This window comes from Streptomyces sp. RG80, from assembly GCF_040446465.1.
Taxonomy (GTDB): domain Bacteria; phylum Actinomycetota; class Actinomycetes; order Streptomycetales; family Streptomycetaceae; genus Streptomyces.
This window is the reverse complement of record NZ_JBEAAJ010000007.1, coordinates 1-669925: the sequence shown is the minus strand read 5'-3', so window position 1 is coordinate 669925 and position 669925 is coordinate 1. Positions and strand designations below refer to the sequence as shown.

576 protein-coding genes, 9 tRNA genes, 1 other RNA gene, 7 pseudogenes and 1 riboswitch are annotated in these 669925 nt (G+C 70.8%); of the genes and pseudogenes, 278 read left to right on the top strand and 315 right to left on the bottom strand.

Annotated elements, in window-relative coordinates; all coding sequences use genetic code 11:
• Positions 1-224 precede the first annotated feature (224 nt).
• Positions 225-1379, top strand: a complete 1155-nt coding sequence (locus ABKA17_RS26780) for a hypothetical protein (RefSeq protein ID WP_353694783.1) — start codon at positions 225-227, stop codon at positions 1377-1379.
• Here ABKA17_RS26780 and ABKA17_RS26775 read toward each other — a convergent pair.
• The 3 genes from ABKA17_RS26775 to ABKA17_RS26765 all read right to left on the bottom strand — a co-directional run bounded on the left by ABKA17_RS26775 (position 1355) and on the right by ABKA17_RS26765 (position 4927).
• Entirely contained in the window at positions 1355-1987 is a 633-nt protein-coding gene (locus tag ABKA17_RS26775) for a hypothetical protein (RefSeq protein WP_353694782.1), read from the bottom strand. The genes ABKA17_RS26780 and ABKA17_RS26775 overlap by 25 nt on opposite strands.
• Before the next feature lie 148 nt (positions 1988-2135).
• A complete protein-coding gene (locus ABKA17_RS26770) occupies positions 2136-3278 on the bottom strand; it encodes a hypothetical protein (protein ID WP_353694781.1) in 1143 nt (380 codons plus the stop codon).
• Between the two features lie 56 nt (positions 3279-3334).
• Positions 3335-4927: an HNH endonuclease gene (locus tag ABKA17_RS26765; RefSeq protein WP_353694780.1), complete on the bottom strand. Its 1593-nt coding sequence runs from the start codon at positions 4925-4927 to the stop codon at positions 3335-3337.
• 221 nt (positions 4928-5148) lie between these two features.
• On the opposite strand from ABKA17_RS26765, the gene pglW reads away from it, so the two are divergent.
• Positions 5149-9840 (top strand): BREX system serine/threonine kinase PglW, encoded by a 4692-nt coding sequence (gene pglW, locus ABKA17_RS26760; protein WP_353694779.1) that lies wholly within the window; start codon positions 5149-5151, stop codon positions 9838-9840.
• 71 nt (positions 9841-9911) lie between these two features.
• Complete coding sequence (gene pglX, locus ABKA17_RS26755) at positions 9912-13661, top strand: BREX-2 system adenine-specific DNA-methyltransferase PglX (RefSeq protein ID WP_502994384.1); 3750 nt, start codon at positions 9912-9914, stop codon at positions 13659-13661.
• Here pglX and ABKA17_RS26750 read toward each other — a convergent pair whose 3' ends face one another.
• A complete protein-coding gene (locus tag ABKA17_RS26750) occupies positions 13662-14324 on the bottom strand; it encodes an ATP-binding protein (protein WP_353694778.1) in 663 nt (220 codons plus the stop codon).
• A 187-nt stretch (positions 14325-14511) separates the two neighbouring features.
• On the opposite strand from ABKA17_RS26750, the gene ABKA17_RS26745 reads away from it, so the two are divergent.
• From ABKA17_RS26745 to pglZ, 5 genes are all read left to right on the top strand, one after another.
• Positions 14512-15384, top strand: coding sequence for a helix-turn-helix domain-containing protein (locus tag ABKA17_RS26745; protein ID WP_353694777.1), 873 nt, complete (start codon positions 14512-14514; stop codon positions 15382-15384).
• On the top strand, positions 15381-15584 hold the full coding sequence (locus ABKA17_RS26740; RefSeq protein ID WP_353694776.1) for a DUF397 domain-containing protein: 204 nt from the start codon (positions 15381-15383) through the stop codon (positions 15582-15584). Before ABKA17_RS26745 ends, ABKA17_RS26740 begins: the two co-directional genes overlap by 4 nt.
• Before the next feature lie 130 nt (positions 15585-15714).
• The gene (locus tag ABKA17_RS26735) at positions 15715-17160 is read left to right on the top strand and encodes an ATP-binding protein (RefSeq protein ID WP_353694775.1); all 1446 of its coding nucleotides are present in this window, start codon (positions 15715-15717) and stop codon (positions 17158-17160) included.
• A gap of 194 nt (positions 17161-17354) precedes the next feature.
• On the top strand, positions 17355-21281 hold the full coding sequence (pglY, locus tag ABKA17_RS26730; RefSeq protein ID WP_353694774.1) for a BREX-2 system ATPase PglY: 3927 nt from the start codon (positions 17355-17357) through the stop codon (positions 21279-21281).
• A 34-nt stretch (positions 21282-21315) separates the two neighbouring features.
• Positions 21316-24213, top strand: a complete 2898-nt coding sequence (pglZ, locus tag ABKA17_RS26725) for a BREX-2 system phosphatase PglZ (protein WP_502994383.1) — start codon at positions 21316-21318, stop codon at positions 24211-24213.
• A gap of 53 nt (positions 24214-24266) precedes the next feature.
• Here the strand turns inward: pglZ and ABKA17_RS26720 are convergent, their stop codons facing one another.
• Positions 24267-25259 carry a CBS domain-containing protein gene (locus tag ABKA17_RS26720; RefSeq protein WP_353694772.1) on the bottom strand — a complete coding sequence of 331 codons (993 nt, stop codon included), beginning with the start codon at positions 25257-25259 and terminating at the stop codon, positions 24267-24269.
• 67 nt (positions 25260-25326) lie between these two features.
• Positions 25327-27135: a GmrSD restriction endonuclease domain-containing protein gene (locus ABKA17_RS26715; protein ID WP_353694771.1), complete on the bottom strand. Its 1809-nt coding sequence runs from the start codon at positions 27133-27135 to the stop codon at positions 25327-25329.
• A gap of 237 nt (positions 27136-27372) precedes the next feature.
• Here ABKA17_RS26715 and brxD point away from each other — a divergent pair, with 237 nt between their 5' ends.
• Both brxD and ABKA17_RS26705 read left to right on the top strand, forming a co-directional pair.
• Complete coding sequence (brxD, locus tag ABKA17_RS26710; RefSeq protein ID WP_353694770.1) at positions 27373-28710, top strand: BREX system ATP-binding protein BrxD; 1338 nt, start codon at positions 27373-27375, stop codon at positions 28708-28710.
• Positions 28711-28715: 5 nt separating this feature from the next.
• Positions 28716-30836: a DEAD/DEAH box helicase gene (locus ABKA17_RS26705; protein WP_353694769.1), complete on the top strand. Its 2121-nt coding sequence runs from the start codon at positions 28716-28718 to the stop codon at positions 30834-30836.
• 107 nt (positions 30837-30943) lie between these two features.
• On the opposite strand, the gene rnpB is transcribed toward ABKA17_RS26705, so the two are convergent.
• The 4 genes and pseudogenes from rnpB to ABKA17_RS26685 form a co-directional block, all read right to left on the bottom strand.
• Positions 30944-31352, bottom strand: an RNA gene (rnpB, locus tag ABKA17_RS26700) — RNase P RNA component class A.
• A gap of 115 nt (positions 31353-31467) precedes the next feature.
• Positions 31468-32181, bottom strand: a pseudogene (locus ABKA17_RS26695) (DMT family transporter); the annotation flags it as partial.
• 82 nt (positions 32182-32263) lie between these two features.
• Complete coding sequence (locus ABKA17_RS26690; RefSeq protein ID WP_353694768.1) at positions 32264-33088, bottom strand: helix-turn-helix domain-containing protein; 825 nt, start codon at positions 33086-33088, stop codon at positions 32264-32266.
• Between the two features lie 45 nt (positions 33089-33133).
• On the bottom strand, positions 33134-33709 hold the full coding sequence (locus ABKA17_RS26685) for a Uma2 family endonuclease (protein ID WP_353694767.1): 576 nt from the start codon (positions 33707-33709) through the stop codon (positions 33134-33136).
• A gap of 165 nt (positions 33710-33874) precedes the next feature.
• On the opposite strand from ABKA17_RS26685, the gene ABKA17_RS26680 reads away from it, so the two are divergent.
• Positions 33875-34621: a MerR family transcriptional regulator gene (locus ABKA17_RS26680; RefSeq protein WP_353694766.1), complete on the top strand. Its 747-nt coding sequence runs from the start codon at positions 33875-33877 to the stop codon at positions 34619-34621.
• Positions 34618-35226 carry a hypothetical protein gene (locus tag ABKA17_RS26675; RefSeq protein ID WP_353694765.1) on the top strand — a complete coding sequence of 203 codons (609 nt, stop codon included), beginning with the start codon at positions 34618-34620 and terminating at the stop codon, positions 35224-35226. The genes ABKA17_RS26680 and ABKA17_RS26675 overlap by 4 nt, the downstream gene beginning before the upstream one ends.
• On the opposite strand, the gene ABKA17_RS26670 is transcribed toward ABKA17_RS26675, so the two are convergent.
• Positions 35174-36604, bottom strand: a complete 1431-nt coding sequence (locus tag ABKA17_RS26670; RefSeq protein WP_353694764.1) for an RNB domain-containing ribonuclease — start codon at positions 36602-36604, stop codon at positions 35174-35176. The two genes, ABKA17_RS26675 and ABKA17_RS26670, sit on opposite strands and share 53 nt — an antisense overlap.
• A gap of 65 nt (positions 36605-36669) precedes the next feature.
• Here ABKA17_RS26670 and yaaA point away from each other — a divergent pair, with 65 nt between their 5' ends.
• Together yaaA and eda are read left to right on the top strand one after the other, a co-directional pair.
• Positions 36670-37452 carry a peroxide stress protein YaaA gene (yaaA, locus tag ABKA17_RS26665; protein WP_353694763.1) on the top strand — a complete coding sequence of 261 codons (783 nt, stop codon included), beginning with the start codon at positions 36670-36672 and terminating at the stop codon, positions 37450-37452.
• A gap of 70 nt (positions 37453-37522) precedes the next feature.
• Entirely contained in the window at positions 37523-38185 is a 663-nt protein-coding gene (gene eda / locus ABKA17_RS26660; protein ID WP_353694762.1) for a bifunctional 4-hydroxy-2-oxoglutarate aldolase/2-dehydro-3-deoxy-phosphogluconate aldolase, read from the top strand.
• Here the strand turns inward: eda and ABKA17_RS26655 are convergent.
• The 3 genes from ABKA17_RS26655 to ABKA17_RS26645 are packed head-to-tail and all read right to left on the bottom strand — an operon-like array spanning position 38157 to position 41070.
• A complete protein-coding gene (locus ABKA17_RS26655) occupies positions 38157-39464 on the bottom strand; it encodes a bifunctional RNase H/acid phosphatase (protein ID WP_353694761.1) in 1308 nt (435 codons plus the stop codon). The two genes, eda and ABKA17_RS26655, sit on opposite strands and share 29 nt — an antisense overlap.
• Positions 39465-39475: 11 nt before the next feature.
• The gene (locus ABKA17_RS26650; RefSeq protein ID WP_353694808.1) at positions 39476-40219 is read right to left on the bottom strand and encodes a zinc ribbon domain-containing protein; all 744 of its coding nucleotides are present in this window, start codon (positions 40217-40219) and stop codon (positions 39476-39478) included.
• Positions 40216-41070: a Nif3-like dinuclear metal center hexameric protein gene (locus ABKA17_RS26645; RefSeq protein ID WP_353694760.1), complete on the bottom strand. Its 855-nt coding sequence runs from the start codon at positions 41068-41070 to the stop codon at positions 40216-40218. The genes ABKA17_RS26650 and ABKA17_RS26645 overlap by 4 nt, the downstream gene beginning before the upstream one ends.
• Before the next feature lie 188 nt (positions 41071-41258).
• Between ABKA17_RS26645 and ABKA17_RS26640 the strand changes: the two genes are divergently transcribed.
• Complete coding sequence (locus tag ABKA17_RS26640; RefSeq protein ID WP_353694759.1) at positions 41259-42515, top strand: hypothetical protein; 1257 nt, start codon at positions 41259-41261, stop codon at positions 42513-42515.
• A 96-nt stretch (positions 42516-42611) separates the two neighbouring features.
• Complete coding sequence (locus tag ABKA17_RS26635) at positions 42612-42779, top strand: hypothetical protein (RefSeq protein WP_353694758.1); 168 nt, start codon at positions 42612-42614, stop codon at positions 42777-42779.
• Positions 42780-42823: 44 nt separating this feature from the next.
• On the opposite strand, the gene ABKA17_RS26630 is transcribed toward ABKA17_RS26635, so the two are convergent.
• Genes ABKA17_RS26630 through chsH3 form a run of 3 tightly spaced genes read right to left on the bottom strand, consistent with a single transcriptional unit; the run spans position 42824 to position 45740 of the window.
• Positions 42824-43762, bottom strand: coding sequence for a 3-oxoacyl-ACP reductase (locus tag ABKA17_RS26630; protein ID WP_353694757.1), 939 nt, complete (start codon positions 43760-43762; stop codon positions 42824-42826).
• Positions 43763-43776: 14 nt separating this feature from the next.
• Positions 43777-44853 (bottom strand): Zn-dependent alcohol dehydrogenase, encoded by a 1077-nt coding sequence (locus ABKA17_RS26625; RefSeq protein WP_353694756.1) that lies wholly within the window; start codon positions 44851-44853, stop codon positions 43777-43779.
• Positions 44854-44882: 29 nt separating this feature from the next.
• Positions 44883-45740 (bottom strand): enoyl-CoA hydratase ChsH3, encoded by an 858-nt coding sequence (chsH3, locus tag ABKA17_RS26620; RefSeq protein WP_353694755.1) that lies wholly within the window; start codon positions 45738-45740, stop codon positions 44883-44885.
• 322 nt (positions 45741-46062) lie between these two features.
• Between chsH3 and ABKA17_RS26615 the strand changes: the two genes are divergently transcribed.
• Positions 46063-47463 (top strand): sensor histidine kinase, encoded by a 1401-nt coding sequence (locus ABKA17_RS26615; RefSeq protein WP_353694754.1) that lies wholly within the window; start codon positions 46063-46065, stop codon positions 47461-47463.
• Between the two features lie 119 nt (positions 47464-47582).
• On the opposite strand, the gene ABKA17_RS26610 is transcribed toward ABKA17_RS26615, so the two are convergent.
• The gene (locus tag ABKA17_RS26610) at positions 47583-48074 is read right to left on the bottom strand and encodes a nucleotidyltransferase domain-containing protein (protein ID WP_353694753.1); all 492 of its coding nucleotides are present in this window, start codon (positions 48072-48074) and stop codon (positions 47583-47585) included.
• 109 nt (positions 48075-48183) lie between these two features.
• Between ABKA17_RS26610 and ABKA17_RS26605 the strand changes: the two genes are divergently transcribed.
• Entirely contained in the window at positions 48184-48816 is a 633-nt protein-coding gene (locus ABKA17_RS26605; RefSeq protein ID WP_353694807.1) for a response regulator, read from the top strand.
• Between the two features lie 60 nt (positions 48817-48876).
• Here the strand turns inward: ABKA17_RS26605 and ABKA17_RS26600 are convergent, their stop codons facing one another.
• From ABKA17_RS26600 to ABKA17_RS26590, 3 genes are read right to left on the bottom strand one after another with little or no spacing between them, the layout of a single operon-like run.
• Positions 48877-49701: a hypothetical protein gene (locus ABKA17_RS26600; protein WP_353694752.1), complete on the bottom strand. Its 825-nt coding sequence runs from the start codon at positions 49699-49701 to the stop codon at positions 48877-48879.
• On the bottom strand, positions 49701-50240 hold the full coding sequence (locus ABKA17_RS26595; protein WP_353694751.1) for a SigE family RNA polymerase sigma factor: 540 nt from the start codon (positions 50238-50240) through the stop codon (positions 49701-49703). The genes ABKA17_RS26600 and ABKA17_RS26595 overlap by 1 nt, the downstream gene beginning before the upstream one ends.
• A 57-nt stretch (positions 50241-50297) precedes the next feature.
• Positions 50298-51731: an MFS transporter gene (locus ABKA17_RS26590; RefSeq protein ID WP_353694750.1), complete on the bottom strand. Its 1434-nt coding sequence runs from the start codon at positions 51729-51731 to the stop codon at positions 50298-50300.
• Between the two features lie 160 nt (positions 51732-51891).
• On the opposite strand from ABKA17_RS26590, the gene ABKA17_RS26585 reads away from it, so the two are divergent.
• Both ABKA17_RS26585 and ABKA17_RS26580 read left to right on the top strand, forming a co-directional pair.
• On the top strand, positions 51892-53625 hold the full coding sequence (locus tag ABKA17_RS26585) for an MFS transporter (protein ID WP_353694749.1): 1734 nt from the start codon (positions 51892-51894) through the stop codon (positions 53623-53625).
• Positions 53626-53800: 175 nt separating this feature from the next.
• Complete coding sequence (locus ABKA17_RS26580) at positions 53801-54451, top strand: class I SAM-dependent methyltransferase (RefSeq protein WP_353694748.1); 651 nt, start codon at positions 53801-53803, stop codon at positions 54449-54451.
• A 13-nt stretch (positions 54452-54464) separates the two neighbouring features.
• Here ABKA17_RS26580 and ABKA17_RS26575 read toward each other — a convergent pair whose 3' ends face one another.
• On the bottom strand, positions 54465-54680 hold the full coding sequence (locus ABKA17_RS26575) for a chaplin family protein (protein ID WP_353694747.1): 216 nt from the start codon (positions 54678-54680) through the stop codon (positions 54465-54467).
• A 118-nt stretch (positions 54681-54798) separates the two neighbouring features.
• On the opposite strand from ABKA17_RS26575, the gene ABKA17_RS26570 reads away from it, so the two are divergent.
• Entirely contained in the window at positions 54799-55755 is a 957-nt protein-coding gene (locus ABKA17_RS26570; RefSeq protein ID WP_353694746.1) for an N-acetylmuramoyl-L-alanine amidase, read from the top strand.
• A gap of 175 nt (positions 55756-55930) precedes the next feature.
• Here ABKA17_RS26570 and ABKA17_RS26565 read toward each other — a convergent pair whose 3' ends face one another.
• Positions 55931-57172 (bottom strand): RNA-guided endonuclease InsQ/TnpB family protein, encoded by a 1242-nt coding sequence (locus ABKA17_RS26565; protein WP_353694745.1) that lies wholly within the window; start codon positions 57170-57172, stop codon positions 55931-55933.
• A gap of 388 nt (positions 57173-57560) precedes the next feature.
• Between ABKA17_RS26565 and ABKA17_RS26560 the strand changes: the two genes are divergently transcribed.
• The 3 genes from ABKA17_RS26560 (at position 57561) to ABKA17_RS26550 (ending at position 59833) form a co-directional block, all read left to right on the top strand.
• Positions 57561-58382, top strand: a complete 822-nt coding sequence (locus ABKA17_RS26560; protein ID WP_353694744.1) for a hypothetical protein — start codon at positions 57561-57563, stop codon at positions 58380-58382.
• Positions 58383-58489: 107 nt separating this feature from the next.
• Complete coding sequence (locus ABKA17_RS26555; RefSeq protein WP_353694743.1) at positions 58490-59500, top strand: LLM class F420-dependent oxidoreductase; 1011 nt, start codon at positions 58490-58492, stop codon at positions 59498-59500.
• Between the two features lie 42 nt (positions 59501-59542).
• Positions 59543-59833, top strand: coding sequence for a hypothetical protein (locus ABKA17_RS26550; RefSeq protein ID WP_353694742.1), 291 nt, complete (start codon positions 59543-59545; stop codon positions 59831-59833).
• Positions 59834-59846: 13 nt separating this feature from the next.
• On the opposite strand, the gene ABKA17_RS26545 is transcribed toward ABKA17_RS26550, so the two are convergent.
• Genes ABKA17_RS26545 through ABKA17_RS26535 form a run of 3 tightly spaced genes read right to left on the bottom strand, consistent with a single transcriptional unit; the run spans position 59847 to position 63027 of the window.
• Entirely contained in the window at positions 59847-60917 is a 1071-nt protein-coding gene (locus ABKA17_RS26545) for a prenyltransferase/squalene oxidase repeat-containing protein (RefSeq protein ID WP_353694741.1), read from the bottom strand.
• On the bottom strand, positions 60914-61648 hold the full coding sequence (locus ABKA17_RS26540; RefSeq protein ID WP_353694740.1) for a class I SAM-dependent methyltransferase: 735 nt from the start codon (positions 61646-61648) through the stop codon (positions 60914-60916). The genes ABKA17_RS26545 and ABKA17_RS26540 overlap by 4 nt, the downstream gene beginning before the upstream one ends.
• The gene (locus tag ABKA17_RS26535; protein WP_353694739.1) at positions 61642-63027 is read right to left on the bottom strand and encodes a glycosyltransferase family 4 protein; all 1386 of its coding nucleotides are present in this window, start codon (positions 63025-63027) and stop codon (positions 61642-61644) included. The genes ABKA17_RS26540 and ABKA17_RS26535 overlap by 7 nt, the downstream gene beginning before the upstream one ends.
• Positions 63028-63235: 208 nt before the next feature.
• Here ABKA17_RS26535 and ABKA17_RS26530 point away from each other — a divergent pair, with 208 nt between their 5' ends.
• On the top strand, positions 63236-63856 hold the full coding sequence (locus ABKA17_RS26530) for a TetR family transcriptional regulator (protein WP_353694738.1): 621 nt from the start codon (positions 63236-63238) through the stop codon (positions 63854-63856).
• Here ABKA17_RS26530 and ABKA17_RS26525 read toward each other — a convergent pair.
• From ABKA17_RS26525 to ABKA17_RS26515, 3 genes are all read right to left on the bottom strand, one after another.
• Positions 63840-64346, bottom strand: coding sequence for a hypothetical protein (locus tag ABKA17_RS26525; protein WP_353694737.1), 507 nt, complete (start codon positions 64344-64346; stop codon positions 63840-63842). The genes ABKA17_RS26530 and ABKA17_RS26525 overlap by 17 nt on opposite strands.
• 81 nt (positions 64347-64427) lie before the next feature.
• The gene (locus tag ABKA17_RS26520) at positions 64428-64661 is read right to left on the bottom strand and encodes a ferredoxin (protein ID WP_353694736.1); all 234 of its coding nucleotides are present in this window, start codon (positions 64659-64661) and stop codon (positions 64428-64430) included.
• A 6-nt stretch (positions 64662-64667) separates the two neighbouring features.
• Complete coding sequence (locus tag ABKA17_RS26515) at positions 64668-66125, bottom strand: aldehyde dehydrogenase (protein ID WP_353694735.1); 1458 nt, start codon at positions 66123-66125, stop codon at positions 64668-64670.
• 167 nt (positions 66126-66292) lie between these two features.
• Between ABKA17_RS26515 and ABKA17_RS26510 the strand changes: the two genes are divergently transcribed.
• Both ABKA17_RS26510 and ABKA17_RS26505 read left to right on the top strand, forming a co-directional pair.
• A complete protein-coding gene (locus ABKA17_RS26510) occupies positions 66293-67342 on the top strand; it encodes a Strvi_7410 family MBL fold metallo-hydrolase (protein WP_353694734.1) in 1050 nt (349 codons plus the stop codon).
• 95 nt (positions 67343-67437) lie between these two features.
• Positions 67438-67902 carry a nuclear transport factor 2 family protein gene (locus ABKA17_RS26505; protein WP_353694733.1) on the top strand — a complete coding sequence of 155 codons (465 nt, stop codon included), beginning with the start codon at positions 67438-67440 and terminating at the stop codon, positions 67900-67902.
• 26 nt (positions 67903-67928) lie between these two features.
• On the opposite strand, the gene ABKA17_RS26500 is transcribed toward ABKA17_RS26505, so the two are convergent.
• Positions 67929-68570, bottom strand: coding sequence for a phosphotransferase (locus ABKA17_RS26500; RefSeq protein ID WP_353694732.1), 642 nt, complete (start codon positions 68568-68570; stop codon positions 67929-67931).
• A 55-nt stretch (positions 68571-68625) separates the two neighbouring features.
• A riboswitch (cobalamin riboswitch) is annotated at positions 68626-68757 on the top strand.
• A gap of 115 nt (positions 68758-68872) precedes the next feature.
• On the opposite strand from ABKA17_RS26500, the gene ABKA17_RS26495 reads away from it, so the two are divergent.
• The 7 genes from ABKA17_RS26495 (at position 68873) to ABKA17_RS26465 (ending at position 75898) form a co-directional block, all read left to right on the top strand.
• Positions 68873-70108, top strand: coding sequence for an SCO2321 family membrane protein (locus ABKA17_RS26495; protein ID WP_353694731.1), 1236 nt, complete (start codon positions 68873-68875; stop codon positions 70106-70108).
• Positions 70105-70767, top strand: coding sequence for an SCO2322 family protein (locus ABKA17_RS26490; RefSeq protein ID WP_353694730.1), 663 nt, complete (start codon positions 70105-70107; stop codon positions 70765-70767). Before ABKA17_RS26495 ends, ABKA17_RS26490 begins: the two co-directional genes overlap by 4 nt.
• Positions 70757-71896, top strand: a complete 1140-nt coding sequence (locus tag ABKA17_RS26485; protein WP_353694729.1) for an energy-coupling factor transporter transmembrane component T — start codon at positions 70757-70759, stop codon at positions 71894-71896. Before ABKA17_RS26490 ends, ABKA17_RS26485 begins: the two co-directional genes overlap by 11 nt.
• Positions 71893-73599: an ABC transporter ATP-binding protein gene (locus tag ABKA17_RS26480; RefSeq protein WP_353694728.1), complete on the top strand. Its 1707-nt coding sequence runs from the start codon at positions 71893-71895 to the stop codon at positions 73597-73599. Before ABKA17_RS26485 ends, ABKA17_RS26480 begins: the two co-directional genes overlap by 4 nt.
• Positions 73596-74390, top strand: coding sequence for an ECF transporter S component (locus tag ABKA17_RS26475; protein ID WP_353694727.1), 795 nt, complete (start codon positions 73596-73598; stop codon positions 74388-74390). Before ABKA17_RS26480 ends, ABKA17_RS26475 begins: the two co-directional genes overlap by 4 nt.
• A 302-nt stretch (positions 74391-74692) precedes the next feature.
• Positions 74693-75112 (top strand): aggregation-promoting factor C-terminal-like domain-containing protein, encoded by a 420-nt coding sequence (locus ABKA17_RS26470; protein ID WP_353694726.1) that lies wholly within the window; start codon positions 74693-74695, stop codon positions 75110-75112.
• Positions 75113-75214: 102 nt separating this feature from the next.
• The gene (locus ABKA17_RS26465) at positions 75215-75898 is read left to right on the top strand and encodes a YoaK family protein (protein ID WP_353694725.1); all 684 of its coding nucleotides are present in this window, start codon (positions 75215-75217) and stop codon (positions 75896-75898) included.
• Positions 75899-75905: 7 nt separating this feature from the next.
• On the opposite strand, the gene ABKA17_RS26460 is transcribed toward ABKA17_RS26465, so the two are convergent.
• Positions 75906-76124, bottom strand: coding sequence for a hypothetical protein (locus ABKA17_RS26460; protein WP_353694724.1), 219 nt, complete (start codon positions 76122-76124; stop codon positions 75906-75908).
• A gap of 86 nt (positions 76125-76210) precedes the next feature.
• Here ABKA17_RS26460 and ABKA17_RS26455 point away from each other — a divergent pair, with 86 nt between their 5' ends.
• Positions 76211-77005 carry a hypothetical protein gene (locus ABKA17_RS26455; RefSeq protein ID WP_353694723.1) on the top strand — a complete coding sequence of 265 codons (795 nt, stop codon included), beginning with the start codon at positions 76211-76213 and terminating at the stop codon, positions 77003-77005.
• Positions 77006-77139: 134 nt separating this feature from the next.
• Positions 77140-78018: a Fic family protein gene (locus ABKA17_RS26450; protein WP_353694722.1), complete on the top strand. Its 879-nt coding sequence runs from the start codon at positions 77140-77142 to the stop codon at positions 78016-78018.
• Here ABKA17_RS26450 and ABKA17_RS26445 read toward each other — a convergent pair.
• From ABKA17_RS26445 to ABKA17_RS26430, 4 genes are all read right to left on the bottom strand, one after another.
• A complete protein-coding gene (locus ABKA17_RS26445) occupies positions 77924-78391 on the bottom strand; it encodes a pyridoxamine 5'-phosphate oxidase family protein (RefSeq protein WP_353694721.1) in 468 nt (155 codons plus the stop codon). The genes ABKA17_RS26450 and ABKA17_RS26445 overlap by 95 nt on opposite strands.
• The gene (locus tag ABKA17_RS26440; RefSeq protein WP_353694720.1) at positions 78388-78843 is read right to left on the bottom strand and encodes a hypothetical protein; all 456 of its coding nucleotides are present in this window, start codon (positions 78841-78843) and stop codon (positions 78388-78390) included. The genes ABKA17_RS26445 and ABKA17_RS26440 overlap by 4 nt, the downstream gene beginning before the upstream one ends.
• 81 nt (positions 78844-78924) lie before the next feature.
• A complete protein-coding gene (locus ABKA17_RS26435; protein WP_353694719.1) occupies positions 78925-79167 on the bottom strand; it encodes a hypothetical protein in 243 nt (80 codons plus the stop codon).
• A gap of 36 nt (positions 79168-79203) precedes the next feature.
• A complete protein-coding gene (locus tag ABKA17_RS26430; RefSeq protein ID WP_353694718.1) occupies positions 79204-80373 on the bottom strand; it encodes a steroid 3-ketoacyl-CoA thiolase in 1170 nt (389 codons plus the stop codon).
• A 252-nt stretch (positions 80374-80625) separates the two neighbouring features.
• Between ABKA17_RS26430 and ABKA17_RS26425 the strand changes: the two genes are divergently transcribed.
• Positions 80626-81861 (top strand): cytochrome P450, encoded by a 1236-nt coding sequence (locus tag ABKA17_RS26425; protein ID WP_353694717.1) that lies wholly within the window; start codon positions 80626-80628, stop codon positions 81859-81861.
• Positions 81862-82034: 173 nt separating this feature from the next.
• Here the strand turns inward: ABKA17_RS26425 and ABKA17_RS26420 are convergent, their stop codons facing one another.
• Together ABKA17_RS26420 and ABKA17_RS26415 are read right to left on the bottom strand one after the other, a co-directional pair.
• Positions 82035-82943, bottom strand: coding sequence for a hypothetical protein (locus tag ABKA17_RS26420; protein ID WP_353694716.1), 909 nt, complete (start codon positions 82941-82943; stop codon positions 82035-82037).
• 10 nt (positions 82944-82953) lie between these two features.
• Positions 82954-83349, bottom strand: a complete 396-nt coding sequence (locus tag ABKA17_RS26415; protein ID WP_353694715.1) for a hypothetical protein — start codon at positions 83347-83349, stop codon at positions 82954-82956.
• An 81-nt stretch (positions 83350-83430) separates the two neighbouring features.
• Between ABKA17_RS26415 and ABKA17_RS26410 the strand changes: the two genes are divergently transcribed.
• Positions 83431-87195 carry a CHAT domain-containing protein gene (locus ABKA17_RS26410; protein WP_353694714.1) on the top strand — a complete coding sequence of 1255 codons (3765 nt, stop codon included), beginning with the start codon at positions 83431-83433 and terminating at the stop codon, positions 87193-87195.
• Between the two features lie 7 nt (positions 87196-87202).
• Here ABKA17_RS26410 and ABKA17_RS26405 read toward each other — a convergent pair whose 3' ends face one another.
• Complete coding sequence (locus tag ABKA17_RS26405) at positions 87203-89242, bottom strand: bifunctional glycosyltransferase 87/phosphatase PAP2 family protein (RefSeq protein WP_353694713.1); 2040 nt, start codon at positions 89240-89242, stop codon at positions 87203-87205.
• A gap of 219 nt (positions 89243-89461) precedes the next feature.
• Here ABKA17_RS26405 and ABKA17_RS26400 point away from each other — a divergent pair, with 219 nt between their 5' ends.
• Together ABKA17_RS26400 and ABKA17_RS26395 are read left to right on the top strand one after the other, a co-directional pair.
• Positions 89462-90601, top strand: coding sequence for a DUF2330 domain-containing protein (locus tag ABKA17_RS26400; RefSeq protein WP_353694712.1), 1140 nt, complete (start codon positions 89462-89464; stop codon positions 90599-90601).
• Positions 90602-90670: 69 nt separating this feature from the next.
• A complete protein-coding gene (locus ABKA17_RS26395; RefSeq protein WP_353694711.1) occupies positions 90671-91342 on the top strand; it encodes an O-methyltransferase in 672 nt (223 codons plus the stop codon).
• Positions 91343-91363: 21 nt separating this feature from the next.
• Here ABKA17_RS26395 and ABKA17_RS26390 read toward each other — a convergent pair whose 3' ends face one another.
• The gene (locus ABKA17_RS26390; protein WP_353694710.1) at positions 91364-91756 is read right to left on the bottom strand and encodes a hypothetical protein; all 393 of its coding nucleotides are present in this window, start codon (positions 91754-91756) and stop codon (positions 91364-91366) included.
• 103 nt (positions 91757-91859) lie between these two features.
• Between ABKA17_RS26390 and ABKA17_RS26385 the strand changes: the two genes are divergently transcribed.
• A complete protein-coding gene (locus ABKA17_RS26385) occupies positions 91860-92285 on the top strand; it encodes a DnaJ family domain-containing protein (protein WP_353694709.1) in 426 nt (141 codons plus the stop codon).
• On the opposite strand, the gene ABKA17_RS26380 is transcribed toward ABKA17_RS26385, so the two are convergent.
• Both ABKA17_RS26380 and ABKA17_RS26375 read right to left on the bottom strand, forming a co-directional pair.
• Positions 92271-92843: a hypothetical protein gene (locus ABKA17_RS26380; protein ID WP_353694708.1), complete on the bottom strand. Its 573-nt coding sequence runs from the start codon at positions 92841-92843 to the stop codon at positions 92271-92273. The two genes, ABKA17_RS26385 and ABKA17_RS26380, sit on opposite strands and share 15 nt — an antisense overlap.
• A 5-nt stretch (positions 92844-92848) precedes the next feature.
• Positions 92849-93556, bottom strand: coding sequence for a hypothetical protein (locus ABKA17_RS26375; protein ID WP_353694707.1), 708 nt, complete (start codon positions 93554-93556; stop codon positions 92849-92851).
• A 103-nt stretch (positions 93557-93659) separates the two neighbouring features.
• On the opposite strand from ABKA17_RS26375, the gene ABKA17_RS26370 reads away from it, so the two are divergent.
• Entirely contained in the window at positions 93660-94160 is a 501-nt protein-coding gene (locus ABKA17_RS26370; RefSeq protein WP_353694706.1) for a GNAT family N-acetyltransferase, read from the top strand.
• 4 nt (positions 94161-94164) lie between these two features.
• On the opposite strand, the gene ABKA17_RS26365 is transcribed toward ABKA17_RS26370, so the two are convergent.
• Positions 94165-96231, bottom strand: a complete 2067-nt coding sequence (locus tag ABKA17_RS26365; protein ID WP_353694705.1) for a DHA2 family efflux MFS transporter permease subunit — start codon at positions 96229-96231, stop codon at positions 94165-94167.
• Between the two features lie 160 nt (positions 96232-96391).
• Here ABKA17_RS26365 and ABKA17_RS26360 point away from each other — a divergent pair, with 160 nt between their 5' ends.
• Positions 96392-97360 (top strand): peptidoglycan-binding domain-containing protein, encoded by a 969-nt coding sequence (locus ABKA17_RS26360; protein WP_353694704.1) that lies wholly within the window; start codon positions 96392-96394, stop codon positions 97358-97360.
• A 524-nt stretch (positions 97361-97884) separates the two neighbouring features.
• Here the strand turns inward: ABKA17_RS26360 and ABKA17_RS26355 are convergent.
• On the bottom strand, positions 97885-98553 hold the full coding sequence (locus tag ABKA17_RS26355) for an HAD-IA family hydrolase (RefSeq protein ID WP_353694703.1): 669 nt from the start codon (positions 98551-98553) through the stop codon (positions 97885-97887).
• A 165-nt stretch (positions 98554-98718) separates the two neighbouring features.
• Positions 98719-99300, bottom strand: coding sequence for a TMEM165/GDT1 family protein (locus tag ABKA17_RS26350; protein WP_353694702.1), 582 nt, complete (start codon positions 99298-99300; stop codon positions 98719-98721).
• A gap of 350 nt (positions 99301-99650) precedes the next feature.
• Between ABKA17_RS26350 and ABKA17_RS26345 the strand changes: the two genes are divergently transcribed.
• From ABKA17_RS26345 to ABKA17_RS26325, 5 genes are all read left to right on the top strand, one after another.
• The gene (locus tag ABKA17_RS26345) at positions 99651-100295 is read left to right on the top strand and encodes an HNH endonuclease family protein (RefSeq protein WP_353694701.1); all 645 of its coding nucleotides are present in this window, start codon (positions 99651-99653) and stop codon (positions 100293-100295) included.
• A gap of 72 nt (positions 100296-100367) precedes the next feature.
• On the top strand, positions 100368-102011 hold the full coding sequence (locus tag ABKA17_RS26340; protein WP_353694700.1) for an alkaline phosphatase D family protein: 1644 nt from the start codon (positions 100368-100370) through the stop codon (positions 102009-102011).
• A 213-nt stretch (positions 102012-102224) separates the two neighbouring features.
• Positions 102225-104174, top strand: coding sequence for an FAD/NAD(P)-binding protein (locus tag ABKA17_RS26335; RefSeq protein ID WP_353694699.1), 1950 nt, complete (start codon positions 102225-102227; stop codon positions 104172-104174).
• A gap of 87 nt (positions 104175-104261) precedes the next feature.
• On the top strand, positions 104262-104714 hold the full coding sequence (locus ABKA17_RS26330; protein ID WP_353694698.1) for a DoxX family protein: 453 nt from the start codon (positions 104262-104264) through the stop codon (positions 104712-104714).
• Between the two features lie 210 nt (positions 104715-104924).
• Entirely contained in the window at positions 104925-105548 is a 624-nt protein-coding gene (locus ABKA17_RS26325; RefSeq protein WP_353694697.1) for a DedA family protein, read from the top strand.
• Between the two features lie 7 nt (positions 105549-105555).
• Here the strand turns inward: ABKA17_RS26325 and ABKA17_RS26320 are convergent, their stop codons facing one another.
• Positions 105556-105783 carry a DUF2277 domain-containing protein gene (locus ABKA17_RS26320; RefSeq protein ID WP_353694696.1) on the bottom strand — a complete coding sequence of 76 codons (228 nt, stop codon included), beginning with the start codon at positions 105781-105783 and terminating at the stop codon, positions 105556-105558.
• 59 nt (positions 105784-105842) lie between these two features.
• On the opposite strand from ABKA17_RS26320, the gene ABKA17_RS26315 reads away from it, so the two are divergent.
• Both ABKA17_RS26315 and ABKA17_RS26310 read left to right on the top strand, forming a co-directional pair.
• Complete coding sequence (locus ABKA17_RS26315) at positions 105843-106598, top strand: MBL fold metallo-hydrolase (RefSeq protein ID WP_353694695.1); 756 nt, start codon at positions 105843-105845, stop codon at positions 106596-106598.
• Positions 106599-106674: 76 nt separating this feature from the next.
• The gene (locus ABKA17_RS26310) at positions 106675-107598 is read left to right on the top strand and encodes a ketopantoate reductase family protein (RefSeq protein WP_353694694.1); all 924 of its coding nucleotides are present in this window, start codon (positions 106675-106677) and stop codon (positions 107596-107598) included.
• Positions 107599-108032: 434 nt separating this feature from the next.
• On the opposite strand, the gene ABKA17_RS26305 is transcribed toward ABKA17_RS26310, so the two are convergent.
• A complete protein-coding gene (locus tag ABKA17_RS26305; RefSeq protein WP_353694693.1) occupies positions 108033-108227 on the bottom strand; it encodes a hypothetical protein in 195 nt (64 codons plus the stop codon).
• Between the two features lie 117 nt (positions 108228-108344).
• Here ABKA17_RS26305 and ABKA17_RS26300 point away from each other — a divergent pair, with 117 nt between their 5' ends.
• A complete protein-coding gene (locus tag ABKA17_RS26300; protein WP_353694692.1) occupies positions 108345-108692 on the top strand; it encodes a DUF8825 domain-containing protein in 348 nt (115 codons plus the stop codon).
• Between the two features lie 55 nt (positions 108693-108747).
• Here ABKA17_RS26300 and ABKA17_RS26295 read toward each other — a convergent pair.
• Positions 108748-108822: transfer RNA gene (locus tag ABKA17_RS26295), tRNA-Val, on the bottom strand.
• A 216-nt stretch (positions 108823-109038) separates the two neighbouring features.
• Between ABKA17_RS26295 and ABKA17_RS26290 the strand changes: the two genes are divergently transcribed.
• From ABKA17_RS26290 to ABKA17_RS26275, 4 genes and pseudogenes are all read left to right on the top strand, one after another.
• Positions 109039-109806, top strand: coding sequence for a DUF4097 family beta strand repeat-containing protein (locus tag ABKA17_RS26290; RefSeq protein WP_353694691.1), 768 nt, complete (start codon positions 109039-109041; stop codon positions 109804-109806).
• A gap of 74 nt (positions 109807-109880) precedes the next feature.
• A complete protein-coding gene (locus tag ABKA17_RS26285; protein ID WP_353694690.1) occupies positions 109881-111251 on the top strand; it encodes a hypothetical protein in 1371 nt (456 codons plus the stop codon).
• A gap of 20 nt (positions 111252-111271) precedes the next feature.
• Complete coding sequence (locus ABKA17_RS26280; protein WP_353694689.1) at positions 111272-111499, top strand: FmdB family zinc ribbon protein; 228 nt, start codon at positions 111272-111274, stop codon at positions 111497-111499.
• Between the two features lie 51 nt (positions 111500-111550).
• Positions 111551-112174, top strand: a pseudogene (locus ABKA17_RS26275) (DedA family protein); the annotation flags it as partial.
• 13 nt (positions 112175-112187) lie between these two features.
• Here the strand turns inward: ABKA17_RS26275 and ABKA17_RS26270 are convergent.
• Genes ABKA17_RS26270 through ABKA17_RS26260 form a run of 3 tightly spaced genes read right to left on the bottom strand, consistent with a single transcriptional unit; the run spans position 112188 to position 116714 of the window.
• The gene (locus tag ABKA17_RS26270) at positions 112188-113015 is read right to left on the bottom strand and encodes an HAD family hydrolase (protein WP_353694688.1); all 828 of its coding nucleotides are present in this window, start codon (positions 113013-113015) and stop codon (positions 112188-112190) included.
• Positions 113015-115525 (bottom strand): phosphoribosyltransferase, encoded by a 2511-nt coding sequence (locus tag ABKA17_RS26265; RefSeq protein ID WP_353694687.1) that lies wholly within the window; start codon positions 115523-115525, stop codon positions 113015-113017. The genes ABKA17_RS26270 and ABKA17_RS26265 overlap by 1 nt, the downstream gene beginning before the upstream one ends.
• A 22-nt stretch (positions 115526-115547) precedes the next feature.
• Positions 115548-116714: an HpcH/HpaI aldolase/citrate lyase family protein gene (locus tag ABKA17_RS26260; protein WP_353694686.1), complete on the bottom strand. Its 1167-nt coding sequence runs from the start codon at positions 116712-116714 to the stop codon at positions 115548-115550.
• A 196-nt stretch (positions 116715-116910) separates the two neighbouring features.
• Here ABKA17_RS26260 and ABKA17_RS26255 point away from each other — a divergent pair, with 196 nt between their 5' ends.
• Entirely contained in the window at positions 116911-117774 is an 864-nt protein-coding gene (locus ABKA17_RS26255) for a TerD family protein (RefSeq protein WP_353694685.1), read from the top strand.
• Positions 117775-117798: 24 nt separating this feature from the next.
• On the opposite strand, the gene ABKA17_RS26250 is transcribed toward ABKA17_RS26255, so the two are convergent.
• The 6 genes from ABKA17_RS26250 to ABKA17_RS26225 form a co-directional block, all read right to left on the bottom strand.
• Positions 117799-118536 carry a TerD family protein gene (locus tag ABKA17_RS26250; protein WP_353694684.1) on the bottom strand — a complete coding sequence of 246 codons (738 nt, stop codon included), beginning with the start codon at positions 118534-118536 and terminating at the stop codon, positions 117799-117801.
• 140 nt (positions 118537-118676) lie between these two features.
• Positions 118677-119819 carry a DUF475 domain-containing protein gene (locus tag ABKA17_RS26245; RefSeq protein WP_353694683.1) on the bottom strand — a complete coding sequence of 381 codons (1143 nt, stop codon included), beginning with the start codon at positions 119817-119819 and terminating at the stop codon, positions 118677-118679.
• Positions 119820-119946: 127 nt separating this feature from the next.
• Positions 119947-120522, bottom strand: coding sequence for a TerD family protein (locus ABKA17_RS26240; protein ID WP_353694682.1), 576 nt, complete (start codon positions 120520-120522; stop codon positions 119947-119949).
• A gap of 119 nt (positions 120523-120641) precedes the next feature.
• Complete coding sequence (locus ABKA17_RS26235) at positions 120642-121217, bottom strand: calcium homeostasis/redox stress adaptation protein (RefSeq protein ID WP_353694681.1); 576 nt, start codon at positions 121215-121217, stop codon at positions 120642-120644.
• A gap of 130 nt (positions 121218-121347) precedes the next feature.
• Positions 121348-121806, bottom strand: coding sequence for a peroxiredoxin (locus ABKA17_RS26230; RefSeq protein WP_353694680.1), 459 nt, complete (start codon positions 121804-121806; stop codon positions 121348-121350).
• A 124-nt stretch (positions 121807-121930) separates the two neighbouring features.
• The gene (locus ABKA17_RS26225) at positions 121931-122368 is read right to left on the bottom strand and encodes a DUF3052 domain-containing protein (protein WP_353694679.1); all 438 of its coding nucleotides are present in this window, start codon (positions 122366-122368) and stop codon (positions 121931-121933) included.
• 363 nt (positions 122369-122731) lie between these two features.
• On the opposite strand from ABKA17_RS26225, the gene aceE reads away from it, so the two are divergent.
• Positions 122732-125464 (top strand): pyruvate dehydrogenase (acetyl-transferring), homodimeric type, encoded by a 2733-nt coding sequence (gene aceE, locus ABKA17_RS26220; protein WP_353694678.1) that lies wholly within the window; start codon positions 122732-122734, stop codon positions 125462-125464.
• Between the two features lie 70 nt (positions 125465-125534).
• On the top strand, positions 125535-126275 hold the full coding sequence (locus tag ABKA17_RS26215; RefSeq protein WP_353694677.1) for a potassium channel family protein: 741 nt from the start codon (positions 125535-125537) through the stop codon (positions 126273-126275).
• A gap of 51 nt (positions 126276-126326) precedes the next feature.
• Here the strand turns inward: ABKA17_RS26215 and ABKA17_RS26210 are convergent, their stop codons facing one another.
• On the bottom strand, positions 126327-126635 hold the full coding sequence (locus tag ABKA17_RS26210) for a small hydrophobic protein (RefSeq protein ID WP_353694676.1): 309 nt from the start codon (positions 126633-126635) through the stop codon (positions 126327-126329).
• A 277-nt stretch (positions 126636-126912) separates the two neighbouring features.
• Positions 126913-128400, bottom strand: coding sequence for an MFS transporter (locus ABKA17_RS26205; protein WP_502994390.1), 1488 nt, complete (start codon positions 128398-128400; stop codon positions 126913-126915).
• A 198-nt stretch (positions 128401-128598) separates the two neighbouring features.
• Between ABKA17_RS26205 and ABKA17_RS26200 the strand changes: the two genes are divergently transcribed.
• The 3 genes from ABKA17_RS26200 to ABKA17_RS26190 all read left to right on the top strand — a co-directional run bounded on the left by ABKA17_RS26200 (position 128599) and on the right by ABKA17_RS26190 (position 131444).
• The gene (locus ABKA17_RS26200) at positions 128599-129225 is read left to right on the top strand and encodes a TetR family transcriptional regulator (protein ID WP_353694674.1); all 627 of its coding nucleotides are present in this window, start codon (positions 128599-128601) and stop codon (positions 129223-129225) included.
• 83 nt (positions 129226-129308) lie between these two features.
• Complete coding sequence (locus ABKA17_RS26195) at positions 129309-130517, top strand: alpha/beta hydrolase (protein WP_353694673.1); 1209 nt, start codon at positions 129309-129311, stop codon at positions 130515-130517.
• A 66-nt stretch (positions 130518-130583) separates the two neighbouring features.
• Positions 130584-131444: a DUF4429 domain-containing protein gene (locus ABKA17_RS26190; protein WP_353694806.1), complete on the top strand. Its 861-nt coding sequence runs from the start codon at positions 130584-130586 to the stop codon at positions 131442-131444.
• A 1-nt stretch (position 131445) separates the two neighbouring features.
• Here the strand turns inward: ABKA17_RS26190 and ABKA17_RS26185 are convergent, their stop codons facing one another.
• Both ABKA17_RS26185 and ABKA17_RS26180 read right to left on the bottom strand, forming a co-directional pair.
• A complete protein-coding gene (locus tag ABKA17_RS26185) occupies positions 131446-132462 on the bottom strand; it encodes an aldo/keto reductase (RefSeq protein ID WP_353694672.1) in 1017 nt (338 codons plus the stop codon).
• Positions 132459-132935, bottom strand: coding sequence for a MerR family transcriptional regulator (locus ABKA17_RS26180; protein WP_353694671.1), 477 nt, complete (start codon positions 132933-132935; stop codon positions 132459-132461). The genes ABKA17_RS26185 and ABKA17_RS26180 overlap by 4 nt, the downstream gene beginning before the upstream one ends.
• Before the next feature lie 85 nt (positions 132936-133020).
• On the opposite strand from ABKA17_RS26180, the gene ABKA17_RS26175 reads away from it, so the two are divergent.
• Positions 133021-133836: a serine hydrolase domain-containing protein gene (locus ABKA17_RS26175; RefSeq protein ID WP_353694670.1), complete on the top strand. Its 816-nt coding sequence runs from the start codon at positions 133021-133023 to the stop codon at positions 133834-133836.
• Here the strand turns inward: ABKA17_RS26175 and ABKA17_RS26170 are convergent.
• Positions 133833-134486: a pirin family protein gene (locus ABKA17_RS26170; protein WP_353694669.1), complete on the bottom strand. Its 654-nt coding sequence runs from the start codon at positions 134484-134486 to the stop codon at positions 133833-133835. The genes ABKA17_RS26175 and ABKA17_RS26170 overlap by 4 nt on opposite strands.
• A gap of 70 nt (positions 134487-134556) precedes the next feature.
• Here ABKA17_RS26170 and fasR point away from each other — a divergent pair, with 70 nt between their 5' ends.
• The 5 genes from fasR (at position 134557) to fabF (ending at position 139450) form a co-directional block, all read left to right on the top strand.
• Complete coding sequence (gene fasR / locus ABKA17_RS26165; RefSeq protein WP_353694668.1) at positions 134557-135762, top strand: fatty acid biosynthesis transcriptional regulator FasR; 1206 nt, start codon at positions 134557-134559, stop codon at positions 135760-135762.
• 89 nt (positions 135763-135851) lie between these two features.
• Entirely contained in the window at positions 135852-136766 is a 915-nt protein-coding gene (locus ABKA17_RS26160) for an ACP S-malonyltransferase (RefSeq protein ID WP_353694667.1), read from the top strand.
• A 17-nt stretch (positions 136767-136783) separates the two neighbouring features.
• Positions 136784-137782 (top strand): ketoacyl-ACP synthase III, encoded by a 999-nt coding sequence (locus tag ABKA17_RS26155; protein ID WP_353694666.1) that lies wholly within the window; start codon positions 136784-136786, stop codon positions 137780-137782.
• Between the two features lie 76 nt (positions 137783-137858).
• Positions 137859-138107 carry an acyl carrier protein gene (locus ABKA17_RS26150; RefSeq protein WP_015660680.1) on the top strand — a complete coding sequence of 83 codons (249 nt, stop codon included), beginning with the start codon at positions 137859-137861 and terminating at the stop codon, positions 138105-138107.
• Between the two features lie 71 nt (positions 138108-138178).
• Entirely contained in the window at positions 138179-139450 is a 1272-nt protein-coding gene (gene fabF, locus ABKA17_RS26145) for a beta-ketoacyl-ACP synthase II (protein ID WP_353694665.1), read from the top strand.
• A gap of 127 nt (positions 139451-139577) precedes the next feature.
• Here fabF and ABKA17_RS26140 read toward each other — a convergent pair whose 3' ends face one another.
• Positions 139578-140072, bottom strand: coding sequence for a DUF3145 domain-containing protein (locus tag ABKA17_RS26140; protein WP_353694664.1), 495 nt, complete (start codon positions 140070-140072; stop codon positions 139578-139580).
• A 269-nt stretch (positions 140073-140341) separates the two neighbouring features.
• Here ABKA17_RS26140 and ABKA17_RS26135 point away from each other — a divergent pair, with 269 nt between their 5' ends.
• Together ABKA17_RS26135 and ABKA17_RS26130 are read left to right on the top strand one after the other, a co-directional pair.
• Complete coding sequence (locus tag ABKA17_RS26135) at positions 140342-141244, top strand: SGNH/GDSL hydrolase family protein (RefSeq protein WP_353694663.1); 903 nt, start codon at positions 140342-140344, stop codon at positions 141242-141244.
• Between the two features lie 15 nt (positions 141245-141259).
• The gene (locus tag ABKA17_RS26130; protein ID WP_353694662.1) at positions 141260-142231 is read left to right on the top strand and encodes an aldose epimerase family protein; all 972 of its coding nucleotides are present in this window, start codon (positions 141260-141262) and stop codon (positions 142229-142231) included.
• Between the two features lie 88 nt (positions 142232-142319).
• Here ABKA17_RS26130 and ABKA17_RS26125 read toward each other — a convergent pair whose 3' ends face one another.
• A complete protein-coding gene (locus ABKA17_RS26125) occupies positions 142320-144761 on the bottom strand; it encodes a glycoside hydrolase family 3 protein (RefSeq protein ID WP_353694661.1) in 2442 nt (813 codons plus the stop codon).
• A gap of 101 nt (positions 144762-144862) precedes the next feature.
• Here ABKA17_RS26125 and ABKA17_RS26120 point away from each other — a divergent pair, with 101 nt between their 5' ends.
• A complete protein-coding gene (locus ABKA17_RS26120; protein WP_353694660.1) occupies positions 144863-145453 on the top strand; it encodes a TetR/AcrR family transcriptional regulator in 591 nt (196 codons plus the stop codon).
• On the opposite strand, the gene ABKA17_RS26115 is transcribed toward ABKA17_RS26120, so the two are convergent.
• Positions 145416-145826, bottom strand: coding sequence for a RidA family protein (locus ABKA17_RS26115; protein ID WP_353694659.1), 411 nt, complete (start codon positions 145824-145826; stop codon positions 145416-145418). The genes ABKA17_RS26120 and ABKA17_RS26115 overlap by 38 nt on opposite strands.
• A 21-nt stretch (positions 145827-145847) precedes the next feature.
• Positions 145848-146645 carry an NAD(P)-dependent oxidoreductase gene (locus ABKA17_RS26110; RefSeq protein ID WP_353694658.1) on the bottom strand — a complete coding sequence of 266 codons (798 nt, stop codon included), beginning with the start codon at positions 146643-146645 and terminating at the stop codon, positions 145848-145850.
• A gap of 49 nt (positions 146646-146694) precedes the next feature.
• Here ABKA17_RS26110 and ABKA17_RS26105 point away from each other — a divergent pair, with 49 nt between their 5' ends.
• The 3 genes from ABKA17_RS26105 to ABKA17_RS26095 all read left to right on the top strand — a co-directional run bounded on the left by ABKA17_RS26105 (position 146695) and on the right by ABKA17_RS26095 (position 149285).
• Entirely contained in the window at positions 146695-147639 is a 945-nt protein-coding gene (locus ABKA17_RS26105) for a LysR family transcriptional regulator (protein WP_353694657.1), read from the top strand.
• A 48-nt stretch (positions 147640-147687) separates the two neighbouring features.
• Positions 147688-147954 carry a hypothetical protein gene (locus tag ABKA17_RS26100; protein WP_353694656.1) on the top strand — a complete coding sequence of 89 codons (267 nt, stop codon included), beginning with the start codon at positions 147688-147690 and terminating at the stop codon, positions 147952-147954.
• A gap of 80 nt (positions 147955-148034) precedes the next feature.
• Positions 148035-149285, top strand: coding sequence for a pyroglutamyl-peptidase I (locus ABKA17_RS26095; RefSeq protein WP_353694655.1), 1251 nt, complete (start codon positions 148035-148037; stop codon positions 149283-149285).
• On the opposite strand, the gene ABKA17_RS26090 is transcribed toward ABKA17_RS26095, so the two are convergent.
• The 3 genes from ABKA17_RS26090 to ABKA17_RS26080 form a co-directional block, all read right to left on the bottom strand.
• Positions 149257-149871 carry a LysE family translocator gene (locus ABKA17_RS26090; RefSeq protein ID WP_353694654.1) on the bottom strand — a complete coding sequence of 205 codons (615 nt, stop codon included), beginning with the start codon at positions 149869-149871 and terminating at the stop codon, positions 149257-149259. The two genes, ABKA17_RS26095 and ABKA17_RS26090, sit on opposite strands and share 29 nt — an antisense overlap.
• On the bottom strand, positions 149868-150662 hold the full coding sequence (locus tag ABKA17_RS26085) for an EI24 domain-containing protein (RefSeq protein ID WP_353694653.1): 795 nt from the start codon (positions 150660-150662) through the stop codon (positions 149868-149870). The genes ABKA17_RS26090 and ABKA17_RS26085 overlap by 4 nt, the downstream gene beginning before the upstream one ends.
• A gap of 79 nt (positions 150663-150741) precedes the next feature.
• Positions 150742-151605, bottom strand: coding sequence for a hypothetical protein (locus ABKA17_RS26080; RefSeq protein ID WP_353694652.1), 864 nt, complete (start codon positions 151603-151605; stop codon positions 150742-150744).
• Between the two features lie 190 nt (positions 151606-151795).
• Between ABKA17_RS26080 and ABKA17_RS26075 the strand changes: the two genes are divergently transcribed.
• Positions 151796-154357: a M14 family zinc carboxypeptidase gene (locus ABKA17_RS26075; RefSeq protein ID WP_353694651.1), complete on the top strand. Its 2562-nt coding sequence runs from the start codon at positions 151796-151798 to the stop codon at positions 154355-154357.
• Between the two features lie 19 nt (positions 154358-154376).
• Positions 154377-155534, top strand: a complete 1158-nt coding sequence (locus ABKA17_RS26070) for a serine hydrolase domain-containing protein (RefSeq protein WP_353694650.1) — start codon at positions 154377-154379, stop codon at positions 155532-155534.
• A 62-nt stretch (positions 155535-155596) separates the two neighbouring features.
• On the opposite strand, the gene ABKA17_RS26065 is transcribed toward ABKA17_RS26070, so the two are convergent.
• Both ABKA17_RS26065 and ABKA17_RS26060 read right to left on the bottom strand, forming a co-directional pair.
• Entirely contained in the window at positions 155597-156016 is a 420-nt protein-coding gene (locus tag ABKA17_RS26065; RefSeq protein WP_353694649.1) for an organic hydroperoxide resistance protein, read from the bottom strand.
• A gap of 106 nt (positions 156017-156122) precedes the next feature.
• Positions 156123-157121, bottom strand: coding sequence for an NADP-dependent oxidoreductase (locus ABKA17_RS26060; RefSeq protein WP_353694648.1), 999 nt, complete (start codon positions 157119-157121; stop codon positions 156123-156125).
• A gap of 89 nt (positions 157122-157210) precedes the next feature.
• Here ABKA17_RS26060 and ABKA17_RS26055 point away from each other — a divergent pair, with 89 nt between their 5' ends.
• On the top strand, positions 157211-157648 hold the full coding sequence (locus ABKA17_RS26055; RefSeq protein WP_353694647.1) for a MarR family winged helix-turn-helix transcriptional regulator: 438 nt from the start codon (positions 157211-157213) through the stop codon (positions 157646-157648).
• 594 nt (positions 157649-158242) lie between these two features.
• Here the strand turns inward: ABKA17_RS26055 and ABKA17_RS26050 are convergent.
• The 6 genes from ABKA17_RS26050 to ABKA17_RS26025 form a co-directional block, all read right to left on the bottom strand.
• Positions 158243-158953, bottom strand: coding sequence for an SCO2400 family protein (locus ABKA17_RS26050; RefSeq protein ID WP_353694646.1), 711 nt, complete (start codon positions 158951-158953; stop codon positions 158243-158245).
• Between the two features lie 169 nt (positions 158954-159122).
• Positions 159123-160145 carry a galactofuranose ABC transporter, permease protein YjfF gene (yjfF, locus tag ABKA17_RS26045; RefSeq protein ID WP_353694645.1) on the bottom strand — a complete coding sequence of 341 codons (1023 nt, stop codon included), beginning with the start codon at positions 160143-160145 and terminating at the stop codon, positions 159123-159125.
• Positions 160145-161230, bottom strand: a complete 1086-nt coding sequence (locus tag ABKA17_RS26040) for an ABC transporter permease (RefSeq protein ID WP_353694644.1) — start codon at positions 161228-161230, stop codon at positions 160145-160147. Before ABKA17_RS26040 ends, yjfF begins: the two co-directional genes overlap by 1 nt.
• Positions 161227-162765, bottom strand: a complete 1539-nt coding sequence (locus ABKA17_RS26035) for a sugar ABC transporter ATP-binding protein (RefSeq protein ID WP_353694643.1) — start codon at positions 162763-162765, stop codon at positions 161227-161229. Before ABKA17_RS26035 ends, ABKA17_RS26040 begins: the two co-directional genes overlap by 4 nt.
• 167 nt (positions 162766-162932) lie before the next feature.
• A complete protein-coding gene (locus tag ABKA17_RS26030; protein ID WP_353694642.1) occupies positions 162933-163940 on the bottom strand; it encodes an ABC transporter substrate-binding protein in 1008 nt (335 codons plus the stop codon).
• Between the two features lie 141 nt (positions 163941-164081).
• On the bottom strand, positions 164082-165101 hold the full coding sequence (locus ABKA17_RS26025; RefSeq protein ID WP_353694641.1) for a LacI family DNA-binding transcriptional regulator: 1020 nt from the start codon (positions 165099-165101) through the stop codon (positions 164082-164084).
• A gap of 284 nt (positions 165102-165385) precedes the next feature.
• Here ABKA17_RS26025 and ABKA17_RS26020 point away from each other — a divergent pair, with 284 nt between their 5' ends.
• From ABKA17_RS26020 to ABKA17_RS25985, 8 genes are all read left to right on the top strand, one after another.
• Positions 165386-166546 carry a mandelate racemase/muconate lactonizing enzyme family protein gene (locus ABKA17_RS26020; protein WP_353694640.1) on the top strand — a complete coding sequence of 387 codons (1161 nt, stop codon included), beginning with the start codon at positions 165386-165388 and terminating at the stop codon, positions 166544-166546.
• Complete coding sequence (locus tag ABKA17_RS26015; RefSeq protein WP_353694639.1) at positions 166543-167547, top strand: zinc-dependent alcohol dehydrogenase; 1005 nt, start codon at positions 166543-166545, stop codon at positions 167545-167547. Before ABKA17_RS26020 ends, ABKA17_RS26015 begins: the two co-directional genes overlap by 4 nt.
• 121 nt (positions 167548-167668) lie before the next feature.
• Positions 167669-168637, top strand: coding sequence for a glycosyltransferase family protein (locus tag ABKA17_RS26010; RefSeq protein WP_353694638.1), 969 nt, complete (start codon positions 167669-167671; stop codon positions 168635-168637).
• A gap of 97 nt (positions 168638-168734) precedes the next feature.
• Entirely contained in the window at positions 168735-169841 is a 1107-nt protein-coding gene (gene chvE / locus ABKA17_RS26005) for a multiple monosaccharide ABC transporter substrate-binding protein (protein WP_353694637.1), read from the top strand.
• A gap of 44 nt (positions 169842-169885) precedes the next feature.
• Positions 169886-171436 carry a multiple monosaccharide ABC transporter ATP-binding protein gene (mmsA, locus tag ABKA17_RS26000; protein ID WP_353694636.1) on the top strand — a complete coding sequence of 517 codons (1551 nt, stop codon included), beginning with the start codon at positions 169886-169888 and terminating at the stop codon, positions 171434-171436.
• Positions 171433-172677 (top strand): multiple monosaccharide ABC transporter permease, encoded by a 1245-nt coding sequence (mmsB, locus tag ABKA17_RS25995; RefSeq protein ID WP_353694635.1) that lies wholly within the window; start codon positions 171433-171435, stop codon positions 172675-172677. Before mmsA (ABKA17_RS26000) ends, mmsB begins: the two co-directional genes overlap by 4 nt.
• Positions 172678-172741: 64 nt before the next feature.
• Positions 172742-173809 (top strand): aldose epimerase family protein, encoded by a 1068-nt coding sequence (locus ABKA17_RS25990; protein ID WP_353694634.1) that lies wholly within the window; start codon positions 172742-172744, stop codon positions 173807-173809.
• A gap of 179 nt (positions 173810-173988) precedes the next feature.
• Positions 173989-175581, top strand: a complete 1593-nt coding sequence (locus ABKA17_RS25985) for a pyridoxal phosphate-dependent aminotransferase (protein ID WP_353694633.1) — start codon at positions 173989-173991, stop codon at positions 175579-175581.
• A gap of 94 nt (positions 175582-175675) precedes the next feature.
• On the opposite strand, the gene ABKA17_RS25980 is transcribed toward ABKA17_RS25985, so the two are convergent.
• Both ABKA17_RS25980 and ABKA17_RS25975 read right to left on the bottom strand, forming a co-directional pair.
• A complete protein-coding gene (locus ABKA17_RS25980) occupies positions 175676-177109 on the bottom strand; it encodes a family 43 glycosylhydrolase (RefSeq protein WP_353694632.1) in 1434 nt (477 codons plus the stop codon).
• Entirely contained in the window at positions 177091-178059 is a 969-nt protein-coding gene (locus ABKA17_RS25975) for an arabinan endo-1,5-alpha-L-arabinosidase (RefSeq protein ID WP_353694631.1), read from the bottom strand. Before ABKA17_RS25975 ends, ABKA17_RS25980 begins: the two co-directional genes overlap by 19 nt.
• 220 nt (positions 178060-178279) lie before the next feature.
• On the opposite strand from ABKA17_RS25975, the gene ABKA17_RS25970 reads away from it, so the two are divergent.
• A complete protein-coding gene (locus ABKA17_RS25970; RefSeq protein ID WP_353694630.1) occupies positions 178280-178696 on the top strand; it encodes a hypothetical protein in 417 nt (138 codons plus the stop codon).
• A gap of 19 nt (positions 178697-178715) precedes the next feature.
• Here the strand turns inward: ABKA17_RS25970 and ABKA17_RS25965 are convergent, their stop codons facing one another.
• A complete protein-coding gene (locus ABKA17_RS25965; protein ID WP_353694629.1) occupies positions 178716-179174 on the bottom strand; it encodes an ATP-binding protein in 459 nt (152 codons plus the stop codon).
• Between the two features lie 130 nt (positions 179175-179304).
• Between ABKA17_RS25965 and ABKA17_RS25960 the strand changes: the two genes are divergently transcribed.
• Together ABKA17_RS25960 and ABKA17_RS25955 are read left to right on the top strand one after the other, a co-directional pair.
• Positions 179305-180120, top strand: a complete 816-nt coding sequence (locus tag ABKA17_RS25960; RefSeq protein ID WP_353694628.1) for a helix-turn-helix domain-containing protein — start codon at positions 179305-179307, stop codon at positions 180118-180120.
• A complete protein-coding gene (locus ABKA17_RS25955) occupies positions 180117-180362 on the top strand; it encodes a DUF397 domain-containing protein (protein ID WP_353694627.1) in 246 nt (81 codons plus the stop codon). Before ABKA17_RS25960 ends, ABKA17_RS25955 begins: the two co-directional genes overlap by 4 nt.
• On the opposite strand, the gene ABKA17_RS25950 is transcribed toward ABKA17_RS25955, so the two are convergent.
• Positions 180356-180781, bottom strand: a complete 426-nt coding sequence (locus tag ABKA17_RS25950; protein WP_353694626.1) for a hypothetical protein — start codon at positions 180779-180781, stop codon at positions 180356-180358. The two genes, ABKA17_RS25955 and ABKA17_RS25950, sit on opposite strands and share 7 nt — an antisense overlap.
• Before the next feature lie 154 nt (positions 180782-180935).
• Here ABKA17_RS25950 and ABKA17_RS25945 point away from each other — a divergent pair, with 154 nt between their 5' ends.
• On the top strand, positions 180936-181703 hold the full coding sequence (locus tag ABKA17_RS25945) for an intradiol ring-cleavage dioxygenase (RefSeq protein WP_353694625.1): 768 nt from the start codon (positions 180936-180938) through the stop codon (positions 181701-181703).
• 65 nt (positions 181704-181768) lie between these two features.
• Here the strand turns inward: ABKA17_RS25945 and ABKA17_RS25940 are convergent, their stop codons facing one another.
• Positions 181769-182419 carry a DUF4360 domain-containing protein gene (locus ABKA17_RS25940; RefSeq protein ID WP_353694624.1) on the bottom strand — a complete coding sequence of 217 codons (651 nt, stop codon included), beginning with the start codon at positions 182417-182419 and terminating at the stop codon, positions 181769-181771.
• Between the two features lie 225 nt (positions 182420-182644).
• Here ABKA17_RS25940 and ABKA17_RS25935 point away from each other — a divergent pair, with 225 nt between their 5' ends.
• Positions 182645-183508, top strand: coding sequence for an intradiol ring-cleavage dioxygenase (locus tag ABKA17_RS25935; RefSeq protein ID WP_353694623.1), 864 nt, complete (start codon positions 182645-182647; stop codon positions 183506-183508).
• Positions 183509-183519: 11 nt separating this feature from the next.
• On the opposite strand, the gene ABKA17_RS25930 is transcribed toward ABKA17_RS25935, so the two are convergent.
• Both ABKA17_RS25930 and ABKA17_RS25925 read right to left on the bottom strand, forming a co-directional pair.
• Complete coding sequence (locus ABKA17_RS25930; protein ID WP_353694622.1) at positions 183520-184428, bottom strand: sulfite exporter TauE/SafE family protein; 909 nt, start codon at positions 184426-184428, stop codon at positions 183520-183522.
• Between the two features lie 149 nt (positions 184429-184577).
• On the bottom strand, positions 184578-185036 hold the full coding sequence (locus tag ABKA17_RS25925) for an RrF2 family transcriptional regulator (RefSeq protein WP_353694621.1): 459 nt from the start codon (positions 185034-185036) through the stop codon (positions 184578-184580).
• 93 nt (positions 185037-185129) lie between these two features.
• Between ABKA17_RS25925 and ABKA17_RS25920 the strand changes: the two genes are divergently transcribed.
• Positions 185130-187961: a glycoside hydrolase family 35 protein gene (locus ABKA17_RS25920; RefSeq protein ID WP_353694620.1), complete on the top strand. Its 2832-nt coding sequence runs from the start codon at positions 185130-185132 to the stop codon at positions 187959-187961.
• Positions 187962-188022: 61 nt separating this feature from the next.
• On the top strand, positions 188023-189108 hold the full coding sequence (locus ABKA17_RS25915; RefSeq protein WP_353694619.1) for an NHL repeat-containing protein: 1086 nt from the start codon (positions 188023-188025) through the stop codon (positions 189106-189108).
• Between the two features lie 7 nt (positions 189109-189115).
• On the opposite strand, the gene arfA is transcribed toward ABKA17_RS25915, so the two are convergent.
• The 5 genes from arfA to ABKA17_RS25890 all read right to left on the bottom strand — a co-directional run bounded on the left by arfA (position 189116) and on the right by ABKA17_RS25890 (position 194814).
• Positions 189116-190627, bottom strand: a complete 1512-nt coding sequence (gene arfA, locus ABKA17_RS25910; protein WP_353694618.1) for an arabinosylfuranosidase ArfA — start codon at positions 190625-190627, stop codon at positions 189116-189118.
• Positions 190628-190707: 80 nt separating this feature from the next.
• The gene (locus ABKA17_RS25905; RefSeq protein WP_353694617.1) at positions 190708-191679 is read right to left on the bottom strand and encodes an arabinan endo-1,5-alpha-L-arabinosidase; all 972 of its coding nucleotides are present in this window, start codon (positions 191677-191679) and stop codon (positions 190708-190710) included.
• Positions 191676-192533 (bottom strand): carbohydrate ABC transporter permease, encoded by an 858-nt coding sequence (locus tag ABKA17_RS25900; protein ID WP_353694616.1) that lies wholly within the window; start codon positions 192531-192533, stop codon positions 191676-191678. The genes ABKA17_RS25905 and ABKA17_RS25900 overlap by 4 nt, the downstream gene beginning before the upstream one ends.
• Positions 192530-193468, bottom strand: coding sequence for a carbohydrate ABC transporter permease (locus tag ABKA17_RS25895; RefSeq protein WP_353694615.1), 939 nt, complete (start codon positions 193466-193468; stop codon positions 192530-192532). The genes ABKA17_RS25900 and ABKA17_RS25895 overlap by 4 nt, the downstream gene beginning before the upstream one ends.
• Positions 193465-194814, bottom strand: a complete 1350-nt coding sequence (locus ABKA17_RS25890) for an extracellular solute-binding protein (protein WP_353694614.1) — start codon at positions 194812-194814, stop codon at positions 193465-193467. Before ABKA17_RS25890 ends, ABKA17_RS25895 begins: the two co-directional genes overlap by 4 nt.
• A gap of 246 nt (positions 194815-195060) precedes the next feature.
• Here ABKA17_RS25890 and ABKA17_RS25885 point away from each other — a divergent pair, with 246 nt between their 5' ends.
• From ABKA17_RS25885 to ABKA17_RS25875, 3 genes are read left to right on the top strand one after another with little or no spacing between them, the layout of a single operon-like run.
• A complete protein-coding gene (locus ABKA17_RS25885) occupies positions 195061-195660 on the top strand; it encodes a toxin-antitoxin system, toxin component family protein (RefSeq protein ID WP_353694613.1) in 600 nt (199 codons plus the stop codon).
• Positions 195657-196889 carry an MAB_1171c family putative transporter gene (locus ABKA17_RS25880; protein WP_353694612.1) on the top strand — a complete coding sequence of 411 codons (1233 nt, stop codon included), beginning with the start codon at positions 195657-195659 and terminating at the stop codon, positions 196887-196889. Before ABKA17_RS25885 ends, ABKA17_RS25880 begins: the two co-directional genes overlap by 4 nt.
• The gene (locus ABKA17_RS25875) at positions 196882-198303 is read left to right on the top strand and encodes an FAD-dependent oxidoreductase (RefSeq protein WP_353694611.1); all 1422 of its coding nucleotides are present in this window, start codon (positions 196882-196884) and stop codon (positions 198301-198303) included. Before ABKA17_RS25880 ends, ABKA17_RS25875 begins: the two co-directional genes overlap by 8 nt.
• 4 nt (positions 198304-198307) lie before the next feature.
• Here the strand turns inward: ABKA17_RS25875 and ABKA17_RS25870 are convergent, their stop codons facing one another.
• A complete protein-coding gene (locus ABKA17_RS25870; protein ID WP_353694610.1) occupies positions 198308-199165 on the bottom strand; it encodes an SMP-30/gluconolactonase/LRE family protein in 858 nt (285 codons plus the stop codon).
• Positions 199162-199935: an IclR family transcriptional regulator gene (locus ABKA17_RS25865; RefSeq protein ID WP_353694609.1), complete on the bottom strand. Its 774-nt coding sequence runs from the start codon at positions 199933-199935 to the stop codon at positions 199162-199164. The genes ABKA17_RS25870 and ABKA17_RS25865 overlap by 4 nt, the downstream gene beginning before the upstream one ends.
• Positions 199936-200093: 158 nt before the next feature.
• Here ABKA17_RS25865 and ABKA17_RS25860 point away from each other — a divergent pair, with 158 nt between their 5' ends.
• Positions 200094-201368 carry a TerD family protein gene (locus ABKA17_RS25860; protein WP_353694608.1) on the top strand — a complete coding sequence of 425 codons (1275 nt, stop codon included), beginning with the start codon at positions 200094-200096 and terminating at the stop codon, positions 201366-201368.
• An 18-nt stretch (positions 201369-201386) separates the two neighbouring features.
• Here the strand turns inward: ABKA17_RS25860 and ABKA17_RS25855 are convergent, their stop codons facing one another.
• Together ABKA17_RS25855 and ABKA17_RS25850 are read right to left on the bottom strand one after the other, a co-directional pair.
• Positions 201387-202604, bottom strand: coding sequence for a PucR family transcriptional regulator (locus tag ABKA17_RS25855; RefSeq protein WP_353694805.1), 1218 nt, complete (start codon positions 202602-202604; stop codon positions 201387-201389).
• Between the two features lie 12 nt (positions 202605-202616).
• Positions 202617-202769 (bottom strand): hypothetical protein, encoded by a 153-nt coding sequence (locus tag ABKA17_RS25850; RefSeq protein ID WP_353694607.1) that lies wholly within the window; start codon positions 202767-202769, stop codon positions 202617-202619.
• A gap of 173 nt (positions 202770-202942) precedes the next feature.
• Here ABKA17_RS25850 and pgfA point away from each other — a divergent pair, with 173 nt between their 5' ends.
• From pgfA to ABKA17_RS25790, 12 genes are all read left to right on the top strand, one after another.
• Positions 202943-203920, top strand: coding sequence for a cell envelope lipid trafficking protein PgfA (gene pgfA / locus ABKA17_RS25845; RefSeq protein WP_353694606.1), 978 nt, complete (start codon positions 202943-202945; stop codon positions 203918-203920).
• Between the two features lie 199 nt (positions 203921-204119).
• Complete coding sequence (locus ABKA17_RS25840) at positions 204120-205271, top strand: glycosyltransferase family 4 protein (RefSeq protein WP_353694605.1); 1152 nt, start codon at positions 204120-204122, stop codon at positions 205269-205271.
• Positions 205268-206002, top strand: coding sequence for a class I SAM-dependent methyltransferase (locus ABKA17_RS25835; RefSeq protein WP_353694604.1), 735 nt, complete (start codon positions 205268-205270; stop codon positions 206000-206002). Before ABKA17_RS25840 ends, ABKA17_RS25835 begins: the two co-directional genes overlap by 4 nt.
• Positions 205999-210207, top strand: coding sequence for an alpha-(1->3)-arabinofuranosyltransferase domain-containing protein (locus tag ABKA17_RS25830; protein ID WP_353694804.1), 4209 nt, complete (start codon positions 205999-206001; stop codon positions 210205-210207). Before ABKA17_RS25835 ends, ABKA17_RS25830 begins: the two co-directional genes overlap by 4 nt.
• Positions 210204-211676, top strand: a complete 1473-nt coding sequence (locus ABKA17_RS25825; protein WP_353694603.1) for a condensation protein — start codon at positions 210204-210206, stop codon at positions 211674-211676. Before ABKA17_RS25830 ends, ABKA17_RS25825 begins: the two co-directional genes overlap by 4 nt.
• Positions 211673-212401: a class I SAM-dependent methyltransferase gene (locus tag ABKA17_RS25820; protein ID WP_353694602.1), complete on the top strand. Its 729-nt coding sequence runs from the start codon at positions 211673-211675 to the stop codon at positions 212399-212401. The genes ABKA17_RS25825 and ABKA17_RS25820 overlap by 4 nt, the downstream gene beginning before the upstream one ends.
• 24 nt (positions 212402-212425) lie before the next feature.
• The gene (locus ABKA17_RS25815; RefSeq protein ID WP_353694803.1) at positions 212426-213334 is read left to right on the top strand and encodes a hypothetical protein; all 909 of its coding nucleotides are present in this window, start codon (positions 212426-212428) and stop codon (positions 213332-213334) included.
• Positions 213331-213558, top strand: a complete 228-nt coding sequence (locus ABKA17_RS25810; RefSeq protein WP_353694601.1) for a Trm112 family protein — start codon at positions 213331-213333, stop codon at positions 213556-213558. Before ABKA17_RS25815 ends, ABKA17_RS25810 begins: the two co-directional genes overlap by 4 nt.
• Complete coding sequence (locus tag ABKA17_RS25805) at positions 213555-214376, top strand: FkbM family methyltransferase (protein WP_353694600.1); 822 nt, start codon at positions 213555-213557, stop codon at positions 214374-214376. Before ABKA17_RS25810 ends, ABKA17_RS25805 begins: the two co-directional genes overlap by 4 nt.
• Positions 214342-214938, top strand: a complete 597-nt coding sequence (locus tag ABKA17_RS25800) for a hypothetical protein (protein WP_353694599.1) — start codon at positions 214342-214344, stop codon at positions 214936-214938. Before ABKA17_RS25805 ends, ABKA17_RS25800 begins: the two co-directional genes overlap by 35 nt.
• A 249-nt stretch (positions 214939-215187) precedes the next feature.
• Positions 215188-216099: an MEDS domain-containing protein gene (locus tag ABKA17_RS25795; RefSeq protein ID WP_353694598.1), complete on the top strand. Its 912-nt coding sequence runs from the start codon at positions 215188-215190 to the stop codon at positions 216097-216099.
• Positions 216096-216491, top strand: coding sequence for an ATP-binding protein (locus ABKA17_RS25790; RefSeq protein WP_353694597.1), 396 nt, complete (start codon positions 216096-216098; stop codon positions 216489-216491). The genes ABKA17_RS25795 and ABKA17_RS25790 overlap by 4 nt, the downstream gene beginning before the upstream one ends.
• Positions 216492-216534: 43 nt before the next feature.
• On the opposite strand, the gene ABKA17_RS25785 is transcribed toward ABKA17_RS25790, so the two are convergent.
• Together ABKA17_RS25785 and ABKA17_RS25780 are read right to left on the bottom strand one after the other, a co-directional pair.
• Positions 216535-218757: an ATP-binding protein gene (locus ABKA17_RS25785; RefSeq protein ID WP_353694596.1), complete on the bottom strand. Its 2223-nt coding sequence runs from the start codon at positions 218755-218757 to the stop codon at positions 216535-216537.
• Positions 218758-218916: 159 nt separating this feature from the next.
• Positions 218917-219813, bottom strand: coding sequence for an ATP-grasp domain-containing protein (locus ABKA17_RS25780; protein WP_353694595.1), 897 nt, complete (start codon positions 219811-219813; stop codon positions 218917-218919).
• A gap of 312 nt (positions 219814-220125) precedes the next feature.
• On the opposite strand from ABKA17_RS25780, the gene ABKA17_RS25775 reads away from it, so the two are divergent.
• The 3 genes from ABKA17_RS25775 to ABKA17_RS25765 all read left to right on the top strand — a co-directional run bounded on the left by ABKA17_RS25775 (position 220126) and on the right by ABKA17_RS25765 (position 223208).
• Positions 220126-221187, top strand: coding sequence for a MerR family transcriptional regulator (locus ABKA17_RS25775; RefSeq protein ID WP_353694594.1), 1062 nt, complete (start codon positions 220126-220128; stop codon positions 221185-221187).
• Between the two features lie 72 nt (positions 221188-221259).
• A complete protein-coding gene (locus ABKA17_RS25770; RefSeq protein WP_353694593.1) occupies positions 221260-222126 on the top strand; it encodes an AraC family transcriptional regulator in 867 nt (288 codons plus the stop codon).
• 41 nt (positions 222127-222167) lie between these two features.
• Positions 222168-223208, top strand: coding sequence for a S1 RNA-binding domain-containing protein (locus tag ABKA17_RS25765; RefSeq protein WP_353694592.1), 1041 nt, complete (start codon positions 222168-222170; stop codon positions 223206-223208).
• Between the two features lie 252 nt (positions 223209-223460).
• On the opposite strand, the gene ABKA17_RS25760 is transcribed toward ABKA17_RS25765, so the two are convergent.
• Entirely contained in the window at positions 223461-224171 is a 711-nt protein-coding gene (locus ABKA17_RS25760; RefSeq protein ID WP_353694591.1) for a FadR/GntR family transcriptional regulator, read from the bottom strand.
• Between the two features lie 189 nt (positions 224172-224360).
• On the opposite strand from ABKA17_RS25760, the gene ABKA17_RS25755 reads away from it, so the two are divergent.
• The 5 genes from ABKA17_RS25755 to ABKA17_RS25735 all read left to right on the top strand — a co-directional run bounded on the left by ABKA17_RS25755 (position 224361) and on the right by ABKA17_RS25735 (position 231288).
• Positions 224361-225755 (top strand): SLC13 family permease, encoded by a 1395-nt coding sequence (locus tag ABKA17_RS25755; RefSeq protein ID WP_353694590.1) that lies wholly within the window; start codon positions 224361-224363, stop codon positions 225753-225755.
• A 42-nt stretch (positions 225756-225797) separates the two neighbouring features.
• Entirely contained in the window at positions 225798-227246 is a 1449-nt protein-coding gene (locus tag ABKA17_RS25750; RefSeq protein WP_353694589.1) for an acyl-CoA synthetase, read from the top strand.
• Positions 227239-228588 carry a carboxyl transferase domain-containing protein gene (locus ABKA17_RS25745; RefSeq protein ID WP_353694588.1) on the top strand — a complete coding sequence of 450 codons (1350 nt, stop codon included), beginning with the start codon at positions 227239-227241 and terminating at the stop codon, positions 228586-228588. The genes ABKA17_RS25750 and ABKA17_RS25745 overlap by 8 nt, the downstream gene beginning before the upstream one ends.
• Before the next feature lie 206 nt (positions 228589-228794).
• Positions 228795-229838: a rod shape-determining protein gene (locus tag ABKA17_RS25740; RefSeq protein ID WP_353694587.1), complete on the top strand. Its 1044-nt coding sequence runs from the start codon at positions 228795-228797 to the stop codon at positions 229836-229838.
• Between the two features lie 40 nt (positions 229839-229878).
• Entirely contained in the window at positions 229879-231288 is a 1410-nt protein-coding gene (locus ABKA17_RS25735; protein WP_353694586.1) for a sensor histidine kinase, read from the top strand.
• Between the two features lie 20 nt (positions 231289-231308).
• Here ABKA17_RS25735 and ABKA17_RS25730 read toward each other — a convergent pair whose 3' ends face one another.
• Complete coding sequence (locus ABKA17_RS25730) at positions 231309-232232, bottom strand: anti-sigma factor RsbA family regulatory protein (RefSeq protein ID WP_353694585.1); 924 nt, start codon at positions 232230-232232, stop codon at positions 231309-231311.
• Positions 232229-232582: an STAS domain-containing protein gene (locus ABKA17_RS25725; protein WP_353694584.1), complete on the bottom strand. Its 354-nt coding sequence runs from the start codon at positions 232580-232582 to the stop codon at positions 232229-232231. The genes ABKA17_RS25730 and ABKA17_RS25725 overlap by 4 nt, the downstream gene beginning before the upstream one ends.
• A 218-nt stretch (positions 232583-232800) precedes the next feature.
• On the opposite strand from ABKA17_RS25725, the gene ABKA17_RS25720 reads away from it, so the two are divergent.
• From ABKA17_RS25720 to ABKA17_RS25710, 3 genes are all read left to right on the top strand, one after another.
• Complete coding sequence (locus tag ABKA17_RS25720) at positions 232801-233487, top strand: ANTAR domain-containing protein (RefSeq protein ID WP_353694583.1); 687 nt, start codon at positions 232801-232803, stop codon at positions 233485-233487.
• An 89-nt stretch (positions 233488-233576) separates the two neighbouring features.
• Positions 233577-234449 (top strand): LLM class flavin-dependent oxidoreductase, encoded by an 873-nt coding sequence (locus ABKA17_RS25715; protein WP_353694582.1) that lies wholly within the window; start codon positions 233577-233579, stop codon positions 234447-234449.
• 243 nt (positions 234450-234692) lie between these two features.
• Positions 234693-237083 (top strand): M4 family metallopeptidase, encoded by a 2391-nt coding sequence (locus tag ABKA17_RS25710; RefSeq protein WP_353694581.1) that lies wholly within the window; start codon positions 234693-234695, stop codon positions 237081-237083.
• Between the two features lie 67 nt (positions 237084-237150).
• Here the strand turns inward: ABKA17_RS25710 and ABKA17_RS25705 are convergent, their stop codons facing one another.
• Positions 237151-237498 carry a helix-turn-helix transcriptional regulator gene (locus ABKA17_RS25705; RefSeq protein WP_353694580.1) on the bottom strand — a complete coding sequence of 116 codons (348 nt, stop codon included), beginning with the start codon at positions 237496-237498 and terminating at the stop codon, positions 237151-237153.
• A 136-nt stretch (positions 237499-237634) separates the two neighbouring features.
• Between ABKA17_RS25705 and ABKA17_RS25700 the strand changes: the two genes are divergently transcribed.
• From ABKA17_RS25700 to ABKA17_RS25690, 3 genes are all read left to right on the top strand, one after another.
• Positions 237635-238363, top strand: a complete 729-nt coding sequence (locus ABKA17_RS25700; RefSeq protein WP_353694579.1) for an anti-sigma factor antagonist — start codon at positions 237635-237637, stop codon at positions 238361-238363.
• A gap of 249 nt (positions 238364-238612) precedes the next feature.
• On the top strand, positions 238613-239383 hold the full coding sequence (locus ABKA17_RS25695) for a GAF and ANTAR domain-containing protein (RefSeq protein WP_353694578.1): 771 nt from the start codon (positions 238613-238615) through the stop codon (positions 239381-239383).
• A 42-nt stretch (positions 239384-239425) separates the two neighbouring features.
• The gene (locus ABKA17_RS25690; protein ID WP_353694577.1) at positions 239426-240163 is read left to right on the top strand and encodes a GAF and ANTAR domain-containing protein; all 738 of its coding nucleotides are present in this window, start codon (positions 239426-239428) and stop codon (positions 240161-240163) included.
• A gap of 35 nt (positions 240164-240198) precedes the next feature.
• Here the strand turns inward: ABKA17_RS25690 and ABKA17_RS25685 are convergent, their stop codons facing one another.
• Entirely contained in the window at positions 240199-240888 is a 690-nt protein-coding gene (locus ABKA17_RS25685; protein ID WP_353694576.1) for a FadR/GntR family transcriptional regulator, read from the bottom strand.
• A 186-nt stretch (positions 240889-241074) separates the two neighbouring features.
• Here ABKA17_RS25685 and leuA (ABKA17_RS25680) point away from each other — a divergent pair, with 186 nt between their 5' ends.
• The gene (gene leuA / locus ABKA17_RS25680; protein WP_353694575.1) at positions 241075-242886 is read left to right on the top strand and encodes a 2-isopropylmalate synthase; all 1812 of its coding nucleotides are present in this window, start codon (positions 241075-241077) and stop codon (positions 242884-242886) included.
• A gap of 2 nt (positions 242887-242888) precedes the next feature.
• On the top strand, positions 242889-243698 hold the full coding sequence (locus tag ABKA17_RS25675; protein ID WP_353694574.1) for an ABC transporter ATP-binding protein: 810 nt from the start codon (positions 242889-242891) through the stop codon (positions 243696-243698).
• 48 nt (positions 243699-243746) lie between these two features.
• Here ABKA17_RS25675 and ABKA17_RS25670 read toward each other — a convergent pair whose 3' ends face one another.
• The 4 genes from ABKA17_RS25670 to ABKA17_RS25655 all read right to left on the bottom strand — a co-directional run bounded on the left by ABKA17_RS25670 (position 243747) and on the right by ABKA17_RS25655 (position 248358).
• Positions 243747-244988, bottom strand: a complete 1242-nt coding sequence (locus ABKA17_RS25670; protein WP_353694573.1) for a DUF418 domain-containing protein — start codon at positions 244986-244988, stop codon at positions 243747-243749.
• Positions 244989-245209: 221 nt separating this feature from the next.
• Complete coding sequence (locus ABKA17_RS25665) at positions 245210-246322, bottom strand: sensor histidine kinase (RefSeq protein WP_353694572.1); 1113 nt, start codon at positions 246320-246322, stop codon at positions 245210-245212.
• On the bottom strand, positions 246319-247014 hold the full coding sequence (locus ABKA17_RS25660; protein WP_353694571.1) for a response regulator: 696 nt from the start codon (positions 247012-247014) through the stop codon (positions 246319-246321). The genes ABKA17_RS25665 and ABKA17_RS25660 overlap by 4 nt, the downstream gene beginning before the upstream one ends.
• A 486-nt stretch (positions 247015-247500) precedes the next feature.
• Positions 247501-248358, bottom strand: a complete 858-nt coding sequence (locus ABKA17_RS25655) for a helix-turn-helix domain-containing protein (RefSeq protein ID WP_353694570.1) — start codon at positions 248356-248358, stop codon at positions 247501-247503.
• A gap of 101 nt (positions 248359-248459) precedes the next feature.
• Here ABKA17_RS25655 and ABKA17_RS25650 point away from each other — a divergent pair, with 101 nt between their 5' ends.
• From ABKA17_RS25650 to ABKA17_RS25640, 3 genes are all read left to right on the top strand, one after another.
• Complete coding sequence (locus tag ABKA17_RS25650) at positions 248460-249038, top strand: YceI family protein (RefSeq protein WP_353694569.1); 579 nt, start codon at positions 248460-248462, stop codon at positions 249036-249038.
• Between the two features lie 120 nt (positions 249039-249158).
• Positions 249159-249632, top strand: a complete 474-nt coding sequence (locus ABKA17_RS25645; protein WP_353694568.1) for a cupin domain-containing protein — start codon at positions 249159-249161, stop codon at positions 249630-249632.
• A gap of 419 nt (positions 249633-250051) precedes the next feature.
• Positions 250052-251014: an NAD(P)-dependent alcohol dehydrogenase gene (locus tag ABKA17_RS25640; RefSeq protein WP_353694567.1), complete on the top strand. Its 963-nt coding sequence runs from the start codon at positions 250052-250054 to the stop codon at positions 251012-251014.
• 172 nt (positions 251015-251186) lie between these two features.
• Here ABKA17_RS25640 and ABKA17_RS47985 read toward each other — a convergent pair.
• The 5 genes and pseudogenes from ABKA17_RS47985 to ABKA17_RS25620 all read right to left on the bottom strand — a co-directional run.
• A pseudogene (locus ABKA17_RS47985) lies at positions 251187-251499 on the bottom strand (transposase); the annotation flags it as partial.
• Positions 251496-251854, bottom strand: a pseudogene (locus ABKA17_RS25635) (transposase); the annotation flags it as partial. The pseudogenes ABKA17_RS25635 and ABKA17_RS47985, both read right to left, overlap by 4 nt.
• 234 nt (positions 251855-252088) lie before the next feature.
• Positions 252089-252162 (bottom strand) — tRNA-Ile (locus tag ABKA17_RS25630).
• Between the two features lie 180 nt (positions 252163-252342).
• A tRNA-Asn gene (locus ABKA17_RS25625) sits at positions 252343-252415 on the bottom strand.
• 6 nt (positions 252416-252421) lie between these two features.
• Positions 252422-252494: transfer RNA gene (locus ABKA17_RS25620), tRNA-Asn, on the bottom strand.
• Between the two features lie 144 nt (positions 252495-252638).
• Here ABKA17_RS25620 and ABKA17_RS25615 point away from each other — a divergent pair.
• The 4 genes from ABKA17_RS25615 to ABKA17_RS25600 all read left to right on the top strand — a co-directional run bounded on the left by ABKA17_RS25615 (position 252639) and on the right by ABKA17_RS25600 (position 258294).
• Entirely contained in the window at positions 252639-252944 is a 306-nt protein-coding gene (locus ABKA17_RS25615; protein WP_353694566.1) for a YtxH domain-containing protein, read from the top strand.
• A gap of 73 nt (positions 252945-253017) precedes the next feature.
• Entirely contained in the window at positions 253018-254457 is a 1440-nt protein-coding gene (locus tag ABKA17_RS25610; protein ID WP_353694565.1) for a xylulokinase, read from the top strand.
• 175 nt (positions 254458-254632) lie between these two features.
• Complete coding sequence (locus ABKA17_RS25605; RefSeq protein WP_353694564.1) at positions 254633-256366, top strand: ABC transporter ATP-binding protein; 1734 nt, start codon at positions 254633-254635, stop codon at positions 256364-256366.
• Entirely contained in the window at positions 256366-258294 is a 1929-nt protein-coding gene (locus ABKA17_RS25600) for an ABC transporter ATP-binding protein (protein ID WP_353694563.1), read from the top strand. Before ABKA17_RS25605 ends, ABKA17_RS25600 begins: the two co-directional genes overlap by 1 nt.
• 167 nt (positions 258295-258461) lie before the next feature.
• Here the strand turns inward: ABKA17_RS25600 and ABKA17_RS25595 are convergent, their stop codons facing one another.
• The 5 genes from ABKA17_RS25595 to ABKA17_RS25575 form a co-directional block, all read right to left on the bottom strand.
• Positions 258462-259754, bottom strand: a complete 1293-nt coding sequence (locus tag ABKA17_RS25595) for an RNA polymerase sigma factor (RefSeq protein ID WP_353694562.1) — start codon at positions 259752-259754, stop codon at positions 258462-258464.
• Positions 259755-259857: 103 nt separating this feature from the next.
• The gene (dnaG, locus tag ABKA17_RS25590; RefSeq protein ID WP_353694561.1) at positions 259858-261759 is read right to left on the bottom strand and encodes a DNA primase; all 1902 of its coding nucleotides are present in this window, start codon (positions 261757-261759) and stop codon (positions 259858-259860) included.
• 29 nt (positions 261760-261788) lie between these two features.
• Complete coding sequence (locus tag ABKA17_RS25585; protein ID WP_353694560.1) at positions 261789-263054, bottom strand: NAD(P)/FAD-dependent oxidoreductase; 1266 nt, start codon at positions 263052-263054, stop codon at positions 261789-261791.
• Between the two features lie 135 nt (positions 263055-263189).
• Complete coding sequence (locus tag ABKA17_RS25580) at positions 263190-264470, bottom strand: deoxyguanosinetriphosphate triphosphohydrolase (protein ID WP_353694559.1); 1281 nt, start codon at positions 264468-264470, stop codon at positions 263190-263192.
• A 42-nt stretch (positions 264471-264512) separates the two neighbouring features.
• The gene (locus tag ABKA17_RS25575) at positions 264513-265319 is read right to left on the bottom strand and encodes a sirohydrochlorin chelatase (protein ID WP_353694802.1); all 807 of its coding nucleotides are present in this window, start codon (positions 265317-265319) and stop codon (positions 264513-264515) included.
• Positions 265320-265621: 302 nt separating this feature from the next.
• On the opposite strand from ABKA17_RS25575, the gene ABKA17_RS25570 reads away from it, so the two are divergent.
• Positions 265622-266296: a SanA/YdcF family protein gene (locus ABKA17_RS25570; RefSeq protein WP_502994389.1), complete on the top strand. Its 675-nt coding sequence runs from the start codon at positions 265622-265624 to the stop codon at positions 266294-266296.
• 176 nt (positions 266297-266472) lie between these two features.
• Here ABKA17_RS25570 and ABKA17_RS25565 read toward each other — a convergent pair whose 3' ends face one another.
• From ABKA17_RS25565 to ABKA17_RS25555, 3 genes are read right to left on the bottom strand one after another with little or no spacing between them, the layout of a single operon-like run.
• Positions 266473-267240: an enoyl-CoA hydratase-related protein gene (locus ABKA17_RS25565; RefSeq protein ID WP_353694557.1), complete on the bottom strand. Its 768-nt coding sequence runs from the start codon at positions 267238-267240 to the stop codon at positions 266473-266475.
• A gap of 25 nt (positions 267241-267265) precedes the next feature.
• On the bottom strand, positions 267266-268513 hold the full coding sequence (locus tag ABKA17_RS25560) for an FNR domain-containing protein (RefSeq protein WP_353694556.1): 1248 nt from the start codon (positions 268511-268513) through the stop codon (positions 267266-267268).
• Positions 268510-270048, bottom strand: a complete 1539-nt coding sequence (locus ABKA17_RS25555) for an amino acid adenylation domain-containing protein (RefSeq protein WP_353694555.1) — start codon at positions 270046-270048, stop codon at positions 268510-268512. Before ABKA17_RS25555 ends, ABKA17_RS25560 begins: the two co-directional genes overlap by 4 nt.
• 311 nt (positions 270049-270359) lie before the next feature.
• On the opposite strand from ABKA17_RS25555, the gene ABKA17_RS25550 reads away from it, so the two are divergent.
• Positions 270360-272465: a molybdopterin oxidoreductase family protein gene (locus ABKA17_RS25550; protein WP_353694554.1), complete on the top strand. Its 2106-nt coding sequence runs from the start codon at positions 270360-270362 to the stop codon at positions 272463-272465.
• A gap of 153 nt (positions 272466-272618) precedes the next feature.
• Here ABKA17_RS25550 and ABKA17_RS25545 read toward each other — a convergent pair whose 3' ends face one another.
• Positions 272619-273029 (bottom strand): gamma-glutamylcyclotransferase family protein, encoded by a 411-nt coding sequence (locus tag ABKA17_RS25545; RefSeq protein WP_353694553.1) that lies wholly within the window; start codon positions 273027-273029, stop codon positions 272619-272621.
• 108 nt (positions 273030-273137) lie between these two features.
• Between ABKA17_RS25545 and ABKA17_RS25540 the strand changes: the two genes are divergently transcribed.
• Positions 273138-274781 carry a M4 family metallopeptidase gene (locus ABKA17_RS25540; protein WP_353694552.1) on the top strand — a complete coding sequence of 548 codons (1644 nt, stop codon included), beginning with the start codon at positions 273138-273140 and terminating at the stop codon, positions 274779-274781.
• Positions 274782-274870: 89 nt separating this feature from the next.
• Here ABKA17_RS25540 and ABKA17_RS25535 read toward each other — a convergent pair whose 3' ends face one another.
• On the bottom strand, positions 274871-275455 hold the full coding sequence (locus ABKA17_RS25535) for an NADPH-dependent FMN reductase (protein ID WP_353694551.1): 585 nt from the start codon (positions 275453-275455) through the stop codon (positions 274871-274873).
• 276 nt (positions 275456-275731) lie between these two features.
• Here ABKA17_RS25535 and ABKA17_RS25530 point away from each other — a divergent pair, with 276 nt between their 5' ends.
• Positions 275732-276253: a GVDTG sorting domain-containing protein gene (locus ABKA17_RS25530; protein ID WP_353694550.1), complete on the top strand. Its 522-nt coding sequence runs from the start codon at positions 275732-275734 to the stop codon at positions 276251-276253.
• A gap of 116 nt (positions 276254-276369) precedes the next feature.
• Positions 276370-277002, top strand: a complete 633-nt coding sequence (locus ABKA17_RS25525; RefSeq protein WP_353694549.1) for a class F sortase — start codon at positions 276370-276372, stop codon at positions 277000-277002.
• Here the strand turns inward: ABKA17_RS25525 and ABKA17_RS25520 are convergent.
• Positions 276940-277350, bottom strand: coding sequence for a winged helix-turn-helix transcriptional regulator (locus tag ABKA17_RS25520; RefSeq protein ID WP_353694548.1), 411 nt, complete (start codon positions 277348-277350; stop codon positions 276940-276942). The genes ABKA17_RS25525 and ABKA17_RS25520 overlap by 63 nt on opposite strands.
• 114 nt (positions 277351-277464) lie before the next feature.
• Here ABKA17_RS25520 and ABKA17_RS25515 point away from each other — a divergent pair, with 114 nt between their 5' ends.
• Positions 277465-278358 (top strand): NAD(P)-dependent oxidoreductase, encoded by an 894-nt coding sequence (locus ABKA17_RS25515; RefSeq protein ID WP_353694547.1) that lies wholly within the window; start codon positions 277465-277467, stop codon positions 278356-278358.
• Here ABKA17_RS25515 and cpt read toward each other — a convergent pair.
• Both cpt and ABKA17_RS25505 read right to left on the bottom strand, forming a co-directional pair.
• Complete coding sequence (gene cpt, locus ABKA17_RS25510) at positions 278355-278876, bottom strand: chloramphenicol phosphotransferase CPT (protein WP_353694546.1); 522 nt, start codon at positions 278874-278876, stop codon at positions 278355-278357. The genes ABKA17_RS25515 and cpt overlap by 4 nt on opposite strands.
• A 14-nt stretch (positions 278877-278890) precedes the next feature.
• Positions 278891-279673: a sulfite exporter TauE/SafE family protein gene (locus ABKA17_RS25505; protein WP_353694545.1), complete on the bottom strand. Its 783-nt coding sequence runs from the start codon at positions 279671-279673 to the stop codon at positions 278891-278893.
• 231 nt (positions 279674-279904) lie between these two features.
• Between ABKA17_RS25505 and ABKA17_RS25500 the strand changes: the two genes are divergently transcribed.
• The 5 genes from ABKA17_RS25500 to ABKA17_RS25480 all read left to right on the top strand — a co-directional run bounded on the left by ABKA17_RS25500 (position 279905) and on the right by ABKA17_RS25480 (position 285576).
• The gene (locus tag ABKA17_RS25500) at positions 279905-281116 is read left to right on the top strand and encodes an NAD(P)/FAD-dependent oxidoreductase (protein WP_353694544.1); all 1212 of its coding nucleotides are present in this window, start codon (positions 279905-279907) and stop codon (positions 281114-281116) included.
• Positions 281116-283731 (top strand): nitrite reductase large subunit NirB, encoded by a 2616-nt coding sequence (gene nirB, locus ABKA17_RS25495; protein WP_353694543.1) that lies wholly within the window; start codon positions 281116-281118, stop codon positions 283729-283731. The genes ABKA17_RS25500 and nirB overlap by 1 nt, the downstream gene beginning before the upstream one ends.
• Entirely contained in the window at positions 283728-284078 is a 351-nt protein-coding gene (gene nirD / locus ABKA17_RS25490) for a nitrite reductase small subunit NirD (RefSeq protein WP_353694542.1), read from the top strand. The genes nirB and nirD overlap by 4 nt, the downstream gene beginning before the upstream one ends.
• A 54-nt stretch (positions 284079-284132) precedes the next feature.
• A complete protein-coding gene (locus ABKA17_RS25485; protein ID WP_353694541.1) occupies positions 284133-284714 on the top strand; it encodes a TetR/AcrR family transcriptional regulator in 582 nt (193 codons plus the stop codon).
• Positions 284715-284808: 94 nt separating this feature from the next.
• A complete protein-coding gene (locus ABKA17_RS25480; RefSeq protein ID WP_353694540.1) occupies positions 284809-285576 on the top strand; it encodes an SDR family NAD(P)-dependent oxidoreductase in 768 nt (255 codons plus the stop codon).
• Positions 285577-285729: 153 nt separating this feature from the next.
• On the opposite strand, the gene ABKA17_RS25475 is transcribed toward ABKA17_RS25480, so the two are convergent.
• Positions 285730-286656, bottom strand: a complete 927-nt coding sequence (locus tag ABKA17_RS25475) for an oxidoreductase (protein WP_353694539.1) — start codon at positions 286654-286656, stop codon at positions 285730-285732.
• Positions 286657-286864: 208 nt separating this feature from the next.
• On the opposite strand from ABKA17_RS25475, the gene ABKA17_RS25470 reads away from it, so the two are divergent.
• The 3 genes from ABKA17_RS25470 (at position 286865) to ABKA17_RS25460 (ending at position 289138) form a co-directional block, all read left to right on the top strand.
• On the top strand, positions 286865-288025 hold the full coding sequence (locus ABKA17_RS25470) for an alkaline phosphatase PhoX (protein ID WP_353694538.1): 1161 nt from the start codon (positions 286865-286867) through the stop codon (positions 288023-288025).
• Between the two features lie 173 nt (positions 288026-288198).
• A complete protein-coding gene (locus ABKA17_RS25465) occupies positions 288199-288594 on the top strand; it encodes an excalibur calcium-binding domain-containing protein (RefSeq protein ID WP_353694537.1) in 396 nt (131 codons plus the stop codon).
• A gap of 100 nt (positions 288595-288694) precedes the next feature.
• Positions 288695-289138: an excalibur calcium-binding domain-containing protein gene (locus tag ABKA17_RS25460; protein ID WP_353694536.1), complete on the top strand. Its 444-nt coding sequence runs from the start codon at positions 288695-288697 to the stop codon at positions 289136-289138.
• A gap of 138 nt (positions 289139-289276) precedes the next feature.
• Here ABKA17_RS25460 and ppdK read toward each other — a convergent pair whose 3' ends face one another.
• Both ppdK and ABKA17_RS25450 read right to left on the bottom strand, forming a co-directional pair.
• A complete protein-coding gene (ppdK, locus tag ABKA17_RS25455; protein ID WP_353694535.1) occupies positions 289277-291997 on the bottom strand; it encodes a pyruvate, phosphate dikinase in 2721 nt (906 codons plus the stop codon).
• Positions 291998-292403: 406 nt separating this feature from the next.
• Positions 292404-293600: an ROK family transcriptional regulator gene (locus ABKA17_RS25450; protein WP_353694534.1), complete on the bottom strand. Its 1197-nt coding sequence runs from the start codon at positions 293598-293600 to the stop codon at positions 292404-292406.
• 120 nt (positions 293601-293720) lie between these two features.
• Here ABKA17_RS25450 and ABKA17_RS25445 point away from each other — a divergent pair, with 120 nt between their 5' ends.
• The 3 genes from ABKA17_RS25445 to ABKA17_RS25435 all read left to right on the top strand — a co-directional run bounded on the left by ABKA17_RS25445 (position 293721) and on the right by ABKA17_RS25435 (position 298888).
• Positions 293721-295106 carry an MGH1-like glycoside hydrolase domain-containing protein gene (locus ABKA17_RS25445; protein ID WP_353694533.1) on the top strand — a complete coding sequence of 462 codons (1386 nt, stop codon included), beginning with the start codon at positions 293721-293723 and terminating at the stop codon, positions 295104-295106.
• Entirely contained in the window at positions 295103-297046 is a 1944-nt protein-coding gene (locus tag ABKA17_RS25440; RefSeq protein WP_353694532.1) for an amylo-alpha-1,6-glucosidase, read from the top strand. The genes ABKA17_RS25445 and ABKA17_RS25440 overlap by 4 nt, the downstream gene beginning before the upstream one ends.
• Positions 297047-297181: 135 nt before the next feature.
• Positions 297182-298888 carry an alkaline phosphatase family protein gene (locus tag ABKA17_RS25435; RefSeq protein WP_353694531.1) on the top strand — a complete coding sequence of 569 codons (1707 nt, stop codon included), beginning with the start codon at positions 297182-297184 and terminating at the stop codon, positions 298886-298888.
• A gap of 3 nt (positions 298889-298891) precedes the next feature.
• Here the strand turns inward: ABKA17_RS25435 and ABKA17_RS25430 are convergent, their stop codons facing one another.
• Positions 298892-299419 carry a hypothetical protein gene (locus ABKA17_RS25430; RefSeq protein WP_353694530.1) on the bottom strand — a complete coding sequence of 176 codons (528 nt, stop codon included), beginning with the start codon at positions 299417-299419 and terminating at the stop codon, positions 298892-298894.
• A 43-nt stretch (positions 299420-299462) separates the two neighbouring features.
• Positions 299463-300617, bottom strand: coding sequence for a tRNA dihydrouridine synthase DusB (gene dusB, locus ABKA17_RS25425; protein ID WP_353694529.1), 1155 nt, complete (start codon positions 300615-300617; stop codon positions 299463-299465).
• Between the two features lie 96 nt (positions 300618-300713).
• On the opposite strand from dusB, the gene ABKA17_RS25420 reads away from it, so the two are divergent.
• Positions 300714-302159, top strand: a complete 1446-nt coding sequence (locus ABKA17_RS25420; RefSeq protein WP_353694528.1) for an MFS transporter — start codon at positions 300714-300716, stop codon at positions 302157-302159.
• Between the two features lie 219 nt (positions 302160-302378).
• On the opposite strand, the gene ABKA17_RS25415 is transcribed toward ABKA17_RS25420, so the two are convergent.
• Positions 302379-303251: a helix-turn-helix transcriptional regulator gene (locus tag ABKA17_RS25415; RefSeq protein ID WP_353694527.1), complete on the bottom strand. Its 873-nt coding sequence runs from the start codon at positions 303249-303251 to the stop codon at positions 302379-302381.
• A gap of 53 nt (positions 303252-303304) precedes the next feature.
• Here ABKA17_RS25415 and ABKA17_RS25410 point away from each other — a divergent pair, with 53 nt between their 5' ends.
• The 3 genes from ABKA17_RS25410 (at position 303305) to ABKA17_RS25400 (ending at position 305460) form a co-directional block, all read left to right on the top strand.
• Positions 303305-304783, top strand: coding sequence for an MFS transporter (locus tag ABKA17_RS25410; protein ID WP_353694526.1), 1479 nt, complete (start codon positions 303305-303307; stop codon positions 304781-304783).
• 85 nt (positions 304784-304868) lie between these two features.
• Entirely contained in the window at positions 304869-305075 is a 207-nt protein-coding gene (locus ABKA17_RS25405; RefSeq protein WP_353694525.1) for a hypothetical protein, read from the top strand.
• A 46-nt stretch (positions 305076-305121) separates the two neighbouring features.
• Complete coding sequence (locus tag ABKA17_RS25400; RefSeq protein WP_353694524.1) at positions 305122-305460, top strand: hypothetical protein; 339 nt, start codon at positions 305122-305124, stop codon at positions 305458-305460.
• On the opposite strand, the gene ABKA17_RS25395 is transcribed toward ABKA17_RS25400, so the two are convergent.
• From ABKA17_RS25395 to ABKA17_RS25385, 3 genes are all read right to left on the bottom strand, one after another.
• The gene (locus ABKA17_RS25395; RefSeq protein ID WP_353694523.1) at positions 305444-306055 is read right to left on the bottom strand and encodes a LysE family translocator; all 612 of its coding nucleotides are present in this window, start codon (positions 306053-306055) and stop codon (positions 305444-305446) included. The genes ABKA17_RS25400 and ABKA17_RS25395 overlap by 17 nt on opposite strands.
• 67 nt (positions 306056-306122) lie before the next feature.
• Entirely contained in the window at positions 306123-307034 is a 912-nt protein-coding gene (locus tag ABKA17_RS25390) for a DUF4394 domain-containing protein (RefSeq protein ID WP_353694522.1), read from the bottom strand.
• Between the two features lie 140 nt (positions 307035-307174).
• Complete coding sequence (locus ABKA17_RS25385) at positions 307175-308557, bottom strand: glycine--tRNA ligase (protein WP_353694521.1); 1383 nt, start codon at positions 308555-308557, stop codon at positions 307175-307177.
• A 199-nt stretch (positions 308558-308756) separates the two neighbouring features.
• On the opposite strand from ABKA17_RS25385, the gene ABKA17_RS25380 reads away from it, so the two are divergent.
• From ABKA17_RS25380 to ABKA17_RS25365, 4 genes are all read left to right on the top strand, one after another.
• Positions 308757-309713, top strand: coding sequence for a metal ABC transporter solute-binding protein, Zn/Mn family (locus ABKA17_RS25380; protein ID WP_353694520.1), 957 nt, complete (start codon positions 308757-308759; stop codon positions 309711-309713).
• Positions 309710-310498 (top strand): metal ABC transporter ATP-binding protein, encoded by a 789-nt coding sequence (locus tag ABKA17_RS25375; RefSeq protein ID WP_353694519.1) that lies wholly within the window; start codon positions 309710-309712, stop codon positions 310496-310498. The genes ABKA17_RS25380 and ABKA17_RS25375 overlap by 4 nt, the downstream gene beginning before the upstream one ends.
• The gene (locus tag ABKA17_RS25370) at positions 310498-311400 is read left to right on the top strand and encodes a metal ABC transporter permease (RefSeq protein WP_353694518.1); all 903 of its coding nucleotides are present in this window, start codon (positions 310498-310500) and stop codon (positions 311398-311400) included. The genes ABKA17_RS25375 and ABKA17_RS25370 overlap by 1 nt, the downstream gene beginning before the upstream one ends.
• 181 nt (positions 311401-311581) lie before the next feature.
• Complete coding sequence (locus ABKA17_RS25365) at positions 311582-311998, top strand: Fur family transcriptional regulator (RefSeq protein ID WP_353694517.1); 417 nt, start codon at positions 311582-311584, stop codon at positions 311996-311998.
• On the opposite strand, the gene ABKA17_RS25360 is transcribed toward ABKA17_RS25365, so the two are convergent.
• The 6 genes from ABKA17_RS25360 to ABKA17_RS25335 form a co-directional block, all read right to left on the bottom strand.
• Positions 311999-313336 carry a histidine-type phosphatase gene (locus ABKA17_RS25360; protein ID WP_353694516.1) on the bottom strand — a complete coding sequence of 446 codons (1338 nt, stop codon included), beginning with the start codon at positions 313334-313336 and terminating at the stop codon, positions 311999-312001.
• Positions 313337-313412: 76 nt separating this feature from the next.
• Complete coding sequence (locus ABKA17_RS25355) at positions 313413-314264, bottom strand: isoprenyl transferase (protein ID WP_353694515.1); 852 nt, start codon at positions 314262-314264, stop codon at positions 313413-313415.
• Positions 314265-314288: 24 nt separating this feature from the next.
• Positions 314289-315035, bottom strand: a complete 747-nt coding sequence (gene recO, locus ABKA17_RS25350; RefSeq protein WP_353694514.1) for a DNA repair protein RecO — start codon at positions 315033-315035, stop codon at positions 314289-314291.
• 27 nt (positions 315036-315062) lie between these two features.
• Complete coding sequence (locus ABKA17_RS25345) at positions 315063-315680, bottom strand: DUF1266 domain-containing protein (protein WP_353694513.1); 618 nt, start codon at positions 315678-315680, stop codon at positions 315063-315065.
• Positions 315681-315705: 25 nt separating this feature from the next.
• Complete coding sequence (locus tag ABKA17_RS25340; RefSeq protein ID WP_353694512.1) at positions 315706-315921, bottom strand: hypothetical protein; 216 nt, start codon at positions 315919-315921, stop codon at positions 315706-315708.
• Positions 315922-316067: 146 nt separating this feature from the next.
• On the bottom strand, positions 316068-316931 hold the full coding sequence (locus ABKA17_RS25335; RefSeq protein WP_353694511.1) for a hypothetical protein: 864 nt from the start codon (positions 316929-316931) through the stop codon (positions 316068-316070).
• Between the two features lie 137 nt (positions 316932-317068).
• On the opposite strand from ABKA17_RS25335, the gene ABKA17_RS25330 reads away from it, so the two are divergent.
• Positions 317069-318541, top strand: a complete 1473-nt coding sequence (locus ABKA17_RS25330) for an alpha/beta hydrolase (RefSeq protein ID WP_353694510.1) — start codon at positions 317069-317071, stop codon at positions 318539-318541.
• On the opposite strand, the gene ABKA17_RS25325 is transcribed toward ABKA17_RS25330, so the two are convergent.
• The gene (locus ABKA17_RS25325) at positions 318529-319728 is read right to left on the bottom strand and encodes a glycoside hydrolase family 113 protein (RefSeq protein WP_353694509.1); all 1200 of its coding nucleotides are present in this window, start codon (positions 319726-319728) and stop codon (positions 318529-318531) included. The two genes, ABKA17_RS25330 and ABKA17_RS25325, sit on opposite strands and share 13 nt — an antisense overlap.
• A gap of 97 nt (positions 319729-319825) precedes the next feature.
• Between ABKA17_RS25325 and bla the strand changes: the two genes are divergently transcribed.
• Positions 319826-320734 carry a class A beta-lactamase gene (gene bla, locus ABKA17_RS25320; protein ID WP_502994388.1) on the top strand — a complete coding sequence of 303 codons (909 nt, stop codon included), beginning with the start codon at positions 319826-319828 and terminating at the stop codon, positions 320732-320734.
• Here bla and ABKA17_RS25315 read toward each other — a convergent pair.
• Positions 320727-321521, bottom strand: coding sequence for an AraC family transcriptional regulator (locus ABKA17_RS25315; RefSeq protein WP_353694507.1), 795 nt, complete (start codon positions 321519-321521; stop codon positions 320727-320729). The genes bla and ABKA17_RS25315 overlap by 8 nt on opposite strands.
• A gap of 56 nt (positions 321522-321577) precedes the next feature.
• On the opposite strand from ABKA17_RS25315, the gene ABKA17_RS25310 reads away from it, so the two are divergent.
• Positions 321578-322150, top strand: a complete 573-nt coding sequence (locus ABKA17_RS25310; RefSeq protein ID WP_353694506.1) for a class I SAM-dependent methyltransferase — start codon at positions 321578-321580, stop codon at positions 322148-322150.
• On the opposite strand, the gene ABKA17_RS25305 is transcribed toward ABKA17_RS25310, so the two are convergent.
• Entirely contained in the window at positions 322124-322573 is a 450-nt protein-coding gene (locus ABKA17_RS25305) for a protein-tyrosine phosphatase family protein (RefSeq protein WP_353694505.1), read from the bottom strand. The two genes, ABKA17_RS25310 and ABKA17_RS25305, sit on opposite strands and share 27 nt — an antisense overlap.
• Before the next feature lie 23 nt (positions 322574-322596).
• Complete coding sequence (locus tag ABKA17_RS25300) at positions 322597-323313, bottom strand: TetR/AcrR family transcriptional regulator (RefSeq protein WP_353694504.1); 717 nt, start codon at positions 323311-323313, stop codon at positions 322597-322599.
• A 116-nt stretch (positions 323314-323429) separates the two neighbouring features.
• Between ABKA17_RS25300 and ABKA17_RS25295 the strand changes: the two genes are divergently transcribed.
• Together ABKA17_RS25295 and ABKA17_RS25290 are read left to right on the top strand one after the other, a co-directional pair.
• Positions 323430-323846: an ester cyclase gene (locus ABKA17_RS25295; protein WP_353694503.1), complete on the top strand. Its 417-nt coding sequence runs from the start codon at positions 323430-323432 to the stop codon at positions 323844-323846.
• Between the two features lie 84 nt (positions 323847-323930).
• Positions 323931-324866, top strand: a complete 936-nt coding sequence (locus tag ABKA17_RS25290) for a dihydrodipicolinate synthase family protein (RefSeq protein ID WP_353694502.1) — start codon at positions 323931-323933, stop codon at positions 324864-324866.
• A gap of 15 nt (positions 324867-324881) precedes the next feature.
• On the opposite strand, the gene ABKA17_RS25285 is transcribed toward ABKA17_RS25290, so the two are convergent.
• The 5 genes from ABKA17_RS25285 to leuA (ABKA17_RS25265) form a co-directional block, all read right to left on the bottom strand.
• Positions 324882-325556: a response regulator gene (locus ABKA17_RS25285; protein ID WP_353694501.1), complete on the bottom strand. Its 675-nt coding sequence runs from the start codon at positions 325554-325556 to the stop codon at positions 324882-324884.
• On the bottom strand, positions 325553-326740 hold the full coding sequence (locus ABKA17_RS25280; RefSeq protein WP_353694801.1) for a sensor histidine kinase: 1188 nt from the start codon (positions 326738-326740) through the stop codon (positions 325553-325555). The genes ABKA17_RS25285 and ABKA17_RS25280 overlap by 4 nt, the downstream gene beginning before the upstream one ends.
• Positions 326741-326850: 110 nt before the next feature.
• Positions 326851-328941: an MMPL family transporter gene (locus tag ABKA17_RS25275; protein WP_353694500.1), complete on the bottom strand. Its 2091-nt coding sequence runs from the start codon at positions 328939-328941 to the stop codon at positions 326851-326853.
• A gap of 168 nt (positions 328942-329109) precedes the next feature.
• Positions 329110-329805, bottom strand: coding sequence for a tellurite resistance TerB family protein (locus ABKA17_RS25270; protein ID WP_353694499.1), 696 nt, complete (start codon positions 329803-329805; stop codon positions 329110-329112).
• Positions 329806-330021: 216 nt separating this feature from the next.
• Complete coding sequence (leuA, locus tag ABKA17_RS25265; RefSeq protein WP_353694498.1) at positions 330022-331743, bottom strand: 2-isopropylmalate synthase; 1722 nt, start codon at positions 331741-331743, stop codon at positions 330022-330024.
• Between the two features lie 319 nt (positions 331744-332062).
• On the opposite strand from leuA (ABKA17_RS25265), the gene ABKA17_RS25260 reads away from it, so the two are divergent.
• Genes ABKA17_RS25260 through ABKA17_RS25245 form a run of 4 tightly spaced genes read left to right on the top strand, consistent with a single transcriptional unit; the run spans position 332063 to position 336039 of the window.
• Entirely contained in the window at positions 332063-333133 is a 1071-nt protein-coding gene (locus ABKA17_RS25260; RefSeq protein WP_353694497.1) for a M4 family metallopeptidase, read from the top strand.
• A gap of 20 nt (positions 333134-333153) precedes the next feature.
• A complete protein-coding gene (locus tag ABKA17_RS25255; protein WP_353694496.1) occupies positions 333154-333420 on the top strand; it encodes a protealysin inhibitor emfourin in 267 nt (88 codons plus the stop codon).
• Positions 333421-333478: 58 nt separating this feature from the next.
• On the top strand, positions 333479-334801 hold the full coding sequence (locus ABKA17_RS25250) for a GH1 family beta-glucosidase (RefSeq protein ID WP_353694495.1): 1323 nt from the start codon (positions 333479-333481) through the stop codon (positions 334799-334801).
• The gene (locus ABKA17_RS25245) at positions 334798-336039 is read left to right on the top strand and encodes an MFS transporter (protein ID WP_353694494.1); all 1242 of its coding nucleotides are present in this window, start codon (positions 334798-334800) and stop codon (positions 336037-336039) included. Before ABKA17_RS25250 ends, ABKA17_RS25245 begins: the two co-directional genes overlap by 4 nt.
• A 24-nt stretch (positions 336040-336063) precedes the next feature.
• Here ABKA17_RS25245 and ABKA17_RS25240 read toward each other — a convergent pair whose 3' ends face one another.
• Positions 336064-336921, bottom strand: coding sequence for an NAD-dependent epimerase/dehydratase family protein (locus ABKA17_RS25240; protein ID WP_353694493.1), 858 nt, complete (start codon positions 336919-336921; stop codon positions 336064-336066).
• A 119-nt stretch (positions 336922-337040) separates the two neighbouring features.
• Here ABKA17_RS25240 and ABKA17_RS25235 point away from each other — a divergent pair, with 119 nt between their 5' ends.
• The gene (locus ABKA17_RS25235; RefSeq protein ID WP_353694492.1) at positions 337041-337889 is read left to right on the top strand and encodes a helix-turn-helix transcriptional regulator; all 849 of its coding nucleotides are present in this window, start codon (positions 337041-337043) and stop codon (positions 337887-337889) included.
• Positions 337890-338049: 160 nt separating this feature from the next.
• Here the strand turns inward: ABKA17_RS25235 and era are convergent, their stop codons facing one another.
• Positions 338050-339012 carry a GTPase Era gene (gene era, locus ABKA17_RS25230; protein ID WP_353694491.1) on the bottom strand — a complete coding sequence of 321 codons (963 nt, stop codon included), beginning with the start codon at positions 339010-339012 and terminating at the stop codon, positions 338050-338052.
• A 153-nt stretch (positions 339013-339165) separates the two neighbouring features.
• On the opposite strand from era, the gene ABKA17_RS25225 reads away from it, so the two are divergent.
• Complete coding sequence (locus tag ABKA17_RS25225) at positions 339166-340497, top strand: ammonium transporter (RefSeq protein ID WP_502994375.1); 1332 nt, start codon at positions 339166-339168, stop codon at positions 340495-340497.
• Complete coding sequence (locus ABKA17_RS25220) at positions 340494-340832, top strand: P-II family nitrogen regulator (protein ID WP_353694489.1); 339 nt, start codon at positions 340494-340496, stop codon at positions 340830-340832. The genes ABKA17_RS25225 and ABKA17_RS25220 overlap by 4 nt, the downstream gene beginning before the upstream one ends.
• 14 nt (positions 340833-340846) lie before the next feature.
• Here ABKA17_RS25220 and ABKA17_RS25215 read toward each other — a convergent pair whose 3' ends face one another.
• The 8 genes from ABKA17_RS25215 to ABKA17_RS25180 all read right to left on the bottom strand — a co-directional run bounded on the left by ABKA17_RS25215 (position 340847) and on the right by ABKA17_RS25180 (position 347755).
• Entirely contained in the window at positions 340847-341887 is a 1041-nt protein-coding gene (locus ABKA17_RS25215; protein ID WP_353694488.1) for a WxL protein peptidoglycan domain-containing protein, read from the bottom strand.
• A 54-nt stretch (positions 341888-341941) separates the two neighbouring features.
• Positions 341942-343267, bottom strand: coding sequence for a beta-xylosidase (locus tag ABKA17_RS25210; RefSeq protein ID WP_353694487.1), 1326 nt, complete (start codon positions 343265-343267; stop codon positions 341942-341944).
• Between the two features lie 175 nt (positions 343268-343442).
• A complete protein-coding gene (locus ABKA17_RS25205; RefSeq protein ID WP_353694486.1) occupies positions 343443-343919 on the bottom strand; it encodes a hypothetical protein in 477 nt (158 codons plus the stop codon).
• 225 nt (positions 343920-344144) lie between these two features.
• Positions 344145-344495, bottom strand: a complete 351-nt coding sequence (locus ABKA17_RS25200) for a cytidine deaminase-like protein (protein WP_353694485.1) — start codon at positions 344493-344495, stop codon at positions 344145-344147.
• Positions 344496-344534: 39 nt separating this feature from the next.
• Positions 344535-344894: an MmcQ/YjbR family DNA-binding protein gene (locus ABKA17_RS25195; protein ID WP_353694484.1), complete on the bottom strand. Its 360-nt coding sequence runs from the start codon at positions 344892-344894 to the stop codon at positions 344535-344537.
• Entirely contained in the window at positions 344891-346189 is a 1299-nt protein-coding gene (locus ABKA17_RS25190) for a hemolysin family protein (RefSeq protein ID WP_353694483.1), read from the bottom strand. The genes ABKA17_RS25195 and ABKA17_RS25190 overlap by 4 nt, the downstream gene beginning before the upstream one ends.
• Positions 346186-346683 carry an rRNA maturation RNase YbeY gene (gene ybeY, locus ABKA17_RS25185; protein WP_353694482.1) on the bottom strand — a complete coding sequence of 166 codons (498 nt, stop codon included), beginning with the start codon at positions 346681-346683 and terminating at the stop codon, positions 346186-346188. Before ybeY ends, ABKA17_RS25190 begins: the two co-directional genes overlap by 4 nt.
• A 13-nt stretch (positions 346684-346696) precedes the next feature.
• Entirely contained in the window at positions 346697-347755 is a 1059-nt protein-coding gene (locus ABKA17_RS25180) for a PhoH family protein (protein ID WP_353694481.1), read from the bottom strand.
• A 273-nt stretch (positions 347756-348028) separates the two neighbouring features.
• Between ABKA17_RS25180 and ABKA17_RS25175 the strand changes: the two genes are divergently transcribed.
• Positions 348029-348742, top strand: coding sequence for an FAD binding domain-containing protein (locus ABKA17_RS25175; protein ID WP_353694480.1), 714 nt, complete (start codon positions 348029-348031; stop codon positions 348740-348742).
• Between the two features lie 15 nt (positions 348743-348757).
• Here ABKA17_RS25175 and ABKA17_RS25170 read toward each other — a convergent pair whose 3' ends face one another.
• The 3 genes from ABKA17_RS25170 to ABKA17_RS25160 form a co-directional block, all read right to left on the bottom strand.
• Positions 348758-349903, bottom strand: coding sequence for a carbohydrate kinase family protein (locus ABKA17_RS25170; protein WP_353694479.1), 1146 nt, complete (start codon positions 349901-349903; stop codon positions 348758-348760).
• A gap of 285 nt (positions 349904-350188) precedes the next feature.
• Positions 350189-351478: a glucarate dehydratase family protein gene (locus ABKA17_RS25165; RefSeq protein ID WP_353694478.1), complete on the bottom strand. Its 1290-nt coding sequence runs from the start codon at positions 351476-351478 to the stop codon at positions 350189-350191.
• Positions 351475-352371: a 5-dehydro-4-deoxyglucarate dehydratase gene (locus ABKA17_RS25160; protein ID WP_353694800.1), complete on the bottom strand. Its 897-nt coding sequence runs from the start codon at positions 352369-352371 to the stop codon at positions 351475-351477. The genes ABKA17_RS25165 and ABKA17_RS25160 overlap by 4 nt, the downstream gene beginning before the upstream one ends.
• 149 nt (positions 352372-352520) lie before the next feature.
• On the opposite strand from ABKA17_RS25160, the gene ABKA17_RS25155 reads away from it, so the two are divergent.
• A complete protein-coding gene (locus ABKA17_RS25155; RefSeq protein ID WP_353694477.1) occupies positions 352521-353306 on the top strand; it encodes an IclR family transcriptional regulator in 786 nt (261 codons plus the stop codon).
• Between the two features lie 207 nt (positions 353307-353513).
• Positions 353514-354698: an MFS transporter gene (locus ABKA17_RS25150; RefSeq protein WP_353694476.1), complete on the top strand. Its 1185-nt coding sequence runs from the start codon at positions 353514-353516 to the stop codon at positions 354696-354698.
• 26 nt (positions 354699-354724) lie between these two features.
• Here ABKA17_RS25150 and ABKA17_RS25145 read toward each other — a convergent pair whose 3' ends face one another.
• The 5 genes from ABKA17_RS25145 to ABKA17_RS25125 are packed head-to-tail and all read right to left on the bottom strand — an operon-like array spanning position 354725 to position 360847.
• On the bottom strand, positions 354725-355714 hold the full coding sequence (locus tag ABKA17_RS25145) for an adenosine deaminase (RefSeq protein ID WP_353694475.1): 990 nt from the start codon (positions 355712-355714) through the stop codon (positions 354725-354727).
• A gap of 20 nt (positions 355715-355734) precedes the next feature.
• Positions 355735-356640 carry a ribonuclease Z gene (locus ABKA17_RS25140; RefSeq protein ID WP_353694474.1) on the bottom strand — a complete coding sequence of 302 codons (906 nt, stop codon included), beginning with the start codon at positions 356638-356640 and terminating at the stop codon, positions 355735-355737.
• A gap of 6 nt (positions 356641-356646) precedes the next feature.
• Complete coding sequence (locus ABKA17_RS25135; protein ID WP_353694473.1) at positions 356647-357000, bottom strand: histidine triad nucleotide-binding protein; 354 nt, start codon at positions 356998-357000, stop codon at positions 356647-356649.
• Between the two features lie 46 nt (positions 357001-357046).
• Positions 357047-360259 carry a S41 family peptidase gene (locus ABKA17_RS25130; protein WP_353694472.1) on the bottom strand — a complete coding sequence of 1071 codons (3213 nt, stop codon included), beginning with the start codon at positions 360257-360259 and terminating at the stop codon, positions 357047-357049.
• A 57-nt stretch (positions 360260-360316) separates the two neighbouring features.
• On the bottom strand, positions 360317-360847 hold the full coding sequence (locus tag ABKA17_RS25125; RefSeq protein WP_353694471.1) for a hypothetical protein: 531 nt from the start codon (positions 360845-360847) through the stop codon (positions 360317-360319).
• 112 nt (positions 360848-360959) lie between these two features.
• On the opposite strand from ABKA17_RS25125, the gene ABKA17_RS25120 reads away from it, so the two are divergent.
• Complete coding sequence (locus tag ABKA17_RS25120; protein ID WP_353694470.1) at positions 360960-362588, top strand: hypothetical protein; 1629 nt, start codon at positions 360960-360962, stop codon at positions 362586-362588.
• A gap of 160 nt (positions 362589-362748) precedes the next feature.
• Here the strand turns inward: ABKA17_RS25120 and ABKA17_RS25115 are convergent, their stop codons facing one another.
• The 5 genes from ABKA17_RS25115 to hrcA form a co-directional block, all read right to left on the bottom strand.
• Positions 362749-363141: a VOC family protein gene (locus ABKA17_RS25115; RefSeq protein ID WP_353694469.1), complete on the bottom strand. Its 393-nt coding sequence runs from the start codon at positions 363139-363141 to the stop codon at positions 362749-362751.
• 16 nt (positions 363142-363157) lie between these two features.
• Entirely contained in the window at positions 363158-363898 is a 741-nt protein-coding gene (locus ABKA17_RS25110) for a 16S rRNA (uracil(1498)-N(3))-methyltransferase (protein WP_353694468.1), read from the bottom strand.
• Positions 363895-364980, bottom strand: a complete 1086-nt coding sequence (locus ABKA17_RS25105) for a nitronate monooxygenase (protein WP_353694467.1) — start codon at positions 364978-364980, stop codon at positions 363895-363897. Before ABKA17_RS25105 ends, ABKA17_RS25110 begins: the two co-directional genes overlap by 4 nt.
• Before the next feature lie 156 nt (positions 364981-365136).
• Positions 365137-366273 carry a molecular chaperone DnaJ gene (gene dnaJ, locus ABKA17_RS25100; protein WP_353694466.1) on the bottom strand — a complete coding sequence of 379 codons (1137 nt, stop codon included), beginning with the start codon at positions 366271-366273 and terminating at the stop codon, positions 365137-365139.
• On the bottom strand, positions 366274-367293 hold the full coding sequence (hrcA, locus tag ABKA17_RS25095) for a heat-inducible transcriptional repressor HrcA (RefSeq protein ID WP_353694465.1): 1020 nt from the start codon (positions 367291-367293) through the stop codon (positions 366274-366276).
• A gap of 151 nt (positions 367294-367444) precedes the next feature.
• On the opposite strand from hrcA, the gene ABKA17_RS25090 reads away from it, so the two are divergent.
• Positions 367445-368176 carry an MBL fold metallo-hydrolase gene (locus ABKA17_RS25090; protein WP_353694464.1) on the top strand — a complete coding sequence of 244 codons (732 nt, stop codon included), beginning with the start codon at positions 367445-367447 and terminating at the stop codon, positions 368174-368176.
• A 31-nt stretch (positions 368177-368207) separates the two neighbouring features.
• On the top strand, positions 368208-369011 hold the full coding sequence (locus tag ABKA17_RS25085; RefSeq protein WP_353694463.1) for a DUF3097 domain-containing protein: 804 nt from the start codon (positions 368208-368210) through the stop codon (positions 369009-369011).
• A gap of 92 nt (positions 369012-369103) precedes the next feature.
• Here ABKA17_RS25085 and hemW read toward each other — a convergent pair whose 3' ends face one another.
• A complete protein-coding gene (gene hemW, locus ABKA17_RS25080) occupies positions 369104-370336 on the bottom strand; it encodes a radical SAM family heme chaperone HemW (RefSeq protein WP_353694462.1) in 1233 nt (410 codons plus the stop codon).
• Between the two features lie 41 nt (positions 370337-370377).
• Complete coding sequence (locus ABKA17_RS25075) at positions 370378-372318, bottom strand: SpoIIE family protein phosphatase (protein WP_353694461.1); 1941 nt, start codon at positions 372316-372318, stop codon at positions 370378-370380.
• A 101-nt stretch (positions 372319-372419) separates the two neighbouring features.
• Between ABKA17_RS25075 and ABKA17_RS25070 the strand changes: the two genes are divergently transcribed.
• Together ABKA17_RS25070 and ABKA17_RS25065 are read left to right on the top strand one after the other, a co-directional pair.
• Positions 372420-376577 (top strand): HAMP domain-containing protein, encoded by a 4158-nt coding sequence (locus ABKA17_RS25070; protein ID WP_353694460.1) that lies wholly within the window; start codon positions 372420-372422, stop codon positions 376575-376577.
• A gap of 12 nt (positions 376578-376589) precedes the next feature.
• The gene (locus ABKA17_RS25065) at positions 376590-377144 is read left to right on the top strand and encodes a response regulator (protein WP_353694459.1); all 555 of its coding nucleotides are present in this window, start codon (positions 376590-376592) and stop codon (positions 377142-377144) included.
• Positions 377145-377252: 108 nt separating this feature from the next.
• Here ABKA17_RS25065 and ABKA17_RS25060 read toward each other — a convergent pair whose 3' ends face one another.
• A complete protein-coding gene (locus ABKA17_RS25060; RefSeq protein ID WP_353694458.1) occupies positions 377253-379127 on the bottom strand; it encodes an AMP-dependent synthetase/ligase in 1875 nt (624 codons plus the stop codon).
• 230 nt (positions 379128-379357) lie between these two features.
• Positions 379358-381226, bottom strand: a complete 1869-nt coding sequence (gene lepA, locus ABKA17_RS25055; RefSeq protein WP_353694457.1) for a translation elongation factor 4 — start codon at positions 381224-381226, stop codon at positions 379358-379360.
• A gap of 233 nt (positions 381227-381459) precedes the next feature.
• On the opposite strand from lepA, the gene rpsT reads away from it, so the two are divergent.
• Positions 381460-381726, top strand: a complete 267-nt coding sequence (gene rpsT, locus ABKA17_RS25050; RefSeq protein ID WP_353694456.1) for a 30S ribosomal protein S20 — start codon at positions 381460-381462, stop codon at positions 381724-381726.
• Positions 381727-381912: 186 nt separating this feature from the next.
• On the opposite strand, the gene ABKA17_RS25045 is transcribed toward rpsT, so the two are convergent.
• The 9 genes from ABKA17_RS25045 to leuS all read right to left on the bottom strand — a co-directional run bounded on the left by ABKA17_RS25045 (position 381913) and on the right by leuS (position 393409).
• Positions 381913-382308, bottom strand: a complete 396-nt coding sequence (locus ABKA17_RS25045; protein WP_353694455.1) for a nuclear transport factor 2 family protein — start codon at positions 382306-382308, stop codon at positions 381913-381915.
• Positions 382309-382487: 179 nt separating this feature from the next.
• On the bottom strand, positions 382488-383477 hold the full coding sequence (gene holA / locus ABKA17_RS25040) for a DNA polymerase III subunit delta (protein ID WP_353694454.1): 990 nt from the start codon (positions 383475-383477) through the stop codon (positions 382488-382490).
• A 118-nt stretch (positions 383478-383595) separates the two neighbouring features.
• A complete protein-coding gene (locus ABKA17_RS25035) occupies positions 383596-383841 on the bottom strand; it encodes a hypothetical protein (protein WP_353694453.1) in 246 nt (81 codons plus the stop codon).
• 129 nt (positions 383842-383970) lie between these two features.
• The gene (locus ABKA17_RS25030) at positions 383971-384810 is read right to left on the bottom strand and encodes an arylamine N-acetyltransferase family protein (RefSeq protein ID WP_353694452.1); all 840 of its coding nucleotides are present in this window, start codon (positions 384808-384810) and stop codon (positions 383971-383973) included.
• A 4-nt stretch (positions 384811-384814) separates the two neighbouring features.
• Positions 384815-387472 (bottom strand): ComEC/Rec2 family competence protein, encoded by a 2658-nt coding sequence (locus tag ABKA17_RS25025; protein WP_353694451.1) that lies wholly within the window; start codon positions 387470-387472, stop codon positions 384815-384817.
• Between the two features lie 8 nt (positions 387473-387480).
• On the bottom strand, positions 387481-388593 hold the full coding sequence (locus ABKA17_RS25020) for a ComEA family DNA-binding protein (protein WP_353694450.1): 1113 nt from the start codon (positions 388591-388593) through the stop codon (positions 387481-387483).
• Between the two features lie 130 nt (positions 388594-388723).
• Entirely contained in the window at positions 388724-389569 is an 846-nt protein-coding gene (locus ABKA17_RS25015; protein WP_353694449.1) for a DegV family protein, read from the bottom strand.
• Between the two features lie 72 nt (positions 389570-389641).
• Positions 389642-390379, bottom strand: coding sequence for a hypothetical protein (locus ABKA17_RS25010; protein ID WP_502994387.1), 738 nt, complete (start codon positions 390377-390379; stop codon positions 389642-389644).
• Positions 390380-390529: 150 nt separating this feature from the next.
• A complete protein-coding gene (gene leuS / locus ABKA17_RS25005) occupies positions 390530-393409 on the bottom strand; it encodes a leucine--tRNA ligase (RefSeq protein WP_353694447.1) in 2880 nt (959 codons plus the stop codon).
• A gap of 446 nt (positions 393410-393855) precedes the next feature.
• Between leuS and ABKA17_RS25000 the strand changes: the two genes are divergently transcribed.
• Positions 393856-395145 (top strand): ferric reductase-like transmembrane domain-containing protein, encoded by a 1290-nt coding sequence (locus tag ABKA17_RS25000; protein WP_353694446.1) that lies wholly within the window; start codon positions 393856-393858, stop codon positions 395143-395145.
• Positions 395142-396755: an NADH-ubiquinone oxidoreductase-F iron-sulfur binding region domain-containing protein gene (locus tag ABKA17_RS24995; RefSeq protein WP_353694445.1), complete on the top strand. Its 1614-nt coding sequence runs from the start codon at positions 395142-395144 to the stop codon at positions 396753-396755. Before ABKA17_RS25000 ends, ABKA17_RS24995 begins: the two co-directional genes overlap by 4 nt.
• 113 nt (positions 396756-396868) lie before the next feature.
• Here ABKA17_RS24995 and ABKA17_RS24990 read toward each other — a convergent pair.
• The 9 genes from ABKA17_RS24990 to ABKA17_RS24950 all read right to left on the bottom strand — a co-directional run bounded on the left by ABKA17_RS24990 (position 396869) and on the right by ABKA17_RS24950 (position 401997).
• Positions 396869-396941 (bottom strand) — tRNA-Ala (locus tag ABKA17_RS24990).
• Positions 396942-397044: 103 nt separating this feature from the next.
• The gene (locus ABKA17_RS24985; protein WP_003976229.1) at positions 397045-397278 is read right to left on the bottom strand and encodes a hypothetical protein; all 234 of its coding nucleotides are present in this window, start codon (positions 397276-397278) and stop codon (positions 397045-397047) included.
• 430 nt (positions 397279-397708) lie between these two features.
• Positions 397709-397781: transfer RNA gene (locus ABKA17_RS24980), tRNA-Ala, on the bottom strand.
• A 75-nt stretch (positions 397782-397856) separates the two neighbouring features.
• Entirely contained in the window at positions 397857-398528 is a 672-nt protein-coding gene (locus tag ABKA17_RS24975; RefSeq protein ID WP_502994374.1) for a histidine phosphatase family protein, read from the bottom strand.
• Positions 398525-398974, bottom strand: a complete 450-nt coding sequence (rsfS, locus tag ABKA17_RS24970) for a ribosome silencing factor (protein WP_353694444.1) — start codon at positions 398972-398974, stop codon at positions 398525-398527. Before rsfS ends, ABKA17_RS24975 begins: the two co-directional genes overlap by 4 nt.
• A gap of 77 nt (positions 398975-399051) precedes the next feature.
• Positions 399052-400797, bottom strand: a complete 1746-nt coding sequence (locus ABKA17_RS24965; protein WP_353694443.1) for a LytR C-terminal domain-containing protein — start codon at positions 400795-400797, stop codon at positions 399052-399054.
• 16 nt (positions 400798-400813) lie between these two features.
• Positions 400814-401452, bottom strand: a complete 639-nt coding sequence (gene nadD / locus ABKA17_RS24960; protein WP_353694442.1) for a nicotinate-nucleotide adenylyltransferase — start codon at positions 401450-401452, stop codon at positions 400814-400816.
• Positions 401453-401531: 79 nt separating this feature from the next.
• Complete coding sequence (locus ABKA17_RS24955) at positions 401532-401696, bottom strand: hypothetical protein (RefSeq protein WP_353694441.1); 165 nt, start codon at positions 401694-401696, stop codon at positions 401532-401534.
• A 139-nt stretch (positions 401697-401835) separates the two neighbouring features.
• Entirely contained in the window at positions 401836-401997 is a 162-nt protein-coding gene (locus ABKA17_RS24950) for a hypothetical protein (protein WP_353694440.1), read from the bottom strand.
• Positions 401998-402120: 123 nt separating this feature from the next.
• Between ABKA17_RS24950 and ABKA17_RS24945 the strand changes: the two genes are divergently transcribed.
• On the top strand, positions 402121-403224 hold the full coding sequence (locus ABKA17_RS24945) for a M48 family metallopeptidase (protein WP_353694798.1): 1104 nt from the start codon (positions 402121-402123) through the stop codon (positions 403222-403224).
• Positions 403225-403357: 133 nt separating this feature from the next.
• On the opposite strand, the gene ABKA17_RS24940 is transcribed toward ABKA17_RS24945, so the two are convergent.
• The 5 genes from ABKA17_RS24940 to proB all read right to left on the bottom strand — a co-directional run bounded on the left by ABKA17_RS24940 (position 403358) and on the right by proB (position 408377).
• Positions 403358-404434 (bottom strand): SCO2583 family membrane protein, encoded by a 1077-nt coding sequence (locus ABKA17_RS24940; RefSeq protein ID WP_353694439.1) that lies wholly within the window; start codon positions 404432-404434, stop codon positions 403358-403360.
• A gap of 99 nt (positions 404435-404533) precedes the next feature.
• Complete coding sequence (locus tag ABKA17_RS24935; protein WP_502994373.1) at positions 404534-405112, bottom strand: SCO2584 family spore wall biosynthesis protein; 579 nt, start codon at positions 405110-405112, stop codon at positions 404534-404536.
• 143 nt (positions 405113-405255) lie between these two features.
• Entirely contained in the window at positions 405256-406542 is a 1287-nt protein-coding gene (locus tag ABKA17_RS24930) for a glutamate-5-semialdehyde dehydrogenase (protein ID WP_353694437.1), read from the bottom strand.
• Between the two features lie 73 nt (positions 406543-406615).
• Positions 406616-407083 carry a DUF8830 family protein gene (locus tag ABKA17_RS24925; protein ID WP_353694436.1) on the bottom strand — a complete coding sequence of 156 codons (468 nt, stop codon included), beginning with the start codon at positions 407081-407083 and terminating at the stop codon, positions 406616-406618.
• Between the two features lie 187 nt (positions 407084-407270).
• Positions 407271-408377: a glutamate 5-kinase gene (gene proB / locus ABKA17_RS24920; protein WP_353694797.1), complete on the bottom strand. Its 1107-nt coding sequence runs from the start codon at positions 408375-408377 to the stop codon at positions 407271-407273.
• 224 nt (positions 408378-408601) lie between these two features.
• Here proB and ABKA17_RS24915 point away from each other — a divergent pair, with 224 nt between their 5' ends.
• Both ABKA17_RS24915 and ABKA17_RS24910 read left to right on the top strand, forming a co-directional pair.
• Complete coding sequence (locus tag ABKA17_RS24915; RefSeq protein ID WP_353694435.1) at positions 408602-409993, top strand: polysaccharide pyruvyl transferase family protein; 1392 nt, start codon at positions 408602-408604, stop codon at positions 409991-409993.
• Positions 409994-410377: 384 nt separating this feature from the next.
• The gene (locus ABKA17_RS24910; protein WP_353694796.1) at positions 410378-412336 is read left to right on the top strand and encodes a CDP-glycerol glycerophosphotransferase family protein; all 1959 of its coding nucleotides are present in this window, start codon (positions 410378-410380) and stop codon (positions 412334-412336) included.
• On the opposite strand, the gene ABKA17_RS24905 is transcribed toward ABKA17_RS24910, so the two are convergent.
• The 13 genes from ABKA17_RS24905 to ABKA17_RS24845 form a co-directional block, all read right to left on the bottom strand.
• A complete protein-coding gene (locus ABKA17_RS24905; RefSeq protein WP_353694795.1) occupies positions 412314-413540 on the bottom strand; it encodes a glycosyltransferase family 2 protein in 1227 nt (408 codons plus the stop codon). The genes ABKA17_RS24910 and ABKA17_RS24905 overlap by 23 nt on opposite strands.
• 212 nt (positions 413541-413752) lie before the next feature.
• Positions 413753-415804 (bottom strand): CDP-glycerol glycerophosphotransferase family protein, encoded by a 2052-nt coding sequence (locus tag ABKA17_RS24900; RefSeq protein ID WP_353694434.1) that lies wholly within the window; start codon positions 415802-415804, stop codon positions 413753-413755.
• 155 nt (positions 415805-415959) lie between these two features.
• Positions 415960-417459 carry a D-ribitol-5-phosphate cytidylyltransferase gene (locus ABKA17_RS24895; RefSeq protein WP_353694433.1) on the bottom strand — a complete coding sequence of 500 codons (1500 nt, stop codon included), beginning with the start codon at positions 417457-417459 and terminating at the stop codon, positions 415960-415962.
• A 183-nt stretch (positions 417460-417642) separates the two neighbouring features.
• Entirely contained in the window at positions 417643-418839 is a 1197-nt protein-coding gene (locus ABKA17_RS24890; RefSeq protein ID WP_353694432.1) for a hypothetical protein, read from the bottom strand.
• 101 nt (positions 418840-418940) lie between these two features.
• A complete protein-coding gene (locus ABKA17_RS24885) occupies positions 418941-420491 on the bottom strand; it encodes an alkaline phosphatase D family protein (protein WP_353694431.1) in 1551 nt (516 codons plus the stop codon).
• Between the two features lie 241 nt (positions 420492-420732).
• Positions 420733-422172 (bottom strand): FG-GAP and VCBS repeat-containing protein, encoded by a 1440-nt coding sequence (locus tag ABKA17_RS24880; protein ID WP_353694430.1) that lies wholly within the window; start codon positions 422170-422172, stop codon positions 420733-420735.
• A gap of 72 nt (positions 422173-422244) precedes the next feature.
• Positions 422245-423675, bottom strand: a complete 1431-nt coding sequence (locus ABKA17_RS24875) for an FG-GAP-like repeat-containing protein (RefSeq protein ID WP_353694429.1) — start codon at positions 423673-423675, stop codon at positions 422245-422247.
• Between the two features lie 196 nt (positions 423676-423871).
• The gene (gene obgE / locus ABKA17_RS24870; protein WP_353694428.1) at positions 423872-425317 is read right to left on the bottom strand and encodes a GTPase ObgE; all 1446 of its coding nucleotides are present in this window, start codon (positions 425315-425317) and stop codon (positions 423872-423874) included.
• Positions 425318-425451: 134 nt separating this feature from the next.
• On the bottom strand, positions 425452-425706 hold the full coding sequence (gene rpmA / locus ABKA17_RS24865) for a 50S ribosomal protein L27 (RefSeq protein ID WP_353694427.1): 255 nt from the start codon (positions 425704-425706) through the stop codon (positions 425452-425454).
• Positions 425707-425720: 14 nt separating this feature from the next.
• Positions 425721-426041, bottom strand: coding sequence for a 50S ribosomal protein L21 (gene rplU, locus ABKA17_RS24860; protein ID WP_046259920.1), 321 nt, complete (start codon positions 426039-426041; stop codon positions 425721-425723).
• A gap of 239 nt (positions 426042-426280) precedes the next feature.
• Positions 426281-430219, bottom strand: a complete 3939-nt coding sequence (locus ABKA17_RS24855) for an Rne/Rng family ribonuclease (protein ID WP_353694426.1) — start codon at positions 430217-430219, stop codon at positions 426281-426283.
• A 259-nt stretch (positions 430220-430478) separates the two neighbouring features.
• The gene (locus tag ABKA17_RS24850) at positions 430479-431237 is read right to left on the bottom strand and encodes a TIGR03936 family radical SAM-associated protein (protein ID WP_353694425.1); all 759 of its coding nucleotides are present in this window, start codon (positions 431235-431237) and stop codon (positions 430479-430481) included.
• A gap of 48 nt (positions 431238-431285) precedes the next feature.
• Positions 431286-432344, bottom strand: a complete 1059-nt coding sequence (locus tag ABKA17_RS24845; protein ID WP_353694424.1) for a hypothetical protein — start codon at positions 432342-432344, stop codon at positions 431286-431288.
• A 197-nt stretch (positions 432345-432541) separates the two neighbouring features.
• On the opposite strand from ABKA17_RS24845, the gene ABKA17_RS24840 reads away from it, so the two are divergent.
• Both ABKA17_RS24840 and ABKA17_RS24835 read left to right on the top strand, forming a co-directional pair.
• Positions 432542-433399: a hypothetical protein gene (locus ABKA17_RS24840; protein ID WP_353694423.1), complete on the top strand. Its 858-nt coding sequence runs from the start codon at positions 432542-432544 to the stop codon at positions 433397-433399.
• Positions 433400-433500: 101 nt separating this feature from the next.
• Positions 433501-434649 carry a glycosyltransferase gene (locus tag ABKA17_RS24835; protein ID WP_353694422.1) on the top strand — a complete coding sequence of 383 codons (1149 nt, stop codon included), beginning with the start codon at positions 433501-433503 and terminating at the stop codon, positions 434647-434649.
• A 12-nt stretch (positions 434650-434661) separates the two neighbouring features.
• Here the strand turns inward: ABKA17_RS24835 and ABKA17_RS24830 are convergent, their stop codons facing one another.
• The 15 genes from ABKA17_RS24830 to ABKA17_RS24760 form a co-directional block, all read right to left on the bottom strand.
• Positions 434662-436776, bottom strand: coding sequence for a phosphorylase family protein (locus ABKA17_RS24830; RefSeq protein WP_353694421.1), 2115 nt, complete (start codon positions 436774-436776; stop codon positions 434662-434664).
• Between the two features lie 430 nt (positions 436777-437206).
• Complete coding sequence (locus ABKA17_RS24825; protein WP_353694420.1) at positions 437207-437620, bottom strand: hypothetical protein; 414 nt, start codon at positions 437618-437620, stop codon at positions 437207-437209.
• A gap of 277 nt (positions 437621-437897) precedes the next feature.
• A complete protein-coding gene (locus ABKA17_RS24820; RefSeq protein WP_353694419.1) occupies positions 437898-439958 on the bottom strand; it encodes a restriction endonuclease in 2061 nt (686 codons plus the stop codon).
• A 424-nt stretch (positions 439959-440382) separates the two neighbouring features.
• Positions 440383-442347 carry a TIGR03960 family B12-binding radical SAM protein gene (locus ABKA17_RS24815; protein ID WP_353694418.1) on the bottom strand — a complete coding sequence of 655 codons (1965 nt, stop codon included), beginning with the start codon at positions 442345-442347 and terminating at the stop codon, positions 440383-440385.
• 89 nt (positions 442348-442436) lie between these two features.
• Positions 442437-443942 (bottom strand): CYTH and CHAD domain-containing protein, encoded by a 1506-nt coding sequence (locus tag ABKA17_RS24810; protein ID WP_353694417.1) that lies wholly within the window; start codon positions 443940-443942, stop codon positions 442437-442439.
• Between the two features lie 75 nt (positions 443943-444017).
• The gene (locus tag ABKA17_RS24805; RefSeq protein ID WP_353694416.1) at positions 444018-444626 is read right to left on the bottom strand and encodes a hypothetical protein; all 609 of its coding nucleotides are present in this window, start codon (positions 444624-444626) and stop codon (positions 444018-444020) included.
• 33 nt (positions 444627-444659) lie between these two features.
• A complete protein-coding gene (gene rodA, locus ABKA17_RS24800; protein ID WP_353694415.1) occupies positions 444660-445856 on the bottom strand; it encodes a rod shape-determining protein RodA in 1197 nt (398 codons plus the stop codon).
• Positions 445853-448099, bottom strand: coding sequence for a penicillin-binding protein 2 (mrdA, locus tag ABKA17_RS24795; protein ID WP_353694414.1), 2247 nt, complete (start codon positions 448097-448099; stop codon positions 445853-445855). Before mrdA ends, rodA begins: the two co-directional genes overlap by 4 nt.
• A gap of 80 nt (positions 448100-448179) precedes the next feature.
• Positions 448180-448860, bottom strand: coding sequence for a rod shape-determining protein MreD (gene mreD / locus ABKA17_RS24790; protein ID WP_353694413.1), 681 nt, complete (start codon positions 448858-448860; stop codon positions 448180-448182).
• Positions 448861-448873: 13 nt separating this feature from the next.
• A complete protein-coding gene (mreC, locus tag ABKA17_RS24785) occupies positions 448874-449821 on the bottom strand; it encodes a rod shape-determining protein MreC (RefSeq protein WP_353694412.1) in 948 nt (315 codons plus the stop codon).
• A gap of 163 nt (positions 449822-449984) precedes the next feature.
• The gene (locus ABKA17_RS24780; protein WP_353694411.1) at positions 449985-451004 is read right to left on the bottom strand and encodes a rod shape-determining protein; all 1020 of its coding nucleotides are present in this window, start codon (positions 451002-451004) and stop codon (positions 449985-449987) included.
• A 322-nt stretch (positions 451005-451326) separates the two neighbouring features.
• A complete protein-coding gene (gene ndk, locus ABKA17_RS24775; RefSeq protein ID WP_353694410.1) occupies positions 451327-451740 on the bottom strand; it encodes a nucleoside-diphosphate kinase in 414 nt (137 codons plus the stop codon).
• Between the two features lie 64 nt (positions 451741-451804).
• Positions 451805-452161, bottom strand: a complete 357-nt coding sequence (locus ABKA17_RS24770) for a DUF4233 domain-containing protein (RefSeq protein WP_353694409.1) — start codon at positions 452159-452161, stop codon at positions 451805-451807.
• 9 nt (positions 452162-452170) lie between these two features.
• The gene (gene folC / locus ABKA17_RS24765) at positions 452171-453655 is read right to left on the bottom strand and encodes a bifunctional tetrahydrofolate synthase/dihydrofolate synthase (protein WP_353694408.1); all 1485 of its coding nucleotides are present in this window, start codon (positions 453653-453655) and stop codon (positions 452171-452173) included.
• A gap of 170 nt (positions 453656-453825) precedes the next feature.
• Positions 453826-456450 (bottom strand): valine--tRNA ligase, encoded by a 2625-nt coding sequence (locus ABKA17_RS24760; protein WP_353694407.1) that lies wholly within the window; start codon positions 456448-456450, stop codon positions 453826-453828.
• A 137-nt stretch (positions 456451-456587) separates the two neighbouring features.
• Here ABKA17_RS24760 and ABKA17_RS24755 point away from each other — a divergent pair, with 137 nt between their 5' ends.
• On the top strand, positions 456588-457508 hold the full coding sequence (locus ABKA17_RS24755) for a hypothetical protein (protein ID WP_353694406.1): 921 nt from the start codon (positions 456588-456590) through the stop codon (positions 457506-457508).
• A 75-nt stretch (positions 457509-457583) separates the two neighbouring features.
• Here ABKA17_RS24755 and clpX read toward each other — a convergent pair whose 3' ends face one another.
• From clpX to ABKA17_RS24730, 5 genes are all read right to left on the bottom strand, one after another.
• Entirely contained in the window at positions 457584-458873 is a 1290-nt protein-coding gene (clpX, locus tag ABKA17_RS24750) for an ATP-dependent Clp protease ATP-binding subunit ClpX (RefSeq protein ID WP_353694405.1), read from the bottom strand.
• A gap of 178 nt (positions 458874-459051) precedes the next feature.
• The gene (locus ABKA17_RS24745) at positions 459052-459732 is read right to left on the bottom strand and encodes an ATP-dependent Clp protease proteolytic subunit (protein WP_353694404.1); all 681 of its coding nucleotides are present in this window, start codon (positions 459730-459732) and stop codon (positions 459052-459054) included.
• Between the two features lie 50 nt (positions 459733-459782).
• A complete protein-coding gene (locus tag ABKA17_RS24740; protein WP_353694403.1) occupies positions 459783-460403 on the bottom strand; it encodes an ATP-dependent Clp protease proteolytic subunit in 621 nt (206 codons plus the stop codon).
• A gap of 237 nt (positions 460404-460640) precedes the next feature.
• Positions 460641-462047 (bottom strand): trigger factor, encoded by a 1407-nt coding sequence (tig, locus tag ABKA17_RS24735; RefSeq protein ID WP_353694402.1) that lies wholly within the window; start codon positions 462045-462047, stop codon positions 460641-460643.
• Positions 462048-462237: 190 nt separating this feature from the next.
• A tRNA-Pro gene (locus ABKA17_RS24730) sits at positions 462238-462314 on the bottom strand.
• Positions 462315-462444: 130 nt separating this feature from the next.
• Between ABKA17_RS24730 and ABKA17_RS24725 the strand changes: the two genes are divergently transcribed.
• A tRNA-Gly gene (locus tag ABKA17_RS24725) sits at positions 462445-462515 on the top strand.
• Between the two features lie 54 nt (positions 462516-462569).
• Here the strand turns inward: ABKA17_RS24725 and ABKA17_RS24720 are convergent.
• Complete coding sequence (locus tag ABKA17_RS24720) at positions 462570-464708, bottom strand: serine/threonine-protein kinase (RefSeq protein WP_353694401.1); 2139 nt, start codon at positions 464706-464708, stop codon at positions 462570-462572.
• Between the two features lie 78 nt (positions 464709-464786).
• Positions 464787-464981 carry a hypothetical protein gene (locus ABKA17_RS24715; protein ID WP_171143330.1) on the bottom strand — a complete coding sequence of 65 codons (195 nt, stop codon included), beginning with the start codon at positions 464979-464981 and terminating at the stop codon, positions 464787-464789.
• Between the two features lie 594 nt (positions 464982-465575).
• Here ABKA17_RS24715 and ABKA17_RS24710 point away from each other — a divergent pair.
• Positions 465576-466688 carry an acyltransferase family protein gene (locus ABKA17_RS24710; RefSeq protein ID WP_353694400.1) on the top strand — a complete coding sequence of 371 codons (1113 nt, stop codon included), beginning with the start codon at positions 465576-465578 and terminating at the stop codon, positions 466686-466688.
• Positions 466689-466695: 7 nt separating this feature from the next.
• On the opposite strand, the gene ABKA17_RS24705 is transcribed toward ABKA17_RS24710, so the two are convergent.
• The 4 genes from ABKA17_RS24705 to ABKA17_RS24690 form a co-directional block, all read right to left on the bottom strand.
• Positions 466696-467157, bottom strand: coding sequence for an HD domain-containing protein (locus ABKA17_RS24705; RefSeq protein ID WP_353694399.1), 462 nt, complete (start codon positions 467155-467157; stop codon positions 466696-466698).
• Positions 467154-469583 (bottom strand): ABC transporter permease, encoded by a 2430-nt coding sequence (locus ABKA17_RS24700; RefSeq protein WP_353694398.1) that lies wholly within the window; start codon positions 469581-469583, stop codon positions 467154-467156. Before ABKA17_RS24700 ends, ABKA17_RS24705 begins: the two co-directional genes overlap by 4 nt.
• 109 nt (positions 469584-469692) lie before the next feature.
• Positions 469693-470478 carry an ABC transporter ATP-binding protein gene (locus ABKA17_RS24695; RefSeq protein WP_353694397.1) on the bottom strand — a complete coding sequence of 262 codons (786 nt, stop codon included), beginning with the start codon at positions 470476-470478 and terminating at the stop codon, positions 469693-469695.
• 107 nt (positions 470479-470585) lie between these two features.
• Positions 470586-471767, bottom strand: coding sequence for a SpoIIE family protein phosphatase (locus ABKA17_RS24690; protein WP_353694396.1), 1182 nt, complete (start codon positions 471765-471767; stop codon positions 470586-470588).
• A gap of 162 nt (positions 471768-471929) precedes the next feature.
• Here ABKA17_RS24690 and ABKA17_RS24685 point away from each other — a divergent pair, with 162 nt between their 5' ends.
• Positions 471930-473171, top strand: a complete 1242-nt coding sequence (locus ABKA17_RS24685; protein WP_353694395.1) for a GNAT family N-acetyltransferase — start codon at positions 471930-471932, stop codon at positions 473169-473171.
• 79 nt (positions 473172-473250) lie between these two features.
• Here ABKA17_RS24685 and ABKA17_RS24680 read toward each other — a convergent pair whose 3' ends face one another.
• Both ABKA17_RS24680 and ABKA17_RS24675 read right to left on the bottom strand, forming a co-directional pair.
• Positions 473251-474060 carry an Fpg/Nei family DNA glycosylase gene (locus ABKA17_RS24680; RefSeq protein ID WP_353694394.1) on the bottom strand — a complete coding sequence of 270 codons (810 nt, stop codon included), beginning with the start codon at positions 474058-474060 and terminating at the stop codon, positions 473251-473253.
• A 206-nt stretch (positions 474061-474266) separates the two neighbouring features.
• A complete protein-coding gene (locus tag ABKA17_RS24675) occupies positions 474267-474752 on the bottom strand; it encodes a ribose-5-phosphate isomerase (protein ID WP_353694393.1) in 486 nt (161 codons plus the stop codon).
• Positions 474753-474934: 182 nt separating this feature from the next.
• Between ABKA17_RS24675 and ABKA17_RS24670 the strand changes: the two genes are divergently transcribed.
• Positions 474935-476359, top strand: a complete 1425-nt coding sequence (locus ABKA17_RS24670) for an amino acid permease (protein ID WP_353694392.1) — start codon at positions 474935-474937, stop codon at positions 476357-476359.
• Between the two features lie 67 nt (positions 476360-476426).
• Here the strand turns inward: ABKA17_RS24670 and ABKA17_RS24665 are convergent, their stop codons facing one another.
• On the bottom strand, positions 476427-478448 hold the full coding sequence (locus ABKA17_RS24665) for a serine/threonine-protein kinase (protein ID WP_502994372.1): 2022 nt from the start codon (positions 478446-478448) through the stop codon (positions 476427-476429).
• A 195-nt stretch (positions 478449-478643) separates the two neighbouring features.
• On the opposite strand from ABKA17_RS24665, the gene ABKA17_RS24660 reads away from it, so the two are divergent.
• Positions 478644-479372 carry a hypothetical protein gene (locus ABKA17_RS24660; RefSeq protein ID WP_353694793.1) on the top strand — a complete coding sequence of 243 codons (729 nt, stop codon included), beginning with the start codon at positions 478644-478646 and terminating at the stop codon, positions 479370-479372.
• A 52-nt stretch (positions 479373-479424) separates the two neighbouring features.
• Positions 479425-480708, top strand: a complete 1284-nt coding sequence (locus ABKA17_RS24655) for an FAD-binding oxidoreductase (protein WP_502994371.1) — start codon at positions 479425-479427, stop codon at positions 480706-480708.
• Here the strand turns inward: ABKA17_RS24655 and ABKA17_RS24650 are convergent.
• Entirely contained in the window at positions 480698-481276 is a 579-nt protein-coding gene (locus tag ABKA17_RS24650; RefSeq protein ID WP_353694390.1) for a biotin transporter BioY, read from the bottom strand. The genes ABKA17_RS24655 and ABKA17_RS24650 overlap by 11 nt on opposite strands.
• Before the next feature lie 272 nt (positions 481277-481548).
• Here ABKA17_RS24650 and ABKA17_RS24645 point away from each other — a divergent pair, with 272 nt between their 5' ends.
• The 11 genes and pseudogenes from ABKA17_RS24645 to ABKA17_RS24600 all read left to right on the top strand — a co-directional run.
• Positions 481549-481635 (top strand): putative leader peptide, encoded by an 87-nt coding sequence (locus tag ABKA17_RS24645; protein WP_353694792.1) that lies wholly within the window; start codon positions 481549-481551, stop codon positions 481633-481635.
• Between the two features lie 58 nt (positions 481636-481693).
• Positions 481694-482893: an ROK family protein gene (locus ABKA17_RS24640; RefSeq protein WP_502994370.1), complete on the top strand. Its 1200-nt coding sequence runs from the start codon at positions 481694-481696 to the stop codon at positions 482891-482893.
• A 180-nt stretch (positions 482894-483073) separates the two neighbouring features.
• Positions 483074-484141, top strand: coding sequence for an ABC transporter substrate-binding protein (locus ABKA17_RS24635; RefSeq protein WP_353694388.1), 1068 nt, complete (start codon positions 483074-483076; stop codon positions 484139-484141).
• On the top strand, positions 484138-484989 hold the full coding sequence (locus ABKA17_RS24630; RefSeq protein WP_353694387.1) for an ABC transporter permease: 852 nt from the start codon (positions 484138-484140) through the stop codon (positions 484987-484989). The genes ABKA17_RS24635 and ABKA17_RS24630 overlap by 4 nt, the downstream gene beginning before the upstream one ends.
• A complete protein-coding gene (locus ABKA17_RS24625) occupies positions 484965-485690 on the top strand; it encodes an ABC transporter ATP-binding protein (RefSeq protein WP_353694386.1) in 726 nt (241 codons plus the stop codon). The genes ABKA17_RS24630 and ABKA17_RS24625 overlap by 25 nt, the downstream gene beginning before the upstream one ends.
• A 145-nt stretch (positions 485691-485835) precedes the next feature.
• A complete protein-coding gene (locus ABKA17_RS24620; RefSeq protein ID WP_353694385.1) occupies positions 485836-487182 on the top strand; it encodes an LLM class flavin-dependent oxidoreductase in 1347 nt (448 codons plus the stop codon).
• Between the two features lie 11 nt (positions 487183-487193).
• Positions 487194-488084 (top strand): TauD/TfdA dioxygenase family protein, encoded by an 891-nt coding sequence (locus ABKA17_RS24615; protein WP_353694384.1) that lies wholly within the window; start codon positions 487194-487196, stop codon positions 488082-488084.
• A 132-nt stretch (positions 488085-488216) separates the two neighbouring features.
• Positions 488217-489596 carry an amino acid permease gene (locus ABKA17_RS24610; protein ID WP_353694383.1) on the top strand — a complete coding sequence of 460 codons (1380 nt, stop codon included), beginning with the start codon at positions 488217-488219 and terminating at the stop codon, positions 489594-489596.
• A gap of 128 nt (positions 489597-489724) precedes the next feature.
• Positions 489725-490366, top strand: coding sequence for a superoxide dismutase (locus ABKA17_RS24605; RefSeq protein WP_353694382.1), 642 nt, complete (start codon positions 489725-489727; stop codon positions 490364-490366).
• Positions 490367-490556: 190 nt separating this feature from the next.
• A pseudogene (locus ABKA17_RS47980) lies at positions 490557-490881 on the top strand (MMPL family transporter); the annotation flags it as partial.
• A pseudogene (locus ABKA17_RS24600) lies at positions 490876-491061 on the top strand (response regulator transcription factor); the annotation flags it as partial. The pseudogenes ABKA17_RS47980 and ABKA17_RS24600, both read left to right, overlap by 6 nt.
• Before the next feature lie 14 nt (positions 491062-491075).
• Here the strand turns inward: ABKA17_RS24600 and ABKA17_RS24595 are convergent.
• Genes ABKA17_RS24595 through ABKA17_RS24585 form a run of 3 tightly spaced genes read right to left on the bottom strand, consistent with a single transcriptional unit; the run spans position 491076 to position 493942 of the window.
• Positions 491076-491852, bottom strand: coding sequence for an SAM-dependent methyltransferase (locus ABKA17_RS24595; RefSeq protein ID WP_353694381.1), 777 nt, complete (start codon positions 491850-491852; stop codon positions 491076-491078).
• Positions 491853-491864: 12 nt separating this feature from the next.
• Positions 491865-492506 (bottom strand): histidine phosphatase family protein, encoded by a 642-nt coding sequence (locus tag ABKA17_RS24590; protein WP_353694380.1) that lies wholly within the window; start codon positions 492504-492506, stop codon positions 491865-491867.
• Positions 492503-493942, bottom strand: coding sequence for an FGGY-family carbohydrate kinase (locus tag ABKA17_RS24585; protein WP_353694379.1), 1440 nt, complete (start codon positions 493940-493942; stop codon positions 492503-492505). Before ABKA17_RS24585 ends, ABKA17_RS24590 begins: the two co-directional genes overlap by 4 nt.
• A 168-nt stretch (positions 493943-494110) precedes the next feature.
• On the opposite strand from ABKA17_RS24585, the gene ABKA17_RS24580 reads away from it, so the two are divergent.
• The 11 genes from ABKA17_RS24580 (at position 494111) to ABKA17_RS24530 (ending at position 504331) form a co-directional block, all read left to right on the top strand.
• The gene (locus ABKA17_RS24580) at positions 494111-495532 is read left to right on the top strand and encodes an ABC transporter substrate-binding protein (RefSeq protein WP_353694378.1); all 1422 of its coding nucleotides are present in this window, start codon (positions 494111-494113) and stop codon (positions 495530-495532) included.
• 6 nt (positions 495533-495538) lie between these two features.
• Positions 495539-496420: a carbohydrate ABC transporter permease gene (locus ABKA17_RS24575; protein WP_353694377.1), complete on the top strand. Its 882-nt coding sequence runs from the start codon at positions 495539-495541 to the stop codon at positions 496418-496420.
• Positions 496417-497247 carry a carbohydrate ABC transporter permease gene (locus tag ABKA17_RS24570; protein ID WP_353694376.1) on the top strand — a complete coding sequence of 277 codons (831 nt, stop codon included), beginning with the start codon at positions 496417-496419 and terminating at the stop codon, positions 497245-497247. The genes ABKA17_RS24575 and ABKA17_RS24570 overlap by 4 nt, the downstream gene beginning before the upstream one ends.
• Entirely contained in the window at positions 497244-498329 is a 1086-nt protein-coding gene (locus ABKA17_RS24565) for an ABC transporter ATP-binding protein (protein ID WP_353694375.1), read from the top strand. Before ABKA17_RS24570 ends, ABKA17_RS24565 begins: the two co-directional genes overlap by 4 nt.
• A complete protein-coding gene (locus ABKA17_RS24560) occupies positions 498326-499147 on the top strand; it encodes a DeoR/GlpR family DNA-binding transcription regulator (RefSeq protein ID WP_353694374.1) in 822 nt (273 codons plus the stop codon). Before ABKA17_RS24565 ends, ABKA17_RS24560 begins: the two co-directional genes overlap by 4 nt.
• The gene (locus tag ABKA17_RS24555; protein ID WP_353694373.1) at positions 499125-500207 is read left to right on the top strand and encodes an ABC transporter ATP-binding protein; all 1083 of its coding nucleotides are present in this window, start codon (positions 499125-499127) and stop codon (positions 500205-500207) included. Before ABKA17_RS24560 ends, ABKA17_RS24555 begins: the two co-directional genes overlap by 23 nt.
• The gene (locus tag ABKA17_RS24550; RefSeq protein WP_353694372.1) at positions 500204-501235 is read left to right on the top strand and encodes a 2-hydroxyacid dehydrogenase; all 1032 of its coding nucleotides are present in this window, start codon (positions 500204-500206) and stop codon (positions 501233-501235) included. Before ABKA17_RS24555 ends, ABKA17_RS24550 begins: the two co-directional genes overlap by 4 nt.
• A 74-nt stretch (positions 501236-501309) precedes the next feature.
• Positions 501310-502737, top strand: coding sequence for an FGGY family carbohydrate kinase (locus tag ABKA17_RS24545; protein ID WP_353694371.1), 1428 nt, complete (start codon positions 501310-501312; stop codon positions 502735-502737).
• Between the two features lie 21 nt (positions 502738-502758).
• Positions 502759-503787 carry a glycerophosphodiester phosphodiesterase family protein gene (locus ABKA17_RS24540; RefSeq protein WP_353694370.1) on the top strand — a complete coding sequence of 343 codons (1029 nt, stop codon included), beginning with the start codon at positions 502759-502761 and terminating at the stop codon, positions 503785-503787.
• Positions 503787-504017, top strand: a complete 231-nt coding sequence (locus tag ABKA17_RS24535) for a hypothetical protein (protein WP_353694369.1) — start codon at positions 503787-503789, stop codon at positions 504015-504017. Before ABKA17_RS24540 ends, ABKA17_RS24535 begins: the two co-directional genes overlap by 1 nt.
• Before the next feature lie 92 nt (positions 504018-504109).
• Entirely contained in the window at positions 504110-504331 is a 222-nt protein-coding gene (locus ABKA17_RS24530; protein ID WP_353694368.1) for a hypothetical protein, read from the top strand.
• A gap of 9 nt (positions 504332-504340) precedes the next feature.
• Here the strand turns inward: ABKA17_RS24530 and ABKA17_RS24525 are convergent, their stop codons facing one another.
• The gene (locus tag ABKA17_RS24525) at positions 504341-504997 is read right to left on the bottom strand and encodes a mycothiol-dependent nitroreductase Rv2466c family protein (RefSeq protein ID WP_353694367.1); all 657 of its coding nucleotides are present in this window, start codon (positions 504995-504997) and stop codon (positions 504341-504343) included.
• A gap of 179 nt (positions 504998-505176) precedes the next feature.
• Here ABKA17_RS24525 and pepN (ABKA17_RS24520) point away from each other — a divergent pair, with 179 nt between their 5' ends.
• Both pepN (ABKA17_RS24520) and ABKA17_RS24515 read left to right on the top strand, forming a co-directional pair.
• Positions 505177-507759 (top strand): aminopeptidase N, encoded by a 2583-nt coding sequence (gene pepN, locus ABKA17_RS24520; protein ID WP_353694366.1) that lies wholly within the window; start codon positions 505177-505179, stop codon positions 507757-507759.
• A gap of 224 nt (positions 507760-507983) precedes the next feature.
• Positions 507984-509030, top strand: a complete 1047-nt coding sequence (locus tag ABKA17_RS24515; protein WP_353694365.1) for a hypothetical protein — start codon at positions 507984-507986, stop codon at positions 509028-509030.
• 69 nt (positions 509031-509099) lie between these two features.
• Here the strand turns inward: ABKA17_RS24515 and ABKA17_RS24510 are convergent, their stop codons facing one another.
• From ABKA17_RS24510 to ABKA17_RS24485, 6 genes are all read right to left on the bottom strand, one after another.
• A complete protein-coding gene (locus ABKA17_RS24510) occupies positions 509100-509564 on the bottom strand; it encodes a hypothetical protein (RefSeq protein ID WP_353694364.1) in 465 nt (154 codons plus the stop codon).
• An 82-nt stretch (positions 509565-509646) separates the two neighbouring features.
• Positions 509647-510786, bottom strand: a complete 1140-nt coding sequence (locus ABKA17_RS24505) for a serine hydrolase domain-containing protein (RefSeq protein WP_353694363.1) — start codon at positions 510784-510786, stop codon at positions 509647-509649.
• Positions 510787-510881: 95 nt separating this feature from the next.
• Positions 510882-512630 (bottom strand): TIGR03767 family metallophosphoesterase, encoded by a 1749-nt coding sequence (locus ABKA17_RS24500; RefSeq protein ID WP_353694362.1) that lies wholly within the window; start codon positions 512628-512630, stop codon positions 510882-510884.
• Positions 512631-512897: 267 nt separating this feature from the next.
• A complete protein-coding gene (locus tag ABKA17_RS24495; RefSeq protein ID WP_353694361.1) occupies positions 512898-513356 on the bottom strand; it encodes an NUDIX hydrolase in 459 nt (152 codons plus the stop codon).
• A 9-nt stretch (positions 513357-513365) separates the two neighbouring features.
• Positions 513366-514250: a pyridoxamine 5'-phosphate oxidase family protein gene (locus tag ABKA17_RS24490; RefSeq protein ID WP_353694360.1), complete on the bottom strand. Its 885-nt coding sequence runs from the start codon at positions 514248-514250 to the stop codon at positions 513366-513368.
• Between the two features lie 2 nt (positions 514251-514252).
• A complete protein-coding gene (locus ABKA17_RS24485; RefSeq protein ID WP_353694359.1) occupies positions 514253-514696 on the bottom strand; it encodes a VOC family protein in 444 nt (147 codons plus the stop codon).
• 135 nt (positions 514697-514831) lie between these two features.
• On the opposite strand from ABKA17_RS24485, the gene ABKA17_RS24480 reads away from it, so the two are divergent.
• Both ABKA17_RS24480 and ABKA17_RS24475 read left to right on the top strand, forming a co-directional pair.
• Positions 514832-515359: a CGNR zinc finger domain-containing protein gene (locus tag ABKA17_RS24480; protein ID WP_353694358.1), complete on the top strand. Its 528-nt coding sequence runs from the start codon at positions 514832-514834 to the stop codon at positions 515357-515359.
• A 240-nt stretch (positions 515360-515599) separates the two neighbouring features.
• Positions 515600-518899 carry a S8 family serine peptidase gene (locus ABKA17_RS24475; protein ID WP_353694357.1) on the top strand — a complete coding sequence of 1100 codons (3300 nt, stop codon included), beginning with the start codon at positions 515600-515602 and terminating at the stop codon, positions 518897-518899.
• Between the two features lie 69 nt (positions 518900-518968).
• Here the strand turns inward: ABKA17_RS24475 and ABKA17_RS24470 are convergent, their stop codons facing one another.
• Together ABKA17_RS24470 and ABKA17_RS24465 are read right to left on the bottom strand one after the other, a co-directional pair.
• The gene (locus ABKA17_RS24470; protein WP_353694356.1) at positions 518969-519703 is read right to left on the bottom strand and encodes a hypothetical protein; all 735 of its coding nucleotides are present in this window, start codon (positions 519701-519703) and stop codon (positions 518969-518971) included.
• Position 519704: 1 nt separating this feature from the next.
• Positions 519705-520235, bottom strand: a complete 531-nt coding sequence (locus ABKA17_RS24465; protein WP_353694355.1) for a sigma-70 family RNA polymerase sigma factor — start codon at positions 520233-520235, stop codon at positions 519705-519707.
• A 112-nt stretch (positions 520236-520347) separates the two neighbouring features.
• Between ABKA17_RS24465 and ABKA17_RS24460 the strand changes: the two genes are divergently transcribed.
• Positions 520348-522426 carry a TerD family protein gene (locus ABKA17_RS24460; protein ID WP_353694354.1) on the top strand — a complete coding sequence of 693 codons (2079 nt, stop codon included), beginning with the start codon at positions 520348-520350 and terminating at the stop codon, positions 522424-522426.
• Positions 522427-522532: 106 nt separating this feature from the next.
• Positions 522533-523549 carry an aspartate-semialdehyde dehydrogenase gene (locus ABKA17_RS24455; protein ID WP_353694353.1) on the top strand — a complete coding sequence of 339 codons (1017 nt, stop codon included), beginning with the start codon at positions 522533-522535 and terminating at the stop codon, positions 523547-523549.
• Here the strand turns inward: ABKA17_RS24455 and ABKA17_RS24450 are convergent.
• Positions 523546-524019 carry a DUF1203 domain-containing protein gene (locus ABKA17_RS24450; protein ID WP_353694352.1) on the bottom strand — a complete coding sequence of 158 codons (474 nt, stop codon included), beginning with the start codon at positions 524017-524019 and terminating at the stop codon, positions 523546-523548. The genes ABKA17_RS24455 and ABKA17_RS24450 overlap by 4 nt on opposite strands.
• 318 nt (positions 524020-524337) lie before the next feature.
• On the opposite strand from ABKA17_RS24450, the gene pepN (ABKA17_RS24445) reads away from it, so the two are divergent.
• Positions 524338-526911: an aminopeptidase N gene (pepN, locus tag ABKA17_RS24445; protein ID WP_353694351.1), complete on the top strand. Its 2574-nt coding sequence runs from the start codon at positions 524338-524340 to the stop codon at positions 526909-526911.
• A gap of 60 nt (positions 526912-526971) precedes the next feature.
• Here pepN (ABKA17_RS24445) and ABKA17_RS24440 read toward each other — a convergent pair whose 3' ends face one another.
• The 5 genes from ABKA17_RS24440 to ABKA17_RS24420 form a co-directional block, all read right to left on the bottom strand.
• Positions 526972-527952: a CU044_5270 family protein gene (locus tag ABKA17_RS24440; protein ID WP_353694350.1), complete on the bottom strand. Its 981-nt coding sequence runs from the start codon at positions 527950-527952 to the stop codon at positions 526972-526974.
• A complete protein-coding gene (locus tag ABKA17_RS24435) occupies positions 527949-528551 on the bottom strand; it encodes an RNA polymerase sigma factor (protein ID WP_353694349.1) in 603 nt (200 codons plus the stop codon). Before ABKA17_RS24435 ends, ABKA17_RS24440 begins: the two co-directional genes overlap by 4 nt.
• A 121-nt stretch (positions 528552-528672) precedes the next feature.
• Positions 528673-529581, bottom strand: a complete 909-nt coding sequence (locus tag ABKA17_RS24430) for a LysR family transcriptional regulator (RefSeq protein WP_353694348.1) — start codon at positions 529579-529581, stop codon at positions 528673-528675.
• Positions 529582-529591: 10 nt separating this feature from the next.
• Positions 529592-530494, bottom strand: a complete 903-nt coding sequence (locus ABKA17_RS24425; RefSeq protein WP_353694347.1) for a DMT family transporter — start codon at positions 530492-530494, stop codon at positions 529592-529594.
• 35 nt (positions 530495-530529) lie between these two features.
• Positions 530530-531489: an EamA family transporter gene (locus tag ABKA17_RS24420; protein ID WP_353694346.1), complete on the bottom strand. Its 960-nt coding sequence runs from the start codon at positions 531487-531489 to the stop codon at positions 530530-530532.
• Between the two features lie 117 nt (positions 531490-531606).
• On the opposite strand from ABKA17_RS24420, the gene ABKA17_RS24415 reads away from it, so the two are divergent.
• Complete coding sequence (locus ABKA17_RS24415; protein ID WP_353694345.1) at positions 531607-532128, top strand: MarR family winged helix-turn-helix transcriptional regulator; 522 nt, start codon at positions 531607-531609, stop codon at positions 532126-532128.
• Between the two features lie 7 nt (positions 532129-532135).
• On the opposite strand, the gene ABKA17_RS24410 is transcribed toward ABKA17_RS24415, so the two are convergent.
• Positions 532136-533581: an FAD-dependent monooxygenase gene (locus tag ABKA17_RS24410; protein ID WP_353694344.1), complete on the bottom strand. Its 1446-nt coding sequence runs from the start codon at positions 533579-533581 to the stop codon at positions 532136-532138.
• Positions 533582-533724: 143 nt separating this feature from the next.
• On the opposite strand from ABKA17_RS24410, the gene ABKA17_RS24405 reads away from it, so the two are divergent.
• Positions 533725-534327: a TetR/AcrR family transcriptional regulator gene (locus ABKA17_RS24405; RefSeq protein ID WP_353694343.1), complete on the top strand. Its 603-nt coding sequence runs from the start codon at positions 533725-533727 to the stop codon at positions 534325-534327.
• A gap of 98 nt (positions 534328-534425) precedes the next feature.
• Here ABKA17_RS24405 and ABKA17_RS24400 read toward each other — a convergent pair whose 3' ends face one another.
• The 3 genes from ABKA17_RS24400 to ABKA17_RS24390 all read right to left on the bottom strand — a co-directional run bounded on the left by ABKA17_RS24400 (position 534426) and on the right by ABKA17_RS24390 (position 537367).
• A complete protein-coding gene (locus ABKA17_RS24400) occupies positions 534426-534692 on the bottom strand; it encodes a hypothetical protein (RefSeq protein ID WP_353694342.1) in 267 nt (88 codons plus the stop codon).
• Positions 534693-535045: 353 nt separating this feature from the next.
• Positions 535046-537136: a 4-alpha-glucanotransferase gene (malQ, locus tag ABKA17_RS24395; protein ID WP_353694341.1), complete on the bottom strand. Its 2091-nt coding sequence runs from the start codon at positions 537134-537136 to the stop codon at positions 535046-535048.
• Positions 537137-537367: a hypothetical protein gene (locus tag ABKA17_RS24390; protein WP_502994368.1), complete on the bottom strand. Its 231-nt coding sequence runs from the start codon at positions 537365-537367 to the stop codon at positions 537137-537139.
• A 253-nt stretch (positions 537368-537620) separates the two neighbouring features.
• Here ABKA17_RS24390 and ABKA17_RS24385 point away from each other — a divergent pair, with 253 nt between their 5' ends.
• Together ABKA17_RS24385 and ABKA17_RS24380 are read left to right on the top strand one after the other, a co-directional pair.
• Entirely contained in the window at positions 537621-538457 is an 837-nt protein-coding gene (locus tag ABKA17_RS24385) for an LLM class flavin-dependent oxidoreductase (RefSeq protein ID WP_353694340.1), read from the top strand.
• Between the two features lie 31 nt (positions 538458-538488).
• On the top strand, positions 538489-539040 hold the full coding sequence (locus ABKA17_RS24380) for a nucleoside deaminase (protein ID WP_353694339.1): 552 nt from the start codon (positions 538489-538491) through the stop codon (positions 539038-539040).
• A gap of 75 nt (positions 539041-539115) precedes the next feature.
• Here ABKA17_RS24380 and ABKA17_RS24375 read toward each other — a convergent pair whose 3' ends face one another.
• The 8 genes and pseudogenes from ABKA17_RS24375 to ABKA17_RS24340 all read right to left on the bottom strand — a co-directional run bounded on the left by ABKA17_RS24375 (position 539116) and on the right by ABKA17_RS24340 (position 550582).
• Positions 539116-539568, bottom strand: coding sequence for a cupin domain-containing protein (locus ABKA17_RS24375; RefSeq protein ID WP_353694338.1), 453 nt, complete (start codon positions 539566-539568; stop codon positions 539116-539118).
• A 92-nt stretch (positions 539569-539660) separates the two neighbouring features.
• Positions 539661-540920, bottom strand: a complete 1260-nt coding sequence (locus ABKA17_RS24370) for an MFS transporter (RefSeq protein ID WP_353694337.1) — start codon at positions 540918-540920, stop codon at positions 539661-539663.
• A gap of 9 nt (positions 540921-540929) precedes the next feature.
• Positions 540930-542186, bottom strand: a complete 1257-nt coding sequence (locus tag ABKA17_RS24365) for an ATP-grasp domain-containing protein (RefSeq protein ID WP_353694336.1) — start codon at positions 542184-542186, stop codon at positions 540930-540932.
• Between the two features lie 37 nt (positions 542187-542223).
• Positions 542224-543534: an ATP-grasp domain-containing protein gene (locus ABKA17_RS24360; RefSeq protein ID WP_353694335.1), complete on the bottom strand. Its 1311-nt coding sequence runs from the start codon at positions 543532-543534 to the stop codon at positions 542224-542226.
• On the bottom strand, positions 543531-544766 hold the full coding sequence (locus tag ABKA17_RS24355) for a cysteine synthase (protein ID WP_502994385.1): 1236 nt from the start codon (positions 544764-544766) through the stop codon (positions 543531-543533). The genes ABKA17_RS24360 and ABKA17_RS24355 overlap by 4 nt, the downstream gene beginning before the upstream one ends.
• Positions 544767-545750, bottom strand: a pseudogene (locus ABKA17_RS24350) (ATP-grasp domain-containing protein); the annotation flags it as partial.
• Between the two features lie 109 nt (positions 545751-545859).
• Entirely contained in the window at positions 545860-546468 is a 609-nt protein-coding gene (gene epsC, locus ABKA17_RS24345; RefSeq protein WP_353694334.1) for a serine O-acetyltransferase EpsC, read from the bottom strand.
• A 61-nt stretch (positions 546469-546529) separates the two neighbouring features.
• Positions 546530-550582 carry an amino acid adenylation domain-containing protein gene (locus tag ABKA17_RS24340; protein ID WP_353694333.1) on the bottom strand — a complete coding sequence of 1351 codons (4053 nt, stop codon included), beginning with the start codon at positions 550580-550582 and terminating at the stop codon, positions 546530-546532.
• Positions 550583-551218: 636 nt separating this feature from the next.
• Between ABKA17_RS24340 and ABKA17_RS24335 the strand changes: the two genes are divergently transcribed.
• The 3 genes from ABKA17_RS24335 to ABKA17_RS24325 all read left to right on the top strand — a co-directional run bounded on the left by ABKA17_RS24335 (position 551219) and on the right by ABKA17_RS24325 (position 553877).
• The gene (locus ABKA17_RS24335; RefSeq protein ID WP_353694332.1) at positions 551219-551752 is read left to right on the top strand and encodes a PadR family transcriptional regulator; all 534 of its coding nucleotides are present in this window, start codon (positions 551219-551221) and stop codon (positions 551750-551752) included.
• Positions 551749-552435, top strand: a complete 687-nt coding sequence (locus ABKA17_RS24330) for an ABC transporter ATP-binding protein (RefSeq protein ID WP_353694331.1) — start codon at positions 551749-551751, stop codon at positions 552433-552435. The genes ABKA17_RS24335 and ABKA17_RS24330 overlap by 4 nt, the downstream gene beginning before the upstream one ends.
• Before the next feature lie 74 nt (positions 552436-552509).
• The gene (locus ABKA17_RS24325) at positions 552510-553877 is read left to right on the top strand and encodes an ABC transporter permease (protein WP_353694789.1); all 1368 of its coding nucleotides are present in this window, start codon (positions 552510-552512) and stop codon (positions 553875-553877) included.
• Between the two features lie 87 nt (positions 553878-553964).
• On the opposite strand, the gene ABKA17_RS24320 is transcribed toward ABKA17_RS24325, so the two are convergent.
• Complete coding sequence (locus ABKA17_RS24320; protein WP_020116449.1) at positions 553965-554501, bottom strand: HNH endonuclease; 537 nt, start codon at positions 554499-554501, stop codon at positions 553965-553967.
• A 281-nt stretch (positions 554502-554782) separates the two neighbouring features.
• On the opposite strand from ABKA17_RS24320, the gene ABKA17_RS24315 reads away from it, so the two are divergent.
• A complete protein-coding gene (locus tag ABKA17_RS24315; RefSeq protein WP_353694330.1) occupies positions 554783-555874 on the top strand; it encodes a mechanosensitive ion channel family protein in 1092 nt (363 codons plus the stop codon).
• A 363-nt stretch (positions 555875-556237) separates the two neighbouring features.
• Here the strand turns inward: ABKA17_RS24315 and ABKA17_RS24310 are convergent, their stop codons facing one another.
• Entirely contained in the window at positions 556238-556819 is a 582-nt protein-coding gene (locus ABKA17_RS24310) for a hypothetical protein (protein WP_353694329.1), read from the bottom strand.
• Positions 556816-557373, bottom strand: a complete 558-nt coding sequence (locus ABKA17_RS24305) for a hypothetical protein (protein ID WP_353694328.1) — start codon at positions 557371-557373, stop codon at positions 556816-556818. Before ABKA17_RS24305 ends, ABKA17_RS24310 begins: the two co-directional genes overlap by 4 nt.
• A 239-nt stretch (positions 557374-557612) precedes the next feature.
• Here ABKA17_RS24305 and ABKA17_RS24300 point away from each other — a divergent pair, with 239 nt between their 5' ends.
• The 10 genes from ABKA17_RS24300 to ABKA17_RS24255 all read left to right on the top strand — a co-directional run bounded on the left by ABKA17_RS24300 (position 557613) and on the right by ABKA17_RS24255 (position 569759).
• On the top strand, positions 557613-558446 hold the full coding sequence (locus ABKA17_RS24300) for a hypothetical protein (RefSeq protein WP_353694327.1): 834 nt from the start codon (positions 557613-557615) through the stop codon (positions 558444-558446).
• 211 nt (positions 558447-558657) lie between these two features.
• Entirely contained in the window at positions 558658-559854 is a 1197-nt protein-coding gene (locus ABKA17_RS24295; RefSeq protein WP_353694326.1) for an ROK family transcriptional regulator, read from the top strand.
• Between the two features lie 48 nt (positions 559855-559902).
• Complete coding sequence (locus ABKA17_RS24290; RefSeq protein ID WP_353694325.1) at positions 559903-561237, top strand: ABC transporter substrate-binding protein; 1335 nt, start codon at positions 559903-559905, stop codon at positions 561235-561237.
• Positions 561238-561239: 2 nt separating this feature from the next.
• Positions 561240-562181, top strand: coding sequence for a carbohydrate ABC transporter permease (locus ABKA17_RS24285; RefSeq protein WP_353694324.1), 942 nt, complete (start codon positions 561240-561242; stop codon positions 562179-562181).
• A 3-nt stretch (positions 562182-562184) separates the two neighbouring features.
• Positions 562185-563078 (top strand): carbohydrate ABC transporter permease, encoded by an 894-nt coding sequence (locus ABKA17_RS24280; protein WP_353694323.1) that lies wholly within the window; start codon positions 562185-562187, stop codon positions 563076-563078.
• 4 nt (positions 563079-563082) lie between these two features.
• Entirely contained in the window at positions 563083-564348 is a 1266-nt protein-coding gene (locus tag ABKA17_RS24275; protein WP_353694322.1) for a 6-phospho-beta-glucosidase, read from the top strand.
• Positions 564339-565310, top strand: a complete 972-nt coding sequence (locus tag ABKA17_RS24270; protein ID WP_353694321.1) for an N-acetylglucosamine kinase — start codon at positions 564339-564341, stop codon at positions 565308-565310. The genes ABKA17_RS24275 and ABKA17_RS24270 overlap by 10 nt, the downstream gene beginning before the upstream one ends.
• Positions 565311-565800: 490 nt before the next feature.
• Complete coding sequence (locus ABKA17_RS24265; protein ID WP_353694788.1) at positions 565801-567225, top strand: GlnX family signal transduction membrane protein; 1425 nt, start codon at positions 565801-565803, stop codon at positions 567223-567225.
• 14 nt (positions 567226-567239) lie between these two features.
• Positions 567240-568340 carry a glutamate ABC transporter substrate-binding protein gene (locus ABKA17_RS24260; RefSeq protein ID WP_502994366.1) on the top strand — a complete coding sequence of 367 codons (1101 nt, stop codon included), beginning with the start codon at positions 567240-567242 and terminating at the stop codon, positions 568338-568340.
• 84 nt (positions 568341-568424) lie between these two features.
• The gene (locus ABKA17_RS24255; RefSeq protein WP_353694319.1) at positions 568425-569759 is read left to right on the top strand and encodes a hypothetical protein; all 1335 of its coding nucleotides are present in this window, start codon (positions 568425-568427) and stop codon (positions 569757-569759) included.
• A 19-nt stretch (positions 569760-569778) separates the two neighbouring features.
• On the opposite strand, the gene ABKA17_RS47975 is transcribed toward ABKA17_RS24255, so the two are convergent.
• A complete protein-coding gene (locus ABKA17_RS47975) occupies positions 569779-570087 on the bottom strand; it encodes a hypothetical protein (protein WP_502994365.1) in 309 nt (102 codons plus the stop codon).
• On the opposite strand from ABKA17_RS47975, the gene ABKA17_RS24250 reads away from it, so the two are divergent.
• The 4 genes from ABKA17_RS24250 (at position 570059) to ABKA17_RS24235 (ending at position 576795) form a co-directional block, all read left to right on the top strand.
• Positions 570059-572287 carry a serine/threonine-protein kinase gene (locus tag ABKA17_RS24250; RefSeq protein WP_502994364.1) on the top strand — a complete coding sequence of 743 codons (2229 nt, stop codon included), beginning with the start codon at positions 570059-570061 and terminating at the stop codon, positions 572285-572287. The genes ABKA17_RS47975 and ABKA17_RS24250 overlap by 29 nt on opposite strands.
• Positions 572288-573628 carry a PP2C family protein-serine/threonine phosphatase gene (locus tag ABKA17_RS24245; protein ID WP_353694317.1) on the top strand — a complete coding sequence of 447 codons (1341 nt, stop codon included), beginning with the start codon at positions 572288-572290 and terminating at the stop codon, positions 573626-573628.
• 112 nt (positions 573629-573740) lie between these two features.
• On the top strand, positions 573741-575087 hold the full coding sequence (locus tag ABKA17_RS24240; protein WP_353694316.1) for a vWA domain-containing protein: 1347 nt from the start codon (positions 573741-573743) through the stop codon (positions 575085-575087).
• Between the two features lie 58 nt (positions 575088-575145).
• Positions 575146-576795 carry an FHA domain-containing protein gene (locus ABKA17_RS24235; protein ID WP_353694315.1) on the top strand — a complete coding sequence of 550 codons (1650 nt, stop codon included), beginning with the start codon at positions 575146-575148 and terminating at the stop codon, positions 576793-576795.
• 18 nt (positions 576796-576813) lie between these two features.
• On the opposite strand, the gene ABKA17_RS24230 is transcribed toward ABKA17_RS24235, so the two are convergent.
• Positions 576814-577797, bottom strand: coding sequence for a methyltransferase domain-containing protein (locus ABKA17_RS24230; RefSeq protein WP_353694314.1), 984 nt, complete (start codon positions 577795-577797; stop codon positions 576814-576816).
• A 126-nt stretch (positions 577798-577923) separates the two neighbouring features.
• On the opposite strand from ABKA17_RS24230, the gene ABKA17_RS24225 reads away from it, so the two are divergent.
• The 4 genes from ABKA17_RS24225 to ABKA17_RS24210 all read left to right on the top strand — a co-directional run bounded on the left by ABKA17_RS24225 (position 577924) and on the right by ABKA17_RS24210 (position 585669).
• Positions 577924-578328, top strand: a complete 405-nt coding sequence (locus ABKA17_RS24225; RefSeq protein ID WP_353694313.1) for a globin — start codon at positions 577924-577926, stop codon at positions 578326-578328.
• A 146-nt stretch (positions 578329-578474) separates the two neighbouring features.
• Positions 578475-581723 carry an FtsX-like permease family protein gene (locus ABKA17_RS24220; protein ID WP_353694312.1) on the top strand — a complete coding sequence of 1083 codons (3249 nt, stop codon included), beginning with the start codon at positions 578475-578477 and terminating at the stop codon, positions 581721-581723.
• Between the two features lie 99 nt (positions 581724-581822).
• Positions 581823-584513, top strand: coding sequence for an FtsX-like permease family protein (locus tag ABKA17_RS24215; protein ID WP_353694311.1), 2691 nt, complete (start codon positions 581823-581825; stop codon positions 584511-584513).
• Positions 584514-584706: 193 nt separating this feature from the next.
• Positions 584707-585669: an ABC transporter ATP-binding protein gene (locus ABKA17_RS24210; protein WP_353694310.1), complete on the top strand. Its 963-nt coding sequence runs from the start codon at positions 584707-584709 to the stop codon at positions 585667-585669.
• A gap of 38 nt (positions 585670-585707) precedes the next feature.
• On the opposite strand, the gene ABKA17_RS24205 is transcribed toward ABKA17_RS24210, so the two are convergent.
• Genes ABKA17_RS24205 through ettA form a run of 3 tightly spaced genes read right to left on the bottom strand, consistent with a single transcriptional unit; the run spans position 585708 to position 588460 of the window.
• Positions 585708-586379, bottom strand: coding sequence for a DUF8185 domain-containing protein (locus ABKA17_RS24205; RefSeq protein ID WP_353694309.1), 672 nt, complete (start codon positions 586377-586379; stop codon positions 585708-585710).
• Entirely contained in the window at positions 586376-586789 is a 414-nt protein-coding gene (locus ABKA17_RS24200) for an acyl-CoA thioesterase (protein WP_353694308.1), read from the bottom strand. Before ABKA17_RS24200 ends, ABKA17_RS24205 begins: the two co-directional genes overlap by 4 nt.
• Before the next feature lie 6 nt (positions 586790-586795).
• Positions 586796-588460 carry an energy-dependent translational throttle protein EttA gene (gene ettA, locus ABKA17_RS24195; RefSeq protein WP_353694307.1) on the bottom strand — a complete coding sequence of 555 codons (1665 nt, stop codon included), beginning with the start codon at positions 588458-588460 and terminating at the stop codon, positions 586796-586798.
• 245 nt (positions 588461-588705) lie between these two features.
• Between ettA and ABKA17_RS24190 the strand changes: the two genes are divergently transcribed.
• Positions 588706-589143: a hypothetical protein gene (locus tag ABKA17_RS24190; RefSeq protein WP_353694306.1), complete on the top strand. Its 438-nt coding sequence runs from the start codon at positions 588706-588708 to the stop codon at positions 589141-589143.
• Between the two features lie 358 nt (positions 589144-589501).
• Here ABKA17_RS24190 and ABKA17_RS24185 read toward each other — a convergent pair whose 3' ends face one another.
• The 5 genes from ABKA17_RS24185 to ABKA17_RS24165 form a co-directional block, all read right to left on the bottom strand.
• Complete coding sequence (locus tag ABKA17_RS24185) at positions 589502-589825, bottom strand: hypothetical protein (protein WP_353694305.1); 324 nt, start codon at positions 589823-589825, stop codon at positions 589502-589504.
• 720 nt (positions 589826-590545) lie between these two features.
• Positions 590546-591901 carry a Cys-Gln thioester bond-forming surface protein gene (locus ABKA17_RS24180; RefSeq protein ID WP_353694304.1) on the bottom strand — a complete coding sequence of 452 codons (1356 nt, stop codon included), beginning with the start codon at positions 591899-591901 and terminating at the stop codon, positions 590546-590548.
• A 303-nt stretch (positions 591902-592204) separates the two neighbouring features.
• Positions 592205-592663, bottom strand: a complete 459-nt coding sequence (locus ABKA17_RS24175) for a single-stranded DNA-binding protein (RefSeq protein WP_353694303.1) — start codon at positions 592661-592663, stop codon at positions 592205-592207.
• Between the two features lie 295 nt (positions 592664-592958).
• Positions 592959-594869, bottom strand: coding sequence for a GTPase (locus ABKA17_RS24170; RefSeq protein ID WP_353694302.1), 1911 nt, complete (start codon positions 594867-594869; stop codon positions 592959-592961).
• 2 nt (positions 594870-594871) lie between these two features.
• Entirely contained in the window at positions 594872-596479 is a 1608-nt protein-coding gene (locus tag ABKA17_RS24165) for a dynamin family protein (RefSeq protein ID WP_353694301.1), read from the bottom strand.
• Between the two features lie 320 nt (positions 596480-596799).
• On the opposite strand from ABKA17_RS24165, the gene ABKA17_RS24160 reads away from it, so the two are divergent.
• Positions 596800-596872: transfer RNA gene (locus ABKA17_RS24160), tRNA-Arg, on the top strand.
• 212 nt (positions 596873-597084) lie between these two features.
• Here ABKA17_RS24160 and ABKA17_RS24155 read toward each other — a convergent pair.
• Positions 597085-597495, bottom strand: coding sequence for a hypothetical protein (locus ABKA17_RS24155; RefSeq protein WP_353694300.1), 411 nt, complete (start codon positions 597493-597495; stop codon positions 597085-597087).
• A 70-nt stretch (positions 597496-597565) separates the two neighbouring features.
• On the bottom strand, positions 597566-598534 hold the full coding sequence (locus ABKA17_RS24150) for a hypothetical protein (RefSeq protein WP_353694299.1): 969 nt from the start codon (positions 598532-598534) through the stop codon (positions 597566-597568).
• A 236-nt stretch (positions 598535-598770) separates the two neighbouring features.
• Between ABKA17_RS24150 and ABKA17_RS24145 the strand changes: the two genes are divergently transcribed.
• Positions 598771-599730: a D-2-hydroxyacid dehydrogenase family protein gene (locus ABKA17_RS24145; protein WP_353694298.1), complete on the top strand. Its 960-nt coding sequence runs from the start codon at positions 598771-598773 to the stop codon at positions 599728-599730.
• 7 nt (positions 599731-599737) lie between these two features.
• Here ABKA17_RS24145 and ABKA17_RS24140 read toward each other — a convergent pair whose 3' ends face one another.
• Positions 599738-600313 carry a DUF2087 domain-containing protein gene (locus tag ABKA17_RS24140; RefSeq protein ID WP_353694297.1) on the bottom strand — a complete coding sequence of 192 codons (576 nt, stop codon included), beginning with the start codon at positions 600311-600313 and terminating at the stop codon, positions 599738-599740.
• 197 nt (positions 600314-600510) lie between these two features.
• Here ABKA17_RS24140 and ABKA17_RS24135 point away from each other — a divergent pair, with 197 nt between their 5' ends.
• A complete protein-coding gene (locus tag ABKA17_RS24135) occupies positions 600511-600792 on the top strand; it encodes a chaplin (protein ID WP_353694296.1) in 282 nt (93 codons plus the stop codon).
• Between the two features lie 118 nt (positions 600793-600910).
• On the opposite strand, the gene ABKA17_RS24130 is transcribed toward ABKA17_RS24135, so the two are convergent.
• The 8 genes from ABKA17_RS24130 to ABKA17_RS24095 all read right to left on the bottom strand — a co-directional run bounded on the left by ABKA17_RS24130 (position 600911) and on the right by ABKA17_RS24095 (position 605960).
• Positions 600911-601777, bottom strand: coding sequence for a tyrosinase family protein (locus ABKA17_RS24130; protein WP_353694295.1), 867 nt, complete (start codon positions 601775-601777; stop codon positions 600911-600913).
• A complete protein-coding gene (locus ABKA17_RS24125) occupies positions 601761-602222 on the bottom strand; it encodes a tyrosinase family oxidase copper chaperone (RefSeq protein WP_353694294.1) in 462 nt (153 codons plus the stop codon). The genes ABKA17_RS24130 and ABKA17_RS24125 overlap by 17 nt, the downstream gene beginning before the upstream one ends.
• 108 nt (positions 602223-602330) lie before the next feature.
• Positions 602331-602846 carry a hypothetical protein gene (locus ABKA17_RS24120; RefSeq protein ID WP_353694293.1) on the bottom strand — a complete coding sequence of 172 codons (516 nt, stop codon included), beginning with the start codon at positions 602844-602846 and terminating at the stop codon, positions 602331-602333.
• A gap of 116 nt (positions 602847-602962) precedes the next feature.
• The gene (locus ABKA17_RS24115; protein WP_353694292.1) at positions 602963-603547 is read right to left on the bottom strand and encodes a vitamin K epoxide reductase family protein; all 585 of its coding nucleotides are present in this window, start codon (positions 603545-603547) and stop codon (positions 602963-602965) included.
• Positions 603547-604044: a DUF5949 family protein gene (locus ABKA17_RS24110; protein WP_353694291.1), complete on the bottom strand. Its 498-nt coding sequence runs from the start codon at positions 604042-604044 to the stop codon at positions 603547-603549. The genes ABKA17_RS24115 and ABKA17_RS24110 overlap by 1 nt, the downstream gene beginning before the upstream one ends.
• 184 nt (positions 604045-604228) lie before the next feature.
• Positions 604229-604516, bottom strand: coding sequence for a hypothetical protein (locus ABKA17_RS24105; RefSeq protein ID WP_353694290.1), 288 nt, complete (start codon positions 604514-604516; stop codon positions 604229-604231).
• Between the two features lie 212 nt (positions 604517-604728).
• Positions 604729-605490 (bottom strand): hypothetical protein, encoded by a 762-nt coding sequence (locus tag ABKA17_RS24100; RefSeq protein WP_353694289.1) that lies wholly within the window; start codon positions 605488-605490, stop codon positions 604729-604731.
• Between the two features lie 230 nt (positions 605491-605720).
• The gene (locus tag ABKA17_RS24095; protein WP_171144508.1) at positions 605721-605960 is read right to left on the bottom strand and encodes a chaplin; all 240 of its coding nucleotides are present in this window, start codon (positions 605958-605960) and stop codon (positions 605721-605723) included.
• Positions 605961-606250: 290 nt separating this feature from the next.
• Between ABKA17_RS24095 and ABKA17_RS24090 the strand changes: the two genes are divergently transcribed.
• The 9 genes from ABKA17_RS24090 to ABKA17_RS24050 are packed head-to-tail and all read left to right on the top strand — an operon-like array spanning position 606251 to position 616894.
• The gene (locus ABKA17_RS24090; protein WP_353694288.1) at positions 606251-607342 is read left to right on the top strand and encodes a DUF3344 domain-containing protein; all 1092 of its coding nucleotides are present in this window, start codon (positions 606251-606253) and stop codon (positions 607340-607342) included.
• 51 nt (positions 607343-607393) lie between these two features.
• Entirely contained in the window at positions 607394-608563 is a 1170-nt protein-coding gene (locus ABKA17_RS24085; RefSeq protein ID WP_353694287.1) for a glycosyltransferase, read from the top strand.
• On the top strand, positions 608560-609984 hold the full coding sequence (locus tag ABKA17_RS24080) for an exopolysaccharide biosynthesis polyprenyl glycosylphosphotransferase (RefSeq protein WP_353694286.1): 1425 nt from the start codon (positions 608560-608562) through the stop codon (positions 609982-609984). Before ABKA17_RS24085 ends, ABKA17_RS24080 begins: the two co-directional genes overlap by 4 nt.
• Before the next feature lie 2 nt (positions 609985-609986).
• Positions 609987-611318, top strand: a complete 1332-nt coding sequence (locus ABKA17_RS24075) for an O-antigen ligase family protein (RefSeq protein ID WP_353694285.1) — start codon at positions 609987-609989, stop codon at positions 611316-611318.
• Positions 611315-613294, top strand: a complete 1980-nt coding sequence (gene murJ, locus ABKA17_RS24070; RefSeq protein ID WP_353694284.1) for a murein biosynthesis integral membrane protein MurJ — start codon at positions 611315-611317, stop codon at positions 613292-613294. The genes ABKA17_RS24075 and murJ overlap by 4 nt, the downstream gene beginning before the upstream one ends.
• Positions 613278-614000: a polysaccharide deacetylase family protein gene (locus ABKA17_RS24065; RefSeq protein ID WP_353694283.1), complete on the top strand. Its 723-nt coding sequence runs from the start codon at positions 613278-613280 to the stop codon at positions 613998-614000. The genes murJ and ABKA17_RS24065 overlap by 17 nt, the downstream gene beginning before the upstream one ends.
• Position 614001: 1 nt before the next feature.
• A complete protein-coding gene (locus tag ABKA17_RS24060) occupies positions 614002-615156 on the top strand; it encodes a glycosyltransferase (RefSeq protein ID WP_353694282.1) in 1155 nt (384 codons plus the stop codon).
• Positions 615153-615809, top strand: coding sequence for a YveK family protein (locus tag ABKA17_RS24055; protein ID WP_353694281.1), 657 nt, complete (start codon positions 615153-615155; stop codon positions 615807-615809). The genes ABKA17_RS24060 and ABKA17_RS24055 overlap by 4 nt, the downstream gene beginning before the upstream one ends.
• Positions 615806-616894, top strand: coding sequence for a GNAT family N-acetyltransferase (locus ABKA17_RS24050; protein ID WP_353694280.1), 1089 nt, complete (start codon positions 615806-615808; stop codon positions 616892-616894). The genes ABKA17_RS24055 and ABKA17_RS24050 overlap by 4 nt, the downstream gene beginning before the upstream one ends.
• 25 nt (positions 616895-616919) lie before the next feature.
• Here ABKA17_RS24050 and ABKA17_RS24045 read toward each other — a convergent pair whose 3' ends face one another.
• Complete coding sequence (locus tag ABKA17_RS24045; protein WP_353694279.1) at positions 616920-618209, bottom strand: glycoside hydrolase family 26 protein; 1290 nt, start codon at positions 618207-618209, stop codon at positions 616920-616922.
• 136 nt (positions 618210-618345) lie between these two features.
• Between ABKA17_RS24045 and ABKA17_RS24040 the strand changes: the two genes are divergently transcribed.
• Complete coding sequence (locus ABKA17_RS24040) at positions 618346-619623, top strand: carboxylate--amine ligase (RefSeq protein WP_353694278.1); 1278 nt, start codon at positions 618346-618348, stop codon at positions 619621-619623.
• Complete coding sequence (locus ABKA17_RS24035) at positions 619623-620894, top strand: FAD-dependent oxidoreductase (RefSeq protein ID WP_353694277.1); 1272 nt, start codon at positions 619623-619625, stop codon at positions 620892-620894. The genes ABKA17_RS24040 and ABKA17_RS24035 overlap by 1 nt, the downstream gene beginning before the upstream one ends.
• 42 nt (positions 620895-620936) lie before the next feature.
• Here ABKA17_RS24035 and ABKA17_RS24030 read toward each other — a convergent pair whose 3' ends face one another.
• The 3 genes from ABKA17_RS24030 to ABKA17_RS24020 all read right to left on the bottom strand — a co-directional run bounded on the left by ABKA17_RS24030 (position 620937) and on the right by ABKA17_RS24020 (position 622784).
• Positions 620937-621815, bottom strand: a complete 879-nt coding sequence (locus tag ABKA17_RS24030) for a chaplin family protein (protein WP_353694276.1) — start codon at positions 621813-621815, stop codon at positions 620937-620939.
• A gap of 106 nt (positions 621816-621921) precedes the next feature.
• Positions 621922-622149 (bottom strand): chaplin, encoded by a 228-nt coding sequence (locus ABKA17_RS24025; protein ID WP_353694787.1) that lies wholly within the window; start codon positions 622147-622149, stop codon positions 621922-621924.
• A gap of 230 nt (positions 622150-622379) precedes the next feature.
• Entirely contained in the window at positions 622380-622784 is a 405-nt protein-coding gene (locus ABKA17_RS24020; RefSeq protein WP_353694275.1) for a rodlin, read from the bottom strand.
• Positions 622785-623003: 219 nt separating this feature from the next.
• Between ABKA17_RS24020 and ABKA17_RS24015 the strand changes: the two genes are divergently transcribed.
• The 3 genes from ABKA17_RS24015 to ABKA17_RS24005 all read left to right on the top strand — a co-directional run bounded on the left by ABKA17_RS24015 (position 623004) and on the right by ABKA17_RS24005 (position 625084).
• Positions 623004-623405 carry a rodlin gene (locus ABKA17_RS24015; protein WP_353694274.1) on the top strand — a complete coding sequence of 134 codons (402 nt, stop codon included), beginning with the start codon at positions 623004-623006 and terminating at the stop codon, positions 623403-623405.
• A gap of 108 nt (positions 623406-623513) precedes the next feature.
• Positions 623514-624536, top strand: a complete 1023-nt coding sequence (locus ABKA17_RS24010) for an LCP family protein (protein WP_353694786.1) — start codon at positions 623514-623516, stop codon at positions 624534-624536.
• A gap of 137 nt (positions 624537-624673) precedes the next feature.
• Positions 624674-625084 carry a rodlin gene (locus tag ABKA17_RS24005; protein WP_353694273.1) on the top strand — a complete coding sequence of 137 codons (411 nt, stop codon included), beginning with the start codon at positions 624674-624676 and terminating at the stop codon, positions 625082-625084.
• Positions 625085-625143: 59 nt separating this feature from the next.
• Here the strand turns inward: ABKA17_RS24005 and ABKA17_RS24000 are convergent, their stop codons facing one another.
• The 5 genes from ABKA17_RS24000 to ABKA17_RS23980 form a co-directional block, all read right to left on the bottom strand.
• Positions 625144-627063 (bottom strand): AMP-dependent synthetase/ligase, encoded by a 1920-nt coding sequence (locus ABKA17_RS24000; protein WP_353694272.1) that lies wholly within the window; start codon positions 627061-627063, stop codon positions 625144-625146.
• A gap of 82 nt (positions 627064-627145) precedes the next feature.
• On the bottom strand, positions 627146-628684 hold the full coding sequence (locus ABKA17_RS23995) for a vWA domain-containing protein (protein ID WP_353694271.1): 1539 nt from the start codon (positions 628682-628684) through the stop codon (positions 627146-627148).
• Between the two features lie 147 nt (positions 628685-628831).
• Positions 628832-629686, bottom strand: a complete 855-nt coding sequence (locus tag ABKA17_RS23990; RefSeq protein WP_353694270.1) for an ABC transporter permease — start codon at positions 629684-629686, stop codon at positions 628832-628834.
• A complete protein-coding gene (locus tag ABKA17_RS23985; RefSeq protein WP_353694269.1) occupies positions 629683-632382 on the bottom strand; it encodes a CocE/NonD family hydrolase in 2700 nt (899 codons plus the stop codon). The genes ABKA17_RS23990 and ABKA17_RS23985 overlap by 4 nt, the downstream gene beginning before the upstream one ends.
• Positions 632383-632579: 197 nt before the next feature.
• Entirely contained in the window at positions 632580-633971 is a 1392-nt protein-coding gene (locus ABKA17_RS23980; protein WP_353694268.1) for an APC family permease, read from the bottom strand.
• Positions 633972-634258: 287 nt separating this feature from the next.
• Between ABKA17_RS23980 and ABKA17_RS23975 the strand changes: the two genes are divergently transcribed.
• Entirely contained in the window at positions 634259-635089 is an 831-nt protein-coding gene (locus ABKA17_RS23975) for an SCO4651 family lipoprotein (RefSeq protein WP_353694267.1), read from the top strand.
• Between the two features lie 55 nt (positions 635090-635144).
• On the opposite strand, the gene mmsA (ABKA17_RS23970) is transcribed toward ABKA17_RS23975, so the two are convergent.
• The 5 genes from mmsA (ABKA17_RS23970) to iolC are packed head-to-tail and all read right to left on the bottom strand — an operon-like array spanning position 635145 to position 641196.
• On the bottom strand, positions 635145-636647 hold the full coding sequence (gene mmsA, locus ABKA17_RS23970) for a CoA-acylating methylmalonate-semialdehyde dehydrogenase (RefSeq protein ID WP_353694266.1): 1503 nt from the start codon (positions 636645-636647) through the stop codon (positions 635145-635147).
• Positions 636648-636661: 14 nt separating this feature from the next.
• A complete protein-coding gene (iolD, locus tag ABKA17_RS23965) occupies positions 636662-638539 on the bottom strand; it encodes a 3D-(3,5/4)-trihydroxycyclohexane-1,2-dione acylhydrolase (decyclizing) (RefSeq protein WP_353694265.1) in 1878 nt (625 codons plus the stop codon).
• Positions 638536-639354 (bottom strand): 5-deoxy-glucuronate isomerase, encoded by an 819-nt coding sequence (gene iolB / locus ABKA17_RS23960; protein ID WP_353694264.1) that lies wholly within the window; start codon positions 639352-639354, stop codon positions 638536-638538. The genes iolD and iolB overlap by 4 nt, the downstream gene beginning before the upstream one ends.
• A gap of 10 nt (positions 639355-639364) precedes the next feature.
• On the bottom strand, positions 639365-640249 hold the full coding sequence (locus tag ABKA17_RS23955; RefSeq protein WP_353694263.1) for a Cgl0159 family (beta/alpha)8-fold protein: 885 nt from the start codon (positions 640247-640249) through the stop codon (positions 639365-639367).
• Positions 640246-641196, bottom strand: a complete 951-nt coding sequence (gene iolC / locus ABKA17_RS23950) for a 5-dehydro-2-deoxygluconokinase (RefSeq protein WP_353694262.1) — start codon at positions 641194-641196, stop codon at positions 640246-640248. The genes ABKA17_RS23955 and iolC overlap by 4 nt, the downstream gene beginning before the upstream one ends.
• Positions 641197-641322: 126 nt before the next feature.
• On the opposite strand from iolC, the gene ABKA17_RS23945 reads away from it, so the two are divergent.
• The 4 genes from ABKA17_RS23945 to ABKA17_RS23930 all read left to right on the top strand — a co-directional run bounded on the left by ABKA17_RS23945 (position 641323) and on the right by ABKA17_RS23930 (position 644806).
• Positions 641323-642240 carry a sugar phosphate isomerase/epimerase family protein gene (locus tag ABKA17_RS23945; protein WP_353694261.1) on the top strand — a complete coding sequence of 306 codons (918 nt, stop codon included), beginning with the start codon at positions 641323-641325 and terminating at the stop codon, positions 642238-642240.
• Between the two features lie 225 nt (positions 642241-642465).
• Positions 642466-643305 (top strand): helix-turn-helix domain-containing protein, encoded by an 840-nt coding sequence (locus ABKA17_RS23940; protein ID WP_502994361.1) that lies wholly within the window; start codon positions 642466-642468, stop codon positions 643303-643305.
• A gap of 668 nt (positions 643306-643973) precedes the next feature.
• A complete protein-coding gene (locus ABKA17_RS23935) occupies positions 643974-644174 on the top strand; it encodes a helix-turn-helix transcriptional regulator (RefSeq protein WP_020116516.1) in 201 nt (66 codons plus the stop codon).
• 65 nt (positions 644175-644239) lie between these two features.
• Positions 644240-644806: a GNAT family N-acetyltransferase gene (locus tag ABKA17_RS23930; RefSeq protein ID WP_353694259.1), complete on the top strand. Its 567-nt coding sequence runs from the start codon at positions 644240-644242 to the stop codon at positions 644804-644806.
• Here the strand turns inward: ABKA17_RS23930 and ABKA17_RS23925 are convergent.
• Both ABKA17_RS23925 and ABKA17_RS23920 read right to left on the bottom strand, forming a co-directional pair.
• Positions 644787-645830 carry a zinc-dependent alcohol dehydrogenase family protein gene (locus ABKA17_RS23925; protein ID WP_353694258.1) on the bottom strand — a complete coding sequence of 348 codons (1044 nt, stop codon included), beginning with the start codon at positions 645828-645830 and terminating at the stop codon, positions 644787-644789. The two genes, ABKA17_RS23930 and ABKA17_RS23925, sit on opposite strands and share 20 nt — an antisense overlap.
• Positions 645790-648126 carry an MMPL family transporter gene (locus ABKA17_RS23920; protein ID WP_353694257.1) on the bottom strand — a complete coding sequence of 779 codons (2337 nt, stop codon included), beginning with the start codon at positions 648124-648126 and terminating at the stop codon, positions 645790-645792. Before ABKA17_RS23920 ends, ABKA17_RS23925 begins: the two co-directional genes overlap by 41 nt.
• 130 nt (positions 648127-648256) lie before the next feature.
• Here ABKA17_RS23920 and ABKA17_RS23915 point away from each other — a divergent pair, with 130 nt between their 5' ends.
• Entirely contained in the window at positions 648257-648985 is a 729-nt protein-coding gene (locus tag ABKA17_RS23915; RefSeq protein ID WP_353694256.1) for a TetR/AcrR family transcriptional regulator, read from the top strand.
• Between the two features lie 18 nt (positions 648986-649003).
• Here the strand turns inward: ABKA17_RS23915 and ABKA17_RS23910 are convergent, their stop codons facing one another.
• Complete coding sequence (locus ABKA17_RS23910; RefSeq protein WP_353694255.1) at positions 649004-650218, bottom strand: cation:proton antiporter; 1215 nt, start codon at positions 650216-650218, stop codon at positions 649004-649006.
• Positions 650219-650389: 171 nt separating this feature from the next.
• On the opposite strand from ABKA17_RS23910, the gene ABKA17_RS23905 reads away from it, so the two are divergent.
• Complete coding sequence (locus ABKA17_RS23905) at positions 650390-650629, top strand: heavy-metal-associated domain-containing protein (RefSeq protein ID WP_353694254.1); 240 nt, start codon at positions 650390-650392, stop codon at positions 650627-650629.
• A gap of 114 nt (positions 650630-650743) precedes the next feature.
• Positions 650744-652975: a heavy metal translocating P-type ATPase gene (locus tag ABKA17_RS23900; RefSeq protein ID WP_353694253.1), complete on the top strand. Its 2232-nt coding sequence runs from the start codon at positions 650744-650746 to the stop codon at positions 652973-652975.
• An 838-nt stretch (positions 652976-653813) separates the two neighbouring features.
• Here ABKA17_RS23900 and ABKA17_RS23895 read toward each other — a convergent pair.
• The 3 genes from ABKA17_RS23895 to ABKA17_RS23885 all read right to left on the bottom strand — a co-directional run bounded on the left by ABKA17_RS23895 (position 653814) and on the right by ABKA17_RS23885 (position 657998).
• Positions 653814-655103, bottom strand: coding sequence for a citrate synthase (locus ABKA17_RS23895; RefSeq protein WP_353694252.1), 1290 nt, complete (start codon positions 655101-655103; stop codon positions 653814-653816).
• A gap of 234 nt (positions 655104-655337) precedes the next feature.
• Positions 655338-657602, bottom strand: coding sequence for an SF1B family DNA helicase RecD2 (recD2, locus tag ABKA17_RS23890; protein ID WP_353694251.1), 2265 nt, complete (start codon positions 657600-657602; stop codon positions 655338-655340).
• 30 nt (positions 657603-657632) lie between these two features.
• Positions 657633-657998, bottom strand: a complete 366-nt coding sequence (locus ABKA17_RS23885) for a cupin domain-containing protein (RefSeq protein WP_353694250.1) — start codon at positions 657996-657998, stop codon at positions 657633-657635.
• 141 nt (positions 657999-658139) lie between these two features.
• On the opposite strand from ABKA17_RS23885, the gene ABKA17_RS23880 reads away from it, so the two are divergent.
• The 6 genes from ABKA17_RS23880 to ABKA17_RS23855 all read left to right on the top strand — a co-directional run bounded on the left by ABKA17_RS23880 (position 658140) and on the right by ABKA17_RS23855 (position 665154).
• The gene (locus ABKA17_RS23880; RefSeq protein ID WP_353694249.1) at positions 658140-659177 is read left to right on the top strand and encodes a LacI family DNA-binding transcriptional regulator; all 1038 of its coding nucleotides are present in this window, start codon (positions 658140-658142) and stop codon (positions 659175-659177) included.
• Entirely contained in the window at positions 659174-660703 is a 1530-nt protein-coding gene (locus tag ABKA17_RS23875) for a sugar ABC transporter ATP-binding protein (protein ID WP_353694248.1), read from the top strand. The genes ABKA17_RS23880 and ABKA17_RS23875 overlap by 4 nt, the downstream gene beginning before the upstream one ends.
• Complete coding sequence (locus tag ABKA17_RS23870) at positions 660693-662642, top strand: ABC transporter permease/substrate-binding protein (RefSeq protein WP_353694247.1); 1950 nt, start codon at positions 660693-660695, stop codon at positions 662640-662642. The genes ABKA17_RS23875 and ABKA17_RS23870 overlap by 11 nt, the downstream gene beginning before the upstream one ends.
• A 68-nt stretch (positions 662643-662710) precedes the next feature.
• Positions 662711-663613 carry a ribokinase gene (locus ABKA17_RS23865; RefSeq protein ID WP_353694246.1) on the top strand — a complete coding sequence of 301 codons (903 nt, stop codon included), beginning with the start codon at positions 662711-662713 and terminating at the stop codon, positions 663611-663613.
• Positions 663610-664005: a D-ribose pyranase gene (rbsD, locus tag ABKA17_RS23860; protein WP_353694245.1), complete on the top strand. Its 396-nt coding sequence runs from the start codon at positions 663610-663612 to the stop codon at positions 664003-664005. The genes ABKA17_RS23865 and rbsD overlap by 4 nt, the downstream gene beginning before the upstream one ends.
• 222 nt (positions 664006-664227) lie before the next feature.
• Positions 664228-665154 carry an immunity 49 family protein gene (locus tag ABKA17_RS23855; protein WP_353694244.1) on the top strand — a complete coding sequence of 309 codons (927 nt, stop codon included), beginning with the start codon at positions 664228-664230 and terminating at the stop codon, positions 665152-665154.
• 163 nt (positions 665155-665317) lie between these two features.
• On the opposite strand, the gene ABKA17_RS23850 is transcribed toward ABKA17_RS23855, so the two are convergent.
• The 3 genes from ABKA17_RS23850 to ABKA17_RS23840 are packed head-to-tail and all read right to left on the bottom strand — an operon-like array spanning position 665318 to position 668459.
• Positions 665318-666118: a sugar phosphate isomerase/epimerase family protein gene (locus ABKA17_RS23850; RefSeq protein WP_353694785.1), complete on the bottom strand. Its 801-nt coding sequence runs from the start codon at positions 666116-666118 to the stop codon at positions 665318-665320.
• 38 nt (positions 666119-666156) lie between these two features.
• Positions 666157-667311, bottom strand: a complete 1155-nt coding sequence (locus tag ABKA17_RS23845) for a dihydrodipicolinate synthase family protein (protein ID WP_353694243.1) — start codon at positions 667309-667311, stop codon at positions 666157-666159.
• Positions 667308-668459, bottom strand: coding sequence for a Gfo/Idh/MocA family protein (locus tag ABKA17_RS23840; protein ID WP_353694784.1), 1152 nt, complete (start codon positions 668457-668459; stop codon positions 667308-667310). The genes ABKA17_RS23845 and ABKA17_RS23840 overlap by 4 nt, the downstream gene beginning before the upstream one ends.
• Before the next feature lie 299 nt (positions 668460-668758).
• On the opposite strand from ABKA17_RS23840, the gene ABKA17_RS23835 reads away from it, so the two are divergent.
• The gene (locus tag ABKA17_RS23835; RefSeq protein WP_353694242.1) at positions 668759-669805 is read left to right on the top strand and encodes a LacI family DNA-binding transcriptional regulator; all 1047 of its coding nucleotides are present in this window, start codon (positions 668759-668761) and stop codon (positions 669803-669805) included.
• The last annotated feature ends 120 nt before the right edge of the window (positions 669806-669925 follow it).

Below are 669925 nucleotides of genomic sequence, written 5' to 3'. Positions count from 1 at the left end.
CGCCGTCGACACTCCGCCAACGGCCACCTCAGCCCCAACGAATACGAACACCGACACCACACGGCTAAGCTCACGCTCGCCGCGTGATCAACGAAGCGTGTCCACCATCACGGGGGAAGGCCCAACGGCTCCACCGCAGGCAGGCGGTCTTGCGGCTGTCGTTTCAACGCTCTGACAGTAAGGAGCAATAGGGGGCGGGCCGATGACCGTGAGGGGGCGATCTCGTGCGTGCTGGGATCGAAGGGATCGACGAACTGTTGCGGGACCGCCTACTGATCATGGTCAATGACCAGTCGGCGATCGACGTGCTCCCGCACGTCCCAACACGCACGGGTGGGCTGGTGGTGACGGGCGCTGCTGCATCGGTCAGGTGCAGGGAGATTCGCAATGCCCTGCCGGAGAAGGTCGTGGTCATGGACCACGGCAGTCACACCCGACAGGTTGCCACCACTGACGCGCCCTTCGGCCTCGAGACCAGCTACGGCTGGCGCGACCTGGACCTCGTCGGGCTCAACGAGATTCTGGACGGCCAGCGCGACAATAAGTCGTCCTACGCCGTCACGCCCACGTGTTTCATCCCGGCCGACCAGGTGGGAGACGCGTCGGTACTCAAGTCAGTGATCCGTCAGGCCAACCAATTACGCCGTAGGGACACGGTGGTGCTACTGCCGTGCAGCTGGCGATGGTTACAGCGCTCGTCCCTGCCACACCTCGCCGAGCAGATCCAGACCTGCCGGCATCCCGTGGCACTGATCATGCAGGCGGACGGTGACCCGCTCGAACGCAACCAGGCCCCCGAAGGGCTGCGGCAGTTGTGTCGAACCTGCCGCCGTCTCGTTCTGTGGCGCACTGATCTCGCGGCCTTTGATGCAATGGCACACGGAGCGCTGGGTGCGGCGGTCGGGGCCTCGGCCGTGCTCCGGCATGGTGTGGCTCCGCGGCCAGACAACGGGGGTGGTGGCCACAAGCCGTTTCCAGTGGTCTTGGTCCGGCGCCTGCTCCGTTACCACCGCGTGGCCACGCTCGATGACTGGTTCGCCCACGTCGACCCGTGGACCTGCGACTGCACGGTATGCAAGGGGGCCGCTCTCACCCACTTCACGGACAGCGACGCCGACGTCCTTGCGGCCCTGCAGCACACGGTCCGCGAACTCTATTCAATGCATGAGGAGTTGGATGCGACCTTGCCCGGCGACGAGCGCATCGGGTGGTGGCGTCAGCAACTCTCGGATGCCTGGGAATACCACCGCCTACTGGCGTCCCAGACGGACACGGAGGTCCCGTTTCCGAAGGTGCTTCAGGCCTGGCGCCGCCCGAGTCCGCGCGCGTTGCCCGTGACCGGGGAGCATCGGGCTCAGGGCCAGTCCGGGCCGAGTTGACGCCAGGCCTGCTCGTGGAAGAGCCACTGGGCAGCGGAGTGCCGTCGGGGGCGGTAAGTGGCAGGCTCCAGGAGCCACCGCAGGCCCGCAGGCTCTTGGGTGGCGACACCGACCCCGTAGAAGCGGGCCTTCAGGAGGAGCAGGTCCATGTCGGAGTCGTCAGTCGCTCCGGGGTTGTGCCGCCCTGGTTCTGGCAAAGGGTGCGATACGACGACCCCGCGGGCGCAGAACGGCGCGAACTGCGACGCGTCCCGAACCGCGGAGTCCCATTCGCAGGGTGAAATGCCTCGCTGTCCGTGAACGAGGACCAGCTCGACACGGACAGCGGGTACGAGTCTCCGTACGGCGATGCGCTGCCCGTCTACCAGGTCCACGGCACCGGGCGGCGCGGTGTGCAGCATCCGCAGGGCATGGGCGTCGAGCGAGGTCAGCGGTACAGGGAGGTCCACTGGAAGGTCATGCAGTGCGGTGAGCAACACCCGGCTGTCGACAGCGCCGAGACCGACTGCGGAGCGGCGGCGGGCCTCGTCGGCAAACACTGTGACGGCGGCCTGCACGCGCTCTCCACGCAGCCTCAGTCCGACGAACGTCTGCTCGGCCAGCAGCATGGCTTGTGTCCTCGTCCTGGTGGCTCGGGGGCGGTCTGTGGCGCGGTGGGCACCGTTCGCCTCCGTTGTCTATCAGCCCCGCACGCTCCGAGCACGTCCTCAGACGGATTGTGGCCGAGGGTTCGCCATGTCCCTTACCATGCGCCCGCTATGCGGCCCTCCGTACCGGTTCCGGCGCCGACTGAGGGTCAACCTGCGGGGAGGCCGATGCAGGGGCTGGAGATTGCGCGACGGTGTCAAACGCAGTCACCCCGAACCGACGCGCGAAGGGCAGGGTAGCCATGGCCAGCGCGACGAAGATCGGCTGGGTGAACTCCCCTGCAGCTCCTGTCAAGCCGAGCACCACGGCAATCGCGACGAGGGCGCACATGAAGAGTAGTGGGACGAGCACGCGGGCCTTCGGGGAGGGCAACGCACTCGCCTCTGGGACGGTGTCCGGCACGGCGGCGAGTCGATCGGCGTCGGCCACGCGGAAGTCGACGACATCGGCTCGTGAACGGCTGCTGTACTTGAGGATGTTGCAAATGAGCAGCCACAATTCGCGCTCCTGCGTTCGCCGCTCCTCGCTTTCGGCGCTGCCATGAACGAGTGCGGTGCGGTGACGCAGGGCCCGTACGACGCGTGCGGTGTCCTGCGCCATGGTCAGACGGCTGCCGGGGACGGCTCCGGCGGACTCCCTGTGGGCGCGGCGCACCAAAGCCATACACAGCTGGTCGATCAACTGGCTCTGCCAGGCCGCAGTGGTCGACTTGGCCGGAGCCTTCTCAGCACGTGTGGTGAAGGATTCCAGCACGCCGACGGCGGCGAGGGTGACGGTGCCTGCCGAGTCGGCGTTGCGTACGGCCCTGATGTCGACGCAGGTCAGGAAGGCTGACACGAAGACGAAGGTCAGGTAGACGCCGACAGCCCAGAGCGACGAGCTACGCCAGGTCCAGGGGCTGACGACGAGGGCCAACGCGGCAGATGCAAGCATGCCGGGTGCGGCCAGGAATATCCGGCTGAGCTGTGCCCAGGTGGCGTGCGCGTGCACCTGGCTTACGAGCGGCTCGCACGCCAGCACCTCGAAATCCGGACAGTCGCGCAGGTTTTCCGAGAGCCCTTCCCTGACTGCGTCGAGTCGGCTTCTTGCCTTGCGCCGCCTGAATTGCTTCAGCAGAGGCACGCGACCGAGACGCTTACCCGGCATGCGTGTTCCGGTCACCCATGGGATGTAGTAGATGATCAGCGTGCATGGCGTGACGGTTAACCAGAGGTAGAAGGTGAACCATAAGTAGGTCTGTCTCATGCTCATGCGAGCAGGGTGCCAGGAGGCACTGACAAAGCGGCCAGTCCGCACATCGCGGAGAATCAGTCCGAGCCGAGGCTGTAGCGACTACGGCCGCACAACCCTCTGTGGTATTCGACGCACCGTTCGTCGATCACGTGCTCGGGACGGCGTATCAGAGGGTTGATCAGTTCCCGGTCTCCGCTCCGCCGCACGTTCCAGTCCTCGTCGATGAAGAGGAAGAGCCTGTCGAACTGGACATGGTGGTTGGGGCAGAGACACAACAAGTTGGACAGTTTGTCCGGTCCGTCGTGCGGGGTCCCGAGCCCTTGGATGTGCGCAGCCTCGCTGTAATGACCGAAACGCGTCTCCAGCCGCACTCCGCATACCTGGCAACCGTGTTGATAGAGCCGCTTGATCTCCTCTACGAGGCGGGGGTCCCGAACGGGGCGCGCCGAAGTCACATGCCGACGCATTCCGCGCTCAGTGGTCTCATCCTCGCCGTCCCGGCCCTCGACCTCTTCTCCCGCGTTCCCGCTGGCATGGGCGTATCCGGCCAGGCCGAGGCGCATGAGCAGAGCCCCCTGGTCGACATCCTGGAAGTAGGTGGTGCAGAGCAGGCCGATCGCTTGGGCACGGGTGAGTGGCTGCTTGAGCAGCTTCGCCACCTCTGGCCGCAGCCCTGCCGCAATTCCGGACTCGGCCGAGGGCACCGCCGCCGACGCCGAGCCGAGGCCCTCGTCTTCTACACCTTCTGTCTCCCACAATCCGCTGCTCCGCAGGTGGCGAAACGGGTACTCAGGTGCCGCCGCGGCACCAGAGCCGCCGAACTCGACCAGGAGAGGACCAACCTCGGCCCTGAAGTCGTTCCATGGCACAAGTCGGCTCTGCCCCGACACAAGACGGCTGATGGACCACAACAGCGTCAGTGATCCGTGATGCGTCCGCGCCTCCTCCGGCACGCTGGTATCCAAGGTCGCGAGGGCACTTAGGAATTCCTGGCGCCCCAGCTTGGCTGCCGCGCCCGCAGCAGCTCCTCCGCTTGCAGGCCGACCTATGGCGGTCATCTTCCCGCCCACGAGACTGTCCAGCAGCGCCAGCTGGCGCCGTCGCTCAGCAGCCCGCACCAGCGTCAGGTAGCGCACCTCCGTGTGCAGGGCAAGCGCGGTCAAGATCGGTTCTGCCGGGATCTCGAACTCGAAGATGTCCCCCAGAGCCATGATGTGTTCCCAGGTTCGCCCATCCTCGAGCTCCCCCCAGATCGCTCGGGCCAACTCGGGATTGCGGAGCAACCCGAGAACGCGGGCTTTGGCGATGAACTTCTTGCCGGCGTAGAACAACACCTCGTCGCCGACCTTCTGCCCTCGCAGGGCGGCACCTTTGGGATGGGTTTCCTTCTTGACAGGAGTCGCCCCCCAAAGCCGGGCAACTCCGTCGGGAAAGAGTTCCTTGAGCTGCTCCGCATCCTCGCCCAGGGCGTGCTCGAACTCCGCGAGCCGGATGCCCTCACGGATCGAGCGGTCGAAGTTCTGAGGCCCTCGAAGTTGGGGTCCACCCCTGGGCTGCAGCAACCACTGCACCGAGGCATCAGCTTCTCTGACGGAGTCGGTACCGCCCCGAATGTCCGTTACTGCGCCGATCTCAAAGGCCGGTCGGCCGCCATACCCATTCCCCATGGTGATCAGATTTTCATACTAATGACAGCTGCTCGTCAGCCCCTTGGCCAAGCAGTCACAACCGGCTCTGCTCAAGAGGCAGCCCGGCACTCCCATACCCGAGGGCTGATCAGCGACGTAAGGCGGCACCTTCCGTGCCCCAGCCGCTACGATCTGAGCGGGGAATTTTGCTGCTTGAACAGCGGCAATCGGCACAGAGCGACACGAAGCGGGGATGGCACATGCGGGACGGCCGGTGGACTGCGGTCACCGACTCCGAGTTCCAGCATGAGCACCGGGGCCTGGAGGCCATCCGCGAGAAGCTCCCGGACAACGATCCGTGGCGGGCCTGGTCGAACTTCACCTTCACCGCGCACACTGGCCACGTCAGGGAAGTGGACCTACTGGTGATCGCCCCGGGCGGCGTCCACCTGATCGAGCTGAAGGACTGGCACGGCTCCGTCGAGTCCCGCAACGGCACCTGGTTGCAGACCCAGCCCAGCGGCCGGCAGATCCCCCACGGCAACCCGCTGCACCTGGCCAACAAGAAGGCCAAGGAGCTGGCCGCCCTGCTGCAGCAGAACGGCGAGAAGGTGTGGGTCTCGGAAGCCGTCTGCTTCACCGACTCCTCACTGCGCAACCGGCTGCCCGCCCACGACCGCAACGGCGTCTTCACTGTCCACCAGCTCACCGAGCTGCTAAAGGATCCGCCGAAGGACGAGTACCGCCGGATCGACGCCGCGCGCTCGCGCCGGATCAAGGCGGCCCTGGAACGCATCGGGATCGCGCGCAGCGACGCCGAGTACAAGGTGGGCCCGTATCTGCTCAGCCGGAAGGCGTTCGACTCGGGCCCGACCTGGGCCGACTATCTGGCCCAGCACAGTGAGCTGCCGGAAGCCGCGCGCGTCCGTGTCTATCTGCGCGAGCGCGGCTCCGACGCCGAGCTGCGGGCATCTGTGGAGCGTGCCGCGCGCCGCGAGGCCGCGGTGCTGCGCCACTTCCGGCACCCCGGTGTCGTCCAGCTCAAGCAGTACGACCCGTCCGGGCACTCGGCGGGCCCCGCGTTGATCTTCGACTTCGATCCGCGGACCCTGCGGCTGGACGAGTACCTGATCCAGTACGGCGAGAAGCTGGACATCCTCAGCCGGATGGCATTGGTGCGCCAGCTGGCCGAGACGGTGCGCTCGGCGCACGGCCGACGGATCTTCCACCGCACCCTGGCGGCCCGAGCGGTCCATGTCATCCCGCGCGGTCGTACCCGCCGGGCCGACTCCGAGAGCGAGACCGGCGCCTGGTCCAGCCCACACCTGCAGATCTCCGACTGGCAGGTCGCCGTCCAGCGCAGCTCCGAGCACGGTGTGGCCGGCAGCGGCGAGCGGTTCGCCCCCACGACCTTCTCGCGTGCGGGCGCGCATCTCGCCGAGGGCGCGGACCCGTATCTGGCCCCGGAGTTGACCGCACTCAGGCCCGACCCGGTCGCCCTGGACGTGTACGGACTCGGAGTACTGACCTACCTACTGGCCACCGGCAGGCCACCGGCTGCCAGCCAGGCCGAACTGGTGGCTCGCTACGAGGCTGGCGAGGGTCTGCGCCCCAGCTCAATGGTGGACGGCCTCTCCCCATACATCGACGAGCTGGTCCAGGCAGCCACCGCCTACGACGTCTCTGCCCGGCTGTCATCGGTCGACGACTTCCTGGAGATGCTGGAGGTCGTCGAGGCGGACCTGACCGACCCTCCGACGGCTGAGGCCCCGCGCCCGGCCGAACCCGAGAAGGACCCCCTGGACGCGGTCGCCGGCGACGTGCTGGCGGGCCGCTGGGAGGTCAGGCGCCGCCTCGGTACGGGTTCGACGAGCCGCGCGTTCCTGGTGCGGGACCTGACCGCCGGCCCGGATGTGCGCTTCTCCAAAACCCTGGCCGTGCTGAAGGTCGCGACGTCGGACAGCCGCGGCGTGGTGCTGCGTCGCGAGGCAGAGATCTTGGGACGGCTGCGCCCTGACTCCCGCGTGATCCGGCTGGTCGAGCCGGAGCCGCAGGAGATCGGACCCCGCACGGTCCTGGTCATGGAGTACGTCGGAGACGAGCGCGAGGAAAGCGGCGAGCCTTCCGCACCGGGTGCGAAGCGCCGACGCCGGGAGGAGACGGTCGCCCGGCAGCTGCGCGAGTTCGGCCGCCTGTCCGTGGACCAGCTCGAGGCGTACGGCGACTACCTGTTCGGCGCCGTGGACTTCCTCGAGGGCGAGGGCGTGTGGCACCGCGACATCAAGCCGGACAACATCGCGATCCGTATCCGCCCGAACCGCACCCGCGAACTGGTGCTGATCGACTTCTCGCTCGCTGGCTACCCGGTGAACGAGACCGCGGCGGGCACGGACGGCTACCTGGACCCGTTCATCGGCACGCTCACCGACCGCTCGGTCTACGACGCCCACGCCGAGCGGTATGCCCTGGCCGTCACCCTGCACGAGATGGCGTCCCGAGAGCTCCCCGTGTGGGGCGACGGCAAGGTCTCGCCGCGCCAGACCGCCCCGGAGAAGGAGCCGTACCCGAGGATCGCCGCCGACGCCTTTGACCCGGCCGTACGGGACAGCCTGGTCGCGTTGTTCCAGAAGGCCCTGCACCGGGACGCCTCCCAGCGTTTCCCGGACCTCAAGCCGATGCGGGACGCCTGGAAAAAGATCTTCCTCGCCATGGACGAGGCGAAGCCCTCGTCCCGCCGCCCGTCACGGCACACGGCGCCACGCGTGCAGGGCGAGGTGGCACAGCCCGCCCCGGACGCCGCCATTCCGGAGGCCGAGGAGGAGAGCGCCGAGCAGCAGCGCGAGCGGCTGGCGGACCGCGTCGACCGAGACACTCTGATTTCGTCGTCCGGTCTGAGCCCGGCCGCGGAGTCGTTCGTGTACGGCCTTGGCGTCAACACGGTCGGTGAGTTGCTCGACTACAGCCAGCGCCAGCTGGTCAACGCCCCCGGTCTCGGCGCCAAGACCCGCAAGGAAGTTCTGGGCCGCATCAAGCAGTGGCGGCTCAAGTTCGCGGAGAAGCCAGCCGCGCCGCTCACTCCCGAGGGCCGCAAGGCCGCAAAGGAGGAGTTGTCGGCCGCCGAGGCCGCAGCGGCCGGCGCGGTGGTGGCCAACGGCGGCGCCGGTGCGCATTCGCTGCCGGAGCGCGCGCTGCGCAGCGTCAGCCTCGACACGCTCGCCACGGTGTTCGTACCGCCGCTGCGCAAGGACGGTTCGAACCACAACGAGTGCGAGATGGTACGGCTGCTGCTGCGCCTGCCCAACGAGCAGGGCGTACTGCCGTCGGAAGTCGGGGTCTGGCCGACGCAGACGGATGTCGCGCACGCCCTCGGACTGTCGCGGGGCCGCATCCCTCAGATGCTGAAGAACCAGCGAACCCGCTGGAAGAAGCACCCGGCGGTACGAGCACTGCGCTCCGAGGTCCTGGACCTCCTGCACGACCTGGGCCGGGTCGCTTCGGCCGCGGAGATCGCGGACGCACTGACCGTGCGACGCGGCACCCAGCTCCAAGAGCGCGAGCAGCGCCGGGCACTGGCCCTGGCCGCCGTACGGGCCGTGGTGGAGGTCGAGCAACTCATCCCGGACGAGGCCGAGTTCGGGCACGCCCCGAACCGTGACGCGGCCGACGAGAGCATGGGCGCGGGGCTGCTGGCGCTGGAGGTGGGCGCGGACGACGCGCCGGACACGCCGTCCGCGCCGGGGCTGCTCCACTACGCACAGCGGCTCGGCCGTATCGCGGACACGCTGGCCGGGCTCGACACCCTGCCGACGGCGGCGACGGTGGTGGCCGAGCTGGGCGCCGTACCGCCGCCGAGTACAGCGGTGCAGTGGGACGACCGGCGCATGGTGGAGGTAGCGGTGGCCGCCTCCCGCCACGCCGCCGCGACGCCGCGCCTGGAGATCTATCCGCGCAAGTTGCCGCTGGTGCGGGCGCTGCGCCTCACCCAGGCCGGCCTGGTACCGCTCATCCCAGGGATGGCGGAGGCGGAGCAGCCGGGCCTGACTGGGGAAGACGTCCACGAGCGAGTACGGGCTCGCTTCCCGGAGCTGCTGAACGAGCGAGGCGGCCACGCCCTGCCCACGGGCGGCCCGCTGACGAAGGCCCTGCGGGCCGCCGGCTTCGACCTGGTGCTGTCGACGCGCAAGACCACGGGGACGCTGCGTTACCTGCCGAGCAACGCGGACGGCGTGTCCGCCTATCTGTCGTCCGACGCGCGGCGGCAGCCGACAGGCACCGTCTCCGCGCACCGCTACTCCGACGACCCGGATCTCGCGGCGGCGGGCACGGCGGAAGACCGGCTGAAGGCTTCGGCGCGGCGGGACGGTTTCCGGGTACTGACGGTGCCGACGGAGTGGGCACGGGATGCGATAGACGAGCTTGGACGTGACGACTTCGCGGGCGGGGCCGTCGTGGTGTCGGTGGCCGAGCTGTTCGTGCAGGCGCTGCACGAGTTGGTCGACCCTCGGCCCAAGCCGACGTGGGAGACGATCCTGCGCGCGGATGTGGCGAAGTCCGGGTCGCCGGGTGCGATGAAATTCGCTGAGTATGCGGGGACGGCGTGGGGGCTGGTGGAGCCTCGGATCGGTGAGCTGCTGGCGCCGGGGGGCATGGGTTCCGGGGGCGGGGCCGAGGTCGGTGTGGCGGCTCCGTTGCTGCTGACGGACGGCGGGGTCTTGGCTCGGTACGACGCGATGGGCGTGCTGGAGCGACTGGCCGAGCGGTCTCGGCGTGGTGGCCGCGCGCTGTGGCTGTTGTGCCCGCAGAGCGACCCGGCCCGGCCGCCGCGGTTGGGGACTGTGTCGGTGCCGTACCAGTCGGGGCTCGGTGAGTGGATCGTGCTGAACGAGTTCTGGGTGCAGAACGCGCACCGCGCGAAACCGGAGAGTGTCGTGGCCAGCGGCACACGGGGATGATGCGCTGAGCGTGTGCGCCGCACGCGGGGCGCTCGCGTGTGGGTGGGGATGACGACAGGAGATGTGACCAGGTGATCGACCGCAAGTCCAAGGCACTGCTGACGGACCTGATCAAGCAGGTGAAGGCGGTCGAGGTCGACCTCGGCCAGCAGGTACGGGACGGCGAGACCGTCCTGAAGCCGCTGCGCACGGAGTACGGCAAGCTGCAGAAGGCCGATCCCAAGGGGAGCCCCAAGTGGGAGGCCTGGCTGGAGGAGCGGCTGGCCGAGCTGCCGGAGGAGCGTGCCGAGCGGGTGCGGGCGGCGGAATCGGTTGCTGGGCGGCTGCGGGCCGAGTACGACCTGGCGTTCAAGCTCGGGCGTACGGGCGCGACTTGGAGCGCGTGGCTGGACGAGCGGGTCACTCAGGTCGCGGTGGCTTGGGTGCTGGGCACGGTGTTTGTGCGGTTCTGCGAGGACAACCTGCTGATCCCGGAGCCGTACCTCACGGGGCCGGATGCCGAGCGTCGGGATTTGGCGGAGGCCCGGTACGCGCAGTACGTGGAGGAGGACCCTGACCCGACGTACCGAGGGTGGCTGGAGCGGGCGTTCGCGGAGTTGGGCTCGGGGCAGGCCGGCAAGTTGCTGTTCGACGAGCGGCGGAATCCGCTGTATCAGATTCCGGTCTCACACGATGGGGCTCGGGCGCTGGTGGAGTTCTGGCGGGAGCGGCGGGAGGACGATGAGCTGATCCACGACTTTACCGACCCTCTGAACGAGGACGGGACGAAGGGGTGGGGCACGCGGTTCCTGGGTGACCTGTACCAGGATCTGTCGGAGGCAGCTCGGAAGACTTACGCGCTGCTTCAGACGCCGGAGTTCGTGGAGGAGTTCATTCTCGACCGGACGATGGATCCGGTGGTGCGGGAGTTGGGCGGGCGCTTCGGCGAGTTGAAGATGATCGACCCTACGTGTGGGTCGGGGCACTTTGTGCTGGGCGCGTTTCGGCGAATGGAGCGGCTTTGGGCGGACCGGGAGCCTGGGCGGGATGTACATGAGCGGGTGCGGGACGCCCTGAACTCCGTTCACGGGGTGGACATCAACCCGTTTGCGGTGGCCATCGCGCGCTTCCGGTTGCTGGTGGCGGCGATGGCGGTGTCGGGGGTGCGGACGCTGAAGGAGGCTGGACGGTACGACTGGCCAATCCATCTGGCGGTGGGTGACTCCCTCATCAAGGCTCGACAGCTGGAATTGACTCTGGGGGATGAGGAGTTCGGAGACCCGCTGGCAGATTTCACGTATGCCACCGAGGACGTCGACGAGTATCCGGGGATTCTTGAGCAGGGTCGATATGACGTAGTGGTAGGGAATCCGCCTTACATTACAGTCAAGGACAAGAAGCTCAACGCTTTGTATCGAGAGCTGTACGCGTCCTGCTCAGGCAAATACGCCCTCTCCGTCCCATTTGCCGAGCGCTTCTTCCAGCTTGCAAAGGTGGGAGAGCCTGCGGGGCACGGATACGGCATGGTGGGCCAGATCACCGCGAACTCCTTTATGAAGCGGGAGTTCGGGGCGAAGCTGATCGAGGAGTACTTCGGACATAAGGTCGAACTGACAGAGGTAATTGACACCTCCGGGGCCTACATCCCTGGACACGGAACACCTACGGTAATCCTGGTCGGTCGACGGCGGTCCAGCGGACGATCGACAACTGTCCGCACCGTACGAAGTATCCAAGGTGAGCCAAAAGCCCCGGAGACCGGAGAGGCCGGGCTTGTCTGGAATGCAATCGTCAATCAAATCGACGACTCATCTTTGCCGAGCCAATGGGTATCAGTTGACGATCTCGATAGAGATCGATACTTCGAAAAGCATCCCTGGATGCTTGCAAACGGCGGGCTCGAGTTCGTCGAGCAGATTAAATCGTCGAGCCCCTCACGGCTTTCAGGCTCGACCAGTCGCCTGGGCGTATTCGGTATGACTAATGCCGATGACATCATGCTCACGACCTGGCCTGAATGGTCTCGAAGGGGGTGCGAGTCAGACTTCGCTAAGGACCTTGCACTGGGTGACGAGCTGCGCGATTGGAACCGGACGGGCGACACGCTCAGCTTTTACCCATACACTTCCGACCTTGAACTTCGAGATCTTCCAACGGACTCTGGGGCCCATAAGTGGCTTTGGCCGGGGCGAACCACGATGGGAAATCGAGCGACTTTCTCTAAAGGTACTTACTTTTCAGATGGTCGTAGTTGGTACGAGTGGCATCAGGTGACACCGAGCCATGGCGCCCATGAGTGGACGATTACTTTCGCTTTCGTTGCAACACATAACCACTTCTCCCTGGATCGAAGCGGAATGCTTTTCAAGCAATCCGCTCCCATTATCAAGCTTCGCGCATCAGCAAGCGAAGAAGAGTACCTGCAGTTGCTAGGAATCCTCAATTCATCTCTAGTTTGCTGCTGGATGAAGCAGATGAACTATGGTGGCGGCGGCGATCCAATTGGGGGCGATGGTGCACGCGTCAGCGCTGAGCCTTGGTCTGAGCGATATCAATTTAATTCCGGCACTCTCCAAGATCTCACTCTCCCCTCTACCTTCCCAACCACCCTCGCCACTGCCATGGACACCCTTGCCCAGAAACTGGCAGCCGTTTCCCCCACCGCCCTGACCGCCCCCGACGTACCCGCCCCCACAGCGGCTTCCCTTCATGAAGCCCGCGCCAATTGGCACTCCACGCGTGCCCAGATGATCGCCCTCCAGGAGGAACTGGACTGGCAGGTCTACTCGCTCTACAACCTGCACTCCGACGATCTCCGTGCCCCCGAGCCCGAAGTTCCCGAACTCGCCCTCGGAGAGCGAGCCTTCGAGATCTTGCTGGCCCGGCGGGTCGAAAAGGGTGAAGCGTCCGACGAGTGGTTCAAGCGGCACGGGTCCACTCCTATCACCACGTTCCCCGATCACTGGTCGGACGTGTACAGCGCCACCGTCCAGAAGCGCATTGACGCCATTCTGTCGTCCCGCGCCATCGGCATGGTCGAGCGCCCCGAGTACAAGCGCCGCTGGGCGACAGAAGGTTGGGACGTACTCCAGGAGAAGGCCCTGCGCTCCTGGCTACTCGACCGCATCGAGGCCCGCGAACTCTGGTTCCAGGACGGCCAGCCAACGATCCTCACCCGCGCCCAGCTCACCTCCGCACTCACCCTCGACGAGGACTTCGTCTCCGTCGCCGAGTTGTACGCACCCCGCAAGGAGCTGGCGACCGTGGTCGCGGATCTGCTCGCCAACGAGCATGTCCCATTCCTCGCCGCCCTGCGTTACAAGCCCACCGGCATGAGGAAGCGAGCCGACTGGGAGCACGTCTGGGATCTCCAGCGTCAGGAAGATGCCGCCCCGGACGAACCCTCCAAGCGGAGGATCCGGGACTCGATCCCCGTACCGCCGAAGTACACGTCGGCCGACTTCCTCAAGCCGTCTTACTGGCGCGCCCGCGGGAAGCTGGACGTGCCGAAGGAGCGGTTCATCTCCTACGCCACCGGCGCGATCACCGGTACTCCGGACCTGTTCGGCTGGGCAGGCTGGGACCACCGTGAGCAGGCCCAGGCCCTCAGCACGTACTTCACGAACCACGACGAGCTGTCCGACGAGCAGATGACCCCGCTGCTCGCCGGCCTCCTCGAGCTTCAGCCCTGGCTCACCCAATGGCACGACGAGTTCGACCCGCTGTACGGCGGCTCCCCCGCAGCTTTCTTCGCTGGCTACCGGGCGACCAAGCAGGGCGAACACGGCCTGACCGACGACGACTTGCGCGCTTGGCGCCCCGGGAAGCCAACCAAGAGCTGATCACCCCGGCGTGCCCTCCCCGCCCTCACGCGCGGAGGGCACGCCCTCGTCTCGTACGGTCAACGGCTCGGCCGCGTGTACCCGTAGCGCCGGGCCCTCGTCCAGTCCAAGCACAACGGCGAGTCCACCAGCCGCGTACGGCTCAGTCCGCACCGTACGAATAGCGCGCCACTCGCCCCACACTCGCACTCGCTGGCCTGTCCGCACCATGACCGCCGCGACCTCCCGCCCATCTGGCTCAGCCACGATGTCCGGCGCTTTCAGCTCCGCCCAAACGGTCTTCCCGATCCCTCCCTCGCGCTCATCAACTCCCCAGCGGTGAGCCACCGCTCTCACGAGCAATAGCCCCCGCCCGCCGGTCTCGTCGTCTTCGGGCGCCCGCACTTCGGGCCTGCCAGAGCCCGCGTCGCTGACCTCCAGCCTCAGAAGCCCATCCTCAAGCGATCGCGCGATCCGTACGCCCACCTGTCGATCGCTCGGCACGCGTACTCGCAGCGCGTTGGTCACCAGCTCCGAGAGCACCAATTCCGCCGACTCCAGGACGTCTTGGCCCACGCCCCAGCCGCCGAGCACGGCATGTAACGCCGCCCGGGACCTCGGCACACTTCGTCGGCAACGGGACAGCCGGAACGTGACTTCGTTCGAGCTCAGACTCTCTGTCATGCCGCTCCCCGAGGGTCGATAGCTGATGGTCAAGTCCCCGCGAACCGAGGGAGGTTCCGACTCCCGCCAGGACGAGGGTGCCGCGAAACAGCAAGATGGCGCAACGTTGAAGGGAGAGACAGACCTCAATTCACCCTTTCGAGTAACCTGCGGGCAGCTCGGCAACAGCCCTGGTAGGGAGTTACGTATGCCAAATGTCAAACCATCCACCGTGCTTGGGCGCCAACTGGGCGATGAGCTGAGGCGCTTGCGTGAAGCCGCAGGCCTGACCACCACGCAAGCAGCTGATGCGCTCGACTGCACCAAGGGGAAGATCAGCCGCATCGAGAACGGCCATGTTCCCGTGCGCACCCCGGACCTGATCGCCCTGATGCAGACGTATGGAGTGGAGGACCTGGAGACACGCGAACGCCTCGGCTCCCTCGCTCGCAGAGCCAACCGGCGCCGCCGCGAAGGCTGGTGGCATCAGTACGGTGCCGTCCTCGCTGATACGTACCGGGACTACATCGAGATGGAGAACATCTGCGATGGCATCAAGACGTTCCAGGCTCAGCTGATCCCAGGACTCCTACAAACACCCGCATACGGACGAGCAATCACCGTTGCCTCTCGCGCATGGAAGACAGCGGAGGAGATCGACCAATTCGTGCAAGTGCGGATCGCCCGGCAGGAACGGCTCGCCGGCGAGGCACCGTTGGAGCTCTGGGCCGTACTCGCCGAAGGTGTTCTCCGCCAGCAGGTTGGAAGTCCCGCCGTGATGCGCGAGCAGCTTGAACACCTGGCGACCATGGCTGAACGGCCCAACATCACCGTCCAGGTACTGCCGTTCTCGCGCGGTGCACACTCAGGTATGTTCGGCCCATACCTACTGCTGAGCTTCCCGCGGGTGTCAGCACTGGACCTCGTCCTGACAGAGACCCCGATCGGCAACATCTGGATGGAGCAGGAGTCCGAGGTGGCCCACTACCGCGAACTCTTCGACGACGCTCGCACGTCGGCGCTGCCACCAACGGAATCACTCAGGCTGATCCGCCGTATCGCCAAGGAGCACACACAATGAGCTGGGACCACCTCTCATCGCCCGTCCTCGCGGAAGCGATATGGCGCGTCAGCAGCTACAGCGGCGGGCAAGGCGAGTGCGTTGAAGTCGCCAGCAACATCCCCACCCTCATCCCGGTCCGCGACAGCAAGCGCCCCACCGGCCCAGCGATCGCCTTCACCTCCCATGCCTGGCACACATTCATCGCCCACCTGAGCTGAACCCGCCCCCTCAAGCCAGCCCGCCCTTCACCACTCCACCGTCACGCAAAGCTATCAAGACGTTACTCTCATTCTCCATACTATGGTTCACTTGAGTATGTTCGATACGAGCAAGCTCGGAAGGTGACCCATGCCAGGCTTCGTAGGCCGCACATCCGAGCTGGCCACCCTGAACCGCCACCTCGCCTGGGTGCGCGACGGCCGAGGCGACCAGCGAGGCCGGGCCCTGCTCCTCCGCGGCCGACGTCGAGTGGGGAAGTCACGGCTCGTCGACCTCTTCTGTCAGCGCGCCCAGGTGCCCTACATCGTCCACCAGGCCACCCGAGGCGAGGACGCCCAGCGCGAACGGGCCCGCTTCCTCGCCGAGGTCCGGCACTCCTCGCTGCCCGACACCGCCCTCCTCGCCGGCGTCACGACCGTCGCCGAATGGGACACCGCCCTGCGCCAGCTCGCAGCCGTACTCCCGGACGACGCTCCCAGCATCGTCGTACTCGACGAACTGCCCTGGATGCTCGAAGGCGACCCGGTCCTGGAGGGAACCCTGCAGACCGTCTGGGACCGGGTGCTGAGCCGCAAACCCGTGCTGCTCATCCTCATCGGCAGCGATCTCGCGATGATGGAGCAGCTCTCCGCCTACGGCCGCCCCTTCCATCAGCGAGGGGTCGAGATGGTGCTCGCTCCTCTCTCACCCTCCGAGGTCATGGCGATGACCGGGCTCCCAGCCGCGGACGCCTTCGACGCCCATCTGATCACCGGCGGCCTGCCTCTCATCTGCCAGGAGTGGCAGGAAGGCGAGAGCCGCACCGACTTCCTCTCCCGCGCCCTCGACGACCCCACCTCCCCCCTCCTCGTCTCCGCCGAGCGAGCACTGGCCGCCGAGTTCCCGACCGCCCTCCAAGCCAGGCACGTCCTCTCCGTGATCGGCAGTGGTGAGCGGACCTTCGGGACCATCGCTGCGAAGGCCGGAGCAGCTGATCGACCGCTCCCGCCCGGTTCACTCAACCCCGCCCTGCGCACTCTCGCGGACAAACGGCTCGTCGCCGTCGACACCCCGCTCTCCACCCGCCCCGGAGACCGCGACCGCCGCTACCGCGTCGCCGATCCCTACCTCCGTTTCTGGCTGGCCTTCCTCGAGCAGGGGATACAGGAGATCGAGCGCGGGCGCAGCCGGATCGTGGTCGAGGCGGTCGAACGTGGATGGACCTCATGGCGCGGGCGAGCCATCGAACCCGTCGTGCGAGAGTCGCTGGCCCGGCTGCTCCCCGACGACACCTGGCCACAGGTACGGGAAGTGGGCGGCTGGTGGCCTCGTACGAACAATCCCGAGGTCGATCTTGTGGGGACAGACCGAGCACCCGCCCGCGAGATCGGCTTCGTCGGCTCGATCAAGTGGCACGAACGCAGCCCCTTCGACCACCGCGCCCTGGCCTCGCTGGCCCGGGACGCCCTCGCCGTGCCCGGTGCCGACGAGGACACTCCCCTGGTCGCGGTGTCCCGCTCCGGGTTCACGGTGGAAGGGCCTACGGCGACGTATGGGCCCGAGCAGCTGATGGAGGCCTGGGGGGCCGCAACGTGAGGTCTCTCCCCCATGTCATACGCGCCCGATACGATCGAAAGCCGTCCCCACTCGTGTGAACGGTGGCGGACGGTGCCTCCGAGGCGGCATGTGGTGCTGTGCGTCACTCGCCGTCCCGGATGACGGGGGAACGCGCCGCGCTGCCCTGCGGACGTAGACGTAGTACACGGAAAAACAGGAGACGCGAGACAGAGATGGCCCCGACCGCCGCCACGGCCCCCCTCCTCCGCGATGTCATCGACATCAAGACGTCCATCTCCACGTCCGACTTCGTACTGAAGCTGGCCGAGGCCGTCACGAAGGAGGGCGCTGAACGGGCGCTGCGGGACTACGTCGTCACCGAACGTCTTCTCGAGAACTTCGACGAAGCGCTGAGTCTGATCAAGACCGCACTGGACGGGCAGACGTCGAAGGCCGCGTATCTGCACGGCTCGTTCGGTTCCGGTAAGTCGCACTTCATGGCCGTGCTGCACGCCCTGCTCCGGGGTGACGAGGCCGCACGTGCCCGGACCGACTTCGATCCGGTGCTGGCCAAGCATGAATGGCTGAGCACCGACGGGAAGAAGTTCCTGCTCGTGCCGTACCACATGCTCGGGGCCAAGTCCCTGGAGCAGCGGGTGCTCGGCGGGTACGTCAGCCACGTCAAGGCACTGCATTCCGATGCGCCGACTCCGCAGGTCTACCGGACCGACTCCCTCTTCGCGGACATCCGCGCACTGAGGGATCGTATGGGCGACGACAAGTTCATCGAAGGGCTCGCCGGAGCAGCGTCCGACGAAGACGCCTCCGACACCGACGACGAGTGGGGCGATTCCTTCGCCTGGACCCCGACCCTCCTGAACACCGCTCTCACCGCCGAGGAACTGGACGGCGCCGAGGTCAACCTCAACCTGGTCAACCCGACGACTCCGGCCGAGCTTCGCGCCAAGCTGGTGCACGACGCGAGCACCAGCTGGTTCCCCGGCTTCGCGCAGAACGCCGCCGAGGACGAGCACGGATTCATCTCGCTCGACGCCGGCCTCGCCGTCATCGCCGAGCATGCGAAGTCGCTGAAGTATGACGGGCTCATCCTGTTCATGGACGAGCTGATCCTCTGGCTCGCCAACCGCATCCACGATCAGAAGTTCGTCTCCCGCGAAGCCGACAAGATCACCAACTTCGTGGAGGGCGCCGACTCTCGCCGCGCCATCCCGATCGTGTCGTTCATCGCACGTCAGCGCGATCTGCGGGAGCTGGTCGGCCAGGAGGTCTCCGGAGCAGCCGAGACCGCGATCCAGGACAGCCTGAACCTGGCTTCCGGGCGCTTCGACAAGATCACGCTGGAGGACCGCAACCTCCCACAGATCGCCCACGCCCGTCTCCTGAAGCCCAAGGACGCGGAGGCCGCCGCCAAGCTGGATACGGCCTTCTCGAAGATCAAGCGGGTCGGGCCGCAGGTGTGGGACGTGCTGCTGGGCTCTGACGAGGGGACGACCGGGGCTGACGAGGCGTCGTTCCGGCTGACGTATCCCTTCTCTCCCTCCTTCATGGACACCCTGGTCCACATCTCCTCGGCACTGCAGCGCTCCCGTACCGGTCTGAAGCTGATGGGCCAGCTGCTGGCCGACCATCGCGACGACGCGACGCTGGAACAGCTCATCCCTCTCGGCGACCTCTACCCGGTCATCGCCGACGGCGGTGACCGGCCATTCGTCGACAGTCTCAAGGTGGAGTTCCAGGCTGCGGACAAGCTGTACCGCACCAAGCTGCGGCCCTATCTCCTGGCGATGTACGACGTCACTGAGGAGGACATCGAGCGCTACCGCCACCGTCGCGAGACCGTCACGGAGCAGGGGCTCGTCCAGCGGTGCAAGGCGTTCGTGGGTGACGACCGGCTGATGTGCACGCTCCTGCTGTCCGCGCTGGCGCCCAGCGTGCCTGCGCTGCGGGACCTGACGATCCGGCGGCTCGCGGCCCTCAACCACGGCTCGGTCGTCTCCCCCATCCCCGGGGCGGAGGTCGGGGCGATCAAGTCGAAGATCGACGAGTGGGCATCGCGCTTCGCGGAGATCAAACCCACCGGCACCAAGGCCAACCCCGGCGTGCGGCTCGAGTTGGCCGGCGTGGACGTGGATTCGGTCATCGCGAACGCCAACGTCAACAACAACCGCTCCAATCGCCGCGCCCTCGCCAAGCGACTGCTCGCCGAGGAGCTGGGCATCGACCTCCAGGAGCGACTCACCGCGGACGAGCTGAAGTTCGTCTGGCGTGGTTCGAACCGCACGGTGGAGGTCATCTTCGGCAACATCGCCGACCACGACGACCTGCAGGACCACGACTTCGCCCCCAGCCAGGACGGGCTGTGGCGGATGATCATCGATCTGCCGTACGACGAGGGCGAGTACGGGTGGCGCGAAGACGTCAACCGTATGGCCGAGCTCCGTCGGCTTCCCGGAAATCGGCCACGGACAGTGGGGTGGATTCCCACGCATCTGTCCACCGGCCGCTTCCAGGACTTCCAACGGCTGGTGGTCATCCACTATGCGCTCGCCGACCAGCGGCGCTTCGACACCAGCTACGCGCAGCACCTGAACGCCGACAACCGGGCCCGTGCCAAGGCTCTGCTGGAAGACCAGCGCGAGACGCTGACCAAGACGGTGAAGGCCGCGTTCAAGCAGGCCTATGGTCTTGCGGCCAAGAAGCCCGGCGACGTCATTCCGGACTTCAATGAGCACCTGGAGCCGCTGCCTGACGTGCCAGATCTGCGTGTCTCCATCGGGCAGTCCCTGCATGACGCGGTCAGGCACGTTGCGGGCAAGCTGCTGGCCCATCAGTTCCCCGCGCATCCGGACTTCGACCCCGACGGCACGGGCACCGTCGTCAAACTCTCTGACGCGCGGGCCGTGTTCGGGTTTGTCCGCGCCGCCGCGGAGGCCGGTGACCGGCAGGCCGAGATCCCGGCCAACCAGCGTGCGCTCATGCGGCGCATCGCGGCCCCGCTGGGACTCGGCCAGCAGAAGGAGGCGTACTTCCGGCTCTCGACCCGCTGGCCGGAGCACTTCGCCCTCCAGGCGCGCGGCGAGGCGGGTCCCGGTGACCTGAGTGTCGTCCAGCTCGCCGAGTGGATCGACCGTCCCACGATGATGGGTCTGGAGCCGTTCCTCGCCCACCTGGTCATCGCGTCGTACGCGGAGATGGACGACCGGGTCTGGGTACGGGCCGGTGCGCTGCTCGATCCCTCTCCCGAACTCTCGGCGATCAAGCCGCAGGACGCGCTGCGTTCCCAGCCGCTGCCGGACGAACACGTCTGGGAGGAAGCCGGACGCCGCTACTGGGAAATCTTCGGGGAGGAGCCGCCCAGGCTGCGCCGCGGCCGCATGGTCGGGCAGTTCGCACGGCGGATCACAGAACGGGCCCGCACGTATCAGCCGCACGCGGCCGATCTGGTGGCGCAGTTGGAGAAGCACGCGACGCTGCTCGGCCTGGACGGCACCGACGAGTCCGGCCGGTTGGCGATCGCCCGCCGGGCTCGGGACCTGCTGGACGAGCTGCGCGGGCTGGATCAGGGTGCGGCCGGCGGTTCCGCTGCGGCCAAGCAGGTCATCTCCGCATTCGCCGGCTTCGATCTCGGCGACGTGCCGACGAGCCGCTACGGTGCGTCGATCAAGCAGGCCGAGGCCGTCGCGGCTGCCTTGGCCACCGCGGCTTGGGACATGCTCAAGCTCGCCTCCAACTACGGGCCGCAGGGCGAGGCGGTCCTGGAGGAGTTGCGTGGGGCGGCGCGTGTCGATCAGCGCACCAAGGACCTCAAGGAGGCACTGAAGGAGGCACGGCGGTCCATCGTCGCCGTCATCGAACGCAGCCAGGCGCGCACGGCCGACCCGCGCAGGGCGTACGCCGCGCCCACGCCGACCGAACCTCTCACCAAGCCCGACACGGTCAGCCTGAGCACCGACACCAGTCAACCGCCCGTGCCCTCCACCCACCCTGGCACCGACGGCGGACGACGTGCGGGACGCCGCTCGGGCGGTGGCCGGACCACGGCCTCCCGTGCGCTGGCCGAGTTGAGGGCCGAACTGGATGAACTGGCGGCCGCCGAGCCGGACGTAGAGATCGAGATCAGCTGGCGGGTCGTGGAATGAGCGGAAGGCAGCGGGCGAAGAAGGTGTGGGAGCAGTGAGTACGGCGGCCGTGACCACCACCAGCGCAGTGCGGCTCAACGCCGCGACCATCACCCAGTACCTGGCGTCGCAGCCCGGCCTCAAGCCGGACAAGCGCCGGGTCGTACTGCTGCGTGCCGCGCCTTCCTGGGACGGCCCGGACGAGTTGCCCTGGGGTGAGCAGCGGCGGGCCGTGGTCGCGGCGGCGCCCTCTCCCCTCGGCGTGTACGAGTTGCTCCTTGCGCACCAGAAGCCGTCGGCCACCGGGCCCGATGTGCTGGTGGTGCTCACCGACCGCGAGGAGGCAGAGCTCGGGCCCGATCTGCTGGCCAAGGTGCACCGGCAGCGGGTCAACGCCGTCGACACCTGGGACGTCGTACGGGAGGCGTTCGGTGCCAGCGCCTCCGACCACCGGCTGTTCGAGGAGAACTGGGCTGCCGAGGCGCTGCTGGACGCCGCTCCCCCGCACGGCGGATGGCCGAAGCTGGCGGGTGGTGTGCTGTCGCGGCGCGAGGCGCTGACCTCACTCGCCCTGCGCAGGCTGGGAATCGGCCGATACGACCCGGATGCCGAAACCTCCCGCTCTGTGGCAGGGGTTGGTGACGAACTGGACATCCACACCCTGCTGCGATGGTCTCTCGTGCATGGCAGTCCCGAGCGGCTTCTGGCGCTGCGCGCGCCCGAGCGGGCCGGGCTCGTTCAGTTCCTCGGCGAGGAGGAGCAGGGCGGGCGCGCGGGACAGGCCCTGCTCGCCCTCGTGACGGCGGAACACGGGCCGGACGCCGTCGCGTTCGGGCTGGTCTGCGCGGCGCTGTGGGGGCACGCCGACGCCGTGGCGGACGCGGAGGATTATCGGGCCCGGGGGCGTGCCGAGCGCTGGTTCGGAGAAGAGCCGCCCGCCCAGGGTGAGCACCTGGATGCGCTCGCCGCAGCCTTCGGACGGTCCTGCGAGGAGTTCGTCTCCGCCCTGCTGCTGACAGGATGGTCGGACAGTGACGAAACGGCAGCGGAAGCCCGGCGACTGACTGGCTCTGTGCTCGACCGAGCGGCGGCCCTTGCACGCCAGTTCGGAGCCGAACGGGCTGCGGGGACTAGTCCCGTACTGGCGGCAGGACTTGAAGCGCGCTTCAATGCTGCCGGCGAGGCGCTGTCGAGCGGCGTCCCCGAGCGGATCACACCCGCGGTGAAGGCCCTCAGCAACCACCGGCTCGCCCAGGACCCCGACTACGGCGTCCGTATCGGGCGAGTGCGCATGGCGCAGCGGCTGGCGCGTTGGCTCGCGACCGACCCACCGGTGGAGGCCAGATCGGTGGCGGATGCCATCGCCCGTCACGTCGTCGAGACGGGCTGGGTGGACCTGGCGCTGGAACACATCGAGTCCGGAGGCGATCCCGATCCGGCGCTCCGGTCGGCGTACGACGCTCTGTGTGCGTCGGCGCATGACCGTCGGCGCGAGATCGACCGGCACTTCGCCCAGGTACTTGCTGTTCGGACGGCGACCGACCGTGGTCCCGGCTCGATGCTGGCCGTGGAGACGTTCCTCCCCGAGGTCGTCGCCCCGGTGGTGAAGGCCGGAGAGCGGAGAGTGCTGCTCCTCGTGCTAGACGGGATGAGCGCCGCCATCGCCGCCGAAGTCGGTGAGCAACTACGTGACCACTGGGTCGAGTACGACCCGCTGCCGGGCGCGAAGGACACCCCGAGGCGGCGCGCGATGGCAGCCGCACTCCCCACCGTCACGGCTGTGTCGCGGACCTCGCTCTTCGCCGCGCGACTGATGAAGGGCACGCAGGCCGACGAGAAGAGGCTGGTTCCCGCTCACCGCTTCTGGGGTGGGGAGAACGTGGAGGTTTTCCACAAGGACGATCTGCGCGCCGAGAGCAGCGGTGAACCGTTCGGTCCCGAACTGCACGACGCACTTGTCGGCGACCGTACGCATGTTGCGGTGGTCCTCAACACTGTGGATGACCGGCTGGCTTCCGAGCAGAAACTCGGTGACGGGGCCTGGCGGCTGTCCGACATAGGGGGGCTGCGAGCGCTGCTTCGGTCCGCCGCGGCGCAGGGCAGAGCGGTGATCCTCACCAGCGACCACGGTCACGTCATCGACCGACGGTCGGCGCGGGTGAACTCCGAGGACGTGCGTTCCGCACGGCACCGCGGCACCGGAGGTCCGCTCGCCGAGCAGGAGATCGTGCTGACAGGCCCTCGGGTTCTCGATCCGGAACCGGGGAGCGAGATCGTCGCCCTCTGGGATGCCGACACTCGCTACACCTCTCGCAAGGCTGGCTATCACGGCGGCGCGTCCCTAGCCGAATTCGCCATCCCTGTGCTGGCCTTCCTGCCCTTCGGGGCGAAGCCGCCGAGCGGCTGGCGGGAGCTGGGGAACCAGCAGCCAAGCTGGTGGTCACTGACCCCGCAAGGGGAAAAGCAGACGCCGCGGGTGGCCCATACCGCCGCGGTCTCGGCACCGGTACCGAAGAAGTCGCCCAAGAAGGCCAAGAGCGAGGCGGAACTCGCCAAGAGCCACGAGGCACTGTTCGACGTGACGCTGGCTCCTTCGGGATCCGAGGACGGCGCCCTGTTGTCCGTAGCCCCTGTGCCTCCAGGTGATGCCTTGGTCGACGCTCTCTTGAAGTCCGAGGTCTTCACGGCACAGGTGCAGCTGCTCGCCCGTAAACCGGACCTTGCTCGGGTGGAAAGGGCCGTACATGCTCTGCTGGACGCGGGTGGCACCCTACCCATGACTGCTCTGGCCCAGCGCGTCGGCCTGCCCGCGAACCGGCCGGCGGACGGCTTCGCCGCCGTGCTACGGCAGCTGCTCAATCACGACGGTGTCCAGGTGCTGGAGACGCTGCCGGACGGGCGGACCCTGCGGCTGCACACCGGACTGCTGCGGGACCAGTTCGAGCTGAGTTGAGGAAAACAGTGTCGTCGGGTCCCGGGCGCCCCGGGACCCGACGACCCCACGCGTCAGGTGAGCTGACGCAGCAACCCCGCGAACTGGCGCAGCTCTTCGCTCCGCTGCGCCGACAGCGGCTCCGGGTCGAAGTGCGCGATCTGGTTGCGGATGCTGCGCACCCGGTCGAGCTGGTGCACGAACTGGACGCGGTTCACCCCGGTCCAGCCCAGGGTCTGCCAGTTCTGGTCGGCCGCGGCGCACAGCGCCTCTTTGCGATGTCCCTGCTTGTTGCGCTGATCTCCGTCGAGCAGCATGACGTACTGGCCGAACATGAGGTCCGCGATCTTTCCCGTCTTCCTGTCGTTGTGCTGCACGGCACGGATGGCGTCCTCGCTCATCTTCGCGCCGAGACACTTGCGGAGCCGGAATTCGATCTCGCCCACGACGAAGAACGGCCATGCGGTCGCGTCGAAGCGCTGGGTGATGTCCGCAGCGGTGACGATGCCACTGATGCGCCCGTTGTGAGCCCGGACCAGCACGTATCCGTGCTCGCAAACATTGGAGAGCATGGCGAAGAAGTCGTCGTGTGCGTGCGCGACCGGCGGGTCCTCCACGATCGCATTGGCCAGTGCCGCTTCCGCTCCGGTGGCGTACATCTTGGCCACCGAGCGCCAGGTGACAACACCGGCCACCGTGTACTGGTCCTCCAGGACCGGGACCTGGGCGTAGTTCTTCGTGTGCATGATGTACGTCGCCTCGGTGAGGTCCGAGGCAGGCGTGACCGAGTCGACTCCGGCGTGTGCGCACGGCAGGTCGCCGATCCGGAAGGGCTGCTGTGGCATGGCACCGGGCAGCAACCCCGCCTCATCCTCCTGCTCCCCGTCCGTTCCGTCGCTCTGGTCCCCTGTCGCGGATTCCTGGGCAACGATGTGGATCTCGGACTGACTGCTGCAGGTCGCGAAATACGGCAGGGTCGCCAGACCGACGTCCTTCAGCTTCTGCTCGATGTGCAGGATGGCCTGGTCGTTGCGGAACCGGGTGTTGAAACAAGTCAGGAGTTCCACAAGAGGAACGCGTCGGCCTTTGAATGCCAGCAGTTCTTCGTCGGAGGGTGTCCGGAGCACGGCCGCGTCACCCGGCCTTCACGTCGCGGAAGACGGTGCGCTTGCCCATGGCCGACATGACCAGCTCCAGCAGCTGCTTGGATCTGTTCTCGTAGAACCGCTCGAAATCGCCCGCGTGCAGCGCGGCAGGGTCGATCAGATGAGTACCGATGACGTCGTCGAACCATTCGGGACGCATTCCCGACTCGAGTGCGAGCGTCTTGAGGTAGCCGGCGGGCGATCCGGTCATGCTCTTGCTGGCCCGCAGCGACAGGGGTGTCTTGTTGATGATCGAATTCGCCCTGTTGCTGTAGGCCCGGTCGTTCTTGTCGATCCACGCCTTGGGGAAGATCTGGCGCACCTCCACGCTGTACTCGGCGAGGCGCGCGGCGTTCAGAGGTGCTTCCGTGAAGTACCAGTCCACCGCCCCCTGCTTGACCAGGAGGGCGTAAACCCCCTTGTACGCGGCGCTGTTGCGGGTACTGAGGGTGTCCAGCCTGTCGTCCAGGAAGGCGGCCTCAGCGATGGTGTCGGGAACTACTTCGGTGTTCCCCTGCAAGCGTTCGACGAGTTGCTCGACGTCGCGGGTGAAGCGGCTTTCCGTAGAACCGCCGTACATCTCTCCGAGCACACCGCACCAATACCACTGAGTGAACAGTTCGTCGGCTGCTACTGTCTCGGTCTCCTCGCCCAGGATCGTCCGTACGGCGGCCAGCGGTACGAGCTGGGTTCGGTACGGCAGGTCGGGGGCGCGCACAATGCACTGCCGCTCCAAGAAGGCCCCCACCCACTCGAAGGCCTCGGCCACGCGCGGAGCGAGCAGACTGAAGTCGGCGAGCGGCAGTTCCAGCAGGTCACGACGCTTGCAGGAGACCGCGGCGCGCGGCTCCTGGCGCTTGCGCTCCCAAGTTCGGACGAGCGCCACGGCCTGGAGGAAGTCACTGCTGCTGAGCCCGTCCTCGACGCCGGCTTCCATGCGCCCGAACACGGGGTATGACGAGGTCAGGCCCTTCTTGATGTCCAGCCAGACATCGGGGAGCTTGTAGTAGTCGCCGTGCTGGGCCACGTACTCCTGATTGCCCGCGTAGGTGGCCGTCAGCAGTTCGAAGACGTTGAGCGGCACACCACCGGTGTTCACCCGCTCGAACACGGCACAGACCGCGTCCATGGTCGTAGAGGCCGCGAGCTTGATCATCGGCACCTGGAACGACTGCATGCGGTTGAGCACGTGCATCTGGAACTGTCCCCACAGCCCCCAGTTCGTGACGTCGACCTTCACGTACTCCTGGTGCCAGTCATTCACTCGCTCGGTATCGAACACGAAGTGGAGGGGGAAATAGCCTGCCGCGCACTCACCTTCGACAGAGCTCAGGTCGACAAGGTCCCTGCGGTTGAAGCCGGTCTTGAGGATCTTGTCCTCAGGCACGGACACGATGGCCTCGTCGCGTTCGGCCGGTGGCCCGATGGCCTTGGCGATGTCGACGTAGTACCAGCGCCTCAGTTCCTTGCCGCGAGCATCCACCGTCTCCACCGGGCGATCCCGGTGCAGAGCCTGGAAGAGGGAGGTCAACCGTTGCTGGCCGTCGAGCAGTAGGAGATCAGGCACCCGGCCCTCCGCGTCCTCGGCACCCTTGAGTGTCCGGGTGCGGAACAGTGAGGTGCCATTGGTCTGCAACGCCATCACCACCCCGAGCGGATAGTCGAGTGTCACCGTCGCGATGAGTGCCCTGATGCGCTCGTCGTCCCACTTCCACTCACGTTGGAAGTCGGGGAGCTGTAAGGCGCCGGAAGCGACGTCCGCAAGGGCGTCGCTGAGTTTCAGACTGTCGAGTGCCACGCTGTGTCTTTCCGTCTGGGACCGAACGCTGCGCCACCGCCTCTCCCGACGGTGAACATGCCATTGCACCAAGGGGGTTGTCGGCAGTCAAGGCGTTCACCGATCCCGCTATCATGCGCCAGCAACAGCGCTCCGGAGCCGCCCGGAATGTCCATTCGCGCTACGGTCCAAACGCACTAGGGTGCCGCCCTTTTCGCCCTGCACCTCGTGGTCTCAAGCCGATGGGAGACTGTCGGGGTGAGTACAGACAGCCCTGGCCGAAACGGACCCGTCAGTGCCGCGCGGCGCCGTGACGTGATCGATGCGCTGCGCCGAGGAGCCGTCCCTGAGAGCGGGCTCGACCTGCTGGCCACCGGCCTGAACCGCTACGAAAGCGCCCTGGACGCTGAGCTAGACGCCGTGGCGTCGGGCGCGTCGGTATTCAAGGCCGTGCGCGGCGAGTACGGGTCGGGCAAGACCTTCTTCGCACGGTGGCTCGGGGAGCGGGCCAAGCGGCGCAATTTCGCCGTCGCCGAGATCCAGGTCTCGGAGACCGAGACTCCGCTGCACAAGCTGGAGACCGTCTACCGCCGCCTCACCGAGCGGCTGACCACGCCCGGTTTTCCCCCGAGCGCGCTTCGGCCCGTTGTTGACGCCTGGTTCTACGCCCTTGAAGAGGACTCCCTCGCCGCAGGTGCGTCCGAGGAGGACCTGCCCGCAGAGGTGGAGCGGCTGATGACCGCCCGACTTACCGAGGTGTCCCGGCACGCCCCGTCGTTCGCGACGGCGCTGCGGGGTTACCGTACGGCCCTCGAGTCGGGCGACGAGGCCACCGCCTCGGCAGTCATGGCGTGGCTGGGGGGGCAGCCGCATGTGGCCGCGGCGGCCCGTAGGTCCGCCGGGGTGCGCGGCGACCTCGACCATTTCGGCGCTCTCGGGTTCCTGCAGGGACTGCTCACGGTGCTGCGTGACTCCGGGCACGCGGGCCTGTTCGTTGTGCTGGACGAGGTGGAAACCCTGCAACGGGTTCGGTCCGATGCCCGTGACAAGGCGCTGAACGCGCTGCGCCAGCTCATCGACGAGGTGCACTCCGGACGCTTCCCCGGCCTCTATCTGCTGATCACCGGAACGCCGGCGTTCTACGACGGCCGACAGGGCGTGCAACGTCTGGCTCCGCTGGCCCAGCGGCTGGCAACCGACTTCACCACCGATCCGCGCTTCGACAACCCTCGTGCCGTGCAGCTCAGGCTGCCGGGCTTCACACTGGACTCGCTGGTCGGTCTCGGGCTGACCATCAGGGACCTGTATGCATCGGGATCTTCAGCGGCCGAGCGAGTCCGGGAGATCACCGACGACGCATATGTCGCCGACCTGGCCAAGGCCGTCGGTGGGGCGCTGGGAGGCAAGGTGGGGGTAGCGCCTCGTCTGTTCCTCAAGAAGCTCGTCGGCGACGTCCTGGACCGTGTGGAGCAGTTCGAGGACTTCGATCCGCGCAAGCACTACGCGCTCACGGTGAACGCCTCGGAGCTGACCGAGGTCGAGCGCAACGCCGCGGCGGTTGACAGTGCCGATGACGTCGAACTGGACCTCCCGTGAGCGACATGGCACCCGACCCGATGGACCTGCTTCACCCGGGGTTGGTCCACCACGTCGTGAACACCCTGGGGTGGCCCCGCCTGCGGCCCCTCCAGGAAGAGGCGATCACCCCCCTGACAGACGGGTCGGACGCCGTGCTGATCGCCCCCACCGCGGGGGGGAAGACCGAGGCCGCGTGTTTCCCCTTGCTGTCCCGGATGACGCAGGAGAAATGGGACGGTACCTCAGTCCTCTACGTATGTCCGCTGAAAGCGCTGCTCAACAACCTGTTGCCCCGGCTGGAGACATACACCTCCTGGCTCGGGCGTACAGCCGCGCTCTGGCACGGCGACGTCACGCACTCCCGCCGCAAGCGCATCCTGCGCGAACGGCCGGATGTGCTACTGACCACTCCCGAGTCCCTGGAGGCCATGCTGGTCAGCGCGAACGTCGACCACCGGGCGTTCTTCTCCGGGCTGCGGGCGATCGTCGTCGACGAGGTGCACGCTTTCGCGGGCGACGACCGGGGATGGCATCTACTGGCTGTGCTGGAACGGCTGGAGCGGGTAGCCAGGCGTCCGGTGCAGCGGGTCGGCTTGTCCGCGACCGTGGGTAACCCGGAGGAGTTGCTCACCTGGTTGCAGGGAGCAAAGGCCGGGCAGCACACAGCGCATGTCGTCGCCCCACACCTGAAGGAGAAGGTCCAGAAGCTGCCCCCGCCCGGAGATGTCCAGCTCGACTACGTGGGGTCCTTGGCCAATGCCGCGACGGTGATCGCGGCACTGCACCGGGGCGAGAAGCGGCTGGTCTTCTGCGAATCACGCAAGCAGGTCGAGGAACTCGGCGCGGCGTTGCGAGCGAAGGGCTTGACCACTTTTCTGTCCCACGCATCGCTGTCCGCAGACGAGCGGCGGCGGGCGGAGGAAGCTTTCGCGGAGGCTCGTGACTGTGTGATCGTCTCCACCAGCACCCTGGAACTGGGCATCGATGTCGGCGACCTCGACCGGGTCGTCCAGATCGATGCGCCAAGCACCGTCGCCTCATTCCTACAGCGACTGGGCCGCACCGGTCGACGACCCGGATCCAGCCGCAACTGCCTGCTCCTCGCCACCGACGACGCCGGCCTCCTGTCCGCAGCGGCACTTCTACTGCTCTGGTCGCGTGGCTGGGTGGAGCCGGTCATTGCTCCTCCCGAGCCCCGGCACATCGCCGCGCAACAGGTGCTGGCACTCTGCCTCCAGGAGCACCGGGTCGGTGACCGGTTGTGGCAGGAGTGGTGGGGAGGCCTCGGTCCGTTCGGCCCTTCCGCCGAGCCGATCGTGCGCCACCTGGTCGACGAGGGCTATCTGGACCGGGACGGCGAACTGCTGTTCATCGGTCCAGAGGCCGAAAAGCGGTTCGGCTACCGGCACTTCATGGACCTCACCGCGGTCTTCACCGCCGCTCCGGAGTTCACTGTGCTGTCAGGCCGCACCGAGATCGGCACCACAGACCCCGTGCTACTCACGGACGAGGTCGTCGGCCCGCGCCGACTTCTGCTCGCCGGACGCAGCTGGCAGGTGACGTACATCGACTGGTCGCGCCGCCGCTGCTTCGTCGAGCCTGTGGAGAGTGGCGGGCGGGCCCGCTGGGGCGGCGTCGGCCTGACCCGCACCGCGTCGTACGAGCTGACACAGGCGGCCCGCGAAATCCTGCTCGGTGCCACCCCGCCGGTCAGGCTCACCCGCCGTGCCGATAGCGCCCTCGCTCGCGTGCGCGATGAGAGCGCTGAGTTGGTGCACCGCGACGGCACGATCATCATGCGGGGAGGCCAGGACACGAACGTGCGGTGGTGGACGTGGGCGGGCTATCGCACCAACGCCACCCTGGCCGCGACCCTCTCAAGCGTCGCCGACCCCTTGCAGCGTCCTACGGACACCTATGTCCGGCTGCGCGAGGACATCACCCCCCAAGAATGGAGAAAGGCCACCGCACACGCCACCGACCACTTGTGCCTCCCGGCGGTGGATCCCCGTGCGCTGGCAGGACTGAAGTTCAGCGTGGCTCTTCCGCCGCGCCTCGCCGAGGCGACGCTCGCAGCCCGGCTGGCCGACCTGGACGGTGCGACAGCCTTGCTCCGGGGGGCTGCCAGGTTCACGATCAGATGATGGAAACGTGGACGCTTGCGCGCGAACTGCGGATAGAAGCGGGAAGTCCCCGAACACGCAAAAAAGACCCCCGCCCAGGCCACAAGACCAGGTCAGAGCCGAGATGGCAGACGAGTCGGGCTATACGCCGGGTTCTGTCACCCAACCGCCTCGCGGCGACCGGGGCGACGGCCATCCATCTAGGACCGGCGTTGCCACCGGCCTCGTGCGGTCTACCCGGGGACTCGGGCGGGCAGCCCTCGAACGTCCTCGCAGAGCCGCTTTTTACGGCGGCTCCTTTTGACCTTGCTCCGGGTGGGGTTTACCTAGCCGCCTGAGTCACCTCAAGCGCTGGTGGTCTCTTACACCACCGTTTCACCCTTACCGAGGACCGAGGTCCCCGGCGGTTTGTTTTCTGTGGCACTGTCCCGCGGGTCACCCCGGGTGGCCGTTAGCCACCACCCTGCCCTGTGGAGCCCGGACGTTCCTCGGGAAGGCCCCGTCAAGGGGACTCCACGCGGCCGTCCGCCCGGCTCGTCTGCCGTGTCGACCATGTTACCGGGCCCCCGTCCTTCGCTGGACCGGCCGCTGTCGCCAGTACCGAGCCCGCCAGGATCAAGGTGAAGGCCAACCCCATCCCCGGCGTCAGTTCCTCGCCCAGGAACAGCGCGCCCGCCGCCACCGCCACCGCCGGGTTGACGTATGTGATCACCGTCGACCTCGTCGGGCCCACCTCCTTGATCAGCTCCAGGAACGCGACGAACGCCACCGCCGTGCAGATCACCCCCAGGCCCGCCAGCGCCAGCACCACCGACGTCGAGGGCATCGCCGACGGCCAGGTCATCGCGGCCGGCGTTGCGTACACCAGTGCCGCCAGGCCCAGGCAGGACGCCGTGAGCTGCAAGGACGGGACATTCCGAAGGTGCCTCGCCGCTATCAGCGGGGCCGTCGCGTAGCCGACCACCGTGACCAGTACCTCCGCCAGTGACCTCGCGTCCCCTCCCGTCAGGTGCGGGATCGTCAGGACTGCCACCCCCGCCAGGCCCAGCCCCAGGCCCGTCACCCGCCTCGCGCCCAGCCTCTCCGTGTCCCCGAAGAAGCGGGCCAGTGTCACCCCCACGATCGGTACCCCGGCTATCAGCAGACCCGCCGTCGAGCTGGACAGGTGCCGTTCCGCGTCCGTGAGCGTGAACCACGGGCCGATGATCTCTATGCACGCGAACGCCAGCATCGGCTTCCAGGACTGCCGGACGGTCCGCGCGAGGCCCCTCGCCGCGAACGGCAGCAACAGCACCGCGCCCAGCGCGCAGCGCGTGAACACCACGAGGGACGGGGACAGCGGGGCCTCCACCGCCACCTTGATCATCAGGTAGGGGATGCCCCAGACCACTCCCATCAGGGAGAACAGGAACCAGCCGCGTGCAGTCATGCGCACACCTTCGGCCAGGTCAGGGCCCGCCGTCTTGAACGCTGTTGCGGTACGCCGCCGGGGTCACGCCCAGGACGCGGCGGAACCAGCGGGTGAGGTGGGCCTGGTCCGCGAAGCCGACGAGCGATGCCGCATCTGCGGGGCGGATGCCCGAGTCCAGCAGGTGGCGGGCGCGGTGCACCCGGTGCTGGGCCAGCCAGGCATACGGCGGTATCCCCATCGTCGTACGGAAGGCGCGCAACAACTGATAGCGGGACAGGCTCAGCTCCGTGGCCAGGTCGGCCAGGGACGGGGGGTCCAGGAGTTCGTCGGCCAGGCGGTCTCGTACGAGAAGAGCCAGGCGGTCCGCGCCACGGATCGTGTCCGGTGCGGCCCGGGCCGTGGAGTGGCGGCGGGCCAGGGTTGTGAGCAGCCAGGGGAGGCGGGACTCGGCCTCCAGGGGGTCGGGGTGGGCGCTCAGTTGCCGGTGGGTGGCGTGGAGGGCGGCGGCCAGTTCGGGGTCGTCTATCAGCGGCTCGCGGAAGTGCGGCAGGGCCGGTCCCAGCGTGCCGTCCGTGAGCAGCAACGTTTGCGCGTAGAGGGCTCGGTAGGCGTAGCCGTCCGTCGCGTTGCCCGGGCCGCCTGTGTGCACCTCTCCCGGCGCCAGTACGACGATGGAGCCCGGGCCCGTGCGGATGTGGCCGCCCCGGTAGTCGATGATCTCCGAGCCGCCTACGCAGACGCCGACCGTGAACTCGTCGTGGGCGTGGGGGGCGTAGACGTGCTTGTCGAAGCGGGCCGTCAGAAGGTCCAGGCGCGGCCCGCACCGGCCCAGCCTCGCCCTGGTCCACAGTGCCTGCTCCACACGCCGTCCCCTGTCCGTCGTCCTCAGGGTGCAACGCCGGGGTGCTCAGAGAAAGTCCGTTGTCTCAAGGTCGAAGGAGAACGGTTCGGGGAGCGCGAGCGGTTTCCCGAAGGCCACGGAGCCCAGTTTCCGGTAGTCGTCCCCCTCCGGGTCGCTGAACAGGGTGACCTGTGAGACGTCACGGTCTACGAGCAGGTAGAGGGGGACTCCTCCGCGGGCGTAGCAGCGACGCTTGGTCTCACGGTCGTTTCTGGGCTTGGTTGACGTCACTTCCAGCACCATGGCGACGCCGTCGCATGGCATCCAGGGGTCAGCGCCCCGGTAGAGGTCGCGTTGAGCAGGAGCGAATGTGCCGTCGGGGATCACATGGTCGTTCGGGCAGCCATCCGCCTTCTCCAGCTTCAGTCCCTTGTTTCCAGAGAAGTCCATATCGGTCCGCGGCTGTCTGAGCACCTGCTTCGCGATCCGGCTGATGTAGTGCTCGTGGTCCCCGTCCGGCGGCGGTGTCACGACGATCTCCCCCTCGATCAGTTCCGCCCGGAAACCCTCCGGAGCCTCCAGGGCGAGAAACCACTCCAGCAGGAGCTCCTGCGTGATCGGTTCGTGTGCCACGGCAGTCATGTCACGCCCCTCCTTCGGTCGCTCGCCAGCCTGGGACATCGGATGATCACCTGTCCGAGAGATCGGAAACCGTTCCCTCGATCGTGGCACACGATCGCGGTCACCGTCAGGCACGCCGACCCCGCCCCTTGACCCTCACGCAACGTCAACGTCTCTACTGATCCCATGCGGATCGGAGAACTCGCCGCCGCCGTCGGCGTCACCACGCGGACCGTGCGGCATTACCACCATCAGGGGCTGCTGCCGGAGCCGGAGCGGCTCGGCAACGGGTATCGGGACTACACGCTGCGGCACGCCGTCGTGCTCGCGCGGATTCGGCGGCTGACGGAGTTGGGGCTGGGCCTCGCCGAGGTGCGGGACGTGCTCGCGGACGACACGAAGAAGGAGCTGAGGGAGATCCTCGCCGAGCTGGACGAGGACCTCGCCCGGCAGGAGGCCGCCCTCCGTGAGCGGCGGCAGCGGTTGCGGGATCTGCTGGACGCTGCGGAACTGCCCGCCGAGGGGCCCGTCTCGCCCGAACTCGCCGCTCTGTTCAGCGCGATGGCACCGCTGTCCGACTCCCCCATGGCCGCCAAGGATCGCGAGGTCCTCGCGCTGATCGAGACCGCCGCGAACCCGGCGGAACGGGAGCGACTGCTCGGCGCCGTCAGCTCCGCGCTCGGGTCCCCCGAGGCCGTCGGCGCGGCCAACGAGGCGTACGCGCTGCTCGACGACCTCGCCGACGCGACGCCGGACGATCCCCGGGTCGCCGAGGCGGCCCGTACGCTCGCCGCCCTCATCCCGCCGGGACTGCTGCCCTCTACCGACATCGACGAGGACCACAGCTTCCTGCGCGCCTTCTACGCCGACTTCGCCCCGGCCCAGGCGGAGGCCATCCGCCGCGCCCTGCGCATCCTCATGGGGGACACATGAGAACGGCCCTCCTCGCACTCGTGCGGCACGAACTCCGGCTGCTCGTCAGCCTCGTCCTCTGGGTCGGTCGGCGGAGCCACCGGAGCGGCCGCGGGCGGGCGTTCCCCTACGCCCGTGGGGAAGGGCCGTTGATGTTCGGCTTCGCCTTCGTGTGCGTCATCGAATCGGTGACGATGGCCGTGCTGCTCCGGGACTTCCCGGCCGTGCACCGGGTCGTGCTCGCGCTCGACGTCTACACCGTCGTGCTCGTCGTCGGGATGCACGCGGCGAACGTCGTACGACCGCACGTGCTGGACGGCGACGAACTGCGCGTCCGTCGCGCCGCGCACGTCGATCTGCGGATACCGCTCGCCCATGTCGCCGCCGTACGACGGGAGTTGCGCACCACCCACCACCGCGCCGACGGTGAACTCGACCTCGCCGTCGGCGCGCGGACCACCCTCACCCTCGAACTGGCGCAGCCCGTCGACCACTTCACCTTCCTCGGGCGGCGCAGGCCGGTTCGTCTCGTCCGCCTGCACGCCGACGAACCCGGCGAGTTCTTACAGACGATCACGCAGGCGCGAAGCGCACCTTGGCCGGGCGAGAAGGATCTGCCTGTGTGAGGCGGACCCGCAGTCGCTCCCCGAGCGGCAGCGGTCCGGGGCCCTCGATCCGGCCGATGACCGCCGGGGACTCCAACTGGACGGTCCCCACGGCCGGTTTGCGCTCCTCGACCTCCACCACGCAGCCGTCGAACACCTCCCCCACCCGGTCCTTGAGCAGCGCCGCCTCGACGATGTCCACGCTCCCCCGTTCCACCGCGCCCGCGCGTCGGCCGCCCTCGGCCATCTCGCGCGGCAACGCGTCGAAAGCGGCCAGTACCCAGTCGGGGACCGGAGTGCCCGCGACCGCCGCCAGGCAGGTCTCCGACGCGTAGCGGTCGGCCAGGCGGCGCAGGGGGGCCGTGCAGTGGGCGTACGGTGCCGCCACCGCCGAGTGGGTGGTGATGTCCGGGAGGACGCCGTCGCGGAAGACCGTGTAGCCCGCGCCGCGCAGCAGGGTCGTGCACTCCTGGAGGAAGGCCGCGTGGTGCGGGACGTGCGGGTCCAGGGACCGGACCAGCGCCGCGTACGACACATGGTGCGGCCAGTCGATGTGCAGGGCGTGGGCGGTGCGGCGCAGGCGGCCGACCGCGCCGTCGGGGGCGGCGGGGAGAGTGCGCAGTACGCCGGTGCCGTGGGCAAGCATCAGGTCGGCGGCGGCCATGCCCGTGAGCAGGGAGATCTGGGCGTTCCAGCCGTCGGCGGGCACCCCTGCGCGGTACGTCAGTTCGTACGTGCCGTCCCGCTCCACGATCTCCTGCTCGGGGACCTTCAACGAGATTCCGCCCCGCTCCACCTCCAGCCGCTCCCGCAGCTCGCCGATCTCCTTCAGCAGGGCCAGCGGTTCCTCGGCTGTCCCCGAGTCGATCTCCTTCTGCACGCTCTCGTAGTCCAGCTTGGCCCGGCTGCGGACCAGGGCGCGGCGGACGTCGACGGAGGAAGTGCGACCCTCGGCGTCCAGGTCGATCGTCCAGAGGGCGGCCGGGCGCACCTGGTCCGGCAGCAGGCTCGCCGCGCCTTCGCTGAGGACGGCCGGGTGCAGGGGGACCTTCTCGTCCGGGAAGTACAGCGTCATCACGCGGCGGTGCGTCTCCGCGTCGAGCGCCGATCCGGGTACGACGAAGGCGGCGACGTCCGCGATGGCGTACCGGACGCGGTAGCCGCCGTCCCGGCGGGCGAGGTGCATCGCCTGGTCGAGGTCGGTGGAGGTGGGCGGGTCGATGGTGAACAGGGGGATGTCGGTGGCGTCGTACGCCGGGAGGACGGGTGGCCGTTCGGCCTCCGTCACCGCCTGGGGCGGATAGGCGTCCGACACGCCCAGTTCGGTGCGCAGTGCGGTGAGGGCGGCCCGGAGGGGGGCTTCTGGGGCGCCGGTCACGCGGATGTGGCGGCGAGGCATACAGCGAGGGTAAGCACATCGGGGCCCGTACGCTGTCCGGGAGCTCTACAGAAGGAGATCCACCCGTGCTTGTCCTGCTGCCGCCGTCCGAAGGCAAGGCCTCCTCCGGTCGTGGCGCCCCGCTGAAGCTGGAGTCGTTGTCGCTGCCGGGGCTGACCAAGGCCCGCGCGGCCGTGCTCGCCGAGCTCGTCGAACTGTGCGCCGGTGACGAGGACAAGGCGCGCGAGGTGCTCGGACTGAGCGAGGGACTGCGGGGCGAGGTCGGCAAGAACGCCGAGCTGCTGAACGCCGGGGCGCGACCCGCCGGCGAGATCTACACCGGGGTGCTCTACGACGCCCTGGAGCTGTCCACCCTCGACGCGGCCGCGAAGAGGCGGGCGGCCCGTCAACTGCTTGTCTTCTCCGGGCTGTGGGGCGCCGTCGGAGTCGCCGACAAGATCCCCTCGTACCGCTGCTCGATGGGTGTGAAGCTGCCGGGGATCGGGGCGCTGGGCGCGCACTGGCGTACGCCGATGGCGGCGGCGCTGCCCGAGGCCGCGGGTGGTGGGCTGGTGCTGGATCTGCGGTCCTCGGCGTACGCGGCGGCGTGGAAGCCGAAGGGCGAGGTCGCCTCGCGGACGGCGTCCGTGCGGGTGCTGCACGCGCCGACGCGGAAGGTGGTCAGCCACTTCAACAAGGCGACCAAGGGTCGGATCGTACGGTCGCTGCTGTCGGCCGGCGCGGCTCCGAAGGACCCCGCCGCGCTGGTGGAGGCGCTGCGGGACCTGGGGTACGTCGTGGAGGTGGAGGCTCCCAAGGGGGCCGGGAAGGCCTGGACGCTGGACGTTCTGGTGGACGAGATCCACTAGGCGTCACCTCGCGATTGCATCCTCTGCAACGCTCGTTGCGCACATCGCTCCTCCTGGGCACGATGAGGCCATGCCCTCGTCGCTGCCCTCATCCACGCATGCCTCCGTGCTGGACCTCGCCCCCGTCGTGCCCGTCGTCGTCGTCCGGGACCTCTCCGATGCCGTGCCGCTGGCGCGGGCGCTGGTGGCCGGAGGGCTCCCGGCGATAGAGGTGACCCTGCGGACGCCGGTCGCGGCGGCGGCGATCCGGGTGATCGCCGACGAGGTGCCGGACGCGGTGGTCGGAGCGGGGACCGTCATCACGCCGGCCCAGGTGACCGAGTGCGTCGCCGCCGGGGCCCGCTTCCTGGTCAGCCCGGGCTGGACGGACGTACTGCTGGAGGCGATGCGGGCGAGCGGGGTGCCGTTCCTGCCGGGGGTGTCGACCGCGTCGGAGGTCGTCGCGCTGCTGGAGCGCGGGGTGCGGGAGATGAAGTTCTTCCCTGCACAGGCCGCGGGCGGGACGGCGTATCTGAAGTCGCTGGCCGGGCCGTTGCCGCAGGCGCGGTTCTGCCCGACCGGGGGTATCGGTGCGGCGAACGCGCCGGAGTACCTCGCCCTCCCCAACGTCGGCTGCGTGGGCGGGACCTGGATGCTGCCGGACGACGCGATCGCCGCGCGGGACTGGGGCCGCGTCGAGGAGTTGGCCCGCGCCGCGTCCGGTCTCAGGCCCGCAGGTGGGACGTGTCGTTGAAGAGCCGGACGCTCGCGTTGCCGTCCGCGTAGTACGCCACGGCGGACAGGGACGCGGCCGACAGCTCCATCCGGAACAGGGACTCCGGCGGGGCTCCGAGCGCCAGTCGTACGAACGTCTTGATCGGCGTGACATGCGTGACCAGCAGGACCGTGCGCCCCGCGTACGCCGCGATCAGCTTGTCCCTGGTCGCCGCGATCCGGGTCGCCGTGGCCGCGAAGCTCTCACCGCCGCCGGTGGGTTCGGCCTCGGGGTCCGACAGCCACCGGGTGAGGTCGTCCGGGTACCGCTCCCGCACCTCGGCGAAGGTGAGCCCCTCCCACGCCCCGAAGTCGGTCTCGCGCAGCCCGTCGTCGACGGTGACGTCGATCCCGAGCCGCTCCGCCACGGCGGCCGCGGTCTGCCGGGTACGGGTGAGGGGCGACACGACGATGTCCTGGATCGTCCCGCGCCGGGCCAGCGCGGCGGCGACCCGCTCGGCCTGGTCCCGGCCCACGTCGGAGAGCGAGGGATCGGTGCCGCCGCTCCCGGAGAAGCGCTTCTGGGGAGTCAACGGCGTCTCCCCGTGCCGCAGCAGCACGAAGGTCGCGGGCGCGCCCATGTCGGCCGGCGCCCACCCGGGGCTCGCCACGGCCTTGGCGGCACGCACATCGGCCTCGGCCTTGACCGCGGAGGACGACGAAGAGGGAGAGGGAGCGGCATTGGCGGCGGAAGCCGAGGCCAGTGCCGCGCGTGCCCGCGCCGCGCCGGCGGCCGCGTCCCCCGGCGGGCCGGACGGCTCGGGCGCCGCGCCCTTCGCGCCCCGTTCCGCACCGCCCGCGGCCCTCGCGTCCAGCTCCGCCGTAGAAGCCGACGCCGACCACTGCTCGCCGCGCTTGCCCGCGTCCATCGCCTCGTTGGCCAGGCGGTCCGCGTGCTTGTTGCTCTCCCGGGGGATCCACTCGTAGGTGACCTGGTCCGCCGGGTACACCCGGCCGGCCTCCATCGCCAGCGGCTTCATGTCCGGGTGCTTGATCTTCCAGCGTCCCGACATCTGCTCGACGACGAGCTTGGAGTCCATGCGGACGTGGACCGACGCGGTGGGGTCCAGTTCGTGCGCGGCGCGCAGGCCCGCCACCAGGCCCCGGTACTCGGCGACGTTGTTGGTCGCGACGCCGATGTACTCGGCCCGCTCGACCAGCGTCTCGCCGGTCGCCGCGTCGATGACCACGGAGCCGTAGCCCGCGGGTCCGGGGTTGCCCCGGGACCCGCCGTCGGCCTCGACGATGAACTCCCGCACCGCACAGACTCCTAGAGGCCGGACTCGGACGTGCGCACCAGAATGCGGCGGCAGTTCTCGCAGCGCACCACCGTGTCCGGCGCGGCCGCGCGGATCTCGTTGATGTCGGTGATCGCCAGCTCCTGACGGCAGCCCTGGCAGGTCCGCTGGTACAGCTTCGCCGCGCCGATGCCGCCCTGCTGCTCGCGCAGCTTGTCGTAGAGCTTGAGCAGGTCCGCGGGGACCGTGCCGGCGATGACCTCGCGCTCCTTCGTCACCGTGGCGACCTCGCCGTCGATGACCTCGTACGCCGCGTCCCGGCGGGCGGTCGCGTCGTCGGTCTTGCCCTGCACCGCGCCGACCCGCTCGGTCAGCTCGGCGACCCGCTCCTGCGCGGACTCACGGCGCTCCATGACCTCCAGGACGACGTCCTCGAGGTCGCCCTGGCGCTTGGCGAGGGAGGCGATCTCGCGCTGGAGGTTCTCCAGGTCCTTCGGGGAGGTGATGGCACCGGAGTCCAGGCGCTGCTGGTCGCGGGCGGCGCGCTGGCGCACCTGGTCCACGTCCTGCTCGGCCTTGGTCTGCTCGCGGGCGGTGTCGCTCTCCTCGGTCTGCGCGGCCACGAGCAGGTCGCGCAGCTGGGCGTGGTCCTTGGTCAGCGACTCGATCTCGGCGTGCTCGGGCAGCGACCTGCGCTTGTGCGCGAGCTGCTGGAGGCGGACGTCGAGGGCCTGGACGTCGAGGAGGCGGATCTGGTCGGCGGGCGCGGCGTTCAGTTGGGGGCTCCCGTGGAATCGGTGGTGGTGGACGCCGCGTGGGCGGTCCAGGGGTCGGTGACCGTCTTGGAGACATGGACCCGCAGGTCCCATCCGTGGCGGTCGGAGATCTCGTCGAGCTGGGTGGCGGCCAGCTCGCACCAGGGCCATTCGGTGGCCCAGTGCGCGGCGTCGAGCAGCGCGAGAGGACTGTGGGCGCGGGCCTCGGACGCCGGGTGGTGGCGCAGGTCCGCGGTGAGGAAGGCGTCGACGCCGGCGGCGCGTACGACGTCGAAGAGGCTGTCGCCGGAGCCGCCGCTGACGGCGACCGTGCGGATCGTCGACTCCGGGTCGCCGGCCACGCGGATGCCCTGCGCGGTGGCGGGGAGGCGGGCCGCGGCCCGCGCCGCGAACTCCCTGAGCGGCAGCGGATGGTCCAGCTCGCAGATGCGGCCGAGGCCGCGGCGGCCGTCCTTGTCGGAGGGGTCCGGCACCAGCGGTCGTACGACACGAAGGTCCAGCGCGCCGGCGAGGGCGTCGGAGACACCCGGGTCGGCGGAGTCCGCGTTCGTGTGGGCCACGTGCAGGGCGATGTCGTTCTTGATGAGCGTGTGCACCGCCCGGCCCTTGAAGTGGGTCGCCGCGACCGTCGTCGTGCCGCGCAGATAGAGCGGGTGGTGGGTGACCAGCAGGTCGGCGCCCAGCTTCACGGCCTCGTCGACGATCTCCTGGACCGGGTCGACCGCGAACAGGACCCGGGAGACCTCCTGGTCCGGGTCGCCCACGACCGTGCCGACCGCGTCCCAGGACTCGGCCCGCTCGGCGGGCCACAGGTTCTCCAGCGCGGCGATGACTTCAGACAGACGGGGCACGGGGGAAAGGCTACCTGGCTGGTCTGTGCCGATGTACCGGTCCGGCTCCCGATGACCCCGCGCAGCACAATCGCCCCGGTTTCCTCAGGCGAATCGTTCCTGGGCCACCCCTTTGTGTGAAGCGATCGTCGGCCCGTCCCACGTCTGTGCGTGCGAAAACTAGCTTCGTGGCCGGAGGTGACCGAACGATGACGGCCTGTGCGATCGAGCCCACGGCGGCGGACGAGGACGGTACGCCGCAGGCTGGCTGCACGATCACCGCGGACGGCGCGTACGCCGCCCGCCTCACCCGGGACGGCGACTCCTGGTTCCCGGAGCGCTGGACGCTGGACGGCCCCGAGCCGTACGCGGTGCCGCTGCCGGGCAACCAGCCCGAGGAGCCCGGCACCGAGGTGCAGCCGATGGCCGACGGACGGGTTCTGATCAGGCGGTTCACGGACGGGCGGCACAACTTCTCGCTGCTCTACCCGACCGGCCCCGGCACCGGTGAGCTGCCGCTCGGGGCGGTCGAGTGCCCCGAGGAGGGCACCCGGCTGTGGCTGCTGCCGCCCCCGCCGGGGGGTGAGAAGGCGTACGCCCTCGCTGTCGGCCGGCATGCGAGCGCGGTGTGGCTGGTGGCGGGGGGCGCCTTCGGTCCCGAGCATCTCGCGGAGATCCCGGGGCGCTGCTCGGGCGGGGTGTGGCTGGACCGTACGGGACGGATGCTGGCGCTGGACCGGGAGGTCGGCGGGTGCACCAAGGCGATCGTGGTGGACCTGGAGCGCGGTGGCGAGGTCTCGCCGCTGCTTCAGATCGCGGCCGGCAGCGACGACCGGCTGTTGCTCGCCGACCCGGACAGCGGACTGCTGCTGATCCGCTCGGACGCGCCCGGTGCGGAGCGGCTCGGCTGGGGGGTGCTGGGCAGCACGCTGCCGGTGCGCTTCCCGGAGAGCCTGCGGATGCCCGAGTGCGTGGTGACGCCGTTCGCCGTTCAGCCGGGGCAGGTGCTGATGCCGGAGAGCTGTGCGGTGGCGCTGCGGATCGACGGACCGGTGGGCAGTTGGGTCGGGGTGTGGCGGCCGGACCGGCGGCGGGTGCACCATCTCGCGGCGCCCATGGGGTGGTTGACCGGCGCCGGGTTGTGGACGCGGGACGGGGTGCTGCGACTGCCGTACGCCACGGACGAAGTGCCGTGCGGGGTGGCGGAGTTGACGGTGCCCACGGGGGAACCGGGGGACGGGGGAAGGACGGGGGACGCGGGCCTGGAGGATCCGGTCCGGGACGGGACGGTCGACGAGTCGGCGCCGGGGAGGCCGCCGGGCTCGGACGGGCCGTCGGAACCGGATCCTCCGGAGCCTGTGGCGCTGAGACCGGTGCCGCTGGGGAAGGCGCCGTTGGAGGCACTCGGGAAAACGGCTCCGAAAAGCCTCGGGAAGACGGCGTTGGGTGGTCTTGTAACGAACTAGTGCCGGTTGGCGTGGCCGCCTGGATTCGCCCCGTGGTGTGCCGGTTAAACTCGCCCGGCTGTTAGAAAGATCATGTTGACGGGGTGAGTTCTTCCGATGAGCGACGCAAGCACGATTCAGCCGCCGCGCACCGATGTCCACGAGTCTGCCGGGCACGGCAGGCACCGGGGTTCGGTCTCGGCCCACGACGGTGAGACGGCCCCTCGCGGCCGGCACCGCAAGCCGGTCTCGGCCTCCTTGGAGGAGACCGAGACGGCGGCCTGAGGTCGTACGACGACGGCCCCGTTCACCCTGGCGGTGAGCGGGGCCTACTCCTTTTTCAGCCCCAGTACCTCGGTCGCCGCGAAGGTCTCTCCCGACGGCCGTCCCGCGTAGTGCGGGGTGAGCAGCGCGTCCAGTTCGTCGTAGGTGAAGGTCTCCTGCTTGCTGTCGAACTTGGCCTGCACACGCGGCCGTTCGACGACGGCGACCATCCCTCCGTGTACGACGAGCAGCTGGCCGTTGACGCGTGCGGCGGCCGGTGCCGCCAAGTAGCCGACGAGCGGGGCGACATGCTCGGGGGCGAGCGGGTCGAGCCCGGCGTCGGGTGGTTCGAAGCCCGCGAAGACGTCCTCGGTCATCCGGGTGCGGGCGCGCGGGCAGATGGCGTTCGCAGTGACGCCGTACTTGGCGAGGGCGAGGGCCGTGGAGGTGGTGAGGCCGACGATGCCGCCTTTCGCCGCCGCGTAGTTGGGCTGTCCGGCCGAGCCCGCGACGAAAGCCTCCGAGGAGGTGTTCACGATCCGCCCGTACACCGGCCCACCGACCGCCTTGGACCTCTCCCGCCAGTGCGCGGCGGCGAAGCGGGTGGTGTTGAAGTGCCCCTTGAGATGGACCCGGATCACCGCGTCCCACTCCTGCTCGGCCATGGAGAAGACCATGCGGTCGCGCAGGATGCCCGCGTTGTTGACGAGGATGTCGAGCTTGCCGAACTCCTCGACGGTCAACCGGACGAGCTGTTCGGCCTGTTGGAAGTCGGCGACGTCCCCGGTGTGGGCGAGCGCCTTGCCGCCCGCCGCGCGGATCTCGGCGGCGACCTCCTCCGCGGGACCCGCGGAGGCCGCGCCGGAGCCGTCCCGGCCGGGCTGGCCGTAGTCGTTGACGACGACGGCGGCGCCGAGCCGGGCGAGTTCGAGCGCCTCGGCCCGGCCGAGACCCCGACCGGCGCCGGTGACGATCGCGGAGAGCCCTTCAAGTGGCAGTGACATCCCCGGAGTTCTCCTCAGATCTCTATGCAGGTACGGAGCGAGGTGCCCGTCCGCATCTGGTCCAGGGCCTCGTTGATGTCGGCCAGCGGGACCCGGTGGGTGATCAGGCCCTCCAGGTCGACACGGCCGGCCCGCCACAGGGCGATGGTCCGCTCGTAGGAGGTCAGGACGTCGCCGCCGCCGTACATGGACGGCAGGATCCGCTTCTCGTCGAAGAACAGCTCGAACATGTTGAACTGGAGGTTGTCGTCCATGGCGCCCGCGCCGACGACGACGAGGGTGCCGCCGCGCCGGGTGTTGTCGTACGCGGTGCGGGCGGTGGCCGACTTGCCGACGACCTCGAAGACGTAGTCGAAGCCCTCACCGGCGGTGATCTGCTGCTTGGCGTCGGCCAGCTCGTCGGGGGAAACCGCCCTGGTGGCACCGAACTTGAGGGCGGACTCGCGACGGGAGAGCACCGGGTCGACGGCGACGATCTCCGCCGCGCCCTTGAGCCGGGCACCCTGGATGGCGGAGATGCCGACGCCGCCGCAGCCGATGACCGCGACCGACGAACCGGCGGCCACGTCGGCGGTGTTGAGGGCGGCGCCGAGTCCGGTGGTGACCCCGCAGCCGATGAGCGCGGCGATGTCGAAGGGCACGTCGTCGGGGATCGGCACCGCGCAGCCGGCGTCGACGACGACCTCCTCGGTGAAGGTGCCGGTGCCCGCCATGCCGAAGACGTCTCCGGCGGGGCGCCTGAAGTTGGGGGTGCCGGCGTTCATGAACCCGGCCAGACACAGCTCGGTCTGGCCGCGCTTGCAGGCGGAACAGGCACCGCAGGCGGGCAGCCAGCAGACGACGACCCGGTCACCGGCCTTCAAGTGGCTGACGCCCTCCCCGACTTCGAGGATCTCGCCCGCACCCTCGTGACCGGGCACGAAGGGCGCCGGCTGCGGCAGCACTCCGCTCATCCCGGACAGGTCGGAGTGACACAGCCCCGCGGCCCGCACCCTTATCCTCACCCGTCCGGGGCCGAACCCCACCGCCTCGACGTCGTCGAGGACCTCCAGCTTGTCCTGGCCGATCTCGTGCAGTACGGCTGCGCGCATGGTGCGGCTCCCCTCGACAGCGGGTGGAATCAGGTGTGTTGGACGACGGTGTCGGCGAGCACGGGCGCGTCGCCCCGCTCGACGGCGCTGACGGCGACCCGCACGGAGTCCGCGCCGGACCACATCCGGATGCGCAGGGTCTCCCCCGGGTACACGACCCCGGCGAACCGGGTGTCGTACGACCGCACCCGGGTCACGTCCCCGCCGAGCAGCGTGTCGACGACCGCCTTGAGCGTGATGCCGTAGGTGCACAGTCCGTGCAGGATGGGCCGCTCGAAGCCGGCGACCTTGGCGAACTCGGGGTCGGCGTGCAGGGGGTTCCAGTCGCCGGAGAGGCGGTAGAGCAGGGCCTGGTCCTCGCGGAGGCGCCGTTCGACGACCCGGTCGGGCTCTCCGGAGGGCGGGTCGAGACGGCCCGACGGTCCACGGTCGCCGCCCCATCCGCCCTCCCCCCGTACGAAGATCTGGGCGTCGTTGGTCCACAACGGGCCCTCGGCGTCGGCGACTTCGGTGCGCATCACGAGGACGGCGGCCTTGCCCTTGTCGTAGACCGCGGCGATCCGGCCGGTGGCGGTGGCGGTGCCCTCGGCGGGAAGGGGCCGGTGGATGGTCAGTGACTGGCCGCCGTGCAGGACCTTGGCGAGGTCGACCTCGATGCCCGGCATGGACAGTCCGCTGATGACCCCGGGCGAGCCGGAGCCGGCGACGGTGGCGAAGCTCGGCAGGACGTGCAGCCTGGACTCGAGGGTGTAGCGCAGTTCGTCGGGATCGGTCGCCGGGATGCCCGCTCCGATGCCGAGGTGGTAGAGCTGCACGTCCTTGGAGTTCCAGGCGATCTCGCCGGTCCGGGGTTCGGCGGCCACGGCCTTGGCGGCGTCGATGGGCATGGGGCTCCTGGGGGCTCGCTCGTGGGTTCGGAACCTCGGTGCGGCCGTCCGCACCGTCGGCCGCACCGAGGTCGTTCACGGGGCCGGGCCGGAGGCGTTCGTCGGTGCTCGTTCTAGAACGCGTTCCAGTACGGCGACCCCTGTATAGCCCAGCTCCCGACAGTTGTGAAGACTGCTGACGGCATGTCAGAAACCGGGGTCGGCGAGGGGTCGGTGACATTTGTACCGCCGGTTTCCGTACAAGCGCCTCTGCCGCGCAGGTGGGCGGGTTCGTAGCGTGGGAGTCATGACACAGGCGAACGGTCGACAGGGGGGTGGGCACATGTCCTGGCTACGGAAGGCGTCGTGCCGTATGGACGCCTGGCAGGTGGCGCGGGCGGGCTGGAAGTCGGACATGGAGCGGTTCAAGGCCGACCAGCGCGCCGCACGCCGCAACGGCAAGCCTCCCGAGAACCCGGGCCCGCCGCCCACCGGCTTCTCCCTCCTGCCCTGGCTGCTGATGGGCATGGGCGCCTTCTCCAACCTCTTCCAGGCCGGCACCGCACAACCATGGCTGGGCGCCCTGGGACTGCTCACCTTCAACTCCCTCTACATCTACGTTGTCTTCCGCGCCTTCGTGAAGGAGAAGCGCGAGGCCCGCTCCACCCGGGTGGCGCTGCTCCTGATGGGCCTGGTCACCTGCGCCCTGGCCGTCGGCTACGGCGGCAACTGGCTGTTCTTCTTCCCACTGCTCGGACTGGCCACCGGCGCGGTGACCCGGGGCCCGTGGCTCGGCCGGGTCGGCCTCGGCCTCACGGGGCTCGCCGTCGCCGTCTCCGCGGTCCGGGAGGGCTGGGACGCGGTGAACATCGGCTACGCCACGTTCCTGTCGACCATGGTGACCGCGGCGATCCTGTCCTTGGCCGAGGCGGTACGGGAACTGCGTGCCGCCCGCGAGGAGCTGGCCCGGCGCGCGGTGGAGAAGGAGCGCCTGCGGTTCTCCCGCGATCTGCACGACCTGCTCGGCCACACCCTGTCGGTGATCGTGGTGAAGTCGGAGGCGGCCCGGCGACTGGCCCCACGCGATGTGGACGCGGCCCTCGCCCAGATCACCGACATCGAGTCCGTCGGCCGCCAGGCGCTGACGGAGATCCGGGAGGCCGTGACGGGCTACCGCGAGGGAAGCCTCGGCACGGAGATGGACCGGGCCCGCTCGGCGCTTACGGCCGCGGGAATCGAGCCCGTCGTACGACACTCCGGGCCACCGCCGGCCGCCCAGACGGAGACACTGCTGAGCTGGGTGGTACGGGAGGCGGTGACCAACGCGGTACGGCACAGCGGGGCTTCACGGTGCGAGATCTCCGTCGACGGGGAGGTGGAGCGCGTGCGACTGCGAGTGGCGGACGACGGACGTGGCCCCACGGAGACGGCGGGAACCCAGGGCACCGGCCTGAAGGGGCTGACGGAACGCCTCGCGGCGGCGGGCGGTCGGCTGGAGGCGGGGGCGGGGCCGCGGGGCGGGTTCGTGGTGACGGCTGAGCTGCCGGTGGAGGGGGTGCAGGTGCCGGTGGAGAGGGTGGAGGCGCCGGTGGAAGGGGTGCAGGTGCTGGTGGAGAGGGTGGAGGCGCCGGTGGGGGGCGCGGGTTTGTCGGTGGGCGTCACGGATCGGTCCGTGGAGGGGACTGCCTGCCTCGCGGAGGATGCCGTCCTCCCGGCGGAAGGCGTGGCGCGGGTGGAGGCGTGAGCCTGCCCGTGGGCGTCGCGGACCTCTCCGTGGAGGGGACGGTCCTTCCCCTCGAGGCGCCCCTTCCCCTGGAGGCGGCCCTCCCCGCGGAAAGTGTGGAGCGGATGGGGCCGTGCGCCTCAGAAGTGGGTGGGGATTCCGAAGGCTCGGCGGATCTGGGCCATGTCGTGTCGGTCGCGTTCCGTCGGCTCGTATCCCTGGTGGAAGTGGACCTGCTGCTCGGCGGAGAGGCAGGGGACGGGGGTGCCCCCGATGGTGCCGGTCACGAAGGCGGAGGGCGGGTAGTCGAAGGGGCGGTCCGGTTCGAGGGAGGCCTGCGTCGCGGAGCCGTCCGCCGCGAAGACGAGCGGATGCAGGTCGATCTCCCGCCCGTCCGGCGCCGTGACCACGAACCGCACCGGCCGCCAGTCCAGGCTCTCCACGAACCCGGCATCGGCCAGCGCGGCGAGAACCGCGGGCTCCTGCTCCCGCCGATGCATCAGATCCAAATCCCGATGGTCCCGGGTCCGCTCACCGACCAGCGCGTCGATCCCCCAGCCCCCGCCGACCCAGACCTCCACCTCCGCCCGCCGCAGCAGCGCGAGCACGCTCAACACGTCATCGGATGTCATCACTTGAGGCAAGCTACCCGCGACCGAGGCGGCCACCGCGAGCCATATCGCCCCGGCGCCGCACCGGGCGCCCCCGGCCCCCGCGCCCTACCCTGAGGCCGTGAACGAGATGCCCCGGGATCACCGGCCCGCCAAGTCCATCAGGGTTCTGCTCGCCGAGGACCAGGGCATGATGCGGGGCGCGCTCGCGCTGCTGCTCGGGATGGAGCCGGACATCGAGGTCGTGGCCCAGGTGGGCACCGGCGACGTGATCGTGGACGCGGCGCTCACCCACCGCCCGGACGTCGCGCTCCTCGACATCGAGCTGCCCGGCAAGAGCGGCCTCGACGCCGCCGCCGAGCTCCGCGACGAGGCCCCCGACTGCCGGGTCCTGATCCTGACCACCTTCGGCCGTCCCGGCTATCTCCGCCGGGCCATGGAGGCGGGCGCCGCGGGCTTCCTGGTCAAGGACGGCCCGGTCGAGGAACTGGCCTCCTGCATCCGCCGTGTCCTGACCGGCGAGACGGTCATCGACCCGGCCCTGGCCGCGGCCGCCCTCAGCGCCGGCCCCAACCCGCTCACCGCCCGCGAGTGCGACGTACTGAGCGGCTCGGCGGACGGCGCGACGGTCGCGGACATCGCGTCCGCCCTCCACCTCTCCGAGTCCACGGTCCGCAACTACCTCTCCTCCGCCATCGGCAAGACCGGCACCCGCAACCGGATGGAGGCGCTGCGGGAGGCACGGCAGCGGGGGTGGCTGTAGACCGCCTGCACCCCCGAGACGCCGCACCGCCGCCCAGCTCACCGGCGACACCTGCGTTTCCTACGCCGGCGTCTTCACCAGCGTCACCCCCACCTCCTTGAACACCGTCCCCTCCGGTGCCCGGCACACGAACCAGTCCACCGGGGAGCCCTCCGCCGGGCGGATCGCGGGGTCGTCGCTGTTGACGTCCGAAGGCGCGGGGACCCTGTCGGCCTTGGTCGTCGTGCCGTTCTTCCAGGTGCAGCCGACCTGCTGGGCGTCATGGCCGACCATGCCGATGACCAGGCGCTCGGGGGCACCGTCGCGGTCGGCGAAGGGGATCGCGGCGGACTGGAGGTCCGTGCCCCGCATCGCCTCGCCCTTGGTGAACTCGTCCTCGAACACGCCGCGCCGCTTGTCGCCGTAGCTGAAGGAGACGACGTACGAAGTCCTGCCGATCAGCTGGGAGGCCTCGGTCACGCCTGTCGGGACGTCGCCGTACTCGCCCATCGCCTCGAACTGGCCCGCTGCCTGGACCTCGGTCCGCGGGGCCGCCCAGACGTCGATGTAGACCCGCCACTCCTTGCCGTTCTCCGTGCCGGTCGCGAGGGTCGTCCGGGCGGGGGTGAACAGGTCGGTTTCCGGCGTCGCCGACTGGGTCGCCGCCGGTGCCACCGTCCCGTCCCCGCCCGGCAGCCCCGCCACCGCAATCGTCGCCGAGGAGCCGGCGAGCACCAGGGCCGTGGCCGCGGCGACCGCCCAGCGGCGGGCCTTGCGACGGCGTCCACCCTGGATCACCGCCTGGTAGGGGGCTATACCGATCTCGACCTCGTCCGCGGCGCCGGCCAGCAGCTGGGTGATGTCGCCGTTCGTCATGTCGTGGTTCGTCTCCCGGTCCGCGCTCATCACTTCCGCCCTCCCTGCGTCGCCATGTCGGACAGCCCCGGTATGGCGCGGAGTTTCGCGATTCCCTTGGCCGCGTTGCTCTTGACCGAACCGACGGAACAGCCCATCGCCTCGGCGGTCTGTGTCTCGGTGAGGTCCTCCCAGTAGCGCAGGACGACCGCCTCGCGCTGCCGTGGCGGCAGTTGCGCCAACGCCTTCAGCAGGGCGTTGCGGTCCTCGGCCTGGGCGATGCGGTCACCGGTGTCGGCGACCTCGCGGACCAGGCCCGAGTCGTCCTTGGGCGCCAGGAACTCCCGGAGTTTCCGACGGTGTTTGCGTGCGTGCGCGTTGATCATCACGCGCCGTACATACGCCTCCGGGTCGTCGGCCGAGCCGACCCTGCGCCAGGCCACGTAGACCTGTTCCAGGGTCGACTGGACCAGGTCCTCCGCGGCGTGCTGCTCCCCCGTGAGGAGAAATGCCGTCCTCATCAACCGCGGCCAGCGGCCGATGACAAAGCTCTGGAACTCCTCGTCCCGAGCCTCCTTGCGATCCCCCATGGGCACCTCCTAGATGTCTAAAGGAGTCCATGGACCGCACAGACCGTTGCCTCTGTTCTACGACTTCGCGGAAATTCCTCGCGGCAGCCACACCAGCATCAGCACCACCCCGGCGACCAGCACGCCGGCCCCGGCCCGGAACACCAGCGCGTATCCCTCCGTCAGCGCCTCGGGGCTCGTACTCCCGGCCGTCCGCGCCGCCGCGATCGTCGACATCACCGCGAGCCCCAGCGAGCCGCCCATCGTGCGCGAGGTGTTGACCAGGCCCGACACCAGCCCCGCCTCCCCCGGCGCCGCCCCGGACGTGGCCAGCGCGGCCAGCGGTGTGGTCGCCAGGCCCGCGCCCAGCATCATCAGGATCCCGGGGCACATGACGGCCACCACGTACCCGCCGTCCACGGTCATCGTCGACTGCCAGCCGAACCCGGCCACCGCGACGCCGGTTCCCAGCACCGCCACCAGCCGCGCGTTCAGCGCCCGCATCAGCCGTGGCGCCGCCTTCGAGCCCAGGACCACGGCCAGGGAGCTCGGCACCAGGGCGAGGCCTGCCTCCAGCGGCGAGTAGCCGAGCACGTTCTGGGCGTACAGCGTCATGAAGAACCACATGCAGAACATCGCCGAGCCGGACAGGAACATGGCCACGTTCGCCGAGGCCACGGATCGCAGGCGCAGCAGTCCGAGCGGCATCAGCGGCGCCGCCGTACGCGACTCGACCAGCAGGAACGCCCCGATCAGCCCCAGTCCGAGGAGCAGCGGAAGGACCGTCTCCGAGGACGTCCACCCCTCGGCCTCGGTCTGGGAGATGCCGTAGGCCAGGGTGGCCAGTCCGGCCGTCACCAGCAGCGCGCCCGGCAGGTCGAGCCGCCGTCCGTCACCGGCCCGGCTCTCGGTCAGCCACCACAGGGAGCCGAGGAGTACGACGGCGCCGACCGGCACGTTGATCAGCAGGGTCCAGCGCCAGGACCACACGTCGACCAGCGCTCCGCCGACGAGTCCGCCGGCCGCGCCGCCACCGCCGCCGACCGCCGTCCAGGTGGCGATGGCACGCGCGCGTGCGGGCCCCTCGGGTACGGCGGACGTGACGATCGTGAGCGTCGAGGGCGCCAGCACCGCCGCGCCCAGCCCCTGCGCGGCCCGCGCGAGCAGCAGCTGCCAGCCGTCCTGGGCCAGTCCGCCGCCCAGCGAGGCCACGGTGAACAGGCCGAGCCCGACCAGGAACATCCGCTTGCGGCCGTAGAGGTCACCGGCCCGTCCGCCGAGCAGCATGAACCCGGCGAAGGCGATGGCGTACGCGTTGACGACCCATTGCAGGCCCTGCTCGCCGAGGCCCAGGTCGGCCCGTATCGACGGCAGCGCCACGTTGACGACGGACACGTCGAGGACGACGAGGAACTGCCCGGCGCAGGCGAGCGCGACGACGAGCCAGGCGGGCGGCGCGGGTCGGCGACGGGAGGGGGCGGAGACTTCGGCGGCTGCGGGCATGGGTGTCATGCTCTCAACCCCTCCACGCTCCTGGCATCGGGATATCGACGTAGGACCGCAGCCGCACAGGAGGCCGCAGGGAAGGCCGTGCGTCAAGAGAAGATAAAGAAATCGTTAGCTGTCCAAAACATCGGAATAGTTGCCCGGGCACACCGAGTTCCTTACGCACATGAGACCTACCCCGACCGACCAGCCCACCCGCGCGAGCAGCAGTGCCGTCGTCCCGGTGCTCGCCTTCGCGGGCATCGTCGTCGCGGTGATGCAGACCCTGCTCGTCCCGGTCATCAAGGACCTGCCGCAGCTCCTGGACACCGCCCCCAGCAACGCCACCTGGGTCCTGACCTCCACCCTCCTGTCGGGTGCCGTGGCCACGCCGATCATGGGCCGCCTCGGCGACCTGTACGGCAAGCGCAGGATGCTGATCGCGAGCCTCGCGGTGATGGTGGTCGGCGCGCTGATCAGCGCGCTCACCAGCGACCTGATCGTCATGGTCCTCGGCCGTAGCCTCCAGGGCTTCGCCATGGGTGCGATCCCGCTCGGCATCGGCCTGATGCGCGACATGCTGCCCCGCGAGAAGCTCGGCTCGGCGATGGCCCTGATGAGTTCCTCGATCGGCGTCGGCGGCGGTCTCGCCCTCCCCCTCGCGGCCCTGATCGCCCAGCACGCCGACTGGCACGCCCTCTTCTACGGTGCCGCCGGCCTCGGCGCCCTCGCCATCGTCCTCACCCTCCTCGTCGTACCGGAATCCGACATGCGCGCGGAGGGCTCCTTCGACCTGCTCGGCGCGTTCGGCCTCTCCACCGGCCTGGTCCTCTTCCTCCTGCCCATCACCAAGGGCAGCGACTGGGGCTGGACCTCAGGCACCACGCTCGGCCTGTTCGGCGCCTCCGCGGCCGTACTCCTCCTGTGGGGCGTGTACGAGCTGCGCACCAAGGCCCCCCTCGTCGACCTGCGCACCACGGCCCGCCCCGCCGTCCTCTTCACCAACCTCGCCTCGATCATGGTCGGCGTCAGCTTCTACGTCGTCTCGCTGGTCCTTCCCCAGCTGCTCCAGCTCCCGAAGGCCACCGGCTACGGCCTCGGCCAGTCGATGGTCGTCGCGGGTCTGCTGGTCGCCCCGCTGGGCCTGACGATGATGTTCACGGCACCCGTCTACGCCCGCCTGTCCGCGAAGTACGGCCCCAAGTTCACCCTCATCCTCGGCATGCTGATCATCGCGATCGGCTACGGCGCGGGGCTGGGGCTCATGAGCGCGGCCTGGCAGAGCCTGGTCATCGCGGTCGTGCTGGGCGCGGGCATCGGACTCGCCTACTCCTCCCTCCCCGCCCTGATCGTCGGCGCGGTCCCCGCCTCGGAGACGGGCGCGGCGAACGGCCTCAACACGCTGATGCGTTCGATCGGTACGTCGGTGTCGAGCGCCGTCATCGGCATGGTCCTGGCCAACACCGCGAACACCGTGAACGGCGTCGAGATCCCGACCATGCACGGCTTCCGCGTCTCCTTCCTCATCGCGACCGGCGCGGTGGCGATCGGCCTGCTGATGGCCCTGTTCCTGCCGAAGCCGAACCGCGCGCCGCAGCTGCGCGCGAGCAGCGAGGAGGACGCGAACCTGGAGCGTGCGGAGGAGGCGCTGCGGGGCTTCCGGGGTCGGGTCCTGGGTGCCGACGGCGAGCCCGTCGCCCGTGCCAAGGTCACGCTGATCGACCGCCGGGGTCGTCAGGCGGGGGCGACACTGTCCGGCGAGGACGGCAGTTACTCGCTAGCCGTTCCGGCGGAGGGGGCGTACGTGCTCGCGGCGAAGGCGTCCGGGCATGGGCCGCTTGCGTCTGCTGCCTCGCATGCGGGGGATGACAGTGCCGTGGACGTGGATCTTTCGTTGCCGGGGGAGGCTGTGACCGCGTAGGGGTCGGGGGTCGGCTGCGGGTGGTTCGTGGCCGGTCGCGCTCACGCGGTGGAGCCGCACATCGACACAGCCCCGCGCCCCTCAAGACGATTCGCGCACCCCCTGTCATCCAGGTGACGGGGGGTGTGGGGCACCATGGGGCCGCCCGCATCCTCGTACGACCGAAAGGCCCCCCATGACCGCGGCCCCCAAGCCCGAGATCCTCGCCGCCTTCGAGGCCGCGAAGGGGTTCATGCCCGTGGACGAGGGGCTCGCCCTGTACGCGGCGGCCGTCGAGGCCGGGCGGCTCGGGCTGCCGCTCCTGGAGGTGGGCACGTACTGCGGGCGCTCCGCGATCCTGCTCGCGGACGCGGCCCGTGCGGCCGGGGTCACCGCGCTGACCGTCGACCACCACCGCGGCAGCGAGGAGCAGCAGCCCGGCTGGGAGTACCACGACCCGGAGACGGTCGACCCCGAGCTCGGCCTGATGGACACCCTGCCGACCTTCCGCCGGACCCTGCACAAGGCCGGTCTGGAGGACCACGTCGTCGCCCTCGTCGGCCGTTCCCCGCAGGTCGCGAAGGTCTGGGGCACCCCCCTCGGCCTCGTCTTCATCGACGGCGGCCACACCGACGAGCACGCGAACGCCGACTACGAGGGCTGGGCGCCGCATGTGGCGGAGGGCGGGCTGCTGCTCATCCACGACGTCCACCCGGACCCGAAGGACGAGTTCACCGGCCAGGCCCCGTACCGGATCTATCTGCGGGCGCTGGAGTCGGGGGCCTTCACGGAGGTCTCCGTGACGGACACGCTGCGCGTGCTGCGGCGGGTGGGTACGGGGATCTGAGGCGCCGCGCGCCTCAGGGCTTCACGTTGAGGTCGATGTCGACCGGGGTCTGGATGACGTTGCCCGTACCGACGCCCGGCTGACCGTGGACGACGTCGACGGCACAGACGTCTTCCGGCGGGGTGCAGGGGAACGAGGCGGCCTGGGCCGCGGGCGCGACGAGGACGACCGTCGCGGCGACGGTGACGGTGATGAGCGCGCTTGCTATGCCACGCAGGTGTGATCTCATGGGCGATTCTCGGCATACCGCCCAGCCGTGAGCGACGCCGGTGTGCCGTTCGGATGAAACGACCCGTCCGGCCCCCACCACCCCGCCCCACCGTCGACCCGCCGCTAGGGTGGCTGTCGTGTCGTACGTAGGCCCGGACTTCGATCCTCCCCAGCCCCGCCGCCCCCGGCGCCGCCCCCTCACCGTCGCGGTCGCCGCACTGGTCCCGGGCGCGCTGCTCGGGTGGCTGGTGTACGAGACGGTGGGTGGATCCGGTGGAGGTTCCGAGGAGGCGGCGGGGACACCGACGTCGTCGAGCGCGCCCGTGACTGCCACGACGTCCCCGCTGTCCACACCCTCGAAGTCCGCCACGGACGACGACAAGCCGAGCCCCACCCCCACGACCTCCGCCCCGGCCGCCTCCGGCCCCCTCAAGGGCAAGGTCGTCGTCATCGACCCGGGTCACAACCCGAACAACTTCCAGCACACGGCCGAGATCAACAAGAAGGTGAACATCGGCACGACCTGGAAGGAGTGCGACACGACCGGCACGTCCACCAACGCCGGTTACACCGAGGCCAAGTTCACCCTCGACGTGGCCCACCGCCTGCGCACGCTGCTTCAGCAGCAGGGCGCCACGGTGAAGTTGACCCAGGACGGCGACCGGACGTTCGGCCCGTGCATCGACGAACGCGCGCAGATCGGCAACAAGGCGCACGCGGACGCCGTGGTGTCGGTCCACGCGGACGGCGCGGGCGCGGGCCAGCGCGGCTTCCACGTCATCCTTCCCGGCAAGGTCAAGGCGGGCAGCGCCGACACCGGCCCGATCGTCGCCTCCTCCGCCTCCCTCGGCGAACGCATCGCCGGCAACTTCGTCCGCGCCACCGGCAGCGCCCCCTCCAACTACGTCGGCGACGGCACCGGTCTCGTCACGCGTAAGGACCTCGGCGGTCTCAATCTGTCAACGGTTCCCAAGGTGTTCATCGAGTGCGGCAACATGCGCGATAGCAAGGACGCGGCATTGCTGACCAGCGGTACGTGGCGGCAGAAGGCGGCGCAGGGGATCTTCGATGGAGTGGCAAGTTTTTTGAGCTAGGCGGTTCGAGGCTTCACCGAACTCATCGTCTGCGCATCACTCGTGTCCGATCTTCGCGGGCGATGCATCGCCCGCGCCAAAGGCCTACCACAGGCACCGAGCCCAGAGACGCGGTACTACGGACCAGCGATAGCTGGCAGTAGAAGCGGCACAGGGGATCTGTCAACTGCCGTCGCTAAAGCGACCGGCTTGCACAACGGGCGCCACTGGATGTGACGCTGCGTTTGCGTTCAGCCCCACTGCCCCGCTGACGCGAGGGTGGAGCAGGGGCCATTGACTGGGCCCCGCGTCGCCACAACTCCCACGCACGTGCGCGGATGTTGCGGGAGCTGTTCCGGTCTGCGTGATCAACGAATCCGCAGTTCCGGCACGCGAACCAGGCCTGCGAGACCCGGTTCGCCTTGTCGATGTGCCCGCACTCGGCGCAGGTGCGGGAGGTGTACGCCGGATCGACGTACACCACCGGAACCCCCGCCCGGCGGGCCTTGTACGCGATGAACGACCCCAGCTGGGCAAAGCTCCAGCTGGAGTGGGTGGCCCGTTGGGGCTTGCGAAGCCGTACCCGTTCCCGGATGCCCCTGAGGTCCTCCAGGGCGATTCCGCGACCGGTGCGTTCAGCCTCGGCCACCATAACCTTCGCGATCTTGTGGTTGATGTCCCGAGCCCGCCGCGACTCCTTGCGCCTGCGCTTCTTCAGCCGGCGCTTGGCGGACGGGGTGTTCTTGCGCTGCAGCTTGGCCCGCAGGGTTCGCTCCCGCCCCCGAATCCGGTTGAGCTCGCGCCCGGCCATGATCTCTCCATCGCTGGTGGTAGCGATGTTGACGATGCCCAGGTCGACGCCTAGGAAGTCCACCGGGCCTGCGTTCAGCGGGGCTTCGGGGACCTCGCATGTGGCGCTCATGAACCACATGCCGTCCCGACACACCAGATCGGACTCCCCCTTGCGGTACAAGGCGAGGGTGACCAGCTGCTCGGGACTCGCCGTGAATGCCACGTTCTTGATCCGCCCGACCGTCGTCCAGATCGAGATGCAGCGCCGGTCGATCCGCCAGGACAGCATGCGGTCGTCGTAGGGCTGTGCGCCCTCTGCACGAAAGACGATCGACCTCCCTGTGGCCCTGTGGTATCGCCGCGAACCGGGTTTTCCGAAGTTCCCGGCCCTGAGATTCGCCTTGAGTGCCGCATAGGCGTCACAGGTCTTCTTGATCACGTGCTGGGCGGCCTGGGCACCGAGGTTCCACTGCGCCTTCACCGCGTCATAGGTGAGCTTGCGCAAGGCGAAGTTGTTCCTGACATCCTTCCGAAAAGCCACTTCGCTGACCCAGGTAGCCGCCTCGTTACAGGCACGCAGGGTCGCTTCAAGCGCCGCCGCCTGCACAGGCGTCGGTAGCAGCTTCACTTGCACGACCAGCTTCATGGCATCCGACCCTAAGAGCATGGGTGCACAAGCAGACGACTTCCGCACACCTGCCCTACTTCCCAGCTACAGGCCGCGCGAGTGTTCGGTTCCGTCTGACTTGACCGGGCGCCCCCCAAGCTGCCGCGATCCCGTCTCCCGAAGCGACTCTTCCTGGGGCTGAACCCGGGGTTCCTAGCGCGACCCTCTGAAGGAATCGTGAGTTTCCTGCACGTCTCATGTTTCGCGGGCTGATCCCTGCGGACAGCCCCTCCGGGCGGACGATAAGGTCGTCCCTACGATGAGGGGCCACCCCCGCGCTTCACACCGAGGCCTGACGGCGACATGGTGACAGCGACGCCTCCAGCGATGCCGACGATGAGACGACTGAACCGAAGGACTCCTTGAAGTGAATATCCGCTCCCTCACTCGGGGCGACGGCGTGGTGATCGGAGCAGCGGTGTTGCTCTTCATCGCGTCGTTCCTCGACACCTACGGCAACGGCGGTAGCAACGTCCCCAACGCCTGGGACAATCTCGGCCTCCTGATGAGCATGTACATCGGCGGCTTCGCCGGCGCGGCCTTGATCGTTGTCGCCCGCGCCCTGCCGCAGCCCCGCAAGGTCGTCGGGCTCGACCTCGGTCAGCTCGGCGTCGCGCTGTCGGTCTTCTCCGCGTGGACCGCGTTCTGGACGATCATCGACCCAGCAGGGTCGGTCGACACCGGCGGATTCGACGTCGAGTCGGGCGCCGGCCTGATCCTCGGCCTGATCGCCGCCCTCCTACTCGCCGCGGGGGCCATCGCCACCCCCCTCCTCCCCGCCCTCCAGGCCGCCCTCATCCCGGCCCCCCGCCCCGTCGCCCCCCAGCCCTACGGTGCCCAGCCTCCCGGTGGTTACGGCTACCCGGGTGCCGGTGCTCCGCAGCCGGGGCAGCCCTACGGTGGTCAGCCTCAGCCGGGGCAGCCCTACGGTGGTCAGCCTCAGCCCGGGCAGCCGCAGCCGGGGCAGCCGCAGGCGCCGCAGCCGGCTGGGGACTTCTCCCCGTTCTGGTTCGCCGTTCCGGTGGCGCGTCCGCTCTTCGCGGAGGACGGCTCGCAGTCGCCGATCGCCGAACTGGCACCGGGCACCTGGTACCTGGCCGTCGAGCAGCGCGGCGCCAACCTGGTCGCGCAGACGCAGGACGGCCGTCGTGGCGTACTGCAGGACACGTCGGGCATCCAGCGCGGCTGATCCCGAAGCGACATCAACGCACGGCCCCTCGCCCTTCCGGGCGGGGGGCCGTTGTCGTACAGTCGCCTCCCTCGACCAGCGAACTGACACACCGTCAGGAGGCGGCTATGCGGCTCGGTCTCGCGCTCGGCTACTGGGGGCGTGGCCCCAACCCCGATCATGTGCCGCTGGCGCGGGAGGCGGAGCGGCTCGGTTACGACTCTGTGTGGACGGCCGAGTCCTGGGGGGCGGACGTCTTCACGCCCCTCACCTGGATCGCCGCGCAGACCTCAAGGATCAGGCTGGGCACGGCGGTTGCCCAGATGGCAGCCAGGTCGCCGACCACCACCGCCATGCACGCCCTCACCCTCGACCATCTCTCCGGTGGGCGCGTGATGCTCGGTCTCGGGCTCTCCGGCCCGCAGGTGGTCGAGGGCTGGTACGGCCGCCCGTTCCCGAAGTCGCCGCTGACCGCGACACGGGAGTACGTCGATGTCGTACGCCAGGTCCTCAGGCGGGAGGCGCCGGTCGAGCTCGCCGGGCGCTTTCATTCGCACCCCTTCCGGGGCGAGGACGCCACCGGACTCGGCAAACCCCTCAAGCCCATCACCCACCCCCTGCGCCCCGACCTCCCGATCCTCCTGGGCGCCGAGGGTCCGAAGAACGTCGCCCAGACCACCCGTATCGCCGACGGCTGGCTCCCCCTGTACTGGTCCCCGACCCGCCCCGAGGTCTACGAGGCCTCCCTCACCGACGCCCCGGAGGGTTTCCTCGTCGCGCCCATGGCCCAGGTCCGGGTCTGTGACGACGTACGCGAGGGCCTGCTCCCCGTGAAGACCATGCTGGGCTTCTACATCGGCGGCATGGGGCACGCGGCCCGCAACTTCCACGCCGACCTGATGGCACGGATGGGGTACGAGGAGGAGGCGCGCAGGATCCAGCGGCTGTTCCTGGAGGGGCGTCGCGAGGAGGCCGTGCTGGCCGTGCCCGACGCCTTCGCCGACGAGATCTCCCTGGTCGGGCCGCGCGAACGCATCGCGGAGCGGTTGGAGTCGTGGCGGAAGGGGCCGGTGACGGATCTGCTGGCGCTGGCGCCGGACCGGGAGACCCTGCGGGTGCTGGCGGAGCTCAACTCGTAGTCGTACGGGTTTCATTCGGTCGAGTGCGGCAACCCGATGGTTATGTCCCCTCGATATCGCGGTGCCAACTCGGCCGGCACGGTCATAGCGATCGTCGCCGACATCATGGCCCTCATCCTGGGCCTCTGGATCCTGATGTACCTGCTGGACGCGAACCGCGCGAACGACTTCGTGCAGTTCATCCATGACGCGGCTCGCTGGCTGGCCGGCTGGAGCCACGACCTGTTCACGTTCGACGAGGCGTGGGCACGGGTCGTCGCCGGGTACGGGCTGGCGGCAGTGGTCTACCTGTTCGTCGGACACGCCATCGCCAACCGGGTGCACCGGCACTGAACCAGCCGCACGCTCAGCCGCAGCAGTCCGGGTCAAGGCCGCTCGGCAGGCGGTCGCCGCCGAAGACCGCGCATGTCGCCTCGTGGCCGCCCAGCGCGGCGACCGCGAGGAGCAGTGAACCCGCCGTCCAAGTGGTCAGCTCCTGGGGCCAGACGGCGCCGTCCTCGAAGACGTACCCGGTCCAGTACAACCCGCTCTCCGGATCCCGCAGATGCTGGATCGACTGGAGGATGTCCAGCGCACGGTCGGACTCGCCCGTCGCCCACAGCGCGAGAGCGAGTTCGGCCGACTCGCCGCCGGTGACCCAGGGGTTCGGGACCACGCAGCGCACCCCGAAGCCGGGGACGACGAAGCGGTCCCAGTCCGCCTCGATACGGGACTTGGCCTCCGTGCCGGTGAGCGCGCCGCCCAGCACCGGGTAGTACCAGTCCATCGAGTAGCGGTCCTTGTCGAGGAAACGCTCCGGGTGGCGGCGGATCGCGTGGCGGAGGGCCCCCACCGCCAACTCCCAGTCCGGCTGGGCCTCTTCGCGCTGCTCGGCGATGGCGAGCGCACAGCGAAGGGCGTGGTGGATCGACGAGGAGCCGGTCAGCAGCGCGTCGTTGGTGAACGTGCCGTCGTCCTCGCCCTTCCAGCCGATCTGGCCGCCGGGCTGCTGGAGCCGCAGGACGTACTCGATCGCCGAGTAGACGGACGGCCACATCCGGTCCAGGAAGGTGTCGTCGCCCGTGGAGAGGTAGTGGTGCCACACCCCGACCGCTATGTAGGCGACGAAGTTCGTCTCCCGGCCCCGGTCGGTGACCTCCGCGAAGTCCCCGTCCTGGTACGCCGCGTACCAGGACCCGTCCTCGTTCTGGTGCCGCGCCAGCCAGTCGTACGCCCGCTCGGCGGCCTCGTGCTCGCCCGCCGCGTCCAGGGCCATCGCGGCCTCGGTGTGGTCCCAGGGGTCGAGGTGGTGGCCGCGGAACCACGGGATCGCCCCGTCCTCCCGCTGCACGGCGAGAATGCCGGCGACGGTCGCGGCGGCCTCCTCGGCGTTCAACACCCCGGGCAGGACCAGGTGTTCGGTACGCGGAGTCGTCACCGAGCGTCCACCGCGGGCAGGTGCGGCTTGGTCGCGTAGGCCACGAAGCTCTTGCCGATCAGGGGGTTGAGGGCCTGCTCGGCGACCCTGGTCGCCAGCGGCTTCTTCATGATGTCCCAGACCAGCAGCTTGTGGTACGCCCGCACCGGCAGCGCCTTGTCGTTGTCGACGCCGAACGCGCACTTCAGCCACCAGTACGGCGAGTGCAGGGCGTGCGCGTGATGGGTGCCGTACGGCTTGAGGCCCGCCTCGCGGATCTTCGCGAGCAGTTCGTCCGCCTTGTAGATGCGGATGTGGCCGCCCTCGACCTCGTGGTAGGCGTCCGAGAGGGACCAGCAGACCTTCTCGGGGCCGTAGCGCGGGACGGTGATGGCGATCCGGCCGCCGGGCTTGAGCACCCGGACCATCTCGGCGAGTACGCCCTTGTCGTCCGGGATGTGCTCCATGACCTCGGAGATGATCACGACGTCGAAGGACTCGTCGGGGAAGGGGAGCGCGAGCGCGTCGCCCTCCATCGCGGTGGCGGTGGCACCCTCCGGCGCCTCGCCCGCCTCCTTCATCGCCGCGAACCACTTGGCGACCTCGCGGATTTCCTCCGCGTTCTGGTCCAGGGCCACGACCTGGGCACCCCGCCGGTAGCACTCGAACGCGTGCCGGCCGGCTCCGCAGCCGAGGTCCAGGACGCGGTCGCCCGGAGCTAGCGGGAACCGGGTGAAGTCGACGGTCAGCACGTGGCCCTGCTTTCGGAATAGGTGCTTGTGGCGGCTGCGGAGTGGTCGGTCGAGGTCAAGGTCGCGGTCCCGGGCCCGGCGATCGCCTCGCGGTACCTGGCCACCGTTCCCTCGGCGGCCCGGGCCCAGGTGAAGCGCTCCAGTACCCGCTCACGGCCGGCGCGGCCGAGCCGTGCCCTCAGCTCGGGGTCCCCCAGCAGTCGGCTCAGGCCGGCCGCCAGCGCCCCGGAATCCCCCGGCGGTACGGCCAGACACGTCTCCCCGTCCCGTCCGGCGACCTCCGGGATCGCTCCGCCGGTCGTCGCGACCAGAGGGGTCCCCGTGGCCATCGCCTCCGCCGCCGGGAGGGAGAAGCCCTCGTACAGGGACGGCACGCAGGCGACCTCGGCCGAGCGGACCAGGTCGACCAGTTCCGCGTCGGAGATGCCCTTGACGAAGCGGACGGCGCCTTCGAGGCCGTAGCGCTCGATGGCCTGGGCGACCGGGCCGTCCTCGGCGCGCTTGCCGACGACGACGAGGTGGGCGTCGGGGTGCTCGGTGCGGACCTTGGCGAGGGCCTCGACGAGGAAGACCAGGCCCTTGAGGGGGACGTCCGCGCTGGAGGTGGTGACGATACGACCGGGGATCACCGGGACCGAGGGGTCCGGCGAGAAGAGGTCCGAGTCGGCGCCGATGTGGACGACGTGGACCCGGTCGTCGCGGACGCCGAGGTGGTCGACTATCTCCTGGTGGGAGGTGCCGGAGACGGTGAGGACCGAGGGGAGCCTGCGGGCCACCCGCTTCTGCATGGTGGTGAAGGCGTACCAGCGCCTTTTGGCCCACCGCTGGCCCCAGCCCTCGGCCGCGTCCAGCTCCAACTGGCGGTCCACGGTGATGGGGTGGTGGATCGTGGTGACCAGGGGGGCGCCGATGTCGCCCAGGAGGCCGTATCCCAGCGTCTGGTTGTCGTGGACGACGTCGAACTCGCCGCGACGGGCGCGCAGATGGCGGCGGGCGCGCAGCGAGAAGGTGAGGGGCTCGGGGAAGCCGCCGGTCCACATGGTCGCGACTTCGAGCGCGTCGATCCAGTCGCGGTACTCGTCGCGCTTCGGGGTGCGGAAGGGGTCCGGGGAGCGGTAGAGGTCGAGGCTCGGCAGCTCGGTGAGGCTGAGCCGGCCGTCGATGTCGTCGCCCTCGTCGAGGACCGGGTAGGGCTGGGAGCCGATGACCTCGACGCGGTGGCCGAGGCGGGCCAGCTCGCGGGAGAGGTGGCGGACGTAGACGCCCTGGCCGCCGCAGAACGGGTTTCCCTTGTAGGTGAGGAGTGCGATGTTGAGCGGTCGCTCGCCGTCCGCGGCCGGGTCCTCCTGGGACCCCGTCCGACTGGCCTCAGCGGTCACTCCGGGCCCCCTTCTCCCTGCTGTTTCCCGCGAGATTACGCCGGGACGCTAATCTAGAACAAGTTTCAGACTTGATCGTTCAAGAGGCTCTGAATCTACCGGCAGGTAGGGGCGGTGTGAGCAGTGGATCAGGTGATTCACGCCACCACCGGCACCCCTGCCATGCTGTGTGATCACTCGCCCTCACCGACTGTCACGGACGGGACCCATGCCTGCCGAAGTCAGCACCCAGCGCCCCGCCTCCCCGCCTCTCACGGAGCGGCAGGAGGCCCGTCGTCGCCGCATCCTGCACGCGAGCGCGCAGCTGGCCAGCCGGGGCGGTTTCGACGCGGTGCAGATGCGCGAGGTCGCGGAGTCCTCGCAGGTGGCGCTGGGCACGCTGTACCGCTACTTCCCGTCCAAGGTGCATCTGCTGGTCGCCACCATGCAGGACCAGCTGGAGCACATGCACGGCACGCTGCGCAAGAAGCCGCCGCAGGGCGAGTCGGCGGCGGAGCGGGTGGCGGAGACGCTGATGCGGGCGTTCAGGGCGCTGCAGCGGGAGCCGCATCTGGCGGACGCGATGGTGCGCGCCCTGACCTTCGCCGACCGCAGCGTCTCCCCCGAGGTCGACCAGGTCTCCCGGCAGACCACGGTGATCATCCTGGACGCGATGGGCCTGGAGAACCCCACCCCGGACCAGCTCTCCGCCGTCCGGGTCATCGAGCACACCTGGCACTCGGCGCTGATCACCTGGCTGTCGGGCCGCGCCTCCATCGCCCAGGTCAAGATCGACATCGAGACGGTGTGCCGGCTGATCGACCTGACCGAGGTCAGGGAGACGCGGTAGCTCCGGCCTGCCCGCACTTCTGGCCGTACCCATAGAACGACAACCCCTTGAACACCTCGGCCTGGCCCTGTCCCCCGGCTGGGACCGCGGCGCCCACGCCCTCCTCGGACGCCACGCCGGCCAGGAAGCTCAGTTCCCAGCCCCCGCGGTTCAGCGCCCAGCCGACGCCGTCCCCGTACTCCATCGGTTCGGTCTTCCGCCAGCCGCGCTCGACCAGCTCGGCGACGGCCCGCTCGGTGGCCTTCCGATCCGGCGTGGGCATGCGCAGCTGCCCCATGACCTGACAGGGGCGCCGCTTCATCGCCGCGGACTGTTCGTCGACGAACGACGGCTGTCCGAATCCGCCCGCCTTCAGGGCGGCCCGGAGGTCCGCCCGTACGGCATCGGTGGTCACCACCCGACGGTCCGCGCCCGCCGCGGGCGCACCGTCGCCGCCCCCGTCACCGTCACCGCCGCATCCCGCCAAGGCCATGACTGCCACCCCGGCCATGGCCACGGCGCTCCCCGCCCGTCGCATCGCTCCCCCGCCTCACAGATCACTCACAGACGGTGGGAGTTTCGCACACGTGAGCTACTCCTCCGGCGGGAACACCGGCTCCCCGCTCCCCAGCAGCGTGATCATGATCGCCTCCACCGGGCAGCTCTCCGCCGCCGCGAGGATCTTCTCGTTGGCGTCGGTCTCCGGTTCGGCGGGGTGGGACTGGCGGGCGGTGTCGAGGTGGAAGCCGTCGGGGGCGTGGTGGACGCACTGGGCCGAGCCGATGCAGACGGAGCGGTCGACCTCGACCTGCCAGCGGTCGCCCATGACCCGTCAGCCCTCCCAGCCGGCCGGGAGGTGGATCATCTTGTGTTCGAGGTACTCGCCGAAGCCTTCCGGGCCGAACTCCCGGCCCAGGCCCGAGTTCTTGTAGCCGCCGAACGGGCCCAGCATGTCGAGGCTGAAGGTGTTGACGGAGTAGGTGCCGGTGCGGACCTGGCGTGCCACCTCGATGCCGTGGGCCACGTCGGCCGTCCAGACGCTGCCGGAAAGGCCGTAGTCCGAGTCGTTGGCGATCTTCAGGGCCTCGGACTCGTCGCCGTAGGGAAGGAGACAGATCACGGGGCCGAAGATCTCCTCCCGCGCGATCCGCATGGAGTTGTCGACGTCGCCGAAGAGGGTGGGCTCCACGTACCAGCCCCGGTCCAGGCCCGGCGGGCGGCCGCCGCCGGTGAGGATCTTCGCGCCTTCCTCCTGGCCGATGCGGATGTAGTCCAGGTTCCTGCGCTGCTGGCGCTGTGCGACCAGGGGGCCCACCTGGGTCGCCGGGTCCAGCGGGTCGCCGACCACCAGCGCGCTCGCCGCCGCCGCGAAGGCGTCCGCGAACTCGTCGTAGCGGGAGCGCGGCAGGAGGATACGGGTCTGGGCCACGCACGCCTGGCCGTTGTTCATCCAGGCCGCCGAGACGATCCCGGGGACGGAGGTCTCGATGTCCGCGTCCGGCAGGACGACCGCCGCCGACTTGCCGCCCAGTTCGAGGGTGACGCGCGTGAGGTTCCTCGACGCCACCTCCATCACACGCTTGCCCGCCGCGACCGACCCGGTGAAGGAGACCTTGTCCACGCCCGGGTGCCCGACCAGGTACTCGCTGACCTCGCGGTCGGCGGGGAGGATCGACAGCACGCCCTCCGGCAGCCCGGCCTCGCGTGTGATCTCGGCCAGCAGATACGCGTCCAGCGGCGACTCCGGTGACGGCTTCAGCACCACCGTGCAGCCGGTGAGCAGCGCGGGCGCGAGCTTGGCGGCGGCCACGAACTGCGGGACGTTCCACGGGGCCACGGCGGCCACGACGCCGACCGGTTCGCGCCGGACGAGGATCTTGCCGAGGACGCCGTCGCGCTGCTCCTCGTAGGTGAAGTTCCGTGCGACCGTGATCGCCGCGTCCCACACCATCATCGCGCCGAGCGCCTGCGCGAGGACGCTCCAGGAGTACGGGGAGCCGTTCTCGGAGGAGATGACGCGGGCCAACTCCTCGTGCCGGGTGAGGATCCCGTCCTTGATGCGGGAGACGACCTCGATGCGCTCGTCGAGCGTCATCCGTGGCCAGGGCCCTTCCTCGAACGCCCTGCGCGCCGCCGCGACCGCCCGGTCCACGTCCTCCCGGGAGGCGTGCGGGACCCGTCCGATGACCTCCTCGGTGTGCGGGGAGATCACCTCGATGACGTCCTTGCCCAGGGGGTCGGTCAACTCCCCGCCGATGAACAGCTGTCCGTGTTCCACGAGCTCGGTCATGGCGAGTGCCTCCCCGGGAGCTGGCTCTGACGGTTCATCAGATAACGGAACTGATACCAGCTCCTTTCGGAGGAGTCCACAGCGGGGAACGGACCGGAAGGGTGACTTGGGCTCCCATCGAAACCCGTTCTAGTTATAGTGGCCGGAACGCGGAGACGGGGGAGCCCATGACGCAGTCCGTGCCACAGCCCGAACCGGCGGTCGGCGACCACGGAGGCGGCGTCCGCTCCCTCCGGGTCCCCATCCCCGACAACCCCCTCGGCTTCACCCTCGTGTACGTCGTCGACACCGACCGCGGTCCGGTGCTGATCGACACGGGCTGGGACGACCCCGAGTCCTGGGACACCCTCACCGCGGGGCTGGCCGCGCTCGGGACGGCGGTCGGTGAGATCCACGGGGTGGTGATCACCCATCACCACCCGGACCACCACGGCCTGTCGGGCAAGGTACGTGAGGCCTCCGGCGCCTGGATCGCGATGCACGCGGCGGACTCGGCGATCGTCGCCCGGACCCGCGACACCGACTCCTCCCGCTGGCTGGCGTACATGTCGGCCAAGCTCACGGCGGCCGGCGCCCCCGAGGAACATGTGGCGCCTCTGCGCGGCGCCCGCCCCCGCCGGCTCCCCGGCTTCTCCCCCGCACTCCCCGACCGCGAGATCGTCCCCGGCGAACTCCTCGACCTCCCCGGCCGCCGCCTGCGCGCGATCTGGACGCCGGGCCACACCCCGGGCCATGTCTGCCTGCACCTGGAGGAGGAACACCCGGCCCGACTCCCGGGCCACGGGCGCCTGTTCTCCGGGGACCACGTGCTCCCCGAGATCACCCCGCACATCGGCCTCTACGAGGACCCCGACGACGCCACCGTCACCGACCCGCTCGGCGACTACCTCGACTCCCTCGAACGCGTCGGCCGTCTCGCCCCCGCGGAGATCCTCCCGGCCCATCAGCACACCTTCACCGACGCGGCCGCCCGGGTGAGGGAGTTGCTCGCACATCACGAGGAGCGGCTGACGGACCTGCTGGGCCTGCTCGCGTCGCCGCTGACCCCGTGGCAGCTCGCCGAGCGCATGGAGTGGAACCGGCCCTGGGACCAAATCCCTTACGGGTCAAGGAACATCGCCGTCTCGGAGGCCGAGGCCCATCTGCGGCGGCTGGTCAAGCTGGGGCGGGCGGAGGCGGTGGCGGGGAGCGAGCCGGTGACGTACGTGGCGGTGTAGCGGTCCGGCGGTCCAGCGGTGTAGATGTCCAGCCGTGTGGCGGTCCAGCCGTGTAATCGGTCGCCCCGGCCGTCCCATGGCTGCTACACAGGATCATGGACCCCATCGAGCGACTCCTCGCCGAGCGCGCCTGCGAGCGTCTCATCGTCGACTTCGTCCGCCGGCTCGACCTCGGCGAACCCGGCTCCGTCGCCGAGCTGTTCACCGCGGACGGCAGCTGGGAGTGGCCGGTGGACGGGCGGCGGTTCGCGGGGCGGGCGGCGCTGCGGGAGTACTTCGGCTCGCGTCCCGAGGACCGGCTCTCGCGGCGGGTGATGACGAACATCCTGGTCACCGTGGCGACTTCGGACACGGCGACCGCGACCTCGTACTTCACGACGTACCGCGTCGACGGCCACGACGGCGGCCCGACCCCGATCCCCTCGGGCCCGCCCGTCCAGGTCGGGCACTACGAGGACGCCTTCCGCAGATCGGCCGACGGGACCTGGCTGCTGGCGTCGCGGGTCCTGCATCTGCCGTTCGGTGGGCCCACACCGCAGGCGTCCGGGGCGAGCGCGTAGTCAAGGCACCACACGGCCCGCTCGGGTCACAGCAGGGAGCGGATCAACTCCTCGGCCTGTCCCAGGAGTTCGGTCTCGCGCCGGCTCATCGTCGGGTTCGCCGCCCGTCGTCGCCGTGCCTCCGACAGGCCCTCCTCCGTCATGGGGGAGGCGTCCGCGAGCAGCCCGGTCAGCATCGCCCTGGCCGGTTCGGCGATCGGTTCGTCGCCGACGGCGACCTGGGCGAGGATCACGGCCGACATGCCCCAGTCGAGACCCGGGTCGCCCTCCTCGGCGTTGGCCCAGTCGATGACGTAGGGGCCGTCGGGGGTCAGCATCACGTTGTCCGGATGCAGGTCCAGGTGCACCACTCGGCCCGGCACCGCGTGCAGCCGCCGCAGCAGCCCGGCGACCACCTCACCCGCCTCCCGCGCGCCGATCCGTCCGGCACCGAACGCCGCCAGCATCGTCGGCCCGTGCAGCCGTTCCATCACCAGCTCGGTCCGCGTGGAGTCCGCGATCCGCACCCGCGGCACCGGATACCCGTGCCCGCGCACCCGCTCCATGACGGCCGCCTCGGCGAGCGCGTCCCCGTACCCGTCCCGGGCCCGCCGCAGCACCCACGCCTCGTCGATCTCGTACACGTCGGACGCCCGCCCCGAGCCGATGAGTCTCCCCGTGATCTCCATGTGCCCGAAACTACCGCCGCTCACAGGCGGCCCTCAGCCGCTCCGCTACGGCCCGGTACAGTGGCCGGGTCGTCATCACACCCGTACGGGGGGAAGCCGGTGCAATTCCGGCGCTGACCCGCAACCGTGAGCCGTCTCCTCCGGGAGCCGGCGAGCCGGATCGCCCCGTGCGGACTCGTTGACCGGCTCACGCGCATCGGCAACCGGCCGGTGCGCGGCACCGTCGAGGTCTACGGAGCCGAGCCGCCCGGGGTCGTCCCGTGCTGCCCGGCTCCCCCCGCAGGGAGAGGCATCCGCCGATCATGAACGTCCGCCGCAGTGCCGCGGTCCTGGCCGCCAGCGTAGTGATCGGCACGGCCGCGCCGGCCGTGGCCGCGAGTCCCTCACCGTCGCCTTCGGTGGTGATCCCGGAGGGGTTGTACGGGAGCGGGGACCCCACGTACGACGGGGTGTGGCGGCAGTCGCAGACGCTGCTCGCGCAGCTGGAGCAGGACGTGGTCCCCGCCGACGAGGCCGTGGACTGGCTGGCCGGCCAGCAGTGCGCGAACGGGGCCTTCCCCGCCTTCCGCGCGGACACCACCAAGCCCTGTGACGCCAAGGTCGTCGTCGACACCAACAACACGGCCGCCGCCGTCCAGGCCCTCGAGGCGACCGGCGGCCACGAGGACGCGTCCGGCAAGGCGATCGCCTGGCTGAAGTCCGTGCAGAACAAGGACGGCGGCTGGGGCTACACGCCGGGCGGGCCGAGCGACGCGAACTCCACGTCCGTGGTGATCGGCGCGCTGACGGCCGCCGGTCAGAAGGTCACGGCGGTCGAGAAGAACGGCCGGACGCCGTACGACGCCCTGCTGAAGCTCGCGCTCCCCTGTACCGGGGACGGCGCGGGCGCCTTCGCCTTCCAGCCCGACAAGAAGGGCGGGCTCGCCGCCAACGCCGACGCGACGGCGGCCGCGGTGCTCGGCGCGCTCGGCGAGCAGCAGACGAACGTCCACGCCGACGACGACAAGGCCGCGGCCTCCTGCGAGAAGCCCGGCGACGCCGAGCAGGCCGCGCACAACGGCGCCTCCTACCTCGCCAGGACCATGGCGAAGGACAAGCACCTCACGTCGGCCATGCCCGGATCCGAGGACCAGCCCGACTACGGCAACACCGCGGACGCGGTCGTCGCCCTCGCGGCCACCGACTTCCACACCGAGGCCACCGCGTCCGGCCGCTGGCTGGCGGCCAACGCCCTGAAGTGGGCCGAGCAGAGCGGTCCGGCCGCCTACGCGCAGCTCGTCCTCGCCGCCCAGGCCGCCGGTCTGAACCCGCGCGACTTCGGCGGCCAGGACCTCGTGGCCCTCCTGAACGCCACCGGCCCGAAGCCGGAGCAGGTGCCAACCGCGAACGAGAGCCGGGCCCCGGAGGCGGACGACGAGGCGGCGGCGGAGAAGGACGACGAGGGCGTCAGCGTCTGGTGGATCGTCGGCGTCGGACTCGTGGCCGGCATCGGCGTCGGCTTCCTGATCAGCGGCCGCAACAAGAAGCGGCAGCCGTGATCCGCCGAGTCCTCGCACCGCTCCTGGCCGCGCTGGTCCTCCTGACCGGCGCCGCCCAGGGCGCCCAGGCCGCCGGCTACCGCTACTGGTCCTTCTGGGACCGCACCGGCGACACCTGGACGTACGCCACCCAGGGCCCCGCCACCGTCGTCCCCTCCGACGGCGACGTCCAAGGCTTCCGGTTCGCCGTCAGCGAGGACTCCTCGGACGCGACGAAGCCCCGCGGTACGGCGTCCTTCACGGCGATCTGCGCGAAGACCCCGGCCGAGGAGGGCCGCAAGCGGGTGGCGCTGGTCATCGACTTCGGTACGGCGACGGACGCGCCCTCCGGGGAGAGTCCGCCCGCGGCGCGTACGGCGTGCGCGGTGGTCGCCCGGGACGCCACGAGCGCGGAGGCGCTGGCGTCGGTCGCCAAGCCTCTTCGGTACGGCACCAACGCGCTGCTGTGCGCCATCGACGGGTATCCGCAGACGGGGTGCGGGGAGCCGGTGGCCTCGGGAAAGAAGCCGGAAACGGCCTCGCCCGAGAAGACGGCCTCCGCCGAGAAGAAGGGCGACGACGGGGGTCCGTCGGTGGGCCTGTTCGTCGGCGCCGCGGCGGTGGCCGCGCTGGGCGCGGCGGCGGTGTGGCAGGCCAGGCGGCGCGGGAATGCGCGCTGACCCCGCGCACCCGGCCGGCCGTCGCGCCTCTCGGCCCCGCCCCGCGCCGCACCCGGTCGGCGGTCGCGCCACGCAGCTCCACCCCGGCGCCTGGTGGGTCTGGGCCCTCTCCCTCGGTGTCGCGGCCACCCGCACCACCAACCCCCTCCTCCTCGCCCTCCTCATCGCCACCTCCGCCTATGTGGTGGCGGCCTGCCGTCCCGACGCGCCCTGGGCCCGGGCCTACTCCGCCTTCGTCAAGCTCGGCCTCGCCGTGCTCCTCATCCGCCTGGCCTTCGCCGTCACCCTCGGCTCCCCGCTCCCCGGCACGCATGTGATCGTCACCCTCCCCGAACTCCCGCTCCCCGACTGGGCGCAGGGCATCCGCCTGGGCGGCAGGGTCACCGTCGAGACACTGGTCTTCGCGCTCTACGACGGCCTGAAGATCGCCACGCTCCTCATCTGTGTCGGCGCCGCGAACTCCCTCGCCCACCCCGGCCGGCTTCTGAAGTCCCTGCCCGGCGCGCTCTACGAGATGGGCGTGGCCGTGGTCGTGGCGATGACCTTCGCCTCGAACCTCATCCTCGACGTCCAGCGGCTGCGCGCCGCCCGCCGGTTGCGTGGCCGTCCGGACCGTGGCGTCCGAGGTCTGCTGCAAGTGGCCCTCCCGGTGCTGGAGGGCGCCCTCGAACGCTCCGTCTCCCTCGCCGCCGCGATGGACGCGCGCGGCTACGGCCGCACCGCCGACGTCCCCGCCCCCGTCCGCCGTACGACCGCCGCCCTCACCCTCGGCGGGCTGCTCGGCATCTGCGCCGGAACGTACGGTCTGCTCACCGCCGAAGGCGGCACGTACGGGATGCCCGTCCTGCTCGCCGGGGTCGCGGCCGCCCTCGTCGGCCTGCGGCTGGGCGGCCGTCGTACGCCGCGCACCCGGTACCGTCCGGACCGTTGGGGCACGCGCGCGTGGCTGGTGGCGGGTTCCGGCGTGGCGGTGGCCGTGGGGATGTTCGTCGCGGCCGCCCGTGACCCGGTCGCCCTGCACCCCGGTGTGATCCCGTTGGTCGCGCCCACCCTGCCGCTCTGGCCCGCCGCCGCGGTCCTGCCTGGGCTGCTGCCCGCCTTCCTCGCCCCCGACAAGGAGCCGTCGTGATCCGCTTCGAGGACGTCTCCGTCAGCTACGAGGACGCGCCCGAACCCGCCGTCCAGGGCGTGGACTTCGAAGTGCCGGAGGGTGAACTCGTGCTGCTCGTGGGCCCGTCCGGCACCGGCAAGTCCACGATTCTCGGCACCGTGAGCGGTCTCGTCCCGCACTTCACCGGCGGCACCCTGCGCGGCCGCGTCACGGTCGCCGGCCGCGACACCCGCACCCACAAGCCGCGCGAACTGGCGGACGTCGTGGGCACGGTGGGCCAGGACCCGCTCGCCCACTTCGTGACGGACACCGTCGAGGACGAACTCGCGTACGGCATGGAGTCGTTGGGCCTGGCGCCCGAGGTGATGCGCCGCCGCGTCGAGGAGACCCTCGACCTGCTCGGCCTCACCGACCTGCGCGCCCGCCCCATCGCCACCCTCTCCGGCGGCCAGCGCCAGCGCGTCGCGATCGGCTCGGTCCTCACCCCGCACCCGAAGGTCCTGGTCCTCGACGAACCGACCTCGGCCCTCGACCCGGCCGCGGCGGAAGAGGTCCTGGCCGTCCTCCAGCGCCTCGTCCACGACCTCGGCACCACGGTCCTCATGGCCGAGCACCGCCTGGAACGCGTCATCCAGTACGCCGACCGGATCGCCCTCCTGCCCGGCCCGGGAGCGGCGCCCGTGCTCGGCACGCCGGCCGAGATCATGGCCGTGTCGCCGGTGTATCCGCCGGTGGTGGACCTGGGCCGGCTCGCGGGCTGGTCGCCGCTGCCCCTCACGGTGCGGGACGCGCGGCGCAGGGCGGTGGGCCTGCGGGAACGGCTCGAGAAGCGGGGGGTGAGCGCGGATGGGAGCTCGGACGGCAGCGCGGCCGTGAGCGCCCCGAAGGTGCGCGGGGCTGTGTCGGTCGGCGGCTCCGCCGCGGGGACCCGCTGGTTCCGGCGGCGCGCACAGGCCCCCGCCCCCTCCCCCCACACCGCGGAGGTCCGCGCCCTCACCGTCACCCGGTCCCGCGTCCAGGCCCTGCGCCACGTGGACCTCGCCATCGCCCCAGGCGAGACCATCGCCCTCATGGGCCGCAACGGCGCCGGGAAGTCCACCCTCCTCAACACTCTCGTAGGCCTGGTCCAGCCCACCTCCGGCACGGTCCGCACCGGCGGCGCCACCCCCCATCTCACCGCCCCCAGGGACCTGGTCCGCCGGGTGGGCCTGGTCCCCCAGGAGCCCCGCGACCTCCTGTACGCCGAGACGGTCGCCGCCGAGTGCGAGGCCGCCGACCGCGACGCGAGCACGGCGCCCGGCACCTGCCGTGCCCTCGTCTCCGAGCTGCTCCCCGGCGTGAGCGACGACATCCACCCCCGCGACCTCTCCGAGGGCCAGCGACTCGCGCTCGCCCTGGCCGTCGTCCTCACCGCCAGGCCGCCGCTCCTCCTCCTCGACGAACCGACCCGCGGTCTGGACTACGCGGCGAAGGCCAGGCTGGTCGCGGTCCTGCGGGGGCTGGCCGCCGAGGGGCACTCGATCGTGCTGGCCACGCACGACGTGGAGCTGGCCGCCGAGCTGGCCCACCGGGTGGTGCTCCTCGCCGACGGTGAGGTGATCGCGGACGGCCCGGCAGCGGACGTGGTCGTCGCCTCCCCCTCCTTCGCGCCGCAGGTCAGCAAGGTCCTGGCGCCGCAGAAGTGGCTCACGGTCGCGCAGGTGAGGGAGGCGCTGGGATGACGGCCGTCCGGCTGGGACCCCGTTCCGTCGCCGCTCTCGTGATCACCGGTGTGGTCGGTGCCGTGGCGTTCGGCTGGCCCTTCCTCGCCTCGCCCACCTCCGCGGTCGGCACCCACAGCCAGGACGCGCCGTGGCTCTTCGCGGGTCTGCTGCTCCTGCTGGTCGCCGTGGTGGCCGCGGCGATCTCGGAGGCGGGGCTGGGGCCGAAGGCGGTGGCGATGCTGGGCGTGCTGGCCGCCACCGGGGCGGCGCTGCGGCCCATCGGTGCCGGGACCGCCGGTATCGAGCCGATGTTCTTCCTGATGGTGCTGAGCGGCCGGGTCCTCGGTCCGGGCTTCGGGTTCGCGCTCGGGTCCACGACGATGTTCGCGTCGGCGCTGCTGACGGGCGGGGTGGGGCCGTGGATGCCGTTCCAGATGATGGCGATGGGCTGGTTCACGATGGGCGCGGGCCTGCTGCCGGGCCGGGTCCGGGGGCGGGCGGAGCCGCGGATGCTCGCCCTGTACGGGTTCCTGGCGGCCTTCGCGTACGGCACGGCGATGAACCTCGCGGGCTGGCCCTTCATGGGCGCGCTGGCCTCGAACATCGCCTTCGTCCCCGGGGACCCGGTGCCCGAGAACCTGGCCCGCTTCGTCGCCTACTGTCTGGCCACGTCCCTCGGCTGGGACCTGGGCCGGGCGGTGTGCACGGTGGTGCTGACCTTCCTGCTCGGCCCGGCCGTGCTCAGGGCGCTACGCAGAGCCACCCGGCGAGCGAGGTTCGAGACCGCGGTCACATTCGAGCCTCGTTGACCGGTGAACCGTCCCACATGACCCACATCACTCACTATCCGACCTAGTAGTGCATTTCGGACGCCATGCTCATGCCATAACAGCCTCTGACCTGCACATTGAGAGCCACGTCACACGAATCACCTTCACCCCAGATGCGACCACAACTAGTAAAAGGGGGCATTGCGGACGCCCTCCGAGCCTGTTTCTCTGGACAACGTCGCACGGCGCCGACCCGCCCCACGGGCCTCGGCGCCGACGCATGAACCCGGCCCTCCGGACACATGCAGGCGACGACCCTGTCCCCGAAGAAAAGGTTCTCCGTGTCCGTCTCCCGCATCGTTCGCCGCATCGCTTCTCCGAAGAAGGCCATCACCACCGTCGCGATGGCCGCCGCCACCGCCGGTCTGGTGATGACCGCGGCGCCCGCTCAGGCGGCCACCACCGACTCCACCGCCGAGGCCAAGTCCATCGCGCGCCAGATGATCCCGAACACCGCCCAGTACAACGCGTTCGCCAAGATCGTCGAGCACGAGAGCGGCTGGGACGTCGACGCCACCAACGCCTCCTCCGGCGCCTACGGCCTGGTCCAGGCCCTGCCCGGCTCCAAGATGGCCACCGCCGGCTCGGACTGGCAGACCAGCGCCGAGACCCAGATCGAGTGGGGCCTGAAGTACATGAACGAGCGCTACGGCAGCCCGACCGGCGCCTGGGCGTTCTGGCAGGCCAACGGCTGGTACTGAGCCGACCCGCGCAGCCGACCCGCGCGGCGCCCGGAACATCCGAAGGCGGCGGCCCCCTCCACAGGGGGCCGCCGCCTTCGTCGTTCATGGTCCACTGGGCCGGTGAGCACTGAGACCCCGACGCCCACCCCCGAGGACCGCGGACTGCGCCTGGTGCCGGTGCTGCTCGCACTGACGCTGGTCAGCGGTCTGATCGACGCCGTCAGCTATCTCGGCCTCGGCCATGTCTTCACCGCGAACATGACCGGCAACGTGGTGGTGCTGGGCTTCGCGGCGGCCGGGGCGCCCGGCTTCTCGGTCCCGCACACGCTGACGTCGCTGGGCGCGTTCGTCGTGGGCGCCACCGCGGGCGGTCGGGTCGCCGTACGCCTCGGCGGCGGCTCGCGTCGTACCTGGGCCCGCCTCGCCCTCGCCGTGGAGGCGGTCCTGCTCGGCGCGTCCGCGGTGATCGCCTTCGCCGCGCCGGACGCCACGGCCACCGTCTACGCCCTCATCGCGGTCACGGCCTTCGCGATGGGCCTGCGCAACGCCACGGTCCGGCGGCTCGGCGTCCGCGACCTCACCACCACGGTCCTGACCATGACCCTGACGGGCCTCGCCGCGGACTCGCCCGCGGGCGGCGGACCGGGCACCCGCTCCTTCCGCCGCTCGGCCGCGGTCCTCGCGATGGTCGCGGGCGCCGCGCTCGGGGCGTGGCTGATGCGCGACCACGGCCTGGGCGTCCCGCTGCTGGTCTCGGCCGTGCTGGTGGCAGGGCTGGCGGCGGTGGCGGCGGGGCGGGAGTAACGGCGGATCAGCGCCACCGCGGCGGGATGTTGGCCAGTTGCTCCAGCAGGTCCCAGCCCTCGCTCTTCCGCTTGCGTTCCTCCCGCGGGCTGCTCCACGGGGCGCCCTGTCCCACCCAGTAGCCGCGGTAGCCGCGCAGCCCCAGGACGCTGTCGTCCCCGACATCGGACTCGTTGCCGCAGCACGAGCAGATCTCCGCCGTGGGCCGGCCGCCCTCCCAGAACACCTCGACCGCAGCCTGACGACTTCACCGAACGCAGGTTCGATCAATTCGCTTGATGTGGGGACTGTAGGTGACAGAGCATTCCTACGATGCCCCGCGAACTCCTCCCCTTCGACCTCACCTGGCCCGAGGTCGACCCCCGGCGCCACCCCTTCGACAGCGCCGCCGCGCTCGATGTCGTCCGGGGTCTGGAAGCGGCGAGCCGGGTCCCGGTGCGGCCGGTCACCCAGCGCTCGTCCGATCCCGCCGAGCGGTCCGCGGAGTACGGCGTGCTCTGCCAGTGGTCCCACGACGAAGGCTGGCACTGGGCCCACGCCATGACCGAGGACCTCGCCGCGCGCTACGGCCGCTGGAGCACCGGCTGGCGCTGGGCGCACGACGAGGGCGACCTCGGCGGCGGGCCGGTGGGCGGCTGGTGCTGCACCCTGCACTCGATCGGCACGCCCGAGGAGACGCTCGCGCGGGTCGCCGCCTCGCTGTGCGAGTGGCGGGACTGGCTGGAGTACCTGAGCCGTCGGTTCGACGCCTATCCCCTGTCCACCTCGGACCCCGAGGACCGCCGGGACGCCTGGGAGCGCGCCACGCAGCACCTGATCCTCCAGGTCCTGGACCGCACCGGCTCCGGAGACGCCTGGTACAGCCACTGCCGGCAGGTCCTGAGCTGGTTCCTCACCCGCTGGGAGGTGCCCCCGCAGACCGCCGGGACGCTGGTCGAGGAGGCGATCGGCGGCCGCTTCGAGAGCTGGACCATGCCGGAGGGGAAGCTGGTGGACGACGTGGCGGAACAACTGGCCGCGTTCCTGGAACCCGGCACCGAGCCCCCGCCCGACGCCGGCGACTACCGCTACACCTCCGCACACCTCCAGTCGTACCTCGACGAATGACCACCGAGCCGACAAACAGCCGACACCCGACCGAGCCCCCGCCGGCCCGGCCCACGACCGACGCCGGAACAGCCCGGCAGCCGGCCAAGACCCCGCCAGTCCGGCACCAGGCCGAAGCCCCGACCCTCCCGCCCATGACAAGGGCTCGGGCAGCCCAGCCCACGGCCGACACCCCGGCACCCCAGCACCCGACCGAAACCCTGACAGCCCAGCCCACGGCCGGGGCGTTGACAGCCCCACGCCCGACCGACACCCCCACAGCCCAGCGCCCGGCCGAGGCCCCGCCGGCCCGGCCCACAGCCGGCACCCCAACCGGTCAGCCCGCCCCCGACCACCTCCGCGGCTGGCTGGACCTCCGCGCCCGCATCCGGTGGCACCGGGCGCGAACCGCCCCCGCCCCCGTCACCCCCACCCGTGACGGCGCCGCACACGACATCCGCGCCCACGACCACGCCCGGTCCCCGCAACGCGCGGCACGTCTGCTCGACGCGCTCGCGCTGGCCCGTGCCGACGCGGTCTCCGCCGTGCCCCTGACCTTCGGGCTGCTCGGCACCTGGCAGCGGCATGTCCTGGGCGGCGCCGAGGCTCCGCCGTTCCGTGGCGACCCCGCGTACGCCAAGTCCGGCCGCGAGCGCTACGGCACCGGGCCGGACCTGCCCGCCCGCCTGGACGCCTGTCTGGCCGAGGCCTGCGACCCCGCGCTGCCCCTGACCGCCCGGGCCGCCCGCGCCTACCTCGACGTGTGCTTCTTCCACCCCTTCGACGACGGCAACGCGCGCTCCGCGTTCCTCACTCTGACCTTCGTGCTGGCCCGGGAGGGCGTCGGTCTCGACCAGGTCGGCCCCGTGCGCCGGATCCGGCGCCGCGCCGACGACCCCGAGGGCGCGCTCGCGCTCGCGGACCTGCTGGCCGTGCTGATCACGGCCGCAGCGGGTCGACCGGCACCCGGTGGTCCGGGCTGCCGTCCTTCGCCAGCATGGAGTGGTCCTCGGCCACCGCGCGGTAGAGCCTGATGCCGGAGTCGCCGCGCACGTCGTCGAGGGTCCAGACCCGTCCGCCGTGCGCCACCGAACGCCGGGAGAAGACCTCCAGCGCGCGCTCGGCGGCTATGTCGTCCACGACCTCCTCGGCCACGCCGGCCATGTACACACCCTGACCGGTGCCGATCTCCACCGACGAGTCGAAGACCGAGATGCCCACCGCACGCCGTACCGCGATGTTCCGGGAATGGGTGACCTCCGGCGAGGACACCCAGAAGAACTCCCGATACCCCTCGTGGGCGAAGTAGACGGGCGAACTCCACGGCCGCCCGTCCGCGTCGGCCGTGGCCAGCACCAGGTACCGGTTCCCGTCGACGATCCCCCGCGCGACCTCGGCGCGGCTCATGAGCGGCTCCGCCGGAAGAGCAGCCCGAAGTCCCGCTCCCATGGCACCGATTCGTCCTTCGCCAGCTCCCAGGCGCCCCGGATGACATCGCCCTCGACCCGCCCGGTGAACCGCTGCCGGAAGGCCAGCGGCGAGAAGTCCGCCCGCTCGCGCGACAGCCGCCACTCCTCGCCGTCGAAGGTCATGGCGTACGTCCGTACGACCCCGCGCGTGTCGAAGTAGTGGTACGTGTACGCCCCCGACTCGGGGTCGACGGCGATGACCGCCATGCTGTCCGGCGCCCCGGGGACGGGGATCTCGGTGCGCTGCACCAGGAACCGCCCGTCCAGGTCCCACGCGAACACGCACCGCGCGGGAGGCCCGTCGGCCCCGGGCAGGTCGGCCTCGACGGACCACTCCCCGACCAGCACCCCGAGCCTGTCCAAGGCTTCCCGCTCCGCCGATCCGCCCATCGCGGACACCTCCCTCTCGCGTCTGACGCCGGTGATGACCGCGTCGGCGGAGGAAACTCATCGGTCGGTCCGCGACGACCCCTATACGGCCGCGTTCGCCGCCTTGGAGGCCTTCGCCGCCTGGTGGGCGATCCACTCCTTGCGGAACAGGAAGCCCCGCAGGGCCGCGATCGCCAGGAACAGCAGGCCGAAGCCGCCCCGGCCCAGGCCTCCTACCTGCACGAACCAGTAGAAGCACGCGCCGGCCATGGTGAGGCAGATGCCGATGACCAGGGGCTCGCGCAGATAGAAGGGCAGGACACGGAGGATGAGGTTGAGAAACACCGGCCAAGTTGAACAGAACGCGTCAACTCTGTCGAGCTAAATTCGCTGGATGATCGTGCCGGTGGCCAGCCCGCCCCCGGCGCACATCGTCACCAGGGCGAACTCCTTGTCCGCGCGCTCCAGTTCATGAAGCGCCGTGGCGATGAGCCGGGCCCCGGTGGCCCCCACCGGATGCCCGAGCGCGATCGCGCCGCCGTTGACGTTGACCTTCTCCAGGTCCTGTTCGAAGACCTGTGCCCAGCTCAGCACCACGGACGCGAAGGCCTCGTTGATCTCGACGAGGTCGATGTCCTTCAGGGACATCCCGGCCTTGCCCAGCACCGCCCTGGTCGCGTCGATCGGCCCGTCGAGGTGGAAGTGCGGGTCGGCGCCGACCAGTGCCTGGGCGACGATCCGGGCCCTGGGCCGCAGTTTCAGCGCTCGCGCCATCCGCTTCGAGGCCCACATGATCGCCGCCGCGCCGTCGCTGATCTGGGACGAGTTGCCCGCCGTGTGGATGGCGGTGGGCATGACGGACTTCAGGCCCGCCAGCGCCTCCATGGAGGTGTCGCGCAGACCCTCGTCCCGGTCCACCAGCCGCCACATGCCCTGCCCCGCGTGCTGCTCGTCCTCCGTCGTCGGCACCTGCACGGCGAACGTCTCGCGCTTGAAGCGTTCCTCGCTCCACGCGACAGCGGCCCGCTCCTGCGAGATGAGGCCCAGCGAGTCGACGTTCTCCCTCGTCAGCCCCCGATGGCGGGCGATCCGCTCGGCGGCCTCGAACTGGTTGGGCAGGTCCACGTTCCACTCGTCGGGGAACGGCTTGCCCGGCCCGTGCTTGGACCCGGAGCCGAGCGGCACCCGCGACATCGCCTCGACTCCGCAGGAGATGCCGACGTCGATGACGCCCGCCGCGATCAGGTTCGCCGTCATGTGCGAGGCCTGTTGCGAGGAGCCGCACTGGCAGTCGACCGTCGTCGCCGCCGTCTCGTAGGGCAGGCCCATCGTCAGCCAGGCCGTGCGCGCGGGGTTCATGGACTGTTCGCCGGCGTGGGTCACGGTGCCGCCGACGATCTGCTCGACGCAGTCGGCGGGGATGCCGGTGCGGCCGAGGAGTTCACGGTAGGTCTCGCCCAGCAGATAGGCGGGGTGGAGGTTGGCGAGCGCGCCGCCGCGCCTGCCGATGGGGGTGCGTACGGCTTCGACGATCACGGGTTCCGCGGCCATGAAAGGAGTTCCTCTCCTGCGTACCCGCGCGGCGCGGGGGCGTCCCGGCCCGGCCCGCCACGCGGAACTAGTACGTGTTCTAGTTCCATGTGCAGTCTGCTGACTACGCGTCCGCAACCGCAAGGGTCGTGCACGCAATTGGGCTCGCCGTACCTCTTGCCTCTTATAGAACCCGTTACTACCTTCACGGCAACCCGACCTGATGGACCGTCAGAAAACGACTGTCAGAGCCACGGCTGGAGTGAGTTGCCCATGCCCTGTCCAGCGCTGCCCGACGGGTTCGACTTCACCGACCCCGACCTGCTGCAACACCGTGTCCCGCTGCCGGAGTTCGCCGAGCTGCGCCGGGCGGAACCGGTCCACTGGATCCCCCAGGCGGACAACCTCGCCGGCTTCCAGGACGAGGGCTACTGGGCCGTCACCCGGCACGCCGACGTCAAACACGTCTCCACGCACCCCGAGATCTACTCCTCCATGCTCAACACGGCGATCATCCGCTTCAACGAGCACATCGAGCGCGACGCCATCGACGCCCAGCGGCTGATCATCCTCAACATGGACCCGCCGGAGCACACCCGGGTGCGCCAGATCGTGCAGCGCGGCTTCACGCCCCGCTCGATCCGCGCCCTGGAGGACACCCTCCGCGCCCGCGCCCACTCCATCGTCCGGACGGCCCTCGCCCACGAGGGCTCCTTCGACTTCGTCACCCAGGTCGCCTGCGAACTCCCCCTCCAGGCCATCGCCGAGCTGATCGGCATCCCGCAGGAGGACCGCCTCAAGATCTTCGAGTGGTCGAACCGGATGATCTCCTACGACGATCCCGAGTACGCGATCACCGAGGAGGTCGGCCAGGAAGCGGCGATGGAGGTCATCGCCTACGCCATGAACATGGCCGCCGAGCGCAAGAAGTGCCCGGCGAAGGACATCGTGACCACGCTGGTGGCGGCCGAGGACGAGGGCAACCTCGCCTCGGACGAGTTCGGCATGTTCGTGCTCGCCCTGGCGGTCGCCGGCAACGAGACCACCCGCAACGCCATCAGCCACGGCATGCACGCCTTCCTGACCCACCCCGACCAGTGGGAGCTGTTCAAACGCGAGCGCCCGGCGACCACGGCGGAGGAGATCGTCCGCTGGGCGACCCCGGTGGTCAGCTTCCAGCGCACCGCGACCCAGGACACCGAACTGGGCGGCAAGAAGATCAAGCAGGGCGACCGGGTGGGCATCTTCTACGCCTCGGCCAACCACGACCCGGAGGTCTTCGAGAACCCCGACACCTTCGACATCACCCGTGACCCCAACCCGCACCTCGGCTTCGGCGGCGGCGGCCCGCACTTCTGCCTCGGCAAGTCCCTGGCGGTCATGGAGATCAACCTGATCTTCAACGCCATCGCCGACGCCATGCCGGGCCTCCATCTGACCGGCGACCCGCGCCGGCTCCGCTCGGCCTGGATCAACGGCGTCAAGGAACTCCAGGTGAGCGTGGCCTGACCCGCGTGGCCCGACCCCCGACCCGGGCCGGTGGCTTCCCGGCGCCGCCGGCCCGTCCGGACCCCCGGGGGAGGCAGGAGCACCCCCATCCCTACGTCCCGCTCCCGCCTCCCCCGTGGCCCACGGCCCGTGGGTCCGTCCTCACCCGCCGGCGGTGCCCGACCGCCGCCCCGTCACCCGGCCTTCCTGAACAGCTCCGACATCCGGTCCCCCGCCTCCCGGCCCAGTACCGCCGAGTCCGTCCCGATCAGGCCGATCCGCTCGGCCAGTTCGCGGCCGTGGACGTCGACGGCGGCCTCGATCAGCCCGGCGAGCGCGTCCAATGCGTCACGGGCCCGGGAGCGGGCGACGGCCGCGCAGCCGACGGCGACCAGGGCGGCCGGCCACCACCAGCAGGCGAGCAGGGCGTAGCCGACGGCCCAGGCGGCGAGGCGGGCGGCGGCGCCGAAGGAGTCGTGGGCGGACTGGATCTGGCGTACGGCGGGCTCGGGGAGGATCAGCCACAGCCGTGGCCAGAGGGCGGCGAGGTCCACTCCGTAGGCGGCGTGGACCCGGTCCGCCGCCGCCTGGACGCGGTCGCCGTACCAGGTGGGGCGGGCCGGTCTGCGCAGCGCGACGCGGTCGCGGGCCTCGGCGAGGTCCTCGATGCGCGCCAGGATGTCCGAAGAGCCGTTGCCCGAAGAGCCGCTGCCCGAAGAGGTGATGGCCTCCTCGTACCGCGTGTCCAGGTCCTGCCATCTGCGGGCGCGGCGGGCGGTCAGGGTGCGGGACAGCCGGTCGCGGCCGAAGCGGAGCCAGTACCGCTCGATCACCCCGCCGAGGAACTGCGCGGCGAGCGAGGCGGCGGTCGCGGTGAGCAGGGCGAGGGCGACCAGGAGCGCGGCGGTACCGGTGCGGTCCAGGGCGGGGCGGGCCGCGAGCTCGTCCAGCGTGGTGCGCAGCCGGTCGATGTCGTGCCAGTGGCGGTGGCCCAGGGTGGTGCCGACCGCCGTGGCTGCCAGGAAGAGGGCACCGGGCAGGACCAGCAGGTTCAGCCAGCGTTCGGTGAGTTTGCCGCCCAGGGTGGCGAGGAGGGGGTTCATCCGGGCGGGGTCACCGGTCCGGGCCCAGCCGGCCCTTGCGCATCCGCGTGCCGTTGACGGCGCAGGGCGGGGCGGGGAGCAGGTCGCGGGCCCGTTCCACCCGGGTGCAGCGGGTCGGTCCGGGGCACACGGCCACCTTGATGTGTGGGGAGATGCCGGGGACCCGGCCCACGCGGGACTCGTTGACCAGGCCTCGCGCGTCCCCCGCCTGCCGCAGCGCCGTGTCCAGGGCGCGGTAGCAGGCGGCGAGTTCGGCGGCGCCCGTGCCCGATCGCACCATCTCCCGCGCCCGTTCGGCCAGTTCCCGGACGCCGGGCTGCCGCAGATCCGCGGCCGAGCCGAGCAGGGCACACAGGACCGCCGCGGCCCGCTGGTCAGCCTGGGGAGAGTCGGGGGAGGCGGTCATGGCTCAAGTGTGCCGTAGATCAAGCGGGGTTGAGCGAGTGTTGACATGCTGTCGGGAGCGACGGCTGGGGGGAGCTACGGCGTGCGGTACGACCGGGACGGGTTTCTTCAGGCGGTGCGCGTGCGTCTCGACCGGGCCCGGACGCCGGACGGGCGGGTCGACGCGGACGTGGTGTTCGGCCCCGCGGCGGATGCCGAGCTGCGGGGGCTGCTGCGGACCTGCGACACGAGGACCGACATGGAGGCCCGGCACGCGGCCGGCTGGCTCTGTATCGCCCGGGCGATGGCCGACCCCGACGAGCCCGTGCACGGGTGCATGGCGGGGACCCTGCTCTATCCGGTGTGGGTCGCCGATCCGGCGCTGGTGCCGCCGGAGTTGGGGGCGGGCTACGCGGGCAACGATCCCGCCGTCCACCCCGACCCGGCGAACGCGGACGGTCCCCATGAGTGGGCGGCCCAGGTCGCCGCGTTCGAGATCGTGGTGGCGGGGCGGCAGCACAATCCGCCGCCGGACGCCTCCGAGTCGGACCTCCGGCTCCACGAGATGGCGGTGCTGCTGGCCTCTGTGTCGCCCTCACGCGACGTCCAGGCAGCCACCGCGATCGGGCTCGCCAGTCTCGCCGTACTCGCGACACCGGAGTACGAGCCCTGGTTCCCCGGCCGGCTCCGGGGCGCGGCCGACATCGTGACCCTCGCGGGGACGACCTGGCCGCACGGGGACCTGGCGGACGGGGATCCGGTCCGGTTCGTCCGCGGTGCCCTGCGGCGGGTCCCGGCCGTCTCCCTCGAACGGCTCCTGGTCCTCGCCGGTCTGGGCCGTCTGCTCCTGGGCCGCTACCTGGAGTCGCACGACGCCGAGGACCTGCACGAGGCGGTGGGCATCGCACGGGACGTACTGGCCCAGCTGCCGCCCGGCGACCCGCATCTGCCGTACGCCTTCGAGGCGTTGGGGCAGGCGCTGCTGCTCTCGCGCCAGGCGGAGGGCGCGACGCCCGAGGAGTGCGACGAGGTGGTGGACGTGTGCCGGCGGGCCGCCGTCGGCCATCCGAGAGGCCCCGCGTCGGCGGGCCACGACCTGGGGATGGCCCTCGTCCTCAGGGCGCACCACACCGGCCGGGTGGCGGATCTGGACGAGGCGATCACCGTGTTCACGGCGGCGCTGCGGGCGGCGGGCAACCCGGGCGAGACCGCCGCCCTGCGCAACGCGCTGGGCAACGCCCTGCGCGCCCGCTCCGTCGCGACCGGCTCCCAGGCCGATCTGGACGCCGCGCTCGGCCTCACGGACCTCGCCGTGGGGTCCGCGGAGTCGGCGGACGCCCCTCAACTGCCGCTCATCGCGCCCGCGATGGCCCTGTACAACAACTACCTGCGCGACCCGAGGGCGAACCGGGCGGACCTCGACGAGGCGCTGCGCCAGCTGCGGCGCGCCGAGAAGCTCATGGCACCGGCCCACCCGGACCGCCCCGCGGCACTCGACGACCTCGGCCTGGTGCTGCTCGCCTGCTTCCAACGATCAGGAGAGCTAGGGGAGTTGAACGAGGCCGTGCTGGCCCACCGGGAGTCGGTAGCCCTCACTCCGCAGGGGCACGGTTCGCTCGGAATACGGCTGCTCAACCTCGGCGCCGCGTTGAGTCAGCGGTACCAGCTGACCGAGGACGGCGACGACCTGCGGGAGTCCGAGGACTGCCGGCGCCGGGCCGCCGAACTGCCCGGCATGGGCCCCGCGCACCGGGCGGCGCTGGCGAGTTCGACCGGGCTCGGTCTCATGGCGGGCTTCGAGCGTGCCCCCGACCCCGTCGCCCGGCTCGACGAGGCGGTACGGCTCTTGCGGCAGGCGCTCGCCCTCACCCCGGCGGGCGACCCGATGCTGCCCCGGCGCCGCCACAACCTCGCCGTCGCCCTGCTGCTCCGGATCGCCAAGACGCTGCGGATCGACGAGGCCCGCGAGGCGCGCGAGCTGGCCGACGCGGTGATCGCGGCGCTGCCCCCGAACTCCCCCGAGCTGCCCAGTGCCCTCACGGTGGCCGCCAACGCGCGAATACTGAGCCCTCGCACCCTGCTGTCGTCGGCCGCCCGGGACGAGGTGGTCGGGCTGTACCGCCGGGCGGTCGAGGCCACCGCGCCCGGCCATCCCACGCGTACCCAGCGCCTGGCGAACCTCGGCAACGCCCTGCGCGGCGTGGGGCTCCGCCGCAATCGGCGCCCGGCCGACCTGGTCGAGGCGGCGGAGCGGTTCCGGGAGGCGGCCCTGGAGCAGCAGTGCGCGCCCGCCCTGCGTCTGGACGCGGCCCGGTCCTGGGGCGAGGTCCGGGCGGAGCTGGGTGACTGGGCCGGCGCCCTGGACGGCTATGTCACGGCGGTCGACCTGCTGCACTCGGTCGCGCCCCGCCATCTCGTCCGCGACGACCAGGAGTTCCTGCTGAGCCGTACGGTCGGGCTGGGCGCCGCCGCCGCTGCCTGCGCGGTGCGCTGCGGCCGGCCCGGGCTCGCGGTGGGGCTGCTGGAACAGGCGAGGGGTGTGATCCTCTCCCACGCCTTCGACGCCGACAGCGATCTGACCCGGCTCCGGGAGAGCGCCCCCGGCCTCGCCGACCGTTTCGAGGAACTCCGGGAGGCTCTCGACACGGCGACCGACAGCCAGGGGTTCCTGGCGGAGGAGCCGTCCGGCGCCGCCGACGCCCGCGCGGATGTGCGCCAGCGGCTGGCCGCCGAGTGGCGCGACCTCACCGCCCGGATCCGCGCCGAGCATCCCGAACTGGGCCTGCTGCGGCCGGTGCGGGACTGGGACGAGGGCGAACTGCGCGCCACGGCGGCCGCGGGCCCGGTGATCCTGGTCAACGTCTCCCCGTACGGCAGCCACGCTCTGATCGTCACCGGGGAGGCGATCGTCGCCGTACCGCTGCCGGACCTCGACCCGGGGACGACGGCGACCCGTCGGCAGACCTTCCAGGACGCGCTGGTGCGCATCGAGGCACCGGGGACCTCGCGCCGGCAGTCGCAGCGCGCGCAGCAGGACGTACGGGAGACCCTCGCCTGGCTGTGGCGGGCGGTCACCGGCCCGGTCCTGGACCGGCTGCCCGGGGTGCGGCGGGTGTGGTGGTCGCCGGGCGGTCTCATGGGCACGCTGCCCCTGCACGCGGCGGGCACCGAGGCCGCCCCCGGCGCCCTGGACCGGGTGGTCTCCTCGTACACGCCGACCCTGCGGGCCCTGCACCACGCGCGTCGGCGTGCCGCTCGCCCGGCGGGCGGCGGGGCCCTCGTCGTCAGCGTCGCCGAGGCCGCCGGACAGGCTCCGCTCCCGGGCGCCCGCGACGAGGCGGACCGGCTGGCCCGTCGGCTTCCCGGGTCGGTGCTGCTGGCGGACGCGGCCGCCACCCGCTCCGCGGTCGTGTCGGCCCTGCACCATCACGCCTACGCCCACTTCGCCTGCCACGCCCTGGGTGACCTGGAGCGCGCTTCGGGCAGCCGGCTCGTCCTGCACGACCACACCGAACACCCGCTGACCGTCCGTGAGTTGGCCCGGCTGCGGCTGCCGTCGGTGCGGCTCGCCTACCTGTCCGCCTGTGACACCCTGCGCACCAGCCCCGAACTCGCCGACGAGGCCGTCCACATCGTCAGCGCCTTCCAGATGGCGGGCTTCCCGCATGTGGTCGGCTCCCTGTGGCACGTCGACGACATGATCGGGACCGAGGTCGCGCTCAGCGTGTACGAGGCCCTGGACCGGGGCGACGGCACGCTCGACGTGTCCCGCACGGCCGAGGCCCTGCACCACGCCGTACGCGCCCAGCGGGACACCTATCCCCGGACCCCGAGCCTGTGGGCCTGCCAGGTGCACGCGGGCCCGTGACGGACGGTCAGCCCGGCTGCCTGACCGGCTCGGGTCGGTTCTCGCCGGCGATCGAGGTGACCGTCCTGGCCCGCGGCCCCTGGAACAGATAGGCCAGCCCGAAGCCGCCGCCCACCACCATCGCGCCGCCCACCGCGTCCAGGACCCAGTGGTTGCCGGTCACGACGATCGCCGTGACCGTGAACAGCGGGTGCAGCAGGCCCAGGGCCTTCAGCCACCGCTTCGGGGCGACGATCGCGATGACCAGGCCGCACCACAGCGACCAGCCGAAGTGCAGGGACGGCATCGCGGCGTACTGGTTGGTCAGGGCGGTCAGGGTGCCGTACTCCGGCTGGGAGAAGTCCTGGACGCCGTGGACCGTGTCGATGACGCCCAGGCCGGGCATCAGGCGCGGCGGGGCCAGCGGGTAGAGCCAGAAGCCGACCAGGGCGAGGATCGTGGTGAAGCCGAGCGAGGCGCGGGCCCAGCGGTAGTCGACCGGACGGCGCCAGTACAGGACCGCGAGGACGGACAGCGGGACCGCGAAGTGGAACGACGTGTAGTAGAAGTCGAAGAAGTCGCGGAGCGCGCCGGCCTTGACGATCGCGTGGTTCGCCCAGCGCTCGATGTCGATGTGCAGCCATCGCTCCAGGTCGAGGATCTGCCGGCCGTGCGCCTCCGCCCGGGCCCGGCCCCCGGAGTTGGTGCCGCCCGTCGCCGCGAGGCGCACCTTCTGGTACGCCGCGTAGGTCACGCGGATCAGCAGCAGCTCCAGGAGCAGGTTCGGGCGGGTGAGCACCCGCTTGAGGGACGGCAGCAGCGGCACCCGCCGGAAGCGGGCCGGGACCGGCTCGGCGTACCGCGTCGGGACCGGGCTGCGGTAGTACGGGGACGTCCGGGTCAGGAACGGCACGGCCGTCGCCGCCGCGAGCGCCGCCAGGAGAACGACGTTGTCGCGCAGGGGGTCCAGCGCGGCCATGTTCGGTAGCAGTATTTTCGCGGGCAGGGTCATGACCAGGACCACTCCGACCGGCCACACATACCGGTCCGAGGCCCGCCTGCCGACCCGTCCGACCACCGCGAGCAGCACCCACAGCGACTGGTGCTGCCAGGTCATCGGCGAGACCAGGACCGCCGCACAGCCGGTGATCGCCACCGCGAGCAGCAGCTGCCCGTCGTGGGCGTAGCGCGCGGCCCGGCGCAGGGCCGGCACCGTGACGGCCGCGCCCAGCGCGAGGAACAGCGCGATCTCGGGCGGACCGGACAGGCCCGACCGCAGCAGCGCGCCGTGCAGCGACTGGTTGGCGAGGTCGTCCGCCGGCCCGCCGAGCCCGGTACCGGCCACGTGGTGGACCCAGTAGGTGTACGAGTCGTGCGGCATCGCCAGCCACGCGAGCACGGTGCACGCGGCGAAGGTCACCCCGCCCGACAGCGCGGCCGCGCGCCGGCCGGTGAACCACAGCAGCGCGGCGAAGAGCAGCACCGGCGGCTGGAGCGCGGCGGCCAGGCCGATCAGCAGGCCGCTCGTGCGTTGTCCGCGGACGACGAAGCAGCCGAGCAACACCAGCAGCACCGGCATGATGCTGGTCTGGCCCAGCCACAGCGTGTTGCGGACCGGCAGCGACAGCATCAGCAGGCTGACCGAGACCGGGGCGGCCAGCAGCGCCGTGAGCTTTCCCACCGGCTGCGGCAGGGCGTGCGCGACGACCAGACCGAGGGCGACGACCAGCAGCAGCGTGCCGAAGGTCCAGCCCCAGCCGAGGGCCTGCTCGGCGGCACGTGTCAACGGCTTCAGCACGAGCCCCCCGAAGGGCGTACCCGTGAACAGCGTCGAGTCGTACAGCGAGCCCGTCACATGCAGGACACCGTCGGGGCCGACCCAGGTCTCCAGGTCGGTCAGCCGCTCCCCCTCGGGGGTGCTCAGCACGACGGCCACCTGCCGGACGGCGAGTATCGCGGCGATCAGCCACAGTCCGAGGCGGGCGGCACGCAGACGTGCTCGCGCCGAGTCCACGGCCGTCGCTCCGAACGCCTGTGCCGGTCGTCCGCTGTGCTCCGGGTTCAACACGCCTCGTAGGCCTCCCGCCCCGTCTTCTTACGTTGCAGGCACCCCCCACTCCACCTGGCATACGTCCCGCTTTGCCCGAATGACGATAGTCCGCGTCTGTGGGCTCCGCCGCGTGGGACGCGACGTGGATCACTTACGGCACCGGGCGGAGCGGAACCGTATGCTCCCGCCGTACTACCGTCTGAAGCCGTCGACGGTACGGCGGAGGGGCTTGGGGACATGGTCGGTTTCCTGCGCGGGCGGGCGCGGCGGCGGGTGTTCGCGGTCGTCCTGGCGTTACTCGTCACCCAGATCGGCTCGCTCGTCGCCCCTGCCTACGCGTGTGGCTGCGGCGCTCTGATCCCGGACACCGCCCGGCGTGTCGGCGTGTCGCGCGAGGTGTCCGTCGTGCGCTGGGACGGCACCCAGGAGCAGATCGTCATGCGGCTGACGGTCGAGGGTGACAGCGACCGGGCCGCCTGGGTCATGCCGGTACCCCGTCGCGCGACGGTCAAGCTCGGCGATCCGGCCCTCTTCGACCAGCTGGACGCGGCCACCGCTCCCGTACACCGCACCCGGTACCACTTCTGGCCCGAGGACGGCGACTGGCCGCTCGTCTCCGGAGGCGGCCCCGACACCGGCGCACCCCCGCCGGGCGCAGGTGTCGGCGGCCGGCAGCCCGTCACCGTGGTCGGCCGCCAGAAACTCGGTCCGTTCGACGTGGCCCGGCTCACCGCGACCGACCCTGACGCCCTCGGCAGCTGGCTGGACACCAACGGCTTCGACCTCCCCACCCGGCTGAACACCGCCCTGGAGCCGTATGTGCGCGGCCGCTGGGAGTACGTGGCGGTCCGGCTGGCCCCGCAGACCTCCGGCACCGCCCTGCGCGGCGCCCTGGACCCGCTCCACCTCACCTTCTCGACGGACCGGCCCGTCTACCCGATGCGGCTGTCCCGGCTGGCGCGGACTCCGCAGTCCCTGGGTCTGTACGTCCTGGCTCCGCACCGCATGGAGCCGGCCTCCGCGATCGGCGGGTCACGACCGCGGGTGACCTTCGCCGGCCGGGTGACCGCGAAGTCCGGAGCGCTGGCCGAACTGGCGGCGGGCACACCGTTCCTGACCGCCGTGGGCCAGGAGTTCCCGACCCCGTCCCTGATCGACGGCGACCACATGCTGCGCCGGGCGGCGTCCGACACCGCGTTCCAGCAGGTGGTCTACGAGGACCGGCTGCGCACGGTCGCCGGGATCCCGGCGTGGCTGCTGACGGTCGTGGGCGGCCTCGCGCTGGTCGTCACGGCCGTGGCCCTGCGCGTCGTACGCCGCTCCCGGCGCCCGGTGATCCCGCCGAAGCCGGTGCGGCCGCCACCCCCGGTCGGCTGAGACCCCGTACCCATGTTCGTCAGGTGAGCTGGTCAGTGATGTGACCAGCCGTAGGAAAGGCACAGTTGTATGAGTGAGTCGCGGATCTGGCACGACGTGGACGACTACTTCGCCGCCCACCTCACACCCGACGACGAGGTGCTGACGGCCGCCCTGCGCGACAGCGAGGCGGCCGCGCTCCCACCGATCAGCGTCACCGCCACCCAGGGCAAGCTGCTCCAGCTGCTCGCCCAGGTCCAGGGCGCCCGGACCGTCCTGGAGATCGGCACCCTCGGCGGCTACAGCACCATCTGGCTGGCCCGCGCGCTGCCGGCCGACGGCCGGCTGATCTCGCTGGAGTACAGCCCGGTCCACGCCGAGGTCGCGACCCGCAACATCGCGCGGGCCGGCCTCGACCGGCTCGTCGAGATCCGCGTCGGCGCGGCTCTGGAGTCACTCCCGCGGCTGGCCGACGAGCACCCGGACCCCTTCGACCTCGTCTTCGTCGACGCCGACAAGAACAACAACCCGCACTACCTGGAATGGGCCCTGAAGCTCACCCGCCCGGGCAGCCTGATCATCGTCGACAACGTGGTCCGCGGCGGCCGTGTCGCCGTCCCGGACGGCGCGGACCCGGACGTCGCCGGCACCCGGGCCGCGATCGAACTGATCGGCTCCCACCCGAGGTTGAGCGGCACGGCGATCCAGACGGTGGGCGGCAAGGGCTACGACGGCTTCGCGCTGGCGCGGGTGCTGGCGTAGCCCGTCGCGGGCCGGTGCGGATCAGTCCTCGTGGTAGAAGCCGACGTTGACGGTACGGGGAGCGGTGCGGTCCCGGATGACGATCTCGCCGTTCCCGCCCCGGGGCAGCGGGATCGTCCCGCCGTAGACGAGGGGTTGCGCGTACTGGCCGACCACCAGATGCACCTCGGAGGACGGTTCGGGCTGCGAGCCCTGGAGCCAGGTCACCTGCCAGCCGCCCTCCGGGCCGCACAGGAACTCCAGGTGCACCCGGGAGACGAACAGCCAGTCGTCGGGCGTCGAGAGGCGGCACACGGACTGGTCCCGGCCCACTCGCAGCACGGCGCCCGGGTCACTGGGCGCGTCGGCCATCTGCATGCCGGCCGTGGCACCCTCCTCCGCCGCGGATACGGCGGCCATGGTGAGTTCGAGCACGTGCGCTCCCTTTGCAGTTCCTGAACCGTTCCTGAGCAAGTGTCCTTGCACAGCGGCCGCATGATAAATCGCCCGGCCACTGCGCGTCCGGCACAATGGACTCATGACCGAGCGAAAGCCACCTGGCGTCCCGTTCGAGTCCTGGGTCGACAAGCAGATCCAAGACGCTCAGGGTCGCGGCGACTTCGACCGACTCCCCGGCGTGGGCGAACCCCTGCCCGCCGATCTCGAAACCCCGTACGACGAACTGTGGTGGATCAGGCGGAAGATGGCCCGTGAGGGCCTGGCCGTGCTGCCGCCCGCGCTGGCCCTGCGCAGAGAGGCCGAGGACACGCTCGCCGCGGCCTACGCGGCGCCTTCGGAACGGATCGTCCGGAAGCTGATCACGGACGTCAACGTCAAGATCCGCGCCATGATGTTCAGGCCGCCGCCCGGCCCCCCGCTGGGCAAGAAGCCGTACGACGTCGAGGACGTCGTACGGCAGTGGCGGGAGCGCCGGGCGGCGGCGGGCGGGTCAGAGGTGCAGTAGCCGGTCCGCCATCTCGCGGTAGTCGCGCAGGGCGAGCCGGAGCTGCTCGGTGTCGCCGGAGTCGGCGTTCTTGTCGCCGTCCTGCTGCCAGGACATGCGCAGGGTGCGGCGGCGCTGTGTCAGGGCGTCCGTGACCCGGGCGGCGACCTCCTCCATCACGTGGTCGGCCTCCTCCACGGAGGTGCGGGGCCCGTCGACGAACCCGGCGACCGCGTGCTGGAGCCGCAGCGAGAGCTTGTCGCACTCGTCGTGCGGGAGCAGCCGGCCGCGGTGGGCGCCCTCGCCCTTGGCCGCCGTCTCGTGCCCGGCGGGACCGGCGACGAGGGGCGAGCGTGAGCCGTCGCCCTTCGCGGTCCGCTCGGCGCCGGAGCCGTCGCGGGTGTCGTGGCCCGTGTCGTGTCCGGTGTCGTGTCCGGCCACCAGGGGGGCGCTCTCCTCGCCCAGGGGGCCCTTGGTCCGGCCGCCCGTGCCGTAGGCGCGTCCCGCCGGGCCGGCGCCCGTGGTCTTCTCGTCGCGCCGCGCGCCTTCGGCGCCCGGGCCGGTCGTCGCGTCCGTCATGTCACTCAACTCCCCTTCGCGTGACGCCGGTTGAACGCCCACGGCAGATGGCCGCTGCCGTCGGTGCGGGCGGGACGGTTCCCGCCGTCGGACTTCTCGTGCCGCTCGGACCTCTCGGCCCGCTCGGCCGTCCTGGACGACTCACGGTGGCGTCCCTCGCCCACCAGGTCCTCGAACAGGGCCCGGGCCTCCACCATGGCCTCGCGCAGCTCCTCGGTGCCGGACCGGGCGCCGTCCTGCGACTCGTCCCCGCGCAGATGCGCGGCGCGGTGCACACGCCGGTAGCCGTGCACATGGTCGGCGTGGTGCACGGACAGCGCGGCGAGCTGCTCCTCGTACTGGCCGCCGTCCGGGAACCCCTTGGCCCCGGCGAGGTCGGCGAGCAGCCGGTCCGCCTCGGCCACGGCCTCCCGCGGCGAGTCGACGAAGCGCTCCTGGGCGGCCGTCCAGCGGGCCTCGTACTGCTCCCGCTGGGCCGGCTCCAGGGACCGCTCGCGCAGCGATCCGTGCCGCTCGACACGCTCGGCGAGTTCCCGCTCGGCAGCCTGCGGGTCCCCGTCGTGCCGGGCGACGGCGCGGTCGTACTCGGGCCCGAAGCGCCGCTTCAGGCTCCGGCCGCGCTGCGGCCCCCGGGCACGCCGGGCAAGAACGGCCGCCACCACAAGGACGGCCGCGACGATCACGATCAGAGCGATGATCAGGCCTGTTGACATGGCTACCGGGTAGCCCCGTCCGGGCACCTCAAACCGGCCGCGGAATTCCTCCGCCGGAGGTCCCGCATATCCGGTTGCGGCGGGCGGGGCGCGCCTCCCGAGAATGGACGCCATGACGACCTGGACCGTGGCCCCCGAGCCCTACGACTCCCCCGTCGCCGTCGCGCTCTGGCGGGCGTACTACACGGAGGTCAGCGACCGCTGGTACCTCCTGCACGAGGGCCGCCGCACCGACCCGGCCGAGCTGGAGCGGGAGACGGCCCGCGCGGACTGGTCCGAGCTCACGCCGCCGGGCGGGGAGCTGCTGGTGGGCCGCTACGGCGGTGAGCCGGCCGGCACCGCGGGCGTACGGCTGCTGGACGCGGACACCGCCGAGCTGAAGCGGGTGTTCGTCCGCGAGGAGCTGCGCGGCAGGGGCGGCGGCCCGGTGCTGGTGCGGGCCGCCGAGGACGCCGCCCGCGCGCTGGGCGCCGTACGGCTGGTCCTCGACACCCGGCACGACCTCGTCGAGGCACGCGCGCTGTACGCCCGTCTCGGGTACGAGGAGACCGAGCCGTACAACGACGGTCAGTACGCCGAGCACTGGTTCGGCAAGAAGCTGTAGCGGCTCAACCGGGCTGTGCCGCCGTCCCGTTGTGCGGCTGCTCGCGGTCCGAGCCGCACAGTTCGGTGTTGAGGTCCTTCACCAGCTGCGCCAGGTCCGTCGGGCGGTCCGGGCCCCACCAGTCGCCGAGGAGTTCGGCCAGGGACTCCTCGCGGGCGAGGGCGAGACGGTCGGCGACCTCGCGGCCGGCGTCGGTCAGGACGAGGTCGACGCCCTGCCGCGCCGCCAGGCGCCGTTCCTCGACCTGGCGGGCGGCGGCGATGACGACGTGCAGCGGCACGGCGGTGCGTTCGGCGAGAACCGCCGGCTCCACCCAGCCGTACTTCTTGATCCGCAGCAGCAGCCAGCTCGCCCCCGGCAGCAGGTCGTACCCGGCCCGTTCGGTGATCTCCCGGTAGATCTCACGGCGCCCCTCCCGGGTACCGAGCACCGACAGCGCCCGGCACACCTCGTCGTACGACGACCGCTCCACCGGGTTGCTGGCCAGCGTCTCGGTGAGATCCGGCGCCGTGACCGAGGCACGCAGCCGGTCCTCCTTGAGGAACCAGGCCAGCACGAAGCCGAGGAGGGCGACCGGGGCCGCGTACAGGAAGACGTCGGTGATGGACGAGGCGTACGCGTGCACCGCGGGCGGCTGGAGCGCGCCCGGCAGCTCGGTGATGCCGCGCGGATCGGACTCCAGGGCGTCCACCGAGGCGCCGGGCGGGAGTTCGGCGCCCTGGAAGGCGGCGGCGAGCTTGTCGCCGAGGCGGTTCGCGAACACTGTGCCGAAGATGGCGACGCCGAAGGACGCCCCGATCGAGCGGAAGAAGGTCGCGCCGGAGGTGGCGACGCCCAGATCCTCGTACGAGACCGCGTTCTGCACGATCAGGACCAGCACCTGCATGACCAGGCCGAGGCCCAGGCCGAAGACGAAGAAGTACGTGCTCATCTCCGCCGTCGAACTGTTCTCGTCGAGTCGGTGCAGGAGCAGCAGGCCGAGTGTGGTGACGCCGGTGCCGGCGACCGGGAACACCTTCCAGCGGCCGGTGCGGCTGACGATCTGTCCCGACGCGGTCGACGACAGCAGCATGCCGGCCACCATCGGCAGCATGTGCACTCCGGACATGGTCGGGCTGACGCCCTGAACGACCTGGAGGAACGTCGGCAGATAGGTCATCGCGCCGAACATCGCGAAGCCCACGATGAAGCTGATCACGGCGGACAGCGTGAAGGTGCGGACGCGGAAGAGCTTGAGCGGGAGGACGGGTTCGGCCGCCCTGCGTTCCACGGCGACGAAGGCCACGGCGAGGGCGACGCCGAGCACCGCCAGGCCGATGACCTGCGGCGAGCCCCAGCCCCAGGTGGTGCCGCCGAGGGACGCCACCAGCACCAGGCAGGTGGCGACCGCCGCGATGAGGAAGGTGCCCAGGTAGTCGATGACGTGCCGGGTCGCCTTGCGCGGGATGCGGAGCACGGTGGCGATCACGGCGAGGGCCACGACGCCGACGGGGAGGTTGATGTAGAAGACCCAGCGCCAGCTGAGATGTTCGGTGAACAGGCCGCCGAGAAGCGGGCCGAGGACGCTGGTCGCCCCGAAGACCGCGCCGAACAGGCCCTGGTAGCGGCCGCGTTCGCGGGGCGGGACGAGGTCGCCGACGATCGCCATCGACAGCACCATGAGGCCGCCGCCGCCGAGGCCCTGGAGGGCGCGGAAGGCGATCAGCTGGGGCATGTTCTGCGCCATGCCGCACAGCGCCGAGCCGATCAGGAAGATCACGATCGCGGTCTGGAACAGCTTCTTCCGGCCGTACTGGTCGCCCAGCTTGCCCCACAGCGGGGTCGCGGCGGTCGAGGCGAGCAGATACGCGGTGACCACCCATGACAGATGCTCCAGGCCGCCGAGGTCGCTGACGATCGTGGGCAGCGCGGTGGAGACGATGGTCTGGTCGAGGGCTGCGAGGAGCATCCCGAGGAGCAGCGCGCCGATGGAGACGAGGACGTTGCCGGACGGGTGCGGGTCGCGTGTCCGGCCGCGGGTCTGGGCTGGGGGCTGCACATCCCCCGTCATACCGTGCGCGTCCGCGGCCATGAAGACCTCCCGGGGGTCTCGTTACAACTCCATCGTGGTTGGTGTGACCGTTTATGGCCTGTTGAGTCCTGTTGGAATACGGCATTCCGGGGGCTTATGGGGCGAGGGTGTGGAGAGGGTCTGCATAATCTCTGGAGTTCGCGAGGGGAGGGACGAACACATGGCGGAATCCAACGGTCATCTGTGCCCGGAGTGCGGGGCGCCGAGAGCGGCCGACAACACGCCGTCGTGCGGGTGCACGCAGCGGGCGTCCGACGCCCTGCGCGAGACGCGTACGGCGGAGGCGGCCGCGGCGGAGGACTTCGACCCGCTGCGGATACGTCCCTATGTGGAGCTGGAGGGGGAGGCGCCGCCGGGTTCTGCTTCTGGGACCGACGTGACGATGCCGCTGCGGCCGGTGCAGCCTGTGCCTGCGGAGCTCCCCACGCCTCTGGCGCCGCCGCCGTCGCAGCCCAGCACGACGGACCTGAACCTGTTCGACGGAACCGTGCCGGCGGTCGCCGGGGACTTCGAGGCCGGGGCCCGGCGTCCTCGCCGTACGCTCCTGCTCGGCGCGGCCGGGGGGCTCGTCGCGGTGATCGCTGCAGCCGGCCTGGCGAGCGGGTTCTTCTCGTACGAGACCCCGACCCGGGACGGTGCCCTGCCGGAGGAGGTCCGGGCGAGCGTGCCGGACGCGGCGACGAGCTCGGCGTCCACGTCACCGTCGCCGAGCAAGACGTCGGCGCCCCCCGCGGCGGCGCCCCCGGCCGCCTCCAGCTCCGCGAGCCCCTCGGCCTCCCCCTCCCCGTCCCGCTCCAGCGCCTCCCCGAGCGCGTCCCGCTCCGCGGAACCTTCGGCGTCCCAGGCGAGCTCCGCCGCGACGACGGAAGCGGCCGACGAATCCGACAGCTCTCGCGAGATCGCCCCACCGGTGCTCCGCCGTGGCTCCCAGGGCGAGGAGGTGGTCGAGCTGGAACTCCGCCTGACCCAGCTCGGTCTGTACACCAGGAAGGCGAGCGGCCACTACAACGAGGGCGTCGAGGACGCGGTGTCTCGTTACCAGTGGGCCCGGGGTGTCCAGGTGTCCGAACACGGGGTGTACGACCTGGCGACACGGGAGCGCCTGGAGTCGGAGACACAGGAACCGTAGTGGGTGGATGCCTGCGGCGGCCCGTGGCCTGTGCGTGGGGGTTCGCGTCGCGCACTACGGTGCGTTGTGAGTCGGTGCCGCACCGGGGGGTGTCCGTCCTCGGTCGGGCGCCACTGTTTCGCCTGGGCTGTGCTGTCGGTCGGACGCCCGACGCTGCGGGCGGACACCCCCCGGTACGTCCCCTGCTCGCCGTTGCGCCGGTGCGAGTGCGTCCCGCCTGAGGACAGAGCGTCAACGCAGGGCTGCGCCTCGCCACCCACCCGCAGGAGGCCGCACTTCCCAATGCCGGTCCGTGTCGTGTTTTTCAGCCCGTCCGGCGTTTGAGGACGAAGGTTTGCCCTCCCGATCCCCCACCCACCCGCGTCTTGTTTTTCAGCCCGTCCGGCGTTTGAGGACAAGGCCCCTTCAGGGCCGTTGGGGGTCCAGGGGGCGGAGCCCCCTGGGGGCGGGGTCGAAGGGGCGGCAGCCCCTGGGGGATGGGAACGGGTAGGGGCGGCGGGGGCGAAAAACACTTGGGCCGGTCGTCAGCCGACGTACACCCGGACCGTTCCATCCGCAGCTCGCTCCACCCGTACCTGGGTCAGGTCCCGCACCACCACATCCGGTTCATGGAAGTCCGCCCGCGCCCCGACCCCCACGACCTGCATCCCCGCGGCCCGCCCCGCCGCGATCCCCGCCCCCGAGTCCTCGAAGACGATGCAGTCCTCCGGCGCCACACCGAGCTCCGCGGCGCCCTTGAGGAAGCCCTCCGGATGCGGCTTGCTCTCGCCCACGGACTCGGCGGTGACGCGGATGTCCGGAAGGGGCAGGCCGGCCGCGGCCATACGGGCCGTGGAGAGGGCGACGTCGGCCGAGGTGACGAGGGCGTGCGGCACCCTCGACAGGGACGCAAGGAAGGCGGCCGCGCCCGGTATCGGCAGCACGCCGTCCATGTCCGCGGTCTCCTCGGCGAGCATCCGCGCGTTGTCCGCGTGGTTCTGCTCCATCGGCCGCTCCGGCAGCAGCACCGCCATCGACGCGTACCCCTGCCGCCCATGGACGACCTTCATGACCTCGTCGCCGTCGAGACCGTGCCGCTCGGACCACCGCCGCCAGCAACGCTCGACGACGGCATCGGAGTTCACGAGGGTGCCGTCCATGTCGAGCAGGAGGGCACGGGCGGTCAGCACGGTCGGTACGGCGGTGGCCGTCATCGGCAGCTCCAGGACGAGGGAGAACCGGGGGTGACCCGGAGGGACAAGGCGGCCCCCGCCCGCCGGTCAGGGAGAACGGGCGGGGAGCCACTTTGTTTCTCTACGGTACAAAACCCGGACCGCTTTGCGCCAGCACCTCAGGGAACTGTTCACCGGCCGTTCAGCTCACCCGGCGACCGCCTCCCACAGGCTCCACACCCCGAGCCCCAGCATCAGCAGCGCCGCCACCTTCGTGATCAATCGCAACGGCACCCGCTTCATCAGCGCCTTTCCACCGACGATGCCCAGCCCCGCCACCGCCCACAGCGCGAGCACCGCGCCGAGGCCGACGGAGAGCGGGTCGTCGTAACGGGCAGCCAGATTCGCCGTCATGATCTGCGTCAGATCGCCGAACTCCGCGACCAGGATCAACATGAAGCCCGCGCCCGCGACCTTCCAGAACGACTGGTTCTCCGGACGCCTGATCTCCTCCTCGTCCTCGTCCTTCTTCAGCAGCAGCACCGCCGCGCCGCCCAGGAAGAGCACGCCCGTCAGCGCGTGCACGATCTGCTGCGGCAGGAGCGTGAGGACACTGCCCGCCGCCACGGCGAGCGCGACATGGAGCGCGAAGGCGGCCGCGACGCCCGCGAAGACGTACGAGGCGCGGTAGCGGGTGCCGAGGACGAGGCCGGCGAGCGCGGTCTTGTCCGGCAGTTCGGCAAGGAAGACGACGCCGAAGACCACGGCTGTCACGGTGAAGCTGATCAAGGTTCCTCAATCGGTAGGGCTGCCCCACCGAGAGTCTTGCTGCGCTACGACACCTCGGCACGGCAGCGCACGGATATACCTGTGCACCACTGGCCGAAGGTCTCGCTGGCCGGTCGCACGCGACCTGCCTCCGGGCGCCGGCTCAGACGAGCTGAGCAGTATGTCGACGGTCCGGCGAAGAGCTACTCCCCTTCAACTCCGACCATCATACGAGATCGTTTCGCCGTAAACCTTGTCGTGTCATGTACGCGTCACTAGCTTCTAACCCAACGCACACCTCCCCGCAACACGGCGGCGCGAGCATTCCATCGCTCGCGCTCCAACACCCCCACCCCCTCAAGGGAGTTCGCATGGCGAAGTTCTACGCGCGTCGACGGCTCAGCATACTCGCCGCGCTCACCGGTCTCATAGCCTCGGTCGGGCTCCTCAACGGTCCGACCGCCTCCGCCGCCCTGCCCACCCCGGTCAGCGCCGCCACCGCCCGCACCTACCTCGCCTCCCTCACCGTGGCCACCGAGGACCGCACCGGCTACGACCGCGACCTCTTCCCGCACTGGATCACCCAGTCCGGCACCTGCAACACCCGCGAGGTCGTCCTCAAGCGCGACGGCACGAACGTCGTCCAGGACTCCGCCTGTGCCGCGACCAGCGGCAGCTGGTACTCCGTGTACGACGGCGCCACCTGGACCGCCGCCTCCGACCTCGACATCGACCACCTGGTCCCGCTCGCCGAGGCCTGGGACTCCGGCGCCGACAGCTGGACCACCGCCCAGCGCCAGGCCTTCGCCAACGACCTGACCCGCCCGCAGCTCATCGCCGTCACGGACAACGTCAACCAGGCCAAGGGCGACCAGGACCCCGCCACCTGGATGCCGTCGCGGACCGCGTACCGCTGCACCTACGTCCGCGCCTGGGTCCAGGTGAAGTACTACTACGACCTGTCCGTGGACTCCGCGGAGAAGAGCGCGCTCACCAGCTATCTGTCCGCCTGCTGACGATTCGGCGCCGGACCCTCCCCACCGGCCTCCGTCGTTCCGTACCGTACGGGGCGACGGAGGAGGGTGATCGTGGCCGGACTGCGGCTGGGACCGCTGCTGAGGTACGCCGACGGCTCGACCGCGACCGTATGGGTCGAGGCGAGCCGTCCGTGCACCGCCGAGGTGCGCTGTGCGGGTGGGGCGGGCGGCTCGGCCCGTACCTTTCAGGTCTCGGGGCACCACTACGCCCTGGTCCAGGTCACGGGCCTGACACCGGGGAGCTCGACCCCGTACGAGGTCCTGCTGGACGGCGTACGCGTCTGGCCGCTGCCCGACTCCCCCTTCCCGGACCCGGCGATCCGCACCCCCGCCGAGGGCGACACCGTCCGGGTCGCCTTCGGCTCCTGCCGCTGGGCCGCTCCGCCGCACGGCGAGCCGGACCCGGTCGGAGCCGACGCCCTGGACACCCTGGCGGCCCGGATCGCGGCCGACCCGGACGGTGAACGGCCCGATGTGCTGGTCCTGTTGGGCGATCAGGTGTACGCCGACGAGACCTCCCCGGCGACCCGGCGCTGGCTCGCCGCGCGCCGGGATCTGAGCGATCCGCCGGGCAGCGAGGTCGCGGACTACGAGGAGTACACCCACCTCTACTACGAGTCCTGGCTCGACCCCGAGATCCGCTGGCTGCTCTCGACCGTGCCCAGCTGCATGATCTTCGACGACCACGACGTCATAGACGACTGGAACACTTCCGCCTCCTGGGTCGAGGACATGCGGGCCACGCCGTGGTGGCGCGAGCGGCTGCTGAGCGGGCTGATGTCGTACTGGGTGCACCAGCACCTCGGGAACCTGTCCCCGGCGGAGCTCGACTCCGACCCGCTCTACGCCGCCGTACGCGAAGCCCCGGACGGCACCGACGAGTTGCGTGCCTTCGCCTGCAAGGCCGACACCGATCCGGCCTCGGTGCGCTGGAGTTACCGGCGGGACTTCGGGCGGGTACGGCTGCTGATGGTCGACTCACGGGCGGCCCGGGTCCTCGACGAGGCGAACCGGTCGATGCTCGACCCGGGTGAGGCCGAGTGGTTGCGCGCGCAGGTGCTGGACGGGGAGCGGGCGTACGACCATCTCCTCCTCGGGACGTCGCTGCCCTGGCTGCTGCCGCATCTGGTGCATGACGCCGAGGCGTGGAACGCGGCGCTGTGCCGGGGTGAACGCGGGCCGCGCTGGGCGCGGTTCGGGGAGAAGCTGCGGCGGCGGGCGGACCTGGAGCACTGGGCGGCCTTCCCGGCGTCCTTCGACGCGCTGGCCGCCCTCATCGCGGAGGCGGGGTCCGGGCCGGGCGCGCCGGCGACGGTGTGTGTGCTGTCGGGGGACGTCCATCACGCGTACGTCGCCGAGCCGAGCTGGCCGGCGGGGGCCGGGCCGGACGCCCGTGTGGTGCAGCTGACCTGTTCCCCCGTCCACAACTCCATCCCGCTGTCGATACGGCTCGGGTTCCGCTTCGGCTGGAGCGCGGTGGGCCGTTTCCTCGGGCGCCGGTTCGCCGGGCACGGCGCCTGTCCGCAGCCGTCGGTGGACTGGCGGCGGACGGGCGGGCCCTGGTTCGGCAACCAGCTCATGACCCTGACGCTGCGGGGGCGTTCGGCCCGACTGCGCATGGAGCAGGCGCGGGCCGTACGGGGCGGGAAGGCGCGGCTGACGGTGGTGGCCGAGTCGGTCCTGAGCGAGAAGTGACCGGCCTCCTGTGCACAAGTGAGGCTCAGCGGCTCGGCATCGCCACCGGTAACGCCTGACGATGCCGGTGATTTGCGTGTGACGTCCGGCGGTTGCTGGGGTGAGCGGGACCGCCGTTGGCTTCCGTGGCGGCCGACGGCATGATGAGGCGGACCGTCCGCTTCCGCACGGGCGGTCCGCTGCCTTGCGCCCCCACGCCCGGGAGTCCCGCTCTTGCCCCCACCGACCACGACCTGCCCGCCCCTCTCCGTCGCCGTGGTCGGCGCCGGGCCACGCGGCACCAGCGTGCTGGAACGCCTCTGCGCCTCCGCCCCGGAACTGCTTCCGCCCGGCGCCCGGCTCACCGTTCACATGGTCGACCCGGCACCACCGGGAGCGGGCCGCGTCTGGCGCACCGCGCAGCCGGCGGGCCTCCTGATGAACACCGTGGCCTGTCAGGTGACCCTGTTCACCGACGACAGCGTGGACTGCTCCGGCCCGATCCGCCCCGGACCCAGCCTGCACGAGTGGGCGGACGGCGCGCTGGGCCCGGACGAGTATCCGACCCGCGCCCACTACGGCCGCTACCTGGAGTGGGTGTTCGCCCGTACGGTGCGCGAGGCGCCGCCCGGAGTTCGGATACGGACGCACACCGCCCGCGCGACCCGGCTCGACGACGCCCCCGACGGCCGGCAGACCCTCGCCCTCGACGACGGCCGTGAACTGACCGGCCTGTCCGCCGTCGTGCTCGCCCAGGGCCATCTGCCGACCGTCCCGGACGCGGCGCTGCGGACGGACTCCGCGTACGCCGACGCCCAGGGCCTGCTGCACATCCCGCCCGCCAACCCGGCCGACGTCGACCTCTCCGCCGTATCCCCGGGCGAACCGGTGCTGTTGCGCGGGCTGGGGCTCAACTTCTTCGACCACACGGCCCTGTTGACGACCGGGCGCGGCGGCCGTTTCGTATCCGATCCACACGGACTGCGGTACGTCCCCTCCGGCCGCGAGCCCCGGCTGTACGCAGGGTCCCGGCGCGGCGTCCCCTACCAGGCGCGCGGCGACAACGCGAAGGGGGCGTACGGCCGTCACATCCCTCGCGTCCTTACGCCGGAGGTCGTCTCGGGCTTCCGCAAGCGCGCCGACTCGGGCGAGGCGCCCGACTTCCTCGCCGAGATATGGCCGCTGGTGGCGAAGGAGGTGGAGACGGTCTACTACGAACTGCTCGTCGGGGAGCTTGAGTTCGGTAAGTCCGCGTTCAGAAAGCCCGAGTTCGGGAAATCCGGGTTCAGGCAGTCCGGGTTCAGGGAGCGGTTTCTCGCCGTCCCCCACGGAGACCCTCAAGAGGCGTTGGTCCTCGACGAGTTCGGGGTCCCGGGCGCCGACCGCTGGAGCTGGGACCGGATCGCCCGCCCGTACGCGGGGCGCGGGTTCGCCGATCCCGGCCGGTGGCGCGACTGGCTGCTGGCGCTGTTGCGCGAGGACGCCGCGCAGGCCGCCCTCGGCAACGTGGCCGGCCCGCTCAAGGCGGCCCTCGACGTACTGCGCGACCTGCGCAACGAGCTCCGGCTGATCGTCGATCACGGCGGTGTCGCCGGGGCCTCGCGCCGGGACCATCTGGACCGCTGGTACACCCCGCTCAACGCCTTCCTCTCCATAGGACCGCCCCGGCGCCGGATCGAGGAGCTGGTGGCGCTGATGGAGGCGGGCGTGGTCGAGGTGATCGGGCCGCGCCTGGAGGTCCGGGCGGCGGACGGGGCCTGGGTGGCGCACTCCCCGGAGGTGCCCGGCTCCGGCGTCCGCGTGACGACGCTCATAGAGGCCCGGCTCCCGGAACCGGATCTGCGGCACACCGCAGACGAGCTCCTCGCCCGGCTGCTGAGGAGCGGGCAGTGTCGGCCACACGCCGTCGACGGTCACGAAACGGGCGGACTGGACGTGACAGCCCGCCCTTATCACCTGATAGACCGTCAAGGTCGGGCACACGCAAGGCGGTTCGCGTTCGGGGTGCCGACGGAGGGGGTCCACTGGGTGACCGCCGCGGGCGCGCGGCCTGGTGTGGATTCGGTCACGCTTTCGGACGCCGACGCGGTGGCGAGAGCGGCTCTACGTGCGACTACAGCGGGAACAGAGGCCCAAGTGGAGGCAAAGCCATGGCCAAATGTTGAACTTGCAAGCATTGATTAGGTCTGCCTAACGTGGAGCGCTCGAACGGTTCTGTCCCCCGACCGGTCCACTCCACGGACCGGCCCCGACCGTAGGAGTACCCCCCACATGACCGGACGCCTCAACAGCGCCCAGCCGTACGTCCTCGGCCTCTTCCGTATCGTCGTCGGACTGCTCTTCACCTGCCACGGCGCCGTCGCGCTCTTCGGTGTGCTCGGCGGCGCGGACGGCAAGGGCGGCACCGTCGAGCTGGGCACCTGGCCCGGCTGGTACGCGGCGGTGATCGAACTGGTCGGCGGCTCGCTCGTGCTGATCGGCCTGGGCACGCGGATCGCCGCGTTCATCGCCTCGGGCGCGATGGCCTACGCGTACTTCAAGGTCCACCAGCCGGGCGGCCTGTGGCCGATCGAGAACAGCGGCGAGGGCGCGGCGATGTTCTGCTGGGCCTTCCTGCTGCTGGTCTTCACCGGCTCCGGCGCCTTCGGGCTCGATCGCCTGCTCGAGAAGCGCTCGAGCGCCGCTACGCGACCGGCCTCCGACCAGGCACCCGTGACCGTCTGAACCACCCCGCACCCGACGGCGCCCGTTCCCGCGCGGCTCACGCGGGAACGGGCGCCGCCTTGTCCCACGGACGATCCGAGGCGCGGATCGCGCTCAGGACGTGTCGGCCGGGTGAACATGCTGTGCCGAACACACGCGCCCCCCATGAACCCACTGTCACACCCCGGGCGTACGCTGTAGGGCTGTTACGGGGGAAAACGGGGAGTGACGGTGTTCGAGAGTCTCGGGAGTGTGGGCCTGCTGACCGGCAGCCCAGGAATCATCTACGCGTTGGTGGCCGCGTCGGTGCTGCTCGACGTGTTCGTGCCGGTCCTGCCGAGCGGCGTCCTCGTCATCACGGCCGCCACGGCCGCGGCGGCGGGCACCGGTGCGGCGACCGGCAAGGTGCCCGGCGAGGTCCCCGACCTTCTGATGCTCACGCTGATCGCCGCGACGGCCTCGGTGCTGGGCGATCTGGTGGCGTACCGGCTGGCCCGGCGTGGCGGCGCCCGGCTGGACCGGGCGATCGCCCGCTCCCGTCGTCTCACCTCCGCGCAGGAACGTCTCGGCTCGGCCCTGGCTCGCGGCGGCGGTCCCCTGGTGGTCCTCGCCCGCTTCGCCCCGGCCGGCCGCTCGGTCGTCTCCTTCGTCGCCGGCGCGGCCCACCGCCGCGTCCGCGAGTTCCTCCCCTGGTCCGCCCTGGCGGGCCTGACCTGGGCGGTGTACAGCGTCGCCCTCGGCTACTACGGCGCCCAGTGGCTGGGTACGACGTGGCTGGCGACCGGCGTGTCCGTGCTGGCGCTGTTCGGCGCCGGGGCCGGGGCGGCGTACGTGATGCGGCGCCAGCCCGCGTGAGCGGCGGCTAGCCGGCCTTCTGCGCGGCGCCCCGGACCTCCAGTCGGTCCAGCAGTTCAGCGGTGGCCTCGGCGACCGCGTCCACGGCCCGGTCGAAGGCCTCTTTGTTGTGGGCGGCGGGCGCCCGGAAGCCGGACACCTTCCGTACGTACTGGAGGGCGGCGGCGCGGATCTCGTCCTGTGTCGCCTCCTCGGGCAACACGGGCGGGCGAAGGGTCTTGATGCTGCGGCACATACCCCCAGTCTGGACTCCCACCGGGAATACCGCCGGGGGTCCGCACAATTGTGCGGACCATGACGACAGTGGAGATCACCTACCTCGGCGGCCCGACCGCCGTACTGACGCTCGGGGGCCTGCGTCTGCTCACCGACCCCACCTTCGACGCGCCCGGCGAGTACGCCATCGGCTCCCGCACGCTGGTGAAGACGACGGGCCCGGCGACCGGCCCCGCCGACCTCGGCCCGGTGGACGCCGTACTGCTCTCCCACGACCAGCACCCCGACAACCTCGACACCGCGGGCCGCGCCTACCTCGCCGGTGTCCCCCTCGTCCTGTCCACGGCCGCCGCCCACGAGCGCCTCGGCGCCCCCGTCCGCGCCCTGCCCGCCTGGGAGAGCGTCGAGGTGGACGGCGTACGCGTCACCGCGGTGCCCGCGCTGCACGGCCCCGAGGGCTCCGAACCGCTCGTCGGCGAGGTCACCGGCTTCGTCCTGTCCGGCGAGGGCCTGCCCAAGGTGTACGTCAGCGGCGACAACGCCTCGCTGGACCGGGTGCGGGAGATCGCCGACCGCGAGGGCCCCTTCGATGTGGCGGTGCTGTTCGCGGGGGCGGCGCGCACTCCGCTCGTACCGGACGCCACGCTGACCCTGACCAGCGAGCAGGCGGCCGAGGCGGCGGCGATTCTGGGCGCCCGGCATGTCGTACCGCTGCACTTCGAGCACTGGGGCCACTTCACGCAGGACGGTCCGACGCTGACGAAGGCCTTCGCGGAGGCCGGGCTGACGGACCGGCTGCACCTTCTGGCGCCGGGGGAGTCCGTACGGCTGTGAAGTCCGTGACGTCTGCGATGATCTCTTCCGAGGCGGCCACCGTTCAAGGGGCCGACCGACGAAGGGACTTCGTGTGATGACGCACGACGAGAAACTGACGCACGACGACAGGCTGACCGTGGCCGTACTGGGCCCGGGCGGCATCGGCGGCCTGCTCGCCGCACTGCTGGCCCGGGCCGGGCACCGGGTGATCTGCCTGGCCGGGGACGAGACGGCCGCGACCCTGCGGACCTCCGGGATCGAGGTCCGCAGTGGCCTGTTCGGCGACTTCACGGCCGAGGTCGAGGCGGACACCGTGCTGCGCGTGCCGGTGGACGCCTGTCTGGTGGCCGTCAAGCACACCGCGCTGGACGCGGCGCTGGACCGTGTCCCGCCGGCCGCGCTGGGCGACGCGCTCCTGGTGCCGTTCCTGAACGGCGTGGAGCACCCGGCGGTCCTGCGGGCCCGTTACCGCGAGGACGTGGTGGCCCCGGCGGTGATCCGGGTGGAGTCGACGCGGACGGCACCCGGGGAGATCACGCACGGCAGCCCGTTCGCGGAGATCGACCTGACCGGCGACAAGGTGGCCCGAGACCGCCTGGACACGCTGGCCGCGGTGCTCGGCGCGGTCGGCCCGACCACCCGCGTCCTGCCGGACGAGACGGCGGCGCTGTGGGCCAAGATGTCGTTCCTGGCCCCGTTCGCGCTGCTCACCACCCGGTACGCGCTGCCGCTGGGCGATGTCCGCACGCGCCACCGTGAGGAGTTGACGGCCCTGGTCGAGGAGACGGCCGCGGTCAGCCGCGCCTGTGGCGGCCCGGCGGACCCGGCCCAGGCACTGACCCGCTACGACGCGTTCCCGCCGCAGACCAAGTCGTCCATGCAGCGCGACGCGGAGGCGGCCCGCCCCCTCGAACTGGACGCGATCGGCGGGGCGTTGCTCCGTGCGGCGGACCGGCACGGGGTACCGGTACCGGTGGCGACGCGTCTGGTCGGGGAGTTGAGGGCCGCCGGTCACTGAGCCGAGCCCGAGCCGCCGGGCCCCAGGTCCACGCTCCAGTCGTTCGACGTGATCGGATTCCCCTCGGGGTACTCCAACTCGACGGCCCCGAGCAGCCGGAACCCGGCCCGGCGGCACACCCCGTTGGAAGCGACGTTCCCGACCTTCGGAAACGCATGCAGAAACCGATGCCCCTCGACAGCCCGCGCCGCCCCCACGCCCTTCCCGGTCTCGGCCGAAGCGACCCGGTACATGCAGCCGGGTTCGGGTGCGACGTGTCTCCAACTCTGGTCGAGTAGCCGCTCCTCGCCCTCCGGGCCGCCCAGGTGCACGGTCAGCGTCGGCAGCCAGGGCCTCGCGCTCGGCCTCGTGGACGACGTGGCGACGGACGCTCTCCCCGTGATGCGGGGCGACCTGGTGCTGCACCTGCTGTACCGGGTTCGCCGGAGGCGTTCCTAGTCGCCGTCGTCGGAGGACGAGCCCGACGAGCCTCCGCGCTTCTTGCCCGAGCTTCCGACCACCTTGCCCAGACCGATCGTCACGGTCGCCACGACACGCACCCACGGGGGTCCGCCGCGTTCCGCCCAGACCACGCACACGCACCCGAAGACGGCGAGCGCCACGAGGCCCACCAGCATCAGACTGACCATGTCCCCCACCCCTGCGTCCGTACGGTTCCGGTGATCTTCTCAGATCCCCTCCACCCGAACACACGAACTACCCCAAGAAACTCGCACCCCTAAATCGAACAGGCGTAGCATTGCGCCGTGGCTACGACCTATGACTTTCCGAGTGACCTCCTCGCCGGTCAGGAGGAGCTGCATCAGGTCCGGGCCGAGCTGTCGGCCCTGCTCAAGCGGCTGCCCTGGTCGGTCGAGCCCCTGGACGGATTCAGCGACACGGCAGGCTGGCGCAAGGTGGAACGCCCCGCCTCCCCCGGCTGGACGGCCGACGAACAGGCCGAGGTGGAGAAGCTCCGGCAGCGCGAGCACGAACTCGCCGTCTTCGTCAGCGGCCACCGCTTCTGGGCGGAGGTCACCGGCACGGACCGCGTGGACGCCCGCATGCAGCTGAAGCACGCGGACGTGGATGTGGATGTGGATGTGGATTCCTAGTGGATTCCGCGCACGGAAACGGCCCCCCGGAGATCCCTCCGAGGGGCCGTGCACATGGTGGGCGCGGACGGTTTCGAACCGCCGACATCCTGCTTGTAAGGCAGGCGCTCTACCCCTGAGCTACGCACCCGGGTCCCGAACAGCCACGCTCAGGACGAGTCGACAGCCTACATTGCCCGGGCCCCTGTCCTGCAAACCCGTATCGCGGAAGCCGTACAGGGCCGGATCTCAGGGTCGATCCGGGGGTTTTCCCCACCCCGGATCCGGGAGCGTCCCGGATCCCGCGGCGGCGCCCCGCTCCGTACGGTCGAAGAGCCTCATCGGTCTGTCTCAGGGGGAGATCCCAATGGCCCGTACCGTCACCGCCCGCGTCGCCCTTGCCGCCGGGGCCGTCGCTCTCATCGCGGGCGTCAGCGCCTGCGGGGCCTCGGCCGCGGACGACAAGGATCCGGAGCAGCGTTCGTTCGCGCTCCAGGGCAAGACCCTCACCATCGACTCCGACGACTCCGCCCTGGAGATCGTCGCCGCCGACGACCACGAGACGGGCCGGATCGAGGTCACCCGCTGGTTCCAGGGCACGGTCGCGATGGGCAAGGACCCGAAGGTCACCTGGTCGATGCGGGACGACACGCTGAAGCTGCGGATGCAGTGCTCCGGCGTCGTCGCCGACTGCGCGGCCAAGCACCGTATCGAGGTCCCGCGCGGTGTCACCGTGAAGGTCGAGGACGGCGACGGCAGCGTACGCGCGCGTGGCTTCGAGGACGCGCTGAGCATCCGTACCGGGGACGGCTCCGTGCATGTCACCGACTCCAGCGGGCCGCTCGACCTGAAGACCGGCGACGGGTCCGTGCGCGCCGAGGTCACCTCCCGCGAGGTCCGCTCCGAGACCGGCGACGGCTCGGTCCACCTCCAACTGGGCGCCGTACCGGACCGGGTGGAGTCCAGGAGCGGCGACGGGTCCGTGACCGTCGAGGTCCCCGAGGCGACGTACAGGGTGACGACCGAGACCGGTGACGGCGGGGTGGATGTGTCGGTGCCGCGGGCAGACTCCAGTTCCCATGTCATCACCGCCCGCACCGGCGACGGCAAAGTCACGGTCCGTACCGCGAACTAACGGGCCCGTGTGTTCGTCCTTAACCGGTGGGAGAATGACACCGGGCCAGGACGGACACAGCACGGGAGAGGGATGTGACGGCGACACCAGCGCAGCCGTACTCGCCGTCGAAGCCGCGCGCACGTGATGCGCTCCGCGACACGCTCACCCTCGTCGCACTGCCACTGGCCGTCGCCCTGGCGCTGCCGGCCGCGTTCGCCGGCGGCGGCACCCGGCGCTGGTTCGGGGGGCGCTCGGAGAGCCAGCGGGCCGAGGCGCAGGCCGCGAAGGACGCCGCCGCGGCCGCGTTCTACGAGCTCGACACCGCCCAGCGCGATCTGCGGATCTCGATCGAGACGATCATCGCGGTCGACGACTCCCCCGCCGCCCGGCGCGCGGTCGCCGACTTCGAGGCGATCGGCAGACGGATCGACGAGGCCAGCCACCGCTACATCGAGGCCGTCGACGCGCACGACCTGGACCGGGACGACCTGGAGGCGTCGGTCGCCGTCCACGCGCGGACCGAGCTCACGAAGGCCAAGGACGAGCTGGCCAACGTCAAGCGGGAGCTGGACCGGTTCGGCGACGGGCTCGGCCCGCTGCTCGGCAAGGCCGAGACCCAGCTGGCCCGGCTCGCCCCGGCCGTCGAGCGGGCCCGGCAGGGACTGCTGGCCGCCTCCAACGCCCTGGACGCCGTACGGCAGTCGGGGCTGAAGGCGGACGACCTCGCCGCCCGGCTCGCCGCCCTCGGTCCCGAGCTGACCAAGCTGAACCAGGGCGCCGGGCAGCACGGGGTCCCGCAGACCCTGGAGCGCGCCGAGCGCGTCGCGAGAGAGGCCGAGGCGGTCCGGGTCGAGTCCGAGCGGCTGCCCGAGAAGGCCGCCGAGATCGACCACCGGCTGGTCTCCCTGCGCACCCGCGCCCAGGCCCTGACCACCCGCGCCGGACAGGTCGACCCGGTCCTCAGCGAGCTGCGCCGCCGCTTCACGGCCGCCTGCTGGCAGGACCTCCAGCAGGTCCCGGACCAGGCCACGGAGAACGTCCGCCAGGCCGAGCGCAAGCTCACCGAGGCCCGCACCGCGCGCGACGAGCAGCGCTGGCCGGACGCCACCGCCCTGCTGTCGACCGTACGGGCCCTGCTGAACACCACCGACGAGTCCGTCTCGGCGGCCGGCGACCGGCTGCGGCGCCTGAACGCCGTACAGAAGGACCCCCAGCAGGAGATCGACCGCACCCGCTTCGCCATCCGGGACGCCCAGCGCCTCGCGATGACCGGCCGGAACACCCCCGACCCGCGCCACGCACGTCCGCTGGACGACTCCGTGGCCCGCCTGGAGCGCGCGATCGGCACCCTGGAGGGCCGGCACCCCGACTACTGGCACTTCCTCACCGAGACGGAGGCGGTACGGCAGACGGTGGCGCGAGTGGTCTCGCAGATCCGGGAGGAGCGCGGCGCCGGCCACTGAGGCGCGGTTAACCTGTGCGTATGCCTCGCTACGAATACCGGTGCCGGACCTGCGGTGACACCTTCGAACTGAGTCGTCCGATGGCCGAGTCGTCCGCCCCCGCCGACTGTCCGGCCGGTCACGACGACACGGTGAAGCTGCTGTCGACGGTGGCCGTCGGCGGCTCGGCGTCCGCGCCTGCCCAGGCGCCCCGCTCCGGCGGAGGCGGCGGTGGCGGTGGCTGCTGTGGCGGGGGTTGCTGCGGCTGACGGCTGCCTTCTTCAGGAATCCTTCAGCTGCGGTTTTCTACCGTGGGCGGCATGACAGCCGCACCGCAGTGGATCAACGGACTCATGGACACGCTCGGCGCGCCCGGCGCCGGGCTGGCCATCGCCCTGGAGAACCTGTTCCCTCCGCTGCCGAGCGAGGTGATCCTGCCGCTCGCGGGGTTCGCGGCCAGCACCGGCCAGATGAACCTGCTGGCAGCGCTGCTGTGGACGACGGCCGGTTCGGTGATCGGCGCACTCGCGCTGTACGGCGTCGGCGCGCTGCTCGGCCGGGACCGCACGGTCGCGATCGCGGCCCGGCTGCCGCTGGTGAAGGTCTCGGACATCGAGAAGACCGAGGCGTGGTTCCTGCGGCACGGCACCAAGGCGGTCTTCTTCGGCCGCATGATCCCCATCTTCCGCAGCCTGATCTCGGTACCGGCCGGCGTCGAACGCATGCCGCTGCCCGTCTTCCTCGGCCTGACCACGCTGGGCAGCGCGCTGTGGAACACCGTGTTCGTGATGGCGGGCTACATGCTGGGCGACAACTGGACCCAGGTCACCGACATCGTCTCCGCGTACTCGAAGGTGGTCCTCGCGGGGGCCGCGCTGGCGCTGGTCGCGTTCATCGTCGTACGACTGCTGCGGCGACCGGGATCCGGCCGCCGCAGGCGCTCTCGGGACGTGCGCGTCAACTCGTAGGAGCCGCCGGCGTTCCGCGCGTGGCGCGCAGGAACTCCCGCAGGATCCGCTCCCCCGCCAGCACGCCCCGCTCCGGCAGCGCGGTGATGCCCGGGGCGGTGAAGCCCTCGTCGGCGAGTTCGCCGTGGCCCGGGCGCCAGCCCCGGTCCGCGGCGAGCAGCAGGTCGGCGTCGAGGAGGGAGTCGCCGGCCGCCAGGTTCAGGTCCGCGCCGGTGCGGCGGGCGACCTCGCGCATGGCGGCGCTCTTGGTCAGCGGCTTCGGGACGGCGTAGATCTTGCGGCCCTGGAGCGAGACCGTCCAGCCGCGGTTCTCCGCCCACACCGCGAGCTCCTTCACCCAGTCCTCCGGCAGCAGTTCGCGCTCGACGACGAGGTAGGCGAAGAGGTCCTCGGCGACACGGTGCTTGCGCACCCAGACCGGGTCGGCGGTCCGCAGCAGGTGCTCGCGGACCTCGTCCAGGGGCGCGCACTCGTCGGCCAGCCGCGCCTGCACGCGCGCGTGCCAGTCGGCGTCCGTCACACCGTCCACCAGCAGATGCCCGCCGTTGGCGCAGATCGCGTACTTCGGGGCGGGGCCCGGCAGGTTGATCCGCTGGTACTGCTTGCGGGTCCGCGTGGTCGTCGGTACGAACACCGCCGCGTCACCGAGGTCGGCCAGCAGTCCGGCGGCCGTCTCGGTCATGTACGACAGCGGTCTGCTCTCGTGCACCTCGACGCAGAGCAGCCGGGGCGCCCGCGCGTCCGGCATGGTCAGCGCGAGGGCCGCCGCGGAGTAGATGAGGGTACGGTCCAGGTCGCTCGCCACCAGTACCTGCATCAGACGTTCACCGCCTTGCCGTCGGCGCCCGTCGCGCCCCGCGTGTACTTGGGGTGGATCAACCCCACGCAGGTGTACGGGAGTTCGTCGACCTCTTCCACGGGGACACCTCTCTGTTCGGCCAACAGGCGTACGTGGTCCAGGTCGGCGCCCGCGCCGGCCCGCGCCAGGATCTTCCAGGGCACCCGGCGCAGCAGCACCCGGGTGGTCTCGCCGACGCCGGGCTTGACGAGGTTCACGTCGTGGATGCCGTACTCCTCGCTGATCCGCTCGACGGCCGCCCAGCCCTCCCAGGTGGGCTCGCGGTCGCCGGACAGCAACTCCTTGACCTGCGCGTCCACCGACTCCACGACCTCCGGGAAGGCGGCGGCGACGGCGTCGAGGAAGTCCACGGAGACATCGGCGCCGGCGAGTTCGCGGTAGAACTTCGCGCCGTGGAAGTCGTTCGGGCCGACGAGGTCCGCGCGCAGGACGGTGCGTGAAATCAGGCCGGAGACTGTGGAGTTGAGGCACGCGGAGGGGATGAGGAAGTCCTCGCGGGTGCCGTACGTCTTCACGCACGAGCCCGGGTCGGCGAGCACCGCGATCTCCGGGTCGAAGCCGGTGATGCCGTCGGAGGCCTCGAACTCCTTGACGGCGTCCGCGAGTTCGCGGGTGATCGCGCCCTTGCCGGTCCAGCCGTCGACGAACACCACGTCGGCCGGGTCGTGATGGGCGGCCAGCCAGCGCAGCGCGTTGGCGTCAATGCCGCGGCCGCGGACGATCGACACGGCGTAGTGGGGCAGTTCGAGGCCGTGCCGGAACTGGGCCCAGCGGCGCATCAGGACGCCCACGGGGGTGCCGGCGCGGGCGAGGGACACCAGGACCGGGCGGGGCGAGCGCTCGGCGAGCACGATCTCGGTCACGGCGCCGACTGCCTGCGCGAGCCGGGCTGTCGCGCCGTCCAGGGCCGCGTGGAAGAGCCGCTGGTACTGCTCGCTCGGCTGGTACTCCACCGGCAGCGACTCCGCGTAGTGCGCGCCGCCGCTCTGGATGGCCTCCTCGCGCTCCTCGGTCGGTGCCTCCAGCGTCACGTCCGAGAGGTCCTGGAGCAGCCAGCCGACCTCTTCCGGGGCGTACGAGGAGAAGGCGGGGCCGCGGAGGGGCTCGGGCAGCATCGAGGGCCTTTCGGGGACGTACAGGGGCTCGGGGGTGTAGCTGGGGACGACCGCGAGGAGGACGTGCGGGGTGTGTTCGGCGAGCTGCGCCAGGAGGCCGTCGGGGGCGTGGAGTTCGGGGGTGTCGGCGGTGGAGTCGACCACGGCGACGATGGCGTCGAAGCCGGCGCCGGCGATGTTGTAGGCGTAGCGGTCGCCGGGGCCGTCGGCCGGGGTGTCGTGGGCCGGGAAGGTGAGGCGGGTGCGGATGGCGTAACCGGGGTCGTCGACGGCCAGCACCGGGGAGCGGGTGGTCGTGGAGTAGGTGACTGCGGCGTCCGTGACCTGCTCCAGCTCGCGGGCGAGGCGGAGGGGGGCGTACATCAGCTCTTCGAAGCCGAGGATGTGGACGCGGTGGGGGTTCTCTCCGAGGGATTCGGCGAGGCGGGCGGCCATTTCGGGGAGGGCGGCGTCGAGGCGTATTCGGTGTGTGGGGGTGAAGCCGTGGCGGCCGCCGTCGGGGAGGCCGTGGGGCCAGTGGAGGTCGACTCGGTTGTGTGTCGGCTGCGGGTCCGTGGGGGCTGGTCGCGCCCGCGCGGCGGTAGCCGCAGATTCAACACAGCCCCGCGCCCCTAGGGCGTTGGACTCGAACCTCGCCACCAAGTCCTGGCCCTTCTCCAGCACCCCCTCTGGCAGCCTTACGGTGCCCGTAGCCGCCGCCACCAGATCCACCCTCGCGCCTATCTCCCGCGCGAAGGCCTCCAGGCGGCCCGCGTCCGCGTCCGAGCGCATGTCGACCAGGGCCACTACCACGTACCGGCTCCTCGGGTACCGGTCGTGGAGGTCCCTGATCGTGTTCAGGACCGTGTTGCCCGTGGAGAACTCGTCGTCCACGAGGACCAGGGGGCCGTCGCCGACCAGGAGGGCCGGGTCCTCCGGGAGGAGCAGGTGGGAGGTGGCGTGGCTGTGGGACTCCTCGAAGCCGCCTGCCGGGGCGACGCCGGGGACCGGGCGGCGGGTGGAGTGGAGGTAGGGGGCGAGGCCGATGCCGTCGGCGACCGAGTGGCCGAGGCCGGTCGCCGTCTCCGCGTAGCCGAGGACGACCGCGCGGGCGGACTCCTCGGTGCCCAGCAGGTCGCGGACCCGGCGGCCGAGGGCGAAGCCCGAGCCGTAGACCACGGAGGGTGACTGCGGGACGTGCTTGCCGAGCACGTTGGAGACCAGCAGGTGGGCCCGCTTGGGGTTGCGGCGCAGGGCGAGGCCCAGCAGGTCCGTCAGCTTGTCGTCGCCCAGGAGTTCGACCCCGAGCCGCTCGGCGACCCAGGTTCCGGACCACGTCGCGTCCGGCACCCCGTTGTTCACTGCGTTGTTCATGCGTCCCTTGTGTCGACCCGGCTCAGTCCGGGATTCCGGCGGCCAGCAGCTCCACGAAGCCGATGTCCTCGTTGGCCACCCCGAACACCTCGGCGCGGAGCATGGTGCGCTCGGCCCAGGCCCGGTGCGGCTTCACCTCGTTCATCTTGTTCGTGTACTGCGAGCGCAGCACACCCCCGCCGCCGCGCTCCGGGCGCAGGATGTCCGCCGCGTCACTGAACTCTTCGTGACTGACCACCGACAGTGCGTGCACGGGCAGCACGTGCGAAGGGTGAATACAAGTCTTACCCATCAGACCGTTGGCCTGGTCGAGGGCGATCTCGCGGAGCAGCCCGTCCATGGCGTGCTCGATGAGCGCCTCGCGCAGTTCCTCGGCCTGGCCCTCCAGGAAGGGGCTGCGGCGCAGCTGTGGCTTGAACATGCGCTCCTGGACGCGGAAGTACTCCCAGACCGGTCCGGTGACCGTGAAGCCGGTGCCGTCGGCGCGGCCCAGCATGTTCACCACGTCGGCGATCACGGAGGCGACGATCTGGACGTCCCAGGCGGTCATGTCGGGGGCCCGGCGCAGGCCGTAGGAGGAGCAGAAGTCGGTCACGCCGAGGCGGAGCGCCAGGACCCGGTCGCGGTACTTGTCGACCGCGCGGGCGATGCCCTCGAGGGTCTCGACGCGGGACTCGCGGTACATGAGGTCCGGGGACTCCAGGACCGGCATGGCGAAGAGCCGCCGTCCGCTCGCCGCCTCGGCGCCGGACAGGGCCTCCAGGAAGGGGATGCCGCGTTCCTCGGTGAACTTCGGAAGCACGAATCCGGACAGCAGCCGGACCGCGGGGCCGAGCCGCTGGACGAGGTCGGGGATCTGCTCGGGATGGCGGACCCGGATGAAGAGCAGCGGCAGATCGGCACCCGCCCGCTCGGCGAGCTCCGTGAACTGTCGTACGAGGTTCTCCTCGGCGTCCACGACGTCCTCGTCGCCGATCGAGTCCTCCAGGCACAGCACCATCGAGACCACGCCACGCCCGACCTGTTTCAGGATGTCGTCGGCGAGCCGCGGCCGGGTGGCCGGGCTGTACAGGGTGGCGCCCAGGGCCGCGGAGAGCAGCCGGGCCGGGGAGTCCGTGGTGAACTCGCACGGCTCCTGGTGGAAGAGGCGCTGACGCACCTCAGGGGCGATGTGCCCGAAATGACGCATATGACTCCCCCGTGGCGGCTGGGCCTCCTGTGAACCATTCACAGGTGGCCGGTAATAGTACGTACAAACCCATGTCAGGGGTTCCCATCGGGCATGAATTCCAGGTAACGCGGCCGAGCACAGCCGGGTCGGATCCGACCCGCGGAAGCCGCACCCCGCGTTGTCGTGACCGCGACCGAGAGGGCAGGATGACCGTATGACGCACGCCATGCTGAAGGGGTCGAACGTCCCGCTCGAAGTCACCACGGTGCGCGCCGTGGTGCGCTGGACGCCCGGGCAGGGGGTCCCGGTCGTCGACGCCTCGGCGCTGCTCCTCGGCCCCGGCGGTCGCGTGCGCTCCGACGAGGACTTCGTCTTCTACAACCAGCCCCGGCACCCCTCCGGGAAGGTCTGGCGCCTCGGCCAGAAGCGTGTCGCCGAGGGTCTCACCGACACGATCCAGACAGATCTCTCCGGTGTCGAGTCCGAGATCGGTCAGATTCTTCTGGTCGCATCGGCGGAGGACGTCACCTTCGACCGCGTACAGGGCCTGCGCATCCTGCTGTACGACGCGGCGGTCGCCGACGGTGAGCCGCTGGCCTACTTCGACGTCAAGCCCGAGACCGGCCGGGAGACCGCGCTGATCTGCGGGGAGCTGTACCGCCGCGGGGAGGGCTGGAAGTTCCGCGCCCTGGGCGAGGGCTATTCGAACGGCCTCCAGGGCCTGGCCAGCGACTACGGGATCATGGTGGACGAGTCGGAGGCGGTGGAGGAGCCCACGCCGGTCCCCGAGGCCTCCCAGCCCCTCCCGCCCGAGCAGCCGACCGCGGTCCCGTCCCAGCCGTCCTACGGCTACCCCCAGACGCCCCCTACGACCCAGGCGCCCCCGCCGACCCAGCCGGCCTACGGCTACCCGCAGCCGACCAGCCGGCCCGGTTACGGCTACCCGCAGACCGCGCCCCCGGTCCCGGCGACCGCGGGGGACCGGTCGGGCTACGGCTATCCGCAGCCGGCGACGGCGTCCGCCCCGGACCCGGACTTCCGGCTGCCGCCTCAGGGACCCCAGTTCATCCGGCCGTAGGGGCCGCCCTGGGGCCACGGGCCGTCAGCGGTCCGCCTTGGTCTTGTAGCCCCGCCCCCACTGCAAACCCCACCCGTACAGCCGGTCCAGCTCGGCCTGGAACCCGTAGACGAACTTCACCTCGCGTCGGACGACGATCTCGCCCTTGACGTTCTCGATCATCACCACGGCGCAGGACCGGGCCTGCTGATGACGTTCGTCGAGGCCTATCTCGATCCGGGGCCCGTTGCTCGGGTACAGGGTCACGATCGCGTGGGTGCGGTCGAAGGCCGGGGTCTGGTCGTAGATGTAGACGAACACCAGGATCCGCTTGATGGCGTCCTTGTGGTCGAGGTTGACGTAGATCGTCTCGCCCGACGCCGAGCCGAACCGGTCGTCGCCGCTCAGCTTCACGTACGGCGCCGCGTTGACGTCCCCGAAGAAGCCGCCGAGCGGCTGTACGACGCCCTTGGTGCCGTCGGCCAGCTCGTACAGGCATCCCAGGTCGAGGTCGACGTTGACCATGCTCTGGCTGTGTCCCATGACCTCCGGCGGCTTGAGCGCCCGGAAGGGATGCCGGAAGAGGCTCTCCCGCTGGGAGCCGCCGATGTCGGACGTCCGCATCCGCCAGGCCAGGTTGATGCGCAGGTTGCCCGTCTCGGCGCCCTGCTCCTTGAGGGAGACCCGGTCGTGCCGTTTGGTCAGCACGATCGAGTTGGTCGCCGCGTTGCCCGAGTCGAACTCGGCCGCGCGTCCAGGCCACAGTCCGTCCAAGAAGCCCATGTTCCCGCCCCCACGTTCACTCAGGTGTGCCACACGATGTCCGGTCGAAGACCGGCGGGGCGGCGTCGAGGAGTCGACGCCGCCCCGCTCAGAGCGTTCCTCACCCGGAGCGTTGTCACACCCGGCCGAGACACGAGGTCCTAGACGGAGACCTCAGCCTTGTCGTCCGAGCCCGCCGCTTTTCCCTCTGCTTCCGCGAGGGCCTTGTTGCGGCGCACCGAGGACCAGAAGGACCAGCCGATCAGGACGACACCGACGAGACCGGTGATGACCTCGTGGATCTGGTACTGGATGGTGATCATGAGGATGACGGCCAGCGCACCGATCGCGTAGTGCGCGCCGTGCTCCAGGTAGACGTAGTCGTCGAGGGTGCCCTGGCGGACCAGGTACACGGTCAGCGAACGGACGTACATGGCGCCGATGCCCAGGCCCAGCGCCATCAGCACGATGTCGTTGGTGACGGCGAAGGCACCGATCACACCGTCGAAGGAGAAGGACGCGTCCAGGACCTCGAGGTAGAGGAACATGAAGAACGCCGCCTTGCCGGCGAGGGCGACGGCCGAGCGTGGCTTGCCGGTGCGTGCGGCCTCTTCCTCCTCCTCGTGCTCACGTTCCTCGTCCTCTTCGAGCTTGTCCTCGAAGTAGCCGGAGAGACCGCCGACGATCATGTAGGTGATCAGACCCGCGATACCGGAGAGGAGAACCGTCTCTGCCTTGTCGACATGCGCGCCGCCGTGCTGGTGGGCGTGGGTCGCGAAGGTCATCGAGGTGATGAGCAGGACGATGAGCGCGATGCAGACCGACAGCATGTCGACCTTGCCGAGCTTGGCGAGCGGGCGCTCCAGCCACGCGAGCCACTTGATGTCCCGGTCCTCGAAGATGAAGTCCAGGAAGATCATCAGCAGGAACATGCCACCGAACGCGGCGATCGCCGGGTGGGCGTCGGTGACCAGCTGCTGGTACTGGTCCTTGTCGTTGAGGGCGAGGTCGACCGCCTCGATCGGCCCCATCTGGGCGGTGACGGCCACGATCACGACCGGGAACACCAGCCGCATGCCGAACACGGCGATGAGCACACCGATGGTGAGGAAGATCTTCTGCCAGAAGGCATTCATCTTCTTCAGGATTCCGGCGTTGACCACCGCGTTGTCGAAGGACAGCGAGATCTCGAGGATGGAGAGGATCGCCACGATGCCGAACCCGGTCCACCCCCCGTAGAAGACCGCCGCTACGAGGCCGAGCGCGGTGACCGCGAACGACCAGCCGAAGGTTTTCAGAACCACTGGCTACCCAATCCTGTATGTACGGGTCTCCCCCGCTGCCCTACTCGGCTCTTTACCGAACTTTGAAGCGGAGTCTAGTCGGCCCCCCTCCGTACCCCACCGGGCCCCGGCTTTTGCTCATATCGCGTTACGAGACGTTGACCCCGAAGTCCAGGGCGATGCCCCGCAGCCCGGACGCGTACCCCTGCCCGACGGCTCGGAACTTCCATTCGCTCTGGTAGCGGTAGACCTCGCCGAAGATCATCGCCGTCTCGGTGGAGGCGTCCTCGCTGAGGTCGTAGCGGGCGAGTTCCTGGCCGTCGGCCTGGTTCACCACGCGGATGAAGGCGTTGCTGACCTGGCCGAAGGTCTGGCCCCGGTTGTCGGCGTCGTGGATCGAGACCGGAAAGACGATCTTGTCGCACTGGGCCGGCACCTTGGAGAGGTCGATCAGGAGCGACTCGTCGTCGCCGTCGCCCTCACCGGTGAGGTTGTCGCCGGTGTGCTCCACCGAGCCGTCCGGGCTCTTGAGCTGGTTGTAGAAGACGAACCACTCGTCCCCCATGACCCGTCCGTCCTTGCACATCAGTGCGCTGGCATCGAGGTCGAACGGGGCTCCGGTGGTGGAGCGTGCGTCCCAGCCCAGACCGACCATCACCTGCGTGAGGTTCGGCGCGGCCTTGGACAGGGAGACATTGCCTCCCTTGGCGAGCGTGACGCCCATGATGCTGGTCCCTCCCCGTGTGCTGCTGTTTCTCTGGTGGTCCTGCGCGTCCGGCGCCGCACGTAAACCGTGCGGCGCCGGACGGGTGGCTCACGTCTGGCTGACGCCTGACGGACGGCTCAGACGTTGACGCCGAAGTCCTGCGCGATGCCGCGCAGGCCCGAGGCGTAGCCCTGTCCGATGGCGCGGAACTTCCACTCCGCGCCGTGCCGGTACAGCTCGCCGAAGACCATCGCGGTCTCGGTGGAGGCGTCCTCGGAGAGGTCGTAGCGCGCGATCTCCGCCTCGCCGGCCTGGTTCACGACGCGGATGAACGCGTTGCGGACCTGGCCGAAGGACTGCTGGCGGTTCTCGGCGTCGTAGATCGAGACCGGGAAGACGATCTTCTCGATCTCGGCCGGGACGCCCGCGAGGTTGACCTTGATCTGCTCGTCGTCGCCCTCGCCCTCACCGGTGATGTTGTCGCCGGTGTGCTCGACCGAGCCGTCGGGGCTCTTGAGGTTGTTGAAGAAGACGAAGTTCGCGTCGCTGCTCACCTTGCCCGAGCCGTCCAGCAGCAGTGCGCTGGCGTCCAGGTCGAAGTCGGTGCCGGTCGTGGTGCGGACGTCCCAGCCCAGACCGATGATGACCGCGGTCAGGCCAGGGGCCTCCTTGGTCAGCGATACGTTGCCGCCCTTGCTGAGGCTGACTCCCACGAGTCCTCCATTGGTGTCCAGGGGCGGGGAGCCCCGCCATGCGTTTGATACCGGATCAACGAGTCGATCCTAGTGACGGGTTCCCGCCCTACGCAGGGCTTGGAACCTAACAATCACAGGGTGTCCCGACTCAGATGCTGTCGAGTGCCTTCACGTACTCGTTCAGGTCACGGGCGTCCGGCAGGGCGTTGACGACGGTCCAGCGGACCACGCCCTCCTTGTCGATGACGAAGGTGCCGCGCACCGCGCAGCCCTTGTCCTCGGCGAAGACGCCGTAGGCGCGGGAGACCTCGCCGTGCGGCCAGAAGTCGCTCAGCAGCGGGTACTCCAGGCCCTCCTGCTCGGCGAAGACGCGCAGGGTGTGGATGGAGTCGTTGGAGACGGCGAGCAGCTGGGTGTCGCGGTCGGAGAACTGCGGCAGGTTGTCGCGCAGCTCGCAGAGCTCGCCGGTGCACACCCCGGTGAAGGCGAAGGGGTAGAAGAGCAGGACGACGTTCTTGCTGCCGCGGAAGTCCGACAGCTTCACGGCCCTGCCGTGGTTGTCCTTGAGCTCGAAGTCGGGGGCCTTTTCGCCGACCTGGATCGCCATCGTCGTGAATCCCTCTCGGGTGGGACTGTTCGGGTGAGAACACCCTACGCAGCGATCACGACAGACTGACGGACGGGCCGAGCACATCCGGTGCCCGGCCCGTCCGGTACTGCTCAGCGGAGGGTCACCGCTTGGACTTGGCTGCCTTCGGCGTCACGAGCCGGCTGCCGCTCCAGTCCTTGCCGACGCTGACGCTCTTGGAGGCCGAGAGCCCCGCCGTCGTCGCGGCTTCGGAGATGTCGCTGGGCTCGACGTAGCCGTCGCGGCCGGTCTTCGGCGTCAGCAACAGGATCGAGCCGCCCTCCTCGATGTACGTGGTGGCGTCCACCAGTACGTCGGTGAGGTCGCCGTCGTCATCGCGGAACCACAGCACCACGGCGTCGGCGACGTCGTCGTACTCCTCGTCCATCAGCTCGCTGCCGATGACTTCCTCAATGGCCTCGCGGAGCTCCTGGTCGACGTCTTCGTCGTAGCCGATCTCCTGGACCACCTGCTCGGGCTGGAACCCCAGCCTTGCGGCAGGGTTCGTCCGCTCCTCCGCGTGGTCCGCGGTCGCGCTCACGGGTTGCCTCCTGATCATGTTTTGGGAATAACTCAGCCACGCGCGTGCGCGAAGCATTGGCCGTAGTCCACACGGGCGGGACGGATCGCGCAAGTACCCGGCCGTTCAGACCGCCGAAACGGTGACGTTCCTGGCCGTGTCACCGCAACTCCAGGCACACGATTGCCGCCATAAGTGACCTACACCACACCCTTCTGCCCCCTTTGTGGCTTTGGGAACCCCGAAGAGGCTCGATGCGGCCGTCAAGGGCCTTGGTTACCACTCGGTAGAGATGACGTTTGCTTTTCCGAGGTACACGATGGGGAGCGGTGCAGGCATCCCGTATACCCATGGAAAACAGCCCTCTGACAGCGAAGGAACAGCGTGGCTTCCGGATCCGATCGCAATCCGATCATCATTGGCGGCCTTCCGAGTCAGGTTCCTGACTTCGATCCCGAGGAAACCCAGGAGTGGCTCGACTCCCTCGACGCCGCCGTCGACGAGCGGGGCCGCGAGCGGGCCCGTTACCTGATGCTGCGGCTGATCGAGCGGGCCCGCGAGAAGCGCGTGGCCGTGCCCGAGATGCGCAGCACGGACTACGTCAACACGATCGCCACCAAGGACGAGCCGTTCTTCCCCGGCAACGAGGAGATCGAGCGCAAGATCCTGAACGCGACCCGCTGGAACGCCGCTGTCATGGTCTCCCGTGCCCAGCGGCCCGGCATCGGCGTCGGCGGCCACATCGCCACCTTCGCCTCCTCGGCCTCGCTGTACGACGTGGGCTTCAACCACTTCTTCCGCGGCAAGGACGAGGGCGACGGCGGTGACCAGGTCTTCTTCCAGGGCCACGCCTCCCCCGGCATCTACGCACGCGCGTACCTGCTGGACCGCCTGAGCGAGCAGAACCTCGACTCGTTCCGCCAGGAGAAGTCGAAGGCGCCGTACGGGCTGTCCAGCTACCCGCACCCGCGTCTGATGCCGGACTTCTGGGAGTTCCCGACCGTCTCCATGGGCCTCGGCCCGATCGGCGCCATCTACCAGGCGCGGATGAACCGCTACATGCACGCGCGCGGGATCGCCGACACCTCCAAGTCGCATGTGTGGGCCTTCCTCGGCGACGGCGAGATGGACGAGCCGGAGTCGCTCGGCCAGCTGACCATCGCCGCCCGTGAGGGCCTGGACAACCTGACCTTCGTCGTCAACTGCAACCTCCAGCGCCTCGACGGACCGGTGCGCGGCAACGGCAAGGTCATCCAGGAGCTGGAGTCGGTCTTCCGCGGCGCCGGCTGGAACGTCGTCAAGCTGGTCTGGGACCGCTCCTGGGACCCGCTGCTGGCCCAGGACCGCGACGGTCTGCTGGTCAACCGGATGAACACCACGCCGGACGGCCAGTACCAGACGTACGCCACCGAGACCGGGGCGTACATCCGCGACCACTTCTTCGGTGACGACCAGCGGCTGCGCGCGATGGTCGAGAACATGACCGACGACCAGATCCTGCACCTGGGCCGTGGCGGTCACGACCACAAGAAGATCTTCGCGGCGTTCTCGGCGGCCAAGGCGCACAAGGGCCAGCCCACGGTCATCCTCGCCAAGACCGTCAAGGGCTGGACGCTGGGTCCCAACTTCGAGGGCCGCAACGCCACGCACCAGATGAAGAAGCTGACGGTCGACGACCTCAAGGGCTTCCGCGACCGGCTGCACATCCCGATCACCGACCAGGAGCTGGAGTCCGGCGCGCCGCCGTACTACCACCCGGGCCGGGACTCGGAGGAGATCCAGTACATGCACGACCGCCGCAGCTCGCTCGGCGGTTATGTCCCGACCCGTGTCGTGCGCGCCGAGCCACTCGCGCTGCCGGACGACAAGACGTACGCGACCGTGAAGAAGGGCTCCGGTCAGCAGTCGATCGCCACCACCATGGCCTTCGTACGACTGCTCAAGGACCTCATGCGGGACAAGGAGATCGGCAAGCGGTTCGTGCTGATCGCGCCGGACGAGTACCGCACGTTCGGCATGGACTCGTTCTTCCCGAGCGCGAAGATCTACAACCCGCTGGGCCAGCAGTACGAGTCGGTCGACCGTGAACTGCTGCTCGCGTACAAGGAGTCGCCGACGGGCCAGATGCTGCACGACGGCATCTCGGAGGCGGGCTGCACGGCCTCGCTGATCGCGGCGGGTTCGGCGTACGCCACCCATGGCGAGCCGCTCATCCCGGTCTACGTCTTCTACTCGATGTTCGGTTTCCAGCGCACCGGCGACCAGTTCTGGCAGATGTCCGACCAGCTGGCGCGCGGTTTCGTACTGGGTGCGACCGCCGGACGTACGACGCTTACCGGTGAGGGGCTCCAGCACGCCGACGGCCACTCGCAGCTGCTGGCCTCGACCAACCCGGGCTGTGTCGCCTACGACCCGGCCTACGGGTTCGAGATCGCGCACATCGTGCAGGACGGTCTGCGCCGGATGTACGGCCCGGACGCCGAGGACGTCTTCTACTACCTCACCGTCTACAACGAGCCGATCCAGCACCCGGCCGAGCCTGAGAACGTGGACGTCGAGGGCATCCTCAAGGGCATCCACCGCTTCAGCGAGGGCACTTCGGGATCGATCCCGGCGCAGATCATCGCCTCGGGTGTCGCCGTGCCGTGGGCTGTGGAGGCGCAGAAGATCCTCGCCGAGGAGTGGAACGTCAAGGCGGACGTCTGGTCGGCGACCTCCTGGAACGAGCTGCGGCGCGACGCGGTCGACGTCGAGCGGCACAACCTGCTGCACCCGGAGGAGGAGCAGCGGGTGCCGTACGTGACGCGGAAGCTGTCCGGTGCGCAGGGTCCGTTCGTCGCCGTGTCCGACTGGATGCGTTCGGTGCCGGACCAGATCGCGCGCTGGGTGCCGGGCACCTACCAGTCGCTGGGCGCCGACGGGTTCGGCTTCGCCGACACCCGGGGTGCGGCGCGCCGCTTCTTCCACATCGACGCGCAGTCGATCGTGGTGGGCGTGCTGACCGAGCTGGCCAGGGAGGGCAAGGTCGACCGGTCCGTGCTGAAGCAGGCGATCGACCGGTACCAGCTGCTCGACGTGTCGGCGGCCGACCCGGGAGCGGCGGGCGGCGACGCGTAGCGCTCCGCGTGTGTGAAGGGCGGTGGGACCTGTGGTCCCACCGCCCTTACTACTTCTTTACGATGCGTCCATGAAGGAACAATCGGCGCAGGTCCGTTGGGAACACCTGACCCAGCGGCCTCTGATGGCGCTCGCGGTGCTGTTCGCGGTCGCCTATGCCGTGCCGATCGTGGACGAGGCGGCCGGCCGGTCGCTCACCACCGTCTGCACGGCGGTCGAGTGGACGGTGTGGGGCGCGTTCGCCGTCGACTACGTGGTGCGGCTGGCGCTCTCGCGGGACCGGCGGCGGTTTGTGCGCAGACACTGGCTGGACCTGTGCGCGGTGCTGCTGCCGCTGCTCCAGCCGCTGCGGCTGCTGCGGGTCGTCGCCACGCTGCTGCTGGTGCAGCGGCGGGCCCGGATGGCCTCGCAGATCCGGCTGACCACCTATGTCGCGGGGGCCGTGGTCGGGCTGCTGATGTTCGGCTCGCTGGCGGTGCTCTCGGCGGAGCGGGGCTCCCCGAACGGGAACATCCGCACACTGGGTGACGCGGTGTGGTGGTCGTTCACGACGATGACGACCGTGGGGTACGGGGACCACGCGCCGACCACCGGACTGGGCCGGATCATCGCGGTGGGGCTGATGCTGTCCGGCATCGCGCTGCTCGGTGTCGTCACCGCGAACATCGCGGCGTGGTTCATCGCCCGGTTCGAGAAGGACGACGTGGAGGAGCGGCGCCAGACGGAGGCGATCGTGGCGCTGACCGAGGAGGTCAAGGCGCTGCGGGCCCAGGTGACGGCGCTCCAGGAACAGCGGTCGGTCAGACACTGAGGTGGGGCCCCCGGCCCATCCACCGGGGGCCCTCCCCTCACTCCCCCCGGCTCAGAGAATCCCGGTCCCGGGGGACGCCGCTCCGGCCAGCCAGATGACGGCCAGGAGCGTGTCTATGGCGCCCAGTACGACGGCGACCAGGGCCGTCACCGGGCGGGAGCCTGTCCAGCTGCGGCCCATCGCGAGCCAGCCGGCGATGATCGCCACGGGGCCGAGGACGATCCCCAGTACGAAGAATCCCGCGACCGCGCAGATGACTCCGACGATTCCCAGCGTCGCGCGATCCGGCCCGGTCCGTGACCACGTCCGGCCACGTGAGCGAGGGTGCCTGCGCGTGCCGTGTCCGAAGCCCGCCATCATCAACAACTCCCCTGACCCCTAGGCAGTTTGGGGTCGAGGGGGCGAGTACCCCCGGTGCGGTCTTCAATCCTCCGGCCTTGCGGCGCGCCGCCCCCCTCCGGCAGCGCGCCGCAGCACCGGTCCACTCTCCGCGGCATATGCACTGCCGTGCGGAGGGCTTGACTAACTGTGACCTGCGGCGCGTACCGGGGGCGAGGAATCTTTAGCCTCTTCACCCTGATAGGGGAAGTCGCCTGAAATCCCGTCAGTTGTGGCCCGTGGCCCACGGGCCTGTCGGTCAGATGTGACCCACTCCCGCGCCCGCCTCCGCGTTCGCGCCGCGCTTGGTGAGCAGGGCGACGAGGACGGCGACGGCCGCGACCGCGGCGGCGACCAGGGACGCGAGGCTCATGCCGGAGATGAAGGTGTCGTGGGCGACGTCCGTGATCTTCGCGGCGATGGCCTCCGGGGTGCCCTTGGCGATCGGCGGCACCCCGACCTGGACGGCCTCGGAGGCCTGGGCCTCCTGGGCCGCGGTGAGCGGCGGCAGGCCCGCGTCCTTCCAGTTGCCGGCGAGGTCGCTGTCGACCTTGGAGGCCATCACGGCACCCAGGACGGCGGTGCCGAGGCTGCCGCCGATCTGCATCGCGGCCTGCTGGAGACCGCCGGCGACACCGGAGAGCTCCAGCGGCGCGTTGCCCACGATGACCTCGGTGGCGCCGACCATGACCGGGGCGAGGCCCAGGCCCAGCAGGGCGAACCAGAGGGACATCACGGCGCTGCCGGTGTCGGTCTCGAGCGTCGACATGCCGTACATGGCGATGGCGGTGGCCGCCATGCCGCCGGCCAGCGGGATGCGCGGGCCCAGCTTGGTGATCATCACGCCCGCGAGCGGGGAGCCGACGATCATCATGCCGGTGAGCGGGAGAAGGTGCAGGCCGGCGTCGATCGGGCTCATGCCGTGCACGTTCTGGAGGTAGAACGTCACGAAGAACAGGCCGCCCATGAACGCGATGGCCATCAGGACCATCAGGACCACACCGGCGGACAGCGCGACCGAGCGGAACAGGCCCAGCGGGATGAGCGGCTCGGCGACCTTGGTCTCCCAGAAGGCGAAGAGCCCGAAGCCCAGGAGCGACGCGGCGATGAAGGTCCACGTCTGTCCGGCGCCCCAGCCCCACTCCGGAGCCTTGATCAGGGCCCAGACCAGGCAGAACATCGCGCCCGACAGCAGGGCGATGCCCGGCAGGTCGAAGGAGCGCGGGGCGTTCTCGGCGCGGTGGTCCAGGAGGATCAGGATGCCGAGGACCAGGGCCAGGACACCTACCGGGACGTTGATGAAGAACACCGACTGCCAGTTGACGTGCTCGACCAGGACACCGCCGAGGATCGGGCCGCCCGCGGTGGAGGCGCCGATGACCATGCCCCAGATACCGATGGCCATGTTGAGCTTCTCGGCCGGGAAGGTCGCACGCAGCAGGCCGAGCGCGGCCGGCATCAGCAGGGCGCCGAACAGACCTTGCAGGACGCGGAAGGTCACGACGAACCCGATGCTGTGGGAGAGGCCGATCGCACCGGAGGCGGCCGCGAATCCGACCACGCCTATCAGGAAGGTCTGGCGGTGGCCGAAGCGGTCACCGAGCTTGCCCGCGGTGATCAGGGCGACCGCGAGGGCGAGGAAGTAGCCGTTGGTGATCCACTGCACCTCGGCGAAGGTGGCGCCGAGGTCCTGCTGGATGGCCGGGTTGGCGATGGCGACGATGGTGCCGTCGAGGGCGACCATCATGACGCCTACGGCGACGGTGATGAGGGTGAGCCAGGGGTGGCCGCGCAGCCCCGAGGCAAGGGCTCCGTCCGACGGGGCGGCCGGCCTGCCGTCCCCCGGCCCCGTCTTGTCGAGCGTGGTCTGACTAGTCATACGTCGAGGCTAGTGACAGCCTCTGACAGTTGACAATCCAATTCATAAGTCGGTAACTGACACAGCATGGAGAACCTGCGCGAACGCAAGAAACAGCGCACCCGCGAGGCGCTGCTTCGAGCCGCCCTCGAGCTGTTCACGACCCGGGGGTACGAGGGGACGACCGTCGACGACATCGCCGAAGCCGTCGAGGTCTCGCAGCGCACCTTCTTCCGTTACTTCGCGAACAAGGAGGAGGCCGCCCTCGCCGTGGAGGCGATGACGGTGGCGCACTTCGTCGAGGCGGTGCGCGGGCGCCCGGCGCACGAGGCACCGCTGGAGGCCTTGCGGCAGGCGGTCCTGGAGGGCTGGGACACGCTCAACGACGTGATCGAGTCCGTCGTACCGGTCGAGCTGTATCTGCGGATGTACCGGGTGGTGGAGTCGACGCCGGTGCTGCTGGCCGCGCATCTGCGCCGGTCCATGGAGGTCGAGGAGACGCTGGCGCGGGTGATCGCCGAGCGGGAGGGGCTCGACGTGGACGCCGATCCGCGGCCGCGGCTCGCGGTGGCCGTCTTCAGCGGGGTGATGCGGGTGACGGAACGGCAGTGGAACCTGGACGCGGACTTCAGTCTGGACGCGATGCGGACGCTCACGGTTTCGTATCTCGAACAGGTGGGTCCGGCATTGACGGAGAACTGGCGAACAAACTGAGGTCATCGTCACGGTGAACCGAAACGTGACCTCCGTCACTCGGTTAACGCGAGACCCTCTCGTTCTCCTAGTGTGTCCTTTCAGTGACTTCCTTCGACACCTCTCCCCAACTGAACGTCTGGCGCGCACTGCTCGCGCTGGCCGTGGTGTTCGTGATGCTGGCGACCACCGGCTGGACCGCCCTGCGCAACCAGAAGAACACCACCGCTCTCCAGACCTCGCTGAGCGCCTGGGAGGACGGCCGCATAGCGGGACAGCGGCTGCCGGACCCCGACGCGGCCCCCGCCACGCTCTCCCGCTTCTTCACCTCGCTGACCGCTCAACAGCGCGGTGCCCTCGCCCGCCGCTATCCCCTGGCGGTCGGCAACATGAACGGCGCCCCCGTCGAGCTGCGCTACCGCGCCAACCGCATCGCGCTCGTACAGGCCCGCAAGGTCGAGCTGAAACGCATGCACGACAGCCGGCTCTCGCCCGACGGTCAGCGTGCGGCGGGTCACCGTATGCACCGCTTCGAAGCACTGATGAGCGACAAGCGCAAGATCCTCGCCTTCGACCCGGAGGGCTCCGGGCGGGTCGCCGAGGTCTTCGGCAACCTGAACAAGGCCGAGCGGATCTCGATCGTCGTCCCCGGCGTCGACACCGATCTGCTCACCTTCCAGCGCACCTACCGCAAGTACTCGGCCCCGGTCGGCATGGCCAAGTCGCTGTACGCCGCGGAGAAGGCGGCGAGCCCCTCGACGCGTACGGCCGTCATCGCCTGGGCCGACTACACCGCCCCCGGCGGTCTCGGCCTCGACTCGGCGACCGCGATGCGCGCCGAGAGCGGTGCCGTCCGGCTGAACGCGCTGGTGCGCGCGCTGCCCGGCGTCTCGACCGTCTCCCTGTTCTGCCACAGCTACGGCTCGGTGGTGTGCGGGGTCGCCGCGCACGAACTGCCGGAGCGGGTGGCCGACATCGCGGTGGCCGGCAGTCCGGGGATGCGGGTCGCCAACGCCTCCCAGCTGCACACCACGGCCCAGGTGTGGGCGATGCGGGACGCCGACGACTGGATCCAGGACGTGCCGTACCTGGAACTGGGCGGGCTGGGCCATGGAGCCGACCCGGTGTCCTCCGCGTTCGGGGCACGGGTGCTGTCGGCGGCGGACGCGAAGGGGCACAGCGGCTATTTCGAGCCGGGCACCGAGAGCCTGCTGAACTTCGCCGAGATCGGCGTCGGCGCGTATCGCTCGGTGCACTGTGCGAAGGACGACGAAGCCTGCCGCGCCGGTTTGTCCGGCACCATGGCGGGCTGACGCGCGTAGAGGGCGCAGGAATTGCGGTCTCGCGGGGAGGCGACGGAGGAGCTCGTGCCGCATACGATGAGCCGCATGGGTGACGTACTGGCCGGATTTCATGCCGCCTGGGAGTTCGAGTCCGACTCCGTGCTCATCCGTTACGAACGGGGGATTCGAACACCCAAGCTCTTCCAGTCCCTGGGAGAGCGACGGATCCCCCTCTCGGCGCTGGCCGGTGTGACGCTGACGCCCGGCAAGCGCGGCACCGTGGTGCTGCGCGCCGAGCCCCGCCCCGGCGCCGATCCGCTGATGGAGGCGGCCGCGGGGCAGCTGAAGGAGGGGTGCGATCCCTACCGGCTGGTGCTGCCCGCCGAGCGGGAGGTGCTCGCCGAGTACTACGCCGACGAGCTGCGCGGCCTGGTGAGACAGGACGACGAGCCCGCCGAGCGCTTCCTGGTGCCGGCGCCCGAGGTGCCGCTGTCCTTCAAGGCGTACGACGGGAAGGCGTCCTTCGACGGGAAGACCGTGCGCTTCCGGTGGTTCTGGACCGGCGCCTCGTCGGCGAAGTGGAAGGCCGGCGACCAGAGTTTCCCGGTCACCGAACTCGGTGGCGTCGAGTGGCGTTCGCCGGAGGTGTTCGAGGGGCATCTGCGGTTGCTGCGGCGCGAGGGGGACACCCCGCCCGCGCAGGCCGACCAGGATCCCGCCGCCGTCGTGTTCGGGCTCGGATACGGGCCGGTGCACGAGTCGTTGCCGTTCGCCGCCGCCGTACTGGCCGCCGTCCGCGCGAGCGGGCCGACCGCGGCGGTGCCGGCCGGTGCGCCGAGGCGCGATCCGGCCGACATCGCCGAGCGCATCCGTCACCTGGGGGAACTGCACCAGGCTGGGCTGGTCACCGACGAGGAGTTCTCGGTGAAGAAGGCGGAACTGCTCGCGGAGCTCTGAGTCAGTCCCGCCCGGCGGAGGTGAACGTCATGTCCGCGTAGCGGTCGCCCGCCACCTTCCCGGCGATCGGCTCCAGCAGGGCCAGCTGCTCCTCGGTCAGTTCGATCCGCGTCGCGGCCACGTTCTCCGCCACCCGGCCCGGCTTGCTCGTGCCCGGGATCGGGACCACCGACAGACCGTGCACCCGCGCCTGCCGCTGCACCCAGGCCAGCGCGACCTGTGCCAGGGAGACGCCGTGGGCCTCGGCCACCGCGCGGACCGGTTCCAGCAGGGCCACGTTGGCGGCCGCGTTCTCGCCCGTGAACCGGGGCTGCTGACGGCGGAAGTCGTCGGCCGTCAGGTCCTGCTCGGCGTTGGCGAAGGAGCCCGTGAGGAAGCCGCGGCCCAGCGGGGAGTACGGGACGAGGGCCACGCCCAGCTCGCGGGCGGCCGGTACGACGCCCTCCTCGATGTCCCGGCTGAACAGGGACCACTCCGACTGCACGGCGGCGACGGGGTGGACGGCCTGGGCGGCCCGCAGTTCGGCGCCCGTGACCTCGCTGAGCCCCAGGTGCTTGACCTTGCCCTCGCGGACCAGCTCGGCCATGGTGCCGACGCTCTCCTCGATCGGCACGTTCACATCGCGCCGGTGCATGTAGTAGAGGTCGATCTCGTCGACGTCGAGCCGCTTCAGGCTCGCCTCGACGGCCTGGCGGATGTAGGGCGGGTCGTTGCGGATGATCCGCCGGGTCGGGTCGTCCGGCGGGATCGACAGGGCGAACTTGGTCGCGATCACGACCTCGTCGCGGTGGGCCTTGAAGAAGGGGGAGAGGAACTTCTCGTTCTCCCCCGCGCCGTAGGCGTCCGCCGTGTCGTACAAGGTGACGCCCAGTTCCAGCGCGCGCTCCAGGGCCGCCCGGGACTCCCCCGCGTCGGCGGGTCCGTAGGCGAAGCTCATGCCCATGCAGCCCAGGCCCTGTACCCCCACCTCGGGGCCGCCGGTGCCCAGTCGTGCGGTCGGGATCCTGCTGTCGGTCATCCGGCCTTCTCCGTTTCGTAGGCGTGGGGTTGTCCGGCTTCGGCGTAGAAACTGATCTTCCGGTCGAGCACGGCGAGGGTGTCCTGGAGCTCCGCGATGCGGGTCAGTACGTCCCGGCGGGTCGACTCGAGGAGTTCGAAGCGCTCGCCGAAGGTGTGGTCGCCCTCGCGGACCAGTTCCGCGTACCGCACCATGTCGGCGACCGGCATGCCGGTGAGCCGGAGCTTGCCGACGAAGTCGAGCCAGTCCAGGTCGCGGTTGCTGTAGCGGCGCTGGCCGGTGTGGGAGCGGTCGATGTGCGGCATCAGGCCGATGCGCTCGTACCAGCGCAGCGTGTGCGCCGACAGGCCGGTAAAGGCGACGACCTCGCTGATCGTGTAGCTGTCCTGGCCCAGGGGACGCCGGTGCGGGTGCGGCGGGGCACTGCAGCTGTCGGTCCTGGTACCCGTCGTGGTGGTCTCCATCACCGTCATGGCCTCAACGCTATGACCTTGGAGTGCACTCGAAGCAAGCGGAACCGGTAAGAATTCCACAGGACCCGGTGGTTAGCATCGGCGCATGTCGCTGAAGAGCCTCACCCTGATCGAGAACTGGCCGGTCCCGACCGCCGCCGTGGCCGTCGTACGGGCGGACGGAACCGTACTCGGTACGCACGGACCGGTCGGCCATCGCTTCCCGCTGGCCTCGGTCACCAAGCCGCTCGCGGCGTACGCGGCGCTCGTCGCCTACGAGGAGGGCGCGATCGAGCTCGACGAGCCCGCCGGTCCCGCGGGGTCGACGGTGCGGCATCTGCTGGCGCACACCTCGGGGCTCGCCTTCGACGAGCCCCGGGTGACGGCCCCGCCCGGTGAGCGGCGGCTGTACTCCAACGCCGGGTTCGAGCAGCTGGGCGACCACATCGCGAAGGCCACGGACATCCCGTTCGCCGAGTATCTGCGGCAGGCGGTGCTGGAGCCGCTGGGCATGACGGCGACCTCGCTGGAGGGCTCCCCGGCCAAGGACGGCGTCTCGACGGTCGAGGATCTGCTGCGGTTCGCGGCGGAGGTACAGGCGCCGCGGCTGCTGGACCCGCGCACGGTCGCGGACGCGATGACGGTCCAGTACCCCGGGACGAAGGGGGTTCTTCCCGGCTACGGCCACCAGAACCCCAACGACTGGGGTCTCGGCTTCGAGATCCGCGCCGCCAAGTCCCCGCACTGGACGGGCGCCTCGTCCTCGCCCCGCACCTTCGGTCACTTCGGCCAGTCCGGCACGTTCCTGTGGATCGACCCGGCCGCGGGGGCGGCCTGCGTGGCGCTGACCGACCGGGCCTTCGGACCGTGGGCGGTCGAGGCGTGGCCGGTGTTCACGGACGCGGTGCTGGGTGAGCTCTAGGACATCTCCCACACCAGCAGCTCGGCCCGGGTCACCGCCACCGCGTCCAGCCCCTCGGCGTCCGTGACGCGGGCCGCGTCGCCCGCGGCCAACTGCTCGCCGTCCAGGCGTACTTCACCGTGCACGACGTGGACGTACAGCCACCGGGCGTCCGGCATCGCCGTGCGCTCGCCCGCTCCGAGGCGTCGTACATGCAGCATCGCGGCGGCCTCGGGGACGGCGTACGGGGTGGAGTCGGCGATGCCGCGGACGATCTCGTACGACGGTTCGCCGCCCGGATCCAGGGGCGCCAGCCACATCTGTACGAAGGTCAGGGGCTTCTCGCCGTCGTTGCGCTCCACGTGGCGGACGCCCGCCGCCGAGCTGAGGCGCTGCACGTCGCCGGGGCGCACGACGGTCTCGTGCCCGGTGGAGTCCCGGTGGGTGAGCTCGCCCTCGACCACCCACGTCACGATCTCGGTGTGGCTGTGCGGATGCTCGTCGAAGCCGGCGCCGGGGGCGAGCCGCTCCTCGTTGCAGGCGATCACCGCGCCGAACCGGAGGTTGTCGGGGTCGTAGTGCGGCCCGAAGGAGAAGGCGTGCAGCGACTCGATCCCGGCCGCCGGATCGCCCCCTGGATAGCGCCCAGCGGCGCGCCGTACGTCCGTCACGGGCACCACCGTAGCCCTGACCCGGTACCCGGCGGAGCGCACTCACGTCCGGATAAGGCAGTCTTGTCCCGTGCCCGAACCCGAAGCCAGCAACACCGAAGCCGTCGCTCGTGAACCTCATCCCCACCCGGCGACCCTGAAGCGGCTGGAGAAGTCGTCGGGGTCCCTGGCCGCGCAGGCGATCGCGCGGATGGACGAGACGCTGTCGTGGTACCGGGCCATGCCCCCGGAGAACCGTTCCTGGATCGGGCTGGTCGCGCAGGCCGGTATCGCCGCGTTCACCGAGTGGTTCCGGCATCCCGACGCCCCGCAGGCGATCTCCACCGATGTCTTCGGGACCGCGCCGCGCGAGCTGACCCGCGCCATCACCCTGCGCCAGACCGTGGAGATGGTGCGCACCACCATCGAGGTCATGGAGTCCGCCATCGACGAGGTCGCCGCCCCCGGCGACGAGTCGGTGCTGCGCGAGGCCCTGCTCGTCTACGCCCGCGAGATCGCCTTCGCCACCGCCCAGGTGTACGCCCAGGCCGCCGAGGCACGCGGCGCCTGGGACGCCCGCCTGGAGTCCCTCGTCGTCAACGCCGTGCTCAGCGGCGAGGCCGACGAGGGGGCCGTCAGCCGGGCCGCCGCGCTCGGCTGGAACTCCCCCGAGCATGTGTGTGTCGTCCTCGGCACCGCCCCCGACGGTGACTCCGAGCTGACCGTCGAGGCGATCCGGCGGGCCGCCCGGCACGCCAAGCTCCAGGTGCTCACCGGGGTCCTCGGGGACCGGCTCGTCGTCATCGCCGGTGGCAGCGACAACCCGATCGCCGTCGCCAAGTCGCTGATCGGGCCCTATGCCGCGGGACCCGTGGTCGCCGGGCCCGTGGTACCCGATCTGCTGGCAGCCACGCGCTCCGCGCAGGCCGCCGCGGCCGGGCTCAAAGCCTGTTCCGCCTGGCAGGACGCCCCGCGCCCGGTACTGGCGGACGATCTGCTTCCGGAGCGCGCCATCGCGGGTGACCCGAGCGCGCGCGAGCAGCTGGTGGAGGAGATCTACAGACCACTGGAGGAAGCCGGTTCAGCTCTCCTCGAGACGCTCTCGGTCTATCTGGAACAGGCGAGCAGTCTCGAAGGCGCCGCCCGTATGCTCTTCGTCCATCCCAACACCGTGCGCTACCGGCTTCGACGTGTGACTGACGTCACCGGCTGGTCACCCTCCGATGTACGTTCCGCGTTCACGCTGCGTATCGCGCTCATCCTGGGACGTCTGGTCGACGGGGATCTCCAGCTCTAGGCTTTTGTCGGGGGCCCACAAAACCCCCTCGTGTTCTTCGTCCCTGTCCCCACGGGCGGCTTGGGCCGCCCTCAAGAGAGAGTGTGAGAGTGCTCGTACTCGTCGCTCCCGGCCAGGGCGCCCAGACGCCCGGCTTCCTGACCCCCTGGCTCGAACTCCCCGGTGCCGCCGACCGCGTCGCCGCGTGGTCGGACGCCATCGGCCTGGACCTCGCCCACTTCGGGACCCAGGCCGACGCGGACGAGATCCGTGACACCTCGGTGGCCCAGCCGCTGCTGGTCGCCGCCGGAATCCTGTCCGCCTCGGCACTCGGTGCCGTCACCCCGGGCGCCGTCGCGGGCCACAGCGTCGGCGAGATCACCGCCGCCGCCTTCGCCGGTGTCCTCGACGACACCGCCGCGCTGACCCTCGTACGCAAGCGCGGTCTGGCCATGGCCGAGGCCGCCGCGATCACCGCGACCGGCATGTCCGCGCTGCTCGGGGGCGACCCCGAGGTGAGCGTCGCGCACCTGGAGAAGCTCGGCCTGACCCCGGCGAACGTCAACGGGGCCGGCCAGATCGTGGCCGCCGGCACGCTGGAGCAGCTCGCCGTGCTGAACGAGGACAAGCCCGAGGGCGTCCGCAAGGTCGTCCCGCTGAAGGTGGCCGGCGCCTTCCACACGCACCACATGGCCCCCGCCGTCGACGCGCTCGCTAAGGCCGCCGCCGATCTGACACCGGGCGACCCGACGCTCACCTACGTCTCCAACAAGGACGGCCAGACCGTCGCCACCGGCGCCGAGGTGCTCGAGCGCCTGGTCGGCCAGGTCGCCAACCCGGTCCGCTGGGACCTGTGCATGGAGACATTCAAGGAGCTCGGTGTCACGGCGCTGATCGAGGTGTGCCCCGGCGGCACGCTCACCGGTCTCGCCAAGCGCGCGCTACCCGGCGTGAAGACGCTGGCGCTCAAGTCCCCCGACGACCTCGACGCCGCTCGCGAGCTCATCGCCGAGCAGAGCGCCTGAAAAGGAGCCCGAGAGCAATGTCGAAGATCAAGCCCAGCAAGGGCGCCCCGTACGCGCGCATCCTCGGTGTCGGCGGCTACCGTCCGACGAGGGTCGTGCCGAACGAGGTGATCCTCGAGACGATCGACTCGTCCGACGAGTGGATCCGCTCGCGCTCCGGCATCGAGACCCGGCACTGGGCGAGCGACGAGGAGACCGTCGCCGCGATGTCGATCGAGGCGTCCGGCAAGGCGATCGCCGACGCCGGGATCTCCGCCGAGCAGATCGGCGGCGTGATCGTCTCGACCGTCTCGCACTTCAAGCAGACCCCGGCCGTCGCGACCGAGATCGCCGACAAGCTGGGCACCGCGAAGGCCGCCGCCTTCGATATCTCGGCCGGCTGCGCGGGCTTCGGCTACGGCCTCACCCTCGCCAAGGGCATGATCGTCGAGGGCTCCGCGGAGTACGTCCTCGTCATCGGTGTCGAGCGGCTGTCCGACCTGACCGACCTGGAGGACCGTGCCACGGCCTTCCTGTTCGGTGACGGCGCGGGCGCGGTCGTGGTCGGCCCCTCCGAGGAGCCGCACATCGGCCCCACCGTGTGGGGTTCCGAGGGCGACAAGTCCGAGACGATCAAGCAGACCGTGGCGTGGGACCAGTACGACAGTTCCACGGACAAGTTCCCCGCCATCACGCAGGAGGGCCAGGCGGTGTTCCGCTGGGCCGTCTTCGAGATGGCGAAGGTCGCCAAGGAGGCGCTGGATGTCGCCGGCATCTCCGCGGCCGACCTGGACGTCTTCATTCCCCACCAGGCCAACGAGCGGATCATCGACTCGATGGTGAAGACACTCAAGCTGCCGGAGTCCGTCACGGTCGCGCGTGACGTTCGCACCACCGGCAACACCTCGGCCGCCTCGATCCCGCTCGCTATGGAGCGGCTCCTGGCGACCGGCGAGGCGAAGAGCGGCGACACCGCGCTCGTCATCGGCTTCGGGGCGGGTCTCGTCTACGCCGCGACTGTCGTTACCCTCCCCTAGGCACTCCGTGCCGGATCACCCGGTCCGGCACGGTGAACAGCCACACCCTCTGGATATCTACGAAGGAGCGCCTCACATGGCCGCCACTCAGGAAGAGATCGTCGCCGGTCTCGCCGACATCGTCAACGAGATCGCCGGCATCCCGGTCGAGGACGTCCAGCTGGACAAGTCCTTCACCGACGACCTGGACGTCGACTCGCTGTCCATGGTCGAGGTCGTCGTCGCCGCCGAAGAGCGCTTCGACGTCAAGATCCCGGACGAGGACGTCAAGAACCTCAAGACCGTCGGCGACGCGACCGACTACATCCTCAAGCACCAGGCCTGATCTCGGGCCAGGCTGCCGCCACCCGGCGGTGGCGCCGCTGAATCCTCGTAATCGTTGGAGAAAGATTTCCCGTGAGCCCGACCAATCGCACCGTGGTCGTCACCGGTATCGGCGCAACCACACCGCTGGGTGGCGACGCAGCCTCTACCTGGGAGGGTCTGATCGCCGGCAAGTCCGGTGTGAAGCCCCTCGAGCAGGAGTGGGCGGCCGACCAGGCCGTCCGCATCGCGGCGCCCGTCGCCGTGGAGCCGACCGAGGTCATCCCTCGGCCGCAGGCCCGCCGCCTGGACCGCTCGGCGCAGTTCGCGCTGGTCGCGGCTCAGGAAGCCTGGAAGGACGCGGGCTTCGAGGCCAAGGCCGGTGAGGACCAGAGCGTCGACCCCGACCGCCTCGGCGCCGTCATCGCCTCCGGCATCGGTGGTGTGACGACGCTGCTCGACCAGTACGACGTGCTGAAGGAGAAGGGCGTCCGCCGCGTCTCCCCGCACACCGTCCCCATGCTCATGCCGAACGGCCCGTCCGCCAACGTGGGTCTCCTCGTCGGCGCGCGCGCCGGTGTGCACACCCCGGTCTCCGCCTGCGCGTCGGGCGCCGAGGCCATCGGCTACGCCATCGAGATGATCCGCACCGGCCGCGCCGACGTGGTCATCGCGGGCGGTACGGAGGCGGCGATCCACCCGCTGCCGATCGCCGCGTTCGGCAACATGATGGCGATGTCCAAGAACAACGAGAACCCGCAGGGCGCCTCGCGTCCCTACGACACCGCGCGCGACGGCTTCGTCCTCGGCGAGGGTGCCGGCGTGATCGTCCTGGAGTCCGCGGAGCACGCGGCGAAGCGCGGTGCGCGCGTCTACGCCGAGGCCGTGGGCCAGGGTGTCTCCGCCGACAGCCACGACATCGTGCAGCCGGAGCCGGGTGGCCGGGGCATCGCCGCGGCCCTGCAGAACCTGCTCGACAGCACCGACCTGAACCCGGCGGAGATCGTGCACGTCAACGCGCACGCGACGTCGACGCCGGCCGGTGACGTGGCGGAACTGAAGGCGCTGCGCAAGGTGTTCGGTGACGATGCCGACCACATGGCCGTCTCCGGTACGAAGTCGATGACCGGTCACCTGCTGGGTGGCGCCGGTGGTGTGGAGTCCGTCGCGACGGTCCTCGCGCTGTACAACCGGATCGCTCCGCCGACCATCAACGTGGAGAACCTCGACCCGGAGGCGGAGGCGAATGCCGACGTGGTCCGCGGCGAGGCGCGCAAGCTGCCCGTGGAGGGCCGGATCGCCGCGCTGAACGACTCGTTCGGGTTCGGTGGGCACAACGTGGTGCTGGCGTTCCGTACGGTCTGACAGTCGCCGTTCAGCTGAAAAGTGGCCCGGTCTCCGTGGGGAGGTCGGGCCGTTTTCGTCATGCGGCTGCGTCGTGGCTGGTCGCGCAGTTCCCCGCGCCCCTGAGGCCGTTGCCCCTGAGGCCCTCTTACACGACCTGGTGAAGCCAGCGCACCGGCGCGCCCTCGCCCGCGTATCTGAACGGCTCCAACTCGTCGTCCCACGGCTTGCCCAGGAGTTTGGCGATCTCCGACTCCAGGTTGGTCTCGCCGTCCTGCGACCGCACCAGTGCCGCTCTGAGGCGGTCCTCGGGGATCAGGATGTCGCCGTGGATGCCTGTCACCGCGTGGAAGATGCCGAGGTCGGGGGTGCAGCTGTAGCGCTCGCCCTCGGCGGTGGGGCAGGGCTCGGCCGTCACCTCGAAGCGGAGCAGGTGCCAGCCGCGCAGCGCGGAGGCCAGCTTGGACGCCGTGCCCACCTCGCCCTTCCAGGAGAACTCCGAGCGCCAGGTGCCGGGGGCCGCGGGCTGCCGGATCCAGTCGAGGTTGACGCGCGTGCCGAGCACCCCGGCGACGGCCCACTCGACGTGCGGGCACAGCGCGCGCGGCGCCGAGTGCACGTACAGAACTCCACGTGTCGTCACCGGGACCTCCGGGCAGAGCGGGACCATTGTGCGAATGGGCGGAACGGTGGTGGCGGCAGCCACGTTGATGGCGAGGCTACCGTGCGGCGGCGCAAGGAGTGTGACGTACCGTCGGTCCCGGTGCCCCGAAACGCCCGCCATTCACCCGGCAGGACGCTAGTACGGGTGTGAGCCGTTGCATGCCGGAGGTTCGGGAACTCCCGTGCGTTGTCATGGAGGGGGACGAAGTTCGCAGGGGATGGCATGTCGACCGAGGGGATCACCAGGGGATGCGGAAGCGAAGGCAGCGTTCGCGCGCCGTTCTCGCCGTCGTGACGGCGACCGTGCTGGGCGCCGCCGGCTGTGACGCCGTCGGTGGCAACGAGTCGGGGCCGTCCGACTCCGGCACCGCGGCGCAGAGAACGAAGCCGAGCCCGACCGCACCGGTCTGGGACTCCAGTCCGGCCTCCCTCGCCGCCGTGGGCGACTCCATCACCCGCGCCTTCGACGCCTGTTCCGTCCTCCAGGACTGCCCGGAGGCCTCCTGGGCGACCGGCAGCAGCGCGGAGGTGGACAGTCTCGCCGTACGGCTGCTGGGGACGGCGAAGGCGGCCTCCAGCAGCTGGAACTACGCGGTCAGCGGGGCGCGGATGGCCGATCTCGCCGGGCAGATGGCACAGGCCGCGGCGAAGCGGCCCGGGCTGGTGACCGTCATGGCGGGGGCCAACGACGCCTGCCGGGACTCCACCGCGGCGATGACCTCGGTGGCCGACTTCCGGACGCAGTTCGAGGACGCGCTGCGCACCCTGCGGGACGCGGCGCCGAAGGCGCAGGTGTACGTGGCGAGCGTGCCGAACCTGAAGCGGCTGTGGTCCGAGGGGCGCACCAACCCGATGGGCAAGCAGGTGTGGAAGCTCGGGATATGCCCGTCGATGCTGGGTGACGCGGACGCCCTGGACGCGGCGGCGACGGAGCGGCGCGACACCGTGCAGAAGCGGGTGGAGGCGTACAACGAGGTGCTGGAGGAGGTCTGTGCCAAGGACGAGCGGTGCCGGTTCGACGGGGGCGCGGTGTACGAGTTCCGGTTCGGCACGGACCAGCTGAGCCACTGGGACTGGTTCCATCCGAGTGTGAACGGGCAGGCCAGGCTCGCGGAGATCGCCTACCGGAAGGTCACGGCCACAGGGACGTGACCTAGAGTTTTCAACATGAACGAACTCTTCGGCACACTTTCCGACGGCACCCCGGTCCACCGCTGGACCCTGGAGCGGGCCGGCGTGCGGATCGGTGTGCTGTCGTACGGCGGGATCGTGCAGTCCGTCGAGGTTCCCGACCGGGACGGGCACGCCGGGAACGTGGTGCTGGGGTTCGCCGACCTGGACGGCTATCTCACCCACACCGGGCCCTACTTCGGCGCGCTGATCGGCCGGTACGCGAACCGGATCGCCGGCGGCCGCTTCCCGCTGGACGGGGTGACGTACGCGCTGGCGCCCAACAACGCGCCGAACTCCCTGCACGGCGGCGAGCGCGGCTTCGACAAGCGGGTGTGGGACGTGGCGCCGGTGGAGCACGGCGTCCGGCTCTCCCGGGTCAGTCCGCACGGCGAGGAGGGCTTCCCCGGCGCCCTGGAGGTCTCGGCGACGTACACGCTGGACGCCGAGGGCGCGCTGCGGATCGCGTACGAGGCGGTGACGGACGCGCCGACGGTGGTGGCGCTGACCAACCACAGCTACTTCAACCTGGCCGGCTCCGGGAACGCGGGCGGTCATGAACTGCGGATCGCGGCCTCCCGGTTCACCCCGGTCGACGCCGACCTGATCCCGACCGGGGTCCTTCAGGACGTGAGCGGTGGGCGTTTCGACTTCCGGGAGGGCCGGAAGGTGGGGTCGGGTTACGACCACAACTTCGTGCTCGACAAGGGGGTGACGGACACCGCCGTCGAGGTCGCCGAGCTGCACGATCCCTCCTCCGGGCGGGTGCTGACCGTCTCGACCACCGAGCCCGGCCTCCAGCTGTACACCGCCGACCACCTGGCCGAGCCCTTCGCGCCCTGCGACGGCGTCGCGCTGGAGACGCAGCACTTCCCCGACTCCCCGAACCGGCCGGAGTTCCCGAGCACGGTGCTGCGGCCGGGCGAGGTGTTCCGCTCGGAGACGGTCTACGCCTTCTCCACGCGCTAGCACCGCTCGCACCGCTGAGCATGTACAAGCCCCGGTCCGGGTGTCAGGTCCCGGACCGGGGCTGGTCTGTGGGGAGGTCTGTCCCGGATCAGACGTTAATCGTGGCGGTGAGTCGACGGTCCGTGATCGAGCGGCCGATCTGGATCTCGTACGAACCCTTCACAAACGACCACGAGCCCTCCGCGCCCTCCTCCTCGGTCCAGCGTTCGAAGGCGCGGCGCGGGATCTCGACGGTCGCCTCGACGCTCTCACCGGGGGCGGCCTCGACGCCGGCGAAGCCCGCCAGTTGGCGCTCCGGGCGGCCGCCGGGCTCGGCCGGCGCGAGGTAGACCTGGACGACCTCGCGTCCTGCGCGCTCGCCGGAGTTGCGGAGGCGGACGCGGACCGTGGCGCCCTCGACCTCGACGGACTCGTAGGTCCAGTCGGTGTAGCCGAGGCCGTGGCCGAAGGGGTACGAGGGAGTGCGGCCCTCCTTCGCCCAGGCTCGGTAGCCGATGAAGACGTCCTCGGTGTACGGGAGTTCGCCGTCGACGGGGATCACCCGGGTGACCGGGGCGGCGTCCAGGGAGCCCCAGGTGGTGGGCAGGCGGCCGCCGGGCTCGTGGGCGCCGGTGAGGACGTCGGCGAGGGCGGCGCCGCCCTCCTGGCCGGGGAACCAGCTGAGCAGGATCGCGGCGACGTCGTCACGCCAGGGCAGTTCGACCGGGGAGCCGGAGTTGACGACGACCACGGTGTCGGGGTTGGCGGCGGCTACGGCCCGGACCAGGTCGTCCTGGCGGCCGGGGAGGTTCATGTCCTTGCGGTCGTAGCCCTCGGACTCGACACGGTCGGTGGTGGCGACCACGACGACGGCGGTGTCGGCGTTCCGGGCGGCCTCGACGGCCTCGGCGATCAGTTCGTCGGCGTCGCGCCGCGGCTCCTGGTGGGCGAGGGCGAAGGCGATGACCATGAACGGGATGCCTTCGGGGAGCTGGAAGACATAGGTGAGGGAGACCTCGACCGGCTCTCCCGCGGTCAGTTCGACCTCGCCTCGGGGTACCGGGGAGCCGAAGAAGGCCTCGAAGGGGTCGCTGGTGTCGGCGGGCGACTGGAGGCCGTCGTGGTACGTGGTGCCGTCGACGGTGAGGGTGAAGGTGCCGACGCCCTTGATGCCGAAGGTGTGGGTGCCGCTGTCGCGCGGGGTGAAGGTGCCCGTCAGCTCGATGGTGTGGAGGGTGTCGTGGGTGACGCCCTCGGGGAGGTCGTTGCCCATCCACTGGATCTGGCCGTTGGGCGCGGAGCCGGTGCCGATGACGTTGCCGTCGGCGTCGCGGCAGACGGCGCGCAGGGTGAATCCCTTGTCGGCGACGGCGAGTTCGGTGTTGGGGTCGGCGCCGACGGCGTAGGTCAGGTCGGGCAGGGCCGCGGTGAGGCCGTCGAGCGGGGAGACGATCCGGGGCGGGAAGACGGTGGCGGAGCCGCCGCCGAGGACGCGGGCGTCGCGAGCGGCGGCGCCGATCAGGGCGACGCTGCCCGGCTTCAGGGGCAGGGCGCCTTGATTGCGCACCAGGACGAAGGCGCGGCGGGCGATCTCGCGGGCCAGGGCCTCGCCGTCGACGGGGTCGGGCAGTTCGGTGACGACCGGTTCGGCGTTCTCCAGGGCGCCGACGCGGGCGGCGAGCCGGAGGACGTTGCGCACCGCCTCGTCGACCTTGGCCTCCTCGACCTCGCCGGCGCGGACGGCCTGGGCGAGGGCCTCGCCGTAGACGGTCCGCGGTCCCGGCATGGCGACGTCGAGGCCGCCCTCGATGGCGGCCTTCGTGGAGCGGGCGGCCATCCAGTCGGAGACGTTGTAGCCGTCGAAGCCCCATTCGCCGCGCGCGATCTCGTTGACGAGGTGGTGGTGCTCGGTCATCGTCACGCCGTTGACCTGGTTGTAGGCGGTCATGATGCCCCAGGGGTGGGCGTTCTCGACGATGAGCTCGAAGGGGCGCAGATACAGCTCGCGCAGGGCGCGCGCGGAGACGACGTTGTTGACGGTGAAGCGGTCGGTCTCGGCGTCGTTGGCGACGAAGTGCTTGACGGTGGTGCCGACGCCGCCGGACTGGACGCCGTTCACATAGCCCGCGCCGATGAGCCCGGTGAGGTACGGGTCCTCGCTGTAGGCCTCGAAGTGGCGGCCGCCGAGCGGGGAGCGGTGCAGGTTGACGGTCGGGGCGAGCAGCACGTGGACGCCCTTGCGGCGGGCCTCCTGGGCGAGCAGGACGCCTGCGCGGCGGGCGAGTTCGGGGTCCCAGGTGGCGCCGAGTGCGGTCGGGGAGGGCAGCGCGACGGAGGGGTCGTCGGCGGTCCAGCGCACGCCTCGGACGCCGATCGGTCCGTCGGACATGACGAGGGAGTCCAGGCCGATCTCGGGCAGGGCGGGCAGTGTCCACATGTCCTGGCCGGACAGCAGCCGGGCCTTCGCGTCCAGGTCGAGCTTGCCGAGAGCGGCCTCGACGGCGACCTCGCGCGCCTGGTCCGCCGGGGTGGTGGAGCGAGTGCCCGCCATGGGGTCCTCCTGGGTTGGGTCCGTGCAGTTCCCCCATCGTGCACCCGTTACCTGTAGACCGGTAGGTTTCGTTATCTTGCCGTTATATTGAGCTTACGGTCATGCCGTACGGTGACCCCATGAACGCCAGGGTCAGGAGCGAGGAGCGGCGCGCGGAGATCGTCCGGGCGGCCCTGGAGGTCATCGCCGAGCGCGGCTACCGCGCGGCGAGCCTCGCCGCGGTCGCGGAGCGCGTCGGGCTGACCCAGCAGGGGCTGCTGCACCACTTCCCGACCAAGGAGGCGCTGCTGGTCGCCGTGCTCGAGGAGCGCGACCAGTGGGACGCGGTGCCGGACACCCGGTGGCGGGTCGATCTGCTCGCCTCGCTCGTCGAGTACAACGCGATGCGGCCGAACATCATCCAGACCTTCTCGGCGCTGCTCGGCGAGAGCGTGACCGAGGGGCATCCGGCGCGCGCGTACTTCACCGAGCGCTATGCCCAGGTGCGCAGGAACATGGCGGCGGTGCTGCGGGCCGAGTACGGGGAGCGGCTGCCGAACGGGCTGACGCCCGAGCGCACGGCGCCGCTGCTGGTGGCGGTGATGGACGGGCTCCAGTACCAGTGGCTCCTTGACCCCGAGTCGGTGGACATGCCGGGGGCGTTCCGGGACTTCCTCAGGCTGCTGGGCGAGAACCCCGAGAACCCGGACTGACCGCGGCGACGACCTCGACCTCGATCCGCGCCTGAGGCCGGAACAGCTTCGGCACCTCGAAGGTCATGCTGGTGGGCGGGGTGCCGGTGAGGAACTCCTGTCGCACGGCGCCGTATTCGTGCAGTTCGTCGATGTCGGTGAGGTACGTGCGGATGTTGATGACGTCGGCCAGCGTGCCGCCGTGGGCCTTCAGCAGGGCGTCGATCGTCTCGAAGACACCGCGGCTCTGCTCGGCGAGGGTCGCGCCCTCGGCTATCTGGCCCGAGACGAACAACAGGGCGCTGCCGTCGGCCTGTTCGACGCGGGCGACCTGGGAGTAGTAGGGGCTCAGGGGCTGGGGTGCGGAGGCGGGGTTGTCGATGGTGACCTTCATGGGGTTCCTTGTCGTCCGGGTTCAGCTGGTGCGGATGCGGGCGGCGGCCGCGGCGATGTCCTCGCCGGGTGCGGCGACCCGGCGGTAGTGCGCCAACGCGGCTTCGATGGCGGGCAGTCGGGTGGTCCGCGCGGCCAGGTCGAGGTCCTTCACCGCGAGGGTCGCGTCGAAGTGCACGCCCTCGGCGAAGGCACGGGCGACGACTCCGGCGAGGGGGCCGTTCGCCAGGGCGGTGCGGGCGGTGTCGCCGTCCAGGCCGAGGGCGTCGGCGAGCCGCAGAGCTTCGGCGACCACGGCGATCCCGCTGATGACGGCCGAGTTGAGGACCAGCTTGAGGGCGGCGCCGGAGCCGACGGGGCCGGTGCGGGTGACGTGGCCGAGGTGGGCCAGGACGTGCTCGACGCCGGACGTGTCACCGCCCGCGAGGATGCCGAGCGTGCCCGCGGCCGCCTTGTCGGTGCTGCCCATGACAGGCGCGTCGACGAGGGTGACGTCCTTGGGGAGCCGTGCGGCCAGCTTGTGCACCGCGTCCGGGCCGACGGTGGACATCTCGATCCAGTGGACACCGGGGCGCAGGGCCGGCGTGGCGGCGTCCGCGACCGCGTCGAGGGCGTCCGGACCGGCGAGCATGGTGATGACGACGTCGGCGTCCCGGACCGCCTCGGCCGGTGCGGCGGCCGCGCGGGCGCCCTCGGCGACCAGCGGGTCCGCCTTCGCGGCGGTGCGGTTCCAGACGGTCAACGGATGGCCTGCCGCGAGGAGTTGACGGGCCATCGGAGTGCCCATGTGTCCCAGACCGAGGAATGCGATGTGCTCCATGACGTCGACGCTAGATCCACCCACGGAATGCGACAAGCGAATGTCTAGCATGGTCGCCATGCCGAATCCGCATCCCATGGCCGATGTCTCCACCGTCTGGTTGCGGGCGTTCCTGGAGGTCGCCCGCCAGGGTTCCTTCACGCTCGCCGCCCGGACCCTCGGCTGGACCCAGTCCGCGGTGTCCCGGCAGATCTCCGCCCTGGAGTCCGCCCTCGGCGGGGCCCCGCTCTTCGACCGGCTGCCGCGGGGCGTACGGCTCACCGAGGCGGGCCGGGTCCTCGTACCGCACGCGCAGACCGTGACCGAGGCGCTGCACGGGGCCGGGCGGGAGCTGGCGGCGTTGCGTGAAGTGGCGGGCGGGCGGCTGCGGTTCGGGGCGTTCGCCACGGCCGACGCGGCGCTGGTGCCGCACGCCCTCGCCGCGTTCCGCGCCCGGCACCCTCGGGTGCGGCTGGCCCGCGAGGAGGGGTTCACGCCGGCGCTCCTGGACCGGCTGACCGCCGGCCACCTCGACCTGGCGGTGGTCTCCACGACCGGCCGCGCGCCCCTGGAGTCGTACGACCTCCATCACCTCCTCGACGAGTCCCTGTACGTCGCCGTCCCCACCACGCACGAACTGGCGGGCGGCGGCCCGGTGCGGCTCGGCCGGCTCGCCGACGCCGACTGGATCTCCGGCAGCGCCCGCCCGGAGGGGACGCTGCTGGACGCGGCCCTGCGGCAGGGCTTCCGGCCGCGCGTCGCGCACGTCGTCGCCGAGTGGACCGCCAAGCAGGGGTACGTCGCCGCCGGCCTCGGGGTGACGCTGGTCCCGGCGCTGGCCGCCGAGTCCGTACGGCCGGACATCGCCCTGCTGCCGGTACTGGACGAGGGCGCGCCGGCCCGCGCGGTGTACGCGGCGACGGCACGGGGACGGACCGCGGCACCGGCGGCGGAGGCGTTCGTGCGGGCGCTGCGGGAGGCGGCGGAGCGGATCCCCGGCCAGATCCCCGGCTAGGTACGGATACTCAGGCGGTCGCCGCCCTGCCCGGCGAGGATGGCCGTCATGAGGGGAAAGAACACCATCGCGGCATGCGCTCTCCTGCCGGTCAACTTCCTTGTCGTCGCCTACGGTTGGTGGGCGGCCGGGTGGACCTCGTGGGCGGCGAACTGGAACGAGGAGCCGTACGCGCCGCCGATGGCGGAGCTGGGCACGGCGTGCGCGGTGGTGGCGGCCATCTGTGTCGCGCTGCTGGCCGCCCGGCTGTGGGGAGCCGCCCTCTTCCAGATGGTGCCCGTGGTCGCGCTGCTCGCGCTGATGACCCCCTCCTGAGTCCCGCACCATGGCGTAGACCACTTCCGTCACGCGATACTTCAGCCCACTCCCCCACACCAGACGGAGGCTGAACTCCCGTGACCGCTCTACGCGTTCGGACAGTCGTCCTCGGATTCGCCCTGCTGGCCGGGCTCACGGCCACCCCGCACCCGGCAGGGGCCGCCACCGCCGCGCCCACCGCCACCGTCGAGGAACAGCGGCTCGACCAGGCCGTGCCGCAGGAGATCCTCCGGCGGTCCGGATTCGACTCCGTGGCACCGGAGTTCGCCCGCGCGCTCGGCTCGGCGCACAGCTACGAGCAGGCCCGCCGGATCGTCGGACGCGAAGGATCCGCGCTGTGGCGGCGGGCTGTGGAGCGGGCGCAGGGGCGGGGGCCGGCCGGGGGTGATCTGAGCCGGGACGACGATCGGCCGTTGTACTGGGCGCGGTTGGGAATGACCAGGCAGGTGCGGGCGTGGGAGCCGGGGTTCGGGTTGAGCGAGACGCGACGGGCCGCGCTGCTCGACGAGCTGGAGCGGACCTCGCGGGGACAGACGGCCATCCGGTATCCGGCCGGGAAGGGGATCAAGCGGATTCTCGTCACCGGGTTCGACCCGTTCACGCTCGACCGGGACATCCGGATCTCCAATCCGTCGGGGGCTACCGCGCTGGCGCTCGACGGCACGGTGATCGAGACGGCGGACGGGCCGGCGCGGGTGGAGACGGCCGTGTTCCCGGTGCGGTGGCGGGACTTCGCGGACGGGACGGTCGAGCGGACGCTGCGGCCGTATCTGAAGAAGGTCGATCTCTTCACCACGGTGAGCCAGGGGCGGGTCGGGCGGTTCGACGTCGAGCGGACCAACGGGGCCTGGCGGGGCGGGTTCCCGGACAACGAGAACATCGGGCTGACCGAGACCGTACCCGTCACCGATCCGGCCTCGCAGCCGCAGTGGACGACGACGACCCTGCCGTACCGGGAGATCGTGGCCGCGAGCACGGGCCGCTTCCCCGTCTACGACAACACCGCCGTGACCGAGATCCCGGCGGGAGGCACAGAGGCGGTCGTGCGGCCGGACGGGCCGACGGAGGGGTCGACCGCGCGGGCCGGGGGCGGCGGGAACTACCTGTCCAACGAGATCGCGTACCGCGCGACGCTGCTGCGCGACCGGCTGGGGCTGCGGGACACGCTTCCCGGCGGGCATGTGCACACGCCGGTCCTTCAGTTCGGGGCCGGGAACACCACCGAGGTCAGCGATCCCGAGTTCGTGCGCAACCGGCTCGACATCATCGCGCAGGTGCGGGCGATCGTGGGCGTCGCGCTCAGTGCGACGGAGCGAACGCGAGGCTGACGCCGAGCCCGGCCAGGACGGATCCGATCACCTTGTTGAGGATCTTCTGGCCGCGGAGCATCAGGGTGCGCATGCGGTCGTGGGAGAAGAAGACGGCGACGACACCGAACCACAGCAGGTGGGCCAGCGACATGAACAGGCCGTAGCCCACCTGCTGGTAGACGGGGGTGCCGGGGCTGACGACCTGGGCGAAGGTGGAGACGACGAACAGGGTCGTCTTGGGGTTGAGGACGTTGGTGAGGAACCCGGAGCGCAGGGCCTTCAGCGGGGTCAGGTCCGACTGGGTCTCCAGGTCGACCCGGACCTCGCCGCGGGTGCGGAAGGTGCGGACGCCTATGTAGACGAGGTAGGCGGCGCCGACCAGCTTGATGACCGTGAACAGGAAGGTGGACGAGGCGATCAGCAGGCCCACGCCGAGCATCGTGTACGTGACGTGCACGAGGACGCCGGCGGCGACGCCGGTCGCGGCGAGCAGGCCGGTGCGACGGCCGTGCAGATAGCTGTTGCGGACGACCATGGCGAAGTCGGCGCCGGGGGCTATGACGGCCAGGACGGTGATGACGGCAACGGCGATGATCTCGGTCATGCGGTGACTCCCTCCACGTCCTCGGAGTCCTCCGCGTCCTCGCGGGTCTCTTCGCCGAGCAGCTCACGGGCCATGAGGGTGGCGCCCGCGACCGCGCCCGGCATCAGGAACACCGCGACGAACGGCACCAGGAAGGCCACGCCCAGCGGGGTGCCGAAGCCCCAGACCAGGGTCCTGCGGGAGCGGAGCAGGGCGAGCCGGTCCCGCAGCTCGACCCCTCTGCGCTGCATGGCGACCGCGACGAGCTCCTCGGTGAGGAAGAACCCGGTGACGAAGAAGCCGATCACCGGGACGACGGTCTGGCCGAGGAACGGGATGAACCCGAGCCCGAAGAGCAGCACACCCCACAGCAGGGCGCGCGCCAGGATCCGCAGGCTGTCCCGCGCCGAGATCAGCAGCTCGCGCCAGAGGGGGAGGCCCGACTCGGGGGCGGTGCCGTCCGGGGAGACGTCCCGGTCGACCTTCTCGGAGAGGCTCTCGTAGAACGGCTGGCCGACCAGGAGCGTGACGGCGGTGAAGGTGAGGACGGCGAGGAGCAGGGCGAGGGCCCACAGCACGACGGTCAGGAAGCCGCGGAACAGTCCGAGCCAGGGGCTGGACCAGTCGTCGGCGAACGGCGTGGCCCAGGTGACGAAGTCCTCGCCCCACAGCGCGAGCGAGACCAGCGCCGCCGCGTAGAGGACCAGGGTGATGAGCCCCGGGATCAGTCCGAACCCGTACTGCTTGCCGTGCCGGGCCACCCATCGCTGGCCCTTCAGGAGATAACCGAAACCCGCCCCGAGATCGCGCATGGCCGAACTCTATCGGTCACCACTGACACACCCTTTCGACCTCACCTCACCTTGCCTTTCGGGCTCGCCCCGCCATCGCTCACCCTGCCGAAACCGCCACCACGACCCCCGGTTCCGCGGCCGGGCTCACCGCCGCCGACACCCGGACCGCCGCCGCTCGCGCCACGCGGCCCGCTCGGGAGGCGGTGGCCAACAGCAGGGGCTGGAGTTGTTCGAGGCCCGCCACCACCAGTTCCTCCCCGGCGATGAGCACGGGGCCCGCCGCCCTGGTGGTCGCCGCGGCCGCCTCGGTGAGGTCGGCGAGCGGCTGGAGGGAGGCCCGGACCACGCCGGCCCCGGCGGCCGCCGCGCGTTCCGCGAGGGCCACCTGGAGCGGCATCAGCGGGGCCAGCGCCGCCGTCAACGCGTCCGCGATCCGCCGGAGTTCGGGCGAGGAGTCGCGCAGGACGTCCGCGGCGGCCCGGAGCAGCGGGGTGAGGGCGAGCAGCACGCCCGCCGCCAGTCCCGCCCCGGCGGGCAGCAGCGGTGTCATCGCCTCGACCAGTTCCCCGACGGCGGTCGCGAACTCCTCCACGGCCGGCTCGACCGCGTCCAGCACCGGCAGCAGGCTGTCGCCGAGCACCCTCAGCAAGGCCTGCGCCGGTTCGCTGACGGGGTGGACGGCCAGTGGGGCGCCGCTCGTGCCGAGACGGGTGAGCGTGTCCACGATCCGGTAGAACGCCTCCTGCGCCTGCGGTGACGCGCTCGCCTCCGCCAGCTCGGCCGTCGTCTCCCGCAGCACCCGCAGCACCTCCTGACCCGAACCGTCCCTCGGGTCGAAGGTGTTGATCGCGATCTTCGTGAGGTTCCCGGCCGTGTCCAGGAGTTGGCCGGTGATGTCGGTGGTGCTGCGCGCCACGCGCAGTACGTCTTCCCTGCTGGGAAGCGGAGGGATCGGTGCCATGAGGAGCTCTCCCCGGGTCGCCTGACAAGCCGTTGTCGCCGTCTGTCCCGACCTCAGCATGCCCCCTCTCCACCTCGTGGGATGCGCCATCCGGGGCATCCGTGACACGAACTCCCTCTTGTTCCGGTTGAGTCGAACAGGTACATGTCGCCGTACCGATCTCAGGAAGCTCCCGGAGGAGGTACGACGCGTGCGCACCACGAGAACCGCACCTGCGAGACCCGTACTGATCGCCGCCCTCGCCCTCACCACCGCAGGCTCACTGCTGCTCACCCCGCAGCCGGCCGGCGCCGACCCCAAGCCCGTCACCCGGGACGAGTCCCCCCTTGACCGGCGGGCCGCGCAGGCCCCCGCGAGCGCGGCGAAAAGGGCCCTCACCGCCGAAGGCACCCTCGGTTCCGCTTTCGGTGGAGCCGTCCGCGGCTATCCCCGTGAGCAGGTCCTCTCCCCCGACCCGGAGAACCCGGCCGACAAGTCCATCAAGCTCGGCCTCACCCCGTACCACGCGATCGCCCCGAAGCTGAACGCTCTGCAGGCCCTGGGCGACCGGGTCAGCGTCGAGGTCGCCGGACGGTCGGCCGGCGGCCATCGCCTCTACCTCGTCACCGTCACCGCGCCCGAGACGGCCCGCCAGGCCAGGGCCCAGGAACGGATGCGCGACCTCATCGAGAACTCCCCCGCGCAGGCCGCCAAGTCGCCGGAGATCAAGGCGGGTTACAAGGCACCCGTCTTCTTCAACAACAACATCCACGGCAACGAGTGGGAGGGCACCGACGCCTCCCTGAAGCTCATCGAGCAGCTCGCCACCGCCACGGACGCCAGGACCCGCGACCTCCTCGGCCGCTCCCGCCTGTACTTCAACGTCACCGCCAACCCGGACGGCCGGATCGCGGGCACCCGCGCCAACGCCAACGGCTTCGACATGAACCGGGACTTCGTCACCGCCTCCCAGCCCGAGACCCGCGCCATGCGGCAGATCGAGATCGACAAGCAGCCGGCCGTCATGCTCGACCTGCACGGCTATGTCAACGGCACGCTCATCGAGCCCACCACTCCTCCGCACGGCGAGAACTACGAGTACGACCTGTTCCTGAAGAACACCTACGCCAACGCCCTCGGCATGGAGGCGGCGGTCAACGGCCTCGGACACACCCCCGAGAAGGACGGCGTCGAGCCCGCCCAGATCCCCTTCCGGGACCAGGAAGAGGGCTGGGACGACTGGCCGCCCATCTTCACCCCGCAGTACGCGGCCTTCCACGGCACGGTCGCCGCGCACACGGTCGAGATCCCGTTGCAGGTCAACAACGCGGCCTACAACAACCTGCCGGTCGCGGAGCTGCGGCGCCGGTCGGCCGTCAACGTCGACGTCGCGGGCGCGGCGATCCGCGCGACCCTCGACTTCGTACGGGCCAACCGGACCTCTCTGGTGAAGGACCAGATCGAGGTGTTCCGGCGCGGAGCCACGGGCGCGGCACAGGTGCCGGTCTCCGCCGAGACCGTCCCCGGCGTACCCGGCATCGGCCCCGAGGACGTCTACACGACCACCTTCCCGCGCGCCTACGTACTCCCCGCCTCCGCCACAGGCGCGACCGCCACCGCCCGTCTGGTGGACCACCTCCTCGCCAACGACGTCCGAGTGACCCGCGCGAGCCACGCCTTCCGCCTCGGCGGAAAGACGTACGCGAAGGGCTCCTACGTCGTCGACCTGCGCCAGCCCAAGCGCGGTCTCGCCAATGTGCTGCTCGCCGACGGGCGGGACATCAGCGACAAGGTCTCGGTGATGTACGACATCTCGGGCTGGAGTCTGGGACGGCTGTGGGGCGCCGAGGTGACGGCGGTACCCACGGGCACCCTCACCGGCCTCCCCCTGCGCGCGGTGCGCGAGGCCACGCCCGTCGGTCACGTGGCTCCGCGCGGCGCCTTGCGACTGCGCCTGAACGACCCGCAGGCGATCGCGGCCGCCAACTCCCTTGTCCAAAAAGGCATTCCGGTACGCCAGACCGCGGACGGCGGCAGTGCGATCGTGCCGGCGTCGGCGCGTGCGAAGGCGGCCGAACTGGCCCGTACGTACGACGTCGTCTTCGAGGCCACGACCCTCACCGGCACCCGGGCGCTCCCCCGCACCCGCGTCGCCGCGGCGGTGACACCCGGCGAGCTCTTCGCGCTGCGTGAGATGAACTTCGAGGTCACACCGGTCTCGACGGCCGTGCTCAACGCGGGCTTCGACTGGTCGACGGTCGACGTCCTGTTCGTGTCGGCGGGCCTGGACCACGCCGCCCTGACCCCGGCCGCCCGGACGGCCCTGGACGCCTTCCTGGCGGACGGCCACGGTGTGGTCGGTCGCGGGCTCACGGGAGCCGAACTCGGCGCCGCCACGCACCTGTCGACGGTGAAGCCGGTCGAGGGCAACGGGGACGCCAACGGCGTGGTGCGGGTCGTGAACTCGGGGCAGCTGACGGCCGATGCCCCCGACCACGGTTTCGTGTACGCACCCGTCTGGTTCACGGACCTCGGCCCGGAGGTCCGCGTGGAGCAGTCGTACGCGACCGGGAACCCCCTTGTCTCCGGGCACTGGCGGCCGTTGGCGGACGGCGGTGGCGGACCCTCCGCCGCGGCCGGACAGCCCTCGGTGGTCAGCGGTCCGCAGTCGGTCCTCTTCGGCACCGAACCCCTCTTCCGGGATCATCCGAAGGGGGAACTCCCGCAGGTCGCGAAGGCGTTGTTCCGCATGGCAGACGCCGGCCGGCGGTAAGAGCAGTCAAGGAGAGCGGATGACCCAGGAGATCCACGGCACCGTCGCCGACGGTTTCGAGGCGGTGCGCGAGGAGTTCGCCGCGTTCGTGGCCGGTGAACGCCCCGACTACGAGGGCCAGTTGTGCGCGTATGTGCACGGCCGCAGGGTCGTCGACCTGTGGACGGGCGACGGCAACGAGGCCGACTCCCTGCACGCCGTGTTCTCGTCGACGAAGGGTGCCGCGCATCTCGTGGTCGCTCTCCTCGTCCAGGACGGAACGCTCGAACTGGACCGCAAGGTGACCTACTACTGGCCGGAGTTCGCGGCCGAGGGCAAGGGCGCGCTGACCCTGCGCGACCTGATCACACACCGGGCCGGGCTGGTCGGCCTGGACGCCGGGTTCAGCCGGGACGAGCTGGCCGACGACCGGGTGATAGCCGAACGCCTCGCCGACCAGCGGCCGTTCTGGCGGCCCGGCACGGCGTTCGGCTACCACGCCCTGGTCATCGGGGCGCTCACCGGCGAGGTGGTACGCCGGGCCACGGGCCGCACCCTCCAGGAGCTGTGGGAGGAGCGGGTCCGGGCGCCGTACGGCCTGGACTTCCACCTGGGTCTGCCGGCGGCCCTGGAACCACGGTTCCGCTCCGCGCAGCCGATGCTGCCCACCCCCACCCAGCAGGCCCAGATCGACGCCACCCCCACCGGCCCGCACACCCTGGCCTCGATCGCGTTCAACCAGCACGTGCCGGACCCGGGCGACCTGGTGGAGTACGCCAACTCCCGTACCGTGCGCGCCAAGGGCCCGGCGTCGGCGGGCGGGGTGGCGGCCGCGCGCGGCCTGGCCGGGATGTACGCGGCGGCGATCAGCGACATGGGCGACCGCCCGCCGCTGCTCAAGCCGGACACGATCGCCGAGGTCGGCCAGATCCACTCCAGCGGCTACGACCTGGTGGTCCGCGACCACCGCTCCTTCGGCCTGGGCTTCCAGGCGATCGCCGACACCCGGCACCCGTTCCTGGGCGCCGGCACCTTCGGCCACAGCGGCGCGGGCGGCTCCCAGGCCTTCGCCGACGCCCGCAGCGGCCTGGCCTACGGCTACACCCGGCGCCGGCTCGCCTTCCCTGGCGGGGCGGCACCGGAGAACGACCGCTTCACGTGGGCGGTGCACAGCGCGGCGCTGAACTCGGGCGCGTGACACGGACGGAGGCCGCACCCCACGTCCAGGGGTGCGGCCTCCGTCGTACGCAACGAGCGGCGTCAGACCAGCGTCACGCTGATGTTGCCGCGGGTCGCCTTGGAGTACGGGCAGACCTGGTGGGCCTTCTCGAGCAGCCCCTTGGCGGTCTCGGCGTCCACGGCCGGGATCGAGGCCGAGATCTCGACGATGATCCCGAACCCGTCGTCGTTCTTGCCGATCCCCACCTTCGCGGTGACCGTGGAGCCGGTGATGTCGGCCTTCTCCTGGCGCGCCACGACGCCGAGCGCGCCCTGGAAGCAGGCGCTGTAGCCGGCGGCGAACAGCTGCTCCGGGTTGGTGCCCTCGCCGCTGCCGCCCATCTCCTTGGGCGGGTTCACGACGACGTCGAGCCTGCCGTCCTCGGTGGCGACGCGGCCGTCGCGGCCGTTCTCGGCGGTGGCGACGGCGGTGTACAGGACGTCGGACTGCTGGATGGACATGCGGTGTCTTCCTCCTAGGTCCGCCGCGACTCGCGCCCACGATCGTCGACGGTTCCGGAAAGAAGTTACCGCATGCCGGAAATCCAGTGAAGGCCCGCCGGGGAGGTCAGAGCTTGACGATCATCTTCCCGGTGTTGTCGCCGCGCAGGACGCCGAGGAAGGCCTCCAGGTTGTTCTCGATGCCCTCGACGACGGTCTCGCGGTACTTCAGCGCACCGGAGGCGACCCAGGGGCCGACCTCGCTCACGAACTGCGGCTGGAGGTCGTAGTGGTCGCCGACGAGCAGACCCTCCATGCGGCCGCGGGTCTGGATGAGACGGGCGAGGTTGCGCGGGCCGGGGGCGGGCTCGGTGTTGTTGTAGACCGAGATCATGCCGCAGATCGCGATCCGGCCACCCTGGTTCAGCGAACCGATGGCAGCCTCCAGGTGGTCCCCGCCGACGTTGTCGAAGTAGACGTCGATCCCGTCCGGGGCGGCGGCGCGCAGCTGCTCGCTCACCGGGCCGTTCTTGTAGTTGAAGGCCGCGTCGAAGCCGTACTCCTCGACGAGGAGCTTGACCTTGTCGTCGGAACCGGCCGAGCCGATGACCCGGGAGGCACCCTTGAGCTTGGCGATCTGCCCGACCTGGCTGCCGACGGCACCGGCGGCACCCGACACGAAGACGGAGTCGCCCTCCTTGAAGACGGCGGTACGCAGGAGGCCGGCGTAGGCGGTGAGGCCGGTCATGCCGAGGACGCCGAGGTAGGTCGACAGGGGCGCGGCGTCGGGGTCGACCTTGACGGCCTGCTTGGCGTCGAAGGTGGCGTACTCGCGCCAGCCGCCGAAGTGCAGGACGTGGTCGCCGGGCGCGATGCCCTCGGCACCGGACGCCACGACCTCGCCGACTGCGCCGCCCTGCATGGCCTTGCCCAGCTCGAAGGGGGCCGTGTAGGACTTGGCGGCGCTCATCCGGCCGCGCATGTACGGGTCGACCGACAGGTACTTGTTCCGTACGAGGACCTCACCCTCGCCCGGCTGCCGGACCTCCGCCTCGACCAGGGCGAAGTCCTCGGGCTTGGGCCAGCCGACGGGGCGGGAGAGGAGGTGCCACTCGCGGTTGATCATGACGGAGCCTTTCGGATTTACTTCAGTACCTGAAACAACCATGCTCCTGAATATTTCATGTTGTCAAGTAATGGGGGTATCCTTGGCTCATGGCCACACCACAGCAGACCGCTCGCCCCGATGCGCTGACCCTCGAGGTCGTCGAGCTGATCGGTGACGTCGTGGCGCGTTTCTACGCGGACTTCGAGGAGGCGGCGGCGGAGCATGCGCTGACCGGGGCGCAGGGGCGGTTGCTGAGTCTGCTGTCCCTGGAGCCGCTGCCGATGCGGAAGCTGGCGCACAAGCTGCGGTGCGAGCCGTCCAATGTCACCGGGATCGTGGATCGGCTGGAGTCCCGGGGTCTGGTGGAACGGCGGCCTGACCCCTCGGACCGGCGGGTGAAGCTGGCGGCGGTGACGGAGGAGGGGCGGGCTGTGGCTCGTAGTCTGCGGGAGTCTCTGCGGTTCGCGCGGGAGCCGTTGGCCGGGCTGTCGGACTCGGAGCGGACGGTCTTCCGGGACTTCCTGCGGCGCATGCTGGACGCCTGACCAGACCTTTTTCTCGCCCCCGCCGCCCCTACCCGTCCCATCCTCCAGGGGCTGCCGCCCTTTCGACCCCGCACCCAGGGGGCTCCGCCCCCTGGACCCCCGACGGCCCTTAAGGGGCCTTGTCCTCAAACGCCGGACGGGCTGAAAAACGCGGGTGGGTGGGGGATCGGGACGGCGTGCTCTCGTCCTCAAACGCCGAACGGGCTGAAAAACACGACCCGGACCGGCGTCGAAAGGCGCAGCCCCCTGCGGGTGGGTGGGGGATCGGGACGGCAAGGCCTCGACCCCAGGCGCCGAACGGGCTGAAGGACCAGACACAGGCCGGCGTTGAAAGGCGTAACCCGCTCCGGGCCGCTGGGATGGTTGGGCCTCAGGTGGGACGCGCCCGCACCGGCGCAACGGCGAGCAGGGGACGTACCGGGGGGTGTCCGCCCGCAGCGTCGGGCGTCCGACCGACGGGACAGCCCAGACGAGACAGTTGCGCCCGACCGAGGACGGACACCCCCCGGTGCGGCACCGACTCACAACGCACCGTAGTGCGCAACGCGAACCCCCACCGGACCGCAACAGGCCACCGCAGGTATCGCCGGACGACTACGTGCACCACCACAGGAAGCGTTCGCAGGTTTCCGTCGGGGACGGGGAGGGGGCCGGGTCCGAGGCGGTCGGGGCCGCCGTGGGGGACGAGGCCGGAGGCGTTGGCGCGGGAGTCGACGGGGAGAGGTTCGGGGCCGTGGCCGATGCCGACTGGGCGTCCTTCTCGCGGTCCTTCTCGTCCTTGGACTCCGACGCCGACGGCGACGGTGACTCCGAGGCGTCCGGTGACGCGGAGGACGAAGGGGCCGTGCCGTTCTCGTCGTTCAGGGGCTCCGCCGTCCCGCTCGCCTCGGCAGACGCCGCCCCCTCCGCCGACTCCCCGCCCGCCGCAGCCGGCGTAGACGACGACCCAGGCGCGTCGAGGCCGAGTTCGGCCAGGCTCAGGCCACCCGCGGCGAGTATGAAACCGGCGGTGATCAGCAACGTACGGCGGCGTCTACGGCGGTGCGCCGCTGCCTTGCGGTCACGGCGGCTCGCACCACCGCGACCGTCGAGGTTCTCCTCGTTCCCCTCGACCTCGCCGCGCCTCCGCGCCGCCCGCCCGCCACCCACCGGCACGGGCGCGGTCTCGGGAACCTCAGCCCCGGCGCCACCGTCCTGCGGCGGTTCCTGGTCCGTGTACGCGCGTAGCTGTTCGGCGGAAGTGCCGCACCCCGGGCAGGCGAGGGCGCCGTTGAGGTGCCTTCGGCACGAGAGGCAGTAGTCCATGACGCGGGAAGATTAAGTTCCGAACCGGTAGCGTTCCTAGAGCCAGCTGTGAATGTTGTGTGGGGAACCGCCCGTTCCGGCGTGGCGAGTTGAGGATGATCCACTCCCATCTCCACTCCCATGCCGTCGAATCCGACATCACGCCGGAACGAGGCCGCTTCCCCTCCGCTCAGGTTTCCTTACGGGTCGTCATGACGCGCTGGATCAGGATGAACACACCGAGCAGCACACCGGTGGCGATCTTCGTCCACCAGGAGCTCAGCGTGCCCTCGAACTGGATGATGCTCTTGATCAGGCCGAGGACGAGGACGCCGAACAGCGTGCCCAGGACATAGCCCGAGCCACCCGTCAGCAGCGTGCCGCCGATGACGACGGCGGCGATCGCGTCGAGCTCCATGCCCACCGCGTGCAGCGGGTCGCCGGACTGGATGTAGAGCATGAAGAGCAGGCCGGCCAGCGCGGAGCAGAAGCCGCTCATCGTGTAGACCGCGATCTTCGTGCCGCCCAGCGGCAGACCCATCAGCAGCGCCGACTGCTCGTTGCCGCCGATGGCGTAGATCCGGCGCCCGAAGCGCGTGTAGTGCAGGACGTAGAACGCGGCCGCCAGGACGGCCAGCGACACGAGGGCGCCGATCGACAGGTCCCCGAGCCCGAGCGACACCCGCGTCTCCGCGAGGCTGCTCACCGCGGAGTCGTTGATGGCGATCGACTCCTTGCTGATGACCAGGCACAGGCCCCGGAAGAGGAAGAGCCCGGCGAGGGTCACGATGAACGGCTGGATCTCGAAGTTGTGGATCACGTAGCCCATCAGGAAGCCGCCGAAGGCTCCCACTCCCAGGGAGATGGGGATGACCACCAGCAGCGGCAGGCCCACGTCCTGCACCAGCCACGCCGTGAGCATCGTGGTGAAGCCGATCACCGAGCCCACGGACAGGTCGATGCCGCCGGAGAGGATGACGAAGGTGGCGCCGACCGCGGCGACCAGCAGATAGCTGTTGTCGATGAACAGGTTGAGGAAGACCTGCGAGTCGCCGAAGCCGTAGTTCTGGTAGCGGCTGAGGCCGGTGATGTACATCGCGAGGAAGAGCCCGGCGGTGACCAGGACGGGCAGCCGCCGGTCGCCCAGCAGGCTCGCGGCCCTGGACGTCGTACGACTGTCGGGTGTCGCGGGAGTCTTGGTGGTCGTACTCATCACGACACCTCCATCTTGGGAGCGGAGTCGGCGGGCTCGGCGACCACCGCGGGCGCCGCCGGAGGCGTGGCCTTCGCGCGGGCGCCGAAGACCTTGGCGCGGAACTTCGGGGACTGGAGCAGGCAGACGACGATGACGACGGCGGCCTTGAAGACCAGGTTGGTCTGGGTCGGAACGCCGATGGTGTAGATCGTCGTGGTGAGGGTCTGGATGACCAGAGCGCCGACCACCGTACCGCCGATGGAGAACCGGCCGCCCAGCAGCGACGTACCGCCGATGACCACCGCGAGGATCGCGTCGAGCTCGATCCACAGGCCGGCGTTGTTGCCGTCCGCCGCCGAGGTGTTGGAGCTGATCATGAGGCCCGCGATGCCCGCACACAGGGCGCAGAAGACGTACACCATGATCTTGATGCGCATGGACCGGATGCCGACCAGACGGCTGGCCTCGGCGTTGCCGCCGACCGACTCGACGAGCAGGCCGAGGGCCGTGCGGCGGGTCAGTGCCACCGTGACGGCGACGACCGCGGCGACCACGAAGATGGAGAAGGGCAGGGTCAGCCAGTAGCCGCCGCCGATCAGCTTGTACGGCTCGCTGTTGATGGTGATGATCTGGCCGTCGGTGATCAGCTGGGCGACGCCTCGGCCGGCGACCATGATGATGAGGGTCGCGATGATCGGCTGGATGCCCATGCGGGCGACCAGGAAGCCGTTCCACAGACCGCAGACGACCGCCGCGATCAGGCCGAGGCCCATCGCGAGCAGCACTCCGGCCAGGGCGTCCTGGTCCTTCTGGTCACTGATGTACGAGCAGGTCAGCGCGCCGGTGATGGCGACCACCGCGCCGACCGAGAGGTCGATGCCGCCGGTGGCGATGACGAGGGTCATGCCGACCGCCACCAGGATCAGCGGCGAGCCGAACAGCACGATCGAGACGAGGCTGCCGTAGAGGTGGCCGTCCGTCATGTGAATCGCGAAGAAGTCGGGGGTGAAGGGGACGTTGACGAGCAGCAGGGCCACCAGGACCGCGACCGGCCAGAAGAGGTTGTGGCGTGTCAGTGCTCGCCAGCGGGAGGTGGTGGTCACTGCTGTTCTCCGCTCGCGATGGTCTCGAGGATCTTGCTGGTGGTGATCTCCGGCCCGTTGGTGAGCTGCGCCACCAGCTTGCGGTCGCGCAGCACCCCGATGGTGTGGCTGAGTCGGAGGACCTCCTCCAGCTCGGCCGCGATGTAGAGGACGGACATACCGTCCTCGGAGAGGGAGACCACCAGCTTCTGGATCTCCGTCTTGGCGCCGATGTCGATACCGCGCGTCGGCTCGTCCAGGATCAGCAGCTTGGGCTGGGTGATCAGCCAGCGGGCGAGGAGCACCTTCTGCTGGTTGCCGCCGCTCAACTGGCCTACGCGGGCTTCGGGGTTGGCCGGGCGGATGTCGAGGGCCTTGATGTACTTGGCGACCAGTTCGTCGCGCTGGGCCGTGGGGATGGGCCGGGTCCAGCCGCGGGACGCCTGGAGGGCGAGGATGATGTTCTCGCGGACCGTGAGGTCGGGGACCAGGCCCTCGGTCTTGCGGTTCTCCGAGCAGAACGCGACGCCGGCGCCGATGGCGTCGTTGGGGGCGCTCATGGAGACCTGCTTGCCGGCGATCGTCACCTTGCCGCTGTCGGGCTGGTCGGCGCCGAAGAGCAGCCGGGCGAGTTCGGTGCGCCCGGAGCCCAACAGGCCCGCGAGGCCCATGACTTCGCCCTTCTTGATGTCCAGGTCGAAGGGAGCGATGCCGCCGGTCCTGCCGAGGCCGTCCGCCTTCAGCAGCGACTCGCCGACGTCCGCGTGGAGTTGCTGGTCGTGGAGCTCCTCGAGCTGGTCCAGGGCCTTGCCGATCATCAGCTCGATCAGCCCGACCTGGTCGAGGTCGCGGACCAGGTGCTCGCCGACCAGGGTGCCGTTGCGCAGCACGGTCATGCGGTCGCAGATCTCGTAGATCTGGTCGAGGAAGTGGGAGACGAAGAGGATGGCGACACCCTCGTCCCGCAACTGCCGCATGAGGCGGAAGAGTTCGAGGACCTCGTCGCGGTCGAGGCTGGAGGTCGGCTCGTCCAGGACCAGCACCTTGGTGCCGGAGCCCTCGCCGTCGCTGTCGCCGTGGCCCACCGACCGTACGATCGCGACCAGTTGCTGCACGGCGAGCGGGTACGAGGACAGCGGGGCGGTCACGTCGATGTCGAGGCCGAGCCGGTCGACCATCTCGGCGGCCTGCTTGCGCATCTGCTTCCACTGGATGCGGCCCGCGCGGGTGGGTTCGCGTCCGATGAAGATGTTCTCCGCCACCGAGAGGTTGGGGCAGAGGTTGACCTCCTGGTAGACCGTGCTGATACCGGCGTGCTGCGCCTGCAGCGGGCTGCCGATCCGCACGGACTTCCCGTCGAGGGTGACGGTTCCGCCGTCCAGGGTGTAGACCCCGGTCAGCACCTTGATCAGGGTGGACTTGCCGGCCCCGTTCTCCCCCATCAGGGCGTGGATCTCGCCGGGGAAGAGCCGGAAGTCGACGCCCGACAGAGCCCTTACCCCCGGAAATTCTTTGACTATGCCCGTCATCTCCAGGACGGGCTGCGGCTCTGCCATGGCAGCGCTCCTCTTGGCCTGGTGCAATCGGTTCGGGCCCGGACCCGTGGAATCGGTTCAGGCCCGCGGGGAGCCTTCGTGAGCCGAGGTGTGCTCGGCCGGCCGAAGGCTCCCCGAAGGTGGGTGCGGTGGGTCAGTACCGCGGTCGGTCAACTACCTCTGACCGGTCAGTACTTGCGGTCGGGGAGCGCGGCCTTGGCCTGGTCCTGCATGAAGTCGCTCTCCTTGGTCTTGATCCAGCGCTCGACCGTGCCGCCCTCGTGGACCGTCTTGACGACCTCCATCAGCTGGGGGCCGAGCAGCGGGTTGCACTCGACGATGGCGTTGATCTTGCCCTCGGACATCGCGACGAAGCCGTCCTTCACGCCGTCGACCGAGACGATCAGGATGTCCTTGCCGGGCTTCTTGCCGGCCGCCTCGATGGACTGGATGGCGCCGATGGCCATGTCGTCGTTGTGGGCGTAGAGGACGTTGATGTCCGGGTTGGACTGGAGGAAGGCGGCCATGACCTGCTTGCCGCCGGCGCGGGTGAAGTCACCGGTCTGCGTGACGACGATCTTCCAGTCGTCGGCGTGGTCGGCGTCCATGACCTCCTTGAAGCCCTTGGCGCGCTCGATGGCGGGGGCGGCACCGGTGGTGCCCTCCAGCTGGGCGATCTTCACGTCGCCCTTGAGGCCGGCCTTCTCGATGACCTTCTCGAGGATCTTGGCGGCGCGGCGGCCCTCGTCGGTGAAGTCGGAGCCGACCAGGGTGACGTAGAGGGACTCGTCGGAGGTCTCCACCGAGCGGTCGGTGAGGACGACCGGGATCTTCGCGGCCTTGGCCTCCTTGAGCACCGCGTCCCAGCCGGTGACGACCACCGGGGAGAAGGCGATGACGTCGACCTTCTGCGAGATGTAGCTGCGGATGGCCGAGATCTGGTTCTCCTGCTTCTGCTGGGCGTCGGAGAACTGCAGCTTGTAACCCGCCTCCTTGGCCGCGGACTTCACCGAGTCGCTGTTGGCCGTGCGCCAGCCGCTCTCGGAGCCGACCTGGGAGAAGCCGAGGGTGATCGTCTTGCTGCCGCCGCCGGAGGAGGCACCGGTGGAGCTGTCGTCCTCCTTGGCACAGGCCGCGAGGGTGCCCGCCGCCGCCACGCCGATCGCCGCAGTGAGGAAGTTCCTTCTGTTGAGCATGTTTCTTCTCCTTTGAAGAGCCGGCCCGGGAGGACCGCTGTACTCGAGGGGACCGACTGCACTGCGTCCAGCCTGTCGATCATTATTCGAAATATCGGTCATACTGGTGTGCGAATTGACTGGTCGGTCAGTGGTGGCGTGTCAGTCGGGAGCGGTGCTGGCACGGACGACGAGGTGAGGTTCGATGGCGACCCCGGGCGTCCCGGACGGGGCCCGGCCCTCGATGAGGTCCAGCAGCAGGGCGATGCTCCGCTGGCCCACCGTCGCGAAGTCCTGGCGGACGGTGGTGAGCGGTGGAGCGAAGAACTCCGATTCCGGGATGTCGTCGAAGCCGACCACCGCGACGTCCTGGGGAGTGCGCACGCCCGCTTCCCGCAGGGCCCGCAACACCCCCAGTGCCATCTGGTCGTTGGCGACGAAGACGGCGGTCAGTCCACGGCCCACCCAGCCGGCCAGTTCCTGGCCCGCACGATAGCCCGACAGCGGACTCCAGTCCCCCCGAAGCGGCTGCGGCGGCTCGATGCCCGCCCCTTCGAGAGTGGCCCGCCAGCCGGCCTCACGGTCGGCCGCCTCCTGCCAGTCCTCGGGCCCGGCGAGATGCCAGACCCCGCGGTGTCCCGCGGCCAGCAGATGCCCGGTCGCCAGCCGTGCGCCCAGCTGCTGGTCCACGTTGACGCTGGGGATCTCCGCGCCGGACCCGGTTCCGACGGCCACCACCGGGAAGGGGTGGCGGAGTTCGGCGAGCGCCTCGACCGCCGAGCGCTGCGGGGCGAGGGCGATCACCCCCTCCACACCGCCCTCGCTGAGATGGTCGAGCGCCTCGGAGAGTGTCTCCACCGCCAGTCTGCGCAGACTGACCGTCGAGACGGTGTACCCCGCGGCGCGGGCCGCGTCCTCCAGGGCGAACAGCGTGCTGGCCGGCCCGTAGAGCGTGGTGTTGGAGGCGACCACACCCAGGGTTCGGGTGCGTCGAGTGACCAGGGCCCGTGCGGAGGAGTTGCGGCGGTAGCCCATCTCCTCGATCGCACGCAGCACCCGGGCCCGGGTCTCGTCCCGCACGTTGGGGTGATCCCCCAGAACGCGGGACACGGTCTGATGGGACACCCCGGCAAGGCGTGCCACATCGGCCATGGTGGGCGGCCGCAGCTGTAAGTGGTTCACGGTCGCACCTCCTGGCGTCGGCGATCGGTGAATGCGGTGCACATTGTGAGCGCTAACAATTCATGGCGGTCAAGAGGGGTGCAGCAGGGAAGTCGTCACGGTTGAATAACGCCGCAGGCTGCGGGAGTTGAAATACCGGACGGTTGTGCACGTCACCAAGACCGTTACGCCGTTCGACCATCCGACCCATTGACACCCCGGCCGAGACGTCCTTACCGTCAGGCCAGCATTTCGAACGTGAGCCGAAATTTCGAACAAGCCGGAAAGTCTAGGGAGTAGCTGACGTGCGCATCACGGGAATCAGCACGCACGTGGTCGGGACGCCATGGCGGAACCTGACCTACGTCCAGGTGCACACCGACGAGGGACTCACCGGCGTCGGCGAGACCCGCATGCTGGGCCACACCGACGCCCTGCTCGGCTATCTGCACGAGGCGAAGACCAACCACATTCTCGGGTCGGACCCGTTCGCTGTCGAGGATCTCGTCAAGCGGATGAAGTACGGCGACTACGGTCGGGCCGGCGAGATCGTGATGTCCGGTATCGCCGTGATCGAGATGGCCTGCTGGGACATCAAGGGCAAGGCCCTGGGCGTGCCGGTCTGGCAGCTGCTGGGCGGCAAGGTCACCGACAAGGTCAAGGCGTACGCCAACGGCTGGTACACCACCGAGCGGACCCCGGAGGCCTACCACAAGGCCGCCCAGGGGGTCATGGAGCGCGGGTACAAGGCGCTCAAGATCGACCCCTTCGGCACCGGGCACTTCGAGCTCGACCACGAGCAGAGCATGTACGCCGTCTCGCTCATCGAGGCCGTCCGGGACGCCATCGGCCCCGACGCCGAGCTGATGCTGGAGATGCACGGCCGGTTCTCCCCCGCCACCGCCGTGCGGCTGGCCAAGGACCTCGCCCCCTTCAAGCCCGCCTGGCTGGAGGAGCCGGTCCCGCCGGAGAACCTCAAGGCGCTGGAGAAGGTCGCCGCCAAGGTGGAGATGCCGGTCGCCACCGGTGAGCGGATCCACGACCGCATCGAGTTCCGCGAGCTCTTCGAGAGCCAGGCCGTGGACATCATCCAGCCCGACGTCGGTCACATCGGCGGCATCTGGGAGACCCGGAAGCTGGCCGCGACCGCCGAGACCCACTACATGCTGGTGGCCCCGCACAACGTGGGCGGCCCGGTGCTGACCGCCGCCTCGCTCCAGGTCGGCTTCACCGCGCCGAACTTCAAGATCCTCGAGCACTTCAACGATTTCGCCGACGCGGACATCAAGAAGGTGATCAAGGGCGCCCCGCAGGTCGTGGACGGCTACTTCGAGCTGTCGCACGAGCCGGGCCTCGGGGTCGAGCTGGACGTCGACGCCGCCGCCGAGTTCCCGCAGCAGCAGGCCCGCTTCGACCTGTGGGCCGACGGCTGGGAGCAGCGCAAGCCGAAGGGCACCCAGGAGTGAGTACCGCCGTCGTCATCGAGGCGCCCGGGGAGCACAGGCTCGTCGAGCACACCCCTCGTGAGCCCGCCGCCGGGGAGGCGCTGGTCCGCGTCCACGCGGTCGGCATCTGCGGCAGCGACCGCGAGGTGTACCAGGGCAACCGGCCCGAGGGGTACGTCCGTTACCCGCTGACCCCCGGCCACGAGTGGTCCGGCACGGTCGAGCGGGTGGGCTCGGGGGTCCCCGAGTCCCTGGTCGGCCGCAAGGTGGTGGGCGAGGGCTTCCGCAACTGCCAGGTCTGCGACCGCTGCCACGAGGGCGAGACCACGCTGTGCTCGGCGGGCTACGAGGAGACGGGCTTCACCGAGCCCGGCGCCATGGCCCCGACGCTCACCCTGCCGGCCCGGCTGCTGCACGCCCTCCCGGACGACGCCGACCTGACGGCGGCGGCGCTCCTGGAACCGGCCGCGTGCATCGCGGCCGCCGCTCTGAAGGCGAACGCGCGGCCCGGTGAGCGGGTCGCGGTCGTGGGCACGGGGACGCTCGGGATGTTCGCCGTGCAGTTCCTCAAGGCGGGCTCGCCCTCGGAGCTGCTCGTGGTGGGCACCCGCCCGGACCGCGCGGAGCTCTCGAAGAGGTTCGGTGCCACCGACTTCCGCACCCGGGACCAGGAGCTGCCGGACGACTTCGACGTGGTCATCGAGACCGCCGGGTCGGCGTCCGCCGCGAACACCGCGTCCGCGCTGCTCAGACGCGGCGGCCGGCTCGTCCTGACCGGTATCCCGGCCGCGGGCGCCGATGGTCTCGACCCCACCGACCTGGTCGTACGGCAGCTGGAGGTGCACACCGTCTTCGGTGCGCCGCCGGACGCCTGGGCGCACACGGTGCGGGTCTTCGGGGCCGGGCTGCTCGACCCGCTGCCGCTGGTCACGCACGAGCTGCCGCTGGACGAGTTCCCCGAGGCCATCGAGCTGGTGGGGTCCGGCGACCCGAAGGTCGGAAAGGTCCTGCTACGGCCGTGACCCACCCCTGAGCCGTACGCCGGTACGGAGTACCTGACGACTCCGTACCGGCGTACACCCAAAGCCTTGCGCATCCAGAGCCGCGACCCTCGTCCGATATATCGAACCTGAAGGACAGCTTGTGACCGAGACCACCGCCAGTGCGGCCCGACGACCCGGTGAGCAGGCGCTCGCCGCGCTCGGCCTGAACGCGCCGGCCCTCGACCCGTCCGACGCGTCCCCGCACACCTTCCCCGGTGGCGGACGCTGGCGCACCGAAGTGCCCTCCGTCGAGGGTCCCGAGGCCCTCGCCGTGGTCCTCAAGGAGTCCTCGCGGCTCGATGTGCCGGTCCACCGGATCAGCCAGGGCTCGGGCATCTGGATGCTCACCGACGCCGAGATCACCGAGATGGTGGAGGCGACCGCCGAGCGTGACATCGAGCTCTGCCTGTTCACCGGCCCCCGCGGCACCTGGGACATCGGCGGCTCCACCCGGACCGACTCCAAGGGCGGCGGGCTGCGCGCCCGGGGTCACGACGCGGTCGCCGGGTGCGTCGAGGACGCCGTACGCGCCACCGAGCTGGGTGTGAAGTGCCTGCTGGTCGCCGACGAGGGCGTGCTGTGGACGCTGCACCGGGCGCGGGTCGCCGGGATCATCCCGGCCGACACCACGCTGAAGGTGTCGGCGCTGATCGGACCGGTGAACCCGACCGCGTACGCCGTCTACGAGAACCTCGGCGGCGACTCGATCAACGTGCCCAGCGACCTGACGCTCGATCACCTCACCGAGATACGCCGGGTGTCGAGCGCTCCCATGGACATGTACATCGAGGCCCCCGACGATCTCGGCGGCTACATCCGGATGTACGAGGTCGCCGAGCTGATCCGGCGCGGCGCACCGCTCTATCTGAAGTTCGGCCTGTCGAAGGCCCCCGGGATCTACCCGTACGGGCACCACATGCGCGAGCTCACGCTGTCCACCGCCAAGGAAAGAGTGCGGCGTGGACGGCTCGCCCTGGACCTGCTCGCACGACACGGGGCGGACGGCGACATGGCGCCGCTCGGCTCTCGTCTGCCGGGCGAACTGAAGCGGTTCGAAACGCCTGCATAACGTTCCGGGCAACGTCTTCACAAAACTCGACGCAGTCACACAGACTCCGACACAACTTCGCCAGACCGCTTCGCTCCGAACATCAAGGAAGATGATCATGATCAACCGTAGAGCCGCTCTCTCCGCCATAGCCACCTCGGCCGTCCTGACCCTCACCCTCTCGGCCTGTGGCCAGGACAGCGAGGGCGGCAGCGCGGAGGAGACCGGCAGCGCCAAGGGCGGCACCATCGGCATCTCGATGCCGACCAAGTCCTCCGAGCGCTGGATCGCCGACGGCAAGAACGTCGTCGCGGACCTGGAGGCCAAGGGCTACAAGACCAGCCTGGTCTACGGCGAGGACGACCCGGAGAACCAGGTCTCGCAGATCGAGAACCTGATCACCAAGGGCGTCAAGGCGATCATCGTCGCGGCGATCGACAACAAGTCCCTCAACGGCGTGCTCCAGCAGGCCAAGGACGCGAACATCCCGGTCATCGCCTACGACCGCCTCATCCTGGGCTCCGCGAACGTCGACTACTACGCGTCGTTCGACAACACCAAGGTCGGCGAGCTCCAGGCCAACTACATCGTCGAGAAGCTCGGCCTGAAGGAGGGCAAGGGCCCCTTCAACCTCGAGCTCTTCGCCGGCTCCAACGACGACAACAACACCAAGTACTTCTTCAACGGTGCGATGAGCGTCCTGAAGCCGTACATCGACAGCAAGAAGCTGGTCGTCCAGTCCGGCCAGACGGGCCTCACCCAGGTCACCACGCTGCGCTGGGACGGTGCCACGGCGCAGAAGCGCATGGACGACATCCTCACCAAGTCGTACTCCAGCAAGAAGGTCGACGCGGTCCTCTCGCCCTACGACGGCATCTCCATCGGCATCCTGTCGGCGCTGAAGTCGGACGGCTACGGCACCAAGAGCAAGCCGCTGCCGGTCCTCACCGGCCAGGACGCCGAGCTCGCCTCGGTGAAGTCGATCATCGCGGGCCAGCAGACGCAGACCGTCTACAAGGACACGCGTGAACTGGCCAAGGTCGCGGGCAGCATGGTGGACGCGGTCCTCAACGGCAAGAAGCCGGAGACCAACGACACCAAGACCTACGACAACGGCGCGAAGGTCGTCCCCGCCTACCTGCTGAAGCCGGTCAGCGTGGACAAGACCAACTACAAGCAGGTCCTGGTCGACGGTGGCTACTACACCGAGGGCGACCTCAAGTAGTCCTTCGCCGCCTGTAGTCAGAACAGAGATTGGAAGGCACGACCATGGCGGGACCCGTCCTGGAAATGCGCTCGATCGTCAAGACCTTTCCCGGTGTCAAAGCGCTCTCGGACGTCACGCTGACCGTCCGGCAGGGCGAGGTCCACGCCATCTGCGGTGAGAACGGCGCCGGCAAGTCCACCTTGATGAAGGTGCTCTCCGGCGTCCATCCGCACGGCACGTACGAGGGCGAGATCCTCTTCGAGTCAGAGAGCTGCGCGTTCAAGGACATCCGCGCGAGCGAGGATCGCGGCATCGTGATCATCCACCAGGAACTCGCGCTGGTGCCCTACCTCTCCCTCGCGGAGAACATCTTCCTCGGAAACGAGCACGCCAAGAGCGGGCTCATCGACTGGCGCGAGACCCTGCGGCACGCCAGTGAGCTGCTGCGCCGCGTCGGTCTCAGCGACCACCCGGAGACCCGCGTCGCCGACATCGGCGTGGGCAAGCAGCAGCTCGTGGAGATCGCCAAGGCGCTCTCGAAGAAGGTGAAGCTGCTCATCCTCGACGAGCCGACCGCGGCGCTCAACGACGAGGACTCCGACAAACTCCTGGACCTGATCCTGGAGTTGAAGAAGCAGGGCATCACCTCGATCATCATCTCCCACAAGCTCAACGAGATCCGCAAGGTCGCCGACTCGGTGACGATCCTGCGCGACGGGCAGACGATCGAGACGCTCGACGTGAAGGCCGAGGGCACCACCGAGGACCGGATCATCTCCGGCATGGTGGGCCGCGACCTGGACCACCGCTTCCCCGAACGCACCGCGTACGAGGGCGAGTTGGAGTCGGCTCCGGCCCTGGAGATCCGCGACTGGACCGTGCACCACCCGATCGACCAGCAGCGCAAGGTGGTCGACGACGTGTCGATCAGCGTCAAGCGCGGGGAGATCGTCGGCATCGCGGGCCTGATGGGCGCGGGGCGCACCGAACTCGCGATGAGCGTCTTCGGCCGCACCTACGGCCGGCACGCGGGCGGCACGGTCCTCAAGGACGGAAAGGAGATCCGTACGAAGACCGTCTCCGAGGCGGTCAAGCACGGCATCGCGTACGTCACCGAGGACCGCAAGCACTACGGTCTCAACCTCATCGACACCATCAACCGCAACATCTCGCTCAGCGCGCTGGGCAAGGTGTCCAAGGGCGGGATCGTCGACGAGCACGCGGAGCGAAAGGTCGCCGAGGGCTTCCGCAAGTCCATGAACATCAAGGCGCCGACCGTCTTCGAGCCGGTGGGCAAGCTGTCCGGCGGCAACCAGCAGAAGGTCGTCCTCAGCAAGTGGATCTTCGCCGGTCCCGATGTGCTGATCCTGGACGAGCCCACCCGAGGCATCGACGTGGGCGCCAAGTACGAGATCTACACCGTCATCGACCAGTTGGCCGCCGAGGGCAAGGCAGTTGTCTTCATCTCCTCCGAGCTGCCGGAACTGCTCGGTATGTGCGACCGCATCTACACGATGGCCGCGGGACGGCTGACCGGTGAGTTCTCACGCGAAGAGGCCTCGCAGGAATCGCTGATGCGACAGATGACCAAGGACAAAGAGGTAACCCGATGAGCACCAACGTGACCAAGAGCCCGGCGGTGGCTCCGCCCGGGAAGAGCGGGGGACCGTCCTCCGGCAACGGGTTGCTGCAACTGATGCTGGACGGCCTGCGCCGCAACATGCGCCAGTACGGGATGCTGATCGCCCTCGGTCTGATCGTCGCGCTGTTCGCCGTGTGGACCGACGGTGTCCTGATCGAGCCGCGCAACGTCTCCAACCTGGTCCTCCAGAACGCCTACGTCCTGATCCTCGCGATCGGCATGATGCTGGTCATCATCTCGGGCCATATCGACCTGTCGGTCGGCTCGTTGACGGCGTTCGTGGGCGCGTTCGCGGCCATCCTGACCGTGCAGCACGACGTGGCGTGGCCGGTCGCCCTGGTGCTGTGCCTGGTGTGCGGCGCGGTGGCCGGCGGCATACAAGGGTTCCTCATCGCGTATCTCGGCATACCGTCGTTCATCGTGACCCTCGCCGGCATGCTGATCTTCCGCGGCTTCACCGAGATCCTGCTGGACGGCCAGACCCTCAGCCCGTTCCCCTCGGGCCTGGAGAAGATGGGCAACGGCTTCCTGCCGGAGACCGGCCCGGACACCAACTACCACAACATCACGCTGCTGCTGGGCATCGCCCTGATCGTCTTCGTGGTGCTCCAGGAGGTCCGGGACCGCAAGCGCCAGCAGGAGTTCGCGCTCGAGGTGCTGCCGCGGAACATCTTCCTGCTCAAGCTCACCTCGATCGTCGCCGCGGTCCTCACCGTCACGCTGCTGCTCGCCAGCTACAAGGGCGCGCCGATCATCCTGCTGATCCTCGGCGGGCTGCTCGTCGGCTACGGCTACCTGATGCGCAACGCCGTCTTCGGCCGCCACATCTACGCGATCGGCGGCAACCTGCCGGCCGCGAAGCTGTCCGGCGTCAAGGACAAGAAGGTCGTCTTCCTCGTCTTCCTGAACATGGGCGCACTCGCGGCCCTCGCGGGTCTGGCGATCGCGGCCCGACTGAACGCGGCCTCCCCGAAGGCGGGTCTGAACTACGAACTCGAGGCGATCGCCTCGGCGTTCATCGGTGGCGCGTCCATGAGCGGCGGTGTCGGCACCGTCCTCGGCGCGATCATCGGTGGTCTCGTCCTCGGTGTCCTGAACAACGGCATGAACCTCCTCAGCGTCGGCTCCGACTGGCAGCAGGTCATCAAGGGCCTCGCCCTGCTGGCCGCGGTCGGGTTCGACGTGTGGAACAAGCGCAAGTCCGGCTCGTAGACCTGATCGACCGGAACGGATCGGGCCCCGCCGCGAGGCGGGGCCCTTCCCATAGGAGGAACCGGTGAATGACGCGGAGGAACCGTTGAAGACCCTCTTCGGCACGCTCGCCGACGGGACGGAGATCCACCGCTGGTCGCTGGAGAACGGCGGCACCCGGCTGAAGGTCCTGTCCTACGGCGGGATCGTGCAGTCCCTGGAGACCCCCGACCGGCACGGCGAGTACGCGAACATCTCCCTCGGCTTCGACCGGATCGAGGACTACGTCGACTCCAGCCCGTACTTCGGCGCGCTGATCGGCCGGTACGGCAACCGCATCGGCAAGGGCCGGTTCACGCTGGACGGCGAGACACACCAACTCTCCGTGGACGACGGCGAGAACAGCCTGCACGGCGGCGCGGACGGCTTCGACCGACGGGTGTGGGACGTGGAGCCGTTCACCGACGGCACCGACGTCGGCCTGCGCCTGTCCCACACCTCACCCGACGGCGAGATGGGCTACCCGGGCACGCTCACGGCTCAGGTGACGTACACGCTCACCGACCGGGGCGACTGGCGCATCGACTACGAGGCCACCACCGACCGGGCCACGGTCGTCAACCTCACCAACCACGTCTACTGGAACCTCACCGGCGAGGGCGGCGGCACCGTCGAGGCCCACGAACTCCGGCTCGCCGCCTCCCACTTCACCCCCACGGACCCGGGACTGATCCCGACCGGTGAACTGGCGCCCGTCGACGGCACCCCCTTCGACTTCCGCGTGTCCAAGCCGATCGGCCGGGACCTGCGCACCGGACATCCCCAGTTGCTCGCCGCCAAGGGCTACGACCACAACTGGGTGCTGGACAAGGGGATCACGGCCGCCCCGGAGCCGGTCGCGACCCTGCACGACCCGGCCTCCGGCCGCACCCTGGAGATCGCCACCAACGAGCCCGGCGTGCAGTTCTACTCGGGCAACTTCCTGGACGGCACTCTGGTCGGCCCGAGCGGGCGCACCTACCGCCAGGGCGATGCCCTGTGCCTGGAGACGCAGCACTATCCTGACTCCCCGAACCACCCGTCGTTCCCTTCGACCGTGCTGCGACCGGGCGAGACGTACCGGACGACGACGATTCACTCGTTCCACGCGTGATGCCGCGCCTCCTGTGAAACTTCTTCACAGGTGACACACAAGTTCTTACCGATTTCTCAGCGGCTGAACAGTGCCACCCCAGCCTCCGTATGTAAGGGCGGCCCGTGCTCCCCCGCGCGGGCCACCCAAAGACGACGGGCCCGGACGTCCCCACCGGGCCCGCCCCATACGGAGGTTCCATGGGCGAGAACGTCACGTCGCTGTTCCGAGCCACCGCGGCACACAGCCCGTCGATGGCGGCGCTGACGCGGGCGGCCGGTGACGGTGGCGGACCCATCGACTTCTGTATCCCGGTCAATCCCTACTTCCCCACCCCGGGGATGTGGGACGAGATGTCGAGCCGGCTGCGCGACATCATCACGTACTACCCGAGCAGCGCCGACACCATCACCTCCGAGCTCTGCAACCTCCTCCAACTCCCCCCGCAGGCCGTGGCGATGGGCAACGGCTCCACCGAACTCATCACCTGGATCGACCATCTGCTGGTCCGGGAGTCCCTCGCCATCCCCGTCCCCACCTTCGGCCGCTGGACCGACCAGCCGATGGAGACCGGCAAGCGGGTCGACATGTTCCCGCTCCAGGAGTCCAGCGGATTCGCCCTCGACCTCGCGCAGTACGCCGAGTTCATCCGCGCCCGGGGGACGCGGGCGGCCGTCATCTGCAACCCGAACAATCCCGACGGCGGCTTCCTCCACAAGCACGCCATCGTGCAGTTCATGGACGCGATGGCGGACCTGGACCTGGTGGTCATCGACGAAAGCTTCCTGGAGTTCGCCGACGCGGAGGCCGAGCCGAGCGTGGTCCAGGAGGCCATGCTGCGGCCCAACGTGATCGTGCTGCGGTCGCTCGGCAAGAACTTCGGTCTGCACGGCATACGGTTCGGCTACATGGTCGCCAACCCCGCCCTCGCGGGCCGGGTCCGCTCGATGCTGCCGAAGTGGAACCTCAACGCCTTTGCCGAGTACGTGGTGTTCATGCTCAAGGAGCACGGCGCCGAGTACGCGCAGAGCCTCCAGCAGGTGTACCGGGACCGCCTCGACATGTCGAGCCAGCTCTCCGCGCTGCCCGGCCTCACCGTCTACCCCTCCCAGGGCAACTTCCTCTTCGTGCGCCTCCCCGTGGGCGCCGAGGGCACCGTGGTCCGGGACCGACTGCTCACCGAGCACCGGATCCTGGTCCGCGAGTGCGGCAACAAGATCGGCTCGTCCAGCCGCTTCCTGAGACTCGTGGTGCGCCCCCAGACGGACGTGCGTCGCCTGGTGTCCGGCCTGGAACAGGTGCTCTACGGGACCAGGAGGGGAGCCGCCGTACCCGAGCTGGCTACCGGGACCAGTTACAGCTCGGGTACGGCGGCCGTGGACCGGCTCGTCGGCGCGTCCAACGGGGCGGGGATGCCGGGGCTCGCCGCCCAGGCGATGGCGGCGGCGCCGTCGTACGGGGGTGGGGTGCCGATGCCTCAGCCGCAGCCGATGCCTGTGCCGGTGCCTGTACCGGCGGCGGCGCAGATGCCTCAGCCGGTTGCTCCGCAGGTGCCGCAGGTTCCTCAGTTCCCGCAGATGCCTCAGCCGGTTGCTCCGCAGGCGCCTCAGCCGATGGCTCCGGCCGCGGCGGCTCCGTCGCCGTTCGCCGCGCCTTCCGGGCCCACGCCGCCCGGGGTGCCGGCTCGGGGTGGGCTTACGGCGGCGCAGGTTCGGGGGACGAATGGGCTGGCGCCCGCGCCGGCTTCGGGGTGGCCGAACTCCGGGAGCTGGCCCAACGCTGCGGGGGCGTGAGTTCGCCTATTCGCCGTAGTGGCTGGTGACGCGGGGCGACTGCGGGTCCGTTGTGGCTGGTCGCGCAGTTCCCCGCGCCCCTGAGTGGGTGCAGTTACACCGGATTCAGCTTCCACTGTTGGCAGTTGTTGCCCAACCACGACCACTGCCGTACGTCCGCCGCGTCCGCTGTTGAGCAGTTCGCTACGTCCGCAACCTTCCCTGTGGCCTGGTTGACGATCCTCACCCAGCTGTTGTCGGTCACCACGAACCTGAACTTCTGGCAGGTGTTGTTCAGCCAGGTCCATTGGCGCAGGTCGGCGCCGTCGGCGCTTGAGCAGTCGGCCGTGTCCAGGACCTTGCCGGTCGCCACGTTGACCAGGCGGCTGGTGTCGTCGCCCTGGTCCTCGATGCGCCATTTCTGGTTGTTGCCGCCGTTGCAGGTGTACTGCTGGACGTTGGCGCCGTCGGCGGTCGAACTTCCGGCCACGTCAAGGCACTTGCCGCTGTTGCGGTTGGTGAGGGTGTACGTCGTGGAGGTGGCGGAGGGTTCTCCGGAGGGGCCGGTCATGCCGCCGCCCAGGGCGACCGGGGTGCCGAAGTTGGGGGTGCCGTCGGAGTTCCAGGTGAACTTCTGGGCGCGGGTGGTGCGGCCGTTGTCGCAGCCGTCGGAGGCGGAGTCGTTGGCGTGGTAGACGATCCAGTTCTCGGTGCCGTCGGGGGACGTGAAGAAGCCGTTGTGGCCGGGACCGTAGACGCCGGCGGAGTCGTTGCGCTGGAAGACGGGCGTCGACTTCTTGGTCCAGGAGGAGGCCGCCAGCGGATCGGAGCCGGTCAGGGTCAGCTGGCCGAGCTTGTAGTCCGGGGTCCAGCAGCCGCTGCCCGAGTAGATCAGGAAGGTCCGGCCGTTGCGCTGGAGGATCTCGGGGCCCTCGTTGACCGTGCCGCCGGACGTCTCCCAGGAGTACGTGGGCGTGGAAATCGTCGAGAAGCCGGTGGCCAGGGTGTACGGGTTGGACATGCGGGCCGCGACGAGGTTCTGGGTGCCGCCGCTCGCGCTGCCGAAGAGATAGAGCTGACCGTTGATGGTGGCGACCGTCGGGTCCAGCATCCAGGCGGAGTTGAGCTGGTTCTTGTAGGTGTACGGGCCCGTGGGGTCCGTGCCCGCGCTCTCCAGGACGTGGGTGCGCTGGGTCGCGTTGTAGTCGGTGATGTTCTGCCCGGCGACGTAGTACAGGTACCACTTGCCGTTGAGGAAGTGCAGCTCGGGCGCCCAGATGTTGCAGCAGCGCGAGGCGTTGTCGCCGGTCCACACCTGGATGTTGGGGGCGGTGGCGAGGCCGGCGAGCGTGGCCGACTTCCTCATGGTGATGACGTTGGTCCAACTCGTCGTCACCAGGTAGTAGTTGCCGTCGTAGTACGAGATCCAGGGGTCGGCGCCCTTCTGCGCCTTGATGGGATTGGTGAAGGAGGCCGCGCTCGCCGAGGACTGCCCGAAGGAGAGGGCGAGGACCAGTGCGGCCAGCAGGGTCAGTAGGCGACGGGCCATCCGCTGCTCCAGTTCAGTAGGTTGACGCCCAGCTTGGGCGTGCCGTTGTCGTTGCCGTCGTAGTAGTGGTAGACGATCAGGTCGCCGTCGGAGTCGTTCATGATCGACTGACCGCCGGGCCCGATGTACCGCCCGTGCGACTCGAGCACCGGCGTCCCGCCGTTGTTCATCAGCGAGACGCCGTTCTTGTCGTAGTACGGCCCGGTGACGCTGGTGGCGCGGCCGACCTTGACCTTGTACGTCGAACTGGTGCCGGCGCAGCAGGTGTCGTACGAGGCGAACAGGTAGTAGTAGCCGTTGCGCTTGACGATGTACGGGGCTTCGACGGCCTTGGTCCCGGTGGGGCGGGAGGCGATCGAGTACCGGGTGGTGTTGGAGGAGAGCTGCTTCCCGGTGGAGGGGTTGATCTGGATCATCTTCAGCCCCGTCCACCAACTGCCGAAGGAGAGCCACCACTTGCCGTCGCCGTCGACGAAGAGGTTGGGGTCGATGGCGTTGTAGTCGCTGGAGGTGGTGGAGGTGTAGACGGTGCCCTGATCGGTCCAGGAGCCCGGCAGACCGGTCGATGAACTGGCCAGTCCTATAGCTGACTTGTTGGATCCGAAGGTCGAGACGGCGTAGTACATCACGTACTTGCCGCCCTGGTACGAGATGTCGGGCGCCCATGCCTCGGTGGCGTACGAGGACCACCAGCCCGGCTTGGCGGTGAAGGCGTCGCTCCCGGCCGTGAACGCGATCCGGTCGGTCGAGGTCCGGTAACCGAGCCCGCCGCCGGTGCCGTACAGCAGATAGCGGCCGGCGGAGGTGCGGATCATCGTGGGGTCGTGGATGACGGTGGCGCCGGTGACCGTCCCGGGGTTGGGATACGCGGACGCGGTGGAGGGGACCAGGGCCAGCAGCAGGGCTGCGGGGACGGCGAGAAGTGCGGTCCTGCGGGAGGTGAGGCTCACGCTGACGTTCCTTCCGTTCGATATTCCGATCACTGATCAGAGCTTCGGACGGAAGGTAGAATCGAACCTCTTGCGCGTCAATGGCCCGGACATTCACAGGGGTTCGCAACCGGCGAGATCTTGTACGCAGATCAACTATTGGGCATAGTCCGTTCACAGCGTGAGGTTCGCGTGAAGAGCCCTCGTGTCATCCGCCTTTGCCCAGCAAGGAGATCACGGCATGCCCAAGATCAGACACCTGGCCATAACCGCCGCCGCGGCGGTGATCACCGTCGCGACGGCCACCTCGGCCTTCGCCGCCACCATCGACGACCAGGCCACCACCAAGGGCGCCCGCGGACTTGTGGGCTTCACCCGGGACGGCGACGTCTTCCGGATCCTCGACGTCGATGTCGACGGCAAGGGCGTACGGCTCCAGTACACGAACCCCACGACGGGCACGCCCTCCACGAGCGACACCAAGGTCAACGTGAACTACACGGGTGGCTACACCGGTTGGGACTACGACAACGCGTTCGTCTACAACACGAACTTCGACGAGGATGCCTGCTTCTACTTCCGGGCCGGCCTCGTCGACAACGGAACCTACGTCGATGACTCGTACGGCTCCTGGATCCTGGCCTGCGCCGCGAACTGACACCGGACGCGCCCGTAGATCAGCGGAACCTGTGAACCGGCAGGTCGACCTCGGCCCGGACCGTCTTCGCGGGCGGCTCCCGGTCCAGCACCTCCCACCGGTCCGCGAGCGCGTCGACGATCACGAGGCCGCGGCCGCCGTCATCAAGGGGACGCGGGTTTGGTACGACGCCGGGGGCGGGCGGTCTCAGTTCCGCACGGGTGTCGGTGACCTCCACACGGACACTGCCGGTGACCAGGCTGATCCGCAGCTCGAAGTCCCGCCCCGGCACGCGACCGTGGGTCACGGCGTTGGCGGCGAGCTCGGCGACGATCAGGGCGACCGCGTCGGAGGTGTCACTGCCGTGCGGGATACCCCAGTCGTGCAGCGTGGCCTGAGCGAGCCGACGGGCGAGGCGGGCGCCGCGCGGGGTGGGGCTGAGGCGCTGGGTGAACGCACGTACGGTAATCCGAAGGTGGGGGGCGACGGGTCCGGTCATGGGCCCAATCTGACGGCCGCGCAGGCCAATTCACCAGGTCCGACGCGCGTACGCTGCGGCAGCGTACGCGGTCACGGGGTGGACAGTACGCGTCACAGTCCGTGACTCTGGGCTCGGGAGGTGACCGACTGTGGTCGATGAGCCGGAGGCGTCGGACAGTTTGAGGACGTTCGGGGCGGTGCTCCAGGCACTGCGGGAGCACGCGGGGCTACCCCGGGAGGAGTTCGCCGATCGCGTGCGGTTCTCCAAACACACGGTGGCCTCCGTGGAGTTGGGACGGCGGATGCCGGATCCGGCGTTCGTGGAACGGGCGGAGGAGGCACTGGGCAATACGGGGGCGCTGCGCAAGGCGTTGCCGACACTGGCCCGACAGTCCGGGTTGGCGGCGTGGTTCCGGCGGTGGGCGCGGCTGGAGGCGACCGCGATCACGCTGTACACGTACGAATGCCGGCTGATTCCGGGGCTGTTGCAGACAGAGGCCTACGCGCGAACCCTGTTCACGAACCAGCTTCCGCCCCTGGACGACGAGCAGATCGAGGCGCAGTGGACAGCACGGGCCGCCCGACAACGCCTGCTGCGGGAGCGGCCGAACACTGCGTTCAGCTTCCTCTTGGAGGAGCACCTGTTCCGGCGGCGCACGGGTGGCGTCGACGTCACGCGCGAACTCATCGACCACGTGCTGGCGATCTCCGAGCTACGGAACGTGGAGATCCAGATCATGCCGACCGTGCAGGAGACGCATGCCGGGTTGGACGGCCCCGTGCAGTTGCTGGAAACCCCGGAGAACCAGTGGTTCGCCTACTGCGAGGGGCAGCGAGGCGGACTGCTCATCTCCGACGCGAAAGAGATCAGCGTCCTCCAACGGCGATATGCCACGATGCGGTCACAGGCTCTCACTCCCACCGACTCGATGAGCCTGTTGCGGCGGATACGAGGAGAGCTATGACTGCCGACGAACTTTCCTGGTTCAAGTCGAGCTACAGCAGCGGCGGCGACGGCGATTGTGTCGAGGTCGCCTTTTCGTGGCGTAAGTCCAGCTACAGCAGCAGCGGCTCCGGCGACTGCGTGGAAGTGGCCAACTGCCCCGCCACCATCCACATCCGCGACTCCAAGAACCGGCAGGGTCCCCAACTCGCCGTCTCCCGCGCCGCATGGGCCGACTTCCTCACCAGCACCACCGGTCACTGAAGCCGTCCCGCGACTCCCCCGCCACCCCGAAGCAGTCCCTCCACCGTCTCGGCGTCCTTCTCCGTGAGCAGCATTCGGACATCTCCCTGGCCGGACACGGCGTACCGCAGGTTCACCAGGCCGGTGCGCCAGCTGGGCTCGCAATGGACGGTCCCGCCCCGCGGGAGGGGGACCGCGGCGCCGCCCCGGCGGGAGAACGCCGGCCCCTCCGCCGCGCCGGCGACGACCTTTCCGTACACGAAGGCCTTTTTGCCCGTGCCCGCGGGCCACGAGACCCGGCACGGGATGCTCACCGTGCCGGAGGCAGCCAGGGCGGTGGCGCGGCGTGCGGCACGTCTGCGGTTGGCCGCGCGGACGGCGGTGCCGGTGCCGCCGGCGACCAGGGCGAGTAGCAGGAGCTCCAGCAAGAACGTCGGCATCAGGTCTCCCACCCCAGGTCAGCACATCGATCGGTGCATCGAACCACACCCGTCGACCCCCTGTCGGCATCCTGTCCCGCAAGAAACTTGACGCCCTCTCACTTTGCCGAACTGACAGCCCACCGACAGCAACCCTTCCTACGGTGCCGTGTTCATGACAGACACTTCGGAAGCAACCCCCACCCCGATCGGGCGACGCACCGTACTGATCGCCACCGGCGCCACCGCCGCGGCGGTCGCCGTGGGCGCCGCCGCGCCCGAAGCCTCCACGACCGACGCGACCAACACCGCTCCCGTCGCCGCCGCGGCCGTCTGCACGCTCACGAAGGAGATGACCGAAGGGCCCTACTACCTGGACGGCGCGCTCGTCCGTACCGACATCCGCGAGGACAAGACCGGGTTCCGGCTCAACCTCGCGCTCACCGTCGTCGACGACGACACCTGCGCCGTGATCCCCAACGCGCTGGTGGAGATCTGGCACTCCGACGCCCTCGGCGAGTACTCCGGCTACGTCGGCAACAACGGCCACAACGAGCCCGACAACGGCACCTTCCTGCGTGGCGGCGTCCTCACCAACGCAAGCGGCGTCGCCAACATCACCACCGTCTACCCCGGTTGGTACCGCGGCCGGTGCGTCCACATCCACGTCAAGGTCCACACCGGCGTCACGCTCACCTCCGACGGCTCCTTCACCGGCGGCGCCGAACTCCACACCGGGCAGCTCTTCTTCGACGAGACGGTCACCGCGAGAGTCGGCGCGCTCTCGCCCTACTCGGCGAACACCGTCACCCGCACCACCCTCGCCCAGGACTCCATCTACGACGACGCGGGCGCCTCCTCCGGCCTGCTGACCCTCACCGCCCTGGGCAGCAGCCCCTCCGCCGGTTACACCGGCACGCTCACCCTCGGCGTCGAACGCTGACGCCCGCCCGGACCTGAGCCTCTCCGGGTCCCGCCGCCGGCAGCGGGGCCCGGAGAGCGCGCTCCCTACGACTCCGGACACTCCTTCCACGCCATGTGGTAGATCGTGCTGATGTCACCGTCCGTCGAGTCCATGGTCATGAAGCTCACCTTGTTCGCGGACGTCGTCCCCGCGTTGACCCGGATCTCGGTGTTGATGTTGAAGTTGCGCTGAACACCGCAGGGCGCCCAGACCAGTTGAGCCCATTCGGTGCTGTCGGTGGCCTGCCAGTTGTCGTTGAGCGGGCCGCTGAAGGGGTGGCTCTTGAACGCGGTCTGCGACGAGCCCTGGAAGTAGTACGAGGCTCTCTGGGTGGCGCTCGCTCCAGGCTGGAGCGCGGCGAAGCCCCGGTAGTCCGCGTCGGCGATGGCGTACGTGAAGCCCTGCGGGACATGGACGACCAGGTTGAGCTGGCAGTTCTTGCGGAAGGCGGTCGGGTCCGAGCCGCCGCCCGCCTGGGCGAGGTAGTCGCTGTACGTCACCGTGAACGCCGTGTTGTCCTCGGAGACGGCGACCGCGGTCGTTCCGGCCGGGCATCCCGAGCCGTTCACCGTGGCGACCTTGATGATGATCTTGTCCGGCGGCGGGTCGTCGAACGCGTCGGACGGGCCCTGTGCGGGCAGTGCGGTGGTGAGCAGAGCGGCGAGCGCGCCGCCCAGCAGGAGTCCACCAGCCATGGTCTCTCCCTGATGAATTGGGGGGTGGATGTTGCACCCCGGACCGTAGGGAGAGACACACCTCGCGGTCAGGATGAACTCAAGCCATTCACAGGTGCGGTTTTCACAGGTTCTTCACAGTGTCTGAACTCTCGTGAAATAGGCGGCCGTTGACGAATCCGTCCCCAGGTCATTCACAGCCGCACATCAAGGAGTTCTTCAGATACGTCTCTAACTTCGCTCGGCATGACGGGAAACAACGAGCACCACAGCGAGCACGACGAGCAGCAGGAAACCGGTCGGCACCGCCTGGACAAGAGCGTCAAGCGGCGTCGCGTACTCATCGGCGGCAGCGGTGTCGCCGTGGCCGGCGGTCTCGCGGTCGCGGGCATCGCCTCCGCCGACCCCGGCAAGGGCGGCAAACCCACGAACGCAGCCACCACCACCGCCACCACCACCGCCTCCACCGCGGCCTCCACCTCGGCGAGCAGCGGCGTCTGCGTGCTGAACGCCGAGGTCACCGAGGGTCCGTACTCCTTGGAAGGCGCCCTCGTCCGCGAGGACATCCGGGAGGACAAGGAGGGCTTCGAGGTCCGGTACACCTTCACGGTCGTCGACCTGGCGAACGACTGTGCCCCGCTGGCCGACGCCCTCGTCGAGATCTGGCACTGCGACCACCTCGGCGAGTACTCCGGCTTCGTGGGCGGCAACGGCCACGACGAGGAGGACAACGGCACCTTCCTGCGCGGCGGTCAGATGACCGACGCGAACGGCGAGTGCGACATCGTCTCCATCTGGCCGGGGCACTACGTCTCCCGCGCCGTGCACGTCCATATGCGGGTGCACACGGACGTCACGCTCACCGACGACTCGTACACCGGCGGCGAGATCATCCACACCGGTCAGCTCTTCTTCGACCCCGACATCAACACCGAGATCCAGGCGACCTCGCCCTACTCGGCGAACACCACCCAGGAGACCCTGCTGGAGAACGACTCCATCTACGACGACGGCGGCGCCTCCTCGGGCCTGCTCACCCTGACCGCGCTGGGCTCCAGCGTGTCCGACGGCTACACGGCGACCCTGACCGTGGGCGTCAACAGCGACTGACCCACGGGTGATCAGGCGCTGACGGGCTGCCGCTCGGCGTGCTCGGTCTCCGCGGCCCTCTCCTGACGGTAGGCGCAGATCGAGTACGCCAGGGCGGCGGCCCACACCGCGTAGAGGACGACGTACACCACAGCGCTCACTCCACCGCCCGCCCCGATCCAGTCGCTCTTCAGCAGCGTACGGACGTTGGTGACGATGATGACGCCGCCGACCGCGGAGCCCAGGACACGCGGCGGCACCAGTCGGACCAGCCAGGCCGCGATCGGGGCGGCGACCAGGCCGCCGAGCAGGAAGGCGAGGACCCAGGTCCAGTCGAGGCCCTGGGAGCCGAGGGAGAGCAGGAAGCCGAGGCTGGCGGCGACGGCTACCAGGAACTCGCTGGTGTCGATCGAGCCGATCACCTTGCGCGGCTCCAGCCGACCACTGGCCAGCAGCGCGGGCGTGCCGACCGGCCCCCAGCCGCCCCCGCCGGTCGCGTCGAGGAACCCGGCGACCAGCCCGAGCGGGGACAGGAACCGCTTGCGCAGCGGCTTGCCGAGCCGGCCCTCGGGCAGGCCCCGGAAGGTGAAGCGGGACATGACGTACAGGCCGAGGCCGAGCAGGATCAGGGACATCACCGGCTCGGCGAGCTCCGTCGACAGCGACGACAGGACCGTCGCGCCGAGGAACGAGCCGATCGCGCCGGGGACGCCGATCCTGACGACGACCTTCCAGTCGACGTTGCCGAAGCGCCAGTGGGAGGCGCCGGACATCAGCGTCGTACCGATCTCGGCGAGATGGACGGTCGCGGAGGCCGCGGCCGGATTCGTACCCATGGCCAGCAGCAGGGTCGTGGAAGTGACGCCGTAGGCCATGCCGAGGCTGCCGTCCACGAGCTGGGCGCCCAGGCCCGCGAGGGCGAGCAGTGTCAGCGTGCGCATGCAGGAGGTCCCGTCCGTCGTCTCCGGGTTTTCCCACCGGGAAGGTAGGGATGAACGGGAGGTGACGGTAGGGCGTCAAGCTGAGCGGAGTCTTAGACCCGAATGAGGACGTTCACAGACAGCCTTGCAGGGCGTCGCTAGCGGATCGTCTAGGGGTTCTGCCACGCGGCCGGTTCCGCGGCCAGTGCCTGGACCGGTTCCGGAAGGGCGTCCGCCGCGATGTCGGCGATGGTCACGCCCTCGAGGATGCGGCGGACGTTGGCGCGCAGCGCGATCCACAGGGGCAGCAACGGCTCGGCCGAGCCGGTGTAGGAGAGCTGGTTGGGGCGTTCGCCCCGGACCGAGACGATCGGGCCGTCCACGGCCCTGATCACGTCGGCGACCGTGATCTCGGCCGCGTCGCGGGCCAGCCGGTAACCGCCGTTGCCACCGCGCCGGCTGTCGACGACACCGCCGCGCCGCAGGTCGCCGAGGATCCCTTCCAGGAACTTGTGCGGGATGTCCTGGGCGGCGGCGATGGCCTCCGCCTTGACCGAGCCCTCACCCTGTCGCACGGCGAGCTCCAGTACCGCTCTCACCGCGTAGTCCGCCCGTGCCGAGATCCTCATGCATCCCATTGTGAGGTGTGTCCCGTACGGCGTGGAGAATGGTCCCTCACTCGCGTCCCGGGAAACGCAGGCACAACAGGAGGCGACGCTCGCGTGGAGCTCAGCAGACGTACATTCAGCGCCCTGGCCGGCACGACCGCGCTCGGCCTGGCGCTGACCGGCAGTGGCGGCGCCCTGCCGTCCTCCGCCGCGCCCGGGCTCACGCCCACGGGGCCTCCGCCGAGCCCGCCCGCCGCGGACGGCGAGGCGCACACCGTCGGCTTCGACCGCTACTCGCTGCTGGTCGACGGCCGCCGACTGGTCCTGTGGTCCGGCGAGATGCACCCGTTCCGGCTGCCGAGCCCGTCGCTGTGGCGGGACGTGCTGCAGAAGATGCGCGCGCACGGCTACAACGCGGTGAGCGCCTCCGTCGCCTGGAACGTCCACTCCCCCGCGCCCGGCAGCTACGACTTCACCGGTGTCCGCGACCTGGACCTGTTCCTGCGCACGGCCGCCGAGACCGGCCTGTACGTGATCCTGCGCCCGGGCCCGTACCTCGACGCCGAGCTCGACGCGGGCGGTCTCCCCGGCTGGCTGACGGCGACCGAGGGCCGGGCCCGCACGACCGACCCGACCTATCTGTCGCACGCCGACGAGTGGCTGACGCGGGTGAACACGATCGCCGCCCGCCACCAGTACACCAAGGGCACCGGCACCGTCCTGCTCTACCAGCTCGAGAGCGGCGTCGACGGCGCCTACCTGTCCCATCTGCGCGCCAGGGCACGGGCGGACGGCATCGTCGTCCCGCTCCTCCCGCACGGCCGGGGGCGGGCCGGCCGCCTGGTGGCGGACTCCTTCACGGCCGCGGACACCGCGGGGATCCCGTGGGGCGGGGCGCCGTTCGACGGCAAGGGGTACGAGGAGGTGCGGCGGACCCGGGACGCGGCGTACGAGCGGAGCCTCCACCTCGCCGACCTGGCCGCCGGGATCACGCTGCACGACGACCGCATGGCGTTCGGCGGCACCTCCTGGGGCTGGCTGCCCGCGCCGCAGGTCTACACGTCCTACGACTACGGGGCGGCCTTCGACGAGGGGCGCCGGCAGACGGCCGGGCTCGCCCCGATGCAGCTCGGTCATCTGCTGCGGCAGATCCCGGACTTCGCGAAGCTGGACCGGGCCAAGGACGTGCCGTCGCCCGACGACCGGCTCCAGGTCCACCACCTGACCAACCGCGACACCGGCTCGCATGTCTACGTCGTGCGCAACGACTCCACCGAGGACGTCTCCACCCCGCTGCCGGCCGCCGGCATCGAGGTGCCCGTGACCGTCCCGGCCGGAGACACGCGGCTGCTCACCACCGAACTGAAGCTCGGTGGCCGGAAGTTGCGGTACGCCACCGCCCAGCTCGCGATGTTCGTCTCCGCCGGGCGGCAGGACATCGCCGTCTTCTCCGGGCGGTACGGCGACATGGCCCAGGTCGTCCTGGAGTGCCCGGAGGAGCCGACCGCGACCCGCCTCGACATGGAACCGGCGTGGATCTACGACCGTGGCCTGCTGCGGGTGACCTGTCCGCTCGGCGTCGGCGAACTGGCCCGGGTGAAGGTCGAGAACGGCGGCTCCGGCCGCCCGCTGATGCTGCTGTTCGCCGACGACGCGACCGCGCTGCGGCTGTGGCCGCACGAGACGCCGTCCGGGACGGTCCTGGTGTACGGCCCCTCGCTGGTGCGGGACGTCACCCTGGAGGGCTCCGCGGTCCATGTCACCGGCGACACGACCAAGGTGACCGGTCTGGAGGTGTGGGGCCCGCGCGGTATCGGTCAGGTCACGTGGAACGGACGCCCGGTGCCCTCCCGGATCAGCGCCACCAACAGCCTCCTCGCGCTCGCGCCGCTGGCCGGGCAGGGCCCGGTACCGCTGCCCGCGCTGGACAAGGGCTGGCGTCGACGCACCGGGAACCCCGAGTCCGCACCGGACTTCGACGACTCGGCATGGCAACGGGCCGACAAGAAGCGCTCGTTCAGCACCACCCCGGTCCCCAGGAAGCAGCCCGTGCTCTTCGCGGACGACTACGGCTTCCACTACGGCGACGTCTGGTACCGCGCCCGCCTGACGGACCTGGAGGGCGCCGAGTCGGTGTCCCTCGCCTACAGCACCGGCACCCAGGGCCTGCTGATGGCCTGGCTGGACGGGAAGCCGCTGGGCACCCACCGGATGCCGGTGCCGGACAAGGAGACGGCCCGGCAGGGCACTTGGACGGACACGGCGGTCCTCGACATCCCGGACAAGCTCCGCGAGAAGTGGGCGGAGGAGTCGCAGGACGAGTCGGAGGCCAGCGCGGAGAAGGCGGACCCGCACGTGCTGTCCGTCCTCGTCCGGCGGATGGCGCACGACCAGGACGGTGAGGCCCGCGACACCCACAAGGCGGCTCGTGGTCTGACCGGGGTCACCTTCAAGGGGGCGTCCCCGAAGGCGAGTTGGCGGATCCAGGGCGCGGCGGAGCCCGATCCGGTGCGCGGCGCGCTGAACAACGGTGGCCTGCACGGGGAGCGGGAGGGCTGGCATCTGCCCGGCTTCGACGACGGCGACTGGGAGTCCGTGGAATCGCCGCGTGGGGACCGCCGCCAGGGGGTGACGTGGTACCGCACCACGTTCCGGCTGTCCGTCGATCCCGGCACCGACGCCTCGATCGCCCTCACCCTCGACGACGATCCGGAACGCGCCTACCGGGTGGACATCTTCCTCAACGGCTGGAACATGGGGCAGTACGTCAACGACGTCGGCCCGCAGCACGCCTTCGTCCTGCCGAACGGCATCCTGCGCACGCGGGGTGCCAACACCCTTGCCCTGGCGGTCCTTTCGGACGGCACCACGGAAGCGGGCCCGAAGGACGTACGACTGACGCTGCTGGGTGCGGCGACGGGCGGGGTGACCGTGCGCAACCTGTGAGGAGGGGAAACCTGTGCGAAGACGGCGTTTCATAGGCGGGTTACTCGGCGCCGGGGCGGCGATGAGCATCGCCCCGGAGAGCAGCGGAGCCACGCGGGCCGCACCACCGGTCGTGGGCCCGCGGGTCGCCGGCCCGCACGACTGGCAGACCGTCCCCGCCCCGGCGTGCGGCCCGGCCGCCCAGCTCCTCGGCGTCGCGGCCGCGGGACCCGACCTCGCCTGGGCCGTGGGCGAGGAGGGCCGCAACGGCAGCACCCGCGGCACACCGCTGGCCCTGGTCTGGGACGGCGCCGCATGGAACCGGCTGGATCTCACCCACCTCGGCTGGAGCGGCGGGTACCTGCGCTCGGTGGCCGGTTCGCAGGGCGCCGCGTGGGCCGTGGGCACCGACAAGGCGGGCGTCGCACGTCTGTTGCGCTGGGACGGGGTGACCTGGCAGGAGTCCGACTTCGCCGGACGGATGGCGTACGGCACGTCCCTCACCGGCGTGGCACTGGACGCCGACGGCCGCGTCTGGCTGTCGGGCCGCAACAGCGACGGCTGCGTACTGCTGAGCGGCGACGGCACGGACGACGGCTGGGACTGGCCGACCCCGCCCCCGACTCCGCCCACGAGCGCACCGGCGGGCCTGTGCGTCGCCCCCGACGGCAAGGTCTGGGTGTACGACGCCGCGCTCGTGGCCCGCTGGGACGGCGAGACCTGGACCGAGCTGCCCGCACCGGCGGGCCTGCGCCCGTACGTCACCGGGCTGCTCCCGGTCGCCGACGACGACGTCTGGCTGACCGGCTACGACTACGGTGTCGGCGGCCCGCCGGGCAAGCCGCCGAGCGTCACCCTGCGGCACTGGGACGGCGGCGCGTGGAGCTACGCCACCACCCCGTTCACCGTCGGCATGCTCACCGCGATCGTCGGAGACGGCCAGGGCGCGCCCGACCGCATCGCGGGCTGGGACTTCTGGGACCAGACCCGCGCGCACCACCTCCGCTGGTCGGACGGGAGTTGGGTGAGCGAACGGGGCCCGCTCTCCACAACTCCCGTCCTGATCAGCGCACTCGCGGCGGTTCCCGGTGCGGCGGGCGGCTACTGGGCCGTCGGTACGGACTCCTCGTCCCCGTATCCGCCCGCACAGGTGCGCATCGAGCGCTGAGGTCCCGCTACGCCAGCCGGATCACGTTCCACGACAGCGGTTCCAGTACGGCGGTCAGGGCGCCGTCGGTCAAGGCGGTGCCCTCGACCGCGTGCGGGGCGACCCGCTCGGGCTCGGCGAGGGTGTTGCGGGCGTCCGGGTCGGCGTCGGCGAGGGCGCTGTGCTCGACGACGGACGTCAGATCCAGGCCGTTCAGGGCGACTTCGAGGGGCAGTTGCTCGGTCCGGCTGCGGTTGACCGCGAAGACCGTGACCGAGCCGTCCTCGCCGCGCACCGCGGTGGCGTGCAGCAGGTCGGCCTCGCCGTACTTCTTCGTCTCGTACGTCGGGGAGTCGACCCGGACGTCCAGGACCTCGCCGCGGCCGTACCGGGAGGCCTGGGCGAACGGGAAGAAGGTCGTCTGCCGCCAGGCCGGGCCGCCCGGCTCGGTCATGATCGGCGCGATGACGTTGACGAGCTGGGCGAGACAGGCGACGGTGACGCGGTCGGCGTGCCGCAGCAGCGCGATGAGCAGCGAGCCGAAGACGACCGCGTCCATGACGCTGTAGTTGTCCTCCAGCAGACGGGGGGCCTCGGCCCAGTCCCGCGCGCCGGAGTTCTCGATCTCGTGCCACTCCGAGATGTACCAGACGTTCCACTCGTCGAAGGAGAGGTTGATCTTCTTCTTCGACTTGAGCTTCGCGCCGATGTGGTCGGCGGTGGCGACCACGTTCTCGATGAACGACTCCATGTCGACCGCGGAGGCGAGGAAGGAGTCGAGGTCGCCGTTCACGGGCTGGTAGTAGGCGTGCAGGGAGATGTAGTCGACGAGGTCGTACGTCTCCTCCAGGACCGTCGCCTCCCAGGCGGCGAAGGTCGGCATGGACTGGCTGGAGGAACCGCAGGCGACGAGTTCGACGCCCGGGTCGATCTGGCGCATCGCGCGGGCCGTCTCGGCGGCGATCCGGCCGTACTCCGTCGCCGTCTTGTGGCCGGTCTGCCAGGGGCCGTCCATCTCGTTGCCGAGGCACCAGACGTTGATGCCGAAGGGGTCCTTGTCGCCGTGGGCGGCGCGGAGGTCGGAGAGCGCGGTGCCCTCCGGGTGGTTGGCGTACTCCTGGAGTTCGAGGGCCTCGGCGACGCCCCGGGTGCCGAGGTTGAGGGCCATCATCGGCTCGGCCTGGGGGCCGATCTTCTTCAGGAAGGCGATGTACTCGGAGAGGCCGAACTGGTTGGTCTCGGTGGAGCGCCAAGCGAGGTCGAGGCGTCGAGGGCGGTCGTCCTTCGGGCCTACCGAGTCCTCCCACTTGTACCCCGATACGAAGTTGCCGCCCGGGTAGCGGATGGCGGTGGCGCCGAGTTCGCGGACGAGCTCCAGGACGTCGGTTCGGATGCCGTCCTCGTCCGCGGTGGGGTGGCCCGGTTCGAAGATGCCGGTGTAGACGCAGCGGCCGAGGTGTTCTACGAACGATCCGAAGAGGCGGGGGTTGACTTCGCCGACGGTGAAGGCCGGGTCCAGGGTGAAGCGGGCAGTGCTCATTTTTGCCTTCCCAAGAGGGTGGTTCTGACTCATTGGCGGCTGCGGGCTCGTTGTGGCTGGTCGCGCAGTTCCCCGCGCCCCTAAAAGACTCTCGGCCAGCCGTTCTTTGTCCAGCTGAGCCTGTTCAGGCCCAGCTTTGGGGTGCCGCTGTCCTTCGTGTCGTAGTAGTGGTACGCCAGCCAATCTTGGCCCCGGTCCCTGAAGACCGACTGGCCGCCCGTGCCCACATACCTGCCGTGGCCCTCCAGCAAGAGGTCGCCGCCGCCCTCCAGCAGCGGCTTGCCCGTGCTGTCGATGTAGGGGCCGGTGATCGTTGTGGATCTGCCTACCTTGATCTTGTACGTGGAGTTCACGCCGGAGCAGCAGGCGTCGTACGACGCGAAGAGGTAGTAGTGGCGGCCGTGCTTGACGATGTACGGGCCTTCGACCGCGTACGGGGCGTCCGGGCGGGTCGCCAGGTGGTGGACGGTGGCGCCCTCCTTCGCCTTGCCCGTTCTCGTGTCCAGCTCGACCATGCGGATGCCGGTCCAGTAGGAGCCGAAGGACATCCAGAGCTTGCCGTCGGCCTTGACGATGGCGGGGTCGATGGCGTTCCAGGTGTCGGTGCGTTCGGAGGTGAAGACCTTGCCGTGGTCGGTCCAGGTGCCGGGGAGGCCGGAGGGGGAGGTGGCCACGCCGATCGCGGAGTGGTTGGTGCCCCAGGACGAGACGGCGTAGTAGAGCCAGTACCGGCCCGAGCGGTAGGAGATGTCGGGGGCCCAGGGGTCGCCGGTGTCGTTGTACTCGTACCACCAACTCGGGGGCGTCGCGAAGGCGTTGCCCGCGTCGTCCCACTGCTTGCCGTCCTTGGAGAGGCGGGCGCCGATGATGCCGCCGGTCGAGTAGGCGGCGTAGCGGCCGGACTTGAGGTGGATGACGGTCGGGTCGTGGATGATCTGCTGGCCGGTGATCGGGCGGGGGTCGGGGTAAGTCCCGGCTGCCTGGGCCGAGTTGGGGAGCAGGGTCAGGACGGCCGTGGCGGCCAGGGCGGTGAGGGTTCTGCGCAGGGTCACTGTCCCGCCAATCCCGTGTGGGCGACGCCCGCCACGATCTGCCGTTGGAAGAAGACGAAGACGACGATCAGGGGCAGGCCCGCCATCAGGCCGCCGGCCATGAGCTGGGCCCACTGGATGCCGTAGGAGTTCATGACGGTCGCGATGCCGTTGGGCATGGTCATCAGGTCGGGGTTGTTGGTCACCATGTACGGCCACAGGAAGTTGTTCCACGAGGCGATGAAGGTGAAGATGCCGACGGCCGCGAGGGAGGGGCGCGCGAGGGGGACGACGATCGTGAAGAAGACCCGCCAGCGGCCGGCGCCGTCGATGAACGCGGCCTCCTCCAGCTCGCGCGGGATGCCCTGGAAGAACTTGTAGAGGATGTAGACCATCGCGGAGGGGGCGCACTGCGGCAGGATCATGCCCCAGTACGTGTCGACCATCCCCATCTGCTGGACCGTGGTGAACAGCGGGACGCCGAGCACCGCCGGGGAGATCATCAGGCCCGCCATCACGACGCCCATCAGGACGCTCTTGCCCCGGAACTCGGTGCGGGCGAAGCCGTATCCGGCGAGGGCCGCCACGGTGAGCACGACGGCGGTGACGCAGATGGACACCACGAGGGAGTTGACGAACCAGTTGGTGACGTTGCCGGTCTCCCACAGCGACTTCCACGCCTGGACCGTCCAGAGCTCCGGCAGCCAGTGCGGCGGGATCTCGGCCGCCTCGGCCTCGGACTTGAACGAGGTGAACAGGGCGGCGGCGATGGGCGCCACGAAGACGGCGGAGACGGCCACGCCGATCAGGGTGAGCACGATCTGGCTGGGGGTCCAGGAACTGCGGGGCTTGAGCCTTACCGGTGTGCCGCTCATCGGGCGCCCTCCTCACGGGTGCGCAGCAGCCACATCCGCGCGAGGGCGACGACTGCGATGATCACGAAGAAGATGACGGACATCGCGGAGGCGTAGCCCACGCGGTAGCTGGTGAAGCCCTGTTCGAGGGTGTACTGGACGAACGAGCGGGTCGAGAGCTCCGGTCCGGGGCTGAAGTCCATCATCACGACGGCCTGGTCGAAGAGTTGGAGCGAGGCGAGGATCTGGAGCGCGATCACCAGGCCGGTGATGTTGCGCAGCATCGGCAGGGTGATGTGGACCATGCGGTGCCAGGCGTTCGCGCCGTCGAGCTTGGCGGCCTCGTAGAGGTGGCCGGGGATGCCCTGGAGGGCGGCGAGATAGAGCAGGAAGCTGAAGCCGACCGTCCACCACAGGGTCTGGATGACGATGGCGAGCATGGCGTACGACTTGTCGGTCAGCCAGGGGGTGTCGAGGCCGAAGGTCTCGTTGAACAGGCCGATGCCCTGGGTGAACAGCCACTGCCACATGTTGGCGGCGACGGTCGAGGGGAGCAGGAAGGGGGCGAAGAAGCACAGCCGCCACAGCCACTTCCCGTGCTCGATGTGGTGGGCGAGCATCGCCAGGAGGAAGGCCAGGACCGTGATGCAGGGCACGACGAGCAGGGTGAAGTACGCGCTGTGGCCGAGCGCGTCCCACATCATCTGGTCGTGGAAGGCCTCGCGGTAGTTGTCGAAGCCGATGAAACTCGCGCCCTCGCCGGAGATGTTGGCGTCGGTGAAGCTGAGGTAGACGCCGCGCAGCAGCGGCCAGATCACGAACAGGGCGAAGAGCAGGAGGAAGGGGGCCACGAACCAGCCGCCGTGCTGGAAGCCCTGCTTGCGGCGGACGGTCGCGACCGCGGTGGCGGTCCTGGCGCGCGCCGGTGCGGCGACGGTGTGGGCACTGGTCGTCATGCGACGGCACCTCCCTGCGCGGCGGTCCTGCCGTCCATCGGGTTCTTGGAGGCGAGGAGCTTGGTGAGACGGCTCTTCATCGTCCGCGCCACGGAGGCGGGCTTCGCGGAGCCCATCGTGGAGGAGACGACGACCGGGCCGAGGTCCTGGGCGAGGACGCCGGTGGAGCCCGCGAACCACACCTTCGGCTCGGTGGCCTGGTGGTCCATGGCGCTGACGTACTCGTTCTGCGGGGTGAGCTTCCGGTACGCGGGGGTGGAGAGGGTCGGTGTGTAGGCGGGGATGTGGCCGCCGGCCGCCCACTGCTGGGCGTGCTTGACGACGTATGCCGCCAGTTCGTGCGCGCCCTCGTTCGTCGCGCCGCCGCGGCCGGACTGGTGGGGCAGGACGAAGGCGTGCGACTCGGCGTGGGTGGCGGGCTCGCCGAAGACGGGCGGCAGCGGGGTCGCGCCGTAGTCCAGCTTCGCGCCGGAGAAGACCGGCACCGACCAGTTGCCCTCCCAGGTGAAGGGGGCGCCGTTGATGAACTGCTCGCCGGTCGGGGCGCCGGGGATGACGTATCCGTCGGTGACGTGCTGCCGGAGGAACTCCAGGACCTGGGTGGCCTTGTCCTCGTCGAAGAGGACCTCGGTGTCTTTGTCGTCGAACCAGCGGCCGCCGAGCTGGGTGTAGAAGGCGACGAAGAACCACCACTGGAAGTTCTGGTCGTTGGTCCACAGACCGATGGTCTGGAGCCCCTTCTTCTGGACCGCCCTGGCCTTCTTCAGGACGTCGAACCACTCGGTGGTGGAGGAGACCGGGATCAGCCGGCCGTCGTCGCCGAGGAGGTCCGCCTTCTTCAGGACGTCCTTGCGGTAGAAGCAGAGCTGGACGTGGATGTCGAGGGGGAGGGCGTAGAGCTTGCCGTCGATGACGCCGCGCCGCCACAGGGCGGGGTTGAAGTCCGCCTCCCGTACGCCGTACCGGGCGAGCAGGTCGACGTCCCAGGGGTCGAGGAGGCGGCCGGGTGAGAAGCCGGTGACCCGGCCCATGTGCATCACGCCGAGTTCGGGGGCGCGGTTGCCCGCGGCGGCCATGGCGAGCTTGGTGTAGAAGGGGTTGCCCCACTGGAGCGTGGAGTCCTTGACGGCGATGTCGGGGTGTTCGGCGCGGAAGGCGTCCAGCATCGCGATCATGTTGGCGCCGTCGCCGCCGCTGAAGAGGTTCCAGTAACGCACTCTGGTGTCCGCGCCGGCGGCGAGCGCGTCGGCGCCGGTCCCGAGCGCGGCGAAGCCGAAGCTGCCGGCCACGGCCAACCCGCCCGCGGCGGCGAGCAGTTGCCTGCGATTCAGGTCAGGTCGTCCCATTGCCTGCCCTTACAGTCGGAGAAGAGGTTCGGTTGGTTCGATATTTCGAAAGACGCCCGTATCTTCGAACGGGACCGTAGATAGGAAGCGCTTTCTAGTCAATGGTCCGGACAGGATTCCCGGAACCGCGAGCACCCGCTCCCACTTGTACGAAGTTGTACGAACGGTCACCGGATCGCATGACGTGGACACTTCCGGCCGCGTACGCTCGGACGGGCCGCCGGGCGGCGGCGAGAGGGGGGTTCGATGGACATCGCGCGCCAGAGGGCGGGGCGGGTCGCCGCGGCGCTGCGGCGCGCGAGAACCGGCTCCGCGATGCGCCGCCTCGCCGCCGAACTCGACACCGCGCTGCACACCAGACCCACTCCCCCGACCGGGGTGCGCGAGGTGTGCCGGGCGCTGTGCGAGGAGATGAGCGCGCGCCGCGCCGGCCGCCCCGTCGAGCTGCGCTTCGAGCGGTTCCCCGACGAGATCGAGGTGACCGGACTGTGGGTGGAGTTCCAGGACTTCGACCTGGTCATCGTCGAGGAGCGGGCCGAGGCGGTGCAGCAACTGGTCATCCTCGGCCATGAGCTGTGGCACCTGAACGCCGGGCACCGGCACCACCACGGCATCGGCACGGCCGCCGCGCACGCCTTCGCCGGGCGCCCCGGCTGGGACGACGTGGCCCTCACGGTGGCGGCACGCGACGGCTCCCGGCAGACGGACGAGGCCGAGGCCGACGACTTCGGGCACCGGCTGGCGGCCGCGTTCCGGACCCTGGTGTCCCCAGAGCCCGGCGGCGCCTCCCACGACCCGGTCCACCGGTCCCTGGGCTATCGCGGACGCGGAGGCAGAACGCGGTGACACACCCGCAACTGGCCGAAGGACCGGTCGAGTTCCTCTCCGGCCTGTACATCTCCTTCTGGCTCCCGGGCCTCGTCCTCGGCGCGGCCCTGGCGATCAAGCTGCCCAGCATCGTCAAGCTGTGGCGGGACCCGCTGCTGCGCGCCGTGGGCGGGCTGCTGCTGCTCGCCTGCTCGGTGTTCGTCTTCGCGGCCCCGGGCACCATCGCCTGGACCAACCGCGTCACCGGCGTCCCGAACATCGCCGCCCCCTGGGTCTACTCCCTGATCACCGCGCTCTCCGCGTCCTGGCTGCTGCTGGTCGTGCACTGGCGCGACGGCCACACCGAACGCCGGGAGCAGACCCGGCGCGCGACCCGCTGGGTGGTCTCCGTCTACGCGACCGTGGTGGTCGCGCTGTGGGTGCTGTTCGCCCTCGCCGACGTACCGGTCGAGCAGATCCAGGACCTGGACACCTACTACGCCACCACGCCGTTCATGCGGGAGGAGATCCTCCTCTACCTGGTCGTGCACACGGTGGCCTGTCTGATCACCGCCCGGCTCATCTGGACCTGGATCCGCACCGACGGCCTCGACGGCTGGCTGCGCTGGGGACTGCGGTTCCTGACCGTCGGCTACGTCACCAACCTGCTGTTCAGCGCCGCCAAGTTCACCGCCATCGTGGCCCGCTGGACCGGGCACGACCTGGACTGGCTCAACACCAACATCGCGCCCTCCGCCGCCTGTATCGGCGCCACCATGGTCGCGGTCGGCGTGATCGTGCCGCACGCCGGCCAGTACCTCCAGGAGCGCCTGCTGGTCCGCCGCAGGCGCCGGAGCCTGAAGCCGCTGGCGCGGCTGCTGCGGACCGTCGCGGGCCGCCGCGAGCCGTTCGTGCTGCGGGCGGCGCCCGAGATCCGGCTGATCCGCCGCGAGACCTACATCCGCGACGCGCTCCTCCAGCTCTCCCGCCATCTCGACGACGACCTGCGCCGCCGCTCCCACGACGCCGCCCTCGACCTCGGCACCGAGCCCGGCCGGGCGCAGGCCCTCGCCGTCGCCGCGACCATCGTCGACGCCGTCGAGACCGGGCGGCGCGTCCCGGACGGCGACGGCACCGGGGCCCCCGACACCACCTACCTGCTGCAGGAGATCCACGCCGTCTCCGGCGCCCTGCGCAGTCCCGACGAGATCACGGCGGTACGCGCCCGCGCGGCCGTCCCGGCAGAGAGCATGTCCACGCATGACTGAACGTCCCTCCCCCGCCAGAGTCGCCATCGTCCTCGGGGGGTCCCACACCGGCATGCTCGCGGCAGCCGCCCTCGCCCCGCTCGCCGACCGGGTGGTCGTCGTGGAGCGCGACGAGCTGCCCGCCGGGCCCGCCCCCCGCAAGGGCCTGCCGCAGGCCCGCCACGTCCATCTGCTGTGGTCGGGCGGGGTGCTGGCCATGGAGGAACTGCTGCCCGGCATCACCGAGGAACTGCGCGCCGCCGGGGCGCGCCGGGCGCCGATCACGACGGACATGGTCGCCCTGTCGGCGCGCGGCTGGTTCCGCCGCTGGCCCGAGTCGCACCACATCGTCCTGGCCGGACGGGACCTGCTGGACGCCACGGTCCGTACGCGCGTCCTCGCCGACGAGCGGATCGAGGTCCTCGACGGTACGGAGGCGCTGGGGCTGCTCGGCGACGCCGACGCGGTCACCGGGGTCCGGCTGCGCGGGCCCGACGGCCACGAACGCACCCTCGACGCCGGCCTCGTGGTGGACTGCACCGGCCGGGGCTCCTCGACGCCCCGCCGGCTGACCGAGCTCGGGCTGCCCGCGCCGGTGCGGCGCGAGGTCGACGCGGGTCTGGCGTACGCGAGCCGGCTCTTCCTCGCGCCCGAACCGGCGCGTGGCGGCTTCCCGGTGGTCAACGTGCAGATCGACCCACGCGCGGGCGGTCCCGGCCGGGCGGGCGTCCTGCTGCCGATCGAGGACGGGCGCTGGCTCGTGACGCTCAGCGGCACGAAGGGCGGCGAACCCCCGGCGTCCGACTCTTCCGGCTCCTCCGGGGGCGACTTCGTCCGGTTCGCCCGGGAGGAGCTGCGGCATCCGATCATCGGTGACCTGATCGAGCGGGCCGAGCCGCTGTCGGAGGTGGTGTTCACCCGCACCACCGCCAACCGGCGCCACTTCTACGAGCGGATGCCGGCCTGGCCCGAGAACCTCATGGTCCTGGGCGACGCGCTGGCCGCGTACAACCCGGTGTACGGGCACGGCCTGGCCGTCGGGGCGCAGAGCGCGCTGATCCTGCGCGAGGTGACCCGGCGCCACGGCTGGGGCGCGGCCGGGCTGTCCCGTCGGGTGCAGAAGGCCGTGGCCCGGCCGGTCGGGGCGGCCTGGGACCTGGCGATCGGCCAGGACGTGTTCTACCCGGGCGCCACAGAGGACGGGCCGACGCTGCGGGACCGTCTGGTGGCGGGGTACGTGGACCGGCTGATGTACACCGCCACCGGGAACGGACGGATCGCCCGCCGCGTGACCGACGTGACGTCGCTGGAGCGGCGGGCGGAGGTGCTGCTGGGTCCGTCGGTGCTGCTGGCGGCGGCGGTGGGGCCGTTGAAGCCCCCGTTGAGCGAACCGCCGCTGACCGCCGAGGAGTTGAAGAAGGCGGGTCTGCGGTAGCTGCCTACCCGGCGAACGCGGGCTGCGCCAAGCCCTTCCCCGCGCCCGGTACCACCAGCAGCGACCCTGCCACCGGGTGCGGGGCGTCCAGGCCGACCCGTGCCGTCGTGATGTACAGGTCGGTCAGGTCGGCGCCGCCGAAGGCGCAGGCCGTGATCCTCGGCGTGGGCAGGCTGATCACCCGGTCCAGCGCACCGTCCGGGGTGTACCGCCGTACCGCCGCGCCGTCCCACAGCGCCACCCACACACAGCCGTCGGCGTCGACGGTGAGGCCGTCGGGGAAGCCGGCGCCCTCCTCGATCTCGGCGAAGACCCGTCGACCGGTGACGTGCCGGCCGTCGTGGTCGAAGACGTCGATACGACGGGTGGGCGAGTCGATGTAGTACATGAGCCGCCCGTCCGGGCTCCAGCCGGTGCCGTTGCTGACCGCGACGTCGTCGAGGACGGTCTCGGCCGAGCCGTCGCCGGTGAACCGGGACAGGGTGCCGCCGCCGGGGGCCTCGTCGTAGCGCATGGTGCCGGCCCACAGGGAGCCGTCGGGGGCGACGGCGGCGTCGTTGGCACGGCGGCCGGGGACCGGCTCGTGGTGCAGCCAGCGGAAGGAGTCGTCCGCGTCGAGCAGCGCCACCCCGTCGCGCAGGTTGAGCACAAGACCGCCGCCGGCGCGCGGCTTGGCGGCGCCGACGTGCTGGTCGGTGACGCGAACCGTGCGGTGCCCGGAGACGGGGTCGTAGGTGTTGACGCGGGCGCCGAGGATGTCGAGCCAGATCAGCCGGCCGGCGGCGGCGTCCCAGGTGGGCCCTTCACCGAGAACGGCTTCGGCGCGCACGGCGACCTCGTACGCGTACGTCTTCGAGGTCATGCCACGCTCCGGTGACCGAGGCGCTCGGAGAGCTCGGCGGCGCCCTTGGCGGCGAGCTGCTCCAGCTCCTCGCGGCGGTCGTCGCTCCAGCGGATCATCGGCACGGAGATCGAGAGCGCGGCCACCACCCGGCCGGTGCGGTCGCGGACCGGGGCGGCGACACAGGAGACGTCCGGGTTGGACTCGCGGCGCTCCACGGCGAGGCCGCGCTCACGGATCTCGGCGAGGGCCTCGCGCAGGGCGACCGGGTCGGTGATGCTGTTCGGTGTCATCGCGACCAGCTCGGCGCCGTCCGGGACCCGGGAGGAGAGCTCCGGCTCGGGGAGCGAGGCCAGCAGCATCTTGCCGACGGAGGTGCAGTGAGCGGGGAGCCGGCGACCGGCGGCGGACACCATGCGCACCGCGTGCGTCGAGTCCACCTTGGCGATGTAGATGACGTCGGTACCCTCGAGGATGGCCACGTGCACCGTCTCGTCGCAGGTCTCGGCGACGGACCGCGCGACCTGCTGCCCCTCGGCGGCGAGGTCGAGCTGCTCCGCGTACCGGCTCCCGAGCTGGTACGGCCGCACCCCGAGCCGGTAACGTCCCGGCTGACCGGGCACGGGCACGATGTACGACCGCGCCGCCAGCGTGGTCACCAGCTCGTGCACGGTCGTGCGCGGCAGCTGGAGCTTGCGCACGATGTCGGGGGCGGAGAGCGTGCCGTCCCCGTCGAGGAAGAGCTCGAGAATGTCGAGAGCCCGGGTCACGGCAGGTACGAGACGTCCCACGTCCGGCCCCCTCCCTTGAATGTCTTTGAGGCTGTGTTCGAAATTTCAACAGCCGATCGGAATAACGAACACAGGCTACTCAACTCGGCTTTCCCCGGGCAATGGTCTGCGCATACCCGGTGTGACAGGGTGAATCAAAAGCGTTGGGGGGAGTAGCTGTGCCTGAGCTTCTCAAGGGCGGGAACACCGTGGTGGGGCCCGGGGTTCTGAGTGCCGAGCTGCATGCTGTCGGGGATTCCGTCGATCTGAGTGCGCTGCTGGTGGGGGCGGACGGGCGGGTGCGGTCCGATGGGGATCTGGTGTTCTACAACCAGCCGGTCGCCGAGGGTGGGGCCGTGCGGCATGTGGGGGCGGACGGGGCCGGGCCGGAGCGGGTCGTCGTGGAGCCGGGTGGGTTGCCGGCCGACGTGGACCGGGTCGTTCTGGTCGCCAGCTGCGATCCCGACAACGCCGCCCGTACCTTCCGTGACGTCAAGGACGTCACCGTGCGGGCCCATCAGGCCGGTGGCGAGCCCGTCGTCTTCCACGCGCCCGCACTGACCGACGGCGAGCGCGCGGTGCTCCTCATGGAGCTGTACCGGCGGGGCGACGGCTGGAAGCTGCGGGCCATCGGGCAGGGGTACGCGGAGGGGCTGGCGGGGCTGGCCACGGATTTCGGGATCGACGTTTCCGAGCCGGAGACCGAGACTCCGCCCGCACAGGCACCGGCACCCGCACCCGCACCCGCACCCGCACCCGCACCCGCACCCGCACCCGCACCGACCAGTCTCGTCAAGCCCCCGCTCGGCAAGGTCAGCCTGGACAAGGGCGGCCAGGTGTCGATCAGTCTGGACAAGTCGGACCGCGAGCTGGTCGTCACCGTGACCCTGGAGTGGGACGGCGGCAGCGACAAGCGGCGCCGCCAGGGCGCCGACCTGGACCTGTACGCCTTGTTCGTACCCGCCTCGAAGGCCCAGCGCGGACCGCTGGATCCGGGCACTTTCATCAAGAAGGGTCCCGTCACCAAGGACTCGGACGCCGTCTACTACAAGAACCTCGGCTCCCTGAAGGAGCCGCCCTACGTGCAACTCGACGGCGACTCCCGTACCCCCGGCCGCGAGACGGTCCGTATCGTCCGACCCGACGAGCAGGGCTATGTCCTGCTGTGCGCCTACTCCGCCGTCAGCAACGGCTTCGGTTCCTTCAAGAGCTTCGGCGCCAAGGTCGTCGTGGACGACGGACGCGGGTCCAACGTCACCGTGCCGCTCTTCGAGAACACCTCGACCCGTTTCTGGGTGGCGATCGCCCTCGTCGACTTCACCGCTCCCGACGGTGCGGCGATCCGCCACGTCGAGGCGTACAGCAGCCGCATGACCGAACGCCGCCCGTTCCTGCACATGGACGGGACGATCCAGATGAACGCCGGCCCCGTGGAGTTCAAGCGCCGCTCCTAGCCCACTCCTGGCCCGCTCCTAGCCAGGCGTCTCGCCCAGCACCCCCCTCAACCGCTGTGCCCTGAGCACCAGTTCCAGCTCGAAGCGGCGGTCCGGGTCGTCGATCTCGGCGCCCCAGAGTTCGCGGATCTGGCGCAGGCGGTAGCGGACCGTCTGGGGGTGGACGCCCAGGCGCGCGGCCACCTCCGGGGCGCCGCCGCGGGTCTCCAGCCAGGCCAGTAACGTCTCGGCGAGGCGGCGACCGTGGGTGGGGCCGCAGTGCGCCAGGGGGGCCAGGCAGCGCAGCGCCAGGTCGTCGATCAGTTCCTCCGGTTGCAGGAGGACCAGGGCCTCGGTGTGTTCCGTGCAGTGCAGGACCTCTCCCGACGGCAGCAGCCGGCGCTCCATCAGCCGTACCGCGGCCTCGGCCCAGCGCAGTGACTTCGCCGCGTCGACCAGCGGCACCGGCGGTCCGATCGCACCGGCCCAGCCGGTGAGGGCGCGGTGGAGCAGCTCGGGGCGACCCGCCGCGTCCGGCTCCGGGACGACCATCCGGGGCTGCTCGTACTCCATGTCGAGGAGCACCCCCTGGCCGACCGCGGGCGGTACCGCCTCCCGTGCCGGGCGCAGCAGGACGCCGACGGCGACCCGCTCGGGGAGCGGCCAGCCGATGCGGGCGGCGCGTTCGGTGAGGGCCTCGGCGGGGTCGCCGTGCCGGTGGCGTTCGGCCAACAGCAGTTCCATCAGGCGGCGTTGGAGTCGCAGGCGTTCGCCGGCCTGGCGGGCCGCCGCCTCCGCGTAGCCGCGGACCGACTGGTCGACGAGGCCGTCGAGGTACTCGTAGCCCGCGTCGACGAGTTCGTACATCGCGGGCGGCGGGATCTCGACGCGCTGGCCGATGTCGGCGAAACGGCGCCAGGCCAGCCGTACGCCCATGCGGTAGATGGCCTGTAACGAGTCCAGGCTGCGGCCGCCCAGGCCCTCGCCCCGGCCGAACTCCTGGAAGACGCCGGGCGGGACCGAGGGGCGGCCCTCGGCGGTCTCCAGGTGCTGGACGAAGACCTCGATGGCGCGGCGGATACCGACGAGGGCCATCGGCTCGCCCGACTCCTCGAGGACGACGGGCAGATGGGGGTACTCGCGGCGGATCTCGCGCAGGATCTCCTCGGCCAGGGCGGGCGCCTCCGCCATCGCGATCTCGGCGAATTGGCGCACCTGAGGGCGCGGTACGTCGAGCCAGGCCGAGCGGGAAGTCACCGCCGTCACGGGTCAACTCCCCTGACCTGCTTGCTCGTACGTGATCAAGGGCGTGTTCGGCTGGTCGGGCGTCGCTTCGAGCAACGCGACGATCCCGAACGCGGCGCCCACGGCGAGCAGCGCGGCGGCCACGACGGTCAGCGCGGCGGCGATCAGTCTGGACATCGCAGGGTCAGCCTTTCGGTGGCTCTTGCCGGCGGTCGTCCCCACCCCGGTGTTCCACCCTGTCTGTCCGCCCCAGTGTCAGCAAGACATTGACACTGCGTCAAGGGAGCCATACGGTTCCCGGCCCATAGAGCGGCCCGAACTCCGTACCCTCACGCCCCAGGAGTGCCCGGATGCGCCGTACAGCCTCTCCTTTCTCTCTGATTCTGCTGGGACTTGGCACGTTCTTGCTGGTCCTGGCGCCGATGCTGGCGTGGTACGTGACTCCACGGGCCGCGGTGAACCCGATCGACATCGACCAGACCGCCGTCTACAAGGGCACCGGCCGGGTCTTCGACACCGAGCAGGTCAAGACCGTGTCCGGGCAGACGATCACCGTCACCCAGCGGGTGCGCGGCAACGTCGCGGACAGCGAACGCAGCGGTGACGCCGTGTGGGACGTGACGACCACCGTCGACACCGACAAGACCCTGCCGGCCGCCGATCCGCATGACGCGCTGGACTTCGTACCGCATCGCTGGGTCATGGACCGCAAGACCACCAAGCCCGTGCACTGCTGCGGCGAGAAGCCGTACATCGAGGGCGAGGCGTATCTGAAGTTCCCCTTCGACGTGCAAAAACGCGCCTACCAGTGGTGGGACAACACCCTCGGCAACACGATCGTGCTGACCTACCGGGATACCAAGAAGGTCCAGGGGTACACGGGTTACCGGTTCACCGGCACGGTCGCCTCGACGCGGGTCGGCAGCCGGATGGTGCCCGGCACTCTCGTCGGCCGGCCCGACAGCCCGCAGGTGCTGGCCGAGGAGTGGTACTCCAACCACGGCTTCGAGCTGGTCGTCGACCAGCGCACCGGCCGCGTGATCTACGCCCAGACCGGCCCGAAGCGCACCCTGCGGGCACCCGGTGCCAAGAAGGACGCGGTGGTGCTGCTGGACAGCCAGAAGATCGCCTTCACCACCGACACGCAGAAGGACGCGGTGAAGAAGGCCGAGCAGGACAGCGGTCAGCTGCGCGCGATCGGCGAGACGGTACCGATCGGTGCGGCTGTGTTGGGGTTCGTCCTGGTGGTGGCCGGTTCCGTTTTGGTGGTACGAGGGAGGCGGCATCCCGGTTCATCCGATACGCCCGATTCCCCGCGCACGATGTGATTGGACGTCAGATCTAATAACGCCGGAAATTGTCACCTCGGTGAGTAGCCACGGCGAACGGGTGGGCGAAAACTGTCCACCCCCACCCGAGCACAGTCCACCCACAACACCCTCGCAGCAAGCACCCAAACCCCCCACAGGAACATAAAGCCCTCCCCCACGCTCGAAGTTCCGCACCCTGAGACGAGTTGGAGCGCACATGCCCCAGCACGTGCCACCCTCGCTGCGCACCCCGCACGCCCGGGCGTCGCAGCACCCCTCGGCGCTCCCCCCACCTCCGCGCCGAATCGTTTTCCTTGCCCATCGAGACCTGGACAACCCGGCCGCCGGGGGCTCCGAGCTCCTGGTCGACCGGCTCGCCGACGGCCTCACCCAGCTCGGCCACCAGGTCACCCTGCTGTGCGGCGGTCCCGCGTCGTACCGCGACTACCGGGTCGTCTCCGCGGGCGGCGAACTCGGTCACTTCCTGCGCGCCCGCTCGGCCTTCTCCCGTCAGGTCGGCGACTGCGACCTGCTGGTCGAGGTCTGCAACGGGATGCCCTACTTCGCGCCCGTCTGGCACCGCGGTCCCACGCTGTGTCTGGTCAACCATGTGCACACCGATCTGTGGAAGATGCGGTTCGGCGGGCCGATGGCCCCCGCCGCGCGCCTCGGCCGAAGACTCGAACACTGGGCGCTGACCGGTGCGCAGCACCGGAGTCTGCTGGTCGCCGTCTCCCCCTCGACGGCGCACGCGCTGCGCGGCATCGGTGTGGAGCGGGACCGTATCCGGGTCGTCCACAACGGGGTCGAGGAGCCCGGTCCGCGTGCCGACCGGTCGCCGGAGCCGCTGTTCGTGGCGGTCGGCAGACTCGTCGAGTACAAGCGGATCGACCTGCTGCTCCGGCTGTGGGAGCGGGTACGTCCTGTGACCGGCGGCCGGCTCGTCATCATCGGCGACGGCCCCGAACGTGAGCGGTTGGAGCAACTCGCCGGTCCCGGCGTCCAGTTCACCGGGCATGTCTCCGAGGCCGAGAAGCACCGGCTGCTGTGCGAGGCCTGGCTGCTGCTGCATCCCTCCGCGGTGGAGGGCTGGGGCCTGGTCGTCACCGAGGCGGCCGCCCGTGAGACGCCGACCATCGCCTTCGACGTACCCGGTCTGCGGGACTCCGTCGTGGACGGGGAGACGGGTGTCCTCGCGCGCGGTGAGTCCACCTTCGCGGCGGCCTGGTGCACGCTCGCCCTGTCGGGTGAGCGCCGGGAGCTGATGGGCAAGGCGGCGCTCGACCACGCGGCGCGTTACCGCTGGCACCGGACGGTCAGACAGTTCCGCGCCGTGGCAGCCGAGGCGGTGAGGGGCTGGGCGCCATGACGGGCCTCAAGGACCCTTCGATACGCAGGTCGGTCGCCCTCTTCCGGGCCTTTCTCCACGAGCAGGACGACCCCGACGCCTGCTACTCGCTCCTCGCCCGCGACTCCGTCGACCAGGTCGAGGCCTACGACGGTCCGGTCGACGGGCGGGTCGTCGTGGACGTCGGCGGGGGCAGCGGGTGCTTCACCGAGGAGTTCCGCAGACGCGGAGCCCACGCCTATCTCTTCGAACCCGACCTGAGCGAACTCGGCCCCAAGCCGCCCGACGGGGCCGTCGTCGCCGACGGGTATCTGCTGCCCCTGTACAGCGGGGTCGCGGACGTCACGTTCTCGTCCAACGTGCTGGAGCACGTGGCCGATCCGCAGACCTTCGTCAGTGAGCTGGTGCGCGTGACGCGGCCCGGCGGGCTGATCTATCTGTCGTTCACCAACTGGCTGTCCCCGTGGGGCGGCCACGAGTGGGCGCCCTGGCACTACCTGGGTGCCGAGCGGGCGCGGGCCCGCTACCGGCGCCGTACCGGAAAGGCCGCCAAGCACACCCTCGGCGAGAACCTGTTCGCCGTGCACATCGGCCCGACCCTGCGGCAGGTGCGCGCCCGCGACGACGTGCGGGTGGTCTCGGCGCGCTCCCGCTACTGGCCGTTCCTCGCGGAGACCGTCGTCAAGGCGCCCGGCATCCGCGAGATCGCCACCTGGAACCTCCTCCTCATCCTCCGGCGGTGTCCACCATGACGACGTCCACGGTCCAGGCCCCTCCCCCGGCCGCCGTACCCTCCACCGCGCGTATGTCGGGCCCGCCGGAGGGCCCGCGTTCGCGGCGCTGGCTGCTGGGGTTCTGGGCCGTGGTGTTCGTCCTGTTCCTGGCGGTGCACCCGGGGCGGCAGACCTTCGACACCAAGCTCGGGGTCACGGTCGACCCGGGCCGGTTCTTCTCCGACCTCGGCCAGCTCTGGCAGGACCAGGGCGGCTTCGGCGGGATCTCGGACCAGTACACCGGCTATCTGTGGCCGATGCTGCCGTTCTACTGGCTGGCCGACCTGGTGCGGCTGCCGGTGTGGCTCGCGGAGCGGCTGTGGATGTCGCTCATCGTGTCGGTCGCCTTCTGGGGCGCGCTGCGGCTGGCCGAGCGGCTGCGGATCGGCAGCGGCGCCTCGCGGCTGCTGGCCGCCCTCGCGTACGCGCTGTGGCCGGTGTTCACCATCGTCATCGGCTCCACGTCGGCGGCCGCGCTGCCCGGCGCCTTCCTGCCCTGGGTGCTGCTGCCGCTGGTCGACGAGCGGTACAGCGCCCGGGTCGCCGCCCTGCGCTCGGCGGTGCTCATCCCGTTCATGGGCGGCGTGAACGCGGCCTCGACCCTCGCGTCGCTGCTCCCGGTCGGGCTCTATCTGCTGTCCCGGCCGCCGGGCCCACGGCAGCGCAAGCTGATCGCCTGGTGGCTGCCGGGTCTGGTGCTCGCGACGGCCTGGTGGTGGATCCCGCTGCTGCTGCTCGGCTTCTACGGCGAGAACTTCCTTCCCTACGTGGAGAGTTCGCAGACCACGACCGAGACCATGGCGGCGACCGAGGCGCTGCGCGGCGCCGGGAACTGGGTGGCGTATCTGCACTTCGGGGAGGCCTGGCTGCCGGCCGGCTGGACCGTCGTCTCCTCGGTGATCGTCATCGTCTGCTCCGCCCTCGCGGCCGGACTCGGGCTCGCGGGGCTCGCCCGGCGGGACATGCCGGAGCGGCGCTGGCTGACGCTGACGGTGATCGTGATCGCGCCGATCCTGCTCGCCGGGTACGGCGGCGCCTTCGGGGCGCCCTTCCACGGGGTGGTGCAGGACTGGCTGAACGGCGGTCTGGTGCCGTTCCGGAACATCTACAAGTTCCAGACGGGGCTGGCCCTGGCGCTGGTGCTGGGCCTCGCCCATCTGGCGGGGGTCGCGGCCGAGGCGCGGGGGGCCCGGCCGGTGCGGGGGCGCCGGTTCGCCCCGCTGATCGCGGCGGTGCTGATCCTGCCGGGTCTGATGTGGCCGTATCTCAACGGCTCGATCCTGAACCCGGGTTCCTTCCAGGAGATCCCCAAGTACTGGAAGGCAACGGCCAGTTGGCTGAAGGAGGCCTCGCCGGACGCCCGCGCCCTGGTCGTCCCGGCGACCGCGCACGGCATCTACACCTGGGGTTCCCCCATCGACCAGCCGCTGGACGTGGTCGCCGAGTCCCGCTGGGCGCAGCGCGACTACGTCCCCTTCGGCACGGCCGGCAACCGGCGCGCGATGGACGCCGTCGAGCAGGCCCTGACGACCGGCGGTGAAGTACCGGGCCTGGCGGACTACTTGAGCCGCTCCGGGATCTACTACGTCGTCGTCCGCAACGACCTCGACCCCGACCAGATCGGCTATGTGCCGACGACCACGGTCAAGCGGACCCTGGAACAGTCCGGGTACGTCCGGATGAAGGGCCTCGGCCCGATCATGACCGGCGGCCGGATCATCCAGGACGCCCCGCTCGCCGTCGAGGGCCTGTATCCGAGGCAGCGGGCGGTGGAGATCTACAAGCCCGCCGACAACATCCCCAACCCCCGGCACGCGGGCCTGCTCCCGGTCGCCGACACCGCCGTGGTCTCCGGCGGCCCCGAGTCGCTGCTGCCGCTCGCCTCCGAGCTGCGAGGCCGGCCGACCGTCCTGACCGGCGACAACCACCCCGGTGTGGGCAGCCCGCCGCTCCAGGTGGTCGGCGACGGACTGCGCCGCGCGGACACCCGGTTCGGCCTGGTCAACGCCAACACCTCGTACACGTACACCAGCGATGAGCGGAACGCCGAGGACGCCGCCGAGGACGCTGGCGAGAAACCGCACCAGATCCTGCCGACCAAGGGCCTCGACCATCAGACGGTGGCCCAACTGCGGGGCGCCCGCTCGGTGTCGGCGTCCAGTTACGGCAACTGGCTGTTCCATCTGCCGCAGTACGACCCGGTGAACGCCTTCGACGGCAACCCCGACACCGCCTGGGCGGAGGGCGCGCTGGGCTCGGCGGACGGGCAGTGGCTGCGGATCGGGTTCTCCGACGACGCCTACGACATGCCGTCGTCGTTCAAGGTGACACCGCTGCCGCAGGACAGCGTGCGGTCGGCGGCGACGAAGGTGCGGGTGGAGACGGAGAAGGGGTCCGAGACCACCATCGTGCGCTCCGACGGCAGCACACAGACCATCAAGTCGCCGCCCGGTGAGACGAGTTGGATGAAGCTGACGATCCTCGACTCGGTGGAGCGCCGCAGCGGTCTGCTGGGCGCCGGGTTCTCCGAGATCACGCTGCCGGACGTCCAGGTGACCCGGCTGCTGCGGCTGCCGACCGACGCCGAGGAGAGCGGTGCCGCCGCCGAGCTGATCTCCCTGCACCGCGCCGCCAACCCGACGGGCCTGTCCGCCACGGGCACCGAGGCCGGCCTGCACCGGCGGTTCTCGACGGCCACGGGAGGGACGTACGCGATCCGGGCGAGCGCGACCGCCGTGCCGGGCGAGGAACTCGACCGGATGCTGTACGAGGTCGCGCCCACCCAGGACAACCGGGTGACCGCCACCGCCGACTCCACGGCCGCCCTCGGCGTCGGGCTGTCCGCGCGCAACCTCACCGACGGCGATCTGACGACGGCGTGGATCGCGGGCGACCGGCCCACGATCCATCTGCGCTGGGACGGCAAGCAGCCGGTGAGCGAGCTGGTGCTGGCCCCGGCGGGCGGTCTCTCCACCCGTCCCACCGAGGTGAACATCAGCTCCCCGGACGGCGCCACCATCGCCGGGGTCGACGAGAACGGCTGGGTGCGCTTCCCGGCGATCACCACCGACCGACTCGACATCACGATCACCCAGACGGCACCGCTGACCCTCTACAACCCCATGGTCGACGAGGATCTGCGGCTGCCGGTGGGCCTGACCGAGGCCTACATCCCCTCGCTGGAGACCCCCGACGCCTCCTACCGGACGCCCCAGCCGGACGCCGACCGCGCGTTCTCGCTGCCGTGCGGCGAGGGCCCGGTGGTGTCGGTGGACCGCGAGCTCTACCAGACCGGCGTGAAGGGAACCGTGGGTGACCTCACCGAGCGCCGGCCCGTCGAGGTGACGCTCTGCCAGGAGGGCCGCGAGGACGCCGAGTTGGAGCTCGGGGCGGGCACGCACCAGGTCGAGGCCGGGGACTCCGGCCCGCTGCCCCTCACCGACCTCACCCTGACCCGGGGCACGGTCGCCGAGCCCACCGCCACCGGCCGCGAACTGCGGATACAGGACTGGCTCGGCGACCGCCGCGAGGTGACGGTCGGCTCCGGCGCGGCCATGTACCTGACGACGTACGAGAACTACAACGACGGCTGGAAGGCCACCCTCGGCGGCAAGGAACTGTCGTCGGTGCGGCTCGACGGCTGGCAGCAGGGCTGGCGGGTCCCGGCCGGGGCGGGCGGCACGGTCAAGCTGTCGTACGAACCGGCGACGACCTACGACGGCGCGCTGATCGGCAGTGGCGTCGCGGTGCTGGTCCTGGTGGGCCTGGTGCTGTGGCGGCGGCACGAGCCCAACCCCGACGAACTCCAGCCGGCGCCCCCGCCGCCGGGCCTCTGGCTGGGCACGGTCGCGCTCACGGTGGTGGGTGTGGTGATCGCCGGGTGGTTCGCGCTGCTGGTGCCGGCGCTCGCCCTGCTGGCGCACCGCAGGCACGAGTGGCTCGTCCCGATCGCCCTCGTGGCGCTGGCCGGAGCGGGCATCGCGACCGCGACGGGGGCGGGCGAGCCGGTGTCGGCGGGCCATGGCGCCTTCGGTCATACGGCCCAACTGCTGGCGCTGATCGGCCTGTTCGCGGCGGTGGTGAGCGTACGGGAGCCCACGGCCGAGAGCACGAGGAGCGCCCCACCCGAATCCGAGGCGCCGACCCGGCAGTTGCCCAAAGTCGAAGGGGGCGGGCCCGTATGACCACCGCATCCGAGCGCATCCCGTTCCCCGTGGTGGACGAGGTCTCCCGGCACTGCCTCCAGGAGGAGGAGCCGGAGACGGTCCACATCGAGGTCCATCTGCCGGGGCGACTGGACCCGGCGGGGCTGCGCAAGGCGTTCCACGAGGCGCTGCTGCGGCATCCGCGCATCCTCATGCGGGAGGCGCGCGGGCCCTGGTACCGGCGCCGCTACGAGTGGGAGCTGACCGAGCGGCCGGACGTGGAGGTGGTCACCTTTCCGGCGCCGGGCCGGGACGCGCTGCGGGACGCCCGGACCCGGGCACTGACGACGGCACCGCCACTGACGGACTCACCGCCGATCAGGCTGGAGGTGGTGGAGGGGGCGGGGCGAGCGGAGGGCAGCGAGGCCTCCGACGGCGTGGGACTGACGGCGAGCCGCCGCGCCGACACGGCTGTGGGCGGTCGGGCCGACATGGCGGTAGGCGGTCGAGCCGACACGGCTGCGGGCGGTCGTGCCGCTGGTTCTGTTCCCGCCCCGAAGAGCGCGGCACCCGCGCAACTCGGCCGAGCAATCCCCACCCCCGCCCGGCCCCAGGGCACGGTCCTGTTCCTCACCATCAACCACACCGCCCTCGACGGCCCCGCCTGTCTCCGTGTCCTTGCCACCGCCGCCGAGCTCTACAGCGGCCGGGACAACTCCCCCGCCGCACCCCCCGTCCGCACGGCCGAGATCCAGCAGGACCCCGCGGACACCCCCTCCAACTGGTCACCCCCCGCCCGGGTCGCCCCCGGCACCCCCGAGCCCTCCCCCGGCAACGGCATGCTCGTCACCGAACTCCCGCTCCCGCACCGCCCCAAGGGCGCCCCCTACACGGTGAACGACCAGCTCATGGTCGCCACCGCCCTCACCATCGCCCACTGGAACCGCGAGCACGGTGCCCCACCGCGCCCCCTGCGCATCACGATGCCCGTGGACGACCGCCCCCGGGACACCACCATGCCGATCGGCAACGGCACCCGGCTCGTCGAAGTCCCCTTCTCCCCACAGGAGTTGACCACCGCCGACCTGCCCGGACTGCTCGAGCGCACCGCGTCCCGCACCCGCGCCCTCAAGTCCCTGCCGCGCCCCCAGCTCGGCCACGGCGCCGCCCTGCTCACCGCCCCGGTCACCCCCGTGGCCTGGCGGGCCGCCCTCACGCGGGGTCTGCGCAGGGCCGCGGCGCCCTGGACGTCCACCACGCTCCTGAGCAACATCGGCCGCATCCCGTACCCGCTGGACTTCGGCGAGGAGGCGGGCCGCGCGCACGCCGTGTGGTTCTCGGCACCGGCCCGGATGCCCCGCGGTCTCACCGTCACCACCGCCTCCACCGCCGGCCGTCTCCATCTCGCCCTGCGCTGGTCGCGCGCCCTGCTCAGCCATGGCGACGGCGCCCATCTGCGCGACCTGTTCGAGCACTATCTGCACACCACGGACGTGGAGCAGCGATGACGACCGCCCCCGCGAAACCCCGCGAGCTGCGCGACTTCTACGAGGACCCGGCGGTCCCCGTGGCGTCCGGCGCCCCCCGCAGCCTCCGCCAGGCCCGCATGCTGGCCGAGGCTCTCCCCGCGGAGCCCCCGAAGACCATCCTCGACATCGGCTGCGGCGACGGAACCGCGGCCGCCGTCGCCGCCCCCCTGCTCCCCGGCCACCGCCTCATCGGCGTCGACTGGTCCCAGGACGCCCTGCGCCGCGCCCGCACCCGGCTCCCGTACGCCGTCCGAGGTGAACTCACCGGTGGAGGACTGCCGTTCGCGAGCGAGTCCATCGACGCCGTGCTGTTCAGCGAGGTGATCGAGCATCTCGTCGACCCGGACTCGGCGATGGACGAGATCCGGCGGGTACTGCGTCCTGGAGGCCATCTCATGCTCTCCACACCGAACTTGGCGGCCTGGTACAACCGCGCCCTCCTGCTGGCGGGTGTGCAGCCGGTGTTCTCCGAGGTCAGTCTCAGGGCCATCCACGGCCGTCCCGGCCGCGAGGTCGTGGGGCATCTGCGGCTCTACACCGCCCGCGCGCTGCGGGAGTTCGTCGCGGCCGCCGGCTTCACGGTCGTACGGCTGGAGGGGGCGCCCTTCCACGGCGTACCTCGGCCGCTGCGGCCGCTCGACCGGCTGGCGTGTCACAGACCGTCCCTCGCCTCGATCCTGTTGTTGCACGCGCGGAAGACTTAAGGGGCGTGGACCATGTGGTGGGGAGTGGCCGCGGCGCTGCTGGCGAACACCCTGTACAGCCTCGGTTTCGTCCTGGAGAAACGGGCGCTCGGCTCCCTGCCCGAGGTGTCGATCCGGCAACCCGCCCGGCTGCTGCGGCTGGTGCTCGGCAGCCCGCTGTGGATCGGGGGGTCGCTCGCGCTGGCCGCCGGGTTCGGCGCGCAGCTGATCGTCTACCGCACGCTGCCGATCGCCGCCGCGCAGGGCATCTTCGTCTCAGGGCTGGTGCTGCTGGTCCTGCTGTCGGCGCGGCTGCTGGGCGAGGAGACGACCGGGCGGGAGCGGTACGCCCTCGCGGCGATCCTCGGGGCGCTGCTGATGGTGGTGCTGTCGCTGGACGAACGCGCGGACACCGTCAGCCAGGCGGCCCCGTACCCGCTGATCCTGCTGGTGTGCGTGCCGTCGCTGGCGGCGGGCGTGTGGCTGTACGGGGCCGCCGAGCGGCGGGCCCGGCACCGGCACCGGATGCCGACGACCGGCGTCGAGTACGGCGTGGCGGTGGGCCTGCTCTACGGCGTCAGCTCGCTCGCCATCAAGGGTGTGTCCAGCTACCTGACGTCGAGCGGACTGGGCGGGGCGGTCGTGGACCTGCTCCGGTCGCCGTATCCGTATCTGCTGCTGTTCACCGGCGCGTTCGGGCTGGTCATGTCGCAGGCCGCGCTCCAGCGCTGCCGGGCGTCGCTGATCGTGCCGGTGTGCACGACGGTGACCTGCCTCTACACCGCGGTCCTCGGCACGTTGTCGTTCGGCGAGGCGCTGCCGCACGACCCGCTGCGGCTGGCTCTGCGACTGGCCGGGACGGCGCTGGCCGTCTCGGTACTGCTGTCCATGCCCAAACACGACCCGCGTCCCGAGCAACCTCCCGTCGGGGCCAAGGAGTTGACACCACCGTGAAAGCCGACGACCCACTGCTCCAGATCCTGGCGTGCCCGCTCGACAAGGGGCCGCTGCACCTCGTCGTGCCGGACGGCCCGACGGCCCCGGACGAGTCCCTCTACAACCCGCGGCTGCGCCGCCGCTACCCCGTCCTGGACGGCATCCCGCAGCTGCTGCCGTCCTCCGGGGAGCAGGTCTCGGACGACGAGCACGAGGAACTCCTCAAGCGGATGACCCCATGACACTGGCCGCGAGAGTCGCCCAACTGCTGCCCACCCGGCTGGTCGCCGCCGTCGCCCGGGCCGTGTACCCGCGCTTCGAACCGGAGTTGGCGCGGCTGGCCGAGCTGTGCCCGGCGGGGTGCGGAACGGCCGTGGACGTCGGTGGCTGGTACGGCCCGTGGACGCGGCGCCTGTCGAGACGGGCCCGCCGGGTGGTGACCGTGGAGCCGGTCCCGCACCTCGCGCGGCTGCTCGCGGCGACTGCCCCGGCCAACGTCCGGGTCGTCCAGGCCGCCGCCGCCGAGCGCCCCGGTCAGGCCCGGCTCTGGCTTCCGGCGCGCGACGCGGGCGACCGGGGTGTCTCCTCGCTGGTCCGCCGCGACATCCACGCCCAGGCGGTCCCGGTCGGCTGTGTGACCCTCGACGAACTCGGCCTGAAGGACGTCGGTTTCATGAAGGTCGACGTCGACGGCAGCGAGCTCGCGGTGCTGCGCGGCGCGACGGGCATCCTGGCCCGTGACCGGCCGGCGCTCTTCATCGAGCTGGAGTCCCGTATCCAGCCGATCGGCCCGGTGGTGACGTATCTGTCGCTGCTCGGCTACGACGGCTGGGTGCTGCCCGGCCGGGACTGGATACCGCTGAGCGCCTTCCCGTTGGAGGCCCACCAGGCGGAGGCCGCGTACGTCGTGAGCCACGGTCTGCTCCGCCGTGTCCTGCCCTTCCGTGGGCCCCGGTACGTCAATTCGGTGCTCTTCCTGCCGGACGGCCGCCACCCGCACGGAGCCGAAGGACGCGTCGGGGACCATGGTTCCCATGCCCTCCGCGAAACCCCCCGCTAGCCCGTTCACGCACCGCGACTTCCAGTTGGTCCTGCTGCGCCGGATGGCCGACCACAACCCGGACCTGGTCGAGGACGCCCGCCGCGAACTGGGCGCCTCCCTGGCCGACATGCGCGAGGCGAACAAGCGCTGGCAGGCGATGCTCCGCTCGCCGCGCGCCCGCGCCGCCGCCTCCCGGTACCGCTCGGTGCTGGGCGCGCCCGAGTCGGTGCTGACCCGCAAGGTGGGCGACCTGGACTGCGAGGCCTGGCTGTGGCCGCTCCCTCTCTGGCCGGACCTGCGCTTCGAGGTACTGCTGGCGCCGAACGGCGGGGTGTGGAACGAGTGGCTGGTCCGCGCACCGGGGGCACCCGGCCCGGAGCTGCGGACCCTCGACGACCTCGTGCCCTGGTCGTGCACGGTCGACGAGGCGGCCCGCGCCTTCGCCCCGGTCCGCCCTCTGGAGGGCACGGCGCCCACCCGCTGGGGGCTGGCGTTCACGGCACCGGACGGGGACGGGGTGCGGCGCGAGTGCGCGGCCGAGTTCACCTGGGGTCTGCTGCAACGGGTCGCTGTGCGCTGAGCCGGGAGAATGCCGAGCGGCGGGAAAGCCGAGCTGCGGTAAAGCCGAGCCGTGCGAATACGGCCGTATCCGATCAGCCCTGGTCGTCAACCGCTCCGATTGCTCGCCTTCTTCTCCGGAGAACGGAAAATGCCGGTCGTCCGGCGGGTACCGGGCCCTGTGGATCTACGGTCCGAAGGTGTGCTCCGACCTCGCCCGTCCCGACCCGAGGCATCCACCCGACCCGAGGCATCCATGGGAGGCGTCCCGATGACCGAGATGACCGAACGCGCGGAAGACGGTCATCGGACCGTGCCCGTCGAGCGGCTCAAGCTGGGCGATCACGCCTGTATGAGCGTGCGCGGCGGCGAGTCGCCGTGGAAGGTCTTCACGGCGTACACCCGGACCAGCCTGGCCCGCCGGGAGAAGGTCCTGCTCGTCATGACCCCGGACGACATGAACGACGACGACGTGGTCGCCTTCCTGGACGACGGCAGCGGTCGGGTCGCCGAGGCCCGGGACAGCGGCCAGCTCTCCCTCAAGCGGACCACGGAGATGTACCTCCCCGACGGCCGCTTCGACAAGGACCGCACGATCGACCTGTACACCGCGGAGGTCGACCGCGCCGCCGGCGAGGGCTGGGCGGCGCTGCGGCTGACGGCCGACATGAGCTGGGCCCCGGAGATCGGGCTCGACCACGAACGGCTGCTGGACTACGAGGCCTCCGTGGCCCCGTTGTTCGCCGACCCGCTGTTCACCGCCATCTGCTGGTACGACCACGCGCGCTTCGGCGACCGGCTCCTCGACGACATGCACAAGGTCCATCCGCTGCGGGTGATGGAGAACCTCGACGCGCTCGACGTCACCGGGACACCGGACGGCAGCCGGATCGCCGGCTCCGCGGGGCTCGACACCCGCGTGGAGTTCGTGGAGGCCCTGCGCGAGGCGCTGAGCCGCCGGAACGCGCCCGGGCCCGCCCGCCGGCTCCTCGACCTCAGGGACCTGTGCTTCATGGAGGCGCACTGCGCCTGGCAGCTGATCAGCCTCGCCGGATCGCTGCCGGAGGGCAGCGAGGTCACCGTGCGGTGCGGGGAACTCCTGGCGCTGGTGCTGCGCCAGCTCGGCGCCGACGACGTGCCCCAACTGGTGCTCAGCGTCGAGGAAGACGAGGTGGCGGTGTGAGCGCGGAGCCGCTGCTGCCCCGCAGGGCGTTCGAGCGGGCCGACCTGCCGGCGCTGCGCCACCTGGTGGCCGCGGGCGCGACGAGAGCGGGGCTCGACGGCACGGCGAACGGGGCGTTCGTCCAGGCCGCGTTGGAGATCGCCACGAACGCGGTGGTGCACGGCGGGGGCCACGGAACCATCGAACTGCGGGTCGTGGGCCAGGAGTTGCGGTGCGAGGTCAGAGACGGCGGCCCCGGGATGCCGGACCGCGCCGACACCGCCGACACCGCCGACGGGCGGGGACTACGACTGGCGGAAGCGCTGACCGAGCGACTCGACGTGAGCGGCGGACCTGGCCTGCGCGGGACGACGGTGACACTGAGGGTACGGGTACCGGAATCCCTCAACTGACCGCCTGCACAAGGCAGTCGTACGACCGACGCGGTACGGCTGCCTAGTCCTTCACCTGGCCCCGTGCGCTGAACCACGCCGCGACCTGGCTCCGGTTGGTGAACCCCAGTTTCACGAGTATCCGCTCGACGTGCCCCTCCGCCGTCCGCTGGGCGATGACCAGGGTGTCGGCGATCTGCCGGTTGGTGCGCCCCTGCGCGATCAGTGCGGCGACCTGTGCCTCCCGGCGAGTCAGCGGCACCTCCTCCGGCACGCTCCCGGTGGTGCGCGCCGGTGCGGCCGGCTCCCGCGTCTCCCGCAGCGCGTACGCGACGACCGCGTCCGTGGAGAGCCGCCCGCCCCGCCGATGGGCCCGCTCGTACGCCTCGTCGCCCAGTACCTGCCGCGCGTGGTGCTCGGGCGTCCGCGGCCGGCCCGGTCGCCGTGGCTCCACCGGGTTGCCGCCGATGTCACGCCAGATCCGGTCGACCGCCCCGCGCAGCACCCCGGCCCGCTCGGCCGCCCCCGCCAACGCCTCCGCGGCGGCCAGCACTTCGAGGGTGCGGGCCAGACTTTGGCGCTGGTGCACGGTGTACGGCAACCGCAGACACGCGCGGGCCTGCTCGGCGGCGCTCTCGTACTCCCCCGCCGCCCACCGGGCCAGCGCGAGGGTGCGCAGCGCCCAGGACCGCGCCCACTGTTCGCCGTACGCCTCGCACAGCGCGACCGCCTCGGCGCACAGCGGCACCGCCTCCTCGGGCCGGCCCCGGCTGACGAGGGTGCAGGCCAGCTCGATCCGGGTGAGGACGACGAAACCGGCCGTCGCGGAGCGGACCCGGCCCGGTCCGAGGGCCGCGGGCGGCACCGGCGCCGGGGTGGGGAGCGGTGGCTCCTCGTCGGCCGCCGGACGGGGCGGCTCGGCGCCCGCCAGGACGGCGGCCGAGCGGGTGTGCACCAGCGACATCAGCGCGCCGCCCCACATCGCCCTGGTCAGCGCCTCCTCCGGACGTGCCCCGGCGCGCAGCGCACCGTCCATCCAGTGCCGGCCCTGGCCCCAGACCCCGCCGGCGACCCAGTGGAACCAGAGGGAGGCGGCGAGTCGCAGCCCGCTCTGCGCCTCGCCCGGTGTGGTGAGGCAGAAGTCCAGCGCGGCATGGAGGTTGTCCCGGTCGGTCCGCAGCCGTTCGATGATCTCCAGCTGGTGCGGGCCGAACCAGGTCCGCTCGTACTCGACGGCCAGCCGCGCGAAGTGGTCCCGGTGCCGCCGCCGCACCTCGGCCACCGCGCCGAGGCTCTCCAGTCTCTCCAGCCCGTAGTCGCGCAGGGAGACGAGCAGCCGGTAGCGCACCTGCCCGCCGCCCTCCTCGCGGACCAGCACCGACTTGTCGACCAGCCCCGCGACGGCGTCCAGGACGTCCACGGGGTCGAGGTCCCGCCCCGCGCACACGGCCTCCGCGGCGGCCAGGTCGAAGCCGCCCACGAACACCGACAGACACGCCCACACCAACTGCTCCTGCGCCGTGCACAGTTCGTGGCTCCAGTCGACGGCGGAGCGCAGGGTGCGGTGCCGGGGCGCGGAGGAGGGGCTGCCGCCGGTGAGCAGCCGGTAGCGGTCGTCGAGCCGTTCGACGAGCTGGTCCACGCCGAGCGCCCGGACCCGTACCGCCGCGAGTTCGATGGCGAGCGGCAGTCCGTCGAGGCGGCGGCACAGCCGGGCCACGGCCCGCTGGTTGGCCTCGCCGACGGTGAAGCCGGGCACCACGGCGGCCGCCCGGTCGGCGAACAGCCTGAGCGCCGGGAACCGTTCGGCGGCGAACGCGCCCGCGATGATCTCCTCCGGCGTGGGCGCGGGCAGCGGCGGCACCTCGTAGAGCTGCTCGCCGGCCAGTCCGAGCCGGTGCCGGCTGGTGGCGAGGATCCGCACGCCCTCCGTCGCCGACAGCAGGGCCGCCGCGAGGAGCGCGCAACTGCGCGGCAGATGCTCGCAGTTGTCCAGCACGATCAGCAGCTGCCGCTCCCGCAGGTACTCCACGAGCACGTCCAGCGGCGGCCGGACGCTCTCGCTGCGCACGCCGAGCGCGTCGATCACGGCGTGCGGGACGAACGCCTCGTCCCGCAGCGCGGCGAGCGGGACCAGCCACACCCCGTCCGGGAAGACCCGCGCCACCTGCTGTGCCACATGCCCGGCGAGCCGGGTCTTGCCCACCCCGCCGGGCCCCGTCAGGGTCAGCAGTCTGCCCGCCGACAGGAGCCGTCTGACCTCCGCCGCCTCGTCCCTGCGCCCCACGAAGCTCGTCAGCTCCACAGGAAAGCCCGAAGTGCGCCGCGACTCTGATCCGCCCACGACCGGTCACGCCCTCTGTAGTGGTCCCCGTTACGTGCTGTCGTTCCCCGCAGGGTAGGCACCGGGTGGGCGCGGCAGGCCGGGTTCGCGCAATTGCCGCCTCTACGGGTGACCGGAGCTTGCGCGGGCCGCCTCGGCCGCCTCCAGGATCGCCGCCACGACGAGCGGCAGGGACCGTGGATGCAGGTCGAGGAAGAGGTTCGGCTCGACGAGTTCCAGCTCCATCAGCCGCGGCTGCCCGTCGTCCCCGTCGACGAGGTCCACGCGCGCGTACAGCAGCTCGGGGGCGTCCGGTACGGCGGCCAGGGCGCGCTCGGCGACGGCGAGTTCGGCCGGGGTCGCGGTCCACGGCTCCAGGCCGGGGTGGGCGACCTTGTCCGCGTCGAAGGCGGTGCCGGGCGCGAGTACGGCCCGTTTGCGGCTGGCGTGCAGGAACCGGCCGCCGAAGAACAGCAGCGCCCGCTCACCGCCGGTGTCGATGGCCCGCATGTACGGCTGCACCATCGCGGTGAACCCTTCCGCGTGCATCCGCGCGAGCTGCCGTACGGCGGTGTCGTGCCGGTCGGGGGTGTACCGGGCGGCGTAGCGGGCGCCCGCCCCGGAGGTCGGTTTGACGACGTACTCCCCCTCGTCCGGGAGGTCGGCCGGGTCGCCGGGCGCGAGGTACCGGGTGGGCACGGTGGGTACGCCGGCCGCCGCCAGCTCCCCGAGGTAGCGCTTGTCGGTGTTCCACCGCACGACCTCGGGCGGGTTGGCGAGCCGGGTGGCCTTGCCGCACCGCTCGGCCCACGCCACGAACTCGCCGACCCGCCGGCTGTAGTCCCAGGTGGACCGGATGAGGGCCAGGTCGTAGCCGCCCCAGTCGACGTCGGCGTCGTCCCAGAACACGGCGTCCGCCTCGGCCCCGGCCGCGCGCAGGGCGGCCAGCAGCACGGGCAGGTCGCGGTCGTGGCTGGGCTCGGGCCGGGGGTCGTAGGTGACGAGGGCGACTCGGGGCACGGCGGGGGTCCTTCCGGTACGGCGTTGACCTTCGCAGGCTAGGGCCTGTCCGGCGGATCATGCCGCGGACGCGGGGCTGGCTACGCACTCCCCCAGAGGGGGAACCCCCATCGCGTCGCCGCCCTCCTCCGCCTTGCAGCTGCACGCACCCAGCCCCGCTCACCGGCACGGATGAAGCACCGCTGCTGTTCCGCGGCCTGATCCGCCGGACAGGCCCTGGACACGTCCCCCGGAACCGCGGCAACCCGTTTGACCTTCCCCTTCGGGGAAGGCCCACCATCGGGGCGGGGAACCGGACGGGGAGGACGGCGCATGCTGACGATCGGCGCCTTCGCGAAGGCGTGCCGGCTCTCGCCGAAGGCGCTGCGGCTGTACGACGAGCTGGACCTGCTGCGTCCCGCACGCGTGGACCCGGACACCGGGTACCGGTACTACGCGCCCGAGCAGCTGGAGCGGGCGCGGCTGGTGGCGTGGCTGCGGCGGATCGGGATGCCGCTGGCCCGGATCCGCGAGGTGTGCGCCCTGGACGCCTCGGCGGCCGCCGAGGAGATCCGCGCCTACTGGGCGCGGGTCGAGACGGAGACGGCCCGTCGGCGCGAGCTCGCCGGGTTCCTGGTCGACCACCTGACCTCCGCCGCACGCAGCGACCCGCCCGCGCTCGAACTCCGCTACGCCGCCCGCTCGGACCCCGGCCGGGTCCGTCCCGGCAACCAGGACACCGCCCACGCGGGCCCCCGGCTGCTCGCGGTCGCCGACGGCTGGGGTCCCGCGGGGCTGCCCGCGAGCAGCGCGGCCGTGGCGGCGCTGACCTTCCTGGACACCGCGGACGTGTCGGGGGGCGCGGTGATCGACCTGCTTCAGGAGGCGGTGCGGGGCGCGGCGGAGGCAGCCCGGGACGCGGCCGACTCGGGTACGACGCTGACGGCACTGTTGTGGACGGGGTCCCGGCTGGCCCTGGTCCACATCGGCGACTCGCGCGCGTATCTGCTCCGCGACGGCGGCCTGTTCCGCGTCACCCACGACCACACCCTGGTCCAGTCCCTGATCGACGAGGGCCGGCTGACGCCCGAGGAGGCGGGCTCCCATCCCCGGCGTGCCCTGCTCCTGGAGTCCCTCGGCAGCACGGCACCGGACCTCGGCCTCCACGACGCCCGCCCCGGCGACCGCTACCTGCTGTGCTCCGACGGTCTGTCCTCGGTCGTGGCGGAGGATCTGATCCGCCGCACGCTCGCCTCGGCCGCCGGCCCGGACGCGGCGGTGGACGCCCTGATCGCCGCGGCCAACACCGCGGGCGGCCCGGACAACGTGAGCTGCGCGGTGGCGGATCTGGTGGCGGCGGACCAGGTGGCGCCGGGGGCCGTGGACCCGACCTGATCGGGCACAGGATGTCGGGTCCGGCAGGGTGGGTCCTTCCTAACGTGGTGCTCGAAAGGGAAGGAGACCGGGGTGCTGGAAGGGCTGAACGCGGCCATGGACCACGTCGAGCAGCGGCTCGACCGGCCGATCGAGGCGGCCGAACTGGCCCGGATCGCGATGACGTCGGAGTACCACTTCCGGCGGCTGTTCTCCGCGCTGGCGGGGATGCCGCTGTCGGAGTACATCCGGCGCAGACGGCTCACGGTCGCCGGCGCGGAGGTACTGGCCGGCGACCGGACGCTGCTGGAGATCGCGGTGCGCTACGGCTACACCTCGGGGGAGGCGTTCGCGCGGGCGTTCCGCGCCCTGCACGGCGTCGGTCCCGGCGAGGCCAGACGGTCCGGTGCGGCACTGCGCTCCCAGCAGCGGCTCTCCTTCCGCCTCACCGTCGAAGGGAACAGCAGCATGCGATACCGGATCGTGGAGAAGGACGAGTTCCGGGTGGTCGGCAGGAAGGCACGGGTCCCGCTCGTGCACGAGGGAATGAACCCGGCGATCGCCGACTTCATCCGGGGCATCGACCGGGAGACACTGCGGCGCATGGAGAGCCTGGCCGACCAGGAGCCGCAGGGGATCCTCGGGGTGAGCGACGGACTCGACCCGAGCCGGGCGGAGGGCACCGAACTCGACTACTGGCACGGGGTGGTGACCGGGGCGCCCACGCCCGAGGACATGGACGCGCTGACCGTTCCGGCCGGGACCTGGGCCGTCTTCGAGAACTCCGGTCCCTTCCCGCAGGCGCTCCAGTACCTGTGGCGGGACGTGTTCACCCAGTGGTTCCCGTCCAACCCGTATCGCAGCCGCCCGGGCCCCGAACTGCTGCGCACCCGGCTGACACCGGACGCGGCACAGGCGGACGCGGAACTGTGGATCCCCGTGGAGCGCAACCCCGCCTGACCCCCGGGGACGGGAGGCGGGTGCCCCGGCACAATCGGCGCATGACCCGCCTCCCTCCCCTCGTGGAACGCGCCCTCACCGCATCCAGCACCCACGACCTCCCCCTCTCCGTCCGCCCCGAACAGGGCCGTCTGCTGTACGCCCTGGCGGGCGGCGCCGCGCGGAGTGTCGGTGTGACGGGCACGGGTTGCGGGGTGGGTCTGGCCTGGCTGGCGTCGGGGGCGCGGGAGGGCGTACGGCTCGTCGGTGTCGAACGGGACCCGGAACGCGCCCGCGTCGCCGCCGAGGTCTTCGCCGACCGGCCGGAGGTGGAGATCCTCGACGGCGACTGGCGGCGGATCGGCGAGCGCGGGCCGTACGACCTCCTCGTCCTCGACGGCGCGGGCACGGGCGGGTCCCCGGACGACACCCCGGCCGACCCGGCCCGTCTGCTGACTCGGGACGGCACGATCGTGATCACCGCCCTCGCGCCGCCGTCCGAGGACGGGCCGGTGGACCACCACCGGCGGTACTGGCTGGAGCACATCGCCCTGGACACGGTCGAACTCCCCCTCGCCCCGGGCCTGACCGCCCTCGTGGGCACCCGGCGCCGCCTCGCCGGCACCGAGACGACCTGGCGGGGCTTCGAGTACGGCCAGGTCGTACGGGGTGTCGTCACCCGTATCGAGAGCTTCGGCGTGTTCGTGGACCTCGACGGCAGCGAGGGCTTCATCACCGCCCCCGAGCTCTCCCGGCGCCACTTCGACTCCTACGACGAACTGGTCCACGTCGGCCAGGAGGTGACCGCGCAGGTCCTCGCCTTCGAGCTGTTCCGGCCGCAGGTCCGGATCTCGACGGCGGCCCTGGAACCCGACCCCCTGGGCGAGTTCGCCCGGACCGCCCTCGGCCGTCCTTTGACGGGGCCGGTCACCAGGGTCGTCCCGTTCGGTGTCTTCGTACGCGTCGCCGACGGCATCGAGGGCCTCGTCCACCGCGACGACCTCGCGGCCCCGGAGCTGCCGGACGTCGGCACCGAGCTCGTCGTCGAGGTCGCCGACATCAATCTCGTACGCCGCCGGGTCCGGCTGCGCCCCGCGCGCTGAGAGCCTGTGTCATATCCCCGGTCGGATCAGCGCGCGGCGTCTGGTGCTCCCCCAGAGGGGGTACCCCCAGATCGCAAGGCGCCGGAGCGCCCGCGATGGGGGTCCCCCCGCTCGAGCGAAGTCGAGAGTGGGGGAGGAGTCACGTGGGTGTTTCGGCAACGCGGCTGGGGTCCCCCCACGCCTTCCGGGCAGTGGGGGAGTGCGTGCCAGGCGTCGTGCGCCCGGCCGGGGATATGACACAGGCTCTGAGGGTCAGCGCGCGTCGTCCTCCGGCTCCCAGTCCAGCAGCCGCACCTTGGCGACGGTACGGACATGGCGGCGCATCGCGGTGGCCGCCTGGGCGGGACGCCCATCGGCGATCGCGTCGAGGATGGCGTGATGCTGGGCCAACGAGCGGTCGGGGCGATGCGGTTGGCGCAGGGACTCGGTGCGGCTCTCGGCGATCTGGTCGGCGATGGAGCGCATGAACTCGGCGAGCAGCGCGCTGTGCGCGGCCGCCGTCACCGCCGCGTGGAAGAGCCGGTCGCCCTCGATGCCATGACCGCCGTCCTCGATCTCCCCGGCCATGTGTTCCAGGGCCGACCGCATCGCGTCCAGGTCCTCGTCGGTACGGCGTTCCGCGGCGAGCTCGGCGAGCTTGGTCTCCAGCGCCTCGCGGGCGTCCAGGACGTCGGGCAGCCGGCGCCGGCGTTCCACCATCTTCTCGACCGGTTCCACGTCGAGGCTGTCCCGGACGAGATACGTCCCTCCGCCGTGCCGCGCCTCGACCAGCCCCTGCACCTCCAGGACCACGATCGCCTGCTTCACCGAGGCCCGGCTGACCCCGAGCCGGGTGGCCAGGTCGCGCTCCGGCGGCAGCCGGTCGCCGGCCCGCAGCCCGGTCTCGGCGACGTACTGCCGCAGCCGGTCGAGCACCTGCTCGTAGAGGCGCTGCTTGGTCATGGGGCGCAGGGCGTCGGTCACGGGGTCCCCTCCTCGTCCATCGGGAGGGTAACACCGGACGTATGGGTCAATTGGCCAATTGGCTGAGCCAATTTCGCGCAACCCCTTGACGCCCCGGGCCCGCCCCACCACGCTGACGAACCACCCCCAGTGGCCAAGTGGCTGAGCCAATTTCCCCCTCCGCTCCGGGACCCAGAGACGGGAGCCCGTATGTCCCCCGAACTCATCTCGATCCTCGTCCTCGTCGTGGTGTTCGTCATCGCCACCACCCGCTCCGTGAACATGGGCGCGCTGGCCTTCGCCGCCGCCTTCGCGGTGGGCGAGCTGGTCGCCGACCTCGACGCGGACGGCATCTTCGCCGGCTTCCCCGGCGACCTCTTCGTCGTCCTCGTCGGCGTCACCTATCTCTTCGCGATCGCCCGCGCCAACGGCACCACCGACTGGCTGGTGCACGCCTCGATCCGGCTGGTGCGGGGGCGGGTGGCGCTGATCCCCTGGGTGATGTTCTTCCTCACCGGCGCGCTCACGGCGATCGGCGCGGTCAGTCCGGCCGCGGTCGCGATCGTCGCGCCGATCGCGCTGAGCTTCGCCGCCCGCTACGGGATCAGCCCGCTGCTGATGGGCGCGATGGTGGTGCACGGCGCCCAGGGCGGCGGCTTCTCGCCGATCAGCATCTACGGCACGATCGTCAACGGCATCGTGGAGCGCGAGAAGCTCCCGGGCAACGAACTCTTCCTGTTCCTGGCCTCCCTGCTGGCCAACCTCGTCATCGCGGCGGTGGTGTTCGTCCTGTTCGGCGGACCGAAGCTGTGGGCGCGGGGAGCGGTCACGGCGGAGGACGGCACGGGGTCGGGCGGCGGCGGCACGGAGACAGGTACGAGTGCGGGTACGGGTACGGGTACGGGCACGGGTACGGGTACGGGATCCGGCGGCGGCACGTCCGCAACCGGCACCCGGCCCGCCCCCACCGCCGTGGCCGTACGCCCCGACGCCCCCGAGGACACCCGCCTCACCCCCGCCCGTATCGCCACCCTCACCGCGCTGGTCGCCCTCGTCGTCGCCGTCCTGGTGTTCGACCTGGACGCGGGGCTCACCGCCATCACCCTCGCGGTCGTCCTGAGCACCCTGTGGCCGGAGGACAGCCGTACGGCCGTCGGCCAGATCGCCTGGTCGACGGTGCTGCTGATCTGCGGTGTCCTGACCTACGTCGGCGTCCTGGACGAGATGGGCACCATCAAGTGGGCCGGCGAGGGCGTCAGCGGCATCGGCGTCCCGCTGCTGGCGGCCGTACTGCTCTGCTACATCGGCGCGATCGTCTCGGCGTTCGCCTCCTCCGTGGGGATCATGGGCGCGCTGATCCCGCTGGCGGTGCCGTTCCTGGCACAGGGCGAGATCGGGGCGGTCGGCATGGTGGCGGCGCTGGCGGTGTCGGCGACGGTGGTGGACGTGAGCCCGTTCTCGACGAACGGCGCCCTGGTCCTGGCGGCGGCACCGGACGTGGACCGCGAGCGTTTCTTCCGGCAGTTGATGGTCTACGGAGGCATCGTGGTCGCGGTGGTGCCCGCGGTGGTGTGGCTGGTGCTGGTCGTACCGGGCATCGGGTAGGACCAGGACCGACAGGCGACGACAGATCAGGAGTTGTGCAGCGTGACCTCTCTCTTCCCGGCCCTCAGGGGCACCACGGCGAACCGTCCGGCCCTGCGGTTCGGCGACCGTTCACTCACCTACGCGCAACTGGCCGCCACCACCGGCGCCCTGGCGGCCCGGCTGGCACGGCACCAGCGGGTGGCGGTCTGGGCGACATCCGAGCTGGAGACCGCGGTGGCCGTGGTGGCGGCGCTGGAGGCCGGGGTCGCCGCGGTGCCGCTCAACCCGAAGTCCGGCGAGAAGGAACTCGGGCACATCCTGACCGACAGCGCGCCGACACTGCTGCTGGCGGCACCGGGCGCCGAACTCCCGGCGGCAGCACGGGAGTTGGAGCGCGCAGAAGTCGACGTGCACGACACGTCCGCCCCTGCTCCCACCGGCCGCGCCCAGGAGGGCGATCCCGCGCTGGTCGTCTACACGTCCGGTACGACCGGCCCGCCCAAGGGCGCCGTCATCCCCCGCCGCGCCGTCGCCACCACCCTGGACGCACTCGCGGACGCCTGGCGGTGGACCGGCGAGGACGTCCTGGTGCACGGCCTGCCCCTCTTCCACGTCCACGGCCTGGTGCTGGGCATCCTCGGCCCCCTGCGCCGCGGCGGCTCGGTCCGCCACCTCGGCCGGTTCAGCACCGAGGGCGTGGCGCGTGAACTGAACGACGGCGCGACCATGCTGTTCGGCGTCCCGACGATGTACCACCGGATCGCCGAAACCCTGGCCACCGAACCGGAGTTGGCGAAGGCCCTGAGCGGGGCCCGGCTGCTGGTCTCGGGCTCGGCCGCGCTGCCCGTGCACGACCACGAGCGGATCGCCGCCGCGACCGGCCGCCGCGTCATCGAGCGCTACGGCATGACGGAGACCCTCATGAACACGAGCGTCCGCGCCGACGGCGAGGCCCGCGCGGGGACGGTCGGCGTGCCGCTGCCCGGGGTGGAGCTGCGGCTGGTGGAGGAGGACGGGGCGCCGATCACGTCGTACGACGGGGAGACCGTGGGCGAGATCCAGGTGCGCGGGCCGAACCTGTTCACCGAGTACCTCAACCGGCCCGACGCCACGGCGGCCGCGTTCACTGAGGACGGCTGGTTCCGCACGGGGGACATGGCGGTGCGCGAGTCCGACGGATACGTCCGGATCGTCGGCCGCAAGGCCACCGACCTGATCAAGAGCGGGGGTTACAAGATCGGGGCGGGCGAGATCGAGAACGCGCTCCTCGAACACCCGGGGGTGCGGGAGGCGGCGGTCACCGGGGAGCCGGACGCCGACCTGGGCGAGCGGATCGTAGCCTGGATCGTGCCGACGGATCCGCAATCACCTCCCTCCGCAGAGGAGTTGGCCGATCACGTGGCCCGAAGGCTCGCCCCGCACAAGCGCCCGCGCATCGTCCACTACCTGGACTCTCTCCCCCGCAACGACATGGGGAAGATCATGAAGCGGGCGCTGACCCGTGACTGAGCCCACCGATCGCCGCTCGGCCCGCGAGATCCTCGCCCTGATCACGGACGACTTCACCGAACTCCCCGCACCCGACGGCAAGTTCGGCCCCGACGGCCCGCTCGCCTGGGAGGGCTACGAGGCCGCACGCGCCCGAGCGGCCGAGCGCACCGGCGAGCAGGAGTCGGTGGTGTGCGGGACGGGACATGTCGGGGGCGTGCGCGCGGTCCTGCTCGCCTTCGAGTTCGGCTACCTCGGCGGCTCGCTGGGCGTACGCACCGGCGACCGCCTGGAGGCGGCGTACACCTACGCCCGCGCCCACCGCCTCCCGGTCGTGCCACTGGTCGCCACGGGCGGCAGCCGCATGCAGGAGGGCATGCTCGCCCTCACCCAACTCCAGCGCGTGGCCCGCCAGTCGGTCCTCACCCGCGAGGCGGGCCTACCGCAGATCGCGGTCCTGCGGGACCCGACCACAGGCGGCGGCTGGGCCACCCTGGGCGCGGGCGCCGACATCATCCTCACCCTCCCCGGCGCCCAGATCGGCTTCGCGGGCTCCAGGGTCCGCCCCCCGGACGCGGACCCGGCGGCGTACACGGCGGAGGCGCAGCTCGCGGCGGGGGCGGTGGACGCACTCGTACGACCGGAAGACCTGAGGCAGACCCTGTCCCACTGGCTCCACCTACTGACCTCCCCGGCCCTGGAGGCGCCGCTACCACGCCACCCCGGCCCGTCCCCCGCACCGGACCTCCCCCGCACCGGCTGGGAAGCCGTCCAGCGGGCCCGCTCCCCGCAGCGCCCCCGCGCCGACCGCTACCTGGACTCCTACTTCACCCACCGGCTCGCCCTCTCCGGCGACCGCTGCGGCGGCACGGACCCGGGGATGCTGTGCGGATTCGGGGAACACGCGGGCCGGACGGTCGCCTACGCCGCCCAGACCGGCACCCCGACCCGCCCGGCCGGCTACCGCACCGCCGCCCGCCTGATCCGCCTCGCGGACCGCCTCGGTATCCCGGTGCTGACCCTCGTGGACACCCCGGGCGCCGCCAACGACGCGGAGGCGGAACGCCAGGGCGCGGGAGCGGCCATCGCCGAACTGTTCACCACGGTGGCCTCCGCCCGCACCCCGATCACCACCCTCCTCATCGGCGAGGGCGGCTCCGGCGGCGCCCTGGCCCTCGCCGCCCCCGACAACACCTGGGCCGCCCCCGACAGCTACTTCTCCGTCATCGCCCCGGAGTCGGCAGCGGCCATCCTGAAACGCCCACCGGAGGACACGGCGGCGACGGCCGACCAACTCCGCGTGCGACCGCAGGACCTGGCCGAGCTGGGCGTGATCCGGACAGAGGGCTCATCGCTCCCCTGAACTGGCGGGCATCGGCCGACTCCTCCGCTGACCCCACATCAGAATCTTTACGCCAGATTTATATGGGACATAAGCCGCAAAACCCCCCATTCAGTCGCTCCCCACCCGGCCCCCTCCAGAAGGCGCCCCACCCCCGCCCCCCGGACGATGCCAATGAGCCCCGCCGCCCGGCGCGGCCACGGTCTGTGCTCTCGGGAGGCCCGCCCATGACCGCCACCGCCAGTCTGGAGCAGCTGCGTCGCTGCCACTTCGCCGTCGATCTGGGTGCGGCGAGGACGCGGGTGTACGTGAAGGGCGCCGGGCTCGTCGTCGACCAGCCGTCCGTCGCCGCCGTGAACACCCGGACCGGCGCGCTGATCGCGGTGGGCGAGTTCGCGGAGAAGATGACGGGCCGGACGCCGGACTACATCCGGGTCGTACGGCCCGTCTCCGGCGGGACCGTCGTCGACATCGAGATGGCGCAGCGCATGCTGCGGCACCTGCTCGGCGACAAGATCCGCCGTTCGCTGCGCCGCAAGCCGATCCTGCGGGCCGCCGCCTGCACCCCGCACGACGCCGACCCTCTCGCCCAGCGCGCCTGCATCGAGACGATGGTCGGGCTGGGCGCCCGCCGGGTGGAGCTGGTCGACACGCTGATCGCTGCGGCCGTCGGCTGCGGGCTGCCCGTGGAGCGCCCCGAGGCGACCATGGTGCTGGTCTGCGGTGCCGCGGCCACCCAGGTCGCCGTGCTCTCCCTCGGCTCGATCGTCAACGCCGTACGCATCCCCGTCGGCGGTGAGGCCGTGGACCACGCGATCGTGCAGCACCTGCGCCACCAGCACGAGCTGATGCTGCCGAGCCAGTCCGTACGCCCGCTCCAGCTCGCCCTGTCCGGCAACGGTCTGACCGCCTCGGGCCCCGCCTCAACCGAGATCCACGGCCGTGACGTCGCCACCGGTCTCGCCCGCTCGGTCCAGGTCGACACCGCCGCCGTCCGCGACGCGATCCAGACGCCGCTCACCGCCGTGCTCGACGGCATCGGCAAGGTGCTGCGGGACTGCCCGCCCGACCTGGTGGCCGACCTCGCCGACCGCGGGATCATGATGGTCGGCGGCAGCGCCCTGCTCCCCGGCTTCGACCAGATGCTGCGGCACGCGACCGGTATGCCGGTGCACATCGCCGAACGGCCCGAGGTGTGCGCGGTGGAGGGACTCGGCGCGATGCTGGAGGGCCGTATCGAACCGCTGGCCCTGAGCCCGCTGACCGACTGACGCCGGTCCCGGATCCGAGCCCGGCCCCAGCACCGACGGTATGTCCCACGACCCCCTCCCCCCACTCCTCGAAGCCGTCCTCGGCGTCGGCACCGACCTCGAACTGCGCACCACCCTCCAGCACATCGTGGACGCCGCCGCCGACCTCACCGGCGCCCGGTACGCCGCGCTCGGCACGACCGACCCGGGGCAGGACGGGCTCAGCGAGATCCGCACCCCGGGTGCCGTACCGCCCGCCACGGGCGCGCTCACCGTGCCGATCCACGTCCGGGACGAGGAGTTCGGCAGGCTCCACCTCGCCGGCAAGGACCGGTTCACCGCCGAGGACGAGACGCTCCTGCACGTCCTCGCCGCCCAGGCCGGCATCGCCATCGGCAACGCCCGGCTCTACGAGGCGGCCCGGCAGCGCGAACGGTGGATCGAGGGCGCGGCAGCCGTCACGACCGCGCTGCTCGGCGAGGGGTCCGCGGCCGACGCGCTCACCACGGTCGCCGAACGCGCCCGGCTCCTCGCCGACGCCGCCGCGGGTGTCATCCTCCAGCCCACCGAGGAGGGCGGCATGGAGATCGTGACCGCCTCGACGTACGGCGATCCGGGCGACATCGTCGGCACGACCATCGCGCCCGGCAGCCCGGTCCTCGAGCAACTCCTCGGCGGTGAACCGGTGTTCGTCGACGACTCGGCGACCGACCCGCGCATGACGACGCCGGTGCGCCACCGGTTCGGGCCCAGCATGATGCTGCCGCTCCAGGCCGACGGCCGGCTGATCGGCACCCTCGCGCTGCCGCGCCGGCGCGGCGACCGCCCGTACACCTCCGTGGAACGCCTCCTCGCGGTCCAGTTCGCCTCGCAGGCCGCGCTCGCTCTGGTGCTCGCCGACGCCCAGCACAGCCGTGAGCTCCTCGCCGTCTTCGAGGACCGCGACCGTATCGCCCGCGACCTGCACGACCTCGTGGTCCAGCGGCTGTTCGCCACCGGCATGATGCTGGAGTCCACCCGGCGCCGCAGCGAGGAGGGCGACGTCCACGAGACGCTGGGGCGGGCGGTCGACGAGCTCCAGTCGACCGTCCAGGAGGTCCGTACGACGATCTTCGCGCTGCAACAGCCGCCCGCGGACGCCCCGACCACCTTCCGGGGCAAGGTGCTCCGGGAGACGGCGGGGGCGGCGGCCCTACTGGGCTTCGCCCCGTCCACGCGGTTCACCGGCGCCGTCGAGAACCGGGTCCGCGAGCGGACCGCCGGCCATCTCCTGACCGCCCTGCGCCGCGCCCTCGCCACCGCCTCCCGCCGGCCCGGCGTCTCCCGCATCGAGGTCACGGTCGACGCGACGGCGACCCTGCCGGACGGCCGGGAGGGCGTACGGCTGACGGTGTACGACGACGGGGACACCGACGACGACAGCCGCGGCGACGGTACGGGGACGACGGTGACCTGGCAGGCGCCGCTCTGAGCGACGCGACGCCCATGCCGTCAGCGCGCGAACCAGCAGCGCACCGTCGTGCCTTCCTCGCCGGTGTGCATCCGTACGAGGTCCGCGACCAGGTTGACCAGCAGCAGCCCGCGCCCGCCGCGCTGGTCCCGTGCCGCGGGCCGGCGTCCCGCCAGCGGATCGGCGAGCCGACCCTTGTCCCGTACCTCGCACACCGCGTACTCGTCCTCGGCCCACACCCGCAGGGTTCCCGAGCCGCCGCCGTGCACCACGCTGTTGGTGGTCAGCTCGGCCGCCACCAGGGTGAGGTTCTCCAGCGCGACCCCGGTCAGCCCGAGCCGCGCGCCCTCGGCGGTCGCCAGATGGCGGACCTCGGACAGCGATCCGGCGTCGAAGGAGAGGGACAGCACGTCCGCGACGGCCGGCAGCGGCTCGTTGTAGCGGGCCACGACGGCGTCGGGGGCGTAGCCGCCGCTCTCCCGTTCAGGAGCACCGCCGGAGGGGATGACGGTGGGGTGGGTGGCGTAGGCGTCGGCGAGCACCTGCTCGTCGAGACGCCGGATGTCGTAGGGGCACAGGATGGTGGCGTGCCGGCCCTCGAAGGCGGCGTTGATCAGCGCCTCGTGCTGGACGCACGCGGGGTACTCGCCGGTGCTGCGGCCGGCCCAGATCGGTTCGCCGATGATCCGCACCCGGCGGCCGGCCGGCTGGGCGTCGGCGAAGGCGCGCAGCACGCCGGGGATGATCCGGCCGGGGTTGCGGCCGGCCTCCCGCATGTCCAGGAGCCGTACGGCGTCGGCGGCGTCGCCGAGCGCGTCGCGGATGAGCCGGAGGTTGTCGCCCGGTACGGCGACCGCGACCGGTTCGCCCGCCGCGAGTCCCTCCCGGACGAAGGGGACCGTGCCGGCGAGGTAGTCCCCGGCGTCGGTGTAGAACAGCGCGGGGTGCAGGAACGTGGCGGTCATGACAGCGACACCTCGATCCCCGACAGCCCGGGCCAGAACATCTCCAGCGTCCGGCTCAGCGTGGGCGGCGGACGGTACAGCTCCAACAAGCGGCCCTCCTCCAGTCGCCGCGCGGCGGCCGCGAGCGCGTCGGCGCCCGCCACGTCGACGAAGGTCACGGCGGACAGCTCCAGACGGTAGACGTCGGCACGCGCGTACACGGCCCGGTCCAGCGCGTGCTTCCAGATCCCGTGGGTGGCCAGACCCACCTCGCCCACGGCGCGCATACCGGTGCGCCCCGGCAGCACGGACACCGCGAGCCGCGGCGGGGCCCCGGTCGCGTCGAGGGGCGGTCGGTGATGAAGATGCACTCCGTCTCCCGCTGCTCTCATGGACGAAAACGCGCATACCCCCGACCCAAGCCGGTCAATCCACCCGACCGCGGGTGTAGCCCGTGCCGGGTCGGGCATGCGCATCGTCGGCACCGCCGGGTCCCCGCGGCACCGAGGCCCATGGCTCCGTCCGGAACCCGGCGGCACGAAGGAGGCCCAACAGCGTGACGACGGTCGGGGACCGACGAGGCGGGGACATGATCTCAGCGGCACACACACCGCTCGCGAGGCGGTTGAACACCCTGGTCATCGATGGCGGTACGGACGCCGGCCGGGCCGAGCTACGGCCGCGCGGCGAGCTGGTGCACGGCTCGGCGGCCGTCCTGGACGAGACCCTGTCGGCGCTGCCGGAGGGGGTCCGCCGGGTCGAGCTGGACATGACGGGTGTGGTGTTCATGGACACGGCCGGGCTCCAGTTCCTGGAGTTCCTGGACGCCTACCGGCAACGGCGGCGCATACCGGTGGCCGCCACCCGCTGGACCGGCCAGCCGCGCCGGATCCTGGAGCTCGCCGGCCTGGACACCGCCGATCCACTGCGGACGGCACCGCGCCCGAACGGCCCCGAGCCCGCTCCCCCGGCCTCCTCCGCGGTGGCGCTGGAGCGCGCGGAACAGCTCCATCTGCTGCGCGAGGAGGTCGGGCAGCTCCGCCGGGCGATCGTCTCCCGGCCCGTCATCGACCAGGCCCGCGGCATCCTGATGGCCGCCCACTCGTGCACGTCAGAGGAGGCCTGGGCCATCCTGCGGACGACGTCCCAGCTCTCCAACACCAAGCTGCGCACCGTCGCCGCGGTCCTCACCGCGGGCACGGAGTCCGACGGCCCGCCGCCGCCACAGGAGGTCCGCACGGCGTTGCGTACGGCGGTCAAAAGCTGTCTGAACTGAGGCGGCGGCGCCCGCGCGCAGGCCGAAAGCCGACCCCGTACCGGCAAAGCCGTTGATCACTTCCTCGGCCTGACCGTAGGTTCCGACGCATGACGAATCTTCGGATCGGTGTGATGTACGACCGCGACTGGGCCCCCGAGGGGCTGCCCGAGTTCGCGCGGCGGGCCGAGGCGCTCGGCGCGGACGACCTGTGGGTGGTCGAGGACCTGAGCTGGAACGGCGGGGTGTCCGCGGCGGCCGTGGCTCTCGGCGCGACCGAGCGGCTGCGGGTGGGCATCGGGATCGCACCGGCGCCGTTGCGCAGCCCAGCCCTTCTCGCGATGGAACTGGCCACGCTGGCACGGGTGTTCCCGGGCCGGCTGGTGGCCGGGATCGGTCATGGCGTACGGGAGTGGATGGAGCAGGTGGGGGTCGCGCCGCGCTCTCCGCTGTCCCTGCTGGAGGAGACGATCACCGCTGTGGGCGCGCTGCTGCGTGGGGAGCGGGTCACGTTGGAGGGGCGGGAGGTGCGGATCGACGGCGTGAAGCTCGTGCATCCGCCCGCCGAGCCGCCGCCGCTGGTTGCGGGGGTGGTGCGGCCGCGCTCGCTGGAGCTGTCCGGTCGGGTCGCGGACGGCACGCTGATCGCCGAGGGGCACGGTCCTGGGGACCTGGAGAACATCCGGGCGCTGCTCGCCAAGGGCGGCGCGGGTGAGGGCCACTCGCTGAACGTGTTCGCCTTCGCCTGTGTGGGCGAGGACCCGCAGGAAGTGGCGCGGACCCTGCATCCGCACACCGAGGGCCACGGCGCCTGGCTGGGCCGCCCGCAGGAGGAGGTCTTCACCGTCTCCGGGGACGCCGCCGGGGCCGCCGAGAGGATCGGTGCGCTGCGGGCGTCCGGGGCCGACACCGTCGTACTCCGCTTCGTCGGCTCCGAGCCGTTGCGGCAGCTGGAAGCCGTCCTGGGGGCCGTCGAACGCTGACCGGTTCCACAGCAAACGCACAGGTCAGCGGGGTCATAGAGGGATAACCCTCGAATGACTCCCGACCGAATGGCATGCCACCGTCAACTCTGCCACTCTTCCTCCACCCCGCGCACAGGCGCCCCACGCCGTGCACGGAGGTTCGGTTCCGCACCGCCCTGCTCAGCGCGACCCGGACAGCACATCCCGTCTGCCCGGTCTGTCACCGGCCGCCGACGCGCGGCCGTCGCAGGAGGAGCAAGAGTGAGACGTACCCCCCGCCCGGCGACCACCGCCGCAGCCCTGGCGGCCACCGCCGCGCTGCTGGCGCTCGGCACCCAGACGGTCCCCGCGGCCGCCGAGACCGCCCCCCACGCGAGTCCCCTGCGCACCGGCGGCCTCCCGGCCGACCTCACCCCGGCCCAGCACGCGGCGCTGCTGAAGAAGGCATCCAGGCAGACCGCGGCCACGGCCGACTCCCTAGGCCTCGGCGCCAAGGAGAAGCTGCTCGTCAAGGACGTCGTCAAGGACAACAACGGCACCCTGCACACCCGTTACGAACGCACCTACGCCGGCCTGCCGGTCCTCGGCGGCGACCTGGTCGTGCACACCCCGCCGGCCTCCGTGGCCGCCGGCACGGTGCGCACCACCTTCAACAACAAGAGGACCGTGAAGGTCGCCTCCACCACCGCGGCCTTCGCCAAGTCGTCCGCCGAGACCAAGGCCCTGCGGGCCGCCAAGGCGCACGACGCGAAGTCGCCCGCCGCCGACAGCGCCCGCAAGGTGATCTGGGCCGGCGCCGGCAACCCGAAGCTCGCCTGGGAGACCGTCGTCAGCGGCCTCCAGCACGACGGCACCCCGAGCCGACTGCACGTCGTCACCGACGCCGCCACCGGCAAGGAGCTCTACCAGTACGAGGACATCAAGACCGGCACCGGCAACAGCCAGTACAGCGGCACGGTCACCATCGGCACCACGCTGTCGGGCTCGACGTACCAGCTGTACGACACCACGCGCGGCGGTCACAAGACGTACAGCCTCAACAACGGCACATCCGGCACCGGCACGTTGATGACCGACACGGACGACGTCTGGGGCACCGGCTCCGGCTCCAACACCCAGACCGCCGGTGTGGACGCCCACTTCGGCGCGCAGACCACCTGGGACTTCTACAAGAACACCTTCGGCCGCAGCGGCATCAAGAACGACGGCGTCGCCGCCTACAGCCGCGTCCACTACAGCTCGGCGTACGTCAACGCCTTCTGGGACGACGACTGCTTCTGCATGACCTACGGCGACGGCACCGGCGGCACCCACGCGCTGACCTCGCTGGACGTGGCCGGCCACGAGATGACGCACGGCGTCACCTCCAACACCGCCGATCTCAACTACACAGGTGAGTCAGGCGGGTTGAACGAGGCGACCTCCGATATCTTCGGCACCGGCGTGGAGTTCTACGCGGCCAACTCCACCGATGTCGGCGACTACCTCATCGGCGAGAAGATCGACATCAACGGTGACGGCACACCGCTGCGTTACATGGACGAGCCCGACAAGGACGGCTCCTCCGCGGACAGTTGGTACTCCGGTATCGGCAACCTCGACGTCCACTACTCCTCGGGCCCGGCGAACCACATGTTCTACCTGCTCTCCGAGGGCAGCGGCAGCAAGACCATCAACGGGGTCACCTACAACAGCCCCACCTCCGACGGCGTCGCGGTCGCCGGCATCGGCCGGGCCGCGGCCCTCCAGATCTGGTACCGGGCCCTGACCACGTACATGACGTCCAGCACCTCGTACTCGGGCGCCCGCACCGCCGCCCTGAGCGCCGCGGCCGACCTGTACGGCACCGGCTCCACCCAGTACGCCGGGGTCGGCAACGCCTTCGCGGGCATCAACGTCGGCAGCCACATCACGGTCCCGACGACCGGCGTCACCGTCACCAACCCGGGCAGCCAGTCCTCGACCGTCGGCACCGCGGTGAGCCTCCAGATCAGCGCGAGCAGCACCAGCAGCGGCTCCCTGACCTACGCGGCGAGCGGCCTGCCGACCGGCCTGTCGATCAGCGGCTCCACGGGCGCGATCTCCGGCACCCCGACGACGGCGGGCACCTACAGCACGACCGTCACGGTGACCGACAGCACGGGCGCCACCGGCACCGCCGCCTTCACCTGGACGGTCAGCGCGAGCGGCGGCGGCACCTGCACCTCGGCCCAGCTCCTGGGCAACCAGGGCTTCGAGTCGGGCAACACCACCTGGACCGCCAGCAGCGGCGTCATCACCAGCTCCAGCAGCCAGGCGGCCCGGACCGGCTCCTACAAGGCCTGGCTGGACGGCTACGGCTCCACCCACACCGACACGCTCTCGCAGTCGGTGACCATCCCGAGCGGCTGCAAGGCCACCTTCACCTTCTACCTGCACATCGACACGGCGGAGACGACCACGAGCACCCAGTACGACAAGCTCACGGTCACCGCCGGTTCGACGACGCTGGCGACGTACTCGAACCTCAACGCCGCCTCCGGCTACACCCAGAAGACCTTCGACCTGTCGTCCCTCGCGGGCTCGACGGTCACCCTCAAGTTCACGGGTGTCGAGGACTCCTCGCTCCAGACCAGCTTCGTCGTGGACGACACCGCCCTGACGACCGGCTGACACTCCCCGCACACCGCGACGCGGGTCCCGTCCGGGGGCCCGCGTCGTCGCGCGTGGCCCCGGCCGCTCACGCCTCTTCGGCGGCCGCCCCGACGCGGGACATGCCCTCGTGGTGACCGTCCACCTGGACGAGCAGGGCGAGCAGGGAGGCCACCGTAAGCCCGGCCTCGGCGGGATGACGCAGGATCTTCCCCTCCTCGATCCGGTACGTATTGCTGCGCCCCTCGCGTGTGTGGGACAGGTATCCGCTCTGCTCGAGATCCGAGATGATCTTCTGGACGGCGCGCTCCGTGAGCCGGCAGTGGGCGGCGATGTCGCGGACCCGCGCGCTCTGGTTCTCGGCGATGGCGGCCAGTACCCGCGCGTGGTTGGTGATGAAGGTCCACCCGTTGTGCGGTTCCGTCGCTGCACTCATGAGCGCATCGTACGCCCAGAGATTCACGCATGAAAATACATGAAGCCAATTTCACGTATCTCTTGACGTGAGTTAGCGTGCGGGTGAATCTGGTGACGTCGGAAAACACGGGTGTTCCAGCCCTGGGGAGTGGACCATGCCCAAGTCGGCACGCTGCTGTGCCGGGCCAGCCAACGGATGCACGAGCCTCGCCGGTGACGACGGCCTGGCACGGCTCACGGTCTGCGCCCGTCTCGACGGCGACCGGACGGTGGTCACGGTGAGCGGCGATCTCGACCTCGCCGCCGACCAGCGGCTTCAGCGGGCCCTGCGCTCGGCGCTCACCGATTCCGGCAAGGGCGTCGACCTGGACCTCTCGGGCGTCGAGTTCTGCGACTGCTCCGGGCTCAACGCCCTGCTGGCGATCCGGCAGCAAGCCCTGGACCAGTCCAAGACGGCCACGATCCGCAGCATCAGCCCTGCCGCCGAGCGCGTGTTCGCGCTCACCGGCACCCTTTCCCTGTTCGAACCGGAGGGTGATGTGGACCAGCAGGACGACGCCTCGCACTCCGAGGCCGCCGCGGTGGGCTCCGACCAGCCCCGGCCGGACCCGCGGATCGAGGTCGCGCAGCTGCGGCGGGCCATGCAGACCCGCGGGCTCATCGACCTGGCCCGCGGCATCCTGATGGCCACCTTCTCGCTCAGCGCGGAGGAGGCCTGGAACGTCCTGGTGATGACCTCGCAGAACACCAACACCAAGCTGCACCGCGGCGCACAGCAGCTGGTCGACTCCGTCCGCGGCGACGCCCTGCCCGAGCCGGTCCGCCAACAGCTCTCCACCGCCGTGGCCCACATCACCGCCGAGCGCGACGGGGCGGCGAGCTGACGACCGGTTCGCTTCCGGACGCTCCGCGGATGGTCACCGGTTCCGCGCCGCACGCGGCGTTTCCCAGCGCGGCCGCTCGGGGACTCGGGCAGGTGACGGACCGGGGAGCGCGCTGCCGGGCACCCCGACCCGTCCCGGCCACCGGGCACCCCGGACGCGCCGTACGCGACGGGACACGCCGCCCGCGCGAACGAAGTCCCGCCGATGGGGCAAGATCGGATCGACGGCGACGGATGCCCCCGTGGGGAGGTGAGTGAGCTGGCCGACGACGGGTCCGGCGGCGAGGAGACCGAGGACGAGGCGCTCCTCCAGAGAGCCCAGATCGCCCGCGAGATCATCGGCACGGTACGCGACGTGCCTCCCACCGACGCTCCCCGGGCCCTGTGCCGGGCCTGCGTGGCACTGCTCCCGCACGTCTCCGGACTGTCGGTGTCGGTCATCGGCGAGACCGGCGAGGCCGGAGTCCTGCTCTGCGCGAGCGACGACGTGGCGACCCGCCTGTCGGAGATCCAGTACACGCTCGGCGAGGGCCCGTGCACGAAGGCCGTCCGGTTGCTGGCCCCGGTGTTCGCGGCCGACCTGACGAGCGTCCCCGACGTCCGCCGCTGGCCGGTGTTCTCCGTCCAGGCGACCAGGGCGGGCGCGGGAGCCGTCTTCTCGTTCCCCCTCACGGGCGCCGGACGGGCCCTGGGCACCCTCGACCTGTACCGCCGCACCGCCGGCTCGCTGAGCAGCGATCACATCCGTACGGCACTGCTGGTCGCCGACGCCCTCACGCTGGCCGTCGCCGCCCTGGACCACACTTCTGCGAACCCCGAAGGAGTCGTAACGTGGCTGGAGGGAGTCGAATCCAACCGGGAGGAGATCCACCAGGCCACCGGAATGATCATGGTGCAGTTGGATGTGAGCGCCGAGGAAGCCCTCCTGCGGTTGCGCGCCCGGGCCTTCGCACAGGGCCGCACCACGTCCGAGGTCGCGCGCGACGTCGTGAACCGCACGATGGACATGCGCCATGACTGAGCCACCAGCCGCACCTGTGACGACATCGCCCGGGAGGCGATCATGAACCGCGAGCGACAGCTGGCGAAGGCGTTCGTCGAGCTGTCGGACACCTACGCACCGGAATTCGACCCGCTCCACCTCTTCAACCGTCTGGTCCACGCCTGCCGGGGCCTGCTGGAGGTGGACGCGGCGGCCGTGATGATCGCCGACGCCCGGGGCAGCCTGAAGACCATGGCCGCCACCGACGACGGAGCGGCGTTCGTCGAGCTGCTCCAGATGCAGAGCGGACGCGGCCCCTGCATGGACTGCTTCCGCACCGGGGAGGCCCGCGACGTCCCCGACATCCGGACCGAGCGGGCCCGCTGGCCGAAGCTGGCCGTCGCCATGTCCGAGGCGGGTTACCGGTCCCTGCACACCGTCGCGGTCCGTCTCCACGAACGTCCGCTGGGCGCCGTCACCCTGTTGAACGCCGACGTCGGGGCACTGCCCGACGACGACATGCACCTCGCCCAGGCCCTCGCGGACTCCTCCGCCCTGGCCCTGATGCACTGGTCCACCGAACCGACCCGCGGCGACGACGTCATCACCCGCGTGCAGAGCGCCATCGCCGCCAAGGCCGCTCTCGACATCGCCAAGGGCATCATCGCCGAGAACGCGGGCGTCTCGATCGGCGACGCCGGACGCCTCCTGACCGCCTACGCCGCCCGCCACCGGGTCTCCCTCGCCACGACGATACGCAACCTGGTCAACCGCACCATGCCACCGGACGCGGTCGTCGGCACCCGAGCCCCGGACTGAGCACCGCCCCCAAGATTGCTGAAGGAGCTCGCCAGTCAGAGGGAACGGAGTTGGGCAAGTGTCCGCCTCAGTTCCTCCCCGAGCGCGCGCCCGGCCCCCTCCGCGTCCCCTCGCGCCACGGCGTCCACGAGCGCCGCGTGCCCGTCGTCGCCGTGGTTCGGATCACCCGCGCGCAGATCGAGCAACTCCACCAGGTCTCCGAGCCGTTGTCGCAGCACGGGCACGAACTCGGTGAACAGGCCCGTGAGTACGGGGTTGTGCGCGGCGGCGACCACTGCCGCGTGCAGCGCGATGTCGGCGTCGACGAACGCGGCGTCGCTCGCGTTCGCGGCGTCCCGGCGCCTGGCCAGGGCCACGTCGAGGGCACGAAGGTCCTCGTCGGTGCGGCGTCGGGCGGCCAGCTGCGCGGCCTCGACCTCGACGAGCATGCGCACTTCGTAGACGTCGGTGATGGCGGCCCGGCGCAGCCGAGTGGACCAGTCCTCCTTGGGGCTGGTGGCGATGACGAAGACACCGGAGCCCTGGCGCGGCTGCACCAGTCCGGCCCCGGCGAGCGCCCGGAGCGCTTCGCGGACCGTGGAGCGTCCCACGCCCAGCGACTTGGCCAGCGAGGTCTCGCCGGGAAGCTTCGTCCCGACGACCCAGTCACCGCCGGTGATCTGTTCACGCAACCGCTCTGTCGCCTGCTCGACCAACGGGGACGGCCGCAAGGCACCTAGTGACATGTGACGCTCACCTATCTACACCTCTCAGGTTGTCTGAGGAGTTCGACTGCCGTTACTGTACCCGGCATGCCGCTGCGCGAGCTTCTTCTCCTTGCCTGCCGCTGCGGGGCCTGACACGACCGGCCCCCCGCAGCGGGTTTCGGGCTGCGCCGGTCCTCGATGGCCGACCGAAAGAAGCTCCGCATCATGGCCGCATCGTCCACAGCACGTTCCTCGGTGGAAACCACGGCGTTCCCCACCCTGCGCACCCCGTCCGGCGACCTTCCGGCGGACGCGCCGGGCTGGAACCCCCAGCGCCCGAGCGCGATGCCGCACCACCGCTACCAGCCCGCACACACCCGGGTCGCCCTGCCCGTGACGGACCGGACCTGGCCGTCGCGCCGGCTCCGGCAGGCCCCGCTGTGGGTTCCGGTCGACCTGCGGGACGGCAACCAGGCGCTGGCCGAGCCGATGGACACCGAGCGCAAGCGCCGTATGTTCGACCTGATGGTCACGATGGGCTTCAAGGAGATCGAGGTCGGCTACCCCTCCGCCAGCCAGACCGACTTCGACTTCGTACGACACCTGGCACGCAGCGGCGCGGTGCCCGAGGACGTGACCATCTCGGTCTTCACGGCGGCCCGCCCGGACCTGATCGACCGGACCGTCGCCTCCGTCGAAGGACTCGACCACGTTGTCGTGCACCTCTACACCGCCACCGCGCCCACCTGGCGGAACGTGGTCCTGGGGCGGTCCCGCGCCGAAGTCCACGAGCTGATCCGGGACGCCGCCGCCCACCTGATGCGGCGGGCCGAGGAGCACCCCGAGGCCGACATCCGGTTCGAGTTCTCCCCCGAGGTCTTCAACCTCACGGAGCCGGATTTCGTCCTGGAGGTGTGCAACGGCCTGACCGAGCTGTGGGACGCGAGCCCGGACCGGCCGGTGATCCACAATCTGCCGGCCACGGTGGAGATCGCCACCCCGAACGTGTACGCGGACCAGATCGAGTACATGGACCGCCATCTCGCACGCCGTGAGTCCGTGATCCTCTCCGTCCATCCGCACAACGACCGCGGCACCGGCGTCGCCTGCGCCGAACTCGCCGTCCTGACCGGGGCACAGCGCGTGGAGGGCTGCCTGTTCGGCAACGGCGAGCGCACCGGGAACGTCGACCTGGTCACCCTGGCCCTCAACCTGTACACGCAGGGCGTGAACCCGATGATCGACTTCTCCGACATCGACACGGTGCGCGAGGTGGTGGAGCACTGCAACCGACTGCCGGTGCACCCGCGCCACCCCTACGTCGGCGACCTCGTCCACACAGCCTTCTCCGGCACCCACCAGGACGCCATCGCCAAGGGCATGGCCCAGCACGCCAAGACATCCGCCGAACTGGGGATCCCCGCCGGTCAGGCCCCATGGACGGTGCCGTACCTGCCCATCGACCCCGCCGACATCGGCCGCACGTACGAGGAAGTCATCCGCATCAACTCCCAGTCCGGCAAGGGAGGCATCGCCCACCTGCTCCACACCCACCACGGCATGGACCTGCCCCAGGGCATGCGCCCGGACTTCTCCCGCACGGTGCAGCAGGTCACCGACGCGACCGGGCGGGAGCTCACGCCCAAGGAGCTGTGGGAGCTCTTCCGCGGCACCTACACCGCCCCGGCCCAGGACGGTCCGGTCACGCTGGAGTCGTGGAGCACCGAGGAGACCGGCCCCGGTGAGCACAGGTTCACCTGTGCGCTGCGCGCCGACGGGCAGGTGCGCTCCTGCCTGGGGACCGGCAACGGGCCACTGTCCGCCCTCACCGACGCGCTGCGTACCGCGGGCATCTCGGTCGACATCCTCGGTTACAGCGAGCACTCCACCACCACCGGCCCCGGCAGCCCGGCCGTCGCCTACGCCGAGTGCCGGGTGGACGGCACCACGCACTGGGGAGCGGGCTGGGACACCTCGGTCCTGACCGCGTCGGTGCACGCGGTCATGGCGGCCGTCAACCGGGCCGGGCGAGCCTGACCATGAACGAGACTCCGGTGCTCCACGCGCATGACGTGGACCTCGTCCGCGAGGGCAATCCGATTCTCCGCGAGGTGTCACTGACCGTCCGGGCCGGCGAGCACTGGGCGCTGCTCGGCGCCAACGGCGCGGGAAAGACGAACCTCCTCGGTCTCCTCGGAGCACTCACCCACCCGACCCGCGGCACGGTGCGGGTACTGGGCCACGAGCTGGGACGGGTCGACCTGCGAGAGCTGCGCTCCTACGTCGGTCACGTCAATCCCAGGCATCCGCTCCGCTCACCGCTGACGGTTCGGGACGTCGTACTGACCGGACTGACCAACACCACCGAACCGGTCCCCCGCCGGCGCCCGACGGCCGAGCAGGTCGCGACGGCCGACCGCCTCATTGCCCTGCTCGGCTTGAGTGAGCGTCACTCGGCACGGTGGCCGACGCTGTCCCAGGGAGAGCGCGGCCGTACGCTCATCGCCCGCGCCCTGATGCCCAGTCCACGCTTGCTGCTGCTCGACGAACCCGCGACCGGGCTGGACGTGGCCGGCCGCGAGCAGCTCATCGAGCGGCTCGACAGCCTTCAGCGCACCTACCCGGATCTCGCGTCGGTGCTGGTCACCCATCACCTGGAGGAACTCCCCACGGGCACCACCCACGTGATGCTCCTACGAGATGGACGCTGCCTCGCCTCCGGCCCCGCCGAAGCCGTCCTGACCAGCGATCAGGTCAGCAAGTGCTTCGACCACCCGATCCACCTGTCCCGCACCGACGGCCGCTGGAGCGTGCGCACCGGCCGCCCGCCCGGAACGCGGCTCGACTGAAGGGCCGACACCTGCTCTCGAGAACAGCATATTTGCAGGTCAGACCCCTTATCGGATGCGCTTCGCGGGCTTGGTGGCGGCGTTGAGCAGGTACTCCAGGGGGCCGCGGCGGAAGAAGCGGGACCAGATCGTGGCGAACAGGATGGCTGCGAGGATGTACATGATCACGGGCAGCCAGGACTGCTGGGTGCCGGTTCCGGCGGGCGTGGACAGTGCGGTCTGTGCGAGGAAGTGGCCGACGTAGGCGGTCAGGGACATGGTGCCCACGGCGATGACCGGCTTGGCCAGGCGGCGCAGTCGCGGCAGGCGGTCCATCGCCACCGTCGCGCCCACGATCACGAGGATCGCGATGCCGACGCTGCCGATGATGTCGAACGTGGTGCCGCTGTGCGGGCCGGCCGTCAGGAGCATCGACGACGACATGTCGGGGAACGACCCGCCGTCGAGGGGCATCGACCCGGAGCCGCCGGACGACGACCCGTCCTCCGCGAGGCTCCGCAACGCGCCCTTGCCGGCGAGCAGCAGGGACATGCCGTAGGCGGCCGCGGTGAGGGTGGCGCCGAGCGCGGCCAGGCGCTTCTGGACGGTGCCGCGGGAGAGGTCGAGGCGGCCCAGCGCCATGCCCGCGATGACGAACGACAGCCAGGTGAGCGCCGGGTAGAAGCCGGTGAGCAGCAGATCGAGGACGCCGACCTCGCTGAGGTGGCGGAGCGGGTCGTAGGTGTTGATGCTCTGCTGGACCGACGGGGTCAGGAGCGAGTTGAGGACGAACGCCAGCTGCGGTGTGACGACGGCGAACGCGGCCGCGATGATCGCGAGGGTCCTGGCGCTCAGGCGGACCAGGGGCAGGGCGAGAAGGAAGTAGACGCCGTAGAAGCCGAGGATGATCACGCCCCCGTACTCCATCGCCAGCACGGTGCCCAGCGCCAGCAGGATCACGGCGCGGATCGCGATGCGGGCCCTCGCCTGCCGCCCCGCCTGGCCGGTCTTGGGCTCGCGGCGGCCGGCGAGCAGCATCAGTGAGAACCCGGCGAGGGTGGCGAACAGGACCGACGAGTGGCCGTCCGACATGTATCGGATCCAGCCGGCGACGCCGGTCGTGGCGGACAGCGGGGGGCCGATGTGCACGATGTACATGCCGAACACCGCCAGCGCGCGAGCCAGGTCCACCCCGACGAGGCGCCCCGTCGAGGGACCGGACGAGGCCGGGGAGTCGGGGGAGGTCCGGGGCGGCGGAGGCGAGTTCTCCTGCGGAGCTGACGTCTCCTGCGGCGGCTGTGTCTGTGTCATACGAAGAACCTCGCGTGGGCGTCCCGGGACGGACCATCCGGCAGTCTTCGGGCTCTCCCCCGCCGATCGGCGGGTACCGCCCTGCCGACCGGCGGACGGGCGGTGTTGTTCAGCCACTTGGCGGGGGTGGACCCGACGGTTGCCGGATGGGCGCGTAGCGGCCGGGCTTGAAGGCTGGAGGCACGACGAGGCGACCTCGCAACTCGACGCCGTCGGGCAGGTCAGTCCGCGCTGAGGGGAACCCTCAGCCGCACCCGGTAGCCGCCCTGCGCGGTCGGGCCTGCGTCCAGGGTGCCGTGCAGGATCTCGGCCCGTTCGCGCAGACCGACCAGGCCCTGCTGGGATCCGGGCAGGGAGAGGGAAGGGCGCGTGGGAGGGGTGTTGGTGACGGTCACTCCGATACCGTCCGCGTCCTGCCACAGCTCCACGCGAGCGTCGGCGCCGGGGGCGTGCTTGCGGACGTTGGTCAGCGCCTCCTGAACCGTGCGGTAGAAGGCGCGTTGGGCGGGGGTGCCCACGGTGGCCGGCAGCTCACCCGTCAGCTCTGTGTGAGTGCCGCTGGATTCCACCAGTTTGCGCAGGTCGGCCAAGGTGGGCTGCGGCGTCAGCTCGGTGGACTCGCCGCCGGAGGCGCGCAGCAGCGTGACCATGGTGCGCAGCTCGTCGAGGGTGGTGACGCTCAGCGAACGGATCGTGCGGGCGGCCTCCTTGGCGTCCGCGTCCTTGGCGGCGACCTGCAACGCCCCGGCCCGTACGGCGATCAGGCTGACCTGGTGGGAGACCACGTCGTGCATCTCGCGGGCCAGCTGGGCGCGTTCACGGGCGAGCACGGCCTGGGCGTGCAGGGTCCGCTCGTGCTCCCTGGCCTCCTCGACCTCGACCAGCCGCCGCGCCAGGTCCCGTCGTGCCTGGAGAAGCTGGCCGAACAGGACGGGGGCGACGCTGGTTGCCAGGCCGTACACGAAGAAGACCAGCGCCATGGTCCGGTCCGCATCGGCCAGGGGCCACGGCGTACTGCTCGCGACGGCAGCCAGGACGACGCACACCGTGAGGAGACGGCGGTCGCGGGAGCGTTCGGCCAGCGTGAACAGCGCCGCGAGCACAGCGACAGCGACATCCTGCATCAGCGCGACGGGCAGGGTGAGCAGGAAGACGCCGAGCGGGAACCTGCGCCGGGACGCCAACGCGGCGCAGCCGACCGCGGCCAGCGCGGCCTCGGGGCGGGTGTGGTCCCACATGTCCACCACCAGCACGTCCACGGCCGCCACCGCCACCAGGACGAGGTCGACGACCGGCGCGGGAACCCGCTGCCACCCGGTACGGGCACGGCTCATCGGCCGGCCTCCGACCGCGTGCGCTCGTCGAGCAGCCCGGCCCGCTGCGCGAGCAGCGCGGCCTGCACCCGGCTCGTCACCCGCAGCTTCGTGAGGATCGCGCTGACGTGGTCCTTCACCGTGCCCGCCCCCAGATGGATGCGCGCCCCGATGTCGGCGTTCGACAGCCCCTTGGCCACCAGGACGAGGACGTCGCGCTCCCGCGTGGTGAGCAGCCGGACCCGCGCGGCCTCCTCGTCGACGGCAGCCTCGGTGCCGGGGTGGCTGTGCAGCAGCGCCCGCGACGCCTTGGGCGACAGCACCACACCGCCCGCGACCAGGGTCCGCACCAGGTGGGCCAGTTGTTCCGGCTCCGTGTCCTTGAGCAGGAAACCGGCCGCACCGGAGTGCAGCGCGGTCAGGATGTACTCGTCGGCGTCGAACGTCGTCAGCATCGCCACCACCGGCGGATCCGGCAACGTCCGCACCTCGCGCAGAACGGTGAGCCCGTCGACGTCCGGCATCCGGATGTCCAGCAGCACCACGTCCGGCCGCTCCCGACGGACGGTTGCCACCGCGTCGCCGCCGCTCGTGGTCGCGACAACATCGATGTCCTCGGACGCGCCCAGAATGAGTTCGAAGCCCGAGCGGACGAGCGCCTCGTCGTCGACCACCACTACCCGGATCACGCGCTCCGCCTCACCCTCGTTCACGCCCACGGCCCATGCCGACTCGACCCTAAAGTCACGTGGAGCCCTGGCGACCCGGTGAGCGGCAGCTCCAGCCACACGGCGGGGTAGCACCCGCCACTCGGCAGGTCAGAGCGGTCTGGGCCAACGGTGACCGCCGCGGAGCCGAACTCACGCGCAGCGGATTCCGCCCGTTCAGGCGAAATTGACGATCCGACACCTAGAAAAATGAACGTTTCCGCAGGTCAGACGCCTGCACAGGTGGGGCGGGTGGGACTCGAACCCACAGCCGGCGGATTATGAGTCCTTTGAGGATCTTGGCGACCCTTGTAGATCGATGCTCATCCTGGCCGTTTTACCAACTTCCGAGGCGATAGCTCCAGCTCGACAACGGGCCTTGAACGCGCGAGCAGCGGATTCGCCTTCCCCGGCGCACAACCCCGCGCCGGCCCGAAGGGATCCCCCAAGCCCGGATCCACAGAGGCTCATGGCCCCATCCCCCAGCGAAGGTCAGCCGCTCACTGCCCGCAGGGCCCCCGGCCTGCGGCCGTTGAGGCGGTCCAGCGCGGTGGCCGTGGCCTGGTCGGCCGGCAGGTGCACCACCAGCCGACGGCCCTCCTCCGCAAGCACGAGCGTCTCGAACGACAGACGCAGGCGACCTGCCTCGGGATGCTCGACCACCTCAAGCCCAAAACGGGAAAGCAGGGACGGAACAGCGGCAAGCCGGTCGCTGAACGCCGCCCCGGCCGCCGCCGTCAGCTCGTCGGCCAGGACGGCGACATGAGGGTCGTACAGCGAGGACTCGTTGCGCAGATGGGCGACCTGCTCGTCGGCCACCCGGTCCCAGCCGGGGAACACGGCGCGGGACCGGTCGTCGGTGAACAGGTACCGCATCATGTTGGGAGGGTCCCCGTCGAGCAGGCCGAGGGGACGGGCGTACCGCTCGTAGCCCTGTGTCCAGGCCACGATGTCTCCCATGCGGTCGAGCAGGACGGCCGGCGCGGGCTCCAGACTCCCCAGGAGTGCCCGCAAGGTCGGGCGCACCGTCCGCTCCGGCGGTGCGGCGACCGCCTTGCACAAGTCCTTGTCCTCACCGTGTTCCCTGACCAGCCGGTGCAACAGCACACGGTCCGCCGTCGACAACTGGAGGATGTCGCCGAGGGCGGCGAGGACCTTGGGCGAGGGGTTACGGTCACGGCCCTGTTCGAGCCGGGTGAGGTATTCGACGCTGATGCCGGCGAGGGTGGCGAGCTCGGCGCGGCGCAGCCCCGGCGTGCGACGGCGAAAACCCGCGGGCAGGCCCGCCTCGGCCGGGGTGAGGGCTTCGCGGCGGGTACGCAGGAAAGTGCCCAACTCGTTGTCGTTCACCTCTCGAACGTACAACGTGCCCCGGCGCAAAGGGTGGCCCTGCCACTACTACCCTTCGGCCGGTCTCCCCTACCCCGCAGCAGGGCCCAGACGATGAGGGCATGAGCAACGACACCCCTGCGAAAACCGCTGTCACGTCCGTCACCGCGCTGCCGCTCGCCCCCGGCGAGTGGGAACTCGACCCCCACCACTCATCGGTCGACTTCACCATCCGCCACCTCGGGATCAGCAAGGTCCGCGGCCGGTTCACCGAGTTCACGACCGGGCTGTACGTCGGTGAGACCCTCGACGACGTGCGGGTGACCGCCGAGATCGCCCTGGCCTCCGTCGACACCGGCAACGCCGACCGCGACGCGCACACCCGCTCGGCCGAACTGCTCGATGTGGAGAAGCGCCCGACGATGACGTTCCGCTCGACACGGATCTCCGGGGACGGAGAGGACTGGACGTTGGCGGGGGACCTGACCATCGGGGACATCACCCACCCGGTCACACTCGCTGTCGAGTTCGGCGGGGTGGTGGACTCCCCTCTGGACAACCGGAAGCACGCCGGGTTCGAGGCGACGGGCGAGATCCGGCGCGGCGACTTCGGGTTGGACTTCTTCCCCGGGCTCCTGGGCGAGGTCATCAAGATTCGCCTGGACATGCAGTTCGCCGGCCCGCAGACCCAGGACGCCTGACCGCGACGAGGGGCGCCCCGCGGGGCGTTTCCGCGGGCGTGACGATCGACGCACCCACCACCTTTGCCTTTGACGCGCGGGCCGCCGACCTGCGGCCCCGCGTCGTGAGGAGGACCTCACATGAGCAGTGCCCTTGTACGCAATCCGGGCGACGGCCCCACCTTCAGCTACCACACGAGCGTGGTCGAACAGGTGGTGAGCAACGCCGAGACGAGCGGATTGATCAGCGTCACGCGGCAGTTCGCGCGCCCCGAGCATGCGCCGCCCCTGCACACCCACACCCGAGAGGACGAGAGCTGGGTCGTCCTGTCCGGCCGCGTCCGGTTCTGGGTCGGATCGACCTCGTTCGACGAGTGCGAGGTGTACGAGGCCGAGCCGGGCGCTTTCATCTGGGGGCCCCGATCAGTCCCCCACAGCTACCAGGCCATCACATCGACCGCGGAACTCCTCGTCGTGTGCAGCCCCGGAGCCATGGAAGGCTACGTCCGCGAGGCCGGAGCCACCGACTCGCGCAGCGACGCCCCGCACCACCTCATGGAGGAGTACGGCTTCGTGATCCACGGCAACCCGCCCCCTGTCCCCGAGACCTACTGATCACGAGTGTCGTCGACGCTCGCCGGGCTCGATCATGGCGACGACATCCGGTGTGGTGGAACCGCCTGTACTGCACCACGTGAAGGTCTACGTGTCCCCAAGGCGATGCCCGGCTGACCGTTCACGGCAGGTCTACGCCACCCTCGCCGAGGCCATCGCGGCAGCTCAGTGCCGCCCTCGGCACCGGAACCGCGTCAACTGCGGGGGCGCGCCCCAGGGCAAGAGGCAGTCCTTGGCCGGGCGCCACGAGCATGGCCGACCCCAACGCCCAGATCCTGGCAACCGCCGCCTACCCGCTGGAGCAGGCCGCGGAGGCGTTCGCCGCTTCCGTGCCGGCGCCCCGGGCAAGATCGCCGTCCCCTGCTCCTGACCACTCCCGACCAAAAGAGGTACGACCATGCCCGCCAGGGAGCCCGCCCATGTCGCCTGACCAGCTGATGATGCGTGCCGTCCGGTACGACCGTTACGGAGGCCCCGAAGTGCTCTCCGTCGGTGACGTTCCGCGTCCGTCCCCCGGACCGGGCCAGGTGCTCGTCCGGGTCCACGCATCCAGCGTCAACCCGATGGACGTGAAGATCCGCTCCGGCGGGCTGCGTCTGATATCCGGGCGGCGCTTTCCCAAAGGCACCGGAGGCGACTTCGCCGGGGAGGTGGTCGCACTCGGCAGCACGGTCACCGACGTCACGATGGGCGAACACGTGTGGGGCATCCTCAGCGACATCTCCGGACGGACGGGCGCGGCCGGCGAATACATCCTGGCCAAACCCCAAGCCATCAGCACCGCCCCCAGCAGCACGGACCTGGTGACAGCCGCCGCCCTGCCCGCGGTCGGCATCACCGCACTGCAAGCCCTACGGGACACCCTGCGCCTGCGCTCCGGCCAACGGCTGCTCGTGGTCGGCGCGAGCGGCGGCGTCGGCAGTACGGCGGTCCAGCTGGCCCACGCCTGGGGCGCCCACGTCACCACCATCGCCGGCGCCGCCAACGCCGCGTTCTGCCGCGAACTCGGCGCCGACGTGGCCCTGGACTACGCCACCACCCCACCAACCGCCCTCAAAAGGCAGTTCGACGCCATCCTCGACTGCCACGGCTCCTCTGTCCGCGACTACCGACGCGCCCTCCGCCCCGGCGGTCGCATCGCCTCGCCCACCGCCGGCGCCATACCCTTCGCCCTGCTGTCCACCGTCCTGCCCGGTCCGCGCGTACGCCTGATCATGGCCGGCCCCCGACGCGCGGACCTGAAAACCCTCGCCGATCACGTCGACAAGCAAGACCTGCGTCCGGTCATCGAGCGCGTGTATCCCCTGGACGAAATCCAGGACGCCCACCGAGCCACCGAAACCGGCCATGCCCGCGGCAAGCGCGTCATCCGCCTCGTTTAGCGCCGGTACTACAGGGCTGGATCTGGATCATCTGGAGTGGCCGCCTTCAGAAATGGTGCCGTCACGCTTACGCCTGATGAGCGCGTCCCACCGCCATCGACCGGTGAAGTCCATGGTCGATGGCGGTGGGAGTCGAGCCGATCAGGTTGAACAGGCGGGACGTCGGCGACGGTCAGGGCCGCGAGCCGCCGCGTTCGTGGCCCGTGGCCACCGCCCACGCCCGCGGGCCCCCTTTTTTTTGCGGGGTCCGGGCAATCACGGCCAGGATCGCCAGCGCCAGCATGGCCATGGCGATATGGCGATGTCAGGCGCCGTATGCGCGTACCTGGCAGTGGTCCAGTCCGGCCTGCTGCTTGGCTGCCTCGAAACACTCCTCGACCGGCCAGCGCAATCCGATTGACCGCCACCAGTTCCGGCAGTGATTCCCAGCGCGGGTTGTAGCAGTGGAAGTAGGCGGTCTCGCCGTCCGCGATGCTGCGGCGGACTTCGACAGCTGCGTAACACCGAGGGACTCGGCGAGTTTCCCGACCCTGCGGGTGGAGACACCCAGCAGGTAGGCGGTGGCGACGACCGAGACGTGGGCCTATTCGGCCCGCCGCCTGCGTTCCAGGAGCCAGTGCGGGAAGTAACTGCCCTGCCTCAGCTCGGGTACGGCGAGCTCGACGGGCGGTAGCCATCGCGGTGGTTGACCCGCTCGTCACTGACCTGCCCGTACTCGGCGCCGCACAGGGCGTCGGCCTTCTCGGACATGAGCGCGTCGGCGAACGTCTTCACCATCACGCGCAGCAGATCGGTACTCGCCGCGGCGAGGTTGTCCTCCGCGAGGACGTGCAGGGGCACACTGTCTGGTTGCGGTCAGGCGACTCCGTGGTGCGATCTGGAGCCGTTTTCAGTACGAGCCGTTTCCCAAGTTCAACCGCCGCGAACTGGAACATCCGTGCAGGTCAGGGGCGCTCACTCCACCGACACCGGCAACGAGGCCGAACTCACGAGCCGCGGATTCAGTCCGTTCAGGCAAAGTTGACGATCCGACAGGACAAAATGAACGTTTCCGCAGGTCAGAGACGTGCACAGTGGGGCGGGTGGGACTCGAACCCACGGCCGGCGGATTATGAGTCCGCTGCTCTAACCGGCTGAGCTACCGCCCCATAGCGGCGTGTCGCGTACATGTGTGCGCGCCGTCTGCCGCAGCATAGCCGCTCATACGATCTCCTGCTTCGTATGGTCGACTTCGCATGCCCTGAAGGACTCCGCCGTGACCTGCGCGGTTCCCGGGTCAGGGGTGATCACATGAAAAAGGACCCCTTCAGGGGTCCTCGTTCAGTGCGCTCTCCCGACTGGACTCGAACCAGTAACCTGCCGGTTAACAGCCGGCTGCTCTGCCAATTGAGCTACGGAAGATCGAAGCTCCCCCGACTGGACTCGAACCAGTAACCTGCCGGTTAACAGCCGGCTGCTCTGCCAATTGAGCTACGGAGGAATGCCTCGTTGCATCGAACGTACCTCCCTGGGTATTCGCCAGAGGGCGGGCGTTCGCTGCGACACATACATTAGCGCAAGCAGGGGGGTGCTCCGCCAATCGGTTCCCCCCGGCAGCGACCTACACGAGGGAAGGGTGGCCTCCATGCGCTACAAGGTCACGTTCGTCGCCGGGCTGGCACTGGGTTACGTGCTCGGCACCCGCGCCGGACGGGAACGCTACGAACAGCTGAAGAAGTCGGCACGTCAGGTCTCCCAGAACCCCGCGGTCCGCAACACCGCCGAGTCGGCCGCCCAGCAGGGCCGCCACTTCGCGGGCAAGGCGTACCACGTGGTGAGCGAGAAGGTGGGCGACCGGGTTCCGGAGTCGGTGACCCAGCGGGTGCGATCCCTGCGGGACCGGAACACGAACGGGGCGGCGGAGGACGACTGGGGCACCAGCAACACGTGACAACGGACTCATAATCCGTCGGCCGTACCTTCACCGGTACGGCCACCCCCCGCGGTGCGGCAGAATTTTGGCCATGGGGATAGTCGCCGGGTTGGACAGTTCGCCCGATTTCACTCGTATCGTCGTCTGCGACGCGGACACGGGCGCCGTGCTCAAACAGGGCTACGCGCCGCATCCGGTCGAAGGGCGTCCTTCCGACGTCGATCCCCAGGCCTGGCTGCTCTCCCTCGGTGAGGCGGCGGGCGGTGGACTTCTCGAGGGTGTGCAGGCCATCGGCGTGTCGGCCCAGCAGAACGCCGTCGTGCCGCTGGACGCCCAGGGCAACACCGTGCGCCCGGCCCTCGTCGGCAGCGACAAGCGCGCCCAGGTCGCGGCGGCCGACCTCGTCGACGCGCTCGGCGGACGCGAGGCGTGGGCCCAGGCCGTCGGATGTGTCCCGCAGGCCGCGCAGCCCGTCACCAAGCTGCGCTGGCTCGTGAAGAACGAACCCGACGCCGCCCTGCGCACCGCGGTCCTCCTCCAGGCCCACGACTGGCTGGTGTGGCAGCTCCTCGGGCGCCCGGTCCGCCGGACCACCGACCGCGGCGGCGCCTCCGGCACCGGCTACTGGTCCGCCGCCACCGGCGGCTACCGGACCGACCTCGTGGAGCTGGCGCTCGGCCATCAGGCGATGCTGCCCGAGGTGATCGGCCCCTCGGACGCGGCCGGTACGACGCCGGAGGGGCTGCTGATCTCCGCCGGGACCGGCGAGACCATGGCCGCCGCCTTCGGGCTCGGCATCGGGCTCGGCGACGCCGTCGTGTCGCTCGGCGCGTCCGGCTCCGTCACGGCCGTGCACCCCGAGGCGCTCGTCGACAACACCGGGATGATCACCTCCCTGGCCGACGCCACCGGCATGCATCTGCCGGTCGTCACCACGCTGAACGCCGTACGGACCCTGCGCGGTGCCGCCGAGCTGCTCGGGCTGTCCGACCTGGAGAGCCTGTCCGAGCTGGCGATGAAGTCGACGCCGGGCTCGCACGGCCTGGTGCTGCTGCCCTATCTGGAGGGCGAGCGGACGCCGCATCTGCCGCACACCGCCGGGACGCTCGCCGGGCTGCGGCGGGAGTCGATGAAGGCGGAGCATCTCGCGCGGGCCGCGTTCGAGGGCATGCTGTGCGGGCTCGCCGACGCGCTCGACGTGCTGCGCGGGCGGGGCGTGGAGGTGCGGCGGGTCTTCCTGCTGGGCGCGGCGGCCGAGCTGGCGGCCGTGCAGTCGGCGGCACCGGCCATCTTCGGGGCCCAGGTCGTCGTACCGCAGCCCGCGGACTACGCGGCGCTCGGTGCCGCCCGGCAGGCCGCCTGGGCGCTCGGTGTGTCGCAGGGCGCGCTCGACCCGCGGACCCCGCCGGCCTGGCAGGGGGCGGCCGCGCAGATCCTGGAGCCCGGCGAGGAGCTGGCGGTCGGGCAGGCGGTGCGCCAGCAGTTCGTGTCGGTGCGGGAGCAGACGCACCCCGGGGCCTTCCGGGCGTAGGAAAGAGAAGCGGAACGTAAGGGACCGGTAGGAACCGGCCGTCCTCGGCACCCGTAAGGCCGTACGAAGCACTGCTGTCGGCTTAATCGGTTGAGGTAACGCGGGTGGAGTGTCCGACGATAGGGGCCAGGGGCAACCACCTCCGGCCCCTGTCGCCGACTCCGAGAGACGTAGCGTGCTCATACGACTTCTGCGGACCTATCTCAGGCCCTACCGAAAACCCATCACCCTGCTGGTGGTGCTCCAGTTCCTCCAGACCTGCGCCACCCTCTACCTGCCCACGCTGAACGCGGACATCATCGACAGCGGCGTCGTGAAGGGCGACACCGGGTACATCCTGTCCTTCGGCGCCCTGATGATCGGCATCTCGCTGATCCAGGTCGTGTGCAACATCGGTGCCGTGTACTACGGCGCCCGGACGGCCTCGGCGCTGGGCCGGGACGTGCGGGCCGCCGTGTTCGACCGGGTGCAGTCCTTCTCCTCCCGCGAGGTGGGCCACTTCGGCGCGCCCTCGTTGATCACCCGGACGACGAACGACGTCCAGCAGGTCCAGATGCTGGCCCTGATGACGTTCACGCTGATGGTGTCCGCGCCGATCATGTGCGTGGGCGGCATCGTGCTGGCGCTCGGCCTGGACGTGCCGTTGTCGACGGTGCTGGTGGCGGTCGTGCCCGTGCTCGGCATCAGCGTGACGCTGATCGTGCGGCGGCTGCGGCCGCTGTTCCGGACCATGCAGGAGCGCCTCGACACGGTGAACCGGGTGCTGCGCGAGCAGATCACCGGCAACCGGGTTATCCGCGCCTTCGTGCGCGACGAGTACGAGAAGGACCGCTTCCGGGGCGCGAACGCCGAGCTCACCGAGATGTCGCTGGGCACCGGCAAGTACCTCGCGCTGATGTTCCCGATGGTCATGACAGTGGTGAACCTGTCGTCCATCGCGGTGGTGTGGTTCGGCGCCCACCGGATCGACGGCGGCGACATGCAGATCGGCGACCTCACCGCGTTCCTCGCCTATCTGATGCAGATCGTCATGTCCGTGATGATGGCCACCTTCATGTTCATGATGGTGCCGCGCGCGGAGGTGTGCGCCGAGCGGATCCAGGAGGTGCTGGAGACCTCCTCCAGCGTGATCCCGCCCAAGGCTCCGGTGCTGGAGCTGCGGCGGCACGGGCATCTGGAGATCCGGGGGGCGGGGTTCCGCTACCCGGGCGCCGAGGAGCCGGTGCTCAGGGAGGTCGACCTGGTCGCCCGGCCCGGTGAGGTGACCGCCGTCATCGGCTCGACCGGCAGCGGCAAGTCCACACTCCTCGGACTGGTGCCCCGGCTGTTCGACGCGACCGACGGCGAGGTGCTCGTCGACGGGGAGAGCGTGGCGGGCATCGATCCGGCGCTGCTGGCGAAGACCGTCGGAATGGTGCCGCAGAAGCCGTACCTGTTCGCGGGGACCGTGGCGACCAACCTGCGCTACGGCAACCCGGACGCCACCGACGAGGAGCTGTGGCACGCGCTGGAGGTGGCGCAGGCCAAGGAGTTCGTGGAGCGCCTGGAGAACGGGCTCGACTCCCCCATCGCGCAGGGCGGGACCAACGTCTCGGGCGGTCAGCGCCAGCGGCTCGCCATCGCCCGTACGCTCGTGCAGCGCCCGGAGATCTACCTGTTCGACGACTCCTTCTCGGCCCTCGACTACGCCACCGACGCGGCCCTGCGCGCGGCGCTGTCCCGGGAGACCGCCGAGGCGACCGTCGTGATCGTCGCCCAGCGGGTGTCGACCATCAGGGACGCCGACCGGATCGTCGTCCTCGACGAGGGCCGGGTCGTCGGCACCGGCCGGCATCACGAGCTGATGGCGGACAACGAGACGTACCGGGAGATCGTCCTCTCCCAGCTCACGGAAGCGGAGGCTGCCTGATGGCCGGGCCCATGGGGCGCATGATGGCCGGGACCGGCCCGGACCACCGTTCGCTGGACTTCAAGGTGTCCGGGCGGCGGCTCGTCGCCCGGTTCCGGCCGGAGCGGTTCACGGTCTACGCGCTGATCTGCTGCGTGTTCGTCAGCGTGGGGCTGTCGGTCATCGGGCCGAAGATCCTCGGTGAGGCCACCGACCTGGTCTTCGCCGGCATCGTCGGACGGCAGATGGAACCCGGCGCCTCGAAGGAACAGGTCCTCCAGGGGATGCGGGAGCGCGGCGACGGCGAGATCGCCGACATGCTGCGCAGCACGGACTTCACCCCGGGCGAGGGCATCGACTTCGACGCCGTCGGGCACGTCCTGCTGCTCGCGCTCGGTGTGTTCCTCGTCGCCGGGCTGCTGATGCTGGTCGCGACGCGGCTGGTGAACCGGGTCGTCAACCGGACCATGTTCCGGATGCGCGAGGACGTGCAGACGAAGATGTCGCGGCTGCCGCTGTCGTACTTCGACAAGGCGCAGCGCGGCGAGGTGCTGAGCCGGGCCACGAACGACATCGACAACATCGGCCAGACCCTCAACCAGTCGATGGGCCAGCTGATCAACTCGCTGCTCACGATCATCGGTGTGCTCGTGATGATGTTCTGGGTGTCGTGGCTGCTGGCGCTGGTCGCGCTGGTGACCGTGCCGCTGTCGTTCGTCATCGCCACCCGCGTCGGCAAGCGCTCGCAGCCGCACTTCGTGCAGCAGTGGCGCACGACCGGCAAGCTCAACGCGCACGTCGAGGAGATGTACACCGGCCACACCCTGGTCAAGGTGTTCGGGCGGCAGGAGGAGTCGGCACGGCAGTTCGCCGAGCAGAACGAGGCACTGTACGAGGCCGGGTTCAAGGCGCAGTTCAACAGCGGGGTCATGCAGCCGCTGATGATGTTCGTGTCGAACCTGAACTATGTGCTGGTCGCGGTGGTGGGTGGCCTGCGGGTCGCCTCCGGCACGCTGTCCATCGGTGATGTGCAGGCCTTCATCCAGTACTCGCGCCAGTTCTCGATGCCGCTGACGCAGGTCGCGTCCATGGCGAACCTGGTGCAGTCCGGGGTCGCCTCGGCCGAGCGGATCTTCGAACTTCTCGACGCCGAGGAACAGGAGGCCGACCCGGTGCCGGGCGAGCGGCCCGCCGAGCTTCGGGGGCGGGTGGCGCTGGAGGGCGTGTCCTTCCGGTACGACCCGGAGAAGCCGCTCATCGAGGATCTGTCGCTCAAGGTGGAGCCGGGGCACACGGTCGCGATCGTGGGTCCGACGGGCGCGGGCAAGACCACGCTGGTCAACCTGCTGATGCGGTTCTACGACGTCTCCGGCGGCCGTATCACCCTCGACGGGGTCGACATCGCGAGGATGTCCCGGGACGAACTGCGGGCCGGCATCGGCATGGTGCTCCAGGACACCTGGCTGTTCGGCGGCACGATCGCGGAGAACATCGCGTACGGGGCCTCGCGCGAGGTCACCCGGGGCGAGATCGAGGAGGCCGCGCGGGCCGCGCACGCCGACCGGTTCGTGCGGACGCTGCCCGACGGGTACGACACCGTGATCGACGACGAGGGCACGGGGGTCAGCGCCGGTGAGAAGCAGCTCATCACCATCGCGCGGGCGTTCCTGTCCGACCCGGTGATCCTCGTCCTCGACGAGGCGACGTCCTCGGTGGACACCCGTACCGAGGTGCTGATCCAGAAGGCGATGGCGAAACTCGCGCACGGGCGCACGTCGTTCGTGATCGCGCACCGGCTGTCGACGATCCGGGACGCGGACACGATCCTGGTGATGGAGAACGGCTCGATCGTGGAACAGGGCGCGCACGCCGACCTGTTGGCGGCGGACGGGGCGTACGCGCGGCTGTACAAGGCGCAGTTCGCGCAGGCGGTGGCCGAGGTGGACTGAGAGGACGGATCGGCGGTCGACTGCGGGTGTGTGGGGGCTGGTCGCGCAGTTCCCCGCGCCCCTAAAGAAGGTGGGGCCGGTGCACCCACCTCAGGGGCGCGGGGCTGTGTCGATCTGCGGCTACCGCCGCGCGGGCGCGACCGGCCACAACTCACCCGCACCCGGCGTCAGTCCAGGTAACCCCTCAGCTGATCCGCGAATGCGTGGTCCCGGAGCTTGTTGAGGGTCTTGGACTCGATCTGCCTGATCCGCTCCCTCGTCACGCCGAAGATGCGGCCGATCTCCTCCAGCGTGCGCGGGCGGCCGTCGGCCAGGCCGTACCTGAGCTGTACGACCTTCCGCTCCCGCTCGCCCAGGGTGGACAGCACCGCCTCCAGGTGCTCCCTGAGCAGCAGGAACGCCGCCGACTCCACCGGTGACGCGGCGTCGCCGTCCTCGATGAGGTCGCCGAGGGCCACGTCGTCCTCCTCGCCCACCGGGGCGTGCAGGGAGACCGGTTCCTGGGCCAGGCGCAGGACCTCGCTGACGCGTTCCGGGGCGAGGTCGAGATGGGCGGCGACCTCTTCCGGGGTCGGCTCGTAGCCGCGTTCCTGGAGCATGCGGCGCTGGACGCGGACGACACGGTTGATCAGCTCGACGACGTGGACGGGGACCCGGATGGTGCGGGCCTGGTCGGCCAGGGCCCGGGACATCGCCTGCCGGATCCACCAGGTCGCGTATGTCGAGAACTTGTAGCCGCGGGCGTAGTCGAACTTCTCGACCGCCCTGATCAGGCCCAGGTTTCCCTCCTGGACCAGGTCGAGCATGGTCAGGCCGCGCCCGACGTACCGCTTGGCGACGGACACGACGAGCCGCAGGTTCGCCTCGATGAGGCGGCGCTTGGCCATCCGGCCGAGGACCACCAGCCGGTCCAGGTCGAGCGCCAACTGGCTGTCCAGGTCAGGGGTGTTGAGCAGCTTCTCCTCGGCGAACAGGCCGGCCTCGACGCGGCGCGCGAGGTCGACCTCCTCGGCCGCCGTGAGCAGCGGGATGCGGCCGATCTCACGGAGGTACTGGCGGAACAGGTCGGAGGAGGGGCTGCCGGTGTCGGCGCGGCTGCGGCTCGTCGGCTCGGGAGCCTCGACCGGCTCCGCGGGCTCAGCGCCCTCAAGGGCGCCGGCGGGCGGCTCTTCCGGCTCCGCCTCGGGGTGATGCGCGACACGGCTCTGCGGAGGTACGGCGGTGAGGACGTCGGTCTCCGTATCCGCTTCCGCGCCGTCGGTACTGGCGTCGGTCTTGTTGAGGGTCTGGGTCTGCACGGGGGCGACCTCCAGGATGATCGCTGCAGAGTTGAGCGGCAGCGCTGTTTCGGGGGCGGAGTCGGCGGCCTCGCCGCTGTCCGTCCCGCACGCGATGAGCGGAACCGCGGGGGTCTGGGACCCGCTGGGGACGGATCGGCCGCGCTCCGAGGACTCAGGCACCGGAACCCAGTGTGGAGTACGACACATCGCCGCCACGAGGGGCGTGCGGGGACTTTTTGAGTCCGGTCCGTGACCGCGTGGTTACCCTGCCGTACGCCAACCCTCAGAGAGCTGCGGCTCCTTGCCCGCGCAGCGCCTGGTCGTACTGCTGGAGCACCCACAATTCGTTCTGTACGGCGGCCAGCTGAGCCGGGTCTCCGTGCGTTCCGAGGCGGGTGAGGGTGGACTGGATGTCGCGGATACGGCGTTCGACGGCGCGGCGGCGGACCGCGACGAGCTGTACGCCGGCGTAGATCTCGTCGACCGTCTTGCGCATGATCGCCTCGACGGCGAGCTCCGTGACCATCGCGCGGACCGCGTCGTCGGGCGCGGCCTCGCGGACCCGGACGAGGTAGTCCTGGGAGTCCTGCACGCCGTACTCGGCGCCGCCCGCCTCCATGATCGCCTGGCGTACGGCGGCGTAGGGCGCGGCGGTGAACTCGTCGATGCCGTACGCGTCGAAGGCCGGGGAGACCAGTTCGGGGCGCTGGAGGGCGAGTTTGAGGAGTTCGCGTTCGGTGGCGTAGACGGGGTTGCGGAGGTTGAGGGCCGGGCCGGATGCGGCGGGGCGGGGGGCGGAGTCGTACTGCTGCTGGCCGCGCGCGGCGGGGGCCGGGCCCTTGCCGCCGCGGTCGCGCGCCCAGCGGGCCAGCTGGGCGACCCGCTTGACGACGAACTGGGTGTCGAGGATGCCGAGCATGCCGGCGAGCTGGACCGCGACCTCGTGCTGGGCGCCGCTGTTCTTGATGCGGGCGACGATGGGCGCGGCCTCGTCCAGCGCGGCCGCGCGGCCCGCCGGGGTGTCCAGGTCGTAGCGGACGACGATCTGGCGGAGCGCGAACTCGAAGAGCGGGGTGCGGGGTTCGACCAGGTCGGAGACCGCCTCGTCGCCCTTGGCGAGGCGCAGCTCGCAGGGGTCCATGCCGTCGGGGGCGATGGCGATGTAGGTCTCGGCGGCGAACTTCTGGTCGTCCTCGAAGGCGCGCAGGGCCGCCTTCTGGCCGGCCGCGTCGCCGTCGAAGGTGAAGATCACTCGGGCCGAGCCGTTGTCCATGAGGAGCCGGCGGAGGATCTTGATGTGGTCGCCGCCGAAGGCGGTGCCGCAGGTCGCGATCGCCGTCGTGACACCCGCGAGGTGGCAGGCCATGACGTCGGTGTAGCCCTCGACGACGACCGCGCGGGAGGCCTTGGCGATGTCCTTCTTGGCGAGGTCGATGCCGTAGAGGACCTGGGACTTCTTGTAGATCGGCGTGTCGGGCGTGTTGAGGTACTTGGGGCCGGTGTCCGCCTCGTACAGCTTGCGGGCGCCGAAGCCGACGACCTCGCCGCCGATGTCGCGGATGGGCCACATCAGTCGGCCGCGGAAGCGGTCGATCGGGCCGCGGCGGCCTTCCTGGGAGAGGCCGGAGAGGAAGAGCTCCTTGTCGGTGAAGCCCTTGCCGCGCAGGAAGCGGGTGAGGTGGTCCCAGCCCTGGGGGCTGTAGCCGACGGAGAAGTGCTCGGCGGCGGACTGGTCGAAGCCGCGCTCGGCGAGGAACTTGCGGCCGGTGTCGGCCTCCGGGCTGGTGGCGAGCTGTTCCACGTACCACTCGGCGGCGATCTTGTGGGCCTCGACCAGGCGGATGCGCTCACCGCGCTGGTGGGAGGGGTTGTACCCGCCCTCCTCGTACCGCAGCGTGATGCCCGCCTGGCCGGCGAGGCGCTCGACCGCCTCCGAGAAGGTGAGGTGGTCGACCTTCATCACGAACGTGATGGTGTCGCCGCCCTCCTGGCAGCCGAAGCAGTGGAAGAGACCCTTGCTGGGGCTGACCTGGAAGGACGGCGACTTCTCGTCGTGGAAGGGGCACAGGCCCTTGAGGTTGCCACCGCCCGCGTTGCGCAGCTGGAGGTACTCCGAGACCACGGCGTCGATCGGGACCGCGTCCCGTACCGCCTTCACGTCCTCGTCGTTGATCCGTCCTGCCACGAGGTGAGTCTACGGGGCAGAACTGACATCTAAGGGACGAGGTTTTCGAGCGGAACGTGCGGGTCCGCCAGTGCCTCCGTGTCCACCTGTGTCTTCGAGCGAATCAGCTGTTGGACCGGCTCTGTGACGTCCCACACGTTCACGTTCATCCCGGCGAGCACCCGGCGTTCCTTCACCCAGAACGCGATGAACTCACGCTTTCCTGCGTCCCCTCGAATCACCACTTCGTCGTAGGACCCCGGGGGCGCCCACCCGCTGTACTCCATCCCCAGGTCGTACTGATCGGAGAAGAAATAGGGCACACGGTCGTAGGCGAGGTCGCGGCCGAGCATCGCGCGGGCCGCCGCGGGGCCGCCGTTGAGAGCGTTGGCCCAGTGCTCGACGCGCAGCCGGGTGTCGAAGAGGGCGTGGTGGAAGGAGGCCACGTCACCTGCGGCGTAGATGTCCGGGTCGGAGGTGCGCAGCTGCTGGTCGACCACGATCCCGCCGCCGTGGGCGCGCTCGGCGATCCGCAGTCCCGCGGCCTCCGCGAGGGCGGTCCGCGGGGCGGCGCCGATCGCGGCGAGGACGTCGTGTGCCGGGTGCTCCTCGCCGTCGTCGGTGCGGGCGGCCAGCACCATGCCGTCCTGGCCGACGATCTCGGTGAGCTTCGCGCCGAAGTGGAAGCGCACCCCGCGCTCGCGGTGCAGGTCGGCGAAGAGCCCGCCGAGCTCGGGGCCGAGGACGGAGTGCAGCGGGGTCGGCTCGGGCTCGACGACGGTGACCTCCGCGCCGTACTCCCGGGCCGCCGCGGCGACCTCCAGGCCGATCCAGCCGGCGCCGGCGATCACGATGTGGCCGTTGTCCCGGCCGAGCGCGGCCAGGACGCCCTTGAGCCGCTCGGCGTGGGCGAGGCGGCGCAGATGGTGGACGCCCGCGAGGCCCGTGCCGGGGATGTCGAGGCGGCGGGGCTCGGCGCCGGTGGCGATGAGGAGCTTGTCGTAGTGGACCAGCGTGCCGTCGTCGCCGAAGCGGACGGTCTTCGCGGTGCGGTCGATCGCGTCGACGGTCTGGCCGAGGTGCAGCTCGATGTCGTTGCGCGCGTACCAGGCCGGCTCGTGCACGAAGACGCTGTCGCGTTCCTCCTTGCCGAGCAGATAGCCCTTGGACAGGGGAGGGCGCTCGTAGGGGTGATCGCGTTCGTCGCAGATCAGTATCACGCGGCCCGTGAAGCCCTCCGTGCGGAGCGTCTCGGCCGCCTTGGCGCCGGCGAGACCGCCTCCGACGATGACGAATGTCTGATCCGCGTCGACCACTTGATGCCTCCTCGTGAACGTGCCGCCACATGGGAGCGTCCCGCACGGAGCGTGATGGGGGAAGAGGGAGTGGCCCGATCAGGCCACGGAGGGTCACATTCGGGCGCGTTTCACGTCACCCGTGACACGTATGTCTTATGAGTTCCCCGTCAGCCGGGAGTGAAGCGAGCGGGCCGAGGCGTCGGTGAGGGAGGCGATCTGGTCGACGATCACGCGCTTGCGGGCGCGGTCGTCGGGGGCCTGGTCGAAGAGCGCGCGGAACTGGGGTTCCAGGCCGTCCGGGGCGCGGACGGTGAGCGCCTCGGCGAGTTCGGCGACCACGATCCGCTGGTCCGCCCGCAGCCGCTCCTGTTCGGCGCGCTGCATGACGTACCGGTCGGCGACGGCCTTGAGGACCGCGCACTCCAGCCGGGTCTCGTGCGGTACGACGAGTTCGGCGGTGTAGCGGGTCAGACGCCCGGTGCCGTACTCCGCGCGGGTGGCGCCCTCGGCGGCGAGGCAGAAGCGGCCGATGAGCTGGCTGGTGGCGTCCTTCAGGCGGGCCTGGGAGACGGCTGTGCCGTCGTAGCCGTGCGGCCACCAGGGCTGGTCCTGGAGCCGGTCGAGGGCTTCCGCGAGTTCCGCGGGGTCGGTGTCCTCGGATACGTACCGGCCGAGGGCGACCGCGAAGACCGCCTGGCGTTCGGGTTCGGCGTGCAGGCTGTTGGGGTCGATGTGGCCGGCGTGCAGGCCGTCCTCGACGTCGTGCACCGAGTACGCCACGTCGTCGGCCCAGTCCATGACCTGGGCCTCGAAGGTGGTGCGGGTGCCGGGGGCCTCCTTGCGGACCCAGTCGAAGACGGGGCGGTCGTCCTCGTAGACCCCGAACTTCGGGGACTCGGGGTCCGTGGGGTGGGCGCCTCTGGGCCACGGGTACTTGGTGGCGGCGTCCAGGGCGGCCCGGGTGAGGTTGAGTCCTACGGAGCCCTCGGGGGTGAACCGCTTGGGCTCGATGCGGGTGAGGAGCCTGAGGGACTGGGCGTTGCCCTCGAAGCCGCCGCAGTCCTCGGCGAACTCGTTGAGCGCCTGTTCGCCGTTGTGCCCGAACGGGGGGTGGCCGAGGTCGTGGGAGAGGCAGGCGGCCTCCACGAGGTCGGGGTCGCAGCCGAGGGCGGCGCCGAGTTCACGGCCGACCTGGGCGCACTCCAGGGAGTGCGTCAGACGGGTGCGGGGGCTGGCGTCCCAGGCCTGGCTGCGGGTTCCCGGGGTGACGACCTGGGTCTTGCCGGCGAGCCTTCTGAGCGCGGCCGAGTGCAGGATGCGGGCGCGGTCGCGTTGGAAGGCGGTACGGCCTGGGCGTTTGTCGTGTTCGGTGGCCCATCGTTCGACTGACGCCGGGTCATAGCCCGCGGGTGGGATGTGGTTTTCGCCTTCCATGTCTCGACAGTAAGGGCAGGTACTGACAATTGGGGTGCGCCTTTACGCCGAGGCCAGTGCCCGTTCCGTGGTGAGCGGGGTCGCCAGTGTCTGGTCGTAGCGGTGCAGGAGAAGACGGGCCATCGCCGGGTGGGTGCCGAGCGGGGCCGACGCGATCCAGGGGGCCGCCTGTGCGCACTCGGTGGCGAAGCGGCCGGGGGCGGTGAAGTAGGAGGCGATGGCGATCCGGTCGCGGCCGCTCGCCGCGAGCGCCTCGATGGCGTCCGGGACCCTGGGGGCGGCGGTGGTGGCGTAGGCGGGGACGACCGGGACGCCGAGGCGGTCGGAGAGGAGCTGGGCGGTGCGGCCGGTGTCGACCTTGGACTCCGGGTCGCGGGAGCCGGCCGCGGCCAGGACCACCGCGCTGCGGGCGCGGGTCGCCTCGTCCATACGGGTGCGCCAGCCGGCCTCGACCAGGCGCGAGTACAGGGTCTCCACCAGGAGGGGGTGCGGGCCGAGCGGGGCGGCCACGCGTGCGCGTACCCGGGTCTCGGCGGCCATCTCGGGGATGTCGCGCTTGACGTGGTAGCCGCGGCTCAGCAGGAGCGGGACGAGGATCGCCTCGCGGTCGCCGAGGGCGGTGAGGGTGTCGGTGAGCAGAGGCTCGTTCAGCTCGATGTGGCCGAGGTGGACGGACAGGCCGGGGCGCAGGGCCCGGACCTTGTCGAGGAGCGTGGTCACGGTGCTCAGGGCGCGCGGGTCGCGGCTGCCGTGGGCCACGACGACGAGCGCGGGCGGTTCGGGGCGCCGCCTGCCGTCGAGGGACACGAGGCTGAGCTGGCTGGCGAGCTGGCTGCTGATCCGGTTCATGAGGTGCGCCGTACTGTCGAGGTGGACCGTCTTGGACTCTTCGCGAGGAGCCGTCGAGTTCTTCGTCGCCTTACTCGTCGCCGTCATGAACCGATGGTGGCGGCGGGAGGTTGCCACCCCGTTGCGCGAAGATAACGGGTATTTTCCGTGGGTTCACCGTGGGGTGGTAGGGCACTGTGAGCCGCTCCGACCTGCGGTTTCACCGGGTGGGTGAGGCTGGTCACGTGCGTGAGCGCGAACCGTGGAGGCTTACATCACGTCCCTGACTGTCGAAGGACGACCAGGGAGGGACCCCCGTGAGACTGCGCAGACCCCGGCTGCCGCGCACCCGTACCGGGCAGCGGCGGCTCGTGCAGGCCGTGATGCTCGGGTGCGTGCTCGCCCTCCTTCCGGCGACCTGGATGTACGTCGTGACGGGCGACCGGCTGCGGACGACCGCGGACGTGCCGCGCACCGAGGTCGCGGTGGTCTTCGGCGCCGGACTGTGGGACGACGAGCCGTCGCCGTATCTCGCGCACCGGCTGGACGCGGCGGCGAAGCTGTACCGCGAGGGCCGGATCGAGGTCGTCCTGGTCACCGGGGACAACAGCCGCGAGGACTACGACGAGCCGGACGCCATGCGCGCCTATCTGACCCGGCACGGGGTGCCCGACCGGCGCATCGTCAGCGACTACGCCGGGTTCGACACCTGGGACTCCTGTGTCCGCGCCAAGAAGATCTTCGGCGTCGACAAGGCCGTGCTGATCAGCCAGGGGTTCCACATCCGGCGGGCGGTCGCGCTGTGCGAGCAGGCCGGTGTCACGTCGTACGGCGTCGGGGTCGAGGCGAAGCACGACGTCACCTGGTACTACGGCGGTGCCCGGGAGATCCTCGCCGCGGGCAAGGCGGCGCTCGACGCGGTCTTCGAGCCGGACCCCCGGTTCCTCGGGCCGACGGAACCGGGAGTGGGCCGGGCACTGGCTACGCGGGCCGGGTGAAGTCCCGCGGTTCGGCAGCGCCCGAAGGGGCGCGGGGCCGTGTCCATGTGCGGCTGCCGCCGCGTGGGCTCGGCCGGCCACGACGGCCGTGGCCGGTCACGACGGCGCCGCAGACGAACGACAACCCGTCCGCCGACCCGCGGCGGAGCCGCATATCGGCACAGCCCGCGGAGCGCTCAGCGGCCGGTGAATCGCGGCGGGCGTTTCTCCAGGAAGGCGGTCATGCCCTCCTTCTGGTCGGCGGTGGCGAACAGGGCGTGGAAGACGCGGCGTTCGTAGCGGATGCCGTCCCGCAGGCCCGTTTCGAGGGACCGGTCGACGCAGTCGCGGGCGGCCCTGACCGCCGTACGGCCGTAGGAGGCGATCGTCTCCGCCGCCGCCAGGGACTCCGCGAGGACCCGTTCGTCGGGTACGACACGGGAGACCAGGCCCGCGCTCTCGGCCTCCCTCGCGTCCATCGTGCGGCCGGTGAGGACCAGGTCCATCGCCTTGGCGCGGCCCACCAGCCGGGTCAGGCGCTGGGTGCCGCCGATGCCGGGGATCACGCCGAGCCTGATCTCGGGCTGGCCGAAGACCGCCGACTCCCCCGCGACGACGAGGTCGCACATCATCGCCAGTTCGCAACCGCCGCCCAGCGCGAGGCCGTTGACGGCGGCGATCTTCGGGGTACGGAGGTCGGCGAACTCCTCCCAGGCGGCGAAGTAGTCCTCGGCCGCCATCTCGACGGCCGTCCGCCCGGCCATCTCCTTGATGTCGGCGCCCGCCGCGAAGGCCCGCTCGGAGCCGGTCACGACGTAGCAGCCGATGTCGGGGTCTGCGTCCAACGGGCGCAGGGCGGCCAGGAGTTCGGTGAGGAGTTCGCCGCTCAGCGCGTTCAGGACGTGGGGGCGGTGCAGGCGTACGAGCACGACACGGTCGTGGCGCTCGAGCTTGATGGTGTCCATCTTCCCTCCAGGGGGCTACGAGGTGTCACGAGTCCCAGATCGCGCCGTACGCCGGGATGCCGCGCTGCTCCAGGCCGTGCACCACCTGCCAGGTCAGCTTCTTGTTGCTGATGCAGATCACCGCCTCGGCCCCGAAGTCGCGGTAGGCGGCGTAGGCGAGGCGGACCATGTCGGGTTTGCCGTCGCGGGAGGTGTCCCAGACGACGGCGTGCGGCTGGACGGCGAGGATCTCGTCGACGAGGGCGTCTCCGTAGGTGGCGCGGGGGTCGCGGGTGGCCCAGACAAGGCGGGAGGGGACCTCGGCGGCGAGCAGGTGGGGCAGACAGGGGCCGATGCCGCTGCCGGTCGCCACGTAGACGACCTTCTCGAAGAGGGTCTCGATGTTGGCGACGCCGGCCGTGGTGATGCCCTTCACCCAGACCCGCTTCGGCAGGTCGTCGATGAAGCCGCCCGTCCAGTCGCCGGCCCGGGAGATGGTCAGGCGGAAGCCGGGCTCGCCGGGGGCCGGGACGTTGGCGAAGGAGTGCCATTCCTTCAGCGGGCTGCGGCTGATCGCGGTGGAGGAGCCCGCGAAGGGGGTCTCGCCGTGGTCGAAGCGGGCCAACGCCACGTGCGGGGAGGGGCGTTCGAGGTGTACGTCGACCTTGCGCAGCCTCAGCCAGGGCAGGGCGACGCTGAATGTCACGACCGTCAGGACGGTGATCTCCACGGGGCCCGGCGCGGCCAGGAGGGTGTGGGTCCAGAAGAGGGCGAGGGCGGTCCAGCCGCCGAAGCGGTGGATCTTCTCGAAGTGGTCGTGGTGGCGGGAGCGGAAGGGAGGCAGGGCGGTGGCGATGATGACCGTCAGGAGGGACATCAGGGTCCAGCCCACCGCCCTGAGCGGGCCGTCGGTCGTGCTGATCGTGCCGGCCAGGAACCAGCCCGCCCCGGCCAGCGCTCCGCCGACGTGCAGTCCGCCGAAGTGGTACACCTTCCCCAGCGTCCAGCGGACCTTCAGCGGCCAGCTCGTCGGCGGTGAAGTGGCCAGCCTGAAGAGGAGGTTGATGACGTACTGCTGGCGGATGAGGATCGCGAGGGCGAGGTTGGCGAGCGCCGCGTGGCCCATGGTGCGGGTCGACGGGGTCCAACTCGCGTACAGGAAGACGAGGTTGGCGGTCAGCACCAGGGCCGCCAGGCGGTTGTAGTGCATCAGGCGCGGGTGCTTGAGGAGTCGGCGCGGAACCGGGGTCCGCGGGGGCAGCTCCAGGGACAGGCGCTCCAGTGAGGTCGTCATCGGGCCACCACCGTGCGCTCCTCCGCCAGCCGCAGCAGGGCCGCCTTGTCGATCTTTCCGCGGTCCGTCTCCGGTAGATGTGTCAGGGGCATGACACTCTCGGGCACGCAGTAGTACGGCAGCGCGTCCGCCACCGCGCGCCGGGCCGTGTCGGGGTCGACGTCGGCCGGGGTGACGAAGGAGACCAGGGTGCGGGCGTCCTGCTTCAGGGTCACCGCGCGCCGGCAGCCCGCCACCGACTCCAGCACCGAGGAGACGGAGTCGAGCTCGACGCGGAAGCCGCGCACCTTGACCTGGTCGTCGGTGCGGCCGAGGTGCTCCAGCTCGCCGTCCGGGGTCCAGCGGCCGAGGTCGCGGGTGCGGAACATGCGGTGCTCGCCGCCGAGGAAGGGGTCGGGGGCGTAGCGCTCCGCGTTGAGGCGGTCGTTGTCCAGGTAACCCGCCGAGACACAGGCGCCGCCCGCCCACATCTCGCCGACCTCGCCGATCGGCAGCGGACGCAGGCCCGCGTCGAGGACGTAGACCGTGTTGTTGGGGGTGGGGCGGCCGATGGTGAGGCTCCCGGACGTCGGGTCGTGGCGGCGCATGGTGTTGACGATGGTCGTCTCGGTCGGGCCGCAGCAGTTGTAGAAGCTCGCCTGGCGGGCCCAGCGGTCGGCCAGCGGGCGCGGGCAGGGCTCGCCCGCCACGGCCACCGTGCGGACGCGCGGGCAGGTCGCCGGGTCGATGCCCGACAGGACGGTCGGGGTGGCGATGACGACATCCGCCGTGCGGGCCGCCGCCGCGATGTCCTGGCCGCGGATGACCAGGGTGCCGCCGTGGGCGAGGCAGCCGAGGATCTCCCAGGCGGCCATGTCGAAGGCGATGTTGAGGAGTTGGGCGACCCGGTCGCCGGGGCGGATGCCGAGGTCGCCCGGCGGGGTGAGAAGGATGTTCGCGACGTTGCGGTGGGTGACCTTCACGCCGTTGGGGCAGCCGGTGGTGCCCGAGGTGAACAGGACGTAGCAGCCGTCGTCGGGCCCGACCCGGCGGGCGGGTGCGGTCGGCGGGGTCGGTGCGGTCGGTAGGGCGTACGACAGCGGTTCGTCGAGGGTGAGGACGTGCGGGCCGCTCGGGACCCGGGCCGCGTGCTCGGCGACGGTCAGGACGATCCGGGTGCGGGCGGTGCGGACGACGTGGGCCAGCTGGGCGGCGGGGGCGAGGCCGATGTCCTGGGGGACGTAGGCGGCGCCCGCCTTGAGGATGCCGAGCAGGCCGATGAGCATCGGGACGGAACGGCGGACGAAGAGACCGACGTGGTCGCCGGGGCCGACGCCCTCGTGGAGCAGACGGGCGGCGACGGCGTCGGCGTAGCGGTCGAGCTCGCCGTAGGTGATCCGGGCGCCGAGGTGTTCGGCGGCGACGGCGTGCGGGCGGGCCGTGGCCTGTCGTTCGACGGCGCGGTGGATCAGCGGGTCCGGGACGGGGACGGCGGGGCCGTAGCCGTACTGGTGGAAGAGGTGCTGGTCGCGGGGGGTTAGATGGCGCACGGACATGATCGGGAGACCCTCCAGGCTGCTTCGAAGGACGGTGTGCCGAGTCGAACGCCGTTCGGAGTTGCGCGCGAAGCCAGACTGTAGTCGGGGTTTTTCAAGTCTCAACTAGGCGTGATCGGCCAACTACGATACGGAACGAGCCACATGTGACCTCTTTCACATCAGAGGCAACGTTCGTCCCGCTCGGCGGCGACTCAGGGGTGGGCAGCCATGCGCCTCACGACGGCCGGCGTCCGGCGGGGAGGTCGCCGTCCCGCCCGCGTAACAGGGAGCCGCCGCGCACGTAACACGGCCGAAGCACGCTGAGGAGCATGCAGAACTCCGCGACGCCCACGCACTGCCCCTACTGCGCCCTGCAGTGCGGGATGAACCTCACGCCCGCCCCGGACGGGGGCGTCGAGGTCACCGAGCGCGCGGACTTCCCGGTGAACCGGGGGGCGCTGTGCGGCAAGGGCCGAACCGCTCCCCAGGTGCTCTCGTCCCGGGTGCGCCTGACCTCCCCGTTGGTGCGCTCCGAGGGCAAGCTGGTGCCCGCCACCTGGGACGAGGCACTGGACCGGATCGCCGAGGGACTGCGGCGTACGCGTACGGAACATGGCCCGGACGCGTGCGGGGTGTTCGGCGGGGGCGGCCTGACGAACGAGAAGGCGTACACACTGGGCAAGTTCGCCCGGGTCGTCCTCGGCACCTCGCAGATCGACTACAACGGCCGCTTCTGCATGTCCTCCGCGGCGGCCGGCGGCATCAAGGCGTTCGGCCTGGACCGCGGGCTGCCGTTCCCGCTGGAGGACATCCCGAAGACCGGGTGCGTGATCCTCGTCGGCTCCAACCTCGCCGAGACCATGCCGCCGTCGCTGCGCTTCTTCAACGAGCTGAAGGAGAACGGCGGCACACTGATCGTCATCGACCCGCGCCGGACGAAGACGGCCGAGCAGGCCGATCTGCATCTGATGCCCCGCCCGGGCACGGACCTCGCCCTCGCACTCGGTCTGCTGCACCTGGTCGTCGCCGAGGGCCGGGTCGACGAGGAGTACGTCGACGAGCGCACCGCCGGCTGGGAGGACGCCCGCGCCGCGGCGATGGCGCACTGGCCGGAGTACGTGGAGCGGATCACGGGCGTGCCCGTGCCCCAACTCCGGGAGACCGTACGCATGTTCTGCGAGCCCGAGTCGGCGATGGTGCTGACCGCGCGCGGGCCCGAGCAGCAGTCCAAGGGCACCGACACCGTGGGCGCCTGGATCAACCTGTGCCTGGCGACGGGCCGGGCGGGCAGGCCGTACTCCGGGTACGGGTGTCTGACCGGGCAGGGCAACGGACAGGGCGGGCGCGAACACGGCCAGAAGGCCGACCAGTTGCCCGGCTACCGCAAGCTGGACGACCCGGCGGCGCGCCGGCATGTGGCCGAGGTGTGGGGCGTGGACCCCGACTCGCTGCCCGGACCGGGGCGCAGCGCCTACGAGTTGCTGGACGCACTGGGCGGGGACATCAAGTCGCTGCTGCTGATGGCGTCCAACCCGGTGGTGTCGGCGCCGCGTGCCGCGCACATCGAGGAGCGCATCAAGTCCCTTGATTTCCTGGCCGTCTGCGATGTCGTGCTGTCCGAGACCGCGGAACTCGCGGACGTGGTCCTGCCGGTCACCCAGTGGGCGGAGGAGACGGGCACGACGACGAACCTGGAGGGCCGGGTGCTGTTGCGCCGCCAGGCCATCACCCCGCCCGAGGGCGTCCGCAGCGACCTGGAGGTCATGCACGAGCTGGCCGACCGGCTCGGCGTGGAGAAGGGCTTCCCGACCGACCCCGAGGAGGTCTTCGAGGAGCTGCGGCGGGCCAGCGCGGGCGGCCCCGCGGACTACTCCGGGATCACCTACCGGCGGCTGGCGGAGGAGAACGGGGTGTTCTGGCCGTGCCCGGCGGGCGCCTCGACCGAGACCTCCGGTTCCCCGACCGCGGAGCCCCACCCCGGCACCCCCCGCCTCTTCCTCGACCGTTTCGCCACGGCGGACGGCCGCGCCAACTTTGTGCCCGTATCGCACCGGGCGGCCGCGGAGGAGCCGGACGAGGAGTACCCGGTGCTGCTGACCACCGGGCGGGTCGTCGCCCAGTACCAGTCCGGCGCCCAGACCCGCCGCGTGGCCGAGCTGAACGCCGCCGCACCCGGCCCGTTCGTCGAACTGCACCCCCGGCTCGCGGCGCGGCTCGGCGCGGCCGAGGGCGACCCGGTGGCGGTCGTCTCCCGGCGCGGCCGGGCCGTGGCACCGGCCCGCATCACCACCGGCATCCGCCCCGACACCGTCTTCATGCCCTTCCACTGGCCGGGCGAGGGCCGCGCGAACACGCTGACCAACCCGGCGCTGGACCCGACATCACGGATGCCGGAGTTCAAGACGTGCGCGGTGCGGGTGGAGGCGGTGAAGTAACGCCGGGCGCTCCGCCGGAAGTGGGGTGGACGGGTTGTCGTTCGTCTGCGGCGACGTCGTGGCTGGTCGCGCCCCGCGGCGGAGCCGCTGATCGATACAGCCCCGCGCCCCTTCAGGGCGCTACCGAACCGCCGTCGGCTTCGCCCCGCCCGTTCAGAAGCGGGCCGCCCAGTCGCCGCTCTCTATGCGTTCGCCGTGGGTCCGTAGGCGGGCCGCCACTGTGGGCGCGGCGATGTATACCCACGCCAGGACTGTGCTCCCGTCGGCGACCCTGACCACCTTGCGTGTGACTCGTTCGTAGAGGTTGCGCGGGTCGCCGGGGGCGTACTCCTCCAACCGGTCGAGGGCGACGAGGAGTTCGGCGTAGTCACCGGGGCGGGCGGTGACCAGGTCGCCGTGGATGGTGCCGGGGTCGGCCACCGCGTAGGGGTAGCCCGGGCCGTCGTACAGCACCGCGCCGTCGAGTCGGGCGGGTTCCTCCGCCGCCGTGCGGCCGAGGAGGAAGGCGTCGTGGTTGACCTCTCCGGGGCGGAGGGTGCCGTAGACGAAGAACGGAAGGCTCACAGAAACGATTCTCTCTCCTCACATACCCCCACCGAGGCGCTATGGACATGACATGTCGGGGGCCCTTGAATCTCAGGGACCACTCGAGCCTCCCCCACAAGGAGACAGATGAGCCCGATACGCCCTGTCCGAGGTTCCCGTCTCGCCACGGCCGGTCTGGCCGCAACGGCCGCCACCCTGCTCGCCGCCGCCCTCTCCCCCACCGCCGGCGCGGCCGACCGGCCGACCCGGGCGACAGCCGTCGACAACGCGGCGTCCGCGCTGGTGACTCAGGCGAAGAGCCTCGGGCTGACGTCCGCGCAGGACACCCGGGTCCGGGATGTCGTCGTCGACAAGAACGGCGCACAGCACGTCCGTTACGACCGCGCCTACCGCGGACTGCCCGTCCTGGGCGGCGACTTCGTGGTCCACCTCGACTCGGACGGCGCCTACCGGAGCGCCGACAGGGCCACCCGGCGGGCGATCTCACTGTCGTCCGTCACCCCCGCGCTCTCCGCCCCGAAAGCCGCCGACCTGGCGACCGACGCGCTTCGCGCCGCCAACCTCGGCGAGACGCTCAAGAAGCTGACCGCCAAACCGCAGTTGGTCGTGGACGCCCTGCACGGCGCCCCGAAGCTGGCCTGGCGGACGGACGTCGTCGCCCAGGACTCGCTCGGCAACCCGGTCGCGCGGACGGTGCTGACCGACGCGGGGACGGGCGCGCAGATCGACGCGTGGGACTCGATCGAGACGGCTTCCGGTGACGGCAAGTCGCTGTACGGCGGGACGGTTCCGCTGGAGACGACCCTGTCGGGATCGTCGTACCAGCTCAAGGACGCGACGCGCGGGAACACGTACACCGGTGACGCGGCGAACAAGACCGACCTGTGCATCCTGGGGATCTGCTTCAGCCGCGCCCCCGCGACGGTCTTCACGGACGCCGACAACCACTGGGGCACGGGGGCGACTTCGGACCGGGCGACGGCCGCCGTGGACGCCCAGTACGGCACGGACGTGACCTGGGACTACTACAAGAACGTCCATGGGCGCAGTGGTATCGCCGGGGACGGCAAGGGGTCCTTCAACCGGGTCCACTACGGCAACAACTACAACAACGCCTTCTGGGACGACAGTTGCTTCTGCATGACCTACGGCGACGGTGACGGGACGCAACTCGGTCCGCTGGTGTCGCTGGACGTGGCGGGTCACGAGATGTCGCACGGGGTCACGTCGAAGACGGCGGCGCTGACGTACTCCGGCGAGTCGGGCGGGCTGAACGAGGCCACCTCCGACATCTTCGGGACGCTGGTGGAGTTCTACGCGGGCAACTCCTCCGACTCCGGGGACTATCTGATCGGCGAGAAGATCGTGCGGTCGGGCTTCGGGCGGGACGCGCTGCGGTACATGGACAAGCCGTCGAAGGACGCCAACTCGGCGGACTGCTGGAGCTCGACCGTCGGCAACCTCGACGTGCACTACTCCTCCGGCGTGGCGAACCACTTCGCCTTCCTGCTCGCGGAGGGCAGCGGCGCGCGGACGGTGAACGGCGTCAACTACAACTCGCCCACCTGCAACGGCTCTTCGGTCACGGGCATCGGCCGGGACAAGCTGGGCGCGATCTGGTACCGGGCGCTGACGGTCTACATGACGTCCTCGACGAACTACGCGGGGGCACGTACGGCGACGCTGAACGCGGCGAAGGACCTGTACGGAACCGGGAGCGCGGAGTACGACGCGGTGGCCGCGGCCTGGAGCGCGGTGAACGTGAGCTGACCCGCGGGGCCAGTGGTGAGAGGCCGGCGTCTCCTTCCGGGAGGGGGCGCCGGCCTCGTCCGCTCCTGCCGACGGCGGGTGTCGTGCGGTCAGGTCCCGTACGGCCGTTTCTCCCTCGCCTCCTTCAGGCCCCTCCCCCACCACACCAACTGGTCGAGCATCCCCTTGGCCGCCGCCTCCGGGCCCGACGGATCTTTCGGTTGCCCGGTGTCGTCGAAGGAGCCGCCGGCGTTGTGGAAGGAGACCGTGTCCCTGACGGTGACCGCGTGGAGTTCCGCGAAGACCTGCCGCAGGTGTTCCACCGCGCGCAGGCCGCCCGAGACGCCGCCGTAGGAGACGAACGCGACGGGCTTGGCCTGCCACTCGGTGTAGTGCCAGTCGATCAGGTTCTTCAGACCGGCCGGGTAGGAGTGGTTGTACTCGGGGGTGAGGACGACGAAGGCGTCCGCGGCGGCCAGCTTCGGGGTGACCTCCGCGCGTGCCGTCGCCGTGTCCGCCGTGGGGGCGAAGGACATGGGCAGGTCGGTCTCGGCGACGTCCACGACCTCGGGGAGCAGGTCGTCGTGGGCGCGCAGCCGGTCGAGGAGCCAGTCGGCGACGACGGGGCCGAAGCGGCCGTGGCGGTTGCTGCCGATGACGAGGGCGACCTTCAACGGGGTGTCTGTGATCTGCATGCGGAACAGCGTGATACCTCAAGGAAGCTTGAGGTCAAGCCCCGGCCGCCGGCCGCGGGTCACCCGGTCGCACCCCCGCCCGGCACCCTTCGGATTATCTTCCGCAGCGGCCCTGCCTCACCCCGGTGACCTGCCCAAACGCCGCCGGGAAAGCCCCGGTGCACACTGATCTGACACCCATTCACCGTATTTCTGACACACCCTCAGGGAGCGCGCTCGGCCCGCTGCCACTTACCTCGGAAGGGCAGGGACACCGAAGAGCTCCAGGGAGCACCGATGCGCCGTACCGCCCGCATGCTGACCGGCACCGCGCTCGCCGTGGCCACCGCCGGTCTTGTCGCCGCGCCGGCGGTCGGCGCGGACGCGGGCGGCCTGGAGGTGTACCCGTCATCGGTCGTGCCCGGCGAGCAGGTCACCGTGAACACGACGGTGTGCGGGGACGGCGGTACGGCGGCGGGTGACGCGAGCGCGGTGGGCGCCGGCTCGTTCACACTCGCGCCCAGTACCCATGAGCAGGACGCGATCGGGCAGTTCGAGGTGCCCGAGAGCGCGCAACCGGGGACGTACGAGATCGTCGCGACGTGCGCGGAGGGGGGCCGGCGGGTCACGGGCGACCTCATGGTCACGCTCACCTCCGTCCGTCAGCAGGTGCATCCCCGGGGAAGTGTGAAGACGGGGGTCGGTGGCGCTCTGGGCCCCGATCCCGTGCAGACCGCGGCCGGCGTGGCGGCTCTCGCCGTCGCCGCCGCGGGCGGTACCTGGCTCCTGCATCGCCGGGCGAGAGGCGACGGGATCTGACGGACACCCTCCGCTGTCCGTCCGCCGGTACCGCATGTCCCTCCCCCTCCGGGTCCGACGCCCCTCGCGGCCCGGAGGGGGGCGGGTCCACCCGCTCCACCGGGCAGGAGGCTCGCGTGCGCAGACTCAGCAGCAACACGTTCGGCAACTCCGTCATAGCGGCCGTCACCCTCGTGGCCCTGGCCTGCGGTGCCTGGCTGCTGCGCAGTGGCGCCGCGACCCACGCACCGCCGCAGCCGTCCGCCGCCGAGGCCCGGGGCGGGCCCGCGGACCCGCGCTCGGCGCCCGCGCTGCCGCCCTCCCCGCCGGACCGCGTCCGCATCCCGTCGATCCGCGTCGACGCGCCCCTGACGGGCCTCGGCCTGACCCCGACCGGCAGCCTCGACGTCCCGCCCGCCGAGCGGGAGAACCTCGCCGGCTGGTACGAGGCCGGCACCACCCCCGGTGAGCGCGGCACCGCGATCGTCGCCGGCCATGTCGACAACGCCGACGGCCCTTCCGTCTTCTACCGTCTCGGCGCCCTCAAGAAGGGCAGCACCGTCGAGGTGGACCGGCGCGACGGCGGCACGGCCGTCTTCTCGGTCGACTCCGTCGAGGTGTACGACGCGAAGGACTTCCCCGACGAGAAGGTGTACGGCGCGGCGAAGCGGCCCGAGCTACGGGTGATCACCTGCGGCGGGAGCTACTCACGGGCGACCGGCTATCAGGGCAACGTCGTCGTCTTCGCGCATCTGACCGACAGCCGCTGAGGCACCGGCAGCCGCCGACGCTCCGCCGAGCATGTTCTCCTTGCCCCAGTCCCCCAGCGGTCCCAGTGCCTCGTTGAGTGTCTCGCCCCGTTCGGTCAGGGAGTACTCGACCCTCGGCGGCACCTCGTCGTACGCCTCCCGGTGCACGATCCCGTCCGCCTCCAGCTCCCGCAGATGGGCCGCGAGGACCTTCTCCGTCACCCCCGGCAGCTCGCGGCGCAGTTCGCCGAAGCGGCACGGCTTCTCGTGCAGCGCCCAGAGGATGAGCACCTTCCACTTGCCGCCGATCACATCCATCGCCGCGTCGATCCCGCAGACATACGTACCCGGCCGCCGTGCCCTCGCCATGCCGCCCCCTCTTTCTGCCCGGGCTCTTCCTGCCTGGACTCTTTCCCGGCGGTAACCACCCACTCTCAAGTACGTACTTGAGCAGGCGCTTCCCCACGAACAACCCTAAACGGCATGACTGACAACGCCCTGAACACGAAGACCCCCCTCACCCTCCTCGGCGCCGGTGCCATGGGCACCGCCCTCGCCCGCACCTGGCTCGCCGCCGGCCATCCCGTGACCGTCTGGAACCGCACCCCCGCCCGCGCCGAGGCCCTGGCCGCCGAGGGCGCGACGGTCGCCGCGAGCGCCGCCGAGGCGGTGGCCGCGAGCCGGCTGGTGATGGCCTGTCTGCTGGACGACGCGTCGGTCGGCGAGGCTCTGGAAGGGGCCGATCTCCAGGGGCGGGACCTGGTGAACCTCACCACCGGGACGCCGGGCCAGGGACGTGCGAGGGCCGCCTGGGCCGAGGCCCGCGGCGCCCGTTTCCTGGACGGCGGGATCATGGGCACCCCGCCGATGATCGAGGTGCCCGGCTCCGGCGCGTACGTCTTCTACAGCGGTTCCGGCGACCTCTTCGAGGAGCACCGCGACACCCTTGCCGTGCCGGCCGCGACCACGTATGTCGGCGCGGACCCGGGGTTCGCCGCGCTGCACGACGTGGCGCTGCTGAGCGCGATGGACGGCATGTTCGCGGGCCTCACCCACGCCTTCGCGCTGATCCACCGCGAGGACATCGCGCCGAAGGACTTCGCCCGGCTGCTGGCGGAGTGGCTGACCGCGATGACGTTCATGGTGCACAAGGCCGCCGACCAGTTGGAGAGCGGTGACTACGGCAAGGACGTGGTCTCCAACCTGGCCATGCAGTCCGCCGCCAACGCCACGCTGCTGCGCACGGCCGAGGAGCAGGGCGTGAGCACCGAGCTGCTGACGCCGTACGCGGATCTGATGGCGCGGCGGGTCGCGGACGGGCACGGCGGCGAGGACATCACGGGGGTGATCGAGCTGCTCCTGCGGAAGCAGTCCTAGCGCACGTGCGCGGCGATCGTCCGCGCGCACTCCAGGGACTCGGTCGCCGCGGTGTCCACCTCGACGTCGTACGCCACCCCCTGGTGGACGATCTCCGCCTGCTTCTCCGCCATCCCGCGCACCCGGTCGCCCCGGGCGATCTCCCGCCCGGCGGCCACCGCGGCCTCGCAGCGGACGCCGACCCAGAGCACGTCCAGGCCCTCGAGGACCCGGCGCCAGCGCTCCTGGGTCGAGGAGCCGCCGAGGAAGACGTCGTCGATGATCACCCGGGCGCCCGCGTGGGCCATCGCGGCGATCCCCTTGGCCCAGGCCGCTTCCAGGGTCATGAACTCCGGGCCGACGCTCACCCCGCCGTCCGCCTCGAAGGAGATGCCCGCGCCCGATCCCGGCATCGCCTCGATCAGCGAGTCCACCCCGAAGGCCAGCCACGGCTCCGGCAGCACCGCCTGGAGACACCGCACGATCCCGGACTTGCCGGAGCTGGAGCCGCCGTTGACCACGATCACCTGGGTCGCCATGGGGTCACCGTAGGTCAGGCGAGCCACTGCTCGTACGCCATTTTCGCCACCAGCGAGAACACCACCGTCAGCAGTACGACCCGTACGAAACCGCTGCCCTTCTTCAGTGCCGTGTGGGCGCCCAGCGTGCCGCCGGCCAGGTTGAACACCGCCATCAGCGCCGCCGGCTGCCACAGGACCGTGCCCTGCCAGGCGAAGGTGGCCAGCGCGCCGGCGTTGGTGCAGCAGTTGACGATCTTCGCGGTGGCGGAGGCGGTGACGAGGTCGAGGTGGAGGACGGCGGTGAGGGCGAGGACCAGGAAAGTGCCGGTGCCGGGGCCGATCAGACCGTCGTAGAAGCCGATGCCGAGGCCCGCGAGGCCGATCGCGGCGAGGATCCGGCGGCGGGTGGCGGGGCCGGTCGCGGGGGCGGTGCCGAAGGCGGGGCGCAGGATCACGAAGGCGGCGACGGCCAGGAGCACCACCATGATCACGGGCTTCAGCACTTCCGTGCTCATCCCGGCCGCGAAGAACGCCCCCGCCGAGGAGCCCGCGAGGGCCGCGAGGCCGATGCGGACCGCGAGGCGTACGTCGACGGGGGCCTTGCGGGCGTAGGTCACCGCCGCGCCCGAGGTGCCGACGATGGCGACCGCCTTGTTGGTGCCGAGGGCGTGCGCGGCCGAGGTCCCGGGCGGCAGGCCGAGCAGCAGGGCCGGGAGCAGGAGCAGGCCGCCACCGCCGACCACGGCGTCGATCCAGCCGGCCGCGAGTGCGGCGAGGCACAGGACGACGAGGGTGGTCAGGGATATGTCGGGCATGATCGGGACCCTAGGCGGGAGATAGGTGCCCAGTCCATCGAGATGAGCCTCCGCTGAGGCTCGTAGACGATGTCACCTGCACGGATTCCGGGGATCCGGCCACCTCACAGCCCGTCCCCGGCGCGCTCCCGGAACCCTCACACTCGCCCTCCGCCCCCGCTGAGGGCAGCGTTCCTCGCGGGAAACAGACGTGATGCGGTCGGGAAACACCGGCAACGCACGCTCCTTGGCATGACCTCGAATACGCGTGTGGTGGTGATCGGCGCCGGCCTCGCGGGCGTCCGTCTCGCCCGGCGGCTCGGCGAGCTCGGCACGCCCGTGACGCTGATCGGCGAGGAGGAGCACCGGCCCTACAACCGGGTGCTGCTCGCCGAAGTGCTGGCCGGACGGTACAGCCCCGACGTCATCGCCCTGCCCGCGCCCGCGGAGCTCACCCGCACCCGGGTCACCGGCATCGACCGCCAGGCACGGACCGTCGAGTGCGCGGACGGTTCGAAGATCGCATACGACCGGCTGGTCCTGGCCACCGGCTCGAACCCGGTGCTGCCGGCCCTGCGCGGTCTGTTCACCCCCGACCACGTCCTGCCGGAGGGCGTCCACGCCTTCCGGACCATGGACGACTGCCTGGGCCTGTCCAAGGCGGTCCGGGCGGGTGCGAAGGCGGTCGTGATCGGCGGCGGGCTCCTCGGGGTCTCCGCCGCCCGGGCGCTCGCCCAGCGCGGCGCCCAGGTGATCCTCGCCCAGCAGTCCGAGCGGCTCATGGAGCGCCAGCTCGACCCGAACGCCTCGAAGCTGGTGCAGCGCCACCTCAAGGACCTCGGCGTCGAGGTCCACACCGACCTGCGGGTGCGTGACGTGCGCTGCGTCAACGGCGCGGTCCGCTCGGTGGAGATGGCCGACGGATACGCCCTCGACGCCGACCTGGTGGTCCTGGCCTGCGGGGTCCGGCCGCGCGCGGGCCTCGCCTGGGACGCGGGGCTGGAGGTCCGCAAGGGCATCGTCGTCGACGACGAGCTGCGCACCTCCGACCCGTACATCCACGCCATCGGCGACTGCGCCCAGCACGACGGCACCGTCTACGGGCTGGCCACTCCGGCCCTGGAACAGGCCGAGGTGCTCGCCGAGCTGCTGGCCGGACGGGCGACCGCCCGCTACACCGGCACCCGATCGCTGACCCGGCTCACGCTGCCCGGTCAGACCGCCTTCGACCTCGCCGCGTTCGGCGAGACGGAGGCACTTCCCGGCGACGACGTCGTACAGCTCACCGACGCCACCCGAGGCACCTACCGCAAGGTCGTCGTCCGCGACGACCGGCTGGTCGGCGGGGTCCTCGTCGGCGAACTCGGCACCGTCGGCGCGCTCGCGCGTGCCTGGGAGGGAGCAGAGCCGCTCCCCGACGAAGGCCCTCTGCTCCACCTGCTCACCAACGATGGAGGCTCCTGATGACCGCCACCCCGGAGGCCACGGAGGCCACCCCCACGATCGTGCTCGTCGGCCACGGCATGGTCGGCCAGCGCTTCCTCGAAGCGCTCGCCGAGCGCGGCCTGACCGCCACGCACCGCGTGGTCGTGCTCTGTGAGGAGCCGCGCCCGGCCTACGACCGCGTCGCGCTCACCTCGTACTTCTCGGGCAAGACGCCCGAGGACCTCTCGATGACCGACATGGCGTTCATCGAGAAGGAGGGCATCGAGCTCCACGTCGGCGACCCGGCGGAGACCGTCGACCGCGACGCCCGCAAGGTGACCGCCCGCTCCGGCCAGGTCTTCGACTACGACATCCTCGTCCTCGCCACCGGCTCGTACCCCTTCGTGCCGCCGGTGCCCAACAAGGACGCCAAGGGCTGCTTCGTCTACCGCACGATCGAGGACCTCCTCGCCATCGAGGAGTACGCCAGCACGCGCACCACCGGTGCCGTGGTCGGCGGCGGTCTGCTCGGTCTGGAGGCGGCGGGCGCGCTGAAGGGGCTCGGACTCACCTCCCACATCGTGGAGTTCGCGCCACGGTTGATGCCGGTGCAGGTCGACGAGGGCGGTGGCGCGGCGCTGCTGCGCACCATCGAGGACATGGGCCTGAGCGTCCACACGGGCGTCGGCACGCAGGAGATCGTGGTCGACGCCGAGGGCGCCGTCACCGGTATGAAGCTCTCCGACGGTTCCGAACTCGCCACCGACCTGGTGGTGTTCTCCGCCGGTGTCCGCCCCCGCGACCAGCTGGCCCGCGACTGCGGCCTCACGGTCGGCGAGCGCGGCGGCATCACCGTCGACGAGCAGTGCCGCACGGTCGCCGACCCGCACGTCTTCGCGATCGGCGAGTGCGCGCTGGCCGCCGACGGCCGCGTCTACGGTCTGGTGGCCCCGGGTTACGAGCAGGCCGAGACCGCGGCGGCGACCATCGCCGCCGACGAGGCCGCCTTCCTCGGCGCCGACCTCTCCACCAAGCTGAAGCTGCTCGGCGTGGACGTGGCCTCCTTCGGCGACGCGCACGGCGCGACCGAGGACTGCCTGGACGTCGTCTACTCCGACTCCCGCTCGGGCCTGTACAAGAAGCTGGTCATCGGCCGCGACGGGACGCTGCTCGGCGGCATCCTGGTCGGCGACGCGGAGGCCTACGGCACGCTGAAGGCGTTCACCGGTTCGGTGCCGCCGGTCTCCCCCGAGTCGCTGGTGCTGCCCGCCGGTGCCGGCGAGTCCGTCCAGCTCGGCCCGACCGCGCTGCCGGACGACGCGATCATCTGCTCCTGCAACAACGTCCGCAAGGGCACGATCCGCGGAGCGGTCACCGAGCACAACTGCACCACCGTGCCCGAGGTGAAGAAGTGCACCAAGGCCGGTACGACCTGCGGCAGTTGCGTCAAGGTGCTCGGCCAGCTGGTCACCGCCGAGCTGGAGGCGTCCGGCGTCGAGGTCGACAAGGGCCTGTGCGGCTGCTTCTCGCAGACCCGCGAGGAGCTCTACGAGATCGTCCTCGCCCTGCGCATCAACACCTACCAGGACCTGCTGGACCGCTACGGCCGCGACGACGCCCGGGGCGGTGACGGCTGCGAGGTCTGCAAGCCGGCCGTCGGCTCGATCATCGCCTCCCTCGCCCCGGCCATCGGCGCCGACGTCTACGTGCTGGACGGCGAGCAGGCCGCGCTCCAGGACACCAACGACCACTTCCTGGCCAACCTCCAGAAGAACGGCTCGTACTCGGTCGTCCCGCGGATCCCCGGCGGTGAGATCACTCCCGAGGGTCTGATCGTCATCGGCGAGATCGCCCGAGACTTCGGCCTCTACACGAAGATCACCGGCGGTCAGCGGATCGACATGTTCGGCGCCCGCGTCGAGCAACTCCCCCTGATCTGGACGAGGTTGGTGGACGCCGGCTTCGAGTCGGGACACGCCTACGGCAAGTCCCTGCGTACGGTGAAGTCCTGCGTCGGCCAGACCTGGTGCCGCTACGGCGTCCAGGACTCGGTGCGGATGGCGATCGACCTGGAGCTGCGCTACCGGGGTCTGCGCTCCCCGCACAAGCTGAAGTCGGCGGTGTCGGGCTGCGCCCGCGAGTGCGCGGAGGCCCAGTCCAAGGACTTCGGCATCATCGCCACCTCGGCCGGCTGGAACCTGTACGTGGGCGGCAACGGCGGCGCGACCCCGCGCCACGCGGACCTGCTGGCCCAGGACCTCTCGGACGCCGAACTGATCAAGCTGATCGACCGGTTCCTGATGTTCTACATCCGCACCGCCGACCGCCTGGAGCGCACCTCGACCTGGCTGGAGCGGATCCCCGGCGGCCTGGACCACGTCCGGGACGTGGTGGTGGAGGACTCCCTCGGCATCTGCGAGGAGCTGGAGTCGCTGATGACCAAGCATGTCGCGCACTACCGCGACGAGTGGTCCGACACCATCAACGACCCCGAGAAGCTCGCCCGGTTCGTGTCCTTCGTGAACGCCCCGGACACCCCCGACCCGGTCGTCGGCTTCGTCCCCGAGCGCGACCAGATCAAGCCCGACCTGCCGCTGCTGTCCATCGGCATGCGCCCCGCCGAAGACGTCCTGGAAGGAAGCGCCCAGCGATGACCCTCGCTCCCGAGACGACCACCCTCAAGATCCAACTGCGCCTCGACGACAGCTGGTTCACGGTCTGCGACCTCAACGTCCTGCTGCCGGGCCGCGGTGTGGCGGCCCTGCTGCCGGACGGCCGGCAGGCGGCCATCTTCCGCGACCGCGCGGGCGAGCTGTACGCCATCGACAACCGCGACCCCTTCGGTGGCGCGGCGGTCCTCTCCCGCGGCCTCACCGGCACCCACCAGGGCCGCCCGTTCGTCGCCTCCCCCCTGCTGAAGCAGCGCTTCGACCTGCTGTCGGGGCAGTGCCTGGACGACGAGACGGTGCGGATCCCCACGTATCAGGTGCGGGTGTCGTAGGTCCGGAAGCGAATTTCTTGACCGATCGTTCTCATTGGATCTAGGCTCCTCCCCATGGCCAGGACCAAGGAGTTCGACCCCGAGGCCGCGCTGCAGGCAGCTCTGGAGCTGTTCTGGCGGCGCGGCTACGAGGCGACGTCCATGTCCGACCTGGTCGAGCACCTCGGCATCGGCCGCGCCAGCATCTACGCGACCTTCGGCAACAAGCACGAGCTGTATCTGAAGGCGCTGGAGCGCTACCAGGAGCAGCTCCCGGACCTGCTCGGGGAGCTGTCCCGGCCGGGTCCGGTACTGCCCGCGGTGCGCGCGCTCGTCCGGCGGTACGCGGCCGAGGCCACCGCCGAGAACCTGCGCCTGAACGGCTGTTTCATCACCAACACGGCGGCCGAGCTCGCCCCGCACGACCCGGCCGCCGCACGGCAGGTCGAGCGGAACTGGGACCACATGGAGACGGTGCTGCACTCGGCGCTGGTCCGCGCCGGGGCCCAGGGCGAGCTCGACGCGGGCCGTGATCCGCTCGCCCTCGCCCGGATGCTGCTGGTGTTGCTCCAGGGCCTGAAGGTGGTGGGCAAGGCGTCCCCGGACCCGGCGCGGGCGCGGGACGCGGCGGAACAGGCGCTGGCGCTGCTGGACTGAGGGCAGCCGCCGACTGAGGGCAGCCGTATGCCGGGGGCCGCCGTTTTTTATTTGGCGCCATACTGAACCGATCGGTCTAGAATAAGGGGAGATCATGACCAGCACTCGATTCCACGACAGGACCGTCCTCGTGACCGGTGCCGGCTCCGGCATCGGCCGTTCCCTCGCGCTGGCGTTCGCCGCCGAGGGCGCGCAGGTCGTCGTGGCCGGACGACGTCAGGAACCGCTCGACGAGACGGTGAGGCTGATCGAGGAGGTGGGCGGCAAGGCGCTGGCCCTCACCGCCGACGTGTCCCGTGCCGCCGACGTCCAGGCCGTCGTGGCCGCCGCCGTCGACCGCTTCGGCTCCCTCGACGTGGCGGTCAACAACGCGGGCGTCTTCCGGGGCGGGCAGCCGCTGGCCGACCTGTCGGAGTCCGACTGGGCCGAACAGCTCGACATCAACGTCACCGGCGTCTTCCACGCCCTCCAGGCCGAGGTCCGCCAGATGCGGACCCAGCCCTCCGGCGGCGCGATCGTCAACATCGCCTCCATCTTCGGCGTCCACGCCCGCCACCCGGGCGCCACCGCGTACGCCGCCACCAAGGCCGCCGTCTCCGTCCTCACCCGGGGCGCCGCACGCGACCACATCGGCGACGGGGTCCGCATCAACGCGGTCAGCCCCGGCCCCGTGGAGACCGAGATGTCCCGGCTCCCCGGCGAGACCGAGGCCGAGCGCGCCGAGCGCATGGAGAACTCGGTGCCGCTCGGCCGCGCCTCCGCCACGGCCGAGATCGCCGCCGCGGTCCTGTATCTGGCCTCGGACGACGCCGCGTCCGTGGTGGGCACGGACCTGGTGGTGGACAGCGGCAAGACGGCGTGAACGCTCCGCCAAAAGGGCCGTGGCTCGTCCGCGGCGCCATCGTGGCCGGTCGCGCGGTTCCCCGCGCCCCTTCGGGCGCGGCCGGCGCCAGGACATCGACGGTCCACCATCCGTGACCGGTGAGCTCGGGGACCGGCCGACGGCCCTCTGTCCCTAGGCCTTCAGAACGTCGTACGACACCCCGGTGAGCCGCTCGGAAGCGGCCCAAAGAAGCTCTCCCGCGCGGTCGTTGCGGGTCCACGGCGCCCGCCAGGCCGGGCCCGGGGTGCCGCGCCAGGCCGTGAGGGACGGGCCGATGTAGGAGTCGGGGGGCAGGTCGGGGGCGGTGGCGGCGTGCAGGGTGGGGAGAGCGCCGGTTTCCGACGACTGGGCGAAGTACCTGTTGCCGACCGCCATGAAGCGCTCGGTGAAGCGGCGGCCCGCCATGCGGGGACCGGCCGTCTGGAGGTTGGTGGCCGCGTATCCCGGGTGCGCGGCCGCCGCGATCACGTCCGAGCCGTGGGCCACGAGCCTGCGGGCCAGCTCGTGGGTGAAGAGCAGGTTCGCGGTCTTGGAGCGGGCGTAGGCGACCCAACGGCGGTACCGCCGCTCGCTGTTGAGGTCGTCCATGTCGATGTTGGCCAGCGCGTGCGTCGAGCTGGAGACGGTCACCACGCGCGCGCCCGGCGTATCTAGCAGCGCGGGCAGCAGCAGTCCGGTCAGCGCGAAGTGGCCGAGGTGGTTCACGCCGAACTGCGTCTCGAAGCCGTCCACGGTCGTCCCGTACGGCAGCGCCATCACGCCCGCGTTGTTGATCAGCAGATCGAGCCGGTCGTACGGGAGGTGCCGCGCGAACTCCCGTACGGAGCCCAGGTCTCCGAGGTCGAGGCGGGCGAACTCCGCGTCGGCGCCCGGAACTTCGGCGGCCAGTCGTCCCGCCGCCTCGGTCCCCCGCGCCTCGCTCCGGCAGGCGAGCACCACCCGGGCACCCCTGCGGGCCAGTTCGCGTGCGGTGACGTAGCCGATGCCGCTGTTGGCTCCGGTGACGACAGCGGTGCGGCCGTGCTGGTCGGGGACGCTCTGCTCGTTCCAGCCGGACATGGCCGGGCTCCTTCCCGCCGGTTTCGGCGCCTGCCGCCAGCCTGCCCGCGATGCGCCCCGCCGTCGACCGGCCGCACACGACCCAGTCCGAAGTCGTCGAGTTCACGAGGCGGTCATGACATGTCCATTCCCTTCGCCTAGGTTCCCACCCGCACGCCCCCCGCCCCCGACCGGTGGCGGGACGGTCACGGCACCTCTTGGAGCGACAGTGGAACGTCGTACCTTCCTCCGTGCGACCGCCATCGGCGGCACCTCCGCCGTCTTCGGCGGCACCCTGTGGCGCGGCGCCGCGTACGCCGCGCCGGCCCAGCCCGGCACGGGCCCCTACGGGGCGCTCGGCTCGCCGGACGCCAACGGCATCAGACTCCCCTCGGGCTTCACCAGCCGGGTCGTCGCCCGCTCGGGCCAGACGGTCGGCGGGACGTCGTACACCTGGCACAACGCCCCGGATGGCGGGGCCTGTTACGCGGACGGCACGGGCTGGATCTACGTCTCCAACTCGGAGATCAATCCCTCCGGCGGCGCGAGCGCGGTGCGGTTCTCGTCGAGCGGCACGATCACGTCGGCGTATCGGGTGCTGTCCGGCACCCGGCAGAACTGCGCGGGCGGCAGGACGCCCTGGAACACCTGGCTGTCCTGCGAGGAGGTCGACCGGGGCTATGTCTACGAGACCGACCCCTGGGGTGTGAACGCGGCGGTGCAGCGGGCGGCGATGGGCCGCTTCAAGCACGAGGCGGCGGCCGCCGACCCGGTCCGCCAGGTGGTCTATCTGACCGAGGACGAGACGAACGGCCGCTTCTACCGCTTCGTACCGACGACTTGGGGCAACCTGTCCGCCGGAACCCTCCAGGTGATGGTCGCGGGCTCCGCCACCTCGGGCTCCTACAGCTGGGCGAACGTCCCCGACCCGGACGGCTCCCCGACCTCGACCCGCACCCAGGTCTCCGGCTCCAAGTCCTTCAACGGCGGCGAGGGTTGCTACTACGCCGACGACAAGGTCTGGTTCACCACCAAGGGCGACAACCGCGTCTGGCAGCTCAACCTGACGTCCAGCACGTACGAGTTGGCCTACGACGACTCCCTGGTCACCTCGGGGACGGCCCCGCTGACCGGCGTCGACAACATCACCGGCACCGCCTCCGGCGACCTCTTCGTCGCGGAGGACGGCGGCAACATGGAGATCTGCCTGATCACCCCGGACGACGTGGTCGCCCCCTTCCTGCGCATCGACGGCCAGTCGTCCTCGGAGATCACCGGCCCGGCGTTCTCCCCGAACGGCACGCGGCTGTACTTCTCCAGCCAGCGGGGGACGACGGGGAGTTCGTCGGGCGGGATCACCTACGAGGTGACGGGACCGTTCCGCTCGTAATCTTCGCCGGGCGCCTCACAACGGGGCGCCCGGCGACCGCGGTTGACCGAATACGGCGAGCAATCGTCCGATCACGTCACGTTCGCATCACGGCTCCTTCACACCGCCTCCATGACTGCGGTCCCCCACTACGTTCGGCACCTCATCGCACCACGAACGTGGAAGGACCCGCCGTGAACCTGCTCCGCAAGCCCGGCGCCATCGTCGTCGCCGCGCTGGCCCTCGCCGTCCTGCCCGCAGCCGCCGAGGCGCACGACGGCGACCACCCCTTCGCCAACTGCACCGAGGCGTACGAGAACGGCTACGCCGACATCCCGGAGGGCGACGAGCACTACGGCACCCATCTCGACCGCGACGGCGACGGCATCGGCTGCGACCAGCCGCCGGCAGGCTTCGAACCCGCCCCGGACGACGCCGAACAGGCGGGCACCGCGGACCGGAGCGGCACCGACCTGGCCGAGACCGGCGGCGACGACACCACGCCCTACTTCGCGATCGCCGGCATGTCCGTGATGCTCGCCGGGGCCGGCGCACTGGTGGTCGCGAACAGGCGGCGCGGCATGCAATGACAGGCCAGGCACCCAATAGTCACGAATTCAACACTTCACGTTCACAATTGGAGTCACGGCAATACAGTCATCCCTCACGTAACACCTCTGGGGGGACGACATGAACAGCCCGTACACCACGCCTACCGCCGGCAGCCCCGCTCCCAAGTGGGCTCGCAAGCGATACGTCCTGCCCGCCCTCGCGCTCGCCCTCTTCGTCGGCGTCGGCATAGGGGGCGGCGACCAGGACACGAGCGACGCCAAGCCGGTCAGCGCCAAGCCCCGGCCGACAGCCACCGTGACGGCGACCGCGACGGTCACCGCCGAGCCCGAGCCCGCCGCGACGGTCACCGCCACGGAGACGGTGAGGGTCAAGGTCACCAAAACGGTCACGGCACAGGCAGAGGCGGACAGCGACTCCGGATCCGATTCCGGCTCCGGCAGCGTGTACTACGGCAACTGCGCCGAGGCCCGCGCCGCCGGCGCCGCTCCCGTCCACCGCGGGGAGCCCGGCTACGGCTCCCACCTGGACCGCGACAACGACGGCGTCGGCTGCGACAGCTGAGCCGCCGGCGGCACCGGACACGAAGGGGCGCCACCCCCGCACAGGGTGACGCCCCTTCGTGGTGATCCGGAACCGACGCCCATCGGTACTGAGGGTCGGGGACAGACGTCGGTCCCGGGGTCTGGTGGCCGTCAGGCCCTAGCGGTGGTCGCTGCCCGCCGACTCCGACGCCGCGCGCCCCGCCTCCAGGCGGGCCACCGGGATCCGGAAGGGGGAGCAGGAGACGTAGTCCAGGCCGACCTCGTGGAAGAAGTGGACGGACTCCGGGTCGCCGCCGTGCTCGCCGCAGACGCCGAGCTTGAGGTCGGGGCGGGTCTTGCGGCCCGCCTCGGCGGCCAGCTTCACCAGGGAGCCGACGCCGTCCTTGTCGATCGTCTCGAACGGGCTGACGCCGAAGATGCCCTTCTCCAGGTACGCGGTGAAGAACGAGGCCTCCACGTCGTCCCGGCTGAAGCCCCACACCGTCTGGGTGAGGTCGTTCGTGCCGAAGCTGAAGAACTCCGCCGCCTCCGCGATCTGACCGGCGGTCAGGGCGGCGCGCGGCAGCTCGATCATCGTGCCGATCGAGAGCTTGAGCGAGGTACCGGTCGCGGCCTCGACCTCCGCGATGACCTGGTCGGCCTCCTCGCGGACGATCTCCAGCTCCTGGACGGTGCCGACGAGCGGGATCATGATCTCGGCGCGCGGGTCGCCCTTGGCGTTCTTGCGCTCGGCGGCCGCTTCCGCGATCGCCCGTACCTGCATGGTGAACAGGCCCGGGATCACCAGGCCCAGGCGTACCCCGCGCAGGCCCAGCATCGGGTTCTGCTCGTGCAGACGGTGTACGGCCTGGAGGAGCCGGAGCTCGTTCTCGTGCGGCTCCTGGCGGGACTCGGCGAGTGCCACGCGGACCGACAGCTCGGTGATGTCGGGGAGGAACTCGTGCAGCGGCGGGTCCAGGAGGCGGACCGTGACCGGCAGGCCGTCCATCGCCGAGAACAGCTCGACGAAGTCCTTCTTCTGGAGCGGCAGCAGCTCCGCAAGGGCGGCCTCGCGCACCTCCTCGGTGTCGGCGAGGATCAGCTTCTCGACCATCTCGCGGCGCTCACCGAGGAACATGTGCTCGGTGCGGCACAGGCCGATGCCCTGGGCGCCGAAGCGACGGGCGCGCAGCGCGTCCTCGGCGTTGTCGGCGTTGGCCCGCACCCGCAGCCGGCGCTTGCGGTCGGCGAACGCCATGATCCGGTGCACGGCCTCGACCAGCTCGTCCGCGTCCTGCGCACCGGCGTGCATCCGGCCCTCGAAGTACTCCACGACCGGGGAGGGGACGACGGGCACCTCGCCGAGGTACACCTTGCCGCTCGAACCGTCGATGGAGATGAGGTCGCCCTCCTCCACCACATGCCCGCCCGGCACCGTCATCCGGCGTCGCTTGGTGTCGACCTCCAGCTCCTCGGCGCCGCAGACACAGGTCTTGCCCATGCCGCGCGCGACCACGGCCGCGTGCGAGGTCTTGCCGCCGCGCGAGGTCAGGATGCCCTCGGCGGCGATCATGCCGTCCAGGTCGTCGGGGTTGGTCTCCCGGCGGACCAGGATGACCTTCTCGCCGGAACGCGACCACTTGACGGCCGTGTACGAGTCGAAGACCGCCTTGCCGACCGCGGCGCCCGGCGAGGCCGCGATGCCCCGCCCGACCTGCTGGACCTTGGCGTCCTCGTCGAAGCGCGGGAACATCAGCTGGGCGAGCTGCGCGCCGCTGACGCGCTGGAGCGCCTCGGCCTCGTCGATCAGGCCCTGGTCCACGAGCTGCGTGGCGATGCGGAAGGCGGCGCCCGCCGTGCGCTTGCCGACGCGGGTCTGGAGCATCCAGAGCTGGCCGCGCTCGATGGTGAACTCGATGTCGCAGAGATCCTTGTAGTGGTTCTCCAGGGTCTCCATGATCTGCATCAGCTGGTCGTACGACTTCTTGTCGATCGACTCCAGCTCGGCCAGCGGGACCGTGTTGCGGATACCGGCCACGACGTCCTCGCCCTGGGCGTTCTGGAGGTAGTCGCCGTAGACGCCCTGGTGGCCGGAGGCGGGGTCACGGGTGAAGGCGACGCCGGTGCCGGAGTCGGGGCCGAGGTTGCCGAAGACCATCGAGCAGACATTGACCGCCGTGCCGAGGTCGCCGGGGATGCGCTCCTGGCGGCGGTAGAGCTTGGCGCGGTCGGTGTTCCAGGAGTTGAAGACCGCCTCGATGGCGAGGTCCATCTGCTCGCGCGGGTCCTGCGGGAAGTCCCGGCCGGCCTCCTTCTTGACGATCTTCTTGAAGGCGGTGACCAGCTTCTTGAGGTCGGCGGCCTCCAGGTCGGTGTCGACCGTGACCTTCTTGGCCTCCTTGGCCTTGTCGAGGGCCTCCTCGAAGAGCTCGCCCTCGACGCCGAGGACCGTCTTGCCGAACATCTGGATGAGCCGGCGGTAGGAGTCCCAGGCGAACCGCTCGTCGCCCGCCTGCTCGGTGAGGCCCTTCACGGACTTGTCCGAGAGGCCGATGTTCAGGACCGTGTCCATCATGCCGGGCATGGAGAACTTGGCGCCGGAGCGGACCGAGACGAGGAGCGGGTCGTCGGCCTGGCCGAGCTTCTTGCCCATCCGGGTCTCGAGAGCGTCGAGGTGCGCACTCACCTCGTCACGCAGTGCCGCCGGCTCCTCGCCGGACTCCAGGTAGACCTTGCAGGCTTCCGTCGTGATGGTGAAACCGGGGGGAACAGGGAGTCCCAGGTTGGTCATCTCGGCGAGGTTGGCGCCCTTGCCACCCAGGAGGTCCTTGAGGTCCTTGTTTCCCTCGGTGAAGTCGTAAACGAACTTCGCTACCTGAGGATCTTTGTTTTCCGACACGGGTCTCGACTCCCTCGAGGACGCGGTGGCTGCCCTGACGACGGGGAACATACCCAGATCGAAGGCGTCTGGGGAGGTCCACCTGCGCGTCATGCGCCTGTAACCACCCGGCTGCCAGTGGATCGAAAGTCAAAGCTTGGCAAGTGAGCGGGCGCTTGTGTTTTCACTTCTTGAACGCATCATCCCTCGAACGCCGAGGATTTCGCTCATCTGAGCGGCATTCGACACGTCTGATTTCGATCGATGAACGATCAAGGGGTGGCACTGAGTGCCACCCCTTGGAGAAGTGCAGTCGACCTTGAAATGCTCATCTGAGCGCTACCCCTATCAAGGGTGGCGAGAATCACGCTGCCACAGCCGACCGGATTTCACCATGCGGACGGGTCTTCGGACCGAAACACGCCGGTCACACACCCAGCGCGGCCAGCCGTTCCTCCACCCGCTCAGGGGCGTACAGGTGCTCCACCACCAGCGCGCCGGCCCCCACCAGCCCCGCCCGCTCGCCGAGCCGGGACGTCACGACCTCCAGATGAGCGGTGGAGCGAGGCAGCGCCCGCTGGTAGAGCAGTTCCCGCACGCCCGTGAGGAAGGGGGTTCCGGCCAAATCGCCCGCGATCATCAGAACCCCGGGGTTCAGCAGCGTCACGACGGTCGCGAGGACGTCCCCGACCTGCCGTCCCGCCTCCCGGGCGAGCGCGGCCGCCTCCGGATGCCCGGCGGTCAGCAGGTCCCGCACATCCGAACCGGAGGCCGCGCGCACCCCCGCCTCGGCCAGCCTGCGGGCCACGGCGCCACCACTGGCGACGGCGGCCAGACAGCCGTAGGAGCCACAGCGGCACAGCGCGTCCGCGCCCACCCGGATGTGGCCGATGTCCCCGGCGCCCCCGTCGATGCCCCGGTAGACCGAGCCGTCGACGACGACCCCGGCGCCGATGCCGGTGGAGACCTTGACCAGCACGAACGCCGAGCAGTCGGGGTAGGACGTGCGCTGTTCGCCGTACGCCATGAGGTTGGCGTCGTTGTCGACGAGGACCGGGACCGCGGGTGCCCCCGTGTGCTCGGTGAAGGATCTGGCGAGGCGGCCTCTTATGTCGTAGCCGTCCCAGCCCGGCATCATCGGCGGCTGGACGACCCGGCCGCTCTCGCTGTCCACCGGCCCCGGCATCGCGAGCCCGATGCCGCAGACCTCGTCCGCGCGATGGCCCGCCTTCTCCAGCAGTTCGGCGAACCAGCGGCCCAGCTCCCCCAGCACCGCGTCCGGCCCGTCCTCGACGACGAGGGTGCCGCCGTGCTCGGCGAGGAGCTCGCCGGTGAGCGACAGGACGGCGGCGCGGGCGTGCCGGGTGTCGAGGTCGGCGGCGAGGACTACGGCATGGGAGTCGTCGAACTCCAGCGTGATCGAGGGGCGCCCGCCGAGCGGGGAGTCCACCGGACCGCCGGCGCCCTCGCGCAGCCAGCCCGCGCGGAAGAGCCGGTCCAGGCGCTGGCCGACGGTGGCACGGGAGAGGCCGGTGGCCTGCTGGAGCGCGCCGCGCGTGATCGCGCGCCCGCTTCGTACCAGTTCGAGCAGATCGCCGGCGCTTCCCTGACCCCGTCCGGTCATGCGCACCCCCTTGTGTTTCTCAACTCTGCATTACATATTGAGTTTTGCGTGTTAAATAGACGTAACTCTACGGTGGCCATGACCGAACCGGTCGGCCGGACGTCTTTCGGGGAGCCCCGAGTGGATCGCACTGCCCAGCTCACCACCCGCCGCACGGCACGCGCCTTCGCATACGATCCACCCCCGCCCCCGGACTCGCTGCACCACCGGGCCGCGCGCGTGCTGGAGGACAACTGGACCGGCACCTCCACGGTGCCCTCGCGCAGCCTGTATCCGCACCAGTGGTCATGGGACTCGGCGTTCATCGCGATCGGGCTGAGGCATCTGTCGCCGCTGCGGGCGCAGACGGAGCTGGAGACACTGCTCGACGCACAGTGGGGCGACGGGCGCATCCCGCACATCGTGTTCAACCCCTCCGTACCGCTCGACGCGTACTTCCCGAGCCCCGACTTCTGGCGCTCCTCGACCGCGGGAAGCGCGGCGGGCGCCCCGCGCACCGTACAGACCTCGGGCATCGTGCAGCCACCGGTGCACGCGCTGGCCGCGTGGCTGGTGCACCGCGCGGACCCGGGGCTGTCCCGGGCGCGCGGCTTCCTCACCCGGGTGTACCCCCGGCTGGCGGCCTGGCACCGCTATCTGCTGCACCGCCGGGACCTGGGCGGGGCCGGGCTCGTCTCCGTCGTGCACCCGTGGGAGCAGGGCATGGACAACAGCCCCTGCTGGGACGAGCCGCTGAGCCGCATCACGCCCGCCCCGGCCCGCTCCTTCCGGCGCGCCGACCTCGCCCACGGGGCTCCGGAGGACCGGCCGACGGACCTGGACTACGGGCGGTACGTCCGGCTGGCGACGGAGTACCGGGACGGCGGGTACGCGGACGGCGGGGGCGACTTCGCGGTCGAGGACCCCTCCTTCAACGCCCTGCTCATCGCCTCCGAGCACGCCCTCGCCCGGATCGCCGGGGAACTCGGCGCGCCCGGCACGGCCCGCCACGCGCGCGCGGAACGCCTGACGGCGACACTGATCGACCGGCTGTGGGACCCGGCGGAGGGCATGTTCCTCTCCCGCGACGTGCGCGGCGGGACCTTGATCGCCGAGCGGTCCGTCTCCGGCCTCGTCCCGCTCCTGTTGCCGACGCTCCCCCGGGACGTCGTCGAGGCCCTCGTCCGTACGACCGCCTCCAAGCACTTCGGCCTCGGCGGCACCACCCGCCTCGTCCCCAGCTACGACCTCCTCGGCGAGGCCTTCGACCCGCACCGCTACTGGCGCGGCCCGGCCTGGTTCAACACCGCCTGGCTGCTGGAGCGGGGACTGAGAACCCACGGCGAGCGAGGCCGCGCCGACGCGCTGCGCCGGGCCGTCCTCGACCTCGCGGACACCACCGACTTCGCCGAGTACGTCGACCCGTACACCGGCGAGGCCTGCGGGGCGACCGGCTTCGGCTGGACCGCCGCGCTCACGCTCGACCTGCTGCACACCGGCATCTTCCAGGGAGGGGAACGGGAATGACGGACCGGCATCATCTGCTCGTGCGCGGCGGGACGTTCGCGGCCGTGGGCGACAACGGGGACATCAGCGGCGTCCGCGGCGCCAACACCCCTTCCCCGGAAGGGCTGTTCGTACGCGACGCCCGGCATCTGAGCCGCTGGCAGCTCACTCTCGACGGCGCCGTGCCCGAGGCCCTCACCCCCGTCGCCGACGGCGACACCGCCCGCTGTGTCCTGGTCCCGCGCGGCGGCCGCCAGGAACCACCGGCGTACACGGTCTTCCGTGAACAGGCGGTGGGCGACGGCTCGTTCGTCGAGTCGCTGCGCCTCACCAGCAACCGCCCGGTGCCGACCACGGTCCGCCTCGCGCTCACCGTCGACGCCGACTTCACGGACCAGTTCGAACTCCGCTCCGACCACCGCACCTACGCGAAGACCGGAGCCACCCGCTCCCGCGAGGTCCTCGACACGGGCGTGGAGTTCACCTACCAGCGCGGCGAATGGCGCTCCCGTACGACGGTGACGGCCGAGCCCGCTCCGGACGGCGTCGAGGAGACCGGTACCGGAGCCCGGCGCCTGGTCTGGACGCTGGAGCTGGAGCCGCACGGCACGGCGGAACTGACCCTGCGCGTCATCGCACGGCCGCACGGCGACAAGCGGGCGCTGCGGGTGCCGAAGTCACCGGCCGCGCTGAACGCCCAACTCCTGGCACTGGAAGGCGAGTTCGTGGAGGGCGTGGCCTTCCCGACCGGCTGGCCCGAACTGGCCGCCGCCTGTGCCCGCGGCCTCGCCGACCTCGCCTCGCTCCAGGTCCCGGCGACCGGCCCGGACGGCGAGGAACTGCGCGTCCCGGCCGCCGGCGCGCCCTGGTTCCTGACCCTGCTGGGCCGCGACGCGCTGCTCACCTCGCTGTTCGCCCTCCCCTACCGCCCCCAGCTGGCCGCCGCCACCCTCCCCGCGCTCGCCGCGACCCAGGCGACCGAGACCGGCACCGACGCGGTGGCCCAGCCCGGCAAGATCGTGCACGAGGTACGGCACGGCGAGCTCGCGCACTTCGGGCAGGTGCCGTACGGGCGTTACTACGGCTCGGTGGACGCGACGCCGCTGTTCCTGGTGCTGCTGGGCGCGTACGTGGAGCGGACCGGGGACGCCGACCTGGCCCGCCGGCTGGAGCCGCACGCCCGGGCCGCGGTCGGCTGGATGCTGGACCACGGCGGGCTGACCTCGCGCGGATACCTCGTGTACCGCGCCGACCAGGGCGGCCTCGCCAACCAGAACTGGAAGGACTCCCCCGGGGCGATCTGCTCCGCCGACGGCAGCCGGGCCGCCGGCCCGGTCATGGCCGCGGGAGCGCAGGGCTACGCCTACGACGCGCTGCGCCGCACGGCGTGGGTCGCGCGCACGGCGTGGTCGGACGAGACGTACGCGGCGCTCCTGGAGCAGGCCGCGGCCGATCTGCGGGACCGTTTCCAGCGGGACTTCTGGATGCGGGACCTCGGGTTCCCGGCGCTGGCGCTGGACGGCGAGGGCCGCCAGGTGGACGCGCTGGCGTCCGACGCCGGGCATCTGCTGTGGTCGGGGCTGCTGGACAAGGAGTACGGGGAGGCGGTCGGGCGGCGGCTGCTGGAGCCGGACTTCTTCTCCGGGTGGGGGGTGCGGACGCTGGCGGCCGGGCAGTCGGCGTACCACCCGCTCTCGTACCATCGCGGCTCGGTGTGGCCGCACGACAACGCGCTGATCACGCTGGGGCTGGCGCGGTACGGGCTGCACGACGAGGCCCGCACGGTCGCCCACGCGCTGGTGGACGCGGCGACGGCGACCGGGCACCGGCTGCCGGAGGTCATCGCGGGGTACGGGCGGGAGACGCACGGGGAGCCGGTGCCGTATCCGCACGCGTGTGTACGGGAGTCACGGTCCGCGGCGGCGCCGCTCGCGTTGCTGACCGCGGTCGGGGGCGCCTAGAAAACCAACCGTTTGCCCGGTGTTTGCCCGAACCCGTGAACAGGCGGGGGCGGGGTGCCGTACGGGACAGCGGCGGGTCCGAGACCCCATGTCGGACCCGCCGTCTCACCAGGTCTCGTACGGAAGGGCCTTCGGGTGTCTGCCTCCACACACACGCCGCAACTGCCGGACGCGACCGACGACGACGTCGTCCCCGAGGCGCCCGCTGCCCGCCGCCCGCCGATCCTGCGCTGGACGATCACCGTACTCGCCGCCGTGCTCGTCGTCGGGGCGTTGTTGCTGCCGAACGCGGTCGGGGCGCTGCAACCGGACCGGTTCACGCGGATTCCCGTCGAGGCGATTCTCGGGGCGGCCGCGGCGTTGTGGCTGCCGCGGCGGCCGCGGGTGGTCGTGGCGGTGGTGTCCGGGGTGGGGCTCGGGCTGCTGACCGTGCTGAACGTGCTCGACATGGGGTTCCGGGAGTATCTGGGGCGGGGCTTCAACCTGGTCCTTGACTGGGAGTTGCTGGACGACGCGCAGTCCTATGTCGCGGACTCGATGGGCGGGACGTTCGCGGTGCTGGCCGCCGTGGGGGCGGTCGTGCTGGTGCTGGTGCTGGTCGGGGTGATGGCGCTGGCGATGGTCCGGCTGAGCAACGTCCTGGTGGCGAGCAGACCGGTCGCCGCCCGCGGCACGCTCATCGCGGCGATGGCGTGGATCACCTGCTACGCGCTCGGACTCCAGATCGCCGGTACGCCCATCGCCTCGGACCGGGCCGCCGACGCGCTGAAGATCCAGGCGCGACGGGTGGCGGACACGGTGCGGGACGAGGCGGCGTTCGCGAAGGAGGCGAAGGCGGACACGTTCGGGGCGACGCCGGGTGCGGAGCTGGTGCCCGATCTGCGGGGCAAGGACGTGATCTTCACGTTCATCGAGAGCTACGGGCGCAGTGCGATCGAGGACCCGATCATGGCGCCGGGGGTGGACTCGACGCTTCAGACGCGTACCAAGGCGCTGGCGAAGGCGGGGTTCCATGCCAAGAGCGGCTGGCTGACGTCGGCGACGTACGGGGGCAGCAGCTGGCTGGGCCACTCGACGTTCCTGTCCGGGCTGTGGATCGACAACCAGCAGCGGTATCGCACGGTGACGTCGGGGGACCATCTCACCCTCACCGAGGCGTTCCGGAAGACGGGCGCCTGGGACACGGTCGGGGTGATGCCGGGTATCCAGAAGGGCTGGCCGGAGGCGAAGTACTACGGTCTGGAGAAGGTCTACAACGCCTTCCAACTCGGCTATCAGGGACCGAAGTTCAGCTGGTCGACAATGCCGGACCAGTACGCCCTGGAGGCCTTCCAGCGGCTCGTGCACGGCAAGAAGCGCGACAAGCCGCTGATGTCGGAGGTCATCCTGACGTCGAGCCACCAGCCGTGGGCGCCGATCCCGAAGCTGGTCGACTGGGACGACCTGGGCGACGGTTCGGTCTTCGACGCGATCCAGAAGGCCGGCAAAAAGCCCGGCGACATCGTCACCGACTCGACCAAGTCCCGTGAGGAGTACGGCAAGTCGATCCAGTACTCGGTGACGGCCCTGACCCAGTGGCTGGAGCGCTACGGCACCGACGACACCGTCCTCGTCTTCCTCGGCGACCACCAGCCCATCGCCCGCGTGAGCGGCGACCACGCCAGCCGGGACGTCCCCGTGTCGATCGTGGCGAAGGACCCGAAGGTCCTGGACAAGGTGGCGAACTGGAACTGGACCGACGGCCTGAAGCCGGACCGCGACGCCCCGGTCTGGAAGATGAGTTCCTTCCGCGACCGCTTCTTGACGGCGTACGGCTCGACCCCGCACCCGTCGAAGGACTGACGGTCACGGGGACTGCATCGCCTCCCGCGCCACCCCGACGAAGTGCTCCAGGCGCTCGGTGAAGTCCTGTTGTCCCGCGGCGAAGCGGGCTCGCGCCTCCGGCTCGCCGAGCGAGATCCGCCACAGCGTGCGGTTGGTGTCCGCGACCGCCCGCAGTACGGCTTCGGCAGCCTCGGCGGCGTCGCCGGGGCCCTCGAGGACCACGACCCGGGCACTGCGCATCAGCGGGTCGTAGGCGCTCCGCAGCTCCGCGCGCAGGTCGTGGAGGCGCACCGCGAGCCGCTCCGCGTCGGTGAGCACTTCCAGGTCGAAGCCGACCTGCCAGTACAACTCGCCGGTGACATGGGCCTGTTCCATGAAGTCCAGGTAGGCCGCCCGGCGCACCTCACGGACCCGGCCGCGCAGTTGGGCCCGCGCCGACGCCTCCGCCTGCGCTCTCGCGGCACGCACGTTCCCGAGGTTGGTCACCCAGCTCGCCAGCACCGCCGTAGCGCCGGTGAAGGCCGCGACCCACACCGCGCTGTCCCCCATGCCGCCCAGTGTCGGGTCGGCCCGTGGCGCTGTCGAGGGTGCCTCAGCCGCCCGACGTGTCGAGTTCCGCGTCCTCGCTGATGCCGGCGCAGTCGTAGGGGTCCTTCAGCCAGCCGTCCGGCAGGACGACCCTGTTGTTGCCGGAGGTGCGGCCGCGGGGGCCGTCCGCGCCGGTCGGCCAGGGCTGGTCGAGGTCCAGCTCGTCGAGACCGGAGCGGAGTTCGGCCAGGGACGAGGTGATCGCGAGGCGCTTGCGCATCTCCGAGCCGACGGCGAAGCCCTTGAGGTACCAGGCCACGTGCTTGCGGAAGTCGATGACGCCGCGGGCCTCGTCGCCGATCCACTCGCCGAGGAGGGTCGCGTGGCGGACCATGACGTCGGCGACCTCGCGGAGGGAGGGCCGGGCGATGTCCTCGGTGCGGCCCTCGAACGCCGCGACCAGGTCCGCGAACAGCCACGGGCGGCCCAGGCAGCCACGGCCCACGACGACCCCGTCGCACCCGGTCTCGCGCACCATCCGCAGCGCGTCCTCGGCCGACCAGATGTCACCGTTGCCGAGCACGGGGATCTCCGGGACGTGCTCCTTGAGGCGGGCGATCGCGTCCCAGTCCGCCGTGCCGCCGTAGTGCTGGGCGGCCGTACGGCCGTGCAGGGCGATCGCCGTGACGCCCTCCTCGACCGCGATCCGGCCCGCGTCGAGGAACGTGATGTGGTCGTCGTCGATGCCCTTGCGCATCTTCATCGTGACGGGGAGGTCCCCGGCGCCGCTCACCGCCTCGCGCAGGATCGCCCGCAGCAGGTTCCGCTTGTACGGCAGCGCCGAGCCGCCGCCCTTGCGCGTCACCTTCGGCACGGGGCAGCCGAAGTTGAGGTCGATGTGGTCGGCGAGGTCCTCCTCCGCGATCATGCGGACGGCCTTGCCGACGGTCGCCGGGTCGACGCCGTACAGCTGGATCGAGCGCGGCTTCTCGGTCGCGTCGAAGTGGATCAGCTGCATGGTCTTCTCGTTGCGCTCGACCAGCGCCCGGGTCGTGATCATCTCGCTCACGAACAGCCCCTTGCCCCCGCTGAACTCCCGGCACAGGGTGCGGAAGGGCGCGTTGGTGATCCCGGCCATCGGGGCCAGGACGACGGGCGGCTGCACGGTGTGCGGGCCGATCCGGAGGGTCGTGTTCGAGGTGGGCGCGGTCGTGGGCATTCCCCCATTGTGGCGTACGGCGACCGATGCCCCGCCGACTGATCTTGTAGCTACCATTAGTTAGACGCACTATCGATACCGGCGTACGATGACGCCATGCCCGAGCTCAGCTTCCGCCGGCGCCTGCTGGTCCTCGCGATCTGCTGCATGAGCCTGCTGATCGTCAGCCTCGACAACACCGTCCTGAACGTCGCCCTGCCGTCCATGCAGCACGACCTCCACGCCAGTACCTCGGGCATGCAGTGGACCATCGACGCGTACACCCTGGTGCTCGCCTCGCTGCTGATGCTGGCCGGCTCCACGGCCGACCGGCTCGGCCGCAAGCGGGTCTTCGTCGCGGGCCTGATCGTCTTCACCATCGGCTCGGTGCTGTGCTCGCTCGCCCCGAACCTGGACGCGCTGATCGCCTTCCGCATGGTCCAGGCGGTGGGCGGCTCGATGCTCAACCCGGTCGCCATGTCGATCATCACCAACACCTTCACGGACCCCCGCGAGCGGGCCAGCGCCATCGGGGCGTGGGGCGCGGTCGTCGGCATCTCCATGGCGGCGGGCCCGGTCGTGGGCGGTCTGCTCGTGGACTCCGTCGGCTGGCGCTCGATCTTCTGGATCAACCTCCCGGTCGGCCTCGCCGCCCTCCTGCTCACCCTCCGCTTCGTCCCCGAGTCCCGCGCCCCCAAGGCCCGCCGCCCCGACCCGGTCGGCCAGCTCCTGGTGATCGCGCTGTTCGGCTCACTGACGTACGCGATCATCGAGGCCCCGAACACCGGCTTCGGCTCGGTCCTGCCGTACGCCGTGCTGGCGCTGGCCGCGCTGATCGGGCTGCTGGTGTACGAGCCCCGGCGCACCGAACCGCTGATCGATCTGCGGTTCTTCCGGTCGGCGCCGTTCAGCGGGGCCACGGTGATCGCGGTCAGCGCGTTCGCGGCGCTGGGCGGCTTCCTGTTCCTGTCGACGCTGTACCTCCAGAACGTCCGCGGGCTGGACGCGCTGCACGCCGGTCTGTGGATGCTGCCGATCGCGGCGCCGACGTTCCTGTGCGCCCCGCTCTCCGGGCGGCTGGTCGGCCGGCACGGGCCGCGGCTGCCGCTGCTGGTGGCCGGGGTGTCGATCACCGCGAGCGGGGTGCTGTTCGCCGCGTTCGACGCGGAGACCTCCGATGTCACGCTGCTGATCGGGTACGTGCTGTTCGGCATCGGGTTCGGGTTCGTGAACGCGCCGATCACCAACACAGCGGTGTCGGGGATGCCCCGGGCGCAGGCGGGGGTCGCGGCCGCGGTCGCCTCCACCAGCCGGCAGCTGGGGCAGACCCTCGGGGTCGCGGTGATCGGCGCGGTGCTGGTGGCAGGTGTGGGCTCGGCCTCGTACGCCGACACGTTCGTCTCCGCCTCGGTACCGGCCTGGTGGATCATCGCCGGGTGCGGGTTCGCGGTACTGGTGCTGGGGGCTGTGACGAGCGGGGCTTGGGCCCGCCGGACCGCGCTGCGCACCGCCGAACGGCTGGAGTCGGCCGAGGTGCGCGAGGCTGCCGAGGTCGGGGCTTAGTCCGGCGGCGCCGGTGCGTCAGAGGTCGTGTCCCGTGTCGTGGTGCAGGGGATCAAGCGTTACGCGTCTCGGTACGAGGGCCCTGACGATCTTCGGAGCCGCGCCGTCCACGAGTCTTCCCGCCGGGGAGAGTCGGACGCCGTCTGCCGGAACCACCGTCCCCGACCCGCGGATTCCGGCGCTCTGATCGGCTGCACCACCCGGCGGGACGCCATCGCGTCACTCGGACCGTGCGACCGCGATCGCGTGCAGCTTCTCCAGGCGTTCCCGGGACTCCTCGTCCGCCGGGGTGTACGTCACCATGCGGGGGCCCAGGTCCGGGCCGAGCCACAGGTCGGTGTGGATGACCGAGACGCGGCCGACGTAGGGGTTGAGGAACTCCTTGCGCTTGGTGCGGTGGGCGACCACCTCGTGCCGGTCCCAGGCCTCGCAGAACTCCGGGGACTCCGCGCGCAGCCGCTTCAGCAGCATCTTCCAGGCCGGCTCGGCGAGATGGTTCGCCATGGCGGCGCGCAGCCGGGCGGCCATGAGCCGGCGGGTCTCCTCCAGGTGCACGATCGACCGGGCCCAGTCCTCGTTGGTGTAGCACAGGACCATGCAGTTGAGGTCCTCGGGCGGCACCGCGTCCAGGTCGCACAGGAGCAGGCCGTAGGTGCGGTTGTGGGCGAGGATGTCGTAGCGGCTGTTCTGCACACAGGCCGGGATCGGCTCCAGCTGCCGGAGCATCTCGCGCAGCGCGGGCGTGATCGACGGGCAGCTGGTGGCCGGTGTGGGGTCAGCCGCCCCGGCGAGCTGGAAGAGGTGGGCCCGCTCGCTCGGGTCGAGCAGCAGGGTGCGGGCGAGGGCGTCCAGGACCTGTACGGAGACCTGGATGTCCCGGGCCTGCTCCAGCCAGGTGTACCAGGTGACGCCGACCGCGGAGAGGTGGGCGACCTCCTCGCGGCGCAGTCCGGGGGTGCGGCGCCTGCGGCCGCGGGGCAGGCCGACCTGCTCGGGGGTGATGTGCTCGCGGCGGTGCCGCAGAAAGGCGGCGAGCTCGTGCCGCCGGATGTCCGCGGGGGCCGCCGTCGTCTCCTGGACCATCGTCGTCATGCCTCCAGCGTGCCGCCCATCGGACCCTGTTGCCAGGTACTCCTACTACCAGGATGAACACACTCTGGTACCCGTCTGAGGGTAGGCGGAAGCTGGTTCGTGTGACCACCGACATCACCACCTCACGCCAGGTCCGCACCGCGAGCGCGCCACCCGTGCTCGGCGCTCTCGGACTCTTCACCGTGCTGCTCGGCGCGGCACTGCCCCTCATCGACTTCTTCATCGTGAACGTCGCCCTGCCCACCATCGGCCGGGACCTCGCGGCGAGCGAATCGGTCCTCGAACTCGTCGTCTCCGGCTACGGGTTGGCGTACGCCGTCCTCCTCGTCCTCGGCGGCCGGCTCGGCGATCTCTTCGGCCGCCGCCGGCTCTTCCTCGGCGGTATGGCGGCCTTCGGCCTGACCTCGCTGGCCTGCGGGCTCGCACCCACCGCGTGGACCCTGGTCGCGGCCCGGATCGCCCAGGGCGCGGCGTCCGCGGCGATGCTGCCGCAGGTACTGGCCACGATCCAGGCGGCGACCTCGGGCCAGCGGCGCGCGAAGGCGATGGGCCTGTACGGCGCGACGGCCGGCCTGTCGATGGTGGCGGGCCAGATCCTGGGCGGGGTGCTGGTCGCCGCCGACATCGCGGGTACGGGCTGGCGCTCGGTGTTCCTGGTGAACGTCCCGGTCGTCCTCGTGGGCCTGTTCCTGGCCGCCCGCGCGGTGCCCGAGACCCGCTCCCAGCACCCGGAGCCGGTGGACGGCCCGGGCACGGTCCTGCTGGGCCTTTCCCTGCTGACCCTGCTGGCCCCTCTGACCGAGGGCCGCTCGGCGGGCTGGCCGCTGTGGACGTGGCTGTCGCTGGCGGCGTTCCCGTTCGTGGCGGCGGCGTTCTGGGCGGTGGAGCGCGGCGCGGACCGGCGGGGCCGTACGCCGCTGGTGCCGCCGAGCCTGTTCCGGCTGGTGTCGCTGCGGCGCGGGCTGGTGATGATCGTGCCGTTCTCCATCGGCTTCAGCGGCTTCATGTTCGTGATCGCGGTGGCGTTGCAGCGGGGTGCGGGCCTCGGCCCGGTCCGGGCGGGGCTCGCGCTGGCGCCGATGGCGGTGACGTTCTTCTTCGTCTCGCTCGCGGGACCGCGGCTGGTGGCGAAGTACGGGACACGGGTGGTCACGGTGGGCGCCGGGATCCAGGCGGTCGGCGTGGGGCTGATGGCACTGGCGGCGTGGCGGTCCTGGCCGGACCTCGGTCTGCTGGAACTGCTGCCGGGAGCGGCGATCGCCGGTGCCGGGCAGGCCCTCCAACTCCCGGTGATCTTCCGGATCGTGCTCTCCGAGATACCGACCGCGCGGGCCGGGGTGGGCAGCGGGGTCATGGTGACCACCCAGCAGTCCGCCCTGGCCCTGGGTGTGGCCACCCTCGGCACCCTGTTCCTGTCCCTGATCCCGGGGTTGGGCATGCGGGACGCGCTGGTGACGACGCTGCTGGTGCAGTTGGCGGGCGTGGCCCTCACGGGGCTGCTGAGCCTGCGGTTGCCCCGGACGGTCGGCTGAGGCAGTTCAAGGAACGACGAACGTGCCGTGAAGATACCCCTGTTGATGTTGGTCTTGCTGCACACTCCTAGCCGGAGGCGAGGCCATGTTGCAGATCAACACGAGCAAGGTGAGCCGCTGGGACCAGCACGGACGCGAACACGTCGTCCAGGTGCAGCGCAAGGGCGCCCAGCGCACGATCAGATGCGACACCTGCGGCTGGCGCAAGAACGCGCAGTTCCTGCCGTGGTTGAAGGCGGAGGAACACCTGGCGGAGGAACACCAGGCGACGGTGGACCCCGGTCCGGCGTGACGAAAACCCGTACCGGGGCCGGGTTCCGCGGGGCTACGGTGCGGCCGTGCCGAAGAAGAGGGAGCCCCGGGAGCTCGTGGTCGACCTGCGCGGCCGGCTGATCGAGACGGTCGACGACTTCGTCGAGGCGATCACCGGCCCCTGCGGGCTGCCCGACTTCGTGGGCCGCAGCGGTCACGCCCTGGGCGACGTCTTCCACAACGGCGGTCTCTCCGAGGTCGTCGACTCCTACGACCGCCTCGTCTTCCACGTCGACAAGCGCGGCCTCTTCGCGCGGCGCGACATCGACGCGCGGGAGTTCAGGACCGCCTTCGCGGGCAGCCGGACGAAGCTCGTGACGCACCCGCCGGTCGATCGTTCCTCGGCCGTCACGCCTGGGTCGTAGCCAGCTTCGCCCCGAGCAGGACGAACGACCCCGCGAAGCTCCGCCGCAGCCATGCCATCACCCGCGGGCGTGAGATCACCTGCCGGCGGACCGACGCCGCGAGCACCCCGTACGCGGCGAAGACCACGAAGGTCGCCAGCATGAACACCCCGCTCAGCACCAGCATCCGAGGCACCGCGCCCGACTGTCCCGACGGCACGAACTGCGGCAGGAACGCGAAGAAGAAGATCGTCAGCTTGGGGTTGAGGACATTGATCAGCACGGCCCGCACGATGACCCGCCCCGCGGACACGGGGGCGGTGTCCCCCTCGACGGCTATCGCCTCACGGTCCCGCAGTGTCGCCCACGCCATCCACAGCAGATAGGCGACACCGGCGTACTTCAGGACCTGGAACGCCGTCGCGCTCGTGTGGAGCAGCGCCGCCGCTCCGGTGATCGCCGCCACCATGTGCGGCACGATCCCGAGGGTGCAGCCGAACGCCGCGACGACACTCGCCCGCCGCCCCCGCGACAGGCCCGCCGCGAGGGTGTAGACGACACCGGTACCGGGAGTGGCGACCACGACGAGGGTGGTCAGCAGGAACGCGAGGCTCATGCCGTTCACCCTGCCGTGGCCGCACCACCGGTTACAGGGCCAATCGACCGGCCGGCACGGGGACCACTCAGCCCTGCTTCAGCGGAAGCGCCAGGTCGACCACCTGCCATCCCTTCGGGAAGGAGCCGGTGGCCGTGGCCCGGCCGCTCAGCAGGTCGACCCGGAAGGCACGTGAACCCGTCACCGCGTAGGCGGAGTTGGTGCCGGTGTTCGCCGAACTGTAGATGTCGAAGCCGGAGTCGGCCGGCAGGTCGGCCCCCAGCTGCCCGGTCGGGGCGAGGTTGCCCGCGTTGGCCGGGGACTGCACGGAGACCCGGTCCTGGGCGGTGTCGAGGTCGAACAGGGTGGTGGCCGTCCCGGCGTTCAGGTCGTTGTTCGTGTACGCCGCCCCGGTCACGCCCGTCGCGGTGGCGCCGGTGGTCGCGGGCGGGACCGGCGGGTTGGTGAGCGTGCCGTCGGTGGCGGTCGTGCCCGCCGCGGGAGCGCCGGCCGGGTCGTCGATGTTGTGGCGGAGGTTCTGGCCGGTGTCGCTGATGACGCGGAGCCGGTTGGCGGCCGGGTTGAAGTCGACGCCGAAGCTCTTGCCCTGAAGGGCCACGCTCAGCTGCGAGACCTTGGTGGCCTTGGCGCCGATCTCGCGGATCGTGTAGATGCCGCCCCGGTCGCCGACGCCGTACAACTTGCCGTTCTGGACGCGGTAGTCGATGCCGATCAGGCTGCTGTCGCCCTTGAGGCCGCTGACCTTGCCGAGCGGGAGGGTGCGGCCCGGGCGGTCGACGCGGAAGCTGACGAGACGCTGACCGCCGGTGAGGCCGATCGCGTTGAGGCGGTCGCCCGCGGCGCCGGGCAGCCCGCCCGCGACACCGGACTGGGTGGAGATCCCCGAGGGGGACTCGCCCTGGTCGTTCGCCGCCACATAGCCGACCGTGCCGACGGCCAGAGCGAGCGTGGCCACACCGATGACTGCTTGCTTGCGCATGAATGCCCCCGTGAGAGACCGCACGACCCCCTGCGGGCCGCGCATGTCCACCTCTTCGGAGGCGATTGCGCCCTGGATGGGCGAAACCCCGGTTCCGTTACGTCTGTTACGGAACCGGGGTTTTCGTGAACCCTTGGTGACTAGCAGCCGATGAGGCGGCTGGCGAGGTAGCCCTCGATCTGGTCCAGGGAGACGCGCTCCTGCTTCATCGAGTCGCGCTCGCGGACCGTGACCGCGTTGTCCTCGAGGGTGTCGAAGTCGACGGTCACACAGAACGGCGTACCGATCTCGTCCTGGCGGCGGTAGCGGCGGCCGATGGCACCGGCGTCGTCGAACTCGATGTTCCAGTGCTGGCGCAGCGCCTGGGCGAGGCCCTTGGCCTTCGGGGACAGCTCCGGGTTGCGGGAGAGCGGGAGGACCGCGACCTTCACCGGGGACAGTCGCGGGTCGAGGCGCAGCACTGTGCGCTTCTCCAGCTTGCCCTTGGCGTTGGGGGCCTCGTCCTCGACGTAGGCGTCGAGCAGGAAGGCCAGCATCGCGCGGCCGACACCGGCGGCCGGCTCGATGACGTACGGCGTCCAGCGCTCCTGGGCCTCCTGGTCGAAGTAGGAGAGGTCCTGGCCGGAGGCCTTGGAGTGGGCGCCGAGGTCGTAGTCGGTGCGGTTGGCCACGCCCTCGAGCTCGCCCCACTCGTTGCCGCCGAACTGGAAGCGGTACTCGATGTCAGCGGTGCGCTTGGAGTAGTGGGAGAGCTTCTCCTTCGGGTGCTCGTACCACCGCATGTTCTCCTCGCGCAGGCCCAGGCCGGTGTACCAGTTCCAGCGCTGCTCCATCCAGTACTCCTGCCACTTCTCGTCCTCGCCCGGCTTGACGAAGAACTCCATCTCCATCTGCTCGAACTCACGGGTGCGGAAGATGAAGTTGCCGGGCGTGATCTCGTTGCGGAACGACTTGCCCATCTGGGCGATGCCGAACGGCGGCTTGCGGCGCGAAGTGGTCTGCACCTGCGAGAAGTTGGTGAAGATTCCCTGTGCGGTCTCCGGGCGCAGGTACGCGATCGAGCCGGAGTCCTGCGTCGGGCCGAGGTGCGTCGACAGCAGACCCGAGAACTGCTTGGGCTCGGTGAACTGGCCCTTGTTGCCGCAGTTGGGGCAGTTGATGTCCGCCAGGCCGTTCTCCGGGAGGCGGTTGTGCTTGGCCTCGTAGGCCTCCTCCAAGTGGTCGGCGCGGTACCGCTTGTGGCAGGAGGTGCACTCGGTGAGCGGGTCCGAGAAGGTGGCGACGTGGCCGGAGGCGACCCAGACCTCGGGGGCCAGGATCACGGACGAGTCGATACCGACGACGTCCTCGCGCGAGGTCACCATGTAGCGCCACCACTGGCGCTTGAGGTTCTCCTTGAGCTCGACACCCAGCGGTCCGTAGTCCCAGGCGGCCTTCTGGCCGCCGTAGATCTCACTGCACGGGAATACGAAGCCACGGCGCTTGCTCAGGCTGACGATGGTGTCGATCTTGTCGGCGGCCACGGTGCTCTCTTCATTACGACGACGGGCGACGAAGCATCTCTGCGATCGAGCGGTGCGATCGAGCAGTGCTTCAGAGCGAATGCCTCAGATTACCGGCGGTGCCTGCCCCTCAATCAAATCGGTTCGGTCTATGGGCCCCCAGGGGCCTCCCACCACGGTTTGTTGACAACGGTTTCCATATTTGTTGAAAATGAGTGTCATGAACGTACGACGACACCACATATCCGGGATCGCGATCGCGGCGGCCACCGCTCTCGGCCTCGGCACCCTGTCCGCCTGCTCGACCGACAGCGCCGCGGCCGGCAACACGGACAAGTTCGACGTCGTCGCGTCGTTCTACCCGATGCAGTACCTCGCCGAGCAGATAGGCGGGGACCATGTGAACGTCACCACGCTCACCGAGCCCGGTCAGGAACCGCACGACCTGGAGCTCAGCACCAAGCAGACCGCCGAGCTGGGCGAGATGGACGCGGTGCTCTACCTCAAGAACCTCCAGCCGGCCGTCGACAAGGCCGTCTCCCAGTCCGAGGTCAAGACCAAGATCGACGCGGCCTCGCTGACCAAGCTCGAGGACCACGGCGACGTCGAGCACGAGCACGGCGCCGAGGAGGAGCACTCCGACGAGGAGGAGCACGCCCTCGACCCGCACATCTGGCTCGACCCGGTGAAGTACCGCGAGGTCGCCGAGGGCGTCGCCAAGGCCTTCGAGAAGGCCGACCCGGACCACGCGGCCGACTACAAGAAGAACGCCGCCGCCCTGACGAAGAAGCTCGACGGCCTGAACACGCGGTTCGCGGACGGGCTCGAGAACACCTCCACCAAGGTCTTCTTCACCAACCACGCCGCCTTCGGCTACCTCGCCGAGCGCTACGGCCTCACCCAGGAGGCCATCTCCGGCCTGGACCCGGACAGCGAGCCGAGCCCCGCCCGGATCAAGGAGCTCCAGACCGAGGCCAAGGCCGACGGTGTGACCACCGTGTTCTACGAGACACTGGTGTCCGACAAGACCGCGAAGACCCTCGCCTCGGACGCGGGACTGAAGACGGACGTCCTCGACCCGCTCGAGGGCATCACCGACAAGTCCAAGGGCGACGACTACTTCCAGGTCATGGAGTCCAACCTCGCGGCGCTCAAGACAGCACTGGGCGCCAAATGACCGATCCGGAGGCCCTGGTGAGCGAGCCCGTCATATCGATGCGCGGTGTCCGCGCCGACCTGGGCTCGCGGCCCGTCCTGCGCGGCATCGACCTCACCGTGGACCGCGGTGAGGTCGTCGCGCTGCTCGGCGCCAACGGCTCGGGCAAGTCGACGGCCGTGCGCAGCGTCATCGGCCAGGTGCCGGTCGCGGCCGGCGAGATCGAGTTGTTCGGCACCTCCAGGCGCCGGTTCCGCGACTGGCGGCGGGTGGGGTACGTCCCGCAGCGCACCACGGCCGCGGGCGGCGTGCCCGCCACGGTGACCGAGATCGTCTCCTCCGGGCGGCTCTCCCAGGCCCGCTTCGGTGTGCTGCGCAAGGCCGACCACGCGGCCGTACGGCACGCCCTGGAGCTGGTCGGCATGGCGGACCGCGCCAAGGACTCCGTGAACGCCCTCTCCGGCGGCCAGCACCAGCGTGTGCTGATCGCCCGCGCGCTGGCCTCCGCCCCCGAACTGCTGATCATGGACGAGCCGATGGCCGGCGTCGACCTCGCCAGCCAGGAGGTGCTCGCCCAGACCCTGCGCGAGCAGGTCGCGCACGGCACGACCGTGCTGCTGGTCCTCCACGAGCTGGGCCCCCTGGAGCCGCTCATCGACCGCGCGGTGGTGCTCCGCGACGGCTGCGTCCTGCACGACGGGCCGCCCCCGAAGGCCGTCGGCCAGCACGCGCTGCCCGGCCACGACCACGTACACCCGCACGCGGCTCACGACGCCGAACCGATCCGGACGGGACTGCTGAGCTGATGGAATTCCTGAACTACGCCTTCATGCAGCGGGCCCTGCTCGCCGCCGTCCTCGTCGGCATCACGGCCCCCGCGATCGGCATCTACCTGGTCCAGCGCCGCCAGGCCCTGATGGGCGACGGCATCGGCCATGTCGCGATGACCGGCGTCGGCCTCGGCTTCCTGCTGAACTGGTCGCCGGTGTGGATGGCGACGATCGTCTCCATCCTCGGCGCGGTCCTCATGGAACTGATCCGCTGGTTCGGCCGCACCCGCGGCGACATCGCCCTCGCCATGCTCTTCTACGGCGGTATGGCCGGCGGCGTGATGTTCATCAACCTCGCGCCGACGGGCTCCAACGCGAACCTCACCTCGTACCTCTTCGGATCGCTCTCCACGGTCTCGCAGGACGACGTGACGGCGATCTGTGTGCTCGCGGCCTTCGTGGTGTTGGTCACGCTCGGGCTGCGCCGGCAGCTCTTCGCGGTCAGCCAGGACGAGGAGTTCGCGCGCGTGACCGGGCTGCCGGTGCGCGCCCTGAACCTGCTCACCGCGATCACGGCGGCCGTGACGGTGACGGTGGCCATGCGGGTCGTGGGCCTGCTGCTGGTGTCGGCGCTGATGGTGGTGCCGGTGGCGGCGGCGCAGCAGCTCAGCCGGAGTTTCGCGGCGACCTTCGCGATCGCCGTGGCGATCGGTGTCGCGGTGACCATCGGCGGCACGGTGACCTCGTACTACCAGGACGTCCCGCCCGGCGCGACGATCGTGCTGCTGACCATCGGCGCGTTCATCGTTCTCACCGCGCTGGCGACCCCGCTGGCCCGGCGCCGGGCCCGTCAGGCGGCCGCCGCGCAGCCCGGCGGCGACCCGGCGGAGTGCACGATTCCGGCCAGCCGGGAGTCGACCGGGAAGGTCGGCGTCTGACTCGGCACAGGCCGGACTGGCACAATGGCCCGGCAAGTGCAGACGTGAGGCGCGAGAGAGCCGCAGGGGCGCGCCGGAGGCGAGCCGCGAGCGCGCGGAGGCCCGAAGGGCTGAGCACGGTCGTGGACTCGACACCGGCACAAGGCGTCCCGGAGGCGATCGAGCCATAGAAGGAGGAACGGTGACGACCGCTGGACCGCCCGTGAAGGGCCGCTCGACCCGGCAGCGGGCCGCCGTGGCGGCGGCGCTCGACGAGGTCGACGAGTTCCGCAGTGCGCAGGACCTCCACGACATGCTCAAGCACAAGGGCGACTCGGTCGGCCTGACCACGGTGTACCGCACGCTTCAGTCCCTCGCCGACGCCGGCGAGGTCGACGTCCTGCGTACCTCCGACGGCGAGTCCGTCTACCGCCGCTGCTCCACCGGCGACCACCACCATCACCTCGTCTGCCGCGTCTGCGGCAAGGCCGTCGAGGTGGAGGGCCCCGCGGTGGAGAAGTGGGCCGAGGCGATCGCGGCGGAGCACGGGTTCGTCAACGTGGCGCACACGGTGGAGATCTTCGGCACCTGCGCGGACTGCGCGACGGCGACGAAGTAGCTACGCCCGCCCGAAGCAGCGCTCCAGTTCGTCCAGGTCGTAGAACTTGCTGCCCTTCTCGATCGGGTGGCAGGCGGCCTTGAAGGCCGTCTCCTTCTCGTTGTAGAGCATGCGGACCAGGTAGCGGCCGTTCTTCTCGTAGACGTCCCACTGGATGTTGGAGCCGAGCGGGGCGACGGACGCGCCGCGCCAGGGGTTGTCGGCGTAGGTGTACGGCTCGGCCTCGGTCACGCCCCGGGTGCTGCCGGGCAGGCCCATCAGGGCGGCCAGCGGGATGATCTCCTCGGCGTGGGTGAAGCGGAGTTCGGCGCCGAGGGTGCTGGTGCCGGCCTTCTTGGCCTCGACCTGCCGGAAGAAGTCGTCCAGCAGGACGTCCGCCATCTTGTACGTGATGTCGCTGCCGGCGAAGCCGGGGCCCTTCTCGTAGAAGTCCTCGGCGTCACCGAGGTACCCGAACCAGGCGGCGTCGGAGCGCGAGATGTACCGCTCCATGCCCCAGCCCCTGCCGTCGGGGCTCTCCTCGCTCATCGCGGGGGCGATGGCGTACAGGTTGTAGACGGCGGTCGCGGCGGCGATCCGGTCGCTGGCACCGATCCCGGCCACGAAGTCGGTCTTGAAGAGCCGGCGCAGCACACTGGTGGCGGCCTGGTGGGTCTTCGGCTGGTCGGTGATCGACGCGAGGGTGCTCGCCAGGCGCTGGTCGTTCGCGATGTAGTCACGGTACGCGGCGCCGCCGGCCGCCTTGTGGAAGTAGAGGAGGTCCTTGTCGGTGCGGGTCGCGCCGACGAGGGGCTTGAGCGCCGGGTCGGTGTCGGTGAGACCGCTCGCGTAGATGTTCGCGCTGTCGACGGCCCGGCCCTGTCCGGAGCTGACGACGTCGATCTTCTCGCCGTCGGCGGCGATCTTGGAGAACAGCGAGGGGAGCCGCTCGGCCGCGCGGACCGCGGTGTCGTGGATCTCCTCCTTGCCGCGCCCGCTCAGGTTGCCGTAGCCGACCTTCGCCATGGCGGCCTGGAGGGCGCGCACCCGGGGTCCGAACTCCTCGCCCTTCCCGGTGAGTCCGCCCGCCGCCTCGGCCTTGTCCCACAGGGCGAGGATCAGGTCGCCGTCCTCGCTGTCGGTGGCGGAGCGGGAGCCGTGCCGCGAGACGTTCTCCGTGAACACCGGGGTGAAGCCGGCGGGCGGCCGCGCGTAGGAGTGCGCACTCCGCGCGGGCGCGTACGTGGCCTTCGTGCCGTAGCTGTCGCGGTGCGCCAGGTGCTGGTTCCCGGCGGCGTGGGCGGGCAGCGCGGTGAGGACCAGGGCGCCGAGGGCGAGGGCGGGGGTGACGCGTTTCATGTGCGGGCCGTTTCAACGAGCGGGAGACCGGAGGTGATCTCCCGCAGCGTCGACGGCCCGGATGAACGCTCGGGGACTACGAGGTGGCCTGCTGGTCAGCAGTCCTTCCCTGCATGGCCAAGAGTTCCTCGTTCGGGATCGCGCCACCGAAGCGGCGGTCCCGGGAGGCGAACTCCACACACGCCCGCCACAGGTCGCGGCGGTCGAAATCCGGCCACAGGACGTCCTGGAAGACCATCTCGGCGTACGCGCTCTGCCACAGCAGGTAGTTGGAGGTGCGCTGCTCGCCGCTGGGGCGCAGGAACAGGTCCACGTCCGGCATGTCCGGGTAGTACAGGTACTTGGCGAAGGTCTTCTCGGTCACCTTGGACGGGTCGAGCCGCCCGGCGCGGACGTCCTCGGCGAGGGCCTGCGCGGCGTCGGCGATCTCGGCGCGGCCGCCGTAGTTCATGCAGAAGTACAGCGTGAGCCGGTCGTTGTCCTTGGTCTGCTCCTGGGCGACCTGGAGCTCCTTGGCGACCGACTTCCACAGCTTGGGCATCCGGCCCACCCAGCGCACCCGGATACCGAGCTCGTCGAGGGTGTCGCGGGTCTTGCGGATGAAGTCGCGGTTGAAGTTCATCAGGAAGCGGACCTCGTCGGGCGAGCGCTTCCAGTTCTCGGTGGAGAAGGCGTACAGCGAGATGGCGCCGACGCCGATCTCGACCGCGCCCTGAAGCACGTCGAGGACACGCTCGGCGCCGACCTTGTGGCCCTCGGTGCGCGGCAGGCCGCGCTCCTTGGCCCATCGGCCGTTCCCGTCCATGACGATCGCCACGTGCTTGGGGACGAGCTCACCGGGCAGCTTCGGCGCACGGGCCCCGGACGGGTGCGGCTCCGGCCACTTGTACTCGCGGCGCTGGCGCCCCAACAGCCGGCCTACGACCATGTGCTTTCTCGATTCCTCTTCGGCTTACTTCTCTACGTAACGCAGCGAGCGGAGTCCGCGTTCCAGATGCCAGTGCAGATAGGCGGAGACCAGCCCGCTGCCCTCCCGCACGTACCGCGGCTCGCTCGCGTCCGCGGTCTCCCAGTCTCCCGTAAGCAGCGCGCCGAGGAGTTCCAGGGTCCGCGGCGAGGGTACGACGCTGCCCGGCACCCGGCAGTCCACGCAGACGGAACCGCCCGAACCGACCGAGAAGAACCGGTTCGGCCCGGGCAGCCCGCACTTGGCGCAGTCGTTGAAGCTCGGGGCGTACCCGTTGACGGCGAGGGAGCGCAGCAGGAAGGCGTCGAGCACGAGGTGCGGGGCGTGCTCGCCGTTCGCGAGCGTGCGCAGGGCGCCGACGAGCAGCAGGTACTGCTGGACGGCGGGCTCGCCCTCGTGGTCGGTGAACCGCTCGGCGGTCTCCAGCATGGCCGTCCCGGCGGTGTAGCGCGCGTAGTCGCTGACGATCCCGCCGCCGTACGGCGCGATGGTCTCGCTCTGCGTGCACAGCGGCAGCCCGCGCCCGACCAGCTCGCTGCCGCGCGCGAAGAACTGCACGTCGACATGGGAGAACGGCTCGAGCCGCGCCCCGAACTTGGACTTGGTGCGCCGGACACCCCGGGCGACGGCCCGGACCCGTCCGTGACCGCGGGTGAGCAGGGTGATGATGCGGTCCGCCTCACCCAGCTTCTGGGTGCGCAGCACGATGCCGTCATCACGGAACAGGCTCATGGGTTCATTCTCCCGTACCCGCGGGGGTCAGCGGGCCCGGTCGGGGTGGCTGATGGTGTCCCAGGGGGCGAGGTTCCAGGGGCTGGCTCGGTTGCCGGGGTCGAGGAGGGCGCGGAGGTGGGCGTCGGCGGTCGCCTGCGGGGCGGGTGCGTCGGCGGTCCCCGCCAGCCGGTCCTGCCACACCTTCCGCCCCAGCAGATAGTGGTCGGCGTACTCCTGCCAGGAGGCGTACGCGGACACCACCGCCGGCACGATGTTCTTCAGGGCGGTCCAGGCCTCGCCCTCGGTGATCATGCCGCAGGCGAATCCGCGCCGGGAGATGTCGACGTACAGCGCCGCGTCCCAGGCGAGCGGTGAGACCCCGAGGAGCTGCTGGGCCCGCGCCCGGTAGCCGGACTGGGACAGCTCGTCGAGCCGGTCGGCCAGCTCGTCCCGCGAGGTGATCTCCCACTGGTCGGCCAGCCAGCTGCGGGCACGGTCGTCATCGAGCCGCTCGAACGGGTACAGGGTGGTCCGCGAGGCGTCCCGGTCCCGGCTGACGGGGGCGCTCAGCGACACCATCCAGAGTTGATGCGTGGTGAGCGGGACGGGGCAGCGGCTGGTCGCCCTCGGCTTCGTCCATCTCCGTATCCTCCACAGGCCCATGCGCCCGCACCCTACGACACGGGCGTCAAGGCACCTCGCCCCGGCTGCGTGCGTTGGCATAGGCGGTCGCGGCGCTGAGGCGCTCGGCGGGGGTGGCGCGGCGGACGCTGTCGGGAGTCGCGTCCCACTCCTTGCCGCCGCCGTACGGTCTGAGTTGCACGTACGGCCCTTCGTGCCCCATGACGATGCCGACCTTTCCGCTGCGGGTGTCCACCACATGGCTTCCGACGGGGGGTTTCATGTCCGCTCCTCTTTCGTCACCGTCACCTGGCTCCCCGCGCCTTTCGAGTTTCACGCTTCTCACCTACGGCGTGACTCTCAGCTCCTACACTCGGCAGGAGTCTGTGCACTGCAAGTACGGCGCGGAACCCGGGGGTTGAGACGGGTTCACGAAGACTGCGGCCAGTAGCCCAACGCAGTGATCAGCGTGTCGACGCGCAGCCCCAGTTCGGCGTCGGCGGACCCGGTGACCAGCACGGACACGGTGTCGGGCGCACCGTCGTCGTCCTCCGGGAAGGGCCGGGAGAAGGCGAGGCTCACCCGCACCGCGTGCAGGCCGCCCTCCAGCGGATAGTCGTACCGGTCGGCGACCTCGTCGTCGGTGGACTCCAGGCCGAGCGCGACGGTGTCCCAGTCGGTGTCGTCGAACTCGTACAGCAGGTAGCCGGAGAGGACTTCGAGGAAGGTGCGGAGGTTCTCGGTGCGGACGGCGCCGCCGAGTTCACGCGGCGGGTGGACGGGACAGGGGGCCGCCCCCGGGGCCAGTCCCCCGCTCACGGCGTGCCGGTCGCCCGTGGTCACGTGCAGGCCGGCCCAGAGGTCGAGCCCCCACACCGTTCTCCGCGGGTCGTAGGCGCCCCGGGGAAGCCGCGGGACGCGCTTGCGTCCGGTCGGATCCAGCCGGTACGGCACCTCGAAGGCGTCGCTCCAGTCGTCGAGCTCGGCGGCGTAGCGCTCCTCGGCCTCCGCCGCGCCGGTCCCGAGATACCGCCCGATCTCCGCCCAGGAGGCTCCCCGCTCCCGCTCGTAGACGACGGCCCGCGCCAGCAGGCGCTCCGCGGCCTGTCCCGCCCCGAGCGCCTCGCTGACCCGGCCGCCGGGGCCGGTGTCCGGGTCGTTGCGTGTCGCGACCAGCGCCTGGGCGGCGGCCGCGGTCTCCACGGCCTGCGCGGACAGGGCGAGGCGCGCCAGGGCCTCGCGGGAGTAGGCGGCGCGATCGTCGTCGTAGGGAGTGGTGAGGGGGAGGGTCACGCGGTCACGATTCCACGGTGTCTTTCCCCGGGTCGCCCGAATTTCCCGTGCCTCCCCCTGCTCGGGGGTAATCCCCCGTATCGACAGGGCAGTTGGCCGGATGGGGCGGATCGCGAAGATCGGCGAGGCTCGTTCCCATGAAGCAGATCACGCGCAACGCCGCCCTGGTCGCCGCCACCGCCGTCACTCTCGGGATCGTCACCCCGCTCACCGCGACCGCCGCCTCCCCCACCCTTCAGTGGTCGAAGTGCGCGGGCTCCACGGTCGACCCCCGTCAGCAGTGCGCCACCCTCGAGGTCCCCATGGACTACGCCGATCCCGGCGGCCGGCAGATCTCCGTCGCCGTGTCCCGGATCCCGAGCGAGAACCCGGGCGCCCGGCGCGGGGCGCTGTTCCTGATCCCGGGCGGGCCGGGCGGTTCGAGCCTCAACGACCCTTCCGGGAAGGGACAGAAGCTGCCGCGGGAGGTACGGGACGCCTACGACCTAATCGGGTTCGCCCCGCGCGGGCTCGCCCCCTCCACCTCCGTGGACTGCGGCCTCGACCACGGCGACCTCGCCCTGTCCAGGCTGCGGCCCTGGCCCGCCGCCGACGGCTCCGTCGACGCCAACATGGTCACCGCCCGGCGGATGGCGGACGCCTGCGCGGCGAACGGCGGTGAGCTGCTCCAGCACATCAGCACCCGCAACGAGGCCCGCGACCTCGACCGGCTCCGGGCCGCGCTCGGCGAACGGAAGATCTCCGCGTGGGGAGTGTCGTACGGGACGTATGTCGGGTCCGTCTACGCCCAGTTGTTCCCGCGGCGCACCGACCGGTTCGTGCTGGACAGCAACGACGACCCGGACCCGGCGATGGTGAGCCGCGCCTGGCTCGCCGGGCACGAGCAGGGCGTCGAGGACACCTTCCCGGAGTTCGCCAAGTGGGCCGCGGAGCCCGGGAATCCGTACCGGCTCGCCGAGAGCGCCGCCGAAGTGCGGCCGCTGTTCCTGGAGTTGGCCGAACGGCTGGACCGGGAGCCGATGCCGTGGCCCGGGGCCAACCCGGAGGAGCTGAACGGCAACGTGCTGCGGCAGACCATGCTGAACAGCCTCTACGACCCGGACGACTTCCCCGCCCTGGCGGAGCTGATGCTGGCCGCCGAGAGCGGCACCCTGCCGCCCGCGCCCGCCTCGCCGCCCGACGCCGTCCTGCAGTACGTGACCGCCGTCGGCGCCGGGACCCTGTGCAACGACGTCGCCTGGCCCGCGTCGACGGCCGTGTACCGCAAGGGCGTCGCCGAGAGCCGGGCCAAGTACCCGCTCACCGCCGGCATGCCGCGCAACGCGATGGTCTGCGCCGCCTGGCCGTACGCGCCGAAGGAGCTGCCGGTGACGATCACCGACCGAGGGCCGTCCACCGTCCTGATGGTGCAGAACGAACGGGACGTCGCCACCCCCGTGAGCGGCGCCCTGAAGCTCCGCGAGGCCCTCGGCCGGCGCGCCGTCATGGTCACCGTGAACTCCACGGGCCACGACGCCTATCTGGACAACGGCAACGCGTGCGGCGACCGGATCGTGTCGCGGTTCCTGGCCACCGGCGAGCGTCCCGCCACCGACACCTACTGCCGCTGACCGGCCCGGCGGTAGGCCCGGGCCACCGCGTGGAACGCCGCCTTGGGCTCCCAGTGCCAGCCGGTGTCCGGGTCGCCGGGGCGGTCCTGGATCGCCTTGGCGATGCCGTAGCTCGCCATGTCGAGGTCGTGGCGGGGGTCGCCGGGGCGGTGCGGGGAGTCGGCGGTGAGGAACTCGAACACCATCGCGGCGTACAGGTTCATCGACTCGAAGACGTCCAGCAGGTCGGTGAGGTAGGCGGCCTGGACGCGTTCGCTGCGGACCGGGAGCGGGTCCTTGATCTCCGGCGGGGTCTTGCCGTAGTCGACGATGTCCCAGCCCATGCCGCCCGCCTCGGGGGCCCCGCGGAAGGTGCAGGTGCCGAACTCGGTGATGGCGACGGGCTTGCCCCAGCGCTGGTACTGCTTCAACTCCCGTACGTAGTCGGCTCGTCGGGGGAAGAACGAGTAGTAGTCGATGCCCACGACGTCGAAGAGGTTCCAGTCGACGTCGTCGATGTCCGGGGCGGAGGCGTAGCTGAGGCGGCCGTGGAAGACCTTGCGGCCGAGCGCCGCCGCCTTCGCGGTGAAGCGGGTGAGGCGGGCCTGCATCGCCGCCCAGTCGACGGTGCCGTTCTGGAGGTTCGCGATGCGCTCGAAGACGTCGTCGCCGGGGATGATCCCGGGTACGAACAGCCAGAACTCGCAGCCCACGCTGAGCTCGACGCTCGCGCCCTGCCGGCGCAGCCGCTCCGCGAACCGGCCGGTCTCGGCGAGGTGCTCCAGGATGTCCCGCTCCGGGACGTCGCCGAGGGTCGGCTGGAGCCATACGTGCAGTCCGAGCTCGGCGGCCTCGACGGCGGTGGCGGTGAGGCGCTCCACGCCGTCGCCGGTGACGTCGACGGTGTCGGCGTGCAGGTCGTCGCGGATGGCCCGGAGGTCCGCGCGCATCCGTTCGGCGCTCCACGCGGTGGCCGGTGTCTCCCCGGCGACCAGGGTGTAGACGACACCCCGGCGGGCCAGCCCCCGGCGCCCGCCGCTCCCCGTGGCCGCACCTTGCCCGGCCTTGCCCCGCGCGGCCTCGCCCCGCCCCGCCCGGTCCCGTCCGGCCGCCCCCGCGCTCCCCGCGGGCAGCACCGCCCCGGCCACCCCGACCGCAGCCGCGCCGGCCAGGAACCTCGCCCGATCGATCCCCTTGGTGTTCTCCATACGGCCACTCTGGCGAGCCCGCGCCCGCACCGCCGTCCGCCGATGGTCTACGGACCGGCAACCAAGGAATGACATCCGGCGTCGATCTACTGAGGAGATCTTTTACTCCACCCGACCGAAGGAGAGCGCGATCTTAGCCCGACGTACCCTTCTCGCAGCCTCGGCAACCACCCTCGTGGCGGCAGCCGCCCCCGCACACGCCTCCGCCACCGGGACAGGCGTCAGCGCCCGGCTGCGCGAGCTGGAGCTTCGACACAACGCCCGTGTAGGCGTGTTCGCCCGCAACCTCGGCACCGGACGTTCCGTACGGCACCGCGCCGACGAGCTGTTCCCGATGTGCTCGCTGTTCAAGACCCTGGCGTCCGCGGCCGTCCTGCGCGACCTGGACCGGGACGGCGAGTTCCTGTCCCGCCGGATCCACTACACGGCCGCCGACCTGCCGGAAGACGGCTCCGACAAGACCCGGGAGCATCTGGCCGACGGTATGACGGTCGCCGAACTCGCCGAGGTCGCCATCACGTTCAGCGACAACGGCGCGGGCAACCTCCTGCTGCGTGAGCTGGGCGGCCCCACCGCCATCACCCGCTTCGCCCGCTCCCTCGGCGACCGGGTGACCCGCCTGGACCGCTGGGAGACCGAGCTCAACTCGGCCGAGCCCTGGCGGATCACGGACACGACGAGCCCGTACGCGATCGGCCGGACCTACGGCCGGCTGGTCCTCGGTGACGCCCTGAACCGTCCCGACCGCGAGCTCCTCACCCACTGGCTGCTGAACAACACCACCAGCGGCACCCGGCTGCGCGCCGGTCTGCCGAAGACGTGGACAGTCGCCGACAAGACGGGCGGTGGGTCCTACGGCACCAACAACAACGCGGGCATCGCGTGGACGCCGGACGGCACCCCGATCCTGCTGGCGATCCTGACGACGCAGCCGGAGCAGAGCGCCGCCCGCAACGACGTGCTGGTCGCCGACACGGCGAAGGCGCTGGCGGACGCGCTCAGTTGACCGGGAAGTACTGCCTCGGTGTCACCCCCACCACCCGGTGGAAGGCCGCGGTGAAGGAGCTGGCGGAGGCGTAGCCCACGCGGCGGGCCACCGGTTCGACCGGGAGGCCCGCCGCGAGGTGCGGCATCGCGGCCTGCATCCGCAGCCGTTCCCGCCACTGCCCGAAGGCGAGGCCTGTCTCGGCGACGAAGAGCCGGGCCAACGTCCGTGCACTGGCCCCGACTCGGGTTCCCCAGTCGGCAAGGGTGCGCGCGTCCGCGGGGTCGGCGCGCAGGCCGTCGGCGACCTCGCGGGCGCGCGGGTCGCGGGGCCGGGGCGCGGAGACGCTGGTGACCGGCACCGGGCGCAGCTCGTCGAAGAGGACCGCCTCGGCGCGCGACCGGGCGTCCGGCGCGAGGTCCGTGCCCACCAGACGGTCGATGAGCGCCCGCAGCAGGGCGGTCACCGTCACGACCGTCGGCTCGCCCCAGCCGATGTGCGGGCAGCACGCGGGGTCGACGTAGGGGCTGCGCATGATCGCGTCGCCCTCGGACTCGGTGGCGTGCCGGACGCCCGCGGGGATCCACAGGGCGAGGGTGGGCGGCAGCAGCCACACGCCCTGTTCGCTGCGGACGCGCAGCAACCCGCGGGCGGACCAGGCGAGTTGGTGGTGGGCGTGCCAGTGGGTGCGGAAGGCGCTGCCGCGCGGCATCGCGAAGTCGCCGACGAAGACCGCGGCATGGGCGGGCGGGTGGGGGCCGAAGTGACCGTCGGCTCCGCGCTGGGCGTCGTGTCCGTTCCGCGACATGGGACGGCAGCCTAGCCCGTGGTGGACACCCCGGGGCCCCGCCTAGCGTCGACGTCATGCCGATGAACCGAGCCCACCGGAGGCTGTGCAGCTCCGAGCGCTGGGCGCAGACGACGAGGGACCGCATCCTGCCCTGGGCCCTGAAGGGGGTGGACCTCGGCGAGGACGTGCTGGAGATCGGGCCGGGCTACGGCGCGAACCTCCGTGTCCTGGTCGAGCGGGTGCCGAGACTGACGGCCGCCGAGATCGACGCGGACACGGCCCGCATGCTGGCGGAGCGGTGGGGTGACCGGGCCCGCGTCCTGCACGCCGACGGGGCGGAACTGCCGCTCGGTGACGGGGAGTTCGACTCGGTGGTCTGCTTCACGATGCTCCACCATGTGCCCACGGACGCCCATCAGGACCGGATCTTCGCCGAGGCGTTCCGTGTCCTGCGTTCCGGCGGTGTCTTCGCCGGCAGCGACAGCGGGCCGAGCCTGGGCTTTTGGCTCCTGCACGTGCGGGACACGATGAACACGCTGGACCCGAAGTGCCTTCCGGCCCGGCTGGAGAGGGCCGGTTTCACCGAGGTGGCCGTGGACGTCCACCCGAGGTCCGGCGGCCTACGCTTCCGGGCCCGCCGCCCCTGAGAACCGCCGTACGTAGCGCCGCTGCCACGGCGTCTCCACCGCCCGCCGGTGGTAGTGCGCCCGGACGTACGCGACGGCCTCGTCCGCCGGTACGCCGTCCAGGACCGCGAGACAGGCCAGCGCCGTCCCCGTACGCCCGCGTCCGCCCCCGCAGGCCACCTCGACGCGCTCGCCCACGGACCGCTCCCAGGCCTCGGTCAGCGCCGCGTGGGCGGCCGGCCGGTCCGACGGGAGCCGGAAGTCGGGCCAGCGGACCCAGCGGAACTCCCAGGAGACGTCGGGCGGTTGATGCCCCAGGAGATAGAGGGCGTACGACGGGGTCGGCGCCTCCGGTCCGAGCGGGTATCTGAGTCCGCGGCCCCGCACGAGTCTGCCGGAGGGCAGCCGCATGACTCCCGCGGAGTTCTCGTCCCATTGCTCCATGGGCCCATTCGACCATGCACCGCTCATCTTCGGGTGCCGGACTCCGCTTCGCGCAGGGCCGACTCCAGCAGGGCGCCCGCCGCCCAGCGCATGACGTCCTTCGCCTCGTCGCGGTCGAGTGCGCAGACGTCCCGGGTGGTGATGAGGGCCTCCGCGCCGTAGACCAGCGTGACGGCCAGGGTGAGGCGGCGGTGAAGGTCGGGCGGGAGGGTTTCGGCGAGGGGTTCGAGGGCGGTGCGGGTGATGTCCAGGCGGAGGCGGTTGCGCGTCGGGAGGTCGTCGGCCTCGTCACCGGAGTCGTCGTCGGACGGCTCGGTCCAGCGCTCCAGCGAGGCACGCAGTACGGCCCGCCACACCGCCTCGTCGCCGAGTTGCAGGTCGGCGACGCGGGAGACGGTCAGGTCGAGCCGCTCGGCGGGGTCCGCGGGGAGGTCGGCGACGGCCTCGAAACCGCGGGCGACGCTCTGGGTCTCCTGGAGGAGTTCGCCCGGGTGGGAGAAGTAGCGGTAGGCGGTGGCGACCGACACCTGGGCGCCCTCGGCGGCGTCGGCGATCGTGACCGGCCTGCCCTCGCGGACCAGGGCGACGGCGGCGTCGACGAGAGCGCGGCGGGTGCGCAGCTTCTGGTTGCGGCGCCCGTCGGTGGGCCGCCCGTCGGTGGGCCGCCCGTCGGTGAGCCGCTCGGCGGCGCGTCCCGGCTCCCGCGCGCCGGTCGTGCTCCCGGTGCGCCCTTCGCTCATGAGAATTTCCCCTTGTCGTGAGAAACTATTCTCATTACGGTATCACCGTCTCACAAACGGGGGTCGCGCCCCTGACCCGGGCGCGGCACGACGAGAGGGGGTGCCCCTTGGGCACCATGACACCCGCCGAAATGGAAGTGCTGATCGGGACGCACATGCTGGCCGAGGAGCACGGAGACCCGGAGCGCGCGGTCTCCGTCTACACCGAGGACGTCGAGCACGACGTCGTGGGCTTCCCGGGCGACCCGATCCACGGCGTCCAGGCGGCTCTGGAGCGCTACCACCAGCTGGTGAAGGACCTCCGCGTGGAGAAGGCGGAGCGCACCCACACCTACTACTCCGACGACGCCGCGACCACCGAGGACCTCATCACCGCCGTCGCCACCGGCGCCTTCCTCGGCATCCCGGGCAACAACCGCCGGATCACCTTCCGGATGCTGCACGTCTTCGAGTTCAAGGACGGCCGGATCTCCCGCGAGAACGTGTGGCTGGACGGCGCCTCGATCGCGGCACAGCTGACCGCCGCGGCCTGAACCGCACCCCGTGCCGCGCGTCCTCACCAGGGGCGCGCGGCACACTGGGCGGGTACGCCACAGCCGCGACCACAGGGAGCCTCGATGACGATCCCCGCCCCGCTGACCGGTGTCGTCCCGCCCGTCTGCACGCCCCTGACACCGTCCCGCGAGGTGGATGTCCCCTCCCTGCTCAGGCTCGTCGACCATCTGGTGGAGGCCGGGGTGCACGGGCTGTTCGTGCTCGGTACGTCGTCGGAGGCGGCGTATCTGACGGACGCGCAGCGCAGGCTGGTCGTGGAGACCGTGACGGGCCACGTCGGCGGCCGGCTCCCGGTCCTGGCGGGCGCGATCGACATGACGACCCCGCGGGTCCTGGACCATGTGGCCGCGGTGACGGCGGCGGGCGCGGACGCGGTGGTCGTGATCTCCCCCTTCTACACCGCCACCCACCCGGCGGAGATCGCCCGCCACTACCGTCTGATCGCCGCCGCGAGCCCGGTCCCGGTCCTCGCCTACGACCTTCCGAGCGCCGTCCACACGAAGCTGCCCGGCGAGCTGGTGCTCGACCTCGCCGCCGAGGGCGTGCTGTCCGGCCTCAAGGACTCCAGCGGGGACCTGGCCGCGTTCCGCGAGGTCGTCGTGGGCGCCAGGACCCGGGGCGACATCAACGGCTTCAGCGTCCTGACGGGCTCCGAGCTCATCGTGGACGCGGCCCTCCAATTGGGCGCGGACGGGGCGGTGCCGGGGCTGGCGAACGTCGACCCGGAGGGCTACGTACGGCTCGATCGGCTGTGCCGGGCGGGGGACTGGGAGCGGGCCCGGGTGGAGCAGGAGCGGCTGTGCGCGCTGTTCGGGATGGTGCGGGCGGGGGACGCCGGGCGGATGGGGGGCTCGTCCTCGGCCTTGGGGGCGTTCAAGGCGGCGCTGTATCTGCGCGGGGTCATCGACTGCCCGGTGACCGCCGAGCCTCAGGTGGGCTTGTCGCAGGAGGAGATCGGGAGGGTGGGGAAGTTCCTGGCGGCGGCGGGATTGTCGTAGGAGGTCACCCGCGGGCTACACACCCCCGGGTGTGACCATCCCCGACTCGTACGCCACGATCACCAGCTGCGCCCGGTCCCGCGCCCCCAACTTCCCCATGATCCGGCTGACATGGGTCTTCGCGGTGAGCGGGCTCAGCCCCAGCACCTCCGCGATCTCGGCGTTGTTGAGCCCCCGCCCGACGAGCGTCAGCACCTCGCGCTCCCGCTCCGACAGGCTCTCCGGCCCACCCGACACCGTCACGGACCCCACCCCCGAGGGGCTGCGCAGCAGTTGGGCGATCAGCCGGGACGTGGGGCCCGGGGACAGCAGCGACTCCCCCGCCGCCACCGTGCGGATCGCGTCCAGCATCTCCGCCGGTCGCGTGTCCTTCACCAGAAACCCGGACGCCCCGGCCCGCAGCGCCTCGACGATGTTCTCGTCGGTGTCGTACGTCGTCAGGACCAGCACCCTCACCTCGGTCAGGGCCTCGTCCGCCGCGATCAGCCGGGTGGCCTCGATGCCGTCGAGCTCGGGCATCCGGATGTCCATGACCACGAGGTCGGGACGGAACCGGCGGGCCAGCTCCACCGCCTCCCGGCCGGTCGCGGCCTCCCCCACCACCTCCATGTCCCGCGCCGACTCGACGAGCATCGCGAACGCGGCCCGTACGAGGGTCTGGTCGTCGGCAAGCAGTACCCGGATGGTCATACGGCCCTCTCCAGCGCAGTCGTCAACGGCAGTACGGCCGTCACCGCGAACCCGCCCTCCGGCCGCGGTCCCGCGTCGAGTGTGCCACCGACACTGCGGGCCCTCTCCCGCATGCCGACGAGGCCGAAGCCGGCGCCCTCGGAACCGGCCACCGGGCCCGTGCCGTCGTCGGTCACCGTCAGCCGCAGGGCGCCCTGCTCCTCGTACAGCTCGACGGAGACGGCCGGTTCGGGTCCCGCGTGCCGGACCGCGTTCGTCAGGGCCTCCTGGACGATGCGGTAGGCCGCGGCACCGACGGCGGGCGGCGCCTCGCGGATCCGTACCGTCGGCTCCACCCGCGCGCCCGCGAGCCGCGCCGCCTCCATCAGGTCGGGCAGGCCGTCGAGGCCGGGCAGGGGGCCGCGGGAGTCGGCTTTGACGTCCTGTTCGCGCAGGACCTCCAGCGTCGTACGGAGTTCGCCGCGCGCGGTGCGGCAGGTGTCGGCGATGTCGTTGAGAGCCTTCGCGATCGTCTCCCGGTCGAGACGCTCGGGGTCGGCGGACAGGACGTGGGCGGCGACGGAGGTCTGCACTCCGATGAGGGTGATGGTGTGGGCGAGCAGGTCGTGCAGGTCCCGGGCGATCCGCAGGCGTTCCTCCGCGACCCGGCGCCGCGCCTCTTCCTCACGGGTGCGTTCGGCGCGCTCGGCGCGCTCCACGATGGCGGCGATGTAGTTGCGGTGCACGCGGACCGCCTCGCCCGTGATCGCGCACGCCAGGATCCAGCCGGAGATCCGCAGCAGCTCGATGCCCCGGTCCGGATTGATGGTGGTCAGCATGATCACGCTCAGGCCGAGCAGGGTCGGCACCACGGCCAGGGTCCGGCGCCGCGGCCCGGCCACCGCGAGGGAGTAGATGGCGACCATCGTCACCGCGATCAGCCCGGAGTGGGCGTTGCCCAGCGAGTGGTAGGTGCCCTCCGTGACGATGAGCGCGAGGAGCACACCCATCGGATAGTGCCGCCGCCAGACGAGCGTCAGCGCCGAGAGAGCGAACAGCGTCCAGCCTACGAGGTCCGGGGTGTGCGCGTCGTCGCCCTGCGCCACGAACGTCAGCGGGATCGACGCCAGACCGACCGCCACCGCGAACAGCCAGTCACGCCGGGCGGGCCGGACGAGCCGCCTGCGGCGGCCGGGTTGCTCCATGGTGGTCAACACATGCTCCATCCTCACCGATCCGCCCCGAGGCCGGACCCCCTGGGCGCAAGCCCGGAGGTCCGGCCGACCGTCCCCCGTCCGGAGGTCCCGCTTCCGGTTCAGCGCACCCCCACGGGCTCCGTGACCGGCTCGGGCGACTCCCCGCTCCGCGCCGCCGGTTCCCTCGACAGCGCGCCGGGCCACCACACCTTGCGGCGCAGAGCCACGCTCGCGCTGGTGACCAGGTAGGTGCGGACCAGGAAGGTGTCGAGGAGCACCCCGACCGCGATGACGAAGCCCAGCTCCACGAGCTGCACCATCGGCATGCTGGTGAGCACCGCGAAGGTCGCCGCCAGGACCAGGCCCGCCGAGGCGATGACCCCGCCCGTCGTGCGCAGCGCAATCAGCGCGGCCTGGGCGGGTTCGGTGCCCTTCAGGGACTCCTCGCGCATCCGGTGCATCAGGAAGATGCCGTAGTCGACGCCGAGGGCCACCAGGAAGACGAAGGACAGCAGGCCGAGGCCGGGATCGGTGCCCTCGAAGCCGAAGACCGGGCCGAAGACCAGTCCGCCGATGCCGAGGGCCGCGCCCCACACCGCGACCACGGCCGCCACCAGGATCAGCGGCGCCACGACCGAGCGCAGCAGGGCGATCAGGATCAGCAGCACGGAGACGAGGACGAGCGGTACGACGACCAGCCGGTCCCGGGCGTTGGTGTCCTTCAGGTCGAGCTGCTCGGCGCTGGGTCCGCCGACATAGGAGCCGTCGAGCCGGTCGCGCAGCTCCTTGATGGTGGCGGTCTCCCCCGCCGACTGGGGTGCGGAGGCGGCGGTGACGGCGATCTCGGTCCAGCCGTCGCCGCTGCGGCCGCGGGTCGCGCTGTCGACGCCGGGCGTGCCCTGCGCCTCGGTGAGGACCTGGTCGGCGCGGTCGGTGGGGGCGATGACGGTGATGGGCTGGGTGCCGCGCTCCGGATAGGCCTTGGCGAGGGTCTCCATGGCGGCGACCGCCTCGGGCTTGCTGGTGAAGGAGTCCTCCTGCTTGATACTGCCGGGCAGGTTCAGCGCCCCGAGCGCCAGCGCGCCGAGCAGTACCGCGCCGCCCGCGAGCACGGTCAGCGGCCGGCGTCCGGCCGAGCTGCCCATCGCGGCGAACAGCGACCGGCGGACCTTGGGTGTGCTGCCGTAGCGCGGGACGAGCGGCCAGAAGACGCGGCGGCCGAGCAGGACGAGGACGGCGGGCAGCAGGGTCAGCATGGCGGCCAGCGCGCACAGGATGCCGACCGTGCCGAGCGGGCCCATGCCGCGGCTGGAGTTGAGGTCGGCGGCGAGCAGACAGAACAGGCCCGCGGCGACCGTCCCCGACGAGGCGAGCACCGCCGGTCCGCAGCCCCTGAGGGCGGCCACCATCGCGTCGTACGGCCGCTCGATGCGCCGTAGCTCCTCGCGGTAGCGGGAGACGAGCAGCAGCGCGTAGTCGGTGCCCGCGCCGAACACGAGGATCGTCATGATGCCGGAGCTCTGTCCGGACACCGACGTCCCGAAGCCCTGGTTGAGCCCGTAGGCGACGCCCATCGACAGGTAGTCGGCCATGCCCGCGACGGCGAGCGGCACCAGCCACAGGAACGGGCTGCGGTAGATGATGATCAGCAGGAGGGCCACGACCGCGGCGGTGGTGTAGAGCAGGGGCCCGTCGAGGGAGTTGTAGACCTCGCTGGCGTCGGTCGCGAGGGCGCCCTCGCCGCCGACCTCGACGCTCAGTCCGTCCTCGCTCTTCGCGATGTCCCGTACGTCATTGACGAGTTGGTCGCGCTTGTCCTCGTCGGTGCCGGGCTCGGTGCTGGCCACCGGGTACATCAGGGTGGTGCCGTCCTCGGACGGGACGGCCTCCGGCCGCGCGGCGAGCGGGTGGGCGCCCGCGATCTCGGAGATCTGGTCGGCGGCCGTGGCCTTGTCCGCGGCGGTCAGCCCGCCGTCGCGGTGGTAGACGACGACCATCTGGGTCGTCTCGCCGCCGGGCAACTGGTCCTGGATCTTGGCGACCTGGGTGGAGTCGGCGCTCGCCGGAAGGTAGTCGACGGCCCGGTCGCGCTGCACGTCCGCGAGTTTCGAGGCGAACGGCGAGGTCAGCGCCAGCACGGCGATCCACAGCCCGAGCACGAGCCAGGGCACGGCGCGCCGTCGCCGGATGGTTGTCGTTGCGGCCCCCATGAGTCGGGTCTCCCCTCGGTCGGATGTCTGGTTCGGTTCCAGACTCCCGGCGGGCGGGGGCCGATTCGTCGGACGGCAGGGCGAGTTGGGGGTTACTGCGGAGGGCGTCACTCCGCGGCTGTTACTCCCTGGGGAGTAACAGCGGTCCTACGCCGGTCGGCGTGGGGTTCAGGAGGGGGTGCGCGCGGCCACCAGCAGCCGGGTCACGTCGTCGGCGCAGATGGTGAGCGCGGCGCCGACCGTGGCGAGGGCGTCCCGCTCGGCGGGGGTGTACGGCCCGTCGGCGAGGGCGATCCGGGCGCCCTGGAGCAGGATCGATTCGCGTCCGGCGGGAGCGAGGTGCGGGGCCAGCGGGTCCAGCGCCTCGTGGAGCTCTATGGCCAGACCGGCCCCGCAGGGCTCGCCGAAGACCCGCCCGGTGTCGGCGGCCAGCGCCTCGACCAGCGCCCCGAGCTGGTCCTCCGTACAGTCGTCGAAACCGGCGGCCCGGACCGCGCAGGCGGCCGCCTCCAGCGCCGTACGGGAACACGTGCCGCCCGCGGCGAGCACCGCGAGGGCGATGGTGTGGACGGCGTCGCGGAGCATCGCGGAGAAGCGGGTGGTGGTCGGGTGGTCGAGGACGTCGGTACCGAAGTGGGTCTTGCAGGCCGCGCACTCCACCACCGGGCCGGTCTCGCCGCGCGGCATGACCGGCATGCCGAGAAGGGTGAAGCGGCGCCTGCCGGTCAGCCGCTGGTAGTTGCGGTCGCCGCCGCAGCCGGGGCAGAAGAACTCCCCGTCGCCCACGGGCGTCCACGCGGTACGGCAGCCCAGAATGCGCGCAGCACTGGCGGCACGGCCGTTTCGTCCCCGTCCTGGCAGCACGTCGCACCTCCGCGTAACGGCACGGCAACATCGCCGTGCTGGCGTGATGTTAGCCACATCACGGACCCGGAGTCAGCACCTCTGACGAGACCTTCCCGTGACCTGCACAGTCGATTGGCCGAAAACAGACGCGTCCCGCCCACCGAGAAACGGCGAGCGGGACGCACCTAGGGGCGCGGGGAACTGCGCGACAAGCCACGACGGCGCCGCACGCGCCTACCGGGCCGCCCGGTTCACGGCGGAGACGACCGCCTTCAGCGAGGCACGAGTCGTGTTCGCGTCGATCCCGATCCCCCACAGAACCTTGCCGTCGATCGCACACTCGATGTACGACGCGGCCTGCGCCGACGCACCCTCGCTCATCGTGTGCTCCTGGTAGTCCAGCAGCCGCACGTCGATCCCGACGGACTGGAGCGCGTCGAAGAAGGCCGAGATCGGACCGTTCCCGGAGCCGGTCAGGACGGTGTCCTGACCGTCCACCGTGGCCTCCACCTTCAGCGTGTCCACGCCGTCGGTGTCGGTCGTCGACTGGTTGTTCTTGACCTGGATACGACCCCACGGGTTCTCGGGGTTCGGCAGGTACTCGTCCTGGAAGACCGACCAGATGGCGGAGCCGGTGACCTCGCCGCCCTCGGCGTCCGTCTTGGCCTGGATGAGCTTGGAGAACTCGATCTGCATCCGGCGCGGCAGGTCCAGCTTGTGGTCGTTCTTCAGGACGTAGGCGATACCGCCCTTGCCGGACTGCGAGTTGACGCGGATCACGGCCTCGTAGGAACGGCCGACGTCCTTCGGGTCGATCGGCAGATACGGCACGGCCCACTCGATGTCATCCACCGTGACACCCTTGGCCGCCGCGTCGGCCTCCATCGCGTCGAAGCCCTTCTTGATGGCGTCCTGGTGGGAGCCGGAGAAGGACGTGTAGACCAGGTCGCCCACGTACGGGTGGCGCGGGTGGACCTCCATCTGGTTGCAGTACTCCCACGTACGACGGATCTCGTCGATGTCGGAGAAGTCGATCTGCGGGTCGACGCCCTGGGAGAACAGGTTCATGCCCAGGGTGACCAGGTCGACGTTGCCGGTGCGCTCGCCCTGCCCGAACAGACAGCCCTCGACGCGGTCGGCGCCGGCCATCAGCGCCAGCTCGGCGGCGGCGACGGCGGTGCCGCGGTCGTTGTGCGGGTGGACGGAGATGACGACGTGCTCACGGCGGGAGATGTTGCGGCTCATCCACTCGAAGCGGTCCGCGTGCGTGGACGGGGTCGAACGCTCCACCGTGGCGGGCAGGTTGAGGATGATCTCGCGGCCCGGGCCGGGCTGGTAGACGTCCATCACCGCCTCGCAGACCTCCAGCGCGAAGTCCAGCTCGGTGTCGGTGAAGATCTCGGGGCTGTACTGGTAGCCGAACTCGGTCTCGGGGCCCAGCAGCTTCTCGGCGTATTCCATCACCAGGCGGGTGCCGTCGACGGCGATCTGCTTGATGTCGTCCTTGGAGCCGCGGAAGACCACGCGGCGGAAGACCGGGGCGGTGGCGTTGTACAGGTGGACCGTGGCGCGCTTGGCGCCCTTCAGGGACTCCACCGTGCGCTCGATCAGGTCCTCGCGGGCCTGGGTCAGTACGGAGATGGTGACGTCGTCCGGGATCGCCCCGGGCTCCTCGATGATCGACCGTACGAAATCGAAGTCCGTCTGGCCCGACGCCGGGAAGCCGACCTCGATCTCCTTGTAGCCCATCTTGACCAGCTGGTCGAACATCCGGCGCTTGCGCTCGGGCGACATGGGGTCGATCAGGGCCTGGTTGCCGTCGCGCAGGTCCGTGGAGAGCCAGCGGGGGGCGACGGTGATCCGGTTGTTCGGCCAGGTGCGGTCCGGGATGTCGACCTGGTCGTACTGGCCGTACTTGTGGATCGGCATGGCACTGGGCTGCTGGCGGTTCGCCATGTTTGCGGGGCTCCTAGGGATGTCCGGAAAGGACGGCCGACACGCAACACGAAGCTCCGCGGGGAGGGAGTCGACCTGGACTACAGGCCCTCGCCGCGGCAGCTAAGAAGAAGCAGCCCGAAACGCATGATGCTAAGCATGCTAGCCGAGCCGGTTCGGACGCGAGGCGCCGTATCAGTATGCGGGACCGGGGCCGCGAAAGGGACAAAAAGTGCGCCATACCACTTCGTCACGGAGCGTGCCGCTCCCTGTCCGCATATTTCACCAATCATGGTTGCGGGTAGTGACACGCGCATAACGCAGTGCAATGGTGCCGGGCATGACGACCCACGGGGGCTATGAGCCCGTCTTCTGCACCGTCGTACCACCGCACGTCCTCGACAAGCTCGCCCAGGCCGAGGACCCCGCGCTCGCCGACCCCGCGCGCAAGACCCTGCAACGCGACGCCTTCGAGCGCACCCAGCGCCGACTGACCACGGTCATCGGCGCCCCCTCCATCGCCGCGCCCGCAGGCGCCGAGGCCGGCAAGCCGCACCGCACCATCTACGACGCCCGGCACCGCACCGACCTGCCCGGCAAGAAGGTCCGCGCCGAGGGCGAGGAGCCCGGCAAGGACGCCACGGTCAACCGCGCCTACGCGGGCCTCGGAGCCACCTTCGAGCTGTTCCTGAGCGCCTACGAGCGCGACTCCATCGACGGAGGCGGTCTCCCGCTGGACGCGACCGTCCACTACGAGGAGAACTACAACAACGCCTTCTGGAACGGCGAGCAGATGGTGTTCGGCGACGGCGACGGCGAGATCTTCCTCGACTTCACCATCCCGATCGACGTCATCGGCCACGAACTCACCCACGGCGTCACGCAGTACACGGCCAACCTCACCTACTTCGGCCAGCCCGGCGCGCTCAACGAGTCGATGTCCGATGTCTTCGGCTCCCTCATCAAGCAGCACACCCTCGGCCAGACCGCCGCCGAGGCCGACTGGCTCATCGGCGCCGGGCTCCTCGCCCCGCGCGTCACCGGCTCGGCGCTGCGCTCCATGAAGGCCCCGGGCACGGCGTACGACGACGACGTCCTCGGCAAGGACCCGCAGCCCGCGACCATGGACGACTTCGTCCGCACCGGCCGCGACAACGGCGGCGTCCACATCAACTCCGGCATCCCCAACCACGCCTTCTACATCGTCGCCACCACCCTCGGCGGGCACGCCTGGGAGCGGGCCGGACAGATCTGGTACGACGTCCTGACCGGCGGCCGGCTGAAGAAGGACGCCCTCTTCACGGACTTCGCCACCCTGACGGTCGAGGCGGCCAAGGACCGCTACCAGGACGGCGAGGAGCTCCAGGCCGTACTGAAGGCGTGGGAGCAGGTCGGGGTGCGCACGGCGTAGTTCCGTACTAGACACGTCCCATGCGTATTCGAGTGAGCCGTACCGGTGGATTCGCGGGCATCGAGCGTCACGCCGAGGTGGACACCTCCGGTCGGCCCGACGCCCACGAGTGGCACGCCCTGGCCGAGCAGGCGATCGCCGCGGGCCGGGGCACGCCGCCCATCGGGGTGCCCGACGGCTTCGCCTACGAGATCACCGTGGACGGGAAGACGGTGTACGCCGCCGACCCGCGGCTGACCGAGGAGCAGCGCAGGCTGATCTCGCGGGTGCTGAAGGAAGGTGCGTAACCGGTCGTTCACGCCTGCCCGTTGACTTCCGTTACCGCTGGTACGGATGATCCGGCGCATGGCGACTGAAGAGCTTCCGATCCCCCGTTTCCCGGCCGGCTTCCTGTGGGGCGTCTCGACCTCGGCCCATCAGATCGAGGGCGCGGTGGAACTGCGCGAACCCTCCGTGTGGGACGCCTTCACGGCCGAGCCGGGGCGGGTGAAGGACGGCTCGACGGCCGCGGTGGCCGTCGACCACTACCACCGCTACCCCGAGGACGTGGCGCTCCTGGCCGGACTCGGCGTGGACGCGTACCGCTTCTCGATCTCCTGGCCGCGGGTCCTGGCGAAGGGCGGTCTCGACTTCTACGACCGGCTGGTCGACGAGCTGACCGCGGCGGGCGTACGCCCCGTCCCGACCCTGTTCCACTGGGACCTGCCGCTGGCCTTCCAGGAGGCGGGCGGCTGGCTGGAGCGGGACACGCCAGCGCGGTTCGCCGAGTACGTGTCGGTCGTGGCCGACCGCCTCGGCGACCGCGTCAAGAAGTGGATCACCATCAACGAGCCCGCCGAACACACCCTGTTCGGGCATGCGTTGGGCGCCCACGCGCCGGGCAAGCAGCTGATGTTCGACGCGCTCCCGGTCGCCCACCACCTGCTGCTGGCCCACGGCCTCGGCGTCCAGGCGCTGCGCGCGGCCGGTGCCACGGACATCGGCATCGCCAACTCGCACGGGCCGACGTGGGCGGCGTCCGAGGACCAGGCGGACGTGGAGGCGGCGGCGTTCTACGACCTGCTGCTGAACCGCCTGTTCGCCGAGCCGGTCCTGCTGGGCGAATACCCGGACGGGATGGGCGACTTGATGCCGGGAGACGTGGCGGCGGACCTGAAGGTCATCTCCGAGCCCCTCGACTTCTACGGCGTCAACTACTACGCCCCGACCCGCGTGGGCGCCCCGCAGGGCGCCGACATCGAGTTCGGCGGACTGACCATCCCGGCCGAACTCCCCTTCTCCGTCCAGGAGATCGAAGGCGTCCCGGTGACGGACTTCGGCTGGCCGGTGGTCCCCGAGGGCCTCACGGAACTCCTCACCGGCTTCCGTGACCGCTACGGCGACCGGCTGCCGCCCGTCGTCATCACCGAGAACGGCTGCTCCTACGAGGGGATCGACGACCAGGACCGGATCGCCTACCTCGACGGCCATGTGCGGGCGCTGCACAAGGCGGTGGCGGCGGGTGTGGACGTACGCGGGTACTTCGTGTGGTCGCTGCTCGACAACTTCGAGTGGGCGGAGGGGTACGCGCGACGGTTCGGGCTCGTCCACGTCGACTACGAGACCCTGACGCGGACGCCGAAGTCGTCGTACGGCTGGTACCAGGAGCTGCTCCGGGCCCAGAGGTGACGGCACCGGCTCTCCAGGAGCCCGTCGAGAGGGTCGGCCGGGGCTGGACGGCCGGCCTCTCGCTGGCCAACGTGGCGATCTGGGTGGGCTGGTACGGCCCGCTCCAGATCCTGCTGGCCCGGCAGGCGGAGGACTTCGCGCCCGGCACCGGGATGTCGAAGGAGACCCTGCTGGCGTGGGTGACGGGGGTGGGCGCGGCGGTGTCGCTGGCCGCGAACCCGTTCTTCGGCGCCCTGTCGGACCGTACGACGGCACGGTGGGGCCGCCGTACGCCGTGGATCGTGGCCGGTGCGGCGGGCGGCGCCCTGTCGTTGCTGATCCTCGCGGGCGCGGACGGGCTCGGGCTGATGGTGGTCGGCTGGTGCCTGGTGCAGCTGACGCTGAACGCGGCCTTCGCGGCGGTGACGGCGGCGGTGCCGGACCGGGTGCCGCGGCTCCAACGGGGCGTGGTGGGCGGCTGGTTGGGGGCCGCGCAGATCCTCGGGGCGGTCGCCGGGACGGGCCTGGCGACGGCGGCGGGCGGGATCGCGGCGGGGTACGTGGCGTGCGCGGTGTTCACGCTGGCGGGGGTGCTGCCGTACGTCCTGCGCTACGAGGATCTGCGGCTCGTGCCGGCGGACCGGCCGCCGTGGGTCCGGCGTTCGTTCGTGCGCGGCTTCTGGCTCAGCCCGCGCCGCTATCCGGACTTCGGGTGGGCCTGGCTGACCCGGTTCCTGATCAACCTCAGCAACGCGCTGGTGCTTCTGTATCTCCTGTACTACCTGCGGGACCGCCTCCACCACGACGACCCCGAGCAGGGCGTGCTGATCCTGACCGCGGTGGACAGCGTGGCGCTGCTGGCCACGGTCGTGGTCGGGGGCATCTGGTCGGACCGGGTGGGGCGGCGCAAGCCGTTCGTGAAGTGGTCCGGGGTGCTGATGGCGGTGGCCACGGTGCTGCTGGCGGTGTGGCAGACCTGGACCGGCGCGATCGTCGTGGCGGCACTGCTGGGCGTGGCACTCGGGGTCTTCATGTCGGTCGACTTCGCCCTGATGACGGACGTACTGCCGAAGGCGCTGGACCGCGGCAAGGATCTCGGCGTCATCAACATCGCCAACGCCCTCCCCCAGGTCGCCGCCCCCGCCCTCGCCGCCCCGATCGTGACCCACCTGGGCGGGTACCGGGTGCTGTACCTGGTGGCGGCGGTGGTCGGGCTGGCGGGGGCGGTGCTGGTGGGCAGGATCAGGGGGGTGGACTAAGGGGGTGGACCAAGGCCCGGCCCATCACAGCGCTCCGGCAGCCCGCGCAGCCCAGACGCTGGGGTACAGCGGGCGGAAGCCGAGATCCCGTCGGATGCGTTCGGTGGAGGTGATCCCGAGCCAGGGGTCGGGGTCGGTGCGGTCGTGGAGTTCGGGCGGGACCTCGACGCCGTTGAGCTCGTGCAGTTCGAGCGCCGTGACGGGGGCGTCGTCGGAGATGTTGTAGATGCGGCCGGCGACTCCCGGCGCGTACAGGAGCCGCAGCAGTCCCTGGGCGACGTCCGCGTGATGGACCATCTGCAAGCGCTGGACCGACGCCCAGTTGCGGGCCCACATCAGGGACTGGGCCAGATGCGGATCGCCCTCGCCGTAGACGAAGACGAGCCGGCCGACCCGCACGTCCAGGCCCTCCAGGGCGAGGAGTTCCCGTTCGGCCGCCACCTTCGACTCGGTGTAGGCGCCCCACATCTCGCCGCCGGGCCGGATCTCGTCCTCCTCGGTCAGCGGGCGGCCGCGTCCGAGTCCGTACACGAGCCCGGTGCTGGCCTGGACGAAGCGCTGCACACCGGCGGCGAGCGCGGCACGGCCCAGTGCGACGGCGGCGTCCCGGTTCACGGCCCAGGCCTCGTCGTCCGGGACCCCGCGGAAGGAGGCCGCGACGTTGACGACGGCGTCCACGCCGGCGACCGCCTTGCCGAGCACCGCCTCGTCCCGCAGGTCCCCGACCACGACCTCGGCGCCCGCCTCGGCGAACGGCTCCCCCCGTGCCGCGTCCCTCACCAGCACCCGCACCCGCTCCCCCGGCCGGGTCTGCGCCAGCAGCCTGGGCACGAACCGCCGTCCGACCTGTCCTGTCGTCCCTGTCACCAACGTCAGCGTCATCATGTGCTCCTCTCGTCGGTGACCACCCTCGGCCGGGACGCGAGGGAACGGGAGAGACCTCCCGATCAGGGGATCGACAGTCCCTGGATAAGCCGGACGGGCTGCCGCAGGCTGGAGACGTGAACCGAGCCGAACTGTCCGACTTCCTGCGCCGCAGCCGGGCCCGTCTGGACCCGTCCGACGTGGGTCTGACGGCGGGCGCGCGGCGCCGTACGCCGGGGCTGCGGCGGGAGGAGGTGGCCCAGCTGGCCGGGATGTCCGTGGACTACTACACGCGCCTGGAGCAGTCCCGGGGCCCACGTCCGTCCCGCCAGATGCTGACGGCACTGGCACGCGCCCTGCGCCTGACGGCCGACGAACGCGACCACCTCTTCCACCTGACAGGCGAGGAGCCGCCACGCCGGGGCGGTACGTCGGGGCATCCGAGCCCCGGACTCCTGCTGGTCCTGGACCGACTGCACGACACACCGGCGATGGTGGCGAGCGACTGCGGGGAGGTGCTGGCGCAGAACGCGCTGTCGAAGGCGCTGAGCGGCGACGTGGACTCCGGCCCGCCCCGGGACCGCAACCTCCTGCGCCGCTTCTTCCTGGACCCGACGGCGCGCGACCTCTTCCCCCCGGAGGACGTCCCGGATCACGCCCGCGCCCACGTGGCGAACCTCCGCGCGGTGGCCGCGTCCCGCCCCGACGACCCGGAACCGACGCAACTGGTGGCCGAACTACGGGCGAAGAGTGAGGAGTTCAGCCGCCTCTGGGAGGAACACGAGGTGGCGATCCGCCGCCAGTCCACCAAACGCTTCCGACACCCCTTGGTCGGCCTCCTGGAACTGGACTGCGAAATCCTCCTCGACCAGAACGCCCACCACCTCCTGATCATCCACACGGCCCGCCGCGGCACCGAGTCCTTCGAACGACTGGAGCTGCTGCGGGTGGTGGGCCTTCAGAACATGGCACCGAACGGTTGCTGACAACACAGGTCCGGATCACCCAGCCCGTCCGGCGTTTGAGGACAAGGCCCCTTCAGGGCCGTTGGGGGTCCAGGGGGCGGAGCCCCCTGGGGGCGGGGTCGAAGGGGCGGCAGCCCCTGGAGGATGGGACGGGTAGGGGCGGCGGGGGCGAGAAAAAGGCTCAGAAGCCAAGCTTCCGCAGCTGCCGAGGGTCCCGCTGCCAGTCCTTCGCGACCTTCACATGGAGGTCCAAGAACACCGGTGTCCCCAGCAGCGCCTCGATCTGCTTGCGGGACTTGATGCCGACCTGCTTCAGGCGCTGGCCCTTGGGGCCGATGACGATGCCCTTCTGGCTGGGGCGCTCGATGTAGACGAAGGCGTGGATGTCGAGGAGCGGCTTGTCGGCGGGCCGGTCCTCGCGCGGGAGCATCTCCTCCACCACGACCGCGATGGAGTGCGGGAGCTCGTCACGCACACCCTCCAGCGCCGCCTCCCGGATCAGCTCGGCGATCATGATCTGCTCGGGCTCGTCGGTGAGCTCCCCGTCGGGGTAGAGCGCCGGCCCCTCCGGCAGCAGCGGCACGATCAGGTCGGCCAGCAGATCCACCTGCGTGTCCTTGACCGCGGAGACCGGCACGATCTCGGCCCACTCGAACCCGAGCTCCTTGCCGAGCTGGTCGATGGCGATCAGCTGCTCGGCCAGGGCCTTGGAATCCACGAGGTCGGTCTTCGTGACGATCGCGACCTTGGGCGTCTTCTTGATCGACGCCAGCTCCTTGGCGATGAAGCGGTCACCGGGACCGAGCTTCTCGTTCGCCGGCAGACAGAACCCGATCACGTCGACCTCGGCCCACGTCGTACGCACCACGTCGTTCAGCCGCTCGCCGAGCAGCGTGCGCGGCTTGTGCAGCCCGGGGGTGTCGACCAGGATCAGCTGCGCGTCCGGCCGGTGCACGATCCCCCGTACGGTGTGCCGGGTGGTCTGCGGCTGGTCGGCGGTGATCGCCACCTTCTGGCCGACCAGAGCGTTCGTGAGGGTGGACTTGCCCGCGTTGGGGCGGCCCACGAAGCAGGCGAAGCCCGCACGGTGGCCGGACTCGGCGGACTGCTCGGATGACTGGCTGCGAACGCTCATGGGGCCCATTCTCCCTGATCCCCGGAGCCCCGCCGTACATCCGTCCGTACTCGCCTTCGACGGTGAGCTCCCGGTAACCCCGACGCAATGAAACCTCACGGAAACACACCCGTACACATCCGGAAACGCACGCCGGTGACCCTCTGACGAGCCCCCACCCCGTTGGAGACCTCCGTGACCCTCGCCGTCGCACAAGCCGCAGAGATCGACACCGGCGACACCGCCTGGCTGCTCGCCGCCACCGCACTCGTCCTGCTGATGACCCCGGGCCTCGCCCTCTTCTACGGCGGCATGGTCCGCACGAAGAGCGTCCTCAACATGCTGATGATGAGCTTCGTGTCGATCGCCCTGGTCACGGTCGTATGGCTGGCCGCCGGGTACTCGCTCGCCTTCGGCGAGGACGCGGGCGGCGGACTGATCGGCGGACTGAAGCACGCGGGCATGGCCGGGCTCGGCCCGGACAGCGTGCAGGGCACCGTCCCCACCCTGCTCTTCGCCACCTTCCAGCTGACCTTCGCCGTCATCACGGCCGCGCTGATCAGCGGCGCGGTCGCGGACCGGGTGAAGTTCGGGGCGTGGCTGGTGTTCGTCCCGGTGTGGGCGCTTCTCGTATACGTTCCCGTGGCTCACTGGGTCTGGGGTCCCGGCGGCTGGATCCTCGACAAGCTCGGCGCGCTCGACTTCGCGGGCGGTCTGCCCGTCGAGATCACCTCCGGCGCCTCGGGACTGGCGCTGTGCCTGGTCCTCGGCCCGCGGCTCGGCTTCAAGAAGGACGCGATGCGTCCGCACAACCTGCCCATGGTCATGCTCGGCGCCGGTCTGCTCTGGTTCGGCTGGTTCGGCTTCAACGCCGGCTCCGCCCTCGGCGCGAACGGCCTCGCCGCCGCGGCCTTCCTCAACACCCTGGCCGCCGGCTGCACGGGCCTGCTGGGCTGGCTCTTCGTGGAGCAGAAGCGCGACGGGCACCCCACCACCCTGGGCGCGGCGTCCGGCGCGGTCGCGGGCCTGGTCGCCATCACCCCGTCCTGCGGCTCGGTCTCCCTGCTCGGCGCGCTCGTGGTCGGCCTCGCCGCCGGTGTCGTCTGCTCCTACGCGGTGAGCTGGAAGTTCAAGTTCAATTACGACGACTCCCTCGACGTCGTCGGCGTCCACCTGGTCGGCGGCATCATCGGCACCCTCCTGATCGGCGTCTTCGCCGTGGAGTCGATGACCGGCGGCACCGAGGGCGTCCTGTACGGCGGTGGCCTGGCCCAGCTCGGCAAGCAGCTGGTGGCCGTGGTCGCCGTGGGGGCGTACGCGTTCCTGATGACGTACGGCATCGCCAAGCTGATCGACAGGGCGATGGGCCTGCGGGCGAGCGAGGAGCAGGAGCACACCGGCCTCGACCTTACGGTGCACGCCGAGACGGCATACGATCACGGCGTCCTGGGCCACGGCGCCCCGGTCAGCGCGTCCTCCGTCCCCTCCGCTCAGAAGGTCAAGCCCCAGGCATGAAGCTCATCACCGCGATCGTCAAGCCGTACCGCCTCGACGAGGTCAAGACGGCGCTCCAGGAGATCGGCGTGCACGGCCTGACCGTGACCGAGGCCAGCGGGTACGGCCGGCAGCGCGGCCACACCGAGGTGTACCGCGGCGCCGAGTACCAGGTCGACCTCGTCCCCAAGGTCCGGATCGAGGTCGTCGTCGAGGACGCCGACGCGGAGACCGTGATCGACGCGATCGTCAAGGCCGCGCACACCGGCAAGATCGGCGACGGCAAGGTCTGGGCCCTGCCGGTCGACACGGTCGTACGGGTCCGGACGGGCGAGCGCGGCCCCGACGCGCTCTGAGCGACCCGCCCGGATCACCGCCGGGCGGCTCGTGAGGACGCGGCGGCCGGCTCCCGCCGAGCTGCCCGGGGCGCCCCCGTGGACGAACCACCCGGGCCGCGCCCCGGTCGGCCGGCCCGGGCCCGTCGCGCCCTGATCAGCAGCACGACACCCACGGCCACGACCACCACCAGCAGCGCCGCCATCAGCCACGGCAGTGCGAGGAAGGACGCGGCCGCCGATTCACGGGTGTCCCGCGCGCTGGCCGTCAGCGTCACCTCGCCCCAGTCGAGCTGCGGCGCGCCCCGCCACGGCTCGCTCAGCCGTACCTTCTGGCCGGGCAGCAGCTCGGAGGGGATCCTCGTCAGGTCGCGGGCCAGCAGGGTTCTGCCGAACAGGCCTGTCGCCCGCAGCTCCACCTTCGGGTTCAGGGTGAGGTTGCCGGTGTTGCGCAGGGTGTACGACACCGTCGCGGTGCTGTCGCCGAGGCCGGGGACGAGCGGCTGGTGGTGGGTGATCCGGACGTCCTCGACGGAGAGCGCGGGCAGCGTGGGGCCGCCGACCCGGAGGTAGACGCGGGCGGCGACGGCGCGCTGCACACCGAGCGCGACGGAACCGTCGCCGGTGTCGATGTGCTCGTCCAGCGCCACGATCGCGCCGGGATGGTCGCCGGGTTCGGCGCCCTCGGGAACCTTCAGCGTGACGGGGACGGTGACCTTGCCGTGCGCCGGGACCGTGATCCGGGACTTCGCGGGCTTCGCCCACACCCCCACTCCGCGCATCTTCTCTTTCATCGTCCGTACGGCGAACCCGCCGTCGCGCGCGGTGTTGTAGGCGTCGGCGGAGTACAGCCGGAACGTCATGGGCTGCGCCGTCCGGTTGGCGACGACCACCTTGTCCTCGATGGTCTGCCCGGGATCGGCGAGGAGATAGAAGTACGGCCGCTCGGCCACCGACCGGGACACCGGATAGACGGACCAGCGCCCGTTGTCGGCGGCATGCGCGGGCGTGGCGAGGACGGGACCGATGAGCAGGAGGCTCAACAGGCTCAGGAGGAGAACGTACGGCTTACGCATGGGTGCGGACCCCCACGGGACGAGGTGGACGGGCGGGTGCGGGCGCCCGTACGGTCAGCTGAGGGTGAGGGTGAGAACGCCGGAGTACGTGCCCGGAGGCGTGAACGCCGGGACGTTCAGGGAGAGTTCGGCGTCGGCGGTGAACTCGCCGCCGGTGACCGTGTCGGCGGGCGCCGAGGCGAGGGTCGCCCCGGACGAGCCGACCTTGCCCGCCGAACCGGCCTGACAGGTGCTGGGGCTGCCCGCCTTGGTGGTGCAGGCGGGGGTCCAGCTCAGCTGGTCGGCGCCGATGGTGACGCCGGGACCGGTGAAGTCGGTGACCTTGCCGGTCAGGGACCAGCCCGCGGTACCGCCACGGAAGTCCTTGACGGTCACCGTGTTGAGGTCGCCGGTGGAGGCGCCGCCCTCGCCGTAGTTCACGGCCGAGAGCGAGACGGTGTCCCCGGCCTGGGTCATGGACAGCACCCCGCCGCGCACCGTGGTGGTGAGCTTCTGGGCGTTGTCCGGGATGGGTGTGTCGTCGATGACGACGTAGGTGGCCGGGCCGGCCCCGAGGTCGTCGGTCCAACTGGCGCCCTCGTAGGCCACGATGCCGGTCGTCGTCTTGTCGTTGACGACCAGTGAGCCGCTGATGGCACCGGCGGAGTCCGCCGTGACGGTCGCCGTGTCCCCGGTCTGGCTGGAACCGGAGCGTCCGGCGAGGGTGACGGTGGCGCCCGGGGTGAAGTGGCTGCCGGTGACGGTGACGCTGTCACCGGGGTTGCCGGAGGCCGAACCCAGGCTGATGGCACGGGTGTTGGGCGCCGGCGCGTCGGTCGCCGTGACGGTCTCGGAGACCGGCGCGGGCGGGGTCATGACGGTGCAGGGGGTGTCCAGTTCCAGCAGGTAGCTGGTGTGGATGTTGTAGTCGCCGGGCGAGAACGTGATGGCGCCCGCGGTGGTGACGGTGAAGCTGCCGGTCATGCTGAACGACGGGAACGCCGCGTTGCCGGGCACCGGGGCGTTCTTCTTGGGTCCGGCGACCGTCACCGTGCCGCTCTGCGCCCCGCCGAGGACGACCTTGCCCGACGGCGTCATGATGTCGGCCGGCAGATCGATCGCGGTGGGGTTGCTCGCGGCGGGCTTGACCACCGTGTACGTGACGTTGACGGTGTCGCCGACCTGGGGCGTGGTGTCGTCCACCGTGATGATCGCGGTGGTGGTGCCCTCGATCGGCGGGAGTCCGGAGATGGCGGGCGGGATGCAGCGGGTGGCGAAGTCGACGTTCGCGGCGGCCTGGGCCGGGGCGGCCAGCGCACCGCCGGCGGTGACCGCGAGGGCGGTGGCGCCGAGCAGCGCGGCGAGGCGCCGTCTTCGGCTTCCGGTGCCTGTGGATCTCATGATGGTTGCCCCCTTTGAGGGATGCGGGCGCGGCGCCTCTGCTGCGCCGACAGGGGGCATTGATGTGTGGATTGCGTGAAAAGTCAATGGACGTGCAGCTGTGAACTGATGGACCGTCAGTTCACGATGGTGCCGTGAACTGACGGTCCACACAGGTGAGTTCGGTTGCTGATTCTCAGTCGAACACGAACGGCCCCGGCGCCTGCGGTTCGGTCACCGTACAGGTGAGGGTGATCCCGAAGACCGTCATCGTCAGTGAGCCGCCGTACGCGTCCAGGCTGTCGCCGGAGGCCACGGTGCCGTTGAGCGGGCCGACCTGGACGGGGTCACCGGCGGCCATCGCCGGGTTCTTCGTACCGGTGAACTCGCGGTCGTCGCCGGTCGAGTTCGCCATGGTGAGGGTGGCCGTGATCGAGTCCTCGGCGAGCGCGATCGGCGCGGTGATGCCCGAGGAGGAAACGCTGATCGTGGCCGCCGTACCGTCCTGCGTGGCCGTGAGCGTGGCCGCGCCGCTGCCGAAGCTGCCGCAGTCGGCGTTGATCGTCGCCGTGTCGGGGGACACGGCCACAGCGGTGGGCGCGAGGGCCAGCCCGGCGACCGCGAGGGCCCCGACCGCCATTGCCGCACCGGTTCCGAATCGTTTGCCTCTCATGGGGTTCCGACTCCCTTCCCTGATCGGGAAATTGCCATGGGGGGATGGATGGGAGAGCTACCCGAACGGCCCGCCGCGGCGCGTGGTGCGGAACGCTCCGCTTGTGGGGGGTGGCGAGGGCAAATCTGACGGACCGTCGGAACTACCGGTTCCATTGATACGCGAGAGACAGAAGACGGCAAGGCTCAATTCCAGCCGACCGCACGCGCTTTCTGTCGGACGGCCTCAGCCCGCCGACACCGTCAGACGAACAACCCCGTCGCCCCCCGCCACCAGCACCGGCGTCCCCGCCCCGCCCAGATCCCGCACCGCGGAGAGGTCCTCCTCGGACACCCCCTCCGCGTCCGTCACCACGGCCGCCGCCTCCAACGACTTCGCCCCGGACGCCACAGCCATCGCCACCGCGGTCCGCAACGCACTCAGCCGCAGCGAGGCAAGCTCCACCGTCCCCGCGACATACGTACGCCCCGTCTCGTCCCGCACGGCCGCCCCCTCGGGCACCCCGTTGCGAGCCCGCGCGGAACGGGCCAGGGTGACGATCTTGCGGTCCTCGGGGTCAAGCGCACTCTCGGTCATGAGGTGAGCATACGTAGACCTCGGGAGCACCCGGAAACCTCAGGAACGGTCCAGCCGCAGCCGCTCGCCCCGCGGCAACCCGGCGACGACCAGGTCGTACGAGTCCTCGATGAGCTCACGGACCAGCCGGTCCGCAAGCCCCCCGTCCACCGTGACGGTGTTCCAGTGCCGCTTGTTCATGTGGTACCCGGGAGCGATCAGCCCCTCGTGCTCCCCACGCAGCCGGATCGCGTCCTCCGGATCGCACTTGAGGTTGACCTTCAGCGGCCGCGCGTCGATCCAGCTCAGCGCGAACATCTTGCCCAGCACCTTGAAGACCGAGATCTCCGGGGAGAACGGGAAGTCTTCCACGGCCGCGTTGAAGGAGAGGCAGAAGCTGCGCAGTTCCTGCGGGGTCACTCCGTCTCACCCTCCTGCTTCGGCGGATCCACCGGCTCCACCAGCACGGTCACGATCTTGTTCCGGCGCCCGGCGGCGGCCTCCGCGGTGAGCGTCAGCCCGCGCCCGTCCGGCAGCTCCACGACCGACGAGGCCCCGGCGATCGGCACCCGCCCCAGCGCCTTGGCCAGCAGGCCGCCGACGGTCTCCACGTCCTCGTCGTCGTACTCGTCGAGCCCGTACAGCTCGCCCAGGTCGGTGATGTCGAGGCGGGCGGTGACCCGGTAGCGGTCCTCGCCCAGCTCCTCCACCGGGGGCAGCTCACGGTCGTACTCGTCGGTGATCTCGCCGACGATCTCCTCGAGGATGTCCTCGATGGTGACGATGCCGGCCGTGCCGCCGTACTCGTCGATGACGACGGCGACGTGATTGCGGTCCTGCTGCATCTCGCGCAGCAGGTCACCGGCGTTCTTGGTGTCCGGGACGAAGGCGGCCGGGCGCATCGCCGTCGACACCAGCTCGCTCTCCGCGTCCCGCGAGATGTGCGTCTTGCGGGCCAGGTCCTTCAGATACACGATCCCGACGATGTCGTCCTCGCTCTCACCGGTGACCGGTATGCGCGAGAACCCCGAGCGCAGGGCGAGGGTGAGGGCCTGGCGGATGGTCTTGTAGCGCTCGATGACGACCAGGTCGGTCCGCGGGACCATGACCTCCCGCACGAGCGTGTCGCCCAGCTCGAAGACCGAGTGCACCATCCGGCGCTCGTCGTCCTCGATCAGCGACTCCGCCTCCGCGAGGTCGACCAGCGCGCGCAGCTCCGCCTCCGAGGCGAAGGGGCCGCGACGGAAGCCCTTGCCCGGGGTGAGCGCGTTGCCGATGAGGATCAGCAGGTTCGGGATCGGCCCCATGATCCGCGCGAGCGGCAGCAGGACGTACGCCGCCACCGTGGACGTGTTCATCGGATGCTGACGGCCGATGGTGCGCGGGGAGACCCCGACGGCGACGTACGACACGAGGACCATGACGCCGATGGCGACCAGCAGGGCCTCGGTCGTGCCGTCGAACTCCTTGAGGCAGGCGTAGGTGACCAGCGCGGCCGCCGCCATCTCGCAGGCGACGCGGACCAGCAGCGCCACGTTGAGATAGCGGGTCGGGTCCGCGGCGACCTGGGCGAGCCTGGCGCTGCCGCGGCGGCCCGAGCGCACCGCTTCCTCGGCGCGGAAGCTGGACATCCGGGCGAGGCCCGCCTCCGCGCAGGCGGCGAGCCACGCGACGACGACCAGGGCGATCGCGCCGGAGACGAGGGGAAGGCTCATGACACGGTCGGGGCCGGGGACGGGCCGGTGTGGCCCTTCTCCGCGCGCCAGCCGTCCACGATGGCCGCCTGGAGGCCGAACATCTCGGCCTTCTCGTCGGGCTCCTCGTGGTCGTACCCGAGGAGGTGCAGCACTCCGTGGACGGTGAGCAGCTGGAGCTCCTCGTCCATGGAGTGCTGCGTCGGGGCTTCCTCGCCCTGCTTCTTGGCGACCTCGGGGCAGAGCACGATGTCGCCGAGGAGGCCCTGCGGGGGCTCTTCGTCGTCCTTGCTGGGCGGCCTGAGCTCGTCCATCGGGAAGGACATGACGTCCGTCGGCCCCGGCAGGTCCATCCACTGGATGTGCAATTGCTCCATGGCGTCGGCGTCCACGACGATCACCGAGAGCTCGGAGAGCGGGTGGATGCGCATCCGCGCGAGCGCGTAGCGGGCGATGTCGAGGATCGCCTGCTCGTCGACCTCGGTTCCGGACTCGTTGTTGACGTCGATCGACATGGTGCTGGGTCGTCTACTTCCGCTTGTTACGGCCGCCCTTGTGGGTGCCGTTCTCCGTGCCGTGGTGGCTGTCGTACTTCTCGTACGCGTCGACGATACGGCCGACCAGCTTGTGCCGTACGACGTCCTGCGACGACAGGCGGGAGAAGTGGACGTCGTCGAGGCCCTCCAGGATGTCCTGGACCTGACGCAGACCCGACTTGGTGCCGTTGGGCAGGTCGACCTGGGTCACGTCACCCGTGATCACGATCTTCGATTCGAAGCCGAGGCGGGTGAGGAACATCTTCATCTGCTCGGGCGAGGTGTTCTGGGCCTCGTCCAGGATGATGAAGGCGTCGTTGAGCGTACGGCCACGCATGTATGCCAGGGGGGCCACCTCGATCGTCCCCGCGGCCATGAGCCTCGGGATCGAGTCCGGGTCCAGCATGTCGTGCAGCGCGTCGTACAGCGGGCGCAGATACGGGTCGATCTTCTCGTAGAGCGTGCCCGGCAGGAAGCCGAGCCGCTCTCCCGCCTCCACCGCGGGACGGGTCAGGATGATGCGGTTGACCTGCTTGGACTGCAGGGCCTGGACCGCCTTGGCCATGGCGAGGTAGGTCTTGCCGGTACCGGCGGGGCCGATGCCGAAGACGATCGTGTGCTTGTCGATCGCGTCGACGTACCGCTTCTGGTTGAGGGTCTTGGGGCGGATCGTGCGGCCCCGCGAGGAGAGGATGTTCTGGGTGAGGACCTCGGCCGGGGTCTCCTGGCCGTCCCCCTCGCCGTTCTCACTCGCTCTGAGCATGGCGATCGAGCGTTCCACTGCGTCCTCCGTCATCGGCTGTCCGGTGCGGAGCACCAGCATCATCTCGTCGAACAGGCGCTGGATGAGGGCGACTTCGGCCGGGTTCCCGACCGCGCTGACCTCATTGCCCCGGACATGGATGTCGGCCGCCGGGAAGGCCTTCTCGATCACACGCAGCAGGGAGTCTCCGGACCCCAGGACGGTCACCATGGGGTGCTGGGCGGGGACGGTGAACTGTGCTCTCGCCTGCCCCTGCGCGGGTGTGCGATCTGTGGGTGTCTGAGTCATGGGCCGGCTCTTAAGGCCTTGCTCGTCCTCCTCGAAACGACTCGCCCGCCACATGGGCGGCCTGGCGATTTCAAGGGTACGCCGGGGGACTGACAACCCCGTAGGCCTTTTCGGCGCGGACCCCGCCACGGGCCCGCTGCACTGAGGGCGCCCTCAGTGCAGCGGTGAGCCCTGCATGCTCCCCCCGCGTGGATGGGCAGAATCCGCCCCGTCCGTGCCACACGTGTTCGGGGCGGCCGTTCGTCGCCGCCCGCCGGGGAAAGCAGGTCGGCCGTGCTCTTGCGTCTGCCCACGTCCGTGTCCGAGGCACAGCGGTGCCTGTCCGAGGGAGCGATACCCGTCGGCGGTGCCACGCTCCAGTGGGCCGTCTGGCAGCGGGACGGCTTCCCGGAGCAGGCGATGTCGCTGCGCGAGCTGCCGGAGGCGAATGCCCTGGGTGCCGAGGAGCTGGGCGCGGCGGTGCTGCTGTCCCGGGTCGACGACCGGGTCCCGGAGGCGCTGCGCGGGGCGGCCTCGCGGGTCGGGACGGGGGCCGTGCGGCGGGCCGCGACCGTCGGCGGGAACATCGTCGGCAGCACGCTGCGCTGTCTGCTGCCCGCGGCGCTCGTCCTGGACGCCCGCGCCACGGTGCTGGCCGCGGAGGGCCCCTACGAGACCGACCTCGCGGAACTGACGGCGAAGCGCCCGGTCCTGCTGAACCTGCGCTGGCGCACCCCGCTCGCCAGCAGCCACCGCAAGCTCCCCGACGAGCCGGGCGGCGCACCGCCACTCGTCGTCGCGGTCGCGGTGACGACCGGGACGGACGGAAACCTCCTGCGGGTCGCCGTCCGGGACGGCTACGACGTGCTCTGCGAGAGCGTGGAGCACGACACGGGAACCGGCCCGGTCCTCGACGCCCTGGCGCGTACGCCGGTCGGCGCGCTGCCCGCCGGGGCGTGGGACGTGGTCCGCGAAGAGGTGACCGCCGTCCTCGACCGCGTCGCCTGAGCCGCCCGCCGGTCCTCAGGCCGACCGGCGGAACCCGATCGTCGGCACCGCCCGCCGCAGCGGCCACGGCCGCGCCTGCTCCGCCGGTGGCACCAGGTCCGCCAGGAACCCGTACCGTCTCAGGGCCGCCGGGTCCTGCTCCGCCACGGACTGGACCCTGCGCCACCACGCCCCGATCTCCGCCCAGCCCGGCGCCGACAGCGAGCCGCCGAACTCCTGGACCGACAGCGCGGCCGTGAGCCCCGCGAAGGCGAGGCGGTCCGCCAGGGGCCAGCCGGCGAGGGTGCCGGTGACGAATCCGGCCACGAAGACGTCCCCGGCGCCGGTGGGGTCGAGTGCCTCCACGGCGATGGCGGGGACCTCGGCGCTCTCCCCCGTACGCCCGTCCACCGCGTAGGCGCCCTCCGCGCCGAGGGTGACGACCGCGAGCGGCACGTACGCGGTGAGGGCGTGGGCCGCCTCGCGCGGGCAGGAGGTGCGCGTGTAGCGCATGGCCTCCTCCGCGTTCGGCAGGAAGGCCTCGCAGTGCTCCAGGTCGGCCAGGCCCGCCAGGTCCCAGGCGCCGGTGTCGTCCCAGCCGACGTCGCCGAAGATGCGGGTGCCCCGGCTCGCGGCCTGGGCGATCCAGGGGGCGCGTCTGCCCGGGTCCAGCGAGGCCACGGCCGCACGCGCGCGGGGCGGGCCGTCGGGGGCGTCCTCCTGAAGGAGCGCGGCCTCCGGGGGCGGCTCGTGGCCGTGGGAGACCATCGTGCGTTCGCCCTCGTACGCCATCGACACGGTGACCGGGGAGTGCCAGCCGCTGACCGTGCGGGACGTCGAGAGGTCGATGCCCTCGCCCTGCGCCAGGGCGTCCCAGCAGTACTCGCCGTAGTGGTCGGAGCCGAACGCGGCCGCGAGCGACGTCTTCAGGCCGAGCCGGGCCAGCGCGGTGGCCATGTTCGCGACCCCGCCGGGGCTCGACCCCATCCCGCGCGCCCAGGACTCGGTCCCGCGCACCGGGGCGGAGTCCAGCCCGGTGAAGATGATGTCGAGGAAGACGGTGCCGGTCAGATACACGTCCCAGGGCGGATCGTCCGGTGCGCGCAGCCCGGCCAGCGGGTCGACCTGAGCCTGACAGTGGCCGGTCTCGCCGCTGTAGTACGAGGGTCCCTTCCCTGACACGACCACGGTGCGCTCCCTGACATGGTGCCGATCAGGCCAGTCTGCACCACCCCACCGACAACAGACGGCACCGCTGAACGCCGACCGGGACAATCTGAGCGGCCTGCGCCGCTGGACGTCGGTCCGTGTCGTGTCTTTCAGCCCGTCCGGCGTTTGAGGACAAGGCCCCTTCAGGGCCGTTGGGGGTCCAGGGGGCGGAGCCCCCTGGGTGCGGGGTCGAAGGGGCGGCAGCCCCTGGAGGATGGGAACGGGTAGGGGCGGCGGGGGCGAAGAAGCCGCCCGGCGCTACCAGCGAGGCACGCTCGGCGTAACCCACCCCGGCTCCGCGACCCGCATCGCCGCCGCGTCGTCCCGCTCACGCAGCCCCCCGTCGTCATCGAGCCACCGCTGATGCAGCACCCGCACCTTGTCCGGGTCCAGCGAGACCCCGAGGCCAGGCGCGTCGGACACCGCGACGGCCCCGCCCTCGAAGGTCAGCCGCTCGGTCAGCACATCCTCCGTCTGCCAGGGATAGTGCGAGTCACAGGCATGGTGAAGGTTCGGCACGGTCGACGCCACGTGCGTCATCGCGGCCAGCGAGATCCCCAGATGCGTGTTGGAGTGCATGGACACCCCCACCCCGAACGTCCGGCAGATCGCGGCGAGTTGCTGCGTGTTCCGCAACCCGCCCCAGTAGTGGTGATCCGACAGCACCACCTGAACGGCGTCCTTCGCGAACGCCTCCTTGATCTCCGCGAAAGTCGTCACGCACATGTTCGTGGCGAGCGGCACGGCCGTCCCGGCGGACACCTCCGCCATCGCGGCCGTACCGAGGGCAGGGTCCTCCAGGTACTCCAGAACGTCCCCCAGTTCCGCGGCCACCTTCAGCGAAGTCGGCACGGACCAGGCACCGTTGGGGTCCAGCCGCAGCGGATGCCCCGGAAAGGCCTCCGCGAGAGCCCGCACGGCCGCGATCTCCTCCGACGGCGGAAACACACCCCCCTTGAGCTTGAACGAGGTGAACCCGTACCGCTCCGTGAACAGCCGGGCCTGCGCCACCACGCCCGCCGGATCGACCGCGGCACCCCAGTCGTCCTTCTCGCAGGCGACGCCCGCGGGATGGTCGGCCCACCGGTAGAACAGGTACGCGCTGTACTCCACCGCGTCCCGCACCTTCCCGCCCAGCAGCGCGTGCACGGGCATCCCGACCGCCTTGCCCCACGCGTCCAGACAGGCGACCTCGAAGCCGGAGACGACGGACAGCCGCAGCTTGTCGGCGGTCTGCACTCCGCGCAGCCCACCGACGTCGACCTGCCCCGAGACCCGGGAGGAGTCGACCACGACGTCTTCGGCGGCCGTGAACAGCCCGTTCAGATCACAGACCTGACGACCCACCAGCTTCTCGGCGAACGGCCGCGCCAGCTCCAGGTACTTCGTGTCGCCGTACGTCTCGCCGACCCCGGTCACCCCGTCCGCGGTCTCCACCTCCACGATCAGCCGCGGCGTGTACGGCTGGTGCACCCCCTGCGTGTTGAGCAGCGGCGGATCGGCGACGAGGATCGGGGTCAGCCGTACGTCCGTGATCGTGAGGTTCACAGGGAGGCTCCTACGAGGTCGAGGCCGGTGGCGAGCAGGGTCCCGAGGTCGGCCAGGTCGGCGGCCGAGGGGTCGGTGAGCGGGGCGCGTACGGGCCCGACGGGACGGCCCCGCAGCCGGGCGGCCGCCTTGACGAGCGACACGGCGTATCCGGGGACGCGGTCGCGGAGTTCGACGAGCGGGACGTAGAACTCGCGCAGCAGTTTCTCCACCGTGCCCTCGTCGCCGGTCTTCAGGGCGGTGAAGAAGGCGTCGGCGATCTCGGGGGCGAAGGCGTGCACGGCCGAGGAATAGGCGGGCACGCCGACGGTGGCGTAGGCGCGGGCCTGGATCTCGGCGGTGGACGCGCCGTTGAAGAACAGGAAGCCCTCCGGGGCGGCGAGGGTGAGGCGCTGGAGCCGGTCGAGGTCGCTGTGGCCGTCCTTGAGGCCGATCACCCCGGGGATCCCCGCGATACGCCTCAACGAGGCGGCGGTGAAGGCGACTTGACCGCGCTGGTAGGCGATGAGCGGCAGCCGCGTACCGGCCGCGATCCGCTCCAGCTGCCCCACCAGCCCCTCCTGCGGGGCGGCGACCAGATAGTGCGGGAGCACCAGCAGCGCGTCGGCGCCGGCCTCCTCCGCGATCCGCGCGAACCGCAGCGCCTGCGCCCAGCCGTAGCCGATCCCCGCGACGACGGGGACCCGGCCGCCCGCCTCCTGGACGGCCACCGACACGACGGTCCGGTACTCGTCCTCGTCCAGCGAGAAGAACTCACCCGTGCCGCAGGCCGGGAAGACGGCGCCGGGGGCGGTGGCGATCTGCGCGGCGACATGGGCGCGGAAGCCGTCCGGGTCGAGGGAACCGTCGGCGTGGAAGCTGGTCAGCGGGAACGACAGCACGCCGCCGGCCATGCCCTCCCGGAGCCGCCGCACGACCCCGCCAGTTTCGAGAGTCACCCTCACTCATCTCCCCATGTAGATGTTATCCACGTATGAAGATGGAGATTAGATACGCGAACGCCGACCGTCAATGCCACGAGCGCCCCGCTTACGATCGGCACATGTCTGAGACCGGGGGCGTGCGCGAGGTGAAGTCGGCCGCGCGCACGGTCGAACTACTGGAAGTGCTGGCCACCCGAGGGGACCGGCCGGCGCGTCTGCAGGAGCTGGCCGACGAGCTGGGCGTGCCGCGCAGCTCGATGTACGCGCTGCTCCAGACCCTGATCTCGCGCGGCTGGGTCCGCACCGACGTCACCGGCTCGCTCTACGGCATCGGCCTCCACGCCCTGCTGACCGGCACCAGCTACCTCGACTCCGACCCGCGCGTCCGGGCCGTGCGCCCGTATCTCGACGAGGCGTCCCAGGCGCTGGGCGAGACGATCCACCTGGGCCGGTTGGACGGCCGGGACGTGACGTACCTGGCGACCCGGGAGTCCCACGAGTACCTGCGCACGATCAGCCGCGTCGGCCGCCGCCTCCCCGCCCACGTGGGCGCCCTCGGCAAGGCCCTGCTGGCCGAACGCCCCGACGCGGAGCTGCCGGAGGGCCCCTACGAGGCGCTGACCCCCAACTCCCACACCGACCGGGCCTCCCTGGCGGCCGACCTGGCCGCGATCCGGTCCCGCGGTCACTCCGTCGACCGCGAGGAGGGCGTCCTCGGCATCATCGGCTTCGGCTTCGCCCTGCGCTACGACTCCCCCGCCCAGGACGCCATCAGCTGCTCGGTCCCGGTGGCCCGGCTGACCCCGGAGCACGAGGAGCGGATCGTCGCGGTGATGCGGGAGACCAGGGCCAAGATCGAGGCGACGGCACCGGCGGCGGGCGGCGCCGCGGTGCACTGGCGTTAGGGCCCGAGGCGCGCAGGGCGAGAGCGGCCGGCGGCCACTTCTACCCGTCCTCCCCCACCCGAAACTCAACGTGCCTCAGATCACACCCCCCGGCCTTCTTTCCCCAACCGCGTGCTTGATACAAATTGCCCGCGCGTTCCTGTCCATCGACGGTCGTCGCCCAACCCCCCTCTCGAACCGCTCCTTTCGCATGCCCTGGGAACGCCCGTGCTCGCCCCCCGCACCACCCCCTGGCCCCTCGTCGCCCTTTTCGCGGCCGGGTACCTCGCCCCGTACCTCCTCCCGACCACCGTCGGCAGACTGGACTCGGGCCTTCCACTGACCGCCACCCAGGCGGGCGCCGTCGGCAGCGCACTGCTGCTGAGTTCGGCGTCGGCCGGCTTCCTGCTGGCGTCGAGGGTGGAACGCGTCGGCGCCCGCCGACTGGCCCGGATCGGCCTCGCTCTCGCGGTCGCCGGTTACGGTTGGGCCGCGCTCAGCGGCAGCGTCCCCGCGGTCGTCGCCGGAGCACTCGTCGGCGGCTTCGGATCCGGTACGGCGACAGCGGTCGCCGCCACAGGGATCGCCGCTCAGCGCGACCCCCACCGCACGACCACCCTCGGCCTGCTCGGTGTCTCCGCGCTCGCGGGCGTCGTCTATCTGACCGTCCCGCACCTGGGCCCCGGCCACGGCCAGCCACTGGCCGCGATCGCCCTCACGGCCCTCGCGGTCTGGCCCCTGACGAGCCGTCTGCCGCTGCGCACGGCCACCCCGCAGACCCGCCACACGAGGACCCCGCTCCCCCACCTCCGGGCCGGCCTGCTCCTGGCCGCCACCCTCCCCTGCTGGTCCCTCGCCCAGAACGCCCTGTGGGGCGTCAGCGGTCGCATCGGTCTCAGCCAGGCCCACCTGTCGGAGGCCACCGTCGGCGCGGTCTTCGCCGTGGCGCTCGGCGCGGGCCTGCTGGGCGTCGTCGGGGCCGGCACCCTCGGCCCCCGCCTCGGCTACGCCCTGCCCATCGGCGGCGGCACGGTACTCATCGCCGCCTGCATCGCGCTGAGCGCGTCCGCGACCGACCTGACGACCTTCGCCACCGGCGAGATCGCCTGGAACCTGCTCTACCCGATCGTCCTGTCCTACGTCATCGGCCTGGCCGCCACCCTGGACCCCCAGGGCCGCTGGGCGGTCCTGGTCGGCTCGGCCTCCTCACTGGGCACGGCGGCGGGCCCCCTGGCCGGCAGCGTCCTGTCCGCCCAGGCGGGCTTCCCGGTGATGGGCGTGGTCCTGGCGGCGGGCCTGCTGGTGATCGCGGTCCCCATGGCAGCGGTGGCCCTGGGCACGGGCAGACGCTCGCTGCCGGTGGTGGAGATCCAGGTGGAGACCCAGGCGTACGACAAGGCAACGGCGGCCTGAACGCGCCCCTTCAGGGGCCGAGCGACTCAGAACTCGTACGCCGCCACCTCGGCGAGATACCGCGCCCGCCGCTCCTCGTCATGCTCCAGGAACGACGCGACGAACGAGTTCCGGGCCAGCTCCCGCAGCTGGTCCTCGCCCAGCCCCAACGCCGACCCCACCGCGTCGAAGTTGTCGCCGACGTAGCCCCCGAAGTACGCGGGGTCGTCGGAGTTCACCGTGCACAGCAACCCCGCCTCCAGCATCGCGGGCAGCGGATGGTCCCCGAGGACATCGACCGTGCGCAGCCGGACGTTGGACAGCGGGCACAACGTCAGCGGCACCCGGTCCCGCACCAGCCGCGCCACCAGCTCCGGCGACTCCACGCACCGCAGCCCGTGGTCGATCCGCTCCACGCCGAGCACGTCGAGGGCCTGCGTGATGTACTCCGGCGGCCCCTCCTCCCCGGCATGGGCGACGCGCCGCAGCCCGAGCGCGGCGGCGGCCTCGTACACCTCGCGGAACTTCACCGGCGGATGCCCGACCTCGGCGGAGTCCAGGCCGACACCGACGATCCGGTCGAGGTACGGCTTCGCGGCCTCCAGGGTCTGGAGGGCGCTCTCGGCGGACTCGTCCCGCAGGAAGCACATGATCAGCTGCGTGGAGACACCGTGCACCGCCTCGCTGTCGCCCAGCGCCCGCCACAGCCCCTCGACGACCGTGCCCATCTCCACACCGCGCGCCAGGTGCGCCTGCGGGTCGAAGAAGATCTCCGCGTGCCGCACGCCCTGGGCGGCGGCGCGGGCGAGGTAGGCGTTGGCCAGGTCCTCGAAGTCACGCTCGGTCCTGAGGACGGCCATGAGCTCGTAGTACAGGTTCAGGAAGGACTGGAGGTCGTCGAACGCGTACGCCTTGCGGAGCTCGTCCGTGTCGGCGTACGGCAGCCGGACGCCGTTGCGCGCGGCCAGCTCGAAAGCGAGCTCCGGCTCCAGGGTGCCTTCGATGTGGAGGTGCAGTTCAGCTTTGGGGAGGGGCATCAAAGCATCGTACGGCTGTTTTATCTGCGCTTCGGAAGCGGCACCCGCAGCAGGTCGTGCGCCACCGTCAGCTCCCCTCCGAACCCGGCGGCCCGCGCCTGCCGTTCGAACTCGTCGGGGTCGGTGTAGCGCTGGCTGAAGTGGGTGAGCACGAGGTGTCGTACGCCGGCGTCCCGCGCCACGGTGGCCGCCTGTCCGGCCGTCAGGTGGCCGTGGTCCACCGCGAGGTTCATGTCCTCGTCGAGGAACGTCGACTCGATGACGAGCATGTCGCAGCCCTCGGCGAGGGCGTGGACGCCGTCGCAGAGCCGGGTGTCCATGACGAAGGCGAAACGCTGCCCGCGCCGGAGTTCGCTGACGTCTTCCAGAAGGACGCCGTCGACCGAGCCCTCCCGCTGGATGCGGCCGACGTCGGGGCCCTTGATGCCGTGCGCGGCGAGGCGGTCGGGCAGCATGCGGCGGCCGTCGGGCTCGACGAGCCGGTAGCCGTACGACTCGACGGGGTGCGAGAGCTTGCGGGCCTCCAGGGTGTAGGAGGCGGCCGTGGCCAGGACGCCGTCCGCGCTGACCGGTGCCTCGGTGAGCTCGACGGTCTCGCGGTAGGCGGTGGCGTACCGCAGCCGGTCGAAGAAACGCTGTCCGGACTTCGGGTAGTGGGCCGTGACCTCGTGCGGCACCCGGTCGAGGTTGATGCGCTGGATGACGCCCGCGAGACCGAGGGAGTGGTCGCCGTGGAAGTGCGTGACGCAGATCCGGTTCAGGTCGTGCGCGGCGACGCCGGCCCGCAGCATCTGGCGCTGGGTGCCCTCTCCCGGGTCGAAGAGGATGCCCTCGCTGTCCCAGCGCAGGAGGTAGCCGTTGTGGTTGCGGTGCCGGGTGGGGACCTGGCTGGCGGTGCCGAGGACCACCAATTCACGTACGGACACGGTGATTTACCCGGGAGGCCATTCGAGACCACGGCCGCCGAGGATGTGCGCGTGGGCGTGCCAGACGGTCTGACCGGCGCCGCTGCCGGTGTTGAAGACGATGCGGTAGCTCTCCACCTTCTCGTCGTCGGCGACGGACTGCGCCTCGCGGAGCACGTCGGCGGCGACGGCCGGCTCGGCGGCGGCGAGGGCGGCGGCGTTCTCGTAGTGGACCTTGGGGATCACCAGGACGTGGGTGGGTGCCTGGGGGTTGATGTCCCGGAAGGCGACGGTGGTGTCGGTCTCACGGACGATCGTCGCCGGGATGTGCCCTGCGGCGATCTTGCAGAACAGGCAGTCGTCCTGCGGTTCCCCTGGCATGTGGTGTCCCTTCGGTCGCGGCTGTGGGGGCATCGTATCGAGCAGGTCAGGGAAGCGACGGCGGCACCTTCGCCGGGGCCCGCTCCAACGCCTCCAGCGCCATCCGCACCGCCTCGTCCAGCTGTACGTCCCGTCCGGCCGCGTGGTCCTGGGGCCGCTGGACCACCTCCACGTCCGGGTCGACGCCGTGGTTCTCCACGCCCCACTCGTAACCCTCCAGCCAGAAGGCGTACTTGGGCTGGGTGATGAGCGTGCCGTCGACGAGCCGGTAGCGGCTGTCGATGCCGATGACGCCGCCCCAGGTGCGGGTGCCGACGACCGGTCCGATGCCGAGCGCCTTGATGGCCGCGTTGACGATGTCGCCGTCGGATCCGGAGAACTCGTTCGCCACGGCGACCACCGGCCCGCGCGGCGCGTCCTGCGGATAGCTGTACGCCCGCATCCCGCGCGGCAGGGCCCAGCCGACGATCCGCCGGGCCAGCTTCTCGACGATCAGCTGGGAGGTGTGGCCGCCGCGGTTCTCCCGGACGTCGACGACGAGCCCCTCACGGGCCACCTCGACCCTGAGGTCACGGTGGATCTGCGCCCAGCCGGGCGCCTGCATGTCGGGCACGTGCAGGTAGCCGAGGCGGCCGCCCGACTTTTCGTGCACGTACGCCCGCCGGTCGGTGACCCAGGCGTGGTAGCGCAGCGGTTCCTCGTCGGCGATCGGTATGACGACGGCGTGCCGCAGGTCGCCGCCGCCGGAGGGCGAGACGGTGAGCTCGACGGGCTTGCCGGCCGTGCCGACCAGGAGCGAGGCCGGGCCGGTGACCGGGTCGACCGGGTGGCCGCCGACCGCGACGATCGCGTCGCCGGCGCGCACCGCGACGCCGGGCGCGGCGAGCGGGGAGCGGGCGTCGGGGTCGGAGGTCTCGGTCGGCAGGATCCGGTCGATGCGCCACTGCGGTGTCCCCTGTGGGCCGTCCTCGTGGCGGGAGATGTCCGCGCCGAGCAGGCCCTGTCGGGGGCCGTGGCCGTGGCCGCCGCGCGGCATGACGTAGGCGTGCGAGGTGCCGAGCTCGCCCTGGACCTCCCACAGGAGGTCGACGAGGTCGTCGTGGGTGGCGACGCGGTCCACGACCGGGCGGTAGCGGTCGAGGACACCGGGCCAGTCGACGCCGCTCATGTCGGGGCGCCAGAAGTGGTCCCGCATGATGCGGCCGGTCTCCTCGTACATCTGCCGCCACTCGGCCGAGGGGTCGACGGTCTGCCGGACCCGGTCGAGGTCGACGGTGATGTTGGTGTCGCTGTCGTCGTCGTTCGAGGCGCGCCGGTCGCTGGGTACGACCTTCAGCCGCCCGTCGGTCCACAGCAGCACCCGCTTGCCGTCGCCGCTGACGGCGAAGTGGTCGGCGTCGGCGGCCAGATGCTCGAGACGCTGCTGGGCGAGGTCGTAGCGCTCCAGCTCGGTCTTGGGGTCGGGGTCGTCCGGGGTGGCCCGGGAGGAGCCGAGGACGCCCTGGACGGGGTGGCGCAGCCAGAGCACGCCGTCCTTGGCCGCGCGCAGGTTGGAGTAGCGGGCGGCCTCGACGGGGAACGGCACGATCCGGTCGGCGAGCCCCTCCAGGTCGATGCGGGTGGCCGGGGTGCCCTCGCTGTCGGGCGTCTCGTCCTTGTCCGGCGCCTCGAAGGGGCGGCCGTGCCGCTGCGGGCCGAACGGCGAAGGCGTGGTCGCGGCCAGCGTGATCAGGTGCGGTCGGTCGCCGACCACGAAGGCCAGGTCGAAGACGTGCTCGTCGTAGACCGGGTCGAAGGAGCGGTTGGAGAGGAAGGCGAGGTGCTTGCCGTCGAGGGTGAAGGCGGGCGCGTAGTCCTGGAAGCGGAGCGGGGTCGCCTCGGTGACCGACAGGTCGGTGGTGTTGGCGAGCCGCAGCTGCCGCAGTGGGCGCGGGCCGGGGTGGGACCAGGCGAGCCAGGCGGAGTCGGGCGAGAAGACCAGCCCGGAGACATCGCCGTCCGCGCTCCGGTCGACCTCGCGGACCTCGCCGGTCTCCCGCTCGACGAGCAGGACCCGTCCGTCGTGCGCGGCGACCGCGGCCCGGCTGCCGTCGGGGGCCATGGCGAGCCCGAGGACCCGGCCGAGCTGTCCGGCGGCGAGCCGGCGCGGGGTGGCGCCGGGGGCGAGTCCGGTGGCGGGCGCGAACTCCAGGGCGTCGTCGCCTTCCGCGTCCGTCACCCACACCACCCACTCCTCGCCCTCCGTACGGAAGGTCCGGGGCAGCCGGGCGCGTACGTCGGGTTCGGCGGCGAGCGCCCGGGCCGGTCCCGAGCGGTGGGTGACCCAGTGCACGGCGCCCCGGACGCCGACCGCGCTGCCGCGGGCGGTGTGGTCGGGGGCGGCGGACCCGAACCAGCGCGAGGCGTTCACCGAGAACGGCTGCCGGTCGGTGCGCTGTCCGCCGAGCGCCACGTCGAGGCGGCGCGGCTCGGCCCCCTCCAGGTCGTCGAGGACCCAGAGTTCACCGGCGGAGACGTACACGACCCGGGTGCCGTCACCGGCGGCGTGCCGGGCGTAGAAACCGTCGATCGGGGTGTGCCGCCGCAGGTCGGAGCCGTCACCGAGGGAGGAGTACAGCGCGCCGACGCCCTCGTGGTCGGAGAGGAAGGCGATCCGCTCCCCCGCCCACACCGGGAACTCGATGTTCCCGTCCAGGTCTTCATGCAGCCGTACGAACTCCCCGTCGCCCTCGTGGTCGATCCACAGCTTGCCCGCCGTGCCGCCCCGGTACCGCTTCCACCAGGCGGCCTCCCGGCCCATGGGCGCGGACAGCAGCACCGTGCCCGGCCCGTGCGCGACGGCGCCGACGGGACCGTAGGGCAGGACGGTGGCCGGGCCGCCGTCGAGCGGGACGGAGTGCGCCCAGGAGCGGCGCAGGCTGGCCTGGCCGTGGGTGCTGATCGCGAGGACCTGTCCGTCCGGGGTCCAGCCGCGCACCTGGGTACGCCAACTCCCCCAGTGCGTCAGCCGCTTGGCGGGACCGCCGTCGACCGGGGCGAGGTGTACCTCGGGGGCGCCGTCCCGGGTGGAGGTCCAGGCGACCGTGGTGCCGTCGGGTGAGATGCGCGGGGTGGAGACCGGCACATTGTCGGCGCTGACCCGCCAGGCCCGGCCGCCGTCGAGAGGCGCGATCCAGACGTCGTCCTCGGCGGTGAAGGCCACCAAGTCGCCGTGCAGGTGCGGAAAACGGAGATACGAGGGCGTCGCGGGCTGTGTCACCCGGTCAGCCTATGCAGGGCTGGTCGCCGACGGACAGGACTTTCGATCACTTGACGGTCACTTGCCCTGGACGGGCCTGCAGTCCGGGTACTTGTCGCACCAGATGGTCTCCGTGACGGTCACCGTGACCGTGGCTCCCGGCTGTCCGTTGCCGCCCGGGTTGTTCGGCTCGGGCGAGGCGTTGCAGTTGCCCAGTCCGTTGACCTGGAACCACCGCTTGCCGTCGATCTTGGCGGTCAACTCGCCGCGCACACACTGCCCGTTGACGACCCGGGTGATCTTCCCGTCGACGTCGATGTCCTTGCCGTCGGTGGTCTCACCCGTGCAGGTGACCTCGGCCACGGCGTTCTCGGTCGCCGTCGGCGTGGGCCGGTTCCCGTAGGACGCCTGGCAGGTCATCCACTGCACATCGGCCTTCTGCCGCTCCAGCTCCCGGGTCACGGTCTGGTCGGTCGTGTACGCCACGGACGCGGAGTTCAGCCCCGCGGGATCGCACGCGACGGCACCGCCCACGGCCGTGCCGACGAGCGCGGCCACGGCGAAGACGCGTCGGCCCCGGTGCCGCCAAATCCTCCTCAATGCCCCCATGGAGGGCAGCTTCCCACTGTCCCGGCCGACGCGGTAGAGCGCATACGGACACTCACCCTTCTCTCGCGTCACAATTCGAGTGCCACTCGACCGCCCAGTCCCCGGAGGACCGTTGACCACCTCGCGGATCCGCCGCCGCGTCCTGCCCGCGCCGCGCACCTCGGACGACGCCGCGCAGTCCACGGAGTCGGCGACCGAACCGGCGGCGGGACCGCCCGCCCCGCCTCGCCGCCGCCGGGTGCGGATGCTCGTCGACGTGGTCGACCAGCCCGACGAAGTCGCCTATGTGTCCGCCCTGTTCGAGGAGCGCGGCTGGGCGGTGCGCCCGGCCGAGCCCACCGAGTCGGCGCCCGCGGTGGCGAACCGGGTCTCCCTGCTGGTCGAGGTCCGGCTGCACGGTGCCCGGCTGGGCGCCCTGCGCACGGCCACCGCCGAGGTCGAACGGCTCGCCCGGCAGGCCGAGTTGGGCGCCTGGGTGCGGGACGCGGCCCTGGTGGAACACCCGAGGCCGGCGACCACGACGTACAACGTCCATCGCGTACTGCCCGCCTGGGGAGCCCTGTTGACCTGGCTGGGTGTCGCGGACGAGCAGCGGGCGGTGACGGTGCCGGCGGGGCCCGGGTCCGAGGGGGACGCGCGGACCGAGCTGGCCGCCCGGACGCTGGGCGGGCGGGCCTTCGACCCGCAGGCGCACGGAGTGCGGGTGCCGGGGCACTCGGACGCGCGTCCGCCGCTCGACGAGACCCCGCACGAACGCCGGGTCCGGTGGACCTGGGTGACGGCCGGCGCGGTCGGGATCGTGCTGGCGGTCGGCTGCGGGATGTACGCGGTCTGGACGGACGGCTGGTGGAAGCTGCTGCCCCTGCTGCTGAGCACGGCGGGCGCGCTGCCGCTGGGCCGGATGGCGAAGGAGACCCGGGACCGCGAGCGGCCGGTGCAGTGGGCGGCGGGCGTGGCGGGGACCTCGGCGCTGGCCGGGTTCGGGGCGCTGGTGGGCACGGGCACCGAGCCGGGGGTGCTGTGGGCGGTGGTGCTGGTGATGGCGGTGGTCGCGTTCACCGGCGTCGGCACGGCCCTGGCCCTCCGCCGGACGATCTTCACCCGGCATGCCGCCTGGCTGCTGCCGCTGTCGGTGCCAGTGGTGTGGTCGATGGTCAACTGGCTGGGCGGACAGATGCATTCGGAGTATCTGGACCGCTTCGACATCCGCGCCGACGCGGTGCCGACCCCCCGTCTCGGCACCTACCTCGCGGCGGGCGAGCCGATGGGCCTGGCGCTGGGCAGCATGCTGTTCTTCCTCGCGGTGGTGGGCTGGCTGCGCCACTTCCACCTGGGCCGGGACACCGGCAACCGCTTCCTCGCGGTGGTCCTGGCGACCCTGCTGATCGTGTCCTACGCGCTGGGGGCGATCCTGCTGGGCACCCGGCAGGCGGCGAGCACGGCCGGCCGGGCCGCCGAGGACGCCGCCCGCACAGGTAAGGCGCCGGACGCCTACTTCGGCATCTACGGCCACTTCATGTGCCTGGCTCCGGTGGACCCGGACAAGCCGTTCGCCGTGGAGAACGGCCCGGCCCCCACCGACCACCCCGTCCTGTCCTTCGGGACCTCGGGCGACTGGATCTGGCTCTGGGACCCGAGGCGCGGCAACGGCACGGTCCAGGAGTCGTTCGCCGTGCGCCGCGAGGACGTCCGACTGATCCCGGCGGAAGACCCGGGGACCAGGAGCTGCCCGGCGGTCTAGCGTGACGGCATGCGCAGCGACCGCCGCCTGCCGTGCCTGGAGAAGAAGGGCCCCGACGGCGTCGCAGGACATCGTCACTCTGGGGCACGGGGATCAACCTGTGCGAGCCCGCCGTCGTACGCACCCTGCCGGACGAGGCCGATCGCCGAGGTCGTTGGCCTCAAGCGCGCAGCAGCAGCCACTCCTGGAGCTCCACGAGGTTGCCCTCCGGGTCCTTGAGGTGGGCGACTCGCATGCGGTCGGTCATGGGGGCGGGGCCGTGCAACAGGGTGGCTCCGCGCTCGGCGATCTGCTCGCAGTAGGTGTCGAGGTCGTCGACCCGCAGTACGACCAGTGACCGGTGCCCGCTCGCCGTGTCGCCCAACTCGCCCAGGATCCCGGCCATCATGGCCCGGTCCTGGAGGGCGATGCCCGCCGAACCCGTCGCGGGGCTGAACTTCTCGTACGGTCCCTGTGTCGCCCCCGACTGCGGCTTGAGGCCGAGGACCTCGGCGTAGAAGCGGTAACAGACGGGGAAGTCGCTGACGAGCAGCCGGACTTGTGCGAGTTCCAAGGCGTTCCCCTCGGGGTCAGGACCAGCGGCCGGTGCGGGCCAGGAGCACGGCGGTCGCCGCGGTCCCGGCGGTCGATGTACGCAGCACGCTACGCCCGAGCACGTACGGCTTGGCACCCGCCTCCGCGAAGAGGGCCAACTCCTCGGGGGAGACGCCCCCTTCGGGTCCGACGACGAGCACGATGTCACCCTCGGTGGGGAGTTCGACGGTGGCCAGCGGTTCGTCGCCGCTCTCGTGGAGGACGGCGGCGAAGTCGGCCTCGGCGAGCAGCGCCGCGACCTGCTTGCTGGTCGCCAGGTCCGCGACCTCGGGGAAGCGGAACCGCCGGGACTGCTTGCCGGCCTCGCGGGCGGTGGCCCGCCATTTGCCGAGCGCCTTGAGCCCGCGGTCGCCCTTCCACTGGGTGATGCAGCGGGAGGCCTGCCAGGGCACGATCGCGTCGACGCCGGTCTCGGTCATGGTCTCGACGGCCAGCTCCCCGCGGTCGCCCTTGGGCAGGGCCTGGACGACGGTGATGCGCGGGGCCTCCTCGGCCTCCTCGACCAGGGACTCCAGGTCCATGACGACCAGCCGGTCCTTGCCCTCGGCGGCCTTCACCACGCCCTCGATCCAGTGGCCGCGCCCGTCGGTCAGGACGACGTTCTCGCCGGGCCGCATCCGCTTCACGGAGACGGCGTGCCGTCCCTCGGGCCCGTCGAGCACGAACTGCCCGCCGATGCCGTCCAGTCGGTCCACGACGAACACGGGAGCCGTCATCGCAGGCCACCGCCCTTCGGGAAGGCCGACAACGCTGTCTCGGCGTCGGCGAGTTCGGCGGCCAGTACCTCCACCAGCTGTCCGGCGGGCAGGTCGCGCGCCATCCGGTAGCCCTGCCCGGCCCACAGCGCCATGCCCTGCGGGTCCTTGGCCTTGGCGGCGGCCTTCCGCAGGGGTGCGGTGAGGTGATGGATCTCCGGGTACGCGGCGGGGGCGTACCGGCCGTGCTCGCGCAGGAAGCGGTTGACGAGCCCGCGGGCGGGGCGCCCGGAGAAGGCGCGGGTCAGTTCGGTGCGCACGAACAGCGGGTCGGTGAGGGCCTGCTTGTGGACGGGCGCGGCGCCGGACTCGGGGGTGGCGAGGAAGGCGGTGCCGAGCTGGGCGGCACTGGCACCGGCGGCGAGGACGGCGGCGATCTGGCTGCCGCGCATGATGCCGCCGGCGGCGACGATCGGGATGCCCACGGTCTCGCGGATCTGTGCGACGAGCGAGAGGAGCCCGATCCCGGTCCCGTCGTTCTCCGGGACGTCGCGGTGGGTGCCCTGGTGGCCGCCGGCCTCCACGCCCTGCGCGATGACCGCGTCGGCACCGGCGCGCTGGACGGCGAGGGCCTCCTCGGCGGTGGTCGCGGTGACGAGGGTGAAGGTGCCGGCGCGGCGGAGGGCGTCGAGGACGTCGGAGCTCGGGATGCCGAAGTGGAAGGAGACCACCGGCACCGGGTTGTCGAGCAGGACGGCGAGCTTGGCGTCGTAGCCGTCGTCGCGGCCGCTGTCCGGGTCCCCGAGCTCGGTCTCGTACCAGGCGGCCTCACCGGCCAGCTGGTGCGAGTAGACGTCGACGGCGGCGGGGTCCGCATATTCGGGCTGCGGCATGAACAGGTTCATACCGAAGGGCCGTCCGGTCAGTCCCCGCAGCTGCTTGATCTCCTGGTACATCCCGTCGGCCGTCTTGTACCCGGCGGCCAGGAAACCGAGCCCCCCGGCGTCGGACACGGCGGCGGCGAGCTGCGGCACGGAGACACCGCCCGCCATGGGGGCCTGCACGATCGGATGGGGGAAGAGATCGGTCAGCGCGGAGGACATGCCCGCATGGTGCCACGTCCACCGAACAAGTCCGAATCCGGCCTTCCACTGGCATAGTCCAGTGGAATGGGCGGCGGGTGAGGGGGCTGAGCACTGGCCTGGAACCAGTGATTTTCAGCCCCTCGCCACCCCACGGTCAGCGACCGTTGAACGCGGTCACCGACCGTTGAACGCGTCCTTCAACCGCGAGAACAGCCCCTGCTGTCCCGGCTGGAACTGCCCCGTGGGCCGCTCCTCGCCGCGCAGTTTCGCCAGCTCCCGCAGCAACCGCTCCTGCTCCGGGTCCAGCTTGGAGGGCGTCTGCACCTCGACGTGGACGATGAGGTCGCCCCGGCCCCCGCCCCGCAGATGCGTGACGCCCCGCCCGTGCAGCGGGATCGACTGACCTGACTGTGTGCCGGGCCGGATGTCGACCTCCTCCAGCCCGTCCAGCGTCTCCAGCGGCACCTTGGTACCGAGCGACGCCGCGGTCATCGGGATCGTCACCGTGCAGTGCAGGTCGTCCCCGCGCCGCTGGAACATGTTGTGCGGCAGCTCGTGGATCTCGACGTAGAGGTCACCGGCGGGACCACCGCCGGGTCCGACCTCGCCCTCGCCGGCGAGCTGGATCCGGGTGCCGTTGTCGACACCGGCCGGGATCTTCACGGTCAGGGTCCGGCGCGAGCGCACCCGTCCGTCGCCCGCGCACTCGGGGCACGGCGTCGGAACGACCGTCCCGAACCCCTGGCACTGCGGACACGGCCGGGACGTCATGACCTGGCCCAGGAACGACCGCGTCACCTGCGACACCTCGCCGCGGCCACGGCACATGTCACACGTCTGGGCCGAGGTCCCCGGCGCCGCGCCCTCACCGCTACAGGTGGAGCAGACGATGGCCGTGTCGACCTGGATGTCCTTCGTGGTGCCGAAGGCCGCCTCGTCGAGCTCGATCTCCAGCCGGATCATCGCGTCCTGGCCCCGCCGCGTACGCGACCGCGGGCCCCGCTGGGACGCCGTACCGAAGAACGCGTCCATGATGTCCGAGAAGTTCCCGAACCCACCGGCTCCGAAGCCGCCCGCGCCACCGCCGCCCGCCTGGGACAGGGGGTCGCCGCCGAGGTCGTAGACCTGCTTCTTCTGCGGGTCGGAGAGCACCTCGTACGCGGCGTTGATCTCCTTGAACCGCTCCTGGGTCTTCGGATCGGGGTTGACGTCCGGGTGCAGCTCGCGAGCGAGCCGCCGGAAGGCCTTCTTGATCTCTTCCTGCGACGCGTCGCGGCGCACGCCGAGAACGGCGTAGTAGTCCGTGGCCACTTACGACTCCGCCAGGATCTGTCCGACGTACCGTGCCACTGCGCGTACCGCTCCCATCGTTCCCGGGTAATCCATGCGGGTCGGTCCGACCACGCCGAGCTTGGCGACTGCCTCGTTGCTGCCCGAACCGTAGCCGACCGACACCACGGAAGTGGAGTTGAGTCCCTCGTAGGCGTTCTCATGACCAATACGTACGGTCATGCCCGAATCACCGGCCTCGCCAAGGAGTTTGAGGAGGACGACCTGCTCCTCCAGGGCCTCCAGGACGGGCCGGATCGTGAGGGGAAAGTCATGTCCGAAGCGGGTGAGATTGGCGGTTCCGCCGATCATCAGCCGCTCCTCGTTCTCCTCGACGAGCGTCTCCAGCAGAGTGGAGAGCACCGTCGAGACAGTGCCGCGGTCCTCCAGGTCGAAGCCCTCGGGGAGGTCCTCGACGAGCATCGGCACATCGCTGAAGCGCCGGCCCGCGACCCTGCTGTTGAGCCGGGCCCGCAGATCGGCGAGGGAGGCCTCGCCGAACGGCGCCGGGCAGTCGATCATCCGCTGCTCGACCCGCCCGGTGTCCGTGATCAGCACGAGCATCAGACGCGCGGGGGCGAGGGCGAGCAGTTCGACATGGCGCACGGTGGATCGCGTGAGCGAGGGGTACTGCACCACCGCCACCTGCCGCGTGAGCTGCGCGAGCAGCCGTACGGTGCGGGCCACCACGTCGTCGAGGTCGACGGCGCCGTCGAGGAAGTTCTGGATGGCGCGCCGCTCGGGCGCGGTCATCGGCTTGACGCCCGCGAGCTTGTCGACGAAGAGCCGGTAGCCCTTGTCGGTGGGGATCCGCCCGGCACTGGTGTGCGGCTGGGCGATGAACCCCTCGTCCTCCAGGGCCGCCATGTCGTTGCGGATCGTCGCCGGGGAGACGCCGAGGCTGTGCCGCTCGGTGAGGGCCTTGGAGCCGACCGGCTCCTCGGTGCCGACGTAGTCCTGGACGATGGCGCGCAGCACCTGGAGCCTGCGTTCACTCAGCATCGCGCGCACCTCCAGAAGTCGTTCCCTCGGTTCCCCGCCTGGCACTCTGTCCGTCCGAGTGCCAGCGCTCCCCGGCCCAGTGTACGGCGGTGGGGTACCGCCCCGGCAAGGTCGGTCCTGCCGTGACCGCTCGTACGGCTAGCGTCGCCGTATGACGGTGACTTGGGAAGAGCTCGGGTGGGAGCGGGTGGCGGCCGGGGTGGGCCGGTGCCGGCTCCCTGGCTGGGACTGTACGGCGGGGCTGGTCGTCGGGGCGGAGACGGCCCTGCTGATCGATGCCGGGTCGAGCCTCGGGGAGGGCGCGCGGCTGCGGACGCAGGCCGAGTCGCTGGCCGGGCATCGTGTGACCCATCTCGCGCTGACACACCCCCACTTCGACCACGTGTTCGGTGCGGCGGCCTTCGCGGGGACGGAGGTGTTCGGGCCGGTGGGCATGGACACGCTGTTCGAGCAGCACCAGGCCCGCGAGGAGCTGCGCGCGGACGCGATCCGCAACGGCCTGGAGGAGCGGCTCGCCGACGAGGCACTGGACGCCCTGGTCCGCCCGCGCCACCAGGTCTCCGGCGAGTGGACCCTCGACCTCGGCGGCGGCCGCCAGGTCCTGCTGGCCAACGTCGGCCCCGGCCACACCGGTCACGACCTCGCGGTCCTGGTGCCGGGCGCCCCGGAGGTGGTCTTCTGCGGCGACCTGGTCGAGGAGTCCGGCGAACCGCAGGCGGGCCCCGACGCCGTACCGTCGCACTGGCCGGCGGCGCTGGACCGGTTGCTGGACCTCGGCGGTGAGGACGCGCTGTACGTGCCGGGTCACGGAGCGGTGGTGGACGCGGCGTTCGTACGGGGGCAGCGGGACGCCCTGACCGCGCGCTTCGGCGTGTCGCGCTAGGCGGCCCGGGGCTTCTCCTATCGTCATCCGAATGCGCCAGTACTCAGCCGACCTGACTCCTCCCTGGAAGAAGCCCGAGCCCGTCCCCGAGGTCCCGGCGGAGCCCGGCCTGGTCGTCGAGGAGCCCGGCACCGGCTTCTGCGGCGCGGTGATCCGCTGCGAGGCGGGCACGGTGACCCTGGAGGACCGCTTCGGCAAGCACCGGGTGTTCCCGCTGGAGCCTCGGGGCTTCCTGCTGGAGGGCCGCGTGGTGACCCTCGTGCGGCCCTCGACCGCGTCTCCGGTACGTCCCAGCCGTACCGCCTCCGGTTCGGTCGCCGTCCCCGGCGCACGCGCGCGCGTGGCCCGCGCCGGGCGCATCTACGTCGAGGGCCGGCACGACGCGGAACTGGTGGAGAAGGTCTGGGGCGACGACCTGCGCATCGAGGGTGTGGTCGTGGAGTACCTGGAGGGGGTCGACGACCTGCCGTCGATCGTCGCCGAGTTCGCGCCCGGGCCCGACGCCCGCCTCGGCGTCCTGGTGGACCACCTCGTCCCCGGCACCAAGGAGTGGCGCATCGCCCAGCAGGTGACCAGCGAACACGCCCTGGTCGTCGGCCACCCGTACATCGACATCTGGGAGGCGGTGAAGCCGTCGTCCCTGGGGATCGCGGGGTGGCCGAAAGTCCCCCACGGCCAGGACTGGAAAACGGGCGTGTGCAGGGCCCTTGGCTGGCCGTCGGAGAACACGGGCGCGGTGTGGCAGGCGATCCTGAAGCGGGTGGGGTCTTACAAGGACCTGGAGCCGGAGCTCTTGGGGCGAGTGGAGGAACTGATCGATTTCGTCACGGCTTGACCGCATCCACCTAAGGGGCGCGGGGAACTGCGCGACAAGCCACGACAAACCCGCAGCCGCCACACGACAGAGCCCGGCACCCCACTAGGCGCCTAGTCCACCAGATCCCGCACCACCGCGTCCGCCAGCAACCGCCCCCGCAGGGTGAGCACCGCACGCCCCGCGCCATACGGCTCCTCCTGGAGAAGTCCCTCCGACAGAGCCCGGCGAGAGGCCCGGAGCCCCTCCTCCCGCAGCAGCGACAACGGCACCCCCTCCAGAAGCCGCAGCTCCAGCAGGATCCGCTCCACCCTGCGGTCCTCCTCGGACAGGAGCTCACGGCCCGCCCCCGGCGACCGGCCCGCCGCCAGCGCCGCCGCGTACGCCCCCGGATGCTTCACGTTCCACCAGCGCACCCCGCCGACGTGCGAGTGCGCTCCCGGTCCGGCGCCCCACCAGTCGGCACCGCGCCAGTACAGCTCGTTGTGGAGGCAGCGGCCCGCTTCGGAGGTGGCCCAGTTCGACACCTCGTACCACTCGAAGCCCGCGGCCGAGAACGTCTCCTCCGCGATCAGATACCGGTCCGCGTGCACGTCGTCGTCGGTCATCGGGACCTCGCCGCGACGGATCCGGCGGGCCAGCTGCGTGCCCTCCTCGACGATCAGCGCGTACGCCGAGACGTGGTCCGGCCCGGCGCCGATCGCCGCCTCCAGCGACGCCCGCCAGTCGTCGTCGGACTCGCCCGGGGTGCCGTAGATGAGGTCCAGGTTGACGTGCTCGAAGCCCGCCGCCCGCGCCTCCGCCACGCAGGCCTCCGGGCGCCCGGGGGTGTGCGTGCGGTCGAGCACCTTCAGTACGTGCTGCTTCGCGCTCTGCATGCCGAAGGAGATCCGGTTGAAGCCGCCCTGGCGCAGGGTGGCCAGATACGCCGGGTCCACCGACTCCGGGTTCGCCTCCGTGGTCACCTCGGCGTCCGGCGCGAGCCCGAACTCGTCGCGGACCGCCGCCAGCATCCGTACGAGATCGTCGGCGGCCAGCAGGGTGGGCGTACCGCCGCCGACGAAGACCGTGCGGACCGGGCGGGGATCGTCGCCGAGGACCTTGCGGGCCAGGCGGATCTCGTCGATCAGGGTGTCCGCGTAGTTGTCGCGGGAGGCGAGGACGCCGCCCGTGCCGCGCAGCTCGGTCGCCGTGTAGGTGTTGAAGTCGCAGTAGCCGCAGCGGGTCGCGCAGTACGGAACGTGCAGATAGAACCCGAGGGGGCGGTCGGCGGCCCCGGCGAGCGCGGACGCGGGGAGCGCGCCGTCGGCGGGGACGGGCTCGCCGTCGGGGAGTGCGGAAGGCATGCCTTCCATTGTCCAGGACCGTGAGGGTTGCTCGGCCGGAGCTACTCGGCCTGGAGCACCAGCAGCGCCAGATCGTCCTCCGGCGGCCCCACGCCGAACTCGTGCACCAGCCGCCGGACGCGCTCCGCTATCAGCGGCGCGGTGAGCCCGGCGCAGCCAGCCAGCGCCGTCGCGAGGCCGTCCCCGTCGTCGAACTGGCGGGGGCCCTGGCGCCGCTCCGTCACCCCGTCCGTGACACAGAGCAGGGTGTCGCCGGGCCGTAGCTCGAAGCTCTCGCTGGTGTACGTCTCGTCCTCGACGACCCCGAGCAGGGTCTGCGGCCGGGCGGCGGTGCGCACCTCGCCGCCCGCGCCGAGCAGCAGCGGCAGCGGATGGCCGGCGGAGGCGAGGGTGCAGCGGACGCCGCCGTCGAAGGGGGCGAGTTCGCCGTAGAGGAGGGAGAGGAAGCGGGTCTGGGGGCCGTCGCCGGTCGGGGACTGGCCGCCCGCGGCGATCAGTGCGCGGGTCGCGGCGTCGGCGGCCTCGGTGGCGTCGTCGAGGAGCAGCTGGTTGAGGCGGTCGAGGACGTCGGCGACGCGGTAGCCCTCGCGGGCCAGCAGCCGCAGCCAGGGGCGGGCCAGGCCGATCACGACGGCGGCCTCGGGGCCCTTGCCCTGGACGTCGCCGAGGGCGAAGCACCAGCGGCCGTCGCCGGCCGGGAACAGGTCGTAGAAGTCGCCGCTGGGCCCGCCCTTGTCGCACGGCTCATAGACCAGCGCGCTGCGCATCCCGGGGATCTCGGCGACCGCGCCGGGCAGCAGGCCGCGCTGGAGGACGGCGCTGATGGTGGCCTGGCGGGCGTACTGGCGGGCGGCGCCGATGGCGAGCGCGACCCGGCGGCCGAGGTCCTCGACCAGGCCGGTGATCTCGTCGGGGAAGCGCAGCAGCCCGGACCGCCCGATGACGAGCGTGCCGAGCGGCCGGCCGCCCGCGATCAGCCGGTACGCCAGCGCAGCGCCGTGCGCCTCGTGCGGACCGAGTGCGTCGGCGGGCCAGGGGAAGGGCACCGGCCCGGAGCGCGGTGGGTCCGCTGGTCTCGGCGGTTCCTTGTCCAGGACCCGGCGCAGTTCCTCGATGCGGTTCTCGTGGCCGTGCCAGACGCGGGCGAGCCGCGGTCCCGCGCCGCCGGTCCCGTCGGCCCCCCAGCCCGCGCCGCCGTCGGGCCCGCCCGGGCGGGGGGAGCCCCAGCGGCCCATGACCTCGTCCTCGAGCCACACCGCGCACCAGTCGGCGAGCCGCGGCACGATCAGCTGCCCGGCGAGGGCCGCGACGAGGTCCTCGTCGAGCTGTCCGGCGAGCAGGTCGGAGGCCTCCGCGAGGAAGGACAGGGCACCGCGGTGGAGCCACTCCCGGTCGCGTTCGGCGCGCTGGGGCTCGGGGGCGAGGGCGCCGGCGACCTCCAGGCCGTACGCCCCCGTGTACCCCGCGCTCTTGCCCACGGCCGCGCTGTCCGCCTCGGTCAGCCGCGCCCACACCGTCTTGCTGCCCTTGCGGTAGGTGATGCCCCAGGACTCGGCGAGGGTGGCGACGAGGCGCAGCCCGCGGCCGTACTCCGGTGTCTCGTACGGCGGTTCGCACGCGCCGTCGCGGGGGGCGCGCGAGGGGTGCTGGTCGCCTACCTCGATGACGAGGGCGCCGGTGGCGTGCTCCAGGCGGCAGTCCAGCTCGATGTCGGTGCCGGCGTGCACGACCGCGTTGGTGACGAGCTCGCTGACGATGACGACGGCGTCGTCTGCCAGCCGGTCCGTGAGGCCCTCCGTGCCGGGCAGGCCCAGTTCGGCCCACTCGGCGAGGGCGGCGCGCAGGAGTGCGCGGGCGGCGCCCGGCGGGTGGGAGCTGCCGCCGAGAGACGGGTGCGCCCGGGCGCACGGGAGCGCCTCCGGGGGCGCGGGGGCATCAGAGACACCGGGATCGCTCTCCCGTTGCGCCGGAATGGCCCCCATGTCCCGCTCCCCGAGCAGTTCGGACGAATACACCTCGGTCGATGCGGACAGAGTGACAGACTGGCCACGCCCATAAGCGCCGAGTTACGAAGTGGGCCGCCATGAGTGAGAACAGTGCTACGCGTGTGCTCGAAGACGGACAGAAAGACGACCAGATTCGAGCATCGGATCTGCGTCCGCTGCTCGCCGCGATGACGGCCGCCCGGGACGGGCACTTCGCGAGGGTGCCGGAGGCCGGCGCCCATGGGGTCACGGCCGAGCTGTCCGCGATCTTCAATCAGCTGGTCGACCGCAACGTCCACTTCACCACCGAAGTCCAGCGGGTCAAAAGGGAGTTGGTGCGGCACGGCCGACTCGACGAACGGCTCTCGCCGAGCCCCGGCGCGGGCGCCTGGGCGTCCCGGGTCAACGATGTGAACCAGCTGCTCGACGCCCTGGTGGCCCCGGCGGCGAACGCGACCCGGGTCCTCGACGCGGTGGCCGGCGGTGATCTGACCCAGCGGGTCGACCTCCATGACGGCAACCGTCAGCTGCGCGGTGATCTGCGGCGGCTGGGGCGGGCCGTGAACAAGATGGTCGACCAGTTGTCGTTGTTCACCGGAGAGGTGACCCGTGTCGCCCGCGAGGTCGGCACCGAGGGGCGGCTCGGCGGCCGGGCCAAGGTGCAGGGCCTGTCCGGGAGTTGGCGGGATGTGACCGAGGCGGTCAACACCATGGCGTCCCGGCTGACCGCTCAGGTGCGGGACATCGCCCTGGTGACCACGTCGGTGGCGCGCGGCGACCTGACCCGCACGGTCACCGTCGAGGCCACCGGAGAGCTGCTCGAACTGAAGCTGACCGTGAACACCATGGTGGACCAGCTGTCCGCCTTCGCCGACGAGGTGACCCGGGTGGCCCGCGAGGTCGGCACCGAGGGGCAGTTGGGCGGACGGGCTCAGGTGCGGGGTGTGTCGGGCGTCTGGAAGGACCTGACCGACAACGTCAACTTCATGGCGTCGAACCTCACCTCGCAGGTGCGGAACATCGCGCAGGTGACGACGGCCGTGGCCAACGGCGACCTGTCCCAGAAGATCACCGTCGACGCACAGGGCGAGATCCTGGAGCTGAAGTCCACCATCAACACGATGGTCGACCAGCTCTCCGCCTTCGCCGACGAGGTCACCCGCGTGGCCCGCGAGGTAGGCACCGAGGGAAACCTCGGCGGACGGGCTCAGGTGCGGGGCGTGAGCGGTGTCTGGAAAGACCTGACCGACAACGTCAACTTCATGGCGGACAACCTGACTTCACAGGTGCGGAACATCGCCCTGGTGTCGACGGCCGTGGCCCAGGGCGACCTCGGGAAGAAGATCACGGTCGAGGCGAAGGGCGAGATCCTGGAACTGAAGTCCACCATCAACACGATGGTCGACCAGCTCTCCGCCTTCGCCGACGAAGTGACCCGCGTGGCCCGCGAGGTCGGCACCGAGGGAAACCTCGGCGGACAGGCCCAGGTGCGGGGCGTGAGCGGTGTCTGGAAAGACCTCACCGACAACGTCAACTTCATGGCCCTGAACCTGACTTCACAGGTCCGGAACATCGCCCAGGTCACCACCGCCGTGGCCAACGGCGACCTCTCCAAGAAAATCACCGTCGACGCGCGTGGCGAGATCCTGGAACTGAAGGACACCGTCAACACGATGGTGGAGCAGCTGCGTGCCTTCGCCGACGAGGTCACGAGGGTCGCCCGTGAGGTCGGCACCGACGGCCGGCTCGGCGGCCGGGCCCAGGTGCTGGGCGTGTCCGGCGTCTGGCGGGACCTGACCGACAACGTCAACTACATGGCGGACAACCTCACTTCGCAGGTCCGCAACATCGCCCAGGTCACCACCGCCGTCGCCAACGGCGACCTCTCCAAGAAGATCGACGTGGACGCCCGCGGCGAGATCCTGGAGCTGAAGACCGCCATCAACACCATGGTCGACACACTCTCCTCCTTCTCCTCCGAGGTCACCCGGGTGGCCCGCGAGGTCGGCTCCGAGGGCCAACTCGGCGGCCAGGCAAGGGTGGAGGGCGTCTACGGCACCTGGAAGCGCCTGACGACCAACGTGAACGAGCTCGCCTCCAACCTGACCACCCAGGTCCGCGCGATCGCCGAGGTCGCCTCCGCGGTGGCCCAGGGCGACATGTCCCGCTCGATCACCGTGGAGACCCAGGGCGAGGTCGCCGAGCTCAAGGACAACATCAACCTGATGGTGGCCAACCTCCGCGAGACCACCCGCGCGAAGGACTGGCTGGAGTCCAACCTGGCCCGTCTCGCCGCGCTGATGCAGGGCCACCGCGACCTGATGGAGGTCGCCGACCTGCTGCTGCGCGAGCTGACCCCGCTGGTGAACGCCCAGTACGGCGCGTTCTTCCTAGCCGACCCCGACGAGGACAGTGCGGCTCTGCGCACAACCGTTCCTGCGAAAGGACTCGCGTTCATCGCCGGCTACGGCTCGGCACAGGGCGCGACCGTCGAGACCGGCGGCCTCCCGGTGCACGGCCTGGTCCGGCAGGCGGCCCGGGAGAAGAAGCGGATCCTCGTCGAGGAGGCCCCGCCGGACTACATCAAGATCAACAGTGGCCTCGGGGAGGCGGCCCCCACCAGCGTGGTGATCATCCCGATCCTCTTCGAGGACAAGCTCCTCGGTGTGATCGAGCTGGCGTCCTTCTCCCGCTTCTCCGACGTCCACCTGGCCTTCTTCGACCAGTTCGTGAACACCATCGCCGTCGCAATCAACACGATCATCGCCAACTCCCGTACGGAGTCCCTGCTCGGCGAGTCCCAGCGCCTCGCCCGTCAGCTCCAGGAACGCTCCGACGAACTCCAGAAGCAGCAGGCGGAGTTGCAGCGATCGAACGCCGAACTGGAGGAGAAGGCGGCCTTGTTGGCGACCAGCTCCCAGTACAAGTCGGAGTTCCTCGCGAACATGTCGCACGAGCTGCGCACCCCGCTGAACTCCCTGCTGATCCTGGCCCGGCTGCTCTCCGACAACCCCGACGGGCATCTCTCCGACCAGGAGGTGCAGTTCGCGACGACGATCCACCGCTCCGGCTCGGACCTCCTCCAGCTGATCAACGACATCCTCGACCTGTCGAAGATCGAGGCGGGCCGGATGGACGTACGCCCGAAGAAACTGCCGCTGATCAAGCTGCTCGACTACGTCCACGCCACCTTCCGCCCGCTCACCCTCGACCGGGGGCTCGCCTTCGAGGTGGCGGTCGGCGAGGACGTGCCGCGCGAGATGTACTCGGACGAGCAGCGGCTCCAGCAGATCCTGCGCAACCTGCTCTCGAACGCCATCAAGTTCACCGCGACCGGCCGAGTCGAACTGCGTGTCACCCGGGTCACGGACCCCGAGCACCACTATGTCCGTGACAGCGGCCAGGTGATCGCGTTCTCCGTCTCCGACACCGGCATCGGCATCGCCGCCGAGAAACTCCCGGTGATCTTCGAGGCGTTCCAGCAGGCCGACGGCACCACCAACCGCAAGTACGGCGGCACCGGCCTCGGCCTGTCGATCAGCCGGGAGATCGCCGGCCTGCTCGGCGGCCGGATCGTCGCCGAGAGCGAACCCGGCAGGGGCTCCACCTTCACCCTGTACGTCCCGGTCGTCAGCCCTGGCCACACGGCGACCGGACCGGGCTCCGAGGAACACACCCTGCCGGTCCCGGAACAGCTGTCGACCGAGGCCTTCACCTCCACCGACGTGGACGACTCCTGGCCGACGCCCACCAAGCTGGAGGCCTGGAAGACGGGCCGGGCGGGCCAGGTGCTGCCCGGCCGGCGGGTCCTGATCGTCGACGACGACATCCGCAACGTCTTCGCGCTCACCCACGTCCTCGGCAGGGTCGGCATGCCGGTCCTCTACGCCGAGAACGGCCGCGAGGGCATCGAGACACTGGAGCGCAACCCGGACGTGGAACTCGTCCTGATGGACATCATGATGCCGGAGATGGACGGCTACGAGACGATCGCCGCCATCCGCCGCACCCCGCGCTGGACCGGCCTGCCCATCGTCGCGCTGACCGCGAAGGCGATGCCGGGAGACCGGGAGAAGTCGATCGCCCGGGGCGCCAACGACTACGTACCCAAACCGGTCGACGTCGACCAGCTGCTGACCGTCGTGTGCGCGCTCCTGGACCCCGAGGGCGAGGACGACACCGAGACCGGCGCGGAGACCGCCGTAGAGGAACCGGACCTGTCAGGGGAAGTGCCGGTCCCGCCGACGACTGAATGAGGCACCGTCACCATGAGCGCTGAGGCAACGACCGAAGAGCGCGCCAGCATCCTCCTCGTCGACGACATGGAGGACAACCTGGTGGCCCTGGAGGCCGTCCTGGGGTCCCTCAACGAGCCGCTCGTCCGCGCCCGTTCGGGCGAGGAGGCGATGAAGGCACTGCTGCGGCAGCAGTTCGCCCTCGTCCTGCTCGACGTCCGCATGCCGGGCATGGACGGCTTCGAGACCGCCGCGAACATCAAGCGGCTCGACCAGACCAAGGACGTCCCGATCATCTTCCTGACCGGCGCGGAGGACGACTCCGGCTACGCCTTCCGCGGCTACGCCACCGGCGCCGCGGACTACCTGACCAAGCCCTTCGACCCCTGGGTCCTACGAGCGAAGGTCACCGTCTTCCTGGACCTGCACCGCAAGAACGTCCAGCTGGAGCGGCTGCTGGCGCAGCAGCAGGCGGACTACGAGGAGGTGGGCCGACAACTGGCAGACCTGGAGGACGACTTGACCGAGCCGCAACGCACAAGGGTGATGGACCTACGGCACCTTCTGAACAGGCGCCGCGTCAACTGACCCCAGGGGCGCGGGGCTGTGTCGATTTGCGGCTCCGCCGCGTGGGCGCGACAAGCCACGACGTACCCGCAGCCGCCGAACAGTCCCCGCCACCCCTCAGCTCATGCGCTACGCCTCGCGAGCCCCTTCGTACATCTCCTCGATGAGGTGCTTGTACTCCCGCTCCACAACCGGCCGCTTCAGCTTCAGACTCGGCGTGATCTCACCGTGCTCCACATCGAGATCCCGCGGCAGCAGCCGGAACTTCTTGATGGTCTGCCACCGCTGAAGCCCCCCGTTGAGCTCCTTGACGTACCCCTCGATGAGCGCGACCGTCTCCGGCGCCGCCACGACCTCGGCGTACGACTTCCCGTCGAGCCCGTTCTCCGTCGCCCAGCCGAGGATCGACACCTCGTCCAGCGCGATGAGCGCCGTGCAGAAGTTCCGGTCGGCCCCGTGCACGAGGATGTTGGAGACGTACGGGCAGACCGACTTGAACTGCCCCTCGACCTCGGTCGGGGCGATGTACTTGCCGCCGGAGGTCTTGAAGAGGTCCTTCTTGCGGTCGGTGATGCGCAGATAGCCGTCGGGGGACAGCTCGCCGATGTCGCCGGTGTGGAACCAGCCGTCGGCCTCCAGCACCTCCGCGGTCTTCTCCGGCAGCCCGTGGTAGCCCTCCATGATGCCGGGGCCGCGCAGCAGGATCTCCCCGTCCTCGGCGATCCGCACCTCCGTGCCGGGCAGCGGCTTGCCGACCGTGCCGGTGCGGTACGCCTCGCCCGGGTTCACGAAGGAGGCGGCGGAGGACTCGGTGAGGCCGTAGCCCTCGAGGATGTGGATGCCGGCGCCGGAGAAGAAGAACCCGATCTCGGGCGCGAGCGCCACGGAACCGGAGACACAGGCCCGCAGCTTGCCGCCGAACGCCTCGCGGATCTTGGCGTACACCAGCGCGTCGGCGACCTTGTGCTTGGCGGCGAGACCGAACGGGGCGCTCGCGGTGCCGGTGCGGCGGAAGTTGTCCTGGGTGACCTTGGCGTACTCGCGGGCGACCTCGGCGGCCCAGCGGAAGATCTTGTACTTGGCGCCGCCGCCCGCGCGGGCCTTGTTGGCGATGCCGTTGTAGACCTTCTCGAAGATGCGCGGGACGGCCGCCATGTAGGTCGGCTGCACGATCGGCAGATTCTCGATGATCTTGTCGACGCGGCCGTCGACGGCGGTGACGTGACCGACCTCGATCTGGCCGGAGGTGAGCACCTTGCCGAAGACGTGCGCGAGCGGCAGCCACAGGTACTGCACGTCCTCGACGCCGACCAGCCCGGTCGCGGCGATCGCCTTGGCCATGTAGGACCAGTTGTCGTGCGGGAGCCGGACGCCCTTGGGGCGGCCCGTCGTACCCGAGGTGTAGATGAGGGTGGCGAGCTGGTCCTTGGTGATCGCGCCGACCCGCTCCTTGATCAGGTCGGGGTCCTTCTCCAGGCGGGCCGCGCCCCGGGCCTCCAGCTCGGCGAGGGACAGCACCCAGTCGCCGGTCTCCACGCCCTCGGCGTCGATGACCACGACATGGTGGAGGTCGGGCAGGTCGCCGCGCTTCTCCTGGGCCTTGGCGAGCTGCTCGGCGTTCTCCGCGAACAGCACCCGGCTGTCGGAGTCGGAGACGATGAACGCGGACTCGTCGGCGTTGGTCTGCGGGTACACCGTGGTGGTGGCGGCGCCGGCGCACAGGATGCCGAGGTCCGCGAGGATCCACTCGATCCGGGTCGCGGAGGACAGGGCGACCCGCTGCTCGGGCTGCACCCCGAGCTCGATCAGCCCGGCGGCGATGGCGTAGACCCGCTCGGCGGTCTGCCCCCAGCTCAGCGACTTCCAGTCATCGGGGCCCTCACCGGACGCCGGGGGTACGGGGTAGCGGTACGCCTCGGCGTCCGGCGTGGCCGAAACGCGCTCCAGGAAGAGGGTCGCCACGCTCGGCGGACGGTTCTCGATCAGGGTCTGTGTGTCGCTCACGACATCCTCCGGGGCCCGCGACAGTGCGGCGGCTGCTCAGTGCGGCTGGGTGTGCTCTCGCGTGTTGTTTAACTCACGAGTAACTATCGAGTGGAGATCAGACTAGAGCGCGACCGGCCCCTGCGTAAGGGGCGGCGGGCTGTCACTTCCTACAGAGCGCGACGTTACGCACGCGTAGGGGCCCGTCGCGCTCGGACGCGACGGGCCCCTGTTTCCGCGGGAGTACGCGGTTACTTCTTGCCCTTGCCCGAGCCGGCGTTGTCGTCGCTGCTCAGAACGGCGATGAAGGCCTCCTGCGGAACCTCCACAGAGCCCACCATCTTCATCCGCTTCTTGCCCTCCTTCTGCTTCTCGAGGAGCTTGCGCTTACGGGAGATGTCACCGCCGTAGCACTTGGCGAGGACGTCCTTGCGGATGGCGCGGATGGTCTCGCGGGCGATCACCCGGGAACCGATGGCGGCCTGGATCGGCACCTCGAAGGCCTGCCGCGGGATGAGCTCACGCAGCTTGGCGACGAGCCGCACGCCGTACGCGTACGCCGCGTCCTTGTGCGTGATCGCCGAGAAGGCGTCGACCTTGTCGCCGTGCAGCAGGATGTCGACCTTGACCAGGCTGGAGGTCTGCTCGCCGGTGGGCTCGTAGTCCAGCGAGGCGTACCCACGCGTCTTGGACTTCAGCTGGTCGAAGAAGTCGAAGACGATCTCCGCGAGCGGGAGGGTGTACCGGATCTCGACCCGGTCCTCCGACAGGTAGTCCATGCCGAGCAGGGTGCCGCGCCGGGTCTGGCACAGCTCCATGATCGAGCCGATGAACTCGGAGGGGGCGAGGATCGTCGCCCGTACGACCGGCTCGAAGACCTTGTCGATCTTCCCCTCGGGGAACTCGCTGGGGTTGGTGACGACGTGCTCGCTGCCGTCCTCCATGTCGACCCGGTACACCACGTTCGGCGCGGTCGCGATCAGGTCGAGCCCGAACTCGCGCTCCAGCCGCTCACGGATGACGTCCAGGTGCAGCAGCCCGAGGAAGCCGACGCGGAAGCCGAAGCCCAGCGCCGCCGAGGTCTCCGGCTCGTAGACCAGCGCGGCGTCGTTGAGCTGGAGCTTGTCCAGGGCCTCGCGGAGCTCGGGGTAGTCGGAGCCGTCCAGCGGATAGAGCCCGGAGAAGACCATCGGCTTCGGGTCCTTGTACCCGCCGAGAGCCTCCGTGGCGCCCTTCGACTGGCTGGTGACGGTGTCGCCGACCTTGGACTGGCGGACGTCCTTCACGCCGGTGATGAGGTAGCCCACCTCACCGACACCGAGGCCGTCGGCGCCGAGCATCTCGGGCGAGTTGGTGCCGATCTCCAGCAGCTCGTGCGTGGCACCGGTCGACATCATCTTGATGCGCTCGCGCTTGTTGAGCTGACCGTCGATGACACGGACGTAGGTCACGACACCGCGGTAGGAGTCGTAGACCGAGTCGAAGATCATGGCGCGGGCGGGCGCGTCCTTGATCCCCACCGGCGCCGGGACCTCCCGGACCACCTTGTCGAGCAGCGCGTCGACGCCCACGCCCGTCTTGGCGGAGACCTTGAGGACATCCTCGGGGTCGCAGCCGATGAGGTTGGCGAGCTCCTCGGAGAACTTCTCCGGCTGGGCGGCCGGCAGGTCGATCTTGTTCAGTACGGGGATGATCTTGAGGTCGTTCTCCATCGCCAGGTACAGGTTGGCGAGGGTCTGGGCCTCGATGCCCTGGGCGGCGTCGACGAGGAGGACGGTGCCCTCACAGGCGGCGAGCGACCGGGAGACCTCGTAGGTGAAGTCGACGTGCCCGGGGGTGTCGATCATGTTGAGGATGTGCGTGTTGCCCGGGTCCTCGGTGGGAGCCCACGGCAGACGCACCGCCTGGGACTTGATCGTGATGCCGCGCTCGCGCTCGATGTCCATGCGGTCGAGGTACTGAGCACGCATCTGCCGCTGCTCGACCACACCGGTCAGCTGGAGCATCCGGTCGGCGAGGGTGGACTTGCCGTGGTCGATGTGCGCGATGATGCAGAAGTTGCGGATCAGAGCCGGGTCGGTACGGCTCGGCGCGGGCACATTGTTAGGGGTCGCGGGCACGCAGGGTCCTGATTCTTGAGGTATCCGCAGGGTCAGCAGCGGCTCGGGTCGGATCGATACGTAGGCTCCATGGTCCCACGGCGGGCGACCGGGGACCGTTTTGGGCCGCCGGGCAGCACCCTGGTAGCCTGGGTGGCTGTGTCTCATGCCCTCTCAGCGCGAGGCACACCCCAAGAAATCACCTGGCCCGGGCCCCGTGCGGTCCCGTGCCTGAACCTGAAAAGGCTCAATCAGTGGCGAACATCAAGTCCCAGATCAAGCGGATCAAGACCAACGAGAAGGCTCGGCTGCGCAACAAGGCCGTCAAGTCCTCCCTGAAGACCGCGATCCGCAAGGCCCGTGAGGCCGCTGCCGCGGGTGACGTCGAGAAGGCCACCGAGTACCAGCGCGCTGCCGCGCGTCAGCTCGACAAGGCCGTCGCCAAGGGCGTCATCCACAAGAACCAGGCCGCCAACAAGAAGTCGGCGCTCTCTTCGAAGGTCGCGTCCCTCAAGGGCTGACACTTCTTCTGATCTGATCGCCGGAAGGACCCAGAGCGGGCCCTCTCTATCCGCTCCCATCCGGCACCAAGAGCTCGTACGCGGCCTGCGTTCGCCACGCGGGTACGAGCTCGAACGCTTTGCACCGAAGGCCCCGGAGCCCGACCTTCCCCAGGACGGTAGCCGGGGCCTTCGGCATGCCGGACGTCAGGACCAGAAGTCGTTGGCCCGGTCGATGTCCTCGACGCATTCATCGAGGTCGGTGGCCTTGTCTCCCACGATCCGGAAGACGATGCAGCCGTTCTCCTCGATACGCCTGCCCTTGCGTTCCGCACTGAAGCGGTGCAGGGCGACCACATGCCCGCGGCCGTCGACGAGGAGGCTGAGCAGCTCGGCGCTCATCGTCCCGCCGGTCTCCTCGAACATCCGCCCGTACATCTCGATGATCGCGTCCTGCCCCTTGTAGTCCCCCGACAACGGGTGACTTCCGGGCACGTGCTGCGTACAGTCCGCGGTCATCAAGCCGCGCAAGGCATCCATGTCACCCCGCTGAAAGGCCTCATAGCCCTTCCGGACGAGCTGAGCGTGGGGGTGTTCAGCCATGACTACCGCCACCTCTCCGTTGTTCGGCGATTTTCGGCTGATACGCCCGATTCTCCTACCGGAGGAGAACCCCGTCACGCTCCGATGTGGGCTGCATCTTTCAACCGGCCCCCACCGGCCCGTCTCTCCCAACCGGCCCGTCGCTCCCAGCCGGCCACAGCAACCCGCAGCAAGGCCCGCTACCCACGCCCCCGCGACCGCGCCGCCCGGGCGATCGCGACGACCGCCTTCTCCAGGGCGTACTCGGGATCGTCCCCGCCGCCCTTCACCCCCGCGTCCGCCTCCGCGACCGCCCGCAGCGCGAAGGCGACCCCGTCCGGCGTCCACCCGCGCATCTGCTGCCGCACCCGGTCGATCTTCCACGGCGGCATGCCCAGCTCACGCGCCAGATCCGCCGGCCGCCCGCCCCGGGCCGACGACAGCTTCCCGATCGCCCGTACCCCCTGCGCCAACGCACTGGTGATCATCACCGGCGCCACCCCGGTCGCGAGCGACCACCGCAACGCCTCCAGCGCCTCCGCGGCCCGTCCCTCCACCGCCCGGTCGGCGACGGTGAAGCTCGACGCCTCGGCCCGCCCGGTGTAGTACCGCCCGACGACCGCCTCGTCGATCGTCCCCTCGACATCGGCGACCAGCTGCGACACGGCCGAGGCCAGCTCCCGCAGATCGCTCCCGATGGAGTCGACGAGCGCCTGGCACGCCTCGGGGGTGGCCGACCGCCCGGTCGCCCGGAACTCCTGCCGCACGAAGGCCAGCCGGTCCGCCGGCTTGGTCATCTTCGGACAGGCGACCTCCCTCGCCCCCTCCTTGCGCGCGGCGTCGAGCAGCCCCTTGCCCTTGGCCCCACCGGCGTGCAGCAGCACAAGCGTGATCTCCTCGGCGGGCGCCGCGAGATACGCCTTCACGTCCTTCACGGTGTCGGCCGACAGATCCTGCGCATTGCGTACGACCACGACCTTGCGCTCCGCGAAGAGCGAGGGACTGGTCAGCTCGGCGAGCGTGCCGGGCTGCAACTGGTCCGGGTTCAGATCCCGTACGTCCGTGTCGGCGTCGGCGGCCTTCGCGGCCCTCACCACCTCCTGCACGGCACGGTCGAGCAGCAGGTCCTCCTGCCCCACGGCAAGCGTCACCGGGGCGAGCGGGTCGTCATTCGCAGTCTTCTTGGCCATCGCCGACAAGCATGGCACGGCCCACTGACATCAACGCCCGCCGACCGGACGAGGCCGGGCACCCCACGCCGAGCACCGGACCAACCGCCCACCCGGGCTCACGCACCGCGCCCCCGTCTCACGGCTCCTCCCGCCACCCGTCCCACTCCCCCACGAACTCGTCCAGCTCCCCCGGATCCAGCCGCCCCTCCTCGTCCCGCAGCACGACCAGCCACTGCGCGTCCTCCGCGTCGTCCTCCCCGGCCAGGGCGTCGCGGACGATACGCGGCTCCTCGGCCACCCCGAACCGCTCCCCGAGCGCCCCCGCCACCTCTTCCGCGGCATCCCGATCAGGCAGCACCAGCACATGTCTCACATCGCTCACGGAGCCATTGTCCGGCACCTCGCCGGGCCCGCGAAAAGCGGCGAACCCCAGCTCACACCACGGGCCGGCGCCGGCCCGCAGACCGACGACGACCGCTCACCCTTCCCGGCCGGCCCCGCGGCCCCGTCCTCACGACCCCCCGTCCCCGCCGCCCACCACCGGCACCCGGTCGAGCACGATCCCGAACCGCTCCCGGTACACCGCGAGCACCTCCTCGTCCGACGCCAACTCCCGCACCTCGCGCGTCCCGTCCACCCCCGTCACCGTGAAACTACGGCCGCTGAGCGTGATCCGCCCTCCCTCCTCCGTGACCAGCGAGCACACCAGCGACCGCGTGAAGTGCGAGGCCGACGAGGTGCTGTGCCACCAGGCACCCGCCACGAAGTCGCCGAGCACCCTGGGCCGCACCTCCAGGCGGTACTGCGGCTTGCCGTCCCTGACGACGTCCAGGTCCGCCGCCTCCGCCACCGTGTGCCCACCTCGCACCCCGGCCGCGTCCGCCCCGGCCTCGACGACCCGGAACGTGCCCCCCGGATCCACCTGCTCACCCCGCGCCCCGATCGCCAGCGGATGGTGACTGTGCGCCCCGAAACCGATGTCGGCCAGCCAGTCACCCCCGTCCGCCGTCCGCACCCGCAGGGCGAGATGGTCGTACGGGATGCCGAGCCGCCCCTCGTCGCCGTACACCCGGCCCGCGAGCAGCGTCACCTCGAAGCCCAGCGTGGTGAGCAACGCCCCGAAGGAGCCGTTGAGTTCGTAGCAGAACCCGCCCCTTCTGGCCCCCACCACCTTGTCCAGCAGCCGCTTCTCCTCCAGCACGATCTCCTCGCCAAGGTGGATCGACAGGTTCTCGAAGGGGACGCTCTTCAGATGGCGCAGATGCAGTTCGCGCAGGGCGTCCGCGGTGGGCGAGGCCGGGCGCTCGGCACCGAGACGACGGAGGTAGGCATCAGCCTGAGCGGAGTTCATGCCCTCAGTCTCCCGCCACCCGCAGCCCCGTACCCGTCCCGGTGACCGCCAGCGCCCCGTCCTCGTCCGTCCTCAGCACCATCGCGCCCAGGTCCCGCAGCGCGGCTACGGTGCCGGGAGCCGGATGCCCGTATGTGTTGTCCCTCCCCACCGAGACGAGCGCCAGCCGCGGAGCCGCCCGCCGTATGAGTTCCGGATCCTGGTACGCCGAGCCGTGGTGGGCGACCTTGAGCACATCCACACCGCCCAGCAGCGCGCCCGCCGGGGATCTCAACAGCGCCCGCTGAGCCGGGGGTTCGAGGTCACCGAGCAACAGGAACCGCAGCCCGCCCGACCTCGCGAGCAGGGCGACACTGGCGTCGTTCGGCCCTTCCGGTTCCGGTCCCGGCGACGCGAGAGCGCCGCCCCGGCTCGGCGGCGGCCACACCACCTCCCAGGACAGCGGCCCGGTGCGCCGCTTCTCCCCGGCCGCGGCCCGGGTGAGCGGAACGCGATGCCGCGCCGCCTGCCGCCGTACGAACTCCACCTGATCCACCGGCTCTTCGAACCCGGTCGTCTGGATCTCCCCCACGCTCCGCCCGCGCAGCACGCCGGGCAGGCCCGCCACATGGTCGGCGTGGAAGTGGGTCAGGACGACCAGCGGGACCCGGGTGATGCCGAGGGTGGTCAGACACCGGTCGACGAGCGTCGGATCGGGCCCCGCGTCCACCACCACACCGGTGCCCTCGCCCGCCGCGAGCACGGTCGCGTCGCCCTGGCCCACATCGCACATCGCGAACCGCCAGCCGGGTGGCGGCCAGCCCGTGACCACCCGGGTCAGCGGTGCCGGCTGCACCACCGCCAACAGAAGCAGCGCCCCGCAGACCGCGCACCACCAGGGATGCCGCAACAGTCGCCGCCCGGCCGTCACCACGGCCACCGTTGCCAGGGCGAGCAGTGCCGCCCCGGTCCAGCTGCCGGGCCAGTCCACCCCGGCGCCGGGCAGCGCCGCCCCGGTACGGGCGACGTCCACGATCCAGCCCGCGGGCCAACTCGCGCACCAGGCAAGCGCCTTGGCCACCGGCAGCATCAGGGGCGCCGTCGCCAGCGCGGCGAAGCCCAGCACCGTGGCCGGCGCCACGGCGAACTCCGCGAGCAGATTGCACGGCACCGCCACCAGGCTGACCCGCGCCGACAGCACCGCGACGACCGGCGCGCACAGGGCCTGCGCGGCGCCCGCGGCGGCCAGTGCCTCGGCCAGTCTCGGCGGCACCCGGCGCCGTCGCAGGGCCGCGCTCCAGCGGGGCGCGAGCGTCAGCAGGGCCCCGGTCGCGAGGACCGACAGCAGGAATCCGTAGCTCCGGGCCAGCCACGGGTCGTAGAGCACCAGCAGCAGGACGGCGGTCGCCAGCGCCGGGATCAGGGATCTGCGGCGTCCGGTCGCCAGGGCGAGCAGGACCACGGTTCCGCAAGCGGCGGCCCGCAGCACACTCGGGTCCGGCCGGCACACGACGACGAAGGCGAGCGTGAGCACACCGCCGAGCAGTGCCGTCGTCCGCAGCGGGATGCCCAAGCGGGGTGCCAGCCCTCTGCGTTCGACGCGCTGGGCCAGTCCGGGCGGCCCGATGAGCAGGGCCAGGATGATCGTGAGGTTGCTCCCGGAGACGGCGAGCGTATGGGCGAGGTCGGTCTCCTTGAACGCCTCGTCCAGCTCCGGCGTGATCCGCGAGGTGTCCCCGACGACCAGCCCCGGCAGCAGTGCCCGGGCATCCCCCGGCAACCCGTCGGTGGCCTCCCGCAGCCCGGCCCGCAACCGCCCGGCGAACCGCTGCACCCCGGACGGCCCCGCCACCACCTCCGGCGGCCCCTGCCCCCGGACCCGCACCACAGCCGCGATCCTGTCCCCACCCACCATCACCGGCGCCAGCCGCGCGGTCACCCGAACCCGCGTGGAGGGCAACAACCGAAGCCAGGCCGAAGAGGAGGAGTGGGGGGAGTGGGAGGAGTCCGAGGAGCTCGGTGAGTCCGAGGAGCCCGAGGAGCCGGACGAGTCCGGTGAGCCCGGTGAGTCAGCGAAGGAACCGCCGCCGCTCCCCCTCCCGACCCCCGCGTCGACCATCACCAGCACCGGCGTGCGCGTGTCCACCGTCGTCCCGTCGGCCTTCCGCACCCGCCGCACCTCACCGTTGATCAGCACGGAGACCGGGGCCATACGGTCTCCTCTGACCCGGGGCCGGGTGAGCCGGGGGTCGGAAGTGACCTCGATCTCGGCGGTCGCGGTCGCGTACTCCCTCGCCAGCGTGGGCACCGGCCCACGACGCGAATCCGCTCCGTGCAACCCGGCCGAGGCGGCGGCCGCCGCGACACAGAGCAGCACGGCGGCGATCGCGCCCCGCGGCCCCGCCCGGCGCCGCGTCACCAGCAGCAGGCCGGCCGCGACCAGGCACACGACAGCGGTACCGGTGACCCACCCGGGCGCCGCGTCCAGCATCAGCACCGCCGTCGCCCAGGCGGCGAGTGCCGGTGGGACGAGCCGTAGGTCGGTCGGCCCCTCCTGACGGGGGTTGGCCGCGCCGAGCCGTTTGCCGGAGGCGGCGTGCACGGCTCGGCGGGGCCGGGACGCGGGCGGCGGAGGGGGCCGTCGGGAAGGCGGACGGACCGGACCCTCGGGTACCTGCCCCATGACCCCACTCATGGCCGTACGAGATTCCGCAGATCGGCGAAGCGGCGCTCACCGATGCCGTTGACCTCGCGCAGTTCGTCCACCGAGCGGAAGCCGCCGTGCTGGGTGCGGTAGTCGAGGATGTGCTGGGCCAGGACCGGACCGACCCCCGGCAGGGTGTCCAACTGCTCCACCGTGGCGGTGTTGAGGGAGACCGGCGCCGCGGGCCCCGCTCCCGGCGGCGAACCGCCCGGACCGCCGACCGCCGCACCGCCCGGTCCGCCCGGTCCGCCCGGTCCGGCACCGACACCGAGGGCCGCGGGAGCGCCGACGACGACCTGTTCGCCGTCCACGAGGAAGCGCGCACGGTTGAGCCCCTCGGTGTCCGTGCCCGGCCGCACCCCACCGGCCGCACGGAGCGCGTCGGCGACACGCGAGCCCGCGGGAAGGCGGTGGACCCCCGGCTCCCGGACCTTGCCACTGACGTCCACCACGATCTCGGCCACGGGTGTACCCACCGCGTCCGGCGCACCGGCCGAGTCACCGGGCCCGGCCTCCGCGCTCGGCTCCGCATAAGGAGCCGCCACGACTTCGGGCGCCCGTACGGACTGTGTTCGCCCGGTCCAGAAGTGCTGCACGGCGAATCCGGCGGCGACGACGAGCAGCACCGCGAGCGCGACCACGCTCCGCCGTTCCAGCCCACACCTGGCCTGCACCCACACCGGCATCCGCTCCCGCAGAGCAAGCCGAGCCCGAACCCGCCAGTCCTCGACCCCCGCCCTGGCCCCCGGTCCAGCCTCCGCCAGAGCCTCGCCCCCACCGACCTCCAGACCTCGCTCGCCGAACTCACCGAGCCCATGCGACTCACCGAGATCACGCGACTCACCGAGCCCACGCGCCTCACTCAGCTCACGCGTCTCACCCAGCTCACCACCCTCCCCCGCACCCACCCCCCGCTCCCCGACCCGATCCGCGAAGAGAACCTCCGCCCGCCGCCGAAGCTCCTCGGCCGAGGCATGTCGATGTCGAGGCCGCGACCGTCGGCGGTGACGGGTGCGCGTGCGAGTACGGACGTCGGAGCCGGCCCCACGGCCCGGCCCACTGGTCGGAGTCGCTGTGCGTGAACGTGATCGAAGTGCCATGCGACGAGGATCGGACACCCCGCACCCTCGCGATGATCTTGCTCAATTCCCGGGGACACCAGCCCGGTTGTGGATAACCCCGCCACTCACACGAGTGACGACCCGGCGCCCCCACGGACGAGAGCGAGCCTCATCGGGGCGAGACCACGGCCCCCAGCAACCCCGGCCCCGTGTGCGCCCCGATCACCGCGCCGACCTCGCTCACATGCAGATCCGCCAGCCCCGGCACCCGTGCCCGCAGCCGGTCCGCCAGTGCCGATGCCCGGTCGGGGGCGGCGAGATGGTGGACGGCGATGTCGACCTGCGCACCGCCCGCCCGGTCGGCCACGATCTCCTCGAGGCGGGCGATCGCCTTCGACGCCGTGCGCACCTTCTCCAGCGGCTCGATCCGGCCGCCCTCCAGCTGGAGCAGCGGCTTGACCGCGAGCGCCGAGCCGAGAAGGGCCTGCGCGGCACCGATCCGGCCGCCGCGGCGCAGATAGTCGAGGGTGTCGACGTAGAAGTAGGCGGAGGTGCCCGCGGCCCGCTTCTCCGCCGCGGTCACAGCCTCGTCCACCGTGCCGCCCGACTCCGCGGCCTCGGCCGCCGCGAGCGCGCAGAAGCCGAGCGCCATCGCGATCATCCCGGTGTCCACGACCCGCACCGGCACCGGCGCCTCACGCGCCGCGAGGACCGCGGCGTCGTAGGTGCCGGAGAGCTCGGCGGACAGATGCAGCGAGACGATGCCGGTGGCGCCGGATTCGGCGACCTGGCGATAGGTCTCGGCGAAGAGCTGGGGGCTGGGGCGCGAGGTGGTGACGGAGCGCCGCTTCTGGAGCGCCTGGGCCAGGGAGCGGGTCGAGATCTCGGTGCCCTCTTCGAGTGCCTGGTCGCCGAGGACGACGGTCAGGGGCACCGCGGTGATGCCGTGCCGCTCCATCGTCCGTTGCGGCAGGTAGGCCGTTGAATCGGTGACGATCGCGACATGGCGGGACATGAGCTGGAGGTTACCTGCCGTAGCGGCCGGGCGGCAGTCCGACCCCTGTCACCTGGAACAGCCTTGACCGGATCAAGTGGTGCTCTCGGGACGGGGCTTCTTCTGCCAGGGGTAGGCCGGGCGCTGTCCCGGCGGGGTGATGGCCTGCCGGGTGGGTTCGTCGGCGGTCCGGGACCGCAGGGTCTCCGGCCAGGTCTGCTGGGGTGTCGTGCCGTCGGCGACCGGCGGCGCCTCGGGCCAGGGGGGCGGGGACTGCGCGGGCTCCGTCGGCTCCGGTGTGGTCCAGTGCCGCAGTGCGCCGGCCTCCATGTCGATCTGGGTGCTCAGCGAGTCCAGGTCGTCGTCGGCGAAGCGGCGGGCGCGGTCCCGGGCCGCCCAGCGCAGCGAGTCCGCGGAGTGGGTGATCTGCTCGGTGCGCTCCCGCAGGGCGGGCAGCCGCTCGGCGAGGGTCGTCCGGTCCGGTTCGGACTCCAGTCGCTTGAGCTCGCCGTCCAGTTCGTGGCCGTGCGCGCTGAGCCGCTGGAAGAGGGCGAGGGACTCCTTGAGCGACTCGTCCTCGGCCACGCCCGCGTGCAGCGCGTCCTGGGTGGCGCGCATGGACGTGCGCAGCTTCAGCCGGAGTTGGGCCAGCTCGCCGGCGGCGCCCGGCTGGGCGAAGGACTTGGCCCGCAGGGTGTGGTCCTCGACCGTGCGGCGGGCCTGGTTGATGGTGCGGTCCACGCCTCGCTTGGCCGCGCCGACCGCCTTCACCGTGGCGTAGGCGCCGAGCACCAGGACGAGCACGAAAAGCAGAGCGATCACCGTCAACAGTGCCTCCACAAGGCTCCTCCTCCGACCGGGCGCGATGTTCCGCGCCGCTCTTCCACGGTAAACGCTGCGGGCAGGCACGGAGTTCCGGAAGAACCCCGAGCCTGCCCGTAGCGAACCCTTAGGGGGCCTGTCGGCCGCCCTGTACCGGCCTTACGCCGGGACGATGTTCACCAGCTTCGGCGCCCGCACGATCACCTTGCGGATGCCCGCGCCGTCCAGCGCCGCCACGACCTTGTCGTCGGCCAGCGCCACCTTCTCCAGCTCTTCGTCGGAGATGGCCGGCGAGACCTCCAGGCGGGCCTTGACCTTGCCCTTGATCTGCACGACGCAGGTCACGGTCTCGTCCACGACGTACGCCGGGTCGGCGACCGGGAAGTCCTGGTGGACGACCGAGTCGGTGTGGCCCAGCTTGCGCCACAGCTCCTCGGCGATGTGCGGGGCCAGCGGCGCGACCAGCAGCACCAGCGGCTCGGCGACGGAGCGCGGCACCGGGCCGCCCGCCTTGGTCAGGTGGTTGTTCAGCTCGGTGACCTTGGCGATGGCGGTGTTGAACCGCATGCCCTCCAGGTCCTGCCGTACCCCGTCGATGGCCTTGTGCAGGGCGCGCAGGGTGTCCTCGTCGGCCTCGGTGTCGACGACGGTGACGTCACCGGTGCTCTCGTCGACGACGTTGCGCCACAGCCGCTGCAGCAGCCGGTACTGGCCGACGACCGCGCGCGTGTCCCACGGTCGGGAGACGTCCAGCGGGCCCATGGCCATCTCGTACAGCCGCAGGGTGTCGGCGCCGTACTCCTCGCAGATGGACTCCGGGGTGACGGCGTTCTTCAGGGACTTGCCCATCTTGCCCAGCAGCTTGGAGACCTTCTCGCCCTGGAAGTAGAAGGCTCCGTCGCGCTCCTCCACCTCCGCGGCGGGCACCGGGAAGCCGCGGCTGTCACGGTAGACGAAGGCCTGGATCATGCCCTGGTTGTACAGCTTGTGGAACGGCTCCGCGGAGGAGACGTGCCCCAGGTCGAACAGGACCTTGGACCAGAAGCGCGCGTACAGCAGGTGCAGCACGGCGTGCTCGGCGCCGCCGACGTACAGGTCGACTCCGCCGTGCGGCTGGCCCTCGCGCGGGCCCATCCAGTACTGCTCGATCTCCGGGTCGACCAGCTGCTCGCTGTTGTGCGGGTCCAGGTAGCGCAGCTCGTACCAGCAGGAACCGGCCCAGTTGGGCATGGTGTTGGTCTCACGCCGGTACGGGCGCGGGCCGCGGCCGTCGCCCAGGTCCAGGGTGACGTTCACCCAGTCCTCGTTGCGGGACAGCGGGGTCTCCGGGGAGGTGTCCGCGTCGTCCGGGTCGAAGGTGCGGGGTGAGTAGTCCTCGACCTCGGGCAGCTCCAGCGGCAGCATCGACTCGGGCAGCGAGTGGGCGACGCCGTCCTCGTCGTAGACGATCGGGAAGGGCTCGCCCCAGTAGCGCTGACGGCTGAACAGCCAGTCGCGCAGCCGGAAGTTGACGGTGCCCTCGCCGATGCCCTTGTGCTCCAGCCACTCGGTGATGCGCGCCTTGGCCTCGACGACGCCCAGGCCGTCCAGGGAGATGCCCTCACCGGTGGAGTTGATGATCTTCGCGTCGTACGAGGCGAAGGCGTCCTCCCACGTGGAGGTGTCGGTGCCACGGCCGTCGGTCGGCTCGACGATGCAGTGGATCGGCAGCTCGAAGGCGCGCGCGAACTCGAAGTCGCGCTGGTCGCCCGCGGGGACGGCCATGATCGCGCCGGTGCCGTAGCCCATCAGGACGTAGTCGGCGATGAAGACGGGGACCTGCTCGCCGTTGACCGGGTTGGTGGCGTACGAGCCGATGAAGACGCCGGTCTTGTCCTTGGCCTCGGCCTGGCGCTCGACGTCGGACTTGGAGGCGGCCTGCGCGCGGTAGGCGGCGACGGCCTCGGCCGGGGTGGCGTGACCGCCGGTCCACACGTCGTGGGTGCCCTCGGGCCATTCCTGCGGCGTGAACTTCTCGACCAGCGGGTGTTCGGGCGCCAGCACCATGTAGGTCGCGCCGAACAGGGTGTCCGGGCGCGTGGTGAAGACGGTGATGTTCTCCCCGTCGATGGGGAAGTCGACGCGGGCGCCTTCGGAGCGGCCGATCCAGTTGCGCTGCTGCAGCTTGATGGCCTCGGGCCAGTCCAGCGCGTCCAGGTCGTCGATCAGCCGGTCGGCGTAGGCGGTGATGCGCATGTTCCACTGGCGCAGCTTGGCCTTGAATACGGGGAAGTTGCCGCGCTCGGAGCGGCCGTCGGCAGTGACCTCCTCGTTGGCCAGCACGGTGCCCAGGCCGGGACACCAGTTGACCGGGGCGTCGGAGGCGTAGGCCAGGCGGTACTCGCTCAGGACGTCGGCGCGCTCGGCGGCGCTCAGCTCGCTCCACGCGCGCGTGCCGCCCGGAACGGCCCGCTCACCGGACTCGAACCGGGCGATCAGCTCGGAGATCGGGCGGGCCTTCTTCGCCTCGTCGTCGTACCAGGAGTTGAAGATCTGCAGGAAGATCCACTGGGTCCACTTGTAGTACTCCGGGTCGATCGTGGCGAACGACCGGCGCTTGTCGTGGCCCAGGCCCAGCCGGCGCAGCTGGACCTTCATGTTCTCGATGTTGGCCTCGGTGGAGACCCGCGGGTGCGTGCCGGTCTGCACGGCGTACTGCTCGGCGGGCAGGCCGAAGGCGTCGAAGCCCAGGGTGTGCAGGACGTTGTGGCCGGTCATCCGCTGGAAGCGGGCGAAGACGTCGGTGGCGATGTAGCCCAGCGGGTGGCCGACGTGCAGGCCCGCACCGGAGGGGTACGGGAACATGTCCATGATGAACTTCTTGGGCCTGGCGGCCAGCTCCGGGTCGCCCGCCAGGTCACCCTTGGGGTTCGGCGCGGAGTACGCGCCCTCGGCGTCCCAGAAGTCCTGCCAGCGTGCCTCGATCTCGACCGCCACGGCGGCCGTGTAGCGGTGCGGCGCGGCCACCTCGGCAGCAGCGGCGGGGTTCGTCTCGCTCATGATCCTTAAGCTCCATCGATCGTCTCTGCCAGCGGCTGTGTCGTCAGGAAACGAAAAATCCCCTCGCACAGGAGGGGACGCCGCGCCGATGCCGACCGCGCCGTTCAGCGGCGGTCGGGACTGATCAGCGCGGCCCGCTAAGCAGAAGGCGTACGGCACGCATGGCGTCAGAGTACCGCAGCCGTTGAGCAAGCCGCGACGCGCTTACGTATGCCTCTGTGGCACCGGGTGCCGTTCGCTCCAACCCCGCAGAGCACTCCAACATCACCCGACAACAATTGAACAAGAGTCAAAAGTTACTTCGCGTAACGACTAGTAAGGGACACCACAACAACCGCATAGTCCTTTGATAACAACGCAATAACTCAAACCTCGTACCGATCGGTATGGCTCCACTTAGAGTGCGGCAGCGGGACCGCTTTCCCGAACTGCTCGGAGTTGCCCCCATGAACCCTCGTCGTAGTAACAGCTCGCTCCCCAAGACCGGTCGCTCGGCCTACGGGATCGCGTCGGCTGTCGCCCTGCTCTTCATACCCGTGTTCGTGCTGGTCGGAGGTGAGCGAGTCCGTGACTTCCTGAACTTCGGCGCGGGCGTGCTGTCCCTCGTCTGCCTCAGCTGCTCGGTGATCTGGGGCCTGGTCGCCCAGGACCGGATCTTCCTCAACCCGAAACAGCGGATCATCGGCCAGGCCGTGCACCGGACGACAGCGGTCGGCTCGATCGCGTTCCTGCTGCTGCACATCACCACGAAGGTCGCCCTCGACCACACCACCCTGATCTCGGCGATCATCCCGTTCTCGCTCGGCGTCACCGGAAGCGCCGGCCTGATCGGTCTCGGATCGCTGGCGGGCCTGCTGATGATCTTCGTGGGCATCACCGGCGCCCTGCGCAACCAGTTCGCCTCCCCGGCCCCGGTCGCCGCCCGCTGGCGCGCCATGCACATGTTGGCCTACCCGGCCTGGTGCTTCGCCTTGGTCCACGGCCTGTACTCGGGCCGCGAGGCCAAGCCGATCTTCGTGATCCTCTACAGCCTCTCGCTGGCCGGCGTCATCGGCGCCCTCGCCCTGCGCTCGGCCCCCCGCCCGGTCAAGCGCAAGGTCGCCGACCGCATCCAGGCGATCCTGGGCACCGAGGACCGGTCGGGCCGCGACGACCTCGACGCGAGCCGCGCCAGGAACGCCGACACGGCGTCCGCGCTGCCGGGCTACGAGGGCGCGCGCGCCTCCCGGTCCCGCCCGGCACCCTCCTACGAGGCCCCCGCACCGCCCGCGCCGGAGCCCGCCGCCGACGGCTTCGCGGCCGCCTACCGCGCCGTCAACCCGACCCCGCGCATCCCCCAGCAGCCCTCCTACGGCGCCGACCAGACCGCCCGCATGGACCTGCCGATGGACATGCAGGCCACGGAGGCCATCCCCCGCTACGACACCGGAGGCAGCACCTCCGGCAGCTGGCCGATCCCCTCGCCCCCGCCGGTCGGCGAGGCACCTCCGTCGGCCTACGACCCGCTCCAGGACACCGGATACAACATCCCGACCTACCGCGAACCGGGCACGGGCGGATACGGCACAAGTGACATGTACGACACCGGTGAGTCGAACACCGGGTCAGGCGCGTACTACTCGAACGACACGTACAACAGCGGTCCCGCCACTGATCCAACGCCCGGTGAGTCGTACGACTTCGGCACGCCGGGCTCGGGCGAACCTTGGAACATGCCTTCCGGAGGCTATAGGTGAACGAGGCCCTGCCCGACGTCCCAGAAGTCCGCGTGGTCGGTCTTCCTCAGCTCACGTCGGGCTTCGACCTTGTCGAGAGACTTGACCTGCCCATGCACCTGAAGGTGCACGGGCCGCTCGAACCCCTGGGCGGCGAGCAGCTCGCGAAGCTCGCCGAGAACATCAACCTGAAGGGCCGCGGCGGCGCGGGCTTCCCGTTCCACAAGAAGCTGCGCTCGGTCGCCGAGGCCGCGATCAAGCGCGGTGTGCGCCCGGTCGTCGTCGTCAACGGCAGCGAGGACGAACCGGCCTGCCGCAAGGACACGGTGCTCATCAACCGTGCCCCGCACCTCATCCTGGACGGCGCCCTGCTGGTCGCCGAAGCCCTGGGTGCCCGCACGCTCGTGGTGGGGGTCACACGGGAGTCCACCCAGCGGTCCATGGAGGCCGCCCTCGCCGAACGCGGCCTCAGCAACGGCCGCAGATCGGCTCTACGCGCGCGCGTGCAGCGCAATCCCGTCCGTATGGTCACCGGAGCGGCGGCCTCGCTGATCCGCTCCATCGACGGCGGCCCGGCCATCCCGCCCGGCCGCAAGGTCAGCGCCTCGCAGAACGGCGTGGGAGGCGCACCGACCCTCCTGTCGAACGCCGAGACCTTCGCCCAACTCGCCATCGCCGCCCGCATCGGCCCCGAGCGCTACGGCAACACCGGCCTGTACGACGAGCCCGGCACCGTCATGCTCACGGTCTCCGGCGCCGTCGCCCGCCCCATGGTGATCGAGGTCCCCACCGGCGTCCCGCTGCGCTACGTCCTGCAGCTCGCCGGTGCCCCGCCCGTTCCGCAGGGCGTGCTGACCGGCGGCTACCACGGCAAGTGGATCGACGCGGCGACCGTCAACGAGGCGATCGTCTCCCGCAACTCCCTGGACGCGGTGGGCGGAGCGCTGGGCGCCGGCGCGATCCTGCCGATCACTCAGGAGACCTGCCCGCTGGGCGAGTCGCTGCGCGTGGCGCAGTGGCTGGCCGAGGAGAGCGCCGGTCAGTGCGGTCCCTGCTACCTCGGTCTGCCGGCCGCCGCGCGCGGTCTGGAGGACATCCTCAACGGCGGCGGCCCGGCCGCCCTGGAGGCCCTCAAGCAGGTCGCCAAGAACGTGAAGCGGCGCGGCGCGTGCTCGCACCCGGACGGCTCCGCGATGTTCCTGGAGTCGACCATCAAGGCGTTCACGGACGACCTCGCCGCGCATGTCCTCGGCAACGGCTGCGGACGGCCCGTGGAGGGCGTTCTGCCGCTCTTCGAGGGCGGCCAGACACCCACGGGCCTCCCGGGCGGCGCCGAGTCCGAGGAGAGCGGCCCCAGCCGCCAGAAGATCTACGTCGACTGGACGCTCTGCCGCGGCCACGGACTGTGCGCCGACATCCTCCCGGAGGTCTTCGAGCTCGGCGCCGACGGCTTCCCCACCGTCGCCCAGGCCCAAGTCCCGCGCTACGCCGAGGCGAAGGCGCTCCGCGCGGTGCGCCGTTGCCCCGCGCTGGCCCTGCGGCTGGAGGAGTCGGCCCCGCGCGACAACGGCGCCTCCCGCAACCTCCCGGTCCTCTCCCAGGGCCGCGGCCGCCGCGCTCTGGGGCGCTGAGCCGACGTCACGATGGGGGCCGCCCGGATTCGGGCGGCCCCCATCGCCGTATCAACTGCCTCTGGAAACGCAAGAATCCCGCCGGATCAAGATGATCCGGCGGGATCTTTCTGTGGAGCTAAGGAGAATTGAACTCCTGACCTCCTGCATGCCATGCAGGCGCTCTACCAACTGAGCTATAGCCCCTTGCTTGGTGGCCCGCCCGGTTTCCCCGGCGGCGACGCCAACATTACACGGTCACCCGGGTGGAACACCAAATCGTTTCCCCGAGGCCCGCCCCCGACGGGCCTCACGCGGTGACGAACGAGTAGAACCTCTTGAGCGTGCAGTGTTCCTCGAGCAGCCGGCCGTAGATCGGCTCGCCCTCCAGCTCGCGGTACGTCTCGATCGGGTCGCCTTTTATGATCAGCGCCCGCGCGCACTCCTCGCACCAGTACTGGTAGTCGGGATTGACCGGCTCCATGTCCCGCACGATCGGCGTCCCGCTGCCGCACCAGTCGCACTTTCGCCTGTGTGCACCCATCGATCAGCTCCAGCTGTGGCCGCAGGCCGTGCACACGTAGGAAACCCCTCCGTTGTCACCGAGGACTTGAGCAACGTGCAGGGAGCCGCAGGAAGGGCAGGTGAGCCGGGTGACCGTGTCCCGTGTCGACGCTGCTTCAAGGAGGTGGCCGACCTCCCTGAGGATGCTCGCAGGCATCACTGCTCCCTCCCGTCGGGCCGCGCCCCCTTCCGGCCGTTTGATTCTGCCACGGCCGGACCAATACGGTCAGCGACGCCTCAGTACCAGTCCGGACACGGCACCCGCCGCGGCCGCGCCGGACAGCGCGAACACCCACGCCATGACGCCTCCGTAGAGGTATACGCCTCCGGGGCCCAAGTGACTCAAGCCGGATGAAGATCAGCTCTATACGAGAAGATCCCGCCCCCTGAGGGGACGGGATCTTGATCTGTGGAGCTAAGGAGAATTGAACTCCTGACCTCCTGCATGCCATGCAGGCGCTCTACCAACTGAGCTATAGCCCCTTGCTTTGTTCGTTCCGCTCCGCGGGGCGAACAAGAAGAACTTTAGCCTGCGACCTGCCAGAAAGTGAAATCCGCTCAGTCGTCGTCGCCGAGCACCGGTTCCGGCAGCGTGCCCGCGTTGTGCTCCAGCAGACGCCAGCCCCGGGCGCCCTCGCCGAGGACCGACCAGCAGCAGTTGGAGAGCCCGCCGAGGCTCTCCCAGTGGCGGGCCTCCAGGCCGAGGAGCCGGCCGATGGTGGTCCGGATCGTGCCGCCGTGGCTGACGACGACGAGGGTGCCCTCGTCGGGGAGCTTGTCGGCGTGCCGGAGCACCACGGGGGCGGCGCGGTCGGCCACCTCGGTCTCCAGTTCGCCGCCGCCGCGACGGATCGGCTCGCCGCGCTTCCACGCGGCGTACTCCTCGCCGTACGAGGCGATGATCTCCTCGTGCGTCAGTCCCTGCCAGACGCCCGCGTAGGTCTCGCGCAGGCCCTCGTCGTGGCTGACGTCGAGGGCGGTGAGGGCGGCGAGCTCGGCGGCCGTGTGCGCGGCCCGCTTCAGGTCCGAGGCGACGATCGCGTCGGGCTTGAGGGAGGCGAGCAGCCGGGCGGCGCGGCGGGCCTGGGCCAGGCCCGCCTCGGTGAGCTCGACGTCCGTGGTGCCCTGGAAGCGGCGCTCCACGTTCCAGGCGGTCTGGCCGTGCCGCCACAGGATGACGCGACGGCCCCGGCCGGGCCGGCCGGCCGTCACCTCACCGGTGGCGCTCAACGCCAGTCACCACCGAGATCGGCGGCGTCGTCCTCGGCGGCCTGGAGCTTGGCGTGCTCCTCCGCCTTGCCGCGGGTGGCCTTGGCCTCCTCGGGCAGTTCGAGCTCGGGGCAGTCCTTCCAGAGCCGCTCCAGGGCGTAGAAGACGCGCTCCTCGCTGTGCTGGACGTGGACGACGATGTCGACGTAGTCGAGCAGGACCCAGCGGGCCTCGCGGTCGCCCTCGCGGCGCACCGGCTTGGCGCCGAGCTCCTTGTTGAGCCGCTCCTCGATCTCGTCGACGATCGACTTGACCTGGCGGTCGTTGGGCGCGGAGGCCAGCAGGAAGGCGTCCGTGATCGACAGTACGTCGCTGACGTCGTAGGCGATGATGTCGTGCGCGAGCTTGTCGGCGGCCGCCTGGGCGGCGGTGTTGATGAGCTCGATGGAGCGGTCAGTGGCGGTCACTACACGGCTTTCGGTCGGTGGTCACTTGACCTCAAGGGTCTCACGGACCGCCGAGGGCACCCCATTCGTTTGAAGGATCATGACGACGACGGCTTGTAGTCCTGGCCGAGCACCACGGAGACGTTCGCGTTCGAGGAGACCTTGCCCTTGGTGACGGCGCTGGTGGGCAGGCCCAGGGTCTTGGCGACCTCGGTGGCGTTCTCCTTGTCGGCGGCGTCGGTGTAGACGACCTTGGACGCGGTCTGGGCGGCGGAGGCGGTGCCGGCCTCGATGAAGGTGAAGCCGCCGTTGAGGAGCACGATGCGGGCCTTCTCGGTGTTGCCCTTGGCGCCGCTGGCGTTCTGGACGGACACCCGGACGGCGGCGTCCTTGTCGGGGCTCTTCGCGGTGCCGCCGAGGACGTCCTTGACCACGCTGTCGCTGGCCTGCGCGCTCAGCGTGCCGTCGGTCTGGACGGGCAGCAGGGCGGTCTTGTAGTCGCCGCCCTTGGCGAGGTCGGCGAGCTTGGCGAGGAAGGTGCCGAGGTCCTTGTCGGTGAGCGACGGGTCGAGGATCTGCGCGAGCGTCTGGACGGTGACCGTGGCGCCCTGCGCGTCGGAGGACATCTTGCGCAGGATGCCCTGCATGACCTGCCCGAACCGCTCCAGCTGGACGTTCTGGGCCTCGCCGGACGCGCGGTAGGTCGCGTAGGCGACGGCCGCCTTGCCGCCGAGGGTGCGGTCCTTGCCCTTGCTGACGAGGGGCGCGGTGCCCTTCTTGCCGTCCGGGTCGGGCACGTCGGCGTCGGCGTCGACCTCGATGTTGCCGATGATGTCGACGAGGTTCTGGAGGTAGGGCGTGTCCAGCCGCCAGGTGCCCTGGATCTGGGTGCCGAGGACGGTGTCGATGGCCTCGCGGGTACCGGAGGAGCCGTCGTCCTCGACCGACTTGGCGAGGGTGCTGGTGGTGCCGTCGTCGTCGGTCACGGCGAGGGAGTTGGGCAGCAGGACGGTGGTGCCCTGCTGGGTGGTGGTGTTGTCGACGAGCAGCGCCGTGGAGGTGCCGCCCTTCTTGGTGTTGTGCAGGTGGACGACGATCACGTCACGCTTCTGGGCGGCCGTGGAGGTGGCGGTGCCGGTCTTGGTGTCCGACGACGACAGCCCGGGCAGCTTCCCGGCGTACCAGAGGTAGCCGACGCCGCCGACCGCGGTCAGCGCGAGGACGACGACGAGGGCGACGAGCCGGCTGCGGGCGCGGCGCTTGGCCTCCTCGCGGCGCTCGGTGCGGTTCTCGGTGAAGTTCAGCCAGTCGATGACGTCCTCGGAGTCGGTGTCCGGCTCCTCGACGAAGGCGAACTGCCCGGTCGCGTAGTCCCGTTCGGTCCGGGCGTCGCCGACCGGAGCGTCCGTCTCCGCGACCGGTCCGGCCTGCTGCGGGATGTAGGCGGTCTGCTCGGCGACCCGCGGCTGCTGCCCGCTCGCGGCGGCACGGCCGTAGGGGTCGTACGCCGTCCCGGTCGCCGCCTGGGTCCCCGCGCCGTGCCCGTACGGGTCGTAGGGCGGCACGGGGTTCTGCTGTCCGGTGTCGTACGGGTCGTAGGACGGGACGGGGTTCTGCTGACCGGTGTCGTACGCCTGCCCGGGGTACTGGGCGGGCTGCTGTCCGCCCGCCGCGTAGGGGTCGTAGCCGTAGCCCTGCTGTTGCGCGTACGGGTCGTAGGACTGCTGCTGCGGCTGCTGCCGGGTGGCCTGCTGGTAGATGGGCCGGCCGTACTCGTCGTAGCCGACGAGCTCGTACGGGTTCTCCTGGTCGCCGCCGTGTCCCGCGTCGTATCGGTCGTTCACCGGTGCCCCTCTCGGCTCACTCGCCGCGGTACAGCTCGCGCTTGTCGATGTAGCGCACGACCCCGTCCGGCACCATGTACCAGATCGGGTCCCCCTTGGCGACTCTCGCACGGCAGTCCGTCGAGGAGATGGCCAGCGCGGGAACCTCCACGAGAGAGACACCGCCCTCCGGGAGTCCGGCGTCCGTGAGGTGGTGGCCGGGGCGGGTGACCCCGATGAAGTGCGCCAGGGAGAACAGCTCCTCGGTGTCGCGCCAGGTGAGCAGCTGGGCGAGGGCGTCGGCGCCGGTGATGAAGAAGAGGTCCGTGTCGGGGTTGAGCGCGCGCAGGTCGCGCAGGGTGTCCACGGTGTAGGTGGGGCCGCCGCGGTCGATGTCGATCCGGCTCACCGAGAACTGCGGGTTCTCGGCGGTCGCGATGACCGTCATCAGATAGCGGTCCTCGGCCGGCGAGACACTGCGGTGGCTCTTCTGCCACGGCTGCCCGGTCGGTACGAACACGACCTCGTCCAGGTGGAACTGCGCGGCGACCTCACTGGCCGCCACGAGGTGCCCGTGGTGGATCGGGTCGAACGTTCCGCCCATGACGCCGAGACGGCGTTTGCCGGGGTTCGACGGGGCGTTGCCCGGGCCGGTAGGCATGTCCTGCTCTCCCATGCGTGCAGACCCTACCGGCCCGTCCTGAGGGCGGCGGCCGGAGGAGGCCCGGAGTGCCCCGCTATGGGCACTCGGTGCCTCAGCGGTCGCGGTTGAAGCGGGTGGTGATCCACAGCAGGAGCATCAGGATGACGAACGCGCCGCCGCCGGTGAGCAGCGGGCTGAGGCTCTCGTGGTTGCCACCGTGCTCCTCGCCCTCGGCGGCAAGGGTGACCAATTGGGCAGCGGTGCTGTGGAAGCTCATCTTCGGCAGGACCTATCCGGTGGGCGGGATAAAGACGTCGGCCCATGGTAAGCGGGCGGCCTCGCGCCGATCACGCCGACTCCGCCGTTGGGGCGCCGGGTTGCCGTCGCGGGTCGCCCGAGGGAACTTCCGAGCCCTGTCAGTCGTCCTTCTGCCTGTAGCCACGCAGCAGGAACCACGCGGTCAGCGCACAGCCCACCAGCATCACGACCAGTACGACCCGGAGCAGGTTGCCCGGCCCTTGCTGCTCGGCTGCACCCGCGGCTTCGGCGAGCCAGGCGGACGCGGGGTGGTGCTCCATGACGGACTCCTTCGCTGTACTGCCCGTCCACGGTATCTCCGCCTAGGCTGGGCTCTGCTTCGGGGGCGCAAAGGACCGCACAAGGGTCCGCAAAGGGCCACTCTCACGCACATGGGGGAAGACATGTCCGACGACGGCCACGAGCAGAACGGGCACGAGAACGTGCCGAGCAGGCAGCGCAGGCGCTTCCCCGGAATCTCCTCGCGCGCCTACGAGCACCCCGCCGACCGCTCCGCCCTGGTGGCGCTGCGCAAGCTCAGCGGGTTCGACACGGTCTTCAAGGCGCTCAGCGGGCTGCTGCCCGAGCGGAGCCTGAGGCTGATGTTCCTGTCCGACTCGGTCCGGGTCTCGGACCAGCAGTTCGCGTACCTCAACGACATGCTGCGGGACGCCTGTTACATCCTGGACCTGGAGAAGGTCCCGCCGATGTACGTCAGTCAGGACCCGAAGCCCAACGCGATGTGCATCGGCCTGGACGAGCCGATCATCGTCGTCACCACGGGCCTGGTCGACCTGCTCGACGAGGAGGAGATGCGGGCGGTCGTCGGGCACGAGGTGGGGCACGCCCTGTCCGGCCACGCGGTCTACCGCACCATCCTGCTGTTCCTGACCAACCTCGCCATCCGGGTGGCGTGGATCCCGCTGGGCAGCCTCGCGATCATGGCGATCGTGACCGCGCTGCGCGAGTGGTTCCGCAAGTCGGAGCTGTCGGCGGACCGGGCGGGGCTGCTGGTGGGGCAGGACCTGCGGGCCTCGATGCGCGGCCTGATGAAGCTGGCGGGCGGCCACCATCTGCACGAGATGAACGTGGACGCGTTCCTGAAGCAGGCCGAGGAGTACGAGGCCGGGGGCGACCTGCGCGACTCCGTGCTGAAGATCCTGAACGTCCTGCCGCGCTCCCACCCCTTCACCACGGTGCGGGCGGCGGAGCTGAAGAAGTGGTCCGAGTCCCGCGACCACCAGCGGATCATGGACGGCCACTACCCGCGGCGCACCGAAGACAAGGACACCTCGGTCACGGACTCCTTCCGCGAGTCGGCCGCCAGCTACGCGAGCAACGTCAAGAGCTCCAAGGACCCGCTGATGAAGCTGGTCACCGACATCGCCGGCGGCGCGGGCGACCTGGGCGGCCGAGTCCGCCGAGGCTTCGGAGGCTTCGCAAGCTCGACCCCGACCGAGAACGAGCCCCCGACGGACACAGACACACCGCCGCGCGACGAAAGCTGAGGGCCGCCGAAGGCGCCCTCAGGGGCGCGGGGCCGTATCGATTTGCGGCTCCGCCGCGTGGGCGCGACCAGCCACGCACGACCCGCACTCGCCGTACAACCGAACCCCCGACGGCGATGGGGCGCACCGCATCTCAGGACTTCGGCTCAGCCCCAGCGGCCAACGTCCCACACAGCGCCGTAGCCCGCCCCGTCGCGAACGGATCCGTGCCGGCCGGCCCGCCCGTCTTCGCGGTCTGGCCGGCCAGCAGCGGACTCAGCAGTTCCGCCACATTGTCCCCACAGGACAGCGGCCCGGCCTGCACGTACGACGTGACGAGCTGCGCCTGGTGCAGCCGTACGTCGTTCTGGTCGAAGCGGAAGCGCAGCTCGCGCCGGACGGTGAACAGCGACGCCTCCGCCTCGGCGCCCGCGCCGACGGGCCGCAGCGCGTAGACGAAGGTGTGGTCCGCGGTGATCTCCAGGAGCGTCGCGTCGTTCTCGGTGGCCTTGAGGGTGCCCTGGACCCGGATCCGGGGATCGGCCAGCTCGACGCTCTCGGAGTCGAAGCGGATCAGCCATCCGGTGACCGCGTGCCGGCCGTCGGCGGCCGGATGGTTCAGGCTCTCGTCGAACTGGAGGTGCTGGTCCGCCGGCAGCAGGACCCGCACGGGCCGGGTCTCGCCGCCGGTGAGCACCTCCGGGTAGAGCGAGGAGCGCACCAGGTACTCCTTGACGGTGTCCAGCGCGCTCCTGACCTGGATCTCGGAGAAGTGCGAGGTGTCCCGGGCGCCGGGCAGCGTGATCCCGGCGGCGCCGATGCGGAACTGGGCGGCCGGGCTGTGTTCGTACAGCGACTCGGGGTCGGCCCCGCCGGGGACCTTGCCCTGCGGGGCGAGCGGGACGACGGTCGTGCGGAACGGGTAGGACTCGGCGTCCCGGATCGCGGCGGGGCTCTCGTAGGGGTGCCGTACACCCATGTAGATGGCCGTGCCGAAGGCCAGGGCGATCAGCAGGACGAGGATGAGCGCCTGCCGGGACAGCCCTCGGCGCATCGGTGGCAGGCGCCGGACGGCGGGTGCGTGGTCGGCCATGCGCTCCTGCGCGGAGAATTCCTGGAGCCGGGCAGCGCGGACGAACGACTCGTCGAAGACGACGGATCGGTACTCGTCCTCTCCACCACCGGGGCCGCCCTCGGGTGCCCCCTCAGGTGGGTCTCCAGGCCCTCCCATATCTTCAGAGTAGGTCTCCGGGAGCTCAGGTAAACGCCCTGCTGCGCGACAACTTCTGACAGGTTCTCACCAGGATCGTCAGCCGGTGGCCGGAAGTGTTCAGGGCGTGCGCGGGAACGCCGAGATGGCCGGCTGGGAGTGGTCGGCGGAGGCCGAGGGGGCCGCCCCCGTGCCCTGCTCCAGCCCGGTCGAGGCGGGCGCGGACGGACCTTGGTCGCGGCTGTCGGAGGACCCGCCCCGGTAGACCGCGGTGAAGGCCAGCGCGACCATGCCGATGCCCATCACGAGCGCCAGCACCCAGGCGACGGGACGGTGCCAGCGGACCTGTTTGCCGTACGTCCCCGGGGCGCCGTAACGGCCTTCGAGGATCTCGGTGTCGTCCAGCTCGTCGAGTTCGGCGTCATGGCCGAGACTGCGGCGCCCGTCCGGGCCGAACCCGTCCTCGTAGCGCTCGCCGCGGCCGTGCGAGCGGCGGGCCTCGGCCTCGGAGGCCTCGGCTCTCGCCTGGGCGGCGGCCAGGAGGCGTTCGACGGCGGTGGGTTCGTGCACCACGGCCGCTCGTACGAAGGCCTCGTCGAAGACCACGGAGGCGAACTCTTCGTCCGACACCCCGCGGTCGTGGTCGTCGTCGGGCTCCCAGCCGTCAGGGAACGGCGTGCCCCCCACGTCCTCCGGCACGGATCCAGAGTAGACCTGGGGGGTCAATTTGGGCAGACGGTATGGAAATTCATCCGCCTTGTGAGACACCTCTCGTGCGGCACGGGCGCGCGGCGGGAGCGCGTGCCGCACGCATATGCCCACCCCGCACGCGGTCGCGCGCCTCAGCGGCGTACGTGCCCGTCGCCCGTGACGATGTACTTGGTGCTCGTCAGCTCCGGCAGCCCCATCGGGCCGCGCGCGTGCAGCTTCTGCGTGGAGATGCCGATCTCGGCGCCGAAGCCGAACTGACCGCCGTCGGTGAAGCGGGTGGAGGCGTTCACGGCGACGGTGGTGGAGTCGACCAGCTGGGTGAAGCGGCGGGCGGCCTGCTGGGAGGACGTCACGATGGCCTCGGTGTGGCCGGACGTCCACAGCCGGATGTGCTCCACGGCCTTGTCCAGGGAGTCGACGACGGCGGCGGCGATGTCGTACGAGAGGTACTCGGTGTCCCAGTCGTCCAAGGTGGCCTCGACGACGGTGGCCTTGGTGTCCTTCGCGTACGCCAGCACGCGCGGGTCGGCGTGCACCGTCACGCCGGCCTCCGCGAGGGCGTCCAGGGCCCGGGGCAGGAACTCGGCGGCGATGTCCTGGTGGACGAGGAGGGTCTCGGCGGAGTTGCACACGCTCGGGCGCTGCGCCTTGGAGTTGATCAGGATGTCGATCGCCATGTCGAGGTCGGCCTGCGCGTCGACGTAGACGTGGCAGTTGCCGGTGCCGGTCTCGATGACGGGGACGATCGACTCGGTGACCACGGTCTGGATCAGCGAGGCGCCGCCGCGCGGGATGAGCACGTCGACCAGGCCGCGGGCCCGCATCAGCTCGCGCACGCTCTCCCGGCTCTCCCCGGGCACCAGCTGGACCGCGTCGGCGGGCAGCCCGGCCCCGCCCACGGCGTCGCGCAGGACCCGGACGAGGGCGGTGTTGGACTCGTACGCGGAGCCCGAGCCGCGCAGCAGGACGGCGTTGCCGGACTTCAGGCACAGGGCGGCGGCGTCCACCGTGACGTTGGGCCGGGCCTCGTAGATGATGCCGACCACGCCGAGCGGGACACGGACCTGGCGCAGGTCGATGCCGTTGGGCAGGGTCGAGCCGCGGACGACCTCGCCGACCGGGTCGGGCAGCGCGACGACGTCGCGGACGTCGGAGGCGATGGCGCGCACCCGCTCGGGGGTGAGCGTGAGCCGGTCGATCACGGTCTCGCTGGTGCCGGCCTCGCGGGCCTTGGCGATGTCCTTGGCGTTGGCCTCGACGATCTCGCTCGTACGGACCTCCAGCGCGTCCGCGATGGCGAGCAGCGCGTCGTCCTTCTCGGCCCGCGGCAGCGGGGCGAGGTCGGCGGCGGCGGCCTTGGCGCGGTAGGCGGCCTGGGTGACCGGGGACATGGCGTCGTACGGCGAAAGCGTGGTCATGAGGGAAGGGTAGTGCGCCGTACGGGGGCGGCCACCGCTCATCCCAAAGCGCGAGACACCTGTCCACCGGCCGTCAAAAGGGGTGAACACCGACAGGTGTCGCGGGGAGCGGACCGTACCCTTCCGCGATGCGCTGGTGGTAGGTCTCGCGGTCGATGACCTCCAGGCCGACGATCTCCCAGGGCGGCAGCCCCGCGGTCAGCCGGTGCTCGCCCCACAGCCGCAGCGCGACGGCGGCCGCGTCGTGCAGGTCGCGGGCCTCCTCCCAGTAGCGGATCTCCGCGTGGTCGTTGGCATAGCGGCTGGTCAGCAGAAAGGGATGGTCGTGGGCGAGCTGTTCGAGGCCGCGCCGCACCTCCTTCAGCGGGGACTCCTTGCCGGAGACGCTGAGGGTGACGTGCCACAGGCGGGGCAGGTCCCGCGGCTGCTCGTACCGCTCGCCGGCCGCGACGCTCGTCAAGGCCCGCTCCTCACCGGCCGCACGTGACGAGGCCTCGGCGGCACCACTGCGGGACCGGTCCCCAGGGCGCACTCGTCTCACGACGGCCTCCTTCACTCAGTGACCGACCCCGGTGGTCGTGCGGAATGTGTCCCTGAGACAAAGTTGAGCAGGCCGCAAGGGTTCGCGTGGCGATTTTGCGGAACGTCCACCGTAGGGCGACGGTCTTGCCAGGGCGTTCACCCTGTTTTCGGGCCTGCGGCCCCGGGGATGTCGGGGCTGGAGGGCGTCAGGGCTGGAGGACGACCAGGTCGTCCCGGTGCACGACCTCGCGCTCGTAGGCCGGGCCGAGCTCCCGCGCGAGCTCCCGGGTCGAACGCCCGATCAGCTGGGGGATCTCCTTGGCGTCGAAGTTGACGAGCCCGCGGGCCACCGCACGCCCCTGGGGGTCCCGCAGCTCGACGGGGTCGCCGGCGTTGAACTCGCCCTCGACCGCGGCGATCCCGGCCGGCAGCAGCGACTTGCGGCGCTGGACGACCGCCCGTACCGCCCCCTCGTCCAGGGTCAGCGAGCCCTGCGGCGTGGAGGCGTGCTGGAGCCACAGGAGGCGGTCGGCGGAGCGCTTGCCGGTGGGGTGGAAGTAGGTGCCGGTGTCGCCGCCGGACAGTGCGTCGGCCGCGTGGATGGCGCTGGTGAGCACCACGGGGATGCCGGCCGCGGCCGCGATCCGGGCGGCCTCGACCTTGGTGACCATGCCGCCGGTGCCGACGCCGGCCTTGCCGGAGCTGCCGATGTCGACCCCGGCCAGGTCGGCGGGCTCCCGCACCTCCGCTATCCGCGAGGTGCCCGGCTTGCCGGGGTCGCCGTCATAGACCCCGTCCACGTCGGACAGGAGCACCAGCAGGTCGGCCCGGACCAGGTGGGCGACGAGGGCGGCGAGGCGGTCGTTGTCGCCGAAGCGGATCTCGTCGGTGGCGACGGTGTCGTTCTCGTTGACGATCGGGAACGCGCCCATCGCAAGCAGCTTGTCGAGGGTGGTCGAGGCGTTGCGGTGGTGGGAGCGGCGGCTCATGTCGTCGCTGGTGAGCAGGACCTGGCCGACGCGAACGCCGTAGCGGGCGAAGGAGGCGGTGTAGCGGGCCACGAGCAGGCCCTGGCCGACGCTGGCGGCGGCCTGCTGGCGGGCGAGGTCCTTGGGACGGCGGCGCAGCCCGAGTGGGGCGAGTCCGGCCGCGATGGCGCCGGAGGAGACGAGGACGACCTCCCGCTCTCCCCCGCTGCGGCTCTTGGCGAGCACGTCGACGAGTGCGTCGACCCGGTCGGCGTCCAGGCCGCCCGACGCGGTGGTCAGCGACGAGGAACCCACCTTGACGACGATCCTGCGGGCCTCGCCCACGGCCTGCCTCACGCTTGCCACCTGCACTGTCCCCACTTCCTTGTGCTTGTCGGCAATCTACGCGAAGGGGGCCGCGCGAGACGTCTCGGTCCAGCCCCCGGACACATCAGGAGGTAACTGGTTGCTCACGGTTCGCGTACGGCAAAAAGGTTGTAGGGGTTGCTTATAGAAATCAAAGGGGATCCAAACTTATGTTGAAGTTTGTGTCACCTAAAGTTCACAGCGTGAAGCGCATACTGATCCGGTCCGGGAAGAACCCGTACGACGTCGTGCCCGTGGAGGAGTCGCTCCAGCGGGACGTCATCGCGACCAACTCGGGCAACCTGATCTTCAGTGACGCCACCCACAAGCTCCTCGAGACGCCGGACACCGAGGTGGTCTCCAACGGGATCAAGTCCCTGGTGTCGGAGGCCGCCCGGATCAACGAGGAGTACGACGCCTTCGTCGTACCGCTGGCGAACGCCTTCCGCCCGTCCTTCGAGCCGCAGCTCAAGCGGCTGACACGGCTGATCGAGCGGCTGAAGATCCCGGTCGTGGTGGCCGGCGTCGGCGCGCAGACGGGACTGAACTACGACCCGGCGCGGCTGAAGCCCATCGAGCCCTCGGTGCGCGGGTTCGTCTCGGCGGTGCTCGACCGCAGCGCCTCGATCGGGGTGCGCGGCGAGTTCACCGAGCAGTACCTCAAGGACATGGGTTTCCGGGACGTCGAGACCATCGGCTGCCCCTCGCTGTTCATGTACGGCAAGGAACTCGACGTACGGAAGCGGACGCCCGAGCTGACCGCCGAGTCCCGGATCGCGGTCAACGGCTCGCACAACGCGGTCCAGAAGCAGGGCCTCGGCAAGGTCATCGCCCATGCCCACGCCCGCTATCCGCACCTGCGTTTCATAGGCCAGAACCTGTCCGACGCGCGGCAGTTGCACTGGCGGGACCTGTCGGACCCGAACGCCAAGGTCAAGGCGATACCGACGCACCCCGACCACCCGATGTACCAGGAGGACAAGGTCCGGGTCTACATCGACCCGATCACCTGGATCGACGACCTGCGCGACTTCGACTTCTCCTTCGGCTCCCGCATCCACGGCAACATCGCGGCCCTGCTGGCGGGCACGCCCGCCACCGTGCTCGTCGGTGACTCCCGGACGCTGGAGCTGTGCCGCTACTTCGAGATCCCGCACGTCAGGATCGACCAGGTGCCCGCGGACCTGGACCCGGCGAAGCTGTACGAGGAGGCGGACTTCGGCGGGCTGATGAGCGGTCACCACGAGCGCTTCGAGCGGTTCACCGGCTTCCTCGACCGCAACGGCCTGCGGAACACCTTCACGCACGGCGACAGCGGCGCGGCCTTCGAGAAGCGGATGAGCAAGCTGTCCTTCCCGGCGGGGGTCCGGCCCTGGCTGGAGGCCGACCTCGGCTCGCTGGCCTCGCGGATGGCGTTCATGCAGCGTCACATCACCGAACTGACGCTGGACAACGAGCGGTTGAAGCGGGACCTGGCCCGGGCGAAGACCGGTTCCAGGACGGCCGCGGGCCTTCCGGCGCCGTCGGTCTACCGCCGGGCACGCCGGGTGGTGGGAGCACCCATCCGCCGCGCCCTGCAGTCCGGCCGCCAGTAGGACGGCGGGAACGGTCACTCCACGGTCGTCGCAAGGCGCCCGGTCACGCGCGTGTCGTCCAGAGGTCGGCGGGCGTTAACCCGGGCGCACCTCCTGCGACGACCTTGGAGTGACGCAGTGCCCTCTCCCCTCCCCCGCCGGCGCTTCAAGAAAAGGCCCAAGACGGCCAAGACGGCCAAGACGACGAAGCGGCCCGCGAAGAGACTCCGCCTCGGACGCTCGACGAGACGCCCGCTGAAACGTCCGCTCGCGCGTCTCGTGAAACGTCCCTTCAGCCGTCCCCGCAGGCGCCGCGTCGCCCTCCCGCTGCGCCGCCGCGCGGCCCAGCTGTTCGTCATCGCCCTGCTGGGCGCCGCCTTCGCCGCGCAGGCCGTCGCGGCCCTCATGCCCGACGTACCGCTGCTGCTCGCCGCGACGGCCGCCTCGGTGGCCGGGGAGGGGGTGCTGTACCGGTGGCAGCGGGGCATGGTGTCGATGTTCGCCAAGTCGCACGCGGACATCACCGTGCGGCACGTCCTGCGCGATCTGCTGCTGGTGGCGGGGCTGCTGCGGGTCGGTGAGCAGGAGCGGGAGTCGGTGTACGCGCCGCTCGTGGCCGGTGTCCTGATCTTCTACGGCCTGCACTTCGCGATCCAGGCGGTCTCCGTGCTGGTCCGCCGCACCCGCACGCTGCCGGTGGTGACCCGGAACATCGACGCCTCCGCGCTGCGGCTGTCCACCGCCCCGCCCGCGCTGCTGCTGCGCCGCCCCGGGCACCGGCTGCTGCTGTTCGGGCTGCCCGCCACCGCCGGTCTCGCGACCACTGCGGCGACGGACATCCCGGCCGCCGCGGCCGCCGGGGTCTCGCTGTCGCTGCTCCTGGCCCTGCTGGGCCTGGGCGAGCTGCTGCTGCGGCTGCTGCCGAGCCGCCGTCCCGCGGGCGAGCAGGAGGTGCTCGACTGGTTCGACGCGTGGCTGGCCGAGTACCGGCCGACGGTCGGCCTGTACTTCTCCGGCGGCGCGTCCTCGGCGTACCAGGCGAACATGTGGCTGGAGCCGCTCGCGAAGCTCGGTGCGCGGCCGGTCGTCGTCCTGCGCGAGCGCTTCATGGTGCAGAAGATCGCCGCGACCGACATCCCCGTGATCTGCCTGCCCAAGGTCACCACCCTGATGCGACTGGAGCAGTCCACGCTCCAGGTCCTGATCCACCCCTCCAACTCCGGCAAGACCTCCCAGGTGCTGCGCATCCCCACGCTCCGGCACACCTTCGTCAACCACGGCGAGAGCGACAAGCTGTCCTCGTGCAACCCGTACGCGAAGGCCTACGACGAGGTGTGGGTGGCCGGTCCCGCGGCGCGCGAGCGGTACGCGCTGGCCGAGGTCGGCGTGGACGACCGGGACGTGGTGGAGATCGGCCGCCCGCAGCTGGACGCCGTACGGCCGTACGCGGGTCCGCCGACCGGCGCGTACACCACCGTGCTGTACGCGCCGACCTGGGAGGGCTGGGACGGCAACCCGGGCAACACCTCGGTGCTCGCGGCCGGCGAGAACCTCGTCCGGGCGCTGCTGGAGGACGACGGCGTACGGCTGCTGTACAAGCCGCATCCGCTGACCGGTTCGGTCGATCCGCGGGCCGGGGCGGCCGATCAGCGCATCCGGGATCTGGTCCGGGCCGCCAACCGGCGGCGGTCGGGGCCGCGGCCCGCCCCGGGCGACGGCGAACTGGCCCGGCGGACCGCGGAGTTGGACCGGCTCACCACGGCCGACTTCCGGGACGGCGCCGACCAGGTGGAGCGGATGCTGCTCCAGCCCACCCCGCCGAGGGGGCGCTCAAAGGCCGTGGAGCGGGCCACGGCCGCCTGGGAGGAGGCGTACTGGGCCTCGCTGCCGGAGTGGGAGCACCAGGTCGTCACGGACGCCCGGCCCGCGCTGTACGCCTGCTTCAACCGGGCCGATCTGCTGATCAGCGATGTGTCGAGCGTGGTCAGCGACTTCCTGGCGAGCGGCAAGCCCTATGCGGTGGCCAACACCAGCGGGCTGGCCGAGGACGTCTTCCGCGAGACCTTCCCGACCGTGCGGGCGGCGACCGTGCTGACGCCGGACGCGGCCGGGGTGCCGGAGCTGCTGGACGCCGTACGCAAGCCGGAGAAGGACGGGCTGGTCGAGGAGCGGGCCGCGTTGAAGCGGCATCTGCTGGGGCCGGCCGAGCCGGTCTCGCAGGTGCGCTTCGACGCCGCCGTACAGGCGCTGTGCACCGAGGCCCGGGAGCACCGGGCGCGGATGCGGGAGCGGCTGGCGGCGGAGATCCCCGGGCCGCGGCGGACGGAGGAGGAGCCGTCGGTCACGCCGCCGCGGCCCGCGTGACGTCCCGGGCCGGCAGCATCCGGCGGGCCTTGCGGGCCGCCCGGCGGACGAAGGAGTCGAGCCCGCCCTCCCGGTAGCCCGGGAAGACCCGGGCCTCGCGCGGCTCGGCGAGGTAGACCGCGTCCGGGACGCCGGCGGCGGCGTCGCGGAAGTGGGGGTAGGCGAGGTACACGCGGCGGCCGCGCTTCTCCAGGAGCGCGGCGGCCTGCTTCTTGGCCCGCAGGAACTCCAGGACGTCCAGGAGGAGTTCGGGCCGCTCCTCGGCGATCAGGTGGAGGCGCAGGCGTTCTTCGACCTTGAGGCGGTGGGCGACCTCGTCGGTCCAGTAGGCGTCCATGAGGGGCTTCGCGAGCTCCAGCTTGTGCCGGCGGACCTGCTCGGTGTCCTTGAGGAACCGGGGGCCGAACTGCGGGAGCAGGGTGACGAGGAAGGGGCGGAGCATGAGCATGTCGCGCCGCGGACCGGCCGGGACCATCTCCGCGATCAGGTTCATCAGGGCGCGCGCGGAGTCGAAGCGCAGGGTGTAGCCGCCGCTCTTGGTGACGTGCTTGCCGTCGTCGCGGCCCACCAGGTAGTAGCAGGTGTAGTCGTCGATGAGGGAGACGCCGTCGGCCCGCAGATAGGCCTCCATGGTGAACAGCGCGTCCTCGCCGGTCCACAACGACTCGTCGAACCGCATGCCGTGACGCTCCAGCAGCTCACGGCGGAACAGCTTCTGCGCGCTCAGCGTGAACTTGATGTTGGAGGACCAGATGTCGGTGCGCTCCAGCGTCTTGCCCCACATCGACTTCGGCGGCTTGCGGTTGATGCCCTCGACGCGGCCGAGGACGACGTCGGTGCCGTTGCGGTCGGCCATCGCGACCATCCGCTCCAGGGCCTCGGGGCCGAGCCGGTCGTCGGCGTCCAGGAAGAACACGTACCGTCCGGCGGCCTTGCCCAGGCCGACGTTGCGCGGGCCGCTGGGGCCGCCGGAGTTGTCCTGCCGGAGCACCGTGACGGGCATGTCGGCGCGGGCCGCGAACTGCTCCAGGCACTCGCCGGTGCCGTCGGTGGAGCCGTCGTCGACCGCGATGACCTCGATACGCGTGTGGTCGATGGTCTGGGCCTCGACGGACGCGAGGCACTCGACCAGGTACGGCATCGCTTCGTACGCCCCGATGACCACGGTCACATCAGGCTGCGTCACGTCACACTTCCCCCACATCATGAGGAACCCTTGGTCATAGGGCATTCCCCCTGTATTGGCTTATTCGCAACTTAGTAGACGGGCGAGGACGGGAAGCGGTTGCCCTTTCATAGCTTTTTTGTGGCGCAGGTCACGGACTACTGGGAACGCATCCCTCATGACGTACGTAAAAGGGCCCTGTTTTCGAGAATCACTCCTCGAAAACAGGGCCCTTTTTGGCAGGGAGTTGGTCAGGCCTTGGTGGTGGCCTCCGCGGCTCCGGCCGCCGCCCGTGACTCCTGCCCGACGTTGCGTGCCTCGGCCTTGAGGGAGAGGTTCGCTACCGCGGTGTTGAACTGCTCGATGGACGTCGGCTCGTCCGGGCCCAGCAGGTACTGCTTGAGCTCCTTGCGGTCCTCCGCCAGCGGGTCGCCCGCGGGGTCGCGGACCGCGTCAAGGAGGCCGCCGAGCTCGGCGGCGCTGTTGGACAGGATCGTCGCGGCGCGCACCGCGGTGTTCTGCCGCTTGAACTCCTCCACGCCCAGCTCGGCGGAGTCCGTCACCGCGTACGGCTTGCCGCTGGCGATGAAGTCGGAGACCACGCTGGAGATGTCGGAGACCATCGCGTCGGAGACGTTGAAGCAGTCGTAGAGCCGCGGCTCGGCGCCGGTGATGACGCGGTGCTCGAAGGTGCCGACGGAGGTCCAGTAGGCGTCGTTCCACTCGGCGCGCAGCCGGGCGATCTCCTCGTGCCTGGCCACGTCGACGACACCGTCACGGGTGGCCTCGGCCTCGTCGCCCTTCTCGCCGCCGCGGCCGGACAGCTCGGCGATCCGCGCCTCGATCCGGACGAGTTCGGCCTTGGCCTGCGCCCGGGCTGCCACGTCGGCCGTGAACCGGGCGTCGCCGGCGCGCTCGGCGGCGGCCTTCTCCACCAGGGCGGTGATCCGCGCGTGCGCGGCGCCCGCCTCCTTGCTGACGGTGCCGGTGAAGGGGTGCGGCTTGTACAGGACCCGGACCGGCGGGTCGGCCTTCACCAGCTTCTTCACGATGTTCTCGCCGGCCAGCACGATCGAGGTGTTGCCCGGGTCGCCGTCCCAGCCCTCCCAGGTGGGGGCGTAGAGCACGGTCGGGATGCGGCCCTCGGGGACGCCCCGCCAGGTCTCGATCGGCGCCAGCTGCGGGCGGCCGACCTCGGCGATGTCGTCGTCGCGGACACCGACGTCGGCGATGGCGTAGCGGTCGCGGCCGGCCCGGCCGGCGGTCCACACCTCGTCGTAGACCTTGCTGAACGGGTTGACGCTGGCGAGCTTGTCGCTGTCGCCGTGGCCGATGAAGACGTGCTTCATGGTCGGGACGCGCAGCAGGTGGATGTTCTTGCCGACGTTCGCCGCGTAGAGCGCGACGCGCACGGTGGTCAGGTCCATGTTCATCAGGTGCACCCCTCCGGGCACGCAGATGACGGGGACCGTGGTGGGCGCGAGGTTCGCCAGGATCGCGCGCTCACGCAGGATGATCAGCGGCCTGGAGTCCAGCTGCTCCATGGTCTCCAGCCACATGTTGACCTGGTAGACCGAGTCCTTGGAGCCGGAGAAGTACAGCACCGTCTCCGGCCGGTAGGCGGCCAGCCAGTCGTCGACCGCGGCGAGCACGGTGTCCGCGTTCGGCGGGATCTTGCTGCCGCGGACGTACGGCATGAGCGCGAGGACGTACAGGGTGCCCAGCGCTATCGTCGCGCCGATGCCGACGAAGGCCGCGAGGGTCTCTTCCGTGGCCGCGGAGACCAGCACGCCGATCACGGCGGCGAGGTCGAGGTGCAGCATCTTCTCGGCGGAGCGGTTGAGCAGCCTGCGCGGCGGCGCGTCCGGGATGCGGATGCGGGACTTCAGGTCGACGTTGCGGGTGGCGACCGGCATCCGGCGGCGGTTGCGGATCAGGGTGACCAGCGCGCCGTGCGGGGCCTGGAGACCGTAGAACGCGATGAAGCAGGCGACCGCGCCGTAGAAGACCAGGCCGTCGGCGAGGTCGAGGCGGGCCAGCAGCAGGACCAGCAGCAGCTGCCTGATCAGGAAGCGGATCGACAGACCCGCGCGCACCTTGCTCAGGCGGTTGATCAGATAGCTGCCCTTGCGGTGCAGATAGTGGTCCGCCAGGTACGTCACCGCGGCGGCGGCCGTGAAGGCGGGAACGCTCGGGACGAGCGCGGCCAGCATGAGCGCCGGGAAACCCAGGATCATGAGGGCCGCCGCGGCCAGCTCGGCCGCGCTGCCCACCCGGGCGACGCGAATGGCTCTGGTTATCACAGAGGAACCTGCTCTTGGAGGGGGAGTGCCGGTGTGGTTCTGATGTGCAGCGAAAATGTGAGAAATTCGCGGGAGGTACTGATTCAGGCCCCTGCGAATGCTCCGATAACGGGCAGCCACAGAGGCCTGAATAGCAGATGTCTAATTGCCGTTGATTATGCCACGCCGTCCTGACGGTCCAGGACACTGGCAAGTGCCTGCTCGAACCCGGAGGCCTTGCCGGCGGCCGCGGTCGGGTCCTGCTGGCGGACGTCGATCACATGCCCGGTCAGCTCGGACAGCAGGACGTCGAGGGAGGTACGGGCCACCGCCTCGGAGGAGAGCAGCGTGCCCGAGGGCTCCTGGCCGAAGGCCTTGGTGCGCATCGGGGTCGCGGTGCGCTCCGGGTTGATGCAGTTGACGCGGACGCCGTCGCCGGCCCACTCGTCGGACAGGGCCTGGGTGAGGTTCACCATCGCGGCCTTGGTCGAGGAGTAGAGGCTGTACTCGGCGCGGCCGCGGGTGTAGCTGCTGGAGGTGTAGAGCAGCAGCTGGCCCTTGGTCTCCGCCAGGTACTTGTAGCTGGAGCGCGCGATCTGCACCGGGGCCAGGTAGTTGACCTTGAGGGCTTCCTCGATGGTCGCGTTGTCGGTCTCGGCGAGCTTGCCGATGCGCAGGACGCCCGCGGTGTTCACGACGTAGTCGATGCGCCCGGTCTCGGCGTACGCCTTGGACAGCGCGTCGTCGACCTCCTCGGGGTTCTCGACGTGCGTGCCGGTGGTGGAGCGGCCCAGCGCGTAGACCTTCGCGCCGTAGGACTCGGCGAGTTCGGAGATGTCCTTGCCGATGCCGTAGGAGCCGCCGAAGACGACGACCGTCTTGCCGGTCAGCAGCTCACGGTAGGCCTCCTCGGAGACCTGCTCGGGCGCGGCGGTGGAGGCCAGCTGGAAGAGCTTGTCGGCGATGAAGACGTCGACGGGCTGGGTGACCTTCATGTTGTACTCGTCGCCCGCGACGACGTGGATCGGCACGTCCGGCAGGTACTTGAGCACGACCGAGCAGTCGTCCGTGGCCTGGAAGTTGGGGTCACCGGCGGCGACCTCGTAGGCCCGCTTGATGGTGGACAGCTTGAAGGCCTGCGGGGTCTGGCCGCGGCGCAGCCGGGAGCGGTCCGGGATCTCGGTGATGAACTCGCCGTCCTCGCCGTGGGTGCGGGTCACGATGATGGTGTCCGCGGACGGGATGGCGACGTCGACGGCCTGGTAGCGCTCCAGCGCGACCACGCAGTCGTCGATGACGCGCTGCGAGAGCAGGGGGCGGACGGCGTCGTGGAACAGGACGTTGCGGTCCTCGCCCGCGGCCAGGCCCTCGCCGAGCGCCTCGATGGCGCGCTCGGTGGTCTCGTTCCGCGTGGAGCCGCCCTCGATGACCTTCTTGACCTTCGTGAAACCGGCCTTGGCCACGATCTTCTCTATGTCCGGCACATAGCCCGGCGCCATCAGGACGATGATGTCGTCGATCGAGTCGGCGTTCTCGAAGGTGGTCAGGGTGTGCTCGATGACTGCCTTGCCGGCGATCTTCAGCAGCTGCTTGGGGATCGAGAGACCCACTCGCTGACCGGTACCGCCGGCCAGGATCACTGCGGTGGTACGGGGCTTGGCGATGTGCTGGGACACAGATGACCTACCTCGGGGCGACAGGGAACTCGGAAATGGTCCCACTTGGGGTTACCGCAGTGCAAGGTGAGCGCCCTCCGCTGCATATGTGCGCGCCATCTGTCATTCACCTTGTACTCCTGGTGACGGTGGGAGTCCTGAATCGGACACCCGTGGAATTGCTGTGAGTAAGCGCACAAGCGGTCAGTGCCCGCGCAGCTTCTTCAGACAGCGATGACCCAGCACCTTCACGAGTTCCCTGGACGACGTCTGGTGCACCGTGCGCGCCTTGGCCGGGGTGGTGTGCCGCACCGGCGCCGAGGCCGCCGCGGCGAGCGCGCCGTACAGCGCCTGGGCCGCCACCTCGGGCGCGATCCGCGGTTCGGCCGGCGCCTCACACACGGGCGGCGGCGGTACGGCGGACAGCAGCGCCGGGTCGCCCAGCACCCACACGCCCATGGCGCCGATCCGCCCGGCCATCTCGGCGCCGATCTCGGCTGCGGCCTCGACGGCCCAGCCCGGGGTGCTGATCTTCACATCCTCGGGCGAGGGACTGCACGTGTTCTTCATATGCATGACCGCGCCGTTGCGGACGAGCGTGGAATACAACTCGTCGGGCAGTCCATTGCCGCGGAATTCCTTATTAAGATTCCGCAGCATTTCGGTCTCGGCGAGGGTGAGCGAACGGTTCGCCGCATCCGGGACGGGCTGGAGGAGATTGTCGGGCAGTCCGAGGAGCCGCTCGAAGGTCCGCATCAGGCCGCCCCGGTCGTGGTCGTCGACCACCACGACGGTGACCCGCCGCGGGCCGACCGCCCGGACCCAGCGCTCCACCAGCCGGTCGTGCCGGTGCCGGCGCCAGAAGCTGGGGTTGGGCCTGTCGTACGGCGCCTTCCTCAGCATGTGGGTGAGCCAGTCCTCGTAGCCCATGCGCAGACCGTTCTGCACGTACTGCTGCCACTGCGAGGGCATGATCCTCGCCAGCGGGCGCAGGGTGACCAGGACGTGCACCCGGTCGCCGCCGAGCTGCTCGACGATCCGGGCGACGGTGGCGTCGTCCTCGGCGTCGGCGAAGAACTCGCTGCTGACCACCGACGTGCGCCCGCCGGCCGCCTCCACCTGCGCGAGCAGCCGCGTCCAGTGCTGGTCGGTGGGCACGGTGTCGCCCATCATCGCGGGTCTGGCGCACGCGGCGAGGGCGGCCTCCATCGGATGGCGGGTGGTGGCCGGCCAGGCGACCCCGTGCTCGCCGAGCCGGTCCCTGGCGGCGAACATCGCGCCCTGGATCGAGGTCGTCCCGGTCTTGTGCGGGCCGATGTGCAGCAGGCGGGTGCCGGCGGGCAGCGGGGCGATCTCGCCGCCGTTCGCCGCGGGTTCATGTCTCGTGCAGTCCGTCTCCATGGTCAGGGGACGGTAAGAGGGGTTCCTGAGACCGCGCTGAGAGAGACCTGGGACACAGATGAGTCCCAGGCTCCCGTCACACGCAATTCATCATCGACCGGTCATGCGAGCTCTACGCCGGGGCGGTCCGACTCCACCCGCAGCGTGGCCAGCGTGCTCGCCGTGGCCTTCGGCTGCCGGACCGTGTCCACGATCCGCACCTGGGCGTCGATCCCGTGGCGGTCGACGTCGAAGAGGTGGTAGCCGCGGTGGGCGTCGAGCAGCTTCCAGTGCGGGTTGTCCGCCATCAGCGGGTCCCACTGGGCGTGGAAGGCGGCCTGGTCCTGGTCACCGTTGCTGGAGATGGAGGTGCCCACGAACTCGGCGCCGACGACGTCGGACTCCGGGTCCGCGTAGTCCTCCTTGAGGTCGCTGATCATCGTCAGATGACGGTCGCCGGTGAGCACGACCGGGTTGCGGACGTCCTCGAACTCCCGCATCAGCTGGTTGCGTTCGGCCTGGTAGCCGTCCCAGGCGTCGTAGTACCAGAGCTTGCCCTCGCCGATCTTCAGGTCGGTCTCGGCCATCATGATCTGCGAGGCGATGAGGTTCCAGCGGGCCGGGGAGTCGTGCAGCCCGTCCAGGAGCCACTCCTTCTGCTCGGCGCCGAGCATGGTGAGCGCGGGGTCCTGGGCGCCCTCCTGGCTGGTGGCCTGGTCGCTGCGGAACTGCCGGGTGTCGAGGACGTTGAGCCGGGCCAGGCGGCCGAACTCCAGTCGGCGGTACATCTGGATGTGCGGGCCGTTCGGGACCGAGCTCGCGCGCACCGGCATGTGCTCGTAGTACGCCTGGTAGGCCGCGGTGAGCCGGGCCACGAAGGCGTCGTGGGGCTGCTTGGCGGGGTCCTGCGGGATCTCTCCGGCGAAGTCGTTGTCCACCTCGTGGTCGTCGAAGGTGACGATCCAGGGGGCGCCCGCGTGCATCGCGGCGAGGTCCGGGTCCGAGCGGTACTGGGCGTAGCGGTTGCGGTACTGGACCAGGGTGTACGGCTCCCCGGTGCCCTCGTGCCGGCGCACGCCCGTCGAGGCGGGCGAGGACTCGTAGATGTAGTCCCCGACGAAGAGCACGAAGTCGGGGTCCTGGGCGAGCATGTCGGCGTACGGCGTGAACCAGCCGTGCTGGTAGTTCTGGCAGGACGCCAGCGCGAAGCGGAGGTTGCCGCCCTTGCTGTGCGGGTGGGGGGCGGTGCGGGTGCGGCCGGTGGGCGAGATCTGGCCGCTCGTGCGGAAGCGGTACCAGTAGGTGCGGCCCGGGCGCAGATGCCGTACATCCACGTGAACGCTGTGCCCGTACTCGGGGCGCGCCTGGGTCACACCCCGGCGTACGGGCTTTCTGAAGCGTTCGTCCTCGGCGAGCTCCCACTCCACCGGCACGACCTCGTCGGGCATGCCGCCGCCGTTCAGCGGGTCCGGGGCGAGCCGGGTCCACAGGACGATGCCGTCGGGCAGCGGGTCGCCGGAGGTGACGCCGAGGCTGAACACGCCGTCTGGCAGCGTCGTTCCGGCCGCTCGGGCGGTGCCCGGCAGCCACAGCTGGGCGGAGGCGGCGGCGCCGAGCACGGCGGCCCCGGCGGTCAGAAAACGGCGTCGGTCGGGCGATGTCGCTCGGGTCATCAACGAACTCCCCTGCCTCACTGGCCTCTTGGACACTGAAAAGCCCACCCCCGCGGACGGTCCGCCCGCTGAACCGTGGTCTTCGTATGCATGACAACTGGGAACACAACAGGAGACCCGTCGCGGCGCAGGAGTGACGGAGTGCCGCGACGGGCCTGATGGATGGTCAGTAGCCGGGTCAGGAACCGAACTTGGCGTTCCTCCCAGGACGTACGGCTGATCGAGTCGAGGGGCGAAGGGGTCAGCGGGCGAACCGGCCGCCGAGGTAGGCGTCGTCCGGGGTGGTGCCGAGGGTGCCCGCGCCGAAGGAGACCGAGCCGGTGGCGGTGGGGCCGGTGCCGGGGTTGCGGAACGCCCAGACGCCGCCGTCGAAGGTGTTCTCGCCACTGGCGCCGACGAACAGCTCGGCCCTGCCGTCACGGTTGACGTCGGTCAGCGAGGTGGCGGAGCCGAAGAAGTCGAGCCGCTCGGCGGTGCCCGGCACCTTCGGCGTGTTCTGGCTGAAGGCCACGGAACCGACGCCGGTGAGGCCCTTCGCCCCGCCCCGCAGGACGGTCACCTGGCCCGCGCTGTCCACGTCACCGAGCTTCTCGGTGAAGGCGCCGGTGGCCACGTCCGCGTAGCCGTCGCCGTTGACGTCCCCGACGGAGAGGCCCCCGCCGAAGGAGTCGCCGCCCTCGGTGGCGCCCGGCACCTTGGGCGAGTCCTGCGTGACGATGGTCTGGCCGGACGGGTCGGGGCCGGCCTCGGTGCCGTACACCACGCCGATCTGACCGCCGATCAGGAGGTCGTCGTCGACGACGTCATGGGTGAAGGAACGGCCGATGACGAGATCGCCGTACCCGTCCCGGTCCACGTCCCCGATGCCCAGCTGCTCGCCGCCGCGGAAGAGCGAACCGTCGTCGTTCTTCAGCGTGACGGGCGCACTCAGCCCCTGGGCGGTGCCGCGCAGGTACACGACCCGGCGGTGGTACGAGTCCGCGTTGCTGTAGTCGTCCGAGGTGTTGTCCACGTTCAGCGCCACCAGGTCGGCGATGCCGTCGTGGTCGATGTCGCCCGCGGCCAGCGCGTTCGTCCGGTAGTCGACGGGGTCGAGGCTCAGCTCGCCGACGGCCGCCGCGCCCTTCGTACGGTCGAAGGGGCCGGTCAGCAGGGAGCGCGGGGTGGCCACGTCGAGGTCGCCGTCCCCGTCGAAGTCGCCGATCGCGGTGTCGGACAGGGTCCCGGAGGCCACGGCTGTGGCACCGGACAGCCCCTGCGTCCCGCCCCATACGACGGCCAGGGACCCGGTTCTGCCCCCGGCCTCCTCGCCGGACGCGCCCACGACCAGGTCCGCGTAGCCGTCACCGTCCAGGTCGGCGGCGGAGATCGCGGCACCGAAGCGGTCGTCGGCCTCGGCGACCCCGAGGATGCCCGCGGTGTTCTGGCTGACGACCTGCCGGTGCGCCAGGTTCAGACCGTTGGCCGAGCCGTACACCACCGCCACATAGCCCGCCCGCTTCTTGCCGCCCACCGTGGCGCCCGCGGCCGTGACGGCCACGTCCTGGTAGCCGTCGCCGTCGAAGTCGGCGTGCAGCCGGGAGGCGGCGGAGTGCGGTTCGGCGGCCTGCGCGCCCAGCGGGGCCACGACGGTCGCGATGACGGCGACGGCCGCCGCGAGCCCGATCCTGCGCTTGCTCATGGTGCTCCTGTCGAAGGTCGTGCGTGTGGGGGGTCGTACCTGTGACGGGCTCGTCGGTCGGGCGGTCGGGGATCAGCGCGGGAACTCGGAACCCAGCCGGGCGCCGCTCGCCACCGTGCCGAGCGTGCCGGCGCCGAAGGAGAAGGAGCCCTTGGCCGTGGCCGCGCCGCGGAACACCCAGACGGCGCCCGCGGAGGCGTCCTCGCCGAGCGCCGCGACGACCGGCTCGGCCTTTCCGTCACCGTTGCCGTCGACGAAGGTGGCGTTCTCGCCGAACCGGTCGTCCTTCTCGGCGGTGCCGGGGACGCTCGCGCTGTTCTGGCTGAAGAGGGTGCTGCCGGCGCCCGTGGGGCCGTCCGGTCCGCCGGGTACGACGGTGAAGGCACCGGCGCGCTGGACGGTGCCGAGGTCCTCGTGGGGGTTGCCGGCGAGGACGTCGCCGTAGCCGTCGCCGTTGACGTCGCCGACGGACAGGTCGTAGCCGAACCAGTCCTCGGGCTCCTCGGTACCGGGCACACCGGGGGTGTCCTGGTCGATGGTCCGGGACGCGAAGGACCGGGCCGGGCCGTCGGCGGTGCCGTAGAGGAAGCTGATCGAGCCGCGTGCGGTGACGAGGTCCGCGCGGTGGTCGCCGTTGACGTCGCCGAGCGCCACGGCGTGGCCGGGGCGGAGCCGTTCGCCCCGTGCGTCCTTCAGGACGACGAGCGGCTGGAGGCCGTCGCGGCTGCCCCGCAGGTAGTTCAGGTGCTCGCCGTGGTCGCCCTCGTCGTCCCCGTCGAAGGATCGGGCCATGGTGACGAGGTCGGTGATGCCGTCGCCGTCGATGTCACCGGCGACCAGGCCCATCAGGTCGAGGTCGCCGTCGACGAGCTCCGGGTTGGTGCGGACCGCGGCGGGCACGGCGTCCCGGCCGAACGGTCCGAGGTACACGAGACCGGCGTAGAGCAAATCCTGGTGTCCGTCGCCGTTGAAGTCGCCGGTGGCCGACAGGGAGCCGCCGCCCTGGTACCGGCCGCTGTCCCGGGCGGGCATGCCCTTGCCCGAGGTGAACCCCGCCGAACTGCCCCACAGGACGGTCCTGTTGCCCTGGCGGGCGATGCCGTCCTGCTCCCACAGCTCGCCCTCGGCCTCCACCACCAGGTCGGTGTACCCGTCCCCGTCCAGATCGGCGGCGGTCAGGTGCGAGCCGAAGCGATCGCCCGCCTCGACGGTGCCGGGGACTCCCGCGGAGGCCTGGGTGTACACCTTCTTGGCGGCGGCGCTCAGCCCGTTCGCCGACCCGTACAGCACGGCGACATAGCCGGCCTCCGCCTTGCCGTTCACCGTGGCGCGGGGCGCGGCCACGGCCAGATCCCCGTACCCGTCCCCGTTGAAGTCCTGCCGCACCTCGGGCGACGCCGCGGTCCGGGCCTGCGCGGTGGGCAGCGTGCCGCAGGTGGCCGCGATCAACGCGATCGCTACGGCGACGGCACGCCGGTTTCTGTGCGAGGCAGGCAGGGACACGTGAACTCCGGCTGTCGTAAGGGCAGTTGACCGCGGAAAGGTTCAAGATCCTCATCCGCGCCGCCCAGTACGACTCATCGGAACGACGGTTGGTTGCCCTGCCGTACGACAGGGATTTGCGCCGCGTTAACCACCGTAGGAACGCCGGTGGGACCGCCCGGCGGGGGCCGCCCCGAAGGGCCGCCCCCTCAGGCCGTCAGCCCTCGAAGGGGTCGAAGTCGTCGAACTCCCGCGACGCCTCGTCCCGTTCGGCCTCCTTGTCGCGGCGCCGCTGGGCGGCCGGACGCGGTGCCTCGAAGCGGTGGTCCTCACCGCGGCGGCCGAGCATCTCGGCGCCGGCCATCACGGTCGGCTCCCAGTCGAAGACCACGGCGTTGTCCTCGGGGCCGATGGCGACGCCGTCGCCCGAGCGGGCGCCCGCCTTCATCAACTGCTCCTCGACACCGAGGCGGTTGAGGCGGTCGGCGAGATAGCCGACGGCCTCGTCGTTGCTGAAGTCGGTCTGCCGCACCCAGCGCTCCGGCTTCTCGCCACGCACCCGGAACAGCCCGTCCTCCTCGCGCGTCACGGTGAAGCCCGCGTCGTCGACCGCCTTGGGACGGATGACGATCCGCGTCGCCTCCTCCTTCGGCTTCGCGGCCCGCGCCTTGCCGACCACCTCGGCCAGCGCGAACGACAGTTCCTTGAGCCCCATGTGGGCCACCGCGGACACCTCGAAGACGCGGTAGCCGCGCTCCTCCAGGTCCGGGCGCACCATCTCGGCGAGGTCCTTGCCGTCCGGCACGTCGATCTTGTTCAGTACGACCATGCGGGGCCGCTTGTCGAGCCCGGCGCCGTACTGCCGCAGCTCCTCCTCGATGATGTCGAGGTCGGAGACGGGATCCCGGTCGGACTCCAGGGTCGCCGTGTCCAGCACGTGCACCAGCACACTGCACCGCTCCACGTGCCGCAGGAACTCCAGGCCCAGGCCCTTGCCCTGGCTGGCGCCCGGGATCAGACCCGGCACGTCGGCGATGGTGTAGACGGTCGAACCGGCCGTCACCACACCGAGGTTGGGCACCAGGGTGGTGAAGGGGTAGTCGGCGATCTTCGGCTTGGCCGCGCTCAGCACCGAGATCAGCGAGGACTTGCCCGCGCTCGGGTAGCCGACCAGCGCCACGTCGGCGACGGTCTTCAGCTCCAGGACGATGTCCTGCATGTCCCCGGGCACACCGAGCAGCGCGAAACCGGGCGCCTTGCGCCGCGCGGACGCCAGCGCCGCGTTCCCGAGGCCGCCGCGGCCGCCCTGGGCGGCGACGTAGGAGGTGCCGTGGCCGACCAGGTCGGCGAGCACGTTGCCCGCCTTGTCCTGCACGACCGTGCCGTCCGGCACGAGCAGGACCAGGTCCTGGCCGTCCTTGCCGGAGCGGTTGCCGCCCTCGCCGGGCTTGCCGTTGGTGGCCTTGCGGTGCGGGGAGTGGTGGTAGTCCAGGAGCGTGGTCACCGACTGGTCGACGGTCAGGATGACGTCGCCGCCCCGCCCGCCGTTGCCGCCGTCGGGGCCGCCGAGCGGCTTGAACTTCTCCCGGTGGACGGAGGCACAGCCGTGACCTCCGTTACCCGCGGCGACATGCAGTTCGACGCGGTCCACGAAGGTGGTCATGGTGAGGTGCCTCCAGCACTCGAAATCTTCGTACGGTTCTCTACTGCTGTAACACGCGAAAGGCGGACCCGCCTTCCCACAGGGGAAGTGAGGTCCGCCTCGCGAAACGTTCGGTCTGAGCCCTAAGCGTTAGCTCAGGCGACCGGGACGATGTTCACGACCTTGCGGCCACGGTGGGTGCCGAACTGCACCGAACCGGCCTCGAGGGCGAACAGCGTGTCGTCGCCGCCACGGCCGACGCCCGCGCCGGGGTGGAAGTGGGTGCCGCGCTGGCGGACCAGGATCTCGCCCGCGTTGACGGTCTGACCACCGAAGCGCTTCACGCCGAGGCGCTGAGCGTTGGAGTCACGACCGTTACGGGTGGACGATGCGCCCTTCTTGTGTGCCATCTCTCCTCAGTCCCTTACTTCGCAGCCGCGGGGATCTCAGTGACCTTGATCGCCGTGTACTGCTGGCGGTGGCCCTGACGACGGCGGTAGCCGGTCTTGTTCTTGTAGCGAAGGATGTCGATCTTGACGCCCTTGTGGTGGTCCACGACCTCGGCCTGGACCTTGATACCGGCCAGCACCCACGGGTCGCTGGTCACGGACTCGCCGTCGACAACGAGCAGGGTCGAGAGCTCGACCGTGTCGCCAACCTTGGCAGTGGAAATCTTGTCAACCTCAACGATGTCGCCGACAGCAACCTTGTGCTGGCGACCACCGCTGCGCACGATGGCGTACACGCGGATCTCACTCTCTCGCTCGGGAACGGCACCCCCGCAGTCCAGCGACCCGACAGAGCAGGCAGCCTCTCCCGGTCGAAGAAAACCGGGAGGAAGAGGTTTACGGGGATGTGACGTGTCAGTCGACACGCCGACGGTCAAGGTTACGGGGCCGCGGCCGAAGGGGTCAAACCGGGCCGGGCCCCCCGGGTGTGCCGCTGATCACTCGGGACCAGCCGCACACCCGGGACGAGCCGAACTCAGCTCTCGTCGGCGGAAGCCGAGACCGAGGACAGCGTCTGCTCGGCCGCCGCGGTCTTCTTCGCCGTCGTCTTCTTGGCGGCGGCCTTCTTGGTCGTCGCCTTCTTGGCCGCCGTCTTCTTAGCCGCGGTCTTCTTGGTTGCGGCGGCGGCGGCCTTCTTCGCGGTCGCCTTCTTGGCCGTCTTACGGGCCGTCTTCTTCGCCGGAGCCGCCTCCTCGGCGGCCGGGGCCTCCGCGGCGGACTCCGTCGCCGGGACGACCAGGACGGCCGTCTCCTCGGACGCGGTCGGCGCGGTGGCCTTGCGCACGGCACGACGCCTCGGACGGGCCGGGGCGGCGCTCTCGGCGGGCGCCTCGGCGGCCGGCGGCGCGGCCGGAGCCTCCTCGGCGACCGGCGCGGGGGCCGGGGCGGACTCAGCGACCGTCACGACGGCGGCCTCGGCGCCCGTGGGCGATCCAGCCGGCGCGGACACCTTGCGGGTCGCGCGGCGACGCGTACGTCCCTTGGGCGCGGCGTCCTCGACGACCGGGTCCTCGACGGCGGCCGGCTCGGCCTGCGCCTGGGTGGCGGGCTCCGGCTGCACCGGACGCTCGACCTCCTCCTCGGCGGTCACGTCCTGAGCGGTCGGGACCTCGGCCCTCTCCGCCCGCTCGGCCCGCTCCCGCCTGGGCGCACCGGCCGGAGCCGAGGCCCGACGGCTCGTCCGGCGCCGCGAACGGCCCCGGGTCGCGGCGGCCTCCGCCTCGGCGGCGCTGCTGAACAGCTCCTCGTCCGGCTCGAACTCCGGCGCGGGCAGCGCAACCGGGACCGCGGCCTCGGCGACGACCTCGGCCTCGGTCTCCGCCTCCTCGGCGAACTCGGCGCTCTCGACGGCCTCCGCCGCCTCGGCGGCCACCGCGGCCTCGTGGACGTGCTCGATGCCGCCGCGCCCGCGCTTCTTGCGCTTGCCGCCGCCACCGGCGGAGGTCGGCTGCTCCATGTGCACGATGACACCGCGGCCGTTGCAGTGGACGCAGGTCTCGGAGAAGGACTCCAGCAGGCCCTGGCCGACCCGCTTACGGGTCATCTGCACGAGCCCCAGCGAGGTGACCTCGGCGACCTGGTGCTTGGTCCGGTCCCGGCCCAGGCACTCAAGGAGGCGCCGCAGCACCAGGTCCCGGTTGGACTCCAGGACCATGTCGATGAAGTCGATGACGATGATGCCGCCGAGGTCGCGCAGCCGCAGCTGACGCACGATCTCCTCGGCCGCCTCCAGGTTGTTCCTGGTGACCGTCTCCTCGAGGTTGCCGCCCTGACCGGTGAACTTGCCGGTGTTGACGTCGACGACGACCATCGCCTCGGTCCGGTCGATCACCAGCGAGCCACCGCTCGGCAGCCAGACCTTGCGGTCCAGTGCCTTGGCGAGCTGCTCGTCGATCCGGTACGTGGCGAAGACGTCGACCTCGGAGGTCCACTTCGACAGCCGGTCGGCCAGGTCGGGCGCGACGTGCGAGACGTATCCGTGGATGGTCTCCCACGCCTCGTCGCCGCTGACGACGACCTTGGTGAAGTCCTCGTTGAAGATGTCGCGGACGACCCGGACGGTCATGTCCGGCTCGCCGTACAGCAGCGTCGGCGCGTTGCCGTTCTTGGCCTTCTTCTGGATGTCCTCCCACTGCGCCTGAAGCCGCTCGACATCGCGGCGCAGCTCGTCCTCGCTGGCGCCCTCGGCGGCGGTGCGCACGATGACGCCCGCGTCCTCGGGGACGATCTTCTTGAGGATGGTCTTCAGCCGCGCCCGCTCGGTGTCGGGCAGCTTGCGGCTGATGCCGGTCATCGAACCCTCGGGCACGTACACCAGGTAGCGCCCGGGCAGGGAGACCTGGCTGGTGAGCCGCGCGCCCTTGTGCCCGATCGGGTCCTTGGTGACCTGCACGAGCACCGACTGGCCGGACTTCAGCGCGCTCTCGATGCGGCGCGGCCCGTTGGCCATGCCGAGCGCCTCGAAGTTGACCTCACCGGCGTAGAGCACGGCGTTGCGGCCCTTGCCGATGTCGATGAAGGCGGCCTCCATCGACGGCAGCACGTTCTGGACCTTGCCCAGGTAGACGTTGCCGACGTACGAGGTCGACTGCTCCTTGTTGACGTAGTGCTCGACGAGCACGTTGTCCTCGAGGACGCCGATCTGTGTGCGGTCGCCGTGCTGGCGGACGACCATCACACGCTCGACGGCCTCACGGCGGGCCAGGAACTCGGCCTCGGTGATGATCGGAACGCGTCGGCGGCCCTGCTCACGGCCCTCGCGGCGACGCTGCTTCTTGGCCTCCAGACGGGTCGAGCCCTTGATGGACTGCACCTCGTCGGACGGCTCGGCCTTCGGGCGGGGCTCACGGACCTTGACGACCGTGCGCTCGGGGTCGCCGTCACCGGGCTCGGCGTCGGTGCCGGAGTCACCCGCGCGGCGACGACGGCGCCGGCGGCGACGGCTGCTGGAGGACGAGGAGCCGTGCTCGTCGGACTCCTCCTCGGAGTCCTCCTCGACCTGTTCGGCGGTGTCCTCGGCATCCTGGTCGGCCTGCTCGGCGGCGAGCTCGTCACCGTCCTCGCCGTCCGACTCGGCCGACTCACCGCGACGGCGGCGACGGCCACCGCGACGACGGCGCCGGCGCGAACCGCTCTCCTCGGAGTCGTCGCCCTCGGCGGCGTCCTCGACGTCGGCGCTCTCCTCGGCCTCGTCGGTCTCGTCCTCGGCGGCGGTCTCGACGACCTGCGCCTCGACGGCCTCCTCGGCACCCCGGCGGCGGCGCCGGCGACGCGGTGCCGGCTCCTCCTGGAACTCCTCGACGGCTTCCTCGGGCTCCTCGACGACCACCTCGGCGGCGGCTGCCTCGGCGGCGGCCCGCTGGGGCGTCTGGAACTGCGGCTCGGTGAACACGGGCGCCTGGAACACGGCCACGGCGGGCCGCGCGGGCTTGCGCGGCTCGTCCTCGGCGGCGTCGGCCTCGGCGGCCGGCGGCTCGGAGAACCCGGTGGCGGCCCGGCGGACGGAACGGCGACGCGCGCGACGCGGGGCGGCGTCGTCGTCGGCGGGGGCTTCGGGGGCGGCCTCGGCGGCGGGCGCCTGGCTCACGGCAGCCTCTTCGGCGGCCTTGGCCGGCTCGTTCTCCTCGACAGCGCTCACCGGCGCCTCCACGCTCTCAGGGGCCTCGGCGGGCACGGACGTACGACGCGTGGCACGGCGGCGGGTCCGGCGCGGGGCCTCTTCCTCGGCAGCGGCCTCTTCGGCGACGGCCGGCTCCGGCTCGGACGTCACCTCAGCCTCGGTGTCCTGAACGGCCTCGGCGGGCGCGGACACCCGGCGCGTGGCACGACGGCGGCCACGACCGGCGGGCGCGGCCTCCTCGGCGGGAGTCTCGGCGGGCGCCTCGACAGGTGCCTCGGCCACCGCGGGCTCGACGACGGTCTCCTCGGCGGCGGCCGGCGCACCGGCGGGCGCGGAGGCACGGCGCGTGGCACGGCGACGCGTACGAGGAGCGGGGGCGGCCTCGGCCTCGGCTTCAGCGGCGGCCGCTTCGACCTCCTCGGCCTTCACCTCGGCCACGGCGGCCGGTACGACCGTCTCGGCGGCCTCGGCGGCGGCAGGGGCACCGGCGGGCGCGGAAGCGCGACGCGTGGCACGACGACGCGTACGAGGGGCGGGCGCGGCCTCGGCCACCGCCGGCTCCTCGGCCTGTTCGACCTCTGCGGTCTCGTCGGTCTCTTCGGTTCCCTCGGCCTCGACCGCGTCGACGAGGTCGGCGGCCGGTATGGCCGGCGTCACCACGTCCGTGGTCTCTGCCTCGGCACCGACCGGCGGACCCGCCGGTCGGGAAGCGGCCCGGCGCCGACGACGCGGCGGCAGGGTGTCGCTGGGGGTGTTGAGTTCGGAACCCTCGGTGGGTTCGGTCGGCTCGAGCATGCGGGCGTTTCTCCCGTCAGGCTCCCGGGCGCCGCGCCTGGTCCGGCGATGCCGGTGACGTCCGCGGCTCGCGCGATGCGCGGTGCCGCCGTCCGGGGCGCGGGCGCCGCACGGGAGCTCTCTGTGTCTTGTCTCGCCGGTTCCGTACACCCTGTTGGGTACGGCCTGGCGAAAGTCTTCTGGTCGGTGCGCTGCCCGACCCAGGTGGCTCCCGAGTCCGAGGGCGACGCTACGACGTCCGTCCTTCGCGGGACCTTCCTTACGCCGGCGCCTTCGCGGCGGCAGCGGCCGTTGTAAGGGCCTCAGCTGCCTCGCGGTCGGGCGCGAGCGGGTCGGTCACCGTGCCGGTCTCTTCATCGAACAGCCCCTGCGCCAGCCTGGTCACCGCTGCGGGGACCGGCGGCGCCAGGTCGGCCACGGCGCGGAGACCGGACAGGACGTCGTCGGGTCGAACGGCAGGCGTCACGTGCCGAACAACCAGCCGCAGTATCGCACAGGGCTGGTCGGTCGGCCTATCAGCCTGGGGATCGTGCGTCTGGAGTTGTACGACTGCGGCGCGGGCGTCGAAGGTCCGGATGCCGTTCTTGGTCTTGCGTTGGACCTCGACGGCCTCGGCGGCGGTGAAGGCCGCGACCGCGCGCTCGGCGTCGGCCGGGTCCACTCCGTCGAGCCGCAGCTCCCACACCGAAGCCGTGAGCCGGTCGGCGAGCCCGGAGGTCCGGGCCTCGACCGCGTCGACGATGTCGAGGCCGGTGGGCATCGACTCGTCGAGCAGGACCCTGAGCTTGTCGGGGTCCCGCGCCTGGGTGAGGGCGATCTCCAGATACTCCGCCTCACTGCCCGTGCCGGTGGGTGCGGCATTGGCGTACGACACCTTCGGATGCGGCGTGAACCCCGCCGAGTACGCCATCGGCACCTCGGCACGGCGCAGCGCACGCTCGAAGGCGCGCTGGAAGTCACGGTGGCTGGTGAACCGGAGGCGGCCGCGCTTGGTGTAGCGCAGTCGGATGCGCTGCACCGCGGGTGCGGGCGGCGGGCCTTCGGGCTGTCGCTTGCCCAGTGTCGTTCAGTCCTTCGTGAGTGCGGTCGTACTGCTACCAAGAGTACGTGTCTCGCGGCCCGTCGGTTCCCGGCGGTCCACCGCGACCGCCTTCCGCGGCTCGCCGAGGAGCATCCGCCGGAAGTCGGCGCGTGCCTGCCGGACGGACTCCCGGGCGGCTGCCAGCGCCTGCCGGGTGGCCCGTCCCACGCTCCGCGCGGCCTCGGCGACAGGCCGGAGCACCAGGTCGCGGACGACGTGCCCGACGGGGGTGAGCAGCGTGCGGTACACCCATCGCACCGGCTCCACGAAGATCCACCGGAAGAGGGTCCCGAGGAACCGTCCGACCGCGCGCGAGACATGCCCGGCGACCCGCCACGCGTGCCCGAGCGCGTCCCCCACCTCCCGCCCCACGACGGCGAGGAACCGCCCGAGGGGCACGAGCACCCACCGCCACAGGGCGAGCAGGGGCAGCACGAGGAGCACGCGCGTGATCCAGTACAGGCAGACGCCGATGCCGCGGAGCACCCACACGGTGCCGTGCCCGATGGGTGTGAGGATCCACTCGTAGACCCACGAGGCGGGCACGACGACGAGATACCGCGCCAGCCAGGCCACGGTGGCGTACACCCCGCCCCAGATCCCCCGCAGCACCCACATCACACCGTGACCGACGGGCGTGAGCACGCGCGCGTGCACCCACGCGCAGCCCGCCCCGATCCCTCGTCCGACCCAGGCGAAGCCGTGCCCGACGGGGGTGAGCACATACCGGTAGAGCCAGACCAGGGGCACGACGAGGAGCCACTTCCCCAGCCACCCCACCCCCTTGGCGAACGGCACGACCGCATACCGCCAGAGCCCCACCAGCGGCCACACGAACACGGCCCGACCGAGCCACAGCAACGCCCGCCCGAACGGCCGCAACACGGTGTCGTTCAGGAACCGTCCCGCCACGACGAGCGCGTCCCACACCATCCGCACCGGCACGACCAGCACGAGGACGACGATCCGCACCGGGATGCGGATGGCTGTGACCAGGCACCCTTCCGGTTGTCGGGGCTCGGGCAACGGCTTCTGCGGTTCCATACCGGGCAAGACGCGCCGGCCTTCGATCCGGATGCGCCTCGTGGGTTGCGACCCCGTCACAACACTTGTCCGCTAGACCGTTTTACCTATTTGACGGCGCGTCCCCCGCGCACGCGGCGGCCGAGGCGGGGCCCTCGGGTCACTCTCACGAAATGGTCCGGGACTCCCCCGGACCACTTCGTGCAAGGAGCATGCCTATGAGCCCCCGCCCCACTCCTTCACTGCTCGGGCCGCTGGCCCGCGCGAGGTTCCGGAAGGCCGGAGTGCTGACCTCCCTCGCCCTGGTCGTCTCCGCCGGAGTGATCACGCCCGCCGCGGCGGCGACCCGAGCCGTGTCCGACAGGCCGGCCGCCACGCCGCACCCCGACTGCAAGCCCCACAAGCCCCACAAGCCGAGAGCGGCCGCGGAGGCGTACACCGGCACGGGGTGCAAGGGCGCGACCGGAGCCACCGGCGCGACGGGCCCGAAGGGACCGAAGGGCCCCACCGGCGCGACCGGCGCGACGGGGGCCACGGGCGCTCCCGGCAAGGACGGCGCCACAGGCGCGACCGGAGCCACCGGCGCACCGGGCGAGAACGGCACGCCGGGTGCGACCGGGGCCACGGGGGCGACCGGAGCGACTGGGGCCACAGGCGCGACGGGGGCCACCGGCGCTCCCGGCCCGTGCGTCGACATCGACGCCAGCCGGGACGAGAACAACTTCGAGCTGCGAGCCGCGCTGACCCCGGCCACCGAGAGCGACATCGCCAGGGCCTACGCGGGAATCCGCGACCTCCAGCCCAACCCCGGCGACTACCTCTGGACCGACCTCAGCGAACTCGGCAACTATCCGACGAACGCCTGCGGAATCTCGATCGCCCAACAGGCCCTGGGCGGCGGGGACGAAGGGGACGTGAGCATCAACGTCATCACCACCGCCGGTGCCATCCACGAGACCACCTGCGACATCAACACCGGTGACGCCCCCACCCTCACCTGCGAGAACCCCTGGGCCCTGGTGAACCTGCAACCGGCGCCCGACGCCGTGAACAGCGGGACCGACATCAACCCGTAGCACCACGGCAAGGGGGCGTCCGGCGGAATTGTCAGGCCCGCCGGACGCCCCCTGCCGTGTGGCTGCTTGTTTCCACGGTCTTCGGAGAAGAGAAAAATGCCATGAACGCGGTCTGCCTCAACATGATCGTCAAGGACGAGGCACATGTGATCCGACGCTGCCTCGAATCCGTACGCCCCCTGATCGACACCTGGGTGATCCTGGACACCGGCTCGACCGACGGCACCCAGGACATCGTCCGCGAGACCCTCGCCGACCTGCCCGGAATGCTGTACGAGAGCCCGTGGCGGGGCTTCGGCGCGAGCCGTACGGAGGCGATCGAACGGGCCCGGGAGCGGGCGAGCCACCTTCTCTTCATCGACGCCGACGACGTACTGGAGACCGACCCCGGCTTCACCCTGCCGGAGCTGACCCACGACTGCTACGACATGCAGGTGCGCCACGGCCCCGTCGTCCACTGGCGCCCGACGATGGTGTCGACCCGGCTCCCCTGGCGCTACGTCGGCGTACTGCACGAATACCTGGAATGCGACGCGGAGTTCAGCCGGGCCACCCTCGACGGCGTCCGCATGGTCATCATGGGCGGCGGCGGCCGGTCACAGGGCAGCGCGCGTACGAAGTACCTGCGCGACGCGGCGATCCTGAAGGACGGGCTCCGCAAGGAACCGGACAACACCCGATACGCCTTCTATCTGGCCCAGAGCTGGCGTGACGCCGCCGAACCGGCGAAGGCGCTGGCCGCCTACGACCGTCGCGCGGCCATGGCGGGCTTCGCAGAGGAGGCGTTCTGCTCCCGGCTCTACGCGGCCCGCCTCGCCCTGCAACTGAAGCGCCGGACGTCCGAGGTCATGGCCCGTTTCCTGGAGGCACACGAGTACCGCCCCACCCGGGCCGAACCCCTCGGCGAACTCGCCCACCTCTGCCGGACCCAGGGCGAACGCTGGCCGCTCGCCTACCTCTTCGCCCGGCGCGCGGCGGAGCTCCCCCCGCCCGACGACATCCTCTTCGTCGAGCACGGCTGGTACGACTGGCAGGCCCTGGACGAACTGGCGGTGGCGGCCTACTGGATGGGCGCCTACCGCGAGTCCCTGGAAGCCTGCGAAAAGCTACTGGACGGCGGCCACCTACCCCCTCAACACCGAGACCGGGTAACCGCCAACCACACCTTCGCCCGCACCAAACTGACCCCCACCGTCCCCCGCCCCCACCTCAGTGCACATGCCCCCCAGACGCAGACGCCGCATTCTTGACCGCCAGCGGCCTCACGGCCGAGAGACCGTAGGTGCTGACTCGGCATGCTCCAGGAGTTCACGCACGAGGGCGACGAGGGCGTGCGGCGTTTTCGCCAGAGCCTGCGGCAGAGCCCGCGCCTCGGTCGGGACAATGTCCGAACCGTCGAGGTTGATGATCCAGAGCTGAAGTTCGCCCACCTCATGCCGCCGTAGGGCCAGCTCGATCTCGTCGTAGCAGAATCTGCTCAGTGCGTACGACCTGCTCCAGAGAACGATGAACAGGTCCGCGGAAAGAACCGCGTCCTCGATCGTGGGGTTGACCATGCGGTCCGGCCGCAGCTCCTTCTCGCCGATCAGCGCACTGATACCCGCTCCGGAGAGGTAAGTCTCCAGAGCCTGTGCGAAATGAGCATCTGGCCTCGCACGGCTGATGAAGACGCGGCGAGGTGGCCATCTGTAGTTGTGAGGTGTGCGCAGCCGGGCGGCCACCATCTGGTCCGCGATCTTCATGGCATCGGCTACTGCATCTCTCTCCATGAGTCGCCGATGGTCCAGTGAGGGGTAGACACGGGCCCAGTCCCGCCTTTGATATGCGCGCCGGGACGCTCCACCGAGAAAGGCGAACGGCACGATCGGCTTCCTGCGTGCCTCCGCCAGGTGCAGCACGGTGCTCGCGGTCTTCGAGACACGACCTCCGATGGCAATGACGACATCGGCCTCTTCGAGGGCCTGGATCTGGCACAGCAGCCACGCCTGCTCCCTGGCTTCATCGTCTTCCGGCCCGGGGTAGTACCAGTTCCTGATCTCCGTGTCGTGGCCAGTGCCCAGCATCTCAAGCATCTCCCGCTGCTTCTCGGCTACTTCCGGATGCCGAGGGCTGTGAAGATGGACGATGCGACCCACGCCGGACTGGACGTAACCGATCACTGTGTGGAGGTCCGCGGAGTCGGGAAATGGACTGCATACGACGAGTTCCGCACCGGCCTTCGCCACCGCTTGCCCAAGTTGCTCACATACGTGTGCGAGCTGGGACTTCTCATAGTCGGGGTAGGTGGTTTCACCCGTAACGCCACCGATGACGTAAACGGACCTGACCCTTGACTCGGCAACATTCCGTGCAGGTGAATGCTGCGAAGCCAGCCGCCGGCTCAGCAACTTGAACAGAACCTCTGCGGAGGAGCGGGCCGCGAATTTCTTGTATCGGTCGTCTTTGCGTGGATCGGCGTGGTCCATCACGCCTTTGGCGATCACCCAGTCTGACAGACCCAGCCGATGTGCGACCTGAGCGATGGTGGCGGACTCCATCTCCAGACCGGCGACGGAACGCACGCCCCATCGCTTCAGTCGATCCCAGGTAAGCCCATCCTTCACCACGACGTTACCGCTGGCCATTGGTCCGATTACGACGGCGTACGGCAGTTGCTGGGGACCTTCCAAGTCGTCATAAACGAGTTGTTCGATGAGCGCGAATCCCGCGTCAGTAAGAGAGAGGGAGGCGCCTTCTCGGATCACCAGACCCTCCGCTTGCAAGCTCTGGATCTGCTCGGTCCACGATGCCTGCGACAGAAAGCGCGCGCGAGCTGGATGCCGTCTGGGATCCTCACCGACATAGAGCCGTTCCATCAACCAGATCCGTGCCTCGTGCGGAGAGGCCTCGCCGAAACTGGGCAGATCTGTCGTCTCCATGTCCTGTGCAGCACGCACCCACCCATCGGGCGCAGGAACCTGGCGATGATCTCCCTCGAACCCGTCTTGCGTGCGCTTTCCCTCGTCGTAGGCGTACGCCAACTCGGCCACCACCACGTCGCCGAGGGCCACATCAGCCGGGTTGCCGGCGCACACTCCGCACATAGCGAGGCAGCGAGGCCGCAAGCGTTCCACCAGCGTCGACACCACCGGCGCAGTCGCGGTCGCACCCATCCTGGTGGGCCGTGCCAGAGCCACAGTCATGCTGGAACCGTCGGCCAGGACGTACGTTCCGACGAGAAAGGGTGTCAGGGACTCCGACTCCCGTTCCTCCCAAGCCATGACGCCAGGGTGTCCTCCGTACCCGGCTAAGCCGACAGAGCGGGCCGCCTCGTACTCCTCCTTGAGTGCTGTGATGATCAGCGCGTCGACCTCGCCCACTCCTGTGTCAGCCGCCATGCCCGCACCAGCCCCCCATGTCACGCGCGATCGACCGACGCCCGGCCACGGTGACCAACCCGACGTGCGCCAGACACGACCATGACCGTACCCACGCCTCGGGGGCGGAAGCGAGGTCTGTAAGAGGAAGGCAGCGATCAGGCTCAGGGGATTACTGCATCACCCTCGCGACCACCAAGTCGCGCTCCTCGGCAAGGTGGTTCACCGAGCCCCTGTCCGTCGGAAGGGGGCTCAGGCGCCGGTGCGGTCAACTCTCCAAGACCAGGTGAGATTCAGACCCACTCGACCTCAGTGCACGTGACCATTCGCCGCTGCCGCCGGCCCACCATTCTTGACCGTGAGAGGCAGCAACTTCTTCCCCGTAGGGCCGATCTGAATGGTGGGGTCCATCTGCGGGTCGAGCCGCACGCCGGAAACCTGTGCGGTCATGTCAGACGGCAACACCTGGAATCAGCGCCACCAGCCCGGAAAGGAAGCTGCCCAGCGCTGCGAGGGTGACGAGGGTGGCTTTGCCGTCTGAGAACAACCCGGAGCAGAACTCGCGCACTCGCCGCCGAAGGATCAGCATCTTGAGCTTCTGCCAGCGGTGCTGATGAATGTGACAGCCCATGAGAATGCCGGTGGCGTTGTTACGACAGCCGTCGGCCCGTCCCCGGACCGGCGCCCCGCAGGTCACCGGAGCTTGAAAGAAGGACCACAGGAGGACCAAGGCAGACAAGGAGATGATCACGACTGGGCCGGCTGCCGCGTTGACCCATGCAGCGATGAGAAGCGCCCCAGCCAGGACACCCCACCACTGTCCCAAACCACCGAACCGACCGCTCCTCGCCCCCGAAGTCGCCATGCCAGTAATCGTGGCTACGAATCCAGCGAATCATGCAACCAGCGGACGATATGACCGAAAGGAGCCCCAGGCGGCTCATACCTACTCCACCTCGGAGACGATCTGCGACAGGCCTCCCGGGCGACGAGCGCAGCCGTCAACTCGTCCCCGCTCGCCCCTGCCAACGCCGGACCACCGTTCTTGAGTGCAAGAGGCAACAGCTTCTTCCCAGTCGGCCCGACTTTGGGGGCCCTACCCATTCATCTGCGGGCAAGCCCGGAACCACACACGAGCACTTTTACTCCACGTCAATGCCATAGTCCTGAACGAGTTGCTCCAGCCCTCCTGGATAGCCCTTGCCACCCAACACGAAGTCCCAGTCACCACTGGCTCTGCGTCGGAATGAACCGAGTACTAGAGCAGTCTCCTGAGGACGCCCGTCGGAGACCTCCAGTCTGCCGAGTTCTGCCATTGCCGGGTCCAGCAAGCGGATACACGCATCCGTGAACCCGGACAGATCCGCCTCCGGATTGACCTCTGGATCAACGGCAGCCACCAGAACGAAGCGGTCGGCACTCTGCGGCAGCGAGTCGAAGGAGACTCGGATTGCCGCTTTGTCCGGCGCCGTGGCTGGAAGCGCGCACACCGAACCGTCCGGAGTCTGCTGGTTGTTGAAGAAGACGAAGTGCTCATCGCTGAGGACTCGGTTGCCAGCACAGACGAGCGCGCACACATCCAGGGCAACGTGGCCGGACCAGGACATGCCCAACACGTTGTAGTCATCGGGTGGGGTCGTGGCGCTCGGCGGTGCCGGCTGCGGAGTTGGCGCTGCTCGTCCGCCTTCTCCCAGGCGTCCACGCAGGCCATGCCGGTGGAGCAGGTCGATGAGTTCGCTGCCCGAGATGAGTTCCAACGGCTTGCCGTTGGCGAAAGTGTGCGAGCCAGGACCGAAGCCAGCCGTCGTCACCAGGACACCCTTGTTGGCGCCTGCGTCCTGCACCGTGCCGTACAGATCGCGGACGGCCGTGGGTGGCACGGTATTGCGGTAGCGCTTCACCTGCACGACGATCTTGCCGCCGCGGATGGGCGTGGGATCAACAGCATCGACGTCCACGCCACCGTCGTTCGAGCGTTGAGTCGTCACAGCCTGCATTCCCATGGCCCGGAAGAGGTCGGCGACAAGGGACTCGAAGGCGATCGGATCCATCTCGTACAGATCCGGTTCCTCGTCGTCTCCGTGAGTGACCACACGGTTTCCGACGTCCTGCGGTTTACGGGCGGGCCGCACGGAGCCGAGTTGGTCGGGTCGAGTCGCAAGTTGTCCCCGAAGGGCGTCGGTCAAGCAACTGACCGCGTCCACCTGTTCCAAGTGCAGCCCGGCGAACGCAGATCGCTGGGCCATCGCAGTCGCCAAGTAGATGTGCGTTCGTCGCCCCGTCGCCGGATCGTGATCGTCCACGAACCCGTTCAACGCCACGGACTCAAGTGCGTTGAACTCATCCGCTGCGAACAGTTCACGCAACACGAGCAGCATGCACTGCGCGAGAACTTCGCGGTACAACGCTCGACGCTGGCCCGCAGGACGTGGCGTTTCCTTGTCTTGATCAACGGACGCCATGTACCGCACCGACTTCGTCTCAGGGACGATCCCGTATCCCGGCAGCTCCCAGTCGAGCACCAGTTGTCGTGCCGCTGAGTCGTAAGCTGCCGCAACCTGGCGGGGGAACCCTTCGAGCCACGCCGTCGACGAGTAGAGGGCCGCCGTGAAGTACTCGACGACGGAGTCAGGGTCCCTTCGTCGAACCCCTTCGGTCACTTCGGCGATGCCGGCGTTGTACCGACGCACCTCCGACCGCTGTGCTTCCGCCCACTGCTCGTATTGACGCTGCTGGGCGGCTAACTGCTGCTGCCGTTGAGCCTCCGCGGCCTGGGCCGCATGCCAGTCGCGCTCAAATCGGGCACGAGCCTCGGCCTCCGCATGCGCACGCCGACTCGCAGTCCACCCACCCTGAGCCTGGTACTGATTCGGGTCCGGCATGGGCACTGGCACTGCCAGCGGTCCCGGCGAGAAGGGTTGAAGCGCTTCGGAGCGCATCAACGAGGCCGCCCTGAAGGCCGGAGTTCGGCAACCGGCAGCAAGGACGCCTTGCAGCGACGCGACCTGCGCGTCCAACTCCTCAGTGCGCCGCCTGGCCTCCCCTTGCCGATACTCCCGATGAGCCTGCGCAGTATGTCGCTGGTAGGCACGCGCTTGTCGCGCCTGCTCCCGCTGCTGTCTGGCCTCAGCTTCCAGCTGACGCTGTTGCTGACGCTGCATATCAGCCCAGACGCCGACAAAACCGCTAGAACGACGACTCATGTGCTGCAAGCCCTCCCCAGGACGTCGGCACCGCCGACCAGAGCGCTGGTTGCCCCCACAACCAGGAGTGACGAGACGACTGTATCCAGCAACAGCCGCCTCGCCTATGGACTTGCCAAAGGCAACTCACTTCGACTATCCGCGCAGGTCACCACCCCTAGAGCGTAACCAAGAGTTCATCAGACGGCACTGCGAGATCGATGCCGGGAAGCGCTGAACCCCCTTCCTTGAAAGGAAGGAGGCTCAGTAGCTCGCAAGGCCGCTCACCCGAGACCTGGCGGGGGCAGAACCCACTCGACTTCAGGAATGAACACCCGAGGGCCCTCCAGGCTCTGGCAGAGGCGTTCCAGGCCTGCTCCCCGGCACCAACTGCCGACGGCTCGACGCACCAGCAGTGGTCAGCACAGCGGCAATCTCGTCCTGACTAGCCTGCCGGCGTCGGACCCGCGTTCTTGACCGTCAGAGGCAGCAGCTTCTTCCCAGTCGGGCCGATTTGAATAGCCGTGTCCATCTGCGGGCACACCCCGCAGTCGAAGCACGGGGTCCAGCGGCAGTCGTCGACCTCGGTTTCGTCGAGGGCGTCCTGCCAGTCCTCCCAGAGCCAGTCCTTGTCGAGGCCGGAGTCCAGGTGGTCCCAGGGGAGGACCTCCTCGTAGGAGCGCTCGCGGGTGGTGTACCAGTCGACGTCGATGCCGAAGTCGGCCAGTGCCTTGTCCGCGCAGCTCATCCAGCGGTCGTAGGAGAAGTGCTCGCGCCAGCCGTCGAAGCGGCCGCCGTCCTCGTAGACCGCGCGGATGACCGAGCCGATGCGGCGGTCGCCGCGGGAGAGGAGGCCTTCCACGATGCCGGGCTTGCCGTCGTGGTAGCGGAAGCCGATGGAGCGGCCGTACTTCTTGTCGCCCCGGATCTTGTCGCGGAGCTTCTCCAGGCGGGCGTCGGTCTCCTCGGCGGAGAGCTGCGGGGCCCACTGGAAGGGGGTGTGGGGCTTGGGGACGAAGCCGCCGATCGAGACCGTGCAGCGGATGTCGTTGGCGCCGGAGACCTCGCGGCCCTTCTGGATGACGTTCATCGCCATGTCGGCGATCTGGAGGACGTCCTCGTCGGTCTCCGTCGGCAGGCCGCACATGAAGTACAGCTTCACCTGGCGCCAGCCGTTGCCGTAGGCCGTTGCGACGGTGCGGATCAGGTCCTCCTCCGACACCATCTTGTTGATGACCTTGCGCATGCGCTCGCTGCCGCCCTCGGGGGCGAAGGTCAGGCCGGAGCGGCGGCCGTTCCTGGTGAGCTCGTTCGCCAGGTCCACGTTGAAGGCGTCCACGCGGGTCGACGGGAGGGACAGGCCGATCTTGTCGTCCTCGTACCGGTCCGCGAGGCCCTTCGCGATGTCGCCGATCTCCGTGTGGTCCGCGGAGGACAGGGAGAGGAGGCCCACCTCCTCGAAGCCCGTTGCCTTCAGGCCCTTCTCGACCATCTCGCCGATGCCCGTGATCGAACGCTCGCGCACCGGGCGGGTGATCATGCCGGCCTGGCAGAAACGGCAGCCGCGCGTGCAGCCGCGGAAGATCTCCACGGACATGCGCTCGTGGACCGTCTCGGCGAGCGGGACGAGGGGCTGCTTGGGGTAGGGCCATTCGTCGAGGTCCATGACCGTGTGCTTCGACACACGCCACGGGACGCCCGACTTGTTGGGGACCACGCGCGCGATACGGCCGTCCGGGAGGTACTCCACGTCGTAGAACGCCGGGATGTACACCGAGCCCGTCTTGGCGAGGCGGAAGAGGACCTCCTCGCGGCCGCCGGGCCGGCCCTCGGCCTTCCACTGGCGGATGATCTTCGTCATGTCGAGCACGGCCTGCTCGCCGTCGCCGATGATCGCCGCGTCGATGAAGTCCGCGATCGGCTCGGGGTTGAAGGCCGCGTGGCCGCCCGCCAGCACGATCGGGTCGTCGAGGCCGCGGTCCTTGGACTCCAGCGGGATGCCCGCCAGGTCGAGGGCCGTCAGCATGTTCGTGTAGCCGAGCTCCGTGGAGAAGCTGAGCCCGAAGACGTCGAAGGCCTTCACCGGGCGGTGGCTGTCCACCGTGAACTGCGGGACGGCGTGCTCCCGCATCAGCGCCTCCAGGTCCGGCCACACGCTGTACGTGCGCTCGGCGAGGACGCCCTCCTGCTCGTTGAGGACCTCGTAGAGGATCATGACGCCCTGGTTGGGCAGGCCCACCTCGTAGGCGTCGGGGTACATGAGCGCCCAGCGGACATCACTGGACTCCCACGGCTTGACCGTGGAATTGAGCTCTCCGCCGACGTACTGGATCGGCTTCTGCACATGCGGGAGCAGAGCTTCGAGCTGCGGGAACACGGACTCGGCGGCCGCAGCGACTTCGGCAGACATCTCGCGAACCTTCGTGAGGTGGGCTTGACGGACAGGGTTGACCATCTAGCGTAACGCGATCGTGGCAGGCCCCTGTACGTCCAGCCGGCTCACAGGACCGAGGCCGCGTCCTTGGTCTCGTCCCAGAACCCGGGCAGCTCGGCCTCCACGGCCGCCGCACGCCGCTCCTCACGCCCGTACAGCAGCCCGTAGGTGAAGGCGCTCTCCCCTGTCGTGTGTGCCACCGCGGACAGCTCCAGCAGGGTCTGCCGGGCCATGACGCTGTCCTGGTGCTCGCCGAGCAGGTTCTGCAGGGATTTCATGGTCTTCGCCAGCGCCTTGGCGGGCTTGCCGAGGGCCGGAACGGCCGCCTCCGCGGCGTAGCGGGTGCGCTTGGTCTTCTTGCGGGCCTCGTGGATGGCGACGTCCCGGTCGGTGCCGGACGCCAGCTCCAGGGCCTGCGCGACGAGCGCGGAGACCTTGCCGAAGTCCTTCTGCACGGCCTTGGGGATCACCTTGGCGGGATCCTTCCCGGCGGCCTTCAGCAGCGGGGGGTCGGCGATCACCGCGTCCAGGGCGTCGAGGAGGGCGAGGTAGCGGTGGGAGTCCAGCACGCCGATGAGGCGGGGGCTCGCTCCGCCGGGCCTCTCGCCCGCCCACACGCTCAGCCGCCCGGCGACGTCCCCGTAGACCAGCGTGTGCGGCACGTCGTCGAGAGCCGCCGACAGCCGTTCGTTCAGCACCTCCCGATCCCGGTCGACGCCCAGCTCGCCGGCCAGCCACTTCAGCTCCTCGCCGATCGGGTCGGTGACGGTCCGGTCGAGGACCTTGCCGTACGACTTGAAGGTGCTGCGCAGCCGGCGCGTGGCGACACGCATGCTGTGCACGGAGTCCTCGGCGTCCTGGCGTACGGCCGGGTCGAGGTCGACGATCGCGTCCCGCTGGGTGCGGACGTAGGCCAGGACGTGGTCACCCGCGGTCGCGGGGTCGTCGAGGGCCGCGGGCTCCCGCTTCTTCTTCGGGGCGGTCTCGTCAAGGGCGCGCGCCAGCTTCGAGGCGGAGGCAGACGGTCGTACGCCCGCCTTGCGCAAGCGCTTCTCCACCTTGTCGAGGAAGGTCGGGTCGCCGTCGTCGGCGAGCTCCACCTCGATCTCGGTCCACTGGGCGCTGCCGTCCCCGCCGGTGAGGCGTTCCGCCCGTACGGAGTCCACGCTCACCTCGGCGAGCAGCCGGCCCTCGGCGTCGAGGAGTTCGCGGACGTCCCGCGCGGAGCGCAGCCGGATCACGGGGAGCAGCTCGGCCTGCCGGACCCGGGAGCGGACCAGCCCGGCGAGTTCCTCGGGCAGGGTGTCGGAGAGCGGCGCCCGGATCTCGTCGCGTACGCCCTCGGACACCGGGAACTTCAGGTGCCAGCCCGCGTCGGAACCGCCGGTACGACGGCGCAGGGTGATAGCGGACGCGGCAAGGCGTTGGCCGGCGGTGTCGTAGTAGGTGGCGTCCAGTTCCGCGACACCCTTGTCGAGGACCGTCTCGACCCCGGCCACGCCGGTCAGGTCGGGCAGCCCGCTGTCGTCGGACTCGTACTTCCGCTCGATTTCGCGCTTTGTGTCCGCCATAAGCCGAATCTAGTCGGAGTCGGGTCAGGACGGCAGAGGGCACCGGATCTCAGCCCCGGGGAAACCTCCTGAGAATCAGGAGGTGACGAGCGCCCGCAGCTCATCGCCGTCGCCGAACGGCGCGTCCTTCGCCGTGCGGGAGAGCAGCAGGATGTGGGCGTCCTCGAACTGGTGGTACGACAGGGGCTCGGGGCCCTGGCCGACGATCAGCGCGTTGTGCTCCAGGCGCCAGCTGACGTACCGGGTGTCGTACTTGGGCTGCCGGATGTCGTAGTTCGGCGGCCCGAGCCGGTCGGTGAAGCGCTGGACGACGGTGGCGTAGTGGGCGTCGAACTCCGGTCGCCAGGCGCCCTCCTGGCTGGTCCAGCCGGGGACCGGGTCCCAGATGTCCTCGTCGAGCAGGCCACCGTCGACCGTGTAGAGGTAGGCGAAGGGCAGGGAGAGCGTGCCGTCGCCGTCGGCGGTGACGAAGTGGCCCTGCGGGGTGACGTGGGTGGCCTCGGGGACGTCCGGGGTGTCCTCGTACTCCGGTCCCTGGACCGCATCGGACCAGTCGGGCCAGCCGGCCTCGTGTATCCGGGCCTCGACGGTGTCGCCGTCGGTCAGGTCCAGCTCCGCCAGGCCGAGGATCCGGTCGACCAGTTCCTCGCCGACCGGGCACACGGCCACGTACTCCTCGGACATCCCACTCCCCCTGAAAAGGCTCTTGTCGCGGTGCTACGCCGACATCGGCCGCTGCACCCTGATCGACTGCAACAGCCCGACCGCCACCCACACCGCGAACATCGACGAGCCGCCGTACGACACGAACGGCAGCGGCAGGCCGGTGACCGGCATGATGCCCAGCGTCATCCCGATGTTCTCGAAGGACTGGAAGGCGAACCAGGCCACGATCCCGGCGGCGACGATCGTGCCGTACAGCTCGGTCGTCTCGCGGGCGATGCGGCAGGCCCGCCACAGGACGACACCGAGCAGCAGGATGATCAGGCCCGCGCCGACGAAGCCGAGTTCCTCCCCCGCCACCGTGAACACGAAGTCGGTCTGCTGTTCCGGTACGAACTGGCCGGTGGTCTGGGAGCCGTGGAAGAGGCCCGAGCCCGTCAGTCCGCCCGAGCCGATCGCGATACGGGCCTGGTTGGTGTTGTAGCCGACGCCGGCCGGGTCGAGGCTGGGGTTGGCGAAGGCGGCGAAGCGGGCGATCTGGTAGTCGTCCAGGACGCCGAGCTGCCAGACCGCGAGCGCGCCCGTCGTGCCCGCGCCGAGCAGGCCGAAGACCCAGCGGTTGGAGGCGCCGGAGGCGAGCAGGACACCCAGCACGATGATGACCATGACCATGACCGACCCGAGGTCGGGCATCAGCATCACGACGAGCATCGGTACGGCGGCCAGACCGAGGGCCTGGAGGACGGTCCGGTGGTCCGGGTAGGGCTTGTCGCCCGCGTCCACTCTCGCCGCAAGCAGCATCGCCATGCCCAGGATGATCGTGATCTTCACGAACTCCGAGGGCTGGAGGGAGAAGCCGCCGCCGAGCACGATCCAGGAGTGCGCGCCGTTGACCGTCGAGCCGAGCGGGGTGAGCACCATCAGGATCAGGAAGACGGAGGCGCCGTAGAGGATCGGCACGGCCGTTCTGAGCGCGCGGTGGCCGAGCCATACCGTGCCGATCATCAGGGCGAACCCGATGCCGGTGTTCATGAGGTGCCGGAGCAGGAAGTAGTACTGGTCGCCCTGGTTGATCTCGGTGCGGTTGCGGGTGGCCGAGAAGACCAGCAGGGACCCGATCCCCGACAGGGCGAGGGCCGCGAACAGTATCGGCCAGTCCAGCCGGCGGGCGAGCGAGTCGCGGGCGAACAGCCGGGTCCAGCCGGCCCGTTCGGGCCCGTAGCCGGAGACGGAGAAGCTGTTGCCGGTCATGTGCACATCCTCCGGCTTCCCCTGCGGCGGCGCCGTCTGCGGGTGTTGCGGTTGCCTGTTCCTCTGTTCTCCACGGTCGCCGCGAGCTGCGTCACGTCCGGATCGGGCTCGCCCTCCTGGCTCACCCGCTGCTCCTTGGCCGGGTCCTTGGAGACCTTCGGGGACTTGATCGTGCCGTCCGTCTGGACCTTCGGCAGGCTCTTCTGCGGGGTGGGCAGCAGGGCGTTCTTCTTGTCGATGGTGCCGTCGGCGGAGATGCCGTAGAGCGCGTTGTAGATGTTGCGCACGGCCGGGCCCGAGGCGCCGGAGCCGGTACCGCCCTGGGAGATGGTCATGACGACCGTGTAGTCCTTGGTGTACGTGGCGAACCAGGACGTCGTCTGCTTGCCGTAGACCTCGGCGGTACCGGTCTTGGCGTGCATCGGGATCTTGTCCTGCGGCCAGCCGCCGAACCGCCAGGCGGCGGTACCGCGGGTGGCGACGCCCGCGAGGGCGTCGTCCATCTCGGCCAGCGTCTGCTTGCTTATGGGCAGCTTGCCGTGGGCCTTGGGCTTGATCTCCTCGACGGTCCTGCCGTCGGCGCTGACGATCGCCTTGCCGACCGAGGGGTCGTAGAGGGTGCCGCCGTTGGAGATCGCCGCGTAGATGGTGGCCATCTGGATGGGGGTGACGAGGGTGTCGCCCTGTCCGATGGAGTAGTTGACGGAGTCACCGGCGCGCATCAGGTTGCCTTCGAGGCAGTTCTCGTAGGCGATCTGCTCGGCGTAGGTGCCGCCCTTCTTGCCGGTCTTGCACCAGACGTCCTTGTTGGCCTTCCAGTAGTCCTGCTTCCACTTGCGGTCCGGGATACGGCCGCTGACCTCGTTGGGCAGGTCGATGCCGGTGGTGGCGCCGAGGCCGAACTGGTGGGCGGTCTTGTAGAACCAGTTGTGGGCGTCCTTGTTCGGCTTGAGGCCGCCGTCCTTCTTCCACTCCTCGTGGGAGAGGCGGTAGAAGACGGTGTCGCAGGAGACCTCCAGGGCGCGCCCGAGGCTGATCGGGCCGTAGCCCTTGGTCTCGAAGTTCTTGAAGACCTGGCCGCCGATGGAGTACGAGCTGGAGCAGTTGTAGGGGCCGTCGAAGGAGTAGCCGGCGTTGATCGCGGCGGCGGTCGGGACCACCTTGAAGATGGAGCCCGGCGCCGACTGGCCCTGGATGGCCCGGTTGATCAGCGGGTAGTTGGAGCTCTTGCCCATGAGCTTCTTGTAGTCCTTGGCGGAGATGCCGCCGACCCAGGTGTTGGGATCGTAGGTCGGGTTGGACGCCATGGCGACGACCCGGCCGGTCTTGGCCTCCATGACGACGACCGCGCCGGAGTCGGCCTTGTAGTTCTCACCGGTGTTGTCGTCGAAGACCTCGCGGGCCTTCTTCATCGCGTCGTTCAGCTCGTACTCGGCGACGCGCTGGACGCGGGAGTCGATGCTGGTGACGAGGTTGGCGCCGGGCTGGGCGTCGTCGCTGGCGGCCTGGCCGATGACGCGGCCGAGGTTGTCGACCTCGTAGCGGGTGACGCCGGCCTTGCCGCGCAGTTCCTTGTCGTACTCCCGCTCCAGGCCGCTGCGACCGACCTGGTCGGAGCGCAGGTAGGGCGAGTCGGTGTCCTGGGCCTTGGTGATCTCCTCGTCGGTGACCGGGGAGAGGTAGCCGAGGACCTGGGCGGTGTTGGCCTTGCCGGGGCTCGGGTAGCGGCGGACGGCCTCGGGCTCGGCGGTGATGCCGGGGAAGTCCTCGGCGCGCTCGCGGATCTGGAGGGCCTGCTTGGCGGTGGCCTCGTCGGTGATGGGGATGGGCTGGTACGGCGAGCCGTTCCAGCAGGGCTGGGGGGTCTCGGCGTCACACAGGCGGACCTTCTGCATGACCTCCTCGGGCTTCATGCCGAGGACCTTGGCCAGCTTGGTGAGGACGGCCTTGCCGTCGTCCTTCATCTTCAGCAGGTCGGTGCGGGAGGCGGAGACCACGAGCCGGGTCTCGTTGTCCGCGATGGGCACGCCGCGCGCGTCCAGGATCGAGCCGCGGACGGCGGGTTCGACGACCTGCTGGACGTGGTTGCCGGACGCCTCCTTGGCGTACTCGTCGCCCTCGCGGATCTGGAGGTACCACAGACGCCCGCCGAGGGTGCCGAGGAGGGACAGGACGAGGATCTGGATCACGATGAGCCTGATCTGGACCCGTGGGGTCCGACCGGTCTCGGGGATGTTGGTCACTGCGGCTGCCGCCCCCTCTCAGTGTGTGTACGTGTCATATACGGCGAACCTGTGAACGCGGCCCGCCGACGCGCGCGCACTCACAGCCGCTTGACCCCCTTGATGCGTCCGACGCGCGCGGTCCGGGTCCGGGCCTTGGTCTTCAGGGCGCCGAGGCCGCCGCGCTGGCCGCCGATCTTCAGGCCGGTGCCGGAGGAGAGCCAGCCGGAGGAGATGTCGGTGGCCTTCTTGGCGGAGGAACCGGTCTCCGCGAGGGGGTCGTTCTCGGCGCGGCGGGCGAGCGCCATGATCCCGGGGACGACGAAGGGGGCGAGCAGCAGGTCGTAGAGCGCGGCGGTGAACAGCAGGCTGCCGAGGCCGACATGGCGGGCGGCGGTGTCGCCGACGAGGGCGCCGACACCGGCGTAGAGCAGGGTCGTGCCGACGGCCGCGGCGACCACGACGAGCATCGGGCCGGTGGCGGACTTGAGTCTGCCGTTCTCCGGTTTGGCGAGTCCGGCGAGGTAGCCGATGACGCACAGGACGAGGGCGTAGCGCCCGGCGGCGTGGTCGGCGGGCGGGGCGAGGTCGGCGAGCAGACCCGCGCCGAACCCGACGAGGGCGCCGCCGACATGGCCGTAGACCATGGCGAGACCGAGGACGGTCAGCAGCAGCAGGTCGGGGACGGCGCCGGGGAGGTGGAGCCGGGACAGGACGCTGACCTGGAGGACCAGGGCGACGACGACGAGGGAGGTGGAGAGCAGGATCCGGTTGACACGCAAGGGGAATCAGCTCCTACTGCTCTTGCTCGAACTGGCCGTCGACAGGGGCGTTCGCGGACGGGGTCACCGTGACGGTGACCGTCGGCCGGGGGGTCGGTTTCGGCTTGTCGGGCAGCACCGTGTCGCGCGGGTCCTTCTTCGGGGCCTCGACGACGACGCCGACGATGTCGAGCTTGGTGAAGCTGACGAACGGCGTGACGTAGAGGGTGCGGGTGAGGTCGCCGCCGGAGGGGTCGACGCGGGAGACGATGCCGACGGGGACGCCGGGCACGAAGGGCTTGTCGGCCTGCGAGCCGAAGGTGACGAGACGGTCGCCCTTCTTCACCTCGGCCTTGCCGTTGAGGAGTTCGACGCGCAGCGGGCGGTCGCCCTGGCCGGAGGCGAAGCCGAGTTCGTCGCCGGCCTCCATGCGGGTGCCGACGGTGAAGTCGGGGTCGTTGGCGAGGAGCACGGTGGCGGTGTTCGGGCCGACGGTCGTCACCCGCCCCACCAGTCCGTCGCCGTTGAGGACGGTCATGTCGCGCTTGATGCCGTCGTTGGAGCCGACGTCGATGGTGATGGTCCAGGAGAAGCCCTGCGCCGCTCCTATGGCGATGACCTCGGCGCCCTTGATGCCGTACTGGCCCTCGGCCGACACGTTCAGCATCTTGTTCAGTTGCTTGAGGCGGCTGGCGTTGCGGTCGTCGCTGCCGAGCTTCGCCTTGAGGGCCGCGTTCTCCTTCTCCAGCGCGGCGAGCCGGTCGTGCCGCTCGCCGGAGTCGCGGATCGCGGAGACCGCGTTGCCGACCGGGTTCACGGCGGACGACACACCGTCCTCGATGGGGCCGAAAACCGTGGCCGCGACCTGGCGGGCACCGTCGACCGGTGAATCCTCCCCGCCGCGGATGTCCACCGTGATCAGTGCGAACGCGATGGCGATCAGCAGCACCAGGAGCAGCCGGCTCTCTCGTGTGTCCCTCACGTGCGGCGGCCGTGCCTTCCTCATAGGAACGTGCAGTGTTCAGGAAATGTGCGGGTGTTCAGACGTAAACGATGCTCAGGCCTTTGGGCGAGCTTATGCCTCTATATCAACGATCCGCCGCACGAGAGGAGATCATCTCGTACGGCGGAATCGAAGAGTTACGTCATCTGCGCGGCTGGGCGTCCAGCACCTGCTGGAGCGCCTCGAACTCCTCCACGCACTTGCCGGAGCCGAGCGCCACGCTGTCGAGGGGGTCCTCGGCGATGTGGATCGGCATGCCGGTCTCGCGCCGCAACCGCTCGTCGAGGCCGCGCAGCAGGGCGCCGCCGCCGGTCAGAACGATTCCGCGGTCCATGATGTCGCCGGACAGCTCGGGCGGGCACTTGTCGAGGGTCGTCTTCACGGCGTCGACGATCGCGTTGACGGGCTCCTCGATCGCCTTGCGGACTTCGGCGGCCGAGATGACTACGGTCTTGGGCAGCCCGGAGACGAGGTCCCGGCCGCGGATTTCGGTGTGTTCGTCAGCGTCGAGGTCGTACGCCGAACCGATCGTGATCTTGATCTGCTCGGCCGTGCGCTCACCGAGGAGGAGCGAGTACTCCTTCTTGATGTGCTGGATGATCGCGTTGTCCAGTTCGTCGCCCGCGACGCGGATGGACTGGGCGGTGACGATCCCGCCGAGCGAGATGACCGCGACCTCCGTCGTGCCGCCGCCGATGTCCACCACCATGTTGCCCGTGGCCTCGTGGACCGGCAGGCCGGAGCCGATGGCGGCCGCCATGGGCTCCTCGATGATGTGCACCTGGCGGGCGCCGGCCTGGGACGACGCCTCGATGACGGCACGGCGCTCGACGCCGGTGATGCCCGAGGGGACACACACGACGACGCGGGGCCTGGCGAGATACCGCCGCTTGTGGATCTTCAGAATGAAGTAGCGGAGCATCCGCTCGGTGATCTCGAAGTCGGCGATGACACCGTCCTTCAGCGGACGTACGGCAACGATGTTGCCGGGCGTGCGCCCGATCATCTTCTTGGCTTCGGAGCCGACCGCCAGGATGCCACCGGTGTTGGTGTTGATCGCGACGACGGACGGCTCGTTGAGTACGATCCCGCGACCCCTGACGTACACCAGCGTGTTGGCGGTCCCGAGGTCGACAGCCATGTCACGGCCGATGAACGACATTGAGTTCCCCATCAGGATTCGTCTGGCCTTCCTGGGAGCTTTTGAGTGCTTTTCAGGTCGGCGAAGTGGGTGCTGTGACGTGAAGGCTTCCATCGTAGTGGCGCCTACGCGAACACTGCGCGAGGGTCTTCGCCATTGTCAGCAGATGAAACGCCCCCGCGCTTGTGGAGACGGTCCATCGGGGGCACCCGTTCCCCCGATCGGCACGCATATGCCAAGGGACGGCCGAAAACATACGGCCGTCCCAGGTCAGACGGACATGCGAAATGACACCCCGTCAGGAAAAGCCACGAAACCTACGCACGGAACCCTGGCACGGAACCTATGCGCGCCCGGGGAAGAAGATCTTCACCTCGCGCTCGGCGGACTCCTCGGAGTCGGAGGCATGGATGAGGTTCTCGCGGACGATCACACCGAAGTCACCGCGGATCGAACCGGGGGCGGCGGCGATCGGGTCGGTCGGGCCCGCCAGCGCGCGCACACCCTCGATGACCCGCTCGCCCTCGACGATCAGCGCCACGACCGGACCGGAGGCCATGAACTCCACCAGCGGCTCGTAGAACGGCTTGCCCTTGTGCTCGCCGTAGTGCTGCTCCAGCGTCTCCTGGTCGAGCGTGCGCAGCTCCAGCGCGGTGATCTGCCAGCCGGCCTTGCGCTCGATACGGCCGATGATCTCGCCGGTCAGGCCACGACGAACGGCGTCGGGCTTGAGCAGGACGAGGGTGCGCTGGGTCACGACGGGCTCCTTGTGATCAAAGATGTGCGGGGTGATGAGGTTACCGGGCGTGTCCGCCGGCCGGTCACGCAGCGTCAGGTGTAGTGGAGTCGGCCTGCGCCGCGAACCGCGCCTTCGCCTCGTCGACCTTCCGCCCGTAGTGCACCGAGGCCCACCACAGCGCCGCGAAGACCGCGCCCAGGAAGAACATCGTCGGCACCGCGAACCCGGAGGCGATGAGGGCGATCTGGAGGGCCCAGCCGAGGGCGATCCCGCCGGGCCGGGTGATCACACCGCACAGCACCAGGCAGAACGCCATGGCGATGCCGCTGACCGTCCACACCGTCGACGTGGACAGACTGTCGTCCTTCATGGCGACCAGCGCGGCGAAGCCGATGATGAAGAACTCGCCGATCAGGGTCGAGGAACAGAGAGTACGCATTCTTGGGATTCAGCCCTTCCCCAGCAGCAGCCGGGCCTCGCCGACGGTGATGACGGAACCGGTGACGAGCACACCGCCGCCCGCGAACTCGCCCTCCTCCTCGGACAGCGTGATCGCGGCCTCCAGGGCGTCGGGCAGCCGCGGCTCGACCTGGACCCGCTCCTCACCGAACACCTCGACGGCGATCCCGGCCAGTTCGTCGGCGTCCATGGCACGGTGACTGGAGTTCTGGGTGACGACGATCTCCGCGAAGATCGGCTCGAAGGCCTCCAGGAGCCCTCGTACGTTCTTGTCGCCGCTCGCCCCGACCACCCCGATCAGCCGGCTGAAGTCGAAGGCCTCGCCCACCGCCTCGGCGGTGGCCCGGGCACCGGCGGGGTTGTGCGCCGCGTCCAGCACGACGGTGGGAGAGCGCCGTACGATCTCCAGTCGCCCCGGGGACGACACGGCCGCGAAGGCCTTGCGGACGGTGTCGATGTCGAGCGGCTCGGGCCGCTGCGAGCCGACGCCGAAGAACGCCTCGACCGCGGCGAGCGCGACGGCGGCGTTGTGCGCCTGGTAGGCGCCGTGCAGCGGGAGGTAGACCTCCTCGTACTCCCCGCCGAGCCCGCGCAGCGTGAGCAGCTGCCCGCCGACCGCGACCTGCCGCGCGACCACCCCGAACTCGAGCCCCTCGCGAGCCACCGTGGCGTCGACCTCGACCGCCTTCTTCAGCAGCACCTGAGCGGCGTCGACCGGCTGCTGGGCCAGGATGACCGTCGCGTCCTGCTTGACGATGCCGGCCTTCTCCACCGCGATCTCGCCGGTGGTCTCCCCCAGCCGGTCCGTGTGGTCCAGGTCGATGGGCGTGACGACGGCGACGTCCCCGTCGATGACGTTGGTGGCGTCCCAGGAGCCGCCCATCCCCACCTCGACGACGGCCACGTCGACGGGGGCGTCGGCGAAGGCGGCGTACGCCATGCCGGTCAGCACCTCGAAGAAGGAGAGCCGGTACTCCTGCTGCCCGTCGACCATCTCGACGTACGGCTTGATGTCGTCGTACGTCTCGATGAACCGCTCGGCGGAGATCGGCGCCCCGTCGAGGCTGATGCGCTCGGTGATCGACTGCACATGGGGGCTGGTGTACCGGCCGGTGCGCAGCTCGAAGGCGCCGAGGAGGGCCTCGATCATGCGGGCGGTGGAGGTCTTGCCGTTGGTCCCCGTGATGTGGATGGAGGGGTACGACCGCTGCGGGTCGCCCAGGACGTCCATCAGCGCGGCGATACGGCTGACGGAGGGCTCCAGCTTGGTCTCGCCCCACCGCGTGGCCAGGTCCGCCTCGACCGCGCGCAGCGCCTTGTCGACCTCCGGGTCCTCGGGGCGGGCCGGCACGTCTGCCTCCGGCGGGGCGCCCTGGGTGCGGAGGGTGCGGCTGCCGGCCTCGATGACCGCGAGGTCGGGGTCGCGGTCGGTCTCGGCGTCGATGATCTCGTCGAAGGGGTCGGTGTCGCTCACGGGGCCAGTCTACGGAGGGGGCGGTGGAGAGCGCCTAGGGAGTGGGGTGGCCGGTCGTTCACGGCGACTGCGGGCCGTGTGTGGCTGGTCGCGCAGTTCCCCGCGCCTCTGAGGGCGATGAGGGCGCCCGGAGCTCAGCAGCCCCCAGCGCCCTCATCGACGTACAGCCCTTACGCCTGCGGCAGGCGGTCCAGCTGGGCCTGGATTCGGGCGATGTCCTCGTCCGCCTTGGCCAGGCGGCCGCGGATCTTGTCGACCACGTTGTCCGGGGCCTTGGCCAGGAACGCCTCGTTGCCGAGCTTGGCCGTCGCCTGGGCCTTCTCCTTCTCGGCGGCCGCGAGGTCCTTGGCGAGGCGCTTGCGCTCCGCCGCGACGTCGATGGTGCCGGAGAGGTCGAGGGCGACCTCGGCGCCGGAGACCGGGAGGGTCGCCGTGGCCGTGAAGGCGTCGCCCTCCGGCTGGAGGCGGAGGAGCTGGCGGATGGCGGCCTCGTGGGGCGCCAGTGCCGTGCCGTCCAGAGTCAGCCGCGCGGGCACCCGCTGGCCGGGCTGGAGGCCCTGGTCGGCGCGGAAGCGGCGGACCTCGGTGATGACGGACTGGAGGGTCTCGATCTCCCGCTCGGCGGCGGCGTCGCGGAAGCCCGAGTCCTTCGGCCAGTCCGCGATGACGACCGACTCGCCGCCCGTGAGGGTGGTCCAGAGGGCCTCGGTGACGAACGGGACGATCGGGTGCAGCAGCTTGAGCGTGACGTCGAGGACCTCGCCGAGGACCCGGCCGGAGACCTTGGCGCCCTCGCCGCCCGCCATGAACGTCGTCTTGGACAGCTCGACGTACCAGTCGAAGACCTCGTCCCACGCGAAGTGGTACAGGCCGTCGGCGAGCTTGGCGAACTGGAAGTCGTCGTAGTACGCGTCGACTTCGGCGATCGTCTTGTTGAGGCGGGAGAGGATCCACCGGTCGGTGGCGGACAGCTTCTCCGGCTCCGGCAGCGGGCCCTCGATCGTCGCGCCGTTCATCAGCGCGAAGCGCGTGGCGTTCCAGATCTTGTTGGCGAAGTTCCGGGAGGCCTGGACCCAGTCCTCGCCGATCGGGACGTCGGTGCCGGGGTTGGCGCCCTTGGCGAGGGTGAAGCGGACGGCGTCGGAGCCGTACTTGTCCATCCAGTCGAGCGGGTCGACGACGTTGCCGAAGGACTTCGACATCTTCTTGCCACGCTCGTCACGGACCAGACCGGTCAGCGCGATGGTCTTGAAGGGGACCTCGCCGTCCATCGCATAGAGGCCGAACATCATCATCCGGGCGACCCAGAAGAAGATGATGTCGTGGCCGGTCAGCAGGACATCGGTGGAGTAGAACTTCCGCAGGTCCGCGGTCTGTTCGGGCCAGCCGAGCGTGGAGAAGGGCCACAGGCCGGAGGAGAACCAGGTGTCGAGGACGTCGGTGTCCTGGTGCCAGCCCTCGCCGGTCGGCGGCTCCTCGTCGGGGCCGACGCAGACGACCTCGCCGTCGGGGCCGTACCAGACCGGGATGCGGTGGCCCCACCACAGCTGGCGCGAGATGCACCAGTCGTGCATGTTGTCGACCCAGTCGAAGTACCGCTTCGACATGTCCTCGGGGTGGATCTTGACCCGGCCGTCGCGGACCGCGTCACCGGCGGCCTTGGCGAGCGGGCCGACCTTGACCCACCACTGCATGGACAGGCGCGGCTCGATGGTGGTCTTGCAGCGCGAGCAGTGGCCGACGGAGTGGACGTAGGGGCGCTTCTCGGCGACGATCCGGCCCTGCGAGCGCAATGCCGCGACGATGGCGGAGCGCGCCTCGAAGCGGTCCAGGCCCTGGAAGGGACCGTGGACCGTGATGACGGCACGCTCGTCCATGACCGTGATCGACTCCAGGCCGTGGCGCTGGCCGATGGCGAAGTCGTTGGGGTCGTGGGCCGGGGTCACCTTGACGGCGCCGGTGCCGAACTCGGGGTCGACGTGGGTGTCGGCGACGACGGGGATGGTGCGGTCGGTCAGCGGCAGCTTGATCCGCTTGCCGATGAGGTGCCGGTAGCGCTCGTCGTCGGGGTGAACGGCGACGGCGGTGTCACCGAGCATCGTCTCCGCGCGCGTGGTGGCGACGACGAGGGTCTCGTCACCCTCGCCGTACTTGATGGAGACGAGCTCGCCGTCGTCCTCCTGGTACTCGACCTCGATGTCGGAGATGGCGGTCAGACACCGGGGACACCAGTTGATGATGCGCTCGGCGCGATAGATCAGCTCGTCTTCATACAGCTTCTTGAAGATGGTGAGGACGGCCTTGGACAGCCCCTCGTCCATGGTGAACCGCTCACGGTCCCAGTCGACGCCGTCGCCGAGGCGACGCATCTGTCCGAGGATCTTGCCGCCGTACTCCTCTTTCCACTGCCAGACGCGCTCGACGAACTCCTCGCGCCCGAGGTCGTGCCGCGACTTGCCTTCCTCGGCGAGCTGCTGCTCGACCTTGTTCTGGGTCGCGATACCGGCGTGGTCCATGCCGGGCAGCCACAGCGACTCGTACCCCTGCATGCGCTTACGGCGCGTCAGGGCGTCCATCAGCGTGTGCTGGAAGGCGTGCCCCAGGTGCAGGGAGCCGGTGACGTTCGGCGGCGGGATGACGATCGTGTACGCGGGCTTGTCGTTCTTCGCGTCGGCGGCGAAGTAACCCCGTTCTACCCAGCGCTCGTACAGCGTCCCCTCTACCTCGGCCGGCGCGTACTGGGTCGGCAGTTCGGTGTCGGGCGCTGATGGCTGCTGCTGAGCGTTCTCGGTCACGGGCTCAGTTTAGGGGTGTCGCGGGGGTGTCCCGAAACGGCTTTGTTCTGTAACGGTGCCACCCCCCGATGCGGTGGGTGCGGGGTGGCTGCGTCAGGATGTCTGGAACGCATAAGCATCTGGAGGGGAACCCAGTAATGAGTCACAACCAGCCGGGCCCGTACGGCGGGCAGCCCCAGCAGCCCGGACCGTACGGTCAGCCGGGCCCGTACGGCCAACAGCCGCCGCAGGCCCCCCAGCCCGGCTACGGCTACCCCCAGCAGGCTCCCCCGCCCCAGCAGCCGGGCTACGGCTACCCCCAGCAGGGCGGCGTCCCGCCGCAGACCCCGCCGTACGGCCAGCAGCCGTACGGGCAGCAGCCCTACACGGCCCCGATGCCGCCCGTGCCCGGCGGTGGCGGCGGCAAGAAGAAGCTCGGCCTCATCATCGGCGCGGTGGCGGTCGTGGCGGCGATCGGCGTGGGCGCGGCCCTGGTGCTCGGGGGCGGGGGCAGCGGCGGGTCGGACATCGCGGACGACGGCACGTACAAGCTGACGACGCCCGCTGCCGTCATCGACAGCTCGTACAAGAAGGGCGACGACTCCGACGCCGACACGCTGACCGAGAGCGACGTCAAGGACGCGGAGTCGTGGGGCGTCAAGGACGCCAAGGACGTCAGCGCGGCCTACTCCGCGGGTGAGGGCATGACCGCGAAGAACCTGGCGTTCGCGGGCGTCTACGGCAGCATCGACGACCCGGAGAAGGTCGTCGACGCGATGTTCGCCCAGTTGAAGAAGGAGTCCCAGAAGGACAAGGACTCCGGCGTCACGCTCGTGGGCTCGCCCGCCGAGCAGAAGCCCGCCGGCTTCGAGAACGGCATCATGAAGTGCCAGGAGATGGAGTCCAGCGAGTCCGGCCAGAAGGTCACGATGCCGGTCTGCGTCTGGGGTGACCACAGCACGCTCGCGTACGTGGTGTCGTACGACATGGCCGCCCTGGTCGCGGGCAAGAGCACGTCGGTGTCGGACGCGGCCGATCTGGCCGCCAAGCTCCGCAAGGACGTGCGCGTCAAGGTCTGACGCACGCACTCAACTGCGAAGGGGCCCCGGTCGGTTGACCGGGGCCCCTTCGTTCGTCCTTGTGTGCGGCGGGAGTTACGCCGTCTTCGCCTCGCCCGGGCCGCGGCCGTTGCGGGCGTCCCGCGGGATGAGTGTCGGGTTGACGTTGGAGTGGACGACGTCGGCGGTGATGACGACGCGGGCCACGTCCTTGCGGGACGGGATCTCGTACATGACGCCCTGGAGGACTTCCTCCATGATGGCGCGCAGGCCTCGGGCGCCGGTCTGGCGGAGGATGGCCTGGTCGGCGATGGCCTCGAGGGCCTCGCGCTCGAAGTCCAGCTCCACGCCATCGAGTTCGAAGAGGCGCTGGTACTGCTTGACGAGCGCGTTGCGCGGCTCCACCAGGATCTGGAGGAGGGCCTCGCGGTCGAGGTTGTGGACCGAGGTGATGACGGGCAGACGGCCGATGAACTCCGGGATCATCCCGAACTTCACCAGGTCCTCCGGCATGACGTCCTCGAACTGGTCCTTGGCCTCCAGCTCCCGCTTCGAGCGGATCGTCGCCCCGAAGCCGATGCCCTTCGCGCCGGCCCGCGACTCGATGAGTTTCTCCAGGCCCGCGAAGGCACCGCCCACGATGAACAGGACGTTCGTCGTGTCGATCTGGATGAACTCCTGGTGCGGGTGCTTGCGGCCGCCCTGCGGCGGGACCGAGGCCGTGGTGCCCTCGAGGATCTTGAGCAGCGCCTGCTGGACGCCCTCGCCGCTCACGTCACGCGTGATCGACGGGTTTTCGCTCTTACGGGCCACCTTGTCGATCTCGTCGATGTAGATGATGCCCGTCTCGGCCTTCTTGACGTCGTAGTCCGCCGCCTGAATGAGCTTCAGGAGGATGTTCTCGACGTCCTCGCCGACGTAACCCGCCTCGGTGAGGGCGGTCGCGTCCGCGATGGCGAAGGGGACATTGAGCATGCGTGCCAGCGTCTGCGCCAGCAGCGTCTTGCCGGAGCCCGTCGGGCCCAGCAGGAGGATGTTGGACTTCGCCAACTCGATCGCGTCGTCACGGCCGTTGCCGCCGCCGTTCTCGCCGGCCTGGACGCGCTTGTAGTGGTTGTAGACGGCGACCGACAGGGCCTTCTTCGCCGCCTCCTGGCCCACCACGTAGCCCTCGAGGAACTCGTAGATCTCGCGGGGCTTGGGGAGTTCCTCCCAGCGCACCTCGCTCGTCTCCGCGAGCTCTTCCTCGATGATCTCGTTGCAGAGATCGATGCACTCGTCGCAGATGTACACACCAGGCCCTGCGATGAGCTTCTTGACCTGCTTCTGGCTCTTGCCGCAGAACGAGCACTTGAGCAGATCGCCGCCGTCACCGATGCGTGCCACGGTGTGCTTCCCCTTCGCCTGGGAGACGCCTAGGTCCAGCGGCTCCTGGTGCTGCCTTATTCCGACGGTACCTTGCCGAGCCCCCCGTTCGGGCCCCCCTTGGCGCGGTTCACTTTGACGTGCAGCGTGTCAAAGCACACGAACCGGACCAAGGGGCGGCAGACAATACAGCCTCCGACTAGCGGACGGCCGCGTTGTTCATCTTCCGGGTGGAGATGATCTGGTCGACGAGGCCGTACGAGAGCGCCTCCTCGGCCGTGAGGATCTTGTCGCGCTCGATGTCCTCGCGGATCTTCTCGATCGGCGTGGTGGAGTGCTTGGCCAGCATCTCCTCCAGCTGGGCGCGCATCCGCAGGATCTCGTTCGCGGCGATCTCCAGGTCGGAGACCTGACCGCGGCCCGTCTCGCTGTACGGCTGGTGGATCAGCACACGGGCGTTCGGGAGCGCCATGCGCTTGCCGGGGGTGCCGGCGGCCAGCAGGATGGCCGCGGCGGAGGCCGCCTGCCCCATGCAGACCGTCTGGATGTCCGGCTTCACGAACTGCATCGTGTCGTAGATCGCCGTCAGCGCGGTGAAGGAGCCACCGGGGCTGTTGATGTAGACCGAGATGTCCCGGTCGGGGTCCATCGACTCCAGGCACAGCAGCTGCGCCATGACGTCGTTGGCGGAGGCGTCGTCGATCTGGACGCCGAGGAAGATCACGCGCTCCTCGAAGAGCTTCGCGTACGGGTCGTACTCGCGGATGCCCTGCGAGGTGCGCTCGACGAAGCGCGGGATGACGTAACGGGACTCCGCCGAGGGGCCCGTGTACTCGGCGCGCGTGCGGTCGTACAGGCCGCTGCCGGGGAAGTCGTTCACTGTCTGTCTCCTAGGAGCTTAGGCGGTCGGCTGGGGGCTTGCAGGGGGCCTCAGGCCCCGGTGCCGCCGCCGCCCGGCATGTTGACGGCCGCGGTGATGACGTCGTCGATGAGGCCGTACTCCTTGGCCTCCTCGGGGTCGAACCAGCGGTCGCGGTCGGAGTCGCGGGTGACCTGCTCGAACGTCTGACCGGTGTGCTGGGCGGTGAGCTCCGCCATGCGCTTCTTGGTGTGCAGCAGCCGCTCGGCGTGGATCTTGATGTCGGACGCGGAGCCCGCCAGACCCGCGGAGGGCTGGTGGATCAGGATCTCGGCGTTCGGCAGCGCGAAGCGCTTGCCCGGGGTGCCCGCGCTCAAGAGGAACTGCCCCATGGAGGCGGCGAGGCCCATGGCGATGGTCACCACGTCGTTCTTGATGAACTGCATGGTGTCGTAGATCGCCATGCCGGCCGTGATCGAGCCGCCGGGGCTGTTGATGTAGAGGTTGATGTCCTTGTCGGGGTCCGCGGCGGCAAGGAGCAGCAACTGTGCGGTGATCTTGTTCGCGATGTCGTCGTCGACCGGCTGGCCGAGGAAGATGATCCGCTCGTTGAGCAGCCGGTTGTAGACCTGGTCGCCGAGGCCACCACCGATGGAAGGCTCGCCGGCGGCTGAAGGCATCAGATTCGTCACGTATCCACCTGCTCGTCTTACGACGGCGCCGGGCCGTCTTCACGTGTTCCTGCCGGGGCTGGGCAGTGTCGGAGACTCCCCTGCCCTCGTACTCATGGACCCTAACGCGCAGGCCCGGCCGTGCCATCCCGGTTCCTGGGGTGTTCGCCGGGGGCGTAGCCGCCGAAGGCGGGAAAGGCCCCCGGGAACATGTCCCCAGGGGCCTTTCCTACGACGTGCAGGGCGCCGTGGGCGTGGTCAGCCCTCGGTCTTCTCGTCGGCCTCGGTGGCGTCCGCCTCGGTGGCCTCGGCGGCGACCTCGGCGGCCGTCTCGACCTCGTCGACCTCGTCCTCGTCGTCCAGGTCGATGACCTCGCCGTTGGTGTCCTTCACCGTGGCGGCCTCGACCACGACGGCCAGGGCCTTGCCGCGGGCGACCTCGCCGACCAGGAGCGGAACCTGGCCGCCCTCGACGACCGCCTGGGCGAACTGGTCGGGGGACATGCCGGAGGAGGCGGCGCGGCGCATGAGGTGCTCGGTGAGCTCCTCCTGGTTGACGTTCAGCTTCTCGCGCTTGACCAGCTCGTCGAGGACGAACTGGGTCTTGATGCCCTTGACCGCGGCGTCCTTGGTCTCGGTGTCGAACTCCTCGACCGTCTTGCCCTGGATCTCGAGGTACTTCTCGAGGTCGAGGCCCATCTGACCGAGCTGGTGGTGCTCGAGGTTGTGCCTACGGGTGTTCACCTCGTCCTCGAGCAGCTTCTCGGGGACGGGCACCTCGACGAGCTCCAGCAGCTTCTCCAGGACGCGCTCCTGGGCCTGCGTGGCCTGGTCGTACTGCTTCATGTTCTCGAGGCGCTTGCGGCTGTCGGCCTTCAGCTCGTCGAGGGTGTCGAACTCGGAGGCGAGCTGCGCGAACTCGTCGTCCAGCTCGGGCAGTTCGCGGGCGGCGACCTGGGTGACCTTGACGGTGACCTCGGCCTCCTTGCCGGCCGCGGAGCCGCCCTTGAGCTCGGAGGTGAAGGTGGCCTCGCCACCGGCCTCCAGGCCCTTCACGGCGTCGTCGATGCCCTCGAGGAGCTCGCCGGAGCCGATGGTGTAGGAGACGCCGCTGGCGACGCCGTCCTCGAGCACCTCGCCGTCGACCTTGGCCTCCAGGTCGATCGTGACGACGTCGCCGTCCTCGGCGGCCCGCTCGACCGGGGAGGTGGAGGCGAAGCGCTCACGGAGCTGCTCGACCGACTTGTCGATGTCCTCTTCGGTGACCTCGACGGCGTCGACCTCGACCTCGATGGAGGAGAAGTCCTCGGGGAGCTCCAGGGAGGGGCGGATGTCGACCTCGGCGGTGAAGTTCAGCGTGTCGCCGTCCTTCAGCTCGGTGATGTCGACCTCGGGCTGGCCCAGGACGTCGATCTCGGCCTCGTTGACGGCCTCGGTGTAGAACTTCGGAAGCGCGTCGTTGACGGCCTCCTCCAGCACGGCGCCACGGCCGAACCGCTGGTCGATGACGCGTGCCGGGATCTTGCCCTTGCGGAAGCCCTTCACCGTGACCTGCTGGTTGATCTTCTTGTACGCCGCGTCGAGGCTGTCCTTGAGCTCCTCGAAGGGCACCTCGACAGTGAGCCGAACCCGGGTCGGGTTCAGGGTCTCCACGGCGCTCTTCACGGTTCGGTCTCCTTGTGGCTGACTTCTTGGATTCTGCCGGGGCCAGAACGGCTCCGGCGGATTAGCCGCCCAGGACTACATCAGACGAGAGACACACGGGCGCGCAGCTTGCATAGTAACCGCAGCGGCTACCCGCCCCCAAAGGCGATCAGGCCCGAAGATCGCGCCGGGGCCGCCCATGGCCGGTCAGTGGTCGGGGTGGCGGGATTTGAACCCACGGCCTTCCGCTCCCAAAGCGGACGCGCTACCAAGCTGCGCCACACCCCGTCTGGTGCGACACGTAGGGTACATGCCCGCAGGCAGTGAAGACGCCGCATTAACAGGGTGTGCGGCAAGGGTCCCCGACCCGCTACGATGCCTTCTGTGCCGCGGTCACCTGACCTGCGGCGCGTCCTGTGCGGGCGTAGCTCAATGGTAGAGCCCTAGTCTTCCAAACTAGCTACGCGGGTTCGATTCCCGTCGCCCGCTCTGTACTGCGAAGGGCCCGGTTCCGAGGAACCGGGCCCTTCGGGTTTTGCGGGGTCAGAGGGTTCGTACGTCCACGGTGTAGACGGAGCGGATGCCGTACGGGATGTAGAGGGCGTCGCCGACGAGGACCGGTGGGGCGGAGATGTCGGGGAAGTCGATGGCGCCGCTGTCGTCCCGGCCCTTGAGGGTGGCCTCGACCGTGCCGGTGTCGAGGTCGAGGGCGGCGAGGCGGCCGCTGACGGACGAGATGTAGAGGTGGGTGGCCGAGGCGATGGGAGGGCCTGCCTGTTCCACACCCGAGTCGCTCGACCAGAGCTGCTCCCCGGTGCGTGGGTCGACCGCGCGGACGCCGCCGCTGGAGAGCGTGAAGTAGAGCCTGCCGCGCAGGAGGGCCGGGGTCGAGCCCTCGGGCTGGGACCGGGACAGCCGTACGCTCGTCTGGATGTGGGACGAGGCGTTGACGAGGGTCACCGTGCGTTGCGCGCCGGTCGTGGCGAGCAGGATCAGGCGTCCGTCGACCTGTCCGACGATGTCCTTCTCCCCCTTGACGTGCACGCTCCAGCGGGCTCGGCCGGTGGCCGGGTCGAGCTGTGTGATGTCCGTGCTGCTGACGTCCTCGGCCGTCCACTTCTGGCAGACCAGATACCCGTGCCGGGCGGCGCTGCGGAGCAGGCACACCTGCTCGTTCGGCGCGGGGAACTTCCGCTTCCAGCGGATCCTGCCGTCGTCGGCGTCGAGGAGGGCGTACTGCTCCCCCTTCTTGCCGTAGGAGGTGATCACGCCCTCCGGCACGGCTACGGAGGCGCCGTGGTTGCTGCTCGGCTCCGCGGCCTCGTCGCTGTCGCCGGTGACGGTCTTCCAGATGACCTTGCCGGTCCTGGTGTCCAGGGACTGGACCGTGTAGCGGGTCGGAGTCGCCTCTTCGTCGCCCACGGACCGGTCGTCGGCACCGTAGGCGTACACGCGGCCGTCGCGGGCGCCGATGATCGTGCCTCCGGCGGAGCTGCTGGTGCCGATGTCGTCGGCCGTGGCGTCGACGGGCCGGCCCCAGGTGTTGCGGCCGTCCGCCAGGGCGAAGCGGGTCGCCAGGACCTCGTCGCCCGCGCACACCAGGGACGTCCCGTCGGAGGCGACGCAGCGGTTGAAGGGGCCGCCGGCGCCCAGCGGCTCCTTGTCGACGCTGGGGTCCTTCGCCTGTCCGTGCCAGGCCTTCCAGCCGGTCGGCAGGTTTCCCGGGGCGGAGTCGTCGCCGGTGAGGGCCACTGTCGTGGTGGCCGCTGCCGCGAGGGCGAGGGCGGCTGCCGCGACGGCCGGCCACCGGCGGCCGCGGCGGCGGGGCCCGTCGGTGTCGGCCGGCGCCTGGGGGTCGCTCGGGGTCGGCCAGTCGCCGTCCCTGAGCAGCCGTAGCAACTCGTCCGCCGTAGGGCGGGACTTGGGTTCCTTTTCGAGGCAGAGGTTGATGAAGGGGAGCAACTCGGTGGGGACGCCGTCGAGTTCGGGGGTGCCCTCCACGACGCGGATCGCCGTCTCGTACGGGCTCGGGCTGTCGAAGGGGCCGCGGCCCGAGGCGGCGTAGGCGACCACCGCGCCCAGCGAGAAGATGTCGGCGGCCGGGCCGACGTCCTGGGGCGCGGAGAACTGTTCCGGGGACATGAAGGGCGGGGTGCCCATCACGCGGCCGGTCTGGGTGAGGACGTCGGAGGCGGCGAACTCGGTGGCGCGGGAGATGCCGAAGTCGATGACGCGGGGGCCGTCGTCGGCGAGCATCACGTTGGCCGGCTTCAGGTCCCGGTGGACCACTCCCGCGCGGTGGATGTCGCGGATGGCCTCGGCCAGGCCCGCGGCCAGCTCCCGCAGGCGGGGCAGGGGCAGCGGGCCGTTGTCGTGGATGTGGGTGCCGAGGTTGGAGCCCGGTATGTAGAGCGTGGCCATCCAGGGGCGCGGCGCGTCGGCGTCCGCGTCCACGACGGGGGCGGTGAAGGCGCCGCTGACCTGACGGGCGGCGGCCACCTCGCGGCGGAACCGGGCACGGAACTCGTCGTCGTCCGCGTACTGGCCGTGTACGACCTTGACGGCGAGACGGCGGCCGGACGCGGAGCGGGCGAGGTAGACCACGCCCATTCCGCCGCTGCCCAGCCGGTCCTCGATGCGGTAACCGCCCACCTCCGCCGGGTCCGAGTCGCGCAGCGCCATCCCCGTACGTCCCCCTGTTGTCCGTCCCCCGGCCCCCGTGACCGGGCGGATCAGCCTAGCGTCACGGGTCCACCGGGCTCAGAACTGGATGGAGTTGATGGTCTCCGCTATCGAGTTGAGGAAGCGTTGGATGTCGTCGGCCATGCCCGTAGAGGCGAGGAAGAAGCCGAACAGCACGGCCACGACGGCGGGTCCGGCCTTGAGGGATCCGCCACGGATCAACACCACCATGATGATCCCCATCAGCAACACCACTGACAGCGAAATGGCCACAACTGATCACACACCCTCGGTCGGTCCGCTCCCGGCCCGGGGGTGCCGGCCCCGCGCACCCCCGCCAGAACCATCGTGCCACCAACCAAGCCGCTCTATGCGGCAGGTGAGGCATCGTTGACCACACCTGTGCCCGATCTGTGCGGCGCCGGTCGGCCGCTCGGCCAACACACCTTGTTCCGTACAGGAATTCGAGAGTGGGTTCGCACGTCACCCACACAGGTAATTCGACTGGATCGTTTCGGTCTCCACACAACCTGTTCGCAGGGAATTCGAATAGTCGCCGCAGCCACAGGAAGCGGACATTCCGCCGGAGTCGCCTGCTGGTCTTATGCCCTATTTAGTCAGGATGAATCCCACCAAGTTGACGCTTGCGGGGACGATATTCCTTGCCCGTCAGGTGTGTTGACCGTCACGTTCCCCAGGCGTCAACCGCTCGATTTCCTGGGCACTCGAAGCGAATAACCAGGAATGACCTCGCGGGTTTTACGAAAACCCACAGACGACGCTAGGGTGCCTCAGATGTTCCACGCTGCCTCGTCCCCCGCACGCGGCAGAGCGCCGCTCCCCCCTGCCAGGCCGTCGGCATCGGGAGTGCCGAGTCCGCGCTCGCCCCTCAAACAGCAAAGCGAACAGCCGGCCAGGCCCGCCGGCAAGCAGCGCGACGCCTTCTTCGACAACGCCAAGTACCTGGCGATCGTGCTGGTGGCCATAGGCCACGCCTGGGAACCGCTCAAGGGCGACAGCCGGATCCTGGAGGGCGTGTACACGGTCGTGTACTCGTTCCACATGCCGGCGTTCATCATCATCTCCGGCTTCTTCTCGCGCAGTTTCGACATGCGTCCCGACCGGCTCCGGCGGCTGATCACCGGTGTCGCGGTGCCGTACATCGTCTTCGAGACCGCCTACGTCCTCTTCGCGCGCGTGGCCGGTGACGACCCCGGCAAGGACATCAGTCTGCTCGACCCCTGGTACCTGACCTGGTTCCTGTGCGCGCTGTTCGTCTGGCGGATGGCCACCCCCATCCTGAAGATGATCCGCTGGCCGCTGCCCTTCGCGCTCGGCATCGCCATGCTGGCCTCCGTCGCGCCGTCGATCGGCGACGACCTGGACCTTCAGCGGGTCCTGCAGTTCCTGCCGTACTTCGTGCTGGGCCTGTGCATGAAGCCCGAGCACTTCCACCGGGTGCGCACCCGCACGGTGCGGATGCTCTCGGTGCCGGTGTTCGCCGCCGCGCTCGCCGTCGCCTGGTGGGCGGTGCCGCGGATGAACACCGCGTGGTTCTACCACCGGGACTCCGCGCAGGAGTTGGGCGCGCCGTGGTGGGCCGGGCCGGTCATGGTGCTGGCGATGTTCGGCTGCTCGCTGCTGCTGACCGCCTGCTTCTTCGCCTGGACGCCCCGTCGCCGGATGTGGTTCACGGCACTCGGCGCGGGCACGCTGTACGGCTATCTGCTGCACGGCTTCCTGGTGAAGGCCGGTGACTACCAGGGCTGGTTCGAGCACCCGTGGCTGCACCGCCCGCTCGGCGAGATCGCCGTGAGCGTCCTCGCGGCCGCCGTCGTCACCGTGCTGTGCACCAAGCCGGTGCAGCGGGTCTTCCGGTTCGCGATGGAGCCGAAGATGGAGTGGGCCTTCAAGCGGGACGCCGCCGAACTGGCCCGGGAGCGGCAGCAGACCGAGCGCCGCGAGAAGGTCCTGGCCTAGCTGCCGGCTACTCGTCCCTCAGACCGAGAAGTGCGCGCATCCGCGCGTACTTCTCGGTCAGTCGTTTCCGGGTGAACTCGTCCAGGACCGCGAGGCGTGCCGGGTCGGCGTTGTGCGCCAGGTCCGCCTGCTTCACCAGCAGCGCGCCGGGAGTGGCCAGGATCCGTGCGGCGTACGCCTCGGGCGGCTCTCCGGCCCGCTTGGTGACCGCGAGCACGATGTCCTTGGTACGACGGCTCAGCGCGGCCTCCTGAAGCCACCGCTCGGAGAGGGCGTCGTCCTCGACGGCGTCGTGCAGCCAGGCGGCCGCGATCTGCTCGGCGTCGCCGCCCCGGGCGCGTACGCCGTCGGCGACCGCCTGGAGGTGCTCGGCGTAGGGCCGGCCCGCCTTGTCGGTCTGGCCCTCGTGGGCGGTGCGGGCGAGGGTCTCGACCTCGGCCGGGGTCAGCGTGCGCGGTGTGTCGGTCACGGCTCCAGTGTCTCCCCGCGCAGCGCCGCGCGGGCCGGGAGGCCGGCCGCGGCCAGGCCCAGGGCGAGGATCGCCGCGACGAGCGAGCCGTACATCAGTGGCGGGATGTAGGGCCCCTGTCCCGTCAGCCCCTTCATCATCGGGACGAGGGTGGCGAGCGCGATCGCCGTGCCGAGGGCGATGCCCGCGAGGGCTACCAGCAGGGCCTCCCAGCGGATCATGTGCAGTACCTGGGTGCGGGTGGAGCCGATGAGGCGGAGGGTGCCGAGTTCGCGGCGCCGGTCGAGGACCGTCATCACCAGGGTGTTGCCGGCGGCGACGGCCGCGAAGCCGCCGAGGACGGCCGCCATGACGTGGTTCGCCCAGGCGTTGAGCTTGCGGTCCACGGACTGGGCGGTGGTGTAGTCGGCGCGGGCCAGGACCGTACCGAGTTCCTTCAGACCGGCTCCGGTGCCGCCCTTCGTCCACAGTTCCGCGTCGAAGGCGGAGGTGACATGGGTGGCCAGGTCGGTACGGGCCATCGTCACCTGCGACAGGCCCATGCCGCGTCCGTACGTCGCCACGATCCGCGGCTCGGCCCGGGTGCCGTCGGGCAGCCGGATCGGGAGGCGGTCGCCGACCTCGACGTCCGCGTCGCCGGCGAGGGCGGCGTCCACTGCGATCTCGCCAGGGGCCAGGGAGAGCCGGCCCTCCCTGACGTCCAGGTCCTGTACGGCCGCCAGATCGCGCGCGGAGCCCGTGACGCCCTGGGCGGTGGCGGCCTGGAGGGTGCCGCCGGAGCCCGGGACGAGCACCGAGGTCTTCAACAGGCCGACGGCGGCGGTGACTTCGGGGGCGCGCTCGGCCCGTCGTACGGCGTCGGGGGCCAGGCCCGGGCCGTCGGCGGTGACGATGTGGTCGGCGGTGATCCCGTCGCGCTGCTGCTCGGCAGTGACATGGTCCTCGCTGGTGTGCAGGAAGAGCAGCACCGAGGAGAACGCCATGGCGAGCACGATCGGCGTGATCGCGGAGGCCAGCCGGCGGGAGTTCGTACGGGCGTTGGCGGCCGCCAGTACGGCGGAGGCGCCGGCGCCGCGCAGCGGGAGACCGAACAGGGCCGCGCAGGCGCGGGCGACCAGCGGGCCGAGCAGGGCCACGGCCAGCATGAACAGCATGACGATGCCGAGCGCGGCGTTGGCCGCGTCCTCGCCGGTCGTCGAGGCGGCCAGGCCCGCGCAGACACAGCCGCCCGCCGCCGCGGCGATGCCGAGCGGGGTGCGGATCCAGCCGATGCGCAGGGGCTCCACGGAGGCCTCGCTGAGGGCCTGGCCGGGCTTGATGCGGGAACTGCGGTGGGCCGCCATGTACCCGGCGAGCAGCGCGGTGAGGAGCACGGCGCCGACCGCGGCGACCAGCGGGATCCAGGAGACGGCGAGGTCGACGGGTGCCGGGACCGCTCCCCTGTCCCGCAGCTGCCCGAACCACCAGGCGGCCAGGGCGGCTCCGGGGACGCAGCCGGCCACGCCCGCGAGGGGGGCGACCAGGAGGGCCTCGGTGGCGATCGTGCGGCGGATCTGGCGCGGGCTGGTGCCGATGGCCCGCAGCAGGGCGAACTCGCGGGCGCGCTGGCCGACGGCGAGGGCGACGGTGCCGGCCGCGGTGAACATGGCGACCAGGGTGGCGGTGCCGCCGAAGGAGGCGCCGAGGGCGATGAGGATCTCCTTGCCCTCGTCGAGGGCGGGGTCCGCCACGGTGCCGCGGGAGCTGCCGGTGTGGATCTTGGCCTTGCCGCCGAGGGCTCGGGTCACCTGGGCGGCAAGGGTCTCGGTGGACACGCCGGGCTCGGGGAGTACGGCGATGGCGTCGACACGGCCCGGATGCCCGGAGAGCCGTAGGGCCTCCTGGTCCGCGAACCAGGCCTGCGCGGTGTCGGTAGTGCCGGAGACCCGGTAGGCGCGGGTTCCGGTGGGGGTCGTGAGGGTGACCCGGTCTCCGGTGCGGGCGTGGTCCAGGACGACCTCGCCCGGTCCGGGGGCGCGGCCCGCCGTGAGGTGTTCGCCGGTGAAGGCGGTGGCGGACCAGTTGTGCGCGGTCAGGGCGGTGCCCTCGGGGCCGATCACCGCGAAGGTGACGTCGGCGACCGCGGTGCGGGCTCCGGGCGCCTCGGCGGCCTTCGCTACCAAGGCGGCGTCCAGGCGGGCGCGGTCCGGGAGCGGTTCGCTGTCCGCGCTGTCGCCCTTGCCGTAGGGGGCGCGTTGCTCGGCGGCGGCCACGACCGGGGCGTTCGCGTAGCGGCCGGCCGGGACCTTCGCCCGGATGCCGGTCTCCAGGAGGATGCCGCAGGCCGACACGACCAGGGCGGCCATGGCGAGGGCGACGAAGGTGCCGACGAACGCGGCGGGGCGGAAGCGGAGCGCTGCGCGGGCCAGGCCGTTGGGGGCGAGCATCGGGGTTCCTCCGTCGTCGGGTGCGGGTCCGTGGGGGCGTGTCGCGCAGTTCCCCGCGCCCCTACGTGGGTCAGGTGGTCGTTCGTGGAGAAACTCGCCGGTATCTCCGTCAGGCCGCTGCTGGTACGTCGGTCCGTGGCGCCGTCAGGCTGGTCATGCGGGCCGCTATCCGGTCCGGGGTGGCTCGGTCCAGGTGGTCTGCCAGTTCGCCGTCCGCGAGGAAGAGGACTCGGTCGGCCCAGGCCGCGGCTGTCGGGTCGTGGGTGACCATGACGACCGTGGCGCCCTGGGTGTCGACCGCGTCGCGGAGGAGGGACAGGATCTCGGCGGCCGTGGTGGTGTCCAGGGCGCCGGTGGGCTCGTCGGCGAAGACGACGTCGGGGCGGGTGACCAGGGCGCGGGCGATGGCGACGCGCTGCTGCTGGCCGCCGGAGAGGTGCCCTGGGCGGCGGCGGGCCTTGTCGGTCAGTCCGACCTGGGCGAGGACGTCGGCGGTGCGCCGGCGGTCGGGGCGGTGGCCCGCGAGGCGCGTCGGCAGGTCGACGTTCTGCTCGACGGTGAGGGAGGGCAGCAGGTTGAAGGCCTGGAAGACGAAGCCGAGCCGGGTCCGGCGCAGCGCGGTGAGCTTGTTCTCCTTCATGCCGGTGATCTCCGTGCCGCCGAGGCGGACGGTGCCGGAGGTGGGGCGGTCCAGGCCCGCCGCGCATTGCAGGAAGGTGGACTTGCCGGAGCCGGAGGGTCCCATGACCGCGGTGAACGTGCGGGGCGCGAGGGTCAGGTCGACACCGCGCAGGGCGTGGACGGCGGTGCGGCCACGGCCGTAGCGCCGGTGCACTCCGTGCAGCTCTACGGCCCATTCGCGCGGCATGCCTGATTCGTTCCGGTCCGTCGTCATGCTTCGAAGCTACGGATCGCGGGAGGGCGGAGCGATGAGGACGGCTGGCGGATCGGGGCGGGGGTAAACCCCACCCCGTGATCGGTCCCGCCCTTCCGGGGGGCCGCTCAGAGGTTCGCGGCCAGGGCTGTCGGGCCCTCGCGGCAGATGAGCAGGAGGGCTCGGTCGTCGTTGACGTCCTTGGCGACGGCCTCGATCAGGTGCCAGGCCGCGCCGTGGAAGCCGCCGGCCACATAGCGGTCGGCCTCGCCGGTGAGGCGGTCGATGCCCTCGACGATGTCGCGGTCGGAGGTCTCCACCAGGCCGTCGGTGAAGAGCATCAGGACGTCGCCCGGGCGCAGGGAGCCCTTGACCGGGTCGAACTGGGCACCGTCGTACACGCCGAGGAGGGGGCCCTCCGCGGCCTTCTCCTCCCAGCGGCCGCTGCCCGCGCTCAGTTGCAGGCCCGGGGGGTGCCCCGCGGAGTAGAGCTCGTAGTCGCCGGAGTCCAGGTCCAGGACCAGGTGGATGGAGGTCGCGAAGCCCTCGTCCCAGTCCTGGCGCAGGAGGTAGCCGTTGGCCGCCGGGAGGAAGGCGTGCGGGGGCAGGCTGCCCAGGAGGCCGCCGAAGGCGCCGGACAGGAGCAGGGCGCGGCTGCCCGCGTCCATGCCCTTGCCGGAGACGTCCGTCAGGACCACCTCCATCGTGCGGCCGCCGTTGGTGCGGGCCGCGACCACGAAGTCGCCCGAGAAGGACTGGCCGCCCGCCGGTCGCAGGGCCATCTCCCGGTGCCAGCCCGGGGGCAGCTTGGGGAGCTTGCTCTGGACCCGGATGCGTTCGCGGAGGTCGAAGAGCATGGTGCCGCCGCGCCGCCAGGGCACGCCGACCCGGCTGCGGAACTGGGCGATGAGCAGCCCGAAGAAGCCGCACGCGGCCACCACGAGGACGATGCCCGGGGTGACCCGGGAGGGGCCTTCGGTGTACGGGCCCAGCTGCACCGATTCGATGATCAGTGCCGTCGCCGCCGCCGCGTACAGGCCCAGCAGGCTCGCCGGGCGCAGCAGCAGGCCGCCCGCGACGATCGGGAGGACCAGGGCGGCCGGGGAACACCACACCGAGTTCATCAAAGTGGTGGCCGCGATCAGCGGGATCGTCAGGAGCAGACCGGCCAGCGCGACCCAGTCCGAGCCGTCCCCGCGGAAGTAGTCCACGGCGCTTCTGCGCAGGCCGACGCGGGCCCGGTGCCACTGCATCTTCAACCGGGCCGTGAACGTCTCGGCTTCCGCGCGCCGCTCTCGTCCTGCTGCCATTAGTTCGGGACCCTATCCATCGGACCAGCTGCTTGGCACGGGAGGTCCCACTTGTCCCCCGTCCGAGGTTCAACTTCACAGTGAACTTCACGGAAGGCCACCGCGCCGCCACCAAGGAGAAATTCCCTGGCTCGTCCCGCAATGCCCTGGTAGGCATGGTCCATGGCTTCTGACTTGGCGACCGACCTGCGGGTGCTGCGGCGGGAAGAGTGGAACGAGTGGTACGACACCCTGATCCGCGCCTTCGGCGGGGTCCCGGAGTCGTCCGAGGAACGGGAGTTGTGGAACTCCCTCACCGAGATCGACCGTTCCCTCGCCGTCTGGGACGGTGACGCGTGCGTCGGCACCGCGGGGGCCTTCAGCTTCCGGCTGACGGTACCCGGGGGCGCCTCGGTGCGGGCGGCGGGCGTGACCATGGTCAGCGTGGCCGCGACCCACCGAAGGCGCGGTCTGCTCACCGCGATGATGCGCCGGCAGCTGGACGACGTACGGGAATGGGGCTGGCCGCTGGCCGTGCTGACCGCCTCCGAGCCCGCCATCTACGGGCGGTTCGGGTACGGCGCGGGTACGTTCAACGCCGGCGCCGAGATCGACACCCAGCGGGTGCGGCTGTCCGTGCCGCCGGGGACGGACGACGTACGGCTGCGGTACGCCAAGCCCGCCGAGGTGCTGGCCGCGTGCGAGGCGGTGTACGCGCGGGTGGTGCCGGAGCGGCCGGGGATGCTGGCGCGGACTCCCGGCTGGGAGCGGCTGATGCTGCTCGACCCGGAGAGCGACCGGGACGGGGCCTCACCGCTTCAGTGCGTGGTCGCGGAGCGGGACGGAGAGGTCGTGGGGTACACCCGCTTCCGCGTCAAGCCGGACTGGGAGCCGACCGGGCCGCAGGGGAAGGTGATCCTGCGGGATCTCGAGGCGCTCGATCCCGAGACGTACGCGGCGCTGTGGCGGTTCCTGTTCGACATCGACCTCACGTCGACGCTGGTGACCGGGGTGCGGCCGGTGGACGACGCCTGGCAGTACCTGGTCTCCGACATCCGGCGGTGTTCGCTGCGGGTGCGGGACTCGCTGCATGTGCGGCTGGTGGAGGTGGGGGCCGCGCTGGAGGCGCGGACCTATCAGGCGCCGGTGGACGTGGTGTTCGAGGTGTCCGACGAGTTCTGTCCGTGGAACGCGGGGCGGTGGCGGCTGAGCGGGGACGCCAAGGGGGCGTCCTGCGAGCGGACCACCGACGCGGCCGATCTCTCGTTGTCCGTACGGGAGTTGGGGTCGGCGTATCTCGGTGGGGTGAGCCTGGCCGGGCTGGCGGCCGCCGGGCGGGTGCGGGAACTTCGGCGCGGGGCGCTCGGGGAGGCGGCCGTGGGGTTCGGCAGTGCCGTGGCGCCCTGGCTGCCGCACGGGTTCTGACGGTTCTGACGGATCGGACGGCGGCTTCTGCGGCTTCGGCAGCTGCTACGGCTCCTGCGGCGCCCGCGGGTTCCGCGCGTCAGGGTTTCTGGCAGGTCGGGCACCAGAAGAGGTTGCGGGCGGCGAGGTCGGCGGTGCGGATCTCGCCGCCACAGATGTGGCAGGGGAGGTTGGCCCTGCGGTAGACGTACACCTCGCCGCCGTGGTCGTCGACGCGGGGCGGGCGGCCCATCGCCTCCGGGGTGTGTTCGGGGCGGACGGTGTCGATGCGGTTGTTCTTCACGCCCTCGTGCATCAGGTCGACGAGGTCCCGCCAGATCGCGTCCCACTCCCGCGGGGTGAGGGTGTTTCCGGTGCGGTACGGGTCGATGCGGTGCCGGAAGAGGACTTCGGCGCGGTAGACGTTGCCTACGCCCGCGATGACCTTCTGGTCCATCAGCAGGGCGGCGATCGTCGTACGGCTGCGGGAGATTCTGCGGTACGCGGTCTCGGGGGCGGCGTCGGCGCGGAGGGGGTCGGGGCCGAGGCGGTCGTGTATCGCCTGCTTCTCGGTGGGGGTGATGAGGGCGCAGGTGGTGGGGCCGCGGAGGTCCACGTACGACGTGGGGTTCGCGAGGCGTAGGCGGACCGTGTCGGTGGGTGGGGGTGCGGGGGTCGGGCCGAGGGTGACCTTGCCGAAGAGGCCGAGGTGGATGTGGATCCAGTCGGTGGCTCGGAAGCCCAGGAAGAGGTGTTTGCCGTGGGCTTCGGTGTGGGTGAGTTCCGCGCCGGTCAGGAGGTCTGCGGCGTCGGTGAACTTGCCCTGGGGGCTGGTCACCTGGGTTTTTCTGCCTTGGAACGCTGCGGCGTAGTCCTTGGCCAGGCGGTGGATCGTGTGCCCCTCCGGCACGGTGGCTCCTCTTTGGTCCTTGGGCGGGTGGGGCGTGGGTACCAAGCTTTTTCCTCGCCCCCGCCGCCCCTACCCGTCCCATCCTCCAGGGGCTGCCGCCCCTTCGACCCCGCACCCAGGGGGCTCCGCCCCCTGGACCCCCGACGGCCCTGAAGGGGCCTTGTCCTCAAACGCCGGACGGGCTGAAAAACAAGGCCCCGTGGGAGTTACTGCTGGGGGTGGTGCGGCGGGATCGGGGGGAGGTCGCCCGTCTTCTCGTAGTCGGCGAGCATTTCGATGCGGCGGATGTGGCGGGCGTCGTTGGAGAACGGGGTGGCGAGGAAGGTTTCGATGAACTTCGTCGCCTCCTCCGTGGTGTGCATGCGCGCGCCCACTGCGACGACGTTGGCGTTGTTGTGCTGGCGGCCCAGCGACGCGGTCTCCTCGCTCCAGGCCAGCGCCGCGCGGACGCCCTTGACCTTGTTCGCGGCGATCTGCTCGCCGTTGCCGGAGCCGCCGATCACGATGCCGAGGGCGTCGGGGTCCGCAGCCGTCTTCTCCGCGGCGCGGAGGCAGAAGGGCGGGTAGTCGTCCTGGGCGTCGTAGATGTGGGGACCGCAGTCCACGGGGTCGTGACCGGCCGCCTTGAGCCAGTCGACGAGGTGGTTCTTGAGTTCGAAGCCCGCATGGTCGGAGCCGAGATACACGCGCATGGGATGAGTGTGACACGAAGGTTTCGGGGCAGCAGCCCCGGGTGTCAGCCCGGAAAACAGGGGCTTCAGGCACACAACCTCATGAAAACCTCAAGTAACGATCTGGAATCGAAGGTTCATTTATCTATTTGCCTCTGATTCATTGAACCGTCCCCCACACCCGGCACAAAGGAACTCCCCGCATGACTGGTCTCCAGGCCGGACTCAAGAACCGTCATCTGTCCATGATCGCCATCGGTGGAGTCATCGGTGCCGGTCTGTTCGTCGGATCCAGCTCCGGTATCGCCACCGCAGGACCCGGCATCCTCCTGTCGTACGCGCTCGTCGGCACGCTCGTGGTGCTGGTGATGCGGATGCTCGGCGAGATGTCGGCCGCCAACCCCACGTCCGGGTCGTTCTCCGCGCACGCCGACCGCGCGCTCGGCCGCTGGGCCGGGTTCTCCATCGGCTGGCTGTACTGGTTCTTCTGGGTCGTCGTGCTGGCCGTGGAGGCCACCGCCGGTGCCGTCATCCTCAACGGCTGGATACCCGCCGTACCGCAGTGGGGCTGGGCCCTCATCGTGATGGTGGTGCTGACCGCCACCAACCTCGTCTCCGTCGGGTCCTACGGCGAGTTCGAGTTCTGGTTCGCCGGGATCAAGGTCGTCGCGATCGCCGCGTTCATCGTCATCGGCGGCCTCGCCGTCTTCGGCGTGCTGCCCGGCGTCGACAGCGACCAGGCCGGCCTCGGCAACCTCACCGACCACGGCGGCTTCCTCCCCCACGGGGCCGGCGCGATCCTCACCGGCGTACTGCTCGTGGTGTTCTCCTTCATGGGCAGCGAGATCGCCACCCTGGCCGCCGGTGAGTCCGAGAACCCTCAGCAGGCCGTGACCAAGGCCACCAACAGCATCATCTGGCGGGTCGCCGTCTTCTACCTCGGCTCGATCTTCGTCGTGGTGACGCTGCTGCCGTGGAACGACCCGGCCATCAAGAAGGACGGCTCCTACGTCGCCGCGCTCGACTCCCTCGGCATCGCGCACGCGGGTCAGATCATGAACTTCATCGTGCTGACCTCGGTGCTGTCCTGCCTCAACTCCGGGCTCTACACGGCCTCCCGCATGGCCTACTCGCTCGGTGAGCGCGGGGACGCGCCGAAGGCGTTCGCGAGGACCACCGGCCGTGGCGTGCCGCTCGCCGCCATCGTCGCCTCCGTGGTGTTCGGCTTCGTCGCCGTCTTCTTCAACTACCGGTTCCCCGACTCCGTCTTCCTCTTCCTGGTCAACTCCAGCGGTGCCGTGGCCCTGTTCGTCTGGCTCGTCATCTGCTTCTCGCAGCTGCGCATGCGACGGATCATCCAGGCCGAGGCGCCGGAGAAGCTGGTCGTGAAGATGTGGCTGTACCCGTATCTGACCTGGGCGACGGCCGCGCTGATCGTGTTCGTGCTCGGCTACATGCTGACCGACACCGAGCACGACGGCCGCAAGACCGTGCTGCTGTCGCTGCTGGTCGCGGCGGTCGTGCTCGTCATCGCCTTCGCCAGGGAGAAGGTCGGCCCCCGCCGGGCCACCGACTCCGCGAAGGTGCGCGTCGACCTCGACGAGTCCGACGAGGTCCAGGTCGGCTGACCCGCCCTGCTGCAACAGGAAGGGGCCTCGCGTGCGGGGCCCCTTTCCCGTGTCGTCTCCCTTGCCGTCACAGGATGGTGAAGCTGTCCGTGACCTTCTCGTACGTCTTCACCGCCTGCTCCTCGATCGCGGGCTGGTACCAGGTGTTGATCTGGTACGACTTGCCGTCCGCGTTGAAGCCGAGCAGCCGGGCGTGCCAGCGCGTGCCCTTCAGGGTGAAGGTGTACTCCCAGACGACCGCCGGGTAGTCGCGGAACCTCGTCTCCTCCAGGCGGATCTTCCGGTAGTCCTGGCCCTCGTGGGCGTGCTCCTCCGAGGTCTGCCAGGTCTCCATCAGATCGCCGCGCGCCAGCGACGACTTGGCGACGAGTTCCTGGGCGCCGTCGGGGGACGTGTAGTGCACCTCGGCGCCCGTCTTGACGTCCCTGCGCCAGCCCTCGGGGGTCGCCCAGGCGAACCCGCCCGCCTCCCGGTGCGCGCCCGGCGGCAGGCTCTGCGGCCGGGACGTGCCCTCGACGGTGGGCTTCGGGGACTTGGACACGGTGGCGGACGGGGTGGGCGAGCCGTCCGCCTGACTGCCGCCGGGTGAACCGGAGTTCAGCAGGATGACGACCGCGACCACCGCACCGGCGGTGACCGCCGCCGCGGCGGCGAGCAGGCCCGCGCGTCGGCGGTGCGGCCTGCTCGGACCGGCCGGCCGGGCGGGGCCCGGCAGTTCGCCGGGCGGCATCCCGGGCGGCGGCTCGTGCACCGGCCGTCGCTCGGTCGGCGCCTCCGACCGGACCAGCGAGACGCCGGACCGCCGCGGGGTCACCTCCGCCTCGCCGCCCACGGGGGTTTCGGAGCGGACCTCGGACGCGGTGGACGAGGCGGCCTCCGTGGAGGCGCTGTACGGGTCGAGGGCGGGCATGGGGCGTTCGAGGGTGACCGGGCGCTGGGTCAGCGGGGGTGTGGTGCGCTGCTGCGGGATCGCGTCGTGTACGGCTGCGGGTTCCGCTTCGGCTCCCGCCTCGGCTTCGGCTTCTGCCTCTCCTTCGGGGTTCCTGGGGTCTCGGGCCGCGGGCACGCGGGAGGCGTCCAGGTAGGCCGGGGTCGGCCATTCCCTGGGTGCCCACGGGAGTTGAGGGGTCGCGCGGTCCGGCGTCGGCGGATCGGGCTCGCGTACGGGCTCGGGCTCCCGTGCCTCGACGGGGTCCGGTGCGGGCGGTTCCTCGGGGCTCGGTTCCGGTTCCCGCTCCGGTTGCGGCTCCCGCGGTGCCTCCGCGGCGCCCACCGCCAGTGTCGGTGTGGGCGCCGGGAAGGCCACCGGGTGCAGGGAGGTCTCCAGTTCCGCCAGGCCCGGGCGGACCTCCGGGTCCTTCTCCAGCAGGGCGGCCAGGATGTCGCGCAAGGGGCCTGCCGCGGCGGGGAGTTCGGGCTCCTCGTAGAGGACCGCGTGGAGGGTGGCGAGGGTGGTGTCGCGGGAGAACGGGGAGCGGCCGCCCAGGGCCGCGCAGAGGGTCGCGCCGAGCGACCAGATGTCGGAGGGCGGGCCCTGCGGGCGGCCGGAGATCCGCTCCGGGGCCATGTAGTCGGGAGAGCCCACCAGCATGCCGACCATCGTGAGCGCCTTGGCGTCCTGGATGGCCGCGATACCGAAGTCGGTGAGGACGACACGGTGTCCGGTGCCCTCCACCAGGACGTTGCCCGGCTTGATGTCCCGGTGCAGGACGCCCCGCGCGTGCACCTGGCGCAGCGCCGTCACCAGGCCGATGCCGATGCGGGCGGCCTCCAGGGGGCCGAGCGGGCCGTCCTCGACCATCATCCGTTCCAGGGAGCGGCCGGCGATCAACTCCATGACGATCCACAGGCGTTCGCCCTCGTCCACGACGTCGTAGATCCGGACCACGTTGGGGTGGTCGATCCGTGCCGTGGCGCGGGCCTCGCGCAGGGTGCGTTCACGGCGGGTGCGCGCGTCCTCGGCGTCGAGGCCGTCTATGCGCATCTCCTTGACCGCGACCTCCCGGTCGAGCATCTCGTCGGCGGCTCGCCACACCCGCCCCATTCCCCCCTGACCGATGCTCTCGACCAGGCGATAACGTCCCGTCACCAATATCCCGGGAGCCCCACCGCTCCTTGTGTTTCCCGTATTCCCCGGCAATCCGTCACACCCCCTCGGTCACGCACCGGTCAACGCCTACTTCAACACAATGGTCACACTTCACGCCGTACCAGCATAGTGCGGAGAAATCTTGTGGTAGCTCTTCAAGTACTGCGAATTCAGGCGCAGCCAAGGGGGACGAACATGAGTTCTCGTCGTATGACGACCATCGCGGGATCGCTGGTCACGGCATCTTTTTCGGCCGTGTTGATCTTTTCCACCGCCGCCGGAGCGGACGAGGGACCCGGAAGCAGCAAGGGGGGAAAGGCCGTCGACGAGGCACCGGCGGGCGTGAAGCTGACCACGCTGCTGCCCGAACAGATCTCGGTCGACAACAGTTCCGAAAAGACCGACCTCACCGCCACGGTGAAGAACGAGGGGACCAAGGACAGCGGAAAGATCCAGCTTTTGGTCGTCGGTTTCGACGGCCTCACGGTCAATAACGTTCAAGGGTGCTCCTCGATTGCCGAGAGCGATCTTCCGGAGGGCTCGAACAGCGGTTTCGCCTGCCCGATCGACAATCTCGCGGCCGGTAAGTCGAAGTCGTACGCCGTGGACGCCTCATTCGATCTCGGAAAGACCGGAAAGATCTGTCTCCCGGTGCAGACCGGCGACGGGAAGAAGACGTACTGGCAGCAGGGCCCGGTTCCGTTCGGTACGACGAATCCGTCGCCGAACGCCCCGGCCACCCCGCTGCTGCTCGGCACCGACAACAAGCCCGTGGGTCCCGGCGGTGAGGAGGAGCTGCCGAAGACCGGTCCCGCTCGTGACCTGCTGCCGCTGGGAGCAGCGGGCGCCGCGCTGCTGACAGCCGGTGCGGCCGGGATGTGGTGGTCGACCCGGCGACCGCGACCGGGCGTCCGCACGCACTGAGCACGACCATGGAGGCATAACCTGACGGAAGCTGTCAGGTTATGCCTCCAGCATGAGCTCCATGAACAGCCACACAGCACAGGAACTGACCGGATTCCAGACGGGGTTCGCGGTGCGCCCCGACCGTCTCGTCACCGCCCGCTCCGCCGACGACGTCGTCGCCGCCGTACGGCACGCCGCCGCCGAGGGGCTGCCGGTGACCGTCCAGGCCACCGGGCACGGCCTCCAGGGCGCGGTGGACGGTGGCGTACTCGTCTCGACGCGGCGCATGGACCGGGTGAGCGTCGACCCCGTCGCACGCACCGCCCGCATCCAGGCCAGCGTCCGCTGGGGCCGGGTCGTCGAGGCCGCCGCACCGCACGGGCTCGCCCCGCTCAACGGCTCCGCGCCGGGGGTCGGCGCCGTGTCGTACACGCTGGGCGGTGGACTCGGCATCCTGGCCCGGGAGTTCGGGTACGCGGCCGACCATGTCCGCTCCCTCGACGTCGTCACCGGCGACGGCCGACTCCGTCACGTGACCCGGGAGTCCGAACCCGACCTGTACTGGGCGCTGCTCGGCGCCGGACACGGCTTCGGCGTCGTCACCGAGTTGGAGATCGGCCTCGTCCCCGTACGGACCCTGTACGGCGGCTCGCTCGCGTTCGACGGGGGTCAGGTCGATCCGGCGGCCGTGCTGCGGGCGTACGAGGCGTGGACGCGGACCGTACCGGACGGGCTGACCTCGTCCTTCGCCGCCGTACCGTATCCGCACCTGCCGGGTCTGCCGCCGCATCTGCGCGGGCGGTACGTCGTCTCCGTGCGGGTCGCGTACACGGGTGTCGACGGTGAGCGGCTCGTCGCGCCGCTGCGGGAGATCGGGCCGGTGCTCGCCGACTCACTGCGGGAGATGCCGTACGCCGAGAGCCACACCATCCACAACGACCCGGACTTCCCGCACGCGTACTACGGGGACAGCGCGGTGCTGGGCGAGTGGGACCTCGCGGCGGCCGGTGAGGTGCTCCGGCGGACGGGACCCGGCGCCGGTGCCATGGTCGTCGTACAGATCAATCATCTCGGCGGGGCGCTCGGCGTGCCCGCGCCGAACTCGGTGCCGTGGCGTGAAGGGCGGTTCCTGGTACGGCTGTTGGCCGTGGGGGAACGGGCGAAGGCGCGGGAGATCCTCGATCCGACCTTCGCGCTGCTCGCGCCCGTGTCACTCGGGCGGACGGTCAACTTCGCGTTCGGGGCCGGGGACCGGAGCGAGGGGTTGTACGACGGTGAGACGCGCAAGAGGCTCGCCGGGCTGAAGTCGCAGTACGACCCGGCGAGCCTCTTCCCCGATCACGTCAGCGCTTGACGAGCTTCCAGGCGGTGGGCAGCAGACCCATGACCACGGCGGCCTTGAGGGCGTCGCCGATCAGGTAGTTGGTGAGGCCGACGTCGACGGCGGTGGCCAGGGACAGGTCGGCGGAGTAGGCCAGGTACGGGACGCCGACGGCGTAGATGATCGCCTCGCCCAGCAGCATCGCGCCCGCGGTCATCCACACCGAGCGGTCGGCGCCACGGCGGGCCAGGGCGCCGACGACGGTGGAGGCGAGGATCATGCCGAGGATGTAGCCGAAGGACGCGGCGGCCGCGCCGGAGCCGCCGTCCGCGAACCACGGCACGCCCGCGACGCCCGCGACCGCGTACAGCGCGAGGGAGAGGAAGCCGCGGCCCGCGCCCAGGGTCATGCCGACGAGCAGGACGGCGAACGTCTGGCCGGTCACCGGCACCGGGGAGCCCGGCACGGGCACCGAGAGCTGCGCGGCGAGGCCGGTGAGCGCGGCGCCGCCGACGACGAGCGCGATGTCCCGGACACGGGAGGCCGGCAGCAGGTCGGCGAGGACCTGGCCAGGGCGGACGGGGGCGACGGCGGTGCTCATGGGGACTCCGCGAGGGTATGAACGGCGAGGGACATCGCGACGCTATCCCGGCCGCCGCGCGCCGATCACCGTCAGCGGTCGACAAAGGGTGGAGCCGCGGCTTGGTGGTCTCCATACAAAGGGTGTCCGTTACACCCGGTACGGCGTGACACCGGTCACTGAGGCCGGGACGTTTCACTCACGTGTCGAGTGTGAACGGCGTCTGTAGGGTCCCACCAAATGGGCCGGTGCACTCTGGCCGGATCCGGTCCGGCACCCCTACCCTTCGAGCCATGGTCGCCCAAGCCCTCACCCTCACGTCGCGTCGCCATGTCGACCTGCGACGCGTGAGCGCTGCCGCCTGTCGCCGCCCCGGGTGAGGCGGCTCCGGCGCGCCTCCCCTTCCGAGACGGCGCAGTGTCGGAACCGCTCCCGAGGATGATCGCCATGCCCACCGCCCTTGCCTCCCCCCTCACCCGTGCCTCCGACGCCGACCGACGGCGCACCAGCGCCAGTGTCGTGCTGCGGTCCGTGCTGGAGCACGGACCGGTGGCCCGCTCCACCATCGCCCAGGTCACCGGGCTCTCCCCCGCCTCGGTGACCGACTACTGCGCCCGGTTCGCCCGGCTCGGGCTGATCCAGGAGGCCGCTGCGCCCCGGCGGTCGAACGGTGTGGGGCGGCCCCACGTGCCGGTCGACCTGGACTCCTCGCGTTTCGTCGTGGGCGGCGTCCATGTGGCGGTCCCCTACACCACCGTCGCGCTGCTCGATCTGCGGGGGCGGGTGGTCGCCTCGCGGGAGATAGGGCACGAGGGCGTCACCGAGCCGGAGCTGGTGCTGGCGCGGGCCGCCGACGGGCTGCGCGCGCTGCTGGAGGCGGCGCCGGAGTGCCGGCCGCTCGGTGTGGGCTTCGCGGCCGGCGGCTGGGTGGACCAGGAGGCCGGCACCGTCGTCGAACACCAGCTGCTGGGCTGGCGGGACGTGCCGGTGCGGGCGCTGATCGGCGCGCGCACCGGGCTGCCGGTCCATGTGGACGGGCACGCGCGGGCGTTGGTCAACGCGGAGCGGCTGTTCGGTCGGGCGCGCGGCAGCCGGAGCGTGCTGCACCTGTTCGTCGGCAACGTGGTCGACGCGGCGTTCGCCACCAACGACGAGGTGCATCACGGGCCGCGTTCACAGGCGGGCGCGATCGCCCATCTGCCGCTCGGGGGCGGCACGGAGCCTTGCGCATGCGGGCGGGTGGGCTGCCTCCAGGTGGAGTTGAGCGAGCGGACCCTGTGCCGGCGGGCGCGGGCGGCCGGGGTCATCGCGGGCGTGAATCCGATGCATCTGGTGCGCAGGGCGGCGGACGGTGACCAGGTGGCCGTAGGGCTGCTGCTGGACCGGTCGCGGATGACGGGGCGGGCGGCCGCGCTGCTGCTCGACATCCTCAATCCGGAGACCGTCGTCGTCACCGAGGTCGGGGCCCTGCACCGGGAGGACTGTCTCGCGGCGCTGCGGGCGGAGGTCGGAAAGGAGCGGTCGGGGTCGGTGATCCCGACGAGTTTCCCGGATTCCGTGCTCGCGGTGGCGGGCGGTTCGGTGGCGCTCGACGTGCTTTACCGGGATCCGCTGGCCGTGTCACCTGAGCGGACTTAATTCAGAAACTCCGAATGTTGACAGGGGTTCCGTATGACGGCGAGCATCTTGTCCATGAGCCCTCACCTGCACTGTCGCGCCTTCTGTTGCTGACACGCTGCCCCGTGTGACCCGCTCGTTTCTGCTGCGTGAAATTTCTTCCGCGCGCTTTTCTCATGCACCAATTCAGGGAGCTCTCCCATGCCTTCTTCCCGTACGTCCGGAATCGACCGACGACTGTTCCTGACCTCGCTCGTGGGCGCCGCGGCCGGTGTCGCCGGTCTCAGCGGCTGCGCCGAGTCCAGCGCCGCCACCGCAGGCGAGGGCGCCTCGGCCGCCCCGCTCGCCGACAAGGTCCCGGCCGGCACGAGCCTGAAGGTCTCGTCCTACTCCGGCACCCAGCAACTCCAGTTCGAACTCGCCAAGTTGGGCCCACTGCCTTTCAAGGTGTCGAGCTGGCTGAACGTCGCCGCCGGGCCCGATGTCATCAACGCTTTTCGCGCCAAGTCCCTGGACCTCGCCAACAACGCGGGAATTCCGCCGATCCAGGCGCACTACCAGGGCTTCGACGCGAAGATCGTCGCGATCAACATCACCCGTAAGCCCAATTACGTCTTCGCCACCAAGCCCGGCAGCGACATCCGCTCGGTCGAGGACTTCCGGGGGAAGAAGCTCGCCTTCTCGCAGGGGCAGGCCCAGGGTGTCGTGCTGCTGCGGGCGTTGAAGAAGGCGGGCCTCGCCTACGACGACGTGAAGCTGGTCCCGCTCACCAGCAACCAGTTCTTCACCGCCCTTCAGTCCGGCCAGGTGGACATCGCCCCGCTGCCCAACACCCAGTCGCCCGCGTACATCGCGCAGTACGAGGCGAAGGGGGCCCGGCTGATCACCACGGACGTGGTGGACCTGCTCAACCTGCTGTGGGCGCCGGCGTCCGTGCTGAACGACGAGGCGAAGGCCGCCGCGGTCGCCGCGTACATCCCGTTCTGGGCGAAGGGCCAGGTCTGGGCGTACGAGAACCCCGACATCTGGAACGAGGAGTTCTACGTCAAGACGCAGAACCTGACCCTCGCCCAGGCCCAGGGCATCGCCGCGCTCGCCAACAAGCCGCTGTTCGCGCCGAGTTGGGACGAGGCGATCCGCTGGGAGCAGGAGACCGCGGATCTGCTGGCGGAGGGCGGGTTCGTGAAGAAGTTCGACGTGTCCTCGCTGTTCGACCACCGCTTCGAGGGCATCGCCGCGAAGTCCGTAGCAGAGGAGTACCGGAAGTGAGTGCTGTGACCACGACGGCGACAGCGACGGCACCGGTCGTCGCGGAACCTTCGACAGCGGTACGACGCAGACGGCGGGGCCTCTCCCCCGGCAGGCGGCTGCCGGCCAGCCGGCTCATCGGCCCCGCACTCCTGCTCGCGCTGTGGGCCGCCGCCTCCGCCGCGGGGCGACTGGACCCGGCCGCGATCCCGGCGCCCTGGACGGTCGTGGAGACCGGCGCCCGGCTGTGGACGGACGGCACGCTGACCGGCGACATCCTGACCTCGCTCCAGCGGGCCGCCTCCGGGTTCGCGATCGGCCTCGTCGCGGGGGTCGCCCTGGCGCTTGCGGCCGGGCTGAGCCGGGTCGGGGAGGCGCTGATCGACGGGACGGTGAACCTCAACCGGGCGATCCCGACGCTCGGGCTGATCCCGCTGTTCATCCTGTGGCTGGGCATCGGCGAGACCTTCAAGATCGCCATCATCGCGATCGTCGTCTACATCCCGATCTATCTGAACACCCACGCCGCACTGTCCGGCATCGACAGCCGGTTCGTCGAACTCGCCGAGGTGCAGGGGCTCAACCGGTACCAGTTCATACGCCAGATCGTCATCCCCGGCGCACTGCCCGGATTCTTCGTGGGACTCCGGCTCGGTGTCACCGGCTCCTGGCTCGGCCTGGTCGTCCTCGAGCAGATCAACGCCACCAGCGGACTCGGCTACATGATGTTCCAGGCCCAGAACTACGGCCAGTCGGACGTCATCCTCGTCGGACTCGTCGTCTACGGCATCTTCGGCCTCGTCTCCGACACCACGGTCCGCCTCATCGAACGGAGGGTGCTGTCATGGCGACGCACACTGAGCAGCTGACCCGGCCGGCCGTCCGACTCCGGGGGCTGACCCGGTCCTTCGACGGACGGACCGTCCTCGACGGTGTCGACCTCGACATTCCCGCCGGGCAGTTCGTCGCCCTGCTCGGGCACAGCGGCTCCGGCAAGAGCACGCTGCTGCGGGCGATCGCGGGGCTGGACCACGAGGTCGTCGGGGCGGGTGAACTCACCGCGCCCGAGCGGGTGTCCGTGGTCTTCCAGGACTCGCGGCTGCTGCCGTGGCGGCGGGTGCTGGACAACGTACTGCTGGGGACGGACGGGGAGGACAAGGGGCGGGCGGCTCTTGAGGAAGTCGGGCTGAAGGGGCGCGAGCGGGCCTGGCCCAATGAGTTGTCCGGGGGTGAGGCGCAGCGGGCGGCGCTCGCGCGGTCGTTGGTGCGGGAGCCGGAGCTGTTGCTGGCGGATGAGCCGTTCGGCGCGTTGGACGCGTTGACGCGGATCAGGATGCACGCGCTGCTGCGGGAGTTGTGGGAGCGGCATCGGCCGTCGGTGTTGCTGGTCACGCATGACGTGGACGAGGCGATCGTGCTGGCGGATCGGGTGCTGGTGCTGGAGGAGGGGCGGGTCGGGCTCGATCTGGCCATCGAGCGGCCTCATCCGCGGTCGTACCGGGATCCGTTGCTCGGGGAGTACCGGGAGCGGTTGCTGGGGGCGTTGGGGGTGACCGAGGACGTGGGGTGAGCGTCGAGTTTTCCTCGCCCCCGCCGCCCCTACCCGTCCCATCCCTGGGGGCTGCGCCCCCAGACCCCCGCTGTCGGCCCCGAAAGGGCCTCGTCCTCAAACGCCGGACGGGCTGAAAAGCAGACCACGTGCAAAGGAACCTCGCATGACCCGCCAACTCCACCTCAACGCCTTCCTCATGAGCACCGGGCACCACGAAGCCTCGTGGCGGCTGCCCGAGAGTGATCCTCATGCTCATGTTGAACTGGACCACTACGTCAGACTCGCGAAGAGTGCCGAGCGGGGGACCTTCGACTCGCTTTTTCTGGCCGACGGTCCCCAGCTGTGGGGGAACATCGCCCAACGCCCCGCCGGTGCTCTGGAGCCGCTCACGTTGCTCACCGCGCTGGCTACGGCGACCGAGCACATCGGGCTGATCGCGACGGCGTCGACGTCGTACAACTCGCCCTACAACCTGGCCCGTAAGTTCGCCTCGCTGGACATCATCAGCGGTGGGCGGGCGGGCTGGAACATCGTGACCACGGCCGGTGCGGAGGCGGCTCGGAACTTCGGGCTGGATGCCGAGCCCGCCCACGCCGAGCGGTACGCGCGTGCCGCGGAGTTCCTGGATGTCGCCCTCAAGCTCTGGGACAGCTGGGAGGACGACGCGATCATCGGCGACAAGTCGGCCGGCGTGTGGGGCGACGACGCCAAGATCCATCCGCCTCGGCACCAGGGGACGTACTTCAGCGTCGAGGGCGCTCTCAACGTGCCGCGCTCGCCCCAGGGTTACCCCCTGCTCGTGCAGGCGGGGTCGAGCGAGGACGGGAAGCGGTTCGCGGCACGGTACGCGGAGGCCGTGTTCACCGCGCAGCAGACCCTCAAGGACGCGCAGGACTTCTACGCCGACCTCAAGTCCCGTACCGCGGCGGCCGGTCGGGATCCCGAGCACATCAAGGTGCTGCCGGGCATCGTCCCCGTCATCGGGTCCACGGAGGCCGAGGCGCGGGCGGCCGAGCAGGTCCTCGAGGACCACATCGTCTACACGCACGGGGTGGACCGGTTGGAGCGGCTGCTCCAACTGGAGCCCGGAAGCCTGGAGTTGGATGCCCGACTCCCCGCCGATCTGCCCTCCGAGGACGCCATCGAGGGCGCCAAGAGCCGGTACACGCTGATCGTCGAGCTCGCCCGGCGGGAGTCCCTCACCGTGCGGCAGCTCGTCGGGCGGCTCGGCGGCGGGCGCGGGCACCTCACCTTCGCGGGGACGCCCGAGCAGGTCGCGGACGCGATCGAGCGGTGGTTCACGCTGGGTGCCGCCGACGGCTTCAACATCATGCCGGCCGTGCTGCCGTCCGGCCTCGATCTCTTCGTCGACCACGTCGTCCCGATCCTGCGCGCCCGCGGTCTGCTCCGCGAGGAGTACGGACCGCGCCGGACCCTGCGGGACCGCTACGGCCTCCCCCGCCCCGCCAACCAGTACACCGCCCACCAGTACACCGCCACCCTGGTCTGAGAGGACATCCCATGAGCATCGAGATCACCAAGGTCACCGCCCACATCGGCGCCCGTGTCTCGGGCGTCGACATCGCCAAGCCGCTCGACGAGGAGACGGTCACCGCTCTGCGCGAGGCCCTCAACGTCCACAAGGCGCTCGTGTTCGACGAGGTGAACCTGGACGACGAGGGCCAGCAGGCCTTCGCCCGCCACTTCGGCGACCTCACCACCGCCCACCCGACGGTGCCCGCCGTCGACGGCGTCCCCAACGTGCTGCCCGTCGACAGCGAGCAGGGCAGCGCCAACCACTGGCACACGGACGTCACCTTCGTCCTCAACCCGCCGCAGGCCAGCACCCTGCGCAGCATCACGCTCCCGCCGTACGGCGGCGAGACCCTGATCACCAGCTCGGCGGCCGCCTACCGCAGCCTGCCGGAGCCGCTGCGGAAGCTGGCCGACACGCTGTGGGCCGAGCACACCAACGACTACGACTACGCGGTCCCGGCGGAGGACATCGACGAGGAGAGGGCCGCCCAGCGCGCCCGGTTCACGTCGATCAAGTACCGCACCGCGCACCCCGTGGTCCGCGTGCACCCGCTGACCGGTGAACGCGGGCTGTTCATCGGCGGGTTCGCCCAGCGGATCGTGGGCCTGTCGGTGGGCGAGTCCCGCACGCTGCTGGACCTGCTCCAGTCGTATGTGACCAGGCCGGAGCACATCCTGCGGCACCGCTGGTCCGAGAACCAGCTCGTGCTCTTCGACAACCGCATCACCCAGCACTACGCCGTCGACAACTACGACCGGCAGGCGCGCCGGCTGCACCGGGTGACCGTCGCCGGTGACATCCCGGTCGGCATCGAGGGCAAGGAGAGCTACTCGGTGGAGGGCGACGCGTCGCACTACACGAGCGTGGCGGCGTAGTCACGGTCCGTACGGCACAGTCACGTTCCGTACCGGACGCGTCCGGATAGTGGGCGGTCTCCCCTTCTGGCCAGGGAGGCCGCCCAGACTGTGGGCGTTTTTGCCGTCTCACGCACTGGACGAACCACGCCCATGCCCAGCACCACCTCCGTCGAGGCTTCACAAGAGCCGGACGTCTCCCTCTCCCACGGCCTCAAGCAGCGCCATCTGTCGATGATCGCCCTCGGTGGTGTCATCGGCGCGGGCCTGTTCGTGGGCTCCGGCGCGGGGATCGCCGCCGCCGGTCCCTCGATCGTCCTCGCCTACACCCTCTCCGGCCTCCTCGTGATGCTGGTGATGCGGATGCTCGGCGAGATGTCGGCCGCGTATCCCTCCTCGGGCTCCTTCTCCGCGCACGCCGAGCGCGCGATCGGACCGTGGGCCGGTTTCACCGCGGGGTGGTCCTTCTGGATCCTGCTCTGCACGGCCGTGGGCCTGGAGGGCATCGGCGCCGCGAAGATCGTGACGGGCTGGCTGCCGGGGACACCGGAGTGGGCCTGGGTGGCGCTGTTCATGGTGGTCTTCTGCGCGACGAACCTCGCCGCGGTGAAGAACTTCGGCGAGTTCGAGTTCTGGTTCGCGGCCCTGAAGGTCGGTGCGATCAGCCTGTTCCTGGTGCTGGGCGTGCTGGCGATCGCGGGCGTGCTCCCCGGCACGGACTCCCCCGGGACGAGCCACCTCACCAACTTCCTGCCCAACGGCGGCGAGGGGCTCGTCATCGGCGTCCTCGCCTCGGTCTTCGCGTACGGCGGTCTGGAGACGGTGACCATCGCGGCGGCCGAGTCGGAGGACCCGGTGAGGGGCGTGGCGAGCGCGGTCCGTACGGCGATGTGGCGCATCGCGCTCTTCTACATCGGCTCGATGGCGGTCATCGTGACCCTCGTCCCCTGGGACTCCGAGGCGGTCGTCGACAAGGGTCCCTACGTCGCCGCCCTCGACCAGCTCGGCATCCCCGGCGCCGGCCGGCTGATGGACGTGGTCGTGCTGGTGGCCCTGCTGTCCGCGATGAACGCCAACATCTACGGCTCCTCCCGGATCGCCTACTCCCTGGTCGCGCGCGGCCAGGGCCCGCGGGCGCTGGGCCGGGTCTCCGGCGGCGTCCCGCGCGTGGCCGTCCTCGCCTCCAGCGTCTTCGGCTTCGTCTGTGTGGTGCTGAGCTACTGGCGTCCCGACGACGTCTTCTCCTGGCTCCTCAACATGATCGGCGCGGTGATCCTGGTCGTCTGGGGCTTCATCGCCGTCTCCCAGCTCCGGCTGCGCGGGCGGCTGGAGCGCGAGGCCCCCGAGAAGCTGACCGTGCGGATGTGGGCGTTCCCGGTGCTGACCTGGGTGGCGATGGCGGGAATGGCCGCGATCTTCGTACTCATGGCACGGGAGCCGGGCACCCGGGTGCAGCTGTACTCGACCGGCGGCATGACGCTGCTCCTGGCGGCGACCGGCTACGCCTGGCAGCGCGGACGCGCCACGCGCTGAGGCGCCCGACGATCCGCAGCCGACGGCCCGAAAGCCCCCGTGTGATCCCCACGGGGGCTTTTTGCTGTTAGCTTGTTATTGCAAGCTAGTTGCAACAAGCGCACAGGCTCTTGAGGGGACCCGTCTTCATGCCCGTCTACACACTCCCGGAACTGCCCTACGACTACTCCGCGCTCGCCCCCGTGATCAGCCCCGAGATCATCGAGCTGCACCACGACAAGCACCACGCGGCGTATGTGAAGGGCGCGAACGACACGCTGGAGCAGTTGGCGGAGGCGCGGGACAAGGAGTCATGGGGGTCGATCAACGGCCTGGAGAAGAACCTGGCCTTCCATCTGTCCGGGCACATCCTGCACTCGATCTACTGGCACAACATGACCGGTGACGGCGGCGGCGAGCCGCTGGCCGTGGACGGGGTGGGCGACCTCGCGGACGCCATCACCGAGTCGTTCGGGTCCTTCGCCAACCTCAAGGCCCAGCTGACCAAGGCCTCCGCCACCACCCAGGGTTCGGGCTGGGGCGTCCTCGCCTACGAGCCGCTCAGCGGGCTGCTGATCGTCGAGCAGGTCTACGACCACCAGGGCAACGTCGGCCAGGGGTCGGTGCCGATCCTCGTCTTCGACGCCTGGGAGCACGCCTTCTACCTCCAGTACAAGAACCAGAAGGTCGACTTCATCGAGGCCATGTGGGCCGTCGTCAACTGGCAGGACGTGGCCCGCCGTTACAAGGCCGCCAAGTCCCGCGCGGATGTGCTGCTGCTGGCGCCCTGAGGCGCGCGTGAGTCGTCCTGCCTCGTGATCGTCTTCTCAACCTTCACCGGCAGGCGGAAAGACGGAGAGCCCCCGCGAGGACGTGACTCGCGGGGGTTTTCCGCACCCTGAGGGTCAACCGATCGGTGGACGCCACGTTCCACCGAGCACCCGTGTCGGCCAACTGGCCTGCTCAACCAGGCTGTTGGACATGAAATCACTCACCGTACGCATGGCGCGGAGCAGCGCCCGGCACCCCTGGCGGGCGCTCGTCGGCTGGCTGGTGTTCGTCGTGCTGTGCCTGGCCGCGGGCAGCGCCGTCGGGATGAACAGCGCCCGGACGGCGGACTACCGAGCAGGTGCTGATCTCCGCCCGGTCGGGCGCCCTGGACGAGCGGGCCGCCGACGCCGCCGCACGCGAACTCACCGCACGGATGACCCGGTTGCCCGAGGTCGCGAGCGTCGCCGAGCCGGCCCGCTCCCGCGACGGGCGGATCCTCATGGTCGAGGTGGCGATCAAGGGCGAGGAGCGTGAGACGGACGTCCTGGGCGCGGTGGCCGACGGGCTCACCAACGCCGAGATCGGCAGACGTCTCGTCATCACGGAGGCCACGGTCAAGACCCACCTCCTGCGCCTGTTCGCCAAGCTCGACGTCAACGACCGGACGCGGGCCGTGGTCGTGGCGATGGAACGCGGGCTGCTGAGACGGCCGTGACCTCCCGGGCGGCGTCAGGGCTTGCGGCCCACGCCTCCGTGCTGCCCGATCGGCTCCGGCTGCGCGTCGCCGTCCGGGCGCCACAGGGGCACCGACACGACGCCGGGCTCCACCAGCTCCAGGCCCTCGAAGTACCCGGTGATCTGGTCGACCGGGCGCAGGAAGTACGGGACGGCACCGGTCTCGTTGTAGGCGTCCTGGGCCTGCTCGTAGTCCGGGTCGGTGCCCCGGGACCCTTCGTTGAGCGAGAGGTAGCTGCCCGAGGGGAGGCCGGCGAGAAGACGCGTGAGCAGGTCACGGGCCTGGTCGTAGTCGGTGACGTGACCGAGGATGCCGCTGATGATCAGGGCGGTCGGCCGGGTCAGGTCGAGGGTCTTGGACGCCTCCGCGAGGATGCGCTCCGGGTCGTAGAGGCTGAGGTCCTCGTAGGCGGTCACGCCCTCCGGCGTGGAGGTGAGCAGGGCGCGGGCGTGGGCCAGGACGAGCGGGTCGTTGTCGACGTAGACGATCTTCGACTCGGGGGCGTGGCGCTGGGCGACCTCGTGGGTGTTGTCGACCGTGGGGAGGCCGGTGCCGACGTCCAGGAACTGCCGTACGCCCGCCTCCTGCACCAGGTACCGGATGCTGCGGCCGAGGAAGGCGCGGCTGCTGCGGGCGATGGTGACGATGCCGGGGAAGACGGCGGTGTAGGCATCGCCCGCCGCCTCGTCCACGGGGTAGTTGTCCTTGCCGCCCAGCCAGTAGTTCCAGATGCGGGCCGAGTGGGGTACCGAGGTGTCGATCTCCGTCATGCGCCCATGGTGCTACGACTCGCCCTGCTCACACGGCACATTGAGGGAGAGAAGTCCGACGGAATCCTCGCTGGTCACACGGAGTTCGGTGACCGCCGCGTTGTGTAGCCGGGGAAGCACCCTGCGGTACTCGGGCAGGGGGATGTGCAGCAGTTCGCACAGCACCAGACGGAGCAGGGTGTTGTGGGCGACGACCAGGACGCGTCCGCCGGGGTGGGCGGCGGCGATGCGGCGCAGGGCGCCGGCGCCACGGGCGGCCGCCGCCCTCGGGTCCTCGGCGCCGGGGAAGGGGTGCGCGACCGGATCGGCGCGGAAGGCCTCCGCCGCCGCCGGGTCCTCGGCCGCGAACTCGGCGAGGGTACGGCCCTCCACCACCCCGAAGTCACATTCGCGCAGGCCGGGTTCGCGGTGCGGGGTGAGGCCGAGGGCGTCGCAGGCGGGCTGTGCGGTGATGACCGCGCGGGAGACCGGGGACGTCCAGATCGCGTCGACGGGATGCGCGGCGGCCCAGCGGCCCAGCGCCTCGGCCTGGGCGCGGCCGGTGTCGGTGAGCGCGACGTCGCTGACCCCGGCGTAGCGGTTCTCGGCGTGCCAGACGGTCTGCCCGTGGCGGGCCAGCAGAAGGGTGGTGGCGGGTGCGCCGGGGGTGCTCATGACTCGGCAGTATCCAGGTTCAGGCGGCTGCGCGCGTGCGCCGCGACCGGCGACGGCAGCCAGCCGCGCGCGGCGAGTTCGTCGACCAGTCGGGCGTACGGCTCCGCGAACACGGCCGTGCGGGCGGGCCGCGGTGCCACGACCGTGCGGACGCGGACCATGCGCTCGGCGACGTCCGCGAGCGCCTCGCCGGTGACGCCGTGGGCGGCCAGCGCGGCCATGCCCAGAGCCGGTTCGGTCTGTTCCGGTACCCGGGCGGGGCGGCCCAGGACATCGGCGCGCAGCTGGTTCCAGTAGGGGCTGCGGGCGCCGCCACCGGTGAAGGTGAGGGTGCCGTCGAGGGGGGCGCCGAGGTGGTGGAGGTAGTCCAGACAGAGGCGTTCCGCGAAGGCGACGCCCTGGAGCAGGGCGGCCCACAGGTCGGCGTCGCCCGCGGGTTCGCCGAGGACCAGGGCGGTGGCGTCGGGGGCGAGGAAGGGGAACCGTTCGCCCGGGGAGACGAGCGGGTAGGTGATCGCACCGGCCGGTTCGTGCGCCGCCGCCTGCCGGTCCATCGTCGCCGGGTCCGCCCCCGAGAACGCCGCCGTCAGAACACCCGCGCCCACGCTGGACGCGCCGCCGGGCAGCCAACTCCCGTCCGGTGCGCGGTGGTTGTAGACGACGCCGGTGGGGTCGTGGACGGGGACGCAGGCGGCTCCCTTCAGCACGAGGGTGGTGCCGAGTACGGAGTTCCAGGAGCCCTCGCGCAGGGCGCCGGAGGCGATCTGGGCCGCGCAGCCGTCGGTCATACCCGCGATCACGGGCGTGCCGGCGGGGACACCGGTGGCCTCGGCGGCGGCCGCGCAGACCTCGCCGAGGAGCGTGCCGGGGCGTACGACGTCGGGCAGTACGAGGGCGCCGGGGAGGGTGGGGGCGTCGGGCCAGGCCTCGCCCCGCACGTCGTACCCCGTCTTCAGGGCGTGGCTGGAGTCGGTGGGGACGGGCCGGCCGACCAGGCGGGTGGTGACGAGGTCGGGCTGGTGGGTGACCGTCCCCGGCCTGTGCTTGCGGGCGAGCCACAGGGCCTTGGGCAGTCCCCAGGTGTGCTGTACCGCGAGGCCCGCCGAGCGCAGCCGCTCCGCCTCGGCCCAGGCTCGCCCGTCGTCGTACATCAGGGCGGGGGTCGCGGGGTGTCCGTCGGGGTCGGTCAGCAGGACGGTCCCGGACGTGCCGCACACCGCGAGGCCGCCGATGCGGGGCCCTTCGCGGAGTGCCGCCCGGGACGCCGCGCACACCGCCGCCCACCACTCCCCCGGGTCCTGTTCGTGCCGGATCCCGTCGCGCCGCCCCGCCAAGGGGGCCGTACCGCTGCCGAGAACCCCACCGTCGGCGCCGACCACCAGGGCGCGGACGCTCTGCGTACCGAGGTCGATCCCCAGCCACGCCTCCTGCGACATCTCGGCCTCCCGCACATCACAAACCGTGAACTTCTCACTCTGCACCGAGATTTACCCGTGCGCGAGGGATTGACGGCCATCTTCCGGCGTTACACCCTCTGTTATCGAGTCGACTCGACGCGTTATCCCGCATGGCACACCGGACCCAGCCCCACCTGGAGGTCACGGATGGACACGCACGCGCACGACCGCCGACGGTTCCTCGCGATCGGTGCCGCCCTCGCCGCGGCCCCCGTCCTGTCCGCCTGCGGTGCCGGGTTCGGCGGGGACGACGACAAGGCGGACGGCTCGGCCGCGGACGACGTCACCGGCTCCTTCGACTGGCGGCGCGAGAAGGGCACGACCGTCAAGGCGCTGCTCAACAAGCACCCGTACACGGACGCCCTGATCGCCGACCTCAAGGCGTTCACCGAGAAGACCGGCATCAAGGTCGAGTACGACGTCTTCCCCGAGGACAACTACTTCGACAAGCTCACCGTGGACCTGGCCGGCGGCCGCGCCTCCTACGACGTCTTCATGCTCGGCGCGTACATGGTGTGGCAGTACGGGCCGCCGGGCTGGCTGGAGGATCTCGGGCCGTGGATGCGCAACTCCGCCGCCACCGGCGCCGAATGGGACCAGGCCGACTTCTTCCCCAACCTGCTCCAGGCCGACCAGTGGTCACTGAAGGCGGGCGCTCCGCTCGGGCAGGGCGGGCAGTACGCGCTGCCGTGGGGGTGGGAGACCAACGTCGTCGCCTACAACACCGAGGTGTTCAGGAAGCTCGGCCTCCGACCGGCCGAGACCTTCGACGAGTTGCGGGACATCGCGGGCGCCATCAAGGACAAGGCGCCCGGCGCCGGGTTCGACGGCATGTACGGGATCGCCGTGCGCGGCTCCCGCAGCTGGGCCACCATCCACCCCGGCTTCATGACCATGTACGCCCGCAACGGGCTGAAGGACTTCACGGTCAGCGGTGAGAAGCTCACACCCGCGATGAACACCCCGGAGGCGATCCGCTTCACCGAGGACTGGGCGGCCATGGTCAAGCAGGGCGGGCCGCCGTCCTGGACCTCGTACAGCTGGTACCAGTGCTCCAGCGACCTCGGCGCGAAGAAGGCCGGGATGCTGTTCGACGCCGACACGGCCGCCTACTTCCAGGCGGTGCAGGGGGCCTCGCCCGCCTCCGGGAAGATCGCCTTCCATCCGGGGCCCAAGGGTCCGGGCGGGTCGCTCGCCACCAACATGTGGATCTGGTCGCTCGGCATGAACGCCAAGAGCAAGAAGAAGAGCGCCAGTTGGCTGTTCCTCCAGTGGGCCACCGGCAAGGAGCATCTGCGCAGGAGCGCGATCACCCACAACCACATCGACCCGGTGCGGAAGTCGGTCGCCGACGACCCCGCGTACAAGGACAAGATGAAGAGCCTGCCCGGTTTCATCGAGACCTTCGAGGCGGTCGTCGACCAGACGAAGATCCAGTTCACTCCGCAGGCGCAGTTCTTCGACGCCACCACCAGCTGGGCCGCGGCCCTCCAGGAGATCTACGGCGGCAAGGGCGCCGAGTCGGTGCTGAACGGCCTGGCGGGCGACCTCGCCGACAAGGTGGGCTGACCGGCGATGCGGCTCGCCCTGCGTCCGTACCTCCTGATCATCCCCGCGCTGCTGCTGACCTGCGGGATCCTCTATCCCTTCGGACTGGGCCTGTACTACACGCTGTTCGACTTCTCGGCGAGCAAGCCGCAGCCGGACATGGTGCGGTTCGAGAACTACCAGACCGTCTTCACCCAGGAGGCCTTCTGGAACTCGGCCTGGGTGACGGTGCTGTACGCGGTCGGCGCGGCCGCGGTGGAGACGGTCCTCGGTGTCACCGTCGCCCTGCTGCTCCACCGCTCGTCGATCGTCGGCCGGGTGCTGGAGAAGATCCTGATCCTGCCGCTGATGATCGCCCCCGTGATCGCGGCGATCATCTGGAAACTGATGCTCCAGCCGTCGGTCGGAGTCGTCAACCACCTGCTGGAACCGGTCGGGTTGGGCGGTGTGCAGTGGACGGACACCCCCACCGGGGCGCTGCTGTCGTCGATCGCCGTGGACGTGTGGGTCTACACCCCGTTCGTCGCGATCCTCGCCCTCGCAGGGCTGCGGTCGCTGCCCACCTCCCCCTTCGAGGCGGCGGCCGTCGACGGCGCGAGCTGGTGGTACACCTTCCGGCGGCTGACCCTGCCGATGCTGTGGCCGTACGTCCTGGTCGCGGTGATCTTCCGGTTCATGGACTCGCTGAAGGTCTTCGACATCATCTACGCCCTCACCGAGGGCGGGCCCGGCGATTCCACGGTCGTGCTCCAGATCCGGGCCTACCTGGAGGCGATCCGCTTCCAGCGGTACTCCTTCGGGATCAGCTACACGATCGTGCTGTGGGCCGTGGTGTACCTGGCCGCGATGGTGCTCGTACGCCATCTCGGGAAGATCCAGCGGAAGGCGGCGGAGGTGGGCCCCGAATGAGCTTGCGCAGACGCCTGTCGGGCTGGCTGGCGGACGCCGCCCTGATCCTCTACTTCGTCTTCGCGCTCTTCCCGATCGCCTGGATGATGATCCTCTCCCTGAAGCCCGCCAACCAGCTCTTCAGCACCTACTTCTCCTTCTCCCCCACCCTCGACGGCTACCGCACGGTCCTCGGCGACAGCGAGGGCATCCCGTTCGTGCGGTTCTTCGTCAACAGCCTGGTGGTGTCGCTGGGGGCGGTGCTGCTGTCGCTGCTGGTCGGACTGCCGGCGGCGTACGCGTCGGCGCGGTGGCGGTTCAAGGGCTCCGAGAACCTGATGTTCACCCTGCTGTCGTTCCGGTTCGCGCCCGAACTGACCGTGATCATCCCGCTGTTCGTGCTGTACCAGAAGCTCGGACTGTTCGACACGTACGTCGGCATGATCTGGGTGCTCCAACTGGTCACCCTGCCGCTGATCGTTTGGATCATGCGGTCGTACTTCGCCGATCTGACCCCGGAGCTGGAGCAGGCGGCCCTGCTCGACGGCTACACCCGCAGACAGGCCTTCTTCAAGGTGGCCCTGCCGCTGGTCAAACCGGGGGTCGCGGCCGTGTCGCTGCTGGCCTTCATCTTCGCCTGGAACAACTTCGTCTTCCCGCTCATCCTCACCTCCAACGAGGCCCAGACCGTGACCGTCGGCGCCCTGTCCTTCCTCGGCGGCGACCGCCCCAAGTACAACCTCACGGCCGCGGCGGCCCTCGTCTCCGTCGTACCGCCGCTGCTGCTCGCGCTGACGATCCAGCGGTATCTGGTGCGGGGGCTGTCGTTCGGGGCGGTCAAGTCGTGATCGGGCTGCGCGGGATCAGGAAGACGTACGGGAAGGTCACCGCCCTCGACGGGCTCGAACTGGACGTCCAGGAGGGGGAGTTCTTCTGTCTGCTCGGGCCGTCGGGGGCCGGGAAGACCACGACGCTGAAGACCGTCGCGGGGCTGGAGCTCCCCGACTCCGGGACCGTCGAGATCGACGGGAAGGACATGAGGGACGTCGAGCCCTACGACCGCGGTGTCGCCATGTGCTTCGAGAGCTACGCCCTCTATCCGCACAAGTCGGCGTACGACAACCTCGCCTCCCCCCTGCGCTCCCCCCGGTACCGGCTGCCGGCCGTCGAGGCCCGGGCGCGGATCGGCGAGATCGCCGAACTCCTCGGCATCGGCGGCCTGTTGGACCGCCCGGTCGGGCAGCTCTCCAACGGGCAGCGCCAGCGCGTCGCTCTCGGCCGGGTCCTGGTCCGCCCCGCCCGCGCCTTCCTGCTCGACGAGCCGCTGTCCCACCTGGACGCGAAACTGCGCCAGCAGATGCGGGCGGAACTGAAGGCGATCGGGGCCGTCCGACGGACCACCACCCTCTACGTCACCCATGACTCCGTGGAGGCACTGGCGCTCGGCGACCGGATCGGGGTGATCCGTCAGGGGCGGATCGTGCAGACGGGGACCCGGGAGGAGATCTGGTACCGGCCCCACGACACCGAGGTGGCGCGGGCGTTCGGGCGGCCCCGGATCAACCTGCTGCCGGGGACCGTGACCGAGGACGGGGGGTTCCGGTCGGCGGACGGCAAGGTCGAGCTCCCCCTCGCGGCCGGCGCCCCGGCCGGGACGGACGTCCTCGTCGGCGTACGCCCCCGGGACATCGCCCTGAACGGCCAGGGCCTCGAACTCACCGGCACCGTCTACGTCACCGAGGTCCTCGGCCGGGCCGTCGAGGTCACCGTCCGGCTCGGCGAGCAGCGGGTGTCCCTGGTCGCCCCGCGCGCCGACACGACAGGGCTGCGCCCCGACGATCCGGTACGACTGACGCTCCGGCCTGAGAACCTGCTGCTGTTCGAGGCCGACCGGCCGGAGCGCCCAGGACGACGGATCGGGACACGATGAGCAGCAACACACCGCAGGGCCCCGCCGCCCGCCAGACCGCCATGGCCGAGCAGGTGCTGGCCGAGGGCTCGGCGACCGCGGCGGAGCTCGCCGAGCGGTTCGGGGTGAGCCTGATGACGATCCACCGGGACCTCGACGAGCTCGAACGGCAGGGCATCGTCCGCAAGTCCAGGGGCGGCGTGACCGCGCAGCCGTCCGGTGTCTTCGAGTCGAACGTGCAGTACCGCCTGAAGACCATGCGGGCGGAGAAGGCCGCCGTCGCCGACCACGCGCTGAAGCTCGTCGAGCCGGGCATGGCGATCATGCTCGACGACTCGACCTCCACCCTGGAGATAGCCCGCCGCCTCCGCCTCGGCGAGATCACCCCGCTGACGGTCGTCACCAACTTCCTGGAGGCCCTCAACCTCCTGGCCGACCAGCGCGGCATCCATCTGATGGCGCTCGGCGGCGACTACGACCCCCTGCACTCCTCGTTCCTCGGTGTGTCCTGCGTCGAGGCGGTGCAGTCGCTGCGCGTGGACGTGTGCTTCGCGTCCACGTCGGCCGTGCACGGGGGGTACGCCTACCACCAGGAGCAGCACATCGTGTCGGTGAAGCGGGCCATGCTCGACTCGGCGGCCCGCAACGTCCTGCTGATCGACCACACCAAGCTCGCCCGGACCGCCCTGCACCGCGTCGCCCCCCTCTCCCGCTTCGACCTGGTGCTGGTCGACGACGGGGCACCGGCGGACGCGCTGCGGGACCTGGACGAGCACAAGGTCCGTTACGAGGTCTGTGCTACGAGGGGCGGCGACGATGACCCGGCTGGAGCTGCGTGAGCTGCGCAAGACGTACCGTTCGCGGGGGCGCCCCGCGGTGGAGGCCGTGCGCGGGATCGACCTCACCCTGCGGTCGGGGGAGCTGCTGGGGCTGCTGGGCCCCTCCGGGTGCGGCAAGTCGACCACGCTGCGGATGATCGCCGGGCTGGAGACGGTGACCGGCGGGGACATCCTGGTGGACGGGGCGTCGGTGGTGGACCGTCCGGCCCAGCGGCGGAACATGGGGGTGGCGTTCGAGAACTACGCGCTGTATCCGCCGCTGACGGTGGCGGAGAACCTGGCGTTCGGGCTGAAGGCGCGGCGGCGCTCGGCACGCGGCGACGTCACCGGGAAGGTGGCGGACATCGCCGGGCGGGTGGGCCTGAGCGACCTCCTCGAAGCCCGGCCGGCGGGCCTGTCCAGCGGCCAGAAGCAGCGCGTGTCCCTGGCCCGGGCCCTGATCCGCGAGCCGGACGTGCTGTTGCTCGACGAGCCGCTGTCCCACCTGGACGCGGCCCAGCGCGACACCACCCGCCGCGAACTCAAGCGCATCCAGCGGGACTTGGGCCATACGACGATCCTGGTCACCCACGACCAGGAGGAGGCCCTCTCACTCGCCGACCGGATCGCCGTGATGAAGGACGGCGTGATCCAGCAGCTCGGCACGCCGTACGAGATCTACGACAGCCCGGCCAATGTCTTCGTGGCGGACTTCGTCGGCGAGCCGGCGATCAACCTGCTGCCCGGTGTGGCGACCGGCGACGGCCGCGCCCGCCTCTCCGACTCCGTCCGGGTCGCGCTGCCGGTGCCGGTGGCGGCGGGCCGGGAGGTGGTGGTCGGGATCCGCCCGGAGGATCTGCGGCTGTGCCCGTCTCCGGCCGAGGGGGACCTGCCCGCCCGGGTCGTGGCCCACGAGCCGCTCCTGGAGTCGGGCATCGCGACGCTGGCCCTGGACGGCCTGGAGCTGGTCGTCCTCACCGACCCGGATGTGCGCCCGGCCCACGGCGACACCGTCCACGTCACCGCCGACCCGGACCTCACCCATGTCTTCGACGCCGAGACGGGAGACACCCTGCGATGAGCGAGATCCTGCGGATCACGGCGGCCGGGGACCACTTCGTCCTGCCGGACCTGATCACCCGCGCGGTGACCGACGAGCTCGGCGAACGGCGCGTGGAGGTACGTGAGTTGACGCTGGGCTGGCCCCTGGAACCGTTCGGCCCGGTGGCCGAGGTGCAGGAGGCCAGTGACGCCGAGGACGCCATGATCGAGGCGCTGGCCGGGGCGGAGGTCCTGGTCACGCAGATGGGGCCGGTCACCGAGCGGGTCCTCGCCGCCGGCACCGATCTGAAGCTGGTCGTCGTCTGCCGGGGCGGCCCGGTGAACGTCAACCTCGATGCCGCGAAAGCCCATGACGTGCGGGTCTGCTTCACACCCGGCCGCAACGCCGCCGCCACCGCCGAGTTCACGGTGGGCCTGCTCCTCGCCGCCCTGCGCCGCATCCCCCAGGCCCACAACCTCCTCGCCGAACAAGGGAGTTGGGCGGGATCGGCGTACTACACGTACGAGAACAGCGGCCTCGAACTGGAGGACCTGCCCGTCGGACTGGTCGGCTACGGGGCGGTGGGCAGCCGGGTGGCCCGGGTGCTCTGTGCCTTCGGCGCGCAGGTCATGGTCTACGACCCCTATGTCCGCGGCGAGATCCACGGGCTGCGCGTGACGTCCCTCGACGAACTCCTGCGCAGGTCCGACGTGATCACCCTGCACGCCCGCCTCACCCAGGAGACCCGGGGCCTGATCGGCGCCCGGGAACTGGCCCTGCTGCCCCCGGGCGCGGTCGTGGTGAACGCGGCCCGCGGGCCCCTCCTGGACGAGGACGCGCTGTGCGACGCGCTGGCGAGCGGGCGGTTGTCGGCGGCGGCGCTGGACACGTACGCGACGGAGCCGGTGCCGCCCGGCTCACGGCTGCTGGGCCTGGCGGACCGCGTGGTGATGACCCCGCATCTGGGCGGGGCCTCACGCGCGGTGGCGCGGAAGGCGGCGCGGATCGCGGCGGAGGAGGTCGGCCGCTGGGCCCGGGGCGAACCCCTGGCCCACGGACTGGGATAGCCGCCGCCCAGAGCCACTGTCCGCACCCGGCACACCCCACCCCACCCGCCCCACGGAGCCGAAGGAGCCACGCCATGTACATCGGCATCGACGTAGGCACGTCCACGGTCAAGGCCGCCGCCTTCGACGCCGGCGGACGTGAACTGGCCGTCGCCGCACGCCCGGTGGGCCTCGCGATGCACGGCGGGTTCGTCGAGCAGGACATGGACGAGGTGTACGGGGCGGTCGTCGCCGTCCTGGAGGAGGTGACCGCGGGCCGGACCGAGCCGGTCGAGTTCGCCGGGCTGACCGGGCAGGGCGACGGGGTGTGGCTGGTGGACACGGCGGGCCGTCCGGTGCGGTCGGCGGCGTCCTGGATGGACGGGCGGGCCCATGAACTCGTCGACCGGTGGCTGGCGGACGGCACGTTCGAGACCGTCTTCCGCCGTACCGGCGGCGCGATGTTCCCGGGCAGCCCCGGCCCCCTGCTGGCCTGGCTGGACAGCCACGACCCGAAGTCCCTGGACGCCGCGTCGGCGGCCGTCTGCTGCAAGGACATGGTGTTCCAGCGGCTGACGGGCGCGGCACGGGCGACGACGGACGTGTCGGACGCGTCGATGCCGTTCCTCGACCCGCTGACCCGGTCGTACGACAACCGGGTCGTGGAGCTGCTCGGCCTCACCCACCGCCGGGGGCTGCTGGCGCCGGTCAGCGACCCGGTCGCCACGGGCGAGACCCGGGGCGAGGGCCTCCCGGCGGGCATCCGTATCGCGGGCGGCCCCTACGACCTGCCCGCCTGCGCGCTCGGCGCCGGCGTCACCGCCCCCGGCGACGGCCTGCTCATCGTCGGCACCTGTCTGGCCGCCCTGGTCGCCACCGACCAGGTCGCCCTGACCGGCGAGCCGGCCGGCCTGTACATCTCCACGGACCGCCGGGGCCACTGGCTGCGCGCGCTGCCGGCGATGGTGGGGACGGCGGCCCTGGACTGGGTGCTGTCGACGACGGGCGTGGCCCACGACGAGGTCGACCCACTCCTGTCGCGGACACCGCCCGGCGCGAACGGCGTCCGCGTCCTGCCCTACTTCGCCCCCTCCGGCGAGCGCGCCCCCTTCGTCGAACCCCGGCTGCGGGCCGAACTCACCGATGTCTCCCTGGAGTCCACCCGGGCCGACCTGATCCGCGCGACCTGCGAGGGCATCGGCTATGCGGCGCGGCACTGTCTGGAAGCGGCGGGCCTCACCGGCACCCTGGCCGTCTGCGGCGGCGGAACGCGCAGTACGGCGTGGATGCGGCTGCTGGCCGACGTACTGGGCAGGCCGTTGCGGGTCGTCGAGGGCGAGGTCGGCGCCCGGGGCGCGGTGCTGGCGGCGGCGGAGCGGTTCGGGGTGGCGCTGGACACCTCGGCGTGGACGGAACCGACGGCGGTCGTCGAGCCGGACGCGGCCCGGGCGGCGTACTACGCGAAGGGCTACGAGGAGCATCTCGGCCGGTTGTCGCAGGCACGGACCCGAGCACGTGACTGATCGCCCGCGAAAGGGAGTCGCATGTCCCGCATAAGACGTCGAGCCCTGCTGCTCGCGGCCGCCGCCACCCCGGTGGCCGCGACCGTACCGGCCGAAGCCGCCCCGCGCGGCGGGCCGTTGGTCATCGGCCACCGGGGTGCGGCGGGCTGGCGCCCGGAACACACCGCCTCCGCCTACACCTACGGCGTCCAGACCGGCGCCGACTGGATCGAACCGGACCTGGTCCCGACGAAGGACCACGTCCTGGTGGTCCGGCACGAGAACGAGATCTCGCAGACGACGGACGTGGCCGCGCACCCGGAGTTCGCGGACCGCCGTACGACGAGGACGGTGGACGGCCGTTCCGTGACCGGGTGGTTCACCGAGGACTTCACCCTCGCCGAGCTCAAGACGCTCCGCGCGGTCGAGCGCCTCCCCCTCGTCCGCAACCGCAACACGGTCTTCGACGGCCGGGACGAGATCCTCACGTTCCAGGAGGTGGTGGAGCTGGCGCGGAGGCTGTCGAAGCGGTACGGGCGGACGGTCGCCGTCTTCCCGGAGACGAAGCACCCGACGTACTTCCGGGGAATCGGCCTGGAGTTGGAGCCGAAACTGGCGTCCGCCATCCGCCGCAACCGCCTCACGGCCCGCGAGTGTGTCGTCCAGTCCTTCGAGCCGACGAGCCTGCGGCGGATGACGGGACTCGGCGTTCCGCTGTGGCAGGCGCTGGGGACGACGGGCGGGCCGTACGACCTGCCCGGCACCACCTACCGGGACATGATGACGCCGACGGGCCTGGCGGAGATCGCGTCCTACGCCGACTGGATCGGCCCGGACAAGTCCTCGCTCCTCGGCACGTCCGTCCTCGCGGACGCCCACGCGGCGGGCCTGCGCGTGGGGCCGTACACCTTCCGCGCGGAGAACCAGTTCCTGCCGGCGGACTTCCGGCGCGGGAGCGGAGCGACCGATTTCGGGGACGCGTTCGCCGAGTACGCGCTGTACTACGGGCTGGGAGTCGACGCCGTCGTGACGGACTTCCCGGATCTGGCGGTGATCGCGAGGAGGGGCTGATGGGGACACGGAAACTGGCCTGCCCGACCTGCGGGACCATGGAGGACTTCCGGCTCCTCACCGACGCCGAGAAGACGGCGGTGCGCGAGGACAAGGGTGCGCAGTACCGGGTGGACAACCTGTGGCGCTGCACCGCCGAGGGCTGTCTGTCCTACTACCGCCACCTCAACAAGAACGACGGCGGCCGCCTCCCCGAGAAGTTCCGCGAGGAGAAGGCCAAGGGCACGTAACGCCCAAAAGCCGCCCCGGATGGACGGATTCCGGGCTCACACCGAGCGGAGCGGCAGGCCTACGCTCCCCCTCGACGGAGGGGGAGGTCCGCATGTCCGACTACATCCACTGCCCCAGTTGCCCCAAGGGCAAGGCGTACTCGTTCCGCAAGGTCGACAAGGCCGAGGAGAAGTACATCGCGACCGTCCGCCCGGCGAAGGACGCCCCCGGCTACTTCCGGTGCCAGGGCGAGACGGCCGCCGGGCAGTGTCTGTGGGTGCAGCCCCGCTGGAACCAGGGGAAGGGTTTCCGCCTTCCCCCGCAGTTCAGCTGAGCGGGCCGGTCAGAGGTTGCTGAAGTCGGGGCCCTTGGTTCGGGTGCGCTTGATCTCGTAGAAGCCGGGGACCGAGGCGACCGCCAGTGTGCCGTCCCAGAGGCGGGCCGCCTCCTCGCCCTTGGGGGCGGGGGTGACGACGGGGCCGAAGAAGGCGATCTGCTCGCCGTCGGGGCCGGGGACGGCGATGACCGGGGTGCCGACGTCCTGGCCGACCTTGTCGATGCCCTCCTTGTGGGAGGCGCGCAGCTCGGCGTCGAACTCGAAGTCCTTCTGGTCGAAGTACTCGATCAGGTCGGCGGGCAGGCCGACGTCCGCCAGGGCGCCTTCGACGGCCTCGCGCGTGGGGCCCTGGCCCTCGTTGTGGAAACGGGTGCCGAGTGCGGTGTACAGCGGGCCGAGGATGTCGGAGCCGTGCTTCTGCCAGGCCGCGGTGACCACCCGGATCGGCTGCCAGGCCTTGGTCTCCAGGAGCTCGCGGTACTCGTCGGGCAGCTCGTCGAGCTTCGGCTCGTTGAGGACGGCCAGGCTCATGATGTGCCAGCGCACCTCGATGTCCCGGACCTTCTCCACTTCGAGGACCCAGCGGGAGGTCATCCAGGCCCAGGGGCACAGCGGGTCGAACCAGAAGTCGACGGGCGTCTTGGTGGAGTCGGTCTCGGACATGCGTCTCCTAAGGAAAGTGTTCGATTGAAAGAGGGAACACCGACCGCGCCCCGCGTCATTCCCCGCAGCCGCCCGTCGTTCCCCGAAGCCGGCCGTCATTCCCTGCTGCCGCCCGTCAGGGGCACATGGCAGGATCGGTGCTGTCCACATACCGAACACCCCCCGAGGGAGTGCCGCCCGTGCCCGGTGAGAATCTGTCCAGCGACGAGGCCCGGGAGCGGGCCGCCCTGCTGTCCGTCGACGGGTACGACGTGTCTCTCGACATCCGCTCGGCCGTCGGCTCCCCCGGCGACGGCGACGAGGGCCCGCGCACGTTCCGGTCGGTCACCACGATCCGCTTCCGCTGCGCCGAGCCCGGCGCGTCGAGCTTCGCCGACCTGATCGCGCCGAGTGTGACGGCCGTCTCACTCAACGGCAAGGATCTCGACCCCAGCGAGGTCTTCGACGGCTCCCGGATCGCCCTGGAAGACCTGGCCGCCGACAACGAGCTGGTCGTCGACGCCCAGTGCGCCTACTCCCGCACCGGCGAGGGCCTGCACCGCTTCGTGGACCCGGAGGACGGCGAGGTCTACCTCTACACGCAGTACGAGCCGGCCGACTCCCGCCGGGTCTTCGCCAACTTCGAGCAGCCGGACCTCAAGGCTCCCTTCCGCTTCGAGGTGCGCGCGCCCGAGGAGTGGGTGGTCTGGAGCAACGGCGCCGGGGAGCGGTCCGACGGGGTGTGGCGGTTCGCGGAGACCAAGCCGATCTCGACGTACATCACCTGTGTCGTGGCGGGCCCCTACCACTACGTGACGGACTCCTACTCCCGCGACCTGGACGACGGTACGACGCTGGAGATCCCCCTCGGCGCCCTGTGCCGCAAGGGTCTGGCCAAGCACTTCGACGCCGACGACGTCTTCCTGATCACCAAGCAGGGCCTGGACTTCTTCCACGACCACTTCGACTACCCGTACCCCTTCGGGAAGTACGACCAGGCGTTCGTGCCCGAGTACAACCTCGGCGCGATGGAGAACCCGGGCCTGGTGACCTTCCGCGAGGAGTACATCTTCCGCGGCAAGGTGACCCGGGCGTCCTACGAGGCGCGGGCCAACGTCATCCTCCACGAGATGGCCCACATGTGGTTCGGCGACCTCGTCACCATGGTCTGGTGGGACGACCTGTGGCTGAAGGAGTCCTTCGCGGACTTCATGGGCACGTTCGCCAACGTCGGCGCGACCCGCTTCGAGGACGCCTGGATCACCTTCGCCAACCGCCGCAAGGCCTGGGCGTACCGCGCCGACCAGCTGCCCTCCACGCACCCGATCACCGCCGACATCCGCGACCTCCAGGACGCCAAGCTCAACTTCGACGGCATCACCTACGCCAAGGGCGCCTCCGTACTGAAGCAACTCGTCGCCTACGTCGGTCAGGACGCGTTCCTGGAGGGCGCGCGGCGCTACTTCAAGCGGAACGCGTACGGCAACACGCGCCTCGGCGACCTGCTGTCGGTCCTGGAGGAGACCAGTGGCCGGGACATGGCGGCCTGGTCGCGCTCCTGGCTCCAGACGGCGGGCGTGAACTCGCTGACCCCGCAGGTGCTGTTGAACCCCGAGGGCCTGGTGGACGAGCTCGCGGTGGTCCAGGAGGCCGCCGAGTCGCACCCCGAACTGCGCCCGCACCGGGTCGCGGTGGGCCTGTACCGCAAGGGCGCCGACGGGGCGGTCGAGCGGTACGCGCGCGTGGAGGTGGACGTCGAGGGTCCGCGGACGGTCGTACCGGAACTGGCGGGCGCGCAGGCGCCGGAGCTCGTGCTGGTCAACGACGACGACCTGACGTACTGCAAGACGCGGTTCGACACGGGCTCCCTGGAGGCCCTCAAGGGACATCTGGGGGACATCGGCGACCCGCTCGCGCGCGCCCTGTGCTGGTCCGCGCTGTGGAACATGACACGGGACGCGCTGCTGCCCGCCCGGGACTTCGTGGACCTGGTGCTGCGGTTCGCGGGCCGGGAGTCCGACATCGGCGTGCTCCAGATGCTGCACGCGTGGGCGAACTCCTCGCTGGTGAACTACGTGGCGCCCGAGTGGCGCGCGACCGGTGGGCGGCTGCTGGCCGAGGGCGCGCTGAAGGAGCTGCGGGCGGCGGAGCCGGGCAGTGAGCACCAGCTGGCGTGGGCGCGGTTCTTCGCGACGGTGGCCTCCGGCGAGGCGGACCTCCAGCTGCTCCAGGGTCTGCTGGCCGGCACGGCGAGGATCGACGGTCTGGAGGTGGACCAGGAGCTGCGCTGGGCGTTCCTGGAGCCGCTGGCCGCGCACGGGGTCGTCGACGAGGGCGTGCTCGCCGCCGAACTGGCCCGCGACGACACGGCGTCCGGCAAGCGCCACCAGGTCCGCTGTCTCGCGGCCCGACCGTCGGCGGCGGTGAAGGCACAGGCGTGGGCGCAGGTGGTGGAGTCGGACGCGCTGTCCAACGCGCTGGTGGGGGCCACGATCTCGGGCTGGGACCAGCCCTCGCAGCGGGAGTTGCTGGCGCCGTACGCGGCGAAGTACTTCGAGGCGATCGAGCGGGTGTGGACGGACCGGTCGATCCAGATCGGCATGGACGTGGTCGGCGGTCTGTTCCCGTCGTTGCAGCAGTCGCGGGCGACGGTGGAGGCGACGGACGCGTGGCTGTCGGCGCACGAGGACGCGGCACCCGCGCTGCGCCGGCTGGTCCTGGAGGCGCGGGACGACCTGACGCGGGCGTTGCGCGGACAGGAGTGCGACGGGGCGGCGGGCTGACCCCCGACCCCTCCTGAGCTCTACCCAAAGCTTGGGCAGCGGGTTGCCGTTACGAAGTTCAGTCAATCACGGCCGTAACCCCTGGTCCGCACCCGAACGGACCAGGGGTTTTCCGTCCCTACTCGGCACCCGAACACCCGTCCTTTAGTACTGCCTTGTCCGTATTTGTCGACGGGCGTGTAACAGCGGTTAATTGGCGGATCAACGGCGGGAACATCCGCTGCATGAACCACAACACCCCGGTCCCCCCGCTCTCCCCCCGCCCGGTCCGCCACCTCTCGGAGGTGCACCGCCGGGTGATGACGGCCGCGCAGTTGAGGTCGCACGGCGTCTCGTCGGCCGAGACGAACGAGCAGTGCCGCCCCGGCGGCCCCTGGCAGCAGCTCCTCCCGGGCGTGATCCTGCTCCACCCGGGCCCGCCCACCAGCGAGGAGCGGCTGCACGCGGTGCTGATGTACGCGGCGAAGGAGCGCCCGGCCGGGGTCCCGGCCCAGCCCGGAGCGGAGCAGCCGCACGCCCCGACGTACACCGAGGCGATGCTCACGGGCCTGGCGGCCCTGACCCTGCACGGCTTCACCTCGGCACCGCCTCTGCTGTCCCAGGACAAGCTGGACGTCCTGGTCCCCCGCCTGCGCCGGCTCCGCTCGACGGGCTGCGCCCGCATCGTCCGTACGACGTCCCTGCCGCAGCCCCAGCAGGTCACGGGGCTCCCGGTGGCGCCGGTACCGCGGGCGCTGGCGGACGCGGTCGCGGAACTGTCGGACGCGGGGGTGGTACGCCGGCTCCTGACGGAGGCGGTCCGGGGCGGCCACTGCGAACCGGCCTCGGTGGTCCGCGAGTTGAACACGGCCAAGCTGCTGAGCCGGCCGCACGTGGTGGACGCGGTGGACTCCCTGCTCGCGGAGGGCAGGGCGATCGCGGAGGACCGGCTGTACCGGATGGTGCGCGAGCACGGCCTCCCGGACCCGGTCTGGAACGTCGACCTGCGCCTGCCCGGCGGCCCCCACCTCGGCGGCCTGGACGCCTACTGGCCCGAGCAGGCGGTCGCGGTGGAGCTGGACACCCGCGCCCCCCGCCAGGACGAGGACGCCCTGTGGTCCGAGTACGCCCGCAAGCGCGAGCACCTGGAGCGCCTCGGCATCACGGTCGTGCACATCACCCCGAGGAAGCTCCGCGAGTCGACGGAACAGCAGGCGGCGGTGGTCCGCACGGCGCTGATGGCGTCGGGCGACCGCGAGCCGGCCGCGTATGTCGTGGTGCTGCCCCGGTAGTGACGGACCGGGGCGGGACCAGGGGGGAGAGGAGGGGCCGCCGATCGGAGGGGGATCGGCGGCCCCTCCTCACGCGTGGTGCCATCTCCTGTGCACCCACAGCCGCTCACCGGCCAGCTCGGTCCGCGCCCACAGCCCGGACAGCCGGCCCAGTCCCGTACCCAGCGGCAGCCGCGCACGTACGCGCGTCGGCCGCACGCCCCCGAACCGCCCGTACTCCAGCACGACGACACCCCGGTCGGTCGTCAGCACCACCCGCCGGCTGATGAACAAGGTGGCGAGGAAGGCCCCGGCGAGCGCCCCCAGCAGACTCCGGAGCAGATCGAAGAGGCCCGACCCGCCCCCCGAGGTGAGGGCGAAACGCGCCCCGACGAGCCCGCTCAGAAAGAAGGCGTTCTGCCACCAGGGATTGAGCCCGCCCTGCGCCAACACCACCCGTCGGATCTGCTCACCGGGCTCCAGGAACCCCTGCGACCGCCGAACGACCCGACCAGCCAGCCCCAACGCCACGATATGCCGCCTCGAAAATCCCATGAATCCCTGAATATCGAGCGGATCTTCGGCTTCGCACTGAAGCGTTGTCAATGACAGACCTGGCAAAGTCGGGCCCTCGGCTCTACCTGCCGCAGAACTCCGCCTCGATCACGGCCTCGCTGTCCCCCGACCAGTCCCCGTTGAAGTTGAAGGCGAGCGAGTGCCGGCCGTCCGCCGTGGTCACCGCCACCGAGTTCGAGCCGTGGATGCCGCCGTCGTGGCCCCAGACATGGACACCGCAGGACAGCTTGCGGTCGATGAGGCCGAGGCCGTAGCCGGCGTTCGGGTACTCCTCGGCCGTCACCGTGTTCTTCATCTCCTTGAGCTGCTCCGGCGGCAGCAGCCGGCCCTTCAGGAGCGCGGAGTAGAAGCGGTTCAGGTCGGGGGAGTCGGAGATCATCTCGCCCGCCGCGTAGGCCAGCGAGGGATTGAGCTTGGTGACGTCGTACGTCGGTCCCGTCGCCGTCTCGGCGAGCTTGGAGTAGGCGCGGCTGCTGGGCCGCGGGAGGGTGACCCGGGTGCCGGGGACGGACGTCGCGGTCATGCCGAGCGGCTTCAGGATCCGCCGGCCGACCTCCTCGCCGTACGGCCTGCCCGTGACCTTCTCGATCACCAGGCCCGCCAGGACGTAGTTGGTGTTGGAGTAGTTCCAGGACGTGCCCGGCGCGAAGTCCGGCTTGTGGGTCATCGCGACGGCCACCAGCTCCGCCGGCGCCTTCGTGTCGTAGCGGTGCTCGAGGAAGCCGTCCTTGAGGAAGTACGTGCGACCGAACTCCTCGTCGGCCGTGTAGTTGAAGATGCCGCTGGTGTGGTTGAGCAGCTGGCGCAGGGTGATCCGGCGGCCGTCGTGGCCGTTGCCCGTGACCAGTCCCGGCAGCCACTTCGCCACCTTGTCGTCCAGCGACAGCCGTCCCTCGGCCTCCAGTTGGAGCAGCACCGTCGACACGAAGGTCTTCGTGATGCTGCCGACCCGGTAGCGGTCGTGGGCCGAACGCGGCTGGCCCGTCCGGAGGTCGCCCACACCGGGGGTCGCCGACCAGGTGCCGTGCTTGTCCTTCGCGGTGGCGGTGACACCGGGGACGCCGTCCTTCACCGCCGCTTGAAGTGCCTGGCGGGTCGCGTCGTGGTCGCCTCCGGCGGGCGACGCGGCGAGCGCGGGTGCCGCCAGGGCCACCGACAGTGCTGCGGCGGTGGCGGCCACCACGGTCATCCGTACGGTCATGTCTCTCCCCTTCGAGCTCTGCGTCGAGCTTGGTCGCAGGAGGAGACACGTCCGTTGTCGCCGGAGTTGAGCGGTGTACGCCGGTTGAGCGGGTTTCAGCCCTTCTTCAGCACCAGCTCCGTGTTCCGGTCGCCCGCCGTGCCCGCGAGGTCCGTCCGGGCGCCGGGGGCGTTGTAGGACAGCTCGCGGTACAGGGCCGACAGGCCGGTCTGGGAGAGGTCGGCGAAGTCGGTGCGGTGCGGGGCCGAGGACTCGATGCAGGTGGTGAAGAGCGAGATCGTGCCGTCCTTGTTGTCCACCAGCTCGATGGCACGGGCGAGTTGGGGGTAGTCGACGTGCGAGGCGGTGGAGATCTCCCAGAAGGAACGGCCGTTGCCGACCGCGTGCGGGGTGATCTCGTTGCGGTGGATGTGGCCGTTCACCCAGGCCAGGACGTTGCGGTGGCGGCCGAGCAGGGTGACGACCTCCGCGCCGCTGTGCCGCCGCTCGCCGGGGCGGGCCGGGTCGGGGCGGGTGTTGTCCATCGACTTGCTGGTGTGGTGGCTGAAGACGACCGCGTAGGAGTCCTTGTTGTCCTTCAGCGTCCTGTCCAGCCACTTCAGCTGGGCGGTCCCGACGGACCCCTCGTAGTGGCCGCCCGCGTCGGTGGTGTCGAGGCTGATGCCGATGACGTCCTCGGCGATGCGGAAGGAGTAGTACTGGGTGCCCGCGTCGAGGTTGGCGGTGGAGTAGCCGTGGCCGACCGGACCGAGGCCGCGGTACGCCGGGTCCAGGTGGGCCTGTACGTACTCGCGCGGGGTGAACGGCGCCCGTGACTCGTCCGGCGTCACCGAGCGCATGTCGCGGGCGTGGGCCTTGAGCAGGTCGCGGAAGCCGACGCCGTGGGGGTCCTTGGCGTTCTTGATCGCGTCCTGGAGCTTCTTCGCCTCGGCGGCGGGCAGGCTCATGAGCTTCTTGCCGCCGACGGCGTACTCGGTGAGCCAGGAGTCGCCGTGCGAGGCGTAGCAGCCGAGCGGCATGGAGTCGTGGTTGCCGACCGTGGAGTACCAGGGCAGGTTCAGACCGGGGCTGTTCAGCTCGCGGATCGCCGCGGCGAGGAAGCCGTCGAGCTGCGGGAAGCCGCGCTGCTTGTCGGCGTCACGGACGGTGGTGTCGGGCTGCCAGTACTGCTTGAGACCGCTGTTCTGGACGCCTTCGTACTGCCGCGGGTCACCGGAGTTGGGGCTGATCCGGCCGCCGCTCATGACCTTCAGGAACCACTCCAGCTCGGACTTGGCGTTGTTGTCCGTGTTGTCGCCGGTGGTCATGGCGAAGTGCAGCGGGGTACCGGTCACCGGTCCGCCGCGCAGCGCGTTGACCCGCTCCACGAGCGCGATCGCCCCGTGCACGGTCAGCGCCTCCTGCGGCCGCCACGCGTGCACGTCGGTCGAGCGCAGGTACTCCAGCCGCAGCGGGTGCTGGGCGTCGATCAGATGCAGGTCGGTGAGCTGTACGAACGCGGCGAGGGCGGTACGCCGGCCCGCGCGCCCCGTCTTCGGCGCGGCGAGCTCACCGCGCACGACCCGGCTCCAGCCGGGACCGTCGCCGAGCCGCCGGAACCCGGAGGCGGTACGCGCGGCGGCGACGGAGGCGACGGTCGTGCCCCGGGTGTACGGGGCGAGGGGGGCGGCGGCCGGGGCCTGCCGGGACTGGGCGACGGGCGCCTCGGCGGCGGTGCCGGTGGCCGTGGTGGTGGCGGCCTGGCTGTCGGTGGGCCGCAGGGCGTAGCCGACGCCCGCGGAGACGGCGGCCGCGCCGGTGGCGGCGAGGACGGTACGGCGGTTGACAGAGCGTATGCGCGACATGGCGCGATCTCCCCGAGTGCGAACGCGTCGGCAGTGGTCGCGGGGAGCCCGTAGTCGCGAACAACCCGCTCACCTCGGATCGTTGGCACCGGGAATGACCTGCACATGAACGAGACGGCAACGCCCAACACCGATCACCGTACGTGGATCTTGGGCTACCTTCCGCGTCCTCGGCCGCTCCTCGAACGGCCGGGAGGCGGTCACTCCGTGTTCATCTTGCGGGGTAGGGGGAGGTCGGGTCGTGACCGGGGGCGACGGCCTGGCCGGCTACTCCTGGACCTGCGTCGCCCGTCCCGTCACCGGTCGTTCCCGCCACAGCTTCAGGCCCGCGTCGACCAGGCCCACCCGGTTCAGGTCGGGGATCGTGGTCAGGTCGTGCCAGGCGGCCATGTCCGTGGAGCCGCCGATCTCGGGGCGGAGTTCGCCGCCGGTGACGCGGGCCTCGTAGACGAGGCCGACGCCGTGGTGGTCGACGGTGCGGCCGAAGCGGCGGCGGGAGACGTGGCGGCGGGAGCGTACGCCCAGCAGGCCGGTGATCTCGATCGTGTAGCCCGTCTCCTCCGCCACCTCCCGATGGACCGTGTCGTAGGGGTCCTCGCCGTGCTCCATGCCGCCGCCCGGCAGGGTCCACTCCGGTCGGCCGTCGTCGTCGATCCAGCGGGCGAGGAGGAGTTGGTCGTCGCGGACACAAATGGCGTAGGCCGCCACCCTCAACTTCTTGCGCATAGGGGGAAGTTAGTCCGCCGGCTCCGGATTGGCCGGTGAGTATTCGGGCGCCGACCAGCGCAGCGGCACCGCCGAGGGGGTCTCCAGGGCCTCTGTCAGCCGGAAGCGCACCCGTCGTTCCGCCCCGTCGAACTCCGTCCTCGCCTCGCCCGTCAGCTGGAGCACCGTGCCCGTCGTCCAGTCCAGGAACAGCAGGCCCGCCCGGGGGTCCGCCGCGAGGTTGCCCAGGGTGAGGAACATGGAGTTGCCCGGATAGTCCCGCCAGCTCAGCTCGCGGGGTGAAGTCACCGTCACGAAGCCGGGGTTGCCGCCCCGGTGACTGGCGTCGGCGCCGGCGGGGTGGACGGTGGCCAGGAAGAAGGTGTCGGCCGATGTGATGAACTCGGCCTGGTCCGGGGTCAGTTCGGTCCCGCGTCGCGGGGTGCCGCTGCTCCGGGTGTCCAGCACGTCGTAGGACTCTCTCCTCTGGAGGTATTTCGGGCAGTTGGCGAAGACCTGCTCCGCCTCCACCGCGAAACCCCGTTCCGTCGGCCGGAGTCGGCCGTTCAGGCGCATGCGGCGGCGGGTGCGGGGGTCCAGGGCGATGGTGCCGACGGGCACGTCGGGGGTGGCGAGGGCGGTGGCGAGCGGGTCGGTTCGCGGGGTACGGGATGTCACCGACATCCGGTGGGGGCCGGTCGCGCGGACGAAGCCCGGCGGGCCGGTCAGCACCGACGCCCACACCCGGCCCGTCGCCGGGTCGCCGGCCCCGACCACCAGGAACGGCTGAAGTTCCAGGAAGGCCGCGGCGACCGGCTTGATGCCCTCGCCGATCGCCCGCCCCACATGGTCCGCGGCCCCCCGCACCCCGACCCGGTCCTGCACGGCCCGCGAACCCGCGTGATAGACGCCCATGGCTAGAAGAAGCCGCAGGTCGGCGCGGACTCGACCGGCGCCGGCGCGCCCTCGGCGCCGCTCGGCACGGAGATCTCCAGGCGCGTGCCGTCCGGGTCGTGGAAGAAGATGCCGCCCGACGCCGCGCCCTCGCGGTGGGCGACGACGCCCTCGTAGGCGAAGTCCACCCCGTACGTCCGCAGCGCCTCCTCGTACTGCCGCACCCGCTCGATCGAGTCCGCCTCGAAGGCGAGGTGGTGCAGGCCGGCCCGGTCGCTCTCGAAGGGGCTTCCCGCCTGCTGCCAGAGGGTCAGGACGAGGGCCGAGCCGTCCCCCAGGAACGCGTATCGCCGGCCCTCCTCCTTGCCCTCGCCGATCGTCGAGAAGCCCAGGACGTCCCGGTAGAAGGCGAGCGAGCGGTCGAGGTCGGTGACGTTCAGGCCGATGTGGCCGGTGCGCAAGGTCATGGCTGTCCCCTTCAGCAGATCCATGTCGGATCCCTCTCTTGAATCTAACCTCTTGAAACGAGATTAAGGGTTAGAGGCGTCCGATGCAACCGGTCACGTACCCTTGAGCGGTTAGCACGGAAGGGAGCCCCCCACATGACCGCCGATCCCCGTCCCCTCACCGGCGAGCCCCTCGCGCTCGACCTGCTCAACACGCGGTGGATGCGGGAAGGGGCCGTGCAGGACCTCCTGAAGGACACCGGCGGACTTGCCGTATGGCTGCGGGCGAACGGGCTCGACGGGCGGTTCGCCGCCGACACGCCCACGCTGCGGCACGCGCTCCAGGCCCGGGACGCACTGCACAAGGCCGTCCACGAAGGCGCCACGGCGCCGGTCGACGCGGTCCTCGGACACGGGCGGATCCGGGCCACCCTCACCGCCGAGGGGCCGGGCGAGGCACCCGAGTTCCACGACCCCGCCTGGGGTCCCGCGTGGCTCGCCGCCCGCGACTACCTGGAGCTCCTCGGCACCGCGCCCGACCGGATCCGCACCTGCGCCCACGAGGCGTGCATCCTGCACTTCTTCGACACCTCGCGGAACGGCACCCGCCGCTGGTGCTCGATGGCGGCGTGCGGGAACCGGGCGAAGGCGTCGCGGCACTACGCGCGTACCAAGGAAAGTTGAGGGCTGTACCAGAGAAACCTGAGAGCCGCTCGGCCGACTTGCCCGGTTTTGTCGCTCAACTCCCTAAAAGGGATCGCGGGTTTTCCCCATCCGCCCATATCGATTCGGTCAACTCTCCCTAAACATCCTTCCCATGCGTAAAGCTGTGCGATCGTCCGGGGTCGCATTTCCGGACCTTCGCGGTCAGGACCGATCGGCCCCGGCCGCTACCGCACGTTCCTTTACCTACAAGGGATGCCGATGACCCTCACCCCCCAGCGCGAACCGATATCGGGCGGCGCCAGACGCGTGGCGCGGATAGCCGTGGCCGCCGGTCTCGTGGCCGCGCTCTCCGCGGCCGGGCCGATACCCATGGCCTTCTCGGCCGACGCCGAGACACCCGCCGCGGCCGATCCCGGCGTCAAGTCCGCCCACGACAAGCTGGGTTCGGACGACGCGGACCTGCTCGCCGAGGCGAAGGCCGAAGGCGACAAGAACGTCACGCTGATGGTCGCCACCGCCCCCGGCAAGACCGAGCAGGTCGCCGAGGAGCTGGACGCGGTCAAGGGCGGCTACGTCGGCCGGACGTACGACAAGCTCGGTTACGTCCGCGCCACCGTCCCCACCGCCAAGGCGGACTCCGCCATCGCGGCCGCCGCGAAGCTCTCCTCCGTGCACGGCATCGACCTGCGCCAGGAGATCGCGCTCGACGACCCGACGCCGGCCGCGGACACCGCGAAGAGCGCCGCCGCCGCCGCGAGCGCCAAGACCTACCCGGCGCCGGGCAAGAAGACCCCCGCCGAGAACCCGTACAACCCCTCCTTCGAGACGGGCGCCGTCGACTTCGTCGAGGACCACCCGAAGGCGGACGGCCGCGGTGTCACCATCGGCGTCCTGGACTCGGGTGTGGACCTCAGCCACCCGGCGCTCCAGAAGACCACCACCGGTGAGCGCAAGATCGTCGACTGGGTCACCTCGACCGACCCGGTCAACGACCAGGACGCCACCTGGCGGCGGATGAACAACCCGGTCTCCGGCCCGACCTTCACCATCGCGGGCGCGACCTGGACGGCGCCCGCGGGCTCCTACCAGTTCAACCTCTTCCGCGAGTCGTCCACCGCCGGCGGCGACGCCAAGGGTGACGCGAACCGCGACGGCGACACCACCGACGTCTGGGGCGTGCTGTACGACGCGGCCGCCGGGACCGTCCGGGTCGACCTGAACAACAACAACGACTTCGGCGACGACGCCGCGATGAAGCCGTACAAGGACGGCTTCCAGATCGGCTGGTTCGGTACCGACAACCCGGCCACCGACGTCGCCGAGCGCCAGCCGTTCGTCGTCGAGATCCGCAAGAACGTCGTCTACGACGGCGCGGGCCACACGTCGGACTACGTCAACATCGGCGTCATCGAGTCCGAGCACGGCACCCACGTCGCCGGCATCACCGCCGCCAACGGTCTGTTCGGCGGCAGGATGAACGGCGCGGCCCCGGGCGCGAAGGTCGTCTCGTCCCGTGCCTGCACCTGGACCGGCGGCTGCACCAACGTCGCGCTCACCGAGGGCATGATCGACCTCGTCGCCAACCGTGGCGTCGACATCGTCAACATGTCCATCGGCGGCCTCCCGGCGCTGAACGACGGCAACAACGCGCGCGCCGAGCTCTACACGCGCCTCATCGACACCTACGGCGTCCAGCTGGTCATCTCGGCCGGCAACTCGGGCCCGGGTGCCAACACCATCGGCGACCCCGGTCTGGCCGACAAGGTGATCTCCGTCGGCGCCTCGATCTCCAAGGAGACGTGGGCGGCCAACTACGGCTCGGCCGTGTCGAAGTCGTACGCGATGATGCCGTTCTCGTCCCGCGGTCCGCGTGAGGACGGCGGCTTCACGCCGACCCTCGTCGCCCCGGGTGCCGCGGTCAACACGATCCAGACCTGGCTGCCGGGCGCCCCGATCGCCGAGGCCGGCTACGCGCTGCCGGCCGGCTACGGCATGCTCCAGGGCACCTCGATGGCCTCCCCGCAGGCCGCCGGCGCCTCGGCGCTGCTGCTGTCCGCCGCCAAGGCGAAGGGCATCGCGCTCACCCCGCTGACCCTGCGCACCGCGCTGACCTCCACCGCCGACCACATCAAGGGTGTGCAGGCGTACGAGGAGGGTGCCGGCCTCATCAACATCGAGGACGCCTGGGACTCGATCAAGGACGGCGCGACCGCCCACGACTACACCGTCAAGGCGCCGGTCGACACCGCGATCGACCAGTTCCTGAAGACGCCGGGCTTCGGCACCGGCATCTACGACCGTGAGGGCGGCCTGAAGGCCGGCGTCAAGAAGTCGTACGAGGTCACCATCACCCGTACGTCCGGCGCCGACAAGGCCATCCGTCACGAGCTGGACCTCGAGAACAACGCCGCCGGCACCTTCTCCATCGTCGGCAAGCACGAGATCAAGCTGGAGCTCAACAAGCCGGTCACCGTCAAGATCGCCGCGAAGTCGCCGACCGCCGGTCTCAAGAGCGCGATCCTCGAGGTCGACGACCCGCGCACCGAGGGCGTCGACAAGCAGATCCTGAACACGGTCGTGGTCTCGGCGCCGGTGAAGTACACGTACTCGGCGTCCAACACCGTGCAGCGCAACAGCACGCAGTCCTACTTCGTCACCGTCCCCGAGGGCGCCAAGTCCCTCGAGGTCGCGATCGGCGGGCTGAAGGGCAAGAGCCAGACCCGGTTCATCGCCATCCACCCGTACGGCGTCCCGGTCGACACCACCAGCACGCCGAACTGCTACAACAACTACCTCGACGGCAACGGCTGCCGGCCCGACGTGCGTTCGTACGCGGACCCGGTCGCGGGCGTCTGGGAGATCGAGGTCGAGTCGCGTCGTACGTCGCCGCTGCTCGACAACCCGTACAAGCTGAACGTCACCGCCCTCGGCGCCACCTTCGACCCGGAGGTCGTGACCGTTCCCGAGGCCAAGGTCGGCACCCCGGCCGCCGCCTCCTGGAAGGTGACGAACAAGCTCGCCGCGCTCGACGGCAAGCTCGTCGGCGGCCCGCTCGGCTCGGCCAAGTCGGCCCGTCCGACCATTGCCGAGGGTGACACCCAGGTCACCACGGTCGACGTGCCCGCGGGCGCCAAGTCCCTCGACGTGGCCATCGGCAACGTCTCCGACGCGGCCGCCGACCTCGACCTGGTCGTCCTCGCCCCCGACGGCAGCGAGGCCGGGACCTCCGCCGACGGCGACTCCGAGGAGTCCGTCTCGGTGGCCTCCCCGGCCGCCGGCACGTACACCATCCAGGTCATCGGCTACGCCATCCCGGCCGGCTCCACCGCGTACGACTACCAGGACGTGTTCTTCTCCGCCGCCCTGGGCGCCGTCACGGTCGACGACTCGGCCGCGGTGAAGCTGGGCACCGGCGACTCCACGAACGTCTCCGCGAACGTCACCGCCCTGGCGGCCGCTCCGGAGGGCCGTGAGTTCTTCGGTCAGGTCCAGCTGGTGAACGCCAAGGGCTCGGTCGCGGGCATCGGCAGCGTGAAGATCGAGAAGGTCACCCCGTAAGTCGGCGGTACGACCAGGAGGGGCGGGCGTCCATCGGGCGCCCGCCCCTTCGTCGTCCGGCCGTCCGGGTCAGCAGCCCAGCTCGCGCGACTCGGGCAACGAGGCCTGGACCCAGGCCCGTTCACGGGCGACCGCCTGGTCGCCGACCACCCAGTGGTCGGGGACCCCGCTGCCCTTCGGGACCCCGAACAGCACCCGGTCGCCCTCGGCCAGGCCGCGGACGAAGGTGTCCTCGACGACGTAGGTGAGCTGCTCCGGGCGCTGCTCGTCCTGCTTGTAGTAGCGGATCACGTCCACGGTGATCCTCAACTGCACGCCGTCCGCGAGGCGTTCGACCGAGGCGACGGTGCCCTCGGCGACCAGGCGGGTGCAGGCGAGGTAGTGCGGGCTGCCGAAGCGCGCGCCCGCCTGGGCGTCGGGCATGTCGGCGCTGCTGCCGGAGTCGCTGCCGGAGTCGCCGCCCTTGGAGCTCGTGATGTCGGCGCCACCCTCTGCCGCCAGCCAGCCCATTCCGGCGACCACGGTGGCCGCCGCGGCCACCGCGAGGCCGCCGAAGGCGAACTTGAGGGCGGCCCGGCGCCGGGCGGGGCGTGCGGCCCTGGTCTTCTGGGACCGGGCCGGGGCGGGGTCCGGAGCCGGTTCGGCGAGCGCCTCGCCGATGATGCCCAACTGCTCGCGCAGCAGCGCCACATCGGCGACGGCTTCGCGGTGCTCGGCGAGGAGGGCGGCGTCCGCCCCCTCGGGCAGGGGTTCGTCGGTGATCGCGGCCATCAGCGCGTCGAAGCCCTGGTGTTCGGCGGTCATGTCACACCACCTCGTCCTCGTGCAGACGGGCGCGCAGGGCGCGGACCGCCGTGTGCAGCCTGCTCTTGACCGTGCCCTCCGGGACGCCGAGTTCATGGGCGATGTCGCGCACCGGCAGGTCGGCGAAGAACCTCAGGACGAGGACCTGTCGCTGGGAGTCGGGCAGTTCGTCCAGTCCCTGGGCGACGGCGAGGGAGAGCACACTGGTGTCCTCGCCCGAGGGATGCTCCAACTGGCGCAGGGAGGCGAGGCGTTCGCCGATCCGCTCCTGGCGGCGCTTGGCGCGGTGCCAGTCCATGGCGAGGTTGGAGGCGACGACGGCCGCCCACGCGGAGACGTCCCGCGGTGCCTCGTACCCCTTCGCCGCCCGCTCCAGCAACCGCAGGCGGACCTGCTGCACCCCGTCCGGCAGGTCCGCCTGCGGTACACCGCCGAGCGCGAGCACGGCTCGCACCCGACGTTCCTGCGCCGCGTCCAGGGGATCGTCGACGACGTCCTCCCCCTGCCCGTGGCGGGCCTTTCTGCGCAGCACGGCTCCCCCTCTCCTCGCCGCGTTTCCTCTATGACGCCGGCTCGGGCGGAAACGTTCGGCCCGAACCACGGAATTCTTTCTTCACGTGATCTTCACTGACACCATGAGCCCCATGACGCACATCGCCAAGGGGGCCAACTGCCCTGTCCCCGCCGGTCTTCTGAGGGTCGCCGTCTGCCGCCGGAAGGTGCCGGGGACACCCGCCGTGGACGTCTCGGCGCTGCTCCTCGACGCGGCGGGCAAGGTGCGCGGCGACGCCGACCTCGTCTTCCACAACCAGCCGGCTCATCCGTCCGGAGCGGTCCGGCACCTCGGCACCGGCGACGGTGCGGACCAGCTCGCCGAGTGGCTGGAGCTGGATCTGCCCCGGGTGGAGCCGGCGGTGCAGCGGGTGCTGATCGCGGCGTCCTGCGACGACGGCACGTTCGGGGCGGTGCCCGGGCTCGCGGTGCAGACGGTCGCGCCGGACGGTGCGATCGTCGTGCACTACGACGTGACGGACGCCGGCGGCGAGACGGCCTTCGTGCTCGGGGAGTTCTACCGGCGAGGCGGGGAGTGGAAGTTCCGCGCGGTGGGACAGGGGTGGGACTCGGGGCTCGCGGGGCTGGCGACGGACTTCGGGATCGTGGTGGAGGCGCCCGCGCCACAGACGGCACCGCCGGCACCGCTGACACAGGCGCCACCGGCGGCACCGGTGCCGAACACCGGCGTCGCGAAGATGCCGGGGTCGCCCGCAGTCATACCGACGCCCACCCTGGCCCAGCCGCCCGCGCAGGCCCCCGGCTCCCTCGGCACCGACTTCACTCCCTACACCCGGAGCGGCCGCGGCAACGGCGTGGTCTCCGTGGACGTACCCCTGCCGCCGGGCCCGGTGCTGGTGGAGATCCGCGTCCAGGGCGACGAGTACCTCTGTGTGGAGACCCTCGACCACCGCAACAAGAAGGACGACCTCGTCTTCAACACCGACCTGCGCGACTTCCACGGCCGCGCCCTGGTCCAGCCCCCGCGCGACCGCCCGCTGCGGCTGAACGTCGACTACAGCGAGGGCTGGACGGTCACGGTGCTCCCGCTCTCGGCGGCCCGCCGGCTCGGCACCGACCGACTCACCGGACGCGGCGCCGACGTCGTCGCGTACACGGGCACCGCGGCCGATGTGAAGGTGAGGTTCGACGGCGGCGCGGACCGGCACGAGTACTTCCTGATGAACTGCCACGAGGCCCGGCACTTCGACGACCTCGACCGCCACGACATGCTCGTCAACGACACCGGCCGGATCAAGCAGACCGTCCCCGTGCCCGACGGCCCGCTCCTGCTCGTCATCGAGAACGCCGAGGGCGGCTGGGAGCTCACCGCCAAGCCGCTGCCCGTCCGCGACCCCGCGGCCGGTCGCACCACCGGCGCCTACCAGGGCCGTGGCGAGCAGACGGTCACCCTGCTGAACCCCCGCCCCGGCCGTCCGGCGCTGGTCCAGTACGACTTCCCGGGCGCCAAGGCCGACTACTCGCTCGAGGTGAAGCTCGTCGACGAGTACGGCGACGAGGACGACTGGCTCAACGGCCGCGACCGCGGCACCCGGGGCACGGCCGTGCTCTTCGCCGACGGCAGGGCGGAGCAGACCGTGCGGGTGCGGTGCGCGGGCGAGTGGACGCTGCTGCTGCGCCCCGAGGAGGAGGCCCCGCTGCTCACCGGTCCGACGGAGGGCAAGGGCAGCGCGGTCCTGCGCTACCAGGGGCCACCGACACTGATGACGGTGCAGCGGACCTCGCGCGGCGACGAGGAGCATCTGAGCGCCTGGTCCCTGAACCACCCGTACGGGAAGTCGGCCACCGTCGCCGACACCCTGGGGCGCCGCCGGCCCACCCTCGGGCCGGTCTGGGTCGACCCGGGCGGCACCTGCTTCCTCACGGTCCGTGCCGCCCAGGACACGAAGTGGCGCCTGGAGCCGGCCCCGATCACGGCGGCGCCCGTGCTCGGCGCCCGCACCCCGGGCGGCTGGTATGGAGTCGTACGTCACACCGGGCCCGAGGCGGAGCTGGTGGTCGTCGGGACGGCCATGATCCACGTCTTCGAACTCGACGAAAATCTGTTCCCGCACCGGAAACTCACCGCATCTTCCGGCCCGCACCGCGTTTCGGGCTCGATCCTCCATGTCCGCTCGCTCGGCGAGTGGACACTGGAACTGCGCCCCTGACACGCGTGCCGTCCCATCCCTCGGGCAAACGATTGGACACAACGGCCCGGGTGAGACGCATGATGGAAACGTCCAGGCCACGTAAACGCCACGCAAAGGAGTCACCGTGAGGGTCGGAATCGTCGGAGCCACCGGTCAGGTCGGCACGGTCATGCGCAGGATCCTCAAGGAGCGGTCCTTCCCGGTCACCGAGCTGCGCCTGTTCGCCTCGGCCCGCTCCGCGGGGTCGGTCCTGGACGGCGTGACGATCGAGGACGCTTCGACCGCGGACTACACGGGCCTGGACATCGTGCTGTTCTCGGCGGGCGGCTCGACCTCGAAGGCGCTGGCCGAGAAGGTCGCCTCGCAGGGCGCCGTGGTGATCGACAACTCCTCGGCCTGGCGCAAGGACCCCGAGGTCCCGCTGGTGGTCTCCGAGGTGAACCCGCACGCCATCGCGGACCGCCCCAAGGGCATCATCGCCAACCCGAACTGCACCACGATGGCCGCGATGCCGGTCCTGAAGGTCCTGGACGCCGAGGCGGGCCTCACGGCGCTGATCGCCACGACCTACCAGGCGGTGTCCGGCTCCGGCCTCGCGGGCGTGGCGGAGCTGCACGGCCAGGTCCAGAAGGTCGTCGCCGACGCCGAGAAGCTGACCCACGACGGCGAGGCGGTCGACTTCCCCGAGCCGCAGGTCTACAAGCGCCCCATCGCCTTCAACGTGCTGCCCTTCGCCGGCAACCTCGTCGAGGACGGCCTGAACGAGACCGACGAGGAGCAGAAGCTCCGCAACGAGTCCCGCAAGATCCTGGAGCTCCCCGAGCTGAAGGTCTCCGGCACCTGCGTCCGCGTCCCGGTCTTCTCCGGCCACTCCCTCCAGATCAACGCCCGTTTCGAGCGCCCGATCTCCCCGGAGCGCGCGACCGAGCTGCTGGCCGGTGCCCCGGGCGTCGCCCTCTCCGAGATCCCGACCCCGCTCCAGGCGGCCGGCAAGGACGCCTCGTACGTCGGCCGCATCCGCCGCGACGAGACCGTCGACAACGGCCTCGCCCTGTTCATCTCCAACGACAACCTCCGCAAGGGCGCGGCTCTGAACGCGGTGCAGATCGCGGAGCTGGTGGCGGCGGAGCTGAAGGGCTAGGCCCTTCTGACCTCGTAGTAGAAGCAGCCGTACTCGACGGCCCGGACGTGGACGAGCGCCACGGCCGGGTCGTCGAACGCGTGTTGGAAGGCATCCTCGTCGAGGGTCCCCACCAGTTCACCGCCCAGGATGTGCCCGTCGGCGGAGTACCGCCGGACGACCCGGTGCGCGTTGTCGAAGGCGTACCCCTCGCGCGCCTGCGGTCCCGCGCACTCCTCGGCGTGGATGAAGACGGGGCCCTGCTCGTCGTACGCCCCCGGCTCGGCCCCCGTTTCCGCGGCCCAGCGGCGCAGCGGGGCGTAGGAGACCAGGGCCAGCAGCTCCCCCGGGCGGCTGTGCCGCAGACAGCAGCGCAGCGGCGACCCGCCCTCCTCGTCGGTCACGGGAACCATCTGGCGTCCCGCGTCGTCAGCAGAACACAGCTCCTTCAGGACGGACGGGGGGATGGGCAGTGCGGTGTACGTAGTCATGGATCCCAGGCTGGCGCGGAGGCGGCCGGATGACTGGCGGGATCCGGACGTGGCCCTTGGGGCGGCAGTACCCAGGGACGCGCGCCGGGACGGACCGCACATGTCCTGCCGAACCGTCGGAGACACCCCGCGTCGTCCGTGAAGCGGAGTTCTTTCAGGATCTCGGGGGTGATGGGGCGTGCGGTGCAGGTGGTCATGTCCTCCACACTCGCGCGAGTCCGCGCCGGTCACCGGCGGGTTTTGGACATCGCGTTTCGTGCGGGACCCGTGGAAGGATGACCGAACCGCCGAACCTACACATAACGAGGAGATGACCGCGTGCCTGGCACAAACCTGACTCGCGAAGAGGCTCAGCAGCGGGCGCAGCTGCTCACCGTCGAGTCGTACGAGATCGATCTCGACCTCTCCGGCGCGCAAGAGGGCGGTACCTACCGGTCTGTCACCACCGTGCGCTTCGATGTCGCGGTGAACGGCTCGGAGTCGTTCATCGACCTGGTGGCCCCGACCGTTCACGAGGTGACGCTCAACGGCGACGCCCTCGACCCGGCCGAGGTCTTCAAGGACTCCCGGATCGCCCTGCCGGGGCTGCTGGAGGGCCGTAACGTCCTGCGGGTGGTGGCCGACGCCGCCTACACCAACACCGGCGAGGGCCTGCACCGTTTCGTCGACCCGGTCGACCAGCAGGCCTATCTGTACACCCAGTTCGAGGTGCCGGACGCCCGCCGCGTCTTCGCGTCCTTCGAGCAGCCGGACCTGAAGGCCACGTTCCAGTTCACCGTGAAGGCGCCGACCGGCTGGACCGTCATCTCCAACTCGCCGACGCCGGAGCCGAAGGACGACGTCTGGGAGTTCGAGCCGACGCCGCGGATCTCGTCGTACATCACGGCGCTGATCGTCGGCCCGTACCACTCGGTGCACAGCGTGTACGAGAAGGACGGTCAGTCCGTCCCGCTCGGCATCTACTGCCGTCCCTCGCTCGCCGAGTACCTCGACTCGGATGCGATCTTCGAGGTGACCCGGCAGGGCTTCGAGTGGTTCCAGGAGAAGTTCGACTACGCGTACCCGTTCAAGAAGTACGACCAGCTGTTCGTGCCGGAGTTCAACGCGGGCGCGATGGAGAACGCGGGCGCGGTCACCATCCGCGACCAGTACGTGTTCCGCTCGAAGGTGACGGACGCCGCGTACGAGGTCCGCGCGGAGACGATCCTGCACGAGCTGGCCCACATGTGGTTCGGCGACCTGGTCACCATGGAGTGGTGGAACGACCTGTGGCTGAACGAGTCGTTCGCCACGTACACCTCGATCGCCTGTCAGGCGTACGCGCCGGACAGCCGCTGGCCGCACTCGTGGACGACGTTCGCCAACTCCATGAAGACGTGGGCGTACCGCCAGGACCAGCTGCCCTCCACGCACCCGATCATGGCCGAGATCCGTGACCTGGACGACGTGCTGGTCAACTTCGACGGCATCACGTACGCGAAGGGCGCCTCCGTCCTGAAGCAGCTCGTCGCGTACGTCGGCATGGACGAGTTCTTCGGTGGCGTGCAGGCGTACTTCAAGCGCCACGCGTTCGGCAACACCCGCCTGTCCGACCTGCTGGGCGCGCTGGAGGAGACCTCCGGGCGCGACCTGAAGAACTGGTCGGAGAAATGGCTCCAGACCGCCGGTATCAACATCCTCCGTCCCGAGATCGAGACGGACGAGCACGGCGTGATCACCTCCTTCGCCATCCGTCAGGAGGCCCCGGCGCTGCCGGCGGGCGCGAAGGGCGAGCCCACGCTCCGCCCGCACCGCATCGCGGTGGGCCTGTACGAACTCGACGACGACAGCGGCAAGCTGGTCCGTGACGAGCGGATCGAGCTGGACGTGGACGGCGAACTGACCGCCGTGGCCCAGCTGGTGGGCAGGCGCCGTCCGGCGGTCGTGCTCCTCAACGACGACGACCTGTCGTACGCCAAGGTCCGCCTGGACGAGCAGTCGCTGGCCTTCGTGACCGAGCACCTCGGCGACTTCGAGTCCTCCCTCCCCCGCGCCCTGTGCTGGGCATCGGCCTGGGACATGACGAGGGACGCGGAGCTCGCGACCCGCGACTACCTGTCCCTGGTGCTGTCCGGCATCGGCAAGGAGTCGGACATCGGTGTCGTGCAGTCCCTGCACCGCCAGGTGAAGCTGGCGATCGAGCTGTACGGCGACCCGACCGCCCGCGAGACGCTGCTCACCCGCTGGACGGACGCCACGCTGGCGCATCTGCGTTCGGCCGCGGCGGGCAGCGACCACCAGCTGGCCTGGGCGCGCGCGTTCGCCGGGACGGCCCGGACGCCGGAGCAGCTGGACCTCCTGGAGGCCCTGCTGGACGGCTCGCAGACGATCGAGGGCCTGGCCGTCGACACCGAGCTGCGCTGGGCGTTCGTGGAGCGCCTGGCGTCGGTCGGCCGCTTCGACGAGGCGGAGATCGCGGGCGAGTACGAGCGGGACAGGACGGCGGCCGGTGAGCGCCACGCGGCCACCGCCCGTGCCGCCCGGCCGACCGAGGAGGCGAAGGCGGAGGCCTGGGCGCAGGTCATCGAGTCCGACAAGCTCCCGAACGCCGTTCAGGAGGCCGTCATCGGAGGCTTCGTCCAGACGGACCAGCGCGAGCTGCTGGCGCCGTACACGGACAAGTACTTCGAGGTCGTCAAGGGCATCTGGGACGCCCGCTCCCACGAGATCGCCCAGCAGGTCGCGGTCGGTCTCTACCCGACCATCCAGGTCTCCCAGGAGACCCTGGACAAGACGGACGCCTGGCTGGCCTCCGCCGAGCCCAACGCGGCCCTGCGCCGCCTGGTCTCGGAGTCCCGCGCGGGCGTGGAGCGCGCGCTGAAGGCGCAGGCGGCGGACGCGGCCGCCGAGTAGCGGCCTTCGCTACGACGACGAGGGGCGCCCGGTGCGATGCCGGGCGCCCCTCGTGCGTGCTCAGGGGCGGGCGCCGGGCTTGTCGACGACGCCCCAGGCGTCGCGGGCGCTGACGATCTGCCCGTCGGCCTTGGACTCGCCGAGGTAGGCGTAGTTCTCGGGGTCGAAGAAGAGCTCCTGCCTGCCCTGCCAGCCCGACGGAATCTTCTCGGCGTAGTGCACGCTCACACTGATTGCCGGGCGGCCGAGGGGATCCTTAACGCCGGTCGTCACCCGGGCGCCGGGGATCTTCGCCATCGCCCGGAACAGGCCCGCCTGGACCTTCGGCGGGATCAGCACCGACCGGTACAGGACGTCGATCTCGCGCCAGTCGCGCTGTGCGCGCGTCTCCCCCTTGACGTCACCGATGGCGTGCTCCTCGCGGATGCGCTTCATCATGCGGTCGGGATCGCTCGGCAGGGTGGCGAGGAAGCGGTAGAACTGCCGCTGGGAGCGGTCGTCGTAGCCCTCCTTCTTCCACTTCTCCTCCTGGTTGGGGCCGTACCAGACCTGGAGCTTGTCCGGATCGAAGTCCGAGACGTCACCCGCCGGGGGGTTGCCCGGCAGATTGGCGTGCCCGGTGCCGTCCCAGCGGGTCCACTCCTCGCTGGTCCGCGGCTTGGGGCCCTGGCCGAAGACGGTGCTCTTCTCGTACACCCACTGCTTCGGCCCCGGCTCGGTGGCTCCGTGCTTCTCGACGGTGGCGGCGGCCAGTTCGAGGGCGTCGGCGGAGGCGCCCGCCGACAGCGTCCGGGGACCCTGGCTCCCGGAGACCCGGGTGCCGTCCTCGGGCAGGGTCGTGACGATCCCGGCGGTCACGGCGAGGGCTCCCGCGGTGGCGGCCCCGACCAGGATCATCCGGCGCCGTGGCAGGGCGGCACGCTCGGGGCGGGTCTCCTGGCGGAACGCCGCCGTGAGCCGGGCCCGCGGCGCGGCGAGCCGGTCGGCGTCGGGAAGGGGGGCGTCGGCGCGCAGACCGCGGAATTCGGAGAGCTCGTTCATGCGGGGTCACCTTCGTGTATGCGAGCTTCGATGAGTGGGTTGCCGGTCTCGCCGGTCGCGGTGCGCAGCTTCCGGCGGGCGCGGTTGAGGCGGGAGCGGACCGTGCCGACGGGGATGCCGAGGGCCTCGGCGATCTCCTGGTAACTGAAGTCGGCCCAGGCGAAGAGCAGCAGGACATGGCGGTCGCCCGCGGAGAGTCCGGCCAGCGCCTTGGCGAGCGGTCGGGAGGCCGCCTCGGCGGTGAGGCGGTCGTCCGCGGAGTCGGTCCAGCTGTCGGCGACCGGATCGTGGCCGGTGCGGGCGAGCAGCTTCAGCGCCTTGACCTCCTCGCGGCGGTGCCGGCCGATCTGCTTGGCGGCGATGCCGTACAGCCAGGGCCGGACGCCGGCGCGTGCGGGGTCGAACCGGGCGCGTATCCGGAAGGCCGTCAGGAAGGTCTCGGCGGTGACGTCGTCGGCCGCGTCCCGGCCGAGCCGCCGGGCGACGTACTGGTGGATGGCGGGGGCATGGCGATCGAAGAGCGCCGCGAAGCGCTCGGGTTCGTCGAGTGACGCCGCGACGAGCGCCGCGTCACTGCCGTTGCCGGCCATATCGGTCATGGACAGTCCGTCCGTGTCGTGGGTCGGTGGCATGAGTGGGTCGAAGTGACGGTGTTTCCACCTGTACTTGCCGAGTCACGGCCAACGGGTTCACGCGCGGCGCCGTCGGGACCGGTCCCGCTCAACCGCCAACGGCCTCCGCCGCCACCTCCCGCAGCGCGCCGAGCACGTGCCCCACGGCGGCTCCCTCCTCAGCCCCCTTGCGTACGGCGGCCACGATGTGGCGCACCGGTCGGTCCGGCCCCAGCTCCCGCATCACCACCCCGCCCCGGGCTACGGCGGCCGTCCGCGGCACCAGCGCCACCCCCATCCCCGCCTCCACCATCGCCAGGATCGCCGTCCACCCTGCCGCGGAATGCGCCTGCCGGGGGCCGAACCCGGCCGCCTCGCACGCCCCGCGGGTGATGTCGGACCAGGGTCCGCTGCCCCCGAAGATCCAGGGCTCCCCGGCGAGATCGGCGAGCCTCAGCTCCTCCACGCCGGCGAGCACGTGCCCCGGCGGCAGGGCCACGTCCAGCGGGTCCGCCAGCAACTCCACCCGGGTGAACCGCCCGTCCCCCACCTGTGGCGCCTGCGCGGCCAGCGACAGCGCGAGGTCCACCTCCCCGCCGGCCAGCAGCTCGTACGCCTCCCCGGCCTCCGCCTCGCGCACCCGTACGGTCACCCCGGGATGCGTGTCCCGCAGCGCCCGTACGGCGGGTACGACCAGCGCGGGCACCGCGGTCGAGAAGGCACCGACCCGCACCTCGCCGACCTCGCCGTGCAGATACGCCGTCAACTCGGCGTCCGCCCGCTCCAGTTGCTCGAACACGCTCTCCGCGTGCCGCAGCACGAGCCGGGCCGCGTCCGTGAGGCGCACCCGCCGTCCCTGTGCCTCCAGCAGGGGCACCCCGAGCTGCTTGGTGAGGTTGGTCAGCTGCTGCGAGACCGCCGAGGGCGTCATCCGCAGTGCCTCGGCCGTCGCCGTCACCGTGCCGCGTTCCCGCAGTGTCCGCAGGATGTGCAGCTTGCGGATGTCCCATTCGAGCATGGCGGCCAACCTATCCGGCGGCACCCAGCATCACCCCGCCGAGGATCAGCGCCATGCACAGCGCCTGCGCCGCGGACACCGTCTCGCCGAGCAGCGCCCAGGACAACAGGGCCACGCAGACCGGCTGGAGGTAGTACACGGTGCCGGCCCGGGAGGGGCCGACCAGGGCGATCGCCCGGTTCCAGGCGAAGAACGCGACGGCCGAGGAGAAAACACCGACGTACAGCAGCGGCAGCACGGTGCCCGGTGTCGGGGTGAAGCCGCCCTGGACGGCGAGGCTCACGCCCTGGGCGGGCAGCAGCAGTGCCGCGCCCAGCAGGAAGGTCGTGAACAGGAAGGCGGTACCGCCGAGTTCGGCCGGCCTGCGGCGCAGCAGCGCGCTGTACGAGCCGAAGCAGCAGGCCGCGGCGACCATCCACAGGTCGCCCGCGGCGAACCCCGCCCCGCCGCCCCCGACGAGCAGCACCACGCCCGCACCCGCCACCAGCAGCCCTCCGACGCGCCGGGCGCCCAGCCGGACGCCGCCCAGCCGCTCGATCACCGCCATCAGTACCGGCGAAGCGGCCATGATCATGCCCATGTTGGCGGCCGGGGTGGTCGAACCGGCCTGGTTGACGAGGGTGTTGTAGACGCTCACCCCGAGCAGTGCGGCGAGCAGCACGAAACCGAGGTGCCGCCGGATCGTCCTCCGCTGCCGCCAGGCCTGCCTCGCCCCGAAGGGGGCCACCACGAGAAGCGCGACGAGCCAGCGCCAGAACGCCTGTTGGACGGGCGGCACGCTGTCGTGCAGTGCGCGGGAGGTGACGAAGCTCCCGGACCAGACGACGGTCGCGACGGCGGCGAACAGAACCCCGAGGGCGGCGGCCCTCGGGGCTGAGGTGGTACGGGCGGTCCTTTCGAGGACGGCGGTCACTTGGGTCCTTCCACGGGGCGGTGATCTCGGTGGATCTACCGTCGCAGCGCGGAACCTGTCACGTCCATCGAATCCTTTCGACCATTCCTTTCAGCAAAACCGAACGATCGCCGGACCGTGCGCGCCCCTCCCCGCACCGATGACCCCGACTGCCCCAGCTGTCCCGCCACCGTCGCCCCGAACGCCACCGCCATGCCCGCCACCTGCACCGGCGTCAACGACTGTCCGAGCGCCGCCCAGCCGACGATCGCGGCGGTCAGCGGGGAGAGCGGCCCGAGGAAGGTGACCTGGGTGGCGCTGAGCCGGCCGATGCCGCGGAACCAGAGCCAGTACGAGATCGCCGTGTTCGCCAGTGCCAGGTAGAGGTAGCCGCCGACCGCCCGACTGTCGAGCGCCGGCGGGGCGCCCTCGACGAACAGCGCGACGGGCGCGATGAGCAGCCCGCCCGCGGTCAGCTGCCAGCCGGTCAGCGCGAGCGGACCCACCCCCTCGGGCCGGCCCCACCGCTTGGTCAGCACGGTCCCGGCGGACATCGAGGCGGCCGAGGCGAACGCCGCCAGCACCCCCACCACGTCGAGCGCCCCGGCCGCCTTCAGTACGACGAGACTGACGCCGAACGCCGCCACGACCCCGGTGATCACGCTCCGCGCGGTCGGCCGCTGCCCCAGCAGCAGCGCCGACAGCCCCACGACGAGCAGCGGCCCCACCGATCCGACGACCGCCGCCATACCCCCGGGCAGCCGGTACGCCGACAGGAACAGCAGCGGGAAGAACGCGCCGATGTTCAGCGCGCCGAGCACCGCCGCCTTCCCCCACCAGGCGCCCTTCGGCAGCACCCGGGCGAGCGCGAGCAGCAGCAGCCCGGCGGGCAGGGCCCGCATCAGCCCGGTGAACAGGGGGCGGTCGGCCGGGAGGAACTCGGTGGTGACGGCGTAGGTGGTGCCCCAGGAGATGGGGGCCAGGGCGGTGAGCAGGATGGTCGCGGGCCGTGTCATGACCGGGTCCCTTCGGAACGACAGGAAGTAACTTGCTTGAAAGCAGCTTAGCGCTAAGCCAGTTTTTCGCAAGCTACTTTCTTGCGGCCGACCGGTCCGCTTCGGGATACTCCTGCCATGAACGCCAAGCCGCAGCAGCCCCCCAGGGACCCCGTCGACGCGATCATCGAGCAGTGGGGCACCGTGCGGCCCGACCTCGACACCCGGGCGATGGAGGTCTTCGGGCGGATCTTCCGGCTGTCACGCGCCATGGGCGACCGGATGGAGAAGGCGTACGTCCCCTACGGCATCTCACGCGGCGAGTTCGACGTCCTGGCCACCCTGCGCCGGGCCGGCGAGCCCTACACCCTCTCGCCCCGCCAGCTCTCCGGGACCCTGATGCTCACGACGGGCGGCATGACCGGCCGCCTCGACAAACTGGAACGCGCCGGACTGCTCCGCCGCTCCCCCGACCCCCACGACCGCCGCGGCCTCCAGGTCACCCTCACCGACAAGGGGTTGACCACCCTCGACGAGGCGGTCGGCGCCGGCCTCGCCGCCGAGACCGAGGCGATGTCCGTACTCAGCGACGAACAGGCCGACCAACTGGCCGACCTGCTCCGTCAGTTGCTGGCGGGCACCCAAACGCCCCCGCACTAGGCCTGGTTCACCCCAGGTGGGCGGTGACCGCCGCCTCGATCGCCGTACCGTCCGCCGAGTCCGCGGCCCAGGCCACGTATCCGTCGGGGCGCACCAGGACGGTCGTACGGCGGTCGCTCGCCCAGCGTTCCACGGTGAGCCGGTCCTTGCGGGCGCGCTGCTCCTCGTAGGCCTGCGGGGTGATCAGGACGAACCGGCCGCCGCGCAGGGCCTCGTGGAGGCGGCCGCCCTCCAGGGCGACGTCGGGGACGCGGGTGCCGGTGAGGCGGTGGGCGCCGCGGGGGGCGGGGTAGCGGTAGCCGATGCCGGAGATCTGGCCGAGGGCCTTGCGCCGGGCGGGGCCGACCAGGTTGCCGACGGCGGAGACCAGGGCACGGACGGCGCGCACCGCCGGGCTCTTCGCGCGGGCCAGCCGGACCAGTCCGCCGCTGCTGCGGAGCACTGCCCTGCCGACCGGGTGCCGCTCGGCCTCGTAGGTGTCGAGGAGCCCCTCGGGCGCCCACCCCTGGACGGCCGCGACGAGCTTCCAGCCGAGGTTGGCCGCGTCCTGGAGGCCGGTGTTCATGCCCTGACCGCCGGCCGGTGAGTGCACATGCGCGGCGTCGCCGGCGAGGAAGACCCGCCCGACCCGGTACCGGGGCGCCTGCCGCTCGTCGCTGTGGAAGCGGGAGAGCCAGCGGGCGTCGTGCATGCCGTAGTCGCTGCCCAGGGCGCGGCGGGTGACGTCCCTGATCTCGTCGAGGTCGATCGGGACGTCGTCGGGGACCTCGTTGCGGCGGTTCCAGCCCATGACCCGGTACCAGCCGTCACCGAAGGAGGCGATCATCGCGAAGCAGTCGCCGCCGCCGTTGACGGTGAGCACGTCCTCGGGCCGCTCGGCGAGCCGGACGTCGGCCAGGAACAGCGACTTGATGACGGAGACGCCGGGGAAGTCCAGGCCGATCTCCCGGCGTACGGCGCTGTGGTGGCCGTCGGCGCCGACCACGTAGGCGGCACGCCGGATGCCGACCGTCCCGTCCGGGCCCCGCACCTCCAGCTCGACCCCGTCGGCGTCCTGCCGCAGCCCGACGACCTCGCTCTCGTGGGCGAACTCCACGCCGGCCTCGCGGGCCCGTCGCTCCAGCAGCCGTTCGACCTCGTACTGCGGGGTGATGAGCATGAACGGGAAGCGGGACTCCAGGGTGGTCAGGTCGAGCGTGAGCCGGTCGAAGGCCCGCAGGCCGGTGATGGTGTCGCCGGTGGCGAGCAGCTGGTCGGCCAGGCCCCGGGCGTCGAGCTGCTCCAGGGTGCGGGCGTGCACTCCGAAGGCGCGGGAGAGGTTGCTGATGTCGTGGGAGCGCTTTTCGAGGAGCGTGACGGGGACACCCGCGGCGGCGAGGTCACCTGCGAGGAGCAGACCGGTGGGTCCGGAGCCGACGACGATCACGGTGCGGTCGGTGGCGGTGCCGTTCATGGTGGCCTCCTGTTGCCAACGCTTGTGTGCCCACACTTGTTTGCCAACGGTTGTTGACTTCAGCGCTCGCCGATGACGTTAGCGAGAGACCCAAGGGGAGTCAACACTTGTTGGCAAACATCTGTTGACCTACGCTCGTAGGCATGAACGGCAGCAACAGTGACACCACAGCCCCCGGCACCGGCACCGGCGCGTCCCGCCGTTCCGACGCCACCCGCGGCGCGATCCTCACCGCGGCCCGCGAGCGCTTCGCCGCCGACGGCTACGAGCGCGCCACCATCCGCGCGATCGCCAAGGACGCGAGCATCGACCCGTCCATGGTGATGCGCTACTACGGCAACAAGGAGGGCCTCTTCGCGGCGGCGGTCGCGATCGACCTGCGGCTGCCGGATGTGGGCGCCCTGCCCCGAGGGGACGTCGGCCGGGCCCTCGTCACGCACTTCCTGGCCACCTGGGAGGAGAACGAGGTGCTCAGAGCCCTGCTGCGGGTCGGGGCGACGAACGAGGCCGGGGCCGAGCGGATGCAGGGCGTCTTCCGGGACCAGTTGCTGCCCATCGCCGAGCGGGCCTGCCCCGACCCCCAGCAGGTCCCGGCGCGGGCCGCGCTGGTGTCGTCGCAGCTGCTCGGGCTGGCGCTGACCCGTTATGTGCTGCGGATCCCGTCCGCGGTGGCCCTGGCGCCCGAGGAGATCGTGGCGTGGCTGGCACCGACGGTGCAGCGGTATCTGACGGCGCCGAGTCCCTGAGCGACACCGTCACGAACGTCCGCGAACCGTCCGCGAACACGTCAGGGGCGCCGCCCTCGCCCGTGTACGGCGAGGGCGGCGCCCCTGGAAGCGTGCGATCAGGCCTTCGAGGCGGCCTTGGGCTTGGCGCTCACCCGGTGCTCCGGGTGGGACTTGTCCAGGACCATCACCAGACCGGCGATGACCACGAAGATCGCGAGCGGGGCCACGACGTAGAGACCCAGCGTCTCCATGACGCTCAGGCCCGGACCGGGGTCGTCGCCGTCGTCGCGGGTGAGCGCGAGCGCGGGAGACGTCATGAGCAGCATCATCAGCGTCGTACCGGCAGCCAGGGCACCGGCGCGCAGGGCGTTCTTCTTGTCCACGGTGCCAAAATATCCAACGCGGCTCGGGGGCGCTCGTCCGGGGGTGTCTAAGCGGGCCGGGTGAAGTCCGCCGCGGTCCGGCAGTGCCCGAAGGGGCGCGGGGCCGTGTCCATGCACGGCTGCCGCCGCATGGGCGCGACCAGCCACGGCGGCGCCACAGCCGATCGACACCCCCGCGGAGCGCTTAGCGGTCGGCCCATGCCGTGGCACGACCACGCGGCTACGGCGACGTGCCCGAACGCCGGCTGACGCAGCACCCCCACCAGCGCGTGCAGCCGCGCACGGCTATGGCGGCGCATGCCTGACCGGAGGCCCGACCGAAGCGCCCCGCATCGCGACACCACCACGCGCGACTACGGCGGCGGCTGCCCGGACGTCGGCTGGCGCAGCACCTCCACCAGCGCGTGCAGCCGGGGTGAGGCGGCCAGTTCCTCCAGGGTCACCGGCCGTCCGTCCGCGTCCGCGATCGGCAGCCGCCAGTTCGGGTACTGGTCCCAGGTGCCCGGCAGGTTCTGCGGCCGTCGGTCCCCCACCGCGTCCGGAAGCCAGACGCCCACCAACCGGGCCGGGGTGCGCAGCAGGAACCGGTGCACGGCCTGTACCTCGGCCTCCTCGGTCGAGGTGCCGTGGCCGCCGCCGGTGCCGTGCAGCAGCCCCAGCCGTGCCAGCAGCTCCAGCCACTCCCCCGTGTCCGCCGCGGCCTCGGCCCGTTCCTCCGCCAGCTTCCGGGTCAACAGCCCGAGCCGGTAACGGAGTTCGACGTGCTCGCCGGTGAGGCGGGCCGCGGTGGAGGGCAGGTCGTGGGTGGTCGCGGTGGCCAGGCAGTCGGCGCGCCAGCGGTCCGGGGGCAGCGGTCGGCCGTCGCCCTCCCAGTCCCGCTCGAACCACAGCACCGAGGTGCCGAGCACCCCGCGTTCACGCAGCCGCTCGCGCACCCCGGGCTCCACCGTCCCCAGGTCCTCGCCGATGACGACCGCCCCGGCCCGGGAGGCCTCAAGGACCAGGATCGCGAGCATGGCCTCGGCGTCGTAGCGGACGTAGGTGCCCTCGGTGGGCGGGTGGCCCTGGGGGACCCACCAGAGCCGGAACAGGCCCATGACGTGGTCGATGCGCAGGGCGCCCGCGTACCGGAAGAGGGCCTTGAGCAGGCGGCGGTACGGGGCGTAGCCCGACTCGGCGAGGCGGTCCGGGCGCCAGGGCGGCAGCCCCCAGTCCTGCCCGCGTGCGTTGAAGGCGTCCGGCGGTGCGCCCACCGACATCCCGGCGGCGAAGTACTCCTGCTGGGCCCAGGCGTCGGCGCCCCCGGGGTGTACGCCCACCGCGAGGTCGTGGACGACCCCGACGGGCATCCCGGCCTCCCGGGCGGCCCGCTGGGTGGCGACGAGCTGGGCGTCGGTGAGCCAGGCCAGCCGGCAGTGGAAGTCGACGCGGTCCATCAACTCGGCGCGGGCCCGGGCGGTTTCACCCGACCGGGGGTCCCGCAGCCCGGCCGGCCACCGGCTCCAGTCCGAGCCGTGCACCTCCGCGAGCGCGCACCAGGTCGCGTGGTCCTCCAGCGCCTCGCCCTCCTCGGCGAGGAAGTCGGCGTAGGCGGCCCGCCGGCCGGGTCCGAGCGGTACCTCGCGCACCAGCTCCAGCGCCTCCCGCTTGAGCTCCCACACGGCGTCCCGGTCGATCAACGCGCCCTTGTCCAGCACCGTCTCGCGCAGCCGCCCGGCCCGTTCGGCGAGCGAGCGCACCGCCTCGCGGTCGGTGACGTGGGCGTACTCGGGCACATCCTCGATCCGCAGATGCACCGGGTCGGGGAAGCGCCGCGAGGAGGGCCGGTACGGAGAGGGGTCCGTGGGAGCGCCGGGGACCGCCGCGTGCAGCGGGTTGACCTGAACGAACCCGGCGCCGAGCGCCCGTCCGGCCCAGGCGGTGAGTTCGGTGAGGTCGCCGAGGTCGCCCATGCCCCAGGAGCGCCGGGAGAGCAGGGAGTAGAGCTGGACGAGGAGTCCGTAGGAGCGTGCGGTGGGCGTGGGGAGCCGGGCGGGGGCGACGACCAGGTGGGCCTCGGTCACCCGGCCGTCGGGCGCCGTCGCGGTCAGGCGGTGGACTCCGGGCGGGAGTTGGTCGGCGGCGGCGCGGGTCTCGCCCTGTTCGGTCTCGATCCGCAGCCGACTGCCTTCGGGCAGGTTCTCGAGCGCCGCGGGCGGGCCGCCGCTCCAGCTGACCACCGTGGGCGGCAGCAGCCGGTCGCGCAGCTCGCGCTCGCGGGCGGCCAGCGCGGCCGCGGGACGGCTCGCGTCGACGCCGAGGGCGGTCAGGGCGAGGGTGACGGCGGTGGCCGAGGCGGCGACCGTACGGTCCGGGGAGGGGCTGTAGGAGGTGGCGACGCCGTGCAGCTCGGCGAGGCGTGACAGGTCCTCGGAGGGCGGTTCGGCCGACCCCTGGGCCGCCATCTACAGCCTCGCGAGGTCCGGCTCGAAGGCCGCCGACTCGCTGGTCAGGGGGGCCGCGTCGGCGAGCGGCGGCTCACTGGTGAGGGGTTCCGCGTCGGGCAGCGGCGCCTCGCTGGTCAGCGGGATGTCGGCGCAGACGCCCTCCGCGCTGAATACGCAGAAGTGCGGCTCGGGTTCGGGGGACGACGACTGCGCCACGGGTTTGGAGCGGGGGTGTACGGGAGCGACCACGAGGGGCCTCCTTGTCGAGTACGGCGACCTTGCGGGTTATCGCAGCCCTACCCAGTGGGCGCCGCGGCAGACGTACGAACGGCTGGAACGTGCATCTCCTCACATTCTGTTGCGTACGTTCCGATCCCGCCGCCGCAGCGGTCCCGCTCTTCCGACGCCCCTCGAACTCCCCTCGAATCACCGGTTCGTGGACCGGTCGGGCACTTTCTTTGCACCGCCCACCGATTGATGAGATCTTGCTAGTCTGGCGCTCATGCAGATAGGCGTGAATGTCCCCAACTTCGGACCCGGAACAAATCCGGATAACCTCGCCCGTTGGGCCAAGACGGTGGAAGGCCTCGGCTTCGATCTGCTGATGGTTTCCGACCATGTGGCGATCACTCCGGATGTCGCCCGGCAATATCCGGCCCCATTTTACGAACCTGTCACAACACTCGCCTGGCTGGCCGGTGTCACCACCCGGGTGAAACTGGGCACGACCGTCCTCATCGGCCCGTACCGACACCCCCTGCTGGTCGCTCGCATGGCTGCCAACCTGCAACAACTCAGTGGCGGCCGGTTGATCCTCGGGGTCGGCGTCGGCTGGGCCAAGGAGGAGTTCAAGGCGCTCGGCGTGCCCTTCGAAAGGCGTGGCGCACTGACCGACGAACTCCTGGACACCCTTCGTACGGCATGGGACAACGACGCCGACTACGGCTCGGGGCAGATTCCGATCTGGATCGGCGGAAACAGCGATGCCGCAATTCGCCGGGCCGTTCTCCGGGGCTTGCCGTGGCATCCTCTGCGGTTCACGATGCCCTGGTTCAAGGACGCTCTGGAACGACTGAAGGACATTTCTTCGGAGCTTGATCGTCCGGTCCCGGATTTGGCGCCGCGTATCTATCTCCGGATCACCGAAAAGCCGATCGACGACCCGGACCGTCGCGCCGGAGAGGGCACGATCGAGCAGGTTCTCGAGGACATCGAGGAGCTGCGCCGCGCCGGTGCCGACACCGTGCTGCTCGACCCGTACCACGGAGACCCGGACGAGACGCTGCGCCCCGAGACGGCGTGGCAGGCGCTGGCCACCGTGGCCGCGCACCGTGTCTAGCCGACCCACCCCCACCACAGACGGAGTGACAGTGACCCTCGACACCCCTGGCCTTCCCGAGAGCGACGCCGATCGCGCCGCCACCGTCGGCGAGGCCGAACTGCCCTATCTGCGCCGCTGTGTGGAGCTGGCGGCCGAGGCGGTGGACGCCGGCGACTGGCCGTTCGGTTCCGTACTGGTCGGCGCGGACGGCGCGATCCTCGCCGAGGAGCGCAACCGCGAGACCACCACGGGCGACCCGACCGCGCACCCGGAGTTCGAACTCGCCCGCTGGGCCGCGACCCATCTGGGCCCCGAGGAGCGGGCCGCCGCGACCGTGTACACCTCGGGCGAGCACTGCCCGATGTGCGCGGCCGCGCACGGCTGGGCCGGTCTCGGCCGCATCGTGTACGCGAGCTCCTCGCAGCAGGCCCGGGACTGGAAGGCGGAGTGGGGCGTGGCCGTCACCTCGCCGCTGGCCCCGCTGACCGTCCAGGACGTGGTGCCCGGCCTCGAAGTGGTAGGCCCCGTCCCGGAGTTCGCCGAGCAGGTACGGCAGTTGCAGTGGCGCTTCCGCAACCCGGACGGCGGCGCGGCCGAGTGACGACGGCGGGCCGGGGCCCGGCGGCGGATTCCGCCGCCGGGCCCCGGCCGTTCCCGCGGGTCTGCGGGGTGCGCGTCAGCACATGAACTGGTCGTACTTCGCCATGTGCTCCTGGAGCTCCTCCAGGCTGGGGTTGCGGCCGTTGGCCGTCAGGCGCCCCAGACCACGGAAGTAGTCCTCACGGTCGTAGATCGGATAGAACATGATCAACAGGGTGGCGTCCTCGGTGCCCCGGTTGGTGAAGCCGTGCGGCTCGCCCTTGGGGACGTAGGCGAAGGCGCCCGGCTCGCCGACCACCTTCTCGTCGCCGATGGTGAACTCGATCTCGCCCTTCACCACGTAGAACATCTCGGTGGACTCTTTGTGGATGTGCGGGGCCGCGCCCTTGGCCTCCGGGGCCATGTGGTGCTCGAAGAAGCCGAACTCACCGTTGGACATGGGGGTGGTGAGCTTGAGGTACGTCCTCTTCGTGTCCCGGATGTCGACGTACTCGCCGCCGCCTGCGGGGACATACAGCGGAACAGACATGATTCTCCTTGGGTTTACCTGATCAGGTCGTGATCAACCGGTAGTGCTCGAGAGACGGCCCGGATGACGGGCCCGCCTGCGGGATTGGTCTTTCAGGTGGCCGGGGCCGGCTCCGGCTGCGGTCGGCTGTCCGCCTGGGTCTGCGCCCACCGGCCGATGACCGGCGCCGCGAAACCGCAGAGGGCGAACAGCGCGGCCAGTACGGTCCAGCCCACGGTGCCGGTCGTGACGACCAGGCTCACCAGGAGCGGCGCCGCGATCTGCTGGATGGCCACGCCGAGCCAGAACACCGACAGATAGACGCCCTCCTGGCCGGGTGCGGCGAGCAGATAGGAGCCGCCCCAGCCGCCGGCGGACTGGTACAGCTCGCCGCCGGTCAGCGCGATCATGGCCAGCAGCAGCACGCCGACGGCCAGGACGACCGGCAGCTTCGGCGCCGCGGTCACCAGCACGCAGCACAGCGCCAGGGAGACGCCGGCCCGTACCAGCGCGCGGGACGCGCCGGCGATGGTCTCCGTGTCCCGGCTGGCCCACACCTGGAGGGCGACGGCGAGCACGGTGTTGACGGCGACCAGTGGAGCGATCACCGCGGAGGAGACCTCGGTGTGCCCGACGATCCACAGCGGGATGCCGATGCTCAGCAGGGTCATGTGCATGGTGAGCACGGCGTTGATGCCGGTGAACGACAGGAACGATCCGTCGCGCAGCACGCTCACCGAGAAACGGCGGCGCAGGCTCTTGGCCGGTGCGCTGAGCACCGGGAGCCGGGAGGCCAGCGTCGCGAGCACGGCGAACGAGGCGGCGTTGAGCAGCAGGATCACGGCGTAGCCGGCCCGGCTGTCGATGAGCAGTCCGATGCCGCCCAGCAGCGCGCCGACGGTGAAGCCGACGTTGCGCAGCGACCGCAGCACCGCGACCACCCTTACCCGGTCCTCGGTCCCCGTCGCCTGGCCGACCAGGGCCTGCTCCATCGGGGCCGCCGCCTTGTCGACCAGACCGAGCAGACAGACCACGGCGAGGAACTGCCACAGGTTCTGCACGAACGGGTACAGCACGAAGCAGGCGCACCGCCACAGGCTGACCCCGACCAGGACCTTCTTCGGGCCGATCCGGTCGGCGAGCATGCCGATCGGGATCGCGGTGGCCAGGGCGATGGCGGCGGACACACTCAGGCCGAGACCGAGCTTGCCCTCGGACAGGCCCACGGACCGGGTGATGAAGGGCACGGAGACGGCCAGGAAGGCACCGGTGCCGACGGCGTCGATCATCGCCATCACGGCCAGCCGGAGGCCGACCGTCCCGCCGGGGACGGATCCGCGCCAGCCGCGGACGCGTCGCCAGAGATCAGACATGTGCGTTCCTCACTCGGTCGTGATGCGAACGGCGGCGTCCGCGTCCAGGACGCGTCGGCGCGTGGTGTCCGCGTCGGGCCCGGTCGCGATGACATGCCCGGCGCGGTCCCAGGAGGACGCCCAGGGCCCGACCTCGTCACCGGCCGCGACATCGACCTCCACGACCCGGACACCGGGCAGCGACTGCGCCGCGTCCACGCCCGAGACGTCGGTCACGGTGCCGGGCTCGGCGGCCAGGAACCGGATCGCCGAGGTCTGTTCGGCGGCCCGGGGCAGACTGACCGGGCGCCCGGCGAGCAGGTCGATGAGGGTCAGCCGGATCCGGGTGCCGTAAGCCAGGTCGTTCAGGTCGATCAGGTAGTCGCCGGGGCAGCGTCCCGCGCACTCGACCAGCGTCGGACCGGACTCGGTGAGGATCCACTCGGCGTGCAGGATGCCGGTCTCATACCCGGTGGCTTCGACCAGGGCCCGCATGGCCGTCCCGAACGCGCTCTGCGTGTCCTCGTCGAGCGGGGCGGGCAGCAGATGACCGAGTTCCACCGGGTAGGGGCCCGGGATCACGGTCTTGGCCGTGACGTTCTGGAAGATGATCTCGCCCTGCCGCACCAGCGCCTCGACGCTGAACTCGGGCCCCTGGAGGCGTTCCTCGGCGAGGAACCGCCACGCCAGCTCCCGGTCGGGCACCTGCTCGTACTCGGCGGCGGACGAGGTCCGCTCCCAGGCGCGGGCCGCGCTCTCGGCGTCCACGGAGTCGAGCAGCTGCACGCCGACGCTGGCCTGCCGGTTGGCCGGCTTGACCACGACCGGGCCGTCGCCGGCGAAGTCGAGGATGTCCTCGGGCCCGAAGACCTCGCGCCAGCGCGGGTTGCGGACCCCGGCGGCGCCGGTGACCTCGCGCAGCCGGACCTTGTCCCGCAGGGCCTGCGCGGCGCGTTCTGTCGCGCCCGGCAGTCCGAGCTTCTCGGCCAGCGCGGCCGTCGCGGGCACCGCGTACTCCAGGCCCGGGACGACGGCGGCCACGGGGCGGACGGCCGTCAGTTCGGCAGCCAGGTCGAGCGCCTCGGTGGACTGCTGGTAGCTCGCGGGCACGATGCGGTCCAGGCAGTCGAAGCGGTCGGCCGCGTCCTTCAGTTCCCGCTTGCGGATGATGTCGGGTTCCTCGATCACCACGACGGAACCGCTCGGGACGCTCTTGTCGATCGCGCGCAGGTAGGCCGCGTTGTAGCCGACGAACACCACCTGCGCGTCGGTTGCGGGGGCGGTCATGGCGACCTCCTGGTTGCCGATCCGGACCACTGCATGGTCAGTGCCTTTCTGGGGTGGGGGGAGTCGTGACCGACGGCGCTCGCACGGCCGTCTCCGGCGCTTTGGCCAGGCTGTCCGCGCGTACGGGGACGCCGTCGACGACGACCTCGATCGCGGCGAGCGCCTCGGCGCACCGGTCGTGGGCCTGCTCGGGCGTGGCATCGGAGACGATGACGTGCCCGTGCCGGCTCTTGGAGTCGCGGACCTCCGGCACGGTGTCGCCGGGAGCGAGCCGGAGGATCAGCTCGTCGACGTGGTCGAGTCCCGCGGCCTTGTCCAGGCCCCGGATCTCGTCGACATGGCCGGGCGGGAAGGTGAAGAACCGCACGACCGCTGTCGCCGTCGCCGTCGCCGGTGCGGCGGGGGTGCCCGCCAGGCCGGCGAAGATCGCCTGCTCGATGTCGAGTCCGGTGGCCAGTTCGACGAGCCGGGGGATCCGGTCGCCGCCGAGCCGGGCCTGCGACTCCACGACACGTGGTCCGGCCTCGGTCCAGATCACCTCGGTGTGCGCGGGCCCGAACCGGTATCCGCACGCGGTGAGCAGATCGGTCGTCAGCTCCTCGATCGCGAGCCGTCGCTCCGCGGGCAGCGGCGCCGGATGGACGTGCCCCACCTCGACGAACAGCGGGGGCGCGCCGAGCACCTTCTCGGTGATCCCGACGACCTGGTGCAGGCCGTCCCGGCTCAGCGTCTCCACGCTGTACTCGGGACCGCGCAGATACTCCTCGACCAGGAACGGACCGTCGTAGCCGTACTCCTCGACGAGGGCCGTCCAGGCCGCCAGGTCCGCCTCCTCGCGCCAGAGGAAGACGCCCCGGCTGCCGGCCAGCGCGGTCGGCTTGACCACGACCGGGCGGCCGAGCCGCCGGACCGCGTCCGGCACCTCGTCCCGGGTCGCCACCGCCTCGAAGGAGACCGGGGACAGTCCGTGCGCGGCGAGCAGGTCCCGCATCGCGTGCTTGTCGGTGAGGAGCCGGACCGCCGCGGCCGGGTTGACCTCGGCGCCCAGCTCCTCGGCCACCTCGTAAGCGGCGGCCATCGTCTCCTCGCGGCCGATGTGGTAGATCACCGAGGCGCGGTGCTCCTCGGCCGTCTCCCGGACGGTGCGGCGCAGCAGCTCCTCGTCGCGGAAGTCGGCCGTCACGAACACGTCGGCCAGTTCGCGTACGTCGTCCAGGTACGCCGGTGACTCCAGCCGGGGGTCCCAGATCGCGCCGACCCAGAACCCCTCGGCCTGTGCCTTGCGGACGAACTGGCGGTACGGCATCACCATCAGCAGGCGGGGCCGCTCGTCCACGGGCGCCGTCACCGGCCGGCCGCCTGTTCCTCGGCGACGCGGCCGAGGAGGCTGAGGTAGCGCTCGCCGGTGTCGGGCAGCAGGGTCACCACGCGCTTGCCGCGCATCTCCTCGCGGGCGGCCACCACACCGCAGGCGTGGACGACCGCGCCGGCCGAGACACCGACGGTGAGACCGACCTGGTGGGCGAGGCGCCGGGTGGTGTCCAGGGCGTCGGCGTCGGCGACCGCGATCACCTCGTCGATGAGTTCGCGTTCCGTGGTCGGCGCGATGAAGCCGCCGTTGAACCCCGGGATGGTGTGGGTGCCGGGCTCGCCGCCGGACAGCAGCGGGGACCCGGCCGGCTCCACGGCCACGATCCGCACGTCGGGGTTGCGCTCGCGCAGATAACGGCCCGCGCCGCTGAGCGTGCCGCCGGTGCCCACGCCGCAGACGAACACGTCGACGCGGCCCTCGGCGTCGGCCCAGATCTCCGGGCCGGTCGACTCGTAGTGCGCCCGGGTGTTGTCCGGGTTGTCGTGCTGGCAGCAGAACCACGAGCCGGGGGTCTGCTTGTGGAGTTCCTCGGCCTTGTCGACCGCCGCCTGGTAGCCGCCGGTGTGCGGGGTGCGCACCACCTCGGCGCCGAGCGAGCGGAGCATGGCCACCCGCTCCTCGGTCGCGTTGTCGGGCAGCACGATGACACAGCGGTAGCCGCGGGCCGCCGCGAGGGCCGCCAGCGAGATGCCGGTGTTGCCGGAGGTCGCCTCGATCACGGTGCCCTGGCCGGGCGTGAGCAGCCCGCGCTCCTCGGCGCCGCGCAGCATCGACAGCGCGGCCCGGTCCTTGCTGCTGGACCAGGGGTTGAACAGCTCCAGCTTGGCCAGCACCTCGGTGCCGTCCTGGACGCCGGTGAGGACGCGGTCCACGGGGAGGCGGAGCAGCGGGGTGGCGCCGATCAGGTCGACGAGGGAGTCCGCGACCGGGCGGGCGGTGACCGGCTCGGTGCGGATGTCGATCTCCTTGACCGCGGCCTCGGCGGTGCGCGCCGCGAGCTGTGCGGTCTCGGCGATCACGAGGACATGGCCGGCGCGGTCGCCGTTGCGGCGCGGCTCGCGCAGCACGGCGCCCGGCTTGGGCTTGACGACGACCTCCTCGACGCCGGGCAGCGCGGCGGCGCGGTCCTGGCCGGAGACCGAGACGACCCGGCCCGGCTGGGCGATCAGGTAGCGGATGGCTGCGCCGGCGACCGGCTTCTCGGGCACGACCTGCGCGGGCAGCTTCTCGCCGAGGTACTGCTTGGCCACCAGTTCCAGGGACTTGATGCCGAGGGCGCGGTCGGCGAGGTAGGTGATCTTGCCGCCGGCGGGCCGGGGGTTGATCTCGATGAGCTTGGGGCCGGACTCGGTGACCTTGATCTCGACGTGGGCCATGCCGAGGTCGAACCCGCAGGCGCGCAGCGCCTCCACGGCCAGGTCCCCGATGGCGCCGACCAGCCGCTCGGGCAGGGCGGAGGGGAAGGTGTGGGCCAGCTCCACGAAGTAGCCCTGGCCGATGACCGACTTGTCGGTGACCCCGAGGACCTCGTACCGGTCGCCGTCGGCGAGGACCTCGACGCTGACCTCGGGGCCGCTCAGGTACTCCTCGACCATCAGCTCGTGGTAGCGGCTCTGGCCACGGGTGTTCTCCACCCGGGTGCGGATCAGCTCGACGTGCTCGGCGGCCTGTTCGGGGGTCTCCACCAGCCGGACGTCGGCGCTGGAGGTCTCGTCGGCCGGCTTGACCACGCAGGGCAGCCCGATCTCCGCCGCTGCCGCCGCCGCCTCTTCGGGGGTCTGCACGGTGCGGAACGCCGGTATGGCGACGCCGAGTTCGGCACAGCGGCGGCGCATCAGCGCCTTGTTGCGGGCGGTCGCCACGCCGTCGACGCTGACCGTGGGGAGCCCGAGGTGGACCGCGACCTCGGCGGCGACGACCACGTCGTACTCGGCCAGGGTCAGGAAGGCGTCGTAGGGGTGTTCGGCGCCGGTGCGGTGCACATGCGGCAGGAGTTCCTCGAGGATGTTCGTCTCGCAGTGGACGATCTCGTCGACGTACTTCTCGAAGTAGGCCGGACCGCCGGGTACTTCGAGATAGCGGTCCAGATCGCGGGTGAAGAAGGTGACCCTGCAGCCGAGTTCCTTGATGATCTGTAGGCCCTCGAAGCCGGAACCGGAGAGGTTGCTCTCCAGCACACCGACGTGAATCATCTGTGCCTCCGATGGCGTTCCGACTCGTGGTCGGGTTGAGATGCGGCGAACGATGCTGCGTACTGCGACGGTTGGGGCGGGCGGGCTGCCGGGGCGGGGTGCCGGGGCGTCACCAGCACCCGGAGGTGGCCAGGGCGCGCAGCAGCTGGTCCGCCTCCGCGCGGTCCGCCGCCGACGGCCGGGTCACGACCTCGGCGGCGGGGGCCATCACCCGGGCCTTCGGGGGCACGTCGGCCAGCACCAGCGAGCCGGCGCCGACCAGCGCGTCCGCGCCGACGGTGACCGGGCCGAGCACGATCGCGTTGGTGCCGAGCACCACCCGGTCGCCGACGACCGGATGGCGGCGGGCGCCGGGCTCGCGCCGCCCGTCCTTCCACCAGCCGACGGCGCCGAGCGTGACCTGGTGGAAGATCGTGACGTCGTCGCCGACCTCGGCGGTCTCCCCGATGACCACGGCGGCCCCGTGGTCGATGAAGACGCGCCGGCCGAGCCGCGCGCCGGGATGGATCTCGATGCCGCCGGTCACCGAACGCGCCAGATAGGCCAGGAGCCGTGCGCTCTGCCGGTGCCCGCGGGTGAACAGGACGTGGGCCACCCGGTGGGTCCACAGCGCCGGCAGCGCGGGGTGCAGCAGTGCCTCCGCGCGTGTGCGGATCGACGGGTCTCGCGCGACGATCACGGAGAGGTCCTCCCTCATCCTGGTGATCACTGTGCGCATCGCGGTCCTCCGTGGTTCATGTCCTGGTCGGGGTGGCGCCGGTCGGATTCGGCCGTGGGGCTCAGTAGTTGGGGGCCTTGACCAGGTTGTCGCCGCCGTTGGCTATCTCCGGGAGGTAGACCCGCTCGTTCCAGACGTCCTGGGCCACCGGTTCCAGGGCGATGGACACCGCGCCCTCGTCGACCGCGAACGCGGTCCGGACGGCGCTGGTGATCGCCTCGACGAGAGCGGTGACCTGGTCGGCCTCGAGGTTGTTCGGGAAATGCTTGATGTTGACGTGCGGCACTCCGATGACCTTTCTGGTGAGTCGTGCGTCCTGAATGGCGGAGACGAGTTCCGCTATTCCGTTCGCACGCAGCAATTCGTAGTGATCGGCGTCGAGATGATGGAAAGCGGGAGGAGCCTCGGTGAGCGACGCACCGGATTCGATGAACGACTCCTGGTCGCCCGTCGCCCGGAACACGGTGACCGGTGCCGCGATTTTTCGCTCGGCAAGTTCGTGGGGGTCGTACTCGAAGAGGAACGTCCGCCGCACCACCCCGACGATCCTGCGCACCCACGCACGGTCCAGGTGCTCGAACCGGTCGCTGATGAAGGTGACGAAGGATTCCTCGTCATGGGTGGCGGCGAGACATTCCTCGACCGCCGACTTCTGGAGGTTTCCGGCGAACACCGAATAGAGAATGGAGACGAAGGTGGCGTCGTCGAAGCCGACGGAGGTCCGCGCGGCCGCGTCGCCGAGGAATTCCACGGGCGGTTTTCCGGGCGCGATGAGGATCACCTCGTCGACCCGCTCGCCCGCCGACTCCAGCTGATGGGCCGCCTCGAAGGCGAGCCGGGCGCCGAAGGAGTAGCCCCACAGCGTGTACGGGCCGGTCGGCTGGATCTGCCTGAGGAGCGCGATGTCCTGGGCGACCATCTCGGCGAAGGTCTCGTACGGGGTCTCGTCCGCGTTGATGCCGTAGGACTGGACGCCGAGGAACGGCCGGTCCAGGTCCAGGCGCCCGGCCAGCAGCCGCAGGCTCATCGGGTAGCCGCCGAGGCCGGGCCAGCAGAACACCGGCCGACGGCCGTCCGCGGCACGCAGCCGCACCAGCCGGGAGGCCGCGGTGGCGGGCTCCCGGTCGACGCGGCGGGCCAGTTCGGCGATGGTCGGCGCGTCGAAGAGCACCTGGAGCGGCAGGGTGGCGCCCAGCTCCTGGTTGATCCGGTTGACCAGGGAGACCGCGGTCAGCGAATGGCCGCCGGAGGCGAAGAAGTTGTCGCGGATGGAGACCCGCTCCTGCTTGAGCACCTTCCCCCACAGCGCGGCGACGGCCTCCTCGGTCGGGGTGCGCGGGGGCACGACCGGGGCCTCGGTGTCGTCGACGGCTGCCCTGTCCAGCTCACGCAGGGCCTGGTGGTCGACCTTGCCGTTCGGGGTGAGCGGGAAGGTGTCGAGGACGGTGACCCGGTTGGGCACCATGTACGGCGGCAGGGCCGCGGCGAGGTTGTCCTTGATGATCTCGGCGGGACCCCGCATGTGCACGGAGTCCTCCTTCATGCCCTCGCTGAGCCGCTGCTCGGCGCTGATCCGGCCGCCGACGGCGAAGTAGGACGCGGTGTCCGGGCCGAGGCCGACGAGCTCGGCGATACGCCGGGACGAGGGCAGCGGGTTGCCGGTCTCGGAGCTGTAGCCGGAGGACATCAGGCCCAGGTCCAGGCCGTTCATCTGGAGGCGCTGGAGCTCGCGGCCGAGGTCGGTGTAGCGCTGCCAGGGCTCGGGGGCGGTGCCGACCATGCTGATCCCGAAGCTCGAACGCGCGTAGACCTCCTGGTTGATGGCGATGACATCCCGTTCGCGCACCAACGCGTCGGACACCCGCACCAGTTCACCGTCGCGGTAGCGGTACTGCCCCTCGGCCAGGTCGGCGATCCGGCCCGGGTGGGCCTGTACGTACAGGTCGACCGGGGGCTGTTCGGCCGGCGCGGCGGCCGTGCCGATGTCGTACGACGCGAGGTAGTGGTCCTCGTCCGGGCAGCGCAGGACGTCCTTGACCTCGGGCTGTCCCGGGCGGGCGGTGATCCGCAGCCCGTACGCGGGGAGCACGTGGTCGAAGAGCCCGACCATGTGGCCGGCCTCGAACTGGAGGACTTCCTGGATGTTGTTGCGGTAGACCGGCTCGATGGCGGAGCGGCGTCCGACGAAGTGGGCGCGCAGCCGGGGCTCCCCGGCGGGGGCCGGGGCGATCAGCGTGAGCCGGTGGTCGACCGGGTGGTAGTAGTAATGGCCCGCTTCCAGGCCCGCGACGCCGGACAGCTCCAGGTAGAGCTGGGTGGCGTACAGCGAGCCGGGTGAGGCGTAGCCGTACTTGGCCAGCAGCCGCTCGCCGCTGGTGAACTGGCCGAACCAGCGCAGCAGCGAGCCGAGTTCGGCCAGGGTCAGGGTGTCCGGGTCCCGGGGCTCGGCCACCTGGTCCGTCGGGCGGGCGAGCAGTTGGAGGAGGTCCTGCCGGCTGGTCTCGCCGCCCTCGTAGAAGCGGTACGTCTTGCGGGCGAACACCGTGCGGCGCTGCTCCGGGGTCGCGGCCCGGCCGGGCAGCTCGACGAACGGCAGCCCGTGCTCCCGGCGGACGCCCAGGTCGGCGAGTTGTGCCTTGAGCTGGAGGCGGCTCTGCTTGGACTGGTGGTGGGCGCCGTGGTTGCCCTGGTCCATGACCGCGGCCCGGTGGGAGTCGAGCTCGACGAAGGCGATGAGGTTGGCGCCGACCCGGGTGTCGTCCCGGACCACGACCGCGGCGCGTTTGACCCAGTCGTGCTTCTCGATGGAGACCTTGATCTCGTCCAGCTCGACCCGGAAGCCGCGCAGTTTGACCTGGCTGTCGGTGCGGCCGAGGAACTGCACGGTGCCGTCGTCGTTCCAGCGGGTCAGGTCGCCGGTGCGGTAGAGACGGGCGGAGTCCGGGTCGGTGGCGAAGGGGTTCGGGACGAACCGTTCGGCGGTCATGTCGGGGTTGTTGAGGTACCCGCGGGCCAGTTGCCGCCCCGCGATGTGGAGTTCGCCCGACTCCCCCGGCGCGACGGGCCGGCCGGCCGGGTCGAGGATGTGGAAGCTCATGCCGTGCACGGGCCGGCCGATGGAGATGTGGTCCGGGCCGTGCTGGACGGTCTCCCGGTCCACGGTGAGGGCCGAGGCGTTGATCGTGGTCTCGCTCGGACCGTAGAGGTTGACCAGGTCGGCGTCGGGCAGCGCGTCGAGCAGCTCGGTCGCCAGGCTCTTGGTGAGTGCCTCGCCGCCGCTGAAGACCTGGGTGAGCGAGGTGCAGCGGGGCAGCCGGCCGGAGTCGACGAGCGCCTGGAGCAGGGTCGGTACGCCCTGGAGCGTGGTCACCTCGTGTTCCTGGATCAGGTCGAGGAGCCCGCCGGGGTCGGCGTAGACCCCGCGCTCGCTCATCACCACGGCGCTGCCGCAGGCCGGTGCGAGGATCTCCCACTGGGCGGCGTCGAAGCTCAGCGGCGTCTTCTGGAGCACCGTCCGGCGTTCGTCCAGCCCCTGCTCGGCGGCGAGCCACCGCATCTGGCTGACGATGCTGCGGTGCTCGATACCGATGCCCTTCGGGTTGCCCGTGCTCCCGGAGGTGTAGATGACGTAGGCGAGCGAGTCGCCGGGCGGGGCGACGGACGGCCCGGTGACGGCGCCTGTCGCGGTGCCGTGCGGGGTGCGCGTCTCGGCGGCGGTGACGATCCGTACGTCCGGCGGGGTGAGCGCTTTCAGGCGGGTGACCAGGGATTCGTCGGTGAGGATGAGCCTGGTGCGGGAGTCCGCGATCATGTAGCGGACGCGCTCGTCGGGGTACTCCGGAGACAGCGGCAGGTAAGGGGCGCCGGAATGGAGGACGCCCCAGACGCTCGTCATGAGGTCGACGGACGGATCCATGAAGATGCCGACCGGTTCGTCCGTCACCGCGCCGAGCCGGCGCAGGTGGCCGGCCATGGCGTCGGCACCGTCGCTGAGCTGCTGGAAGGTCAGTCGCCGGGCGCCGCACGCGACGGCGATCCGGTCAGGTCGGGCGAGCGCGGCCGCACGCAGCATGTCGGGCAGGGACAATTCCTCGGACCCCGTGGTTTTCGCCATCATCCTCGAACCTGGAATTCGTCACTTTGTGAGTGCGCTTGGGCAGGACTGAAAATGGCATGGCCATGCCAATGGGTGGACATAACCATGTCAGCGTCGACAGCCTGAGTCGACCGTCCATCGGCGCGCGGAAAAAGCCCTCGGGCTCAGAAATGAGAAGGGCGCGGCAAAAGACGGTTCTCTGGCTTTACTTCACAGAAGAGTGCGTGGACTCAGATGAACGGTGGCCGACGGTCGGAAGAATTTTCCGGGGCCGCGGGGCGTTGAATCGACGCTCAAACCGTTCCGAGACATCGCGAACAGAAGTTCAGTGTTGTATCACTGAGTTTCGCGAACATACCTTTCACTACCCCCCGATTGACTGGCCGGTGGTCTACCCCGACCGTGATCATCCCCTAGCGACCCTTACTTTAAATCCAGTCGACCCCCGTTGTAAAACCCCGATTTCGTCACACGGCAGGGCTGTTGGCCGGTTCACGGCGCCTGATGAGGTGTCATACAGGGGCACTTCGGGGGCAGTTCGGACATCGCCCGCGCCGGGGTGGTGGCTGGATCCAGCCACCGCTGACCGGTCACCGGTCACCGATTTCCGATCACTATTCACTCAGTACATGTAGTGAGTGCATAATGATCGCCATGAGCACCCGCCACATCCTGCTGGGGCTGCTCGCCACGGGGCCGAGCCATGGCTACGACCTCAAGCGACGCCACGACGAACGTTTCCCGCAGGCCCGCCCGCTGGCCTACGGGCAGGTCTACACGACCCTTCAGCGCCTGGTCCGCGACGGCCTCGCCGAAGTCGAGGGCATCGACTCGGACGGCGGGCCCGAACGCACCATGTACCGCTCCACCGACGACGGCCGGCGAGAACTCGCCCAGTGGGCCGGGGAGATCGCCCCACCCGCGCCCTTCGTGACCAACGAGATCTTCGCCAAGGTCGTCGTCGCGATCCTCGCCGGCGGCGACCCGGAGGCCTACCTGAGCGCCCAACGCACCGCCCACATGGCCCGGATGCGTGAACTCACCCAGGTCAAGACGGCCAAGGGCGCGGACCTCGCGACCGTGCTCTCGGCGGACTACGCCCTCAACCACCTCGACGCCGACCTCCGTTGGATGAACACCACGGCGGGCCGGCTGACCACCCTGACCGCGGAGGTCGACCCAGCATGAGCAACGAAGTGCCGCTTCTGGCGGCCCGCGACCTCGTCAAGGCGCACGGCCGGACCGAGGCCCTGCGCGGCGCCTCCGCCGAGCTGCGGGCCGGCGAGATCCTGGCCGTCACCGGCGCGAGCGGCAGCGGGAAGTCGACGCTGCTGCACTGTCTGGCAGGCATCGTCCGCCCCGACACGGGCTCGGTGACCTACGCCGGGGAGCGCCTGGACACCCTGTCCGAACGGCGGCTGAGCGAACTGCGCCGGACCGAGTTCGGCGTGGTCTTCCAGTTCGGCCAGCTGATCCCCGAGCTGACCGCGCTCGACAACGTCGCCCTGCCGCTGATGCTGGCGGGCGGCTCCCGCAAGGAGGCTCACGAGCGGGCCGGTGAGTGGCTGGAACGTTTCGGTGTGCGCGGGCAGGAGGAGCTGCGGCCCGGCGAGATGAGCGGCGGCCAGGCCCAGCGCACCTCGCTGGCCCGGGCCCTGGTCACCGAGCCGAGAGTGGTCTTCGCCGACGAGCCGACCGGCGCCCTGGACTCGCTCGCCGGCGAGCAGGTGATGACGGCCCTGGCCCACACGGCCCGCGAACAGGGCACGGCGGTCCTCCTCGTCACCCACGACGCCCAGGTGGCGGCGTACGCGGACCGCGAGGTCCGGCTGAGCGACGGCGTCGTGGCACCGGTGGGGGTGGCGGTATGAGCACGGCAGTGGAGACCGGCACCGCCCGCCCCCCGCGGACCCGCGCGGGCGTCCGGCGTGGCCGTCGGGGGTCCGTGCGCACCGACCTCCGGCTCGCCTGGCTGCTGACCCGCGGTTCCGATCGGCGGGAGTGGTGGCGGGTCGGGCTGACCGGAGTGGGCGCGGCGCTCGCGACCGGGTTCGCGCTGGCCGCCGTGAGCCTCGCCGCGCTCCAGGGCCGCTACCACGTACCGGTGGCCGCGGGGCTCCTCGACGACCCCGGCACCCGCTCCGGCGTGATCGTCGTCCTGCTGCTCCTGCTGGTCCCCGTACTGGGTTTCCTCGGTCAGTGCGCCCGTATCGGCGCCGTGCACCGCGACCGCCGGCTCGCCGGGTTGCGGCTGGCCGGGGCCTCGGCCGGGCAGGTGCGGCGGATCGCGGCGCTGGAGACGGGGCTGGCGTGTCTGCTCGGCTCGCTGCTCGCGACCGTGGCCTCGATCGTGGTGCTGCTCGGCCAGTGGCGGGAACCGACCTGGCTCGCCTGGGCCGGGATCACGGTGGTCGCCCTCGGTGTGCCGGTGCTGGGCGCCGCGGCCGGCGCGCTGGCGCTGCGCCGGGTGGTGGCCTCACCGCTGGGCTGGGTGCGCCGGGTGCGGCCGAGGGCGGGGCGCGGGTCGTGGGCACTGTTCGCGGGCGGGGTGCTGCTCGTGGCGATGGTGGCGATGGCCGCCCTGGCCAGCACCTCCTCCGACATGCCGCACAACAGCCCGACGTTCGTGAACGGGCCGCTGATCGTGGCCGGGGCGCTCCTGCTGGTCGGTGTGGCCGCGGTGGGGATCGTCGGGGCCACGGCCGGGCTGACCGGCCGGTGGCTGGCACGCCGGGCCGGGACCGCGGCGACGCTGATCGCGGCGGAACGGCTGCGCGACGACCCCTGGGCGGCCGCCCGTACCCATGCGGCGGCACTGCTGGTGACGGTCGTCGGGACGGGTTTCGTGGGCGTACGGCAGACGCTGCTCGCCGAGCTGAACTCCAGGAACCCCGATGAGCTCGCCGCCGACATGTCGTACTACACCACGGGCCTGAACCTGGTGGCCGCCGCGATCGTGGCGACCCTGGTGATCACCCTGTCCGGCCTCGCCGTCGGCACCGCCGAGTCGCTCGCCACCCGGCGCCGGGGCCTGGCCGCGCAGACCGCCGCCGGGGTGCCGCAGCGGGTGCTCGGCCGGGCGCTGCTCCTGGAGACCGCGCTGCCGCTCGCGCCCGCGCTGCTGCTGGGCGGCGCCGGCGGCATGGTGATCGGGGCGGGCTACGGCCGGCTCATCGGGAACGTCCCCGACGTCACGCCGTGCGCCGCGGTGCTGGTCCCCTTCGGGATCTACGCCTGCTGCCTCCTGGCCGCCGCCACCTCGCTCCCGCTGCTGCGTCGCTCCCTGAACCCCGCGGAGCTGCGGTACGTGTGAGCGCACAGTCGACCGGCCCCGGGGGCACGGGGGACCCCCGGGGCCGGTGCGCAACCGTGCACGGTTACACGAAGGCCCGGATCGTCGTCAGGCAGAGATGCCGTCGATCCGGGCCATGGCGTCCTCCGCGCCGTACGGCTGGAGGTAGGGCAGCCAACGCGGGTCCCGGTGCCCGGTCCCGATGATGCGCCAGGCCAGGCCGGTGGGCGGAGCGGGTTTGTGGCGCAGCCGCCAGCCGATTTCGAACAGATGTCGGTCGGCCTTCACGTGGTTGCAGCGGCGGCACGAGGCCACCACGTTGTCCCAGACGTGCTTGCCCCCGCGGCTGCGCGGGATGACGTGGTCGACGCTGGTTGCGACGCCACCGCAGTACATGCACCGGCCCCCGTCGCGGGCGAAGAGCGCGCGCCGGGTAAGAGGAACGGGCCCCCGATAGGGAACCCGGACGAATCGCTTGAGCCGGACCACGCTTGGTGCGGGGACTGTGACGGTTGCGCTGTGCATGAAGGCGCCGGATTCCTCGAGGGAGACAGCCTTGTTCTCCAGGACGAGGACGAGCGCGCGGCGAAGCGGTACGACGCCCAGTGGCTCGTACGACGCGTTGAGGACCAGGACATGCGGCACGGATGCCTCCTTGGGCGTCGGCGGCGCGTGGCTCGCGCCGGGACGATCTGTAGTCAGTCTCCCCTCATGCCTGGTGGAAGCGCCACCATCTCCCGGTAACGGGCTGGGAGTGTTTTCGACCACATCTTTCTTCATCCCCAGGTGAGCATGGTCTCTCCCTCGAACATTGCAACGATCCACACACGATGCACCGTTAGTGTGGTGGGTCTGCCGCCTCGGTGACCTTTCCGTGACCTTGCCCATCAGCCGGGCGGCGGACGCTGCACCTGGAGGTTCCCGCCGTGTCCTTGCCCGCCGTCCTACTGGCCGCCTCGTCGCCGTCCCCGACCCCCTCGGAGTCGACGACACCCGCAGTGCCCTCGCTGCAGGACGCCCAGGAGAGCGCGACCAACGCCGCCAGCTGGGTCGAGCAGAACTGGTCCACCTGGCTGGCCATCGGTCTGCGCGTCCTGCTGATCCTGGTGATAGCGGCGGTACTGAGAGTGGTGGTGCGGCGGGCGATCACCAAGCTCATAGATCGCATGAACCGCACGGTCCAGGCGGTCGACGGCACCGCGCTCGGCGGCCTCCTGGTCAACGTCGAACGCCGCCGCCAGCGCTCCCAGGCGATCGGCTCGGTCCTCCGCTCGGTGGCGAGCTTCATCATCCTGGGCACCGCGGCCCTGATGGTCCTCGGCACCTTCGAGATCAACCTGGCCCCGCTGCTGGCCTCCGCGGGTGTCGCGGGTGTGGCGATCGGTTTCGGCGCCCGCAACCTGGTGACGGACTTCCTCTCCGGCGTCTTCATGATCCTGGAGGACCAGTACGGCGTGGGCGACACGGTCGACGCGGGGGTCGCCTCCGGCGAGGTCATCGAGGTGGGCCTGCGGGTGACCAAGCTCCGCGGTGACAACGGCGAGATCTGGTACGTCCGCAACGGCGAGGTCAAGCGCATCGGCAACCTCTCCCAGGGCTGGGCCACGGCCGGCGTGGACGTCATGGTCCGCGCGGACGAGGACCTGGACAAGGTGAAGGAGACCATCGACCAGGTCGCCGAGCGGATGAGCAAGGACGAGCCCTGGAACGAGCTCCTCTGGGGCCCGATCGAGGTCCTCGGCCTGGACAACGTCCTGCTGGACTCGATGGTCGTGCGCGTCTCGGCCAAGACGATGCCGGGCAAGGCCCTGACGGTGGAACGCGAGCTCCGCTGGCGCATCAAGCGCGCCTTCGACGCGGCCGAGATCCCCATCGTCGGCGGCCCGGTCGTCCCCGTGGACCCCACCCCGGACACCGACCCGACAGCAGGCATGTCGGCCCCCTCGGCCTACGCCAACACGGCCTCCCCCCAGGCCCAGGCAGCCACCCCGCTGGCCCCACCGAGCGTGACGAAGTAGTCCGCCCCCTTACGAGGAAGTAGTCCGACCCCCTACGAGGAAGGCGGCGCCCGGAACACCCGGGGCGCCGCCTCTTCACATGGAGCCAGGCCGGCTCCCTCCGGAGCGACCGCCCCGTTCAGCCGACCCGAGCGGGCCCGTCGACAGCACTACGGGCCAGGGCACCCGCGCCGCCCACAGGCCGGGGCGTGGAAGCCAGATGTCGCCCGGACATCACGCCTCGACGTCCGCGCAGCCCAGTGCCCGCGCGGGAGGCGAGCCGCCTCAGCAGACCCAGAGTGCCGGCACCCCCGGAAGCATCAGCGTGCCGGTCACCGCGCCGGCCGGTTCCGCCCGGCGCGGCCTCGCCCGACTCGTCACCGATCACACCCGCTCGTACCGACCGTCTTTCCTCCCCGTCAGCCCCACCGCCACGGCGATCTGGCTCACCGCGACGAAGGCCGGGGCGCCGGTCAGACCCGCCACTCCCAAGTGGCCCTCCCCGCCCCGGACATCGACCAGTACGGTCCCCGCGAGGGCGTCGAAGGTCAGGGAGGCCCGGACCGTGTGGTCCGCGCGGCGGCCCGGACGCCAGCGGAAGGTGAGCTCGTCACGGGCCGGCTCGAGCAGCAGGTACGCCCGCTCGGAGGACGTCAGTCGCTCACGGACCCGGTCCAGCCCGCCCTCGTCGGGCCGCGTCTCCCACAGCAGATGGGCCTGCCGCTCGTCCAGCGCCTGCGCGGAGAGCTCGATCCCCGCCGCCCGGGCCCGGCGGTACAGCAGCAGCCACGCCACCACCGCCACGGCGAGACCGACGGTCCCCCAGGCCACGGCGGCCGCCAGGATCTTCTCCAGCACGCCCGTCCAGGAGAAGTCGTCCTGCCAGACCGTCATGACCACCTGGACGATCATCAGCGGGGTGCAACGGGACATGGCCGACCGCCAGCACAGCAACAGCAGCCTCATCCGGACCGCCCCGCCTTCCCGCACGTCAGCGTGTAGGCCTTCGCGATCCACGCCTCGTCCCCACCCTCGTCGGACGGATCCACACCGCATCGCAGCGAGGCCCCGGAGGAGCCGTGCCACGACGAGACGCTGCCATAGACCGGCGTACCGGAGCAGTCCGCGGTGAAGCTCGCCTCGACGGACCGGACCGCCCACGCGGCGGCGGACGACCTGCCCGGCCGTGCCAACGTGTCCGCCTCCCACCCCAGATGCTCACCGAGCGACGCGAACAGCCGGTCCGCCGACGGGCCTTCGCCGCTCGTCTCGACCCCCGGCTTCAACTCCCGTACCGGAACGGGAGAAAAGCGGACCTTCCCACCCTTCTCACCGACCTCGATCGGCCGTGAGACCGCGACGAGCCGCCGCTTGTCGCTCACCCCGGCCCACCGGATCGCCCCCTTCGAGCACGCCGGAGCCGCGGCGGTACGGGTCACCGCCGCGGAGTCGTCGCCCCCCACACGGCAGCCGGCCACGAGGAACACGGCCGCGCACAGCAACATCGCCGAGGTCTTCACACCGCACCCCCTCCACTCTCACGTTCGCAGGCGGATGAAAGTACATGAAGCTTTGACGATGGCCGCACCCACCTGCGGAAATCAAGATCGTGACGAAGGCGTGACTCCTCCGGAATTAATCTTGTTCACACTTTCCCCGCATTCCCAACACCGCCCTCCCCCGCCTAGATTGTGCTGATCAGCGGGCCCTTGTTCTGGAGCTCAACGCCCAGGGGCCCGCCCTGAATGTGGGGAAACACATGAGAAAGCTCGCCATAGGCACCGTCGTGTCCGGTGCCCTGGCTCTGTCCGCGCTGGCCGTGCCCGCCGCCCAGGCCGCCACGCCGGACCTCGTCTTCGCCGACGTCACCGTGAACAACGGCAAGGCGATCGTCGTCGGCACCACCAACGAGGTGGTGGTCCCGGTGACGTACACCCTGACCCGGCCGTCCGACGTCACGATCGACTACAAGACCAGCGCCGCCGGCGTCATGCTCTACCGCGGCGGGCTCGCGGACGGCGACAACATGATCGAGGACGACGCGTCGCCGGAGTGCACCACGACGGCGACGACGGACACCACGGTCACCCAGTCCTGCTCCGACACGCTCACCGTCGACCCCTCCTTCAGCCTGTTCGAGGCGGCGGACGCCACCACCTGGAAGGTGGGCGGCTACTACGGCCGGATGGACTCCGACCTGGACGACTCCGACGAGCACATCAGCGTCGAATACGGCTTCGCGGCCTGGGGCGACAAGGGCACCGCCAAGCTCCAGCGCTACGCCAAGCTCACCGCCAACGCCTCCCCCGAGCCGGTCAAGAAGGGCAAGACCATCACGGTCACCGGCTGGCTGACCCGCGCCAACTGGGCGACCGGCGGTTACTCCGGCTATGTCTCCCAGAAGGCCACCCTCCAGTTCCGCGCCAAGGGCTCGGACACCTACAGCACCGTCAAGACGGTCACGTCCTCGACCGCCGGCGCCCTCAAGACGACGGTGACGGCGTCGAAGGACGGCTACTACCGCTACGTCTTCGCGGGCACGGCCACGACCGCCGCGGCGAAGGCCACCGGCGACTACATCGACGTGCAGTAGCCGCACGCCGCTCCACCCGCACCACCGGCTTCACCCGCACCACCGCACCGCCCCGGCAGGTAACGACTCCGTTTCCCGCCGGGGCGGTTTCGCGTACTCCCCTTGACTCCCTCGCGGTCCAGACCTATGTTCCCTGCATCCGATAGGAAACCTTCCTAACAATCACTGTCCGTACAGTCACCTACTGAACGGTCCCGGGAGAGGGGTACACATGGCAGGCACCCCGCGCACCCTGCGCGCCATGAACGACCGCGCCGCCCTGGACCTCATCCTGGAGCACGGCCGGCTGTCCCGTACCCGGATCGGCAAGCTCACCGGCCTCTCCAAGCCGACCGCCTCCCAGCTCCTGGCCCGCCTCGAAGCGGCGGGGCTCGTGCTCGCCTCCGGCACCACCGAAGGCCGCCCCGGCCCCAACGCCCAGCTGTACGAGGTCAACCCGGCCGCCGGATACGCCGCCGGACTCGACGTCACCCCCGAACGCATCCTCGCCGCCGTCGCCGACATCACCGGCCGCACGATCGGCTCGCACGAACTGCCCACCCCCGGCAGAAGGACCGGCGCCCGCGTCGCCCAACAGGTCACCGACGCCCTCGACGGTGCCGTGAAGGCGGCCGGGCTGGCCCGCGCCGACGTCCACCGCCTGGTCATCGGCACCCCCGGCGCCTTCGACCCCAATACCGGCCGGCTGCGCTACGCCTCCCACCTCCCGGGCTGGCACACCCCGACCCTGCTCGACGAACTCGCCGCCGCGCTGCCGATGCCGGTGGAGTACGAGAACGACGTCAACCTCGTCGCCGTGGCCGAACAACGGCTCGGCGCGGCACGCGGGCACGAGGACTTCGTGCTCCTGTGGAACGAGGGCGGCCTCGGCGCGGCCCTCGTCCTCGGCGGCCGGCTGCATCGCGGCTGGACCGGCGGCGCCGGCGAGGTCGGCTTCCTGCCCGTGCCCGGCACACCCCTGGTCCGGCAGGTCAGCAAGGCGGGCAGCGGCGGCTACCAGGAGCTCGCCGGCTCCCAGGCCATCCCCCGGCTCGCCCGTGACCTCGGCATCACGGACATCCCCGGCGGCCCCTACGCCGAGGTCGCGGCCACCCTCGTACAACGGGCGGCGGCGGCGCCCGAGGACCCCGCCCAGCACCGGCTGCTGGAGACCTACGCGACCCACCTCGCCACCGGTCTCGCCTCCCTCGTCTCCGTCCTGGACCCCGAACTCGTCGTCCTGAGCGGCACCTCGCTCACCTCCGGCGGCGAACCCCTGCGCGCCCTCGTCCAGTCCGAGCTGGAGGAGCTGGCCGCGGCCCGCCCCCGCCTGGTCGTGGGCGACGTACCCGAACACCCCGTGCTGCGCGGCGCGCTGGAGAGCGCGCTGGCGGCCACCCGCGACGAGGTCTTCGACACCTCGCGCTGAACCCTCTCCTCCACCACACCCATTTCCCCGCCCCAGGGAGACCTCGCCATGCCCAAGCGCGCCCGAATAGCACCATTTGCCCTGATCGCCTCCGTGGCCCTCCTAGCCACCTCCGCCTGCACCGGCCAGTCGAGCTCCGGCGCCGACGACGACGCGTCCGCCGAGACCACCCTCAACTTCTGGCACGCCTGGAGCGCGCCCGCCGAGGTGAAGGCGGTCAAGTCGCTGATCGCCGGCTTCGAGAAGACGCACCCCAACATCCACGTCAACGTCGTCGGCAACATGACGGACGACAAGATCAACCAGGCCCTGCGCGCGGGCGGCTCCAAGGCCCCCGACGTGATGTCGTCCTTCACCACCAACGCCGTGGGCAAGTTCTGTTCGTCCGGCGCCCTGGTCGACCTCAACCCCTTCTTCCAGAAGGCGGGCATCGACCCGGCCAAGACGTTCCCGGCGGCGATGAACGAGTACACCCAGTTCGACGGCAACCGCTGCACGGCCCCGCTGCTCGGCGACGCGTACGGGCTCTACTACAACAAGACTGCGTTCGAGAAGGCCGGTATCAGCAGCCCGCCCAAGACTTGGTCCGAATTCGAGGCCGACGCCAAGAAGTTGACGATCCCTCAGGGCGACACCTACAAGCAGCTCGGCTTCATGCCGAACTACCACGGCTGGGAGACCACCACCGAGCACTACCTGGGCCAGTTCTCCCCCACGTACTTCGACACCCAGGGCAAGTCGACGATCGGCACGGACCCGGCCGTGTCCGCCGCCTTCACCGTCCAGAAGAAGCTGGTCGAAGAACTGGGCGGCTACCGCAAGCTGGAGAAGTACCGCTCCAAGCTCGGTGACGAGTGGGGCCCCAAGCACCCGTTCCACACCGGCCAGGTGGCCATGCAGCTCGACGGTGAATGGCGCCTGGGCATGGCCCTGGAGACCAAGCCGGACTTCGAGATCGGCGTCGCCCCGCTGCCCGTCCCGGACGACCAGGCCGACCAGTACGGCAAGGGCTACATCACCGGCACGATCACCGGCATCGCCGCCACCAGCAAGAAGCAGAACGCGGCCTGGGAACTGGTCAAGTACATCACCACCGACACGGACGCGGTGGTGAACTTCTCCAACGCCATCCACAACGTCCCGTCCACCCTCGCCGCCCTCAAGTCCCCGAAGCTGAAGTACGACCCGCGCTTCAAGACCTTCCTGGACATCGCGGCGAACCCGGACTCCACGACGACTCCCGCCTCGATCAACGGCGGCGTGTACCTCACCACGATCCAGAACTTCGGCTACGAGTACGAGAGCGGCAAGGCCAAGGACCTCAAGTCCGGCCTCGCCGCGACGGCCAAGCAGATCGACACGGACATCGCGCAGGCGAAGTAGCGATGAGCACTGTCACCCTGGCCTCGAAGCGCCGCCGGTCGGCGCTTCGCACCCTGGCCTTCATGTCCCCCTGGCTGATCGGCTTCGCGGTCTTCTTCGCGTACCCGATGATCTCGACGGTCTACTTCTCCTTCATGCACTACGACGGCTTCAAACCGCCGACGTGGAGCGGAACGAAGAACTGGACCTACGTCTTCGAGAGCTACCCCTACTTCTGGCCGGCCCTGCGCAACACGCTCTGGCTGGTGCTGGTGATGGTCACCTTGCGGGTCGTGTTCGGCCTGGGCATCGGACTGCTCATCACCAAGATCAAGACCGGGGCCGGCGTCTTCCGCACCCTCTTCTACCTGCCCTACCTCGCCCCGCCGGTGGCCGCGACCATGGCCTTCGCCTTCCTCCTCAACCCCGGTACGGGCCCGGTCAACTCGATCCTCGAGGGCGTCGGCATCCCGGCCCCCGGCTGGTTCAACGACCCCACCTGGTCCAAGCCCGCCCTCACCCTGCTCGCCCTCTGGGGCATCGGCGACCTGATGGTCATCTTCATGGCCTCGCTGCTCGACGTACCCCAGGAGCAGTACGAGGCGGCCGAGTTGGACGGCGCCTCGGCCTGGCAGCGCTTCCGTCACATCACGCTCCCGAACATCTCCCCGATCATCATGTTCGCGGTCGTGACCGGCGTGATCCAGGCGATGCAGTACTACACACAACCCCTGGTCGCCGGAAAGGTCGCCTCGGGCGTGATCCAGGGCGCGGGCACCATGTTCGAGCCCGGCTACCCGGAGAAGTCGACGCTCACCCTGCCCCAACTCGTCTACAACCTGGGCTTCCAGCGCTTCGACTACGGCTCGGCCTGTGTGGTCGCCCTCGTCCTCTTCGCCCTCTCCATGGCCTTCACCGCGTTCCTGATGCGGCGCCGGGGCGGCCTGATCCAGGCAGGTGACTGACCGATGACCCAAGTACTGGACAGGCCGGTGGAGTTGAAGAGCCCCACCTCACCGGCCGAACGCACGGCCCGCCGCAAGGCCTTCCTGGAATGGATAGCGGTCCACTCCCTCGGCGTCGCCGCGGCCCTCTTCTTCACCCTCCCCTTCGTCTTCGTGTTCCTGACCTCGCTCATGAGCGACTCCCAGGCCCTCAGCCGGGACCTGATCCCGCACACCTGGGAGTGGTCCAACTACCAGAAGGTGTTCGACACACCGGGCTTCCTCACCTGGTGGCGCAACACCCTGATCTACGCCGTGCTCGGCACGGTCCTCGTCGTCGTGTCCTCGATCCCGGTGGCCTACGCCCTGGCCAAGTTCCGCTTCCGGGGCCGCAATCTGTCCCTGATGCTGGTCATCTCGATGATGATGCTGCCCCCGCAGGTCGTCGTGATCCCGATGTACCTGTTCTGGGCGAAGCAGTTGGACCTCTCCGGCACGCTCTGGCCGCTGATCATCCCGCTGGCGTTCGGCGACGCGTTCTCGATCTTCCTGCTGCGCCAGTTCCTGATGACGATCCCGAACGAGTACCTGGACGCGGCGAAGGTCGACGGCTGCGGAGACCTCCGCACCCTCCTCAAGGTCGTACTCCCGATGGCCAAACCGGGCATCGCCGCGGTGGCGCTCTTCCAGTTCTTCAACGCCTGGAACGACTACTTCGGCCCCCAGATCTACGCCTCGGAGAACCCCGGCGCCTGGACCCTCTCCTACGGCCTGGAGTCCTTCAAGGGCGCCCACCACACCGACTGGAACCTGACCATGGCCGCGACCGTACTGGTCATGGCCCCCGTGATCCTCGTGTTCTTCTTCGCGCAGAAGGCGTTCGTGGAGGGTGTCACGCTCACCGGAGTAAAGGGGTAACGCGATGAAACTCACCGTGGTCGGCGGAGGCTCGACCTACACCCCCGAACTCATCGACGGCTTCGCCCGTCTGCGGGACACCCTCCCCCTCACCGAACTGGTCCTGACGGACCCCGCGACGGACCGTCTGGAGCTCATAGGCGCCCTGGCCCGCCGCATCTTCGCCCGGCAGGGCCACCAGGCCCGGATCGTCACCACCACCGACCTCGACGCGGCCGTGGACGGCGCCGACGCGGTCCTCCTGCAACTCCGGGTGGGCGGCCAGGCGGCCCGCCGGCAGGACGAGACCTGGCCCTTGGAATGCGGCTGCGTGGGCCAGGAGACCACCGGCGCGGGCGGCCTGGCGAAGGCGCTGCGCACGGTCCCCGTGGTCCTGGACATCGCGGAACGGGTCCGCCGCACCAACCCCCACGCCTGGATCATCGACTTCACCAACCCGGTGGGGATCGTCACCCGTGCCCTGCTCCAGGCCGGCCACAAGGCGATCGGGCTCTGCAACGTGGCGATCGGCTTCCAGCGCAAGTTCGCCGCCCTCCTGGAGGTGAGCCCGTCCGAGGTCCACCTGGACCACGTGGGCCTGAACCACCTCACCTGGGAGACGGGCGTACGCCTGGGCGGCCCCGAGGGCAAGGACGTCCTGCCCGAACTCCTGGCCCGGCACGGCGAGACGATCGCGGGCGACCTCCACCTCCCCCACGCCCTCCTGACCCGCCTGGGCACGGTCCCGTCGTACTACCTGCGGTACTTCTACGCCCACGACGAGGTGGTGCGGGAACTGCGCACCAAGCCCTCCCGGGCTGCCGAAGTGGCGGCGATGGAACAGCAGTTGCTGACGCTCTACGCCGACCCGTCCCTGGACGAGAAGCCGGAGCTCCTGTCCCAGCGCGGCGGCGCGTACTACTCCGAGGCAGCGGTCGACCTGGCCGCGTCCCTCCTCACCGGCGCCGGAAGCCCGTACCAGGTGGTCAACACCCGCAACAACGGCACACTCCCCTTCCTCCCCGACGACGCGGTGATCGAGGTGCAGGCGGCGGTGGACCGGACCGGCGCGACCCCCCTCCCGATCCCCTCCGTGGACCCCCTCTACGCGGGTCTGACGGCGGCGGTGACGACGTACGAGGACCTGGCCCTGGAGGCAGCCCTCCACGGCGGCCGCGACCGGGTCTTCCGGGCCCTGCTGTCCCACCCCCTGATCGCCCAGTACGAGTACGCGGAAGAACTCACCACCCGACTCCTCGCACACAACCGGGAGCACCTCGCGTGGGCGTGACCGCACATGTCCTGGCCATAGACGCGGGCAACAGCAAGACCGACGTGGCGCTGGTGGCCCCCGACGGAAGCGTCCTGGCCACCGCGCGCGGCGGCGGCTTCCGCCCACCGGCGGTAGGCGTGGAGGCGGCGGTGGACACACTCGCCGAAGCAGTCACGGAAGCCTTCGCCGCGGCCGGGGTCACCTCCGCGACCCACGTCTCGGCCTGCCTCGCGAACGCCGACTTCCCGGTCGAGGAGGAGGAACTGGCAAAGGCACTGCACGCGCGCGCGTGGGGCAGAACCGTGACGGTCCGCAACGACACCTTCGCCATCCTCCGCGCCGGCGTCACCGAGCCCCGGGGCGTGGCGGTCGTCTGCGGCGCCGGCATCAACTGCGTGGGCATGCGCCCCGACGGCCGCACCGCCCGCTTTCCCGCCCTGGGCCGCATCTCCGGCGACTGGGGCGGCGGTTGGGGCCTGGCCGAGGAGGCCCTCTGGCACGCGGCGAGAGCGGAGGACGGCCGTGGCGAGCAGACCGCCCTCGCGCGGACCCTCCCCGCCCACTTCGACCTGCCGACGATGTACGCCCTGATAGAGGCGCTCCACCTGGAACACATCGAGCAGCCCCGCCGCCACGAACTGACCCCTGTCCTGTTCACCACGGCGGCGGCCGGCGACCCGGTGGCCCGCTCCCTGATCGACCGCCTGGCGGAGGAGGTGACGACCATGGCGACGGTGGCCCTGACCCGCCTGGACCTACTGGAGGAGGAGACCCCGGTCCTCCTGGGCGGCGGCATCCTCGCCGCGAGACACCCCCAACTGGACGACGGCATACGGGACCGCCTGACCTCCCGCGCCCCCAAGGCCGTACCGCAGGTGGTGGAGGCGAGCCCGGTCCTGGGCGCGGCACTCCTGGGCCTGGACCACCTGAAGGCCCCGATGGAGGCACAAGCCCGCGTCCGAGCGCACTACGAGCCGTAGAACGCGGCCGGTGACGGATCGCATCACGCACCCGCACCGGCGCAACGGCGGGAAGGGGACGTACCGGGGGGTGTCCGCCCGCAGCGTCGGGCGTCCAACCGACAGCACAGCCCAGACGAGACCGCACCGCCCGACCGAGGACGGACACCCCCCGGTGCGGCACCGACTCCCCACGAACCGCAGGGCGCAACGCGAGCCCCCACCGAACCGCGAGGGGCCGCCGCAGGCATAAGACGCGAACCCCCACCACCCGAACCTGGAACCGAACAGATTCCCCCCGCGTGTGATTGGGCAGGGGGTGGTGCGGGGCGCCGAGTTGTGCCGCAAACTGCGCGCCGCGCTGCGATCCGATCAAGATCCAGTGAAGGCCGGTGCGTTTGTCAGTCCCGGCAGCGATACTTGCGGCGACGGATGACCATGGGGGAGGTCAACAGTGACACACCCGCCGAAAAGCAGCGCGGCGCCACCACCGGGCCCAGGCATGCCCACGATGCCGGCCGTACCACCGCAATCAGGGCCCCCGGCCGCCATCACGACAGCCAACGGCACCCCACCCCCCACGCCCGCGGCACCCCCGGAGGAACCCCGCCGGACCGCGTTCGCCGAGGGCGTCGACCGGCTGCGCGCCGCGGCCACCACCGAACCCGGCCGTCTCCGCATCATCGGCGCCCTCCTCGCCGCGCTCGTCGTGGCGTTCGGCGCGGTCACCGCGTGGCAGATGACGGACCGCGCGGCCGCCGCCGACGACGTCCTGCACAAGAGCCAGCCGCTCAGCAGCGCCGCCGCCGACATCTACCGCAGCCTCGCCGACGCCAACACCGCCGCCTCCAGCGGCTTCCTGGCAGGCGGCCAGGAGACGGCCGACTCCCGCGACCGCTACGAGAAGGACATCGACCGGGCCGCGGCCGGCCTCGTCAAGGCCGCCGCGAACTCCGACCCCGGCTCCCCCGCGGCCGCGACCGTCGCCAAGCTCAACCGGCTGCTGCCGGAGTACAAGGGCTATGTGGAGCGCGCGCGGAGCAACAACCGCCAGGGCTTCCCCGTCGGCGGCGCCTGGCTGCGCTTCGCCAACAACACCATGCAGGACCAGATGCTCCCGGCGGCGGAGGACCTGTACACCAAGGAGAACCAGCGCCTGCGGGACGACTACTCCGACGCGACCCCGTATCCCTGGGCCGCCATCGGCCTCGGCGTCGTCGCGCTGGCCGCGCTCGCCTGGGCCCAGCACCGCAACTACCGGCGTACGAACCGGGTCATGAACCACGGCCTGGTCGCCGCGACGGCCACCGCGACGGTCGTCCTCCTCTGGCTCGTCGTCGGCCACAGCATCGCGCGCGCGGGCCTGAACGACTCCTACGACCACGGCGTCCGCTCGCTGAACGTGCTGCACGACGCCCGCATCGCCTCCCTGAAGGCGCGGGGCAACGAGAACCTGACGCTGGTGGCCCGCGGCGCCGAGACAGTGACGGTCAAGGACGCCCAGGGCGTGGAGAAGTCCGTGGACGTGTACGACAACCGCTTCCAGCAGGACATGAAGGACCTCGACAAGGGCCTCGCCGCGGCCGCGAAGCTCGCCGACGACGACACCGGCGAGAAGCCGGTCACCGCCGCCCAGGGCAACATGGAGGAGTGGCAGAACCGGCACGCCACCGCCCGCAAGGACGACGACGACGGCGAGTACGAGCTGGCGCTGAACAAGGTCATCGGTGCCGAGGGTGCGACGGGCGAGTGCTTCGACAGTGTCGACGACAACCTCGCCGCGGCGCTCAAGCACGAGGAGGCCGAGTTCGAGCAGGCGGCAAGCGACGGCCTGGGCGCGATGACGGGGCTCCCGGTGGGCGCGGCGGTGCTCGCGGTCCTGGGCGCGGCCGGCGCGGTGCTGGGCATCGGCCGCCGGCTGTCGGAGTACAGGTGAGAGGGGGCATGACGATGAACGCACGACGTATGCGAACCGGTCCGCTCGCGCGACGCGTCCGGGCGGGCGTCCGGGGCTGGGGCGGCGTGGCCGGTATGGCCGTCGTCTGCGCCCTGGCGGTCGCCTTCACCCTGCTCCTCCCCCTGACACAGTCGTCCGACGGCGGCGCGGGCATCGGCGGCCAGGGTGTGGCCCACGGCAGCCAGACGCGTGCCGAGGAGGGCCCCTGTGCCAAGGATCCGGCGATAGCGAAGGCCCCGGAGAAGTACACGCTGTCCCCGTCGTCCGCGGACGGCCCGACGATCGCCGCCATCAAGGCTCGTGAGGGCAAGAAGCGCAAGCTGGTCGTCGGCGTCGACCAGAACAGCTACCGCTGGGGCTACCGCGACCCGAACAACGACAAGGGCGGCAACACCCTGGAGGGCTTCGACATCGACCTGGTGCACCGGATCGCCCAGGAGATCCTCGGCGACCCGAACGCGGTCCAGTTCAAGGCGATCCCCACCAACCAGCGCATCCCGGCGATCGAGAGGGGCGTGGTCGACATGGTGGTCCGCACGATGACCATCAACTGCGACCGGCTGCCCCAGGTGGCGTTCTCCGCCCCGTACTTCAAGACGGGCCAGCAGCTCCTCGCCCCCAAGTCCTCCCCGATCAAGGGGTACGACGACGAGGCGTCGCTCGCCAAGGCGAAGATCTGCACGGCGAAGGGCTCGACGGCGTTCGGCAAGCTCGACGGGGACCAGCGGGCGGGGAAGCTCCCGGCGACCACGGACCTCTCGGTGCAGGTCCCCAACCAGCTGGACTGCCTGGTCCAGCTCCAGCTCGGTGAGGTCGACGCGGTGGTCACCGACGGCGCGCTCGCCGCGAGCCAGGCCGCGCAGGACCCGACGGTGACCCTCAAGGGCGAGCCGTTCACCACCGAGTACTACGGCGTGGCGATGAACCTGAAGGCGGACGACCTGGTACGCCGGGTCAACCAGATCCTGGCGGACTACCGCAAGGACACCGCCAACGGCTGGCAGGCCTCGTACGACAGGTGGCTGTCGGCGACACTGGTCACGGCCTCGAAGGAGTCGGAGCCACCGGCCCCCGAGTACCTCCGCAAGAGCTGACGGACGACCGCGAAGACGACACAGCACGAGAACCGCACACCACGAAGACCACACCCCCAACAACCCAGCAGCGAGAGGTGATCGATGGGCGTCACGGGACCCCCCGGGCCGGTGATGGACCGGGACGAGGTGGACCGTGCGCTGGCGCGGCTCGGCGCCGAGCACGAGGCGATCGAGACCTCGCTTCTCGCGCTCCAGGACCACGCGGGCCGCAGGCTGCTCGAAGGCGCCGCGCTGACGGGTGTCACCAAGGAACGCTGGGCGTCCGCGGAGGCGTCGATCACGCTGCTGTGGGCGTACTTCGACGCGTACACGGACGCGTTGCGCGGCGCCCGTGACATCAGGTCCCGTCGCCGCTGGTCCAGTCAGGGCGACCTGGCGGAGCTGACGGAGCTGCTGCGCGGCGCGTCGGTCACGGTGGCCGGCAGCGCCACGGCGACGGCCAACGCCCCGACACTGCACGGGAATTCGGGCAAGCTCAGCGAGCAGTTCAGCCTCGCCACGCTGGTCGACCGGATGAACGAGCTGTACGCGACGAGCCTCGACATGGTCGTCGCCGCCGACGCGGTGTGGTCGGCGCTGCCCGCGCGGATAGATTTACTGGCCGCGGAGCTCCAGCGCACCCGCAAGCTCGCGCACTCGGTGGGCGTCCGCCCGGGCGAGCACCCGGCGGGCGACGACCTGGAGCGCATCACCCGCGTACTGACGAACCTGCGCGAGCAGGTCGTGTCGGACCCTCTGGCGTACTGGCTGCCCGCACAGGGCAGTTCGGCCCCGGGCGGCGGCCGTCCCGACACCACGGTGTACGACCGTGAGGCTCGCGCGCTGGAGGACGTGCGCCGGGAGATCGACGCGGTGCTGACGGTCCGGCAGGACGCCGAGCAGCGGCTGGTCCGGCTGCGTGACGTGCTCTCCCGCGCGGACCGCACGCTCGCCGAGGCCCGCACCGCGCGCGGCGAGGTGCTGGCGAAGATCGCCGCCACGGAGGTGCCGGTCGTCAGCGGGCCGCCGACCGTGCTCCAGGAGCAGTTGGCGGCGGCCGGCGAGTACCGCAGACACGCCCAGTGGCACCGCCTGTCACCGCTCCTGGAGTCCCTGGAGCAGAAGGCGGAGGACGAACTGCTGCGTGCCCGCGAGTCGTTGACCGCGGTCACCCAGCCACTGGCGGTCCGCGCGGAGCTGCGCGGCCGCCTCGACGCGTACAAGGCGAAGGTGGCCCGGCACGGCCTCGCCGAGGATCCGTTCCTCATCGAGCGGTACGACGCGGCGCGCCGCATGCTGTGGAGCGCGCCCTGCGATCTGCGCGTCGCCGAACAGGCCGTCCTGCGCTACCAGCGGGCGGCCGCCGAGCTGCTCGGCACCCCGCGGGTGCCGGGACAGAGCGGGCCCGAGGACCGTAGGGGGGAGGCCCAGTCATGAGTGAGGAACAGCAGACCTGTCAGCGGCCCGGCTGCGGCGGCACGTACGAGGACGTGGGCGGCGGCGAGCTGTACTGCGACACCTGCGGTCTCGCGCCGGTGGTGTCGTCGAAGGGCATGGTGAGTTCCCCGCCGACCGGAATCACCGGCGGCGGCAAGGGCTCCCGCGGTTCCGGCAGCGCGAGTTCACGCTCCAGCGGCCGCGCCAGTTCGCGTACGTCCTCGCAGTCGTCGAAGTCCCGGCGCTCGGTGTCGGGACGGCTCTCGCGCTCCTTGTCGGGCCGCTCGACGGGGCGTTCGGTGTCGGTGCGCAGCTCCGGTTCCAGCACCAACACCAGCGCCCGCGGCCGGCTCGGCGTGGGCCTGGTCCAGGTCCCGGACGTGCCGCGGCCCGACCCGCGCGCGATGGTCCTGGAGAACCCGGAGGTCCCCGAGCGCAAGCGGTTCTGCTCCCGCTCGGACTGCGGGGCACAGGTGGGCCGCTCGCGCGGCGACCGTCCGGGCCGTACGGAGGGCTTCTGCACCAAGTGCGGGAACCCGTACTCCTTCGTCCCGAAGCTCAACGGCGGCGATGTCGTGCACGGCCAGTACGAGGTCGTGGGCTGTCTCGCGCACGGCGGTCTCGGCTGGGTCTACCTCGCGGTGGACCGCGCGGTGTCGGACCGCTGGGTGGTGCTCAAGGGTCTGCTCGACACCGGCGACCAGGACGCGATGGCCGCCGCGATCTCCGAGCGGCGCTTCCTCGCGGAGATCGAGCACTCCAACATCGTGCGGATCTACAACTTCGTCGAGCACCTCGACCAGCGCACCGGCTCGCTCGACGGCTACATCGTCATGGAGTACGTCGGCGGCAAGTCCCTCAAGGAGATCGCCAACGACCGCCGCACCCCCACCGGCAAGCGCGACCCGCTGCCGGTGGAGCAGGCCTGCGCGTACGGCATCGAGGCCCTGGAGGCCCTCGGTCATCTGCACAGCCGCAACCTGCTGTACTGCGACTTCAAGGTCGACAACGCCATCCAGACCGAGGACCAGCTCAAGCTCATCGACATGGGCGCGGTGCGCAGGATGGACGACGACGAGTCGGCCATCTACGGCACGGTGGGCTACCAGGCGCCGGAGGTCGCGGAGGTCGGTCCCTCGGTGGCGTCCGACCTGTACACGGTCGCCCGCACGCTCGCCGTGATGACCTTCGACTTCCAGGGCTACACGAACGTCTTCGTGGACTCCCTGCCCGACCCGGACAACATCGAGGTCTTCCGGCAGTACGAGTCCTTCTACCGGCTGCTGGTCCGCGCGACCGACCCGGACCCGGCCCGCCGGTTCGCCTCCGCGCAGGAGATGGCCGAGCAGCTGACCGGGGTGCTGCGGGAGGTGGTGTCCCTCCAGACGGGGCGTGCCCGGCCCGCGCTGTCGACGCTGTTCGGTCCCGAACTGCGGGTGACGGACACGGAGTTGTTCCCGAAGCTGGACGGGGAGGTGTCGCGGCTGGGCGCACGGGTGCCCACCACGCGGATCCGTTCCTCCGCCGCGCTTCCCCAGCTGTCCGCGGGCGGCGCGGTCATCCCCACGCTCGGCAGTACCGAGTCGCTGGTGAAGACCGTGGGGACGCCTGTGGCGGCGCTGGCCCTGCCGGTGCCCCGGGTCGATCCCTCCGATCCCAACGCCGGGTTCCTCGCGGGCCTCATGGCCACCGCCGCCGCCGAGCTGCTCGGGGCCCTCGCGGCGGCGCCCGCGCCCTCCGTGGAGACGCGGCTGCGGCAGATCCGGGCGTGGCTGGAGAACGGCGACGCCGCGACGGCCATGGAGGCGCTGCGGCAGCTGGAGGAGGAGCGGCCCGACGACTGGCGGGTGGTCTGGTACCGCGGGATCGCCTCCCTGGTCACCGGGGACCACGAGGCCGCCGCGCTCGCCTTCGACGCCATCTACGACGCCTTTCCCGGCGAGCCCGCGCCGAAGCTGGCCCTCGGCCTGTGCGCCGAGGTGCTCGGACAGCTCGACAACGCCGCCGAGTACTACCGCCTCGTATGGTCGACCGACCCCAGCTACGTCAGTGCCGCCTTCGGTCTGGCCCGCGTCCAGCTCGCGAGCGGGGACCGCGGCAGTGCCGTACGGACGCTGGAGTCGGTGCCGGAGTCGTCGATCCACTACACGGCCGCCCGGGTGGCCGCCGTACGGGCGCGGCTGCGTCAACGCACGGCGGCCGCCGGTGACGTACCGTTCCTCGACGACCTGACCGCGGCCGCGGGGCAGGTCGAGGCGCTGGAGACGTACGGGCTGGATCCGGCGCGCCGGGAGCAGTTGTCGGCCGAGGTCCTCGGCTCCGCCCTGGACTGGGTACTCTCCGGTGGCCAGGGCGGCGCCGCCCCGCCCGCCCGCCGGGTGCTGCTCGGCAGCGAACTGGACGAGCGGGGGCTCCGCTTCGGCCTGGAGCGTTCGTACCGCACGCTGGCCCGGCTGGCCCGAGGCGGCGAGGAGAGGATCGACCTGGTGGAACGTGCCAATCGTTACCGCCCCCGGACGTGGGTGTAGTTGATGTCCCAGATGCCCCAGCCGACCGCCCTGTCGAAGTGCCCCAGCTGCGAGGAACCCCTCGAGTCGGGTGACCGCTTCTGTGGCGCGTGCGGATACGACCTGTCCGCCGTGCCCGCCCCGCCGGACGACGATCCGACGCTGGTCGTCAACGGCTCCGGCCCGGCCGAGGGCGTTCCCTGGCCGGTCGCCGAGGCCGCCGGCGCCGGGACCCCGTCGGCCACCCACCTGCCGACGGACCTCCAGGGCACCGACTCCGGCGGCCGCGAGCTGCCCGTGGCGGCCTCCCCCGAGCTCCCGCCCACCGGCTCACCGGTCTCCCCTGTCACCGGGGTGCGCTTCGACCGGCCGCCGGAGCCCGAGGAGTACCCGCTCCAGGCGCCCGACCCGCGCGTCGCCCAGGAGTCGCCGACCCCGGCGGAGGGCGTCAAGGTGTGTGTGGCCTGCCGCGCCGGCCGGGTCGACCACGACGGGTACTGCGAGAACTGCGGACACGCCCAGCCCCGCGAACGCGATCACATGGAGCAGGAGTCGGGCCCGATGGCCGCCGTCAGCGACCGCGGTCTGCGCCACCACCGCAACGAGGACGCGTTCGCCATCGGCAACGCCGTCCTGCCCGACGGCCGGCCGGCCGCCGTGGCGATCGTCTGTGACGGCGTCTCCTCGGCGACCCGCCCCGACGACGCCTCCCTGGCCGCGTCCCGGGCGGCGAGCGCGTCGCTGCTGACCGCCCTGCCGCGCGGCACGCACCCGCAGCAGGCCATGCACGAGGCGATCGTCGCCGCCTCCCGCGCGGTCAACTCGCTGGCCGCCGAACCGGCCACGGCCCGCGAGCACGCCCCCCACCAGAACGCCCCGGCCTGCACGATCGTCGGCACGATCGTGACGTCCGACCTGCTGGTCGTCGGCTGGGTCGGCGACAGCCGCGCCTACTGGGTCCCGGTGGACCGCACCTCGCTGCCGGCCCGGCTGACCGAGGACGACTCGTGGGCCGCGCAGATGGTCGCGGCGGGCCTGATGAACGAGGCGGAGGCGTACGCCGACGAGCGGGCCCACGCGATCACCGGCTGGCTCGGCGCGGACGCCTACGAACTGGAGCCGCACACCGCTTCCTTCAAGCCGGACCGGGCGGGTGTAGTGGTGGTGTGCACCGACGGACTGTGGAACTACGCGGAGGCGGCCCAGGAGATGGCCGAGGCCGTACCGCTCGACGCCGCGGCGCGGCCCCTGCACAGCGCGCAGGCGCTCGTCGGTCACGCGCTGGACGGCGGGGGCCACGACAACGTAACAGTGGCCGTCGTGCCGTTCCCCACCCCTTTGCAGGGGGCAGGATCGGCCTGAGGCCGATTACGGGGAACGCGTCGGCGTCACACGGTCGGGCCGGAGGGGACCGGTCCGCGCACAGTCGTCTCCTCACGACAACCGTGGGGTCTGCGAGGGGGATTCAGCAGGCATGGCCAATTTCTCGAAGTCGAACGTGCCGCAGTTCTCGATGGACGTGTACCAGAACGAGTACCTGCCGGAAGGCGGCCGTGAGGTCAACGCCATCGTCACGGTGACCGCCACCGGTGGCGGCACGGTCGGGAGCGCCGTCGCGGCGCCGCACCTGTTCACGCCGGGGCAGGGCCCGGACGCGGCCGTGGCGATCATGGTCGACTGTTCGGGCTCGATGGACTACCCGCCGACCAAGATGCGCAACGCCCGCGACGCCACCGCCGCAGCCGTCGACACGCTGCGTGACGGTGTGCACTTCGCGGTGATCGGCGGTACGCACGTGGCCAAGGAGGTGTATCCGGGCGGGGGCCGGCTCGCGGTCGCCGACGCGACCACCCGTGACCAGGCCAAGCAGGCGCTGCGCAGGCTCAGCGCGGGCGGCGGCACCGCCATCGGCACCTGGCTGCGGCTCGCCGACCGGCTGCTGTCCTCGGCGGACGTCGCCATCCGGCACGGCATCCTGCTCACCGACGGCCGCAACGAACACGAGTCGGCACAGGACCTGAAGGCCTCCCTGGACGCCTGCGCGGGACGCTTCACCTGTGACGCGCGGGGCGTGGGCACCGACTGGGAAGTGAGTGAAGTCACAGGTATCGCCTCCGCCCTGCTCGGCACGGCCGACATCGTTGCCGACCCGGCCGGGCTCGCCGCCGACTTCACACAGATGATGGAGACGGCCATGGGCAAGGAGGTCGCGGACGTCTCGCTGCGGGTGTGGACACCGGTCGGCACGACCATCAAGTTCGTCAAGCAGGTCGCGCCCACCGTCGTGGAGTTGACCGACCGCCGCACCGAGGCCGGTCCGCGCGCCGGGGACTATCCCACGGGCTCCTGGGGAGACGAGTCCCGTGACTACCACGTGTGCGTCGAGGTCCCGGTCGCGGGCCTGGGCCAGGAGATGCTGGCCGCACGGACCTCCCTCGTCGTCCCCCAACCCGACGGCACCGCGCAGAACTTGGGCGCCCAGGGTCTGGTGCGGGCCGTGTGGACCGACGACATGGTCGCCTCGACGTCGATCAACCCCCAGGTCGCCCACTACACCGGCCAGGCCGAACTGGCACAAGCCATTCAACAAGGGCTCGATCTACGCAAAGCGGGCGATATGGATGGAGCAACGGCCAAACTGGGTCGCGCCGTTCAGCTCGCGAGCGCTTCGGGGAACGCCGATACTGCGAAACTGCTTGCGAAGGTGGTGGACGTGGTCGATGCCGCGACAGGTACTGTGCGGTTGAAGGCGAAGGTCGAGGAGGCTGACGAGATGACTCTCGAGACGCGGTCCACAAAGACTGTTCGTGTAAAGAAGTGACCTGGCTCTGCCCGAGTACGACCAAGTAGGACGCAGAAGGAGAGGGGGACGCGCCGACATGCCGACCTGCCCGAACGGACACCAGTCGGGTTCCGACGACTGGTGCGAGGTCTGCGGTCACCGCATGGCTGGTGCCGTACCTCCGCCCCCTCCCCCGCCGCCGCCCGGTGGCGGCTACGGCTTCCCGCCGCCCCCTCCGGGTGCCGGCCAGGGCGGCCGCTCGCATCTGTCCGCCGTGCCGGATCCCGAGCCGGAGCTCTGCCCGCAGTGCCGTACGCCCCGTGAGGGCGGTGCGCCGTTCTGCGAGGAGTGCCGGTGGAACTTCCTGACGAACACGGCCACCTCGTACACCCCGGCCGCCCCGCGCCCGCAGGCGCCCGGTCCGGGCGTCCGCTTCCAGGGACCGCCGCCCGGCGCGTCCTACGGCGGCGGTGACTCCTACGAGTACCAGGGCTCCCGCCCGTCCCAGATGAACCGTCCCGCCGAGCCGATCCCGCCCTTCGGCGGCGACCCCTCGGGCCCACCCCCGCCCGGCCCGAACGGCCCCGGCGGCTACGGCGGCCCCGGCGGCCCGGGGAACACCAGCGCCCCCGGCGGCCCGGGCGGCTTCGGCGGCCCTGGCGGACCCGGCGGCACCAGCGCCCCCGGCGGCTACGGCAACCCGGGCGGCCCCGGCGGCACCAGCGCGCCCGGCAGCCCCAACAACCCTGGCGGACCTGGTGGGTTCGGCGGGCCCGGCGGCTACGACGGCCCCGGTCGACAGGGCGGTTCCGGTGGTCCTGGCGGTCCCGGTAGGCCCGGCGGCTACGACGGACCCGGCGGCCCGGGCGGCTTCGACGGCCCTGGTGGACCCAATGGGCCCGGCAACCCCGGCGGCCCCGGCGCCTTCGGCGGACCCGGTGGTCCTGGTGGTCCCGGCGGCTACGACGGACCCGGCGGTCCGGGCGCACCCGGTCGCCCGGGCGGACCCGGCGGTTACGACGGCCCCGGTGGCCCCGGTGGACCCGGCGCCCCCTCCGCCTTCGGCGGCGACCCCTCCCGACCCGTGCCCCCGCCTCCCGGCCCGACCCCGCCCGCCGGCCCCGGCGCGACCGGCGGCGCCCCCTCGGCCTTCCAGCCGTCCGGTCCCGGCGGTCCCGGTGGCTTCGGCGGCGGTGACGACGACTGGGTGCTCTCTCCGCCGTCCTCCACCGCACCCGGCAGCCCCGGCGGCGGACCCGGCGGCGGACCCGGCGGCGGCTACGGCTACCCGCAGCCCGGCGCCACCCAGGCCCCGCCCGGACCCGGCTACCAGCAGCAGCCCGCGACCTGGACGGCGACCATCGGTCCGGACCGCGAGTACTTCATGGCGATGATGCAGCGCTCCGGCCCCGAGGCCGCGGGGCTCAACCTCCCCGCGTACTCGCCGGAGCAGCAGCGCACGCTCACCGGCAACCAGATCACCATCGGCCGGCGCCGGCACTCCACCGGCGACACCCCCGACATCGACCTGGCGGTGCCGCCGGAGGACCCGGGCGTCTCGCACCAGCACGCCGTGCTGGTCCAGCAGCCCGACGGCACCTGGGCGGTCGTCGACCAGAACTCGACGAACGGCACCACGGTCAACGGCGCCGAGGAACCGATCCAGCCCTTCGTGCCGGTACCGCTCCAGGACGGCGACCGGGTCCACGTCGGCGCCTGGACGACGATCACGGTCCGCCGCGGCTGACGCGGTCCCCGAGCGGCCTCACCGGAGGGGCCACGCGTACGGCCCCTCCGGATCGTCCAGCCACGCCCACTCGCGCCCCCGGCTCACCGTGATCCCGTACCGCTCACGCAGCGGCCATCCCTCGCGCTCCCACAACTGGTAGGCCTCCTGCGGATCGAGGCTGCCGCGGGACAGCACCAGCAGGAAGCGGAACAGCTCGTTCTCCCGGGCCCGGCGCGGCACTCCGCCGAGCCGGGCGGGCTCCACGTCGAGGCGCCCCTCGCCCCGCAACGGCACGAAGTAGGCGGGCGTGTGCAGGAAGCGGCCCTCGGCGTACCCGGCGTCCCGGACGGTCAGCGCGATCAGGCCGGTGGCGAGCGGGGCCAGGATCCGGGCGCCTGGGGTGCACTGGGCGAGCCAGGCCTGGGGGATCGAGGTCAGGGTGCAGGTCGCGATGATCCGGTCGAAGGGGGCACGTTCGGGCACCCCGCGCGCCCCGTCGCCGGTGACGACGGCCGGGCGGCGTCCGGCGGCGGCCAGGTGCTGCCGGGCCGCCTCGGTGATCTCCGGTTCCAGGTCGACGGTCGTGACGAGCCCGTCGTCGCCGAGCCGGTGCGCGAGCAGGGCCGCGTTGTACCCCGTGCCCGCGCCGATCTCCAGCACCCGGTCGCCGTCCTGGACCTCCAGCGCGGTCAGCATCATCGCCATCAGCGAGGGCTGGCTGCTGGAGGAGACCAGCTCGCCGTCGCGCAGCCGGGTGGCCAGCGGGGCATCGGCGTACGCGCCCCGCAGCCAGCGCTCCCGCGCCCGCGGATCGGGACTCTCGCCCCATCGGCGCTCGTAGCCGCCCACGATCCCGACGTAGTAGTACGGCACGAACAGATGCCGCGGCACCGCCTCGAAGGCCTCCCGCCACACCGGATCGTCCGCCCAGGCCCCGCTCGCGTCGATCTGCCGCACCAGCGCGGCCCGCGCCTCGGCGGCGAGGTGGTCCAGGTCCCGGTGGAGAACGTGCGCACCCATATGTCCACTGTCCTGCGGGACCGCGCCCGAAGCGAGCATCCCGGCCCACCGATCCGGAATCACCCCCTCCTGGCAAGAGGTCCTAAGCCCCAAGTCCTGGTTCCCCCCGTCTGAGACCATGGACGCGTGAAAGAGATTCGGCGCGGCACCCTTGAGACGCAGACCTTCTACGAGCAGGTCGGCGGGGAGGAGACCTTCCGCCGCCTCGTCCACCGTTTCTACGAGGGCGTGGCCGCGGACCCGCTCCTGAAGCCGATGTACCCCGAAGAGGACCTGGGTCCGGCCGAGGAGCGTCTGGCGCTGTTCCTCATGCAGTACTGGGGCGGCCCGACGACGTACAGCGAGAACCGCGGCCACCCCCGGCTGCGGATGCGGCACGCCCCGTTCCAGGTGGACCGGGCGGCGCACGACGCCTGGCTGAAGCACATGCGGGCGGCCGTGGACGAGCTCGGTCTGTCGGAGGAGCACGAGCACACGCTGTGGAACTACCTGACGTACGCGGCGGCCTCGATGGTGAACTCCGAGGGCTGACCAACTGAGTCCCGGATTCCGGTCGTTGGACGCCGAATTCCGATCACGATCCGGTCAAGCCCGGTCCACAACCGCTTACCAGTGCGCCGCTCCGTCTGACAGCATCGCCGGGAGGTCTGGACAACACGGCGGGGGGCCGGGTCGGAGTGACGGGGTACGGGGGATTCGCACGGTTCGTCCTCCAGCGTGCACGGGCGCACCGTCCGCTGCTCGCCGCCGCGCTGCTGGCGGTCCTGCTGACCACGGCGGTCCTCGCGACCCTGACCGCCTACTCCGGCGCGATCGGTGACGCCGCCCTGCGGCACTCCCTCGACGACTCCCGCAACGCCGCCGACACCGCGCTGGTCGTCAAGGCCGACGTCCCGGCCGGGGAGCGCGAGGCCGCCGACACCGCCGTACGCGAAGGGGCGCGGAAGACCTTCGACGGGCTGCCGGTGACCGTGCGGACGCTGCTGCGGTCGGGCCCGTACGCGCTGCCCCGCTCGCTCCAGCCCGCCGCCGAGCGGTCCGGGGACCCGGATCTGACGCACTTCGCGGCGCTGGACAAGTCGCAGGTGCGGCTCACGGACGGCCGGCTGCCCACCGCCACCGACGAGGTCGCCCTGCCGCAGAGCGCCGCCCGGCTGCTGAAGCTGAGGCCGGGCGCCCGGCTCACCCTCGTCGACCGCCTCGACGGCCCGGACGTACGGATCACGATCGTCGGCCTGTACCGGCCCGTCCGCACCGACGCCCCGTACTGGCAGCTCCTGGACGACCTGCGCGGCCGTGGCGTCAACAAGGTCGACTTCACGACGTACGGCCCCCTGCTCGCCGCCCCCGACGCGCTGACCGGCGGCCGGGTCAGCGCCGGGTCGTCGGCGTGGCTGGCGACGGCCGACTTCGCCACCCTGACCACCGGGCGGATCGACGCGCTGCGCGAGGCCGCCGGCGACGGAAGCGCGGCACTGCGCGGCAAGTCCGCGCTGAGCGGTACGACGGCCGCGAACACCCAACTGCCCGCCGTCCTGGACCGTATCGACCGCTCGCTGCTCGTCTCCCGCTCCACCCTGCTGATCGTCGCGCTCCAGCTGGGCCTCCTCGCGGGCTGTGCGCTGCTGCTGGTGGCCCGGCTGCTGAGTTCCCAACGCACGGGCGAGACCCGGCTGCTCAGGGCCCGCGGCGCCTCCCGGCCCCGGGTCGCGGGCCTGGCCGCCACCGAGGCGCTGCTGCTCGCGCTGCCCGCGGTGGTGTGCGCCCCCCTGCTGGCCGGGCCGCTGACCAGGCTGCTCGCCGGACAGGGCGCCCTGGCCCGGATCGGTCTCCACCTCGACGTACCGGCCGGCGGCCGGACCGGGGTGTGGCTGGTGGCGGCCGGTGTGGCGCTGGGCTGCGCGCTCGCGGTGACCCTGCCCGCGCTGACCTCCTCCTTCGCCACCGGCCGGGCGCGCGCGCTGCCCGGTGCGCTGCGCTCGGGCGCGGACGTCGGGCTGCTGGTGATCGCCGGGGTCGCGTACTGGCAGCTGAGCGGCCAGACCACGGGCGCGGTGACCGACGACAGCTCCGGCGCCCTCGGGGTCGACCCGCTGCTGGTCGCCGCGCCCGCCCTCGCGCTGCTCGCCGGTACGGTCCTCACCCTGCGGCTGCTGCCGCCGCTGGCCCGGCTCGCCGAACGCCGGGCGGCCGCCGGGCGTGGGCTCGCCGCGGCGCTCGCGGGCTGGCAGATCGGCCGCCGCCCCGGCCGCGGCGCGGGCCCGGTGCTGCTGCTCGTCCTCGCCGTCGCGCTGGGCATGCTGGCGATCGCCCAGGGCTCCTCCTGGGACCGCTCGCAGAACGACCAGGCCGACTTCCGGGCGGGCGTGCCGGTGCGGGTGCTGGCCAACGGGCAGGACGAGCTCGGGCGCACCGACGAGTACGCGGCCGTCGACCACGTGCGCGAGGCGGCGCCCGCCGTCCGCACGGAGCTGCCGCTGTCCGGCGACCGTACGGCCACCGTGCTGGCCCTGGACACCCCGCACGCGGCCGAGTCGTTCCTGCTCCGCCCGGACCTGACGTCCGAGCCGGTGCGGTCGCTGCTGTACGGGCTGGGCCCGAGGAGCGGCACGCTGGGCCCTTCGAGGGGCGCCAAGGTGCCCGCGGGCACCTCCCGGCTGGGCCTGACGGCAACTCTGCGTGGCGCGGAGGCGGGCACGACCGCCGATGTGACGGTCACCCTGGAGGACCGCTACGGCACCCCGTACCGGGTCCCGGCGGGCGCACTCACCGGCGACGGCCGGCCGCACACGCTCGAACTCGCGGTCCCGCCCGGCCCGTTGACGCTCACGGATCTGCAGCTGGTGGTGCCCCAGCCGACCGGTCGGGCGGACCGGCACCGGCTCACCCTCGACGCGCTGACGGCGACGGCCGCCGACGGGACCGTGCGCCGCCTGACGTTGGCGGCCGCCTGGAGGACCGACTCGCAGAGCGACGGCGACCCCTCGGCCACCCCCGACGGCCGCCATCTGCCCACCAAGCCGCGCGTGACCAGCGCGGAACCGCTCACGTTCGAGTACGGCACGGGCTTCGTGCCGCCCGAATACACCTGGATCCTCGGCCAGTTGACGGTGCGTCTGCAGGTCAAGCAGCCCGCTGCCGCGGGCGAACTCGCCGCGATCGCGACCGACCAATTCCTCACCTCCGCGGGCGCCCGCATCGGGCAGCGCGTGGATGTGACGTTCGGCGGCCGGACTCTGCCGGTGCTGATCACCTCGTCCGTCAAGGCGCTGCCGACGACGGGGAATGAGAGCGGCGGGGCTCTGCTCGTCGATCTGCGGTCGGTGAACCGGGTGTTGGAGGCGAAGTACGGCGAGAGCGTGACGCCGACCGAGTGGTGGCTGGACACGGACCGGCCCGCGAAGGTCGCGCAGGCCTTGCGGGACCGCCCGGACATGGACCCCGCGCAGGTCGTCGTCCGCGACGAGATCGCCGAGGAGCTGCGGGACGACCCGTTCGGGGCGGGCCCGGAGGCGGCGTTCACCGCGGCGGCCGGGGTGGCGGCGGCGCTGGCCGCGCTCGGGTTCGCGGTGAGCGCGGCGGGGTCGCTGCGGGAGCGGGACCCGGAGTTCGCGGTGCTGCGCGCGCTGGGCGCCCCGCGGCGCAGGCTCGCCCGGACCGTCGCCCTGGAGCAGGGCGTCCTGGTGACGCTGGCCCTGCTGGTGGGGGCGGCGCTCGGGACGGTGCTGGCACGAGCGGTGATCCCGCTGGTCGTCCTGACCTCCGAGGCGGCGCGACCGGTCCCGGGGGTGCTGGTGGAACTGCCGGTGCCGCGGGTCGTACTGCTGCTGGCGGCGGTGGCGGTGACGCCGCTGGTGGTGACGGGGGTGCTGGCGTTGCGGCGGGCGAATCCGGTGGTGGCGTTGCGGGAACAGGGGGGCGAGTGAGGTGGTCCGGTTCAGGACGCGGGGGGCCGCGGTCGCGGTCTCTGCCGGGACGCGTAGGCCCGCGGGCGCTGTCGCTGTCACGGCCCGGGGGCGAGTGACGTGATCCGAGTCCGCGCCCCCTGGATCCGCACCCGGCTGCGCGCCGCCCCCGGTGCGGCCGTCGCCCTCGCCCTGATGGTGGCGCTCACCGCCTGCCTCGCCGCGGCCTTCCCGCGCGCCGTCGACCGGTACGAGGACGCGGGACTGCACCGGGCCGTCGAACAGGCCGGCCCGGACCGGACGACCGTACAGCTGTACGCGCAGCCCGAGTACGGCATCATCTCGGAGCGGGACGTCCGCCCCTCCACTCTCGGCGACCAGTACGCGAAGATCCTCGCCGCGGTACAGCGGCCCCTGGTCGCCGACTCCGGCCAGTCGACGTACGGCGTGCGCACCGCGGGCAGCATGGAGGTGCCGGACCCCTGGATCCCGCAGCCCACCGGTACGCCGGCCCAGGTCACCCTGGTCGCCCAGCAGGGCCTCGCCGACCATGTCGGGGCGGTCACCGGCCGGCTGCCGCGCGCGTCGGCGTCGGTGACCGCGGCGGAGCCCGAGGTGGAGGCGGCGGTCAGCGCGGCGACGGCCAAGAGCCTGCACATCAAGGTCGGTTCACGGATCCACGTACCCGGTGAGGGCCGCGACCCGCTGGTCGTCCGTGTCACCGGCATCGTCACCCCGCGCGACCCGGCCGGCGCCTACTGGTCGACCCATCCCGTCCTGCACCGCCCCTCCCTGGTCCCCGTCCCCGGAGCGAACGCGGAGAAGTACTGGCTCGGTGCCCTGCTGCTCGCCCCCGAGGCCGGCCCCGCCCTGCTGGGCACGCCCGGAACCCCTTGGCGCTACTGGCAGTTGGCGCCCGTGACGAAAGCCCTGCACGCCTATGACGCCGACCGTCTGAAGTCCGCGGTGGCGTCTATGGAGGCCGGTCCGACCCTCCAGAAGATCCGCGAGGTGACCGGCCCGCTCACGGACGCGGACACCGACCTCGACGAGATCCTGGCCGCCTACGACCGGCTGCGCGTGGGCGTCACCCCGCTGGTCGCCGTCGCCGCGGTCGGCGCGGGCACGGTGGCCGCCGTCGTCCTGCTGATGGCGGGCGGTCTTGCGGCCGACCGCCGGCGCACCGAACTCGCCCTGCTGCGCGCCCGCGGCGCGTCCCTACGCGGTCTGGCGGGCCGGCTGTTCGCCGAGACGGCGACGGTGGCGGTCCCGGCCGGCGCCCTGGGCCTGACGGCCGCGCTCCTGCTGATCCCCGAGGGCCGCACGCCGTACGCGCTCGCGGCGGCCGTCGTGGTCACGGTCGCCGCCTGCGCCGCGCTGCCGCTGCGCGCGGCGGTCGCCCACCGGGTCGTACGGATCCACACCGGCCGCGAGGACGTGGCGACGGCACGACCGTCCCGGCGCCGCACGGTCGCGGAGCTGACCCTCCTCGTGCTGGCCCTGGCCGCGGTGGAGACCCTGCGCCGACGCGGCTCCGAGGGCGACGAACTGTCGTATGTGGCCCCGGTGTTGACGGGTGTGATCGCGGCCCTGGTCCTGGTCCGCCTCTATCCGCTCCCGCTGCGCCGCCTGGTCCGCCCGGCCGGCCGCCTGCGCGGGGTGGTCGCCCATCTGTCGCTGGCCCGCGCGGGCCGTACGTCCGCCTCCGCGGTCCTCCCCCTCCTCGCCCTGCTCACCGCCCTGACGACGGCGGCCTTCGGCGGCTCGGTTCTGTCCGGCGTGAGCGAGGCCCGCGACCACGCGGCACTCCTCGCCATCGGCGCGGACGCCCGCGTCGACGCGAACGAGCCCCTCCCCGCCGCCCTGCCCGACCGGGTCCGCCGCACACCGGGCGTCCAGGACATGACGCCGGTGAGCATCGCCTACGACGCCCAGCTGGCCAACGGCCGCCAGTCGGCGCCGCTGGTGGGCGTGGACCCCGCCGGTTACACGGCGCTGGCCGCCCGGACGGGCCTGGGGGCCTTCGACAAGGGCGAGTTGACGAAGACGGGCGGGACGCTGTCCGCGGTGGCCTCCCCCTCGATCGCCTCGAACTACGGCAAGCGCCCCCTCCTCGTGCGCCTCCAGGACGGCAGCACCTTCACGGTCCGCATCACGGCGGTCCGCGACCGCACCCCGGCCGTGTCCGGTACGGAGTTCCTGGTCGTGGACCGGGAGTCCCTCCCCCGGGCCGCGGCCCGCCCCACCGCCCTGCTCCTGACCGGCGCCGAGGTGAACGCGACGGCCCTGCGCAAGGCGACGGACGGCGCGGGCCACGTCCAGCTGAGGTCGGAGGAACGCGCCCGTTACGTCGGCTCCCCCCTCCAGTCGGGCGCCGAGGACATCTACACGGCCGCGGTGGCGGCGGGCGCCGGGTACGCCGTCCTGGCCCTCCTGCTGTCCCTCCTGCGCGCGGCCCCGGAACGCAGCGCGCTGCTGGCCCGGCTCCGCACGATGGGCCTCACCCGCGCCCAGGGCCGGCGCCTGCTGATCCTGGAGTCACTGCCCCAGGCGGCGCTGGCGGCGGTGGGCGGCGCGTTGACGGGGTGGGCGACCGTGGCCCTGCTGTCCCCGGGCATCGACCTGACGACCATCGCCCTGGCCTCGGCCCAATCACCGGCGGGCCGGGCCGAGTTGAGCACGTCCCCGCTGTCCCTGGCGGTCCCGGCGGTCGCGGTGGTGCTGGTGACGGTCGGGGTGGCCGGGGTGCAGGCGTGGTGGTCGGGCCGGCGCGGGTCGGTGGGGGAGCTGAGGGCGGGGGACGCGAGATGAACGAGGACGTTCGGCGCAGCCCACGGGGGCGTCCGCACCGGTGGGCTACGGCAGTCGCGCCGACCGAGGCGGCTCCCGACCCGAAGCAGGGCGGCGGCCCGCCGACGCGGCCGAGCGCCACCGCCCCCCCCCCCACCCCAGTACCGATCCCCGCCCCGACTCTTGCCCCGGCCGGCGACCCGAGGAGTCCCGTATGACCACGAACCCCACCCTCGCCGACCTGACCAGCAAGGCCACCGCGGCCCGCAACACGCCTACCTACGGCCACGACGCCCTCATCACCTGCGACCGGCTGGTCCGTATCTTCACCACGGACGGCATCGAGGTCCAAGCCCTCCAGGGTCTGGATCTCCTGGTCCGCGAGGGCGAGCTGATGGCCCTGGTCGGCGCGTCCGGCAGTGGCAAGTCCACGCTGATGAACATCCTCGCCGGCCTGGACACCCCCACCGCCGGCGCGGCCCGCGTCGCCGACCACGACCTGCTCACGATGACCCCGAAGGACCGGCTCGCCTACCGCCGCAAGACCGTCGGCTTCGTCTGGCAGCAGACGGCCCGCAACCTCCTCCCCTACCTGACCGCGGCCCAGAACATCACCCTGCCCATGCAGCTCGCCGCCCGGGCCGGCCGCAAGGCCCGCAAGGCACAGAGCGACCGCGCCCTGGAGCTGCTGGACCTGCTGGATGTGGCGGACTGCCGGGACCGGTACCCGCGCGAGATGTCCGGCGGTCAGCAGCAGCGCGTCGCGATAGCCGTGGCCCTCGCCAACGCCCCCGCCGTCCTGCTCGCCGACGAGCCCACGGGCGAGCTCGACTCCCACACGGCGGAACAGATCTTCGCCGCGTTCCGCACCGCCAACGAACGCCTCGGCACGACCATCGTCATCGTGACCCACGACCAGGCCGTGGCGGGCGAGGTCCGCCGCACGGTGGCCATCCGGGACGGCCGTACCTCCACGGAGGTCCTGCGCCGCAGCGAGGTGGACGCGACCACCGGTCACGAGACGGTCGTGGCCCGTGAGTACGCCATGCTCGACCGGGCCGGCCGCCTCCAGCTCCCCGCCGAGTACACGGAGACCCTGGGCATGCGTGACCGCGTGGCCCTGGAACTGGAGCCGGACCACATCGGCGTATGGCCGGACGACAGCGAGCACCGCTGAGCCGATCGCGCCGGTTTTCTGGGGGGCAGCGGAGGGGGTCAGCGGACGCTGACGTCCAACGCCCCAAGTCCCGCCCGCCGTACGGCGATCGAGCCGTACGGCGTGCGCAGCCGTAGCCACGCGCCCGCCGACAGGAGCGCCAACTCCTCGGTGGCGGCCCGCAGGAAGCCCAGCGACTGGGCCGCGTGCACGACCCGCACCGGCAGCGAGGTGGTCCCGACGTTCCGGGACCAGATCTCCCGCCCGATCCGGTCGAGTTCGGCGCGGGTACGCTCCTCGGGCGTCAACTCCTGCGTACGGGACCGGAATTCGGCGACTCCGGCACCGACCATCGCCCGCAGCGCATCCGGCGCGGGCAGTCCCGGCACCGGCCGCCAGCCGCCCCGGGGCGGCAGCACCCCGGCCCACGGCGGCCCGGTCACGGCCCCGGGCACACCGGCCGTGGCGCCCGACTCGTCGACGGACTCCAGGAGTTCACCCGCGGACACGGTCACGTCGAGCGTGGCGTCCAGTCCGTTCTCGTACGGCTTGGCGAGGCGCACCGCGCGGATCGCCAGCACCTCGAAGGACGGGGGTCGCCCGAAGACGGCGAGCGCGGTCCCGGCGGCCTGCAACCGGACGGCCGCCCCGCGGTCGTAGTGCAGCAGCCGGGAGAGGAAGGCCGCGAGATCCGCCGCCTCCCCCTCGTCGGCCAGATGGAGCACCGTCATGCGGCGACGGCCTCCTCCTCGTCGTCATCCCGGTACTCCTCGAGGAACTCCCGCTCCTCCGAGGTGATCCGACGCGGCCGCTGCGTCTGGAAGTCGAACGGCACGATGACCGTCGACGCCCGCACGTAGATCTCGGCGCCGTCCTTCACCTCGTAGGCGATGGTGAAGGACGCCGCCCTTATCTGCGTGACCCACAGCTCGATGTCCACCGGCGTGTGCCGGTGGACGAGCTGGCGCTTGTAGTCGATCTCATGGCGCGCCACCACGGAGCCCTGCTTGAAGTCCTTCTCCGGGCGGAACAGGAAGTCGATACGGGCTTCCTCCAGGTAGCGGAGGAAGACCACGTTGTTGACGTGGCCGTACGCGTCCATGTCCGCCCAGCGCAGCGGGCAGTGGTAGATGTGCCGCAAGATCGATCAGCCCCGGGTCAGCTTCTTGTAGGTGGCACGGTGCGGACGCGCCGCGTCCGGGCCGAGCCGCTCGACCTTGTTCTTCTCGTACGACTCGAAGTTGCCCTCGAACCAGTACCACTTGGAGTCACCCTCGTAGGCGAGGATGTGGGTCGCGACCCGGTCCAGGAACCAGCGGTCGTGGGAGATGACCACGGCCGCGCCCGGGAACTCGAGCAGAGCGTTCTCCAGCGAGGACAGGGTCTCGACGTCGAGGTCGTTGGTGGGCTCGTCGAGGAGCAGCAGGTTGCCGCCCTCCTTGAGCGTGAGCGCCAGGTTCAGGCGGTTGCGCTCACCACCGGACAGGACGCCGGCCGGCTTCTGCTGGTCCGGGCCCTTGAAGCCGAAGGCGGAGACATAGGCCCGCGACGGCATCTCGACCTGGCCCACGTTGATGTAGTCCAGCTCGTCCGAGACCACGGCCCACAGGGTCTTCTTGGGGTCGATGTTGGCGCGGCTCTGGTCGACGTAGCTGATCTTGACCGTGTCGCCGATCTTGACCGTGCCCGAGTCCGCGGGCTCGAGGCCCTGGATCATCTTGAACAGCGTGGTCTTGCCCGCGCCGTTCGGGCCGATGATGCCGACGATGCCGTTGCGCGGCAGCGTGAACGAGAGGTCGTCGACCAGGACCTTGTCGCCGAACGCCTTCGAGAGGTTGTTGACCTCGACGACGATGGAGCCCAGCCGCGGGCCCGGCGGGATCTGGATCTCCTCGAAGTCCAGCTTCCGCATCTTCTCGGCCTCGGCCGCCATCTCCTCGTAACGGGCGAGGCGGGCCTTGGACTTGGTCTGGCGGCCCTTGGCGTTGGAGCGGACCCACTCCAGCTCTTCCTTGAGGCGCTTGGCGCGCTTCTCGTCCTTGCGGCCCTCGACCTTGAGGCGGGCGGCCTTCTTCTCCAGGTACGTGGAGTAGTTGCCCTCGTAGGGGATGGCGCGACCGCGGTCGAGCTCGAGGATCCACTCGGCGACGTTGTTCAGGAAGTACCGGTCGTGAGTGACGGCGACGACAGCGCCCGCGTACTTCGAGAGGTGCTGCTCCAGCCAGTTCACCGACTCGGCGTCGAGGTGGTTGGTGGGCTCGTCGAGGAGGAGCAGGTCCGGGGCCTCGATCAGCAGCTTGCAGAGCGCGACGCGGCGCTTCTCGCCACCGGAGAGGTTGGTGACGGGCCAGTCGCCGGGCGGGCAGCCCAGCGCCTCCATGGCCTGCTCCAGCTGCGCGTCCAGGTCCCAGGCGTTGGCGTGGTCCAGGTCCTCCTGGAGCTTGCCCATCTCGTCCATGAGCGCGTCCGAGTAGTCGGTCGCCATGAGCTCGGCGACCTCGTTGAAGCGCGTGAGCTTGCCCATGATCTCGGCGGCGCCGTCCTGGACGTTCTCCAGGACCGTCTTGGACTCGTCGAGCTTCGGCTCCTGCATGAGGATGCCGACGCTGAAACCGGGCGACAGGAACGCGTCCCCGTTCGACGGCTGCTCCAGCCCCGCCATGATCTTCAGAACGGTGGACTTACCGGCACCGTTCGGCCCGACCACACCGATCTTCGCGCCGGGCAGGAAGCTCAGCGTCACGTCGTCAAGGATGACCTTGTCGCCGTGCGCTTTGCGCGTCTTGCGCATGGTGTAGATGTACTCAGCCAAGAGAAACCGTCCGGCAGCTTGAAATCTGGCAGTGGGCAGATACACCCCATCTTGCCTGACGTCCACCCTCGGGTGGTAACCCGTATGGCTGGGGGCCTGCGACCTGCGCGTTCCCCGCCGGCGTCTGTAGCTCGACTGTCACTGTCGGTCGCCGTCGAGTGCCCTCGGGGGCGTCGGACCGCCCAGGGCCGGCCCAGCCACCCCGGGCCCTCTCGCCTCCCGACCCGTGCCTCATCATGTGCGTCATGCCACTGACCTTCGGCCCTGACCGGCAGACACGTGAGTTCCAGTGCGACTGCTGCAACGCTCCCATCGAGCGAGCCTGGAACTTCGTCCACTCCGATGGCGCGCCGTACGCGGTGTACTTCGCGAACTGCTACCACCACCGGGACCGGGATCACGACGCCTGGATAGACGTGATCTTCGGAACATGGGGCGTCGGCACCGACCAATGGGACGATCACGTGTCCTTCGCATGCCGAGTGGGCCCGGTCGTCGGCCAGGAGGAGCCTGCATCCACTCTCGTGACTGCGGGCCTCGCCCACCCTGATGGACCGCTCTTCGGCCAGAAGCTCAACCGTGAGGCCGCCCTGCAACATCCACACCTGTCGGAGTTCTGGCAGGTCTCCGACTTCATCCTGGAACACGACCCGTTGGTGCGCGGCCACGTCTACGGACGCTGAACGCTCACCCCCCACTGGGTCCGACGCGGCGCAAGCGTCGGCTGTAGCGCTTGGGGCGGTGGAGGTTGCCGGTGCGACGTCCGGAGTCGCGGGGAACGCCGGATCTGCTGGTCGCTGTGCTTGAGCCGGTCGTCCAGGGCGAGGATCTGTGTGGCGGTGTCCGCGACGATGCCGGCGGCGACGTCTTGGCCCGGCAGCGTGGTGTGCCGAGTTCCAGGACACTGACCTTCGCGTTCGCAGTGCGCTGACCGGTGTTCCCCCGGGCTCCCCTCGCGTGCCCGACGAACAGACCCACCGGGTGCATGCTGTGGCGGGTCAGGAGGGAATGCAGCCACAAGACTGCGACGCCTGTCAGCGCTCAGGAGGATGGGCTGCCGCCGTGCCACCCGGCTGATCCCGCTCCGGCAGTCGAGCCCGCGCGCCGCTGCCGCACCACGTACACAGCCGCGACGACCGAGATCGTCAGGAAGAGCAGGGCGGCTCCGCCCGACATCACCGCCAGTACGGCTGCCCCACCGCCCCCGACATCATCTTCACGGGCGACGACCCGAGGATCGTCCGCCTGGTACCGGACGGTCAGTGGGCTGCCGACAGAGCTCTTGCCGCCGCCGCTGCCCACCGGAAGATCCGCCAACACGGTCCTGCCATCGGCCGTGAACTCGACCTGGCAGTGGCCCAGCATGCACGAGCCGCCCGTATGCAACGTCGCACGAGCCCGCTCGCCATCTTGGAGAGAACGTAGGTGTTGGGCCGCCGGAAGCATCACAAGTGCCGACAGCGCGCCCAGTAGCAGCGCGAGCACCAGCGACCCTACTAGGGACGCGCGAGGCCCTAAGCTGCCGTTCTGCTGGTGCGCACTGGGAGCGCCTGTGTTCGATATGTCGTGCAGGGCTCTCACCATCCGTTTCAGTCGGCATCGAGGCGGTGCGCCACGTCTCGCACGTGGAGTGCACCTCGTATCGATGTCGTGAGCAGGGTAAAAAAGCCTGTCGCGGTGGCATCAGGCATTGACTCGGCACATCGGACACGGCCTGGCTGCCGGTTGTCGGCAACGAAGGTGGGCGGAGCGGCCTTGAGCTGGAGCTGCTTCGGGGTGAGTGATCATGGCCCCGTAGCTCATGGCGAGTCGGGCAGCCTGTGGACCTGGGCTCACATGCTCGGCTTCCGGGGCCACTTCAGCTCCGAGTCCCGCCGCTGCTCGACCACCCGCGCACATGAAGCGGTTCCCGCCGGTCGAGGTGACCTTGCCGTGGCTCAGGCCTGACGGCCCGAAGGTGACACACCTCAGCCACCCCGGCTTCATGTACCGAGCCGCCCGACACGGCCCCTCACCGAGAGGAAATGCGCCGCCCCGTGACCTTTCCCTCGCGAGCCGTCACGGACCGTCGAGTGCCGTTACGGCTCAGTCCTGCGCAGGTGTCTTCTTCCTGCGCACCAGCACCAGCGCCGCCCCGCCGATCAGGACCAGTCCGATGGCCACCCCGGCGATCACCGGCGTCGCGTTGGAGCTGCCCGTCTCGGCGAGGTTGGTGCCGACGGGGGCCTCTCCGGCCGTGAGGGGGCTCGGCTCGCTCAGGGTCTGGGTGGCGTCGCCGGTCTCGGCGCCCTGGGTCTGGCAGTCGAGGACGCCGGTGAAGCGCTTCTCGAGGCCGCCGGGGCCCGTGATGGTGAAGTCGTACGCCTGGTCCTCCTGGAGCGGGATCGTCACCGTCCGCGACTCGCCCGCCGGAATGGTGTGCTCGAGGCCCGACAGCTCGAAGGTGAAGGCGGCGTCGCCCTCGTTCGTCGCGGTGATGTCCACACCGCCCTTGGCGCAGTTCTCCGCCGCCGACAGCGCGGGTATCGCACCCTGCTCCGCCCATGTCGCGCTCGCCGTAGCCGAGACCGTCGACTCGCTGGAGCCGGCCAGGATCTGCGTCTGGCTCCTGCTCTCGGAGGCGAAGGCACGTCCCACCGGGACGGTGGTGGACGCCTGCACGGTCAGCTCGGCCGAGCCGGCCGCCGCGTCCTCGGGCACGTCGAAGAACAGCTCGCTGCCGTTCTTCGCCGACGTCAGCGCCTTGCCGTCCTTCCCGACGATCCGCACCCCGCCCGTCACCGCGTCCGCGGGCGGCGTCACGGACACGCTGTCCGCGTTGGTGCGCACGGTCACCGGTCCGAGCAGACCGCCGGGGCGGCCGGAGACCGCGGCGGGGTCGAGGGTCAGCGAGGCCCTGGGTTCCGCGAGGTCACCGGCGCTCTTGTAGAGGTAGTCGGCGAGCCTCTCGGCCTGCGGGTCGACGGCGTCGACGGCCGCGGCGTCCGAGTAGCGCCAGATGGCCACCTGGGTGCCGGCCGCCGCGTCCTGCTCGGTGAGGCCGCCCTGGACACCCGCCTTGGCGGCGAGCGCCGCGAGGTCGTTCACCTGCGGGTAGGAGTTCTGGAGGATCCAGCGGATCTTGCCGGCGTCCTTGTTGGCCGCCAGGGACGTGCCGCTCCACGCGGTCTCGTGGTACCGGGCGTCCTGCTGTGTGGGGTTGTGGAGGTCGACGCAGTACGTCTGCAGGGTGCCGCCGCCGTCGACGGACATCTCGAAGAGGCCCGCCGACACCTCCAGGTCCCCGGAGTCGTCGTGTATGACGGCCGCGCCGTACGTCTTCAGCCCGCCTATGGTGGCGGTCGCGCCGCCCTGGTTCTGCGCCGTCTCATCGGCGGCGACGGCCGTACCGGCAGCGGCCGTCAGCGCGCCGGCCGCGACGAGCCCGGACACCAGCGTCACGGCGGCACCGCGGACCGCCCCTCGCCTGCACGCGGAAAACAACGCAGAAAACACAGAATTCCCCTTCTGGCAGGACCCGTTGACGTGGGGGGAACGGTCCCACCAGCAGAATCAGCAGCCCCTCGAGCTATGCCCGGCATCCTAGGTACGTGCTCGCACCACCGTTCCCGGTGATGCCGTCGGGCGGCCGATCCGACTCGGAATCGTTATCGCCAAGATCGCTTAACGGTAGGGCTTATCGACAAATCCACCAGGGTCGTTCGGTGCGCATTCGCCGATAAGCCGCAGTTCGGTCCGCTGACGTCAGGTCACGGCGGCGGCCACCGGCTCCTGTTGGGCCTCGGTGTCGCCGACGGGCGTCTCCCAGTTCGGCTCCGGCCGGGCGGACACGCTCGCCGTCTCCGGTTTCGGCTCCCGCCGGAACATGGACGTGCCCCGCGCCATGTCGTGCCCGATCGCCACGGCGTCGATGTCCGCCGAGGTCCAGTTCTTCCCGTCGTTCACCTCGGTACGGATCTTCAGCCGGCCCTGCACGACGACCGGCTCCCCCACCGACAGACAGGCCGCCACGTTCGCGGCGAGCTGCCGATTGGCCCACACCGTGAAGAAGTTGGTGTGCCCGTCCTTCCACTCGCTGCGCTCACGGTCCAGATAGCGCGCGGTCACGGCCAGCCGGAACCGTGCCGACGGACCGTTCGACGTCTCCCGGAACACCGGCTGTGTCGCCACGTTCCCCACCACGCCGATGATCGTCTCGTTCATCTCGAACCCCTCCCGGATACGCCGACGGGCCCGTCCCGTACGGCTGCGTCTGCTCCGCCGACCGCGTCCGCCGCGATCGCCGTGAGGCCAGACTGCCTCCGTCGGCCCGAGCCCGCCGAGCACTGTGGACCACCGGCCCACCTGTGGAAAACTCCGCCACCCGAACGAGTACGGCGCCCACCCCGGAAGCCCGAGGCACAGTCACCGCACCCCGACGGTTCCGCCGGGCACGGTCACCGCACCCCGTTGCCTCCACCAGCCACGGTCACCGCACCCCCGCCTCCACCAGCCACACTCACCGCACCCCCGCCTCCACCCCCAACACCCTCCCGTACTGCTCCCGGACCTCCCGGTACCGCAGCAACTCCGCCGCCAAGGGATCCAGCACCCGAGCCCGCCCGCACCCGGCCGCCGCCTCCCGCAGCCGCCGCTCCGCGTCCATGCCGTACCGCCGTGCGGGCCCCCGCGCGGCCATCCGGCAGCTCCACTCCACGAGCGGCCCGCCGATGATCCCGGCCACCATCAGCAGCACCGGCACCCCGAGGTTCGGTGCCATGAACCCGGCGATCTGGCCCACCAGCCACAGCCCGCCGACGATCTGAAGCAGTGTCATGGACGCCTGCGCGAACACCGCCGCCGGCCACCACCCCGGCCGCGGCGGCCGCCCGGGCGGCAGTCCCGCGCGCGCGGCCAGCTCGTCCAGCGCCTCGGGCAGCCCCTGGGAGCCCCGTACGGCCGCCTCCCGCACCGCCTGTGCCCATGGCGCCGGCAGCCCGGCCGAGGCGCGGTCCGCCACCGTCCGCACCGCCTGCTCGACCCGCTGCCGTGCCGTGGCCTCCTCGTCGGCCTGGGAGCGCAACGGGAGCCGTCCGGTGGGTGGTTCGAGCCGGTCCTGGTACCACCGCCACAGCCGCAGCCACGGTGTCCCGCACGCGCGGTTGGCGTTGCGGAGCCAGGACCGCTCGGCTGCCTCGCCGGCCGCGGTCGCACCGACGGCGTCGGCGAGCCGTTCGGCGAACTCGTCGCGCGCCTCCTCGCTCAGCCCGGTCCGCCGCCCGGTGGCGTACACGGGCCGCAACCGCCACGCGGCGGCGTCCACGTCGGCCGAGATCCGGCGCGCCGCCGCCCCGCGCTCGGTCACGAACTGACCCAGCGTCTCGCGCAGTTCGCCCATGCCGTCCCCGGTGAGCGCGGACAGCGCGAGCACGGTCGCGCCCGGTTCGCCGTACTCCCCCAGCGCGATCCCGTCCTCGTCGAGCAGCCGCCGCAGGTCGTCCAGGACCTGCTCGGTGGCCTCCCCGGGCAGCCGGTCGATCTGGTTGAGGACGACGAACATGACCTCCGCGTGGCCGGCCATGGGCCGCAGATACCGCTCGTGGAGCATGGCGTCGGCGTACTTCTCCGGGTCGACGACCCAGATGACCGCGTCGACGAGCGCGAGGACGCGGTCCACCTGCTCGCGGTGCTGTACGGCCGCCGAGTCGTGGTCGGGCAGGTCCACCAGGACGAGGCCGCGCAGCAGCGCCTCCGACTCGGCGCTCTGCAACGGGCGCCGCCGCAGCCGGGGCGGGATGCCGAGCCGCTCGATGAGGCTCGCCGAGCCGTCGCTCCAGCTGCACGCGATGGGCGCGGCGGTGGTGGGACGCCGTACGCCCGTCTCGGAGATGGCCACTCCGGCCAGCGCGTTGAACAGTTGCGACTTCCCGCTGCCGGTCGCGCCCGCGATGGCGACGACGGTGTGCTGTCCCGACAGCCTGCGGCGCGCCGCGGCCTCGTCGAGCACCTGTCCGGCCTCGGCGAGCGTCCGGCTGTCGAGCCGGGTGCGAGAGAGCCCCACGAGTTCGCGCAACGCGTCCAGACGCGACCGCAGCGGCCCGTCGTACGCCAAAGGAGCCGCGGGCTGGACTCCGGCGCCCCGTGTCTCGACGACGGCGACCGGCTCGGCGGCGGCGGTGTCGCCGACCCGGCGCGCGATCAGCCCGTCGCCCCAGGGTTCGGCCGAGTCGGCGCGCTCCGTACGTCCCTCCGCGCGGCCGGAGGCCTCGTCGTCCTCCACGCGCGCGTGCTCGACGTCCCCCGCGCTCTCCTCCACGTCCGTTTCCTCGGCACGGTCCACGGTGTCGTCCTCCACCGGCGTGTCGTCCGTGTGCTCGGAGACGGCGTCCTCCGTGTGATCGGTGTGGTCCTGGTCAGTGACGGCGGTCACGGTCACCTCTCCTTCTGTAGTACGGACAGCGCGGCGATCAGTTCGGCCTGGGGCTCGGGGTGTACGTCGAGGGCGTCGAGCGGCGCGAGCCGGCGCTCGCGTTCGACGAGGACCACCCGGTCCACGTACTCGCCGAGCAGCCGTCCGCCGCGGTCGCGCAGCCGGAGCGCGCCGTGCGCCCCGATCCGCTCGGCGAGCCCCTCGCCCGCGGAGCGCGCCCGGCGACCGCCCAGCAGTGCGGTGGCGACGAGCGCGGCGATCACCTCGGGGTCGGGCGCGACGCTCCGATCGAGGTCGCGCACCTCCTCCTCGGCGAACTCCTCCAGCTCGCGCCGCCACCGTCGTACGGCCATCCCGATCCGGTGTTCGGCGCTCTCCAGGGACGGGTCCCGGTCGGTCAGCTCGGGGGCGCCCGCCGCCGGTTCGCGCCGCCAGGCCTCCTCGACGCGCTCGTCGGCGGCGCTGACGGCGCACAGCAGGAGCGCGGCGAGGCTCTCCACGAACGCGTCGAGGAGCTCTCCGGCGGAGCAGTCGAGGGGGAAGGCGCGCCACCGCTTGAGCGCGTCCCCGGCGAGGACGGCACCGGCCTGCAAGCGCCCCCGCACGCGCGTGTGCTCGCTGTCGTACGCCCCGTCGACGGCGGCGGTGAGTCTGAGGGCGGCCGCGTACTGGGCGGCGGCGGCACTGGCCAGCTCGGGCATCCGGGACTTGAGCGAGTCGAGGACGCCGTACGCGGTACGGGCCAGGGTGTGCTGCCGGGCGGCCGGGTCCTGTGCCTGGTGCACCAGCCAGGTCCGCAGCGGTGCCACGGCGGTGGCCGGCAGCAGTCCGCCGCCCCACGCCGACTCGGGCAGCTCGGGCACGGTGAACCGCGGCACCTCGCCGAGCCCGGCCTTGGTGAGCAGGGCTCCGTACTGCCGGGAGACCTCGGAGACGACCTGGTGGGGGACCCGGTCGAGGACGGTCACGAGGGTGGCGTCGTACTCCTTGGCGGTGCGCAGCAGATGCCACGGGACGGCGTCGGCGTAGCGCGCGGCCGTGGTGACCATGACCCAGATGTCGGCCGCGCAGACGAGTTCGGCGGCCAGGGTGCGGTTGTCGGCGACGAGGGAGTCGATGTCGGGTGCGTCGAGGAGGGCGAGGCCGGGTGGGAGGGTGTCGGCGGTCTCGACGCGCAGCACGCGCGCGGGGTCCTCGCCGGGCAGCAGGAGTTCGTCGCTCGCGTCCTGGTGCGGCACCCACACGCGCGTGAGGTCGGGCAGTACGCGCATCCCGCTGAACCAGTGATGGTCCTCCGGATGGCACACCAGCACCGGGGTCCGCGTGGTCGGTCGCAGTACGCCCGCCTCGCTGACCCGTCTGCCCACAAGGGAGTTGACGAGGGTCGACTTCCCGGCTCCGGTCGATCCCCCCACAACGGCCAGCAGGGGCGCTTCGGGTTGGCGCAACCGGGGCACCAGGTAGTCGTCTAGCTGGGCGAGCAGTTCGTCGCGGTTGGCACGCGCGCGTGGAGCCCCCGCGAGGGGCAGCGGGAAGCGTGCGGCGGCGACACGGTCGCGCAGGGCGGAGAGTGCGTCGAGCAGCTGAGGCCGTACGTCCAAGGTCACCACATGCGAAGAATGCCCAATTTTAGGGGATTTCTGAAGCATATGAGCATGTCTGCGCGCCGACGGAACACAAGGGATGGAAGGGACGACTGGGACACCGGCACAGTCCAGGCATAACGAGTGCACAACACCCGGGGCGTGAGACGCCAAAAGCGATGCACGATTCGTACCTGCCTGCGATTATCAGGACCGCTTCACCGAACCTCCACATTGAGCCACGGAGGCGAAGCAACAGGGACAAGGTTCCAGGAGCCCTATCCTTGTCCCCGGCAACGTCACGGATCAGCCCACACCCGGGCACCAGGCACGAGGCCACCACACCGGCCCCCGTAGCTCAGTGGATAGAGCAGGCGCCTTCTAAGCGCTTGGCCGCAGGTTCGAGTCCTGCCGGGGGCGCCTCATTTTCTCGCCCTCCTCCGGGAGGGCTTTTTGCTGGTCAGAGTGGGTCCAGTCACCCTTGGAAGAGTCCGGAAGTTGCCCGGAAATCACCGCGTCGGCCGCCATCGGCACAGGCCGCTGCTCCGGGCGAACCCGAAGCCGCAGGCGCCACGCCACACTTCGGCTTCGGGCTCACCACGGCTCGCCAGAGCTCACCAGAGCGAGTCGGCTCAGTAGTAGTACCCCGACGCGTTGTTGTTCTTCAGGGACGAGTTCAGATTGACTCGCACAAGCGAAGGAATGGACTGGCAGGCGACCGAGCAGTTGTAGGAGCTGTTGTAGAAGACCCCGAAGCGATGGTCGCTCCGGTTCCACACTGCGGCGGCGTTGTTCTTCACAGGCTGACCGGACCCCTCCCCTCCGTAGTTGGAGATTTGAAAGACCAAGGTCTGGCCCGTCGAGGAGTACCTGTAGTCCGCGATGTCTCCGTGCTGCTTGAAGATTCCGTTCAGACCGCTCTCGATCGAGTTGTAGTAGAGACACGCCTCCCCCGCCTCGCAGCTGTAGGGCGGGCAGTTGACCCCCACCGTGCAGCTTGTCGGCACCTGGGCCTGCGCCGCGCCCATCGACGTGGCACTCACTCCAAATATGCTCAGCGATACCGCAGCGATGCTCAGCAGTCCTCTGTTCACTTCACTGCCCTCTCATTCTTCATTCGGTCTTCGACTTCTTGATGATCTGCTCAGCCGCTCGCACTTGGCGAATCAGCTGTTCCTTCACTTCCAGAAGCTTCTTTCGATTGGCTTTCACCGCCAGCTCCTGACGCTCGAAGTCGGCAGCGAACCAAACGCCCACGACATTGTGTCGACTTCGGCACTTCTGGTCGGCCACAGCAGTGCCGATTTCCACATCGGTAGGCTCTTTCGACTTCGCCCACCGCACATCACCCAGAGCCTCGAGCGGGCTCCGGTAGGAGTAGTGGTACCCCTTCATACAGCGTGACCAGAGCCCGAACACCTCAAGTGTCCGCATGTCTTGCTGGCCCTCGACGAGAGTCTTGAATTTGAGATCGGTGGCGGCTTCGGCATCCCCGATGACTCCGTTGCGAGACCCCGTGATCTCCAGCAACGCATCCCCCACACAACCGCCGCCGCGCACCCGACGCCCGTCCTGTGCGACTCCGCCGGAACCAGCGTCCTCACTCAGGTCTCGAGTGCCGGTCAACGCGAACCATTTATCGGCGTCCGGGGCCGGACCGGTCGACTGCCGCTCGCCGTCCGGGAACCCGCCGTCGGGGTGGTAGCCCCATTTCTTCGCATGCGCCATGCTCTGAAAGCCGAAGCGACCGTCCACGCGGGTCTTCGGCGCATCGGCCCCGATCCCGGAATAGGAAGAAGTGGACATGCGATATTTGAATCCGTACTCACGCATACAGCTCGCGACGCTCGCCGAGTAAGCCGAGAAAACTGTCTCCGTCTGCTCAGGATTCAGCAGATATTCATCCAGCGGCATTTCCCGGCTGTTGGCGTTGGTCAATCGTGGAACGTGCGTATCGGTGCGCTTCGGTGCGGCCTCATCCTCGCTCCCCGGGCCACAGCCGACCAACGTGACCATGACCGCGAAAAGGAATGCGCCCGACCCGAGCCCCAGAACGCGAGAACGCTGACGCGCGCTCGACATCCGGCCTCCAGTGGCAATGTTCGTCATCCGGTCGGCGCGAAATCATCACAGCGTCCCGCCGGAGGCGTTTTATCTCGTTCTGCGCCGTGAAATTATCATGCTCATGACCTAGTGACCAGCCTGTTCCGACCGCATCCCCTCGCCGCCCCACGGCGTACAGTCGATCTTCTGGGCCCTGATGGACGCCATGCAGGACAGGGAGCAGGAACAGGAACACGGAGAGGGATCGGATCGACGTGCGACTGCGTTGTGCTGTGCTCGACGACTTTCAGCGGGTGGCGACCGAAGTGGCCGACTGGTCGTCGGTCGCGGAGCGGGTCGAGGTCGTCTCCTTCGATGCTCACGTCGACGACGAAGACGCCCTGGTGGCTGCGCTCGCCGAATTCGACATCGTCGTGACCCTGCGCGAGCGGGTGCGCTTCCCGGCGTCCCTGATCTCCCGTCTGCCCCGGCTGAAGCTGCTCGTCGCCTCCGGGATGCGCAACAGCGTCATCGACTACGCCGCCGCCGAGGCGCACGGCGTCACCGTGTGCGGCACCGCCAGCTCCTCCACGCCGCCCGTCGAGCTCACCTGGGCCCTGTTGCTCGGCCTCGCCCGCGGGATCGTCGAGGAGAGCAACGCCCTGCGTACGGGCGGCCCCTGGCAGTCCACGGTCGGCGCCGACCTCAACGGGCGCCGCCTCGGACTGCTCGGGCTCGGCAAGATCGGCAGCCGGGTGGCGCAGGTCGGTCTGGCGTTCGGGATGCGGGTGAGCGCGTGGAGCCAGAACCTCACCGAGGAACGCGCCGACGAGGTGGGCGTCGAACGCGCCCCGAGCAAGGAGGACCTCCTCCGCGACAGCGACTTCGTCTCCGTCCACCTCGCCCTGAGCGAGCGCACCCGGGGCCTGCTCGGCCCCGCCGAACTCGCCCTGCTCAAGCCGACGGCGTATCTGATCAACACCTCGCGCGCGGCGATCGTCGACCAGGACGCCCTGCTCGCCGCCCTGCACGAGGGCCGGATCGCGGGCGCCGGCGTCGACGTATTCGACGTCGAGCCCCTGCCCGCCGACCATCCGATGCGCACCGCCCCGCGCCTGCTCGCCACACCCCACCTGGGCTATGTGTCGCAGGCCAACTACCGGACGTACTACGGCCAGGCCGTCGAGAACATCCAGGCCTACCTCGCGGGGGCGCCCGTACGCCGACTGCCCTGACGCCGCCTCAGGCAGCGTCCGCCCGCCGGTAGATGCCCTCGCTCCGGCTCAGGTGGTGCAGATCCACGAGGTAGCGCCGGAGCGTCACATGGTCGACGTCGCCCTCGTCGCACCAGCCGCGCAGCTTCTCGTCGACGTTGCGTTCGGGGTACTCGACGCCCGGTTCGAAGGTCTGCTCGGCGATGTACTTCAGCACGACCTTCTTACGGGTCCACTGCGCGGGCAGCCGCACCAGCCGCCCCTCCCGGACGAAGGTCCGCAGCGTGCGCTCGTCCCCGGAACCGGCGTCTCCGGAACTGGCGTCTCCGGAAACGACGTCCTCGGTGTCCCGGCTGTCCGCCAGCGGCCGCTCCGCACGCGCGTACTCCCTGAACTGCTCGTACGCCACGGCCAGCGCACCGCCCTCCCCGTCCGTCACCACGCCCTGCTCGCGCAGCTTCCGCAGCGCCAGGGCCGTCTCCTTCGCCGACAGGCCGGCCGCCCGCGCGGCCTCCTCCGGGGTCTTCGCGCCCAGAGCCACCGCCGCGAAGGCGCGTACCCGGGTCTCGTCGGTGAACAGACGCATGAGTCGGTCGGTAGCCATGCCGGGAGGCTAGTGGAGCGCCCCCGCCCGGACTAAGCGATTTTCCCGCCCCCCGACCGACCTCCCACGCGGTCCGTTCTTCAAAAAGGGTGATCCGCACATGATCCGCCGTTACCAGCCGTGAGCGACGGCGTTGAAGGGGAAGTGCGGCGGCGAGTCCTGCTGCCGCACGCTCACCGATTCAGAAGGAGAACGTGATGTCTCGCATCGCGAAGGCTGCCGGTGTCGCCCTCGGCGCCGGTGCCGTGGCGCTCGGCAGCGCCGGTTTGGCCATGGCGGACGCGGGCGCGCAGGCCGACGCCGCCCACTCGCCCGGTGTCGCGTCCGGCAACGTCGTCCAGGTCCCGGTCCACGTCCCGGTCAACGTGTGCGGCAACACCGTCAACGTCATCGCCCTGCTCAACCCGGCCTTCGGCAACACGTGCGCCAACGTCAGCGACGGCGGCCACGACAAGGGTGGCCACGGCTACGGCGGCTGACCCTCCGTCACCACAGAAGAGCCCCCGGCACTCCGAGCGCCGGGGGCTCTTCCGCGTGCCCGTCACATCACACGTGCCGGGTCACACACTGGTCACACACCACGGCACACCCACCGCCTCACGCGTACCGATAGATCGCGCTGACGTCCTCCAGCGAGTCCGGCGTCACATCCCACGGCGGCAGCTTCTCGTGCCGTGCGACGATCCGTCGGTACTGGGAAGTCCCGGCGGCCGGCGGCTTCGCCGGCAGATAGCGGGCGCCCGCGTGGCGCCGCTGCCAGCGGTACCACTGGAGGTCGACGAAGGCGTGGTGCATCCAGAAGACCGGGTCGTTGACGGACGCGCCGCCGACCATCGCGCCACCGACCCAGCGGTGCACCCGGTTGTGGTTGCGCCAGGCGGCGGCACCGCGCCCGCTCCCCCACCCCTCCAGCCGGTTGCGGAACCCCTTCGGGCTCGTCGAGTCCCAGGGCGAGACGTCGTAGACCGGGTCGTCCAGCGCCGCGGCCAGCTCGGCCTTGGTCGGCAGTTCGATCGGGTCGCGGGTACGGCCGAGGTCCCGGGTGAGGTACTCCTCGTCGGTCACGCCCTCCTTGATGGTCCAGTTGCCCGTCGACCAGGCGAACGGCCCGCTCGTCACCTGCCGGTCCGACAGCCGCCCGGTGCCCCCGAGCAGATCCTTGGTCCAGGGCGCCGCCCCTGCCCTGCGGTCCTTGGTCCAGTCCCAGTACGGCACGGTCACCGACGAGTCCACCCGGCGCAGCGCCCGCTCCAGGTCGAGCAGGAAGCGACGGTGCCAGGGCAGGAAGGAGGGCGTCATATGGGCCGTACGGAGTCCGCCCTCGCCGTCGGTGACGTAGAAGTCGATGTGCATCCGTACGAACTCGTCGTACTCGCCCCGCCGTTTGACCTCCAGCAGCGCCTTCACGAACCGCCGCTTCTCGGCGCTCGTGAGCGTGCTCGCGTCCCTACGGATGTACGCCATGGTGGACCCCCATGTGTGTCTCGCGCAGTTGCTGTCCCGGTGCCAGCTCGTCGACGGCTCCGCGCGCCGCGTCGAGCGGTGTGTCGTACGACCGGTAGTGGTCGACCATGCTCAGCCAGGTGCCGTCGGCCCGGGGCATCAGGTGCAGGGGACGCCCGTCCACGGTGACGTGCCACTCGCCGGTGTCGAAGGTGCGGCCGGTGGAGGTCCTGACGCCGCGGATGTGGCGGCCGCGGTAGGTCTCGTCGAAGACGGTGGCCCCGGGGCCGTCCTCGCGCCCGGGCGGCCGGGAGGCCGCGACGAGCGGGGCGAGCGTCAGGGCGCCGGCCGCGGCGAACAGCGCTCGCATCACATCCCGCCGACCGCCCCGCAGCGGTCCGGGTCTGGCCTGGCCCTTCGCCCCGGGCTCCGCCCCTACCGCCACTCCGCCGACACTGACGACCATCGTGTGCTCCTCGTCCGGTTCGGATGATCCGTAGCGGTAACCGCGAAGGAGCCCGCACGGTCACCGTCCGGTGGTCCGCGCGGGCTCCTGGGAGCGGAATCGGCGGCCCTAGAGTCCGGGGCCCATCACCAGGTTCGCGGCCGGCACGGTCTGCAGGACCGGCGTGAGGACGCCCACCTGGGGGAGCTGGGTGTCCGGCAGGCCGAAGTTGTCGGCGTTCGGGGCGGTCAGCGGGGCGTCCAGGGACAGCCCGGGGGCCAGCGTGCGCAGGTCGGAGGCCTGGGTGCCGACACCGACGTGGTCGAAGTCGTCGCCGAGGATGTGCGGCAGGGGCGCCCGCAGGCCGGCGCCGGGCAGTCCGCCGCTGACCGGCAGCTGCGGGATGACCCGCTCGGGCAGCAGGCGGCCCTCGACGTACTGCGGGCCCTCGGGCGCGCCCGGCATGGGCAGCGGGATCTCGCCGCCGACCTTGGGCAGCTCCACGTTGAGGGACTTCTCGATGCCGTCCAGCGGCACCGGGACGGGGACCGTGTCCACCGCGGCGGCGGGGGTCGCGGCGGCGCCCACCGCGGCCGCGACACCCGTGATGACGGCGGCAATGGTTCCTCGGGTGGTCGACTTCATCTCAGGTACGGTCCCTTTCCGGATTCGATGACTCAACGTCCGTACCGCGTAACGATCCTGGAACACGCACGAGCGCAAGATTCGCCCGACTGCCGCAGTAGTACGACGGCTGATTGTCAGCTCGTCCAGAAGTCCCACCAACGGGTCAGGATCAGCATTCCGACGATTCCGATGTGCAACACCGGGACCACCCAGGTGAATTCACCGAGGAACGACCGCAACCAGCCGGGTGCGGGCAGGAATTGGTTCCGTACGTTGAACGAGGTCACGTACCAGAACAGCAGGATGGTGGCGACCCACGCGAGACAGCACCACAGGCACAGCGCGTTGATCCGGTACAGCGACTGGAACTGGAGCCACGAGACGAAGCCGATGCCGAAGACGCAGCCCGCTTCGAAGGTCAGCCAGTACCAGCCGGGGAAGCGCGCACCGGCCAGCAGGCTCACGCCGGCACCGATCACGACGGCGTAGGCGACCAGGCCCAGCATCGGGTTGGGGAACCCGAAGGCCGAGGCCTGGTCGCTCTGCATGACGCTGCCGCAGGACACCACGGGGTTCAGGCTGCATCCCGGGGTGAAGTCCGGGTCCTCGAGCAGCTTGAACTTGTCGAGGGTGATGACCCAGGAGGCCAGCAGTCCGGCGGCCCCCGTGATCACCAGCAGTACGGCGAACGCGCGAGCGGCGCCCGCGGTCCGCGTCATCAGCCGCGCAGGCTGCGGGCCGGGAGGACGACGTGCGCGGCCGCGTTCAGGGTGTCGTCGGCGCCGGCGAAGGCGGCCAGGACCTCCGGGTCGACGGGCTTGCCCGGCTCGGCCTCGGGCCAGGGGCGGGTGGTGAACACGAAGTAGGCGAAGCCGCGTTCGGCGACCGCCTCCAGCCACTCCTCCGGCGGGGTGCACTGGGCGTTGAAGCCGGGCATGTTGACGACGGCCGTACCCGCCTCGACGAGCAGGCTGACCGGCAGGTTCGACCGGGCGTTGCCGTCGACGAGGTCACCGCCGACGGGCAGTCCGTTGTTCTCCAGCAGCGCTTCGACGGCGGCCGTGGAGGTCTCCGGGCCGCCCGCCGAGTCCCCGAGGGTGTAGGCGAGGAGGTAGGGCATGTGGCCGTCGGGGGCATCGCCGCTCCAGGCCATCACGACGAGCGTGCCCAGGTCGGCGGCGTTGAAGGGGCGGGTTTCGCTTTGGGTTGAGGTCACCGCGCGACCATATCGGCGGGCCGGAAGGCCACTTGGCCCCTCTCACCCGACCGGGCGATGCCCCGTACGCGGTCCACACGAACGAGGGACGCGCCCTCGAACAACCCGAGGCACGGCGCAGAGCACAGCGCGAAGGGCCGATTCCATGCGCCACGGAATCGGCCCTCTACGCGACAGGAAGGCGTCAGCCACCCAGCGGAAGCCCGCCGAGCAGACCGCTGTTGTTCAGCGTGGCGGTCGCGCCCTTCACGGTGTTGAGCACGGAGTCCTTGTTCTCGGTGTCGAGCGCGTTCGACTGGTGCTGGAGCGGCATCACGTCGGCGGGGGCGAGCCGGCCGCTGGTGAGCGTGTTCACGGCGCCGGTGAGGCTGGTGGGCGTGACGTCGGCGGTGCTGTAGGCGAACGCGGGCGCGGCAGCGCCGGCGAGGGCCACGGAACCGGCAACAACAGCGGCAGCCTTCAGGGACTTCATCGTGTTCCTTTCTTCGGCGACTTCCGTCACCAGAGAGAATTCTGACGCCGTGCCTAACGATCCCCGACCGGCCCGGAAACCCCGTACGCAGAAAGTTTCTGCAACCCACCCGTTGGGATTCCCGGGGGTTATAAGAAAGCAATAGGAAAACAGAACAGCCGTTGTGCCGGCCTGGGCGACCGGCACAACGGCTGGGGTGACGACTGCTTCGCCTACGAGGTGGGTACCAGGCCGCCGACGGCCGGCAGTCCGCCGACCGCACCGGTCACCGCGTCGGTCGGCAGCCCGCCGGTCGGCAGGGGCACCGGAAGCGGCAGTGGGAGTCCGCCGCCCAGCAGCAGCGCCAGGATGGCGTTGAGGAGCTTGCCCACCACCGCGGTGGCGGCCGCGAGCACCTTCGCGGGGTCCGGGGGCGTGGCGGAGGCGGCCGCGAGCAGGTCGCTGACGGCCGTCTGCAGGGCGGCGAGGGCGTCGCCGACGGCGTCGGCGGACGGTGCCTTGGAGTCACTGCTCTTGTCGGCGGGCAGCGGGAGCGCCGGCAACGTGGTCGGCAGCGGCAGTCCGGCGGCCGGCGTGGTGGCGGGCGGAGTCGTCGCGGCCGGCGCGGCCGCCGTGTCGGTGGGTGTCAGGGGCGTCTCCGGCACCGGCACGGGGGCCGCCGCGGTGACCCCGGCGATGGCGGACTTGACCGTGTCCAGGAGCTGGGTCGCCTGCTCGGGAGTGATTCCCTCGCCCGCGTTGAGCACGGTGTTCAGCACGTCGGTGACCGGCTTGAGCACGGCCCCGAGGTTGCCCAGGGTCTTGACCTGCGCGAGCAGGGCGTCCGCGCCGGGGACAGGCGCCTTCACCGCCGCCAGCGCGCGCTCGCGCTTCGACTCGTGGTCGACCGCCACCGCCGCTGGAGCGGCGATTCCGATCAGGAGGGTGGCACTGATTGCGGCGGACGCCAGGCGCCGTGCGGACAGAGCACGCATGGAGAGCCCTTTCGATGTGGGACGGATCTTGTGCTCACCGTGAAAGCGCTCACCGCGCTCTGCAACCGATCGAACGCGTGCCGTGATCACCCGCCGAACGCGTCCTCCCTGGTGAAAGGCCCTGTCAAGGCTCTCCCGCCGCAACCCCCCGTTCGGGGCAACGCAAACCGGCCGCCCTCCCGAGGGGGAACCACGGGAGGGCGGCCGGCAAAGGGCGGTTCGCGCCGACGTCAGTCGTTGACGCAGGTGTTGCCGAAGGCGGGGTTCAGCAGACCGATGACGTTCACGGTGTTGCCGCAGACGTTGACCGGAACGTGGACCGGGACCTGGACGACGTTGCCCGACAGCACGCCCGGGGAGTGGGCGGCGGTGCCGTTGGCGCCACTGTCGGCGGCAGCGATGCCGGCGCCGCCGGCGACGGCCGCGACGGCAGCGGAGGTAAGGACCAGGCCCTTCGCGATACGCGACATGGAGAGGTGCTCCTTGGGGTTGACACAAACACCCGGGCGGGGATGCCCGGCGCTGTGTCAACGCGCGGGGCGCGCGCGGGTTGTGCCGCCAATGGGGTGATCTCGCGAGAGGCCCACTTCACCATTCCGACACACTTGTCTGGTTTCGCCGGATTAATACGGATAGCAGCTAGAGTTGCGGACCTCTTGACGCACCCGTATAGCCAGCAAATCGCACTCATGACGCCCTGGCACCACGACCCGGGCGTGCCCCCGACCCCCACACCTTTCCCGGAAGGGCCACCCCGGTCATGCGCCAATTCCCGCGCCCGTCGCTGCGCCGAGCGGCGGTGGGAGCCCTTGCCCTCGCCGCGATCTGGGTCCCCGGTGGCGCCCTCGCGGCCGCCCCGCCCTCCCCCGAGGTTCAGCAGCTGCCGTTCACCGAGCGGTTCCGGGCGCTCCAGCACGGCGGGATCGTCCGCGCGGCCAACACCGCCATCAGCTGCCGGTCGAGCGCGGCCCAGCCGTCCTGCCCGTCCGTCCGGGACGGCGGCACGGCGGCCAACGGCGACTTCGACATGTTCTACGTCGACGTCGACAGCGACCCGAACACCTACAACTCCTCCCGCGCGGAGGTCCGGCTGCCCGAGGGCTCCCGCGCCACGTACGCGCGGCTGTACTGGGGCGGCAACCTGCGCGTCGGCGAGCAGAAGCCGCCCAAGGACAACGGCAGGGTGCTGATCGCCGAGCCCGGCGGCCAGTACAAGGAGGTCCTCGCTGACACCCTGGTCGGCCACCGGGTGGCGCGGGGCGCGGACGCCTTCCAGGCCTCGGCGGACGTCACGAAGCTGGTGCGGGAGAGCGGTTCGGGCCTCTACACCGTCGCCCAGGTCAATGTGGCGATGGGCAGGTCGAAGGCCGGCTCGTGGGGCGGCTGGACGCTGGTCGTGGCCTACGAGAGGGCCGCGGAGCCGCTGCGTCACCTCGCCCTGTGGGACGGCTTCGACACGCTCGGGACGGCGCACGAGGTCGCGCTGCGGAAGCTGGGCTTCCCGAAGGGCGCCTCCGGCCGGGCGGGTCTCGTCGCGTACGACGGTGATCGCGGCCGTACGGGTGACTCGCTCACCCTTTCGGCCGGAGGGGCCGGCCGCAGGGCGTCCGTCGCACTGACCGATGCCGCCAACCCCCGTACAGATGTGCTGAATTCGACGATCTCCGAGCCCGGATCGGCGCCGTCGCGGCGGGTCCCCTCGTATGCGAACACGCTCGGCTACGACTCCGACGTGTTCGATCTCGGCAAGGCGCTGCGAGCCGGTGGTGACCAGCTGGCCTTCCGGCTCGTTTCCCAGCGGGACGCGGCGTGGGCCGGGGCGCTCTTCGTCGCCGTCGACGCCCAGAAGTGAGGCGCGTTCCCGCCCGTCCCGAGTGCCATCCGTGAGCGAGGAAACCGCGCAATGCACCAGTCAGCAACCGACCCTCGACCACGGGTCCTGCACCTTACGCAGCCCGTGGAGGGCGGGGTCGCCCGAGTCGTGACGGACCTGGTGCGGGCGCAGCTCGCGGCCGGCCTCGACGTCACGGTGGCCTGTCCGGACGGCACGTTCGCCGACGGACTGCGGGCGCTGGGCGCGGACGTACGGCGATGGCGGGCGACGCGGTCGCCGGGGCCGTCGCTCCTCGGCGAGGTACGACGGCTCGCTCAGCTGATCGAAGAGGTACGGCCCGAACTGGTGCACGCGCACAGTGCGAAGGCCGGTCTGGCCGGTCGGCTCGCGGTGCGCGGGCGGGTGCCGACGGTGTTCCAGCCGCACGCCTGGTCGTTCGAGGCGGTCGACGGGGCCACCGCGGCACTCGCGCTGAAGTGGGAGCGGTGGGGGGCGCGTTGGGCCTCCCGGGTGGTGTGCGTGAGCGCCGCGGAGCGCGCGACCGGCGTACGCGCCGGGATCGCCGGGCGGTGGAGCGTCGTCCCCAACGGCATCGACCCCGCCCGCTTCCACCCCGCCGCCGTGGGCACCGTACGGGCGTCGCTGCTGCCGGACGCCGATCCGGCGGCCCCGCTCGTGGTGTGCGTGGGGCGGTTGTGCCGGCAGAAGGGGCAGGACGTCCTGCTCGACGCGTGGGAGGCGGTGCGGGAGCGGGTGCCGCGGGCCCGGCTCGTGTTCGTCGGCGACGGGCCCGACCGGGACCGACTCACCGCCCGCGCACCGGAGTCGGTGGTGTTCGCCGGGGCCGTCACCGATCCCGTGCCCTGGTACCAGGCCGCCGATCTGGTCGTCCTGCCCTCGCGCTGGGAGGGCATGGCGCTCGCCCCGCTGGAGGCGATGGCATGCGGGCGACCGGTGGTGCTGACCGACGTGGACGGCGCCCGGGAGAGCCTGCCGCCGGACCTCGCGCCCCAGTGCCTGGTACCCCCGCAGGCCCCGGCCGCGCTCGCCGGGGTCGTCACCGAGCTGCTGCTCGATCCGCTGCGCTGCGAGTCGCTGGGCCATCAGGGGCGCCGTCACGTGCTGTCCACGCACGACGTGCGGCGCACGACCGAGGCCGTGGCGGGCTTGTACCGCGAACTGCTCGGCACCGCAGTCCATGCCGTGCCTACCGAGTACAGGGAGTCCATCCACTCGTGACCGCCGAAAGTACCGTCCCCTCGCCCGGCGGGCAGCCACGGGATCACGGATTCTCGCCCGTCTCGGTCATCCCGTCGCGCGGTGTCGCCGGCGGCTTCCGCTTCCCGCACCGCCGCCCGCAGCCGCGGCCCGCCTCGCCGGTGCCGCTGCTCGCCGCGGACCTGGTCGCGGCCCTGCTCGGCGCCCTCGCGCTCACCGGGACCGCACATCAGCCGCTGCTCGCGGCCCTGTCGGTGTCCGCTTCGATGCTGTTGCGCCCGCAGCTGCCGCGCGCCGTACCGGGCGTCCTCGACGAACTGCCCGCCGTCTGCGGCCGGATCGCGGTGTCCTGGCTGGCGCTCGGCGCGCTGGTCGCCGCGTACGCCCCGCAGCACGCCCTGTCCGCCGGCACGCTCGCCGCCGGTGTCCTCCTCCAGTCCGCGGCGGCCTGCGCGGCTCGCGGCGCCGTGCACCGGCGCCGCCGCACGGCCCTGCTGAACCGGCCGCGCGCGGCCCTCGTCATCGGCCCCGCGGCGACCGCGCAGCGCGTGGCCGCCGGCGTGCTGCGCCATCCCCGGTGCGGGGTACGGCCGGTGGGCGTCGTCACCGAGGAGCCGGACGGCAGCGAGGGACTCCCGGTGCTGACGACCGGCGAGGAGGTCGAGCGGGCGCTCATCCAGAACGGCGTCCGGGACGTCCTGGTCGTGCACCCGTCCGTACGGTCCGAACAGGGGCCGCTGCTACGGGCGTTGGCCGAATCGGGCTGCGCGGTGTGGGAGGTCGACGCCGACTCCCCCTCGTACGCCACCCGTGACCAGCTCGCCGGATTCGCCTGCCGCCGCCTCGACATGGGGGGCCGGCGGCGGGGCAGCGTCGGCAAGCGGGTGCTGGACGTGCTGGTGGCCGGGGCGCTGCTGCTGCTGGTCAGCCCGCTGCTGCTGGTGTGCGCGGTGGTGCTGCGGCTGACCGGCGGACGCGGTGTCGTCTTCCGCCAGGAACGCATCGGCAAGGACGGCCGGCCCTTCACGCTGCTGAAGTTCCGCACCCATCGCCCGGTCGACGAGCACGAGTCGGCGACCCGCTGGAGCGTGGCGAACGAACGCCAGATGTCGTGGTTCTGCCGCTTCCTGCGCCAGACGTCGCTGGACGAGCTGCTCCAGCTGTGGAACGTCGTCTGGGGCGACATGAGCCTGGTCGGCCCGCGGCCCGAACGCCCGTACTTCGTCGCGAAGTTCAGCCAGACCTACCCCGGCTACGCGGCCCGCCACCGGATGCGCACCGGCATCACCGGGCTCGCCCAGATCCACGGTCTGCGCGGCGACACCTCCATCGAGGACCGGGCCCGCTTCGACAACGCGTACATCGACAACTGGTCGCTGTGGCAGGACATCTGCATCCTGGCGCGGACCGCGGCCGCGCTCGTGCGTCCGACAGGGAGCTGAGCATGGACCACGTGCGGAGATTCGCGCCGGTGCTCCCGGTGGTGGCGGTCGTCGCCCTGCTGGGGCTGCCGATCGGGCCGGGCGGCGAGGGGGGCGCGGGCCCCGCCGACGCGCTCTCGGCGCTCGTGGTGCTGTACTGCGGGATCCGTCTCGTACGGGACCGGCGGCGCCCGCTGTCCCGTACCGCCGTCGTGGTGCTGGGCCTGCCGGTCGTGGGGCTGGCGGTCGCCGCCGTCGGGGCGTCCTCGCCGGGCGCCGGGCTCACCGGTATGGGCCGCTACCTCCAGATCTTCGTGCTGGTGCCGGCCGCGGTGCTGCTGCTGGTCCGGGGCCGGGCCGACTTCCGGGTGCTGGCCTGGTCGTTCGTCGGGCTCGCCCTGTGGCAAGGGGCGATCGGTGTGCACCAGTTCCTGACCGGGACGGGGGCCTCGTACCAGGGCCAGGAGATCCGTGCCGTGGGGACCTTCGGGGCGCAGGACGTGATGGGCATGGCGACCGTCGTGTGCTTCGGGCTGGTGTGCGCGGTGGGTCTGGCGCTGGGGCGGACTCCGGTACGGCAGCGGGTGGTTGCCGCCTGCTGTGCGCTGGCGCTGCTGGTGCCGCTCGCGCTGTCCTTCAGCCGCGGGGCGTGGATCGCCGCGGCGGTGACGTGCGCGGCGCAGTTGGTGCTGGCCGGGCTGCGGCGGGCGCTGAAGGTGGGCGCCGTCGTGGCCGCGCTCGGCGTGATCCTGGTGGGTGGTTTCGGGGTCGGTTCGGCGATGCTCCAGGAGCGGATCAACAGCATCACGCAGGTCACCGACGCGCCCGACCAGTCCGTCACCGACCGGTACACCATGTGGGCGGCGGCCGTCGGCATGTGGCGCGAACAGCCGCTGACCGGCATCGGGTTGAAGGGGTTCCCCGAGCACCGGGACGCGCACGCCTCGCTCGCGCTGTCCGCGGGCAGCGACACCGAGGGCGCGGGCGCCGCCTTCCGCAAGCAGCCGCTGCTCTCCCCGCACAACATGTACCTGCTGATCCTCGCCGAGCAGGGCCTGATCGGCCTCCTCGCCCTCGCGGGCGGCTGGCTGGCACTGCTGGTCTGCGGGCTGCGGCGACTGGCCCGGATCCGGCGCTCCGGTCCGGGGCTCGACTGCGCGCTGGTCGCCTGCGGCTTCCTCGTCTGGCAGTTGACCGACTTCGCCTACGCCGACATCGGCGGCCCCTCGACGGTGCTGACCGCGGTGTGCTTCGGCCTGTCGGCCTGGTGGGCCCTGACCGGCGGCACCTCTGAGCAGCCCGCGTCGACTCCGGCCCCGGTACCCTCCCGCGCCGAGGAGGCCGCCGCACGATGAGGGTGACCCCACCTCGGACCCCCGAGGCCGCACCGGACGCCTCGCCGGAACGGGCTGCCGGCGCCTCCGGCGGGACCACCTCACCGAGCCCCCCGACAGGACGGCACACCGAGCTCACGGGCCCTCCCGCCCAGGCCACCCCTCCCTCCCCGGGCACCCAAGCTCCGAGGGTCCCGCCCAACACCCCGTCAGACGGCCACACCAAGACCACCCGACCCCCCAGCGGGACCACGGCCACCACCCAGGGCGCCCTGATCTCCGGGGTTTCACCGGACGCCCCCACAGGACGGGACGCCCGATCCCCCAGTGGAGCCACGGCTACCGCCCAGGGCACCCGGGCCGCCCGCCCCCTTCCGTCCACCCGCCCCGCCGCGCCCCCCGAGGACCGGGCCGAGCGTGCCGACGTCGCCCCTGCCTCTCGCCGTTTCCTCGCCAAGGCCGCGCTCGTCACCGCTGTGCTCTCGGTCGCAGGGGCCCTGTTGGGGCTGGCGCGGGATCAGGCGCTGGCGCGGCTCTTCGGGGCGGGGAGTGAGACGGACGCGTTTCTCGTGGCGTGGACCGTCCCGGAGTTCGCGTCGACGCTGCTCATCGAGGACGGGCTGGCCTTCGCGCTGGTCCCGGCGTTCAGCCTGGCGTTGGCGCGGCGGGCGCAGGGGGCGCCCGGGGATCCGGTGCGGGCACTGGTCGCGGCCACGCTGCCGAAGCTGTCCCTCGCCTTCGTCGCCGTGTCCGCGCTGCTCGTGGGCACGGCCCCCTATCTGGTCGAGGCCCTGGCACCGGGCCTGCCCGACCCCGCGCTCGCCGTCGACTGCACCCGGCTCACCGCGGTCTGCGTCCTGGGCTTCGGCCTCGCCGGATATTGCAGCGCCGCACTCCGCGCCCACCGCAGGTTCCTCGCGCCGGCGGCGATCTACGTGGCCTACAACACCGGCATCATCACGGCGATGTTCGTCCTGGGCGGGCAGTGGGGCGTGCGGTCGGCGGCGATCGGGGTCGCGATCGGCGGCGGGCTGATGGTGCTCGTACAACTGCCCTCCTTCGTACGGCAGTTGTGTCGGAAGCGGCGGACCGCCCCGCAGGAGACCGGCGGCAGCGACGACCGGGCGGTGACCGCCGCACTCGTCGCCACCGTCCTGCTCTTCGCCCTGTGCCGGCAGTCCCAGACCCTCATCGAGCGCTTCCTCGCCTCCACCCTGGACGCGGGCGCCATCTCGCACCTGAACTACGCGCAGAAGGTCGCCCAGATCCCGATGACCCTGTCGATGATGCTGTGCACGGTCACCTTCCCGGTGGTCGCGCGCGCCCTCGCCGACGGTGACGTCGAGCGTGCCCGCAGCCGCGTGGAACGCGACCTGGCGCTGGCCTCCTGCGTGGTCCTGCTGGGCGCCGCCACCGTGATCTCATGCGCTCCGCAGCTCATCGAACTCCTCTTCCAGCGCGGCGCGTTCACCGCCAAAGACACCGCCGCCACCGCGGACGTCATGCGCGTGTACGCCCTCGGCCTGCTCGGCCAGACGATGACCGGCGTGCTCGTCCGGTCGTACTTCTCCGCCGCCCGCCCCAGCTGGTACCCGGTCGCCGCGATGGCCGCCGGCATCGTCGCCACCTCCTGGATCGGCGCCTGGACGGTCGGCCCGTGGGGCGTCCTCGGCATCGCCGCCGCCAACGCCGCCGGCATCACCGTCACCGCCTTACTGCTGCTGGCCGGCACGGGTCCGCGAAGCGTCCCGATCCGCAGACGGCGCGCCCTGCGCGAGCTGAGCCGGCCGGTACGGGCCGCCGTGGTCGCGACGATCGCCGGGACCTTCGTCGCCGGGCAGGTGCCGTCCGCCGTGCCCGGGCTGGCCGCGGGCGGCGCGACCGTCGCCGCCGTGTTCGTCCTGCTCGCCTGGGCGCTGGACGCCCAGGGCGTCGTACCCGCACTGAGATCCGTACGTTCCGTCACACGAAGGCTCGCTCATGGCCGCTGCCGTTGATTCCGCCCCCGTCCCGTGGATCGCGATGTACCACTCGGTGGGCGACTGCTCCGACGACCCGTACCGTGTCACGGTCACCCCCGAACGCCTCGGCCGGCAGCTGACCTGGCTGCGCCGCCGCGGTCTGCGGGGCGTGTCCATGGCCGCGCTGCTCGCCGAACCCACCCGCACCGACCTCGTCGGCCTCACCTTCGACGACGGGTACGCGGACTTCCTCGACCACGCCCTTCCGGTGCTCCGGGAGCACGACTTCGGCGCCACCCTCTTCGTCCTGCCCGGCCGTCTCGGCGGCGACAACGCCTGGGACCCGCTGGGCCCGCGCAAGCGCCTGCTGACGGCGGACGGCATCCGGAGCGCCGCCGAGGCGGGCGTCGAGATCGGCTCGCACGGGCTCACCCACGTCGACCTGACCGAGGCCGACGACCTCCGGCTGAAGGCCGAGACCGTCGAAAGCCGGGCCGTACTGGAGGAGTTGACCGGCGCGACGGTCGCCGGCTTCTGCTATCCCTACGGCACCGTCGACCAACGCGCCATCGACGCCGTACGGGACGCCGGATACACGTACGCCTGCGCCATCGACCCCGGCCCCCTCACCGGCCCGCTCGCCCTCCCGCGGCTGCACATCGGGCAGAACGACACCGCCGTACGCCTCTTCCTCAAGCACCGGCTGCACCGGTTGCGCCGCCGTCCCGTCGAAGGGCTCTGAGATGAAGGCCCTGCATGTCATCACCGGCCTCGGGGTCGGCGGCGCCGAGCAGCAACTGCGGCTGCTGCTGAGGCACTTGCCGGTCGACTGCGACGTCGTGACGCTCACCAACCCAGGCGCGGTCGCCGACGGCCTGGTCGCCGACGGTGTCCGCGTCACCCACCTCGGCATGGCCGGCAACCGCGACCTGGCCGCCCTGCCCCGCCTGGTCCGCCACATCCGCTCCGGCGGCTACGACCTCGTGCACACCCACCTGTACCGCGCCTGCGTCTACGGCCGACTCGCCGCGCGGCTGGCGGGCGTCCGCGCGGTCGTCGCCACCGAACACTCCCTCGGCGACTCACAGATGGAGGGCCGCAGGCTCACCGCCGGCGTCCGCGGGCTGTACCTGGCCAGCGAGCGCCTGGGCCGCGCCACGGTCGCCGTCTCCCCCACGGTCGCCGCCCGGCTGAAGCGCTGGGGCGTGCCCGCCCCCCGGATCGAGGTCGTCCCCAACGGCATCGACCTGCCCCGCTTCCGCTTCGACCCGCTCCAGCGCCTGCACACCCGCCGCCGCCTCGGCCTGCCCGAGGAGGCGTACGTCATCGGCGGCATCGGCCGGCTCACGGCGGCCAAACGCTTCGACACCGTGATCCGCGCGCTCGCCCAACTCCCGGACAACTGCTGGCTGTTGCTGGTCGGCGGCGGCCCGGACGAGCATCCGCTGCGCCGGGCCGCCCAGGAGGCCGGGGTCGCCGACCGGGTCCTGTTCACCGGGGAGCGCCCGTGTGTCCCCGACGGTTCTCCCGGCCCCGACCTGCCGTCCCTCACCGCCGCGATGGACCTGCTCGTCTCCCCGTCCCCGGAGGAGGCCTTCGGTCTGGCGGTCGTCGAGGCGCTGGCGTCCGGGCTGCCGGTGCTCTACAGCTCCTGCCCGGCGATCGAGGACCTGCCCTCGCAGGCGGCCCCCGGCAGCCGCCAGGTGCTGGGCGGCGCCGACGAGTTCGCCCGCGCCATCGCGGCGGCTCGCACCGAGGGCCCACGCCCGCGCGGCGCCCCCGACGCCGCCCACCACTACTGCATCACCCGCAGCGCCGCCCAGCTGATGGATGTCTACGCGGCCGCGGTCTCGCCAGCCAAGTCGCCCACGTCACCCCAGGGAGTCAGTTCCTCATGACCGAGAACCCCACAGGACCGCGCCGCCCCGCCGCGGTCCTCACCCGCGCCAAGACGCTCCCGGCCTGGTCCCTGCTCGCGGCCGGTGCCGTCGCCGGCGGCCTGCTGGGCGGTGTGTACGGCCTGGCCCAGACACCGGCGTACACGGCGACCAGCTATGTCGTCGCCGTCCCCACCGAGAAGTCCGACTCCGCCTCCGCGCTCGGCTTCGCGCAGGCCTACGGCCGGGTCGCCACCCAGCTCGCGGTGCTCGGTGACGCCCAGGTGTGGGCGGGCGTCCCGGTCAGGACGCTGAAGTCGAGCGTGCAGACCGCGACCTCGCCGGACGCCCCGATGATCGGGATCACGGCGACCTCCTCCCGCCCCGACCTGGCCGCCGACATGGCCAACGCGGTCGCCCGGGCCCTGACCCGGCACGCGGACACCACCCAGAACGCCACCAACGTGGAGCTCCAGCAGTTCGCCCGCGCCACCAAGCCCACCGAGCCGTCCTCGGCCTCGCCCGCCGTGACGGGTCTGGTCGGGGCGAGCGCGGGCGGTCTGCTCGGCGGCCTGGTGCTGCTGGTGCGGCCGCGACGGACCGCGGGAGAGCCGGGGCGCCCGGCCTCCGTGCCCGGCCCGGCCGTCGCCGCCGACGCACACGGCCAGCTGTGACCTACCGGACGGAACTCGTCACCGACGAGTCCGTCTTCGCCGCACTGGCCCCCGACTGGGGCCGCCTGTACGGCCGCTGCTCCCCCGCCACCCCCTTCCAGAGCCACGCCTGGCTGCACTCGTGGTGGCTGTCGTACGGCCGCCCCGGCCGGCTGCGGGTCCTCGTGGTCCGCGACGGTGACGACCTCGTCGCCGCCGCGCCCCTGATGCGCGTACGCCGTCCGGTGCCGTCCCTGGTGCCGCTCGGCGGGGCGATCTCCGACTACGGGGACGTCCTGCTGGACGACGAGCACGGGGACGCGGCGGCGGCCGCGCTCACCGAGGGGCTCGCGGCGGCGGCCCGGACCGCGCTGGTCGATCTGCGCGAGGTACGGCCGGGCGGCGCGGCCGAGCGGATCTACGACCACTGGCCCGGGCCCCGGCGCCGGGTCGGCGACTCGCTGTGCCTGGAGCTGCCGGCCGTGCCCATGGCGGAGCTGGTGACCCGGCTGCCGTCGGCGAAGGCCCAGCAGCGGGTCCGCGCCAAGCTGCGCAAGCTGACCGCGCTCGGCATCGAACAGCACGCCGTGGAACCGGACGAGGTCGACAAGGCGCTGCGGCGGCTGCTGGAGCTGCACCGGTTGCAGTGGGAGGGGCGGAAGGTGACGAGCGAGCATCTGCTGCCGCGGTTCCGCGACCACCTGGTGCGCTCGGTCGCTCCGATGGTGCGCTCCGGGGACGCGGCCGTCACCGAGTTCCGGCTGGACGACGACGTGGTGGCCGTCGATCTGACGCTGCTGTCGAGGCGCTTGGCGGGCGGCTATCTGTACGGTGCCCATCCGTGTCTGCGGGAGCGGAAGGCGGACGTGGCGGTGATGCTGCTCGACGCGTGCAGCCGGCACGCGCGGGGCTCGTTGAGCCTGCTGCGCGGCAACGAGCCCTACAAGCACCACTGGCGGCCCGAACCGGTCGCCAACCAGCGGCTGTTGCTGGCCCGGCGGCGCACCGCCCCGCTGCTGACGGCGGCCTTGTTCGACGTGGCCGCCCGCAGCCGGGGCAAGGAACTCGTCCGCGGGTGGCGAGAGCGCGGTGGCGACGGGCCGTGACCGACCCGCCGCCACCGTCAGGACCTCACCGGCTGCGCGACCACCAGTCGAAGCGCATGCACAGCTTCCCGCCGATCCAGTACTCCACCCACTCGCCCAGGTCCACCGGCGAGCAGTTGGGCGGGTTCGTCGGAGTGGGCTCGGGCGTGGGCTCGGGGGTGGGTGTCGGGGTCGGCGTGGGCGTCGGGGTCGGCGTCGGCTCACCGGTGCGTCCGAAGAGCACGGACCGGTAGATCTCCGACGACCTGGGGTTGTCGTCGCACTGCCAGACGCCGTGCGGACAGTAGTCCGTCAGCGTGTTGTACAGCGGCTTGTGCTCGTCCATCCACGCGAGCATGCGCCGCATGTATTCGGCGTTGTCTCCGTTGCGGAAGAGTCCCCATTCAGGATAGGAAATTGCCTTGCCGTGGGATTTGGCGAATTCCACGTGTTCCTGAAGCCCGTACGGCTCTTTCACCTGCTGGTCGAACGAAAGGCCTGCCGGCTGGTCGTACGAGTCCATGCCGATGATGTCGACGGTGTCGTCGCCGGGATAGCACTTCGTCCAGCCGATGGCGTCCTTGCCGCGGCTCGGCGTGAAGTCGAAGCGGAATTTCTGGCCCGGCACCGAACGCATGGTGGTGACGATCCTGTTCCAGTACTTCTTCCAGGCCTCCGGGTCCGGCCCGCACCGATGGGTGTACGTGATGCCGTTCATCTCCCAGCCGAGCACGATGACCGTGTCCGGCACCTTCAGCGCGACCAGCCGTTCGGCGAGGCGGCGGAAGTGGTGATCGAAGTCGCCGGCCGCGCCCTGCCGCAGCAGTCGCCCGACCTGGTAGTCGGGGACGTTCTCCTCGTTGCGCTCCAGCATGGGGACGTTGAGGACGAACATCCGGTCGTCGCGCGCGTTGCGCCAGTCGGCCCACGTGTCGAGGAAGTTGGGGGCGCCCTCGATGTTGCTCCAGCGGTCGCCGGGCAGATAGGTGTGGCCGACCCGCAGGTCGGCGCCGCCCAGCCAGCGGCTGAGCTCGGTCATCCGGTGCACCCCGCGCGGGCCGTAGTCGAGGTAGGCGCCGAAGGCGGGGAGTTCCGGCACCGGCTTCGGCTCGGCCACGGGGTCGGTCACCGGGTCGGCGGTGGGCGTGGTCGGCGGCTGGGCGGACGGGGACGGAACGGCCGGTACCGCGGGAACCGCCGGCGTGGGAGCGGGCGGATCGGCGGCTCCCACCCCCGCTGCGAATCCGGGCCCGGAGGCCAGGGCGGCGGACGCGGCGACCGACGCCGCGATGAACGCCAGCCGTCTGGTCCGAACCCGTCGCTGCTGTGAGTCCATGCCTGCTCCTTTCTCACTCTCGCGCTAATCCGATAACTGACACTCAGTCATGTGAAGACGAACTCCGCCACCGTGCTTGCGGCTTTCGAGTGGCCCGATCGCCCGCACGGGTGAAACGACCGAAGGAATTGAATCCGTGTCGCTGTTCGACACCCGCGTCCCCGCCGTACTGCTGCGGATCGACCGAAATCCCTTTCACCACGGAACGCTGGGGGCCGTGCGCTCGCTCGGCAGAGCGGGAGTGGAGGTGCACGTCGTCGCGGATTCCACCGGAAGTCCGGTGTCCCGATCGCGTTTTGTACGACGGATCCACCCGCCACCGCCACCGGGCGCGCCCGCTGCCGACATCGCCGTGGCCCTGCGCCGTATCGCCGCCCGGATCGCCGGCCCGGCGGTGCTGATCCCGATGGACGACGCGAGCGCGGTCGCCGTGGACCGGCTGCGAGCGGAGCTGGCGCCCTCGTATCTGCTGCCGTCGATGCCGGGCCCGCTGGCCGAGCGCGTCGCCGACAAGGCGGAACTGGCCGCCCTGTGCACCGCCGTGGACGTACCGCATCCGCTCACCCTGATCCCGGACAGCGCGGCCGACGCGGCGGGCGCCGCCTGGCGGCTGGGTCTGCCGGTGGTGGCGAAGTGGAGCAGACCCTGGCTGCTGCCGGCGGACAGTGGGCTGCGCAGCACGGTCGTGGTGCGCAGCCCGCAGGAGGCGCGGGAGCTGTTTCTGCGCACCGAGGAGGCGGGCAGCCGGCTGTTGCTCCAGGCCTGTCTGCCGCCGAGCGTCGACTGCGACTGGTTCTTCCACGGGTACGCCGACCGCTCGGGCGCCGTGCGTGGCGGAGGCGTCGGCGTCAAGCTGCGGGCCTGGCCGCGCGGGGCGGGCCTGACGGCGGTGGGCCGCTGGGCGCCCGACCCGACGGTGCAGGCGCTCGCCGAGCGGATCACCGGCGAACTGGGCTACCGGGGCATCTTCGACCTCGACTTCCGCCGCGACGCCGAGGGCCGCCACCACCTGCTCGACTTCAACCCGCGCCCCGGCGCCCAGTTCCGGCTCTTCACCGACACGGCCGACCTGGACGTCGTACGGGCGCTGCACCTGGACCTGACGCACCGTCCGCTGCCGGAGGGGGTGCCGCGGGCCGGACGGGAGTTCGTGGTGGAGAACTACGCGCCGCTGACCGTGCTGCGCCCGGTGTCCGCGGGCCGCGAACGGGCCTGGGGCGCCCGGGACGACCGGGCCCCCGGCTGGGCGATGTGGGGTCTGTGGGGCCGGCATGTGTCCCGCCGTCTGCTGGAGCGGCTGCGCGGGCTGCGTGCTCCGGCCGGCGAGCGGGCCCGGGTGCGCCTGGTGCGCCAGGCGACCGCCTCCCCCGTCACGACGGAACTGACCGACGACGAGAAAGCGAGCAGCCGCTGATGTACGACCTGCTGGTGGTGGGCGCGGGCCCGTACGGCCTGTCCATCGCGTCGCACGCCGCGGCCGCCGGGCTGAAGGTGCGTGTCTTCGGCCGGCCCATGGCGTCCTGGCGCGACCACATGCCGCGCGGGATGTTCCTGAAGTCGGAGCCCTGGGCCTCGAACCTCTGCGACCCGGGGCGCCGCTGGCGCCTCGACGTCTACTGCGAGCGGCAGGGCATGACGGCCCGGCACGGGGAGCCGATCCCGGTGGAGGTGTTCGCCGAGTACGGCCTGTGGTTCGCCCGCAAGGCCGTGCCGACCGTGGACGAGCGCACGGTGACCCGGCTGGTGGCCCTGCGCCCCGGCGGCTTCGAGGCGGTCGTCGACGACGGCGAGGTGCTGCCCGCCCGTACGGTCGCGCTGGCCGTGGGGGTCATGCCGTTCGTCGAGATCCCCTCCGCCCTGGCGGGCCTCGACGCCTCGCTGGTGACCCACAGCAGCCACCACCGCGACCTCGACCGCTTCCGGGACCAGGACGTCACGGTGATCGGCGGCGGCCAGGCGGCCCTGGAGACGGCGGCCCTGCTCGCCGAACAGGGCACCCGGGCAAGGGTGCTGGCGCGCGCCGACGAACTGCGCTGGAACGACGTACCACCACCCTGGGAGCGCCCCTGGTGGCAGTCGGTCCGCACTCCGCACAGCGGCCTGGGCTGCGGCTGGCGCAACTGGTTCTACGCCGAGCGCCCCGGCCTCTTCCACCGGCTCCCGGAGCAGAGGCGGGCGCGGATCGCGGCGACGGCGCTGGGGCCGGCGGGCGCCTGGTGGGTGCGGGACCGGGTCGGGCCGGCCGTGGAGGTGCTGCTCGCCCATGAGGTGGCGGCGGCCCGCGCGGTGCCGGGCGGGGTGCGGCTGGAGGTGCTGGACCGGGCGGACGGGTCGGGGGCTCTGCGCACCCTGGAGACCGAACACGTCGTCGCGGCCACGGGGTTCAGGGCGACCACCGACCGTCTGGGCCTGCTCTCCACCGAGCTGCGCGCGTCCCTGGCGACAGCGGCCGACGGGGCGCCGCGGACCGGCCGGGACTTCGAGTCCCCGTCACACCCCGGCCTGTTCCTGGCGGGCCTGGTCACGGCCCCTGCCTTCGGCCCGGCGATGCGCTTCGTGCACGGCGCGACCTACACGGCGGGCGCGCTCGTACGAGGGGTGCGGCGTCGGCTGCGCGTCGGTCCGGGCCAGGGGGTGATCCCGGCTCAGGGACGGGGCGAGCTGCCCGAGCGGGTACGCCGCTGAGGGGCGCGGGTGCCGGACGGGGGGGTCCGGCACCCGGCGCGACTACAGGTGGGCCCCGGCCTGTCGCCGGCCACGCCGGTACAGGACGGCTCCGGCCGTGATCATCGCGGCACTGCCGAGGCCGGCGGCCATCATGGCCTCACTGCTGCCGGTGTCGGGGAGCTCGGGCGGCGGGCCGTTGGGCCCGGGCGGCGTGGTCGAGCTCTGGTCGGTCGGCGGCGTGAGGGTGGGGGTGGGCGTCTCGTGCCCACCGCCCGGTGACGTGGGCGTCGGGGTCGGTGTCGGCGTCCCCGGCCCACCCGGCGACGACGGGGTCGGCGTCGGTGTCGGCGTCCCGGGGCCGCCCGGCGACGAGGGAGTCGGCGTCGGTGTCTCATGCCCACCCGGCGGCGTGGGCGTCGGTGTGTCGCCGTAGCCTCCCGGGGTGTCCTCGTAGCCGCCGGATCCGCAGTCGTCACCGTAGGCGGGGTTGAGTCCGCTGATGACGTCCGCCGTGATGCCGCACGCGTTGACCGGCACCTCGGCCGGCGCCGTCGCGTCGTTGCCGGACACCACGCCGGGCGAGCCCTCGGTGCGGCCGTGCGTCCCGTGGCCGGAGGGGCCGTGGTGGCCGTGGTGGTCACCTCCGCCGTAGCCGGAGTCGTCGCCGTAGGAGGCGCCGCCCTTGGGTGAACCGGAGTCGTGGGCACAGGAGTTGCCGAACGCCGGGTTCAACAGGGCGACGACGTCTGCGGAGTTGCCGCAGGCGTTGACGGGCGCGTCGAGGGGGACCTGGACGTTGTTGCCGGACAGGACGCCGGGCGAGCCCTTGGCGGTCCCCTCGGCGTCCGAGTCGGCGAAGGCGGGGCTGCTGCCGCACAGGGACAGGATGCTCGTCGCGGCGGCGGCCGCGACCATTCCCCTACTCAGGGTCTGTCGCAATCTCGTTGTCCTCCTGCTTGAAGAAGTGGGAAAAGCCGGCCTTGGAAGGCGGGAAAGCTGTCCAAGGCCGGCTCATACAGCCGGAGTGGCTGGGGGCGTTACGGCGTCAGTCGTTGACGCAGGTGTTGCCGAACGCCGGGTTCAGCAGGGCGATGACGTTGACGGTGTTGCCACACACGTTCACCGGGATGTGGACGGGAACCTGGACCACGTTGCCGGACAGGACGCCGGGCGAGTGCGCGGCGAAGCCGTCGGCACCCGCGTCGGCGAAGGCCGGGGCGGCCATGCCAAGAGCCATGATCGCGCCCGCGACGACAGCAGCGGTCTTCTTCATGAGCTTTCCCTTCTCTGCGGTCATGCCCCTATGACGTGACCTACAGGCTGTAAACGAGGGATAGACAGACGAAGAAACTAAAGAACGTGTGCCGCCTGGTAATTCACTCGAACGCCTTCACAGAATTGACACGAGACATCCAAACGAGCAGAAACCATTCGCCTGAGTGGCGGAAAAAGCCCGGGCAGCCCGCGAAAGCGGACGGCCCGAGCCATTTCAGAATCGACGGATCAGTGGTTGCCCTGACCGTTGCCCGCAAGGGCGGAGATGTCGCTGAGGATGTGCGAGGCCGGCTCGTCACCCTTGGCCTGCGTCGAGTTGTCGGCGCACTGCTGGTTCTGCGCGGCGGACAGGACCGGGATGTCCTGAGCGACCCCGACGGCGGCGATGAGACCGACGATGCCCTGCGCGTTCGCCTTCACCGGCAGGCCGACACACAGGTCGTTGGCCGTGCTCTGCACCAGGGTGGCCTGCGGGCTCATGTCGCCCTTGGTGATCGAGTTGCCGAACTTCGACGCGGCGTGGTTGCCGCTCGCCGACGTGGTTCCGTCGTCGTTCCCGATGGCCATGGCCGGCGACGCCGCACCAACGACGGAAGCGGCGACCGCCGTGGCGGCCATTGCCTTCTTCAGCATTTCAGTTCCTTTCCTGGGTGCATCACCGAGACGCACGCTCCTGCCTCCGCATCAACCAGCTCCGCGGAGTTTGGTTTCGGCACTTCACCCGATCGGGCCGTATGCGCCGCGGCCGTTCTTTTCACTGCGCCATCGGAGTGAAAGGCAGGAACCAAGGCGGGCCGGTGCAGTTGACCAGAGCGCTCCGGTGGACGGGGTTTCTCCAGAAGGGACTAGCAAGTGATCAAGAAGGTTCTGGCTTCCGCCGCGGTCGCCGCTTCCGTCGTGGGCGCCGCCTCCCCCGCCATGGCGATCGGCAACGACGACGGCACCAAGTCCGCCAGCGGCAACGGTGCGCACCAGTCGTTCGGCAACTCGGCCACCTACGGCAACATGAGCCCGCAGATGGCGCTCATCCAGGGCTCGCTGAACAAGCCCTGCATCGGCCTGCCCGCCAAGGCGAACCTCCAGGGCATCGTCGGCCTCGGCGCCGTCGGCGTTCTGCAGGACGTGCCGATCCTGTCGGCCCCGCAGAACCAGCAGTGTGTCGAGAACTCCACCCAGGCCAAGGGCGACGAGCCGCTGTCGCACATCCTGGACGACATCTCCGCCCTCTCGGGCAACGGTCAGGGCAACCACTGAACCGTCCTCGGAGATTTTGTTCTCTGAGCCTTGGGGCTGCAATCTGAGACCCCGTCAGCGGGCCGCCGGTTCACCGGCGGCCCGCTGTCTTACGTTCGGCGCGTGACGATGAAGAGAACTCTTTCTTCCCTCGCGATCCCCGGACTCGTACTCGCGGCCACCGCGACGCTGCTCGGCGGCGCTGCCGCGTTCCCCGAGCGACAGGCCCCCAAGGCCCTGAACATCCTGCTGATGGGCACGGACGGCCGGGACACCATCACCGCCGCCGAGAAGCGCAAGTTCCACGCCGGCGGCATCGCGTGCAACTGCACGGACGTCCTGATGCTGATCCATGTCTCCGCGCGCCGGGACCGCGTCAGCGTGGTCAGCCTGCCGCGGGACTCCTACGCGGACATCCCGCCGTACCGCGCCGGGCCGACCGGCGAGGAACGCGGGCCGCACCCTTCGAAGATCAACGGCGCCTACGCCGAAGGCGGTCCCGCGCTCACCGTCGGCACGGTCGAGTCGATGACCGGAGTGCGCGTCGACCGGTACCTCCAGGTGGACTTCCGGCGCTTCATCGACGCCGTGAACCAGGTCGGCGGGGTCGAGGTGTGCACCGCGCGGACCTTGAAGGACTCGGCCACCAAGCTGAACCTCAGGCCCGGCGAGCATCTGCTGAACGGCGGGCGGTCGCTGCAGTACGTGCGCTCCCGGCATGTCGACACCAGCGCCGATCTCGGGCGGATCCAGCGCCAGCAGCGGTTCCTGGTGAACGCGCTGCGCGGGCTCCAGGCGCGGCAGGCGCTCACCGACCCGGCGGGCATGGCGCGTGTGATGGGCACGCTGCTCGGGAGCGGGCGGGTCGAGCAGGGCTTCGGCGCCGAGGAGCTGGTGCAGCTGGCGGCCGCGCTGCACCGGGTGCCGGCGGCGGCGACCGAGTTCACGACGGTACCGATCGCCGGGTTCAACCCGACCCGGCCGGACATCGGCTCGACGCTGGCCTGGGACAGGAAGCGGGCGGACGCGATGTTCACCAAGCTGCGCAAGGACCGGCCGCTGCTCGGCTCCGGGGCCGACCCCAAACCCAAGGACCCACCGGGCCTGAAGGGTTACGGGCCCGTACGGGGCAGCTCCCTCGCCTGTAAATGAGCTCGTACGACCAGGGCGCCCGGGCCTTTAGCGTTTGCGCTGGGCCAATCGGGGCAAAGAGCGCAACCCCGACCGGGGTGCGGCCGTTGACGATCATGCAGCTCCTCACCGGAGTCCGCTTTTCGAAGGGAATGAACATGAAGAAGCTGTGGGCTACCGCGGCTATCGCCGCGTCCGTCGCCGGTGCCTCGGCCGCGGCCGCCCCCCAGGCTCTTGCCATCGGTGACGACAACGGCACGACCTCCGCCAGCGGCAACCACGCCTCGCAGGAGTTCGGCAACTCGGCCACGTTCGGCGACATGAGCCCGCAGCTCTCGCTGGTCCAGGGTTCGCTGAACAAGCCCTGTGTCGGTCTGCCGGCGAAGCTGAACGCCCAGGGAATCGTCGGCCTCGTCGCCGTCGGTGTCCTTCAGGACGTGCCGATCCTGTCGGCCCCGCAGAACCAGCAGTGTGTCGAGAACTCCACCCAGGCCAAGGGCGACGAGCCGCTGTCGCACATCCTGGACGACATCTCCGCGCTGTCGGGCAACGGCAACGGCAACGGCTGATCCTCGGATCTCCGTGGCGGCGGGTCACCGGTTCCACCGGTGGCCCGCCGTTTTGCGTGTCACTTGCGGTAGATCGCCTCGATCTCCCGCGCGTACGCCGATGTCACCGTGTGCCGTTTGACCTTCAGGGACGGCGTGAGCATGCCGTTGTCCTCGGTGAACTCGCCCTCGACCAGGGTGAAGGCGCGGATCGACTCGGCGCGGGAGACGGCCTCGTTGGCGTAGTCCACGGCCTTCTGGACGTCGGCGCGCAGCCTCGGGTCGTCAACAAGCTCGGACATCGGGGTGTCGGCGGGCCGTTTGCGGACCGACAGCCAGTGGGCGATCGCGTCGGGGTCGAGGGTGATCAGGGCGGCGACGAAGGGGCGGTTGTCGCCGACGACCAGGCACTGGCCGACCGGGGGACGGCTGCGCAGCCGGTCCTCCAGGACGGCCGGGGAGACGTTCTTGCCGCCGGAGGTGACGAGGATGTCCTTCTTGCGGCCGGTGATGGTGAGATAGCCGTCCTCGTCGAGGGAGCCGAGGTCTCCGGTGGCGAACCAGTCGTCGGTGAGGACGGCGTCGGTGGCGGCCGGGTTGTTCCAGTACGCGCCGAAGACGATGCCGCCCTTGATGAGGACCTCGCCGTCGTCGGCGATGCGGACGGCGGTGCCGGGGACCGGCGGACCGACCGTGCCGGGGCGGGGTTTGAGGGGCGGGACGATGGTGGCGGCGGCCGTGGTCTCGGTCAGGCCGTAGCCCTCGTAGACGATGATTCCGGCGGCGTAGAAGAACAGGTTGAGGTTGCGGTCGAGCGGGGAGCCGCCGCTGATGGCGTAGCGCATGCGGCCGCCGAGTTCCTTGCGGATACGGCGGTAGACCAGCAGGTCGTACAGGGCCCAGGCGGCGTAGAGGCCGGGGCCCGGGCCCTTGCCGCGGTCGAGGAACTTGTCCAGGTACTCCTTGCCGAAGCGGACGGCGATGCGGTCGGCGCGGTCGAAGGAGGCGCCGCGGCCGAGCTTCTCGGCGGTGGCGCGGCCGGTGTCGTGGATCTTCTCGAAGAGGTAGGGGACGCCGACGAGGAAGGTCGGGCGGAACTCCCGGAGCGCGGGGCGGAGTTCGTCGGGCTTGATGCTCGGGCAGTGGCCGATCTCGATGCGGGCCATCAGACAGGCGATCTGGAGGGTGCGGCCGAGGATGTGGGCGAGGGGGAGGAAGAGGAGGGTGGAGGCGACCTGGCGGGTGACCTCCTTGAAGATCGGGTGGAGCAGCTCGACGGTGTTGGCGGCCTCCGCGTGGAGGTTGGCGTGGGTGAGGACGCAGCCCTTGGGTTGTCCGGTGGTGCCGGAGGTGTAGCAGGTCGTCGCGACGGTGTCGGGGGTCAGGCCGGTGCGGCGCTTGGTGACCTCCTCGTCGGCGATGTCGTGGCCGAGGCGGGTGAGTTCGGTGAGGGCCGATGCGTCCAACTGCCAGACGCGGGGCTGTTCCTGGTGTCCGGACGTGCCCGTCGTCACGGTGTCGGCGTTCTCCGCGGTCTCGGTGACGACGAAGCGGGCGCCCGAGTCGCGGACGATCCACTCCACCTGCTCGGCGGAGGAGGTCGCGTAGACGGGGACGGTCTGGCCGCCCGCCGCCCAGATGGCGAAGTCCAGGACCGTCCACTCGTAGCGGGTGCGGGACATCACCGCGACCCGGCCGCCCGGTTCGAGCCCCGCCGCGATCAACCCCTTGGCGACGGCGGTGACTTCGCGGGCGAAGTCGGCCGCCGTGACCGGGTGCCAGACGGCTCCCTGCTTTCGGCGCAGGACCACCGCGTCGGGGGCCTCGGTGGCGTTGGTGAACGGCAGGTCCGCGGTGCTGCCGGTCGTCGGGTGCGGGGCGAGGGGCGCCGTGCGGGCCTCTCGCACCGCGCCCGTCTCGTCCGTGGTGATCTCGACCTTGGCGCGGCTGGCCAGGTCGGTGCGCTGTTTCGCCCTCTTCAGGTCCTTGCGTACGCCCATGACGGCTCCCGGTCGGCTGTTACCCGGGCGTCAACTTACTCGTGCGTAATAAAAGGTCAATGGGTTCGGCAGGACCAGGTGTTCAGTCGCCGTAGCGGTCGGCCTGGTCGATCGCCACGGCGAGCCGGTCCACGTCCTCGTCCTCGGTGCTCCTCGCCAAGTCGTGTGCGCGCTCGCCGAGTTCACCGAGGGTCGGGGTGCCCGGCAGGGGGCTGGCGTCGGCGCCGTAGGAGCGCAGGGCGTCGGCGAAGTAGGCGGCTACGGCGGTGACCTGGAGTCGGGAGCCCGAGTCCCAGAGGTCGCCTTCGAGGTCCTCGCTCTCCAGTTGGCCGGACTCCTCGTGCGGGGTGCGGGTCTCGGGGTCGAGCCAGCGGACGCTCGCGGTGGCGAGGTGGCCCTCGGTGCCGGGCTTGTGGCGAACGACGTAGAGGGCGGTGACGGTGTGGCCGGGGCCGATCTCGCCGCCGTCGACGCTGTCGTCGCGGAAGTCCTCGTCGGCGACCCGGCGGTTGTCGTAGCCGACGAGCCGGAACTCCTTGACCGTCTCGGGGTCGAAGGCGACCTGGGCCTTGGCGTCGCGGGCGGTCAGGTCGATGTTCTGCGGGAGTTGCTCGACGAACACCTTGCGGGCGTCGTCCTCGTCGGAGACGTAGGCGGTGTGGCCGTCGCCCTTGTCGGCGAGTTCCTCCATCAGTTCGTCGCCGTAGTCGCTGCCGACGCCGACGCCGAAGAGGGTGATGCCGTGCTCGCGGCGTTCGCTCCCGATGCGTTCGAGGATGGAGTCGGAGTCGGTGTCGCCGGTGTTGGCGAGGGCGTCGGAGATGAGGACGACACGGTTGGTGGCGCCCTCGCGCAGGCCGTCCTCGGCGGTCTCGTAGCCGGTCTCGACGCCCGCGCCGAGGTTGGTCGAGTCCTCGGGCTCCAGGCCGTCGATGGCGTCGTGGACCTCGTCGCGGTTGCCGTCGAGGCGGGTCATCGGCAGGACCCGCTCGGCCTCGTCGCTGAAGGTGACGATCGCGACCGAGTCGTCGTCGCGGAGTTGGTCCGTCATCGTGTCCAGGGAGTCCTTGGCGAGGTCCAGGCGGCCCGGTTCGGCCATGGAGCCGGAGATGTCGATGACGAAGGTCAGGGCGGCCGGCGGGCGGGCCTCGCCGTCCTCTGCGGTGCGGGTGGCGAGGCCGACGCGGACCAGGGACCAGTCGTCCTTCTCGGTGCGGGCGCCGTCGACGGTGACCGTGAAGCCGTTGCCGTCGGGGCGGTCGTAGTCCTGGCGGAAGCTGTTGACGAACTCCTCCGGGCGGACCGTCGAGGGGTCCGGCAGCCGGCCTTCGGCGAGGGTGCGGCGGGCGTAGCCGTAGGAGGCGGTGTCGACGTCGAGGGCGAAGGTGGAGAGGTAGTCGGGCTCGGGGGCGGCCTCGCGGGAGTCGCTGTCCGGGCTGTCCGGGCCGCCCTGTTGTTCGCCGTCGGGGGCGGGCGCGTAGCCGCCTCCCTTGTTGCCGCCGTCGTACGAGGAGTCGCTCGCGCCGTCGCCGCTCGCGCTGCAGCCCGTCAGCAGCAGGCCGCTCGCCGCGGTGAGCGCGAGCAGGGCCGTGCGCACGCGTCGTATTCGGTACTGCTCCATCTTCCGTGCCCCCTTGGTCCGTTGACGTCGACCTTTGTGACTGTGACGGGCCGGGGGGCCGGAACGTGCGCTACGGAGCGTTGCGGAAGCGTCTCGATGAGGCTACGGAGCAGGGCCGTCGAGACCGGTAGGTGATCTTCCGTTGACCTAGGAGACCACGTCCTTGCGGGCGAAACCGCGGAAGGCCAGCGCGAACAGGACGAGGGCGTATGTTATCGAGACCGCGGTGCCCTGGATCATGCCGGACCACTCGGGAGTGGGCTGGACGGCGTCCGCCCACGCGAACTGCCAGTGCGCGGGCAGGAAGTCGCGCCAGTCGCCGAGGGCGGTCACGGCGTCCAGGACGTTGCCCACGATGGTCAGGCCGACCGCGCCGCCGACCGCGCCGAGCGGGGCGTCGGTCTTGGTCGAGAGCCAGAACGCGAGCCCGGCGGTGACCAGTTGGGACACGAAGATGAACGCCACGACCACCACGAGCCGTTGCGCCGCCGTGCCCGGGGCGAGCGAGCCGCCGGTGGGGAGCTCCAGCGAGCCCCAGCCGTAGGCGGCCGTGCCGACGGCGAGCGCGACGACCGGGAGCAGGATCATCGCGGCCAGGCTGAGACCGAGGCCCACGACGAGCTTGGACCACAGCAGCCGGGCCCGGGGCACCGGTGCGGCCAGGAGATAGCGCAGGGAGGACCAGCCGGCCTCCGAGGCGACCGTGTCCCCGCAGAACAGGGCGACCGGGATGACCAGCAGGAAGCCCGCCGAGACGAACAGGTTCACCGCGGCGAAGTTGGCGCCGGACGCGGTCGCCGTGTCCATCAGGGAGACCGTGTTGTTGCGGCCGCCCGGCTCGCCGCCGATGGCGAAGGCGATGAGCAGGACGAACGGCAGGGCGGCGAGGATCGCGCCCATGACCATCGTGCGGCGGCGCTTGAGCTGGCGGACCAGTTCGACGCGGAGGGGCAGAGTACGGCCGGCCTGATAGCCGGAGGCCGTCTCGGTCAGCGTGCTCATGCGGAACCTCCGATCAGGGTGAGGAAGGCGTCCTCCAGGCGGCGGTGCGGGGTGAGGGAGGCGACCGGTACCTCCAGGCGGACCAGGTCCACGAGTAGGGCTGCGGCGTTTGTGCGTTCGGCTGCGGGCTCGTCGTGGCTGGTCGCGCAGTTCCCCGCGCCCCTGGGCGGCGTCACCGCCAGGCGTACCAGGAGGCCGGCCTCTGTTCTTGTGGCCGAAGCGATCTGGGGTAGGGCGGCCACCTTCTCCAGGAGGGGGTCCGTGATGTCCGCCGCCAGGCCGATCATCACGGTGTCGCCTGCGCCGATGATCTCGGACACCGGGCCCGCCTGGACCAGTTGGCCGCGGTCCATCACCACCAGGTGGGTGCAGGTCTGTTCGACCTCCGACAGCAGATGGCTGGAGACGATGACCGTGCGGCCGGCCGCCGCGTACCGGATCATGACCTCGCGCATCTCACGGATCTGTGGCGGGTCCAGGCCGTTGGTCGGTTCGTCGAGGATGAGCAGGTCCGGCAGGCCGAGCATGGCCTGGGCTATGGCCAGGCGCTGGCGCATGCCCTGGGAGTAGGTGCGGACCGCGCGGGCCAGCGCGTCGCCGAGGCCGGCGATCTCCAGCGCCTCGTTCAGATGGGCGTCCTCGGCCGGGCGGCCGGTCGCCTGCCAGTACAGCTCCAGGTTCTCGCGGCCGGAGAGGTGCGGCAGGAAGCCCGCGCCCTCGACGAACGAGCCGACCCGGGACAGGACCGGGGCGCCGGGGCGGATCGCGTGGCCGAAGACCCGGATCTCACCGCCGTCCGGCTTGATCAGGCCCATCAGCATGCGAAGGCTGGTCGTCTTGCCGGCGCCGTTGGGACCGAGGAGGCCCAGCACCTGGCCCTTCTCGACGCGGAAGGAGAGGTCGCGGACGCTGTAGCGGTCGCCGCCCGCGTACTTCTTGCTCAGGTCGGTGATCTGGAGCGGGACTTCGGCCAGCTCCGGGTCCGGGGCGGGCATGGCCGTGCGGCGGCGGCCCGTCAGGAGCAGGAACAGCGCGAGGACGGCGCCCGCGAGGGGCAGCCACCAGACCCAGGAGGGCAGCGGGGCGGCGGCGGAGGAGACGCCGGGGGCCGTCGGGACCTCGAGGTCGCCCTTCAGGGAGACGGTGTACGTCGCAGGGGCGGCCGGGGAGGCGTAGCCGAGGTCCGTGGAGGCGAGGACCAGGCGGAGGCGGTGGCCCTGCTCGATCTTGTGATCGATCGCCGGGAGGGTGACCGTCACGTCCTTGCCGGACCTGGCGTCCGTCACGCGCAGGGGCGACACCAGCTGGGAGGGCAGCACCTGCTGGGTGCCGCCCGGGCCGACGTCGTAGACCTTGGCGAACAGGACGGCGTCGTCGGTCGTGGACTTCACATGGACGGTGGCCGTCGGAGCGCCGGTGATACGGAGGTCGTCGGTGACGGGCTTCGAGTCGAACCGGGCGTACTGGCCCGGGAAGTCGAGGGAGACGCCGACGCCGAGCGAGGAGAGCTGGGAGAGGCCGGAGCCGCCGAGGCCGGGCAGGGCGGAGACGGCGGGCGGGTTGGCGCCGGCCGGGTTGGCGAAGCTCTGCTCGCGGCCGGTCAGGGCGACGGACTTCCGGCCGCTCTCCAGGCCGGGGTAGGTGTCGTCGCTGGCGCCCCGCAACTGCGCGGCGCCGTCGGTGGAGTCGACGCCTCCGGTGCGGGTGACGCGGAAGGCCGGGCCGGTGTCGGTGGTCTTCTCGTCCTTGAGGTAGCGGTCGAACCAGGACTCCACGCGGGACTGGACGCGGCTCGTCTCCATGTCGCCGCCGTCATGGCCGCCCGCGATCCAGTCGACGTCGACCGGGGCGCCGTTGGCCTTGATCGCCTTCGCGGCGGCGTCGGCCTGGTTCAGGGGGAAGAGGGAGTCGGTCTGGCCCTGGATCAGGAGGGTCGGGACCTTGATCCGGTCGCCGACCGCGGCGGGCGAGCGCTCCTGGAGCATCTTCTCCGCGGCGGCGTCCGGGGCGCCGGACTCGGCGACGCGCTGGTACATCTCGCAGATCGCCGGTTCGAACTTGTCGCAGCCGCCCGCGGTGTTGACGAAGATGCCGGCCCAGAGCTTCTTGAAGACGCCGTTCGGGAAGAGGGCGTCGGAGAGGTTCCAGTAGGTGATCGCCGGGGCGATGGCGTCCACGCGGGCGTCGTGACCGGCGGTCAGGAGGGCGATCGCGCCGCCGTAGGAGCCGCCTGCCATGCCTACGCGCGGGTCGCCCTTCTTGTCGAGCTGGACCGTCGGCTGCTCGGCGAGCCAGTCGATCAGCTTCTCGACGTCGGCCACCTCGGCCTTCGGGTCGTTGAGGCCGACCTTGCCCGTCGACTTGCCGAAGCCTCGGGCGGACCAGGTGAGGACCGCGTAGCCGTCCCGGGCGAGGGCCTCGGCCTGGTCGCGTACGTCGTCCTTGCTGCCGCCGAAGCCGTGGCCCAGGAGGACGGCGGGGTGCCTGCCGGCGGCTCGGGGGGTGAAGTACGAGGTGTCTATGCGCACCCCGTCGAGCGACATGACCCGGTCGGTCTGGTGCACCGGGGGCGCGTCGTCGTCGGCGACGGCCGTCCATGTACCGGCGCCGGCGATCACGACGACGGAGGCCGCGGCGGCGATCCACCGTCGCGGCCTCCGGAGGCGTCCTCGCAGTCCGGGGGGTCGAAGATCCATGCGTTCAACGGTACGGGGTGAAACTGTCGGATCGTTATCGACCGGGGGCTGAGCCGCGGACCTCCCGTGGGGGTACGTCGGCGAGTTCGTGTACCGCGTTCGTTGTACGGCTAAGAGCTCGGCTGCATCTGTGATTTGCCGGGTGCGGGTCCGTTGTGGCTGGTCGCGCAGTTCCCCGCGCCCCTAAAGGGGCGCGCTCAGTCCTCCGTTGGGATCGAGACCAGCCACCTCGTGTCCCGCCGCGGGCGGAGGTACGTCGCCCAGTACAGGGTTGCCGCTGTTGTGATGCCGCCTGTCCAGAGCAGGTACGCCGTCTCCTGCTGGCTCAGGATGTATGCCAGGACCGCTATGAGGAGGATCGGCATCGCCGGCCACAGGGGCATGCGCCAGGCCGGGGTGTGGCGGTGGGGGCCCTTGCGGGAGAGGAGGGCGGCCACCGCGACCAGGAGGTACATGGCGGTCACCGAGACGCCCGTGATGCCGTACAGGGTGTCCAGGTTGACGAAGCAGAGGAGGGCGCCCGGGACGCCTACCGCGAGGGTCGCCACCCAGGGGGAGCCGAAGCGGCCGAGTTTGGCGAAGACGTTGTTGATCGGGGTGGGCCAGGCCTTGTCGCGGGCCGAGGCGAAGAGGACTCGGGAGTTCTGGATGACCATGACGATGCCGGCGTTGATGATCGCGAGGGCCACGCAGAGGCTGACGAAGGTGCCTACGGCGGAGTTGGACCAGGTCGTGACCATCGTGCCGATGTCGCCGCCGGTGAGGGTGGAGAGGTCCTGGGCGCCCAGGGTGATCGCGATCACCGGGACCAGGATGATCACGGAGGAGATCGCCAGGGTGGCGAGGACCGTGCGGGCGACGTTGCGGCGCGGGTTCTCCAACTCCTCGGAGAGATAGACCGCGGTGGAGAAGCCCTGAGTGACGAAGAGGGCGATCGCCAGGCCGGACACGATCAGCATCGCCGTCACCGTGTCCGGGTGGCCGTCCGCGCCGGCCACCTGGAGGGAGACGAGGCTGCCCGCGCCCCGCTCGCTGTGCGCGAAGCCCAGTACCGCGACCACGGCCGCCGCCACGACCTCCAGGACCAGGAAGACACCGGTGATCCAGGCGTTGGCGCGCAGGTCGAGCAGACCGGCGAGGGTGGCCAGGAGCATGACGCCGGCGCCGGCCATGGAGGGGTCGAGGTGGACCACCGGCGCCAGGTAGTCCGCCGTGCCCATCGCGATCACCGGCGGGACGATCATCACGACCAGGAGCGACAGGACGAAGACCAGCCAGCCCGCCAACCGGCCGGCCAGCGTCGAGACCATCGCGTACTCGCCGCCCGCGCTGGGGATGAGGGTGCCCAGCTCGGAGTAGCAGAACGCCACGGCGATACAGAGGAGGGAGCCGATGGCGATCGTCAGGACGGTCGCGGTGCCGAGCGAGCCGAACAGGTCCGGGACGACCACGAAGAGCGTGGACGCGGGGGTCACACAGGAGAGTGTGAGGAGGGTGCCGCCGACGACTCCGATGGAGCGCTTGAGCTTCTGGGGACTGTCGGGCGCCTCGGGGAGGGCGGCCTCGACAGGGCGGAGCGTGTCGGTCATCCGGCGGTTCCGATCGACTCGTGCGGCAGGGGGCGTCGCGCAGTGGGTTTCGGCATGGAACCCCGACGAAAACCATTGCGTCAATGGTCGTTTACCTACGGAATCAGTAGATCGACAGCTCCTTGACATCTGTATACGGCACTCCGGCCCGTCTCTTTCCCGTCTTTGGGACATACGGGAACCGCAGCGTGGGCGACGAAAAAATCCCGTCGCGGGAGTGTCAGTGGGGCCCGCTAAAGTCATTTCTCACAGAACTCACATACGAATCACAGCTATGGGTGGGGATCATGCAGCTGAAGCACACCGCTGCCTGGGTGGGGTTCACGGCGGCGGCGCTGGTGGCGACGACGGCGTGCGGCGCGGACTCCGTGAAGCAGGCGGCCGAGGCGGTCGACAAGACCGACACGATCATGGCGGCGCTCAGCCGGGCCACGGATCGGACCGAGGAGGTCGGGTCGGCCGAGGTGAAGATGTCGACCGACATCGGCACCGGCGCGCCGGTCAGCATGGACGGCACGTACTCGTGGGGCGACGGGTTCGCCTTCGACGTGGAGATGGACACCAAGGCCGCGCAGATGCAGACGCTGACGGACGACCCGTCGATCCGCATGCTGTTCGTGGACGGTGCCTACTACTACGACGTGGACGCGCAGCGCTCCGGCCCGCTTCAGGGCAAGGAGTGGATGAAGATCGACGCCTCCGCTGTCTTCGGCAAGTCCGGCGCCCAGGCGTTCAGCGGCAGCAACGGCAGCCCGTCGGCGTCCATGAAGGGCCTCAAGTACGCCAAGGACGTCGAGAACCTCGGCAAGGAGACCGTCAACGGCAAGAGCACGACCCACTACCGGGCCGTGATCGGCAAGGACCAGATGGGCAAGTTCGCCGAGGCCTACGGCGACAAGGACAGCCTCATGGGCTCGGCCACCGGCGGCGTGACCTCGATCGCCATGGAGGTCTGGGTCGGCGCCGACGACCTGCCGGTCCGGCTGAAGCAGGAGATGGGGGCCATGAAGGTCACCATGGACTTCGAGAAGTTCGGCAAGACGGCCGAGGTGAAGGCCCCGCCGGCCTCCCAGACCGCCGACATGACCGAGGCGGTCAAGGACAGCCAGGGTCAGTGAGACACGACCGGGCCCGGACACCTCGGTGGAGGTGTCCGGGCCCGTGAGTCACCGCTCAGTGGTTGCGCGGGAAGCCCAGGTCCACGCCCGTCGGGCCGTCGGCCGGGTCGGGCCAGCGGGTCGTGACGACCTTGCCCCGGGTGTAGAAGTGGGTGCCGTCGTTGCCGTAGATGTGGTGGTCGCCGAAGAGCGAGTCCTTCCAGCCACCGAAGCTGTGGTAGCCGACGGGGACCGGGATCGGGACGTTGACGCCGACCATGCCGGCCTCGACCTCCAGCTGGAAGCGGCGGGCGGCGCCGCCGTCCCGGGTGAAGATCGCGGTGCCGTTGCCGAACGGCGAGGCGTTGATGAGGGCGATGCCCTCGTCGTAGGTGTCGACGCGCAGCACGGTCAGGACCGGGCCGAAGATCTCGTCCTGGTAGGCCTTCGCCGTGGTCGGGACCTTGTCGAGGAGCGAGATGCCGATCCAGTGGCCGTCCTCGAAGCCCTCGACCGTGAAGCCGGAGCCGTCCAGGACGACCTCGCAGCCCTCGGCCTCGGCGCCGGTGACGTAGGACGCCACCTTGTCGCGGTGGACCTTGGTGATGAGCGGGCCCATCTCCGAGGTCGGGTCGTTGCCGGGGCCGATCTTGATCTTCTCGGCGCGCTCGCGGATCTTCTCCACGAGCTCGTCGCCGATGGAGCCGACGGCGACGACGGCCGAGATGGCCATGCAGCGCTCGCCCGCCGAGCCGTAGGCCGCCGACACGGCCGCGTCCGCTGCCGCGTCGAGGTCGGCGTCCGGGAGGACCAGCATGTGGTTCTTGGCGCCGCCGAGCGCCTGGACGCGCTTGCCGTTCGCGGAGGCGGTGGTGTGGATGTAGCGGGCGATCGGGGTCGAGCCGACGAACGACACCGCCTTGACGTCGGGGTGCTCCAGGAGGCGGTCGACGGCCACCTTGTCGCCGTGGACGACGTTGAAGACACCGTCGGGCAGACCGGCCTCGGCCAGCAGCTCGGCGATCTTCAGGGAGGCCGACGGGTCCTTCTCGGACGGCTTCAGCACGAAGGTGTTGCCGGTCGCGATGGCGATCGGGAACATCCACATCGGGACCATCGCCGGGAAGTTGAACGGCGTGATGCCGGCGACGACACCCAGCGGCTGGCGGATGGAGGCGACGTCCACGCGGCTGGCGACCTCGGTGGAGAGCTCGCCCTTCAGCTGCACGGTGATCCCGCACGCCAGGTCGACGATCTCCAGGCCGCGTGCGACCTCGCCCAGCGCGTCGCTGTGCACCTTGCCGTGCTCGGCGGTGATCAGCTCGGCGATCGCGTCCCGGTTGGCTTCGAGCAGCGCCCGGAACTTGAACAGGATCGTGGTCCGCTTGGCCAGGGACGAGGTGCCCCAGGTCTGGAACGCGTCCTTGGCGGCGGCGACCGCGGAGTCGACCTCGTCGACCGAGGCGAACGCGACCTTGGTGGTGACGGCGCCCGTGGCCGGGTCGGTGACCGGCCCGTAGTTGCCCGACGCGCCTTCGACGGTCTTGCCGCCGATCCAGTGGTTGACGATCTTCGTCATGCCCAGATACTCCTTCACAGATGGCGGCGTCGGGTTGAGACGTGCCGGTCGTACAGCTCTCGGGCCTTCACCGCGGACGGTCGGGTCGCGGTCTCGGCCACAGGTACATCCCACCAGGCTTGCGCCGGAGGCGCGCCCGACACTGTGTCTGCCGTTTCGGTCTCGACGTAGACACATGTGGGAGTGTCCGCCGCGCGTGCCTGAGCGAGGGCCTCGCGCAGGTCACCCACGGTCTTCGCGCGCAGCACGCGCATCCCCAGACTGGCCGCGTTGGCGGCCAGATCCACCGGGAGCGGGGCCCCGGTGTAGGTACCGTCGTCCGACTGGTAGCGGTACGCGGTACCGAACCGCTCACCGCCCACCGACTCGGACAGTCCGCCGATCGACGCGTACCCGTGGTTCTGGATGAGCAGCATCTTGATCGCGACGCCCTCCTGCACGGCGGTCACTATCTCGGTCGGCATCATCAGATACGTGCCGTCGCCGACCAGCGCCCAGACGTTGCGCTCGGGGTCGGCCATCTTGACGCCGATCGCGGCCGGGATCTCGTAGCCCATGCAGGAGTAGCCGTACTCCAGGTGGTACTGGTCCCGGGAGCGGGCCCGCCACAGCTTGTGGAGGTCGCCGGGGAGCGAGCCGGCCGCGTTGATGATCACGTCCGACTCGTCGACGAGCGCGTCCAGCGCGCCCAGGACCTGCGGCTGCGTGGGGCGTACGTCGGGCTCGTCGGCCTCGTAGCAGGCGTCGACGCGGTGCTCCCAGCGGTCCTTGTCCTCGCGGTACTCGGCGAGATACGGGTCGGGGACCCGGTGCCCGTGCAGCCGGAGGGCCTCGGTCAGCTCCTGGAGGCCGCTGCGGGCGTCCGCTATCAGCGGGCTGCCGGCGAGCTTGTGGCCGTCGAAGGGCGCGATGTTGAGGTTGAGGAAGCGGACGCCGTCGCCCGTGAACAGGGTGTGCGAGGCGGTGGTGAAGTCGGTGTAGCGGGTGCCGACACCGATCACCAGGTCGGCCTGGCGGGCCAGTTCGTTGGCGGTGGCGGTACCGGTGTGGCCGACGCCGCCGACGTCCTGCGGGTGGTCCCAGCGCAGGGAGCCCTTGCCGGCCTGGGTGGACGCGACGGGGATGCCGGTGGCCTCCGCGAACTCGGCGAGGGCCTCCTCGGCGCGGCTGTGGTGGACACCGCCGCCGGCGATGACGAGCGGGCGCCCGGCCGACCTGATCGCCCGTACGGCTTCGGCGAGTTCGGTGGGGTCGGCGCCCGGCCGACGTACGGCCCAGGTGCGCTCGGCGAAGAACTCCTCGGGCCAGTCGTAGGCCTCGGCCTGGACGTCCTGCGGGAGGGCGAGGGTGACCGCGCCCGTCTCCACGGGGTCGGTCAGGACCCGCATCGCCTGGAGGGCCGCCGGAATCAGGGCCTCGGGGCGCGTCACCCGATCGAAGTACCTCGACACCGGGCGCAGACAGTCGTTGACGCTGATGTCTCCGGCGTAGGGGACTTCGAGCTGCTGGAGGACGGGGTCGGCGACGCGGGTGGCGAAGGTGTCGCCGGGGAGGAGCAGGACCGGGAGGTGGTTGATCGTGGCGAGTGCGGCGCCGGTGACCAGGTTGGTCGCGCCGGGGCCGATCGACGTCGTCACGGCGTGCGTGGACAGGCGGCCCGACTGTCGGGCGTACCCGACGGCCGCGTGCACCATCGACTGCTCGTTGCGGCCCTGGTGGAACGGCATGTCGTCGCCGTACTCGACGAGGGCCTGGCCGAGTCCTGCGACGTTGCCGTGGCCGAAGATGCCCCAGGTGGCGCCGATCAGCCGCTGTCGTACGCCGTCGCGCTCCGTGTACTGGGCGGCGAGGAAGCGGACCAGCGCTTGCGCGACGGTCAGGCGGGTGGTCATCGGTAACCCTCCGTGTGGTCCGGGTGGAAGCAGATCCGCCACTCCCGTGTCTCACCCGGGCCCGCCATGACGTTCAGGTAGTACATGTCGTGGTCGGGCTGGGCGATGGAGGGGCCGTGCCATCCGTCGGGGACGAGGACGGCGTCGCCGGAGCGGACCTCCGTGAGGACGTCCGAACCGCCCTCACGGGAAGGGGATACGCGCTGATAGCCGAAACCGTTCGGGCCGTCGATCTCGAAGTAGTAGATCTCCTCCAGCTCCGCCTCTTCGCCGGGCCGGTGCTCGTCGTGCTTGTGGGGCGGGTACGAGGACCAGTTGCCGCCGGGGGTGATGACCTCGACGGCGATGAGCTTGTCGCAGTCGAAGGCGTCGGCGGAGGCGAAGTTGCGGACGTGGCGCAGCCGGTTGCCGCTGCCACGCTCCTCGGTGGGGACCTCCGGCGCGGGGCCGTAGCGGGCGGGGAGTCGTCGCTCGCACTTCGCTCCTGCCAGGGCGAAGCGGCCTCCCGCGCCGGAGGCGATCGATGCCTGGGCGTCCCGGGGAACGTACGCGAAGTCGGAGACCGACGCGAACACGCTTTCCCTGCCCAGGAGTTGGAACTCGTTTTCTTCTGTTCGGACGGTACATCCGCCTTCCAGCGGAAGGACGATCCACTCGCTGTCGCCGGTGGTGAAGGTGTGCGTGCCACCCGGCTCCAGCGTGACGATGCGGAGACTGCAATAGGTCCAGCCGGCCCGCTTGGGGTCGATGTCCACTGTGTACTGGGCGTTGCTGGAGGCGCCCTTGGGAACGTACAGACCGGTGTCGTTCGTCATGCGGCGGCCCTCACAGCAGTCCTACGGCGGTGTCCACGGCGGCGGCCACGTCACCGTCCGCCGGGTAGAGCAGCGAACGGCCGACCACGAGGCCCTGGACGGTGGGGAGTTGGAGCGCGCCGCGCCACTTCTCGTACGCGCCGTCCTGGTCGTCGCCGACCTCGCCGCCGAGCAGTACGGCGGGCAGCGTGGAGGTGGCCATGACCTCGGCCATGTCGTCGGGGTTCTCGGTGACGGGGACCTTCAGCCAGGTGTAGGCCGAACTGCCGCCCAGACCCGAGGCGATGGCGATGGACCTGGTGACGGCCTCGGCGGAGAGGTCGTTGCGCACCTTGCCCTCGTCGGTGCGGCCGCTGATGAACGGCTCGACGAAGACGGGGAGTCGGCGCGCGGCCATGTCGTCGATCGCGCGGGCGGTGGACTCCATGGTGGTCAGGGAGCCCGGGTCGTCGTAGTCGATCCGCAGGAGCAGCTTGCCGGCGTCGAAGCCGAGGCGCTGTATGTCCTCGGCGCGGTGGCCGGTGAAGCGGTCGTCGAGCTCGAAGCTGGCGCCCTGGAGGCCTCCGCGGTTCATGGAGCCCATGACGACCTTGCCGTCGAGGGCGCCGAGCAGGAGCAGGTCGTCGAGGATGTCGGCGGTGGCGAGGACGCCGTCGACGCCGGGGCGGCTGAGGGCCAGGACGAGGCGTTCCAGCAGCTCGGCGCGGTTGGCCATGGCGAACTTGCGGTCGCCGACGCCGAGGGCGCCGCGGGCAGGGTGGTCGGCGGCGACGATCATGAGCCGGCCGCTGTCGTTCAGCAGGGGCCGACGGACACGCCGGGCGGCGGCCTCGGCGATCGCCTCGGGGTGGCGGGTACGGAGGCGGACGAGTTCCGCGATGTCGACGTTCGTCACTTGACGGCCCCCGCCGCGATCGCGGCCTCGATCTCATCGGTCGTCGGCATCGCCGAGCTGCACTCCAGTCGGGAGGCGACGATGGCGCCGGCCGCGTTGGCGTGCCGCATGATCTTCTCCAGGTCCCAGCCTTCGAGGAGGCCGTGGCAGAGCGAGCCGCCGAAGGCGTCGCCGGCGCCGAGGCCGTTGAGGACGGTGACGGGGAGCGGCGGGACCTCGGCCTCGTTGCCCTTGCTGTCGACGGCGAGGACACCCTTGGGGCCCTGCTTGACGATCGCGACCTCGACACCCGCGTCCAGCAGCGCCTGGGCCGCCGCGCGGGGCTCGCGTACGCCGGTGGCGACCTCCACCTCGTCGAGGTTGCCGACCGCCACGGTGGTGTGGCGCAGGGCCTCCTCGTAGAAGGGGCGGGCCGTCGCGGGGTCCTTCCAGAACATGGGGCGCCAGTCGAGGTCGAAGACCGTCGTACCGGACTTGGCCCGGTGGGCGAGGGCCGCGAGGGTCGCCGTACGGCTGGGCTCCTCGCTCAGGCCGGTGCCGGTGACCCAGAAGATGCGGGCGTCTCGGATGGCGTCGAGGTCGAGCTCGTGGGCGTCGATCTCCAGGTCGGGGGCCTTGGGCTCCCGGTAGAAGTACAGCGGGAAGTCGTCCGGCGGGAAGATCTCGCAGAAGACGACCGGGGTGGGCAGGCCGGCGACCGGGGTGACCCAGCGGTCGTCGACGCCGAAGTCCTTCAGCGCCTGGTGGAGGTAGGTGCCGAAGGGGTCGTCGCCGGTGCGGGTGATCACCGCGGTACGGCGTCCCAGCCGGGCGGCGGCGACCGCGACATTCGTGGCCGAGCCGCCGAGGAACTTGCCGAAGGTCTCCACCTGCGGCAGCGGGACGCCCGTCTGCAGCGGATAGATGTCTACTCCGATCCGCCCCATGGTGATCAGGTCGTACGCCATCGAGTTCCCTTCGTATCGACTCTCCCCCGGATTTCTAGCCCCGGAGGCCGAGCCCTGTCAATGTTTTGTCCAGACATTCGGACCAGACCTTGACAGCGCTTACTACTCACACGGAAGCTGACCGGCATGACGTCGTTGTCACCTCAGCCCTCACTGTCGCGCATCCGGATCGGGTCGGCTCCCGACTCCTGGGGTGTGTGGTTCCCCGACGACCCTCAGCAGGTCCCCTGGCAGCGCTTCCTCGACGAGGTCGCCGACTCCGGTTACGAATGGATCGAGCTGGGTCCGTACGGGTATCTGCCGACCGATCCCGCGGTGCTCACCGAGGAGGTGAACCGGCGGGGCCTGAAGGTGTCCGCCGGCACGGTCTTCACGGGCCTGCACCACGGCGAGGCCGTGTGGGAGAAGACCTGGGCGCATGTCGCGGACAACGCGGTGCTGGCGCAGGCGATGGGCGCCAGGCATCTCGTGGTGATCCCGTCCTTCTGGCGGGACGACAAGACCGGCGAGGTGCTGGAGTCCGACACCCTGACGCCCGAGCAGTGGCGCAACCTCACCTCGCTGACCGAGCGGCTCGGGCAGCGGGTGCGGGAGGAGTACGGGCTCCAGATCGTCGTGCATCCGCACGCCGACACCCACATCGACAGTGAGTCGAATGTCGTCCGGTTCCTGGACGGGACCGACTCCTCGCTCGTGTCGCTGTGCCTGGACACCGGGCACTACGCGTACGCCGGTGGGGACAGCGTCAAGCTGATCGAGACGTACGGGTCGCGGATCGGGTATCTGCACCTCAAGCAGGTGGACCCCGAGATCCTCGCCGATGTGCGGGCCAAGGGGACGCCGTTCGGGCCGGCCGTGGCGCAGGGTGTGATGTGCGAGCCGCCTTCGGGTGTGCCGGCGCTCGGGCCTGTGCTGGAGGCTGCGCAGAAGCTGGATGTGGATCTGTTCGCGATCGTGGAGCAGGACATGTATCCCTGCGAGCCTGACAAGCCGTTGCCCATCGCTCAGCGGACTCGGGCGTTCTTGAGGTCTTGCGGGGCGTAGTGGGCGCCTAGTGGGGTGCCGGGTGCTGTGCGTGGGCGGGTGCGAGTGATTCGTGGCTTGTCGCGCCCACGCGGCGGAGCCGCATATTGACACTGTCCCGCGCCCCTAGGGGTGTTGCAGCATGGGGCGATGAGTCGTGCCGTGCATGTCCGGGGCGGGCAAGGAGCCTGGGGGTCCTGGGAAGTTGCCCTTGCTCTGCCTCATCCTCGGCTTCGGCCTGGGGTGATGAGTTATCGCGGGGTCCGGATGGCGCTGGAGCGGCCCCGTCGGCGGCTGGAGGCGCCCATCGGGGCGGTCACCCTGCTGTTGGGGTTCGAGGAGCCCGTACGGATCACCCGCTCCGGTCGGGCTCCCGACACCCTCGTGTCGGTGTTCTGCGGGCCTACGACCACCCCCGCGCTCGGCGAGCACAGTGGGCGTATGTCGGGGATCGAGGTGTTGCTCGCGCCCTGGGCGGCCTTCAGTCTCTTCGGGACGCCTCAGTACGAGCTGGCCAATCGGACCGTCGATCCCGACGAGTTGCCGCATGCCCTGCCCCACCGGGTCGGTGAACTCGCCTCCGCGCTTGCCGCGTTGCCGACGTGGGAGGCGCGGTTCGGGCTGCTGGACGAGGTGTTCGCGCGGTGGTCCGAGGCCGGTACGCCCTGTTCGGTGCGGGTGGTGCGGGCCTGGGCGGAGTTGGTGCGGAGCGGGGGTGCGATGCCGGTGCCGCGGCTCGCCGACGAGGTCGGGTGGAGTGTGCGGCAGCTGGAGAGCCGGTTCCGGGAGCAGATCGGGCTCGGGCCCAAGGCTGCGGCGCGAGTGCTGCGGTTGCAACGGGCTCGGCGGCTGCTGGCGGCAGGGCGGGGGCAGGCCGAGACCGCGGCGGTGTGCGGGTACTACGACCAGGCCCATCTCAGCGGCGAGTTCCGGACGATGACCGGGTGCACGCCGAGGGAGTTCACGCTGGCTCGGCGAGGACCGGGCGGGGTGCCCGGCGGTGACCGGATGACGGGCGAGGCGACGAGTCTGGTGCTCACACCCGGTGGCGGTGCGGATTTTTCCAAGACCGGCGGCGTTGGCTGAATGCAGGCTGTGGGCTCCGGCAACGAGCCGCTCCGACCACGGGGAGGCGGGGGAGCCGGCGGGCCGGCCCTGGCGCAGCGGGTCCGGCCCGCCCTGCGTCCGCCTCCGGCGGTCGGCCGGGGGGTGGGTCGTCAGTGGTCGCGGCCGGCTTGCGGCCATGGCCAACACTCCTGACCTGTACGCCATCTTGTGGATCAACGACCTTTGCAGGGCACTCATCTCCGAGGGCCGCAAGCGGATGTGGGGCTCGGAGCCATGGAGGTCGGGCGGGCTGTCGGCGACGTGCTCGTCGGGTCGCCCGGGACTCCGCTCGGCTTCGACCGGGCCGCCTTGCCGGAGCTGCTCGGGCGGCGTCCACCGGGTCGCGCCGGAGTCCGCGCGGGAGTTGGAGGGGCTCGTCGGTGGGTGGCAGCAAGAGGGTGCCTTGTCAACGCGCCCCGCCCTTGAGCCCGCGTGCGCCTTTGCTGCACTCGCGTCACAAACGCCCCCTTCGTGTCACACATGTCGCGTGTACGCGGGTCTTGCGTCACACGCGGTGCACAGGCCCTGACCTGCGGTCACTCTGCGTCGTTCACGGGGCACAGGCTTTGTGATCGCCAGCGCAGCGCCCGGTACCCCCGACGGCCGTTCCCGGCCGCCGCCGCGGTGCGCGCGGGGAGGTGCAACTCATGACCGACCGACGGCTCTGGTCGTACAAGGAGATCGCGGCGCACATCCGGGTGCAGCCGGACACCGTGCGCTCGTACCGCAAGCACGGGCTGTTGCCGCCGCCCGACCATGTCGAGGGCGGCAAGCCGTTCTGGTACGCGGACACCGTGCGGGCATGGGTCGCCTCACGACCCGGCAACCGGGGGCGCAGAGAGGACTGAGAGCCACCGGGCGGGGCGTCGAAAATCCCGGGCCGGACGGAGGCCGCCTCTGACACAGTCGCTCCATGAGCGACTTCTCCGTCAAACCCGTCCTCACCGGTGAGAAGACCGTGCTGCGCCCCTTCACCGAGGCCGACGCCGAGGTCATGTGGGAGATCATCGGTGACGCGGAGGTCGTCCGCTTCACCGGTGATCCGCCCGCTGAACTCACCCCGGAGCGGGTGCGGGACTGGTACGGCTCCCGCAGCTCCCAGCCCGACCGCCTCGACCTCGCCGTCACCGACCGCGCCACCGGTGAACTCGTCGGCGAGGTCGTGCTCTACGAGTGGGACGCCGACGCCCGTAGCTGTACGTTCCGCACCCTGATCGGCCCTCGGGGACGCGGCCGGGGCGTCGGCACCGAGGCGGTCCGGCTCCTCGTCGGTTACGCCTTCGAGCAACTCGCGCTGCACCGGATCCAGTTGGAGGCCTACGCCTTCAACCACAGGGCCCTGCGGGTGTACGAGAAGGTCGGGTTCGTACGGGAAGGGCTCCGGCGCGAGACCGAGTTCAGGGACGGCGCATGGGTCGACGAGGTCGTCATGGGCCTCCTCGACCGCGACTGGGCCGCCCTCACCGCCATGGCTCGATGACGGTCACCCCCGCCCCGGGTGCCGTCCCCATCGCGGCCAGCGCGGCGGGCGTCGCGGCCAGGTCGATCGAGGACGTCACCAGCAGATCGGGCCGCAGCACACCGGCCCGGACCAGCTCCAGCATCGGCGGGTAGGTGTGCGCGGCCATGCCGTGGCTGCCGAGGAGTTCGAGCTCCAGGGCGATCGCGCGGGCCATCGGGACGGGGGTCGTGCCGGTGGGTGAGGGGAGCAGGCCGACCTGGACGTGCCGGCCTCGGCGGCGCAGCGAGTCGACCGAGGCCGCGCAGGTGACGGGCGACCCGAGGGCGTCCAGCGACAGATGGGCGCCGCCGCCGGTCAGCTCACGGACCGCCGCCGCCGTGTCCCCCGCCTGCGACGCGTCCACGCACTCCGCCGCGCCGAACTTCCGAGCCAGGTCGAGCGCCCCCGGCGACACGTCCACCGCGACCACCCTCGCCCCCGACGCCGCCGCGATCATCACCGCGGACAGGCCCACCCCACCGCAGCCGTGCACCGCGACCCACTCCCCCGCGGCGACCCTCCCCTGCTGCACCACCGCACGGAACGCCGTGGCGAAACGGCAGCCCAGCGCCGCCGCGGTGGCGTAGGAGAGGTCGTCGGGGATCGCCACGAGGTTCACGTCGGCGTGGTCCAGCGCCACGTACTGGGCGAACGAGCCCCAGTGCGTGAAGCCGGGCTGGGTCTGGCGCTCGCAGATCTGGTGGTCGCCGGCGGCGCAGGTCGCGCAGGTGCCGCAGGCGCACACGAAGGGGACCGTCACTCTTTCGCCGGGGCGCCAGGCGGTGACCGCGGTGCCGACTGCTTCTACGACACCGGCGAGTTCGTGGCCGGGTACGTGGGGCAGGGTGATGTCCGGGTCGTGGCCCTGCCAGCCGTGCCAGTCGCTTCGGCAGAGGCCGGTGGCCTCGACGCGTACGACGACGCCGTGGGCGGGCGGCACCGGGTCGGGGACGTCTCGTACCTCAGCGGGTTCGCTGAACCTGTCGAAGATCACCGCTCGCATCTGCCATCCCCTCGCCGTTTCGGTCTGCGGGTACATCGTGGCTGGTCTCGCGCCCGGCTGGGTTCTCGCCTCCCTCGCTCAGACCGAAGCGGTCGTGGAAGCGGCGCAGCCCGGCAGGTGCCCACCATGTCGCCCTCCCGGTCAGCTTCATCACCGCCGGTACCAGCAGGCTCCGTACGATCATCGCGTCCATCAGGACCGCCAGCGCGATGCCGAGGCCCAGCATCTTGGTGTTCGTCACCCTGGACGTGCCGATCGCGACCATCACCACCGCCAGGATCACCGCCGCCGCCGTGATCAGGCCGCCGGTGCGCTGGAGGCCGTGGCGGACCGCCTCCTCGTGGTCGCCGGTGGTGTCGTACTCCTCCTTGATGCGGGAGAGCAGGAAGACGCCGTAGTCCATGGAGAGGCCGAAGGCGACGCAGAACATCAGGACCGGCAGGGTCGTCTCGATCGAGCCGGGGCTGGTGAAGCCGAGCAGGCCGGACAGGTGGCCGTCCTGGAAGACCCAGACCACCGCGCCGAACATGGCCGTCAGGCTGAGCGCGTTGAGCACCACGGCCTGGATCGGTATCAGCACGCTGCCGGTCAGGAGGAAGACCAGGATCAGCGTGACGATCGCTATGAAGGCGGCCGCCCACGGCAGTTGCTCGGCTATCGCGTCCTTGGAGTCGACCAGGACGGCCGCCGTGCCGGTCACCTCGGTGTCGAAGGGGGCCCGCAGTTCGCGAAGTTCGCCGACCAGACGCTGGGCCTCCTCGTCCACCGCCTCGCCCTTCGGCTGCACGGTGAAGTACGCCGCCTCGCCCTTCACCAGGGGGCCGTCGACCCGCAGTACGCCCGGGAGTTCGGTGATCCGTTCCTTGTAGTCGGCGTACTGGGCCTGGGTCGCGCGCCCCTCCGCCAGAACCTCCAGGCCGCCGCCGGGGCTGCCCGGGAAGGTGTCCCTGATGTGCTGCTGCACGACATGCGACTCGGCGGTCGAGGGCAGCTGGCGGTCGTCGGCGGTGCCGAACTTGACGCCCAGGAAGGGGAGTCCGAGGAGGACGAGGACGGCGGTGGTGCCGAGGGCGAAGAAGGGGGCCCTGCGCATGACCAGGGTCGCGGTGCGGGACCAGCCGGTGCCGGGCACCTTCTCCGTGTCCGGCGCCTTCTCCGTCTCTGCCGCCACTCGCGCTTCCGCCGCTTCATCCGTGCCGGGCGCCTCACTCTCGCCGGACGGCCTCCGCCTCCCGCGGAGGAACAGCCGCCGCATGTCCCAGGAGTTGACCCGCTCGCCCAGCAGGACCAGCGCCGCCGGGAGCAGGATCAGGGCGGAGGCCGCGGCCAGGAGGACGACCGCCATGCCGGCGTACGCGAAGGACCGCAGGAAGTACTGCGGGAAGAGCAGCATCGCGGCCAGGGACACCGCGACCGTGAGGGCGGAGAAGAAGACCGTACGGCCCGCCGTGCGCAGGGTGGTGCCGACGGCGGTCGTCGGGTCGGCGCCGCCGGCCAGTTCCTCTCGGAAGCGGCGGACGATGAACAGGGCGTAGTCGATGGCGAGGCCCAGGCCCAGGGCCGTGGTGAGGTTCATCGCGAAGACCGAGACGTCGGTGAACTCGGTCAGCCCGCGCAGCACCGCGTTGGTGCCCAGGATCGCCACGATGCCGATGCCGAGGGGCAGCAGGGCGGCGACCGCGCTGCCGAAGACCATCACGAGCAGGACGAGCGTCACCGGCAGGGCGATCAGCTCGGCCCGGGTGAGGTCCTCCTGGATGATCGTCTGCATCTCGTGCCGCACGGCGACCGGGCCGCCGATGGTCACGTCCACCGGTCCGTGCGCGCCCCGGAAGGAGGGCGCGAGCCGGTCCAGGGTCTCCCCCATCGCCTTCTCGTCGCCCGTGATGCGGGCCGCGATCAGCGCCTCGTGGCCGTCCTTCGCGCGCAGGGCGGGGGCGCCGGTGGCCCAGTAGGAGCCGACGCCCGTGACGTCCTTCTCGCCCGCCAGACGCTCCGTCAGTCGCTCGGCCTCGGCCGCGACCGCGGGGTCGTCCACCGAGGCGCGGCCCGCGTCGACCAGGAGCAGGAGGTTGGGCTGGGAGTCCGGGAACTCGCGCTCCAGCGCCCTGGTGGCGTACGTGGACTCGGCGTCCGGGTCCTCCCAGCCGCCGGCGCCCATACGGTCGGCGACTCCACTGCCGGCCAGCACGGCGAGGGCCGTGAGGACCAGGGCCGCCAGCAGCGACAACCGGGGCCGCGCGGTCACGAACCTCGTCCATCCCCCGACGCGCGGCCGCTCGTTGACTTCGGTCATCGTGCGGTGTCCCCTTCACCATGGAAGCCGTAGAGTGAAAAACACGAGACAGCGCTCGCATTTCTCCAGAACCAGAATGCGAGCGATCTCTCGCGTTTGTCAATCCCGTTCGGAGAGTTGGGGATAACGCGTGTCCGGCCATCAGGAGCAGCGGGACCAGCAGGACTCGCAGGAGAAGGAATCGCAGCAGCGGGAAGCCCGGGAGAAGGAAGCGCAGCCGCGTCGTCGTCAGGCCCGTGGTGAACGCCGTGTCGCCCAGTTGCTGGAAGCCGCCGCCGCCGTCTTCTGCACGACCGGCTACACCGCCGCCAGCACCAACGCGATCGCCCGCGAGGCGGGCGTCTCACCGGGCACGCTCTACCAGTTCTTCCCGAACAAGGAAGCGATCGCGATCGAGCTGGGCGACCGCCTGATGCACGAGATGCGGGACGCGTACGGCGAGGCGCTCGCCCCGATCGACCCGGCGACCCCGCTGGAGGAGGCCGTCGGAGCCGCTGTGGACCGGTTCATCGACTTCAACTGCCGGCACCCGGTGTTCTTCGCGCTGATGCACGGCCCCGACGTCCCGGGCCGGCTCACCGAGAAGCACGACGCCCTGCACGAGACGCTCCTCGGCCGGATCGAGAGCCTGCTCACGTCGTTCCTGCCCGAAGCGCCCCGCGCCGACATCCTGCGCACCGGCCAGATGGTGCTCGGCATCTACATGGCGGGCCTCGACCTGGTCCTCGCCCACGAGGGCGCCGAGCGCGACGCGTTCGTCCAGGAGCTGAAGTACGCCCTGATCCGCTATCTCGACCCGCTCGTCGGCGACCGACTCGGCCGGACCGGGAGCGTCACCGCGACCCCGGCCGCCGACTGACCGGCGAACCCTCAGACCTCACCAGGCCTCGTCCCCCTTCGCCACCGCCTCCGCCCCCACCCGCTCCGCCGCCGCCCGCTCCCCGCGCAACCGCAGTCCCGCCAGCGGGAACAGGAGCACCGACAGCATTCCGGCGCCGACCAGCGCCGCCGCCTCCTCCGTCTTCAGGACCTTGTCCTCGACGCCGATCGTGGTGATGGCGACGACGAGGGGCAGCGCCGTGGAGGCGAAGAGGGTGAGGGCGCGCCGGTCCGGTGGCAGCAGGTCGTGCGGGGCGAGGGCGTACACCGGGAGACCTCGGACCAGTACGAACAGCAGCAGGAAGACCGGCAGGAGCAGCAGCGCGCGGCCGCCGGACAGCAGCGCGTCCAGGTCGAACTCGATGCCGGTGACCACGAAGAACACCGGCACCAGGAAGCCGAACCCCATCGCCTCCACCTTCTCCAGGACGGGCCCGGCACTCTCCGGCGCCGCCCCGTGCAGCACCAGGCGCGTGATCACCCCGGCGGCGAAGGCGCCGAGCAGGGTGTCGAGGCCGAGGGCCTGGGAGATGCCGAGCATCACCATGAGCAGCAGGACGACCAGCCGTACGGCGAACTGGCCGCTGCTGTGCAGGGTTCTCGCGATCACCCGGGAGAACCACGGTGGGCGCGGCCGCATCGCCCACCACACCGCCCCGGCCGTCAGCAGGGCGAAGACGGCGAGCACCACCGTCGACCGCCCCGGCGAACGCCCGCTCAGCAGCAGCGCCATGGCGATGACCGGCCCGAACTCCCCCACCGCGCCGAACGCCATCATCACCGAGCCGAACCGCGAACGCAGATCCCCCGCGTCGCGCAGGACCGGCAGGATCGTGCCGAGGGCGGTGCTGGTCAGGGCCGTGCCGATGTAGACGCCCTTGGACCAGCCGGAGAGCGCCGAGGCCACCCCGAGCCCCACCCCGAGCGAGATCACCCAGGCCCACAACGCGCGCTTCAGGGTGTCCCCGCGGACCTTGTCGAACTCGATCTCGTACCCGGCGAGGAAGATCAGCATCGTCAGTCCGAGGTCGGACAGGGTGTCGACGACCTGTCCGTCGCCCGCCCAGCCCAGCACATCCGGGCCGACCAGGATGCCCAGCACGATCTCGAAGATGACGAGCGGTACGGGAAGCCACCGGCTGATCCCGTACGCCAGCAGGGGCGCCAGCACCGCGATGGACATGATGAGGATGAGCGTCCCGGCCTGCGACATAGGGCGTACTTACCATAGGGTTCGGGCAAATCCGCCCAACTGGTTTCAACTAGCCCCAACTGGCGGGATTTGCCGTTAGCTGGACTGCGGTGCGGCTCCTCTTGGAGAAATACCCCCTAGGGGTATAGGCTGTGGGACACAAGCGTCACACACCTCGATGAGGAGAACGACATGAGCGCCCAGACCGACACCCAGGGCTCCGTCACCACCGTCTACAAGGTGAGCGGGATGAGCTGCGGACACTGTGAGGGCTCCGTGTCCGGCGAGATCTCCGAGATCGCGGGCGTCACCTCGGTGAAGGCCGTCGCGTCGACCGGTGAGGTCACCGTCGTCTCCGAGGCCGCGCTGGAGGAGGAGGCGGTACGCGCCGCCGTGGACGAGGCCGGGTTCGAGCTGGTCGGTACGGTCTGAGAGTGCGCGTCTGACAGTGCCACGATGGTCGTCTCGCGAGTGCGGCGCCGTCGTGGCTTGTCGCGCAGTTCCCCGCGCCCCTGACGGGGCGCTCCCCGCACCCGGAGTATGGAAATGGCCGGCACCATCGACACCCCTATAGCCCCCACCTCCGAAGTCGAGCTCCTCATCGGTGGGATGACCTGTGCTTCCTGCGCCGCGCGCGTGGAGAAGAAGCTCAATCGGATGGACGGGGTCACCGCGACGGTGAACTACGCCACCGAGAAGGCGAAGGTCAGTTACGTCGAAGGGGTCGGGGTCGCGGATCTGATCGCCACGGTGGTGAAGACCGGGTACACCGCGGAGGAGCCGGAGCCGCCTCAGGCGGAGGCTCAGGAGGAAGCGCCGGACGCGGACCCGGAGTTGACGTCGCTACGGCAGCGTCTCGTCGTCACCGTCCTCCTCGCCGTCCCGGTCGTGCTGCTGTCGATGATCCCGGCCCTCCAGTTCGACAACTGGCAGTGGCTGGCGCTCACCCTCGCCTCCCCTGTCGTCGTCTGGGGCGGGCTGCCCTTCCACAAGGCGGCCTGGACCAACGCGCGGCATGCCGCGGCCACCATGGACACGCTGGTCTCGCTGGGCACGCTGGCCGCGTTCGGCTGGTCGCTGTGGGCGCTGTTCTTCGGTGACGCGGGCATGGCGGGCATGAAGGACGAGTTCAGGTTCACCGTCTCGCGCGCCGACGGCGCCTCGACCATCTACCTCGAAGTGGCCGCAGGGGTCACCGCGTTCATCCTGCTCGGCCGCTATCTGGAGGCCCGCTCCAAGCGCCGCGCGGGGGCGGCTCTGCGGGCGCTGATGGAGTTGGGCGCGAAGGACGTGGCGGTACTGAGGGACGGGCGCGAGGTGCGCGTCCCGGTGGGGCGGCTGGCGGTCGGGGACTGGTTCGTCGTACGGCCCGGGGAGAAGGTCGCCACCGACGGCACGGTCGTCGAGGGCGCCTCCGCGGTGGACGCGTCCATGCTGACCGGGGAGTCGGTGCCGGTGGACGTGACGGTGGGGTCCCCTGTCGCGGGCGCGACCGTGAACGCCGGCGGGCGGCTCGTCGTCGAGGCCACGCGCGTGGGCGCCGACACCCAGCTCGCGCGGATGGCGAGGCTGGTCGAGGAGGCGCAGAACGGCAAGGCGGAGGTGCAGCGGCTCGCCGACCGGATCTCCGCGGTGTTCGTACCGGCGGTGATCCTCGTCGCCGTCGCCACCTTCGGGGCCTGGCTGGGTGTCACCGGGGACACGGTCGCCGCGTTCACCGCGGCCGTCGCCGTGCTGATCATCGCCTGCCCGTGCGCCCTGGGGCTCGCCACGCCGACCGCGCTGATGGTGGGCACGGGGCGGGGCGCGCAGCTCGGCATCCTCATCAAGGGTCCCGAGGTGCTGGAGTCCACGCGCCGCGTCGACACCGTCGTACTCGACAAGACCGGCACGGTGACCACCGGACGCATGACCCTCCAGGAGGTGTACGCCGCCGAGGGCTCCGACGAGAAGCAGGTGCTGCGGCTCGCGGGTGCCCTGGAGCACGCCTCCGAGCACCCCGTCGGGCGGGCGGTCGCGGCCGGTGCCGAGGAGCGGGTCGGGCCGCTGCCGGAGGTCGAGGGGTTCGAGAACGTGCCCGGGCGGGGCGTGCGTGGGCGCGTGGAGGGCTGTGACGTGGCCGTGGGGCGCCTTTACGACGTTCTGCCTGAGGAGTTGGCCCGGATCAAGGAAGAGGCCGAGAGCGGCGGACGTACGGCCGTGGTGGTCGGCTGGGACGGGGTGGCGCGGGGTGTCGTGGCCGTCGCGGACGCGGTGAAGGAGACCAGCGCCGAGGCGGTGCGGGAGTTGCGGGCGCTGGGGCTGACGCCGGTGCTGCTGACCGGGGACAACCATGCGGTCGCGGAGGCGGTGGCCCGGCAGGTCGGGATCGAGCGGGTCGTCGCCGAGGTGCTGCCCGAGGACAAGGTCGACGTGGTGAGGCAGCTGCGAGCCGAGGGGCGGGTCGTGGCCATGGTCGGGGACGGGGTCAACGACGCGGCCGCGCTCGCCACCGCGGACCTGGGGCTGGCCATGGGGACCGGGACCGACGCGGCGATCGAGGCGGGCGATCTGACGCTGGTGCGCGGGGACCTGCGGGTGGCCGCCGACGCGATCCGGCTGTCGCGGCGGACGCTGCGCACGATCAAGGGGAACCTGGTGTGGGCGTTCGGCTACAACGTGGCCGCGCTGCCGCTGGCCGCCGCGGGATTGCTGAACCCGATGATCGCCGGTGCCGCGATGGCGTTCTCCTCGGTCTTCGTGGTGACGAACAGCCTGCGTCTGCGCGCATTCCGTTGAGGGGCCCCTCTGGAGTCCAGCGCGCCACTCACATAAGCTCTTCACAAGGCTCGCGCATCATCCTTACGCTTGGGCCTCGATCGACGTATCGGGCCTCTTGCGTATCTAACGGACATATGCAAGAGACGCAGATCACAGTGATGTGAACGTAACCATCGAAGGGGTTCGAAGGTCTAAGTTGACGATGTCAGGCCGCGTCTTGGGGGGCGCATCCTGGCATCTGAGGATGTCTTGGGGGACTTCCTCAGAGATGCGTTGCCGGGGCACGCACTTCGGGAAGCTTTGAGCGGCCCTCCCGACCGTGCGCGTCCCGGCAGATCGCACACAGGAGTAGTACGGCGACTTTTGCTCGTTCTGCTCAACGGCACCACCCAGCAGTACCTGGCAGTACCGAAAGACAGCGAATTCAGGCGCTGCTCTCTCAGACGCCCGGCCGGATCCCGTGGGGGGAATCCGCACCGGGACATGGGAAGGCGCCCTGGACGTCGGCCCGTGGGGGGACTGGCGCCAGGGCGCCTTCTTCTTTCACCGCGCGCACAGGAAGGACCCCGCAGCCGAATCCGGCATACGGGGCCCAAAACGCCCTAAGGGGCGCGGGGAACTGCCGACCAGCCACGACGGCGCCGCAGGTGACCACAGCACCCCCGGCCCTTCCAGCGGAGCGCCTAGCGCTCCTCGACCGGGACGAAGTCGCGCTCGACGACGCTCGTGGCAGCACTCACCCGGGGGACAACCCCCGGACCCCCGGCCGCAATCAGGCTCACCACGCCCGCGCAACCAGGGAAGATCCGCCCGGCGACGGGGCACCTGCACAACGGCGCCCCCTCACCGGCAGGTGTCAGCGCTCCTCGACCGGGACGAAGTCGCGCTCGACCACGCCCGTGTAGATCTGGCGGGGGCGGCCGATGCGGGAGCCGGGCTCCTTGATCATCTCGTGCCACTGGGCGATCCAGCCCGGGAGGCGGCCGAGGGCGAAGAGGACCGTGAACATCTCGGTCGGGAAGCCCATGGCCCGGTAGATGAGGCCGGTGTAGAAGTCGACGTTGGGATAGAGGTTGCGCGAGACGAAGTAGTCGTCGGAGAGCGCGTGCTCCTCCAGCTTCAGGGCGATGTCCAGCAGCTCGTCGGACTTGCCGAGGGCCGAGAGGACGTCGTGCGCGGCGGCCTTGATGATCTTCGCGCGCGGGTCGAAGGACTTGTACACCCGGTGGCCGAAGCCCATCAGGCGGACGCCGTCCTCCTTGTTCTTCACCTTGCGGATGAAGGAGTCGACGTCGCCGCCGTTGGCCTGGATGCCCTCGAGCATCTCCAGGACGGACTGGTTGGCGCCGCCGTGCAGCGGGCCCCACAGGGCGGAGATGCCGGCCGAGATCGACGCGAACATGTTCGCCTGGGACGAGCCGACCAGGCGGACCGTCGAGGTCGAACAGTTCTGCTCATGGTCGGCGTGCAGGATGAGGAGCTTGTCGAGCGCCGAGACGACGACCGGGTCCAGCTCGTACTCCTGGGCCGGCACCGAGAAGGTCATGCGCAGGAAGTTCTCGACGTAACCGAGGTCGTTGCGCGGGTAGACGAACGGGTGACCGATCGACTTCTTGTACGCGTACGCGGCGATGGTCGGAAGCTTGGCGAGCAGCCGGATCGTCGAGAGGTTGCGCTGGTTCTCGTCGAACGGGTTGTGGCTGTCCTGGTAGAACGTCGACAGGGCGCTGACGACCGACGACAGCATGGCCATCGGGTGGGCGTCGCGCGGGAAGCCACGGTAGAAGTTCTTGACGTCCTCGTGCAGCAGGGTGTGCTGCGTGATCTCGTTCTTGAACACCGAGAGCTCGTCGACGGTCGGCAGCTCACCGTTGATCAGCAGGTAGGCCACCTCCAGGAAGGTGGAGCGCTCGGCCAGCTGCTCGATCGGGTAGCCGCGGTACCGGAGGATGCCCGCCTCGCCGTCGAGGTAGGTGACGGCGGATTTATAGGCCGCGGTGTTGCCGTAGCCACTGTCCAGCGTCACCAGACCGGTCTGGGCGCGGAGCTTGCCGATGTCGAAGCCCTTGTCGCCGACGGTGCTGTCGATCACCGGGTAGGTGTACTCGCCGTCGCCGTACCGCAGTACTACAGAGTTGTCGCTCACGTCTTCCCTCACCCGACGTTGTGCCTCATCTTCGAGGTTGCCCTGACTGTCTCTACCATCCCCCATTCGGCGCAGGAGAGTGCACTGGGGGTCGACCATTGGGCCTATTGGCGGCACTCAGTGCCGCCAACTTGTCCATCCTGCCCCTCCCCGACCCGGTTCCGGAAGGGCTCTGTGACCTTCGTGACTCATTTGATCGATCATTTTTCGCGTTGCGTGGCACCGCGTCCCACCTCACTCCCGCAGGGGGCGCGGTGAGAGGCGGAAGTCGAGAGCGGTACAGCGCCGTCCTGCCGACACCGTCCGCACCGCCTGACCGATCGCCTTGCGTGAACCGACCAGGACGACCAGCTTCTTGGCCCGGGTGACCGCCGTGTAGAGCAGGTTCCGTTGAAGCATCATCCATGCTCCGGTCGTGACGGGGATCACGACGGCGGGATATTCACTGCCCTGGGAGCGGTGAATCGTCACCGCGTACGCATGGGCCAGTTCGTCCAGTTCGTCGAATTCGTACGGCACCTCCTCGTCCTCGTCCGTCAGTACCGTGAGGCGCTGCTCCACCGGGTCGAGCGAGGTGACGACGCCCACGGTGCCGTTGAAGACGCCGTTCTCGCCCTTCTCGTAATTGTTGCGAATCTGGGTGACCTTGTCGCCGACGCGGAAGACCCTGCCGCCGAACCGCTTCTCGGGCAGATCGGGGCGCCCTGGCGTGATGGCCTGCTGCAACAGGCCGTTGAGGGTGCCGGCGCCCGCGGGGCCGCGGTGCATGGGGGCCAGGACCTGGACGTCGCGGCGCGGGTCGAGCCCGAACTTGGCCGGAATTCGCCGGGCGGCGACGTCCACGGTGAGCCGGCCGGCCTCCTCCGTCTCGTCCTCGACGAAGAGGAAGAAGTCCTTCATGCCGTCGGTGACGGGGTGCTGCCCGGCGTTGATCCGGTGGGCGTTGGTGACGACGCCGGACTGCTGGGCCTGACGGAACACGCGCGTGAGGCGTACGGCGGGGATGGGGCTGCCGTCGGCGAGGAGGTCGCGCAGGACCTCCCCGGCGCCGACGCTCGGCAACTGGTCCACGTCACCGACGAACAGCAGATGTGCGCCCGGCGGGACCGCCTTCACCAGCTTGTTGGCGAGCAGCAGGTCCAGCATGGACGCCTCGTCGACCACGACCAGGTCGGCCTGGAGGGGGCGGTCCTTGTCGTAGGCCGCGTCGCCGCCGGGCTTGAGCTCCAGCAGGCGGTGGACGGTGGAGGCCTCGGCGCCGGTGAGCTCGGCCAGACGCTTGGCGGCGCGTCCGGTGGGGGCGGCGAGGACGACCCTGGCCTTCCTGGCCCGGGCGAGCTCCACGATCGAGCGGACCGTGAAGGACTTGCCGCAGCCGGGGCCGCCGGTGAGGACGGCGACCTTCTCGGTGAGCGCCAGTTTCACGGCGGCCTCCTGCTCGGGGGCGAGGTCGGCGCCGGTGCGGCCCTTGAGCCAGCTCAGCGCCTTGTCCCAGGCCACGTCACGGAAGCCGGGCATGCGGTCCTCGTCGGTGCGCAGCAGGCGCAACAGCTGGGCGGAGAGGGAGAGTTCGGCGCGGTGGAAGGGGACGAGGTAGATCGCGGTGACCGCCTCGCCGTGCTCCCCGGGGACCTTCTCTCGTACGACGCCGGGGTCCTCGCCCTCCTCGGGGGGCGCCGCCAGTTCGGCGAGGCACTCGATGACCAGGCCGGTGTCGACCTGGAGCAGCTTCACCGCGTCGGCGATCAGCTTCTCCTCGGGGAGATAGCAGTGCCCCTGGTCGGCGGACTGCGACAGCGCGTACTGCAGGCCCGCCTTGACGCGCTCCGGGCTGTCGTGCGGGATGCCGACGGACTGGGCGATCTTGTCGGCGGTGAGGAAGCCGATGCCCCAGACGTCGGAGGCGAGGCGGTAGGGCTGGTTCTTCACGACGGAGATGGAGGCGTCGCCGTACTTCTTGTAGATCCGCACGGCGATGGAGGTGGAGACCTCCACGGTCTGGAGGAAGAGCATGACCTCCTTGATCGCCTTCTGCTCCTCCCAGGCGTCGGCGATCTTCCTGGTCCGCTTGGGGCCGAGGCCGGGGACCTCGATGAGCCGCTTGGGCTCCTCCTCGATGATCTGGAGGGTGTCCAGGCCGAAGTGCTGGGTGATGCGGTCGGCGAAGACGGGGCCGATGCCCTTGACCAGGCCCGAGCCGAGGTAGCGGCGGATGCCCTGGACGGTGGCGGGCAGGACCGTCGTGTAGTTCTCGACGGTGAACTGCTTGCCGTACTGCGGGTGGGAGCCCCAGCGGCCCTCCATCCGCAGGGACTCCCCCACCTGGGCGCCGAGCAGCGCGCCGACGACGGTCAGCAGATCGCCGCCGCCCCGGCCGGTGTCGACGCGGGCGACCGTGTAGCCGTTCTCCTCGTTGGCGTACGTGATCCGCTCCAGTACGCCCTCGAGCACGGCGAGTCGGCGTTCGCCGCCGCCCCCACCCACCGTCAGATTGGACATGATCCGACGGTACCGGTCGGCACTGACAGGTCAGCCGGCTTGTGACTTCACGTGGTTGATCACCGTCTCGAACTCCTCCGTCGGGGAGAACTCCACGAACTCGCAGTCCTCCAGGGCGAGGGGGACATGGCCGGGCGCCCAGTAGTAGGCCTGGCCCGCCTCGTAGATCTCCTCTCCGTCCGGCGTGAGCATCCGCAGCCGGCCCTTCAGCAGGTAGCCCCAGTGCGGGCACTGGCAGGCGTCGTCGGGCATGCCCTTCAGGGCCGGGCCCATGTCCGTGCCCTCGGGCAGCCGGAAGTAGCCGACGGACAGGCCGCCGCCGATCGGCCGGGTGCGCACTTCCACCCCGCCGCCTTCCATCGCTATGGGTACGTCGTTCCGCGCCGCAGCTGTCATGGCTCCTCCTCGAGGAAGCGGCCCCCCACTCCTCCAGGACATCACGATCCGGTCTCGGGGTCTTGTCAACAGTCGTGTAATCGATTCCAATCCTCGGTACACGAAGTCGTGTAATCGATTCCACGAGGAGGTGGAGCGGCGATGGCGAGCATCAAGGACGTCGCTGCCGAGGCGGGGGTCTCCGTCGCCACGGTGTCGCGCGTCCTGAACGACCATCCGTCGGTCAGCGAGGACGCACGCACCCGTGTGCTGGCCGCTGTCGAGACGCTGGGCTACCGCCCGAACGCCGTCGCCCGGTCGCTGCGCACCGACCAGACCCGCACCCTCGGCCTGGTCATCAGCGACGTGATGAACCCCTACTTCACCGAGCTGGCCCGCTCCGTCGAGGAGGAGGCCCGCGCGCTGGGGTACAGCGTGATCATCGGCAACGCCGACGAACGGCCCGACCTCCAGGACCACCACGTACGGACCCTGCTGGACCGCCGTATCGACGGCCTCCTCGTCTCCCCCACCGACGGCGGCTCCCCGCTGATGCTGGACGCCGCGCGCGGGGGCACCCCGATGGTCTTCGTGGACCGGTGGATCCCCGGCGTCGATGTGCCCGTCGTCCGATCCGACGGGCGGGACGCCGTGCGCGATCTCGTCGCGCATCTGCACGCGCTCGGGCACCGCAGGCTCGCCATCATCGCGGGCCCGGCGGCCACCACCACCGGCCGCGAGCGCGTGGACGCCTTCCGGGAGGCGCTGCACGCGCACGGTCTCGAACTCCCCGACACCTACATAGGGCAGGGCGACTTCCAGGCCGAGAGCGGCCGGCGGGTCACCGAGGGCTTCCTCGACCTGCCCGAGCCGCCCGAGGTCGTCTTCGCGGCCGACAACCTGATGGCGCTCGGCGCCCTGGACGCCGTACGCGCGCGTGGGCTGCGGGTTCCGGAGGACATCGGGCTCGCCGCGTTCGACGACATCCCGTGGTTCGTGCACACCGATCCACCGATCACCGCGGTCGCCCAGCCCACGGGCGAGCTGGGCCGGGCCGCCGTGCGCGCGCTCGTCGACCGCATCGAGGGACGGCCCCCGCAGTCCGTCACCCTCCCCGCCCGTCTCGTCGTACGCCGCTCGTGCGGCGAGCGGCCGGCTTCCCCCGAGTCGGCCTCCGCACAGAACAGGAGCCAGTCGTGAGCAACCAGGACGAGTTGCTGCGCATCGAGGGCATAAGGAAGACCTTCCCGGGCGTGGTCGCGCTGGACGGCGTCGACTTCGATCTGCGCCGTGGCGAGGTGCATGTCCTCCTCGGTGAGAACGGCGCGGGCAAGAGCACCCTCATCAAGATGCTCTCCGGCGCCTACACGCCCGATGGCGGGCGGATCCTGGCCGGTGGTGAGGAGGTGCGCATCCATGGCGCGCAGGACTCCGAGCGCCTCGGGATCGCCACCATCTACCAGGAGTTCAACCTCGTGCCCGACCTCACGGTCGCCGAGAACATCTTCCTGGGGCGCCAGCCGCGCCGCCTCGGCATGATCGACCGGAAGAGGATGGAGGCCGACGCCGAGGTGCTGCTGAAGCGCGTCGGGGTCAGCGTCTCGCCACGCACGCGTGTCCGCGAACTCGGCATCGCGCGCCTCCAGATGGTCGAGATCGCCAAGGCGCTCAGCCTGGACGCGCGCGTGCTGATCATGGACGAGCCGACCGCCGTGCTCACCTCCGAGGAGGTCGACAAGCTCTTCGCCATCGTGCGCAAGCTGCGCGAGGACGGCGTGGGCATCGTCTTCATCACCCACCACCTCGAGGAGATCGCCGCCCTCGGCGACCGGGTCACGGTCATCCGCGACGGCAGGTCCGTCGGGCAGGTGCCGGCGTCGACTCCCGAGGACGAACTCGTACGGCTCATGGTGGGGCGCTCGATCGAGCAGCAGTACCCGCGTGAGGTGCCGGAGAAGGGCGACGCGCTGCTCTCCGTCGAGGGGCTCACCCGCGACGGGGTCTTCCACGACGTCAGCTTCCGGGTGCACGCCGGTGAGGTCGTCGGCATCGCCGGGCTGGTCGGCGCCGGTCGTACCGAGGTCGTGCGGGCCGTGTTCGGCGCCGACCCGTACGACAAGGGCACCGTGAAGGTCGCCGGGGCGCCGCTGAAGGGGCATGACGTCAACTCCGCCATGGCGGCCGGGATCGGGCTCATCCCCGAGGACCGCAAGGGCCAGGGGCTCGTCCTGGACGCCTCCGTGGAGGAGAACCTCGGTCTGGTGACGCTGCGTTCGGCCACGCGCGCGGGGCTCGTCGATCTGAAGGGGCAGCGGGAGAACGCGGCCCGGATCGCCGAGCAGCTGGGCGTACGGATGGCCGGGCTCCAGCAGCATGTGCGCACGCTCTCCGGCGGCAACCAGCAGAAGGTCGTCATCGGCAAGTGGCTGCTCGCCGACACCAAGGTGCTGATCCTCGACGAGCCGACGCGCGGTATCGACGTCGGCGCCAAGGTCGAGATCTACCAGCTCATCAACGAACTGACGGCCGCGGGCGCCGCCGTCCTCATGATCTCCAGCGATCTGCCCGAGGTGCTCGGCATGAGCGACCGGGTCCTGGTCATGGCCCAGGGCCGGATCGCGGGTGAACTCTCCGCCGACGAGGCCTCGCAGGACGCCGTGATGGCCCTCGCCGTCAGCAACCCCACGAACGAGAAGACCGAAACGGAGGCCACCCGTGGCCACTGACACGCTCAAGAGCACGACGGGCGCGAGTGGCGCCTCGGGGCTTCGCCGCCTCCTCCTCGACAACGGCGCGCTCACCGCGCTGATCGTCCTCGTCATCGCCATGTCGGCACTGTCCGGCGACTTCCTGACGACGGACAACCTGCTCAACGTCGGCGTCCAGGCGGCCGTGACCGCCATCCTCGCCTTCGGCGTCACCTTCGTGATCGTCTCGGCGGGCATCGACCTCTCGGTCGGTTCGGTCGCCGCCCTCTCCGCCACCGTCCTCGCCTGGAGCGCGACTTCGGAAGGCATGCCGGTCGCCCTGGCTGTCCTCCTCGCCGTCGCGACCGGCATAGCCTGCGGCCTGGTCAACGGCTTCCTGATCTCGTACGGGAAGCTGCCGCCGTTCATCGCCACGCTCGCCATGCTGTCGGTGGCCCGCGGTCTGTCGCTGGTGATCTCGCAGGGCTCCCCCATCGCCTTCCCCGACTCCGTCTCGCACCTCGGCGACACCCTCGGCGGCTGGCTGCCGGTGCCGGTGCTCGTGATGCTGGTCATGGGTCTGCTCACGGCGTTCGTGCTGGGCCGGACGTACATCGGCCGCTCGATGTACGCGATCGGCGGCAACGAGGAGGCGGCCCGGCTCTCCGGGCTGCGGGTGAAGCGGCAGAAGCTCGCGATCTACGCCTTCTCCGGTCTGTTCGCCGCCGCCGCGGGCATCGTGCTCGCCTCCCGGCTCTCCTCCGCGCAGCCGCAGGCCGCGCAGGGCTACGAGCTGGACGCGATCGCCGCGGTCGTCATCGGCGGAGCCTCGCTGGCCGGTGGCACGGGCAAGGCGTCCGGCACGCTGATCGGCGCGCTGATCCTGGCGGTGCTCAGGAACGGCCTCAACCTGCTCTCCGTGTCCGCCTTCTGGCAGCAGGTCGTCATCGGTGTCGTCATCGCGCTCGCCGTCCTGCTGGACACCGTGCGGCGCAAGGCCGGGGCGACCCCGGTCACGGCCAGTGGGACCGGCAACAAGGGCAGGCAGGCGGCCACTTACCTCCTCGCCGCAGTGGTGGCGGTGGCGATCGTCGGGGCCACGTCCTTCCTGCACAGTGGCTCCTCGGACGCGGGGAAGTCGCAGAAGATCGGGCTGTCCCTGTCGACGCTCAACAACCCGTTCTTCGTGTCGATCCGCGCCGGTGCGCAGGCCGAGGCGAAGAAGCTGGGCGTGGACCTGACCGTCACGGACGCGCAGAACGACGCCTCGCAGCAGGCCAACCAGCTGGAGAACTTCACCAGTTCGGGTCTCGGCACGATCATCGTCAACCCGGTGGACTCCGACGCGGTGACCCCGGCGGCGAAGGCCGTCAACAAGGCGGACATCCCGCTGGTGGCCGTCGACCGCGCGGTCAACAACGCGAGCACCGCGGCCCTCGTCGCCTCCGACAACACCGCCGGCGGCAAGCTCGCCGCCAAGTCGCTCGCCGAGAAGCTGGGCGGCAAGGGCAAGATCGTGATCCTCCAGGGCATGGCCGGCACCTCCGCCAGCCGGGAGCGCGGCGCCGGTTTCGCCGAGGGGCTCAAGGCCTACCCGGGTATCGAGGTCGTCGCCAAGCAGCCCGCCGACTGGGACCGCACCAAGGGCCTGGACGTCATGACCAACATGCTCCAGGCCAACCCGGACATCTCCGGTGTCTTCGCGGAGAACGACGAGATGGCCCTCGGCGCGCTCAAGGCGCTCGGCTCCAAGGCCGGAAAGTCCGTCCAGGTCATCGGCTTCGACGGAACCACGGACGGCCTCGAAGCCGTCAAGGCAGGCACGCTGTACGCGTCGGTGGCGCAGCAGCCGGCGGAACTCGGCAAGATCGCCGTACAGAACGCGGTGAAGGCCGCCGAGGGCGAGAAGGTCGCCAAGTCGGTGATGGTGCCGGTGAAGGTGGTCACGAAGGAGAACGTGGCCGACTTCGCGGGCTGAGACGGGCGGACGGGCGGTTCCCCTCGGGGAGCCGCCCGTCCGAAGCCACTTACTAGGGGAGCATCTTCATGTACGACTACGACCTCCTGGTCGTAGGGTCGGCCAACGCCGACCTGGTGATCGGTGTCGAGCGCCGGCCGGGGGCCGGGGAGACCGTGCTCGGCTCCGATCTGGCCGTCCACCCGGGCGGCAAGGGCGCGAACCAGGCGGTCGCGGCCGCCCGGCTGGGTGCCGCCACGGCCCTGCTCGCCCGGGTCGGCGACGACGCGTACGGCCGGCTGCTGCTGGACTCGCAGCGCTCGGCCGGGGTCGACACCGTGGGCGTGCTGGTCGGTGGGGCGCCGACCGGGGTCGCGCTGATCACGGTGGACCCGTCGGGGGACAACAGCATCGTGGTCTCGCCGGGCGCCAACGGCCGGCTGACCCCGGCGGACGTACGGGCCGCGGGCAGCCTCTTCCACGCCTCGCGGGTGGTCTCCGCCCAGTTGGAGATCCCGCTGGAGACGGTCGTGGAGGTGGTGCGGAACCTGGCGCCGGACAGCCGTTTCGTGCTGAACCCGTCGCCACCGCGGCCGTTGCCCACGGAGGTGCTGGCCGCCTGTGACCCGCTGATCGTCAACGAGCACGAGGCGAAGGTGATCCTCGGTGACTCCGCGGTCGGGGACGAGCCCGAGGACTGGGCGCGGATCCTGCTCGCGAAGGGGCCGCGGTCGGTGGTCGTGACACTGGGCTCGCAGGGCGCGCTGGTGGCGTCGTCGGAGGGCGTGTCGCGAGTGGCGGCGGTGAAGGTCGACGCCGTGGACACCACGGGTGCGGGCGACGCGTTCACCGCGGCGCTGGCCTACCGGCTCGGCGCCGGTGCCTCACTGACGGAGGCGGCGGCGTACGCGGCCCGGGTCGGCGCGGCGGCCGTCACGAAGGAGGGCGCGCAGGCGTCCTTCCCCACCGCGGCGGAGGTCGAGGCGCCGTGAAGAAGGCGGGAATCCTGAACCGTCATCTCTCCGGTGCGCTCGCCGAGTTGGGGCATGGTGACGGGGTGCTGGTCTGCGACGCCGGTATGCCGATACCCGACGGCCCCCGCGTCGTCGACCTCGCGTTCCGGGCCGGGGTGCCGTCCTTCGCCGAGGTGGTGGAGGGGCTGCTCGCCGAGCTGGTCGTGGAGGGGGCGACGGCGGCCACGGAGGTACGGGACGCCAATCCGGCGGCGGCGAAGCTGCTGGACGGGCACTTCGGCGAGGGCGGCCTGGACTTCGTGTCGCACGAGCGGCTCAAGGAGCTCTCGGCGGGCGCGCGGCTGGTGGTGCGGACCGGCGAGGCACGGCCGTACGCGAATGTGCTGCTCAGGTGTGGCGTGTTCTTCTAGCGACACCCTGACAAGCTTCGAGGGGGCCTGGTCCGTCGACCAGGCCCCCTCGGGTTTCCCCTCCGTATCAGAACCCCCGCGATCCCCCCAGATCCCCTCCCCAGAAGCCCTGATGCCAAGTACGACCCGCGAGGTGGGGGGAGGGTTGTACGGCGTTCTCAGAATTTTTTCACGCAGGGCCGGGCGCCCGCGCTGTCAGTGGTGCCTGCCAGGATGACGACCATGACGATCAAGGAAGTGGCCCGGCACGACGTGAGCGAGCGGGGTATCGAGCGGGCCCTGGACGACATCCGGAGGCGGGCCTTCAACCGCTGGCACACCATGCAGTACGACTGCTACTCCGATGCGGAGTTGCGGGCGCTGCGCGACGATCTCCTCGATCACCTCGCCGCCCGCTCCGTGACGGAGGACCCCCGGCTCGACACCGTCCCCTCCCGCACGGCCCTGCGTACCGCGGCGGAGTGCGCCCTGGGATTCCTGGACCTCGGCAGCTATCCCAACGGCGACCAGAAGATCACGTTCTCTCTGCTCAACGAGAGCATCAGCAGCGAGGACAAGGACTTCGAGTCCGTGGTGGAACACGCGTCCACCGCGGAGCACTGGCTGGACGCCTTCGCTCTGGGCGTGATCAGCGGCATGGTGTGGGAGAAGGACGACCCCGTCGGGCTGTTGCTGCGCGACCACGCTTCCACGATCAACGAGGGAGTGCCGTACTCGAAGTTGGAGTCGGAGTCGGATCCGGGCGAGCTGGCGGAGATGGACACCCTGGTGTGCTACCTGGCGCAGGCCGACGGTCACCTGCCCCGGGACTGGCCGTCGGTGGCGTTGTGCATGCCGGAGGTCGACGAGCGTCTGGACGGGGCTCTGCGCCTGAACGCGCTCGGTGACCTGACGCCGGATCAGCGACTGCTGCGCGTGCTCCTCGAGGACGATCAGACGGCCTTCGAAGAGGCCCTGGTGCATCGGCTGACGCTGCACAGGCAGAGCGCGTCCCCCGACGGGGCACCCCGCGGTCTGCTCCCGCAGAAGACGATCGCCCTGGCCGCCCTCGCTGTCCAGGTGCACGGGTGGGACCTGGCCGTGCGATCCGCGTATCTGCCGCAGGGCCTGCTCAAGGCCCCGGAGGGCACGCCCTCGGTCAGCAGGTGAACCAGGGGCCGGACGCGGCGTCCTGAGCGGTTCGGGCGGCAACGCAGGCCAACACTTGGCGTCGATCACGACGTATGCCCGACAGGCGACGGTGACGCGCACATGGAGACGCCTCGCACCGAACCGTGAGCCGATGCGAGGCGTTCGCGCGTCACGCGATTCGCTACCGCACGACGTGCTCCACGAACCGTGCCGCCGTCTCCGCCAGTACCTCGCGGCCGTCCCGTGCCCACAGGTCGTCGTTGAAGAGCTCGACCTCGATGGCGCCGGTGTAGCCCGCCGCCTCGACGTAGTTCTGCCACTCGCGCATGTCGATCGCGCCGTCGCCGATCTGGCCGCGGCCGTTGAGGACGCCCTCGGGCAGCGGGGTGGTCCAGTCGGCGAGCTGGAAGGTGTGGATACGGCCGGCGGCACCCGCGCGGGCGATCTGCGCGGGGGCGTCGTCGTCCCACCAGATGTGGTACGTGTCGACGGTGACGCCGACCTGGTGCGCCGGGAAGCGTTCCGCGAGGTCCAGGGCCTGCTTGAGCGTGGAGACCACGCAGCGGTCCGAGGCGTACATCGGGTGCAGCGGCTCGATGGCCAGCTTCACACCGCGCTCCTCGGCGTACGGGCCCAGCACCGACAGGGCGTCCGCGATGCGCTCTCGGGCGCCGTGCAGGTCCTTGGAGCCGGCCGGGAGGCCGCCGGAGACCAGTACCAGGGTGTCCGTGCCCAGCGTCGCCGCCTCGTCGACCGCCCGCCGGTTGTCGTCGAGGGCCGCGGCCCGCTCGGCCGCGTCGATGGCCGTGAAGAAGCCGCCACGGCACAGCGTGGTGACGGTCAGGCCCGCGTCGCGGACCAGCTTGGCCGTGGCCTCCAGGCCGTACGTCTGGACGGGCTCGCGCCACAGACCGACGTTGGTGATGCCCAACTGGCCGCAGGCGTCGGCCAGTTCCGGCATCGACAGCTGCTTGACCGTCATCTGGTTGATGGAGAAGCGGGCGAGGTCGCCGGTCGCGGTCACTGGTTCACTCCGTACAGCGAGAGCAGGATCTTCATGCGCTCCTCCGCCAGCTTCGGGTCCGGGAACAGGCCCAGACCGTCGGCGAGTTCGTAGGCGCGGGCGAAGTGCGGGAGGGAGCGGGCCGACTGGAGGCCGCCGACCATCGTGAAGTGGCTCTGGTGGCCCGCGAGCCACGCCAGGAACACCACGCCGGTCTTGTAGAAGCGGGTCGGCGTCTGGAAGAGGTGGCGGGACAACTCGACGGTGGGGTCGAGGAGTTCACGGAAGCCCGCCGTGTTCCCGGTGTCCAGGACGCGGACCGCCTCGGCCGCCAGCGGGCCCAGCGGATCGAAGATGCCGAGCAGGGCGTGGCTGAACCCCTGCTCGTCGCCCGCGATCAGCTCGGGGTAGTTGAAGTCGTCGCCGGTGTAGCAGCGCACGCCCTGCGGGAGGCGGCGCCGGATGTCGATCTCGCGCTGGGCCTCCAGGAGCGAGACCTTGATGCCGTCGACCTTGTCGGGGTGGGCGGCGATGACCTCGAGGAACACGTCCGTGGCCGCGTCGAGGTCGCTCGACCCCCAGTAGCCCTCCAGCGCCGGGTCGAACATCGGGCCGAGCCAGTGCAGGATCACCGGCTCGGTGGCCTGGCGGAGCAGGTGGCCGTAGACCTCCAGATAGTCCTCGGGGCCCTTGGCCGCCGCCGCGAGCGCCCGGGAGGCCATCAGGATGGCCTGCGCGCCGGACGCCTCGACGAGGGCGAGCTGCTCCTCGTAGGCCGCCCGGACCTCCGCCAGGGTCGCCGGGCCGGTGAGCTGGTCGGTGCCGACGCCGCAGGCGATGAGCCCGCCGACCGACTTGGCCTCGGCGGCGCTGCGGCGGATCAGCTCGGCCGCGCCCGCCCAGTCCAGGCCCATGCCGCGCTGGGCGGTGTCCATCGCCTCGGCGACACCGAGCCCGTGGGACCACAGATGGCGGCGGAAGGCGAGGGTGGCGTCCCAGTCGACGGCGGCGGGAGCGTCGGGCGTGGTGTCCGCGAAGGGGTCCGCCACGACGTGCGCCGCCGAGAAGACCGTACGGGAGGTGAAGGGCGTGGCCGTCTTCACCGCGAACGGCTCGGTGCGGGGCTCGTACGCCCTGAACCCGCCCTGGAAGTCAGGGAGTTGGATCGTCACAGCGAGATCTCCGGAACGTCGAGACGGCGGCCCTCGGCGGACGACTTCAGGCCCAGCTCGGCCATCTGCACACCGCGCGCACCGGCGAGCAGGTCCCAGTGGTAGTCGGCACCGGCGTACACGTGCTTGAGGAAGAGCTCCCACTGGACCTTGAAGCCGTTGTCGAACTCCGTGTTGTCCGGGACCTCCTGCCACTGGTCGCGGAAGGAGTAGGTGGCGGGCAGGTCCGGGTTCCAGACCGGCTTCGGCGTCGCGCTGCGGTGCTGGACACGGCAGTTGCGCAGACCGGCGACCGCCGAGCCCTCCGTGCCGTCCACCTGGAACTCGACCAGCTCGTCGCGGTTGACGCGCACGTCCCAGCTGGAGTTGATCTGGGCGACGACACCGCCCTCGATCTCGAAGATGCCGTAGGCGGAGTCGTCGGCGGTGGCGGCGTACGGCTTGCCGTCCTCGTCCCAGCGGGTCGGGACGTGCGTGGTGGCCAGCGCGTTCACCGAGGTCACCCGGCCGAACAGCTCGTGCAGGACGTACTCCCAGTGCGGGAACATGTCGACAACGATGCCGCCGCCGTCCTCCGCGCGGTAGTTCCACGACGGGCGCTGGGCCTCCTGCCAGTCGCCCTCGAAGACCCAGTAGCCGAACTCGCCGCGCACGGACAGGATCCGGCCGAAGAAGCCGCCGTCGATGAGCCGCTTGAGCTTGAGCAGGCCGGGCAGGAACAGCTTGTCCTGCACGACGCCGGACTTGACGCCGGCCTCACGCGCCAGCCGGGCCAGCTCGATGGCGCCTTCGAGGCCCACCGCGGTCGGCTTCTCGGTGTAGACGTGCTTGCCGGCGGCGATTGCCTTCTTGAGGACCTCCTCGCGGCCCGAGGTCATCGCGGCGTCGAAGAAGATGTCGACACTGTCGTCGGCGAGAACCGCGTCCACGTCCGTCGACCAGTGCTCCAGGCCGTGCTGCTCGGCGAGCGCCTTCAGCGCGTGTTCGCGGCGGCCGAGCAGGATCGGCTCCGGCCACAGCACGGTGCCGTCGCCGAGGTCGAGGCCGCCCTGCTCGCGGAGGGCCAGGATGGAACGGACCAGGTGCTGGCGGTAGCCCATGCGTCCGGTCACGCCGTTCATGGCGATACGCACCGTCTTGCGTGTCACGTCGATCCCTTCGTAGGCGTCGTACGCAGCTTGCCTGCGCATTCCGTACGCGGTTGTGCGCGCCGCGTACGCCTCGACTGGTGAGCGTTACAGCAAGCGCTTTCTATCTATGAAGAAGCTAGCCTCTGACCAGCGGTCCAGACAAGACCGTGACGGAGTCGAGTTGTTCGAGGGGGCGAACAACGGGGTCGTTGCCCCGTAAGGTCTGCTCGACCCACTGGGAACCGTGGCCGACGGCGGCCCTGTCTACGTGGGCGTACGACGACGTACGAAGAGATGCGCGACCGGAGGACGACGAGATGACGGTGACCCTGGCGGACGTGGCGGCGCGCGCGCAGGTCTCGCCCGCGACGGTGTCGCGCGTGCTGAACGGGAACTATCCCGTGGCCGCATCCACCCGTGAGCGGGTGCTGCGGGCCGTGGACGAACTGGACTACGTACTGAACGGGCCGGCGAGCTCACTGGCCGCGGCCACCTCCGACCTGGTCGGGATCCTCGTCAACGACATCGCGGACCCCTTCTTCGGGATCATGGCCAGTGCGATCCAGTCGGAGATCGGGGGGCCCGGCGGGCGCGCGGGCGGTGAGCGGCTGGCGGTGACCTGCAACACCGGGGGCTCCCCCGAGCGTGAGCTGACGTATCTGACCCTGCTCCAGAGACAGCGGGCGGCGGCCGTCGTGCTGACGGGCGGTGCGGTCGAGGACGCGCCGCACGCGGCGGCGGTCGCGGCGAAGCTGCGGAAGCTGGAGGACGCGGGGACGCGGGTCGTGCTGTGCGGGCGGCCGCCGGCGCCGGACACCACGGCGATCGCGCTGACGTTCGACAACCGTGGGGGCGGGCGGGAGCTGACGGAGCATCTGATCGGGCTCGGGCACCGGCGGCTGGGCTATATCGCGGGGCCGGAGGAGCGGACGACGACCCGGCACCGGCTGGAGGGGCACCGGGTCGCGCTCGCCGACGCGGGGATCTCGGAGGATCCGCGCTGGACCGTGCACGGGCGGTACGACCGGCGGTCCGGGTACGAGGCGACGCTGGAGTTGTTGCGGCGGGATCCTTCGCTGACCGCGGTGGTGGCGGCGAACGACTCCGTCGCGCTGGGGGCGAGTGCCGCGCTGCGGGATTCGGGGCTGCGGATTCCGGACGATGTGTCTGTCGCCGGGTTCGATGATCTGCCGTTCAGTATCGATGCTGTGCCTGCGTTGACCACGGTGCGGTTGCCGTTGGCCGAGGCGGGGGCTCGGGCGGGGCGGATCGCTATGGGGCGGGAGGAGGCGCCGCCCGGGGGGATCGCTGTGATTCGGGGGGAGTTGATGGTGCGGGGGTCGTCCGGGGCGCCTCGGGACTGAGGGTTGGGGGGCGGTGTGGTCGGCTGGGGGTGCCCCTCGGTTTTTCTCGCCCCCGCCGCCCCTACCCGTCCCATCCTCCAGGGGCTGCCGCCCCTTCGACCCCGCACCCCGGGGGGGGCG

Coding starts and splice junctions, on each gene's coding strand:
- ABKA17_RS24905 (WP_353694795.1), bottom strand. CDS start 413,540: ATGTGGGGGAAGTGTGACGTGACGCAGCCTGATGTGACCGTGGTCATC.
- ABKA17_RS24535 (WP_353694369.1), top strand. CDS start 503,787: ATGGGGACACGGAAACTGGCCTGCCCGACCTGCGGGACCATGGAGGAC.
- ABKA17_RS25930 (WP_353694622.1), bottom strand. CDS start 184,428: ATGCGCACGCTGACACTGCTCGCCCTCGCGGGCCTGGGCGCCCAGCTC.
- ABKA17_RS26450 (WP_353694722.1), top strand. CDS start 77,140: ATGACAAGGGCTCGGGCAGCCCAGCCCACGGCCGACACCCCGGCACCC.
- ABKA17_RS24550 (WP_353694372.1), top strand. CDS start 500,204: ATGAGCGAGATCCTGCGGATCACGGCGGCCGGGGACCACTTCGTCCTG.
- ABKA17_RS25405 (WP_353694525.1), top strand. CDS start 304,869: ATGTTGCAGATCAACACGAGCAAGGTGAGCCGCTGGGACCAGCACGGA.
- ABKA17_RS25135 (WP_353694473.1), bottom strand. CDS start 357,000: ATGCCAGGGGAACCGCAGGACGACTGCCTGTTCTGCAAGATCGCCGCA.
- holA (WP_353694454.1), bottom strand. CDS start 383,477: ATGGCCAAGAAGACTGCGAATGACGACCCGCTCGCCCCGGTGACGCTT.
- ABKA17_RS24955 (WP_353694441.1), bottom strand. CDS start 401,696: ATGAGCTTCCACAGCACCGCTGCCCAATTGGTCACCCTTGCCGCCGAG.
- ABKA17_RS25090 (WP_353694464.1), top strand. CDS start 367,445: ATGACGGTGACTTGGGAAGAGCTCGGGTGGGAGCGGGTGGCGGCCGGG.
- ABKA17_RS23905 (WP_353694254.1), top strand. CDS start 650,390: ATGAGCGCCCAGACCGACACCCAGGGCTCCGTCACCACCGTCTACAAG.
- ABKA17_RS24120 (WP_353694293.1), bottom strand. CDS start 602,846: ATGAAGTCGACCACCCGAGGAACCATTGCCGCCGTCATCACGGGTGTC.
- ABKA17_RS26770 (WP_353694781.1), bottom strand. CDS start 3,278: ATGAGCATGAGACAGACCTACTTATGGTTCACCTTCTACCTCTGGTTA.
- ABKA17_RS24335 (WP_353694332.1), top strand. CDS start 551,219: ATGAGCACCCGCCACATCCTGCTGGGGCTGCTCGCCACGGGGCCGAGC.
- ABKA17_RS25250 (WP_353694495.1), top strand. CDS start 333,479: ATGGCGACTGAAGAGCTTCCGATCCCCCGTTTCCCGGCCGGCTTCCTG.
- era (WP_353694491.1), bottom strand. CDS start 339,012: ATGGGCCCCATGAGCGTTCGCAGCCAGTCATCCGAGCAGTCCGCCGAG.
- ABKA17_RS26280 (WP_353694689.1), top strand. CDS start 111,272: ATGCCTCGCTACGAATACCGGTGCCGGACCTGCGGTGACACCTTCGAA.
- ABKA17_RS23885 (WP_353694250.1), bottom strand. CDS start 657,998: ATGACAGCTGCGGCGCGGAACGACGTACCCATAGCGATGGAAGGCGGC.
- ABKA17_RS26230 (WP_353694680.1), bottom strand. CDS start 121,806: ATGGCGATCCAGGTCGGCGAAAAGGCCCCCGACTTCGAGCTCAAGGAC.
- ABKA17_RS24825 (WP_353694420.1), bottom strand. CDS start 437,620: ATGGCGACTTCGGGGGCGAGGAGCGGTCGGTTCGGTGGTTTGGGACAG.
- ABKA17_RS26375 (WP_353694707.1), bottom strand. CDS start 93,556: ATGTCAACAGGCCTGATCATCGCTCTGATCGTGATCGTCGCGGCCGTC.
- ABKA17_RS24185 (WP_353694305.1), bottom strand. CDS start 589,825: ATGCTGGGCCACTGCCAGGTCGAGTTCACGGCCGATGGCAGGACCGTG.
- ABKA17_RS23930 (WP_353694259.1), top strand. CDS start 644,240: ATGAGCGACTTCTCCGTCAAACCCGTCCTCACCGGTGAGAAGACCGTG.
- ABKA17_RS25325 (WP_353694509.1), bottom strand. CDS start 319,728: ATGGAGAACACCAAGGGGATCGATCGGGCGAGGTTCCTGGCCGGCGCG.
- eda (WP_353694762.1), top strand. CDS start 37,523: ATGCCCTCGTCGCTGCCCTCATCCACGCATGCCTCCGTGCTGGACCTC.
- ABKA17_RS24420 (WP_353694346.1), bottom strand. CDS start 531,489: ATGACACGGCCCGCGACCATCCTGCTCACCGCCCTGGCCCCCATCTCC.
- ABKA17_RS26310 (WP_353694694.1), top strand. CDS start 106,675: ATGACGCACGACGAGAAACTGACGCACGACGACAGGCTGACCGTGGCC.
- epsC (WP_353694334.1), bottom strand. CDS start 546,468: ATGCGCACAGTGATCACCAGGATGAGGGAGGACCTCTCCGTGATCGTC.
- ABKA17_RS24175 (WP_353694303.1), bottom strand. CDS start 592,663: ATGAACGAGACGATCATCGGCGTGGTGGGGAACGTGGCGACACAGCCG.
- ABKA17_RS26215 (WP_353694677.1), top strand. CDS start 125,535: ATGAAGGAACAATCGGCGCAGGTCCGTTGGGAACACCTGACCCAGCGG.
- ABKA17_RS24190 (WP_353694306.1), top strand. CDS start 588,706: ATGCCACTGACCTTCGGCCCTGACCGGCAGACACGTGAGTTCCAGTGC.
- ABKA17_RS25000 (WP_353694446.1), top strand. CDS start 393,856: ATGAACCCTCGTCGTAGTAACAGCTCGCTCCCCAAGACCGGTCGCTCG.
- ABKA17_RS26680 (WP_353694766.1), top strand. CDS start 33,875: ATGCGGATCGGAGAACTCGCCGCCGCCGTCGGCGTCACCACGCGGACC.
- ABKA17_RS26400 (WP_353694712.1), top strand. CDS start 89,462: ATGGTCGGTTTCCTGCGCGGGCGGGCGCGGCGGCGGGTGTTCGCGGTC.
- ABKA17_RS26150 (WP_015660680.1), top strand. CDS start 137,859: ATGGCCGCCACTCAGGAAGAGATCGTCGCCGGTCTCGCCGACATCGTC.
- ABKA17_RS25565 (WP_353694557.1), bottom strand. CDS start 267,240: ATGGACACCATCAAGCTCGAGCGCCACGACCGTGTCGTGCTCGTACGC.
- ABKA17_RS25440 (WP_353694532.1), top strand. CDS start 295,103: ATGACGGACCGGCATCATCTGCTCGTGCGCGGCGGGACGTTCGCGGCC.
- ABKA17_RS24300 (WP_353694327.1), top strand. CDS start 557,613: ATGAGAAAGCTCGCCATAGGCACCGTCGTGTCCGGTGCCCTGGCTCTG.
- ABKA17_RS24405 (WP_353694343.1), top strand. CDS start 533,725: ATGAACGGCAGCAACAGTGACACCACAGCCCCCGGCACCGGCACCGGC.
- ABKA17_RS25290 (WP_353694502.1), top strand. CDS start 323,931: ATGACGATCCCCGCCCCGCTGACCGGTGTCGTCCCGCCCGTCTGCACG.
- ABKA17_RS26445 (WP_353694721.1), bottom strand. CDS start 78,391: ATGAGCCGCGCCGAGGTCGCGCGGGGGATCGTCGACGGGAACCGGTAC.
- ABKA17_RS25075 (WP_353694461.1), bottom strand. CDS start 372,318: ATGGGGGCCATTCCGGCGCAACGGGAGAGCGATCCCGGTGTCTCTGAT.
- ABKA17_RS25105 (WP_353694467.1), bottom strand. CDS start 364,980: ATGTCCTCCGCGCTGACCGATCTCTTCCCCCATCCGATCGTGCAGGCC.
- ABKA17_RS25310 (WP_353694506.1), top strand. CDS start 321,578: ATGCCGATGAACCGAGCCCACCGGAGGCTGTGCAGCTCCGAGCGCTGG.
- ABKA17_RS26135 (WP_353694663.1), top strand. CDS start 140,342: ATGCGGAAGCGAAGGCAGCGTTCGCGCGCCGTTCTCGCCGTCGTGACG.
- ABKA17_RS25640 (WP_353694567.1), top strand. CDS start 250,052: ATGTCGCCTGACCAGCTGATGATGCGTGCCGTCCGGTACGACCGTTAC.
- nadD (WP_353694442.1), bottom strand. CDS start 401,452: ATGGGAGAGCAGGACATGCCTACCGGCCCGGGCAACGCCCCGTCGAAC.
- ABKA17_RS24650 (WP_353694390.1), bottom strand. CDS start 481,276: ATGAGCACCGCCGTCGCCCCCGTCCGCCCTGGCCAGGTCCTCGCCGAC.
- dusB (WP_353694529.1), bottom strand. CDS start 300,617: ATGCCCACGACCGCGCCCACCTCGAACACGACCCTCCGGATCGGCCCG.
- ABKA17_RS24855 (WP_353694426.1), bottom strand. CDS start 430,219: ATGCTCGAGCCGACCGAACCCACCGAGGGTTCCGAACTCAACACCCCC.
- ABKA17_RS24475 (WP_353694357.1), top strand. CDS start 515,600: ATGACCCTCACCCCCCAGCGCGAACCGATATCGGGCGGCGCCAGACGC.
- ABKA17_RS26185 (WP_353694672.1), bottom strand. CDS start 132,462: ATGACCGACAGCAGGATCCCGACCGCACGACTGGGCACCGGCGGCCCC.
- ABKA17_RS24950 (WP_353694440.1), bottom strand. CDS start 401,997: ATGGAGCACCACCCCGCGTCCGCCTGGCTCGCCGAAGCCGCGGGTGCA.
- ABKA17_RS24280 (WP_353694323.1), top strand. CDS start 562,185: ATGACCCAAGTACTGGACAGGCCGGTGGAGTTGAAGAGCCCCACCTCA.
- ABKA17_RS26505 (WP_353694733.1), top strand. CDS start 67,438: ATGGACCCCATCGAGCGACTCCTCGCCGAGCGCGCCTGCGAGCGTCTC.
- ABKA17_RS24410 (WP_353694344.1), bottom strand. CDS start 533,581: ATGAACGGCACCGCCACCGACCGCACCGTGATCGTCGTCGGCTCCGGA.
- ABKA17_RS24580 (WP_353694378.1), top strand. CDS start 494,111: ATGGACACGCACGCGCACGACCGCCGACGGTTCCTCGCGATCGGTGCC.
- ABKA17_RS25275 (WP_353694500.1), bottom strand. CDS start 328,941: ATGGGGGCCGCAACGACAACCATCCGGCGACGGCGCGCCGTGCCCTGG.
- iolC (WP_353694262.1), bottom strand. CDS start 641,196: ATGGCGTACGACCTGATCACCATGGGGCGGATCGGAGTAGACATCTAT.
- ABKA17_RS24545 (WP_353694371.1), top strand. CDS start 501,310: ATGTACATCGGCATCGACGTAGGCACGTCCACGGTCAAGGCCGCCGCC.
- ABKA17_RS25950 (WP_353694626.1), bottom strand. CDS start 180,781: ATGCCGACGTTCTTGCTGGAGCTCCTGCTACTCGCCCTGGTCGCCGGC.
- ABKA17_RS24470 (WP_353694356.1), bottom strand. CDS start 519,703: ATGACCGCCGAACACCAGGGCTTCGACGCGCTGATGGCCGCGATCACC.
- ABKA17_RS24570 (WP_353694376.1), top strand. CDS start 496,417: ATGAGCTTGCGCAGACGCCTGTCGGGCTGGCTGGCGGACGCCGCCCTG.
- ABKA17_RS25260 (WP_353694497.1), top strand. CDS start 332,063: ATGACGACCCACGGGGGCTATGAGCCCGTCTTCTGCACCGTCGTACCA.
- ABKA17_RS26265 (WP_353694687.1), bottom strand. CDS start 115,525: ATGAACAACGCAGTGAACAACGGGGTGCCGGACGCGACGTGGTCCGGA.
- ABKA17_RS25025 (WP_353694451.1), bottom strand. CDS start 387,472: ATGGGGCAGGTACCCGAGGGTCCGGTCCGTCCGCCTTCCCGACGGCCC.
- ABKA17_RS24375 (WP_353694338.1), bottom strand. CDS start 539,568: ATGTCTGTTCCGCTGTATGTCCCCGCAGGCGGCGGCGAGTACGTCGAC.
- ABKA17_RS24655 (WP_502994371.1), top strand. CDS start 479,425: ATGAGCTCCATGAACAGCCACACAGCACAGGAACTGACCGGATTCCAG.
- ABKA17_RS24435 (WP_353694349.1), bottom strand. CDS start 528,551: ATGACCGATATGGCCGGCAACGGCAGTGACGCGGCGCTCGTCGCGGCG.
- rodA (WP_353694415.1), bottom strand. CDS start 445,856: ATGACCGGCAACAGCTTCTCCGTCTCCGGCTACGGGCCCGAACGGGCC.
- ABKA17_RS26120 (WP_353694660.1), top strand. CDS start 144,863: ATGCCGTACGGTGACCCCATGAACGCCAGGGTCAGGAGCGAGGAGCGG.
- pglY (WP_353694774.1), top strand. CDS start 17,355: ATGGCCCCGACCGCCGCCACGGCCCCCCTCCTCCGCGATGTCATCGAC.
- ABKA17_RS26595 (WP_353694751.1), bottom strand. CDS start 50,240: ATGGGGGATCGCAAGGAGGCTCGGGACGAGGAGTTCCAGAGCTTTGTC.
- ABKA17_RS25065 (WP_353694459.1), top strand. CDS start 376,590: ATGAGCGCTGAGGCAACGACCGAAGAGCGCGCCAGCATCCTCCTCGTC.
- ABKA17_RS24115 (WP_353694292.1), bottom strand. CDS start 603,547: ATGACGCGGACCGCGGGCGCCGCTCGCGCGTTCGCCGTACTGCTGGTG.
- ABKA17_RS26330 (WP_353694698.1), top strand. CDS start 104,262: ATGACCGGACGCCTCAACAGCGCCCAGCCGTACGTCCTCGGCCTCTTC.
- ABKA17_RS26110 (WP_353694658.1), bottom strand. CDS start 146,645: ATGGAGCACATCGCATTCCTCGGTCTGGGACACATGGGCACTCCGATG.
- ABKA17_RS26440 (WP_353694720.1), bottom strand. CDS start 78,843: ATGGGCGGATCGGCGGAGCGGGAAGCCTTGGACAGGCTCGGGGTGCTG.
- ABKA17_RS24675 (WP_353694393.1), bottom strand. CDS start 474,752: ATGCGCGTGTATCTCGGCTCCGACCATGCGGGCTTCGAACTCAAGAAC.
- mmsB (WP_353694635.1), top strand. CDS start 171,433: ATGAGCACCAACGTGACCAAGAGCCCGGCGGTGGCTCCGCCCGGGAAG.
- ABKA17_RS25315 (WP_353694507.1), bottom strand. CDS start 321,521: ATGTCGCGGAACGGACACGACGCCCAGCGCGGAGCCGACGGTCACTTC.
- ABKA17_RS25340 (WP_353694512.1), bottom strand. CDS start 315,921: ATGAAACCCCCCGTCGGAAGCCATGTGGTGGACACCCGCAGCGGAAAG.
- ABKA17_RS25480 (WP_353694540.1), top strand. CDS start 284,809: ATGACCAGCACTCGATTCCACGACAGGACCGTCCTCGTGACCGGTGCC.
- ABKA17_RS26625 (WP_353694756.1), bottom strand. CDS start 44,853: ATGCGCGCAGCCGTACTGCACGAGATCGGCCAGGACAAGCTGGAGGTC.
- ABKA17_RS26635 (WP_353694758.1), top strand. CDS start 42,612: ATGAGCGACGCAAGCACGATTCAGCCGCCGCGCACCGATGTCCACGAG.
- ABKA17_RS26365 (WP_353694705.1), bottom strand. CDS start 96,231: ATGGCCGCGGACGCGCACGGTATGACGGGGGATGTGCAGCCCCCAGCC.
- chsH3 (WP_353694755.1), bottom strand. CDS start 45,740: ATGCCCATCGACGCCGCCAAGGCCGTGGCCGCCGAACCCCGGACCGGC.
- ABKA17_RS24670 (WP_353694392.1), top strand. CDS start 474,935: ATGACTGGTCTCCAGGCCGGACTCAAGAACCGTCATCTGTCCATGATC.
- ABKA17_RS25825 (WP_353694603.1), top strand. CDS start 210,204: ATGACCACCGCATCCGAGCGCATCCCGTTCCCCGTGGTGGACGAGGTC.
- ABKA17_RS25980 (WP_353694632.1), bottom strand. CDS start 177,109: ATGGCCCGTCGCCTACTGACCCTGCTGGCCGCACTGGTCCTCGCCCTC.
- ABKA17_RS25720 (WP_353694583.1), top strand. CDS start 232,801: ATGATCTCAGCGGCACACACACCGCTCGCGAGGCGGTTGAACACCCTG.
- ABKA17_RS24135 (WP_353694296.1), top strand. CDS start 600,511: ATGTCTCGCATCGCGAAGGCTGCCGGTGTCGCCCTCGGCGCCGGTGCC.
- ABKA17_RS26630 (WP_353694757.1), bottom strand. CDS start 43,762: ATGTCACTGCCACTTGAAGGGCTCTCCGCGATCGTCACCGGCGCCGGT.
- ABKA17_RS24575 (WP_353694377.1), top strand. CDS start 495,539: ATGCGGCTCGCCCTGCGTCCGTACCTCCTGATCATCCCCGCGCTGCTG.
- leuA (WP_353694498.1), bottom strand. CDS start 331,743: ATGGCGAACCGCCAGCAGCCCAGTGCCATGCCGATCCACAAGTACGGC.
- ABKA17_RS25830 (WP_353694804.1), top strand. CDS start 205,999: ATGACGACGTCCACGGTCCAGGCCCCTCCCCCGGCCGCCGTACCCTCC.
- ABKA17_RS24055 (WP_353694281.1), top strand. CDS start 615,153: ATGACCGAGAACCCCACAGGACCGCGCCGCCCCGCCGCGGTCCTCACC.
- ABKA17_RS25460 (WP_353694536.1), top strand. CDS start 288,695: ATGAACAGCCCGTACACCACGCCTACCGCCGGCAGCCCCGCTCCCAAG.
- ABKA17_RS24210 (WP_353694310.1), top strand. CDS start 584,707: ATGACCACGAACCCCACCCTCGCCGACCTGACCAGCAAGGCCACCGCG.
- ABKA17_RS26050 (WP_353694646.1), bottom strand. CDS start 158,953: ATGGACTACTGCCTCTCGTGCCGAAGGCACCTCAACGGCGCCCTCGCC.
- mmsA (WP_353694266.1), bottom strand. CDS start 636,647: ATGACGAAGATCGTCAACCACTGGATCGGCGGCAAGACCGTCGAAGGC.
- ABKA17_RS25155 (WP_353694477.1), top strand. CDS start 352,521: ATGTCTGAGACCGGGGGCGTGCGCGAGGTGAAGTCGGCCGCGCGCACG.
- ABKA17_RS25200 (WP_353694485.1), bottom strand. CDS start 344,495: ATGACCGAGAGTGCGCTTGACCCCGAGGACCGCAAGATCGTCACCCTG.
- ABKA17_RS24310 (WP_353694329.1), bottom strand. CDS start 556,819: ATGAGGCTGCTGTTGCTGTGCTGGCGGTCGGCCATGTCCCGTTGCACC.
- ABKA17_RS25715 (WP_353694582.1), top strand. CDS start 233,577: ATGACGAATCTTCGGATCGGTGTGATGTACGACCGCGACTGGGCCCCC.
- chvE (WP_353694637.1), top strand. CDS start 168,735: ATGATCAACCGTAGAGCCGCTCTCTCCGCCATAGCCACCTCGGCCGTC.
- leuS (WP_353694447.1), bottom strand. CDS start 393,409: ATGAGCGAGACGAACCCCGCCGCTGCTGCCGAGGTGGCCGCGCCGCAC.
- ABKA17_RS26255 (WP_353694685.1), top strand. CDS start 116,911: ATGACGCACGCCATGCTGAAGGGGTCGAACGTCCCGCTCGAAGTCACC.
- ABKA17_RS26315 (WP_353694695.1), top strand. CDS start 105,843: ATGACGACAGTGGAGATCACCTACCTCGGCGGCCCGACCGCCGTACTG.
- ABKA17_RS25030 (WP_353694452.1), bottom strand. CDS start 384,810: ATGAACTCCGCTCAGGCTGATGCCTACCTCCGTCGTCTCGGTGCCGAG.
- ABKA17_RS25690 (WP_353694577.1), top strand. CDS start 239,426: ATGAACCGCGAGCGACAGCTGGCGAAGGCGTTCGTCGAGCTGTCGGAC.
- ABKA17_RS26510 (WP_353694734.1), top strand. CDS start 66,293: ATGACGCAGTCCGTGCCACAGCCCGAACCGGCGGTCGGCGACCACGGA.
- ABKA17_RS25820 (WP_353694602.1), top strand. CDS start 211,673: ATGACGACCGCCCCCGCGAAACCCCGCGAGCTGCGCGACTTCTACGAG.
- ABKA17_RS25530 (WP_353694550.1), top strand. CDS start 275,732: ATGCGCCGTACCGCCCGCATGCTGACCGGCACCGCGCTCGCCGTGGCC.
- ABKA17_RS26430 (WP_353694718.1), bottom strand. CDS start 80,373: ATGGCCGCGGAACCCGTGATCGTCGAAGCCGTACGCACCCCCATCGGC.
- ABKA17_RS24340 (WP_353694333.1), bottom strand. CDS start 550,582: ATGGCGAAAACCACGGGGTCCGAGGAATTGTCCCTGCCCGACATGCTG.
- ABKA17_RS24510 (WP_353694364.1), bottom strand. CDS start 509,564: ATGGGATTTTCGAGGCGGCATATCGTGGCGTTGGGGCTGGCTGGTCGG.
- ABKA17_RS24365 (WP_353694336.1), bottom strand. CDS start 542,186: ATGACCGCCCCCGCAACCGACGCGCAGGTGGTGTTCGTCGGCTACAAC.
- ABKA17_RS26765 (WP_353694780.1), bottom strand. CDS start 4,927: ATGGGGAATGGGTATGGCGGCCGACCGGCCTTTGAGATCGGCGCAGTA.
- ABKA17_RS24635 (WP_353694388.1), top strand. CDS start 483,074: ATGCCTTCTTCCCGTACGTCCGGAATCGACCGACGACTGTTCCTGACC.
- ABKA17_RS25410 (WP_353694526.1), top strand. CDS start 303,305: ATGAACACACTCTGGTACCCGTCTGAGGGTAGGCGGAAGCTGGTTCGT.
- ABKA17_RS24645 (WP_353694792.1), top strand. CDS start 481,549: ATGGTCGCCCAAGCCCTCACCCTCACGTCGCGTCGCCATGTCGACCTG.
- ABKA17_RS24430 (WP_353694348.1), bottom strand. CDS start 529,581: ATGCTCGAATGGGACATCCGCAAGCTGCACATCCTGCGGACACTGCGG.
- ABKA17_RS25305 (WP_353694505.1), bottom strand. CDS start 322,573: ATGGAGCAATGGGACGAGAACTCCGCGGGAGTCATGCGGCTGCCCTCC.
- ABKA17_RS23835 (WP_353694242.1), top strand. CDS start 668,759: ATGACGGTGACCCTGGCGGACGTGGCGGCGCGCGCGCAGGTCTCGCCC.
- ABKA17_RS23910 (WP_353694255.1), bottom strand. CDS start 650,218: ATGTCGCAGGCCGGGACGCTCATCCTCATCATGTCCATCGCGGTGCTG.
- ABKA17_RS25670 (WP_353694573.1), bottom strand. CDS start 244,988: ATGACACAGACACAGCCGCCGCAGGAGACGTCAGCTCCGCAGGAGAAC.
- ABKA17_RS25665 (WP_353694572.1), bottom strand. CDS start 246,322: ATGAGCCGTGCCCGTACCGGGTGGCAGCGGGTTCCCGCGCCGGTCGTC.
- ABKA17_RS25015 (WP_353694449.1), bottom strand. CDS start 389,569: ATGTCCCGCCATGTCGCGATCGTCACCGATTCAACGGCCTACCTGCCG.
- ABKA17_RS26180 (WP_353694671.1), bottom strand. CDS start 132,935: ATGACGGTGATGGAGACCACCACGACGGGTACCAGGACCGACAGCTGC.
- ABKA17_RS26190 (WP_353694806.1), top strand. CDS start 130,584: ATGAGCCGCATGGGTGACGTACTGGCCGGATTTCATGCCGCCTGGGAG.
- ABKA17_RS25900 (WP_353694616.1), bottom strand. CDS start 192,533: ATGAGCGGCACACCGGTAAGGCTCAAGCCCCGCAGTTCCTGGACCCCC.
- ABKA17_RS24010 (WP_353694786.1), top strand. CDS start 623,514: ATGAAGAGAACTCTTTCTTCCCTCGCGATCCCCGGACTCGTACTCGCG.
- ABKA17_RS24385 (WP_353694340.1), top strand. CDS start 537,621: ATGCAGATAGGCGTGAATGTCCCCAACTTCGGACCCGGAACAAATCCG.
- ABKA17_RS24605 (WP_353694382.1), top strand. CDS start 489,725: ATGCCCGTCTACACACTCCCGGAACTGCCCTACGACTACTCCGCGCTC.
- ABKA17_RS26320 (WP_353694696.1), bottom strand. CDS start 105,783: ATGTGCCGCAGCATCAAGACCCTTCGCCCGCCCGTGTTGCCCGAGGAG.
- ABKA17_RS25160 (WP_353694800.1), bottom strand. CDS start 352,371: ATGGCCGGCGGCGTGCTGTCGTTCCCGCTGACCAGCTTCCACGCCGAC.
- ABKA17_RS26555 (WP_353694743.1), top strand. CDS start 58,490: ATGCGGCTCGGTCTCGCGCTCGGCTACTGGGGGCGTGGCCCCAACCCC.
- ABKA17_RS25805 (WP_353694600.1), top strand. CDS start 213,555: ATGACACTGGCCGCGAGAGTCGCCCAACTGCTGCCCACCCGGCTGGTC.
- ABKA17_RS26175 (WP_353694670.1), top strand. CDS start 133,021: ATGTCGCTGAAGAGCCTCACCCTGATCGAGAACTGGCCGGTCCCGACC.
- ABKA17_RS25875 (WP_353694611.1), top strand. CDS start 196,882: ATGACTGAACGTCCCTCCCCCGCCAGAGTCGCCATCGTCCTCGGGGGG.
- nirD (WP_353694542.1), top strand. CDS start 283,728: ATGACCCTCGCTCCCGAGACGACCACCCTCAAGATCCAACTGCGCCTC.
- ABKA17_RS25610 (WP_353694565.1), top strand. CDS start 253,018: ATGGGGATAGTCGCCGGGTTGGACAGTTCGCCCGATTTCACTCGTATC.
- ABKA17_RS24045 (WP_353694279.1), bottom strand. CDS start 618,209: ATGGACTCACAGCAGCGACGGGTTCGGACCAGACGGCTGGCGTTCATC.
- ABKA17_RS24060 (WP_353694282.1), top strand. CDS start 614,002: ATGAAGGCCCTGCATGTCATCACCGGCCTCGGGGTCGGCGGCGCCGAG.
- ABKA17_RS23985 (WP_353694269.1), bottom strand. CDS start 632,382: ATGGATCTTCGACCCCCCGGACTGCGAGGACGCCTCCGGAGGCCGCGA.
- ABKA17_RS24815 (WP_353694418.1), bottom strand. CDS start 442,347: ATGTCTGCCGAAGTCGCTGCGGCCGCCGAGTCCGTGTTCCCGCAGCTC.
- ABKA17_RS24075 (WP_353694285.1), top strand. CDS start 609,987: ATGGACCACGTGCGGAGATTCGCGCCGGTGCTCCCGGTGGTGGCGGTC.
- ABKA17_RS26495 (WP_353694731.1), top strand. CDS start 68,873: ATGAACGTCCGCCGCAGTGCCGCGGTCCTGGCCGCCAGCGTAGTGATC.
- ABKA17_RS24555 (WP_353694373.1), top strand. CDS start 499,125: ATGACCCGGCTGGAGCTGCGTGAGCTGCGCAAGACGTACCGTTCGCGG.
- ABKA17_RS24105 (WP_353694290.1), bottom strand. CDS start 604,516: ATGAAGTCCCTGAAGGCTGCCGCTGTTGTTGCCGGTTCCGTGGCCCTC.
- ABKA17_RS25800 (WP_353694599.1), top strand. CDS start 214,342: ATGGTTCCCATGCCCTCCGCGAAACCCCCCGCTAGCCCGTTCACGCAC.
- ABKA17_RS25650 (WP_353694569.1), top strand. CDS start 248,460: ATGAGCAACGACACCCCTGCGAAAACCGCTGTCACGTCCGTCACCGCG.
- ABKA17_RS26210 (WP_353694676.1), bottom strand. CDS start 126,635: ATGATGGCGGGCTTCGGACACGGCACGCGCAGGCACCCTCGCTCACGT.
- ABKA17_RS24625 (WP_353694386.1), top strand. CDS start 484,965: ATGGCGACGCACACTGAGCAGCTGACCCGGCCGGCCGTCCGACTCCGG.
- ABKA17_RS26055 (WP_353694647.1), top strand. CDS start 157,211: ATGGCCACACCACAGCAGACCGCTCGCCCCGATGCGCTGACCCTCGAG.
- ABKA17_RS24450 (WP_353694352.1), bottom strand. CDS start 524,019: ATGACTACGTACACCGCACTGCCCATCCCCCCGTCCGTCCTGAAGGAG.
- ABKA17_RS26525 (WP_353694737.1), bottom strand. CDS start 64,346: ATGGCCGGGGTGGCAGTCATGGCCTTGGCGGGATGCGGCGGTGACGGT.
- ABKA17_RS24125 (WP_353694294.1), bottom strand. CDS start 602,222: ATGGTCGTCAGTGTCGGCGGAGTGGCGGTAGGGGCGGAGCCCGGGGCG.
- ABKA17_RS24020 (WP_353694275.1), bottom strand. CDS start 622,784: ATGCTGAAGAAGGCAATGGCCGCCACGGCGGTCGCCGCTTCCGTCGTT.
- ABKA17_RS24090 (WP_353694288.1), top strand. CDS start 606,251: ATGCGCCAATTCCCGCGCCCGTCGCTGCGCCGAGCGGCGGTGGGAGCC.
- ABKA17_RS26270 (WP_353694688.1), bottom strand. CDS start 113,015: ATGCAGGTACTGGTGGCGAGCGACCTGGACCGTACCCTCATCTACTCC.
- ABKA17_RS25380 (WP_353694520.1), top strand. CDS start 308,757: ATGAACGTACGACGACACCACATATCCGGGATCGCGATCGCGGCGGCC.
- ABKA17_RS25500 (WP_353694544.1), top strand. CDS start 279,905: ATGACCTCGAATACGCGTGTGGTGGTGATCGGCGCCGGCCTCGCGGGC.
- ABKA17_RS26030 (WP_353694642.1), bottom strand. CDS start 163,940: ATGCTCAACAGAAGGAACTTCCTCACTGCGGCGATCGGCGTGGCGGCG.
- ABKA17_RS26750 (WP_353694778.1), bottom strand. CDS start 14,324: ATGACAGAGAGTCTGAGCTCGAACGAAGTCACGTTCCGGCTGTCCCGT.
- ABKA17_RS25145 (WP_353694475.1), bottom strand. CDS start 355,714: ATGCCCCTCCCCAAAGCTGAACTGCACCTCCACATCGAAGGCACCCTG.
- ABKA17_RS24500 (WP_353694362.1), bottom strand. CDS start 512,630: ATGTCGCGCATACGCTCTGTCAACCGCCGTACCGTCCTCGCCGCCACC.
- ABKA17_RS24690 (WP_353694396.1), bottom strand. CDS start 471,767: ATGGCAGCAGGACGAGAGCGGCGCGCGGAAGCCGAGACGTTCACGGCC.
- ABKA17_RS25395 (WP_353694523.1), bottom strand. CDS start 306,055: ATGAGCCTCGCGTTCCTGCTGACCACCCTCGTCGTGGTCGCCACTCCC.
- ABKA17_RS25705 (WP_353694580.1), bottom strand. CDS start 237,498: ATGAGTGCAGCGACGGAACCGCACAACGGGTGGACCTTCATCACCAAC.
- ABKA17_RS25600 (WP_353694563.1), top strand. CDS start 256,366: ATGGCCGGGCCCATGGGGCGCATGATGGCCGGGACCGGCCCGGACCAC.
- malQ (WP_353694341.1), bottom strand. CDS start 537,136: ATGGCGGCCCAGGGGTCGGCCGAACCGCCCTCCGAGGACCTGTCACGC.
- ABKA17_RS24505 (WP_353694363.1), bottom strand. CDS start 510,786: ATGACCGTACGGATGACCGTGGTGGCCGCCACCGCCGCAGCACTGTCG.
- ABKA17_RS25375 (WP_353694519.1), top strand. CDS start 309,710: ATGACCGATCCGGAGGCCCTGGTGAGCGAGCCCGTCATATCGATGCGC.
- ABKA17_RS25280 (WP_353694801.1), bottom strand. CDS start 326,740: ATGGAGCAACCCGGCCGCCGCAGGCGGCTCGTCCGGCCCGCCCGGCGT.
- ABKA17_RS24880 (WP_353694430.1), bottom strand. CDS start 422,172: ATGAGCAAGCGCAGGATCGGGCTCGCGGCGGCCGTCGCCGTCATCGCG.
- ABKA17_RS26100 (WP_353694656.1), top strand. CDS start 147,688: ATGAGGGGAAAGAACACCATCGCGGCATGCGCTCTCCTGCCGGTCAAC.
- ABKA17_RS26070 (WP_353694650.1), top strand. CDS start 154,377: ATGACCCAGGAGATCCACGGCACCGTCGCCGACGGTTTCGAGGCGGTG.
- ABKA17_RS24085 (WP_353694287.1), top strand. CDS start 607,394: ATGCACCAGTCAGCAACCGACCCTCGACCACGGGTCCTGCACCTTACG.
- ABKA17_RS25515 (WP_353694547.1), top strand. CDS start 277,465: ATGACTGACAACGCCCTGAACACGAAGACCCCCCTCACCCTCCTCGGC.
- ABKA17_RS24845 (WP_353694424.1), bottom strand. CDS start 432,344: ATGGAACCGCAGAAGCCGTTGCCCGAGCCCCGACAACCGGAAGGGTGC.
- ABKA17_RS24495 (WP_353694361.1), bottom strand. CDS start 513,356: ATGCGCAAGAAGTTGAGGGTGGCGGCCTACGCCATTTGTGTCCGCGAC.
- ABKA17_RS26250 (WP_353694684.1), bottom strand. CDS start 118,536: ATGGGCTTCTTGGACGGACTGTGGCCTGGACGCGCGGCCGAGTTCGAC.
- ABKA17_RS24205 (WP_353694309.1), bottom strand. CDS start 586,379: ATGACGGTGCTCCATCTGGCCGACGAGGGGGAGGCGGCGGATCTCGCG.
- ABKA17_RS24235 (WP_353694315.1), top strand. CDS start 575,146: ATGCCGACCTGCCCGAACGGACACCAGTCGGGTTCCGACGACTGGTGC.
- ABKA17_RS24000 (WP_353694272.1), bottom strand. CDS start 627,063: ATGGGCGTACGCAAGGACCTGAAGAGGGCGAAACAGCGCACCGACCTG.
- ABKA17_RS26125 (WP_353694661.1), bottom strand. CDS start 144,761: ATGGCGGGCACTCGCTCCACCACCCCGGCGGACCAGGCGCGCGAGGTC.
- ABKA17_RS24695 (WP_353694397.1), bottom strand. CDS start 470,478: ATGACGACGGACCGGAACGAATCAGGCATGCCGCGCGAATGGGCCGTA.
- ABKA17_RS25430 (WP_353694530.1), bottom strand. CDS start 299,419: ATGGGGGACAGCGCGGTGTGGGTCGCGGCCTTCACCGGCGCTACGGCG.
- ABKA17_RS25870 (WP_353694610.1), bottom strand. CDS start 199,165: ATGACCTCGAAGACGTACGCGTACGAGGTCGCCGTGCGCGCCGAAGCC.
- ABKA17_RS25415 (WP_353694527.1), bottom strand. CDS start 303,251: ATGACGACGATGGTCCAGGAGACGACGGCGGCCCCCGCGGACATCCGG.
- ABKA17_RS23850 (WP_353694785.1), bottom strand. CDS start 666,118: ATGACGGTCAAGCAGCTGTCGATGCCGGAACTGGCCGACGCCTGCGGC.
- ABKA17_RS23900 (WP_353694253.1), top strand. CDS start 650,744: ATGGCCGGCACCATCGACACCCCTATAGCCCCCACCTCCGAAGTCGAG.
- ABKA17_RS24415 (WP_353694345.1), top strand. CDS start 531,607: ATGAACGCCAAGCCGCAGCAGCCCCCCAGGGACCCCGTCGACGCGATC.
- ABKA17_RS25345 (WP_353694513.1), bottom strand. CDS start 315,680: ATGGGCCTGTGGAGGATACGGAGATGGACGAAGCCGAGGGCGACCAGC.
- nirB (WP_353694543.1), top strand. CDS start 281,116: ATGACCGCCACCCCGGAGGCCACGGAGGCCACCCCCACGATCGTGCTC.
- ABKA17_RS25330 (WP_353694510.1), top strand. CDS start 317,069: ATGAAGCAGATCACGCGCAACGCCGCCCTGGTCGCCGCCACCGCCGTC.
- ABKA17_RS24940 (WP_353694439.1), bottom strand. CDS start 404,434: ATGGGAGGGCCTGGAGACCCACCTGAGGGGGCACCCGAGGGCGGCCCC.
- ABKA17_RS25355 (WP_353694515.1), bottom strand. CDS start 314,264: ATGGTCGTAGGCCGGCTGTTGGGGCGCCAGCGCCGCGAGTACAAGTGG.
- ABKA17_RS26205 (WP_502994390.1), bottom strand. CDS start 128,400: ATGATGGTCGCCCTCGACGGCACCATCGTCGCCATCGCCAACCCGGCC.
- ABKA17_RS25190 (WP_353694483.1), bottom strand. CDS start 346,189: ATGAGCCTTCCCCTCGTCTCCGGCGCGATCGCCCTGGTCGTCGTCGCG.
- ybeY (WP_353694482.1), bottom strand. CDS start 346,683: ATGTCGATCGACGTCAACAACGAGTCCGGAACCGAGGTCGACGAGCAG.
- ABKA17_RS26520 (WP_353694736.1), bottom strand. CDS start 64,661: ATGGGCGACCGCTGGCAGGTCGAGGTCGACCGCTCCGTCTGCATCGGC.
- ABKA17_RS26605 (WP_353694807.1), top strand. CDS start 48,184: ATGCCCCGGGATCACCGGCCCGCCAAGTCCATCAGGGTTCTGCTCGCC.
- ABKA17_RS24945 (WP_353694798.1), top strand. CDS start 402,121: ATGTCCGACGACGGCCACGAGCAGAACGGGCACGAGAACGTGCCGAGC.
- ABKA17_RS26290 (WP_353694691.1), top strand. CDS start 109,039: ATGGCCCGTACCGTCACCGCCCGCGTCGCCCTTGCCGCCGGGGCCGTC.
- ABKA17_RS26155 (WP_353694666.1), top strand. CDS start 136,784: ATGTCGAAGATCAAGCCCAGCAAGGGCGCCCCGTACGCGCGCATCCTC.
- ABKA17_RS23995 (WP_353694271.1), bottom strand. CDS start 628,684: ATGGAGCAGTACCGAATACGACGCGTGCGCACGGCCCTGCTCGCGCTC.
- ABKA17_RS25220 (WP_353694489.1), top strand. CDS start 340,494: ATGAAGCTCATCACCGCGATCGTCAAGCCGTACCGCCTCGACGAGGTC.
- ABKA17_RS26065 (WP_353694649.1), bottom strand. CDS start 156,016: ATGTCCATCCAGCAGTCCGACGTCCTGTACACCGCCGTCGCCACCGCC.
- ABKA17_RS26735 (WP_353694775.1), top strand. CDS start 15,715: ATGCCAGGCTTCGTAGGCCGCACATCCGAGCTGGCCACCCTGAACCGC.
- ABKA17_RS24830 (WP_353694421.1), bottom strand. CDS start 436,776: ATGGCGGCTGACACAGGAGTGGGCGAGGTCGACGCGCTGATCATCACA.
- ABKA17_RS25915 (WP_353694619.1), top strand. CDS start 188,023: ATGAGCATCGCCCCGGAGAGCAGCGGAGCCACGCGGGCCGCACCACCG.
- ABKA17_RS24240 (WP_353694316.1), top strand. CDS start 573,741: ATGGCCAATTTCTCGAAGTCGAACGTGCCGCAGTTCTCGATGGACGTG.
- hemW (WP_353694462.1), bottom strand. CDS start 370,336: ATGCCTTCCGCACTCCCCGACGGCGAGCCCGTCCCCGCCGACGGCGCG.
- ABKA17_RS25475 (WP_353694539.1), bottom strand. CDS start 286,656: ATGTCCGGCTGGAACGAGCAGAGCGTCCCCGACCAGCACGGCCGCACC.
- ABKA17_RS26670 (WP_353694764.1), bottom strand. CDS start 36,604: ATGCCTCGCCGCCACATCCGCGTGACCGGCGCCCCAGAAGCCCCCCTC.
- ABKA17_RS24370 (WP_353694337.1), bottom strand. CDS start 540,920: ATGTCTGATCTCTGGCGACGCGTCCGCGGCTGGCGCGGATCCGTCCCC.
- ABKA17_RS26080 (WP_353694652.1), bottom strand. CDS start 151,605: ATGGCACCGATCCCTCCGCTTCCCAGCAGGGAAGACGTACTGCGCGTG.
- ABKA17_RS24595 (WP_353694381.1), bottom strand. CDS start 491,852: ATGACGGAGATCGACACCTCGGTACCCCACTCGGCCCGCATCTGGAAC.
- ABKA17_RS26420 (WP_353694716.1), bottom strand. CDS start 82,943: ATGAACCCCCTCCTCGCCACCCTGGGCGGCAAACTCACCGAACGCTGG.
- ABKA17_RS25085 (WP_353694463.1), top strand. CDS start 368,208: ATGCGCCAGTACTCAGCCGACCTGACTCCTCCCTGGAAGAAGCCCGAG.
- ABKA17_RS25970 (WP_353694630.1), top strand. CDS start 178,280: ATGCCCAAGATCAGACACCTGGCCATAACCGCCGCCGCGGCGGTGATC.
- ABKA17_RS25555 (WP_353694555.1), bottom strand. CDS start 270,048: ATGTCCGTGCGCCATCTAACCCCCCGCGACCAGCACCTCTTCCACCAG.
- ABKA17_RS26530 (WP_353694738.1), top strand. CDS start 63,236: ATGCCTGCCGAAGTCAGCACCCAGCGCCCCGCCTCCCCGCCTCTCACG.
- ABKA17_RS25985 (WP_353694633.1), top strand. CDS start 173,989: ATGGGCGAGAACGTCACGTCGCTGTTCCGAGCCACCGCGGCACACAGC.
- ABKA17_RS26305 (WP_353694693.1), bottom strand. CDS start 108,227: ATGGTCAGTCTGATGCTGGTGGGCCTCGTGGCGCTCGCCGTCTTCGGG.
- ABKA17_RS25420 (WP_353694528.1), top strand. CDS start 300,714: ATGCCCGAGCTCAGCTTCCGCCGGCGCCTGCTGGTCCTCGCGATCTGC.
- ABKA17_RS25360 (WP_353694516.1), bottom strand. CDS start 313,336: ATGAAACGCGTCACCCCCGCCCTCGCCCTCGGCGCCCTGGTCCTCACC.
- ABKA17_RS25300 (WP_353694504.1), bottom strand. CDS start 323,313: ATGAGCGAAGGGCGCACCGGGAGCACGACCGGCGCGCGGGAGCCGGGA.
- ABKA17_RS25520 (WP_353694548.1), bottom strand. CDS start 277,350: ATGGCGAGGGCACGGCGGCCGGGTACGTATGTCTGCGGGATCGACGCG.
- ABKA17_RS24095 (WP_171144508.1), bottom strand. CDS start 605,960: ATGTCGCGTATCGCGAAGGGCCTGGTCCTTACCTCCGCTGCCGTCGCG.
- ABKA17_RS24930 (WP_353694437.1), bottom strand. CDS start 406,542: ATGACCACGCTTTCGCCGTACGACGCCATGTCCCCGGTCACCCAGGCC.
- ABKA17_RS24910 (WP_353694796.1), top strand. CDS start 410,378: ATGCCCGACGTACCGCTGCTGCTCGCCGCGACGGCCGCCTCGGTGGCC.
- ABKA17_RS25740 (WP_353694587.1), top strand. CDS start 228,795: ATGACCGCCACCGCCAGTCTGGAGCAGCTGCGTCGCTGCCACTTCGCC.
- ABKA17_RS24525 (WP_353694367.1), bottom strand. CDS start 504,997: ATGTCCGAGACCGACTCCACCAAGACGCCCGTCGACTTCTGGTTCGAC.
- ABKA17_RS25215 (WP_353694488.1), bottom strand. CDS start 341,887: ATGCGTAAGCCGTACGTTCTCCTCCTGAGCCTGTTGAGCCTCCTGCTC.
- ABKA17_RS25945 (WP_353694625.1), top strand. CDS start 180,936: ATGACAGACACTTCGGAAGCAACCCCCACCCCGATCGGGCGACGCACC.
- ABKA17_RS24755 (WP_353694406.1), top strand. CDS start 456,588: ATGAGTCACAACCAGCCGGGCCCGTACGGCGGGCAGCCCCAGCAGCCC.
- ABKA17_RS24065 (WP_353694283.1), top strand. CDS start 613,278: ATGGCCGCTGCCGTTGATTCCGCCCCCGTCCCGTGGATCGCGATGTAC.
- ABKA17_RS26475 (WP_353694727.1), top strand. CDS start 73,596: ATGACGGCCGTCCGGCTGGGACCCCGTTCCGTCGCCGCTCTCGTGATC.
- ABKA17_RS25735 (WP_353694586.1), top strand. CDS start 229,879: ATGTCCCACGACCCCCTCCCCCCACTCCTCGAAGCCGTCCTCGGCGTC.
- ABKA17_RS26380 (WP_353694708.1), bottom strand. CDS start 92,843: ATGACGGACGCGACGACCGGCCCGGGCGCCGAAGGCGCGCGGCGCGAC.
- ABKA17_RS26085 (WP_353694653.1), bottom strand. CDS start 150,662: ATGCGCGATCTCGGGGCGGGTTTCGGTTATCTCCTGAAGGGCCAGCGA.
- ABKA17_RS25615 (WP_353694566.1), top strand. CDS start 252,639: ATGCGCTACAAGGTCACGTTCGTCGCCGGGCTGGCACTGGGTTACGTG.
- ABKA17_RS26415 (WP_353694715.1), bottom strand. CDS start 83,349: ATGACCGCCTCCCCCGACTCTCCCCAGGCTGACCAGCGGGCCGCGGCG.
- ABKA17_RS24440 (WP_353694350.1), bottom strand. CDS start 527,952: ATGAACGAGCTCTCCGAATTCCGCGGTCTGCGCGCCGACGCCCCCCTT.
- ABKA17_RS26060 (WP_353694648.1), bottom strand. CDS start 157,121: ATGATCAACCGCGAGTGGCACCTCCTCTCCCGCCCCGTCGGCTGGCCC.
- ABKA17_RS26640 (WP_353694759.1), top strand. CDS start 41,259: ATGACGGCCTGTGCGATCGAGCCCACGGCGGCGGACGAGGACGGTACG.
- ABKA17_RS24890 (WP_353694432.1), bottom strand. CDS start 418,839: ATGGAGACGGACTGCACGAGACATGAACCCGCGGCGAACGGCGGCGAG.
- ABKA17_RS24035 (WP_353694277.1), top strand. CDS start 619,623: ATGTACGACCTGCTGGTGGTGGGCGCGGGCCCGTACGGCCTGTCCATC.
- ABKA17_RS24230 (WP_353694314.1), bottom strand. CDS start 577,797: ATGGGTGCGCACGTTCTCCACCGGGACCTGGACCACCTCGCCGCCGAG.
- recO (WP_353694514.1), bottom strand. CDS start 315,035: ATGAGCCTGTTCCGTGATGACGGCATCGTGCTGCGCACCCAGAAGCTG.
- ABKA17_RS23975 (WP_353694267.1), top strand. CDS start 634,259: ATGCAGCTGAAGCACACCGCTGCCTGGGTGGGGTTCACGGCGGCGGCG.
- ABKA17_RS24285 (WP_353694324.1), top strand. CDS start 561,240: ATGAGCACTGTCACCCTGGCCTCGAAGCGCCGCCGGTCGGCGCTTCGC.
- mmsA (WP_353694636.1), top strand. CDS start 169,886: ATGGCGGGACCCGTCCTGGAAATGCGCTCGATCGTCAAGACCTTTCCC.
- ABKA17_RS24885 (WP_353694431.1), bottom strand. CDS start 420,491: ATGACCCGAGCGACATCGCCCGACCGACGCCGTTTTCTGACCGCCGGG.
- ABKA17_RS25935 (WP_353694623.1), top strand. CDS start 182,645: ATGACGGGAAACAACGAGCACCACAGCGAGCACGACGAGCAGCAGGAA.
- cpt (WP_353694546.1), bottom strand. CDS start 278,876: ATGGCGACCCAGGTGATCGTGGTCAACGGCGGCTCCAGCTCCGGCAAG.
- ABKA17_RS24585 (WP_353694379.1), bottom strand. CDS start 493,942: ATGTCGCAGGAGGCGTGGCTGGGGATCGACCTCGGTACGCAGAGCGTC.
- ABKA17_RS26585 (WP_353694749.1), top strand. CDS start 51,892: ATGAGACCTACCCCGACCGACCAGCCCACCCGCGCGAGCAGCAGTGCC.
- ABKA17_RS26575 (WP_353694747.1), bottom strand. CDS start 54,680: ATGAGATCACACCTGCGTGGCATAGCAAGCGCGCTCATCACCGTCACC.
- ABKA17_RS24640 (WP_502994370.1), top strand. CDS start 481,694: ATGATCGCCATGCCCACCGCCCTTGCCTCCCCCCTCACCCGTGCCTCC.
- ABKA17_RS24720 (WP_353694401.1), bottom strand. CDS start 464,708: ATGGCGCTGCGCGACTCGGACCCGGCGGAGGTGGGCGGTTACCGCATC.
- ABKA17_RS23855 (WP_353694244.1), top strand. CDS start 664,228: ATGACGATCAAGGAAGTGGCCCGGCACGACGTGAGCGAGCGGGGTATC.
- ABKA17_RS25850 (WP_353694607.1), bottom strand. CDS start 202,769: ATGTCCAGACTGATCGCCGCCGCGCTGACCGTCGTGGCCGCCGCGCTG.
- ABKA17_RS24560 (WP_353694374.1), top strand. CDS start 498,326: ATGAGCAGCAACACACCGCAGGGCCCCGCCGCCCGCCAGACCGCCATG.
- ABKA17_RS26090 (WP_353694654.1), bottom strand. CDS start 149,871: ATGACCGAGATCATCGCCGTTGCCGTCATCACCGTCCTGGCCGTCATA.
- ABKA17_RS24805 (WP_353694416.1), bottom strand. CDS start 444,626: ATGTCCGAGGAGTACGTGGCCGTGTGCCCGGTCGGCGAGGAACTGGTC.
- arfA (WP_353694618.1), bottom strand. CDS start 190,627: ATGAGCACTGCCCGCTTCACCCTGGACCCGGCCTTCACCGTCGGCGAA.
- ABKA17_RS24330 (WP_353694331.1), top strand. CDS start 551,749: ATGAGCAACGAAGTGCCGCTTCTGGCGGCCCGCGACCTCGTCAAGGCG.
- ABKA17_RS26675 (WP_353694765.1), top strand. CDS start 34,618: ATGAGAACGGCCCTCCTCGCACTCGTGCGGCACGAACTCCGGCTGCTC.
- hrcA (WP_353694465.1), bottom strand. CDS start 367,293: ATGCTGAGTGAACGCAGGCTCCAGGTGCTGCGCGCCATCGTCCAGGAC.
- ABKA17_RS24620 (WP_353694385.1), top strand. CDS start 485,836: ATGACCCGCCAACTCCACCTCAACGCCTTCCTCATGAGCACCGGGCAC.
- ABKA17_RS25840 (WP_353694605.1), top strand. CDS start 204,120: ATGCCCCAGCACGTGCCACCCTCGCTGCGCACCCCGCACGCCCGGGCG.
- ABKA17_RS24985 (WP_003976229.1), bottom strand. CDS start 397,278: ATGGGTGCACACAGGCGAAAGTGCGACTGGTGCGGCAGCGGGACGCCG.
- ABKA17_RS25775 (WP_353694594.1), top strand. CDS start 220,126: ATGCTGACGATCGGCGCCTTCGCGAAGGCGTGCCGGCTCTCGCCGAAG.
- ABKA17_RS25765 (WP_353694592.1), top strand. CDS start 222,168: ATGACCCGCCTCCCTCCCCTCGTGGAACGCGCCCTCACCGCATCCAGC.
- ABKA17_RS26115 (WP_353694659.1), bottom strand. CDS start 145,826: ATGAAGGTCACCATCGACAACCCCGCCTCCGCACCCCAGCCCCTGAGC.
- ABKA17_RS25940 (WP_353694624.1), bottom strand. CDS start 182,419: ATGGCTGGTGGACTCCTGCTGGGCGGCGCGCTCGCCGCTCTGCTCACC.
- ABKA17_RS23880 (WP_353694249.1), top strand. CDS start 658,140: ATGGCGAGCATCAAGGACGTCGCTGCCGAGGCGGGGGTCTCCGTCGCC.
- pgfA (WP_353694606.1), top strand. CDS start 202,943: ATGCGCCGTACAGCCTCTCCTTTCTCTCTGATTCTGCTGGGACTTGGC.
- ABKA17_RS25070 (WP_353694460.1), top strand. CDS start 372,420: ATGAGTGAGAACAGTGCTACGCGTGTGCTCGAAGACGGACAGAAAGAC.
- ABKA17_RS25535 (WP_353694551.1), bottom strand. CDS start 275,455: ATGCAGATCACAGACACCCCGTTGAAGGTCGCCCTCGTCATCGGCAGC.
- ABKA17_RS26455 (WP_353694723.1), top strand. CDS start 76,211: ATGCCCCGCGAACTCCTCCCCTTCGACCTCACCTGGCCCGAGGTCGAC.
- ABKA17_RS25550 (WP_353694554.1), top strand. CDS start 270,360: ATGCAGAACTCCGCGACGCCCACGCACTGCCCCTACTGCGCCCTGCAG.
- ABKA17_RS23945 (WP_353694261.1), top strand. CDS start 641,323: ATGACGTCGTTGTCACCTCAGCCCTCACTGTCGCGCATCCGGATCGGG.
- ABKA17_RS24460 (WP_353694354.1), top strand. CDS start 520,348: ATGACGCACATCGCCAAGGGGGCCAACTGCCCTGTCCCCGCCGGTCTT.
- ABKA17_RS26130 (WP_353694662.1), top strand. CDS start 141,260: ATGAACGAACTCTTCGGCACACTTTCCGACGGCACCCCGGTCCACCGC.
- ABKA17_RS25755 (WP_353694590.1), top strand. CDS start 224,361: ATGTCCCCCGAACTCATCTCGATCCTCGTCCTCGTCGTGGTGTTCGTC.
- ABKA17_RS24770 (WP_353694409.1), bottom strand. CDS start 452,161: ATGCGTACTCTCTGTTCCTCGACCCTGATCGGCGAGTTCTTCATCATC.
- ABKA17_RS26705 (WP_353694769.1), top strand. CDS start 28,716: ATGGCACCCGACCCGATGGACCTGCTTCACCCGGGGTTGGTCCACCAC.
- ABKA17_RS25645 (WP_353694568.1), top strand. CDS start 249,159: ATGAGCAGTGCCCTTGTACGCAATCCGGGCGACGGCCCCACCTTCAGC.
- ABKA17_RS24515 (WP_353694365.1), top strand. CDS start 507,984: ATGAACCACAACACCCCGGTCCCCCCGCTCTCCCCCCGCCCGGTCCGC.
- ABKA17_RS23865 (WP_353694246.1), top strand. CDS start 662,711: ATGTACGACTACGACCTCCTGGTCGTAGGGTCGGCCAACGCCGACCTG.
- recD2 (WP_353694251.1), bottom strand. CDS start 657,602: ATGTCCAATCTGACGGTGGGTGGGGGCGGCGGCGAACGCCGACTCGCC.
- ABKA17_RS24610 (WP_353694383.1), top strand. CDS start 488,217: ATGCCCAGCACCACCTCCGTCGAGGCTTCACAAGAGCCGGACGTCTCC.
- ABKA17_RS25700 (WP_353694579.1), top strand. CDS start 237,635: ATGCCCAAGTCGGCACGCTGCTGTGCCGGGCCAGCCAACGGATGCACG.
- yjfF (WP_353694645.1), bottom strand. CDS start 160,145: ATGAGTACGACCACCAAGACTCCCGCGACACCCGACAGTCGTACGACG.
- ABKA17_RS25505 (WP_353694545.1), bottom strand. CDS start 279,673: ATGCCCGACATATCCCTGACCACCCTCGTCGTCCTGTGCCTCGCCGCA.
- ABKA17_RS25895 (WP_353694615.1), bottom strand. CDS start 193,468: ATGACGACCAGTGCCCACACCGTCGCCGCACCGGCGCGCGCCAGGACC.
- ABKA17_RS23990 (WP_353694270.1), bottom strand. CDS start 629,686: ATGAGCACGCTGACCGAGACGGCCTCCGGCTATCAGGCCGGCCGTACT.
- ABKA17_RS26610 (WP_353694753.1), bottom strand. CDS start 48,074: ATGACATCCGATGACGTGTTGAGCGTGCTCGCGCTGCTGCGGCGGGCG.
- ABKA17_RS24530 (WP_353694368.1), top strand. CDS start 504,110: ATGTCCGACTACATCCACTGCCCCAGTTGCCCCAAGGGCAAGGCGTAC.
- ABKA17_RS26515 (WP_353694735.1), bottom strand. CDS start 66,125: ATGACCGAGCTCGTGGAACACGGACAGCTGTTCATCGGCGGGGAGTTG.
- ABKA17_RS25255 (WP_353694496.1), top strand. CDS start 333,154: ATGCGTATTCGAGTGAGCCGTACCGGTGGATTCGCGGGCATCGAGCGT.
- ABKA17_RS25370 (WP_353694518.1), top strand. CDS start 310,498: ATGGAATTCCTGAACTACGCCTTCATGCAGCGGGCCCTGCTCGCCGCC.
- iolB (WP_353694264.1), bottom strand. CDS start 639,354: ATGACGAACGACACCGGTCTGTACGTTCCCAAGGGCGCCTCCAGCAAC.
- ABKA17_RS26685 (WP_353694767.1), bottom strand. CDS start 33,709: ATGACTGCCGTGGCACACGAACCGATCACGCAGGAGCTCCTGCTGGAG.
- ABKA17_RS25925 (WP_353694621.1), bottom strand. CDS start 185,036: ATGAGGATCTCGGCACGGGCGGACTACGCGGTGAGAGCGGTACTGGAG.
- ABKA17_RS25890 (WP_353694614.1), bottom strand. CDS start 194,814: ATGGGACGACCTGACCTGAATCGCAGGCAACTGCTCGCCGCCGCGGGC.
- ABKA17_RS25675 (WP_353694574.1), top strand. CDS start 242,889: ATGAACGAGACTCCGGTGCTCCACGCGCATGACGTGGACCTCGTCCGC.
- obgE (WP_353694428.1), bottom strand. CDS start 425,317: ATGACCACCTTCGTGGACCGCGTCGAACTGCATGTCGCCGCGGGTAAC.
- ABKA17_RS26775 (WP_353694782.1), bottom strand. CDS start 1,987: ATGCTGCTGGCCGAGCAGACGTTCGTCGGACTGAGGCTGCGTGGAGAG.
- murJ (WP_353694284.1), top strand. CDS start 611,315: ATGAGGGTGACCCCACCTCGGACCCCCGAGGCCGCACCGGACGCCTCG.
- ABKA17_RS26345 (WP_353694701.1), top strand. CDS start 99,651: ATGGCGAAGTTCTACGCGCGTCGACGGCTCAGCATACTCGCCGCGCTC.
- rpmA (WP_353694427.1), bottom strand. CDS start 425,706: ATGGCACACAAGAAGGGCGCATCGTCCACCCGTAACGGTCGTGACTCC.
- ABKA17_RS26745 (WP_353694777.1), top strand. CDS start 14,512: ATGCCAAATGTCAAACCATCCACCGTGCTTGGGCGCCAACTGGGCGAT.
- ABKA17_RS26035 (WP_353694643.1), bottom strand. CDS start 162,765: ATGGCAGAGCCGCAGCCCGTCCTGGAGATGACGGGCATAGTCAAAGAA.
- ABKA17_RS24100 (WP_353694289.1), bottom strand. CDS start 605,490: ATGCGTGCTCTGTCCGCACGGCGCCTGGCGTCCGCCGCAATCAGTGCC.
- ABKA17_RS25795 (WP_353694598.1), top strand. CDS start 215,188: ATGACCGAGATGACCGAACGCGCGGAAGACGGTCATCGGACCGTGCCC.
- ABKA17_RS23940 (WP_502994361.1), top strand. CDS start 642,466: ATGAGTTATCGCGGGGTCCGGATGGCGCTGGAGCGGCCCCGTCGGCGG.
- ABKA17_RS23920 (WP_353694257.1), bottom strand. CDS start 648,126: ATGACCGAAGTCAACGAGCGGCCGCGCGTCGGGGGATGGACGAGGTTC.
- ABKA17_RS26550 (WP_353694742.1), top strand. CDS start 59,543: ATGTCCCCTCGATATCGCGGTGCCAACTCGGCCGGCACGGTCATAGCG.
- ABKA17_RS25835 (WP_353694604.1), top strand. CDS start 205,268: ATGACGGGCCTCAAGGACCCTTCGATACGCAGGTCGGTCGCCCTCTTC.
- ABKA17_RS24150 (WP_353694299.1), bottom strand. CDS start 598,534: ATGTCGAGCGCGCGTCAGCGTTCTCGCGTTCTGGGGCTCGGGTCGGGC.
- ABKA17_RS24275 (WP_353694322.1), top strand. CDS start 563,083: ATGAAACTCACCGTGGTCGGCGGAGGCTCGACCTACACCCCCGAACTC.
- ABKA17_RS25110 (WP_353694468.1), bottom strand. CDS start 363,898: ATGACGGCTCCCGTGTTCGTCGTGGACCGACTGGACGGCATCGGCGGG.
- ABKA17_RS23935 (WP_020116516.1), top strand. CDS start 643,974: ATGACCGACCGACGGCTCTGGTCGTACAAGGAGATCGCGGCGCACATC.
- ABKA17_RS25180 (WP_353694481.1), bottom strand. CDS start 347,755: ATGACTCAGACACCCACAGATCGCACACCCGCGCAGGGGCAGGCGAGA.
- ABKA17_RS25295 (WP_353694503.1), top strand. CDS start 323,430: ATGACACCCGCCGAAATGGAAGTGCTGATCGGGACGCACATGCTGGCC.
- ABKA17_RS26200 (WP_353694674.1), top strand. CDS start 128,599: ATGGAGAACCTGCGCGAACGCAAGAAACAGCGCACCCGCGAGGCGCTG.
- ABKA17_RS26355 (WP_353694703.1), bottom strand. CDS start 98,553: ATGACGGCCACCGCCGTACCGACCGTGCTGACCGCCCGTGCCCTCCTG.
- ABKA17_RS24295 (WP_353694326.1), top strand. CDS start 558,658: ATGGCAGGCACCCCGCGCACCCTGCGCGCCATGAACGACCGCGCCGCC.
- ABKA17_RS26565 (WP_353694745.1), bottom strand. CDS start 57,172: ATGAAGCTGGTCGTGCAAGTGAAGCTGCTACCGACGCCTGTGCAGGCG.
- ABKA17_RS24840 (WP_353694423.1), top strand. CDS start 432,542: ATGAGCCCCCGCCCCACTCCTTCACTGCTCGGGCCGCTGGCCCGCGCG.
- pglW (WP_353694779.1), top strand. CDS start 5,149: ATGCGGGACGGCCGGTGGACTGCGGTCACCGACTCCGAGTTCCAGCAT.
- ABKA17_RS24835 (WP_353694422.1), top strand. CDS start 433,501: ATGAACGCGGTCTGCCTCAACATGATCGTCAAGGACGAGGCACATGTG.
- ABKA17_RS25390 (WP_353694522.1), bottom strand. CDS start 307,034: ATGCGCAAGCAAGCAGTCATCGGTGTGGCCACGCTCGCTCTGGCCGTC.
- ABKA17_RS26590 (WP_353694750.1), bottom strand. CDS start 51,731: ATGACACCCATGCCCGCAGCCGCCGAAGTCTCCGCCCCCTCCCGTCGC.
- ABKA17_RS26500 (WP_353694732.1), bottom strand. CDS start 68,570: ATGGAGATCACGGGGAGACTCATCGGCTCGGGGCGGGCGTCCGACGTG.
- ABKA17_RS25020 (WP_353694450.1), bottom strand. CDS start 388,593: ATGGCACTTCGATCACGTTCACGCACAGCGACTCCGACCAGTGGGCCG.
- ABKA17_RS24140 (WP_353694297.1), bottom strand. CDS start 600,313: ATGGCTACCGACCGACTCATGCGTCTGTTCACCGACGAGACCCGGGTA.
- ABKA17_RS26260 (WP_353694686.1), bottom strand. CDS start 116,714: ATGCGTCATTTCGGGCACATCGCCCCTGAGGTGCGTCAGCGCCTCTTC.
- ABKA17_RS26385 (WP_353694709.1), top strand. CDS start 91,860: ATGACCGAGCGAAAGCCACCTGGCGTCCCGTTCGAGTCCTGGGTCGAC.
- ABKA17_RS25205 (WP_353694486.1), bottom strand. CDS start 343,919: ATGAGAGGCAAACGATTCGGAACCGGTGCGGCAATGGCGGTCGGGGCC.
- ABKA17_RS26615 (WP_353694754.1), top strand. CDS start 46,063: ATGTCCTGGCTACGGAAGGCGTCGTGCCGTATGGACGCCTGGCAGGTG.
- ABKA17_RS23925 (WP_353694258.1), bottom strand. CDS start 645,830: ATGCGAGCGGTGATCTTCGACAGGTTCAGCGAACCCGCTGAGGTACGA.
- iolD (WP_353694265.1), bottom strand. CDS start 638,539: ATGACCACCCGCCTGACCGTCGCGCAAGCGCTGGTCCGCTTCCTCGCC.
- ABKA17_RS26580 (WP_353694748.1), top strand. CDS start 53,801: ATGACCGCGGCCCCCAAGCCCGAGATCCTCGCCGCCTTCGAGGCCGCG.
- ABKA17_RS25560 (WP_353694556.1), bottom strand. CDS start 268,513: ATGACGACCTCACTGGAGCGCCTGTCCCTGGAGCTGCCCCCGCGGACC.
- ABKA17_RS25125 (WP_353694471.1), bottom strand. CDS start 360,847: ATGGGGGCATTGAGGAGGATTTGGCGGCACCGGGGCCGACGCGTCTTC.
- ABKA17_RS25575 (WP_353694802.1), bottom strand. CDS start 265,319: ATGAACCGGATCAGCAGCCAGCTCGCCAGCCAGCTCAGCCTCGTGTCC.
- ABKA17_RS24130 (WP_353694295.1), bottom strand. CDS start 601,777: ATGGCGTACATCCGTAGGGACGCGAGCACGCTCACGAGCGCCGAGAAG.
- ABKA17_RS25730 (WP_353694585.1), bottom strand. CDS start 232,232: ATGACCGCCACGTTCCTGCACCCCGCGCTGTTCTACACCGACGCCGGG.
- ABKA17_RS25045 (WP_353694455.1), bottom strand. CDS start 382,308: ATGGCTGAACACCCCCACGCTCAGCTCGTCCGGAAGGGCTATGAGGCC.
- ABKA17_RS26425 (WP_353694717.1), top strand. CDS start 80,626: ATGCCCTGTCCAGCGCTGCCCGACGGGTTCGACTTCACCGACCCCGAC.
- ABKA17_RS25580 (WP_353694559.1), bottom strand. CDS start 264,470: ATGGAAGGCGAAAACCACATCCCACCCGCGGGCTATGACCCGGCGTCA.
- ABKA17_RS25210 (WP_353694487.1), bottom strand. CDS start 343,267: ATGAGATCCACAGGCACCGGAAGCCGAAGACGGCGCCTCGCCGCGCTG.
- ABKA17_RS25965 (WP_353694629.1), bottom strand. CDS start 179,174: ATGACCGGACCCGTCGCCCCCCACCTTCGGATTACCGTACGTGCGTTC.
- ABKA17_RS24255 (WP_353694319.1), top strand. CDS start 568,425: ATGGGCGTCACGGGACCCCCCGGGCCGGTGATGGACCGGGACGAGGTG.
- ABKA17_RS24780 (WP_353694411.1), bottom strand. CDS start 451,004: ATGTCGTTCATCGGCCGTGACATGGCTGTCGACCTCGGGACCGCCAAC.
- ABKA17_RS24660 (WP_353694793.1), top strand. CDS start 478,644: ATGAGTTCTCGTCGTATGACGACCATCGCGGGATCGCTGGTCACGGCA.
- ABKA17_RS26395 (WP_353694711.1), top strand. CDS start 90,671: ATGAGTGAGTCGCGGATCTGGCACGACGTGGACGACTACTTCGCCGCC.
- ABKA17_RS26485 (WP_353694729.1), top strand. CDS start 70,757: ATGCGCGCTGACCCCGCGCACCCGGCCGGCCGTCGCGCCTCTCGGCCC.
- ABKA17_RS26360 (WP_353694704.1), top strand. CDS start 96,392: ATGGCGGAATCCAACGGTCATCTGTGCCCGGAGTGCGGGGCGCCGAGA.
- ABKA17_RS24700 (WP_353694398.1), bottom strand. CDS start 469,583: ATGCTCGCCCCCAACGGCCTGGCCCGCGCAGCGCTCCGCTTCCGCCCC.
- ABKA17_RS25685 (WP_353694576.1), bottom strand. CDS start 240,888: ATGTCACTAGGTGCCTTGCGGCCGTCCCCGTTGGTCGAGCAGGCGACA.
- ABKA17_RS24820 (WP_353694419.1), bottom strand. CDS start 439,958: ATGAGTCGTCGTTCTAGCGGTTTTGTCGGCGTCTGGGCTGATATGCAG.
- leuA (WP_353694575.1), top strand. CDS start 241,075: ATGGCCGCATCGTCCACAGCACGTTCCTCGGTGGAAACCACGGCGTTC.
- ABKA17_RS26240 (WP_353694682.1), bottom strand. CDS start 120,522: ATGGGCGTCACGCTCGCCAAGGGAGGCAATGTCTCCCTGTCCAAGGCC.
- ABKA17_RS25955 (WP_353694627.1), top strand. CDS start 180,117: ATGACTGCCGACGAACTTTCCTGGTTCAAGTCGAGCTACAGCAGCGGC.
- ABKA17_RS24005 (WP_353694273.1), top strand. CDS start 624,674: ATGAAGAAGCTGTGGGCTACCGCGGCTATCGCCGCGTCCGTCGCCGGT.
- ABKA17_RS25240 (WP_353694493.1), bottom strand. CDS start 336,921: ATGACGCTGACGTTGGTGACAGGGACGACAGGACAGGTCGGACGGCGG.
- ABKA17_RS24025 (WP_353694787.1), bottom strand. CDS start 622,149: ATGAAGAAGACCGCTGCTGTCGTCGCGGGCGCGATCATGGCTCTTGGC.
- ABKA17_RS23980 (WP_353694268.1), bottom strand. CDS start 633,971: ATGACCGACACGCTCCGCCCTGTCGAGGCCGCCCTCCCCGAGGCGCCC.
- ABKA17_RS24540 (WP_353694370.1), top strand. CDS start 502,759: ATGTCCCGCATAAGACGTCGAGCCCTGCTGCTCGCGGCCGCCGCCACC.
- ABKA17_RS24265 (WP_353694788.1), top strand. CDS start 565,801: ATGCCGGCCGTACCACCGCAATCAGGGCCCCCGGCCGCCATCACGACA.
- ABKA17_RS24480 (WP_353694358.1), top strand. CDS start 514,832: ATGACCGCCGATCCCCGTCCCCTCACCGGCGAGCCCCTCGCGCTCGAC.
- ABKA17_RS24260 (WP_502994366.1), top strand. CDS start 567,240: ATGAACGCACGACGTATGCGAACCGGTCCGCTCGCGCGACGCGTCCGG.
- ABKA17_RS24685 (WP_353694395.1), top strand. CDS start 471,930: ATGGCTTCTGACTTGGCGACCGACCTGCGGGTGCTGCGGCGGGAAGAG.
- ABKA17_RS24490 (WP_353694360.1), bottom strand. CDS start 514,250: ATGGGCGTCTATCACGCGGGTTCGCGGGCCGTGCAGGACCGGGTCGGG.
- ABKA17_RS24485 (WP_353694359.1), bottom strand. CDS start 514,696: ATGACCTTGCGCACCGGCCACATCGGCCTGAACGTCACCGACCTCGAC.
- ABKA17_RS26600 (WP_353694752.1), bottom strand. CDS start 49,701: ATGAGCGCGGACCGGGAGACGAACCACGACATGACGAACGGCGACATC.
- ABKA17_RS26740 (WP_353694776.1), top strand. CDS start 15,381: ATGAGCTGGGACCACCTCTCATCGCCCGTCCTCGCGGAAGCGATATGG.
- ABKA17_RS24590 (WP_353694380.1), bottom strand. CDS start 492,506: ATGAGCACCCCCGGCGCACCCGCCACCACCCTTCTGCTGGCCCGCCAC.
- ABKA17_RS25285 (WP_353694501.1), bottom strand. CDS start 325,556: ATGACCATCCGGGTACTGCTTGCCGACGACCAGACCCTCGTACGGGCC.
- ABKA17_RS25540 (WP_353694552.1), top strand. CDS start 273,138: ATGAGCCCGATACGCCCTGTCCGAGGTTCCCGTCTCGCCACGGCCGGT.
- ABKA17_RS24615 (WP_353694384.1), top strand. CDS start 487,194: ATGAGCATCGAGATCACCAAGGTCACCGCCCACATCGGCGCCCGTGTC.
- ABKA17_RS24290 (WP_353694325.1), top strand. CDS start 559,903: ATGCCCAAGCGCGCCCGAATAGCACCATTTGCCCTGATCGCCTCCGTG.
- ABKA17_RS25485 (WP_353694541.1), top strand. CDS start 284,133: ATGGCCAGGACCAAGGAGTTCGACCCCGAGGCCGCGCTGCAGGCAGCT.
- ABKA17_RS25450 (WP_353694534.1), bottom strand. CDS start 293,600: ATGACCGGACGGGGTCAGGGAAGCGCCGGCGATCTGCTCGAACTGGTA.
- ABKA17_RS24810 (WP_353694417.1), bottom strand. CDS start 443,942: ATGGCGGACACAAAGCGCGAAATCGAGCGGAAGTACGAGTCCGACGAC.
- ABKA17_RS26370 (WP_353694706.1), top strand. CDS start 93,660: ATGGACGCCATGACGACCTGGACCGTGGCCCCCGAGCCCTACGACTCC.
- ABKA17_RS25885 (WP_353694613.1), top strand. CDS start 195,061: ATGGACATCGCGCGCCAGAGGGCGGGGCGGGTCGCCGCGGCGCTGCGG.
- ABKA17_RS26105 (WP_353694657.1), top strand. CDS start 146,695: ATGGTCGCCATGCCGAATCCGCATCCCATGGCCGATGTCTCCACCGTC.